879 protein-coding genes, 3 tRNA genes, 1 other RNA gene, 5 pseudogenes and 4 riboswitches (1 of these 892 only partly in view) are annotated in these 922,746 nt (G+C 43.3%); of the genes and pseudogenes, 228 read left to right on the top strand and 660 right to left on the bottom strand.

The window, feature by feature from the left end:
• The 9 genes from MHI25_RS15080 to MHI25_RS15040 all read right to left on the bottom strand — a co-directional run.
• On the bottom strand, window positions 1-142 hold the start of the coding sequence (locus MHI25_RS15080; RefSeq protein ID WP_076302051.1) for a GNAT family N-acetyltransferase. 1,079 nt of this gene lie to the left of the window's left edge; only the first 142 of its 1,221 coding nucleotides appear in the window; its start codon is at window positions 140-142; the stop codon falls past the left edge of the window.
• Window positions 143-236: 94 nt separating this feature from the next.
• Window positions 237-1,604, bottom strand: a complete 1,368-nt coding sequence (gene nhaC / locus MHI25_RS15075; protein ID WP_340395604.1) for a Na+/H+ antiporter NhaC — start codon at window positions 1,602-1,604, stop codon at window positions 237-239.
• Between the two features lie 223 nt (window positions 1,605-1,827).
• On the bottom strand, window positions 1,828-2,454 hold the full coding sequence (locus MHI25_RS15070) for an HAD family hydrolase (protein WP_076184554.1): 627 nt from the start codon (window positions 2,452-2,454) through the stop codon (window positions 1,828-1,830).
• 58 nt (window positions 2,455-2,512) lie between these two features.
• A complete protein-coding gene (locus MHI25_RS15065; protein ID WP_076184553.1) occupies window positions 2,513-3,994 on the bottom strand; it encodes a DUF4179 domain-containing protein in 1,482 nt (493 codons plus the stop codon).
• Window positions 3,995-4,011: 17 nt separating this feature from the next.
• Window positions 4,012-4,509: an RNA polymerase sigma factor gene (locus MHI25_RS15060; protein WP_076125874.1), complete on the bottom strand. Its 498-nt coding sequence runs from the start codon at window positions 4,507-4,509 to the stop codon at window positions 4,012-4,014.
• A gap of 166 nt (window positions 4,510-4,675) precedes the next feature.
• Window positions 4,676-7,060 carry a polyprenyl synthetase family protein gene (locus MHI25_RS15055; protein WP_340395603.1) on the bottom strand — a complete coding sequence of 795 codons (2,385 nt, stop codon included), beginning with the start codon at window positions 7,058-7,060 and terminating at the stop codon, window positions 4,676-4,678.
• 76 nt (window positions 7,061-7,136) lie between these two features.
• Complete coding sequence (locus MHI25_RS15050; RefSeq protein ID WP_340395602.1) at window positions 7,137-7,907, bottom strand: flavodoxin family protein; 771 nt, start codon at window positions 7,905-7,907, stop codon at window positions 7,137-7,139.
• A gap of 166 nt (window positions 7,908-8,073) precedes the next feature.
• Window positions 8,074-8,640 carry an adenylyl-sulfate kinase gene (gene cysC, locus MHI25_RS15045; protein WP_339810446.1) on the bottom strand — a complete coding sequence of 189 codons (567 nt, stop codon included), beginning with the start codon at window positions 8,638-8,640 and terminating at the stop codon, window positions 8,074-8,076.
• A 35-nt stretch (window positions 8,641-8,675) separates the two neighbouring features.
• Entirely contained in the window at window positions 8,676-9,755 is a 1,080-nt protein-coding gene (locus MHI25_RS15040; RefSeq protein ID WP_076316228.1) for a saccharopine dehydrogenase NADP-binding domain-containing protein, read from the bottom strand.
• A 128-nt stretch (window positions 9,756-9,883) separates the two neighbouring features.
• Here MHI25_RS15040 and MHI25_RS15035 point away from each other — a divergent pair, with 128 nt between their 5' ends.
• Entirely contained in the window at window positions 9,884-10,969 is a 1,086-nt protein-coding gene (locus MHI25_RS15035) for a helix-turn-helix transcriptional regulator (protein ID WP_076278428.1), read from the top strand.
• Window positions 10,970-11,048: 79 nt separating this feature from the next.
• Here MHI25_RS15035 and MHI25_RS15030 read toward each other — a convergent pair whose 3' ends face one another.
• On the bottom strand, window positions 11,049-12,572 hold the full coding sequence (locus MHI25_RS15030; RefSeq protein ID WP_340395601.1) for an MDR family MFS transporter: 1,524 nt from the start codon (window positions 12,570-12,572) through the stop codon (window positions 11,049-11,051).
• 276 nt (window positions 12,573-12,848) lie between these two features.
• Here MHI25_RS15030 and MHI25_RS15025 point away from each other — a divergent pair, with 276 nt between their 5' ends.
• Entirely contained in the window at window positions 12,849-13,271 is a 423-nt protein-coding gene (locus MHI25_RS15025; RefSeq protein ID WP_172628892.1) for a MarR family transcriptional regulator, read from the top strand.
• A gap of 80 nt (window positions 13,272-13,351) precedes the next feature.
• On the opposite strand, the gene MHI25_RS15020 is transcribed toward MHI25_RS15025, so the two are convergent.
• From MHI25_RS15020 to MHI25_RS14995, 6 genes are all read right to left on the bottom strand, one after another.
• Complete coding sequence (locus tag MHI25_RS15020; RefSeq protein ID WP_076278427.1) at window positions 13,352-13,693, bottom strand: DUF1801 domain-containing protein; 342 nt, start codon at window positions 13,691-13,693, stop codon at window positions 13,352-13,354.
• A 292-nt stretch (window positions 13,694-13,985) separates the two neighbouring features.
• The gene (locus tag MHI25_RS15015; RefSeq protein WP_340395600.1) at window positions 13,986-17,522 is read right to left on the bottom strand and encodes a discoidin domain-containing protein; all 3,537 of its coding nucleotides are present in this window, start codon (window positions 17,520-17,522) and stop codon (window positions 13,986-13,988) included.
• A gap of 290 nt (window positions 17,523-17,812) precedes the next feature.
• Window positions 17,813-18,172 carry a multidrug efflux SMR transporter gene (locus tag MHI25_RS15010; protein ID WP_076217536.1) on the bottom strand — a complete coding sequence of 120 codons (360 nt, stop codon included), beginning with the start codon at window positions 18,170-18,172 and terminating at the stop codon, window positions 17,813-17,815.
• Between the two features lie 17 nt (window positions 18,173-18,189).
• A complete protein-coding gene (locus MHI25_RS15005) occupies window positions 18,190-18,516 on the bottom strand; it encodes a multidrug efflux SMR transporter (RefSeq protein ID WP_036677974.1) in 327 nt (108 codons plus the stop codon).
• A 13-nt stretch (window positions 18,517-18,529) separates the two neighbouring features.
• Window positions 18,530-19,063, bottom strand: coding sequence for a TetR/AcrR family transcriptional regulator (locus tag MHI25_RS15000; protein WP_076125775.1), 534 nt, complete (start codon window positions 19,061-19,063; stop codon window positions 18,530-18,532).
• A 117-nt stretch (window positions 19,064-19,180) separates the two neighbouring features.
• A complete protein-coding gene (locus MHI25_RS14995) occupies window positions 19,181-19,657 on the bottom strand; it encodes a GNAT family N-acetyltransferase (protein ID WP_076184542.1) in 477 nt (158 codons plus the stop codon).
• A 129-nt stretch (window positions 19,658-19,786) separates the two neighbouring features.
• Here MHI25_RS14995 and MHI25_RS14990 point away from each other — a divergent pair, with 129 nt between their 5' ends.
• The gene (locus MHI25_RS14990) at window positions 19,787-21,448 is read left to right on the top strand and encodes a ribonuclease J (protein WP_076302129.1); all 1,662 of its coding nucleotides are present in this window, start codon (window positions 19,787-19,789) and stop codon (window positions 21,446-21,448) included.
• Window positions 21,449-21,520: 72 nt separating this feature from the next.
• Here MHI25_RS14990 and MHI25_RS14985 read toward each other — a convergent pair whose 3' ends face one another.
• Both MHI25_RS14985 and MHI25_RS14980 read right to left on the bottom strand, forming a co-directional pair.
• Window positions 21,521-22,636: a phosphotransferase gene (locus tag MHI25_RS14985; protein WP_076184541.1), complete on the bottom strand. Its 1,116-nt coding sequence runs from the start codon at window positions 22,634-22,636 to the stop codon at window positions 21,521-21,523.
• Between the two features lie 110 nt (window positions 22,637-22,746).
• A complete protein-coding gene (locus MHI25_RS14980; protein ID WP_036677991.1) occupies window positions 22,747-24,303 on the bottom strand; it encodes an ABC-F family ATP-binding cassette domain-containing protein in 1,557 nt (518 codons plus the stop codon).
• A 231-nt stretch (window positions 24,304-24,534) separates the two neighbouring features.
• Here MHI25_RS14980 and MHI25_RS14975 point away from each other — a divergent pair, with 231 nt between their 5' ends.
• Window positions 24,535-25,119 (top strand): AAA family ATPase, encoded by a 585-nt coding sequence (locus MHI25_RS14975; RefSeq protein ID WP_340395599.1) that lies wholly within the window; start codon window positions 24,535-24,537, stop codon window positions 25,117-25,119.
• A gap of 848 nt (window positions 25,120-25,967) precedes the next feature.
• Here the strand turns inward: MHI25_RS14975 and MHI25_RS14970 are convergent.
• From MHI25_RS14970 to MHI25_RS14935, 8 genes are all read right to left on the bottom strand, one after another.
• A complete protein-coding gene (locus tag MHI25_RS14970) occupies window positions 25,968-26,855 on the bottom strand; it encodes an RsiV family protein (RefSeq protein ID WP_076134938.1) in 888 nt (295 codons plus the stop codon).
• A 1-nt stretch (window position 26,856) separates the two neighbouring features.
• Window positions 26,857-27,363, bottom strand: a complete 507-nt coding sequence (locus MHI25_RS14965) for a sigma-70 family RNA polymerase sigma factor (protein WP_076125785.1) — start codon at window positions 27,361-27,363, stop codon at window positions 26,857-26,859.
• Between the two features lie 90 nt (window positions 27,364-27,453).
• Window positions 27,454-29,319: an acyltransferase family protein gene (locus MHI25_RS14960; RefSeq protein WP_340395598.1), complete on the bottom strand. Its 1,866-nt coding sequence runs from the start codon at window positions 29,317-29,319 to the stop codon at window positions 27,454-27,456.
• Between the two features lie 170 nt (window positions 29,320-29,489).
• Complete coding sequence (locus MHI25_RS14955; protein WP_340395597.1) at window positions 29,490-30,560, bottom strand: stalk domain-containing protein; 1,071 nt, start codon at window positions 30,558-30,560, stop codon at window positions 29,490-29,492.
• A 72-nt stretch (window positions 30,561-30,632) separates the two neighbouring features.
• A complete protein-coding gene (locus MHI25_RS14950; protein WP_076184650.1) occupies window positions 30,633-31,094 on the bottom strand; it encodes an NUDIX hydrolase in 462 nt (153 codons plus the stop codon).
• 36 nt (window positions 31,095-31,130) lie between these two features.
• Window positions 31,131-32,930, bottom strand: coding sequence for a peptidase (locus MHI25_RS14945; RefSeq protein ID WP_076302037.1), 1,800 nt, complete (start codon window positions 32,928-32,930; stop codon window positions 31,131-31,133).
• A 2-nt stretch (window positions 32,931-32,932) separates the two neighbouring features.
• Window positions 32,933-33,994, bottom strand: coding sequence for a MoxR family ATPase (locus MHI25_RS14940; protein ID WP_076125793.1), 1,062 nt, complete (start codon window positions 33,992-33,994; stop codon window positions 32,933-32,935).
• Window positions 33,995-34,122: 128 nt separating this feature from the next.
• Window positions 34,123-34,611 carry a hypothetical protein gene (locus MHI25_RS14935; protein WP_340395596.1) on the bottom strand — a complete coding sequence of 163 codons (489 nt, stop codon included), beginning with the start codon at window positions 34,609-34,611 and terminating at the stop codon, window positions 34,123-34,125.
• A gap of 205 nt (window positions 34,612-34,816) precedes the next feature.
• On the opposite strand from MHI25_RS14935, the gene MHI25_RS14930 reads away from it, so the two are divergent.
• Both MHI25_RS14930 and MHI25_RS14925 read left to right on the top strand, forming a co-directional pair.
• The gene (locus MHI25_RS14930) at window positions 34,817-35,245 is read left to right on the top strand and encodes a MarR family transcriptional regulator (RefSeq protein ID WP_036678010.1); all 429 of its coding nucleotides are present in this window, start codon (window positions 34,817-34,819) and stop codon (window positions 35,243-35,245) included.
• A 29-nt stretch (window positions 35,246-35,274) separates the two neighbouring features.
• A complete protein-coding gene (locus MHI25_RS14925; protein ID WP_076276465.1) occupies window positions 35,275-36,909 on the top strand; it encodes an MDR family MFS transporter in 1,635 nt (544 codons plus the stop codon).
• 92 nt (window positions 36,910-37,001) lie between these two features.
• Here the strand turns inward: MHI25_RS14925 and MHI25_RS14920 are convergent, their stop codons facing one another.
• Entirely contained in the window at window positions 37,002-37,553 is a 552-nt protein-coding gene (locus MHI25_RS14920) for a YdhK family protein (RefSeq protein ID WP_076184534.1), read from the bottom strand.
• A 223-nt stretch (window positions 37,554-37,776) separates the two neighbouring features.
• Here MHI25_RS14920 and sleB point away from each other — a divergent pair, with 223 nt between their 5' ends.
• Window positions 37,777-38,370 carry a spore cortex-lytic enzyme gene (gene sleB, locus MHI25_RS14915; protein WP_340395680.1) on the top strand — a complete coding sequence of 198 codons (594 nt, stop codon included), beginning with the start codon at window positions 37,777-37,779 and terminating at the stop codon, window positions 38,368-38,370.
• Window positions 38,371-38,560: 190 nt separating this feature from the next.
• Here the strand turns inward: sleB and MHI25_RS14910 are convergent, their stop codons facing one another.
• Window positions 38,561-39,112, bottom strand: coding sequence for a GNAT family N-acetyltransferase (locus MHI25_RS14910; protein ID WP_076184532.1), 552 nt, complete (start codon window positions 39,110-39,112; stop codon window positions 38,561-38,563).
• A gap of 325 nt (window positions 39,113-39,437) precedes the next feature.
• On the opposite strand from MHI25_RS14910, the pseudogene MHI25_RS14905 reads away from it, so the two are divergent.
• Window positions 39,438-40,077 (top strand): annotated as a pseudogene (locus MHI25_RS14905) (DUF2935 domain-containing protein).
• A 251-nt stretch (window positions 40,078-40,328) separates the two neighbouring features.
• Window positions 40,329-41,126, top strand: coding sequence for a hypothetical protein (locus MHI25_RS14900; protein ID WP_076184531.1), 798 nt, complete (start codon window positions 40,329-40,331; stop codon window positions 41,124-41,126).
• 64 nt (window positions 41,127-41,190) lie between these two features.
• On the opposite strand, the gene MHI25_RS14895 is transcribed toward MHI25_RS14900, so the two are convergent.
• The 8 genes from MHI25_RS14895 to MHI25_RS14860 all read right to left on the bottom strand — a co-directional run bounded on the left by MHI25_RS14895 (window position 41,191) and on the right by MHI25_RS14860 (window position 50,061).
• Window positions 41,191-41,457 (bottom strand): CD3324 family protein, encoded by a 267-nt coding sequence (locus MHI25_RS14895; RefSeq protein WP_076184530.1) that lies wholly within the window; start codon window positions 41,455-41,457, stop codon window positions 41,191-41,193.
• A gap of 187 nt (window positions 41,458-41,644) precedes the next feature.
• A complete protein-coding gene (locus MHI25_RS14890) occupies window positions 41,645-43,039 on the bottom strand; it encodes a protoporphyrinogen oxidase (protein WP_340394269.1) in 1,395 nt (464 codons plus the stop codon).
• 143 nt (window positions 43,040-43,182) lie between these two features.
• Window positions 43,183-45,786, bottom strand: a complete 2,604-nt coding sequence (locus tag MHI25_RS14885; protein ID WP_340395595.1) for an FtsX-like permease family protein — start codon at window positions 45,784-45,786, stop codon at window positions 43,183-43,185.
• The gene (locus MHI25_RS14880) at window positions 45,783-46,466 is read right to left on the bottom strand and encodes an ABC transporter ATP-binding protein (RefSeq protein WP_076125806.1); all 684 of its coding nucleotides are present in this window, start codon (window positions 46,464-46,466) and stop codon (window positions 45,783-45,785) included. The genes MHI25_RS14885 and MHI25_RS14880 overlap by 4 nt, the downstream gene beginning before the upstream one ends.
• A gap of 95 nt (window positions 46,467-46,561) precedes the next feature.
• Window positions 46,562-47,563, bottom strand: a complete 1,002-nt coding sequence (locus MHI25_RS14875; protein ID WP_340395594.1) for a HAMP domain-containing sensor histidine kinase — start codon at window positions 47,561-47,563, stop codon at window positions 46,562-46,564.
• Window positions 47,564-48,247 carry a response regulator transcription factor gene (locus MHI25_RS14870; RefSeq protein ID WP_076125811.1) on the bottom strand — a complete coding sequence of 228 codons (684 nt, stop codon included), beginning with the start codon at window positions 48,245-48,247 and terminating at the stop codon, window positions 47,564-47,566. It lies immediately after the preceding gene.
• 34 nt (window positions 48,248-48,281) lie between these two features.
• A complete protein-coding gene (locus tag MHI25_RS14865; RefSeq protein ID WP_340395593.1) occupies window positions 48,282-49,082 on the bottom strand; it encodes a GNAT family N-acetyltransferase in 801 nt (266 codons plus the stop codon).
• A 211-nt stretch (window positions 49,083-49,293) separates the two neighbouring features.
• Window positions 49,294-50,061, bottom strand: coding sequence for an SDR family NAD(P)-dependent oxidoreductase (locus tag MHI25_RS14860; protein ID WP_340395592.1), 768 nt, complete (start codon window positions 50,059-50,061; stop codon window positions 49,294-49,296).
• Between the two features lie 257 nt (window positions 50,062-50,318).
• Here MHI25_RS14860 and MHI25_RS14855 point away from each other — a divergent pair, with 257 nt between their 5' ends.
• Window positions 50,319-50,927 (top strand): TetR/AcrR family transcriptional regulator, encoded by a 609-nt coding sequence (locus MHI25_RS14855; RefSeq protein WP_076184524.1) that lies wholly within the window; start codon window positions 50,319-50,321, stop codon window positions 50,925-50,927.
• Between the two features lie 99 nt (window positions 50,928-51,026).
• Here the strand turns inward: MHI25_RS14855 and MHI25_RS14850 are convergent, their stop codons facing one another.
• The 5 genes from MHI25_RS14850 to MHI25_RS14830 form a co-directional block, all read right to left on the bottom strand.
• On the bottom strand, window positions 51,027-51,344 hold the full coding sequence (locus tag MHI25_RS14850; RefSeq protein ID WP_076125818.1) for an iron-sulfur cluster biosynthesis family protein: 318 nt from the start codon (window positions 51,342-51,344) through the stop codon (window positions 51,027-51,029).
• A gap of 121 nt (window positions 51,345-51,465) precedes the next feature.
• On the bottom strand, window positions 51,466-51,924 hold the full coding sequence (locus MHI25_RS14845) for a DMT family transporter (protein ID WP_076125820.1): 459 nt from the start codon (window positions 51,922-51,924) through the stop codon (window positions 51,466-51,468).
• Window positions 51,925-51,955: 31 nt separating this feature from the next.
• The gene (locus MHI25_RS14840) at window positions 51,956-52,381 is read right to left on the bottom strand and encodes a DMT family transporter (protein WP_076280686.1); all 426 of its coding nucleotides are present in this window, start codon (window positions 52,379-52,381) and stop codon (window positions 51,956-51,958) included.
• Between the two features lie 190 nt (window positions 52,382-52,571).
• Window positions 52,572-52,973, bottom strand: coding sequence for an NUDIX domain-containing protein (locus MHI25_RS14835; protein ID WP_248548222.1), 402 nt, complete (start codon window positions 52,971-52,973; stop codon window positions 52,572-52,574).
• A 56-nt stretch (window positions 52,974-53,029) separates the two neighbouring features.
• Window positions 53,030-54,259, bottom strand: a complete 1,230-nt coding sequence (locus tag MHI25_RS14830; protein ID WP_036678069.1) for an MFS transporter — start codon at window positions 54,257-54,259, stop codon at window positions 53,030-53,032.
• 133 nt (window positions 54,260-54,392) lie between these two features.
• On the opposite strand from MHI25_RS14830, the gene MHI25_RS14825 reads away from it, so the two are divergent.
• Window positions 54,393-55,289, top strand: coding sequence for a LysR substrate-binding domain-containing protein (locus tag MHI25_RS14825; protein WP_076302025.1), 897 nt, complete (start codon window positions 54,393-54,395; stop codon window positions 55,287-55,289).
• A gap of 26 nt (window positions 55,290-55,315) precedes the next feature.
• Here MHI25_RS14825 and MHI25_RS14820 read toward each other — a convergent pair whose 3' ends face one another.
• A complete protein-coding gene (locus tag MHI25_RS14820; protein ID WP_248548221.1) occupies window positions 55,316-57,079 on the bottom strand; it encodes an ABC transporter ATP-binding protein in 1,764 nt (587 codons plus the stop codon).
• Entirely contained in the window at window positions 57,072-58,613 is a 1,542-nt protein-coding gene (locus MHI25_RS14815) for an ABC transporter ATP-binding protein (RefSeq protein WP_076308537.1), read from the bottom strand. The genes MHI25_RS14820 and MHI25_RS14815 overlap by 8 nt, the downstream gene beginning before the upstream one ends.
• A gap of 330 nt (window positions 58,614-58,943) precedes the next feature.
• Here MHI25_RS14815 and MHI25_RS14810 point away from each other — a divergent pair, with 330 nt between their 5' ends.
• Window positions 58,944-59,744 (top strand): polysaccharide deacetylase family protein, encoded by an 801-nt coding sequence (locus MHI25_RS14810; RefSeq protein ID WP_076125834.1) that lies wholly within the window; start codon window positions 58,944-58,946, stop codon window positions 59,742-59,744.
• A gap of 74 nt (window positions 59,745-59,818) precedes the next feature.
• Here the strand turns inward: MHI25_RS14810 and MHI25_RS14805 are convergent, their stop codons facing one another.
• From MHI25_RS14805 to MHI25_RS14730, 16 genes are all read right to left on the bottom strand, one after another.
• On the bottom strand, window positions 59,819-60,961 hold the full coding sequence (locus tag MHI25_RS14805) for a copper amine oxidase N-terminal domain-containing protein (RefSeq protein ID WP_340395591.1): 1,143 nt from the start codon (window positions 60,959-60,961) through the stop codon (window positions 59,819-59,821).
• A gap of 68 nt (window positions 60,962-61,029) precedes the next feature.
• Window positions 61,030-62,190: a DHHA1 domain-containing protein gene (locus MHI25_RS14800; RefSeq protein WP_340395590.1), complete on the bottom strand. Its 1,161-nt coding sequence runs from the start codon at window positions 62,188-62,190 to the stop codon at window positions 61,030-61,032.
• 129 nt (window positions 62,191-62,319) lie between these two features.
• Window positions 62,320-62,547, bottom strand: a complete 228-nt coding sequence (locus tag MHI25_RS14795; protein WP_076190427.1) for a hypothetical protein — start codon at window positions 62,545-62,547, stop codon at window positions 62,320-62,322.
• A gap of 89 nt (window positions 62,548-62,636) precedes the next feature.
• The gene (locus MHI25_RS14790; protein WP_340395589.1) at window positions 62,637-64,262 is read right to left on the bottom strand and encodes a DUF4179 domain-containing protein; all 1,626 of its coding nucleotides are present in this window, start codon (window positions 64,260-64,262) and stop codon (window positions 62,637-62,639) included.
• Complete coding sequence (locus MHI25_RS14785) at window positions 64,240-64,830, bottom strand: sigma-70 family RNA polymerase sigma factor (RefSeq protein WP_076125840.1); 591 nt, start codon at window positions 64,828-64,830, stop codon at window positions 64,240-64,242. Before MHI25_RS14785 ends, MHI25_RS14790 begins: the two co-directional genes overlap by 23 nt.
• 169 nt (window positions 64,831-64,999) lie before the next feature.
• Window positions 65,000-66,289, bottom strand: a complete 1,290-nt coding sequence (locus tag MHI25_RS14780; RefSeq protein ID WP_340395588.1) for an amidase — start codon at window positions 66,287-66,289, stop codon at window positions 65,000-65,002.
• A gap of 95 nt (window positions 66,290-66,384) precedes the next feature.
• Window positions 66,385-67,950, bottom strand: a complete 1,566-nt coding sequence (locus MHI25_RS14775; RefSeq protein WP_339248646.1) for an ABC-F family ATP-binding cassette domain-containing protein — start codon at window positions 67,948-67,950, stop codon at window positions 66,385-66,387.
• A 445-nt stretch (window positions 67,951-68,395) separates the two neighbouring features.
• The gene (locus tag MHI25_RS14770) at window positions 68,396-69,706 is read right to left on the bottom strand and encodes a voltage-gated chloride channel family protein (RefSeq protein ID WP_339190946.1); all 1,311 of its coding nucleotides are present in this window, start codon (window positions 69,704-69,706) and stop codon (window positions 68,396-68,398) included.
• A gap of 67 nt (window positions 69,707-69,773) precedes the next feature.
• Window positions 69,774-69,836: riboswitch (Fluoride riboswitch) on the bottom strand.
• A 7-nt stretch (window positions 69,837-69,843) separates the two neighbouring features.
• The gene (locus tag MHI25_RS14765; RefSeq protein WP_036678376.1) at window positions 69,844-70,566 is read right to left on the bottom strand and encodes a YebC/PmpR family DNA-binding transcriptional regulator; all 723 of its coding nucleotides are present in this window, start codon (window positions 70,564-70,566) and stop codon (window positions 69,844-69,846) included.
• 164 nt (window positions 70,567-70,730) lie between these two features.
• Entirely contained in the window at window positions 70,731-71,858 is a 1,128-nt protein-coding gene (locus MHI25_RS14760) for a 5-methyltetrahydropteroyltriglutamate--homocysteine S-methyltransferase (protein ID WP_340395587.1), read from the bottom strand.
• A gap of 139 nt (window positions 71,859-71,997) precedes the next feature.
• Window positions 71,998-73,113: a 5-methyltetrahydropteroyltriglutamate--homocysteine S-methyltransferase gene (locus MHI25_RS14755; RefSeq protein ID WP_076184511.1), complete on the bottom strand. Its 1,116-nt coding sequence runs from the start codon at window positions 73,111-73,113 to the stop codon at window positions 71,998-72,000.
• Between the two features lie 16 nt (window positions 73,114-73,129).
• Window positions 73,130-74,062, bottom strand: a complete 933-nt coding sequence (locus MHI25_RS14750; RefSeq protein WP_076105621.1) for a LysR family transcriptional regulator — start codon at window positions 74,060-74,062, stop codon at window positions 73,130-73,132.
• A 120-nt stretch (window positions 74,063-74,182) separates the two neighbouring features.
• Window positions 74,183-75,310 (bottom strand): phosphodiester glycosidase family protein, encoded by a 1,128-nt coding sequence (locus tag MHI25_RS14745; protein ID WP_076125850.1) that lies wholly within the window; start codon window positions 75,308-75,310, stop codon window positions 74,183-74,185.
• A gap of 174 nt (window positions 75,311-75,484) precedes the next feature.
• A complete protein-coding gene (locus MHI25_RS14740; protein WP_076184509.1) occupies window positions 75,485-77,014 on the bottom strand; it encodes a TPM domain-containing protein in 1,530 nt (509 codons plus the stop codon).
• Between the two features lie 1,226 nt (window positions 77,015-78,240).
• Window positions 78,241-79,173 (bottom strand): cysteine synthase A, encoded by a 933-nt coding sequence (cysK, locus tag MHI25_RS14735; protein ID WP_076129370.1) that lies wholly within the window; start codon window positions 79,171-79,173, stop codon window positions 78,241-78,243.
• 112 nt (window positions 79,174-79,285) lie between these two features.
• On the bottom strand, window positions 79,286-80,308 hold the full coding sequence (locus MHI25_RS14730) for a LacI family DNA-binding transcriptional regulator (RefSeq protein WP_340395586.1): 1,023 nt from the start codon (window positions 80,306-80,308) through the stop codon (window positions 79,286-79,288).
• A 336-nt stretch (window positions 80,309-80,644) separates the two neighbouring features.
• Here MHI25_RS14730 and MHI25_RS14725 point away from each other — a divergent pair, with 336 nt between their 5' ends.
• A complete protein-coding gene (locus MHI25_RS14725; RefSeq protein ID WP_076129368.1) occupies window positions 80,645-81,697 on the top strand; it encodes a 2,3-butanediol dehydrogenase in 1,053 nt (350 codons plus the stop codon).
• Between the two features lie 685 nt (window positions 81,698-82,382).
• On the opposite strand, the gene MHI25_RS14720 is transcribed toward MHI25_RS14725, so the two are convergent.
• Window positions 82,383-82,979, bottom strand: a complete 597-nt coding sequence (locus MHI25_RS14720) for a GNAT family N-acetyltransferase (protein WP_076129367.1) — start codon at window positions 82,977-82,979, stop codon at window positions 82,383-82,385.
• Window positions 82,976-83,656, bottom strand: a complete 681-nt coding sequence (locus tag MHI25_RS14715; protein ID WP_076185867.1) for an HAD family hydrolase — start codon at window positions 83,654-83,656, stop codon at window positions 82,976-82,978. The genes MHI25_RS14720 and MHI25_RS14715 overlap by 4 nt, the downstream gene beginning before the upstream one ends.
• A gap of 129 nt (window positions 83,657-83,785) precedes the next feature.
• Here MHI25_RS14715 and MHI25_RS14710 point away from each other — a divergent pair, with 129 nt between their 5' ends.
• The gene (locus tag MHI25_RS14710; protein WP_340395585.1) at window positions 83,786-84,280 is read left to right on the top strand and encodes a DUF6803 family protein; all 495 of its coding nucleotides are present in this window, start codon (window positions 83,786-83,788) and stop codon (window positions 84,278-84,280) included.
• 78 nt (window positions 84,281-84,358) lie between these two features.
• Here the strand turns inward: MHI25_RS14710 and MHI25_RS14705 are convergent, their stop codons facing one another.
• Window positions 84,359-85,807, bottom strand: coding sequence for a DHA2 family efflux MFS transporter permease subunit (locus MHI25_RS14705; protein WP_340395584.1), 1,449 nt, complete (start codon window positions 85,805-85,807; stop codon window positions 84,359-84,361).
• 153 nt (window positions 85,808-85,960) lie between these two features.
• On the opposite strand from MHI25_RS14705, the gene MHI25_RS14700 reads away from it, so the two are divergent.
• Window positions 85,961-86,509 carry a PadR family transcriptional regulator gene (locus MHI25_RS14700; RefSeq protein ID WP_076129363.1) on the top strand — a complete coding sequence of 183 codons (549 nt, stop codon included), beginning with the start codon at window positions 85,961-85,963 and terminating at the stop codon, window positions 86,507-86,509.
• A 60-nt stretch (window positions 86,510-86,569) separates the two neighbouring features.
• Here the strand turns inward: MHI25_RS14700 and MHI25_RS14695 are convergent, their stop codons facing one another.
• The 4 genes from MHI25_RS14695 to msrA form a co-directional block, all read right to left on the bottom strand.
• Entirely contained in the window at window positions 86,570-87,967 is a 1,398-nt protein-coding gene (locus tag MHI25_RS14695) for a HAMP domain-containing sensor histidine kinase (protein WP_340395583.1), read from the bottom strand.
• Window positions 87,964-88,671, bottom strand: a complete 708-nt coding sequence (locus MHI25_RS14690; protein ID WP_340395582.1) for a response regulator transcription factor — start codon at window positions 88,669-88,671, stop codon at window positions 87,964-87,966. Before MHI25_RS14690 ends, MHI25_RS14695 begins: the two co-directional genes overlap by 4 nt.
• A gap of 98 nt (window positions 88,672-88,769) precedes the next feature.
• Window positions 88,770-89,960 carry a cell wall-binding repeat-containing protein gene (locus MHI25_RS14685; protein WP_340395581.1) on the bottom strand — a complete coding sequence of 397 codons (1,191 nt, stop codon included), beginning with the start codon at window positions 89,958-89,960 and terminating at the stop codon, window positions 88,770-88,772.
• 169 nt (window positions 89,961-90,129) lie between these two features.
• Window positions 90,130-90,642, bottom strand: coding sequence for a peptide-methionine (S)-S-oxide reductase MsrA (gene msrA, locus MHI25_RS14680; protein ID WP_076302006.1), 513 nt, complete (start codon window positions 90,640-90,642; stop codon window positions 90,130-90,132).
• Window positions 90,643-90,803: 161 nt separating this feature from the next.
• Here msrA and MHI25_RS14675 point away from each other — a divergent pair, with 161 nt between their 5' ends.
• Window positions 90,804-91,712 carry an aldo/keto reductase gene (locus MHI25_RS14675; protein WP_340395580.1) on the top strand — a complete coding sequence of 303 codons (909 nt, stop codon included), beginning with the start codon at window positions 90,804-90,806 and terminating at the stop codon, window positions 91,710-91,712.
• 336 nt (window positions 91,713-92,048) lie between these two features.
• On the opposite strand, the gene MHI25_RS14670 is transcribed toward MHI25_RS14675, so the two are convergent.
• From MHI25_RS14670 to MHI25_RS14570, 21 genes are all read right to left on the bottom strand, one after another.
• The gene (locus MHI25_RS14670; RefSeq protein ID WP_340395579.1) at window positions 92,049-92,741 is read right to left on the bottom strand and encodes a class I SAM-dependent methyltransferase; all 693 of its coding nucleotides are present in this window, start codon (window positions 92,739-92,741) and stop codon (window positions 92,049-92,051) included.
• Between the two features lie 108 nt (window positions 92,742-92,849).
• Window positions 92,850-93,248 (bottom strand): Rrf2 family transcriptional regulator, encoded by a 399-nt coding sequence (locus MHI25_RS14665; RefSeq protein ID WP_036678138.1) that lies wholly within the window; start codon window positions 93,246-93,248, stop codon window positions 92,850-92,852.
• A 289-nt stretch (window positions 93,249-93,537) separates the two neighbouring features.
• Entirely contained in the window at window positions 93,538-94,623 is a 1,086-nt protein-coding gene (locus tag MHI25_RS14660) for a CHAP domain-containing protein (protein ID WP_340395578.1), read from the bottom strand.
• Window positions 94,624-94,698: 75 nt separating this feature from the next.
• A complete protein-coding gene (locus MHI25_RS14655; RefSeq protein WP_340395577.1) occupies window positions 94,699-95,388 on the bottom strand; it encodes a hypothetical protein in 690 nt (229 codons plus the stop codon).
• 1 nt (window position 95,389) lies between these two features.
• Window positions 95,390-96,778, bottom strand: coding sequence for a serine hydrolase (locus MHI25_RS14650; RefSeq protein WP_340395576.1), 1,389 nt, complete (start codon window positions 96,776-96,778; stop codon window positions 95,390-95,392).
• Window positions 96,779-96,894: 116 nt separating this feature from the next.
• Window positions 96,895-97,113 carry a DUF3977 family protein gene (locus MHI25_RS14645; protein ID WP_076185892.1) on the bottom strand — a complete coding sequence of 73 codons (219 nt, stop codon included), beginning with the start codon at window positions 97,111-97,113 and terminating at the stop codon, window positions 96,895-96,897.
• Window positions 97,103-97,618 carry a GNAT family N-acetyltransferase gene (locus MHI25_RS14640; protein WP_076219091.1) on the bottom strand — a complete coding sequence of 172 codons (516 nt, stop codon included), beginning with the start codon at window positions 97,616-97,618 and terminating at the stop codon, window positions 97,103-97,105. Before MHI25_RS14640 ends, MHI25_RS14645 begins: the two co-directional genes overlap by 11 nt.
• Before the next feature lie 150 nt (window positions 97,619-97,768).
• Window positions 97,769-98,425: a CatB-related O-acetyltransferase gene (locus MHI25_RS14635; RefSeq protein WP_339174046.1), complete on the bottom strand. Its 657-nt coding sequence runs from the start codon at window positions 98,423-98,425 to the stop codon at window positions 97,769-97,771.
• Window positions 98,426-98,609: 184 nt separating this feature from the next.
• Entirely contained in the window at window positions 98,610-99,386 is a 777-nt protein-coding gene (locus MHI25_RS14630; RefSeq protein WP_076135041.1) for a DUF817 domain-containing protein, read from the bottom strand.
• Between the two features lie 2 nt (window positions 99,387-99,388).
• Entirely contained in the window at window positions 99,389-99,604 is a 216-nt protein-coding gene (locus MHI25_RS14625; protein ID WP_076129351.1) for a helix-turn-helix transcriptional regulator, read from the bottom strand.
• Between the two features lie 9 nt (window positions 99,605-99,613).
• On the bottom strand, window positions 99,614-100,096 hold the full coding sequence (locus tag MHI25_RS14620) for a DUF2975 domain-containing protein (protein WP_038570783.1): 483 nt from the start codon (window positions 100,094-100,096) through the stop codon (window positions 99,614-99,616).
• A gap of 208 nt (window positions 100,097-100,304) precedes the next feature.
• Window positions 100,305-101,519 carry a hypothetical protein gene (locus MHI25_RS14615; protein ID WP_076194266.1) on the bottom strand — a complete coding sequence of 405 codons (1,215 nt, stop codon included), beginning with the start codon at window positions 101,517-101,519 and terminating at the stop codon, window positions 100,305-100,307.
• 24 nt (window positions 101,520-101,543) lie between these two features.
• Window positions 101,544-102,389 (bottom strand): hypothetical protein, encoded by an 846-nt coding sequence (locus MHI25_RS14610; protein WP_248548200.1) that lies wholly within the window; start codon window positions 102,387-102,389, stop codon window positions 101,544-101,546.
• Window positions 102,386-103,072 carry an ABC transporter ATP-binding protein gene (locus MHI25_RS14605; RefSeq protein WP_076280707.1) on the bottom strand — a complete coding sequence of 229 codons (687 nt, stop codon included), beginning with the start codon at window positions 103,070-103,072 and terminating at the stop codon, window positions 102,386-102,388. Before MHI25_RS14605 ends, MHI25_RS14610 begins: the two co-directional genes overlap by 4 nt.
• On the bottom strand, window positions 103,069-103,485 hold the full coding sequence (locus MHI25_RS14600) for a GntR family transcriptional regulator (RefSeq protein ID WP_076129346.1): 417 nt from the start codon (window positions 103,483-103,485) through the stop codon (window positions 103,069-103,071). The genes MHI25_RS14605 and MHI25_RS14600 overlap by 4 nt, the downstream gene beginning before the upstream one ends.
• Window positions 103,486-103,623: 138 nt before the next feature.
• Window positions 103,624-105,132 (bottom strand): malate:quinone oxidoreductase, encoded by a 1,509-nt coding sequence (locus tag MHI25_RS14595; protein ID WP_076129345.1) that lies wholly within the window; start codon window positions 105,130-105,132, stop codon window positions 103,624-103,626.
• Between the two features lie 216 nt (window positions 105,133-105,348).
• The gene (locus MHI25_RS14590; RefSeq protein ID WP_340395575.1) at window positions 105,349-106,389 is read right to left on the bottom strand and encodes a hypothetical protein; all 1,041 of its coding nucleotides are present in this window, start codon (window positions 106,387-106,389) and stop codon (window positions 105,349-105,351) included.
• Between the two features lie 236 nt (window positions 106,390-106,625).
• On the bottom strand, window positions 106,626-107,627 hold the full coding sequence (locus MHI25_RS14585; RefSeq protein ID WP_076194274.1) for a Gfo/Idh/MocA family oxidoreductase: 1,002 nt from the start codon (window positions 107,625-107,627) through the stop codon (window positions 106,626-106,628).
• Window positions 107,628-107,657: 30 nt separating this feature from the next.
• Window positions 107,658-108,746 carry a Gfo/Idh/MocA family oxidoreductase gene (locus MHI25_RS14580; RefSeq protein WP_076278977.1) on the bottom strand — a complete coding sequence of 363 codons (1,089 nt, stop codon included), beginning with the start codon at window positions 108,744-108,746 and terminating at the stop codon, window positions 107,658-107,660.
• Between the two features lie 32 nt (window positions 108,747-108,778).
• The gene (locus tag MHI25_RS14575) at window positions 108,779-109,540 is read right to left on the bottom strand and encodes a sugar phosphate isomerase/epimerase (RefSeq protein WP_340395574.1); all 762 of its coding nucleotides are present in this window, start codon (window positions 109,538-109,540) and stop codon (window positions 108,779-108,781) included.
• A 25-nt stretch (window positions 109,541-109,565) separates the two neighbouring features.
• Complete coding sequence (locus tag MHI25_RS14570; protein ID WP_076185915.1) at window positions 109,566-110,729, bottom strand: Gfo/Idh/MocA family oxidoreductase; 1,164 nt, start codon at window positions 110,727-110,729, stop codon at window positions 109,566-109,568.
• Window positions 110,730-110,886: 157 nt separating this feature from the next.
• On the opposite strand from MHI25_RS14570, the gene MHI25_RS14565 reads away from it, so the two are divergent.
• The 4 genes from MHI25_RS14565 to MHI25_RS14550 are packed head-to-tail and all read left to right on the top strand — an operon-like array spanning window position 110,887 to window position 114,028.
• On the top strand, window positions 110,887-111,720 hold the full coding sequence (locus MHI25_RS14565) for an AraC family transcriptional regulator (RefSeq protein WP_076129339.1): 834 nt from the start codon (window positions 110,887-110,889) through the stop codon (window positions 111,718-111,720).
• 29 nt (window positions 111,721-111,749) lie between these two features.
• Complete coding sequence (locus MHI25_RS14560) at window positions 111,750-112,226, top strand: GNAT family N-acetyltransferase (RefSeq protein ID WP_280753001.1); 477 nt, start codon at window positions 111,750-111,752, stop codon at window positions 112,224-112,226.
• A 34-nt stretch (window positions 112,227-112,260) separates the two neighbouring features.
• Window positions 112,261-113,115 (top strand): SDR family oxidoreductase, encoded by an 855-nt coding sequence (locus MHI25_RS14555; protein WP_076280711.1) that lies wholly within the window; start codon window positions 112,261-112,263, stop codon window positions 113,113-113,115.
• 22 nt (window positions 113,116-113,137) lie between these two features.
• A complete protein-coding gene (locus MHI25_RS14550; protein WP_036678189.1) occupies window positions 113,138-114,028 on the top strand; it encodes a LysR family transcriptional regulator in 891 nt (296 codons plus the stop codon).
• A gap of 24 nt (window positions 114,029-114,052) precedes the next feature.
• Here the strand turns inward: MHI25_RS14550 and MHI25_RS14545 are convergent, their stop codons facing one another.
• The 9 genes from MHI25_RS14545 to MHI25_RS14505 form a co-directional block, all read right to left on the bottom strand.
• Window positions 114,053-114,736 (bottom strand): ABC transporter ATP-binding protein, encoded by a 684-nt coding sequence (locus MHI25_RS14545; RefSeq protein ID WP_076129337.1) that lies wholly within the window; start codon window positions 114,734-114,736, stop codon window positions 114,053-114,055.
• Window positions 114,733-115,851, bottom strand: a complete 1,119-nt coding sequence (locus tag MHI25_RS14540; protein ID WP_076185926.1) for an ABC transporter permease — start codon at window positions 115,849-115,851, stop codon at window positions 114,733-114,735. Before MHI25_RS14540 ends, MHI25_RS14545 begins: the two co-directional genes overlap by 4 nt.
• A gap of 69 nt (window positions 115,852-115,920) precedes the next feature.
• A complete protein-coding gene (locus MHI25_RS14535) occupies window positions 115,921-117,297 on the bottom strand; it encodes a HAMP domain-containing sensor histidine kinase (RefSeq protein ID WP_340395573.1) in 1,377 nt (458 codons plus the stop codon).
• A complete protein-coding gene (locus MHI25_RS14530; RefSeq protein ID WP_340395572.1) occupies window positions 117,294-117,971 on the bottom strand; it encodes a response regulator transcription factor in 678 nt (225 codons plus the stop codon). Before MHI25_RS14530 ends, MHI25_RS14535 begins: the two co-directional genes overlap by 4 nt.
• 71 nt (window positions 117,972-118,042) lie before the next feature.
• Window positions 118,043-118,849: an NmrA family NAD(P)-binding protein gene (locus tag MHI25_RS14525; RefSeq protein ID WP_340395571.1), complete on the bottom strand. Its 807-nt coding sequence runs from the start codon at window positions 118,847-118,849 to the stop codon at window positions 118,043-118,045.
• A 17-nt stretch (window positions 118,850-118,866) separates the two neighbouring features.
• Entirely contained in the window at window positions 118,867-119,316 is a 450-nt protein-coding gene (locus MHI25_RS14520) for a MarR family transcriptional regulator (RefSeq protein WP_076129332.1), read from the bottom strand.
• 142 nt (window positions 119,317-119,458) lie between these two features.
• A complete protein-coding gene (locus MHI25_RS14515) occupies window positions 119,459-120,652 on the bottom strand; it encodes a metallophosphoesterase (protein ID WP_076301988.1) in 1,194 nt (397 codons plus the stop codon).
• A gap of 152 nt (window positions 120,653-120,804) precedes the next feature.
• Window positions 120,805-121,215, bottom strand: a complete 411-nt coding sequence (locus tag MHI25_RS14510; RefSeq protein ID WP_051491008.1) for a bacteriohemerythrin — start codon at window positions 121,213-121,215, stop codon at window positions 120,805-120,807.
• Window positions 121,216-121,350: 135 nt separating this feature from the next.
• Window positions 121,351-122,220: a cation diffusion facilitator family transporter gene (locus tag MHI25_RS14505; protein WP_340395570.1), complete on the bottom strand. Its 870-nt coding sequence runs from the start codon at window positions 122,218-122,220 to the stop codon at window positions 121,351-121,353.
• A 222-nt stretch (window positions 122,221-122,442) separates the two neighbouring features.
• Here MHI25_RS14505 and MHI25_RS14500 point away from each other — a divergent pair, with 222 nt between their 5' ends.
• On the top strand, window positions 122,443-123,828 hold the full coding sequence (locus MHI25_RS14500) for a PQQ-binding-like beta-propeller repeat protein (RefSeq protein ID WP_340395569.1): 1,386 nt from the start codon (window positions 122,443-122,445) through the stop codon (window positions 123,826-123,828).
• 37 nt (window positions 123,829-123,865) lie between these two features.
• Here the strand turns inward: MHI25_RS14500 and MHI25_RS14495 are convergent, their stop codons facing one another.
• Window positions 123,866-124,369, bottom strand: coding sequence for a ferritin (locus MHI25_RS14495; protein WP_076129328.1), 504 nt, complete (start codon window positions 124,367-124,369; stop codon window positions 123,866-123,868).
• 127 nt (window positions 124,370-124,496) lie between these two features.
• On the opposite strand from MHI25_RS14495, the gene nagZ reads away from it, so the two are divergent.
• On the top strand, window positions 124,497-125,795 hold the full coding sequence (gene nagZ, locus MHI25_RS14490; protein ID WP_340395568.1) for a beta-N-acetylhexosaminidase: 1,299 nt from the start codon (window positions 124,497-124,499) through the stop codon (window positions 125,793-125,795).
• A gap of 19 nt (window positions 125,796-125,814) precedes the next feature.
• Here the strand turns inward: nagZ and MHI25_RS14485 are convergent, their stop codons facing one another.
• The 12 genes from MHI25_RS14485 to MHI25_RS14430 all read right to left on the bottom strand — a co-directional run bounded on the left by MHI25_RS14485 (window position 125,815) and on the right by MHI25_RS14430 (window position 142,224).
• A complete protein-coding gene (locus MHI25_RS14485; protein ID WP_340395567.1) occupies window positions 125,815-126,903 on the bottom strand; it encodes an efflux RND transporter periplasmic adaptor subunit in 1,089 nt (362 codons plus the stop codon).
• A gap of 30 nt (window positions 126,904-126,933) precedes the next feature.
• Window positions 126,934-128,322 carry an ABC transporter permease gene (locus tag MHI25_RS14480; RefSeq protein ID WP_175617373.1) on the bottom strand — a complete coding sequence of 463 codons (1,389 nt, stop codon included), beginning with the start codon at window positions 128,320-128,322 and terminating at the stop codon, window positions 126,934-126,936.
• Window positions 128,312-129,031, bottom strand: a complete 720-nt coding sequence (locus tag MHI25_RS14475) for an ABC transporter ATP-binding protein (RefSeq protein WP_076129325.1) — start codon at window positions 129,029-129,031, stop codon at window positions 128,312-128,314. Before MHI25_RS14475 ends, MHI25_RS14480 begins: the two co-directional genes overlap by 11 nt.
• Window positions 129,032-129,070: 39 nt before the next feature.
• On the bottom strand, window positions 129,071-131,668 hold the full coding sequence (locus tag MHI25_RS14470) for a hypothetical protein (RefSeq protein ID WP_248548192.1): 2,598 nt from the start codon (window positions 131,666-131,668) through the stop codon (window positions 129,071-129,073).
• Between the two features lie 132 nt (window positions 131,669-131,800).
• On the bottom strand, window positions 131,801-133,129 hold the full coding sequence (locus MHI25_RS14465; RefSeq protein WP_339282072.1) for a hypothetical protein: 1,329 nt from the start codon (window positions 133,127-133,129) through the stop codon (window positions 131,801-131,803).
• A complete protein-coding gene (locus MHI25_RS14460; RefSeq protein ID WP_076129323.1) occupies window positions 133,126-134,214 on the bottom strand; it encodes a DUF58 domain-containing protein in 1,089 nt (362 codons plus the stop codon). The genes MHI25_RS14465 and MHI25_RS14460 overlap by 4 nt, the downstream gene beginning before the upstream one ends.
• 3 nt (window positions 134,215-134,217) lie before the next feature.
• On the bottom strand, window positions 134,218-135,195 hold the full coding sequence (locus tag MHI25_RS14455; RefSeq protein ID WP_076217909.1) for a MoxR family ATPase: 978 nt from the start codon (window positions 135,193-135,195) through the stop codon (window positions 134,218-134,220).
• A 131-nt stretch (window positions 135,196-135,326) separates the two neighbouring features.
• On the bottom strand, window positions 135,327-136,415 hold the full coding sequence (locus tag MHI25_RS14450; RefSeq protein ID WP_076185951.1) for a GerAB/ArcD/ProY family transporter: 1,089 nt from the start codon (window positions 136,413-136,415) through the stop codon (window positions 135,327-135,329).
• Window positions 136,416-136,436: 21 nt separating this feature from the next.
• Window positions 136,437-137,588, bottom strand: a complete 1,152-nt coding sequence (locus tag MHI25_RS14445) for a Ger(x)C family spore germination protein (RefSeq protein WP_076301985.1) — start codon at window positions 137,586-137,588, stop codon at window positions 136,437-136,439.
• Entirely contained in the window at window positions 137,585-139,027 is a 1,443-nt protein-coding gene (locus MHI25_RS14440; protein WP_340012544.1) for a spore germination protein, read from the bottom strand. The genes MHI25_RS14445 and MHI25_RS14440 overlap by 4 nt, the downstream gene beginning before the upstream one ends.
• Window positions 139,028-139,226: 199 nt before the next feature.
• Window positions 139,227-140,504 (bottom strand): right-handed parallel beta-helix repeat-containing protein, encoded by a 1,278-nt coding sequence (locus MHI25_RS14435; protein ID WP_340012735.1) that lies wholly within the window; start codon window positions 140,502-140,504, stop codon window positions 139,227-139,229.
• Between the two features lie 859 nt (window positions 140,505-141,363).
• The gene (locus MHI25_RS14430; protein ID WP_076129318.1) at window positions 141,364-142,224 is read right to left on the bottom strand and encodes a DUF421 domain-containing protein; all 861 of its coding nucleotides are present in this window, start codon (window positions 142,222-142,224) and stop codon (window positions 141,364-141,366) included.
• Window positions 142,225-142,431: 207 nt separating this feature from the next.
• On the opposite strand from MHI25_RS14430, the gene MHI25_RS14425 reads away from it, so the two are divergent.
• Entirely contained in the window at window positions 142,432-142,638 is a 207-nt protein-coding gene (locus MHI25_RS14425) for a DUF1657 domain-containing protein (RefSeq protein ID WP_036678243.1), read from the top strand.
• 37 nt (window positions 142,639-142,675) lie between these two features.
• Here the strand turns inward: MHI25_RS14425 and MHI25_RS14420 are convergent, their stop codons facing one another.
• The 9 genes from MHI25_RS14420 to MHI25_RS14380 all read right to left on the bottom strand — a co-directional run bounded on the left by MHI25_RS14420 (window position 142,676) and on the right by MHI25_RS14380 (window position 153,006).
• Complete coding sequence (locus MHI25_RS14420) at window positions 142,676-144,469, bottom strand: sensor histidine kinase (protein WP_076185958.1); 1,794 nt, start codon at window positions 144,467-144,469, stop codon at window positions 142,676-142,678.
• 16 nt (window positions 144,470-144,485) lie between these two features.
• Window positions 144,486-146,066 (bottom strand): response regulator, encoded by a 1,581-nt coding sequence (locus MHI25_RS14415; RefSeq protein WP_076185961.1) that lies wholly within the window; start codon window positions 146,064-146,066, stop codon window positions 144,486-144,488.
• 171 nt (window positions 146,067-146,237) lie between these two features.
• On the bottom strand, window positions 146,238-147,923 hold the full coding sequence (locus tag MHI25_RS14410) for an extracellular solute-binding protein (RefSeq protein WP_340395566.1): 1,686 nt from the start codon (window positions 147,921-147,923) through the stop codon (window positions 146,238-146,240).
• A 72-nt stretch (window positions 147,924-147,995) separates the two neighbouring features.
• Window positions 147,996-148,892 (bottom strand): carbohydrate ABC transporter permease, encoded by an 897-nt coding sequence (locus MHI25_RS14405; RefSeq protein WP_036678249.1) that lies wholly within the window; start codon window positions 148,890-148,892, stop codon window positions 147,996-147,998.
• A gap of 29 nt (window positions 148,893-148,921) precedes the next feature.
• A complete protein-coding gene (locus tag MHI25_RS14400; RefSeq protein ID WP_076129315.1) occupies window positions 148,922-149,890 on the bottom strand; it encodes an ABC transporter permease subunit in 969 nt (322 codons plus the stop codon).
• Window positions 149,891-150,134: 244 nt separating this feature from the next.
• A complete protein-coding gene (locus MHI25_RS14395) occupies window positions 150,135-151,355 on the bottom strand; it encodes an FAD-dependent oxidoreductase (RefSeq protein WP_076185964.1) in 1,221 nt (406 codons plus the stop codon).
• 84 nt (window positions 151,356-151,439) lie between these two features.
• Window positions 151,440-152,000, bottom strand: coding sequence for a YeeE/YedE thiosulfate transporter family protein (locus MHI25_RS14390; RefSeq protein WP_232061338.1), 561 nt, complete (start codon window positions 151,998-152,000; stop codon window positions 151,440-151,442).
• Between the two features lie 22 nt (window positions 152,001-152,022).
• A complete protein-coding gene (locus tag MHI25_RS14385) occupies window positions 152,023-152,250 on the bottom strand; it encodes a sulfurtransferase TusA family protein (RefSeq protein WP_076129313.1) in 228 nt (75 codons plus the stop codon).
• Window positions 152,251-152,316: 66 nt separating this feature from the next.
• Complete coding sequence (locus MHI25_RS14380) at window positions 152,317-153,006, bottom strand: YeeE/YedE thiosulfate transporter family protein (RefSeq protein WP_076135115.1); 690 nt, start codon at window positions 153,004-153,006, stop codon at window positions 152,317-152,319.
• A gap of 173 nt (window positions 153,007-153,179) precedes the next feature.
• On the opposite strand from MHI25_RS14380, the gene MHI25_RS14375 reads away from it, so the two are divergent.
• Window positions 153,180-154,064 carry a LysR family transcriptional regulator gene (locus MHI25_RS14375; protein WP_076135116.1) on the top strand — a complete coding sequence of 295 codons (885 nt, stop codon included), beginning with the start codon at window positions 153,180-153,182 and terminating at the stop codon, window positions 154,062-154,064.
• 2 nt (window positions 154,065-154,066) lie between these two features.
• Here the strand turns inward: MHI25_RS14375 and MHI25_RS14370 are convergent, their stop codons facing one another.
• The 8 genes from MHI25_RS14370 to MHI25_RS14335 form a co-directional block, all read right to left on the bottom strand.
• Window positions 154,067-154,282, bottom strand: coding sequence for a sulfurtransferase TusA family protein (locus MHI25_RS14370; RefSeq protein ID WP_076129310.1), 216 nt, complete (start codon window positions 154,280-154,282; stop codon window positions 154,067-154,069).
• Window positions 154,279-154,623 carry a PhzF family phenazine biosynthesis isomerase gene (locus MHI25_RS14365; RefSeq protein WP_340395565.1) on the bottom strand — a complete coding sequence of 115 codons (345 nt, stop codon included), beginning with the start codon at window positions 154,621-154,623 and terminating at the stop codon, window positions 154,279-154,281. Before MHI25_RS14365 ends, MHI25_RS14370 begins: the two co-directional genes overlap by 4 nt.
• 43 nt (window positions 154,624-154,666) lie before the next feature.
• Complete coding sequence (locus MHI25_RS14360; protein WP_340395564.1) at window positions 154,667-155,476, bottom strand: DUF5071 domain-containing protein; 810 nt, start codon at window positions 155,474-155,476, stop codon at window positions 154,667-154,669.
• Window positions 155,443-155,883 carry a hypothetical protein gene (locus tag MHI25_RS14355; protein ID WP_175618980.1) on the bottom strand — a complete coding sequence of 147 codons (441 nt, stop codon included), beginning with the start codon at window positions 155,881-155,883 and terminating at the stop codon, window positions 155,443-155,445. The genes MHI25_RS14360 and MHI25_RS14355 overlap by 34 nt, the downstream gene beginning before the upstream one ends.
• Window positions 155,884-156,215: 332 nt before the next feature.
• Entirely contained in the window at window positions 156,216-156,719 is a 504-nt protein-coding gene (locus MHI25_RS14350; protein WP_339173991.1) for a GNAT family N-acetyltransferase, read from the bottom strand.
• Between the two features lie 10 nt (window positions 156,720-156,729).
• Complete coding sequence (locus MHI25_RS14345) at window positions 156,730-157,245, bottom strand: TlpA disulfide reductase family protein (protein WP_076185973.1); 516 nt, start codon at window positions 157,243-157,245, stop codon at window positions 156,730-156,732.
• A gap of 15 nt (window positions 157,246-157,260) precedes the next feature.
• A complete protein-coding gene (locus tag MHI25_RS14340) occupies window positions 157,261-157,788 on the bottom strand; it encodes a ClbS/DfsB family four-helix bundle protein (RefSeq protein ID WP_076278990.1) in 528 nt (175 codons plus the stop codon).
• Window positions 157,789-157,960: 172 nt separating this feature from the next.
• Window positions 157,961-158,827, bottom strand: coding sequence for a S66 peptidase family protein (locus tag MHI25_RS14335; RefSeq protein WP_340395563.1), 867 nt, complete (start codon window positions 158,825-158,827; stop codon window positions 157,961-157,963).
• 170 nt (window positions 158,828-158,997) lie between these two features.
• On the opposite strand from MHI25_RS14335, the gene MHI25_RS14330 reads away from it, so the two are divergent.
• Window positions 158,998-159,492: a hypothetical protein gene (locus tag MHI25_RS14330; RefSeq protein ID WP_076185978.1), complete on the top strand. Its 495-nt coding sequence runs from the start codon at window positions 158,998-159,000 to the stop codon at window positions 159,490-159,492.
• Window positions 159,493-159,554: 62 nt separating this feature from the next.
• Here the strand turns inward: MHI25_RS14330 and MHI25_RS14325 are convergent, their stop codons facing one another.
• Genes MHI25_RS14325 through MHI25_RS14315 form a run of 3 tightly spaced genes read right to left on the bottom strand, consistent with a single transcriptional unit; the run spans window position 159,555 to window position 162,007 of the window.
• Entirely contained in the window at window positions 159,555-160,028 is a 474-nt protein-coding gene (locus tag MHI25_RS14325; RefSeq protein ID WP_248548186.1) for a GNAT family N-acetyltransferase, read from the bottom strand.
• Window positions 160,029-160,069: 41 nt separating this feature from the next.
• A complete protein-coding gene (locus tag MHI25_RS14320; RefSeq protein ID WP_248548185.1) occupies window positions 160,070-161,101 on the bottom strand; it encodes a Gfo/Idh/MocA family oxidoreductase in 1,032 nt (343 codons plus the stop codon).
• 18 nt (window positions 161,102-161,119) lie between these two features.
• Window positions 161,120-162,007, bottom strand: coding sequence for a sugar phosphate isomerase/epimerase family protein (locus MHI25_RS14315; RefSeq protein ID WP_076129303.1), 888 nt, complete (start codon window positions 162,005-162,007; stop codon window positions 161,120-161,122).
• Between the two features lie 124 nt (window positions 162,008-162,131).
• Here MHI25_RS14315 and MHI25_RS14310 point away from each other — a divergent pair, with 124 nt between their 5' ends.
• Window positions 162,132-163,016 (top strand): AraC family transcriptional regulator, encoded by an 885-nt coding sequence (locus tag MHI25_RS14310; RefSeq protein ID WP_076185982.1) that lies wholly within the window; start codon window positions 162,132-162,134, stop codon window positions 163,014-163,016.
• A 28-nt stretch (window positions 163,017-163,044) separates the two neighbouring features.
• A complete protein-coding gene (locus tag MHI25_RS14305) occupies window positions 163,045-163,866 on the top strand; it encodes a DUF2785 domain-containing protein (RefSeq protein ID WP_076194322.1) in 822 nt (273 codons plus the stop codon).
• An 89-nt stretch (window positions 163,867-163,955) separates the two neighbouring features.
• Here the strand turns inward: MHI25_RS14305 and MHI25_RS14300 are convergent, their stop codons facing one another.
• The 7 genes from MHI25_RS14300 to MHI25_RS14270 all read right to left on the bottom strand — a co-directional run bounded on the left by MHI25_RS14300 (window position 163,956) and on the right by MHI25_RS14270 (window position 171,086).
• Entirely contained in the window at window positions 163,956-164,750 is a 795-nt protein-coding gene (locus MHI25_RS14300; RefSeq protein ID WP_076185986.1) for a hypothetical protein, read from the bottom strand.
• Between the two features lie 75 nt (window positions 164,751-164,825).
• Window positions 164,826-165,929 (bottom strand): Gfo/Idh/MocA family oxidoreductase, encoded by a 1,104-nt coding sequence (locus MHI25_RS14295; protein ID WP_076194324.1) that lies wholly within the window; start codon window positions 165,927-165,929, stop codon window positions 164,826-164,828.
• A gap of 20 nt (window positions 165,930-165,949) precedes the next feature.
• Window positions 165,950-166,672 (bottom strand): ThuA domain-containing protein, encoded by a 723-nt coding sequence (locus tag MHI25_RS14290; RefSeq protein ID WP_076194326.1) that lies wholly within the window; start codon window positions 166,670-166,672, stop codon window positions 165,950-165,952.
• 25 nt (window positions 166,673-166,697) lie between these two features.
• A complete protein-coding gene (locus MHI25_RS14285) occupies window positions 166,698-167,858 on the bottom strand; it encodes a Gfo/Idh/MocA family oxidoreductase (RefSeq protein WP_076185992.1) in 1,161 nt (386 codons plus the stop codon).
• A gap of 10 nt (window positions 167,859-167,868) precedes the next feature.
• Window positions 167,869-168,912, bottom strand: coding sequence for a LacI family DNA-binding transcriptional regulator (locus MHI25_RS14280; RefSeq protein WP_076194330.1), 1,044 nt, complete (start codon window positions 168,910-168,912; stop codon window positions 167,869-167,871).
• Window positions 168,913-169,101: 189 nt separating this feature from the next.
• Window positions 169,102-169,851 carry a sulfite exporter TauE/SafE family protein gene (locus MHI25_RS14275; protein ID WP_076185994.1) on the bottom strand — a complete coding sequence of 250 codons (750 nt, stop codon included), beginning with the start codon at window positions 169,849-169,851 and terminating at the stop codon, window positions 169,102-169,104.
• A 359-nt stretch (window positions 169,852-170,210) separates the two neighbouring features.
• Window positions 170,211-171,086, bottom strand: coding sequence for a LysR family transcriptional regulator (locus MHI25_RS14270; RefSeq protein ID WP_076185996.1), 876 nt, complete (start codon window positions 171,084-171,086; stop codon window positions 170,211-170,213).
• Between the two features lie 127 nt (window positions 171,087-171,213).
• Between MHI25_RS14270 and MHI25_RS14265 the strand changes: the two genes are divergently transcribed.
• Entirely contained in the window at window positions 171,214-172,107 is an 894-nt protein-coding gene (locus MHI25_RS14265) for a DMT family transporter (protein ID WP_076129293.1), read from the top strand.
• A 71-nt stretch (window positions 172,108-172,178) separates the two neighbouring features.
• Here MHI25_RS14265 and MHI25_RS14260 read toward each other — a convergent pair whose 3' ends face one another.
• The 6 genes from MHI25_RS14260 to MHI25_RS14235 form a co-directional block, all read right to left on the bottom strand.
• The gene (locus MHI25_RS14260) at window positions 172,179-173,678 is read right to left on the bottom strand and encodes an MDR family MFS transporter (RefSeq protein WP_076194336.1); all 1,500 of its coding nucleotides are present in this window, start codon (window positions 173,676-173,678) and stop codon (window positions 172,179-172,181) included.
• 247 nt (window positions 173,679-173,925) lie between these two features.
• The gene (locus MHI25_RS14255; RefSeq protein ID WP_340395562.1) at window positions 173,926-174,666 is read right to left on the bottom strand and encodes a copper amine oxidase N-terminal domain-containing protein; all 741 of its coding nucleotides are present in this window, start codon (window positions 174,664-174,666) and stop codon (window positions 173,926-173,928) included.
• A 130-nt stretch (window positions 174,667-174,796) separates the two neighbouring features.
• On the bottom strand, window positions 174,797-175,561 hold the full coding sequence (locus tag MHI25_RS14250; RefSeq protein WP_218640422.1) for a M15 family metallopeptidase: 765 nt from the start codon (window positions 175,559-175,561) through the stop codon (window positions 174,797-174,799).
• Between the two features lie 14 nt (window positions 175,562-175,575).
• Complete coding sequence (locus MHI25_RS14245) at window positions 175,576-176,487, bottom strand: hypothetical protein (RefSeq protein ID WP_076194340.1); 912 nt, start codon at window positions 176,485-176,487, stop codon at window positions 175,576-175,578.
• 59 nt (window positions 176,488-176,546) lie between these two features.
• Window positions 176,547-177,872 (bottom strand): FtsW/RodA/SpoVE family cell cycle protein, encoded by a 1,326-nt coding sequence (locus MHI25_RS14240; protein WP_076194343.1) that lies wholly within the window; start codon window positions 177,870-177,872, stop codon window positions 176,547-176,549.
• Window positions 177,869-178,201, bottom strand: a complete 333-nt coding sequence (locus MHI25_RS14235; RefSeq protein ID WP_076186012.1) for a PadR family transcriptional regulator — start codon at window positions 178,199-178,201, stop codon at window positions 177,869-177,871. Before MHI25_RS14235 ends, MHI25_RS14240 begins: the two co-directional genes overlap by 4 nt.
• A gap of 81 nt (window positions 178,202-178,282) precedes the next feature.
• Here MHI25_RS14235 and MHI25_RS14230 point away from each other — a divergent pair, with 81 nt between their 5' ends.
• The 4 genes from MHI25_RS14230 (at window position 178,283) to MHI25_RS14215 (ending at window position 181,086) form a co-directional block, all read left to right on the top strand.
• A complete protein-coding gene (locus MHI25_RS14230) occupies window positions 178,283-178,810 on the top strand; it encodes a hypothetical protein (protein ID WP_340395561.1) in 528 nt (175 codons plus the stop codon).
• 159 nt (window positions 178,811-178,969) lie between these two features.
• Entirely contained in the window at window positions 178,970-179,464 is a 495-nt protein-coding gene (locus MHI25_RS14225) for a hypothetical protein (protein WP_076309349.1), read from the top strand.
• Between the two features lie 210 nt (window positions 179,465-179,674).
• Window positions 179,675-180,208, top strand: a complete 534-nt coding sequence (locus MHI25_RS14220; RefSeq protein ID WP_081388325.1) for a PadR family transcriptional regulator — start codon at window positions 179,675-179,677, stop codon at window positions 180,206-180,208.
• A 59-nt stretch (window positions 180,209-180,267) separates the two neighbouring features.
• Window positions 180,268-181,086 (top strand): SDR family oxidoreductase, encoded by an 819-nt coding sequence (locus MHI25_RS14215; RefSeq protein WP_248548181.1) that lies wholly within the window; start codon window positions 180,268-180,270, stop codon window positions 181,084-181,086.
• 195 nt (window positions 181,087-181,281) lie between these two features.
• On the opposite strand, the gene MHI25_RS14210 is transcribed toward MHI25_RS14215, so the two are convergent.
• Both MHI25_RS14210 and MHI25_RS14205 read right to left on the bottom strand, forming a co-directional pair.
• A complete protein-coding gene (locus tag MHI25_RS14210; protein WP_076194367.1) occupies window positions 181,282-182,736 on the bottom strand; it encodes a DHA2 family efflux MFS transporter permease subunit in 1,455 nt (484 codons plus the stop codon).
• Window positions 182,737-182,786: 50 nt separating this feature from the next.
• Window positions 182,787-183,356: a TetR/AcrR family transcriptional regulator gene (locus MHI25_RS14205; protein WP_076186025.1), complete on the bottom strand. Its 570-nt coding sequence runs from the start codon at window positions 183,354-183,356 to the stop codon at window positions 182,787-182,789.
• A gap of 1,545 nt (window positions 183,357-184,901) precedes the next feature.
• Between MHI25_RS14205 and MHI25_RS14200 the strand changes: the two genes are divergently transcribed.
• Window positions 184,902-185,336: a DUF4395 domain-containing protein gene (locus MHI25_RS14200; protein ID WP_076126204.1), complete on the top strand. Its 435-nt coding sequence runs from the start codon at window positions 184,902-184,904 to the stop codon at window positions 185,334-185,336.
• An 11-nt stretch (window positions 185,337-185,347) separates the two neighbouring features.
• Here MHI25_RS14200 and MHI25_RS14195 read toward each other — a convergent pair whose 3' ends face one another.
• From MHI25_RS14195 to mraY, 16 genes are all read right to left on the bottom strand, one after another.
• A complete protein-coding gene (locus MHI25_RS14195; protein ID WP_340395560.1) occupies window positions 185,348-185,881 on the bottom strand; it encodes a hypothetical protein in 534 nt (177 codons plus the stop codon).
• Between the two features lie 64 nt (window positions 185,882-185,945).
• Window positions 185,946-186,365 carry an NUDIX domain-containing protein gene (locus MHI25_RS14190; protein WP_143766420.1) on the bottom strand — a complete coding sequence of 140 codons (420 nt, stop codon included), beginning with the start codon at window positions 186,363-186,365 and terminating at the stop codon, window positions 185,946-185,948.
• A gap of 48 nt (window positions 186,366-186,413) precedes the next feature.
• Entirely contained in the window at window positions 186,414-187,289 is an 876-nt protein-coding gene (locus tag MHI25_RS14185) for a serine/threonine protein kinase (RefSeq protein ID WP_340395559.1), read from the bottom strand.
• Between the two features lie 46 nt (window positions 187,290-187,335).
• Window positions 187,336-187,605 (bottom strand): PQ-loop domain-containing transporter, encoded by a 270-nt coding sequence (locus tag MHI25_RS14180; RefSeq protein WP_076126195.1) that lies wholly within the window; start codon window positions 187,603-187,605, stop codon window positions 187,336-187,338.
• Between the two features lie 80 nt (window positions 187,606-187,685).
• The gene (locus MHI25_RS14175) at window positions 187,686-188,675 is read right to left on the bottom strand and encodes an ROK family protein (protein WP_339282054.1); all 990 of its coding nucleotides are present in this window, start codon (window positions 188,673-188,675) and stop codon (window positions 187,686-187,688) included.
• A 36-nt stretch (window positions 188,676-188,711) separates the two neighbouring features.
• On the bottom strand, window positions 188,712-190,211 hold the full coding sequence (locus tag MHI25_RS14170) for a PLP-dependent aminotransferase family protein (protein ID WP_340395558.1): 1,500 nt from the start codon (window positions 190,209-190,211) through the stop codon (window positions 188,712-188,714).
• A 31-nt stretch (window positions 190,212-190,242) separates the two neighbouring features.
• Window positions 190,243-190,554: an AzlD domain-containing protein gene (locus MHI25_RS14165; RefSeq protein WP_036686713.1), complete on the bottom strand. Its 312-nt coding sequence runs from the start codon at window positions 190,552-190,554 to the stop codon at window positions 190,243-190,245.
• Entirely contained in the window at window positions 190,551-191,267 is a 717-nt protein-coding gene (locus MHI25_RS14160) for an AzlC family ABC transporter permease (protein WP_076183819.1), read from the bottom strand. Before MHI25_RS14160 ends, MHI25_RS14165 begins: the two co-directional genes overlap by 4 nt.
• Before the next feature lie 148 nt (window positions 191,268-191,415).
• Window positions 191,416-192,519: a PRK06851 family protein gene (locus MHI25_RS14155; RefSeq protein WP_076183817.1), complete on the bottom strand. Its 1,104-nt coding sequence runs from the start codon at window positions 192,517-192,519 to the stop codon at window positions 191,416-191,418.
• Between the two features lie 135 nt (window positions 192,520-192,654).
• Window positions 192,655-194,187: a M56 family metallopeptidase gene (locus tag MHI25_RS14150; RefSeq protein ID WP_340395557.1), complete on the bottom strand. Its 1,533-nt coding sequence runs from the start codon at window positions 194,185-194,187 to the stop codon at window positions 192,655-192,657.
• 11 nt (window positions 194,188-194,198) lie between these two features.
• Window positions 194,199-194,558, bottom strand: coding sequence for a BlaI/MecI/CopY family transcriptional regulator (locus MHI25_RS14145; RefSeq protein WP_076126183.1), 360 nt, complete (start codon window positions 194,556-194,558; stop codon window positions 194,199-194,201).
• A gap of 201 nt (window positions 194,559-194,759) precedes the next feature.
• Window positions 194,760-195,200, bottom strand: a complete 441-nt coding sequence (locus MHI25_RS14140) for an NUDIX hydrolase (RefSeq protein ID WP_248548331.1) — start codon at window positions 195,198-195,200, stop codon at window positions 194,760-194,762.
• A 67-nt stretch (window positions 195,201-195,267) separates the two neighbouring features.
• Window positions 195,268-195,888, bottom strand: a complete 621-nt coding sequence (locus MHI25_RS14135) for a thermonuclease family protein (RefSeq protein ID WP_076126181.1) — start codon at window positions 195,886-195,888, stop codon at window positions 195,268-195,270.
• Between the two features lie 152 nt (window positions 195,889-196,040).
• Window positions 196,041-197,210 (bottom strand): MFS transporter, encoded by a 1,170-nt coding sequence (locus MHI25_RS14130; protein ID WP_340395556.1) that lies wholly within the window; start codon window positions 197,208-197,210, stop codon window positions 196,041-196,043.
• Between the two features lie 81 nt (window positions 197,211-197,291).
• Window positions 197,292-197,603 carry a helix-turn-helix transcriptional regulator gene (locus MHI25_RS14125; protein WP_076183917.1) on the bottom strand — a complete coding sequence of 104 codons (312 nt, stop codon included), beginning with the start codon at window positions 197,601-197,603 and terminating at the stop codon, window positions 197,292-197,294.
• 106 nt (window positions 197,604-197,709) lie between these two features.
• The gene (mraY, locus tag MHI25_RS14120; protein WP_340395555.1) at window positions 197,710-198,663 is read right to left on the bottom strand and encodes a phospho-N-acetylmuramoyl-pentapeptide-transferase; all 954 of its coding nucleotides are present in this window, start codon (window positions 198,661-198,663) and stop codon (window positions 197,710-197,712) included.
• A gap of 296 nt (window positions 198,664-198,959) precedes the next feature.
• On the opposite strand from mraY, the gene MHI25_RS14115 reads away from it, so the two are divergent.
• Together MHI25_RS14115 and MHI25_RS14110 are read left to right on the top strand one after the other, a co-directional pair.
• The gene (locus MHI25_RS14115; RefSeq protein WP_076126175.1) at window positions 198,960-199,580 is read left to right on the top strand and encodes a TetR family transcriptional regulator; all 621 of its coding nucleotides are present in this window, start codon (window positions 198,960-198,962) and stop codon (window positions 199,578-199,580) included.
• A 47-nt stretch (window positions 199,581-199,627) separates the two neighbouring features.
• The gene (locus MHI25_RS14110) at window positions 199,628-201,931 is read left to right on the top strand and encodes an MMPL family transporter (protein ID WP_076183792.1); all 2,304 of its coding nucleotides are present in this window, start codon (window positions 199,628-199,630) and stop codon (window positions 201,929-201,931) included.
• Between the two features lie 112 nt (window positions 201,932-202,043).
• Here the strand turns inward: MHI25_RS14110 and MHI25_RS14105 are convergent, their stop codons facing one another.
• The 6 genes from MHI25_RS14105 to MHI25_RS14080 form a co-directional block, all read right to left on the bottom strand.
• The gene (locus MHI25_RS14105) at window positions 202,044-203,177 is read right to left on the bottom strand and encodes a GNAT family N-acetyltransferase (RefSeq protein ID WP_340395554.1); all 1,134 of its coding nucleotides are present in this window, start codon (window positions 203,175-203,177) and stop codon (window positions 202,044-202,046) included.
• Between the two features lie 36 nt (window positions 203,178-203,213).
• A complete protein-coding gene (locus MHI25_RS14100) occupies window positions 203,214-203,843 on the bottom strand; it encodes a hypothetical protein (protein ID WP_340394190.1) in 630 nt (209 codons plus the stop codon).
• 114 nt (window positions 203,844-203,957) lie between these two features.
• Complete coding sequence (locus tag MHI25_RS14095) at window positions 203,958-204,743, bottom strand: ABC-2 family transporter protein (RefSeq protein ID WP_036686696.1); 786 nt, start codon at window positions 204,741-204,743, stop codon at window positions 203,958-203,960.
• A 6-nt stretch (window positions 204,744-204,749) separates the two neighbouring features.
• Window positions 204,750-205,499, bottom strand: coding sequence for an ABC-2 family transporter protein (locus MHI25_RS14090; protein ID WP_051491475.1), 750 nt, complete (start codon window positions 205,497-205,499; stop codon window positions 204,750-204,752).
• A 127-nt stretch (window positions 205,500-205,626) separates the two neighbouring features.
• Window positions 205,627-206,682, bottom strand: a complete 1,056-nt coding sequence (locus tag MHI25_RS14085; protein WP_340395553.1) for an ABC transporter ATP-binding protein — start codon at window positions 206,680-206,682, stop codon at window positions 205,627-205,629.
• Window positions 206,683-206,760: 78 nt separating this feature from the next.
• The gene (locus MHI25_RS14080) at window positions 206,761-207,543 is read right to left on the bottom strand and encodes a GTP cyclohydrolase II (RefSeq protein ID WP_076183786.1); all 783 of its coding nucleotides are present in this window, start codon (window positions 207,541-207,543) and stop codon (window positions 206,761-206,763) included.
• A 194-nt stretch (window positions 207,544-207,737) separates the two neighbouring features.
• On the opposite strand from MHI25_RS14080, the gene MHI25_RS14075 reads away from it, so the two are divergent.
• A complete protein-coding gene (locus MHI25_RS14075; RefSeq protein WP_076301891.1) occupies window positions 207,738-208,064 on the top strand; it encodes a helix-turn-helix domain-containing protein in 327 nt (108 codons plus the stop codon).
• 77 nt (window positions 208,065-208,141) lie between these two features.
• On the opposite strand, the gene MHI25_RS14070 is transcribed toward MHI25_RS14075, so the two are convergent.
• The 12 genes from MHI25_RS14070 to MHI25_RS14015 form a co-directional block, all read right to left on the bottom strand.
• The gene (locus MHI25_RS14070) at window positions 208,142-209,026 is read right to left on the bottom strand and encodes an ABC transporter permease subunit (RefSeq protein WP_076126165.1); all 885 of its coding nucleotides are present in this window, start codon (window positions 209,024-209,026) and stop codon (window positions 208,142-208,144) included.
• Window positions 209,023-210,015 carry an ABC transporter ATP-binding protein gene (locus tag MHI25_RS14065; RefSeq protein ID WP_076126163.1) on the bottom strand — a complete coding sequence of 331 codons (993 nt, stop codon included), beginning with the start codon at window positions 210,013-210,015 and terminating at the stop codon, window positions 209,023-209,025. Before MHI25_RS14065 ends, MHI25_RS14070 begins: the two co-directional genes overlap by 4 nt.
• A complete protein-coding gene (locus tag MHI25_RS14060) occupies window positions 210,015-211,100 on the bottom strand; it encodes a DUF4179 domain-containing protein (protein ID WP_076218029.1) in 1,086 nt (361 codons plus the stop codon). Before MHI25_RS14060 ends, MHI25_RS14065 begins: the two co-directional genes overlap by 1 nt.
• Before the next feature lie 46 nt (window positions 211,101-211,146).
• Window positions 211,147-211,665 (bottom strand): sigma-70 family RNA polymerase sigma factor, encoded by a 519-nt coding sequence (locus MHI25_RS14055; protein WP_340395552.1) that lies wholly within the window; start codon window positions 211,663-211,665, stop codon window positions 211,147-211,149.
• Window positions 211,666-211,784: 119 nt separating this feature from the next.
• Window positions 211,785-212,102 carry a hypothetical protein gene (locus MHI25_RS14050; protein ID WP_036686678.1) on the bottom strand — a complete coding sequence of 106 codons (318 nt, stop codon included), beginning with the start codon at window positions 212,100-212,102 and terminating at the stop codon, window positions 211,785-211,787.
• 143 nt (window positions 212,103-212,245) lie between these two features.
• Window positions 212,246-213,700: an N-acetylglucosamine-specific PTS transporter subunit IIBC gene (nagE, locus tag MHI25_RS14045; RefSeq protein ID WP_036686675.1), complete on the bottom strand. Its 1,455-nt coding sequence runs from the start codon at window positions 213,698-213,700 to the stop codon at window positions 212,246-212,248.
• A 47-nt stretch (window positions 213,701-213,747) separates the two neighbouring features.
• A complete protein-coding gene (locus MHI25_RS14040; protein ID WP_076126158.1) occupies window positions 213,748-214,254 on the bottom strand; it encodes a PTS glucose transporter subunit IIA in 507 nt (168 codons plus the stop codon).
• 22 nt (window positions 214,255-214,276) lie between these two features.
• Window positions 214,277-215,149, bottom strand: coding sequence for a PRD domain-containing protein (locus MHI25_RS14035; protein ID WP_076126156.1), 873 nt, complete (start codon window positions 215,147-215,149; stop codon window positions 214,277-214,279).
• A 213-nt stretch (window positions 215,150-215,362) separates the two neighbouring features.
• Complete coding sequence (locus MHI25_RS14030; RefSeq protein WP_036686669.1) at window positions 215,363-215,746, bottom strand: DivIVA domain-containing protein; 384 nt, start codon at window positions 215,744-215,746, stop codon at window positions 215,363-215,365.
• 93 nt (window positions 215,747-215,839) lie between these two features.
• On the bottom strand, window positions 215,840-216,199 hold the full coding sequence (locus tag MHI25_RS14025) for a helix-turn-helix transcriptional regulator (RefSeq protein WP_036686667.1): 360 nt from the start codon (window positions 216,197-216,199) through the stop codon (window positions 215,840-215,842).
• Window positions 216,200-216,869: 670 nt separating this feature from the next.
• On the bottom strand, window positions 216,870-217,004 hold the full coding sequence (locus MHI25_RS14020) for a hypothetical protein (RefSeq protein ID WP_340395551.1): 135 nt from the start codon (window positions 217,002-217,004) through the stop codon (window positions 216,870-216,872).
• A 410-nt stretch (window positions 217,005-217,414) separates the two neighbouring features.
• Window positions 217,415-217,774, bottom strand: a complete 360-nt coding sequence (locus MHI25_RS14015) for a GNAT family protein (protein WP_340395550.1) — start codon at window positions 217,772-217,774, stop codon at window positions 217,415-217,417.
• A 251-nt stretch (window positions 217,775-218,025) separates the two neighbouring features.
• On the opposite strand from MHI25_RS14015, the gene MHI25_RS14010 reads away from it, so the two are divergent.
• Window positions 218,026-218,916 (top strand): GNAT family N-acetyltransferase, encoded by an 891-nt coding sequence (locus tag MHI25_RS14010; protein ID WP_076183777.1) that lies wholly within the window; start codon window positions 218,026-218,028, stop codon window positions 218,914-218,916.
• 35 nt (window positions 218,917-218,951) lie between these two features.
• On the opposite strand, the gene MHI25_RS14005 is transcribed toward MHI25_RS14010, so the two are convergent.
• From MHI25_RS14005 to aroC, 7 genes and pseudogenes are all read right to left on the bottom strand, one after another.
• The gene (locus MHI25_RS14005) at window positions 218,952-219,890 is read right to left on the bottom strand and encodes a GNAT family N-acetyltransferase (RefSeq protein WP_076218032.1); all 939 of its coding nucleotides are present in this window, start codon (window positions 219,888-219,890) and stop codon (window positions 218,952-218,954) included.
• Window positions 219,891-219,992: 102 nt separating this feature from the next.
• A pseudogene (locus MHI25_RS14000) lies at window positions 219,993-220,451 on the bottom strand (hypothetical protein); the annotation flags it as partial.
• A 220-nt stretch (window positions 220,452-220,671) separates the two neighbouring features.
• Entirely contained in the window at window positions 220,672-220,878 is a 207-nt protein-coding gene (locus MHI25_RS13995; protein ID WP_340395549.1) for a hypothetical protein, read from the bottom strand.
• 36 nt (window positions 220,879-220,914) lie between these two features.
• Window positions 220,915-221,301, bottom strand: coding sequence for a hypothetical protein (locus tag MHI25_RS13990; protein WP_340395548.1), 387 nt, complete (start codon window positions 221,299-221,301; stop codon window positions 220,915-220,917).
• Window positions 221,302-221,731: 430 nt separating this feature from the next.
• Window positions 221,732-221,926 (bottom strand): hypothetical protein, encoded by a 195-nt coding sequence (locus MHI25_RS13985; RefSeq protein WP_076126143.1) that lies wholly within the window; start codon window positions 221,924-221,926, stop codon window positions 221,732-221,734.
• Between the two features lie 33 nt (window positions 221,927-221,959).
• Window positions 221,960-222,817 (bottom strand): NAD(P)-dependent oxidoreductase, encoded by an 858-nt coding sequence (locus tag MHI25_RS13980; RefSeq protein ID WP_076280747.1) that lies wholly within the window; start codon window positions 222,815-222,817, stop codon window positions 221,960-221,962.
• 161 nt (window positions 222,818-222,978) lie between these two features.
• Window positions 222,979-224,034, bottom strand: a complete 1,056-nt coding sequence (gene aroC, locus MHI25_RS13975) for a chorismate synthase (protein ID WP_076126139.1) — start codon at window positions 224,032-224,034, stop codon at window positions 222,979-222,981.
• Between the two features lie 71 nt (window positions 224,035-224,105).
• On the opposite strand from aroC, the gene MHI25_RS13970 reads away from it, so the two are divergent.
• Complete coding sequence (locus MHI25_RS13970; RefSeq protein WP_340395547.1) at window positions 224,106-225,038, top strand: LysR family transcriptional regulator; 933 nt, start codon at window positions 224,106-224,108, stop codon at window positions 225,036-225,038.
• A gap of 787 nt (window positions 225,039-225,825) precedes the next feature.
• On the opposite strand, the gene MHI25_RS13965 is transcribed toward MHI25_RS13970, so the two are convergent.
• Both MHI25_RS13965 and hrpB read right to left on the bottom strand, forming a co-directional pair.
• On the bottom strand, window positions 225,826-226,410 hold the full coding sequence (locus MHI25_RS13965) for a general stress protein (RefSeq protein ID WP_076126136.1): 585 nt from the start codon (window positions 226,408-226,410) through the stop codon (window positions 225,826-225,828).
• 98 nt (window positions 226,411-226,508) lie between these two features.
• A complete protein-coding gene (gene hrpB, locus MHI25_RS13960; protein ID WP_340395546.1) occupies window positions 226,509-229,001 on the bottom strand; it encodes an ATP-dependent helicase HrpB in 2,493 nt (830 codons plus the stop codon).
• 139 nt (window positions 229,002-229,140) lie between these two features.
• Here hrpB and MHI25_RS13955 point away from each other — a divergent pair, with 139 nt between their 5' ends.
• Window positions 229,141-229,563, top strand: a complete 423-nt coding sequence (locus MHI25_RS13955; RefSeq protein WP_076279022.1) for a GNAT family N-acetyltransferase — start codon at window positions 229,141-229,143, stop codon at window positions 229,561-229,563.
• A gap of 138 nt (window positions 229,564-229,701) precedes the next feature.
• Here MHI25_RS13955 and MHI25_RS13950 read toward each other — a convergent pair whose 3' ends face one another.
• The 3 genes from MHI25_RS13950 to MHI25_RS13940 form a co-directional block, all read right to left on the bottom strand.
• Window positions 229,702-230,100, bottom strand: a complete 399-nt coding sequence (locus MHI25_RS13950) for a DnaJ family domain-containing protein (protein ID WP_076218040.1) — start codon at window positions 230,098-230,100, stop codon at window positions 229,702-229,704.
• Window positions 230,101-230,574: 474 nt separating this feature from the next.
• Window positions 230,575-230,724, bottom strand: coding sequence for a hypothetical protein (locus MHI25_RS13945; protein ID WP_175619945.1), 150 nt, complete (start codon window positions 230,722-230,724; stop codon window positions 230,575-230,577).
• Between the two features lie 627 nt (window positions 230,725-231,351).
• Entirely contained in the window at window positions 231,352-231,495 is a 144-nt protein-coding gene (locus MHI25_RS13940; RefSeq protein ID WP_175619946.1) for a hypothetical protein, read from the bottom strand.
• Window positions 231,496-231,742: 247 nt separating this feature from the next.
• Between MHI25_RS13940 and MHI25_RS13935 the strand changes: the two genes are divergently transcribed.
• Entirely contained in the window at window positions 231,743-232,219 is a 477-nt protein-coding gene (locus MHI25_RS13935; protein ID WP_076301879.1) for an SRPBCC family protein, read from the top strand.
• Here the strand turns inward: MHI25_RS13935 and MHI25_RS13930 are convergent.
• The 4 genes from MHI25_RS13930 to MHI25_RS13915 all read right to left on the bottom strand — a co-directional run bounded on the left by MHI25_RS13930 (window position 232,211) and on the right by MHI25_RS13915 (window position 236,604).
• Window positions 232,211-233,020, bottom strand: a complete 810-nt coding sequence (locus MHI25_RS13930; protein WP_036686506.1) for an SDR family NAD(P)-dependent oxidoreductase — start codon at window positions 233,018-233,020, stop codon at window positions 232,211-232,213. The two genes, MHI25_RS13935 and MHI25_RS13930, sit on opposite strands and share 9 nt — an antisense overlap.
• A gap of 228 nt (window positions 233,021-233,248) precedes the next feature.
• Complete coding sequence (locus tag MHI25_RS13925; RefSeq protein ID WP_340395545.1) at window positions 233,249-234,115, bottom strand: transglutaminase family protein; 867 nt, start codon at window positions 234,113-234,115, stop codon at window positions 233,249-233,251.
• Window positions 234,112-235,065, bottom strand: coding sequence for an alpha-E domain-containing protein (locus tag MHI25_RS13920; protein WP_340395544.1), 954 nt, complete (start codon window positions 235,063-235,065; stop codon window positions 234,112-234,114). The genes MHI25_RS13925 and MHI25_RS13920 overlap by 4 nt, the downstream gene beginning before the upstream one ends.
• 75 nt (window positions 235,066-235,140) lie before the next feature.
• Window positions 235,141-236,604, bottom strand: coding sequence for a circularly permuted type 2 ATP-grasp protein (locus MHI25_RS13915; RefSeq protein WP_036686502.1), 1,464 nt, complete (start codon window positions 236,602-236,604; stop codon window positions 235,141-235,143).
• Window positions 236,605-236,958: 354 nt separating this feature from the next.
• Between MHI25_RS13915 and MHI25_RS13910 the strand changes: the two genes are divergently transcribed.
• Complete coding sequence (locus tag MHI25_RS13910; RefSeq protein WP_340395543.1) at window positions 236,959-237,837, top strand: DUF1835 domain-containing protein; 879 nt, start codon at window positions 236,959-236,961, stop codon at window positions 237,835-237,837.
• 124 nt (window positions 237,838-237,961) lie between these two features.
• On the opposite strand, the gene ftsY is transcribed toward MHI25_RS13910, so the two are convergent.
• The 12 genes from ftsY to MHI25_RS13850 form a co-directional block, all read right to left on the bottom strand.
• A complete protein-coding gene (gene ftsY / locus MHI25_RS13905; RefSeq protein ID WP_036686498.1) occupies window positions 237,962-238,969 on the bottom strand; it encodes a signal recognition particle-docking protein FtsY in 1,008 nt (335 codons plus the stop codon).
• Window positions 238,970-239,005: 36 nt separating this feature from the next.
• Entirely contained in the window at window positions 239,006-242,575 is a 3,570-nt protein-coding gene (gene smc, locus MHI25_RS13900; RefSeq protein ID WP_076126122.1) for a chromosome segregation protein SMC, read from the bottom strand.
• A 197-nt stretch (window positions 242,576-242,772) separates the two neighbouring features.
• Entirely contained in the window at window positions 242,773-243,477 is a 705-nt protein-coding gene (rnc, locus tag MHI25_RS13895; RefSeq protein ID WP_038570606.1) for a ribonuclease III, read from the bottom strand.
• Between the two features lie 15 nt (window positions 243,478-243,492).
• Window positions 243,493-244,728 (bottom strand): beta-ketoacyl-ACP synthase II, encoded by a 1,236-nt coding sequence (fabF, locus tag MHI25_RS13890; protein ID WP_076101782.1) that lies wholly within the window; start codon window positions 244,726-244,728, stop codon window positions 243,493-243,495.
• Window positions 244,729-244,946: 218 nt separating this feature from the next.
• Window positions 244,947-245,180 (bottom strand): acyl carrier protein, encoded by a 234-nt coding sequence (locus MHI25_RS13885; RefSeq protein WP_036686493.1) that lies wholly within the window; start codon window positions 245,178-245,180, stop codon window positions 244,947-244,949.
• Window positions 245,181-245,305: 125 nt separating this feature from the next.
• A complete protein-coding gene (gene fabG / locus MHI25_RS13880; protein ID WP_036686492.1) occupies window positions 245,306-246,055 on the bottom strand; it encodes a 3-oxoacyl-[acyl-carrier-protein] reductase in 750 nt (249 codons plus the stop codon).
• A 54-nt stretch (window positions 246,056-246,109) separates the two neighbouring features.
• Entirely contained in the window at window positions 246,110-247,033 is a 924-nt protein-coding gene (gene fabD / locus MHI25_RS13875) for an ACP S-malonyltransferase (protein ID WP_076138632.1), read from the bottom strand.
• Between the two features lie 21 nt (window positions 247,034-247,054).
• A complete protein-coding gene (locus MHI25_RS13870; RefSeq protein ID WP_139329841.1) occupies window positions 247,055-248,044 on the bottom strand; it encodes a beta-ketoacyl-ACP synthase III in 990 nt (329 codons plus the stop codon).
• Between the two features lie 8 nt (window positions 248,045-248,052).
• Window positions 248,053-249,042: a phosphate acyltransferase PlsX gene (gene plsX, locus MHI25_RS13865; protein ID WP_038570599.1), complete on the bottom strand. Its 990-nt coding sequence runs from the start codon at window positions 249,040-249,042 to the stop codon at window positions 248,053-248,055.
• A complete protein-coding gene (gene fapR, locus MHI25_RS13860; protein WP_036686484.1) occupies window positions 249,026-249,622 on the bottom strand; it encodes a transcription factor FapR in 597 nt (198 codons plus the stop codon). The genes plsX and fapR overlap by 17 nt, the downstream gene beginning before the upstream one ends.
• Before the next feature lie 358 nt (window positions 249,623-249,980).
• Entirely contained in the window at window positions 249,981-250,154 is a 174-nt protein-coding gene (rpmF, locus tag MHI25_RS13855; protein ID WP_019911234.1) for a 50S ribosomal protein L32, read from the bottom strand.
• A gap of 69 nt (window positions 250,155-250,223) precedes the next feature.
• On the bottom strand, window positions 250,224-250,736 hold the full coding sequence (locus MHI25_RS13850; RefSeq protein WP_036686482.1) for a DUF177 domain-containing protein: 513 nt from the start codon (window positions 250,734-250,736) through the stop codon (window positions 250,224-250,226).
• A gap of 209 nt (window positions 250,737-250,945) precedes the next feature.
• Between MHI25_RS13850 and MHI25_RS13845 the strand changes: the two genes are divergently transcribed.
• Entirely contained in the window at window positions 250,946-252,184 is a 1,239-nt protein-coding gene (locus MHI25_RS13845) for a nucleotidyltransferase (RefSeq protein WP_340395542.1), read from the top strand.
• On the opposite strand, the gene MHI25_RS13840 is transcribed toward MHI25_RS13845, so the two are convergent.
• Entirely contained in the window at window positions 252,174-253,211 is a 1,038-nt protein-coding gene (locus MHI25_RS13840) for a SepM family pheromone-processing serine protease (protein WP_076138636.1), read from the bottom strand. The genes MHI25_RS13845 and MHI25_RS13840 overlap by 11 nt on opposite strands.
• A 152-nt stretch (window positions 253,212-253,363) precedes the next feature.
• Between MHI25_RS13840 and MHI25_RS13835 the strand changes: the two genes are divergently transcribed.
• Window positions 253,364-254,590, top strand: a complete 1,227-nt coding sequence (locus MHI25_RS13835) for a nucleoside recognition domain-containing protein (RefSeq protein WP_340395541.1) — start codon at window positions 253,364-253,366, stop codon at window positions 254,588-254,590.
• On the opposite strand, the gene coaD is transcribed toward MHI25_RS13835, so the two are convergent.
• The 8 genes from coaD to MHI25_RS13795 form a co-directional block, all read right to left on the bottom strand.
• A complete protein-coding gene (gene coaD, locus MHI25_RS13830; RefSeq protein WP_076126111.1) occupies window positions 254,568-255,080 on the bottom strand; it encodes a pantetheine-phosphate adenylyltransferase in 513 nt (170 codons plus the stop codon). The two genes, MHI25_RS13835 and coaD, sit on opposite strands and share 23 nt — an antisense overlap.
• Window positions 255,064-255,672 (bottom strand): 16S rRNA (guanine(966)-N(2))-methyltransferase RsmD, encoded by a 609-nt coding sequence (gene rsmD / locus MHI25_RS13825; protein ID WP_076190033.1) that lies wholly within the window; start codon window positions 255,670-255,672, stop codon window positions 255,064-255,066. Before rsmD ends, coaD begins: the two co-directional genes overlap by 17 nt.
• Before the next feature lie 362 nt (window positions 255,673-256,034).
• Entirely contained in the window at window positions 256,035-256,991 is a 957-nt protein-coding gene (locus MHI25_RS13820) for an alpha/beta hydrolase (RefSeq protein ID WP_076126107.1), read from the bottom strand.
• A gap of 229 nt (window positions 256,992-257,220) precedes the next feature.
• Entirely contained in the window at window positions 257,221-257,325 is a 105-nt protein-coding gene (locus tag MHI25_RS13815; protein ID WP_111503812.1) for a sporulation protein YjcZ, read from the bottom strand.
• Window positions 257,326-257,448: 123 nt separating this feature from the next.
• Entirely contained in the window at window positions 257,449-257,871 is a 423-nt protein-coding gene (locus tag MHI25_RS13810; protein WP_076275523.1) for a hypothetical protein, read from the bottom strand.
• Window positions 257,872-257,983: 112 nt separating this feature from the next.
• Complete coding sequence (locus MHI25_RS13805) at window positions 257,984-258,268, bottom strand: holin (protein ID WP_076101776.1); 285 nt, start codon at window positions 258,266-258,268, stop codon at window positions 257,984-257,986.
• Between the two features lie 20 nt (window positions 258,269-258,288).
• On the bottom strand, window positions 258,289-259,098 hold the full coding sequence (locus MHI25_RS13800; protein WP_076280758.1) for a glycoside hydrolase family 73 protein: 810 nt from the start codon (window positions 259,096-259,098) through the stop codon (window positions 258,289-258,291).
• Between the two features lie 990 nt (window positions 259,099-260,088).
• On the bottom strand, window positions 260,089-260,697 hold the full coding sequence (locus MHI25_RS13795) for a pentapeptide repeat-containing protein (RefSeq protein ID WP_076126101.1): 609 nt from the start codon (window positions 260,695-260,697) through the stop codon (window positions 260,089-260,091).
• Window positions 260,698-260,820: 123 nt separating this feature from the next.
• Between MHI25_RS13795 and MHI25_RS13790 the strand changes: the two genes are divergently transcribed.
• Window positions 260,821-261,201, top strand: a complete 381-nt coding sequence (locus MHI25_RS13790; protein ID WP_076126099.1) for a PilZ domain-containing protein — start codon at window positions 260,821-260,823, stop codon at window positions 261,199-261,201.
• A gap of 114 nt (window positions 261,202-261,315) precedes the next feature.
• Here MHI25_RS13790 and MHI25_RS13785 read toward each other — a convergent pair whose 3' ends face one another.
• From MHI25_RS13785 to MHI25_RS13765, 5 genes are read right to left on the bottom strand one after another with little or no spacing between them, the layout of a single operon-like run.
• Window positions 261,316-262,044, bottom strand: coding sequence for a hypothetical protein (locus MHI25_RS13785; RefSeq protein WP_076189942.1), 729 nt, complete (start codon window positions 262,042-262,044; stop codon window positions 261,316-261,318).
• Window positions 262,038-262,739, bottom strand: a complete 702-nt coding sequence (locus MHI25_RS13780) for an ABC transporter ATP-binding protein (RefSeq protein ID WP_076126093.1) — start codon at window positions 262,737-262,739, stop codon at window positions 262,038-262,040. The genes MHI25_RS13785 and MHI25_RS13780 overlap by 7 nt, the downstream gene beginning before the upstream one ends.
• Before the next feature lie 13 nt (window positions 262,740-262,752).
• Window positions 262,753-263,127, bottom strand: a complete 375-nt coding sequence (locus MHI25_RS13775; protein WP_076101764.1) for a GntR family transcriptional regulator — start codon at window positions 263,125-263,127, stop codon at window positions 262,753-262,755.
• A 2-nt stretch (window positions 263,128-263,129) separates the two neighbouring features.
• Complete coding sequence (locus MHI25_RS13770; protein WP_076304218.1) at window positions 263,130-263,876, bottom strand: ABC transporter permease; 747 nt, start codon at window positions 263,874-263,876, stop codon at window positions 263,130-263,132.
• A complete protein-coding gene (locus tag MHI25_RS13765; RefSeq protein ID WP_081386289.1) occupies window positions 263,869-264,825 on the bottom strand; it encodes an ABC transporter ATP-binding protein in 957 nt (318 codons plus the stop codon). Before MHI25_RS13765 ends, MHI25_RS13770 begins: the two co-directional genes overlap by 8 nt.
• A 195-nt stretch (window positions 264,826-265,020) precedes the next feature.
• Here MHI25_RS13765 and MHI25_RS13760 point away from each other — a divergent pair, with 195 nt between their 5' ends.
• From MHI25_RS13760 to MHI25_RS13750, 3 genes are all read left to right on the top strand, one after another.
• The gene (locus MHI25_RS13760; RefSeq protein ID WP_076126089.1) at window positions 265,021-265,392 is read left to right on the top strand and encodes a hypothetical protein; all 372 of its coding nucleotides are present in this window, start codon (window positions 265,021-265,023) and stop codon (window positions 265,390-265,392) included.
• Window positions 265,393-265,543: 151 nt separating this feature from the next.
• A complete protein-coding gene (locus MHI25_RS13755) occupies window positions 265,544-265,915 on the top strand; it encodes a hypothetical protein (protein ID WP_076126088.1) in 372 nt (123 codons plus the stop codon).
• Between the two features lie 101 nt (window positions 265,916-266,016).
• On the top strand, window positions 266,017-266,853 hold the full coding sequence (locus tag MHI25_RS13750) for a sulfurtransferase (RefSeq protein ID WP_248548150.1): 837 nt from the start codon (window positions 266,017-266,019) through the stop codon (window positions 266,851-266,853).
• A gap of 209 nt (window positions 266,854-267,062) precedes the next feature.
• On the opposite strand, the gene MHI25_RS13745 is transcribed toward MHI25_RS13750, so the two are convergent.
• Window positions 267,063-267,755, bottom strand: coding sequence for a Crp/Fnr family transcriptional regulator (locus tag MHI25_RS13745; protein ID WP_076126085.1), 693 nt, complete (start codon window positions 267,753-267,755; stop codon window positions 267,063-267,065).
• A 171-nt stretch (window positions 267,756-267,926) separates the two neighbouring features.
• Between MHI25_RS13745 and MHI25_RS13740 the strand changes: the two genes are divergently transcribed.
• The 6 genes from MHI25_RS13740 (at window position 267,927) to MHI25_RS13715 (ending at window position 271,995) form a co-directional block, all read left to right on the top strand.
• Complete coding sequence (locus MHI25_RS13740; protein ID WP_076126083.1) at window positions 267,927-268,265, top strand: cupin domain-containing protein; 339 nt, start codon at window positions 267,927-267,929, stop codon at window positions 268,263-268,265.
• Between the two features lie 16 nt (window positions 268,266-268,281).
• Window positions 268,282-268,629, top strand: a complete 348-nt coding sequence (locus MHI25_RS13735) for a cupin domain-containing protein (protein ID WP_076189939.1) — start codon at window positions 268,282-268,284, stop codon at window positions 268,627-268,629.
• Window positions 268,630-268,642: 13 nt separating this feature from the next.
• Window positions 268,643-269,398 (top strand): class I SAM-dependent methyltransferase, encoded by a 756-nt coding sequence (locus MHI25_RS13730; protein ID WP_076126079.1) that lies wholly within the window; start codon window positions 268,643-268,645, stop codon window positions 269,396-269,398.
• A gap of 125 nt (window positions 269,399-269,523) precedes the next feature.
• Window positions 269,524-270,543, top strand: coding sequence for an MqnA/MqnD/SBP family protein (locus MHI25_RS13725; protein ID WP_340395540.1), 1,020 nt, complete (start codon window positions 269,524-269,526; stop codon window positions 270,541-270,543).
• Window positions 270,515-271,276 carry an ABC transporter permease subunit gene (locus MHI25_RS13720; protein ID WP_076126075.1) on the top strand — a complete coding sequence of 254 codons (762 nt, stop codon included), beginning with the start codon at window positions 270,515-270,517 and terminating at the stop codon, window positions 271,274-271,276. Before MHI25_RS13725 ends, MHI25_RS13720 begins: the two co-directional genes overlap by 29 nt.
• An 11-nt stretch (window positions 271,277-271,287) precedes the next feature.
• The gene (locus tag MHI25_RS13715; protein ID WP_076126073.1) at window positions 271,288-271,995 is read left to right on the top strand and encodes an ABC transporter ATP-binding protein; all 708 of its coding nucleotides are present in this window, start codon (window positions 271,288-271,290) and stop codon (window positions 271,993-271,995) included.
• A 116-nt stretch (window positions 271,996-272,111) separates the two neighbouring features.
• Here the strand turns inward: MHI25_RS13715 and MHI25_RS13710 are convergent, their stop codons facing one another.
• Window positions 272,112-272,579: a hypothetical protein gene (locus MHI25_RS13710; protein WP_076126071.1), complete on the bottom strand. Its 468-nt coding sequence runs from the start codon at window positions 272,577-272,579 to the stop codon at window positions 272,112-272,114.
• A gap of 84 nt (window positions 272,580-272,663) precedes the next feature.
• On the opposite strand from MHI25_RS13710, the gene MHI25_RS13705 reads away from it, so the two are divergent.
• The gene (locus MHI25_RS13705; RefSeq protein WP_076126069.1) at window positions 272,664-273,044 is read left to right on the top strand and encodes a hypothetical protein; all 381 of its coding nucleotides are present in this window, start codon (window positions 272,664-272,666) and stop codon (window positions 273,042-273,044) included.
• Here the strand turns inward: MHI25_RS13705 and MHI25_RS13700 are convergent, their stop codons facing one another.
• From MHI25_RS13700 to MHI25_RS13690, 3 genes are all read right to left on the bottom strand, one after another.
• Window positions 273,045-273,503 carry a hypothetical protein gene (locus MHI25_RS13700; RefSeq protein WP_076126068.1) on the bottom strand — a complete coding sequence of 153 codons (459 nt, stop codon included), beginning with the start codon at window positions 273,501-273,503 and terminating at the stop codon, window positions 273,045-273,047.
• Between the two features lie 113 nt (window positions 273,504-273,616).
• Window positions 273,617-273,802 carry a hypothetical protein gene (locus tag MHI25_RS13695; protein WP_076126066.1) on the bottom strand — a complete coding sequence of 62 codons (186 nt, stop codon included), beginning with the start codon at window positions 273,800-273,802 and terminating at the stop codon, window positions 273,617-273,619.
• Between the two features lie 212 nt (window positions 273,803-274,014).
• A complete protein-coding gene (locus MHI25_RS13690) occupies window positions 274,015-275,970 on the bottom strand; it encodes an AraC family transcriptional regulator (RefSeq protein WP_340395679.1) in 1,956 nt (651 codons plus the stop codon).
• A 374-nt stretch (window positions 275,971-276,344) separates the two neighbouring features.
• Here MHI25_RS13690 and MHI25_RS13685 point away from each other — a divergent pair, with 374 nt between their 5' ends.
• The gene (locus MHI25_RS13685; protein ID WP_340395539.1) at window positions 276,345-278,408 is read left to right on the top strand and encodes a methyl-accepting chemotaxis protein; all 2,064 of its coding nucleotides are present in this window, start codon (window positions 276,345-276,347) and stop codon (window positions 278,406-278,408) included.
• Window positions 278,409-278,573: 165 nt separating this feature from the next.
• Here MHI25_RS13685 and MHI25_RS13680 read toward each other — a convergent pair whose 3' ends face one another.
• Together MHI25_RS13680 and MHI25_RS13675 are read right to left on the bottom strand one after the other, a co-directional pair.
• Complete coding sequence (locus MHI25_RS13680; protein ID WP_340395538.1) at window positions 278,574-280,793, bottom strand: M56 family metallopeptidase; 2,220 nt, start codon at window positions 280,791-280,793, stop codon at window positions 278,574-278,576.
• A gap of 5 nt (window positions 280,794-280,798) precedes the next feature.
• Window positions 280,799-281,176 (bottom strand): BlaI/MecI/CopY family transcriptional regulator, encoded by a 378-nt coding sequence (locus MHI25_RS13675; RefSeq protein ID WP_076126059.1) that lies wholly within the window; start codon window positions 281,174-281,176, stop codon window positions 280,799-280,801.
• Between the two features lie 134 nt (window positions 281,177-281,310).
• Here MHI25_RS13675 and MHI25_RS13670 point away from each other — a divergent pair, with 134 nt between their 5' ends.
• The 5 genes from MHI25_RS13670 to MHI25_RS13650 all read left to right on the top strand — a co-directional run bounded on the left by MHI25_RS13670 (window position 281,311) and on the right by MHI25_RS13650 (window position 286,449).
• The gene (locus MHI25_RS13670; protein WP_340395537.1) at window positions 281,311-282,870 is read left to right on the top strand and encodes a 4-hydroxyphenylacetate 3-hydroxylase N-terminal domain-containing protein; all 1,560 of its coding nucleotides are present in this window, start codon (window positions 281,311-281,313) and stop codon (window positions 282,868-282,870) included.
• A gap of 214 nt (window positions 282,871-283,084) precedes the next feature.
• A complete protein-coding gene (locus MHI25_RS13665) occupies window positions 283,085-283,744 on the top strand; it encodes a response regulator transcription factor (protein WP_076135640.1) in 660 nt (219 codons plus the stop codon).
• A 79-nt stretch (window positions 283,745-283,823) separates the two neighbouring features.
• Window positions 283,824-285,119 (top strand): HAMP domain-containing sensor histidine kinase, encoded by a 1,296-nt coding sequence (locus MHI25_RS13660; protein ID WP_340395536.1) that lies wholly within the window; start codon window positions 283,824-283,826, stop codon window positions 285,117-285,119.
• Between the two features lie 60 nt (window positions 285,120-285,179).
• Window positions 285,180-285,992 (top strand): hypothetical protein, encoded by an 813-nt coding sequence (locus tag MHI25_RS13655; protein WP_339282030.1) that lies wholly within the window; start codon window positions 285,180-285,182, stop codon window positions 285,990-285,992.
• Window positions 285,993-286,071: 79 nt separating this feature from the next.
• Window positions 286,072-286,449 (top strand): PilZ domain-containing protein, encoded by a 378-nt coding sequence (locus tag MHI25_RS13650; RefSeq protein WP_076126051.1) that lies wholly within the window; start codon window positions 286,072-286,074, stop codon window positions 286,447-286,449.
• Window positions 286,450-286,582: 133 nt separating this feature from the next.
• On the opposite strand, the gene mnhG is transcribed toward MHI25_RS13650, so the two are convergent.
• The 7 genes from mnhG to MHI25_RS13615 all read right to left on the bottom strand — a co-directional run bounded on the left by mnhG (window position 286,583) and on the right by MHI25_RS13615 (window position 293,167).
• The gene (gene mnhG / locus MHI25_RS13645) at window positions 286,583-286,981 is read right to left on the bottom strand and encodes a monovalent cation/H(+) antiporter subunit G (RefSeq protein WP_036686408.1); all 399 of its coding nucleotides are present in this window, start codon (window positions 286,979-286,981) and stop codon (window positions 286,583-286,585) included.
• Window positions 286,956-287,249: a Na(+)/H(+) antiporter subunit F1 gene (locus MHI25_RS13640; RefSeq protein WP_076135632.1), complete on the bottom strand. Its 294-nt coding sequence runs from the start codon at window positions 287,247-287,249 to the stop codon at window positions 286,956-286,958. The genes mnhG and MHI25_RS13640 overlap by 26 nt, the downstream gene beginning before the upstream one ends.
• A complete protein-coding gene (locus MHI25_RS13635) occupies window positions 287,249-287,722 on the bottom strand; it encodes a Na+/H+ antiporter subunit E (RefSeq protein ID WP_076126047.1) in 474 nt (157 codons plus the stop codon). Before MHI25_RS13635 ends, MHI25_RS13640 begins: the two co-directional genes overlap by 1 nt.
• Window positions 287,723-287,726: 4 nt before the next feature.
• Window positions 287,727-289,205: a Na+/H+ antiporter subunit D gene (locus MHI25_RS13630; protein WP_076189930.1), complete on the bottom strand. Its 1,479-nt coding sequence runs from the start codon at window positions 289,203-289,205 to the stop codon at window positions 287,727-287,729.
• A complete protein-coding gene (locus tag MHI25_RS13625) occupies window positions 289,202-289,537 on the bottom strand; it encodes a Na(+)/H(+) antiporter subunit C (protein ID WP_036686402.1) in 336 nt (111 codons plus the stop codon). The genes MHI25_RS13630 and MHI25_RS13625 overlap by 4 nt, the downstream gene beginning before the upstream one ends.
• Window positions 289,537-292,401, bottom strand: coding sequence for a Na+/H+ antiporter subunit A (locus tag MHI25_RS13620; protein ID WP_076126230.1), 2,865 nt, complete (start codon window positions 292,399-292,401; stop codon window positions 289,537-289,539). Before MHI25_RS13620 ends, MHI25_RS13625 begins: the two co-directional genes overlap by 1 nt.
• 127 nt (window positions 292,402-292,528) lie before the next feature.
• On the bottom strand, window positions 292,529-293,167 hold the full coding sequence (locus MHI25_RS13615; RefSeq protein WP_232061321.1) for a universal stress protein: 639 nt from the start codon (window positions 293,165-293,167) through the stop codon (window positions 292,529-292,531).
• A gap of 345 nt (window positions 293,168-293,512) precedes the next feature.
• Here MHI25_RS13615 and MHI25_RS13610 point away from each other — a divergent pair, with 345 nt between their 5' ends.
• Together MHI25_RS13610 and MHI25_RS13605 are read left to right on the top strand one after the other, a co-directional pair.
• Complete coding sequence (locus MHI25_RS13610; protein ID WP_340395535.1) at window positions 293,513-293,845, top strand: metalloregulator ArsR/SmtB family transcription factor; 333 nt, start codon at window positions 293,513-293,515, stop codon at window positions 293,843-293,845.
• A 52-nt stretch (window positions 293,846-293,897) separates the two neighbouring features.
• Window positions 293,898-294,434 carry an SRPBCC domain-containing protein gene (locus tag MHI25_RS13605; protein ID WP_076183573.1) on the top strand — a complete coding sequence of 179 codons (537 nt, stop codon included), beginning with the start codon at window positions 293,898-293,900 and terminating at the stop codon, window positions 294,432-294,434.
• Window positions 294,435-294,497: 63 nt separating this feature from the next.
• Here the strand turns inward: MHI25_RS13605 and MHI25_RS13600 are convergent, their stop codons facing one another.
• The 7 genes from MHI25_RS13600 to MHI25_RS13570 all read right to left on the bottom strand — a co-directional run bounded on the left by MHI25_RS13600 (window position 294,498) and on the right by MHI25_RS13570 (window position 300,196).
• Window positions 294,498-295,250 (bottom strand): alpha/beta hydrolase-fold protein, encoded by a 753-nt coding sequence (locus MHI25_RS13600; RefSeq protein ID WP_340395534.1) that lies wholly within the window; start codon window positions 295,248-295,250, stop codon window positions 294,498-294,500.
• A gap of 11 nt (window positions 295,251-295,261) precedes the next feature.
• Entirely contained in the window at window positions 295,262-296,062 is an 801-nt protein-coding gene (locus MHI25_RS13595; protein ID WP_076304205.1) for an alpha/beta hydrolase-fold protein, read from the bottom strand.
• 19 nt (window positions 296,063-296,081) lie between these two features.
• Window positions 296,082-297,086, bottom strand: coding sequence for an iron ABC transporter permease (locus tag MHI25_RS13590; RefSeq protein WP_076126226.1), 1,005 nt, complete (start codon window positions 297,084-297,086; stop codon window positions 296,082-296,084).
• A gap of 25 nt (window positions 297,087-297,111) precedes the next feature.
• On the bottom strand, window positions 297,112-298,128 hold the full coding sequence (locus MHI25_RS13585) for an iron ABC transporter permease (protein ID WP_076126037.1): 1,017 nt from the start codon (window positions 298,126-298,128) through the stop codon (window positions 297,112-297,114).
• Window positions 298,129-298,141: 13 nt separating this feature from the next.
• Window positions 298,142-299,158: an ABC transporter substrate-binding protein gene (locus MHI25_RS13580; RefSeq protein ID WP_076126035.1), complete on the bottom strand. Its 1,017-nt coding sequence runs from the start codon at window positions 299,156-299,158 to the stop codon at window positions 298,142-298,144.
• A 219-nt stretch (window positions 299,159-299,377) separates the two neighbouring features.
• Window positions 299,378-299,830 carry a hypothetical protein gene (locus tag MHI25_RS13575; protein WP_081383245.1) on the bottom strand — a complete coding sequence of 151 codons (453 nt, stop codon included), beginning with the start codon at window positions 299,828-299,830 and terminating at the stop codon, window positions 299,378-299,380.
• A 27-nt stretch (window positions 299,831-299,857) separates the two neighbouring features.
• Complete coding sequence (locus tag MHI25_RS13570) at window positions 299,858-300,196, bottom strand: winged helix-turn-helix transcriptional regulator (protein WP_076126032.1); 339 nt, start codon at window positions 300,194-300,196, stop codon at window positions 299,858-299,860.
• A 165-nt stretch (window positions 300,197-300,361) separates the two neighbouring features.
• On the opposite strand from MHI25_RS13570, the gene MHI25_RS13565 reads away from it, so the two are divergent.
• Window positions 300,362-301,090, top strand: a complete 729-nt coding sequence (locus tag MHI25_RS13565; RefSeq protein WP_340395533.1) for an SDR family oxidoreductase — start codon at window positions 300,362-300,364, stop codon at window positions 301,088-301,090.
• Between the two features lie 171 nt (window positions 301,091-301,261).
• Here the strand turns inward: MHI25_RS13565 and MHI25_RS13560 are convergent, their stop codons facing one another.
• The 7 genes from MHI25_RS13560 to MHI25_RS13530 all read right to left on the bottom strand — a co-directional run bounded on the left by MHI25_RS13560 (window position 301,262) and on the right by MHI25_RS13530 (window position 309,975).
• Entirely contained in the window at window positions 301,262-302,653 is a 1,392-nt protein-coding gene (locus tag MHI25_RS13560) for an alpha/beta hydrolase-fold protein (protein ID WP_340395532.1), read from the bottom strand.
• Window positions 302,654-303,165: 512 nt separating this feature from the next.
• Entirely contained in the window at window positions 303,166-303,888 is a 723-nt protein-coding gene (locus tag MHI25_RS13555) for a sensor domain-containing protein (RefSeq protein WP_076126026.1), read from the bottom strand.
• A 154-nt stretch (window positions 303,889-304,042) separates the two neighbouring features.
• Complete coding sequence (locus tag MHI25_RS13550; protein ID WP_076280780.1) at window positions 304,043-305,182, bottom strand: toxic anion resistance protein; 1,140 nt, start codon at window positions 305,180-305,182, stop codon at window positions 304,043-304,045.
• Between the two features lie 24 nt (window positions 305,183-305,206).
• Window positions 305,207-306,895 (bottom strand): VWA domain-containing protein, encoded by a 1,689-nt coding sequence (locus MHI25_RS13545; protein WP_076279088.1) that lies wholly within the window; start codon window positions 306,893-306,895, stop codon window positions 305,207-305,209.
• A 13-nt stretch (window positions 306,896-306,908) separates the two neighbouring features.
• On the bottom strand, window positions 306,909-307,652 hold the full coding sequence (locus tag MHI25_RS13540; RefSeq protein WP_340395531.1) for a hypothetical protein: 744 nt from the start codon (window positions 307,650-307,652) through the stop codon (window positions 306,909-306,911).
• Between the two features lie 151 nt (window positions 307,653-307,803).
• The gene (locus MHI25_RS13535) at window positions 307,804-309,045 is read right to left on the bottom strand and encodes a molybdopterin-dependent oxidoreductase (protein WP_076183537.1); all 1,242 of its coding nucleotides are present in this window, start codon (window positions 309,043-309,045) and stop codon (window positions 307,804-307,806) included.
• A 51-nt stretch (window positions 309,046-309,096) separates the two neighbouring features.
• A complete protein-coding gene (locus MHI25_RS13530; protein ID WP_076126224.1) occupies window positions 309,097-309,975 on the bottom strand; it encodes a LysR family transcriptional regulator in 879 nt (292 codons plus the stop codon).
• 115 nt (window positions 309,976-310,090) lie between these two features.
• Between MHI25_RS13530 and MHI25_RS13525 the strand changes: the two genes are divergently transcribed.
• A complete protein-coding gene (locus MHI25_RS13525; protein ID WP_076189928.1) occupies window positions 310,091-311,380 on the top strand; it encodes an adenylosuccinate synthase in 1,290 nt (429 codons plus the stop codon).
• 142 nt (window positions 311,381-311,522) lie between these two features.
• Here the strand turns inward: MHI25_RS13525 and MHI25_RS13520 are convergent, their stop codons facing one another.
• Together MHI25_RS13520 and MHI25_RS13515 are read right to left on the bottom strand one after the other, a co-directional pair.
• Entirely contained in the window at window positions 311,523-311,711 is a 189-nt protein-coding gene (locus tag MHI25_RS13520; RefSeq protein ID WP_036686376.1) for a hypothetical protein, read from the bottom strand.
• A gap of 119 nt (window positions 311,712-311,830) precedes the next feature.
• Window positions 311,831-313,072 (bottom strand): stalk domain-containing protein, encoded by a 1,242-nt coding sequence (locus tag MHI25_RS13515; protein ID WP_248548131.1) that lies wholly within the window; start codon window positions 313,070-313,072, stop codon window positions 311,831-311,833.
• A 187-nt stretch (window positions 313,073-313,259) separates the two neighbouring features.
• Here MHI25_RS13515 and MHI25_RS13510 point away from each other — a divergent pair, with 187 nt between their 5' ends.
• Both MHI25_RS13510 and thyX read left to right on the top strand, forming a co-directional pair.
• Window positions 313,260-313,556, top strand: a complete 297-nt coding sequence (locus MHI25_RS13510) for a GNAT family protein (RefSeq protein WP_340395678.1) — start codon at window positions 313,260-313,262, stop codon at window positions 313,554-313,556.
• Complete coding sequence (gene thyX / locus MHI25_RS13505; RefSeq protein ID WP_340395530.1) at window positions 313,553-314,269, top strand: FAD-dependent thymidylate synthase; 717 nt, start codon at window positions 313,553-313,555, stop codon at window positions 314,267-314,269. The genes MHI25_RS13510 and thyX overlap by 4 nt, the downstream gene beginning before the upstream one ends.
• A 56-nt stretch (window positions 314,270-314,325) precedes the next feature.
• Here thyX and MHI25_RS13500 read toward each other — a convergent pair whose 3' ends face one another.
• The 9 genes from MHI25_RS13500 to MHI25_RS13460 form a co-directional block, all read right to left on the bottom strand.
• Window positions 314,326-315,732, bottom strand: coding sequence for a GNAT family N-acetyltransferase (locus MHI25_RS13500; RefSeq protein WP_340395529.1), 1,407 nt, complete (start codon window positions 315,730-315,732; stop codon window positions 314,326-314,328).
• A gap of 172 nt (window positions 315,733-315,904) precedes the next feature.
• Entirely contained in the window at window positions 315,905-317,053 is a 1,149-nt protein-coding gene (locus MHI25_RS13495; protein WP_340395528.1) for a PQQ-binding-like beta-propeller repeat protein, read from the bottom strand.
• Window positions 317,054-317,116: 63 nt separating this feature from the next.
• A complete protein-coding gene (locus tag MHI25_RS13490) occupies window positions 317,117-317,347 on the bottom strand; it encodes a hypothetical protein (RefSeq protein WP_076306320.1) in 231 nt (76 codons plus the stop codon).
• A gap of 701 nt (window positions 317,348-318,048) precedes the next feature.
• On the bottom strand, window positions 318,049-319,032 hold the full coding sequence (locus MHI25_RS13485; protein ID WP_340395527.1) for an ROK family protein: 984 nt from the start codon (window positions 319,030-319,032) through the stop codon (window positions 318,049-318,051).
• Between the two features lie 16 nt (window positions 319,033-319,048).
• Window positions 319,049-319,735: an N-acetylmannosamine-6-phosphate 2-epimerase gene (locus tag MHI25_RS13480; RefSeq protein WP_076301845.1), complete on the bottom strand. Its 687-nt coding sequence runs from the start codon at window positions 319,733-319,735 to the stop codon at window positions 319,049-319,051.
• A gap of 8 nt (window positions 319,736-319,743) precedes the next feature.
• A complete protein-coding gene (locus MHI25_RS13475; RefSeq protein WP_076301844.1) occupies window positions 319,744-320,661 on the bottom strand; it encodes a dihydrodipicolinate synthase family protein in 918 nt (305 codons plus the stop codon).
• A gap of 58 nt (window positions 320,662-320,719) precedes the next feature.
• Window positions 320,720-321,607 carry a carbohydrate ABC transporter permease gene (locus tag MHI25_RS13470; protein ID WP_051491452.1) on the bottom strand — a complete coding sequence of 296 codons (888 nt, stop codon included), beginning with the start codon at window positions 321,605-321,607 and terminating at the stop codon, window positions 320,720-320,722.
• A gap of 12 nt (window positions 321,608-321,619) precedes the next feature.
• Window positions 321,620-322,468 carry a sugar ABC transporter permease gene (locus MHI25_RS13465; protein WP_052097471.1) on the bottom strand — a complete coding sequence of 283 codons (849 nt, stop codon included), beginning with the start codon at window positions 322,466-322,468 and terminating at the stop codon, window positions 321,620-321,622.
• A 129-nt stretch (window positions 322,469-322,597) separates the two neighbouring features.
• Entirely contained in the window at window positions 322,598-323,989 is a 1,392-nt protein-coding gene (locus MHI25_RS13460; protein WP_076183515.1) for an extracellular solute-binding protein, read from the bottom strand.
• A 262-nt stretch (window positions 323,990-324,251) separates the two neighbouring features.
• On the opposite strand from MHI25_RS13460, the gene MHI25_RS13455 reads away from it, so the two are divergent.
• On the top strand, window positions 324,252-325,880 hold the full coding sequence (locus tag MHI25_RS13455; RefSeq protein WP_076301842.1) for a response regulator: 1,629 nt from the start codon (window positions 324,252-324,254) through the stop codon (window positions 325,878-325,880).
• Between the two features lie 5 nt (window positions 325,881-325,885).
• Entirely contained in the window at window positions 325,886-327,691 is a 1,806-nt protein-coding gene (locus MHI25_RS13450; protein ID WP_076275825.1) for a sensor histidine kinase, read from the top strand.
• 2 nt (window positions 327,692-327,693) lie between these two features.
• On the opposite strand, the gene MHI25_RS13445 is transcribed toward MHI25_RS13450, so the two are convergent.
• On the bottom strand, window positions 327,694-329,265 hold the full coding sequence (locus tag MHI25_RS13445) for an ABC-F family ATP-binding cassette domain-containing protein (RefSeq protein WP_076280789.1): 1,572 nt from the start codon (window positions 329,263-329,265) through the stop codon (window positions 327,694-327,696).
• Window positions 329,266-329,432: 167 nt separating this feature from the next.
• On the opposite strand from MHI25_RS13445, the gene MHI25_RS13440 reads away from it, so the two are divergent.
• Together MHI25_RS13440 and MHI25_RS13435 are read left to right on the top strand one after the other, a co-directional pair.
• Window positions 329,433-331,760 carry a hypothetical protein gene (locus MHI25_RS13440; RefSeq protein ID WP_340395526.1) on the top strand — a complete coding sequence of 776 codons (2,328 nt, stop codon included), beginning with the start codon at window positions 329,433-329,435 and terminating at the stop codon, window positions 331,758-331,760.
• 1,337 nt (window positions 331,761-333,097) lie between these two features.
• Window positions 333,098-333,265, top strand: a complete 168-nt coding sequence (locus tag MHI25_RS13435) for a hypothetical protein (protein WP_340395525.1) — start codon at window positions 333,098-333,100, stop codon at window positions 333,263-333,265.
• A 105-nt stretch (window positions 333,266-333,370) separates the two neighbouring features.
• Here the strand turns inward: MHI25_RS13435 and MHI25_RS13430 are convergent, their stop codons facing one another.
• Together MHI25_RS13430 and MHI25_RS13425 are read right to left on the bottom strand one after the other, a co-directional pair.
• Complete coding sequence (locus MHI25_RS13430; protein ID WP_340395524.1) at window positions 333,371-334,492, bottom strand: DUF4179 domain-containing protein; 1,122 nt, start codon at window positions 334,490-334,492, stop codon at window positions 333,371-333,373.
• A complete protein-coding gene (locus tag MHI25_RS13425; RefSeq protein WP_036686352.1) occupies window positions 334,485-335,021 on the bottom strand; it encodes a sigma-70 family RNA polymerase sigma factor in 537 nt (178 codons plus the stop codon). The genes MHI25_RS13430 and MHI25_RS13425 overlap by 8 nt, the downstream gene beginning before the upstream one ends.
• A 224-nt stretch (window positions 335,022-335,245) precedes the next feature.
• Between MHI25_RS13425 and MHI25_RS13420 the strand changes: the two genes are divergently transcribed.
• Window positions 335,246-335,629: a winged helix-turn-helix transcriptional regulator gene (locus MHI25_RS13420; RefSeq protein ID WP_076125996.1), complete on the top strand. Its 384-nt coding sequence runs from the start codon at window positions 335,246-335,248 to the stop codon at window positions 335,627-335,629.
• Between the two features lie 150 nt (window positions 335,630-335,779).
• Here MHI25_RS13420 and MHI25_RS13415 read toward each other — a convergent pair whose 3' ends face one another.
• Entirely contained in the window at window positions 335,780-336,205 is a 426-nt protein-coding gene (locus MHI25_RS13415; RefSeq protein WP_036686349.1) for a hypothetical protein, read from the bottom strand.
• Between the two features lie 581 nt (window positions 336,206-336,786).
• Here MHI25_RS13415 and trpS point away from each other — a divergent pair.
• Window positions 336,787-337,782, top strand: a complete 996-nt coding sequence (gene trpS, locus MHI25_RS13410) for a tryptophan--tRNA ligase (RefSeq protein WP_340395523.1) — start codon at window positions 336,787-336,789, stop codon at window positions 337,780-337,782.
• A 69-nt stretch (window positions 337,783-337,851) separates the two neighbouring features.
• Here the strand turns inward: trpS and MHI25_RS13405 are convergent, their stop codons facing one another.
• The 3 genes from MHI25_RS13405 to MHI25_RS13395 all read right to left on the bottom strand — a co-directional run bounded on the left by MHI25_RS13405 (window position 337,852) and on the right by MHI25_RS13395 (window position 340,098).
• The gene (locus MHI25_RS13405; RefSeq protein WP_340395522.1) at window positions 337,852-339,084 is read right to left on the bottom strand and encodes an aminopeptidase; all 1,233 of its coding nucleotides are present in this window, start codon (window positions 339,082-339,084) and stop codon (window positions 337,852-337,854) included.
• A gap of 104 nt (window positions 339,085-339,188) precedes the next feature.
• Window positions 339,189-339,647, bottom strand: coding sequence for a hypothetical protein (locus MHI25_RS13400; RefSeq protein WP_340395521.1), 459 nt, complete (start codon window positions 339,645-339,647; stop codon window positions 339,189-339,191).
• A 103-nt stretch (window positions 339,648-339,750) separates the two neighbouring features.
• Window positions 339,751-340,098 (bottom strand): hypothetical protein, encoded by a 348-nt coding sequence (locus tag MHI25_RS13395; RefSeq protein WP_076125990.1) that lies wholly within the window; start codon window positions 340,096-340,098, stop codon window positions 339,751-339,753.
• Window positions 340,099-340,289: 191 nt separating this feature from the next.
• Here MHI25_RS13395 and MHI25_RS13390 point away from each other — a divergent pair, with 191 nt between their 5' ends.
• Window positions 340,290-341,387, top strand: coding sequence for a VanZ family protein (locus MHI25_RS13390; RefSeq protein ID WP_340395520.1), 1,098 nt, complete (start codon window positions 340,290-340,292; stop codon window positions 341,385-341,387).
• 87 nt (window positions 341,388-341,474) lie between these two features.
• The gene (locus MHI25_RS13385; protein WP_340395519.1) at window positions 341,475-342,914 is read left to right on the top strand and encodes a serine hydrolase; all 1,440 of its coding nucleotides are present in this window, start codon (window positions 341,475-341,477) and stop codon (window positions 342,912-342,914) included.
• A gap of 67 nt (window positions 342,915-342,981) precedes the next feature.
• Here MHI25_RS13385 and MHI25_RS13380 read toward each other — a convergent pair whose 3' ends face one another.
• Window positions 342,982-343,746, bottom strand: a complete 765-nt coding sequence (locus tag MHI25_RS13380) for an exodeoxyribonuclease III (protein ID WP_076279814.1) — start codon at window positions 343,744-343,746, stop codon at window positions 342,982-342,984.
• Window positions 343,747-343,937: 191 nt separating this feature from the next.
• On the opposite strand from MHI25_RS13380, the gene MHI25_RS13375 reads away from it, so the two are divergent.
• Window positions 343,938-345,083 (top strand): MFS transporter, encoded by a 1,146-nt coding sequence (locus tag MHI25_RS13375; RefSeq protein WP_076183499.1) that lies wholly within the window; start codon window positions 343,938-343,940, stop codon window positions 345,081-345,083.
• A 162-nt stretch (window positions 345,084-345,245) separates the two neighbouring features.
• Window positions 345,246-345,533 (top strand): hypothetical protein, encoded by a 288-nt coding sequence (locus MHI25_RS13370; RefSeq protein WP_076125983.1) that lies wholly within the window; start codon window positions 345,246-345,248, stop codon window positions 345,531-345,533.
• A 60-nt stretch (window positions 345,534-345,593) separates the two neighbouring features.
• Here MHI25_RS13370 and MHI25_RS13365 read toward each other — a convergent pair whose 3' ends face one another.
• A complete protein-coding gene (locus tag MHI25_RS13365; RefSeq protein WP_076125982.1) occupies window positions 345,594-346,454 on the bottom strand; it encodes a helix-turn-helix transcriptional regulator in 861 nt (286 codons plus the stop codon).
• A gap of 127 nt (window positions 346,455-346,581) precedes the next feature.
• Here MHI25_RS13365 and fabF (MHI25_RS13360) point away from each other — a divergent pair, with 127 nt between their 5' ends.
• Window positions 346,582-347,820, top strand: a complete 1,239-nt coding sequence (gene fabF, locus MHI25_RS13360; protein ID WP_076306326.1) for a beta-ketoacyl-ACP synthase II — start codon at window positions 346,582-346,584, stop codon at window positions 347,818-347,820.
• Window positions 347,821-347,904: 84 nt separating this feature from the next.
• Here fabF (MHI25_RS13360) and MHI25_RS13355 read toward each other — a convergent pair whose 3' ends face one another.
• The 4 genes from MHI25_RS13355 to MHI25_RS13340 form a co-directional block, all read right to left on the bottom strand.
• Window positions 347,905-349,371 carry a family 43 glycosylhydrolase gene (locus tag MHI25_RS13355; protein WP_076125979.1) on the bottom strand — a complete coding sequence of 489 codons (1,467 nt, stop codon included), beginning with the start codon at window positions 349,369-349,371 and terminating at the stop codon, window positions 347,905-347,907.
• Window positions 349,372-349,560: 189 nt separating this feature from the next.
• Window positions 349,561-350,628, bottom strand: coding sequence for an ABC transporter ATP-binding protein (locus tag MHI25_RS13350; protein ID WP_076125977.1), 1,068 nt, complete (start codon window positions 350,626-350,628; stop codon window positions 349,561-349,563).
• 139 nt (window positions 350,629-350,767) lie between these two features.
• Window positions 350,768-351,307, bottom strand: coding sequence for an HXXEE domain-containing protein (locus tag MHI25_RS13345; RefSeq protein ID WP_076125975.1), 540 nt, complete (start codon window positions 351,305-351,307; stop codon window positions 350,768-350,770).
• Between the two features lie 67 nt (window positions 351,308-351,374).
• Complete coding sequence (locus tag MHI25_RS13340) at window positions 351,375-352,337, bottom strand: aminoglycoside phosphotransferase family protein (protein WP_076301956.1); 963 nt, start codon at window positions 352,335-352,337, stop codon at window positions 351,375-351,377.
• Between the two features lie 180 nt (window positions 352,338-352,517).
• Here MHI25_RS13340 and fabV point away from each other — a divergent pair, with 180 nt between their 5' ends.
• Window positions 352,518-353,708, top strand: a complete 1,191-nt coding sequence (fabV, locus tag MHI25_RS13335; RefSeq protein ID WP_076301833.1) for an enoyl-ACP reductase FabV — start codon at window positions 352,518-352,520, stop codon at window positions 353,706-353,708.
• A 19-nt stretch (window positions 353,709-353,727) separates the two neighbouring features.
• On the opposite strand, the gene MHI25_RS13330 is transcribed toward fabV, so the two are convergent.
• From MHI25_RS13330 to MHI25_RS13305, 6 genes are all read right to left on the bottom strand, one after another.
• Window positions 353,728-353,985, bottom strand: a complete 258-nt coding sequence (locus tag MHI25_RS13330) for a DUF2164 domain-containing protein (RefSeq protein ID WP_076125970.1) — start codon at window positions 353,983-353,985, stop codon at window positions 353,728-353,730.
• A gap of 72 nt (window positions 353,986-354,057) precedes the next feature.
• Window positions 354,058-355,029, bottom strand: a complete 972-nt coding sequence (locus MHI25_RS13325; RefSeq protein ID WP_076301955.1) for an aminoglycoside phosphotransferase family protein — start codon at window positions 355,027-355,029, stop codon at window positions 354,058-354,060.
• A 5-nt stretch (window positions 355,030-355,034) separates the two neighbouring features.
• Window positions 355,035-356,003: a sugar phosphate isomerase/epimerase gene (locus tag MHI25_RS13320; RefSeq protein ID WP_076101695.1), complete on the bottom strand. Its 969-nt coding sequence runs from the start codon at window positions 356,001-356,003 to the stop codon at window positions 355,035-355,037.
• A gap of 34 nt (window positions 356,004-356,037) precedes the next feature.
• Window positions 356,038-357,108, bottom strand: coding sequence for a Gfo/Idh/MocA family oxidoreductase (locus MHI25_RS13315; protein ID WP_076125969.1), 1,071 nt, complete (start codon window positions 357,106-357,108; stop codon window positions 356,038-356,040).
• A 22-nt stretch (window positions 357,109-357,130) separates the two neighbouring features.
• On the bottom strand, window positions 357,131-358,228 hold the full coding sequence (locus MHI25_RS13310; RefSeq protein ID WP_036686323.1) for a Gfo/Idh/MocA family oxidoreductase: 1,098 nt from the start codon (window positions 358,226-358,228) through the stop codon (window positions 357,131-357,133).
• A complete protein-coding gene (locus MHI25_RS13305) occupies window positions 358,221-358,988 on the bottom strand; it encodes a sugar phosphate isomerase/epimerase (RefSeq protein ID WP_076125967.1) in 768 nt (255 codons plus the stop codon). Before MHI25_RS13305 ends, MHI25_RS13310 begins: the two co-directional genes overlap by 8 nt.
• 277 nt (window positions 358,989-359,265) lie before the next feature.
• On the opposite strand from MHI25_RS13305, the gene MHI25_RS13300 reads away from it, so the two are divergent.
• Window positions 359,266-360,084, top strand: coding sequence for an AraC family transcriptional regulator (locus tag MHI25_RS13300; RefSeq protein WP_076125965.1), 819 nt, complete (start codon window positions 359,266-359,268; stop codon window positions 360,082-360,084).
• A 105-nt stretch (window positions 360,085-360,189) separates the two neighbouring features.
• Here MHI25_RS13300 and MHI25_RS13295 read toward each other — a convergent pair whose 3' ends face one another.
• Complete coding sequence (locus tag MHI25_RS13295; RefSeq protein ID WP_340395518.1) at window positions 360,190-360,921, bottom strand: class I SAM-dependent methyltransferase; 732 nt, start codon at window positions 360,919-360,921, stop codon at window positions 360,190-360,192.
• 61 nt (window positions 360,922-360,982) lie between these two features.
• Window positions 360,983-361,189 carry a hypothetical protein gene (locus MHI25_RS13290; protein ID WP_076125962.1) on the bottom strand — a complete coding sequence of 69 codons (207 nt, stop codon included), beginning with the start codon at window positions 361,187-361,189 and terminating at the stop codon, window positions 360,983-360,985.
• A gap of 162 nt (window positions 361,190-361,351) precedes the next feature.
• Between MHI25_RS13290 and MHI25_RS13285 the strand changes: the two genes are divergently transcribed.
• On the top strand, window positions 361,352-362,032 hold the full coding sequence (locus tag MHI25_RS13285; protein ID WP_076125960.1) for a TIGR00266 family protein: 681 nt from the start codon (window positions 361,352-361,354) through the stop codon (window positions 362,030-362,032).
• Between the two features lie 73 nt (window positions 362,033-362,105).
• On the opposite strand, the gene MHI25_RS13280 is transcribed toward MHI25_RS13285, so the two are convergent.
• Window positions 362,106-362,585 carry a transcriptional repressor gene (locus MHI25_RS13280; RefSeq protein ID WP_036686314.1) on the bottom strand — a complete coding sequence of 160 codons (480 nt, stop codon included), beginning with the start codon at window positions 362,583-362,585 and terminating at the stop codon, window positions 362,106-362,108.
• Window positions 362,586-362,903: 318 nt separating this feature from the next.
• On the opposite strand from MHI25_RS13280, the gene MHI25_RS13275 reads away from it, so the two are divergent.
• A complete protein-coding gene (locus MHI25_RS13275) occupies window positions 362,904-363,560 on the top strand; it encodes an S-layer homology domain-containing protein (RefSeq protein WP_076125959.1) in 657 nt (218 codons plus the stop codon).
• A 95-nt stretch (window positions 363,561-363,655) separates the two neighbouring features.
• Here the strand turns inward: MHI25_RS13275 and MHI25_RS13270 are convergent, their stop codons facing one another.
• The 3 genes from MHI25_RS13270 to MHI25_RS13260 are packed head-to-tail and all read right to left on the bottom strand — an operon-like array spanning window position 363,656 to window position 365,980.
• Window positions 363,656-364,408: an amino acid ABC transporter ATP-binding protein gene (locus MHI25_RS13270; protein WP_076125957.1), complete on the bottom strand. Its 753-nt coding sequence runs from the start codon at window positions 364,406-364,408 to the stop codon at window positions 363,656-363,658.
• Window positions 364,409-364,421: 13 nt separating this feature from the next.
• Entirely contained in the window at window positions 364,422-365,090 is a 669-nt protein-coding gene (locus tag MHI25_RS13265) for an amino acid ABC transporter permease (protein WP_076125956.1), read from the bottom strand.
• Window positions 365,091-365,143: 53 nt separating this feature from the next.
• Window positions 365,144-365,980: an amino acid ABC transporter substrate-binding protein gene (locus MHI25_RS13260; protein WP_076183478.1), complete on the bottom strand. Its 837-nt coding sequence runs from the start codon at window positions 365,978-365,980 to the stop codon at window positions 365,144-365,146.
• A gap of 222 nt (window positions 365,981-366,202) precedes the next feature.
• Window positions 366,203-366,306: riboswitch (TPP riboswitch) on the top strand.
• Window positions 366,307-366,504: 198 nt separating this feature from the next.
• Here MHI25_RS13260 and MHI25_RS13255 point away from each other — a divergent pair.
• The 6 genes from MHI25_RS13255 to thiE are packed head-to-tail and all read left to right on the top strand — an operon-like array spanning window position 366,505 to window position 371,327.
• Window positions 366,505-367,200: an ABC transporter ATP-binding protein gene (locus MHI25_RS13255; RefSeq protein ID WP_179086241.1), complete on the top strand. Its 696-nt coding sequence runs from the start codon at window positions 366,505-366,507 to the stop codon at window positions 367,198-367,200.
• On the top strand, window positions 367,181-367,957 hold the full coding sequence (locus MHI25_RS13250; protein WP_081387718.1) for an ABC transporter permease: 777 nt from the start codon (window positions 367,181-367,183) through the stop codon (window positions 367,955-367,957). The genes MHI25_RS13255 and MHI25_RS13250 overlap by 20 nt, the downstream gene beginning before the upstream one ends.
• A complete protein-coding gene (locus MHI25_RS13245) occupies window positions 367,954-368,991 on the top strand; it encodes an ABC transporter substrate-binding protein (protein WP_076125951.1) in 1,038 nt (345 codons plus the stop codon). Before MHI25_RS13250 ends, MHI25_RS13245 begins: the two co-directional genes overlap by 4 nt.
• A 41-nt stretch (window positions 368,992-369,032) precedes the next feature.
• Window positions 369,033-369,827, top strand: coding sequence for a hydroxyethylthiazole kinase (gene thiM, locus MHI25_RS13240; RefSeq protein WP_076125949.1), 795 nt, complete (start codon window positions 369,033-369,035; stop codon window positions 369,825-369,827).
• A 23-nt stretch (window positions 369,828-369,850) separates the two neighbouring features.
• On the top strand, window positions 369,851-370,681 hold the full coding sequence (gene thiD / locus MHI25_RS13235) for a bifunctional hydroxymethylpyrimidine kinase/phosphomethylpyrimidine kinase (RefSeq protein ID WP_179086240.1): 831 nt from the start codon (window positions 369,851-369,853) through the stop codon (window positions 370,679-370,681).
• Window positions 370,671-371,327 carry a thiamine phosphate synthase gene (thiE, locus tag MHI25_RS13230; RefSeq protein ID WP_143762375.1) on the top strand — a complete coding sequence of 219 codons (657 nt, stop codon included), beginning with the start codon at window positions 370,671-370,673 and terminating at the stop codon, window positions 371,325-371,327. Before thiD (MHI25_RS13235) ends, thiE begins: the two co-directional genes overlap by 11 nt.
• Here thiE and MHI25_RS13225 read toward each other — a convergent pair.
• The 14 genes from MHI25_RS13225 to MHI25_RS13160 all read right to left on the bottom strand — a co-directional run bounded on the left by MHI25_RS13225 (window position 371,308) and on the right by MHI25_RS13160 (window position 387,011).
• Window positions 371,308-372,000, bottom strand: a complete 693-nt coding sequence (locus MHI25_RS13225; RefSeq protein WP_076125945.1) for a pseudouridine synthase — start codon at window positions 371,998-372,000, stop codon at window positions 371,308-371,310. The two genes, thiE and MHI25_RS13225, sit on opposite strands and share 20 nt — an antisense overlap.
• A 109-nt stretch (window positions 372,001-372,109) precedes the next feature.
• On the bottom strand, window positions 372,110-372,292 hold the full coding sequence (locus MHI25_RS13220; protein ID WP_076125944.1) for a DUF3934 family protein: 183 nt from the start codon (window positions 372,290-372,292) through the stop codon (window positions 372,110-372,112).
• 116 nt (window positions 372,293-372,408) lie between these two features.
• On the bottom strand, window positions 372,409-372,807 hold the full coding sequence (locus MHI25_RS13215; protein ID WP_076125942.1) for a hypothetical protein: 399 nt from the start codon (window positions 372,805-372,807) through the stop codon (window positions 372,409-372,411).
• Between the two features lie 121 nt (window positions 372,808-372,928).
• Entirely contained in the window at window positions 372,929-374,014 is a 1,086-nt protein-coding gene (gene asd, locus MHI25_RS13210) for an aspartate-semialdehyde dehydrogenase (RefSeq protein WP_340395517.1), read from the bottom strand.
• Window positions 374,015-374,613: 599 nt separating this feature from the next.
• Window positions 374,614-375,216 (bottom strand): response regulator transcription factor, encoded by a 603-nt coding sequence (locus tag MHI25_RS13205; protein WP_036686291.1) that lies wholly within the window; start codon window positions 375,214-375,216, stop codon window positions 374,614-374,616.
• Window positions 375,216-376,352, bottom strand: coding sequence for a sensor histidine kinase (locus MHI25_RS13200; RefSeq protein ID WP_076125940.1), 1,137 nt, complete (start codon window positions 376,350-376,352; stop codon window positions 375,216-375,218). Before MHI25_RS13200 ends, MHI25_RS13205 begins: the two co-directional genes overlap by 1 nt.
• A gap of 158 nt (window positions 376,353-376,510) precedes the next feature.
• On the bottom strand, window positions 376,511-377,575 hold the full coding sequence (locus tag MHI25_RS13195; protein ID WP_076125939.1) for a fatty acid desaturase: 1,065 nt from the start codon (window positions 377,573-377,575) through the stop codon (window positions 376,511-376,513).
• A gap of 143 nt (window positions 377,576-377,718) precedes the next feature.
• Entirely contained in the window at window positions 377,719-378,915 is a 1,197-nt protein-coding gene (locus tag MHI25_RS13190) for a hypothetical protein (RefSeq protein WP_076125937.1), read from the bottom strand.
• Between the two features lie 14 nt (window positions 378,916-378,929).
• Complete coding sequence (locus MHI25_RS13185) at window positions 378,930-380,528, bottom strand: response regulator (RefSeq protein ID WP_340395516.1); 1,599 nt, start codon at window positions 380,526-380,528, stop codon at window positions 378,930-378,932.
• A 17-nt stretch (window positions 380,529-380,545) separates the two neighbouring features.
• Window positions 380,546-381,865: an extracellular solute-binding protein gene (locus MHI25_RS13180; protein ID WP_076183887.1), complete on the bottom strand. Its 1,320-nt coding sequence runs from the start codon at window positions 381,863-381,865 to the stop codon at window positions 380,546-380,548.
• Window positions 381,866-381,927: 62 nt separating this feature from the next.
• Entirely contained in the window at window positions 381,928-383,652 is a 1,725-nt protein-coding gene (locus tag MHI25_RS13175) for a sensor histidine kinase (RefSeq protein WP_076183461.1), read from the bottom strand.
• Window positions 383,653-383,735: 83 nt separating this feature from the next.
• Window positions 383,736-384,599: a carbohydrate ABC transporter permease gene (locus MHI25_RS13170; RefSeq protein ID WP_038570403.1), complete on the bottom strand. Its 864-nt coding sequence runs from the start codon at window positions 384,597-384,599 to the stop codon at window positions 383,736-383,738.
• Window positions 384,596-385,549 (bottom strand): sugar ABC transporter permease, encoded by a 954-nt coding sequence (locus tag MHI25_RS13165; protein WP_036686279.1) that lies wholly within the window; start codon window positions 385,547-385,549, stop codon window positions 384,596-384,598. Before MHI25_RS13165 ends, MHI25_RS13170 begins: the two co-directional genes overlap by 4 nt.
• Window positions 385,550-385,652: 103 nt before the next feature.
• Window positions 385,653-387,011, bottom strand: coding sequence for an extracellular solute-binding protein (locus MHI25_RS13160; protein WP_248548105.1), 1,359 nt, complete (start codon window positions 387,009-387,011; stop codon window positions 385,653-385,655).
• Window positions 387,012-387,281: 270 nt separating this feature from the next.
• Here MHI25_RS13160 and MHI25_RS13155 point away from each other — a divergent pair, with 270 nt between their 5' ends.
• Window positions 387,282-387,494, top strand: a complete 213-nt coding sequence (locus MHI25_RS13155; protein WP_076125931.1) for a hypothetical protein — start codon at window positions 387,282-387,284, stop codon at window positions 387,492-387,494.
• Window positions 387,495-387,572: 78 nt separating this feature from the next.
• Here the strand turns inward: MHI25_RS13155 and MHI25_RS13150 are convergent, their stop codons facing one another.
• From MHI25_RS13150 to MHI25_RS13135, 4 genes are all read right to left on the bottom strand, one after another.
• A complete protein-coding gene (locus MHI25_RS13150; RefSeq protein WP_172628809.1) occupies window positions 387,573-387,734 on the bottom strand; it encodes a hypothetical protein in 162 nt (53 codons plus the stop codon).
• A 144-nt stretch (window positions 387,735-387,878) separates the two neighbouring features.
• Window positions 387,879-388,772 carry a polysaccharide deacetylase family protein gene (locus MHI25_RS13145; RefSeq protein WP_076183457.1) on the bottom strand — a complete coding sequence of 298 codons (894 nt, stop codon included), beginning with the start codon at window positions 388,770-388,772 and terminating at the stop codon, window positions 387,879-387,881.
• 141 nt (window positions 388,773-388,913) lie between these two features.
• The gene (locus MHI25_RS13140; RefSeq protein ID WP_076125930.1) at window positions 388,914-389,507 is read right to left on the bottom strand and encodes a TIGR00730 family Rossman fold protein; all 594 of its coding nucleotides are present in this window, start codon (window positions 389,505-389,507) and stop codon (window positions 388,914-388,916) included.
• Between the two features lie 89 nt (window positions 389,508-389,596).
• Entirely contained in the window at window positions 389,597-391,156 is a 1,560-nt protein-coding gene (locus MHI25_RS13135; RefSeq protein ID WP_340395515.1) for a hypothetical protein, read from the bottom strand.
• Window positions 391,157-391,350: 194 nt separating this feature from the next.
• On the opposite strand from MHI25_RS13135, the gene MHI25_RS13130 reads away from it, so the two are divergent.
• On the top strand, window positions 391,351-392,022 hold the full coding sequence (locus MHI25_RS13130) for a tetratricopeptide repeat protein (protein WP_076183453.1): 672 nt from the start codon (window positions 391,351-391,353) through the stop codon (window positions 392,020-392,022).
• 85 nt (window positions 392,023-392,107) lie between these two features.
• On the opposite strand, the gene MHI25_RS13125 is transcribed toward MHI25_RS13130, so the two are convergent.
• The 5 genes from MHI25_RS13125 to rpiA form a co-directional block, all read right to left on the bottom strand.
• On the bottom strand, window positions 392,108-395,269 hold the full coding sequence (locus MHI25_RS13125) for an MMPL family transporter (protein ID WP_340395514.1): 3,162 nt from the start codon (window positions 395,267-395,269) through the stop codon (window positions 392,108-392,110).
• Complete coding sequence (locus tag MHI25_RS13120) at window positions 395,266-395,721, bottom strand: MarR family transcriptional regulator (protein WP_038570382.1); 456 nt, start codon at window positions 395,719-395,721, stop codon at window positions 395,266-395,268. The genes MHI25_RS13125 and MHI25_RS13120 overlap by 4 nt, the downstream gene beginning before the upstream one ends.
• A 171-nt stretch (window positions 395,722-395,892) precedes the next feature.
• Window positions 395,893-396,333: a GNAT family N-acetyltransferase gene (locus MHI25_RS13115; RefSeq protein ID WP_076125920.1), complete on the bottom strand. Its 441-nt coding sequence runs from the start codon at window positions 396,331-396,333 to the stop codon at window positions 395,893-395,895.
• Window positions 396,334-396,336: 3 nt separating this feature from the next.
• Window positions 396,337-396,762, bottom strand: coding sequence for a VanZ family protein (locus tag MHI25_RS13110; protein ID WP_340395513.1), 426 nt, complete (start codon window positions 396,760-396,762; stop codon window positions 396,337-396,339).
• Window positions 396,763-396,809: 47 nt separating this feature from the next.
• Window positions 396,810-397,490: a ribose-5-phosphate isomerase RpiA gene (gene rpiA, locus MHI25_RS13105; RefSeq protein WP_139330165.1), complete on the bottom strand. Its 681-nt coding sequence runs from the start codon at window positions 397,488-397,490 to the stop codon at window positions 396,810-396,812.
• A gap of 81 nt (window positions 397,491-397,571) precedes the next feature.
• Here rpiA and MHI25_RS13100 point away from each other — a divergent pair, with 81 nt between their 5' ends.
• Entirely contained in the window at window positions 397,572-397,769 is a 198-nt protein-coding gene (locus MHI25_RS13100) for a hypothetical protein (RefSeq protein ID WP_076183447.1), read from the top strand.
• Between the two features lie 152 nt (window positions 397,770-397,921).
• Here the strand turns inward: MHI25_RS13100 and MHI25_RS13095 are convergent, their stop codons facing one another.
• Window positions 397,922-398,377 (bottom strand): hypothetical protein, encoded by a 456-nt coding sequence (locus MHI25_RS13095; RefSeq protein WP_339248384.1) that lies wholly within the window; start codon window positions 398,375-398,377, stop codon window positions 397,922-397,924.
• A gap of 231 nt (window positions 398,378-398,608) precedes the next feature.
• On the opposite strand from MHI25_RS13095, the gene fsa reads away from it, so the two are divergent.
• Window positions 398,609-399,256 (top strand): fructose-6-phosphate aldolase, encoded by a 648-nt coding sequence (gene fsa, locus MHI25_RS13090; protein WP_036686257.1) that lies wholly within the window; start codon window positions 398,609-398,611, stop codon window positions 399,254-399,256.
• Window positions 399,257-399,312: 56 nt separating this feature from the next.
• On the opposite strand, the gene MHI25_RS13085 is transcribed toward fsa, so the two are convergent.
• The 3 genes from MHI25_RS13085 to MHI25_RS13075 form a co-directional block, all read right to left on the bottom strand.
• Window positions 399,313-400,626, bottom strand: coding sequence for an MFS transporter (locus MHI25_RS13085; RefSeq protein ID WP_081387369.1), 1,314 nt, complete (start codon window positions 400,624-400,626; stop codon window positions 399,313-399,315).
• 132 nt (window positions 400,627-400,758) lie between these two features.
• Complete coding sequence (helD, locus tag MHI25_RS13080) at window positions 400,759-403,110, bottom strand: RNA polymerase recycling motor HelD (RefSeq protein WP_076279786.1); 2,352 nt, start codon at window positions 403,108-403,110, stop codon at window positions 400,759-400,761.
• A 219-nt stretch (window positions 403,111-403,329) separates the two neighbouring features.
• Window positions 403,330-404,373 (bottom strand): aromatic acid exporter family protein, encoded by a 1,044-nt coding sequence (locus MHI25_RS13075; protein WP_076125912.1) that lies wholly within the window; start codon window positions 404,371-404,373, stop codon window positions 403,330-403,332.
• A gap of 184 nt (window positions 404,374-404,557) precedes the next feature.
• On the opposite strand from MHI25_RS13075, the gene MHI25_RS13070 reads away from it, so the two are divergent.
• Complete coding sequence (locus tag MHI25_RS13070; protein ID WP_076189895.1) at window positions 404,558-405,061, top strand: hypothetical protein; 504 nt, start codon at window positions 404,558-404,560, stop codon at window positions 405,059-405,061.
• Between the two features lie 68 nt (window positions 405,062-405,129).
• Here the strand turns inward: MHI25_RS13070 and MHI25_RS13065 are convergent, their stop codons facing one another.
• A complete protein-coding gene (locus MHI25_RS13065; protein WP_248548099.1) occupies window positions 405,130-405,684 on the bottom strand; it encodes a phosphatase PAP2 family protein in 555 nt (184 codons plus the stop codon).
• A gap of 198 nt (window positions 405,685-405,882) precedes the next feature.
• Between MHI25_RS13065 and hfq the strand changes: the two genes are divergently transcribed.
• Window positions 405,883-406,104 (top strand): RNA chaperone Hfq, encoded by a 222-nt coding sequence (hfq, locus tag MHI25_RS13060; protein WP_036686247.1) that lies wholly within the window; start codon window positions 405,883-405,885, stop codon window positions 406,102-406,104.
• Between the two features lie 136 nt (window positions 406,105-406,240).
• Here the strand turns inward: hfq and MHI25_RS13055 are convergent, their stop codons facing one another.
• Entirely contained in the window at window positions 406,241-407,347 is a 1,107-nt protein-coding gene (locus tag MHI25_RS13055) for a lactonase family protein (RefSeq protein WP_076306341.1), read from the bottom strand.
• Window positions 407,348-407,554: 207 nt separating this feature from the next.
• On the opposite strand from MHI25_RS13055, the gene MHI25_RS13050 reads away from it, so the two are divergent.
• Together MHI25_RS13050 and MHI25_RS13045 are read left to right on the top strand one after the other, a co-directional pair.
• Entirely contained in the window at window positions 407,555-407,890 is a 336-nt protein-coding gene (locus MHI25_RS13050) for a hypothetical protein (RefSeq protein WP_036686243.1), read from the top strand.
• A 185-nt stretch (window positions 407,891-408,075) separates the two neighbouring features.
• A complete protein-coding gene (locus MHI25_RS13045) occupies window positions 408,076-409,233 on the top strand; it encodes a peptidylprolyl isomerase (RefSeq protein WP_076125905.1) in 1,158 nt (385 codons plus the stop codon).
• A gap of 84 nt (window positions 409,234-409,317) precedes the next feature.
• On the opposite strand, the gene MHI25_RS13040 is transcribed toward MHI25_RS13045, so the two are convergent.
• Both MHI25_RS13040 and MHI25_RS13035 read right to left on the bottom strand, forming a co-directional pair.
• Window positions 409,318-409,512, bottom strand: coding sequence for a hypothetical protein (locus MHI25_RS13040; protein ID WP_036686240.1), 195 nt, complete (start codon window positions 409,510-409,512; stop codon window positions 409,318-409,320).
• A 71-nt stretch (window positions 409,513-409,583) separates the two neighbouring features.
• Complete coding sequence (locus MHI25_RS13035) at window positions 409,584-410,183, bottom strand: nitroreductase family protein (RefSeq protein ID WP_076125903.1); 600 nt, start codon at window positions 410,181-410,183, stop codon at window positions 409,584-409,586.
• Between the two features lie 272 nt (window positions 410,184-410,455).
• Here MHI25_RS13035 and MHI25_RS13030 point away from each other — a divergent pair, with 272 nt between their 5' ends.
• Complete coding sequence (locus MHI25_RS13030; RefSeq protein WP_340395512.1) at window positions 410,456-411,853, top strand: metallophosphoesterase; 1,398 nt, start codon at window positions 410,456-410,458, stop codon at window positions 411,851-411,853.
• Window positions 411,854-411,950: 97 nt separating this feature from the next.
• On the opposite strand, the gene MHI25_RS13025 is transcribed toward MHI25_RS13030, so the two are convergent.
• Window positions 411,951-413,468: a copper amine oxidase N-terminal domain-containing protein gene (locus tag MHI25_RS13025; protein WP_340395511.1), complete on the bottom strand. Its 1,518-nt coding sequence runs from the start codon at window positions 413,466-413,468 to the stop codon at window positions 411,951-411,953.
• Between the two features lie 92 nt (window positions 413,469-413,560).
• Complete coding sequence (locus MHI25_RS13020; RefSeq protein WP_076125898.1) at window positions 413,561-414,229, bottom strand: TraX family protein; 669 nt, start codon at window positions 414,227-414,229, stop codon at window positions 413,561-413,563.
• A gap of 473 nt (window positions 414,230-414,702) precedes the next feature.
• Between MHI25_RS13020 and thrS the strand changes: the two genes are divergently transcribed.
• Complete coding sequence (gene thrS / locus MHI25_RS13015; protein WP_076125897.1) at window positions 414,703-416,616, top strand: threonine--tRNA ligase; 1,914 nt, start codon at window positions 414,703-414,705, stop codon at window positions 416,614-416,616.
• A gap of 80 nt (window positions 416,617-416,696) precedes the next feature.
• On the opposite strand, the gene MHI25_RS13010 is transcribed toward thrS, so the two are convergent.
• From MHI25_RS13010 to MHI25_RS12955, 12 genes are all read right to left on the bottom strand, one after another.
• The gene (locus tag MHI25_RS13010; protein ID WP_340395510.1) at window positions 416,697-417,686 is read right to left on the bottom strand and encodes an aldose 1-epimerase; all 990 of its coding nucleotides are present in this window, start codon (window positions 417,684-417,686) and stop codon (window positions 416,697-416,699) included.
• Window positions 417,687-417,770: 84 nt separating this feature from the next.
• On the bottom strand, window positions 417,771-418,487 hold the full coding sequence (locus MHI25_RS13005) for an MgtC/SapB family protein (RefSeq protein ID WP_036686231.1): 717 nt from the start codon (window positions 418,485-418,487) through the stop codon (window positions 417,771-417,773).
• Window positions 418,488-418,668: 181 nt separating this feature from the next.
• Window positions 418,669-419,460: an SDR family NAD(P)-dependent oxidoreductase gene (locus MHI25_RS13000; protein WP_248548095.1), complete on the bottom strand. Its 792-nt coding sequence runs from the start codon at window positions 419,458-419,460 to the stop codon at window positions 418,669-418,671.
• 112 nt (window positions 419,461-419,572) lie between these two features.
• Window positions 419,573-420,685 carry a rhamnogalacturonan acetylesterase gene (locus MHI25_RS12995; protein WP_076279782.1) on the bottom strand — a complete coding sequence of 371 codons (1,113 nt, stop codon included), beginning with the start codon at window positions 420,683-420,685 and terminating at the stop codon, window positions 419,573-419,575.
• A gap of 57 nt (window positions 420,686-420,742) precedes the next feature.
• Window positions 420,743-421,582: a carbohydrate ABC transporter permease gene (locus MHI25_RS12990; RefSeq protein ID WP_038570347.1), complete on the bottom strand. Its 840-nt coding sequence runs from the start codon at window positions 421,580-421,582 to the stop codon at window positions 420,743-420,745.
• Between the two features lie 3 nt (window positions 421,583-421,585).
• Window positions 421,586-422,506, bottom strand: a complete 921-nt coding sequence (locus tag MHI25_RS12985) for a sugar ABC transporter permease (protein WP_076105030.1) — start codon at window positions 422,504-422,506, stop codon at window positions 421,586-421,588.
• Between the two features lie 143 nt (window positions 422,507-422,649).
• Window positions 422,650-423,978, bottom strand: a complete 1,329-nt coding sequence (locus MHI25_RS12980) for an extracellular solute-binding protein (protein WP_248548093.1) — start codon at window positions 423,976-423,978, stop codon at window positions 422,650-422,652.
• A gap of 127 nt (window positions 423,979-424,105) precedes the next feature.
• A complete protein-coding gene (locus tag MHI25_RS12975; RefSeq protein WP_339282007.1) occupies window positions 424,106-425,674 on the bottom strand; it encodes a response regulator in 1,569 nt (522 codons plus the stop codon).
• Window positions 425,667-427,433, bottom strand: coding sequence for a sensor histidine kinase (locus MHI25_RS12970; protein WP_076183882.1), 1,767 nt, complete (start codon window positions 427,431-427,433; stop codon window positions 425,667-425,669). Before MHI25_RS12970 ends, MHI25_RS12975 begins: the two co-directional genes overlap by 8 nt.
• 223 nt (window positions 427,434-427,656) lie before the next feature.
• Entirely contained in the window at window positions 427,657-428,451 is a 795-nt protein-coding gene (locus MHI25_RS12965) for an ABC transporter ATP-binding protein (protein ID WP_076125889.1), read from the bottom strand.
• A complete protein-coding gene (locus MHI25_RS12960; RefSeq protein WP_340395509.1) occupies window positions 428,444-429,367 on the bottom strand; it encodes an ABC transporter permease in 924 nt (307 codons plus the stop codon). The genes MHI25_RS12965 and MHI25_RS12960 overlap by 8 nt, the downstream gene beginning before the upstream one ends.
• Before the next feature lie 61 nt (window positions 429,368-429,428).
• Window positions 429,429-430,499, bottom strand: a complete 1,071-nt coding sequence (locus MHI25_RS12955) for an ABC transporter substrate-binding protein (protein ID WP_076125887.1) — start codon at window positions 430,497-430,499, stop codon at window positions 429,429-429,431.
• 324 nt (window positions 430,500-430,823) lie between these two features.
• On the opposite strand from MHI25_RS12955, the gene MHI25_RS12950 reads away from it, so the two are divergent.
• Entirely contained in the window at window positions 430,824-431,759 is a 936-nt protein-coding gene (locus MHI25_RS12950) for an NlpC/P60 family protein (RefSeq protein WP_076125886.1), read from the top strand.
• A gap of 90 nt (window positions 431,760-431,849) precedes the next feature.
• On the opposite strand, the gene MHI25_RS12945 is transcribed toward MHI25_RS12950, so the two are convergent.
• Complete coding sequence (locus tag MHI25_RS12945) at window positions 431,850-434,546, bottom strand: calcium-translocating P-type ATPase, SERCA-type (protein ID WP_218642814.1); 2,697 nt, start codon at window positions 434,544-434,546, stop codon at window positions 431,850-431,852.
• 126 nt (window positions 434,547-434,672) lie between these two features.
• The gene (locus MHI25_RS12940; RefSeq protein WP_340395508.1) at window positions 434,673-435,086 is read right to left on the bottom strand and encodes a DUF2500 domain-containing protein; all 414 of its coding nucleotides are present in this window, start codon (window positions 435,084-435,086) and stop codon (window positions 434,673-434,675) included.
• 184 nt (window positions 435,087-435,270) lie between these two features.
• Between MHI25_RS12940 and MHI25_RS12935 the strand changes: the two genes are divergently transcribed.
• The 6 genes from MHI25_RS12935 to MHI25_RS12910 all read left to right on the top strand — a co-directional run bounded on the left by MHI25_RS12935 (window position 435,271) and on the right by MHI25_RS12910 (window position 439,101).
• Window positions 435,271-435,633, top strand: coding sequence for a hypothetical protein (locus tag MHI25_RS12935; RefSeq protein WP_248548088.1), 363 nt, complete (start codon window positions 435,271-435,273; stop codon window positions 435,631-435,633).
• Window positions 435,634-435,722: 89 nt separating this feature from the next.
• Window positions 435,723-436,010, top strand: a complete 288-nt coding sequence (locus MHI25_RS12930; RefSeq protein WP_340395507.1) for a hypothetical protein — start codon at window positions 435,723-435,725, stop codon at window positions 436,008-436,010.
• Window positions 436,011-436,284: 274 nt separating this feature from the next.
• Entirely contained in the window at window positions 436,285-436,455 is a 171-nt protein-coding gene (locus MHI25_RS12925) for a hypothetical protein (RefSeq protein WP_340395506.1), read from the top strand.
• A 128-nt stretch (window positions 436,456-436,583) separates the two neighbouring features.
• Window positions 436,584-437,444, top strand: a complete 861-nt coding sequence (locus MHI25_RS12920) for a YitT family protein (protein ID WP_076279779.1) — start codon at window positions 436,584-436,586, stop codon at window positions 437,442-437,444.
• Between the two features lie 464 nt (window positions 437,445-437,908).
• On the top strand, window positions 437,909-438,226 hold the full coding sequence (locus MHI25_RS12915) for a transposase (protein WP_036683594.1): 318 nt from the start codon (window positions 437,909-437,911) through the stop codon (window positions 438,224-438,226).
• Entirely contained in the window at window positions 438,175-439,101 is a 927-nt protein-coding gene (locus tag MHI25_RS12910; protein WP_143766422.1) for an IS3 family transposase, read from the top strand. Before MHI25_RS12915 ends, MHI25_RS12910 begins: the two co-directional genes overlap by 52 nt.
• A gap of 1,177 nt (window positions 439,102-440,278) precedes the next feature.
• Here MHI25_RS12910 and MHI25_RS12905 read toward each other — a convergent pair.
• From MHI25_RS12905 to MHI25_RS12890, 4 genes are all read right to left on the bottom strand, one after another.
• Window positions 440,279-440,566, bottom strand: coding sequence for a stage VI sporulation protein F (locus MHI25_RS12905; RefSeq protein WP_036686212.1), 288 nt, complete (start codon window positions 440,564-440,566; stop codon window positions 440,279-440,281).
• Window positions 440,567-440,632: 66 nt separating this feature from the next.
• Window positions 440,633-442,684, bottom strand: a complete 2,052-nt coding sequence (gene recG, locus MHI25_RS12900) for an ATP-dependent DNA helicase RecG (RefSeq protein ID WP_036686210.1) — start codon at window positions 442,682-442,684, stop codon at window positions 440,633-440,635.
• Between the two features lie 9 nt (window positions 442,685-442,693).
• Window positions 442,694-443,557 carry a DegV family protein gene (locus MHI25_RS12895; protein WP_076304166.1) on the bottom strand — a complete coding sequence of 288 codons (864 nt, stop codon included), beginning with the start codon at window positions 443,555-443,557 and terminating at the stop codon, window positions 442,694-442,696.
• Window positions 443,558-443,640: 83 nt separating this feature from the next.
• Window positions 443,641-445,425 (bottom strand): DAK2 domain-containing protein, encoded by a 1,785-nt coding sequence (locus tag MHI25_RS12890; RefSeq protein ID WP_076136154.1) that lies wholly within the window; start codon window positions 445,423-445,425, stop codon window positions 443,641-443,643.
• Window positions 445,426-445,615: 190 nt separating this feature from the next.
• Between MHI25_RS12890 and rpmB the strand changes: the two genes are divergently transcribed.
• A complete protein-coding gene (gene rpmB, locus MHI25_RS12885; protein WP_036686205.1) occupies window positions 445,616-445,804 on the top strand; it encodes a 50S ribosomal protein L28 in 189 nt (62 codons plus the stop codon).
• A gap of 102 nt (window positions 445,805-445,906) precedes the next feature.
• Here rpmB and spoVM read toward each other — a convergent pair whose 3' ends face one another.
• The 16 genes from spoVM to MHI25_RS12805 all read right to left on the bottom strand — a co-directional run bounded on the left by spoVM (window position 445,907) and on the right by MHI25_RS12805 (window position 462,962).
• Window positions 445,907-445,987, bottom strand: a complete 81-nt coding sequence (gene spoVM / locus MHI25_RS12880) for a stage V sporulation protein SpoVM (protein ID WP_020431362.1) — start codon at window positions 445,985-445,987, stop codon at window positions 445,907-445,909.
• A 177-nt stretch (window positions 445,988-446,164) separates the two neighbouring features.
• Window positions 446,165-446,830, bottom strand: coding sequence for a ribulose-phosphate 3-epimerase (gene rpe, locus MHI25_RS12875; RefSeq protein ID WP_076280357.1), 666 nt, complete (start codon window positions 446,828-446,830; stop codon window positions 446,165-446,167).
• Window positions 446,831-446,834: 4 nt separating this feature from the next.
• Window positions 446,835-447,740, bottom strand: a complete 906-nt coding sequence (gene rsgA / locus MHI25_RS12870) for a ribosome small subunit-dependent GTPase A (RefSeq protein ID WP_076129151.1) — start codon at window positions 447,738-447,740, stop codon at window positions 446,835-446,837.
• A 95-nt stretch (window positions 447,741-447,835) separates the two neighbouring features.
• The gene (pknB, locus tag MHI25_RS12865; protein ID WP_076179563.1) at window positions 447,836-450,082 is read right to left on the bottom strand and encodes a Stk1 family PASTA domain-containing Ser/Thr kinase; all 2,247 of its coding nucleotides are present in this window, start codon (window positions 450,080-450,082) and stop codon (window positions 447,836-447,838) included.
• A complete protein-coding gene (locus MHI25_RS12860; protein WP_076129149.1) occupies window positions 450,082-450,855 on the bottom strand; it encodes a Stp1/IreP family PP2C-type Ser/Thr phosphatase in 774 nt (257 codons plus the stop codon). Before MHI25_RS12860 ends, pknB begins: the two co-directional genes overlap by 1 nt.
• A 6-nt stretch (window positions 450,856-450,861) precedes the next feature.
• A complete protein-coding gene (gene rlmN / locus MHI25_RS12855) occupies window positions 450,862-451,902 on the bottom strand; it encodes a 23S rRNA (adenine(2503)-C(2))-methyltransferase RlmN (protein ID WP_036686196.1) in 1,041 nt (346 codons plus the stop codon).
• A gap of 151 nt (window positions 451,903-452,053) precedes the next feature.
• Window positions 452,054-453,385, bottom strand: coding sequence for a 16S rRNA (cytosine(967)-C(5))-methyltransferase RsmB (gene rsmB / locus MHI25_RS12850; protein ID WP_256720996.1), 1,332 nt, complete (start codon window positions 453,383-453,385; stop codon window positions 452,054-452,056).
• Window positions 453,386-453,522: 137 nt separating this feature from the next.
• Entirely contained in the window at window positions 453,523-454,458 is a 936-nt protein-coding gene (fmt, locus tag MHI25_RS12845; RefSeq protein ID WP_076301809.1) for a methionyl-tRNA formyltransferase, read from the bottom strand.
• A gap of 5 nt (window positions 454,459-454,463) precedes the next feature.
• Window positions 454,464-454,943, bottom strand: coding sequence for a peptide deformylase (gene def / locus MHI25_RS12840; protein WP_036686193.1), 480 nt, complete (start codon window positions 454,941-454,943; stop codon window positions 454,464-454,466).
• Between the two features lie 85 nt (window positions 454,944-455,028).
• Entirely contained in the window at window positions 455,029-457,560 is a 2,532-nt protein-coding gene (gene priA / locus MHI25_RS12835) for a primosomal protein N' (protein WP_076275857.1), read from the bottom strand.
• The gene (coaBC, locus tag MHI25_RS12830; protein ID WP_340395505.1) at window positions 457,560-458,795 is read right to left on the bottom strand and encodes a bifunctional phosphopantothenoylcysteine decarboxylase/phosphopantothenate--cysteine ligase CoaBC; all 1,236 of its coding nucleotides are present in this window, start codon (window positions 458,793-458,795) and stop codon (window positions 457,560-457,562) included. The genes priA and coaBC overlap by 1 nt, the downstream gene beginning before the upstream one ends.
• Window positions 458,796-459,011: 216 nt before the next feature.
• Window positions 459,012-459,212 (bottom strand): DNA-directed RNA polymerase subunit omega, encoded by a 201-nt coding sequence (gene rpoZ, locus MHI25_RS12825; protein ID WP_036686188.1) that lies wholly within the window; start codon window positions 459,210-459,212, stop codon window positions 459,012-459,014.
• 51 nt (window positions 459,213-459,263) lie between these two features.
• Window positions 459,264-459,833 (bottom strand): guanylate kinase, encoded by a 570-nt coding sequence (gene gmk / locus MHI25_RS12820; RefSeq protein ID WP_076129144.1) that lies wholly within the window; start codon window positions 459,831-459,833, stop codon window positions 459,264-459,266.
• A gap of 19 nt (window positions 459,834-459,852) precedes the next feature.
• Window positions 459,853-460,113, bottom strand: a complete 261-nt coding sequence (locus tag MHI25_RS12815; RefSeq protein WP_006209218.1) for a DUF370 domain-containing protein — start codon at window positions 460,111-460,113, stop codon at window positions 459,853-459,855.
• A 48-nt stretch (window positions 460,114-460,161) separates the two neighbouring features.
• Window positions 460,162-461,055 carry a YicC/YloC family endoribonuclease gene (locus MHI25_RS12810; protein WP_076129143.1) on the bottom strand — a complete coding sequence of 298 codons (894 nt, stop codon included), beginning with the start codon at window positions 461,053-461,055 and terminating at the stop codon, window positions 460,162-460,164.
• A gap of 38 nt (window positions 461,056-461,093) precedes the next feature.
• Complete coding sequence (locus MHI25_RS12805) at window positions 461,094-462,962, bottom strand: bifunctional homocysteine S-methyltransferase/methylenetetrahydrofolate reductase (protein ID WP_340395504.1); 1,869 nt, start codon at window positions 462,960-462,962, stop codon at window positions 461,094-461,096.
• A 185-nt stretch (window positions 462,963-463,147) separates the two neighbouring features.
• Between MHI25_RS12805 and MHI25_RS12800 the strand changes: the two genes are divergently transcribed.
• Window positions 463,148-463,405, top strand: coding sequence for a hypothetical protein (locus tag MHI25_RS12800; protein WP_036686181.1), 258 nt, complete (start codon window positions 463,148-463,150; stop codon window positions 463,403-463,405).
• Here the strand turns inward: MHI25_RS12800 and MHI25_RS12795 are convergent.
• The 5 genes from MHI25_RS12795 to MHI25_RS12775 all read right to left on the bottom strand — a co-directional run bounded on the left by MHI25_RS12795 (window position 463,378) and on the right by MHI25_RS12775 (window position 471,301).
• Window positions 463,378-464,478 (bottom strand): GerAB/ArcD/ProY family transporter, encoded by a 1,101-nt coding sequence (locus MHI25_RS12795; RefSeq protein ID WP_076129140.1) that lies wholly within the window; start codon window positions 464,476-464,478, stop codon window positions 463,378-463,380. The two genes, MHI25_RS12800 and MHI25_RS12795, sit on opposite strands and share 28 nt — an antisense overlap.
• A 22-nt stretch (window positions 464,479-464,500) precedes the next feature.
• Window positions 464,501-465,790 (bottom strand): Ger(x)C family spore germination protein, encoded by a 1,290-nt coding sequence (locus tag MHI25_RS12790; protein WP_340395503.1) that lies wholly within the window; start codon window positions 465,788-465,790, stop codon window positions 464,501-464,503.
• Window positions 465,708-467,369, bottom strand: coding sequence for a spore germination protein (locus MHI25_RS12785; protein WP_076183382.1), 1,662 nt, complete (start codon window positions 467,367-467,369; stop codon window positions 465,708-465,710). The genes MHI25_RS12790 and MHI25_RS12785 overlap by 83 nt, the downstream gene beginning before the upstream one ends.
• Window positions 467,370-467,515: 146 nt before the next feature.
• Window positions 467,516-468,352 carry a diaminopimelate epimerase gene (gene dapF, locus MHI25_RS12780; protein ID WP_076129138.1) on the bottom strand — a complete coding sequence of 279 codons (837 nt, stop codon included), beginning with the start codon at window positions 468,350-468,352 and terminating at the stop codon, window positions 467,516-467,518.
• 132 nt (window positions 468,353-468,484) lie between these two features.
• On the bottom strand, window positions 468,485-471,301 hold the full coding sequence (locus MHI25_RS12775) for a calcium-translocating P-type ATPase, SERCA-type (RefSeq protein ID WP_076189874.1): 2,817 nt from the start codon (window positions 471,299-471,301) through the stop codon (window positions 468,485-468,487).
• 291 nt (window positions 471,302-471,592) lie between these two features.
• On the opposite strand from MHI25_RS12775, the gene MHI25_RS12770 reads away from it, so the two are divergent.
• Window positions 471,593-473,482: an NFACT RNA binding domain-containing protein gene (locus MHI25_RS12770; RefSeq protein ID WP_280752780.1), complete on the top strand. Its 1,890-nt coding sequence runs from the start codon at window positions 471,593-471,595 to the stop codon at window positions 473,480-473,482.
• 87 nt (window positions 473,483-473,569) lie between these two features.
• Here the strand turns inward: MHI25_RS12770 and MHI25_RS12765 are convergent, their stop codons facing one another.
• The 10 genes and pseudogenes from MHI25_RS12765 to MHI25_RS12720 form a co-directional block, all read right to left on the bottom strand.
• Window positions 473,570-474,457, bottom strand: a complete 888-nt coding sequence (locus MHI25_RS12765) for a PHP domain-containing protein (protein ID WP_339282144.1) — start codon at window positions 474,455-474,457, stop codon at window positions 473,570-473,572.
• 72 nt (window positions 474,458-474,529) lie between these two features.
• Window positions 474,530-474,982 (bottom strand): annotated as a pseudogene (locus MHI25_RS12760) (GNAT family N-acetyltransferase); the annotation flags it as partial.
• Between the two features lie 23 nt (window positions 474,983-475,005).
• Window positions 475,006-475,905, bottom strand: a complete 900-nt coding sequence (locus tag MHI25_RS12755) for a selenium metabolism-associated LysR family transcriptional regulator (protein ID WP_076129135.1) — start codon at window positions 475,903-475,905, stop codon at window positions 475,006-475,008.
• Between the two features lie 160 nt (window positions 475,906-476,065).
• The gene (locus MHI25_RS12750) at window positions 476,066-476,503 is read right to left on the bottom strand and encodes a hypothetical protein (RefSeq protein WP_076129159.1); all 438 of its coding nucleotides are present in this window, start codon (window positions 476,501-476,503) and stop codon (window positions 476,066-476,068) included.
• A gap of 164 nt (window positions 476,504-476,667) precedes the next feature.
• Window positions 476,668-476,931 carry a YlbG family protein gene (locus tag MHI25_RS12745; RefSeq protein WP_036686170.1) on the bottom strand — a complete coding sequence of 88 codons (264 nt, stop codon included), beginning with the start codon at window positions 476,929-476,931 and terminating at the stop codon, window positions 476,668-476,670.
• Window positions 476,932-476,971: 40 nt separating this feature from the next.
• Window positions 476,972-477,409 carry a YlbF family regulator gene (locus MHI25_RS12740; protein ID WP_076308138.1) on the bottom strand — a complete coding sequence of 146 codons (438 nt, stop codon included), beginning with the start codon at window positions 477,407-477,409 and terminating at the stop codon, window positions 476,972-476,974.
• A 20-nt stretch (window positions 477,410-477,429) separates the two neighbouring features.
• Window positions 477,430-479,355 (bottom strand): helicase-associated domain-containing protein, encoded by a 1,926-nt coding sequence (locus tag MHI25_RS12735; RefSeq protein ID WP_280752779.1) that lies wholly within the window; start codon window positions 479,353-479,355, stop codon window positions 477,430-477,432.
• Window positions 479,352-481,064, bottom strand: coding sequence for a DNA repair helicase XPB (locus tag MHI25_RS12730; RefSeq protein WP_280752778.1), 1,713 nt, complete (start codon window positions 481,062-481,064; stop codon window positions 479,352-479,354). Before MHI25_RS12730 ends, MHI25_RS12735 begins: the two co-directional genes overlap by 4 nt.
• A gap of 119 nt (window positions 481,065-481,183) precedes the next feature.
• On the bottom strand, window positions 481,184-481,615 hold the full coding sequence (locus MHI25_RS12725; protein ID WP_340395502.1) for a CBS domain-containing protein: 432 nt from the start codon (window positions 481,613-481,615) through the stop codon (window positions 481,184-481,186).
• Between the two features lie 63 nt (window positions 481,616-481,678).
• Complete coding sequence (locus tag MHI25_RS12720; protein WP_076099565.1) at window positions 481,679-482,860, bottom strand: M20 family metallopeptidase; 1,182 nt, start codon at window positions 482,858-482,860, stop codon at window positions 481,679-481,681.
• 239 nt (window positions 482,861-483,099) lie between these two features.
• On the opposite strand from MHI25_RS12720, the gene MHI25_RS12715 reads away from it, so the two are divergent.
• On the top strand, window positions 483,100-483,447 hold the full coding sequence (locus MHI25_RS12715) for a YugN family protein (RefSeq protein ID WP_036686159.1): 348 nt from the start codon (window positions 483,100-483,102) through the stop codon (window positions 483,445-483,447).
• Window positions 483,444-484,685 carry a putative lipid II flippase FtsW gene (ftsW, locus tag MHI25_RS12710; protein WP_081388260.1) on the top strand — a complete coding sequence of 414 codons (1,242 nt, stop codon included), beginning with the start codon at window positions 483,444-483,446 and terminating at the stop codon, window positions 484,683-484,685. Before MHI25_RS12715 ends, ftsW begins: the two co-directional genes overlap by 4 nt.
• Before the next feature lie 88 nt (window positions 484,686-484,773).
• Here the strand turns inward: ftsW and MHI25_RS12705 are convergent, their stop codons facing one another.
• Entirely contained in the window at window positions 484,774-485,139 is a 366-nt protein-coding gene (locus tag MHI25_RS12705) for an Asp23/Gls24 family envelope stress response protein (protein ID WP_019911482.1), read from the bottom strand.
• A gap of 154 nt (window positions 485,140-485,293) precedes the next feature.
• On the opposite strand from MHI25_RS12705, the gene cax reads away from it, so the two are divergent.
• Window positions 485,294-486,364, top strand: coding sequence for a calcium/proton exchanger (gene cax / locus MHI25_RS12700; protein ID WP_036686157.1), 1,071 nt, complete (start codon window positions 485,294-485,296; stop codon window positions 486,362-486,364).
• A gap of 87 nt (window positions 486,365-486,451) precedes the next feature.
• Here the strand turns inward: cax and MHI25_RS12695 are convergent, their stop codons facing one another.
• From MHI25_RS12695 to MHI25_RS12670, 6 genes are all read right to left on the bottom strand, one after another.
• Window positions 486,452-486,748: a YlaN family protein gene (locus tag MHI25_RS12695; protein WP_036686156.1), complete on the bottom strand. Its 297-nt coding sequence runs from the start codon at window positions 486,746-486,748 to the stop codon at window positions 486,452-486,454.
• Window positions 486,749-486,950: 202 nt separating this feature from the next.
• Window positions 486,951-487,196, bottom strand: a complete 246-nt coding sequence (locus MHI25_RS12690) for an HPr family phosphocarrier protein (protein WP_036686154.1) — start codon at window positions 487,194-487,196, stop codon at window positions 486,951-486,953.
• Between the two features lie 106 nt (window positions 487,197-487,302).
• Complete coding sequence (locus MHI25_RS12685; RefSeq protein WP_036686152.1) at window positions 487,303-488,418, bottom strand: aminopeptidase; 1,116 nt, start codon at window positions 488,416-488,418, stop codon at window positions 487,303-487,305.
• Between the two features lie 95 nt (window positions 488,419-488,513).
• Window positions 488,514-489,341: a hypothetical protein gene (locus MHI25_RS12680; RefSeq protein WP_143762422.1), complete on the bottom strand. Its 828-nt coding sequence runs from the start codon at window positions 489,339-489,341 to the stop codon at window positions 488,514-488,516.
• 104 nt (window positions 489,342-489,445) lie between these two features.
• Window positions 489,446-489,598 (bottom strand): hypothetical protein, encoded by a 153-nt coding sequence (locus MHI25_RS12675; protein WP_280752774.1) that lies wholly within the window; start codon window positions 489,596-489,598, stop codon window positions 489,446-489,448.
• A gap of 601 nt (window positions 489,599-490,199) precedes the next feature.
• Window positions 490,200-492,203 carry a sensor domain-containing diguanylate cyclase gene (locus tag MHI25_RS12670; RefSeq protein ID WP_076280827.1) on the bottom strand — a complete coding sequence of 668 codons (2,004 nt, stop codon included), beginning with the start codon at window positions 492,201-492,203 and terminating at the stop codon, window positions 490,200-490,202.
• A gap of 400 nt (window positions 492,204-492,603) precedes the next feature.
• On the opposite strand from MHI25_RS12670, the gene rpsD reads away from it, so the two are divergent.
• A complete protein-coding gene (rpsD, locus tag MHI25_RS12665) occupies window positions 492,604-493,203 on the top strand; it encodes a 30S ribosomal protein S4 (RefSeq protein WP_036686147.1) in 600 nt (199 codons plus the stop codon).
• A gap of 244 nt (window positions 493,204-493,447) precedes the next feature.
• Complete coding sequence (locus MHI25_RS12660) at window positions 493,448-496,363, top strand: transglycosylase domain-containing protein (RefSeq protein ID WP_076303479.1); 2,916 nt, start codon at window positions 493,448-493,450, stop codon at window positions 496,361-496,363.
• Between the two features lie 83 nt (window positions 496,364-496,446).
• Here the strand turns inward: MHI25_RS12660 and acsA are convergent, their stop codons facing one another.
• Window positions 496,447-498,171 carry an acetate--CoA ligase gene (gene acsA / locus MHI25_RS12655; RefSeq protein ID WP_076129125.1) on the bottom strand — a complete coding sequence of 575 codons (1,725 nt, stop codon included), beginning with the start codon at window positions 498,169-498,171 and terminating at the stop codon, window positions 496,447-496,449.
• A gap of 159 nt (window positions 498,172-498,330) precedes the next feature.
• Between acsA and MHI25_RS12650 the strand changes: the two genes are divergently transcribed.
• A complete protein-coding gene (locus MHI25_RS12650) occupies window positions 498,331-498,963 on the top strand; it encodes a GNAT family N-acetyltransferase (protein WP_076303480.1) in 633 nt (210 codons plus the stop codon).
• A gap of 3 nt (window positions 498,964-498,966) precedes the next feature.
• On the opposite strand, the gene MHI25_RS12645 is transcribed toward MHI25_RS12650, so the two are convergent.
• The 3 genes from MHI25_RS12645 to MHI25_RS12635 form a co-directional block, all read right to left on the bottom strand.
• Window positions 498,967-499,662 (bottom strand): 5'-methylthioadenosine/adenosylhomocysteine nucleosidase, encoded by a 696-nt coding sequence (locus MHI25_RS12645; RefSeq protein ID WP_340395501.1) that lies wholly within the window; start codon window positions 499,660-499,662, stop codon window positions 498,967-498,969.
• A 92-nt stretch (window positions 499,663-499,754) separates the two neighbouring features.
• On the bottom strand, window positions 499,755-500,765 hold the full coding sequence (gene ccpA / locus MHI25_RS12640; RefSeq protein ID WP_036686140.1) for a catabolite control protein A: 1,011 nt from the start codon (window positions 500,763-500,765) through the stop codon (window positions 499,755-499,757).
• A gap of 252 nt (window positions 500,766-501,017) precedes the next feature.
• Window positions 501,018-501,482, bottom strand: coding sequence for a hypothetical protein (locus MHI25_RS12635; protein WP_076129122.1), 465 nt, complete (start codon window positions 501,480-501,482; stop codon window positions 501,018-501,020).
• Between the two features lie 209 nt (window positions 501,483-501,691).
• Here MHI25_RS12635 and MHI25_RS12630 point away from each other — a divergent pair, with 209 nt between their 5' ends.
• On the top strand, window positions 501,692-502,216 hold the full coding sequence (locus MHI25_RS12630; RefSeq protein ID WP_076189861.1) for a type 1 glutamine amidotransferase domain-containing protein: 525 nt from the start codon (window positions 501,692-501,694) through the stop codon (window positions 502,214-502,216).
• 91 nt (window positions 502,217-502,307) lie between these two features.
• Here MHI25_RS12630 and MHI25_RS12625 read toward each other — a convergent pair whose 3' ends face one another.
• From MHI25_RS12625 to aroA, 7 genes are all read right to left on the bottom strand, one after another.
• Complete coding sequence (locus MHI25_RS12625) at window positions 502,308-503,708, bottom strand: DUF4179 domain-containing protein (RefSeq protein WP_340395500.1); 1,401 nt, start codon at window positions 503,706-503,708, stop codon at window positions 502,308-502,310.
• Entirely contained in the window at window positions 503,701-504,231 is a 531-nt protein-coding gene (locus MHI25_RS12620; protein WP_094902125.1) for a sigma-70 family RNA polymerase sigma factor, read from the bottom strand. The genes MHI25_RS12625 and MHI25_RS12620 overlap by 8 nt, the downstream gene beginning before the upstream one ends.
• Before the next feature lie 176 nt (window positions 504,232-504,407).
• On the bottom strand, window positions 504,408-506,177 hold the full coding sequence (gene ptsP / locus MHI25_RS12615) for a phosphoenolpyruvate--protein phosphotransferase (RefSeq protein WP_036686134.1): 1,770 nt from the start codon (window positions 506,175-506,177) through the stop codon (window positions 504,408-504,410).
• Complete coding sequence (locus MHI25_RS12610; protein ID WP_340395499.1) at window positions 506,174-508,060, bottom strand: glucose PTS transporter subunit IIA; 1,887 nt, start codon at window positions 508,058-508,060, stop codon at window positions 506,174-506,176. The genes ptsP and MHI25_RS12610 overlap by 4 nt, the downstream gene beginning before the upstream one ends.
• An 834-nt stretch (window positions 508,061-508,894) precedes the next feature.
• A complete protein-coding gene (locus MHI25_RS12605) occupies window positions 508,895-509,563 on the bottom strand; it encodes a hypothetical protein (protein ID WP_339190650.1) in 669 nt (222 codons plus the stop codon).
• 399 nt (window positions 509,564-509,962) lie between these two features.
• A complete protein-coding gene (locus tag MHI25_RS12600) occupies window positions 509,963-510,397 on the bottom strand; it encodes a CoA-binding protein (RefSeq protein ID WP_076303382.1) in 435 nt (144 codons plus the stop codon).
• A 75-nt stretch (window positions 510,398-510,472) separates the two neighbouring features.
• Window positions 510,473-511,765 (bottom strand): 3-phosphoshikimate 1-carboxyvinyltransferase, encoded by a 1,293-nt coding sequence (gene aroA / locus MHI25_RS12595; protein ID WP_076129118.1) that lies wholly within the window; start codon window positions 511,763-511,765, stop codon window positions 510,473-510,475.
• 110 nt (window positions 511,766-511,875) lie between these two features.
• Between aroA and MHI25_RS12590 the strand changes: the two genes are divergently transcribed.
• Window positions 511,876-512,181: a rhodanese-like domain-containing protein gene (locus MHI25_RS12590; RefSeq protein ID WP_036686126.1), complete on the top strand. Its 306-nt coding sequence runs from the start codon at window positions 511,876-511,878 to the stop codon at window positions 512,179-512,181.
• A gap of 4 nt (window positions 512,182-512,185) precedes the next feature.
• Here the strand turns inward: MHI25_RS12590 and MHI25_RS12585 are convergent, their stop codons facing one another.
• The 4 genes from MHI25_RS12585 to MHI25_RS12570 form a co-directional block, all read right to left on the bottom strand.
• The gene (locus tag MHI25_RS12585; protein WP_340395498.1) at window positions 512,186-512,734 is read right to left on the bottom strand and encodes a shikimate kinase; all 549 of its coding nucleotides are present in this window, start codon (window positions 512,732-512,734) and stop codon (window positions 512,186-512,188) included.
• Between the two features lie 144 nt (window positions 512,735-512,878).
• Window positions 512,879-514,294, bottom strand: a complete 1,416-nt coding sequence (gndA, locus tag MHI25_RS12580) for an NADP-dependent phosphogluconate dehydrogenase (protein WP_038570246.1) — start codon at window positions 514,292-514,294, stop codon at window positions 512,879-512,881.
• A gap of 259 nt (window positions 514,295-514,553) precedes the next feature.
• Window positions 514,554-515,150 (bottom strand): hypothetical protein, encoded by a 597-nt coding sequence (locus MHI25_RS12575; RefSeq protein ID WP_036686566.1) that lies wholly within the window; start codon window positions 515,148-515,150, stop codon window positions 514,554-514,556.
• Window positions 515,151-515,527: 377 nt separating this feature from the next.
• On the bottom strand, window positions 515,528-516,817 hold the full coding sequence (locus MHI25_RS12570) for an MFS transporter (protein WP_076183344.1): 1,290 nt from the start codon (window positions 516,815-516,817) through the stop codon (window positions 515,528-515,530).
• Between the two features lie 97 nt (window positions 516,818-516,914).
• Here MHI25_RS12570 and MHI25_RS12565 point away from each other — a divergent pair, with 97 nt between their 5' ends.
• The gene (locus MHI25_RS12565; protein WP_036686120.1) at window positions 516,915-518,390 is read left to right on the top strand and encodes an aminotransferase class I/II-fold pyridoxal phosphate-dependent enzyme; all 1,476 of its coding nucleotides are present in this window, start codon (window positions 516,915-516,917) and stop codon (window positions 518,388-518,390) included.
• Window positions 518,391-518,520: 130 nt separating this feature from the next.
• On the opposite strand, the gene MHI25_RS12560 is transcribed toward MHI25_RS12565, so the two are convergent.
• Entirely contained in the window at window positions 518,521-518,832 is a 312-nt protein-coding gene (locus tag MHI25_RS12560; protein ID WP_036686118.1) for a DUF1292 domain-containing protein, read from the bottom strand.
• An 80-nt stretch (window positions 518,833-518,912) separates the two neighbouring features.
• Window positions 518,913-519,467, bottom strand: a complete 555-nt coding sequence (locus tag MHI25_RS12555; RefSeq protein WP_036686116.1) for a copper amine oxidase — start codon at window positions 519,465-519,467, stop codon at window positions 518,913-518,915.
• 164 nt (window positions 519,468-519,631) lie between these two features.
• Between MHI25_RS12555 and MHI25_RS12550 the strand changes: the two genes are divergently transcribed.
• Window positions 519,632-520,369 (top strand): MBL fold metallo-hydrolase, encoded by a 738-nt coding sequence (locus MHI25_RS12550; RefSeq protein ID WP_076129115.1) that lies wholly within the window; start codon window positions 519,632-519,634, stop codon window positions 520,367-520,369.
• Between the two features lie 62 nt (window positions 520,370-520,431).
• Here the strand turns inward: MHI25_RS12550 and MHI25_RS12545 are convergent, their stop codons facing one another.
• The 4 genes from MHI25_RS12545 to MHI25_RS12530 all read right to left on the bottom strand — a co-directional run bounded on the left by MHI25_RS12545 (window position 520,432) and on the right by MHI25_RS12530 (window position 522,694).
• Entirely contained in the window at window positions 520,432-520,671 is a 240-nt protein-coding gene (locus tag MHI25_RS12545; protein WP_036686113.1) for a DUF3892 domain-containing protein, read from the bottom strand.
• A gap of 86 nt (window positions 520,672-520,757) precedes the next feature.
• Window positions 520,758-521,201 carry a GNAT family N-acetyltransferase gene (locus MHI25_RS12540; RefSeq protein ID WP_076129114.1) on the bottom strand — a complete coding sequence of 148 codons (444 nt, stop codon included), beginning with the start codon at window positions 521,199-521,201 and terminating at the stop codon, window positions 520,758-520,760.
• A gap of 107 nt (window positions 521,202-521,308) precedes the next feature.
• A complete protein-coding gene (locus MHI25_RS12535; protein WP_076136092.1) occupies window positions 521,309-521,521 on the bottom strand; it encodes a hypothetical protein in 213 nt (70 codons plus the stop codon).
• Window positions 521,522-521,620: 99 nt separating this feature from the next.
• Window positions 521,621-522,694, bottom strand: coding sequence for a site-2 protease family protein (locus MHI25_RS12530; RefSeq protein WP_340012723.1), 1,074 nt, complete (start codon window positions 522,692-522,694; stop codon window positions 521,621-521,623).
• A gap of 271 nt (window positions 522,695-522,965) precedes the next feature.
• Here MHI25_RS12530 and MHI25_RS12525 point away from each other — a divergent pair, with 271 nt between their 5' ends.
• The 3 genes from MHI25_RS12525 to MHI25_RS12515 all read left to right on the top strand — a co-directional run bounded on the left by MHI25_RS12525 (window position 522,966) and on the right by MHI25_RS12515 (window position 524,800).
• Complete coding sequence (locus MHI25_RS12525) at window positions 522,966-524,111, top strand: copper amine oxidase N-terminal domain-containing protein (protein WP_340395497.1); 1,146 nt, start codon at window positions 522,966-522,968, stop codon at window positions 524,109-524,111.
• Window positions 524,112-524,273: 162 nt separating this feature from the next.
• Window positions 524,274-524,576, top strand: coding sequence for a hypothetical protein (locus MHI25_RS12520; protein WP_036686108.1), 303 nt, complete (start codon window positions 524,274-524,276; stop codon window positions 524,574-524,576).
• Between the two features lie 152 nt (window positions 524,577-524,728).
• Window positions 524,729-524,800, top strand: a tRNA-Val gene (locus MHI25_RS12515).
• Window positions 524,801-524,940: 140 nt separating this feature from the next.
• Here MHI25_RS12515 and MHI25_RS12510 read toward each other — a convergent pair.
• The 4 genes from MHI25_RS12510 to MHI25_RS12495 form a co-directional block, all read right to left on the bottom strand.
• Window positions 524,941-525,132: a helix-turn-helix domain-containing protein gene (locus MHI25_RS12510; protein ID WP_340395496.1), complete on the bottom strand. Its 192-nt coding sequence runs from the start codon at window positions 525,130-525,132 to the stop codon at window positions 524,941-524,943.
• Entirely contained in the window at window positions 525,125-525,250 is a 126-nt protein-coding gene (locus tag MHI25_RS12505; protein ID WP_256716059.1) for a hypothetical protein, read from the bottom strand. Before MHI25_RS12505 ends, MHI25_RS12510 begins: the two co-directional genes overlap by 8 nt.
• Window positions 525,251-525,305: 55 nt before the next feature.
• The gene (locus MHI25_RS12500; protein ID WP_175618939.1) at window positions 525,306-525,446 is read right to left on the bottom strand and encodes a hypothetical protein; all 141 of its coding nucleotides are present in this window, start codon (window positions 525,444-525,446) and stop codon (window positions 525,306-525,308) included.
• Between the two features lie 119 nt (window positions 525,447-525,565).
• A complete protein-coding gene (locus MHI25_RS12495; protein WP_256716060.1) occupies window positions 525,566-525,700 on the bottom strand; it encodes a hypothetical protein in 135 nt (44 codons plus the stop codon).
• A 469-nt stretch (window positions 525,701-526,169) separates the two neighbouring features.
• On the opposite strand from MHI25_RS12495, the gene MHI25_RS12490 reads away from it, so the two are divergent.
• The 7 genes and pseudogenes from MHI25_RS12490 (at window position 526,170) to MHI25_RS12460 (ending at window position 532,996) form a co-directional block, all read left to right on the top strand.
• Window positions 526,170-526,337, top strand: a complete 168-nt coding sequence (locus MHI25_RS12490) for a hypothetical protein (RefSeq protein WP_254847617.1) — start codon at window positions 526,170-526,172, stop codon at window positions 526,335-526,337.
• Window positions 526,338-526,779: 442 nt separating this feature from the next.
• Window positions 526,780-527,524 (top strand): annotated as a pseudogene (locus MHI25_RS12485) (dihydrodipicolinate synthase family protein); the annotation flags it as partial.
• 246 nt (window positions 527,525-527,770) lie between these two features.
• The gene (locus MHI25_RS12480) at window positions 527,771-527,956 is read left to right on the top strand and encodes a hypothetical protein (protein WP_139330169.1); all 186 of its coding nucleotides are present in this window, start codon (window positions 527,771-527,773) and stop codon (window positions 527,954-527,956) included.
• A 638-nt stretch (window positions 527,957-528,594) separates the two neighbouring features.
• Window positions 528,595-529,680 (top strand): hypothetical protein, encoded by a 1,086-nt coding sequence (locus tag MHI25_RS12475; protein ID WP_340395495.1) that lies wholly within the window; start codon window positions 528,595-528,597, stop codon window positions 529,678-529,680.
• A gap of 618 nt (window positions 529,681-530,298) precedes the next feature.
• Window positions 530,299-530,550 carry a DUF3951 domain-containing protein gene (locus MHI25_RS12470; RefSeq protein WP_036686019.1) on the top strand — a complete coding sequence of 84 codons (252 nt, stop codon included), beginning with the start codon at window positions 530,299-530,301 and terminating at the stop codon, window positions 530,548-530,550.
• A 572-nt stretch (window positions 530,551-531,122) separates the two neighbouring features.
• Window positions 531,123-531,653 (top strand): GNAT family protein, encoded by a 531-nt coding sequence (locus tag MHI25_RS12465; RefSeq protein ID WP_076183325.1) that lies wholly within the window; start codon window positions 531,123-531,125, stop codon window positions 531,651-531,653.
• 515 nt (window positions 531,654-532,168) lie between these two features.
• Window positions 532,169-532,996, top strand: a complete 828-nt coding sequence (locus tag MHI25_RS12460; RefSeq protein WP_076189826.1) for a hypothetical protein — start codon at window positions 532,169-532,171, stop codon at window positions 532,994-532,996.
• Between the two features lie 162 nt (window positions 532,997-533,158).
• Here MHI25_RS12460 and MHI25_RS12455 read toward each other — a convergent pair whose 3' ends face one another.
• Genes MHI25_RS12455 through MHI25_RS12445 form a run of 3 tightly spaced genes read right to left on the bottom strand, consistent with a single transcriptional unit; the run spans window position 533,159 to window position 533,996 of the window.
• The gene (locus MHI25_RS12455; protein WP_076189825.1) at window positions 533,159-533,485 is read right to left on the bottom strand and encodes a YolD-like family protein; all 327 of its coding nucleotides are present in this window, start codon (window positions 533,483-533,485) and stop codon (window positions 533,159-533,161) included.
• 12 nt (window positions 533,486-533,497) lie between these two features.
• Window positions 533,498-533,740 (bottom strand): hypothetical protein, encoded by a 243-nt coding sequence (locus MHI25_RS12450; RefSeq protein WP_340395494.1) that lies wholly within the window; start codon window positions 533,738-533,740, stop codon window positions 533,498-533,500.
• A 58-nt stretch (window positions 533,741-533,798) separates the two neighbouring features.
• Window positions 533,799-533,996, bottom strand: a complete 198-nt coding sequence (locus MHI25_RS12445) for a hypothetical protein (protein WP_282579736.1) — start codon at window positions 533,994-533,996, stop codon at window positions 533,799-533,801.
• A 220-nt stretch (window positions 533,997-534,216) separates the two neighbouring features.
• Here MHI25_RS12445 and MHI25_RS12440 point away from each other — a divergent pair, with 220 nt between their 5' ends.
• A complete protein-coding gene (locus MHI25_RS12440) occupies window positions 534,217-534,348 on the top strand; it encodes a hypothetical protein (RefSeq protein ID WP_256715146.1) in 132 nt (43 codons plus the stop codon).
• Between the two features lie 67 nt (window positions 534,349-534,415).
• Here the strand turns inward: MHI25_RS12440 and MHI25_RS12435 are convergent, their stop codons facing one another.
• Window positions 534,416-534,655: a hypothetical protein gene (locus tag MHI25_RS12435; RefSeq protein WP_076189823.1), complete on the bottom strand. Its 240-nt coding sequence runs from the start codon at window positions 534,653-534,655 to the stop codon at window positions 534,416-534,418.
• A gap of 134 nt (window positions 534,656-534,789) precedes the next feature.
• Between MHI25_RS12435 and MHI25_RS12430 the strand changes: the two genes are divergently transcribed.
• Window positions 534,790-535,749 (top strand): hypothetical protein, encoded by a 960-nt coding sequence (locus MHI25_RS12430; protein ID WP_081387711.1) that lies wholly within the window; start codon window positions 534,790-534,792, stop codon window positions 535,747-535,749.
• Between the two features lie 33 nt (window positions 535,750-535,782).
• Here the strand turns inward: MHI25_RS12430 and MHI25_RS12425 are convergent, their stop codons facing one another.
• The 4 genes from MHI25_RS12425 to MHI25_RS12410 all read right to left on the bottom strand — a co-directional run bounded on the left by MHI25_RS12425 (window position 535,783) and on the right by MHI25_RS12410 (window position 538,013).
• The gene (locus MHI25_RS12425) at window positions 535,783-536,217 is read right to left on the bottom strand and encodes a hypothetical protein (protein WP_081386269.1); all 435 of its coding nucleotides are present in this window, start codon (window positions 536,215-536,217) and stop codon (window positions 535,783-535,785) included.
• A 53-nt stretch (window positions 536,218-536,270) separates the two neighbouring features.
• Window positions 536,271-536,546, bottom strand: coding sequence for a hypothetical protein (locus tag MHI25_RS12420; RefSeq protein ID WP_076130559.1), 276 nt, complete (start codon window positions 536,544-536,546; stop codon window positions 536,271-536,273).
• 79 nt (window positions 536,547-536,625) lie between these two features.
• Window positions 536,626-537,216 carry a DJ-1/PfpI family protein gene (locus tag MHI25_RS12415; RefSeq protein ID WP_076130576.1) on the bottom strand — a complete coding sequence of 197 codons (591 nt, stop codon included), beginning with the start codon at window positions 537,214-537,216 and terminating at the stop codon, window positions 536,626-536,628.
• 5 nt (window positions 537,217-537,221) lie between these two features.
• Window positions 537,222-538,013: an AraC family transcriptional regulator gene (locus tag MHI25_RS12410; protein WP_340395493.1), complete on the bottom strand. Its 792-nt coding sequence runs from the start codon at window positions 538,011-538,013 to the stop codon at window positions 537,222-537,224.
• Window positions 538,014-538,260: 247 nt separating this feature from the next.
• On the opposite strand from MHI25_RS12410, the gene MHI25_RS12405 reads away from it, so the two are divergent.
• The gene (locus tag MHI25_RS12405) at window positions 538,261-540,822 is read left to right on the top strand and encodes an Ig-like domain-containing protein (RefSeq protein WP_340395492.1); all 2,562 of its coding nucleotides are present in this window, start codon (window positions 538,261-538,263) and stop codon (window positions 540,820-540,822) included.
• Between the two features lie 117 nt (window positions 540,823-540,939).
• Here MHI25_RS12405 and MHI25_RS12400 read toward each other — a convergent pair whose 3' ends face one another.
• Window positions 540,940-541,365, bottom strand: a complete 426-nt coding sequence (locus tag MHI25_RS12400; protein ID WP_076219632.1) for a GNAT family N-acetyltransferase — start codon at window positions 541,363-541,365, stop codon at window positions 540,940-540,942.
• A 12-nt stretch (window positions 541,366-541,377) separates the two neighbouring features.
• The gene (locus MHI25_RS12395; RefSeq protein WP_340395491.1) at window positions 541,378-542,019 is read right to left on the bottom strand and encodes a phosphoribulokinase; all 642 of its coding nucleotides are present in this window, start codon (window positions 542,017-542,019) and stop codon (window positions 541,378-541,380) included.
• A gap of 118 nt (window positions 542,020-542,137) precedes the next feature.
• Between MHI25_RS12395 and MHI25_RS12390 the strand changes: the two genes are divergently transcribed.
• Together MHI25_RS12390 and MHI25_RS12385 are read left to right on the top strand one after the other, a co-directional pair.
• Entirely contained in the window at window positions 542,138-542,386 is a 249-nt protein-coding gene (locus MHI25_RS12390; protein ID WP_076136059.1) for a hypothetical protein, read from the top strand.
• Between the two features lie 133 nt (window positions 542,387-542,519).
• The gene (locus MHI25_RS12385; RefSeq protein ID WP_340395490.1) at window positions 542,520-543,197 is read left to right on the top strand and encodes a DUF1796 family putative cysteine peptidase; all 678 of its coding nucleotides are present in this window, start codon (window positions 542,520-542,522) and stop codon (window positions 543,195-543,197) included.
• Here the strand turns inward: MHI25_RS12385 and MHI25_RS12380 are convergent.
• Together MHI25_RS12380 and MHI25_RS12375 are read right to left on the bottom strand one after the other, a co-directional pair.
• Window positions 543,187-543,504, bottom strand: a complete 318-nt coding sequence (locus MHI25_RS12380) for a hypothetical protein (RefSeq protein WP_339190628.1) — start codon at window positions 543,502-543,504, stop codon at window positions 543,187-543,189. The genes MHI25_RS12385 and MHI25_RS12380 overlap by 11 nt on opposite strands.
• Before the next feature lie 260 nt (window positions 543,505-543,764).
• Window positions 543,765-544,661, bottom strand: coding sequence for an SDR family oxidoreductase (locus tag MHI25_RS12375; RefSeq protein ID WP_076141729.1), 897 nt, complete (start codon window positions 544,659-544,661; stop codon window positions 543,765-543,767).
• A 256-nt stretch (window positions 544,662-544,917) separates the two neighbouring features.
• Here MHI25_RS12375 and MHI25_RS12370 point away from each other — a divergent pair, with 256 nt between their 5' ends.
• On the top strand, window positions 544,918-545,109 hold the full coding sequence (locus MHI25_RS12370; RefSeq protein WP_076130567.1) for a DUF6199 family natural product biosynthesis protein: 192 nt from the start codon (window positions 544,918-544,920) through the stop codon (window positions 545,107-545,109).
• A 1-nt stretch (window position 545,110) separates the two neighbouring features.
• Here MHI25_RS12370 and MHI25_RS12365 read toward each other — a convergent pair whose 3' ends face one another.
• A complete protein-coding gene (locus MHI25_RS12365) occupies window positions 545,111-546,706 on the bottom strand; it encodes a helix-turn-helix domain-containing protein (protein ID WP_340395489.1) in 1,596 nt (531 codons plus the stop codon).
• A gap of 121 nt (window positions 546,707-546,827) precedes the next feature.
• Window positions 546,828-547,850, bottom strand: a complete 1,023-nt coding sequence (locus MHI25_RS12360; protein WP_339190625.1) for an ABC transporter substrate-binding protein — start codon at window positions 547,848-547,850, stop codon at window positions 546,828-546,830.
• Window positions 547,851-548,138: 288 nt separating this feature from the next.
• Between MHI25_RS12360 and MHI25_RS12355 the strand changes: the two genes are divergently transcribed.
• Window positions 548,139-549,194, top strand: a complete 1,056-nt coding sequence (locus tag MHI25_RS12355) for a LacI family DNA-binding transcriptional regulator (protein WP_036685989.1) — start codon at window positions 548,139-548,141, stop codon at window positions 549,192-549,194.
• 176 nt (window positions 549,195-549,370) lie between these two features.
• Entirely contained in the window at window positions 549,371-551,806 is a 2,436-nt protein-coding gene (locus MHI25_RS12350) for a glycosyl transferase (protein ID WP_036685988.1), read from the top strand.
• A 100-nt stretch (window positions 551,807-551,906) separates the two neighbouring features.
• On the opposite strand, the gene MHI25_RS12345 is transcribed toward MHI25_RS12350, so the two are convergent.
• The 4 genes from MHI25_RS12345 to MHI25_RS12330 form a co-directional block, all read right to left on the bottom strand.
• Window positions 551,907-552,215: a hypothetical protein gene (locus tag MHI25_RS12345; RefSeq protein WP_076130570.1), complete on the bottom strand. Its 309-nt coding sequence runs from the start codon at window positions 552,213-552,215 to the stop codon at window positions 551,907-551,909.
• A 104-nt stretch (window positions 552,216-552,319) separates the two neighbouring features.
• The gene (locus MHI25_RS12340) at window positions 552,320-552,955 is read right to left on the bottom strand and encodes a pyridoxamine 5'-phosphate oxidase family protein (RefSeq protein ID WP_076212728.1); all 636 of its coding nucleotides are present in this window, start codon (window positions 552,953-552,955) and stop codon (window positions 552,320-552,322) included.
• 18 nt (window positions 552,956-552,973) lie between these two features.
• On the bottom strand, window positions 552,974-553,543 hold the full coding sequence (locus tag MHI25_RS12335; RefSeq protein ID WP_256721407.1) for an HIT family protein: 570 nt from the start codon (window positions 553,541-553,543) through the stop codon (window positions 552,974-552,976).
• A 91-nt stretch (window positions 553,544-553,634) separates the two neighbouring features.
• On the bottom strand, window positions 553,635-555,599 hold the full coding sequence (locus MHI25_RS12330; protein ID WP_076212730.1) for a beta-L-arabinofuranosidase domain-containing protein: 1,965 nt from the start codon (window positions 555,597-555,599) through the stop codon (window positions 553,635-553,637).
• Window positions 555,600-555,764: 165 nt separating this feature from the next.
• Here MHI25_RS12330 and MHI25_RS12325 point away from each other — a divergent pair, with 165 nt between their 5' ends.
• The 5 genes from MHI25_RS12325 (at window position 555,765) to MHI25_RS12305 (ending at window position 562,200) form a co-directional block, all read left to right on the top strand.
• The gene (locus tag MHI25_RS12325; RefSeq protein WP_076280856.1) at window positions 555,765-556,631 is read left to right on the top strand and encodes an AraC family transcriptional regulator; all 867 of its coding nucleotides are present in this window, start codon (window positions 555,765-555,767) and stop codon (window positions 556,629-556,631) included.
• Window positions 556,632-558,874: 2,243 nt separating this feature from the next.
• Window positions 558,875-559,477: a YitT family protein gene (locus MHI25_RS12320; protein WP_038570150.1), complete on the top strand. Its 603-nt coding sequence runs from the start codon at window positions 558,875-558,877 to the stop codon at window positions 559,475-559,477.
• 81 nt (window positions 559,478-559,558) lie between these two features.
• Window positions 559,559-560,821, top strand: a complete 1,263-nt coding sequence (locus MHI25_RS12315; protein ID WP_076189810.1) for a DNA polymerase IV — start codon at window positions 559,559-559,561, stop codon at window positions 560,819-560,821.
• A 157-nt stretch (window positions 560,822-560,978) separates the two neighbouring features.
• Entirely contained in the window at window positions 560,979-561,743 is a 765-nt protein-coding gene (locus tag MHI25_RS12310; RefSeq protein WP_340395488.1) for a threonine/serine exporter family protein, read from the top strand.
• Window positions 561,744-561,771: 28 nt separating this feature from the next.
• On the top strand, window positions 561,772-562,200 hold the full coding sequence (locus MHI25_RS12305; RefSeq protein ID WP_036685970.1) for a threonine/serine exporter family protein: 429 nt from the start codon (window positions 561,772-561,774) through the stop codon (window positions 562,198-562,200).
• A gap of 108 nt (window positions 562,201-562,308) precedes the next feature.
• Here MHI25_RS12305 and MHI25_RS12300 read toward each other — a convergent pair whose 3' ends face one another.
• The 4 genes from MHI25_RS12300 to MHI25_RS12285 all read right to left on the bottom strand — a co-directional run bounded on the left by MHI25_RS12300 (window position 562,309) and on the right by MHI25_RS12285 (window position 566,731).
• Window positions 562,309-563,193, bottom strand: a complete 885-nt coding sequence (locus tag MHI25_RS12300; RefSeq protein WP_076189809.1) for a DegV family protein — start codon at window positions 563,191-563,193, stop codon at window positions 562,309-562,311.
• A 528-nt stretch (window positions 563,194-563,721) separates the two neighbouring features.
• Window positions 563,722-564,183 (bottom strand): DIP1984 family protein, encoded by a 462-nt coding sequence (locus MHI25_RS12295; protein WP_076183284.1) that lies wholly within the window; start codon window positions 564,181-564,183, stop codon window positions 563,722-563,724.
• 2 nt (window positions 564,184-564,185) lie between these two features.
• Window positions 564,186-564,710: a GNAT family N-acetyltransferase gene (locus MHI25_RS12290; protein WP_254847619.1), complete on the bottom strand. Its 525-nt coding sequence runs from the start codon at window positions 564,708-564,710 to the stop codon at window positions 564,186-564,188.
• Between the two features lie 2 nt (window positions 564,711-564,712).
• Window positions 564,713-566,731: a Na+/H+ antiporter gene (locus MHI25_RS12285; protein ID WP_076218941.1), complete on the bottom strand. Its 2,019-nt coding sequence runs from the start codon at window positions 566,729-566,731 to the stop codon at window positions 564,713-564,715.
• Window positions 566,732-566,982: 251 nt separating this feature from the next.
• Between MHI25_RS12285 and MHI25_RS12280 the strand changes: the two genes are divergently transcribed.
• On the top strand, window positions 566,983-567,744 hold the full coding sequence (locus MHI25_RS12280; protein ID WP_340395487.1) for an MBL fold metallo-hydrolase: 762 nt from the start codon (window positions 566,983-566,985) through the stop codon (window positions 567,742-567,744).
• 77 nt (window positions 567,745-567,821) lie between these two features.
• Here MHI25_RS12280 and MHI25_RS12275 read toward each other — a convergent pair whose 3' ends face one another.
• The 19 genes from MHI25_RS12275 to MHI25_RS12185 all read right to left on the bottom strand — a co-directional run bounded on the left by MHI25_RS12275 (window position 567,822) and on the right by MHI25_RS12185 (window position 582,509).
• The gene (locus MHI25_RS12275; protein WP_076189805.1) at window positions 567,822-568,457 is read right to left on the bottom strand and encodes an NAD(P)-dependent oxidoreductase; all 636 of its coding nucleotides are present in this window, start codon (window positions 568,455-568,457) and stop codon (window positions 567,822-567,824) included.
• 18 nt (window positions 568,458-568,475) lie between these two features.
• Window positions 568,476-569,369: a beta-1,6-N-acetylglucosaminyltransferase gene (locus MHI25_RS12270; RefSeq protein WP_139329833.1), complete on the bottom strand. Its 894-nt coding sequence runs from the start codon at window positions 569,367-569,369 to the stop codon at window positions 568,476-568,478.
• Window positions 569,370-569,436: 67 nt separating this feature from the next.
• Window positions 569,437-570,303 (bottom strand): VOC family protein, encoded by an 867-nt coding sequence (locus tag MHI25_RS12265; protein WP_076129951.1) that lies wholly within the window; start codon window positions 570,301-570,303, stop codon window positions 569,437-569,439.
• Between the two features lie 154 nt (window positions 570,304-570,457).
• Window positions 570,458-570,739 (bottom strand): N-acetyltransferase, encoded by a 282-nt coding sequence (locus MHI25_RS12260; RefSeq protein ID WP_254847620.1) that lies wholly within the window; start codon window positions 570,737-570,739, stop codon window positions 570,458-570,460.
• Between the two features lie 68 nt (window positions 570,740-570,807).
• Window positions 570,808-571,152: a protein tyrosine phosphatase gene (locus MHI25_RS12255; RefSeq protein ID WP_339191179.1), complete on the bottom strand. Its 345-nt coding sequence runs from the start codon at window positions 571,150-571,152 to the stop codon at window positions 570,808-570,810.
• Window positions 571,153-571,188: 36 nt separating this feature from the next.
• On the bottom strand, window positions 571,189-571,740 hold the full coding sequence (locus MHI25_RS12250) for a GNAT family N-acetyltransferase (RefSeq protein WP_340395486.1): 552 nt from the start codon (window positions 571,738-571,740) through the stop codon (window positions 571,189-571,191).
• On the bottom strand, window positions 571,737-572,495 hold the full coding sequence (locus tag MHI25_RS12245; protein ID WP_081387708.1) for a peptidase E: 759 nt from the start codon (window positions 572,493-572,495) through the stop codon (window positions 571,737-571,739). The genes MHI25_RS12250 and MHI25_RS12245 overlap by 4 nt, the downstream gene beginning before the upstream one ends.
• Before the next feature lie 5 nt (window positions 572,496-572,500).
• Window positions 572,501-573,103 carry a GNAT family protein gene (locus MHI25_RS12240; protein ID WP_076183265.1) on the bottom strand — a complete coding sequence of 201 codons (603 nt, stop codon included), beginning with the start codon at window positions 573,101-573,103 and terminating at the stop codon, window positions 572,501-572,503.
• Window positions 573,104-573,199: 96 nt separating this feature from the next.
• The gene (locus tag MHI25_RS12235) at window positions 573,200-573,934 is read right to left on the bottom strand and encodes a metallophosphoesterase family protein (RefSeq protein ID WP_340395485.1); all 735 of its coding nucleotides are present in this window, start codon (window positions 573,932-573,934) and stop codon (window positions 573,200-573,202) included.
• A gap of 50 nt (window positions 573,935-573,984) precedes the next feature.
• Entirely contained in the window at window positions 573,985-574,251 is a 267-nt protein-coding gene (locus MHI25_RS12230) for a hypothetical protein (protein ID WP_076303459.1), read from the bottom strand.
• 428 nt (window positions 574,252-574,679) lie between these two features.
• Window positions 574,680-575,204 carry a hypothetical protein gene (locus MHI25_RS12225; RefSeq protein ID WP_076189801.1) on the bottom strand — a complete coding sequence of 175 codons (525 nt, stop codon included), beginning with the start codon at window positions 575,202-575,204 and terminating at the stop codon, window positions 574,680-574,682.
• 177 nt (window positions 575,205-575,381) lie between these two features.
• On the bottom strand, window positions 575,382-575,804 hold the full coding sequence (locus MHI25_RS12220) for an Rrf2 family transcriptional regulator (RefSeq protein WP_076100677.1): 423 nt from the start codon (window positions 575,802-575,804) through the stop codon (window positions 575,382-575,384).
• A gap of 345 nt (window positions 575,805-576,149) precedes the next feature.
• Window positions 576,150-576,977: a HEAT repeat domain-containing protein gene (locus MHI25_RS12215; protein WP_076303458.1), complete on the bottom strand. Its 828-nt coding sequence runs from the start codon at window positions 576,975-576,977 to the stop codon at window positions 576,150-576,152.
• A gap of 101 nt (window positions 576,978-577,078) precedes the next feature.
• Entirely contained in the window at window positions 577,079-577,825 is a 747-nt protein-coding gene (map, locus tag MHI25_RS12210; RefSeq protein ID WP_076218952.1) for a type I methionyl aminopeptidase, read from the bottom strand.
• 32 nt (window positions 577,826-577,857) lie between these two features.
• Window positions 577,858-578,904 (bottom strand): hypothetical protein, encoded by a 1,047-nt coding sequence (locus tag MHI25_RS12205; RefSeq protein WP_340395484.1) that lies wholly within the window; start codon window positions 578,902-578,904, stop codon window positions 577,858-577,860.
• A 108-nt stretch (window positions 578,905-579,012) separates the two neighbouring features.
• A complete protein-coding gene (locus MHI25_RS12200; RefSeq protein WP_076278065.1) occupies window positions 579,013-579,639 on the bottom strand; it encodes an SGNH/GDSL hydrolase family protein in 627 nt (208 codons plus the stop codon).
• A 164-nt stretch (window positions 579,640-579,803) separates the two neighbouring features.
• Window positions 579,804-580,982: an NAD(P)/FAD-dependent oxidoreductase gene (locus MHI25_RS12195; protein WP_076189793.1), complete on the bottom strand. Its 1,179-nt coding sequence runs from the start codon at window positions 580,980-580,982 to the stop codon at window positions 579,804-579,806.
• Between the two features lie 40 nt (window positions 580,983-581,022).
• Complete coding sequence (locus tag MHI25_RS12190) at window positions 581,023-581,466, bottom strand: DUF1641 domain-containing protein (protein WP_036685888.1); 444 nt, start codon at window positions 581,464-581,466, stop codon at window positions 581,023-581,025.
• Between the two features lie 200 nt (window positions 581,467-581,666).
• On the bottom strand, window positions 581,667-582,509 hold the full coding sequence (locus MHI25_RS12185; RefSeq protein WP_076190145.1) for a DUF2785 domain-containing protein: 843 nt from the start codon (window positions 582,507-582,509) through the stop codon (window positions 581,667-581,669).
• Between the two features lie 221 nt (window positions 582,510-582,730).
• Between MHI25_RS12185 and MHI25_RS12180 the strand changes: the two genes are divergently transcribed.
• Window positions 582,731-583,348: a nitroreductase family protein gene (locus tag MHI25_RS12180; RefSeq protein ID WP_076129923.1), complete on the top strand. Its 618-nt coding sequence runs from the start codon at window positions 582,731-582,733 to the stop codon at window positions 583,346-583,348.
• Window positions 583,349-583,458: 110 nt separating this feature from the next.
• Here MHI25_RS12180 and MHI25_RS12175 read toward each other — a convergent pair whose 3' ends face one another.
• The 7 genes from MHI25_RS12175 to MHI25_RS12145 form a co-directional block, all read right to left on the bottom strand.
• Entirely contained in the window at window positions 583,459-584,079 is a 621-nt protein-coding gene (locus MHI25_RS12175) for a hypothetical protein (RefSeq protein WP_340395483.1), read from the bottom strand.
• Window positions 584,080-584,082: 3 nt separating this feature from the next.
• Window positions 584,083-584,967 (bottom strand): EFR1 family ferrodoxin, encoded by an 885-nt coding sequence (locus tag MHI25_RS12170; RefSeq protein ID WP_340395482.1) that lies wholly within the window; start codon window positions 584,965-584,967, stop codon window positions 584,083-584,085.
• A gap of 849 nt (window positions 584,968-585,816) precedes the next feature.
• Complete coding sequence (dnaN, locus tag MHI25_RS12165; protein ID WP_340395481.1) at window positions 585,817-586,959, bottom strand: DNA polymerase III subunit beta; 1,143 nt, start codon at window positions 586,957-586,959, stop codon at window positions 585,817-585,819.
• Complete coding sequence (locus tag MHI25_RS12160; RefSeq protein WP_248548037.1) at window positions 586,960-587,295, bottom strand: hypothetical protein; 336 nt, start codon at window positions 587,293-587,295, stop codon at window positions 586,960-586,962. It lies immediately after the preceding gene.
• Between the two features lie 825 nt (window positions 587,296-588,120).
• Complete coding sequence (locus MHI25_RS12155) at window positions 588,121-588,606, bottom strand: DUF3888 domain-containing protein (RefSeq protein ID WP_340395480.1); 486 nt, start codon at window positions 588,604-588,606, stop codon at window positions 588,121-588,123.
• A gap of 60 nt (window positions 588,607-588,666) precedes the next feature.
• Window positions 588,667-589,629 (bottom strand): phosphotransferase, encoded by a 963-nt coding sequence (locus MHI25_RS12150; protein WP_340395479.1) that lies wholly within the window; start codon window positions 589,627-589,629, stop codon window positions 588,667-588,669.
• The gene (locus MHI25_RS12145) at window positions 589,626-589,787 is read right to left on the bottom strand and encodes a hypothetical protein (protein ID WP_175617408.1); all 162 of its coding nucleotides are present in this window, start codon (window positions 589,785-589,787) and stop codon (window positions 589,626-589,628) included. Before MHI25_RS12145 ends, MHI25_RS12150 begins: the two co-directional genes overlap by 4 nt.
• Before the next feature lie 174 nt (window positions 589,788-589,961).
• Between MHI25_RS12145 and MHI25_RS12140 the strand changes: the two genes are divergently transcribed.
• Window positions 589,962-591,176, top strand: coding sequence for an MFS transporter (locus tag MHI25_RS12140; protein ID WP_340395677.1), 1,215 nt, complete (start codon window positions 589,962-589,964; stop codon window positions 591,174-591,176).
• 76 nt (window positions 591,177-591,252) lie between these two features.
• On the opposite strand, the gene MHI25_RS12135 is transcribed toward MHI25_RS12140, so the two are convergent.
• The 3 genes from MHI25_RS12135 to MHI25_RS12125 are packed head-to-tail and all read right to left on the bottom strand — an operon-like array spanning window position 591,253 to window position 593,245.
• Window positions 591,253-591,963, bottom strand: coding sequence for an SAM-dependent methyltransferase (locus MHI25_RS12135; protein WP_340395478.1), 711 nt, complete (start codon window positions 591,961-591,963; stop codon window positions 591,253-591,255).
• A 38-nt stretch (window positions 591,964-592,001) separates the two neighbouring features.
• On the bottom strand, window positions 592,002-592,301 hold the full coding sequence (locus tag MHI25_RS12130; protein ID WP_076100716.1) for a hypothetical protein: 300 nt from the start codon (window positions 592,299-592,301) through the stop codon (window positions 592,002-592,004).
• Between the two features lie 50 nt (window positions 592,302-592,351).
• On the bottom strand, window positions 592,352-593,245 hold the full coding sequence (locus MHI25_RS12125) for a LysR family transcriptional regulator (protein WP_340395477.1): 894 nt from the start codon (window positions 593,243-593,245) through the stop codon (window positions 592,352-592,354).
• Window positions 593,246-593,376: 131 nt separating this feature from the next.
• On the opposite strand from MHI25_RS12125, the gene MHI25_RS12120 reads away from it, so the two are divergent.
• On the top strand, window positions 593,377-594,117 hold the full coding sequence (locus MHI25_RS12120; protein WP_339248002.1) for an SDR family NAD(P)-dependent oxidoreductase: 741 nt from the start codon (window positions 593,377-593,379) through the stop codon (window positions 594,115-594,117).
• A 467-nt stretch (window positions 594,118-594,584) separates the two neighbouring features.
• Here the strand turns inward: MHI25_RS12120 and MHI25_RS12115 are convergent, their stop codons facing one another.
• From MHI25_RS12115 to MHI25_RS12105, 3 genes are all read right to left on the bottom strand, one after another.
• Window positions 594,585-598,205: a X2-like carbohydrate binding domain-containing protein gene (locus MHI25_RS12115; protein ID WP_340395676.1), complete on the bottom strand. Its 3,621-nt coding sequence runs from the start codon at window positions 598,203-598,205 to the stop codon at window positions 594,585-594,587.
• A 350-nt stretch (window positions 598,206-598,555) separates the two neighbouring features.
• A complete protein-coding gene (locus MHI25_RS12110) occupies window positions 598,556-599,314 on the bottom strand; it encodes a DUF6612 family protein (RefSeq protein WP_339281967.1) in 759 nt (252 codons plus the stop codon).
• 219 nt (window positions 599,315-599,533) lie between these two features.
• Window positions 599,534-600,775: a metallophosphoesterase family protein gene (locus MHI25_RS12105; protein ID WP_340395476.1), complete on the bottom strand. Its 1,242-nt coding sequence runs from the start codon at window positions 600,773-600,775 to the stop codon at window positions 599,534-599,536.
• A gap of 226 nt (window positions 600,776-601,001) precedes the next feature.
• On the opposite strand from MHI25_RS12105, the gene MHI25_RS12100 reads away from it, so the two are divergent.
• The 3 genes from MHI25_RS12100 to MHI25_RS12090 are packed head-to-tail and all read left to right on the top strand — an operon-like array spanning window position 601,002 to window position 604,482.
• Window positions 601,002-601,715: a polyphosphate polymerase domain-containing protein gene (locus MHI25_RS12100; protein ID WP_076179754.1), complete on the top strand. Its 714-nt coding sequence runs from the start codon at window positions 601,002-601,004 to the stop codon at window positions 601,713-601,715.
• A 2-nt stretch (window positions 601,716-601,717) separates the two neighbouring features.
• Window positions 601,718-602,446, top strand: coding sequence for a DUF4956 domain-containing protein (locus tag MHI25_RS12095; RefSeq protein ID WP_036683492.1), 729 nt, complete (start codon window positions 601,718-601,720; stop codon window positions 602,444-602,446).
• A gap of 29 nt (window positions 602,447-602,475) precedes the next feature.
• Complete coding sequence (locus tag MHI25_RS12090) at window positions 602,476-604,482, top strand: CotH kinase family protein (RefSeq protein WP_340395475.1); 2,007 nt, start codon at window positions 602,476-602,478, stop codon at window positions 604,480-604,482.
• A gap of 112 nt (window positions 604,483-604,594) precedes the next feature.
• Here the strand turns inward: MHI25_RS12090 and MHI25_RS12085 are convergent, their stop codons facing one another.
• The 10 genes from MHI25_RS12085 to MHI25_RS12040 all read right to left on the bottom strand — a co-directional run bounded on the left by MHI25_RS12085 (window position 604,595) and on the right by MHI25_RS12040 (window position 617,870).
• Window positions 604,595-605,236, bottom strand: coding sequence for a DUF1775 domain-containing protein (locus tag MHI25_RS12085; protein ID WP_076187371.1), 642 nt, complete (start codon window positions 605,234-605,236; stop codon window positions 604,595-604,597).
• A 63-nt stretch (window positions 605,237-605,299) separates the two neighbouring features.
• Window positions 605,300-605,959 carry a response regulator transcription factor gene (locus MHI25_RS12080; RefSeq protein WP_076130654.1) on the bottom strand — a complete coding sequence of 220 codons (660 nt, stop codon included), beginning with the start codon at window positions 605,957-605,959 and terminating at the stop codon, window positions 605,300-605,302.
• Complete coding sequence (locus MHI25_RS12075; RefSeq protein ID WP_340395474.1) at window positions 605,956-606,750, bottom strand: histidine kinase; 795 nt, start codon at window positions 606,748-606,750, stop codon at window positions 605,956-605,958. The genes MHI25_RS12080 and MHI25_RS12075 overlap by 4 nt, the downstream gene beginning before the upstream one ends.
• Before the next feature lie 265 nt (window positions 606,751-607,015).
• The gene (locus tag MHI25_RS12070; RefSeq protein ID WP_340395473.1) at window positions 607,016-607,909 is read right to left on the bottom strand and encodes a hypothetical protein; all 894 of its coding nucleotides are present in this window, start codon (window positions 607,907-607,909) and stop codon (window positions 607,016-607,018) included.
• Window positions 607,910-607,929: 20 nt separating this feature from the next.
• The gene (cysK, locus tag MHI25_RS12065; protein WP_340395472.1) at window positions 607,930-608,850 is read right to left on the bottom strand and encodes a cysteine synthase A; all 921 of its coding nucleotides are present in this window, start codon (window positions 608,848-608,850) and stop codon (window positions 607,930-607,932) included.
• 147 nt (window positions 608,851-608,997) lie between these two features.
• Window positions 608,998-612,894 carry a discoidin domain-containing protein gene (locus MHI25_RS12060; protein WP_340395471.1) on the bottom strand — a complete coding sequence of 1,299 codons (3,897 nt, stop codon included), beginning with the start codon at window positions 612,892-612,894 and terminating at the stop codon, window positions 608,998-609,000.
• A 266-nt stretch (window positions 612,895-613,160) separates the two neighbouring features.
• Window positions 613,161-614,855 (bottom strand): methyl-accepting chemotaxis protein, encoded by a 1,695-nt coding sequence (locus MHI25_RS12055; RefSeq protein ID WP_340395470.1) that lies wholly within the window; start codon window positions 614,853-614,855, stop codon window positions 613,161-613,163.
• Between the two features lie 161 nt (window positions 614,856-615,016).
• A complete protein-coding gene (locus tag MHI25_RS12050) occupies window positions 615,017-615,715 on the bottom strand; it encodes a cyclic nucleotide-binding domain-containing protein (protein WP_036683474.1) in 699 nt (232 codons plus the stop codon).
• A gap of 94 nt (window positions 615,716-615,809) precedes the next feature.
• A complete protein-coding gene (locus MHI25_RS12045; RefSeq protein WP_076130648.1) occupies window positions 615,810-616,334 on the bottom strand; it encodes a hypothetical protein in 525 nt (174 codons plus the stop codon).
• A gap of 24 nt (window positions 616,335-616,358) precedes the next feature.
• A complete protein-coding gene (locus tag MHI25_RS12040; protein ID WP_340395469.1) occupies window positions 616,359-617,870 on the bottom strand; it encodes a DUF4173 domain-containing protein in 1,512 nt (503 codons plus the stop codon).
• 112 nt (window positions 617,871-617,982) lie between these two features.
• Here MHI25_RS12040 and MHI25_RS12035 point away from each other — a divergent pair, with 112 nt between their 5' ends.
• Window positions 617,983-619,674, top strand: coding sequence for an ABC transporter substrate-binding protein (locus tag MHI25_RS12035; protein WP_340395468.1), 1,692 nt, complete (start codon window positions 617,983-617,985; stop codon window positions 619,672-619,674).
• A 68-nt stretch (window positions 619,675-619,742) separates the two neighbouring features.
• Here the strand turns inward: MHI25_RS12035 and MHI25_RS12030 are convergent, their stop codons facing one another.
• From MHI25_RS12030 to MHI25_RS12000, 7 genes are all read right to left on the bottom strand, one after another.
• Window positions 619,743-621,734, bottom strand: coding sequence for a CotH kinase family protein (locus MHI25_RS12030; RefSeq protein WP_340395467.1), 1,992 nt, complete (start codon window positions 621,732-621,734; stop codon window positions 619,743-619,745).
• Between the two features lie 88 nt (window positions 621,735-621,822).
• A complete protein-coding gene (locus tag MHI25_RS12025) occupies window positions 621,823-622,314 on the bottom strand; it encodes a DinB family protein (protein ID WP_339191174.1) in 492 nt (163 codons plus the stop codon).
• A gap of 31 nt (window positions 622,315-622,345) precedes the next feature.
• Window positions 622,346-622,789: a GNAT family N-acetyltransferase gene (locus MHI25_RS12020; protein ID WP_340395466.1), complete on the bottom strand. Its 444-nt coding sequence runs from the start codon at window positions 622,787-622,789 to the stop codon at window positions 622,346-622,348.
• A gap of 124 nt (window positions 622,790-622,913) precedes the next feature.
• A complete protein-coding gene (locus MHI25_RS12015; protein ID WP_303047238.1) occupies window positions 622,914-623,048 on the bottom strand; it encodes a hypothetical protein in 135 nt (44 codons plus the stop codon).
• A 79-nt stretch (window positions 623,049-623,127) separates the two neighbouring features.
• Window positions 623,128-623,661 carry an AAA family ATPase gene (locus tag MHI25_RS12010; RefSeq protein ID WP_340395465.1) on the bottom strand — a complete coding sequence of 178 codons (534 nt, stop codon included), beginning with the start codon at window positions 623,659-623,661 and terminating at the stop codon, window positions 623,128-623,130.
• A 116-nt stretch (window positions 623,662-623,777) separates the two neighbouring features.
• On the bottom strand, window positions 623,778-625,196 hold the full coding sequence (locus tag MHI25_RS12005) for an NAD-dependent malic enzyme (protein ID WP_076130640.1): 1,419 nt from the start codon (window positions 625,194-625,196) through the stop codon (window positions 623,778-623,780).
• Window positions 625,197-625,519: 323 nt separating this feature from the next.
• Window positions 625,520-626,095: a hypothetical protein gene (locus MHI25_RS12000; RefSeq protein WP_076303027.1), complete on the bottom strand. Its 576-nt coding sequence runs from the start codon at window positions 626,093-626,095 to the stop codon at window positions 625,520-625,522.
• Between the two features lie 139 nt (window positions 626,096-626,234).
• On the opposite strand from MHI25_RS12000, the gene MHI25_RS11995 reads away from it, so the two are divergent.
• Window positions 626,235-627,230, top strand: a complete 996-nt coding sequence (locus MHI25_RS11995) for an acryloyl-CoA reductase (protein WP_076187339.1) — start codon at window positions 626,235-626,237, stop codon at window positions 627,228-627,230.
• Between the two features lie 51 nt (window positions 627,231-627,281).
• On the opposite strand, the gene MHI25_RS11990 is transcribed toward MHI25_RS11995, so the two are convergent.
• Window positions 627,282-628,118: a cupin domain-containing protein gene (locus MHI25_RS11990; RefSeq protein WP_081383448.1), complete on the bottom strand. Its 837-nt coding sequence runs from the start codon at window positions 628,116-628,118 to the stop codon at window positions 627,282-627,284.
• A 171-nt stretch (window positions 628,119-628,289) separates the two neighbouring features.
• On the opposite strand from MHI25_RS11990, the gene MHI25_RS11985 reads away from it, so the two are divergent.
• Window positions 628,290-629,147, top strand: coding sequence for an alpha/beta hydrolase (locus MHI25_RS11985; protein ID WP_340395464.1), 858 nt, complete (start codon window positions 628,290-628,292; stop codon window positions 629,145-629,147).
• 1,228 nt (window positions 629,148-630,375) lie between these two features.
• Here the strand turns inward: MHI25_RS11985 and MHI25_RS11980 are convergent.
• Together MHI25_RS11980 and MHI25_RS11975 are read right to left on the bottom strand one after the other, a co-directional pair.
• A complete protein-coding gene (locus tag MHI25_RS11980; RefSeq protein WP_340395463.1) occupies window positions 630,376-630,561 on the bottom strand; it encodes a hypothetical protein in 186 nt (61 codons plus the stop codon).
• Window positions 630,562-630,790: 229 nt separating this feature from the next.
• The gene (locus tag MHI25_RS11975; RefSeq protein WP_139331043.1) at window positions 630,791-631,291 is read right to left on the bottom strand and encodes a hypothetical protein; all 501 of its coding nucleotides are present in this window, start codon (window positions 631,289-631,291) and stop codon (window positions 630,791-630,793) included.
• Between the two features lie 208 nt (window positions 631,292-631,499).
• Between MHI25_RS11975 and MHI25_RS11970 the strand changes: the two genes are divergently transcribed.
• Window positions 631,500-631,769, top strand: a complete 270-nt coding sequence (locus MHI25_RS11970) for an excalibur calcium-binding domain-containing protein (RefSeq protein WP_076218737.1) — start codon at window positions 631,500-631,502, stop codon at window positions 631,767-631,769.
• A gap of 2 nt (window positions 631,770-631,771) precedes the next feature.
• Here the strand turns inward: MHI25_RS11970 and fetB are convergent, their stop codons facing one another.
• The 5 genes from fetB to MHI25_RS11945 form a co-directional block, all read right to left on the bottom strand.
• Complete coding sequence (fetB, locus tag MHI25_RS11965) at window positions 631,772-632,533, bottom strand: iron export ABC transporter permease subunit FetB (RefSeq protein WP_076187012.1); 762 nt, start codon at window positions 632,531-632,533, stop codon at window positions 631,772-631,774.
• Window positions 632,530-633,279: an ATP-binding cassette domain-containing protein gene (locus tag MHI25_RS11960; protein ID WP_179088807.1), complete on the bottom strand. Its 750-nt coding sequence runs from the start codon at window positions 633,277-633,279 to the stop codon at window positions 632,530-632,532. The genes fetB and MHI25_RS11960 overlap by 4 nt, the downstream gene beginning before the upstream one ends.
• A gap of 122 nt (window positions 633,280-633,401) precedes the next feature.
• The gene (locus MHI25_RS11955) at window positions 633,402-635,027 is read right to left on the bottom strand and encodes a glycoside hydrolase family 9 protein (RefSeq protein ID WP_340395462.1); all 1,626 of its coding nucleotides are present in this window, start codon (window positions 635,025-635,027) and stop codon (window positions 633,402-633,404) included.
• A 157-nt stretch (window positions 635,028-635,184) separates the two neighbouring features.
• Window positions 635,185-635,934, bottom strand: coding sequence for a GTP pyrophosphokinase family protein (locus MHI25_RS11950; protein WP_076130330.1), 750 nt, complete (start codon window positions 635,932-635,934; stop codon window positions 635,185-635,187).
• A 758-nt stretch (window positions 635,935-636,692) separates the two neighbouring features.
• Window positions 636,693-637,271: a TIGR00730 family Rossman fold protein gene (locus MHI25_RS11945; protein ID WP_339173335.1), complete on the bottom strand. Its 579-nt coding sequence runs from the start codon at window positions 637,269-637,271 to the stop codon at window positions 636,693-636,695.
• Between the two features lie 97 nt (window positions 637,272-637,368).
• Between MHI25_RS11945 and MHI25_RS11940 the strand changes: the two genes are divergently transcribed.
• Complete coding sequence (locus MHI25_RS11940; RefSeq protein ID WP_076130332.1) at window positions 637,369-637,686, top strand: MazG-like family protein; 318 nt, start codon at window positions 637,369-637,371, stop codon at window positions 637,684-637,686.
• A gap of 88 nt (window positions 637,687-637,774) precedes the next feature.
• Here the strand turns inward: MHI25_RS11940 and MHI25_RS11935 are convergent, their stop codons facing one another.
• The 3 genes from MHI25_RS11935 to lepB form a co-directional block, all read right to left on the bottom strand.
• Window positions 637,775-638,629 carry an alpha/beta hydrolase gene (locus MHI25_RS11935; RefSeq protein ID WP_340395461.1) on the bottom strand — a complete coding sequence of 285 codons (855 nt, stop codon included), beginning with the start codon at window positions 638,627-638,629 and terminating at the stop codon, window positions 637,775-637,777.
• Window positions 638,630-638,892: 263 nt separating this feature from the next.
• Window positions 638,893-639,930, bottom strand: a complete 1,038-nt coding sequence (locus MHI25_RS11930; protein ID WP_076130334.1) for an HD domain-containing phosphohydrolase — start codon at window positions 639,928-639,930, stop codon at window positions 638,893-638,895.
• Window positions 639,931-640,114: 184 nt separating this feature from the next.
• Complete coding sequence (gene lepB / locus MHI25_RS11925) at window positions 640,115-640,612, bottom strand: signal peptidase I (RefSeq protein WP_340395460.1); 498 nt, start codon at window positions 640,610-640,612, stop codon at window positions 640,115-640,117.
• 156 nt (window positions 640,613-640,768) lie between these two features.
• Between lepB and MHI25_RS11920 the strand changes: the two genes are divergently transcribed.
• Window positions 640,769-641,746, top strand: a complete 978-nt coding sequence (locus tag MHI25_RS11920) for an alpha/beta hydrolase (protein WP_340395459.1) — start codon at window positions 640,769-640,771, stop codon at window positions 641,744-641,746.
• Window positions 641,747-641,830: 84 nt separating this feature from the next.
• Here MHI25_RS11920 and MHI25_RS11915 read toward each other — a convergent pair whose 3' ends face one another.
• A complete protein-coding gene (locus MHI25_RS11915) occupies window positions 641,831-642,256 on the bottom strand; it encodes a DUF4265 domain-containing protein (protein WP_139330203.1) in 426 nt (141 codons plus the stop codon).
• 345 nt (window positions 642,257-642,601) lie between these two features.
• Entirely contained in the window at window positions 642,602-643,459 is an 858-nt protein-coding gene (locus MHI25_RS11910; protein WP_340395458.1) for an SDR family oxidoreductase, read from the bottom strand.
• A gap of 204 nt (window positions 643,460-643,663) precedes the next feature.
• Here MHI25_RS11910 and MHI25_RS11905 point away from each other — a divergent pair, with 204 nt between their 5' ends.
• The gene (locus MHI25_RS11905; RefSeq protein ID WP_340395457.1) at window positions 643,664-644,473 is read left to right on the top strand and encodes a hypothetical protein; all 810 of its coding nucleotides are present in this window, start codon (window positions 643,664-643,666) and stop codon (window positions 644,471-644,473) included.
• A gap of 24 nt (window positions 644,474-644,497) precedes the next feature.
• Here MHI25_RS11905 and MHI25_RS11900 read toward each other — a convergent pair whose 3' ends face one another.
• From MHI25_RS11900 to MHI25_RS11835, 14 genes are all read right to left on the bottom strand, one after another.
• The gene (locus tag MHI25_RS11900; protein WP_036689792.1) at window positions 644,498-645,289 is read right to left on the bottom strand and encodes a lipid II flippase Amj family protein; all 792 of its coding nucleotides are present in this window, start codon (window positions 645,287-645,289) and stop codon (window positions 644,498-644,500) included.
• 24 nt (window positions 645,290-645,313) lie between these two features.
• Window positions 645,314-645,724 (bottom strand): DUF2809 domain-containing protein, encoded by a 411-nt coding sequence (locus tag MHI25_RS11895; protein ID WP_340395456.1) that lies wholly within the window; start codon window positions 645,722-645,724, stop codon window positions 645,314-645,316.
• A 9-nt stretch (window positions 645,725-645,733) separates the two neighbouring features.
• Window positions 645,734-646,159, bottom strand: coding sequence for a hypothetical protein (locus MHI25_RS11890; protein ID WP_076130341.1), 426 nt, complete (start codon window positions 646,157-646,159; stop codon window positions 645,734-645,736).
• On the bottom strand, window positions 646,156-646,743 hold the full coding sequence (locus MHI25_RS11885; protein ID WP_340395455.1) for a histidine phosphatase family protein: 588 nt from the start codon (window positions 646,741-646,743) through the stop codon (window positions 646,156-646,158). Before MHI25_RS11885 ends, MHI25_RS11890 begins: the two co-directional genes overlap by 4 nt.
• Window positions 646,744-646,759: 16 nt before the next feature.
• Window positions 646,760-647,233, bottom strand: a complete 474-nt coding sequence (locus MHI25_RS11880) for an NUDIX domain-containing protein (protein WP_076130372.1) — start codon at window positions 647,231-647,233, stop codon at window positions 646,760-646,762.
• Between the two features lie 30 nt (window positions 647,234-647,263).
• A complete protein-coding gene (locus tag MHI25_RS11875) occupies window positions 647,264-647,713 on the bottom strand; it encodes a hypothetical protein (protein ID WP_339190574.1) in 450 nt (149 codons plus the stop codon).
• Between the two features lie 168 nt (window positions 647,714-647,881).
• The gene (locus tag MHI25_RS11870) at window positions 647,882-648,028 is read right to left on the bottom strand and encodes a hypothetical protein (protein ID WP_155288116.1); all 147 of its coding nucleotides are present in this window, start codon (window positions 648,026-648,028) and stop codon (window positions 647,882-647,884) included.
• 49 nt (window positions 648,029-648,077) lie between these two features.
• Window positions 648,078-648,554 carry a DUF523 domain-containing protein gene (locus MHI25_RS11865; RefSeq protein WP_076193844.1) on the bottom strand — a complete coding sequence of 159 codons (477 nt, stop codon included), beginning with the start codon at window positions 648,552-648,554 and terminating at the stop codon, window positions 648,078-648,080.
• 146 nt (window positions 648,555-648,700) lie between these two features.
• On the bottom strand, window positions 648,701-649,267 hold the full coding sequence (locus MHI25_RS11860) for a putative ABC transporter permease (protein ID WP_036689784.1): 567 nt from the start codon (window positions 649,265-649,267) through the stop codon (window positions 648,701-648,703).
• Window positions 649,268-649,431: 164 nt separating this feature from the next.
• Window positions 649,432-649,611, bottom strand: a complete 180-nt coding sequence (locus MHI25_RS11855) for a hypothetical protein (RefSeq protein ID WP_038570027.1) — start codon at window positions 649,609-649,611, stop codon at window positions 649,432-649,434.
• A 166-nt stretch (window positions 649,612-649,777) separates the two neighbouring features.
• Window positions 649,778-649,957 carry a hypothetical protein gene (locus MHI25_RS11850; RefSeq protein WP_036689781.1) on the bottom strand — a complete coding sequence of 60 codons (180 nt, stop codon included), beginning with the start codon at window positions 649,955-649,957 and terminating at the stop codon, window positions 649,778-649,780.
• 94 nt (window positions 649,958-650,051) lie between these two features.
• On the bottom strand, window positions 650,052-650,738 hold the full coding sequence (locus MHI25_RS11845) for an LrgB family protein (RefSeq protein WP_076130346.1): 687 nt from the start codon (window positions 650,736-650,738) through the stop codon (window positions 650,052-650,054).
• Entirely contained in the window at window positions 650,738-651,148 is a 411-nt protein-coding gene (locus MHI25_RS11840) for a CidA/LrgA family holin-like protein (protein WP_036689778.1), read from the bottom strand. Before MHI25_RS11840 ends, MHI25_RS11845 begins: the two co-directional genes overlap by 1 nt.
• Before the next feature lie 187 nt (window positions 651,149-651,335).
• Window positions 651,336-652,010: an NAD(P)H-dependent oxidoreductase gene (locus MHI25_RS11835; RefSeq protein WP_076130347.1), complete on the bottom strand. Its 675-nt coding sequence runs from the start codon at window positions 652,008-652,010 to the stop codon at window positions 651,336-651,338.
• Window positions 652,011-652,160: 150 nt separating this feature from the next.
• Here MHI25_RS11835 and MHI25_RS11830 point away from each other — a divergent pair, with 150 nt between their 5' ends.
• The gene (locus MHI25_RS11830; protein WP_076130348.1) at window positions 652,161-652,553 is read left to right on the top strand and encodes a helix-turn-helix domain-containing protein; all 393 of its coding nucleotides are present in this window, start codon (window positions 652,161-652,163) and stop codon (window positions 652,551-652,553) included.
• A 16-nt stretch (window positions 652,554-652,569) separates the two neighbouring features.
• Here the strand turns inward: MHI25_RS11830 and MHI25_RS11825 are convergent, their stop codons facing one another.
• The 10 genes from MHI25_RS11825 to MHI25_RS11780 all read right to left on the bottom strand — a co-directional run bounded on the left by MHI25_RS11825 (window position 652,570) and on the right by MHI25_RS11780 (window position 663,351).
• A complete protein-coding gene (locus MHI25_RS11825; RefSeq protein ID WP_081383451.1) occupies window positions 652,570-652,947 on the bottom strand; it encodes a YkvA family protein in 378 nt (125 codons plus the stop codon).
• Window positions 652,948-653,057: 110 nt separating this feature from the next.
• A complete protein-coding gene (locus tag MHI25_RS11820; protein WP_076130349.1) occupies window positions 653,058-653,696 on the bottom strand; it encodes a Vat family streptogramin A O-acetyltransferase in 639 nt (212 codons plus the stop codon).
• Window positions 653,697-653,861: 165 nt separating this feature from the next.
• Window positions 653,862-655,136 (bottom strand): L-rhamnose isomerase, encoded by a 1,275-nt coding sequence (rhaA, locus tag MHI25_RS11815; protein WP_312151373.1) that lies wholly within the window; start codon window positions 655,134-655,136, stop codon window positions 653,862-653,864.
• 86 nt (window positions 655,137-655,222) lie between these two features.
• Window positions 655,223-656,713: a rhamnulokinase gene (gene rhaB / locus MHI25_RS11810; RefSeq protein WP_340395454.1), complete on the bottom strand. Its 1,491-nt coding sequence runs from the start codon at window positions 656,711-656,713 to the stop codon at window positions 655,223-655,225.
• A gap of 26 nt (window positions 656,714-656,739) precedes the next feature.
• The gene (locus tag MHI25_RS11805) at window positions 656,740-657,468 is read right to left on the bottom strand and encodes a lactate utilization protein (RefSeq protein WP_248548013.1); all 729 of its coding nucleotides are present in this window, start codon (window positions 657,466-657,468) and stop codon (window positions 656,740-656,742) included.
• Complete coding sequence (locus MHI25_RS11800) at window positions 657,461-659,014, bottom strand: LutB/LldF family L-lactate oxidation iron-sulfur protein (RefSeq protein WP_340395453.1); 1,554 nt, start codon at window positions 659,012-659,014, stop codon at window positions 657,461-657,463. The genes MHI25_RS11805 and MHI25_RS11800 overlap by 8 nt, the downstream gene beginning before the upstream one ends.
• A complete protein-coding gene (locus tag MHI25_RS11795) occupies window positions 659,011-659,739 on the bottom strand; it encodes a (Fe-S)-binding protein (RefSeq protein ID WP_076130354.1) in 729 nt (242 codons plus the stop codon). The genes MHI25_RS11800 and MHI25_RS11795 overlap by 4 nt, the downstream gene beginning before the upstream one ends.
• Before the next feature lie 26 nt (window positions 659,740-659,765).
• A complete protein-coding gene (locus MHI25_RS11790; RefSeq protein ID WP_036689767.1) occupies window positions 659,766-660,524 on the bottom strand; it encodes a DeoR/GlpR family DNA-binding transcription regulator in 759 nt (252 codons plus the stop codon).
• 40 nt (window positions 660,525-660,564) lie between these two features.
• Complete coding sequence (locus MHI25_RS11785; RefSeq protein ID WP_340395452.1) at window positions 660,565-662,634, bottom strand: bifunctional aldolase/short-chain dehydrogenase; 2,070 nt, start codon at window positions 662,632-662,634, stop codon at window positions 660,565-660,567.
• A gap of 216 nt (window positions 662,635-662,850) precedes the next feature.
• On the bottom strand, window positions 662,851-663,351 hold the full coding sequence (locus tag MHI25_RS11780; protein WP_340395451.1) for a GNAT family N-acetyltransferase: 501 nt from the start codon (window positions 663,349-663,351) through the stop codon (window positions 662,851-662,853).
• 381 nt (window positions 663,352-663,732) lie between these two features.
• Here MHI25_RS11780 and MHI25_RS11775 point away from each other — a divergent pair, with 381 nt between their 5' ends.
• Together MHI25_RS11775 and MHI25_RS11770 are read left to right on the top strand one after the other, a co-directional pair.
• Entirely contained in the window at window positions 663,733-664,641 is a 909-nt protein-coding gene (locus MHI25_RS11775; RefSeq protein WP_340395450.1) for an alpha/beta hydrolase, read from the top strand.
• A 95-nt stretch (window positions 664,642-664,736) separates the two neighbouring features.
• Window positions 664,737-665,537 carry a sugar phosphate isomerase/epimerase family protein gene (locus MHI25_RS11770; RefSeq protein ID WP_254857118.1) on the top strand — a complete coding sequence of 267 codons (801 nt, stop codon included), beginning with the start codon at window positions 664,737-664,739 and terminating at the stop codon, window positions 665,535-665,537.
• Window positions 665,538-665,600: 63 nt separating this feature from the next.
• On the opposite strand, the gene MHI25_RS11765 is transcribed toward MHI25_RS11770, so the two are convergent.
• On the bottom strand, window positions 665,601-665,837 hold the full coding sequence (locus tag MHI25_RS11765) for a hypothetical protein (protein ID WP_340395449.1): 237 nt from the start codon (window positions 665,835-665,837) through the stop codon (window positions 665,601-665,603).
• Between the two features lie 142 nt (window positions 665,838-665,979).
• Here MHI25_RS11765 and MHI25_RS11760 point away from each other — a divergent pair, with 142 nt between their 5' ends.
• Together MHI25_RS11760 and MHI25_RS11755 are read left to right on the top strand one after the other, a co-directional pair.
• On the top strand, window positions 665,980-667,008 hold the full coding sequence (locus MHI25_RS11760; protein WP_076130360.1) for a glycosyltransferase family 4 protein: 1,029 nt from the start codon (window positions 665,980-665,982) through the stop codon (window positions 667,006-667,008).
• Window positions 667,009-667,164: 156 nt separating this feature from the next.
• The gene (locus MHI25_RS11755; protein ID WP_076130361.1) at window positions 667,165-668,133 is read left to right on the top strand and encodes a glycoside hydrolase family 43 protein; all 969 of its coding nucleotides are present in this window, start codon (window positions 667,165-667,167) and stop codon (window positions 668,131-668,133) included.
• A 73-nt stretch (window positions 668,134-668,206) separates the two neighbouring features.
• On the opposite strand, the gene MHI25_RS11750 is transcribed toward MHI25_RS11755, so the two are convergent.
• Complete coding sequence (locus tag MHI25_RS11750; protein WP_340395448.1) at window positions 668,207-669,001, bottom strand: helix-turn-helix domain-containing protein; 795 nt, start codon at window positions 668,999-669,001, stop codon at window positions 668,207-668,209.
• 133 nt (window positions 669,002-669,134) lie between these two features.
• Between MHI25_RS11750 and MHI25_RS11745 the strand changes: the two genes are divergently transcribed.
• Entirely contained in the window at window positions 669,135-670,478 is a 1,344-nt protein-coding gene (locus MHI25_RS11745) for a glycoside hydrolase family 30 protein (protein WP_076280901.1), read from the top strand.
• Window positions 670,479-670,567: 89 nt separating this feature from the next.
• On the opposite strand, the gene MHI25_RS11740 is transcribed toward MHI25_RS11745, so the two are convergent.
• From MHI25_RS11740 to MHI25_RS11720, 5 genes are all read right to left on the bottom strand, one after another.
• On the bottom strand, window positions 670,568-672,985 hold the full coding sequence (locus MHI25_RS11740) for a TIM-barrel domain-containing protein (RefSeq protein WP_340395447.1): 2,418 nt from the start codon (window positions 672,983-672,985) through the stop codon (window positions 670,568-670,570).
• Between the two features lie 22 nt (window positions 672,986-673,007).
• Window positions 673,008-674,612, bottom strand: coding sequence for an extracellular solute-binding protein (locus MHI25_RS11735; RefSeq protein WP_340395446.1), 1,605 nt, complete (start codon window positions 674,610-674,612; stop codon window positions 673,008-673,010).
• Window positions 674,613-674,660: 48 nt separating this feature from the next.
• The gene (locus tag MHI25_RS11730; protein ID WP_076130365.1) at window positions 674,661-675,584 is read right to left on the bottom strand and encodes a carbohydrate ABC transporter permease; all 924 of its coding nucleotides are present in this window, start codon (window positions 675,582-675,584) and stop codon (window positions 674,661-674,663) included.
• Between the two features lie 17 nt (window positions 675,585-675,601).
• Window positions 675,602-676,525: an ABC transporter permease subunit gene (locus tag MHI25_RS11725; RefSeq protein WP_076130366.1), complete on the bottom strand. Its 924-nt coding sequence runs from the start codon at window positions 676,523-676,525 to the stop codon at window positions 675,602-675,604.
• 82 nt (window positions 676,526-676,607) lie between these two features.
• Window positions 676,608-678,212 carry an extracellular solute-binding protein gene (locus MHI25_RS11720; RefSeq protein WP_340395445.1) on the bottom strand — a complete coding sequence of 535 codons (1,605 nt, stop codon included), beginning with the start codon at window positions 678,210-678,212 and terminating at the stop codon, window positions 676,608-676,610.
• Between the two features lie 256 nt (window positions 678,213-678,468).
• Between MHI25_RS11720 and MHI25_RS11715 the strand changes: the two genes are divergently transcribed.
• On the top strand, window positions 678,469-680,193 hold the full coding sequence (locus MHI25_RS11715; protein ID WP_340034332.1) for a histidine kinase: 1,725 nt from the start codon (window positions 678,469-678,471) through the stop codon (window positions 680,191-680,193).
• 14 nt (window positions 680,194-680,207) lie between these two features.
• On the top strand, window positions 680,208-681,818 hold the full coding sequence (locus MHI25_RS11710; RefSeq protein ID WP_248548001.1) for a helix-turn-helix domain-containing protein: 1,611 nt from the start codon (window positions 680,208-680,210) through the stop codon (window positions 681,816-681,818).
• Window positions 681,819-681,906: 88 nt separating this feature from the next.
• Here the strand turns inward: MHI25_RS11710 and MHI25_RS11705 are convergent, their stop codons facing one another.
• On the bottom strand, window positions 681,907-682,035 hold the full coding sequence (locus MHI25_RS11705; RefSeq protein WP_340395444.1) for a hypothetical protein: 129 nt from the start codon (window positions 682,033-682,035) through the stop codon (window positions 681,907-681,909).
• Between the two features lie 1,554 nt (window positions 682,036-683,589).
• On the bottom strand, window positions 683,590-684,684 hold the full coding sequence (locus MHI25_RS11700; RefSeq protein ID WP_076193817.1) for a glycosyltransferase family 2 protein: 1,095 nt from the start codon (window positions 684,682-684,684) through the stop codon (window positions 683,590-683,592).
• A 181-nt stretch (window positions 684,685-684,865) separates the two neighbouring features.
• Here MHI25_RS11700 and MHI25_RS11695 point away from each other — a divergent pair, with 181 nt between their 5' ends.
• Together MHI25_RS11695 and thiD (MHI25_RS11690) are read left to right on the top strand one after the other, a co-directional pair.
• A complete protein-coding gene (locus MHI25_RS11695; protein ID WP_076303047.1) occupies window positions 684,866-685,747 on the top strand; it encodes a DUF4850 domain-containing protein in 882 nt (293 codons plus the stop codon).
• 131 nt (window positions 685,748-685,878) lie between these two features.
• The gene (gene thiD, locus MHI25_RS11690) at window positions 685,879-686,691 is read left to right on the top strand and encodes a bifunctional hydroxymethylpyrimidine kinase/phosphomethylpyrimidine kinase (protein WP_038570000.1); all 813 of its coding nucleotides are present in this window, start codon (window positions 685,879-685,881) and stop codon (window positions 686,689-686,691) included.
• 199 nt (window positions 686,692-686,890) lie between these two features.
• Here the strand turns inward: thiD (MHI25_RS11690) and MHI25_RS11685 are convergent, their stop codons facing one another.
• The 6 genes from MHI25_RS11685 to MHI25_RS11660 form a co-directional block, all read right to left on the bottom strand.
• Entirely contained in the window at window positions 686,891-688,234 is a 1,344-nt protein-coding gene (locus MHI25_RS11685) for a glycoside hydrolase family 30 beta sandwich domain-containing protein (protein WP_076303048.1), read from the bottom strand.
• A gap of 63 nt (window positions 688,235-688,297) precedes the next feature.
• Window positions 688,298-689,935 (bottom strand): sugar ABC transporter substrate-binding protein, encoded by a 1,638-nt coding sequence (locus MHI25_RS11680; RefSeq protein ID WP_038569996.1) that lies wholly within the window; start codon window positions 689,933-689,935, stop codon window positions 688,298-688,300.
• A 55-nt stretch (window positions 689,936-689,990) separates the two neighbouring features.
• Window positions 689,991-690,878 carry a carbohydrate ABC transporter permease gene (locus tag MHI25_RS11675; protein WP_036689738.1) on the bottom strand — a complete coding sequence of 296 codons (888 nt, stop codon included), beginning with the start codon at window positions 690,876-690,878 and terminating at the stop codon, window positions 689,991-689,993.
• A 14-nt stretch (window positions 690,879-690,892) separates the two neighbouring features.
• Complete coding sequence (locus tag MHI25_RS11670; RefSeq protein WP_036689816.1) at window positions 690,893-691,834, bottom strand: ABC transporter permease subunit; 942 nt, start codon at window positions 691,832-691,834, stop codon at window positions 690,893-690,895.
• Window positions 691,835-692,013: 179 nt separating this feature from the next.
• Window positions 692,014-693,021, bottom strand: coding sequence for a LacI family DNA-binding transcriptional regulator (locus MHI25_RS11665; RefSeq protein WP_036689737.1), 1,008 nt, complete (start codon window positions 693,019-693,021; stop codon window positions 692,014-692,016).
• A 165-nt stretch (window positions 693,022-693,186) separates the two neighbouring features.
• A complete protein-coding gene (locus MHI25_RS11660) occupies window positions 693,187-694,089 on the bottom strand; it encodes an ArsR family transcriptional regulator (protein WP_076130581.1) in 903 nt (300 codons plus the stop codon).
• Window positions 694,090-694,239: 150 nt separating this feature from the next.
• On the opposite strand from MHI25_RS11660, the gene MHI25_RS11655 reads away from it, so the two are divergent.
• Window positions 694,240-695,745 carry an alpha-N-arabinofuranosidase gene (locus tag MHI25_RS11655; protein WP_076187265.1) on the top strand — a complete coding sequence of 502 codons (1,506 nt, stop codon included), beginning with the start codon at window positions 694,240-694,242 and terminating at the stop codon, window positions 695,743-695,745.
• A 72-nt stretch (window positions 695,746-695,817) separates the two neighbouring features.
• Here MHI25_RS11655 and MHI25_RS11650 read toward each other — a convergent pair whose 3' ends face one another.
• Window positions 695,818-698,199, bottom strand: coding sequence for an alpha-L-arabinofuranosidase C-terminal domain-containing protein (locus MHI25_RS11650; protein ID WP_340395443.1), 2,382 nt, complete (start codon window positions 698,197-698,199; stop codon window positions 695,818-695,820).
• A gap of 176 nt (window positions 698,200-698,375) precedes the next feature.
• Window positions 698,376-701,042, bottom strand: coding sequence for a family 78 glycoside hydrolase catalytic domain (locus tag MHI25_RS11645; protein WP_340395442.1), 2,667 nt, complete (start codon window positions 701,040-701,042; stop codon window positions 698,376-698,378).
• Window positions 701,043-701,179: 137 nt separating this feature from the next.
• On the opposite strand from MHI25_RS11645, the gene MHI25_RS11640 reads away from it, so the two are divergent.
• A complete protein-coding gene (locus MHI25_RS11640; RefSeq protein WP_076130584.1) occupies window positions 701,180-702,049 on the top strand; it encodes an AraC family transcriptional regulator in 870 nt (289 codons plus the stop codon).
• Between the two features lie 47 nt (window positions 702,050-702,096).
• Here the strand turns inward: MHI25_RS11640 and MHI25_RS11635 are convergent, their stop codons facing one another.
• Both MHI25_RS11635 and MHI25_RS11630 read right to left on the bottom strand, forming a co-directional pair.
• The gene (locus tag MHI25_RS11635) at window positions 702,097-703,002 is read right to left on the bottom strand and encodes a hypothetical protein (protein WP_076130585.1); all 906 of its coding nucleotides are present in this window, start codon (window positions 703,000-703,002) and stop codon (window positions 702,097-702,099) included.
• Between the two features lie 167 nt (window positions 703,003-703,169).
• Window positions 703,170-703,994, bottom strand: coding sequence for an AraC family transcriptional regulator (locus MHI25_RS11630; RefSeq protein ID WP_076143215.1), 825 nt, complete (start codon window positions 703,992-703,994; stop codon window positions 703,170-703,172).
• A gap of 120 nt (window positions 703,995-704,114) precedes the next feature.
• Here MHI25_RS11630 and MHI25_RS11625 point away from each other — a divergent pair, with 120 nt between their 5' ends.
• The gene (locus MHI25_RS11625) at window positions 704,115-707,225 is read left to right on the top strand and encodes a glycoside hydrolase family 2 TIM barrel-domain containing protein (RefSeq protein ID WP_340395441.1); all 3,111 of its coding nucleotides are present in this window, start codon (window positions 704,115-704,117) and stop codon (window positions 707,223-707,225) included.
• A 66-nt stretch (window positions 707,226-707,291) separates the two neighbouring features.
• Here the strand turns inward: MHI25_RS11625 and MHI25_RS11620 are convergent, their stop codons facing one another.
• A complete protein-coding gene (locus MHI25_RS11620; protein WP_076187275.1) occupies window positions 707,292-708,122 on the bottom strand; it encodes an AraC family transcriptional regulator in 831 nt (276 codons plus the stop codon).
• Window positions 708,123-708,242: 120 nt separating this feature from the next.
• Between MHI25_RS11620 and MHI25_RS11615 the strand changes: the two genes are divergently transcribed.
• On the top strand, window positions 708,243-709,703 hold the full coding sequence (locus tag MHI25_RS11615) for an alpha-L-fucosidase (RefSeq protein ID WP_340395440.1): 1,461 nt from the start codon (window positions 708,243-708,245) through the stop codon (window positions 709,701-709,703).
• A gap of 91 nt (window positions 709,704-709,794) precedes the next feature.
• Here the strand turns inward: MHI25_RS11615 and MHI25_RS11610 are convergent, their stop codons facing one another.
• Both MHI25_RS11610 and MHI25_RS11605 read right to left on the bottom strand, forming a co-directional pair.
• Window positions 709,795-711,000, bottom strand: coding sequence for a mannitol-1-phosphate 5-dehydrogenase (locus tag MHI25_RS11610; protein ID WP_248547992.1), 1,206 nt, complete (start codon window positions 710,998-711,000; stop codon window positions 709,795-709,797).
• 57 nt (window positions 711,001-711,057) lie between these two features.
• The gene (locus MHI25_RS11605) at window positions 711,058-711,720 is read right to left on the bottom strand and encodes an HAD family hydrolase (RefSeq protein WP_036689719.1); all 663 of its coding nucleotides are present in this window, start codon (window positions 711,718-711,720) and stop codon (window positions 711,058-711,060) included.
• Between the two features lie 526 nt (window positions 711,721-712,246).
• Here MHI25_RS11605 and MHI25_RS11600 point away from each other — a divergent pair.
• The 6 genes from MHI25_RS11600 (at window position 712,247) to MHI25_RS11575 (ending at window position 718,857) form a co-directional block, all read left to right on the top strand.
• Complete coding sequence (locus MHI25_RS11600) at window positions 712,247-713,272, top strand: ABC transporter substrate-binding protein (protein ID WP_340395439.1); 1,026 nt, start codon at window positions 712,247-712,249, stop codon at window positions 713,270-713,272.
• A 139-nt stretch (window positions 713,273-713,411) separates the two neighbouring features.
• Complete coding sequence (locus MHI25_RS11595; protein ID WP_340395438.1) at window positions 713,412-715,079, top strand: AraC family transcriptional regulator; 1,668 nt, start codon at window positions 713,412-713,414, stop codon at window positions 715,077-715,079.
• 48 nt (window positions 715,080-715,127) lie between these two features.
• A riboswitch (cyclic di-AMP (ydaO/yuaA leader) is annotated at window positions 715,128-715,269 on the top strand.
• A gap of 139 nt (window positions 715,270-715,408) precedes the next feature.
• Window positions 715,409-716,578, top strand: a complete 1,170-nt coding sequence (locus tag MHI25_RS11590; protein ID WP_340395437.1) for a KamA family radical SAM protein — start codon at window positions 715,409-715,411, stop codon at window positions 716,576-716,578.
• A 142-nt stretch (window positions 716,579-716,720) separates the two neighbouring features.
• On the top strand, window positions 716,721-717,632 hold the full coding sequence (locus MHI25_RS11585) for a YafY family protein (protein WP_076219801.1): 912 nt from the start codon (window positions 716,721-716,723) through the stop codon (window positions 717,630-717,632).
• Between the two features lie 83 nt (window positions 717,633-717,715).
• Window positions 717,716-718,231, top strand: coding sequence for a DinB family protein (locus MHI25_RS11580; protein WP_076130596.1), 516 nt, complete (start codon window positions 717,716-717,718; stop codon window positions 718,229-718,231).
• A 56-nt stretch (window positions 718,232-718,287) separates the two neighbouring features.
• Window positions 718,288-718,857: a YdeI/OmpD-associated family protein gene (locus MHI25_RS11575; RefSeq protein WP_340395436.1), complete on the top strand. Its 570-nt coding sequence runs from the start codon at window positions 718,288-718,290 to the stop codon at window positions 718,855-718,857.
• Window positions 718,858-719,048: 191 nt separating this feature from the next.
• Here MHI25_RS11575 and MHI25_RS11570 read toward each other — a convergent pair whose 3' ends face one another.
• Both MHI25_RS11570 and uvrA read right to left on the bottom strand, forming a co-directional pair.
• Entirely contained in the window at window positions 719,049-719,402 is a 354-nt protein-coding gene (locus MHI25_RS11570; RefSeq protein WP_340395435.1) for a hypothetical protein, read from the bottom strand.
• A 477-nt stretch (window positions 719,403-719,879) separates the two neighbouring features.
• The gene (uvrA, locus tag MHI25_RS11565) at window positions 719,880-722,384 is read right to left on the bottom strand and encodes an excinuclease ABC subunit UvrA (protein ID WP_340395434.1); all 2,505 of its coding nucleotides are present in this window, start codon (window positions 722,382-722,384) and stop codon (window positions 719,880-719,882) included.
• 257 nt (window positions 722,385-722,641) lie between these two features.
• Between uvrA and MHI25_RS11560 the strand changes: the two genes are divergently transcribed.
• Window positions 722,642-723,079, top strand: a complete 438-nt coding sequence (locus tag MHI25_RS11560; protein ID WP_076130010.1) for a MarR family transcriptional regulator — start codon at window positions 722,642-722,644, stop codon at window positions 723,077-723,079.
• Window positions 723,080-723,149: 70 nt separating this feature from the next.
• Here the strand turns inward: MHI25_RS11560 and MHI25_RS11555 are convergent, their stop codons facing one another.
• The 8 genes from MHI25_RS11555 to MHI25_RS11520 form a co-directional block, all read right to left on the bottom strand.
• Entirely contained in the window at window positions 723,150-725,909 is a 2,760-nt protein-coding gene (locus tag MHI25_RS11555) for an alpha-mannosidase (RefSeq protein ID WP_340395433.1), read from the bottom strand.
• Window positions 725,910-725,954: 45 nt separating this feature from the next.
• On the bottom strand, window positions 725,955-729,107 hold the full coding sequence (locus MHI25_RS11550) for a beta-galactosidase (RefSeq protein ID WP_340395432.1): 3,153 nt from the start codon (window positions 729,105-729,107) through the stop codon (window positions 725,955-725,957).
• Window positions 729,104-730,423, bottom strand: a complete 1,320-nt coding sequence (locus MHI25_RS11545; protein WP_340395431.1) for a glycoside hydrolase family 125 protein — start codon at window positions 730,421-730,423, stop codon at window positions 729,104-729,106. Before MHI25_RS11545 ends, MHI25_RS11550 begins: the two co-directional genes overlap by 4 nt.
• Window positions 730,424-730,545: 122 nt before the next feature.
• Window positions 730,546-732,063 carry an ABC transporter substrate-binding protein gene (locus tag MHI25_RS11540; protein WP_076129999.1) on the bottom strand — a complete coding sequence of 506 codons (1,518 nt, stop codon included), beginning with the start codon at window positions 732,061-732,063 and terminating at the stop codon, window positions 730,546-730,548.
• Between the two features lie 85 nt (window positions 732,064-732,148).
• Window positions 732,149-733,072 (bottom strand): carbohydrate ABC transporter permease, encoded by a 924-nt coding sequence (locus tag MHI25_RS11535; protein WP_036689623.1) that lies wholly within the window; start codon window positions 733,070-733,072, stop codon window positions 732,149-732,151.
• Window positions 733,073-733,090: 18 nt separating this feature from the next.
• Window positions 733,091-734,020 carry an ABC transporter permease subunit gene (locus tag MHI25_RS11530; protein WP_076129998.1) on the bottom strand — a complete coding sequence of 310 codons (930 nt, stop codon included), beginning with the start codon at window positions 734,018-734,020 and terminating at the stop codon, window positions 733,091-733,093.
• A 281-nt stretch (window positions 734,021-734,301) separates the two neighbouring features.
• Complete coding sequence (locus tag MHI25_RS11525) at window positions 734,302-735,876, bottom strand: response regulator transcription factor (protein WP_076129997.1); 1,575 nt, start codon at window positions 735,874-735,876, stop codon at window positions 734,302-734,304.
• Window positions 735,851-737,689 carry a sensor histidine kinase gene (locus MHI25_RS11520; RefSeq protein WP_340395430.1) on the bottom strand — a complete coding sequence of 613 codons (1,839 nt, stop codon included), beginning with the start codon at window positions 737,687-737,689 and terminating at the stop codon, window positions 735,851-735,853. The genes MHI25_RS11525 and MHI25_RS11520 overlap by 26 nt, the downstream gene beginning before the upstream one ends.
• Window positions 737,690-737,939: 250 nt before the next feature.
• Here MHI25_RS11520 and MHI25_RS11515 point away from each other — a divergent pair, with 250 nt between their 5' ends.
• The 3 genes from MHI25_RS11515 (at window position 737,940) to MHI25_RS11505 (ending at window position 743,128) form a co-directional block, all read left to right on the top strand.
• On the top strand, window positions 737,940-741,086 hold the full coding sequence (locus MHI25_RS11515; RefSeq protein WP_340395429.1) for an alpha-mannosidase: 3,147 nt from the start codon (window positions 737,940-737,942) through the stop codon (window positions 741,084-741,086).
• Window positions 741,087-741,255: 169 nt separating this feature from the next.
• Entirely contained in the window at window positions 741,256-742,446 is a 1,191-nt protein-coding gene (locus MHI25_RS11510; protein ID WP_340395428.1) for a pectin acetylesterase-family hydrolase, read from the top strand.
• A 46-nt stretch (window positions 742,447-742,492) separates the two neighbouring features.
• On the top strand, window positions 742,493-743,128 hold the full coding sequence (locus MHI25_RS11505; RefSeq protein ID WP_340395427.1) for a TetR/AcrR family transcriptional regulator: 636 nt from the start codon (window positions 742,493-742,495) through the stop codon (window positions 743,126-743,128).
• Between the two features lie 2 nt (window positions 743,129-743,130).
• Here MHI25_RS11505 and MHI25_RS11500 read toward each other — a convergent pair whose 3' ends face one another.
• From MHI25_RS11500 to sbnA, 5 genes are all read right to left on the bottom strand, one after another.
• Window positions 743,131-744,483 carry a HAMP domain-containing sensor histidine kinase gene (locus MHI25_RS11500; protein ID WP_076195006.1) on the bottom strand — a complete coding sequence of 451 codons (1,353 nt, stop codon included), beginning with the start codon at window positions 744,481-744,483 and terminating at the stop codon, window positions 743,131-743,133.
• Window positions 744,480-745,157 carry a response regulator transcription factor gene (locus MHI25_RS11495; protein WP_076100805.1) on the bottom strand — a complete coding sequence of 226 codons (678 nt, stop codon included), beginning with the start codon at window positions 745,155-745,157 and terminating at the stop codon, window positions 744,480-744,482. The genes MHI25_RS11500 and MHI25_RS11495 overlap by 4 nt, the downstream gene beginning before the upstream one ends.
• 59 nt (window positions 745,158-745,216) lie before the next feature.
• A complete protein-coding gene (locus tag MHI25_RS11490; protein ID WP_340395426.1) occupies window positions 745,217-747,190 on the bottom strand; it encodes a serine hydrolase domain-containing protein in 1,974 nt (657 codons plus the stop codon).
• Between the two features lie 201 nt (window positions 747,191-747,391).
• Window positions 747,392-748,357 (bottom strand): 2,3-diaminopropionate biosynthesis protein SbnB, encoded by a 966-nt coding sequence (locus MHI25_RS11485; RefSeq protein WP_340395425.1) that lies wholly within the window; start codon window positions 748,355-748,357, stop codon window positions 747,392-747,394.
• A 24-nt stretch (window positions 748,358-748,381) separates the two neighbouring features.
• Window positions 748,382-750,586, bottom strand: a complete 2,205-nt coding sequence (gene sbnA, locus MHI25_RS11480) for a 2,3-diaminopropionate biosynthesis protein SbnA (RefSeq protein WP_340395424.1) — start codon at window positions 750,584-750,586, stop codon at window positions 748,382-748,384.
• A 165-nt stretch (window positions 750,587-750,751) separates the two neighbouring features.
• Between sbnA and MHI25_RS11475 the strand changes: the two genes are divergently transcribed.
• Complete coding sequence (locus MHI25_RS11475) at window positions 750,752-751,561, top strand: YheC/YheD family protein (protein WP_076129991.1); 810 nt, start codon at window positions 750,752-750,754, stop codon at window positions 751,559-751,561.
• 71 nt (window positions 751,562-751,632) lie between these two features.
• Here MHI25_RS11475 and MHI25_RS11470 read toward each other — a convergent pair whose 3' ends face one another.
• On the bottom strand, window positions 751,633-752,655 hold the full coding sequence (locus MHI25_RS11470; protein ID WP_076186483.1) for an NADP-dependent oxidoreductase: 1,023 nt from the start codon (window positions 752,653-752,655) through the stop codon (window positions 751,633-751,635).
• Between the two features lie 128 nt (window positions 752,656-752,783).
• Entirely contained in the window at window positions 752,784-753,080 is a 297-nt protein-coding gene (locus MHI25_RS11465; RefSeq protein WP_038569940.1) for a metalloregulator ArsR/SmtB family transcription factor, read from the bottom strand.
• Between the two features lie 129 nt (window positions 753,081-753,209).
• On the opposite strand from MHI25_RS11465, the gene MHI25_RS11460 reads away from it, so the two are divergent.
• Complete coding sequence (locus MHI25_RS11460) at window positions 753,210-753,989, top strand: helix-turn-helix domain-containing protein (protein ID WP_076186480.1); 780 nt, start codon at window positions 753,210-753,212, stop codon at window positions 753,987-753,989.
• A 44-nt stretch (window positions 753,990-754,033) separates the two neighbouring features.
• On the opposite strand, the gene MHI25_RS11455 is transcribed toward MHI25_RS11460, so the two are convergent.
• The gene (locus MHI25_RS11455; RefSeq protein ID WP_339281936.1) at window positions 754,034-756,901 is read right to left on the bottom strand and encodes a glycosyl hydrolase 115 family protein; all 2,868 of its coding nucleotides are present in this window, start codon (window positions 756,899-756,901) and stop codon (window positions 754,034-754,036) included.
• 241 nt (window positions 756,902-757,142) lie between these two features.
• Between MHI25_RS11455 and MHI25_RS11450 the strand changes: the two genes are divergently transcribed.
• Window positions 757,143-758,885 carry an SGNH/GDSL hydrolase family protein gene (locus tag MHI25_RS11450; RefSeq protein WP_340395423.1) on the top strand — a complete coding sequence of 581 codons (1,743 nt, stop codon included), beginning with the start codon at window positions 757,143-757,145 and terminating at the stop codon, window positions 758,883-758,885.
• Between the two features lie 86 nt (window positions 758,886-758,971).
• Here the strand turns inward: MHI25_RS11450 and MHI25_RS11445 are convergent, their stop codons facing one another.
• A complete protein-coding gene (locus tag MHI25_RS11445) occupies window positions 758,972-759,922 on the bottom strand; it encodes a 5,10-methylenetetrahydrofolate reductase (protein WP_339173175.1) in 951 nt (316 codons plus the stop codon).
• 239 nt (window positions 759,923-760,161) lie between these two features.
• Here MHI25_RS11445 and MHI25_RS11440 point away from each other — a divergent pair, with 239 nt between their 5' ends.
• Window positions 760,162-760,560: a cytidine deaminase gene (locus MHI25_RS11440; RefSeq protein ID WP_036689594.1), complete on the top strand. Its 399-nt coding sequence runs from the start codon at window positions 760,162-760,164 to the stop codon at window positions 760,558-760,560.
• 423 nt (window positions 760,561-760,983) lie between these two features.
• On the opposite strand, the gene MHI25_RS11435 is transcribed toward MHI25_RS11440, so the two are convergent.
• Window positions 760,984-763,641 carry an adenosylcobalamin-dependent ribonucleoside-diphosphate reductase gene (locus MHI25_RS11435; RefSeq protein WP_280752732.1) on the bottom strand — a complete coding sequence of 886 codons (2,658 nt, stop codon included), beginning with the start codon at window positions 763,639-763,641 and terminating at the stop codon, window positions 760,984-760,986.
• 386 nt (window positions 763,642-764,027) lie between these two features.
• Between MHI25_RS11435 and MHI25_RS11430 the strand changes: the two genes are divergently transcribed.
• The 3 genes from MHI25_RS11430 to MHI25_RS11420 all read left to right on the top strand — a co-directional run bounded on the left by MHI25_RS11430 (window position 764,028) and on the right by MHI25_RS11420 (window position 768,013).
• Window positions 764,028-765,773 carry an SNF2-related protein gene (locus tag MHI25_RS11430; protein WP_076129985.1) on the top strand — a complete coding sequence of 582 codons (1,746 nt, stop codon included), beginning with the start codon at window positions 764,028-764,030 and terminating at the stop codon, window positions 765,771-765,773.
• The gene (locus MHI25_RS11425) at window positions 765,770-766,834 is read left to right on the top strand and encodes a YqhG family protein (protein ID WP_340395422.1); all 1,065 of its coding nucleotides are present in this window, start codon (window positions 765,770-765,772) and stop codon (window positions 766,832-766,834) included. Before MHI25_RS11430 ends, MHI25_RS11425 begins: the two co-directional genes overlap by 4 nt.
• 156 nt (window positions 766,835-766,990) lie before the next feature.
• Window positions 766,991-768,013 (top strand): hypothetical protein, encoded by a 1,023-nt coding sequence (locus tag MHI25_RS11420; protein ID WP_340395421.1) that lies wholly within the window; start codon window positions 766,991-766,993, stop codon window positions 768,011-768,013.
• A 68-nt stretch (window positions 768,014-768,081) separates the two neighbouring features.
• Here the strand turns inward: MHI25_RS11420 and MHI25_RS11415 are convergent, their stop codons facing one another.
• Complete coding sequence (locus MHI25_RS11415; protein WP_036689445.1) at window positions 768,082-768,270, bottom strand: YqzE family protein; 189 nt, start codon at window positions 768,268-768,270, stop codon at window positions 768,082-768,084.
• 183 nt (window positions 768,271-768,453) lie between these two features.
• Between MHI25_RS11415 and MHI25_RS11410 the strand changes: the two genes are divergently transcribed.
• Complete coding sequence (locus MHI25_RS11410; protein ID WP_254848847.1) at window positions 768,454-769,206, top strand: N-acetylmuramoyl-L-alanine amidase; 753 nt, start codon at window positions 768,454-768,456, stop codon at window positions 769,204-769,206.
• On the opposite strand, the gene MHI25_RS11405 is transcribed toward MHI25_RS11410, so the two are convergent.
• The 14 genes from MHI25_RS11405 to MHI25_RS11340 all read right to left on the bottom strand — a co-directional run bounded on the left by MHI25_RS11405 (window position 769,193) and on the right by MHI25_RS11340 (window position 780,839).
• Window positions 769,193-770,053: a divergent polysaccharide deacetylase family protein gene (locus MHI25_RS11405; protein WP_081387580.1), complete on the bottom strand. Its 861-nt coding sequence runs from the start codon at window positions 770,051-770,053 to the stop codon at window positions 769,193-769,195. The genes MHI25_RS11410 and MHI25_RS11405 overlap by 14 nt on opposite strands.
• A gap of 105 nt (window positions 770,054-770,158) precedes the next feature.
• Window positions 770,159-771,244 carry a glycerol dehydrogenase gene (locus MHI25_RS11400; protein ID WP_340395420.1) on the bottom strand — a complete coding sequence of 362 codons (1,086 nt, stop codon included), beginning with the start codon at window positions 771,242-771,244 and terminating at the stop codon, window positions 770,159-770,161.
• A gap of 83 nt (window positions 771,245-771,327) precedes the next feature.
• The gene (locus MHI25_RS11395; protein ID WP_340395419.1) at window positions 771,328-772,071 is read right to left on the bottom strand and encodes an SDR family oxidoreductase; all 744 of its coding nucleotides are present in this window, start codon (window positions 772,069-772,071) and stop codon (window positions 771,328-771,330) included.
• Window positions 772,072-772,297: 226 nt separating this feature from the next.
• The gene (locus MHI25_RS11390; RefSeq protein ID WP_076309307.1) at window positions 772,298-772,888 is read right to left on the bottom strand and encodes a TetR family transcriptional regulator; all 591 of its coding nucleotides are present in this window, start codon (window positions 772,886-772,888) and stop codon (window positions 772,298-772,300) included.
• 454 nt (window positions 772,889-773,342) lie between these two features.
• Entirely contained in the window at window positions 773,343-774,272 is a 930-nt protein-coding gene (locus MHI25_RS11385; protein WP_081383122.1) for an alpha/beta hydrolase, read from the bottom strand.
• A gap of 68 nt (window positions 774,273-774,340) precedes the next feature.
• Window positions 774,341-774,748 (bottom strand): MerR family transcriptional regulator, encoded by a 408-nt coding sequence (locus MHI25_RS11380; protein ID WP_076195026.1) that lies wholly within the window; start codon window positions 774,746-774,748, stop codon window positions 774,341-774,343.
• A gap of 186 nt (window positions 774,749-774,934) precedes the next feature.
• Window positions 774,935-775,360 (bottom strand): DinB family protein, encoded by a 426-nt coding sequence (locus MHI25_RS11375; protein WP_076195028.1) that lies wholly within the window; start codon window positions 775,358-775,360, stop codon window positions 774,935-774,937.
• A 3-nt stretch (window positions 775,361-775,363) separates the two neighbouring features.
• On the bottom strand, window positions 775,364-775,891 hold the full coding sequence (locus MHI25_RS11370) for a pyridoxamine 5'-phosphate oxidase family protein (protein WP_076280934.1): 528 nt from the start codon (window positions 775,889-775,891) through the stop codon (window positions 775,364-775,366).
• 44 nt (window positions 775,892-775,935) lie between these two features.
• Window positions 775,936-776,715: an ABC transporter ATP-binding protein gene (locus MHI25_RS11365; protein ID WP_076129974.1), complete on the bottom strand. Its 780-nt coding sequence runs from the start codon at window positions 776,713-776,715 to the stop codon at window positions 775,936-775,938.
• 1 nt (window position 776,716) lies between these two features.
• Window positions 776,717-777,706: an iron ABC transporter permease gene (locus tag MHI25_RS11360; RefSeq protein WP_051491618.1), complete on the bottom strand. Its 990-nt coding sequence runs from the start codon at window positions 777,704-777,706 to the stop codon at window positions 776,717-776,719.
• 16 nt (window positions 777,707-777,722) lie between these two features.
• A complete protein-coding gene (locus MHI25_RS11355) occupies window positions 777,723-778,760 on the bottom strand; it encodes an ABC transporter substrate-binding protein (RefSeq protein WP_081386282.1) in 1,038 nt (345 codons plus the stop codon).
• 232 nt (window positions 778,761-778,992) lie between these two features.
• Complete coding sequence (locus tag MHI25_RS11350) at window positions 778,993-779,544, bottom strand: GNAT family N-acetyltransferase (protein ID WP_076195032.1); 552 nt, start codon at window positions 779,542-779,544, stop codon at window positions 778,993-778,995.
• A gap of 25 nt (window positions 779,545-779,569) precedes the next feature.
• Window positions 779,570-780,271, bottom strand: coding sequence for a hypothetical protein (locus MHI25_RS11345; protein WP_076280562.1), 702 nt, complete (start codon window positions 780,269-780,271; stop codon window positions 779,570-779,572).
• Window positions 780,272-780,467: 196 nt separating this feature from the next.
• Complete coding sequence (locus tag MHI25_RS11340; protein WP_076129971.1) at window positions 780,468-780,839, bottom strand: hypothetical protein; 372 nt, start codon at window positions 780,837-780,839, stop codon at window positions 780,468-780,470.
• A gap of 166 nt (window positions 780,840-781,005) precedes the next feature.
• Between MHI25_RS11340 and MHI25_RS11335 the strand changes: the two genes are divergently transcribed.
• Window positions 781,006-782,253, top strand: coding sequence for a S8 family peptidase (locus tag MHI25_RS11335; RefSeq protein WP_076195036.1), 1,248 nt, complete (start codon window positions 781,006-781,008; stop codon window positions 782,251-782,253).
• Here MHI25_RS11335 and MHI25_RS11330 read toward each other — a convergent pair.
• Window positions 782,245-783,054 carry a class I SAM-dependent methyltransferase gene (locus tag MHI25_RS11330; RefSeq protein ID WP_076129969.1) on the bottom strand — a complete coding sequence of 270 codons (810 nt, stop codon included), beginning with the start codon at window positions 783,052-783,054 and terminating at the stop codon, window positions 782,245-782,247. The genes MHI25_RS11335 and MHI25_RS11330 overlap by 9 nt on opposite strands.
• 199 nt (window positions 783,055-783,253) lie before the next feature.
• On the opposite strand from MHI25_RS11330, the gene MHI25_RS11325 reads away from it, so the two are divergent.
• From MHI25_RS11325 to MHI25_RS11315, 3 genes are read left to right on the top strand one after another with little or no spacing between them, the layout of a single operon-like run.
• Window positions 783,254-783,625, top strand: coding sequence for a GntR family transcriptional regulator (locus MHI25_RS11325; RefSeq protein WP_076195038.1), 372 nt, complete (start codon window positions 783,254-783,256; stop codon window positions 783,623-783,625).
• Entirely contained in the window at window positions 783,622-784,512 is an 891-nt protein-coding gene (locus tag MHI25_RS11320; RefSeq protein ID WP_076186440.1) for an ABC transporter ATP-binding protein, read from the top strand. Before MHI25_RS11325 ends, MHI25_RS11320 begins: the two co-directional genes overlap by 4 nt.
• Window positions 784,512-785,195: a hypothetical protein gene (locus MHI25_RS11315; RefSeq protein WP_076129967.1), complete on the top strand. Its 684-nt coding sequence runs from the start codon at window positions 784,512-784,514 to the stop codon at window positions 785,193-785,195. The genes MHI25_RS11320 and MHI25_RS11315 overlap by 1 nt, the downstream gene beginning before the upstream one ends.
• 912 nt (window positions 785,196-786,107) lie before the next feature.
• Here the strand turns inward: MHI25_RS11315 and MHI25_RS11310 are convergent.
• Window positions 786,108-786,191, bottom strand: a tRNA-Leu gene (locus tag MHI25_RS11310).
• A 182-nt stretch (window positions 786,192-786,373) separates the two neighbouring features.
• Here MHI25_RS11310 and MHI25_RS11305 point away from each other — a divergent pair.
• A complete protein-coding gene (locus tag MHI25_RS11305; protein WP_340395418.1) occupies window positions 786,374-786,820 on the top strand; it encodes a hypothetical protein in 447 nt (148 codons plus the stop codon).
• Window positions 786,821-786,916: 96 nt separating this feature from the next.
• On the opposite strand, the gene MHI25_RS11300 is transcribed toward MHI25_RS11305, so the two are convergent.
• The 3 genes from MHI25_RS11300 to MHI25_RS11290 form a co-directional block, all read right to left on the bottom strand.
• A complete protein-coding gene (locus MHI25_RS11300) occupies window positions 786,917-787,135 on the bottom strand; it encodes a hypothetical protein (RefSeq protein ID WP_036689413.1) in 219 nt (72 codons plus the stop codon).
• 115 nt (window positions 787,136-787,250) lie between these two features.
• Window positions 787,251-787,568 (bottom strand): hypothetical protein, encoded by a 318-nt coding sequence (locus MHI25_RS11295; RefSeq protein ID WP_036689410.1) that lies wholly within the window; start codon window positions 787,566-787,568, stop codon window positions 787,251-787,253.
• Window positions 787,569-787,669: 101 nt separating this feature from the next.
• On the bottom strand, window positions 787,670-788,242 hold the full coding sequence (locus MHI25_RS11290) for a xanthine phosphoribosyltransferase (RefSeq protein ID WP_038569895.1): 573 nt from the start codon (window positions 788,240-788,242) through the stop codon (window positions 787,670-787,672).
• Window positions 788,243-788,438: 196 nt separating this feature from the next.
• Here MHI25_RS11290 and MHI25_RS11285 point away from each other — a divergent pair, with 196 nt between their 5' ends.
• Window positions 788,439-789,560: a hypothetical protein gene (locus MHI25_RS11285; RefSeq protein ID WP_076191400.1), complete on the top strand. Its 1,122-nt coding sequence runs from the start codon at window positions 788,439-788,441 to the stop codon at window positions 789,558-789,560.
• Here MHI25_RS11285 and MHI25_RS11280 read toward each other — a convergent pair.
• Genes MHI25_RS11280 through MHI25_RS11270 form a run of 3 tightly spaced genes read right to left on the bottom strand, consistent with a single transcriptional unit; the run spans window position 789,547 to window position 795,271 of the window.
• A complete protein-coding gene (locus MHI25_RS11280; RefSeq protein WP_340395417.1) occupies window positions 789,547-792,786 on the bottom strand; it encodes an AAA family ATPase in 3,240 nt (1,079 codons plus the stop codon). The genes MHI25_RS11285 and MHI25_RS11280 overlap by 14 nt on opposite strands.
• Window positions 792,776-794,128, bottom strand: a complete 1,353-nt coding sequence (locus MHI25_RS11275; RefSeq protein WP_340395416.1) for a DNA repair exonuclease — start codon at window positions 794,126-794,128, stop codon at window positions 792,776-792,778. Before MHI25_RS11275 ends, MHI25_RS11280 begins: the two co-directional genes overlap by 11 nt.
• Before the next feature lie 6 nt (window positions 794,129-794,134).
• Entirely contained in the window at window positions 794,135-795,271 is a 1,137-nt protein-coding gene (locus tag MHI25_RS11270) for a glycosyltransferase family 4 protein (RefSeq protein ID WP_076191391.1), read from the bottom strand.
• Between the two features lie 157 nt (window positions 795,272-795,428).
• Between MHI25_RS11270 and MHI25_RS11265 the strand changes: the two genes are divergently transcribed.
• Window positions 795,429-796,829 (top strand): RsmB/NOP family class I SAM-dependent RNA methyltransferase, encoded by a 1,401-nt coding sequence (locus MHI25_RS11265; protein WP_076280942.1) that lies wholly within the window; start codon window positions 795,429-795,431, stop codon window positions 796,827-796,829.
• A gap of 112 nt (window positions 796,830-796,941) precedes the next feature.
• Window positions 796,942-797,037, top strand: coding sequence for a sporulation protein YjcZ (locus MHI25_RS11260; RefSeq protein WP_081383126.1), 96 nt, complete (start codon window positions 796,942-796,944; stop codon window positions 797,035-797,037).
• Window positions 797,038-797,108: 71 nt separating this feature from the next.
• On the opposite strand, the pseudogene MHI25_RS11255 reads toward MHI25_RS11260, so the two are convergent.
• The 3 genes and pseudogenes from MHI25_RS11255 to MHI25_RS11245 all read right to left on the bottom strand — a co-directional run bounded on the left by MHI25_RS11255 (window position 797,109) and on the right by MHI25_RS11245 (window position 799,098).
• Window positions 797,109-797,475: pseudogene (locus MHI25_RS11255) on the bottom strand (methyltransferase domain-containing protein).
• A gap of 15 nt (window positions 797,476-797,490) precedes the next feature.
• Complete coding sequence (locus MHI25_RS11250; protein WP_076191382.1) at window positions 797,491-798,132, bottom strand: histidine phosphatase family protein; 642 nt, start codon at window positions 798,130-798,132, stop codon at window positions 797,491-797,493.
• Between the two features lie 27 nt (window positions 798,133-798,159).
• Entirely contained in the window at window positions 798,160-799,098 is a 939-nt protein-coding gene (locus MHI25_RS11245; protein WP_076130143.1) for a 2-dehydropantoate 2-reductase N-terminal domain-containing protein, read from the bottom strand.
• Between the two features lie 163 nt (window positions 799,099-799,261).
• Between MHI25_RS11245 and MHI25_RS11240 the strand changes: the two genes are divergently transcribed.
• The gene (locus MHI25_RS11240) at window positions 799,262-799,831 is read left to right on the top strand and encodes a TetR/AcrR family transcriptional regulator (RefSeq protein ID WP_076309873.1); all 570 of its coding nucleotides are present in this window, start codon (window positions 799,262-799,264) and stop codon (window positions 799,829-799,831) included.
• Here the strand turns inward: MHI25_RS11240 and MHI25_RS11235 are convergent.
• From MHI25_RS11235 to MHI25_RS11130, 22 genes are all read right to left on the bottom strand, one after another.
• Window positions 799,822-800,820, bottom strand: a complete 999-nt coding sequence (locus MHI25_RS11235) for an ATP-binding cassette domain-containing protein (RefSeq protein WP_248549246.1) — start codon at window positions 800,818-800,820, stop codon at window positions 799,822-799,824. The two genes, MHI25_RS11240 and MHI25_RS11235, sit on opposite strands and share 10 nt — an antisense overlap.
• Before the next feature lie 34 nt (window positions 800,821-800,854).
• Entirely contained in the window at window positions 800,855-801,637 is a 783-nt protein-coding gene (locus MHI25_RS11230) for an ABC-2 family transporter protein (RefSeq protein ID WP_036689373.1), read from the bottom strand.
• The gene (locus MHI25_RS11225) at window positions 801,634-802,455 is read right to left on the bottom strand and encodes an ABC-2 family transporter protein (protein ID WP_076191374.1); all 822 of its coding nucleotides are present in this window, start codon (window positions 802,453-802,455) and stop codon (window positions 801,634-801,636) included. Before MHI25_RS11225 ends, MHI25_RS11230 begins: the two co-directional genes overlap by 4 nt.
• Before the next feature lie 49 nt (window positions 802,456-802,504).
• Window positions 802,505-803,677, bottom strand: a complete 1,173-nt coding sequence (locus MHI25_RS11220) for a serine hydrolase domain-containing protein (RefSeq protein ID WP_340395415.1) — start codon at window positions 803,675-803,677, stop codon at window positions 802,505-802,507.
• 143 nt (window positions 803,678-803,820) lie between these two features.
• Entirely contained in the window at window positions 803,821-804,213 is a 393-nt protein-coding gene (locus MHI25_RS11215) for a hypothetical protein (RefSeq protein ID WP_339190482.1), read from the bottom strand.
• Between the two features lie 167 nt (window positions 804,214-804,380).
• Window positions 804,381-805,937 carry an extracellular solute-binding protein gene (locus MHI25_RS11210; protein WP_076191366.1) on the bottom strand — a complete coding sequence of 519 codons (1,557 nt, stop codon included), beginning with the start codon at window positions 805,935-805,937 and terminating at the stop codon, window positions 804,381-804,383.
• 57 nt (window positions 805,938-805,994) lie between these two features.
• Window positions 805,995-808,289, bottom strand: coding sequence for a DUF4962 domain-containing protein (locus tag MHI25_RS11205; protein WP_340395414.1), 2,295 nt, complete (start codon window positions 808,287-808,289; stop codon window positions 805,995-805,997).
• Between the two features lie 2 nt (window positions 808,290-808,291).
• Window positions 808,292-810,370 carry a heparinase II/III family protein gene (locus MHI25_RS11200; RefSeq protein WP_340395413.1) on the bottom strand — a complete coding sequence of 693 codons (2,079 nt, stop codon included), beginning with the start codon at window positions 810,368-810,370 and terminating at the stop codon, window positions 808,292-808,294.
• Entirely contained in the window at window positions 810,367-811,128 is a 762-nt protein-coding gene (locus tag MHI25_RS11195) for a glucose 1-dehydrogenase (protein ID WP_076280949.1), read from the bottom strand. Before MHI25_RS11195 ends, MHI25_RS11200 begins: the two co-directional genes overlap by 4 nt.
• 47 nt (window positions 811,129-811,175) lie before the next feature.
• Complete coding sequence (locus MHI25_RS11190; protein WP_076130133.1) at window positions 811,176-812,972, bottom strand: sensor histidine kinase; 1,797 nt, start codon at window positions 812,970-812,972, stop codon at window positions 811,176-811,178.
• The gene (locus MHI25_RS11185; RefSeq protein WP_076186675.1) at window positions 812,972-814,003 is read right to left on the bottom strand and encodes a response regulator; all 1,032 of its coding nucleotides are present in this window, start codon (window positions 814,001-814,003) and stop codon (window positions 812,972-812,974) included. Before MHI25_RS11185 ends, MHI25_RS11190 begins: the two co-directional genes overlap by 1 nt.
• Window positions 814,004-814,067: 64 nt before the next feature.
• Window positions 814,068-814,952, bottom strand: a complete 885-nt coding sequence (locus tag MHI25_RS11180) for a carbohydrate ABC transporter permease (protein ID WP_139329962.1) — start codon at window positions 814,950-814,952, stop codon at window positions 814,068-814,070.
• 21 nt (window positions 814,953-814,973) lie between these two features.
• Window positions 814,974-815,930, bottom strand: coding sequence for an ABC transporter permease subunit (locus tag MHI25_RS11175; protein ID WP_076305898.1), 957 nt, complete (start codon window positions 815,928-815,930; stop codon window positions 814,974-814,976).
• On the bottom strand, window positions 815,920-816,126 hold the full coding sequence (locus MHI25_RS11170) for a tautomerase family protein (protein ID WP_076305899.1): 207 nt from the start codon (window positions 816,124-816,126) through the stop codon (window positions 815,920-815,922). Before MHI25_RS11170 ends, MHI25_RS11175 begins: the two co-directional genes overlap by 11 nt.
• A 103-nt stretch (window positions 816,127-816,229) precedes the next feature.
• On the bottom strand, window positions 816,230-820,483 hold the full coding sequence (locus tag MHI25_RS11165) for an alpha/beta hydrolase fold domain-containing protein (RefSeq protein WP_340395412.1): 4,254 nt from the start codon (window positions 820,481-820,483) through the stop codon (window positions 816,230-816,232).
• Between the two features lie 74 nt (window positions 820,484-820,557).
• Window positions 820,558-822,117 carry an extracellular solute-binding protein gene (locus MHI25_RS11160; protein WP_340395411.1) on the bottom strand — a complete coding sequence of 520 codons (1,560 nt, stop codon included), beginning with the start codon at window positions 822,115-822,117 and terminating at the stop codon, window positions 820,558-820,560.
• A 16-nt stretch (window positions 822,118-822,133) separates the two neighbouring features.
• A complete protein-coding gene (locus MHI25_RS11155; protein WP_340395410.1) occupies window positions 822,134-823,198 on the bottom strand; it encodes a GDSL-type esterase/lipase family protein in 1,065 nt (354 codons plus the stop codon).
• A gap of 222 nt (window positions 823,199-823,420) precedes the next feature.
• Window positions 823,421-824,830 carry an extracellular solute-binding protein gene (locus MHI25_RS11150; protein ID WP_340395409.1) on the bottom strand — a complete coding sequence of 470 codons (1,410 nt, stop codon included), beginning with the start codon at window positions 824,828-824,830 and terminating at the stop codon, window positions 823,421-823,423.
• A 167-nt stretch (window positions 824,831-824,997) separates the two neighbouring features.
• Complete coding sequence (locus MHI25_RS11145) at window positions 824,998-825,708, bottom strand: Crp/Fnr family transcriptional regulator (protein WP_051491610.1); 711 nt, start codon at window positions 825,706-825,708, stop codon at window positions 824,998-825,000.
• Window positions 825,709-825,755: 47 nt separating this feature from the next.
• Window positions 825,756-825,938, bottom strand: a complete 183-nt coding sequence (rd, locus tag MHI25_RS11140; RefSeq protein ID WP_076130123.1) for a rubredoxin — start codon at window positions 825,936-825,938, stop codon at window positions 825,756-825,758.
• 28 nt (window positions 825,939-825,966) lie between these two features.
• Window positions 825,967-827,181, bottom strand: a complete 1,215-nt coding sequence (locus MHI25_RS11135; RefSeq protein ID WP_248549254.1) for an FAD-dependent oxidoreductase — start codon at window positions 827,179-827,181, stop codon at window positions 825,967-825,969.
• Between the two features lie 16 nt (window positions 827,182-827,197).
• Window positions 827,198-828,436: an FprA family A-type flavoprotein gene (locus tag MHI25_RS11130; protein WP_036689344.1), complete on the bottom strand. Its 1,239-nt coding sequence runs from the start codon at window positions 828,434-828,436 to the stop codon at window positions 827,198-827,200.
• Window positions 828,437-828,705: 269 nt separating this feature from the next.
• On the opposite strand from MHI25_RS11130, the gene MHI25_RS11125 reads away from it, so the two are divergent.
• Window positions 828,706-829,722: a CapA family protein gene (locus tag MHI25_RS11125; RefSeq protein WP_076305902.1), complete on the top strand. Its 1,017-nt coding sequence runs from the start codon at window positions 828,706-828,708 to the stop codon at window positions 829,720-829,722.
• Between the two features lie 78 nt (window positions 829,723-829,800).
• Here the strand turns inward: MHI25_RS11125 and MHI25_RS11120 are convergent, their stop codons facing one another.
• Together MHI25_RS11120 and MHI25_RS11115 are read right to left on the bottom strand one after the other, a co-directional pair.
• On the bottom strand, window positions 829,801-830,922 hold the full coding sequence (locus tag MHI25_RS11120) for an NADH-dependent flavin oxidoreductase (RefSeq protein ID WP_340395408.1): 1,122 nt from the start codon (window positions 830,920-830,922) through the stop codon (window positions 829,801-829,803).
• A 154-nt stretch (window positions 830,923-831,076) separates the two neighbouring features.
• Entirely contained in the window at window positions 831,077-831,925 is an 849-nt protein-coding gene (locus MHI25_RS11115; protein ID WP_076186691.1) for a DUF6612 family protein, read from the bottom strand.
• Between the two features lie 117 nt (window positions 831,926-832,042).
• Window positions 832,043-832,134, bottom strand: a riboswitch (cyclic di-GMP riboswitch).
• Between the two features lie 203 nt (window positions 832,135-832,337).
• Between MHI25_RS11115 and MHI25_RS11110 the strand changes: the two genes are divergently transcribed.
• Window positions 832,338-832,856 (top strand): RNA polymerase sigma factor, encoded by a 519-nt coding sequence (locus tag MHI25_RS11110; protein ID WP_340395407.1) that lies wholly within the window; start codon window positions 832,338-832,340, stop codon window positions 832,854-832,856.
• Window positions 832,840-834,453: a DUF4179 domain-containing protein gene (locus MHI25_RS11105; RefSeq protein ID WP_340395406.1), complete on the top strand. Its 1,614-nt coding sequence runs from the start codon at window positions 832,840-832,842 to the stop codon at window positions 834,451-834,453. Before MHI25_RS11110 ends, MHI25_RS11105 begins: the two co-directional genes overlap by 17 nt.
• A 152-nt stretch (window positions 834,454-834,605) precedes the next feature.
• Here MHI25_RS11105 and MHI25_RS11100 read toward each other — a convergent pair whose 3' ends face one another.
• The 6 genes from MHI25_RS11100 to MHI25_RS11075 form a co-directional block, all read right to left on the bottom strand.
• The gene (locus tag MHI25_RS11100) at window positions 834,606-835,406 is read right to left on the bottom strand and encodes a Cof-type HAD-IIB family hydrolase (protein ID WP_036689337.1); all 801 of its coding nucleotides are present in this window, start codon (window positions 835,404-835,406) and stop codon (window positions 834,606-834,608) included.
• A gap of 261 nt (window positions 835,407-835,667) precedes the next feature.
• Window positions 835,668-836,432 carry a pseudouridine synthase gene (locus tag MHI25_RS11095; RefSeq protein ID WP_340395405.1) on the bottom strand — a complete coding sequence of 255 codons (765 nt, stop codon included), beginning with the start codon at window positions 836,430-836,432 and terminating at the stop codon, window positions 835,668-835,670.
• Window positions 836,433-836,434: 2 nt separating this feature from the next.
• A complete protein-coding gene (locus MHI25_RS11090) occupies window positions 836,435-837,955 on the bottom strand; it encodes an RsmB/NOP family class I SAM-dependent RNA methyltransferase (RefSeq protein ID WP_076140926.1) in 1,521 nt (506 codons plus the stop codon).
• A 101-nt stretch (window positions 837,956-838,056) separates the two neighbouring features.
• A complete protein-coding gene (locus MHI25_RS11085) occupies window positions 838,057-838,509 on the bottom strand; it encodes a DUF309 domain-containing protein (RefSeq protein ID WP_076130116.1) in 453 nt (150 codons plus the stop codon).
• Window positions 838,499-839,311 carry a GTP pyrophosphokinase family protein gene (locus tag MHI25_RS11080; RefSeq protein ID WP_036689325.1) on the bottom strand — a complete coding sequence of 271 codons (813 nt, stop codon included), beginning with the start codon at window positions 839,309-839,311 and terminating at the stop codon, window positions 838,499-838,501. The genes MHI25_RS11085 and MHI25_RS11080 overlap by 11 nt, the downstream gene beginning before the upstream one ends.
• Before the next feature lie 34 nt (window positions 839,312-839,345).
• Entirely contained in the window at window positions 839,346-840,440 is a 1,095-nt protein-coding gene (locus tag MHI25_RS11075) for a quinone-dependent dihydroorotate dehydrogenase (RefSeq protein ID WP_036689322.1), read from the bottom strand.
• A gap of 209 nt (window positions 840,441-840,649) precedes the next feature.
• Between MHI25_RS11075 and MHI25_RS11070 the strand changes: the two genes are divergently transcribed.
• Window positions 840,650-840,787 (top strand): hypothetical protein, encoded by a 138-nt coding sequence (locus tag MHI25_RS11070; protein WP_167348489.1) that lies wholly within the window; start codon window positions 840,650-840,652, stop codon window positions 840,785-840,787.
• On the opposite strand, the gene MHI25_RS11065 is transcribed toward MHI25_RS11070, so the two are convergent.
• From MHI25_RS11065 to MHI25_RS11055, 3 genes are all read right to left on the bottom strand, one after another.
• The gene (locus tag MHI25_RS11065) at window positions 840,784-842,217 is read right to left on the bottom strand and encodes a L,D-transpeptidase (protein ID WP_340395404.1); all 1,434 of its coding nucleotides are present in this window, start codon (window positions 842,215-842,217) and stop codon (window positions 840,784-840,786) included. The two genes, MHI25_RS11070 and MHI25_RS11065, sit on opposite strands and share 4 nt — an antisense overlap.
• A 133-nt stretch (window positions 842,218-842,350) precedes the next feature.
• Window positions 842,351-842,593 (bottom strand): ferredoxin, encoded by a 243-nt coding sequence (locus MHI25_RS11060; protein WP_036689316.1) that lies wholly within the window; start codon window positions 842,591-842,593, stop codon window positions 842,351-842,353.
• 161 nt (window positions 842,594-842,754) lie between these two features.
• A complete protein-coding gene (locus MHI25_RS11055) occupies window positions 842,755-844,047 on the bottom strand; it encodes a DNA polymerase IV (RefSeq protein WP_340395675.1) in 1,293 nt (430 codons plus the stop codon).
• A gap of 156 nt (window positions 844,048-844,203) precedes the next feature.
• Here MHI25_RS11055 and cimA point away from each other — a divergent pair, with 156 nt between their 5' ends.
• Window positions 844,204-845,823 carry a citramalate synthase gene (gene cimA, locus MHI25_RS11050; RefSeq protein WP_036689313.1) on the top strand — a complete coding sequence of 540 codons (1,620 nt, stop codon included), beginning with the start codon at window positions 844,204-844,206 and terminating at the stop codon, window positions 845,821-845,823.
• 591 nt (window positions 845,824-846,414) lie between these two features.
• Here cimA and MHI25_RS11045 read toward each other — a convergent pair.
• Entirely contained in the window at window positions 846,415-846,978 is a 564-nt protein-coding gene (locus MHI25_RS11045) for a TlpA disulfide reductase family protein (RefSeq protein ID WP_076191350.1), read from the bottom strand.
• A 160-nt stretch (window positions 846,979-847,138) separates the two neighbouring features.
• Between MHI25_RS11045 and MHI25_RS11040 the strand changes: the two genes are divergently transcribed.
• Window positions 847,139-847,618, top strand: a complete 480-nt coding sequence (locus MHI25_RS11040; RefSeq protein ID WP_340012299.1) for a M67 family metallopeptidase — start codon at window positions 847,139-847,141, stop codon at window positions 847,616-847,618.
• On the opposite strand, the gene MHI25_RS11035 is transcribed toward MHI25_RS11040, so the two are convergent.
• From MHI25_RS11035 to MHI25_RS11025, 3 genes are read right to left on the bottom strand one after another with little or no spacing between them, the layout of a single operon-like run.
• Window positions 847,600-848,349 carry an exonuclease domain-containing protein gene (locus MHI25_RS11035; protein ID WP_038569828.1) on the bottom strand — a complete coding sequence of 250 codons (750 nt, stop codon included), beginning with the start codon at window positions 848,347-848,349 and terminating at the stop codon, window positions 847,600-847,602. The two genes, MHI25_RS11040 and MHI25_RS11035, sit on opposite strands and share 19 nt — an antisense overlap.
• Window positions 848,346-849,419, bottom strand: a complete 1,074-nt coding sequence (locus MHI25_RS11030) for a DUF294 nucleotidyltransferase-like domain-containing protein (protein ID WP_340012717.1) — start codon at window positions 849,417-849,419, stop codon at window positions 848,346-848,348. Before MHI25_RS11030 ends, MHI25_RS11035 begins: the two co-directional genes overlap by 4 nt.
• Before the next feature lie 39 nt (window positions 849,420-849,458).
• Entirely contained in the window at window positions 849,459-850,853 is a 1,395-nt protein-coding gene (locus tag MHI25_RS11025) for an ammonium transporter (protein ID WP_036689307.1), read from the bottom strand.
• 548 nt (window positions 850,854-851,401) lie between these two features.
• Between MHI25_RS11025 and MHI25_RS11020 the strand changes: the two genes are divergently transcribed.
• A complete protein-coding gene (locus MHI25_RS11020; RefSeq protein WP_036689305.1) occupies window positions 851,402-851,833 on the top strand; it encodes a MerR family transcriptional regulator in 432 nt (143 codons plus the stop codon).
• Window positions 851,834-851,868: 35 nt separating this feature from the next.
• Complete coding sequence (locus MHI25_RS11015) at window positions 851,869-852,540, top strand: zinc metallopeptidase (RefSeq protein WP_076125126.1); 672 nt, start codon at window positions 851,869-851,871, stop codon at window positions 852,538-852,540.
• Between the two features lie 36 nt (window positions 852,541-852,576).
• On the opposite strand, the gene MHI25_RS11010 is transcribed toward MHI25_RS11015, so the two are convergent.
• Both MHI25_RS11010 and MHI25_RS11005 read right to left on the bottom strand, forming a co-directional pair.
• Entirely contained in the window at window positions 852,577-853,491 is a 915-nt protein-coding gene (locus MHI25_RS11010) for a LysR family transcriptional regulator (RefSeq protein WP_076125124.1), read from the bottom strand.
• Window positions 853,492-853,495: 4 nt separating this feature from the next.
• Window positions 853,496-854,131, bottom strand: coding sequence for a rhomboid family intramembrane serine protease (locus tag MHI25_RS11005; RefSeq protein WP_076125160.1), 636 nt, complete (start codon window positions 854,129-854,131; stop codon window positions 853,496-853,498).
• 117 nt (window positions 854,132-854,248) lie between these two features.
• Between MHI25_RS11005 and tpx the strand changes: the two genes are divergently transcribed.
• Window positions 854,249-854,767, top strand: coding sequence for a thiol peroxidase (gene tpx, locus MHI25_RS11000; protein WP_076125122.1), 519 nt, complete (start codon window positions 854,249-854,251; stop codon window positions 854,765-854,767).
• Window positions 854,768-854,957: 190 nt separating this feature from the next.
• Here the strand turns inward: tpx and MHI25_RS10995 are convergent, their stop codons facing one another.
• From MHI25_RS10995 to MHI25_RS10985, 3 genes are all read right to left on the bottom strand, one after another.
• A complete protein-coding gene (locus MHI25_RS10995) occupies window positions 854,958-855,347 on the bottom strand; it encodes a DUF1499 domain-containing protein (protein ID WP_036689295.1) in 390 nt (129 codons plus the stop codon).
• Window positions 855,348-855,506: 159 nt separating this feature from the next.
• A non-coding RNA gene (gene ssrS / locus MHI25_RS10990) (6S RNA) lies at window positions 855,507-855,698 on the bottom strand.
• A 104-nt stretch (window positions 855,699-855,802) separates the two neighbouring features.
• Entirely contained in the window at window positions 855,803-856,648 is an 846-nt protein-coding gene (locus tag MHI25_RS10985; RefSeq protein ID WP_340395403.1) for a DUF624 domain-containing protein, read from the bottom strand.
• A 186-nt stretch (window positions 856,649-856,834) separates the two neighbouring features.
• On the opposite strand from MHI25_RS10985, the gene MHI25_RS10980 reads away from it, so the two are divergent.
• Window positions 856,835-856,933 carry a hypothetical protein gene (locus tag MHI25_RS10980; RefSeq protein ID WP_036689290.1) on the top strand — a complete coding sequence of 33 codons (99 nt, stop codon included), beginning with the start codon at window positions 856,835-856,837 and terminating at the stop codon, window positions 856,931-856,933.
• 127 nt (window positions 856,934-857,060) lie between these two features.
• Here MHI25_RS10980 and MHI25_RS10975 read toward each other — a convergent pair whose 3' ends face one another.
• A complete protein-coding gene (locus MHI25_RS10975; RefSeq protein ID WP_036689288.1) occupies window positions 857,061-858,713 on the bottom strand; it encodes a DEAD/DEAH box helicase in 1,653 nt (550 codons plus the stop codon).
• A gap of 335 nt (window positions 858,714-859,048) precedes the next feature.
• Here MHI25_RS10975 and MHI25_RS10970 point away from each other — a divergent pair, with 335 nt between their 5' ends.
• The 4 genes from MHI25_RS10970 (at window position 859,049) to MHI25_RS10955 (ending at window position 863,203) form a co-directional block, all read left to right on the top strand.
• Window positions 859,049-859,882 carry a YitT family protein gene (locus tag MHI25_RS10970; RefSeq protein WP_036689285.1) on the top strand — a complete coding sequence of 278 codons (834 nt, stop codon included), beginning with the start codon at window positions 859,049-859,051 and terminating at the stop codon, window positions 859,880-859,882.
• A gap of 180 nt (window positions 859,883-860,062) precedes the next feature.
• Window positions 860,063-860,251 carry a hypothetical protein gene (locus MHI25_RS10965; RefSeq protein ID WP_036689649.1) on the top strand — a complete coding sequence of 63 codons (189 nt, stop codon included), beginning with the start codon at window positions 860,063-860,065 and terminating at the stop codon, window positions 860,249-860,251.
• 231 nt (window positions 860,252-860,482) lie between these two features.
• A complete protein-coding gene (locus MHI25_RS10960; protein ID WP_076125118.1) occupies window positions 860,483-861,694 on the top strand; it encodes a putative glycoside hydrolase in 1,212 nt (403 codons plus the stop codon).
• Window positions 861,695-861,829: 135 nt separating this feature from the next.
• Window positions 861,830-863,203 (top strand): MATE family efflux transporter, encoded by a 1,374-nt coding sequence (locus MHI25_RS10955; protein WP_340395402.1) that lies wholly within the window; start codon window positions 861,830-861,832, stop codon window positions 863,201-863,203.
• A gap of 71 nt (window positions 863,204-863,274) precedes the next feature.
• On the opposite strand, the gene pfkA is transcribed toward MHI25_RS10955, so the two are convergent.
• Together pfkA and MHI25_RS10945 are read right to left on the bottom strand one after the other, a co-directional pair.
• A complete protein-coding gene (pfkA, locus tag MHI25_RS10950) occupies window positions 863,275-864,246 on the bottom strand; it encodes a 6-phosphofructokinase (RefSeq protein ID WP_036689277.1) in 972 nt (323 codons plus the stop codon).
• Between the two features lie 66 nt (window positions 864,247-864,312).
• Complete coding sequence (locus MHI25_RS10945) at window positions 864,313-865,395, bottom strand: tetraprenyl-beta-curcumene synthase family protein (protein ID WP_036689648.1); 1,083 nt, start codon at window positions 865,393-865,395, stop codon at window positions 864,313-864,315.
• A gap of 193 nt (window positions 865,396-865,588) precedes the next feature.
• Between MHI25_RS10945 and MHI25_RS10940 the strand changes: the two genes are divergently transcribed.
• The gene (locus MHI25_RS10940) at window positions 865,589-866,839 is read left to right on the top strand and encodes an MFS transporter (RefSeq protein ID WP_076125115.1); all 1,251 of its coding nucleotides are present in this window, start codon (window positions 865,589-865,591) and stop codon (window positions 866,837-866,839) included.
• Between the two features lie 214 nt (window positions 866,840-867,053).
• Here MHI25_RS10940 and MHI25_RS10935 read toward each other — a convergent pair whose 3' ends face one another.
• Entirely contained in the window at window positions 867,054-867,251 is a 198-nt protein-coding gene (locus MHI25_RS10935) for a cold shock domain-containing protein (protein WP_036689272.1), read from the bottom strand.
• Window positions 867,252-867,424: 173 nt separating this feature from the next.
• Here MHI25_RS10935 and MHI25_RS10930 point away from each other — a divergent pair, with 173 nt between their 5' ends.
• The 6 genes from MHI25_RS10930 to MHI25_RS10905 all read left to right on the top strand — a co-directional run bounded on the left by MHI25_RS10930 (window position 867,425) and on the right by MHI25_RS10905 (window position 872,095).
• The gene (locus tag MHI25_RS10930; protein ID WP_036689271.1) at window positions 867,425-867,658 is read left to right on the top strand and encodes a hypothetical protein; all 234 of its coding nucleotides are present in this window, start codon (window positions 867,425-867,427) and stop codon (window positions 867,656-867,658) included.
• A gap of 6 nt (window positions 867,659-867,664) precedes the next feature.
• Complete coding sequence (locus tag MHI25_RS10925) at window positions 867,665-867,835, top strand: hypothetical protein (RefSeq protein ID WP_036689267.1); 171 nt, start codon at window positions 867,665-867,667, stop codon at window positions 867,833-867,835.
• A 212-nt stretch (window positions 867,836-868,047) separates the two neighbouring features.
• On the top strand, window positions 868,048-869,838 hold the full coding sequence (gene pepF, locus MHI25_RS10920) for an oligoendopeptidase F (RefSeq protein WP_076125113.1): 1,791 nt from the start codon (window positions 868,048-868,050) through the stop codon (window positions 869,836-869,838).
• Window positions 869,839-869,926: 88 nt separating this feature from the next.
• Window positions 869,927-870,238, top strand: a complete 312-nt coding sequence (locus MHI25_RS10915; protein WP_042126298.1) for a lipopolysaccharide assembly protein LapA domain-containing protein — start codon at window positions 869,927-869,929, stop codon at window positions 870,236-870,238.
• Between the two features lie 2 nt (window positions 870,239-870,240).
• On the top strand, window positions 870,241-871,281 hold the full coding sequence (locus tag MHI25_RS10910) for a M42 family metallopeptidase (protein ID WP_076184364.1): 1,041 nt from the start codon (window positions 870,241-870,243) through the stop codon (window positions 871,279-871,281).
• Complete coding sequence (locus MHI25_RS10905) at window positions 871,265-872,095, top strand: hypothetical protein (RefSeq protein ID WP_076280965.1); 831 nt, start codon at window positions 871,265-871,267, stop codon at window positions 872,093-872,095. The genes MHI25_RS10910 and MHI25_RS10905 overlap by 17 nt, the downstream gene beginning before the upstream one ends.
• 354 nt (window positions 872,096-872,449) lie before the next feature.
• Here the strand turns inward: MHI25_RS10905 and MHI25_RS10900 are convergent, their stop codons facing one another.
• The 10 genes from MHI25_RS10900 to hemE all read right to left on the bottom strand — a co-directional run bounded on the left by MHI25_RS10900 (window position 872,450) and on the right by hemE (window position 882,906).
• Entirely contained in the window at window positions 872,450-872,935 is a 486-nt protein-coding gene (locus tag MHI25_RS10900) for a tetratricopeptide repeat protein (protein ID WP_339247766.1), read from the bottom strand.
• Between the two features lie 42 nt (window positions 872,936-872,977).
• Window positions 872,978-874,912 (bottom strand): ABC-F family ATP-binding cassette domain-containing protein, encoded by a 1,935-nt coding sequence (locus MHI25_RS10895; protein ID WP_340395401.1) that lies wholly within the window; start codon window positions 874,910-874,912, stop codon window positions 872,978-872,980.
• An 87-nt stretch (window positions 874,913-874,999) separates the two neighbouring features.
• Complete coding sequence (locus MHI25_RS10890; RefSeq protein WP_036689257.1) at window positions 875,000-875,569, bottom strand: TetR/AcrR family transcriptional regulator; 570 nt, start codon at window positions 875,567-875,569, stop codon at window positions 875,000-875,002.
• Window positions 875,570-875,613: 44 nt separating this feature from the next.
• Window positions 875,614-876,417 (bottom strand): DUF92 domain-containing protein, encoded by an 804-nt coding sequence (locus tag MHI25_RS10885; RefSeq protein WP_340395400.1) that lies wholly within the window; start codon window positions 876,415-876,417, stop codon window positions 875,614-875,616.
• Window positions 876,418-876,439: 22 nt separating this feature from the next.
• Window positions 876,440-877,063, bottom strand: a complete 624-nt coding sequence (locus MHI25_RS10880; protein ID WP_036689251.1) for a fumarylacetoacetate hydrolase family protein — start codon at window positions 877,061-877,063, stop codon at window positions 876,440-876,442.
• A gap of 36 nt (window positions 877,064-877,099) precedes the next feature.
• On the bottom strand, window positions 877,100-877,834 hold the full coding sequence (locus tag MHI25_RS10875) for a glycerophosphodiester phosphodiesterase family protein (protein ID WP_254847631.1): 735 nt from the start codon (window positions 877,832-877,834) through the stop codon (window positions 877,100-877,102).
• 18 nt (window positions 877,835-877,852) lie between these two features.
• Entirely contained in the window at window positions 877,853-879,250 is a 1,398-nt protein-coding gene (locus tag MHI25_RS10870) for a CapA family protein (RefSeq protein WP_076125103.1), read from the bottom strand.
• A gap of 162 nt (window positions 879,251-879,412) precedes the next feature.
• Window positions 879,413-880,837, bottom strand: a complete 1,425-nt coding sequence (gene hemG / locus MHI25_RS10865; RefSeq protein WP_340395399.1) for a protoporphyrinogen oxidase — start codon at window positions 880,835-880,837, stop codon at window positions 879,413-879,415.
• Window positions 880,834-881,790 (bottom strand): ferrochelatase, encoded by a 957-nt coding sequence (gene hemH, locus MHI25_RS10860; RefSeq protein WP_076125099.1) that lies wholly within the window; start codon window positions 881,788-881,790, stop codon window positions 880,834-880,836. Before hemH ends, hemG begins: the two co-directional genes overlap by 4 nt.
• A 54-nt stretch (window positions 881,791-881,844) precedes the next feature.
• The gene (gene hemE / locus MHI25_RS10855; protein WP_076125097.1) at window positions 881,845-882,906 is read right to left on the bottom strand and encodes a uroporphyrinogen decarboxylase; all 1,062 of its coding nucleotides are present in this window, start codon (window positions 882,904-882,906) and stop codon (window positions 881,845-881,847) included.
• 231 nt (window positions 882,907-883,137) lie between these two features.
• Between hemE and MHI25_RS10850 the strand changes: the two genes are divergently transcribed.
• Window positions 883,138-884,358 (top strand): MFS transporter, encoded by a 1,221-nt coding sequence (locus MHI25_RS10850; RefSeq protein ID WP_038569803.1) that lies wholly within the window; start codon window positions 883,138-883,140, stop codon window positions 884,356-884,358.
• Window positions 884,359-884,362: 4 nt separating this feature from the next.
• Here the strand turns inward: MHI25_RS10850 and MHI25_RS10845 are convergent, their stop codons facing one another.
• Window positions 884,363-884,992 (bottom strand): O-methyltransferase, encoded by a 630-nt coding sequence (locus MHI25_RS10845; RefSeq protein WP_076191324.1) that lies wholly within the window; start codon window positions 884,990-884,992, stop codon window positions 884,363-884,365.
• Window positions 884,993-885,194: 202 nt separating this feature from the next.
• Between MHI25_RS10845 and MHI25_RS10840 the strand changes: the two genes are divergently transcribed.
• The 3 genes from MHI25_RS10840 to MHI25_RS10830 all read left to right on the top strand — a co-directional run bounded on the left by MHI25_RS10840 (window position 885,195) and on the right by MHI25_RS10830 (window position 889,137).
• Entirely contained in the window at window positions 885,195-886,334 is a 1,140-nt protein-coding gene (locus MHI25_RS10840) for a class I SAM-dependent RNA methyltransferase (RefSeq protein WP_036689227.1), read from the top strand.
• A 205-nt stretch (window positions 886,335-886,539) separates the two neighbouring features.
• Window positions 886,540-888,579 carry an LTA synthase family protein gene (locus MHI25_RS10835; RefSeq protein WP_340395398.1) on the top strand — a complete coding sequence of 680 codons (2,040 nt, stop codon included), beginning with the start codon at window positions 886,540-886,542 and terminating at the stop codon, window positions 888,577-888,579.
• A 393-nt stretch (window positions 888,580-888,972) separates the two neighbouring features.
• Window positions 888,973-889,137, top strand: a complete 165-nt coding sequence (locus tag MHI25_RS10830; RefSeq protein WP_175617317.1) for a hypothetical protein — start codon at window positions 888,973-888,975, stop codon at window positions 889,135-889,137.
• A gap of 13 nt (window positions 889,138-889,150) precedes the next feature.
• Here the strand turns inward: MHI25_RS10830 and MHI25_RS10825 are convergent, their stop codons facing one another.
• The 9 genes from MHI25_RS10825 to MHI25_RS10785 all read right to left on the bottom strand — a co-directional run bounded on the left by MHI25_RS10825 (window position 889,151) and on the right by MHI25_RS10785 (window position 895,037).
• Entirely contained in the window at window positions 889,151-889,390 is a 240-nt protein-coding gene (locus tag MHI25_RS10825; RefSeq protein WP_036689224.1) for a DUF1450 domain-containing protein, read from the bottom strand.
• A gap of 41 nt (window positions 889,391-889,431) precedes the next feature.
• A complete protein-coding gene (locus tag MHI25_RS10820) occupies window positions 889,432-889,734 on the bottom strand; it encodes a heme biosynthesis protein HemY (protein ID WP_036689223.1) in 303 nt (100 codons plus the stop codon).
• A gap of 121 nt (window positions 889,735-889,855) precedes the next feature.
• Complete coding sequence (locus tag MHI25_RS10815) at window positions 889,856-890,110, bottom strand: hypothetical protein (protein ID WP_076125091.1); 255 nt, start codon at window positions 890,108-890,110, stop codon at window positions 889,856-889,858.
• A gap of 110 nt (window positions 890,111-890,220) precedes the next feature.
• On the bottom strand, window positions 890,221-891,429 hold the full coding sequence (locus MHI25_RS10810) for a M14 family metallopeptidase (RefSeq protein WP_340034274.1): 1,209 nt from the start codon (window positions 891,427-891,429) through the stop codon (window positions 890,221-890,223).
• A 306-nt stretch (window positions 891,430-891,735) separates the two neighbouring features.
• Window positions 891,736-892,542, bottom strand: a complete 807-nt coding sequence (gene racE, locus MHI25_RS10805; protein WP_036689641.1) for a glutamate racemase — start codon at window positions 892,540-892,542, stop codon at window positions 891,736-891,738.
• 255 nt (window positions 892,543-892,797) lie between these two features.
• Complete coding sequence (locus MHI25_RS10800) at window positions 892,798-893,277, bottom strand: YtxH domain-containing protein (protein ID WP_076301228.1); 480 nt, start codon at window positions 893,275-893,277, stop codon at window positions 892,798-892,800.
• 100 nt (window positions 893,278-893,377) lie between these two features.
• Complete coding sequence (locus MHI25_RS10795; RefSeq protein WP_076184345.1) at window positions 893,378-894,043, bottom strand: metalloregulator ArsR/SmtB family transcription factor; 666 nt, start codon at window positions 894,041-894,043, stop codon at window positions 893,378-893,380.
• 58 nt (window positions 894,044-894,101) lie between these two features.
• Entirely contained in the window at window positions 894,102-894,542 is a 441-nt protein-coding gene (locus MHI25_RS10790; protein WP_076184344.1) for a HepT-like ribonuclease domain-containing protein, read from the bottom strand.
• A 207-nt stretch (window positions 894,543-894,749) separates the two neighbouring features.
• Window positions 894,750-895,037, bottom strand: coding sequence for a Dabb family protein (locus MHI25_RS10785; protein ID WP_036689213.1), 288 nt, complete (start codon window positions 895,035-895,037; stop codon window positions 894,750-894,752).
• Between the two features lie 164 nt (window positions 895,038-895,201).
• Between MHI25_RS10785 and MHI25_RS10780 the strand changes: the two genes are divergently transcribed.
• Both MHI25_RS10780 and MHI25_RS10775 read left to right on the top strand, forming a co-directional pair.
• Window positions 895,202-895,786 carry a helix-turn-helix transcriptional regulator gene (locus tag MHI25_RS10780; protein WP_036679391.1) on the top strand — a complete coding sequence of 195 codons (585 nt, stop codon included), beginning with the start codon at window positions 895,202-895,204 and terminating at the stop codon, window positions 895,784-895,786.
• 151 nt (window positions 895,787-895,937) lie between these two features.
• Window positions 895,938-896,741 carry an MBL fold metallo-hydrolase gene (locus tag MHI25_RS10775; RefSeq protein WP_340395397.1) on the top strand — a complete coding sequence of 268 codons (804 nt, stop codon included), beginning with the start codon at window positions 895,938-895,940 and terminating at the stop codon, window positions 896,739-896,741.
• 112 nt (window positions 896,742-896,853) lie between these two features.
• Here MHI25_RS10775 and MHI25_RS10770 read toward each other — a convergent pair whose 3' ends face one another.
• The 10 genes from MHI25_RS10770 to rpmG form a co-directional block, all read right to left on the bottom strand.
• On the bottom strand, window positions 896,854-897,489 hold the full coding sequence (locus MHI25_RS10770; protein ID WP_076125081.1) for a class I SAM-dependent methyltransferase: 636 nt from the start codon (window positions 897,487-897,489) through the stop codon (window positions 896,854-896,856).
• A 3-nt stretch (window positions 897,490-897,492) separates the two neighbouring features.
• A complete protein-coding gene (locus MHI25_RS10765) occupies window positions 897,493-897,858 on the bottom strand; it encodes a hypothetical protein (RefSeq protein WP_076280977.1) in 366 nt (121 codons plus the stop codon).
• Between the two features lie 16 nt (window positions 897,859-897,874).
• The gene (locus MHI25_RS10760; RefSeq protein WP_081388288.1) at window positions 897,875-898,645 is read right to left on the bottom strand and encodes a GNAT family N-acetyltransferase; all 771 of its coding nucleotides are present in this window, start codon (window positions 898,643-898,645) and stop codon (window positions 897,875-897,877) included.
• Complete coding sequence (locus MHI25_RS10755) at window positions 898,623-899,057, bottom strand: DUF6157 family protein (protein ID WP_340395396.1); 435 nt, start codon at window positions 899,055-899,057, stop codon at window positions 898,623-898,625. The genes MHI25_RS10760 and MHI25_RS10755 overlap by 23 nt, the downstream gene beginning before the upstream one ends.
• 149 nt (window positions 899,058-899,206) lie before the next feature.
• Window positions 899,207-899,476 (bottom strand): 30S ribosomal protein S14, encoded by a 270-nt coding sequence (gene rpsN, locus MHI25_RS10750; protein ID WP_038569786.1) that lies wholly within the window; start codon window positions 899,474-899,476, stop codon window positions 899,207-899,209.
• 26 nt (window positions 899,477-899,502) lie between these two features.
• Window positions 899,503-900,561: a metal ABC transporter substrate-binding protein gene (locus MHI25_RS10745; RefSeq protein WP_340395395.1), complete on the bottom strand. Its 1,059-nt coding sequence runs from the start codon at window positions 900,559-900,561 to the stop codon at window positions 899,503-899,505.
• The gene (locus tag MHI25_RS10740; protein WP_076125073.1) at window positions 900,551-901,417 is read right to left on the bottom strand and encodes a metal ABC transporter permease; all 867 of its coding nucleotides are present in this window, start codon (window positions 901,415-901,417) and stop codon (window positions 900,551-900,553) included. Before MHI25_RS10740 ends, MHI25_RS10745 begins: the two co-directional genes overlap by 11 nt.
• Window positions 901,363-902,070, bottom strand: coding sequence for a metal ABC transporter ATP-binding protein (locus MHI25_RS10735; RefSeq protein WP_076184339.1), 708 nt, complete (start codon window positions 902,068-902,070; stop codon window positions 901,363-901,365). The genes MHI25_RS10740 and MHI25_RS10735 overlap by 55 nt, the downstream gene beginning before the upstream one ends.
• 218 nt (window positions 902,071-902,288) lie before the next feature.
• Entirely contained in the window at window positions 902,289-903,497 is a 1,209-nt protein-coding gene (locus MHI25_RS10730; RefSeq protein ID WP_076125069.1) for a GTP-binding protein, read from the bottom strand.
• A gap of 48 nt (window positions 903,498-903,545) precedes the next feature.
• Window positions 903,546-903,695, bottom strand: a complete 150-nt coding sequence (rpmG, locus tag MHI25_RS10725; protein WP_076098468.1) for a 50S ribosomal protein L33 — start codon at window positions 903,693-903,695, stop codon at window positions 903,546-903,548.
• A gap of 203 nt (window positions 903,696-903,898) precedes the next feature.
• Between rpmG and MHI25_RS10720 the strand changes: the two genes are divergently transcribed.
• The 3 genes from MHI25_RS10720 to MHI25_RS10710 are packed head-to-tail and all read left to right on the top strand — an operon-like array spanning window position 903,899 to window position 906,839.
• A complete protein-coding gene (locus tag MHI25_RS10720; RefSeq protein WP_036679372.1) occupies window positions 903,899-904,927 on the top strand; it encodes a GTP-binding protein in 1,029 nt (342 codons plus the stop codon).
• A complete protein-coding gene (locus tag MHI25_RS10715; protein ID WP_248549273.1) occupies window positions 904,924-905,913 on the top strand; it encodes a permease in 990 nt (329 codons plus the stop codon). The genes MHI25_RS10720 and MHI25_RS10715 overlap by 4 nt, the downstream gene beginning before the upstream one ends.
• A gap of 50 nt (window positions 905,914-905,963) precedes the next feature.
• Window positions 905,964-906,839, top strand: a complete 876-nt coding sequence (locus MHI25_RS10710) for a TIGR03943 family protein (RefSeq protein ID WP_340395394.1) — start codon at window positions 905,964-905,966, stop codon at window positions 906,837-906,839.
• On the opposite strand, the gene MHI25_RS10705 is transcribed toward MHI25_RS10710, so the two are convergent.
• The 8 genes from MHI25_RS10705 to MHI25_RS10670 all read right to left on the bottom strand — a co-directional run bounded on the left by MHI25_RS10705 (window position 906,832) and on the right by MHI25_RS10670 (window position 915,082).
• Window positions 906,832-907,317: a NusG domain II-containing protein gene (locus MHI25_RS10705; protein ID WP_256715755.1), complete on the bottom strand. Its 486-nt coding sequence runs from the start codon at window positions 907,315-907,317 to the stop codon at window positions 906,832-906,834. The two genes, MHI25_RS10710 and MHI25_RS10705, sit on opposite strands and share 8 nt — an antisense overlap.
• On the bottom strand, window positions 907,314-910,418 hold the full coding sequence (locus tag MHI25_RS10700) for a PAS domain S-box protein (protein ID WP_340395393.1): 3,105 nt from the start codon (window positions 910,416-910,418) through the stop codon (window positions 907,314-907,316). The genes MHI25_RS10705 and MHI25_RS10700 overlap by 4 nt, the downstream gene beginning before the upstream one ends.
• A 205-nt stretch (window positions 910,419-910,623) precedes the next feature.
• On the bottom strand, window positions 910,624-911,181 hold the full coding sequence (locus MHI25_RS10695) for a DUF2812 domain-containing protein (protein ID WP_076304426.1): 558 nt from the start codon (window positions 911,179-911,181) through the stop codon (window positions 910,624-910,626).
• Complete coding sequence (locus MHI25_RS10690) at window positions 911,178-911,507, bottom strand: helix-turn-helix transcriptional regulator (RefSeq protein WP_076133666.1); 330 nt, start codon at window positions 911,505-911,507, stop codon at window positions 911,178-911,180. The genes MHI25_RS10695 and MHI25_RS10690 overlap by 4 nt, the downstream gene beginning before the upstream one ends.
• Window positions 911,508-912,039: 532 nt before the next feature.
• Window positions 912,040-912,453: a MarR family transcriptional regulator gene (locus MHI25_RS10685; RefSeq protein WP_248549275.1), complete on the bottom strand. Its 414-nt coding sequence runs from the start codon at window positions 912,451-912,453 to the stop codon at window positions 912,040-912,042.
• Window positions 912,454-912,639: 186 nt separating this feature from the next.
• Entirely contained in the window at window positions 912,640-914,328 is a 1,689-nt protein-coding gene (lpdA, locus tag MHI25_RS10680; protein ID WP_340395392.1) for a dihydrolipoyl dehydrogenase, read from the bottom strand.
• A 57-nt stretch (window positions 914,329-914,385) separates the two neighbouring features.
• On the bottom strand, window positions 914,386-914,826 hold the full coding sequence (locus MHI25_RS10675) for an OsmC family protein (protein ID WP_076125055.1): 441 nt from the start codon (window positions 914,824-914,826) through the stop codon (window positions 914,386-914,388).
• Window positions 914,827-914,998: 172 nt separating this feature from the next.
• Window positions 914,999-915,082, bottom strand: a tRNA-Leu gene (locus MHI25_RS10670).
• Window positions 915,083-915,319: 237 nt separating this feature from the next.
• Here MHI25_RS10670 and MHI25_RS10665 point away from each other — a divergent pair.
• Complete coding sequence (locus MHI25_RS10665; RefSeq protein ID WP_076184332.1) at window positions 915,320-916,081, top strand: methyltransferase domain-containing protein; 762 nt, start codon at window positions 915,320-915,322, stop codon at window positions 916,079-916,081.
• 92 nt (window positions 916,082-916,173) lie between these two features.
• Here the strand turns inward: MHI25_RS10665 and MHI25_RS10660 are convergent, their stop codons facing one another.
• On the bottom strand, window positions 916,174-917,352 hold the full coding sequence (locus tag MHI25_RS10660; RefSeq protein ID WP_248549329.1) for an MFS transporter: 1,179 nt from the start codon (window positions 917,350-917,352) through the stop codon (window positions 916,174-916,176).
• A 286-nt stretch (window positions 917,353-917,638) separates the two neighbouring features.
• Here MHI25_RS10660 and MHI25_RS10655 point away from each other — a divergent pair, with 286 nt between their 5' ends.
• On the top strand, window positions 917,639-919,354 hold the full coding sequence (locus MHI25_RS10655; protein ID WP_076125049.1) for an ABC transporter ATP-binding protein: 1,716 nt from the start codon (window positions 917,639-917,641) through the stop codon (window positions 919,352-919,354).
• Window positions 919,355-919,692: 338 nt separating this feature from the next.
• On the opposite strand, the gene MHI25_RS10650 is transcribed toward MHI25_RS10655, so the two are convergent.
• On the bottom strand, window positions 919,693-922,008 hold the full coding sequence (locus MHI25_RS10650) for an endo-1,4-beta-xylanase (protein ID WP_340395391.1): 2,316 nt from the start codon (window positions 922,006-922,008) through the stop codon (window positions 919,693-919,695).
• 332 nt (window positions 922,009-922,340) lie between these two features.
• Between MHI25_RS10650 and MHI25_RS10645 the strand changes: the two genes are divergently transcribed.
• Window positions 922,341-922,688 carry a hypothetical protein gene (locus MHI25_RS10645; protein ID WP_340395390.1) on the top strand — a complete coding sequence of 116 codons (348 nt, stop codon included), beginning with the start codon at window positions 922,341-922,343 and terminating at the stop codon, window positions 922,686-922,688.
• The last annotated feature ends 58 nt before the right edge of the window (window positions 922,689-922,746 follow it).

Here is a 922,746-nt window from a genome sequence, read left to right as displayed (position 1 = left end):
TTTCACGATTTTCCCAACCAAAGATTTGTAAATCACGATTCGTCACTTGAAATACATAACGTAATAAATTATTAAATTGCTCTGCATGTTTAGTCTCGACATTTGCTAACCTGATTCTATCCTGCAACTTATTGCGACTCACTAGCAATACCCCCGCTGAATTCCCCAGATATAAATCAGAAATCACTCTTATTATTCTTAATATCCGTACAATAAATACATTCTTTCAGAGAAGGTTAGCCTAACGAGTTCTTTTGCAGCTTCGGGATCAAAGCATACGCAAACGTGATGAATGGGCTTAACCACAAAAGGGTGGCATAAGGTATATATTCAATTACCGGCACACCTAGTGTAGCAGCGAAAAAAGCACCGCTAACTCCCCAAGGAATTAAAGGATTAACAAGGGTTCCACAATCCTCTAACGTACGGGATAGTGTCTTTGCTGGAATGCCTCGGCGATTATATTCATCTTTGAACATTTGACCAGGCAACAAAATAGAAAGATACTGTTCACCAGTCATCCCATTAACCGCAATGGATGATGCGCCGCTCATAAGCACGATACTGCTTTTACGTTTGAGGGGTTGAATGATTTTGCGAAAAAAAGCCTCTATGACACCACATTGTTGTATTAGTCCGCCTAATGATAAAGCAATCAAGATAAGTGAAACGGAACTCATCATTGATTGCATTCCACCTCGGTTAACGATAGAAGCAACGGTTTCATTGGCAATAGTACTTTCGTATCCATTCTGCATCACACTGAACCAGACACCGATTTCTGCCTGCTGCTGAATAATAGCGGTCACTAGAAGACCAGTAACAATACCAACTATCAGTGTAGGAAGGATTGGGATTCGTTTGATTGAGCAAATAATAACGGCAAGTGGTGAGATCAAAGTCAACCAGTGGATATGAAATCCATCTTGTAGAGCAAACTTAATCCCCTGAATCGACGATAAATCAATCGCATCGGCTTTTGGTGCGAACAAGAAAAAGACAGTAGTTATTATAAGCGCCGGAATCGTTGTGTACATCATATTACGAATATGTGTGAACAAGGATATACCTACCACTGCAGGTGCAAAATTCGTCGTATCGGATAAGGGTGACATTTTATCACCAAAACAAGCTCCGCAAATGATCGCTCCAGCAGCAAGTGTGGGAGAAATCCCTGTCGTCAAAGCAATACCCATCAAAGCTACGCCGATCGTGCTAACGGTGGTGAATGAGCTTCCAGTAAACATAGAGACGACAATTGTGACATATAACGCGCTTACTGCAAAGTAGTTCGGATTAATATAATCCATACCATAAAATAAAAGTGTAGGCACCGTACCACTCATCATCCATACAGCGATCAATATTCCGATTAGCATGAGGATAAGAATGGGCATTATAGCTGTTTGGATGCCTTTAATGATAGCTGCCTCAATATCTTTCCATGACACGCCAAATAAACCCAATAAGACTGCTGTGCCAACTGTGGTTGCGAGAAGGGGGATATGAGGTTCTGCTTTTAATAGGAAAATAGATACAAAAAGAAGTGCAAAAATAAAAGCGATGATAATCATACTTTTTGAAAAACTAAGCTGACGGTCCATAACGATAGTGCTCCTTAACATTGTGATTGGGATAAAATTCGGAGATTGCGGCGCTTCCTTACTTTTAAGCTTTTAAGCTTTTAGGCTTTTGGGCAATGAAGCACAGAGGTAATATTAACGATAAGATAGAGAAGAGTCAATGTTAAGAACATACAATGAAGGTTTTTCCATTAAAAAAACAGAGGGCAAAATGCCGCTCTGCTTTATATTCATCCTATTCACTTTACAATTGCAGCTTTAAAATATCCTGCGGAGTTTCAAATTTATATTTCGCGGGAATATGCTCATGCTGCTTGCATCCCCATAAAGCTAATCCAAAATCGACACCAGCATCTCGTGCACATTCATAATCATAAATCGTGTCCCCTATGTAAATAGATGATTCAGGGTTTGCTTTTGATACTCTAATAAATTCTAGCAAGGGGTCTGGATGTGGCTTATGCTTTGCTGTATCTTCTGCGATAACGGTATATGATAAATATTTAGTTAAGCCAAATGGAACGAAATCATCATTTAGCTCAGCTCTTGTCTTGGAAGTCACAATTCCTTGAACGATCTCTTTTGACTGTAATGAACTCATTACATCTACAATTCCGTCAAAGATGTTAATAGTATCATAGAAATCTTTCATGAAAACATTCCATCTCTCATTGCCCTCATGAATATCTTCGATCCCAAGTTGTGGTAATGAAGCTGAACCGGGAATACCTAACACAAAATAGAGCTCTGACAATTCATACTCTCTGTTATGATCCACCTTTAACATCTTTTGCAGAGAACTCAGAACAGCGATTTCTGTATCAATTAAGGTTCCATCCACATCAAAGATTACAGTGTTATATTTACGCATAACTACCTCCTATAGGATTACAACAAATACAAGATTATTAATCGTTAAGCTTAATCTATTACTTAGAAAATAACTCTACGGCTTGTGTATCCATAATCGGATTGATATATTTCTCTAGCGTAATCGTTAGGGGTTGAGGATAATCTTTCGCTCCCTTTCCAAAAGTATAACGCATTTCATCCACGGCTGTACCCTCCTTTGAAGTCATGTAGCCACCGAAGTTTCCTGCCGAAGTTGTTTTGATTGCTCTTTTATGCACATTTCCTTCCGCATCAGTAAAAGTCTCAGCAAGTCTAGTATAGTATTTTAAATATTCGGCATCAGTAATTGTATGCCGTAACAAGATCTCTCCTTCATCTGCATAATTCTCTTGCGTTGGAGAAACAAGCTCAAGGCCGCTTCCCGGTGCTTCAATGATTTGCTGCTTATTGAGATCGACAACAATTTTCATTTTATTCTTTTCCACTGCCGAGATACCAAAGGTTTTTAATGAAACGGTGTCTGGCTGACGGTTTAGGCTGCTCTGGCTGTTCCTGAACACCAGCGTAAACTTGGTGTTGTCCGAATAGACTTCAGAATTGTCAGAGTTGACGATGTCGGGGTAAAATAATTTTTCGGTAGCTCCCCCATTTGTATTAATCAGAACTGGATTAATCAATTGAAAAATTTGTTTATCATTGTTCAGATCATACTCCAAATCTACATAGGTACTAAGCGGTGTATATTGCACTAGATTCACTTTAATCTTTTGCCCGTCAACTGTCAGCGTTTTATCCGTTTTTAGAATTCTTTCCTGTGCTTTGAGCATATCAGGATTAAGTTCGAAAGCAACATCCAGATTAGTCCGGTACTTATTACTACTGGATTGTAGCGCCTTATCTGAAGTTTCAGTGAGAATGACATTATAGTTTACTTCCTTTGGATATTTAACCGTTGGTGAAAGACTAGTAGTGTATATAAAATCCTTAGACTGGCCTGGTTGAATTCGGTTATCGCTGGCAAGCATACTTAGTGCAGCACCTTTATGTAGATTCGACTCCTGTATGCCTTCATATTGAAGCGCAAAATTCGCATGTATAACTTCTTTGTCTGTATTGTTCTGAACACTGTATAGAATATACACCTTCCTTCCATCTGTTACTGCACCAGTTACATCTACTCGGTACCCCTTGTTTTCCGCGCTCTGACCCACCGGCATCACGAGATTCTGTTCCAGAGCACTAGCAAGCGCTGGTTCTAACCTTGAAAATGAACGATACGCTGCAAAATCATCTGTATTTTTAGGGCTGGCGGTTTGAACTGAAGGTTGAGCCACTTCCTTGGCCGGTAACCCGATTGAAGAGTATGTAAATAATAGGGCTGCGGCTGCAGCTGCGATCACTCCCAAACCTGCGGTATAAACGCGGCGTTTCTCACGTTTTTTTCCTTCCATAATTCCCTTTCGCATCGCGTTATAAATTTTCATTTCCTGTAAAGTTTCAGTATTCTGATTCATTTCATCAACATTTTTCTGCAAAATACGATCTTCTTTATCTGTCACTCTATTCACCTCCTATATCACTTCAACACATTACGAAGCTGTTTAAGTCCCTCGCGTAACCAGGTTTTGATTGTGCCTTCAGGTTTTTTTAGCACTTTTGCGATTTCGATTGTAGTCATGTCATTGTAATATTTAAGAAGTACCACATGCCGATATTTGGGCTTTAATCGGTTCAGAGCACGTTCCAGATCAATCCGGTCGTTACTTTTCATTTCCTGAGTTGCAACCTCTGCCAGCTTCTCCGTAGGAATCACTCGTTTTTTTCGTCGTAGTTCATCCATACAGCAATTGATCGTAATTCGAATCAACCAAGGTGTAAATGACTGTTCATCTTTAAGCTTCTTACGTTTCATCCAGGCTCGACATGAAGCCTCTTGTACAACTTCTAACGCGTCCGCTTCTGTCCGTAGATAACTATAAGCGACGGTGTACATTTTCCGATGCTCCACATACAGGCGTTTAAAGAAAACTTCCTCATCCATTCGGGCAAAATCAACCATTCTGACCTCGTCCATCGTCCTATCCACCACTCACCACACCCCCTCTTTTTTTGTCAGTGTCGGTATTAGGATAAAGTCATCGTTCTGATGTTCTTATAAGTAAGACGGAGTTGAACGTAAAAACGATTGATTTTTTTCATAAAAAAGTGCTGGCAAAGATGCCAACACTCCATTTTCATATTTATCGATCACGATTAACCATATAATTCAATAGATGTTTTAAAAAATTGATATTGCGGGGGATCTCTTTTAGCGCCTCCATGGCAAGACAATAGTGCTCCCACATCTCTTTTCTAGCGCCTTCTGAACCCAGAATGGATACAAACGTTGCATTGTTATTCTCAACATCCTGCCCTGTGGGCTTACCCAGTAATTGTAAATCCCCTTCCAAGTCGAGTAAATCATCTTTAATCTGAAAAGCAATCCCCGCATGATAAGCGAATTTCTTCAAAGCTTCAATTTCTGTCTCCTTAACCTGTGCGAGAATCGCTGGCATAACTAGTGAAGCCTCGAACGCAATGCCCGTCTTATAGAAACAAATCATATTTAATTGCTCTAGCGTCAATGCTTTTCCTTTAGAATTTAAATCCATTGCTTGCCCCATGCAGGTATCTTCCGCCTTTTGAGCTGAATATTGCATTAAAGCAATTACGGATTTAGCATCGAATGTAGAAAGGGATGCCTGTTCCTCAATCGACTTCTGAATTAGAAAGAGTCCTGTCAATTCTGCCGTTGCGCTATTATACACCTCATGTAGAGTTGAACGGCCTCTTCGAGTGGGGGCATTATCCTGAGAGGGCAGATCATCGAAAATTAAGGATGCAGTATGCATATATTCCAAAGACCTCAAAAGCGGCACAATTGCCGCGCTGTCTAATCCGTATTCGTTCACCCCCATAACCCAAGTCAGAATAGGTCGTATTCGCTTGCCATCACCCTCTAAACTATAATTGGCTGCATCAATTAACATTTCTTTCATAGCTGGTGTCCCAACAGGTTTATTAATCGGCAATTGATTGTTGATTTCACCACGAACCTTTTGAATCGTATTGTGAAAATCCACCTTTTCCTGCTTGTTGTTTTTTAAATTCGTGAGCATTTGATCTCTTAGTAGTTTGTCAAAAAAATCCACATCATCAGCTTTCAACACCATTTGCTGCACGAGACGATTAAATTCGGGTTGACCCGAAGCAAAGATCTCCATAATCTCTTTATACTTTTCAGTACCCACACGTTCTTTACAACGCTTCAAACCGTTAATTGCTCGATCTAGAATCACTTCACGGGTTTTGGCATCGGAGTGATATACGGAATGGATTAGATGAGAGATGACGGTCCAGTATAATTCAAAAGGGTTTATCAAATCTGAACGTTGATCACGGTATTTCAGAAAATAGGTATACGGCGTTACCGCTCCCTCTTTCATATCGTCAAACATATCTGCAAAATCATCAGCCAGTTGATTGTAAAGACCATAATAAAAAGTGCGTTGATCAAATCCATCATCTGTAGGTGCACTAATAACGGATCGGACAATTAAACGGGAAGAAGAGGATTTTAAGATAATGGGGATATAAAGCTCTTCATTGGTGTATTTAGCATTGGAAAGTTCCTTAACACGGTCCAGCTCCTGAGATTGAAAAAACACAAAGGATTGCTCGAAGAATATGTTCTGCATTTCTGGACGTTGATAGCTTTTAATATATTCGAAAGCTTCACTAAGCTCCGAATGTACGTATCGAATGAATTCCATGTTCTCTCCGGACCATTCTCCAAGGTCAGGCACAGATCTAGTAAGGATAGCGTCGCGTATCATGAGGGAAAATTGCTCTTTTTCTTGAACCGTTAAGACACTGGAATCGAGAAGATCATCAATAAAAGGGTAAGTCAGCCCATAAGAATAACCAAGTCTAATGGCTTCACTAAGCTTCTTAGAACGTTCCAAAGGTGGGGTACTCTCCCCCATTTCCTCCATTACATGCAGAATGACCCCGATAATGATCTTAATTAACTTACGCTGCGCTTGTTCGGCATTCATTTCCTGCGGAATTTGGGTTGATACGTTCTTTAGCTTGTCGATCACCCAGATGGTGGCGGTCTCGACGCCTTCTTTCTGCGCCCAGCGATATACTCCTGCCAAGCTCATAAATTCCGATTGATCTCTTATCGTTGTTGAATCGTCTGGGATCAATTGAGATCTAATGTCAGCAACCATTCGCTTAATCCTGTTTTGTGTATCAGTAGAATCCAAGGCTTTGCCCAGATCCCTCATATATAAATAGGACACGCTGCGATCTAAATAATCATCCAATTTACCGTTAAGATTCAGCCAGCCTATATACCTATGATAATCCTGCGAATCAGGTTTCCTTTTCCCTCTAGAGAAAAATGACAACCATGAGCGGCGATGAATATGATGTTTTTTCCATAATTGAATATCTTCAGTGAGAGTAGATACATAAGTTTGTTCTTTGAACTGCAATTGCAGTGAAATAAAATACTGAGCCGCCCTCTGCTCGGCTAGCGAATAGGCTGAATTGGCATGATCGGTTACATTCACATTCATAGGTGGATTACCTCAACTTCTCTTTTGGTTAATTGTCGGTCATGTTCATATCTTATACGGAGAAGTGTCTTTATGGTTACGAATTCTTCGCCATACGTTTCCCAATAAAGTCAAAGATCAGACCCGCTGTCCTTTTTATAGGACCCAATGAAACAGGATAATAATAACCCGACTCAAACCAGCCTTGTTCTTTGTAATAACGATAATCCTTGGAATGATCATCAAGCATTGTTTTTATACTTGTACGTGACATTCGAAACAGCATTAATCTGAGAAAAGAAGGAACTGGAGTCTTGGGCGACATAAGGTCCTTATAGAATCTTTCGGAGGCCTTCTTTATTTGTCTCGTCATTTTTTTCTGCGCAACTTCTGTTCTTGGCTCCAAAGTAGTCAAGACACAGCCTTTTGTAACTTGAAATCCGAAATTCTCGCCCATATTACTAAGGTATTTCACAATTTTGCTGCCTCCAAAGATCCCCTGATTGACAATAGCCGTGAAGGTTTTCCCGAAGAATCGAGGTCTATGAAATACAAAAGCAAGCCGGTCCAAGAGGGTCTTCATCGGTGCCGATACATGAAATGCATAATTAGGCGTGGCGAAAATAATTCCGTCAGAATGGATCATTTTCTCCATCAATACATCGCGATCATCCTTTAGTGGACAATATTCCTCACCTTTATTGAAACATATCTTGCAGCCCCGGCAATATTCAAGCCGATAATCTTTTAAAAAGACATACTCAAATTCAATATCACCATATGCTTTTAAATTATTGCCAAATTCACAAACCGCTTCAAAGGTCGCATGCTTTTGTTGATTCCCAATAAATGCAGTAACTTTTTTCATTTGAACCCCTCCATATATGCATATTTTGAATAACACCCATCAATATGAATGAATAATATTTTATTCATTCATATTGTAGCACCTTGATCCCTTTTATGCGATATAATTCCATTTGAGAATGCAAAAAAAAGAAGCCCGACTTGACCAGGCTTCTGTTAACTTCCCTCTATATCTTTTTAGCGTAATTATGTGTAACAAAATCAACTAGCAGATTCACACTGCTCTCCATATCGTAAATCTCTGTGTTAACTGTCAATTCGGCATGTTCAGGGGCTTCATAAATAGCATCAATACCTGTAAACTCACGAATTTCACCTTTTCTAGCTTTCTTATACAGCCCTTTAGGATCACGTTGTTCGCAGGTTTCTAATGAACATTGCACATAAATCTCTGCAAACTCGCCAGACTGAAAACGATATCTAATCGCTTCTCTAGCAGCTGAAGAAGGTGAAATCATCGGGACAAGCACTATAAAGCCTAGATCCAAAAACATAGATGCTACTTCGGCTGCGCGACGCATATTTTCTTTACGATCCTCTTCTGAAAAGCCTAAATCAATATTCAAACCTTTTCTTAGCTGGTCGCCGTCGATCACAGCACATCGGATGCCTTGCTTAAACAATTCTTTTTCAGCTTGTTGTGCTAGTGTACTTTTTCCTGAACCTGATAATCCTGTGAACCAAAACACTCCTGCTTTATGACCGTTCAACAGCTCCCAATCTTTTCTATTCATTCTAAGACGCCCCTTTCTATATGATTAATATTATACTAGTTTACCGCAGTCTTGAGAGAAATGGCTGATCCTAATTCCTTCTGTATATACGCTATATCAGTCATCTGCTCAATATGGTAAACTCCACCTGGGGGTGGTGAATCATATAGATGTTTTGCTACTGCCGCTGTTACTTTTGCCGTAATGATAGATTGATTCTTTCCTTGTAATAAAAAATCCGCATGAAGTAATTGACCTTCTGAATTTCTTCCATGTGCTTCAACCTTAATAGCGAACCCATCATCCCCCAAATGCAGCCGCCCCATAACACGAACAATTGAATTCTTCAGCCAGCCTATTTGCAGTAAGCGAACGGCTCCAGTTCTTTTCGTTATTGCCAGTATTTTAGTAACTACAGCTGAATCAAGACAAAATCGTGTAGAGATAGACGATGATTTCAGTGTTCTGCTAAGTGTCTGTTGATCTGAAAATGGAAAACGGTAAGCATATCGGTTACCCATCTCATCACCAAAATGATACAACCTTCTGTCTGTAAAGCTCTCCACCTCAACCTGGCGATTATCCTGCTTCACTTCGAACTTAGCTGCTAAACTGTCAACTGTCCATTCTAGCGCCGCTTTGCCATGAGAATCACCTAATCCGAGCATAATCGCAATTTCTATCTCCTCAATCTGATCCATCTGCCGCTCTGCTTCAAGGGCCAGGAGATTAGTGATGCCGGGAGCAAGTCCTACACTTAAGACAGCACTTGACCCATTGTCTTCAGCTTCTCTCTTGTATTTCTCAATTTCATTCAAAAACAAACCGTTCGCAGATACATCCACATAATGAATACCGCTTCGAAACACCGCTCTTATAAAATCCGTATCCGTTTGATCTAAGCACATAATGATTAATTTCACTCGTTCTAACTTATCAGTAGGTAAAGGTTTATTAATATCCAACTGCATCGGCTTAATTTTCCCATTAGTTGCTTGACTGAATTGCTTTGCTTTTACAAGGCTTCGCCCTGCAGCATATACTTTTCCAGGATATTTTTTCTCTAAGATTTCACAAATGGTACGCCCTACATGGCCATATCCACCGACGACTACAATATCTTCTTTTCTCTGCATTTTATCACCGCATCCTATATAATAGAAATAATTAAGAACCATTCTCAATTATACGGATATGGTTTACATTCACTATCCCATAAATGTGGGATACTTGTTTTTATACTCCATGACTAGAGGGCTGACCTATGAAAACCATAAGACAACTTAATCATATTAAACAACAAATCATACGGTTAGGTGCTGTTTCTGATTCTTCACATAGCTACCGTACTTCATTACTGTCGATTTTACGCGAGGCTGTACCCTTTGATGCTGCCTGCTGTACCCATGTTGATCCACAGACACTACTCTCGACAGGTGCGGTTACAGAAGATAACGTGGAATCCATTCATCATCACTTGTTCCAGATCGAATACGGTGAAGACGATATTAATCCCTATGAGCAAATGGTTCATAGTAAAGTGCACGTAGCTACTTTATATGAAGCAACCGAAGGGCAGCCAGATTTGAGTGCCCGCTATCAAAAAGTACTGTCTCCGGCAGGATTTGAGGATGAATTACGCGCTGTACTTGTTCATGGAGATGCGTGTTGGGGATATCTGACACTTTACAGAAAGTCGGGTCAGCCTGTATTTTCACAGGAAGATTGTGTACGGATAGCCTTAATGCTTCCTGAGATTGCCGCAAGAATGCGGGCTTTCAGTCTTGAGTTGCCTGAGAGAAATCAGACTTGGCTGGAAGAAGATTACGGTTCCGGAATTGCCGTCCTTTCTGATCAACTAGTTCTCCTCTCCTCCAATCCTACAGCAGACCGCTGGTTAGAGAAACTTCGTTCATTAGAAAAAATTGATCACCATATCCTGCCACGACCAATTCGGGCGGTGAGCACACAAGCAATCAATAGTCCCTCTGAATCTTCGGGGATGGCTAAGTCCTGTATCCGGATGTCAGACGGACCTTATCTAGTGATCCGGGCTAGCCGGCTTCATGCATACGACGGTCAGACGCAAATTGCCATTTCATTCGAGCCTGCACGTCCAGCAGACATGCTTCCTATCATTGCAGAAGCGTATGATCTGACGAAACGGGAACAGCATTTACTTGAAGGAGTAATTCGCGGATTATCTACTAAAGAATTGGCTGCTGAGTTACATATTTCTGCTTACACGGTTCAGGATCATTTAAAATCCATTTTCGCTAAAGCAGGTGTCAGCAGTCGTAGAGAGCTTATCTGGCATTTACATTCTCGTTATAGCATTTCAGAGAAATAGGATCGCCGAGCTTCTTATCAAAAAAGCCCAAGCCTTTATTAACAAAGGACTTGGGCTTTAATTTTTATCTTTTATTTCCTTAATGCGATGCCGTAAATTCTTCCAGCTCAGAAGCAGGGTCAAACTTCTCCCTGCTCATCACAAATGCTGCCATTAGAGCTATAACAGATGGAATAATCGCCCAAGCAAAGGTATGAACAAGAGAAGAAGATAATCCTTCGGTGATTTTATCAAGAACCTCAGAGGGAATTTTGGCCCGTGTGTCGGGAGTCAAAATTGTACTTGGATCACTTAGATTAACACCTTCTGGCGCCGCGCCTCCCTTACTGAACATGGAAGCTAGTTTATTCGAAAAAATGTGACTTTGAATAATACCAAATACCGTAATGCCAAGTGTCATTCCCAGCTCCCGTGTGAAGCTAAGTGTCGAACTTGCAGAACCCCGTTGTCTTGCTGTAAATCCATGAATCGCTGCATTGCTTAGAACAGAAAATGATGAACCTATGCCAAGACCCACCAGAAACATAAAAATAGTGACCATAAACCGGGAGGAGTCTGGTGTTAGTGTGGTAAGTAGAGCCATACCTGCTACAAGGAGTACTAACGTAGAAATCATGATCGTGCGATAATTAAATTTAGAGAGCAAGAATCCTCCGCCAGCAGCAGTGATAACAGAACCAATCATCATCGGAAGTAGAACAAGCCCCGAATTTGTGGCAGACCCGCCAAGAACCCCTTGAATATAAATTGGAATGTACACCGAGGCTGTAATAAATGCCGCTCCGCTAAATATCGCCATAACATTACTCGTAGAATAGAGACGATTCTTGAACATGCCAAAGGTAATGATTGGCTCTTCTGCACGACGTTCGATAACAATAAAACCAATTAAAAACACAACAAAAGCCATAAACAATCCCAGAATCATTGTCGAGTCCCAAGCATATTTCTTACCCCCGAGCTCAATCGCAAACATGAGACAAAGGATTGAAGCTACAAGTGTAAAAGCCCCAAGATAATCAATTTTCTCTTTGGAATGCTCAACAGATTCTTTGTAGAAGAAAGCGATCATAAAGAATGCAATAACACCAATGGGTAAATTGATATAAAAGACCCAAGACCAATGAATATAATCCGCTATATAAGCGCCAATAAGGGGACCAAAAATACTGGAAATACCATAGGCAGCACCGAATAACCCACCGATTTTCCCACGTTTTTCTGGGGCCACTACATCGAACATAATCGTGAATGCAATAGGAACGAGTGCCCCTCCACCAATACCCTGAATTGCCCGATAAATACTAAGCTGGACAATAGAATTTGCCGTACCACATAAAGCTGAACCAATCATAAAAACAATAATACCGAAAATAAAAAATCGCTTACGTCCATACATATCCGATAATTTACCGAAAATCGGCATACCCGCCATCTCAGCTATCATATAAGCGGACGTAACCCACATCAATTTGTCAAAGCCGCCAAGGTCACCTACAATGGTTCCCATTGCGGTTGCAAGTATAGTATTATCCATTGATGCCATAAGTGTAGTCAACAATAGAGCTACTATAATAACCCCAACTTTATTTTTCTTTTCCATGCTCCTTTTTCTCCTCCACTTTTCCCAAATGTTTAGTTCTACTCTAATTGTTAAAGGATTGTGCACAGGCTTCATTCCAAACCATGTGATGTTATACCCTTTGCAAATTAGTGAATAATTCGATAAAATCAAGACAATTAATTAGATGTTCATCAAGCATCTCGTTCATTGATTATCTTGACTATCAAGATATAAACATTTTAAAAGGAGGGTCCTCTTTTGTCAAGAGATCGACACAATCAAGTTACAATTCAGCAGGAAGACTTAACTTTACGCATGCGAGGCCTAGGCAGCCGAACGGTTTTGTATCAGCAAAAAGTAGCAACTTCTCTAGGGTTATACAATAACGATTTTCTATCTATAGATATCCTTCATGAAAAAGGTCCTATCACCGCAGGCGAGCTATCCAAATTAACTGGACTTACTACAGGCAGCATTACCACATTAGTTGATCGACTTGAAAAAAACGGCTTTGTTCGCAGAGAACATGATCCCAATGACCGTCGTAAGGTGATTATTGTTCCTTTATATGAGAATAACGAGGTTGGAAATGCCTACCTTCCTTTGCACACTAAGATGGTTAAACTGGCGTCTTCCTTTACTGAGCAGGAGCTTGAGCTTATAACAACATTTTTAGGCAAAGCAAGTACCATCCTGGAAGAGCAGATTCACTATCTCAGCACTACAACGAGTAACTAAAACTGTATAATCGTCAAAAAGGACGATCTCCCATGAAGTCAAATGACTTTGAGATATCGTCCTTTTAATATAAGTATGGATCAAAGTGAAGCTGAAGCTTGAGCAACTAAAGAGACCAACTGTGTAGAATCAAATGTGTCTCCTTTTCGAAGCTTCAGGGTTTTCCTTTCAGGTGGTCCCTCAAATGCTCCCTCTGGAAGCGTTAGCTCGGTTGTATTAAAGATTACAAAGCTGACTGCGTCTTTTGATGTCGAGATGGCCGCAGCGTATTTTCCATTTTTCAAAAAATGAGGTTTCTTATACTGAATACGTTCCTGCACATCCGGTATAGCCTGATGAACAACCTCACGTAGTGAGGTGGACAACTCCACCTGCCATGATTCTTTTAGCGCTTCAATAAAATCGATTACTTCCTGATTCATTTTTCATCTCTCCCTTTAAGTAATTAAATGGTTTGCCTGAATAAGCGCAGTAAGTTGTTTAACAAAATCAGGAGGTCCTTTGAGATCCGACGCATCTGCTATGACGAACATAAGATGATGAAATCAACACATCTGCAAAAGAATTTCAAAAATTTAATAGTTTAAATTCCCCTTATATTAATTTCTTGTTCATGTAGTCATTATCCTTCTGGCAATTTAGAGATATCCAGCTCGTTACAAGCTAAAAGGGAAAAGCTCCTAAGAGCTTCTCCCTTTTAGCTTGTACATAAAATTAATGAATCGTTAGATTAAAACCGCTCTGAATATAATTCAGATTCGGATAAGCAATGTTGGAAGTTGTCAGGTTATTAAAGGTTGCAGCACCATTGCCTGTATAGGTGTAAATAGCTGCACCTTTATGTGGACCTGAGAACCGTGAAGTTGTTATTCCATCAAGTCCTGTACCGTTAATATTGATGTTGTTGAACACGATGTTCTCGAATCCACCACCATATCCAAATTGAATCGCATCACGCTGGGTATTAATGATGTCTATGTTATTAAATGTAACGTTCTTGATAGCATCATTTGATGCTTCAAGATCAATTGCGCCACGTTCACCCCCATAAAGATCTTTACTCGTACCACTGTTAATAATGGTTGTGTCTGAGAAAACTACACCCGTATTATTCTGGAAATGATAACCTGGAAAAACGGTATTCATACGTATGCCGGAACCACCAACTGTATCAATGATATAGTTATGATCAGCCTTATGACCACTTCCTCCAAAGAAAGCAATCGCTGCCGCACGCCAGTTATTCTCAATGGTGTTATACGAGAAGGTATTATTCACACCAGCAGGTGCACCATTTGTGTTACTGGTCCATACTGCAAGACCATCGTCACCATTATTTCGCACACTGCTATTGCGTACAATTGAATTGCTAGTTCCTTGCGAGAAGTTGATGCCGTCTGCAAGATTGTTCCGAATCCGACTGTTTTCAACTACCAGCCCGGTAGCATAAATCGCAGGTGTATGAGCGTAGTCGCCTACCCACATTCCGCATTCAAAATGCTCTACCCAGACATCATGGATAATAGAGTTGGTTCCAAAGTTATCCATAAAACCTTTGTAAATTGCATTTTGTCCATAACGTGAGCGCAAATTAGAATTCATATATACATTACTGAAATCTAGCTTACCTGAAATACGGAGTGAAATACCACCGCCCGCAGCATTAGGATTGGTGAACTGAATATTGGTGTGCCAGAGACCAGCACCAGTAATAGTGAGGTTATTGATCATATTACTAGCAGTACCAATCTCCCACATACTGCTAAGATTAAAGGTTCCTGCTGGAATATAAATAGACTTTCCGCTTGCCACGGCTGCATTTACAGTAGCTTTAAAAGCTGCCAGATCATCTTGTCCGTCGTTTGCCACAGCACCGTAATCTGTTACAGATACGGAGTTAACTGGGCGGGCAATTGCTGTTGGAACAGATTCAATTTCAATGAAATCCACACCATATTCCAAGCTATCTCCATTGTTCTTCTGGATTCGAATCTTATCCCCAGGTTGGAGGGGTGTATCCATCTTCCAGTGAACTTCATCAAAACGGAATAGTGGACGTCCAGCACTAGGTGTATCGCCAGGCATATCACCTGAGAAATACTGCCAGCTGTAGTATGAGGTTAAGGAAACTGTTTTTACTTTCGCTCCATTCACATACACATCCAGTGAACCATTCAATCCCATCCCATCTGCAGAGTCAGGCATTGTAAATCTCATAGTTACACCTGCGCCGCCTTGACCCTGTCTGACCGTCCACTCTAAGTTCGAACCATTCGAAGGAAGAGCTATATAACGCTGGCCAGAAGCCTCAGAGGCGATTAATCCTTGATCAAAGGTTGGCGCCGATTTCAATGTCGCGCCACCCCCGAGTGTAGCATCCTCGGTATCATATCGACTATACGGCATGCTTGCACCACGCGCAGCATAGACAACGAGATTAGAAACACTTACATTATTCGCTTGCTTGGCAGCTATCTCATTAGCATCCACTTCAACAGTAGTGGTGACTGTGTAGTTACCATTAATCGCTGTCCAAGTCCCTGGAATCGCTACATTAACTATTGCCCCCGCTGCTAAGGCACCGTTATAAGATCCATTATAGGTTTGAATAGTGGAACCCGCAGAGTTTTTAAGAACAACGCTTATACCATGTGAACCACTTGCAGAGGCAATGGTTCCTTGATTCTTAAGATTTACATTAAACGCTACATTGTTATTAGCAACAGGATTACTTGGTGTCCATGTAACAGTTCCCACTAAGTCAGAGCTGGACACTGGAGCGATAATAAGTGACGCTGGGTTCGTGTAGCTGTTATTCGCTTCATTTTGTTCGATAACTAGGTTGTCTTCATCAACTTTGGCACTAACTGAATACGTTGCGGCAGGCTTAACTCCTGCGGTAAGTGTCATCGATGCTGTTGTCGATGCTCCAGTTGCTAGTACACCTACCGGAGCTGAGCCTACAAGCTCATTATTTAAATAGAAATTAACAGTAGTAGCTGGAGAGCTGGCATTGCCGATATTCTTTACGATTGCGTTCAGCGTAATCGCATTAGACTCAACCGGATTCGTTGGTGACCAGGACATGCCAGTAATCACCAAATCCGGATTCGGAGCTGGAGTACCGTATACTTCAAATTCGGCGATCTGTCCAGCTGGAGCACCCGAGTTGGCAGTAATATTAAGCTGTAGACGTTTGACAGTTGCGGTAACAGGAATGGTTACTGTATTTCCTGAAGCTGGATTAAACGAATACGATTGTGCTGACACCAGATTCCCAAATGTCGTTGTGTTCTGATTGTGACCGAGCACTTGAATCGTTTGGGTACGTGCTCCCCATGCAGCGGCTGGATTTAACTTTAGAACGATGGAGGAAACGTTGTAGTTTGACCCCAGGTCAAGTATCAATGAACTAGGATTACTGCCACCTTCCCAGTATGTGTTGGTGTTGTTGTCATTAGCATTTGCTGCCACAAATGATTGCGTATTAGAAGATGCGGTAATCGATTTGCCAACCGCGATATTACTGCCCGCAACAGGTGTGGCCGTTGGCGTTGCTGTCGGTATGGCTGTTGGCGTTGGTGTGACTGTTGGTGTGGCTGTTGGCGTTGGTGTCGGTGTGACTGTTGGCGTTGGTGTGACTGTTGGCGTTGGTGTGGCTGTTGGCGTTGGTGTGACTGTAGGCGTCGGTGTGGCTGTTGGCGTTGGTGTGGCTGTTGGCGTCGGTGTTGGTGTACTAGCTCCATAAATTTCGAACTCAGATACTTGCGCTGCCGGCCAACCCGTATTACCTGTTACATTCAGGCGTACATAACGAGTGCTGGTTGCTGAAAAATCAATCTTAACGGTGTTCCCTCCTGCTGAAGGATTGAACACATAATCAGCTGAACCAACAATGTCAGTGAATGTAGATCCATTTGTGCTGCCTTGAACGGCGAGTGTTTGCGTACGCGTCTCCCAGCCCGTTGGAAGCTTCAATACGATTTGGTCAATACTTGTCTCTGTACCGAGATCTACTTGGATCCATTGCGGAAATGCATTATTGCTGCTTTCCCAATACGTCTCTTGATTGCTGTCTTTCACATTGTTTGGACTATACGTTTGTGATTGACCACTAGCCGTCACAGTTTTGCCCAGCGTCAAATTCGCGCCACCAGAGGCACTAACAAATGTGAACGGACCCGCTGCCAGGTATAAACTTGAAATCAACAGGGTTACTACAAGCGACCATACGACATACTTGTTGCGCATTATAATCCTCCTCTTAATGTAGATACTCACTAACGTGTCGCCTTATCGGAGTGCTCAAATGATAGCGTTTACAATCAAATTCATCTCAGAGCACATTAAATAACAACCGATCCTCCTTTCAATGTGAGACACTCTCATTATAGAGAAAGAGCGGATCAAGCTATAAGATGTAATTCTACGGAAAAGATATGTGATACCAATATCGCGAAACTACCCTAAATATGGAATCTATTAACATCACGTCCATCAAATAAAGGCCTGATTTCTCAGGCCCTAGTTTTTTATGAAGATTAACTTGTCGTTTTAAGTTCTTTTTCATTAGCTGAATCTGGAGAGTTTAATAAAACCACACCTCCAACTATTAATACTATGCCTGCAAGTGTAAGCATACTAAATGGATCCCCCCATATTACGATACCAACGATTGCGGTTAGAACTGTACCTACACCTGCCCAAATCGCATAAGCTAGGCTTAAAGGTAAAACTCTGAGACTTATGGACAAACTATAAAATGCGATAATAAAACCAATAATAACACCTATAGTAGGCAATATTTGTGTGAACCCTTCTGACATTTTCAGCATAGTTGTACCTATTACTTCGCTTATAATAGCTACCCCAAGTACCCAAAAACCCTTATTCTTGTTCATAACATTTCCTCCAAGCTCTAATGAGATCCACCAGAAAGTTTCATAATGACTACTCCACCAATGATAAGAATCAGGCCGAGTAGTTTTTTCAGATTGAAGTTTTCTTTATAAATGATGACTCCAATTAACGCAGTTAAAGCCGTACCTACCCCCGACCAAATAGCATAAGCCGTCCCTAGTGGAATCGTTGAAAGCGCTAAAGAAAGACAATAAAAGGCTGAACCCATGCCGAGTACGACTCCTATTGAAGGTAAAATCTTTTTAAACCCGTTAGAAACCTTAAGCATGGAGCTACCAAATACCTCGCAGATAATCGCTGTTGCCAGTAACACATATGAATTCAACAATAGCCCCTCCTTACTCCGTCATGTTTATTAATTCTTGAATTACTTTATCTCGTAAATCCTTATCTAAAGCTCCTAATCCGAACATTTCTGAATACCATAAACCGTCCGCTGCCAGCCTGACAATTGTGGAACGTACAGGATCTATTCCATCGTTCTCTATATTGTTTTGCCATACTGAGTATTGATCTTGAAATTTCTTAAGGATATCCGGATTCGTAAAAAGAGCAGCCGAAAGCGCGGTGCTAATCTCTTGCTCTTCCTTAAGATCGTCGTCAATCGCCTGAACAAACGCTCGTCCCCACTTCCCCGTTTCTCTAGATGCATTCGCTACTCTTTCTTGAACATTACTGAAAAAATCACTTGTTAACTCTTCCACCATACTTTTTATTAAAGCTTCCTTATTCGGAAAATGGTGCAGCAGTCCACCTTTACTGACCCCCGCTTCTTTGGCAACGGCTTCAAGCGTAAGCTTCTCCACCCCATTATTTTTAACTACTATAGAAGCTGCTAATAAAATACTACTTCGTTTTGAATTACTGTTCACGATAATCACCTCTGTTATTTACTATACCGTCTGGACGGTTTTATTGTCAAATAAAAAATCATTACCTTAGATCAAAAAAAGCCTGGTAATCCAGGCCTCCAACATTTTTAAAGCAATTCACATTAAATTTTTAATATACCAAGCATCACAAGCGAAATGCTCCGACCCCGCAAGCGGTTCATCCAAAAGCTCAAATCCATTTTTCATATAGAAACGGTTAGCTGCGTGCATGTTTTGAAGTGTCTCCAAATAACATTGGTTGTAATGAAGCTTAGCAAAGTCCAACGCTGTATTTAAAAGTTCTTTGGCTATCCCGTTACCTCTAATCGACTGAGATAAATACATTTTTTGCAACTCACATATCTTGTCATCATTCCCGAAAGGAGCAATGCCACAACCCCCTAATACTTCCCCTCCCTCTTCGACAACCCAATAAGCCCGATTCTCACTATGATTATAATCATCTGATAAATGATGCAGGCTGTCATCCTCCCAGGCTAGACCCGAGCGATTCCCGCCAAACTCAATTAGGCAGTCCCTAATGACCTTTTCAATGGAGCTATTATCTTTCATTTGTAATAGTCGGATATTCATGAGTAACGTTCTCCTATCTTTCGATTAGCTTTCTTCAGTTATTATATTGTATCAAGCTTCAGAATGGATAATTATAATGGGATTCAAACATAATATAGAGAAATTTATTTAGGAGGGGCTTCAATGAAAATGGCAGCTAAGCAACTCTCGATTGCAGCATTAGGCGGGGTTCATGAAATTGGTAAAAATATGTATATCCTGCAATACGCAGATGATATTGTTGTCATTGATTGCGGCTCTAAATTCCCAGATGAAAGTCTCTTAGGGATTGACCTAATTATTCCTGATGTTTCGTATTTATTAAATAATATTGATAAGGTACAAGCGTTGGTGGTGACTCACGGACATGAGGATCATATCGGCGGGATTCCTTACCTGCTTAAACAGTTGAATATCCCAATATATGCTTCCCGTTTAACCTTAGGATTAATCGAAAATAAACTTAGGGAACATGGAATTTTACGACAAACGAAACTCCATTGTATTAATTCAGAATCTACGTTAACCCTGGGAGCCATTACTACAACATTTTTTAATACAAATCATAGTATTCCAGATTGCCTTGGCGTAGTATTCGATACACCTGAAGGTATCGTAGTTCATACGGGAGACTTCAAATTTGACATGACGCCTGTCAACAAGCAGTATCCAGATATACATAAAATGGCCGATATTGGGAAAAACGGTGTAAAGATCTTGCTGTCAGAAAGCACTAATGCTGAGCGTCCTGGCTTCACCCCTTCTGAAAAGCTTGTTGGCGCTCACATAGAAGAAGCCTTTTTAAAAGCAGACCGTAGAATTTTTATTTCTACCTTCGCCTCAAATGTACATCGTCTACAGCAGATCATTGATGCTTCTCACTTAACTGAACGTAAATTGACCTTACTCGGCAGAAGTATGGTAAATGTAGTCAGAGTGGCCCAAGAACTCGGTTATTTGAACATTCCGGACGATATGCTGATCGAACCTGCAGAAGCTGCTAAGCTCACTCCGGCACAGGTAACTGTTTTATGTACAGGCAGTCAAGGAGAGCCCATGGCCGCACTATCCCGCTTAGCGAACTCAAGCCATCGATTGATGGAGATCCAGGCTGGGGACACTGTGCTGCTCGCAGCCAATCCCATCCCGGGGAATGAACGGAATGTTTCAAGGATTGTCGATAATTTATATATGCTGGGCGCTAAAGTTATCTATGGTTCACGCAGTGAGCTTCACGTCTCCGGGCATGGCAGCCAAGAGGAGCTTAAGCTAATGCTGACTCTAATGAAACCTGAATACTTTATTCCGATTCATGGTGAATACCGTATGCTGCATCATCACAGCTTGTTAGCGGAGGCGGTAGGCGTCAAACCGGAAAATATCTTTATTCTAAAAAATGGAGACATCGTTGAGTCATCGTCTGGTGTTGTCCGCCAATCCGGTCGAGTGACTGCTGGGCAAATTCTAGTGGATGGCCTTGGGATCGGAGATATTGGAAATGTTGTGCTTCGCGATCGTCGCCAGCTGTCAGCAGACGGCATTCTGATTACAGTGATTACACTGAGCCAAACCGATGGACGTCTATTAAACGAGCCAGACACTATTTCCAGGGGATTCGTTTATGTCCGTAACTCCGATAATTTAATGGACGAGATCAACCAGCATGTAACATCGACCCTTAAAAAAATGAACGAAACGGATCTCGGCCAATGGAATATCATCAAGCAGACCATCAAAGAATCATTAAGTAAGTTCCTATACGAAAAAACGAAACGGCGGCCAATGATTCTTCCAATCATCATTGAGGTTTAATAAAAAGGAGTTCCCGTGGGGAGCTCCTTTTCTCTTCGTATCCAGTTGTAGAGGATAGATTTTAACTATATTTTAACTAAATTGCGCCCATGTATTCATCTTGATACATTCTGTCGCCATATTCCGTTGAATATTAATAATTTGCTCCAACTGGGAAACTCGATCTTGAAGCTTTAGGTTAGTTGGATCCGTTTTTAACTGTGCGGCCAATGAAAAGTATTGAGGCACTTCCCAGACACAACGTAAAGCAGTGCCTAAACAATAACCATATCTTGCAAGGGACTCGTCCCCCTGCCATCCTGAATCTTTTAATCCCTCGATATAGTTTTGGAATAAAGACTCTTTATATTCCTCGTAGCGATAATTAGGAAAAACTCCTAAGCTCATATTTACGCCAAACATTTTGCCAAGGTCTTCACCTATCCCCGATATACTCATAAATTGCCAGTCAATTAATATTAGCCGTTCGCCGTCCGTATCACTTTGAGTTAGCAGCATATTCATTTGACTGAGGTCTTGGTGTGCAAGCACTCGCGGCAAGCTATTCAAAGAACGCAACCTTCTGTCAATCTGGTCTGTGAAGTCTTGGAACCATGTCCAGATACTACGTTCATTATCATTGTGTAATTGATTTATATATTTTGCTGGATTAGGGGCGTAGATTTTACTCGAGGTAGTCCATGATTTAAGCCAGTTTCTGCAAATCCACTTCTCATCAGGAATTTTTTTTCCTGTCAGATAAGTTCCATTGAAACGACCTAACTGTTCAGCGATGTAATCAAACTGTTCCTTTGTGTAAGCATATTCCCCATCTATTCGTTCCATCCATAACCATACGGTACCATCTGCTTGTTCCTCAACAAGATAACACTTAGGTGCCTTGATTGAGCTAGGAAGCTCGTCGAGAATCTTGGATTCAAAGACTAGAGCTTCTCGTCGCCAGTAATTGTGATGCTGAAGATTATCTTTCTCCGCACTATCTGGCTTGATTATCTTTAATATGATTGACCATGGAAGCTGCTTATGATTAATAGATGCAAAACCGCTTAGACGAAAGATACCCGCTGTTGTAAAGTTAGGTGTTTTATAATCTAAATCTTCACATGTAAAATTGACTATCTTTGCTTCGGATTCTTCAAAAATCCGCTGAACACAGCTGTTAAGCTGATCCATTTTATTCTCTAGCACATAGACCCTCCCTGTCTCTGTTAAGATCCCATTCTATTCCGCTAAAAAAAGCCTATGAAGCGTAACAGATTCGTTATCACTCATAGGCTTGTTCATCAAAGACTTACTTATTAGAATACTTTCGTTGTCCAATCTTCGCAATTCCAGATATCGGTTACGATGTCCTGATAAAAATCGGGTTCGTGAGAAATCATAAGAATGCTTCCTTTGTATGCTTTTAGAGCGCGTTTCAGTTCATCTTTGGCATCGATATCCAAGTGGTTCGTTGGCTCATCTAATACAAGAATATTAGTTTCGCTATTAATCAGCTTACATAGACGAACTTTAGCTTTTTCCCCACCACTTAGTACAGCAATCTTACTCTCAATATGCTTCGTGGTTAATCCGCATTTAGCTAGAGCAGCACGTACTTCGAATTGTGACAGAGACGGGAATGTATCCCAGATTTCCTCAATACAAGTCTTGTAATTGCCTTCCTTCATCTCTTGCTCAAAATAGCCAATCTCCTGATGATATCCACGTTCTACTGAACCAGACAATGCAGAGATTTCACCTAAAATACTGCGCAGCAATGTTGTTTTACCAATTCCGTTTGCCCCAACCAACGCGATCTTCTGTCCACGCTCCATCAACAAATTAAGCGGTCTGGACAATGGAGAGTCGTAGCCGATAACCAATTCTTTTGCTTCGAAAATCATCTTGCCGGCAGTTTTACCTTCTTTAAAGTTAAACTGTGGTTTCGGTTTCTCCTTGGCAATCTCGATGATCTCCATCTTGTCGAGCTTCTTCTGTCTGGACATCGCCATGTTACGGGTAGCCACGCTGGCTTTGTTACGAGCTACGAAATCCTTCAGCTCTGCTATTTCTTGCTTTTGGCGATTATAAGCAGACTCAAGCTGTTGTTTTCTCATTTCGTAGACTTGTTGGAACTGCTCATAATCCCCCACATAACGGGTCAGCTTTTGATTTTCCATATGGTAGATCAGGTTGATAACACTGTTCAAGAATGGCATATCATGTGAGATCAGAATAAAAGCATTATCATACTCTTGAAGGTAACGTCTCAGCCATTCAATATGCTGCTCATCCAGATAGTTCGTAGGCTCATCGAGGAGCAAAATATCTGGTTTTTCAAGCAATAGCTTAGCAAGCAAGATTTTGGTACGTTGACCACCACTAAGATCGGCTACATCGCGATCCAATCCAATGTCAGTGATCCCTAGTCCACGCGCGGTTTCTTGTACTTTCGCATCGATCATGTAAAAGTCTTGATTTGTAAGTGTATCTTGGATGGTACCTACTTCTTCAAGCAGCTTTTCCAGCTCTTCAGGTGAAACGTCACCCATTCTGCCATACATATCGTTCATCTCTTGCTCAAGATCGAACAGGTACTGGAAAGCACTTCTGAGTACATCTTGAATCGTCATTCCTTTGGTTAACACTGCATGCTGATCGAGGTAGCCAACACGCACCCGCTTGGACCATTCGACTTTACCTTCATCAGGTTGCAGTTTGCCTGTAACAATATTCATAAAAGTGGATTTTCCTTCGCCGTTAGCGCCGAATAATCCGATATGCTCGCCTTTTAGGAGACGGAATGAAACATCCTTAAAGATCGCACGATCTCCAAAGCCATGACTTAATCCTTCAACATTTAATATGCTCATTTATGGACACCTTTTTCTTATTTTTCTCGCTATATTATAAGCAGGATTAGCTAAAAACTCAATGGAGAAGCAAAAAAATATCATTTTATGGGCTAATCCGTGAGCAATTTTAGTTTTGTGGACCGTCACTTGCCGAGAATGGGATTACGCTGGCGATTGCTCGTCATCTTTTATATGATAGTATGCATAGATACACATTGGAGTTGACTTGAGAACTAAGGAGAATTAGAAATGAATAAACTTGTATTTTTTCTTGGTCCAGCTGGAGCAGGCAAAACAACGTTAGCTAAAGCGATTGCTTCGCGGCGCAAAATACCTTTTTTCGATATGGATATTCTACTACGGCCTGCTGCTGACGCGATAATGACTTTACACGGACTGGATCCGGCAGATAGAGACTCAGCTGAGTACAAAAGATTATGCCGCGATTTAGGTTATCGAATCACTATGGATGCTGCGCTGGATAATATAGGCTTGGACGTCGATGCTTTTGTAGTTGGTCCCTTTACCAAAGAGGCAGCCAATCCTGACTGGATCAGCCATGAGTTAGCTCGGATCGGGCGTTCTCTTCATGATGTTGAGGTCAAGGTTGTCTTGGTAGGGTTAGCCAACGAGGAATTGTACCGGGAACGAATTCAAGACAGACAATCACCACTTGATGAATGGAAGTTCCAGCATTGGAATGAATTCCGCACTTCTCTTGGCAACCGTACGGTAGAATGGCCGCTCCCGGCTGAAAATATTGCGTTGATCGACAATTCTAACCCGGATATCAATGCTACTGTTGCGGCAGTAGAACGATTTATTTACGGCTAAACTTTCGGACCCAGATGGCCTTATTTACACATTTAGCACCTTTTGTACAGAGGTTCGGACCCCAGTGCAGCTATTCGTTAGAAAAGTGTGCTTGGGGCGTGGTTTTCGTGCCAATAGCGACTATGCGGTCCGATAGAATTGCAAAAGTGCGATAATGCTGCGTTTAGGGTCAGCTGAGTCCGTTAGCTACTGCGTCACCCGTAAAATAATGAGAGCAAACGATGTTTGTGGCTTTGACGAAGAGTTTTGGTTAGACTATCGGTCTCAGATGACCTTATTTCCACATTTATCACCTTTTGTGCAGAGTTTCGGACCCAGTGCAGCTATTCGTTAGAAAAGTGTGCTTGGGGCGTGGTTTTCATGCCAATTGCGACTATGCGGTCCGATAGAATTGCAAAAGTGCGATAATGCTGCGTTTAGGGTCAGCTGAGTCCGTTAGCTGCTGCGTTCGCGTCAAATAATGAGAGCAAACGATGTTTGAGGCTTTGACGAAGAGTTTTGGCTAAACTTTCGGACCCAGATGGCCTTATTTACACATTTAGCACCTTTTGTACAGAGGTTCGGACCCCAGTGCAGCTATTCGTTAGAAAAGTGTGCTTGGGGCGTGTTTTTCGTGCCAATAGCGACTATGCGGTCCGATAGAATTGCAAAAGTGCGATAATGCTGCGTTTAGGGTCAGCTGAGTCCGTTAGCTGCTGCGTCCCCCGTAAAATAATGACATCAAACGATGTTTGAGGCTTTGACGAAGAGTTTTGGCTAAACTTTCGGACCCAGATGATCTTATTTCCGCTTATATCCCCTTTTCTGCAAAGTTTCGGACCGCAGATGACGTTATTCCCAGAATTCTTTTATTGAATATACTTCTGACTGACCAAATCATCAGCAAGCACCGCGGTTGGTATCACAAATTCAACGGAGCCCATATAACCAGGTGCGACATCGTATTTGTTAAACACAATCACAAGCTTACCTTCGGTGTTGATATAAAAGCTCTGATCCTTCGTAATGGAGGTAAACTGATCCGTTGGCACATCATCGCCATACTCAGGGATCCAGTAAACTTTCTCAGAGTCTGCTTTCATTTGAGCAATCATCTGTTCTTTAATATTTTCACTGATGCGTTCAATGTATTGATCATCTTTAAATAGCATTGGCAATGTAATAAGGATCTGGTTCACTTTGTCTATCGTATCAAAAGTAACTTCCATTGAAGATGAACCAGCGGTTTCCTCAACATATCTGCCAATGGAGAAAATGCGCTCATTATCCGTTTTCACTTCATAACCTACATCCAGCCCCAAATGGCCCCCACCTTGTTCCTTCAACGCTTCGATCTCCGCTTGGAACTTTTCGTATAGTGCTTTATTCTCACTTAAATATTTGCTGTTCAATCCAAGCTCCAGTTCTTTGTTTTCCATATCGGTAACGGCTGGAACCTTGATATTAGCATCGTAGTTCTCTTCTTCTACAACGTATTCTTTAATAGTTAGTACTTTTATTATCCGATCAACGCCTGGAATGGAAGATAATGCACTAGCTACGGTTGTACTAGTGTTTATGGCTACTAGAAAAATAACTGCGGCCGCACCAACACTAGCCACCCACTTAGTTGTCGTGTGTTTTTTTCTATTGGCTTTAAGTGACTGCTTTATAGAGCGGTTTACAATCAAATCAAGTTCTTCCGGAATGGGAATATCGGTATACTCTTTATGTAATTCTTGTATTCTTTCGTCCATCTTACTTTATCTCCTTTAAGGCTTCATCATTCAGCTTCACCCGCAATAACTGAAGGGCCTGATACAGCCTTGTCTTTATTGTATTGGTGTTCTCGTTAAGAACTTCAGCCACTTCATTAATCTTCATATCCTCAAAATATCTAAGCACAATCACACTTCGGTATTTCGCCGGCAGCTCTTCCAGTGTTCTTTTCAAATCCATATCTGTATAGCTATCCTCAACAGCCGGACTATAGGTTTCTATTATCTCTGGCTCCATCGTCTGAACCTTCTTGTTTCTGCGCAAAAAGTCTAAGGAAGTATTCACGACAATCCTGTAAAACCAGCTTTTCACGGCATCGTGATCCTTTAGCAAATCCATTCGTGTCATCGCTTTATAAATAGAATCCTGCACAATGTCGAGGGCATCCTCTTTGTTTTTCACATAACTGTAAGCAAGCCGGTATACATTTTCTTTGTTTTCTTTGATACATCGCGTCAATATTTTCTCGGTTTTCCTATTCAACATGGTCGATTATCCTTCTCTGTTTGTGATCTGGTGTTGTAACAGGAGTAAGACGTTTGGTGAGTATAAAAAAGTTTGGAGATTCCAAATAAATTATTTATTTTCTTTTTCCAAAGCTTTAATTAGAATTGATGCATAATACTTGGCACCCTCACGTTTCAAATGAACACCATCTTTGTAGAAGTAGTCGTCTTTTCCTTCACTAGCTGAGTACCAGTCTACTATGGTCGTATTCCTGAATTCACTGGAAACTTTTGAAAGGGTGGAATTCACAGTCTGCTCCCACTTTCTCGGCACACGTGTATTGACCAAAATAATCTGCTCCGCATCGCTTAACGAGTTTAGTAGTTTACGTAATTGCTTGGAGTTAAAGGCTCCATTCGTCCCCAGCTCTATGATCATCCGCTTCCCTAACCGTCCTTGTGCTCTAAGCTGATCAATTACCTCCTGTGCCTGCATCATCTGTCTGCCGACCTTTCCATCGATGACAATACCAGGGAGACTTTCTACTAAAAACGGTGCTGCATCCAAAATGACAGAATCGCCAATGGCCGTAATATTCTTTCCGGTTTGATTTTTCTCGGTTACCGCTATGTTTCCTTCTGGTTCAACTTGTTGCTCTTCAGTGTCAGGTTTTTGCTTCTCAACATCAGTCGTATATTTTTCTGCGGGTGGTGCCAATGAATTGTGATCTATTGGATCTTGCGCTGTTCTCTCTTGCTGTACATTCTGCTTATCTGCAACTTCGATTGTAGGTGTGTCAGATTCAGCATTGGATAAATATCCATTGCAGGCAATCGGAATAAGAACCAAAAAGATCATGGTCATAAGAAAGACAGGGCGGTAGCTGCGGCGTTGCTTTGCACTCCAATGGTTCCAAATATCTCTTAATGATCTCCGCCGGAGCGGCTCCTCCACATATTTGTATGATAAGGCTGCCAGTAGAAAACTTCCTGCTAACTGAAGGATAATTCGAAGCACGCCGCTCTCATCTGGATTCCCATTAGGGCTAGTAAGAATAATTACGGGATAATGCCAAAGGTATAAGCTATATGAACGTACACCTATCCATCGCAAGGGTTTACAGCCCATTTTCCGTCCAAGAGAACTGGCAGGATGAGCAAGCACAGCAATCACTACTGCAGTAATGATAGAGATGATCAAAAATCCACCCCGATATAGTGATTCATCAAACTCGTTAACCCGGTAAACTAGCACCATTAATACCAGCAGTCCCAGAGCACCAATGATATCAAACATATAACGAGATCTTTCTGTGACTGTATTTTTAAGTTTCTGACTAGGCCATGCAACGGCAAGCGCCGCTCCAATTAGAAGTGCAAATATGCGAGTATCTGTTCCATAATAGACCCTGCTTGGATCTGTGCCCGGTACATAGAACATAGCCATAGTTAAAGCTGAGACAGCAGCACAAACCAGAATCCAGGCAATAAGTTTACTTCGACGAGGTATGATCTTTAGTCCTAATACGAGCAGCAGCGGCCATAGAATATAAAACTGTTCTTCAATAGAAAGTGACCATAAATGTCCGATCGGTGATGGAGGTCCAAAGCTTTCAAAGTACGAAACATCATGAAATATTAACCACCAGTTATTAACGTAAAATAGTGATGACATGAAATCTCCTGTCAGCCCATTTAATCTCGTGGGATCTATGATTAAGAGCCATATGGTGACAACGATCAGCATGACTATCGTCGCCGGCAGCAACCTCCGTGCTCTACGTATCCAAAAGTCCAGAAGGTCCAATCTTCGATGACGCTCCCATTGGTTAATGATTTGGTCTGTGATGAGATAACCCGAGATCACAAAAAAGATTCCCACTCCCAGCAGTCCACCCCCAGCCCATTTCAAATTCAAATGATAGGCTATGACAGCGAGTACGGAAAAAGCTCTTAGTCCATCAATACCAGGCATATAACGCTTGTTGTCATTCATTCTGTTTCAGTCCTTACCCTTAATTTGTTGTTCATAGGCAGGACGCAGGAGCAGCTCAAAAAGTTCTTTAAACTGGCTAATCTGTTATCAAAAGTAAAAAACACCCGCGCAAGAATTACCCTGCTGGATGTTTTTAATAATTCTAACTACTTTTACAAACTTCTAAATGGTTATTTCTGAACTTCAACCTGTAGAATTTCTGATACGAATTGAACAGGTACATAGGTTTTGTTATCTTGCAGAACAGGTGCGGCACCTAAAGCTTTAGGAGTCATTTTTGCGAAGAAGTATGAATCTTTGTTAAGCGTAACACTTGTCCACTGCGCTCCTTTCATCAACTCAGCGGTTTTGGTAGACTGATTCCATTTCAATTCATAGTTTAGTTGACTGGCCACATCACGAAGCGATACCATGAGCACGCCTTTCTTATTCGTGAAAGTAGCTACTTTTTTCAAATCTAGCTTAGTTGTATCCGTTGAACTATGATTTAAGCTGAACCGAAACTCTGGTGAACCTACATAACCTGGTGCAATGCTGTATTTAGGGAATACGATTACTAAGTCACCTTTATCGATATAGAACGACTGCTCAGTTGAAGTTCCTGTGTACTCTTCTAAGAAATCCTTATCTGAATCCTTTTTAATCTCTGCCAGAATGTCTGCATCGAGCTTCTCTTTGTAGTTAGCGCCCAGTAGATCCGTTAGTGCAACAGGTTCTGCCTCAGCTATATTTTTCACATTATAAGTATCGATCCGCGGCATGCTTGTTCCACCTTCAGAACCTTCAGTAGTAACAGTCAAGGAGATAACGCCTGCTGGAGAACCTGTTCCATCTGATTTCAGATCATAAGTAATGTAAAGAGTATAAGGATGAAATTCCATTTGATCAGCTTGTGCTTTTTTGCCCATTTCTGCGGCGTCTTTCTCCCACTGTGCCAGATCCTTTTCAGCATGAGAGAGGATAATATCGTTCAGTTCATCTTGATAATGAGTATCCAGCATTCCTGTTAGCTGTGGTACTTTTAAATCTGCAATCAGGTATTTACTTGTTGTGTTAAGTACTTTTTCTTGTACTTTAATGTCAGCAAGGGCTGGTGTCTTGGACGGTAAAGCCGCAGAAACATTAGCTGTTACTTGTGTGGAAACCATAGCATGAACCGGTAAAGAAGCTGCACTCACTCCCATAATGGCTACACATCCAACTGCACTCATTTTAAATAGATTTTTTGTTCTTTTGTTCATATCTCGTCATCCTCCATCTCTATTTATAAGTGCCTTCCGATGACACTCATTAGCTAGGACGCAGGAGGACCTCTAAAAAGTTTGCTGGTTTTCTAATTTAAATATAATTTTTTCAACTTCTGTACCCCGTAACTCTACGTAAAAAGGCTGCACCTTATCATTTAGACAATACTCCAGCCGCAGTCTGAGGTTTTTCCATGTGACCATTTCCAATGCTTGTTCTATCGAAAAAAAACCAACTTCTAAGCTCTCGGAACTAGTAGCAGGTTCGCCGCCGATGGCTTTCCCTAGAAATAGGTTAGTACAAATAGATCGATCAACATTTTGAAAAACTCCGCAGAACTTATTTATCTCTATATCAATGCCCGATTCTTCTTTGGCTTCCCTGATTGCTGCTTCTATAAGGGACTCCTCCTCTTCAACCTGTCCACCTGGCAACTCCCAGCCTCTACGTGGACCTTTTATTAATAAGATTTCTTCTTGATCATTGAATACAACTGTAGCTGCTGAAAGAATATGTTTGGGGGGATTCATATCCATTGTTACCTCGCTCTAAATTTATTCTAAGCCCTAATTTATTCTGAATACAGGTCCTTTGGGTGAGAAAGGTAAGTCATTTCCCTTGGGCAAAATATAAGCATGGTCTCTTTTAATGGTCAGCTTGTCACAATAACCATCTGTAATAATTAGAAGTGGTCCTTTTTTCGGAAAATCCTCAGCTTGTTGAATCAAATCAATAGCTGGTTGTAAGATCGTTCCCCCTCTTCCCTTCACTTGTACCCGATCCGCGATAGCCTCCGGGGGCATGAAACCTGCATCATAAGGACAAGCATCACAAAAGATAATCCGTGCAAAAGGAACATCACGAGCCTGCGCATAACTTGAAATGGCTCCTAATGCTTTGGCCAGAAGCTTTTTATCCATTGAGCCTGAGGTATCTAAAATAACTCCAAAAGTACGGCCATCATCTGCAGCACCGCTATGAACCCACTGTGGTCGAGGGATATCAGGTGTAGAAGATTGACGTCTGCTAATTCGTGAATAAGATCTGGTCTTCTCAAGCGGTGAGAAATAATGATCAAACCACCGAGCAAGCTCTACATCCCATTTAATAGGTGGCTGGCCTAGCGCTCTAATCTCTTCAACTAGGCCTGATGGCAAAAGACCGCGGCTTTGCTCTTCATGATACATAAGTCCTTGTTGCATAGCATTTTTACAGAAATCATCTAGTGTCTGTCCTTCTCTCGCATCCCAAAAACTTGATGAACCGTTATCTAAAATGTCACCAAGTCCATTCCCTCTCAAGGTTGCCAGTTTCTTATAAGTGCGGATATCTCCGACCATACGATCATAAATCGTTTCAGCAGATAAACCTTTAAGCTCAGGATCTAATAAGAGTCCAATTCGCGGATACTCCCCTACACTCATTTCTACTAGCCATAGATTTATTACGTAGTCACAAGCCACATTCCAAAGATAATGATCCCGGCCAAGACATCGCTCGTGATGCTGAAGCCCCGCGTGCAGAAGCTCATGCGCCATCACGAAAATACACTCCTCATCGTTTAGTCCGGCTGCAGGGTTCATAAATATTTTGCGCTCAATAACGTCAATGGCAGCTATGGAAATATCAAATCGCCGACATATCGCTGGATCTTCTATAATCTCAAAGCCGGCGGCAAGCGCACCTAATAAAGGATATCTGTCCATAAACCATCGTTTTGCACGTTGTGGAGCGGTTAATGAAAGTGCAGGGTCACTAATAGTATTAGCATGGCCTCCAGCAACACTTACTGCATTCGTCACAGCATTAGATAACCCATAAGCAAAATAGGCTTCCCAATCCGGTGCTTTTCCCCAGTATCTTTTGGTGGTTTCTCTAACATTCATATCCAGTTTTGAAACACCCGCAGTCCCAAAATATCTGGAGGTGTCCGGAATTCCTTTTATCATAAACTGCTCGTAAAGCTGTTGTTCATCTTTAATTGTAAGATCAATTCGCGACTCCATATCTGCGGGTACTTTCCCAAGCTTCAAGTCATTTAAAAACTTTGCTATGTACACATCACATGCAACGTTCCACGCCACTTGATTCTCTTTAATCTTTAAATGTCCAAGACCTAAATGAAGAAAACAATGTGCCAAAACGTACATCCATTCAGCAACCTCGCCACGCCGTTTAGGATGAGTGTAAATATAACCGTTATTAGTGACAATTGCCCAGCCGTCTTCAGGATAGGGACTATTTTCATTATGAATAATCGAAGCTCGAACAGATAACGGCGCAAAAATAGGATGATCCGCGATTAACGAACATGCTTCATTAAAATTTTTCAAAGCGGGATTATCTGGAGTTGTTTTTTTAGCCATATTTACCCCCGCTCTTTTATTGCAAGACGTGGTAAATCACGTACAATTTCAACCATTAACCAATCTGGAATATTATCACTTTGCTCCTGCTTAGCAACTACTAGCTGTGCAATTTCAAAGCTAATGACGGACAGGTCTTTAATCAGCTTTTTAACAGTGTGTGCAAATTGGCGATGTCCATCTCGTACGTTATCTTTAATCGGAGGGAGTTCTTTGATAATCTGGGCACGCAAGGATTGCGCCAGGAAATACAGGAGATCCCGATCTTCTGGAGCCGTTGGAAATGAGGATTTACCATCTATAATTTGATTAAGTTCATATTTTCCAGTTAGATTTTTATAAAAAGCCCTGAATTGTGTGGCGTGAGCAGGTGTCAGTGAACCATTCGCTAAAATCCCCACGGTATCCGCATTTATATCATCGCCAAACTCATGTAGTGCATCACTAAGCATATGCCAAGAGCGTGGCGTGGAGAAAGGCTCTTCAGTCTTTGGAGGTGCACTCCACAAATGATCGGGACGCAATTCCAGATATTCAATAACCATAGGATGAATGCTATGCTCATATGCCCAAGAGATCCAATTTTGAAACGATACATTTAACTGTATATGGAACATCCGATTGATAAGCGCGGATGACATAGGTTTAACAATTGCACTATCTTGTGCACGGTTACCAGCTCCTATTACTATAGAGCCCTCAGGTAGGTGATAATCGCCTATGCGGCGTTCGTGGATGAGACTATAAAAAGCTTTTTGCACTTCTTGAGAACAGGCATTAAGCTCGTCCAGGAACAAACAATAAGGTTCATCCCGAGCAATCATTTTTGGAGGACAGAATTGGCTCTTACCGTTAACGATTTGCGGGACTCCAATGATGTCTTCAGGTGCTAATTGAGAACCTAATAGAGACACACAAGGAAGACCCACCTGATCAGCAAAAGCTTCTACTAGCGAAGATTTCCCAATACCAGGCGCCCCCCATATAAAAACAGGGCGAATCACAGAAACGTTTAGAAGTACTTGCATAAGTTGAATAGGTGTTACAGGAGTTGCTAGATTCAAATAAATGCTCCTTTTTTAATGTAATGATAATAACGATAACTATACACAGTATAACAAATAATTCATTAGCTCAGGAACGAACTTCAACAACAGATGAATAACCCCACATCCTAGTCGAGGGTTACTATTTATTTCAGGGGAGGTTGTTGCGCAGATTTTAATAATTTCCCACCGTCATAATGTTTCCCATATTTTTTCACTATTTCTTTAATTTCATTATCTTCAGGAATTGAGTTTGAGATTTTCCATGTTAAAAAGTAAGCCTGTACTTTCCCGCCATAAAAAACCCATGAAAAAAATCTCATAGCAAATTTATGTGCACCTTTTTTCCTGAAATTATTCATGGAGCTTCCTTTTTTCCACACCGTTATAGTCTGCCCGACACCTCCCTGAAGTTGTCCAGAGAGCTCAGCATATAGGAGATTTTCATTTTTCTGAAGTTGCTTCTTAACGAAATTATTAATAGTTCCATTAATCATAATTCTGAATATATTGAAATTTTCTCCTCGTGTTACTGAGATAATCGCCGTTTGGGGTAACTCTACATCTCTATCGCCTAAAGTGAACTTTGCACCGTACTTATTGTTTGGATCTTGATGCTTAACCCATTCTCTCAATATAAACTCCCCCGATCCTTTCCCTATATATATTATCAACCCACTCTATTTCATTCGAAAAAACAAACCTTTTCTTGACGAGATATAAAAAAGGATGATATATTGTTTCACGCTTTAATAATTAAGTAGTTAATCATTTAGTTGTTATCTAAAATTTAATGGAATTACTTATTCCGCCCTATTTCATAACTTTAGGAGGCGTGATTTGGCTAATAATGAAGATTTTCTTCAGATATCTACTATGTTCAAATCCTTTTTAAAAGGAATCTCTCAAGATTGGAACAAACAAGACTACCCCCTAAATATTACACAGTTCAAAACCCTCAGGACTTTATCTAAGAACGGTCCACAAAACGTATCACAGATTGCTGCAGCTCTTGGTATTACCTCAGCAGCAATTACAGGCGTAACAGACCAATTAATCGCTGAAGATTACGTAAATAAGGAACGCGCCAAGGATGATCGAAGAGTGGTACACATCACCATTACGCAGAAAGGAGAAGCAACGATTAAAGAGGTGCAGGAACGCCATCAAGAACTTATGGAATCTTACTTTAAGATACTGCCCGATGAAGATATTGAGCATTTAAGAAGAATTTTCGCAGTTATAATTTCTGATTTAGACAAGAGATAAAATTTAAAAAGTGGCGGGGAAACAATCGAATGGAACATTTATCCAGCAAACGAAAACTTAGTATTATGATAGCTATTATGGCTGCAATGCTGTTCGCAGCGATTAATCAGACAATTACAAGTACTGCTATGCCGCGTATAATCGCAATTCTTGATGGCATGGATTACTATACTTGGACTATTAACATTTATTTATTAACATCAACAATAGCGACCGTTCTTGTCGGTAAGTTATCTGATATGTTCGGACGTAAACCCTTTCTATTAGCAGGTATTCTATTATTTATGGTTGGGGCTTTTCTGACAGGAACATCTTCCGATGTTTATCAATTTATCATTTATCGTGGGATTCAAGGGGTAGGTGCAGGTATTATTCAATCCACCGCATTTACTGCCGTAGGTGACTTATTCCCTCCGCGTGAACGTGGTAAATGGATGGGGTTGATGATGGCCGTATTCGGTTTCTCCAGTGTGCTTGGACCAACGCTTGGAGGCTTTTTGATCGACAATATGGATTGGCATTGGCTGTTCTGGATCTTCCTACCGCTTGGTGTAGTGGCCTTCGTGATGATTCTTACCTTATTTCCTAAAGGCAAACGCGGAGAGTCAACCAGCATCGACTATTTAGGTTCCTTGTTAATGACAACTACCATCGTTCCTCTACTGCTTGCCTTCACCTGGGCAGGTACAGAATATGATTGGGGTTCTTCGCAAATTCTCGGCCTGTTGGCGGGAACAGTCGTTTCGGCACTTCTCTTTATTTTTGTCGAATCCAAAGCTAAAAATCCAATACTCCCGCTTCATCTATTTAAGAATAGTGTAGTTACCATATCTAATATTATTGGTTTTATTATGAACTTCGGTATGATGGGAGCTATGATCTATCTTTCCTTCTTCGTACAAGGTGTTCTGGGGATCTCCGCGACTTATGCAGGGTATGTTACTATGCCAATGTCGATCGTTATGGTTGTAGCCAGTGCCCTTACCGGACAAAAGATGGCAAAAAAAGGAAAGTATAAACGTTACGCATTAATTGGAATACCCATTATGATTGCTGGTATGACAATTATGGTATTTATGAATAATGTACCGATGGCTGTCCTAAGTATGATTGTGTTTGGTCTTGGGTTAGGATTGGGGATGCCAGTATTCTCACTAGCTACTCAAAATGCGGTTTCACACACCGAACTAGGTGTAGTAACGGCCTCCTCACAATTATTCCGTAATTTAGGCGGTACGATCGGTATCGCAGTCATGGGTACCGTTATGTCCAATAGTCTTACCAAAAACTTGAAGGAAGCTCTGCAATCGTCATCAGCGCCGGATTTCACACAGATAGATCCAAAACTTGCTGAGCAAATGCTCTCCTTCGCTAATCCACAGGCATTAATGAACAAACCATTGCTTGAACAGACTCAAGCTAGTCTGCCAGCCGATGTACAGCCTGTCTTCTTACAAATGATTGAGGGTATCCGTGATGCTTTAGGACAGACATTGTCATCCGTGTTCTTAACCGGGACCATTGTGCTTGTTGTAGCTTTCGTGCTTGTCTTCTTCCTGAAGGAGCTTCCACTTCGTACTTCTAACCAAATGCCAGTTCCTGAAGAAGCTGAACAGGACCTGTCAAACATGAAATCTTCAAAACTTGCAGTGGATAAAGCCTAACCGCAAATTATTTTTGAAGCTGACTATAAAACAACAAAAACTGCAACGTACTCATGCGTAACTGAGTAAGTTGCAGTTTTTGTGTTGATCTATTATTTTACAGGTGAAAGCTCATCTTCTGTTACCCACTTATGATTTTTCACTTCATCTCCACCCGTAGTAGGTTTGTAATTAATCATATAGACAGTGGTTTTTTCTGCTGAGTTAATCTGAGCCGTTGCACCCTTCATATCCTTCATATGATCAGATTCCATAATGACCTCTGAGCCTGGTTGATAGGATATATCCTCTGCTTCTTTTATTTCTTCATGAATAATCCACTTATGATTTGTGACCGGCTGACCTCCTGTAGTAGGTCTATAGGAAACATTATATGCTGTCGTCTCATAAGCTCCCACAATTGTCGCAATGGCTCCCTTCATCCCTTCCATATGGTCAGTTTGGATCACAGCTTCACTTCCTTCTTTGTAAGTAGGATTCTCCGCTACCCTCAGATCTTTTGGAACTTCACCTGAACTTGAATGTGAGTTATGTTCCATTTGTGTATCGTTAGAAGACATCTGATTGCCATAGCTATTGTCATTACTACAAGCACTTAAGCTGAAAGCAGCTGCGACGACTAGTAGAAATAATTGCTTTTTCATATAAAAGACCTCCGAAATTTTATCTGCCTATAAGTATTATTTTACCCATTTCAGAAAATCACAAACGGAACTAAGGATTCACAGTTTGTAAAACAGTAATTTATTTTCCATTAAATGAGTATTGTCTCAATGCTTAAACTATATTTATAATGTTTTCAGAAAGGAGGCTGCTATAATGAAGACTAAAATATTCACTTTGTTGCTTCTTTTGGGTCTGGTGAGCATGGCTACTATCATCGGTTCTGCTAATGCAGCTCCGGTATTAACCATAGGAAGTTCTTCAGGAGATGTATGGGATCTACAATATAGATTAAAAACCCTTGATTTCTATACTGAGCCCTTAGATGGGGTATACGGATCACAGACGAAAGCAGCGGTTGCTAAATTTCAAAAGGCCTATGGCATAAGCGCTGATGGGATTTCGGGGACAAAAACTTGGAATATTTTAAAAAAACACACGCTTAATATTAATGAAATGGATATTTTGGCTAAAGTTATCTACAGTGAGTCTCGCGGTGAGCCTTATGTTGGACAAGTTGCAGTGGGTGCAGTAGTCATGAATCGTATACAATCTAGTCAATTTCCTGACAATATCAAAGAAGTTGTATTCCAAAAAGGAGCTTTCACAGCCGTATCTGACGGCCAGTATTGGCTTACACCAAATCAGACAGCTTATTTAGCTGCTCTTGATGCTGTTCGAGGTTGGGACCCGACAAACCATTCAATCTATTATTTCAATCCCGATACAGCAACTAGTGCATGGATTTGGTCACGTCCTCAAAACTTAAAAATTGGTAAGCATATATTTGCGAGTTAAATACTTCAAATAGTTAAGATCAACAAAAGCCGATCTAACTACGATAGTTAGATCGGCTTTTATTATAAAACCTATTCGGTTGTGTTAGAATCCATTCCAAGCACTAAAGCCACTAAATATTGCAGTGAATTGTACTTATAAGCTTTTGCCTTTAGGAATGAATTCTTAAACATAACTTCGAAATCCCCTTTTATGGATTCGATAATTTTGTTTGGTTATTGAATGTAAAAATCATCTTTAATTCATCATCATATGACTTCCCGCATTCCTCTAAATAACTATCACCAGTGTATTCTTTTAAAGTTTTCCTCCAAAAATGCTGTGCTCTCCTATTTGTATCCGTGGGATTCGTTTGCAGCTCCCAGTTACCCAAATGAAGCTTAAAGACTTCCTTAGCCGCATATTCAGCGATCCCCTTACCACGGAAGGGCCGTAGAATAAAAAATTCATTCAAATAGAATTCACAAGCAGACGGTGTGTATGGTGGTGTAGCAACTAATGCAAACCCTACTGGAATATCATTTTCTTTTATTAAATAAGGATACAAAATGCCAGCTTTCTCCCACCAAATGTCGAAGACTTTATTCTGTTCCTGCAGTGACTGTGTCTCGTCCTCCTCGAATATCCCATATCGATTAGGAATCGTCCCCCATATTTCTGATAGATCGTGTAAGTATAGTGGGTAAAGGTTGTTAATAATAAACTTCGAGGCACTGTCAGTTAAGGTGATTGTGATATTCATGTCGTTCCCTCCTTACCTTCTGTCGAATTCCTGAATATATTTATGGAGATCACTCAAATATTATGGTTACTGGAACAAGCTTAATCTCCATCATACCTCCACAATTTCTTGTCTATTGTCACTTCTTTTTTAGTATAATTACGACCTCGCTCTAGTTATATGCCATATTCGATTAGAATTGATTTTTATATAATGTCACCATTTATATTTGATAATTAAGTTAAGCGTACCTACTGTACTTCTATATACTCGTCTTAACTTTTGCGGATATAGTACAAACCTCACGCAGATTATAATTGTATGAAAATGGGGGGTGTACTCAGATATGCCGGATCCTTTTGTTTCGAGACCTCTAGATGAAATAAGATTCTGGTCACGAATCATGAAAGAACACTCTTTTTTTCTTAAATTAGGGTTTCGTTGTGAAGATACGCAACTAATTAATGAAGCAAACCATTTCTATGCCACATTCGAAGCCATAGAGAATAAATCACTCGGATTCACTGTGGATTCTGATCCAGCAGTAATATGGAAGTTTAATGAGGAAGTTCATAGTGCAGCTTCACATATCTGGGCGTTTAAAAGGAAAATACTAGGTCTAATTCTACAATGTAAGCTTCCAGGCGGAACGAACTTTCCCTTATTAGTGGATCATGTCAGTAGGGAAGCCAACTATTTTCGAAATCGACTGGAAGAACTGAATCAGGGTAGGTTAGATCTTTTATCAGACGCAATTATTAATGAAAACCAAACCCCTGCTCAGTCAGCAACTTGACGAGAATAAAGTCTCAGTTAAATCTCTCCGTGACTTTAAGAAAGCGGCACGTGATCTTATTGAGGAATGCCGAATAAAGAGCATCATCCATCCATTGCTTGCGGATCATGTATTCCGAGAAGCAGAACGATTCCTGTATATAATTGATGCATTTGAAGCCTCTTTGAATATGAATAAACAAATCGTATAGCATTACATATTTAATGGATAGGGCTACTACTTGTATCAAAAAATACAGGTTGTCGCCCTATCTATCTTTATATTTGACTTCATTTAATTCAGTAATCCATTCCCAATCGATGTATAGAGATTTAAAGCACAAAAAGTAGTTGGTATTTGAGAAGAAACACTTTATAGTAAAACTCAGGGAGGAATAGTAAGTTTATGGAAGACGAGATTGCTACCAGTAAATACAAAATCAATAGATAAGGATGATTGAAAATGAAAAGGTTTGGTCGATATTTGATACTATGCACTATGGTTATTGCTCTATTAATGCCATCCACTGTGTTTGCTGCTGATAAGAAATTGCTCAACGAAGCGAGTATTACTTTATCTAGTGATGTTATTCCCGTGGGTGGGACCACAAAAATAAAAGTTCGCTTACTAGCTGAAATGACCAGTCTTACATATGCAAAATTGACACCTGAAGTTTCTGATGAATCTATACTTACCATTGAATTGGATGGTTACTCAGATTATATTATTACAGGAGTTCAAGAAGGTTCTGCAGAAGTAGTCTTCAACATTCCTGGTTGGTCTGAAGAAAGATTCCCTATTACCGTTCTATCTGAGGCAGATTATGAAGAAAAGATGAAAACGCCACAAGAAGTAATAGATTTCACAACCTATTCTAATCAAATAGCAGCGATTTTTAAATTTGACGAAATTGCCTCTGAGGCATATGTAAAGAACAGAATAGATACAGGTAACAATAGAAAACAACGCTATACAGCTTTTAATAATGTGATCATTCCTAATTACACTAAGTTGGTAATAGAGGCGAAAAAGATTAAAGCACCCAATACAGAATTGCAGGCGTTACATGAAATCTACTTAAAAGCGATTAAGTTGCAATTAGAAGCAATGACAATGATGAAAGAAGCACTATACAAAACAAAGGTTTCTAGTACAGCTATTAATGCCGCAAATAAAAAGATGGAAGAAGGCGTGAAGTATGAAGGACAGTTTGTAGATGGGATCAATAAATATCGGAAAAAGTATGGTATTTCAGATTAAATTATAATTAAATTCCAAAAACCACGTCAGAGTTTCCTCTAACGTGGTTTTTTTGGATGATAAGCTATTTTTTTGAATAAATGATTTTCTTAATACTATCCCTAGATAGGCAATATTCATCTGAAAGCTGGTCAACCGTTGCACCCACAGCAAACCTTAGACAGATTTCGATGTTTCTAGATCTTAAGTATTTTCTGCTCCCTGACTTTTCGCCCCATTTTACATGTGATTCTTCAGGTTTAGGGATATAAACCATACCCCCGTTGATATATTTCTGAATTTCCTCTAATAATTCTTTTGGGAAAATCGTATCTGCATTTACATATTTCATAATCGCTCTGCTCCTTAAACTTTTTATGAGTTTGAAGGTAGCAAAGTCTATTCTTTAAACAACCCATGCACACTGCACTAGCGGTAAAATCAATTTTTCGCTCTATACAAACAACCGCCGTTGTTTATAAGTCTAGACTTTGCATAGAGCTGATCGCTAATCTTCTCACGATTGTACACCCTCCTTTTTAATGTGTAATTACTTGTTCCAAAATACGCTCTGCTGTTTTTTCTCCATTCGCAATACAATCTGGAATGCCTACACCATAATAGGAGCATCCAGCAAGGATAACATTAGGATACCTGTCTGTCATCTTCTTCTCTAAGGATACTACAATTTGATGATGAAGTTTATGGTAATTTGGCATTACATCATGCCATTTGGTCACATCGTAGGTAGCTGGCTGTCCTGTTATCCCGAGACTGGTCTGTATATCTTTCAAAGCCACCTTCAATAGTTCCTCTTCAGATAGCTTGATCAACGAATCATAATGAGGGTTTGAGCTTTTATAAAAGAGTCTGACAAGCAGACGCTGTTGTCCTGACGTATGCTCCCACTTGCGACTTGTCCACGTACACGCATTACATAGAACATCATCGCTGTTGGCAGTGATGAACCCTGTGCCATTCGCAGGCAGCTGACTGTCGGGGATATCAAATCCTAAATATACACTAATCATAGAACTATTATATAACTGATTGAAATCTTCATTTAGTTCTTCGTCTTGAAGTAGCGCTTGTGCAGTAGAATGCATCGTTCCAAGTACGACAACATCGGAGTCTATGATTCGTCCATCTGCCAAAGTTACCTGGTACTGCTCTCCACGCTTCTCAATTCTTTCGGCACGAATCCCTTTGATGATCTCCGAATTAGAAAGATGTTCTTCCATAGAGTCGATCAAGGCAGATACACCTCCCTTGAATGACATGAACTTCTTATCACCATTCCCTTGAAATTTGGCTTTATTTGCGGATAAGCCTTGAATAATACTGCCGTATTCATTCTTATAATCAATCAAATAAGGCAGCGTTGAGGCTATTGTAAGTTCGCTTAGCTTCCCGGAATATACACCTGAAAGAACCGGTGAAATTTGCTTCTCGACAAGTTCTTTTCCAAAGAAAGCTTCTAGAAAATCACCCACGGAATCGTTTTTCGTAAACTTATTATTGGGAGTGTAGAAATCTTTGAGTGCTTCAACCTTTCCTTCAGCTGAGATCAGTTCTGTTGTAGCAAGCGACTCCATACTGAGCGGAATGCCAAAGACTGCATCTTTAGGAATTTGCTTCAGTTTACCTTCTGTATAAATAAAGGATATTCCTGTCGCGTTATATACAACCTCATTTTGTATACCCAACTCTTCAATCAGAGGTGCAACATTCGTTTTACGGGTGACAATAGAATCTGCCCCAGACTCCATAATGAAGTCTTCTTGTTTTAGTGTTCTGATTTTGCCGCCCAGTCTATCGCTGGCTTCAACCAAAATGATTTTTACATCTAGCTTGTTATGCTCTATAGATTTCTGTAAATAGTAAGCGGTAGACAATCCAGTAATTCCCCCGCCAATCACGACAACTGTTCTCAATTCGTTGACACCTACCTCGTGGTTATAATCTGTTCAATTCAATTGTGTACATTATATCATAGGAATTTATAAGAATTTACATACCAACGTGTCAGATATGACACAAAAAAGCCGCGTTAAACGCGGCAATGTTGGGGTAATAGTTATATATTTTCCTGTTTCAATGCATCGATAATGTTCTCTTTTTTCACTTTAGAGCTTGAATATAACATGGCTGCACCAACGATGATAAATACTGCCAATATGACACACAAGATACTCATCCACGGAAGTGTGAATCCATAAGAGAAGCTGCTCATCATTGATCTATAGATCAAGTACATAATAACTATACTAATCGGAAGCCCATATAGTAGTGACTTTATTCCATAAAAAACACTTTCGTAATTAATCATTTTATTAAAACCATTTGGTGTCATGCCCACAGACTTCAGCATCGCAAACTCTCTTTTACGAAGAGATATGCTAGTTGATATCGTATTAAAAATATTCGCAATTGATATTAAAGTAATCAAAGCAATAAAACCATAGGTGAAAATAGACATTAACATGATCATCTGCTCACTATTTTGTCTATTTTGATACACATTTTGAACATAGATATTCCGCTCTTTCATTTCCTCTATGGCTTGTTGTGTTGCTAATGGGTTTGTGCTGTTCAAGTTAAGCCGGCTTTGAATATCTTTGCTCATCGCATCATTTGTTAGTTTATCGAAGACTTGTTCAGAGACGATGATGTTTATTCCACCAACCATTGCTGAATGTACTCCCATTGGACGTTTATCAGTTAAAGCGACAATTTTTACTGGTGATAAATCCGTCTCTTTTTTGGTATCCCAATCCGTATAAATAAGCTCAAGCTTTTGGCCGACTTCAGAGTGAAAAGCTTTGGTCTCAACAATTTTTTTGGCTTTCTCATCCTCAAAGGTAACCGTATCATTCACAATAGCAGTCATCTGATCAAGCTTCGTTAGTTGTTCATAATTTATACCGACCGTTTCTGCATAGGTTTTCAAACTCTGTTCATTTAGTGCAAAGATCTGAATATAGTAAGGATATTTCCCGTTCTTTAGAACACTCTTATCCGCCTGCACAATCTCTTGCAATTCTTTCGCCATATTTTTCTCATCAATCCATGAACTCACACTAAGTTCCCTAGTCACATTATATTCCGTTATATTAGGTAATTTGGATATCGATTTCGTCAACCGGTCCACTTTTTGAGCGTCCTCAGTCCCCATATATACTTGAATATCATAGTTCAAACCATCCTGTGAGAGTTCTACCGACCTTCTCATATTAGAAGTGAACGCTGATACAGATAAAAACAAAACAATACTAATGACAAGTGAGAACACGGTTGCTTGGTACCTGCGTTTATTTCTCTTTAAATTCTTCAAACCAATTTCTGCTTCAATACCAAACAATCTGCGCACGAACTTGGATGTTTTCACCGCTTTACCTGAGAGCTTAACATCGGTTGTTTGTCTGATCGCATCAATTGCCGAGATCTTTGAAGCCTTTCTGGCTGGAAGATAGGTGGATATAAAAATTGTCAGTATTGAAACTAAACAAGCGGTTAGTAGAGACAGAGGTGTAACAATCAACGTTAATCTCTCAGTTATCCCTAATACATCTTGAATCATCGAATTGATAAACATAAAAGTGATCCCGATGCCTGCTATACCGCAAATGATCCCAATTGGAATACTAATTAAACCGATAATCATTCCTTCAAAAAACACTGAATTCTGCTTTTGCCATTTTGTAGCCCCTACACTGGAGAGCATCCCTAAATGACGTGCACGCTCCGAGACAGAGATCGCAAAAGCATTATAGATTAAAGAAACGGAACCAATGATAATCACAACCATAATAATTACTGACAATGAAAGAAGTGTGTTACGTAAGCCATCGTTATTCGTCACACCATAATAGCGGAGCAGACTATTATTATAAGAGATCGACTCGATCTTATTTTCTTTTGCCAATTCCTCTGCATGCTTGTATATGGAGCTGTCCACCTTTTTTAATACAACCGTCGCTGTGGTTTTTTCAGCTGCTCCAATCATGCTTTCATCCACATAACTTATGGCAGTATAACCCGGAGACCATGTTGGTTCCCAAGTAGGACGTTTTATCACTCCCACAATCGTATAGTTCATTGATTTTTTATGAATAATCTTTTCAAGCAGGGTATCCTCTTCAGTCCGTAATCGTTCATTCTGAGATAGGGGTTGGCCACTATTTTCATCATCGCTAGTGACACGTTCACCCACATCAAGCGTTAAAGTTTCACCAATCTTGTACGAGACTTTTGCATTTTTTGCAATCTCCTCAGAAATGACTACTTCGTGGTTTGTCTTCGGGAGTCTACCTTCCAGCAGTTCAATCGGAAATTGTTTAAAACCAGCTGCATTATATTCCTTGATATACCAATAGGGTTTATTCTCATTCTTCCCACCCTCTAAAGGGGCGTAGCCACGATCGTTGGAGATCACTAGGGCTTTTGTCGCATCATCTGTTTCTATCGCTTTGAGCTGAGCTTTAGTAACATTTCTATATTGGACATGCCATTCTCCATTTGTAGAGATACTTTGCTTCTTCATTAATTCCATAAAAGAAAAACCTAACGTCGCCACAGCCGTTACCATAGCTACTGAAATGATGACTCCAATGATAGTAACCAATGTTCTTCGCTTATTCTGTTTCAAATGTCTTATAGTTAATTTGTTTACGATATTCACGGACGAATCACCTCATCTTTAGCGATCCTTCCATCTTCAATAGTAATGACCCGATCTGCTTGCAAGGCAATACGTTCATCGTGAGTAATCACAATCAGTGTTTGATTATACGTTTTATTAAACATTTTTAATAATTCAATAATTTCACTGCTATTCTTGCTGTCTAGATTACCAGTTGGCTCATCTGCCAGCATAATTGCAGGGTTACTAATTAATGCTCTGCCTATGGATACCCGCTGCTGCTGTCCGCCTGATAGCTGATTCGGCAGATGGTTTAAACGATTTTCCAAATTTAACGCCTTCACGGTATCTGCAAATTGCTTCTTATCCACTTTATGCTGATCGAGCAGCAACGGAAGTGTGATATTCTCTTCAACCGTCAGCACCGGTATGAGATTATAGAACTGATAAATAAGACCAATTTGTCTGCGTCTAAAGATCGCCAGCTGTGTTTCATTCAAATCATAAATATCCGTGTTATCTACAAATACTTTACCACTTGTCGGTCTATCCACCCCACCTAATAAATGCAGAATAGTTGATTTTCCTGAGCCGGATGGTCCAATAATCGCTACGAATTCACCTTTTTTAATTGAAAAAGATACATCATCCAGAGCCTTTACTGCGGTCTCGCCTTTACCATATGTTTTAGACAGATGTTCAATCTTTAAAATATCCATTGTTAGACCCCCATTTGTTGATGAGATCAGTATATCTGTCTACAATGACTCTTCAGTGACTCTTAAGTGACATTCTAGTCACTAAGCCATAAGTGTTAAATCACTTGCTTGTAAAATTTGATCCGAAATTGTGTACCCTTTCCTACTTCACTCACCACATCAATCGTGCCGTTTTGTTCAGTGATAATACTTTGCGCCAAGGCAAGTCCAATTCCAACGCTGTCTTCGTTTGCATTTGTACCCTTGTAGAATCGTTTGAAAATATAGGGGATCTCTGCCTTAGGAATTCCTTTGCCATTATCAGTAATGACAATTTCCGTGAACAGCGTGTTTTCTGCAAAAGAAATCGTAATCTCTCCCCCAGCAGGTGTATGCTCTACACAGTTTTTCAGAATATTAATCATCGCCTCAGTTGTCCAATTGCAATCGCCTATAAATGAGGTAGCGTCTTCACCTTCGATTTGGATCCGTTGCTCTTTAATATCCATTGGAATCAGTATGGGCTCCATAGATTTCTGAACAAGCTTCTTTACTTTTATTGAATCTTTTTTAAATTGAATGGTTCCGGCATCGATCTTTGAGAACTTTAATAATGAAGAAACCAGCCAGCCAATTCGATCGAGCTGAAGGCTGATTTTCCGCGTAAATTCTATTCTTTTCTCAACGTCCAGATCAGGATCACTTAATAAATCTGCCATCACGGTCATGGAGGTAAGTGGTGTTTTGAGCTGATGGGAGATGTCGGAGATCGCATTGGTAAGCTTTATTTTATCCTCTTGCAAAAGCAAACGCTGCTCCGATAACATCAACGTCACCTTATAAATATCATTTTTCAGGATACTAAGCTCGCCTTCCTGATTATCACGAACATCGAGCGAATAATTACCGCTGCTAATTTGACGTAGATACCCTGAAAGCTTCTCAATTTCGCGGTATCTCCAGCGGGTAAATAATAAACAACAACCTATAAGCAGAACTGAAGTTACCGCCGTGATCCCCATCGCTGCTGATGAAATAAATGCCGTTCCTATAATCGCCAGAAGGCTGATCGTAGTCATCGTTAGTAATAACCATCTAAATTCTCTGTTTCGTAACATCTAATCACCAACCTTATACCCTAAACCGCGTACTGTTTTGATCAATGTGGGTTCTTGCGGGTTATCCTCTAACTTTTCCCTTAAGCGTTTAATATACACAGACAATGTATTATCATTTACAAATTCTCCGGCGACATCCCAAATCCGCTCTAACAACTGATTTCTGGAAAGGACTTGTCCCACATGATTAGCAAATATCAGAAGCAGACGATATTCTAATGCTGTTAGCAGAACTTCATCGCCGTTCTTATAAACTTTTCCTTCAAGCGTATTAATCCGTATATTCTCTAGTTCAAAATTAGATGGAGTTTGAGCCTGCTTGTTATATCTCCTTAACACCGATTTAATGCGTGATAACAGCTCGCGAATCCGAAATGGCTTAGTTATGTAATCGTCTGCTCCCATATCAAGTCCCATCACTACATTAACTTCGTCATCAATCGCAGTTAAAAAGATGACCGGAATATCGCTCCGCTCCTTCACGATCTTACACAGATCATATCCGCTGCCATCCGGTAGAGAGAGATCAAAAATGCAAAGTGTTACTTCAGATAACCGCTCCGCCAACACCCTCCTAGCAGAGGTTGCATCATAACATAAAATAGTTTCAAAATGATCCTGCTGCAAGGAATATTCAAGTCCTGAAGCAATCGTTCTATCGTCCTCTACGAGCAATATTCTCATAATGTTCATCCTAACCTAATAATTTGCGAAACCGTCATATTGAAAAAGCACTACACTTATATTGATGAATTTGCTGAAATCCTAAACGGAGCGCTAGCTTTCGGGAAGCTTCATTATCTAATGAACAGTCCCAGTAAGGCGTAAAACCATTTGTAAGTATATCCTCCGCTACTAAGGCCACTAAATGAGTCCCCACTCCTCTATTCCGATACTTGGAGAGAGTTTCAATTCCGATAGCATGTGTATCCTCCGTAACGAAACTAGAATAACATACACCCATAATCTCAGTTCCCTCAACAGCAGCATATCCATAGCCTTTTGCCCTAAAGTCTTCTTTCGATGACCAGAATAAATCAATATTATCATGTACAAATTCTATATTCTTTAGATCTAAGTCCTCCCAGTCCAGCATTTTAAGATTTATAATTCTAATCGCATTATTAAGGGACTCAACGGGCTTGTGGAATAACTTGAACACCATTTGTTCAAAAGGATATAGCTTCCTAGAAGGAAACATCAATGCCAGATTCCATTCATTGTGTTGACCTGAGACTTCAAAATACTCCAGCCCAAGCTTTTTCATCCTCGGTGCAATATGACTGGATATATAACTATCTAAGCTCTTAATAAATAACTCATTGGTGTGATCGCCTATAATATAAAATCCTTGCATCCCCTTACTCCATACCAACGCGCTTTTTGGTGTTACAAGTTGATCTACAAAAATCCAGCCCGGATTATTTCCCTCGATAATGGAGAGAATTTCAGGATGAATAGGAGCACCTGTAAGTAACGGTTTCACTTCATTAAAATCCTGTTGAGATAATTCATGCATATGAACACTCCTCGCCAACAATTTATCTAAATCACTGATCAATACTTAAAAAGATTAAATCCCCTTTGTATATTCTATAAGATAATTCAGCAAATTGCTTATTATAAAATCCGATCCGGGTATCCTAAATAAAAAAGAATTGGACCCAATGCTTGACGCACAGGCCCAATCCTTTATTTGAAGTATCCTTAATGATCGAAATCAGCTTGCATTATTGACCTATCATACCACCATCGACTGTATATAGAGAACCCGTTACGAATGAAGCCTCATCCGAAAGAAGGAAGTTCATCACAGCGGCAACCTCTTGCGGTTCTCCGTAGCGTCCCATAGGTGTTGCAGCTTCGTTAGCTGCCTTGTATTCTTCTGCGCTTCCAAAATTATTTTCAATTTTACGCATCATTTGTGTATTGATCGTTCCTGGGAGTACCGCATTTACACGAATACCAAGTGGTGCAAGCTCATTTGCAGCTACGCGAGTCAGACCAATTACAGCATGCTTAGACATAATATAAGGGGCCATACCTGGTGCACCCATGAGTCCTGCCAGAGAAGAAGTGTTCAGAATAGCACCTGAGTTTTGTTTTTTCATCACAGGAATTACATAATGTAGTCCAAGAAATACACCACGTACATTGACGTTATATACAAGATCGAGTGCTTTAACGTTAAGCTCTTCGATTTGACCTGCTGGACCTTCAATTCCGGCATTGTTTGCAAAATAATCAATGGTTCCAAATTTTTCTACCGCTTTATTAACATAATTCTGAACGTCTTCTTCATTAGAGACATCCGCAGCTACAGCTAAAGAGTTAGTTTCATTTAAGCCTAAATCTTGGATGACATTTTTTATCGCTTCTTCATTCAGATCGACAAGTACAAGATTCAGTTTACGATCAGACAATCGACGGGCAAGCTCTTTACCTATTCCACCTGCAGCTCCAGTAATTACAGCAGTTTTTACATTTGATTCACTCATTGTATGTTCGCATCCTTTGTTATGAATTGGCTATATATTATAGTCTTAGGAGATGGGATAACCTATCTCTATTACTAGAGTACACCCCATTAGTTAACCTATTCAATAATCAGAATTTTAAGTAATGTCGCCTAACCAACATACTTGCTCTCCGTGTTTACTTATGTCTAAATCTTGAACATTAGCTGATCTTTTGTTACTTTTAAAGTAAGAACTATAAATGAACGATAAAAAGATCATAGCTGGAGGTAGTTTTTTTGATACAGGAAGAACATGAAGACAGAAGAACCAGAAGAACACGCCAAGCTCTGAAATCTGCATTCGTTGAGCTAATATTGGAAAATAGTTATGATTCAGTTACGATTTTGGACGTGACTAATCGAGCGGATTACAATCGAGGGACTTTTTATAAGCATTTTGAGAGTAAAGAGGCTTTGCTTAAGGAAATACATGATGAATTTCTACAGGGTATAGGTGAGGCGCTATTAGACCCTTATGAGGGATTGGAACGTATTGAGGCAACGGAGGTCTTCCCTTCCATTCTGCAGCTGTTCGAATATATTGAGGGGCATAAAGCGGAGTTTTTAGCCTTATCCGCAGTGGAACGAGGGAAAATGACTGTTGAACTGTTCGACCGTTTACGGGAATCCATGCGTGAGGATATGCGAATTGAGATAGAAGCTGATGCTGCTCCTGTGGATTATGAAATTATGTTGAGTTACCAAATGTCTGCTACAGTAGGTGTCATTATGCACTGGGCTGAAGTCAATTTCAAATATTCGGCGAGCTATATGGCAGAACAGTTAATTACACTGGTTAACAGCAAAATAGACCATATAGCTTTTATGAAAAAACCCAATGGGTAAGAAACGAATTGCAAGTGCCATATATAGGAACGAAATTTAAAAAACCAGCGCATTGAGAGATGATCTCAAATGCTCTGGTTTTTAGTAGCAGTGCTCTACTCAGCGAATATCTTTTACTCGAATATTGCTTCCTAACAGGCCCGAATCACTACTTAATCTGAATGACGGGTAATTCTCATCTGCTTCAAGTCGCATCTGTTCATCAAATAAAGATTCCTGTTGACGGTCCACAAAAAAAGTAAAGGGCTCTTTCTGAACTTCAATATCTGTAGCATGGGGTTCACTAATAATCTGAATTACGATCACGCCATTACAACCACAGCCCTCTGTATCGAAGAACAATTTAAAATAACCTGGTCGTTCACCAAGGTTTTCATTTAACTTTTCTGTAGTTAGAGAGTTCAATTGTATGAACATTGGATGATCTGCTCCTTATTTATAATTGAGTTACTACTTTCCCAAAGTATAGATTGATTTGCTTTCACTCTCGTGTGACTGCCATCACTTCTATTTTGACAAACATGAGTCTGAGGATAAATTAAGCCGACTTTTGAGTCTCCCGGGCACCACCTAGCTTAAACACTAGAATACCGCCAACAATCACGAGTACTCCGACCAACTGCTTCCAGGTGAATGGAACCTTTTCAAGCCCTAACCAGCCGAGGGAATCCCACAATAAAGCAAACCCAAGCTGAGAGATTAATACGATCGAGATCGCATAGGTTGGCCCAAGACGTTTGGTGCCTTGCACGAGACAGATTACTACACCCACCCCGATCAATCCGCTGATCCAGTACCAAGGCTCCATATTTCGCAAAGTAAATATTCGGCCGCCTTCAAAGATAAGACTCATGATAAAGGAAGCCAGAAAACCCAACCCTAATACTAACGTCGTTGTGGCCCAAGATCCAACCTTTTGATTAACCTTCGTATTAAAAATATTTTGTAAACTAACGAATGAACCCGCGACAAGCGCTAATATTAACCCTAAAATCATAACGTAACTCCTCCAGTTGTTGATTGTATTCTCAGAATTTCAAAATCACTACTCCCGCAATCATCAACCCTATCCCAATAAACTGTGGGAGTCTCATTTGTCGTTTTTCCATCCCAAACCAGCCTTTAATATCAATTAAGAAGGTCAAGCATAGCTGTGCAATCAGCAATGTCGATATAGTAAAAGTAACGCCAATCTGTTGAATGGCAGTGACTTCACTGAAAATAACGACTGCGGCAAAAGATCCGCCAATTAGATATAATGGTTTTACTTCTTTTATTCCTTGCCATTTCCCATCTCTAACAAATAAGAGGATTAGTAACGACATGATAAATCCTGTTAACTGTGTAATTGTCGCAGCTTGCCAAGTCCCAATATCTTGACTAATTCGAGCATTAGATACTCCTTGCAGAGTGATACAAGCCCCCGCTAAAAACGCAAATATAATTCCTCTCATTTCTCTCTCTCCTCAACTTCGATCTCTTACATATTAAAAAGCAATTCAGGCCTTTAAAAAAGGACATCTGTCCCAAAGCAAAATAAACGATGTTGTTGCCCCTATAAGCCTTTCGTATATTTTCAAAAAAAAGACCGCCTCAAGCCATCTCTTAGGCTTAAAACGGGCTTTCAGAACTTTAAATTGTGGATTAGGAAAGTAATTTATGCTCATGCAATTGATCAAAAATGATCTGTGTAACAACTGAAACACGATTTCTATCCTTATAAGATAACCAGGATAACTCTTCAATTTCCGACGCAGGACTAAGTGTACCTTCAAAATCCGCGATATAACATGTCATTTTAACTATGACGCCTTCCTCTTTACCGTGAGCTTCCGCTTCAAAGGTTCCAAAATAGGAGATGGTTTCTGGTTTAATACGAACAGAGATCTCTTCCTCGATTTCGCGCACGAGCGTCTCCTCGTCTGTTTCTCCAGCTTCTCTTTTTCCTCCAGGCAAATAATAGGTATCTTTCCCTTTGGAACGCGCACACAAAACTTGTCCATTCTGAATATGAATCCATGCAATTTTATCAATGATTGTAGTCATACAGTTCTCCCCATATTTTTTTCTAATAATTATATCATACAGCCAAGACCATCTATTTATACAACGTCTATATTTGATTTTTGTATGTGCAGCTTAGCTTTGGCCTGAGGTACATGATGAAGCAAATAGTACGCAGCAAGCGAAAGAAGTGTTACTCCCCCTGCAACCTCATACATCATTCGGTAATCCGTATAAGAAGCAATTAAACCCATGAAATAGGAGCCCGCTCCATAACCCAAATCAAATAACAAGAAAAAGGTCCCATTCGCACTACCTCTACGATCTTTAGCCGCTAATTTAAGCGCAAGAGTCTGGAAACATGGCATAAGTGCACCATATCCAATTCCCATAATGACACCAGACATCATTAACATCAAACCAGACCGAGCTTGACTTAAACTAAGCAATCCAACGGCGAAGATTAGAATTCCGGGATAGATGAGAATATGCTCATTATATTTATCGAATACTTTACCTATAACCGGGCGAAACAATACAATCATAATTGCAAAAGCCACAAAAAAATAACCAGTTAGCTGTGATTGATGAATTTCTTTCGTAAAAGAAGCTATAAATCCAGACAAGGAGCTGTAGGAAAAAGCAAGCGTAAATCCGACAAGTGATATCGGCAAGGCTTTCGGCTCGATTACGTCTCTCCAGCGAAGCCCTTTTCGCGTCTTAGCAGGTTCCTTAACAGCTTCAATAACGTTAGCCTTATCTTCTTTTGGCATCCGAACACCTAACGTGAATAACAGCGAGAGAGCGGCAATCACACACACGCCTAACAGTAGTACATTAATATTCTCATCTTTCCAGAGAAAAAGACCCAATGCGGGTCCAATGACCATAGCAATGCTCATAAACATGCTAAAATAACCGATGCCTTCTCCTTGACGTGAATAAGGAATTAGCGTCGAGGCTATTGTACTAGTAGCTGTCGATGCAACAGCATAACTCATTCCGTGAAGGAAACGAATTACCAGGAATAATACAATTCCATTAGATCCGAAGTAACCAATACAGGCGATTAGAAATATGGTTAGCCCAATAACCGCCATTTTCTTTTTGCCGAATTTATCGACCCATTGTCCCGAAAAAGGACGGATCAATACTCCCCCTATTACATAGATAGTAATCGCTAACCCCATTTGCTGCTGATTCCCGTGTAAGCTTTCCTTTACGTATAACGGGAATGCAGTTGCCAGAATGTAAAAGGTCAGGAACATAAAAAAACTACTTAAGCAAACAACAATAAAATTCCGGGTCCATATTTTCTCTCTAATCACAACAGACTCTCTCCATCCTACCTATAACTTTTTATATGTTACAATAGTATAGGACTGAAAATTAATTAAGTAAAATACATATTATATGATCGATAGATCACATTAGAGTTATAAGTAAAGTGAGGTTTTTGTTATGGAATTCCTTCAGCTTCAATATTTTCAGGCAGTTGCACGCCATGAACACATGACTAAGGCCGCAAAAGAATTAAATGTATCTCAGCCCTCCCTTAGTAATTCCATACAGCGTTTAGAGAAAAACTTAGGTGTTCCCTTATTCGAGCGACAAGGCAGAAATATAAAATTGAACGAATTCGGAAAAACCTATCTGCAACGTGTCGAGCAAGCTTTTATGGAACTTGAAGAAGGACAGCGTGAGCTCACAGATATGGCTGGACTTGAACATGGTGTAATTTCCATTGCGGCCACACTCCCGTATGTATTGCCCACTTTACTAAAAGAATTTCTTACCCTTCATCCGCATGTACGGATCATCCAACGTCAGCTCGGCTCTGCGTTAGAAATGAGAAATGATTTAGAGAGTGCAGCGATTGATTTTTGCATATCATCTACACCTGTTACCGGACCAGATATCGAGTGGCTTACCTTAGCAGAAGAAGAATTATGTTTAACTGTGCCCAAGAATCATCGCTTTGCTAATCGAAAGAGTATTTCTTTGATAGAAGCTGCAGGTGAGAATTTCATTTCTTTATCTTCTAGATATAATTTCCGTGAAATTTCAGATGAATTTTGCCGACAAGCTGGATTTGAACCTCAAATTACGTTCGAGCTTGAAGAAGTAAGCGCCATTCAAACCCTAGTAGAAATGGGACTAGGAATCACCTTCACCCTCCCTCTCTCCTTAGGCAGAAGAAGTCAAAATACAGAAATTGTTCAATTAAAAATAACAGAACCACTATGTCAACGCTCTTTTGGCATCGCATGGAGCAGAAAGCACTTTTTATCGCAAGCAGCTATACATTTCCGGAAATTTGCTGTGGATTTTTTCAGTAAACCTCATGAATATAATTAAGGTAAAAACTACTATGCTAAGCATTTTTAGTTATACCAAGATGATTGTAAAACGTACATATCTGCATAAATCCCTTTATTATTTATTAAGTCTTGATGCTGCCCCACTTCAGCTATACTTCCATTATCAATAACATAGATCGTATCAACATTTTTCGCCCAGCCCAGTCTATGTGAAATGAAGATGGCAGCTTTATCTTGGCAGATATCTAATAATTGTGTATAGATCTGCATCTCAGCATTCGGATCAATCGCAGAAGTAGGTTCGTCAAACACTATAAGATCCGCATCATTATATAACGCACGCGCTATCGCCAGCTTTTGCCACTGTCCGCCTGATAGCTGCCTGCTTCCTTCAAGCATTTGACCTAACCTTACATCTAGTCCCCCTAATTCGTAAAACAAATCCATCAGCTCACATTTTTCCAGAATACTTAGTATTTTCACATCGTCCGCCGAAGATTTGGCATCACCCAACAGGATGTTTTCTCTTAGTGTCATTTCGAATTTAATAGAATGCTGGTACACGACGGATACTTTACCTTGAGGTTCTGGACTGTCTTTCCAGTAAATAGATCCAGAACTAGCAGTGTACTGCCCTAATAACAATTTGATCAAGGTAGACTTTCCTGCTCCATTTTCTCCAACGATGGCTATTTTCTCACCGGGCTTTATGACCATATTGATGTTAGATAAAACAGACTTACTGGATTTGGCGTATTTAAAATAGACATTTGAAACGGTAATAGGAAGCATAGCTTCAGAGCTGTTATTGATATTATTTTTTCGGAAATCTCTATTTTTATAGGTAAGCACTTCATTTAAGTCATATAATTTACTGCTGCTGATGTAAAGCTTGCTTAGCGGCCAAGTCAAACTCATGATTTTACCACCACAAGTTAACAAAGCCAGAAATAATACTGAGATTGTCCCCACAGTAACTGTATTTGACTCCCCCATTTTACTTAACAGATAGACCAATACGATAAAAATAGCACTCGTCTGAACCATAGCCACAATCATCCCTGTTTTGATTTCGAATTTCCTCGCACTATACCTTTTATCATGCTGCTTCTTCATAAGCTTTGCCCAGAGATCCGTAAAATAGGAGATAGAGTTATAGATTCGCATTTCCCTAATCGCATTAGGATCTTCCAAAGTTACAGCTAGATAATCCCCCATTCTTCCGTCAAAAGTAAGCTCTCGCCCTGTTCTTCTAACTTTAATCTCAGTAAACATTCGAAAAGATAAAGTAGATACGATCATTAAACCCACCACCAGTGTGACTAAAAAATATCCACTTGTAGCCGATAACCAGATGATACTTATAAGTCCTGAGATATTTCCTACACTGGACACCAAAAAACCAGTAATTCCCTCTAAATCTTCTCCAACTATTGTTTTAGCTCTTTGCAGCTTGTTCCCAAACTCTTCATCATCAAAATCCTCAAAGTCAACTTGGTTTGCAATATCTATCAGCTCGGATTGGAAAGCGAGAGTTAGTTCCGCATTCATTCGACTTTTCATTATGTTGGTTATACTCAATGAACAGGCTTGTACTCCATGAATTAAAACAAACCATAGAATCGGAATAAAGGTTATCGCACCAGCAGCTACTGCATTAATGATATGAACTTGAACAGAATACGAGTAAAAAGTTAATAATCCACTGATTATAGGAACTATGATCGTTATTGTTGAGATTACTGGACTTTTTCCAATCATCCGTGCCAGTATCGTTAAAATATTCTTAAGGTCTCTTCTCAGCAGAATCTCTCCTTTCTCAGCCATATAAAGAGGACTGGCGGTTAAACATTCCCCTGTACTTACCATCCAATATCATTAATTCTTCATGTGTTCCACTTTCTACGATTTCTCCATGCTCAAACAGAAAAATTCTATCAACAAATTTGGACATATATAGCCGATGTGTCACAATAATGGAGGTCTGCTGCTCTCCTAATTTCATAAAGGTTTCAAACGCCTGCTGTTCCGCGTAAGGATCAAGGGCTGCAGTAGGTTCATCAAAAATCGTAAGCGAGCCGTTGTTGAGGTAAGCACGTGCAATCGCAAGTCTTTGCCATTGTCCACCAGACAGATCGATCCCCCCAAACTGTGGACCTACTAAAGTGTCCAACGCAACACCATAAGAATCGGCTTCTGCTTTTCTCATCGCAGCTAATAATCTTGAATCGTCATACATGGCAGCAATATTCCCCATGGCTATGTTTTCTCGAATTGGTCTATGTAATTTAGTGAAATCCTGAAATACAACTCTCACACCCTTTGTGACGTTATGAGCCAGAACTTCCTGCTCTCCATTAAACCATTGGATGTTTCCCGCTGTTGGATGGTATAACCCTGCTATCAGCTTGATGAGCGTGGATTTTCCTGAACCATTCTCACCTACAAAAGCAACTCGTTCACCAGGTTTGAGGGTCATGTTTATATTTTTAAGCGTGTCCTGTGCATTGGTCGCATAACGATAATTCAACTGCTGAATTGTGATCTGCATCGCATCGGTATTCCTTATGGAATCTTCCGGATCTCTTTGAACTTGCTCTTCAAGTTCCAAATACGCACTATACTCATTGAAGCGCACGCGACTTTTGGTCAGATCAGAATACATCCTTGTTAGTGCAGGAATGACAATAAATAATTGACTAGATATCTGAAGTAATAATACGAAAAGTCCGGCGCTCTGCCCGCTACCTCCAAGCGTAATTGCTAAAATAGCAATCGTAAGCCCGTTTAATAAAGTCATTATTATACTTTGGGAGAAGCTTAAGGTCTCAGATAAAATAACTTTTCGGTGCATTTGTTTGAAATTTCCATTAAAGATCTCTTTCATTGTGGTAACCAAGTAGGAGGACATTCCGTACATTCTTACTTCCGGGAGGGTATTTCTACTAACCAGCAAATCAACGATATAATTAATCATTCGTACAGAGGAGGTTTGATTCGCTGAAATGGCCTCTACTTTCCGAGACATCCATCTCATGAGGTAAAGCTGCAGAATTTGTACAACTAAAATGAACACTGCCAGGATATAAAAGCCATAACAGGATAGGACTACGATAAGTGCGATTAATGTTATAAAGTGGATTGTCATTCCGGTCCATTGATCTAATAAATCGATCAGGGAAAGCCGTTTTGCTTTTTCTCTAATCGTTTTTGTTGCGGGGTCTTCTAATAAAGCCGTCGATAATTTAGAGGTCTTAGCCAAAATACTATGTTCCAGTTCATAAATACTGGTTGCCGTTAAATTGGTTACAGAAATGGCTCGAAGAGAACCATTGATGCCAGCCAGATATAAAATTAACATCAGTGAACTTACCAATAGTAAGATATGTAGGTAGGCGTTAGTCGTGAAGTTCTGAATGAGGTCAACCACATATTTCGTTATGAACAGCTCTGCAAATAGAATTGGTGGGCTCAGCAGGTTAGTGATAAAATATAAAAGTGAGTTTCTTTTGTCTTTTACATAGAGTAGTTTTACAACGTAGAGAAAGTCAGGCAGATAGCATCTCTCCTTAAGTGTATATTTTTCACTGAAAACTCTTTCATTTTTAAACGTGGAATCTGATTATAACGTTAATTGCTTATAATTGGAAGAAGTAATTTCGAGCTTACCAAATTATAGGAGTGTGAATTCATGAAACTTCAATTCAACTTATTCCCAGGCGGATTATCTAAGGCGCTCACTATGAGCTATGATGACGGCCAGAAACACGATATCCGCTTGGCTGGTATTTTTGATCAATATGGAATCAAAGGGACCTTCCATTTAAATAGTGCAATGATCAATGCACCTGGGTTCTTATCGCCCGCTGATGTTAAGCATTCGCTCAGGAATCATGAAGTGTCCGCCCATTCCGTTACTCACCCACATCTAGAGCGTCTTCCTTTACCGATGGTAATTGAAGAGCTGTTCGAAGACCGTAAACGATTGGAAAAGCTGGTGGATTATCCAGTGCGAGGCATGTCCTACCCCTACGGTACATACTCTCAGGAGATAATTGCACCACTTCAGTCCGTTGGAATTGAATACAGCCGCACTGTTCACTCTACTAAACAATTTGATATGCCTCTTAATTTCATGGAATGGCATCCAACCTGCCACCATATTGAAGATCTGCATCAGGTTTGGGAGCGATTCACAATGGAAGGACCCTCCCAGAAACTAAGACTCTGTTATGTTTGGGGCCATAGCTATGAGTTCGCACAGCAGAACAATTGGGAGCTAATCGAAACTTTTTGCCAACAAGCAGGTGGACATTCAGATATTTGGTACGCTACTAATATTGAGATTTATGATTATGTCACTGCCCTGTATTCACTGAAATTAAGTGCCGACAAAACGATTATCCGCAACAATTCTGCCATAGATGTTTGGGTATCTATAAATGATCAACCCGTTCAGATTAAGGGTGGAAGTATGATGACAACGAAATAATCATAAATACATAAAAAAGAGCGATGTTCAACATCGCTCCTTTTTTGTACTAATTATATTGATGTGATTCCGAATTATTTCGCTAGAAGTGTATATGTCACTGTTTTTGCTTTTTCCTCAAGGATTGGCGTATAGGTGAATGTCAGCACATTCCCCTTACGGCTTTTCATCCCTAACATTCTGCTCAGAATGTATTGATCTCTGTCATCATTTACTTTATCCCATTCTTTACGATCCTCACTAGTAATCAGTTGTTCACTGAGATTGACGATTTCTCCTGTACTGCTGTAGACAATATATAATTGTGTTGTATCTAATAAGCGAACAAGTGCCACATCCTCCGCGGCGTACTCCACTATGAAATCACCGGTTGCCCCGGTTAATTTCTCCATCTCAAACAACTTGCCCAAACCGCCATCCTTAGTAATATACTGAACATTCTTCCCATCGGTCATATACACCTGAGTGGAAGGTACTTGAGGCGCATGTGGATAAGCAGAAATCATATAATGATAATCCATTTGCTTAATTATTGTACCTGCTTGAACTAATACCTGATAGCTGTTGCTGAAATCATTAAACATTGCATAGTGATTGTCCGTTAACTGGAGTAAGTCCGTGCCATTTCCAAGTTTTTTAATCTCAAATCCATGATTGTAAGCTGACTCCTTAAGGGGTAGTTGGCCAATAATTACTGGTTTCCCAGCTGCCGTAGCCCGGTAATATAAATTAGCGTTTTTTTGAGATATCCAATAGGATCTACCTTCTACAGAAGCAGCAACAAATCTAGGTTCATCTACGATTTGGATAACCCCATCCGTTTTATTAAGCGCGGTTTTACCCCCGAGTACACTGACTGCAGAGACCAATGGCAAGTACAACGAACCTTTTATGATACGAGGAGATTTTGTTAATGCCATCGCTGCCCCGTTCACTTTTGACGTTGCATTACCCGCGGTGAAGATGACTTCACACTCTGGACGTACCAGCTTGGCCATTTTGGATTTTTGATCCCACGATAACGTATAACCCATAGCATCTGCAAGTGATTTCAAGGGTACAAAAGTTATATTCTCCGCGATCACTTGTTTACTGCTGATTCCAATTTCTTTATAGTTAAATTGAATTTGCTTGTCTGCTTGCGCAGATACCGATCCATATCCAGTACTTAAAATCAAAACAGCAAAGATTCCTAGCGTTACCTTCCATTTAATCATTTCTATCCGTCTCCCTCGACATTATAATCATATGTAATTAGACGGAAGATAATGGAAAAAGTTTCTTCTCACCCTCTAGCAAACTCATAAAATGCCAAAGCATCCTCCCAAGTTGGGAATCCTGCTTGCGCCAGTTTATCGCTGCCCCCGCCTTTACCATTATAGCTGCCTAGATGAGCTTTGAAAAAAGCTCCACAGGAAATCTCCGTGCTCCCGTTCTGCGCAAACACAACCTTATTCTCCGCAGAAGTAGCTAATAATACAGGAAGATCACATTTCGAAGTCAGCTTATTAGCTAAGCTCTGTAGATCTTTTAGCGATTTATCTTCAAATACTTGTGCGATCATCTTTCCCGCTTGCTCATTTAAAAGCTCTTGCACAACATAGTCGTCATTTTTTTCTTTAAGCAGGTAAATTTCAGCTTGCAGCAGCTTTTGTTCATTTTCCCATTTTTCAATTCGATCAATAATCTCATCTTTGCCTGTGTTGAATTTGGAAGATAGTGTACCAAGGATTTGCTGACTAGTATTAAATTCCTCTAAAGCACGATATCCACATTTAAAATAAATCCGTGTGTTCCCTTTTATTTTCTCAGCTTTCAAAAGCTTAATTATCCCAATTTCACCTGTTGAGGACACATGTGTCCCCCCACAAGCGTTGTATTCAACATCTTTGATCTCAACAATCCGGATGTTCTCTGTCACTTTTGGCTGTTTAACCAATTTAAGCTGTGCAGCCTCTTCCCCTGTTACAAAATAACTGAGAATATTGTGATTTAAGTAAATCTGCCGATTAACTTCTCTCTCTATGGAGTACAGTTGATCAGAAGACAGTTCTGAAACTTCTATATCAATAGTGCAATAGTCCTCACCTAAATGAAAGCTTAAGGTCATAAAGTTATGTTTTTCTAGACAAACCGCTGAGAGCAAATGCTGGCCACTATGCTGCTGCATATGGTCAAATCTTCTATTCCAATCGATCTGACAAGTTACCGATTCCTCATTAGGTAAACGTTCCAGCTTATGCAGTACAAGCTCTTCCTCACTGATTACATCAAGCACAGGGATTCCCTGAATAGCTCCAAGATCACAGGGTTGTCCACCACCATGCGGATAAAAAGCCGTCTCTTCTAAAAGAACATAAAGCCCATCTTCTCGTTCTATGGTTTCAGTCACACGGGTTTGCCAATCAGTCTGGTATGTAGAATTGTAGTATAGTTTGTTAGTCATAAATGGTTTCCTCTCTTTTTTACGTTATCGACATATTAAGTTTATAGTATCATAACGGATAGTTTGAATCTTATTATTTCAAAAAAACCAGCTCCACGCAAAAACTGCGTAGAACTGGTATTAGGGTAATTAACAAGAACAAGTAGCATCTTTTAAATTTCTAATGGCAATTGCATTTAGTCGAAGCGCTTCTACTATTGAGTCTCTTACTGCTAACAATTCAAATCTTTCACGACTGCCAATAGGCAACCTGCAAAGAATGGCTTCAATTCTTTTAAGACTTTCTTTCAGAACCACTCTTTGCTTACGCAATGCGTTCAAAGCTCTTTGAATTTTTCTCTTCTCTGCAGCAGTCATAAACTACCACCTCTTTTCGATTGTGATAGTATATGAGATGCTTATTCCCCCTTATTTGCTTGTACAATCCGGAAACCAAATAACTATATTTACTCTTTTTTGCTAGCTTCCATGATAGGAACGGACCAGTCTACATTAGAATACATTCGATTGTTTATCGTGCGCACTAATTGAAGCTGCTCGGGAATTTGTGTAAGGCCATCGGCACGGAATTGGAAATATTTCTTTTGATTATTTGACTGAGACTCGATAAATTCAATATAACCATCTTTCCATCCTACCCCTTTAGTAGTAAAAGCTCCTTGTTCAGTGAGTTTGTACTCCTTGCCATCTAGTGTCTTAAATATCCATTCACTATTTAAAAACTCATTTCTCAATCTTCCTCTAAAATGTAATACACCTTCCTTCGCTGATACATTGTTATCGGGAGATGACTCCACTGTAAAATCATTTAACATCAGTTCATCCCCGTCAAATGCAAAGGGAATCGGCTGTTCTTTCAACTTGGCAGGCTCAAATTGCACACTAGAACCATCCTTCTCTGGGATGAAATATCCATCCAATACGAAAGTATAAGGCGTATCCTGAGGTAAATATTTAAACGTATAGCTCCAGTGCATAAGTCCCTTTGTTGCCCCGGGAAGGTTAGAGTAGGACATCACGCTATTCTTATTAGGAAACTTTCTAGCATTAACACTGTGAATCTCTTCGCCTGCTGTATCCTCAAAATGGAATTTCAAGCCCTGTTGCTTCCATAGTTCGCCAGGAGAACGGGTCAATGCCTCTTCACTCAATTGCGTATCAAACTCAAAACGAACACCTTGCACCATATGAGTTAATTTTTTCAAGGTCACAGTTAAACCGTCCGGGGAGGTGTAGATACCCGTTAGTGGCATGGAGGTTGTTTGTTTATTCGCTTCTGTCATATCCATAGAAAAATTGAAATTCCAATCGCCTTTAAGAGTAGGGATGTTCTTGCGTTCACTTCCCAATTCAGTAATATGACCTTCGACCGTAATTCGATCAGTTTGCAGAGGTTCAGTGAAATTAGCGATCAAATAGTAAAAGTCACTGGTAAATCCTATATCGTATAACTCCCCAACAACCTTCCCTTGATCATCCTTAATCGCAATACTGTTCCCATCATTAAGGGCCAACCGCTTTTTATCATGCTTTCCATCTGGTCCAAACAACTGTAACGCAACAATTACCCGTGTAGGATCTGCCACTGCTTCATCTATTTTGATTGTGTAGCCCTTATCCTTCACCTTAATATTAGGATGCTCTACCAACCCAAATTCTTGTGCTCGTAGAAGGCCAATGTCCATGTTGTTTTTTACAAAAAGAGAACGTAAAGTCTCTGCCAGTGTAGGAACGGAATATAAGATCACGGCACTTAGCACAACCAGTAACAACGCCGCACCCATAAATAATCTCAGCAACTTATTGCGCTTCGGATGCTTGCGATTCCTTTGTGTTGGAGTAAATTCCTCAAGCTCTACTTGTTCCAAAGAAGCCATTACTTGGGCAGTAAATGAATCTGGTAAGCGCTCTTCATACATAGCCTGCGACCATTCTGCTTGTTCTTCAAGCTCTGCTTCGTAGATCATATTACATTGCGTACAAGTTGCCATATGTTCAGCTACGGCTTGATCTCGTAAGATAGATTTGCTTAAAATATATTCTTCGATCTCATAGGAATTTAAGCACCTCATCGGTCTTCACCTCCTGGAGTGTAATTAGCTGCTTCAAACGCTGTTTAGCCCGGTATAAATCATTTTGAATCTTGCTTAATGGAACATCTAGAACCATACACATTTCTTCATAGCTTAAATCATTGGTATAACGAAGCAGTAAAGCCGTACGATAATTAGACGGGAGCTTCTGCATCAGGTGAAGCAGCTCTGTGCGATGCTCCGATCGCATTAATTCTTCTTCTGGATTATCCGAAAGAGAATGTTCGGCATTGTCGTCTGGCAAACTCGCTGTCGGTCGGTCTTTTTTCCACAAATCCTTCAGTAAATTAGTCGCGATCGCATATAGCCACGCCGCAAAATTCTTATCCAAATCATGTGAGGCCAGCTTACGGTAAGCTTTAATAAACGTCTCCTGCGTTATGTCTTGTGCATCTTGATGATTGGCTCCCATTCCTCGCAAAAGCCCATAAATTTTATTCTTATATCGATTTACAAGATACGAATAGTCTTCTTTATGTCCATCGAGAACATTTTGGATCCATAGCCTCTCATCCTCTTTTTCAACTTTCGGTACATGTCCCTTCACCTTGAAGCCTCCTTGAAGCACGATACTATATAGACGATCCCTATTAAAAAAACTCTCACTTTATACAAAAAAAAGTAGATCTTCAAATAAAACGAAGACCTACTGTGTAATCTACCGATTACGTTTTAGAACAAAATACAACAATTGATCCATTTCTAAAGCCATAGAATCACTGAAGCGCTAAAGAAACCACTTTACTCCAATAAATTAACTCTTCATCCCTGCCATATGCCCCGATACATTGAAATCCTAATGGCATGTTATTAATAGAGGCAGCTGGAATACTCACCGCAGGCGCTCCAGCATATGACCAAATGGCCGTCATTCCGGTCCATCCGGTTCGTGTCCCCCACAGCGGAGCTGTTCCTGCCTGAGTCGGCGAAACCCACAGATCAATCCCCTGTGACTTCTGCACATCTAATAGATCGTTTCTGAGCTTGATTTGTCCGCTACGATATCCTTCCAGTTCTTCCTCAGTGATGGTTCGTCCAGATAAAATAGCCTGCCGTACGGTATCCTCATAAAGATCTTTATAAATATCAAATAGTGAATGATGGACTTGCGCCATTTCTCCGTGAACAAACCGCACCATGGCATCTCCGTAGATAAAGCTATCTTCCCACGGCATCGCAACTGTTTTTATGCTGAACCCTGCTTCCTCAAGCTTCTTAAGCTGCTTCTGAAAGGTTATCTTGGTGTCATCCTCCAATAATGTCATGTATACACCTTCGGGTATCCCTAGCACAGGTTTACGAGCTTCTTTAAAAGGTCTCCATTCCGTTACAAGCTCAGCGGCGAGAAAGTCCATACCCTCCATATCCTGAGTGAAAAATCCAAACGTATCAAAAGATGGCGACATCAATCGGACACCATCTATAGGGATACGCGCATAACTAGGTTTAAAGCCGACCACTCCGCAAAATGAAGCAGGTGCCATAACAGAACGCAAGGTTTGTGTACCTATCGCAAATGGACAGATACCCGCGGCAACCGCAGCAGCAGAGCCTGCACTAGAGCCGCCAGGCGTATGATCCAGCTGATGAGGATTACGGGTCGTGATAGGTCCGGCATAAGCAAATTCCTCCGTCACTGTTTTGCCGGTGAACCAAACCCCTTTTTGCCGAAGCTTTTGAATAAAACTGCCCTCAGACTTCGTCAAAGCTTGTGGGGGAAGGTTCGACCCTGCACAGGTAGGCAACCCGTCTAAGTGAATTAAATCTTTGATTCCAACAGGTATTCCATATAGCGATGGTTTAGGAAATTCCGAATACTTCTCTCTTACCCTAGCCACTTCATTTTTTATTCTATCTGCTCGGTTCTCCTCTGGCACAAAAGCACGCACGTGTGGTTCTACTTTATTGTAAAGATCTAAATACTGCGTAAGATATCTATCCATGGTCACATCTGAGGTCTTATTGCCCTGAGCAAACTGAGCTAACGAAGATTTATTAATGTACATGTCTGATTGGAGCCCTCCTTAATATTCACTTAAACCAGGAAGCCATTTAAAGACGATTGTATTAATTTGGAACAGCTTCATGTTACTAGGCAACCTTATCTATGGCTATACTTTAGTTCTCTATTTCTATTTTCATCCACAATATTGATTACACGATCCACCCACCCTTGATAAAATTGCTCCTCATGAGAAACCAGAATCACTGTACCTTTAAATTGGATTAAAGCATTCTGTAAAGCATCTTTTGTTTCGGCATCTAAGTGATTAGTGGGCTCATCTAAGATTAAGAAATTACATGCTGTAAGCAATAAAAGACACAGCTTAACTTTGGATTGTTCGCCACCGCTGAGTGTACGGATAGGCTGTGTAACGTGACTATCTTTTACAACACATAATGCTAGATGACGACGTATTTCCTTAATAGTCAATTTTGGATAAAACGATGAGACGATTTCAATAGGTGTCATGTTATCGTTTTCCCAAATTAAATCTTGCTCGTAGTAACCAATAGAGACTTGTTCCGCAAAGCGGAATGCCCCGTCAACACTGGGGATTTGACCAACTAATGTTTTCAGCAATGTTGATTTTCCGATGCCGTTAAAGCCTGCTATGACTATCTTTTGTCCTCCTCGAATGGAAAATGTTAATTTTGGCAGCAGCGGCCTATCGTAACCAACCACAAGATGGTCTACTCTAAGCGCAACTTGTGCAGTAACAGGAAGCTCTTGAAAACGGATAGATGCTTTAGTGACAAACGTCGGTGCAGCGATTCTCTCCATACGATCCAGCTGCTTCTGACGGCCACGGGCAATTCTAGAATTAACACCAGCACCATTTTTCCGGATATATTGCTCAGTGGCTTCAATTTTTTTCTGCTGTGCATGGTACTGCCGGATATGGCTTTCGCGAAAATGCTCCTTCTGTCTCAAAAAATCAGCATATTTGCCATGATATTTTTTAATCGTTTCCCCTTCAATATCGCAAATGCTTGTTGATATTTTATCGAGAAAAGTGTAGTTATGAGAGACCACAATGAAGGCTTGATCGAACGCTATCAGATATTCAGCAAGCCAGTTAATATGCGTGGTGTCGAGATAATTGGTGGGCTCGTCGAGCAATAACACATCAGGTTGTTCAAGCAACAGCTTTGCCAATATAACTTTGGTTCGCTGCCCCCCACTAAGCTGATCAATAGGACGGTCCATCCCCATTGCATTTAATCCTAGCCCCGTAACCACTTTACTGATATTGCTCTCGATAGAATAATAGTCGAGCGCCTCAAGTCGTTCCTGAAGGTCTGCTGCCTTCTGCAAAAGCACTTCATTGCCAGTAACAGCACATTCCGCATAAAGTGCATTCATCTTTTCTTCCATTTCGTATAATTCAGTGAACGCTCTCCTTAAATAACTTTGAACGGTACTTGACCCATCAATAACCGCGTATTGATCAAGATGACCTATTTTGATATTGGGCTGCCATTTAATCGTTCCACCATCAGGAATCACCTCGCCCGTCAGAATACCAATCAATGTGCTTTTCCCTGTTCCATTCTGACCCACTACACCTACATGCTCCCCTTTGTAGACTTCCAAAAAAACCTGTTTATACAGCACTTTATCTCCAAAAGCATGTGATACATTAGAAACCTCGAGTAAACTCAATTGCTTTCCTCTTTTCTATAATTGTTTTTAAGCACAAAAAAAGCAGAAGACACCGCGCCCTTGGGCGCAAGCCTTCTGCTTATTAGTGCACAAATAGACGGCACAAATAGATAATTGTCAGTTTGGAAACTGAACATTATAAACACAAAAGGCTGTAGACGAAAATTGTCTACAGCCTCTTAATCATTAACATCGGAAGATGGCGTAATCAAATAAGCATGAATAATCACACTAAAATGACCTAGCTATCTTTCGATGATATAAAAAGCGATTCGCTTTTTGATTAAGCTCCGGACAACGTTTCATCGTTTGTATCCGATTGTTCGGAGCAGCTTCTGGTATATAATTTTTCAGTTTCCACATGAATCATGTTGAACCATCCCTTCGTTTGGCTACATTTTAAATCGTGTATCCGCACTTGTCAACCACCATCCGAGAGGTGCTGTTATTTTTTGCGGGCGCGTTTGACCGTACCGATCCTAGTCCCTTGAGGAATAGTAATGAACTGGCTCTTCGATACACCAATAAGCTGTGAAGTATAAATACTACTATGTCCGGAGAATAAATAACTCACCACACAAGCGATAAACATGTATATGGCTCCTTCCGAACCAAACAGCTCGATCCCCATTAAGAAGCAAGCGATAGGCGTGCTAGTAGCTCCACAGAAGACAGCAATAAAACCGAGGGCAGCTAAAAAGGGTCCATACAAATGTAATATTCCAGCCAAAGCATTGCCTAGTGTGGCACCAATCGTAAATAACGGAGTAACCTCACCACCCTGAAATCCTGTTCCTAAGGTAAAGGCGGTAAAGATCAGCTTCCATAAAAAAGCGAACGGCGAGACATCTCCCTCAAAAGAATCCTTGATTAATGGAATTCCGAGGCCTAAGTAATCACGAGACCCTACAAGGAATACTAAGGCAATGATAATTAATCCACCTACGGCACCTTTTATCATTGGATTGCTTATCCTGGCGGTGAAGATTCTTTTTAGAAAATGAGTCAGTTCACTGAAAAGCATACTCACGAGACCAAAAATTACAGAGGCCAATACCACTTTTAGAATAATCATTAAACTTAAAGCTGGAAATTCATTCACTACATAGTGTGTATGATGAACACCCCACAATCGAGTGGTGACCAGATCACCAACAAAGCTAGCCACAAAACATGGAAGTAATGCCTGTTGGCTAATAAGTCCAATGGTTACTACCTCTAGACCAAATAAGGTTCCAGCCAGCGGTGTTCCGAAAATAGAACCAAAGCCTGCACTGATCCCGCACATTAACAGTATCTTACGATCCAGAGGACTGATTTTAATCAGCTTTCCGAACCATTCCGCAAGGCTTCCGCCCATTTGAACAGCTGTCCCTTCACGCCCAGCGGATCCACCAAATAAGTGGGTTACCAGTGTCCCAAACAATACTAAGGGTGCCATCCGTAATGGAATGGTCTCGTTACCATCCTGAATTTGTTCTATAATAAGGTTATTTCCTTTAGCGCTGTTTTTTCCGTAACGCATATATAGGAAACTAACAAATACTCCCCCAAGAGGCAACAAATAAAGTAGCCCTGGATGCTCTAAACGTACATCTGTTACGTAATCCAAGCTTTTTAGAAAAAAAGCAGAGGCGGTGCCAGATAAAATACCAACTACACTGCCGAGCACAATCCATTTGATAAATGTACTCCAAAGAGCAAAATAACTTCGCTTCTTAGTGATTTCAAACCATCGGGTAGACCATGGATTCATCTCGACAGCTCCTAAGGACAAAATAAATTAGTCTCAACAATAAAACAGACTCCTACCAGGGAAGCTCGCACTGGTAGGAGTCATTAGTCTCAGAGAGACAGTTACGGCGAACTCCATCGCCCTTTATAAAACTTAAATTATTCTTCTTCTGAATCTACGTTATGATACACTTGTTGAACATCTTCCAGGTCTTCCAAAGCATCAATCAATTTCTCGAATTGAGCTTGAGCATCTTCTGGGAGTGCCACATAGTTTTGTGGAAGCATGTTTAACTCAGCTACAGTGAATTCAGTGATGCCTGCATTCTTGAATACTTCTTGTACTGCATTGAACTGATCAGGTTCTGCATAAACAATAACTGCATCATCCTCTTCCAGCACATCGCGTACATCAAGTTCTGCATCAAACATCATTTCAATTACTTCATCAGCAGTTTTACCTTCCACACCTATAACGGCCGTAGAGTCAAACATGTAAGCTACTGATCCGCTGACACCCATATTTCCGCCATTCTTACTGAAGGTTGAACGAATCAATGGAGCTGTCCGATTAACGTTATTTGTGAGCGCATCAACGATGATCATTGAACCGCTAGGTCCAAATCCTTCATAACGAAGCTCTTCATAATTTTCTTCAGCGCTACCTTTAGCCTTATCAAGCGCACGGTCAATGATCGCTTTTGGTACATTGTAAGTTTTTGCACGTTCTAATACAACTTTCAGGGCCCGGTTCGCTTCTGGATCGGGTTCGCCCTTCTTTGCTGCTACATAAATCTCAACACCAAACTTTGCATAAACACGACTTGTGTTTGCGTCTTTGGAAGCTTTCTTTTCTTTAATATTATTCCACTTACGACCCATATTGTTCCCGCTCTCTTTCAACATGAATTAAAAACAATTGTTACTTATTATACCCTTCTTCGATAGCTCTAGTAAAGTGCAGTAGTAGGTTAATCCTCTAAGCTGTCACAATACAGATAGAAAAAGCCCCTGATTCAATCAGGAGCCTGCTAATTTTTTATAGATTACTGCCAAATTTCATCTGCAATCTCTTTAATAAACTGCAGTTTATCCCATTGCTGTTGATCTGTCAGATGGTTTCCTTCTTCCGTAGAGGCAAAACCACATTGTGGGCTCAGGCACAACTGATTGATATCCACATATTGCGAAGCTTCTTTAATCCGTCCAATGATTTCTTCTTTATTCTCAAGCTCACCTGACTTCGAACTGAACAAACCTAAAACTACTTGTTGATCTTTAATAAATCTAAGGGGTGCAAAGTCTCCGGCCCGATCCGTATCGAACTCCAGATAGAAACCATCTACATCCACCGTTCCAAATAACACTTCTGCGATAGGCTCGTATCCGCCGGATGCTGCCCAAGTGGACGCGTAGTTCCCACGGCATACATGCATCGTGATAACCATATCTACTGGATGATCTTTTATCGCTTCGTTATTTACAAATGCATATAACTTAGCGATTTCGTTAACATCTACACCCTCTTTTTGACGGGCTTCCCAATACCCTTTATCACAGAGCATACCCCATGTGCAGTCGTCCAATTGCAGATTACGGCAACCTGCCTCATAGAAATCACGAATAACTTCACGATAAGCTGCAGCAATATCAGCCACAAGTTCATCCTGCTTGTCGTAAACAGCTACAGTAGTCTTTTGATTGCGCTGAAGTTCAGCAAGGAACTGCGCTGGCGAAGGAATCGTTTGGCGCGCTACTACATCATTTCCCGCTATGCTAACCAATTGTCTGTAGTCAGCGATCATTGGATGGTTAGTCCCACGAATTTTACCGGATAATTCTGCAGTTTCCGCTCTGGTCTCTACACCATTAAACAGGTAGCCCACTGGGCTGACTTTCTTTGTTACCCCTTCAAGGCCCCACATAAAATCTAAATGCCACCAGGAGCGGCGGAACTCTCCATCCGTTACACCTTTTAATCCAACCGCTTTTTGTTTTTTCACAACTCTGGCAATCTCTGTATCTTCTACCTTGCGCAATTCATCAGCGGAGATTTCATTATTTTGATATTGGACACGAGCTCTCTTAATCGTTTCCGGACGTAAGAAGCTGCCAACGATATCTACTCTGAATGGCACTTCAGTTCTTTGTTTTCCTTTTTGGATGGTACTCATAGGGGTTCGGCCTCCTTTATTGTCTGTGCTTTTCTGTTGAATTCACTATAGCACTGTACAATCAGGACAGGGTAACTCCTAAAAACTATGGCCTACCATAAGCTTACGCTATAGCAGGCCACCAAATTAGCTTATTTAATTATAACCAGACCTCTCGGGCGGTTTCGATCACAAGGCGTATTTTATCCCACTGCTCTTCTTCAGTTAGAATATTTCCTTCCTCCGTAGAAGCAAATCCACACTGAGGGCTTAGGCACAGCTTTTCAATATCTACATATTGTGCGGCTTCTTCGATTCTTGCCTTAAGCTGCTCTTTACTCTCCAGACCCCCATGTTTGGTCGTTACTAATCCCAACACTACAAATTGGTCTTTAATAAATCGTAAGGGCTCGAAATCGCCAGCTCGTTCATTATCATATTCCAAGAAAAAGGCATCAACTTTGGTATTGGAAAAAAGCACCTCGGCAACAGGCTCATAACCGCCAGCAGCGAACCAAGTGGAGCGAAAATTACCTCGGCAAACGTGCAGCGCGATGGTCATATCATGCGGACGATTCGCAATACTCTCATTGATCAGCCTAACGTAATCCTTTGCTAACTGATCGGGATCTGTACCTCTACTTCGTAAATGGGCGCGATGTCGGCCACTGCTCAGCGTTCCCCAAGTTGTGTCGTCTAACTGAAGATAACGGCAGCCTGCATCGTAAAAGGCTTGAATCGCAGTTTGGTAAACCGCGATGATATCTTGAAATAGAGTTTCCTTATCAGGGTAAACTTCATTTCCATTAAACTCCTCCACAAAGTGAAATAGGGCAGGTGAAGGGATCGTCATTTTGGGTAACCGGTCTCCCGCCATTTCCTTGAGCTTTATAAATTGCTGTAGCATGGGATGATCTTCAAAGGAAATCCGGTCAACAATTCGGAATGATTCTGCACGCTGAACCGTTTCCGCTCTTCCATTCCCTTGATTTAAGTTAATCTTTTCAGTTCCTTTAATTCCGACAAAGAAATCAAGATGCCACCAGGAACGGCGAAACTCACCATCTGTTACTGCTAATAATCCTACTTCCTTTTCTAATTCCAGTAGTTTAGCAATCTCAATATTCTCTATTTCATAAAGCTCACTACCTGTAATTTCACCATTCTCATATTGGAGGCGGGCTGCTTTAATCTCTTCCGTACGCAAGAAGCTGCCGACGATATCATAGCGAAAGGGTGGAGCATTTCTCTGGGTGCCAGTTACGGGTCTAATCATACCGATCCTCCTACAGCTATAGTAAAAAATGATTTAGATCAAAATAACTTCCGGAAACCAAGTCATTTAAGATTTCTATATACTTGGATGCCATCACACTAGGTCTACGATCTTTATGCGCAATCCAACCAACCGTGAATACTTCATTACTCTCAAATGGAATCGTCTTCAGTCCATTACCGTTCAGATCGGATGCCATGATTCCTGTACCCACTGTATAACCGTCCGTGCCCATTAATAAATTGGTCAAGGTTGCCCGGTCATTCACTTTAATATTCTTCTCAATCTGAGAAAAACTTAACATTTCCTCCGAGAAGTGAAGTGAATTGTTCTCACCCTGTTCAAAAGTAATATACGGAAAAGGTAAAATATCGTCCTGCGAGATCCTTTCCTTCTGGGCAAGCGGATGTCCAGTTCTAACATAAAGATGTGGGTCAGTATTAAAGAGTGGCGTGAATTTCAGATTACCGTCACTGAACAGCTTATTCATATGCTTATAGTTGCTCTCGTTAATATAAAGAATCCCCAAATCGCTACGGAGAGTACGCACATCTTCGATGATGTCGTAGGTTTGCGTCTCTCTCAAGCTGAAGTTGTACTCTGAGACATCACTTTGCTTCATGAGACTCACAAAAGCATCTACCACAAAAGCATAATGCTGAGTCGAAATGGAAAAATAGATTGGGCTACGCTTTTTCCCAGTATAACGATTCTCCATAAGCTCTGTTTGTTCAATGATTTGACGGGCATATCCGAGAAATTCCATTCCTTCTACAGAAATGCTGATTCCACGGTTCGTCCTTTCAAAGATGGTAATCCCAAGTTCATTTTCAAGCTCTTTAATAGCGTTGGACAGGCTCGGTTGAGAAACAAAGAGTTTCTTTGCCGCCTCATTCATGGAGCCACTATTTGCAATTTCGATAGCGTAGCGGAGCTGCTGCAACGTCACTCCTATTCCCCCTGTTCCAGACCTATTCGTACTACATTCTGTTTCATACTAGCTGATATCGTAGCATAAATACACATCTCATTCCAAGATAATCCTTAATATGTGCCCAATAACGCGTACTTATTGTGTTCTCTTTTTCCCAGCATCAATCTTGGCAGGATCTAGTCCTTTCCAGATATTTGGCATATCAACCTGTTCTGGATGCTCAAAAACTAAAAAAGCTGTAGGCAAATACCGCTCACCATATTGGGATGAGGGTTTATTCATAATCTCATTGTCTTTTACTAGTACCGTAGAAGAACCACCATCCAGATTAGCCGCTATCACGGCTCCATGCTTAAGCAAAATCTGCTGCACATCATAGAGATTTGCTCCAATACTATAAGTAGGCTGTCGACCGTCAATTACTACAAAAATAATAGCGCCATCTGCCCGCTGACCCATTGCTGTTCTAGGTGCAATCCCCCAACCTTCCGCTGCATTCTTAATCAATCCTTTGCCATTGACGATTAGCCGCGGGCTAAAAGTAACTGCCTCCTGAACCCCCATTTTACTAATCTCATCTAGCGTATAATTCCCTGCAACCATTTTTCCTTGTTTATCCAGACCAACAATCTGTGTAGATTTTTTACCGCCAAGACCGTTGTAATATAACTTACCTTGTGAGACTACAATTCCTATGGGTTTAAACCCGTTACCTTTCCAGTTCGGATCAGCGAACCCACCACCGTTAACTCCAGCGATAGCGCCTGTACGCTTCACCATACTGGTTACTTTTTCACCTGAACCAATCTTATTAGGTATTCCTAGCCGGACTTTGGTTGGATCATTAACAATCATTACATATCCGGTATAGCCACTGCCTGAGACATTCTCAATCTCGACAAGCGGCTTCTCTACCACCTCAGGTTCGGGAGCGATCGTATGTGTATCTATTTCGTCCCCCATCTCTTCAAAACGGGCGGTATATTCGGTTACCCTGTCCTTCAGTTGATCTTCACCTATAATATATTTAGCCATATAGCGATGTTGTGTTGTAATTAGCGTATCTGCGATTGTATAACGTAAGTTCTGAGCCGAGGGTGCAAAATAAAGCCATCCACCAGCAGCGATCATTAAGAATAAGCAGAATAAAAAAACTTTGGATAAGGTACGAAAAAAACTTCGTTTCTTCCGCTTTTTTATTGGTTTCTTTACAGGTTTCTTATTGCGTGCATTGGAACGTTGAGGTAATGATGAAGTGCTCACTTCTGAGTATTCCTCCCTAAATATTACTAATTTGATAATATGTACAACTCGTCCTTATCATAGACGATGATTTTCGTTAAAAGTTTCTATTTGAGTAATAGTCATCATTTCAAAAACAAAAAAGAGCAGGTTTCCAATATCTTGGCTACCTGCTCATCTAAAGCTAAACAAAATCTAATGTCTTCCTACTCCACCGCCGCTGCTAGCGCTACCGCCGCCGCCTGATGAGCCACCACCGCCGGAATAACCGCCACCACCTGATGAGCCTCTATCATCATCATCTGAGTAGCTGCGGCTGGATGAGCTTGAAGAATGTCTTCCTGCTCCTCCACCACTGCTGGAACCTCCACCACCATGGTTCTCGTTGCTTGAGGAATACCGTCCTGCACCGCCACCGTTAGTAGAGCCTCCGCCACCACTGTTTCCCCAGAAACTTGATTGCGAATTGTTTGTATTCCTATGGTGGTGATGATAATAACGTCTGTGCCAGCGTCTGCCATAACCGTAATCCGCTTGACCATGCCAAGGACCATAACGGCGTATATTCCTTTGGCTATATGGATTAAATGGCAAACCATACATTTCTATATATCTATTGCGTCGTGAAGCAGTAAATCCAAATAAGATAAGCGAACCAAAAATCGCTGAGAAAATTAGAAAAGCCTTGCTTTTACTAACCGCCTCACCTCCACTTGTAGCTGTAGTAGAGGAAGAACCAGAGTTCGTTGTAGTTCCAGGATTAACATTGTTTCCGTTGTTTCCAGTAACTCCTTGCGGATGATCCGCTCTCGCTAACAAGAAACTGTAGAACGAATTAACTGTCGTTGTAGCTCCCGTACCGTAATCTTTTTTCACAAATTGGGGTTCAAGCACGGTATTTAAAATATTACTAATAGCCTCATTGGTTAAAACCTTGTCGATATCCTTGCCTTGTAGAACATGATAGTTGTCTCCGCCTATGTCCAATACCAGCATAACATCCTTAGGACCCGCACCTACCGAAGCAAACTTCATATAAGTATAGTCCTGCAATGTTTTATCCCCAGCATTTTTTACGGTGACCACATAAATTCCACTTCCGGTTGTTGTTTTATATCTGTTGCTGGAATCGTTCAGATAGTCTTTAGTTACTTTTTTGAGCACACCCGCATTATCGGATACGTAATTTTTGGTGCCAACATTTTCTGCCCAAGTGCCGCCCATAGCTTGAATAAAAGCTCCATACGTCTTCCTAGCACCATTACTGTATGTTTTAGCTGCGAAATCCGGCTCAAGATATTGTGAAAGAATCTCTTTAATCTTACTGTTAGGCAATGATTCCTCTATACCTTTACCTTGTACCGCCCAATAATCATCATCTTTTATAGAGAGCAGCAGCAGGAGACCATTATTTTTATCCGCAGCCCCCACACCCCAGCTATTGAAAAGCGATTTTGCATACTCTTCCATCGAAACCCCTTCAGTAGAATCCACAGTTACAAGCACAACTTGAGCTCCAGTAGCCTGATGTAATCGAATACCGTAGTTCACCATGTAATTCTCTGCTTTCTCGTCAATCACATTCGCAAAATCATTCACATAAAATGACCCTGTATGCTTAGGTACAGCAGTTTTGGCTAAACTTACAGCCGGCAAAAGCAATACACTTAACAATAAGGCAGCAAGTGTGGTATGTAGCAGTATTTTTAGAGTTCTCGTGTTCATATGTACCTCCTGATCTATCATTATCTCTCTTATTTATCGGTTACGCGCGGTTAGCGGAATAGTTCCATTTTATTCTAAACTGGAAATTACACAACAGGAAAAAACGGTTAGAGTTTGTGAGGCGGGTGATTTGAGGCGTGCGAGTCGCTTTAGGGGCAATCATCGTGTTGTGTTGATGGATCACACTCAAGATCATTGGAGATTTGGAATTCCCTACTGAGATAACATACTTTTCGCCGATGGATCGGACTCAGGAGACGTTATTTTGTTCATTTGCGGGTTTGCGGCAGGCTATCGGACTCAGTTGCAGCTATTTACTCAAAACCACACCACTTATCCGCAAATGTTGGCCAATAAGTGCAATACTGTCCGATACCTCGGCAAAATGAGCTGAAATGCTGAATTAGCTGCAATACGGTCCGTAACACACTGAACTCTCTTAGCTACTTGAGATAATGGGAGTTTTGGAATCCCCTGCTGGATAACACACTTTTCGCCGATGGATCGGACTCAGGAGTCGTTATTTTGTTCATTTGCGGGTTTGCGGCAGGCTATCGGACTCAGTTGCAGCTATTTACTTAAAACCACACCACTTATCCGCAAATGTTGGCCAATAAGTGCTATACAGTCCGATACCTCGGCAAAATGAGCTGAAATGCTGAAATAGCTGCAATACGGTCCGTAACACACTGAACTCTCTTAGTTACTTGAAATAATGGGAGTTTTGGATCCTTCTTAAACTTCTTAGTTACTTGAGGTACATTGGAGTTTTGGAATCCCCTGCTTGATAACACACTTTTCGCCGATTCATCGGACTCAGGAGACGTTATTCTGTTTATTTGAGCGTTTGCGGCAGACTATCGGACTCAGTTGCAGCTATTTGCTCAAAACCACACCACTTATCCGCAAATGTTGGCCAATAAGTGCTATTCAGTCCGATAACGCAGCAAAATGAGATTAAATGGCGAAATAGCTGCAATACGGTCCGTAACACACTGAACTTCCTTAGCTACTGAGAAAAATGGGGTTTTGGAATCCCCCTTAAACTTCTTAGCTACTTGAAATAATGGGAGTTTTTGAATCCCTCTTAAACTTCTTAGTTACTTGAGGTACCCGTTATCTGGAGATATACAGCCAATACTCCAACAACAAAAAGGCTCAGCCTATAGCTGAACCTTTTACTTGCTTTTTAAAGCCAATTACTTGGATCTAGCGCTCATGTTCCGTTAAAAATCAAACAGCGTAGTGGTTAAGTAACGTTCACCGGTATCCGGCAGAATCACCACGATGGTCTTGTCCTTATTCTCAGGACGCTTAGCGATTTGTGTAGCTGCGTAAACAGCTGCTCCGGAGGAGATACCCACCAGCAATCCTTCTGTTCGCGCAAGTGCACGTGATACGCTATAGGCATCATCATTTTTCACCTGAAAAATCTCATCCACTACTTCATTATCGTAATTCTCAGGAATAAAGTTTGCTCCAATGCCCTGAATCCCATGTCCCTTAGGACGGCCTCCTGATAAAACAGGAGAGTCAAACGGCTCGATGGCGACAATTTGGACTGCGGGGTTCTTTTCTTTCAACGCTTTCCCAACACCCGAGATAGTGCCTCCAGAACCAACACCCGCTATGAAAATATCAACATCTCCATCGGTATCCCGCCAAATCTCCTCTGCTGTAGTCGTTCTGTGTATTTCCGGGTTCGCAGGATTGCTGAATTGTTGGGGAATAAATGAATTTGGAATTTCCGCAGCTAATTGTTCTGCCTTTCTTACAGCTCCGCTCATTCCTTCAGTTCCCGGTGTTAACACAAGCTCAGCACCTAATGCCAGCATTAATTTACGGCGTTCAATACTAAATGTATCTGGTAGGACGATGATCAGTGAATACCCTAAGCTAGCAGCTGCAAAAGCAAGTCCTATCCCAGTGTTTCCACTAGTAGGCTCAATAATGACAGAATCTTTATTAATGAGACCTCTCTCTTCCGCATCTTTGATCATTGCATATCCAATACGATCTTTAACACTACCTGCAGGATTAAAAGATTCCAGCTTGGCAAGAACTCTTGCTTCTACGTTTTGGGTTTTACTATACTTTGAAATCTCTAATAACGGTGTATTTCCGATCAGATCGGTTAAGCTCTTATAAATATTAGCCATAATGATCCGCACCTCATTTCTTAATTTCCAATCAAATTACTCTGTATTAAGTCTAGCAGGATTTAAAGGATTTACAACCTATTCATTCTTAGTAGTCGCAAACTTAAGGTCTTTAATTCGTACTACGTCTAACCGAAACACTTGACTCTCGCACGATTAATCGCGGATCAAGCTGCACCCTTTGATACTCCCCGGTAATATTATCCTGAATACGTTGCAAAAGAAGCTGTGTGGCTAATCGTGCCACTTCATTCCCCATGATGGAAACTGAACTAATCTGAGGCGTTGTGATAGTAGTCCATGCGTTATTATCTACCCCAACCACCGCCACATCTTCTGGAACACGAACGCCTAATTCTTTAAACCGATTCACAAGACCTATGGCCACCATGTCATTCACTGCATAAATAGCGTCTGGCATATGCGTCAGGCTGTAGAAATAGTCAGCGGCTTGTAGTCCAGTTTGCAAGGAAAAGTCTTCTCCAAAATAAACAAGCGAAATATCCACTTGATTTAAAGCTTGCTGATAAGCAAGATAACGATCTTCAATAAGATCTTTTTGTGCCCCTGCATATGCAATTCTAGAACGACCGATATTGATTAAATGCTCCATCACTAATTGTCCTTCAAAACGTGACAAACTAACGACGTCAGCTTTCACATTTTCTGTGATTCTTTTCCCGTAGTTAATGATGGAGACCGGAACACTCGATTTATTAATTAACTCTACCATGGTCTTTGGATAAGCAAGAGGCATGATAATGAGTCCATCTACATGTAATTTTTTGACCTCACGAATCGTTTCGAGCTCAGTGCGCGGGTTGCCAGAAGTATTAATTTGAATTACCCGATAGCTATGTTGTTTGGCGGCTTGCTCTACGGACCAGGCGATATCCGGAATAATTGCGTTGCGAATGTCAGGAACGGCCAGAGCAATCTGCTTCGTTTGGCGGATTTTGAGGCTTTGCGCAGAGGTATTTGGAGTGAAACCCATCTCCTCAATCACTTGCAGTACTAGCGCCTTAGTCTTGGAACTAATTCCCTCTGAATTATTAATGGCTCTTGAGACAGTAGCAATACCTACCCCCGCCCGTTTCGCTACATCCTCTATGGTTACTTTGTTTTTATTAGCCACTCTGATAGTCCCCTTATTTCCGGAATCGTTTTCGTATTTATCTCTATTCCAATCATCTAAAATCAAAATTCCACTCATCTAAAATCAAAATTCCAATGTATAGATTATAACATAATAGTACATAGAAGAATACTTATCTCAGCTGCCACTGTGAGCCTAAAGGCTTGATATAACTCTATTTTAGTGAAAAATTTCACTAATTTTCAATATTAATATTTTCAATATTTAAATTTGACAATATGAAAATTATGTGACATATTTGTTCTCGGAAACGTTTCCTCTTTTCCAGAAATAAAATACTATTTATTATTATTATTAATCTAGGAGATGAATGATATGCAAGCATTAAGATGGCATAACGTCAAAGATCTACGGTTAGAAACGATTGAAGAACCAGCAGCCCTTGAAGGAAAAGTGAAAATCAAAATCGAATGGTGCGGAATTTGTGGCAGCGATCTTCACGAATATGTAGCCGGTCCTATTTTCATTCCCCAAGGAACAGATCATCCCCTTACTGGTGAAAAAGCTCCAGTCGTAATGGGACATGAATTCTCTGGACAAATCGTAGAAGTAGGTCAAGGCGTTAGCAAGTTTAATGTTGGTGATCGCGTCGTCGTCGAGCCTGTTTTTGCATGTGGTGAATGTGTGGCTTGTCGACAAGGTAAATATAATCTTTGTGAAAAAATGGGCTTCCTAGGTTTGGCTGGTGGTGGCGGTGGATTCTCAGAATACGTCGCAGCAGACCAACATATGGTGCACAAAATTCCAGACAGCTTATCCTATGAACAAGGTGCTCTCGTGGAACCTTCTGCCGTTGCTCTACACGCTGTTCGTTCCAGTCAACTGAAGGTTGGAGATAAAGCTGTAGTATTCGGTGCTGGCCCAATCGGTTTGCTGGTCATTGAAGCTTTGAAAGCATCCGGCGCAGCTGAAATCTATGTGGTAGAACTTTCCGAGGAACGTAAGAGTAAAGCTGAAGAACTTGGTGGTATTGTAATCGATCCTAAACAATATGATGTGGTCGAAGAAATTCAAAAACGTACCGATGGTGGCGTAGATGTTGCGTTTGAAGTGACAGGTGTACCTCCCGTTCTAACCCAAGCCATTAATTCCACTAAATTGAGTGGACAAATCATGATCGTTAGTATTTTCGAAAAAGATGCTACGATTACTCCAAACAATATCGTACTTAAAGAACGCAACTTAACTGGTATCATTGGTTACCGTGATGTTTTCCCCGCTGTAATTAGCTTGATGGAACAAGGGTACTTCCCTGCTGAAAAACTTGTTACTAAGAGAATTAAACTGAATGAAGTGATTGATCACGGGTTTGAGGCTCTTTTGAAAGAAAAAAATCAAGTAAAAATCCTTGTAAGTCCTAAACAATAACCATAAGCAGCCTATTGGCTGAATCATAAAAGAAGGCGCTGCTCCAAGCAGCTCTTTCTAGAATTTGTAGCGGTCTCTGTTATTAAAAACACCAGGTAGCGATTCTCCGGGATTGGAGTATCACTGCCTGGTGTTTTTGATTTGTGGGGGGTGTTTAAGCAAATTTATGGGCAAATCCTTATACGCTCTGGCTTAACTCGCTTAATCATCCGCTGATCCACCAAGTATATTCATCCTCACTAAGCAGGAGTTGCAAGTCTGATGCCTTGAAGAAATCCTTTCAGACAGAACGTAGCTTCCGGTGCATCCCCTCTTGTTATACTTCTAGCACCTAATTTAAAGGATTCGAATGAGATAATGGAGAGTGATATAGGGTAAATGTGAAATAACTGTATTCTGTACACTTATTCCGTGTGCAAAAGTAACTATTCTTGTTTTAATTGTATTCTGTACAATTAAAACCCTGAAAATCCACCTATAAGAAATTAAATGAGGAATATAGATGTACTAAATACAGTTATATCTATACCCCGACCAATTAAGGAATTATAGTTGTACAAAATACAATTAAACGCTCACTCTGCTTTAACAAATTGCTTCCGTCACCACTCTGATTCATCAATTATAGATGAAGTGTAGCTCCCTATGGAACGGCCCCTAGCCCGTTTGTTTGCTTCATCTATACTTATGCGTATTTATCATTTATCAAATAATGCAGATTCTCTTTTACAGCAGGCCATTCGGTATCCAATATGCTAAAGACCACATTATCATGAATCGATCCGTCAGACTTGATTCTATGCTTACGCAGAACCCCTTCTTTAACCGCCCCTATTCGTTCTACTGCTCTTTGTGACCTCAAGTTGTTCGCGACCACTGTAAATTCAACGCGGATCAGCTTTAGTTCTTCAAAACAATAGTGTAGCAGCAGCGACTTGCCTTCTGTGTTCACACTAGTTCTCCAATAGTCTGGTGAGATCCAGGTACATCCAATTTCAGCGTTACGATGAACCAAATCCGGATGCATAATACGAGTGGTTCCGATAATTCGCTCCGTTGCTTTATCAATGATAGTAAAGGTAATTTGTGAACCGTTCTTTTGATTCGCTAAAGCTGTTGAGATTAATCCTTGCACCTGCTCGTCCGACGTTATTTTTCGCCAGGTAAATTCCCAGATGTCTGGATTTCTTAACACTCTCGCCAATCCTTCTGCATGACTTTCATCTATTGGAACCAGCTTAATCGATTTCCCGTCAAGCAGTTCTGTATTCATAACATTCATTTGGTACACCGTTCTCTCAATGAAATATGCTGAATGATATCTGCAATTTCTTCCACACGAAAGGCGATATGGTCTGCTCCGGCTTGTTCAAGCTCTTCCTTAGGACCATAACCAAAAGTCACTCCAATGGATTCGACACCACAGCCAATAGCACCGATGATATCATGCTTACGGTCTCCTATCATTACCGCTTCCTCTGGATGTATATCATTCTCATCAAGCACGTACTGAATAACCTCTTGCTTCTTAGAACGGGTACCGTCCAGATTACTTCCTCCGATATGTTTGAAATAATGATCGAGCTTATAATGCTCAAGAATCTGTGCTGCAAAAACAGTCGGTTTGGAGGTTGCTACATACAATGAGTATCCATTCGTCTTAAGTCCCTCCAGCAATTGGGGTATACCTTCAATCACCATATTCTCAAATAATCCCGTGGCACTGTAACGCTCCCGGTAAAAAGCAACCGCTTGAAGCGCTTGTTCCTCAGTGAAATGGTGCAGCTCGATAAAAGAATCATATAACGGAGGACCTATGTAAGGAAGAAGCTCATCCAAATGTTCGATCTGTATATCAAATTTGTTCAAAGCATATTCTACGCTTTTGGTGATGCCTTCTTTGGGGTCTGTTAAAGTACCATCTAAATCAAATAAAATGTTTTGTAATCCTCTTCCCACGGTTGTCTTGCTCCCCTCGACTGTTATTATTGCATATATTTATCATACCTTCGTTTCCACATACTTTCCACATACTTCTCGAATACGATAAGTAACCGAAGCTATTACATATTATCGGAGGAGTATCTTATGAACATGACGCATTACATGTCTTTGCTAGCGGACAACCAGCCTTGGAACTTGATTATATTCATGGCAATCCCCGTGATTTTCGCTGAGACGATTACCATTACAGAGTTTATTATTTTGTTCACCAAGAATCTAACAGGCCCGCTACGATCCTTCAACAAAGTCTGCAGCATACTCGCAGGGATATATTTCACAGGTGTATTCCTCTACTTGTTCCTAACTGCGTTTATTCCTTTGTCTGTGAATGGGGATTGGCACACATGGGTTGATATCGTAGCCGTGGGCTTCTATTTAAGCGGAGTACTCTTCTTATTGCCACTAGCTTTGTTAGATCTTGGTCTGATTGCCCGTAAACGATCGGAAGAGCACAAGATGAAGCTGCATTTTCTGCTTATTAGTGGATTCTTGGTCGTGGCGCATATCGCGATGATATTCGGGATGATTAATCCGGAAATTGTAGGCAATATGAGTGGCATGGGCGATATGATGCATTAAAGTTTATTAACATAACGTAATCTAAGTCAAAAAGCAGATCAAGGATAAACCCTTGATCTGCTTTTTTTATCGCACCGGTCATCCCGCGTTTTGTACAGTTACCACAGTACGCTTCTTGCGTAATAAAAACATCAGTGGAAATCCAAACAACACAATAATGGAACCCACCACGAAAACATCATTCACCCCCATCGTGAACGATAGTAAACGTATCGAATCTGTATTACTTGCGCCGGATCTGATCAACTCTTTAGAGTGGAGTAAAGATCTACTCGACAGCAGGGAGGTGAATACTGCAATCCCAAGTGAACTTAACACATTGCGGACCCAGTTATTGATCGACGTAGCATGCCCAGACCATTCGACGGGAATTTCCTCCATTGAGGCTGTACTGCTTGGAACATTGGCTAGTCCAATGCCGAGATTACGAACGACCATCGCCCACATAATAAAGCTATAAGATATGTTCGTTTGCAGCCGACTAAGCATGAATAAACCGATGAATATAAATAAAATACCCGCAGAAATCAACTTCACAGGTCCGAACTTTGGATACAGCTTACCTACGATTGGACTCAGCAAGGCAAGGAGGATCGAGGACGGCAATAAAATCAGCCCTGTTTTAAGCGTTGTAGCCCCTTCTACCGTTTGTAAGAACAAAGGGGTTAAATAGGTTCCGGCATACATCGCAATCGTAACTAAACTATAGATACTAAGCATGGCGGTAAAACGGCGATTACGGAATACACGCAAATTCAGCAGAGGTACCTCCGCCTTCAGCTCGCGCAAAACAAACAAAGCTAACAATACAACTCCCAAAAGGATTAACGATAAGGTTTTCCACGAAGTCCATCCCCAGCTATTGCCTTGGCTAAATGCAGTTAATAATGATAAACTACCGAGGACAACGGTAAGGAAACCAGGAATATCAAATGACTTCGGAATATTCATTCGATAATATGGAATTAACGTTAGGGTTAGAATAACAGCTATGATTCCAATAGGGATGTTAATTAAGAATAACCAATGCCAGCTGGCATATTGGAGCAGCCACCCGCTAAACGTTGGTCCTATGGCTGGCGCGACCATCGCGGATAACGACCAGAGGCTTACTGCAAAAGGTCTGCGTTCTCCCGGTATTACTTGAAATATGATGGTCATTGTACAAGCCATGATGAGACCGCTGCACGAACCCTGTAGCATCCGAAATACAATTAATGATGTTGGATCCCATGCTAAAGCACAAAGCAAAGAGAACATGGTGAATCCCATCAAGGCGAAAAGATAAAGCTTTTTGTAGCTGAATCTTCCTCCGAGATATCCGGCGAGTGGTGCGGTTACTCCTGTCGCCAGCATAAAACCCGTGACCATCCATTGCATGGTGTTCAGACTCGTATTGAAATGATCCATTAAAAGAGGAACAGCAATGTTGATCGTCGTTGTACTTAAGACAGAGACGAAATTTCCGAAGAATATGGCAATCATGATCGGCCAAAAATGTATTTTGCTTGCTTGATTTTCTTCCATGCTTCCCCTCCTCATTATTTTTTATATGTCTACTTTTACATATATAAGGTGACTTGAATAATGTTATAATCGTATGATCAATATGTCAATGATGACATATCCCCGAAAAATTCAATGAAAACGGATTTATAATAACTGGAGGGCTTTATAGTAATGAATACACTGTCTTATGGACTTCTAGCTTTACTTAGCGCTAACTCATTGTCTGGATATGAATTAACTCAGAATATCAAGCCGCTCTGGCGTGCTGGACATAGTCAAATCTACCCTCTATTAATGAGCATGGAGCAGCAAGGTTATATCACCTTTAAGCTCATTGAACAGACCGATAAACCGGATAAAAAAGAATACTCCATTACGAAAGCAGGACTGGAGCAATTGCGGCAATGGGTGGAAACTACTGCAGAGCCTCCGGTGCTGCGGGATGAGCTGCATTTTAAGCTATATAGCTTATGGCTATCCAACCCGGAAGAAGCCAAGGACCTATTGCTAAAACGTGCAGAGTTTTGTAAAAGTGAGCTGGAGCGATACAAGGTTTTGCTCAAAGCAAACGAAGTCTTGCGTGATGAACGCGGTGAGACTCGTGAGTTAAAAGCCACCACTTTCGGACGTTATTTACTGATCCACAAACGTGTGCTTGATATGGAGAGCTCTATACAATTTTGCGAATGGGCACTTGAAGAGCTTGAGTCGAATAAATAACATTATAAACAAGCAAAAAAGAGACCTCATTTTGTATCTGAAGTCTCTTTTTACTTACATTTATTCGGATTTAGATAGATTCAATAGTTGCACCTCGCAACGAGTACCCGTTCCAGGCTGGCTCATCATTCGAATCTTGCCTCCATGCAATTCCACCAGCTTTTTAACAATGGAAAGTCCCAGACCTGAACCACCGTATTGTCTTGAACGTGATTTCTCTACCCGGTAGAAACGTTCGAAGATATAGGGAAGCTCTTCCTCAGGAATACCTATTCCTGTATCTTCAACTATTAGAGTTGCAGCATCCGCTGTAAATTCCACATGAACAATAATCTCGCCTTCATCCGTATAACGAATTGCATTTTCCAGAAGGTTCATTATAATCTGTTCCATACGTTTTTGATCTCCACGGATCATATATACATCTCCGCTAAGCTGAAGCTTCAGCTGCAACCCCTTCTCTTTTGCTTTCAGTTCAACTCTGCGCACGGCTTGTTCCGCTAGCTGACTGAGATCGATCCACTCTTGGGTAAGTGTAACCTTTCCTTCCTCCATCTTTGCCAGTTCAAATAAATCATCCACCAGATGCTGGAGCCGATGTGCTTCCTGATGAATGATATCCAAGTATAGATCCCTTTCCCCCTCGGTCTCGTAAAGCCCATCTTTTATAACCTTGGTGTACCCCTCCAAATATGTAATGGGCGTTCTCAGCTCATGTGAGATATTTGCCAGAAATTCCTGCCTTGTATCCCTGTATCGTTGTAGATCGACAGCCAGATCATTTATGGCTGCAGCCAAAAAACCAATCTCATCGTTACTACGTATAGAAAGTCTCGTTTCCAGCTCGCCAGCCGCGATTTTCCGGGTTGCCTTTTGCATCTTGATCAGAGGTCTAGACAAAATCATGGCGATCACACCAGTGATCCCTAAAGCCAATATAAAAGCCCCTATTCCTGCAATCAGCAGGAGGTTCCGGATGGAAGCCAAAGATTGCTTCATACTCTCTGTAGAGGACATTACATAAAGTGCAGACTGAGTTGTATCCCCCTCCATTATTGGTTTTCCAATGATAAAATAAGAATGTCCAGCAGGATCTTTATACTCAAAATCAACACTTTTCCCAGCAAAAATCCTACTGACATCCGAAGCATGGATGAATGAACGATCCATACGATCATGCACACCCGAGTGGAGTATCATTTTGCCATCCTTCGAGATATTAAAGATACTGACATCCGAAAATTCTGCAAAGGTACTCATCATCTGCTCGTTTGAACTATCCTGCGATTCCGCCATTCCAATAAAATGTGAGGTGAGTTCCTCCGTCTCTTTTTGCATCTCGTTGTAATAGAAGCTTGTAAACATCCGGTCTATAGTAATTCCAAGAACAAGCAAAACAACCACAAAAACAGACATAATAACAAAACCGAGCTTAAGTCCGATGATGTTATTTTTCATACCTGATTACCGGGAACATGAAATTTATAACCTAATCCCCACACCGTCTGAACCGGATTATAGGCTAGGCCTGCTTTATGTAGTTTCTCGCGGATATTCTTAATATGGGTGTCAATAACACGATTCTCCCCCTCATAATTATTCCCCCATAATCGCTCCACCAGTTCTTCTCTCGTAAAAACCCGGGTAGTGTTTTGCGCCAAAGTGGCCAGTAGATCAAACTCCTTGAGCGTGAATTCAATGGATGTATCCTGAATATGTACCTCCCTAGCTTCTGGGTATATTTTAAAATCAGGGTATGTGAGCACCTTTTCCTGAGGTTGTTGAACAAAAGTAAGTGCTGAACGCCGCAGCAGAGAATAAATCCTAGCCACTAATTCTTCCGGCTCAAACGGTTTAGTAAGATAATCATCTGCGCCTATACCGAGACCACGTACCTTATCCTTGGTTTCAGAACGTGCGGTTAGCATTAGAATTGGGATAGAGCTTGACTCCCTCACCAGCTTGCAGACCTGCCAGCCATCCATATCCGGCATCATCACATCCAGCAAGATTAGGTCAAAGCTGTGTTGTTTCAACAGTTGGAGTGCCTCATGACCCGTTGACGCCTCTTTTGTAGACATCCCTTCTTTACTTAAATAAATCCGCAATAAATTCCGCATGTTCCATTCATCATCTACGATCAGTATCTGTAGCTTATTCAAGCCGTTCACCCTCTTTATGACCTAGTTCTTCTCATTATACAAAAAAAACACAGAACAAGCCGACATCATCCCTAAATGATGCCAGCCTCTGATGATGGTTAGTGACCGGAATGCGGATTGCCTCCTGCAGCAGGTGAGATTTCTAGCATGTCATCGATTTCACTTTGTGCTCGCTCATTTATTGTAAGGTTATCCCCACTTATCCAAGCATGATTGTAAGGACCTTCTGCTGGTGAATCTTGAAATTTAGGCTGAAGCTCCATCATATACTCCATTACTGAATCTGGCAGCCCGTCTTTTTCCGTAAAAATAAGCGGCGCATGTTTCCCCAAATGAGAAAAAGGCGCAGCGGCGATAGCGAGCATCGTTGAATCCGTGGTTAACAAAGACAGGTTATGACCGGGTGTAGTGATTCCCCAGCCGAATCCGTTATTGGCATCCTTAAAACTTGCAAAAGCTATAGCGTTCTTAAAAACATCTTCTCCAGCTATACGGAGAACTGTTCCGTATTCTTTTAATTGCTTTTCTACATCTGCTGAGACAATGTCTTCTGGTCCGAGGATGTAAATGGTTGCGCTACCTCCACGTTCTTTTAAAGCCTCGACCGTTGAGTTAGGAATTTCGTCTTTGGTTACAAAGAGAAGAGGTTCAGGCATATGTGCGATCCAATTCACTGCTGGCAACGTGTACTCAGGGCTATCCATAGAACCAATAATGACCGACTTTGGAAGTTCACCCGCTGCTTTGGCGTAATAAGTATCTATAGCCTGAGCTACTGCCGCTGGCTCATCCCCTTCTATCCGGTCTACTTTTAAATCAATGGCCTTTAATTGTTGTTCGACATTGGATGCCATAGGCCCAACAAGCACTACCTGAACCCCTTTATTGCCTTCAGCACCTATTGGATTCAGTCGCTTAAGTTCAGCGAGAGTAACCTCAGGAACCCCTTCTTTTGTAGTATACAGTACAGGCCCATTACTGGGATGATGAATCAAATCTGCACTAACTGCGGCGATCTGCCAATTACTCACATCCGTCAAAACTACACTTGAAGGTCTATTATTCTTTGTTTGCGCAGTCCATAAAGTCTGAGAAACTAACACTGCGGCTTGAATCGGATCTGAAGTGTTAATACGAGTAGTATTCTTCGTAGCTATCCATGGTTGCTCCACCGTTGCAGAACTAGCTTGCGAATTAACCTTAGATGGAACATTATTGCCTGATTGGCAGCTTGTTAACACTGTACTCAAAAGCAAACTAACGGCAACAAATGGTATGATTTTTTTCATCCTAAACCCTCCTGTATGATGTTCTCGCTTGATTTAGAGTAGTTTAGTCTACAAATGTGTGGAAAGTATGTAGAATTTAAAATAAATAAAATTTGTATATAATGCAAAAAGAGCATCCCGTAAGCCATGAATGACTCAGGATGCTCTTGGTTTAAAGTTTTTTCAACACTTACCAGTGTTTAGCGATAAAAGTATCCCGACCGGATTGCTCCCGATCTTCTTTGTAGTGCTTGGGATTCTTATGATGATAATCCTGATGGTACTCTTCTGCACGATAAAAAGTTGGCGCCGGAAGAATTTCCGTAACGACTGGACCGGAGAATCTGCCACTGACCGCAACCTGTTCCTTCGAGGCAAGAGCTGCTAAACGCTGTTCTTCATTATAATAGAAGATCGCTGTCCGGTACTGAGTTCCTCGATCCTGGAATTGCCCACCATCATCGGTAGGGTCAATCTGAGGCCAATATAATTCAAGCAGCTTCTCGTATGAAAAAAGCGCTGGATCAAACGTAATCTGCACAACCTCGTAATGCCCCGTTGTTCCGGTTTTGACTTCTTCGTAGGTTGGATTCTCAGTTATCCCTCCCGCATATCCCGATACAATTCCATGAATGCCTGGTAATTCCTCAAACGGTGTCACCATGCACCAAAAACATCCGCCTGCAAACATCGCTTGTTCCATATGATCCAATCTCTCCCTATCTATCTTCATCTAATTAAGAATATATGCTATGACGATAAAGCCAAAAGATCATAAAGTCAATGGAAGTCCGAAGCACCATTAGAATTCAATTCTCCAAAACGTTATAATATAACAACAACAGAAGTAGAAAGGAATGCGCTATGAGAAAAAATCGTTTAGGACAATCCGATTTGTATGTAAGTGAGATAGGACTTGGCTGTATGTCTTTGGGTACGGATGAGGCGAAAGCCATTTCCATTGTTCATGAAGCACTCGATCAAGGAATCAATTTTGTTGATACAGCAGATCTTTATGATGAGGGCCGTAATGAAGAAATTATTGGCCAAGCCATTCGTCAACGTCGACAGGATGTAATCCTGACCACAAAAGTTGGCAACCGCAGAATTCCCGGCCAAGAAGGCTGGAGCTGGGACCCTTCAAAAGCCTATATTAAAAATGCAGTCAAAGATAGTCTTAAACGGCTGCAAACCGATTACATCGATCTATACCAGCTGCATGGCGGCACTATTGAAGATCCAATTGACGAAACGATTGAAGCTTTTGAAGAACTTAAGCAAGAGGGTCTTATCCGCTATTATGGGATCTCTTCTATTCGTCCTAATGTAATTAGAGAATATGTGAAAAAATCAAATATCGTAAGTGTTATGAGCCAATATAGCATTTTAGATCGACGTCCTGAGGAAGAAATCCTTCCTCTGCTAGCAAAGCATGGAATTAGCATGATCGCACGCGGGTCTCTAGCAGGGGGCATTCTATCAGAGCGTGGTCGCAGCAAGGCGGAGAAGAATTACTTAGATTACAGTAGTGAGGAACTTCTGAATTTGCATGATCAGCTTTCGCAGGAAACTAGTGACTCTCGCAATCTTGCACAAACAGCGCTTCATTATCCACTAGCTAATCCATCTGTAGCTGTTATTATTCCTGGGGCAAGCAGTCTGGAGCAATTAAAAAGCAATGTAATGGCTGCTGATGTAGCTCCACTCACTTCGGAGGAACTTGCAGACATTCAGCGGATAAGCAAAGCAAATCGTTACAAGCTTCATGTATAGATTAGTCACTTTCGTTAAAAACAATGAGGTGTCCATAGCCATACAATGGCTGTTGGGCACCCCCTACTTTTTGAAGCTACCTGATCGCTGATCTAATCCTTAAACTTGGTTTAATTAAGTACTAATCACACTTATGAATCGCACTATAGGACACAGTTGACCTTATACGCTACTTTTTCCTATATTAAGGGTGCTCGCGGACTCCATAGTCGCTATGAGCATGATAATCACCATATATCACCCTCTATTTAAGGAATAGCAGCACTGGAGTCCGAAATCATGCTCCAACGCCTAAATATATACAAATAACGTCATCTGGGTCCGAAAGTATTCTAGTCACTCCGCGTGACACATCCAGCCTGCCATAATTCCAGTAGAATAAAATCGAGTGATTCTTGTGAAGCCTGATTCTTTCAATAACTCTTCAATTTGTTTTTCGGGAAGGAAAGAAATTTTTGTAATATTGCTACTTACATTATCAAACGCATCGGGAGATTCATACCCTGCAACCCAAAAGCTTTTCCATACGTTTATTCTGTCGTGGAGTTCAGGATCATCCAAATCTCCATATGCACTTACGAGAACAAATGGAGCACCCGGTTTCAGATTATCCTTTATGGAGCGTAGCAATTTCAATTTTTCTTGAACATCATGGATGAAATGAAGGACCAAAATACAACTTGCCACATCGAACTTTGAGTCCTGCTGAGGAAGATCATCGATTTTCCCAGAAATCAGACTGACACGGCTCTCTAAGCCCAGTTCATCTATCTTTAATTTCGCGATCTTAAGCATATCTTCCGAAGGATCCACTCCAGTAAATGTCCAGTTTGGGTTAGATGGCCCCCATGCCGAAAATTCATTTCCTCCGCCCGCACCGACCACGAGCATAGATACAGGGATGTCACCTAACTCGAAGCGAAAATAAGATTGGATCATCGAAAATAATGAATCATAAGAGGGAATCGAAATATGAGTGGTTTTTTCATAGGTCGCCCTCTTGGCATTTAATTTTTGCTCTTCAGTCATTGTAATCATCCTCCATTGTTTTAAACTTCACATTTTAGTATCAAAACCCACATTAAAGACATTACGGATTTATATTATCTCTAATAAACCCGAAAAAAGAACGGATCTTTACTCCGTCTTCATCGTTTTTGCCAAATCTGCAATTTTCGTGTTCTCTAAGTACTGCTCCATCTGTCGCTCAGCGTCAATCACAACCTGTTGAATCAGACATTCACTTCCGTGATCTAGACTGCATTCAAAAAAGGAAGCCGTTCCTTCGATTGCATGGATAATATCCAAAAAAGAGATTTCTTCCGACTTGCGTCTGAGACGATAACCGCCATTAGCACCAGGTGCAGATTGAATCAATCCAGCCTTCACTAGCTTAGTCATCATTTTGGACAGATAGGTTTGGGAAACACCTAACTTCTCAGCAAGCAATTGAACACCCACCGGCTTATCAGACGCCACCGTCACCATATAGAGCATTGCATGAAGTGCATAATCTGTCGCTTGGGAATATTTCATTCAGCACCTCCATTAACGACTTTAGAAATCTATGATAACTCTAACATTGCTAAAAGGCAAGTTTGTTCGCTTTTTAAAAGAGAAGAAGCTCAAGAATCTTTGTCCCAAGCTGGCTCATTTCTCCCTTCAAAAGTAACGATAAAAACCGGAGTTTTATTTAGATATTTTTGCAGTTGCAGCGTATTATTTTTTCCAGAGCTTGTTCTGAAAATAATTCAAAATTAGGGTTAGACATTAATAGATACTCAGCCTTAATATTCTTAACTGTGATCATCCGAATGAACTCCCCTCAACTAATTGGAGTATACTCACCATTAAACTCAAATTCATAGTCATTAGCGATACGGATATAGCCATATACGCAATGCCAGCGATCTCTGTAGAAAACACTGGAATAATTCTGATTATCCCTATTTCCTTCAGCAACTAAGATCTCCTTGTCATCGCATGCTAAAACAATACCTGTATGATCGTGAGGGTCATTAGTTAGCAATTTTTCATAAATCACAATATCACCACGTTGAGGAGTAAACCCCTCTTGCCCGTCAAAATAAAAAAATGCGGTCTCAGGTAGTTGCGCCCACTCTAACCAAGCCCCTACGCCAGCTAATCGAAAATCAGCATTCGGATATCGAATCGGCAGCAGAAATCCAGCTTGCATACAGCAGTAATATACAAATGCTGCGCACCAATTGTTTTGTAATACTTTATAAATCTCTTGGTCAGGCCAATATTTACAGATTTCTCGATATCGTTCGTTTCCTGGTATTCCAACAATGTTTTCTTTTCCAAATGTTTCAGCAATATTAGCTAACTTACCTCGTTTATCCGTAGGCTGGAGAACTTCAGCCCCGCTACTGTAATCTACCTTTTCCAAAAAATCCTCTGGAATCGTCATTTCACGAAGTACATTCCGAAGTCTAGTATTGTCCTGAGGCATTAAGATACAATTCCTATTCTGAAAATATGATTGTAGAACTTGAGCATCCTTTAGAATCTCTTCATAGGGACCCTGAACTTTATTCCTGTCCCCTTGATGGAAGATTGCCTTTAGAATTTGAGTCAGCTCTTCTTTGGTAAACATATTCAAGTCTCTTAATAAAGGCCTTACGGTATCAGCACTGTTGGGACCTGGAAATTCCTTGACTCCGGTTTTGAAGAAATAATAATTATGAAGCAGTCCTATAATGGCTGCCAATTCCTGATTTTGTTCTCTTTTCATGGCAAGCAATGAAGCGAAACTAGACACTCCGTACAGGTGAACACACGCTTCCTGTTTCCGTTGTTCGCTACCTATAGACATGATCATTTCTTGAACAAGCACACGCACACTATCGAGGCGCTGGTTTACTTTTGTTATCAGGCGTTGAGTCACTGGAAACCTTCCCTTCCGTTACTACTCAGCTGTAATAATATTAAAACTAATACTGACATGAATCTTTTTATTAATTCAGTCCCTAATGACTTCCTTTTTATGTCCATCCTTGACGAACTCCACACCAAAATAATCGGTATTACCGTTCGCCCCGAATTCAGCAATCCGAGCGTCAGACTTACTCTCAAAGTGAATGTTATGTTTAATATTAGATCTTGGTAACAAGGTAATCTCTTGCGGCTGAACCTCTGCGAATGACCAGATCCCTTGAGGATTACCGTACTCTCGAAAGATTGGACGGATCATAACGGTTTCATTTTGCCCGCCATAGTTGATTAGCCTGATTGTACATTGAACCTGCACAATATCCTCTTGAGTACCGTACATACAGTGCGAATCTTTTTCCAGAAAATCCACAACTTCAATTCCATCATTGTTTATATTCACAAGATAATACAATCGTTCTGTTAGAAATGGATATAATATAATGAAAATGATGATAGCAAGCAAAACGGTTCTGCCTACATATTTTTTATAACGCTGTCTAAAGTGCTTTATAGTTAAACTCCCACTGAAAATTAACAAAATGATCCCGAATATTGCTGAATAATGTAAACCATGGTTTGTCGCAGGTTCGCTCCAAGGCGGAATTCCAATAGTTCTGAAGAGGTAATCCCCAAACATAGTACCCTGATGTGTGATTCCCACAAAAACTAAAGAAAACAGCAAAAATAAAACAGCTATCCAACCTTTACCCTTGGTCATTTCATCCCTCCCAACCAATAACAGTTATGTATTCTCTATCCTCTAAGGAAAGATTCCTATGCATATGCAGTTCAATTTTTTTACCGCTAAAACTCAAAGTGTAATCAACTACGTAAGGGGTTTCAATGTAATATACCGTGAGGATTAATTTGGAATCATCATATTGCCAGCTTGCAGATGTACAAACTTCCTGCTCACTAAGGGATAAGTCTTTAATAAATAAACTTTTTGCATGGGTAGGCCTTAAAAAATCGAACGGAAATTCATCTAAATGATCGTCGTAAAGTAAAGAAAAACTAAGGTGCTCTTCTTCAAACTTCAGTGTTAATTCTTTGATTTTATGCTTATTATCTTCAAAGATATAAATTCCACTGTACGATCTATAATCTACTTTAACTATCCTGTTTACTAAGGAGGTAAATGTAGGAGGTTTAATAATGTTAGATGCAACCGTTGGCCAATCAAAGTTCAGTAAATTTGCATATATGATATCTAAAAAATCCTGTAACTTCTTCATCTCGGTAAAACTTGAAGTTGCAGCAATCACAATCTCTTGACTCGGATCAATGAAACACAATTGACCAAAAGCTCCATTCCCCATCTTACATCCATTCCTGCACATAAAGAACTGATAACCATATCCGTTTGACCAGTCAGCCTTATTTTGTCCCCAACGATTATCGCTTTGTTCATTTAGCGCCAGCTTTAAATAATCTTTCGAAACAATTCTACGACTATTGTAAACCCCTTGATTGAGGAGCATCTGGCCAAATTTCGCGATTCCATCTGTTGGTATGCTTAGTCCCATTCCACCAGCAACAATTCCTAACGGGCAAGTCTCCCATTCCGGTCTTTCTATGTCCAACGGGGCAAATAATCTTGGCATTAGAAAATCAACAAGATTTTCTCCAGTCGTCTTTTCGATAATAGCCGAAACCATATAAGTGGCGTGTGTATTGTAATTGTAATAACTTCCCGGTTCATCTTCTACGTCCAAAGCTAAAAAGGCACGAACCCAATCATTTTGCTTGGCTATCGCACCATATATATTATTGTTATGTCCTGTATTCATGGAAAGAAGATGATGTATCGTCATCTTCTCTAAATTAGGTGAAATTGAGCTAGGAAGCTGATCCGGGAAAAAAGAAACCACTTTATCCGTTAATTCAAAATAACCGTTATCCCATGCTATGCCTGCTGCAATAGATGTAAAGCTCTTACTTAGAGAAAATAAAACCTGGGGAACGTTTTTGCGGTACGGTTGACGATAAAACTCGGTAATAACTTCTCCCTTACGCAATAGCATAAAAGTATTAACCGGTAAATCAGATCGTTCAAGTTCTTCATAAAACTTAGACAGCGCTTGGGTCAAATTCTCTGGATTATCCATTTAAACCTCGCTTGTCGTTATATTTTGAGTTTTTAATAATTCTCAGGTAGAGCACTAAGTCTCGTGTCAGGTCTCCTCCATTTGTTCATTTAGACGGCAACCTTGTCATACTTAACCTAAAGACTTGTTATACCAAAAATAATCTTCAACGTTTTACGACTCTTCTTACATATTTTCAAGCCTTGTTTTAAGTCTAGAATGATTACAGTTTTGCCAATCCAAATCCTAAAATATAACGAGCGGAACTTTACCGGTGTCACTATGCCTTTTTCTTCATATTCCGTTCCATCCTCTAACTCCGTTTCAGTTCTAATTAGCCTGCTTTTATTGCTCAATAGTTTTTATAAGATAAAGGCAGAGATCATCGTCGACACAAACATGTGCCCCAGGCTCAATAGGCTTATTATCGTACATGATTCCTCGCCCATCAGGGATAAAACCACGCTTTATATACATCCGTTGTGCGGTTCCATAGTCAGCGTATAATCCAAATCCAATACCAATAGTATTAGATATAGTAAAAGCATCTTTTTCAAGAGCTTCAATTAATACACTTCCTACCCCACGTTTCCTAAATGGCGGGATGACGTCAAAGTTTTGAATTTCAGGTATATTATTCTCTGCAAAATAAGGATATTCCGACCTGTATACCACATGTCCCCATCCAACAAACTCATTTTCACAAAAAGCTAAAAGTGTAACTCGCTTTTCATTTTGATTTTCTTGCCAACAACGTTGGACATAATCAAGAGGTTGGCTTACGTCATGCTCAGATAACCCCATATGTATAATATCAATATCGTTTTGTGTCATTCGACGGATTTGTAAAGGTAAGGCCATAATATAATTTCCTCCTAACTTATTAAATGAGTCCATTCCTATATTAACATACTAATTAGGATTAATCTGGTAAAAAACAATTATTGTTAAACGAACCTGTCAGATAAAAGAACAGGCTGCCGAATATACCGGCAGCCTGTGCTGATTTTGTTATTTTTTTATTTCTTTAAGGTAAAAGTCATATAATTGATCAATAGATGAACTGGAAAAGATAGACGTGGCTTGTTCAATTTTCTCACGTTTCCAATCGAACCAGCGCATTTCCTTTAACTTTTCGATTTCTTGATCTGTAAACCGTTGCTTGATCACTTTAGCAGGATTGCCGCCTACTATCGTATACGGTGGGACATCCTTTACAACAACTGATCCTGCCGCAACAATAGCACCTTCGCCTATTTTCACACCGGGCATAATCATTGCATTCATCCCAATCCAGGCATCACTAGCAATGATTGTATCCCCTTTGGATTCGTAAGAGTTTGCAATCTGGTCTACAAAAGGATACACGGTAATCCATTCAGGATGATGATTGTGATTCCCACCCATGAGAATAATTACACCACTAGCAATACAAACATAATTTCCTATAATCAATTTATCTAAATGCCAACCATAATCTTCACTGGGATTAAACAACTTTCTTGATTGTTCATCACCCCAAAGGTATCTGACACACCCATCTTCAAAATCAAGATTATCGTAATAACCAGAGTAGTAAGAGTACTCTCCTACCTCAATCATTGGGTTGGTGACAATATCCTTTAAATACTTAATTTCAGACCAGTGGCTGAACTGATGTTGTTTCATTTTCTTTCCCTCGCTTCTAAGTAATGTAATTCATTTATACTTAGAAGCTTGATGCAGTAGCGACATTCTTAAACCTTTTCAAACGACGAACCATCGTCCTCATCCTTTTCCTAATTGATGCCGTCATTGTAACAAACGAATGATTTATTCGTCAAATCAACCGTATTGTCCCAACTCAGCTCAATTATGAATTTATCGGATTACGGCTAGCCTTAACATGTTTAAGCTGGGCAACTATAATGACGCTAATGATCACTAGAAGGAACCACGAACTGATCTTACTGAAACTAACCAGTTGCCACGTTTGATATTGATCAGGATATTTCCATGCATTAAAAAATGTAGCGATATTTTCAGCTAACCAGATAAAAAATCCTACAATAAAAAAGGCCAGTGTCAAGGGCATTCGATAGGTAACCGTCCGTACCCTATAAATGATCCATGTTTTCCAGAAGACAACAACCACAAGCGCTGTCAGCCACCAACGAAAATCAGGAATGAAATGATGTGTGAAAAAATTTAAATAGATGGCTCCTCCCAACAATCCCGCTGAAGCAAGCCCCGGCCAACCGGTCATATCCATTTTCAATCTTCGCCATATCTGGCACATAAAGCTTGCGACACTTGCATACATAAATCCACTATAGAGGGGTACACCAAACACCTTCGTAAACCCTGGCTCAGGGTATGCCCATGAACCCATCTTTACCTTATAGATTTCCAGCAATAAACCAATAACGTGGAACACACAGATTACTTTTATTTCATCCAGCGTCTCTAATCCAGTACGGTACATGAGGTACTGCACTGTAAGCAGTATTAGAAGAATGGCATCATAACGGTAAAGAAAAGGCATTTCTATTATGTTAGAAAGAGCTAAAGTCCCAAAAATCGCAACTGGAAATATGCAACTCATCGCCTGATGATATCCGAAATGCAGCAATTGTGTTATTGACTTCATTCTTATGTTTCCTCATCATTTTTGTATTCTAATAGATCTCCAGGCTGACATTCCAAAGCCTTACAAATTGCCTCTAACGTTGATAATCGCACCGCTTTTGCTTTTCCATTTTTCAATATAGAAAGATTAGCCATTGTTATTCCAACTCTCTCCGAAAGCTCAGTAACACTCATTTTTCTTTTGGCCAGCATCACGTCGATATTAATTATAATCGCCATTGTTTCACCTCAGACAGTTAAGTCATTTTCTGATTTTATATCAATAGCTTCTTTTAAAAGCTTTTGTAGAACTGCAGCAAAAACGGCAATCACCATGGAGGCAAAAATGATAATCAAGCCGATGACTATAATCCCTGGGGCATCATCTTTCTCCGCCATGAGGTAAAAGAGTGGCATACCAACTACATACAAGCAACTGATGATGATTGCACAATATTTTATTTTCTTTAAAACCTGTACAGACATTTCCGAGAAAGCATTGTTCTTGTCAATATAGCCTAACAGTTTAAAAGCTTGATACAGTGCAAAGTAAAAAGGTATCGCCGAGGCATACAAATCAATGGCAATGAGATATTTCAATAAACTATAATCCGGATACAGTTCTGCTGCGAAACTCGCTATTTCCGGCACCACAAATATGCACAAGGCAAGCACCGGGATACCAATAAGAATAACCGCTGCCCTTAAAAAAAGTGTTGATCCTCTTTCCATAATAAACACACCTCACAGATTTATTGTGAATTGAATTTATCATATTATTTATCGTTTTACAATATATTTTAATCGATATACAGTTATTATTGGTTGTTTTATAACTTTCGACTAAAAAGCCGAGCTAATTGACTTTTGAAGTCACTAGCTCGGCTTATTTCACCTTTTCATATCTCTTTATCTCTATTTTTCTATTCTACAAGTAATTCTAATACTGACCAAGATCGATAAAATTCAAATCCATGTTAGCTTCATCTTCAGCCTGATTTGCAGCCTCTGTAGATACTGCTTTTCCTTCGTATTCAAGGTTACCGCTTGTCAAATTGAATACATATAGACGATTACCTTTGAAGTACTTATTATCCATATTCTTATAACCCACAATATAGAGATAGTCTTGTTTAAAATCATAGGTAATGTTTTCACTTAAATCTATATTTGTATTCTTCAGAGTAGTCTCATATTCTTTACTCACGAGATCGTAAGAAATAACAGTAAATCCTATATTCTCCTTACCCGATACAGCTTTTTGCAGGAAATAAATTTTCTGTCCATACGCATTCATAATATTATTCAATAACATTTCATGCCCTTGGAACGCGAGCGGCGAGATTTGTCCTGTTGCAACATCTACTTGATATGCCTTTTTATGATTATCTTTACTAACCGTTAAAATCCATTGATCCGAGTGATCCAGATTTTGATTGGCTAACCTAACGAATTGATTATCCCCATTTGCTGCTTCAGATTTAGCTCCTGGTAATACGAGCGGCTCATTCGTAATCTCCTTTGTTGTTAGATTAACACGGATAATCTGCGGTTCAGTTACATAACCTTTGGCGCCGTGATTCAAAAACACCATTGCAACAAGCTCTTGATCAACAAGCTGTACATTTTGTACATAGATATCTGAAATATCATGATCCACATTGATATCGGATCTGATTTCCTGCGTATTATCCTTTTGCTTATTAAGCACAGAAATACTGAGTCTAGCATTTTTCTTCGCTGATGGATCATTTGATTGCTGCTTATCTACGGTCCAATTCACGTAAGCAAGCATATCCTGATTTTCATAGAACCCAGCTAAGTTCTTCTTCCCACGCATGAACTGACGATGCTGATCCCTCCATTTATCCAATTGTGTGTTCACTGGTCTTCGGTTTAAGCTTTGGCTGATCGTTAACTTTTCATCTGGATAATCTGTACCATTTGTAGTGATATTAGCTCGTTTGATGCCAAAAACACTATCCTTAGTCAGATAATTTCCGTATAAGGCTATACCTTCAACGAGGGAAGCATCCCCTTGAACCATCGTCAGCTTATAATTAGGTAGTGTCTCTTGTGAGGCCTGTACATAATACGTCCCGATTGTAACAACCGAGAACACTACAAGAACGGCGGTAACCATATATTTTCTCATTCCTTAACCTCCATACCCCTTCAATTATACCGATATTTTCTTACGCAATAGATATAAGCTGTACCAAAGCGAACCTCCAGCAATAATCACTATTAATCCGAGACAAGCACCTATGATCTCTCCGGGATAGAAGTAGCTATCATATCTGCTATAACCCATAAGATAGGGTATTGAGGCTAATCCAGCCAGAACCGCTAAGTATAATATGATAAAGCCGATCCCTTTCAGTCTGTAGCTCCGCTCCATTAGAATCGCTGTGAACAAGACGATCAAGCCCGTAATGCCCAGTCCATAATATAGAACAAACTCAGAAAAGTAGGGCGGAACCAGAACTTTAAGCACAGTAGGATACTTCAAATAATCAAATACCGAGATGTTCCGATATAGTTCAGCAGGAAGAATCGACTGTGCTATCAAACGCTCCAGTGGCACAAGGACAATTTGCAGGGCAACAAGTCCAAATGCGAATAGCAAGATCGTAACCAGCTTGGCAAAATACAAATTCGCCCGATTGGATGGCAAGGTGAGCAGGCGATATACTATCGTATTTTTACCTCTCCAGTCACGGTACCAGATGAAGCAGCTATATATTAGCAACACTGTTATGCTCAAAAATATGGGTCCGAAATATAGAAGTCCATTATAGCGAGCATACATCATACTGTTTAGCTGAATATATCCAGTCACATTGTGATATTGCTCAAGCGTCCATTGATTCACTCTCATTGCCTCATTCGCAGAATCCAGCCAATGATTAGCACCGATGGTGACTGCTGCAAGCTGCAAGGCAACTGTCAGCACCATGAGTCCAATATATATTTTGGCAAATCGGTTCATTTCAAAATTCAATAGCTTCACAAAAGCTCTCATTTCATGTACACCTCTCTCATTACGTCCGTAATGGACTTACCTTCCTGCTCGCGAACTTCTTCACAGTAGAATTCACGTTCTACCTTCCCATGCTGTAGCAAGACCGCTTTATCAATTAAATGCTCAATATCGTTAATTTCATGAGTTGTAATAATCACACCACGATCCTCGATCAATTCACTCGTGAACACATCAGTAATTTGCTCGCGGCTGAACATATCAATTCCCGAGAACGGCTCGTCCATTAGGATGTAATCACAATCCAAGGCAAGTCCCAGCAACAAATTCACCTTCGCAGCCATCCCTTTCGACAATGAGGATACGCGATCTGAAGAGCTCAGTCGGAAGAACTTAAGCATTTCCTTTGCACGTTCAGCGTTCCAATTCCGATAAAAGTCAGCCATAAAGCTCAAGCAATCAGCAATTCGCATATTAGAGGGCATCGTTAACGAATCTGGAATGAAAGTGATTTTCTCATACATCGCAGGTGTTAGTGATACATTATCGATTAAAACTTCCCCTTTGAATGGTGTCAGTCCCATGATGGACTTCAGCACTGTTGACTTCCCGGCACCATTGATTCCGATCAGGCAGGTAATCTCTCCCTTGGCAGCAGTGAAGCTAACGCCATTTAGTACCTTCTTGAATCCATAATTCTTTACCATCTGATTCACTTGGATCATCTTGTGTCACCACCCTCTGGAGATAACTTGCGCTCGGATGTATATTTTGTCTTTATGATCTCTACCAGTTCTTCAACTGGAATTTGAATATTCTGAATGGAGCTGATGAATATATCCACTGCACTTTCGATTAATTCAGCTCGAATCGAGTTTAGTATTTGCTGATCCTGTGTAATTCGGCTCGGGGAATTCCCTTCTGTTACGATCAAACCCTGTTCCTCCATTTCCTTATATGCCTTCTGCGCCGTGTTCGCATTAATCTTCATTACTGATGCCAGTTCACGCCGTGAAGGAATTTTGTCTCCCGCTCCGATTTGCCCTGTGGCGATCTGTTCCTTGAAATGACGCACAACTTGAATATATACCGGCTCACGAATATTAAAGCTGACGCCTGATTTCTGTTCTTCTGTCATACAACCAACTCCATATACTAAGTGTGTGTACTAAGTGGTTCATACATCTCATTTATGTACTATACGTGTAATACACTTTTGTGTCAATAGTTCAGATTTGAGCAAAAAAAAAACTGCCTCTCGGCAGCTCCTTTATTACTAAAACACCTTTTGATTAAAAACATGTTCTTTTCCACCTAAACCCAGTGTATCTGCTGTTGTAGTGTGAATTTTCTGCAGAAGCACGGGATTATCCATTAGTGACAAGCCATAAGAAGGAATCATTTCTTTTATTTTGGGTTCCCATTCTTTTATATATTGAGGGAAACATTTGTTAAGCACTTCAAGCATCACGTGAACAGCCGTAGAAGCTCCAGGGGAAGCCCCTAACAATGCTGCGACCGAACCATCAGCGGCACTAATAACCTCCGTACCAAATTGAAGTGTGCCTTTGCCAGCTTCTGTATCTTTGATAACTTGCACACGCTGACCAGCTACAACAAGATCCCAATCTTCAATTTTGGCATTGGGGATAAACTCTTTCAGTTCTTCCAAACGTTTTTCTTTCGATAACAGCACTTGTTCGATCAGGTATTTTGTTAATGACATATTTTTAGCACCTGCCGACAGCATTGTTATGAGGTTATCCGGTTTCACAGAAGTTATTAAATCAAACATTGAGCCCGTTTTTAAGAATTTAGGTGAGAATCCGGCAAATGGTCCAAATAGCAGTGATTTTTTATTGTCGATAAATCTTGTGTCTAAGTGCGGTACGGACATTGGAGGGGCTCCAACTTTAGCTTTGCCGTATACTTTGGCATGATGCTGCGCAATAACTTCCGGATTATTACACACCATAAAAATACCGCTTACTGGGAATCCACCGATATGTTTTCCTTCAGGAATACCGGATTTCTGCAGTAAGTGCAGACTTCCTCCCCCGCCACCAATGAACACAAATTTCGCTGTATGTTGTTCAATGTTACCGCTGGCATTTCTGATTTTTAGATCCCATAAGCCAGCACTGTTGCGCTTCATACTATTGACACTATGTTTGTAGTGAAGATCGACGTTTTTACTCTTTAAATGCTCAAATAAGATACGCGTTAAAGCACCAAAGTTAACATCCGTTCCAGAGTCAATTTTTGTAGCCGCAATGGATTCATTCGCAGGACGATTTTGTATAATAAGCGGAATCCATTCCATCAGTTTTTTAGAGTCAGCGGAAAATTCCATCCCTTGGAATAATGGATTTTTTGAGAGCGCTTCAAATCTTTTCTTTAAAAAAGCTATATCCTTCTCCCCTTGCACCAAACTCATATGAGGTAACGGCATAATAAAGTCCTGGGGAGTATGTATCAGCTTGCGATTTACAAGATAAGACCAAAACTGCATCGAAAGCTGAAACTGTTCATTAATCTGAATAGCTTTGCTAATATCTATAGATCCGTCTGGCTTTTCAACAGTATAATTAAGCTCACAGAGCGCCGCATGCCCGGTTCCTGCATTATTCCATTCATTAGAGCTTTCTTCCCCTGCTTTTTCAAGCTTTTCAAATACTTTAATTTTCCATTCCGGTACTAATTCCTTCAAAAGTGTTCCTAAAGTCGCACTCATGATTCCGGCACCAATTAAAATGACGTCTGTATCAGTTGCACTTTTGCCCATTATTACCATCCTTATCCCCTGAATTTTGCAGAAAGGATGTGGGCGCTCCTTCTTAGGCGTCACACCTTTTCTGTATCAATTATAACCTTATCATGGTGTATTACAATTATTTATAAATTTAATATCTACTATTATATGAAAAAAATAAAATATTTAAAAGCTTGTAAAAAAGATAGAAATAAGTCCTCAAGATTTATGGAACAAAAAAAGGCTTTATCATGCCCTGTTCTCATTGTAGACAATTCCGTTTTGATAGCCCAACCCCACTATTGTTTTTTGAATTTCCTGATCTACTTTTCTTTTAAAAGTTGCAAACTCTATTGTGGTTAAGCCGATTGGAAGCTCTTGTTCTATAAATGAATCAAAATCGATCGCCGTTTTGAAAATACGAAGCTTGTGCAGAAAAGGTAATTGCTCCATTCCCGTCAAATGAGCCAATGTTTTGCAATTCATAATCGTTAGCTCTTCCAGTGCCTTCATCTGCTGATCAAAGTTAATCTCACGTAACTGGATTTGATCTTCAATCACAAGCTTTTTTAACGCACGAAAAACCGAAATATTACTCAGGTCATGAAAGCCACGGACTCTACAAATTTCCAGGCTCTCGATTTCATTTTCTTCGATGTCCTGAATATGTTCTCTGCCTCCAAGTAAAATACGTAGGTCTTTCAATTTCTTTAGCCGATTAATAAAATGTAAGGGTTTATTGCTGATGGAGTGCAGCGCGAGATAGGTAAGATCCTCCAGATCTCCAATAGCATCAAGGTTTTTAACCTTACCTATAACATGCAACTGTTCTAAACGAGAGAATTCTTTTAGGTATTCCAGATTAAGCATCTTTTTCTCCGAGCTAATATTTAAAATACTTAGAGACCGTAACGTATCTATACTCAGAATTTCCGGATTTTCAAGCTCATATATCCCCAAGCTCAGACTATACAGGTTATTCAGCTTAGCCAATACGTTCGTGTTATGTGCCTGGTGAAGACAATTCAGCAGCAGCATTTTAACATTTGGAATCTGCAGGAGTGTCTCACAATCAAAGGATACAGAATAGTGGCCATAAAAACGCACTCCAAAATTTTCATCAAAACGCGCGCAAAGCTCATTTACTTCATCCAGAATCGAACCATAGGTCGATGGATCAGAGAACTGGACAATAACTTGGTTGCCGCTGTACAAGTCTTGCTGAATCTGAACTGGATCTAGTGAAATAGGATCATTGATCAGAATCCTTCTTTTCCATGTAACACTCATTCCTAATCCCTCCTACTTGCCGTTAATCATCAGTGTATATTTATTGTAAATCTACGAATTACTTACCCAAGAACATAATTACATAAATCAACCCCATGGACAAGCTACCAAGGAAGGTTACAGGTTATTTAGAGTTTCGTTGATTTAGGAGGATTGAGTACAAGTGTTTTACATTAAAATACAATAAGCTGTATCATTCGTAGATTACTCTACTTTTGATACAGCTTATTTATTATTTATTCAGCCTTCTGCGATGAACTATAAATCCCCGCCACCAACTCCAGCGCTTTTATCCCTTCAGCACCATCCAACCAAAACTTTTGACCCCTGGCGACATGTTCATAGAAGTCCTCAATCAGTCTCTTATGCCCGGTGCCCCAATAGGATTTACCTTCCGTGGCACTGAAACTAGGCTCGCACAGCAAGGTTTCCTTTCCATCCTTCCAAAGATACAAATGATCTCTGCGGAGGTTGATAGTACCCTTTTCAAAAACTAGCTCCAGCTCCACTGGAGAATTCTCCAGATAGGTATTTGTACCATAAAAAAGCCCTCTGACATTACTAGTGAAATCGATGCAGGCATGGGCGGTATCTTCTACCTCTATGACCCCATTTAGCACATCCGTGGTAATACTCCCTTTCACCGATGCCACCTCTCCACCAAACCACTGAAGTAAATCCAGTGTGTGAATGGTTTGGTTAATTAGCAGACCTCCACCTTCCGTAGACCAGCGTCCTCTCCAGTTACTATCGCTATAATAACTTTCGCTACGGTGCCAGGTTACGATTCCTTTCATACAGAGCAGCTTCCCATATATTCCTGAGTCAATCACCTGCTTAATATACATGGAGGCATCATTATAACGGTTCTGAAACACCACACCAAGCTGACCTGTGCTTTGCTGTGCGGCTTCAAGTATTCGTCTGGCTGAAGGAAGATCTGCCGCCATAGGCTTTTCGGTAAGGACATGTTTTCCTGCTTGTAACAACTCCGTAGCCATCTCTGCATGTAAATAATGAGGCGTACAGAGATGTACAACATGAATACGGTCATCCTTTAAAATTTCTCTATAATCATTAGTGGCTTGGCAGTCATATTCATTAGACGTCTGCAATGCTTTATCAGCATCAATATCTGCAACCGCAAGTAGTCTCACACCATCGATGCCTGTTAATGTTTTTGCATGAAGAGGGAAAATGGCTCCGCATCCAATAATGGCTGCTCCAAGTTCTTTCATCTATATTACCCTCCGTTCATCATTCCATCGTTATCTGAGTATTGCTGGGGTTAGATTGATCGCTTGCTCTTGAGCCTTCAGACATAGCTCGGCAGCTTTGAACACATGGGTCTGTGTCATCGCCAGCTCTGTCCGATTCAGACAGTCAAGGATTAGCTCACCAAAGAAAGGAAAACCAACCTTCCCTGCTACATGCTCATAATGTTCCCCTTCCCCATTGACCCAGTACACATGATCCGGTGTATTTGAACGACTTATATCAGTATATTTACGCAGTTCAATGTATCCTTCAGTCCCCATAATCATCGTGCGCCCGTCTCCCCAAGTGCCCAGCCCATCAGGGGTAAACCAATCCACGCGAAAATATTGTGTTGCCCCATTGTCCCCTACAAGAGTAGCATCACCAAAATCCTCTAATTCGGGATAAGTCGGATGATTGTAATTGGCCACTTTACTATGAATAACCGAAGCATCCTGACAATCAGCATAATACAAAAATTGTTCTATTTGATGACTGCCTATGTCACATAGAATCCCACCATATTTCTCCCTTTGGAAAAACCATTCCGGCCGGTTAGGAGCATTTAGACGATGTGGCCCTAATCCAATGACTTGCAGAACACGGCCAATAGCACCTTGTTGAATCAGCTGCCCTGCATAGATAGCGCTTTCAACGTGAAGACGTTCACTATAGTAGACCATATATTTCTTATTGGTTGCAGCTGCCATTGCTCTAGCGGATTCAAGCTGTTCCAGGGTCGTAAAGGGGGCTTTATCCGTAAAATAGTCCTTACCGTGAGCCATTACTCTATTGCCTAAAGGTCCTCGTTCAGATGGAATTGCGGCCGCTGCAATTAATTGTACTTCGGGATCTTCCAGAACTTCTTCCATTGATCCGGCAGCTTTGACACCGGGATATTTACTAATAAAATTTCTGACCTTTTCCTCGTCCGGATCATATACCCATTTCAGCTCTGCCCCTGCCTCAACCAGTCCGTTACACATCCCGTAAATATGACCGTGATCTAGGGCAATAGCGGCAATGATGAATTCCCCCGCCTTCACTACGGGTTTGGATTCATACGTTGGTGCATAGGTCATCCCATTTTTTCGATTCATAGAAACCCTCCTTCTATTAGTATTACTCCATTCTATAAGGTATTAAGAAGATACCGCAGACTGATCTCCAAGCTTTCAAAAGGATCACGGCGGCAAACATCCTGCTCCACTACGAACCATTCAACACCCGTTTCGCGACAGACATTGATAATTTCTTTATAGTTCATATTCCCTTCACCGATTTCAGCAAAGATCTGTTTTCTATTAACAATCGCCATATCTTTTAAATGCACTACCTGCATTCGACCTGCAACTTTGCGTATCCATTCGGCTGGACTCCCTCCGCCCGCTTGAACCCAATATAAATCCAGCTCAAAACCAACGGCAGGATCAGACTCAGTGAGCAGAATTTCCATGCCAGTCAATCCATCAAACCGTTCAAATTCAAAATCGTGATTATGATAAACAAATTGCAGATCATGTTGTTCTTTTATTGTAACTGCAATGCCCGACATCAGCTTGGCGAATTCACGGTAACCTTCTTGCCCCGTACGGAATTTTTCCGGTAAACTTCCTAGTCCAATATTTTTGCAGTTCCACAGCTTATGTTCAGCGGCTAAAGCATCCAAATCGCTTACTAGCCGATCCCAAGACACATGGGTTGCACATATTGCCAGACCTGCTTCATCCGCATACTCTTTTACGAGCTTCGGATCGATTGGCCCGATGCCTGAAATCTGAATAGCTTCATAACCCATAGCAGAGACCTTTTGAAAAGTGGATCTTAAATCCTCCGCAGTTTTAGTAAAATCACGTAATGTGTACATTTGAGCAGCAATGGTTGAACGATTCATAGGATCTTTCCTCTCTGATTAAAATTTAATGAGTTCCCTTAACATCAAAGGTTTGGGCGGCTGTGGTTTCTTTGTTGAAGTTAGAATTCTCCACCTTTTCCATGAGCTTCTCATAAAATAAATCTTCATCAATCGGTAACTCCACCCAATCGTCGGTCCAAGCCGATAAATACATCCCATTAGATAACGTTAGACCGTGAATGCCTTCCTCACCCGGAGCTAACAATTTCTCATCGTGTAGAATGGCATTCGTAAAGTTCCGCAAAATTCCTTTATGCTGTTCCCCGCCACCCTCTTCTACAGGAATCTCACATTTCCAACATTCTGGACTGCCGAATCCTCCCGTAAACTCTGCATTGAATTGCGGCTCCGGCGTGCGTAGACGCCAAAAGGTTAATTTCCCGTCTTCCACTATGATTTTTCCATGATCACCAGTAATTTCGAAACGGTTAGTTCCCGGTGCTTCACCTGTTGTGGTGATAAAAAGCCCTGTCGCACCATTTTCATATTCCACATAAGCGGTTACATCGTCTTCAACCTCAATATTGCGGTATTTACCAAAATGACAAAATGCTCTGATCCGCTTAGGCATCATACCTGTCGTCCACTGCCATAAATCTAGTTGATGAGGATCTTGATTCAGCAACACCCCACCACCTTCGCCTGCCCATGTAGCCCGCCAACCACCGGAGTTATAGTAACTTTGTGATCTGTACCAGTTGGTGATAATCCAATTTGTGCGGCGGATTTCGCCTAGTTCACCAGACTGAATGAGATCCCTAAGCTTTTGATACAAAGGATTCGTCCGCTGGTTATACATGATTCCGAATTTGCGATCAGACTTTGCTGCAGCTTCGTTCATCTGCTTAACAGCTTTGGTATAGACCCCAGCCGGTTTCTCAACCAATACATGATAGCCATATTGAAAAGCCTCGATAGCTAAAGTTGGATGATCATAATGTGGAGTACAGATTAATACTGCATCTATGAGATGAGACTCATATAACTCTTGGGGTGTTGCAAATTTCTGTACACTTTCCGGTAAATGCTCTTCTGCCCATTTCAAACGTTCTTCCCTTACATCACATACAGCTGCAAGCTCAGCATCTTTAATATGATTCAACAGACTTTGTGCATGTGCACTCCCCATATTCCCAATTCCAATAATGCCATACCGTACTTTATTCAATCAGATCACTTCCCTATTTGAGGTTATGTTATGAGAATATACTTAATTAATAGACATGAACATGAGCGAAACTAAGCATTATTTGCACAATAATAAGATGATTTAGTTAAATTAATTCGTTATAATAAGGATAATCAAGTCATAGAGGAGCTAGATGATGAATAATCCAGGTAACCTTACCGGCAGATTCCTCCAGAATCTTACCGTAAAAGTGACCCATGCCCAACTTAGAAGCGGATATAGCGGGTGGAATCGTACGTTGGAAACTCCAACATTTAATCGGCTGTATTTTATTGACCGCGGTGAGGGAAAAGTTATCATTAACGGTGTTACTTATTATCCGAGAGCAGGTCAGCTAATGATCATGCCCGCAGGAAGCACTCAAACTACAGAGACGTCAATGAATGATCCCTATACACGCTATTTCTGCCATTTTGATGCTGATATTGGGGAGTGGCCCTTATTCCATTCGGCAAACAAACTGTTTATCTGTGATGCGCCCAACCCAGATTCCGTACGGGTTATTTTCACAGAAATGATCGAACAGTTTCAAAAAGATGATGTATTGTCCATTCTGCGTACTCAGGCGAACGTCCTCAATCTAATTGCTACTTGTCTTGAATCGAACGAGAATATCAAAACAGACTTTATGCAAGAATTTATACATACGGGGGATCAAGGAAAGCTCGCCTATGTGCTTCAATATATTGATGAGCGGCTGGATAAACCCATAGAAATAGAAGAGTTAGCAGAAATTGTCCACTTACATCCGAACTATTTCATCCCCTACTTCAAGAAATTTATAGGGGTTCCCCCCATGCATTATGTACAATTGAAAAGAATGGAGCATGCTAAAAGACAGCTTTCTTATAGCAATTTCAGCATTTCAGATATCGCGGAGCAAGTCAGTATGGAATTAGCCCATTTCTCTAAATATTTCAAAAAGACAATAGGAATCTCCCCTTCTGCCTATCGTAACAGCACTAAGTAAATTTATTAGGGAATGTCTTAATCTATGTGATGAACTATAATAAAAAGGCTCTAACCTTCAATTTTGAGGTGGTGAACGATATTCTTATCAGAACAGCATCTATAAGCGACATTCAAGAGATAGCAAGACTCTCAAGCCAGCTTGGATATCCTTTGAATATCGATCAATTAGGAGAAAGACTACAAGAAATCGGAACACACAAAGATCATACTGTATATGTAGCTGAATCAGATCACCAATTGGTAGGATGGATACATGCGACCGTTCGAATCTTACTTGAATCTCCTTCATTTATTGAAATAGGAGGTCTTGTTGTTGATCAGACTTGCCGCGGAGAAGGAATTGGCAGACAGCTTGTAGAAACCTGTGAACGATGGGCAATCCAAACAGGGTTTAGCAAAATTAGAGTACGTACCAATCAAACCAGAGAAGATGCTGTACGGTTCTATAATCATATAGGATTTTCGCCAAAAAAATCACAGCATGTACTTGATAAGGAACTTTAATCACACTCAGGACTTTTAGGGAGGTTCAATGGTTATGATAGAATTAACTTTGCATCCAGCATTAGAAGGGAAAATCGCTGTGATTACCGGAGGAGCCGGTGTATTATGCCGGGTTATGGCGCTAGAGTTAGGTCGGCAAGGAGCTAAAGTCGCGATTCTAAATCGCACCGCAGCTAAGGGAGATTTGGTTGCCGCTGAAATTACAGCCGCAGGCGGTCAAGCGATTTCACTTTCCTGTGATGTTACAGATCAACAGAGTGTTATGAAAGCCGCAGAAGCTGTTAAGAATCACTGGGGTCCTTGCGATCTATTAATTAACGGTGCTGGCGGAAATGATTCCTCAGCAAATACGACCCAAGAGATTTTCAAAAATGATGATCTGGAGAACCCGGACATATTTACTTTTTTTGACCTTAGTGTAGATGGATTTCGCAATGTGATGGACCTTAATCTGATTGGAACATTGATCCCAACCCAAGTTTTTGCCAAGCAGATGCTCGGCAGAACGGGCACATCTGTTATTAATATTTCATCCATGAGCGCACCTTCTCCAATGACCAAAGTACCTGCCTACAGCGCTGCCAAAGCAGGAATTAATAATCTCACCCAGTGGCTCTCCGTTCATTTCGCTGAGTCTGGTATACGTGTGAATGCCATTGCCCCTGGCTTTTTCCTTACTAAACAAAATGAGAAGCTGTTGGTTCGTGAAGATGGCGAGCTTACAGACCGTTCCCAAAAAATCATCTCTCATACTCCAATGCGCCGCTTTGGACAGCCGGAGGATCTGCTTGGCACACTACTCTGGTTAGCAGATGAAGCAATGTCCAGCTTTGTGACCGGAGTTACCGTCCCCGTTGACGGTGGATTCTTGGCTTATTCGGGAGTATAGACTAATCTAATGAGGGATTACAATGATTGTAGATCCATTACGCGTATTCGTTACTGTAGCTGAACTGAGTCATTTTTCCAAAGCAGGAGAAGCGCTGAATTTATCTCAACCCGGTGTCAGTCTGCATATCCGGAATCTTGAGAATGAGCTCGGTGCTAAACTCCTGCATCGTTCTTCTAAACAGGTTAGATTAACAGAAGCCGGCAGTATTCTTTATAAACACGCCAAACAAATATTGGCTCATTTCGATGAAGCAAGTCAGGAAATCCATATGCTTCAGGACGAAGTCACTGGGAGTATACATATCGGCGCTAGTTTTACTATAGGTGAATATATTTTGCCGGCAAGACTTGCTGATTTTGCCAATCAATATCCGCAGGTCAAGCTGCAAGTGACGATAGGCAATACTGAGGAGATTATTGGAGGCGTTAAATCCAACGAACTGGACATAGGGTTTATTGAAGGTGAGGTCCATGAGAATGATCTGAATGTCACTCCTTATATGAAAGACGAGATGATTATGGTCGCTCCTGCTACCCACCCTCTGTCAAAAGCGATTTCTGTGGAGCAGAGCATGTTGCAGGATCAGGTTTGGGTGCTTCGGGAGCACGGCTCGGGTACACGAGCTTTCAGTGATCATTTCCTACAGGAGGAAGATATATCTGTTAAAAGATCCTATGTCTTCAACAGCTCTCAAGGTGTTAAAGAAGCTGTAGCCTCTGGCCTCGGAATCGCCATGCTCTCCAGATGGATTGTACGGAAGGAACTAGAAAGCGGTGAGATCAAAGAGCTGCCAATCAGGCAACATCATCTGGAAAGGCAATTCTCAATCATCCGACATCAAGAATGTTCTTCTTCCTTAGCTACCGATGTCTTTATAAAAAAGCTACTTGTCTTTAGAAAAGACAAGTAGCTTTTTTTCTTCCACACTATGAAATTATACTTGATGTTCAACCAAATGCCCGTCTTCCAGATGCAGAACCCGGTCACACCATTCGAGCATCCGTTCATCATGAGTGACCATTACCGCTGCTTTACCTTCACTCTTCACCTCATCAGCGATCATGCGTACAACTTCTCTTCCGCGTTTGAAGTCCAGACTGGCTGTCGGCTCGTCTGCAAAGAGAATCGCTGGTTTATTCATCCACGCTCTAGCGATAGCTACACGCTGCTTCTCCCCACCGGAGAGCTGTTCCGGATAATGATTACGCCGTTTCCAGATATCCAGCCGCTTCATCAAATCAGCAGCCCGTTCCTTCGCTTCCTTAGCACTCATTTTCGCCTGCTTGGCTACAAAAAGGAGTTGCTCCTCCACCTTCAAATAAGGCAACAACTGAGCGCTTTGGAACATAAAACCTATCTTCTCTAAACGGAGCTCCGTCAGCTCACTTTTACTTTTATCTGTAAGTGATTCCCCATCTATAAAAATTTCACCACTAGTAGGTGTTAGAAGTGCACCAGCCGCTGAAAGGAATGTACTTTTCCCTGTTCCCGAAGGTCCAAGGACAGCAACGAATTCCCCTTCATTAACGATCAGATTCAAATTGTTCAGCACAGACACCGTTGTGTCGCCATCACCGTAGTTTTTGGTTACTTGCTTCATGATTAGTTTTGCACTCATGCTCCAGCCCTCCCAATAGCTTCTAATGCATCTACTTTTGCCACTTTAGCGACAGAAATTAGTGATCCTAAAAGAGACATCCCAACGAATAAACAGCTGGTTAAAAGAATGGTGGAAGGCTCCAGTTGGAATGGCATCGAATCAGGCAGAACCTTATTCATCCCAAAGGTAAGCAGTAAGCTAATGCAAAGACTTGAAATAGCTAAAATCATAACCTGCCCTACCACACTCCAAGCCAAGTAAGACATTTTGGTACCCATCGCCTTCAGAATACCAAACTGACTAGTTTTCTGAATCGTAATGACATAGAAGAATACTGCCAGAACAAACGCTGCGATCACAAACAGGAAAACAATCATCATTAGCAGTGAACCCTGCTCTGCCGAGTAGCCCGGAATATTGGAAATAGCTACTTTTTGCGTAATGACCTCTACATCTTTTACATTCGTTGAAATCTTATTTACTTGATCAGCATTCGCATTAAGGGCAATCACATTAAACGGTACCGACGAAGAGGTTTCTTCTCCTTGGTTAACCCCCTGCTTCATAGCTTGCCAATCCTGATTGTTGATATAAACTACTGGGGTATGGCTGTAAGAGCTATCCTCAACAAAACCTGCGACAGTAAATTCCATCCCGGTTGCCTGATCACGAATGATACTGCCAAGTTTGATTCCTGACTGTTCCAGGTCACGATCAACAAGGACTTTACCGTTTGTCTCGTTTGTAATCTTGTCACCTTCAACTACTTTAGGAGCTAATAACCCATTCATATCTACTGCAAAAAAAGTAATATCTGCTTTTACGTCTGCCTCGTTAGCAGTGACAGTGCTCATCTGCATTGCAAGTGAAGATGCATTATTGTCTCCAACTACTGCACGTACATTCTGGAGCTCCGTATCTGTTAACTGAGAACGTCTAAAGGTCTGATCCGCATCACCTTGCACTACAAAATAATTCGCCGGCATGTTCTCTACTGCAGAGATATTTGCATAAGCTAATCCTCTGGCTAGTCCCGTGACGAAAAGTACAAGAAAGGAAACCAATAACATGATAACCATAATTAATAGGTATCTGGCTTTAGAATGTCGCATTTCCCTTAAGGCTAAAAACATATTACCACTCCTTCTAATCTGTATAGTCACAGTTTAGAAGATGAAAATGAACGGAGTATGAATAATGAATTACAAAAGCGGAAGTGTAACTGTAAAGGTAGTCCCTTCACCCAAAGTACTGGTTACTTCAATGGTTCCGTTATGCGCTTCTACGATTTTTTGAGAAATCGCAAGTCCAAGTCCGCTGCTATGTGTTTCCTGCGTACGTGCTCGATCTACTTTATAGAAACGATCAAAGATTAACGGCAACTCCTCAGCTGAAATGCCTTCACCCGTATCAGACACAGAAACAATACAGTTCTGTTCCACAAGCTTCGCGGAAATCATAATGGAACCTTCAGCAGGTGTGTATTTTATGGCGTTGGAGAGCAGGTTCATCCATACCTGGAACAATAGATTTGGATCACCTAGAACGCTGATATCTGCAAGATTCAAACGCACGGCCAGTTGTTTCTCTGTTAATCTCCATTCCATGATTTGTACGACCTGTCTTAGTTGTGCACGCAAGTCTGTCGACTTTTTCTGTATGGAATTAGGATCATAATCAAGCGAAGACAAGGTAAGCAGCTGTTTGCTTAGCAATGAAAGACGATGGCTTTCTTGGTCAATGATATTGAGATACTGTAACCGTTCATCCTCAGGTAAGGTTGAATCTTGTAACGCTTGGGCAAATCCCTGAATAGATGTTAATGGCGACTCAATTTCATGTGATACATTAGCGACAAATTCCTGACGTGCCCGATTTGTTCGTTCCAGCTCCCGGCTCATAATCATAAAATGGGAAGCTAACTGACCAATCTCATCACGCCGCCACGTATTCAATTTGATATCGTATCTGCCTTTTGAGATCCGTTTAGTGGCCGTCGTCAAACGTGTAATAGGTCTAACTACATGCAGTACGCTAATCATTACAAAGCCTAAGCTAAACAACACGGTGAACCCAATGATCACAGCAAAAAAGACGCGCAGCTCACCGAATTGTACTTCAGCATCCGGACGCATAAACAAAGCATACGTCTCATTGTTTACTTTTACAGGAACACCAATTGAATTACGCAGTTGATTATCAAAAAATCCGGTAATAAATGCACTGTCCGGGAAATCCGCAACCCCATGATAAATTTGCCCATTCAGAACCTTCTCTAGTTGCTGCTCATCCAAATCTTCTTTTCTAAAGGGCTTACCGTAGAATCTTGATTCCCCTTCAGCATCTGTTAAATAGATTTTATAACCCAGCTTGGCTATACTCCGCAAATAATCCTCCATTGTCTCCGGATGTGATTCTGCGAATTGTTGAACCTCGATAGCCATTCCGGTAAGTTTGGCATCGTTCTGAGATTTAATCTGGGCTTGATAGTAAATATTAGACACCAAAAATCCAAGAAGGCTACTCACCACAATTACTGAACAGAAGACAATACACATCCGGACATACAAGGATCTCATACGTTAACCATCTCCAATTTATAGCCAATGCCTCGAACAGTTCGGATCACAAAATCTTCCTGATAATCTACGAAGCGCTGACGCAAACGTTTGATATGTACATCGACTGTTCGCTCATCCCCTTCATAATCCATGCCCCATACCAGTTCAATTAACTCACTACGTGTATATAACCTGCCTGGATATTGTGCGAGTTGAGCCAGAAGCTCAAACTCTTTTACCGGTAGCAGCAGAACCTCATCACCATCGGTTATTTCATAATTTTTGCGGTCAATAACTAGAGAATTTAATCGAATCCGATCATCTGAAGCAATGGAATAGCGGCGAAATAACGCTTTGATCCGAAATAGCAACTCTTCAGGCTCAAAAGGTTTCGTTAGATAATCATCCGTCCCCCGCAAATAACCTTGCTCTTTATCACTCAGCTGCTGACGTGCTGTCAATAAAATGATCGGAATATCATACGTTTCTCTAATATGCTGACATAGCTCTAACCCATCTACATGTGGCATCATTACATCTACGACCGCTAAATCCGCAATACTGTCCTGCAATTTATGTATCGCATCTCGGCCATGACTGGCCTCCATCACCTGATATCCTTCCCTTGTTAGTACATGTTTTAATAATGTTCGAATATTCACATCGTCATCTGCTACTAAAATCTTCTTCATCATTTACACTCCCTGAATAATGGATGAACTCATAGTAACAACTTTATAACGATAGAACAACTAAAGTCAGATCAAACAAAAGGCTTAATACTCTCTCTAAGTGTGGTAACCGGCCGCTCCATCAGTCTCTCCAGATCTTTTGATGTAGAAGCAGTATCTATCTTCGCTAGAAACGTATAAATCCAATGCTGAATACTTGAATCCTGGCGAAACGTAAATTTTTTCCCTGATAACTCTGATAATACATCAACTAATTCGTTGAAGTCCCAAACGTTTGGTGCAGCTAGTTCGTAGACTTGGTTCATATGTCCATTCGTTGTAAGAACCTTTGCCGTAGCTAAAGCGAGGTCCTCACGAGTGACTGAATTAAACTGCCAGTTCCCTGGATAAGTGGGTAGCTCGCCGCTTTCCATGGCTTCCTTCAACCCAAGCACACCCACAAAATCTATATACAAAGCGTTACGCAGAAACGTATAATCTATCCCTGATTCAAGAATCATCTGCTCAGTTAGTAAATGAACATGATAAGAAGGAATCGGACCTTTGGGTGGAAAGGCAAATCCAGTATAAAGCAGATGCTTCACATTGGCCTTTTTTGCTGCATGAATGACCTGAGCATGCTGATATAATCTGATCTTATCATCGGTATGAGAGCTGGAGATTAAAAGTAACGTTGTGACCCCAGTAAAAGCTTCAATCAGCGTATCTAACTGGTCATAATCGCCAAAACGGACTTCGAACCCTTTTTCTAAATAATTAACAGCTTTCTCTGGCTGACGAACACAAGCAATAACTTGACTAGCCGGAACGTACTTCTCAAGCTTCTCCATAATTAAGCTGCCTAATTGACCTGTGGCTCCTGTAACCATAATCGACATACATAATACCCTTTCTGTTATTCGAATGTACTCAGTTTTTGTAATAAAAAGATAAGTTGATGAAGCTCCTGATCATTCAGATTCTTCATTCTCTCTGCGACAGCCTGACGATTCTCTGGAAGATGCTCCAGAAGTAATTGCTGGCCTTCAGTCGTAATCGAAATGACGCTTTTTCTGCCATCCTTGGTATCATTCGAACGGGTTATTAATCCGTCTCGCTCCAATGGTGTTAACAGCATGCTTATATTAGCTTTGGTAACTCCAATAATGTGAGCCAATGTAGAAGGTAGAATCGCACCTCCCTGTTTAGAGATCTCCACCAAGATACGAATTCTTGCTCCATTCAATCCTTTCGACTGCCAATATTTCTCAGAAACAGAAACTAAATTTGCAGTAGCTTCAACTAATGTAAAAAATGCTTTGGTATGCAATGGCTGATTCAGCACAAACTGTTGTAAATGATCCATTTTCTATAATTCAGCTCCAATATAGTTAAGTCCTTAACTAATTTTAAACATACTACACTCCCCATGAGTTGTCAAAAAAAGAAGCTGCCTCACCTGGCAGAATAAATCTGCTGATGAAACAGCCTCTACATATAAACTCACCCTAGATTAACACTGTTTTTGTGGAAACAGGCTCTTCACTGTATTTTTTAGAACCCTCCAGCATAACCTCCAGCTTAATGATCTCCGACCGGCTTGCTAAACGAATTGGGGGTCCCCATGTTCCATAACCTGACGACACGACTACATGCAAATTGTCCTTACGAAGATATCCCCAGTCCAGTTCGAACAGACGTTTAGTGATCCAGTGATTAGGAGCAATCTGTCCTCGGTGTGTATGACCCGAGAGTAGAACGTCTACCCCAGCTTGAGCGGCTACGTCGAAGCCGGTAGGCTGATGATCCATCATAATCACAGGACGTGTAAGATCAAGTCCTTCGAGCAAGGAGCTTACACTTTGTCTGCCACCGGCTTCCATCGCCTCGGCTGTCTTATCTTTTCGGCCTACAATATACGTTCCTGCGACTTCTTCAACCTCATCTTGCAGGACCTTGATCCCAATACTACTCATCAAATCGGTATATTCCTTAATTGATCCACCATAATATTCGTGATTGCCCAGTACTGCGTAGACTCCATAACGAGCTTTTAACTGTTTAATCTGTTCACTCATACTATTGCGGATAAAAGGTTCAATGCTGTCATCCAAGACATCTCCAGCCAGCAAAATCACATCGGGTTGCATCGCGTTCATTTGTGCCACCATTTTTTTGAGATGACGATTGCCCACGATATTCCCTAAGTGCAGGTCTGAAGCAACCGCGATCGTTAATGGCGTGCTGGTGCCAATAGATTTATCAATAGGAATGGAATGTGTGCGGATCACGGTACTCCAGGCGTTGATTGAACCCCAGACCAGAAAGACTGCCAGTAATATCAGAATTGTCCCGCCCGCTTCTGCGATGTAATAGGTACGATCGATTCCCGACCATCCCAGTATCACATATAATAGGTCTGCCAAAGGTAACGTAATGATAGCAAATTCCATACACGCTAAATAATACGATCCAATCACTTTAAAGAATCTGGCGATCGGTTTAACCGATTTTGGCCATGGAATCATTCCAATGACATACGCAAAAGCGATGAGCATAAATAATGTCCAGAATACTGCTGACGAAACACCAGAAAACCATTCATGAATAAGTAACCAGCCGTGATAGCCAATGTAGAAATTAACAAGACCCAGAATGAGCAGCATAGCAAATCCTGAAGCTAACATTCGTAATGTTTTCATCGTTTCTCTCCCCTTTACCTAACTACTTCTCTACTTCTTATCTCAAATCATAACACAAACCGTTAACCCAGTATAAACTGCAATGCGGTGTTCGGAAAACATCGGAACTAAAAAAAGAAAATGCCCATAGGCATCTTCTTTGGAGGTTTATCTTATATCGCTTTATCACGTGTGGCCATACATTGACCAATCAGCTTATCGCATTTATTGATGTGATTTATCAGCCAGTCTGTTAACGTTCGATTAAGCTTGATGGTTGAGAGTACGGATACTCCCTTTGTTTTGACCGTTTCTTCCAATTCGAGAACTGCCTTCACGAAATCAGCATGCGTCTGACGATGTTCAGCTAGTTCAGGGAAGTTGATCTCCTCCATCAGCTGCTCTTCATTACTGAAATGTTCAATCGTGTATTCTTTTAAGAATTTCAGTGTTTCCTCAATCTTTTCTTTCCCTTGCTGATTACTGCATGCTTCAAAGAATTCGTTCAATTTCGCTAACAACTGTCTGTGCTGGCAGTCAATTTTTTCTACACCGATATCATATGAATCTTTCCAAGCGATCATGAAATCACCATTCCGTTTCTTGAAAATTACATTTTAATTTTATTTTCCACCTTTCTCCACAAAAGAACTATTAACAACATCACAGGTGCTTATATTCAACCATTAGCTGTACATATGGCACCTATTGATAAATCTCTACTTCATCACGGGTTCGATATGTACAAGTACATTGGAAACTTGGTGCCGGTCTTTTAACTGTTCTTCAATTTCTTCCGTAATATCATGACTCTGCACTACACTTAGCTGAGAATCCACTAGCACAGTTGTGTCTACTAATACGTTATTCCCATGGATACGGGCTTTGATATCTTTTATGGATTGTACACCATCAATTTCTGCTACAGTTTCTTTCATATGTTCAAGCTCTTCCGCATCAAATCCGTCCGTCAGATCATGCGTAGCTTTGCTAAAGATATCCCATGCCGTCTTACAGATGATTAGTCCGACAATGATGGCTGTAAGCGGGTCAAGCCAAGGAACGCCCAAGGAGGAAGCCACAATTCCGATAAAAGTGCCCACGCTAACTATAGCATCTGATCGATTATCCAGTGCTACTGCCCGCATTGCGTTACTGTTAATGGCACGGGCCAGCCTAATATTATACATATAGACAGCCATCATAACTACAGCACAGCCCACTGCCGTCCACGCTGCTATGAGATCAGGACTTTCCAGTGCTGGTTGAATAAATTTGTTCACAGCTTGGTACAAAACTTGAAGCCCTACGGCAATCATAATGAATGAAGCAATTAATGAAGCCACGGTCTCCGCTCTAAAATGCCCGTAGCTGTGGTTCGAATCCGGCGGTCTTCTGGAAATCTTCAGGCCAATTAGTACCGCGATAGAAGCAATAATATCTGTACTGTTATTCAATCCATCTGCAAGCAACGCTTGAGATCCTGAGACCGTACCTATGAACAGCTTGATAGCTGATAAAAAGATATAAGCAACGATGCTTAGCCAAGCTCCTTTTTCGCCTTGTTTAATGTCGTTATAAGTTTCCAAAAAAAGAACCCCCAAAGAATAGTATTGTTCTATACTACACTTTGAGAATCGGGTGGGTCTAGAGAAACAGTGTTGCTACGGGGCGCAATAGTTCCCTCTGTCAAATAGAGTTGCAAGGTCGTAACTGTTTTGCAGGACGCAACATAGTTTGCCCCCGTTCAACTTTGCTTCCATTCTTCTGGAATAGTAACTTTTTGCTATTTTTATTGTCTAATTATAGTAATGACTAATTCAAAGGAGCGTGGAGTGATGATTCAGTCTTTGCCGAAGAAAATTGTTACATGTTTAGCTATAGGGAGTATTTTAATTCCAATAACAAACAGTGGATCAATGTCAGTCATTTCTGCAGAAAAAGCAATTGTAAGCCTAAGTAACACTTATTACAGTGAAGTCACAGCCCCGATCCTAAAACCTGTTTGGTCAGCACAACTCGCCATTTTAAAAAAAGACAGAATCACCGGACAGGACATTACAGCACTCGCGGAAAACGGAAAGATCTTTGCGTTGCAGCGCAATGAAAAATTAACCGCAATGAATGCGGCAACAGGCAAAAAAATATGGGAGTTCGGAAGTGGATTAGCGCCGCTATTCACGTACAGCAATGGATTTATCTACGGTCTGACCCAAAGCGGCTCCCTATATGCCGTTAATGAGGCAGGTCAAAAAGCATGGTCGGCTTCCATAACACTCCCCAAAGCTACAAATATACAGCGTTTAGGATCTACTATTTATGTTACTCAAGAGGAACAATTAGCAGCAGTTGACGCCGTAACCGGAAAGATCAAATGGAAGGCTGTAGAGAAAAGCAATAACTTTACAGGCTTATCAGAGGTCATGGAATCAGATGGGGTCGTTATTCGCAGCTATCTGTCTCAAGGGGCCTTAACAACTGCTGGACTCGCCGCTTATGACAGTCTGACAGGAAAAAAACTATGGGACCAGACCCGGCAGTGGATGCCGTTAGCAGTGAAGGATGGGCTCCTCTACTCTATCACGAATACATTTATGATGGATGATGACCCGGTAAATCGAAAAGTCAAAGTATCCGTGTTCAACATAAAGACAGGTGAATTAAAAGGAGAACGTTTATATAAATGGACAGATACCGAGAATAAAGATGGTGTGTACAGTTATAATGAGATGAATGGAAACGCGTTTTTGGATGGAAAGGACTTTTACATCTTTCAGGGCAGTAAGTTTGTGAAATATGATTTCTGGAATTATTCTGCAGAGGGTAAACCGGTGCAAACCTGGGCCTCGATGGTTAAAGAAAAAGACTCTCCATTGAACCAAGTTTATCAACAAAGAATGTTATTTCAAAATCAAGATAAAGGTACTTTATCCGCACTTAAGCTAGGAACCGGCCAGCTTGTCGACCTCAATATTGGAGAGAATCCAGTGGTACAGACGGATCTGTTCGGAAACGTGGTTTATAGTGGACAATCTGATGGCCTATTTCACGCTTATGACATGTTAACTCTAAAGCCTATTTTCACTGTGAACACAGGCTCTCGTAACTTTGCCCCTTCCCTTAAAACTGGAGGGATGCTGATGATTCGGACGGATAATAAGCTGCTCGCGATTAAACTTCCTACATCTATAAAATAAAAAAGCCTGATTTCTCAGGCTTTTGGGCTTCAATAACTTATTCAGCCGGAGCTGTAAAAGTACGTGCAGCAAACTCGGCATCCAGCATGTAGAAGGCGTTGCTATCTTTTTCAATTCGTTTCAGTTTACTGATGATGTTGCTAAAGAGTGCTTCTTCTTCTACTTGCTCGTCTATAAACCATTTCAAGAAATAAATCGTCGCATGTTCACGCTCATCCAGAGCAAGGTCAGCCAAATGATAGAACCGTTTAGTGTTCTGCTGTTCATGCGCGAAGGCATGTTCAAAAGCATCTAACATCGAGTTATATTCGTTCTTCGGCTCTGGCAGTGCTTCTAGCGTAGCACGGTTATCCCGGTCGTTAAGGAATTTATAAATCTTCATGGCATGGAACCGTTCTTCTTCGGCTTGAATTAGAAAAAAGTTTGCAAATCCATCCAGACTTTCGCCGGAACAATAAGCAGCCATCGCTAGATAAACATGAGCGGAATAAAACTCGAAATTCATCTGTTCATTAAGTGCTTGTACTAATCCATCTTTCATTGGACCGTCACCTCATTATTCAAATTTAATATGTAAATATTTAAGTTTATCTTATCACCGTGCTTCTAAGTCAGCAAGGATTCCTCTCCCAATATCTAATTTAGCTAACGAAAGGACGACTATTCAGATGATTAGATTCACCCGTCACAGCCTAAAGCCTAAGATTTCCGGTACACTCTTCATTATTGCAGCTATGGTGTCACTGTTCCTCATTGCTGGCTGTTCTAATAGCAGCAGTAATTCACAGTCCGAAGCTACCGATTCACCGACCTCCCAATCCACACCTGCACCAACCACCAGCTTGGCTCCCACCCCCTCAGCAGTCAGCGATCCAATTGCTCTTCAGGTTGCTGAGATGACTTTGGAAGAAAAAATCGGACAAATGCTCCTAGTTGGAATTGATGGAACTGTCCTTGATGAGCAAGCTAAAAAGATGATTACCGAAGACAAAATAGGTGGAATCATCCTCTATAAGGACAATATTAAAAGCCTGAAAGGGATGATCAGTCTTATCAATTCTATGAAAAAGAGTAACACTGGCAACCCTGCCCCACTATTCATGAGTGTTGATCAGGAGGGTGGAAAAGTCAGCCGGATGCCTAAAGAATATGCTACATTCCCTTCTAACGGAACAGTGGGTGCAAGTAATGACGCTGCTGCTGCCGAGAAAATGGGAAAGCTGCTCGCAAGAGAAGTACGTTCAGCCGGATTTAATATGAACTTTGCTCCCGTTCTCGATATCAATAGCAATCCAGACAATCCAGTCATCGGAGACCGGTCGTTCGGCAATGCTGCTGACCAAGTCATTCAACTAGGAATTGCCGAAATGAAGGGAATTGAGAGCGAAGGCGTCGTTCCTGTTGTCAAGCATTTCCCAGGACACGGAGATACTTCTGTCGACTCCCATCTGGATCTGCCGATTGTGAACAAAACAGCCGGTCAGCTAGCTGACTTAGAATGGCTCCCCTTCCAAGCAGCCATTAAAGAGGGGACGGACGCCGTAATGGTCGCTCATATTTTGTTTCCAAAATTAGATCCAGACAAACCTGCATCCTTATCGCGTACCATTATTGGTGAACAGCTTCGAGATGAAATGGGCTACCAAGGAATCGTAATTACAGACGATCTAACCATGGGAGCCATTATGAAGAACTACGATCTGACTACAGCAGCAGTAGATACTGTGAATGCAGGTAGTGATATTCTCCTTGTTGCTCACGGCTATGATAATGAAAAACGGGTCATGGACTCCCTCCTGCAAAACGTAAAAAACGGTAAGATTCAAGAAACACGGATTGATGAAAGCGTCTATCGGATCTTAGCCTTAAAAGCCAAATATAACCTTTCCGATGAGCAAATCCCGGTTCCTGATCTTACCGATCTTAATAAAGATATTAACGTTTGGCGTCAAACGATTGAGAAGTAAATCTAAGCGTTAGTCATTTTTACTGAAGAACAACAACATCTCCAACCTTCAACCCAGAGAGAATCTCTGTTTTGTCCGTAGTTTCCAGACCCACTTCGATATCTTTTCGTTCATATTGCCCGTCCCCTTTATCCAGCATAACGTAGGAGAGGTCTCCTTCATGCATTACAGCTATGCTGGATACAACGGTGGCATTTTCTTTGCGAACTGTTTCAATTTCTCCGTTTAAGCTTAAGCCACCGATCAAATGCTCGTCAGGCTGCAGCGTGATAACCACTTCGAATTGAGGAACCGAACTGGCAGTAGCATTCTGCCCTGAAGCTGTCTTTGCAAATTTCGCTACCTTCGTAACTTCTCCAGATAACTTCAAATCTTTTATAGCTGTCATTTTTACGTCGACCTTCATGCCTGTCTTTATACGGAAGACGTCTTGTTCACCTACAAGAGCAATGAATTCTAGCTTGTTCATATCTACTATTTTTCCGATATATTGATTATCTGTCACTGTTTGCGGAATTTCGCTTGCACTGTCAAATAAGAAAATGCCGGTTGCCGGAGCATAATAAAGTGCTGTTTTGAGTTTGGCTTTTTTCTCTGTTAATTCGCGTGCTTGTATTTCGGCATTGACCTGATTAAGCTCGTCCCCTAGCCGTGTTGCTTCTTGGGCTGTGAGTGCTTTAATGCGTTCTGCTTCAGTCGCACCAAGGGCTGCATTCTCCTCGTCTTGCTGGCTCACAAATGCATTCAGCTCTGCTTCCAGCTTTGCTTTACGGATGGTCGCCTCTTGTGTAGCAATCTCATTCTTCAAGGCTTCCTGATCGAGAGTAAACAGTAAATCACCTTTTTTGACCTGTCCACCGTTCTCAACCTTCCACTTTGTCACCTTTGAAGCATATGGAGCATAAACAAGCGTTTCTTTCTCATAATTAGAATTACCTTTAACTTGTATGGAATTGGTAATGGTCTCCTGTGTGACCTCAAAAGTTATGGCTTGTGGGGGTTCAACAGGCTCTAACTGCGCTTCAGGCTTATACATCTTACTATATAGAAAATAACCTGCTGCAATTATAATCAGTACCAATACAATCCACTTGATTCTCCTCTTCATCACTTTGGCTTCCTTTCAACTTAAAAATAGCTAATCCCGTTTAATCGCCGTGAGTGCATTCGTTCTGGATGCACTGATCGCCGGATAAATACCCGATAATACCCCTGTCATTACCGCAAATGCGATCCCTACCGGAAGAGTCATCAGAGGAATATAAATCACCAAAGGCTCGCCTCCACCCATTCCTGAAGAGTTACCGATGAGCTTATTAATTCCTAATACAATCAAGTATGAAAAGGCTATGCCGAGCAATCCGCCCAACATCCCGAGCAATGCCGCTTCTGTAATGAACATATTGCGGATCTGACCCATATTGGCACCTAACACTTTCATAATACCGATCTGCCGTCGTCGTTGATGAGTGGACATAGTCATCGCAACGATAATGGAGATCGAAGCAATAATCAGAATAAATACACCTATACCGAGAGCTGCTTTCTTGACCATGCTGAAGGTATCAGCGAGTGCCTCTTTTTGATACAAATTCGTGCTTGTTGTTAAGGTGAGTTTCTGAATAAGCTTCTCTAGTTCCACGATATTCTCAGTGCTGTCTACCTTTACAATCGCTGAGTTATAGACACCCTTTTGCCCAGCGGTTCCACTCGATAGCTTCATTTGTTCTACAAGCCGCTCGCCAGTCTCTAGTGACACATAGATCTTCTTGTCGTACATAGCCATATTCTCGTTCGTTCCACTCGGGTTGTCGAGGATTCCCACCACTTGAATCGGTGAGCTAACCAACATCCCTCCAGTTTGAGAGGCGGGATCAAAAGACTGTAATTGAACCTGCTGCTTGTACATATCTGTTGGAAGCATGCTTAAGCTGTTGTACTGTTCCATCAACTTATTGTTATATGGATCTGTACTCAGTTGTTCAAAAAGACGCTGCCGAGTTTCGTTATCAATCAGTCCAACGGTTGCACCATAGTTCAGTACAGCCATTCCTACCAAATCAGAAGCTCCGCCTTGTTTGAATTTCTTATCATATTTCGTTAACAAGCGTAGGTCCGTTCCAATAAGCTGTACATCTGTTATTTTATTATCGATAGTCAACATCTGTATGTACCCTAGCTCTTGAAAGGGAGCTGCTGCAGTTACATGCCGCAAGCCTTTAATAATCTCCAGCTTTTGCGCCGTCAGCCTGCCGGGATCAAGCTTTTCATTGGCCGCAGACGATCCGCTGCCACCGCTGCCTCCTCCTTGGGAGGGTATTCCTCCGTTGGGAGACACCGTAATTTCATCCATTTTGAAATTGCGGTTGATTTCCCGCTCCGTGTAGCTCTGTGCGGAGTCTCCTATACTTAATGCAACTATGATTGCAGCACATCCAATGGATATGCCAGCCATACAAAGACCTGTGACAACTTTCCGCCGTTTGACCTGTTCCCAAGCCAAGCGGGAAATATCACTAATCCTCAATGAGTATACCCCCTTCGAGTTCAGTATTCGAAGAAGTTTGGTTTTCAGTAATCATATATCCGTCCCGAAGCGTGAATATCCGCTGCATTTGCTCCGCGACTTTTAGCTCGTGAGTTACAACTATGAAGGTAGTCTTCATCTTCTTGTTCAGGTTAAGCAGGATATTGATAATTTCTTCTTCTGTCTTCGAATCTAGGTTTCCGGTTGGTTCATCTGCAAAGATAACAGATGGTTCCGTAATCAAGGAGCGTGCAATACTAACACGCTGCTGCTGTCCGCCAGACAGCTGGGAAGGGAACAAGTCGGCTTTATCAGGAATGCCGACTCCTTCCAACAATTCTAAAGCTTTTTGTTTACGTATAGAGGGTGCAACGGATTGAAAAACCAGCGGCAGCTCTACATTTTCACGGACTGTCATGCTAGTAATCAGCTCATAAGCTTGAAAGATAAACCCGATATTTTTTCTGCGAAATTCCGATAGCTTATTCTCACTCATCTTCACGATATCTTGATCGGCAATATAAATATGGCCTTCCGTAGGTTTCATTAGTCCTGCCATCAGATTGAGCATCGTTGACTTACCGGAACCCGAGCTCCCCAGCAGTGCTACCATCTCCCCCTCTTTCACAGAAAAGTCAATTTGATGAAGCACTGCTGTAGTTTCATTACCGTTTTTATAAGAATGCGTTACATTTTCCACTCGCAACATTGGAGCTGCTCCTCTTCGTACAATAATAGATATGAAATGCTATTTCTCAGTTACAACTGCTCTATCAATCTTGATGTTATAAGCTTGACTAGCCAGCTCGATCCGTTCGCCTTGGAATTCATCGTACAGCGTGATCCGGTAGGTTCCTCCTGACAAATTCTTATACATATTATTGCTAAAGCTTGCTGTATACGAGTTGTTGGTCCCTTCAAGAATATCGGTGCCAATGTTCAAGCTTCGTTCCTGAGATAGACCATATGGATCCGTCATTTTGAGAACCAGCTTATGCGTGAAGGTTCCCATATCATAGCTGCTGTCACGAAGAAGATTGTAATTCATAACTATATTTATAGAGTCACTGCCTTGTAGTGAGCGCCCTTCCGAACTTAGAACGGACATGGTATACGGATAAATAGCCACCTTCGTCAAGTTCTTCTCTGGTGGTGTGATGACCGGATTTAATGACAGTGATGCCATATTAATAAATCCAGTGGATTCCTGACCGGGTTCCGTCAGCTTATTCCCAGTAATCCCTGGCCCAAGGAACAGGCTTACATCAGAAGCATTAACAGCCTTCGGAACCTTAGCCCAAAAGGTGATTAATTGCTTACCGCCTGGAGTAGCAGACGTATCCGGCTGATTGGCTGTAGCTTCGAATAGCTGACCATCTCCCGTTTTGTAATAAGCTTGGAGGCGAGCCATTTTGCTTTGTCTTTTCTCTTCACTGCTCAGAAGCAGCTCTGTGTATACGAGATTGGAGTTAAGTCCTTCATAAATAATGGTTTTGTTCTCTTGCACTTTTGCGTTCTTGCCTTTACCAGAGATAACATAACTTCCTCCAGTTTCAATAGAAGCTACAGCGTTCATCATGCTGTTCGTAGTAACTGACAGGAACGAGCTTTTCTCTTCTTTTACCATAGAATAAAGATTTAATTTTAATTTATCGAACTCTTGTGTATAAGGAATTTTGGCAAACACATAGATTTCAGCGTTTTTACCGGGCCCAATCGTTGAAGTTTCCTTATCCATAAACAATTCCGTTGAAGATGACATGTCCTCATTGTCTACCTGAACAGCTCCCTTTAATTCCGGCAGGGACAAGGCAACCGATTGGGTATTCGTAATATTTAATCTGGCAACAACGATATCATCGTCTTTCCATGGAAAACGCTGCAAGGAAACTAAACTATAAGTAAACGTCCCATATTCATTTGTTGCTCTATATTCCATACCTTTCTGTATCTCAGGACGCAAGGTATAGGAGATCGTAAAGTAAGCAACCGGAACCGTTAGTTTAGCTGTGTTGCTCGTAGCGACATTGGTTCCACCAGTGCTTCCAGTTGCTGCACCTTCTCCAGTAGTTCCCGTTTCACTATTATCTGGAGCAGAAACAGCCTCAATCATCTGCAATTGCAGTGAATTCTGTTCTACCTCAAGGGGTACCTGTGCGGTAAGCGGGATGATTTTTTCCTCCAGCGGTTTTATGGTTAATCCGCTCAAGCCCTTAGAATTGATCGGAAAGGTTGTCCCCGTTGAGGATTTGACAGCAAGCTCATAAGAAGGTAACGTAACGGCTGTCTTTCCTGTATTCTTCACTCGCAGCTGAAAAGTCCAGAATCCCTTATTGTTCTCTGCGTATACGGTTGCGTTATTTAATTGGGTTTCAACCGTATTGTTATTGATGGTAATTTTCTTGATTACACCTTTGCCAACTACCAGATTTGGTGTAGTAGCCGCAGGCAGCTTGTACGAGGATTTGGCAATCTCCAGCTTCAGCGCCTCATCCTTTTGGGTGAATTGCAGTTTCATATTCTCCGTCTTCATATACGAAGGAATTTCTGTAAGATAATAAATGGTTTTTTTCTCTTGGGGCTGAATTTTATAACTAAGCTGAGAACGGTCAAGGGCTAATTCATACGAACTTCCCCCTGCCGAGACCAAATATGCTGCGTAACCAGGATCACTTAATACTTTGCTGCCTTTATTGGTCAAGCTTATGCCCACCTTGGCATAAACCTTTCCGCTGTATTTGTAGAGCTCCAAGGATTCACTTTTAGCAATAACCGGAATGTCATTCATTGTAGTGCTTACATTTTTTCCGTTTACAGCGGTTGGCGAATAGTTGGCGGGTATATTAAAAGTTCCTACTTGCTTGAGATACCCCTTGGTTTTGGAATCCCAAACGTACATTGGAATCTTGATACCTTTTAACGAATTTACCTGGCCGACATTAACATAATATGTAACGCGTAAGCTTTCGTTAGAACCCACTTTTTTCTTAGTAGCGTCCGCACTTAGTGGATTCCCTGGAATAACAGAGCCGCCAGAGGTCATAACTCTCGAAAAATAATACAGTAGGCTAGCACTTTTGCTGCTGCCATTCGAATAGTTAATTGTATAAGTTAAAATATTGCCTCCAGGCTGTGACCAAATATTTACATCTTCCAGTGTAGCTTTGATATTAGCTCCTAAAGAAACGGAACCCAGATTACTAGGAGCTGTTACAGTTGCAGCAGCTACCGCCGATTTTGGCTGAACAGAACTAACTGCAGCAGCCGAAGCGGTATGCCCTGTCAACTGGCTTATGACAAAGGTGCTTAAGAGTAAAACAACATATGTACTGCTATGCTTTCTCATTGACTTCCCTCCACGAGTATTTTACTAGAATTATTATAGTGGTTAGCACAGATCCAATTGTATCCATGTTGTAACTCTTACAGGTCTTTTGTAACCTATTTGTTCCAATTTGCATATATTCTGAAAATGATTCTATAATTTCAGTTGATTTTTCAAAGCTGCAATATCAGAAGCGGCAGGCTCGTCTTCTCCGTATCTAACTTTTTCATATATTTCAATCAATTGATCTGCTGCTAAAGAATCATCATCACCCTTACGTTTATGCTTGCTACGATCTCCCCATAGCAAAACATCCCTTTTTGTTTCCTGCGGCGTAAGATAACTTTTCATTTCATAACCGTTATCGCGCTTTATATTAAGCCACCGCCGATAAAGCCAACGGACACGTTCCTGCTCGCCATTCATCTGATCCCAGCGATCCTTACGATGTTTTGAAGGAAGACGAGAGCTCCAGAAATCCTTTAACCCTCGAACGGTTTGTTCCCAAGTAAAGACGCTTTTCTCCTCGTCAAGATATGCTGTATTATTCTTAGGGGTATGTTCCCTACGTAACATCGATAACAATGCATCTATGACTTTCCGCCACTTTTCTCCAGCATTTCTGTACAACCAGCGAAGTGCATAATAGGCTGCAAATCCCAATAATACCGCCGCCAAAATATAAAACCCGTATTCTAGTATAATAGCTAGCCAGCCACGCTTTTGCTCGCCAATTGGTGGTAACATCGGAGTTGCTGGCGGCAATTCTGCTGGCGGAGGCTCTGGTTCTTTTGTGCCAGAAAATAACTGATTAATAAAATTGAAAAATGAGCGTAAGAGTCTCCATACCAATGATCCTATAGCTTTACCGACACCTGCCGCTAGTACAGCTGCAATAACTCCAATCACAATGACATATATACGATTATTCCGTTGTATCCCTTTGGGCAGCGTTTCATTCTCTTCAGTAAGTGCGCTGTATCGTATATAGCTGCTATTAGAAATAAGTAAAGTCAGTATTAAATACAGACTGCCACACCAGGTCAATAACGGCACACTTGGCTCCAATTCAGGAACTCTATGAAACGCTATAGTTGCCACAAAATAGATTATTATACCTATCCAAAACATTCTGAATCTATTATTTCTAGAGTCTACCGTCATCCCTAAGAATGTACATATAATTCCAGCCACACCTAAGGGAAGGCTTTCGATGGATAAACTCCCTGAAGCCACACCTAATAATGCCCCGAGGATTAAGGCGGCAAGTAATTGCTTCCATCTTACATTGCAAAAATTGCGCAAAAGAATGCCTGCTAAAGCTAGTATAGGCAGCGCAATCAACCATATTTGTTCATCTTGTTGGGGCAACAAATAAATCTGAAATAGAACCCAAACCGGTAGAAATAGCAACAATTCAATAATAGACCACAACCAGAGTTTCACTGTTTCCCTTACATAGCCAGACAACGTAAGCTTCATGCGCTCTCTCTCCCTTGTTCCGGAATATCCAGCCATTCCACACCATTGCCTTGCTGCATTAGGAGATCCGTCGCCTTTTGCAATTCTGCTCCCCTATGGCAGCTTATGATTAGAAAGTCTGTGTCACTAATTCCACTCTCAACCTGCAATTCCAATAGTCGACTCATAGGAAGTGTTCTATCCAGCTTCAGCCTTGCCAGGAGCTCTAACATATCTTCGAGCTGAGCCATCGGCTCTGCTTCAATTGGATCTCTTTCGCCAGCATCGTCCAATCTGCCATTACAGATTAATCCGGTCTCAATTCCATGCTGCATTGCGTATTCAGCTATAGTCGCTGCATATCTTATTCCTTGCTCGATTCGTTCCACATCAGTCACCGTTCTCCACATGGAATCACTGTCCTCTATATTCAGACAGATGACGAGCCGGGAATCAGCCGTGTAATCTTTTTTATGAACCTGCATAACACCAGTACGTGCTGTAGCCTTCCAGTTTACCAATCCCATAGAATCTCCTGAGCTATATTCACGAATGCCAGCAGTCAGAAAAGGGTCTTCAACGATCCATCTTTTCACAGGAAGCTCACCCAGCCAGCTATGAATGGGCAATGGAAGCTCGTCTAGATTCAGCAGAACGGGATAGATCAACAACTCTAACTCGAGTGGATATGTTTTGTTTTTTCGAGTCAAACCAAATGGATCTCCCGTTGTCATAGTCACGGATTCTAAACGATATAAACCACGACGCTCACATGTCACTTGATGCCGTCTTTTAATATGACGATAAGATTTTAAATAGAATAAACTAATATGATTCTGAGAGATTTCTCCTGTACTAATCCCAAGATTATCCTGACTTCCAAATTCCAGACCTCTCGCAATACTAGACTCCAATCGGAGCCACGGCAAAGGAAGAAGCTTCGCATTAATGATCTCCTCGATCATCTCAATACGTTCTCCTTCATAAGCAGTCTTACTTGAAAAATAACGAGAATAACTAAGCGCTTTCAGACCATTCCGTTTATAAATGTCAGCAAGAAGTAACACCAACGCCACTGTAATGAAAATGAACCAAGGCAAAGCCATAGGTCATTCCACCTTTCCGCCTCTTAAGGACGTCACGGGTTCAGCAGGCACCTCAACTTCACGAAGCACTTGCAATACAATATCCGCGGCTTGTCCCTCTCTTGAGCCTAATCCCCGATGAAGCAGCAGACGATGTGCAAGCACGGAAACAGCCACGGCTTTGATATCATCCGGTGTTACATAGGATCTGCCTTGAATAAGTGCATATCCCTGAGCTGATCTAAGCAACGCGCCACTGGCACGTGGACTCGCACCCAGTTTTACTGCCGTAGATTTGCGTGTAGCTTCCGTTATCCGTACGATATAACCTAATAAATCATCACTGATACTTACCGATGCGGCTAAACGCTGTGCGGCTTGAATATCTTGTGCCGTTGCTACAGGAAAAGACTCTTCGAGCGGATTATTCTCACGAAAACGCTGCAAAATATGTATCCCTTCATCAAAGGTAGGATAACCCGTAGTAATCCGCATCAAAAATCGATCTAATTGAGCCTCAGGCAGTGGGAAGGTCCCTTGGTTGTCTATCGGATTCTGAGTAGCAATGACAAGAAACGGTGCTTCTAATCCGTGCGTTACCCCATCGATAGTAATTTGCCGTTCCTCCATACACTCCAGTAGGCTGGATTGGGTTCTAGGTGTTGCACGATTAATTTCGTCAGCCAGCAGTATATTAGCAAATACCGGACCTGGTCTGAACTGAAACTCTCCCGTCTTCTGATTGTAATAGTTGATCCCGCTTAAATCGGAAGGCAATAAATCCGGCGTAAATTGTATGCGCTTAAATGAACAATCCAATGATTTGGCAAGAACCTTTGCCAGCAAGGTTTTACCCGTACCAGGTACATCTTCCAGCAAGACATGTCCATTCGCAAGTAATGCGGTCAGCAGCAGGTCTACTCCCTCCTCTTTTCCTACAATGACTTTGGCAAGATTGGCCCTAATAGATTTGATAAGTTCAGTTACTTCTTGAAGATTCATGTGAATACACCATCCAATCTGAGGATAATTATGTAATAAGTGCTTTAATCATAACAGAAAGCGTACCCGATTTATAATTCACAAAAAAAGCACTGTCCGTAATTAGACAGCACCCGTCTTCCATTCGATTTTCATTTCGCAGTCTTATGCCGATATCGAAAAAAGGCTACAATCCCATAATAGATGGGTATGCTTTCAACGATTAGCCAAATGATCACAATGGCAAAGCTTTTGTAGTGTTCGTAATATCTGCCGACGTCGCGTGAATATAAGTATGCTATTGTCACTGAAGCCAGTGTTAAAAGGGGAACGTAAAATTTTTTACTATTAGTATTAAACAAACTTGCTACACATTTTGAAGCTACATAGATAAGGAAAGCGCTGTGAATAAACATCGAAGACGACCATATTCCAATCAAAAGCGGGTCAGTATTACCTAATAAATTATCTTCTTTTGAACTACGCACCATCTCAAGAAAAGGATATTGGAGTTGCTGGCCTAAATGTGGACCAAAACTCATCATTGTCAATAACCATCCTATTAAGACCGTAATTGAAACATAGAACTGCGCAAATACTAATCTTTTCATCATTTTCGCTTCAATTTTTAAATCAGGTGCAATGAACAAAAGCACAATCCATTCTCCAAACCATGACATGACCACAATAGAATCTTTCAGGGCGATTCCAGGATCATGATAATGAAAGAAAGCAGGTACCATATTAAAGTCCGCGTTTGGAAGGAATAAATTAAATAATATGATCACGGTAATAAAGAAAATAATAAATAATCCATCGGCCATATATGTAATTGTTGCAAATCCTAGACTTGCCGTGTACATGATTACGAGACCAACGACACACTGGATAAATAGAGGTGGAGTTCCTCTTAAATAATTCGAGCCGAAAAATAGTACGAAATTCTCTATATCGAAAGAAACATAATAAACACACCAGCATAGTAGGAGCAGAATCATAAATTTATGTGGCCATTTGCCAATGATCTCTTTTCCAAAGTGAACCCAAGCTTGATTAGGTCGCAGCTTACCAACATAGATTGTAAACCACAATAATATCAATCCTAATAAGGAGCCAACGATTAATGCAATCCAGCCTTGATAAGAGGAAGTAGCAATAATAGCTGGTATCAAAAAAATGGTGGTTTGTGAGCTAAAAAAAATGGTGATAAACCGGAACAGCTGCCACTTTGTTGTACGCATAACTTCTCCTTCCTCAGTTCTTTATTTTGCTGTCCCAAAATCCACAATCCGAAAGTCCGTCTTCACCTTAATATCTGCCTCATGAGCGTAGTAATTATCCCAACGTTCTCTTAATTGCTTCCAAAGTTTCGGATCATTCCATTCCAGCAACATGCCGAGCTGTAGAACATCCGCACCTGCTTGCTGGGATAAACGTATAGCTTCGGTCAGATTAGCAGTTACTTTATCGCTTAGTTTCTCTGTAATGATATTACTGATCTCCTCTAGATTTCTTTTCTTAGGATCCCTTAAATAAATCACACTAGCTTTTCCCTTTAATTTCACTGTAAAAACTGGACCCTTATCCGTTATTTTTACTTTTTTCGAAGATTTGGTGCTAACAAATACAACACTTGCTGCACTTTCTCCACCATCCCAGGTAACAGAATAAACCGACAGCTTAAGCTTGCCTGCGGCCCATGCCAATGCCCTCCCCTCTTTAAGCTTTAGTATTCCCTTCATTTTCTCATTCTGAAACAACATAGCTCCTTGAATGCCTGCCCAATATTGTGGTTTGCCTTCTTTTGTAGTTTCTTCTTTTTTGCCAAATGAAAGATTATTTATAGCAAATCCAACGCCCGAAGCCTCAGCGAATATGCAGTCCTTAATTGTAGTCGAAAACATGTATTTTTCTGTTCCAAAGCTCCTCAGTACATCAGAAGGCAATTGTTCATAGATAGGTGTTAATGTATTCATCTCTTTTGCACTGCCGGGACTAGCCATGACATAGGTTCCAAGGGGGAGACTTGGCTCTCTTCTAATCCATAATAGGAGTTCACCAATCCCTTGTTCTGCATAAGCTTTCCCTAAGACAATTATTTTCAATTGGGAAAGACTAAGTTGACGTGTCAGATCTTTCTGAACTAGTAACATGGCGTCTGCGATCGTATCTGCGGTCTTAGAAACTGTAGAATAACTATTCCCATCACCGCCACCACTTGAGGGCTGGCTTCCCGAGTTGAGACGATTGGGCAAAGGAGAGTTAATCGTAATTTCAACGGTGCCTGCTTCTTTGCCTACATCTATAAATAAGCCGTACACAAAGGTTAATTCGTCCAGTTCCACCTTTGAAGACCAACAGCCTGTTAAATTTAGGAGTAGAAGTATAACAACTCCTATCTTTAGAGTTCTCATTTTTGATTCTGTCTCCTTAGATTCCTGTTGCTATAAAGTTTGCTGCGTTTCTTCATATAGTTAGAGGGAAAGCGAGATAATGTGTCCTTCCAATCTTCTAACACCAAAGGGGCAACGGGTTGTAAATACGGTGAGCCTAACGGTCTAAGATTAGCTAAATGTCCGTAAATCAAAAAAGCTGTAATATATACCCCGAGCAATCCCATTGTTCCCCCCATAATCAATAAAGGGAAACGAAGTAAGCGAAAAGTCAGACCGAGCTCATAATGGGGAATAATGTAGGTGGCAATTCCGGTAATGGAAACAACAATAACCATTGGAGCGGATACAATTCCCGCTTGTACCGCAGCCTGACCGATGACTATACCCCCAATAATAGAAACGGTCTGGCCCACAGGCTTTGGTATTCGGGTTCCAGCTTCTCTAAGGGCTTCGAAGGTAAGCTCCATAATCAAAGCCTCAGTCAATGCTGAGAAAGGAATGTTCTCTCTGGCAGATGCTATCGTAATTAACAGGTTTGAGGGAATGATCTGAGGATGAAAGGTTGTAATCGCAACATAAAGCGATGGAAGAATCATCGATAGGATGGAGAACACAAATCGAACCATTCGAATCCAGCTTGCGGCATAGAAGCTTTGATAATAATCCTCAGAGGATTGTAGCATTGTAAAAAAAGAGGTAGGTGCAATCATTGCAGTGGGTGTGCCATCCTGTAATATTCCGATCCGGCCTTCCATTAAAGAAGCTGCCACCGAGTCGGGACGTTCTGTATATTGAAATACCGGAAATGGTGTCAAGTTCCCCTTCCGTAATTGTTCCGATATATAACTAATGCCCAATATGCCATCAATATCTATTTCATTTAGTTGCTTTTCAATTTCAGTAAGAACTTCTTTTTTATAAAGTCCTTCAATATATACAACATACACATCAGTTTTTGTATATTTACCAATCGTATAATGAATAGTCTTTAGATCCGGATGTTTAATTTTGTGTCGGAGCAGGGACAGATTTGTTTCAATATCTTCAATAAATGCTTCTTGTGGTCCAATCACCACAAGTTCATTTTGTGATTCCGTAACCGATCTTTTCTGATATTGCGTGATCTCAAAATAATAAACATAAGGAAGCTCTTCAAAATAAAGCACTACTTTTCCAGCGACAATCAAATCCACAGCCTTGTTTATGTCAAACTCCTTAAGATACGGGATGGGAAAAACAGCTCCTCGATCCAGTCGTTCTAAAAAATCCGGCCATTTGTGCTCTGAATTTGCTTCATTTTTTAGCGGCAATGCAATATCTTTATGAAGACTCAGGGAATTTACGATGAATGGGATATAGATCAAGTCACAGGAATGCCCATGAAGGCGAATGTTTTGAAAAACTGCATCACTAGATCCTTCCAGTTGTTCTTTTATTGTTTCAATAATTCCAGACATCTGCAGACTACCTCCAAAATTGTGACTTGTTAATCTGGCTTAGTTTGCCAACGTGATGGAAGGTTTATACTTAAAACAAACCAAATAGGCACAAATCCGGTATAGTACCGGACTCATGCCCATCAAAATATCGAATAAAATGACCTATCTAATCCTACAGAGTCAATTAAATAAGGAGCTCATACCCCTAGCTTTCAAATCACGGAAAAGTTGCACCAATATTAGTTCCGCTAGGTGTTCCAGTTCCGATTAGATCGCTACCCCCAGTTAATTTGAGGAAACTGCCCAGACTAAAAGAACCATCTGCATTTCGCACCACTGAAGGTGTAAGACTTACAAAATCAGCCGCACTGGCCACCAAACCCTTGGCATTGGTACTTGCATTACTTTTCCACCACACATTAGTACTTAGAATATCGGTTCCACTTGTTTTGTCACTCGATCCTCCAGCAAAAGACAAGTTGTTCGTAAATTGGTGAGTACCGGCATCAAAAGCAAAGTTACTCTGTCCGTTACTCCAAGAAGTATTATTTGTTAACTGAATGGAACCTGGATTACTATTGTAAGTGAATCCGTGTTTTTTATTTTGAAACGCTATGCTATTCAGCACAATGTGGTTTACTGCAATTTTTTCACCACCTAGTTTGAATCCATTCCCATCACTGTTTGCCGTTGAATTTCCATCTGAGGTCTGTCCGTTCTTATAGGAGATACTATTCTTGATCGTCACCACTCCGATGGGGCCTGTTTCTGATTTACTGTAAAGATCCCAGCCGTCATCTGTATTCCATGCAGCTATACATTTATCGAATACGTTACCAGGACCTATGGTCAGCTTAGCAGCAAAACCATCAGCGTCTTCCCCGTTATCCGGATCATAATTATCATGAGAATACACTCCAATGATCTGATTATAGCTCGGCCATTGACTCATGCTGGTCAGTGATGAAGCATAACGGCTGATTTGCAGTCCCGAATCCCGATTATGGTGGGTTTCAACATTCTCAATAATGTTATAGTTCCCGCCAATAAAGATCCCATTGTCTCCTGAGCCTCTTATCTCTAATCCTTTTACCTTCCAGTAGTTACCGTATATCTGCAAACCACGTTGAGCTGGGTCAAATGGCTGAGCGTAAAAATCCAATATAGGCTTCTCAGTCCCATATGCAGTGATGTTCTTTCGTAAGTTAGAGCTTCCGCTATTATCTTGTCCAACAATTATTGTTGAAGAATACGTGTAAACCCCTCCACGCATATAGATGGTTTCCCCGGGGGCTACCTTCGTAATCGCTGAGGCCAGTGTGGTTGGACTACCAATTGTTCCTGCGTTGCTGTCCAGACCATTTGGAGCTACATAAATAGAGCCTGCAACTGGTGTTGCTGTTGGTGTGACGGTTGGAGCTACTGTCGCAGTGGGGGTTGCGCTTGCTGTTGGAGTAGCCGTAGGAGCTACCGTTGGTGCAATTGTTGGAGCTATAGTAGGCGTTGGTGTCGGAGTGCCCGTGGTGATATCGGAGACATTGATATTGTCGAACTTCGCTGCTGTCTTATAAGCTACAAGTCCTATACCTCCTGCTGTCAAAATGTTATCGTGTGCATTTAGCTGTAAAACATCATTAACATACATTTTAAGCGAATCTCCACTAAGCTCTAGCCTAACTGTATAGGCAGTCCCTGTAGTTATAGGAAAATCAGTTTTACTAGCCAGTGTTGAACTTGAACCATTCACTTTTTTTCGTATTTCAAGCGTCCCACCATTACTGTTAGACAGAGATGCAGCATAATAGTTATTTCCGTCAACATAGCGCCCGCACACATAAGTTCGATTAGTCCCATTGAAATCATCAATCTTCACATCAGCTTGAACGCTGTAATCTGTCCACGTGTTGCTACCGGAGAACGAACGTCCTTCGTTTTGACTGGATTGGTAATACACATGATTGCCACCTTCTTCAACTACAGACCAAGTTCCTGTTGTACTCATCCAATTGTCGGCACTTCCATTCTCAAAATCATTACTGAAGATATTTGCTGCCTGAGCGGTAGGGTTACTCCATGCCAAATTACCTAGAACCAGCGAAGTTGTAAGCGCAACCATAATTCCGAATGAAAATCTTCCTTTTAGTTTCACGTGAACATCTTCCTCCTTGTTTTCTGATGTAAATAAAAAGCGAAGGCATTCCTCCAATCTTGTGTCATCTATAACTCCAGCCTAATCTCAACTATAATTAATATTTCGAAGTTGTACAGCTACTTTATGCCCATATTATTACATTTATTTAAATTAATATAAAAAACACCCTCGATCTTACTCGAGAGTGCCTTTATCTTTACCCTTAGCTTTGAATTAACGGTTTCAAAACCTTCAGTGAAGCCTGCAATTGCTCCGAACATTGTTCATACATTTTTTTAGCTTTTTCGTTATCTGTTGATAAACTGAACATCTCTAAATCAGCTTCACACTTTTTCAGCAAAGCATATAATTGAGGCTTATCCTGCGGCTGTGGGACTTTAAAGTTATCTGCATACAAATCGACAGTCAGCTCACCATAAGAATCAACTTGTCCAAGAAAAACATTCTCAACCGTAAAACCCATTTTCTCAAGGGCTCCATCCAGCCAGCTTCGCGTCAGGTTTAGGGTGTCTAATGGTTTGTCGAGCACTTTACCATCCATAATGACAACTTGCGACTCTTTCTCCGGGGCAACCTTTATACCCAATTGCTTAGGGGTTACCGGCTGATATTCACTCTTGAGTAAAACATTTATGGCTCCATCAGATTCCATAATCGCAAATTCCACTTCCGATATATTGAAAACGTCTTTTTTGCGTAATTCCTCCAGCAGTTCATCTGTGGTTAAACGTTCTTTTTTCATATGATCTTCGAGTATTTTTCCGTCCTTAATTAGTACGGTGGACTTGAAATCAATAAAGTCTCTTGCTTTTTTACTCTTCATCTGAAGGTATTCGATCCCTAAAGAACAAGCCACCCATACAATCAGTGCAATGAGCCCTAAATGCCATAACTTATCCGTATCCAAAGAAATGTAAGCGGCTAAGCTGCCGACGGTTATCCCCGTTATATACTCGAAGAACGAGAGCTGCGATACTTGTCTCTTTCCCAGTAATTTTGTTAAAAAGAAAAGTACAACCACAGCAAAGAGCGTTCGAACTACAACCTCTAACCACTCCGGCATTACAATTACCCTCCTTTTGAATCAAAACTTGTTTACTAACACTCATTATTTGTCAATAAAGGCGCATTCAATCCGGAATTTCACTACTTATTTATGGAAAATCATCTATTACTAGAAGTATGAATTTTTTTCCTGCATAACGCTAGAAGCATTTGAGGACAATAGCATTCGTCATGCTAATAATCCAACACAGAGGAGAGAAACTCAATGACAGTAGCCTCACAAGTTAAAACATGTTTATCTTCTTTAAAAGGTGCTCAAGCCAGTCTTGAACAATTTGCACTAGAAACACAAAACGAGAGTGCAAAAACCTTGTTCACGAACGCAGCCGAGCAAACACAACAAATCGTAACTCAAGTAGAGAACCGGGTAACCGAATTGGAGTCCGAAGAGCCTCAATATAAAGGATTTTAATTAAAATTAAAGGGGTCTTAGGCTAGAAAAACTAGCTTTAAGACCCCTTTTCATCATGTACAACATTCGAACGAATGCCACGCTTGCCCTTATTAGCAGGAATTAGTATCTGAACAGAAGTGCCAATTCCAACACGGCTAAAAATGGTTACGCCGTACTCAGATCCATATTGCAGTTTAATCCGCTGATCTACATTACGGACCCCATAACCTGTATTCGTGTGGCCCTTTGGATCAAAAATTTGATCAATACGTTCCTGTCTCATGCCGATTCCATCATCAATGATGCGGAATAGAATATCATTGCCCTCTTTACGCCCAACAATGCGTAAATGAATGTGATCACCACACCAGGCGTGCTTCAGCACGTTCTCGATAAAGGGTTGTAGAATCAGTTTTATAGTCTCATAAGGCCAGATTTCTGTATCAAAATCAAACATAACTTCCAGACGATCACCGTATTTAATTTTCTGAATTTCTAAATAAGCGTTTGCCTGCTCAATTTCAGTCGGGACCGGAATCATGGTTCGTCCTTCATTAAGCGTCAGGCGATAAAACTTCGCTAATTCCAGCACCATCTGCTGCAGCTTCTCATTTTGACCAAACTTGGCTAATTGAATAATAGATGACAACGTATTATATAGAAAATGAGGATTGATTTGTGATTGCAGAATTTCAAGCTCTGCTTCCTTCTTCTGGAGCTGCGTCAAATATACCTCTTTAATCAACATATCGATATTTTCGCCCATATCATTTAATGCGGTTGCAATCTGAGAGAATTCATCCTTGCCTCGATAGGAAATACGCTTGTGAAGATCACCTTCCCGATAGGCATTCAGCACGTACACGAACTTATTAATCCGAATTGAAAAATATCGGGATATAAATATGCCGACAAAACTAAAAACTACACAACAGATGAGACACATCAAAATAATAAACAGTCGTACCTTCACTGCATCCTGTTCAAGAATCGTAATTGGAACTAGCGCGTTTAATTGCCAAGCTTGGTTAGAAACTGTAACTGTTTCACTAATCGTCAGGTAATCCTTATTAAGTTCGGCTTCGTTGGAATAGTGCTCTGGTAGTTCTCCCGATTGGTACATCGTTCTTCCGAACTCGTTTTTTAAAATTAGAATACTTCCTTTTCCTATCTTCGTATAATTCACACTATTGAACAGATCTGGAATGCCTACATTAATCCGCAGGAAGCCAATCTCCTTAGGTACAAGAGGATCATATGTATCTATTAATCTACGTAGCAACGAGATACGATTATTTTCTACATCGCGCTCAATCTGCCACCATTTCATAGTCTCCGCATATTTCTCGGTTGGAAAATCATAATACCAGGATTTCCCTTCAATCCGGTTCATATGGTAAAGATGATAGAAGCTACTATTATCCAGATAGCCCTCTAGTGAATTCGAATAGATCTCAGGAATGGATTCATTCTTTAAAAATAGCGACATCCCAATCCTCATACCCGTTGATTGAATAGCTACGTCCAGCTTTGGAAGTACCTTCATAGACATCCGGTCATAATTCTCCCAGCCTTCTTCATAGCTTCGCAGATTCCGATAGAAATCATAATCACTATATAATTGCGTGGATATCCGGGTAACTTCCCCCATTTTATAATCAATATTATCGCGAATTTGCAACAACGTACCTTTAATATTCGAACTTGTATGCTCGCGTAATGAATCATTGTACATAGAGTGAGAGACAAAACCTATCACAGATACTGGGATAATAATGAAAAAAATATACGTCAGCATTAATTTATACCCTATCGGCACATACTTATGTTTACTTCTTGGTTGTTTCATGCAACATCATCCCCCATCACTTCTCCCGCTTACGATATTCCATAGGTGTCATACCATAGGCTTCTTTGAATTGTCTGCTGAAGTAAGGAAGATAACGGTAACCTACCTGGCTCGCGATTTCATAGATTTTACACTTCGGATCTTTCAAAAGCTTGCCGGCTTGTTCCATTCGCAGCTGAATGAGTACTTCGCTGAACGTTTTCCCAGTTTCCTCTTTAAATAGATATCCCAAATAGTTGGGTGAGAAAGAGAACTGCTGTGCAATATCCTTTAACGTAAAATTCTCGCTCATCTTATCCTTCATCATTTGCATAATTTCTCTAATCAGTTTATTGTTCACTGACTCTGTTTTACTGCGTAGATACTCGGATATTTCAAACGTTTTGAGTACAAGCCAAGAGCGTATATCACTGATCGTATCGAATTGAAGCAAAATATCTAAACTATGTAACTCCATACCTAAGATTTCAAATAAATCCTCACTAACCTCTTTCAACTGCTGATCCAGCTTCCATATAATATACATGGCTAGATTATGAATCGTGAATTTAGATCTTAAACTACTCACGGATTTAAACAGCTTATCGATCTCGTCATAAATAAGGACTAACTCATATTCTTTCATCGCTTTAAAAAGTGTATCCATACGGGCATCCAACGTACGGGCATCAATCATTCCAGGTTCGCTGCTAACCGTTTCATACATAATTAGTTTGCCCTTGCCGAGAAACATCTTTCCGTCAACGGCTTCCATAGCTTGCCGATAGGAGGTGTGGACCTGGTCCATAGCAAATGTAGGCTTCCCTACCCCTACGGTCATAGTGACAGGAAATTTTGTGCGAATTGACTCATAAATTTCTTCAATAAACTTCTCCATCTCCTGTTCGTTAATCAACAACGCGATTCGATAAGAAGATACCTTATAGCAATGTGGCATACCGTGCTTCTGAGCAATAGTATTCACTTCATACAGAAAGTCCTTGGACATTAGATGTTTAGTTAGATTATCCTGTTCTTGCAACCAGTTGAAATAATCCAGCTCCAAAACCGCCACACGTATAGGCCATTCCAGCTTATCCAGACCGTAGGACTTCATAAGCTTTAACATTCCAGCTTGAGTGTCCCCCTCCCATTCCCCTTCAAATAAGCGGATCAACAAATCATTCTTGGCCATAGGAATCATATGCTGATAAGCTTCTTCAACGTCACGCCGTTTACTTTCATCATCTAAATCCTGCTTTACTTTCTGTAGTGCAGCAATAAGTTCCTTGTCATCCATTGGCTTAAGGACATAGCTATATGCTTTTAGTGAAAGCGCCTGTTTCACATAGCTGAAATCCTGGTAACCGCTTACAAAAATCACACGTATATCGTTTTTTTTCTCTATGGCAATCCGAGCCAGCTCTAGACCCGACATATTCGGCATATTCACATCACTAACAATAATATCAATAACATGCTGTTCTAAAATATCGCATGCCGTAAACGCGTTATTCGCTGCCTCCACGACCTGCATACCCAGTTCATTCCAAGGAATGAATTGTCTCATGCCTTCAAGATCAAGCATCTCATCGTCTACTAATAATACGTTGTACATCAACACAATCCCCCTTTGAAATGTTTTAATCCAACCAGCTGAATTCTACTAACCAATCTTTTTCAGTATACCATTCATTCTCTTCCCTAACAGCTGATAAAACAATGAGTACAAGAAATGGGACGTAAAAACGAAGGCTTGCTAAATAGCAAACCTTCGTATTACAAATTATTATTTACCTAAAGCTTTCTTATTTTCTGTCCATACTTTTGTTACATAATCAAGGAATTTCTCATAGCCAACCTTGATAGAATCTTCATGTGCTTTATCAAGAATTGCTAATGCTTCTGCATCAGTCTTCGCATACATCGATTTTGCTCTTGCTGTTAACCAGATATCTCTGACACTTTGTCTGATAATCCCTTCTTCACTGTCTGGAGCCGGATCCCAATTCAGGAACTCCGTAAAGTCACCTTGCGAAGCCCAAGTTACTTCCATCTGCCAACGGTTACTAAAGTCAATCTTGTCAGCTGGAAGGGTTTGCAACATCATTTTCTTTGTATTATCCAAGAAAACAGTATTACCTACCCATACCAAGTCACCGGCTTTTCCGTTAATTTCGGACAGAGCTTCTGGCTCATTCAGATATTTATCTTTATTAAATTTAGGAGTAAGTCCATCTGCTTCAAATCCATCCCAATACCCTTCTGGTCCTGGAGGACCCCAGTTAAGAACCATAGAACCTTCTGGTCCTGTCATCCAGTCAAGCATAGCGAATACAGCCTCTGGATTTTTAGCGTTTTTAGTGATTGTAGCAACGTTCCAACCTAACTGATTATACGTTCCTGGAGTAATCTTACTTTGATCCAAACCAGCTTTGTAAATCGGTTTAATAAACATATATCCAGCTTCCGGATCCGTCTTCTTCATCTCTTCATCAGCAGTGGCGAGCAATTTCATTGGATCAAAAGTCGCAATAACAGCAAACTTGCCATTCATCGCTTTCTCTCTAATTTGATCTTCTGTTTGAGTATTCGCATCCTGCGTCATTAGCTTCTCACGCATTAATTTAGCAGCAAATACAACTGACTCACGGAATCCTTCATCCTTGTATATCGAACCCATTTTATCGCCATCAGGTACGGCGTATATTCTAGTATACGACAGATTACTCTCTTTAAAAGAGGAGAATAACTGGTCAATTCCGTTACCATCTCTCGCTAAACCCGTCTCGAACGGAATAACGTCAGGGAACTTTGCCTTAACAGCATTTAAATAAGCATACAAATCATCTGTCGTTTCTAGCTTAGGAGAACCAAGCTCTTTGTAAATCTTTTTATTAATAGCATAACCGGCGTTTCCGTTTGGTTGAGTTGTATAATAATTCGGCAGCTGATAGATCTTCCCATCAGGGGAACGAAGCAATTCCAAATGTCCAGCTGTTAAGTATTTCTTAAAGTTTGGATATTTATCAATATATTCATCCAAAGGAACTAGCATATCCGCTTGGCGAAGACGTTCTACGTCAGCACCTTTCTCGGTCCACACAATATCCGGCAGCTCGTTACCAACGATCATCGTTTGCAGCTTTTGAGCGTTATTACCACCAGAGCTAATTCCTGTGACATTGATCTTCAGATTATCTAAAATCCATTTAGAAGCAGCATCTTTGCCCCATTTCGGCATTTGATACCAGCCGTAATTTCCGTAGAATGAGACTTCAAGCGGTTCTTTCCCTAATTCATACAAATCAGCCGCAGGTGCTTCAGTTGCTGTGTTGACCGCTGTTCCTCCTTCTTTCTCTGGTTCAGCAGTTGCCGCCGGAGCGCTTGAATTGTTGCCACCACAACCCGCCACCAAAGTCGTTAATAGCAAGGTAGACATCATACTGAGAAGCATCTTTCTCTTAGTCTTCAATGTATTTTCCCCTTTCAATTTGTAATCTATGTTCAAAGCAATACGCTCTAAACCCATTCTCATTCTATCATCCTACTCTTTCAATGATCCGACCAAGACCCCTTTAACGAAGAATCTTTGTAGGAATGGATACACACATACAATCGGAATGGTTGCAACCATGATCGTAGCCATCGTTAATGACTTCGAGGTTATTTTCTTTGCCGAGTTAATATGAGCAATGGAGCTTGCATCTACATTAGACAGCTGTTCTGAAGCAATATTAGAGAACAATATCTGTCTTAAGATGGTCTGAATCGGCATTAACTCCTCTTTCGTAATGTAAATACTCGCTACGAACCACTCATTCCAGTGATTTACTGCTGTGAACAAAGATAATGTTGCTATAACTGGTCCCGACAAAGGAAGCACGATGCGGACAAAAGTCCCCCAATATCCGCAACCGTCAATCTTTGCTGACTCCTCTAAACCTTGTGGAAGACCTTGAAAGAAGGTCCGGAATATGATCATATTCCATACGCTGACCAGTGCAGGAATTATAAACACCCAAAATGAGTTGAAGAGACCTAAACTTCTGATAAGCATGTATGACGGAATGAGTCCCCCACCGAAATACATAGTAATGATACACATAATCATGTAGTATTTGCGACCCATCAGTTCACGCTTCGACATTCCATAAGCGAATATCGAAGTGGCCAGTATCGCTGTTACTGTACCGATTACTGTCCGCAATGTAGCAATGACGAATCCACCCATTAGACGAGAATCTTCAAAAACGATCTTATAATTCTCAAGCGTGAACTCACGGACCCAGAAAGTAACTCCACCTTTCGAAGTATCCATCCCCTCATTAAAGGAAATAACAAGTGAGTTCCAAAATGGATAAAAAGCGGAAAATGCCAGTAAGGTCAAAAATACATATATGAATCCTATAAATATTCGATCTCCTATATTAATACGTTTCATAGTTTGGTCCCCCTATATTGAGTAATTCATTACCACAAGCTGTTCCCTGCTCTTCTGGCAATGAAGTTGGCAAAGGTAAGTAATGTCACGCTGATCACGGCCTTGAACAATCCGATAGCAGTCGCATAGGAGTACCTGAAATTGTCTATACCGACACGTACAACATATACATCAACTGAATCTGACACTTCTCGTAGAGCTGGATTGGAAGCTAGGATCAAAATATCTTCGAATCCTGCATTCACCAGATTACCGATTGCCAAAATCATAAAGATGATTACAACTGGCATAATTGAAGGCAACGTTATCAAATATATCTGTTTAAACCGACTTGCACCATCCATCGAAGCCGCTTCGTATAAATGCGGGTCAATACCAGCAATGGCAGCTAAGTACACGATTGAAGCAAATCCAATTTCTTTCCATACATTGGTTGTAACTAAAATGCCCCAGAAATATTCTGTCATGGAAAGGAAGTTGATCGGTTCATCAATGAATTTCAATTTCTCAAGCAGCATATTTATACTGCCGTTATCTACGGATAACATCGAGGTAACCATTGAGCCGATAACTACCCAAGATAAGAAGTGTGGCAAGTAAGTAACGGTCTGAATCACCCGTTTAAAGAACATCTTACGGACTTCGTTCAGCATTAACGCCAAAATAATCGGTGCAGGAAATCCAAAACAAAACTTCAGTAAGCTGATAATGATTGTATTTTTCATAACCACTTCAAATTCAGGAGCATTAAAGAAGTAAATAAAGTGCTTTAAGCCAACCCAGTCACTGCTAATAAAGCTATTTCCTAACTTGTAATCCTGGAATGCAATTAGAATCCCGTACATGGGGATATAGGCAAAAATAAAAACTAGAACAAGTGCTGGTAATACCATAAGCTGTAGATCTATTTGCTTAAAAAAGCGTCTGATCCCGCTAGTTCGTTGCTTGTTGAGATTCGGTCCGGATCTCTTGTCTGGTGCGACGCTTGCGTTCGCCATAGGTGAATCCTCCTTGTGATGATTTTGAAGATATGTACAGATAATTGATGTCCTTTCTCCCTCCGCTATAGTTGCAACATTTATAAAATAATCATAAGGTTTAAGCGCTTTCAAAAATATATGACAAAACAACTATTATTGATACTTTGACACTCTCTTGCATTAGCTCGTCTCATATTCCTTAAGCTTGAATAAAAAAAGACACATACAGAGATAACATCTGTATGTGTCTTTGACTTTCTCCTTAATTAGCAAGAGTCCTCAGTATTTCTTCATTTATCTTTTCAGTAATTACTTTTTGGACCTTCCCATTATCCAGATAAACAATAGAAGGAACTGAATCTATCCCTAGCTTGGCAGCAAGTCCGGGTGACTTATATACATCTACCTTTGTGACCCTGACATCCGAATGGGATTGCTCAAATCCCTCAATTAGAGGCAATAACTCCCGACAGGAAGGATCTGTGGCATTCCATAAATAAACAACAGATGCTTTGCCTTGATTCAGAATTTGATGCTCATACACCTCACATTCAGATATATACTTCTCTGCACCATACCCTGCAATGGCACCATCGCCAACAGCGGTAGCAACTTGTTTAAGAAACTTATCGCACACATCTCCTGCTGCAAAGACCCCAGGTATATTCGTTTCCATTTTCTCATTAATAAGTACATATCCATTACGATTTAGATCTACTACCCCTGATAAAATTTCTGTGTTAGGGGTGTATCCAATAAATAAGAAACATGAATCGACCTTTACGTTTTGCAGTTCATTAGATTTTAAATTTTTCAGGACGACGGAATTCAAACGTTCCTCACCTTCGAAAGAACTTACCACCGTATTCCACATGAATTCCATTTTAGGGTTTTCTAGTGCCTGCGTTTTGGCAATTTCATTACAATCCATTTTCCCATGATCATGCATGACAGATACGATCACTTTATCTGCAAACTTAGTCAGAAACATCCCTTCCTCAATAGCTGCATCACCACTGCCAACGACCATAACTGTTTTTCCCGTATTTGCCGCAGCGTCACAGGTTGCACAAAAGGAAATTCCTTTATCATATAAGAACATATCTTCATTAGCTGCACCTGTAATTCTTGGTTTTCCTCCACTGGCTATGATAATGACTTTACATTCATATCGAACCCGAAAGGTTTCCACTACTTTAATCTCTTCCGCTGCCGAGACAGATTTGACATCTGTCATTTTGAAATCAACACCAAATTTTTTGGCTTGTTTATGAAATAATCCCATAAGATCTGTTCCGGTCGTTCCTTCAGGAAAACCAGGATAATTTTCTATTTCATTAGTATAAGTCGCAAGACCGCCTACCAGCGATTTTTCCAAAAGAAGTGTCTTCAATTTTGCTCGTCCACAATAGATCCCTGCTGTTAATCCAGCAGCCCCGCCACCGATAATGACGACATCATACTGTTCTGTCTTCTTTTCCATTTCAATTGACCCTCCTGTGTAGACTATGATTTCAATAAAATAGGCTGACTCTCGTCAGCACTATAAGCTCAGCCTATTTCACTTTTACATAAAGAATTTGGCTAATAATTTACTGCCTATAAATGCACCAACCAGCAGGAACAATCCAAAAATCCAGCCTGAAAGCGATAAAGAAGCTATAGCCGTAAATAATGCACCTATATTACATCCATTAGCCAGTCTAGCTCCGTACCCCATGAGCAACCCACCAAGTACAGCCGCCACTACCTGCTTTTTGGACTTAATTTTCTTAAGCTTGAACTCGGAAGCAAACAATGTCGCTGCTAATGCACCTAAGATAATCCCTACATTTCGAATAGACCCACCATCATTCAAAAATCCGGAAGATAATGTTTTTTGAGCTTTCTCCGTACTAAAGTAAGCCCAGTTATCTACATTTCCTCCTACCAGTCGATACGCCCAAGCTCCCCAGTCCGCGAAGGCGCTGGTTACTCCCCATCCTTTTGAGAAAACAGCCAGATGTGCTGTAGCGAACACAGCGAGAAGTACAGCTCCAGTTACATAAGTAAACGGTTCTTTGAGCAATTGCTTGTAAAAGCGGTTAGACGATATCTTCAACCAGAATTCGTTCACCGTTTCATTCACCGTCCTTTCCTACTTAGCGATCCTATTTTACCTTCTCAATAACAACTTCCCACTCGCCATCATCGACCTCTTCGATTTCCACATTATGTCCCTGTTTTCTCGCCCATTCTGGTACGTTTTTCATTGCGCAGCTATGATCAATAGCAACAACTAGAACGTCTCCAACATTTAGTTCAGTCATTTTCTTTTCTGTTCTCATTAACGGTACCGGACAAGCTTCTCCCAGGCAATCAAGTGTAAATTCAGCCATCTTAAAAACCACCTTTTATATTTTTTAAAATTCCTAATAGTGAAAATATTCACGTAATAACTTAAACTAATCTGCGCTTCCCATCTTTTTCTCTTGCCATTTAACTGCAGCGATGTACAACAGAAGAATGATCAGGAACTGAACAACTAGCGCTCCAAGCCAACCAAAGACGTCTGGTAAAAATACAGTGGGTGCATCCTTTATAACGTTAGCTCTCCACCAACCCATATCATGTGATCCCCAAAGTGAACCAATGACAAAAAACACAAGTGACAACATCTGCATCGTGAATCCTTCACCTACACGCATCAATGTACCCGAAGCGCAACCCCCTGCAATAACCATGCCAATTCCGAATAATACTGCGCCAATTATCAAAGCAAAACTGATTTGACCCACATTATCCATCCCAGGAATCGGTTTACCTTCCAGGAACGCTGGATACTTTATGGCTGTAAATCCGATCGTAGCGAGAGAAAATGCTATCAGTACAGCTCTTGTTACCGATGTGCTGCCTGTAATACATGGATCTCTAAGTGATGCAGTAAAGCAGAAACGTGATCTTTGCAAAATAACGCCAAACGAAATACCGAAAAGCAGGTAGACAACCATTTTATCGTGGGAATGGTCTAGGAAAAAACCAAACCCAATAATGAGAACTGTGACCAGCAACGCGATGGGCAACTGACTCTTTTTAGGTTTTCTAGGAGCTCTGGTTCGGGTTGATTTCGTTTCGGGACTTACGGTTTGCCCCATAGTCTAACACCTCCATCGTTTTATGTAATTGACTATGTGAAAATAGTAACATACTTATTTGCGCTGTGGTTATCTGCTTTCTTTATGCTGTATAAGTGTTACTAATGGCACAGATGGAGCGTAATCAAGTATGCTATAGTTTGCACTAACAGCGGGCAACAGGAGGAATAAGTATGAATATGGAAACGCTTAAATTATTTTTAGATATTGCTTCGTTAAAAAGTATATCTAAAGCCGCTCAGAAATCTCATATCACCCAATCCGCACTGAGTCAGCAGTTGAAATCCTGGGAGAATACCTTGGGTTCTGAGCTTTTTGTGAGAAGTAATAAAGGGGCCAGCCTAACAGAAGCAGGGATTATAGCAGAGAAGTATGCGGAGCAAATCTGTAAATTGTATGATGATATGGTCACAGAGATCAATCATTTACAGCCAACACAACATGAGCTGTCTATTTATGCGATTCCAGAAGTCTGTAATTATGCCCTGCCATGTACCTTATATGAGGTAAAAAAGCATTTTCCCAATTGCCATATCACTCTAAACGAAGGGGCATCGTCACTGGTAGAAGAACGTTTGCTTCTTGAAGAAGGTGATGTTGGCTTTATTTCCGGGCCTTCCCCGAAATCTGAATTAAGCTCCAATATGGTGTTTTCTGATCAAGTTATGCTAGTGGCAAGCAGTACGACCGTTTGTCCTGATAAAATCACACTGAATGAGCTCCCTAAATATCCGTTAATCTGGTCCTCACAGCTTCATTGTGTGCAAAGGGCTTTAAATAACATATCTGCGGGTGAGCTTAAATTAAACATACTGTTTAATCTGGACTCCCTTGAGGCGGTAAAGCTTGCTGCAATTAGAGGACATGGTGTTGCCTTTCTGCCTTATATGTCCATAAAAAAAGAGTTGTATAGTAAACAACTCAAGATTATTCATATTGATCAGTTCCAAGTAAATAACGATGTCTACATGGTAAAAAAACATAATCAGCGTTGTGACAATGATACGAAACAATTAATTCGTTATATAGAAAAGACATTGATTGATACATTGTGTTGAACTTATATCTCAATCGTAATCTCCCATACCCCATTAATAACTTCTTGGATGGTACATTTCAAATTTGAACCACGACAGTAATCCGTGATGGAAACTTTTGCGCAGCTATGATCAGTAACCAGCATCACCTGTTCGCCATTTTGAATGGCTTTTTGATGTTTTTTTAACATCATTACTGGTACTGGACAGATTTCTCCCAGACAATCAATTTCAATCATGAAGTTACCATACTGAATTGAATGGGTAGCACCCCCACGTTTGTTTCGATCTTTATCGAGCCAGCCTCACCAAGGATCCACTTTGTTTTTAAAGCAAATAAAGATGCCATTGTAGCATGTCCACAAAGATTGATCTCATGGGCTGGCGTAAAATACTTAAGCCTTAAATCAGCTACATCTGATGAGACTACAAAAACTGTTTCGTTAAAACCGACCTTATGAGCTATCGCTTGCATGTCACTTTCCCTCAAATGAGCCGCATCTAATACTACACCAGCTGGATTTCCTTTGTTGGAATAAGGAGAAAAAGCATCATAATGAAGTACTTTTATGTTGTTCATTGGTTAGTCTCCTTTCAATTTATTTCAATAAAGCTTGATAACTTCACGAAGTGAGAAACTCAGCAGTAAAAATTTCTATTTCTCTTAAAACTTCTTGGCGGTTAGATATCGCATTACATATATAAAAACGGTCTTTATTGTGCTCATGAAACTGTTTAATTACATTAGGCTGCTGATTTAAGAATTCTTTATGAAGAGCTTCACAATCAATTTCAAGATGAGTATCATGAAGTTCCTTGAGTTCAAATACAAGGACATCTTTTTTGTGCTGGATTATTTCACAGACCACATCTTTTGCGTATATACCGTGAGTTAATAAGATTCTTAATGCCGATAGGTCATTGGCTTTTTCCTGTGAAATCTTAATTAATTCTGCTTGTATCTGTTGGACTTGGTTCGTGTTCCAATGATCAATTAATTTTTCGAAAATCCAATACACCCATTCTTGATCATCGCTGTGTTGATTTAGTACATCTTTAACATATGGAATCATCGGATCCCCTATTTCAAGTAAAAAACCAGCTATTTCCCCCGCACCTGGCCAATTTAAATCTTGTATCCATTCAAGCAAACCCGGCAATATGCTTTTCACACGTGGATATCCTAAACGTATGACTGTTTCAGCCGCTCCATCCCAATAGTCTTTTGATATAGGTTGTACTAATAAATGCAAAGCTTCATCCTTTATATATTGTAGCTTATTAATTGCATCTTCCTTTTCCTCTTCGCGTGTGTGCCATGATAATTTTTTGATTAGACTAGATGCTTCTTCCACTAGATTCACCCTTTGAACTTGAATTTTCCACCACGCCGTTCTAGCTACAACACTGCTTTCTTCCGCTTCATTATCCAAATTATTAATAAGACGATAACCGATGTCCCCAATAAGAAATACATCCAAATCGTTTTTTTAACCAATTCATCATTGGGATAATGGCCTTTATTATAAGCTTTTACAAAGATATCCTCTTGGGTCTTAATAGCAATGTAATCTTTTGGATCCGTATTGATAATTGAGTAGTAGGGCGTACCTTTAGGATAAATATTCGAGAAATTTCCCCTGTACGTGCCTTCCTCATCGGAATATTTAGTTACATGCCCTATCTTCTTATCGATTTCTTCGGAGGGGATGAGTTCATCGTCTGATATTTCGTAGATGTCACCTGAATAAACAACAAACGAACCGGCCCAATCCGCGGAGACCGCATGTAATGGCAATAAAGCAATTATGGCTAGAATTACAATAATGAATTTCTTCATCTCAACCTCCTAGCTTTGGGATTCGATTGATTTATAGATTGTTTTGAAATATTTTCCATTATTTAATCCATCAATAAGCTCCACTAAACCTGACAAAGATTCCAAACCATCTATTAATTTCTGAATGGGCGATCACATCCGCGTTAAATCCGTCTGGATCAATATCGTTCAAAAGTATCGTTGTTGTGACCTCTGTAAAATCTGGTTCTACATAACAGGTTGAGGATTTATTATATAGACTACAATCAGCATCAGAAGCAAAAATGAAAGAAATGCGGTGATGATTATGAGTTTCTTTCTTTTTTTGATCATAGGGATTAACTCCTTACGGTTTAGATACAAAGTGATTTCCGATAAATGTATTTATGATCCTCATCCATATCCGATGATTTCATATACCCCACACTGCGCCAAAACCTTTCATTTGCATCATTAGTCGGGGTTAACTCGATATACTTTGCACCGTCTGCATAAACATGTTTTTCGACCATTGAATAGGCAAATTCACCATACCCTAAATTCCGATACGTAGGTTCAATATAATACTCCATTAAAAAACACTTTCCACCCTCATCAAAATAAGTAACATACATTAAAAATCCAAGCACAGTACTGTCCTTATGTATAAGAAACAAATTTAAAGGATTTATATCTCTTGTTCTTAGCTCTTCAATGATCTCTCTATACTCGTCTGAATAAAAGTAATCCAGGTCAAAATCATCGCCCATAGATACGTGGAGAGATAATTCATTAATGTAACTATTAAAAAGTCCCCAAAATATATCTACATCCGATTGATCTTTTGCTGCAAAAACCTCTAAATGGATCGTATTCATTTCAACCTCCTTAATCATAGTTTTTAATGAAAATCTTAAACGAGCTCTCAATTGCGTCAAAATCAGTCGAGCCAATAATTTGATCCATAACCTTGCCATCAGAGTTTATAAAAAACAACGCAGGAAAAGCTTGTTCACCAAATTGTTTATGGAGATCACCTGTTTCATCTAGGAGAACAGGATACTTTATGTTGTAATCCGCCACGTATTGTTTTACTTCAGAAAGATCATCTTGATAAAGCAAATTGATTCCGTATATGTTCACTCTATTTTTATATTTCTCATACAATGAGACAATCTTAGGAGCGTCGTCATTACAATATGGACACCATGAGGTGAAAAATACGAATACAGTGGGTTTCTCCGTGAAGTCCACTTGTATTTTGTTTCCATTCGCCAACTCTTTTAGTTCAATGTTCTCAGGACTCTTAATGGGTTTAGAAGTGTTGTTTACTACGACAAGTATAATCGAGCTTAATGCAATCAAAAATATAAATGTACTTACAATAATAGATATCTTCTTCAAAAATAATCCGTCCTTTTATACTTCCTTAGTTACATTAAGCTTTTTCCATTTGCGAATCTTAGAACGAAAAGTCTTAAACGGTGCTACTGAATTAATATGAATCCATTTGACCATTGGCCATCTTGGATTGTTTCCTGTCCATTTCCGCACGCCTTGCGTAAAAAGTTCTTCATCACTTAAAGAATCAATCCAGTTCTGCCACTGATGTTCTGTCTCTTGAAATAAAGATCTTAACTCGTCTAATGAGTAGGCAGCATATGTATGATAAAACGATTGATATAATCCGCCAAGCTGATTCCATTTATAATCCGGTGAAGGTGTAATAACGGTTAACCCTGCTTTTTCATCCTTATCCCATTTCATAATAAGATTCAACCAGCCCAATTGATAAGCAATGATTTCTGCTGGGGTACGATCAACCCCTTCCATACGATTGTCTCTTTGGGAGTGCTCAATGCCATCAAATTCATGATCAAGAGACTGATAGGCAATATGAATCGCATCTTTCAATTCTTCTTTTGATAGATAATCTTGTGTAGACATCATACCCCTCCTTTAAAACACTTTTTTAAATTACTTTACAAACGTATTATGTACTCGCTCTGATTTCAATAAATATGCAGTCCAAATTGCACACGTAAACACTGACCTAATGATCCCTTTGAGTGAATCTCCATTTCCAAGTTCTCTGGCAAGCGGAATTTGATAAAGAATTTCACAAAGTGATTTTATTGCCCACAACAATACACTTACTGTTACTGCCATGCCCAAGCTCAGCTGTCTTTATGATAGGAATGGAGGCGGAATGGCTAATTTCCTTCACATACTCTTCTACTATCGGGAATTCATTAAAGTTCTCAAGTTCTGAAAACGACCCTAGAATCAATCCAGCACAAGCATCAAAATATTTCAATTGCTGGAGCTGAGCAAAAAAGGAGACTATTTTGTTAGCTCTGCCACTTAAACTCTCCAACAATAATATTTTGTCACAAGGATCCGGAAAATAGCTTGTCCCTGCCAGCTTCAAAAAACAGCGAATATTCCCCCCGATTACTATCCCGCTCATCTGGTTACCACGAACCCAATGATACCGGAAATCGTAAAGATCGTTTTGACCCTCGAAGAATGTTCGATAAAAAGCCCTTTGCTGCTCCGCCCCATCAGAAGACACTAGATTCATCAACTGATAATGATAGGATTTCGAATTATTTTGCGTATATAAAGCGTTCAAAATAACTGACAAATCACTTATTCCGAAAAAGGGTTTGGGGTTCATTCGGATACTTTCATAGTCTATGTACTCTAAGATCTGATTGGCAGAATCCCCACCTGAAATATCGAATATCGCGCTAATTTCAGTATTTTTAAATAGTTGATTCAGCTCCGCTGCTCTTTCCATGGGATTGCCGCTGAAATAACCCTCTTTTCTAAACAAAGTATTAGCCACCACTACATGGAGTCCAAATGAATGCAAAACTCTTTTTAATTCCTCTACTTTAGCTAGGTTTTCTACTCTCACACCATCTGAACAAGCAATCAGTCCTACTTTATTCCCGCGAGTAAATTTTAAGGTTGTGTTCATTTTAATAATCCTTTCGATGCTACTTTTTAGTTTAATCTCCTCAAATTTACGATCATATTTACACCATACCATATTTAGGGATTTGAATCATTTTCTTCTTGAAATTTTGAAACCACAACATGGTAATATAAGTATAATAATGCAAGATCAAATACATTGGGGGTGTACTAATGCGTAAATCACCGTTGATATTAAGCATGATATTATTTTCCCTGGCGTTAATTATGGGATGTAGTTCAGAAGTAGATGATGCTACTAAAGCCGCAGAGAAATATAAAAATGTAGAATATACCGTCAAGGCTTCTGAGGATTTAATGTCTGATGAATCCATTCTTGCGCGAAATGAAGAGATGAAACCGTATTTTACAGAATACTTTTCCGAAAAGGCTATAGCGAACCGAATTACAACTATCCCATTTAAAATCGCTGATACACAAAAGCTTTCTTTAAAACCGGAAAACCTAAAATTCAACCTTTCCGAACAAAAAAAGGATATTGTCGAGTTAAAATATACGGTGGATCTTGTTTTATTGGATAAGGATGACAAAGAAAGTAAACGTGTACCTTTGGAAGGTATATTGACTCTCTTTGATGTGGACGGTAAATGGTTAGTTCAAGGGGATCGATTTGATACTGTAGCATTAATGAACTTGATTGATGGGTGAATTTGAATATCCTTCTTATCATAAAAAGCAGACTGCTCTAATGAGCAACCTGCTTTTTTGAATTACATTATTTTTTTGCTCATCCTATAATTGACCAACAGAACACCTTTTCGTTCTATACTTTGTTTCGCAATAAGCTGGTATCCCAGTCGTTCAAAAAAAGGTTTAGCAGTGATGCTTGCTTCGGCATCCATTTCATAAAGACCCTGTTCTTTTGCTTTCAATTCAAGCTTATTCGCCAATGCAGAGGCTACACCTTGCCCTTGGTAATCTTTGTGAACATATAATCGATCCAAATGTCCTTCTGCTGTCATATCAGAAAAGCCCACAATAATATTATTAATTTCGGCTACATAAGTGATATTTTGACGTAAAGAAGCTCTCCAAGTATTAAGCTTAAGTGCCTCTTCCTCTTTAGGTGCCCAAGCATCCAGCTGTTCCTGTGAGTAGTCTTGTTTGTTTACGGAATGAACTGTTTCGTAGAACAATGAGATAATTTGAATAAGATCCGATTCTCGGTAAGCTCTAATATTCATTTTGATCTCCTTGCTGGCGATTGTAGTAACAGAAGTCAATCTCAAAACTCCACTAGATCGATTTTCCGGCCAGATTCAGCACTTTCCAGCGCTCCGAACACCATTGCCATACTATACCGATTATCTCTACAATTCGTCTCTGCAGGACGTTGCTCTGCCAATGACAAGAACATCTCATCCAAACACCCTTGATGGAATGTTTTACTCATCTCAACGTTTTCACCCTTTACACGCTTTACGTCACGAATGAACATATCGCTCTGATCTCCTGCAGTAACTACCTCAGCATATGGCAGCTCATGACCATCCCAGATTGCGGTTCCTTTCTCCCCGTTAACCCGCCAAGAAGCTTCCCATGACGTGGATGCACCTTCTGCACACCAAGATCCCTGATAGGTAAATATTGAACCGTCGGACATCTCGAAAATGCACACTGCCGACGCATTCCCCTCATACCATGAACCGGGAGGATTAAACTCCTGACAGTATACGGACACAGGGTTCGCGCCACTAATAAACCGGGCCTGGTCGAAGGTATGAATCGCCATATCCAGCAGCAACGGACTTTTCATAACATCACGGAACCCCCCGAAATGAGCCCCAAGGAAAAAGCTTGCACCGATAAATCCTGTTCTACCAATCGTTCCTGATTCTATGATTTTTCTTAAAGAACGAATACGAGGATCATAACGGCGGTTCTGCATCACCGCATGAGCGTTTCCAGTCCGTTCCGAGATCTCAACAATCTTATTACATTCCTCCATAGTCTCAGCTAAAGGTTTCTCACTAAACACATTACACCCAAGTTCCAATGCAGTGCTAGAAATATTGAAATGACTTCCGGGAACAGTAACGTCAAAGACGAGATTTGCTGCGGTCTCCTGTATCGCCTGCTTAATATCCGTAAACGTCAGACATGAAATCCCATGCTTCACGGCCATCGCCTCAGCCGACTCCAACCTTATATCTACTAGAGCAACGATCTTAGTATCTGTACGCAATAAAGCGTATTCAATCCATGCATTAGCCATTCCTCCGCAACCTGCAACTACTACCCGATACTGTGCTGTCATATTTCTCCCCCTGACTTATTAAAGCGGATTAGGCACAAAGCTGCCCCCGCGGCATTGTTTTAAATGATTCAAGGCATGTACTTGACCCATCATTTCCAGTTCATCCCGATAGACAGGATCATGCCAACCTTCAATATCAATGGTTCCTTTATAACCAGCCTGACGCAAAATGGAGATAACATCCGTCCAGTTCGTATCACCAAAACCCGGAGTACGGTGCCATACATAAGGTTTCGGGCCGTGGATTCCATATTCTTTTACAATATCCCAAGCGATGGTGGCATCCTTGCCGTGTACATGGAAAATCTTATCTGTCCATTTGCGCAGCTGTGGAATCGGGTCAATCAACTGCACCATCTGATGGCAGGGCTCCCATTCGAGTCCCATATTGTCAGCAGGGACAGCGTTAAACATCTTTTCCCAGGCTATTGGATGATGAGCGATATTCCAGTCCCCTGAAGTCCAATTGCCATCCATGGAACAGTTCTCAAAAGCAATTCTTACTCCGCGATCTGCTGCTCTTTTTGTCAGCTCACCAAATACCTCGGCAAACTTCGGAATCGATTCATCAATGGACACTCCTGGTAGTCGTCCCGTGAATCCTGATACCATATCAGTACCAAATACATGAGCATGATCAATAAGCCGTTCCCAGCTCGCTAATGCATCGGAATTGTCACCCGTATTCGTCAAAGGATTGCCAAAGATGCCAACCGATGAAATCACAAAATCATGTTTTGCCGCAAGTTCTTGCACACGCTTACCAGTTTCCACAAGATCTGTTTCACCTGTAGTCTGCCAGAAGGTTAAGCTAAAAGATTCGAAGCCATGACCTACGATTTGCGGAATCACTCTAACAGCATCTCCGCCTCCAACTAATGTGCCTATACGCATTGTATCCTTCATCTTGTGTACCACTCCAATATTGGTTTATAGTAAGTTCTATAACCCGAGTATATACTGCATTTGAGCTTAAAACTCTTATTATATTGTGTTTATATAGTCGTATATTGTGGGAGTTGAATAAATATTGAGCTATCCTAATGATCTTAAAGAATACCCTCAATTAGAAGGAAACACCTATCCGTTTCGATTGTTTTTTAATGAATGCAGACATGCGAAAATCGGCCAGAACATCCTTTTTCTACACTGGCATGAGCATTTCGAAATCATTATCATGCAAGCAGGCAGCGCCATTTTCCACATCGACAGCAAGCCCTACGAACTGCATCCCGGAGAGGTTTTGTTTGTTCCTTCTGGAGGTTTGCATGTTGGATATAGTCTGCGGGATGATCATGTCCGATTTATATCCGTCGTATTTCATAGTTCTTTATTTAAAGATTGGAAGCAAGATCCTCAACATGAACAATTCGTAGCTCCCTATTTGGAGAATCGATATCAGCTACCAGTTAAACCAGCGGCACTAGTTCCAACCTGTTCTACTTATTACTCTCTTCTGAACACTATCGTGGATGAAGTGCATCAGAAAGGTCCTGCATTTCAGTTGATCATCAAAAATCAACTTCATCTACTTTTTGTATTGCTCTCCCGTACCTTTTTGCCTGAGCAGGTTTCTGGCAGAACAAATGAACGTCAATCCTTCAATCGTGAGCGTTTTAAGCCATTGCTGGAGTACATGGAGAACCATTTTGATGAGAAAATGACTATTGAAAGCGCCGCGAGATCCGTTAATCTAAATCCATACCATTTCTGCAAAACCTTTAAGAAGCTCACCGGCCGAACCTTCATCGATTATGTTAATCTTTGCCGCGTAAATGAAGCAGAACGACTGTTGCTGGAGACAGATTTTACTGTAACGGAGATTGCTGGACGAGTGGGCTGCGACAATCCTAATTATTTTACCAAGCTGTTTAAGCAATATAAAGGAACTACACCATCCGGTATTAGAAAATAATTCACACTGGAAAATAGGAGATTATAAAATGAATTTAAAAGAAACGTTGATATGCATAAAAGAAAATGATTACCAAGCACCTTCCGATACCTTCCAGTTGGTACAAGAAATGATAAATAACATTGGTTCTTTAGATGCCCAACTACGGGATGAGCTAATTTATACAACTTTTTCTCATTGGATCCCAGGTAATTCTCTAACTACAAACGGACTGGAACAACTTATACCCGTTATCTTGGATAAAAACCATTTGCATTTTAAGCTTGGCGAAACCAATACAGACTCTGTCTTTACCAGATCTTTCTCTATGCTAGTTATCCCACTCCTCTTCATGAGGCATAAAGAATCACCATTTCTCTCAAGAGAGCAAATTCATCAGATAAAAGAGAAGGTATTTTGCAGTGTGCAAAATGAGCGGGATTACCGGGGGTATGACGAAGAAAAAGGCTGGGCTCATGCTATAGCCCATGCAGCAGATACTTTAGATGAATTGGCTCAATGCTCCGAACTGGATGAAAATGACCTCATAACTATCCTCGATTTGGTTTACGAAAAGATGACCATAACAGATCGAATATACTCCGATGGGGAAGATGAGCGAATGGTAAGATCCATAATGAGTGTTTTAGATAGAAAAATGCTTAGTCAGACTTATGTAGAGCAATGGATTCAAAGTTTTGGTGATGTGGAGAAAAATCCAGAATTTCTTCCTGCCTTTAAACAAAAAAATAATATAAAGAACTTTTTGAAAAGTTTATATTTTCGAGTTAAATATTACAAAGTACATGCCAATCTCTGTCCAACAATCGAGCATACATTATATAAAGTAGAAAAAGTATACTATTCCTAATTAAAAAAAGTGAGGGTTAGAGCACCCTCACTTTCCATCTACAGTTCAAATACGTGGAGCACTTGCTACCTGTTGACGGGTCTATTAGATTATTCAGTAATTGCTAGCTCCATCCTCCGCACACTCGCAAGCGCGGGAAAAGATTCCAGCACCATCCCTGTATTCCATAACTTAACCTGCTGTCCAACCTGTAAATCCTTAAAGCTGATGGTCTCTCCAGCTTCATTAAACATTTCAGATTTCGCATTGAATGTGAACCAGTAAGATGGATCTTCGTTACCAGGTTCAAGGATTAGAATCCGCTTCGCCTGTTTAGTATCGATATCAACGATTGTACCTACTACATGCGGATCACCTATTTCTGAAATATCATAGGTCAACATCTTTGGATCGATCCACTTTTCAATTTCAAGCTTAGCTGCTTCCGCATCATCTGACGGAATGGTAATAGTTACTTTATTACCAATCGTATCTACACCAGAGCCGTAGAGATTCAGCTTCTGGTATAGTTCTTGTTCATGCAACAATTCTTGAGCAGCTAATAACTCTTGCATCGTATATTTCACATCATGAAGTTCATAAGTACCTGCAGTGAAAGTCTGAGCAAGGCTTTGCTCAATCTCCGAGTTCAAACCTACAATATTAATATGAACCTTGTTATCTTGCAGATAAATATCTCCGTTAGGAATCTTCTGAGCTGATAAGAAAGTCTTAACCGCGCCTGGATCATCCATTGCGGGGTTCGTAGAAGCTAAAATTTGTGGTTCTGAACTAATTACAGGAGTTGGAACCGGCTCCTTATTCGCTTGTTGAGCCTCTGAACAGCCACTGATTAACAAAATAACAACGGGAATCCATATCCAACCAATAATTATCTTACGCATCCTATTAACACCTCCACTCTTCATCTTCTCAAACGAAGACCGGAAGTGATAGGTTGCAGATTCAGGAAGAATTCTCTAATCCAAAGTATAAGGAGCAAGACCGATTGGAAGTGCCGCAGGACGAGTGCAGGTGCTTTCCATTTCGTAGAATGAATGAGCATCAGAAGAATCATGGAAAGCCCACATTGCTTCTAATACGTGATAAGCCAGTTCTCCACTGGCACGATGCTCTCTACCCGTCCGAATGGCGTAAGCCATATCTGCTGGTCCAATCCCGCGGGTATTCTGATCATACCCTGACAACAACGGCTGTTCCGTCCACTCATTCTCACCCATAAGCCGGAGTTTCACGGGACCCCCAAAGTTATTCGGGTCTGGAACTTGAATCGTTCCTAGCGTTCCGTAGATTTCTATATGCGGCAGGTTGCTCCCGCCAAAGATATCAAAGCTTGTAATCAACGTTGCAATGGCACCATTTTCAAATCGTAAGGTTCCGGCTACGTGAGTTGGAATTTGAACAGGAATTTTATTCCCAAATTTCTTCTCGCTTGTAATCGTACGTTCTTCCAGCGCTTTCCCAGTCATTCCGCTAACCGTATGAATAGGACCCAACAGCTGCACCAAAGCCGTCAAATAGTAAGGACCCATATCGAACATTGGACCTCCACCAGCGGCATAATAAAATTCCGGATCTGGATGCCAATGCTCATGTCCACGGCCCAGCATAAACGAAGTAGCTGCAACAGGTTCGCCAATTACTCCTTCATCTATCAGCTTCAAAACCGTTTGAATTCCCGCTCCGAAGAATGTCTCCGGTGCACTGCCCACAAGTACTCCCTTTTCCCGCGCAGCTGACAGAACTTTGCGGCCTTCTTCTCTCGTCACAGCTAGAGGTTTCTCAACGTATACATGTTTACCTGCTTCAATAGCTTTTAGGCATACTTCCGCATGAACAGCTGGAATCGTTAAGTTGATTACGATTTCTATCTCTGGATCATTCAGTAATTGTTCTGTGGTATAGACGTTTGGAATATTGTATTTATCCGCTTGTTCTTGTGCTCTCACCAAATCTAAATCCGCACATGCAACTAGATCAAGGATCTCGAACTTTTGACAGTTCTCCATATAGATACTACTGATTTTACCGCATCCAATAATACCAACTTTGACTTTATCCATTCGCTGATCGCTCCCAGAATTTATTGACTGTCTGCCATTCCACTATAGCTATTCATAACCTCCGAAACATTGGATAATGCTTGCGCTTTACCTTCAGCTGCCCATATTAATCCTCTGCGCATCATTTCACGCACTTGCGGCTGATCTACAATGTCCGCATGATGCCCCAGTGAATTATAATAAACTCTGCCCAAGCCCCAACGTTTTGTCCAAGCTACTGGCATATCAACAGCCTTATTATACGAATGAGGCCCTTCAACTACTGGAAAACGAGTCGTAGCAAGAACTTCAACAGCTGGATCTACATGCAGATAATATTGCTCTGAGCAAACACTGAAATCTTCTAATCCTTCTACCAGAGGACTTGAGCTTTGACAAATCTCTACGGTATAGTTAACGCCGTCATTCCCAGGATGAGCTACCCATTGTCCACCCGTCATAAACTGCCAATCTACATTATTACGAAAAGAATCACACATCCCGCCATGGCAACCGGCAAGACCTGTTCCATGCTGTACAGCTGCGGAGACATGATTCACAAAATCCTGCTCGATTGTGCCCATTGTCCATACCGGCACGATCAAATCTAGTCCAAGAAGCTTATCTGCATCAGCAAAAGCCTCCAGTGTATTCGATACTTCAACTTCAAACTGTTCCTCTTGCAACATTTTAGCGAATATATCAGCGACCTGCTCAGGCTCATGACCCTCCCAACCGCCCCATACAATCAATGCTTTTCTCATCTTCAGCACTCCTTCTAAGGTTAGATTACATCTCGGATAAATCGACCCACCGGCGTTCATCAATAGAGCGTTCTACAGCCTCTAACACCGCTTGGCATTTCACTCCATCATTGAAATTCGGTTCTGGCTGACGACCTTCTTCAATTGCGTTAGAAAGCTCCAGCATTTCGTGAATAAACGTATGTTCAAAACCAATCGTATGACCTGGTGGCCACCAAGCCTCTGCATACTCATGAGCAGGATCGGTCGCCAGCACACGGCGAAAACCTTGTACATCCTCTGCATCCGAGGTCAAATAAACTTCTAATTCATTCATACGTTCGAAGTCGAATTTCACACTGCCAAGACTCCCATTGATCTCAAAAGAATTGGTAGAGCGATGACCCGCTGCGAATCTTGTAGCTTCAAAGCTGCCCAGAGCACCATTATCAAAACGGGCTAAAAATAAGGTGGCATCGTCAACGGTAACCTTACCCTTGGGTGCATCCTTATCTCCTTTAGCGCTTAAACCAGTCATTTCAGCGGCGAGCGGACGCTCTTTTATGAAGGTCTCGCTCATGCCGATTACTTCCTTCATATCACCTACTAAGAAATGAGCCAAATCTATGAGATGCGCCCCCAGATCTCCATGCGAACCTGAACCGGCGATATCCTTCTGCAGTCTCCACACTAAAGGGAAATCCGGATCTATTATCCAATCCTGTAGAAACCAAGCCCGAAAATGATAAATCTTTCCCAGCCGCCCACTCTCTATGAGCTTCTTAGCCAGTCGAACTGCCGGAGAAAAGCGATAATTAAAACCAACCATATGTGTAACTCCCGCGTCTTCAGCAGCTTGCAGCATTTCACGGGAATCCGCCAAGGTCAGCGCAAGTGGTTTTTCACAAAAAATATGTTTACCTGCTTTGGCTGCTGCCAAAGCTATCTCCTTATGCGCGTTGCTGGGAGCATTAATATCTATAAGATCAATATCCTCTCGAGCGATCAGATCCTTCCAGTCCGTAACACAATCCGCCCAGCCTAACTGCGATGCAGCTTCTCCAAGCGCTTCACTATTACGTCCACAGATTACAGACATTTCCGGTTTAAGCGCTTTCGGGAAAAACATAGGCAAACTGCGATAAGCATTACTGTGGGCTTTACCCATAAATTTATAACCGATCATTCCAATGCGAAGCTGTTTCATCTTATTCCTCCTAAGTGTTGATAGATTTAGATGAAGCTCGTATAACTAGTTCTGTCGGTAATTTGATCTGTACGGCTGGTGCGGGTACTTCTGCCAGATTGTTTCCCAGCAATTCAATGATTTGGGCTGCGGCAAGTTCACCTAGTTCGTAAAAGGGAACCCTCACACTGCTTAATGCAGGTGTGGTAAGCTCCGCAGCTTCCGAATCATCATAACCCACAATAGCTGGCAGGCGATCCCTTGGTATTCCTAACTCCTGTAGTCCTTGCTGCAAACCTATGGCCATCCGATCATTGGCGGCCATAATCGCATCAATCTCATTCAGCAAAGGCAACATTTCTTTGGCAGCTATAATTCCGCTTTTCCGGCTGAAGTTACCTTCGAACAAAAGTGAAGAGTCTACAGAAAGATTCACCTCTGCCAAAGCGCGGGTATACCCCGTTAAACGATCTCGGCTGTTGGAATAAGATTCTGGCCCATTTAGAAAAGCAATCCTCTTAAACCCTTGTTCCAGTAAGTGTTTAGCCGCTTGCCAGCTTCCTTCGACATGATCGGCATCCACCTCGTGAAAAGCTTCCCCAGCAAAATGCTGATTAATCAGACAAAAAGGATGGTCTTCTTCCTTCAAACGGCGGAGTGAGGCTAGCTCACCTGGCTCTTCTTTAGCGCCAAGCACAATGCAAGCATCGATCTTCCGCATCTTAAACAACTCGTTATAATCCATTGGCGCTTCGGCATTCCGAAACAGCATTAACAGATCATAACCCTCTTCTCGCGCCTTGCTCCCTATTCCACTTAATATTTCCGAAAAATAATAAGTGGAGAACAAGCGGGCTTTCGGCAAATAAGGCATCACTACACCCAAGTTCCCGCTCCGTCTACGAGCAAAGCTCTGAGCAAGTGAACTAGGGGTATAGCCTAGCTTCAGTGCAGCTGCCAACACACGTTCCTTCGTTTCTTCCTTAATCGGACCAACATTGTTTAACACGCGAGATACTGTGGCTTCTGAGACACCTGCAAGCTCGGCAACCTCTTTACGGCTGGCGATATAAATTCCTCCTTCTCATAGGTTATGAACAGTGACATTTAGCCTCGTTCAATTCGCTATTCGAAAACGCATTCATTTAATGTACGCGCGTACATTTTCTCATGAACAAGGCTCTTCGTCAACCCTAAGATTGGATAAATTTAAAAGACGTTCATATACAGTAAGGGGGAAGAACGTCTTTCTTTTTCTTTTCAACTATCCGCGAGGCACTAGCATTAGGACACCAAGTAAAATGATAATCAGAAATAAGTAACTCTCAAATTTTTTAGCAGGAATACGTTTATTCACATATACCCCAAGGACCGTAGCTAAGAGAATTGCTGGAATAGAATATCCATAAAGAACAAGAGCATCCACCGTCCACAATCCCCCGATAGCATGACCCGTTACAACGAGTACACCCGAAATAAGAAAATGAGCTTGCAACGTACCCCGAAAACGATCCGGATTCCATTGTCGTAAAGTACCATAGATCACGACAGGGACACCATTAAAGTTATAAGCACCGCCAAGTACACCCGAAGCGAATCCGAAAGGATACACCCAGCCTTTTGCCTTAAGCAATGGATGATCGATCGTCTTAAATATTCTCTTCTTTATCACCGAATAAACTCCATAAACAATCAAAAATATACCAAGGCCAGTCATAATTACACTTGCCGGTGCTAAATAAAGCATGACTAGTCCTACAGGAATTCCTATCACTGTTGAGAGTGCTAATCGAATCAAAATAGGTCGTTCTATATGCCGCCACCCACTCACAACTGTAAGTGAGGCAACCGTGAGGCCTGCCAATCCAATCAAAGAAACTGAGGTATGTATAGGAATCGGGAGCAGTGCAAGCAGTGGCATGCTCACAATCGCTTCACCAAAACCAAACACGGTTCTCATTAAGGCACCTATAAATACTGCTACTACGACTAGTGTAATTATTGTAACGCTCAATCGCTTAATCCTCCTCCTAATCTTATCCATCCGTAATTGTGCATAAAGTCCTCACATTTCCAGAACATCTGAATACATTCCTTATTTCCACTCTTCTAATTATAACATATTAATTATTCTAAAACAGATATTAATAGAGGATTAACATGCAATTTAACGTCTCTTAAACCCTATATAACGCCGCCAAAACTATAAGATAATGGAGATATACATATATTTAACTAAAATCCTTTAAAATCGATTATAGCAGCTTGTGTGTAGTTCCTGTTTCCTGAAAAACTAGCTGAAGTACTAAACAAAAAAACTGATCCCTCTTAACTTTGATGAGGTATCAGTTTCTTATTTTTTGACGTATTTATTTAGGTGTTATCTTTCAGCCACACTTGCACATGCTTTAGAAATTTTTTGGTGACGGGAGAAGCGTATTTCATAGAGTGGACAGCAATTCCTAACGATCTGAAACTACGTTCCTCCAATTCTAGCATGGCCACATTATAATTTTGCCGGGTCAAGACAAGCTCTGGCAAAATACTAATGCCAAGGCCTTTCTCCACCATCGACATAATGGCATAGTCATCACCTGCTGAGAATTTAACATTAGGTTTAATACCCGCCTTATCCAGCACACGTCTAACATCATAATCCGAGCCTGCTTTCGGGATAATGAAATCCTCTTTAGCAATTTGCGATAAGGAAAGAAAGGGTTCTGCACTAAGTGGATTCTCTTTAGATACAATCCCTAACATCCGGTCTTTTTTTAAAGGAATTACGTCAAACTTCTCACGTGTAGGCAGTGAAATAAAACCGCAGTCGATCACTCCAGCCTCTATCCATTGCTCAACCTCCAAATAACCGCCTTCCATCAGCTTGATTTCTATATATGGGTATTCACTGCGAAATTGCTTAATCATCCCTGGCAGCCAATGCACTGACACACTGGTGAACGTACCGATGGTGATCGTGCCAATCTCTAGCCCGTGGATGTCCGCTACCTCCTGCTTCAATTTCTCGTTCCACTTCAAGATTTCACGGATAGGCTGCAGAACTTGTTCCCCGTTTACCGTCAATTTCACACCGGATCTATTTCTAATTAATAACGCGAACCCAAACTCCATTTCCAAGCTGCTAATGGTGTGACTAATTCCGGATTGCGTAAAACCCAGCATTTCTGCTGCTTTTGTTAAGCTGCCTAGCTCTACAACTTTCAGAAAAATCTCATATTTATTAATGCTCAACCTCTGTTCCCACCCTTATAATTACATAAGTTTTACTCATGTATCCTATGATAAACATTCAGTTACCTTATGTATAGAGCCGTATTATACTATATTGAGTTGAAAATGAAGAAGGATGGATGAAGAGATGAAACCGCTCAAAGCTGAGCTGCTGCTGTTAGTTGTAACATTATTTTGGGGCTCCTCCTACATATTTATGAAAATGGGGTTAGGTACGTTAGGCGAATTCAATCTGATTGCACTCCGCTTCGGACTTGCTTTTATATTAGCCGCTATGATATTCCACAAACGATTAAGACGAGTAGACATGAGAACATTAAAATATGGTGCTCTCCTCGGATTCCTCCTGCTAGGTGTATTCACATGTATAACCTTCGGACTTCAAACAACCACCACCTCAAATGCAGGATTTTTAGTTGCATTGACGGTTATTTTTGTACCGATCTTGGATCGAGTTATTTTCAAAAAAAGAGTTGCACCTCCGCAAGTGTTCGGCTCCATCCTCGCCATAGCCGGGATTGGACTTCTTACCTTAAATGCAACCTTAACTATTCAACCGGGTGACTTTCTGTGTATTCTTTCGGCAGTGTTCTATGCGGTACAGATCTTATTTACAGGCAAGGCGGTAAAAGAATGTGATTCCCTGAATATTGGAATCTTGCAGTTAGGATTTGCCGGAGGGTTGGCCTTAGTGTTGTCCGCAATCTTCGAGACACCTTCGCTCCCCTCTACTTTGCCAGGTTGGGCAGCAATTCTAGCGCTTGGTATCCTATGCAGTGCCTGTGGCTTCATCCTGCAACCTATTGCTCAAAAATATACTTCACCAACCCGCACCGGACTAATCTTCTCCCTTGAGCCGGTCTTCGCTGCGATGTTTGGTTATTGGTTCGCTGCTGAGAAGTTATCGATGCAAGGCTATGCTGGCGCAGCGCTTGTTCTGCTGGGAATCGTGGCTTCTGAGCTGCTTGGTAAAGCAAGTCTCCCCGCATCGTGGGCTCAGAAGAAACCAGAGCATTTATAACAATAAAGGCGTCGTTCAACTATACAAGCTGAACGACGCCTTTTCTATATTATCTATGTTTTTGGGTTCAATTAATGCCCCATCATCATCGCCGCATCTGCCTTCTGTCCCTCTCCAGAGGTAGGATCGCCAGCAGAAAGCTTAGGCTTGCGCAAAATAATACTCATCAATACACCTACCACTCCTATGCAACCAGACAGGAAGAACACATCATCAAAACCACTAACTGCGGCTGTCAAAGGATTACTTCCCGCTTTCAGTGCTCCCATATGAACAGCGATCTGACTAGTCAGGTAACCTGTCATTCCAGCTATAGCAAATGAAACAACGACTTGTTGAGCAGCAGCAGTAAGTGAAGTTACACTTCCCACCCATTCACGTGGAGCAGCATTCAAGACATGAGTATTCAAAGGCATCATCGTTAGACCCATCCCAAAGCCTAAGAAACCCAGGTATGTCATAATTAACGATAAATTTGTTGTAACACTAATTCCGGATAACAGGAACAAGGTGACCGTAATGATACTAAGTCCAACAAACGCCAGCGGACGAGCCCCGATCTTATCAAACAACCTGCCGCCAATCGGCATTCCGATTGCTGAAGCTAAAGCCTGCGGAAGTAGAATCAAACCGGTCTCCAGCGGGGTATAGCTTCGAATCTGCTGCAGGTAAAGGGGCACAAATAACATGGACCCAAACAAAGCAGCTTGCATAACCCAAGTTAAAATAATACCCCGAGTGAAATCCGACGAACGGAAAACTCGCAGTTGTAAAAGCGGATTTTTGTGAAGCAGCTCCACAATGACAAGAAGGATCAATGCAACCCCTCCAACAGATAAGCCAACAATAGCGGGAGTAGACGACCAGCTTGTTCCACCGCCTTCATTCACCCCATAAGCCAACATAGAGAAGGCAATTGGGGCAAGGATAATGCCTAGGATATCGAGTTTGCCTTTGCTCTTTTGTTCAGACTTCGGCAAATATTTAACACCAAGAATAATGCCAACAATTCCAATAGGTACATTAATCAGAAAGATCCAGTGCCAGCTTACGTACTCCACCAGCCAACCGGATAAGACTGGACCGAGTGCCGGTGCTAAGAGCATTGGAATACCAAGCATCCCCATAATAGAACCTCGACGTTCTACTGGAGCTAATTTAAAAACCATCGCCATCCCAATGGGAGCAACCATCCCCCCGCCAAGACCTTGAATGACTCGAAAAATAATGAGCTGAGATGAGCTTTGTGCAACCGAACATAACATAGAGCCAAGAATAAACATCGTAAGAGTTGCCAGAAAAACTTGTTTCGATCCAAAACGATCGGTCATCCAGCCCGCGAGTGGGATTACTGCCGCTAAAGCTAAAGTATAACCCGTAATCGCCCACTGAATCGTTTTGAGATCGGAAGCAAAATAATCAACCAGCTTGGGAACGGCCACATTCACAACAGTACCATCCAGAATAACCATAATCATACCGACAATAATAGCAAGAAGCGGGGGGATGATTGCTTTTAACGAAAAGGGTTGCTCTTCTGCAGAACTCATTCCGGTCAATGTTTTTGTCATCCAGTACTCCACTCATTTCTCTAATTTAATTAAATGCTTTATTTATTATTTCAAATTTTAATTTACATTCGATGAATCTGGAAGTCAACAAATAAAACCATTTTTTACATTAAAAACACATCGGGTTTACGATACCCTTCAGAAATTATCTGGGAAAGTATATTAGAACAGCAAAAAGACTATGCATAATCCCCTAAAATCTTCTCGCTTGGGAAATGTGCATAGTCATCATGGAATCATTTTCCGATTAGAGTGTCTCTCTAAATTCTATAATTTTGCCCGATGTGTTCAAAATAATTTCAAGTGGAATCTCTGTCTCTGCAAAATCCAATACACAGCGGATAGAAAATTGATCCTCGTTATAGCTACTTTTTGTAGATTTAATCCCATGATAATTCCCGGCTTTTATCGTAATTTGCTTCCAGTCTTCCAGTAATCCATTTGAGCTTGGCTTATTTACGACCACATCATAATGATATCGCTCCGATAATTCATTATATTTACCGCCGACCAGTAACCCCGCTATAACACTCGCTGTCACTTCAGGGGTATACACTTCAACTTGATTGGACTCCCCATCATATGAGGTTAATAAACCAATTGTCTTAAAAAAGGAGATTGGAACATAGATATGATCCTGTCTGAATTCGAAATCATCTTTAAAAACCAACTCTTGTGCATTATTGATGCTAACTAAATGTTCGTTAAGCTTCCATTTAATTATTTCATTTATCTTTGTTAGTGTTATAGTTTCTGAACTTTTTTGATATGTTGTTGTATATTTCAGTGCATTGGAAGCCTCTCTGAGCGGAATCATGACCGTGGAACCCTTGTTGTAGGCTGAATGGGGATCAGTTTCCAGTAGTTTACCATTCAAAATCACGCTAACCTGGCCGGAGTCTGCCCATACTGTTGGAGCGGCAAATCCACCAAATCCATTAGTTAAAAACAGAACACCTAACACAACTACCGCTGCCATTTTGATCATCGCTCGAAACCTCCCTTTAGTTATTACAAGTATTATGTGCGTTTCCAGCATGTGCTAATCCTAAGGATAATAAAGCCAAGAAAAAAAAGAAGCCGTTCAACATTATGTTGAGCCACTTCTTTAGAAATGATTATTCCACCTTGAAGTCAAAATACTGCTTAGGAAAAGGTTCTTTTATCAGCGTAAAATGCCACCATTCCTTACTATAAGGTTTAAAGCCTTGCTTCACCATAACCTCTTTGAGAATTGCGCGATTTGCTTTCTGAGTCTTGGTGATCAACGATGTATCATAAAAAGAGATCTCTCCGAAAAAATCAAACGGGCTGCCCATATCTACATCTACACCGGTCTCTTTATTGACGATCGTTAAATCGATGGTACTGCCTCGAGAATGTCCTGATTTTTTCGCTATAAATCCGAGTTTGAATAAATTACGTTTATCCAGTAGCGGGTAATATTGCTGCTTCATCTTAGTATCCGCGGAATTCTGTGACCATCTTACAAAATGATTCACCGCGGTCTGCGGACGATAAGCATCATAGATTTTTAGGATATATCCTTTTTTGGCTAAATCCTCACTTACTGCCTTCAAGGCTGTAGCTGCAGTCTGTGAAAAGATCGCTAAAGGCGCTTTATAACCATCAATCCGCTTCCCTACAAAATTATTGTCTCCGTAATAGCGAATTTCAAATTGGGCAGTAGGAATCACTTCATCCAAATAGACAAATCCTTGCGGCAGGCGGTTTTTCTTCTCCAGCTGCATTTGCTGCAGTACATTGTCTGTAGATGATCCAACGTAAGCTGCATCTGCGCTGCCCATAAAAATCGTGTTTGTCCATAACAACAGCACAAATGCGAAAACTATAATTTTTGTTCCTCTAAATCCGCTTCTCAATAGATCCCGCCTCTTCATTTCGAATTAACCGTTTGATTCAGAAATTTCTCCACTTCAGGTGTGAGTTTATTATTCGTGGAATCAAGTAACTGCAGTAGTTTTTCTAAAATCATTAGGATTCTGGTGTCGCCTTTGTTTCCTTTTAATGCATTCTCATACGCCTTCTTTACTTCAGGTTTGATTACTTGCTCATCATAGTCATAAGCTGGTGTGTTGCTTGATCCATATAATAAGCGTGAAGTTGCATTGAGCAGCTCTTTTTGAAGAACGGTTGACCGATTGGAAGCTGGGTATTTCGTCACAAAATCCTCCAGTGCAAGCGCCCTGTTCGTTAACTCTGTCCAACTAATCACAATAGCTGCATCAAAAACACTTGGTTGATTCGATTCAGTGGCCATGATATCTATATAAGCAGCGATGTCCTTCGTGACATACGGCTTAAAGCTTTTGAACCCCTCATAATGCATCACTGGATAGTACATGCCCTCACTAGTCTCCAGCTTATACCCCTTATCCCGTCCTTCAATTAACATATTGCGTACATTGGGATCTTTGATCGCATTAAGGAGTGTGCTGTATGTTAGATTTTTGCTTTTGGAAAAAGCATTATTTATCTCTTTCTGAACATTCTCCGGAAAAACCTTCTCAGAGTACACAGGTAAATATGCCTTCTGTGCATTTTCGAGCTGGAGTGTCATCTGAGTTGCTGTCCAGGTATCCACTTCTTTGATATGGTTAATCAAATAATTCCGTGCGTTAGCAAGAGATGCCGGTTTCTGTACATATTGTTGGAATTGGTTATAGACTTTTGCAGATTCTTTCACAGTTGCGGCAGCTACAGTATCAGTTGTATGTATACTCCCAAACCCTCCCATAGAGCCTAGGGCAAAGGCAATACTTAACAAGCCTGTTTTTTTCCATCCCATTAAAAGACCTCCCTTAAGTATTCATACTTAATAATTAGACATACGAGAGGATCCTGAATCTAACTCAGTACAGTATTATCCTGGACGGCTCCAATGTCCTTCCTACGATAAATGCCCATCAAAAGTCCAATAGCCGCATATTCAAACCACACATGACTCCCATAGCTCAGGAAAGGGAACGGGATAGAAGTCAACATCATTCCGCCGCTCAAAACAGCAAGACCATAGGTTAGTCTTATGGCTAGTAAAAATGCCAAACCCAACACTAAAGCTTGTCCATAGGGCTCACGAATCGCTCGTATCGTAGATAGAAGCTTGATAAAGAACCAGGAGATAACTGCAAGCAAAAGCAGCGCCCCCGCCCAACCAAAACAATGAATAAGATAGACAGGCAACATATCTGAGTAAACATACGGCAGCTTTTGTTCTACTGCTCCGAATCCGTGCCCCCACCAACCCGCTGAGCTAATAACTTCACGCATTACTTGATATATATAGCCATAACCTTCTGGATCTAAAGATGGATTTATTGCACTAATAATTCTGACCATCAGGTAGTCGCTATTGAAGATGAACATTAGTCCAACTATTACAAAGAACCCTAATAATACTACACTCTTTATCCAATCGCGAGTAATCCATACATATAATAGTAGTGAAGAGATTAGATACACTACAAGCTCTGGAAGAGAGTTTAAAGAGATAAGAAGCCATGCAGGTGCTAACAGAAGGCTTATGTCGAACAACCCACTTCGCCAAGTTTTCTTTTTAGCCGATTCCTTACGATTCACTAAAATCCCTGCTAACGCGACTATCAAAACATAAGGACGATAGGATGTCATATCAGGTAAGATCAAAAAAATCCTAGGACCATAATTTACTCCATTTATTGTTATCCCCCAGAATATACTCGACAGAATTCCTGCTATTGATGTTCCGTATAATACCCACGAGAAACTTCTCAGCTTTCTGAAATCAATGAAATACAATCCAAACATCAATACAATTCCAATAAGTATATTTATCGCTTGGCGTCTAAACGCATTATCCAAAAAAGCACCTTTAACAATATCACTGTAGCCTACATCCACAGAACTCATTCCGATCAGACTGATCGCGGATAATATAGCTACAACGCCAAACAATCCCCAAGGTACATGTGGTTTATGTATTAGATGAAGTTCTTTTCCTAACGTTTGCGGATTCCCCATTTGTGCGATCGCCCAAGCTATGGCTTCTTCCCGTGATACACCGTCTGATTCTTTTTCACAAATTAAATCTTCTAGATGACTAGCTAATTCTTGACGTATCTCTGGGTGAGTTTTTTTCGCTTTAATCTCTGCACACACTTCATCCAAAAATTGCTGTTGCCTCTCTTTCATCATACACCACCCTCTCCCAGAACGGAGTCAACTGCACCTTTAAACATAACCCATTCTGCTTTTTTCTCCTTGAGTTTCTCTTTACCTTCATCCAGAATTCTATAGTACTTACGCTTCCTTCCCTCTACCTCCATCCAGTAAGCCTCTACCCAGCGCTCACTTTCCATCGCATGCAGAATTGGATACAAGGTTCCTTCTTTTAATGAAAAAACACCCTGTGATCTCAGCTCCAGCTCTTTGATTAACTCATAACCATATAATGGCTTCTCCTGTAAAAGAGTCAGAATTAATGTACCCGTACTGCCCTTCAGCATCTCTTTACTTACTTTCAACGGCTAACACCTCCTAAATTCTAACTTTACAATTGGCGTGGGACCGGATTCCGCTCATTCTACGGGATATATACCGTTGATTTGCTTCGTGGGACCGGATTCGGCTCATTCTACGGGATTTATACCGTTGATCTGCTTCGTCGAGCCGGATTCGGTTCATTCTACGGGATATATACCGTTGATTTGCTTCCTCGGTCCGGATTCAGCTCATTCTACGGGATTTATACCGTTGATCTGCTTCATCGGTCCGGATACGGCTTATTCTACGGGATTTATACCGTTGATTTACTTCGTCGAGCCGGATTCGGCTCATTCTACGGGATTTATACCGTTGATCTGCTTCCTCGGTCCGGATACGGCTTATTCTACGGGATTTATACCGTTGATTTGCTTTCTCGAGCCGGATTCGGCTCATTCTACGGGATTTATACCGTTGATTTGCTACCTCGGACCGGAAACGGCTCATTCTACGGGATATATACCGTTGATTTGCTTCGTCGGACCGGATTCGGCTCATTCTACGGGATTTATACCGTTGATTTGCTTCGTCGAGCCGGATTCGGCTCATTCTACGGGATTTATACCGTTGATTTGCTTTTTTTCCCATGACTAATATCTGTATATCATGAATATTAGTTATCCTTTTATACCTAGGACAACTATACATCGTAAATCTATGTATGTAAAGTTTCTATTAAGAAAGCCCTTATTCCCTCCTCATTCATGTATAATAATGGTAATACAAGCAGCATGTTGAGGAGATCAACGATGAGAAAAACAACAATAACAATCTTGAGTTTTACCGTTCTTTTCATATTTATTTTCGTTGGATATATGCTCCGTAACAATTCAATGAACTATTATGAGACGTGGAAGATAAATTGGGGCATATCGATCTCTAAACCTACAGAGTCAAAGGTGATATTTGAAAGTCCACCCAGTTTCCATGGGGATGGCGAAAGCTATTACGTATTAGATTATGACGAAAAGCAATTCAAAGAAATCAAAGATGCAGCATTTTGGCATCCCCTCAATGTTGAATCCATTGACCCCTTAAAAGAGAGAATATCAAGTTTCAAAGACTCTGTGATTGCCATTTATCCAAATGAAAAAGAAAAATACGAAAAATTATTTTGGGCTAACCCTATAGAACTCGAAGAAAGAGGATTCTATTACTATAAGAAAAAAGATGATGGTAGCTACTGTATCGTGATCCTTAACGTGGAGTTACAACGAGTATATATGATGGAATGGACACAATGAAAATTTAATAAGTGAGAATTAAATGACGATCGCTCCCCGGTATTCTGCCAGGGAGCGATCGTCGTTTTTTCGGGATGTCTCTTAATTATTATGAATACATAAAAAAACAACTCCAAGTATCCTTCCAATATATATTTACTCAATATATAAAGGTCTGATATATTGTGATAACGATATACAAATATTTAGAAACTTAAAGGAGGCCCTATTTTGAACAGTCAGGATGTTATTTTAGGCATGCTTATGAAAAAATCGTTGACTGGATACGAAATAAAGCAGTTATTGGAGGAAATATTCTCTAATTTCTATAGTTCTAGTTATGGAACGATTTACCCTACACTTGCTCGCATGGAAAAGGAGGGTCTGATTACTAAGGAAAACATACCTCAGGAAGGTAAGCCTAATAAAAATCTTTTAAACATCACGGATAAAGGAAGAGATAGTTTTAATGCCTATTTACTAGCCCCACTAGAGGCTGACAGTATTAAGAAATCTGATTTTATGATGAGGCTTTATTTTGGTGAATTTGTCGGGTATGAGAAGGTGATTATTTGGTTGAAGCAAGCTCAAGAGGAATCACAACATAAGTTAGATCAATTACTCGCTCAGTATTCGCTTTATAAAGATGAAATGCATCCAGCACAGATCATCTGCATTCAAATTGGCATAGAAGAATATAAGGCTAAACTAACAACCATTGCTGAGGGATTGTTAAACATGGAGAAGTTAGTACTTACGAAGTGAGTTTTAATACGAACCAGGTTAAGATGTACCGCTCATAAAACTTTTAGGAGGAATTGTAGATGAAAACAATTTTTATAACGGGTGCTTCGTCTGGTATCGGTAGAACTACAGCAAAACATTTTGCTGAAAGAGGATGGAATGTGGTAGCCACGATGCGTTCACCTGAACAAGAAAGTGAATTCACTACACTTGATAATGTGTTGGTGTTACGGCTCGATGTTGAGAAAGCAGACACGATTCAACCTGCGTTAGAGGAGGCGATCAAACGGTTCGGTAAAATTGACGTTCTTCTCAATAATGCTGGTTATGGAACAATGGGACTTATAGAAGTAGCTACAGATGAGCAGATCAGAAGACAGTTTGAAGTCAACGTTTTTGGTCTTATCAGTATGACTAAAGCCATGCTGCCACATTTTAGAGCTAACCAAGATGGTTTGCTGATCAATATCTCTTCTATGGGTGGGAAAGTAACCTTTCCTACAATGTCTCTGTATCATTCAACGAAATTTGCCGTAGAAGGTTTTTCTGAATCCGTATCTTATGAATTAGCATCACAAAACATCAAAGTAAAGTTAATTGAACCTGGTGCCATTCAGACGGACTTTGGTGGTAGATCGATGGAGTTCTTTTTTAATGATGCATTAACGGAATATAAACCTTTTACTAATGCATTTTTGGGTAAATTGGGTGAGATGGAAAAACAACCTGCCTATGCTTCGCCTCCAGAAATTGTTGCGGAAACAATATATCAAGCTGCTACAGATGGGACAAGTCAATTCCGATATGTTGTTGGTGAAGATGCAAAAATGCTCATTCAAATGAAAGAAAATACGGCCGAAGAAGAATATCTGACTAATATATCCCAGCATTTTTCTTAAAAAAGAAAGCTTTAAGTGGAGTCGCTTTTCGGTATTCTACCGAGGAGTGGTCCTCTTTCTTATTGCGAACAAAAAAATCCCCTTCGATCAACAGTGTTAGGTCCATGAGATCATGAACTTTTTTTCACTGTCTATCCTAAGGGGATTTTACAAACTAACCTATTCGAACACCTTTTCTTGCGTCAAATTTATTTATTAATGCATCGGGGTATTCATTTTATGATTAACAACTACTCTTTTTATGAAGAAAGCAAGAATTAGTCCTACAATCGCCATACTCATTCCGAAAATAAAAGCATTTTGTACACCGTTCGTGAACGCAGGTAACATATTAGCTGGATCTGCTGGGTTCTCCACAGTTTTCATGTAGCTTTTTGAACCCGCGGTCATAATGCTGACTGCTAATGCAGTACCAATGGCACCAGCAACCTGCTGCAGTGTATTCATAATAGCTGTACCATCTGGATAAAGTTCTAGTGGCAACTGGTTAATACCATTCGTCTGTGCCGGCATAAATACCATCGAAATACCAATCATAAGCGTACTGTGAAGTACGATTACGAACACAACCGTAGAAGCTACAGTAATACTGGAGAAGAACCACAAGGCTACTGCTGCAATAATCAGACCTGGAATCACGAGCCATTTCGGACCGTATTTATCAAACATACGACCCATAATTGGGGACATCAATCCGTTTATAATTCCGCCTGGAAGCAGCAACAGACCCGCTTTGAAAGCTGTATAACCTTGTCCTTGTTGAAGGTACATCGGAAGAATCAACATGGAGGACAGAATAACCATCATACAAATAAATACCATAGCTACACCAATAGCGAACATTGGATATTTAAAAGCACGCAGATTAATCATTGGCTCCTTCATCTTCATTTGACGAAGCCCAAACAATAACAGTGCTACTACACCTACGATGATTGCAGTGATCACTTTCGGACTTCCCCAGCCCGCTTCTTCACCGGCGCTGCTGAAACCAAACACAATACCGCCAAACCCGAGTGAAGATAACACAATGGAGAGGATATCAATCTTCGGTTTCGTCACCTTTGTTACATTCTGCATGAACAGAATCCCGAATATCAATGCAATCACTAAGAATGGCAATGACAACCAGAAGATCCAGTGCCAGCTGAGGCTTTCAATTAGCAGTCCAGCAATGGTAGGCCCAATCGCCGGAGCAACCATGATAACCAGACCGATCATCCCCATTGCTGCCCCCCGTTTTTCAGGAGCAATGATGATAAGGATTGTATTAAACATCAGTGGCAACAGAAGCGCTGTTCCCATAGCTTGAACCACTCTTGCTGTAAGTAAGAACTCAAAGTTAGGTGATACTGCCGCTAGGAATGTTCCTAGGATTGAAAAACATAAAGCCGCTATAAACAGCTGTCTCGTCGAAAACCATTGAAGCAGCATCCCCGAAATTGGTACTAGTATACCCAGTGTAAGCAGATAAGCTGTTGTCAACCATTGTGCTGTTGCTGGGGTAATTTGTAGGACATTCATAAGATCACTTAAGGCAACATTTAATGCCGTTTCACTGAACATTCCGATAAAACCTGCTAGTAATAAAGAGACAAGAATTGGAATAGTCTTAAACTTCTTGACCTCTTTTTGTTGGTTCCCTTGCATAGTTGCTTCCACCCTTAATCCTCCTGATAATCTTAACTATTTGTCTGTATCTAACCAAGTATTACTGGGATAAACTTTGCCGCCGCGAGAAGCGGTTGTTCCTCCCGAAAAGTCAGCGTCTGGAGAAGCGCCCCTTCAAATAAAGAGATTACCACTGAAGCCTTATCGGCCGCGGGCTTGTTCTCTACGCCCTCATCCAAAAGACGTTTCTTGATCACATCCTGCAAGTCCATAAACACAGATTTACATGCAGTCCGCAGCTCCTCACTAATACAGGATGTCTCCGCCGCCAACCAAAAACTAAACGGAACAATCCCTTCGTATGAGGATTCCACAGCATCTTTAGCCATTCCTAGAATGAAATCCTCCATTGCCTCAGACGCACTCTTGCTGTTCTCCATATGATGTCTAAGCTTCTGCGCGACAACTTCACTAGTCCGGTTAATACATGTTAAAGCCAGTTCTTCTTTACCGTGAGGAAAGTAGTAATAAAGAGACCCCTTCGGTGAATCGCTGTCTTTAATAATCTGATTCAGTCCTGTTGCATGATATCCCTGAGAAAAAAACAATTTCGAAGCTGTGTCCAAAATCGCCTCACGCGTATTCGGCTTGTTCGACAAGCTGACACTTCCTTTGCATTATAACAATTGGTCTACATAATAAAACCATATTTCAAAGAGATATGTCAACACATAAATTACTTAAATTCAAAGTAATTTTGGTGGAATATCGTGGGGGTTGGGTTGGGTTGGGTTGGGTTGGGTTGGGTTGGGTTGGGTTGGGTTAGCTCCATCCTCCCTATCGGACTCAGATGCAGCTATTTGCGCTAAAACATGCTTTTGGGCTCATTTTCGGACCTGAGCGCCGCTATTCCCCTGAAACCGGACTTTTTTTATCCCTTTTTGTGCTCATAGCTGCATTGGGGGCCGATAATTACTCAAAAGGTTACTTTTCCAGCATATAAGGACTCTGGGGTCCGATAGCTCCTAACTTCGAACATCCTTCTACTTCACATTTACTTCTCATCGAGCTATTAGCTTCATTAGGTCGCACACATGCCTCACCCTATTTCCGCGCATGCATTTGTCCGTGTACTCCCTTGCTTCACACTTACTCCCATACTTTTGTTTTCCATGTACTACACTTGCTCTCAAGCTAACATTTCTATCGGACTCAGATGCAGCTATTTGCGCTAAATCATGTCCTTTCACAATTTTTCGGACCTCACCGTCGCTATTCCCCTCAAACCGGACTGTTTTCATCCCATTTTGTGCACATAGCTGCAATGGAGTCCGATAATTACTCAAAAGGTTACTTTTCCAGCATATAAGGACTCTGGGGTCCGATAGCTCCTAACTTCGTACATCCTTCTACTTCACATTTACTTCTCATCGAGCTATTAAGCTTCATTAGATCGCACACTTGCCTCACACTATTTCCGCGCTTGCATTTGTCCGTCTACTCCCTTGCTTCACACTTACTCCCACACTTTTGTTTTCCATGTACTACACTTGCTCTCAAGCTAACATTCCTATCGGACTCAGATGCAGCTATTTGCGCTAAATCATGTCCTTTCACAATTTTCCGGACCTCACCGTCGCTATTCCCCTCAAACCGGACTGTTTTCATCCCTTTTTGTGCTCATAGCTGCAATGGGGTCCGTTAATCTTTCAAAAGGTTACTTTTCCAGCAAATAAGGACTCTGGGGTCCGATGGAGTGAAGGCGATGAGGTGAACGAGATGGTATGCAGGAGATGGTGTGAAGCAGATGAGGTGAACGAGATGGTGTGAACGAGAGAAGGCCCAATGTGCTGTGGAGAGGAGGTGAGGACGTAATGTGCTGGGTGGGTGGATGCTATTAATGTCCATCTGTATTTTCGCAATAAATTACTACCTGCCTCCATCCAGCCCATCTGCTCCTTCTGTCCCCACTCGCCCCATTTGCTCCATCTGCCCCCTTCTAGCCCGTCTGCTTCATCCGCCCATCTGCTTCATCTGCCTCCATCCGCCCCATCTTCCCCATCCGCTTCCAGCCATCTCCATACCTTCTCTCTCCCTCCCTAAATCAACTCCCGACACCCCACGTCCGCTTGAAATTATCTACTTCCCATTCCCACAATCACAGCATATACTATAATTATTCCAATGAGAAAGGTGTGAATAAAATGCAAAACGTGCCCAAAGGAATTCCCCGGCCATTAGTAAAAACTAATCAGGCGTTTATCGTCATTTCTGTAATATTAACATGGCTAACAGGACAACACTGGATACTAGCGCTGCCCTTGTTTGCCGGATTGCTCGGTCTTTTGTTCGGTTATAATCCCATCATTAAGCTAGCTGCCAGGTTTCTGACAAAAGAGCGTTCCCACTATGTACTCGAAGACTGGTCACAACAACAGTTTAATCAAAGCATAGCTGTCTTCTGCCTCGCAGGGGGTCTGATCAGCTTCATCGTTGGCTGGACGATCGCAGCTTACATTTTCACAGCGCTCGTTGCGGTGGCCGCCACTGTGGCAATCCTAGGTTTTTGTATCGGATGTTTTATCCATTATCAATGGAGAATGTACAATTATAGACGTAAACAAAGCAGCACAAATTAAATTTGTTAATCTTAATCTCTCTCTTCTCCAACAACATCCCAGCGATGGCGAAATTTTAGTAACCGTGGATGCAGTGATGAAGGTGCAGATGGCAACAATAACCGAATCTTTACAATCCACTCTTCAAAAGAAGAATAAGACGCAAACTGATTCGCCACCTCAGGCGTTAAATACAGAAAAATCGGCGAAGGATAGATCTCCAAAAGATGCCGCAACGCTGAATCAAGCGGAGTATACTTCTTTCGCTTCCCTTCCAAACTCTCTACCGTGATAAAGCTACGCCCTTGCTCCCTTTTCCATTCATGCAGCCGGTCCTCTCGCTTATAATAAGCGCTCACCGGCTCTTTGGTCATCCGTCGCACCGTTTCCTCATGAAGTGGATATAACACCAGTTTGGTGAAACGCCGGTCTGTTGCAGTTTTTGCCGCCACTTCAAGCTCTTGATCTGTTATATGTTCAAAAGAGTCGTAAAACACTAAAGTCCCTTTACGTTGCTCAACTGGTGGCTCATAGCCATACGGTACATGCTGAATGTCTCTTTTCAATGAAATCCCTCCTGCTTGTTCTATTTATTAATCATATCATGTGACAACAGCAGGGCTATCATTCTTATCCTACAGCTGAAGATGAATGGTTAATGAAATCCTGAACTTTTGATATCAAGGCTGGGTAAATCAAGGGATACGTCAGCTCTTTTGGTATCTCAGTAAATCCTCTGATTTCTGCCATCTCATAAGGAGGAAGTTCTGCGAACTGTTCCACATTTGCAAAATATAACTTACCATAATTTTCTGGAGCGTCGATACTAGTGACCCTATAAATAGCTATTGGAAAAAGTGAGAATTGTTCCGCACCCGTTTCTTCATATAATTCTCTGGCAGCAGCCTGCTCCGGGATTTCGCCAACCTCTATATGCCCTCCGGCAAACTCCCACGTCGAACGGTTCTGATGTCTCGCTAAGATCCATTCTTCACCATGTTTAACCATAATAACAACGTACTTCAGCTCAACTTCTTTTTCCTTATCCAACTCAAAAAAGTTTACCTGCAAATTATATCCCTCGCCTTCCCACCAGCCTCAAACATTTTTTGCCGCATCCCAAGCCAATTTAAATTCTGCTACATTCCGATACCGCTGCTCCCTCACCGCACTGACAGCCCGCAAAGCAACCTCGTAGAGGGCTTGGCTGGTTTCCCATTTTGCAAACGATCGATCGGATGCTCCTCCTAACAAAACAAATGCTGTGGCGCCCATATTAAATACATTCGTAACTTCATCAATCGGTGCATCCAAGATAAACTCTTCCGGTGACTTAAATCTGGATGAACCCCAGAAGTTCTCTCCTAGATCATTTACAGTAGGCTTACGTCTATAATAATCAATATCACAAATTTTAGTTTCATCGTTTACAAAATCATATAGAATACTTCCATCATAAAAATCGACAGCCACATAACCCTGTAACTCCACATATTCATGAAACGAAAAGATTACATCTAATGAAGACAGACGTTTTTCAACGGATAATTGCTTATAACGAAAAAAAGGCGACTCCGGATGACTCAGCTTCGCTTCTCCCGCAAACAGCCAATGCGAATGTAAACATTCACCTGCAAACCAATCAAAGACTGCTACATACCCCGACTCAACCTCATAATGCGACAGTAGCGTGATCAGCGCATCATATCTAAGTTCGTTATATAACGGAATAGCTTCAATTAAACGGTTAACAGCATCCCGAGGATTCCCGGCATAAGTCAAAGGTTTCGCCCCAGCAAATTTCACAAAATACTTCTTCCCATCCTGCTCCACGCCAAAAGAAAGATTTCCGGAGTCTTGCTGATCGAACACTTTAAACACTTTTCCCAGCTTAGTTAACCAAGCAAAATCACAGGCTTCCTGTAATTGAAAAGTTATCGCATCGATTTCATATGTATAATTTTTTTCGCGCAAATTAACCTCCTGCATTCACTTTCTAGATTAAATTTATAAGCTTCATTCATGGTCTTGTTCGATATTTAATCACTAGAATAATAACCAGCAATACAACACATAAAGACATCGTATTCGTAATCAAAAAAGCTAATCCAACCCCCGTAACCGCCAAACTGATCGCATAAGCTTCCATTAGACTAATCCCGAGCAGCATAAGTAAATACGATTTGAGATTTAAATCGGCTACGGATTTTGATTTGAGGATTTGAACAATCTGCGGGATCCATCCCAAAGAAAGAATCACTCCACCTATTAATTGCATGATTGCAAACATAAGAGCACCTCCACGGTTTTATACAGTTGTATTCCGGGCGGCTCGATCTGGTTCCATTTCATGTAAAAAAACAATTAACACTAAGCAAAGTTTAATTTCCCTGCATCTTGCAGCTTACTATACGCATAAGAGGCCGCACCTATAGTTCCTGCTCGACTCCCAAGCTCTGCTTGAACAATTTTACACTTACTGCTTGATAGCTTCAACGCATGCTGATGCACAGTCTCTCTTACAGGTTGGAGCAATTTATCTCCCGCCGCTGCCATTCCCCCACCTACAATAATAAGATCCGGGTTGAGGATATTCACAACATTCGCTAATCCAAATCCAAGTATAGTTCCAGTCTCCTGCATTACTTCCATAGAGAGAGCGTCTCCAAGTTCGTAAGCCTCAGATATCATTAACGCGGTAATTTGCTCAACTTGATCCTTAGTCCAAGTCTGAATAATACTTGTTCGACCTTCTTTCAGCTTCTCTTTAAAAGTATTCACCATGCCAATCGCGGACACATATCGCCCCAAACAACCGGAGCTTCCACATTTGCAGGGACGCCCGTGCCTGTACATATTCATATGCCCAATTTCACCAGCGCTATAAGACGTACCGTAGATCACTTTTCCGTCGTTCACAATACCCGACCCTAATCCCGTTCCCAAGGTAATCAGAACCAGATTGTTATACCCTCTTCCTGCACCTTGTTGCCATTCACCATAAAGATTAGCCCTAACATCATTATCAATAAAAGTAGGAAAGTCATAGAATTTTTTCATCTCATCTACAACATGTACATGCTCCCAATCCGGAAAATTCGGTGAGAAAAAAGAAATTCCCGTTACTGGATCAAGTAATCCTGGCACTCCGATTCCCATTCCTTCTACCAAATCTAATGGAATATTCGCTTCATCCGTGATTAAACATACTGCTTCTCTAATCCGTCCCAACACATGGGCTGGGCCCTTAGCAGCCTCTGTTGGTATAGATCTTTCTTTTACAGCTATAAAATCAGTATCGTAAATCCCTGCTTTAATATTGGTTCCGCCAAGATCAATCCCTATCATATACCGTTTCATAAAAACCTCCAGAATTAGATATTCTATCGCTTTCGATTAAGTTCTAGTACTAACTGCCGCTTCCGTTTCAGCTAACATCAAGCGGTTCACACCCATCTTAATCTGATTCTCGGTGAGATTAGAATAACCAAGTAGAAAGACAGGACCTTGAGGTTTACTGCCCACGAAATAAGAAGACGCAGGATAGACCCGAACTCCATATCGTAACGCCAATTCAGCTATACGATACTCTTCGGCATTGGATTCCAGTTCAATTAATAAATGAAGACCCGCCTCTTCCCCATAATAGCGTACACGACTGCCAAATTCAGCATCTAAACTTTTTACTAGACAAGCCCTGCGGGCAGCATAAAGTTTCCCCATCTGTGTAACATGCCTTGCATAATGTCCATTCTGAATAAATTCCGCCAACGCTTCCTGATCCAGAGCAGAAGACATACGATCTGTTATCCATTTGACCGCCAAAAAAGGTTGAATCAAAGTCGGAGGCAATACAACATAACCTATGCGCAGAGAAGGAAATAACACTTTACTAAAACTGCCTACATAAATTACTCTACCGTCAACATCTAGTCCAGCAAGTGATGATAGCTTCGGACCCTCGTACCTGTATTCACTATCATAATCATCTTCAATAATAAAAGCTTGATTGGCTTTGGCCCATTCCAGTAACTGCACTCTTCGTTTCATCGACAGGGTCACCCCGAAAGGAAACTGATGCGAGGGAGTGACATAAGCTAGTTTTGGTTTTTTATGAGGACCTTCTTTGATGGTATCACAGCTTACTTGAAGCTCATCTACAGAAATACCCTCTAGGTCAACCCTTATGGGTGTAACCACCGCTCCAGCGAACGAAAAAATCTCCCGCACAACGTTATGTGATGGATCTTCAACAATAACATGATCACCTTTTGAAACAAAAATTCTCGATAATATATCCAATGCCTGCGTAGCCCCAGATGTAATCACAATTTGCTCCGGAACCACGGGCATCGAACGTGTGGACCGTAATAAACGTGCAATCTCTTGGCGTAGTCCCAAAGAGCCCTCGACCGGGCCGTAACCCAAAGTATCAGGAGATGCACGACGACAGGCATTCATTAATGCTTTTTGCCACTGATCCATTGGAAAAGCGTCCCATGCAGGTACACCGTGCCGAAAATTACATAATACTGTGTTCAAGTCGTTTTCTATAATAGAAGAAGGATTGAGTGTAAGGAAATCAGGACCTTTCGTTATAAAATTGTAAGGGTTCTCAGAATCCTGGGGGTCTTTCTCCTCCACCGGCAGCCTCGCTATATAGGTTCCTGCCCCTTTTCTCATCTCCAGATAACCCTCTGCTTGTAGTAGCTCGTAGGATTGAAGAATTACACTTCTGGATACTTCCAGTTGATTAGCCAAAGTCCTTGATGGAGGCAGTGAATCCCCCCCACTTAAAGCTCCTGAATGGATAGCATTACGAACCTGCTCATAAATTTGACGGCTTAATGGAATGGGTCTTTGTTTATCGAGAGTAATCAGCAATTCATGCTTCATAAGATTTCCTACCCTTCTAATCCGGGTTTTCTTAATGGTTCATAGTAAGGATTTTTACAATTAGTGCTGCAGAAACAGCACCTAAGATCACAAGTAACAGTGGTATTTTCCTAATTAATACCAGTATAACAGCGACTATACCCGAAGCGATACCTACAAGATTGTCATCTGCGTCCACCTGAAATATCCCAGGAACCGTTAAAGCACTAAGAACCGCGATAGGCAAATATTCCAACAAAGCTTGGACTTTGGAAGAGCCATTCGTATGCTTTGTCAGCAGCAAAGGTACAAAACGAAATGAAAATGTAAGGATTGCCATCCCGATAATGATCAGAATAGTCATACGGAGACCTCCTTTTCTACTTCAGCTTGCTCTCGAAATAAGGACCCTACTGCCATACCCATTAACATAGCTGCAAGTATCGAGGAGTTTCCAAGTACGGGATGTAGAAGCCATGAAGAACCCGCCGCTGCTAAACATATGGCCAAATTCCGAATGCTTCCCTTTAGTTGTGGCACTACTAGTGCTATCAGTAAGGCATATAATGAGGTGTTCAAAGCAGGTAAGTATACAGCCGGAATGTAGGATGCCAGCGATATTCCCGCAGCTGTTGCCAGTAAATTTGCTATATACGGAGGAATTTGTAGACCCAGCAAATATGGAAGAGTTATATTTTCTTTTGAATGATTGCGGGGGATCATACTAACAGCGTACACTTCTTCTGTTAAACTGAACCCAATCCAGACTTTGGCCAGCGGATTGATTGTACGGTCAAGCTGACTCCCAAAAGATAGGCTGATAAACAAATATCTTAAATTAATGATCAACGTAAGCAGCAGGATCATTGGAGCGGCGGCCCCAGCAGCAAGCATTTTCACGCCAATAAATTGGCTGGCTCCCGCAAATACGAGCGCTGACAATAAGAACACTTCCAGACTCCCCAGGCCTAATCCCTTACCGACCAATCCAAACGTAAAACAAGCAGGAATAAATCCTGCAACAATAGCTACAGAATCCTTAAGACCCGTTCTAAACATCACTTTCTGATCACTCATAAGTTTCTCTCTCCCTTATCGTTGTCCCTAGAGAGAGCATACTTGGATACAATTCTGGTGGAAATAACCGCATGGGTGCGTATGTACCATACCAATTTCTTGACATAGAAAAAAGACCGCCCGCTAAGAGAGCGATCTTTAATGAAGGTTAAACCTCCTGAGGACTTTCCATAATCCCGCTGATTTCTTGTTGAATTTGTGATTTAATCTGATCTACATGGTCAAAATCTGTAGCTGCGGCATAGATTGTCTTTAACTCATCCAAAAATACTTTGGCATCTGTCAGATGTTGAATGGATTGTTTCATGGTGCTGGAATATCGCTCTTTAATACCTGCGATGGCTTCGGCAAAAGCTTCATCCGTACCTGGCTGAATGCACCGTGAATACATATCAACAATCTCGTCGGTAGCACGGTCAGGGAAATACTCATGCGGAGCTGTGCTGTCAAAAATAGCAAACCCAAGCTCGCGTACGATAATCATATCAAGGCTGTTCGGATCGAAACCACAGTGGTAAATCTCAACATCGACACCACGTTTTATTCCTTCAGCCGCCAATTTTTTTAAAAGTGTAGATTTACCGGAACCCGCGCGACCTTTTACAAGATATCTTTTTAGCCCTGCGGTTAAATTAGGTACAAAATCCACTGCACCCTTAGGCGTAGCTGCACCTAAAAAACGGTGATCCACTCGGCTTACTTTTTCGAAGTTCTGATCACCATACAGAAGTTGAATATACTCCTGAGTCAGCTCATCAGCGGCTTGGAAATTCATTGTCGCAATATAAATCGCTTCCCATTCGTCATGAATGCGGAGTGCTTCAGCAAAGCCTGAATAAGCTAGTTCATGCTCTTCCGTGTACTGATCAACTAAGCTGTCGATCTCAACACAACGCTGGCTTAACTGGAGCGTATCGACGGCCTGCTCCAAATTCACATGTATGATGGCCTCTTCAGGCAATTCTGGCTTAATGACCCGTGGAGCCGTACCATCTATAATTCCTACTTTTAATTCAGGAATAACCACTCCGTCGAGTGAATCATTATCTGACGCTGCGTGAATTAACCAGATCTCATAACCTTGTTGAGCCAGAAGATCTCCAATTTCTCGAATGATTCTAGTTTTCCCCGTACCGGGGCCTCCTTTTAAAACAAACAAACGTGTTAAACCTTGCAATGACGACTCATAGAGGTTAGAGAAGCCGTGAGCTGTGTTACCGCCAGCAAAGAAATTCAGGATTGTTCCGTCCATAATCGCACACCTTTCCGGGCTGATGTCATGTTTCATTGTTCATCTTATTAACGTTCTGCGGGAAGGGTGACGCTTTAGAAATCGAAGTTAAGCAGGAATCTAACATTTATGTGACAACACACTCTTGGATTCTTCTTAATTGTATTTGCTCAGTATCTCTTTCGCTTCCCTCTGCGTCATATTTCCTTGCTTGACTTGTTGCTCACAGTAAGGTTTAACCTTAGCAAGAAGCTCTTCCTTCGTGTCAAACGGGCCAAATGAGATAACCTCACCGTTGTCCGACGAAATGGTTTCACTGTAGACAGAAGTACTTATTTCAGTCGCATTAGAGGACAACATCATATCGTCCTGACCATTCACGGTCTTTGAAATTTTTGTCCCGTTCTTAATATCAGCAAGGTTTTTTTCATACCTAGCGATAACATCATCCACACGCTTCTGTGTCCATGTGAACCACCCATCTCCCGAGGTCCATGCTTTTCCTCCAATTATTTTTGGGAGTTCTATTTTTTCATCTTCGAGCCAAGCTTTGTATTCATCATAAGTCCACCATTCTACATCTGAAACGGGATATTTTGCTTCATACTCCACTTGGTTCATCCATGTCTTTCCTCCATTCGTTGAGTACTGAATATTATCATTGTCCCCACGAGTCAACACAGATGAATCTTGATTCGTGTTCAAGCCAGCAGACTTCGCTGAACTGGTTGCAAAAACAGCCGTAGCCCCAACAACTAAGACAATGGCTAGAACAGTCGCAGTGGTGGTCGTTTTTTTCATCTTCATAATCATCATAATCCTTTCTTCAATCGCATTTTTTGAAAAATGATTGCTTAAAGGGTTTAGCTTATTCTTTCGTTCTTCCATTGTTATAAGAGACATCGCATAAGCTCTTTTCGTTGTTTCGCCAAATGATCGCACAACCGTTTCATCACAGGAATGTTCAATATCACGATTAGCCAGCATATACATGACCCACACTAACGGGTTAAACCAATGAACACAGAGAACAGCTGTTAATATCAGCTTCGTTATCTGATCGAATCGTCGAATATGTACTAGTTCATGCATAAGAATGTATTGTATCTGCTCAACATTACTCCAGTCTGTATTTTTCGGCAGTAGGATTACTGGATGCTTAATTCCATAGGTTAGGGGTGAACGGATTAAATCCAATTGCCGGATCTGTATCGTGCGAGTCAACTTATGTTCATCTAGCCACTTCAAAGCAACTGGATGATCAACAGGCAAAGAAGCATGAAATTCTCTTCGACATTTCACATAAGTGATGATGAAGTACAACGCGGAAATAACCATACCCATTATCCAAATGACTAAGATAGACGAGATAGCAAAAGACAAATGGTTATTAATCGACTGAACCTCAGACGTCGAAGTCGAACCTACTAGATTCATGGGTAAGGTTAGAGGGGAGGACGGATTAACGAAAGTCACATTGTTCGAATTATTCAAAGGTAAACTATCAACCCATGTGTAAATACTAAATGGTGACGGCAAAGAAAAGGGAATCAGTAGTCTGTATACAACCCCCCCCCATAACACCATAAAGGTTTTCTTAGGCAGCTTATTGATGACCAGCGATCGAATGACAATAATAGCCACGATCATCACCGCAGCAGTAAAACTCATATTCATAAAGGTGCTCATAGGCCATCACCTCATTCAACGTTATCGACGATTTGTTTGAGCTTCTCAATCTGTTGAGCAGATAATTTCTTACGCCCAAGTAAGGATGCAAATAACTTGTCGACAGAACCATTGAACACCTTGTCAATCAGCTCATCTGTCTCCATTTCTTGTACCTGCACCTTAGCAATTAACGCATGACACATAAAATTAGGTTCATAGCGCTCAATTGCACCTTTACCAATACACTTTTTGATAACAGTATAAGTTGTATTCATATTCCAACCAATCTCAGCCTTCAAAATATCAGAAATTTGTTTGGCAGACCTATCTCCTTCTTTCCATAACACTTCCATTACTTTAAGTTCCGAATCAAAAAGTTTAATAGTCATTTAAATCATCTCCTTACACTATTGCAATAGTTTGGGTCTTGGATACAGACTACTCCAATAGTTTGACGAAGTCAACACTGCTGCTATAGTTATTTTCAACAGGAAAATTCGTGGTTGTACTGAAACTTCCGAGGAAATGGCAAACTAAAGAAAGGGCTACCACTAGGCAGCCCTCTTTAATCTTTTGAATACCATCCGACATCACTTCACAAAACGATCCAAAAACCTCTTAATGACGGGAACATCTGGAGGAGACAGCTCGCTTGGCAATTCTTCATAACAAAAAAAACGCAATTCTTGCACTTCAATTCCATCTACTTTTAGCGCCCCATCAAAGTCTGTGCATAGATACGCAGCCACAACATTATATACTTCATCCCCGTGCGGGTATTTATAATAAAGATCTTTTCCAGAGAACATGTCGAACAATTCAAGACCTTTGGCTGTTAAGCCCGTTTCCTCAAAAAGCTCCCTCTTAGCGACCTCTTCTAAAGTCTCCCCAAGCTCCATCGAGCCACCTGGCAAACCCCAGCATCCGTTGTCCGTTCTACGTTGTAATAATAATTGATGATTGCTGCACAATAAAACACAGGCACCTGCCATTATAAGGGGTCTGGTACCTACCAGCTTTCTTAACTCCATAATATAATCGCTCAAAAAACTACATCCTTTCTTCTAATAGGCTCAAATATCCTAAGCTAATTAAAGTTTATTTCTTTTTCTGCACATGAAAACCATTGTCTTGCGCGTAATTTTCAATGCTCCAAATACCTATTCCCCGCTCTCGCGCCTTATCCTGAATCGCTCGAAATTGATCTACGTATTTTGTATTAGGTGCAAATACATAGGCTACACGTGCATAACCCTGCTCTAGCAGAATCTCATTGAACATTTTCCCATCTATATAGAGGTAACAAAGTAGGCGGCCATATTTGTCCCGCTCCGATACATCAAGTTCAATTTGTACATCTTTATCCGTAAGCATCTTTTTGGCGAAATCAGAAGCTTCTAGCGAAAAGGGCTGTGGTTCGGGGATGTTCGGATTCACTGACTCTGGAGTATCAACCAGCAATAAACGAATGGTTTCCTTTTTGCCGCCTATAGTCAGCTTCATGGTGTCACCATCGACTACTCTTGTTACCTTTGCATCTATTAAACGTTTGTTGTCCTCTGTTGTATTGTCTGGCGTAGAACCCAATCCAGAACTGGAATCAGCCGTAATCGTTGGAACTGGCTCTAAAGTAATCTGCTCGGCTAAGTTGCAGGCAGTTGTTGTTCCAAGTAAGAGTGTGATAGCTAAAAAGCTTTTTACTAGATAAATCTTATTCATTGTTAACCTCTTTCTTATACACGTATGTAATTTCATGGGGTCTATTAAAAATAAATTAAAAAACTTAAAAACACAAGACTGTACTACTAATCATAGAAAACAGCGACAGCCATGTACCAGAAAAAAGATTCTTGGCTATCGCTGTTTCGCTTTTACTCTACTTCCACCACGTTTAATTTGGAAATCTTTATTTTGATTATGATCGATAAGAAAGCAAGCAGGGAAAACATAATTCCGATCCAGATGAGTTGATGTATTCCTGCGTGAAAAATAACCCAACCACCGATAGCAGTCCCTATAGTAATTCCAAGGTTGGAAAATGAGATAAACAAGCTGTTACCGAATTCGGGAGCTTCTTTCGCTTCGGTCGTTAACCATGCTTGACTGACAATCAGTCCGCCGGAATGCACTGCCCCCCAAATGATTATGATAACAACCATCGGAAGGAAATAAGAACCTAGATAATATACGAATAAGTAAGTTACCGCATATAACAATGGAAACATGATAACGGTCTTTGTAATGCCTTTATGCAAAAGGCTTCCAAATAAAAAATTCCCAAAAATCATGATTATCCCAAAGGCCATCAACATGATACTAATCCATGACCCGTTCATATGTGTTACCTGCCCAAGATATTCAGCAAAGTAACTGTACACAGAAAACATAGCTGCAAAGATAAAAATAACTGCCACAATATTTAACCACAATAGGGGTTTGCGTAAAATACCAAGTTGTTTACCATATGACATTTTTTCTTTAACTGGCATGGAAGGAAGCCAAGATAGTATTCCTAAAAAGGCAATTATACTTACGACAGCTCCAAATAGAAAAGCGACTTCTAACGAAATTTTGTCCGCGAGATAAGAAGTTAAAGGCACACCAAAAGCAAACCCGACCGTTATTCCGGCGAAAACCTTTGTAACTGCTTTGGTGCTCTTTTCCGGAGGGACAAGTTGGGCAGCGGTAACAAGTGCAACTGAAAAAAACACGGGATGAAAAATAGCAGGGATAATACGGAAAATCAGCATTACTTCAAACATGGTCGTATACGCATAAACAATATTTGAAATTGCAAAAATAAGTACAGCAGTTAATAGAATTACTTTACGATTAATTCCAGAAGCCAATAAGGTCAGAAATGGACCTGAAATAGCAACAACTAAAGCAAATATACTTACAAGCCATCCAGACTGAGAAGTTGATATATTAAATTTTTGAGTTACCTGTGGCAGAACACCTATAATCCCCATTTCCGTTGTAATAATGCCAAATACGCCTAAAGCCAAAATAATAATAAGTAAAGGGTTAACCTTTTTCATTTTAAAATAATCCTCCATTTATATTTACATATTCAGATTTGTAGATATGTATTATCAAAAAAAAGCCCTCCCTCCTCTCTCCTATAGTTTCTCTTTAATATACTCGGAAAACTCTTGAATTGTCTTTTCGTTTCGACGATAATACGTCCACTTCCCAATTCGCTCAGATTCCAGCAAACCAGCTTTTTGCATAGTCAATAGATAGCTCGAAATAACCGACTGTGCAAGCCCCGCTTTAGCTTGAATATCTCCCACGCAAATCCCAATTTGAAAATTTAGGCCTTGTTGTAAATAAGGCTTTTCATCAAAAAATTCCTCGGGAGTTTTTAGCCACATCATAATTTGACTACGAGTCTCGTTAGACAACGCTTTGAATATCAATAAAGGTTCCATGTGTTCCATTATATCTATTTTTATAGATTTGTAAATACAAAAGATGCCGATGTCTCGTTGTTGCAATAACATTATGTAGATTCATATTTCGTATCGAATTGTTCGTTTAGTGAATTAAATATTTCCATATCAACCAGCACAGCAGTACAGATACCCAAGAAATGAAACCGAAAATCATCACGATTTTGTTTTCACTCCATCCGTATTTTAAGCTGAAGTGGTAATGGATCGGAGCCATCCGGAATAGCCGCAGCTTCGTCCGTTTGTAGTACCAAACTTGTAAAATGACCGACAACTGCTCCGCAAAATAAACGAAAAACAAAATCGGAATCAAAAGCTCAACCTTTTCAATGACAGCCAGAACGGAAAGGGAGCCACCGATCGCGAGTGATCCAGTATCGCCCATAAACGCTCTTGCAGGATAAATATTGTAAAGCAAAAGCCCTAGCAGACAACCGATCATAACAAGTGAAAATGTCTGCACTTCAGGTTTGTCCGAAATCATAAAAAAGAAAAAATACGACGATATGGCAACATTGATCAGCAGCCCATCGAGACCATCTGTAAAATTGATGGCATTCGCGGATCCGACCACAAACAGCAAAATGATGGCCACATAAAGGTACAAAGGCAACTGCAGATTTTGCCCTTTAAATAACTCGATATTACTCGTCAGGCCGAACGAATGGAACAACACATATAATATAATTCCAGTAAAAAGAAATTGAAGCACTAGTTTTGAGCGGCCGCTGATGCCGGATGGATTTTGCCAAAAAGCCTTTTTGAAATCATCCAAAAATCCGACTGAACTAAACAACAAAAACGTAACGCATAAGAGTAACATTAGAGGCCCGGGTTGAAACTGCAGCGAAATCGCTATCCCGATAAGCAGGATCAACCCTGCCATTAGTGGTGTACCCCGTTTGGCCTGATGCTCTGCTGGAAGCTCGGCACGAATTGGCTGCGTTAACCTCAGTCGATGCAGCGTCCAGATTAATAGAGGCGTAAACACCGCCACCAGAAGAAAAGACAGGCCGGAAACAGCCAGAATTCCATACATATAACGAACTCCCCTCTTTGAAAAAGATCATTTATAATACTCACAAAATATTTCTAGAGTTAATGAGGTCGTCTGTAATTATGTACTCTTTTCATCTGTTGATAAAGAGAAATTATTCTATTTTTATTTCCTGTTTTCTGGTGTGTAACAGCTAAGAGTTTTCTATAAGCAGATCCCAAAGCTTAAACTTGCCCAATGAGAAAGTTTGCACTTTGGGCAAGTTTACATTAGTATATAGTCATTAATCCTAATCTTCACCACAATAACAGCCATATGGGAGGTGTATACATAAAATTATGATTAAACAAACGTTGAGAGATTTCAAAAAAGAAGCCACTGAAAAAGCGCTAGCTGAAGCGGCATTCGAACTTGCACTTGAACATGGGTTAGACGGTTTTGTTGTTGAAGATATCGTGCAAAAAGCTGGCTACTCCAGAAGAACTTTCGCAAACTATTTCACATGCAAGGAAGAGGCAGTTGCGATGGGAGCAGTTACCGTACGGAACACGAATGAGTATGAAGAATTGCTCACCAAAATTCCTGATAATGCCTCCCTGCTGGATACCTTATATCAACTAATTAAGATGCAACTTACATCTGAGCTTATAGGGAGGTTGCGTGAGCTTTCTTTACTTTCCCGAAAATTCCCAGCTCTCGAGCCCCATTATCTAAGAGCAATACATCTTACGCAAACTGGAGCACAAAAAACATTGTTGCACTTGTCAAATGGTAAGTATGACGAGGTCTATACTTATCTGCTTATAAATTCGGTTTACGGAACTGTACTTCCCTTAATTGACGGAAAACTTAATGTGCTGCTTCCGGGACAAACGACGAGCGACGATCCAAGTCCTGAAACGCTTACGTTCGATCAATTTTTGGAAACTATTTACGGATATTTACGCAACGGATTCTAATAGGCTAACAATCAGTTTTCATCAACGAGGGAGTGTAAAATAGATACATGTCAACATTATTATACAGAGTGGGAAAAACCGCTTATCGCAAACCTGGGTACTTCATTTTAGGTTGGATTTTAATTTTAGGAATTGTCATCTCTATGATCAGCATGAATGGTATTCATATCAGTTCAGAAATGAAGATTGAAGGCACGGAATCGCAAAAGATTTTGGATCAATTAGCAACAGAACTTCCGGCTGCATCTGGTGGACAAGGAAGTGTCGTGTTCAAAGCACCTGAAAATGAGCGATTGGATACGCCAGAACGTTTGGCAGCGATCACTAAAGGTGTTAATGAGGTTTACGGTATAAACGAAGTGATTAATCCTGCGGATTACGCAGCGGAAGCAAGTAGTTCAACTACTGAAGCAACTCAGGCTGCCAGTATGGATCAGTCTGCAGCAGCCACAGCACCCCTTTCCTATGGTCCTCTGATGGCAGATGGCGTTCCAGTACCTGGAGTTATTCTTTCCGCAGACGGTAGCATTGCATTGTTCCAATTCCAGTTTACTATTGAGCAATCTGCTATCTCTCAAGATATTTTTGATTCTGTAATTGATACCGTCAAGAATGTCGAGAAAGATACTAACATTACTGTACTGCCGGGCGAGACACTTAAATCAGTATCTATCGGTGTAGGATCAGCTGAGATTGTCGGACTTGTCATTGCTGCAATTGTTTTGCTGGTGACGCTTGGCTCTGTCGTTGCAGCAGGTCTGCCCCTTATAACTGCACTGCTTGGAGTCGGCATCGGTGTAGGTGGAGCATTTTCTATTTCCAAATTCATTGAAATGCCTAGTGTCACTTCCGTCTTGGCGCTTATGATTGGATTAGCCGTCGGAATCGATTATGCTCTTTTCATTGTAAATCGCCAACGCCGGATGATTATTGATCAAGGATTAAGCGCACAAGAAGCTGCGGCTAGAGCTATTGGCACATCCGGCAGCGCCGTATTTTTCGCCGGTTTGACGGTTATTATTGCTCTCTGCGGTATGCTTGTAATCGGGCTTACTTTCTTATCAACGATGGCGTTAGTAGCAGCAGCTACCGTCCTCATCAACGTATTTGTTGCCTTAACCCTATTGCCGGCATTGCTCGGATTGGTGGGTGAACGCATCTGTTCGCCTAAAGCTCGCAAGAAAAACAAGGATCATCATAAAACGGGTAACCGCGGTATAGCTGATAGATGGGTTAAATTCATCATCAAGTATCGTTGGGTCACTATTGTTGCCATCGTCGTGGTACTTGGCGTAGCAGCAACCCCCATAGCGAAAATGGAAATGGGCATTCCCGGAGCTGCCTCAGCGAATTTGGACACGGTAGCAAGACAAAGTTATGATGCTATATCCGAGGGTTTTGGAGAGGGGTTTAACGGACCACTTATTCTGGTTGCAGAACCAAAGAATTCTTCCACTCCAGTCACTCCGGAGCTTCTAGGAAATCTTGTAAAAGAGCTCCAAGCTCAAGAGAATGTCGCGTTGGTCACTCCTCTGGGCATGACTAAGGATTTGGCTATCTTCAGTCTGATTCCAGAAACGGGTCCTAGCGATATAACAACCAAAAATCTGGTGAATGATTTACGGGCTACGGAATCTAGTATCGCTCAAAGTAATGATGTTAAACTCGGGGTTACCGGCTTTACCGCTGTTAACATCGATATGTCGGCCAAACTGGCAGATGTATTTCCCATTTATGTAGGAATCATCATTCTCCTATCGCTCATTATTCTTCTGTTGGTATTTCGTTCGATTATCGTTCCTATCAAAGCTACGATCGGTTTTCTGCTTAGCATACTCGCTACCTTCGGGATCACCACAGCCGTGTTCCAATGGGGCTGGCTCCATTCTCTTTTTGGTTTCGACACCGGTGGCCCATTGCTAAGCTTTATGCCAATCATCGTCACAGGTATCCTTTATGGGCTCGCGATGGACTATCAGGTTTTCCTTGTCAGTTCCATGCGTGAATCGTACGTTCATGGTCATGAGGGATCAGAGTCCGTTGTTCATGGATACAACCAGGTGAGTCGTGTCGTTGTAGGTGCTGCTATAATTATGATCTCCGTTTTTGCAGGGTTTATTTTTACGGATGATGTCATGATTAAACAAATCGGCTTTACACTGGCCGTAGGGATCTTAATCGATGCTTTCATTATTCGAATGGGATTAGTTCCTGCTGTAATGTCTATTTTCGGCAACAAAGCTTGGGCACTTCCAAAATGGCTCGACCGTATTCTGCCAAACCTGGATGTCGAAGGCGAGAAACTGATTGCTACACTCAATGCTAAAGACAAATCTAATTCCATGAAATAGATACAATAATAAACAGCCTGAGTCCTGTATTCCTAGGGGTTCAGGCTGTTTTGTTTCTGTGGTAGGGTTCACTTCCCGCGAAGAGCAGATGGGCAAGGCTCTGGAAATTATCTCATTGAAGATTAAGGATTAAAGCGGGGCGCACACCGTAACAAGCCAAGTTGACATGTCCGTAACTGCGAATACTGCTACGAGTACCTACAAAATACGCACGTGAGGAAATCGCAGGTTGAGTTCTCAGCCACCACCATGAGCAGCCAAACTCTTCATCCTTCTCAAGGATATAATCAGCTTTGACTTTTTTATCATACACATACAATTTACATCCATCGTTCTTTTTCTCTTTAGAAAATCCCGTTCCTATCGACCTACGCTTCGCACGTAAAGTATCTTCTCCAAGTTTAAAGGTGAATTCATTCGCCTCCGAAACACTAAGCAGAAAAATCTTATCTTCCGTGTTTATACTTCCCTCTCCGTTATCTGTGCATTGTGTAGTCTTGATGAGCCTGTGCTCGGAGTCATTAAAAGCGGCATTATAAAACTCATCGTTCAACCACTTTCGCAAATCGGAGTCATGCCATGTAACATCAACATATTCACCATGATACCGCCTGCAATCCAAAATGTACTCGCTTAAAATGAACAGCTCTCTACCTGAATTTTGCAGCACCCGCCACTTTATCGGCATTTTTTCTGCTCCGTCCGCCATTTGCGGATAAGAGCCAAAAGTAATTAGTTCGCCGGGTTTTGCCCGCTCATACATGGGAGTAAGATTATCATTTTCATTAAAAATCATAATAATAAATTCTGTAGTTCCTTTAACGATTTCAGCTTCCCTGCTAAATCCTAGTTTTTCATACAAGCGTATTGCTCTATCGTTGAACTTCGCCACTGTCAGCCGCTTTGGTTTTTCCTCGCATCTCTCATTGATATAGTTAAGGACTGTTGTGAAAAATTGTGTCCCATTCCCCTGTCCGGTTAACTCAGGCTTCATTCCTAAACCCACATCTATAAAATCCTGAGAATATGTATATTTATCATTTGGAACCTGTGCTGGACTTCCTACACAGAAGAATCCGATCAATTGTTTATCTGCATCAAGTACAGAAAAAAATGCTTCCTCTAGCATTTCACTTATAGCTTCAGGAGTTAGTTCATTATTGTAAAAATCATAGGGTGGATCATATTGCCAGCTTAAAATATCCCTAGCAGCATCAGCATTCAGCTTTTCCACGTAAAGTTCCATTTCGCATCCCCCTTTGTTTTCAAAATCGATAAGTCCCTAAGTGTCTAGCTCCGCTAACTCCTGAAGAATTATCTCTACATCACCATCAGGATTTAACGCTTTGATCATCTCTTTTGTAATGGCTGCACCCTCATAAACTTGTGAAACAACCTCTAAGGGGAGTGTGAGTTCAAAATAACCTTCGGCAAATTCCACGAAATCCTCAGCTGTGCGGAAAATAGTCCCTAGCAAAAAGTCCGAACCATCTTCTGCCCCCGCTGGAATCTCTACCTCCCCCTTCTGCCACGTCAAGTCGTTATTTTCACGCCAAAAACAAAAAGTAACATCATCCTTAGCTATCGCCTCATCTTCCAGTAAAGACAATAGCGAGGTTGGAACCTCTTCATAGATTCCTGGCCAAACTTCATGTTCGTCACGCGCATATGGACTTACTTCGGACTCATGATCAAAACCTTTAATTACCGTTCCTTGAGGTGTAAAAATAATAAACAAATTATCGCCTGAGCCATTATTGATCGATGCTAGAGAAACATTCTTATCAAATTTAGAATCAAAACTATGATAGCGAAGCCAGTCCTCTGGACATAAGACAATATTTAGAGAAGCAAGTATTTTCATAAGTTTTTTTAAGTTTTCGGGTGCTGGTAAAATATCTAACACATTCATCTATGATTCCTCCCCATTGTAGATATAAATGATTTTAGCATATTCATGAATTCCGGGTGAAAAAAAAGACTACCCGAAGGTAGCCTTTCCAACTTAACAAAACACTAGCTTAACTTAAGACCCCGCACCTTTATATCTTCGTACGCCATAACTCCAGGCTAACAAACCAATCCCCAGGAATATAGCGCCTACTACAGGTGTCATCAGAGCAAGGCTGGTCATCTCCTCCCGCTGTAGAAAAAGCGCGGCTGGATACACTCCGACGAATGCAAATGGAATGATCCAAGTAAGCAATACCTGTATAGCACGATTGTAAATCGTTACCGGGTACCGGCCATAAGTCTGAATGTTGTACATTAACGGAAGAATGCCAGTAGGAGCATCCGAATAGAAAGACAATGAAGTCAACGTTGTGTAAATCCCCGTATAGATGGCGACCGCACTTAACGTTAGAATGATCAGAGCCGGTATCGTCCACCATTCAAAGGGAAGACCCAAATTGCTGCCACTGATGGCCATAATAATAATACCTATGAATGAGCCCATAAGTGCTGGTGGATCAACATTTTCCAAAAAGATCTGGAACAAATTATGAGCTGGGCGTGTCAAAATACGGTCCATCTCACCTTTAACGATGTAACGTTCACTAAATCCCCATAGATTCACAAAACAACTAAACACCCCAAAAGGCACCATAAAGAATCCATAAACGAACACTACTTCATTCTGATTCCAGCCTCCCAGGCTATCTGTGTGCATAAAAATTACGAGAATAAAGATAAAGTTGGTAGCTTGAAAAAGTAAGTCTGAAATGACCTCTACCCAAAAGTCAGCGCGATAGGTGAGCCGGCTCTTCATATAGTTTTTGATATATTCAATTAATAATCCCAGGTAATACATGTTTCCTCAACCTCCCTGCACGAAGAGACGCTGCCGCGCCGCATGATATAACCAGACAATTGGAATCAGCAATACCAGGAACCAAATAATTTGTATCCCTAATACATTCCATATTCCAACCCCTTGCACCCGTCCCGTAAACACTGAACCTGGCAAGTAGGTAATCGCCTGAAACGGCAGCACCTCAAGTACGGAAGATAACCAGTTAGGAAACAGACTGATCGGTACGATTAAGCCGGAGAATAAGTCTACAATCACCCGCTTCATTCGCATCATGCCTTCATTATTTTCCACGAAAAATGCCGAGAGCCCTGTAATGATATTGATCTGTGAATTAATTAAAAAGCTGAAAAAGAGCATCACCAGGAACCCTGCCCAAGCAGATGGCGCTGTTGGCAATTGAACCGGGAACAGCAGCATCGCTATGGCCATGCCGGGAATCATAAATAAGAGGAAGCGGAACATTCCCTCTCCAAGACCTTGCATCATTTTGACTAAAACATAGTTATAGGGCCTTATAAACTGGATAGCGATACTTCCATCACGGATATCCGTAGAGATCTCGCGGTCTAGGTTATTAAAATAAAAGGCTCTAGCCATCCACGATACAGCTACATATGACGTCATTTGCGTTGCAGTAAAGCCACCCAATGAATCCCCATTGCCATAGATGGCCATCCAAGTGAAATAGTTAACCCCAATATTCAGTGAATAGATAAGAATACCTGAGTAGTAGTTAATCCGATAAGCAAGCATGGTAAGGAAACGGATGCGTATAAAATCTAAGTAAGCCCCGAATAGTAATTTACGGCTATTCTCCTGAGGACCACCAGAAGACGCGCCTCCTGATGAGGAAGACATAGCCGTTGCAGGATTAAGCTTATCAGACATGTAAAGCCTCTCTTTCATCCTTCAGAGCGGCAGCCATTTCATCAGGCTTGTCTGCAGACCCGGATTGATAAATACTGCGAACAATATCGTCCGTATTGGTCTCTATGATTTTGATATCAGTAATATCTGCTTTTCCCACTACTCTGCCTAATACATCCGATACATTTAGCTCTAGCGGTATCCAGACAGACGCCTCTAAATCGTTCTCCGCAGACCAAGTAACTGGCAATCCCTCAGTCCATAACTCAAGTTGCTGACGTTTCGTAGCATTTCCAAATTGAAATTGAACCTCACGTCCGGTTCCCCAGCGCTGCTTCAGGTCTTCCAGTCCTCCGTCATAAATGATACGGCCATCATCAAGCATTATCACTCGGGAGCAAAGCGCCTCAATATCTTGCAGGTCATGTGTAGTCAGCAGTATGGTTGTCCCATGCTCGCGGTTCATATCTTTTAGGAATTCACGGATCTCTGACTTCACCACAATATCTAAGCCAATGGTTGGTTCATCCAGAAATACAATCGATGGATTATGAAGCAATGCTGCCACTAATTCACAACGCATCCGCTGACCTAGACTAAGCTTACGAACCGGACGATTCAGCAGTTCTTGCAGTTGCAGTCGTTCGACCAATTCATCCAGCCGTTTCTTGAAATCTTGTTCAGATACCCGGTAAACCTTGCGCAGGAGCTGGAACGACTCAATCACGCCAATGTCCCACCATAGCTGACTGCGTTGCCCGAATACCACACCGATATTTTTCACGAATTTCTCGCGCTCCAAATACGGAACATACCCACCTACTGTCAGGTTTCCGGAAGTCGGCACGAGAATACCTGTGAGCATTTTGATCGTGGTCGATTTCCCAGCACCGTTCTCGCCGATATATCCACAGATCTCACCTTCAGGAATGGAAAAGGAAATGTCCTTCACCGCAGTCACTTCCGTATATTCCCTTTTAAACAAATCAGCGAAGGCCCCTTTGAGACCCTCGCGGTTTTTTTGTACTTTGAATGTTTTGCGTAAGTCTTGTACTTGAATAGCAGTCATATTGTACCTCACTAAGCTTAGAGTTGGTTCCCAGTACCCCATTATAATAGAAGAAGCGCAAAAGCACTACTTCAATCTTTACTTAGCCAGTCTTTCATTTAGCGAATGGGTGTCCTTCACAGCTTCTAAATGCCCTGAGCGAGCGACTTTAGTCCGCAAATATTTCTCGTTAAAAGAAGATACATCTCCCCATAACGCTACTCTTTTCACGGCATTCATCCCTGCAGCCTTGAGCGCATCCAATTTCTTCGGATTATTCGTAATCAGCGTCACTGGTTTGTGACGTAAAGTTTGCAGAACACTGATTGCCTCTTCGTAGTTTCTTGAATCATCAGCAAATCCCAACTCTAAATTAGCCTCAACTGTATCGTATCCTTCTTCCTGTAAAAGATACGCTAAAGATTTACTGAACAGGCCAATGCCTCTTCCTTCATGATTCGCGAGATAAAATAATGCCCCAGAGCCATGCTCAACAATCATTTTCATGGATTGATGCAGCTGGAAGCCGCAATCGCAACGTTTACTGCCAAAAATATCGCCAGTATGGCAGATGCTATGCATCCGGATCAATGCATCCTCAGATTCTTCGAAATCGCCATATACCAACACACTGGATTGTTGTCCTTCTGCTAAGTTCATGGATGGCAAACGTGAAATTAAAGCTGCCGTTGCTTTACTGCTATCCTCTTGAAGAAGCTCTGCATCCGTTGTATTCAGCCAGTTGTACCATTTAAAAACAACGGTCTCGCCGTCTAAATTCACCGGTAACGTAATGGGTCCAACCAATATATTTGTGGAATTTGCTAAAGGAATTCGCGTGATTTTATTCTGTAAAATAGAAGTGATTTCTGGTTTAATCATAATTACACCTTCCTCATTGTTCATCAATGCTTAGATAGAGCTAAGCATAAGGATAAAATATTAGTTAAATTATAAGTAACTATTTGTAAGTGAGTTTATCATTGTAATATAACTTCGTCAAGTTATAATATATCTTTAAATATTTATAATTACTTTATGTAAGTTTATGATATAATGAATGTCGAGGTGATATTATGAATGATTTCAACATGTGTCCTCGCTTTGAAAAAGCGGTAGACTTGCTAAGTAAACGTTGGGTCGCGCTGATCGTTTTCGTGCTTATGCCAGGGCCACGCCGTTTTGGTGAAATTGAGAGCTGTCTGTCCAATCTCAGTGGCAAGGTGTTATCTGACCGATTGAAGGAAATGGAAATCGAAGGCATTATAGAGCGAACTGTATATCCCGAAATGCCAGTACGTATTGAGTACTCTCTGACTCCAAAAGGCACAGCGCTTGCTCCTATACTTGGTGAAATTGGAAACTGGTCTACCGAATGGATTGAGCTTGGTATTAAGAAATGATTCCCGCTACACAACACAAAGAGCCCTAATTGTCCCGATCATGAGACAAGAGGGCTCTTTTTGGATTAACATCCCCTTTATAAGTCTTTTCGCTCGAAGCGAAGTAGACCTATAACAAAAGCTAACAGGGTATATCCTATCGCATAAAAAATAAACATATTTGACGGAACCGTATTAAAATCCAGCAATCCATTCATGCTGCCGAACAATCCCATCATTCCACTCATTTCATTAGCGCTGAACAGGACGGCGGTCATTTTCCGCTGTAAACCATCCACTGGCATAAGCAGTGCCATCATTCCTGACAAATTATTTAATGTGTCAAGGACATCGGGTTCTAATCTCAGCGATCCTCCGATCTTATCAATCATCCCGCCTAACCAGCCTGCTCCATATAACATTGTCATAAAGACACCATTCCCCACTGCTGAGAAGAATCCAGAACCCAGCATAGAAATCGTAATTAGCAAAGGCACTACAGAGGAGAATAACAAAAATGATTTCAATAGGACTACGACGTCTCTAGGAACGGTGGCATGGATCTCAGTAATCCATAAAATAGAAATAAATAAAATCAAGGCATAACCGATCCCAAGCGTCACATATCCAAGCCAGCGACCTGTGTACCATTTCCACCGCGGCAGCGGTCTTGGCAGTAAAGCCTGCATAACCCCTTGTTCCGCTTCACCTGCAATAGCTGAGAAGGAACTGAAGATCGCCAAAAAGGCGAGTACAAAAGCGCCAAAAAAGAACCCAAGTGATAATATAAAAGCACCATTTGTAAAATTAGCTAAGAGATGCTCGCCACTGCTAATATCTGTTCTGTTCGGTATTCCGCTTTGTCCGATCGTATTTGCCACAAACCAAAATCCTATAAGAAAGACAATGGTCATAAGCAATGTTAATACCATTACTCGTTTACGCAGCAATTCCTTCCAGGTCATTCCTATGATTATTCTCATTCGTGTTCACCTCTGTGACTTAGGCCGGATACAGCACTCATAAACCAGTCTTCCAGACGTTCTCGCTTCCGTGAGACTTCATATAAGGTCATGCCCTGTTCAATAATTAACGTGTTCAGCCAGCCTACTTGCTCCTCATTCTCCAATTCCGCTTCCAGCCAAACTGTGCTACTCTCCAATGTAGCTGGGAATGAAGCTCCTTTTTCAGATTGAGCTCCGATATCCGCTGAAACTTTGATCTGAAGTTCAGTACTATCCTGTAACCAAGACAACAAAATAGGCGTAAAACCGCCCACTTTAAAATGCCAGCTTGTTCGCTTATTTAAGATCTCAGATACTTTCCCATGCCGCAGTATAACTCCGTTATTCAGCAGTGCCATACGGTCGCAGATGAGTTCAACATCCTCCAGTAGATGAGAGTTAAGAAATATTGTAACTCCCTTCTCTTTTAGCCTCTGCAAAATATTCCGAACTTCCTGACGTCCAATCGGGTCTAGCGCCGATGAGGGCTCATCCAGAAAAACGATGGCCGGATTGTTTACAAGAGCGCAAGCAAGCCCTAATCTCTGCTGCATCCCTTTGGAATAATGTTTCACACGATCCCGTCCACGGTTTCCAATTCCAACTTCCGCTAGAAGCTCTGGAATTCTTTTGTCGGCTACAGATCGATCTACACGGCACAGCTTGGCATGCAGTCTTACTACTTCTTCCCCCGTAAGCCATTCTTGATAGCGATATAATTCCGGTAAATATCCGATTTGGGACTTGGCTTCAAGTGAACCGATCTTATGACCAAATAGAGTAGCACTACCATTCGATGGACGAATGAGACCTACCAACATTTTGACAAAGGTACTTTTCCCCGCACCATTAGGGCCGAGGAAGCCAAAGGCTTCCCCTTTCCCAACAGTAATCGTTACATCACGGCAACCACGTCCGTTATCATATTCTTTGGTCAAAGACTTCGCTTCTATTGCAGCAGCCGTCATTATTCAATCAACTCCCCTAACTTCTCTAAGAATACAGCTTTATCTGTATACACGCTTCCTCCGTTGAAATCAAACAGTTGTCCGTTCTGTACCCAAACGGCCGAGTACACAATCCCTTGACTATATTCATTCTGATTCAGTAGAACCGTTGTATCTTTAATCTTTATTTGATCGGTATTCAGGCCTTTTACCAGTGGCAGAGGAATTTCACCCGATAAAATGCGGCTCTGCTTTAAGCTGGATTTCAGATAATCTGGCAGCAATGGAAAATCGATTATAGCTTCCAAAGCTTCATCAACCTTTATAGTTGGATCTACCGTAATTAAAGGAGTCTTCGTCTGTGTAAGATTAGCCCATTTATCATTATCAATCGAAAGATCATAATTCACGATCTCCGAAAGATCTAATTTAATTTCTTTCCCATCTATGGCTTCTGGAAGAAGCTGTTTTGCACCCAATCTTTTCATTGCTTTATTAACTGCTTCAATATTAAGCTTCAAGGTTATTTCTTGTGAATTGGTTATATATGCGCTCTTCACATTCTCGAGCAAAGTTCCGCTTGGAAGTGTAAAACCTAGAGTCTCTTCCACCTGATTTAGCGGAATAATCCCTTTATTTGAACCAAAGGAACTTGTAAACACACCAAATTTGTTCATAGCTTCATTCATGGATTGACTTTCATTTACCTGATAAAAAATATCCCGGATATCATTTTCATTCACAACTGTAACTTCTTCCATCCGAAATTGATTCAGCAGCGATGCCATAGCCGTATTTCCTACTGGAGTTCCAAGTATAACCGCAAAGATCGCGGCACCTGCCACTGCTACTCCCCATTTGCGCCGACGATTCATGCGAGGACGCTTGGATGGGCGATTAGCTGTTGGATTGTCATCCGTAGATTGAGGCTGGTCTATATGTGGATCTGTTTTGTCATCATCTTTCATAACATCCACAGACAACTGCTGACTCCACACAGACCATTTGGGACTTGCAGGCTCAGACGCTAACTTGTTTTGCAATTTGGCCCAGGCTTCATCTGTATGTTGTTTATTATGATCTTGATTTAGCGGTTGTTTAGTCATTAGTAATCCCTCCTAAATAATTTGGAGCTTCGCTTATCTCGTTTTATTATTCCGTCTGAGACAGTGATTTTGCTGCATTTTGTCTTAACCTCTGGGTCGCACGGTGCAGTAATGTCCCTACTACGGGAGGTCTTAGACCAAGCTCGCCTGCTATTTCCGCATAACTGTAACCAGAGTATCTAAGCAGAAGCGCTTGTCTATCCCTGTCAGGCAGCTCGTTCAACCATTCATGAACATCCTCCTGATCCAGCTTACTGATTAAGACTTCCTCTCCTGAAGGAGGTGATTCCCTCACTTCGTATAACTGTTCTTGTTTATTTTGCAGCCGCCGTTCCCTTGCTTTTTTGTCCAGATAATCATATCCAATACGAGTAAGGACTCTATGAAGCCAGGCACCCAGCGCTGCTGGATCATCTGGGGGGTTATGATACAATCTCAGAAAAACTTCTTGTGCCAAATCATCTGCTGCCGACTCATCACGAACCAAAGCGGTCAGCTTACGTCTGACAATAGGATAATGTTCATAGAATATTGCTTTAAAAATTTCAGATTCCGGAATTTCCATCTTGTAAATCCTCCTTATCAGCTGCAGCTATAAGTAAGACGACTATCAATGTATTTTTGTATCAAGATTACGTAAAAAAAGACAGCCCCTAAATTAATAAGGAAACTGTCTTCTAGTGTTTACCTAATTCGAATGTAACGATTAAGAATCTTTTTAGATAAAATACTCCGTTCCAGCCTAAGCTCCCAGAGCTGCTCTTTCCACTGAAACTGTTGCTCTGAATGTTCATTCTCCCGTAACTTCTCAAACAGCTTCATGATCATTATGTTAATGGCATCAAACCTTGACCAAAGTTCTATTACACTTTCTTCTTGTATCTGAGGACTTTCCGCTGCTGCACTAAGATTCTTTAAGCGCTCAATGATGTCAGCCTGCCACTGCCCATCTTTAATCGCCTTGGCGTAATTTAAAAGATCCAAATAATCATCGACTGACATGTGTACCGACTCCTTTGCTTACTTATACCAAGTATTATACTAGGCATTATCCATAAAGCAACCCTTTATCTCTGGACACAGCAAAAAAACAGGACTGGTATGAGAACCAGCCCTGTTTAAGGATTTCAACATGATCAATTTAGTTATAAAAGCTTTTGAATATCATCTTTAATCTGCTCTGATTTTGGACCAAATACGATCTGCACAGCCCCTTGACCCAGTCTCATGACACCGGAAGCTCCGAGCTGTTTCAATGCGGAATCTTTAACGGCTTTTTCGTCATTAACAATCAGACGAAGGCGTGTGATACATGCATCGATATTGCGGATGTTCGATGGACCGCCGATGTTCTCAAGAATTTGAGCAGCTTTAGAAGACGATGAAGGCGTTCCATTACCTCCAGGTGGTGCTAACAGGCTTTCTTCATCATCATCTTCACGTCCAGGTGTTTTTAGCTTGAACAATGAGATAATAAAGCGGAATAGTACATAATACAAGACGAAGAATCCAAGACCCACAGGAATAAGTATCCATGCATTAGTAGACAGTTTCAGGTTTACAAGATAATCGATCAAACCTGCGGAGAAACCAAAACCAAGCTTAACATCTAAAATGTACATCAAGGCCATGGAGAATCCTGTTAATAAAGCATGAACTCCGTACAAGAGTGGTGCTACGAACATAAAGGAGAACTCAAGTGGTTCAGTGATCCCTGTTAAGAAAGAAGCAATGGCAGAACCGATGAAGATGGAAGCAACCATTTTACGTTTTTCCGGTTTAGCTGTATGAATAAATGCAAGTGCTGCCCCTGGAAGCGCAAACATCATAATTGGGAAGAATCCAGTCATAAACATCCCAGCAGTTTTATCTCCAGCGAAGAAGCGGTACAAGTCACCATGCACCAGTTCACCAGCTGCATTCGTAAAATCACCAATTTGGAACCAAGCAATCGTATTAAGCACGTGGTGAAGACCGAACGGAATCAGCAAGCGGTTAGCTGTACCGAAGATGAATGCTCCAACAGCCCCCAGTGACACAACCCAGTTCCCGAAGTCACTAATAACATCTTGTATCGGACTCCAGATCATACCCACAAATACAGCAAGAACCATCATAGAAGCTGCCGTAATGATTGGGACAAAACGTTTACCTGCAAAAAATCCGAGCCAATCAGGCATTTTTATATTGTGATATCTCTTGTATAAGAACGCTGCCCAAGCACCGGCAAAAATACCACCAAGCACACCCATGTTCAATACAACATCATCATTGATGAAAGAGAATTGAAGCGGTACGATAAGCAGAATCTTAGTCAGTACCATGTAAGAAATTACTGCTGACAAAGCTGCTACGGCGTCACCGGCAAATCCAATGGCAACCCCTACCGCGAAGATTAAGGCTAGGTTACCGAAGATCGCATTCGCTCCGGCGTTTAGAAATGGAGCAAAGTATTGATTCAGAAATCCACCAATGGTCGCTCCTAGCGGAATATCTTTTTCGTAGTTAAGCAAACCAAACCCTTGAAGAATAGCTGCCGCCGGCATGGTTGCAACAGGAAGCATTAACGACTTACCTAGTTTTTGTAGAAAAGCCAACATTTAAAATCATCCTTTCGGTTCAATAGTAGTAGTGCTCTATAAACCATTTACTTTGAAGCCACGGTAAGAATCAGATCCTGTCCTGCTGTAACCTGACCATAATGTCCGCTTACTTGAGGTGGATTCTCCTCTGTACTGGTCACGATTACAGGCGAAATTGTGTCACAACCTGCCGCGCGAATTACGTCCAGATCAAATTCGATTAGGGTTTGACCTGCTTTTACTTGATCTCCAGAGGTTATATGACTGACAAAACCGTTGCCCTTGAGGCTGACAGTATCGATTCCGATATGTAATAGCAATTGCATACCGGAGGAATGTTCCAGAATGACTGCATGACTCGATTTCACGATATGAGCAACCCTACCGTCAAAAGGCGCTTTCAAAATTCCTTCAGATGGTTTTATTGCAATTCCGTTACCCATATGACCGCCAGCAAAGGTTTCATCCGGAACCTGTGCTAGTGGAACTGACTCCCCGCTGATTGGTGCCATGATTTCGATGGTATGTTCAGTATGTTTCTCTTCTTTTTTTGATTTCCATTTGGAAAACATATGCTCCACTCCTCTTAAGATGTTAATTTGATTTCACTAAGGTCTGAAATAACCGATGCAAATGCATGGCTAGAAAACATAGTTCTTCTTCCGGAATTTCGACCTCAAGCGATCTTTGCATTACTTTACCGAGCTTTTTAGCCAGCTTGTATTCCTCTTTGTATTCTTTCTTAATATGTTTCACAAAGGGATTATCTATTAGTGATCCTTTTAAAATACGTTCCAGCGAAAAACGCAAGTGGATCATTAATCGGATATGATTCATACTGCCGTGCTCAAAAGTTATCTTTCGTTCTTGCTGAATCATGTCTAGAAGCTCATTGACAATATTAGAGGCCTTGACTAACTGACCAACCGATACATTATTGACGGCTGAATACACATGATAAGTAAGAAATCCAATCTCATCTTCGGGGATTTGCACTTGAAATTCAGCATTGATTTTCTCCGATGCCTTGTAAGCGATCTCAAATTCCTTCGGAAATGACATTTTGGTTTCTTGCAAAAACGGATTAATAATATCCATCCCGTTGCGCAGACGGTAGATGGTGAACTGTATGTGGCTCGGGAGTGCCAGATAAATCTTGTCGTTTAACTTGTCAGGAAATTGACTTTGGATATCTGCAATTATCTCATCAGTTATTTTCATTACCTTAGGATCTATATCTTCCAGCAAAACTTGATATTGGCTCCAGGCTTCGCGATCTTCTAGACGAAACAATTTTTCAATCCGAGCATCATTTCCTTCGATCACACCAGAACCCTTCACTGCAAATCCAATACCTTTGCCAATGATGACATATTCCTTCCCGTTTTTGCTTCCCTGAACCATTACAACGTTATTCCCAATTACACGCTGTACTTGAAATTGCTCGATCTCTCGCGACAAGCTCATCACTCCTCTCCCTAATTATCGTCAAATTGGAACAAAAAAAGCCAAGAATTGTCTAATGGAAATAAAGACAATTCTTGGCTCATGCCCTTAACGGTAACACGCCACTAAAATATAAATGATCATTTATGAACATATCATAATTCATGAACTGCTAACTCGTCAATGGTAAATTTAGAAATGTCAAGCGGAGCTCCCATTATCCCAAACAGCGCCTTATAAAAATTCTTCCACGCGAGGAAGCTTATCTTTAAGCTGGCGGACGTTAGTTTCAAGCCTCAGAATAACCTCTTCCAATTCTTTTGGATCAATGCCTCGGGAAACAGGAACCTGGATAACCTCTGTTTTTGTTTCTGCCTTTAATTCCCGCATTTCTAGCTGCTGCTCTTGCCATTTATCCATCAGATCAGCTATCGTCGCATAGAAACGTTCGTAATCTTTGATTACGCTGTCCAGAAATGTATCTACTTCCTCCGCATCGTAGCCACGCAGCTTCATGCTGAATTCTTTTTCATGTATGGTTAGAGCGTCTAATGTGATGCCAAGTTGACTGAACAGCTTCCGCTGTTTGTCTAACCGGCGTTTCATATGTTCATCCATCTTTTGCTACCTCCAAGTATATACTGCAATCATCCGGCAGTAACCATTATAACAGGGTGAGAGCATCCTGAAAATATTACTATAGTTGCAGTTCTAATAGTTGTCCACAACAGCTTTATTCAAAATGCCTAAGCAGCGGTCAAGATCCGTCTTTACCTGCTTTTTATATAATTTTGCTTTCTCTTCTCCATCTGAGGTGAAATGGTAAAGTACGATTTCTTGAAAATCCACTTTAGGGTCATTGCCTTTAAGCTGCTTGGTACGATATAAAATCCCTTGCTGCACCAGCTCATGCAGGGCGCGATAGATTTCACTCTGTGGAGGGGAATAACCATGGGCTTTGAAATCCCGGCGTAAATCCTCCAGCATTTGATATCCGTAACCGCGGTGTTGTTCTACCATTGTTATAAGATACACTTTGATAAACGCTCGTTGAGCAATCATAAACGCCATATAAACCCTCCTCATGTTGTAAATGTTGTTGGCTAATCTTTCCTTCTATTACTCTAGTATAAGCACTATTTTCCAACTTTCACAACCTGAAATTTGGTAGAGGGTTCACTTATTACGTTGTTTATAGAGATTTGGTGGGATATAGGATGATTTATGTGGATGTGGGTAGGGAGAGCTTAGTTTTTTTGTGGTTTACTATTGTGAATTTTTCATATGATGAAATTATGGAATAAATGATTGTACATCGTTGATTTCGTAGAATGATCCTTGAAGAAGTAGGTCCACATGTTTCTGCACGAAACAAACTCCATCTGAACCCGCATGCTTCTGCACACCCCTCGCATTCTTTGTTTGGTTTGATCAGTTTAGTTTGATCAGTTGCTCGTTCGAGCTACTATCGGACCCCAATGACTCTATTCGCTACTTTTCCCCACTTTTGCTGTGCTATCGGACCCCATGGGCGCTATTGGCATAAAAAGTAACATTTATACAGCTATCCTTGGGGAATAGCTGCACTGGTGTCCGAAACTACTCTGAAAAAGCTTAATATTTGCAAATAGCGTCTTCTGGGTCCGAAAGTTTCTGCGTGAAATAAACTCCATCTGAACCCGCATGCTTCTGCACGATACAAACTCCATCTGAATCCACAGGTTTCTGCACGAAATAAACTCTATCTGAGCCCACATACTTCTGCGCAAAACCAAACTCCATCTGGATCAATATACTTCAGCACGATACAAACTACATCTGAACCCGCATGCTTCTGCACGATACAAACTACATCTGAATCCACATGCTTCTGCATGATCCTCCTCCCATTCTGTGTTTAGTTTGTTCAAGTTTGCTCGTTCGAGTTGCTATCGGACCCCATTGACTCTATTCGCTGCTTTTCCCCACTTTTGGTGTGCTATCGGACCCCATGGACGCTATTGGCATAAAAAGTAACATATATAGAGCTATTCTTGGGGAATAGCTGCACTGGAGTCCGAAACTACTCTGAAAAAGCTTAATATTTGCAAATAGCGTCTTCTGGGTCCGCAAGCTTCAATAGAACATCAATTCGAACAGCAAAACGCAAAAAAGCGATCCTCCAGTTATTGAAGAATCGCTTTTTAGGTAACTAATAAGTTCCACTTTGCCAAGTTCATTTTCTAAACGTCCTTCTCAGCTATAATCCCTGCGCCACTCCGCTTTCCAAGTAACCTCTCCTAAGCACTATTTCATAGCGTTTTTCTCCATAAATTCATCCTTCGTCAATCCAAACAACAGTAAGTCTAAATACTGTCCATTTGTATAAATAACTTTACGGCGCACGCCTTCTTGAACACAACCCACTTTTCTAAGCATAGCTGCTGAGGGTTCGTTACCTTCGAGCGTACATTCGTTAAACTTGTTGAGTCTAAGCTCCAAAAAAGCATACTTCAACAGGATGTTGATAGCTCTTGTCCCATACCCCTTACCTCGATGATCTCTATCCACTTGCACGCCTATACTGAACGCACCATTTTTCTCGTCTATGCTATTAAGATTTACTCCACCCACATATTCACCATTCAGATTTTCGATCGTAAACATCAGTCGCTGTGATGAGAATTCTGCAAATGTGAACAGATCTTAGTCTTATTTTCTCATCCTGCCAAAAATAATGACAGTAATCTATCTCTCTCATCTTATACCTCCGAGTCAATAATTTAAAGATTATGATAACACATCTACAGGATTATATTGGTATAGTATTTTTAAAATCAACTTTACGGTTAAAAAGCATAGTATTATATATTCATAAAATGCGAATCCCAAAATCATCTGAAATAGAGGTATATTCTATGAATGAATATCAATTGATTAGCGATTATAAACACATCGATAAATATAAGCTTAGCTTCAATTCTTTAGCCCAATCAATCTTTGGTATTGATTTTAAACCTTGGTATGAACAAGGGGGCTGGAATGACAAATATATTTGTTATTCCTTTATCGATGAAGATCACGTCATTGCGAATGCATCTATTAATAAAATGACTATTCTCATCAACAAAAAAGAATACAACGCCATCCAAATTGGGACGGTGATGACACATCCTGATTATCGTATGCAAGGCTTATCCCGAAAATTAATAGACCACATTATCGCTAAGTACGAACATGAATACGACTTTCTCTACTTATTTGCTAATGAGCGCGCTTTGGATTTTTATCCTAAATTCGGGTTTGAACGCATGCAAGAAAGCAGCTTTTCACTTAACGTTGCTCATCTTAGCAATCAGCCAACTACAACCTACTCTGTGCGGCCTTTATCTATAGGTAACCCCGTTGATTTTAGCATGATCAAAAATTTTGCAGTCAAAAGAACACCGGTATCCTCCGCGCTAAGTGTGATAAATAATGAACATCAGCTGCTGTTTTATTTTATTCTTCCTTTTCACGATTCCTTTTATTATATTGAAGAGGCTGACGTTATTGTGATCTTTAAACATGAGGATCATCAGCTTCATATTTTTGATATTATCAGTACAACAAGTTTTGATATCAATACAGTATTGAAAAGCATTATTTCTCCGGATACTGAAGTTATACATTTTTATTTCACACCAGATTATCCAATCGATCAAGTTAAGGCAGAATTAATTTCCCAGAGTGAAGATACCTTATTTATACGTCCGCTATTAAAAGAACTCCCTCAACATTTCATGTTTCCTATTACCTCTCATGCCTAGTTAACAAAAAAAAGGCTGCCATCTGGCAGCCTTTCTTAGTCGTGCATAGGAATATACATACTCTGTATCTCTTGTACTCCAGGGACAAATCCTAGATTTAAATAAACAGACTCCGCATCATTACCTTCCATGACATATAATCTTAGGATCGGATACTTATCTTTCAGGAGATTAAGTCCTCTTTTCAACATCAGTGTAGCAATCCCTTTTCCTCTGTAAGCAGGTATTACACCAATACTGTAAACTGCTGCGTAATCATCTTGTAAACCCAAAAGACAATTCGCAATTAGCTGTCCTGATTTCTTATCATACACAAGCGTTGACGCTGTCAGTAATTCTTCATTTGTATAATTAGGTTCTTCACTTGGGATAAAATCTTCATAAGCGAATTTTTTTCTCCTTGTTGCCTCAAGACTTCCATCGAAGCTCGCAAAGTTACATTCGGCGATCTGCTCTTCAAGAATAAATCGTTTAGCGCCCATTCCATTATCTTCGATCTGAGGACTTTCAATCCTTAACTCTTCGTTCCATTCGACCTCAAAATAATCTGTAGGACGGTGCATCCAACGGCATCTGAACTCATCAGGCCAAAACCCCGCCCGCGCAAATAATTGAACCTGGTCTGGCAGAACCTCGAAGGTTTTTATAGGTTTTGTTCTATCCGACCAATAAATCAAAAGCTTTTTTAATAGCTTCAGCACCACAAATGTATCGTTAAACGGTGGAATAACAAATAAATGATATATCCGGTTAGGCGACATCCTTACTCCACCTATTTTAGACTCGCCTTTATAAATCCAAAAAGCGTTTCTTTGGGCAGAATTGAACCTTTCTTCTTTAAAAAAACCGTTATATTGCATATTATAATAAATGGAACAATACAGTCCCCACTCTTCTGAGTCTGCCTTACGAATAGAATAATCATTATTTAAGTCATATGAAATCTCGTATTCAGACCATGCCATTAATTGCATTTACATTTCCTCCTCGCTAGTCCTATCACCTTCTGTATTCCATAGTATCACTTCTTAAAGTAAATGTTTGGTAATAAACTGTTATATTAATCTTTTGCCGATTTAAAGCAAATGCTTTTCTTTTATCTTAGAAACGGCTTGTACCCGGTTTTTAACCTCTAACTTTTGATAAGCTTGACGTGCCATCAGCATACGCGCGAGTGTGATTTGTTCGTATTCCCGGGCAACATTAGGTTTATCATTTGCACTAATATGCCTTTTCGTTAGCCATTCATCACCGCTACTTAACAGTCCTTGCGAGAACTGAATTCGAATATATGCGGCTTCCAGCAATCTTTCCCTGCCAGGAGAATGATATTGCTTAAGTTCCGCAATAGCTGTCTGCAAAACCTCCGCTGCATCTTCCACATGACCTATTGCTTTTAACATTTTAGCTTGCAAAATAACCCCTGGCACCCACACGCTCACATGCCTCGTGGAATTACACATAACAAGCGCTTTGTCCAGTTGGACATTTGCATCTTTAAGATGATTCCGTTCATAGAAAAGATCCGCCAAAAATACAAAACCATGTCCTTGTAACGTTTACTATAGATGCAAATTTCTCTATGCCTTCCCTGTTTTGGTCCAATAGCTCAACGAACGTATCCACGTCCCCCTGATAAAATGCAACCGAAGCACGATACAGATCCAACCGCATTTGAATTACGGCTTGCTCTTTTTTCGGAATAATAAATTCCTCTTCCATGAAAAGTTCAACCTTTGTAAGAAGCGTTTGGCATCATCTGATCGTCCAGCGACAGCCAGAACCCGCTTGAAAATAAAACAAATCAGGGTGCACAATCATATTTTTGATCGACAACTTATCTAGTAAATCTAGCAATGTAGATTCATCGCCATCTTTGATAATTGAATTGAAAGGCCTATCCATACATGATGCAGAAAACGTATAATCCTCTGCCTCAAAAGCATGCTGGATAGCTTCCAAGACCAGCCCTTCCTGAAAAAGAGCGGAAGGCAAGAATTAAACCCGCTGCCCATCCTTCTGTTTTTTCCAAAGCAAAAATAACTCATCTTGTGAAAGCTGCTCGCTCAAGGATTGAGATTGTAGCTCATCAATTTCGTCAAATGTAAATCTCAAATCATCGTTACTTAATTCTAGTAGTAGTTCCTGTTGTGCTCTTACGCGGGATAAGGCGAGTGGCGGGAGGGTTCTACTCAATATTACAAGCTTCACATTAGCCGGAAGATGTCCGATGAAAAAGCCCATACTTTCATGAATCGATTGATTCGTAATCGCATGATAATCATCCATTATAAGTGTAATAGAGCCTGGAAGAGAATGCAGATCGTTTAATAAAAGAGGAATCGCAGTTTCTACTGAACCGTCACGAACAGACTGGATAATCAAATCTAAGTGATTTAAAAAGGGGCGAAAGATTCTCTCAATTGCAGCATGCAAATTTAACCAGAACCGTACAAGATGGTTATCTGCAAGCTATGCAACCTCATCGGAATGAGTACGAGCCCATTCGGCCGCAAGTGTCGTTTTTCCAAACCCAGCTGAGGCGGCAATAAGCGTCACTTTGGCACGATTTTCATCCATGAGTTTAGACATTAATCTTATGCGCTGAACATAATAAGGAGCCTGTTTTGGAATGGTGACTCGAGAGGCTACTATGGATTGTTGAGAATAAGTGAACACATGTTTGTAGGAGAATTCATTGGAACCTTGCTCTTTTAAAAAATTCAATTTTTAACCATCTATTAAGCAATAAAATAACATTCTAGCTTTCTGACATCCAATATCAAAAAAAGACCGCCAATTGGCAGCCTTTTCTCTAATATATTCTTGAGCATAACCAAAAAGCTGAACCCACTGCGATAATGCCTGCCATAGATACAAACAGGACATACCCTTTCTTTGTTCTAGTAACGGTGTGTTTATCATAAAACTCTGGTTTTCGAACGATTCCAAACCATAGATCAGCAATTAAATTCACGACTACTAAAGAAAAATTCTTTAATTTACTCATGTTATCTCTCCTTGTACATGTTTGGATTCATCTCTAACCTTTCAAGCTCTGAGCAAAACCTGACCTCCATGAAGGGTATGATGGACTCCATCCGTAATCCATTCGAGCTTTTGTATTGGACGCCCCCCGTTCCCAGCCTTCTCTGCCCATTTGCAAAGGAGGTCTAGGAGCTCCCAAGATTTCAGAAAAAACAGGCACCCAATCTATTCCTCGCGCAGGTTCATTGTCCACAATATTAACTGGACCAGAAGGCCAGTTCAGAGCAAGCGCCGCCGCGTTAGCTGCATCCTCCACGTGAAGGAATGACGTAACCGCTTCTGTTGCAGTCAGTCTCCCTTGTCGAATTTCTTCTGTCATTAATCCCGCAGTATCATACCAAGTCCCTTGGCCGTACAACATTCCGTACCGCAAAATCACATGATTAGGAATTTCTGCAACTGCCTTTTCAAGTGAGCGGATACCCTCAATGGTTCTCATCCGGGATTCAGAAGCATTAGTATCTAATGGAGTATTCTCCGTGGCAGGTCCCTCACCAGCTTCATAAGCCCAAGAGATACTTTGAGCAATAATCTGTTTAACCCCGTTTGTCAGTGAAGCATCGACAATATTTCGTGTTCCTTCTATTCTTATCCTTGAATTATCTGCAAAATTCCGCTGACTTAATGAAGTCAGCTGATGAATTACCACTTCAGGTTGGGCTGCTTGAATAGCCGCAAATATAGACTCACGCTCATACACATCCGCGATTACCGCTTGTGCCCCTAAGCTCTCAAGGATTGTTTTGTTTTCTTCTTTATGGGTCAGACCGATAACCTCATGCCCCGCTTGTAGTAACTTAGGAAGCAATGACCGTCCAATCACACCTGCAGCACCTGCAACAAAGATTCTCATCTATTCCCTCCTTTTCGCTGTGCTGTATCTTATGGCATAGCTAGAGACAAAGCATAATTTGAATGATTATCCATATGATACCACATATGCAAAAAAGACTGCACCTCACAGTCTATTGCTAAGAGGTGCAGTCTTTGATTTTTTTCATTTTATAAAGTGTTTCATCCAAAAATAGCAGCTTGTCTTTTATAAAGATCTTCCAATACTAAGCAAGCCATTGCTTCAACAACCGGCACGATTCTCGGACAGATACATGGATCATGTCTGCCCTCCGTTTTAATCTCAACTTCTTCACCATTCGTGTTTATGGTCTGTTGAGTAACAGAAATCGAGGATGTAGGCTTTACACTTATTCGAAAAATAATCTCTTCTCCTGTGCTGATTCCGCCTATAATCCCACCGGAATGGTTACTAAGAAATCCATCCTTATTCATCGCGTCATTATGTTCACTTCCAAGCATAGAGGCCGCTTCGAATCCAGCTCCAAACTCTATTCCTTTTACAGCACCAATAGATAACATCGCTTTAGCTAACTCTGCATCCAATTTATCAAATACGGGTTCTCCAAGACCCGGAATAACCCCTCTAATCCGACACTCCACGATACCTCCGCAGCTGTCTCCAATCGAAGCTAAGTGTTCAATTTTTTTAATCATTTCAGCTCCAGCCTTAGCATCACAGGCGCGGACTGCATTTTGTTCAATAACATCTTCATCAAAGGTTTGACACTTAATCCCTCCGACCTCTTGCGTGTAGGCTAGTACCTCAACCCCTCTTCTTTCGAGCAGTTTCCGAGCGATCGCTCCGCCAGCTACTCTTGCCGCTGTTTCCCTGCCTGATGCCCGTCCACTGCCTCTATGATCGCGAATTCCGTATTTCTGCAAAAAAGTATAATCCGCATGGCCGGGTCTAAATGAATGCTGAATATCGTTATAGGCCTCCGGTTTCATATCTTTGTTGTACAGAACTACAAAGAGTGGAGTTCCGGTTGTTTTCCCTTCGAATATTCCTGATTGTATTTGCACCACATCATATTCCTTACGCGGTGAAGTTACAGAGGACTGGCCTGGTTTCCTTCTATCCATCTGTTTCTGAATATATGCTTCATCAATTTCAACATTAGGTGTAACTCCATCCACTATGACCCCAACCGCTGCACCATGTGACTCTCCAAAGGTAGTAATCTTAAATACTTCTCCAAATGTGTTACCTGCCATAATATTCAAACCTCCATTGCCGACTCTTTTATTATTTATATATCCAAATTATAATAAGATTGTTGCAATTAATGAAATCACATTTTCAACAGACTGTCATAGAGGTGATCTATATCAAATTCTTTAACCTTGAATGGTATCGTATTTTTTTATATACGGCTCGTTACAAAAATCTAACAAAGGCTGCAAATGAATTGCATATTACACAGCCATCCGTAAGTTATGCCATTAAACAAATGGAGGATTCTTTAGGCCTCAAATTATTTCATCGTTTATCTAAAGGTGTAGAGCTAACCGAGGAAGGACGGGCGTTATTGGAATATGTTGAGCCCTCTTTAGTCATGCTGGATTCTGCACAAAAGCATCTTCATAATCTAAAGCAATTAAACGAGGGAGAAGTTCGGATTGGAGCAAGTGATTCCCTTATAAAAAATCTTTTGCTGCCGCAATTGAACGCATTCCACAAACAATATCCCGGCATACGAATTCGGCTATCACACGGAAAAACGCATGAGATCACCAAACGTTTGAAAGAAGGCGAAATAGACTGTGCGCTCGTCCATATGCCTATTGACGATCCACAATTAAGTATTCAGACGCTTGCCACCCTTGAGGATTGTTTTGTAGTGGGACGAGCCTTTCAGGAACTGGCAAACCGTTCGCTTACGGCAAAAGAACTTGCAGAGTTACCTTTTATTTTATTATCCCCAGAAAGCAGCACCAGACTGTTTGTTGATCATTGGTTTGCTGGTAAGCGGTTGTCCGTTAAACCAGATATAGAGCTGGGCAGCATCGATTTACTCTCTGAATTTGCAAGACTTGGTTACAGGGTAGCCTTTATTAGCCGTTCTTTTGTAATTGAGGAGATTCAAAAAGGAGAACTTTTCGAGTTGCAATTAGATGATCCCCCTCCACCCCGGAATATAGGCTTCGCAATCCATCGCGATATGAGGTTATCCGTGGCAGCTGATTCTTTCGTCCGCATGCTTCGTATCCTTGATTAAGATCGTGCAAGGTAGCAGCATATAAGGACACTGCGGAACGTGGCACGTGCTTAGCAACCATAAGGGCGCTGCGGAACGGGGGGATTTCGTAGCTGCAAACCGGGAGCGTATGCTCAGTAGGATAAGGACACAGAGTCCGGGTGCGCTTACGTAGCAATACAAGGACACAGTGGAACGATGCACGTACGTAATAGTAAAAGGACTCTAGGGAACGGTGCATGTACGTCAGCGGAACGATGACCCTCCAACAAAGGTCACAGTGATCGGGTACGCATAGATAGCAGTACAAAGACAGCACGTGCGTAGTAGTATTAAGGACACTGCGTAACGGGGCACGTTCAGAGTTGCAATCCGATGCGAATACTCTGTAGCATAAGGACACGTGACCGGGTGCGCTTACGTAGCAATACAAAGACAGCACGTGCGTTGCAGCATAAGGACACTCCGAAACGATGCAGGAACGTAGTAGCAAAGGACACAGCGGACCTTAAACGCAATTTTATCCGATATTTGGAGCCCTATCGGACCCCATTGCAGCTATTGGCATAAAAAACAGCAAATAAGAGTCTCATTCTATAGAATAGCGTCCATGGAGTCCGAAATCCTGCTGCAAAGAGCAAAAATTAGCCAATAGCGTCATCTGGGTCCGTACCACTCAGAAGAGGATGAGCAAAGGGGGATTCCGGGAGGCGCGATGGACTAAAAATACAAAAGGAGCGATTCTCCATTAAATCGGAGAATCGCTCCTTGTAACCTTTTACCGCTTTTAAAGCAGGTTATTATAATGTTATATTTTATCGCGGTTGTAGACTTCAGCCGTCCGATCCGCTCTGTTAGCCATCGAATTTCCTAGTCTAGTGTCTTCGTTATAGACGCCTTCGTAACGCTGAGTATTCAGCGAACGGTTACCGCGGAACACATCATGTGCTTGATAGCCGCGTCCATTATCATCGACTAGTACAAGGATTTTGCCGCTTTCCACATAACCTTCGTACTCTTTAGCCTCATCCTCAGGAATACCGAGTCCGATCAAGCCGCCGACTAATCCACCTGCGCCTGCACCAACTGCTGCACCTGTAAGGGTTGCAACTATAGGCCCTGCCGCCAGAATCGGTCCAATCCCCGGAATCGCCAATGCTCCGATCCCTGCTAATAGTCCGGCAACGCCGCCAACTACACCACCTGTAGCAGCGCCTGTTGCTACTCCTTCTGGAGCTTTTGTGCCTGTATCCTCTGAGATGTTTCTAAGCTCATCACGATCACGTGTGATTACTGATATTTCATCATTATTAAATCCTTGATTGTGAAGTCCTTCAATTGCTCTGGTTGCTTCTTGTTCTGTGTCGAAAATACCTACGATTTTTTTAGTCACTTGAAGCCCTCCTTAGTAATTGTCTTCGCTAGTAATTACCCTTTAAACGGGAGACCAAACATCTAAGGAAAAATTTTAAGAGCATATGTAACCATAAATTATTTTACAGGACGTGTACGATTAGTCGGAATAGCCTGTAATGGGTCATCTGGCCAATAGTGCTTCGGGTACCGTCCCTTCAGATCTTTTTTGACCTCAAAATAGGTCCCCCGCCAAAAACTTGCTAGATCAGAGGTTACCTGCACAGGTCGTCTAGCTGGTGACAAAAGATGCAGCAATACTGGCAATTTTCCCCCTCCAATTCGAGGTGTGTCCAGCTGTCCAAACATCTCTTGCAATCTTACTGCCAATACCGGGGCAGCAGGATTAGTATAATCTACAGGCACACGCGTGCCACTAGGAACAGATATATGTGTAGGTGCCTCCTTTTCCAGCATCTGCCGCTGATTCCAGTCTAACATCCCCTCAAGCGCTCGCGCTAACGGTACACGCTGAAGGTCGCGGAGGTTCCTCATACCTTGCAGATATGGCAAAAGCCATTCATCCAACGTAGCAATTAAAGCAACATCTGATACATCCGGCCAATCTGAACGTAAGGTATGCATAAACATCAAACGTTCGCGAAGCTGTATAGTTCCCTTCTCCCACGGTAGGATTTCAATGCCATCTGTAGCGATGACACTTAATAGTACATTTGCCATTTCTTCCGCGGAGGGTCTTTCATGTGAAGTTTCTTTTAAGACCAACGCGCCGAGCATTGTGCGACGACGTTTCTTCACACTTCCACTTTCTTTATCCCAATACACATCCGCTTCCTCGGTGATGCGGTCTGCGTGATAGGAAAGCAGTTGTCCTTCTTCTATCTCAGCTGCCAGCATAATTGCGCCCTGTGTAGCGCGATCATCGATCGAAGCAGCTACGATATATGATGACCGGGCCAGCGGTTGCCCTTCCCGCATGGCCGCCCCCCGACCGGAGGAGAGCAGAAACGCGCCATCGCCGCGTTTCTGCCCGATCCGGTCGGGATAGGCGAACGACAGAAGCAGCCCGCAGCGGCTGATGTCGTTCACGTTCTCGCCCGGCGCGGCTTGCAGCTGCGCCAGGAAATGGCGGCTCTCGCGCAGCACAGCGCGCAGAGCCGCCGGGTCCGCTCCGCCGCTATCAGCGGAGCGCTCGAACCGGAGCAGCGCCTCAACGCGGAGCGTGAGGTCGCAATCTAGGGCCGCGGGACCCTTGAAAAGGTCCCGCTCTTGCAGCAGCGCCGCCAGCCGGCAGGCGAGCGGTGCTGTGCCAAGCTCTGCCGCGCGCAGCAGCATATGCGCGGCTCGCGGGTGCGCGCCAAGCGCGGCCATGCTGTGGCCATGCGGCGTAATGGCGCCGCCGGCGTCCAGCGCGCCGAGCTGGTGCAGCAGCGCGGTGCCCTGCGCAAAAGGCGCAGCGGGCGGCGCGTCAAGCCAAGATAGCGCGGCAGTATCGCGCACGCCCCACAGCGCCAGCTCCAAAGCGAGCTGCGCAAGGTCCGTCTGCATAATCTCCGGCACATTGTCATCCGGAAGTCGATTATGCTCCTCCTGACTCCACAGCCTGTAGCACACGCCAGGGGCTGTTCGTCCAGCACGTCCCCGCCGTTGATCCGCGGAGGCTTTCGATACCGGGACTGTCGTCAGACTTGGCATTCCTGTGCGTGGTGAGAATACCTGTGTACGGCGCTGCCCTGTGTCAATTACCGTTCGCACGCCTTCAATCGTTAGACTTGTCTCAGCGATAGAAGTCGCGAGCACTACTTTTCGTTCACCTTGAAACGATGCAGCCACGGCTGCATCTTGGATATTTTGTGGCAGCTGGCCATATAAAGGGCGAATTACCGTCTGCTCTGCCAAGCTTCCATTTTCCAACTCACTTTGAGTTCTGCGTATTTCTCTTTCCCCCGGTAAAAAGACGAGAATATCTCCGGGTTGTTCAACAAGCGCACGTCTCACAGCAGCTGCAGCAGTTTTTTCCAGTGGAAGATTCCCAGTAGTTGGCACATAGATTGTTTCTACAGGATAGGTTCTGCCCGGACAATTTACTACGGGCGCATCGCCTAGTAAAGCAGACACCTGCTCACTGTCCAAAGTAGCTGACATGATAAGAATCCTTAGATCCTCCCGCAGCACAGCCTGTGCTTCCAGTGTAAGGGCAAGTCCCAAATCCGCATGAAGACTGCGCTCATGGAACTCATCAAAAATAACTAAACCCACATCACCCAAAGAAGGATCGCTTTGCAGCATTCTCGTTAATACTCCTTCAGTGACTACAACAATCCGCGTATTTTTGCCTACTTTAGTGTCATTCCGCATCCGATAACCTACCGTCTGTCCAACACTTTCTCCAAGGCAGGATGCCATGTAAGTGGCGGCAGATCTAGCAGCAAGCCTTCTAGGCTCTAACATTAAAATGCTTTTACCCGCCATCCAAGGCTCGTCCAAAAACGCCGGAGGCGTTCCTGTTGTTTTGCCTGCACCCGGTTCAGCGATAAGTACTGCTGCCTGCGCAGTGTTAAGTATGTTTTTCAGGTCAGGAAGCACCTGTATAATCGGAAGCTGTTTCATTCTATCTCTCCATCGTCTATAATCATATGTTATAATTTTCCTTGAAGTTATCTTAGATCATCTTCATCATGTGTGAAAAAACCTTAAAGATCAAGACTTACCATCCATACCCTCTATAATATTAATAAGGAGACTTACTATGATATTCGTAACAAAAGCTACAATTTCAGATCTACCCATGCTCACCAAAATAGACAGCAAGATCATTGGCAATGAAAGCCGCAAATCGAAGATTGAAAAATATATCAAGCATGAGCAGTGTTACGTAGCATCGCATAATGGAACGTTTGTAGGATTTGCTTGCTGCGATACCACCTTTTTCGAATGTTGTTTTATTCAGCTGGTCATTGTGGATCCTGAGTACAGACGCCTAGGCATAGCCAAAACACTCCTTAGCTACATCGAGGAACAATGCCTCACCCCCAAGCTTTTCACCTCCACCAATGAATCCAATACGATCATGCAGCAACTATGTCTTTCTCAAGGGTTTGTTAAAAGCGGAGTCATTGAGAATTTAGATGATGGCGATCCGGAATGGGTATATTTTAAACAAATTAGATGAGTATACATGTTTAGTTACACATAACAAGCAAAAAGGCAGCTCTTCTGTCTAAAACGACCAAGAGATGCCTTTTTATTTTACACTATTTATTCTGATGTCCAAATGACTGTAGGCATTTAGGCAATAACGTAACCAGCGTTATTCCTCTTCCTTTATCATCTGTTCGTGTATTTGAGCACTGTATTGCATAAAAGCAGGGTTACTATCCAAGCCGCGTTCACGCAATAACTCCTGTAGACGCAGTCTTTTCATAGACAGTTTTGACCGCAAAGCCTTGCCCTCACTGGTTTCTGCACTTCCGCTATTATGACAAGCCGCTAGCAATCCTTCCAACGTAACACATTCAGCTCGCAGAGAGATTTCCTCAGGCACCAGTCCGGAGTTCTTCATGATTTTAAAAGACATCCGCAATTCTTCCGGCACACCCGATAAATCCTCGAGCTCCAGCGGCTTGCCATGCCCAGGTAAATCTCGAAATTCCCCGTTACGCATAGACTCCTGAATCCGCTGCTCAGCTAACCAAGACATCATCCCCATATACGCAGCCTCCTTCACCAATGCCACACTATTAACTACCCTGCCTAAGCAAAAGTAGATTTTACGGAATTGCGTTAATTTTAGCATAAAAGACTTAGGATTTGCATCAAGGTGCCGGAATGCTTTCTCAGATCTTTCCTATGCTGTTAACTATAGGGATGGCGAGCTATTTACTCAAATGCCCCTTGCCCTCGTCGCACAGTTGAATAGCTCAGACTCTGTAACTATCGTACACAATGTATATTCTAAGCCCATAACCGCAACGTCAGCATACACTGGCCACCGTGAAATGTTTGGACCCAGGAGCTCTTGCTTGTATACTACATCCTTTATTACACATTCATTACACATTCATTACACATTCATTACATCTTCGTGGCATAGATCGTTCGGACTCAGCAGCCCTTATTTCACAAATTTAGTCCTTTTCGCTGTACTATCGGACTCAGTTGTACCTATTCGCTCAAACACACCCTACTTTTGTTCAAAAACGCGGCAATAAGCGCTATGCGGTCCGATATGTTCAAAATACAAACCAAAAACACCAAATAGCTGCAATACAGTCCGATCCATTAGCGAATCCAGGTCTCCGCAAACCGATCGAACCCAGTAGCTCTTGCTCATATACTACATCCTTTGTACCTTCATTACCTCTTCGTCGCCATAGATCATTCGGACCCAGCAGCCCTTATTTCGCTAATTTAGTCCTTTTCGCTGTACTATCGGACACAGTTGCAGCTATTCGCTCAAACACGCCCTACTTTTGTTCAAAATCACAGCAATAAGCGCTATGCGGTCCGATATGTTCAAAATACAAACCAAAAACACCAAATAGCTGCAATACAGTCCGCAACGCCGATGCATCCTCGCTACCATGTAACGTTCGGACTCAGATGACCTTATTTCACAAATTCAGGCTTATTCCCTCTGCTATCGGACTCAGTTGCAGCTATTCGCTCAAATACGCCCTACTTTTGTTCAAAATCGCGGCAATAAGCGCTATGCGGTCCGATACTTCTAATAAACACACCAAAAACTCCAAATAGCTGCAATACAGTCCGCAACGTCAGCGAATCCATGCCTCCGCAAATCGATTGGACCCAGTAGCTCTTGCTCGTATACTACATCCTTTACACCCTCATTACATCTTCGTCGCCATAGATCGTTCGGACCCAGCAGCCCTTATTTCACTAATTTAGTCCATTTCGCTATACTATCGGACACAGTTGCAGCTATTCACTCAAACATGCCCTACTTTTCTTTAAAATCGCAGCAATAAGCGCTATGCGGTCCGATACTTCTAATAAACACATCAAAAACGCCAATTAGCTGCAATACAGTCCGCAACGCCGATGCATCCTCGCCACCGTAGATGCTACTGTTTACTTCCGCCATTCATCATTCACTTATCCCTATCTTCAATCCCTTTTCCCCGCCAACACTATCTCCGCGCCGTACGCAAATCGAGCTCGTGGACTTGCTTATGACCTTATTTCTCCCGCTATTTTATTGCCCTCTATTCCCTATAGGTTACGCTTCAAGCCGGATCGTGCAATTAACACAGGCGATTGCTATACTCTTTCTAATGATCCTCAACTCAATAAAAAAAGGACTACCGCAGTAGTCCAAAGGAGAAATATAAATGTTAGCTAACATCCAAAAAGAAGATCAACATTATGTCGCTCGTTTCGAACGCCAGTTAAAGCATTCCGCAACTGAGATTTGGTCCTATTTGACCGAAAATGAGAAGCTTGCCTTATGGTTCTCTGAATTAAAAATCGAGGACCTGCGTGAAGGCGGACTTATAAAGTTTGATATGCAAAACGGAACGTTTGTTGATATGGAAATTACCGTGCTGCAGCATCAATCTATTTTTGAGTTTACATGGGCTGAAGATCTTGTTCGTTTTGAGTTATACCCTAATTCAGAAGGCTGTTTACTCGTCTTGAACGAAACACTACAAACGCTTACCCCGCATACACCACGAGATCTCGCTGGCTGGCATGTTTGTCTAGAAGTGATCCAGCATCTTTTGGAAGGCACGACGCTGGAGTCACGGAAAGACGAATGGAATAAATGGTACGAGCAATACCGGGAAGCGATCTCGAAATTAGGATAACAAGGACTCCGCGCCGTCAATCACGATTTGCGCACCTGTAATATGGATAGATTCATCCGAAGCCAGAAAAGCAACGAGATCAGCGACATTATCCGGCTTGCCCGGTCCATCCGCCAAGGGTTGCGCTCCATCAGGAAATTCAATCGGAATGACGATTGCTTCTACATCCTCGCTCATTTCAGTGGTTTCATCTATATTCGTAGCAATAGCCCCAGGGCAGATCACATTCACACGAATCTTAAACTTAGCAAGCTCGAGAGCTGCCATTTTGGCAAAAGCCACCTGTCCAGCTTTGGTAGTGCTATAAGTAGACCACCCAAAGCTGGCAAATCTAGTGTTCCCATTAATGGAACTAGTAATAATAATACTGCCCTTCCCTTTATCTTTCAGATGAGGAATAGTATATTTCAGAGTCAAAAAAGTCCCCGTCAAGTTCACCGACATCGTACGCTCCCAGTCGCTCAAGCTTAGTTCTTCTATCGGGCCCACAGCGCCATTAATTCCCGCGTTAGCGAATACTACATCCACACCTCCGAATTGTTCCACCGTACAACGTACGGCTTCCTCCATCTTTTTCTCATCCGAAGTATCTACCTCTATGGCCAGCGCACAATCTTTTCGAAGCTTATTAAGCTTTTCTGCCAAGGAAGAGGTTCTTTCAAGATTTAAATCGAACAATGCTACATTTGCACCTTCCCGCGCCAGCTTAATAGCGGTAGCACGGCCAATTCCCGAGCCCGCTCCGGTTATAATCGCTGTTTTTCCAATAAATCTTTGTTTCTTAGATATGTTTGGGCTCATATGTAATCTCTCCTCTAATGTCTGTAAGATAAGTACTATGGATCAAGATTACCCAAATAAACCTGTAATGGAATCATCTCGTTCATAAATCTTCAGAATTTAGGCACGCCGCACAAAAAAATCTCCCCATTCAATAAGATGAGCGGAGAGTTTGTTTCGAATATTTAGAGTATTTAAAATATTTTGATTGTTTCGATGTTCGATGTTCGATGTTTCAATTATTTCAGTTCAGTTGTCCAGCTTGCGTACGTCCACTTTTACAGTCAGTGTGCCTGCTCCACCGCGATATACCCCTTTTACAGGTACTATATCTTTATAATCCCGTCCATGACCCAGCTTGATATAACGCCAGTTCACTTCAACATTATTCGTCGGATCAAAACCAAGCCAGCCCGTACCCGGAATATGGGTCTCCACCCAAGCATGTGAAGCCTGCTCGAAATTAGCATTGCTGCTCTGTAGATCACCGACAAAATGATATCCACTAACATATCTTGAAGGCAGACCCACACTGCGGCAGACAGCGATCATAAGATGAGCATAATCCTGACAGACCCCCCGCTTGAGCTTGAGGGCTTTTTTTACCGTTGTATTTACGCTTGTTGCCTCAGGATCATAGGTGAACTGTTCATAAATCGTCGAAGATAACTTCAGAATCCATTCATACATATCCTTAGCTTCACTAAAAGGGTACTGGGAAGCGAACTCCACTAATTCAGGAGTCACCTCGGTATAACGGGTCGGCAAAATAAACTCAATATAACGGTTCTGAAACTTTTCATCATTTAATAGTTTAACTTGCTCTTCAAGGCTGGTTCGCGGAAGATCGGTACCCTGGGCTTTATCCAGCGTTACTACAGTAGCTTTAGTATGGATTACCATTTCCGTATGTGGCTTATTAACCGAATAGGCATGCACCCGATTACCGAAGAAATCCTCATACGTTAATAGATTAGCTGCCGGAGATACTTCAACCTCATGGTGATAACAGGATTGCCGATAGTTGGTGCGTGGGGTAAGCCTGATTTCATTGACACTGTCCGTAACCGGCTCTGGATAACTGTATGTGGTGGTGTGATTGATTTGAATCTTCATACAGATACTCCTTCTCGCCGAAAAAAGGCGCCCTCCATCGTTTTGCCCAGTCTCTGGCAAGATATTACGAGTGATTGCAGCACATCTTCCACCAGTTCACCGGACATTTCCTCTTTCTCCATATAATCCAGCTCTGCCTTCAGCTTTCCTGCTTGACGGATGACCTTCTCATGACCTGAGCCTTTTTCTGAGGAATCTAATTCAAGTCTAGCTAAATGCTCTTCCAGCTGGTGAAAAGAAAAGCGGATCGAACGTGGAAATTTGGGATTTGCGATCAAAAAATCTAAAATGCTCTCCGGTGACATAGCATCTGCATAATAACGGCGAAACGCCTGATAACCACTTACCGATTTTAGCACAGCCTGTAACTGAATATAAATTGCATTAAGCTCTTTAAAACGGCAAGAGACAATAACTGCCTGCAAAATACGCGTCGTATTCTCTGCACGTTCCAGAAAACGGCCGCTCTCTATAAAATGCCATTCATTTCCCCTAAGCATTACGGATTGTTCTGCTCCTAGAAACATAGCCGCACGTTCCTTCACCTGCTGGTAGAAATGATGTGGGCCACTCATAATATCAGCGACTGACCGCTCCCCAAGCCATAGATTAAAGCTGTTGACGATATCCCATAGCTCACTTGGAAGATGCTGACGCAGTGTGCGAAGATTATTTCTAGCATGATGTACGCAAGAGAATAATGAATTCGAATTGCCTAAATCGAGTGTAATAAAGGATAACACGTCCTGTTCAGAAAAGGTTTCGAACTGCTGCAAATATTCACTTCGAACTCCTAATGCATCGATAAGCCTCGACCATTTATGTCCTTCTTCCTGAAAATCCTCTTCCTGCTGGATATGATAATGTACATTGATTAGCCGCGCATGATTCTCTGCCCTTTCAATATATCGGCCGATCCAGAATAAAGCCTCCGCATTTCGATTCAGCATCTTTAGCCACTCCTTTATCCTCCAAATTGATGCTGCATATTTTTGATTCACAATCAAGGCTTACAAGATAATAGATCAAGCCATAACCCAAGTATCCTTTACGCCACCGCCTTGCGAGGAATTCACAACCAGTGAACCTTCTTTCATAGCCACTCGTGTTAATCCACCAGGTATGACATGCGGCTTCCGGTCTGCGCCCATTAATACAAAAGCCCGAAGATCGATATGCCGGGGTGCCATAGTGCCTCCCGACAATACTGGCGCTCTGGACAAGGACATAATTGGCTGTGCCACATACCGGTCCGGATCGGCAATGATTTTCATTCGGAACTCCGCTAATTCTTCTTTGGTCGCCTCACTTCCGATCAACATCCCATATCCTCCGGATAATGAGGTTTCTTTAACAACCATTTCGGATAGGTTCTCAAGAACATACAGGCGTTCATCGGGTCGGGACAACAAATACGTCGGCACATTACCAAGGATCGGCTCTTCATTCAGATAATAACGAATCATATCCGGTACATAGACATACATCGCTTTATCATCTGCAACACCGGTTCCCGGCGCATTAGCAATCGCTATGTTGCCTGCCCTATACGCATTCATAAGTCCTGCCACACCCAATAAAGAATCAGGTTGAAAGGCTAGCGGATCAATGTAATCATCATCCAACCGACGATACAGCACATCCACGCGACGCAGTCCGTTCATTTCTTTCAAATATATTTTGTGATCCTTTGTTACCAAATCTCGTCCTTCGACCAAATGTATACCCATCTGCTGTGCCAAAAAAGCATGTTCATAATATGCAGAATTGTATTCTCCAGGCGTTAGGAGTGCTATAACCGGATCTGACCTTCTTGAAGGAGATAGACTACGAAGCACGGATAAGAAGCGATTTAAGCTATGATCTACATCTCGGATGGAGCTGGCAAAGGACAATTCAGGAAACAATTGATTCATAAGAGTTCTGCCTTTAAAAAGATAGGAAAAGCCGGAGGGTGTTCGCAGGTTGTCTTCAAGTACATAATAATGCCCATCGTGGTGGCGGATCAGATCGATTCCTGAGGTGGTGATATAAGCTCCACCGGGCACTCGCAGACCTGACATTTCTGGCCGGAAGTAACAGTTGGAAATAATCATACGCCTAGGGACGATGCCATCTTTAACAATGTATTGCTCATGGTAAATGTCATGAATGAATAAATTCAAAGCTGTGATACGCTGAATAATTCCAGCTTCTAGCCTCTCCCACTCATTCTTAGGGATAATACGTGGAATCATATCGAAGGGGATCGTTCGCTCCATAGGATGATCCTGAGCCGGGTTATAAAGCGTAAAGGTAATTCCTTCTTCCATCATCCTACGCTGCATTAAATTTTGCTTCCCTTGCAGCTCTTCGGAGCTCATTCCGGAAAACATGCGATTCACATGTCTGTAGTGCGGCCGGACATTCCTCTTATCAGCATACATTTCATCGAAAAAATGCTGTAATGGATACGGAGACAGACCTGGCAGAGGATCTAATTTGGACATGAGCCCGACTCCTTTCGATAGATGTAATCTTTATTAACAACTTATACTTCCATTTCAGAAAACACCCATGAAAATATTGGTTTATATTCTCATAATACGTAAATCCACTCGTTCATGTCAACATATATAACAGAGAAATGTGATTCCGGAGATATTTGTATTTTTTGGAATCGCTTCCTTTCTCTCTTATATAGGTTGCCGGAGATGAAATGTAGATTCATCATTGAATTGTATGCAGGAAGTGTGACAAGCATTACTGTTATGAATTTTTCATATAATGTATTTTTTATATAGTTGCCTGAGGATGTGGATTCATTGAGTATGGTATAATTTGTTGCGATGGGAGAGTGACCTATGGAGCACAAATGTACTATGTCAATTGAGCAGGAAGAGACTAGGCGGAATCACATTTATCTGTTATTTGGCCTGTCTGAAGCGGGATCAATGAAGGTAGCCCTTAGTCATCTGGGTTGTCGTCATTTAATACGAGTACTTTCATTTAATGAGATGTTCTCTGCTGGACCGTTGCGTGGATTACATAATAATGAAGGCTATCATACCCGTGAGTTATGGTTTCAGGAACGATTTCCGGATCAGGGTTATCATTTAAATCCCCAGCATAAACTGGCAGCCATGATTCAGACCTTAAAAGAAATTCCCGAGGACAAAAAAATCACTATTTGGTGCGGAGATAACTCCCATGATCAAACGGGTTTACGATTTGCACTTTCTATTCTTAGTGAGAGGACGCAACCTATTCATGTTATTGATCCAGTCAAGGCTTATAGGGAGATTGCTGCTCCATTTGAAATCGGCTTATATCCCAGAGCACTTAGTCAGCTCCCAAATGAAGTTCTGCAAAAAATTATAAAAATTACCGAAAACACACCCCCTATCACCTCCGCTCAAAGAAAACAGTATGAACTAGAATGGCAAAAAATCAGCAACACCGAGGATATGCTTAGAGTTTGGGCTGAGGGCCAGCTTATGAATGTTCCCGAGAGTTACTATGACGAAGAAATTCTTTCTTTAATTCTGCAACTTCAACAGTGTGAGGAAAGAGATGGCTACGTAAATGCAGGTCTAGTTGTAGGCACAATTATAGGGCAATGGAATTTGTATCTCAGTACCTCATTCATAGAATATCGCTTCTGGAGGCTAATTAGTGAGGGAAAGCTGTTATTTAAAGGGATCCCTTACGCGATGCATTTATACTTTCTAAAAGTCGCTTAGCAGTTGCTACAAAATGACGGACAAACCCTTTATAAAAAAGAAAAGGAATGCCCTCCTAACTAAATATAGCTTCGAGGGCATTCCTTGTAAATATGACTTCTTTATGATTATATTGTGCTGTTGATTACACTTGCTCTTCCGATTCTTCTGACTCTTCTTCCTCGGCAATTAATCCGGCAAAAAGAGCATGTACGAACTGCTGCGAATCAAATGGCTGCAAGTCTTCCATTTTTTCTCCAAGACCTACAAACTTCACCGGCAAATTCATTTCCTGACGAATCGCTACAACGATTCCGCCTTTAGCCGTACCGTCCAGCTTCGTCAAGACCAAGCCAGTGACGCCACTCTTTTCACCAAATAACTTGGCTTGTGTAAGTGCATTTTGACCCGTCGTAGCATCTAGCACCATCAGTACCTCATGTGGAGCACTTGGGATTTCTCTTTGAATGACGCGGAAGATTTTGTTGAGCTCTTCCATCAGATTGCTTTTATTCTGCAGTCTGCCAGCAGTATCGCAGATTAAGATATCCACGTTGCGTTGCTTTGCCGCTTGGACCGCATCGTACATTACAGCCGCCGGGTCAGAGCCTGCTTGTTGTTTAATGACATCTACGCCTGCGCGTTGGCCCCAAACCTCAAGCTGCTCAATCGCTCCGGCACGGAACGTATCCCCTGCAGCCAAAAGAACTTTTTTACCTTCTTGTTTGTAACGATGAGCCAGCTTGCCGATGGTAGTCGTCTTGCCCACGCCATTGACCCCAACGAACAAAATAACCGTAATTCCATTCGGATTTTCCTTCAGGCTGTTATCATCATCTCCACGCAGCAGCTCCATAAGCTTACGGGACAAAATCGGCTTCAGCTCGGCAGCATCTTCAATCCGATTTTGCTTCACTTCGGCACGCAAATCCTCGACAAGGGTCATAACAGTGTTTACACCCACGTCTGCACCAATCAAAATCTCTTCCAGCTCTTCGTAGAACTCTTCATCTATCTTTTTGCGGCGGATGATAAGGTCGGAGACCTTCTCTACAAAACCTTTACGGGTTTTCTCTAATCCGTCGCGGAATTGTTTCGTTACACTTTCCGTTTTGCCGGAAATGCTTTCTTTTAATTTTCTAAAAAAGCTCATTTGGTTCCTCCTAAAAGTTTCTCTTCTTTGATGAATTTAAGCAATCTCAGCTTCTTCATCCTCTAAACGTACTGAAACGAGCTTGGAGACACCGCCCTCTTCCATCGTTACTCCGTATAACACGTCCGCCTCTTCCATCGTTCCTTTGCGGTGCGTAACGACGATGAACTGAGTTTGTTCAGAGAACTCGCGTAAATACTGTGCAAAACGAACAACGTTCGCTTCATCGAGCGCAGCCTCGACCTCATCCAATACGCAGAACGGAACTGGCTTCACTTGTAAAATAGCAAACAATAACGCCATCGCAGTTAGAGCGCGTTCACCGCCAGATAAAAGCTGCAGATTTTGCAATTTTTTACCCGGTGGTTGGGCTACGATATCTATACCTGTTTCCAGCATATGTTCCGGATCCAGAAGCATGAGATCCGCTCGCCCGCCGCCGAACAGCTTTGAGAACACGGTCCCGAACTGTTTGCGGATCGCATCAAAGGTCTGTTTGAAACGTTTGGACATTTCATCTTCCATCTCGCGGATTACTTGATACAAGGTAGTCTTAGCTTCGACTAGATCATCTTTTTGTCCACTGAGGAACGTATACCGTTCATGGACCCGCTGATATTCTTCGATCGCCCCTAAGTTAACCTCTCCTAGCGCAGAAATACTGCGCTTCAAACGCTGTACATCGGCTTGTGCGGCAGGTACATCTTCAGGCACTGGATATCTCTGTTTTGCTAATTCATAACTTAGCTCGTAGTCATCACTCAGCTTGCGGAGAATATTATCCAGCTCCACATCGAGTCGACCGACAGAAACTTCAGTGGCACGCAGCTTGTCCTCGACTACTTTAAGGGCCTGACGTTGATCTTTAGTCTTGCCTTCCTCAAGTTCCAGCTTACGGGTTAACGCTGTACGCTCAGCACGCGCAAAATCCAAAGTTCCAGTCGTCTCTTCCTTCTTCAAGCGGTAACTGTTCAAATCTTCCTTCTGCTTCACAGCTTCCAAAGCATTGTTAGCCAGATCCTGTTCAATCGTATGTAACAGATTTCGATTCTGGCGCAGCTCCTTGTCCTGTGAACCCACATCTTGTCTTAGGCGACGTAACTGCTCCTCCAGGGAGAATATCTCCTGATCGAGCTTGCCTTCCGAGACTTTCATACTGGTCAACTTGCCTTGCAGCTCTTCCTTAGCTGATTCATTCGCTTTACGCGCTGATTCAGCGTTACGGATACCCTCATGGGCTTCCTTTTCTTCCTTTTCAAGGCGTTCAAGCTCAGCAGTGGCTTGCTTCCGCGTCTCTTCAAGCGCACGTACTTCATTCTCAAAGCCACTGCGTTCCGCACCTGTGCTCTCCACTTGCTCCTGCACATGCCGAAGCTCATGCTCGAGCTGCTTCAAATCACCGGAGACTCTTTGCTCTTCCAGTCTTTTCTCATCGCCATCACGGCGCAGGTCCTCCAGCTTCACGCTAGCGTTCTCCTGCTCCTCACGAAGTCTGGCAATGCCTTGCTTCAGCTTCACTATTTGACGTTCGCTTTCTTCAATCTCACTGCTTAATTGATCCAGCTGACGTTTGCGGCTAAGCAAGCTATTGTTCTTCTTATGCTGGCTACCCCCGGTCATTGAACCGCCGGCATTAACTACATCGCCTTCCAGGGTAACTACCCGATAACGATATTGGCATCTAGCGGCGATACGGTTCGCTTGCTCCAAGCTCTCCGCAATAACCACATTGCCGAGCAAACTGCCAATAATGCTAGTATATTTATCATCGTAACCAACAAGTTCGGAACCAATTCCAACAAATCCGTCAGCATCACCCACCATACCACGGTCACTGCCAGAAATCTGACGCGGCCGGATAACATCTAGCGGAAGAAAGGTAGCTCGTCCCAGCTGACGTTGCTTTAGAAATGATATCGCTTGGCGGGACACAGTCTCATTATCCATGACCACATGCTGAAGTGATGCGCCTAGAGCAGTCTCAATCGCCATTTCCAGCTTCTCCGGAACAGAGATCAGCTCCGCAACCGCACCATGCACACCGTTGAGCTGTCCTTTGCGCGCACCCTTGAGCACTTCTTTAACCCCAAGCATGAAGCCGTCGAAATCATCCTGCATCTCTTTCATGGTCTCATGACGAGAGACTTGCGCTTCCCGCTTCTGTTCCCATTTCCGAAGACCGGACTGTGTTTCTTCGATCAGCTTCTGACGTTTACTGAGCTGCTCACTTTCAGTGATATAAGCCCCGCGAAGATTGCTAAGCTCCTTCCCCAGCTGGGCAATCTTGTCCTTCAGCCCTTTCTGGTTGGCAGACAACTCTTCATGCCGGGCTGTCCATTTGCCGCTTTCTTCTTCACTGCGGCTCATACGACGTTCCAGATTCTCCTTTTGCTGATCCGCGTAACGAATTTCGTTACGTGCATTCGCCATAAGGTTCATTAGCTCCAAAAGAGCACTTTTGAGCTTTTCTTCCTGGCTCTGGCTAATCCCGTCTGCCACACCTTCAAGCCTTGTCTCTTCATCTTCGATCTGTTTCCGAAGATCCACAAGCTTAAGCCGCGATTGTTCAAGCTTAAGCTCCAGATCCACGACTTCACGCTGACGATCTGCAGAACGCTCGCCAACCGAACCTAACGTGAGCATTAACTGCTCACGATTACTTTCCAGATTGCGCTTGCGTTCCCTCAGCACTTCACCGTAACCTTCACTCTTCTCAAATGCTTCGCTATAACGCAGCAATTGCTCTTGCTGCTTCTCGATCTGTGCTTCGATTGTGCGCAATTCAGAGCGCCCGCTCTCCAGCTTGGCATCATGAGCCGAAACCACAGTAGACAGCTCCAGCTGCTCGTCCTTCAACGTTTCAAGCTTAGCGTTACCTTCCTGCCAAGCGGTATGAATGCCTTCAATCTGGTGTACGTATACTGAAATTTCCTGATGTTTTAATTGTTCGCGAAGTTCCTTAAAGCGGATAGCTTTCTCGGACTGATCCTTAAGTGGCCCAATCTGATCCTCAAGCTCACTGATCAAATCATGAATACGAAGCAGGTTCTGCTCGGTATCATCCAGCTTTCGACTTGCGTCTTTCTTGCGCGATTTATATTTTACAATACCTGATGCTTCTTCAAAGATGCCTCGCCGATCTTCGGAACGAGTACTTAGAATTTCTTCAATCCTACCCTGCCCGATAATCGAATACGCTTCGCGTCCGATACCGGTATCCATAAACAGCTCTGTGATATCCTTCAGACGGCAGGATTGCTTATTAATTAAATATTCACTATCTCCACTGCGGTGGACTCTCCGAGTCACTGTAACTTCGCTGAAATCCAGCGGAAGTGTGTGATCTTCATTATCAAGCGTAAGTGAAACTTCGCCATAATTCACGGCTTTACGCGCATCACTTCCAGCAAAAATGATATCCTCCATCTTGCCGCCACGCAGTGATTTAGCACTCTGTTCGCCGAGTACCCAGCGTATGCCGTCAGAAATATTGCTTTTGCCGCTTCCGTTCGGGCCAACTACAGCCGTTATACCGCGCACAAACTCCATTTCTGTTTTGTCGGCAAATGATTTAAAACCAGCTAATTCTATCCGTTTCAAAAACATACTTGCCAATCACCTCTGACCCATTATACCATAGCGTTTGTACCCTAAAAAACCATTAAGATGTACCTTATCCTTTGTAACGCGGAACATATAAGTTCTTATATTGTCGAAAAAGAGCAGCAACGGTCTGAGCTCCGCCTAAACGCCGGTATTCAGACCTTTGCTGCTCTCCTCCGCTTGTCCCCTTGATGCAAAACTCAGGCACCGTCCTCTTTCAGATGCAAAAGTGCTGCTGCTGCAGCCTGCTGCTCTGCTTCCTTCTTGGACCGGCCGCTTCCTTTACCAAGTGAACGGTTAGCCATATACACCTCTGAGACGAATTCACGCTCATGTGCAGGTCCCCGTTCTTCTATAATTCGATATTCCAATGTACCCATATTGTGCTGCTGAATTAGCTCTTGCAGTTCCGTCTTATAATCGGTCATCTGCATTTGCAATTTCCCATCCGTCTCCACGAGAGGAAATACGTGATTATCAAGAAAACTCCGCACTGTTTCCAGTCCTTGGTCGAGATAAAGCGCTCCCACGAAGGATTCGAATACATCAGCCAGCAGGGCCGGGCGAGTACGTCCGCCCGTAAGTTCTTCCCCTTTGCCCAATAGTACATAACGGCCAAAACCTAAACTCTCCGCAAACTTGACCAGTGAAGGCTCGCATACAATAGCGGCCCGCAGCTTGGTCAACTCTCCCTCAGGTCGGTCTGGCAATAGATTGTACAAATATTCAGAAACCGTTAACTCCAGAACTGCATCCCCAAGAAATTCGAGACGCTCATTGTCCTGATGCTGATTGAAACGGTGTTCATTCACATAGGATGCATGGGTAAAGGCCTGCTTCAGAAGCACAGAATCGTGAAATTGGATTTGAAGTTGCTGTTGTAACTGCTTCAGTTCTCCTTTCACCGCACTGTCCCCTTACTAATTATATTTTTTTAGAATAACTGTTGCGTTATGTCCCCCGAAGCCGAACGAATTCGACATTACAATATCAAGATCAGCTTTACGTGGCACATTTGGTACATAATCCAGATCACATTCCGGGTCTTGGTTGTCCAAATTAATCGTTGGCGCAATCATCCCTTTTTGCAAAGAAAGGCCACAGATAATAGCTTCTACTCCACCAGCAGCACCCAGAAGGTGACCTGTCATGGATTTCGTCGAACTAATTGCCACTTTATAGGCATGGTCACCCAATGCTTTTTTAACAGCAGCAGTCTCTGATCTATCTCCTACAGGCGTTGAAGTACCATGAGCATTGATGTAATCAATATCTTCAGGAGAGATACCAGCATCCCGGATTGCCATCTTCATGCAGCGAGCTGCACCATCTGGATCAGGCTCAGTCATATGATGAGCATCTGCGCTTAGACCATAACCGATAACCTCAGCATAGATCTTCGCTCCACGTTTCTCAGCATGTTCGAGTGATTCCAGAATAAGAATCCCGGCACCTTCACCCATAACAAAACCATCGCGATCCACATCAAACGGACGACTTGCCTTCTCAGGCTCATCATTGCGAGTGGACATTGCTCTCATAGCACAAAAACCAGCCATACCTGTTGGACGAATGGTCGCTTCGGAACCACCGCAGATCATTGCATCTGCGTCTCCACGTTGAATCAAGCGGAAGGATTCCCCAATGGAGTGACTTCCTGTAGCACAAGCAGTTACTGTCGTCGTATTAGGACCCTTTGCACCAAGGTTAATGGACAACTGCCCAGAACCCATGTTAGCGATCATCATCGGAATGAAGAACGGACTAACCCGCTTCGGTCCTTTTTCAAGCAACAAGTTATGATTGTCTTCCCAAGTTCCAAGACCACCAATACCTGATCCTACAGATACACCTATTCTTTCGGCATCAATATCTTCACCGATCTTAAGTCCGCTATCTCGCAATGCGTCCTCACCGGCAGCCACTGCAAATTGTACAAAACGGTCCATTTTGCGGGCTTCCTTACGACCAAAAAGTGCCTCTGGATCGAAATCTTTAACAGAGGATGCTATTTGCGTAGTATACTCACTGACATCAAAGGTCTCAACCTGTGATACACCGGATTTGCCGCTCATAAGATTATCCCAGAACGTCTCCAAATCTTTGCCCAATGATGTAACTACGCCCATCCCGGTAACAACCACTCTATGACTCAAACACAATCACCCCATCTATAGGTTGTATACATTATATTCAGAACTTATATACTTTCTGTTGCTACTATATGAACAGCGATAACCGCATCAATAACCAACCTGCGGTTCTGTTATATCCCTTATTTAGTTGCTCAAGGCAACCTTTGATTCATCTTTAATGCTCTATAAATGAGGAGAAGTCCCGCCCTAGCAGGAACGGGACTCTCAATCATATGACTCTAGGTATGAGATTGTATGTACTTCACAACTTCACCCACGGTCGTAATCGTCTCTGCATCTTCATCAGAGATTTCCATATCGAATTCATCTTCCAATTCCATAACCAATTCTACTACATCAAGAGAATCAGCACCTAAATCATCTTTGAAAGACGCTTCTAATGTTACCTCAGCTTCATCGGCACCTAAGCGGTCGATGACAATGCGTTTTACACGCTCTAATACATCGGACATCCGGTTCACCTCCTCTTTTGGTATTATACGAGATATGAGTTCAAAATACCATAGAGCGTCAAAAACGCTTTCTTTATCCCTCACATTTCAGCATTAAAACAGTGTAATTTCTCCTTGACGGAGAGTTACATATACATCCCGCCATCCACGTGTAGTGTCTGGCCGGTCATATACGCAGCGCCTTCAGAGGCCAGGAAGACTACAGCCATAGCAATCTCTTCAGGACGCCCCAGACGAGCAAGTGGAATGCCCTTCTCAAGCTCACTGCGCACTTCCTCAGAGAGCTCACGCGTCATATCTGTATCAATGAAGCCAGGAGCGATACAGTTCACCGTGATCCCCCGTGAGGAAAGCTCACGAGCCGATGCCTTCGTTAAACCGATGACACCTGCCTTAGCTGCGGAGTAATTAGCTTGTCCAGGATTTCCTGTTACACCTACTACGGAAGAAATATTGATAATTCGCCCGTAGCGTTGCTTCATCATAGGGCGTGTAGCTGCCTTTAGGCAGTTAAACACCCCTTTTAGATTCGTTTCGATCACTTGATCGAACTCTTCTTCTTTCATGCGCATAATCAGGTTGTCTCTGGTAATGCCGGCATTATTGACAACAATGTCAATACGTCCCCAGGTATTCAGAACCTCTTTGACAAGGTTCTCGGCCTGTTCACTATTGCCGACATCGCCACGAAGGGCAATACCCTCCGAGCCAAGCTCGACAATCCGAGCTACGGTCTCTTGTGCGGCTGCTTCACTGCCCGCATAGTTCACGGCCACCTTCACGCCATGTTCCGCGAGAGCAAGTGCAATACTGCGGCCGATGCCGCGAGAGCCACCAGTTACAAGGGCCGTTTGACCCCGCAATGCTGAGAACATCATTTATTCCCCTTTCGATCATATTGCTATTGATAAACAATGTTTGAACGTATCTTACAAGACAGCTTGCACACTTTCAAGTGTGTTAATGTTGATTACTTTGACCGTTTTGTCTATTTTGCGGATCAGACCTGCCAGAACACTGCCAGAACCAATTTCCACAAAAGTATCCACACCATCAGCAATCAGCCATTCAATACTGTCTTGCCAGAGCACAGGGGAGTACACCTGGCGAACAAGCAGTTCACGGATTTCTTCAGGATCCGTTACAGGTGCTGCGGTAACATTGACAATAACAGGTACAGCCGGAGCATTAAAAGTAACACTCTTCAGCTCGTCTGCCAAGCGGTCTGCCGCAGCCTTCATCATCGAAGAGTGAAAAGGTCCACTTACTTCCAGCGGAATAGCCCGCTTTCCGCCTGCTTCCTTAACACGCTGCACAACACCGTTAACCCCGGCTTGTGAACCAGAAACAACAATCTGTCCCGGGCAGTTCACATTCGCCAGTTCTACCACGCCGCTCTCCTCGGATACGCTCCGGCATAATTCTGCCAGAGCATCCCGCTCCGCACCAAGCACTGCAGCCATAGCTCCCTGTCCACCTGGAACAGCTTCCTCCATAAAACGACCGCGTAAACGCACGAGTCTTACAGCATCTTCATAGGACAATACGCCTGCCGCAACCAGTGCGCTGTATTCTCCTAGGCTATGACCAGCTACATAATCCGGCTTCATCCCTTGATCACGTAATGCTTCCAGATAAGCCACGCTTGCTGTTAGCAGAGCCGGTTGCGTATTTACGGTCTGTTTCAAATCACTGTCAGGTCCTTCAAAAATCAGCTGGCTCAGTGGAAATCCGAGCACCTCATCACCTTTTTCGAATACCGCGCGGCTGTGCGGAAGAGCTTCATATACATCTCTACCCATTCCAACTGCCTGTGCACCCTGACCGGGAAAGACAAATGCGATTTTACTCATAAGTAAGAACTCCTTCCTCTATTACCAGATCAATACGGACGCGCCCCAAGTCAAGCCACCGCCGAATCCAACCATCAGAACCGTGTCGCCTTCCTTCATGCGTCCTTCTTCCGCCGCTTCAACTAGAGCTAGAGGAATAGAAGCTGCTGATGTATTAGCATATTTATCAACATTGATTACACATTTCTCCGGTGGCAGGTCAAGCCGCTGCATAGCGGATTGAATGATACGAATATTCGCTTGATGCGGTACGAACAAATCAATATCTTCTTTACCTAATCCGGCTTTAGTAAGCACACGTTCTGTAGCTGAGCCCATAACACGAACGGCAAACTTAAACACTTCACGGCCATTCATATAGATGAAATGTTTCTTGTCTTCAACCGTCTGCTGAGATGCAGGCAAGCGCGAACCCCCAGCTTCCAGCTTAAGCAAGTTTCCTCCAGAACCTTCAGCACCCAGATCGAAGGATTGGAAACCGCGTCCCTCTGGAACTTCACCGATGATTACTGCTCCTGCCCCATCGCCAAACAGTACACAGGTGTTACGATCCGTATAATCAGTGATGCGGGATAAAGTGTCCGCACCAATTATGAGTGCATTATTGTACATTCCGTTCTGAATAAAGCCAACCGCAGTAGCTAGGCTGTATACAAAACCAGAGCAGGCTGCTGACAAGTCAAATGCCGCAGCACCTTTTGCTCCAAGTTTATCCTGCAAAATGCAGGCTGTGGAAGGAAAGGAGCTATCAGGGGTTACCGTTGCAATAATAATAAGATCCAGATCTTCGGCTTTCATGCCTGCAGAATCCAAAGCTTTAAGTGCAGCTTCATAGGCTAAATCAGAAGTTGCCTCATGTGGTGCAGCGATATGTCTTTCACGGATCCCTGTCCGACTGACGATCCATTCATCGTTAGTCTCCACTATTTTTTCTAGATCACTGTTTGTTAAAATTTTCTCAGGTACATATTTACCCGTACCGATAATCCCAACCGGCCGCAACTGTTTCATTTCGTCACTCACTTCCCGCTAATTTCCTTGGATATACTTGGCACAAGATCGGCTTGCAGAGCAATCCGCGCTTGTCTTACTGCATTTTTAACCGCATTTCCGTCTGAAGATCCGTGCCCCTTAACTACCAATCCGCTAAGACCAAGCAGCGGTGCACCGCCATGCTCTTTATAATCCATCTTGCCCTTCAGGGCTCTAAGCTCCGGCATCAGCATAGCCGCTCCAAGTTTAGTCTTCAGAGAACGGCTGAATTGCTCCTTCAGTAAAGAGAACAATGCACCCGCTGTACCCTCAAGCGACTTCAACAGGATATTACCAGCAAATCCATCGCAGACAAGCACATCGCAGTTTCCTGTCAGTACGTCGCGTGCCTCAACATTACCGATAAAATGAATGCCCGGCAAGTTCTCCAGCAGTGGATAGGCTTCTTTGGTCAGTTCGTTGCCTTTCCCAGGCTCCGTCCCTACATTTAGAAGTCCAACCCGCGGCTTAGCAATGCCATGCACTTTATTCCGATAAATGCTGCCCATCAGCGCATATTGCACCAGATGTTCAGGCTTCGCATCCATGTTAGCGCCAAGATCAAGCGCAAGCACGCCAACATCATCCAGCGTCGGAATCATAGGTGCCAGCGCCGGACGTTCAATCCCCTGCATACGGCCTACTACAAGTAACCCTGTAGTCATAAGCGCCCCCGTGTTACCTGACGAAATCATAGCATCTGCTTCGCCCTCACGCACCATACGTCCAGCTACAACCATGGATGAATCTTTTTTGCGGCGAACCGCCTTAACCGGCTCTTCATCAGAACCAATAACATCTCCTGCATGCCGCACACTCAGGTTGGACGGCTTGTCCTTCAGCAGTGGCTCTAGTCTGGCTTCGTCACCTACGAGCACAATCTGCGTATCTTTCCATTCCGCGGCCGCGGACAACGCCCCCTCGACATTACATTCAGGAGCGTTGTCCCCGCCCATGGCATCAATGGCGATCAGCACTACGGTTACCCCCTTCACTATACTCTTCATTAGCGGAACGATACACTATAAAGTGGCCTTGAAATACCAATTCTTCTCCGACATAGGTGAATACGTCCACCTCTGCTTTGCCGCCTCTGCCTGCAAGTGACCGCACTTGAGCTTTAGCAATGCACTTCTCACCAAGCAGAACCATACGAACAAATCGTATGTCGGCTGAAGCAGTCAAGGCAATTTCATCGTTAATCACAGCAACCGCAAGCGAATTGGCTTGAGCAAACACGTAGTGGCCACGGGCGATCCCATTTCTGGAAAAGACATGATCCTCACGAATTTCAAAGATCGAAATCCCGCTCTTATCGAGCTGTAAATCGACAATATCTCCGATCACTTCATCCGCAGGCAAAGAGCGCACCTGATCATAGGAATGCTCTGCCATTTGTTTCATTCTTTCACGCAGTTCTGGTATTCCCAGCTCCATCCGGTCTAACCGAATCGTCTGAATGCTCACCTTCAGCTGACGAGTCAACTCCCGATCAGTTACAAAAGGATTGCCTGCAATTATATGTAGCAGCTGTTGCTGACGTTCTTTCTTGGACATCCGCTCGATAGCGGCTCACCTCCTGGCACATGCCAAGCGTAAACGCCTTCGGCGCCCTAATAAGGACGGTAAGCGTTTAAGCGAGAAATATAAGACATAAAGTATAGGTGCATAACTTATACTTCCTTATATTTTAAAGAAAGCATCCGGCCGCTTGAATGGCCGCTGTTATATTAGGTCAAACAATCATAAATATTATTTAGAACCAGGTACTAATATGTAGTATAAAGCATGCCGCACCAAAAATAAAGCATTGACTTCTGAGCGGAACATAAAGTATAGCTGCAAACCTTATCTTTATTAAATTTGGACAAAAAAATAGTACCTCACCGAAGTGAAGTACTACTTATTTTTGAAACTATTGTTTGATGATTTCTCTTGCTTTGTAAGTTCCGCAAACTTTGCATACGTGGTGAGCTAGTTTCAACTCTCCGCATTGTTCACATTTCACCATGCCCGGCACAACCAACTTAAAGTGGGTGCGACGTTTGTCACGGCGTGTTTTAGACGTTCTACGTTGTGGTACTGCCATGTGTTCCACCTCCTCGTGATATTTCTGTCAGCCTGCTCCTCAGAGCAGGATGTGTTTTGTTGTAATGTTTCATTTGAAAAAGTCTTTCAACCCAGCGAGTCGAGGATCGATCACTGTGTTGTCGCAACTGCAGGTGCCTTCGTTCAAGTTCTGTCCGCATTTCTGACAAAGACCAAGACAGTCTGCCTTGCACAATACCGAATCCGGTAAGTGCAGTACGAAATTTTCTTCCACATACGGGATAAGATCCACAACCTCATCCTTGACGTAAATGAGATCCTCATCTTCGTCATCATCTGGAAGAACTGGCTGCTTAAGCCACTTGAAAGTCTCAGCAAAAGGAATGTTCAAATCACTTTTGACCTCCGTGAGACAACGTGAACATAACATGTCCACATCTCCACTCAGTTTCCCCACCACGTTCACACAATCGGTTCCCGCGGGCAGCGCTTTAAGGTCTACTGAGAGCGGAGCAACAGTTAGAATATCCTTGCGCCCTTTGACTACCTCGCTGACATCCACAACATCGTGAATATGTAACGGTTCGTCGGCATTCGCTAATTTGCGAAAGTGAATCTGCATACTTATCACTCCCAAACAAACAAAATTTATTATACCTAGTATTCTATACCTTTGTCAACCATTTTCCCTTTATATTGTTTCAGAAAATGCGGTGAATTATGATATAACTATTAGTGTAAATCAAAAGATCAGCTTGTGCTAACAGTATCTCTAGAAATCTACCCTACTAAACTCAATAAACATACCTTACTTATCGGAGGGAAGCCACAGTGACAACGGTTGGAATCATCGCAGAATACAATCCTTTACATAACGGACATGTGCATCACTTCACGGAAGCCAAAAGACTTTCCGGCGCAGAGCGCACCATCGTCGTCATGAGTGGTCCCTTTACCCAGCGCGGCGAGCCGGCGGCGGTAAGCAAGCAAGCCCGGACAGAGATGGCGCTGCATATGGGCGCCGACCTCGTCATTGAGCTGCCGGTGGCTTATGCCGTCCAGCCAGCCGAGTGGTTCGCGTTCGGAGCAGTTGCATTGCTGGAAGCGACCGGGGTCGTGGACAGCTTGTGCTTCGGCTCCGAAGCCGGCACTTTGGGCTCGCTGCTCCCGCTGGCCAGATATCTGGCTGAGGAAAGCAGCGAGCTTCAGAGCGAGATCCGCCGCCGCATGGCGCTCGGAGCGAGCTTCCCCGCCGCGTACAGCGCAGCGGCGGCGGTGGCCTTTGAAGGGACTCTCCCGGAAACGGAGAGTCCCGGAGATGCAGGCGAGCTGCTGCGCCAGCCGAATAACAGCCTTGGCCTGCATTATCTTATCGCCTTGCAGCGGCTGCACAGCAAGATAATGCCACTAACCATTCCGCGCACAGCAGCAGGCTTCCATGACCCATTACAAGCCGACTCTTCTATTGCAAGTGCGACGGCCATCCGCAAGCTGCTGCAAGAAGGCGGATCTCCCGCTGCTTATATGCCGGATTATAGCGTGTCCATTTTGGAAAGAGAGCATGCAGCCGGAAGGGGCCCTCTGAGCTTGGAGAGCTTCAGTATCCCGCTCCGCCATCTGCTGACCACCCATACTGCTGCCGAGTTACACGCGATCCATGATATGAATGAAGGCTTGGAGAACCGAATACTGCGGCTTTTGCCTGAGTTGGAGCAATTCTCTGTTTCAGGCCTGCTTCACGCCCTTAAGAGCAAGCGCTACACGCATACACGGTTACAGCGTCTGCTGCTACATGTTCTGTTAAATCATTCTAAAAAAGAAATGACCCCTTCCATACTAGCAGAGGGGCCCGGATATATTCGCATTCTTGGTTTTAGAGAAAGTGGACGAGCACTGCTTAAAGAGATGAAACAAAAAGCTACGTTACCCATCGTCATGCGCCCGTCCCTTTGTTCCCATCCGCAGCTTGAGCGAGATCTTCAAGCCGCTTCCGCTTTCGCGGGAGCTTTTAAGGAACCCCGCAGACTCGATATGTACCGCGATTATTTGGAACCTCCGGTCATGGTTTGACCGGCAGTTCCTCCATATACTTCAGCGCCTCATCCAGCGTAGATACAGGCACCAGCTTCATAGATGTGCCGATTTTATCAGCTTTTGCTTTGGCTTCGTCATAATTCTTAACAGGCACGAAAAAAATCTCCGCCCCTTCTCGGTCCGCAGCCACGATCTTGTGTTTCACTCCACCGATAGCACCAACTACACCCTCAGCGTTAATCGTACCCGTCCCTGCAACTCTATGGCCTTTAGTTAAATCACCAGAAGTAAGGCGATTGTAAATTTCCATAGTGAACATTAGCCCTGCCGAAGGTCCGCCTACATTTGTATCTACAAAGCTGACAGCTTTCCCTGCTTCTTTTGGTTTTACTTTTTGAACGGCGGCAATAGTGACTCCAAATCCAGGTCGAACGGCTGCGCCCTCTTTATCCTTTATTTCAACCAGCGTCACTTGTTCTTTTACTTCCTTGCCATTTCTTTGCAAAACAACAGCGACTTGATCTCCGATTTTTTTAGAGGAGAGCAGTTTAGACAGTGCTTCAGGATCGGGCACTTTTTGTCCCTCTACGCTAATGATTTTATCACCCGGCAGAAATTGTCCTTTATTACTTTCTACAGGAACCGAAAAGACGTAGAGATAATCCACTACATCCTCATATGGAATTCCCGCCGCATGATAAGCGGCCTGAACAGAATAAGACTGTGAGCTATTCATATAAAAAACCTGCTCCGCAGCATATTCGTCTTCTGATTTATCCCCTAGCCGGGTTTCTTTTCGCACAACCTCTGAATTGGAATTAAAAGCAGAGGCGACCAATAAGGCCACATTAGCATAACTAGCAGACACCGTAGTCATCATAAACGTTCCTTCTTCAGCCGGATCGGCATTCTCCACCTTAATCATAGGGGCAACTTCAGATGCACTGCCTGGCTGATATACGATGTACGGGGTGTTCATAAAGACAAATACATACGCGATAACTACAAACGTAAACAGATAAGCTGTGGCGCGGAAACCCGGCCGATGCTTCAGTTGCTTCACTGCTCTTCCCTTCTTTCCCGCGGCACATTTAGGATATGAATGATCGAACTTCATTACCGCTTCGACTAGTGGTTTGGCATGATGGTTGTCTACTCTGCATAAATTGATAACACATCGTCCATGCCTTAAGTTATGAAGAGGTGATCTGAGAAATGAAAAATATTCAAATACGCCGACTAGCTACACGCTCCACACCATTTATACCCGGGATTATGGCAATCCTGACAGCCATTGCGATTATTATCTCACCGGAAAGCTCCTTTGAGGCTTCACTCCAAGGATTGAAGCTTTGGTGGACACTCGTGTTCCCTGCCCTGCTTCCCTTCCTGATGCTGTCAGAAATGCTTACTGCTTCGGGCTTCGTGCATGGTTTTGGAGTACTTCTGGAGCCATTAATGAAAAAGGTCTTTCGTCTGCCTGGTGCCAGCGGCTGGACCTTGGCACTCGGAATCACAGCCGGATTCCCCGGTGGAGCTGGAGGGGTCATGCAGCTACACAAGCAGAACAGCATCTCTGACAAGGAAGCCGCCCGACTTGCCGCACTTACACACTTCGCCAGCCCGGTAACCATGCTTATAGTAATTGGCATAGCTTTTCTACACAGTACTTCAGCAGGTTATTTCCTGCTGGCCATCCACTGGATCTCTGGACTTCTAGCCAGCTACACCGATGCTCTATTAAAGGGGCGGTCAGCGAACACGAAACCAGTTGATAAGATCTCCGCGGACACCAAACGGTCTTCTTTATATAGTCGCGTTCAGCTTGCAGCAACAGATGCCAGAGCAAAAGACGGACGCAGCTTCGGCAAGCTTCTCGGCGAGTCCGTCGCTAATGCCGTGCAAAGTCTGATGGTCGTGGGCGGTTACATGATTATGTTCGCTGTAGTCATCAATATCATCACTACTGTACTTCCCGCATTGCCAGCTGCTCTGCCAGCAAGCTTGCTGGAAATTCATTTAGGCGCCGACGCAATCAGCAAAGGGCTAGCGAGCATAGGAACAGGTCCCTCTAGTATGTTTGGGATAGCTTTGCTGTCTGCTGCACTGGGCTGGAGCGGACTCTGTGCGCAACTACAGGTGCTGACCATGCTCAAACAAGCCAGAGTCAGATTTCTACCCTACGCTACGGTTCGTCTGATGCATGGACTTTATGCTTTTCTGTTAACTTTATTGCTCTGGAAACCATTGCTGGTTATCCCTAAAGCTGCTTTACCAGCACTTGCAGACTCACGCCCGACTCCAAGCGGCACCCTTAATGTAACGGACATATGGAGCTCTTTTCCACAGCTGCTAAGTCTGCAAGCCCTTCTGCTCATCATCCTGTTGGGATTATCTGCTGGAACGTATCTAGTAAGTACTATTCGCCATCGGCTCGGTTAAATTTACGCTTCATCGCTTGTTCAACCTCAGGCGTCACAAAATCAGTCACATTCCCGCCGAAGTGGGCGATTTCTTTAACAACGCTGGAACTTAAGTAGGAATATTTCGGATTAGTCATCATAAAAATCGTTTCTGCATCGGGATCCAGGCTATGGTTGATCGATGCGTTTTGCAGCTCATATTCAAAGTCAGTAACGGTACGGATACCCCGAACAATGACTTGAGCATCTTTTTGACGAACATAATTCACTAACAGATCACGGAAGCTGTCAATTTCCACATTGGGAATATCAGCGGTCGCCTGTCTTAATAGCTCTGTCCGTTCATCAACAGTAAACAGCGGGTTTTTACTCAAATTATTAAGCACCGTTACAATCAAACGGTCGAATTGCTTGGATGCGCGCCGAATAATATCCATATGTCCCATAGTCACGGGATCAAAGGTACCTGGATAAATGGCAACACGTTCTTTTCTAATTTGCTGACTCATTCTCTACCTCCTCACCAGCTTCACTTTCCTCTGCAGGATTAGTTTCATACTGGTAAATAGAAATTGTCGTTTCTCCGTATACGGCCTGACGCAGCCTATAAAATCCTGGAATGTCTTCAGGATAGGCATAACTTGATTCATGCTCCAGAACAATAATTGCGTCCTCTTGCAGCATTCCTTTTTCGACCATCATAAGCATAAGCTCATCCCCGTGCTTCAAGCGATAGGGAGGATCTAAAAAGACCAAATCAAAAATTTTCCCCCGCTTCTCCAACGCACTTAGCGCTCTCCCAGCTTCATTACGATACACCTGCGCTTGTTCTTCCAGCTTAGTAGCCTTCAGATTGGCGCGTATCGTGTCGATACTTTTAGGATCCATATCAACAAATACGCCACTTTCCATCCCTCTGCTTAAGGCTTCGATCCCCAAACCCCCAGTACCGGCGAACAAATCCAGCACCACTCCACCTTCGAAATATGGGCCTATCATGCTAAATACAGCTTCCTTCACCTTATCGGTCGTAGGCCTTGTCCCACTTCCCGGAACACTCTTCAGTGGCCTTCCTTTTGCACTTCCCGATACCACTCTCACTGTTATTCACCCGCTCTATATCTCTGTTTGTTATGCCCAAAAGGGCATAAGTCCACGCCTATCGTAACACATTTGCGCGATGAAATAAAAAATTTGTCTAGATATGAAATAAGAAGGCGAAACAGCTTATTCAGAGAAATAAGTCATCTTAATGTATAAGATTGGACTTCCAGGGACATCATGTAATTATCGACACCACAAATGTCGTAGACAACCGCGGAGCAGGCTTACGTTTCCCCATAAGCTCTTCGTCCGGTTTCTCCTCTCCCATGAAAGGGGCCCTCGAAAGAGGGCCCCGAATTTATGTTTAACGGTATTATAAGCACGAAAAGACTACCTTTCGGCAGCCTTTTCAGCAACAACTATTTCACAAATCTTCCGATAAACTCAGAAACTACGCTCTCATACTTAACCGGATCCATGCGGAAAGCTTCTCCGTGACCCGCATTAGGAACGATGTAAAGCTCCTTCTCGACCGGACTATTTTCATATACCGTATGAACCATTTCCGTAGGAACAAAAGTATCATTATCGCCATGAATAAACAGAGTTGGCGTTTTAGATTTCTTCACCTGTTCTAAGGCCGAGGCTTCACCAAAGGAATAACCTGCCCGGATCTTTGTTAGCATACTGGTCGTATCTACAATTGGAAAGGCGGGGAGATGGTACATTCTTTTTAATTGAAAGGTAAGCTCGTCCTTCACTGAGGTATAGCCGCAATCTTCCACAATTGCTTTAACATTAGCTGGTAAATCCTCACCGCTTGTCATCATTACGGTAGCTCCCCCCATGGAAACACCGTGCAGTATGATCTGTGTATCCTCACCGTTTGCTTTCAGAACGTTCTGTATCCACTTCAGGTAATCCTTACGTTCTGGCCATCCAAAGCCGATATAGTCACCCTCACTTTCTCCATGTCCTCTGGCATCCGGCAGCAAAATATTATATCCAAGTCTCTCATAATACATTCTGGCATAACCGCTCATTTGAGTTGCATTTCCAGCATAGCCATGAGCAATAATCACTGTCTTATCGGAATGTTCAGGAGCAGCTAAATAGTACGCTTTAAGCTGTATTCCGTCATCAGAATTCATTTCCCATCTATCAAAGCTCTGGGTATCCCACCACTCTTGGTCTGCCTTCGAGGTATCTTTAGATTGTTCTACCTCTGGACTGGACTGCAGGTCAGGGCTTTCATTTAAGAAGTCCTTTGAAGCACGTGCAATAGCAACATGATAGAAATAAAAGCTTCCCACAGTTACAACAATGATTAAAAGTACAATAACAGAAGAAATTCCGATCATCATTTTTTTCTTCAAACTAGCTCTCTCCTAAATAAAATTTAACAGTATTAATCTATGTTATCAGATTAAGATAACATGTATATTTGAATATTCAAAATCATAGTATTGTAAACTCATGTTATTCACTACGTGATTAGTATTCTTTTAACTTATTATTTTATATTACCTTAATGGACAAAATATCTACAAAAAAAAAGCCCCAAGTCGGCAAAATGCCAACATGGAGCTCTGCTATTTTAGTGATTTAGAATATGCATGCGCTTGTAATAATTACTAATAAGATGAACAAAACTAAGATTGCGCCTGTAGAAGTAAAAGCACCACCAACATGACCATATTCAGCACCCATGAGAAGACCTCCTCCGTATTTAGAATACATCATAAGATATGTAATGAACCCCTTAGAAGATTGGGCGTTCAGTTAAAAAAAAAGACCTCTACTGGGCTACCAGCGAGGTTAAAGGCTCTACAATTAATCAGAAACTAAAATACCATCAAAGCTTTCTGGGCCCACACGTACTGTACCGAGAAGATTAGAAGAAACAAATGCTGTATAAGTGAGCTGAGGTGTGATGGCTGGTAAGAAATCCGCTGCTGAAAAGGTTATTACTTGCGGAGCCAATATACTAAGAGCAAAAGTTGAAGTAGCAGAATACACTTTTGGATCGGTAGCCAAGGTTCCTCTTACAATCGTAATTGTGATACCCACTAACGCTAGCGGAAGTGTCACTGATATCGTTCCTTTAAGGAGAACACGTGGATTGGTAGTCACTCCAGCCGTTAACAACCCAATCTGTCCAAAAAGCTGCGGCGTGTTAAGTACCGTAATAGGAATCGCTATAGAGTTGGCTAGGCTGGCATTTTGAGATGTTCTAGCATCAAGGTAAGTTCCCATCGTTGCACCCCCTTTATAAATTGGCATACCATAATATATTAGTGTTCTCGACTGAATGCATAGCCACATTACCAGTGTAAAACGATTGTTTTATAAAACTCATAGGCAAGATCTATTTATCATCTTTTTTCGTCCCATCCCTTTTATTAAAAGCCAGTTCAAACAAACCGGTCGCTGATAGTCCCGCAAGCCCCCCCGCCCAGAGTCGCAGAATCAGATTCATATCAGTGAACGGGTAGGCAACTGCTCCAACCAGCAAGCCAATAGCCAACCCCACTACTGGCACAATGTTCCGCGGAAGTTCAATGCTATTCTTCACAAGTTGTACAAGTGCCATTACAAAAACAGCTAGGACTGAAGCAAAGGCAAGCACACTGTTGAGAGCATCGTTATACATGTTTTTTAATCCTCCTTATTTCATTTTTTACTTCCTGTTACAAGTAAACCTGCACGGTTCAGCACCGTTAATATGCGATAGAAATCGTAACTGCCACCCGATGGAGTATCGAGAAGTCCTGCCGCAGTCGCTGCTTTCACAGCCGCTTCAGCCCATGCAGGGACATTCATGACTGCCCGATTTTCAATGAATGTCACCCGATCCGTAAGCTTATTAATCGACTGCCCCTGTTCTTGCACACCTGTTTTCAGCGTATCCCTGCTATCTGTAAGAGCTGCTATAAGAGCACGCAGTTCCTTTACTTCCGATTCTAGACTAACAAGCTTTTGCTTATCCTCTGCTGACATCTCATCATCTCCTCCCATGGATTTGTCGTCATATTGATACAGATTATAGGTATTCATAATTTGAATCAGCTTAGCTGCATAGTTCGGATCAGTAGCGTAACCAGCTGCGGCAATCTCTTGTGCGGCCACCTTGCCACTCGCACCGAGAACCTTGCTGTAAAGGTTGCGATTCCATGAGACTCCATTCACAATCAAGTCGGAATGATCCGCGATAGATTCTCCCCAGTTGTTATAGGCTCGAAAAGGGGCATTCACTTTAACAGCTTTACCGTTAATATATTCGGTAGTTTGTACAGTAATGCTGCCAGCAGGTCCACTTCCTTTGATCCCAAACAAATTATTCGCTTTCACAGTCAATCCACTGCTGCCCCAGCCTGACTCCAGAGCCGCTTGAGCAATGGTTAACGAAGCAGGAACCTTAGTGAGCTGCATGTCCTTTACAGCAAAATTCGCAATCTTTGCTATAAACTCGCCTTCTGTCATCTCATCACATCCTCTCCGTTTATTAAATGCGGGGCATCATAAAATGACTGTGCTTATCCCCTTCTAACATTGTGTTTTTACTAGATTCGAATCCAACTCGGCAACAAAAAAAAGCCATCCCATTACCCATGAAATGACTGCTGGAGTAGCCTCAATGATCTGAACATCTAACTTCCTAATTACATCTCATTCGCTTACGAATCATCTATCGGACTCAGCTGACCTTATACGCAGCGTTAGCTCACTTTTTGGATATTAACGGACACCACAGCCGTAATTGGCACCAAAAACAATCAATAACAGGCTCTTCATATAGAATAATGTCTCTGAGGTCCGAAACCATGCTAAAAAGGATAAAAACATGCTAATAACGTCATCCGGGTCCTAAAGCTTCAATAGACTGAATATGACTCGGCGGTGTAAAAGCAGCCAAACAACGATCCAAAAAAAAGGAGTAGTAGTTCTCCTATTATTAGAGAACTACTACTCCTTTGTCTTTCATGACATCGACCACTGCTATCCACTATGACGTGGAGCGTCTATGTAAAATGGAGGGGTGCACTTCTCGGTAGCTCAAGCGGTGCCTTAGGTCCTGCATAATGCATCCTCAACTCCTTTCACCCGGACAATATGTAATTATTAGTAAATCTAGCTTGTGAATCCCGTAGAATTAGCGTAATATATAGTAATAATTTACTATATAGGAGGGTCTAACAGACTATGCCTTCATATTATTTTAAAGAAGTATGGACACCCTTACGCTGGGTAGGTATAAAGTTTTTTCGTGATGATGATGGATTCTTATGGATTAAATGGTGGGCAAAACCCAGAAAACGGTTACGTTAACGCATACTATTACATATGCCATAATACATAGGCTCAGCAGTTAGAATACTCATAATAATCTGCACTGCCCCCCCTCCGCTTCAAGCATTGATTTGCTAGCGGAGGTCTTTATGATCCACGCTAGCAACTGATGCCGTCCGTTTACTAATTCCCTACTTTTGCCCCAAATGAACGTGCCAAGAGTACCGCCTGTTCAATATCCATCCGCACTCCCTGCAGATCCAGACTCTTTAAATCAATTCCTTCAACAATCGCTTCCCGCATATCCGCTCCCTTAAGTTTGCATTGAGACAATTGTACACGGCTCAAATCCGCTCCGCGCAAGTCACTTTTTTGCAAATTACAGCCCATTAAATCCGCTTCTGTAAATCGAATCCCTCGCAGATCCTGTCTGCTTAGATTAGTATGTCTTAGGTTCGTGTACGACCAGTCCCCTCCGAGTAGGGAGATTCCGTCCAAATATGCATTTGAGAAATCCGATCCAACCATCTTGCAATCTTCGAATTTAGATACAAACAGGTTCGCTCCCGTAAATTTACAATTGGTAAACGCTGAACCTTTATGGTGAGACGCATTAAGCATGGCTCCAGTAAAATCACAATCAATAAATCGGCAGCCAATAGAGTTCATCTCTTCCATAGAAGTGCCTTTGAAGGAGCATTGCTCGAATGTGCAGTTATTTAACTCACCATCCTGCAAGCTTCCTTGATCAAAATTGTGATTACGGAACGTTTCATTAAGGTATTGGTACATATAAATCTCATCACCTTCGTTAGTATTAAAAAAATTAATTCTTAATTAAAAATAGCACTTTAGTAGATTGTTCTCAACATTCCCTTTCGATATAATAGCAAATAAACAATGGGGAGGAAAATTATGGATGTGTCCAGCAGGAAAGAACCATTCCGTTATGTTATGAACCATCCGCTTGAATGCTGGATTGAAGTTCCGCTTAACAATTCCGGTCCAGGTGCTGGAAAGTTAACAGAGGCTGTATTACTCGATCTTAGCCGTTCGGGTTGTAAGGTACGTACTCCTTTGAATCTTCGATTCACTGCAAGAGATACTAGGCTTATTATTCATCTTCAATTAAATGAAGAGAAGCTTCAGCTCTTATGCAGCGTCCGGTGGGGTTGGATGTTTGGGCTGGGCCAATATCAATATGGAGTTAAATTCCGCTTGGACGAAAATGAGGAAGAACGCCTAATAAGAGAGCTTGAAACATGGACCGCCACCCTTCGGGTTGAAGGTCTGTAGAACTTACCCTAACAGATGCCCTTCACTTAGAAGGACGTCTTTTTTTTGCACAAAAACGAAGACAAAGCTAAATCGCCCTGTCTCCGTTCTAAAAACTATTCCGCCAAGTTGTGGCTAGATGTCCACTCTTTTATTAACGAGCTTGATGATGACCGCTATAAGAAGAACTGCTATCACCGCTTCAAACAGAAGAGGAGCTAGATTCAAATGACCCTGTATAAGCTGTATCCCATTTGCGGTATCCATCTCATCTATGACCTCGAACTGGAATACACTTTCCCAAGCAGTGAAGTTACTTTTGAAAATAAAATACTCCAAATAGAATATTCCATTCTGTAACAAATACGCAGTGGCCAGCCCAATCCATACTCGCCCCTTAAATTTCACACTTCGTGCAACCGTAATGGAGACCATCAAGGTAAGCATGATATAACCGGCAAACCAATACGCCTGCAAGAGAACTAACAATCCCACTTTCCAGAAATTCTCCGGAAGAAATGAGGAGGGATACATTGAAAGATACACACCAAAATGGATCAAAGCTATTAAAATAATACCCAGCATTAGAGCTAAATAGAGCACTAACGGAGAAAGGACTGTGTTCAAAGTTCTTACGGGCACTAGGCGACGATTATAGGAATTTATATTGTTAAAAAAGGTTTTTGCTGCCATGACAAGAAAGATCAGTCCTGCAATAACATAAGCTATTCCGTTCAAAGTAAACCGTTCATAGTCATGCAGTTTGGTAAATCCTAACCCAATCTGTGCCAGAATTATGATTACAAAAACTGCAAGAAACTTATCCCTATCCCGTCTAAAATCATACTTCACTAGCTTTAGCATTCTGCGTACACCTCTCTGAACAGTTCGTCAATACTTTTGCCATGGCGTAGCCGAATATCCTCCACCGCAGTATGCATCAGAATTTCTCCTTCTTTTATAAAAATCACATCATCAAAGATCCGCTCAATATCCGATACTAAATGGGTTGATAAGAGAATGGTACTGTCCTCTTCATAAAACTCTACTAACGCGTTAAGAATTTTTGTTCTAGCTACCGGATCTACACCACCAATGGGTTCATCCAGCAAATAAAGGCTAGCTCGGCGTGATAGGGCAAGTGTAAGCTGTAAACGTTCGTTCATCCCTTTGGACAGGTCCTTTACCTTATCTTGCGCTCTTAGTTTCATAAACTCCAACATTCGCGAGGCTTTAGTCTGATCAAAATCCGGATAGAAGTCAGTTTGGAATTTCAGAGCATCGGAAACACTCATCCAGGATTCTGTAAGCGGCTTATCAGGCATAAACGACACCACCGCTTTACTTTCTGTTCCTACAGAACCCCCAATGACGGATACACGACCAGAGGTAGGTTGTGTCAGTCCAGCGATGATTTTCATAAGTGTACTTTTGCCGCTGCCGTTACTGCCCAGCAGTCCTGTGATCTTACCCGCACTCAGATTAAAAGATACCTTGTGGAGGGCATGCTTGGATCTATATTTTTTTGTAACTTCATGAACCTCAAGTATATTCCCCAACTTGTTTATCCCCCTATTCTTTATCCTTGTTACGGATATTCTCCGCAACCGCCGCTAAAATATCTTCGCCTTGAAAGCCAAGATCCTGCATACCACGAATGAAACGATCTAGCACATCTTTGGCCATTTCTTTTTTGATGGTCAGGATAGTACCTTCATTACTTGTGACGTATCTTCCCATTCCACGCCTGGTTTCCACGATTTCTTCACGCTCCAGTTCCTGAAAAGTTCTTTGCACCGTATTCGGATTAATCTGCAGTTCACTGGCAAGTTCTCGTACTGAGAGTATTTTGTCTCCCGGTTTCAGCTTGCCTGTGACGATTTCACCTTTGATGTAATTCATGATCTGTATATAAATCGGCAGGTTGTTATCGAATTCGATTGTCATGATTAAGCAACATCCCTTCGTCTAAAGACGGAGAAACCTACGAGAAGAAAGACAGCTGTGTATAAGACAAGCATCACGACAGAAAAGGTCAGTGTCATTCCAGGCATAGGTGCTCCTCCACCTTCATAAGCAGATAAATTTAAGTTTGGAAACAGAACATATTTGTAAAAATCACGAGAAATAATCAATTTGTCTATCATTAACGCAAACATAGTAGCCCCTATCGTTACTCCCGTTGAAGTGGTCAATATCCCCAGCATAAAAGCAAGTGTTCCATACACAACCGTACTAACGAGATTATACAATAGGTTTGTAAGCATCTCACTCATACCCGCTTCTCCACCACTTAGTCCAAACCACAAAGCTCCTGTTCCAAAAACGGCTATACCTCCGATGACAGTCAAAGTCAAAGCATACAACAGTACAACCACATATTTGGATGCGAGGATTGCTGTACGGCTTCTGGCGCGGATAAGCAGGAACTTGATGGTTCCTTGACTATACTCTTTTGAGACAATACCTGCTGTTCCGATAATCGCAAGAATTGTAATCACTTGCCCAATCCCTTGGGAAAGCAGCATCATTGCTGAAAAATCATAAGCTGATTCAAACAGACCAGGTGAGACAGAATGAACTATATAACCTAACAGCAGGGATAATAGAATTAATATCAGATATGGCATAAAAAATGTGCGTTTTTTTGAGAGCTTGAGCCATTCATTCACAATCAGATTATTAAAGTTACGCAATGCGGTTTCCTCCTGTCCATTTCAAGAAATCTTCCTCAAGACTTTGTTTATTCTCCGTAATCCGAAAAATCCCCACACCTTCATCACTAAAAGTAGATACAAGCTCCGGTACTCTGCTATCAAGCAGACTTACTGTCACTTCAGATCGCGCGCTATCCATAGAGATCAATTCCGCATAATCCAAGCGCTCCAAGATATTTATAGCGGATTCGATTGATCCTACACGGATGGTGAGCTTCACTTGTGCGGTTGCTTCCTGCTCCTCACCAATCGTAGTTACGGTCACCAGCTTACCATTCTGGATCACAATAGCCCGATGGCATATTTGTTCAATTTCAGTAAGTAAATGGCTGGAAATCAGAATAGAAATGCCTTCCACTTCCGCGATGGTACGCATATAATCACGCATTTCCCGTATTCCGGCCGGATCAAGTCCGTTCGTAGGTTCATCTAAAATCAATAACTTTGGCCGATTGAGAAGCGCCTGAGCAATCCCAAGACGTTGGCGCATCCCCAGCGAATAAGCCTTTACTTTTTTATTCATCGCTTCTTGAAGTCCTACCAGTTCTACAACCTCATCTATTCTGCCAGCCTCAATGTTATCCGTCATTCTTTGGTACTGCTTCAGATTATCAAGTCCAGTCATATAGGGATAAAACTCTGGATTTTCAATTATCGCACCGATATGGCCAATCGCCTGCTTAAAATCCTTTTTCACACTGTGGCCTTGGATAATCACATCGCCTTCGCTCATCCTTATTAAACCCGTCATCATTCGAATCGTTGTGGTCTTTCCTGCACCGTTTGGACCTAGCAATCCAACAATTTCACCCTTACGGATATCAAATGTCAGCTTATCCACAATCGGTCTTCCTTTGATGATCTTACTTACCTCATTCATTTGCAGAACGATTGAATCTTGCATTTCTATACCACTCCCCTGTTTCATGCGAATCCTCCCTGCCAACTAATGTATTGTTCATTTTTTATATTGTGTCAGTGTCATAGTTAAATAGTACACTAATATATTGTTGGAGTAAAGCCCAAAATAATAAATTCATGCAAATAAGGGCTTTCTATTAGACTTTCAGCCAAGCCAAAAAGTTATATGAACATAGATTAGATAACAAAGGAGGAATTACAAATGAAAAAAGAAGTTCACATTTCTCAGACTTTCCCTCGCTTGACCGTGTACGATGAAGAAAACTTCAATGGACGCCGTAGAGTATATACTGGCAACCTGGGTATTCGTAATACGGACAACATCCTCGATGGTATTGAGAGCCTTCGGTTCTTCTCTACTAGCAGCAATGCTACACTGGTACTCTTCACAAGAACCCGGTTTAGAGGAAATTTCCGTGTTCTTCGCGGGAACCGCAACATTAGGGATCTGGATGATTTCATTTCAGGTAATGACGTGGAATCCATTATTTCTACTAACCAACGCTTAACCCTCGAACAAATCCGTAATATCCGCAGCAGCGGTAACTTGCCTTCGGGATATCGTTTGATCTAGGAATTGCTTACAACAACAAAAAGGAGTAATCCGGAGCCTAGCGCCCAGGTCACTCCTTTTTCCAGTCGAAACTACCGCATTCATTTATGGTAAATCTGGCGGCGAGTTGTCGAAAACGACAGTTCGTCAATCGAACTTGGAGGGATTAACCATGATTACAAAAAAAGTAACATCTGTAATATATCCTAGGCTAAGAGTGTTTAGTGAGGAGAACTTTCGGGGGCTTCGCAGAACTCTTCGCGGCAACCTGGGCATTGCAGATATAGATTCAGTCCTTACAGGAATAGAAAGCTTGCGCTTCTTCTCCACAAATCCGAACGCTACGCTTGTGTTATTCGATCGTTCTGCCTTCCGCGATAATTTCGTCATTTTGCGTGGCAACCGCAGCATCCGCGAACTGGACGACTTTCTGCGAAGAGGTGATGTCGAATCGCTCATTTCAAGCAATCAACGGCTGACCCCGGCGCAGGTTCGCACCATTCAACGTACCGGCAGCTTGCCATCAGGATATCGTTTGATCTAATTCTTTGAGGACGCAGTTTAAGCCATAAGCTTAAGGTGCGCCCTCTTTTATTTTCCGCTATAATGACTCCATACATATTAAACAGGAAAGAAGGCTACTTTATGGAACCGATCGTTTCTACTCGATGGCTGCTTGCTCGGTTATACGAGCCTGAACTTGTTATAGTTGATTGCCGTTTTTTACTTACTGACCCGGAAGCTGGACGTAAAGCCTATACAGAAGATCATATTCCCGGAGCAGTTTATCTACATCTGGAAGAACAGCTCTCCGCTCCAGTAAGCGCACACGGTGGACGCCACCCACTGCCTGAGTTCTCGAAGCTAACCACCGTTCTTAGCAAGGTTGGCATTAACAGAGATAGCATTGTCGTTGCTTATGATGATCAAGGTGGAGCTTACGCTTCCCGTTTATGGTGGATGCTCAGTTATTTAGGGCATGAACGTGTGTATGTAATGGATGAAGGCTACTCTGCTTGGAAAAATGGTAAGTTTCCCGTCAGTGATCATCAAGCGGTTAGGATTCCTAGCCAGTATGAAGCAGATGTTCAGAAGAAGATGCTTGTTAGCATGGAAGATGTGCAAAATGTAGTTAACGACGGTGGTGCACTATTGATGGATTCCCGCGAGTCCCGCCGCTATGAAGGACTTGAAGAACCCATTGATCCGAAGGCAGGTCATATTCCCGGAGCGATCAATAAGTTCTGGAAGGATGTACTGGATGAGCAAGGGCGCTGGAAATCAACTGAGGTGCTGAAAGAGCATTATGAAGGAATTGATCCTGAGCAAGAAATTATCGTGTACTGTGGTTCAGGCGTAAGTGCCTGCCCAAATGTGCTCGCGCTAGGCAAAGCCGGGTACAAGAATGTGAAGCTGTATGCAGGAAGCTGGAGTGATTGGATTTCATATGAGGAGAATCCGGTGGCTACTGGAGGAGAGTAAAATACAAGAGCCCGCGTCCGACGCGGGCTCTTGTATTTATGAGTAACTCCGATAGATAGCTAAAATCAACAAATCAAAACTCAAGTCAACAGTTAGCTAACTTTAACTACGTCTTTTATGCTGTATAGATCGGTCAAATCCTTTCCCAATGCGCTTTCTAGCTGATTATTCCCTCTGTTTACTCCTTTTCAATGTTTGGAGAAATTATTCTAAAAATCGCTGATCCGCAGCTGATTCTCCGCGTCCAACAGCTCGAATTGATTTCGATTAAACCGGATCAGCCCGTCCTGTGCCATTCGCTGCAGCTCTCTGGACAAGGCGCTGCGGTCAACAGTCAAATAATCAGCCAGGTCGCTGCGGGTAAACGGAATTTCAAAACAGGCGGAATTGTTTTTTTTGGTCTGGAGGGCCAAATAATGCAGGATACGGTCCCGCAGCGATTTGTGGGAGACCAGATCCAGCTTTTGATAGATAGACCGGTTGTTCTCAAGCAGCAGGGCCAACATATTCTCAATGATCCGTCCCCTTAAATGGCAAGTGTCCTGGCCGGGCCGGACGATTTTATTTATTTTGATAAACAGAATCCGGCATTCCGATCCCGCCACCGCTTCATAGCCGCTGTGCTCTTGGACAAGGCGAAGCGCCGTTTCGCCAAAGATTTCTCCATCCCCGAGTTCCGAGAAAATAAATCTCATGCCTGAGATATTATCTTTGCACAGCAAAACATTGCCATGGATAATAATGCCCACCGAATCCAGAATATCGTCTTTTCTAAAAACAACCTCCTTCCGCGCAAAATCCTTGATTGTGCCCTGCAGGCAGCTCAGTGCTTGCTGCACCTCCCGGTCCGCGAATCCCTTAAACAAAGTGGTGCTCTGTATCCTGCTCAGATATTTCTGCAATTTTCTCAGCCTCCTGTTGCCATGGCAACAGAGTCATGATGAATACTCTGCTACAATAAAATAAATGAGAATAATTCTCATTAGTCATTCTCATTATATCAAATTGCAGGAATCATTCAATCAAGCAATTTGGAAATAATCAAAACACTGTACTTTGAATAGGGGGATCGTATGAGTGGAATTACAGCAGGCAAGGTATTTTTCTTAACAGATATGATCAGCGTCAAGCCGCACCGGATTGCGAGCCGAACGCTGTCATTACCCGTAGCTGCAGCCGAAACAGCAGCACAACCGGAATGGGTATTGTATGCCATGGATCAGGAGGAGACTATCAGTTCGGAGACCTCCCCCAAATCTAAAATCATCCATGTGCTGGAAGGCGAGCTTCATCTGCTGGTGGCGGCAGAGCCCTATCAATTGACAGCCGGCGCATCTGTTATCGTCCCAGCGGGCACATGGCATGATTATTCCGCCCACAGCAGCTGCAAATTTTTGCAAATCAGTATATAAAACGGAGGTATTCAAAATGGAAACAGGTTTATTTATTAAAAAACTGCCGCAATCCGCAGTCATAGATTTGAAAGAAATCATCACAATAGAGGAACAGCAGGTTTCCAGTCTGACCCTTGTACAGCGGCCAAATCTGGCAATGACCTTACTTTCGCTGGATAAAGGCTCGTCGATTGGGGGCCATTCTTCCCCGGGCGATGCCATGGTCAACATTTTGTCCGGGCAAGCGGAAATTACAATTGGAGAAGATAACTACACAGTTCATGCGGGGGAGACCCTAGTTATGCCGGCCAATATTCCGCATGCCCTATACGCAACAGAAGCGTTTCAGATGCTTCTGGTTGTAGTCAAGCCGGATAAGTAATGGGGTGAATGCGATGAAAAAGGAAGTAGGCCATAATTTTTTGGCGCGGCTGGGAAAAAAACGTTTGCGGCCCGGCGGCGTTGCAGCAACCAACTGGCTGATCCAGCAAGCCAATCTGAGTACGGACAGCCAGGTTTTGGAGGTAGCCTGCAATATGTGCACCACCTCCATTCAACTGGCCGGGAAATACCACTGTCAAATTACCGGCATTGATATGGACCCGCGGGCGCTGGAAAAAGCAAACCGAAATATTAAAAATGCCAATCTGGAAAACTATATCCATGTCCGGCAAGGCAATGCGATGAAGCTCCCTTTTGAGAATGAGAGCTTTGACGTTGTCATTAATGAAGCCATGCTCACGATGCTTAACCAGCCTGCGAAGGAAAAGGCAGTCGCCGAATACTATCGGGTACTAAAGCCTGGCGGCATTCTGCTAACACATGATATTACCTTTGCCAAGGAAAATATGGAAGAACATCTAGCCGAGCTTCGCCGCACCATTCACATCAATGTCGAGCCGCTGTCTGTTGGGCATTGGGCGGGATTGTTCCACTCCGCAGGCTTTAAGCAAGTAGACAATGCTACCGGTCCCATGTCCTTAATGAGTATCAATGGACTCATTCGCGATGAAGGGGTTATCGGGGCGCTGCGTATTGTGAAAAACGGGCTCAAGAAAGAGAACCGGGAACAGTTCAAAAAGATGTATACCTTTTTTAATACGACGGGTAAAGATCTGAATTATATTGCCGTTTGCAGCAGCAAAAAATAGTTGGGCGCAGGCCTATCATGTCTTATGATAGGTTTTTATTTTCACTGTAATTGAGAATAATTATCAATAAAATTCATCAACATTACCATCTAGCTGTCAAAATAACCGCTTGAAAGGAACTCACGATGAAAGCTAAATCTGTTTATGCCTTGTGCCTCAGTTTACTGTTAAGTTTATTTTTTATGTTAAGTGCCTGTTCGCAACAAAAAAATGAAAATTCGCCCAAATCCGCCGCTCCCTCCGCTGGCCCGGCAGAAACACTGAATATCACGGTCGGCGGCCCTCCTTCTCCGCCTTCTCTGCCTATTCTGAGGCTAATTGAATCCAAGGCATTGGGAGAATCGGTCAACATCGAGTTCAAAACCTGGGAGTCCATCGACACGCTGACCGCGCTGGCTAAGGACAATCAAGTAAGCTTCTTAGCTCTGCCACTGAACAATGCCGTCGTGATGTATAACAAGGGAATGGATCTTTCCTTGATGAATGTGAATACCTGGTCAGTGATGAGCATGATTACAACAGATCCGTCCATCCAGAGCTGGGCGGATCTTAAAGGAAAAACGCTGTATGTGCCTATGAAATCCTCGCCTGTCGATTATATTACGCAGACCTTTTTGAAGCATAACGGACTGGAGCCAGGGAAAGACATCACATTGCATTACACCCAGCTGGCTGAGGGAGCTCAGCTGTTGTTATCCGGCAAGGCCTCCACAATTGTGAGCATTCAGCCGCAAATTACCGCGATACAAATGAAAAATGATCAGGTGCGCTCGATCGTGGATTACAAAAAGGAATGGCAGCAGGTTACCAAATTAAACACCGATCTGCCCAACGCCGGACTCGCAACCAAGCAGTCAGTAATTGCCAGCCAGCCGGAACTGGTCGCCCGCTTCCAGGAAGAATATCAAAAAGCGCTGCAATGGACGCTGGACAACCCCAAAGAGGCGGCTCAGTTGGCCAACAAGTATTTCAAGCTGGATGCCGGTGTGGTTGAGAAAGCGATTCCGCATATGGCGCTGGATTTCGCCTCCGCTTCCGAGAGCAAAGAGGTTCTGTCAACGTATTACCAGACGCTAATGAATTACAGCAAGGACAGCATTCGAGGCAAGCTTCCCGATGAACAGTTCTATTATCAGCCTAAGTAAAAAAGCCATATCCCTGTTGGGCATTGCCTTGCTGTGGCAGCTTGTAGCTATGCAGATGGACCCTTTTGTCCTGCCTGGCCCGCTGGAGACGATGCGCACGGTCCTGAGCTATTTCGGTGATCCGGAGTTTTATTATGCAGTTTATCGCACGCTGCTCAAGCTGCTGATCGGCATGGTCTGCGTTCTGCTGCTGGGCGGCTGTCTGGGGCTGCTGCTTGGACTTTATCCGCGTTGGAAGCCTTATCTGGAACCAGTCATCGATATAATGCAATCCGTGCCGCCGATCGCCTGGCTGGGCATCGCGATCATTTGGTTTGGGCTTACGGATCTGCCTGCAATTTTTATTATCGTGTTGTCCACTACACCGGTTTTGGTGGTCAATCTGTACGAGGGATTTGCGGCGATCGATGGCAAATTGATGCGGATGGCCAAGGTCTATCATGTGCCCGGCAATAAGATTCTCCGGCATATCATATTGCCTTCGCTCAAAAGTTATCTGAAATCAGGCATGATCACCTCAGCGGGACTGGGCTGGAAGCTGGCCGTAATGGCGGAGCTGTTGACCTCCGTCGACGGGATCGGCAGCCTGCTGTCCGATGCCAGAACAAATCTGGAGACCGATCGTGTGTTTGCCCTGGCGTTGTTTATGGCTATTTTCTGGAATGTGATCAAATCTTGCATTACATTTCTGTTCCGCAGCAGGGTAAGCCTGCCGACGCATTTGAATAAATAAGGGTGGGGCTTATGCTTATTACACTACAAGAAGTTTCCAAACGCTATTCGGGAGTTCCAATCCTGGAAAAAATCAGTCTTGAAATCCAGATGCCGAAAATCATTTGTATTCTAGGCCCTTCAGGTGCGGGAAAGACAACGTTGCTGAATATCCTGTCACAGTCCGAAAGCGCCGATTCCGGCAGGGTCACTGTGCATCCAGAGCTAAAGCTGTCCTATGTCTTTCAAGAGGATTGTTTGCTGCCGTGGTCTACAGTTGGTGAGAATATCAGCTTTGTTAAGGAGGCTTCTCCGACCTCTGCGTCGGAAATCGAAGCATTTTTGGAAGAGGTCGGGCTTGCTGCCTACAAGAATCATTATCCTCATCAGCTGTCAGGAGGCATGCGGCAGCGCTGCTCCATTGCCCGCGCTTTTTATCACGGCGGAAATATGCTGCTGATGGACGAGCCTTTTCACTCCCTGGACTATCATCTGCGGTTTGATTTAGTTCAGAAATTAATCGCATTGTGGGAGCGCAAGAAATGCGCCATCGTTTTTGTTACGCATGATATTGATGAAGCCCTGCTGTTGGGGGATGAAATTATGATCTTGTCCCGACATCCGGGCAGGATTGTAAAAATTATTGAAATTGATACTCCACAGCGCAGCCGTTCGCTGAAAGAGCTGAGCCTGCTGAAGATTCGCGCCGAAATTCTGGAGCAGCTGCTGACGGCACAGTAATTGCCTGAATGATGCAGAGCATTTCAAAAACAGGTATATAGAAAACGCGAGTCTGGGCGGCATTGCCCTGAACTCGCGTTTTTGTGCTAAGTGATTCGGTTATGTATTTCTAGCGCCTATTTTGCCGGGTATCGTTTCAACTGCTGCTCAAACACGGTATTATAGTAAAATTTTCGCGGATAGGTATCCTCCTTCAACACCTTGTAAAGCACGGATTGACCTTCTTCATAACGGACCGCAAATTCACATTCATCATAAAAACGCCGGGACAGCTCACGGATATTGTCTTTCTCGGACGAACAGCGCCATCCGAAATAAATCATGTCTAGCTGGTCCAGCGGATCACGGTAAGTGTCGAGGACAATACAAGCGTTTGGTTGCTCTGGATTGCTGTAAACGAGCACATGTCCGGTGTGAACAGGGTTGGCAAAAAAATGTTCATAAATCTCAGCAACGGGTACTGTAATACCCAATTGATCCATGATGATCTGAAAATTCGGGTGCGGAATATAGGTATCACTCTGCTCATCCGGGTACTCCACCAATTCTGTAATGGATGCCATGACCCCAAATTCATACTTCATATAAACATCCTTCCTGTTGATTGCTTGAAAAATATCCCTATGCTTGCTATGATAACAAAATTATTAGGATGAGAGGCGATTTTCATGAAAAAAAAGCTGCGTTCTATCACGCTCAGGGAACTGGAATACAGCTATATATTGGGCATGAGAATCCATGACGAACGGAGTCTGCTTGAATTAAAGATTTATCATAAAAATGTAAAGCTCCACCCCCTCCGCATCCAACTCCTAACATGGGATGATCCTATTGCCGGTTGTCCGCTAAATACAGGCTATCTGCTGCAAAACCATAAAAAGGGTTTTGAAGATGTCTATAATCTAAATCATCCACAGCGTATCCGCGAATGGATCGAATATGGAACGGCTAAAGGCTGGGACGGCACCCGGACAATAGAGATCATAAATGGATTGGATGCTATGCAGGAAATGGGCTATGATATTACTTCATTGCGCACCTCTATATAATCAGTCGAAAACCTGTTCCAGTGCTTGCGGATAATAAGGGCTGATAATTTTATAGGCATTCAAGTGAGGATTGCTTAAATCATTATCATAAATGATCATATGCTGTCTGCTTTTTAAAATAATATCAAATCGTTGCTTGCAGTCAGCCTGAACTATCGTAATATAATAGCTGAAGTTTTTGTCAGAACTGACATTTCGGGCCGATTTCATTAATTGAACATGAGAGAAATCAGCAAAAATCCGCTCAATAACAGCAGGATCAGTAATAATGATGTCTTTCTTTTCACCGGGAACTGAAGACAATCGCGAGATTTCTAGAGAGGCGATTTCTTCCAAACGGATGGTATTGGCTACGATTCGTTTAAACGAAGTATAGCGGCTTGCTGTATAGGCCATCAAAGAGACACCTACCCCTGTCAGAAGCGCACCGACAAGCATATATTTTCTATTTTTATCCATTTCCCCATTCCTCCCAGTAATACGATTAAGTAAACTACAATTATAAAACTATATAGACACCGGTGCAAATTCAGAAACATAAAGTTCAAACGGTACAAAAGGGCGGTGAGCTCCTAATCCTCAAGCTCGTCCAGCTTCGCTTCCAATTCAGCCAGCTTACGATTCGCTTGATCCAATATTTCTTGAAGCTCTGCAGCTTCTGCTCGTTTTATTTCTTTTTTAACGGCCTTAATCTGCTGCTCCAAATAAAGAATATCGGCTTCATTTCCTGAGTTGTTCCAGATCTGTGAGTAAGTCATAGTCAGCCTCCGTTTATCTATGTCGACGATTCAATCATAACCCGCATTCCACTTCTTCAGATTAATCGATGCTACTCTTGGAGTCTAGCTAATCAACAAAAAACAATGACCGATTACTATTCTATATTCAGCACTCTTTACTTAATAAACAAAATAAAGAAGCAGCGAGTTCCTCCTCTGCTTCTTTGTTGCGGATTAACCTGAGATCTCATTTATTTAGCCAGCAGTTTAGGGAACTCATCCAGCAGCATGCTGCTGGTCAACATATCGTCATAATTCCATTTGGTCTCCACAAAAGTAACTTTTCCGCTCTTTACAGCAGGGAGCGAGCTCCACAACGCAGTTTTCATTAACTCATTAAAGGAATTTTCCGCATCAGCATTGGCCGGATAGATGACAAACAAATGGTCACCAATAAGCATCTTATGCATTAGCTCAGGGGAGACCTCAATATAGGGTGCACCTTCTGCCGGCTCGATTTCCTTCACTGCCTCGGACATTTTGTAGCCCTGCGGCTGATACAGCAGTGCAGGAATACCACCAGTTTTCATCAAATACATTGTCTTGTTCCAATAATAAATCAGCACTACCGCTGTTTCTCCTTCGGCAAGTTTGCCTTCCTGACGCAATCCGCTCCACATATTCTCGGCCTTGCGATTATATTCGGACAACAGTTGCTCTGCTTCAGCCTTTTTACCCACTATCTCACCAATGACAGGCAGACGCTCAGACAAGGGTTTACTCTGGTCAAATACAACAGTAGGTGATATTTTGGACACTTCTTCATATTGTTTGTCCATCACATAACCCAGCATTGTCAAATCCGGTTCCAGATCCAAAACAAGTTCCAGATTTGTAGGAAATCCAATATCCTGTGCCGGGGTTGTCTCCTTATCCAAATAGACTGATTCTTCAATAAACCGGCGGTCGACACCGACCGGCTGAATCCCGAGTGCTAGCAGGTCTCCGATCGAATTACCTTGCAGCACAATCCGCTGTGGACGCTCTGGAATATCAACCTCATGCCCCTGACTGTCTTTATATACTCTTGTAGATTTTGAATTGGTGGCTGAGTCTGGTGGACTTGTCTCTGTTTGCACAGAGGATACTGGACTAGGGCCAGCATTCACAGAATTAACAGGACTGTTCCCTGAAGAACAAGCACTAAGCATTAAAACCAGACATAACAGCATCGCTGCTCCCATTGACATTTTTGTATTTCTAACCATCGGTAAATCCCCTTTTCTTCTATATTGATAATGATTATCATGATCATTAACAATATAACTTGGCTCAGCCCATCCTGCATTAGACAATCTTAGCCTGATTTTAGGACGATCTGATCCTTTGGCAGAGCCTAGGGCCAATGACTTAAAATTACCCGGAGTCACACCGGTTGTTTTCTTGAAAATACGGATGAAATAGGACAGGTCCGTGTACCCCACTCCGGCGGCAACCTCCTGCAATGATGCATCGGTATTTAGCAGCAGTTCCTGCGCCTTATCTATTCGCGTCCGAATAAGAAAATCAATCAGACTGGTACCCGTCTTGCTTTTGAACTGCTTCGCCACATAGGCCACACTATAATTAAGCTGCTCTGCAATAGAGGATAAGGTAATAGGCTGACTGTAATATTCTCGTATGTATCGAACTGCTTGCTCCACCAGATCCGGCTTGACGGGATAGACTCCATATGCCTGTCTCTGCCGCTCAACTTCGTAGACAAATTGATAAAGCATTGCTTTGATCTGAATCCGTTCAAGTGAACTTGAGTCCAGCCATTTCCGGTGCATCTCCTTTACTTGAGACAACAAAGCCACTGGAGCATTCGGAACAAATTCATATTGTTTTTGAAAAGGACTGTTTCTTTCAAAAAGTCTACGTACACCTGATCCGGACGTTAGCGAAAGCGAGGCTTTATAGAAAATAAAATAAAACTCCATTTCCTCCCTGACCCAATCAATATCCAGTTGCCCTCCCTTTCCGCTGTGTAGGATATGAAAACGTTCTGCAGCATGTTTATTTCCATTGAGCCGAAAAACCGCGTTGCCGCGAACCATATATAAAAAACCTGCAGCCGGGAACCTATAGGAGGTCAGCTTGTCTCCTGCCTTAAACAACATATGGCGAATATCAATCAGCCGGATATGTGCATAATCCCAGAGCATCAAATTATCATCAGCATTTAAAATCTTTACTCGCCTCCTTCCTATCGGAAGTATAATTGATAATCATTATCAACCGCAAGAGCTGGAAGCAATCTACAAACAAGAAGTCTGATAAAGGCAGTTAAGCATCACCTAAAAAAACAACAATTCGCCTCTAATCAGTAGCTGCAATGTGCCAAGCTACAGGCTAATTGTTAAGATCTCCCTCTCCCCCCACCATCTTGAAATCCCGCACCAGTCAAGGATTTATCCTGTGCATCATCCATTTTAATTTAATTTTTTCATTCTCAAAATTACTATTTCGAAAATCTCACTATCTTCCGATATGTTCTTATGAGCTATTTGCTCAGAGACAACTTGGGGGAGATGGTAGCATGTTACAACAACTAAAAAAAAGGCGGTTTGGTTCATCAAGCATAGCAAATACTTTGTCCATTGTACTTTTAGTTATTATTGTTGTCGTCTTCTCAATCTTGGGAACCTTTATGTTTTCCAGCACTCGCAGCATACTTGTGAAACAACAAGAATCTATGCTTCAGACCAAAACACAGGCACTTGTCAGTCAATTTGATGCACTATTTAAGGAAAAGGGTTCACTGGTCAAGCAAATGTCAACGAATAACTTATTCAAACAATACATCGAAACCACCGAAGTTCCTGAAATGGCCAAGACTTCTCCGCATGCCGCTGAAGTAGCAAAGACACTAGCTGCCATTGTAAAGGTGGAACCCACTTTTGCAGATGCATGGATTGCTAGTACTGCCGGCAAAGGTTTTTATATCCTCAACAATGGTACGACATCAGATGCTGCTTTTAACATTAAAGAACGGCCGTATTATAAGCCAGCAGTCGAAGCAGACGGCCTGTACTACTCCGATCCTTATATTGACATCACTACAGGTGATATGCTGATGGGTATTTTCTATCCGATAAAAAATGACAACAATACATTAATCGGTTTTGTCGCGGTTGATATAGCGTCTAAAAATATCCCTGAGATAATGGAAAGCTATAAGCTAGGCAGCACAGGTTATTCGATTCTCGCCTCCAAAACAGGTGATATTCTGTATCACCCAGACCAGTCTAAGGTCACAAAGGAAAAGATTAATGAGCTGCCAGGTGATCTTGGGGGAATCGGCAAGAAAATGATCGTTGGTGAATCCGGCGTACATCTGATTAATGACAACGGAGAACGCCGTTACATCGGCTATGCTACAAGTAAAGATACCGGCTGGTCCGTAGGTTTAACTATTTCAGAGCGGGAAGTGCTCTCCGAATTAAAAAAGTTCACCTGGATTACGATTGGCGGGTTTGTTGCAGCGGCGATTCTGCTCGTTCTATTTTCGTATATCACGCTCCGTTATCTGCTCAGATCCATACCGAAGCTGCTTACCAAAATCAAACGGGTGGAAAATGGGGATTTGACGGTTCAATTTGATGCCTATTCCAGCAACGAAATTGGACAAATCTCCAACGGAATATTCAACATGGTCCAGAAAATTCAAGGGATGCTCCAAATAGTGGGTACCTCCGCTCAGGTATTAAACCAGTCCTCAAAAGATCTGCAATCTATTTCTTCCCGCACAGCTATAACGATGAACGATACAGCCACAGCCATTAATGAGATTGCGAATGCAACCAACTATCAGTCGATCGAAACGGATACGATTTTGCAAAAAACCGGATCATTATCTGGTCAAATTGACGAAATCGCTAATGATGCCATAGCCATAGAGACGATGGTGCAAGCTTCTGCCGACCAGAGCGAACTGGGTTTGGGTGTGTTGGATCAGTTATCAAAATGGGCAGAAGAAAATCACAACTCCACTCATTCGATATCGTCTGCCATCCATGATATTGATCAAAGCCGTCATGAAATTTCGAGCATCGTGGACACGGTACATCAAATCGCTACGCAAACCAATCTGCTGGCGCTAAATGCTTCCATAGAAGCAGCACGTGCGGGAGAACAGGGACGCGGATTTGCCGTTGTTGCCGGAGAGGTTCGCAAGTTGGCGGAGCAGACTGCACAGGCTACACAGGAGATTGGCAGAAAGGTTCATGAAATCGAAGAGAAAACTAGAGCATCTGTGGAATACACAGCCCAAGGACTTGAAATTGCCGAAGAAAATGCAAAATCCGTGCAGGCTACGAAACAGGTATTCTTTAGCATCAACAGCGATTTGGAGGCTTTAAGATTACGTATGATTCAAATCAGCAGCAACACCTCCAAAGTCCATAAACACAAAGATGAAATCCTACAGGCACTCGAAATCATTTCTTCAACTACAGAAGAGAATTCCGCTTCAACGGAAGAAGTTAGCGCAAGTACGCAAGAACAATTGGACAGCATTGAACAGGTTGCCGAACTGTCCCTGCAGCTCAATCAGTTGTCCAAAAAGCTTCAGGACGAATTAAACCAGTTCCAGGTCGAATAGTCCTTTAGTCATCCGTAATTTACACAGTCGTAAGACTGTCCTCCCTTCTAGAAAAATTAAGCAGCCAGTGCATGCCGATAATCTATCGGCGCGTACTGGCTGCTTTTAGTTTCAATTCGCTAGTAATGGTCTCTTCAATAATACGGTACAGACCTTGAAACTTAACTATTGATACGGGTCAGGAATTTCCTCCCACTGACCAGTAAAGACATCTACTTTAATCGTGAATTCCCTGCTTCCTTGCCTAACATCACTGAACAAATAACCATCCCCGATAAAGCCTGAAATCCAGTCCGTATCTGTTGGCTTGAAACCCTCTGTATCAAAGATAGGTTGGAGTAACTTATACAGTTCCTTCTGGTATTCTGTACCGTTAGAGATGTTCCACAGATCTATCGCTTCTCGGTTTACAAGACTTCTCAGTGGACTGCCAGAAGTTACGTCATGAACCGTTCCGGTAAGCGGATTTATTTTATAGCTATTGCCTTCCCCTACGCCATTCAGTGGATCTATATCCACCCTATACTGATCTCCGTCTTTGCTAAAGGTCCAACCACTTGCCGGAAGCTGTTTTTCCATCATGGACTTGATATCCTGTTCACTGAGTGGTGGAGATATAAACGATCCATAGTACATCTGTGCGCTCTCAATGGTCAGATTCTTCCCGTAAACGGCAATAACTTCGAGCGGAAACTCAGACATAGACGCCGCACCGGACATATGGGCTACAATTTGGTCATCTATCAGTTCGTATGAAACTATAGAGCCAAATCCGACCTTCTCTCCCCAAGCTCCCTCCGTGTAATCATACACTTTGGTCAAATGCTTTCCGTCCAGTTCAGCAGATACATAAGTGTGGTTATTTCGATGTGTAATGGATGATTTCAGCTTCTGATTCAACGTTTCGATCGGATCTTCAACCACAAGCTCTTCCAAGCTAGCAGGCTGGAGCACATGAATCTCACTCATAGAAAGTCCAGTACCCGTGCCGGTCGTAATGCGTATGAAAATTTCTTTAGTTCCATCTCCGTTCACATCTGCTTCTTCAATCAATGGAGGCCGAGTTTTATCTTCACCTGCATTCCACAAGAACGTACGGCTTACTTCACCACGCACATCTACCGTGACTTTATGCAAAAGTGTATTCTCACCAGTGGGATTAGCAGATACCGTGATTCCGTTTTTTTCCGCCAATAAAGTGCCTTTAACACTGGAATCCGTTGTATTTTTATCCTGCACTTCTGCCTGAAAAGTAGCAGGAGCGCTCATTGCCGGAGCTGATGCAGAATTTAGCTTTGCTCCTGTAAGGGTACAGCCACTTAAGATCATAATTACAGCGAGGCCCAGCATTGAGCTTTTTGCCGTAAATTTTTTGTGCCTGGTGATCATAATAATCCTTCTTTCCATTTCCTTTTTACTGCTTGAAATGCCAGCTGTACCTGCCAACCGGATCGGATCGGGTAAGGTTTCTAACAATTTGAGAAGTGTCAAGGCATAACTTCTGTGGCAAGCTGGTTCAAGATGCTTCAAGGCCAGAGCATCACAGGCAACCTCTTGATCGTCTTTCATTTGGCGTACGGCATACCACAACAGAGGATTAAACCAATGCATGGCCAGCAGCAGACCTGTCAGCAGATTTAGCAAAATGCCATGGCGCTTCACATGTGCCAGCTCATGAAGGAATATATGACGGAGTCCGTTCGTCTCCAGAGTGTGTAAAGTAGAGGTGGGCAGCAGCAACTTGGGCCGCATAACGCCAAGTAGTGTCGGTACGGCAATCTGCTTCGTCCCGATCAGCTTGACTGGGCGACGCACCTGCATTTCCTGCTTACAGGATTTGAACAACCGTTGGACTTCTGAGGAATGAATCTCCGTTTCCTGTCGAACCCGTGCGGTAAATCGCAGTTGCGCTCGAACCGACATGCCCAGCACCACCGCCGCTCCGCCAAACCACACCAAAACCAGTACATGTATCGGCTCCCATCCTGAATCGGTATGCGGATTGACTTGTGCCACATCATCCGATGTCGATTCTCCCGGCAAAGGTCCAGTTTTTGCAATTCCAGTAACTGACGGCGGTTCCTTTTCCCCTCCGGTCAACTCTGGGACATAAGTAAAGCCAACTTCCGATTGCGCTGACGGAATAAAGGAACTCTGCGCCGTTTCTTTCTCCAGCGGCAACAGATTAAAAATACTAAATGTGCTTTCAGGTGCCCAAGGTATAGCCAGCCTCACGATCAATGGTATCCACAGAAGATACGTCCAAGTAGGTTTCAGACGATCCTTGAACAGGAAGCGGGTCAATAAGATCAGCAGAGCCAGCACGCTCGCCATGGCAGACAGCGACAATACCTTGACGAACAGATTGTATGCAGCTTCCAGCAAGCGGCTCAGTCCTTTCGTTCATCCAAAATTCTCTTCAGTTCTTCAATATCTTCCCGGGACAACTTTTCATCCTGCAAAAAATTGACCAACATCGGGCGCAGAGTTCCACCGTAGATCCGCTTCAGAAAGGATCTTGTCTCCGATTGGACACATTCCTCTTCCCGCACCAGCGGATAATAGGAATACACCCTACCTGTCTGGTTATAACCAATAGCCCGTTTCTCTGTCAGACGCTTAATCAACGTCCGTACCGTCTTTGGGTTCCAGTCCCTGCTGCCTTCTAGTGCTTCAACAATCTCACCTGCAGTGCGTGGGGCACTTGCCCACAGCACCTTCATCACTTCCCACTCGGCATCCGAGATCTTTGGAGTTTCCGTAGACATCATTCTATCCGCCTTTCTTTCCTCTGTATGACTACACTTGTAATCCAATATCCAAAATATACAAGTCAGCATCGTTTATGTCAACCCTAAACTCCCAGCTCACCACGGTTTATGGACAATGTACACGGAGATTCATGATTACGTACATTAATAGCAATAATACGGCTTTATTAGTCAAAGATGACTTCAAAGAGGTGGAACCTATGCCTATAAAAACAGGTAATCAATACATCGAACGAATCGACCGGCAAAAGATCAATATCTGGTACAAAGGAACACGTGTTGAAGGTCCTTTATCCAAACACCCTGCCTTTCAAGGTCTCATACAAACACAAGCCGAAATGTATAACATGCAGTGTGATGAACGTTATTTGGCGCAGATGACCTATCCTTCACCTGATACTGGAGATCCGGTTGGTTTATCTTTTCTTCCACCCAAAAATGCTGAAGATTTAGAACGCCGGAGAAAAATGATTGAACTCTGGTCCAACAGACACCACGGATTTTTAGGACGTTCCCCCGATTATATGAATACGGCCATCATGTCTCTGTTCACAGCTGCTGATATCCTTGAGGATCATAATCCGAAATATGCTGAGAACCTCAGAAAATACTATGCCTTCTGTCGAGATCATGACATTTCCTTATCCCATGCTTTCATCCAGCCTCAAGCCAGCAAAATATCCGGCCAGATTGATGCTACAGAGGATTCTATCGCTGCAAAAGTCGTAGAAATCAATGATCAAGGGATGTTTGTTACCGGTGCTTTTATGATGGCAACACAGGGAGCTACATGCGATGAAATGCTTGTATTCCCAACTCCCTCACCCTCACTTGTGGATGATGATAATCCCTTTGCGTTTGCCTTTGCGGTGCCTAATGATCTGCCTGGGATGACTTTTTTTTGCCGTGAAAGCTACGCTGCCTCATCCTCCTACGACCATCCGTTAAGTTCAAGATATGAAGAAATGGATACCCTTGTTATCTTTGACCGCGTACTGGTCCCTCATGATCGTATATTTTATTATGGCGATGAGAGGTACTGTTCCCGATTATTCGGCGAGAGTAACTTTCATACGCATATGGCCCACCAAATTATCACCCGCTATATTGCAAAGACCGAGTTTTTTCTTGGTATGCTAGAGTCTTTGGCGGAAGAACAAAATGCTGTCCTTGAGGCCTACACGATTTTGCCTATTTCCAGAATATTAACCTATTTAGAAACTTTCAAAGCCTTAAGACTTGCAGCGGAAATAGGGGCTTCGCTCGACAAATTTGGATATCTCGTTCCAGATAAAGGTCCACTGTTGGCTTCAACCATTCACTTTTCAGAGTTTTATCCAGAGATGGTTGAAATGGTTCAAAACCTCAGTTCAAGCGGGCTCATCATGATCCCCTCTGAAGCCGACTTTACATCAAGCGCTGGTTCGTATCTTTATGAGTATTTGAAGGGAAATGTCTCGGATGCGTGGTATCGAAATGCCTTATTCCGGCTGGCTTGGGAACTAGGAGCGGGTGCATTCGGAGGTCGTCAAACCCAGTTCGAGCGGTTATTTTTCGGCAACTCCCAAACAGTGGCCTGGCGTATGTACAACAGCTATGATAATCACGAATATTTTCGTCAAATCGTTCACGAATTTATTGCCCCTGATGCCCACTTGTCTAAGTCAACAACAGATGGAATTTCCAATTAATCAAGAGTTGCGAAGGTTTATAATGATGTTTTTCAGGATTGATTAAGAGACTGCTTCCGCTCTCTTTTTCAGTCCTTTTTAAGCTTTATCAACAAACCAAATTAGGAAGAACTAGATGCTTTTTCATACCTGCACTGGACAATTCTGTAATAAGTTGTTTATAGTTTATTAGCATTAGGAAGTGATTTGCTAGCTTAGGAGGGAACAATGAACTATGGGCCATATCATAGTCGTAGAAGATGAACGTGCAATCAGTGACTTAATTACTATGAATCTAAAATTAGTCGGACATACCTATAGCAAGGCTTATCGCGGGCTGGAGGTTATTGAACTGCTGGAACGTGAAAAGGCCGATTTAATTCTGCTCGATATAATGCTGCCCGAACTGGATGGTTTTGAGATCATGCAGCGGATTGCTCACTTACAAATTCCGGTGATTCTGATCACCGCAAAAGATTCACTGGCTGATCGCATCAAAGGCTTTGAGCTGGGCGCCGATGATTATATTATTAAACCTTTTGAAATCCTTGAATTGTTGGCAAGAATCAATGTGGTGTTACGCAGGAGCGAAAAAGGCATTTCCAATTTTCTCTGTGAAAACGTTGAGGTACGTTATCTTGAGAGGCTTGTGATGGTGGATCAGATACCCGTAGATTTAACCGCTAGGGAATTTGAGCTGCTTGAGGTCCTTATCCGTAACAGAAATATTGCTTTATCAAGGGAAAAGTTGCTGGAATTAGCCTGGGGCTATGATTTTGAAGGAGATACCCGTACTGTAGATGTTCACATCAGACAGCTGCGCAAAAAACTAGGCTGGGAAGAACGAATTAAAACCGTATTTAAGCTTGGTTACCGCTTGGAAGTTCAGGTCTAGTATGAGATTCTGGCATAAAATTCTGCTGTCAGTCCTCGCCTTCTTCATCGTCGCCCTAGATGTAAGTGTAATCATGATTATGAAAAAAAGCTGGCAGCTGAACATGGACAGCGAAATGCAGCGTGCTTCAAGCGAACAGCTATTAATTGCAAACAACATTTATGAAAATCTTGAATCGATTCAGACCCGTGGGGCCACACTTACCTCTACTTTAATCTCAAGTGTGGCTCAATCCTATGGTGAATTTTATCATAAGCAGGGAATCGGACTACAGCTCTGGGAGAATGACCAGCTGGTTTATCCGAATGCCGGAGTCCCATCAGTCTCAACACCGGAGTCACATTCTATTCAACTCTCTACTGAGCTCCCTGCTCCCTATCAAGCTTTGTCGATCGTTTATCAACGTGATATCAGTGACCTGTATGCTAAGCAGCATGAGCTGAACCGTTTTTTTGTAATGATTAACTGGATTATCGGTCCAATTCTGCTCCTATTACTCTACTTGCTGATCCGGCAGTTGACCAAACCACTTAAACAGCTTTCAAAGACTACAAAAACGATCGCTGAAGGCAAATATACCGAGCGCGTGCAGTTGCGCAGTAAAGATGAATTTGGTGAGTTAGCCCTGAACTTTAACCGAATGGCAAACGCAGTGGAACAGCACGTGATCGAACTGTCTAATATGGCCGATGAAAAGCAGAGAATGGTCGATAACCTCGCCCACGAACTGCGCACACCTTTAACCAGTATGCAGGGATTTGCTGAATTTCTGACTTCCGCGAATATAGGCCAGGAAGAACAGCAGAAGGCTGGTCAATATATCCTTAGTGAAACTTTACGCCTGAAGAATTTAGCCTTCAAACTGCTGGATTTGTCCGTCCTACGGCATCATCCTCTGACTCTGAAACAAGTAGACATATCAGATTTGTTCAAATCGGTTAAACAGATTGAGCAGCTTAAATTGGACGAAGCAGGCATCAAACTAGAAATGGATTATTCCATCCCTGCGGTTTGGGGTGATCATGATCTGCTAACTTCCTTCTTGGTTAACCTTGTCGAAAATTCCATTCATGCATCTCCGCAAGGGAGCACCATCCGCTTGCTTGCCTATGTATTGCAAAATGAAGCCATATTGGAAGTATGTGATTCAGGATTTGGGATGACACCGGAACAGAGCGCGCGTGTATTTGAACCCTTTTATCGAGGTGAAAAATCGCGCACACGCGAATACGGGGGTGCGGGTCTTGGTTTATCTTTATGCAAGCAAATCGCAGATGCGCATCAAACTAGAATTTCACTCAATTCTACTTTAGGTCAAGGAACAAGTATCCGCATCTTTTTACAACTCCATAACATCTGTTCACCTACTCTATAACATCTATAGTTTAAGGTTAGGAAGATTCAGCATCATCCGAAGCAAATGGAGGTTATTCAAGTGAATAACAAAAAATTCCCCACTACTTTAGCTGTACTCCTGTTCTCGGGGAGTCTGCTAATCGTCAGTGCAGTCATTCAAAACACCACCCATTTAGCTTTAACCAGCACCAAAACCCAAGGGATGAAGTTGGAAGCACCAACGCCGGTGTCCTCCACAGTGAATGACGATCTACAACCGCAGATGAGTCCTAAAGAAATACAACCCATTAACAATTTCATAGACATGGCTGGTCATGAGACTTCTGAATCCAAACGGACCACTGTCACACCGCCTGCTGCAGGGAATTTGAGTCAGACTGATGCCGTTATTCTTGCTGCTACAAGCGTACGCAAATTATTCGATGTGGATATTGCCAAGCTGCAGATGCGGGTTATTCTGAGTGATACCCGAACCTCGCTGCCGTGGACATGGGCTGTACATTTCAGTCCATATAACGCCAAGACCCTAGAAGGGCAAGGTAAGGAATTCTGGGAATATGATGTACTAATTGATCCCATAAACGGTATGGTAGTGAACACGACCGCGATTAATATTGCTCTGAAAAGAACACCAATTAGCGCTTCTGCTGCCAGCACTATCTATAAAGATGCCCGTTGGATCAATGCGGCCATAACTATCCTTACAGATAAACAAAAAGAAAACCGGAAAATTGCTACAGCAACACTGATCAACACTGACACCAATGATAAACGCGGCATGGTCGCTGTTCAGATGATGCTGGAAGATGGCAGCAGCTACACGGCAGAAATGCGTTATCCTGATCAAAGTCTGCGCTGCCTTACCTACGAGACTGCTCAAGTACTGAAATAATCAAAAATAGAATCAGCTCTTCACTAATCCTACTTTTATGTCGATAATTTATATTACATGGAAAAGTATGGAGGAGCATATGAACACTAATCGCAGAACCGAACCTTTTCGATATACCCTTAAAGAACCTGTAACATTTGATCTTCATATTCTTACTATTAACGGAATTCAGGTTCCTTCCAAGCCTGTAAGGGCTGTATTGTTCGACATCAGTCGATCGGGTTGCCACTTATCGTTACCCCTCAATATCAACCCAGAAAATAACCTAGTACGCATTGGCATGGAAATGAATCTTACGGATGAATCTATGTACATAGAAGGAATATTGAAATGGAACAAAGAACAACAAGGCAGTTTCCACTACGGCATTCAATTGGACATCCCTGAGAATGATGGTGATCGACTCCCAAGGGTACTTCGCATCCTTGCTGGAGAAGGCAAAATATTAGTTCGTTAAGATAACAAAAAAGAGTAGTTTTAATCTAAAAAAGCAACAACCCCGCGTTTTCATGCAGGGTTGTTGCTTTTTAGCTATTGCGATCCAAACTTATTGTTGTAATCCGAAATCGCAGATCACCATTTCATGGATTTTATTCTTGAGGCACATCCCGTTCAGGGGATGCTGCTACAGCTTTTTCTTTCTCCAGTACCTCTCTTAAATCATCTTGAATTCTGCGATTCCATAAGGGAACCCCTGAGCGATAAGCAGCTCTGCCCGTCAAATGTGCAGATAAAGGTGAGGTCATAAATACAAAGACAATCCCCAGTAGCAGCTTAGCACTTATATGATCTAGAAAAAATGCAAAATATAGAAAGGCCCCGCTCAGAACACATAAAACACCAAGGGTGGCACTTTTGGCAGCGGCATGTGATCTCAGATAAACATCAGGCAGCCGAATCAGACCATAAGCACTTACAGCACTAAGCAATGCCCCCATCAGTATTAATAAGGCAAACAGCAATTCACCGACTGTCTTGATCGTTTCCATGTTCTAGCACCACTCCCCTTTCGATGTATCTGGCAAATGCCGTCGTGCCGATAAAGGAAAGAATGCCTATTAACAAAATAATTTCGATAAAAGCCTGCGTTCGGAGTAAAACAGAAAGAACGGCTACCATGGCTAACAGATTAATTCCAATCGTATCCAGTGCCGCTACCCGGTCGGGCAAAGAAGGTCCCTTCAACAACCGCCAGGCACATACACCAATCGCCAGCGCCATAATCGTAAGCGAGAGCATAAGAATAAATTGGATCATTAACGGGTCACCTCCAATATCGCACGCTCAAAGGTGTCACGGATATTCGCTCTGAACTGTGCGGGATCCTCAACATCCATGGCATGAATATACAAAGTCCGGTTATCATCCGAAACTTCAAGTACCACAGATCCGGGAGTAAGGCAGAGCAATGTGATCAACGTAGCCACTTCCCAATCCGATTTCAGCTCTGTAGTATATTTTAAGATTGCTGGACGTATATTAAGCTCCGGTCTCAGAACAGCTTTTACTACTACATAGCTTGAAACGACCAGCTCCCGCAGCAGCAACAGGATTAGCTTAATAATTGCCCACACTTTTCCTAGATATAATCTGGGCCAAAAACGTCGCATTCCGAGCAGAATGAGGATACCGATCAAGAAACCAATGACGAAACGTGGCCCAGTCCAGTCATTGTGCAGGAACATCCACAGGAATGCTATCATGAAATTCAATAATAGTTGAAAAGCCATAGTATCACTCCTTCATGACAGCGTTGATGTATAGTGCTGGATCAGCCAGTACAGCTCCGGCTTGGCTGACAAGTCCGTTTACCGTCTCCGCACCCACACCCATCAGAATTACAATCGCGAACAGAACAGCTGCCGGTGCCATCATAGCTTTATAATGAAGCGGTTTGACTTGTTCTTCCCTTTTCTCGCCACCCCAGAACACTTGCTGGAATACCTTGATCAAGGAATATAACACTACGAAGCTGGATGCAAGTGCAATCAGCGCCAGAGCCACGTGATTCTCGCCAAATCCACTCCGCACCATCATCACTTTTCCAGCGAAACCACTAAGGGGTGGAACACCAACCAATGCCAAAGTCAGTACAAAAAACATCCAGCCGGTCCACGGATAACGTCGGATTAAACCACCCATTTCTTTTAAGCGGTCAGTGCCTGAAGCTGAGATAATCATCCCACCCAGAAAGAATAATAATGCTTTGGCAACCATGTCATGCATTAAATAAAACACTACACCATTTAACGAATCCTGAGTCGCGACAGAGATCCCAAAAGCAATAAATCCTACACTGATGATGATATTATAATTAAATATTCGGCCCAAATCGTTGTATGCCAATGCCCCGATTGCCCCAAGTATCATCGTCGCCCCCGCCATCCAGGCAATCAATGTATGGGTGAGTCCCGGTTCTTGAATAAAAATCAAAGTAAAGGTACGAGTAATTGCATACAATCCGACCTTGGTTAGCAAAGCCCCAAACAGGGCTCTAACAGCCAATGGTGGTGCACTATAAGAATCGGGAAGCCAGAAAAAGAGCAGTAAACCTGCCTTAATCGAAAATACAATTAGCAGCAGGACCGCAATGACGTTCATTACACCGCCTTGTCCCGCCTCTGCTACACGCATAGATAGATGCGCCATATTCAGTGTTCCTGTCGCGGCATATAAATAAGCAATCGTCGCCACAAACAAGGAAGAGGAAATCACATTAATTAATACATACTTTAATGTCTCTCGCAGTTGACCCTTGGACCCACCAAGTACGATCAAAGCGTAAGAGGCAACTAACAGCACCTCAAAGCAGACAAACAAGTTAAACAGGTCCCCGGTGAGGAAAGAGCCAAATACCCCGGTTAATAAAAAATGGAAAAACGGATAGTAATAAAACCGTTCCCTGTCTTCCCCAATGCTAGCGAAGGAAAAAAACAGACAAGCCGCGCCAACAATGGCCGCAGTCAAAACGAGCAATGCCGAAAACATATCGGCAACAAACACAATGCCATAAGGTGGACGCCATCCCCCCATATATAAGGTCTGGATACCGTTTGTATTTACCTGATACACAATGAATCCTGCAACAAAGATATTTACAAACACACTGACGGCACTTATGATTCGTTGCAGACGTACTCGTTCTTTCAAAAAAATGAGTATAACTGCCGTAATGGCCGGAATCAGCAGAGGCAGCACTAACAAGTTGTTCATCGTCTCTCCTCCTTGGTTCCTTCCACATCATCGGTACCCGTCGAGCGGTAAGTCCGGTATGCCAAAACAATAAAAAATGCTGTTACTCCAAAGCTAATTACAATAGAGGTCAAAATGAGCGCCTGCGGCAAAGGATCGACATAAGCTTCCGCTTCCTCACCCAGCAATGGTGCAGCACCTGTCTTGAGGCCAGACATTGTCAGTAACAACAAATGAACGCCGTGCGTTATTAAAGTGGTTCCCAGAAGGATGCGCAGCAAGCTTTTGGAAAGAACTAGATAAACACCTACGGAAAACAGTACACCGATCGCCAGGGCAATAATAAGCTCCATTAGCTATCCCTCCCGATCGTAAATATGATATTCATAGTGACACCAATAACAGCTAAGAAAACACCGAGATCAAAGAACATTGCTGTGGTCAGTTCTGTTTTGCCCATAAGTGGCAGTTGGAAATAGCCAAACGCTTGGCTCAGAAAAGGTACATCGAATAAAAACGAACCTATTCCTGTAAGAAAAGCTACAGATACCCCAACCGCGATTAACTTACGATAGTCGATAGGCAATACCTTCTCAACCATATCAATCCCAAAAGTAATGGCGAGCAGTACCAATGCGGCTGATGCCATCAATGCTCCAATAAATCCGCCTCCCGGATTATTATGTCCGGCGAAAAACAGATAAAGCGAAAATATTAGTATCATAACGAAGGCTACTTTAGCTACCGCTTGTAGTAACACATCATCACTTACAGAAGAACGTGGTTTATTATCCTTCACAGCCCGCTTCAGTGGGGCAATAGTTCCATCCGTATCCAGCTGCAGTTTGATCATGGAATAAATAGCAAGTGAGGCAAGGCCAAGCACTGTAATTTCAAACATGGTATCAAAGCCGCGGAAATCAACGAGCAGAACATTAACAATATTTTTACCGCCACCCAAGGTATAGCTATTCTCCACATAATATTTCGAGATGGATTCGAACGGACTACTGCCTAAAGCAGCAAGTGCAACCAATGTCATAGTTATTCCCATCCCGATGGAAATAATTAGCTTAGGCAAGCGGGACCGAAGTTTGAGCGGCTCTTTCTCCAGCTTAGGCAAATGCCGAAAACATAGCAGGAACAATGTAACGGATACTACTTCGACAATCATCTGGGTAAGCGCCAGATCAGGTGCCCGGAACAGAACAAAGAGTAAAGTAACCATATAACCAACCATTCCTGTTAACAAAATGGCTGTGATTCTGGAACGAACAAAGGGGATAGCCAAAGCGCCCACAAGCATAACCATAACAACAATAACTTCAAACAAAGAAAACGGAGCATATTCAGTTGTCCCAAGCGTTATTCCATCGGTATACCACACGGCTCCACCAATGGCTACGATCAGGAAAGCGAAGATATACATCAAGTAATGGCGCATGGAACCTGTCATATAGGTGCCAGTCAACGCCCTAGACGATTTCTCGACCAGCCGGATTACTCCGTCATAGACTTGATTTAAAGTGTAGCCACTGCCCCATTCTTTATCGACCAGACTCCAGCGGCCATAGATTCGGTATACAATAATACCAAGAATCACAACACCAAGTGTCATCCATATTTCTGGTGTAAAGCCGTGCCAGAAATGAATATTCACAACAAAGGGTTCTCCGGTCTGCAAGATAGGGTGAATAGCATTCATTGCAGGGATAATAAGTGTTTTGGATAATATATTCGGGAAAAAACCGATAAATATAGACAGCACTGCTAGCAGGCACGGGGCAAGCAGAAGTCCAAATGGGGCTTCATGCGGTTTTTTGTCCAGCTTCTCAGGCTGATATTTTCCGAAAAAGGTGTGGAAAACCAAAATCATACTGTATGCAAAAGTAAACACGCTGGCAATCCAGGCCAAAACCGGGAAGAGCGTAAACAACGAGGGAATAGACAATATATCCAGGTTTCGGATATTCAGAACAGCCGTAAAAAACATCTCTTTACTTAAAAACCCGGAAAATGGCGGCAAACCAGCCATCGAGAAACTGCCGATCATCGCTACCGTAAAGGTAACCGGCATAATGGAAATCAATCCGCCCAGCTTTCGCAGGTCGCGGGTACCCGTCTCATGGTCAACTATACCGACCATCATAAACAAAGAGCCTTTAAAGATGGCATGGTTAATAAGGTGAAAGATAGCCGCTGTTGTTGCAGCAGTGTAAAAGACTGAATCTTCCCCTACATAAAATGCCGCTGCCGATCCCATTCCCAGCAATCCCATAATCAGTCCAAGTTGACTAATCGTTGAATAGGCTAATAGAGCCTTCAGGTCCGTCTGCTTCATCGCCTGGATGGAGCCATAAATCAAGGTGATCAAACCGACGCCTGACACAACCCAGAACCACTCATATTGCCCCGCAAAAACAGGGCTGAAACGGGCGACAAGATACAATCCAGCTTTAACCATCGTTGCCGAGTGCAGATAGGCGCTGACGGGTGTCGGTGCCTCCATGGCATCCGGCAGCCAGATATGAAACGGGAACTGAGCTGATTTGGTGAAGGCACCTAAGAGAATTAGTAGCATCGCCGGAATAAATAAAGCATGCCCGCTAATATCGCCAACCTCACTCCAAATTTCCCGGATACTAAAGGTGCCTGTCATTACATAAAGCATTAAAAAGCCGGCAAACATTGCTAAACCACCAAATACGGTAATCAACATAGATTTGAGAGCACCATACCGCGATTTTTGCCGCCGATGCCAAAAGGCAATTAACAGAAATGACGAAACACTTGTTAATTCCCAAAAGCCATATAACACCATCAAGTTATCCGAGAGCACAACGCCAAGCATCGCCCCCATAAACAACATTAGATAAATATAAAAAGGGGTTAACGCTTCTTTTCGCCGGTCCAGATAATAAATTGAATAGATAATTACAAGACTACCCATCCCAGTGATTAGCAAAGCAAACAACAAACTTAATCCATCCAGATGGAAAACCAAATCAATTCCTAGTGAAGGAATCCATGAAATGGTTTCATATCCCAAATCCCCACCTTTAATAACGGGAATCCGGGTTAAGAAATAAACAAACAAAACGAGTGAACCAGGGAAAACAAGCCATCCTCTATGAAGGTTGGGTGCTCTCTTGGACAAAAGTGCGATTACTAAGGCCATTAGAAACGGAACAAGTATGATTACATGCAGCAAAGGCAGTCCTCCTTTTCCACTTGAGCTTATCAAGTTGTGAACTTTAGTACTTACTTTTTTACCAAAAGCCAAAGATCATATGATTGGTAGGGCCTTTTATACAAGGCCCCAATGTTGATAAGGGCAAGCCCGATTATAAAGAATCGGTCAATGTGCCATCACAAATATGCAGATATCTAGCCTTTCCATCTTCTTGCTCAATTCTGAATAAACCGTTCTCAAATTCTGTGTGTAGTTCGTGAAAGAACTTTCCCTTAAGCGAATACTCTCCCTGAGGTTCATCACTGAGCTGGTACTCAGCCCCGTTTTTGACCAGGTAAGCGATAACGCCTTCCTCATGGGTTTCTTCCAGCCCTGCACGCATCCGCTGCACAGCCACGACATGCAGATCCATCATTTTCATTTTACCAATGAGTTCATTGATGAAATTACGTTTGGTAAGCTCCTGCCACCGAGTTTGAGCAGATTGTCCAATGACGATCTGTGTAACCTCATTCTCTTCAGCAACTTCTACAATAATATCTGTTGTTTTTCGGCCTTCACGTTTCCGAATGATAAACTCTGCGCCAGCTTCATCGGCAAGACGTTTCCAGACCGTCATATACATTTCTTTGCTCTGATTATATTCATCAATATCCGAACTATCGACATTTAATACAAACAATGGCGCCCCTATAATTTCAGATAGTTGGACACCACGCCGGATTAAACGCTCCCCATGCGGACCATAATGAACACAAACCATAATCTTTTCATTGTGTATGACCTTCACCCTCCTGTAACATGGCCAAGAAATACAAAAGGAGCCCACTGGCGTTAGGCCCCTTGCGTAATTCTAAAACCCGATAAGTTATACTTAATTATATCTATTCCTATGTTTTTTGTAAAGTTTGTTGGTTATCATGGAACATATTTCTTTTTAATGCTTGTATCATGCCCTTCTCTAGCAGTTGTCATACAATGGTTATTATATATTCCTTTACAGGAATATTCCCTCTGTGGTATATTATCATCACAAACAGGAAATACCAAAAAGGAGGCGCTATAGAGCCGCTCAACCAGAGTATATCATAATAGAGATGGGAATGAATTTAATGAATCGAAGTGATCTGTGTTTATGAATACTAACGTTATGAGTGCCTTAGCTGAGCCCCACCGCATGCAGATCGTTGAACTATTACGCAAGAATCCTCTAACCGTTGGGGAGATTGCAGAAAGTCTTCAGCTACGGCAGCCTCAAGCGTCCAAGCATTTGCGCGTCCTTAGTGAAGCGGGCTTAATTGAAGTTCAAGCTGTAGCTAACAAGCGCATTTGCAAGCTCCGTCCTGATCCATTTAAGGAAATAGACGATTGGTTAAACTCCTACCGCCATATATGGGAAGAACGATACGATCGACTGGATGATTATTTACAAAAGCTACAGAGCAATGAAAACAATAATAAATCATAGCCTCAGGCCGAAATTGGCAGGAAGCAAACAAATTTTGAGGAGGATCTATCCCATGACAAATTCTAACCCGTCCAACCAAGTGGTATCCAAAGTTGTTGATGGCAACACATTAGTATTAGAGCGCGTATTCCAAGCTCCACGTGAGCTAGTATTCAAGGCTTTTTCTGAGGCTGAGCATTTGAAGCACTGGTGGGGTCCAAAAGGTTGGACGCTTCCCGTATGTAATGTCGATTTCCGTCCAGGGGGTACTTGGCATTATTGCATGAAGTGCGTGGATAAGAATCAAGGGGATTTCTACGGTATGGAGTCTTGGGGCAAGGCGTTGTATAAGGAAATTACAGTCCCAGAACAAGTCATTTATACAGATGGATTCTCAGATGCAGAGGGTAATATTTCAAAAGATTTGCCTGAAACGCTTGTCCAGCTAGATTTTATCGACCTGGAGGGTCAAACGAAGCTGGTGAATACCGGTAAATACACTTCTCCGGAAGCCTTGCAACAAGTGATTGATATGGGGATGTTAGAGGGGATTTCCCAAACCTTCGACAATTTGGATGCCCATCTTGAGAATTTACAGAAGAATAACTAGAGCAGCTATCACACGATAAATAGGACGACGCAAGGATACTCTCTCCTGCTCGTCCTATTATGTTTATTTTGCAGGAAATAAGAACCTGATACTATTCGGAAAATATTGCAGGAAAAACGTGTCATTATGCGTGCCCAGCGGATCCGTCTCAAACTTCACTCGCTGATCCGCTCCAACAATCTTCTCTTTTAAAATATCATAAGCACGTTTGCTGTTAGGCACCATGTCCTTCTGGGCATTTGTCTTGTGGATCCCTTCCTGCTCACCAACATACATATAAATTCTGCATTCCCTATCTAGTCTTGAAGTCTCCATGAAATGAATGAAATCTTTAAACCATACAGACGCAGATATCAATATAAAATTCCCAACGGTAGCTTCAGTCTTGTACATCGCGTACAGACTTATTAATCCACCTAGTGAAACACCACCCAAAGCCAATTTCTCCGGCTCGTTAGAGATGCGATAGGAGCTTTTGATATAGGATACAAGATCCTGATAGACATAATTCAAATAATCATCGCCCTTGCCCCCAAAGGACCAATCCTTAAAAAGAGCAGGCATTTCCCAAGGTGTATATTCATCATTCCGCAACTGAGAATCAATCCCGATAAAAATAACCGGTTCTGTTACTCCCTCTTTCACATCTTTCTCTATAGCTGTAATCGCCTCTTTGAACAAAAAATCTCCATCCTGTAAGAAAACCGCTGGGAACATCCGCTCCGGAAATAGATGATATTCTTTCGGTAAATACACGGTAATCTGACGATCCATATGTTCAAAAAGCACAAGCTCGCCTGCCCTCATTTGCGTCATATCCCCACTCCTTAACAGTTCAGCACTCGAAACGCTCTACTCATAATCGTTGGTACTACAGAAGCGTGATTTTCATTGGGTGCGACATAGTGCTCAACCTCTAAATTAGGCAAAGCATACTCGTTCAATTTTGAAAATAAATCTGCTGCGTCATCGACCATAAAGGATTCTTCACTTCCTACGGTAATCAATAATTTTTGTTTATCGGCCGTCAGCTCTTGACCCTTGCTATAGAACTGCTCCGCATACGTCAGGATTTCATGATCATTCCACCAAATGGATGGACTAGAGGCCAAATAATACTGGAATAGCTTCGCACGAGTGAATAACGTCCAGAGGACAAATAAACCGCTGAGAGAGTGACCAAACAAGGCTTGTTTATGCTGATCCACATTATATTTCTTGTTGATTGCTGGCATTAACTCTAATTCTAAAAAAGCCAAAAACTTCTCAGCTCCACCATGTGGTCCTATGTCAGCATTTTTCAATCGATCCGGATATACATACTGCTTCGCTGGAGGTGTGAAATCATAAAATCTTCTTTTGGAGACCTCTTCATCTGTACCATAATGTCCAATGCCAATCACAATTGCTGGTGCAATAAAAGTTTTCGGGGCATTTCTTGACTGCAATTTCACAACATCCCGACCCAATTGAAAATATGAATTACCATCGAGCATGTAATACACGGGAAAGCCCTTTTCTGGTGCTGCTTCTCTCGGAAGAGAAACCTTTATATCGTACGTGTAACCCATATACTGAGATTCAAGTTTCCATGATTCTGTGTGTTCGAGCTCTACTTGTGTTGTCATTTTTTCTGTACACTCTCCCCTACACTCTTGACTTTGCTAATAAATATAAGAAATAAGGAATTCCAATAATCGAAACGACTATACCCACGGGTAACTCTGCCGGCTGAAATATTGTTTTGGCAAAATAATCCGAGATCACCAGCAAAAACATCCCTACCACTGCACTGGATAACATAATATAGCGGTGATTAATCCCTACTAATCTTCTGGCGATATGAGGAGCCATCAAGCCTATAAAACTTATAGAACCGGATACAGATACACAAACACTTACGATCCCCACACTGCATAACAGAAAGATCAGCTTTTCTTTTTCTACAGAGATCCCTAAGCTCTTTGTACTGGAATCCTCCAATTGAAAATAATTGAGTAAATAGCTTTTTCGATACATTATAAATCCTAAAATAAGCACCCAAGGTGCGATCATAATGATATAAGTCCAGTTCGCGCTGTAAATACTTCCGACACTCCAAACCGCAGCCATCTCATAATCACTTGCATTCATTTTCAGAGAGATATACAACGACAATGCACCAAAACCACTGCTAATCGCGATCCCTGTCAAAATCAAGCGTTGCATATCGAGTGCACCATTCCGCCATGAAAAAATAAAGATAATGACAACTGCGGCAAGCCCACCTACAAAACCAAACAGCGGCATGGCTAGTATCGAGAACCAGCTTTCTTTGAAAAAAGTAACTCCCGACATCTGAAAGAAAAACATAAACGCAACGATGGCAGCTCCTGCGCCTGCATTAATCCCAAGGATACCTGGATCAGCCAGCCCGTTACGGGTAATCCCTTGAATGACAGTTCCCGCTATCCCCAGACCTATTCCTACTAATGAGGCAATAATGATCCGTGGTAACCGAAACTGAAAAATAACCAGGTCAAATTTAGCATTAGGATCTATTCGCAGCAGTGTTTTTATCACATCCATTACAGACATATCAAACACGCCATTCGTAAGATGAAAATACCCGGCCACAAGGGTTAACAGGATAAAAACTAATAGTGTAAGCATATAGCGGCTAAACTGTACTTTACTTCTATCCACGCTGCTCTCCCCCTTTAACCCGAATTAAATAAAGGAAGAAAGGGATGCCAATAAAGGCTGTTACAACACCAATTGGCGTCTCAAACGGAAAGTTAATATAACGGCTTAAGACATCGCAAAACGCTAAAAAAACAGCTCCAATCACCGCTGAGCAAGGAATGATAAAGCGATAGTCTATACCTACGATAAAACGTGTAATATGAGGAATGATTAGACCCACAAAGGCTATCTTGCCGACTAAAGCTACTGCTGTCCCGGTCAGACATATAACAGATATAATACTGACAATTTTCACCCATTTTGTTCGTTGACCCAAGCTAATCGCGGTTTCATCCCCCAGGGAAGCAACCATTACTGACTTAGAAATACTAACCGCCAAGAGCAGTCCAACGATTATAAAAGGAACTGATAATATTAGCATATCTGGATTAACGGTATGTATTTTCGAGCTATACCAAACGCTAACATTTTGTGAGACTTGAAAAAACATCGCTACTGCTGAGGCGATACTACTTAAAAAAGTACCAATTACAGTTCCAATAATGGCTAACCTGACTGGAGATAAACCGTTTTTAACCAATGAACCAAATCCGAAAACCAAACCTGCTCCGATGGCTGAACCCACCATAGATAAAATAATCATCTGAACATTCGATAATCCCGGATAAAACACCATAGCCAACGTAATAACAAATGCCGATCCGTCATTTACTCCCATAATCGATGGTGATGCAAGATAGTTACGTGTAACCCCCTGCATTAACGCCCCTGAAACAGCCAGAGCCGCTCCAACTAATAAAGCGGCGATTACACGCGGAAATCTAGATGTCATAATAATGTTGTGATCCACATTATTAGCATCGAAGTGTGTAATCGCCTGCCATATTGTCAATATTCCAATATCTTTAACACCATATAAGACGGATACAACCATTGCTAATACGATGAATAATGGAGAAGTTGAAAGGATCAATATAACTTTCCAATTTTTTGTATTCATCTTATTCATCGCACCTTCGGTTTTACTTCAACAGGTTTTCAATTGCCGCATCCAGGAATCTTACTTTAGACCAAGCCGTTCCACCTTGTGCCAACGGATCAATTGCATTTACAAACACATGATTATTTTTGACAGCAGTTACGCTTTTGAAGATCGGATTCTTGAGCAAATCATCAAGTGCTGTTGCATTATCAGTATTCTCACTAGTCTCAAACTGCAAGAAAATATAGTCCGGATTAATATCCGCCAAAGCTTCTAATGAAAGCTCTGCTTGTGCCTCTGTAGAGGAAATCACCTCAGGAATGGCAGCACCCAGATCTTCATAAATAACCGGATTCAAATAAACGCCAGCAGGATACACACACATACTGCCCTGACGAATACGAATGACTAGAATGGATTGATCTTTCAGCTTTTCTCCAATTTCAGCCTTTGCACCCGCAGCTTTAGATTCATAATCACTAATAATTTTTTCTGCATCTGTGGTCTTACCGGATAATTGGCCTAATAAGAGCAAGTTATCTTTCCAGTTTGTTGAAATATGTGAATAAGGAATCATCGTTTGAATTTTATTAAGTGCACCGGCCACATCTTCCCCAAACTTGGAAGACCCTAAGATAACATCTGGATCCAGTTGCAGAATCGCTTCATTACTTGGAGCAAATTTATCCCCCACTAAGGATGCACCCGCTAGGTCAGTTGACAGATAACCTGGAATAGCATCAGCTATTGCAAGTACACCTACAGGTTTCACTCCCAGTATGGCAGCATCTTCCATAGATTCGAGACTTGCTGCTACAATATTATTAATCTTTGCAGGCACGACATAATCCTTGCCCAAATATGTAACGGTTTGTTCAGTGGCAACAGCCTCCTGAGCCGCATTTCCTTTGTTATTTGCAGTTCCTTCTGCTGCTACTGCAGCATTATTTGTGCTTTTTTCTGAAGCTGTCTTATCCTTTTCATTGTTACCGCAAGCTGCCAAACTCAAAGCTAATACTGCTGATACCCCAGCTAATAAATATTTTTTCTGATTCATAATCAATCTCCCCATCTATATTTTATTTATCATTCTTCAAACTAAAGTAATGATAATGAGAATCGTTATCATATTAAATCATATGAGAATAATTATCAATACTTTTCTTTGATTATATGAAATCTTGTAATTTAACAGATGCGTTGAATTATTAGTGAACATGCAGAAGAACCCGCACCAACTGCGGGTTCTTCTGCACTATAAATATGAGTCCACTTTTTAATCTGCGTTATAAAACTCAGATAAGTCACGGAACAACAATCCGCACGCCTCTAGTCTATTAAGTTCCTCATCCACATCAGTGAGCAAATTGCTTTCTCTCTCATGGGCTGTATTGATTAGCCACGGTTGTCCCTGTTTTAGAAAACAAAGATCATCAGGCAGCCTGGTCTGTACCCACGAGTACAAGCTGGTGGAATAGGATAAAAGAATATTGACCGCTTCAGGTGAACAATCAAAAAAATAAACATCTGCATAATGCCCCATAAGCCGAGTCCCCGGCCAATAGTCATCTTTTATGACCTTTTTGAGAAAAGGTTGCAGCTGTTCAAGCAGTTCATATCCTTCTGGCTCCAACTCCATCTGATCACGTTTTACTAGAATAAATTCATCACATACTTCCATAGCTACCTGTACCAGCGTCTTGTAGGTCTGACCCGTTGGTTCCTGCAAAATAGTATGAATAATAATGTACCCCCTCTACTTACTTGTATTATTCAAATATTCTTTATGCATCCTACCCCAGCCACACATGCTATCCAAAACTGTAATTAGCGATTTGCCATGTTCTGAAATACTATATTCCACCCTGAGTGGAAGCTCATGATAACTCACCCGATCGATAAGCTGATCCTCTTCAAGCTCCCGTAATTGTTTAGCTAACGTACCTTGGGAGACATCTGGGATAATCCGTCTAAGTTCACCAAATCGTTTTGTGCCATCTATCAATAAAATAAATAAAATGAGTGGCTTCCACTTTCCACCGATCTTTTCAAGTGTTGTAAGAACCCCGGTTAATCTCGGCTCCAACAAATCCATGCGATCCCCTCTTTCGATAGTTATTTAACTGTATGTTCGAACCAGCTAGTACGAAAAATCGTACCTAGTACGAAAAAAGTGCGTACTGTGCAGGTTATATTTTATAGCTAATAATAAAAAACAGAACTTAATAAGTCCAATTAACTATGAACGGAGAAGATAAATATGTCCACTATTTCATTAAAAAACCAGCGCATCGTCATTATTGGAGGAAGCTCCGGAATAGGGCTTGCAACTGCCAAACAAGCGGTAGAACAAGGTGCAGCTGTCATAATCGCTGGACGATCACAAGATAAATTAGAGAAAGCTCAACAGCTTCTGGGATTCGATTCAGTTGAAATTCATTCACTAGATAATCAAAATGAACAGGACTTGAAGGATTTCTTTGAAAAAATCGGCGTTTTTGACCATTTGTTCACTCCGGGAGCCTCCTATGTTAGAGGACCGATTACTTCTAGCTTGGAGATTGCACACAGTTGCTTTAATGCAAAGTTCTGGCCGCAATATAATGCTGTAAAGCATGCCATCCCTTTTATCAACCCTACAGGCTCCATTGTTCTTATGTCCGGCGCATTCAGCCAACGTCCACTTGCAGACGGTGCCTCCTATGCAGCTTGTAACGGCGCGATTGAAAGTCTGGGAAAAGCATTAGCAGTAGAATTGGCTCCGATTCGGGTAAATGTCATCTCCCCTGGAACCATTCATACCAACTTTAATTGGGAAGGCGCAGAACAGGAAACTAGAGACAAGGCTTACGACGAATATACGAATATCAATATCCTTAGGAGGGTTGGTCATGCCGACGAAGCAGCACATACAACGATTTATTTGATGACCAATAGCTATACAACAGGAAGTACTTTATTTCCGGATGGGGGATATATTTTGCGATAAAAAACAGCTGAGTCAATAAGTTGGAAACACTACTTATTGACTCAGCTTCTTTAGTTTAAAGAATCAGGGAGAAATTCCCTGATTATCAGCCAAGGGATCATTTCCCCTTAGTTACGATCATAGTAAATTCAAAAAAGGAGCATAATCTCAGTTGAATTTTAATTTCTATGACTACTTCGTATTAAAGATTATACTTATGGAATCCTCCTGAATCTCCTTAATTGTATATATACCGATTTTTTCAGCAGCGCTCACTAACGCTGAGATATACTCAGGAGTTGAATTTAATTTCCGAGCAGAGGCCTTCAGATTAATGGAGAACTCATCCCCATGCTCGTCAACATCAAGAGATTTCACATAAACTTTAAATACCTTTACATAATGCTCATAGTTAACCAAATGCTCTTCAGTAACACCTTGAAATGAAACATTTACTTTCAAGGATTCCGGCTTCAGGAAGCTCACCTTACCTGCCTTGTCTACCTGCCCTACTTCAGGATTCAACACTTGATATTCAACTCCGTCAAGGATTGTAAAATCCATCCCATTATCCATAGTGACTAGTAAATTAAGACGTATATCGATAGCTTCTGGTCCGATTAATGTCAGATAGTCACTTACTTCATGCTTGATCGATTGTCCAGCCTCTTTCCCGGCGAACATAATCAATGGACTATGTACACGTCTATTCCATGACTTCTCTTCATGTGTACCCAAAGGGTCCATCTGAAAGAATAGATCCTTCCCTAATACAAATCCCTTCGACTTTAGTACAGTCACAAGCGGATCAATTGGCATTCCTTCGGTTACGCCCATGTCGAGCCAAATCTTCAATGCAGGCTTCCCGGACTCTTTCGCCAACTCATCCAATAGACGTCCATTGCTTACCCAAGTGACAGGGGATAAAGCCCCTATCGCTGAGAAGGTCTCCGGGTGCTGATACCCCATCCATAAAGCCTGAATAGCACCGAATGACGATCCCATTATCATCCGGTGATCCCGATCGGGAATGGTCCGGTAAGCACCATCAACATAGGGAATAACTGTATTGATAAAATATTGGGTAAATTCGGCTGCACTCGCTCCATCCGAAGGAATAGACTCGTCCGGAAATGGAACATACTCCATTCCCCGTTCTGATCCATCACTTGAAGCGACTCCTATCACGATAACCTTCTCCATGGTTCCATCAGCAACGAGCTGATCAATAATCTCCTCAACTCTCCATTCTTTGCCTAAAGAGCTGGTATTTGTATTGAAAATATTCTGCCCATCGTGCATATACACAACGGGATAACGCTCACTGTCAGCTTCATAACCTGCAGGTAAATAAACAAATATTCTCCGCTCACCTATATTTTCTATGTGCACAGTACCTTTTGCCGCCCCCACATTGGTTGGGTTCTCCGATGCATTAGAAGTATTGCTTATCGTTGGATTGGGGGTTGGTGATGTAGCAACTTTTTCATTTACATTTTCGTTACTGGAACATCCCGAAAGCGCTAACAAAACTAATACTGCAAACCCCAAAAAGCTCCATCTAAATAATCCATTTGAATGCATAGAACCCCTCCTGATTTTTGTTCAAACGTTTTCACAACTCTTATTATACAGGTTTTATATGGGATTATGAACATTTTTTCACAAGTTGGGGAGCGTTATAAAACGCTCAAGTTTAATTGTATTTCATACAACTATAATCAAACAGAAGGCTCGATCACTGAATATAAGTGTATTTCATGCAGCTATTTTCTGAAATTACTCCCTTATAAGTGGATTCTCTAGTTTTTAGTTGTATAAAGTGCAGTTAAAGTCAGGATTATTCTTTTGGCTCTCGAAATAACTGCACAAAGTACAGCTATTTCGCAGATTCCTTCAACATCCCACAACAACATCCGACACCAAAAAAATCAAAGAAGCAATCAGTCAGCTTCCACTAGCTCATCATTTGCAAAAGCAAACCTCCCCGCAGACCAAAAACACCAGACAATGATTCTTCACGAACTGAAGGATCATTGTCTGGTGTTTTATTCAGATTCAGTAAGGGTTGTTTGGAGACAATCTCTTCTTTCCAATTAGTACTGTTGTCTTTCCTCGTAGGATACGAACAGCATTCTACGTTGCACATCCATAAGCATACGAATTACCCAACTTGCTAACAAGGAAACAACAAATCCAGCTACTACATAGGAGATATATTGTTGGGATAATGTCCAGTCGATCTGGAACAAAGCAAACACACTATTCTCTAAAATGTTCAAATCCATGGTTTGCAAGAAAATCTGGTGCAGCACAGGTAGTGTAATCAGGCCCAGTGCAGCCGCTACTACAGTTACTGTTATTGAAAAGAATATAATGCTGGATACGAATCGCCCCATAATCAGCATGACGTTACGGGCAAACTTCGCTCCATGAAAACCTAACTTCATTCGTTGCAGGAAGCCCGCTCCCTCTAGCTGCATATCCGATCTGGCCTCTTCACTAGGTCTAGGAATATCTAACAATGATCTGACCAGCTCTTGCTCAAATTGTACGATGTAATCCAATCCCTTAGCTACTGCAAAAAACAAAGGAATTCCGATGAATATTGGGGTTAACGCAATGGATAACGTCAGCCCTGTCACCATAAACACGAAATATACAATCGTAAGCGGCAAAGAGATTAAGAAGTATAAAATACTCCGATATGTCTTTGGACTTGCTCCACGTTTGCGCGTTTTAGATTGGGGTTGTGATTCTGCTGGAATATGCATGGAATCAAGAGCTCCCATCGGCATAGTGTATAACTTATCATTCATTTCTATTGTCCTTTCTCTCACGTTTTTCAATTAATCTCATTATACGTGGGAAAAAGAAGGCTCAAAACAGTCTTGGGGCTGGAGTCATACCAGACTAAAGGCTAGGATTTGTTGCTCAAGGCGCATAATTAACCGGATTTATGATTTTGCTAGGCTACAACCCCAACTTATTTCCCTTTTCCAGCCGCACAATCTGCTGTTCGCCATTATCTGCCAGCTCTCTGAACTGATTAATGGTTTCACGCATTTTGGGGAGAGCTTCCTGCTTATAAGTACTGATGGAATCGAGAGCGGATAGCACATCTGTAAAAGCTTGCTTTAATGTATCCACTGAAATACTTGATTCTAACGACTGTTTATGGATTTCCGCCCCTTGGTTTTTCAACATTTTTGAGGTACCGCTGATCAGGCTATCGGTGGTTTGATTTAAAAGTTCGATCTTTTTCAAAACAATTCGTTGATTATACAGCGCACTAGCTACCGTAACCGATATTTTCAAGGCAGACACGGTAACATTTCTAGCTCTGTCCACCCCTCTGATCAGCTCTTTATTATTTCGAATAACCACCTCTATGGCCATAATTCCTTGTTGATTCACTACAAGCATCTGTTGCAAATCCATGACACGCTGCCGCAACGGAAAAAGCACTTCTTCTGTAATGAACCGAACTTTCTCCTCATCCTCATCACGCAGCTTAGCCGCTTCCAGTTGCGTCTCTATCTCCTGATCCATCAGCATGCCGAGCTGAATTTCTTTTTGTAGTTTTTTTGTAAGTTCCCGAAGTGCCTGTTGCTCAAATTCCAGCGTAGTATTATCGTTCTTCAAAACGGTCTTACCCTTGTCTAAAGAAATTATAATATCTGAAATGACAGCATCCGCCTTTTGATATTTAGCAAAATAACTACGTAATGGATTAAAGAACTTCCCAAGAAAACCCGTCTTGGCAAAATCTACTGCACTGGGATCCAAATCCTTCAGCTGGAGATTAAGCTCCGTCAAACCTTTTGCTACTTGGCCGCCTTCATCCCCTGTCTTTGATAAATTCCCCACTGAAACCTGCAACAGGGAGTTTTTGTCCGAAGAGGATCTCATCGTTTCCAAACCGAAGCTATCAATGGATTGCAGCACCGCTTTCCGCTTATCCAGTGACTCTAAATTCAGATCCAGAATGGCGGAGACATTGTTTACTGCCAGTGTTTTCAGTTGTGATACTTCCTCAGGCTCAGGTTTGACCTGCTCTTCAATTACTGATTTCAGCTTTTCCTGACTTACGACTTCCATAGTAAACGACATAGAACCCCTCCTATAAAAAATAGCTTACATTTGAACATTGAGCAGGTTGCCAATTTTATAGACTACATCATCTGTATCTGCATTGATGTTGGCCGCTTCATTTATACTCGAAATACTCTCAAGCGCCTTGATATTCGCATTGTAGCCAATCGTGTAAATCGGGATTTTGTAGGTCTCAATAAGACCTCTGATATCATTCAAGGAATGCCCTTCATTGGTCTCTCCATCACTTAATACAAAGATCAACGGCTTCAAATCCGGATTTAGCTGTAATTCCGTTTGAAGCATATGGATGGCTACCGCGATCCCGTCAAAAGTAGCCGTCCCCCCATTTGCTTGTAGACTGTCAATCGCACCAACAAACATGGACTGCTGGTTCGTGTCATATTTTCCAATCGGAAGATTGATTGTAACGTTATCAGAGTAAGAGACAAAACCAATGCTGTTATCCTTGCCCAAGTACTTCTGGCCTGTTAATAAAGATTGCTTTAAGCGGTTCAAGGGTTCCCCGTTCATACTTCCTGAGACATCTGCCACAAATACTGCGGCGATAGGTTTATTGCCATTTTTCTTCTCTTTCCACAGCTTCTGAGCTGAGGATATGAGACTGCCATCCACTGTACTAAGCTCTGATTGGTAATCATTAAGACCATTGAAGCCTTTTTTCTCACCCAGCTCCTGGTATTTATCCTGTTCAACAAACTCAGCAAACTTCTTAATAATATCGAGTTTTTCCTGAGGAAGATCACCTAAAGCATAAAGCGGGCTGTCATGTCTTACACCAAAAGGAGTGAATACATACCCCCCTTTCAAATCTGTTGCATTCAAAAAGATCTGGTATTCTAAGACAAAAGCATCAAGCTTACCGGTTTTTGCAGCCTCTCGCATCTGTAAAGTGGTTGAGGCAATAAAGGGAACATTTGCTTGGAATTTCTCAAAGCCCTGCACCGCTTGCTCACCAAGTAAGTCTGAACCGCCAAACGTCCCAAGCGCTGTTACCAGAAAGTTTAAACCCGTAGAACTGGCAAAAGGGTCGGTATAGCCCATTGATAATTCATTATTTGCTATGGCATCTGTAACCGTCTTGACGTTTAAAGAACCGTATTTCTCTATTAGTTCATCATATTTCGCCTTACTGGTAACAATACCAGCTACATTACCTACAAGGCGTTTAGTGATTAGCTGAGTGTTCATCCCGTTTGCTTTTACCATTTCGCCCCACAACTCATTTGATGGGGTAAAGGCATCTGGCACATACTTCCCAGATCTTATGTAATCTGTCGCTGTACCTGAAGCAATATTACGGATTTTCACAGAAACGTGACTCCCGTTCACCTCAATATTAGAGTTGTTAAAATCTGTGGCAACTTCATTTAGCCAACCATCATTACCCGTTCCTGATTTCTCTGTAGAAGAGAATATCTCTACAAAGCTATCTGTTGTATTGTCTACGGATACAGGAAACTTTGAGATATCTGGTAATGAATCCCCAATCGCAACAGGATCCAGGTCAATCTGGCCTTTAATTTGCTCAGCAGTGGTCACGTTTATGTTCTTATATAGCTTCTCAAGCTGCTTCCCCGCATCTTCGGAAGAAATCTGGGTTTTGGTTTTTCCTATATTAGAAGTCAAGGTGATTCCAAAATACACGAGAGCAAAAACTACCACCGTAATGGTCCCTAAAACTGCTACTGTTTTTCCTTTATTAGCCATACACATCTCCCCTTCATTGCTTATAGAATTTCGTCTGCTTGATCAGCTCATCGATTTCCTTTATACAAGGCATCTCTTCAACATCTGTATAATCTGTACTGTCAAGTAGCGATATTTCCAGCAGCAGCTTATCCAGCTTCAGCAGAATCTCTTCATTTGCCCCAAGATACCCTGTTACGTAGGCTAAATATTCATTGTACAAAGCTGTCTTTTTTTGCACCAGTTTATCTGAGAACTGCGAGGGTCTATGCTGGCTGGAGAAAAGGGTGAACTCTGAGGCATCAAATACACTGAGTTTATTCAGAATCCCTCGAATGTTCAGGTAAAAAAGCTTTGCTACTTCATAACTGACTGCATTAAATTTTTTGAAGCTAAGTTCAGTGGATTCGAATCTCTGACCTAAAACATCTAACAAGGTACTTCTCTTCTTTTCCATCCGGGATATCTGATCTAGAGCAAGCGCAATGTCTTTTTTCAGCACTTTGACATTTTTGTATTGAGTAAGCGCGGCTATATAATCCTCATAAGATTTCAGTGTTTTCACAGCAGGGATAGATGAAGGTTTAAACAATAAAATATAACTTCCGTAAAGAACAACAAGTAGACTAACAAACAACAATGTCACACCTAAAGCTATTTCAAATACACTGGTTCCTCCGATTTCCACCCCTAATAAACCTGGTGACAACACGATAATGTTCAGTAGTACCACACCGAGAATAAGTCCCAACAGCTTTATGGCTCTAAACCCGTTCATCACAACCACCTCCTGCATCCAGTCACTTCTATTGTATGGAGCAATTTCTGTTATTACGTCTCTTCATTTGCTATATGCTAAAAAAATAAGGAATTAATCAACAAAAAAACCTTAACAGGCAATAAGCCTATTAAGGTTAACGATCCCTATTTTATACCCACGCATCATTTGAATACCCGCGTTGCTCCCAATATCCCGTATGATCGCCTTCGATCAGCTCAATCCGGTTCAGCCACTTCACAGACTTGTATGCGAACATCTTCGGAACGATTAACCGTACAGGACCGCCGAGATCGCTAGGAATCGGCTTTCCATCATGCATTACCGCGACCAGCACATCATCCATGTCGGCTTGTTCCAATGTGAGCGTATCCGTGTATACACCATCACCAGAATAGAATTTCACAGTCTTAGCTGTGGGCTTCACACCGGCCTGACTCAAAAGATCTTTTAGCTTGATTCCTTCCCAGGTATTCTTATAGACTGACCAGCCCGTCACGCAGTGAAAATCACTCACCTGAACGGTCCGCTTCAGTTTTACGAACTGTTCCCAGTTCCACTTGAAATTCTGCTCCACAAGCCCATCTATCGTAAAAGACCAATTGTTGTTCGTAAACTCTGGAATCGGAGTGACTGTGTAAACACGGAATTGTCCTTGCGCCCCTCCTCCGAGAGGGGGTGAGGATGCCGCCAGTGGCTGGGGTGCAGGCAACAACTGATTACGATCACTTTCGATCAGCTTATCAATTGTTTCGCTGCCCCCGATATTTCCAATTGAACTGCCGAGCCATTTTATAAACGATGGACCTATAGTGACCGCAAGCCCAACACCAATCGATCCGCGTATGAAAGCTCTACGTGTATAAACCGGCTGCGGGGTTTCCCGATGATTCGAAGGGCTACCTGTCTCAATGCCACTTTTCACTATCCGCCGGCTCGGTTCTTTAAGCCATTTTACCCGAGTCAAAGAATGATAAATAATATAAGGAAGGCCTATCCAGGTCAATAAGTCATGGACGACCAGAGCAACGTTCGATACATGTGGACCCACCACGCGGAATTGCCAGAGTAGCACTCCTGAAACGAACCAGCCGAGCAGCAATGAAAGTACAACGATTACATTAAAACGTTGCCAAGGCCGCTCCTTCAGTTGTTTCCAATGTTTCCCTGCCAGCAGCAAATAATAAATAACCGGAATAATCGAAGCAACACCGACCACGATATGAAGCCCTTTGATCCATACTCTGCCTTCCCCTAAGAAGCCACGCCAGAAGCCACCTACAAGTACAAGTCCTGTGAGCGTGAGCAACACAACCAGCCAGCCATTCCAGGTATGAAGCGCCCGAAGCTTTTTCCCGTATCCCTTGCGCAGCCGAGCCAGTAAAGAATTCATTACCTTTCCTCCTCTTCACTAGGTATGCTCAAATAGCTCTTTATCCTGATTCTACTCTAATAATGTTAGAAAAGACTTTGAAGCAGCTGTAAGAGGAACTCCACGCAGGGTAGCAATTCCTATGTTACGTTCTGGCAAAGGTGGGTCCAGAGGAATCTCGACAAGCTCACCTTTCTTCAATTCTTCGGTTACGTAATCACGAATAACAAAAGCAAGGCCAAAACCACGTTTCGCAAACTGAACAAGCAAATCCACACTTCCCAGTTCAAATTCAGGTGTAATTGTCAGATGATTAGAAGCTAAAAACTGATCCATATACTTTCTGGTGCTGCCACCCGCTTCTAAGCATAACAACGGATACTGCTGAATGTCTGCAAGCGGCATGGTCTTGTCCGCCAAATGACGAAAACCTTTGCCCCCTACCAGGCAATCTTGAAGCTGAGTACTTTTGCGAAAATCAATCTGTTTATCAGATGTCGGCAAGCTGACGATACCAAAATCAATTTTCCCTTCTTTTAAAAGCGTAAGTGTTTCTGGTGTCGTACGATTCGTAATATGAATGCGGATATTGGGAAATTGTTCATGAAATTGCTCCAAATAAGGCAACAGATAATATTTGCATAAGGTATCACTTGCTCCGATATGAATCTCGCCGCTGTTCAGATTGTTCATATCTGCGATCGCTCTTTCGCCCATGTCTACATGATGAAAGGCTTGCTCAATAAAGCTTAGCAGTACTTTTCCTTCTGTTGTTAGATCGACCCCGCGAGAAGTGCGAAAAAATAACGGGCCGCCCATTTTTTCTTCCAATTGTTTAATCGTGTGACTTACTGCCGGTTGTGTAATATTGAGTCGTTCTGCCGCAGCAGTTAAACTCCCAGTATTCGCTACCCAATAAAAAGAGCGATACCACTCCAAATTAATGTCCATCCCCACGTCATTACTCCACCTTATAATAGATATAACTTATATCAATTTTTCTAATGATTTAACTAGCATTATACTTAGTCCTGTAGCCAAAAACAAGCTTGGGAGGCGAAAACGCGTGACCGTAATTGCAATTGTAGGAGCAAACTGGGGCGACGAAGGAAAAGGAAAAATGACGGATGTGCTAGCTGCACAATCTTCCTTTGTCGTTCGTTTTCAAGGTGGTAGTAATGCTGGGCATACCATCATAAACCAATATGGAAAATTTTCATTGCATATGCTGCCATCTGGGGTATTTTATCCTTCCGTTACAAACATTATTGGACCCGGAACAGCACTTGATACAGAAGTATTAATAAAAGAATTGAAAGCTTTAACGGATAGAGGTGTGCCAAAGCCTAGATTATTCGTATCCGAACGGGCGCAAATCGTGCTTCCAATCCACCGTTTGTTTGATGAACTAGAAGAGGAACGTCTGGGATCTCAAGGATTCGGTTCAACAAAACGGGGAATCGCACCATTTTACGCAGATAAATATGCAAAGCTAGGCATACAGGTAGCGGATTTATTTGATACCGCCCGACTTGAGAAACGTCTTGAACAATTACTCGCTTCCAAAAATATCTTACTTGAGCATTTATATAAGAAAGCGCCGATCCAAATCTCGGAATTAATGATTCAGCTGCAAGAAGAAGCTGCACAGCTAGTGCCTTATGTAGCCAATACAACAGACTTGCTGCAAGAGGCTTATGCCAAGGGAGAGACTATCTTACTTGAAGGTCAGCTTGGGGCTCTGCGTGATCCTGATCACGGTATTTATCCTTACTCCACCTCCTCTTCAACACTTGCCGGGTTTGCACCTGTCGGTGCCGGTCTTCCTGCAGCAGCTATCACGAATGTCATCGCTGTAACCAAGGCCTATTCCAGTTGTGTCGGCGCTGGACCTTTTGTTACGGAATTAGAAGGGCCCGTTGCGGATGAACTTCGTACAAGAGGTGGCGATGCCGGGGAATTCGGGGCTACGACTGGCCGTCCTAGACGTATGGGCTGGTTTGATGCTGTAGCTACTCGTTACGGTTGCCAAATGCAGGGTGCCACTGAAGTCGTGTTGACTAATCTTGACGTGCTTGGTTATTTGGATGAGATTCCAGTTTGTGTGGCTTATGAGCTTGAAAATGGAGAGATCACCGACAAGTTCCCGGCTACGAATAAACTGAACTCTGCAAAACCGATATTCACGCATTTATCTGGCTGGAACTGCGATATCTCTCAGATCACCGACTTCGAAGATCTGCCAGAACAAGCTAAGCTTTACATTGATTTTATTGAAACCTCTATTGGCACGCGTATTACTACGATTTCCGTGGGTCCTAGACGCGAACAGGTCATTAATCGGATAACGAAATAATCATATACGTACTAAATCTCTGTAGAATTTAAAAGAAGCGCCTCTCTTATTAGAGAAGCGCTTCTTTATTTTATTCATGAGAAGGGCTGCCTCATACGTAGAAAAATCCACTTTTGAGACAGCCTCTTTTTGTGTACTCTTTTTAAATCAACACGGCATCCACTTTCGTCTGCGGAGCCTTGTCACAGCGTTTACAGACCTTAACGACTGCTCCATCCGTTTTTTTCTTGGGATAAAGCAGCTTAATACGGGTGTTCTGACAGATTGGGCAAGTGCCCCTCCCCCTTGATGGTAAATTCCAAAGTGCATGTCCACGTTTTGACTTTGCCATGAATAAACCCCTCATTTCGGCCAACAATAGTCAACACTTTAATTCTGAAAGTGCTTCTCCAAAATGATATGTCGCAAAGACAGGCTCTATGACTAAAGTAACGCAGAAGTTAGGAAGAATTAATTCGTATAAATCATGGAGACAACACCGTTCGTAAAGGTAACATAGTTATAATTACCATACTGCCAGGTCTCCACTTGAATGCCACTACCTGATAGTGTGGATTTACTTATTGGCTTACCCCAACTAAACTCCACTTGCTGCTTGGTCATCCCAGTAGCAACTATGCTCTTTTTAATCTTACTCCAAATCGCATCCGACCACTTATAGGTCTTAAATGGATCCGTTGTTAAGAAATATTCTTTATTTCCTAATGTACGGATCAACTCATCCCCCGACATTGTATAAGAGTTAAGAATTTGCCCCGTTGATAAAACCTTAAATGAAATGGCGAATTCACCTTCATAATCAGGTAGAATATCTACAATAGTGACTTTTTGGAACTTATAATCGGAGTCGAATTGATTGAGCCAATATGTTTTTCCAATGAACTTAACGAGGTTTCCTTGTTCTTCCTTCTTAAAAATCTGCGCAGTTTGTTTCGTATAGGCGAACAACTCTGCTTTGCCGAAGTAGATCTCCATCGTCTGATAATTTCCATCCCAAATTAACTCTGCTGACAGTGCAGTCTTTAAAAGCGTGGCAGGAAAAACTGTAGATCCGTCGATCTTTTGCACCTTACCACTCATTTTGACCTTCGCACCATTCACCATTGCAATATCGCTTCCGAGTTGAAGCTGTATTGGCAAATCACCTAGACGAATGCTAAAGGTTTTAGTTGCTGTATTAACTTGGACTGTTGCTCCCAACGTTTGAAAAACCGATTGAACCGGCAAATACATTGTTCCATTAACAAATGCACCTTGATCAATATCATGGTCCGCACTGATCGAAACTTTTATTGTTTTGGAATCTGATCCTGAAATGACCGTTACGTTCGTTTCTCCTACCGCTAAGGCTTTCATTGTGCCATCGGCTTGCTTTTGCAGCAAATAAGGCTTTTCAATTACGACATTTGCTTGAGCTAACGGAACGCGTTCGGAAATGCCATCGGCATCTTTAGCATAGATTTGTACCGGAACATTGTCCCCAACAGTGATTTCGGTAGCATCCATCTGAAAAATCAAATCTTCAACCTGCGGATTGCCTTCATTGTATGATGACGAAACTGAACTGGCACTCCGTAAAATACTACCTTGATCGTAATCGACGTTACGCGTATCTGCCGCCTTCACTGTATGTATTGGACCCAACATAGATACTGCTAACGCTGCAGTGATGCTCCATTTAATAGCTTTCATTTTCCTTACATCCCCCTCTAAATATATAAACCTTAATTACTGTATCACAATTCCACAATTTTACTAGAGAAAAATTTACAGAAATATTTTTTTGTATTTCTAGTGAATTTACTCCGTGATAATTACAGAGTCTTCCATTATAATCATGGATTAGGAGGTATTAACTCATGGAAATAATAGCCGACAGATTGATATTAAGAGATTATACAAGCAATGGGAGATTGGCTGGGTTCTACTGCCGGAATACTGGAAAATGGGCTATGCGACAGAAGCCGTCAAAACACTGATAGGCTACGCCTTTAGCTCTCTTAATGCCCATAGAGTCGTTGCCTATGCCAATGCAGAGAATCTTCAATCTGAAAAAGTTATGATTAGAGCAGGAATGATTAGGGATGGAATCCTCAGAGAGACTAGATTTTGCAATCAACAATGGTGTGACGAACTCATTTACTCTGCTTTGGAACAGGAGGCTACATTAAATTGACAACAATCAAAGTTTTAAATGAAGGTTATGTAAGATTAGTAGATCATATGGGCTCAGATTTAACGGTTGCTAACGCTGCGCGTGTTTCTTATGCTAAACAATCTTTTGAGCTTAGTGATCGGGATGTCAAACTAATAAAATTCCTTGCCCGTGAAGGACATACCTCTCCTTTCCGCCATGCCATCACTCAATTTGAGGTTTATGCCCCATTAATGGTTGCGAGACAGTGGTGGAAATACGTAGTCGGTTCTGCTCATTACGAAGGTACTGGAGATAGCTTGGAAGCCTGGAACGAATCCAGCCGCAGATACATAACAGAAGAACCCGTTTTTTATCAACCTGCTGCGGGAGAATGGAGATCCAAACCAGAGAATTCCAAACAAGGCAGTGGTGACATCATTGCATGGGAGCTTGGTGAAAAATACACCCGTGAGCTTCAAGAATACACCGAGTTAGGATTATCTAAGTATGAAGCAGCTTTAGCAGATGGCATATGTGCTGAACAAGCAAGACTGTTTCTACCCGCTTATGGATTATTCGTTCGTTGGTACTGGACAGCTTCAGTTCAATCTGTAGCTCATTTTTTAAATCAAAGACTGGAGCATGACGCTCAGAAAGAAATTCAGGAGTATGCAAAAGCAATTTTATCGCTAATTGAGCCACTATTCCCTGTCTCTTTTGATCAGCTGCTGACAACCGGCTCTGTAAGTTAATTTAATTTCCTTATATAAAAAAAAGAGCCGCCAAACCCTTGGCGGCTTTTCCCTTTTTAAACTACCAACCCTCGTATAACTTCAAACTCGTCCCTACTGACTTCAACGAACCCGAGTGATGTATATAAATTCGTAGCACGTTCGTTTTCGATCCGATGGCCAATAACGATTTTGTCGCAATGATGTTCTGCTTTAATATAACGAATTAAGGTATCCATACCCGTTCTGCCTAAACCCCTGTTCTGATATTTCTGGTCAATCATAAAAGCCATAATCCAATAACTTCCATCCTCAGGATCTACGCTATACACAGAGAAACCTACCAATTCTTCATCTGCGTATAAAGCGAGCGGGGTCATACCACAATAAGCTGCTTCTGCTAACCAATAGACCACCGGTACAGGAAAAATAGCCTTTTGCTCATCCGATACTTCTAATTGAGTACAAGCGTACCAGTTTTTTTCAGTAATATCCTTCAGCACTATATGTGGTTGAAAGCCGGTTCGTAATCGGTCACAAACTCTTTCTAATTTCAGTTTAAGTTGTTTCGCCCAATCCGGGAAAATAGAATCATCCGTATTCTCCATACACCGAAGTAATCTAGCAAAACTGTATAAGTCTGCAAATCTTTGAAATTCAGGTATCAACTTCATATACTCATCATCTAGCTGCTTAACCGATCTATATCCATTAATAAAATGGTCAATGTTTCTTCTACTCTCATTATCATCCGATTCCGTCAGGTCTCTTAACGCCGATGTAATATCCATCGCAAACCAGTGATACATAGAGTCATCAAAATCGATGGCACTGTAGCGGGATTCTTCTTGCATATAAAAGATATTATCCATCTCAAAATCATAATGCACGAGCCCAGTATGCCCTACTCCAAAAGGAAGCTCTGATAGCCAAGCTTCAATCCGCTCATATTCCTTAAGCGCCTTATGCTCCTCAGGATGCCTGCTCAATACGGAATAAATAAAATTCAATGAATCGACCCAGCTTTTGCGATAAGGTGTGCTCGGTGCATAGGTTTCCGAAAAATTATGCAGACGTGCAAGCGATTGGCCCCATTGATAAAAATGAGGTTCCTTCATCTCATCAAGTGAAACATATTCACCCTGGGCCTGTTCAAAAACTACCCCGTGGTATCGCCCGTGATCCGTTAACAACGTTTCAATCCAATTGCCAGACTTAGAACGCACTGGAGAGACAGTCTCATAACCTTGTTCTAATAAATACATCATAAAATCCAGCTCTGCCTGGATATTGTCTGGAGAATTATCCTCTTCATGAGTAAACCTTAAATAAAAGCGGTTACCATTCCACTGAAAGGTATAAATAAAATTGCTGCTGGCCCTTACCATCTTTAAGGTTCCAGGCTCATGATTCCAATACTTAATCATCTCTTTAGCAGGAAGATCGTTCTCCGTTCCCCGCACCATGTTCATTAAAGTCATCATTGTCCGATAGTGCCTCCTGCTTCATGACGGATTTGATTTTGGGTCCCCCCATTAACATTATCGGTAAATTATTCTATTAAATCAAGGGAATTTAATAGGCAGAGCTTTTGCTCTTCCACCATATCTATAGCATTTTATAAAAAAAACACTTTTCTAATTAGGACTATATAATTCACTGTGCCGGAGCAAATCTCCGACCAAGCGACTCATCGTCCTCTACCCAGTCATATTTCAGAATAAGCGGAGCAGGTACAATAGTCTCCAGTTGCTCTACACTCTCCTGCACATCATCATCAAAGTATCCTATAGCAAGTACAAGGGAAGAGATCAAGTTAGACAAAGATCTGGCGCTTTCACCAATCGTTTCCCAGTTGAATTTCTCCCCCAGTACTGTTGTCCAACCTTGGGACTGCCCGATGGAGATTTGCAAATGAAGTTCCCATTTAGGCTCCATCTTAGCCGTCCAATAGGAGGACAGGACGTAAATCACTTCATCATTTGCCAAAATCACCGAATGAATGGAACCTTTGATTGCGGTCTCCGCTAAATGCACTCCTTTTTGGGAAAAAATATCAACAACGGAGTAGCTTTCAATCGAGTTATCCATTAAGCGACTTTGAATAACGTTGCCGCATCGGCCGAGAATTGGCTGAGTTATTGCAAAACCTTTAGTTTCCGCTCTCCATAGCTGTTCACCGTCTCGCGTTAAACAAATGAATTCCCCGCCGGTCAAATTTACGTATAAATTACCGTCTGCGCCCAGGGAAGGGCTGGTGTCAACGTAGCTTTCCTCCGGTTGGTATATCCATTTCACTTCGCCATCCGGAGCAATGGCATATAACTGGCTAGAAAGACACCCATACATAACCCCATCCTGATCTATGACAGGGGGACGGTGCCCTTCTCCTTGACCCATCGGTTTCTCCCACAACAACTCTCCATCAGGACTAAAAGCATAAAGTTTGGAATTCACATTTTGACCAATATATATGATTCCTTCACGGGAAATAACCGGATCGCACCAAAATATGGACGAGCACTTGTAAACCCATCTTATGGTTCCATCCGCATCAAAAGCATAGAGTCTCCCAATAATTTGTGACTCATCTTCATATGTACACAGGTAAATATACCCTTCGCTGTTTACCACCGGCCTGCCATACGGTACACCATCCACTGCAGTCTTCCAATTTATCTGGCCGTTTTCGTCAACCGAAATGAGCTGATTATCTCGAATGCTATTGGTCGCAACTAAAATGGAGGCTGGGCTGATCAGCAGGGGAGACATAAGGGATGCCTTAGTCTCCAATAGCAGCTCCACAGTGTCAGATTCAAAGCAAACCCGAAACAGTTTGCCATATTGATGATTAAGCTCGAAATCACCCTACCCCACAGCCAAAATGGCTCTCCTTTGTTCATTCACTGTAAACGAGCTTAATCCATATGAAAAATCCGGCCGCCCCGAGTCAACAACTCGCTTCAAAACTGAAAGCGATGTTGGAGCTCTGAATCGGGATTGTCTGGTCCAATTCGCCTCAATGGGATGAATGGCTAATGGACGATAGCTGCCTTGTTGAAAACCGCCTATTCCTTCGTTGTTATTATAATCGACCATAACTTTCCCATCCTTTGTTATATAAGTTAAGGGATACAAACTGGAAAATTTGTATCCCTTAAGCCTAATTAAAATCTTAGCTAGGCTGGTTTGGTCAAACAAGTTATCCGAGCCGGACCAGTTAAGGTCGAATTTCCCCGAGTCTTTGGACACATTGAATTCGTCGTAGCGATATCGTGTGATATGCTCACATTAATGAATCATCATCATAAATTCAACGTAAAAAGCGAAAAACTGCTTCCCATAACATGGATTAGATGTGTTGATGGTTGAACGAAGGGTTCATTCGGCAGTGGGTACTGGGGCGGGCTATAACTAATAAAAGAAACCACATGGAGTATTATTCACATGTGGTTCTAACTAAATTATTTTAAAATTTAACCAATCCCAAAACACTAATCAATCTTCAATGGTTCAATTGTTTTTACCGCACTCAGGGGAATCTGAGAAATAGAATAAATGTATTCTATACAGTTATTTCGTAGGCGAATGCAATCATTTTGACTTTAGTTGCATTTTCTACAACTAAAAACACGAGAAGCCACCACTAAGGCTGTAAATCAAGAAAATAGCTGTACAAAATACACTTATACCCATCGGCTGGAGGGATTCGAGAAATATAGTTGTACGATGTACAATTAAACTCGCTTCTACGTATTGCTCCCCGTGATTTTCTATACAGATAGATGGTGAATAGCCCCTTATAGCGCTGCTCTCTTTACTTTATCGGGACTATACTCCCACATCTGCAGCCCCGCACCGATCATTCCACATAAATTACCATAATAGGCTGCTTCAATACGAACATTTCCCAGCATCGATGGCATTACTCTGCCCTTTACTTCCCTTCTAATGCCTTCAAACAAAAGTTCGCCTGCTTCAGCAACTCCACCGCCAATGACGATGACTTTAGGGTTAAAAATATGGATTAATGAAGCAATCGCGGATCCGAGCGCAGCAATCGTGTCTTCCATTAACGCTGTAGCCAGAGAGTCACCTGCCCGCCATCTCGCTATCACTTCCCGTGAGTCTACATTCTCTGGGGACTGGTTATGTAATAAAAGCTTGTCGCGCATGCGACGTGCGATACTTGTGCCTGAAGCATACTGCTCCAAACAGCCTGTTCCACCACAAACGCATGCAGGTCCTTTGAAATCTACGGACATATGCCCTAACTCTCCAGCCCCACCCCAAGAACCGTGGACAAGATGGCCGTCTACGACTACCGCTCCACCCACGCCCGTACCAAGGGCAAGACAGATAAAGTCTTTTACCTCTTTGCCTGAGCCTAAATATTTCTCTGTTAATGCTAATACATTCACGTCATTATCAACGATTACCGGAAGATTAAACTGTGTCTGAAGCAACTCCTTCAAAGCTGTGCCAGCATAGCCAGGGATAAGCTCCGAAGCGGAGCGGATACGCCCCGCCTCCCAATCCATTTGCCCTGCTGATCCTACGCCAATTCCTTGGAGCTGAATTCCCGCTTGTTGTGCTGTTATTTCATCCATTAATGTCCGAATTGCTAGTATAATGCGATCCATTGTTTTCGTCTGTCCGACCAATGTGCTTAGGCTTACAGTATGTAAAACGTCCCCTTGTGAAGAGACGAGTCCGGCATTAATTTTCGTGCCGCCAATATCTACTCCGATCGCATATTCTATATGAGGATCATACCCTTCCATCGCGGACTCACCTCCGTCAGTCATTGAAATTGCTCACGGCCTTAACATATCTCGAAGTGATCAATTGTGGCCTAGTAATTGCACTTCCTACAACAACATAGGATGCCCCCGCATTCTTAGCTTTTGCTGCGTCTTCCGGTGTCCATATCCGTCCTTCCGCAACAACAGGAATGTTCACTAATTTGCTTAATTGTTGAATTAAGACAAGGTCCGGTCCTTCCTGCTGTGTACTGTATGGGGTGTAGCCTGAAAGCGTGGTACCGATGAAATCCACACCTAATTTCTCAGCGGCAAGCCCTTCCTCAAATGTCGAAATATCCGCCATAACCAGCACACCTCTCAGATGTGCATATTCTATTAATGGCTTTACTGACTCTAAGCGTTCTTCCCGATTCGTTACATCAAGCGCAATAATCTCTGCTTTTGCAGAAACAATCGCCTTCACTTCATCTAAGGTTGGTGTTATAAATATGGCTGATCCGGGAATATCCCGTTTAATAAGTCCAATGACCGGTACATTTACTTCTTTTTTGATAGCTACAATATCTGGAACACCATTTGTCCGGATTCCTATAGCTCCTGATTGAACCGCTGCTCTTGCCATTTTAGCCATTGTATCCCCACCATGAAGCGGCTCATGCTCAAGTGCCTGACAGGAAACAATCAGACCTTTCACCGGAAAGATATCACTTATTCGAGTCATTATTAACCCTATCCCTTCGCTTCAAGAATATAATCTAATATTCTATTGTTCAGAGCTTCCACCCGCTCCTGATCGGAATCCTTAATCGGTAAAAGCGGCATTCTTGGCTGACCTGTTTCAAATCCGCGCACACTAAGGATAGCTTTACACGCACCATATAATGAAGGAAAGGATAGCAATTCAACAATGAGATCATTGATGATAAACTGCCATTTCTGCGCCTCAGCCATCTCTCCTTGCACATAACATTGTTCCACTTTTAGGAATAACTCGGGCATCACCCCATAAGTTCCACCAATCCCGCCATCTGCCCCAATACTGCGGCCCGCCAAATACTGCTCATCTGGTCCATTTAAGACTAGAAAATCCTTCCCGCCTGCGGCTTTAAATTGCTGAAGCTCAAACGTGCTCTCCGCCGAAATTTTCACCCCGATTACTTTATCCTGAGCTGCCATCTTAATCAGCAAGCTTTTCGATAATTGAAAGCCTGTAGTTTGCGGGATGTGATAGATAATAAATGGAAGCGCCGTACTATCAATAATCGCCTGCCAATGACTTTCAACACTTTCCGGTGACAGACGATAATAGATCGCTGGAACAGCCGATACGGCATGTGCGCCAACTTTCTCAGCATGGATAGCTAGTTCAACACTGTCTCTTGTAGATGGGGCACCCACGTGAGCAATGATTGTAAGCTCTTTTCCAACCTCTGCTATAACTGCCTCGAGCATTTGTTTGCGTTCTTCTACAGATTGCAGCATACCTTCGCCAGAGCTTCCGCCAACATAAAGACCTTTTACTCCCGTAGAAGCATACTGACGAACTAATTTTCGGGCTGCTTCTTTATCGATTTCCCCCTCAGCATCATAACTGGAGTACATAGCAATAATAATGCCTTTAAAGGATTCAAGATCATATGATTTCATAAATTACAGCCTCCATCGTTTAATTCATTACTATTAATTTTCGTTGTTATAGGAATAATTAGCCTTTTACAGCCCCCATAGTAATCCCTTGAGTAAAGGCTTTTTGGAACATTAGAAAAATTGCAATCATAGGAATAGAGGCTAACGCAGCACCCGCCATAAGCAGTCCATAGTTTGTTGTGAATTCACCCCGAAGAGTCGCTACCCCAAGTGGTAATGTCATCATTGAAGTCGATCTGGTCATGATCAGCTGACTGAAATAATCATTCCAAGAAGTGATGAAGGTAAAGATTGCCAGTGCCCCTATTGCAGGCTTTAACAAAGGTAAAATGATGGTTCCGAACAAACGAATCTCAGAGCTGCCATCTATTTTGGCTGCTTCAATTAATTCTCCTGGAATCGTCTGCGCGAACTGCTTCATTAGGAAGACTCCAAATGGCCAGCCAATCGCCGGTAAAATAAGCCCTTTATACGTGTTGACCCACCCAAAATCTGCAAGCATCGTAAACAGCGGGACAAGAATAACTTGCTTAGGCAATGCCATAGCGGCAACAAACATCGTAAAGATAATGCCTCGACCAGGAAAAGACTTTTTGGCAAGCACATATCCAGCACAGGAAGAAACGATACAAATCGCTGCCATTTCACAAAAAGCAATGATGAAACTGTTAAACATCCAGCGCTCAACGGGATTCTTAAATAACTCGGTCCAGTTTTGCAGAGTCGGCTTAGCCGGAAACCATTCCGGGGGAATCGTTGTTGCTACAGTCTGAAGCTTAAATGCCCCTGAAACCACCCAATAAAAAGGGAAGATAAAAAACAACGTTGCTAGAATCAACAGGATGGTCGCTAATATTTTTGGAATCGTCAATTCTTTTTTCCATTTGCTTACTTTCTTAGATTGGCCAATAGGTGCTCTCAGTTCTAACGGATTCGTAGAATTCATGATGTCCCCTCCTTAATACTCAACATCACTGCCAAAGTATTTGAATTGAATGATAGAAATGATCCCGATCACAATCGCAAGGATGACACCCATCGCCGAGGCATATCCAAAATGACCGAGCATAAAGGCTTGTTCGTAAACGCCATACATAACAGTCGATGTGCTATACACAGGTCCACCCGAGGTGAGCAACTGAATTAGTGCAAAACATTGAAAGGTGTTGATCGTGGTAATCACGATAATATATAAGTTCGTTGGCATTAGCATTGGCCATAATATTTTCCGGAAAATCTGCCAAGGCGTCGCTCGATCAATCTCAGCTGCTTCTATGTAAGAAGTAGGAATGTTCCCAATAGATGCCACATATAAAATGATCGGCTGCCCTACAGAGGTCGTTATCAGAACCACGATAATAGCAAGCAGTGCAGTCCTCGTATCTCCTAACCAGGATATAGGCTCCATTCCCAAAAAGCTGGTCAAATAATTTAGAATCCCATAGTTCGGATGATAGATCCAGCCCCAAACGACTGTGATGCTTACGACCGAGGATACAGCCGGCAAATAGAACACTCCGCGGAAAAACGATCTGGCAAACTCTTTTTTCTTATAAATATTCATAGAGATAAATAACGAGAAAATAATAACGATGGGTACGGTGATGAGTACAAGCAATAATGTATTTCCCATCGACTTCCTGAAGTTATCATCTTTTATTAAGGAGATATAATTATCGAGGCCAATAAAGCTGAAATCTCTCAAGGAGTAATCAAAGAAACTAATATAGACCCCTTTCACCATCGGATAAGCTACAAAAAGCAGGAAAAACCCAAATGCCGGCACTAAAAAGAGATAACTCATCATCCAGTCACGAATCACATAACCTTTTATTTTGCGAACCGTTGTCCCCACAGTCCTTCCCCATTTCTTCGATGATTTAAAAAGAAAAGAGTGCTTCCCGCACTCTATTCTTTTGGACACCATTCACTTTTTTTATTTCATTGCAGCCTTTGCTTTCGTAATCGCTTCGTTTGCTTTTGCAGCAAAGCTGTCCAAAGCTTCTTTACCGGTTGCTCCTCCAGTTAAAGCACGTTGTAATTCAGGGAACCAGAAGGTACGAATATCAGCATATCCATCGGCAATGGTAGGTGCATCTGTTGTGAATTTACGAGCATACTCAGCGTATTTGTACTCTGCATCATCATAGAGGCCTGTAATCGAATTACGAACAGACAAACCACCTGTTTGAATCAAGTTTTTCTTCCCCCATACAGGATCATTAGCAATAAAATCAATCAGCTTCTTAGAAGCTGCAATCTTAGCTTCATCACCATTATTGAATACAGCCATACCGCCGAGGTAAGGTTCAAGCTTAGGTTCCGATCCATCTAAAGTAGGGAATGGAAGCAGAACATCTTCGAATTCAACCATTTTTTTAGATACGTTCTGAGCTTTAAGTACTGCAGAATAGTTGAGTGTAAAGGCTAATTTCCCTTGTAAAAATAAGTCGTTCACGTCAGCAGCCGCAAGGGAAGCCGCACCAGAAACGCTAAGTTTATCTTTTGTAGCTTGAACGATCCAATCCAACGCTTTCGCAGCATTATCAGTATTGATCGCGACTGCGGAATTATCTTCATTTAGAAATCTGGATACACCTAAGTTAGCAAGATATGCACGAGTTCCTTGATCTCCAGCCTGACTCTTCGCGAAGAATCCGGTAGGAATAACATCAGGTGCTTTTTCTTTAACAGCTTCCAGCGCTTTCTTATATTCTTCAAACGTCCAAGTTCGGTCTTCCTTATCCAGAGGAAGCAAATCTAGCGCGCCAATCTTCTCAAAAACGGTCTTGTTTACCGCCATCATAAAAGGAGCTGTATTGATCGGATACATAAAGATCTCTTCGCCAACACTAGACTGTTTCCAAAAGGCTTCCGAAATATCATTTTTCACTTCATCGGTCACCATATCATTAAGAGGTGCTAATAAGTCCTTTTTACCCCAGTCTATAATCCGTCCAGGAGCATCATAAATTACATCAGGTGCGGTATTCGAAGCAATTGCCACATTCAGTTTTTCAGGGCCGCCTTCAAAGGTGATCATCTCAAGGTTGACTTTAATTTCCGGATTCTTCTCATTAAAAGCTGCAATGATTTCCTTCTCATATTTGCCAACTTCACCATCTAAAGCTTGAAAGCTCGGAAAATTCCACCATGTTATTTCTACTGGTTTAGCAGCAGTCTCGGTGGCCGCGGGCTCACTCTTATCAGTATTATTACTTGGTTCATTGGCGGAATTCGCTGTATTCGTATTTCCGCATGCAACTAACTGTGTACCTAAAAGTGCGACACCAACAATGCTCATTAGCCCTTTTTTCATTGCTCTCATGTGCTACCCCCTATTATTTTTGTGGAATAGAATGCTTTCTCATTCCTTGCGCTAATCATAAATCAATTATAAATTCAGGAGAATCCCACTCCTTTTACATTTAGGGTCGTATTCTGACCTATACCTTCTTTCAGCCCCTCTTCAATGTTATAATACATTACATATTTCACCTATAATCATTTTAATTTTTAGCTTATAACTTACATTTGATGATATCGTTGTTGAAAAATCCACTATAAATCTAGTCTTCCGGAGGGATTTCATGTACAAGCTTATGATTGTAGAGGATGAACCGTTAATACGGACGGGATTAAAACATTACTTTTCGTGGCAGGAGCTTGGTGTTCAGAGTATTGTTGAAGCGGAGAATGGAAAAGAAGGCGTCGCTACCGCACTACGTGAGCAGCCAGATTTAGTGATCACTGATATTCGCATGCCCGAAATGGATGGTCTTCAGATGATAGAAGAGCTTCGCCAATTCCTTCCTGATACTTTGTTTATTATTTTGACAGGATTTAATGATTTCGAATACGCTCAACGAGCCATCAAACTTGGGAGTGTGCATGCTTTTTTACTCAAACCTCTGGAATATGAAGAAAGCCTAACCGTGATTCAAGAATGCATGAACAAGCTGCAACTTAAACAACAAGAACAAAGGAAACGTTCTACTCTGGAAGGCTCACAACTTATAAAGCTACTACTCGAAGAAGAACAACCTGCAATTGACACTAATTTAATCGCTGAATTATGTAGTTTCAAAAGTAAACATTATCTGTATCTCCCTTTTGTTTTGGCAGGTTTCCCTATCAGAGAAACACCTTCACCATCCACAAGGTGGATGCGAGAACAGGCGACTAAGTTCATACATCTTGCAACGGAGGCCTATCTCCCGGCAAGTCTGCCACGATCTATTTTTACATATGCTGCTAAATCCAAACTATACGGGCTAATAGTCATGGGATCACAGACTGCAACGAGCATTGTCCCTTTTGAGACCCAAGTACTTACTGAACTCGATCAGCATTTGAACAAGCTTACGTTAGAACATCATCTTGCCCTTTATCTTGCCATAGGTACAGTGACGAACGAACTGTCTCAAATCACTTCATTACTTCACGAGTCTGAAAAGCTGTTATATCAACGCTTCTATCAGAATGAACAGAATATATTCCATATCTCTTCCATAAAGGCAGGCGCCACAGCTACTAAACCAATGCTTATCCAACTAGATGACAACGATAAGAAACGAATAATCTCCTGCATCGAAAACGCCAATAAACAAGAAATTCTACAATTAATGCAACGATTGGCACAAGATATTTTGCATAAAGCAGATGGCCCTTCACCTGATCTATGGCTTGCGTATGTACAAGAAATCATAAGTGTCATTATCCGCTTCGCTAATAAAAACCACATTCATAGGGAGGGTGTGTACAGCGATAAACTATTAAACCTTACTTTTGTTGAGGATTTTCACTCCCTTGAGGTCATGTTCGAGTGGCTGGGGAATTGGATGGTTCATCTGGGGAACATATATACCGAAGGTCTGACGGATAACCATCAGCAGGATGTGATTATCTTTGAACATATTAAATCCTTCATTAGAGCTAATATTGATCAAGATATTACTCTACAAATGGTAGCGGATCGCTTTTTCTATAACCCTTCTTATTTAAGCCGTCTGTTCAAAAGAAAACTCGATAAGAACTATATGCGATTTGTAACCGAAATCCGTATGGAATACGCGCAGGAATGCTTAAAAAAACCGGAGATTCTAGTGACCGATGTCTGCACAATGTGTGGTTACAAGAGCTATAAGCATTTCGTTAAAACGTTCCGGCTCTTCACCAACATGACCCCATCAGACTATAGAAAACAATCGGGGTGGTAAGCAAAATGATGCAAATAAACCAGCCAAAAAAACGCTATCGGATGCGGCATGTCAATCGGCAGATTTTTGTGCTGATGATCCTGACCATTACCATTCCTTTGCTGATTATATCCGCGATTATCTATATTTTTTCAAATCAAGCCGTCAAAAATGAATATCAAAGCAGCTCTAATCTCATCCTTAATAATCTTTCTTTCAACATCGACCAGTATCTGCAAAGTATTGAAAAAGGGACCCTTAACGCCCAGGTAGATAGTCAATTACAAACCGCTCTCGAGCATTGGACTATCAACAAAGATAATATCGGGAATGATCTAAGTATTCAGTATGGAAACACGATTGAACAGTTCATCAGCGGGATTGAAATGACGATTAAAAATGTCGACAGTGTGCAGATTTTCGCGGGGTCACGTGTATTCTACTCCGCCAATTTCAATCGTGCGGATTATGATGTGAAGGACTACACCCAAGAGGATTGGTATTTACAGACGCAGCAAAAAAAGGGGGGCGTAATCCTGTTTGGAAGTCATCTCCCCTTCTATCGCACCAATTCCAAACAATCCGTCATCTCCATTGCCAGAGTCATTAATAAAAAAGGAAGCAAGCAGCCCTTAGGTGTCATGTTAATCGATATCCGGCTGGATTCATTACGGGAAATCTTAAAGCTGTCCGAGAATAGCAAGCGGAAATTTATTATTTTAGACGATAAGGGGGGCAACGTTTACAGCTCAGATTCATTGGAGACGAGTCCTTTAGAGCCAGTCCCTATCGACAAACAGGCGCTTAACACTTTTATGAACAATGACGCCGGGAGCTTATATGGTACTTTTGATGACAAGGATTCGTACATTAATTTTGTTACCTCTCCTTACTCCAACTGGAAGGTCATTCAATATATTGATGAAAAAGAGATGACTAAGCAGGCTTCTTTTCTTGGCAAAATCATTTTAACCTTGGCGCTCTTATCGCTTGTCACTGCACTCTTATTTATGTATATCCTCTCTGAACGCGTAACCAAACCTATTATTCTGTTAAGCCGGAAGGTGAAGCTGGTGGGGATGGGGAATTTCGATGTGGATTTGTACAGTAATCGTCAAGATGAATTTGGGGTTCTATATAATGGAATTCGTAAGATGGTTAAGGATTTGCAAAACTATATTGAGCGATCTTCGATGGCCAAGGCTCAACAAAAAGTAGCCCAATATGGTGCACTCAAAAGCCAAATCAATCCGCATTTTCTGGCAAATGTCCTTGAATCTATTCAAATGAAAGCCATCATCAATGGGCAAAGAGAGATTGGCGAGATGGTGGGGATCGTGGGCAGATTGTTTCGGATTCATATCCAGACTGGGAAAATCACCGTTACCCTGCGCGAAGAACTTGAGCATGTCCGGCTATATGTGAAGATTCAGCAGTTGCGTTTTGGGGATAAATTACAGTACATGGAGCAGCTAGATCCGCAATGCGAGATCGTTAAGGTCATGCACTTCTCCTTGCAGCCCATCGTAGAGAATGCTATTGTACATGGCCTAGAAAGCCGCAGTGAACCAGGTCTGCTTGAGGTATCCTCGGTGATATCGGGGGAGGATATGCTGATTATCGTTAAAGATAACGGCATTGGCATCGAGGAAGAGAAACTTAAACAGCTGCGTTTCCGTCTCTCTCAACCCTCAGATACCTTAGATGAAGAACATATTGGCATTAAAAATGTTCATGATCGTATTCAATTTCATTTTGGCGAAAAATATGGAATTGAAATTTCCAGTCACGTAGGTGAAGGAACGACAGTGATCATCCGACTTCCCGCGTAATCCTAAACATTTTGCTCAGTAATGCCTAATTCAGGATCAAAGGTGAGCATTTTCGTCGCTATTTTATCAATAAAAAACCGATCATGACTAACTGTTACTACAGCGCCAGGAAAATGAATCAACGCCTGCTCCATCACCTGAATACTGGTTAAATCCAAATGGTTAGTGGGCTCATCTAAAATAATGACAGCAGCTCCGGAGAGAAGGCATTTCGCTAAAGCCACTCTGGCCTGCTGTCCGCCTGAAAGGCTGCCAATCGTTTTACTCAGATCCATTTCCGAGAATTGCAGCATCGCTAGAAATTTATTCACCTTTTTCCGCGGTGCGTCCAGTCCCAGTCCATAAACATTTACGGCATGGCTGACGGTATCTTTATGATCCAGCTCATCCCACATCTGATTAAAGTACGCATAACCGACCCCGCGTTCCCAAGTCACTTCCCCCGATTCCGGTGCTTCTTGTCCAGTCAGTACTTTGATTAGTGTCGATTTTCCGCTGCCGTTCGGACCTACGATAGCTATCCGGTCTTCCTTTTGAATATCGAAGCTAATGTTCTGGAAAATGGAGCGGCCATCATAACTTTGTCCAATCCGCTTCACTTCCCCCAGCTTGTCAGGAAAACGTAAATTACTATAAATATCAGTGATTAATACGTTAACTGGATGAGGTTCCACTCGTTTTTTCATATCCGTTAGCTTACGGGATAGACGATCCTTAGAAGACTTCTTACTACCACGGTTTTCAATGGCCTCGGACTCCATAAGGAGAAGTTCTTCTTCCCACTCAAATTGCCGATCGAGCACTTTTTTACGCATCTTCTTTTTACGAACGTAATCGGTATAATTGCCTTCATATTCCTGAAAATGATAGTTCTCGATTTCTATCGTCCGCGTGACCACTCTGTCAATAAATTGCCGATCATGAGAAACCAGAAGCATCGCCCCATTGAAACGGTGCAGCCACTGCTCCAACCATACGATCCCTTCCATATCCAAAAAATTAGTAGGCTCATCGAGCAATACAACATCGGGCGCTTCAATTAAGACTTTAGCCAGTGCCGCGCGGTTCCTCCAGCCTCCGGATAACTCCTCTACAGGTTGATGCCGCGATCTCTCATCGAATCCTAATTTAGTCAGCACCGTATTGATTTCCACAGATACATTCCAGCCATCCAAATGCTCCATTTGTTCAAAAAGCTCAGCTTGGCGCTCTAAAAGTGCATTCATCTGGACATCATCCGACACCTGCCCAAGCTGTTCTCCTATTTGGTTAAGCTCCTGTTCAATGCGTGCTACCTCTTCGAAGCAAAGTTCTAACTCTTGTTGTACAGACAAAGACCCGGAAAGCTCCGAAAATTGAGAGAAGTAGCTGATCTTCACATTGGGATCTAACTCTACTTTTCCTGCCGTTGGCTCCTCTTTTCCCATGATTAGCTTAAAAACAGTAGATTTACCTGCTCCATTTCGTCCGATTAAGCCAATACGTTCACCCTTGCCCACGCGAAAATAAATATCTCGAAAGATCAATGTATTCTCATATTTCTTAGTTACGTTCTCCATTCGGATTACGCTCAAGTCTATCACTCCTAGTTCGTATAGATCAGAATTCATCGTTGAATACCCAAAAAGCTATTATAGCACTAATTAAAAAAAGGACTTTATAATCATATTATTACTTATATTTATTTCCGATATATGTATTTATATTAATATAAATTTATAAATACATAAGGAGGATTACAATGAGTTTGCTAAAATCATTCAAGAAAAATGCTAGTGTTATTATGTGCATTACCCTGCTCTTTTCTCTTTTTATTGTGTATCCGGCAAGTGCTTCTACCTTCTTCCAAGACCGCTTTGAAGAGGGCGATAATCTATGGACATCCACTAGTGGGAATTGGACTATTGTTGAGGACGAAGGCAACAGCGTATATTACCAATCTGCCACAAAAGAAGGACGTACTTCTGCAGGTGATCCAGCCTGGAGCGATTACACTGTGGAAGCGGATGTAAAAGTTGTTGATTTTAATGGCTCAAACAGAACTTATGTTGCAGGCAGATACATAGATGGAAATAATTTTTATGCAGCTTCTTTGTATAATAATAATGATGGCATGCTGGAAATCAGAAAGAAAGTTTCTGGATCTACTACAACTTTGTCCAGCAAACCTTACGCTCTGCAAACAGGAGTTTGGTATAACGTAAAACTCGAAATGAGCGGAAATACCATCAACATGTATGTAAATGATACGCTGGAGCTCTCAGCTTCCGATTCCAAATTAAAAAAAGGTGCAGCAGGGCTCGTTACCTTTAAGACAATTACGATGTTCGACAACGTGACCGTTTCTGACACCATTGGCACTACACCGACACCAACACCTACTGCTACGCCATTACCGACTGCTTCACCGACACCGACTGTTACACCAACACCAACTGCTATACCGACTCCGACTGCTTCACCAACGCCTACTGCTACGCCATTACCGACTGCTACACCAACACCAACTGCTATACCGACTCCGACTGCTATACCAACACCTACTGCTACACCGATACCTACTGCTACGCCGATACCTACTGTTTCACCAACACCGACTGTTACACCGATACCGACTTCTTCACCAACACCAACTGCTTCACCGACACCTACTGCTACGCCGATACCGACTGTTTCACCAACACCAACTGCTACGCCGATACCGACTGCTTCACCAACGCCTACACCGGTTCAGGTTAGTGAATATGATTTGGCTGGGTTTGCCATAGGAACAACAGGTGGTGGAAATATCCAAGAAACCAGTCCACTCTATAAAAAGGTATATAGCGCAGAAGATCTTGCCACTGCACTGAGAAAAGGATCCAAAATAAAGGTTATTGAAATTATGAACGACTTGGATCTGGGATGGAATGAAATTTCTGATGCGGCAAAGATCTCCCCATTTAGCGCTCATAACAGTGCTTTAACACATCCCGTATTAATAGAGACTGGTGTCAGCAAAGTGTCTATAGACAACTTCGACGGTTTGACCATTTTCTCAGCTAAGGGTGCAACCATTAAACATGCCGCTTTTACTTTTAAAAGAAGCTCTAACGTCATCATCCGCAACCTTGAATTTGATGAGCTGTGGGAATGGGATGAAGCAACCAAAGGAAATTACGATAAAAACGACTGGGACTACATCACCATTGAGAACAGCAACAACATATGGATCGACCACTGCACCTTCAATAAATCTTATGACGGAGTTGTCGATGTTAAAAAAGGCAGCAACGGCGTCACCATTTCATGGTCATCCTTCTTAGGGGATGATAGAAACGCAAACAGCTGGGTTACTCAGCAAATTAATGCTATGGAAGCCAACAAGGCTGCCTATCCCATGTACGCTTATTTAAGAAGCAGCTCAGTTGGCCTAAGTAAAGACGACATCATTGCGATTGCCGCTAGTCAAAAAAAGGGCCACTTAATAGGCGCAACAGAGTTTGCAGCTGATAATGCGCTTCTTTCTGTAACGCTCCATCACAACTACTATAAAGATATACAAGACCGCATGCCCCGCCTTCGTAGTGGTAATGCGCATGCCTATAACATTGTAATGGACAACGAAGATACTAGATTGGCTAAAAAACGTCTAACTTCCGCTATGGAAAAAGCGATCTCAAGCAAGGGGTATCATTTCGGGGTTACAAGTAACGGAGCCATCTCTACAGAAGGAGGAGCTGTATTACTTGAAAGGTCTGTAATCATTGATGTAGTGTATCCTCTTCGCAACAATCAAGCGGATGCAAGTAATAGCAAATATACGGGTGCAATCGCAGCTTTAGATACGATCTATTCACTAGATGGAGCAACGTTCAGAGGAGACAGTACATCTAAGAACAGCCCTCTCTCCCCTGTACCCGCTGCCGTTAAAGCATTTGCATGGAACGGATTCACAACACTACCTTACAGCTACATTTCAGATGACCCAGCTAGTCTAAAATCCAGACTTACCGCTGTTGACGGCTCAGGGGCAGGCAAATTGTCCTGGTCAAACGAGGAATGGTTGAAAACAAATTACAGCAACTAACTCGACTAACTAATTACTGAACACATATCCCATTACTACAACGAGAAAAGTTACTAACTTAGTTGCCACACTAGCGCCACCTTTGCACCAAATTAGCGACATATTAGTGCTACTACCGCCATATTAACGCCACATTAGCACCACATTAGCACCACTTTTGTACCGCCGAAATTGCTCAGACGCTCAGACGGTGATTTTACAGTTTAGAGTGTAATATTTACGAGGTCAGACGACGATTTTAGTTTACAGTGCAGTATTTACGAGGTCAGACGACGATTTTACAGTTTATAGTGCAGTATTTACGAGGTCAGATGGTTCGGACTCAGGAGCCCTTATTTCGAAGAATCCGGGCATTTCGCAGTGCTATCGGACTCAGATGCAGCTATTCAACCCGATATGCTCAATTTTGGTGTGGATTTAGACCAATAAGAGCTATGCAGTCCGAAAACTAAGCAAATTGGTCCAAAAAGCGAAAATAGCTGCAATACGGTCCGTTAGGAGTGTTACGCGCGTGAGGAACATGAGGAGCATGAGAAACGTGAGGAGCATGAGAAACCTGAGGAGCGTTATTAACTTAGTTGCCACATTAGCAACTCATTTGTACCGCACTAATGCCACACTAACGCCACTTTTGTACACCCGAAATAGCTAAGACGCTCAGACGACGATTTTACAGTGCAGTATTTACGAGGTCAGATGGTTCGGACTCAGGAGCCCTTATTTCGAAGAATCCGGGCATTTCGCAGTGCTATCGGACTCAGATGCAGCTATTCAACCCGATATGCTCAATTTTGGTGTGGATTTAGACCAATAAGAGCTATGCAGTCCGAAAACTAAGCAAATTGGTCCAAAAAGCGAAAATAGCTGCAATACGGTCCGTTAGGAGTGTTACGCGCGTGAGGAACATGAGGAGCATGAGAAACGTGAGGAGCATGAGAAACCTGAGGAGCATGAGAAACCTGAGGAGCGTTATTAACTTAGTTGCCACATTAGCAACTCATTTGTACCGCACTAATGCCACACTAACGCCACTTTTGTACACCCGAAATAGCTAAGACGCTCAGACGACGATTTTACAGTGCAGTATTTACGAGGTCAGATGGTTCGGACTCAGGAGCCCTTATTTCGAAGAATCCGGGCATTTCGCAGTGCTATCGGACTCAGATGCAGCTATTCAACCCAATATGCTCAATTTTGGTGTGGATTTAGACCAATAAGAGCTATGCAGTCCGAAAACTCAGCAAAATGCTCAAAAAAGCTAAAATAGCTGCAATACAGTCCGTTAGGAGTGTTACGCGCGTGAGGAACATGAGAAACCTGAGAAACGTGAGGAGCCTGTGAAACGTGAGAAACATGAGGTGCCTGAGGAGCCTGTGAAACGTGAGAAACCTGTGAAACGTGAGGAACATGAGAAACCTGAGGAGCATTATGCACATACAGTCCCGATAGGAGCATCAGGAGTTTGTTCTCATTTAACAAGTGGCGTGTTTGGTGTTAAAAGGTAACTCGCAAAGTTAGTATAATGTCCCAACAATAACAAAAAGGCCGCAACCTGCGGCCTTTTTCTATATTACAACTCCCAACGCATATTCACTAATATCGCTTACCGCTCATTTTTTCAGAATACCAATATACTCTTCTTTCTCTCGATCTGCCCCCGCATTAAGTTTCAGTCGCAGTGACTTCGGGTGATCCAACACATTACTGCTGAAGTAACTTATAAATCCATCATCAGATCCACTACCAGAATTCGGATTAATTTTAATGTCGCGCTTCCCAACCTGCGCTGTTAACTCATAGGGGAGCTTTTGAAACAGTTCATTTCGGACGATCCAATCCGTTTGCAATTCCTCATTTATCATAAATTTGAGCGCTATGCTTAACGGAGAAAGCTCGACTTCGGCTAGTTTTACTTCCTGTCCGTCAATTATGAAGGGGTGGTCTACAACTAATGTCTCCGTCTTCAGCTCCCAAAACTTAGGATCAATAGAGAAGTTCACTTTTAAACGATCAGAATACCGCATGTCGGATAAAACCGTTCCTGTTTTCGGTTTACTTAACATTCCCGGGTCTACAGAGGCAATCTGAAAATCCGCCACTACGTCTGTTGGCCTTGGTCTATTTCGGTCCAGTGAAAATACAGTTTTGCCGAGCCAAGTATATATGGTTCCCTCTGCGTGTGCTCCCATTCCGCCCCTATTCCCATTCTCCTCCATTACATCTCGTCCAGTTTCAGCATCTGTCAGCTTCACACTATTTACACTGTACACTTCCTGACCGTCACTTGTTGTCCCTGTATACAGCAGCATGATTTTATTTTCATCAGCAAGCACAGCATTTAGCGTAATTTTATATCCATTTGATTCAGCACTCTTATTAACGATTTGTACATAATCATTCCGGATTGCAGACTCTAGTGTAAGAGCATCAATATCAGCTGCAGCCAATGTTTTAAAAGGCTCCAATACGCCCCAATCGAACGTATCAACACTCGAAGTCCCTTGCTGTGGCAACAGCTGGGTTGGATTGAAGAACAGCAAGCCCGCTATCATCACTGCAGCCGCCAGCACAGACATCGCGCTTTTTGTGAATATTAACCTTCTGCCACGTTTCTTGCCTAATTCCAAACCTGCTTGGATCGCATAGATCTGAGCGGCTGCATTCTCTATTTTTTGTTCTTGTGGGATACGTTCGGCATCGCTTAACATGGCAAGCTCCTCTTGACTACTCATTGTTCCATTCACCCCGATTCTTTATGATGGTTCGCAACTGCTTCAGCCCCTTATGCTGCCAAGTCTTAACCGTCCCCTCGGGTTTATTCATAATGTTAGCGATCTCAGTCAAGGTCATATCGTTGTAGTATTTTAGCAGCAGCACATGGCGATACTTGGGCTTAACCTGCTCGAGTGCCCACAGCATTTCCATCCGATGATGGCCAATGTGTGTGACCTGTTCTCCTATTCTTTCATCTACCAGCGGCATGGAACGTTTTCTCCGTCTTTGTTCATCTATACAGACATAAATTAGAATTCGAATAATCCATGATTTGAATGCTTTGGGGTCCTTTAAAGTTTTTCTTTTAATCCAAGCCCGGCAAGTCATTTCCTGCATCGCTTCTAGCGCATCGTTTCGGTTACGCAAGTAACTATAAGCAATACTGTACAATTGTTCTCTATGTACCAATATCGAATCGTAAAAATCTGTCTCGCTCCGAGTATCAAGAATCGTTACTTTTTTCATTTCTGCATTAGTCATCGTCATGTCCTTCCTTAGCCTCCTCTCTTCAACCTTTCATAGATTAAGACGGGGGAGGTATAGAAACGGTTTTTATTTCGTTTTGCTTTTTTTGCTCAAAGCTCTTTAAATTATAGCATTCTATAAAAATTGAACGAAAAATGTTATGATGAGTTAAATTGGACATAATTAATAGTACGCACTCAAAAGTGCCATAGGTGCTAAAAAGTACCCATACCTTGGAGGTTATCATGACAACAACATCTACAACAACTGTCAAGAAAAAATACAATATTTCTGTTGAAGCCACACTAGAGGTCATCGGAGGGAAATGGAAATGCGTAATTCTATGTCATTTAACTCATGGCAAAAAACGCACCTCCGAGTTAAAACAGTTGATGCCCGGCATTACTCAAAAAATGTTAACCCAGCAGCTACGCGAGCTTGAGGCAGATGGAATCATCAACCGAATTGTTTATAATCAGGTTCCACCAAAAGTAGAATACGAGCTTAGTGAATATGGGGATAGTTTAAGCGATATTTTGACTGCATTATGTAATTGGGGAGAACAACATATCATTAAGCAATACGGTGATAAATACGCTGTTTTAGAGGATAACATCTTAAATAAATAAACCGCTATATCAAGAAAATGGTTGGAGATTTATGCTGCGAGAGTTGGACTTCAATTATACGCCCACGAAAAAAGGACAGCTGAATCAGATCGATTCAACTGTCCAAAGCTTTGATTCACCCGTCCCTTAAATGGCGCACAGGAACATAACTTAAATTACGCCCTCTCCTCCAATAGCAGTTGCTGTGAATGATATGGGTCCAAATAGATTAATAGGCAAGTTGCTATCATTCTGAATTACCAATTCATAGTTGTGGACTCCAATATAAGCACCATCGACCCACTGAGCACTTAATTGAATATCAGTAATTGTAGTAAAACGATAAAAGGATCTATAAATATCGACTCCAGCTCGTCGGATGATAACAAGAAATTGGCTATTAGCAAGTGCAGTAAGACTAAAACTTCCATTTAACTCGACTCTACTGGAGAAAGAAGCCGGATTAGCCGGACTAATATTTACTTGCGCTGTAGCTAAACCCGCTCCAGCTCCAGGAATCCCTGCAACCGTTATAGCAGTAGTAAACGGATCTAACGGGATTTTTGCCTGTGACCCATAACTTATTATTGTCGCCATTTATCATCACTCCATTTCAAGGTTATAGAGTAGTATATTGTGAATCCACAATGATAGATTGGACTTAATTCCTGATGATTATATACATTTAAGGTATACTTTGCTAGATCATATAAACCTAGATACCTCGTCAATCACCATACGATTTCTACTCATTGACAACACCCCTGTTCAGCATTACAATAATTCACATATCATGAACAACGATGACAAAGGGTAAGTAGACAGACGAACATGGTCTTCAGAGAGCCGGTGGTAGGTGCGAAACGGTGACCAGCGTATGCTCGAATGGCCTTTATAGTTGTTTTTCCGAACTATCTAATGGATGCAGTAGGGAAAACCGGGGTTCCCGCCGTTATCAAGGGACCTGTATCGAGAATAAATTCAACCTCTCCGTACAGGTAAGAGAAGATCGAAAGCCAAGAATCGTAAGGTGACACGATCATTTAAGGTGGTACCACGACAACTTCGTCCTTATTGGATGAGGTTTTTTTGTCATTTAAAGGAGGTGATGGCCATGGATGATGGCTGGTGGTGGCGACTCGAGTGTAACCAAATGCTAAATAACAGGAGGAATTTATATGATGAACGAACGTGTCTTAACTGGAGATCGAGTGACTGGAAAGCTTCACCTTGGCCATTACGCCGGCAGCTTGCAGACCCGAGTAGCCCTTCAGGAGCAATATGAAACTTTTGTGTTTTTAGCCGATATTCAAGCCCTAACGACCCATTTTGATCGTCCACAGCTGCTGGGTCAACATCTGCATGAGATCACACTGGACTATTTATCTGCGGGTATAAATCCGGAGAAAACAACTATATTTATTCAATCGATGATCCCTGAAATCGCAGAGCTGACCCTCTTGTTCTCTATGTTTGTTACTGTGAATTCTTTACGGCATAATCCCACGATTAAAGCCGAATCGAAAAATTCGAGCTTAGATGAATTGTATTACGGTTTTCTTGGTTATCCAGTTAGTCAGACTGCTGACATAACATTTTGTAAAGCAACGATAATTCCTGTAGGGGAAGACCAACTCCCTCATCTGGAATTAACCCGTAAAATCGTCCGCAGATTCAACGAGCTGTACAGCCCGATACTGGTGGAACCCAAAGCGCTGATCAGTGAGACTCCGAGGCTTGTGGGTACGGATGGCAACGCTAAAATGAGTAAAAGCCTTGGCAATGCCATCGAGCTGGACTCCACTAAGGAAGAGATTATCTTTAAGATACGAAAAGCCACAACCGATCCAGCGCGTGTGCATAAAAATGATCCTGGACATCCAGATATCTGTCCTATTTTTGCTTATCATGGTGCTTTTCGCTCAGCGGGGGTAACCGAAATTCGTGAAGGCTGTGAGCAGGGTACCATGGGTTGTTCTGCTTGCAAACAGTTGATTTCGACAGCACTAGATCAGCTTATAGAACCGATGCGAGAGCGTCGTTCCTATTATGCTACTAAGCCGAAGCTTGTGCAGGAAATCTTAATCTCTGGAACACAGCATGCCCGCAGCATTGCTCAAGAAACGATGACCGAAGTACGTGAGGCTATGTGTCTTAACTATTTTTCAATCTAAAAATGACCAGTATAGGCACTCAAAAAAAGCCGGAATCTCATTGGAAGAGATCCGGCTTTTTTCTTCTCCTTACAACACCCAATTTCCCTTACGGAATACGGGTTCAATCGTACCGTCCGCCAGCTCTCCGTCAATATCCAGCTCTGCTGAACCGATCATAAAATCGACATGAGTTAAGCTGACATTAGCTCCTCTAGCGACAAGCTCTTCGTTCGTAAGCTTTGTGCCGCCTTCAATATTTACAGGATAAGCACTTCCTAGCGCGAAATGGCAGGAGGCATTCTCATCAATCCCTGTATTGTAAAAAATGCGGTTCAAGCGAGAGATTGGAGAATCATGCTGCACTAAGGCTACTTCTCCTAGATAAGATGCACCTTCATCCGTTGCCAGCAGTGAGGTTAAATGTTCGCGTCCGGATTCAGCTTCATAAGCTACGACTTTCCCTTTTTCAAAAGTGAATGAAAGTCCTTCAACTAACCGTCCATTCAAATTAAGAGGGAGCGTGCTTCTAACTGTGCCATTAACGCCAGTCCGATGGGGCATGGAATAAATCTCTTCCGTTGGCATATTAGCTACAAAATATACGCCTTTATCATTCTCACCGCCACCCCCGCGCCATAAATGGCCTTCCGGAAGCTCTACATGCAGATCCGTTCCCGGAGCACGGTAATGCAAGCTTTTATAACGTTTAGCGTTCATTCTGTCCTGACTTTCTTTCAACTGACCAATATGCTCTCTCCAAGCAGCTACCGGATCATTGCTGCCCACACGATTCATCTGGAATACAGCTTCCCACATCGCCTCTACCCGCTCTTCTTCAGGAAGATCGGCAAAAACCTTGTTCGCCCAAGCACGTGTTGGCGCTTTGACCAGAGACCAGCTGATTTTGCTGTTCCGAGTATATTTGGAGTAGTTCTTGCGAGCAACAGCCGCTGCTTTGACTGCTCTAGATACCTTAGAAGAATCAATGCCATTAAACAGTTCAGGATCAGGTACTTTAATATGTAAGATGGCACCATTCTCTTCCGCGAATTTCTCCATCATCTCAGCCTGCCACTGTGGATAGTAATCGAAAGAATCCTCTGGGGCTTTTTCATAACGGATCCGTGTAGTTGCTTCATCGTCCCAGTCAACAATTACATATTTAGCTCCCGCTTCATAGGCTTTCGCTACAATCAAGCGAGTAAGTTCTGCGGTTTCTATCGGTGCATGTACCATAAGGACTTGTCCAGGCTGTACATCTACTCCTACTTTTACAACTAGGTTCGCATATTTCTCCAGCATTACTTCAAAATCTTTCATGAATTCTCTTCCTCCATCTCTAGGGTTGCTATAAGCACTCGGTCAGCTTCACTTCTTATTTTAACGCAAAACGAGGATAGTTGCGATTCGATTTAGATTCTCAGCTACTTCACTTCAGGTATTTCGCCTGTATAGACACCTAGATCATTCTTATGAATCTCTACAATGGACGTTCCGATCTGCTTGTTATTGTGGTAAGCCATCACTGTGATCTTGGTATCCTGAGGTTCATCTATTTGCTTATTCTCCCCATCCATTGGACTCCAATAAATTTGATCTCCAGATTTGATTTTCAGCTCAAGACCTTTGTTATGCACTTTGTAGTCAGGGGGAGTCCATAACAATAAATTGCCGGATGTAGCCTGTATCTTAATAACATCCGCCCCTTCAGCAGTTATAAGCATAGGTAATCCTGGAGCACTACTATCAGTCACCCTGTATTCCGCTGTTGGGAACATAACATCCGGTTTCACCTCAAGTGATTGATTATTATGCCGCAAAATAAAGAAGAAAAAAAGTAAAATCGTTAAGCCCATGACGCCTCCGATGATTATTTTTTTCACTATTCAACCTCCCTTCCACCCTAATACTGTAACATATTTCCTTAATTTGGACAGTTATGAGCCAAATTAAGCGGCTCCCACGAGGAACCGCTCACTTCAATCCCTATTTTTTATCCACCTGTAACAGTGTCACTGTCTTCAAAGCATAAGTATGCATGATTTTATCCTCTGAAATTACATTCAACTTGGTCAAGCTTGCCACCTTTGCCGGATCTGATTTGGAGAGCAAACGCCACACTTCGGGGTCTGATAAGGTCTCATATAACTTTGCATCATCATATTCTTTGCGGTTTTGCACGACCAGCTTCACTTTATAGCTGCCAATTTCAGTCTCGTTAGTTTCCTGCTGACTACAATAATTTAAAATATCCTGACGAAGCTCGGCCAATTCTTTTTCAATATCCTTTTGCTTTTGCTTGAGCCGATAATACTGCTGAACCTTTTTCTCCATCCACTTCACGCTCCTTCATAGACATATGTATGCCGGAAACGTTCGATAAATTAGTTGAGTTCCCTATCATAAAAACTTATAATGAGCCGGGGATAGCTTATTTCCAAGTAGAGTCAAATTTCTTATAAAAACAATTCCACGGCAGGTGACTTATGTTTCATTCGTACTTTTTTCCAATTTCGTATGCGTTCATGATGTTTCCAATAGCAGCGCTGGTCTTCACACTACCTTTTCTTATCGTACAATACCGCAGACATGGCTATATACATAAGCTTAGAGCTTTAATCCTATATCTGCTGCTGCTCTATCTGATGAACGCTTATTTTCTTGTCTTGCTTCCTTTTCCATCCTCCCGGCACAATGCTGCACCTTCTGGGAGTGTCGTCCAATTCATTCCCCTTCAGTTTATTCAGGATATTATGGATGGATCGTCAATCATCCCTGAACAAATCTCGACCTACTGGTCATTACTGCGTGAGCCTGCATTTTTACAGGTCATTTTTAACGTTGCATTGACCGTACCGTTTGGAATGTTTTTGGGCTATTATTTTCGTACACGCTGGGTCGTGTGCATTCTACTATCCTTTGCCTTTTCCTTGTCCTTTGAGATCACGCAGATTACAGGAATTTATGGTTTCTTCGATCATCCTTACCGTCTTTTTGATGTCGATGATCTCATTACCAACACAATCGGAGGGATTTTTGGATTTCGAATTTCCATTTGGATCTCCGGGCTATTGCCACGTATAGAACAACTGGATACAAACATTGACCGCTCTGCCAAAAGAGTCTCCTATACCCGCAGAGGAATAGCTTTTCTAATCGATAGTATGGTGTGGAGCATCGGGTTTGGGGTACTCTTCGGATTCGATATAAAAGCTGCCTTCTGGATTGTAACTGGTATTTACTTCATGCTTGTTCCGGCTCTCACGGGCGGACGGACCTTAGGGAAATGGATGGTGCGGATTCGGGTGAAGAGCAGCGGGAATCATGCTTTTTTCTGGGCTCTGATGATCAGATATGGCCTGCTATATTGGGTGCTGCTTGGGATTCACGCTCTTTTGCTTGATTCCGCCCTTCTAGGGCATCTTTCCTCCGTATGGAATATGCTTATTCATCTGTTTGTTCTATTGATAGACTTGGCTTTCTTTATTCATTTAGTCATTAGTATATTCAAAAAAGAAACTCAGCTAATATATGAGAAACTAAGTCGAACTTCTCATGTTATTTCTTGGCCAGAGAAACGGCTCCAATCTGATGTATCCAGCAACAGCCCTGTAGAAAGCTAAACTAGTTATTATTTAAATGGTATTTTTACATTGGAAATTATTATAGAATTAGGAGGTGAGCATTCTCAAAATTTAGGAGATGAGCGTATGGAAACTACAAGCAGCTTGCAGTTATCTAGAAGTCTTCCAGAAAAACAGGGGATTTCATTAACCGCAATATCCCGCTTTATTAGTGCAGTAGAGGAACAAAATTTAGGCCTGCACAGCTTTATGCTACTACGACATGGTTATGTGGTCTCTGAAGGCTGGTGGGCTCCTTACAGGTCCGTTCTTCCGCATATGTTATTTTCCCTTAGCAAAAGCTTCACCTCAACCGCAATCGGGTTAGCTGTTACTGAGAAACTTGTCACCCTCGATGATTCTGTCCTCTCCTTTTTCCCTGAAGAGGCTCCTTCGATTATCACGGAGAATCTATCTAATATGACAATCAGACATCTATTGATGATGGGTACCGGGCATGTCGTGGATACTATGGACACCCTTCGCAAAAGTGCCGACGGGAATTGGGTGAAAGCTTTCTTCTCCGTCCCCGTCGAGAAACAACCGGGTACACATTTCCTATATAATACCGGTGCTACTTACATGCTGGCCGCGATCCTTCAACGGGTTACTGGCCAAACACTGCTAGAATATTTAGAACCGCGCCTCTTCGTGCCTCTGGGCATTCAGGGTGCAACGTGGGAGTCTTGTCCACGTGGAATTAACACAGGGGGATTTGGCTTAAACATTACAACCGAGGATATCGCTAAATTCGGCCAGCTATACTTACAAAAAGGAATCTGGAATAATCAACGGGTTCTGCCTGAAAAGTGGATTAATGAGGCTACTACCAAACATATTTCCAATGGCGAAGGTGATCATGACTGGGCAATGGGATATGGGTATCAGTTCTGGCAATGCCAGCACGGTGCCTACCGGGCAGATGGCGCCTTCGGTCAACTCTGTATCGTGCTTCCGGAGCAAGATGCCGTAATTATTACTACCGCTGCATCAGACAGTATACAAGGAATGTTGAATGCTGTGTGGGAACATCTGCTTCCCGCGATGAAGCCAGCTCCCTTGCCATTAGAGCCGGCTGCTTCTGCCCACTTGGTTGAACAATTAAAGAATTTATCTATCCAACCGCCACAACTGCAGCCCTCTTCATCACAAGAAGAACGAATAAACGGCTTAACCTATAAGCTCGATGACAACCAATTTGCCTTGGACACCTTCTCTATCTCTTTCAATAACAACGAAGCTGCAGTTACTTTACAATTTAAGACTGGAGAGGATTCTGTGATCTGTCTTGGTCGAGGGGAATGGCTCGAAAGCTTCGCACAGGTCATTGATGCTTCCTTGAACCGAATCATGTCCAGCTTTACTTGGGTTGCTGATGATCAGCTACAGCTTACTTTATTGTTTATTGAAATGCCTTTCTGCATAACTCTTGAAATAATCTTACTAGAGAATCAGCTAATTCTTAAACAAAAGTTTAATGTGAATATGGGACCGACTGAATTCCCTGAGATCATTGGCAGACTATAATTCTTAATGAATACAAAAGACCGCTTCGTCCTTTAAAGAGACTTAGCGGCCTTTTAAATATTCGATTCTAATCTGTGAAATCAGCAAGCTTGAGGATGACCGGACAATGATCGCTCCCCATAATGTGGCAATCGATTTGGGCATCCAGCAGATTAGGTGCAAGTCTAGAAGAAGCTAGGAAATAATCAATCCGCCAGCCTACATTCCGTTCTCTCACCTTCGGCATATAAGACCACCATGAATAAACGCCTTCAAGCTCTGGATGAAAATATCTAAAGGTATCTATGAAGCCGGACTCCAGCAGCGTACTCATTTTTCCTCTTTCTTCATCGGTAAAGCCAGAGTTTCCGCGGTTAGCTTTAGCATTTTTGATATCAATATCCTGATGGGCTACGTTCATATCGCCGCATACAACGACTGGTTTTAGCTTGTCCAGTTCCAGAAGGTAATTGCGGAAGCGGTCCTCCCATTCCATTCTGTAATCCAATCTAGCCAGATCTCGTTTGGCATTTGGTGTATACACATTCACTAGATAAAAATGTTCGAACTCCAGCGTAATAATCCGGCCTTCCGCTTCTTCATCCTCTTCCATTCCGTATCTCACAGAGATCGGCTTGATTTTGGTGAATATAGCTGTGCCTGAATACCCTTTTTTCACTGCATAATTCCAATATTGATAGTATTCTTCACCCTGTTCCAGAACAATCTGCCCTTCTTGCAGCTTCGTCTCCTGTACACAGAAAATATCTGCTTCTACTTCCTTAAAATAATCATCAAACCCTTTTTTCACACAGGCCCGAAGACCATTCACATTCCATGATACCAACTTTATCATTAACGTTTCTCCTTGCATTTTGCTTTGATAGTAACCAGTTTATCATATTACAGCCAGAAATTTATAGAGGGTTAGGGTCATCTTGAGCAGTTCTGCGAATAGATTTATATCCTAATCATTTATTATCCATGATACAATAGCAAAATTGACTCTATACAAATTTTCTAACACGTGAGGTAAAAAAACTTATGAATGCACCAAATCTTTTACGAGGGTTTAACTTTTTGTATTTTGCTCTGCTAGCCATGTTTATTCCCTTTCTGCCAGTCTATCTAAGTGAACAAGGTCTAAGCCCATCGCAAATCGGCTTCATTATTGGAACTGGTGGTTTTGTTACCATCGTTGCCCAGCCTTTATGGGGGATGATCAGTGATAAAACAAAGACCATCCGCAAAGTGCTGTTAGCTCTGCTGTTATGCTCAGCGGTAACCGGATACTTTTTGTTCGATTCCAGCAGTTACGTTGTTCTCATTCTTTTTGCTATGCTGCTGTATTTCTTCTTGATGCCCATTGATCCGCTGACAGAAAGCTTGAATTTCCGAGTCTCTGAGGCGGCTGGAATTAGCTATGGTTCTATCCGTACATATGGTGCGCTAGGTTATGGTGTAATGGCTCTGATTACTGGCTATGTGCTTGGTTTTTTCGGCTCTCATGGAATAGCTCTTCTGTTTGTTGCCATTTGCCTTATAAGCTTTATAGTAAGCTGGAACATGCCAGATGCCCCCGTCACAGGTAAGCCGGTCACGCTGGATAGCCTCAAGCACTTTTTTGGCAACAAAAAGACATTAATGTTTCTGGTGCTCATATTTATTAGCTCTGTACCCGCACGAATGAACGATACATTTATTGGAGTTTATATTCGTGAGCTTGGTGGCAGTCCTCAACTGGTAGGCCAATCATTTTTCCTCGCGGCAATAAGTGAAATCATTGTCTTTGCATTAAGCTTCTGGTGGTTGCGAAAAGGAAAAGAACTGATTATCATATCGATTTCCGGAGCCTTCTATTTCCTTCGTTTCTTGATTTCAGCTTGGATCATTGATCCACACTTGTTAGCGTATTTGCAGATTCTTCAAATTCTTACCTTCCCTGTGTTCTACTCGGCTGCTATTCAATACCTGTACAGCATTGTACCCGAGGAATGGCGTGCTACAGGGCAAACCGTCCTTGCACTATTGTTCTTCGGTGTATCAGGTATCCTGGCTTCTTATGCTGGTGGGGCATTATATGATGCCTTTGGGGGTAAAGCTCTTTACTTAACGATCTCCGCAATGTCGTTTGTCGGCATGCTATTCGGATTGATACTGTATCTGATTTATCGTAAAAAAACGGAATAAGCGTACGAAAATAAACCGGGGATGTCCCAGCCGCTTTCTAAGTGGCTATTGGACATCCCCGGTTTTTTCTATTAAAAAGTGCTAATTCACCATGGCATTCGCTCTAGCATTAATAGATTTTCAACATAGAATATCCTATCAAACGAAAAGGAGGTCGTTACTATGGCCATCGTATTACCGCTTCAATATTTCAATTTAGCCCCTGTCATTGGTAAATCTTATTATGAAAACCTTGCAGGTGGAATTAACGCTGCTGTTACTGTGAACAATAACTCCAACTTCCCAGTAGATTTAGTAATCACTCGTGTGAATGCTCCAGTTATCACATACACGATTCCAGCATTCAATAGCCTTACGCTTGCAGTTCATGCCCTTTTGGTAGCTGCACTCTTAAGTACTCCTGCTGGCACCACATTCGGAACTATTGAAATTTCAACATCAGATTTCTAATAGTGTAGCATTAGGCATCTCTAGCTGGAAGTTCAGCTAGGGATGCTTCTCTATGTGAATCTAGCTTAATCCTTCTATTGTATGCTGCTCCATAAGCTGCTTCAGCTTGGTTTCAGTATTCGAATCTCCCGCAGGAGTATAGATGCTGCAGCGTAAATCTGCACTGCCATGAACCTGCAAAGAGGTTAGATGAAATAACATTTTTCCCGCCTTGGCATGTCTGAATTCTAGTAACACATCCGGGGCCGAACTAACCCGACTTTGCTCCCACATCTCATTAAAAGCCGGATGCAATTCTTTCAATTCCTCTATAAATTCATCATACCAATGATCCTCTACATACTGTCCGTAATACGCTCTGAAGATAGAAAGATAACCGCTGACGAATTGTTCCCAATTCACTGCTAAGCGCCTAAACTCCTTACGAACAAATAACAATCGGATCATATTCCGCTCTTCGATGGGCAGCTTTGAGAAATCAAGAAAAACATGGGCGGCAGCTTCATTCCAACCGACGATTCCGCAACGTCTATCAGAAATTATCGTAGGACAATATTTAAGTTCCTGTAAAATTTTCTGCAGCGAAGGACTAATTACGGAAGATTCATCTTGCGGATAGGGTGTGGTTCCGGTTCCAGTTTCTAAAGCCAATGCAAAAAGATACTTCCGCTCATCTTTAGTCAGCCTAAGTGCAGTGGCAATACAGTCCAAAACAGAGGACGAGACTTTTATATCTCTGCCTTGTTCAAGCCACGTATACCAGGTACTGCTTACCCCTGCAAGCTGTGCAACCTCTTCCCTGCGGAGTCCTGGCGTTCTTCTGCGTGTGCCTTCTGGCAAGCCTACAGAGCTTGGTGAAATTGCCGCACGACGTGCTTTCAAAAAATCGGATAATGCTTGTAATCTTGTTTGATTAGCCATAAGCTACCTCCACTTTGGGATTTCTGTTCCTTTAGTATAGTACAAATTATACTAGGATAAACGATAACTTGTAATAGGATAAATAAAGTGGAAAAATACTAGTATACACTAGCTGAGGAGGTTCATTATGGAACGCGTAGTGATTACAGGCATGGGCTTAATCTCACCACTTGGAAATACAATCGAACAATTTTGGGATCGGCTAATTTCTGGTGAATCGGGTATATCCCCGATCACTTCATTTGATACAACAGGTTTTAAGACGAGAATTGCCGGCGAAGTACGTGATTTCGATGCAGAGGGCAGATTTGGGCGTAAAGAGGCACGGCGAATGGACAGATTCAGTCAGTTTGCCCTCGCAGCTACTGAAGAGGCTTGGAAACATTCTGGCCTCCAGCTTGATAAGATTGACAAGGAGAGACTTGGCGTTTATGTAGGATCTGGTGTTGGAGGAATTCAGACCTTGATGGATCAAGGTACGGTCCTGAAAGAGCGTGGACCTGATCGAGTCAGCCCTACCTTAATTCCCATGATGATCTCCAATATGGCTGCGGCGATGATCAGCATTAAATTTGGAGCTCTCGGCCCGACCATGTCTCCAGTAACAGCTTGTTCTATTGGAAATACTGCGATTGGTGAGGCCTTCCGTTTAATTCGTTATGGCGGTGCGGACATTGTTATAGCCGGGGGTTCTGAAGCTGCTATTACTGAAATCTCGTTGGCCAGCTTCGGGAATGCCACCTCTTTATCTACACGAAATGAAGAGCCTACTAAAGCGAGCCGCCCTTTCGATGGAGGACGGGATGGCTTTGTAATCGGTGAAGGTGGCGGCATAGTCATTCTTGAGTCACTCTCCCATGCTCAGCGTAGAAACGCCAAGATTCACGGTGAAGTGATCGGGTATGGTGCTAGCTCTGATGCTTATCATATGGTTGCCACTCATCCAGAGGGGATTGGTGCCTATCAAGCTATGAAGTTAGCGCTAAATGAAGCTAATCTCCAGCCCCACAACGTAGATGTAATCAGTGCGCATGCGACAAGTACAGTAGTAGGAGACCATTCTGAAACCCTAGCGATTAAAAAATTATTTGGCGAGCATGCCTACCACATCCCCGTAACCGCTAATAAGTCCATGACTGGACATGCTTTAGGGGCCGCTGGCGGCTTAGAAGCCATCGCTTTAGTTAAAAGTATCCAAGAAGGGATCATTCCTCCTACCATCAATCAGGACACCCCTGATTCCATCTGTGATTTAGATTACGTACCTAACAATGCACGAAAAGCTAATCTCGAAATAGGCATCTCCAATTCATTTGGCTTCGGCGGCCATAATGCTGTTATTGTGATCCGAAAGTTCGTAGACTAATCCTACATTATAAAAGGGGTTTCAACTTAGCCATTACACATGACTAGTTGAAACCCCTTCTGCTGTTAATCCTTTTAAACTATCTTATTCCGAAGGTGATACATGACTTCCCCAGATAGAGATCCCTTCATTAGAAACCGCGGTGAACGTCATAACATTACTGGCTGTAGCTTCATTCCACTCTTTCAGGAACACACCCTTGTAAGTAGAACCACCTATCGTTAACTCTGCAGTATGATCGTCGATAAGCTTCCACTTGCCCTTTACTGCGCCTTTGATTTTACCACTCTTCGTCAATTGAATTAGCTCCGATTGCACGATATCTGCCGTAATTTCTTTATTATGATTCACATATTTGTATTCGCCTGCGATTTGCTCTTTCGTATATTTATCAATGGTCTCGCCACCATAACGGTGTGGTGCGACCACCGGCCAGCCATCAGCGTTCATGAACATCTGGTGTACTCTAACCTCATGCTTTTCACCACGATTCGGGAACCGTGTATGGAAGATCAAATAATACTTGCCAGTCTCTTCATCGTAAAATGCGGAGTTATGTCCTGGTGATACATATCCTTCCCCACTTACTGGGAGCTCATCGTCATTATTCAGGAATTCGAAATTCCCCATGAGTTTAACTCCGTAAGGAGCATAAGCAGGATCATCAAACAATACGCCAGCTGTGCCCTGTGAATCGATCATATCCTGGCCCTCAGAATCTTCAAATGGTCCATCAGGTGTCTTCGAGCGAGCTACACGGATGTTATATCCGCCATCAGCAGCCAGCCCCCCGTAGGATAGGAACAGGTAGTAGTAATCCGTCTCAGGACTGTACAGCATATAGGGAGCTTCTATCCGCGCATGATTTGCGCCTAGAAGCTTTTTGCCATAACCTTGATCCGGCAGTGGGAATCCTGTGCTTGTATCCAGTTCCATAATAAAAATACCACCGGAATAAGAACCATACACCATCCACAATCTGCCTTCTTTATCAAAGAACACATCCGGATCTACAACATTCGGCTTTTGTGTGGCATCATAAGTTTCTCCGTCATCGCCTACACCCACCATACCTGACTTTAAGAAGATCCCTTTGTTCTTATAAGGTCCTTCAATATGGTCTGACACGGCTATACCAAGTGCTGATAATGGGGAATCACCTTTACACGCGTTGTAATACATATAATATTTACCATCCGCCAATTGAATGACATCCGGTGCCCATAAAGTGTCCGTCTTTCCCCAGGTTAAGGCCTCTTTTAATTCCTCTTTGACATTCGGGATGAGTACGTTTCCATCAACAACTCCAGAGGACAATTGAGTCCAGGACATCAGGTCGTCGGATTTAGCAGAAGCCAAATGTGAGCCAAACACATAGTACTTATTATCAGCCAAAATAATGGAAGGATCATGTACAGAAACATTCTTGAAGACAGGCTGAACAGGCTCAGGTCCGCTGTTTGTGTTGCCAGAATTAGCCGTGTCGTTGTTGCACGCGGTTACAGCTAATAATGAAACGCTAAGTAAAGTAGTAATAATTATCTTCTTCATCGTTATACCCCCTATGTATGCCTTTTCATTTTGAGATGAAAACGATAAATAGTCAACCCTTTTATTTAATTAAGTTCGTATTAATTCATATTTATTTAAATAATAGTGAACGTTGTAGAAAATAAAAAAAACGCTAAGCCAACTAAATGGCCTAGCGTTTCCTCTTATTATTTAGTTAAAACAAGTTGCTTACTTAGCGCCTTCTTGCACTAAAACTGGCTCTGGATAAGCGTTCTTAAGTATACGTTGTCTATTCTTAACGACTGTTGGTGGTTCCACCTTAGGTGCCATCGGATGCATTAACCAAGACTTCACCATATGGGTATCCGAAACCTTATACATTGGAGGCTCTTTCTCCATATCGATTTGCATAGCATAGGTGCTGCGAAGTGCGAAGGCATCACCCTTAGGCGGTTTGATCAAATCTGGAGGGGTACCAGGAATAGCGGTAAGCAAAGAACCTTTGCTCTCTAAACTTGGCATGGACGCAAGCAATCCCCAAGTGTAAGGATGTCTTGGATCGTAGAAGATCTCTTCTGCAGTTCCCATTTCAACAATTTGTCCGGCATACATTACTGCTACACGATCCGCCATTCTTGCTACAACACCAAGATCATGGGTGATAAAAATAATCGCCGTATCAATCTTCTTCTGCAATTCCTTCATCAGGTCAAGAATCTGTGCCTGAATGGTAACGTCGAGCGCTGTAGTTGGCTCATCCGCAATCAGAAGCTTAGGGTTTGCTGCAAGTGCCATTGCGATAACGACACGTTGACGCATACCGCCACTGAACTCATGCGGATATTGATTGAAGCGGCGCTCTGGTGAAGGAATACCTACTAGCGTAAGCAGTTCAACCCCACGTTTATTGGCAGCTTCTTTGGAGATTTTCTCATGTTTGTGCAGTACTTCAGTAATTTGTCTGCCGACCTTCATCATCGGGTTCAAGGAAGTCATCGGATCCTGAAAAATCATACCGATCTCTTTACCACGAATCTTCTGCATTTGCTTCTCAGACTTACCGATCAAATCTTGTCCATCAAATAAAATTTGTCCACGTTTATATTCTCCTGGCGGCGTTGGAACTAACTTCATTACCGCTTGTGAAGTTACACTTTTACCGGAACCGGATTCCCCAACAATCGCTAGAGTTTCACCTTTATCTACATGGAAGCTAACACCACGGATCGCTTGTACTTCTCCACCGTGTGTTTTGAATGATATCGCTAGATCTTTTACCTCTAAAAGGCGCTCCATCTTGTCACCCTCTCATTTCCTCGTCAATTATGATAATGATTCTCACCAAGTTGTAAGCAATAAGTATTATTTTATCTAGTTCTAAGGGTTCTAGTCAAGATTTTTCTGAAAAAGATATGGCCAGCAGCAGCCTTATGTACTAGTTCTGTTTAATGCGAGTTCTATTCTTCACTAACAACCACAATATTGGCGGAAGCAGCAAAAGAACTAACAGCAGAGACCATCCGATATCTCCAAGAGATACCAAGTTGTCATTCAATAGTCGATAATACGCATAAAGAGAATAGGGAAGAACTACTAGTACTGCTGTAACTACCCCTGGTGTATATATCTTTAAATATATCGTCTGTCCTAGATGAGTAAATACATGTAAGAAAAATACCGCAAGCACTGCCAAGTACAATAAGTAATTAGAAAAGAATACTGCAATACAAGTTACCGTCACTATAAAAATATACACGAATAATACGTCCATTGCAAAATTACGTGTAGTCATTTGTAACATCGAATGATACGTCTTGCGCATAAACGAAGGAATTGCGTCCTCTAACCTGGTTCTATACTTTGCCCCCCATGCTTCAATCGTTAATATTTCTTCAAAATCATGAAACATAAATAGGATCGGCAACAGCCACAGCAAACTTACGATATCTATATGTACACTTAGCCACTCAAACATGAGAATCCTCTCCCTTCTCCTGCTCAGCCTCCTTACCTTCTTATGTTGTAATCTTGCTGAAAATGTCCTAACCCATGAAACGTTCCCAACCTTCCAGCAGATTATCCTGTGCCCACTGGAAATGGCCTTGGCTATCGTATTTACGCGAATAACACTCAATGAAATAAATTAAATCGATATATAAGTCGTAGAGCTTTTTGCGTACACATTCATTAGGGCTATCAAAGCTGTCCCCATAACCTCTACAGAAATGCTCAGAATCCTCAATATAGCGAAAATAATATTCCATAAGGTGATCGCCCCATAACGCCCGTTCCCAATCGATTAAGGCAACAATGCTTCCCTCTCGTACAAACACATTCCCATCCCATAGATCCCAGTGAACTAAACGTGGCTCAGTGACCACATCCATCACATGTATACGGCTGTTGATCTCCGCCTCAATCTTTTCTAAAGGAATGGGCATCTTTGCCTCTAAGCGCCGAGCATCATCAAGGAGGTTGCCAATCAAATTTTGAAAGGTTTCCCGCCAAGAAGTCCCCTTTATCTTCGAGGATACATTAAATAATCCGAAATGATCCCCTTGAATCTCATTGATAATCCGGCTATAACGACCTAATTCTTCCTCAATACAACTTCTTTGCTGCGGACTAAGCTCTTCCTTAATTTCATTATAGGGCTGGCCGATTATTTTCTCCATGAAAAAAAAGTCACTAGATATTAAATTTCTGCTGTTATCATAAGCGTATACCTCAGGCACAGGTACCGTTCCTTTAGACTTCATTAGCTGCATTGCCGCAACCTCTGTAGCCATGATATCGTGCTCGTAACTTAGCGTGTCTGTCTCATCGGATGGCGATATTTTAAGGATCGTAGCTCTGCCATCTGACAATAGGAGGTCATAAGCTGCGTTGAAATAACCTCCCGTCAATTCCGTACTTTGAATGATTTTCACATGGCTTCCAAAAGCAGCACCCACCAGGATGTCCTGCTGCTCAACCGTCAATTTTGTTTTAGTCTGACTTTCCAAGACTTCACCACCATACAGAGTTAAGTAAAAATGCAAAAATCCAACCTCATAAAAGCCCGGGATTCATTGTATTTGATATAAGAAAGATAAACAATCCTTCTCCATTGGAATGAAAATTGTTAAAATTAGAAATAACACGTATCATTAGCTGCTTTTCATGAAAGAGAGGAAACTATTATTATGATCATAAAACCTAGAACACGTGGCTTTATATGTACAACCGCACATCCGCAAGGCTGCGCTCGTCAAGTCGAGCGGCAAATTGAGTATATTAAGGCACAACCCGCGATCAAAGGACCCCGGAAGGTACTTGTCATTGGCGCATCCACAGGCTACGGCCTCGCCTCACGGGTTACAGCCGCCTTTGGGGCTGGAGCCAGCACAGTAGGCGTATATCGGCCGAGCAGCAGCAATGGAGCCCGTACAGCCTCTGCTGGGTGGTACAATTCCGCCGCCTTCGAACAACTTGCGGAGTCTGCAGGCCTGCAATCCTACAGCGTTACGGGAGATGCTTACTCCAAAGAGACCAAAGAAAGAACGATTCAGCTGATCCGCAGCGAATTAGGACAAGTCGATTTGGTCATCTACAGTGTTGCTTCTGGGCGCCGTACAGACCCGGAGACAGGTGAAGTATATAACTCTGTTCTCAAACCTATTGGCGACACCTTTACCAACAAAACTGTAAATTTTCATACGGGTGAAGTCACTCAAATCTCCATCGAACCCGCGACCGATAAGGAAGCTCATGATACCGTACGGGTGATGGGCGGTGATGATTGGCAGTTATGGATAGAAGCACTCCAGCAAGCCGGAGTATTAGCTGATCACGCAACCACTATTGCTTATTCGTATATCGGATCAGAGCTTACTCAAGCCGTATATCGCCAGGGAACGATTGGACTTGCTAAAGACCATCTCGAAGCTACGGCAAGAACACTTAACGAAGCGTTATCTGTTACTCACGGTAGAGCTTATGTAGCGGTCACAAAAGGTCTTGTCACACAGTCCAGCTCGGCGATTCCTGTCGTGCCCCTCTATATTTCCGCCCTTTACAAAGTCATGAAAGAGCACGGTCTTCATGAAGGTTGTATTGAGCAAACCTATCGGTTGTTTGCTGAACATCTCTACGCAGCGAAAGGAACTCCTGTGGATGAAGAAGGGCGTATCCGTATAGATGATTGGGAATTGTCTCCGGCAGTCCAGCAAGAAGTTATAGAAATCTGGGACCAGCTTACTTCAGACAATATCTACGACCTAACGGATCTGCATAGCTATAAACAGGAATTCTTCCAGCTATTTGGATTCGAGACTGAAGGTGTAGATTACGAAGCTGATACTGATCCAGACGTAACTGTTATAAATCTGCGCTAAAATTAATCGTGTTTTTGGATTATCTTCTGCCTGAGGATAAGGGTTGTTCGAGAGCATAAATCTCCTCTTCCAGAGAAATCATCTTTTGCTCAATCATTTTTCGTGCATCTGCCAACGCTTGATTGTAAATATAAGGCGAAAGTTCTTTGAGCATAAAATCGAGAAGGTTCTCGCTGGCTAATTGCCCAATTTCACTGGACAGCTCTGTGTCAAAATATTCTTGAATACTAGCTGTAATCTGAAGCTTATGTTCTCTCGGTATTTTTAACGGCTGCATGGTAATCCTCCAATCTAATTAGATACAGGAAAATGACGTGCTTTCGCACGTCATTTTTCACACCTATAACCTTCATTCACTGCTGCCTTTAAAACGGTTCCAACCCTCAGTCAAGTTATCATGCGTCCAACGGACATAACCTTCGTCTGCATATTTGCGTGAATAACATTCGATAGCAAGAATAAGATCAAGATAAAGATCATAAAGCTTCTTCCGCTGAATCTCGTTCGGACTGTCGTAGGTTGTTCCGTACCCCTTATAGAAACTGGCAGAATTCTCAAAATGCCTAAAATAATACTCCATCAGCACATCGCCCCATAGGGCTCTCTCCCAGTCAATCAGCGATACGATGACTCCATCCTTCACAAATACATTCCCATTCCATAAATCCCAATGCACCAGTCGTGGCTCGGTTACGGCATCTAATGCAGGGAGATACTTGGAAACCTCCTGCATAATCTCTTCACTGGACGCAGGGAGCTGTGCATTCAGCCTCTTGGCATCAGCAAGTACACTTTCCATCAGGCATGAAAAGGTCTCTCTCCACGAGGCTCTTGGCTCCTCTGAATCCGTTCCAAAAATGCCAAAACGTTCTCCGCGTATCTCATTGATTATGCGATTGTAACGCCCCAGCTCAGTTTCGATAGCGTCTCTCTCCGGAAGCGAAAGACTCTCCTTTACATCACTGTAGGGCTGGCCCTCCACCTTCTCCATAAAGAAATACGGAATAGGAATAAGCAGCAGACTTTCATCATAATGGTAGACGGCAGGCACGGGCACAACACCCTTATCTGCAACCATACGGAGAGCTTCCACTTCAGTTCGCATAATGTTCTTCTCATAACTTAACGTATCTGTCTCTACAGCAGGGGCAACCTTTAGAATGACAGATTTCCCAGTGCTGAGTTCCAAATCATAGGCTGTATTAAAAAAGCCTCCCGTAAGTTCTGAACTAAGGTTAACCGCAGTTTCTGAACCGAAAACCGCTTTCACCAAAATATCCAGCTGTTCATCATTTAATTTAACTTTCGTGAAGCTCTCCATTTCGTTTAAACCCACCACATTTCTGTCAGTGGCTCCTCAATCAATACTTGTTGAAGGTTACTTACAGCTTTGGAGAAACCTTCTTCAATAGACATCAGCCCATCTTCATGCTCAATACTAACCACATAGTCATACCCAACCAAACGAAGTGCACTAATAATGTCAGCCCAAGTCTTAAGATCATGTCCAAAGCCGACAGAACGGAACTGCCAAGCACGGTCAAGCATCTTGGTATACGACTGCATATCAGTTAATCCGTGCATATTGACATTCACAGGATCAATAACGGTATCCTTCGCATGGAAGTGATGGATTGCACCTTGGCGTCCCAAAATATGAATCGCTTGCACAGGATCAATTCCTTGCCACCACATGTGACTCGGATCAAGGTTCGCACCGATCACTTCACCTGCTGCTTCTCTCAGCCGCAGCAGAGTACCTGGTGTGTGTACAGAGAATCCGCCATGCAGCTCAAGACCTACCTTTACATCATGCTGAGCGGCAAAGGCACCCCATTCTTTCCAATAAGGAATAACCTTGTTCTCCCATTGCCAGTCCAGAATTTCTTGATAATCATTGGGCCATGGAGCTACAGGCCAGTTCGGATATTTAGCACCCTCATGATCTCCAGGACATCCAGAGAAGGTATTCACAACCGGAACCCCTAGCTTCTGCGCCAATTTGACCGAGTTTACGAAATCCTCATGATCCTTTTGAGCAAGTTCTTTTTGCGGGTGCAATGGGTTACCGTGGCAGCTCAAAGCACTGATTGTAAGTCCGCGAGATTCCACGGCATGTTTGAATTCTTGTAAGGCTGTTTCATTCTCCAGCAGCATTTTAGGGTCGCAGTGGCTGTTGCCAGGATTGCCTCCCGTACCGATTTCTACCGCCTTTAGCCCTTTGGATACTACGTAATCAAGAGCATCCTCCAGCTTACGACCTCCAAACAAGACCATAAATACTCCAAGTTTCATTGTAGGCCACCTCCTCTAGGAAATAGTTTACTTATTATTTATCGTAGATATCAAAATTCTTCACCACTTGATTACTCTCAGCAGCTTCAAAAATAACTTCAATCAAATTCTGTACCCGCATAACCTCAGCGTTCTTAACGATAGGTTCTGCAGTTCCCTCAATGACAGCAGCGAAATTATCATAAAAGCTAGAGCTTAACTCCGACGGCTGAGGTAATTCCTCAGTGATCGTTGCCCCCTCCGATGGAGGTGCCATAGTTTTAGTTAGTCCTACACCTGCACGAATCGGCTTCGGTTCGATTTTTTCACCTGCGTTATTTCTGGTCACCAATCTTCCAGTTAAAGACCAGTCTTCAATAATTCCAGTGCCTTCGATACCCTTCACATACCATCTTGGCAATGTAATAAAGTTAGTCGTCCCAACCTCTACGATCGCTTTAATTCCATTCTCAAATTGCAGAATAGCTTCAAAACCATCATCGACATCGTTTCCTAAAATAAAGCTTAGACTACTGCTCACACTGGTAATTTTGCTATCAATCATGAATAATAGCTGGTCCAATAAGTGAACGCCCCAATCCAGCAGCATCCCTCCGCCTTGTGCCTTAACATGACGCCAGTCACCAGGAATTCCGTTCGCTCCGTGCACGCGGGATTCGATCTGGAATAGGGATCCAATCGTCTCCTCGTCGTACATTTTTTTGATGGTTAAAAAATCTTCATCCCAACGTCTGTTCTGATGCACCATAAACACACGTCCAGCTTGATCAGCCGCCGCCAGTATTTCTTGAAATTCAACCTTAGATAGAGCAACTGGCTTCTCACAAATGACATGTTTGCCAGCTTGTAATGCACGAATCGCAATTTCTTTGTGCACATCGTTCGGTGTGGCAATTAGAATAATTTCGACCGAAGAATCTGCCAATACTTCTTCATAACTTTGGTACGCCTTGTAGCCAGCGTCGTTGGAATTGGTACGACGTGCTTCAAGCACATCGTACGTTCCAACTACGATTAAGGTAGAGGTCTCTTTTATCAATCCTGCGTGATAACTTCCCATTCCTCCAAAACCAACAATGACTACAGAATGTCTGTTTGAACTCATGAACTTCACACCTGCTTCTCGTTTAGTTATCTGATGTTCCGTCAAAATACACAGCACGACCTGTACGGGAAGATTCGTAAATAGCCTCCAAAATTTGGGTAACGACAAGGGCTTGTTCAGGTTTAACTACTGGTTCTTTATCTTCCCGAACTGCTTCAAGCCACAAGCGAGCTTCACGATCGGATTCACTCTCTTGTCCTCCGTTAAAGAAAGCTACTCCCCCTGCGGACAAGTCAATTTTAGTCTCGTATAGACGGCCACCACGGTCACCATTTAAGCGTAACCCGTCCTTCATATCTGCACCACCCTCTGTACCTGCTAGGAGCGTCTTCGCTTCTCCAAATTCAGATACATTAAGAGCCCAGCTTGATTCCAGTACAATTGTAGCACCATTTTCCATGGTAATAAATCCAAATGCTGAATCTTCTACTTTAAATTGTTCAGGGTCCCATGGACCAAAGGCGTTTCCGCCGTTTTTACGGTTACCAAGCTTATGGAAAGTCGAGCCCATAACACTACGCGGTTTATAATTGTCCATCATCCATAATGTTAGATCAAGCGCATGCGTACCGATATCGATCAGTGGACCGCCGCCTTGCTTTTCTTCATCCAGGAATACGCCCCATGTAGGAACCGCACGACGACGAACGGCAATCGCTTTTGCATAATAGATCTCACCAAGCTCACCGTTTTCACAAACGTCTTTAAGATATTCACTATCCGCACGATAACGGTTCTGATAAGCTACAGACAATTTCATGCCAGTGCGTTTGGCAGCCTCTAACATTTCCTGTGCTTGAGCTGTAGTCTTCGCCATTGGCTTCTCACACATTACATGATTGCCAGCTTCCAATGCTGCGATTGTGATCACGGAGTGACTGTCATTCGGTGTACATACATGCACGATATCGAATCCTCCGGCTTTCAAAAGCTCTTGATAATCTGTATATACAGCCGCGCCTTCAGCACCATAGGTTTTTGCTGCTTCCTGTGCACGTTCTTCGACGATATCACAGAAGGCTACCATTTCAGCATCTGCTTGACGTGACAAACTTGGCATATGTTTTCCATTAGCAATTCCACCGCAACCGACAATAGCAATTCTCAACTTTTTAGACATGAACATTTCCCCCTTGATTAGCGTATGCTTTTACCCATTTCAAACTATCTTCTACACTTCCTAATGGTGAACGGCTGCAATAATCCTGCTCCACTACCGCCCACTCTACCTTTGCCTGTACAGCCGCATCAAGAATTGCTGTAAGGTTTACTTCTCCTTCGCCTAGAACAACCGTTTCCGGTGAACCATCCTCATGTTTCTTCAAATCTTTAAGATGGATGATTGGCAACCGGCCAGCGTATTTGTTGATATATTCTACGGCATCATAACCTGCATGATGTACCCAGCATGTATCCATTTCAACTTGCAGCAAATCAGCTGGCACCTCTTCAAACAAACCGTCAAACGCTGTACGGTCACCATATCGATCAGTTAACTCAAAGTCATGATTATGGTACAAAAGAACCGCTCCACGCGCCTTACACTTTTCTCCAATAATCTTCAGATTCGCAGCAACTTCTTCATAGTTACGTTGTTCTTCTGACAGATACGGCACAATTAGATGATGATTTCCAATCTCCAGGTTGTACGCGATCTCTGCCTCTGTATCATTCAACAACGCGTCATAGGGACGGTGTGCGCCCAGCGCTACTAGTCCAAGTTCATCAAGCAATTGTTTGACTTCTGCTGCGCTACGGCCGAAGTAATGGAAAAACTCCACACCTTTATAACCAAGGGCTGCTACTTTACGCAGTGTCCCTTCAAAATCCTGTTCCAGTTCTTCTCTGAGCGTATACAATTGCAGGCCTATCTTCAGCATTTTCGAATCACTCCAATTGGATTTAAAGTTAGCTTTCTGTAGTGACAATCACTTGAACAATAATGCTGTAACAGAATTGACTAATCTGATTCACATCAGTTTCCTTAAACTGTCATTCTTGTAAGCACAGCTAATACCGACTGTTTCTAGCGTTGATGGTCGATTTCTTTCTTTATTGCTTAGCTACATAGTAATATGAAAGCGTATATATTAAAATGAATAATATGATTAAAACATGAACAATCTGCTTATCATTTCAATACACCCAGGAGGACCTATGACTCATTCTGCTACCTGTCACGTATTATCAGCCGGATTTTCTTTTCATCGCAAGCCTTTTCATATGTCTCAAAGTCAAGGGAACCAGAACTTTCTTATACGTCTGCAAACGGAAGGAAGAAGCCGTGCATTGATCGATGGTGTGATGTCACCTGTGGAAAGCGGAGATATTATGTTATTCGCTCCAAATGATCCTTACTATTTGATCATAGATAAAGAAGAGTACCCTGTGGGCAAGCCACGAATTGAAAGCGGAGATTATCATATCTTTTGCGGAGGAACATGGATTGATGAATGGTGGCAACGTTCACAAAGACCCACTCGCCTAAGTGTGCCGCTTAGTGAGAGTTTTCTTGGCTTGTTTCGCCAATTGATTCTGGAGCACCGTCGACTTTCCGACTTCTCTCCAGAAATATCTGCCTGCTATCTGCAAATTCTATGTATGGAAATCGATCGGCTAATTACAGATCAGCCAGCAATTACTCCAAAAGGTTATCTGGCATACCGAATGAAGCAATATGTTGAGGAGCACGCAACCCTACCCTTTCTATTGGAGGATGTAGCAGGTTTTGTGGGTATATCCGTCTCGCGGGCCGTTCATTTATTTAAGGAAGCCTTTGGGACCAGTATTATTAAATATGTAAACGATGTCCGACTGGAAATGGCCAGAGAACGGATAACCTTCAGTCCCATGCCGCTGGAGCAAGTAGCAGAAACTTGTGGTTTTGCGAACTATACCTATTTTCACCGGGTCTTCCGAAGTCGTTTCGGGATGTCACCAAGAGAATATCGTGTGCATAGCAGAGAACAGGTGTAAATGAAGAAACCCCGTTTCATTGCAAAAGGGTTGTCCCTTAGTAGAAAAAGCTACTTCTAGGACAACCCCTGCTTCTATATTCGAACATAACTCGTGAGCATGAGATTATTCTTTCACAGCCGAAATGATCAGGAACATCGGTCTACGCTCCTCATCCTTCATCCATGGATCATTACTCATTTCTTCTGAAGGCTTTGGTTCTTTAACCACTTTAATAGTAAAGCCAGCTTCAATCAGGTCATTAAAGTAGGTGGAAATCGTGCGATGGTATTTAATCACATTTTCTGTTAAGAATTTCGTTTCACGAAGTCCTTCTGATTGATAATGATCTACGGGCCAATGCAGGCGGTTTCCTTGCTCATCGGCATACCAGTCTTGCTCTTCACGTGAAGTAAAGATTGGATGATCCACTGAAAAAATAAAACTCCCGCCAGGCTTAAGAAACGAATGCACCTTTCGGCAGATGGCTGCAAAAGATTCAATATAGTGGAAAGCCAATGAACTGAGAACCACATCAAATTGCTCGCTCGCAAAATCAATGTCCTCAATCGGCAGCTGGATATAAGTTATAGCAGGATCGTTCGTTTTTTCACGCGCCTGTTGCAGCATTTTTTCAGAGATATCCACACCTATAACTGAACTCGCCTGCTGCTCACGGGCGTATAGGCAATGCCAGCCAAAGCCGCAGCCCAGATCAAGCACACTTTTATTATGTAAGTCTGGAAGAAGCGCCTTTAATACATGCCATTCTCCTGCTGCTGCAAGCCCTCCAATAGAACGGGGCATTTGCTGGTAGGCGGAGAAGAAATTCGAATCGTCATATTTATTTTGTTTCATCAGGGATACATCTCCTATATATTATTTCTTCAATTACTATACGCTGAGCGATGTTCTCTTATCAAATAGCCAATAAAAAAGGAGCATCATCTTGGAAGATCTGCCCCTTATATCTATTCTTATTCAATTGTTCCTGCTTGCTTGGTGTTAATCGTACATGCTGTGAAATGGCTCCATAATCACTATTCAATCTACGACTCTGTGCTGCGCACCAGGCTCCGGAGCGCTCTGCCTTACGCAAGGCTTTTTGTGTCTTGGTTCGTGCCATGTGACACCACTCTCCTATTCATGGGTGAATGATTATAGATCTTACATCTATAAGACAACTTCATTTTAACATATTCCAGACTATGAGCGAAGCAAGAATTCCGTTACACTTAGAGCAAAGCTAGTATTCTATCTTATCTAAATAGATGCGGAGGTTTAAAGGATGAATTACCAGGTTTTGTATGAAGGTGCTTTTGCTATGTTAAAGGTCCAATTAAATCCCGGTGAAAGCGTAAAGGCTGAAATGGGCGCAATGGTCGCGATGTCACCTAACGTAGAATTAAAAGGAACCGTGGATGGTGGTTTAATGCGCGGTCTCGGGAGAATGCTGAGCGGTGAGAAATTCTTCTTTCAAGAACTTAAAGCGACCCGTGGTCAAAGTGAGGTATTGCTGTCGCCTGGATCACTCGGCGATATTCAGGCGATAGAATTAGACGGATCGTATAAACTGTTAGTTCAAAAAGACGGATTTCTCGCCGGAACTGAAGGCATTCAAGTAAATACTAAAATGCAGAATTTAACCAGAGGGCTCTTCTCCGGTGAAGGCTTCTTCATTGTAGAAATCAGTGGCAGAGGAACGGTGTTCCTGTCTTCCTTCGGTGCTATCCATGCAATAAATTTAGGACCTGGTGAAGAAATGATTATCGATAACGGACACCTCGTAGCATGGCCAGACTATATGGACTACAAGGTGGAAAAGGCAGCCTCTGGCTGGCTTAACAGCATAACTAGTGGTGAAGCACTTGTCTGCCGCTTCCGTGGAGAAGGTGTAATTCTCGTTCAGAGCCGTAACCCTGGCAGTTTCGGAACGTGGATCAAATCCTTTGTACCTACTCGAAGCTAGACTTCCTAGAACGCAGTAATCAAAAAAGACACAGGCTTAGAGAAAGCCTGTGTCTTTAGGTTAGAAAGCAATCTTACGAGACTGCTTTATCTGCTTCTGCTTTTGCTTTTTTGCAGCCAGTACGTTTACATGTTCCATAAGTACCCTTGAAGTCAAGGCGGTGATCCGTGACGTTAAAGCCATATTCACGTTCCACTCTTCTCTCCAGCTCCACAAGCCAGTCGTCCTTAATTTCCTCCAACCGACCGCATACGCTGCATATCAAATGATGATGCATATGCGAATGATCGTTCCCGCGCAAATCGTAACGGGCAACTCCGTCTCCGAAGTTCATCTTCTCTACAATGTGTAGCTCACATAAAAGCTCAAGTGTACGGTATACCGTTGCCAGGCCCAGATGTGGATAGCTGTTCTTAACAAGCATATATACTTCTTCTACGCTTAAATGATCCTTCTCATTGTCGAGCAGAACGTTCACTATAGCTTCACGCTGAGGCGTTAATTTATATTTTTGCGCCGCAAACAATTGACTGATATTTGATATTTGATCCATTTGGTCTCCTACCTTCCCGGAACGATTTAACATCCGTACCCTCTGAGACGCTCCTATTTATGCAGTTAAGACAAACCATAAATAGTAATCGTTACGATATAATCATAACAAAATTAACCACGAATGAAAAGAGCCTGACATCATTATATCATTTCATGCCACTTATCCAAAGTACTACACCCCAATCTGGCCCATATTTCTATTAAAATCTACTTTTTCGTGAAATAATACAGATTAGACCGCAACCTTTCCATAATTTACAACGTTAAAGGAGTGACAAAGGCTAAGGAGCCTATCCATACAACGAGGTGAAAAGACATGAACATGAAAAAGAGCACACTAGCAGCGATCACAACCGTAGCCATTTTCTCCTTTTCTTTGGGTGGTCAGATGTTTGCAGCTGGGAACACCTTTAAGGATATTGATAACATAAACGGCAAAGAAAAAATCATTTCTTTAAAAAATCAAGGGTTAATTAAAGGTGTCAGCGAATCTCAATTTCTCCCTGGCTCTAAGGTAACTACAGCCCAAGGGATTCAGTTTATCTCCGGCGGTCTCCAGCTCAGCCTCGCAGCCATTGACTTTAACAAAGCTCCTGTTGCCAGCGGCTTGTTCACAAAAGTAAAAGACAAAGCCTGGTACGCTGAAGCCTTTATCAATGCTTATTACAATCAAGTTAAGCTTCCAAAAGACATTGATCCTAGCCTAATTATGACCAAAGAGCAATTCACTAACTATCTAGTGCAAGCGATCGAAGGCGTTGGTAATCTGCCGATGATCAATATCGTTCCAGTAGATATCGCCGATGAAGCGTCACTGACCCCTGCATATCAAGGCAGTATTCAGCGCTCCCTGAAATACAAGATCAATACTCTAGACGCTAACGGAAAGTTTAATCCAAAAAGCGAACTCACCCGTGCCGAAGCAGCGATTATGCTCTACAACGCTTTGGAGTTCCTGAAAACTGGAGGATAAGCCAAATTTCAGTTACTCTTCTCATTTGAATAATCTACACAAGAAAAAGCAGCTCCGGATGATTCCCGAGCTGCTTTTTCTTGTATATTGTCTTTCTACTCTTCTTCACCATTCAGTCTATTCAGAAATTGCAGAGCCCGGGGATTCTTCGGATGCTCCAGCACTTCTTGCGGAGTTCCATGCTCTAAGATATGACCGCCATCCATCAAAATGATCCGGTCCGCTACATCGGCGGCAAATTTCATCTCGTGGGTCACAATCACCATAGTCATACCTTCTGCTGCTAATTGTTTGATAACCTTGAGCACTTCCCCTACCAGCTCGGGATCGAGCGCCGAAGTGGGCTCATCAAACAGTAACACTTCTGGATCTACTGCCATAGCCCGGGCGATGGCCACTCTCTGCTGTTGTCCACCTGACAGCTGATGTGGATAGTTATCAGCTTTATCAGCCAAACCCACCTTAGTCAGCAGCTGAAGCCCCCGCTTACGCGCTTCTTCCTTGGATCGCTTCAGGACAGTTACCTGTCCCTCCATCACATTGCCAAGCGCAGTCATATGCGGGAATAAATTATACGATTGAAAGACCATCCCTGTTTTCTGCCGAAGGGCCAATACGGAATTCTGAGGAATTTTCTTATGATCTGTAAAATTGATGGTGATATCCCCGAGTGACAGGCTGCCTTGATCCGGGATTTCCAACAGATTAAAACAGCGCAGCAGTGTGGTCTTTCCGGAGCCGGATGGCCCAATAATGACAAGTACCTTTCCATGCTCCATTTTCAGATCAATACCCTTTAACACTTGGAGTGCGCCGAAGGATTTATGCAAATTAATGATTTCAATCACAAGTATCTCTCCTTTAGGTCGCAGAGTAACGATCGAGTCGTTTCTCCAAGTAATTTTGCAGCACCGACAGCACAGAACAGAACACTAAATAAAACAATCCTGCTTCGGAGTATACCAACAGAGGCTCATAAGTGGTAGAGGCTACCTGCTGAGCAGTTCTAAACATCTCCGTATAGGTGATGATCGCTGCAAGCGATGTATCTTTGACCAAGCTAATAAAAGAATTGGATAACGGCGGTACAGAAACGCGTGCAGCTTGTGGCAGAATTACGCGGCGCAGAGCCTGCCCACGAGTCATCCCGACTGAGAAGGCAGCTTCCCACTGGCCTTTATGTATCGACAGGATAGCAGCGCGTACGATTTCCGATGAATAAGCCCCTACGCTAAGGGTAAATCCAATGGTGGCGGCAATGAAAGGGTCGAGTACAATACCAACAGCCGGCAAACCATAAAATATAATAAATAGCTGCACTAACAACGGGGTTCCCCGAATGACCCATACATAAAAACGGGCGATTAGCTTCGGAATTACCCACGGTGAAAGACGTGCCAACGCGGTTAGGATCGCCAAAATCAATCCAAGCACAAAGGAAAGTAGCGCCAACGGAATGGTAAAAGCCACCCCGGCTTTAAGCAGGGGTAGCAGTGTATCTAAGAAAATTTGTATTTTGCGGTCATCCATTATTCAGACATCCTTTTTAGCTTCTAGGCTTAATTAGCCTTGCTAGCCTTGTATTATTTTGAAACGTCAGCTCCAAAGTATTTCTCGGAAATTTTCAAGTACGTTCCATCACTTTTCATCTCTTTAATCGCATCACTGACCGCATTCACCAGCTCATCATTGCCTTTCAGGAATACCGCAGCACTTTGTGAGCCTTCAGGAATCTCATCAACCACTTTAATTTTTGCATCTGGTTTTTGTTTTTTCAGATCCAGATAAGACAAGCCATCATTCACAGTTGCATCAATACGTCCCGAAGTCAGCAGATCCATCGCTTGATTGAAACCGTCCGTAGCTACGATTTCAGCACCGTTCTCACGAGCGATGTCGGATAAGTTACTGGTCAGGGATTGTCCGGCTTTTTTACCCTTTAGATCAGCAAAGGTCTTAATATCCTCATTGTTTTCGCTCACGATCAATACTGCCTTGGATACAATATAGGGTTCAGAGAAATCATATTTCACTTTGCGATCTTCGTTAATGGAAACTTCATTAAAAATGACATCAAACCGTTTCGCATCCATCCCAGCAAAAATACCATCCCACTGAGTTTCAAAAAATTCTGCTTCAACACCTAAACGTTTGGCTACTTCTTCGGCAATTTCCACGTCAAAACCCGTCAATTTCCCCGCAGTGTCATGATAAGTAAAAGGTGCATAAGTCCCTTCTGTACCTATCCGCAATTTGCCGCTGGCCTTCACAGCCTCCAAACTGTTTTGCGCTGAAGATGCTGCTCCACCATTCGTTCCAGCTGTTGGTTCAGCAGCCGTATTGGTATTCGAATTATTGCCGCAAGCCGCTACAAGGACCACGGTTAACGCCAATATAATAGTTAAACTCCATTTTTTCATTATTAAATCCCCTCTCTCTATCCGGTTTTTTTCCGGTAAATTGAATAGTACACTGCCATCACATGATCGTCAATACTTTTTTCCGATTATGTACATCGGAATTGTAATATTAACTAGATTTCTACTTATATCTTACCCAATCTTGGATTAATCCTTCACTTCTTTCTCTCTTTACTTCTCAGAAAGATATGGTATATTTATAAACAAATTAATATGGACCTGTTATTTCACTAGGGGAGTCGGCCGACTGAGACGGAGCTTTAAGCTCCGGACCCTTGGAACCTGATCTGGATCATACCAGCGGAGGGAAGTGGAGCAGAATTTTCATCAAGCATGTTAAGTGTTATTATGCAGAATGAACTTTTTGACCCATTCATTTCCTCTGGAAATGGATGGGTCTTTATTTGTTTAGGCGCTCCACAAAAATATTAGGAGGTTAGATCATCACGACCATTTTATCTATTCAAGGCCTAACCTACTCTTTTCCGGAAACTGAACAACCCCCTGTATTCGCAAAACTATCCATGGATATCAGGCAAGGGGAATTCGTCTCCGTAGTAGGTGCTAGCGGATGCGGGAAAAGCACATTTTTCAAAACGGTTGCCGGTTTACTCGAACCTACTCATGGAAAAATAAAACTCCCTACGCTCCCCTCAACCGCTAGTCGTTTAGGTCAGATCGCTTATATGCCTCAGCAGGATTTATTGCTGCCTTGGAGAACAGTGCTCGACAACTGCCTTTTGCCCTGGGAGATCATGCCCAGATTTAGTAAACAGGAAACAATCACTCAGATTCGGGAAATGTTGGCCCGCTTCGGCTTAACAGATGTAGAGAAGGCTTATCCCCATGAACTTTCGGGAGGAATGAAACAGCGAGTCGCATTTCTGCGCACCTTAGTGGCTGGAGGCGGAAGTGGCCTTATGCTGCTGGATGAGCCCTTTGGCGCTCTCGATGCCATGACCAAACGTGAGATACACCGTTGGCTGTTGGAGTTATGGGGTGAACTGAATCAGACGATTATGCTCATCACTCATGATCTGGAAGAAGCACTATTGCTCAGTGACCGGATTTATTTATTATCTGGCGGTGCGCACAGCGAATTACAGGAGATCATTGTCGATCTACCAAAACCAAGACATTATAAGATGAACTATGAACCCCGGTTTATAGCACTACGGGCAGAGTTGGAGCGAAGATTGCATGCAACCTATACCTTTTAAAAAACATCTAGACAACTATGGTCCCTTCCTTCTTCTGGTACTGCTCATTCTTGTAATCTGGGAGTCAGCTGTTCGCCTTCACTTGATTCCAGCCTTTATTCTCCCTGCACCTTCATCTATTGGCATCGCATTGATCGAGCACAGGCAATTATTATTTGGACAGCATTTATTAGCGACCTTGCAGGAGATACTGATAGGTTTTGTCCTTTCTGTGATTTTTGGTGTATTGCTGGGTATTGGAATGTTCCTGTTTCGCCCCGTAGAAAAGGCCATCTATCCCTTCCTTATCATTAGCCAGACGGTCCCATTAATTGCGCTATCGCCCATTTTTATTATGTGGTTCGGATATTCGCTGTGGAGCAAAGTGGCTGTGGTGTTTTTGACGGCTTTTTTTCCAGTTGTAGTGAGTACATATGATGGACTTCGTACAAGTGGCCAGACTTACAAGGACTTATTATTAACATTTGGTGCAAACCGCTGGCAGCTGCTTGTCAAAACCCAAATTCCACTGGCGCTGCCTGCTTTTTTCTCTGGCTTAAAGCTGTCCATTGTATACTGCGTCATCGGAGCTACTATCGGGGAATGGCTCGGCGGCAGTAAAGGACTCGGTTACTTCAGCCGCAGAATGGCCGGAAATATGCAGAGCGATGAAATGTTCGCGGCTGTATTTCTGCTGTCTGCGCTTGGTGTTGTGCTTTTTCTGGCGATAGCTTTACTCGAACAATTATTTTTAAAGAAAAGAGGATCTAACCAATGAATCATTTAAAATCACCACAACGAGGACTTATTTCTGTATTTCTAGTATGCACACTTTTGCTCTTAAGCAGCTGCGGGAAGGCAGACAAGCTAAATAACAACTCCCAAACCGGTTCCTCCAATTCCGAAAATAAACAGTCACACAAGCTGACGATTATGCTTGATTGGTATCCCAATGCCGTTCATTCCTTTCTATACGCTGCGCAACAGCAAGGTTTTTTCCAAGAGGAAGGTTTGGATGTCGAGATCAAAATGCCTGCGGACAGCAATGACGCCCTAAAGCTTGTAGCAGCGAATCAAATTGATCTAGCGCTCAGCTATCAGCCTCAGGTGCTTATGGCACGCGGCGAGAAAATCCCTGTACGTTCGATTGCAGCAATCGTGCGGCATCCACTGAATCATCTGATGGTTCCTCAAGCAGGCAGTATTCATAGTCCCAAAGAGCTCGTGGGAAAACAAATCGGCTATTCCTCCATTCCGCTCTATGAAGCGATGATTCGGACAATGATCCAGAGTGATGGAGGCGATCCTTCATCCGCCAAGCTGATTGATGTAGGTTTTGACCTTATCCCTGCGATCTCTACAGGACAAGTGGACGCAATAATGGGCGGGTTCATCAACCATGAACAACTGATCCTTGAAAAAGAGGGACATCCGGTCACCTCGCTTAATCCAACGGATTACGGAGTACCTGACTATTATGAGCTTGTGCTGGTGGCCAGCGAACAAGGATTGCAAAATTCTGAAGCCTACTTTAAAAAATTTCTAAATGCCATAACAAAAGGACAGGAATTTGTGGAGCAGAATCCTGAACAAGCCCTGGATTTACTGATTGCACATGAAGATGCAACTTCACCGCTCGACAAGGAGATTGAGAAAAAAAGTCTTGAAATTCTACTGCCGCTGATGAATGCAGGCGATCAAACTTTTGGTTATCAAGACCCGACATCTTGGGAAAAGGTTCAGCAGTGGTTATCCACCAACGATCTTCTACCAGAAGATATTAAAGCACAAGAAGCTTTTATCAATCTGTAACGTTTAGTTGGTTATTCATACAAGCTTGAGGAGGAATTATGATGAGTTACTTAGCCAAAGTACGGGAATCCAACCCCTTGATCCACAACATCACTAATATTGTAGTAGCCAATTTCTCAGCCAACGGTCTGTTGGCGCTGGGTGCCTCTCCCTTTATGGCGGATGCCCACGAAGAAGTGATCGACATCGCCGCTATGTCGTCTGCTGTAGTTCTAAATATAGGCACGCTCAATGACTACGCCATTCAATCTATGTTGCTCGCTGGTAAATCCGCTAATAAACACGGGGTTCCCCTAGTGCTTGACCCGGTAGGTGCAGGCGCAACTTCTTATCGGACCGCTGTCACTCAAAAACTAGTGAATGAGATGCAAATCACCGCACTGCGGGGGAATGTGGCTGAAGTCGCTAATGTGATTGGGGAGAGTTGGTCCATTAAAGGAGTGGATGCTGGCGAAGGTGAAGGCGATGTAGTCCTTTTGGCTGAAGCTGCTGCGAGGAAGTTAAGCTGTGTGGTCATCATAACTGGAAAAGACGATGTGATCACGAATGGAAAAAACACTTATATTGCCAGCAACGGTCACCCTATTCTCACGAAGGTTACAGGAACTGGCTGCTTGCTCAGTGCTGTTGTGGGTGCATTTCTCGCGGTAAGTGGTGGTGCCTCGTTGGAGGCCGCAGTGGAAGCCCTCTCCTTCTATGGAGTAGCCGCTGAAATCGCCGCTGAACTAACAACTGGTCGAGGACCGGGAAGCTTTCAGGTTGAGTTTCTAAATCAACTGACATGGGTCACGCCAGAAGTCTTCTTAGAAAGATCTAGCATCAAACAGCTCAGTTAATGACCCTCAAAGGAGTGAATTCGATGATTATATCCAAAGCTCTAACCATTGCCGGCTCCGATAGCGGCGGTGGTGCTGGCATTCAGGCCGATCTAAAAACCTTTCAAGAGCTTTCTGTCTATGGCATGTCCGTCCTCACAGCTGTGACAGCGCAGAATACGCTGGGTGTCCAAGGGGTTTATCCAGTGACTCTGGAAGCTATAAATCAGCAGCTTGATTCTATAGGACTTGACCTGCAACCAGATGCCGTAAAGACCGGGATGTTATTTAACAGCGACATCATCCGCATTGTGGCAGATAAAATTAAGTATTACGGCTGGTCTAATCTTGTAATTGATCCTGTGATGGTCGCTAAAGGAGGGTCCACACTGCTGCTGCAGGAGGCGGTTCAATCCTTAATCAGCCATCTGCTGCCCTTAGCATTGGTGACGACACCCAATATTCCCGAAGCCGAAATGATCACAAAGATGACGATCTCCACCATAGAAGAACGCAAAAAAGCAGCCAAAATCATTCATGGCATGGGCTCCAAATATGTAGTACTAAAAGGGGGACATGATACCTCGACCACAGCCGTAACCGATCTTCTATATGATGGTCACGAATATACCTTATTGGAGAGTAGCCGGATTCAGACCAGACATACGCATGGTACAGGCTGCACCTATTCAGCAGCGGTCACCGCCGAGCTAGCCAAAGGCAAATCCGTAGCTGAGGCCATTCAAACTGCCAAAGCATTTATACAAGCGGCGATTGAGGACGAGCTGGGCATAGGGGCTGGGCATGGACCAACCAATCATTTTGCTTATCAGAACAGACTGCGAGGGATAAACAGTGCAACGAATGAACAGTGATCATCTGCGAGATCTATTAAAAGTCTATTTCATTATGGGCAGCGTAAATTGCCGTAAAGCTCCTGTTAAGGTGCTGCAGGAAGCGGTTGCTGGAGGCATAACCATGTTTCAATTCCGTGAAAAGGGTACCGGATCCTTAAGCGATAAGGCACGACTTAATCTTGGCAGACGACTTCAAAAGATCTGTCATGCCTATGGCGTGCCCTTTATCGTGAATGACGACATTGATTTAGCGATCGCGCTTGATGCGGACGGAATTCATGTAGGACAGGAGGATACACCTGCATTGGCGATCCGCCAGCTACTTGGAGAGAATAAAATCATTGGTGTATCCGCTCACTCCTTCGCTGAAGCTCAGCAGGCGATTGCCGATGGAGCCGACTATCTGGGCGTGGGTCCCATTTATCCTACGTCATCCAAGGAGGATGCCAAAGCTGTTCAAGGCACTGCGATGATTGAAGAACTAAGAAATAAAGGCATTACCATCCCATTGGTTGGCATTGGGGGAATCACGCTGCAAAATTTTGCACCAGTATTAACAGCTGGTGCGGATGGGATTTCTGTTATCTCAGCGATTGCCGGAGCTGAAGATATTACCACAACTGCCAGAGGCTTTGTTGACAAAGTCAGTTTAAGCGGGACATAAGCTCATACAGCTCTTCACTGCTTAAATGCCGCCATTGTCCCAGCTCCAAGCCGTCTAATGTAATATTCATAATTCTTATGCGCTCCAGCTTTAGTACTCTATATCCTAACTCCTTGCACATTCTGCGTATTTGCAGATTGAGACCTTGAGTTAGGATAATTCTAAACTGACATTCTGTAATCCGATAGACCTCACAAGGTTTCGTTGTGACTCCAAGAATGTTCACGCCGCTAGACATCGCTTGTAAGAATTCTGACGTAACCGGTTTGTCTACATGAACTACATATTCTTTTTCATGCCCATTCTCGGAACGCATCATTTTATTTACGATCTCTCCATCGTTGGTTAACAAAATGAGGCCTTCCGAGTTTTTATCTAATCTGCCGATCGCAAAGATCCGTGAAGGATACCCTACAAAATCAATAATGTTCCCAGCCACATGTGGGGCTGCTGTACAGGTAATGCCTATCGGCTTATTCAAAGCGAGATACACTGGCTCCCCTTTACTGCTTGTTATCGGCTCCCCATCGATCCATACGATATCCTCTGGCTCTATAAGAATGTTCGCCTCACAGACAATGCCGTTCACAGCGATTCGACCTGCTGCAATTAATCGCTTGGTTTCCCTTCTGGAACAAAAGCCTGTTTCGCTTATATATTTATCGATTCTCACTGCTGATCCTACTTTCTCTCTATATACTTACATCTGGTCATAAAAAAACACCTGATTTTAACGATCAAAATCAGATGTTAACCTTCAGGAATAACCCAGTTTAAGGGAGCTATTTGGTGCTTCCGCTTTTTTTCACGTTACTGCCCTTGCTTCCACTTGCACCTTTAGCACCTGGACCCATCGTTGGATCACTTTTAGCAGGTTTAACTGGTTTTGCTGTTTTGTTCCAGCGTGTCCAGCCTTTACTCCCCGTACCTCTGCCTGTGCCGCCACCTTTACTTTTTGCACCCATTATATCACTCCGTCAGTCATTCAGAATTCGTATAGTTTATACACTTTACCTATCTTACCACACTCTCAACCTTTCTGTTTAAGTAATAACAAATGCTTCATCTTATTAGCCACTGTTTAGAATTTAGCATCTTTATTCATTTCATGAATATCAAAGGTATCCTGATGTATTTCGATGGCGATGACGGTGTCCTTTTTTTCAAAAAATTGCACATGTCCTAACCGCTTGTCCTCCAGCTCTATCCATCCAGCATCGTTTAATTTATTAAAATAGCCGTCAGGCCGATAAAGACCTTGTACTCCCCCTATATTATCCAACTCGTACTTTGCTCCAATTTTTATATTAGGGTTATTTGAATTTGTTATCACTACGATTTCTTTGGCATTCTTCGGAATAGGAATTTCGGCATTTATAGAGGACACTCCATACTCTTGTTCCTCTTGAGCTGACGATGTACAACCGCTTGTAAACAGGATTAATGGTAACCATATAAAAGCTAATAAATATTTATTCAATGGTATCCTCTCCTTCCATAACTTATTTTACCAAATTCAAAATTAAAATAAAAACACCCCACCAAAGACTAAGCTTTGATGAGGTGTCTATTCACATCAGCTTTGCAGCTCATGCATGGACTTATTTCGGTTGAATATAACCTTCTGCTTTCAGAAGCTCAGCGATCAACACAGCACCGCCAGCCGCTCCGCGCAGGGTGTTATGGGAGAGACCTACGAATTTGTAATCATAGAGGGCATCTTCCCGAAGTCTGCCCGTCGATACGCCCATTCCGTTCTCGATATCACGATCCAGCTTGGTCTGTGGACGATTGTCCTCTTCAAAATAGGTAATGAACTGTTTAGGTGCGCTAGGCAGTTCAAGCTCCTGAGGACGTCCTTTAAAACTCTTCCAGAGATTCAGAATCTCTTCTTTGGACGGTTTTTTCTCAAAAGAAACAAATACAGCAGCCATATGTCCATCCGCTACAGGCACACGGATACACTGCGAAGTAATCGTTGGCGCTTCACTCTTTACGATACCCTCTTCTTGAACACTTCCCCAGATCCGCAAAGGCTCTTGCTCGCTTTTCTCTTCTTCGCCACCGATGTAAGGAATCACGTTGTCCAGCATTTCTGGCCAGTCTGCAAAAGTCTTTCCTGCACCAGAAATGGCTTGGTAGGTGGTGACCACCACTTTAGATGGATTGAAGTCTTTGAGCGCATGAAGTGCAGGCACATAACTTTGAATGGAGCAGTTAGGTTTAACCGCAATGAAACCTGTCTCTGTTCCCAGACGTTTTCTTTGCTGTGCAATAACCTCAAGATGCTCCGGATTAATCTCAGGAATGACCATAGGCACGTCAGGCGTCCAGCGATGCGCTGAGTTATTGGAGATTACTGGCGTTCCGGTGCGCGCATAAGCCTCTTCGAGCGCTTTAATCTCATCTTTTTTCATGTCTACAGCACAAAAAATCAAATCCACGTCCGCAGCAACTTCTTCTACCTTAGAAGCATCTTGGACCATAATATTCTTTACGTTCTCAGGCATTGGAGTAGATAACTTCCATCTGCCCTTGGCCGATTCTTCATACGTTTTTCCAGCAGATCTAGCACTGGCAGCAATCCCAGTTACTTCAAACCAAGGATGATTCTCTAAAAGGGCAATAAAACGTTGTCCTACCATACCTGTGCCGCCAACTATGCCGGCTCTTAGCTTTCTTGACATCAGAAAATACACTTCCTTTTGATTAACTGTCCTATTGTGAATAATAGGCCGATAATTAATGATATACGGCGCGGGAACATTTGGCGAGTGTTAACATCAAAATAACATTAAAAATTTTATTTTTAGCGGATTATATTGAATTTCACTAATACTAATGAAGGAAATAGCTGCACTCAGTACAATTATAAGTATATTTTCTGCTTAGACAACTCTTTAACTGCATTCTCTACAACTATTTCCCCGAAAAATAATGGAAATGCCCTCTAAGTGAACTTTTAGATGTAAGAAATGCAACTAAATCGCATCTGCAGAGCATTTTATAGCATATAGTTGTAGGAAATACATCTATTTGCGATTGGTGAGTATAAATCAGGAATCTGCGATCAGCGATCAGCGATCAGCGTTCAGCGCTCAGCGTTCAGCGATCAGCGTTCAGCGATCAGCAATCAGCGATCAGCAATCAGCGATCAGCAATTAGCGATCAGCAATCAGCGATCAGCAATTAGCGATCAGCAATCAGCGATCAGCAATCAGCAATCAGCGCTCTGCTATTCACGTTTACAAGCTGCTTCAACCAACTAATCGTTTCTTACCCCCGCTTACTTAAACCAACCTTTTTCCTTAAATCGAGTGATTGCCTCGATGCGGTTACCTACATCCAGCTTATCTAGTATAACTGAGATGTAATTCCGGACTGTTCCCGTGGTAATGTACAACTGGCTGGCGATCTCTTTTGTATTTTTACCGTCGGCAATGAGTCCAAGTACTTCCTTCTCCCGTTGAGTCAGAGGATTTACTTCACCGCTGTAGGCTTCATCCATTAGCTCCGGTGCATACATGCGTCGGCCTGCCATCACATTACGTATCGAAAGTGCCAGTTCTTCGCTAGGACTGTCTTTCAGCAGATAAGCATGAACTCCCGCCTTGAGCGCACGTTCGAAATATCCCGCACGGGCAAAGGTGGTTAATATCATCGTTTTGCAGCCGCTATTCTTCAGCGCTTCCGCAGCGTCGAGACCACTCATCGCTGGCATCTCAATATCCATAATACAGATATCCGGCTTATGCTGCTGAACCATCGCTACAGCTTCTTCCCCGTTGCTTGCCCGGCCCACGACCTTCATATCCTCTTCTAAATCCAACAAAGATGCCAACGCTCCAAGGAGCATTCGCTGATCCTCAGCGATTACAATCTTAATCATTATACGGTTACCTCCTGTTCCGGATGCTTAAATGCATTTGGGACCTTAATCACTATCGTAGTACCCTCATCTCGCACGATATCCATACAGCCATTTACAAATTCAAGACGTTCCCGCATACCTTGCAGCCCATGTCCTTTAAAATAAAGATCATTGCCCGGGATGCCGGTTCCATCATCTTTCACTTTAATGATGAGATCTGTGCGTGTGGGTTCAATGATAATTGCGCAAGATTGTGCATTACTATGCTTCACAACATTTGTGACAGCTTCCTTAATACACATGCTGAGCACATTCTCCGTAATCAATGAAGTGTTAGACAGTTTAGGATTGCCTTGCAAAACATAATCGATCTCCGCAGCCGCAAGAAGCTGCTGAATATGAACGAGTTCGTCCTCAAGCCGAATGCCGCGCATTCGCGTAATCATCTCCCGGACCTCTTTCAGCGCACTTCTTGCCGTCTGGCGTACATCATTGATCTCGGCTTTTGCTTGCGTCGGATTACTGTCGATAAGCTTTCCTGCCAAATCACTTTTCAGACCAATTAACGAAAGCTTCTGACCTAATGTATCGTGAAGATCACGTGAAATCCGCTGGCGTTCCTCGAGCTTAACCAATTCTGAAATACGCTTATTAGCATCCTCCAATTGGTCTTGCAGCTTCCCTTGATTATTCCGGTTATAGGTACTGATTGGCAGCAGGATCACTGCAATCATACTGACAAGCACAAAGGGAAGCTGGCTGATAAATACGGGATTACGCGACAGCAGCTCATAATTGATCGTAATAATCGTAGTCAGCAAATGAATGGAGTACAGGGTGAAGAACCCAACTCGGTTCTGGATATTTCCAATAAAAAAGGCTAAAAAAAGCGCAAAATACATATATCCGAACAACAACGTCATCGTTATAGAGACCAGTATCTGCACGCTCGTCCAAAAATAAACTAACCAACCCTTTGAGACAAAAGAAAGCACATAACAAACAAAAAACACAGCGATCATCAAGATTCCCGAAACTACCTGGTAGGGAGAAGAGGACCGAAAGATGAAATAAAACGGTAGAATATAAAATACGACCCATACATAAGGGCTAAGACCTGTACTTTTATGAAAAATATGATGCCACTTCTGCATGTTCGCTCTCCTTTTTGCCATATGCCACTCACCTTATTCTAGCATAAATCCGGTAAAATCCGGTGAACCACAACGATAAAGAGAAAAAAGATTAGAGCGCGAATGAGTTCTCCGGCTCTAACCTTCCATTTTGCTGCTATTTGATTACAATGTAGCTATTATTCTCCCTGGAGTCTGGGCTTATGAACTTGCAGGACCTCGCCTGCAGTTTTCGGTTTATTTAATATGGACTTCATCTCTTTGAAGCTAATGAATCGTTTATTTTCCTCATCCCAAAGACGGAAATTAAGGGCCTTCAAGCTGGTACCAATCGTAATCGTTGTTGCTTTTTGTAGCGGTGGCGTCGCGTTATGCGCTTTTTCCAAATTATAGTTTGGCACCTTTGGACTTAAATGATGCACATGGTGGAAGCCGATATTGCCCGTAATCCATTGCAGCACCTTCGGCAGCTTATAATATGAGCTACCTTCAACCGCGGCCATCACATAACTCCATTCAGATTCATTCTCGAAATAAGAGTCTTCAAACTGATGTTGGACGTAGAACAACCATATGCCGAGAAACCCTGATACAAATGCTACAGGCAGCTGCACCATAAGAAATGCCTGCCAGCCAATAGCCCATATTAGCAAGCCATAAAGCGCTGCGATTGAAATATTCGTCAAATAGGTATTCATCCGCTCTTTGCGTCTAGCACCTTTAACATTGAAACGATACTGAATCATAAAAACAGCAATCGGTCCAAGACCAAACATCACGATGGGATTGCGGTAAATCCGGTAATATAGACGTTTCCAGAAGGATGCCGCTGCGTATTCCTCGACCGTCATAATCCAAATATCGCCGATCCCTCTTTTATCGAGATTACTGGAGCTGGCGTGGTGAATGGAATGACTATGTTTCCACTGCCGATAAGGAACCAGTGTCAGCACACCTGTGATCGTTCCGATAATATCATTCGCTTTACGATTCTTAAAAAACGATCCATGTGTGCAATCATGAAAAATAATAAAGGTTCGAATTACAAATCCTGCTGCAGGAATAGCTAACAGAAGGGTGAGCCAATAGGAAACGGATAAAGAGAAATAAGCTCCGCCCCATAACAGCACAAGTGGTCCTAAAGTATTGATGAGCTGTCTTATACTTGCGTTGCGGTCATTTTTCTCGTAAGGGGCTACACTCTTTTTAAGGCTGGAGAGCTGTGATGTCTGTTTTGTAGTCATCTATATCGTTTCCTCCTTGATGTGTCCGGCTAAGGATCTTTTCATCTACTCTAAGTATAGAAGATAAAGTGTCATCCTATAAGTCATAAACATCAAGTAGAGAGTATGACAAATGTCATACTCTCCTTCTCATTTAAATTACGTTAGCATTGCAGCCAACATCCATCTTCCTTCACTTCGTATTGACCTTTGATCTCACCAATTCCATTAAGGATTAACGAATCTTTATTAAAAGTTGGAGGTTCATCTAGTACGAGGTGCAGTTTATTAATATTTCGAAGGTCAGCTGTATAGTAGCTAATCACTGGCTTTTCCAGAAAATACTCCGCATCATTGATTTGGATTCGTAAATTATTCTTATGAATGCATTTCTCATCTCCACCAATAATACCCATAGGATTAAAACCCGTAGATTTTATATCTCCTTCAATATACAGGTGGTACCCTTCCAGGCTGATAAAATCAATGAATTCCTTCTCCCTGATTGTTTTGACCGATTGCATAATATCTTCCGTTTCTTTGCTGATGGATATCTCCTCGAAGGGAATGATGACTTGATCCACAAATTGCTTAAAAAACGCATATAAACTTAACTCCGACTTCATAAACTCTTCTTTCCAATCGGTCCGAAGCTCATCCAGCAGCAAACATATAAACAGACCAGAACCGTAGCAGCTTCTTCTGATATTAGCCGAAGATTCAAGTTCATCTATTAAATACGAACTGAATTTGTGCAATACTTCCTCATTAGGTAGGGTGGATTTTTCGGCATAGGCATTTAATTCAACATACCAAGCGGGTCCTTCCAGCGTTTCAATAAGATATTCATTTAGCACGTACTCCCCGAGCAGTTGTTCTCTTTGTTGACGGATGGCAATAAATCTGTACATTGCGTGATTACGCTCTTCAATAGTAGCTGCCATTACACTAAGATATAAATGATGTCTTTCTTGAATCCGCAATTCCATATTTTCGAGGGATAAAGGGTAGGTAATCATCAATAATTCATCTGCATAACGTTCATCTCCCATCAGGAATTGATAACCGTGAAATAATTCGTGTACACAAATGGCGTACAAGTCTTCGAATTCTTCATGTAATTCCAGATTGACGATGGCTGTAGGGTGATCCTCATATAAAATGATGGTATCTCCTGAGAATTCATTACTCCAAGGAAGCAAATGTGGATGATATCCTACCGTTTTGAATTTGGGATGATTGTACAGATACACGTTATCCTTATTATAAAATGCAAAAGAAACAGCCTCGAACCCCTTCCAATATTTCTGCAGCTTGTGGTTCGTTAAACACTTAACAATCATCTCCAAATGAAATTCCATCCCTTACCTCCTCTTTAATGGATCTGCTTAGTATGCTCTTCTCGGTATTCTGTTGGTGTTTGACCACTAGCCTTTTTAAAAACCTGTGTAAAATAACGCGGGTCCTGATAACCGACAAGAGGAGCTATCTGATACACTTTTACGTTGCTGCTCTGCAAAATATACTTCGCCCGCTCCATCCGGCAGTGTGTAACATACTCCAAAAAGGTATAGCCTGTTATTTGCTTATATAAAGTGCAGAAATGACTGATGCTGAGATCAGCCAGCTCCGCTACTTCCTCAATACTTAAATCTTTATGGTAATTACTCTCAATATAACGTTTCGCTTTCTCGATGGCGCTACGCGTATCCTCGCGGTTCACAGGCTTGTTCCCTTGCTCCAATCGCACACCAAACTCTTCTTTCAGAGCAGAGATCACTTCATTTAAAGTGCCGAGATTGTGCATCTTGCTAAGTAATCCATGCAAGGACCAATCTGAATTTATATTCAAATACTCATAATTTCTGTACAACACAACGATCAATTCAACAAGAAGACGTTCAGCCATATCCTTAGGAACAGCTTGTGACTCAATAAATAAAGCAAGCTCATCAAATAAAGACCACATCCGGTCTCTATTTAAGGTACGTATACTTTCAATCAGCGCGGTTTCCAGCTCTTTTGGGTATTTCACCTCTTTACTGCTTGGGAACGATATCTCTTCATCAATAAAGACCCCGGCAAGCCCCGAATAGAACCGTTGATATAAGGCCTTCGCGGCCAGAGGGTAAACCGTACTTAATTGATCAATGCCTTGTGTGGTGCGGCTGATGCCTACGGAACAAGACTGCTTGGAGTATCTCTTGATTCCCGCTATCAAATGTTCACCAAGTTCTCTCCTGCTGGCGCTTAAAGATCCAGGGAACAGTAGTATCCACTCTCCATTATGAAACGGGAAAACCGTCAGCACGCCATGCTCCAGTGACCATTCTTCCACAATATTGCGGATTGCAAACAGCCATAGCCGTTTTTCTTCTACACTCCATTGACTGCTCAGTGTGGTGTAGTCATCTAACTGGACAACAGCCATGAAATATCCGCTCTCCAGTTCACTGTTCTCCAGCCATTTCAGATGCTCAAGCGGCCTTGCATTTCCCAAAGTGATTTCTGCAAACAGACGTTCACGTGCAAGCAATGACAGCATCTGCACAGAATGAATCAGCTGATCATTTTGCTTCTGTTCATCCAGCTTGGTTCTGGCGCGGTTTAGCATTTCAACCAGTTCATCATGATCGATCGGCTTCAATAAATAATCAAAAGCACCTTGACGTAATGCTTCTCTTGCATATTCGAACTCTCCGTACCCGCTTATAAAAATAAACACCAGCTTCTGGTTTTTAGACAATACTTCCTTCATCAACGTAATCCCGTCAATTACGGGCATGCGAATATCACTAATCACGATATGTGGTGAAGTGTCTTCTATCAAGCGGAGAGCTAATTCTCCATTTCGGGCCTCTCCCACAATCTCCATCTGAAGATCATTCCATGGAATGGCTGCTTTTAAGCTACGAAGAATAATCGGCTCATCATCCACGATTATTACTTTATATTTCTCTTGTAACTCATCCATTCCCTGCACCTCCAGGATCATTGTACACTTGAGCTTTGGATCAAATTCCAGTATTGAATGGAGGATGCCTGCACTTGCTTTAACGCTTGCTCAGCAGACATTTCTCCGTTAATCATCTGTTCTATAACACTCAGGAACGTTTTTTTCACTTCTGGTGACAATACATTATCATAAGGGACAAAGCTCTTGCGGTTAACTTCCATCATATTCATGACTTGCGCGAATACGGGTCCTGTCTTCTCAGGATCAAAGGCGATGCGCATAGACGGAATTCTCAACCCTTCATATACAATCCGAGTCTGAACCTCCTGGGTGTAAAAAGCTTTCATGAGATCGAGCGCAGCCTCCCGCTTCGCTCCGCTTAGTTCGGAGGAAAGGCCGATGCCAAATGTATAACCGCCGGCAATCGAAGGTTGTTCCCCCTTCTTCAATGTGGGAAACGGAATAACACCTACCTCATTTTGAAAATCCGTAGGAGCTGCTGTTCCTGCAAATAAATTGATATCCCAGTTTCCGTTCAGATACATCGCAGCCTTGCCGCTCGTAAATAATCCCACCGCATTTTCTGTGGATAATGCATTCGATTTCGTGCTGAAGGCACCTTCTTTGATCCATTGCTCCAAGTGCTGAAAAGCCTTTAAATACGCCTCATTCTGAAAGCTGGCTTGATCTTCACCAGTGATCAGCTTCTCGATCAAGTCGGCGCCGGCATAACGATCCATTAAATAATGTGCAAAAATTCCTGCGGGCCAACGATCTTCGTTGCCAAGTGCAAATGGAATATACCCTGCCGACTTCAGCTTTAGTATGGCAGCATCAAGCTCTTGCAGCGTTTCTGGCGGCTTCAAACCCAGCTTTTCGAAGATGGTTTTATTAAAATATAAAGGTTCAGCATTCCCTTCAATGGGCAAGCCATAAATATGGTTGTCAAAGGTCCAGAGATCCAGATCCTTGAATTGATTGGTTAGTGCATTCTCCCGGACGAAATCCGTCAGATCAATCAGACGCTTAGAGCGTACATATGGCTCAATCTCCGCTCCACCGAACAAAACAAACATATCTGGCGGGGTGCCAGTAACCATCTCGTTCTTCAGCTTTTGGTCACGGTGCAACGTCTGGTCTAAACCTTCAAAGTTAACTTTCACATTTGGATGCTCTAACTGGTATTTGTCCACGATATCTTCATAAATAGTCAACAGTGGCCGATCATGCTCTTTTATCCAGAAATGACGGAAAGTTAATGTGATTTTCTCTGGTGAATCATCTTCAATGGGTTCTTGCTTTCCTAAAGTTATAAATAAAACCGCACCCGAAATCAGCACTAGATATAACCACATCCAGCCCCATTTCAATAACCATTTTTTGATAACATTCTCCCCCTTTCTTTTCGTATGGTCGATTACGGCAGTATTTTTGGTATTCGGATTCGGATGGTTGAACCAAAGCCGGGGGATGAACACACTAGTATGCCGTATGGACTGCCGAATCGAATATTCAAGCGTTCATGCACATTTTTAAGCCCCACGCCGCTATCACTGTATTTCTTCTGAGCACTTCCCTCGTTATCCCAAAGACTCATCATCTTGGCAAGGTCAAAGCCGGGGCCGTTATCTTTTACGATAATCATCATATCCATGCCCATTTCATAGGCCGTAATCTCAATGATCCCTGGGTCCTCCATCTGCTCAATCGCATGATACAGCGCATTCTCAACAATCGGCTGAACGATCAGCTTTTGTGTCATGAACGTCCTAAGACCATCCGAAAGATCTATAATATAAGAGAATTTATCTTCAAAACGAAACTTCTGGATATCCAAATAATGACGGACATGCTCGAACTCCATATGCAGCGGAATCAGCTCCTGATTCTGACTGATGCTGATTCGCAGCAGCTTGCCGAGTGAGATGACCATTTTGCTAATATCTTTATTGCCTTGCAGTACTGCCATCGAATTAATCGATTCGAGTGAATTATAAATAAAATGAGGGTTAATCTGCGCCATTAGCGCTTGCATTTCTGCTTCCTTCTTACGTCCCTGCTCAGTCTCCACCTGCACAAGCAGCTCATTGATCTGCGTGCTCATCCGATTAAAGCCATCAATCAGCAAATCACTTTCATCATCAGCACGATAGGGTGTAGTGATCGGCGTAAATATCCCTTGCTTCACCCGCTTCATCCCGTTAACCGCACTATTAATACTATGAACGAGCCTCCGTACGAAATAGCGGTCGAACAAAATGGCGGACAACAGCGAAACTGTACTTAAAATAATCGCAATATTCCGGATGGATACAGATTCTGACGAGATGAGATTCATAGGTGTAATGGCTACTAAATACCAGGCTGCATTATGAGAAGGTAGGAAGGTTATGAGTGATTTTTCCCCCTGATAGTTGTCGATGTAATAGTCATGTTCCTTAGCATAATCATTCTGTAAAAAGGGGAACTCTGTGCGTTGTCCAATATGTTCACCGGATTTATTAAAAACGATATTGCCTAGCTTGTTGACCAGCAAAATATCCCCCTTCTTGAGGGTTGCTGCTTCCCAGAAAATCTGATCCAATAAATCAGGTTTTACATTAACAACCAGATATCCGATATCTTCGAGAGAATATGAATCTTTGATTACTCTTGCTTGTACAAGTACCGGATTGCCGGAGATCTCCGAGCCATTTTCTCCCGGTCCTGACCACACGGGCCGCCCTTCGGCGCCTTCCATCGCGTCAAACCAGCTTTGTCTCTTCAAGTCCTCAAAAGACATCGATGCATTGTATTGATAAATTAAACGATCTTTACTATAAAAACTAAATGAAGTAATCATAGGATGATCAATGAGATAACTGCTAAGCTCCTGCTTTCGATCATAAGTGATTACAAAGTTCTTCTGCTTCAGTGATTGCTGAACAACCGGCTGCGTAATTTTTGAATTCGTGATCGAGGTGATTTCACTAAGCGCGAATTTAAGCTTTCGATCCGTTTCAAGCAGTGAAATCCAGTAGAAGTTGCTTGATTTTTTCTCCATTGCATTAGAAAAATTAACGTAAGTGACGATCCCCATCAGAATAACCGGAATAAAGACGAGAAGAATAATAGCGAACAAGATTTTACGGCGGAGTTTCATGATATTCCCCTTCCCCCTGCTGTCTCTGTTCTCTAGTATTCTTCACAAAACCGCCTATTCCCTGTAAAGATCAAAAAGTAAGATCAGCTCTTAATAGCTCCTGAAGTAAGTCCAGCAATCACCCAGCGGCTAAATAACAGGAATACAATCAGCAGTGGCAAGGTTGCCGTAAATGTTGCTGACATGATCATTCCGTAGTCTAGACCATCGCGATTGGAGAACAGCTGCTGGAGCGCAATCTGAATTGTGAAATGCTCTTGATTCTTCAGTACCACTAAAGGCCAGAAGAAGTCATTCCAAACGGTCATAAAATTCAGTATACCTAGTGTAGCCATAGCTGGAGTAATGACCGGGATAGCGATGTTCCAGAAGATCCGGAAATGTCCGCCGCCATCGATCCGACCTGCTTCAATCAATTCCGTATGTACAGCTGTAGTGATATACTGCCGCATCCAGAAGATCCCGAAGGCATTAACCATCGCCGGAACAATAAGTGCCTTGAAAGAGTCTATCCAGTGGAGCTTGGCCATAATTACGTAAGTAGGTAATACACCAAGCTGCTGTGGCACAAATAATGTAGCAATTACAAAGTAGAACAGAAAATTTTTAAACGGAAATTCATATTTGGCAAAGGCATAACCTGCCAGTGTACAGAAAAACACGACTGATATTGTAACCATAGATGAGACAAATAAAGAGTTGCCCAAGGCTTGAAAGAAGTCTGTTTTGTCCAGTACCCGCTGGAAATTCTCAAAAAACTGGTCTCCAACCGTAAGCAAAGGTGGCACATGGAATACTGCGCCTCTGTCATTAGTGCCAACTACAAACATCCAATAAAAAGGAAAGATGGACACGAGCGCACCAACAATCAGCAGCAGATAAAATCCTAACTTGCCGATGATCCCTAGATCATCCGGATCTTTTTTAAATACACGCAGCGTACTCACGCTTTACCCCCTCCCGTATCTCCACCCATGCGATTTGAGACCAGCATATTGAGGACAGAGAAAATAATCGTGACCAGGAACAGCAAGACTGCCGTAGCTGCTGCCGTACCAAAAAATCCGTTGCGGAATGCTTCGCTATACAAATAAGTAACCATAGTGATTCCTTCCTGACGTGTAGATCCAGTTCCCGCTTGGCCCAAAAATACATAAGGCTCAGTGAACAGCTGCAAGGCACCTATAGTTGAAAGCAAGGTAACAAATACAATGAATGGCTTCAATAGCGGTAACGTTATAAAGGTTAGCTGTTGTCTTCTGTTCGCACCGTCAATACGTGCCGCTTCATATAGATCCGTAGGGATACTTTGCAAGCCTGATAGAAAAATAATGGCATTATACCCCGTCCAGCGCCACATAACCATCGTAGAAATGGCGATTTTAACGCCCCACCAGCCAGAGTTGAAGGCCATACTATCCAGTCCCAAGCCGTTTAGAATCCAGTTGATCATTCCGTTGTTGCCAAACAGTGTACTGAACACGAGCGTAACCGCAACGATAGACGTAATATTAGGCATAAAAAATAAAACCCGGAACGTCTTCTTAAAGCGAGTCATCGCCGAATTCAACAAAACAGCAATCAATAGAGCTAGTAATATCTGTGGAACAGTACCCATAAGCCCCATAATTAACGTGTTGCTAAAAGAAATCCAAAAGGTCGGATCACTTGTGACCAGATCGTAGTTTTTCCACCCTACAAATTTCATAGGATTCAGGGCATCCCATTTAAAGAACGAGAGATAGATCGTGAAGAAGATCGGATATAGTCCAAATATCGAGAACAGAATAAAAAAGGGCGAAATAAAAGTGTAAGCAGTGATGCGGCTCCTTCTTTGTTCAGTTAAAAAGCGGCGCTTGCTCTCGGCATGCGGACTTGAAATAACAGGTTGTGCCATGTCACACCTCCAGGTAATCTAACGTGTAAATCCGAATTCACAGAGAATGTTTCACTCTATGAATCCGGACCTTCTAGAAATTGAATTTCATAAGCTTGAAATCTTAGCTGCGTTCAGCCAATGTTTTCGCTTGTTTTACTGCTTCGTTCCATTCTTTGGTCGGATCTGCTTTTTTCTCCAACACATTTTTCAAGGCGTTTTTGAAGAAAGTATCGGTTTGGTCATGAAGCGGACCGTAGTATACAGGTTTTACCCGGTTTGCTGCTTTACCGAATTCTACAGCGGTTTGTTGTCCACCGAAGAAATCATCTTTGAAATCTACGAATGCAGGATCTTCATACAGGGCAGGAATGGAAGGCATAAGGCCTTTGGTTTTGAAAGATTCCAGTTGGTTTTCCTTGTTATCCATCCATGCGATAAAGTCATAAGCTTCTTTCGAGTGTTTGCCTTCTTTTGGCAGCGTCAGGAACGAGCCACCCCAGTTACCAGCACCTTCAGGGAGCTGAGCAATTTTCCATTTGCCAGAGGAGTCTGGAGCATTACTCTTAACATTTCCCGCCATCCAAGCTGGTCCCATAACTACTGCAAATGAACCGTCGTTCATGCCTTGACCCCATTCAGGAGACCAGAGCATAACATTGCTGATCCAGCCTTCTTGAATACCTTTAACCGTGAAATCATAAGCTTTTTTGACTTGCGGATTGGTATCTCCGATAAAGCTGCCATCAGCTTTGCTGAAATAGATTTCATCGGCAGATTGGTCACGCAAAGCATTAAAGGTAAGATCCGTAAGGTCTACAAATGGTTTGCCTGTTTTATCTTTAAAAGCTTTGGCAACAGCTGCGAACTTATCCCAAGTATCAATAGCAGCGCCGAATCCTTCTGAATCACTTGGCAGCCCAGCTTCTTCAGCCAAATCTGTGCGGTAATATACAACCGTTGGGCCGATATCTGTTGGAAGACCTAGCTGGAAGCTGCCATCTACGGAAGAAGCTTGTTTCCATTTCCAATCCAGATAGTTGGCTTGAATATCTTTGGCACCCAGATCATTCAGGTTATAGAACTTGTCCTGAGCGTTGATGAAACGTTCCATGAAACCGATTTCAAGTTGGAAAATATCAGGCGCACCCGATCCAGCCGACAAAGCAGTGGTCAAATTATTATGGTGAGCGGTTTGGTCACCGGTATTTTGCACTTTGATCGTAATGTTTGGATGTTCCTTAGTGTACTCCTTCGCTAAATCCTCGTAGTTCACGTTACCCAGTGTCCAGAAAGAAAGTTCGATTTTCTCAGCCGGTTCTGTTCCCTCATCCTTAGTAGGTTCACTTGTGCTTGCTGCGTTGTTACCTGTATTTTTGTTTGATGTGTTGTTGTTCTCGGCGTTGTTGCCTCCGCATGCTGCCAGTGAACCTACGAGCATGATAGCGACTAACGATAGCGCCAAGTGTTTTACTTTATTCATTCCCCTGTACCCCTTTCAAAGGTTTCTCTTACAAGAATTAGTGTACAGGGTTTAAATTCTTTTTTTGAGGAGGTAAACTTCCGATTTATGGTGGAAATAATTACGAAACCATTCATATCTATGTTATGTCTAAGGAGGGAATATAAAATTTCGTCCAAATATGTTCCTCACAGAATACTTGTACTTCATCTTAAATTGGATTTCTTGTGCTTCCGCAGGTATACTATTTTTATTTCTTACTTCATTACATGATCAAAGGAGTTTTTTCCCATGCCCATTAACCGCCCGCTGCTAAGCGACAGCGATTTCCAAGAAGCCGTTGACCGCAAATTACCTGTTCGTGTATTTCAGGACGATCATTTAGTAAATTCAGGAGCAACCGTTGTCCGCTTCACTGATTTCGATGTTGTTATTCAATCTAGAGTTAGTGATCTGACTTACTACTCACGCAAGAGCTGCGAATTTTTTGAGGTTAGACCCTAAAGAAAGCCGGAATGCAATGATCTCTAGGATCATCGCGTTCCGGCTTTCTTTAACAGACATAGGGTATAGCTTTCATCTTTAATTTTTGTTGTAGGTGCTGTACGCTTTCATTTTCTCATTCAGAACTTCCTGGAAACTCATTCTCTTCTTGTCTGCTTTTCCTTGCTTGGGATTGACCACGGGCTGAGGTCTAAAAAACTGATGATTGTAAGCCATAAGATTATGTACGATCACATTCATTGGATTTCAACCTCCTTCCGTGATGTTCCTGAAATTTGCATTTCTGCTTGGTTACTTACGGCTTATTTACCCAGCTTCTCCAAAGTTTAAACAGTTTTATCAGATTCATATTAAAAAATGAAAAAGTGCATCCTTTACAATATGCTAAATACATCTTTGTAAATCACGTATGTCTTTCCACGAAATAAGTTTAATCTCCTCATTAATAATCAATTCCTTAATTTCAATATCATTTAGAAGACGATATTCCAATTCTCTTTCTGTATAACATTTCGTTATTGCTATTAATTGATCTGTTATTTTAGATGGATGTATAGTTAACTGTGTTATACCAGGTTTTAAATTCTTTAACAATTCAGTTAATCTCATTTTCATTTTGCTATAATCTGCAGCAGGGTAAAAACAGTAAGGAAGAGAAATTATATCATCGATTAATAAAATCCCCCTTTCTTTTGCTGAAGAAATTCTTTTTTGAAACAATTTCAACTGATCATTATTAAAAAAGGGTTGTTCTAATATCCTAATAGGTAAATTAAAGGGCAGGCGGTACTTTTCACACAAATCAAATATTATTTCTAAAAAATCTCGCCCAGTGTATAACCCCATAATACTCCCCCCATGACTATCCAGATGAGTTGGATCAATGTCTTGTACGATTGCACTTTGGATTTGCGATTCTAACTCTATTCTAATCTCGTCATCAGCAGCGTTTCTTTCCAGAAGAGTGGCATCTTGATGAAAATACCCTTCCCCCGTAATTAAGCTACTCAAGATTTTTTCTTTGAATACTGGTTGATACGGATATTTCTCGCCACTCGTTAGCGTTAGATGAATTCCAATATTCTTTATTCCTTTCCAATTAATTATCTTCATAGCGTCATTTGAGTCTGGGCAAGGCATCATAATAGATGTGGATGTTATAGCTTTTCCTTCAAATAAGTTAACAATAGCTTCATTAGTTCCTTTAGTTATTCCGAAATCGTCGGCATTAATTATTAACAGACGGTCGTCAGCCGCAAAGCCTAATTTTCGAATCATAAACCTTCCCCCTATTACTGAATGATTTAACAAAAAGAAAATAAAAAATAAGGACGTAGACACCGTGAAGTGTTTGCGTCCTTATTGTGAATAGCGTGCTAAACCAATTATTCGCACCTTAGAGCAGTGGAAACCTTGAATCTAGCGCTGAGACGGGAACCTTGCTTTCCCCTTCTCATCATTATTATGATCCACTCGCCCTCTCATCAGTTCAAGCAGATATTCGGGTTCTGAGTTCATATGCAGCATTTGAAGTGCAGTTTTTGGTGCAAAACCTTCAGCCACACTATGGGAGATCAAGGCTTGCAGTGGATTAAAATAACCTCGAACATTCAGCAGCCCTATAGGCTTCTGATGAATACCAATCTGCATCCAGCACAGAATTTCAAATAGCTCATCGAAGGTTCCAAGACCTCCCGGCAAAGCAATAAAAGCATCCGCCATACCGCTCATTACCGCCTTACGTTCATGCATACTGGAGACCTCAATCAGATTCGTCAATCCGGAGTGTCTGATTTCATCTTGAAAAAGATCCACTGGCATAATTCCTACAGCTTCGCCACCATTAGCGAGTACCCCGTCCGCAACCTGTCCCATAAGGCCATTCCGCGAACCTCCATAGACCAACCTACAGCCTTGTGCCGCTATATGATAACCTAATTCCCTAGCCATTTCCGTATATTCAGAGTTAAGACCTGGATTCGATCCGGCAAACACACATATTGTAAAAGCCATTCCTATCACTCCAGACTGGTTATTATGGTGAAATTGAGATTAATTCACTTATTGTACCTCAGAATATTAATATATGTGTTAAATGAAAGTCATCTTTTTGTTTGTAATGTTAATTGGTACAGCGTACTATTCCACTCCGCAAATAGACCTGTAGCTTTGGCCAAAGCCGCTGCTGGCACTAGAGAAGTGTAGCTTACTTTAATGGATTCTGCTGACGGTAATGAAATTTTCTTCCCAGCTTTCGTCAACGTCAGTTCCCCCTCCAAAGACAGGGTATATCCCAGACTTTCTGCTACATCCCTAATCGGTACTTTTACACTTCCATCCATAAAAATAGCAGACTGTGCGGAATCCATTTTTTGACCATCTACAATTACAGTAACAGGCTTTAAAATAGGAGATATAGTAAAAGGACGTGAATCAACCGCGCTAATTCCGAGTTGACCAAACCTATTTGTTCCCCAAGCCACAGCTGTTCCATCCTTCAGGACTGCATACTTACTATTCTCACCCATGGCAAAAGAAACAGGATCACTCAATCCTTTTATTAACTTAGGCTGCGTAAAAACTAAACGGTTGTCGGTTGATGGTTGGGTACTCCAAGTCCACACGGTGCCATCTTTTTTAACAGCTGCAAAGTTGTCTAAATCCAGCGTAAGTTTTGAGATCGTTTTTACGGCTGTAATCTTTTGCAGACCTTGTAGTGAGGTACCAGCTTTCCATACCCAGTATTCTCCTTTTTTATTGCCAACAAGATTGAACCCGTTTTTCGTCTGGACAGATACAATATCCGTAAGACCTGGCATCTTGCTCATCGTGACTTCGTTATAATTATTGCTGTCAATTGTTCCCCAGACGCTCCCGCTCTCGGTTAAAGCCAGTATACTGCGATCGCTTATAGAGACGGACTTTACATGGTATAAATCCTTAACTGGGGTCGGTTTCTTCATCACATTCGTGTTCTCTGTTTGCGGGATAGCACTCCAAATCCACAGGGTACCGTTAGTTCGAATGGCGGCATGATAAATACTGCTTCCGATCCACTTCACTTCGCTTAAACCCTGTACCTTAGTGGCAGCAGGCAGCTCTGTATAGCCCACATCTGAAGCTTCTGGAGGATTCCACTGGAGTAGACTTCCATCGTTTCTCAAAGCTAATGCACTATGCAATCCTGACGATATACTAACCACATCACTCATTCCTGAGATCCCTTGAGGAAGCAGAACCTTGTATTGTTTAGCACTTGCCCCATTGCCAGCTTCTGCTACACTCTTATCCCGATAATCTCCCCAAGCCTTAACCGTACCGTCTTCGTTCAGCGCTACATAGTACGCTTCGCCGATCGCCAGCTGTTTCGTATGTTCAAGCCCAGCTATTCTATGGGGAGTAATCGTCCAACCCTCAGGCCCGGCAGTACCATTAGCAAATTGACCAAAAACATTACTCCCCCAGGACCAAACATTTCCGTCAGTTCCCACCGCAAAAGAGCTTCCACCCCAAAAACCAGGCGAAGCAACAATCTCCTTAATCCCACCCAACTTCCCAGGTGATGGAGCTGCACTTATAACTTGAGGGACAGACAATGCAGTCAGCAGACTTGAACAAACCAACAAACTAAACAGCCTTAGCTTCCTTGAAAATAAGTGCATCTTGATTTTCCCTTCTTATGATATTATTGTAATTATTATTTCTATTACACTAAGACGCTATAAAGCTGACAAAAGTTGTAGTTTATCTTAAATCCCGGGATTCAGATTGGTTTGAATTATGATATAATTACGCTGCCTTAGATCTGCTCTTATTCAACCGCAATACCGGAACCAAATGATCATGGAGGGAAATCATGCTTAAATTTATAGGTATTATGATGCTTTTCAGATTAGTGGGCAACCCTTTTCTGGCTTTATTCATCCTGCTTGTTATCTTGTATTTCTTAGATCGGCGATACGTGGGAATCTTCCCTAGTATAACAAAGCCCTTCAAACGGGTGCGGCAAATCTCCAAGCTGCGCACAACAGTATCTTTGAATCCAAATGATGTTTCTGCAAAATTTGATTTAGCCCGGAATCTGTCAGAACGTAAAAAATACAAGGAAGCCAAGGATATCCTGCTACAGATCGAAGACCGTTACGAACAATCTGCCGAATATTGGGTAGAGCTGGGTCATGTGAATCTTAAGCTGGGCGCTTTGGAAGAAGGCGAAGATCAGATGCTTCGAGGTCTAGAAATCAACCGAAAAGCCCAATATGGTCAGCCATATCTTCGGTTAGCGGAAACCTTCCGCCATACAGATCACGATAAAGCGTTGCATTACGTTACTCAATTTCAAGAGATTCAATCTTCCTCTAGTGAAGCCTATTATTTAGCCGGCTCCATGTACAAAGCATTGGGCAGAACTGAGGATGCTAAACGTGCTTTCGACGAATCCACCGCCATCTACCGTTCGCTACCCAAATATAAAAAACGGCAAGAACGCGGCTGGGCGTTACGTAGCTTTTTTGCCAAAATGAAATAAACTTTGTACTTATATTTTCACAAAAAAACCTCTAGCCGCCTATTTATTTAGGCAAACACTAGAGGTTTTTTGCTGTGTAGAGTGATTACATGTTTACATCTTGTTTAGTGGGTTCTCCACTTTGTTTGACCGCAAATGGCCACCAGTTCCCACGGCCGAAGATCCGTACCATAACAGGAACAAAAAACGGCAAGAAGATTAGTGCATACAAGGCCAATCCTACAAGCACCACTGTTGCAATCTGCATCATCGACAATACGCCTGAAGGGTACATCGATGCGAAGGTGCCGCCCAAAATAACTACCGCCGAAAGAATGACTGTTCCCATATTGCGCATGGCATGCAGGATCGCTTCCCGTACATCCCAAGTTTTATATTCGTTAAAGCGGGCCATTAAGAAAATACTATAATCTACACCAAGCGCAATCAGCATAACAAAGCTGAAGAATGGCGTTGTCCAGGTAATCCCTTCAAAGTGCAGAAGGTGAACAAATATAGCCTCTGTAACACCCAATGCTGAAAAATAAGTAATCAAAAGAGAAATAATAAGGTAAATCGGCATTACGATTGAACGAAGCAGCAACACCAAGATAATGAAGATCCCACCCAGCATCAAGATTACTGTACGTGTGTAGTCTTCGTTGGAAATATTACGCAAATCGTTCTGGCTGCTTGTAACCCCGCTGATTGCAGACTCTGCATTTTCCAGCTTCGTACCTTTCACTGCACGATCTACTGCTGCTTGAATATCATCAACACTGTCAATAGCTTCTGAACTATATGGATTCTCAGTGAATACTACATCCAGCGTCATTACCTTACGGTCGTCAGACAAGTAGGTATTAAATACCTGCTCTATGCCTTCAGCTTCAAGAGCCTCAGCCGGCACAAAGAATCCACTCAGCTCATCATCCTTAGCCGCTTGAATCTGATTCAAATAATCTTGTGCAGAGCCCAGCCCACTGGTAATTTGTTCCAATCCGTTTGCACTGTCGCTTAATCCAGTAGTTAAGGCTCCTATCTGCCCTGTTAATTGACCAAAACCATCCGCAAGCTGCTGCTGTCCGCCTTGCAATTGATCTAGGCCGCTAGTAATGGATGGAATTTTATCTACGATCTGTCCTTGGCCTGCTGCGGCCTGCTCCAGCCCAGATTGCAGCTGACCGATGCCCGCAACAAGCTTAGCTAAACCTTGTGCGAGTGCAGTTTGCCCAGCCGAAGCTTTGGCATAGCCAGCATTCGCCTCATTTAAGCCTGCTGCTGCTCCTTTAAGCTGCTCTGAGATCTGCCCAAGACCCGCTGCCAGCTGAGCTGCCCCAGTACCACTCTGCGTTACGGTGCCTTTAATGGTCAGATAATTAACATCCTGCAGAATTTCCGGATAACTGCTCTCAAGACCCGTAAAAGAACCATCCAGTCCCTTCAACGCTTCTGCCACACCTTGCAGCTGCTGCGGAAGCTGCCCAAGCCCTTGATCCAGCGCAGTTAAACCGCTGCCGATTTTTTTATATCCCTCCAGCAGCTTCGTATTGGCATCCGCAAGCTGCTTGGCACTAGCAGCTGCCTGTTGAAGTCCTGCTTTGATCTCTCCCGCACCAGCTGAGCCGCTTTTTATTCCGCTCTCAATACGTGCCAGCCCATCGCCTAACGCGACGATTCCATCTTTCAGTTCTGCTGTGCCTTCCGTCAGCTTAGCGCTGCGTTGAGCAGCTTCTGTAAGCTTAGGTGCATTTTCACTCAGCTGTTTACTAGCTTCAGACAATCCCGTTTGAATCTTGGTCAGTCCCTCACTGGTCTGATCCAGACCGTCAGATAAAGTCCCCACCTGATTCGGGATTAAGAAATCACTGATCAGCTCTCCGGTTGGACGAGACATGCTGCGCACTGATTTTACGCTGTCCACTTTTTCCAGCTCGCGGCTGATTTTTTCTGCAAGTCCAAGATATTCTGAAGTATCCATCCGGTCATCATTTTTGATTACGATCTTGCCAGGCATGGATTCACCCGGCCCGAAGCTATCCGAAATGATGTTAAATCCTTTTACCGAGGCATATTCCGAGCCAATTTCCTCCAAGCTGTTGAAGGACAGCTTTCCGCTATAGGTAACAAGGAACGGAGCTACGATTACTGCAACAATTAGCAGCGCGGCCCATGGTCTTTTTAAGGAAAAAGAACCTGCTGCTCCCCAAATACGGCTCTCACTGTACTCCAGCTTCCCGCGTGAAGGCCAGAAGAGCTTTTTGCCAAGTACCGCCATGAAGAATGGAACAATGGTTACAAGCGCCAGCAGCATAACCGCAATCCCCACGGCAACGGCTACCGCCGAGCGATACAGAATGAATTTGGATAATCCAATCGCTACAAAACCTACGAATACCGCAAGTCCGGAATAGAACACCGTTCCCCCAGCCTTACGGTAGGTTGCAATAATAGCACTTTTGGTATCTTCTGCTGTCATCATTTCTTCTTTAAAACGACTAATTAACAGGATACAATAATCCGTACCAATCCCGAACATGACCGCAACCATAAAGATTTGAGTAAATGTAGATAATGGAAAATCATAACGGTCCACTAAAAAAGCCACAACGGACTGAGAAACAATATAGCTGAGTCCTACCGTCAGTAGCGGAACAAACGGTGCCACGAACGAACGGAATACCACGAACAGGATAAGTAAAATAAAGACTACCGTAATATATTCCGATTTCTTAAGCCCGGCTTCCGAGCTAGCAATCATATCCTCAGTAATCAAACCCTCACTGGTTAAATAATGATCCGCCTTAACATCTGTGAGTAATTCATCCACTTTATCAGGAAGTGCGGTGACAGACTCTCCTCCGCCCTTGATAGACAACGCCACCATTATCGTCTTGCCATCCTTGGCAATCAACGTTTCCTTAAGCTCACTTTGTGAAAAAGGATCGGTGATGGAATCGATCTGCAGCGTCTCCTTATTCGCAGCCAACTTCTCAACGCCCTGCTGGATACTAGCTGTTTCATCGGCTCCGATTCCCTCTGGATTATTGAATACAAGAGCTACCTGATGCAGTGTCTCTCCGCCCTTATCATTCGCCGCTTCCTTTAAGATTTCTGCCGCTCTAGATGAGGAATAGCCATCAGGTACAGTAACCTGCCCCTTCTCGCGTACAAGATCAGAGAACGAAGGGGCCGTCATGACCAAAACTACGGCCACAGCGAGCCAGATTGCGATAACCGCCCATCTTGCTTTTAGAATCGTCTTCATGGATTCTTCCCTCCATCATCATTCTGAATTAAATTCGCCAGCTTCTCGAACATCATGACGAACATTTCAATATCCTTCTCTTCAAAATGAAACAAATACGGGGAAATCACTTCATGTACCTGCGTCTCCGCTGCTTCAAAAACTTTTTTTCCGTGCTCAGACATCGACAAATACACCTGGCGGCGATCATTCTCGTCACGAGTTCGCTCGATTATACCCGCTTGCACCAATCTGTTAATGATTGCAGTAATGGAGCTTTTACCCACGCAAAAAGATTCAGCAAGATATGTAGACGTACATTGTTCCTGAGCATTAATCAACCGAAGAATTTGATACTGATCATTCGTTGTCTCCGCAGCAATACTATCTTTAATTCTTGCTGCTACTTGTCTTGTCACAATCAAATAAGCATCCATGTAGCGATTGATCCAATGTTGCACTTCGTTATCCAAAGCTTCCTACCTCCAAAATATAGTTCAACTATCGAACAGTTTCATTGTCAAACTATAATACCTGCTTTTATAAAAGTCAATTGGCTTTTTTTCGGGCATTTAAAGGCAAAACGCAAAAAAAACAGGCCGAGATTCCTCTCGACCTGCCATTTTATGACCTTCAAAGACTTTTTAGTCCTCATCCTCGGTCTCTTCAACTTCGTATACACATCTTAACATTTCAATTCCGGCTTCATTCTCTCCTAAGCTGTACACCATGAACCCTAGACTGCGATAAAAATCTGCGGCGATTTCATCCTCAGTCTCAGCTACCAGATAACGCGGCTGACGAGTAGCGAGCAGCTCCAGAATCATCCCCCGCGCATAACCTTTCCCTCTATTCTCTGGCAAGACGGCAATATGCCGAATGTCCAAAGAACCGTCTTCGGTTTCTTCGAATCCTACAAGACCAAGCAGGAGTTCTTCTTCTTCCCAGCCATATAACTGCAGCCCGGCTTGTTCGCTGTACTCAGACGATGTCTGCTCCAACGCGTTGGGGTCATCAATGACCGCATACGTCAACAGCTCGTTCACCTCAGGCGAACCAATAAGGGATTTAAGATCTACCAACATTGTTCACATTCCTCCTTCTCTGTTGCTTCTGTACCCGATTCGAAACATACAGTAACCTGTCCATATCCCTAACATGTTTAACAATAGATCATCAATATCAAAGCTTCCGACATGCAGCAGCATTTGCAGAAACTCCAAAAGCAGGATGCAAGGAACAGCATATAAAGAGATTCTTTTCCAAGAAATTGGCCGTGTCTTTGCAAGTGGAATTAGTATTCCAAATGGAATAAACACAACAACATTTCCAAGCAGATTCACAAACCGGCTGATCAGCGATATCCCGTTATTCATGTCGAAATAAAGTGACACCGTACGTAATGGAATCAAATTGTACTGAAGCGGGCCACCTGTATGGATCTCACGCCCAAAACCGATGAACATCCAATAGATAACAGTAGCACTATACAGAGTCAGCCCTATCCGTGTCAATGCTCTCAGCTTCCGTAAACTGCTAGATTCTCCAGATCTACGAATGATCAATTGCCCGGCTTAGCTTCTATAATTTCAATACTTCCATCTTTTTTACCCACAATAGCCATTGCTGCAATTCCAATAAATAAGCCGTGTTCCACAACTCCCGGAATACTTTGGATGGTCAGTGCCAGCTTCGGTGCGGACTCAATGACTTCGAACCGGCAGTCTGCGATGTAATTGCCGTTATCTGTCTTGTACAGCTCTTCTCCGCTACGACGCAATTCAGGATTGCAACCCAGCTTGGCAAGTTCAGCCACAGTCCATTCCCATGCAAAAGGAACAATTTCCACAGGCAGCGGGAATTTGCCAAGTGTGTTTACCACTTTACTCTCATCAGCAATAACGATCATACGAGTACTGTTACTCGCAACAATCTTCTCCCGAAGCAGCGCGCCACCGCCGCCTTTAATAAGCTGTAGACTACTATCCAGCTCGTCCGCTCCGTCAATGGTCAGGTCCAGACTATCAATATCTCCAAAAGCTACGATTGGAATCCCAAGTTCACGCGCCTGTTCTTCGGAAGCACGGGAGGTTGCTACAGCGGTAATCTTTAGACCTTCACTGACGCGCTCACCAAGCTTGTTGATCGCCCAATAGGCTGTAGATCCAGTGCCAAGGCCGATCTTCATGCCATCTTTTACAAATTCCACTGCTTTTTCCGCGGCTAATTGTTTAACATTGATACTCATTTTATTACCCCCATGTTATCCGTTATAATGATCTATGATGATGTTGAAATCACCTATTGTTCAGGAGGATTCCGGATGAGAACCGAAAACCAAATTCAATCTAAAATCAACGAATTGACACTGCAGCGCAGATCTCTGGAATCAAGATTAGCTTCATTAACAGAGAACAGCCCACAGCAAGATAACCTGCAAGCTCAGCTCACTAGAGTTGAAGATATGGTCATGATGCTGGAATGGGTGCTTAATGCACCCGTAGGGAGATATCATGCCTAAGGCTGACTGCCATCCATTATTTTACCAATCAATGTGCCGGTAGCTGTGTTTAACATAAAACGCGATTGCTTCCGGCTGTTTGATTCTTTTTTTATATCCAAATTTGTATTATGCTTTGCGCAGAGCAAAAAATCAATATCTTTCACCCTACTCTATGTATATTGTAAATTCACTGCATCCTCTAGATTGAGAATCATCTCTTTTTCTGTGTGATTAGCCGTCCTGTGTAAGTAGGCTTTATGCTCAGAATACGCATCCAAAGGCATTGGCCTACTAATCTTGTCAAGCATATTACGCTCGACATCAGCCAGTAAGTAATCCCCTTTTCCCGCTGCAACTCTGCACAAAATAATCAAAGCTACAGGCTTGTTCACAACAACCGCTCCATTCGACCGCGCAAATACAGTGTATTGAAATAACGGAATGGCCTCAGGTTCTTCAACACCAGCTGCACTAGATTGGTCAAAGATAGAATACATAAGGGAAGGATCACTTGATGAAGTACCGAGTTTCTTCTGATTAGACACCAACTTGCTGTTTTGGTAGGTAAGGAATCCCGCTGCTGCCAGCACAAGCACAAGTAAAATAACCAATATCGCATACATCATCCCATCCCCACCTCCCACTCCAAAATAACAATTCCGGTTATATATTATCATGGAGGGAGGCCTAAGCCAATCTTATATTATCTGAAATTCAGCGCATACAGGTAATACTGATTCTATAAAGTTATTTTGAAATATTCAAAATAACAGTTGAAACTTTGATTTGCATGTCTCATAATGTAAATATGAATGTTGCTTGTCAATCCATATGGAAATCAAGGGAGGAAATTTAAAATGAAGTTTTTCTTGGATACCGGAAACATTGAAGAAATCAAACGTATTACTCGCCTAGGACTAGTGGATGGCGTAACGACTAACCCTTCGCTGATCGCTAAAGAAGGAAGATTGTTCAAGGATGTTATCAAAGAAATCGTTGCAATCGTTCCAGGACCTGTAAGCGCAGAAGTAATCGGACTTACAGCAGAAGAAATGCTTAAAGAAGCATACGAAATTGCTGAATGGGCTCCAAACGTTGTAATTAAACTCCCTATGACTGAAGATGGCTTGGAAGCTTGTTATGAGCTTACTAAAAAAGGCATCAAAACTAACGTTACACTAGTATTTTCCGCGGCTCAAGGTTTGATGGCTGCTAAAGCAGGCGCAACTTATATCTCTCCTTTCGTAGGTCGTCTGGATGATATCGGTGTTGACGGAATGAAGCTGATCAAGGATCTGAAGACTATCCTGACTAACTACAACTTGAAATCCGAGATCATTGCAGCAAGTATCCGCAACATTGCTCATGTTGAACAAGCAGCTATTGCTGGTGCACACATCGCTACAATCCCAGGTTCACTTCTGCCAACCCTCTGGAAGCACCCGCTGACAGATAACGGTATTGAACGTTTCTTGAAGGATTGGGAATCTGTTCCACAAGCCTAAGAATATCTTTTATTCTTTTATCTAGAGGGCTATCCCACAAGCTGCGGCTACGCAGCTTAGGGATAGCCCTTTTTTCCATCCAGAGACATTGAGGAGGTTTGGCGAACACGTTTCGGCCAGATCGGAGGAATTATCTTCTCTTTGTCTTTAACGCCTGGCTCCCCCTTTTCCCCCTTACTCGGAGTTACTGCAAACAAGGTCAGTAATCCACCAATTGCCCCTACTGTAGCCATCAACGCGAACAAGACCCAATGCCCGCTGCTTAGCAGCAACGATACCACCGGCGGCCCCAACGCTACCCCTATAAATCTCATACTACTATAAAGAGCGGTTATTGTGCCGCTGTTCTCCTTCTCAATCCCCTCCGTGATTAAAGCATCCATACAGGGAAGTACAATTCCGATTCCAACACAACCTAACCCCATAAACCCTACTAAAAAATAAATACCTTTGTTGAACCCCGCACAAATCATCGCCGCAGTCAGTAACACCATGCCCCCAAAACCCAGCCATTTCATTAGCGTTTTATTCTGACCAATGATCTTTCCTGTTCCATAGGAGGACAGACATAAGAGGGCAAGCGGTATCGCCAGCACAAACCCCTTCGTCGCCCCGTGCATTTTATATTTAGTTTCCAGCATTTCTGATAAATAGAATTGGACACCAAAGGTCACAAACATACAGATGCCGCCTATGGCAAAAATAGCGTACAACCAACGTCCCTTTTTACGTAAAACGCTCACAATTCCAGATAAAAACGCCCGAAGTTCCTGTTTCTCAGGTTCATCCTTTGCTTCGGGTTTTCGGACCAGAAATAAGACTAACAAAAATGAAATTAGACATAGAATGGGAATTGCAATAAAAGGAGCAAACCAGAGCCATATCCCAAGATAGGCACCAAGAATTGGACTGAGTACTTTACCAAACGTATTGGAGGTCTCAATGATTCCCAGACTTTTGCTCACATCTTCTTCTTCCTTGAACAAATCGCCTACAAAGGGGATTACAATTGGAAAAGCACCCGCTGCACCAATTCCTTGCAACAGACGCCCCGCTAAGATCACCCAATAAGCGCTAACCCCCTTCATAAACCAAGCAGCCACCACGCAGACAGCACCGCCAATTGCGGCAATGATTAAACTCGGAAGAATAACCTTCTTTCGCCCAAAACGGTCTGACAGATAACCTGCAATAGGGATCATTACAATTGCCATCAATCCATACACGGTAATCAGCATACTGACTTGAAAAGCGCTAATGCCGAGTTCTTTGGAGATCTGCGGCAGAATAGGCAGCAGCATGGAGTTACCGAGGGTCATTATTAGTGGGATTGATGCTAAGGCAAGCAGATCCCATTTTCTTTCCTTCATGAACTGACCACCTTTGTCATTGTGTACAACATTCTTTATTGTGGTTTGTTCGCCCTTCTTTATTCATGAAAACAAAAAGACCGTCCCTCCGCTGCTGCGGAAAGGACGATCTTAAAATGAAGAAATCTATGCTTACAGCGACCCGGCGCTTAAAGATGCCACATTAGCGGACGGTATAAAATGGCTAGGTTCACCCAGACTAAAAATGTGCAGCAAGTGCATAGCCCGAGTGCACGCCGTATAAAACAATTTGCGTTCACTTTCTCTGCCATATTGTTCAGCCGAGCCATCATAGATGACGACCGCATCAAACTCCACGCCTTTGGCTAAATAAGCAGGCAGAACCAGTGTCCCCTTCTGAAAATTCGGTGTTTCCTTTGTAACAAGTCTCACCGGCAGGCTACGATTCAGTTCAGCATGAACCCTTGCGCTTTCCTCCGCTGTTTTGCAGATGACCGCCACATAATGATATCCCTCAGAATGCAGCTTGCGGATATCCTGTTCCACAGCATTCAGAAGCTCCTTCTCGCTGGATACCACACTTATCTGGGGTTCTTCTCCCCGCCGATTAAAAGGTACGATTCGTTCTCCTCCAGGGATCATTGACCGCGTAAACTCCACGATCTCATACGTTGAACGGTAGCTTTGGGTTAACGAGATCACTTCTGTGTTCTCTTCACCATATATACTTACGAGACTAGACAAATCCCCCAGTACCTCACCTTGCGCATAAATGGCCTGGTTCAGGTCCCCTAATACGGTCATTTTTGCTCTTGGAAATAAACGCCGCATGAACTCTAATTGGAATGGAGAATAGTCTTGTACCTCATCTACAATCACATGACGGATCAGTGTGTTGGTTCGGAAGCCTTGGCTTAACTCCTTCAGATAAAGGAATGGCGTAGCATCCTCATAAGCAAGCTCGTTCACTCCAATGGATTCCAATGTCTGCTCACAGATATCATCCCACACCTCTGGTAAAGGATAATCTCCATTGAGGCGCACCATAAGCTCGCGATCTGTAAATAACGTGCTGTACAAGCCCTTAACGTCCACAAAACGACCCCGTTTAGTCCAACCCCGCAGGGGTTTGAGCCGCTGGCTGACTACATAACGAGATAACACTTCTTTTTCCGTATCAAAATCGTCAAAGCTATCCTGCGAAGCTTTCTTCTTCCGACGCAACATCTGATATGCACGGTGATAATCGCTGGAATCCAGCAGCTCGATCTGATCTTCGACCCACTTCGCATTTCTTTCCTCATGAGTAAAATCTGCAATTTTCTTAAGCAGCCAGCGGATCATCAAATCCACACGATTTGCAAGCTTTATGGCAGGATCGTACGCATAGAACTGGCGTTCCATTTCTTCTTTACTGACCACTGCTTTCCCTTGAAACATTAAAGGCTTAAAAAGCATGCCCTCCTGTTCCAACAACGTAGCATACCGCCGAATCACATCAAGGAAAGGGACAGACGATTTATAGGCAATGCCTTCTCTGCGTATAGCAACCTCAGGACCCTCAGGAGCATTAAGTAAACTTTCGGTCTGACTAAAGACATCTTCCAGCAGGAATTCATGTCCAAGACGATGTTCTAAATACATTTGAAACGTTGTTTGCTGCATATTTTCTTCGCCTAGCTCCGGGAGCACTGTAGATACATAGCTGTTAAACAGCGGATTCGGTGAGAACAGCAGCATTTGATCTGCTGATAATACTTCACGGTATTTATATAGAAGATAAGCTACCCGCTGCAATGCAGCAGAGGTTTTTCCGCTTCCCGCTGCTCCTTGCACAACTAGCATCCGGCTTTTGTCGTTGCGGATTATCGCATTTTGCTCTTTTTGAATTGTAGCAACAATACTTTTCATTCGATCGTCAGCGCTATGACTTAGCACCTGCTGCAGCAGCTCATCCCCGATCGTAACCCCAGTGTCAAACATAACTTCAATTACACCGTCAGCAATAACAAACTGGCGTTTAAGATTCATTGTTCCGGAGACTAATCCTCCAGGTGTTTCATAAGCTGCAGGACCTGGTGCCCCGTCATAATACAGACTGGAGATCGGCGCACGCCAGTCATAGATCAAAAAGGTGCCATCATCCTCCATCAAAGATCCAATCCCTAGATAAATCTTTTCCAGCCCGCCCGTTGGTTCCTCTGTGAAATCAATGCGGCCAAAGTAAGGAGAGACAACCAGCTTTTTATATTTTTTCAGCGCCTTGCTTGATTGCAAATGATGACGTTCCCGTTCATTTAGGATTTGGGACTGTTGGCGAAGACTTGTTGAGGTTTCTCCCAAATCATCCGGGCTACTGAAGTTTACGGTTACCTCTTCCCAGAAGTCTTTCCGCATATCCACTACATCACTGCGATGAAGTCCAAGCTCCTCTGATAAATTGCGAATATGGGCGGACAAAAGCTTGGTTACTCCGTCAACCCGTTCCTGTTCCTCTTTCCACTGACTTTCATTGTTATCCACTACATTTCATCCCCTTTTGGAAGGTTGACATTCCATTTGAATCATGATATGATAAATTTGCATATTTATGTTTTTAAATGCATACTTATTCGATATCTTACCATTTTAGCAATTTCAGTTTGAGATTTCAAGTATTCTCTTAAATAGATGATCCGGTCCCTGTGGAACCGGATTTTTTGCTGTTACAAAGCTTATATGTTGCTCTTCACAAGGTTATGTTTAGGCTTCATGCACAGATTCTTTATCCTCCGCTATACGATTCATCTGATCGGCCACTTTATCTAAGCGCTCCAATTGATATCCGTAATCATAAATCGCAGCAGCCACAACATATAAACGCAGCTGACCTATTTTCTCTGCATTATACCCCAAAATCGCGGTATTCAGGAATTCATCATTGTCTTCTCCCAAGGGTTCGGATTCATTGGCATTGGGCTTTAATTTGTCTTCAAACTTAAGTAAGATATGCTGATGATATTTGATTAAATGTTCCAAATGATTATCAAATAGAGCATCTGTATGTTCGGTCCGATCCGCCTGGAAATAATGCCGATCTACGGCCTCGAGAACATCGTAACCTTTTTGCAAAGAAGCTAACAGGTTCTTATACACAACCATTTGTCTTGTCTGGCTATACTTGGCCCGTTTTAACTGCTTCTGCTCCTCCTCAAACAATGCATACTTATCAGCCAACGATTTTATGGATGAATGCAAAGCATTTTTTTCATCACGAAATACACTTTCCTTCATCTCATGAGAAACCGCTGTTCTCAGCAATAAAGAGAGGCTTGAAAAAACATTCTCAATTTGCTTAATGTATTGCTTACGAGGTTTTGGAGGAACGACAATAATATTGATTAGAAATGCAGAAACAATACCTGTCAAAGTTAATAAAAAACGATTAAGTGCGAATTGCCATTCACCCGAAGCCTCCATCACTGTTATTACAGTAACTAACGTAAGACTTATCGTATCCGCCCGGTTGATTTTCATACTGATCATAATGACTAGAATACAGACCAAACCGACTGCTATTGGGCTGTTGGATAACAGCATCCCTCCAAGTAAAGCCAGGACGGCCCCCATTGTACTAGTCGTGAGCTGGTCAAGAAAATAACGCCAAGAGCGATAAATAGAGGGCTGCATAGCGAAAATCGCCGCAATCCCTGCACCCACGGCAGAAGGAAATTGAAGCATTACAGCTAAATACAGGGCTAGCGTAACGGCCAAACCTGTTTTAAATATGCGAGCTCCTAAAGCCAAACCTATCCCTCCTAAAAATTAGCCCACGCTACAATATGAACATCAGCGAACCCTCGTACTTCTAATTACCCCAGCCTGGAGTTGATGAATTTTAAGAACATTTAAGCTCTCACTCATGTTTCTTTCAGCTTTCAGGGAATACTAATTCGAGTAGTGCCTATCACATAACATACGAGGTGAGTGAATGAATAACAATATCAAAAGATTAATGACTTTCACGACCGTTATTTTTCTCAGCCTGTCTCCAGCTCTTGCGCCAATCGGAAGTGCTTCTGCTGAGAAAGTAACCCTTACAGCCACCGCACCTGGTGCCCATCCTTCAGAGAAAGGTCACGGTCACCATCCAGGAAAAGACGGAAAGGTTAGGGCTGGTGGACATTTCATTATTTTTGAAACGGCTAAACTGCTGGAAATGGATCGTACAGAGCTAATCAATAGCCTGAAAGCAGGCAAAACGCTCCCGCAGCTTGCTCTTGAGAAAAAAGGCTGGACGGAAGATCAATATATTCAGAAGCTCTGCGAATCGGCAAACCAACGGCTGGATCAAGCCATCACCGAAGGACGTCTGACAAAAGACGAAGCCCAAAAGCTTAAAGCAGGACTTCCTGCGATGCTGAAGCAAAGAATAAGCAAAATGGGACAATTCCAGGATCGCAAAACATCTGAACAACATGTGACGACTCCTTAAACAATCCTCTTACACATAAAGACGGATATCTTCATGCGTTATGAAAGATATCCGTTTTTGTATCTGTCCTAATTCTTACGCGAGCTCTTGTAGATTTGAAATAAACAAATGGACAACATCAGCCAAGCACCACTAGCCATATATCCCCCAATTACGTCACTCGGGTAATGAACACCCAGATAGATTCGACTCCAGCCAATCCCCACGGTCATGAATACGGCGAACATTATTAATAAGACCCGTTCATGCCTCCGCCGCAGATGACGCCACATTAAAAAGGCAATAACGCCGTACAAAGAGAATGCTGCCATTGAGTGCCCGCTCGGAAAACTATAACCAATCTCTTCAACAATGCGATGTAAATTCGGACGTTCTCTGTGAAAACATAACTTCATTATTGTATTCAAGAGCTGTGAGCCTAATCCAACCCACAGGAACAAGATTAATTCAAATCGGTGTTTCAGCAAAAAATAGAGCAGTGCCATGGTAACGATAGATATGCCTATAGCGATCTTAGAGGAACCAATCAGAGATAAACCTTTGGCGAATGAGGTCAACGCCGGTGATTCCGCTGATTGCACCCCATCAATAATATAGTTATCAAAGGTTGATACCTTATTCATACTTACAAGGACAGCTATAACGGCGAAACAAGCAGCAAACCCTAAAAAAAAGCGAAAAGCTCTAGACCAGTTCTGATAATAAAGCATAAATACCTCCATGTCTATTCAGGTGACTGTTGATCTCATTTCCAGTGAGGGACTAACCCATGTTATAATTATTGAGAGAAAAAAATTCACAGAAGATGGAGTGCTGCCAAAGTGGAGAGTTTAAAATTGCAAGAACGATTGTTGAACCAGTTCATTTCCACAAAGGTGCCTGTGACGATTTTTACGACGAATGGTGTGAAAATGCAAGGGCTCGTAACCTCGTACGATGCTTTCACAATCACTTTACAAGGTCAAGGTGATGGCAGGCAAAATGTACTATTCAAATCTGCAGTATCCACTATTGTACCTCTTAAGCCCGTTTCGCTCAAATAGTCTACTCCCTCATTCACCTCATCAACCAGATAATCACAGGCTTTTATTTTCAAAAAAAGGGAACACCGGACTTTATATCCGGTGTTCCCTTTAGCATTTCCCAAGATCACTGATTCACTCTTCAAATGGAGTAACTTTATACAGGAACATTTACGGGCTTCACACATACCGGCTTGGATACTTCAGCTGTATTTCCAGTAAATTCGAGTCGGCCACTTGCCGCTTCTATTGAAAATACAACCAGGTTATTCGCATCACGATTTGCCACGATAAGATAAGCTCCATCTGGTGTCAATGCGAAGTGACGTGGATGTCCCCCACGAGTAGATACATATTCCAGATGTGTAAGCTTAGCAGATGCATTATCCACAGCATACACAGCGATATTATCAGCCCCACGGTTTGAAGCGTACAGATATTTTCCATCCTTGGAAATGGCGATTTCAGCGCAAGTATTCTCTTCGTTAAAATCATCAGGCAGCGTCGGCACTGTATCTACAGTGTGCAGAGTGCCTGCGGTACTGTCATATGTAAACGATGTAATGGTGGAATCCACCTCGTTAATTACATAAGCAGACTTTCCGTCTGGATGAAAAGTGAAGTGGCGTGGTCCCGCTCCTGGATGCAGCGCCGTATCACCATGCACTTCTAGCTTGTTGGTTTCTCTATTGATTTTATAGGCACGAATTAAATCAAGCCCAAGATCAGATACAAACACATACTGCCCGTCCGGACTGAAAATAGCGGAATGGGGATGAGGGCGGTCCTGCCGTTCAGGATGCTGGCCATGACCTGAATGTACGGCCACATCAACTAATTGATCCGCAGCTTTCTCTTCATTTAATTTGATCAAACCAACGCTTCCACCATGATAACTACATACAACAACGTATTCATCATTCAAATCTCTATTGATATGGCAGGTGGTTGTTTGACGGTTGCCAGAAGCAGGCATGGAGGGAATGCGTTTCAGTTCACTCAATTTCCCGTCTTTTGGATCAATGGCAAAGGTAACAACCTCGCCTTCTTTTCCACCCTCACCATTCGGTTTTTCTCCTATAGCATATAGACGTTTTTCAGCGGTATCTACATTAACAAAGGTAGGATTAGTTAAGCCCTGCACCGAATCCAGCAGCTTTAGCGTACCACCTGCAGCTCCATCGAATTCAAACACCTGCACTCCGCTTTCCGCGGCACTTGCATAAGAACCTGTAAACAGCAATAACTTATTCTGCTCATTCATCTCTATATTCCTCCTCAAAAGTATTGCTACTTCACACTCATTAGATGTGATCATCTATATAATCTACAATTTTTAAACGTTAATTACAAACGATAAAGTTAGAAATGTACGAAACAATTCAAAAATGGGTCTTTCCAACGATTAACTGTTGTGATATAATGAAAGCGCTAACATTAGTCTTTTATTCCGTATAAAGGGGGAACATGAATGAGTAGCATCCTGCTGGAAGCCAGAAATGTGTACGAGGACTTCGAGGTGGAAACAGACATTCTGTTCTTTAAGGTCGGGGACCATGATTTGGTCATTTTTCACGGCAGAAACTATAACATAAAAAAGAGAATGACTGCCGAGCAATTAAATCGATTGTTGTCCAATTCAAGTTATTATCATGTGTACGGTGGCTGTTATGTCAACCTGAACAAGATCAGCTCTATCGCAGATGACTGCATTTATTTCGGTGAAATGGGCCTGTATGCTAAAAACGTACGTGTCCCAAGACGAAAACAAGAAAGCATTCGTCATCTTCTGAAAGGACTGAAGTAGACATCTTATTCCCATTAGCCGGAAGGGCATGTTACTGATGCCATTTCCGGCTTTTTGCTTTTTATTAATAGAAACTTAAAAAGATCCTGCCTTTTTTTATACTTTCTTAAGGTTTAGGATTAGGATTTCTGTTAAAGTTGTAAATAGACAAGCAACACCTATATTGAAGGGAGTCATTACTAATAATGGACAAAAAAGATCTGAATGGAAATGAGAACTTAGAAAACAACGGTACCACGGAAGAAGAATTGAACACTTCCGAGATTATCAATGAAGAGGTTGAAGTAGCGCAAGTTGCTGCTGAGGAACCTGTGAATACAACAAAAGCAGACAGTATTCCAGTAATGAACAAAGTCGGTGCGAACAACGCTACGCCACCTACACCTCCGACTGCTCCTAGAAGCAATAAAGCTTGGATGATTGCCTCTATCGTATTAGCTGCAGCACTAATCATTGTTCTGGTCGTCCAAAAAGACGACAGCAAAAAAGCTGTTGCAACAGTAAACGGAACAAAAATCACAAAAGAACAACTTTATGATAAATTGATCGAAGCAGGCGGAGAAAGCACGCTGCAATCTATGATTACAACTGAGCTTGTTGATCAAGAGGCTAAAAAAGCTAACGTAACTGTTACAGATGAAGACATCAACACTGAACTTGAAGATCTTAAAGCACAATTCGGCGGAGAAGCTGCCTTTAATGCTGCTTTGTCCCAAAGCTCAATGACTGTAGACGACTTGAAAAAGCAAATGCCGCTGCAAGTAAAGCTGCGTAAAATCCTTGAGCCACAAGTCACTGTAACGGATGATGAAATCAAAGAATACTATGACACAAATAAAGCTACTTTCAGTGAAGAAGAACAAGTTCGCGCTTCCCACATTCTCGTTGAGACTAAAGAAGAAGCAGATGCAATTCTGAAACAACTGAAAGAAGGCGCAGATTTCGCTACTCTTGCCAAGGAAAAATCCTCTGATACGGGTTCCAAGGATAATGGCGGAGATCTAGACTTCTTCAAACGTGGCGATATGGTAGCTGAATTCTCTGATGTAGCCTTTAAGCTAAAAGTTGGTGAAACCAGTGATGCTGTCAAATCCGATTATGGTTATCACATCATTAAAGTAACCGACCATAAAGATGCTAAAGACTATACACTGGAAGAAAAGAAAGATGAAATTCGTAAAACACTAGTTTCGCAAAAGGTTTCCACTCTGTCCTCCACTTGGATGTCAGAAACAACTGAAAAAGCAAAAATCACGAACACACTTACTGACGCTAAAGAAGATGCAGCTGCAACAGCTGAGCCAACTGCAAGCGCAGCAGCAGGAAATGAATCCACTAAATAATTGTGCCCGTCAAAAAGCAGGACAAGCGTTAATAAACGCTGTCCTGCTTTTTTTTATTTCTATGTTCAGGCCTTTGATTAAGCCTTAATGACCTTTTTTACGGATTTGTTTATCGTGGTTCTCCCCCCACTCTTTCGCCTGCGCTGTGGCAATTGAAATCGCCCGCCCCTCCTCATAACCATCTTCGAGGAGCGCATTCGCAATATCGATTGCCTTATTGCGAACAGGTGCTGTGAAGTTCTTCAATGATTCTGGATAATCCTCTTTGTTCCATGGCATACCAAAAACCTCCTTAACCAGTCTATATACATACTTAGCCTGGTTAAGGAGGTTTCAAACGCTTATTTCACTTATTTAAAGACTTTAACACGATCTTCAATCGGTTGGAATTGTTTCTCACCAGCAGGAGTAACTGTTTTACCAAATGGCAATTGAGCAATCAATTTCCATTCTTGCGGGATGCCCCATGCTTCTTTTACTTCATCATCAATCAGTGGATTATAGTGCTGCAAGGATGCACCTACACCTGCTTCAGAAAGTGCTGTCCATACTACAAATTGCAGAATACCAGAGGATTGGTTAGCCCAAATTGGGAAGTTCTCAGCATATAGAGCGAAGTTCTCTTGCAGGCTCTTCACTACCGTTTGATCTTCAAAGAATAGTACGGAACCGTAACCTGCTTTGAAAGACGCTAATTTTTGCGCTGTTCCTTCAAATTGTTCGGCAGGAACGATTTTACGCAATGTTTCTGTAGTGATATCCCATAGCTTATCGTGTTGTTCTCCAAGAAGAACAACGGCTCTTGAGCTTTGGGAGTTGAAAGAAGTTGGGCTATGTAGCACCGCTTGTTCAACGATTTCTACAATTTGTGCATCCGAAATCGTAGATTCTTTACTAAGGGCATATATGGAACGTCTTCCTTTTACTGCTTCAAAGAAATTGTTAGACATAAAATAACTACCTCCATTAATTTTAGTAACTTACTTTTGTATATCTTAGCACCTTTTTTCTGAAAACACAACAGTTATTCACAACTTATTTTGTCGGATATATTCGTTGCCAACTCTTATTGTCGCATTTATGGGCTTAATTATGCACTTGATCTATTAATCATTAATCACTTCAGGCGTGCTAGAAACTGCCCTCTTCCTTTTCCGATATACACCACGAGCTAAAATGCGCTACAATAGTGCAGCAAATGTATAGAAGGAAGGTTATAATCATGAAATTCCCAAGCGACAAAGCCCTTGTTCGGCATAGAAAATCAGCCTTAATCTCATTATTGCTGCTCCTTTCAATGAGCTTGGCTCTAACTAGCTGTAAAGACACAAATTCGTCTAATTTAACCTCAACAGCACAAGATCCGAATGATCTTCACCCCCTCACTTTCTGGGTGGCAACGGACACTCACTTCTTAGATAAGAAGCTACAGGATGGCGGTACAGCTTTTCAAAAATATGTAACTGGCGGTGATGGAAAAATGCTGCCTTACAGTGATGAAATCCTTGAAACCTTGGTTTATGACGCTGAGCAGCAGAAGCCTGATTTTCTCATCCTGAGTGGAGATTTAACAAATAACGGAGAACGCAGCAGCCATCAGGAGCTAACCCAAAAATTAAAGCGAATCGAAGCACAAGGAACCTCTGTTTATGTCATTCCAGGCAACCACGATTTATTTAATCCTTGGGCCAGATCCTTCAGCGGGGATAAGCAGCTTGTTACGGATTCCATTACAGACAAAGATTTTACCAAGATGTATGAGGATTTCGGTTACAAAGAAGCTGTATCACGTGATAAAGAATCACTAAGTTACATCGTTAAGGCAGCGCCAAATTTATGGCTCCTTATGATTGACAGCAGCCAATATCATAACAATCAGAAATACGGTTTCCCCCAAACGGACGGACGCCTGACCGCCTCTACCCTATCATGGATAGATAATTCTGTTAAACTGGCTGCCAAGGAGCATGCTTCTGTTCTCACGGTTATGCACCACAATCTACTAAGCCACACCTCTATGTCTGTTTCAGGCTTTAAGCTTAACAACAGTCAGGAAACAATAAAGGTACTTCGTGAAAATGAACTTAATTTAGTCTTGTCAGGCCATATCCATATGCAGGACATCCGGGTAGACCCGGTAACTTCTTCGGAAGAAACGCCAATTTATGATATCGCAACAAGTGCAATGGCTGTCTATCCACATCAATACGGAGCGATGACCTTCGATCCCCTGAGCAGAACCGTCAATTATGAAGCAACGCCCTTAAATGTAGAGGGATGGGCTAAAGCTAATGGCAATACAGATCAGAATCTTTTAAACTTCAAGACCTATGCTGAGGATACTTTTGCTACAAACTCTTATAACAAAGCTATGGATGGTTTAAAGGAGAGTTCCTTTACGCAGTCTGAAAAGGCATCGATGGCAGAGGTAATGGCCAAGCTAAATGTAAGATATTTCGCGGGGACAGCCGGCAGCTCCTCAGAAGATATTAAAGCGATGCCAGGCTACAAGCTTTGGGAAGGCCTACAAGAAGGTTTCTTAGGTGGATACATCCAAAGTATGACAGAGGATAAAGAGCTTAGTAATATAGCTTTAGAGGTGGTATTAACGAAGCAATAACTGGATTATGTATTCATATGAAAAACCCAGCCTCCACCCGCATTTATGCGTCAGATGGAAGCTGGGTTTATTGTGTTAATTAATCGTTAAGATACAACTATTTCCGTACAATAGTAATCCAACCATCTTCATCTACCGACACAGTAGCATGAAGCGCTTCAGCAAGCATACGCAAGGATACATATGCATCGCCATACTCGTCAACAAATACAGGTTGGGCAAGCTTTACAGCCGTGCCGTTAATCAAGGCTTCGGAAGAACCGATTTTGAATACCAGTTTATCTCCGTACACACCATCAGTAACGTTAATTGCACGATTGGCCGTATCCCATTCTACAATAGCATCTAAATCTTCTGCCAAATAACGCAGGGGGATATAAGTAGTGTTCTTGTCTACAATCGGGTAATAATATTCGTCATCAGGTTCGATAACAATGGTTCTCTTCGTAATGCCCAGATCATCCTTCAATATACGATATACATCAGAATCGGGGGCAAAATTTCTCAAAGTCTCTCCAGGTGTAAGTCCGGAAGAAATATCAAGTGCATCTTCAGTACTGATTGGATCAGCAGTTACAGCACCGCCAATGTTCCAAATCTGACTGGAAGCTTTAAGCGAGAGGCTCTTCAATGGGAAATCCTCGGTACCCGGAAGCGCCACTTTCAGATCAACATTCTGTTTACGCACATGCAGAGCACTATCAACGAAAATATCAACAGATAACTTCGTATCCTTACTCAACACGGTCTTCATCTCAGGAGTTGATTTGTAAAGACTGTCCACTTGATTGTCATATACTAGCAGCAATGCATCAACAGCCAATTTGGCAGCATCATGCAATACAGTTACGACAGCTTCTTTATCATCCAGTGGAATATCTCCGAATCCCAGATTGAAAATATCGCCAGAACCGTCTTCATCCATAGCTTTGATCACAGGGTACAGATAGTCGTAAAGACCACCCACCAATTCAGTAAAACCTTCTGTGTCTTTGGAAACAGACTTCAGGAAGCCTTTTAACAATGCAGGAAGCTCATCACCAGTCACTTCTGCATGCAGCTTCGTCATGTTCAACTGCTCACCATACACAGCATCACTAACCGGTGTAATGTTGATTACGCCAGGATTCGGAAGATTCTTAACAACGAATTTCGTCAACAGCTTACTGACATCTTCAGCTTTTGCCGTATCCAAGCCTACTTCACCTAAGATTTCATCGTATCCTTGTACAGGGAAGTAGAACGGTTGTTTTGCTCCTTCAACTGTAAAAGCAAGTGTTTGTTTGTCCATAAACAAGGTGAATGGAATATTCAATTGTTTATAACCAACAGTTCCTTGGGCCGATAAACTCCCATTATCTTGTAACTTAGCTTTACTAATATTCAAGGAAAAAGAATTAATAAGATCAACCATTTCCTTATCTTCCGCGCTAATTCCCTCTATGGGCTCAGCATTCATGGAAAAAGTCATACTGGATTCTGATGATTTAACATCAACATCCCCAATCAACGCCTTATTAACATCGAACCCCCCTACCGACTGACAGCCGGCAAGAACTAGCATCAGTGCGACAAAAGGCAAAAACCACTTCAATTTCGCTTTAACTCTACTCATAGCATGTCTCCTTCATCTTATTTTGTGAAATCAATCCATTATCTCAGCTAAGGTAAGTTTTGTAAATCAAAGTTCCTTTTATTGTAAAATGTTTAGATATTCAACAAACTTCGCCATTCGATCTGAGCCCAATCCTTGTAAATTACAGCCTTAACTATCGCCAACATCAGTAAATGTGCAGGATAAAATGACCACCACATCCAGCGCGGAACCCGGTGCCGCTCCAAGCGATCCCAAATTAAAGGCGTAAAAGCAATCAGCAAGGTAGGTAAAATACTGAGCATCTGTACAACCCAATAATTATAAAACATATAGAAAAGATTCAGTGCCAGATGGGCTCCAACAAGCCAGTACGATTTCGTATAACGAAAAATCAATACTAAGAGCAAACCGTACGCATTATAATCTATAGGGTAATAATCCATTAACACTATAGCCGCAATTACCACAGGTATACCAAGCCATAGTGAAGGCAGCTTGTCCAAAATTACCAGTACGATTGCTGACAGCAATAACGTAAACACCACGTTCCAGCCACCAGAATTTAGCGCTAGATTATAGGGAATCTGGGCAATAATCGCAATCAAGAGCAACCGAAATAAATATTTAGGTCTGGATGAAGTATGGATATGTCCCTGCACAAGCCCATAACAATAAATCGGAAAAGCTATTCTCCCTACATATCTCCAAGCAAGATTCTCCGGGAAAAAGATATAGCCAATATGGTCGATTAGCATCGTCAGCATGGCAATAATCTGCATTACAATCCCCCTTAAGCATGTTGAAATATAAATTCGCCAAGTCCATCCTCATTTCCTTTACCAATAAGCAAATGAAGACCGCGGAGAAACGATCATCCGATTTCTGTGCACCTCCCCCCTTGACTTTATCGAATACTATTGAGTAATATTAACTAGCAACAGAATATGGCAATGATCAAAGACATGATTTCCTACACGAACTGTCCAGAGAGAGAAGTCCAGGCTGCAAGCTTCTCCAGTTACCGGTTGTGAAGTTACCCCTTTGTAGCCGTGGCGCTGAATCCGTAGAACTTTGTTTTTTCGGTAGTATGCGGCACCGATTTATCCCCGATATCGGATACCAATGAGGTCCTGTCTATATGACAGGTCGAATTAGGGTGGAACCACGAGCTGAACGCACTCGTCCCTTTCTGGGAGAGATGCGTTTTTTTGCGTTCACAATTAACAATATTTGAGAAACGGAGGCTAAAATCATGAAGATCAAGGTAACACTGCAAGATGGAACAATTAGAGAGGTACTGCAAGGAACAACGATTAAAGAAGCAGCAGGTGCCATAAGTACCAGTCTGAAAAAAAATGCTGTGGCTGGAAAAATTGATGGAAAATCTGTTGATCTAAACCAAGCGATCGAACATGATTGCCGGCTCGATATTGTTACGTTGGATAGCAAAGACGGTCTTGAGGTTTATAGACACAGTACTGCACATATCATGGCGCAGGCCATAAAACGTATATATGGAGATAAAGCTGTCCAGCTAGGCATAGGTCCTGTTATCGAAGACGGCTTCTACTATGACATTGATATTGAGAAACCTCTATCCACTGATGATCTTGCTGCAATCGAACAAGAAATGGCGAAAATCATCCAAGAGAATCACCAGATTGTCCGCCGTGTGGTGAGCCGCGCAGAGGCCATTAAACTTTTTGAAGAGCTGAATGAGCCTTTAAAGCTGGAGCTTATTCATGATCTGCCGGAAGACACAGTATTAACTATTTATGATCAAGGTGAATTCTCCGATCTTTGCCGTGGGCCACATCTTCCCTCTACTGGCTTGGTCAAAGCCTTTAAGCTGTTGAATGTAGCGGGTGCCTACTGGCGTGGAGATTCCAATAACAAAATGCTGCAACGTATTTATGGAACTGCCTTTCCTAAAAAAGCGCAGTTAGAGGAACATTTACTGTTTCTTGAAGAAGCTAAAAAACGTGACCACCGTAAGCTCGGCAAAGAACTTGAGTTGTTCATGTTCTCAGAAGAAGCGCCAGGCATGCCCTTCTATCTTCCCAAGGGAATGACAATCCGTACAGAGCTTGAGAACTTTGCCCGGGAATTACAAAGACAGAGAGATTACGATGAAGTTCGTACACCGCTGATGATGAACAATCGGCTTTGGGAGCAGTCAGGACACTGGGATCACTACAAGGACAATATGTATTTCACAGATGTAGATGAAACAAAATTTGCCCTTAAGCCGATGAACTGCCCTGGGCATATGCTAATTTTCAAAAATAATCTGCATTCCTACCGGGAACTGCCTATCCGTATCTCGGAATTCGGTCAAGTGCATCGCCATGAATATTCCGGAGCACTGAACGGGATGATGAGAGTCCGCACTTTCTGCCAGGATGATGCTCACCTCTTCGTTTTGCCAGAGCAAATTGAGGATGAAATAAGACGGGTAATCTCACTGATTGACCATATTTATCAAGTGTTCGGCTTTGAGTATAAGATTGAATTATCAACTCGGCCGGCAGATTATATGGGATCTGAAGAATTATGGGATCAGGCTGAACAATCTTTACAAAATGTATTAGACAATCTCGGGATCGAATATCGTGTGAATGAAGGGGATGGCGCGTTCTATGGACCTAAGATTGATTTCCATATCTTAGATGCGTTAAAACGTAGCTGGCAATGTGGAACAATCCAACTAGATTGGCAAATGCCAGAGAAATTCGATCTTACTTACATCGGGGAAGATAATCTTAAACATCGCCCGGTCGTAATCCATCGCGCTGTTTATGGGTCGATCGATCGTTTTATGGGGATTATTACTGAACATTTCGCTGGGGCTTTCCCACTGTGGCTCGCACCTGTTCATGCGAAGTTATTGCCAGTCTCTGAGAACTATGTTGACTATGCACTGCAAGTGAAGCATCACATGGAGAAGGCTGGCATTCGTGTCGAAGTAGATATCCGAAATGAGAAGTTAGGCTACAAAATTCGTGAAGCTCAGCTTGAAAAAGCACCTTACATGCTTGTACTTGGAGAGAACGAAAAAAATTCCGACACTGTCTCTGTAAGAAAACGTGGTGAAGGTGATCTTGGTTCGAAGAGTATCCAAGACATCATTGAACAGATTAATGAAGAGATTATTAGTAAGAGATAAATTTAAGGGGCTGTCTAATCGTAGAAAAACTACGTTTGAGACAGCCCCTTCTTTATAACCTATTCATATTCACATGAACTCTATTTTACGTACAGGCGGCTGCTCTCTTCCCAATATTCGCCTGGTTTCAGGCTGAACAAGCCGATTTCATCAGCAGGAAGATCTACCATTGGCGCATTCACCAAGTTAGTTTGTGGCTCAGGGCAGAAGAACTGTTCTGTAGCACCATTATTCCAGATCATCCATTGTTTGTACGAAGTCCCTACATCGTACACCAAGGTTACTCCAGCTTTGCTATCGGTAAGCTCCATCCGGTTGCGTCCGTTCTGAGGTACAGCCGTGTAGTGATTGTCCATCGATGCAAAATATGGATTCACACCTTCTTCACGAAGCTGAACTTCTCCTGGCTCCAACGCCTGGAATTTGCCTGTTGGCAGCATGCGGTCGTTGAGCTCCCAGCGCTCGCCAATAGTAGCTTTTACGCGGTAATCTTGTGCACTGCTTCCTGGTGCGAAAGGTGCGTTAATGGCAGTGTGGAATGCCAGCAAGCAAGGCATCACATCTTCTCCATCATTGTGCACCAACACCTGTTGAGATAATCCTCCTTCGCCGAGGGTATAACGCAATTTGATCGTATACTTATGTGGCAAATACTGATAAGAAGGATGATTCTCATCCACCTTGATGAATACGGTTACGAAGCTTTCAGTCTTACCGCTGCCAAATTCTTCGACTTCCCAAGCTGCAGTATGTAAAAATCCGTGTAAATGGTTGCCCGTTGCAACTTCATTTACTGGGAATTGATAAGTTTGACCATTCCATGGAAATTTACCATCCTCATAACGATTTGGAGGAAATAATACAGGAATTCCGTGAATCCCCGGACTTGCCTTAAAGGCTTCCATCTCTTCAGCTCCAGGCTCATGCAGGAAGCGATATCCGTTTTCGGTATCACGGAAACAGATCAGGTTGCCGCCAATGCCTGGCAGAATAGCTGCCTCATAACGACCGGCTTTCAACCAGATAGCTGCTTCTCCTTCATATTGTCCTTCATACGCTGTGATTGACATAATATATTGTTCTCCCTTCCAGTGTCTGATAATTGTCTCCACTTGATAGATTACCACATCTAGTCATGAGGTGACATGCTCTTTTTACAATTGCTCCACTTCTACGCTCATTACATGTTCAATTTTCTTCACATCGTAATAGATTTCTGTTGCGTAATCCCGATCCGGTGCTGAGATCACCATATCGATCATTTGTCTGCCATCTTCCAAATCTTTAATTTTCATTCTTCGAATCGCTCGGGATGGACCTCTAGTACTACGCTGCGAGCTGACCTGAGGCCGCTCGATTTTTTGGATCACTTCTGTAAGCACAAAATTAGCTTCCATAATGATCCTCACTGAAACTTCATGTTTATTCAGTACTTCTGGTCCTAGCGAACGGATTAAATGAGGAACTAAATTCACAGCAAACATCAGCAGAATAACCGCATATGCTGCCTCAATATAGAATCCCGCACCCACAGCTATACCAATTCCAGAAGCTGTCCAGATGAGTGCTGCCGAAGTAAGGCCCGAAATGGCATCTCCGCCTCTACGCAGAATAACACCCGCACCCAAAAAACCAATCCCGCTGACAATCTGAGCCGCAAGCCGCATTGGGTCCATGTTGGGATGCTCTGGTCCTGCGAACTTATCAAAGGCATGGATAGACACCACTGTGACAAGACAGCTCGCAATGCTTATGACCATACTGGTCCGTATCCCCAGCGGTTTCTGCTTGATCTGTCGGTCAATCCCGATGAACAGCCCGAACAGCATGGCCACTAGTAACTTCATTAATGATTCCAATTGAAAATCCATATCGCAATCTCCTTTCTCCAGAGATACTCCATTATAACGGAAATTGGAGATAATGATTAGCTTTATTTTACAACAAAAAACGGCATAGCCATCCTCACCGCAGATGCTCTTTCGACCCGTGTGGTCCGGCATAGCGACGAGGATGGAATCCGTTATGAGAGGCCAAGATTATGTTGAAAAATTAACCATGCAGAAGCGACTCTGCACCGTCACAATAAATTTCCGTCCCCGTAATATGATCTGAATCTTCAGACGCCAGAAACAGCGCCAGCTTCGCTACTTGATCAGGTCGCCCCGGACCTTCTTCGAGCGGTTGATCTCCCTCAGGAAATTCTACTGGGATTTTCACTTCTTTCAGATCCTCTGATGGAAAAGTGTTGTCATCTATATTGGTCTTTATAGCCCCAGGACAGATCGCATTTACGCGGATTTGAAATTGAGCCAGTTCCAGTGCCGCCATTTTCATAAAAGCAACCTGTCCTGCCTTTGTCGTACTGTAAGCAGAAAAACCAACATTAGAAAATACACGATTTCCGTTAATGGAGCTGTTGATCAGGATGCTGCCTCCGCTTTCTTTTAGATGCGGTATCGCATATTTAACAGTCGCGAAGGTTCCACGCAGGTTAATATGAATGGTCTGATCCCAAGCTTCAATATCCATCGTTTCAATAGGCGTCATCGCCCCATTAATCCCTGCGTTGGCAAAAACAACATCAAGACGACCCCATTTCGCGGCCGCCTTATTTATCGCCGCTTCCACTTGTGGTGGTTCAGCAACATCACATTCGATAACTAGGGCTTCTCCGCCCTCTTTCTCCACTTCCTGTCTAACCTTTTCAGCGTTCTCTACAGTTCTGTCCAATAATACAACTTTGGCTCCGTTACGTGCGAACTCAAGCACGGTTGCCCGGCCAATTCCTGAGCCGCCTCCGGTTACAACTGCAACCTTACCTACAAGCTTTTTATCTGCCATATCGTGATATCCTCCTTCTTATCATGCAAGTCTTCCAGTTAAGTTCTTTCCTTAACCTTAACCTTGCATACAGAAGTTGAACCGACAGATATTTACTTTTCCTTTAGGATTATTATTCTCCCTGACGAAGATGAATGATGAGATCGTTTAATCCAACTTCCCGGATCCCTTCCACTATAAGCTCAGCTAGAAGACGAGCCCCTAAAATCTGAAAATGTGTATTATCATACACCCCACCTGGATGCGCAATAAATTCTCCTGGATAGCTCCACATGAATAAATCTTTTGAGCCCTCTGAGCCATAAGCTTCAAAGAGCTTGCGGCTCTTCTCGGCTAAATCAATCAGTGGAACCTGCTCGGTATCTGCGAGTTCCCGCATGGCGATTAAATAATCTCCATGCGTGTCTACAATTGCTTCTTCACTATCAAATCTTCGCCGATGTACAGAGCTCACAAGAACCGGATAGGCCCCCGCTTCTCGGGCGACTGTAATCAACCGGAGCAAATGTTCTTTATATGTAGTAAAGGGCTCGGTATGTCTTAAATCATCAGTTTTGGAATCATTATGTCCAAACTGGATGAACAGATAATCTCTGGGTCTGATATCTGCGGCAATGCCCTCCAAATGCCCTTCCTCAATAAAACTCTTGGAACTGCGTCCAGAAAGTGCTCGATTATCTACAGCTATTCCGGCTTTGAAGCAGCGTGGCAGCAGTTGGCCCCACCCCGCATAGGGGTAACCTTCTTCCCCTTGATCGGTCACCGTGGAATCTCCCGCCAGAAATAAGACTAGCGCTTCATTGTCCATCTGAATGTCCAAGGCGTTAATACGCGGTGCCGCACCCGAGAACGATAGCTTTAGCTGCCCATCCTTAACCCTAATTGCAAAGGATTCGCGCAAATATTGGCCCGCAGGCACATTTAGCGTGTCCAATACGAACTTGCCTTCTCCAGCTTTGATAAATGTGCTGGTATCTGCCAGAGCATCACCCAACAGCAGCGTAACACGGTAGATCCCATTCGGGAGATCCAGAAGAAAAACTGCTTTCTGTGGGATGCAGCAATCGCTTCGCAGTATATCTGTTCCCCCTCTGAAACGACCAAAGACTGAGGAATCAGAAGTGAAACCATACCCTATTTCCTTAGAATAAGATGTGTCCGGCCGAATTTTGGTGTAGCCAGGCTCAGCTTCCTTAATCCCAAAATCAAAACGATAGCTATCCAAATTCAGCCGCACCTTTCTTAATTAGAGATTTAAAACATTTATATTCGTTTGCTGAAATCAACCTTTCAAACCACTGGTGCTGATTCCTTCTACAATCTGCTTTTGGAAGATAAAGAAGATAATCATGACTGGTGCCAAACTTAGAACAGACATGGCGAACATTGGACCCCAGTTGGATACGGACTCACTGTCCAGGAACATTTTAAGCCCCATCGAAACTGTATATTTAGAAGGTGAGTTCAAGTACAATACCGGTCCAAGCAGGTCTTCCCAGCGCCAATAGAAGGAGAAGATCGCCGCAGTAGCCATAGAAGGACGAATGAGTGGAAGTATAATTCTGAAATAAAGTCCAAATTTCCCACAACCATCGATGGTAGCCGCTTCATCAAGTTCAACAGGAATGGTCCGAATAAACTGCAGCATTAGGAAAATGAAAAACGGGACACCGAAGAACTGTGGAACAACGATCGGTTTGATACTGTCGAGCCATTCCAATTTGGCATAGATAATGTATTGAGGGACGAGCACCACATCGGAAGGAAGCATCAGGGTCATCATCATGATTCCGAACCATAAGCCATGGCCTACAAATTTATTGCGGGCAAAACCGAAGGCAACCAGTGAAGATGAAATGACTGCGCCCAGTGTTGCGACAATAACAATTACAAAAGAGTTCTTGATGAAGACACCAAAGGAGTAACCTGCAATACCTTCCCAGCCTTTAGCATAGTTCCCCCATTCCCATGGATCAGGTATAAGGTGCTGCGCTGTAACAAACACAAGCCGGCTCTCTTTAAAAGAACTCATGATCATCCACAGAATCGGATACAGCATAACGATAGCGAGGCCACCTATAAGGATGTGATAAAGCGGCCATTTCAGTTTAATTTTCGCCATGGATTATTTTCCTCCTTCCGACTCGTAGAAGACCCACGATTTGGATGTCTTGAACAAGATTCCGGTCATGATGCCGACAAGCAACAACATTACCCAAGCCATAGCCGAAGCATAACCCATATTATTAAACATAAAGGCCTGACGGAATAAATAGAGAGAATACAACATAGTGCCGTCCATAGGTCCGCCTTCACCTTTAGAGATAATATAAGCTGGAACAAAGGTCATGAATGCGCTGATCGTCTGCATAACTAGATTAAACAGAATCACTGAACTTAAGAGTGGCATAGTAATCTTGAAGAACTTTCTGAAGAATCCGGCTCCATCCACACTAGCTGCCTCATACATTTCACCAGGAATATTTTTAAGACCTGCAAGAAAGATCAACATGGATGAGCCAAACTGCCACACAGATAGAGTTATCAACATGATAAGCGCAGCATTCGGATTGCCAAACCAACTTACCGGTCCAATTCCGAAAAAGCCAAGCATGCCGTTAATAATTCCTGTATCACTAAAAATATTACGCCACATGATGGAGACCGCCACACTACCCCCTATAATAGAAGGTAAATAATAAGTTGTCCGATAGGCTCCTACCATACGTGATTTCGTATTTAGAATCATGGCCACAAATAATGCGAAGGTTAGACGTAAAGGCACACCGATAAATACGTAAAGCAGCGTTACCTTTAGTGAATGCAAATATTTCGGGTCATTTGAGAACATTTTGATGTAATTATCAAATCCAATCCACTTAGGTGGAGCGAATAAATTGTATTTGGTAAAAGAAAGATACAGCGAAATGATCATCGGGATCAGTGTGAAGCAAAGGAAGCCAATGACGAACGGACTGATGAAGGCATATCCTGTAAGGTTGCTTCGTAACCGCCGGCCGGTGAGGTTCTTTTTCTTAACAGCCAATGGATTCGAAGGTAGGGGATTCGTTAATGCCAAGGGTCTCCAACTCCTTTTTATGTGAATAATATGGGAAACGGGATGCCGCCTAGCGAAATGGCACGCCGTTTCCCATGTGAGACGCAGTATAGTTATCTGTTACCCTACGATTAACGGCTGGAGAGAATAGAGTTCGCTTCTTTTCGGAACTGTGCTGCTGCTGCTGCTGGATCGATTTTTCCGAAGTTCATTTGTTCAGCAAGGTCTGTAAGCAGGGCTACAACCTCTGGTGATCCTACCGGTGGACTCATAGGTGAAGTAGTAGGCTCCATGTCAGCAACAAACTTAAATACTTGCTTACCGGAATCAGTTAATTGTGTAGCTACAGATTCTTTGATTTTGCTTGAAATCGGTACTCCGCGTTCGCCTTTGATCAGGTTGTTAGCTTCCACATCATTAATCCAGAAATCAACGAACTTCGCTGCTTCTTCCTTCACTTTAGAGTTAGAAGTAATTGACCAGTACATACTTGGCTGCATGTAAAGCCCTTTATCCATATCTGGACCAGGCATTTGTGCCAGCTCCATAGGACGATTTACAGCGATTTGCAAAGCAACGTATTGGTTCGACCATTGCCATACACCGATACCTGTCCCTTTAACAATATCCGACTCTTCAATAACCCCTTTATTTTGGCTCAGTTTGTCTTGTGATGGGACCGCTCCATCTTTAATCAAACCAGACAACATTCCGAAAAAGTCAGTGAACAACGCATCGTCCTCATAACCAAGTGCGGAACCATCATTGTTATAGAGTGCCAGCCCTTTTGTACGCAGATAATAGTTGAAGAACACGTCTGCTGCCATGGAACCGTCCATATACAGTCCAGCCGACTTAGCTTTCGCGGCGATTTCCTTGTATTGATCCCAAGTCCAGTTCTCTGGGATAGAATCAACACCTGCCTTTTTCAGCAATTCTGGATCATATTGAAAACCAAGTACGTTAACCCCTAACGGAATTCCGTATTGCTTCTCACCGATCACTCCAGTACTCAGCACGTTCTCATTCACATCGCCGACTTGAATCTGAGAGTTCAAATAAGGTTTCAAATCTTCGAGCTGTCCGTTAGATCCATATTGATTAATATAGGAAATATCCATTTGAACGATATCAGGAAGTCTATTTGCAGCAGCTTGCGGAGCAAGCTTTTTCCAGTAATCATCAAAGGATGCATATTCAGGCTCAATGGTTACATTCGGATATTTGGCTTCATACATATCAATAACTTGTTGTGTATAAGAATGTCTTGTATCTCCACCCCACCATGCGATACGCAGGGTTACTGGTTCTGCTGAGGTCGTGGCCGCAGGTTTCGTCTCCGAAGGAGTATTTGTAGCGGAATCCGTAGCAGCAGCATTGTTATTGTTGTTACCTCCACAACCAGCTAACATCGACGACAGCAATAATGGTACGGCTAGTAAAGCGAATCTCTTTTTCAATTTCATGTCCCCTTTTCCTATGATAGTGTAAAGGCTCTGATCCCTTTAGGTAGCGCTTTCATTGGTTAAATTTTCTCAAATATTCCATGATTATTGAATACAAAAAACCGTCTTGTTTGTTCAATAATCAGTTCGCTTGAGTGGGTTTCATGAAATCTGTAGGGGTCTGGCCGGTTACTTTTTTAAATACCTGGCTGAAATATTGTGCATTTCCGCCGAAGCCGAACATTTCAGCCAGCTCAAATACTCTTACATCCCCACTTCTCAAAATATGCTCCGATGCTTTAGCAATCCGGTAATTGGTTACATAATTCGAGAATTTCTCTCCGGTAATTTTCTTGAATATTTTGCCTAGATAGTCGGGATTCATATATAACATTTCAGCAGCGACCGAGCTAAGCGACAGCTCTGCATTCTTGTAATCCTCTGCGATAATTTTGAACATTTTGTCTACAATAAGCGATTGCCGGGAACTAAAATGTCGGTCATACATCGCTGTTAAGCGAACCGCTGCCTCTTTGACGTATGCTTTTAAACCTCCCAAGGTTCTAATTTCGGCAAGCTCCGCCAAGCCCGATGTGAAGCTATTTCTTTCATCAGGGACTGCTAAACGAATCATAGCGGAATATAACTGTAAAACATAAGAACGCGTCACGTTAATATCTAACCGTTCATCAGCGAGCAAGTTGAATAATCGTTCCAATTCCAGCTCCACCGTATTTTGATCGCCTGCTTTTATAAGTAGACAAATATGCTCTTCATCTAGCTCGATATCATTTCTTCCACTTAGCTCATCACTTGGGATATCACTCCCGGTAATCAAACCGCCCGCCTCCAAATAAAAACGATGGTTTAGGCACTGCAAGGTCTGACGATACAATCTCCGGGAATGAATCATAAGGTCAGCATCACTAATCGCGATTGTCACATCCATTTTATAAAACTTGCAGAATACCTCTCTTACTTCAGCGATACGTTTAAGCAAGGGGCTATTCTGCACCGTATTTCCTTCGTCTTCCAGTAATATTAATAAATGACCGCCTATCGTCGCACTCAGGAGTGTTTCCTGAAGTACGTCCTGGGCAATATTTTGCAGAGCGAACAATTGCTCATATTCGTAAGAACCTTCTAGTCGGAACAGGAGCAAGCGTACCGTTTTGTCATTGAGTTCAATGCCGAATAATTCCTGATAGTACTCTAGATCCTGACTTCCATAAGTTTTGTTAGAGATCCATTCCTTCAAAAATTGTTCTTTCACATGGGGCAATACCTTCTGAAGACGTTGTTTCATGCTATTTACGAATTCGCCCCGGCTCTTCTGTTCATCGAGCTCCGCTACCAGCTCAACCAATGCATCATGGATCTGATTCTCATTGCACGGCTTTAAAAGATAATGTTTAACCCCGTTCTGCATAGCAATACAAGCATAATCAAAATCCTTATAACCAGTCAGCATAACGAATTTCACGTCTGGAAATCGTTCACTGCATTTTTGCACCAGTCCCAAACCATCTAAACCAGGCATAGAAATATCCGTAATCACTATTTCAGGGCTAAGCTCCTCTATTTTCACCAAAGCCTCAATCCCGTTCCACGCCGTGCCTACAAGCTCTGTTCCCGCTCGTCCCCAGTCCACAACCTGCGATATCCCTTCCAGAATCAAGCGTTCATCATCCACCAACAGCAGTTTATACATTCTCTAGCACTCCTTTTAAGTAAGGTATACGCACATGTATAGTTGTTCCTTGACCCGGTTCACTTTCTATGGAAGTGCCCCATTCAGGGCCAAAGACGATTTGAATCCGTTCCGCGATGTTAGCTAAGCCGATGCCTTCTCCACGGGTCTTAACTCTTCCCATCTGCAAATCTTTGATAAATTCAGCGCTCATTCCCGGTCCATTATCACTGACTCTGATATCGAGGCCCTGCTCTTCTTCACTAACTGTTATAGAAATGGTACACGGCTCAATATTAGGCTCTAGTGCATAGCGGATAGCATTTTCGATTAAAGGCTGCAAGGTCAGCTTCGGAATCAAAGCGTCATGCAGATGTTCAGGTACATCCATCCGGAAATCAAGCCTCTCATCAAACCGTGTTTTCTGGATAATGACATAATTGCGCACGATAGTGATCTCTTTTTCAAGTGTAATCAGCGGATCCTTTAGACCAATAGAGCTGCGGAACAAGTAACCGAGCGCTTCTACCATTTCTGAGATTTTGGCTTGTTTGTTCATTTTGGCTAACCAGTTGATTGATTCCAGTGTATTGTACAAAAAATGCGGATTAATCTGTGCCTGCAAAGCTTTTAGCTCAGTCTCCCTAATAATCAGCTGCTTCGCATAGTTCTCATCAATAAGCTCTCTGATCCTGCGGATCATCATTTTAAAAGTCCGGTTTAGCTGACTAACCTCGTCCTGCGCAGTCTGTGAAACCACACCTAATGACTGTTCCTCCAGATTGTCCAGATCGCCTTTCTCGATTTGCTTCATTTTTTTGGTCAACTTAGAGATCGGACGTACAATACTGCGAGCAAGCCTGTAGCCTAAAAGGAGACCAATTAATAAGATTAGTGCGAATATGATGACGACCAGCTTTTTGACAAAAGTAATATGTTTGAACATCTCATTAAATGGAGTGGCATTGATGTAGATCCAATCTATATAAGATGATTTCGTCTTGGTTATAAAGTAGGTACCTTCTTGATATTTGGCCGTGCGATATAGCTCCGGACGTTCTGTCTCTTCTTTAAGCTCTTCTGGCAAAAGAATTGGCGCTTCAGGATAGATTGCCTGTCCCGTCGTGGCATCAACTGCGATTAATTGGTCAGTATCGCTCGTACTATCCGCAATGATTAGATCGATCCGAATACGGATCACGAGTGTTCCCAGATCATCCAGCGTAAACGTTGACCCTGTATAAGATTTAATCTGCCGAACCGCCAAAAGTGAATTTCTGTTTCCTTGCGGATACCACACTATACTCCCGCTAGCTTCCGCAGCTAACGGCTTTAACTGATCCTGCAGATCCTGTGATACTCCTTCACGATTGCCCGCAGTCATTACTCCGCCACTCGTATCCATCAGCATCATGGAATAAACGTATTTCTCTGCCCCTGCAAAAGCAACCAGCCTGTTTATGATCTTGTTATGTAGAACTTGTCTTTCATAAGGCTGTGGATCATTCTGCAATTGGCGCAGGCATTCTTGAATTTGCTCATCAGACACCACTGTAAAAGAAAGCTGATCCAATTCTCTTAAGGCATTTTCGATGCTAATGGAGGACATCCCCAGTACCTCAGAAGCCTTTTCATAAATTTGCTTGTCATAGATACGATACACATATTGTAAAACGGTCAAAGAGAATAAAAAGGAAAGTAGAAGCAAAAAGGAAATTATCAGTATCATTTTGTTGAAAATGCCCGAACTTCTGTAAGCGCTAACATTTTTCCAAATCATCTGCATTCTCCGCTCCCTAAATATGATAATTTTCATTTATTATCACTATAATTCCATTATAAACCATAATGTTCCATTTGGGTAAATTTACGTGAACTGAAAGATAAGGATAGTATAATGGCTCGGCGAAAAAATTCCTATGTAAAAAAGGGCTCGAAATGAAATCCAGAATCAGACTTCACTTCAAGCCCTTATATTGAGCTACCTTCACAGCTACAACTGACTAGCCAAGCATCATTCGGTCATCTGCCAATTTATGTCCGCTGATTGTCTCGAATTCTCCGAGCAGCCGTTCTACAGTAAGATCTTTTTTACGTTCCTCATCGATATCCAAAATAATACGGCCCTTATCCATCATGATCAGACGATTGCCAAGACGAATGGCCTGTTCCATGTTATGAGTAACCATTAGGGTGGTTAACTTCATCTCACGGACAATGGACTCTGTAAGTTTAGTAATCAGCTCCGCACGAGAAGGGTCAAGGGCTGCTGTATGTTCATCTAAAAGTAAAATTTGCGGTTGAGTAAAGGTCGCCATTAGCAGACTTAGCGCTTGTCTCTCTCCACCTGACAACAACCCTACTTTTGCCCGCAGGCGATCCTCCAGCCCAATCCCCAGACGGCTTAGCTCATTGCGAAACAAAGCTCTTTTAGCTTTATTTACGCCAAAGGTTAACCCTCTGCTTTTGCCTCTTTTATAAGCCATAGCTAAATTTTCTTCAATCGTCATATGTGGAGCCGTACCCGCCATTGGGTCCTGAAAGACACGGCCAATCCAACGACTCCGTTGAAATTCCGCCAAATGGCTGATTGAATTTCCCTCAATGCTGGCTGTACCCAGATCCGGCTTCATGACACCGGAAATAATGTTCATCAACGTAGATTTACCAGCTCCATTACTTCCAATGATGGTGACAAAATCACCGGGAAGAAGCTCCAAGTCAATGCCGAGCAGCGCTATTTTCTCATCCGGTGTTCCGGGATTGAACAGCTTAGATACGTTCTCCAGTTTAAGCATCGATGGTGCCTCCTCTCTTGCTGCTTAGAGCCTGCTCAGCTAATTCAACGGAACGCCTCCGCGCCATATTCTTCTGCTTCAGGAAACGCTGAATCGACGGGAATACAAGAGCGAAAATAACGATAATTGCTGTGATCAGCTTAAGATCCGAAGCTTTCAGCCACGGTACCCGCAAGGCAAGTGCAACTACGATCCGGTAAACTATGGATCCGAGCACAACAGCCAATGTGGCCCGAAATACATTTTTAGCACCGAATATGGCTTCACCGATGATCACCGAAGCTAACCCGATTACAATCATCCCAATACCCATAGAGGAATCCGCAAAAGTAGAATACTGAGTGATTAGCGCCCCCGAGAGCGCCACCATTCCATTGGATAAACTGACACCAAGAATAGTGGTATTATCCGTGTTTACACCCAGACTGCGGATCATTCTTGCATTATCTCCAGTAGCCCGCAGCGCAAGTCCAAGATCTGTACGCAGGAATAAATCCATTACTATTTTCACAAAAATAACTACAAACGGCAGAACGAGCAGAGGATCAATGGAAGTGAACAAGGTAGTGTCGCCCATTAAAGACCAGTTCGGTTTGCCACCAAATATCCGCAGATTAATGGAATAGAGTGCAATCATCATCAAAATCCCGGATAACAGTCCATTAATCTTGCCTTTCGTATGTAATAGGCCCGTACACATTCCTGCCAGCGTTCCACCAGCAATAGCGGCCAGGGTAGCAAGCCATGGTGCATAACCGTTAGTAATCATAACAGCGGCAATGGCACCACCAGTGGTAAAGCTCCCATCTACAGTCAAATCAGGGAAATCAAGAATACGAAAGGTAATGTATACACCTAAAGCCATAAATGCGTAAAGCAGTCCCATTTCAACGGCCCCGAGCATCGAATTTAACATAGATGACTTCCTCCTTCGAGCGGAAAGGGGCGTTCTCACGAAATCGCCCCTATATAATGGCTTATTGAATAATATTGTTAGCTTGATCGGCAACTTCTGCCTTCATTGCATCAGTCACTTCTATCCCTTGCGCTGCTGCAGATTTCAGGTTAAGAATGAGATCGAGTTTTTCTTGCATGGTTACTTTCATATCAGCTGGCTTTTTACCATTTTTCAAAATATCCACGGCCATTTGACCCACTTGATAGCCATGATCGAAATATTTAAAACCAACGGTGGCGAAAGCTCCCTTTTCAACCGTATCACGGTCACTGGAGAAGAAGGGAATTTTCTTGTCATTAGCTGTTTGAATAATGGTATCCACTGCACTTACGACTGTGTTATCCAAAGTAATGTAGAATGCATCTACACGACCCACAAGTGATTCTGCAGCTTGTTTGACTTCAGAGGTATTCGTGATGGCAGCCTTCACTAGCTCGATTCCATGTTTATCCAACTCTTTTTTAGCAATCTCAGCCATAATTACTGCATTTGGTTCACCTTCATTAATAACGATGCCCAGCTTTTTCACGTTAGGAAATTGGGTAGCTATAAATTGCATTAATCTGTTAATCGCTTCGGGATTGGTGTCCGATACCCCTGATACATTGCCACCTGGATGCTCCAGATCCGTGACAATCTTCGCGTCGAGTGGGTCAGTTACGGCTGCGAATAAAATCGGTGTATCCTTACTTGCTTTGCTGAGTGCTTGAACAATTGATTGAGCGGAAGGCGTTGCAATTGCCAATACCAAATCATTAGAGTCAGCGGCAATCTTTTGAGCAATGGACAAGTTATTCGCTTGATCAGCCTGAGCATTCTCAAGGTCAACCTTCAGGTTCTCACCTTCAACGATTCCTGCATCCTTCAAAGCAGCGAGAATTCCTTCACGTGTAGCATCAAGTGAGGGGTGCTCCACATATTGCGAGATCGCAATTTTGTACGTTTTTGAATCTGCTGCTCCTGCATTCGTAGGGGAATTACCGGAATTCGCTGCATTTCCTGCGTTTCCCGCAGTGTTATTGTTACCACAACCAGCTGCTACGAGCATGAAGCATAAGCTTAATCCCGCCAAAATGTTTCTCTTTTTCATCAAAGTACCCCATTTCATTAGTTTATTAACGCATACATCAAGGTGAGCGACTCAGCATTATCACTTTTATCGATAAAAGCATTAAAGCATAAGCTTACACGTACCTCACATTAATGATAGAAATCTATTAAACCTATATTATATGGAGGTTGTTTATCCGTCAATCACTTATCATATTTCCATAGATTTCAAATTCTGAAGAATATATGACATCAAAACAGGTAATGCTTGGTTGTCTCTTACAACGATTGCCTTCGTTTCTTTTACATAAAAAAAATCGCCCTGCACAAACTTAATTTACAGTTTGAAGATGGAGCGTGTTAAATGGCTAATAATCACAAAAGACTACTAACCACCGCTACTGTATTGCTTGCTGTCGCTTTAACGAGTTCATCCTGCGGTTATTCATCTCAATCGCAAAAACCTAAGGTTAACGCGCTAACTCCTGATGGAACAAATGCCTCCAGTTATTATGAACAATCTGCAATTACTGACGCTCAGGGAAAGTACTGGATTCCACTTAAGCCTGCGGTTACTTCGCTCGGATATCGGATGAAAGATGATGGTTCAAGTGATGGATACACTAAAATCGGTTATAGCGATGTTATGTATATGCTGCGCCCTGGCTCACCACAGGTATTCTCACTTGGGGAAAAAATCACACTGCCACAAGCCCCTAGACGACAAGAAGGGCAAATCTATATCACCCCTTTAGCCTTGTCCAAATTTCTGCAAACAGAAGTAGGCTGGAATCCCCAGTCGGGTGAGATAAACATTGCTACACCGTCCGAACGTAAGACTATCGAAAAATTATCGACGGTCGAATCCACGAGTGAATCTAAATCTTTACGCATTCAAAGTATTTCTGAAGCGGATAAAAAGGAGTTAGTCGCTTTTGCCAAAAATTTCTTAGGTGTACCCTACGACTTTGGCGCTGGATCTTATGAAGAAACCAAAAAATTTGATTGCTCTTCTTTTACAAGGCATGTATTCAAAAAATTCGGTGTCAGCTTACCTCGTTTAGCTAAAGATCAAGATAATTTAGGTACTCGTGTAAGTCGAAGCGAACTGGATGTAGGAGATCTTATCTTTTTTACCGTTCCCGGCCGATTTGAAAGTGATGCTATACCTGGTCATGTCGGTATTTACATTGGAGACGGAAAGTTTATCCACACTTGGGGTGAACCCGGAGTTCAGATCAGTGACCTCGACTCAGGTTATTGGAGTAATGTAATCCTCCACATGCAACGTGTTTTATAAGCTTCCCTTACTTTAAAAGAAATCATTCAAAAAGCCTGAATCCCTATTGAAGGGATTCAGGCTTTTTGACTACAACTCTTAACCAAATTCTTAATCCCAGCTCTTGCCCCTTCCGCTTATCCGGACAAACAGCTTTACAAGTTCTACTATGACAATAATCGCTACAGCTGCCGCACATACTATTCCCCACTGTAATCCACTTAAATGTGAGACACCAAACCAGTCGTTTAAGCCCGGGATGATGATCACAAGCACAAGCATTAGTATAGAGATCAGCGACGCCCATAACATATACCGATTGCTGAACCAACCGATCTGGAATAGCGATTTTTTATTGGATCTGACGTTAAAAGCATGGGCAATTTGCAGTAATCCTAATGTGGCAAAGGCCATTGTAACCGCAATACCTTCATTGTAATGCGTATGCGCCCATTGGTACACGAATAACGTAAGTGCCGCTTCTATAATCCCTTGATATATTATCCCGATCCCAACGCCGCCAGCAAAAATGCTACTGCTTGCTTTACGCGGCTTCTTCGCCATTACATCCTCACCGGCTTTCTCAAGCCCTAGGGCAAGTGCAGGTAAAGTATCCGTAACGAGATTAATCCACAGGATATGGATCGGCTCTAGAATACGCCAACCAATCATAGTGGCAATAAATAATGTCAGCACTTCCCCAAGGTTAGCGGAGAGAAGGAACTGGATTGCTTTGCGGATATTGCTGTAAACTTTCCGTCCTTCTTCAACGGCAACAACTATAGTCGTAAAGTTATCGTCGGCAAGCACCATATCTGATACACCCTTGGCAACATCCGTTCCGGTTATCCCCATGCCCACACCGATGTCGGATGATTTAAGTGCAGGAGCATCATTTACACCATCTCCGGTCATCGCCACAATTTTTCCTTTTTGCCGCCAAGCCTTAACGATACGCACCTTGTGTTCAGGAGAGACGCGTGCATAAACCGAATAATCGGTAACCTTCTCCGCAAATTCCTCTTCGCTGAATTTATCCAGCTCACTGCCCGTTAATACACCTGATTCATCTTCAATAATCCCTAATCTTTTGGCAATAGCCGCTGCTGTATCACGATGATCCCCTGTAATCATTACAGGTCTTATTCCCGCTTTACGGCAGATGGCTACCGCATCCCGTACTTCCTCACGCGGCGGGTCTATCATACCAACCAAACCAATAAATACTAACTCTATCTCCGTGGTATCTGGTGAGAGATCGGTCGGCAGCTGCTCCTCATCTCGGAAAGCAAACGCCAACACTCGAAGTGCGTCATTTGCGAGCATTTTATTACTCTCCATGATATTCCGCTTATGTTCGTCTTGTAGAGGTACAATTTCTCCATCCACATAAATATGGCTGCATTTGGACAAAAGTACATCTGGTGCACCCTTTGTCAGCACACGATATCGACCATCTTCTACCTCATGAATCGTTGTCATCAGCTTGCGATCAGAGTCAAAAGGCAGCTCATTTTTACGTGGATATTTCTTTTCAAGCTCCCTTTTGTCAGTACCTATACTAAGCGCATAATCGACTAACGCGGTCTCCGTCGGATCGCCGATGATTGCTTTTCCGCTCTTGGTTTGGGGATCCTTGTTTCCAGCTTTTGCTTCAGTTTCACTAGGAGTCTTTCCTTCGTCAATGCTGGAGTCATTACAAAGCGTCATAGCTTGAAGCAATAACTCACCACCAGGAATCCCTTCAAGTCCTGCACTGGAATCAGTGGTCTTTCCGTTGACATGTACTTTTTCGACAGTCATTTTATTTAATGTTAAAGTACCTGTCTTATCGGAGCATATAATCTCTGTACTTCCGAGTGTCTCCACGGCAGGAAGCTTGCGAATGATCGCTTTTCGTCCCGCCATTCGCTGCACACCAAGCGCGAGAATGATCGTAACAATTGCTGGCAGCCCTTCCGGGATAGCCGCTACCGCAAGTGAGATCGAGGTGAGTAGCATATCCATTAGCTCTCTTCCCTCGAAGATCCCAACGGCAAAGATAATCACGCAAACGCCAAGAATAATAAAGGTGAAATATTTCCCTAGTTCATCCAGCTTTTTTTGCAGCGGTGTTACATCATTATCTTCCTCCGAGATATAACCGGCAATTCTACCGACCTCCGTCTGCATTCCTGTTGTTGTAACGACACCAACCGCCCGGCCATAAGTAACACTGCTGCTCATATAAGCCATATTGGTGCGGTCACCGATTACAATGTCGCTACCTTCAAGCACACCGGCCCGCTTTTCTGATGGCAATGATTCTCCTGTAAGCGCGGCTTCCTCCGTCTTTAACGATGCGGCTTCCAAAAGTCTTATATCCGCCGGAACTACATTTCCAGCTTCCAGTAATACGATATCCCCGGGTACGAGGTCTTCACTTTTTATCTCAGTAACCTGACCGGAACGTCTTACTCTGGCATGAGGAGAGGACATGCTTTTAAGCGCATCGAGTGCCTGCTCCGCCTTATTTTCCTGAATAACTCCAAGCACCGCGTTCAGAATGACTACAAGCAAAATAATAATCGTATCCGTCCATTCCCCCAAAACTCCTGACAATACAGCTGCTACTAGCAAAATAAAGATCATTACATTTTTAAATTGTTCGATAAACTTTTCTAATAGCGATTTAGTCTTCGCTTCTTGCAGTACATTCTTCCCATATCGCTCCAGAAGTTTAGCCGCTTCATCGGAAGATAAACCCTCTTTCCGAGTTTCCAGCCTATTCAGCACTTCTTCCTCGCCCAGTGTATGGAAGGGTACCAGCCCTTGCGATTGTGAATTATTTGAATTCAAGACCATAGCCTCCTTCCAGAATTGAGATCTGGTAAAACCTCTCATATGAGTTTTACCCAAAACAGGCATGGTGATTCTTGAATGGTATGTACTTTTTTAGAAATTTAGATGTTCTTTCTTCAAATCGCGATTGAAGCTTTTAAACCTAGTCCCTTGATACAGGAGTTCGCCTCGGTCACCTTCTACAATCAGGCTAAAATCCTGATCTCTTACCTGCAACTCTAAACGAGAGCCATCGGCAAACTCAAACGTAACGTAATAACTAGTATTTGCTCTCGATTCACCGGATCCACCCCATACCTCGGTTCGTTTGGTGACCGCTGTGCAGTTTGCTTTTATCAAAGGACTTGCGTTATTGGACATCCAGATTCTCACTGATTTAACAATTATAAAAACGAAAAGGCCAAGAAAAAGCAAAGCAAATAATTTAAAAAACAGTGGCATCTCATGAATGAAACTTCCGAAAAAGCTGCGCTCATCAAAACCGTTAAAATCCTGCCATTCGCTCAAATTTATCCCTCCTGACTGAAACTAGATAATAAAAGTTATCTATGCTGCGAAATACGTCATTTTTCCCGTTCGGTTTCATGTTTTCATCATCTATATATGAATTTTTTTCACAAAACAATTTGGATTCAAAGGAAAAGGTATGGTATGCTTTTTATACCACATACAGTTGGGAGGTGTTATTTCGGTGCAATATATAGCGCGTTTATCACTACATTGGTTTCTTCGTATCGTCCTAATTCTGGGAATGATGTTTTCTTTTCCACCTGCCTGGTCTGGAGGAATATTCACTACGGAGCAAGAATCAACGACATCCGAAATTGAACGCTACGAGCGAAAGTTTACACCTCCCGTAAGGATTGCACCTCAAATAACCCCTCAGGTAGGAGCCATCAAAATAACTGAACAGTGGGGAACGAAGTCACTTGCGGTCGTTGCAATACTCCCTGTACTTTCTTTACTGTTCCGTCCAGTGATTTATAAATTCCTGCTTCGACTACGGCTGTACCTGTTAAAATTTACGTCTCATTTTCTAATTTTACTCCACTAACGAAGTTCACCTCTGCCCTAAATGAATGTCGGCTGAAGGGAATTTAGAACTTCAATTGATAAAAATCTTATGTATCATGAATTATAGAGATGCGGATTTCACGGTGGGTATACATGCTCGCATTGCTCATCATCCACTGGAAGAAAGCAAGTATCTTGGCTGAACCATGTTCTGGATATCCGTTCCGGTGTACATTAGTAATATTCGCAGTACTATTCTTGATTGCTGGATTCACCGACACCATTCATCTAGCAGACAGAAGTTATTGGCGCACTACTAGTGGACTTGTCCTCGCTGAAACCGAACATGTTAGACGAATTGAAAAGCTCGTGATCCTATTTCGTTATTTCTTAGGTGCCATCTTCTTCTTCAGCTAGAGACTGAGGTACATCCACCCACCTTAGGCGGTGAGGCGCTCTGGTACTCCCTTGCAGCAGTTATCGTTATACTGATTGGCGCAACTTCGTTGCAGGCTTACTGGCCGGACATAGCGTTGGTCACAGCCTTCATGCTTCATCTATCATTGGATGCCTATAGTCTCACGGGATAAACTTTAAATTGTTTTAGCCAATTTGGGTAAAGAAAGCGGAGTGCTGGCTAGTCTTCACTATTTGCAGCCATTTGCAGCCGTTCGCAGCTATTTGCAACCATTTGCAGACATTCGCAACCATTCGCGGCCCTTTACAGCTATTTGCAGCTATTTGCGGCCATTTTCAGCCATTTACAGCCTTTCGCAGAGATTTGCAACCATTTGCAGCCATTCGCAGACATTTACGTGCTGATCCATGTTGTCCTTGGACATTGTCTGACGAAGGAATCTAAATAGATTTATAAAATAATGGATAAAGTATTCAACTTTGAGAAACGACATGATGCACGAATATCCAAAAAATCTGCCATAGCCACTGAAAATAAGTAAGGTCGTTTCCCCTGTTGAAGGAGGAAAAACTATGCAGAACAAAATAAATCAACGTCAACAGCTACAAAGAAGCTCTACCTTCCGAGTTCTCACAGTCATTGCCGGCGCATTGCTTGCTGCTGTAGGATTGGAATTATTTTTAATGCCACATGGCCTTGTTGTCGGCGGGATTACAGGTTTATCCGCATTATTCGCTCATACTACTGAAATGCAGCTTGGATTGTTTCTATTTCTATTCAATCTGCCCTTTATATTTATGTCGCGAAAGCAAGTAAATCTCCGCTTTGCTCTTTACACTGTTTTGGGATTAACCTGCCTAACCATCGCGTCTCTTGCGCTGCATCGTTTTCCTGCTGTGATTAGCGATCCTTTACCTGCCGCAATGGCAGGAGGCATCTGTCTTGGAGTAGGTATCGGAATATCTGTGAGATTCGGCGGTGTAAATAAACAAGCCAGTGACCAGGGGTATTCTCTGCTGAGCGGCGGACCTCCAAAATCAACGGAAGTCGTTATTATGATCCTGAACTGTGCAATTCTGCTTTTTGCAGGTACATTGTTCGGTTGGGAGCAAGCAATGTATTCTATTATTGCCTACCTGCTGGCTTTCGAAGGTGTTCGTATCTCACTACGGGGATTATCCCACTCCCGCACTGCTTGGATTACCAGCAGCCGATGTTTGGACATTCAGCAAGCAATCGCAACCTCCCTAAACCGAGAAGCTGCGATTGCTGAAGGTTCAGGGCAAGATGGAGAGGTTAGCACGTTGTTTTGTCTGACGAACAGAATGGAAGAAGAGCATCTTCGGGCACTCGTTCTACAGTGTGATTCAGAGAGCCAAATTGTGTTTAGATCAGCCACTAAAGATCATAGACAAACACGCTTACACGAATAAAAAGAAGGGAGCGCCCTTAAGCCATCAAAATGGCTGGAGCGCTCCCTTCTTTTTGAATTTAGCCTTTGATCGCAACCAATTTTTCTGAGCGAGACCTAATTTCTTGAGCGAAGACTCCTTTTTTTTGTTTGAGACCCAAAACTTCTTGATCGAGGCCTCAAACTCCTTGTGTGAGGCCTCAAACTTCGCTTAATCTAACATGTTTGCGCGATTGAGGCAGCTATCGGACATAGGAGACCTTATACGCGAAATAATCCTGAATTTTGGATGCTATCGGACCCCATAGCTCCTATTGGCACAAAAAACGCCAACTATGAGCTTATTTCTTATGAATAACTGCACTGGGGTCCGAAACCTCGCTCCAAAGGCGATATATTTGTGAATAACGTTATTGGTGAAGCTAGAATAAAAAGTGGACAGTAGTTAACAGACTGGCGATAATGAGTCCACGGAGGTGTGTTCACATGGGAGAACATCGACAACGGTATAACGAAGAATTTAAAAAACAGACAGTGCAGTTCATTCAAGAGCAAACAAAGACAGTGGGCGACTTGGCGGAAGAGCTCAACATCCCAAAAAGTACCCTGCATCAATGGATGAGCCAGTATCGAGAACTAAAGAATGAACCGGCAGCTAGCGTGGATCGAGTACGGGAACTCGAGGCACAGTTGAAAGAAATGAGCCGTCAACTTCAAGAAAAAGATAACAAGATTGCCGATGTGGAAGAGGAATTAGCGATCGTAAAAAAAGCAGTGCACATCTTCAGCAAACCAAGGAACTGAGATTCCAGTTTATTGAAAAACATCGCTCCGAGTTTCTCTTGGAGAAGATGTGCATGACCCTACATGTGTCACGGAGCGGGTACTACAAGTGGCGGACAGAAAAAACCAGTACGCATATGCTTCGTAAGGCTGCGATAATGAAGCGAATTCAGTATCATTTTACAGACCATCAAAAGCGGTATGGGAGTCCGAAGATCACCCGCCTGTTACATCAAGAAGGTTATACCGTTACCGAACGCACGGTGAGTGTGTACATGCGACATATGAAGCTTCGCTCCATTGTCTCCAAAACGTATCGGGTACAGACCACCGACTCCAATCATGACCATCCGATTGCCCCGAATACGCTGAACCAGCAATTTAAAATACGCAAACCCAATTCAGTATGGGTTACCGACATTACGTACATTCCTTGCCGGGGAGGGCGGTTGTACCTGGCTAGTGTGATGGACCTTTGCACGCGCGAAATCGTGGGGTGGCGTTTGGAGAACCATATGGAAACTAGCTTGATTTCGGGCGCTTTACAAGATGCTTACGAAGCTAAACAACCGGAAAAGGGTCTATTACATCACTCCGATAGAGGTTCTCAATATACTTCTCATGAATACACGAAGCAGTTGAAGGCTTATGGCATGGAGTCCAGCATGAGCCGCAGAGGTAACTGTTATGATAACGCCTGTATCGAGTCGTGGCACAGCATTTTGAAAAAGGAGCTCATTTATTGTAATCCACGATTCAAAACTAAGGAGCAAGCCTACCAGACACTTTTTCAATATATTGAGTTTTACTATAACCGCAAGCGAATGCATGGCGCGCTGGGGTATCTTTCTCCAGTTCGTTTTGCTGAGCAATTGACTAGAATGTCTGTTGCGTGACTGTCCACTTTCTTGACAGAGGTCCATGGAGTCCGAAAGCCACAGCGGATGATCATGATTCGGCGGTAGCGACTTGCGGATGAACAAGATTCGGTGGTACCCGACAGCAGATGAACTTGATTCGGTAGCATCAGACGATGGATAAACATAATTCAGCGGTACCCCACGGCAGATGAATGAAATTCGGTGGCATCGGACACAGCGGACCTTATACGCGGAATTATCCTGAATTTTGGATGCTATCGGACCGCATAGCCCCTATTGGCACCAAAAACGCCAACTACAAGCCTATTTCTTATGAACAACTGCACTGGGGTCCGAATCCTTGCTCCAAAGGCGATATATTTGCGAATAACGTCATTGGAGTCTGAATGCCACAGCGGATGATCATGATTCGGCGGGATCGACTTGCGGATGAACAAGATTCGGTGGTACCCGACAGCAGATGAAGTTGATACGGTAGCATCAGACTATATATGAACATGAATCGGTAGCATCAGACGATGGATAAACATAATTCAGCGGTACCCCACGGCAGATGAATGGAATTCGGTGGCATCGGACACAGCGGACCTTATACGCGGAATTATCCTGAATTTTGAATGCTATCGGACCGCATAGCTCCAATTGGCACAAAAAACACCAACTACGAGTCTATTTCTTATGAATAACTGCACTGGAGTCCGAAACCTTGCTCCAAAGGCGATATATTTGTAAATAACGTCATTGGAGTCCGAATGCCACAGCGGATGATCATGATTCGGCGGGAACAGACGGTGGATGAACATGATTCGGCGGGATCGACTTGCGGATGAACTTGATTTGGCGGGATCGGACAGTGGATGAACATGATTCGGCGGGATTGGATAGCGAATGATCATATTTCTACGGTATTGGACAACTGTTGACTATGATTCAGTGGCATCTGACGAAGGTTGACCATGATTCGGTGGCATCAAACGATGGATGAACATCATTCAACGGTACCGGACGACGAATGACCACGATTCGGTGGCATCGGTTGTCCAGAATAGAAACGTATTGCAGCTTGCCGTAACTGCGACCAAAAACGCAAAGCAGCGATCCTCCAGTAATAGGAGGATCGCTGCTTGCAGACTGTCACATACGATGAAAAAAACATCTATGGACAACCCCTACTTTTCATTTAATACGCTACTTAACGGAACATTCCCCACAAGCGGATCAAATGAAAGGTGTTGTTCGGATCGATTTTCTGCGCGATGATAAACTTCACAATTTGTTCTTCCTGTGTCGAGGTCAATTTCTCGTTCAATACACCTGACGCTTTTCGTACCAATCTGCGAACAACCGCAGGATCCTGCAGCTCCTGTTTCGAGATGCCCTCAATCATACTTTTGATACGATCCTTCACAGTCGAGTTTTTCATCTTCAGCTTGATGCGATCCACCAACTGAGGGCTAATTCCGAATTGTTGATAACCCAAGTGTAGCACCTCCCGTCATATCCAATCTTTCACAGTATATGAGCCTTCGGTGCTACATGTGCCTAGTTAGTCAATTAATTCTCCTTGGAAGATTTGTTCACTCTGTAAATAATGCCGAAGAGATGCATATTCAGGTGATGTCCAAAAGGCTTCATCCTTAAGCAGCTCAGCAACATCATCCCGCGCCTGCTCGAGAATTTCAAAGTCAGCCGTCATATCTGCCAGCCGAAACTCCGGCAATCCACTCTGCTTTGTCCCAAAAAAGTCCCCCGGACCACGCAGCTCCAAATCCCTTCGGGAAATCTCAAATCCGTCATCCGTATCGGTCATGGCAGTCATTCGCTCACGTCCAATTTCAGATTTTGGATCAGCTACCAACACACAAAAAGAGGCATGCTGCCCTCTTCCTACCCGTCCACGCAGCTGGTGCAGCTGTGACAGGCCAAAACGATCCGCATCCATAATGATCATCAATGTAGCATTAGGAACGTCTACACCCACCTCCACCACCGTAGTGGACACAAGCAGCTGTAGCTCATTGTTATAAAACGCCCGCATCACTTCATCTTTTTCAGCGGGAGTCATTTTACCATGTAAAAGCCCAACTTTATAGCTAGGGAAAGCTTGGCTCATCTGAATATGCAAATCAATAGCATTCTGCACATCCAGCTTCTCGGACTCTTCAATAAGCGGACAGATCAGATAAGCTTGACGACCGAGATCAATTTCACGCTTAATCAGATTCAGCACACGATCCATGAGATCATGCTTTACCCAATAGCTAGTTATTGGCACCCGGCCTTTCGGCCTCTCAGATAAAGTGGATACATCCATATCTCCAAAAACAGAGATAGCAAGCGTACGAGGAATAGGCGTCGCCGTCATCGTCAGTACATCCGGATTATATCCTTTACGCCGCAATACACCACGCTGATTCACACCAAAACGATGCTGCTCGTCAGTTACTACAAGACCCAGATCACGGAAAAATACATCCTCCTGAATCAAAGCATGTGTTCCTACCACGATATCAAGCATCCCCATTTGCAACGAGGCCAATAATTCTTTACGTTTTCGGCCAGTCACACTGCCCGTAAGGAGTCCTACAGTAATCCCAAACGGCTCAAACATTCTGGTAAGTGAACGCATATGCTGCTCTGCCAAAATCTCTGTAGGCACCATAAGTGCACCCTGAAAACCAGATCTTACCGTAGCAAAAAGCGCCACTGCCGCAAGCACTGTTTTACCTGAGCCAACATCTCCTTGTAGCAGACGATTCATGCAATATGGTGAACGCAGATCATGTAAAATCTCCAGCTCTACACGTTTCTGCGCATCTGTAAGCTCAAAGGGCAGACTGCGTACGAACTGGCGTACCGTCGCGTTATCCACTGTGTGGACTACCCCATCCATCCGCCCGCGGTTCAGAACCCTGAACGCTTGCATCTTCAACTGGAACAGGAATAGTTCCTCATACACCATCCTACGGCGCCCCTGCTGCCCTTCACGAGTGTCCTCAGGCCTATGAATAGTGGCAATGGCCCGTTTACGCGGCATGAAGTCATATTCCCTCATAATAGAATGCGGTAAAATTTCTGGAATCAGATCCCCATACTGCTGAAGTCCCTGATTAATAACCTTCCTGATCCATGACTGCGTGATCTTACCACCTACTGAATAGACTGGCTGCAGTGTTCCCGTCTTCCCTTCACCACGATCCGGAAATTCATAATCAGTCACTGTAATCTGATTGCGCTTCTGATCCCATTTTCCGGTCAGCACAATTTCCCGTCCCACAGTGAGTTGCTCTCTTACGTAATGGCGGTTAAACCAGGTTGCTGTGAACATCCAGGGCTCTGCAACCATCTTACAGCTGAGACGTGACTTGCCGCCAAAGCGCTGCAGCACAGGGATACCGATCACTTTTGCCTCAACGGTCACTTTATCCCCGTGTTTAGTCTCGCTAAGCGAGCGGGGCCGATAATCCTCGTAGCGGAACGGATAATACTCTAATAAATCCTTTACTGTAAAGACGCCAAAGGCGTGAAGCTCGCTTTGCTTTTGAGCACTCACGCCAGTTATGTTTTTTACTTCAATTTGATTTAATGCCAGTGTCATATTTATCCCTCATTTTGCAGGCCAAATGAACACAGCTAATGTACCGTTACCGACATGGCTGCCCACGACAGGGCCGACGTTCGTCAGCACTTTTTCTTCCAAGGTGAAGTGTCCTGCAAGCTCATTCAGGAACTCCTCGCCGGAAGCCGGTTCAGCCGTATGACCCACGGCCACATTGATTTTGTTTACACCCTGCAGATCCCGCTTGAACAGTTCAATCATACGGGCGACAGCCTTCTTACGGCCTCTAACTTTCTCCACCGCATAAATAATTCCTTCTGCATCAATGGACAGGATCGGCTTAATATTCAGAAGTGTCCCCAGAATAGCGGAGGCTTTCCCAATTCTCCCGCCTTTTTGTAAATATTCAAGTGTATCTACTAAGAAGTAAAGCTTACGCGATTGACGTAGGCTTTCTACAGCCTCAAGTATCTCTTCAGGTCCTTTGCCCTCAGCAGACATTCTGGCAGCTTCCACTACCATAAATCCAAAACCATAAGAAGCGGAGAGAGAATCCACAACAGTGATTCCTTCTCCCTCTTCCTCCAGCATCGATTTAGCCAGCAATGCAGATTGATAAGTCCCGCTCAGTCCAGAAGAAATATGAAAGGAAAGGATAGAACAGCCCGGGTTACGCTCCAGAATACTGCGGTACACATTCATATATTCAACCGGTGAGGGTTGAGAAGTAGTCGGCAGCTGTGAGGTACGGGGAAGACGCTCATAGAACTGCTCCGGAGTCATATCCAGATTGTCCCTAAAAGCCTCTTCGCCGAACATTAAGGTCAACGGTACTACCTCAATTCCGTACGTTTCCGCCATTGTTGGCGGGATATCTGAAGTGCTGTCGGTGACGATAATGGTACGATTCATGGATTTTCTCCCCCAAGCTATAATTTTGCCAACTACGCAATAGCAAATTTCTACTCCATTGTTAAAGAACCATTAATTCCTACCTATGGCTCTACAGAGAACAGATAATAATACAGGGGTTGGCCACCCTCATGAATCTCAACTTCCACATTCGGATAAGTCTCTTCCAGCCACTCACTCAAAGAATCAGTAGCCTCGGATTCTGTTTCTGCACCAATAAGGATCGTGACGATTTCGTCGCCATTCTCCAGCATGTTGGATAACAGCGCCTGACTTGCAGCTAAAAGATCATCTGCCGCAGCAACAATTTTGGAATTAGAAATCCCAATAAATTGGCCCGACTTAATCTCCAGCTCATCAAAGCTTGTATCACGAACAGCGTTCGTTACTTGTCCGGACTTCACATGAGAAATTGCTTCCAGCATATTCTCAGAATTAGTCTCCACAGCATCTTCCTCTTGGAACGCAAAAGCTGCTGCTATTCCCTGTGGAATACTTTTACTTGGAATCACCGTAATCTCACGTTCGCCTTCTAGAAGATCTTTAGCTTGTTGAGCGGCAAGAACAATGTTCGAGTTATTCGGCAAAATATAAACATGCTTCGCAGATATAGAAGAAATCGCGTTCACGAAATCCTCCGTGCTAGGATTCATTGTTTGACCACCAGCAAGGACTACGTCCACTCCAAGGCTTTTGAAAATATCAGCAATACCTGCGCCAGAAGATACCGCAATGAAGCCGTAAGGTGCCAAATCATCAGCTGGTGGCTCAGCAGGAGACATTTGCACTGCACTCTTCTCATTCGGCATATCAGCGAACACATCAGGCATCGGTGCAATATCCATACCCGCAGTCAGCAGGTCACGATGCTGCTCTCGCATATTAAGAATATGAATCTGCGTGATCTCCCCATAAAGAAGAGCCAAGTTCATCACTTCACCCGGAGCCTTAGAGTGCACATGCACTTTAATCGTCTCATCATCCGAAATTACAATAATGGAATCGCCATTAACTGACAACGCTTTCCTAAAAGCTTCCTCATCAAAATTAGTTCTCACGTTAACGCCTAACTGGCGATTAATGAAAAACTCCATATCATATAGAAATTCTATATCTTCAGTAGATAGCTGTGACTGTGCAGAAGACTGTACAGAAAACAGTTCATTTTCAGGTTTCGTTAACACGGGTTTAGGCGCTGGTGCAACGGGTGTGTGGGTTTGTCCTTGCACAGATTCAGACAGACCGGTACTTCCGTTCGTCAGATGCTGGTGAAACCCTTCATAAATGTAGACCAAACCTTGACCGCCAGAATCTACAACACCGACTTGCTTCAATACAGGTAATTGCTCAGGCGTATAAGCTAAGGCTTCTTTTGCTTTGGCTAATACCTCTGTCATCAGCTCCACAACGTCAGTAGTACGGCGGGCATAATAAACAGCATGTCTTGCAGCCTCTTTAGCTACAGTAAGAATAGTTCCCTCTACAGGTTTTACAACTGCTTTATACGCAGCGTCCACTCCGGTTTGCAGCGCAGCAGCGAACTGCTGTGTATTAAGCTCATCATGTTGAGCCGCATACCTGCTAAACCCTCTGAATAACTGGGACAAAATAACGCCGGAATTCCCGCGAGCTCCCATTAATAAGCCCTTGGAGAGTACACCTGCACATTGGCCCACAGAAGTGGTGTTATTTTTCTTTAATTCATTCGCACCTGCGGTCATCGTCAAATTCATGTTTGTACCGGTATCTCCGTCTGGGACCGGAAAAACATTTAGGGAATTGACGTGTTCTGCATGCTGTTGCAGCTTATCCGCTCCAGCCAATACCATAGCGGTAAAATCTGTTCCGTTTATAGAACGCTTACTCAATTGAGAATTCCCCTTCCTAACTTCATGCCTAATCATTCTATGATTAACAGGACATAATGCACTAATTTACATTGTACTATAAGTATTAAAAGAAATAAATGTTTTTGAATCGGTTGACGTAGCAAAATTTGCTGTGATATTATAGATAAGTATTGTTTATGCAGGTGTTAGGAATAAGGAGGTGTAATCTATGTCCCGCAAATGTGCAGTAACAGGCAAGAAACCGAGCAGCGGCAACCACGTGTCTCACGCTAATAACCGCAACCGTCGTTCTTGGGGAGTTAACGTTCAGAAGGTCCGTATCCTCGTGAACGGTAAACCAAAACGCGTGTACGTCAGCACCCGTGCTTTGAAAGCCGGTAAAGTTGAACGCGTTTAGTCTTTAGCAATTTTTAAGACCGAACGATAACTTATATGAAGCAAAAAGCACCCTTTACATTTGTAAGGTGCTTTTTTTCATGTTTTCTTTTCTGTTAGAGGCTTAACTCTTCTGAAATGTGTTCAATATTGCTTTAACAAAACCTCCCAAAAACCTTGGCAGCTTAAACGTGTAAAATTTCATGATTTACCCTCCCATCAATTCATGCCGTACGCAGGAGACTTTCCTCTTGTCAATAACGGAAACGAACTGCAGTCCTCCCTGCCAAAACAAAAAAAGGCTACATGAGATTTCTGCTCATGTAACCATATTTATGCACCGAGGACTTGGCCTATACCTCTAGTCTCAATCGCCTATTTTTTAACGCAGTGCTGATTCGGCTGCTTCTCGAATTCCTCGGATCGCCGCAGCACGATCACTCCGGCCAAAAACTGCATTCCCCGCTACCAAAACATCGGCTCCAGCTGCCACAACCAATGGTGCTGTATCTTCCGATACTCCACCATCTACTTCGATCAATAAATCTGGATTCACTTCATTCGCCCATTCTCGAATTTGAGTGATTTTGCGCAAAGTGTTAGGAATGAATGCTTGACCACCAAAGCCTGGATTAACGGTCATCACCAGAATCATATCCACATCCTCCAGCACCTCACGCACCGCTGAAGCCGGAGTACCCGGATTAATTGCTACACTTGCCTTCAGCCCCAGTTCCTTGATCTGATGAACCACACGATGCAAATGAACGCATGCCTCAGCGTGAACGGTGATCACACTTGCACCAGCTGCAGCAAAATCAGGGATATAACGTTCTGGTGACTCAATCATCAAGTGAACATCAAGTGGCAGCTTGGTATGTAACGATACAGCTTTTACAATAGGTGGACCCAACGTGATATTCGGCACAAAATGACCGTCCATTACATCCACATGTATCCAATCTCCACCACTGGCTTCCGCCTCTGCAACTTCTGGACCTAAACGCGCGAAATCTGCCGACAATAAAGATGGTGCTATTCGTATCATGATGTTAGTACCTCCGCTTTTTATCTTTCATTTCATTAAAAAACAGTTTGTAATGATCATAGCGACTATCCGCAATTTTCCCTGCTTTCCAAGCCTCTATTACACGGCAGCCTGGTTCATGCTGATGACTGCAGCCCCGGAACTTACAATCGGATGCGTATTGAGCAAATTCACGAAAACAAGTGGACAGCTCTTCTACACCAAGCTCCAAGAAATCAAGCTGACTAAAACCTGGGGTATCTGCAACAAAACCTCCACCACCAATATCCATCAGCTCCACATGACGGGTCGTATGACGACCACGTCCCAATCGTAAACTGATCTCTCCAGTCTCCAGTTTAAGCCCTGGAACAATACGATTCAATAAGGTGGACTTACCAACCCCCGATTGACCCGCAAATACGCTGATGCCGCCAGTAAGCCTTTGTCTTAGCTCATCGCTTCCGGCACCAGTAAATGAACTTGTAACCATCACTTCATATCCGATATCCTCATAAAGTTCTTTAACATAACGGGTAGCTTCACCATCATCATCCGCCAAATCCTGTTTAGTCAGAACAATTAGGGGTTCCAGACCCGAATGCTCAATATGAACTAGAAACTTGTCCAACAGATTCAGGTTCATATCGGGCTCCCGAACGGAGAATAAAAGCACTGCGAGCTTAACATTCGCTACAGGTGGACGAATCAGTTCAGATTCTCTAGGTAGAAGTTCATCCACCATTCCTTCTCCATGCTCAGTAAGGATATAAATAACCCGATCTCCAACTAGCGGAGCGATCCCTTTTTTCTTGAGAATTCCTCGGCCTCTGCATTGAACAGAATGCTCTTCAGTCGCAATTAATCCTTCGCGGAGCGGTTTCACATAATAATAACCGCTTAACGCCTTAACAATTATTCCTTCAGGCATACATAGTGAGCCTTCCTCTCCTGATTTTGCGAAAATGACCCAAGTCTGATATCCCCGGGTCATTTCGCTACGCAACCGTTCAGGTTAAACCCTGTTTAGTTGTTGTTTTTATCTTTAGATTTATCCTTGCCTTTATTGTTGTGCTTATTATTGCCATTATTAGTCGATTCACTATTTATAGAACTATTGTTTACGAACCCTGTCTGATTCACCGCCCCGTTATTCCCTCCGTCATTCTCTGAACCTGAACCCGGCAAGATCTCCGGTTCAATCGTAGGTTCAATTGTAGGCGTAGGTTCAGCAGAAGGTGTTGGAGTTGGCTGTGGTGTTGCTATAACTGGTGGTTCAGGCTCCTGAACGGTTCCGTTCTTCGCATCGATATAAGGAATGACATAAGTGTCCAAAAGCACACCGTCACGGGTAACAATAACCGAACCATCTTTATTAGGAGCCAATACTAGATTAACGGATAACACTTGGCTCTTTCCAATGGTACGTGTTCCCCAATCCTGTTTCTCTCCATTATTGCGCGCATCCACGAATTCGATACGAATCTTGCTCTTTTTCCCATCCTGAGCAGGAGCGACTGGCACATTAAAGGTATAATTCAGGGCTTCAGGTGGATAACCTGTACTTAAGTAAATCGTTATCGCTGTTCCAGGTGGAACAGAAGTACCTGTCCCTTTATCAAATGCCCAAGTCTTTGTTACTTTACCTTCTTCAATGCTGAAGCTGGATTCTTTCTTCACTTCTCCAAGAACAAGCTTGGCACCTTCAAGCAGCGCCTTTGCCTCACTCTCCGTCTTACCGATGAGATCTGGCAACAGTACACTTTCTTCTCCTTTACTAACGTAAAGGGTGATTTGAACCGTCTCAGGATCGAATTCAGTATTTAATGCAGGGTCAGATTTTACAATGAGACCTTCATCTGTATTTTCGTCATAGAGAGGTTTATTATCAATCCTGTCCTGGGCTACACCCAGCGCCATCAATGCCTTAACCGCATCATCAAAGCTCTTGTTAACTACATCTGGCATCTTGGGTAATGGCTTAGCCGTATTCACAGTGAGTATAAGGGACGCTCCTTTTTTCACTTTGGCATCCTTTTCCCTACTCTGCTTAATGACCACATTCTCTTCAAAATTCGGACTGTAGTCATACAGAATAGGATCAGCAACCTCAAGCCCCAAATCCTCAAGCTCAGTTTGTGCTTGTTCTATCTGTTTACCTACTACATAAGGAACGGAAACCTCAGGAACAACTAGCTGTGATTTAACGTACCATACGAGACTGGCCATAGCCAACAGCAACAGTAAGGTAAGCCCAATCCATAATGTGGGTTTTGCCCATTGTTTTTTACCTTTGCTTGAAGGCACCGGTTCATCATCTTCATCACGAACCATCCGTTCCTCACGATGATTACGATTACCATTGCTTCTTTGAATCGGTTTTATCGCCGGGATAACCCGCGTACGATCCTCATCTTCTTCATCGTTGAACAGAATCTTCGCCTCACTGCGACGCTCCGGCAATAAGCATGTTTCCAAATCCTGTAACATTTCTTTGGCAGAGTCGTACCGCTCCTCCGGGTTTTTACGCATTGATCTCAGAATTACATTCTCAACGCTTTGCGGAATGAGTGGATTCAGAAGTTTTGGCTCTTCAAACTCTTCTTGCAGATGTTTTAAAGCTACACTAATCGGACTCTCTCCCAAAAAGGGCAGGCTTCCAGTAAGCATTTGATAAAGTACAATACCTAATGAATACAAGTCAGACTTTTCTCCTGTAGAGACACCTTTGGCATGCTCTGGCGAGAAATAATGTACTGAACCAACCACAGAACCGGTCTGTGTTATGGTTGTTGACGTAACTGCGCGGGCAATCCCAAAATCGGTTACTTTCACCCGTCCATTGCGTCCGATCAGGATATTATGTGGTTTTATATCACGATGAATAATTTGATTCTGATGCGCATGATCTAGGGCATCACAGATTTGTGAAGCGATCCGTACGGATTCATCAACCTGCAATGGCGCTCGTTCTTTTATAATTTCATTAAGATTCTGACCCTCAATATACTCCATGACAATGTAATGAATTTCGTCTTCTTGTCCTACATCGTATATGCTGACGACATTCGGATGAGACAAAGATGCGGCAGACTGCGCCTCACGCCTAAAACGGCGAATAAATTCCTCGTCATGCACAAACTGATTGCGCAATACTTTGATGGCGACATTTCGGTTTAAAAGAATGTCATGTGCTCTATAGACGAGCGCCATTCCACCTCCGCCGATCCGTTCGATGACTTGGTAACGGCCGCCCAATTCGTGACCGATCATCAATCCCACTCCTTTGTTTCGGGCACAGCGGCCTCTCCATGATGTTCTAACAAAGCGACGCTAATATTATCGCCACCGCCGGCGAGCAGTGCCAGCTGAAGTAAACGGTCCGCTCTTTCCTCTAACGATATCTCATGTATACCTGCTACTTTGCCTAAATGCTCATTTGTGACAAAGTTGCTTAAACCATCGCTGCATAGAAGCAAAATTTCCCCTGGTAGCAGAGCTATAGGCGCCATATCAACCTCAACCTCAGCATCTGTTCCAAGCGCCCTCGTCAGCACATTACGACGCGGATGATTATCCAATTCCTCCACACTGATCTGACCGTTCTTGAACAGCTCATTGACTAGCGTATGATCCTCGGTTAATTGAACTGCCGCACTGTCTTTTATTAAATAGGCTCTGCTGTCTCCGATATGGCCAATATATCCGTTTGATCCATTCAAAAGAACAGCAACGACAGTAGTACCCATATTATGATACTTATCGTCACCGGAAGCCTCCCTGAACACAGTGCTGTTAGCTTCCAAAATAGCAGCTGACAACGCATCACGCAGAGCTTCGTCTTGAAGTTCAGGCTCTAACCCGTCCAGGTTATTCCTCATTGTCTCCAAAGCGAGCCTGCTTGCGGTTTCACCAGCCTGATGTCCACCCATCCCATCGGCAATTATGCCGAGTGTATAACCGTGGCGCGTCGCGCCGATCCAGACCGAATCCTCATTGACAGAGCGCACTCGGCCAATATCGCTGGCATGAACTGTTCTGATCAAATATCCTCACCCCAACTCCATATGTTTGGCACGCAGCTGTCCGCATGCGGCCGCGATATCATGGCCTTGCTCACGGCGAATAGTAACATTCACCCCGTTATCAGCCAAAATACGTTGAAACTCAAAGATATCATTGCGTGAAGTACGTACATATTTTCGCTCAGGCACATGGTTTACCGGAATCAAATTGACGTGGCACAGCATGCTCTTAAGCACCCCGGCCAATTCCTCAGCATGCTCCGGTTGGTCATTTACCCCGCCGATCAAGGCATATTCAAAGCTGACACGTCGTCCAGTCTTAGCTTGATAATAACGCAATGATTCAATTACATCATCAAACGGAAAACGGCGGTTAACAGGCATTAGCTTTGAACGCAAGGCGTCGTTAGGCGCATGAATCGAAATCGCCAAATTAATCTGGGTATCTTCTTCTGCAAATTTATAAATGCTCGGTACAATACCGCTGGTGGAAACAGTAATATGCCGTTGTCCGATATTTAGGCCCTTCTCATGAATCATAAGACGCAGGAATCTCATTGTTGCATCATAGTTCTCAAACGGCTCACCAGTACCCATGATAACAATGCTGCTGACACGTTCGCCGCGCGCATCAAGGATTTGTTGGGAACGAACAACCTGAGCTACAATTTCTCCCGCTGTCAAATCCCGTTTTAATCCACCGAGTGTGGAGGCACAGAAAGTACAGCCGATTCGGCACCCTACTTGGGTTGTTACACAAACGCTATTGCCATAATTATGTTTCATGATAACTGTTTCGATAGCATGATCGTCATGCAATCCAAACAGGAATTTTACAGTTCCATCTTTAGATTCCATTTTAGTAATTTCAGTTAGTGCTGCAATAGAGAATTGTTCATTCAGCTTCTGGCGAAGCCCTTTGGACAAATTGCTCATTGCTTCGAAGTCATTCACACGTTTTACATACAGCCAATCAAAAATTTGTCCACCACGAAAAGCAGGCTCACCATTGTCTTTCGCCCACTGTTGTAACTCTTCTAAAGAAAAATCATATATTAAAGGTTTCATTATTATCTACACCTGTTCTTTCATAAGGATATGCGTATTATTTCTCATTCTTCCTATTTTAACACAAATTTCAGAGACGGTAAAAGAAAACGCCCGCCGTACGGTAGCCCGGCGGGCGGAGGATACTACAATTGTCAGAAAATTTGCTATATTACAAGACTCTCTGCAGCTTGGAAATATAGAACCCGTCGCTCCCATAATGATGAGGCAGCAGCTGAATTCCCTCACCCTCAGCCAGCGCAGTACCCTCCAGCCTGTCCCATAATGGGGAGGCAAAAGTTACAGCGGTGAAGTCAGGATTCTGCTTCAAAAAGTCAGCTACTACTTCACTATTTTCCGCTTGTTCAGTAGTACAGGTACTATATACCAGAATGCCACCCGGTTTCAACAGTTTAGAGACCGACTGCAGCAATTCCCGTTGCAATGACGCTACGCTAGCCACATCTTCCGGCTGCTTACGCCATTTGAGGTCTGGCTTACGGCGAATTACGCCGAGTCCAGAACAAGGTGCGTCGAGAAGAATTCTATCAAAGGATTGATGCTCTAAAGTGTGCTCCAGCTCCAGCGCATCTGCACTGCCTGTAGATACGCAATCAAGACCTAAACGTTCTGCTTGATCTGAGATCAATTTCGCTTTATGCAAATGCAGATCATTAGCGTAAATTGATCCTTCATCTTTCATGAGCTCGCCCATATGTGCTGTTTTGCCCCCAGGAGCAGCGCAACAGTCAAGCACCCTCATACCAGGCTCCGGAGCTACCGCTTCAGCTACTAGCATAGAACTCTCATCCTGAACGGAGAGATATCCATCACGATACCAGGAGGTGAGCGCCAGGTTTCCGCCGCTTTTCACAACAATACCATAGGGACTAACCTCAGATGCTGAAGCTTGCAGACCTTGTTCAATCATCTGGTTCAGCAGAGCTTCACGACTGATCATCGTTGTATTCACACGTACGCTGACCGCAGGCGGCTCATTATTAGATGCACAAATCGCTTCCGCCGTGTCGACACCGTACTCGGTAATCCAACGTTCCACTAACCACAACGGATGTGAGTATAATATCGATATCCGCTGCGCTTGACTCAGCCCCTCAGGCAGAACCGGTAGATCACCAGCACGCAACACACTGCGCAGCACACCGTTAACCATCCCTGAGATTCCCTGGTGGCCTTTTTTCTTCGCTATATTAACAGCCTCATTAACAGCTGCATGGGACGGTATACGATCCAGATACATAATTTGATATAAACTTAACCGCAGTAAATTACGGACCCATGGCTGTAGTTTAGCTATCCCTTTACTAACAAATCCTTCAAGCACATAATCCAAGGTGTTCATCCGCGAAATAGAGCCATAAACAAGTTCTGTGACCAGTCCGGCATCTTCTTTGCTAAGTGTCGCCTTCTGTAGACTGCTGTTGAGCAGCAAATTGCTATATGCACCTTGCTGCTCAACTTTAACCATTATATCAAGCGCGATTTCCCGGGCAGAAGCAGGGGCAACCTTACCCTTATTGCCAGCTCTGCCGTTGTTGCCAACTGCTTTGGAATTGTTCCCCTGTCTCTTACCAGCGTTAGGATTTACTGCTGATCGGCCAACACCATTTCCACCGCCGCTCAACCTAACACCGTCCCTGGCTTCATAACAGCACCACGGCTAAAATCGGCCGCACTCATTGCTTTTTTGCCAGCAGGTTGAACCGTTGTCAGCAGCAGACTTCCGTCACCTGTTTTCACTTCGACACCTTGCTCGGTTACAGAAAGCACCGTTCCTGGAGCACTATCGCTTGCTTTCTGCTCTTCAGGCAGTTTAGAAGCCCAAGCTTTAAAGGTCTCACCATTCCAGAGCGTGAATGCGCCGGAAAAAGGAACTAATCCACGAATTCGATTATAGTTGTCATGTGAGGTAGCGTTCCAATCCAAACGTTCATCCTCGCGATTAAGGTTAGGAGCATAAGTTGCCTCACTATCGTCTTGCTGAACAGCTTGAACTTTTCCACTCACTAAACGTGGCATTTCAGACTTTAACAGATCTCGTCCCGCTAGGCTTAGCTTCTCAAAAAGAATTCCTGAGGTATCTTCAGCCTCAATAGCCACTTCGACACGAGAGATCATGTCACCGGTATCCAGCCCTTCCGCCATATACATCAAAGTAACGCCGGTCACTTTCTCACCATTGATGATACTACGCTGAATCGGAGCACCTCCCCGATATTTAGGAAGCAACGAACCGTGTACATTCACACAACCATTCCGCGGTAAGTCCAACACAGCTTTAGGCAAAATTTGACCATAAGCAGCCGTGACGATCAAATCCGGCTCATATGCAGCCAGCTCAGCGACTGCCTCAGGACGACGCATGCGTTCAGGCTGAAGCACAGGTAATCCAAGAGCTAATGCGGCTTCCTTAACTGGTGAAGGAGCCAAGATCTTTTTTCTCCCCTGCGGACGATCCGGTTGGGTGATGACAGCTACAACTTCATAGCCTTCATCTACCAGCATTTGCAAGCTTGGCACCGCAAAGGCTGGAGTTCCCATGAAAACAATCTTCATATTCCTCACTCCTCAGTCTCGTTAGCAGTCATCTCGTACACTTTTTCAGCGATATCTGTAAACAGAACTCCATTCAAATGGTCAATCTCATGCTGAAAAGCCCGGGCAAGTAAACCACTGCCGGTTATCGTAATCTCTTTTCCCTCACGGTTAAGGCCACGTACAGTTACAGTCTCCGCACGGCGTACATCACCATTCAAGCCAGGAATACTAAGACATCCTTCTGGCCCTAGCTGTTCACCTTCCATGCTGATGATTTCAGGGTTAATCATTTTGATCAATCCATGCTCTTCATCCGCATCCACCACAATTAGACGTTTCAAAATTCCGACTTGGGGTGCCGCCAGCCCTACTCCTTCAGCGTCATACATCGTATGTGCCATATCATCCAGCAATTTTTTAACATTAGGAGTAACTACTGCTACTTCTTTAGCTTTTTTGTGCAATACTTCATCCGGTTCCTTAACGATCAAACGTATAGCCATTACAAAACACCTTCCCGTTCTGAACATTTCTATATTTAAAGTCAATTGATAAAGCTCTTTTTTTACATTGTAACATGATACGGATTTACATCAACATCTGCGGATCCACATCAATGCTGATCTGAAGACCAGTATCCCGTACAGAATCCTCTAACTCTTCAGCCACTTGGCGGACAAGTCCAATTACATCGATGGCGCCGCGCCATTTTATCATACACTGGAATCTATATCTACCCTTTAATCGAGGGATAGGTGAAGCCACAGGACCCAACAGATCTAACACATCACTGGTTAGCTTATCGAGACTTCCATACCATCTTAGCTGTCTGGCTTTTCCTTGAAGATTCAGAGCATAATTCTCTGCCATCCGCAGTAGAAGCGGCAGCTGTTCATGAGACAATGTGACCAGGATGAGTCTGCAATACGGCGGATAATGGAGGCCTCTACGATGCTTCAGCTCTTCACGTACAAAAGAGAGATAGTCATGTCCGCTGGCATGAATAATGGAATAATGCTCTGGCGTATAGGACTGAACGACCACTTCGCCTGGAAGCTGATGCCGGCCTGCTCTGCCTGCAACTTGTGTAAGCAATTGGAATGTCTTCTCTGCTGCGCGAAAATCGGGCAGGTTCAACGCTGAATCTGCTGTGATTACACCAACAAGAGTGACATCTGGAAAATCCAGTCCCTTTGCTACCATCTGAGTCCCCAGGAGAACATCCGCTTTTTTGTCCCGGAATTGGTTCAGCAGCTTCTCATGTGAGCCTTTTTCTGTTGTTGTGTCCACATCCATACGAATCACTCGTATGCCTGGGAACAGCTTACCAAGCTCTTCTTCCACCCGCTGTGTACCCGTTCCGAAAAACCGGATATGCTCACTCCCACACTCCGGACAAAGCTTAGGTGCTGGTTCAGCATGGCCACAATAATGACAACGTAAATTGTCACTACGGCTATGATATGTTAGTGAGATATCACATTCTGGACAACCGGCTACGTAACCACAGCTACGACACATGACAAAGGTGGAGAAACCTCTACGGTTAAGCAGCAGCACGGTCTGTTCTCCGCGTTCCAGCCTCTCTTCCAGTGCTGAATGAAGCTTTCGGCTGAACATCGAACGGTTGCCTTCTTTAAGCTCTTCCCGCATGTCTACTACGTTCACCTTTGGAAGTTCATTTCCTAGCGCACGGGTAGGCATCTCCAGCAGTACCGGTGAAAAATGAATATCACTCTGCGATCTTGCAGCATGATAGCTTTCCAGCGAAGGCGTGGCAGATCCAAGAATCACAGCTGCCCCACACTGCTCCGCTCTACGAATAGCAGCATCACGGGCATGATATTTCGGATTCTCCTCCTGTTTATAAGAGGTCTCATGTTCTTCATCCATAATAATCAGCCCTAAGTTGGAGAAAGGAGCAAACACGGCCGATCTTGCGCCTACAGCGACTGTGGCCTTTCCTTCACGGATTTTACGCCACTCATCGTAGCGCTCACCAACAGACAGCCGGCTATGCATAACCGCGACCCCGCTGCCGAACCGTCCCTTAAACCGCTCCACCATTTGTGGCGTTAAAGCAATCTCTGGAACAAGAACAACAGCCTGTCTACCCTGATCTAAACAACGTTTAATACACTGCAAATAGATCTCTGTCTTACCACTACCCGTAACGCCATGAAGCAGAAATACTTCGTGAAGCTGCTCTTCTACGGTTCGAGAAATCCTTGTATATACGACCTCTTGTTCCGCTGTGAGCGGTAGAGGTGCGGTAGGTTTAAAATCTCGCCCTTGATAAGGATCGCGATAGACTTCAATTTCACTGATCTCGATAAATCCTTTTTCCTCCAAGGCCTTTACAGTACTTGCCGTTACTTGGAGTGCAGACAAAACTTCTTTAAGGGCCATGGGGAGTGTAGCTTCCATATCAACTAAAAAGCTCAGAACTTCCTTCTGGCGTGCTGATTTTTTCGGAAATTTGTTCAAAGCCTCCCGGGCAGCAGTGACACCTATCGCCAGATCGACTGCCTTGAGCTTTTTCTTGCCCATTTTATCCTTAATGGATTGACTCTCTATAAGTACTCCACGCCGCAGCATGAACTTCACCGTCTCAGCAGCCTCAGGAAATGCACGAGTAAGCTGCTTCATGGAAACTTCGCCACTACGTCCAATAAATTCTGTGATTAGCCGTTCCTCATCCCCTGTGTCCGCAAACATTGGGAACAATTCATCCTCTGGAAATGCTGTCTCTTCCTGCACATCTCCAAGTGAAATCAGCCGTTCTGCCTTCCCTTTTAGAGCGGTGGGCAACATCGCCTGCAGTGCTGAAATTCGTCTACATGCATATCTTTTACTCATCCAGTCCGCAAGCTCAACTAATTCAGGAGATAAAGGCGGGAGCAGATCCAACACTTCTTGGATTGGCTTCAGGCTAGGATTCACTAGAGTCTCGCCTGATTCTAAAGAAACTACAAAACCTTGGACTGTCCGGTGCCCAAACGGAACGGCTACCCGACTGCCCACTTCAATCCATAATTTCAGGGATTCTGGAATACTATAATCAAATGGCCGGTCAGTGCTGCGTACAGGCACATCCACAATGACCTTGGCGATATCCATTATAATGAAGCTCCAGTAATTCGCTCTGCCACGAGCGTCAGCAAACGACGAGCAACCTCATCCTTCGACAATTGTGGCAATTCAAGCACCAATCCATTCACATCATATATCGAAACGATATTCGTATCCGCTCCAAATCCGGCTCCTGCAGCCGCTACATTGTTAGCAACGATGAGATCGCAGTTTTTGCGGACCAGCTTGTCCTTAGCATAAAATTCCGTATTGCCCGTTTCCGCAGCAAAGCCAACCAAAAACTGCTTGTTTTTGTTCTTACCGAGTGTTTCCAGAATATCCGTTGTCTTCACAAGCTCAAGCGTCATCGTCTCTCCGCTTTTTTTAATCTTAGAAGGCTCACTATGCTTCGGACGGTAATCCGATACAGCCGCCGCCTTGATCATAATATCGCAGCTGTCCCACTGTGCGGTAACTGCTTCATACATTTCCTGTGCAGATTGAACACGAATGACTGAAATCTCTGGATCCTGTGGAGGGGCCTCATCTGTACGCGCAGCAATCAACGTTACCTCAGCTCCCATTGCGCGCGCAGTACGTGCTAATGCGAAGCCCATTTTACCTGATGAATCATTGGAGATATAACGTACTGGATCAATGCGTTCTACCGTTCCACCCGCTGTGATGACGATTTTTTTACCCACAAGAGGTTTGGATGCGACGCTTGCTTGATGTGCAAAAAAATTCTCAACCACACTCACAATAGCCTCTGGCTCTTCTAGCCGACCTTTGCCAACGTATCCACATGCCAGCAGTCCTTCACCAGGCTCAATAAATTGAATGCCCCGACTAGCGAGAATATTCAAATTATTAAGTACAGCTGGATGCTGATACATATGAACATTCATAGCTGGTGCAACCATAATAGGAGCCGTAGTAGCTAGCAGTGTTGTAGATAACATATCATCGGCGATCCCGTGCGCCATTTTGGCAATCATATTTGCGGTCGCGGGTGCTACCAGCACAAGATCCGCAGCATCTGCCAGATCAATATGTGAAATGGAGGATGGATCTCTCTCCTGGAATGTATCGCTGTATACTCGTTGCTTCGATAGTGACTGTAGAGTTAATTCTGTAATGAACTGCTTCGCCGAAGCTGTCATAATGACATGGACCTCGGCACCTTTTTGGACAAGCTTACTGGTCAAGGACGCCGCTTTATAAGCAGCAATTCCTCCTGTGATCCCAAGTAAAATAGTCTTCCCCTTCAAGCTCTTCAACATGATCTCCCCCCTGTTCCCTACTCTTACAACGAATGGCTATCTTTACGACGAGAAAAAAATAACAACCTTCCGGTTGTCATAAAGAGCCCGGTTCTGGGCTTTCATCATAAATTTAAGACCCGTAAATGCTCCATAACCCAAGAAGAAACGGCAGCGCCTCAAAACAAATAGGCGGCATCCGTTTCTACAATAGGTCATTATTACTTATGCTTGAGACTACTCTTCACCGCGGGTTAGAGTAATGCGATCTTCGTAAATTTCCTCAAGAGCAACACCAACAAATTTATGCGATCTAGGATTCTTCACATCTGTCTTGCCACCCTCACGCAATTGTCTAGCACGACGTGCAGCAGCGACAACGAGCGAATACTTACTGTCAACCTTAGTCATCATTTCATCAATGGATGGATATAGCACTGGGACACCTCTTCATAGTTTACTGTTAATACATTTGACCTTCAGCATAAATTATCTGACTTTACAATGTTCGGCGATAATAATGCTTTCTATTCTCTTACAAGCCAGATCAATCTCATCATTCACAACAGCATAATCATAATGCTGCATTAAGTTGATCTCATCCTCCGCTACAGTCATGCGGTGATCGATCACATCTGGATGCTCAGTACCCCGTCCGCGAATGCGGTCCTTCAACTCGTCCATGGATGGAGGAAGAAGGAACACAAAAATCCCTTCAGGAAATTTCTCTTTAACTTTGAGAGCGCCTTGAACCTCAATTTCGAGAATAATGTCTTTGCCGCTATTGAGAGTTCTCTCCACAAAATCACGTGGAGTACCGTAATAATTACCTACGTACTCCGCGTATTCAAGCAATTGATCGGCTTCGATCATTGCCATAAATTCATCTTTGCTTTTAAAAAAATAGTTGACGCCATCTTCCTCACCCGCACGCGGACTGCGAGTAGTAGCAGAAACTGAGTAGACAAGTTCGGGCATCTTCGGACGTAGTGCTGTACAAACAGTACCTTTACCTACGCCGGAAGGTCCGGATAATATGATGAGCAATCCTTTTGACATAATACACTCCATTTAGTTGTTATTCGTCGTTGTCGTCATCTTTACTGGATAAGCGATGCGCCACAGTCTCCGGCTGTACAGCCGATAGGATGACATGATCACTATCTGTAATGATTACGGCACGAGTCCGTCGGCCATAGGTGGCGTCGATCAACATATGCCGATCACGTGCCTCCTGGATAATACGTTTGATTGGTGCAGATTCCGGACTGACGATAGAAATAATGCGGTTGGCAGACACAATATTTCCAAAGCCAATGTTAATAAGTTTGATTGCCATGTTCCGGTAGTTCCCCCCATAAAGTTCTATGCTATTACCTATTCCCGATTACTCTATGTTCGCAGCTTGTTCTCGAATCTTCTCCAGTTCTGCTTTCATATCTAGCACAAGACCCACGAGAGTTAGATGATTGCATTTCGATCCGATTGTATTCGTCTCACGGTTCATCTCCTGAATGAGAAAATCCAGTTTGCGTCCTACCGGTCCTTTCCCCTTCAGGAGGGCTCTGCATTGCTCGAAATGACTATACAACCGGGTCAACTCTTCATCAATATTACAGCGATCTGCAAAAATAGCGATCTCCATCCCAAATTTATGCTCATCAAAAGCGAACGTCCCATCATTTAGTTCATTTAATCGATGTCGAAGTTTCTCTCGATATTCAATGATTACGACAGGTGCAAGTTCAACCATTTCAGCATGCATGTTCTCAAGATGGTTCAGGCGCTGTTCAATATCAGCGGCTAGAAAACTTCCTTCACGGGCGCGCATCTCCAGCAGAGACTGCAAACACTGCTCAAGTCCCGCCTCCAATACTTCGGAGTAGTCTTCTAATGTCGCAGACACGGCACCCGCAGCCTCGTCTTTGCTGTCCATAATACCGGGTATAGAAAGTATATCACGTAAAGTCAACTCACCACTCAAACCATATTCATTCTTAAGCTGCTCTGCTGCCTTTAGATAGGTCATTACAGCAGAGTGATTCAGAACCGGTCTAACAGTCGACTCATCGTGCTCTCTATTGATGGTAACATCTATTCTTCCCCGTTTGATGTGCTGCTGAACCTTTCTTCTCAACACATCCTCATAACCCGTCCAATCCCGGGGCATCCGCAGTACAACTTCGCAGTACCGGTGATTCACCGATTTCACTTCGAACATAATCTTGTAGCCGCCGAATTGCAGGGACGATTGACCGTATCCGGTCATGCTAAATGACAACGGAATCACATCCATTACACTATTGTAATTGATTATTACTAGCGAAACAAGGGGGACAATTTGCGTCCTGATTTCTCCCACACATACTCCATTAGCTGTGCACTCATATCGTAGAACATGAACGGAGTCATCAGATAGATCCCATTAAAATGGGCAGTAGCAACATCTAACAGTTCCTTAGCGATAGCGACACCTTCTGCTCTTCCAGCTTCCCCTTCAAGTCCCTTCATGCGGTTGCGGACATCGTCCGTAAGCTGAATACCGGGAACCTCATTATGCAGAAACTCTGCATTTCGTCCGCTTGCCAGTGGCATAACCCCAATGAATACAGGGATTTCCAGATGTGCTGTTGCCTCAGCTATCTTCACGATAAGTTCCTGATCATAGACAGGCTGGGTCATAATATAGTCGGCACCAGAGGCGATTTTCTTCTCCAGACGTTGCACTGCCTTATCCAAATGTTTAACATTCGGGTTAAACGCAGCTCCGATTACAAAATTCGCTTTCTGTTTCAAAGGTTTACCTGAGAAGGAAATCCCGTCATTCAGCTGCTTGATCATTCTAATTATCTCAAAAGAAGTTAAATCATAAACCGAGCTTGAGCCGGGAAGATCTCCAAATTTCGCAGGATCACCTGTTACGGCCAGCACATGATCAATTCCAAGCGCATCAAAACCCATCAAATGGGATTGAGTACCAATCAAATTACGATCCCGGCAAGCAATATGCACTAGCGGACGAAGTCCGGTTTTAGCGTGCACCAAATGCCCCAACGCCATATTGCTCATCCGTGTAACAGCCAGAGAGTTGTCGGCGAGTGTCAACGCATCCGCGCCTGCTCTTCTTAGCGCTTCTGCACCCTGCATAAACTTTGCGATATCCAATTCACGAGGTGGATCAAGCTCAACAATAACCGTATGTCGTTCCTTTACCAGATCAACCAGGTTCGGCTCTCTACCCTCTCTACCATCATCGCCAAAATTATCTTGCAGCGATACACGCTCCACAGCAGGTGGCAACGGTTTAGGAAGCGGTTGCGGTACATAATTCTTCAGTGCAGACGAGATTTCTGCGATATGCTGCGGAGTTGTACCACAGCAACCACCGATTATCCGGCAGCCCATCTCCGCAAAAGTCTGCGCCATTTGCCCAAAATATTCTGGAGAAGCCCCGTACCGGTATTCTCCGTCTACATAATCCGCTACACCCGCATTTGGATACACAGAAGCTGGCAAAACCAGACTCCCTTGTACAGCTTTGAGCGCCCGCTTCATTCCGTTCGGGCCTGTGTTACAGTTAAATCCGATAACATCAGCGCCATCGCTTTCCAGGATACGAAAAGCTTCCGGTAAAGTTAATCCATCTAATGTGCGTGCTGTTTCATCGACAGCTAATTGGCAAACTACAGGAAGCGAGCTGATCTTGCGGAGTGTTCTTAGAGCTAAATGCAGTTCCTCAACATCGTAGAAGGTTTCCAGCATAATGCCATCTACGTCCTCTTCTAACAATGCAGCAATCTGCTGTGTAAAATATTTTTTCAGCTCTGTGGAAGAGAGATTCGCACGTTTACCCGCACGAATAGATCCTACAGCTCCTAATACATACCCATGATCTCCAGCAGCCCGGCGAGCGATTCTAACCCCGGCTCGATTGATTTCCTCAACCTTAGATTCTAGACCATATTTAGAGAGCCTGTCATAGTTCGCCGAGAAGGTGTTGCTCTCCAGCAGCACTGCCCCTGCCTCAATATAGCTGCGGTGAACATCTTCGATTACCCCCGGAGAGGTCAAATTCAATTCTTCATAGGAAATGCCGACCGGGAAACCCTTCTGATATAAGTAGGTGCCCATCGCTCCGTCTCCGACTAATACTTTATTTCCCCATGCGGAACGTAAATCCGGCTTCACAACAAGATCCTCCCCTGCCACATTAGTTTCTAACTTTAGTTTCATACTAATGTAACATAAATCGGTATGGATGATAAGCTTTCCAAAAGAAATGCATTTAGCCCAAAATATCCACCATGCATGTTCATCTATAAAAAGCTTCATACTAACGTTAATGCTGATATTTCCATAAAGGAGAGAATACTTTGAAGAAAAAAACAAGAAAGTTTCTGATCCGAAAATACGCTGTAACTTTACTGCTAGCCACTCTCTGCTTATTGTATATTTATTTGCTAGATTGGCTGTATGGCTATGGGCTGGGTAACGTCGGCTATATCCTTAATTATCTATTCTATACCGCCTCTGAGAAAGCAACGGCTTGTATTTTGCTGCTCTGCTTGTTCATCCCCGATATCTACTACTGGAAAACAGGACATCAACCAGAACGTGGCGGGGAAAGATGACTTCTTATCGCCGCAACAATGACAAGAATTACAGGGATCAACACCATAAAGAACGGGAAAATCGTATATAACAATCTCCCTCCCTCATTAATATGTTCAGTAAAGCTCCGCGCGTTCAACATCGAGCTGAACAGAATGATCAGAGCACAGGGATAGACCATTCTCCGGTAAGGAATTTTGAACAATTCGGAAATCCCTATAAGTGCCGCCGCAAAAAACACTGACATTTTGAAAAAAACGCCGATAATCAGCACCATAACTACTAGAATATCCACACGTTGAATAAAATCAGAGATTGAAATCTTGCTAATCGTGGGCATCAGAGGGAGGGGTGAACGTTTCACAATATCTGTGCCCAGCACGGAGATATTCAGCATCATAGTCAGACTTAAGAGCAAACCTGAAACAAATATCCCTGCTCCGATGACCCAAGGACCTTTTTTAACATTATTCAGATAGGGCATTAGCATGGTAAAACAAATCATTTCACCAAAAGGGAACATATAGTTCTGACGAATGACAGATTCGATCACAGGCTGGAACCCATTCTCAAAAACAGGAAGCAATCGATTCAAATTAATGGAGCCCGATAACATCAGCATGATCGAGCAAAATATACCTATCAGCATTACGAGAGTTGCGAATACCAATGAAGTTCGGGATAACACCTCTACTCCTTTATGCAAAACATACGCAGAAGATAAGATCATCAATGTAGATATGATAAACAACGGTGTGCGGTGCATAGTAGCCATAACCAGCATGGAACTGCCATCCCGTAAATCACGACCCGCTAAATTGAGAAAAAGGATAATGTAGAGAACGGAAATCACCGTACCTAAGGATCTTCCCAGCAGCTTGCGGGTATATGCCGTTAAGGGGAGATCCGGAAACTTTCTGTATAAATAAGTGTACCCCGAAAAAATAATCAAACCGATCAAATTTCCGAGCAGTATGGATATCCACGCATCTTTACCAGACTCCATCCCAAGATTCACTACCAGTGCTGTTCCAAGTTCAAACAACAAAGTCAACGTGAAAAATTGGAGTAGTCCTATTTTTATTTTTCCCATAGCTGCTCCTCCTTTATCGTCATTACTTATACTTGGACTGAAAGGAATCACTCCGCATATCCGTATGCCTGATCACAGCATCCGTATTGATATTAATCTGGCAGGTTTCAAATATACGATCCCAATGATCTTTTACTTGTTTCCAGCCACGTGGATTAGCTCTTTCTGCTGCTTCACCAAAACCTAGATAATCACTTTTTAACGAACGGGCAGTTGTTATGGCAGCGCGAATCTGTTCTTTAATATTCTTTTCCAAAAGCTTCGAAAGATTATTTAACACCGTTGGATCTGTTAGATCCAAGCCATTGGGCGATTCCTTTAATCCAGCCTGCTGAGTGACGTTAATCGTGAAGATAGGATGCTCTATGTCTTTCGCATCAGCGTGGATATGTACCTGTGATAAATACACATTAAACGATATATAATCATTCTCACCTATCGAGACCAGTACCGGCATCTGAGAGATTTTATTCTTAAGCAAAACGGTACCGATCGCCTCCTCCCCTTGCAGCCACCCTTTAAGCTTGTCTTCTTTAAAAGCTGCAAGACCCGTAACTTTTATTATGGCCTCCGGTCTTATTTTTTTTAAATTATCATTACTTTCCCTCTGCTCCAAATCTCCAGTCACTAGCACGCCATTGATCACTGGCCCCCCACCAGGAACCTGTATCCCCCGGATAATATCATCCACTTCCATCCGATAGTTATATCCGAATTGTTTAGAGGTCGTCTGCAGCTTTTCCACCAAATCGTTGGATGGAATTCTTCCGAACACGGTCATAGTCGTCATACATTCACTAGCAGGCTGTCCCTTGGAAATAAAAATCAGGCTTGTCAGCCGGGTTTCACTTTCCCTTTCCAGCACATCCATGATATCCTTGATGCCTTCTTGCGCGAACTTCTCGGAAATGATGACCACCCGAATATGTCCTAAAGACAAAAAACGTGCAGTCTGACGCGAGGCATTGGCTAATGCTTCAAACATAGAGCGGCCGCTACCTTTATATACCGAAACAGGTGAAGTCCCTCTAGCGTTCTTCCCAGAGATTTCGTCAGCAACGATAACCTGAAAGGATACTACGTATTTCTCTTCTTCTGTAGGTCCTCTATCTATGGACACACCCGAAACGATGGCTCTTCTGTTTAATTCCACACTATCCCAGCAGCCTGTGAGACTAAGACAGATCAATACGCAAGGTAATAAAAGTCCTGCTAAGAAAAAATTGCATTTACTCAGAATCTTGCTTTCCTTTCTTATGCGGCTGTGTCCCTTTAGTCTTATCAAGAATTTTTGGAGATAGGTTCTGTTCATGTCCGGCTGTGATCTCCTTCCCTTCTGAAATGTTCCCTTGCTGCGCAGTAGCAGGAGCTGGTTCTGCTGTGCCAAGCGCCCACAAAGGCAGCCTTAAGACGGCATCCTTCTGACCTCTGGATGACAAAGGCACGATTGGAGACAAATAAGGAACGCCAAAAGTCCGCAGACTGTTCATATGTGCAACCAGTACGATTAAACCCAGTGTAATCCCGTAAAAACCAAACATACCAGCCAATATCAAAAAACCAAAGCGGATAATTCTGCCCGCAATCGCCATGTTATACGCTGGAATGGCAAAGCTCGCAATCCCGGTCAACGCGACCACAATCACCATAACGGGCGTAATAATTCCAGCCTCTACCACAGCCTGACCAAGAATCAGAGCACCTACTACAGATACGGTCTGCCCAACTGCACGCGGCATTCTTACTCCCGCTTCCCGGATGATTTCAAACGCACCTTCCATTAGAATAGCTTCGACAAAAGCGGGGAAAGGCACATTTTCCCGTTGCGATAACAGGTTGATCAGCAAAGTCGTAGGGATCATCTCATAATGAAACGTCGTCAAAGCTATATACACGGAAGGCCCTAGAATAAGCACAATAAAACTGATATACCGAATAATTCGCATCAGAATAGCAATATCGAACCTTTGCGCATAATCCGAAGCTGACTGAAAAAAAAGAGTGAAAACCGCAGGCAAAATCAATACAAAGGGGGTGCCATCAACGACAATCACTACCCTCCCTTCTAACAGATTCGTTGCAGCCACGTCTGGCCGCTCGCTGTTATTGATCGTTGGAAAAGGGGTAAAGGTCTTATCCTGAATCAGCTCTTCGATATAACCGGATTCCATGATGGCATCTACATTAATCTGCTGCAGCCGTTTTCTAACTTCTTCAACCAGCTTCTCGTCCGCAGTATCCTTGATGTACATAAAAACCACATCGGTCTGAGTTACCGCCCCGATCTTCACATGCTCGAGTCTTAGTTTGGGTGATCTTATTCTTCTGCGTATTAATGAGACATTCGTAGCCAAAGATTCAACAAAGCTATCCTTTGGACCACGCACAACTAGCTGAGTGGAGGGTTCAGTGACAGAACGAGCTTCCCCTCCTTCAGTCTCACACATGATGCCACTGTCATAACCTTCAATGAGAATCAGTGTCTTCCCAGAAAGAATTCCGAGCAGCACCTCGTTCCAATCCTCCTGCAGCTGCGCTTCACCTATTTCCAGGGCACGGTTTAAAATGAGGTCATTCAGATTATTTGCTGCAGTATTACTTTCCTTAAGCATCTCATCTGTTATGGAGAGCAATGAACCCATTACAAATTGATTCACGGTTTCTGTCTTAGCTAGACCATTAAGATGTACCGCAGCAGCCTCAACAAAGGATTGCTCACCAAGCTTTACCTGGCGGATTCTAAGATCCGGACTATCTCCCAGCTCGGTAATGATATTGTTTAGTGTCTGCTCCAGATGAATGGTTAATCTGGCTCCCGAACCTGAACCCGCCGGGTCTGCTTGCTGTCCCTTACCGGATTTATTTCTTTTAGTTAACCCGTTGATGTTCAACAAGCTCCCCTCCTTTCTCTCATAAACATTGTAGTATTATTCTCGGTTACTCCTTCCATTATTCGGCTGCTTAAAGTCACATCAGGTTAAAAACACAAAAAAGGCAGTCCAAGAATGCGCTCTTGGACTGCCTTTTTTATTATTTTTTATATTGCTACACTGCCCGTGAATACGACCTCAGCAGGTCCAGTCATATAAACATGATTATCCTCTTCATTCCATTCAATATAGAGATCGCCGCCCTTTAGACTAATCCAAGCTGCCCGGTCTGTAAGATCATTCAGCACAGAGGAGACAAGGGTTGCACAGGCTCCAGTGCCACAGGCAAGCGTAGGTCCTGCCCCACGTTCCCAGACACGCATATCCACTCTCCCCCGATCCAGTACCGTTGCGAATTCAACGTTTACTTTTCTCGGGAACAAAGGATGTACCTCAAGCTTAGGTCCCCATGTGGCAAGATCAAAATTCACTGCATCTTCTACGTAAATCACGCAATGAGGATTTCCCATGGATACCGCTGTGAACGTAAATTCGGTTCCGTCCGCTTCAATCGGCTGAGAGAGCACTGGCTCTGCATCAATAGATACTGGAATTTGCAGACCGGACAATACAGGTTCGCCCATATCTACAGTTACAGTCTCCACAACACCGTCTTTCACGTTTAATGTAACCTTTTGTTCTCCGGCACCAATCGTTTCTATTACAATCTGCTCTGAGCTTACCAGTCCGTGGTCATATACATATTTAGAGACACAGCGAATAGCATTTCCGCACTGCTCCGCCTCCGAACCATCAGAATTCATAATACGCATCATGAAATCGCCACGCTCAGAAGGAAGGATATATACCAGTCCGTCAGCACCGATTCCAAAGAACCGGTTGCATAGGGTTACAGCAAGCTCCGCTGCATTACTTGGCAGCTCTTGCTCACCGAAAACAACGATGAAGTCATTACCGAGGCCGTGCATTTTTGTAAATTCCATTAAAAGTCCACTCCTAAAGGTTATGTTAGCATTCGCTTAAGCTTAAGGTTCTGTGTAATTTAGCATTTCGCAAGCATATGAGCGGTTAACTGCAACAAGTATACCTTTAGGAATGGAGCATTAGTATTGACTTTATGCTGAAATTTTTGTACTTTTTATCATCGTACTGCCGCTGCGCCCCCGATTACGTTTGCCGCCCCAAACACTGCCGGCACCCATCAAGAAGGTTGGGATTCCCGCTGTTACAAACACCAGACACCATTCGCGGAAATTGAGCGGCACTGTTTTGAAGACAGGCTGGAGCACAGGCACGTACATTACGGCCAGCATCAGTAAGACTGATGACAATACGGCAAGCACTAGATACTTATTCTGGAACGGATTGCGGTGGAACACTGAGCGCGAGCTGCGGCAATCGAAGACGTGGATCAACTGTGCCATAACGAGTGTCGCAAAAGCCACCGACTGTGCGCGAATCAATTGTGCAGGATTCTCTGGTGCTATACGTAAAGTTAGCCAAAATGCTCCTAGCGTACATAAGCCAATTAAGAGTCCACGGCTTATAATTTTCCAGCCTAAGCGGCGGGCAAAAATATTCTCTTTCGCACCACGCGGTTTATGCTCCATCAAATCCTTCTCGGGCTGATCCACGCCAAGGGCCATCGCTGGCAGTCCGTCTGTCACCAGATTGACCCAAAGGATTTGAATGGGAACGAGCGGCAATGGCAGAGCGAGCATCATTGCAAAGAACATTGTCAGAATTTCTCCTACATTGGATGCCAACAAATAACGAATGAATTTACGAATATTCTCATAGATGTTTCTGCCTTCTTCGATGGCAGCAACGATCGTAGAGAAGTTATCATCTCCGAGAACAAGTGATGATGCTTCCTTGGTCACATCTGTGCCTGTGATACCCATGGCTATTCCGATGTCCGCAGCCTTAATGGCTGGAGCGTCATTCACTCCATCTCCGGTCATAGCCACTACGTGACCATGACGTTGTAGCGATTTAACGATCCGAAGCTTATGCTCTGGAGATACGCGGGCGAATACATACACATTGTCCGATACCTTATCCAGCTCATCATCATCCATCCGGGTTAACTGAGCACCTGTCAGCACCGTTCCCCCACGCTGCAGAATTCCCAGCTGGTGAGCAATAGCCTCGGCAGTTGTTCCATGGTCACCGGTAATCATAACCGTCTTAATCCCGGCCCGGCGTGTGACGCTGATGGCATCGCGGACTTCACGACGTGGCGGATCAATCATTCCAGCCAAACCAATAAAGACTAATTGATTCTCCGCATCCTTTTCACTATTCACATGTTCATTTGGTCGCATATCCCGGTAAGCCATACCTAGCACACGAAGGGCTCCAGAAGCCATCTGCTCATTGGCATCAAGCACCTTTTGCCGCAAAGTCGGCGTACAAGGCACAACACCGCCCTCCCAAAGCATGTATGAGCAGCGATTGAGCAGTACATCGGGCGCACCTTTTGTACATACCATCCGTCCTCCAGGATGGCCTACGATCACAGACATCAGCTTCCGTTCAGAATCAAACGGAAATTCCTGTTCACGAGTGTAGGTTACAGCAAGCGTCTGAGCGGTCAGACCCATCTTTCCTGACAGTGCCACGAGTGCTCCTTCAGTCGGGTCGCCCTTCAGTTCCCAAACGGAAGTGTTGTCTGCAGACTTTTCAAGAATAGCATCCTTATCCTTCCCTTTGCGTTTGCCTCGCACTTCAGACTGGAAGGTCTCGATGATTTCCGCGTTGCTGCATAATGCGCCGACCTGCAACATCCGCCGTAAGCTTTGATCATGTTTTAGATCCACTGCTTTACCTTTCTCCAGAACCTGTCCATTTGGAGCATACCCTTCGCCTGTTACCTCAAGACCACGTCCACCCGTCCATAATCGGGTCACCGTCATTTTATTCTGCGTTAAAGTTCCTGTCTTGTCTGAACAGATTACCGAGGCACAGCCCAGCGTTTCCACTGACGGCAATTTACGAACGATAGCTTTGCGTTTGATCATCCGCTGCACACCTAGCGCAAGCGCAATAGTTACAATAGCGGGGAGCCCTTCCGGAATCGCGGCAACTGCCAAGCTCACACCAGCCAAGAACATGGAGGTGGCAGGCTGTCCATGCAGAATACCTGCTGCCACAACTACAATTGTCAATCCCAGAGATACGTAGATCAGAATCTTTCCAAGTTGCTCAAGCCGATGCTGCAAAGGTGTTTCCTGAGAATCCGTATTCTGGATTAGATCTGCTATCTTACCCATTTCCGTATTCATACCGGTACGGATTACAACAGCTCTCCCTGTTCCTCTGGTTACCATAGTGCCCATGAAGCCTAAATTCTTCTGATCACCAAGCGGAATCTCTTCTGCACGGATCGCTTCCGAATGCTTCGAGACAGGTAATGATTCCCCAGTAAGTGCGGATTCTTCCACATATAGAGCACTGCATTCCAACCAACGTACATCAGCAGGAATCCGATCACCACTCTCCAGCAAGACAATATCGCCTGGCACCAACAGCTTGGCTGGGATAATCTCGCTATTCCCTCCACGTAGCACTTTCGCAGAAGGTGCGGAGAGCTGCTTTAAAGCTCTGAGCGAACGTTCGGCGCGAAACTCCTGAACAAATCCAAGCGCTCCATTCAGTAGGATAATCGCGATGATCGTGATGGCATCCAAGTATTCGCCTAGCAACCCGGATACAAGCGTTGCACCCATGAGCACAAGCACCATGAAATCCTTGAACTGGTTCAACAGCAGGGTAAACGGAGATACTGTCTTTCCTTCCGACAGCTCGTTGTACCCGTTCTCCTTTCGTCTCTCCGCGGCTTCCTCATCACTGAGGCCCGTCCTTGGCTGGACATTGAACATTTTCTGCAGCTCTTCTGCACCGAGACGGTGCCAACTGTTTTGTTCCATGACTTTTCTTTCCCTCCCGGTCGTTTCTTTACTTCCGGCGGCGCACAGCTTTTCCACCTGTTCATGACAAATGTATTCAAGGTCGTCCAATAATATCACCCCTATCCAATTCCCCTTTTGCGCGAATGTCCTAAAGTATGGCATCATAGAGAGGTAAGCATAAACGTCTTTGGCGTCCTTATAAGGACAGGTAGGCGTTTGAACGAGAAATATAAGACATAAAGTATTGTGTGAAACTTTTACTTTCTTATATTTAAGAAATTCATTTCACGGCGACAGGAGAGCTTTATCATGGCATTAGACGGCATTGTTACCAAAGCTATCGTGCACGAATTGCAATCATTCATAGGTGCACGTATAGGAAAAATATATCAACCGAACAATCACGATTTAATTTTTAACCTGCGCGGCGCAGGTGGCGGCGGCAAGCTGCTGCTCTCTGCTAATCCTACGTATCCTCGGGTGCATTTTACCGAAAGAAACAGCATTAATCCTTCGGAAGCCCCCATGTTCTGCATGCTTATGCGGAAGCATTGTGAGGGAGGGACCATTGAAAGCATTACGCAGGTAGGCATGGAACGAATTATTCACATAAACGTCAAGACTAGAGATGAGCTTGGTGACGTATTTGCCAAAAAGATCATCATAGAGCTGATGGGTCGGCACAGTAACATCATTCTTACTGATCTCAGCTCTGGAACGATCATAGACGGCATTCATCATGTAACTCCATCGATTAGCAGCTATCGGATTGTGATGCCCGGCATCGCCTACACAGAGCCGCCTCAGCAGCATAAGCTGAACCCTTTGGAAATCGGCCAGGAGCAATTTCTGAATTTAATCTCGGCTGCTGAAGAAGCTGCGCTGATAGAGGATGTTGAGGAGGAAGCTGAGCCAGAAGAAATCATTGAGGGAGAGCTTGCTAATCTGATCACAAAAGAAGCAGTAGAGCAAAAACCTGACGGTTCTGGCGGTCCATCTCCCTCAGCTGACCCGGTGGGCTGGATGGTACATGCTTTCAGCGGAATGAGCCCGCTGATTGCTGGTGAAATTGCTCTTCGTCTGAGAAACACCTTGGATAAAGGCGAAGTTACAGAAACCGAAGCAGCGTTTCCAACAAAATTATGGGTTGCCTTCCATTCCGTAATGGGACCCGTATGCGATAACGAGTTTTCTCCTGTTGCAGGTGCAAACGCAAAAGGTAAAATGATTTTTTCTGCGATCCCCTTAACACTTCTGGGTGAGAGTGCGAAACATTACAACTCCATCAGTGAATGTATGGAGGATTATTACGGGGATAAAGCCGAGCGCGATACTGTAAAGCAACGGGTGAGTGATTTGATCCGTTTCCTCAGCAATGAACGGAGCAAAAACGTTAAAAAACTCGCTAATTTGCAGAAGGATCTCGACGAAGCTCAGGATGCTGATCGTTACCGCATTTGGGGTGAGTTGCTTTTCGCTTCATTACACGCGGTATCCAAAGGGGATAAAGAAGCCTCCTTGGTCAATTATTATGATGAAAATCAGGCGGAAATGGTGGTTCCGCTCGATCCGTTATTAAATCCTTCGGACAATGCACAACGTTATTTCAAAAAATACAACAAATATAAAAACAGCCTGCTTGTTATTAATGAACAGCTTTTGAAGACGCATGAGGAAATTTTGTATATGGAGAGTCTGCTGCAGCAACTTGCCCACGCTTCCCTCAACGACATTGAGGAGATCCGCGACGAACTTGTAAGCCAAGGTTATCTGCGTGACCGGAGCAAAAAGGGTAAAAAGAAGAAAAAGGCCACCAGACCCACATTACAGGTCTTCACCTCTTCGGAAGGAATCGATATTTATATCGGCAAAAACAATTTGCAGAACGAATACGTCACCAATCGGCTGGCTTCTCCGAATGATACTTGGCTGCATACCAAGGACATCCCCGGATCACACGTGGTCATCCGAAGTGAGCAATTTGGAGATGCAACGCTAGAAGAAGCCGCTCAGCTTGCCGCTTATTTCAGCCAAGCCAAACAGTCCAGCAGTGTGCCTGTGGACTGTACATTGATCCGCTATGTACGTAAGCCAAGCGGCTCCAAGCCGGGATTTGTAATCTATGATCATCAAAAGACACTGTTCGTCACACCTAATGAGGAAAGAATTAAGAGTCTTCCAAATACTTTGAGAAGCTAACTACTAGATATAAAGAAACCTCCAGCTGCAGATGTTGAACATCTAAGGCTGGAGGTTTTTATAATTTGCTCCGCAAATCGACTAATTTCATGCCTTCTTGTTTAAAAACTTCAGTACTTCTGTAGAAACCGTAACACTGCCGATATCCCCGTGAAAAATTACGCCTTGACGGGCACCATGAAAGTCAGAACCTCCGGTTATTAACAGATTATAATCCTCAGCCATAACTTGATAACGTTCTTCTTCCGCAGGTCCGTGATCAGAGTGATAGACCTCAATCCCTTTAAAAGCGCCTTGCTCCAGAATATCTCGCACCAGAAGGTCATCCCCGTACAAGCCCGGGTGGGCTAATACTGGAGACCCTCCTGCCTCAATGATCCACTCGCAAGCTTCCTCCGGTGTGATTCTGGGAGGAGACACATAGGCTGCTGCACCCTCGGCCAAATACTTGTTGAAGGCATCTCTCATATCGGTAGCTGCCCCAAGCCGAACCAGCTCGTCGGCAATATGTGGCCGGCCAATGCTTTCATCAGGCTTCAATTCCCGCCCGATCCCCGCTATAACCTGTTCCAAGGTAATCGCAATCCCAAGGTCTTGCAGCTTGGTGATTATCGCTTCATTCCTAAGTGCCCGGGTATCTCTTAGCCCTTCCAAACGTGAGAGAAATTGTTCATTCTCAGGATCAACAAAATAGCCCAGCACATGAATGTCTTTGCCACCAGCACGCGTACTGATCTCTACACCAGGCACAACGGTTATTCCGTACTTCTCTCCTGCTTCACAGGCTTCCTTCACGCCAGCTACTGTATCATGATCCGTAATGGCAACAGCGCTTAGCCCCTTCTCCTTAGCAAGCCGTACATTCTCCGCTGGCGGCTGCATGCCGTCAGAGGCTTGAGTATGGGTATGGAGGTCACATACATCCTTAGCAGATAGGTTACCTGCATTCTCCCACTCTTCCCGCAGAATCCCCATTTTTATGGCATCATAGTATTCTCCTCGCACGATTCGTGCTTTACGGACGCGAGCTTCCTCCACCATGCCACATTTCGCTGCCAACCCGATCATTCTTTTATTCCCTGACCAGGTGCCTATTCCAAGACGGACTGTATCAAGAGAATTAAATAAATAATCTATCCACATCTTAAACGCTTCCGTACCGTAACCACCTGACCAATAACTAGAATCAAAGATTACTATACCAATCTCCATCCAGTTGGTTTCTTGCGATATCCAGTAGCGCCCTACTTTCCCCTTTACCTTGCCGTCTATTTCTATGATCAACAGGTTACGCGGGGTTTCCGTCTCAACTAACGCCAAATGTCCTATGTAGTCCTCGGTAAACTTTTCGAATCTTTGATGTGCCAAAGATTTATAGGGACCATCCCATTTCAAGTGTTCACGGTCTTCAGCTTCATGATAGTGATAATAAAGCTTCTGAAAATCAGCCTCTGTAATATCGCGCAATACTAGCTTTTCTCCACGTAGAACAATTGACATTGTAATATCCCCCGCTTTAACTATCAGATTTGATTCGAATGCTCACGCAAATAAGTCAGGAAGGTTACTGCAGAAATTGGCAGCAGTGTTGATTTTAGATGAATGGCGTAGAATTGTCTTTTAAAAGAGGCATCGGAGATATTCACAATTTTCAACAGTCCCAGCGCAACTTCATGCTTGACCGAAGAGGTCGATATGATCGTTATGCCAAGACCTGCTTCCACCGCTGATTTCACAGCTCCCGTACTTCCAAGCTCCATCACGATCTTCATAGTTCCCGGATCAAGTCCCTTGGAGAACAGCTGCTCCTCCATCACACGCCGCGTTCCTGAGCCCTGCTCACGCAATACAAAAGGATGCTGAAGCACTTGCTCCAAGGTAACCTCTTGCTGCTCCGCAAGTGGATGATCATGTGGCACGATCAACTTCAGTTCATCCCCCATCACGGGCTCGATCTCCATGTCCGGATGTGTGACCGGGGCTTCAATTAAGCCAAAATTCAGTTGATGCTTGAGGATTTCCTCCATAATTTGCGAGGTGTTCATCACTTTCATCATAATTGAAATGTTAGGATATTGCTTTCCGAAAGGGCCTAACAGCCGTGGCAGCACGTATTCTCCTATCGTAAGACTCGCCCCAAGCTGCAGCCGCCCCTCCAGCATATGTGTGAATGCTGACATCGCTTGATCCGTCTCACGCATCAGCTGAATACTGCGCAGCGCGTATGGCATCAGGGTGTGCCCTGCTTCGGAGAGTACGATTTTTTTGGTGGAACGGTTAAACAATTTGGTGCCAAAATAATCCTCCAGTGCCTGTACCTGCATGGTCACAGCTGGTTGAGTCATATGTAAAGTCTGCGCCGCCGCCGAGAAGCTTCCCCGCTCGGAGACCGTATAAAAAATATGCAGCTGATGAAAGTTCATGCTTCGCAACTCCTTATATTACAAAAAGAACGTCCTTTAAAGACGACAATCGTTTCTCGTAGAAACTTAAGAATATTATAATCGTGCAGTATATAAATTCTTATATTTTTAAAAAGGACATGCAGACTCGCCGCATGCCTCTTGCCCGTTTCTTTATAGACTATTTGCGTCTTCGTTTCTTCTTCGACAGCTTTGTGCGGTGAGAATTACGCAGCAGTGAAAAATAGGTCTTTAAATCTCTCAACTGTGGCATCTCCGAGATTCTCCCAAGAAACGAAACGATGATCATAGAATATAATGGCTGGCCTGAGAGATCTCTCTCACCTGTCAATTCCGTAAACTCAGCGATTACTACAGAGTCATCGTCAATTAAATATGCGTTATAATCACTGCTTGAAAAGGGCTTGATCCGATTCTGCATTAGGCACTGCCACATCCATGCAGCGACCTCTTCGGCATTGCTTGCACCATTGCTGATGCGGTCCATATAACGGCTCTTCGCATGATTTGTTATAACGATATCAGCGACCCTGTAATCGTTCAGCATGATGTGGAAGGGCTCATAAGTGCTGGGCCAATCCGTCCCCTTGTTGCGCATCATCATCACACTCCACCATAAGGGTCTTAGTATGCACTTAATGTTGTCATCTTACCTCATTGCCGAAAGTTGTACAAGTTTCTACCGTCGAGAGTAATGGCGTTTTTTTGTAAATAAGCATAAAAAAAACAGGCGCTGTTTAAGCGCCTGTTTATCTCCTGGAATCACATACTGTAATTACGGGACTTGTCCGGTCCATTACTAGTATACTCTGTCTTAATTTCGTTACGATAAGATCTTTCAATCTTTCGTACATAGGAGAGTCTGCGGACATTCTTCATAACTTCCTCGGCCCGTTCTGCATTTACATACATAACTGCATAATGCATTTTCCGAGAAACATAATGTAATGTTCCGTATTTCTCAAGGTTACGTGCCGCTTTAACGTCACTTACCCAAATGATGTATCCTGTCCGTTCCGCAAACATAAGCTAAACCGCCTTTCTCTCTCTAAATCCTAAGGGAAGCTTATCCGCAGGAGCATTTTCCCCCGCTGCCGCATCCACCTTTAGGGGAAGGATCATTACTTGGTACTTTAATGCTATCGGATACTGAAAAAGCAATCGCTTCCGACATGGAATGCAGAATGTCGTCAAGGGTCTTCTCTGCCAGCTTGAAACGAACAACTTCTTCGAACCGCTCCAGTTCCGCTTCTACTGCCGAAACCTCATCCTTTGCTGAATGATAATTCGGGTGGAAATGTCCGAATCGCTGTGTTTCTTCAAACAACTCCTTCTTAGTCTGAAGTTGTTTGACCATGGCCTGAATTTCGGGGTTCGTATCAACCCGTCCTTTCCAGTATAAGTAATCCGACACCTCGGCGGATTGATTAATCATATCGCCTAATTCATAGGCGTATGTCAGCACTTCAGCCATATCGACCGTATTTATTTCAGCTACGCTCATGAACTCAGCTCTTTTCTTCGTTAATGATCTACCGATTCAGTAGACTTTTCTATCATACCATAATCACTCGCTTGAGCAGAAGAGGAATTTCTTCGTCCTTTGGGAATAACTAACTTCATTTCCTTCCAGTCTTCCGGAGTGAGCTCTATATCTTCAACCGTTTCACCATCATGATAGAGCAGCTGTCCGGAAACTCTCCATGGATTTCCGCTTATGCGGGAAGGGATAAAATCTAACGTCTGATCTTTTAGTGCAAAACGCACTTTGACTCCCCATCTTAACCCTTGCTCCATCACCTTTTGTGCAGTCGAGCTATGATAATGCCGCCATTCTTTGCTCCAGATCTGCGGTACATTTTCTCCACCGAAGAGAATCTCCTCCTCTTGTTCAGGAGCAATAACCGGCAGGTTAAGAAAAGGATTCCCTTTGGACAGCAATCCTAGTTCTACATTCAGCTCTGGAAGAACATACGTTGCCTCGGGGTTTCCTGTTTCATGAGGAAACCAACTCCACCCTACGTTTGGATCCTCCCCTTGTCCTCCAATGATTCTGGAAGGCGCTAGCCCCGCGGAGTACAGTTCTTTTCGTATCTGTTCCATATATTCCGGGTCCACTATGAAATGTAAAGGACCGATACGTTCAAGATTCTCCTGTAAACGCGGGTGAGCTGCGATAGCAGCTCCATCTGCTTCCGTCTGACAGGTCAAGAGAATTACTTGCGATAATGAGGTACGGCCAATACTTTTTACCCATTGCTCAAGGGACATTTGAACCATCGAAGGAAGCCCGCCCATTGCATGCTCACTTATCCAGGAGATGATGTCATTCGGTGACATTCCACGCTCAGCTGCAAGTTCCAACCTCTCTTTCGTCAGCCGGAAGCTCCATATCATATCACTTTGCTGGAGCTCAGCGCAGCCAGCCAGTGTCCATCGTACAGAATAGGGGACCTCCGGTGGAACCAGCACCTCGAAATCCGGCTGCACAATAAACTGTTCCTGTGTATCTCCAGACCCAACAGCAGCGAATGATCCCCTCTCAGCAGATAGCATTGGCTTAGCAGCGGTCCAGCGAAAACACAACATGCCCTCAGCGGTTTCTCCCAGTTCACACCAGCCAAAGCCTGTTAAACAACGTAACCAGTTCAAGCTTGACTTCTCAAGCTCATTACGGGCAACGTTACCTGTGAGATTAGAAGCCATCATCCAGTCTAATAGTGCGGGCAGCATTATCCATTTCCCGGGGATAAAATCTGCATTAGAAATTATATAACGAAAATGTTGATCGGCTGGCCCCACGCTTCCAGAGCGATTAATTACAATCCCATAAAGAATGTCACTCATCGTCGCTTCAGGAAGCTGCAGCCAACGATCCAACAGCTCCAGATCAAGCGTGTATCCGGTGTTCTGCCTGTGGATAAGTCCAAGACACAGCAGGATGTCTACCGTCACAATGACAGAAAGAGTTTTCTGTTCCTCTAATAGAGAACCTACGGAGAGCCCTTGCAAATGCTCCTCCCCAAAAGAGAGCTGCGCCGCTAAGCGGTTAAGATGCTTTTTATGAATAATCCCCTTGGCTGTCAGCGGCAACCCTTCCCAAGCGGTGAACAGCAAAGCCCGAAACAAATCTATCGCCAGTCCGGCTCCTGCTTCCATGGTAAGACTCACTAAATGCCCGGAAATGAATTGCGGCTGATATGGGAAAAATTCTTGTTCAATTGCCGGCAGCTGATCAACAGGAATCTGGTACAGCTTTTCGCCTAATATTTTATGCCTTGCAGTTAACAGCCCCTCGCGGCGCAATTCGTTCATTGCAAGCTTTTGCTCAGCACGACAAAGCGCCACAGGGCGCAATCGTTCTTCCTTCCCTTCCTCAAACGGCTGGGCAGCATAAGCTGCACATAATCGCTTTAAGACCTCTAATGCTTCTGTAGACAGCTGGTTCAATGGATGGTTCGCTCCTCTCCACTCGGCATCTTTTTAACGACATATTCATAGCCCTGCTCAGTCAAAAACATCCTGCGTCGCAAAGCGAAATCCTGTTCCCGGCTATCTTCAGATACCAGTGTATAGAAATAGGCTTTATTCTCCCCCGCTTTGGGGCGGAGAATTCGACCTAGTCGCTGAGCTTCCTCCTGCCGTGATCCATAAGCTCCTGAGACTTCAATAGCAATCGACGCGTCAGGTAAATTCACCGCGAAATTCGCTACTTTCGACACCACCAGTACCTGTATATCTCCCTCGTTAAAAGCCGCATATAGCTCGTCTCTTTCACGCTGCTTCGTTTTGCCGGTAATTAAAGGCGCCCCGATCCTGTCAGCCAGTTCACTTAACTGGTCGAGATATTGTCCAATAACCAGCACCGAAGAACCTGTATGGACCTTTAGAAGCTTGGCTACAATTTCAGCTTTGGCAGGATTGCAGGAAGCCATACGAAATTTTTCTTTTGCCGCCGCGTACATATATTCTTGTTTAAGCTCCGGATTCATCGGCACAATGATCTCTACACATTCCACTTCAGCGATCCAGCCCTGCTGCTCCAGCTCCTTCCAAGGCAAATCGTAGCGTTTCGGTCCGATTAAAGAGAACACATCCCCTTCCTTCCCGTCTTCTCTAACCAAAGTGGCTGTAAGCCCCAGTCGACGTGTAGCCTGAATGTCTGCTGTAGCCCGAAATACAGGCGCTGGAAGCAGGTGAACCTCATCATATATAATCAAGCCCCAATTGCGTTCGTTAAACAGCTTCATATGGAGAAACGGACCGTCTTTGGACGAACGATGCGTTAATATTTGATAGGTGGCAATGGTGACTGGCCGCACTTCTCTTTTTTCACCAGAATATTCCCCCACTGCCTCCCCAGCCAAATCTGTTCGCTCCAGCAGTTCATCCATCCATTGCCTTACGGACGTTGTATTTGAAGTTAAAATTAGGGTTTCACATTGGAGACTTTCAAGTACTGCTACTCCTACAATTGTCTTCCCTGCGCCACAAGGCAGCACCACCACACCGCTTCCCCCTTGTCCTTCTGTCCCTTGAAACAGCTGAACGGCCTCCTGCTGATATTCACGTAAGCCAAATGAATCGTTTGCCGAATCAGCCTTGCAGGTATCGAGATTCTCCTTCCAGGTCAAGCTAAGCGCTTGCCCTTCATGATATCCGGCGTAGTCGAGAACTGGATAACCCAATCTCATCAGCTCTTGTTTCAAAAGCCCTCTATTCTCCGCAGGGCACGAGCATTCCAGAGGATTTATTCTCAGTAGACCCAGCGATTTTAGACCTTGTTCGTCACTCAATTCATCCAAAAGCTCAGGAGCATCCGCTCTTAACATAACGACCTCATTCTGGGTCTCTTGGCCATGAAGAGTCAGCTTTCCATATCTGGACAAAAGAGTTTCGATTTCCTCCTCCAGTCCTGTGGGAACACCCCAGCGTGCAAGGTGATGCAGGCTAGTGATAATCTCCTCAGCAGTATAATTAAGCGCAGCTGCATTCCAAAGAGATAAAGGGGTAATTCGGTAGGTATGGTAAGCAGGAGGACTTTTTATCAGCTCCGCGAAGGTCCCTAGCTTTTTCCTTGCCACCTCAAAATCCGGATGAGCACATTCCAGTAAAATTGTCCGGTCCCTGCGTACGATGCAAGCTCCTGATCCATTCATAGCTTTTCCTCCCTAGAGTTCAAGTGATTTAAGCTTGCGCTATGTAATTTTGTTTATTTTCATATAACAGGAAAAAGCCCATCCCCGCATAACGGTCATGAGCTTCCCTATCTGACTATTTAATGTAAGTGCTGCTGCGAAATATCATGGAGGGCATCACCAGCTTCATCCGCAAAAATGTCGCGCACAGCCAGATCTCCAATCGACACTACGCCCACCAGCTTCTGGTCACGTGTCACCGCCAGCCTGCGAATTTGCCAGCCAGCCATTATCTCTGCAGCCTCATCTACTGAAGTATTCTCCGAGACGGTCTGAATCTCTTTACTCATTACAGTTTCCACTGAGGTTGAACCAGGATGTTTAGCCGCATAACCTCTAATCACGAGATCGCGGTCAGTAATTACGCCGAGCAGTGTCTTATGTTCTTCATTATCAACAACAGGTATAAATCCCGTGTCATAATCTCGCATTTTCACGGCAACTTCATACACATTATCTTGCAGCGTAACCGTTGCAGGCTCCTTCGTCATAACCTCTTTCACTGTCTTCAAGAATGAACCCTCCTAATCATGGTCTCCATGTTATGGGAATAGGTTCTCCTCTATGAAACGAAATTATACGATTGTGTTCTCACGCATACAGGAATTCGCCATAGCAATGAGCAGCTTCATTCCGTGCAGCATGGCATCTTCGTCAAAATCAAATTTGCTATGATGATGTGGATAGTCAGCCTCTTTATCCGGATTTCCGGCACCCACAAACATAAAGCAGCCTGGAATCTCCTTAACATAATAGGCAAAATCCTCAGCTGGCATCAGCTTTTCCATCCGAATCACTTCAACAGATTCTCCTAAAGCCGCTGGGGCCACCTCGAAAAACCGCTGCACTTCACCATCATGATTTACGAGGGGAGGATATCCCATAACGTAATCTATCTTAGCTTCTGCCCCGTAAGCGCTGGCAATAGAAACGGTCATTTCTTCGATTCGCTGGCGTATCAAATGCCGTGTCTCCTCGTCGAATGCCCGCACTGTCCCTGTGATCCGGCATTGCTCGGCAATGACATTCTGGGCGAATCCCCCTTGAATGGTTCCTACACTGAGTACAGCGGGCTCCAGCGGGTTCACAGAGCGGCTTACAATGCTTTGCAGCTGGGTCACCAGCGCCGCTCCCGCCACGATGCTATCAATGGTACGGTTCGGCATGCCGCCATGTCCGCCTTTGCCAATGATATCTATAAAAAACTCGTCCGCAGATGCCATCAACGGTCCCGGAGCACTCCCTACAGTTCCCATAGGCAATGGAGTCCACAGATGCAGACCATACACTGCATCCGCTCCTTCTAACATGCCTTCGGCAATCATTCCCTGCGCCCCTCCTGGGCATACTTCCTCTGCGGGCTGAAAAAGAAAACGCAGCTCCCCTTCCAGCTCTTCAAGCCGACTGCTGTAGTAAGAGGCTACACCGAGCAGTATAGAAGTGTGGCCATCATGTCCACAAGCATGCATTACCCCTTCATTTTGCGAAACGTAATCCTTCTTGTTCTCCTCTTTAATAGGTAGGGCATCCATGTCCGCACGAAGAACCACAGTTTTCCCCGGCCGCTTTCCCCGTAGTATGCCAAGCACACCATACCCTGTCCCGCTTTTTCTGACTTCAATTCCGAATTTGGCTAACTTATCTGCTATAAACGCTGACGTTTCCTTTTCATGAAAAGACAACTCCGGATGACGATGCAAATGGCGTCTCCATTCCACGATCTCCGGCATGAGCGAATCAACCGCTAAGCTCTTCATAAGTTCTCCATCCCCTTCTCGATAAACCCGCATCCATAGCAAGCGATAGCAGTCCTGTTCACTTTGTTCCAGCCGCGAACGACTATAATTCTTTTATTGTAGCAGAAACGCAAAAAACTGGGTATTGTTAGGCACTGCCTACTCTTGCACAACCTTTAGAAACATACTATCATGAGGTAGAACATCAGCAATCGGATCAGAAATTCATCATTATACTTCATAAGGGGGATATGCGTGCTATGATTTTTGAGAACACGGGCCTCGTAGGATTGAAGAGTGATCTTCTCTATCTGGACGAGAGTGCCACAAAAGCTGGCTTCATCCGCTGGCAATGGGAATACTATCGTGCCACTTACGACTGCAAAATTGAAGACCCACAGGATGGTGGCGAATACTTCCTACGCATTAACACTCGCGCTGTCGAGGGAAAGCTAGAGAAGTCTGATGCCGTACTTGCAATTGAAGCCGTATACTTAGGAAAAGCAACCTTCCCTCATGGCCTGGAATATGAATCTCCGGTGCCAAAACCAGTATTGGACACTGCTGCTAAGCGGATTCTTGAATTAAAGCAGCTGTTAGAGGCTTGAGTAACAGAAAGGGAACGACGAAACAAAATGTCAGCCTGCCCAAAAGAGGAACACCCGATTTCCAACTACTTATCTTAACACTACTACTTGTGGGTTTCGGTCTAGTCATGGTCTTCAGTGCTAGCTCAAGCTTAACCTTAGCAAGCTCGAAGTTCGGTAATGACCCTCTATATTTCATTAAACGCCAAGTGATCTGGATCGTACTCGGAACCGTTGTTATGTTTATAGCTATGAACATTCACTACAGTAAGTTTAAGAAGTGGTATGTACCTATTTTTATCATCACCGTTATACTTCTGCTCGTGGTAGCCTTCTCTGAAAAAATTAATGGTGCCAAGAGCTGGCTTAGTATCGGAAAACTTGGAATTCAACCCACCGAATTAGCCAAAATATCGATTATCCTGTATATCTCAGCACTCATCACCAAAAAAGGTGAACGGTTTAGAGATTTCCGTACAGGATATATCCCTGTAATGGTCATCGTGGGTATTGTTGCCGGACTTATAATGATGCAGCCGGATTTAGGTTCTTGCCTCATTCTCGTAGCTACCAGCGGACTTGTTATTTATGCCGGTGGTGCCAGCATGAAGCATATTCTGGGCTCTATAGCACTGCTAGTGCTGGGTGTAGGACTAGTTGTAGGCGCCAAAGCAGCGATTGATTCCTTATCTCCATCCGATAAAGCCACTGACACTCAGGATTATAGAAAAGGTCGTATCGTTGCCTTTTTAGATCCTTATCAGGTTGCTGAGGGTGATGGTTATAACATTATTCAATCCTTAACCGCTCTTGGCCAAGGTGGAGTAAGTGGTTCCGGCTTCGGCAAAAGCATTCAAAAGCTGGACTATCTAAAATACCCTTATACGGACTTTATCTTCCCCGTAATTGGTGAAGAGTTCGGCTTTCTTGGGACCTCCATATTTTTGATGTTATATCTGTATTTTATCTGGCGAGGTATTCTAATCGCTTTAAGGTGTAAGGATCCCTTTGGTACGCTCGTCGGAATTGGGATTATGGGCCTCATAGCCATTCAGGCCTTTGTCAATATCGGCGGTGTAACCAATACAATCCCTCTTACCGGCGTTACCTTGCCGTTTATCAGCTACGGGGGCTCTTCACTCCTTGTCAGCATGCTGTGCATGGGAATTATGCTAAGCATCTCAAGAGAAACCAACCTTCCTGCCAAAGAGGAAGTAACGAAATCTGTAACAACGGTTAGACAGGTTCGTTCCCGGTAAGCTTTATAAAGCCGGAGGTTAGGGAATTTACACATAAAAAAGCAGCCCAGGGAATTAACCTTGGACTGCTTTTTTGTGTACAAGTTTTTTAAGAGATTTCATCATTCTTGAAAGCTACGCCTTCAACTTTGACATTTACCTCAACAATATGAAGTCCAGTCATGCTCTCCACAGCTTCACGTACGTTCTGCTGAAGCATCCGGCACACTTCGTGGATCGGTGTTTCATAGAGAACGATAATTCGTAGATCTACTGCTGCTTCCAGCTGTCCTACTTCAACGGTAACGCCCTTCTGAACGTTCTTACCGCTTAGACGTTTCGCCCAGCCTTCTGACAGGCCACCAGACATGGCTGCAATTCCCGGAGTCTCCAAGGCAGCCAAACCGGCAATTTTTGAGACGACGTCATTTGAAATTCGTATATTTCCCATTTCCAGTTGAAGTTGTTCTGCCATGCCATATCCCCCCTACACTCATTATCAATTATTGTAATTCCAAAACAGGCTAAAAAGCAAATCACTTTATCGCTTTCTCGTTTACACCTAGGAACAATTTGGGTATATTGATTATGAATTCAATCTAAATACATAGATAGGAGTGTCCTTTACATTGAAAAAATGGATTTCACCATCACTGATGGGTATCGCCTTTATCCTTAGTGCAATCGGCCATTATGCCGATTGGGATCATACCCTGCAGTTCATTCTCTCAGCAATCGCTGTGGTGTTTGTGGCTGGTTTTCTCGGCCGGGCCACTGAAAGTGTAGCTCATTATGCCGGACAACGACTGGGCGGCTTCCTAAACGCCACCTTCGGCAATGCTGCTGAGCTAATCATTGCCTTCTTCCTGGTTAAGGAAGGATTGTTCGACATGGTCAAAGCCAGTCTTACCGGTTCTATTATCGGCAACCTGTTGCTTGTTCTAGGATTGAGTATTTTCGCCGGCGGGATGAAGTTCAAAGTTCAGAACTTCAACGTAACCCTTGCCGGAATGAATGGCTCCCTGATGATCGTTGCCGTCATTGCCTTATTTGTTCCCGCTATGTTCTTTACCACCCACTCTATTACGGAGAAGGATACCGATGTGCTCAGTTTAATCGTTGCCGGGCTGCTCATCGCTTCGTACATAGCTTGGCTAATCTTCTCCATGATCACGCATAAGAAACATCTAGAGGACGTTACAGAAGAGGGTAAAGAAGAATTAGCTCATGAACATGCCCCTGCTTGGTCCAAAAACAAATCCATCCTTTATCTCGTGCTTGCCACTGTAATGGTAGCCTTCGTGAGTGAGTGGCTGGTAGGAACGTTAGAGACTTTGACAGAACGTTTCGGATTCAGCGAGCTGTTTGTAGGTGCGTTCCTCGTAGCTATCATCGGTAATGCCGCAGAGCATAGTGCAGCCATTATGCTGGCCATGAAGAACAAAATCGGCGCGGCAGTAGAAATTGCGGTTGGAAGCAGTCTGCAAATCGCCCTGTTCGTAGCACCTGTCCTAATCTTCGCCAGTTATTTCATGGGTGATACAATGGACATAGTTTTCACGACCATCGAAATTGTCGCCATCGGTGTAGCTGTCTTTATTGCCAAATCAATTACTCAGGACGGCTCGACTAACTGGTATGAGGGTCTCTTGTTATTAACGGTCTACCTGATTTTAGGAGTCTCCTTCTATCTCGTATAATCATTATTAACCATTGTACACAACAAAAAGCGCACATGAGCGATTCGTCCTCATGTGCGCTTCTATAAATACTTAAGAAACCGATATTTATTCTTCCTTCGCTTTGTTGTTCAAAGCCTCGTAGAGTACTGCTAAGTTACGCTCCAGCTTACTTAGTACCATCTTACCAGTAATCTCTGGGACCAAACCTGCTCTAACCGCAAAATCCACTTCTCTGGAGAAACCGTACATCTGGGTATCCAGCACTTCCTCATAGAGAGGGCAGTAGCGTGTTGCCAGATTCTCCATCTGCACTTCTATAAGTTGCTGAATTTTATCGGCATCTTCTTGTAGAAGATTGATTGCTTTAAGATTATACTGTTCCTGTAATTCCGATGAAGTCATGCCTCTATCCCCCCCATGTCCAAAAGTTAAGCTGCTTTTACTATTTTACTTAATATTAGACGAAATCCGGTATCAATACAACAATTCAGTTTATACTAACCATATATTTAAAAGAACCTGCTGCGTTATCCTATCAAGTTTCGTATCTACTTCTAGAAAAAACGCCCCACCGAAAACCGGTAGGACGTTTTTAGCACGACTATTACTCAGCAACAACTGTGAATTTCAAACCGTGTTTTGCAAACACTTCAGTCATTGCCTTCTTAGCTTCTTCAGCATCTGCCCCATGAACATGAAGCTCATAGCTTTGGCTGGATACCAAAGTAGTGAACAAACCAAGGATACTTTTAACATCAATGTACTTGTTGTCCGCTTGAAGAACGATTGAAGAGTTGAACTGGCCTGCCGTTTGGGCAATATCGACAATTGCCGCATTGTTACTGGACATAGAAATCCCTCCGCAACTTGATTATAAAACTTTAGTCTTTTGTTATCATTTCTTATGATACATTGAATCCGCTTACTTGTGCAAGGAGTTTTCTTGTTATTACATTTTATTTCAAGTTTTCAGGATTCAGACCTTCGAGTTCCGGCAACACAAAAATTCCATCCTTACGGATCAATACATCGTCAAAATAAATTTCACCGCCGCCATAATCGGGACGTTGGATCAACACAAGATCCCAGTGAATGGAGGAGCGGTTACCGTTATCTGTAACATCATATGCTTGTCCTGGCGTAAAGTGCAGGCTGCCTGCGATTTTTTCGTCAAAAAGAATATCATTCATCGGATGAAGAATGTAAGGGTTAAAACCAATAGCGAATTCGCCAATATGACGCGCGCCGTCATCTGAATTCAAAATTTCGTTCAAACGGGCGGAGTCATTGCTGGTGGCTTCAACAATTTTTCCGTTCTCGAATTTGAATTTGATATTTTCAAAGGTCACTCCATTATATACTGACGGTGCATTATAGCTGATCGTTCCATTTACAGAATCGCGAACTGGGGCGCTGTAAACCTCGCCATCCGGAATATTTTTTTGCCCGGAGCATTTCTCTGCACCGATTCCTTTAATCGAGAACTTAAGATCTGTTCCAGCACTCAAAATATGTACCTTATCCGTTCTGCGCATGAGATCAGCTAAAGCATCCTGAGCCTTGTCCATCTTGGCGTAATCCAAATTACACACTTCGAAATAAAAGTCCTCAAACGCTTCAGTGCTAATATTCGCAAGCTGAGCCATGCTCGCATTCGGATAACGCAGTACTACCCACTTCGTATGCTTCACACGTTGTTCGCTATGCACTGGATGAGAGTACAACGAGTTATACAATTTCATATTTTCTTCAGGAACATCGGACAGATCGTTCACATTCTCACCTGCACGAATCCCGATATAACAATCCATTTGCTTCATCCGGTTCAAGTCAATTTCAGCCCATGTCTGAAGACTCTCACGAGTTGCGTATTTAAGCATGCTGCGCAGGACTGTACGATCTGTTAATTGTACAAAAGCATGACCGCCGGCCTTGCCGATTTCCTCTACAACAGCTTTGATTAAATCTCTTTCGTTGCCAATCATTTCGACGAGCACGTTCTCGCCTGGCTGGACATTTACGGAATAACCGACTAGGTTAGCTGCCAGCTTTTGAATTCTGGGATCTTTCATTGTGTATTCTTCCTTCCTCTGTCTAAAAAATAAGCAAGCTTTTCTATTGTAGCACGCCCTGTATGGAGCGCAAGACCTGTGGGATAATGTGAAAATCAACGAAAGCCTGAAAAATTCACCTGTGATACATAAGTTTCATTATCAGATTCATTCCCCGCTTCCGAATAGGTAACCTTACGATTTAAGGTGAGCTTTCTCGGCAGATTATGTTTTGTATCAACGGTTAAATGGTAGACAGTCTCAACATTAGCTTGTTTCAGCTTTTGCTGTAATTCATTATTTTTCTTCTCCCATAGCTCCACTAAAGCTTGCGTAACCGCCTGATCGTTCTTTGTTATTTTTCCAGCAGAATCTGGTGTTTCAGGTCGAAGGTCTTGCATCTCTTTTTCCAATTCAGCAGTCAGCTGCTTTCTGGCCTCAGCAGGCGTCAGCTCGATCCGTAGCACATTTGTCCCTCTGCCTGCACCCGCATCTTCAGTCACATTAGCCTCCATGGATTGCAGCTCCTCCAGCTGTTTCAACGGATTAAGCAAAGCAAGCGGATTTCCGTCCTCAGAGGAACCTTCAGTAGTCAACGCTACCCATTCCCCCTCTTTTTTCTCTAGCTGACTATGGAAAGCTTTCATAGAAGTGATGCTGCTTTTTAAATCTTTAGCGCTATTTGCTGATTTTTTTGTGGATGAGGATTTATCAGGAAGCAGTGTATACAGATTGACCTTCTTATGGTCCTGTACTGTGCCTTCGTAAAATATCATGGATTCCGGAACGGTCTTTCCACCCTTTGTAAGCATGGTTGACCCTTTAAAAGTAACCCCATCGCTGCCCGTTATACCCGCTAACACCAAACTTAGATCTTCCTTGGCTGGTTTGTCTCTAATAACACTGCAACCGCTGTTGAACACGCAGGACAAGGTAAAAATCATAAGAACTAACCCCTTCAGTAATAATGACTTTCTCACGGTCATCAGGCCTTTCTTGGAGTATTTTACTTTACAGCCCACTATAGGGTTCTCCCTTCCTGCGCGCCTTATACAGATGCAAATACGTTGCTGTAATCGGTTTCCATACATTGCTCTAACTTATGCGCGTTCGTCGCTTGCTTCTGAATGTCAATACATACCACCTTCAGACTCACGAAGTTACCGCTGCCAGTCGCCGCACCGTTGTCTCTATCGGACAAAGCTGACCTTAATTACAGTATTTTGCGATATTTCCCATACCAACGGACACCAGCGCAGCTATTGACCCGAAATGCGCCCGATATGCCCCTCTTACTAAACAATAGCGTCTCTGGTGTCCGAAAACATGCCCCAAAGGCAAAATACACGCCAATAGCGTCATCTGAGTCCGAAGGCCTCGCAGCATGATGAATACACCAGTCGAAGCAGCGAGCCAACTAACAAAACAATGACCAGCAACTCCTTATTACGGGAGAACCGCTGTTCAAATGCTAATGCGCGAATATGACCGTTGCAGTCGCCACGCCGTTATCTCTATCGGACACAGCTGACCCTTAACGCAGCATTTCCCGATATTTCCCATACCAACGGACTCCAGCGCAGCTATTGACCTTAAAAACGCACAAAATGAGTCTTTTTCCAAGCAATAGCGTCTCTGGAGTCCGAAAACATGCCCCAAAGGCAAAATACATGCCAATAACGTCAGCTGAGTCCGCAAGCCTCGCAGCATGATGGATACACAGTCGAAGCAACCAGCCATCTGCCAAAACTAAAAGCAGCGACTCTCCAATAACGGGAGAACCGCTGCTCTGCTATCTTTTTTTACTTATGAGGCAATCCCTTCACACCGCCGCCATTCTCTTTAGTGTCAACGATCACCTGGTTACGCCCATTGTTCTTAGCTTTATACAGTGCCATATCTGCTCGATAGAACAGGGATTCGACGCTTACACGTTCGTCCATCCAGCTCCATTCTGCTATACCGCAGGACACTGTTACATTAGGTTCGGTCTCATTCATCACTCGCTTACGAATACGTTCAGCCACATTTACTGCCTGTTCTACTCCCATTAATGGTAAATAGACCGACAGTTCTTCTCCACCCCACCTCGCAGCAATATCCCCTTGACGGATGGAGGACTTCACAATTTCACTGACCTCTTTTAAGATCTTGTCGCCCTTTTGATGACCATAGGTATCATTCACCATCTTGAACTGATCGATATCCACAACAATTAAGCAACCGCAAAAATCTGTAGACTGCCGTTCCTTTATTTCTTCGTCCAGATAATGACGAGCATAAAGTCCAGTTAGGCTATCTCTGTTCGCTAGACGTCTAACTTCGGCATGCAGCCTTGCATTCCCTACAGCTAGTCCAATATGCCCCGCCATCGCCTGAAGCAATCTGTAATTGTCATAAGAGAAATAATGGGCATCGCGATGCGCCAACATGATGGCACCACGCACTTCACCACCTACACTTAAAGGTGTGGCAATCAGCGACTGCGACCCGGTAGCATTCATTAAACGAGAAGTAGTATTAGGATTATCTATGTAGTTAGACATGATTAATGATTCCCCAGTAGTATAGACCTTCCCGCCTAAACCTTGTCCTACTTCTAAAATTTCATTTTGCAAGGAGGAATGATTGCAAGCAATAACCTCTAGCCCGCCCTTTTCTTCGTTCATATGTAAAATACAGCAGTAGTCAGCGCCAAACATCTCAAGCAGCTCTTCAAACGCAAATTGAAAAATATCCCCTAAACGCAAGCTCTGATTCAGCCGTTGTGTAAGTTCGTTACTCATACGCAGCTCACGAATGAGCTGATTGGAGCGTTCATACAGCTTGGCATTCTCAAAAGCAGTACCTGCGGTATCCGCCACCATCGAGAGAAACCGTAAATCTACATCCATAAAGATCGAGTTATCCATCACCATGTGGAATACGCCATAAACCCCTTGCTTCCCGCCTAGCGGAAGACCAATCTCTACAATGTGTTGATCTTCAGTGTTGGTGTTCAGAGCAACACGGCCGTCTTTAAATGCTCTAGCGCAGACATCATCACTGGACATCTGAAACGGTAAAGGTTTGACCTGCGGATGAGTGCTGCGGTGATCTTGCGACATAAACAGCTCAAGCCTAGCACCAGGGTACATTGCAGAAATGCTATCTATAACCTCCGTAAGCACAGCGTTCACATCAATATTGTCATGCATCCGCTGAACGATCTGAAATAACAAGGAGCGGCGATTGCTCTCACGTTCAGCATGTTGATGAACACTCGCAAGATCAGTTACAAAAATATGTTCAAACTTATGATAGAATATGGTCCGGTACTGCAAAGATATAGCCTCAGCAGTATCTCGTCCACCCATTAAATATTGTTGTGTCGGCATAGCACAGCCCAGGAAGGCAAAAATTTCTTTGTCAACGCGAGTGATGAGCGGTATAGTAAAAAAGCTCATATCCTGACCCTGCACCGTAAGTTGAACAGATGAGGTTGCGCCAGAAAGTAAACTAGCTGCAGCCGCTTGCTCCCATTGGTGCCTCCATCGTTCTTGCTGATCGGCAATATTAGCAAAATATCTGCCTTCAAAATTCAGCACACACCAATCCCATGATTTAGCGAATGGTAGAGCCTCTAGCCCATCGATCCATTCCTCGAAGCTGTCTGCAATCAGATTGGCCAAATATGGGAAGTCATGGGACACTATTTCCGTTTCCCTAAGCCAGGCGGTGGGATCTTCGGAATCTCTACTAGTGTGCAATTTGTCCTGTATCAGCATACGACTGTCTTGAGAAGCGTATGCTTTCTGTTCTGACATAACGAAGATCCCCTTTGCTTCTCATTTAAGAAAAAAAACCTTCCCAATTAACATCTAATTAACTATATTTTACTCCCTTTCTTTGTGTATTGCATTATATTTTCCTTATTTCCGGGATTTTTTTTAGGACCAAAGAACTAACGACAAAGAATGACAAAAACTCTTTTAATATGCGCTTGACTTTATATGCTACTTTCATATAATATTTATTGTTGAACAAGACTGTAACAAGTCTTACTTGGGCGTAACGTTGTGTCACCCTCACGCATTTCGTTACTGCCAGGGCAGCGGCTGAACTTCCCTGGTAGTGTGGAAGCCATTAATGCTAATCACGGATACGAAATGCGGCGCAAATAGAGCCCTAACCTGAAATTTCAAATATAAAGGAGTCTACTATAACATGGCACGTTACACCGGACCTAAATTCAAACTCAGCCGCCGTCTGGGCATTTCCCTTAGCGGTACAGGCAAAGACCTGAAACGCCCTTTCCCACCAGGACAACACGGCGCTAACCAACGCAGAAAAGTAAGTAACTACGGAATGCAGCTTTTGGAAAAACAAAAACTGCGTCACATGTACGGCTTGGGAGAGAAACAATTCCGTACTCTCTTCGCTAAAGCACAAAAACTTCCAGGTCTTGCGGGCGAAAACTTCATGTTCTTGCTTGAAAGCCGCTTGGACAACCTAGTTTACCGTCTTGGATTTGCTAACTCCCGTGCTGGAGCACGTCAGTTGGTATCCCACGGACACGTAACTGTAAACGGCAAAAAAGTCGACATCGCTTCTTACCGTGTAAGCTTGGGCGACGTTATCGGTCTTCGCGAGAAGAGCCAAGGCATGGCTTCCATTAAAGAAGCTCTTGCTAACCGTAACCACCTTCCAGCTTACCTGGAATATGCTGAAGGATCTTTCGAAGGTAAATATATTCGTTTGCCAGAACGTTCCGAGCTTTCCCAGGATATCGATGAGAAACAAATCGTCGAGTTCTACAACCGTTAATATCTCGCTTTTAGCGGGTATGACCGAAGCCTCCGGATTAATCCGGGGGCTTTTTGTTATGTCAATATCCTAAATTCCATGCCGTTGGTAAAAGGTTTCGCTTCCGCAAATCATACCCTAAATTACTTTATTTATAATTTTTGCACAAAAGTCGAATCTTAAGACCATGAGAATCAGGTAGAAGCGCATTCAAAAACGCCAATTTATGCTATAATAATTCCGTTAAAAGGAGGAATTATCGTCGATGGCTCAAGAGAACAAGAAAAAAAACGCTAAGAAGCCTTCACCCCGCAGATCCGCCCTAAGCAGGTTCGGTTCTGTAGTTAAGTGGATGTTTATTCTTGGAATAATAGGCGTTCTATTTGCCGGTGGTGCTGTAGCAGGCTATGTCGCTTCCATTGTGAAGGATGAACCTGTTCGCTCCGAAGAAATGATTCAGCAGCAGGTCAGTCAAAATGCGATCACCGGATTCGCTTATTTCCGAGACGGCGCACCGATCGGCCAGCTTCGGACAGAAGAAGACCGAAGGCTCATTGAATTCAACGATATCCCCCAGCTTATTATCGATGCAGTTCTCGCTATAGAGGACAATAATTTTAATGAGCATAATGGCGTGGATTTCAAAGGCACCTTGCGTGCCGTCAAACAAAAGCTTCTCAATGAATCCGTTCAGACCGGAGGCAGTACACTCACCCAGCAGCTCGCAAGACGTGTATTCCTGAATCTGGATCGGACAGAAGATCGCAAAGTAAAAGAAATTCTACTTTCTCTTAGATTGGAACGCTTCTTGACCAAACAAGAAATATTAACGGCTTATCTGAATAAGGTTCCTTTCGGCAATGGCTCGAATGGCTACAATGTATTCGGAATTAAAGCAGCAGCCAAAGGGATATTCGGTCTAGACGATCTGGACAAATTGAACGTGGCTCAAGCAGCTTATTTGGCTGGTCTTCCGCAGCTCCCTTCCACTTATTCTGCATTTAATGGCATAGGTGAATTCAACGAAAAAGCTTTCAATAGAGCTATGGACCGTCAACATCTTGTACTTCGTCGTATGCTTGAGGAGAATAAGATCACTACCTCTCAATATGATGAAGCCCTTCAATTTGATATCAAGAGTTCTCTGGCGCCGCACACCAAAAAAGCCTATGCTACCTATCCATATCTGATGATGGAGACTGAGCGTAAAGCATCCGAGATCCTTCTATCATTGAATGAAGAGAAAAATGGCTCAACGGATGCCAATAGCACTACTGACAATGCCGTGTTACTTGAGGAAGCAAGACAGCAGCTCATGACCGGCGGTTATCGAGTCTACACAACCATTGATAAAAAAGTTTACAATGCAATGCATAGTGTTTCTGAAGACAGCAATAATTTTACTAAAGACAGCAAAACCAAAGGTATGGAACAAACGGCTGGCATGTTAATCGACAACAAAAGCGGAGCCATTCTCGGCATGATTGAGGGTCGCGACTTCAATATTGAGCAGATGAATTATGCTACCCAAATGATCCGTCAGCCCGGATCGACCATGAAGCCAATTTCAGCTTATTTACCAGCCTTAGATGCAGGGCTAATTCAGCCTGCCGGGATTGTGGATGACGCGCCAATTATTCTAAAAGACGGCGGAAAAGGATTCCACATTCCTAAGAATGCCAATAATCGCTATCAAGGTCTGGTCACTGCCCGTTACGCACTTAACAAATCGCTCAACTTGCCTGCGCTTAAGCTGTTTAATGAAAAGGTCGGAATAGAGAAATCTTGGGCCTTTACTAAAAAGCTGGGGATCACCACCCTCACAGATGATGATTACAGCGCGCAGACTGGGGTTATAGGTGGTCTCAAATACGGAGTATCCGTAGAAGAGTTAACCAATGCCTATTCCGCTATCGGTAACCAAGGAGCTTTTAATGATGCCTACATGATTGAGAAAATCGTCAATTCAGAGGGCAAAATTATCTATCAGCACAAGGTTAATCCTGAGCAAGTATTCTCTAAGCAAACAGCTTACCTAATGACAGATATGCTGCGAACTGTAATTACAGAGGGTACAGCCAGCACAGTAAAAAGAGAATATAAACACTCTAAAGAAATTCCGATTGTCGGTAAGACTGGATCTACCCAGAATTATGGAGACGTATGGTTTATGGGCTACACTCCTGATGTCACACTGGGAATGTGGGTCGGCTACAAAGAGCAAATCAACACTCTTACGGGAGATACACAAAAACGTCAAGCCCAAACATTATGGGCAAAAGTGTTGAATGCTGTCATTGATAAGCAGCCGGAACTATTCGTCACAGACAAATTTGCACAACCTGAGGGAATTATCAAAAAGACAGTTTCCGCATATAGCGGCAAATTGCCAACATCCCTGACTGATAAATTCACAACGGATATATTTAATACAAAATATGTGCCAAAAGAGAGCGACGACGGGATTTCCAAAGCCAAGTATATTACTTACAAAGGCGTCAATTATATCCCGTTGGAAGGCACTCCAGAGGAGTTCCTAAAGGAAAAAATCGTCGTTAAACGTGAGAAGCCGATACAGGAATTAGTCAAAGAACTCCTGGCTGCCTTCCCTAAGATGAAGGATCATAAATCACTGGAGTATTATATGCCAGCCGATGCCAAGACGGATTTCCCAACAGAAGTTGATCCACGTGTGGACGATGGGGCTTCCCCTGCTGCTCCCGGAAATGTTAACGTCTCTTATAGCACTGGTAAAGCGGTCATCAGCTTCTCCGCTAGCAGCTCGGCAGATGTTGTGGGATACCGCTTATATCGTTCATTAAACGGAGGTTCTTTCCAGAAGCAATCTATACTCATGGCAGATGAGAACAAGGTATTCACACCGGGTACACCTGCAAGTGCTAATGCAACCTTTTATGTAACCGCCGTGGATGTTGCAGGTAATGAGACGGCTTCTGGCAGCGTTGCTGGAGGGATTACACCAACACCAGAAGCAACTCCTACACCTGATCAACAACCTGGTACAGAGGCGCCTACAGAGCCTGAGACGACACCAGGAGACATTATTGAGGATCCAGGTAACATTCTCCCGCTACTACCGACGGAAACACCAGTCGGCGGAGGTAACAGTACTGGGGGCAGTAATAATACCACAGCAGGTAATAATGCAGGGACACGTTAACCCAAAGATCATTAAATAAATTTACACAGCAAAACACCGTTCCCATGAATTCATCCGGGAACGGTGTTTTTTTACAATTCATTCTAATCCTCAATCGTGGATAGATCTCCTGTCGGTAGATGCAGCTCCCATGCCTTCAGTACACGCCGCATAATTTTACCTGATCGTGTCTTCGGAAGTTTATCCTTAAACTCGATTTCTCGCGGGGCAGCATGTGCAGACAGACCCGCTTTGACAAAAGCGGCGATCTCCTCTTTCAAGGCAGCAGTTGGAGTATAACCTTCTCTAAGCGAGATAAAAGCCTTAATAATCTCCCCCCGCACAAGATCCGGTTTGCCGATTACACCCGCTTCTGCCACTGCCGGATGCTCCACTAATTTGCTTTCCACTTCAAATGGACCAATACGCTCACCAGAAGAGTTGATGACATCATCAATTCGTCCCTGAAACCAGAAGTATCCTTCGTCATCCATATAAGCTGAATCGCCAGAAATGTACCAGCCAGGAATCCGGAAATATTCCTCATACTTCGTCTGATTGTTCCAGATCGTTTTCATCATGGATGGCCACGGAGTTTTTATCGCAAGATTCCCCATAGAAAAAGGCGGGAGAACATTTCCCCGGTCATCCAGAATCGCTGCTTCAATCCCCGGTAACGGACGGCCCATCGAGCCTGGTTTGATATCCATTGACGGATAATTACAAATCAATTGTGCCCCTGTTTCAGTCATCCACCAAGTATCATGAATACGCTGATTGTAAAATTTATCTCCCCAACGTACCACTTCCGGATTTAACGGTTCACCAACCGATAGAACATGGCGCAAACTGCTTAAATCAATCCCCTGTAAAGAGTGCTCCCCTGCACCCATCAACATACGAAAAGCTGTAGGTGCGCTGTACCATACAGATACCTTATTCCGTTCGATTGTCTTATACCAATCCTGAGGACTAAAGCGGCCGCCTCTGACTACATTGGTCACCCCGTTTAACCAAGGGGCAAATATGCCGTATGAAGTTCCGGTCACCCAGCCAGGATCTGCCGTACACCAGTATATATCGTCTTGACGTAGATCTAGCACTACTCTACCTGTATAATAATGTTGAATCATTGCTCTATGCACATGATAAACGCCTTTGGGCTTACCTGTAGAACCAGAAGTATAATGCATAATAAGGCCATCGTCCAAATCAAGCCATTCTAAATTAAGATCAGCAGAAACGTTAGCCATCTCTTCTGCGAATCCTAAGTTTCCTTGCTCAATATCAGTTGCTCCACCTACTAGAAAAATATGACGCAGCTCAGGAAGCTCTTCTCGCTTGACCCGATGCAGCAATTCTGGCGTAGTTACCAGCGCAACAGCCCCACTATCCTCCAAACGATCCTTAACTGCTGTTTCCATAAAGGCTTCAAATAAGGGTCCTGCTATGGCTCCGATTTTGAGAATACCTAGCAGACTGAAGTACAGTTCCGGTTGGCGAGGCATAAAAATAAATACCCTATCTCCTTTACCGATGCCATATTTACGCAATACATTTCCGAACCGGTTCGACCGCTCCTGCAGATCGGCAAATGTATAGGATTCTTCCCGTACAGTGTCACTGTAGAGTAGGGCCGTTGCCGCTCCCCGCCCTTCATCCACATGGCGATCAACGGCTTCATAGGCCATATTAACCTTGCCGGTTTCATACCATGAGAAATTACGTTCAACATCCTCCCACTCAAAATTGGCTACTGCCTCCGCATAATCAGACATATTGGAGCTCTGCACACGACCCGGCAAAATTTCGCTATGGACTTGACCCATCACTCTTGCCTCCCTCACTCGTTTGATTTAAGCTTTAAGGGTAAGACTCATGTTTTAAATAATGATGTCAATGCAATGAATGTGAATTTTTTATGTCTGAATTAGTATACCATAGCAAGCGTTTACATACCATTTTTTTGATCTGAAAGGAGCACTGTCATGGAGCATCGCAAAATCCCTATTTCCCATACTCTCTCCTATATGGGTAGAACGATAACCGTGAGCGGACCCCGATCTCCCGAGGAACTTGAAGTCCTGCATATGCATCAGGACCTTGATGCTTTCCGCAGGCCATTAGAGCAGCAAGAGGCGCTCGTAGAGATCGCCAGCTTGCCAGAGGGCCGTGTAATTACCGCAGTAGAGAATGACGTTATAGTAGGCTATGTGACCTTCCATTATCCAGATGAAATGGAGTTATGGTCACAGGGTGGGATGGAGGATCTTATTGAGCTTGGAGCGATAGAGGTGAGTAATGATTATAGAGGGGCCGGACTAGGCCGGCTGCTGATTTCTACTGCTTTTGAGCGGGAGCAATTGGAGAATTGTATTGTTTTTACAACAGAGTATTACTGGCACTGGGATTTAAAAGGCAGTGGGCTGGACGTATGGGCCTATCGCCAAATGATGGAACGGCTGATGAAGACGGTTAATATGGTTTGGTATGCTACGGATGATCCAGAAATTTGTTCACATCCCGCTAACTGCCTAATGGTTCGCATTGGACAAGAGGTGCCCATGTCCTCTCAGGAGACCTTTGACAGAGTACGTTTTAGACAACGCTTCATGTATTGAGCATTAAATATGCTGCAGCATAAATTCTAATATGGAATGCGAGCGTTGTGAAGATTGTACTGTAAATTCCCTGAAATTCACCTCAGCTGATCCATCAGACTTATCTGACATGGAGCGAATGATGACAAAGGGCGTGGCGTTCATATGACAGACTTGGGCAACCGCCGCCCCTTCCATTTCCACACAAACCCCCTCCATTTGCTCTCTTAATTCAGCTACAATCTCCGCATTAGAAATGAATTGATCACCAGATAACACCTTGCCTATCAAGTACTTTTGACCTAGCTCATTGCATGCCTTCTCAGCAAGCTGTACTAGCGCAGGGTCTGCCTGGAAGACGGAAGTCTCCTGATAAGGAATTTCGCCTCTTGCGAACCCAAGCCTCGTAGCATCCATGTCATGTTGTACACATGTAGATGATATAACAATATCTCCAATATTCAATTCAGGATGTACTGCTCCAGCAACCCCCGTAAACAGCACACGGGATACGCCAAAATTATCAATTAGAATCTGAGTCGTAACTGCTGCATTTACTTTACCCACGCCAGATTTACAGAGCACTACGGATTTTCCTAATATGTTTCCTATGTAATATTGTATACCTGCTTTAACTTTTGTCCGCTTGTCCTCCATACCCTCTAGAAGCAGCTTGATTTCTTCATCCATCGCTCCGATTAATCCGATGATTTCACTCACAGTAAATACCTCCTTTGATGATTTATTTAGCAAATAAAAACATAAAAAGCTCCATAAGGAGCTTTTTACGGAATAACTGTTCAGTTCTTAAATTACTTATTCAGATGATTAACCGACAAGCGGAGAATCGTTTCATGAGGCAGGATAACCCGCGGATTCTCAACGGTTTCTTTCTTCATAAGCTTGGTCAAAAGTCTCATCGCAACTGCACCCAAATCGTACATAGGCTGAGCTACAGTTGTTAGCAAAGGACGAACCATCGAAGCCATACGAATATTATCCACACTAATGATGGAGAAATCATCCGGTACCTTCAGACCTTCATCTTGAATACTGTGAATGGCACCAATAGCCATTTCATCCGTTGCCGCAAAAATAGCGGTTGGTTTCTTCTTGAGTCCAAGGAAATACTTCATTGCTTCTACACCAGATTCATAGCGGTAGTTACCGATGCGTACCAAATCCTCTTGGTACTCGATTCCTGCCTGTTCCAATGCTTTCTTGTAACCATGGAAACGTGCATATCCATTTGCAGGATCCTGCAGTGTGCCACTGATCATAGCGATCTCACGATGACCGTGACGAATCAATGTGTTCACAGCATCAAAAGCAGCGGTTTCATGATCGATGTCAACGGAAGGATAAGTTCCCTTCTCATCCCGTGTAGCACATAGAACAATCGGAACTGCAGAAGTCTGGAAAGCTTGAATATGTTCGTCAGTTACTGTACCACCCATGAAGAGCAGACCATCGACCTGTTTCTCCAAAAGGGTATTAATGACACGAATTTCTTTCTCTTTACGCTTATCCGCGTTACACAATATGATATTGTAATGATACATGTTCGCGATATCTTCAATCCCGCGTGCAATTTCTGCAAAAATCGAGTTTGAAATATCAGGGATGACAACCCCAACGGTTGTCGTTTTCTTACTGGCAAGACCTCTTGCCACGGCATTGGGACGATATCCCAAACGTTCAATCGCTTCAAAAACTTTCTTCCGGGTCTGCGGTTTCACGTTAGGGTTATTATTCACAACCCGTGATACCGTAGCCATAGATACGCCTGCTTCTCGAGCTACATCGTAAATGGTTACCGTCAAATTACTCTCTCCATTGCGATAAATTTTATCGTTCGACTAATTAAAAATATGATACGACACTTTGTACATTTGTGCAATGATAACGCTTCATTTTCCTTTCAAAATTTCTTTCAAGGCTGAAAACGTCACCCTGGATTAAAATTGTGACCAGTGCTGGTTAACCTGTCCAAGAGCATCAATAATGTAACTTCTATCTATCGTAACAAAAAGTGAGTGAAAAATCCAACATTCCGTGAAAAATTTTCATTATTTTCACACAATTTTTTTATAATCTTCATTTTCAGTCATTTGGAAGGTTAATTGAGACAATCTTCGACTAGTTTCTTCCATCCAATGCTGGTCTGACAGCTTCTCAGCTAAACGATAGATATCGAGAAGCATATCGACTCGGGTCTGAATCCTCTCTCGGATTATCGTCTCTAGTTCTGATATTCCCCCTATTATAGTTTCTGACAAGGATTCTTTTAATACACTGGCCAATTCATTTCTCTCCGTAAACAAAAAATCTTTTCCCGGATCATCTCCACTGAGTTCTTTTACTAATTTGCCTAGATCTGCTTTAATAAACTGCAAAGGTTCATAACTAGCGCATTCTGGGCAGGTATAGACAGGAACATGAGTAATCTTCATCTTCGTATTAAAAATCAAAGAATGCATATGTAAGTTCATGAGGCCACCACAACTGCACAACTTCTCCATCAAATTATCTTTATACATCTTCTACACCTCTTGCACAAAATTAATAACGCACAAAGTTTGACTTTTTCAACTTCTATATTCGACTCCACTCGATTAAAACCCTCCTTTATTGCATATAATGATTAAATTGGCAATTTGTCTATAATTTACATCCCTAAAGATGACTTCATATTTTAAATTTGATAGAATAATGAAAGAATCATGGGAATCGAAAGGAGCTTAACTAAATGAGACTAGCCGGTAAAAAGGTCATAGCACTCGTAGACGATGAATTTGAAGATTTGGAGCTCTGGTATCCCGTGTATCGGGTGAGAGAAGAAGGTGCCGAGGTTCACTTGGCAGGTCTGGAAAAAGATAAGACGTACATCGGTAAATATGGCGTACCTGCTAAAGCAGAATACTCCTGGGACGAGCTTAATGCCGCAGATTATGATGGGATTTTGGTTCCAGGCGGCTGGGCTCCTGATAAAATCCGTAGATACAGTGCCGTTCTAAAGCTTGTACAGGATTTTAATGCGGCTAAAAAACCGATTGGGCAGATCTGCCATGCAGGCTGGGTATTAATTTCTGCTAAAATTCTGGAAGGTGTAACCGTCACCTCCACGCCAGGCATCCGTGATGACATGGAGAATGCCGGAGCCATCTGGAAGGATGAAGCTGTGGTTACGGATGGACATATCATTTCTGCTCGCCGCCCGCCAGATCTTCCGCCATACGGCAAAGCCTTTTGCGATGCACTAGCTGGGGAATAAACAGTAGGAATATAGTTAAAATCAAACAAGCCCTGTTTCTCACAATTTGAGGAACAGGGCTTTTGATTTGAGGCGTTTAAAATCCAGATGGTTATCTAATCCGCATGGAATCCGTCTCCATGATCATATTTGGATAATTTGTAAACCTAAAAGTCAAAGGTTGAGGCAGCTTTTCTTTGCCTACGTTAAGATAATAAGTTATTGTAGTTCCCTTAGCGTCTTCACGGTATTCTCTATATCTAGAATAACTCTCAGAATCATGTACAAGCCAATGTCCGCTTCCAGCACTATCCACAAAATTATCATCTATCCCAAAACCGGTTGCTTCATGCAACTCCTCAACTTTTTTGGGAATCAATAAATCCAATAATATAATCCCCTTCTCATCGTCCGCGGTCCGTTTAGAAATCGTGAGATAGCTATCAGGTTCCTTCAGAATCTGTTTGGTTTCCGTGTTAATCACTAACTCCACCTTAGATTTATCCAGTGCTGAAATCCCCTCAATTTCAAGCTTGATTGGATCATCGGGTCTCATATTGTCATTTTGGTAAATATTCGAACCACTTGCCCACATTAGTTCTTCTTGATGATCCCCTTTTCCGAGGACGAGCTTAGGTGAAAGCAAACTGAAAATCCTCATTGTATTCTCTCTGCCAAAGGTTTGTCGCATATAAATACCTGTAGGCCCAATATAAACCTGGTCCATTATAATTTTCTGTCCACCGATAGACAGACTATCCTTCAGATCAACGAGCTCTCCTTGAAAATAATTGTTATCAGCTTCCAGTGGAATTTTGACATCCATTTCTTTTATATCCTTGTTATTAAAAACTTGACCAAGAGCATCTGGAAAAAGCGATAGTGTGATATTCAACTCCTCTGGTATCTCATCCTGATATTTATCCCAGATGATTTGCTCATACATACGAGTCGTCCCAGGGGACCCAACCTCTTGTGCATTAGAAGTGCTAAACCCGCTGTATCCACTAAGGTGGTATTTATCCTCTGGAGTCTTTTTCAAAGACAAGCCAAAAAGCCGCATCTTCTGATCCGTATTGTTCTGGATTGTATAAAGCACAGCAATGCCTCTTCGGTCTGCAATGATTCCATTAACAGTCCATGTTATCCCGTCCACCTCAGGAGAAGAGATATTTACCTCCTTCATCATTCCCGCATCAAGTGCTGATTTAATCGTCAGATTATTAGCAATAACGGGTCTAAACACTTCAAGCTGACCCCAGCTTTTTGGAGGTAATTGCGAACGTACGGGATTTATCATCTGATTTGCCCAAGGCACAATTATAAGTAAGGCGAATGCCAAGACTACCAATACAACAACAGCGTACTTTTTTCTAAAAGACAAACGTGAACGGTTCCCTTGCTGCATCCCCTTGCGGATCGCGGTGTCCAGTTTTACATCCAGAATTTCTTCTGCCTCCGCATCGATTTTCTGAAAATAATCTTTAAGCAGCTTCTCTTCAGACTCAGCCATAAAATAGCTCCCCCTTCCGCTTCATTTTGTCACGCAGTTGTTTTAATCCTTTATTCAGCCATGTCTTCACTGTGCCCTCTGGTTTATCCAGCACCTCTGCAATCTCGGCAAGGGTCATATCCTTGTAATATTTGAGCACCAGCACTTGGCGATATTTGGGTTTCACTCCATCCAGCGCTTGTTCCATGTCCAGTCTGCGGTCACTTTTCATCTCCATGATCCCCTCATCACTTCGAGCAGCTTCTGCGACTGTATTCCTCTTTCGGCGCTTCAGCTCATCATTACAGCAATTAATCAAAATACGTGTTAACCAAGGAGCGAAACGCTCCGCATCTTTTAAGCTTTTTCGTTTAATCCATGCACGGCAGGTGGCCTCCTGCAAAACCTCCAGCGAATCCGCTTCATTTCGCAAATAGCTGTAAGCAATGCTATAAAGTTTTCTTTTCTGTCCAGCCACTTGCTCATAAAACAGCTCTTCGTCCGTAGCGGCCATTTCCATTTCGTCATTTATAATGTGATCCATTTTCGGCCTGCCTCCCCCCTTGCCTTTATATCTAAATCGGTTCTGTGTAACTCTCTATGTATTGACTGCGCCGCAGGGCAAACGGTTTTGTTTTTTTAAAGTATGGCATAAATAAAGAAAAAGGCTCGGCAAAAATGCCGAACCTTGTTATGAATTGAATAAAAGTTACAGTAACTTTAGGATGAGGCTTTCTCCTGTAGTTCCCCGCTTGATCCAAGTGTAAGACCACTTTTTTGTGCAAACGCAGTTAACATTTCTTCCGTCTCTGAGCTTGTACGATGGTGGAAACACGCTTTGGCGATTCTTTTGGCATCCTTGGCCAATGTGTTCAGTGTGCGGTGTTTAACCTTCAGCAGCGCCTGCGGCGACATGCTGAGATCTCTAATTCCCAGCTCCAGCCAAAGAGGCAAAGAACGCTCATCCGCCGCCATTTCACCACATACACTGATATCAATCTTGGCATTACGTGCCGCTTCTACCGTCATACGGATCATTCGCAGAACCGCTGGATGGTACGGATGATACATATGAGCAATTTGTTCATTCATACGGTCTACCGCTAACACATATTGAACCAAATCATTAGTGCCGATACTGAAAAAGTCAACTTCCTCAGCCAGTAAATCAGCAATCATAACCGCCGCCGGAACTTCAATCATAATACCCACAGGAAGATTCCGGTTAAAAGGGATATCTCGTTGCTCCAGCTCAGCTTTCACTTCTTCTAAAACAGCTTTTGCCGCCTGCACTTCCTCTACGGAAGAAATCATTGGAAACATTAACTTTACATTCCCGTATGCACTTGCCCGCAAAATGGCACTTAGCTGGGTTTTGAACATATCTAATCGGTCCAAGCTGATGCGAATCGCCCGGTAACCAAGGAAAGGATTCTGCTCTTCAGGCAGCTGGATATAATCCAACTGCTTGTCCCCGCCAATATCCAGCGTACGAATCACTACAGTGTTATTGCCCACCTTCTCGACAACCTGTTTATACACTTCAAATTGTTCATCCTCAGTTGGAAAAGATCTGCGGTCCATATAAAGAAACTCCGTACGGAACAGGCCTACGCCTTCAGCTCCATACTTAAGCGCTATGTTGAGTTCTTTAACTGAACTGATATTGCCGGCAAGTCGCAGGTTCACACCATCCTTGGTAACAGCCTCCACGGTGGCGAGCAGTTCCAGTTGCTCTTTCTTTTTATGCTGTTTATCCCGAATCGCTACGTATTCATTTATCGTAAGTTCATCTGGATGGATTTGTACAGATCCGGTATCACCGTCGATCACAAGCATGTCCCCGGTCTGAATAGGATTAGACAGATTATTCTCCAAGCCTGCTACAAGAGGAATGCCTAGCGCACGAGCCATAATGGAGGAATGTGAGGTTTTACCGCCCATCATAGTGACAATACCTAGAACATAAGTTGGATTCAAGTGAGCTAGCTGGGAAGGAGACAACTCCTTCGCAACAAGAATATATGGCTGTGTATCCGATGGTAACGTAACCTCTGGAGCACCTAAAAGATGTTTTAAAAGACGGTTTCCGACATCCTTGATATCCACCGCCCGCTCCTTCATGTACTCATCGTCTAGCAGATCAAACATCGCTACAAAATGATCAATTGCTTCTTTCACAGCTACTTCTGCCGCCTTGTACTGGCGCTCAATGATCCCGCGGATTTCACTCATGAACACAGGATCATCTAAGATCGCCAGATGAGCATCAAAAATACTCGATTCCTCCGGACCCACCACTTCTCTGAACTCTTTTTTGATGAATTCAATCTCGTCCTTAGAGGTACGGATACCTTCGTATAAACGCTCAAACTCCTTAGCTAGATCCACTGGGTTCACTTGTGTATCCGGTAAGCTCCATTCCCAGTTCGGCAAGACAAAGGCCTTCCCGATAGCTACACCTGCTGCTGCGCCTATGCCTTGTATCATCCTTCAATCCCTCCAACGTTACTTTCGTGTAAGACTACGGACATTACTGATGATTGCCCCTTTTTAACATTTTTAAATGGAGCATAGCTCCATGATTTGACTCGATCAGGATTCGTGATCACCATCGGTGTAGCCAATGAGGCCGCATGTTCACGCAAATAAGCGAGGTCGAATTTAACTAGCAATTGACCTGGCTCCACGCTGTCGCCTTCTTTTACAACCGCCTCAAAGGGTCCCTTGAGCTGTGAAGTGTCGATCCCTATATGCATGAGTACCTCCAACCCTTCCGGCGTCGAAATACCCACGGCATGCATTGTAGGATAGATGTGCATGACTTTCCCGAATACGGGTGAAGTAAGTTCCCCTTTTTCCGGCAAAAATGCAACACCATCGCCCACTAGCTTAGCCGCAAAAATGTGATCAGGCACTTCCTCAATGGGCATCATTCTACCCTGCATTGGCGAACTGAACAGCACCTGCGGTAAATCACGAAGCATAAGCTTATTAATCTCCTCGCGGATCAGTTCTGAATACGTGCCAAATACTACCTGGACATTTCCGCCGCCCAGCTTGATAATCCCAGCAGAACCTAAACCTTTAAGCGCTCCAGTATCTATATATCGGTCATTATGAACGGTAAGCCGCAGACGGGTGATACAGGACTGCACTTGTACAATATTCTCCTTGCCTCCAAGCGCCTCTAAGATTAGCGGTGCCTGATAAGGGATATTGCCGGCCCAATCTCCAAGCTCTGAACCTTCTTCACGCCCCGGTGTCGGGATCTGAAAACGGCGAATCGCCCAGCGAAATAAATTATAGTATACAATCCCGTAGCCGATACCAATCGGAATCAGCAGCCAAGCCCTCTGTGACAAATGCATGTTCAAGAAGAAATCGATGGCTCCAGCCGAATAGGAGAACCCGTGATGGATTCCCAGCATGTAGGTCAACACCATAGCGAGACCGGACATTACAGTATGTACCGCGAACAAATACGGAGAAGCAAATAAAAATGCAAATTCGATCTGCTCCGAAACCCCGGTCAGAAAACAAACCAACGCCGCCCGCACAAAAGTCTTTTTAATCTTGGGCTTCAAATCCTCGCGCGCTTCCTGAATAATTGCAAAAGCAATGGCAGGCAGCGCAAACATCATAATCGGAAACAACCCCGCCATAAAAATCCCAGCCGTTGGATCGCCTGCAAAAAAACGCGGCAAATCCCCCTGAACCACAGCACTGCCATCAGGAGTCGTAAAATTCCCAAATTGAAACCAAAACACATTATTAAGAATATGATGTAGTCCAAAAGCGGTCAGAACCCTATATAGGACCCCATAGATAAAAACGCCAAACCCGCCCGTCTGCAATATTCCCTGAAAAAGATTATCCAGCCCTATCTGCAGCAGCGGAGATATTCCTAACATTACCCATGCGAACCCGGCAGAAAACAAGCCCATGAACAGCAAAACAAAACGCGACCCTCCAAAAAACTGGATCGCCTCTGGAAGCTTAATATTTTTAAACCGGTTTTGCGCGACACCGGCAACGATCCCCAGCAAAATTCCGATTAGTGTTGCAGGTTGTACAAGCCCGTCTCCCATTTGGGTGACAATTCGGTCGTAAGTGAACATCCCAGCCAGCGCTGCAAGACCCGCTGTTCCGGCTTGATTGGATAACCCCCATGCTACACCTACAGCGAACAAATAAGGCATATAATAAAATATTGCCTGCCCCGCGTAAGTAGCCACTTCAGACACCGAAGAAAGTCCCCATGCAGACCAAGGTAAGCTGCCCAAACTCAGCAAAATGGCTGCCGCCGGCAGTACCATGGTAGGAAGCATTATGGCTCTGCCCAATTGCTGCAATGATCCGAGCCAATTCAAGGCTACCCTCTCCTTTCTTTCTATATTGAATGGTAAGCGCTGCGGGGATTTTTGTCAAAAGAAACTCATGAGATCTTCACGTTACATTTTTAAAACAAATATTCTCACATTCCACTAAACATTTATTCATTAGTATCCATAGAACGGCTGGTATTTACGTGAAGCTGATGAATACTACAGAGTTAGAATCGAGTTTAAGTGTACTTTGTGCAACTATTCATATCGACGTTACTCTGAGCACCTTTTTAACTGCACTTCATACAACTATTTTTAGTGATTTTCCACTTCATCTAATCTTTGATGCGTTCTAAGTGTACAAAGTGCAACTATTTCGCATTTAGATGGCTATTTCGGCGATTTAGTTGTATAAAGTGCAATTATTCCCTTGTGCAGCTATCGTATAGATGTCCCTAGCATACCTGGTCTGATCAGATCAGGTATGCTTTGGTCTGATTTGATCTGATCTGATTTGGTCTGGTCTGGTCTGGTCTGGTCTGGTCTGGTCTGGTCTGGTCTGAACTGATCTGATCTCAGAGCATTCGCTTCATAACATCGAACTTTTCTCCCCCATTAACTATCTCCAACACCCTAAACTCACAGTTAGGAATTCCACCTTAGTTTAAGTGTACTTTGTGCAACTATTCATATCGACGTTACTCTGAGCACTTTTTTAACTGCACTTTATACAACTATTTTTAGTGATTTTCCACTTCATCTAATCTTTGATGCGTTCTAAATGTACAAAGTACAACTATTTCGCATTTAGATGGCTATTTTAGCGTTTTAGTTGTATAAAGTGCACTTATTCCCTTTCCCAACCTCCTAAAGATCTTCTTACCACATTTGATCTGGTCTGAGAGCCTTCACCTCATAATACCGAATTCTTTCTCCCTGATTAACCGGCTTCAGCAACCCCTTCTCACTTAATGATTGCAGCAATCGACGCGCCGTACGGAAATTAATGCAGAAATGCATGGCCACATCCTTTGGACGAACCTGTCTACCGAGACGCCAAGCGAAACGCAGAACCTCTTTTTCCTCAGATAAAATAGCTACGCTAGCAGATTTACGCGCCAAGTAAGGCGCCAGCACCAGTTGTAACAGCATCCGGCAGACCTCGGGACGTTGCTGGATATCATCAAAAGAAAAATGAATCATCCTCCAGCCCATCCCAGTCAAAAAAGTGTCCCGATTTACTGAATAGTTGAATTTCTCGCGGTCCATATCTTTCACATGGCTTTGATATCCATCACACTCGATCCCAAAGCTGCTGCCCGTCTGTGGAAGATAAGCAAAGTCCAGAAATTGTGATTTGCGATTCCAGTCATATACTTCGTATTCTGGATGCAAATCGTCTAGGGACTCAAACATAGGCCACCATACATTCTGCAAAAATAGCTTTTCCGCAAAATTATGTCCTCTAACCAGTCTCCCTCTTCTTTCACCTGTTCTTGATTTCATATGCTGGTCGATAAACAAACCATGCGCTTCTTCAAACTCCATAACCTATAGCCTCCCCTACAAAATAAAAAAACGCCCTTCACCGCAAAAAGCGGTTAAAGGACGTTCTTCGTCTAATCTCATTATAACTAGCTCAACAGGCGATTTGCATTAGAAATCGCACCATGCGTTACACAATACCACTTATTTTGGCTAAACTTAATCATCTAAGTTTGCATTAGCCACAGCATCATAAATTTAAACCTAGTTAGTTTATTTCACCTTTGCTCGTTCTCGCCAGTTTGCTCATTCTTCACCAGCTAGTTCGTTCTTCACCAGTTAGTTCGTTCTTCGCCAGCTAGTTCGTTCTTCGTCATTTCCTTGTTACGTCCGTTGGTCAACGCTAACTATAATCACTACACATTTAACTCGGTGTTTAGTTTAACAGTTATATAACCGAACCTACTGCCGGCTACGACCATGCATTGTGATCGCTTCTTCGACCTTGATGCAGCGGTCCATAATGGCGATCATACCGTGCTCAGCGGCAATTTCAGCGGCTTCCGCGCTAACTATACCCTGCTGGAGCCACAGCACACGTGCGCCAATGTCAGCTGCCTCCTGCGCGACCTTTGCGCAGTGTTCGCTTCGACGGAATACATTGACGATGTCCACTGGATCTGGAATTTCAGCTAAAGTGTGATAACACTTTTCACCCAGGATCTCCCCGTCCACCGTTGGGTTAACGGGGATGATCCGATATCCCCGGCTTTGCATGGCGCCCGCGACCATATAAGAGGTACGATCTGTTTTGTCTGATAAGCCGACAACAGCAATGTTACCTGCGGAAGCAAGAATATCTCCGATCTGCTCCCGACTTGGATTCTCAAAGCTCATAAGTAGTGCCCCTTTCCATAATTACACTTAATGATCCTTGTTTAACTGAAGCTAGATACGCTAGCTCCCTTATTCCTATTGTACCCACTCCACATTCGCACCAAGCGCACGCAAGTGATCAAAATATTGCGGATAAGATTTTGCCACATGATGTGCATCCTTAATCAAAAGAGGTTGACGCGCACGCAAGCCTACTACGGATAGTGCCATAATTACGCGGTGATCATAATGCGCATTAATGGTGACTCCGCCTTCGACACCTTCGGGCATGCCGTGAACAATAATCTCATCGCGGCGTTCTTCTACCTTGGCTCCGGCACGGGTTAACTCTGCCAAGTAATCGGTAATGCGATCACATTCCTTATAGCGCAAATTCTCAACATTGTAGAATCGGGAGGTACCTTCTGCAAATACTGCAGCAGCCACCATGGCCAGTACCGCATCGGTTGCAGCATCTCCATCGAATTCAACAGCTTTTAGGATACCGTTCCCTTGGACATGTACTGTACCCTCTTCATGTGTAAGAGGAACTTCCATCATCCGCAGCACATCAACAATGGCTCTTTCACCTTGTTTACTTTGTTCTGCAAGACGGTGAATTTTCACATCCGACTTTGTAACGGCAGCCGCCGCAAGGATTGCCGCAGAGCCTGGGTAGTCACCTTGAACAGTATATGATTTAGCTGCATAAGCTTGACGACCGGGAACTTTAAAGGACATGTAATCATCCGCAGCGTGCACCACAATACCTGCCTGCTCCAACACTTCCAAGGTCTGGCCCACGACAACCTTCGATTTCAAATCATCGAGGACAATAATTTCACTATCTTCTTCAAGCAATGGCGTCAGAAATAGCAGAGCACTTAGGAACTGGGAGCTTACTGCACCAGAGACAGTAATTCTGCCTCCAACCGGTTTACCCCCACGGATCGTGATCGGCAGTTTCCCTTCATTATGCTCAACCTGAACACCTAACTGTTCCAATGACACAATCAAGTCGTCATGCGGACGTTTGCCCAATGAGTCTGGATACGTATTTACAAAAGTAACCTCAGGACTTAACGCGGCCACAGCCATAAGAAAACGCAGCACCGCTCCGGCATTTCCTACATTAAGTTCTTTAACATCTTTTGGGTGACGTCCGAAGCCTTGAATCACAATTTTTTCCTCATCTTCTGTAAGCACAGCACCCAAATCTGCTATGCAGCGGCGGATCGCATCGCTATCCTCACTATGTGCAGGATGATAAATCGTACTTACTCCTTCAGACAATGCCGCAACCAGCAGATAACGTGTCGTATAGTTTTTGGAAGAGAGGGCTCCAAATTCTCCTTGCAGAGATGGCGTTGGCCTAACAATAACGTCCATAATATAAACTCTCCTTAGTAGATGTAGTGGGTATGTAATGCTTGTTTGACAGGGTATTCTGTTCTTGTGTTATCATTAAACCATTCTTCTGATGAAAAGAGGTCAAACCCATGCATAATGTACCACAAATCACACCGCAAGAATTACGGCAGTGTATAGAGACAGGTGAAGACCTTGTACTCATCGATGTTCGCGAAGACGAAGAGGTGGCCTTTGGGATGATTCCCGGTGCACAACATATCCCTATGGGAGAAATTCCGCACCGTACTGAAGATATTCCAAGCGATGCCAAAGTGATCTTCATTTGCCGTTCCGGTGCCCGCAGCCAACGTGTCTGCGAATATCTACAGCAATTTGGTTATAACGCTGCGAACCTTAGCGGCGGTATGATTGAATGGAATGAGACACTCTCTTAAAAGCTCAACCGCGGTAATGCATTAAAATATGTTGCGACACTTCTGCCGCAGTCAGTCCCGTTGTATCGACCGTGTAATGCGCGAATAGGTATGCATCCTGGCGATCTTCCATGATTCGTCTGACCCGTTCTTCTGCATTGCCGGCGAGCAGCGGACGATTCTCATCCCCGCTAACACGTGCAATAATCTCTTTCTCAGTTGCCGTTAGCGCAACTACATGCCCTTTACTCAGCATTAAGGCTGTATTTCCCGGCGCCAATACCGCGCCTCCACCAGTGGATATTAATTTATTCTCAGACTCTAGCATTTGCTTTAGAACCGCAGTTTCTACGCTTCGAAAGTATTCCTCACCATCTTCTGCGAAGATTTCTGCAATGCTTCTGCCTTCAGTCTCAATAATGACATGATCCAAATCAACCAGCTCATAGCCCAGCTCCTCGGCCAAAATAGCACCAACAGTTGACTTACCAGTCGCCATCATCCCTACTAAAATAATGTTTTTGTTCTTATCTTCCTGACTCATCGTTTTTAGTTCTTCTGTATCCCCAGCCATGACTATCCTCCAACCGCGATATTTGTCATATCATAACACAGGGTCAAAACATTAGACAATCCGCTTCTTCCAGTAAAAAAAGACCCGAAAGGCTCCCCATTTCTGGTGAAGCCGTCCGGGCCGCTTGTCATACAGTCAATTAGATTATTCCGCTGCCATCCAGTTGTGGTGGAAGACGCCTTCTTTGTCCACACGTTTGAAGGTGTGAGCGCCAAAGTAATCACGTTGAGCCTGAAGCAAGTTAGCAGGCAAACGTTCTGTACGGTAGCTGTCATAGTAAGCCAATGCGCTGGAGAATCCAGGGACTGGAACACCCAAAGTTACCGCAGAAGCAATGACTTTACGCCATGCGGATTGGTAATTGTCCATAACATTCTTGAAGAAAGGATCAAGAAGCAGGTTCTTAAGCTCCGCATTGTTCTCATAAGCATCTGTGATGTTTTGTAGGAAACGGGAACGGATAATGCAGCCGCCGCGCCAGATTTTAGCCAGCTCGCCATATTTCAGATCCCAACCATATTCGTCGGAAGCTACGCGAAGTTGAGCGAAACCTTGCGCGTAGGATACGATTTTGCTCGCGAACAATGCTTTACGCACGTTCTCGATGAATTCGGCTTTGTCGCCTTCAAATGTTGTTGCTTCTGGTCCGTTAAGCACTTTGCTTGCTTCTACGCGCTCATCCTTCATAGCAGACAGGAAGCGGGAGAATACGGATTCGGTAATCATGGACAGAGGTACACCAAGATCTAGTGAGCTTTGGCTTGTCCATTTACCAGTACCCTTTTGGCCAGCAGAATCAAGGATAACGTCAACCATAGGTTTGCCGGTTTCTTCGTCATATTGAGCAAAGATATCAGTAGTGATCTCGATCAGGTAGCTGTCGAGCTCGCCGCTGTTCCACTCTTTGAAAATATTGTGAAGTTCTTTTGCATCCAGACCTAGAACATCTTTCAACAACTGATAAGCTTCACAGATCAATTGCATATCACCATATTCGATACCGTTGTGCACCATTTTAACATAGTGTCCTGCACCGTCAGGTCCGATATATGTACAGCAAGGCTCTCCGTCCACTTTGGCTGAGATTGCCGTTAGGATAGGCTCTACAAGTTTATACGCACTTTCTTGACCACCTGGCATAATCGAAGGACCTTTAAGAGCACCTTCTTCACCACCGGAAACTCCAGTACCGATAAAGCGGAAACCTTTTTCTTCCAGCTCTTTACTACGACGAACTGTATCAGGGAAGTAAGCATTCCCTCCGTCGATAATGATGTCGCCTTGATCAAGATGCGGCAGCAGTTGCTCGATGGTAGCATCAGTAGCTTTACCAGCTTGAACCATGATCAGAATTTTGCGCGGTGTTTCCAGCGAAGCTACAAATTCCTCAACGGAAAATGTGCCTACGAGGTTTTTACCTTCCGCTTCAGCAAGAAGATCATGTGTCTTCTCCGGGGAGCGGTTGAATACGGATACGGAAAAACCTTTGCTTTCGATATTTAGAGCCAAATTCTTGCCCATTACCGCCAAGCCAATAACGCCGATTTGTTGTTTTGCCATCTGGTCCTCCACCCTTTGCACCCTATATTTTTGTGAAATCCATTTCTCGCAGTATAAGAATACCACCCTTTATCAGAGACAGCAAAGCCTGCCCTGCGAATAGAGATCAATTTCATTGACAAATTCAGTCTAAGAAATGATCACAATGACTATTTTAACGTTTTTAACGTCAGAAGTGAACCCCTGTCTGCAAGTTCCAATACAAATATAAGACACCCCGATGAACGGGGTGCCTTGAAAGAACATTTGCGGCACTTGCTTACCATTCTAACATAAACAATTCCTTGGTCAAAAAGGCAAGCTCAGCTCGACATTTGTCCGCGCGAACCGTATCTCCAGCTTTTAGTGCATCATTTAACCGATCCAACTGTTCATCCACTTCAATTCTCCGCTGGCGAACCCGTTCTTCCCCTTCAATAGAATAAAAGAGTCTTGTCAGCTCCTCATCTGTGAGCATAGGTCCCTTCTGATATAACACACGCTGCTGATAACCAGAAATTTCAACTAGGCGAATCACTTCGCCAAACAAAATATTTTCAATAATAATCTGCCGATCCCGGAAACGTTTAACGATTGCATGCCCGCGCATATCCCCAATTAATTTCTCCATCCACTCTGACAAGCGAGCATCACGGATCATATAATCGCCCACAAGCTTATAGCCGTCTTTAATCCTTTGAAACCGCAATTTCACTAACTTACGACCCGTACGGACCGAAATCACAAAGACCTGTTCATTCTCGCTCCAATATAGGGAATAACCTTCTTGAATCAAATCCTTGATCAGGTCCTGGATATGCTGTCTGTCGAACCGCAGTTCCAGGTTACAATACTCCACCTCGTCGTTTTTGTTCACGGCACTCCCCCCTAACAGCTTCACATCTGTAAAGCCAACCTTCATTAGTTCAATTCCAGAGTAATCATGGCTGCCGGACCTCTTCTTGAGTTAACTTCCTTTTTGCGTTCGTCTTAATCTTATTTTATACTTCAGTTTATGTAGCGGTAACTTGGTTTATTGACTATTTTTACCCGCAACAGCCTTTCTCCAAACGCTGATCGAGAATTTTAATGCCTTTTAGTCCTTTTGGAGCATAAACGTTCTAGTCCTTCAGCTGCACAGTGTCATACAGAAGACCTTCGAAACTTACTTCCGTTATATCGTATATCCTTCTAATTTTCTAAAAAGCCGCTGATTTACCGGATCATTCTCCGGTTATCAGCGGCTTTTTTTCCTCAGCTAGTCTTAAATTTCTGTTTCGTTCTATGCACGATAAGCAGATGCAGCCCGAAGAGCAGCAACATTACAATAGCACTTGCCAGGAATGGGACACCATGTCCTACATGATCCCATAATCTACCTGACAATACTGGCCCCGCTACCATTCCTGAGCCTTGGAGTGTCAAGAACAGCCCCCAGACCGTCCCTCGTTCCCCCTTAGGAACTTGCTTAGCCAGAAAGGCATTCCATGCCGGGAGGATAAGCGCGTAGCTTATACCGACCAGCGCAACCGCGATAAAGGCAAGTGGCAGCCAGCGAACCTGAGAGAAAAAGGCCAGCGAAAAGGCAGCTAACAAAAAACCTATATTCAGAAACACCGTTGTCCCTATACGGTCCACCAGCTTACCTGCGGGAATAAGTGCAAGAACTGTAATCCCTCCCCCTGCAATGAGGAGCAAACTGAATTGATTGGGACTAACATGCAGCTCTGTACGTGCAAACAAGGTAACTACAGGTGTCATCAAGCCAATGGCGAAGGCCTGTAGGAACAACGCCGGGTACAGCCATCTGCTGACTTTCAGGGTAGTTCTCACCTGATGCAGCGTTCTTTTTATACTTTCTAACGGACTAAGCTTTTTACGCTCCATTGCTCCGCCAAGTCCATGCATGTCCCTCACGACAGCATGAGACCCGCTAGAAGAGATTCGTTTAGGTAAGAAAAGGGCTACTACAACTACAGCGGCAGCACAACCTAACAAGACTAGAAAAGCTACGTGATAGCTTTGTCCACCCTGATCCATTAAAAAATTCACAACAATTGGACCGATTCCTGTTCCTGCGAGAGAAGCCATCTCAACAGCGCCCATGGCCGCACCACTGCTGCCGCTTTTGGTTGATCCGGCCAGCTCGGTAATCCCGGTCATCACACATGGCCAAAGCGGTGAGGTCCCGATCCCAAGAATGAGACAGGCGATGGATAACGCAACGGCCGTTTTGGCATAGATGATCAAACCAATGGCTACTAGAATCAGCAGCAATGCACTTGTCATCGTCCAGCGGAACCCTATGCGCTCCATAACCCAGCCTGAAGGACTGCGGAAGACGTTGTCCCCCAAATACTGTAGGGCAAAAGCGAATCCCACTACTGTCACCGACAGCCCCAGTATATTCTCCATATACACTGGCAATAAGGCAACAAGCAGCGAACCTTTAACAAATTCAACTAAAAAAATAATTACCCACATCTCAACAATAAATGGTGATGCTAAACTAATATTCATCCGTTGTTCAGCTTTCGTGGACATTCTATCACATCCAAATCCTAGTATTCTGAAGATTGTTTTGTTATACTGATGCTTGCCTTAAAAATTAACTATTCGCGAAAGGTTGTGACAGCATTAAATGAATCAACACCGTACTCCCCTCTTCACAGCTCTAAAAAAGCATGCCGCCGGCAATCCAGTTCAATTTCATATTCCCGGGCATAAGAAGGGGCTAGGAACCGATGCCGAATTCCGTGAGTTTATCGGCGATAACGCTCTATCCATAGATCTAATCAACATCGCACCGCTTGATGATCTACATCAGCCAACTGGCGTAATCCAGGAGGCTCAAAAGCTGGCTGCGAAGGCTTTCGGCGCCGACTATACGTATTTTAGCGTACAGGGCACGAGCAATGCCATCATGACGATGATCCTCTCTGTCTGCTCACCGGGTGAAAAAATAATTGTGCCGCGTAACATTCATAAATCCGTAATGTCGGCCATTATCTTCTCCGGAGCCAAGCCTGTGTTCGTCTCGCCTGTACAGGATGAGAATCTCGGGATAGATCACGGCATAACCACCAGTGCGCTGGAACGAGCGTTAAAGCGTCATCCAGACGCTAAAGGAGTTCTAGTTATCAATCCAACGTACTTCGGCGTATGTGCCGACCTGCGTTCGATTGTCGACCTGGCTCACCGTTACGGGGTACCCGTTCTGGTGGACGAGGCACATGGAGTACTGATTCATTTTCATGAGGATCTGCCGGTATCGGCCATGCAGGCCGGTGCGGACATAGCTGCCACTAGTGTGCATAAGCTTGGTGGTTCCATGACGCAAAGCTCGGTACTGAATCTAAATGCGAAGACTGGGCTGATTAACCCACAACGGGTGCAGACCATTATGAGCATGCTGACTACAACATCAACCTCATATATTTTATTAGCGTCTCTCGATACATCTAGACGCAATCTCGCGCTGAACGGACATGAAATGGCGGAAAGAACCATCCAATTGTCCAACTACGCACGCGAGACCATTAACACTATCGAAGGCTTGTACAGCTTTGGTAAAGAAATACTTGGAACAGAAGCAACTTTCGATCTAGATCCAACCAAACTTAACATTCACGTTCGCCATTTAGGGATCACTGGTTACGAAACCGAAAACTGGCTGCGTGAGAAATACAACATCGAAGTTGAACTGAGTGACATGTATAATATTCTTTGCCTTATTACCCCAGGTGATACTCAAGAATCAGTAGATAAATTATTAGCTGCTTTACGGGTGCTATCCGCTATCCATTATAGCAAGGGTGAAATCTATGAACTGAAGGTTCAGGTTCCAGAAATCCCGCAGCTTGCTTTAATTCCAAGAGATGCTTTTTATGCTGACACTCAGTTAGTTCCGTTCCGCGAATCTGCTGGGTACATCATTGCAGAGTTTATCTATGTATATCCACCGGGGATACCGATTCTCCTCCCTGGCGAAGTCATTACTCAGGATAATATCGACTACATTATCGACCACGTCGAAATCGGCCTGCCGGTTAAAGGGCCTGAGGACCGCAGCATCACTAATGTTAAGGTGATTGTTGAAGCCGATCCTATATCCTAAGATCTATTTTTTTCCTTAAAAACTTAAATCATTTATACAAAAACCCGATACCATAATGAGTATCGGGTTTCTGTATATAAGCATCAACTGTTCCATTCACATAGAACAGCTTAAGTTTAGTCGCTAGAATCTATTCTTGCTGAGCAAGCAGATTGTTGTAAGCTTCTTCAACAGCTTTCCATTCTTCTTCATCTTCGATATTATACAATACCATTTCTTCGTCTTCTTCTTCCATACGCAGAATAATGCCGTCTGCTTCTGGATTCTCGCGCTCTAACAACAGAGCATATAATTTCTCGCCTATGTCGAACGTTTCTACAAGCACCATTTCCACATCTTCGCCCTGCTCGTTCGTCAAGGTCAGCACAAACTCCTCGTGCTCATGGTCGTGATCATGCCCGCAACCGCATGCTTCACCATGCTCATGTTTGTGATCGCTCATTGTAATACCTCACTTTGAATTGTATTATCCTACATCTGGTATCGTACCACGTTAGATTAGTTCAGGTCAATTTAGAACACCTAATTTAACGCTGTTATTACCTTCTCCGACACAAGTACGTAATCGGCATTTTTGGAGGGCTTAATATAGAAGCCTACCCGGTATTTGCCCGCTTCTTTAAAATCATAAGTAAACTCCGAGGTTGGAAACCAGAAATTATCCTTCTGCGAGCCTTCAAGCACCTGTGACTGAATATCCTTAACGTTTCCAGACGGATCTGTCATGGCCACTTTCACAGCTGAAATCTCTTCGGTCAGACTATCTACCTGAGTTAATATCTTTATTTTCAGCTTGCCTACATTGACATTGCCAAAAACCGTATCCCCTTTAAAAAGTACAATATGGACATTAGGTTTAAGGATCGTAACTTTCCCAGAACCGTCCCAAGTAACAACCCCGCCTGTTTCTCTAGCAGGAATGTACGTTTTTCCATCAATTAGATAACCGCCGTCTACAATTTCTTTTCCGTTGCTCCATACTCTAATTTTCTGATTAACGGAATCGGCGAATAATAATGAGCCACCCATCAAGGAAAAAGCAAACACGCACAAAGTGATTTTTTTCCATCTATTCATTTGAGACCCTCCAGATAATTCATGCTGTTAATATATACTTACTTTGTTTCAGCAAGTTGCGCTGATTTCAGGTAAATATTTCATTGATCTTGCGAAAAATGATATTATGGTCTTATTCGAAGTAGAAACATTAGCTATAACCGATTTCAGGAGGGTTCTTTCTTATGAGTCTAAGCCTACAAATGCTAGGAACAGGCAATGCTTTTGCGAAAAAATATTTTAACAACAATGGCTTGCTGCTAGATGAAAATTACACCCTGCTGATTGATTGCGGGATAACAGCCCCGCTTGCCATGCATAGACTTGAAAAATCCTTCAGTGACGTAAATGCTACGCTCATTACACATATTCATGCAGATCATGTTGGAGGGCTGGAAGAGCTTGCGCTAACCTTAAAGCATGTGCACGGTAAAAAAATGACCTTACTTCTTCCGGAGACACTTATAGAGCCCTTGTGGAACAATACGTTAAAGGGAGGTTTATACCAAGAAGATGCTGTATCTTCCTTATCTGATATCTTCGATGTTAAGCCCATGCAGCCTGAAAATACCTACAAGCTCTCTCCTACTCTTTCATTAGAGATCATACAAACACCGCATATTCCCGGGAAAAACAGTTATTCCCTTCTAATAAACAACGAGATTTTTTATAGTGCGGACATGACCTTTCAGCCGGATCTACTGATTAGCCTTGTGCGGGAGCGCGGGATCCGGATCATCCTGCATGACTGCCAACTAGGTGGAACAGGCGTTGTTCACACCACGCTGGAAGAGCTGATGTCTCTGCCTAAAGATGTTCGCGAGCGGATCAAGCTCATGCATTATAGCGATGAACAACCAGATTTCGTCGGACTTACAGGAGAGATGGAATTTTTAGAGCAGCATGTGAACTATAAACTCTGATCTTTACAAAAAAAAGCCGTACATAAACGTCTGTAGACGTATGTACGGCTTTTCGTGTTGAACTATGAAAATGTCGGCAAATTATCCAGATTGTTAGTTGGATCTCCATCCGCATCTCCGCGAATATAAGTTTCTCCATCCTTACCTTTAAAAGCGTTCACTCCGGCAATATTTCCGGCCTGTACTTCTTGCAGGGCTTGGTCATACGCCAGCACACGTCCTGTAGAGGTCTGGAAGCTTGTTAAATCGCCATCCCCATTTTTTTGAACAGCTACGAAAGATTCACGTTCGTTATTTGGCACTTTAGCTCGCCCCTTGCACTTGGATTTGCCATCATTCGGCACATCCTAGCTTGCGTAGAGCGTCCAATAATTATGTGCACCAATCTTTAAAGCATTTTTTGCATCCGTACATGTAATATACCTGCATCATAGAATGGCTCTGTAGAAATAACTTCATAGCCGAGTTTCTTATAGAAATTCTCTGCCTGACACTGAGCATCTAGAATTGAAGCTTCCAGTCCAAGCTCCCGAGCAAGCTCTTCCATCGCCAGTAACAAGACACGTCCGTATCCTTTGACCCGATATTCTTTCAATACGGCGATGCGCTGCATTTTAGCCGTACCTGCTTTGTAATAGATCAATCTACCCGTTGCTACAGGTATCCCTTCATCTATAATCAGAATATGGTGCGCATTCGGACTGATGGCATCATATTCGTCAATTTCTTCCTCGGCCGGTACCTTTTGTTCCTCAACAAATACTTTAGTGCGGATATCCAGCCCCATCTGAAGCTGTTCCTCTGTAGTTACCCGTAAGATTTCTGCCGCCATGTTAGTTGCAAACTCCTCTCTCTATATAGCCAACGATAGTTGTCTATTATATAAAATAATGACAAGAAAGAAAAGCCTACACATGGAATCCTTAACCTCTCAGTAGACTAATCCACAGAATATACTTCTTCAGGGATTGAACGGTTATATACGTCTTGCATCACAGGTGACAACGGAGGATACTGACTTTTAGATTTGCCATCCAGATTGGTCATCTCATTGATTTCGATAACTTTTGCGGGTTTCGCCGTAGAACACCCCACTACACCCAGCAGTAACACTAGGCAAACGCCGACTTCCCATTTCACAATTTTAGACATAAAAAAGCTCCTTTCATCGCAGCTGCATTTATACTCACTACAGCTTTGACGATTCAGGAGCTTTATAAACAATAGGAGCTATTCATTCCAGTTTCCCTCTTAGAGATTGACGTTTCCAACCAAATGGACTAAATACATCATCCCAACCAAAAAGCCTGCTAAAACAAAATAAGCTGTCCCATATTTCCAGCGTGTATTGGCTGGCACATCGTAATACTTATCATTATCGTGTACGGTACAGCTAATGTCACATTGCATCTTTAAATGAAGACCATTCTCTAACGTTACTTGCTCCAGCTGCGAAATTCTTACCTTTTCAATAATACATTGCTGTGGCAGTGTAGCTTTTCCATAATAATTCAGCTGGTCCCATCTGACCACAACATACTGCTGTCTCTCTAGATCACTGTAGGTAGTAAAAGGTAAATCCCGGCGATGCTCAGCTCCTGGAATCATGTAACCCGCCTCTCGCAAGGGCTCCACGGGAATTAAGAACCCCTTAGTCACAGACTGCGGGCGGTTGTTGTTACGTCTTTTCACATATTTATTATACAGATCGTAAGCAAACATTGCCCAGATGATAAAGAACAAAATCGAACGCAAGTAAACGATTATAGCTAAGCCACCCACCAGACCCACAAGCCACAGCCAGCGCGTAACTGCGGTAGCAATACGTCCACCGTCTAGCGGATGGATTGGCAGCAGATTAATCAAATTAAGTAATAAGCCTATATAAGCCAGGGAATAAAGAAGCGGACTATCCATATAGTATCCCGCTCCAAAAACAGCAGTAGCCCCAATAGTACCCAGAATCGGTCCGCCAAAAGCAACATACGCTTCTGTCTTCGCATCCAGCGGATGTTTTTTCATAGTAATTAAGGCGCCTAAAAAAGGAATAAATAACGGAGCGCTGACGGGTAGCCCGATCCGCTTAGCGGCTATAACATGTCCCAATTCATGAACAAGCAAAAGCAGGACGATACCTATAGCAAACCCCCACGGATAAATCAAAGCATATGCTCCTATAGAAACCATCATGGAAATTAACGGCCCGGCAATTTTACCTATTTTCAGCAGAGACAAAATCGCCTTTCCTTTTAACAGGAGCATGGCGGCTCCGCCCCCCAACCATTTCAGCGGAGTAGAAGTATTCTTTTTCTGCTCATTTTGCATTTGCGGCAAGATCACAAGCTCCTTTATCTTTCAATTTTAAGAAACTACTGTACAGTTCCATCTATCTTATCATAGAAGCATTAAGGATATTTCTACAGTGAGCCCTTTGGAAAGTATACGACGCAACTTTTAGAAACGTTTCAGCGTCAAACCAACTATCTTGGATAAATTTTACTGCCAGATAAAGAAAGGGTTGGTTCATATGCTCTCTTTTCACTCCAAAGCTTGGTTATCCGTCTTAATGCTCTCAACACTTTTACTCCCTGCCACCATGTCAACAAGCTCTTCATTAACTGTATCGGAGTCCTCTGCGCTCGCCCAAGCTTCCTCTGCTAATACTTCGCAAGTATACTACCAATTTGGCGTTCCTGGTGGAAACATAGGCGGACCTGCGCTGCTCAAAAATGGTGTAATCTACGTAGATGTTCGGGGGATCGCTGGGCAAGCTGGCTTAAAAATGGAATGGGATAAATCCGGCAAACGTGCTCTATTCAAAGGCTGGACTAAAAGTTTTGCTATTCGAATCGGGAGTCAAACAGGCGTGCTTGACGGGAAAGCGGTAGATCTAGGAGGAATACCTTTTAAATCCAAAGAAGATGGGATATATGTGCCGGCCCGTTTTATCGTTAAGGCTTTCGAAGGCAGCCATCTCCGTCTGGACTCCACAACGAACACACTTTTAGCAGATGATCTGAAGACCTACAATGTTTTCACAGAATCCTTTGGAGGGCGTACCTATACGCTGGTCAAAGCTAATGGTGATTTATATGTCTCACAAGGCAAGGATACGGTGATAAAACTCACTTCACTCCAAACAAACTTTGACTGGGCAGGAATGAAGATCGAGAAAACGGCGGGGGGTCTGCTAGTCATTAAGATTATTGATTCCTATGGAGAGCCTCATATTAATACACGCGAAATCACACTCATATTCAAAAATGGTGCATTACTACGCAAGGCCACATTCGCTTACCAGTTCAGAGGAGATGCGGATTTCAAACCTTATGATGGCAACCTCATCTTGCATGATGGTAATACCTTACGTTTCATCCAAGACGGCACAGGCAATGTAATAGATACTCTTGATCTTGTAAAGCTGGGTGGCGAGGAAGATGCTTACTATGTAGAAAGCATTGATAAAGAAATCATACTGCTTCGTGGAAATCAGAATGGATTGCTAACCTTAATCGACCGCCAAACAGGCGAGCGAACCCTTTTGTATAAGGAGCTACTCACAGCAAAGGATCAGGAATATGCGGAAAATAACGATGTTCCTTTTAAAGGAGATACTTTGAAATTCGTAAAACGGAGCGGTGACAAATTGTATTTTATAAATGACTCCCCTCTTACTGGCAAAAAAGAAGTTATCTACTCCATTGAAGCTCATTCCAATAACTCCAAGAATAATACTGATTAGAAAGTACAGCACAAGCATGTGTATAGATTAAAGAACTAATCGAATCCTCCCCAGTGATTATCCCTGAAAATTAACCTTCCTACATATAGGCAAACGCCGTGAACGTTGTAGGCAAAGGACCATAGACTGTTATCAGGATTGAAACATTCGAGGAGGATATCCATGGAATCAAATACAAATTTTCATCAACAGGTCGCTTGGAATTGCATGAATAAATATGTAGGTATAGTAACGACTGATGGTCAATCCTTTGACGGCTTCATCGCTCACGTGGATCAGAACTATATCACCCTAGCGGTTCCCAGCAATGAAATGGTCGATCGTATGAACGGAATGCCTGCCGAGCAGTCGAACTATAGACAATTCGGGTTCCAGCCCGGCTTTTACCCAAGACGCCGCTTCTATCCACGCCGTATCCCTTTTTTCGGAATAAGCAGTCTATTTCTACTCCCGTTTTTTATCTGACTCGGTGCAGGGGGATGAAGGGTCATCCCCTTTCTAGCTATTTAACTACTTAATCGGAGAAAATTAAGAAGTAAATACAACTCTACATCTATATTGATTATAAAAAAGAATTGCCATCCTACTCTATCGTATGGTATTATAAATTTCGTCGCAGGACGGTAGCTCAGCGGGAGAGCACTATCTTGACAGGGTAGGGGTCATGGGTTCGAACCCCATCCGTCCTATACTGAAAAAGCCTTATATAATAAGGCTTTTTCTTTTGTTTAGGGATGTTTAGGTTTTGACTGAAATACAAATTGGTGCCATTATGGTGCCCTGTAGTAGACTAAAGCAAAAAAGTGGTGCCATAATCGGCACCACTTTTTTATCCTTGTAACCATTTAAGAAATACATCTTTTGAGACTTTTATCATCTTTCCGACCCTCACGATATGAAATTGACCCGAGTTTAATAGTTCATATGTTTGACGCTCACCTATACCAAGTATTTGTTGTATTTCCTTCGCTGTAAGTACAGAGGGATAATCAGAAGTAGTCTTATACCTTTGTTCAATCACCCTTCTCTTCCTCCTTCTCGAAAGACAAAAACTCAAATATCCTATATTTTTCAAGAGCCGCTTCAACGGCAGCTTGCGTCCGTTCTCTATCTATCTCAGGCAATAAAATCTGTTGCACTGGGCAATCCCCCTTTGTTAAGAATCCCCCGACCGAAGTCGGGGAGTATACCATCTTAGAACGGCAGATCGTCTTTATTCACAGGAATTATTTGACCATCTGTATCTTTTAGTTCCTGTTGTTCTTCCTGTTCTTCCTGATCGTCTTCTCTTTCTTCGTTCTCGTCTTCCTCTTCAGTCACCTCTTCTATCGTCATCTGACCGGAGTCAACATTAACCGATCCATCATTATCAATCGTTCCGCGAATACCTTGATGCGTATGTGTTGGAGTATAATCATCCAGATCAGCTTGCGAGCTGCTGAAGCTTACGAATGCTAGCCAGTATTTTTAATGTTTCGCAGGATGGATACCTGCTGGTCTGTGATATTGCCCTCGATCGTTAACGTGATTACGTCCTCTTTATTACCAAATTTGATATCCTTGATCTTTGTAGTTACGTTGGCTTTCATTTATAATTGCTCCTCTCAAATTTGGGTTTTATGAAAAAATAACCACCGCAGCTAATGCGATTATTGAAGCAACACATATTGCTGCCATGTCATGCTACCGAATTTATTTCTGTCCATTTCGGCGATTTACCCTATGAATGAAACTAAGAGAATAAAAGCAAAGATGATCTTAACCATATTGACGTCAGTTCCTCCCTAAATCCGTGCTATATTAATTAAGAGGTGAATTTTATGAACGGCAAGAAAGTTATCACTATTCTTTTATCCATCTCTTTACTAGGTGTGATTGCTTACTTCGGAATAGCTTATGGATTACTATGGTATATCTTTAATGGGTAAGAAATGAAGATTATCCAACCCCTTTATAAGTTCAGTACAGCCAAACTATCTCTTATATCCTCCTTGTGGGAGAGAGTCTTTTTTTTGAAATTTGTTATACTTAAATAAAAACTTTTAATGAGGTGCTATCTTGCAATATTTTTTTTTAATACCGTTGGTATTTGTTTTGGCGATTCCCTTGGTTTTACTGTTAAAAGGTGATTATGGAACCAAAAACAAAGTTTCAGATAAAACTACTAACATAGAAAAAAAATTAGACAGAATAATAGAATTACTTGAAAAGGATAAGGATGCATAAGCATTTTTATCTTTTTTTCATGTCGCAATATGTATCTACTACGTTATAACCTTTGTGAGAGGAGGGCTATTAACCCTCTCTGTCCCTGTATCTTCGTACTGAGAGTATCCGATTTTGAATCTGTTATGAGCCGATTTCAAGCGAGAGGAACTGATAAAATAACTCAACTCACTGGGACACTCCCAGCGTATTACGCCATCTTTGATATCTTGATATACAAAGGTAAGGATACGGAGTTTGTACATCTGGAGTCCCGGACCAAATCTGGCATGCTTCGAAGCCCAGTATTTACAGAGTTTATCGTATAAGCACCTAATAGACTCTTCAGGCATTAGCTTGACAGGTTATTTTATGTTTGTTCTGAATCTAAATCGCTACGGGACAAACGTGGCAACTCATAATTTCTAACAACACCTAGCCTCTAAAATTGGTCCCTTTTTTTATTAAAGAATTGGTAAAGGCGGGAGTAGACTCAATTGGTGTACTGGGATCAACTGGAAACTATGCGTATCTTAGTAGAGGGGAGCGTTTGCGTGTCCTTGAGCTTGCTGTTAGTTCTGCTGAAGGGATTCCCGTGATGACAAGCATAAGTGCGATTCGAACTTCAGAAGGACTTCAATTAGCGGAAGATGCACAACAAGCTGGGGCAAGTGCAGTACTCTTGGCTCCTATCTCCTATCAGGCACTAACAGATGAAGAGGTGTTTTTTCTATACGAGCAGGTGACAAGTTCACTCTCCATTCCACTTTGTGTTTATGATAATCCCGGCACTTCACATTTCCATTTCAGTGATGAGCTGTACAGCAGAATTGCTGTAGAAAAACTCAGAGCTGTTATTCCACTCCATGTTACGTTTGGAATAAGCGGGAATCCATCCGCATATCCAGGCTTAAGTGCAGGTTGTGACTTATGGTCTCAGTGCTAGGTGGTTTATTTCCGAGGTTATGTCTAGATATCACAAGAATGACTCAAAGTGGCCATTAGAAGAAGCACAACACCTTTCAACATTACTAGAACCGATCTGGAAGTTATTCAATAGCTATGGTAGCCTTCGAGTGATTTCAGCAGCTGCTGAAATAATTGGCTTAATTAAAAGTCCTAGTCTTCCCTTGCCTTTACAACCATTAAACAAATCCGTTAGGAATCACCTGAATATCATTCTAAAGGAATTAAAGTTTACTGTATAAACTTAATATAATTCATTGGGAAGTATATATGCTGCTCTATAACACTGGTAAGGATCGTTAGTTTTCATCAATACAACAAATCCCCCTCCTACCACTTAAGGTTGATGGGGGATTTGTTATAGACATGCTTATGCCAAAATCACGTTTAAAATATTACAACATTGTCAATTGTCAACTATTTTGCGTTCATTAACAATGAAGTGGGTATTTTATGAATATAATCATCTTATGCAAGGGGGCTTTAATATGAATCTCACACTGATTTTTCACGCAATTGAAACAGAATTACAACTACAAATACATTTAGTCAGTGGAGAGACATATGTTGGTTTTTGTCAGGAGAGCGACTCTACAGGTTACTTCACAATAAGAACTAAGAGTGGTTTATTTTCTTTTCCTTCTTGGGCGATCAAACGGATTAAAGAAGTGTGATATCGTAGGTTATTGAATGCATGCTCTAAATTCAAATCACTTCCAAACAAAATGAGATCCAGCAAGTTTAATAGATCCGGTGCATCCCCTCTACAATCCCACCATAATCTATAAGATGACCTATTGGATCTGGTTCCAAACGAAACCAATCCAAGTATGAGTATCCATAGAGTTGCTGGTTTCCCCACAATAAAGTATGTCTCTCTGTATTGAAAATCTTTATTGTTCATCAGTACAAAAACTCCTTGTTCTCCGAACTATCTATTTCTTCGCAACCAATCGTTTTTCTGCTTTAAAGTCCATCTTAATAACTTTATTGTTGTTCATGTAATTATCCCACGAATCATACTTCCAATTAAGTGAAAAGTTATGACTAATCACATCGATGTAAATACGACACTAAGTAAACACTTCCCGCTTCTGGCACATCTTTATTGTAAAGACACTTCTTGCATTGTAGCTGTTGCTCTTGAAGAAAAACGTGGACAAAATTGAGATTAACTCCTGACTGTCCTTGGTGAAGGGGAAGTATCCGATCTTTTTACAACTCCATAACAACTATCCTCCTAATTCTATAATAACTTGGTGTTAAGATATATAAAGATTCATCATCTTAGATCCCAATGGAGGTAATCCGATTGAACAAGAAAAAGCGGTCCGCTACATTAGTTGTTATCCTGTTTTCAGCTGGTGTGCTTGCAGCCAGTGCGCTGCTCGTCCCCAGCCTGATGAATTCCGTAGTTTTCGCCAAGAACAGTTCGTCAATTCAGGGCAGTAACCGGCTGGCTTTGAGTGAAAGCACGATACCCGTGCTGAAGGTGGAGGCGCCGGCGCCAGTATCCACCATACAACAAGACCTGTATCAACAGATGACAGCAGCGCAAATCCAGCAAATCTATGACTTTATAGACAAAGCAGAAGATCCCCATACTTCAGGTCGGGAAGAAACCGAATCCGAAATCAACCGCAGACAAGTGTTGGACGATAAGTATGTGTATGACGGCCTCCGCCCCAAGCAGCAGCTGCCGTTAAAGGCTGGACAAGCAGATTTGTATCTAGATTTAGAAACCAATACGTACACCTACCCGGAGAGGAGTATGACTGATGAGGAACTGTTACAGCTGATTGACTGGTACTACCGGCTGAATTACTTCGTGTCCAAACGAAATCCGACTGTGCCTCAGCTTCAGCCTCAGAAAATCAGCCAGGTTGAAGCTGAGGCACTGGCCTCTGACAGTGTGCGCAAGCTGTTCGATGCCGACGTGTCCAAGCTAAAAACATCGGGAATGCTGATTGAGCTGGGACTAACCAAACGTCCAACCTGGACAGTTCATTTTGCTCCTCACAAGACGCTTACCCTGCTCGGATCAGGCGAGGTATTCTGGGAATATGATGTGTTGATTAATGCAACAACCGGTGCCGTAGAGGATACGACAGCCATTAATTTGGCACTGAAGAGAACTCCCATCGACGACGACGCAGCCGGCACCATCCAGAAGGATGCCAGTTGGATTCATAAAGCCGTGCAGGTCATCACGGACAAGCAGGGAGAAACAAGAACCATTGTCAAAGCTTATCTAACCGATACCGAGTTTAACAACAAACGCGGGATGGTGGATGTTAAACTGTTGCTGGAAGATGGAAGTAGCTATACCGCGGAGTTCCGCTATCCCGATCAGACCCTTCGCTGCCTAATCTATGAAGCTTCTGACAAAGCCAATTAAGCGGAAACGTTACAGAAATAAAGCAGTCGGGGCACCGCCGCCACACTGACTTTTTCAAGACCAGTTATTAATGTAATTGTGAGTATTGCGCGATCACCAGATGGTTCTGATTCAGGTTGATCTGCCTTCTGAGGGGTAGCTGATGCTTTTGTTTGAAACTTAACTTTCCATTATTATTCAATGTAGTAACTACATAAAAATTGGTCTTACCGTTAGAAACAGATATATCTAAAAACCTATCTTATTACCAAGAAGCACAGTAGATGAAATACACAACATTAAAGGTTCTGTCTCTAAGAGCAGTATCTGTCGATATGGTGCAGAGGTTACATTTAAAGATGAGATCGGATATCCATATGAGTATGGTGTCTGTAAAACAACCTTTCTGTGATGCTTTAAAGTAATTAATATTTATAACTGTCAAACCACTTCATGTGTAGGTATGACTATTGTGCTACACTTCATTCGTATGTTCGAAGGTTCCACCATTTGTAAAATCTAGTGGCCCAAGCATTTCCTACTGTGCATCAAATCTCAGTCGAATGAATAGTACTCAGCAGCCTGAATCTTGTAAATATTAACATTTGATTATAAAATCAAACAAAGGCGGTGTTAACAATGAGATTAGTACTGTTCATGTTGGCTGGAGTAGGCGCGATTTTCTATCTCTCATTAGGAATCATCATTGTAAAGGTAATCCTTACAAGAAAATTACCAAATAATAATTACACTCCATTTGACTACATCACGGCCCAATCTCCTGTTGAGTTTCACGATGAGAAAAAAGAGATAGAAGAAAATGCAGACCATGGTGATGATAAGGACAAAAACATCATTTCATTATCAAAACGACGACCTTCTCTTCCCTGATGCGCAATAGGCTGCTACTTCTTCATAGCCTTTGGGAGCGGATTTCTGTAACCTCCTCTATCCCTTAATGTCATGTATCTTCGTACTACGTTTCACTCAATCATTTTTTGTTAAAATAAATTTAGATTTTGGTAATTTGTTTAGAGAGGAATTAATGATTTGAAAATATCTATCCAAACATTCTTAATCACCATGTCTTTGGTATTTGGAATTATCATCGTACAAAAAAGCCTTCAATTAATTTTTTCATCTTCGGTACTTATTAGATCACTAAATGTTGTAATGATTATTATTCTTTCTGGCTGTATTGGCGCTTTTATAAGAACATTACTTCTGCCAAAAGAGAAATAGGCTGCATTACCGCTAGATAGCCTCTATACTTCGCAATATGCGTCTACTTCGTCATGACCTTTGGAGGGACACTCCTACTCCTTTAATGTTCTGTATCTTCGTACTGTGACATAAAAAAACTCTTACGTTATAATAATGTTGAATTAAATATTGAAGGGACTGAACTATGCGCAGATATCGATATCTTAACCCCAAAACAAATAGATAATGGAGGTAATATATTGATTACAGAAATACAAACCAAAAGACTAATATTAAGAAAAATGAAATTATCTGACTCTGCTAGTTTGTTTAACATTTGGTCTGATCCTGAGGTTACAAAGTTTATGAATATCAATAGTTTCACTGAGGAAAGCCAAGCAGTAGAAATGATTAAAATTCTTAATAACCTGTCTTTGGAAAGCAAAGCTATTCGTTATTCCATAATTGAGTTAGAATCAAATCGCATAATTGGTTCCTGCGGTTATAATTCTATAGATTCTTCAAACGCTAAAGCAGAGATCGGATACGATATTAGTAAAGATTATTGGGGCAAGGGATATGCTCCTGAGGCCATTCAATCTCTGATGGATTATGCGTTCAACACTTTAAATTTCAACAGGATAGAAGCAAAAGTCGAACCCGAAAACAATAATTCCATCAGAGTTTTGCAAAAGTTAAACTATACATTCGAAGGAACAATGAGAAAGTGCGAAAAGTCCAAAGGAAAGTTTATTGATTTAAGCATTTTCTCAAAATTAGTAACAGAGTAACTTTTAATGGGTGGGCCTACATTTTTATGGTGTAGGCTTTTTATTTACTTCACGTTGCTCAACTCAACTAAATGAATAGTTTGCGGCTACTTCGTCATAGCCTTTGGGAGAAGAGGGATACTCCTACTCGTCTAATGAACTGTATCTTCGTACTGTGTATTAAGTAGAGCAACTGTTGTCACATCCTCCAAACGATGTACACATTCTTCCAGTTTGTACTCACAAAACATAATACGGTAAATGATTTAATCAATAGCAACCTTTTAGTTTATGTCGTAGCTGCTGCTATTCTTGAGGCATTACATAATCTATATGACTTTTTATGTGGCCATCTAGAGCGGTAATCTACTACTACCAAAGCTTTCCCAGGCACACATCATGGCGCAATAATGGATAGATTTACTCTATTGGTCCCTATTAATCATCTATTTTTTATATGGAGCACTTAATTGACCATCTATTGATTACATTGTATAATACAGGTATATTATGTAAAATAAAGGCAGGTGAGGCCGTTGGATGGAAATATCGATTTAGATTTAGATATAAATCTTCTAGATCTTGATCCAGCCGTAAAAGTTCTTAAAATGATATATTCTTTTGAAAGCTGGCCCAATCTTCTAAAACTAGCAGATACCTTTTTCAACCGAATAACTCAAATTTATAATAATTACACACACAATAATGAACTGGAACTAAAACACCAACGACCTTTAATTTATTATTATGGATACAGCTTGCTTATGTTGGGACTAGCCCACAAAGAAATCGAAAATTATGATAAAGCTCGAACTTACATTAAAGCTTACAGTGATTTGAGTTGGTTCAAGGGATTAGATGCTGAAGGATTAAATGAGGTAGCCTATTATAAGTACATATCAGAGCCAAATCTCTTAGAAGTAGAAGTGCTTTCCGGAAATATTCAATTCATAGATCGTTATGTTTCTTTCCTTTTATCCAACACTAAAGAAGTTCTACCGGGACTGATAACTTTGTTAAAAACAGCTACTAATTTCAATTTAAACATTGAATCTCATTTAGAACTTTTCTCTAATAGTATTTCAAAATTTGAGGATACCGCTGCTGATGAAATTATAATAAATTCCTACCAAGAAACTTTTTTTATTAATATGATCAGATATAAAACAAAAATTCAAGATTATAATACAGCTATCAAATATAGCATGAAATTATTAGATTCTGCAGAGGTCACAAACTCTGATAAAATCTTTAAACAAGCAGTAGTATACTTCGAATCATTACGTTCATGTGCTGATGCTACTCAGATTAAAGATTTTGAAGAGAAAATAATAAATTTCAAAGAAAGGGTTGAGTCTCTGTGAAAAAATTTGCCGTCTCTTTATTGTTGGTCCTCACTATCGTCAGCATTGCGCCAGCACTGCCAAGTACCTCACCAGTTGTCTTATTCCACGGAGCAGAACATTAATATCAGAAGTACAGCGCGGGTTAGGAGATTGCTCCTAACCTGTTTTTTATGAAGTGAATTATGTAGTTATTGCAATAACATCCTCCATCTTGAACCAATCCCACTCCTCCTCCGACCAGCGGAGTTTAATTCCCTGTTGTTTATCCAGTTTCATCACGATACCTCGTTCTAATATATTCTCCATGGGATCAAACAGAGTGAGTGTAATCGGGCTGTGCTCTTCCATAGAACGATATAACAATATTTCAAAGCGCTCTATCTCCTGTAGATCTAGAGTGGGTTTTTCACGACGTTCCTGTTCATTATTGTCATCTATAATCCTGCTTTTATGTTCAGGCAATATCATTCTGCTACACTCCCATACGTTCTCTAATTTTTTCATCATGAAGCTGCCCTCCTAATAATCCGTCCAGTAATTCGTTTTACTACCATCTGTCCCCCACTGGAGCTCTTGTGGCTCTGACTTTCTCTTTTTAAACCTAGGGTCAATCCTTTCCCAGCCTTCAATAATTCGGGCGATCTCGGGTGGAGTGTGTGGGGTCCATTCTATATATTTTTCGTTAACTAATTCCCTAAGCCCACTAATGATCTTATCTGGTGTCCGTCCACTCTTGATCTCTAACTCCTGTAAAGTTGGCATATGAGCATGATGCACGGCAGAGTGGCGCATGATCATTAGTAGCTTTCGGGCGGTGTCACTAAGCATAGCGCTTCTTTTGCACAGGCTGCCAAGCAAGAATATTAGCCTCCAGAAATACGCGCGGTGCTCCGGTTGATAAGCAAGTTGCGCGAATATATCCCCCACGAATCCCTTTCACATCAATTTTCCGTTGAGATATCTTACCTGATTTATCTTGATACACTATTTCAATGGTTTGACCGATGCTTATTTGCATAATTACTCACCTTCCAAGGATAAGAACATTTGTTTGTATTATAACCAAACGTACGTTCGTTAATCAATGTAAAAATATCCCGTCAGGCATGAATTATTACATACAAAGTCATCGCTCAGGTTTATAATTTGTTCTATAAGCATTTATTGCATTTCCGCAAACAAACTAAGGAGTATGAGTGTTTTTTATATGTTATAGGGGGAAACGAATATTAGGACCGATGACTGAGGCTGAAGCTATGCGTGAATGGTTTACTCTCTCCGGTACAGTGAAGGAGATTTATATTATTGAGGTAGATGAGAACGATAAGGTAAGACGTCAGATCGGACCCACTAAGAAAAAAAAGAAATAAATATAAAGGGAAAAAACGTAAAAACACCCCGCCGACCCATTAAGGTTGACGAGGCTGTTTTTAATTTTTAAAAAGGAAACTGAGTAAGCGAGACTATTAACAATACAATCCCAACAATCGAGGATAGCACAGCCATTTTATCTTTCGTTTTCAAATACAATGCCGCTCCATTAAATATTAAAGCTCCGCACATCCCCAGCATAGTCCAAGACACTATCACTTGATCCTGGCCGCGGAAAAATGTGATTCCCAGAATGATTGTTGCTGCACTGAATAAAATACCGCACACTCTTAGTACTTTCAGCAAAATGCTCACCTCCGACAAATAAAACACGCTAATCTAATATATTGGTTCCGCCATAAATTATAATTCATAGATTACTATTCCTATATCTGGTAGAATTAATTAGCAATTATTAGCAGATTTAGGGGGATATAAAATTGAACAAAAAAGCTTTTTTATGTATCGTGGCAACTATTGTAATCCTTTCAGGATGTGGTAGTTCCACAACAAATTCAGAGAAAAAAAATACAACGTCTACAGGAGTTATACCGTCCGAAGCAACAGCCAGCCCTTCAGAGCCCACTCCTGAGCCAAAAAAGAAACTTACAGCTTCCGAGAAACTGGCTCTCAACTATGTAGAGATTTTCCTCAATGGTTCAGATATCGAAGCGAAAAAGAAATTCGTATCCGAAAATATACTTCCAGATGTACAACCCATTTTCCAAATGGCTGAATCTACTGAGACACCCGAGAATAATAAACTTAAGAATCCTACAGTAATTGAAACAGCTGATTATACGGACAAAGATGGCGGAAAAGATAAACTCGTGCTTATCCAAGGTGAGAAGTCTTCCTCCAATAGCGAACTTATCATTTTTATTAAAAATGACAAAGTTGGTTGGGGGTATTCGTCTAATGACAAAGATAAGGATGCATTTAACGAAGTGAGGAAACTCTTCAAGGAACCTGTAATTAATACTTCAGATTCAGGTAATGCAGGTACAACTGAACAGTTTCCTGAAGCGATGCTTAAAGAAATCAGTAATTTTGTCGTTTCAGATATTTGGAATGATGGATTTGTTGATATCAGCTGGTATGCAGGTTCAGGAACTGGCTCTACGGGTGAAACAATAGATATAGATTTTACAATCGAGCAATTAGGAAAAGCTATGATTCAAAAAATGGAATACGATAGTTATATCAGCAACCTTGATGCAAAATATGATTCAATTAAAAGCATCTGGGCTAAGCTCACGGGTGAGATGGATCGTATGTACAAACAAATCCAAGATACGCCTCCTATTGCAAATGATGCAACCACCAAAATAGATACAGGATTATTCACCCAGTACTTGGAAGCCTTTACTGACGAGGTTAACAAATTACCTAATACTTAGATTAAAAAATAACGTCCCTGCCGGCCGCCACGGTTAGCAGGGATTTTGTTCGGCTTTAATGGCTTGCGACTCAAAATAGTAATCCACCAGAGCATAGATGAAACCAGCAATACCGAAAAAAATAATAGCTGTACTACTATTCAAATGGTATTCCCGTATAAAGCGTTCATCGTACACCTCGTAAAAGAAACCATATCCCGCAATACCACTCAATAAGAATATCATTATGCGGTTTACTAAAGGATTAACTATCTTTCGAATAACCCATGATAAAGGAAGCAGTATAACCGGGTAAAGAAGAACTGAAAAGAGGAACACCAGAAAAATAAAAGCAAACCCAATGTTTTGAAAACCGTAATATTCTGTTGTACTTATTTTAGTTCCTTCCCAAAGCTCCAATCCAAAGGCTGCCAGGGTGAATAAAATCGTCGAAATAAACCATAACATTATAGGCTTAACTGCACGCAAAACAATCCCACCATCTTTATGCTTTTTATACTTACAGCCGATTTTTCAAATCATCATTTCGCACTTGGTTTTATTGAGGTTAAGAATGGCTTTTGCCCTATTCTACTATTATATGAAATAAAGTACTCCTCATTTACATCTATTAACTTATATATTCCTTTTGGGATTGTGACTGTATTTTGATCACCGCTCATATTTTGTATTACTATTTCTCTTTTATTTACTGACACTACATTAACAACAGCTGAAGTCCCTGCCATCAAAAAGTACCATATAATAAACAAAAAAATGATCATGGGAAGTAGTGAGAATACTTTACGATAGTTCATATCTATTACCTTACACCTCTATTCATCGCCTTAATTATTTCACTTTGGATATTATATCATTAATTCCCATATATTATAGTTATGATTTCCCTTTGGAAGGGTTAATTGTCTTGTAATATGGGTAATCCATCTTCTTTTGCACTTCTCGAACTACATTTTCATTAGTAAGCGATTCTATGAAATATAAACCCAGATCAATCGAAGCTGCTACTCCTCCCCCAGTAAAAACATTTCCATCCCTTACGAACCGTTCCTTAACTACTTCGGAACAATAAGGTGCTAATAGTTCATATGCAGAAGGATTGGTAGTCGCCTTCTTCTGATTTAAGAAACCGGCAGCTCCCAAAATCAAAGCTCCTGTACACACTGACACCTTGTATTCAACCTCTCGGGCAGTCTGAATCCATGTTATAAAATTAGTATCGAATCTAAGTTGTCGAGTCGAAAACCCTCCAGGGATAAATATCAAATCATAGGCTGACAGATCAGGGGAAACCTGGTTTATTTTCAACGTCAATCCTCGATCATCCGTGACTTCTTCCTTGTTGGAACAAAAATCCCACGATACATTTTCTATCGCCTTTAGAACTCCCATCCGGGTAACCGCATCGTAAAAACCAACAAAATCTAACGTTGTCATCCCATCAAATAGAATATAAGCCATCCTCATCATTTTCATTCTACACACTCCTTCGATACTTTTCGGCGAAATTCATTGGGGGTGATCCCGTATTCATTTTTAAAAACACGATAGAAAGAACGCAAACTATTGAATCCGGAATCAAACGCGATATCCGTGACCGGATGGGTAGTGGATAACAGCAGCATATGAGCAAAGGCTACCCGTTGGCCATTGATGTAATCACGAAATGAAATATGAAACTGCTCAGAAAAGATTCGGGAAATGATAAATTTACTAATGCCAAGCTCTCTTGAAAGCGTATTCAGATTTATGTGATCTAAAAAATGCATGTCGATGTAAGCTAGGATTTTGGGGACGAGATCCATTTCTTTTTTATAGTCTACTTTTTTCATTAACAGTAACGGCAGCGCGTGCCCTAATACTACAGAGGTATAAGCCTTGAGCAGACGAACATCACATTGTTCTTTATATAGTTTATACAAGGTTTCCAGCAGATCTTGAAGCACCTTTTGTTTCGAAACTATAGGGTTATCCGGAACATGATTAAGCAAATCCCCCGCAAAATCCCCCGGAAAAGTGGCGTCAAAAAAGAACAGCAGGATCTGGCTTTTCTCTAGGGTTTTGTAGCTGTGAGGTTGATTGGAGAAAATAATCGCTATGTCTCCTTCAGACAAATCATACTCTTTTCCATTGATGTTGATATTGATTTTGCCGGACAAAACCATTGTCATCTCTACATTTTTGTGTAGATGAAGAGGATAAGTGTTATTGGTAGAAATAAAGGAGTGAAACGCCTGGTCACGATGCTGATATTTAATATTCATGTTTTTCTCCCTATCGTCATGAAATGCCAAGCACTATAGCTATGTAATACTAAGAACATAATATGAATTTGTTCGTTTACGCAAGAACCAAAGAGCAATAGTTGGCACAAAAAAAGATTTTTTTGGCAGGTAAATACGCCCTAAAAGTTTTAAAGTATTACCAGTAAGCTGCTTGTCGCAGACCAGTAACATTTCACTGAGAGGAGGAAGTATAACAGGAACAGCATTCAGCGATAAGACTGTATCCATGTTATACGTCAAAAAGATGAAATGGAAGAGTAAAAAATCAGGTAAGGTTATAGGTGTCTTATTGAGTTTTTCGGTAGCGTTTTCATTTTTAGGAGGTCACACACTTGCAGCTTCAGGGCAGGCAGACGGAGACAAAAGTTTTGCGGGTGCCTCTATTCTTGCTTTTCCTGGCGCGGAAGGTGGCGGCGCCTATACAAGCGGTGGTCGAGGGGGCGATGTATACATCGTAACTACCCTTGAAGATTACGCTGTAAAAGACAAACCGATTGCAGGGTCCCTTCGCTACGGGATTTTATCTACGCCTAAAGAGGGTCGTACCATTGTTTTTCATGTTTCCGGAACGATTGAACTGAAGAGCACGTTAAGTCTCAATAATATTAAAAACCTGACCATCGCTGGGCAAACCGCTCCAGGCAACGGAATTACCATTGCAGGTTGGGATACCAATATCAGCAATTCAGAGAATATCATTATTCGGTACACCGCTTTCCGTCCGGGTGCCACTAATGTGTATAATGGCAGTGATTCAATGGATGCGCTTTGGGGGAGAGACAACAACTACTTCCTCATTGACCATTGTTCCTTCAGTTGGAACACAGATGAAACTCTATCTTTATATAGAGGCGAAAATGGCACGATCCAGTGGTCCATTATTTCCGAAAGTCTGACTCTATCCGGGCATTCCAAAGGAAGACATGGCTACGGCGGTATTTCAGGCGGAGACAAAACAACATTCCATCACAATCTGTATGCGAACCATACCTCGCGAAATCCAAGACTAGGCGGCGGTTACGCAGGTGCTGCAGATGCTGATCATGTGGCGGTTGTTCAGTTCTCGAACAATGTAATTTACAATTGGGGCTTTAACGGCACTTATGGCGGAGGTTTTACTTTTACTAACTTTATGAACAATATCGAAATTGCCGGCCCAGGTACAAGAGATAATGTAACTAACCGAGTGATTGACGCCGGTGAAGCTACCAAGCTGGGCGGTTTCTATATTACTGGAAACAGAATTAACGGTAAGCTCACAGGCTTACTGAATGATTCTTCAGATTATGTGAAATTTTCTGGCGTACAGAGTGGTGAACAAAAGACGACCCTTGCAGCCACACCATATCTTTCCGCGGACAGTACTGGAGTTAACCATGGTATTACCAATAAAGCATTTGATAATTATGTTAAGTCCGGCGTAAAGCAAGCGAATGAATCACTATTAAAAAGCATTCTGCAACAAGCGGGCGCTACCTATCCACGTCGCGATGCTATCGATGCAAGAATTGTGGCAGAAGTCGAGCAGAACTCGGGAAGATATATCAACACTGAACATGAAGTCGGGGGTTACATTTCAGACTTTGGCGTCATTGAGGCACAATATGATAAGCAATTTGACACTAATAAAAATGGAATAGACGACAAGTGGGAAAAGAAAAATAAAATCTGGGGCAGCAAGGATGCATACAAAACGGTTACTAAAAATGGTTACACCTGGCTTGAGCTTTATATTAACGGCCTAGTTGATATGAAACACGTCGCCGAAAACCCTGATGCTAAGCTTTTAGCGCCAGAAAACAATGCACAATTTGTTACCGGGAAAGAGGTCGTAGTTAAAATCAATGCTTCCCCTAGATCCGGAAACAAAATAAAAAAAGTTGCTGTATATAATGGTTCTAAATATCTTGGGGAAGCAGTCAAAAAAGGCAACACATACACATACACCCTCAAGAATTTAACGGATGCTTCCTACTATATTTCTGCAAGAGTGACCGATACCCAAGGAAATGAGACCCAGACCACAGCCACTAATATCCATATCAATGCTGCTACCTCTTCCCTGGCTGGAAAGGGTTGGACTACAGCAGATATCGGTGATCCGAACATTAAGGGTTCCGGAAGTATGACAAATGATGTGCTTACCGTTAAAGGCAACGGAAAGCTTGGAAAAAGTGAAGGTGGCACAGAACGATCCGAAGCAAACAATGCAACCAAAGATGACTTCCACTTCGTGTATAAAGAAATGAACGGAGATATGGAATTTACCGCGAAGCTCGAAGAAATCGGGGCCGTTGACAACCATGCCTTCACCGGGCTAATGATCCGCGATGACTTGAATAAAGACAGTGCCGCGGCGGCCCTTGGTATCTCCTATGTGAAGTTGTCCAAAGAAACCAGCTGGTCATCTTATCTGACAGGCAGAAATATTAAGGGCGGAGGATTTGATGAATTAACTGAAACTTTAGACAGCGTATCTGCTGCTGAAAAAGCTGGCATTCAACTTGTTTCAGATATTCCATTTAAAATTAATGGTGTGGAGCAAGGGTATTGGCTCAAGCTTGGCCGTAAGGGAGATGTTTTCTATGCTTACGGATCAACGGACGGAAAAGACTGGAAGCTAATTGGCGAGCGAACTATTGTTATGGATGGTTCGGTATATGTCGGATTCGCCGTTGACAGCAATGATGTCGCCAATAAGATTGAGCAACTGAACTATGCTAAGTTCTCTAACCTTACTGTGGAGAATACATTCACTCCAATAGGTGACTCAGCGATAAATAAATAGCGTCTGTTCATTTCCACAGTTCCAAAAAGACGGAAGCCAGTAAAGCGGCTTCCGTCCTTTTATTGCTATCCAATTGGACCAGCACAATAAATTGCCTGATTCACTGTTCATTATGCTTTAAAGTTTTTTCTTTAACATTACTTCATCATCCTTAACATACCCGCTCAATTCATACGCTTTAATGGCTACACGATTATCTTCTCCTGTTAAAATCTTAACTGTTTTGACTCCACGAGAATAAAGCTGACTTTCCAGAAAAGAAATTAGTGCAGTAGCGACACCATTTCTACGAGCTGACTCTTTTACATACATTTCAGTAATTTCACCATATGCTTCATTATAACAAAATGATTTCAGACTTTGAGCACAGCCAAAACCAACCACTTCATCCCTTAAAGTAGCCACGGCCACCACTTCATTATTGCTGTTCAAACACTTGATGATCTCCGGCACAGGACGTTTTACTCCACCATTGAACTCATGATTTAATCTAGACAAAACATCCGCGTCACATATCGTTGCTAGCCTAACATTTGGAAGCATTCTCTTCCCCCTCTACAATGTTCCCTTTTCAAGAACATACTGTTCATTGGAATTTTTTAAAACGATATCAAATTTATGATGATAAGAATGCATAAACAACTCATATTGCATCCTGCGCTGTTCATGGGATTTTCTTAAATAATTAATATCTGTTCCTCTTTCAGAAACATCACGTATACTCCTTCTTATCAACTCAGTTTCTCCATCCGTGTATAAGTAGATTTTCAGATCATACAAATCCGGATCAGTAAAGGCAACACTCATGCCTTCTACAATATTCACCTTGTTTTGTGAAGATATGAACATACTTTTTGTATAGTCTGTGCCAATTGTGTAAAAATCCAACCCATCCCTCAACATATGAATGTCTCTCTCTAAAGCAAATATATGATGAGCAGCAGGATGACAAGCTGTCACTTTATCGTGATAATGTACATTCTTATATTCATAGTCGATAGAAGTGTATTTTCTAAGACTAGATTCAACAATATAGGGGTCTGTATTAATATAATTCACATCATCCTGCTGCAAAAGCTTTAAAAGATTATGAGCAAACGTTGTTTTTCCAGATGCACCATGACCCGAAATCCCAATGATGAATCTATTAGCCTCACCGCTAATCAAATTAGCTATCTTATGTAACACCTTGTCCATATTATTAGCCCCTCTCCCTACTCGATCCTATGTATTCCTTACTCCGCTATGGTTTAGCACATTAAAATCAATGGTGCATTTTATATAAAGAAACTTAATAGAAAGGGGTAGATCTTCCATGGCTACTCGTCAGCCAGATTTAGTATTGATCAGTTGGAGCAGAAATCCTTTGGTTGCTGGATCAGCACGTAGGATTATTGCCGCCCGTGTTATTGGAAATGCCGTGCCGTGCAGACCTAGCTTGAGACCCAACGGATTGCTTAACACCGCTTTGGCTTGCTTATTAGACAACGATGTTGGTTTTAAAGTGGTCTTTCGTAAAAAAACTTCAAGCATTAGCGGATATATTTTGTTACAACGTAACTAATAGGTTTAGGGGGCAGTGAAAATTGCTGCTCTCTTTTTCCTGTGTATCTCATTGCACTTAAAGTCCAATCAATCCTAGAAAATGGTGTATATAATTTATTAGAAACTGAATCTGATTGAAAATGGGTGAGTCCATGAAATTACAAGCTGTGAAAAAAAGCTATGATTTAATAGTAAGCTTAGGGATGTCTTGTGCTCCTGCTATAAATCTGCAAAGAAATAGCTTAAGGAAATTCTCCATGCCGCTCGACTGGATGGTTTCTTATTCATTGGCTGATGTAAATAGACTTTATAAGAATAGATTTCAAAATTTCATGGAATTAATAAATCTGCAAATTCTTGATGAAACACATTTTTTTCTGGAGGATGGATTACCAGTCTATCCTAATGGGAATAAAAATGCACTAGTGAAATCCTATTTTATTCAGGATACTTTATATAACATTATCTCAGTTCATGATTTTCCAATCCACCAAGGTAAACACTGGTCTATAACCTATCCTTCGTATAAAGCGAAGCTGGAATTACGAATTAATAGATTTTGGGACAAGTTAATCCACAGTAAAAAAACTTTATTCATTAGATGGTCCGCCTCATATGAACAGGCTGTAGAGCTACAGTCAATTTTGTCTGATTTATTAAAACCGAACGAATTTATTATTCTTATTCTTATTCCCGTTCGTGAATCAACCTCGGTACAAGAATTAAATTGGAACATAAATAATATTTGTGTGTTAGAAGTTCCTGAGGATATGAACGATTATGATAGCTGGGATTATATTTTGAAAGACATACACGTAACTAATAACTAATTTCGCTTTGATCGATCATATGATTAATTATTTCCTCTGCTGCAAAAATATATGGATACAAATACAGCCTACTGATGCTGACCAATAAAGAAATAGGGTTACTAATTCCAAAATCGTATTGACTCCCATGCGCTGCTGGATTTGCGGGTTCAGGCTCTACAAGATCATACTTCTCCATCAGCCTTTCCTTGGTTCCACTATCTACTACTGTTCCGTTTCCTTTATCCGCAAGGACAGATCCCGATTGAAAACACGCCATGAATAAGACACAGCAAATGGTGAGGATCGCTAGTTTCTTTTTTCGCATCATACATCTCCTAATTCTTTCTGGGTCTCCCCTATAACTTAGAGCCGTTCAAATTATTTCTTGGGTAATCGCAGGAAAACTATATATTCGACAATCTTGATCAGTATAGATCATATTCCATGAAAATAATGGGAGAAAAAGTCTCGAATTCTATAATACTCCTTTCTATATATAAAAACAAAAGCACCCCACAGCTAAAATTAGCAGGGTACTTTTGGATGCTTCGCCGTATTTACAATATCAACATTCCGCTGAGCGGTTTATGGAGTTGGAGTTCCGCCGTTCGCATTCAGTGTTTCGCCACTGATATAGCTAGATTCCTGGCTAGCCAGGAATACATATGCCGGAGCCATCTCCGCAGGCTGTCCCGGACGACCTAGTGGTGTGCTCGACCCGAACTCCTTCAGCACTTCCTCCGGTTGCCCACCCACAACTTGAAGAGGTGTCCATACGGGACCAGGTGCTACTACATTGACGCGAATCCCCTTATCAGCTACTTGCTGAGCGAGAGACTTACTGAATGTATTAATAGCAGCCTTGGTGGTCGCGTAGTCCAAAAGGATCGGTGAGGGATTATAAGCTTGAATAGAAGAAGTGTTAATAATGGTGCTGCCCGGTTGCATATGCTTCACCGCAGCTTTGCACAGCCAGAACATAGCATACACGTTCGTCTTAAATGTGTCGTCAAAATGCTTCGTAGTGAGATCAGCGATGTCTGGAACGAATTGCTGTTTGCCCGCGATATTGGCTAAAATATCAATTCCACCTAGCTCTTTAACCGCAGTATCGACGAGTTGTTCGCAGTATGTCTCATCCTTCAGATCGCCTGGAATGGCGATTGCAGTACGACCCGCTTCCTGCACTAGCTTGACCACCTGCTTTGCATCTTCCTCTTCCTCGGGCATATAAGATAGAACAATATCTGCCCCCTCACGAGCAAAAGCAATAGCAACAGCACGGCCTATACCGCTGTCGGCTCCCGTAACTAACGCTTTACGTCCGGTCAGACGCCCAGTTCCTTTATAGGTATCTTCTCCTGTATCAGGTACTGGATTCATTTTCTTCTGCAGACCCGGCTCCTCTTGTTGCTGCTGAAATTCCGGTCCAGCCTTAGTGTACTGAGTGGTAGGATCTTGCATCGTATATTGGTTAGACATCGATCAATTCCTCCTTTATTTTTAGAAATACATTTTTATATTTTCCGAACTCTTTGTTATGTAAACACAACAAGCACGCCTCTAAACATTCACCTTCAATAACATAGCCTTGAATAGTGCCGCAAAAATACCCCAACCACCTGTCAAGGTGGCTAGGGTATCCCCCGCCTAAAAATAAATATATGGAAGCTCACTTGTTAGTTAGGGAACGCTCCGTATAGTCTGGCGTATACATTAGATAAAGGAGTGATAAATCATGGGCTTTTTTATATTCCTCTTTGTACTATTAGCATTGCTTAATATCTTCTTTCCTCATTTGGGATGGTACATGCGCTATGGCTGGATGATGAAAGGTGATGTAGAACCCAGTGATGCCTATTTATTAATGACTCGCATCAGCAGTATAGTGGCACTTATTATCCTCTTTTTTATCTGGACTAGTTTCTGACTTACCCTAACGCTCTTAACACATCTTCAATCTTGCGCTGATGCGACAATACCCCATAATTCATCCAGGCCATAAAATCCACCTCATATACACAACGATTACGAACAGCGGGCAGATTGCGCCAAAGCGGTGTATCCAACAGCTCCCGTCCTTCTCCTTCCTGTCGATCAAAGGTAATGAACAAATGATCTGCAGTGAGGCTCGCAAGCTCTTCTCTTGTTAGGCTCACCCGCTTCTGTCCACGAGTCAACTTCGGAACCAAGGCATGGGGCTGCAAACCTAAATCATCATGGAGTACGCTACCTGTATACCCCAATTGCCCGCATCCATAGAGATTGATTCCGTAGGAAGATATTCTTAGGCATGCTACAGTCTGCCCTTGGACAGAACGGTTTAGCTCTCGTCTAGCTTGCTGCGCCCGATGCTCATAATTGCCGATCACTTCCTGGACACGATCCGTTCTGCCAAAGACGGCTGCTGCGGAAAATAACGTGGCCCGCCAATCCTCTTGATGAAAAGGCAGCTTGAACAACGGAGCAATTTGGCTGCACTCATCCAGGTGCCAACGCTGAAAGCCATCATCCAGCAGGATCAGTTCGGGCATGTACTGGGAGAGCTCCTGCCAATCGCCAGTCGAAATATCAACCGCAGGCACATCGAGGAGGGACAGATACTCTTGCTTCCCCCACTGAGCGTGAGAATATTGCGCCACCGGTGTAATATCCAGAGCCAGCAGGTAGTCTTCCAGAAAAGGAGCGAACACCCGCAGCCCTTCCTGATGGAAGCTTCTGTATTGGCCGGGCGTAACGCCCACCGATCTTTTGAAACGCCGGTTAAAATAATACTCATTGCTATACCCTACAGATAACGCGATATCATGCATACGGTCATTCGTAAGCAGCAACTGCTGCTGCGCCCTTTCAATACGAAGTCCGTTCAAATGCTCTAAGGGAATCCGCCCTGTCACTTCTTTAAAAATCTGTGTGTAGCGTGCACGTGTAATGCCTGCCACTTCAGCTAATTGATCGACGGTTATGGCGTGATTGTAGTGTTCCTGCATATAGCGGATGGAACGCTGTACCGCCTCATGGGCTCCTTTCATCTGGATGACAGAGGAATTTGCCCGCATGATCAGCAGCAGTAACTCTTGAAAGCGGGTATGGCCTGCGAACCATTCAATCTCTTCCGTACTTCTGCGACTATGATAGATAGCCTCCAGCAGTAATGCACATTGTGAAAAAGGTCTGCAGCTTAGCGGGCCGGACTGGAGAATTCCTTCTTTAGTCCCCTTTTCCATTCCACTCTGCCTGCTTCCCCCCGTTTCGATGACTTCAAACGTAAGCCTATAGAAGCTAAGTCCTCGCTCCTCGGCATTGATTTTGCTTATTAGCCCAGGTTCGAACAAGAACCCGACACCTTTTTCCAGAGGAAAACGCTTCTCCTCGGCTTCTAACCATCCCTGTCCTTCCGATACAATGATCAGGGTATGATTTTGAAACACTAAGGTCTGTCCGTTCACCGATAAGGATTGGGCTTCTATGTTAATCAAGCTATAGAATAGCCTCTTTTTATTGCTGTCTTGTAAATCTTCTGCCATTCTAGCGCCCTCCAATTGAGAACCATTTTCATTCACTTTACTATAGTTTAGAATAAAAAAGAAGGTCTATCAACTATGCTGATAGACCTTCTTTATGCTATTCCTTACGACGGCTGCCGTTTTATTTCACCATAGCTTTCAGCAAGTCATCAAGCTTCATCGAATTGGCTGTGATGGCACCAGTCTGCCAGTGGGAACGTTCCATTCTATAAACATTCCCGTTCTTCACCGCCGGCAAGCTCTTCCACAACGGGCCATCAAGGATTTGAGTCGCTTCCTGATTCCCTTCAGTATCCCAGCCCCCGTTGTCAGGGAACACAATGATATGATCCGCTTCGAGCTGAGGGATAAGCTCTTCGGAGATAATAGATTGATATTCGGTCATTTCTGCCGCCATAGGCACAGGTGTCAGGCCAAATTGAGAATAAATTACACCGGTGAAACGGTTTTTAACACCGAATAGAGCAAAGGTTTTATCCGCTACGTTGAGCCGGATCACTGCTACTTTTTCCTGACCTAGGGCCTGTTGCAGCTTAGCTTTCCCCTCTGCCACTTTCTGATCGTACGCTGCAAGGACAGATTCCGCCTTCTCCGGAATACCGAGCGCATCTGCAATAGCCGTAAGCACTTGTCTTGAGTCTTGCAACACCGCCTCAGGTAGACGATAGGTTGGTGCTATCTTGGAATATTGTTCATATTTCGCCGCATCCGCACCTCCATCCACAATAATCAAGTCAGGGTCTTTTTCCAGCAACACTTCCATACTACCGGTAATATCAAATTCTGGTACATCAAGATTTAAATAATCCTGTTTGCCCCAGCTTGGATGATACCACTGCACCACCGGGGTAATGCCCAATGCCTTCAAATAATCTTCAACATAGATCCCGGCTACCCGTTGCGGTTTAACTGGAATTTCAACATCCCCGAATTCCCCGGCAATCGTCCGAGTTGCACCCTCTTCTGCGGCATTTCCATTTCCTTCAGTTGGTGCGCTAGTGCTCGCTGAGGTAGATTCCTCTGCATTCTGTGTCTTAGCAACGTTTTCTTTCGCAGTATTGTTATTCGTTCCGCATGCTGCCAGCGCAGTTATTGCCATTATAAGTACCGCTGCCCATAAAAACTTCTGACCCCATCTTGCCATTGATCCCTTCACTCCTATGCTTTATTGTCATTGATTATCATTCTCAATAACCTTTATCACAATAGTAGCATGACTTTCATAGCTTTCAATGCACTTTCTCCGCAAAAAACTTATACAAACTATTTCTAGTTGTTCTGCTCTATCATTATTCGGTAGGATTCTTCTTCTATTAAAAATATGTCATCCTTTATTAATTTAATCGCAAAATTTCTTATTTTACGATTGATTTATACGATGCTTTCGCTTACAATAAACTCATAAACGCGCGTTTATGAAAAGAGGGGAAACATGCGCAGCGAAGATATTGCTAAGTTGGCCGGGGTTTCCCGAAGTACGGTATCCCGCGTGATCAACAACTATTCCAATGTTCCTGAAGAAACCCGGGCCAAAGTGCTGCGGGTGATTGAGCAACATCAGTACGAACCGAACAGCTTTGCACGGGCTCTGGCCGGTAAGAAAACCGATACCATCGGATTGTTCGCCATCAGTATGAACGAGAAAGAGAACACTACCCGAATTTATCAGAACAATTACTTTGCACCATTCGTCGATGCCGTAGTCGACACGTCGAATGCCCGCGGATGTTACGTTCTGATTCATACGGTATACTCTCCGGACGATTTTCTGAAGGTAAAACAAGCTTTTCTGCAAAAACGGATTGACGGTGGTATAATTGTCGGCACTCAGAAGGATATTAATATCGTCCGCGAAATGGTGGGACTCGATTCTCCGCTAGTACTGATTGATTATGATATCTCAGAGATTATGTCGGAGCATCTTGACCGCAATCATTTGGCCATTGTGAATTCCAAAGATTACGAGGGCACCACAGAAGTGATTGAACATTTAATCTCCTTAGGCCATCAAGAGATCGGCATCATCTGTGGGCAAATGAATACGTACTCTGGTCGAGAACGCTACACGGCCTATGAGGACACGCTGAAAAAACATGGTCTGCCTATGAATGAAAAGTTTATTCTTAAGGGTGATTTTCTGAAAGAGACGGCTTATGAAGAGGTCAAGAAGCTGCTTGCTTCTGGTGAACCTTTGCCGACTGCCTTTTTCTCTTCCAACGATGACATGGCTATTTCAGCGATGGAAGCGTTCTCCGAACATGGAATCATTGTCCCTGAGGATATCTCCATTGCGGGTTTCGATGACATTCAGCTGGCATCCCGTATTCAGCCTAAGCTGACCTCTGTACGCTTGCCGATTTATGAAATGTCCAAGGCTGCAGTGGAAAAAGTAATCGAGCTGTGTGATTCACAGCAGCCGACTTTCAGCACGATCAGCTTTCCAGCTCGTTTAGTGGAGAGAGATTCCTGTCAACCGCCGAAGAAGTAGCACAGATTCATCATTCACTGAAGAATACATATTTTTCTGTGGAGCTGCTATCATTGGGTCTCGAAATCACTGCCTAATACTATCTTTTAGAAACAACGGAAAGAATCCCTTCCCTCGAGGGAATTTTTCCTGAAACTTATAAACGCGCGTTCACAATCGAAAGGAGACTTTCTCACATGAAATTCGGTACCTTTGACGACACTCGTAAAGAGTATGTAATTAACACACCAAAAACACCTTACCCTTGGATTAACTACCTTGGTAATGAACAATTTTTCGGACTTATTTCTAATACTGCTGGTGGCTATACCTTCTATAGAGACGCTCGTCTCAGAAGATTGACCCGTTACCGTTACAACAATATCCCAATGGATGCTGGCGGCCGTTACTACTATCTTTATGATGATGGTGATTTCTGGACTCCAGGCTGGATGCCAGTAAAACGTGATCTGGACTTCTACGAATGCCGTCACGGTCTTGGCTACACCTCCATTACTGGTGAACGCAACGGTATCTCTGTAAACCAGCTTGCTTTTGTACCTATGGGTCATAACGCTGAAGTACATCGTCTTGTAGTGAAAAACACGGGTTCCGCGAAGAAATCCGTTAAACTGTTCTCTTTTGCAGAGTTCTGTCTTTGGAATGCACAAGATGATATGACTAACTTCCAACGCAATCTCAGCACTGGTGAGGTTGAAGTGAAGGGTTCTGTTATCTATCACAAAACAGAATACCGTGAGCGCAGAAACCACTACGCTTTCTACTCTGTTAACAAAGAAATCGCCGGCTTTGATACTGACCGCGAAGCTTTCGTAGGGATGTACAATGGTCTGGAAAGCCCGCAAGCTGTTGCTGCAGGTGAACCAACTAACTCGGTAGCGAGCGGCTGGTCCCCTATCGGATCGCACGCCCTGAACATTACTCTGGAGCCGGGCGAAGAGCAAAGCTTCATCTTTGTCCTTGGTTACATTGAAAACCCAGAAGAAGACAAATGGGAATCTCTGAACGTAATCAACAAAAAACCAGCAGAGGCTATGATCGAGCAATTTGCTACAGACGCTCAAGTGGATGCTGCTTTGGCTGCACTGGCTGCACACTGGGATAACCTGTTGTCCAAATATCAAATCCAAAGTGGCGACGACAAGTTGAACCGTATGGTTAACATCTGGAATCCATATCAATGTATGGTTACCTTCAACATGTCCCGTTCCGCTTCTTACTTTGAATCCGGTATTGGCCGTGGTATGGGCTTCCGCGATTCTAACCAAGACTTGCTCGGATTTGTGCACCAAATTCCTGAACGTGCTAAAGAACGTATTCTCGATATCGCCGCTACACAATTTGAAGACGGCAGTGCCTATCACCAATACCAGCCGCTCACCAAAAAAGGTAACAATGAAGTCGGTACCGGCTTTAATGATGACCCGCTTTGGTTGATCCTCGGCACAGCTGCTTACATCAAAGAAACTGGCGACACATCGATTCTTGATGAGCAGGTTCCTTTTGACAGCAATCCGGATAACACAGCTACTCTGTTTGAGCACTTGAAACGCTCCTTCGAGCATGTAACTAACAATCTCGGACCTCACGGCTTGCCGCTGATCGGTCGTGCAGACTGGAATGACTGCTTGAACCTGAACTGCTTCTCTACAGAACCAGGCGAATCTTTCCAAACTACTGCCAACATCGAAGGCCGCGTAGCGGAATCCGTATTTATCGCGGGTCTGTTCGTCTTCGTTGGACCGGACTATGCAGAAATCTGCCGGATGCGCGGACTTAATGACGTAGCTACGGATGCAGAAGCTAAGATTGACAACATGCGTGAAATCACACTCACTCACGGTTTCGATGGTGACTGGTTCCTGCGCGCTTATGACCACTATGGCGACAAGATCGGTTCCAAAGAAAACGAAGAAGGTAAAATCTTCATCGAACCACAAGGTATCTGTGTTATGGCCGGTATCGGTGTGGAAGATGGTCAAGCTGAAAAAGCTCTGACTTCCGTGCAAGAGCATTTGGATACTAAATACGGTATCGTATTGCAACAGCCACCATATTCCAAGTACTATCTGAACCTGGGTGAAATTTCTACGTACCCTCCGGGCTACAAAGAAAATGCTGGTATTTTCTGCCACAATAACCCTTGGATCATGATCGCTGAAACTGTACTTGGACATGGCGACAGAGCGTTTGAAATTTACGCTAAAATTGCTCCTGCTTACTTGGAGGACATCAGTGAAATTCACCGTACTGAACCTTATGTATACTCGCAAATGATCGCAGGTAAAGATGCCGTTCGCCATGGGGAAGCTAAAAACTCCTGGTTAACTGGTACTGCTGCTTGGAACTATGTAGCGATTACACAATCTATCCTTGGTATTCAAGCGGACTTCAATGGTCTGAAGATCGATCCTTGTATTCCTACAGAGTGGGACAGCTTTGAAATCACCCGTGTCTTCCGTGGAGATACTTATGTGATTCAAATCAAGAACCCGAACCATGTATCCAAAGGTGTAGCTAGTCTTACCTTGGATGGCGCAGCTGTAGAAGGTAACATCATCACTCCTGTTGGAGACGGTGCTGTACACCAAGTAGTTGTAGAACTGGGTTAATACAAAAAAATCCGCTCACCGTTCGTTTGAACGATTGAGCGGATCGGATCTAAAATTAACAGTGGGATGCCCCCTGAAGGATTCAGGGGGCATCTTTTTTTTACCCTTCCACAATATCTGCTCTTAAATCACTCGCGACCTCAAGCATTCTAGGAATCACGGCTTCATTGGCGCCAGAAACATAAATATCGCCCTGATAATGTCTAAATGGGATTGTTGTATCACCATAGCTCCACATAAAGAAATCTCCCTCAATGGACATGGTAGTGGCACCTGTTACTGTAAAAACTGATGTATAGGTGAAATCAGGTTTGGATGCGAAATATTGCTTACACTCTTCTAAAGATAGGGTTGTTGCTGAATCTCCAGCATTCTGCATTGCTCTTGTCATCCGATAACGTTTACTCATTGTGATGCCTCCATTATTATCTGTAAAATGATCAGTTACCTTATCCAGATCAAATATAGCATACAATGAAGGGCAAATCCCATTCCATTTCTAAGTCGAAAATGTTAATATAGCCGTTTTTCATAGCTTTCTTTTAGTGATTTTGAGATATCCTCTGGAGTAACTCCAAGTTTACGGGCATGCTGCGCCAGTATTTTTGATGGATTAGGCAAGACTTCTTTCGCAAGCCAATGATCGTCATCCCACAAATGTGACCGCTTAAAGGCTTTTGCACAATGCATATAACATTCTTCTACTTCCACGCCAATTCCAATGATCGGGACTTTACCATGCGCTTCCATAGGTTTCAATATATCTTCATCCTTAACTATACTCGCGTGCCCATTTATTCTTAATGTTTCTTCAAGTCCGGGGATGATGAATATCAAACCGACTTTTGGGTTCTCAAGTATATTCCGCAAAGAATCAAACCGTCTATTCCCAGGGCGTTCAGGGATCACTAAATGTTTATCATCCAACACGTGAACAAAACCTTCTGCGTCCCCGCGCGGAGAGACATCACAAGCACCGGACGAACCGCTTGTAGCCATAAAAAGCATTGGGGATTTTGAGATATAATCACGGCAATGATGATCTATAACAGTTATGGTTTTGTTGTTAACCAATTCGCTTGGGTACCCAAATAAAGACCTTAGCTCTTCTTCTGACTCTATAACTTTTTCGAAAAAGTTTGACTTCATACTTCTCCCTCTCTCAACTTAATAAGCCCCAATGTTCTTATTTTTGCTCAAATATCCGCTTAATAATTGGGCGAAATTTTTTCTTGTTGATTCATCCGATAACTTCCCAAAAGTACCATACAGATTATCCCCATGATATCTTGGAAACACATGTAAATGATAATGCCATACATCTTGGCTGCCATCCGGCTCATTATGTTGTCTAGAAGAAACGCCATCACATTTATAAACTTCTTTAAGACCTTTAGCAATTTCAATTTCCAGCTCATGTATCCGGTTTGAGATCTCAACCTCCAATGTGTAAATATTCTCGATATGCTGATTAGGGATGATTAGAACATGCCCTTCATTATTCGGATACCAATGAGAAGCAATAAAAGCCGTTATGTAATGATCTTTATAAATAATATCCGCTTGCTTAGAATGCACATCTTCATTTTCAATGCCCGAAACCAACAAACAAAAGGGACAAGTATAACCCTCTGGAGCATGATTATAAATATAGCCCGCCTCCACTGTTATAGGATTTAAGAATATTTCTATGTTTCTTCTAATTTCGCCATTTCGCGTGTGTTCTCCTTTTTGCAAAAAGAAAAGGACAGACTGTAAATTACAGCTGTCCTCATCGGTAAATGTTGATAAACTACAGCCATTCCCGAGATCTATGTCTACCTATAACTTAAACGCTGGCTTCCGGAATCCATACCTTCATTTCACCACTGCCACGATTTCCCCATAAGTAATACGGAACCGCCTTAACTTTTACGGTTTGAACTGGTGCCTTGACTCTGCTGTAAAGCTCACCACTCCAGCCCTCTTTATCTACACGTAGCCCCTCTGCCTCGACAACAACAGCGCCGCCGAGCAACGTCTCATCAAAAGCCGCAGTAAGTTCACTGCCTTCTTTTAAAGAAATCGAGCTTAACGGCTCACCATTATCGATACTTTCAAGACAATACACAAGAGGTCCACGCTGAATCGTTACTTTTTGAGCATCAGCACGCAAACTTGGATGTGCGTAGATACGATGTGCCTCCATAGGGTCATGCACTTCGATTACATCTCCTGCTCTCCACAGTCTCCGGATAACGAGGTATCCCTGCTCGATGTTCTCAGCAGTATTCATTGCTTCACCGTTGACTCTGATCTCCATTCCTTGGCTCCAAGATGGAATCCGCAAGGCAATCCCAAACTCTGCTTCCGCTGCAGGATTAATCTTCAACGAGACTGTACCTTCCCATGGATAGTTACTCTCTTGCTGAATCGCAACATCTGTTCCACCCAGCTTTGTTGTCAGCTCACTCCCAATATACAAATTCGTATAGAGCGTATCACCATGGATCGTATAGATATATTGATTAAGCGAAGTCAGCAGACGCGCCACATTCGGAGGACAGCAAGCGCAGCCAAACCAACCTTGGCGCTCGGACTTCACATGATGTTTATCTGGATTGCAGCTGCATGCCTTAGGCCATACTTCCAGTGGATTCACATAAAAATAGTGCTTACCATCCTGTGCCATTGAACCCAACACATTGTTATAAAGCGCCCGCTCCATCACGTCGGCATAACGTGCATCCGGCGATATTCTCAGCATCCGCTGTGCAAAAAAGATCAACCCAATAGATGCACAAGTCTCTGCGTACACCGAATCGTTAGGCAGATCATAATCGAAGGTGAAAGCCTCACCCCGATGCGTAGATCCGATCCCGCCAGTAATGTACATTTGCTTAGTAGTGATGTTATTCCACAGTCTCTCGCATGCTTCGCGAAGGGTGTCATCTCCCGTAAGTGCGGCTAGATCAGCCATAGCAGTATACATATAAACCGCACGCACAGCGTGTCCTACAGCCACTTCCTGTTCTCTTACCGGAAGATGACTTTGGTAATATTTTAAATCTAAATTCTCCTTCTGACCTGTAAAAAAATTGATACTCCCCAGATTATCCCATTGTTGCTTTAGGAAATTCGGCTGTTGACCTCGCTCATTAATAAAAAAGCTGCTGAGCTTCAAATACCGCTCCTCACCTGTGAGCCGATACAGCTTCACGAGCGCAAGCTCAATCTCCTGATGGCCATCATATCCCCGCATTTTGCCTTCTTCCGGACCAAACACAGAATCGATATGATCAACCATTCGGCACATGATGTTGAGCAGTTTTCTTTTGCCTGTAGCCTCGTAATAAGAAACGGCTGCCTCAATGAAATGCCCAGCACAGTACAGCTCGTGGCAATCGTTCAGATTAGTCCAGCGTTTGCCGGGTTCTTTTATCGTAAAATAAGTATTTAAGTACCCGTCTTCCTGCTGCGCTTCTCCAACGAGGTCAATCACTTCATCCGCTTGACGCTCCAGCTCAGGGTCACGTTTGATGCTTAAGGAATAACCTACGGCCTCCAGCCACTTGGCTACATCACTGTCTTGAAATACCCAGCCGTAAAATTCACCGGTCTTCCGGCCCGCAGCAATCTCAAAGTTAGCAATGGCATGACTGGGCTCAGCTCCCGCTGCTTTGTCGTGCAATGCCTCATATTGATATGGGATTACAACATCCTGAACCAGCTTTATATAACTTCCCCAGAAATCATCTTTAATGCTAACGGATTGATCTTTTACAACTTGCTGATCCTGGATCGTTTTATTCATCATCATCTTCCCCTTAGCCTTATTTTATACTCGCTAATTACAATTATAGAGCGTACAATAGATAAAAAATATAATCAGAAGCAACCCCTTTTTTGTACTATTTCACACTCCTATTTTCAAGGACTATTTGAGCTCGGACTACGATAAAAAGAGAGGTAGAACACAGTGAGTCCTTCCTATGTACATTTCGCAGCGCCGCCTTTTCCATATTTTCTGGAATGCAATCACACTGTTTATCAACCCGGAGAGCAGCATCCAAATAGAAGCCATATCGGCTTATTTGATCTGATTATTGTAGAGCAAGGTTGCCTATTTATCGGTGAAGAGCATAATCAATGGGAGGTTGCGGCTGGGCATACGCTGCTTCTGCTGCCTGACCGCTATCATTATTCCGTTAAGTGTTGCGAGGAGCTGACTTCGTTTATCTGGATTCATTTTCATACCCTCGCAGATTGGTCAAGTTCTGATGGCGAGCCCGTGTATATCAACCGAGAGACACATTTCCGGCAGTTTCTTACTCATCCATATACCATTCGCATCCCGCAGTTTGGTCCCCTTCCTGATCCCTTTAAACGGAGTGGACAAGCTGAGAAGCTTTTACAGCTGTCCACTGGAAGACGTTCCAGTGCAGTTTGGGAGCAGCAAAGGATTTTTGAAGAAATGCTGCGGATGATGGATCTAGCGCAGCATGATACTTCAGAAAGTCATGCGGTAGAGATCGCCGAGAGGACAGAGACTTATATCCGCAATCATTATGCGGAGCCTCTCTCCAATGCCTCTCTGGCGGATGCGCTGCATTTTCATTATAACTACCTTGCCCGCTGCATGAAACGCGTATATGGACTGACTCCGATGGAGTATTTAACGGATTACCGTTTGGAACAGGCCAAGCTGCTTCTGCTTAAGACAGAGATGCCTATAGCTGCGATCGCAGAACGTATCGGTTTCGAGAGCACCGCCTACTTCTCGCGTCGCTTTACTCAGCAGATTGGAATCTCTCCGCTTCGCTTCCGCAAGCGGTATTCCCGATAACGGCAAAAACAGCATGCCTCATAATTGGAGGCGTGCTGTTTTCGTTGTTAATGCGGTGCGCTGTTGTAGCTTTCTTGTGTGCTGCTGGCTTTCTTCTGCGCTGCTGGCTTACGTGATCAGCTATGGATTAATGGGACGCGAGATGCGAGATGCGAGATGCTCCTCTAGATCGGAGAAACTTAGGTAACTATTATGATGGAGCAGTACTCCGCTTGGCACATTTCTTGTGTACCCGTGATCCGCCTAAATCCTTCTGCTGCTTCTTGCTCCTTGCTTCTTGCTTCTTGCTTCTTGCTTCTTGCTTCTTGCTTCTTGCTTCTTGCTTCTTGCTTCTTGCTTCTTGCTTCTTGCAATAATTTTACCAGTTTACCTTCCTAGGCGTGGCGCACTCATACTTACCATAGATCAACGCTGATTATGCGGCTCGACCCTCTAAAGCTTATCAACAAGTAACTCTCTGTATAGCCATCACACTACTCTCTGTATCCCCCGGAGATGCGTCTGCTTAATCATCCATTCATAGCATTCCCCGTTGCGGACCGGATTGCAGCTATTTGTGATTTTCGATCCATTTTGCAGCAGTTTCGGACTGCATAGCTCTTATTGCTCATAATTTGCTCCAAATCGGACTACATTTGTGGGAATAGCTGCAACTGCGTCCGATAGTGTGACAAAACGAGCGAAATCATGGAAATAAGGGCAACTGAGTCCGAACAGTTGCTAAAAAGAACACCGCCTGCCGAATTTGATCCTAATCGTGCTGCCCATTGTTTAAACTAGCTGTCTGGGGCTCAACCTAGCTACTCTGCGAGAAATTAGTACCTGTTGTTCAAACTAGCCGCCTACGTCTCGAAATCAGCTACCTTTTGCTCGATCTTGATCGTATCGGACCGTATTGCAGCTATTTCAGCATATGGGTTCATTTTGCGAAGGTTTCGGACTGTATAGTTCTTATTACCCTTGATTTGCGCAGAAAAAGAGCACATTTGAGCGAATAGCTGCAACTGCGTCCGATAGTGTGACAAAACGAGCGGAATCATGGAAATAAGAGCAACTGAGTCCGAACAGTTGCTGAAAAGAACGCCGCCTGCCAAATTTGCTCCTAAACGTGCTAGCCATTGTTTAAACTAGCTGTCTGGGGCTCAACCTAGCTGTCTAATTCTCGAAATCAGCTACCTTTTGCTCGATCTTGATCGTATCGGACCCTATTGCACCTATTTGTGATTTTCGGCCCATTTTTCGGAAATTTCGGACTGTATAGCTCTTATTGCTCATAATTTGCTCGCAATCGGACCACATTTGTGGGAATAGCTGCAACTGAGTCCGATAGTGTGACAAAACGAGCGGAATCATGGAAATAAGAGCAACTGAGTCCGAACAGTTGCTGAAAAGAACGCCGCCTGCCAAATTTGCTCCTAAACGTGCTAGCCATTGTTAAACTAACTGTCTGGGGCTCAACCTAGCTACACTGTGCGGAATAGCTACCTATAGCTCGACCTATCTATACCGTGTGCGGAATTAGCTACCTATGGCTTAACCTATCTACTCCGTGCGAAATTAGTTACCTGTACTCAACCTATCTACACTGTGCGGAATTAGCTACCTATGGCTTAATCTAGCTACTCCGTGCGGAATTATTTACCTATGGCTTAACCTAGCTACTCCGTGCGCAGAATTTGTTACCTGTTGCACAACCTAGCTGTCTACGTCTCGAAATCAGCTACCTTTTGCTCGATCTTGATCGTATCGGACCCTATTGCACCTATTTGTGATTTCCGACCCATTTTTCGGAAATTTCGGACTGTATAGCTCTTATTGCTCATAATTTGCTCGCAATCGGACCACATTTGTGGGAATAGCTGCAACTGAGTCCGTTAGCTCGAAAAAATGCCTTGTTACTGCCTAATAAGGTCTTCTGGGTCCGCATGGAGGCTGGGCGTGAATTACTCAAATGTCTGTTGATCGTATCGGACCCTATTGCACCTATTTATGATTTTCGGCCCATTTTTCGGAAATTTCGGACTGTATAGCTCTTATTGCTCATAATTTGCTCGCAATCGGACCACATTTGTGGGAATAGCTGCAACTGGGTCCGTTAGCTCGAAAAAATACCTTGTATCTGCCTAATAGCGGCTCCTGGGTCCGCATGATTAGGCCCGAAATCAGTTTTTTTGCTTCACTGCAATTTTTTGGAAGTGACAAGCATATTTATAAGACATGCCTTTAATGTGGAGATGTTAAATATGCAGTCATTATTGAGATACGCGATCATCCTGATCGGAAGCTTGCTCATTGCAGCAGCAACTAATTTTTTTCTAGTCCCATATAAAATCCTAGATGGGGGAATAATAGGAATAGCCCTCATCATCAATTATTTATCCGATGCCAAAATCGGTATAGCTGTCCTTCTCTGCAGCTTTCCGATTTTCCTGTTAGCCTGGCTGAAGGAACGCGATATCTTTTTCAATAGTGTATTAGGTTTATTGACCTCATCGTTTCTGATTGAGCTTCTCGGTCCTTTGCAGTACCACTTTCTGTATTATTTTGAGTTCGGCTCCATTTCCAGCGCCATTATTGGCGGTTTTTTAATGGGAACGGGTCTTGGGCTTATGCTGCGGTTCAAAGCCAGTACAGGCGGAACGGATCTGCTTGCTCAATATATCAAAAGGTATCTCCCGCTTAACCTTGGACTCATCATTTTTTTGACAGATTTTATAATTATCGGCGCGGGAGGACTCCTGATTTCCAAAGAAACCTTCTTCCACTCCATCCTCACGATTATCGCTGGGGGTGTGGCCACAGGTCTCTGCACCTTGGAGACTGAAGAGAAATGGAAAAAAATATGAATATACACGATCATATGTTCGTATTATAATAATAAGAAAATCATCTACCGTATCTCTACCTCACCTGGAGAGTGTGAATCTATGAATAAAGAGCGTGTTATTTTGTTATCCGATTGTCAGAGCTTTTACGCCTCCGTGGAGAAGGCCTCTAATCCGCAATATAGCAACAAACCGCTTATTGTCGCCGGAGATCCGGCTAGACGAAGCGGGATTGTACTTGCCGCTTGTCCGTTAGCCAAATCTTTTGGCATTACTACCGCTGAGACTTTGAAGGAAGCACTCGCGAAATGCCCCGAAGTAATCGTCGTCAGACCACATATGCAGCAATATATCGATGTTTCCTCCCAAATCACGGACATTCTACGCAAATTCAGTGACCTCGTAGAACCTTATTCCATCGATGAGCAGTTTATTGATATCACCGGCAGCCTCAGCTTATTCGGAAGCCCAAGACAGATCGCTACGACCATTCAGGACTTAATCCGCAGAAATACAGGTGTGCGCGCACGTATCGGTATAGGTTATTCCAAGGTTACCGCCAAAATGGCTTGCGACCTGTGGGCCAAGAAGAACCCGGAGGGTCTATTTACCCTCACTCAGGAAGAGCTTCCAGATGTACTTTGGCCGCTGCCCATTAGTGAGTTGTTTATGGTAGGCCGCCGCATGTCCGCGCACTTCCAAAGCATGGGTCTCACAACGATAGGCCATTTGGCACAGATGCCGCTAAGCGAGCTGAAATGGCGCATGCGGGAGAAATTCCATAAAAAATGCGATATCGATGCCGAGCTATATTGGCGAATTGCCAATGGCATCGACGATAGCCCTGTAAGTCCCGCTACCTATGAAGTTGCACCCAAGAGCGTCGGGCACCAAATGACACTGCCACGGGATTACTATACACTGCAAGAGATCAAGACCATCATTTTGGAGCTCTCAGAGCTGGTGTGCAGGCGCAGCCGCAAACTGAAGGTGCATGGTGCAGTCGTGTCTGTTGGCTGCCAAGGCGCCAGCTTTGATGACCCCAGCGGCTTCTCGAGACAGACTACGATGAGCGATCCTACGAATGCAACCCAGCTGGTATACGAGGCCGCCCTCGCTCTTTTCAAACAGCATTGGGAAGGTCAGCCTGTGCGCCGAATTCATCTAAGCCTGTCCAATCTGTCTGACGAAAGCCAATATCAGCTAACCTTATTTGAGTCGCGCCCCCGCTACCGCGAGCTCGAACGGGCCACTGATGCGCTGAAGAATAAATACGGGGAATCGATCATCGGACGCGCCGCATCGTTCACAGATGCCGGACAACTTAAGGACAGATCCGGAAAGATTGGCGGGCACTATAAATAAACAGTGCATCTTTATACATTTTATTTCTGAAACTATATTAAAATATATCCCATATCGTTTATAATGCTATATTGAGGTTGTTATTTTCACACAATGAAGCGACAATCATAAGTATATACACATAGATATGTAACATTCCAGGGGAGGACCGGAGAAGTTGGAAAGCACGAGCAACACTAACACTACCTATTATGAAATCGTTGATCTCTGTCTTCTTGCTGGCAAGATCATGCTGCAAAACGGTGCAGAAACCTACAGAGTAGAAGATACAATGACACGTATGGCTGCTTCTCTCGGTTTTCCAGGGGCACACAGTTATGTGACGCCAACCGTTATTATGTTCACCACCAATAGAACGGAGCCCGTTAAGTTATATCGGATTGCCGAGCGGACAACAGATCTGCAGAAAGTCTCGGAGGTTAATGATATCTCGCGGCGTCTGAACGAGCGTCAGATTACAGCCGAGGAAGCTCGGACACGATTAGGAGAGGTCGATGATGCCGCACATGTGTATCCGGTATGGCTGCAAATCATAGCAGCGGCGCTTACCGGCGCTTGCTTCACCGTTATGTTTAAGGGCAGCTTGTGGGATGCTCTCCCCGCATTGCCGATTTCCGGGTTAGGTTTTGCTGCGGTTATCTACCTGCATCGTCTTGTGCAGACTAGATTTTTTGCAGAGTTCTCTGCTTCCTTCCTGATCGGACTTCTAGCCTTCTATTCTGTAAAGCTGGGCATAGGTCAAGAAATGGACAAAATCATCATCGGCTCCGTGATGCCTCTAGTACCCGGTCTACTCATTACTAATGCCGTTCGTGATCTGATGGCTGGTCATCTGGTCTCAGGCATATCCAAAGGAGCAGATGCCTTTCTAACTGCTTTTGCGATCGGTACAGGCATTGGGCTTGTACTATCACTATTTTAATTTTCCATGTGAAAGAGGTTAGCCCTTCATGATTTTGCAACTTATAACCAGTTTTATCGCCGCGGCAACCTTCTGTATTTTATTTAATGCGCCTAAGCGCGCTCTACTGCAGTGTGGTTTTGCTGGAATGGTAGGCTGGATGGTGTATGTAATCCTTGATGTAGAGTGTGGGCCTGTTGTTGCTACGTTTGCGGCTACTGTAGTGGTGGGCATCGTCAGCCAGTTGTTTGCCCGATCCTTCAAAATGCCGGTTATTATTTTTAGTGTAGGCGGTATTATCCCACTTGTTCCGGGTGGCCTTGCTTACGATGCTATGCGTAGATTTGTGGAAGAGAACTATAATCTGGCTGTAGAAATCGCTGTTCGGGCATTAATGCTCTCTGGCGCAATTGCGGCTGGACTGGTACTGAGTGAAGTTATCGGACAAATGTTCCGCCGTCGTGCAAGCAAAGCATAACCTTCTTACAACGTCATCTCATAGATTCAAAAAAAGAAATCGTCTCTTGGTATAATGAGGATCATCCATCCCTCTTCCAAGAAGCGATTTCTTTGTTTACTGTCCTATCTACACAAGTACTGCTACAGGTTCAACCTCCGAATAAATACTATTGATCCGGTTATTTTTAATCCAAGAAAGTCCTACGGTACCTTCACCCGCATGAACAGCCACGGCAGGAATGTATGTCATAATCTCCGTACGTAAATCAGGCGCCATTTCTTTGATGTCTTCTTCTAGCTTCAGCGCCATTTCTAAATTATTGGAATGCATGATGCACACATCGCTAACAAGTCCACAATCCTGTTTAAAGATATCTAACAGCGCCTGCTTTGTCTTCTTCATCGTGCGGATTTTTTCCACAACAATGACCTTCCCCTCGTCAAAACGCAGCAGCAAATTTATCCGCAATAATTGACTAAGCACTACCTGTGTGCCAGAAACACGCCCACTGCGGTGAAGCTGGGACAAGCTTGCAGGAATTAAGTAGAAGGACATATTTTGAATGATATTCTCTATCTTTTCTTTAATCTCTAGGCCAGTAAAGCCCATCTTGTGCCAATGAATACCTCGCGTAATCATTTCCCGAATCGGATAAGCGCCAACCTTGGAATCAATTCCAATAACATTAGCTTCCGCTATTTCAGCACCTTGCATGGAAGCATTGTATGTTCCGCTAAGCCCTGTCGAAAGATGCACCGCGATAATCTCATCATATTCTTCCTTCAACCGTTCGTATAACTCGATAAACTCACCGATTGGCGGCTGTGAGCTGCCTACTTGATCATGCTGACGCATTTTCTCATAGAACTCATCGATCGTAATATCTATATTTTCTTTATAACACTCGTTGTTAATAATCAGACGTAAAGGAACAATATACACATGGTTGTTCTTGGCGAATTCAGGATCGATTGTACATGTACTGTCGGTTACCCAGGCAATTGATTTCATGGTCACTTGTCACTTCTCTCTTTCATGAAAGGAATAGTAGAATGTTTGAAGAGACAAGGGCCACTAAACCTTCTCGGCCAATGAATCACTCTCTCATCCTGTACAATCAACATACGAATAGATCAGCGGTTTAGGAAGTCCTCGTGCGTATTCGTAAATTATACAAGATAACGAGCGATAAGATAGGCAAAACAGGCCGATAATGCAAATTTTATTCAACTTTTTTCAACTTTATTCGACATTATTTCACATTATGTATGACGAATATACCTATCCTAATAGAGACAGTTCATGTTATGTAAAAGCCTAACCACAGCAAAAATATCCCCGTCCCCACCCTCACCGTTCTTACATAAATCAGCGCTTGGTAGTTACATTAATAGGTACTCTTTACAGTTGTTACAGTACGGGGCTAAGTTATGATTGGTCAGATATGGCCCGGCATCTGTCAATTTGTCCAACTTTCCCTGTTGGCGGGTTGCGCTCGCTTTTATGAAGATCAGTTACCTTCTGCTGTGATAAAGCTTTTTACGGTGTGATTAAGGCTACCGTCCAGTTTTTCTCCTGAATTTTAAAATCCAACTCGCGATAAGACTTAGACAGTTCATCAATCCGCTTCTGAATCTCAGCGACATCTATCGTTCTCTGGAAACGAACCTCAGAGCGGCTATACCGATCCTGAGTGATCGAAGCTTGCTCAAGCAAATCGCTAAACAGCTTCCGCAGCTGAAGCATTTTATCCCGTTCGGCTAGGGCATCGGCAATACTCCAATTCTCATTGAAGGCAACAGATGAATTCGTTCGATTAATCGCTCGAATCAAAATCGTCTGCTCGTTAACAGCTATTTCTAGCTCATGCAAAAGAGCCTCCGGCTGCTCTGCCGGATCTTCCCCCTCCTGCACCTTAACGACCCGATCGAGCCGCTGCTTTAGCTGCGCGATTTTACGGGTAAGATCACTTCGGTTCACTAATGCTTCCGCAAGTTTCATCTTTAAGTTCCCCCTAAGATTTTCTGATAGCTGGCGATATCCAGTCTTCGACCAAATTTACAACCAATCTCCTTGAAGTAGGCACATTGTTCATATCCATTCTTTGAGAAAAGCTGGCGACTGCGTTCATTCTCTGCGCAAACGGTAGCTACTAACACATGGAAATCCAGTTCGGCAGCTCTCTTTTCAATAAAGCGTAAGGCATGCTGTCCTATTCTTTTACCCACACAAGCAGGTTTCAAATACACACTGATCTCCCCAGAGCTATCATAAGCCGGCTTACTCTTATGTCTAGCAATCAGAACATAGCCCTGAATAACATTATCCCAGGATAATATAACGTATGATTTGAACCGCGGATCATCATTCATCACTGATTGCCGCATTTCGTCCAAACTTAAAGGCTCGGTATGAAAAGAAACCGTAGTGTTCAGCACGTAATAGTTATAAATATCGAGTACATCCGACAGATGCTCTTCGCGAATTTCAGTGAATAACAAACTTTCTCCCACTACTTTGTTCAACACAGCTAATCCTCCCAAATGGATGTTTCCAAATGATCGACGAACTTGCGTAATTTACCGGCTAGCTTGCGGTTAATAGTTCCATCCTGGTACATTTGCTGCACCTTATCCCGTTGCTCCTGAATAGCTTTCAGTTTCAATTCAAGCTTTTGATCATCAACGAGACCATCCTTTGTCCAACCTTGACCCTGCTCGAAGCGTGCGATTAGTTGCTCATAACTGCATGCAACCTTCTCTACTGCTTTTCGGTTGTTCTCATTCATACTTGCATTAACAGCAGCTATTGCTGCGCGGGACATAGAAACCTTAGCTTTTCTTGCACATTCAGCCTGTTGCAGCATTTGTTGGCTAGCTTCCCGTTCGTTTTGTCCTGAGAACATCCCCGCAAATAGCCTTCTAATCTCTGTAAGGGATAATCTAATTTGAGAGTTGAGACTTCTGGCTAAGAAAACTTCACTATGATCCAAGAATTCTTCCATTTTCTGAGCCACTGAGGCAGGAATCTCATTGTTAGTAAGCAATCGGGTCAGCTCTTTGCGTTCAGCATGCAAGCCCACTATCCTTGCTTCAACCCCAAGCCGACGGAGTTCCTCAAATGCCGGATCGTTCGCTTGATCCTCGCGGTTCAGACTATAAACCTTTTCTCTGAATTCACTCAAAGCTGGCTGTGCGGAATCCTTGCTCTCCTCCGTCATCATACTTTGAAGCAGCGTTATCCCGGCAGCAACGACCTTAGATTTGGCCGCCTGTTCAACCTCAGTGTCCCCTGGTTCGGCAACCGGCTCTTCTTTACCTGCGAGAATTGGTAAAAAGATACTAGCGATCAGCAGCGACATCAGAATCACACCCGCAGCGATAAAGATAATTAGATCACGTTCAGGAAAAGGTGAGCCATCTCCTAACACAAAAGGAATCGAAAAGGCACCGGCTAAAGTAACCGCGCCTCGCACTCCTGAAATAGTCAGGATTAGCATGGACTTAATAGACGATTTTTCCATTTTTTGCAGGCCGGCGCCAGCCAGGGAAAATACATATACCCATATAAAACGCAGCACAAAAAGCAGTAACGTTATCGCTAATACATAACCAATCACCATAAGATTGTCCACCGCTGTATCCCGGTAGATCACTTCAATAACATCTGGAATCGACAATCCGAGAATAAGGAAAACCAAGCCATTCAAGATGTAGAGCAGCACAGACCATGTGCTGGCAGATACCAGCTGTAGCTTATACTGTGGCGAGACCGCACGGTCCTTCTCGACCGCATGAATTATCCCCGCTGCAACCACAGCTAAAATGCCGGATACCCCTATTTCTTCACTGATCAGATACACAATGAAAGGAGTCAGGATTTGCAGCAGCACATGTACTGTGATGTCCTCCATCCCCAGTCTGCGGATAAATACACTGAACCGAATCAGTAGAAACGCGAGTATTGCTCCGACAATTAGCCCACCTAAAGCGATAATCACAAAGCTAATGGAGGCTTTCGGCAAAGAAAATATGCCTGTAACAGCTGCTGCAATAGCGAAGTTAAACGCAACAAGGCCAGAGGCATCATTCATCAATGATTCGCCCTCTAGAATACGATGAATACTCTTGGGAAGATGTACTCTCCCAGCGATTGCACTTACCGCCACAGCATCTGTCGGCGATAAGATCGCTGCCAGCGCAAAAGCAGCTGCGAGTGGAATGGTGGGGATCATCCAGTTAATGGAATATCCAGCGATAAGCACTGTAGCAAATACCAAGCCTAGTGCCAGCATTAAGATTGGAGCCCGCAGGTTCCATAACTCATTTCTCGGTGTTCGCTTTCCGTCATTGAACAAAAGCGGAGCAATAAATAACACGAAAAACAACTCTGGCTCCAGTGACATATGTATTCCCAAAGGCAATAGTACGACCACTACACCCAAGCCAATTTGTATTAAGGGTATCGGCACGAAGGGAATGAATCGGTTTATGATGTTGGATATTGCGATAAGCCCAAGTAGGACGAGTACAACTAGAAATGTCTCCAAACCACATCAACTCCCTTTTTTATATTTGATTATTATATCGCAAAGCTTTAGGCAAGGGCAAAATCTAGCAAAAGATTCTTAACATTAAAATCCCCTACAAATTCCACAAAAATTCCATCAGATACATATTGACATAAATATTTATTTGTGTTATAATAAAGAATTTACCTATTGTGTTTATTTACAGTTTTGAGTAATATATGCATTAGCCTCACGGCGTCGCTCTTATTATCAATCACGGAGGGATAATAATGTACATTGCTCAAGGAATAGAAATGCTCGAGATTACAGCGCAGGTTATGGGTGGAAAAGACACGATTTACCCCACGCTACTCTGGGATGAACATACCGCCGTACTCGTCGATACCGGATTCCCGGGTCTACTCTCTACTTTCAAAGAGGCTCTAAAAGAAGCGCATGTGCCTTGGGAGAAGCTCCGTATCCTTATTATCACGCATCAGGATTTAGACCATATTGGTTGCCTCCCTGCCCTATTGGCTGATGAAGATCTAGAGCTTACTGTTCTGGCTCATGAAATTGAGCAGCCTTATATTCAAGGAGAGCGAATGCTCCTTAAGCACACTCCTGAAGCTTTAGCGGCGGCAGCGGCTATGATCCCAGCTCATGTACCTGAGGAGTGGCGGCGTGCCTTCCTCTCTGTATTAGCCCATCCTCCTAAAGGAAAAGTGGATCAAACGCTTGTGGATGGAGAAAAGTTACCTTTTGCCGGTGGAATTACGGTGATCCATACCCCTGGCCATAGCCCAGGGCATCTCAGTCTTTACCATCATGATAGCCGTACACTTATTGCCGCCGATGCCTTGACCGTTCAGGATGGCGAGCTACAGGGTCCCACTCCTTCCGCCACACCTGACATGGAGCTGGCTTTGTCCTCTCTGAACAAATTCTCTGAGTATGAGATCGATACGGTCATTTGTTATCACGGTGGACGCTACCGCGGAGATGCAAACAGACGTATTGCTGAACTAGCAGAAGGAAAAGGAAAGCTGTAATGATACAAAAGAAGACAGAGCCTGAAATCCGGCTCTGCCTTCTCTTGTTATATAGGATCGTTATTCTTCATTATCACTTAAGACTCTGAACCCACCGTAAACCGTTCACGAATATGCTGCGGCTGTTCGATTTCATCGACAATAGCAACGGCATAATCTTCGTAGCTGACATAACTCTCGCCTTTGGAGTTCACCAGAAGATTATCCTTACCTTTTACATAAGAACCTGTTCTTGTGCCGATGGCAAAATTAGCAGATGGACTAACAAAGGTCCAAGAGAGTGCATCTGTTCCTTGCAGAATCTCCAGATTCTTGGCTTGATTCGTCGCTGTTGGCTTAATAAAGTCAGGAAAGTCATTCGTATCCACTACTTTAAGCGTTTTGGCTTCATCTACATAAAGACTTCCTGCACCCCCAACTACAATCAATCTTGTATCGGGCGAAGCCTTCAACGCTTCAATAAGCACATTCCCGGCATCCACATGCAGATGTTCTTGTCCAAACGGCGCACCAAAAGCATTCACAACCACATCGAACCCCTGCAAATCTTCAGCGGTAAGTGCAAATACATCCTTTTCAATGACATTCGCTTTACTATTTGTTACTTTAGATGCATCCCGCACAATCGCTGTAACTTCATGACCTCTATCCAACGCTTCCTGCGTAATTCGGCTTCCAGCTTTTCCACTTGCTCCAACAACTGCGATTTTCATATGATTGTCCTCCTGAGTTTACGATGTTTTCGCTTTAATATTTATATCAAGGAGCTCCTGAACGATGGTTCTATCGATATCGAGATCAAATTTTCTCCCCCAAAAGCATTCCGTGCCCCGTTGAGTGATCCGATCATAGTCTTCTATCGTTAGCGTTCTAGGATAATCCGGTCCTGTTTCCCAATCTGTATACCGCTTAATTTCATTCAGCACATGCATCTTATAAACACTATTCAAAATTATCGTATGGAAAAAAATTTCGTCTCCACATAAAGTGTTCCTAAAAAATCTGACGTATTCCGGAGAGCTTTTTGTAAAATCCAAGATGTACTCCATACATCCACCTGTAATAGACATCCAGTTTGAGCCTTTATATAAACCGTTCGGCAGAGCGCTTAATCTTCTTTGCAGAAACGGAACGCTCATAATTAGTTTAATGTACCTCATTCGGATCGCTGTCATACGCCGGGTCCTTGAGATGAGGAATCTAGGATAATAAACTGAGACCCGCTCGTAACATCCCCAAGTTTCCGCAGCATTAGGCAGCTGCAAATACTTCACAAATTCCTTACCCTCATTCCCCTTAAAGAAATCTAGAATCACTTCATTCGAAGCCAGAGGCAGATCCTGACCGCTTAGAATGTGAATATAATTGAAATCCCCATGTTCTTTGATCAGCGAAAAGCACTTCAAAATGCATTCAATCTGGCTGTAATGCCCCCACTGCACATCAATAGGCTTTTCCACAAAATGAATATCGTTACGATGAATAATGTCAGCTTCAATATTACTTTTCTGATCGACATGCAGGAAAAACTCTACGGACTCGTTAGTTAAACTATCGATTAGCAAATTGATCTGCTCCGGATTCTTATGACAAAGAATGATATACGCCATTTTGAATGCTTCCAACAAACTTCACCCTTCCGCCCATCTATTTCCAATATTATAAAATAAATGGACGAAAATGGATATATAATTATCTCTCTAAAACAAGTCTGATTCCAATGTTCCATGGATCTTGGAATGTAGGAGTTCCATTCACTTCTGTAACTGCGTAACCAGCCTGCCGAACTCGCTCCACCACAGCGTTGCGTTCCTCTTCATTCGTAAGAATTAAGGTAAAATAATCAATCCCCACAGTATCAGCTGGAGCCGCAGGTGCGCCCTGTCCGGCCCAAACATTCAGCCCGATATGGTGATGATAGCCACCAGCAGAGATAAACATAGCAGCACTTCCATAATTAGCTGTTAGTTCAAAACCAAGCAAATCGACGTAGAAGGCTTTCGCCTTATTTAAATTCCCCACATGAAAGTGTACATGCCCAATCACTGTTCCCGCTGGCAGCCCGTTCCATGATAAACCTTCAGAAGCTGCCAATAGTCCATCTACATCCACTGGATCAGTGGACATCATTACATGCCCTTCTGCATCATATTTCCATTCACTCTTAGGACGATCTCGATAGATTTCAATCCCATTATTATCTGGATCCTGAATATACAACGCTTCACTGACCAGATGATCCCCCTGCCCCACTTCAATCCCCGAAGAGATCAAATTGCGCACAACCAATCCAAGGCTAGGACGATCTGGAACAAGGATAGCGAAATGATACAACCCAGCCACAGAATTAGGGCGGATCACCCGCGCATTTTCAATCTCCCGCAAGATTAATAACACATTCTGACCGTCAGCGGTCATTTCCACTTCGCGGCCAGTCTGCCGCAAAACGCTTAATCCCACAACATTCTGATAAAAGGTGAGCGAACGCTCCAAATTGCTTACTCTAATCTGTACCAGACCGATCTGAGTATCTGGTTGAAGTATTGTTTTAGTCGTCATTATAAATTCCTCCCAATCATGCTGTAACTGTTTTAGTTACAAATTAACTATCTTTAGTATAGTTACCTTCTATATGTTTGTCAATTACCTATAAAAAAATCATGTCGACTGGTTCACAGCCAAACATGATTCACAGGAACATATAATAAGTAATTCAAAAAAAGGTTTCCGGGTATTTCAACTCTCCCTTAATCCTCTGCAGTACGCCTTCCTTCAGCTCACAGACCATAAAGACATTCTCCGGTACCGCGAATTGTTTCAACTCCAGCCCATGTAGCCCTGCGGGTTGAAATCCGAATCTTGGATAATATTCGGGATGCCCGATCAAAAAGACAATCTCATATCCGAGCGTTCTACATCTTTCTAACCCTTCTTGGATCAGCGCCTTGCCGATTCCTTGCTTCTGAACGAATGTTTTCGACCAACTGCGCTTCATCTTCCCGATCACCAAAAGCCTCAACATTCACTTGAAATACTCCATTATAGTCTGCCACAGTTTCTGTTCTAATCCTCATTTTTGTTGCTCCATTCCAGAAAATATTCGGATACACTGGATTCCAGAAGGCCGATCAAATCTTCATCCATATACTTATAGTCATCAGCTATGTTCAGGCAAATTATTTTTTTGCCCATTACACAGTCTCTAAATTTATCTTGAATTCTTCGAACATGTTTCTTCTCCATCACAAAAATCACATCCGCCCAACCCAAATGCCCTTCAGAAATTTTAATTCTGGCATGATCTTCAGTCCCTGCAGATCTCACTTCATGGCCATCAATTCCTTGAAAAATCTTCTCCGCAGTTAGACTCCGCCAGCGATTCTGGCTGCAGACAAACAGGAGTTTAATAAGTGCACCTTCCTTATCCGATTGTTAAAAAGATATTTATTGTCTCGACTGCTTCGTGTATTCAATCAACCAACAATCTCTTAGTTCTCCTTCATGTTGTTCGTGCTGTTCAAGGTATTTCTTCTTCACAAAGCCAATCTTCTCGTATACTCTAAGGGCTCTTTCATTCCAGGCTTGCGGGTCCATGACAATTTTATCCGCCTGTTTTGCTTCGACTAGATAATTGACTGTTTCTTTAATGAGTCGCGAACCAATTCCTTGATTCCATAAATCAGGCTCGCCAATAAACTGGTCCATCCCAAAGATTTGACCTTCGAATCCCACGTAGCCGTACACCTCTAATTCTTCATCATCTATAAGATAGAACTGGAGATAACCTATATCCCGCTCCTTGTATTGCACAATACACCGCGTAACTTCGGCTTGCTCGTCGTAAAAATGCTCCTTCACCAGCTCCAAATCATGCGGGCGATCACGACCTTCATAGAACTCCAGTACAACGGGGTCTGAGAGCCATTTTACAAGTAATGCGGCATCGTTTAGCTCAAGTTTTCTCAGTCTGATCTCTTGCTTTTCAAAAATAATCATAACGCACCATACAATTCATGAAGTGGTCTGTAGCTCGGATGTTCTTCTATTTCCGTTACGACAACACCTTGCTCGGAGTCAATCACACGGTAGGCCTTAGCTTCTTCTCTGGTCGACATCACTTTATATTCCTTATCTTTATAGATGATTGCACAATTGTTATCCACCGCGATTCCAGGCAAACCTCCACCTTTAACCATGCGTGTAAAATCTTCAACCCGAATATCCTCATTATAATGCGGACAATGAATGCCCGGCAGAATCCCCATGGCTTCAAGCTTGATATACTGCCATTCCCCCTGGTCGTCGAACGCTTCAGAGTCACTATGCCCATATTCAAACCAACAGATGGAACCTGCGCTAAGCCCGGCCAATACGGTTCCAGAGGAATAAGCTTCTTTCAAAAGCGTATCTACCCCTGTATTTTTCCAAATCTCCAGCATCTTTCGGGTATTGCCTCCACCCACATAAATCAAATCAGCAGCTGTAATTAAATCTGTAATCTCATCATGAGTGTAGGTTTGGCTCACAAGCAATAAGTGACTTGTTTCACATCCAAGAATATCACCATATACTTTGCTAAAAGTATCACAATATCCCGGCGCATCACTACTGGCTGTTGGAATAAATAACGCCTTCGGCTTAGCCTTTTGAGTCAGCTGCACAACTTTACGATCAATTTCCAGCGTTTCAAGCTCGATTAACTCTCCCCCGCCAATAACTACGATAGTGCCCATGATTTCCCCTTCTTTCACTAGGATTACATCCTATTGCTTACTCTTAGCTTACCGATGCTTGCAAAATATTCCTCTGCCAAAATGCTGTAGATCTCCAGATCCACCAGCCCTTTACCCGACCATACATGCGCCTGCCTTAACGTGCCTTCTTTCGTAAAGCCATTTTTCAAAAGCACCCGCTTCGATCGTTCATTAAAGGGCATAACCTCAGCTTGAATTCGATTGACTTCTGCAGTCTCAAATAAATATTTCACCACTAATTGAATGGCCTGAGCTGCAATCCCTTTTCCCCAATAAGGCTCCGCCAAAAAATAACCGATCGTCACCATATCCACCTTTTGATTAAAATCCATAACTTCAATGATACCTAGCAATATGTAAGGGTTATTTTTGAGGAAAATCCCCCATTTCACTCTTACCCCTTTAGTAAAATCACGTTCGAAATGACCGATCATATTCTTGACTGTATCTTTATTATGTTTCGGAATAATTCCACAGTACTCAAACACTTGATCATTGCTATATATCCCAAATACCTCATTAAGGTTGCTGACTTCAATCTTTTTCAGTAATAATTGCTCGGATTCCAAAGTAGGGAATTGCTCAAATACGTGACTAAGCTTCAATTTGTTCCCTCCATTACTTTTTGATGGCTTGGATTAAGGTTGCAGTTTGACTTTTTGTTTCCTTTATTATCCTTTCCTTTATTATCCTTTCCTTTATTATCCCCGGACACTTCCCCTGTACTGCGCGGTTCTAAGCTCACGAATATAAGGCTCTGCAGCTGGCATATCTGCCTCAACGGCCTGTTGAACAGCTAACTCGATGTCATAAGGCACTCTTACAAATTGCATATTCAAAGGAGCTGCTGACACTCCCATGTATTCTCCCTCCATAATCACATAAGATGCCTGGGTTAGATCAAGCGGATTCCCCACACTGCCTACGTTAAATAAGGTCTTACCTTCTAGATGTTGAATAAAAGCATTATGAATATCCCCGTAACCTACGATATCCGCTTGTCGTTTTTCCTGGCAGAGATCAGAATAATCAAACAAAGATAATCGCTTTTCATAATCATCCCAAGGTTGAACGCGTTCATACAGGCTTCGTGGCGAAGCATGAAATAATCGCACAAATTTACCACTCAACATAAACTCAACCGAAAACGGCAACGTGCTTAAATAAGCTAGGCGCTCTTGACCTATCAACCCGCGGCACCACCGGGCCATCTCAAAATCAACATCCTGATTCATTAAATCATCCCAGTTCCCCATAACACTGATTTCACAATTCTTTTTTATGATATCAATGGCTAGATCTGAGTTCGGTCCTTTTCCAACAATATCGCCTAAACAAAAGACTCTGCTGATTCCCCGCTGCCGGATGTCATCTAAAACGGCCGTAAGGGCCGGTATATTTCCATGAATGTCTGAGATTATTGCAATTTGCTCCACTGTAGAACCTCCGTATATATTGATCTTTAAAAAAGTTACTTATCCTAAAACTAATTGTACTGCATTCTCAATGTTGGCTGTTGCTGCTCATTTAGCGGCCGCTGCTCATTTAGCGGCCGCTGCTCATTTATAGGGCATTTTTGCCTTTCTTTTCGCTCATTCAGCGACTGTTGCTCGTTTATAGGGCATTTTTGCCTTTCTTTTAGTTCATCCATCGACTGTTGCTCGTTTATAGGGCATTTTTGCCTTTCTTTTCGCTCATCCATCGACTGTTGCTCGTTTATAGGGCATTTTTGCCTTTCTTTTCGCTCATCCATCGACTGTTGCTCATTTATAGGGCATTTTTGCCTTTCTTTTCGCTCATTTAGCAGCTGTTGCTCGTTTGTAGGGCATTTTTACCTTTCTTTTCGCTCATTCAGCGACTATTGCTCGTTTATAGGGCATTTTTGCCTTTCTTTTTGCTACTTTGGATGATTTCAGCCAAATCTGAGGCATTTATACCGTATATTCCACCATTCCAGCTACTTCAGCCCATTTCAACGGTATTTATACCGTACATTCCACCATTCCAGCCACTTCAGCACATTTCAACGGCATTTATACCGTACATTCCACCATTCCAGCCACTTCAGCACATTCCAACGGCGTTTATACCGTACATTTCACCATTCCAGCTACTTCAGCCCATTTCAACGGTATTTATACCGTACATTCCACCATTCCAGCTACCTCGTTCTAGTCACACTTAATCTTTTGTAAACTTTATGGATTGTAAAATATCCTCTATCCTCTTCATATCTTCTTTATGTACTTCATCCACACTATAAGGGAACTGCACCATAAATGACATTTCCGGTGCCTCAATAACGTAATAGATAGCTTTTCCTTTACTCCCTTCCTCTTCGAATACTTCAGTTTCGTACTTTACGGACTCTAACCCGCCTAAACTAGCTTTACTTTTTGTCAGCTCCGCCCCGTTGTTGTAATTCGTTTGGGCATCCTCGAGCCATTTGTTGACAAGCTCCATGTCCTTAGGCTTAAATCCAAAGAGCATTACTCCCGGACCTTTAAGTCCCTCAGCAGGTTTATAATCAGTCGTAGAGACTATCAACCATAATGGCGCTCCATACTTCTCAGTTACAACCCAATCATCCGGATAGTTAAAGGTGATTCCAAAATTAGTATCCTCGTATTTAGTGGTATCCTTTGATTCATTACATCCGGTAATCATTACTATAATTAGTAGTATAGGCAGTAATTTCTTTAACATTCTTTAGCTCTCTCCCTCAATGTATGTATGTATATTATCTTTAATCCGGCTTCTAAATACAGATTCTATATTCCCTCTTACTTCCCTTCTTTGACCCTAAACCTAATTAAGCAAAAAAAGACCAGAATCACGTTTTCACATGTTCTGGCCTTACTTCTAAGCTGTGATATGGAGGAATCATAGTTCTGGCATTTCATTCACAATCTGTTCCAATGTAACCTCCTGGAGAACATTCTCCATTGCTTTTTGGGCGAGTGAGAACACAGGTACAATTGCACTGGCTATATTCTTGCCAACAGGACAATCTGGATTAGGATGCTCATGTACAGAAAACAACGAGTCCTCTTCCACCGCATTAACTGCCTTATAAATCTGCAGCAGCGTAATCTCGGATGCGCTACGTGTAAGCGAAGCGCCTGCGACTCCGGGGCGTGCATTTACTAGTCCTGCTTTTTGCAGCATACTCGTAAGCCGACGGATAACTACAGGGTTTGTGTTTACGCTACCAGCTATCCACTCCGACGTGCTTTTGCCTTCTTTATTGCTGTCAATTAACGTTAATATATGAATGGCTACCGCAAATCGGGTGCTAATATTCATGGAAATCTCTCCTTCTGCCTTGCTGCAAAACATCCTTCAGATGCAACTATAATAGTTACATTTCATGCATTTGTCAAACTTTTGAGGATATGAACAACTTATAATCTATCAATATTCTCCATATAGATAGGTTGGTGCATTTTAATGAAAAAAGATCGTTGGGCAATACTTTTAATAATAGTTGTCTTTGAATTTATTAATATAACCTACAGTTTAATATTCGAACAATCCATAGAGTGGTTTTCTTTGATTATATTAATTCTCTTTGTTTCTTTAATTGTTAATTCTAATATAAGTAAAAACAAAAAAAATGATTAAATACAACTGCCAAATGGCACTCGTATCCTAAGTGTCTTTTCCTATGTTATCGAATTCCTTTAGGATCTCAGCCACCTGGGCAGCATATTTTTTACTCAGACGCGATTTACCAAGATTACTCTTCACAATCTTAAGGATTCGGGCATCTCGGCTCTTTGCAAATCTCTCCAGCATAACAAAGCCTTCTTCAGGCTCATTCGCCACTAATACACTCAAGCTGTATTCAAGTCCCTTAGATAATACGCGAAAATGCTCAGCGTCCTCATGTTGCGCTCCCCCACCATCTATACTCTCCATGATTCGGGCAGCCAACTGAAGACAATATAGCGTATTTTCTTTCTTTTTTAAAAGAGGAGGATGCGCTAATGCTGCTACAAAAGCCCGCTGTTCAAGCCTGTTCGCACCTTTCTCCCACATGTCAATCAGCTGCCTGAGCAGGGTGAAATCATCCTCCCCTATAATTTGCAGCGCCATAGCAGACGCTTCACGCACCCTCCATCGCGAATCATTCATAGCTGTCTTGATGATGTTTTGAATCACTACTTGCTGCTCTTCTCCAGCGTAACTGTAATAAGCACCCAACGCCCTAACTGCACAAAACGGCAGAAACTCACGGGGATCATTCACCCCAGCTTCAGCTTCACTAATGTCAGTCCAAGAGACGAGCAGCTCCCAGCCTGTATCTGTTAGATTAGGATGAGCGAATTGTTTGGCAAAATGGTCTGAGAGCTCCAAATTCACTCGTGGTCCTGGGAGTTTACTCTCCTGCATCATCAAATCATTAAGCTGTACCCACAGCTCCTTATCGTTTACCCATTGCTGAAACGGCACTTCAATCATCTTTTGCTCAGCCATCTCTGGTCCCTCCGATAGTTATCTTCAGATTTGAACAATTCCTTGCATCGCGTATGCGGGGCACAACCTATAAATAATAAGGTCTGTTCGCACACTACTCTTTATGCCTTAGTCAGAATAACAGGCTCACCTTTAGTCACGATAATCGTATGTTCAAACTGTGCTACCCGACCGTTATCTACAACACTTAGCGTCCAGCCATCCGATTGCTGCTCCACATAGTCCGCTCCAGTCGAGAGGAAGGGCTCTATCGTAATTACTTGTCCTTCCTTTAGCACCGTGGTCACTCTTGGATTATAGAAGGGTAGAATTTCAAAAGGCTTCTCATGCAGTGATTTGCCAATTCCATGGCTGCACAGATTACGCACCACTCTATAACCGCGTTTGCGAGCTTCAAGTTCCATCATTCTGCCGATCTCGTTAACCTTCATTCCTGCCCGCAGATGATTGATCACACTCATCATGGTTTCCTCTGTACTCCGGCATAAACGCAGAATATCATCGTTATAGGGCGGCAGTTGAAAAGAAACGCCAGCATCCCCATAATACCCATTCAGCTCAGCAGAGACATCAATGTTGATCAAATCGCCAGCATTAATCACTCTCGGACCCGGAATACCATGAGCAACCTCTTCGTTCACACTGATGCAGGTGCTGCCCGGGAAATTATAAGTTATCTTCGGGGCTGAGGATGCTCCGAAGCTTTCCAGAATCTCAGCTCCAATAAGATCTAACTCCGCAGTCGTCATCCCAGGGGTTACTTTCTTTTTCATCTCGGCGATGGTGTGGCCCACCACTTTTCCAATAGCTTTTAACCCTTCTAAATCTTGTACCGTATCACTTGTCATCCAACACACATTCCTCTCACTTCATGAATTAATCATTTGTCCAGCCTCTGAAATGCACTCCCTACCCACTGAAAAGTATCTTCCACTTGTTTGCCTGCTGCGTTATCGTAGTAACTTCTCTTGAAGCTATGCTCATCAACTTTATCCAGTTTTATGGAATACCGCTCAGGACTGCTGATAAACAGCTGATTTTCAGGTTTAATAGGTAGTTCTTCTATCACGTTATTTCTTCTGAGTGTAAAAAGCTTGTAGAAATAACCGTTACTCGTTCCATATTGTCCGATCGTAAAATCGGGATCACCATCTCCATTATAATCCTCAAACTGAAGCTGAAAAAAATCATTAAAGGTCTGGGCAAATTGATCATTTAACGGATAGCTACTCAGTGTTTTTCCATGCTCATCAGTCACTACTAGCCTAAATCGGCCACTCCAGTTTCTTCCCGCTAACGGACTCGGTGTAGTCCAATCTTCGCTATATGTCCCCTCTAGCAGTTGCAGATTTAAAAATCCCGCTCTCCCTGTGACCGGAGACAGTTCATTATGTGATAGGGTTACTGGACCTGTTACCTCGACAGAAGTCTCCACAGGGTCTGCCTGTTCAATGTTCTCCGTATCGATTGTTCCATAAATGAACTTTCTTAACTGGTCAGAGTTTTTTACAGGAATTGTGTAGCCCTGACTGCTGTTCTCTGCTGTAGTAAACATCCCTTCATGTCCAAGTTGATCTCCAAGCGCTATGTAATAATCTTCCGAATAGCCGTCCCCATAAACAAGCTTCATTTCAAATTCCGGACCCCAATCCAGATCATCAGAAAATTTCTTACTCTTGTTCATAGCCTCCGCAAGCGTCTTGATCAAAACAGAATCCTTTAGCGTTAAGCTCTCTGAGTGCAAAGGACGATCCGCTTGTTTCTGATCACTCGTTGCCACGGGTGTCAACGACACGCCTTCGATCCATCTGGCATTGATGAAGCCCAAATCACTTTTACATCCGCTTAACACTACGACCAATAACAAAGGTGCTATCCATATTAACCGCCTAATGCGAATCGCCTCCAATACATAAGCATATTCCAATTATAACAGTGTCTATAAATATATAAAAACGACTTTATGAACACGCGATTAAAAAAAGACTACAACCTGCTTATTAAAGCGTGGTTCTAGTCTTAAAATGGCAATTGATTAGATTGCTCCCATCGTTTTGAGCCAAGCATCCGCAATAAGTGCATGACCTGCAGGAGTAGGATGTACTCCATCATATGCCCAGTAAGCCGGTTCTGCTTTTACGGAAGCCGCTGCAAAAAGTCCATCTAGCGGAACCAGCGGCGCCCCATATTCACGTGCCAGCTCGCGGACAATATGAATTTTAGGATCAAGATCCTGACGCCAAGTTCTACGATCTTCCGGTACAGGCAAAACAAAAGGCTCTATAAGCACTAATTTAGCATCCAAAGATTTCCGAGTGCGTTCGATCAGGTCCCGATATGAAGCTTCAAACTGCTCGGGAGTGGTTTCTTCACCAGAATCAAAACGCCGCCAAGTGTCGTTAATTCCAATATAAATGGACACCCACGTCGGCTTCAAATCCAGGCAATCCTTATCCCACCGTCCCTGTAAATCAACAATACGGTTGCCACCAATACCACGGTTAAAAAAAGTAAGATTCTTCTCTGGATATAAATGCCCCAGTCGAGCGGCGACCATCATTGCATAACCTACTCCAAGTGATGAAGCGTCTTCATGATTACGCCCCCAGTCTGTTATGCTGTCCCCTTGAAACAGAATGACATCGTTTTGTTGGAATATCATAAATGAAATCCTCCTCTAACTACCTCTGTTAATATAACCCAATCTATTATATCAAATACAATGAATACAGCCTACTGTGAAACATCAATAATGCAAACATTTCACTAAAAAAACAATAACAAAAACCCCGCTCAGATTTGAGCAGGGTTTAGGGTTAAACTATATTAGTAAGCTAGGCTGAACAATCCTTTAATGTGGGACAAGTAACGGATATTACTTGCTTCCTTCATTAGAGTTGCAGGCAAGCCTTTTAACGGAGTAGAACTTGCACCAACGATGGCAACACCGTCTTTACGGCCTAAGCTAGCAAGTGTACCAGAGTTGATTGGGCTAAAGCTTTCAAACGATTTATTTTTCAAAAAGGCATACAGATTGTATCCGATCAATTCACCCATTTGCCAAGCGATTTGCGCAGTTGGAGGGTAAGGACGTCCATCTTCTGCAAAGACCACCGCGCTGTCACCAGCAACGAATACATCTTTGTGGGAAGTGGATTGCAAGAATTCATTCACCGTTGCACGACCTCGGTTAACTTCAAGACCCGATTCGCCGATGAGTGGATTTCCTTGTACGCCACCAGTCCATACAAATGTGTTAGCAATAATTTTTTGACCGTCTTTCAAGTCAATCGCATTGCCTTCTACATTCGTAACAGGAAGACCTGTCAGGAATTGAACACCACGTTTCTCCAAGCTTGCTACAGCACGTTCGATTAATGCATCTGGCAATACTGGAAGGATTTTAGGACCTGCTTCAACGAGCATTAGCTTAATTTCTTTAGGATCAACGCCATATTTTTTAGTAAGTGTAGGCAATACATCCGCGATTTCACCAACAAGCTCAACACCTGTTAAGCCGCCGCCACCGATCAGGATGTTTGCATCTGCTTCATTTTTCGATTTCGCATATTCACGAATACGATCTTCAATATGTTGATGAATTTTGTTAGCATCTGCAGCTGATTTCAATACCATACTGTATTGTTCAAGCCCTGGAATGCCAAAATAAGCTGTAGTGCTGCCAAGACCTACAACAAGCGCATCATAAGTAAGTGTCACACCATCAGAAAGAACAATTTGTTTGTTCTCCACAGAAAATGAATTAACCTTCGCGATTTTCAGGTCAATATCTTTCCCTGCGAAAAGCTTAGTTAGAGGCATAGCTACAGCACCCTCTGCAACATTACCTGCTGCAAGACGATGCAATTCTGTAATGATTTGGTGTGTAGGATACTGATTAACTACAGTAATTTTAGCTTCATCTTTTTTGAGATATTTGCGTACGGTTAAGGCGCTTAGTAGACCACCATAACCTGCTCCTAGAATGACAATATGTTTAGACATGATGTTTCCTCCGTCCCTTACGTATAAGATATGAAAATGATTATTTCTGCTTACTGCGTTCTCCAGCAACTTGAAGGTATGCATTTACGAAACGGAAAAGCTTTTGCGCTTGTGGATCTTTCAACAACTTCATAAGACCAAAAAGACCAATAACTTCGTTACTTTCATTCGCACGATCTTTTGCTTCGATCACTGTAGCTGCCATATTCTTCGCGGAATGCACTACAGGTTCAGCAAGTTCTTTAATTGCACTTACCGTATCACTTTTCAAGACATCATCCGCTGCGACAGTTTGCACAAAGTCATAGGACTTTGTAAGCACGCCAACAAGCTCAGTTAATTTTGGCAGCTGTTCCACCAAGACTGTTAATGATTCCTGAACTTCTGGTTTCAAGAGCTGTTCTAGAACATCCATTTGTTCCTTGCTAACAGCTACTTTTGGTGATTCTTGTTCAGGTTGTGTTTGAGTGATTGATTCTGACATATCCAAATCTCCTCTGCAATAAGCTTTGCTGCTTAATAGTAATGAAAAACATAAGAACTTTTAACGCCATATTTCTATTATAGCACTTATCAAGTTATAAATGTCACAAAGTTTTTGAATTTCCATAAAAATTTGTGATTTTTATTACATTATAATAAATTATTTAAATTACTAGTGTTAATTAAAACCGTTTGAGTGAATTAATGTACAAATTCATTCAAATTCTTCTCAGTTTTCAATAAAACATCCACAATGTCCATATTCTTCTCTGTTAGAAGTAACCTGAAATAAAGAGAACGCAGGAAGTTCTTTGTATTTATTCGATTAACGTACTGGCTGTGGCTTCTAGGCCAACTGCCACATTGCGCCAAGTTGAGAATCCAATCGGTTATAGACTGCTGTGGAAGTAAATGATGATCGATGATTGTAACTATAATAGTAGCAATCCTTTCATCTTCTTCGTCCCTGAATATGTATTGATCGTTATAAAGCATCTTTTGAATAACTGCCAGAACCTCTTCCCGCACCGCGGCATCACTCTCCGAGCATAAAACCAGCTCATCCAAGGCGTCGGCGCCATGGGCTGCTGCGTGTGCCCAGCCTTCTTTTTCCATATAACCTCTTAAGTCCCGTTCTTCCTCATAATAACGAATCAAACCCTGCTTCACCTTTATAAATTCAGAGCTATCCAATATAGCCATTTCCCTATGCCTCTGGAGAATAAGAGCAACAACCAATACAGAAAATGTTCTTGTATACACCGTCAGATCTTCTTTATTCCCAATGTGATAAAAAAGATGCTGCTCGTCAAGAAGTATCCACAGCAGTTCACGAAGCTCCGCATCATTAAACCAATGTTTCTCATTAATCCATTTGTAGAATGTGGAATAAATCAATTCATCACGCAGTACAGGCTCGGGATCTCCTATATGCTCAAGCATCAACTTCACATAATCCTTTATGTCCTCTCCACTTCTAAGCTCGTAGTCATTCTCTTCGATTCTTTGCAAATCTATCATCAATTGTTCTCTACTATTAATCAATTTATCCACCCTTTCATCCACTGTGTTTCTACATATCCTAATATCCTAATTTATGTCCTATTTTTTGACAACAGGGTGTTCAAGATTAACTTCAATAAATTTTATCATTGACGAATTTTTTAAGCTGTGTTATTTTGAGTTAGTAACATTTAGTTAGTTCATTTACAAATATCAGGTGTTGATATTTTACAACCGAATACATACACAACGGAGGAATACTTATGAGCGCTTTTACAGACTTGATTCAGTCACGCAGATCCGCTATGAATTTTGTGGAAGGGGTTATCATCCCTCAGAATGAATTAGAGGAAATGTTCTCTTATGCCAGATTGGCACCCTCGGCCTATAATCTACAGCATACAAATTACAAAGTGATATCTAACGAGAGCTTAAAAGAAGAAATTCGCGAAGCAGCTTACGGCCAATATAAAATCCATACTGCTTCAGCAGTTATTGTAGTGCTAGGAGATAAGCATGCTTATCAGCAGGCTCCAGAAATCTATGGCGGGCTTAAAGCTTTAGGAGCGATGTCACAAGAGGAATATGATGAGCAAATAGAGATGATTAACAATGCTTACATTGATAAGGATGCTTTTCAAAGAGATGAAGCAATACGTAATGCCTCTCTCTCTGCCATGCACTTTATGCTGATCGCCAAAGATAAAGGCTGGGATACCTGCCCGATGATCGGCTTCGATGCTGATGCTATCCAATCCACCTTGAATCTGCCGGATCATATGGTACCTGTTATGCTGATCACGATCGGCAAAGACAAAAAACATAAAATCAGACCCCGCGGCTACCGTAAGCCAGTCAACGAATTCGTTGAATTCATCTGATTATAGATACAGCAAAACGTTCCATCCGAGGCAAGTAGCGGGTGGAACGTTTTTTAATTGGAACTCATCATGAAGATAATGAACCGTACACCCGATATACAAGAGGGGCTCTACTTCGCATATTGTAAAATGGCTATCGCTGCTCGTTCCCGTCGTTCGGAGTCATCACAAATCAAAGCATCTTTCAAAATATTAAGCGCCTTAGAGAGTGTCTCCTCATCCAATTCCAGCGGACTATTCACTTCTTGTTCATTAGCAGAAACACCTGTAATCCACAGATCCAAGCGAGCACTTGGTTTGGGACCCTTATATTGTACAACCGGTGCACTTTGGTTAAATAACTCCCGCACGCCTGTGTTTAGTTCAGAAATCGGCACACTTTTCAACCACGTCACACCACGCCGATGGCATGTACCCTCGTCAACATTATCAGTAAACTCGTTGTAAAAATAATCTCCGAGGTCCCCGAGATGTACCCAATCTCCATCGGCCACCAGCACATAATCTCCATCTTGCATCGTATGTACAAATAGCTGAAGGGCTCGCAGATGTTGCGTAAGCTCCAACTCACTATATTGGTATGTGCCAATCAATCGATCACGAAGTTCCTCTGTGCTTAGATTCTCCAGATCCCCTATTCCGGGGTAGCCGATACTCACATAATTATCCTCCAAAAATGTGGTGATCCGCTCAATCCCCAGTGGCTTCGATCCCATCCGAAACAGATTCATATGTCATTCCTCCAAATACTTAATAAAATGCTTGTAGTAGCCCTTGGATTTGGGAGTAACAAACCGTCCATCATTCGCAGAATCCTTCATTAGTTTATGAAGCTTCGGACCTCCAGTATAGGGATCTACTACGCTAGCCTTAAGTCGTGTCGCTTGGATTGCCTTCTTAGGACAAGAATAAACACAACGCATACATAATAAACAATTTTGACTGAAAACAATTCCTTCTACGCCGCTACTAATATTGGATGTTGGACAGTTTCTGACACATTTTAAGCATAATGTGCAAGCGTCCGTTGTACGCAATCCTTTGGCGAAGTATTTTCCCCCTTGGTGTTCCTCACAATAATATACTGTTCTCAGAACCCTCTCCAACACAGGGTGAATCGGCAGATTTCGTAGTGTCCGGTTTACGATTTCCTCTGCAAACAATTCCACCTTACGCTGTGCGGCTTGATACAACTGCTTATTCAACCTGTCATCATATTTAATATAAAAATTACATGGCATCGCCAAAATCGAATTGTGAAAGGGATTATATCCCTTCCCACGCAAAGAACGAAGCACCGTATTCGAAGCACCGTTATTGATATAGTGTGGAGAGGATGCCGTTTTGAATACAAATGCCGGGGTTCCATTACAATCAGGTAGCCCTTCTGCAAAACGTTCAACAAAACCGGAAGCGCCAAAGCCTAGAACCGGATGACCAATACCTATAAGATCATAGGCTTCATATTCTACAGAACGAGTGCCTTTAAAAACATCTTCCACTCTAAACAAATCTACATCTTGCCCTTTACTTCTTAGCCTTTCAGCAAATTGCTTAGCAATAATCTCCGTATTGCCCGTACCTGAGAAATAAAATATGGCCGTCTTTGCATTATGCATTCCATCCCCTCCCAGATCAAATATACCTCATTCCCGTCTGGGAAAGCTGTGAAGTTGAGATGGGTTTTGGCTATTTGGGACTCAGTTGCCCTTATTTCCATGATTTCGCTCGTTTTACCACACTATCGGACTCAGTTGCAGCTATTCGCTCAAATGTGCTCTTTTTCTGCGCAAATCAGGGGCAATAAGAGCTATACAGTCCGAAACCTTTGCAAAATGAACCCATATGCTGAAATAGCTGCAATACGGTCCGCTACGATCTCAATCGAGCAAAAGGTAGTTGGTTTCGAGATGTAGGCGGCTAGGTTGAGCTATAGGGAACTAATTCCACGCACGGTGTAGATAGGTTGGGCTATAGGTAGCTAATTCCGCACGGTGTAGATAGGTTGGGCTATAGGTAGCTAATTCCGCACGGTGTAGATAGGTTGGGCTATAGGTAGCTAATTCCGCACGGAGTAGATAGGTTGAGCCATAGGGAACTAATTCCGCACGGAGTAGATAGGTTGAGCTATAGGTAGCTAATTCCGAACGGTGTAGATAGGTTGATTTATAGGTAGCTAATTCCGCACGAAGTAGTTAAGTTGAGCTATAGGTAGCTAATTCCGCACGAAGTAGTTAAGTTGAGCTATAGATAGCTAATTCCGCACGGAGTAGATAAGTTGAGCCCAAGACAGCTAGTTTAAGCAATGGGCAGCACGTCTAGGATCAAATTTGGCAGGCGGTGTTCTTTTTAACAACTGTCCGGACTCAGTTGCTCTTATTTCCATAATTTCGCTCGTTTTATCACACTATCGGACTCAGTTGCAGCTATTCACCCAAACCTGCTCAAATACTGTACTTAACAAATCCTCAATCATGCGTCCTCACAGGAGTAATTAAAAAAAGTGTGGACGAAGATGCGTCTACAGGCAGGATCACCAGCGGCCTTTCTTTTCCCGCGAACCTGATTCTAAGCGTCTCGCTATCGATCGCCCGAAGGATGTCCCTGAAATATTTTCCGTTAAAGGCTACTCGAAAATGATCACCTTCCAGATGCTCCAAAGGAATCTCTTCTTTTACATCCCCAATTTCTGCAGTCTTGGACACTAAACTTAGCATGTTAGAAGGAAGTACGCTGAGCATAACACACTCACTAGCCAATATAGAAATACGTTCAACCACATGTAACAAACGATCCTTCTTAACAATCACTTCGGAGAGGTACGCTTTTGGGATTAAATTATTGACAGAGGGATAAGCTCCCTCTAAAAGAGCAGACTGAACCCTCAATCCATTAGAAATAAATCTGATTTGCTTGGAGCCTATCTCTAAATCGGTGCTGCTGTCTGCATCATCGTTTAATATTTTTAAAAGATCCTCCAGGGTGCTGCCCGGGATTACAACATCTAAAGGAATTGCCCCGTAATCTTCTACACTTTCAACAACATGCTGGGCGAAGCGGATGCCATCAGTGGCGACTACACGAATATTATGCTTCTCTATTTGCAGCAAAACTCCTGTAAGCACAGGTCTGGTTTCCGATGAAGAGACCGCAAAAACCACTCTTTTAAATATTTGCTTCAGGAGAGTGTTCTTCATGCTTATCCTTTGAATGTTTGGATGATCTATGTATTGGATTCTTGGAAACTCTGCCACATCCATTCCACATAAACGAAATTGAGTGCTCCCTGATTGAATATTTAATATCAATGACTCTACGATTTCCAGCCTAATTAGTCCAGGATCAAGCTTACGAATGATCTCATAAAAATAACGCGCCGGAACTACGATCTCACCTGTGTTGTGCACAACCATCGAATCCATCTTCACAGGGAGCTTATATTCAATGGTCATTCTTATATTGCTGGCTGTTAATATCAAACCCTGAGTTTGCGCTTGAATAAGTATTCCTGATAGAACACGTGAGGAACTATTCGCGGATATGGCTTTTAATGCTGCCTGTAAAGCGGTACTAAGAGAATCTTTTGATACATGGATTAGCAAAGACTTCACCTAACTCTCCTTAGATTCCTTTACAAAATGCGCCTCAATGATGTTCCGAAATACTTGGGAGCGAGATGCGTTCTGATCCGCGCAAGCCTGCTCTATCTCCTGCCAAACGTCCTCAGATAACGTCAGTGATACCTTTTTAGTTACACCAGTGCTTTTTCTACCTGCACCTTCCCGAAGCCCCCCTCTTGTAAAAAGAAACCCTAACTGCCCGTCTTTAGTAGCTACACCTACTTTGACTTTATCCTCGTTGTTACTTGCGCTATCGCTAGTGACCTTATCTTTAATTTCGCTAATACTGCTCCCCTTTTGTTCGCCCTCGAATTTATGATCACCCAATCCCTCACACCTCCATATTTGAATTTAGTAACTTAAATCAATATATCCACTAATTTCATAATACCATAATCGCCATTAATCCACCACAATTCTAACCACAAAAAAACACCCCAAAGATCGGAGTGTGTGCGGTGAGCTGGGCATGAGTTGGGTATGAGTTGGGTATGAGTTGGGTATGAGTTGGGTATGAGTTGGGTATGAGTTGGGTATGAGTTGGGTATGAGTTGGGTATGAGTTGGGTATTGCAATGTTAACCCATGGACTTTTTTATTTTGCTTAAAATCGTTTGGGAATGTATGAGTTAATTGCACTTTATACAACTATAAACAATACATTGTGCTGGCCGAGCGAAATAAGTGTATTCTCTGCAACTAAATTCAACGATATTAACAAATTAGTGTGAAAAGACTTCTTTTAACTGCACCAAATGCAACTAAAAGTGACTAAGCTTCTTATCTCCTGCAAATAAGTGTATAAACTGCAACTATCCCGTTTGCCCGCTCGCGGACACACGCACGCACACCCTCATCATCCCACTAACCCAATCTTTATCCCCTCACGCACACCCTCATCATGCCACTAACCCAACCTTCATCCCCTCACACACCCTCATCATGCCACTAACCCAACCTTCCTCCCCTCTCCCTCACCTCATCATGCCACTAACCCAACCTTCCTCCCCTCTCCCAAAGACTCCTTTCCCTACAACTCCCATCACCATTACCTCAGAACTCCCTACTTATGTAAAAATAGCTCGCCTCATCACTCAACGTGTGGCACATATTAATATCTACTCTTCCACCCACGCGCCTTACCGAAACTACACTATCTAAGGATGTTCTGATAATTTGGTGGAAAGTCTGATTTTTTGGGGTCTTTTAGATGCTTGAACGATTCAAGCTTCACCTTAGGACCAGGTGAGATCCTAAAAGTCATGGTATCTTCTCCAACTGAAATATGTGGACCAACTGTAGGATATACGTTAAGTGTAATCAAGAAATCAAACCCACGGAAACCATTGAGCCGCTTCACCTCAGTCACATCCACAAAGTAAGGATAAACCATTGGCGATTCTCGCAAAAGCGGCGAATAAATATCTGCAATCTTTTTCTCAATATGGGGTAAAAGAAATAACATCAGCATGTCTTGAAACTTAAGTTCGCGAGAATCTTGATCTGGCAGTTGAAGTCCCGAATCAGACCTGGAAGGTGTTACAGATTGAGGTTGAATTAACCTATTTGCGGAGCAAGGTTGTGGCGTCAGAACGAGCATCACTGCGAGAAGAAGGGGAGCAATCCAGCTTTTTTTCATCACAATAGCCTCCTTAGGGAACTTTATATAAATTCCCCAAAGAGACCCTATTTCTATACGTTAAATCTCAATCCTGTTAAAAAGAAAGGGTTCTCCCTTAAGATAATTTTTCAGGATCGCTAACGCATACGGCTGTTCTGCTTTTAGTCCCTCGGTTTCCCTAGGATCGGATGCGTGATGGCAATAATTTTCGATCATAACCATGACCGTAAAATTCTCTAAAGTCTGAATCCACTCCCCATCAAGCTTGGCGATACTTTCGTACCCCTTAATGACCCCTTCTCTTTGCAATGGATACAGTCCAAGAAGGGTATGTGCCACGTCATAAAGATAATACCCCCAACCACATCTTCCAAAATCAATCGGCCGAGGCTCACCCTCTTTAAATATGATGTTGCCTTGATGTAAATCTCCATGGATAACGCCATAAGACCTTCTGTTCTTATTTTTATGCTGCTTGCTTAACCAATTGTATAACTTCTCAGCTGCCGACTGATACAGCATAAACTCTTCATCCGTAAGAAAACAATGATAATGAAGCTTTAAACGAAGCATTGCTTTTCGAAAGCTATGTTCATCCCAAACAGGACGATTAAAGCCAGGGGGTAACTCCAGCTCCTGTGCCGCCTTATGTAGCTTGGCTAATAGAACGCCTTCTTTGTAAATTTGTTCTTCGGTAAGATTTTCATTCGCATGTTCCCCTTCAACCCAGCGCATTAATGAGGCATAAACACCTTCTCCATTTCCCTGTTCCACTCTGAACGTTACAGCACCCGTGCGATCATGAACACCTTTTGGCAGGGGGACATCGATTTTGCTCTTCAAAAGCTCCAGCCACGCGATTTCGGAGTTAATTTCCTCTTTAGATCTCCCCGAATGAAGGCGCAGTAAAAAAGTTCCCTCTTTATTAGTTTCGATAACAAAGGTACAGGTATCCGATAGCTGGTTAAAACGAATCTGCGTCCAATCCAGGTCAAAGTTCTGAAGCGCTATTAAAGCTGCCTGCTTATAATTTTTTCTCATCGCAAAGGAAGGAACAATTCAGTCTCATCGGGCCAGGAAGGGTTCGCAAATTGATAGATTTCTATAACCAATCCACGATCATTACTCTGCAAACTGCTATTAAATTCTCGCTTCATTTCCGGCAATTCAAGCACTTGGACTTGGCTTTCATCATTCATAAATAACCATCCCTTCAATGATCTATAAAAATGAAAACTATCTGAAAAAATATTTATCTTGAAAATATTTTCAGAAAACTAAATAATAGAAAAGCAATACTTACATGTCGGATCTATCATCTTAACCAAGGTGGAGCTTCATTACAGGCAGAAGAAAGGTTGAACATCGGCATCATGAACGCAATTCCAAACCTCAACAAGGCACAATCACGCAAAGAACGAGCAGGGAAAGAGCCCTTTCCCATCTCTATACTTTCTCTTACGGTAGGCGCTTTTGCGATTGGTATGACTGAGTTTGTTATTATGGGTATTTTACCAAATGTCGCCAACGATTTACAGGTTAGTATTTCGACTGCTGGCCAACTCATTACAATGTACGCACTTGGAGTGGCCGTTGGCGCACCCATCCTGACCATTCTCACGCAACGCATTCCGCAAAAGAAACTGTTATGTCTTCTCATGATTCTTTTTATACTGGGCAACGGAATCTCTGTGTTTGCACCATACTATACCGTTCTCATGGTAGCTCGTATAATTACAGCTTTAACTCATGGTACTTTTTTTGGGGTTGGCGCAGTCATTGCATCCAATCTTGTACAACCCAATAAGCGGGCCGGAGCCGTATCTATTATGATGGCAGGTTTAACGATAGCCAATATTGTCGGAGTTCCTCTAGGAACATTTATTGGACAAAGTATGGGCTGGCGGGCCTCATTTGCAGCGATTGCTGTCATGGGAGTCGCCGCGCTGATCGGCATCCTCATTTTTATTCCAAAGCTTAAACAAGAGAAACCAGCGAGTGTTATCCAGCAGATTGCTGCTCTGGCTAATCCAAAGCTGCTGCTATTCTTATTGATCGGGGCGTTAGGGAACGCCAGCTTGTTCACCGTGTTCACATATATTACTCCACTGCTTGAAGAAGTGACCGGTTTTGCTGAACATAGTGTGACTTGGATTCTAGTCTTATTCGGCTGTGGGGTGACCATCGGGAACATCGTTGGCGGAAAGCTTGCGGATTGGAAGCTGATGCCTTCTATCGTGGGACTTTATTTTGCAGTCAGTATGATTCTAACGATCTTTTCCTTCACGATGCATAGCCCAATAGCTGCGGTAATCACAATATTTTTCTGGGGTATGGTGTCCTTTGCGGTCATGCCAGGTCTGCAAATACGGATTATGAGTCTGGCTCAGGCAGCCCCTGCACTTGCTTCAACGACCAGCCACTCCGCCGGGAATCTCGGTAACGCAGCGGGTGCCTTTATTGGCGGTTGGGTTATTTCTCATCTAGCGATCACTTCGCTTCCTTGGGTCGGTGCGGTTCTAGTGGGCCTTGGTCTGGTATTAGGCATAGCTTGTTTTGTAGCAGAACGGAAAGAAACTGTAGCGTAAGCTTTATAGATATGTATACAAAAACGAGGGTGCTCCCAAAGTCATCATGGCTTGAGGCACCCTCGTTTTTTATATTTCAGAGGAACAATTCTGCTCTTCTAATCTTCAACATCTGCTTTGCACCTTTTTGAAATTCATAAGGAACCTCTAGTTCCTCTGCAGTAAACCCTTGCCTCACCAAATCATCAATAAGGCGGTCTAAATGCTCATACCTTTTACAAGAGAGGTCGACTAGTGGAAAGATTCGGAGCTCGCCTCTCGTCACCCGCATGAGTTCCTTAACAGTCTCTAGATGAAATTCATAGTCCAGCCGATCGCTGTACATAAATAGAAAGTGAGCAGATAATGTCAGATCAAATGCTTCATCCGCAAAAGGCAGATCCGGAAGTATCACAGGAACATAACGCTCCGGGGTTTGTCTTCGATCCTTAGTGCTGGCGGTTAAAGCTGCGTTCCTCGCTTCGGTCAGTGCCTCGATTGATTTAAAGTAGTTCCAAACGAAATTATCCTGTACTTTTTCCATTCCGGACATCGCATGCGCAATATCTTGAGCCCCTTTGTCTGCCAGCTCATCTTCAGAGTAATAGTAAGCAATATCAGCAGCCGTTACTTCACCACGCAACTGATTCGCTATTGCTGTAAAAGAGCAAGCACCCGCAGGACAATCCAGAATGCTCTGGCCGATAAGATCTGATTCCAGCAAATCAAACATACGTATATATTCCTCATAGGTTCTGCCAATAAAAACAATTCTCTCCAAATCAAGTTTTCCCTTTGCTCCGCTCATCTCAGCTCACCTTTCCTCTTCTAGGCTCATCTACACTTCTACTTCTGTTTTAATATACGAATAAGGTAATCAATTAGAATACCCAAAATCAAAAACGTTCCAAAATGAATAATATAAGTTGGGAATCTGACGCTGATTAACGCACTATTGGTTCCCCATCTCGGATTATTTACATCAACCATGAAGCTTTCAAAAGGTTCTGTAAAGATCAGTGTATCTATAATAGGGTTCAAACGTACAAGAATAATATTCGCGATCCCCACCCCCAGATAGTCACTCAGACAGATGATGATACTTATAATCGAAAGCCAGAAACTGAATTTCCTCCTAAAAAACATCAAACACCGCCTTTTCTATTTTTTCTATTTCTTAACAATTCGTTTAAAATTCAAAATATCCTTGTCACGGTTAGTTCCTGTTTTAAAAAATGATACAATCTGGAGCTCGCTTGCTTAAGCGGATAATCTGAAAGTTTACATAGGATCCCACAGGTCATATCAATAACCTTCCCCTCCAGCTTCCGTACTATAGTTCCTGCTGGGGCTGGATTCAGCACAATCTCAGGAACAAGTGCCACACCTAAACCACTTCCCACAAAATATTTCAGCGCTGTCATGCTCCCAATCTCCATTGTATCTAGTGGCGGCCCGCCTGATTCCTGCAGCACACTTTCTAATTTTTTACGATAAGGACAATTCGCTGCCGTAATCAGTAAGCGATGACTCTGTAGATCCTCTGGGGTGATACGTTCCTTGGATGCTAGCGGATGCTCTTCTGGTAAAAGTAACAAGAATTCCTCCGCAAATAACGGTTCAAAATAAAGCTCCTTACCGAGCTCTGGTGCCGAGCACACTGCCAAATCAATTTCACCACGCAGGAGTAGTTCACTAAGTGCGACGGTTCCCGCAATATCCACGGAGACTTTCACTTTAGGAAATTGCACCATAAACCTACTTAAAAGCTGCGGCAAACGATAGCTCGCCGTAGGGTCCGTTACCCCTAATCGCACGTTGCCAGCTTCCCCTATTTTTAAATCAGTCAAACGGCTCTGTAATCGTTCCATATCTTTAACGATATGTAGGCTCTCTTCATAAAACAATCTGCCTGCTTCTGTTAAGCTGATTTGCTTCCCCCGCTCAAGCAATTGACATCCCAGATCAGATTCAAGCCTTTGCATCTGCATCGTAACTGTAGATTGGGCATAGTTCAATTCTTCTGCTGCGCGATTAAAGCTTCCGGAAGTTACGATCGTTTGAAAGGTTTTTATTGTTTTCAGATCCATCCTAGTGCCCTCTCCTATTCAATTCAAATAAATTGAATCAAACCTTCATTATATTCAATTATACGAAATTCACTTTTCTCTATAGAATACTTTATAACAACAACATACGCCAACTTAAGGAGTGCATGAGGATGGATCTCAACAATAAAGTCGCATTAGTAACGGGTGGAGGGACTGGAATTGGCAAAGCTGTAAGCTTGGAGCTATCCAAACGCGGGGCTCACGTCGTAGTGAACTATTCTAGATCTGAGGATGAAGCCAATGAAACCGTAAAGACGATTCTGAATCAAGGAGGGCAGGCTATAGCAATACAAGCGAATGTGTCTAAAGATCAGGATGTGCGAAGTATGGTCGATTCGATTATTCAGCATTTCGGGACAATTGATCTGCTAGTGAATAACGCCAGTATAACTAAACATATTGCTCTCGGAGATCTGGAAAAGGCAACAGAGGAAGTATGGGATGAGTTATATGATGTAAATGTGAAAGGAATGTTTTTCTGCGCCAAAGCGGTTGCACCGTATATGAACCAAAAAAATTCAGGAGCCATCCTCAATCTCGGCAGCATCGCTGGACAGACAGGCTTAGGCTCATCCCTTCCTTATGCCGTCTCCAAAGCGGCTGTCCACGGTCTTACCAAATCTCTGGCACACGCGCTGGCTCCCCATATTAGAGTTAACTGTGTAGCACCGGGAGCCGTTGCTACTAGATGGTGGTCTGGACGAGAAGAACAAATGCATAAACTAGCCCCTAATCTGCTGCTTCAGCATATTTCAACCGCCGAGAATATCGCCCAGTTCGTCTGCGCTGCGCTAGAACAGGAAGCAATGACTGGACAGATCATTACTATAGATAGCGGACAAACATTGTAACAGCCAAAACAGCAAATGGTATGTCAGAACTACTTTTAAATATCATTAGCTGGTTTTTGCGTACCGTACAGGAGGAAGTGAAGCGTTGATAGCATAATTGGGGAATTTCTCCCTAAAATTCTAAGTTTTTTGGTCATCCAGCCAATAATTAGGGAAAACCTCCCTAATTATTGGCTAATTTGCTGGAAACTAACGAATTCGCCTGATTTTCAGGGAATAATTCCCTGATTTCGTTGATTTAAAGCAAATATCGGCTATTTTCAGGGAGGTTTTCCCTAATTACTATATAGCCAACACTATAGGAACCATAAATGCATCCGACATACCACATATCACATGACTCATAGAACGTAGCACATAGCGTACATACCACCTATAGCCTGAGGGTTAAAGTAAGAAGCTGCCCCAAAAGTAGAATTTTCTACTTTTTAGGACAGCCTCTTCAGCATAACTATTGGTGAAGATTCTTAGTTAGGTTCATTACCCCAGATCAGGTTACCTGAGATGTAGGCGGGCGCTTTTGTCCAGTCTACAAAATTGGTATCAACCGCATTAAAGGAGTAATCTCCGGTTTGAGTGTAATTTGACCAATCCTCTTTAGCTACTCGCACTTGGATATCGATGCTCGCACCCGCAGCAAGTGAACCTGCTGCACTCGAGAATCCAAGCTCCAAATAATAATCCGCATCCGCTTTAGCCGTTGGCAGCTTCACAAATGTGCCTGTTACATTCGCGCTTCCAGCCTGTGACCAATCGCAGAAGAAGCTTTGTGCCTTCTCTCCGTCAATTGTGTAATAATATCTTAATTTCACATCAGAAAGTGCAACGGCACTTGTACTTGTGTTCACCAGCTTAAACTTTGGATTTAGCGTATTTCCGGAAGCAGTCACTGTACCGTTATACATCTGCACTTTCAGTGCTGCTGTAGGAGCTACTGACGTATCTGAGAGAGTGACAACCAAGGATTGTGCCGCTCCGGCACTAAACTCAAAGGTCAGCGTTGTCGTTCCTACCGCTTGAGTTGCCAAATACTCCTTCTTGAGAGTGACTGTTGATCCACTTACCGTATAATCCGTTCCTGCTACGAGGGTTGCCGTTCCGTTCTTGATCGTGCTCAGCGTATTTCCGTTCAACGTCATAGTTACGGCGATGTCCGCTTGATTTGCTGTTTTCTTATCAAATCCCGCGCTTGTTGGCGTTATCGTGGAGTTGGATACCGGTGTTGTAGTATCCGTGACCGCTACCGCCAAAGATTGTGTAGCTCCAGCGCTAAAGCTGAACGTCAGCGTTGTCGTTCCTACCGCTTGCGTCGCTAAATACGCTTTTTTAATCGTCACTGTTGATCCACTTATCGTGTAATCCGTTCCGGCTACAAGGGTTGCCGTTCCGTTCTTGATCGTGCTCAGCGTATTTCCGTTCAACGTCATAGTTACGGCGATGTCCGCTTGATTTGCTGTTTTCTTATCAAATCCCGCGCTTGTTGGCATTATCGTGGAGTTGGATACCGGTGTTGTAGTATCCGTGACCGCTACCGCCAAAGATTGTGTAGCTCCAGCGCTAAAGCTGAACGTCAGCGTAGTCGTTCCTACCGCTTGCGTCGCTAAATACGCTTTTTTAATCGTTACTGTTGATCCACTTACCGTATAATCCGTTCCGGCTACGAGGGTTGCCGTTCCGTTCTTGATCGTGCTCAGCGTATTTCCGTTCAACGTCATAGTTACTGCAACGTCTGCCTGATTCGCTGTTTTCTTATCAAAGCTTGCAGTTATTGGCGTAATGGTCGAGCCTGTAGCTGGTGGATTTACAGGATCAGCATACAAAGTGCCTCGGCCATTCGTACCGAGATATACACGTCCATAGATTCTTGGATCCCCAGTAATCGCCATATTGATCTTAGCGTATTGGTGAGCATCGTCATTAATACGAACCCAAGTTGCGCCAACATCATCAGAACGGAATACGCCCCGTACACCATCAATCTTAGCTACGGTGTACAATGCCATATAAGTTTGGCCCGGAGCAGCCTTACCATAACCAATAAGATCAGCTTCTTCTACATTCGTTAACTTCGTGAAGCTCGCACCTGAATTAGTGGAGTGCCATAGACCATATTTATTCTCAACCGTATTCCCTCCGGCGAACCAGATGTCACCTTCAATACCTGGAACTGCCTTCATACTGATTTGGGCTTCATTCGGCTGTAATCCAGCCACATTATTGGTCGGGAAGCCCGAAGCTGCGGTGGCAGTAAATGTAGCTCCACCATCCACACTTACATAGAAGGTTCCTGCATAAAATCCATAGTATTTGTTAGGATTCACGCGATCAGACGCTATCTTCGCTCCAGCCGGTAATCCTGCACTTGCTGTCCAAGAATTGCCTGAGGTTTTGGAATAATACACCCCGATATCTGAGGTGCTCCACAGAATGGAATTACCACTTGCAGAGACAGCTACTTGTCCATGGCCAACCGTTGTTTTGGTTCCATTGGAAGGCTCGGAGTTTGGCATGTACCAATTCACTCCACCATCGTTAGAGATACCAATGGACTTCATACTTGGCGTTTTTTCTTTATCTGCACTGCCTACCCGCACCATATAGGACGGACTCAGTTCAGCATAGTCAATACTCATCGTCGTTGCCCATGAAGGACTGGTCTGGAATTTAGTCGGCGCTACCGACAAATCCTCATGACGGAAACCGGAAACGTCACCAAGTGCAGTGATCAAATGGGAGGTTCCCGTTGGCGGGCTAATTAGCCCCAGCACTGCAGTTTCCTCCACACCTTTTGCCATGACAGAGATATTTACCTTGCCTCCGGTATCCCATGAGGTCAAATTGTTCGAGCCATAAATTGTTGCTCCAGTGCCGTACATCATTCGATTCGAGTTAAATGGATCAATTTCCAAATCACCCATCATCCAGCCTAGCTTCGGTGAAGGATCCAGGGATGTTGAAGTGGTTCCATGATCGAGCCATGGAGCAGCGGTGATGTCCATGCTGAACTTATAAGTCCGTTCTGGATAATTGCCCCAATCCCAAATGCGACTCCAAGTAGCCCCACCATTGGTACTGCGGAAAATAACTTCATCAGGCCACCAAGCGTTTAAGCTGGATACCATCAATGTGTTAGGGTGCTGAGCATCCAGCGCCAATCCACCAAAGCCATACCAGTTATCTTCACCGGTCGTAGGACTGATATTGGTCCAAGCCCCACTAGTTTTGTTGTATTTCCAAACTTCACCCTTACTGCCATCATAGGGACCTACACCATTACTATAAGTAATATAGAGATCACCTGTGGATGACAGCTCGCCGTGATGTGGCAAGAACCCCGTAGGTTGTCCAGCCAGAGCTGTCCAGGTTACTCCACCATCTGTACTCCGATATACGCTGCTAGCCGTATCGGCCACACCGACATATATCGTTTGAGTAGCGTTGCCAAGTGTACCTGTGCTCTTATCGAACGTGATCCAAGACAATCCGACAAGATCATCCCCATAATCAAGTGTCGGATTCTGAATATACGTTCCTACGTTTGGAAAAGAGGTTACCTTTGACCAAGTTACACCCGAATCAATACTCTTCCAGAGACCATTACCACTTCTAGCTCCAAAATAGAGAATGTTGTTCTTATTGGGGTCGATGACTAGACGTTCACCAGCGGAACGGCCAGGCATATTGCCACCTACTTTAAAAGGCAGTGGAGTAGTTTGCCAGGTGTTCCCCCGGTCATTAGAGCGCATAATCTGGCCATTATTATCCCAATGATTAGTATACGTACCCGTTGCCATGTAGACTTTATTAGGATCAATTGGGTCTGTAGCCAGAGCATCAACACCATTCTTGTTCCAATCCACCCAGCCTACCGAGTCACTAATTGATGTCCAGCTAGATGTAGCTTGATTCCAGCGATAGGCCCCGCCAATATCTGTTCTGGCATAAATCAGATTCGGTTCAGTTTGATTAAAAATAATTCCGGGTACAAAGCCCCCGCCAGCTCCCGTTACAACGCTTTTCCAGGTGTAAGGTTCACTTGAGGCTGCATGGGTAGTAGCTGGGAATGCAGAGAATAAAGAGCCTACCATCGCGCCAAGCAGGACCAAAAGTCCTGTTTTCCGGATACGGTTACGAATCACGTTTTACGCCTCCTACGATATAATTGGTTTGTTTATGCCTTCTTCTTACTCTATATCCCTGCTCCTCCCTCCCCCTTAATCCATACCTTCAGAACTTAGACTCCATTTTCTGATAACGCTTTCATTATAATGGTAAGGTTTTTCATTATCGAGAGAAAATGGTTATATTTTGCAGAAGATTGTCTCTAAAAATCGTACCATTTTCACACTTCAGGATACAATTTCACTAAATTTTGATTGAAAATAATTCTGCTGATAAAGAAAACCTCCGGAATAAATCCCAGAGGCTTCTGATATAACTATTCTTCACTAGTATCTACAGGCATAACAATCTCTTTTATACCATTAAAATTGCTGATAGTTGTTTGCAACGTGAGCACTGATTCTGAATTTAAGTTTTCTGATTTCAATGAAGTGAATATTTCTGCCTCCACTTTATGCGGCAAAAGTGTAGTTTTATCCAGCGTATATCTTAGTTTAATCTTGTCTGTCAAATTCTGCTTCATCAATTTCATCGTTTCCTTACTCGCATCATGAGACGATATCTCTATCGAAAGTATGTATTCTTGTTCCTCCTCAGAAACAACGATCCCCTGAGAATCTACCCGGTACGTGTCTATATAATCATACGGGTCAATAAATCTTTGTGCGATTTGTTTTTCTTTCGCTGGAATATAATCGTCCTGCTTAATAAATAAATCATCCATTACCTTTGTATGATATTCAGTATCCGATATGTATTCTTCTCGTTCCTTTCCTTCCGCAGTCTCCGATTTTAGATATACGGTATAAGGATTTCTAACATAGTCGACATGAAATGAGGCTGCGCTCGACCAATGTTTATCTTCACTTTTTTCCGATTTGCTGGATGTTTCTTCTTGTTTCTCCATTTCTATAGTATAGCTCTCCTGCTTAGCCAGTTCACTCCGAGACATGCTGAGCAGCTCCTCTGCACGCTTATCTCCCTCTCCTTCAGCACCTGATTTAGTGTTCGTTGCACAACCTGTCAAACCTAACATACAAATGATACCGATAAAAACCATTTTTCTGATAAACATATTACTTCCCCTTCACTTCAAATGAAATCCAAATATAACTAAATCTATTTTATCATTATAAAGTTAACAGCTTATATGACGGAAAAGGTAGACATGTGAAAAAACGGCTTAAGATACACTTTTACGCTAGGTTTGGTGCTTGGATGCAAATCAAAAAAATACCTCCCCCGCCTTTACAGCAGAAAAGGTATTTAAATAATATTATCCAATTCCCTTAGCTCAATGTGTCAACACAAACTTATCCAGCAGCTTTCCATCCACATCATAGGCCTGATAGGTTAATGTATCCCCGGTAACGTTAATGCCGGCAAACATTTGCTTATTGTTCTGAAAATGCACCGCATGATAGAACTGATCTTCTTTTTTCTCGTTAAATTTTCCTCCAGAAGCGTTGGTCACCACATAGACTGTCCCTCGTTTAGCATCTTTGGAAATCTCACCTTCTGGAACTATTTTTCCGCCACGTAACGGGTAGGATCTGGAGTATTCATGATTATGACCCTGCAGCACTAAATCAACCTCATACGTATCAAAAATATCCGTCCAATTTTCAACTTTCTTATAGGAGTTCCCCCCGTAAGCCGGTCGGTGCATCGCAACGATTTTCCACTTCTTGTCTGTGTTCTTCAGATCTTCCTTTAGCCACTCCGTTTGCTTTTTTAGATTGCTCTCTGTATTCAGTACCGTTACATGCACTGGTCCATAATCGAAGGAATACGAGGTGCCTGCAATTGAACCCTTTGCCCCATTATCCGGCAGGTTGAAGTGTGAAGTATAATGCGTTGCATCCTCATCCACCTCATCATGATTGCCTGTTACCGGCATTAACGGAATCCCCGAAATCCAGCCCTGCACATTGCCAAAAAAATCATCCCAGCCTGCCGAATCCTCCGGATTCTCCGTCAAATCTCCGTTATGCACAATAAATTCAGCTTCAGGAAATGTCTGAAAAGCCTTGTTCAGCGTATTTCCCCACAGCTTAAAATCCTCTGCCGTTTCCCCTTGAGAATCCGTTACGTTGATAAAAGACACACTTGCCAGTCCATCTTCTTCCGTTGTAAATTCCGCTGCCGGACTCCATTCTCCTTCAACGCCACTACCCACTCTATAAGTATATAACCTCCCGGGTTCAAGACCCGTAGCTTCCACTTTATGAACACCTTTGGTGCCATTGTCTGTTTTGATGGAACTACTTTTTGCTTCTACCCTTTGTACATTTGTATTTGCAAAAGAGGACACTTGTCCCTTTACAATCTCCAGAATGCCTGCTGCACTCGAATCACTTGTATACCAAGTAAACGCGCGGCTTGTGCTCGCATCTCCCTTAAAGGTAGTCACGAGATCATACGGTGCTGGTGAATTTGCATTACTTCCGCTTTTCGATCGTTCCAACCCATAAGCCACTAAAATAACCATAATCACAAGCACCCCTAGGATTATGGCAAATTTATAGTCTCTCATCACGGTACCTCCTTATGAAAATTTCTCTCTAGCCTTCTAAATAAGATAGCCCCCTGCAAAGTCAGAAGTCAAATTTGCATACGATTCTTTATACAGACTTTTGTTAACGCAGTGTAAAACATTCAGCAAACATTCAGTCTATTTTAAGTTAAGCATAAGGTCTGTCTCCTAGAATTAGTCAAGCAGGAAGGTTAGCCAGAGATAGAGAGAGAAACGAGGTGTGAAAATGAATAAAAAGCTTCAATTCCGGCATGAACTTAAATTTTTCATTAACTATCATCAATACCTTATATTGCGCCAGCGATTGCAAAGCTTGATTGAGAAAGATCAACACGCTAATGAGAGTGGAGAATACCACATTCGGAGTTTGTATTTTGACGATATCAACAACACGGCACTTGCAGACAAGCTCGGCGGTCTCCGAGAACGGGCCAAATACCGGATTCGCATTTACAACATCCAAGACAACATCATTCACTTTGAGAAAAAAATTAAAATGGACGATTATATCGCCAAAATCAAAGAACCGCTAACCCGGCAAATGTACGACGAGATTATGGCGGGCAACTACGAAGTGCTGAACGTCCCCGACAGTCCGCTGTTCATGGAGTTATACGATCAGATGCGCCATAACCTGCTGCGACCCAAGGTCATCGTGGATTATGTTCGCGAGCCTTATGTTTGCCACAACGGAAATGTGCGAATAACGTTCGATAAAGAACTACGTACGGGCCTGCACTCTACGGATATTTTCGATAAGGATTTGCATCCGATTCGGGCGATTGATGAGAACTTCATAATTTTCGAAGTGAAATTCGATGAGTATATTCCAGAGTACATTAAAATCGCGTTGCAGCTGGAGGGACTGAATAGGCAGTCCGCTTCGAAATACGTGATCTGCCGCAAATTCTTAAAAACTAACACTTGGGAGGATTATTGATTATGAATGCATCACTAGCACCGCTAGCAGCTACAACAACGACTACAGATACTACAAATAATTTTTCAGACATTATTAAAAACTCGGTGATCGACAATTTTGTATCTGATATTAGTATCTCCAAGATGCTGATTACCTTGGGCGTAGCTTTTCTGATCGGATACTTCATTTACCTGCTCTACAAACGTGTCTTTAGCGGCGTTTTATATTCCAAAAGCTTTAACGTCTCACTTATGGGCATGACCATGATTACAGCTACTGTCATTATTGCGATTAACTCTAACCTTGTGCTGTCCCTCGGTATGGTCGGCGCATTGTCCATCGTACGTTTCAGAACACCAATCAAAGATCCAACTGATCTGATCTTCTTGTTCTGGGCAGCTGTAGCAGGGATTGTAACTGGAGCAGGATTTTTCACCTTGGCTATTATCGGTTCGATCATTATCGGCCTTATTTTGTTCCTGTTCATTAAACACTCTTCTATCGAAACGCCATACTTACTGGTCATTAACTGCGACAGTGATGAAAGTGAACGTGAAGTACACAGCCATATCACCAAATCCGTAAAACGCTACAATGTGAAGCAAAAAACAGTCTCCGCAAACAATATTGAATTGACGCTGGAGCTTCGTCTGGATGATAAAGTAGGCGGCTTTGTCAACACAGTCTCTGACCTAAAAGGTGTCAAAAATGCACTCTTGATCAGCTATAGCGGTGACTATGTATCTTAATTACAACGAGATGAAAGGCGGTGCCCCAGATGAAAACCAGAGGTAAGTCAATCCTGCTGAGTTTTTGCTGCCTGCTGCTGGTCATCGCCGTAGCCGGGTGTCAGAATGCAAGTCCGTCTGCAATAAATAATCCAACGTCTGATGCTCAGGACAAGGTCATTTCGAGCGATGAGAAAAAGCTAGACGAGCAGGTCTTTCCAAAAGATAAGGTCGTGGATGTCAAAATCACCTTGGACCCGGACGATTTTCAGGATATGCTGGATAATGCCAGTGCTGAAGAATATAAAATGGCTTCCGTCGAGTACAACGGTATGAAATACGATAATGTAGCTGTACGGACCAAAGGAAATCTCAGTCTCAGAAGCGTAGTACAGATGACAGACTCTGACCGCTACAGCTTCAAAATTTCTTTTGATGAGTATGTTAACCAGAATTTATTCGGCATTACTAAGATCAACCTGAATAATAATTACAGCGATGCTTCTTATATGCGTGAATTTCTGACCTATGAGCTCGCTGAAAGTGTCGGTCTCCCGACGCCGAAATATTCCTTCGTCAATGTGTATGTAAATGATGAACTGAAGGGTTTCTATCTTGCAGTAGAACAGATCAGTGATGCTTATCTGGAACGCAATTTCGGCAACACTTATGGTGCACTTTATAAAGGTGTAATGACCGGTCAGGGCAGTGATTTGACTTGGCTGGGCGATGATCCATCCCTCTATACTGGACTAGAAATGAAATCCGATAAGTCTAACGATGATATTCTTGTCGACATGCTGAATGAGCTAAACAACGGCACCGATTATGAAAAATACATCGACGTAGAGGAATCGCTGAAGTATATCGCTCTAAATGCGGTCACGGGTAATATGGACAGTTATTTAGGTGGAAATAAGCAGAATTATTACTTATATGAAGACGATGGGGTCTTCTCGATTCTGCCGTGGGATTACAATATGGCTTTTGGCGGCATGGGAAGCGCAGATGTGTTAATTGACGAGCCTACCCAAGGTGCGTTGGCAGAACGTCCACTGATTGCGAAACTGCTCGCTAATGATGAATACAAAACGAAATATCATGAGATTGTTAGTGAGATGATTACTGGCTATCTAGCGGACGATACGTTCCAGGCTCGGATGGATGAGCTGAACACGATGATTTCCAGCTATGTCAAAGCGGATCCATCCGCCTTCTACACTTTCGAACAGTATGAAAATGGGATAAAGGCTGTTGAGACCTTCATGTCGAACATGGCCACAAGTATCCAGCAGCAACTCGACGGTACCATTCCTTCCTCCGGTGACGGATCAGGAAGTGGTGGTGGCATGGGCGGCGGTGGCTTTGGTGGCGGCGCTAAAAATGGCGCAGCTCAAGGCGCTGCGGGTGCTGGGCAGACCACAGGTGCGGATGGCGCTACTGGTAATACTGGCGCAAATGCAGCTGCACCAAATACCGAAGGGCAAGCGGCTACGGGTGGACAGACTGCCCAAGGCGGTGCAGGGGGTGAACCTGGTGCCATGGGCGGACCGGCTATCCCTAATGGCGGCGAGGGGCCTGGCAGTAACTCACAAGCAGCTGCGGGTGGGCAGACTACACAAACAGGGCAAACTGCTCAGGGTGGACAGGCCAACACCAACGGCCAAGCTGCTCAAGAGGGACAGGCCAACACTAACGGCCAAGCTGCTCAAGGTGGACAGGCCAACACTAATGGCCAAGCTGCTCAAGACGGACAGACCAACACTAACGGCCAAGCTGCTCAAGGTGGATTTGACGGCGGCGCGGGTGGTGAGCCTGGAGCTATGGGCGGACCTGCTTTCCCTGAAGGCGGCGGAAATGGTCCTGGTGGTGGCGGCATGGGCGGCGGTGGCTTTGGTGGCGGTATGCCTGGTGGTATGGGCGGTGGCGACTTTGGTGGTGCTGGTACTATGCAGCAAAAAGGCAGCACGAGTGAAGCCATCACAACTGGCGTCGCCATCCTTCTCCTAATACTAACCGCTGCTTTCGTAACCTTTTACAAACGCAAACGGCTGTAGATAAGTAAAAAGTATCCTCATAAACAAATAATTCATGCAAGAAGCCTCCGTCGTTTATTGGCGGAGGCTTCTTGCATGAACACTATATTCTTGTATCACAACTATTTCCCGCTTACTCTTTTCGCCCGCGCAATATACTTATGGTTGCTATTAAAAAGGCTAGTAAAGAGATCCCTAATGCGATATAGACCATTGGGTTGACACTGGTAGAGTTGTTCTCGCTTTCCATGATGGCATTATGTTCTTCCATGCTCATGCCATTGTCACTGGAACCATGAGAATGTTCATCCCCACCGGAGGCTTGCACAATCGAAGTAATAGAATGCGGACTTTCTGTTCCTGCCTCACCAGACCACTGCACCAAGCTGCCATCGGCATAATGCTGATAAGCATCCCAAGCAATGTCGCCTGCAGTATCAGGATTCTTTGCTGTGAAATAGAAACGTTGGAATTGCCCTGCTTTAATTCCTTCTCCATTAGCTATCCAGCTAACTTTGTTCCCCTCAATGGTAACATCCCAGCCCGGTGTAGCCTCATATTGCTTGAACTCGGCACCTGCCGGGATTCGTAGATCCACTTGTGTAGTCGCCACATCTTTTTCTGAAGGAACTTTAAGTGTGTAAGTCTCCCATGCTCCGGTACTGGATTGTGCTGGTGCTACGGTTACATGCGCGCTAGCCACGGCTGCGAACAACAGAAGTGTTGCAGCGGCTGGTGCGAAGAGTGTCATTATTTTGCGAGATAATCTGTTCATAGTTAGAGTGCCTCTTTCTTTAAGTAATTTTATCATTATTCACTTTCATCTCTATCCTCATATTTACCGCGGAAAATCACGTTTACGTGAAGCAAGCCCCTGCTCCAGAGCATAACGCGTCAGCTGCGTACGATTTTGGAGTTGAAGCTTCTGAAGGATGTTTTTCAGATGGTTTTTTACGGTATGCTCCGAAATCGACAGGCTTATGGCAATCTCTTTATTCGTCGATCCGGAAGACACACAGCTTAAAATCTCCTTCTCCCTCGCCGTCAAAGACTCCCCTTCGTCCGTTAATGAAGGAACGGTAAATTCTTTCAAGATTTGAAAAGCCAGCTCCCGGCTTAGCGGTGCTTCTTCATTCACAATGGCTTGCAAATATTCAATCCAGGTGGAAGGTGCCAGATTCTTGAGTAAGTACCCTTGTGCGCCTTGCTTCAATGCTTCGAGGAGGTGGGAAATTTCGTCCGATACCGTAACGATAACGATTTTGACATAGGGATATTCCTGCTTGATCCGGCGAGTAGTCTCCAGCCCGTCCATCTCCGGCATCTGAATGTCGATAAGAATGAGATCAGGCATCCACTGGGCCGTGAACGCGATCGCCTCAGGACCACTCTCCACTACACCAATGACCTCAAAACTATCATCCATGGACAAAATCTCACACATCGCCTCACGCGCATGCGCATGATCATCCACAACCAAAACCCGGTACCGGCTCATAAACTTCCCCCTCCTTTCGTAATTTCCACATTTGTCCCCGTATTGCCGGAGCTCACCTGAAGCTTCCATCCCATTCCTTCGACACGTTCCTTCATGATCTGAAGGCCGTAACTTCCGTTCACCTCAAAGGGATCATGCTGAAATCCTTCGCCATTGTCGACAATCGCCACGCTCCAGTTTTTCTCAGTGCCTGCACCTGTGATAGAAACCTTCGCCGCTCTTGTATGCTTACGCACATTAATAATAGCCTCTCGGATACAAGATAGCAGTTCTGCTTTTTCCGAAGGAGAGAGGGCTTCATCCTGTAGACTCCAATCCAAGGAAACCTCAATCATAATCTCGTTAGCCATTTGAGCAAGCTGATCTTTAACCGACTGTTCCAATGAAAAAGAGTGCTGCTCAGACACTGGTACCTTCAGATTGGCGATCGCCTGCCGAACATAACGGTTCACCTCGTGGACGGTCTTTTTGATCTGATCCACATTTTCTTCGCTGACTTCCCCATTCCTGCGGCTTGCTTCCAGACGATCTATTTTGACAGATAAAAGAAATAAAGATTGCGCCATCCCATCATGCAGTTCCTTAGCTAGCCCTTCCCGGGCTTTCATTGCCTCTTTGAGCGCACGTTCCTGCTCCAGCTCCCGCTGATTCCGCTCCATCAGCGAAAACAAAGGGACGAGCAATACAAGAGTGAACAAAAATACGAGGACAGGTGTCAAATAATTCCCCAGATCCATCGAGATATAAGGCATTAGAAACTGATGGCGCACGACCTCCCAGATCCCTACCATTAGTGTTGGCAGTAACAGGATCATATACTTGATTCGGTTATACGTTGCTGTCCCCTCCCGTACATCTTATGATTAACAATATCACCGTCACAATTCTGCTACATGACTCGATCGGGCTATTTAAAGTTCTTATTGTTACAAATTTAAGTATTTTAAAAAAATAATGCTATCCCTCATAATATTATAAGCAATATATAGTGAAAATTTATACTTTCTTATATTGTAGCAAAAAAAAGATACATCCTTCGATGTATCTGCATCCCAGTTATAGTGGTGATGTGTAGCGTCCGTATTGAATGTCCATTTCTTTAAAAACATTTCCCTCTTTTTTCAGGAAAAATGTGTTTACGCCTTCCGCTCCCCACCACTCCATACCGAGTAATGGACCTTCAGCAGTTTCCGCCGCAAAAAGAATAGAGAACATCTCAGGTATCACTTCCCCTCCATCATCCACTCTCCAGACGGAAAATTCATCGCCTTGAATGACAGCCGGATAATCCATAAAGGTAAGCCCGGCCTTATCTTCCAGCACGAGACTAAATAACATCTCCTGATCCTGCCTAATGAATTGAACGAGATACAGCTGCCGATCACCAGACAGGTCAGCAAGTTTCCAAATGTGCTCTATTTCACGATTTTTCGCAGAAACAATATTCTGCCGCACACTTTCTGCAACATTTAGCGAGGCTTGCTTAACCTCCGTAGGCTTAACAGAGATTAGCGCATTCGCATTAAACTCTGCCTGATCCGTCAGGTAATAGGTCTCATCAGGGGTCGCATTCCCCGCTTCAACCGTATAAAGATACCCTGGCAGATTCACAAAATTGTGAGCCATCTCCCGGCCATTACTGTTCTCCGTACCCTCCTGCCATTTATTCAATTTCACTTTTAGCACTTGCCCATGATCGCCGATCGCCTCATTCAATTGTTGCATTTGCGCATCCAGCCCTTTTTCCTGCCCGGTGACTAAGATGCTCTTGCCAGACTCATCTGCAAAACCAAAATTCGCCTTCAGCTTTCCAGCTTCCAGATAAGCTGCTGGCTGCTGCATACTTGCCGTTGGTGTTGGCTCTGCACTTGGAGAAGGGTTTGGATTGTTAGAGCCTGAGCAGCCCGCCAGCAGTAGAACAATAAGGAAACTCACACTGAGCTTATTCATTCCCATTCCTCCAGACGAAACTAAAATATTCCCATACTAAGATACCGTTCCCCTGTGTCAGGTGCAATGCAAAGCACGCGTTTGCCAGCCCCAAGACGACGTGCTTCCTGCAACGCCGCCCATACAGTGGCACCACCGGATGGACCCAGCAGAATTCCTTCTTTTGCAGCCAGCGTTCTTACCGTCTCCAAGGCAGCTTCATCCGCAACTTGAACGATGTCATCGTAGACCTGTGTATTCAAAATGGCAGGTACGAAGCCCGGACTCGTTCCTACCAGCTTATGTGGTCCTGGCTTTCCTCCAGATAATACGGGCGAGCCTTGCGGCTCAACCACAAGAACCCGAATATCAGGTAGATGCTCACGCAAAACCTCACCGGTTCCAGTTATCGTGCCCCCAGTTCCTGATGAAGCAACAAACACATCCAGCTTACCTTCCATTTGCTCCAGGATTTCCAGAGCGGTCGTTGTCCGGTGAATATCCGGGTTGGCTTTGTTCTCGAATTGCTGCGGAATAAAACTGTTCTCCACTTCTTTTCCCAGTTCAATCGCTTTTGCTATAGCTCCCGGCATCCGTTCTGCTGCGGGCGTCAGCACAACATCCGCACCATAAGCCTTTAGAATATTGATTCGTTCCTTGGTCATATTATCAGGCATGACAAGAATCGCTTTATACCCTTTTGCCGCGGCATTCATCGCTAAGCCTATCCCTGTATTTCCACTAGTCGGCTCAATGATCGTCCCGCCCGGCTTCAGCAAACCTTCTAGCTCGGCTTGCAGGATTAGATTATAAGCTGCCCGGTCTTTTACACTGCCACTTGGATTAAAAAGCTCCAGCTTCACGTAAATTTCTGCATCTTGGGGGCTAGTCAGCCGATTTAATCTTACAACCGGTGTATTCCCAATCAGCTCTGTTATATTGTTAACCACTAAGGATGTCATTTTAGAGCCTCCTTCATTTCTGTACCTTCCATTATTGTAACGTGAGCAGCACCTCCTGTCGATTCAGAACCTTAGTTTCTGCAACCTGAAAACAACCGCCCCCCACGAAAGCGGGAGACGGCTGTTCAGTACTGGCAGCATTTATTTTTAAGGATTAACGTTAATCGTAAAAGTAGACGTATTATTTTTAATATTCGTTACCGTGTTGGTAATCTTCAGATTGTTAAAGGTGGCTGACCCTCTGGCAGGACCTTGCCCAGCCTCAGCCGCTTCATTTACCCAGATGCCCACTCCGGATTTGCTGTCAAAAGCATCTCCACTCTTTTGCGCACCGGAAATTGTGACATTCGTGAAGAGGGTATCTGTCACTGGGAATTGCGGCGTGGAGCCGACATAGTTGGTCTGGAACATGATGCCATGATAGGTTGGATCAATGATATCCACATCACTGACACGAATGCCTTGGAATACCTTAGAGGCTGAGAATACCCAGATTGCCGGGAAGGTCTGTGCACCCCAGAAATGTCCACCTGCACGAACAATGGAAATATTCTCAAAATTCGTTGTCGGTGAAGCGCCAAAGCCGTTCATTGGATACCCGAAGTCAAGTGAGCTGATCGTAATTCCAGAATAGCAAAGCGTGTCAGCAATATAAATGTTGCGGAAGGTATTGGCATATCCGCCATAGACGGCTACACCTGCTGCCCGCCAGGTCAAGATTGAAGTGAGATTCTCATAAATATTATCCTTCATATCTGCACCACCGGAATCAATAGCCGAAAACAATGCAAAGCTATCATCCCCTGTTGCCCGTGCCTCAATATTGGACACGAGATTATTCGTGCTGCCATTCGTCATATTGATGCCGTCAGCGAAGGTGTTGCGGATACGGGAGTTTTTGATCACCATGTAATCCGTATTAGCTCCCCAATACATACACACCTGATGTTCGGTCCAGATGTTATCGATCGTAATATTTGCCACATTGGAGAAATCAAATACTTTACCCGGGCCATCAATACGTGATGTGTAGTTCCCAAAGTAAGCAAAATTCGCAAAAGTAGAGCCGTTAGCGGTATCGCTTGCCCGGAAACCGATATCCGTATTCTCCTGATTCGTTGGAGCGTAAAATCTGGTATACCATGGGCCCGCACCAATGATTTTCATTGCTTTTCCATAGACCTGAAATTTACTGGAGGTCTGATAGTAACCGGCCGGCAAATACACACCTACGAGATTTCCGGTCGTATCCATGCGTACTTTATCTAGCGCATTTTGCACATCCTGATGTGTAAAGCCGGCTGGGACCGTATATTTGGCCGGATCTGGATTGGCAATCGGTGATACCTGCTCCAAACTGATGAAATCAATGGCATACTGCGAGGTATTTGCCACATCCTTTTGCAGTCGAATCGTACTACCTTTCGGAATCGTGCTGTCGAACATAATGTTAGCTTCATCATAAATATGCCGCGGAGAACCCGCGCTTGGTGAATTGCCGGGACTTATCTCTGAACCGTACAGCCATGCATATTTAGAGGTCAGATTAATCGCCTTGGTATAAACTCCGTTCACATAGATGTTCAGTGTAGCATTCGTACCGTCTCCACTCGCCGAATCTGGAATGGAGAAGCGGGTGACCAGTGTATTAGTGTCAGCCTTAGTAGTGAATTCTACATAACTGCCTGTAGTATTCAGTGTGACTGCTCTTCTGCCTGAAGCCTCACCCGCAAGATCTCCAATGGTCCGATTAGCAGTAAGCTTCACAGCCCCGCCACCAATCACACCCTCCTCAGCCTCATACATGTCGTAAGGCATATTGGCTCCACGACCTACAAAAAGAGACTGTGTTTGAATATTATTGGCCTGTTTAACTGGCAGCTCATTAGTGTCTACGGCAATTTCCGTCTTCACAGTATATTTGCCATTAGCTGCTGTCCAAGTGCCAAGACTAACAGGAGGCGCTGTTACTCCACTGCCAATCACGCCGTTATAGGTTCCAGTTAAGGTTTGGAGTACAGCATTCGTAGTAGCATCCAGAACCTTCAAGGTTATGTTATGCGCACCCCCTGCGGATGCTGCTGTCCCTTGATTCTTGATTGCCACCGAGAAGCTGACCACATTGCCGCCTGCTGGATTGCTTGGTGTCCAGCTAACAGGGGAAGCTACTAGATCAGAACTGGATACGGGAGCAATAATAAGAGAATTTGGGCTAGTGAAGCTGTTATTGCCTTCGTTCAATTCAATAACCGTATTATTCTCGTCAACCTTTGCAGTTAAAGTATAGGTAGCAGCATCCTTTGCGCCCATATTTAAAGTGACGTTCGTAGATGCGCCAGCCGCTAATGCCCCCACTGGGCTAGTGCCTACAAGTGTGCTGCCCAAGTAGAAATTCACATTAGTCGCTATGGAAGCTAACGTTCCAAGGTTTTTTACCGTTGCATTTAAAGTAATGGCATTGGTCTCTACTGGAGCTAAAGGTGACCATGTAAGACCGGTTATCGCCAAATCCGGATTAGCAGCTGGTGCACCCATCACTTGGAATTCAGCGATTTGTCCAGCGGTTGAACCAGTATTGGTGGTAATCTTCAACTGTACTTCACTAGCCGTGGCCGTTACCGGAATAGTGACCGTATTGCCAGTTGCCGGATTAAAAGTATACACGGTTGCTGACACAAGACTAGTAAAGGCTGTTGTATTCTGATTATGCCCAAGCACTTGAATAGTCTGAGTACGTGTGGACCAGGCCGATGATGGATTCAGTTTGAGGACAATGGATGTAATATCGGCATTACTACCCAGGTTTACAGATAATGTATTGGGATAACCTCCTCCTGCTCCTTCCCAGTAAGTAGTTACATCACCGTCATTCGCATTTGTAGGAACAAAGGTAAAGACGGAAGAGGAAGCGTTGATGCTTTTGTTCAAAGCCAGATTGGAACCCGCCCCAGACGTTGGTGTAACTGTTGGTGTCGGGGTCGTTGTTACAGTTGGAGTTGGAGTTGGTGTCGGTGTTGGCGTAGGTGTTACTGTCGGTGTCGGAGTTACCGTCGGAGTTGGGGTAGGTGTTGCCGCTGGTGTCGGAGTTGCCGTCGGCGTTGGCGTAGGTGTTGTCGCAGAAGCTGGAGTGACGTTCAAATTATCTAGATTCACATTTCCAGTGTCTCCTGCATCGTACTTATAAGTAATCGTGTTAGCACCAGCATTCAGAGCCAGCGTCTCAATCTTTGTTGACCAAGTATTCCAATTGGCCAGATTCGCAAGTGAGGTTTGCTTAATTTTAGTTCCATTCACATAAACACTAATGGTTTTTGTACTGCCTGATGCATTTGAAAATCTTAATGTAGCATCATAGTTACCAGCAGAAGCCACATTAACGCTAAATGCAGTCGCAGCACCTTGATTTAGGTAACCATCAACAAATCCTGTACCTGTATAACCTGTATGATCCATGTTAACCTTGGCACCACCGGATAATGCGGCATTCTCCGCTTCATATCCTGAGGATGGAGTTGTAGTTGTATTACCATGAACCTCAAATTCCGCTAACTGTGCTGCTGGCCAGACTGTATTGGATGTGAAATTCAGTTTAACATATCTGACATTCGCAGCTGTAAAGCTGATGGTCACTGTATTGGAATCACTCGTTGGATTAAATGTATAATTGGCGGAATCTACTAAGTTATTGTAAGTTGCATCATCTGTACTTCCTTGCACCGCTAACGTTTGAGTTCTTGTTTCCCAATTCGTAGGCAGCTTTAGCACAACCTGATTCACGCTGCTTGCTGCCCCTAAATCCACTTTAATCCATTGCGGAAAAACACCGCTTGCGCTCTCCCAATACGTTCCTTGGCTGCCATCATTAGCATTGGCTGCTACGTATACATCACCGAAGGAGCTTGAAGTAATAGTCTTCCCTTGGGCTAAATTCCCCGCAGCTAAACTCACCGAAGGATATAACCCTAACTGACCTACAAATAATATAACAATCAAAGAATATAGTACTGCCGTCTTCCCTGTAAATCTTTTAGAAGCTGCTATCATTGAATAACCACCTTCCAAAATTTTGTGGAGCTATGCAGCAGAAAGGATGCGCTTTCAAAACAGTAGTTTTATAGACATTCGCCTCCTACATTTGAAATGATGGATTACGGATACAAGCTAACTAATAACGCTAATAATATAAGTTATAGGTAGATGGCCGTCGATGGCGATTTCTATGCTTTGTATGTGGGATATTACGTTCAACAAAAAAAGCCCCAGAGAGGCCAAGGGGACTATATTGCCCCTTAACTCTCCGACGCTTCATGTTATACATTAAATCTAGCTACCAACCCTTGCAGTCCATGCGCCATTGTACTTAATTCACTTGCAGAGGATGCAATTTGTTCGACCGAAGCCATTTGCTCTTGTGAGGCTGCCGACACATGCTGAGTACTCGCAGCGGTTGTTTCCGAGATTTGCGTAACGTTACGAATTGACTCTACAATCTCATCCGCAGCCGCCGTAATCTCCTCCACGGCTCCAGATACTTCCTGAACCTGTTCGGCGAGTGAATCTATAGATAGTCGAATCTCACCGAAGGAACGTCCCGCTTCCTCGATAATCTCCGTACCTCCCTTTACTTCACGCATGCTGCTCATCATCACCTTCATGGCATCATCTGCTTCACTTTGGATCCCAGTCGCCATTTCTGCAATTTGATTGGCGGATTCCGCGGACTGCTCTGCCAGCTTACGGACCTGATCGGCAACCACAGCGAAACCTCTACCTTGTTCACCAGCACGAGCTGCCTCAATCGTCGCATTTAGGGCCAGCATATTCGTCTGCGAAGCGATTCCTTTTATGACTCCTACAATACTGCCAATCTCCTGAGATCGATTCACAAAACCTTGGACTTGCTGTGATAAAGATTGTATGGAGTGATTAATCGATTCCATTTGCTGCCCAGCGGCCTGAAGGGATTCATCTCCTGTAATGGCAAATGCCGCAGAGCGATGGGAGGCTTCCGAAATGTCCTGGACACTGGCAGCAATTTGGCCGATTCCTAGTGATATTTCTGAGATTGTAATTGTATTGGTCTGCAAATCATTCATCTGTCTGGCTGTTCCGGAAGCGACTTCACCCATAATATCCGATATTCGTTCTGTGGCGCCTGCCGTCACTCCACTATCTGACCTAAGCTTTGTAGAGGAACTCGCGAGACTATTTGCTGATAACTTCACCTGTTCAATCATCGTGCCCAGATTATCTGTCATTTTATTAAAGTTAAACGCCAGTTCACCAATCTCATCTTTAGAACGAACACTTAACTTGCGCGTAAGATCGGCATCCCCATCTGCAATTTCCTTCAACTGAGTGTTCACATCACGAAGCGGTTTAATAATTCGTCCAGAAATTAGCAGCGCAAGGATCACCGCGAGCACTACCGACAATCCGGTCACACCAAAGCTAGTAATCAAAGCGTTATTACGATGCGAATTTGCCAGGCTTTGTCCATTCTCTATTTCCTCCATGAGCATGTTCTGAAACACAATCTGAGATTCAATCATAGCGTCTAATGACAGGTTCGTGAATTTCTTCTGCGCTTCCGGGAAGTTGCCTTCCTTAGCTAAGGCAAAAGCTTCCTTCAGAACGATTAAATAATCATTCCATTTGCTCTTCAGCTCAGCTACACCCTTTAACTCAGCTTCACTTAATCGGGCATTCTCCAGCTCTGTAATAGCATTTTCAATCAATGGGAGCATTTCTTCATACTGCGCCAGATAGGAATTCCGCTCATCATCTGTGTTACTCATCACATAACGAGCACCCAGCTCATCTGCGGTACGAATCTTATCCGTTAAGCCTTGAACAAGTGACAGCTTGTCCCAGTTACGATTAACCTGATCTGTCAATTGGGTAACCTTCCCCTGAAACAATGTGTTTCCGGCTATCGCCACTAGAAAGACTATGATCACAGCAGTAAATCCTAAGACTATTTTCCCACGGATACTTTTCACCATCGGTTTTCCTCATCTCTATATGTATGTAGGTCTATTTGGTACTTTTATCCTACTAGCTCTCCCTTAAGCCTCTCTGAATTTGAACTGAATGTTTGCTTAAAAAAACAAAAAGACCCCTATTTCCGGCCGAGGGCAGGAACTAATGGTCTTTTGAGATCTTTTTATTCGTATAAATTTCCGTTAGCCAGCTCTGCCAGCTTCGATTCATCCAGTACGCTTAAGCGTCCACGATTTCGTGTAATGATTCCTTCATCAATAAAACGACGTACGATTCGATTAAGATGCCGATAGCTTGTGCCAAGCAATTCTGCTGTCTCAATAAGACTTGAGGTCCGAATCTCCTCCACTCGCCGGTCACCGTTTTTATCTGCGAACAAAGACATTAAATAACTGGCAAATCGATTCTCCACAGGATACAACAGGTTAAGTGCGGAGGCTTGACCGAGCGTATGCAATTTGTGACTAAGTTCTCCGACGAGAAAACGTAACAACGCTGTATTTTCCTCAAGCTCTCTCAGGAGTAGTCTTCTCCCTGCAAAAAGAATCAAGCTCTCACCCACAGACTCCACTTGATTCTTAACAGGGAACCGGTGAAGGAGCTCTACATCCCCAATCACAGATATCGGATTTGTAAACCGCACCAGCATAGATTTGCCATTTGGCAGCAAGGTCTGAATTTTGAGCTTGCCCTCAACCAATATGAACATCCCATCCAATTGATCGCCAACCAAACACAGCTTTTCTTCATCCGCGTAACGTCTCAACTCCATTTTATGCGTTACCAGCGGGCTAAATATTCCGTCCAGACCGTTCTTCACTGCCAAGGCACGGACAGCCTCACGGTCATTTATCGTCTGCATGTAGTGCCCCCTCTATTGTTTGCTCCAGTGTAATTTAGAATACCCCACAAAAAAAGGACATATGTCCTTTTTAATAAGGTTTTCCTATGACACTTTACATTACAACAGAATCCACACAATAACGAATCATATCTACCTTCTGATCCTGCAGCCAAAATTCAATACTCCGATGGTTGATTTTATCCACGTATCCGATAATCTCAGCCCCTTGCTCCCCTCTTTTATAATAAGAAGTGCCATAAGCCTTGATCACTTCGTCTGCTGAAGCTCCAATATGAATATCTCTTGCCGTACTCATCGTATGATCGGAATAGACGCTGATTAGAATGATCTTATCATCACCACGTGCTGTGGCTATTGTTGTCTCGTGACCCAGATCGTAATACTGATACCGCTCTATATCATTATTTGGCTTAGGTTCCCTAGCGATTGAATCAAGGCTTTGAAGCAGCTGAATGCCGCCCAGACTTTCCTGTTCAAGATGGGTGCTGGAAACACGCGAGTAATGATTTTGTTTGGGCGCATTGTATAAATAGATATGATAGATCCCGTAACTTAAACCTACCGTAATAAAAATGATGATAAATGACCAGCCTCTTTTAAATGGCTTCTTCCTCACTGACCTCACACCTTCTTCTTACCTTTACTGTGCAAAATATTCAGCCAGCTCACGCTGCGCCAGATATTGCGGGAAATTAAACGACTGCCATGCCTGCTCACGCTTATTGAGTTCTCTCCATTCATTCTTTAAAAAATCATCCAGCATCCCATCTTCCTGTTCACTAAACTTTATCAGAGAAGGGATGACCTCCGGAGATAAACGGACCAAATAATTGGCGTCCAATTTACCACTCGCTGCGTAGCGATCCATATTTTTATTAGCGATAATAACATCCATCCCGATATAGTTCATGACGACGTAGGAGATCAAGCCCAGCACAATATAACATTTCGCCAATGGCACACGCTGAACAGCTATCCGTAAGGCTGCAACCACCAACAATAAGCCCATAAATATCATAAATGCATGCACTAAAAACCGAGTCGTGGTATAGCCATACACCTCTTCATAAAGAGTCAGACGGGTATAGGCGGAATATAGCATAACTGTCGAGCAACCAACCAGAATGTAGAGCAGAACATTAATAAATTTTTGCAGCCCTCCACTTCTTTTTCCTTCCGACACCAAAGCCAGCAGCAAAATCACGAAATTAATCGCAGCCACCATAATCAGCTCAAAAAATCCACTACGTGCGTAATCAGCATATGAGCTGCCCTCTGGTAAAATCCCTTCCCATGCTCCAAACAAGTAAGAAAACTGTACGAAAACAAACAATACATATACCGTGTTAATGGCTATAAGAATCGTCGTCATAATTATCGGATCCATTTTAAAGCTTACAGGCGCCAGCACTGGACCATATTCCTTAGGCTGCATATTCCAGTCATAGATTTTCGAATCCACATACCCCCACACTAAGCCGAACAAGCCCATGCCCAGTAGGATAATCCACAGCACCCGCACAAAACCTTCCCCAAATGAAATCTGATCCAGCACATTCGGCAGCGCCAGCAGTACATGATGAAACACTCCGTCCGCTGAGGACAGCAGAGTAACCACAACCAGCAATATTGGAAAAGAGATCGCAAGTCCTATCAGCACTTTCCCCATAACCTGCTTACGCTCGTCCTTCATTTTACTGCCGCCAGTCCTTTTAATGATCGTAAACACAGTGCTCCAATGGCGGAAATTCTGTGGAAGCACATGCTCCAGCGTGTTCCCCACTAATCCAAGCCGGCTCCAAGCCGGCCGTTTATCACTAAGCAAATAAGTCATATGTAATAAAATCAACACCGGGATCACCAGCAGGTTCAGCCCAAAGAAGAAAAAATTATGAAAGAATAAATAGGTTAATGAAAGTAGAAAAATCGCTCCAAACCAGAAGTAACTGAATTTGCTAAGCTTGCGGATTTTAGCCTTGGCATAATAAAGCATGAACGCATAGAACAGACATACAAAGATTGGATACGATAGGCCCGCCAGCTTTCCATAAAATAAATACTGATGAACTATTGCCAGTAAGAACGCGGCAAGCAAAGCAGCAAGTGATCGATTAAGCCTAAGTCCCGTTCCCGTTTCCATTTCCTCGGTCATGGTAATTACCCCCATTTTCTTACTTTCTCATCCTTATTTTACGTGATAAAATAAGAAAAAAAAGAGAAAGAATTTATTTATAATTTCCTATTTTCCGAAAGGAACCAAAACAATGAAGCTGCATAGCCAATTTTTAAAGCTGCAATCTCATTTTGGGGGAGCCACAGAAATCTCAGTGACGATGGATGAGTTGGCATTGATTTTCGGCTGTACACACCGCAATGCCCTGCATATTGTGAATAAAATGATGTTGCAGGAATGGATCAAATGGACGCCTAAGCGTGGGCGGGGAAGCCGCTCTTTGCTGCAATTTCTTGTTCCCTCCGAAGAAATTGCCCTTCAATCCATGATGCAGGCGATTAGCCGCAAAGATGTCCACAACGCTATAGAAGGTATCAAAACCCATGCCAGCTCCACCTCACTGCAGGATACACTGCAGGGTTGGCTGCTGACCTATTTTGGGCATCATTCTGAAATTCGTAGTGACAAGCAAATTGATACTCTCCGGCTGCCTATTACCCAGCAACTCCATACCTTCGATCCGTTGTATATGAATCTGCTGGCAGAGTCATTTGTTTCCAGCCATGTTTTCGACGGGTTAGTGAAACGAAGTGGTGAACAGGACAAAATCGTTCCCTGTCTGGCTCACGCCTGGGAAGTCGATGAGAGCCGGACGCTCTGGACTTTTTTTCTACGCAAAGAGGTGTTATTCCATCATGGAAAAGTGCTGACAGCCAAGGATGTAGTCTATTCCCTGGGACGGTTGATGCAAACCTCTAAACGGACACTCTATAGCTATATTTTCAAAGAAATCCAGCGGGTCACCGCATTAAATCCATCTACCGTTCAAATTACGCTTAAGCAGCCTAATGAACTATTTCTACCATTTTTGTGTACGAGCAGAGCCGCAATTGTACCGCGTGATTTAGAAGGAATGGATGAGCAGAGCTTTGGCCGTAGACCCGTGGGGACTGGCCCCTTTAAGGTTGTGGATATGACCGAGGACACTTGTGTGCTGGAGGTTTTTCCTTATTATTTTCAAGGACGGGCTCATTTAGATCGGGTTGAAATCCTTTATGTCCCGTGGGATACCGAAACGTCATCCTCTGATACGGGTTCTGCTTTTCACGTGATTCAGAATCCCTCATCCGCCAGTTCTTCGACCTGGAGCCGAATTCATTCGGAGTCTTCCATTCGGAAATTCGTCACCTGCAATACGCAAAAAAAGGGACCGCTAAGCGATCCCCTGCTTCGGGCAAAAATAGTCTCCTGTTTAAAAGACGATTCAGCGTCCATCGAGCAAGAAGCGATAATAGATCAAGAAATCACGTTGCAAATCTCTACGATTCCACAATATGCTGGCGATGCTGATTTTATTGCCACTAGACTAGAGCAACAAGGTTATAAATGCAATGTCATTTCCGTGTCTCCAGAGGAATTTAAAGGTCCGATTCGGCTGGAATCTGACCTGATTGTTTTCTCATTATTCCGTGACGAGGATGAACAACTTCGTTTATTTGATCTATACCTCACGCTCTCCCAGCATATTGAACCGCATACCCGGGCGGATATAGAAGGCTGGCTATATACCATCGCGCGCGAACCTAATCCGGTGGCCCGAGCGGAAAGTTTCAGTATCATCGAGAACCGTCTGATTGAAGAGCACCACCTACATATTTTGTATGAAAAACCTACTCAGACTGCTTATCTCCCTTCTGTCCGTGGAGTTAGCTTCAATAGCCAGGGTTGGGTTGATCTTCGTCATGTCTGGTTTCCGCCACTGCTCTCTAGCAGCACGAATTGATCTGCTTGAAATAAAAAATGCGGAAATCCAGAGCTTGCCCAGGATTTCCGCATTTGCGATAAAGCTAATTATAAAGCTGCTGTTTTAGTCGTAGCTGTAACTGTAGAAGTCCCTGCATCCCACTTCACATCCATATTCAATCCCTCGGAAATAAATCTTACCGGAACCAGTGTCCGATTTCCGATAATTTGCGGAGGAACGTCGAGTGTGAGTGCTTTGCCATTGATGTAAGCAGTCTTGCTGCCAATGGCCATTACGATCGTTGTATTGTCTTTTACTGCGGTGATTTTCTTAGTCGTTTGATCCATGGTTACTGTAGCACCCAGAGCATTAAAGATTGCATTCACTGGCACCAGCACCCGGCCATCCTTATTCACAGGAAGCTGATCTGCAAAGCTGACCGCTGTTCCGTTTAAAAGTACGGATATTCCCTTAGTGCCCGTCGTGTTCGGATTCGTTGTTGATGGTGTTGTAGTTACAGAGGGAAGAGGTGTGACGTTAAGCCCTAGCTGGCCTTGCAGATTAGCAAGTCTGTTCAGCGCAAAGGTCATAATCGAACCTGCTGCCATTGTCCCCATACCTTGTCCCCCGCCTCCAGCGTTACCTGTTGGAGATGTAGGATTGCCATCAGTCGCAGTCCCTGTATTATCAGGACGTGCTGGCGGTGTCGTTCCATCCGGAGGTGTCATGCCCTCCATCCCTTCAGGAGGAGTCATGCCTTCCATCCCAGCTGGCGGAGTCATTCCTCCACTACCACCCATTTCACCTGTTGCTGAATAAGTAACATTACTTTCAAATTGTTCCATGGTATAAAATTTGGTTGGGTCTGCTTGAACGTAAGGTTTGATCAAGGTAGCCAATTCAGTAATTCTGCTCTGAATTCCTTCCAAATAATCAACCAGCTCAGATACATATTTCAGGTATTTAGTCTTATATTCAGGCACTTCCAACAGATTAGCAATCATTGGGACCTGATCTAAACTTATCCCAAGCGTTGGATTATCAATTGATGCAGTTACTGCGTTGGTATTGGCTGCAAGGGTTGTTGCCGAAGTAGAAGTTGTGCCCGCAGCAGCTGTTGTATCTGTTGTCCCTGTTCTGCCGCCTCCGCCACCAGAATACCCGTTAAAGGACATGTTCATATCCCATGGAAGTACACTAAATTTACCGGATGCATCCCCGTACAACATATAATTATGACCTTTATCCCCGTTATAGCTGTCATAGTTACCCAATACAGCATTAGCGGCAATATACTTCAGTGCCGAATCCACATCTAGCACACTTTCAATAGAACCCTTCTCACCGGCAGGCATCTCATTCAGCACCTTGATGAAGTTCTTTAACGAAGCTTTATCATCTTCTTTACCTGTATCATAAGTTATCGTTTCGTAGTCACTGCCTTCTTTGTACTGCAGATAACTTTTTTCTTCTGTATCATACAGAACACCATCGTCATAATTTTCTCCATAGGTACGTTCTAAGTAGCTGTCATCTATTGCTTCCACACCTACATAAAAACCATATAATTCTCCGTTGATATACAGATTGGTGAACACAGTCAAAGGTGCATCCACACCAACAGAACGAAGCGCTTCGTAATGTAAATATTCACGAATATACGAAGGGTCCGAGAAATTATTGTTCAGTACCATTTTATCAAGACCAAGTAACGTTTGCTTCTTATCATATTTATCAAATTTCAGCCGGAAGCTGTATCTGTCCGAGTCTGTCATACTGGCTACCGATTTTAACGTCAGATTCCCTTTAGTAGAAAATCCAACATTTTCAACAACATTCCCGTCAACTTCAACCTTAACTTTTTTGTATTCTTTTTCGAGGGGACTTGCTAATATACTTTTCCAATCCGCATCATCAATCGTTACTTTAACATCAATGATTCTGTCACCCGCGAACAGGGATTCATACGCTTTCGTTACACCTGCATCCGCCGCACTAACTACGGGCGTGTTTCCAGCAACACCAAACGCCGTTGAGACGATAGCAAGACTTAGTGTAGCTGCCATGAACTTTCTCAGCAAATTTTTCTTCTTCACCATGTGTAATCCTCCTTGAAGTACAGATTTATGTTTTCGCAGTTCAAGGAGATTGTAAAATATGAATCTGAATATACGCTGAATAGCTTGTCTATGCTTTGCCAGGTAGGCTGTTTATCAGCCCTTTGCCAATCAGATTAGCTGAAACCGGCGGTTTTCCGATCTCTCTAGCCCAGACCGATAATTGCCCGACATGATGAATCTCATGAGCAATCACATGGCGCATTACCTCACCCCAGGCATCGGTCACGATCCTGCCATCCGGAAGGTGATCCTCTAAAACCCTCTGTTCCAGACCCTCATGCCAAGCCGTTACAAAGGGTTCCACCTCTGTGTGGAATTTTGCATCCAATTCTCTTACTTGCTGCAAAGTCTTGTACTGCTCAAAATCCTCTTGGAAATCCGGCTTTCCTTGCAATACTTGAATCCAGCTCCACTCCACATCAACAATGTGAAAAAGCGTCTTAAGAATACTGCCTACACCACCTATACGTGTTGCGAGCAGCTCCTCCTCAGAAATATCTCCACACCACTCATACCATTGTTCACGGACCATCCAGTTATAATTAAAAAATGTATGCAGGTTAAAAACCTCCTAGAAAGTTGTGTGCTTTTTAATGGGAGCTTAAATGTTTTCGGTATCCCTCCACCTTTTCATCTCTATAACCTAACGATTCATAGAACACATGCGCTTCCTTCCGCTGCTCACCGGAGACTAAAATGATATAATAGCAGTCTCTTTCCCGGGCCGCTTGTTCAATGGCGTTCATAAGTTTTTTGCCAACGCCTTGACGGCGTGCCCGCACTGAAACCACCACATTCTCAATCACCATAAACGGTTTGCAGTCCCCCACTAAGTCCTGACACACGATGCCCATCAAAGACCCTAGTAACTCACCCTCTACAAAAGCACCCAATAGAATGTAGCGGTTATCCGCCTTGACCACTTTAAATACTTCTTCAAGCTTATTAAGGTCAGACGGTTTATTCATCAGCTCTTGATATAAATTCCCCAGTTCAGAAAGGGATTCCATTTCTATTTCTTTAATAACAACCATGATTGTTCATCCTGCTTTCTTTTAAATTAACAGCCCTACTCATACACATACAGTCCACCATTCCGTGGATGAGATATTCGCTTTCCATTATAACCTCTTTGGACCAACTGCTGCGCCAACACCTTCATAAAGAGTAATGCCCATAATTCCAAACTTCCTTCAACTCGAATTCGTCTTTCTGTCCATTCCACTCTACTACCACTTTGATGATAGAATCCTCTCGCTCAAACGCACCAATCCCAGAATGTACGGACTTCAACTCACCTTTGACTCCCTCAATATTATTGCTGACTTCTTCTGTAGCCTGTTGAATATATTCCGCCGACCAAAAGTTCCTCCTATACCATTTGTAAATATCTCAGCACGATCTCAACGCGCTCTCCAACCGATAAATCTTCCTCTATTCGTAAAATAGGACATTCCAGTGCGGACATCCATTCCTCATGCAGCACTTTGCTCCTGACTTCAACTCCAGCAACATCATATAATGCCGCCCACTCCATAAAGGTCAGATATGCTTCGTATTTACTTCCTCCAGGCAAAATATGATCACCATATCTCTCGTACTCTCTGGCTCTTAATCTATCTAAACGAATTTCCGGTGGAAGTCCTAGAAAAATAACCAAATCGAATAATGGTCGAAGGCCATCTCCCCAGCCACATACCGCACCGCTTAAAATCCAAGGCTTCTTATGGGTCAAATCGCTTGTAAGTTTCGCTAATCGCGCATTGACCTCACGCTGCTTAGTGAATTTATGCTCCCAAAAATAGTCGTCACTGTCTAACTGTACATGTGGCAACACTTTAGCTAATTCGTAACCTAGTGTACTCGTTCCTACGCCTGAGGCTCCCATAATATGAATTCTTCTCATACATTCCCCCACCTTTAAGTGGATTTAAAGTTGCAATTCGGGCAATTTTCCTCCAAATATAAAAACAAATAGACTGCTCTCTAATGAAGCAAAGCAGTCCATTTATCGTAAAGATCTTATTCCGTTATAGCTGCTACGTCTTTAGGAATCCGGCGTGCTGCATCCGTGGATATAGCCGCTTGGATTACTGCCAGGCGGACCTGCTCAACTACTTTTTCGTTAAAAATACTTGGGATGATATATTGCTCATTGAGTTCATCCGGATGAACGACCGATGCAATGGCTTTTGCCGCAGCCAGCTTCATTTCGAGATTCACAGTTCTAGCCCGGCAATCAAGTGCGCCACGGAAAATACCCGGAAAACATAACACATTGTTGATCTGGTTCGGATAATCACTTCTGCCTGTCGCTAGGACACGAACAAAAGGTTCTGCCAAATCCGGTTCAATCTCCGGTGTAGGATTAGCCATCGCAAAAACGATGTTATCACTGGCCATACTTTTGAGATGATCCACGGTTAGAATTCCCCCACGGGACACCCCAATAAAGACATCTGCCCCTCGTATAACCTCCGTTATTCCCCCCTCAATTCCCTCAGGATTGGTTGCGGCAGCAAGCTTCTGCCATTCCGGATTATCATATTGGAGATCTTTTCTGAGAACGCCTTCACGATCAACCGCATAAATATAACGCGCGCCCGCTGCCAGCAGCAGATTACATATGGACACCCCAGCCGCCCCAATACCCACAACAACAATCCGTGCATTTTCAATAGATTTATTTACAACTTTAAGCGCATTCAAAAGTCCTGCAAAAGCCACCACGGATGTTCCATGCTGATCATCATGAAATACCGGAATGTCCAGCTCTTCCGCAAGCCGGCGTTCGATTTCAAAGCAGCGTGGCGAACTTATATCCTCTAAGTTTATCCCTCCAAAGCCAGGAGAAACTGCTTTTACGATATTGATAATTTCATCCGGATCTTTGGTATTTAAGCACAGCGGAAAAGCATCAATGTTCGCCAATTGCTTAAACAGCATCGCCTTACCTTCCATGACAGGCATAGCGGCTTCCGGCCCGATATCCCCTAGTCCAAGCACAGCAGTGCCGTCCGAAACGACTGCAACTGTATTTCTTTTCATCGTCAGAGAATAAGCTTTTCTGGGATCTTCAGCAATCGCCGTACATACCCGGGCTACCCCCGGCGTATACACTAAGGATAAATCCTCCCGATTTTTAATCGGCATTTTAGGTGTGATTTCGATTTTTCCGCCAAGATGAGCCAGAAAGGTCCGATCCGACACGTTGATTATTTTAATTCCCGGCATCTTCGATAATATTGAGATAATATCTCCATTAGCTGCGTCTTGCACATTCACTGTTATATCTCGGGTAGTGACATCCTTCCCTGCACGTATCACGTCAATAGCAACAATATCTCCGCCAGCTGCGGCAATTCCTGAAGCAACATCGCCAAAAGATGCAACCGATTTCCGAATTTCGAGCCTGATAATCATTGTAGTCGCAATCGACATGAATTAGCCTCTCTTTCTTCAATCCTATTATTTAAAAAATACTATACTTTCCCATTTAAACATATCTTCCGCCTATTAACTAGATCAACGAAAAATTTTTCTTCTTACAGTATTCCCATCCGCACCCGACCCAAATACATCAGGTATGACAGCTACGGGCACAGAGCCATTTTTCCCATAAAAATAAAATTCATCATAATCTTAAGTGTATGTAAGCATAAACAAACCGTAAGCTCTTCTACTCTTCATTACCTTTTCTGCATGTTGTAGAGCATCCTGCCGATTTCTTTTCTCCACTGGCCCTTTCTAGTTGTTCTCCTTCACTAAGGTCTGTACTGCTCTTCTAGCAAAACAACCTTACCTTCTACAAATGTCAGATGGAATAATCTATCCATTAGCTCTTCGCTAATAAAACTCGTATAGTCCACTTGCTGATGTCTCGCCCCGTTTAGTTCAGCTATAGTTACATCAGGCTCCAGCTTAACCCGCTTAATTTCTTCGCTTGCGTTTCGGATATAGAATCCATTAGGCAATGATTCGGGTTCTAGTACACCATCTTCTTTAGCTGCAATTTCTGCCGCCTCTCCACCGAACCATTCCACCTCATCCAGATCCAGATAAACCGTATTCCCTTCTGTGATAACGCCCTTTATAAAAGCTAATTTTTTCTCCACTTGCGGTAACTTATAAATAATTTTTTTCAGTTCCTCCACACTCTCACCCTGCACTCCGCTCTCAGAGTTAGATTGGATTGAAATCTCACCTATAGTTTGAACTAGCTCCTTGGTAGTTGGGTTAGTCTCTTTTGGTGGCTTGTTATAAAAAGAATATCCATTAAAACCAAGTGAGACTAATGTGATACCCACTAAGACTGTAACCCTTAAATTTTTCCATTTCATAAGCTTCACCCTCTATCACGTGATTTAACGGAACCTTAATAAACAATTGCGCTATATCATAGACAATCACTAGTTGACCGGGCAGAATAAATATTATATACATGTCTTACCTATAACGTAGTTGAAGGAGCTCACACTTATGACAGAATCATTTCAAGCGTTAGTTGTCGACAAAACAGAATCATCCTTCTCCGTAGCTGTTAAACCGGTTACCCTAGAGGATCTGCCAGCTGGAGAGGTTGTAATTAAGGTTGCTTACTCCAGTGTAAACTATAAAGACGGTTTAGCCAGTATTCCAAACGGTAAAATTCTAAGAACATATCCCTTTATTCCAGGGATAGATTTATCCGGTATTGTGGTATCTTCCACAGACGAACGGTTTCATAAAGGGCAGCAAGTCATTGCGACAGGATATGGTGTTGGCGTATCACACTTTGGTGGCTTTAGCGAATACGCTCGTATTCCCGCAGGTTGGATCACTCCTCTTCCCGAAGGCCTGACGCTTAAAGAAGCTATGATCTACGGTACTGCAGGACTGACAGCCGCCTTATCCATACTGGCCCTGGAAGATCATGACGTTTCCCCGGACAAAGGCAAAGTACTTGTAACAGGCGCTACCGGCGGTGTAGGTGGATCTGCTATTGCCATGCTTGGCGCAAAAGGGTATAGCGTAGTGGCAAGCACAGGTAACGCCGAAGCTACCGATTACCTTAGAGGTATAGGAGCCGAAGACGTGATTTCACGTGAAGAGGTCATTGGCGGCGCCAGCAAACCCTTGGACAAACAATTATGGCAAGGCGCAGTAGATTCGGTGGGTGGTGACACCCTTGCCGCAGTTTTGAGTAAAATCACCTACAGAGGTTCTGTAGCTGCAAGTGGCTTAACCGGAGGCACTTCAGTTCCAACTACAGTACTTCCGTTCATTCTTCGGGGTGTTAACCTTCTCGGCATAGATTCCGTTGAATGTCCTGCAGACCTTCGCCAGAAGGCTTGGAAACGGATGGCGAGCGATCTGAAGCCAAGTCAGCTGGAGAACCTCGTGGATCGTGAAGTCACGTTAACCGAGCTACCGCAAGCATTGGAAGATATTCTACAAGGAAACCTTAGAGGAAGAGTACTTGTCCGTTTATCCTAGGTTTAACAACGAAACCTCCCGGAATCTAGAGTTCCGGGAGGTTTTTTTAGTTTACTCTTGGTTATTCGGATATTGGTAATGCGGCTGCTGCTGTACATAGGGTTGTTGGCGATAATGCTGATCATAACCCTGCGTATAGTACCCTTGCATCGGGTATGGCTGATAATTAAAGGCTTGTGTAGCTGGAGGCATTTGTGAAGATATCGGGATGGGTTGTGCCTGCATATGAGCGTATGGATTCATATTTGGCTGCATATTAGGATGCATATTTGGTTTAACATTGGCTTGCATATTTGGAGCCATATTAGGGGCCATATTAGGAGCCATATTGCTGCTGCCCATTACTTTATCTTCTTCGCAGCAGTCAGCAGGAGGGCCGATGAAGGTTCCAGGCTTGATTGGAGCTAAAGCTTCTTTTACCTTAGCTTCATTTAAGCAGTAAGTATGGGCTAATACATTTGCCGGGGTTTTGCTAAGAATATCCGAACCTAAGATAACCTCAGGAATAGGTGCGTCAAAAATCGCGAGCAGATGTGTATTATCGACAGTAGCTATCTCATAATGCCACCAGCCTTGCGGCACATTTGCCACTTGACCCGGACAAATCGGAAAATGCAGAAGTTCATTTGTGAACGGATTGATTAAAGACACTACCGCTGAACCGCAGATACAATATACAAGCTCTGCAGCATTTTGATGATAATGAGGTTCAACCACATTTGATTTGCTAAGAAAAATATCCAGCAGTGATATGTTCTCGAGCGTATTCAATTGTTTAACCGACAGCAAGTTAATGAAGTTGTTGGCATCTTTTTTAAAAAGTGTATTAGTGTTCACATCAAAAGTAAACTCTGTATTGGGGGACGTATAGTCCATGTATGAAGTCACTTTTTTTCCTACCTTTCTGTTGCTATAAATTTTTGCTTTCCCTAAACACAAGATATGCGTTTGCCTATGCCTAGGTGCGGAGATTCACTACTCCTGATAAAAATTCATCTTTCTTTTCTAAACGGGGCATCCTCTAAGTATTACACTCTCACCCCACATAGGAGGCACAGTATGAAATCGATTCGCACAAAAATAGTGTTAGCGTTATGTATCACTGTCTTTACAATTATGGGTTTCCAGCCTATGAATCTTAGCTCCACAGTTGAGGCCGCCAATAACAAAACATCAGCGAAACCGGCGCCTCTTACATTCGTTCTAGTTCATGGGTCTTGGGCTACTGCTGGTTTTTGGGATCAAACGGCCGCCGCACTTCGCAGCTTAGGGCACACCGTCTATACTCCGGAATATGCCGGACATGGCGGGGACAATAACAATAATGTAACGCATGCGCAAATCACACAGTCTGTTGTCGACTATATCAAGCAAAAAGACTTAAAGGATATCATTCTGCTTGGACATAGCTTTGGTGGTTCGGTGATCCAAACCGTCTCTCAGCAAGTACCGGATCGGATCAAACGTCTGGTATTCTTCGACGCCTTCGTACCGCTGGATGGGCAAAGTGTGGCGGACCAATTTCCAGCTGATTCGCTGAAGTACTTTGAACAGCTGAGAGATACTTCCGGCAATAACACCATAACGCTCCCTTTCCCTCTTTTCCGGAATACATTCGTCAACACCGCCAGTCTTGCGGAAACGCAAGCTTTTTACAAACAAGCTCCTCCTGAGCCAGCAAGTCCACTTTTCGAAAAGCTTGATCTCAAGAAATTTTACAGTCTCCAGATTCCCAAAAGTTATCTTTATCTAACGGAGGACACCGCGATACCGCAAGGTCCATACGGATTCCATCCTACACAATCCAGTCATTTAGGCATCTTCCGCTTCATCGAGGGCAAAGGAGATCACATGACCACCGTTCGAACCGAACCCAAAATGCTGGCGGAATTAATGGTGAAGGCGGGAAGAGATTAGTCGCTTAACAGCTGGATAATCTAGGTAGCTGTTGTGGCTTGAGCTGGGGTTTTTGGCGCTGAGCTGGTGATTGAGCTGAGCTATGTGATGTGAGTTGGGCTATGCGATGTGAGTTGGGCTATGCGATGTGAGCTGAGCTATGTCACTCTGAGATAGCCTTGCCACTTTGAGCTGGCATTGTCACTCTGAGCTGAACATTGCGACTTTAAATACACTAGAGTTTGGCGGTGATCGGACCGAGGAGCTCTTATTTTCATAATTTCGGCGATTTAGCCTTGCTATCGGACTCAGATGCAGCTAATCGCCCAAATGTACTCCTATAATGCGTGATTTCAGGGGAATAAGAGCCATACAGTCCGAAACTCTCGCCAGGACGACCATAATGCCAAAATAACTGCAATACGGTCCGTAACGATGTCTGAAGCGCTGTCTCTTAAGTAATCACCAACGTAGGCTGATGATTTGTGACGCTGAGTTAGCCTTGCCACTCTGAGCCAACATTGTCACTCTGAGCTGAACATTACCACGTTGAGTTAGCCTTGCCACTTTGAGCTGGCATTGTCACTCTGAGCTGAACATTGCGACTTTAAATACACTAGAGTTTGGCGGTGATCGGACCGAGGAGCTCTTATTTTCATAATTTCGGCGATTTAGCCTTGCTATCGGACTCAGATGCAGCTATTCACCCAAATGTACTCCTATAATGCGTGATTTCAGGGGAATAAGAGCCATACAGTCCGAAACTCTCGCCAGGACGACCATAATGCCAAAATAACTGCAATACGGTCCGTAACGATGTCTGAAGCGCTGTCTCTTAAGTAATCAGCAACGTAGGCTGATGATTTGTGACGCTGAGTTAGCCTTGCCACTTTAAGCTGCACTGTCACTCTGAGATAGCCTTGCTACTTTGAGCTGGCATTGTCACTCTGAGTTAGCCTTGCCACTTTGAGCTGCACTGTCACTCTGAGTTGGGATTGTCACTCTGAGCTGGCATTGTCACTCTGAGCCAACATTGTCACTCTGAGCTGGCATTGTCACTCTGAGCCAACATTGCCACTCTGAGCTGAACATTACCACTCTGAGTTAGCCTTGCTACTTTGAGCTGGCATTGTCACTCTGAGCTGAACATTGCCACTCTAAATACACTAGAGCTTGGCGGTGATCGGACCGAGGAGCCCTTATTTTCATAATTTCGGCGAATTAGCCATGCTATCGGACTCAGATGCAGCTATTCACCCAAATGTACTCCTATAATGCGTGATTTTAGGGAAATAAGAACCATACAGTCCGAAACTCTCGCCAGTACGACCATAATACCAAAATAGCTGCAATTCAGTCCGTAACGATCGTGCAGTGCAGCAAAAATAGCTGCAATACGGTCCGTAACGATCTGTGAAGCGAGGTTTCTTAACAACGTAGGTTGATCATTTGTGATGCTAAGTTGGTATTGTCACTCTGGGCCGAACATTGTCACTGATCATTTGTGACGCTAAGTTGGTATTGTCACTCTGGGCCGAACATTGTCACTGATCATTTGGAGAAACAGACCACGTGGACTAAACGATTGTGCTTTCAAATCAAAAAAAGAGCAAGCGTATGGGAACCCCCTACTACGCTTGCTCTTTTTCCTATCCATAACCAACCTACTTCCTAGGCAATCCGCCACGCGGCAGCTCGGGGTCCGATGTCACTCCGGTAATCACCCAGCTATTTTTCTCTTGCACAAGTGAAATTGTCAAAAGTATAGAAGGTGCTGGTCCACTTGAAGTCGCAGTATCCAAACGCATTTCTATGACCTCTGAGTTCTTGTTAATTATCGTTTCTTTAGTGACCTCGTAGTTCGTGATCCAAGGGCTGGAGACACCCGTCACCCAGTTTAGTTCAACAAACCGCGGATACATAATCTTTTTGAAATCTTTGGAGAAGATCGAATATTGAATCGAGGCATTCCGATGCTGTAATCCGAACCCGTATAGCTCTGATGCTTGAATTGCAGAAGGTAATATAATGCGCCTAGACTCCGGAGCTGGCTTAGGCATAGCCGATAGCAGTTCTCCATTAACGTGAGTCATAGTAACGGGAGCTGATGCACCCATAGCCATTCCCGGCAGAAGCAACAATCCCGCAATTAGGGCAGTCGCCATTTTCATTTTGCTAATTAGAATCACCTCATTCGTAGCCTGTTCACTACATGTGAATTGAATCTAATTATTCCCCCACCTCACCCATAAATATGTACACCGTTTCCAATTTTCCCAATAATGTATACCTCAATGAATTAAACTGGTAATATAAAATACAATGATACTACACAACCAGCAATTCCATTAGATTTTTATAGGAGAGGTTCCCATGAAAAAAATCTTAAACATTTGTCTAGTAGCAGGCCTGCTACTCACTCTATCCGTCGCTACTTTGAATACAGCAAGCGCTGAATCCAAGGTCAAAACCTACAAAAACTGCACGGAGCTAAACAAAGATTACAAAGGTGGAGTAGCCATTTCCAGCTCAACCAAGAACAAAGGCGGCAAAACGAAATACAAACCCTACGTATCGAAAGAACTCTATAATGCCAATAAAAAAAGCGACCGTGACAAAGACGGAATTGCTTGTGAGAAATAGGCTTAGCCTTGCTCCACTATTTGCTTGAGCCTTAGATCCGGCGTGAAAAAGAGTCTGTAGCTCAGTACACTGAGCAGCATACTCGTTATGGCAGCAGAGGCAGTGAACGAGAACACAATTAATATCTGATAACGAACAGCTACTACAGGATCAGCACCCGCGATGATCATTCCGGTCATCATTCCAGGGAGTTGAACAAGCCCAACCGTCTTCATACCGTCGATGGTAGGAATCATACTGAATTTTACAGATCTTTTTCTAACTTCCTGGACCGCCTGTGGGACCGTTGCTCCAAGAGACAACAACGTTTCAATCTCCCCTTTGCTCTGCTGAATTTCATGCTTGATATGGTTAATGAACAACCCTGAAACCACCATAGCACTGCCAATGGTCATGCCGCTAATCGGAATGATATATTGTGGCGTAGCCTCAATGATATGTAAGCTGAGCAGAATGCCCATCATGAGCAGTTCCATAGTAGCAATCGCCAGTCCAATTCTCCAGACTAATCCGCGCAAGCCTTTGCCTCTTTTGGCTGCATTCCATGCGGCTACACTGATCATAAAGAGTATTATCACAATTACATAAATGACCTGATCCGATTTAAAAATAAATTGCAGCACATACCCCACCGCAAGCAATTGAATGGCCGACCGCACTGTGCCTACAATGATATCTTTTTCCAGTCCGAGCTTTTGCCACACGGAGACCAACATTGTCCCTAATACAAACAGAAGCGTGAAACTTAGTGCTGTATAACTCATAACAACGACGCTCCTTCCGAAGGCCGAACGAACCTTTTAGCCAATTCTTCCGCAGATTCAGCAAAAAAAGACTCGCTCACATGCTGTTCCAACCTGCCTTTTCCCATAAACCATGTAGTTGTGCTTATTCTGCTCGCCTGCTTAAGATCATGAGTGACCCAAATCATCGAAGTGCCTTCTTCCTTATGCCAATCCTCTAGTAGCTTCTCAACCATTTGAGTGCTGTTAACATCGAGCGAAGCGGTGATTTCATCGAGCAATAATACCGTAGGTCGGAGCAGCAAGGATCGAATTAAAGAAATCCGCTGCTTTTCACCACCCGAACAATCTGCCGCTTTTTTGCTTAAATCCAAATGCTCCAGCCCCAATTGCCCAATTAGTCGCTGCACTAGTTTAAGATCATAAGGTTTGTCATGCAGTCTGCTGACAGTTCTTAAATTATCCTCCACACTGCCAGACAGCATGACCGCTTGTTGTGCTACAAACCCTATTTTCATCCTCCATAATCTCGCATCCATACTTTTATATGAAGTCCCATTTACCAACATATCTCCCTCATTCGGAGCATCCAAGAGAGCTAGGATTCTAAGGAGTGTACTTTTCCCTTGGCCAGAGGCACCAATCAATGCGATGCGGTCCGATTCAGCTATGTCTGCGGAGATCTCCGAGAAAAGATATTTCGAAGTTTGGTCGTTACTTTTCCAATTAAGTTTTGCAAGTCTCTGAATCTCAAAAATACTACTCAATCCCCTACCTCCTAATACCATCCGCTAAAATAGCATACCGTCTAGTATTATAGCATTTCAGCTATAAAAAAGAGAAAGACATCCAGTTTCAGGACGTCTTTCCCTATTCGAACTATTGCTTTTTATTGATTAAAACGGGCCACAACAAACACCGCAGGTGAATTCCAATAGATCGTCACTTCATTCGTAGAATAGCTAAGCTCATGATCGACAAAGCACTGCGCAGCTGGTTTTCCTTGTAAATGCTCAACTACATATTCATCATGCAGCCCACGATCTGGCCCCCCTGACACCAATCCCGGCACCGGATCAGCCACATGGTCACCTACAGAAGGGCGATGATGCGGATTCATCACGGCATGATCCCCAAACCCGGTAACATAGCTGATATCCAGAACGTTACGCCCCATCAGATAATGTAGATGATCTAAGGCACAGTCCGCAAAACCGGAGTCTCCACTAAAATATTCAGCCGCCAGCAGCAGCATTGCATTGTTCATTACTAGCATATTGCTGCCCCAGATATAGTCCTCCTCTTTTAAGGAGATCCTATAGCCCTCCTCACGACTCTGTTCCGCTAATCGTTGTGCCTCAGCAACAAGCCCTTCTTTTAACGAGGCATATAAAGCACGGTCTGCCTGCTCCTCACCATTTAACAGATAAGCAATAGTGCCATAGCCCCCCATATCACCCCAGCCTAAACTGTATTTTGGAAAAGCCAGCTGCACTAGCTGCAGAACAGCTTGATGATATTCCTCTTTCCCTGTCGTACGATACAGCTCCGCCGCTGCCCAATACCGCTCGTCCTTATCGACTCCATCCCCGTATTCTCCAGTGCTAATCTCAGGCGGATTCGTAAAACCGGGTACATCTGGATGCTGTACAAGCCATTCCCATGCTGCCCCCGCAGCATCCAGACATTTCCCCGCATAAGCAGCATCAAAAGGCTTGTACACTCTTGCAGCCATAGCCATAACACCAGCAAAATCCCCAGTTGCAGTAGCAGATAATGGTGAGAAGTACAGGTCTGCTGTATCGTCCTCAGGCATAACATCCAGACCAGGAAAGCTTAACGTAGTCAATTTATGGTATACACCACCTGTTGCGGAGTCTTGCATTTTAAACAACCAATCGAGCTCCACCCTGCATTCCAGCAGCACATCTGGCGTAGATCCATCACTTTCAGGCAATGGGATAGCGCTTACAAAAGCCGAGGGATATAATTCATATGCAAGCAGCATATCCGCGATAGCTTTCGCTCCGGGACCGCTATATTTTCCATAATCACCTGCATCATGCCAGCCACCCGAACAGTCTAGTTGAAGATCCGGTTGCCCATATACAATCCCTTTTGCGGTATGACACGCCTTGTGCTTCCAATCTCCAGCATATTCTTCAGTCAACTCAACGCCACAGCGATAATAATAAAAAGCTTTCAGCAAGCCCTGTTGAAGCTCATGATAAGGCTGATCTGAGATTGTAAAGGATGCCGAAGCTAGACCCTCGCCCTGCTCAATCCGATATCTTCCCTCAGTATTGACTTCCGAGAAATCACCTGTGTGCAAAGTTACTCCACTGGCTTTATCAAATCTTCCAGCATCTGAACTACCTTTGAACACAATAGTCCCACTATCAACATCAACTACCTGAAAATCATGCTCAGTACCTGTAAATACTGCGATCTTTTGTCCATCCAGCGGATATCCGATTTGATTCACAGTAATGGTGCGAAGTGTACGCTCGCTCATCTTCATTCTCCTTTTATGTAAAAATGATGAAGCTGAAGTAACCATTCTCTTCTAGTTGAGAATACTCTATTCTAGTTATCTATAGCAATGATGTATACAAGAAAAAAACCTAGAGTCACCCGAAAGGAAACGGATAACTCTAGGCGGACAAAACAGCTTATTTGTCGTCAAGCAGTTTAATAAAGTTAGCTGGAAGTGTGAACTGCTTATTATGAACCACTATACGGCGAAGCTCTTCCTCGAAGGAGCTAAGATCATCTTCATCATCGTCTTTAATTTCCTTTATATCCCGGTGCAGACGCTCCATTTGCAGATCAAGGGCATGAGCGGCATCCGCCGCATTTTTCAGTTCACGAGTCATACTCTCAGGTACTGATTTATTATATTTATAAAAGATTTTATGTTCGAGGCTTGCCCAGAAATCCATAGCAATGGTACGAATTTGAACTTCTACACAGACAAGCTCCTGGCGATCGGACATAAAAACAGGGACTTGAATCAGCAAGTGAAGACTCTGATATCCGTTAGGTTTAGGGTTCTTAATATAATCCTTTACCTCAAGGACCGTTAGATCATCCTGCTTCTGAAGCATCTCACTAACATGATAGATATCAGAGATAAAAGAACAGGTGATCCGCAGACCAGCGATGTCTTTAATACAATTTTTCACTGAATCCAGCGATAATTCACCATTTTTGCGCAGCATCTTGTTCATGATACTTTCTGGAGACTTAATACGCGATTTGGTATGTTCAATTGGGCTGTAATCATGCAGAGACTGAAACTCCTGTTTTAGGATCTCAATCTTCGTTTCCATCTCATCCAATGCAAATTTATAAATTAACATGAAACGAGTGATATCGTGCTTAAGCTTCTTAAATTGTTCGATTTGATTCTCGGGGGTCATTATCTCATTTCTCCTCTTGTAGCGTTTCTCTATATTTATCATAGCCAATCCACTAGTGAATTTCAAATTCAGCGGTAATGTAGCCATAATCCAAACCTCACACTTCGTTTGATTACGTACCTTTTGCGCCGCGAATCCACTTTCGAAGTCGCTATAGGACCCAGTTGACCTTATACACAGTATAATCCCATAATCGGGATGCTATCGGACTCCATAATCGCTATTGGCAAAATAACACAAAATATGAACCTCTTCATAAGAAATAACGTCACTGGAGTCCGAAACCCTGCTCAAACGGAGATAAACCTAAGAACCAAATCCATGATGCCCAAGCAACTAAAGTAACCCAAATAACCAAACTAGCCAAAGACCCTCAATATGTTACGGACCGTATTGCAGCTATTTGAGCTTTTTGGTCATTTTTACAGAAGTATCGGACCTTATAGCTCTTATTACCATGTAACAGTGCAGAATCGGTGTGGTTATGAGTAAATAGCTGCAATATAGTCCGATAGCTCGCCTAAAACATTCGAAATGGAGAAATAAGGTCAGCTGAGTCCGATCCATCGGAAAAGTGTGTTCACAAGCATGGGGGATAGTTCAAATCGCGCAAGAACCTAAAGTAACCTAAGTGCAAATAACGCCTTCTGAGTCCGAACACTCAGCGGTAAAGGTCATGGAGAAACTAATGCCTGATGTCGGTTGGTTTACGTCCAGGAACATAGTGTACCCGATCATTAAACTGAAAGTTTCATTATTCAGTTGAGCTGTTTCCACTTTTGCTCAAGTGTTTGCGGAACATACTCCTTCAATAGAGTTAAGAGTTCCAACGGCTCGTTGGATACGTTTAGCAGACTGAGATGCGAAGAATTAGAGAAGCCTTCTTGAATACTGTTATGTATCAGATTCATCAGAGGATCAAAATAATTCCTGATATTTAGAACCCCTACCGGCTTCTTGTGTATGCCAATTTGTGACCAGCACAAAACCTCAAAGAGCTCCTCATACGTTCCAAACCCTCCAGGTAAAGCAATAAAGCCATCTGCCAGCTCTCCCATTTTTGCTTTACGGCCATGCATATCCTCTACTTCTATCAACTGCGTTAACTCTCTATGTACCATTTCCCCATTAAATAATCCTCTAGGCATTACCCCGATTACCTCGCCTCCACCATTCAAAACAGCATTAGCGACTTCACCCATTAATCCGATTTTTGAGCCACCGTAAATTAAACGATAATTATTCATAGCCATGTAATTACCAAGTTCAACAGCTTTAGCTTTATAATCCTCATGCAACCCTAAATTCGATCCTGCGAAAACACATATTGATTTCAAAATCTCATCTCCAAACTATATATTGATAATGTCCGCTATCTAATATACTATATGTTGGAGTATAAATCATGTGAAAGATTAAGGAGTGCTACATAATATGGAAATTAATGATGTGCAGAAATGGATTAATCATTTTTATGGAGAACGAGGCTGGACTACTTATGGTCCTTTTATAAGAGTCGGATTCTTAATGGAAGAGACAGGTGAAGTCGCACGAGCTGTACGCTCCTATGAAATCGGCAGAGATCGACCGGATGAATCGACTCGTACTCCAGAGCAACTGAAAAACGACTTGATTGAGGAAATCGGGGATGTTCTCGGAAATATCGCATTGTTAGCTGACTTATATGGCATCACTTTAGAAGAGGCTTTTACTGCACATAAAGAAAAATTAGTGAAGCGATTTAATTCCTAGGGACGAAGTAATCCTAAAAAAATAGGACTACAATCGGCAAGACCGAATTGTAGCCCTTGTTTATTTTACTCTTTAAGCCCTGTTAAGCTTAACCGCCTAAAGTATGATTCGAAATGGCTTTGATTATTGTTTCCCAATCATCCGGGTGGACTTCGTGGCCCGTTCCTTCCAGGGTTAGAAGCGACGCATCAGGAATTTCCGCCGCAAGCGCCAAGCCATGCTCTATAGGAAGCACCGTGTCTTCTGTGCCGTGGATAACCAAGGTAGGAACCATGATATTTTTTGCCTTGCCCTCGTAGCCGTCATCCCCTGTAAGAAGAGAATGATTAAACATGCTAAGCAAGTTGTTGGCACGTTTTATTTCCAGCCTTACTTGTTTATACGCTCTTTTCTCATCGAATTTATGTTTTGAACCACAGAGTATGCCGGAACCTGAAACCAAATAATTGGCTACCTCTTCCTCATTAGACCAATCCAGTGTTGCTCCATCTGCATGGAATGCGAGGATCCGCTCATCCATAGGAGGCAAGTTCCGATCATTATCGTCAGATTCGAAAAAACTTGATGCGATCAAGGTTAAGGTTAGAACCTTTTGCGGATGACGTGTAGCAAGGACTTGCGCAATCATTCCGCCTAAGGACATTCCAACGATATTTGCCTGTTCTATATTATAGGCGTCTAGTAACCCAGCAGCATCATTTGCCATGTCCATCACGGTATAATTGGAACTCCCAGGCTCATAAACAACGGAACGTCCGACATCCCGGTTATCATAACGAATAACGTAACGTCCGGTATCTGCTAATCGCTGACAGAACTCTTCATCCCAATAAACCATAGAACAGGTGGCACCCATAATCAGCAATATCGCAGGATTGCTAGGATTTCCAAAACTATCCGAACATATATCAATTCCGTTTACTTTTACTATTTTTTCGCTCATTGTTCATTCCTCATTTCATTCGAATTTTATCAATGAATGCACAGTTAAATAAGACTCAATACATTTTCAAAAAAATGGATGATGTCATCATTGAATTGCACCTCAAATTAACGTAAACGAATGAATTTGATAATCACGATAAGCACTCTCCTATTCCATATTGAAGGGTTTTTAACCCAATTCCGATTATAACACAAAAAAGCTATCCCCTGATTTTACGGATCAGGGAGATAGCCTCCTATTTATCGCCACAAAAATATTCGTTAAATAAATACTTCTTCAACAGTCAAATTACGCTCTTTAGATAAGTCTCTGAACGTAGTCTCATTTATTTTTACCAGAGGTTTGAAAATATCCAACGGATTATTCATAATAATCGTACCTTGCTCACCATTGCTAAGCTGAACGCTCTTACCCACAAAATTCGGCAATAAATGTCCGATCAGAGCTTGTACCGCATTTCCATTCAGCTTGCCAAATCCAAGCTCATGTACCTTGCGCAGAACGTTAATCAGGCCTTGTTTCGGTTGATTCGCTCTTCCTAAGGTCATGCCTACATAAGTATTTGCGACAGCAACAATCTGCGTATACGGGTGCAAGTCCTGTTTACGGAGATTATTAGGATAACCTGTACCATCCTCGAATTCATGATGCTGAAGCGCCACTAGTGCGGTCTTTTCGTCATTCATCGATTTAAGGATAATATCGTATCCATACGTAGTATGACGTTTTAGTTCTTCTGATTCTTCGGGAGTTAAGTTATCCGTCTTATTTAAGATATGTGGAGCAATCTGGCTTTTTCCGATATCGTGCAAATAACCGGCTCTACTAATCTCAAATCTTTCGGCTTTTGTATGACCTAACCAAGTCGCTATGTAAAAAGATAACAGTCCGACCTGCAATGAATGATTGTATGTACTGATATCATCACGTTCCAGCAGCAATAATAAAGAAACGACATCCTTTTGTTCATCCAATTTCTCCAGCAAGGGCTGCAGCGTATTATCAACATCCGACTGCGTAAAGCTACCCTTGCTGAGTGCTTCCAGAAATATAGATTCATAGTTTTGGATGGCTTGATCAAAATTACCATCTATCCCTTGTGCCACATTCATTTCTTCATTATCCAGCACCATCATGCGTGGTTCAATATCGACATAATCAATCTGATGCCTCATCAGGATGGTGATTTCTTCTCCGTAGACCACTGTCCCCTTCGGAAGCACGTGTAGGCCAACACTATTGAATGTATCTGTGATTAGACAATCGCCATGTTTGAGATCTGTGACATGAGCTTTCAAAATTCAGCACCCCTTACTATATGTAGGTATATTTTACCTTAAGGATAGCTAAATTCTTCCAAAGTAACAATATGGTTAAAGACTCATTAAAGCACTCGGTTAGTTCAAAAGACCCCCGCGACTTCAGCACCCCTAAATCTATTTTTAGAGATTAAGCCTTACATTTATCCGTCTTACACACTACCTAAAAGGGATTGCTAAATTCAGCGATTACTTTCCCAATCAACTTATCCTTCGACACAAATGGAGTATCCCACAGATGAGCATCATAGCTTATATTCCGGTTATCTCCGAGAAAAAAATAATGATCGGTGGGTACCGTAACCGGTCCAAAAGTGTAATCCATCTGTTCATTGAGGTAAGGTTCGTTAACCTTCGCTCCGTTTCGGTAAAGTGCGCCATCTTTAATTTCCAAGGTATCTCCAGGCAGCCCCATTAGCCTTTTTACATATCTTTTATTCTCATCACCAGCTACAGGTGGCGTAAATACAACAATATCTCCATGCTCCAGTGTGGTCATCCATAACATTTTCTCAACAATTAAGCGATCATTGATTTGAATCGTTGGGATCATAGAGCCCGTTGGAACTCTCATGGCTTCAGCAACATAGGTTCTAACAAACAAAGAAATAACCACTGCGATCACAATACTCGGCAACCATTGCTTCATAAATTTCAACATTATTGCTCACCTCACATTCATTTTATAGAGTCAAACTTTTTTTAGCTGGTTCATATTCAGTTCATATTGTCGTCATGTATAGTTCATCTTCATCGGGTAAGCTTTCTTTAGCAACTCATTAAGATAGCTAGAATAAAGCGATTAGAACAGGAGAAGATGCGATTGAAACCAGAAGAAGAGGTTATTAAAAAAAGGATGAATAAACCGCTGAAAATTATACTTATTTCCTTAGGGGCTTTAGCTACTGCAATAGTACTTTTTCTAGTGACTGTTTTTGTCACTAATATTTTCCTCAATAAATCGGACCAAGCTAAAATAAAACCCTATGGTCAGTCTGTAAGCGTCGATGGTAAAAATATGAACGTTTTGATTCAAGGAAAGGGTGAAGAGACAGTCGTGCTCTTACCTGGTTATGGAACGGTGGCACCGGGACTTGATTTTAAGCTGTTAATAGATGAACTATCTCCATTTTACAAAGTTGTCGTGATTGAGCCTTTCGGTTATGGATTAAGTGATAGAACTGAAAAAGAGCGAACCACAGAAAACATTGTGAGTGAAATTCATGAAGCTGTAAAGCAGCTTAATATTGACCGTTATATTCTAATGGCACACTCTATTTCCGGTATGTACAGTTTGAATTATGTGAACAAATATCCAAACGAAGTGAGTGCATTTGTCGGGATTGATAATAGTATTGCAACGGAAGACAGAATAGGTGTTAAAATACCAACAGGAAAATTAAAACTACTTAGAGAATCAGGCTTGGGCAGATTGTTATTTAAATCAAGTGGAAATCCCTATGCTGAATTGCCGTTTGATGATGAAACTAAAGAACAATTGAGATTGCTTACGCTTAGAAACACTTATAATTACACTAACTTAAATGAAGTGGAACATATGTCTTCTAATTATAAAGGGGCTCTAAATTCAACTTTTCCAAAGGATCTCCCCCTTTTGCTCTTTGTTCAAGGGGATGATACTCTCTTAAAAGATTGGATATCATTGCATGAAGAGCAAGTCAAAAATTCCGTACAAGGAAAATTGGTAAAACTTGATGCAGGACATTATCTGCACCATACCAAATCAAAAGAAATCGCCGAAAATTTTAAGACATTTATGGAAGAAATAAAATAAAAAGCGTTTCTTCTATTCTCCATGCTGCGGTCATCATGTGCAAGTTTCCTTGCATTTCATGACGCAGCATTTTTTCCTTAGTATTTAAATCTCGAACCGCTCAATAATTCGATTCATTTCCCCATCAACATCAATTGAAGTATTCTTAGGAATATGAATGACGAACAAACCGCCAAAGATCAACTCACATTTGCCTTCATTCTCTATAATTCTATGTTTAAAAGCTGCAATGGCCGTTGAATCAACAGCTTCTTTACTAAGCAGCCAAGCGTATCTTTTGAAAGGAGATTTTTGAACAGTCTCTTGGTAATAATAGACTCCATTTTCTTCCTTCACCTGTATAATATCTCCCATTGTAACAGCCGGATTAAAAATCGGTGTCTCTTCAATTCGAAATTTATCTTTGCCAAATGGAGTAACATCGAGGATTTCTATTTCACGGCCATCTGCGTTGAAGCAGATATGGATTCCGGACGATTCTAGCATCGGCACACCTCTATCCTTGTTCAATATCTAATCTTGTTCATTCTAAATAACACAAAACAAAGTAAATACATTAGGCTCGTAATCCCGAACAACCTAAAGATTCCGGGTGTCAATAACATATATAAACTGTAGGGAAAACTCCAGATAAATGCAAGCAGCATTAGCCGACTTCTGTTTAAAAAGACACCTATTGCTAATAACCCCGCCGGTAATAACAACATAATTATACTAATCACAAGAGTGGAGCGATTCGTAATCTCAGCATAAGGATTGATGAATATAAAAATTAGCCATAAAAAAACGGTCATCAAACTGGACACATAACCTATTAGTTTAATGATTGTTAAATTTATGGATGACTCCATCCTATCACCTCAATTCTTTCGCAATAATTCTCTCCAGCCACTTCCATGGAAGCAGCGTTTTGCCTAAGATTAAGATTCGCGTACCTTTGCCGATAGGATAACGTAGCCGTGGTGCCTTCATTTCGGTAATACGACCGATAAGATTAGCTACTTGACTAGGGTCAGGCGCTGTCTCAGCATTATGTTTGGAATATCGTAGCACAGCGTCAAGACGCGGTTTATACGGAGAATCCTCCTTACGTCGAATTTGCTCCATGCCTTTTCCCCATATCGGTGTTCGGAAGGAGCCCGGTTCAATTAATACCACCCTTATTCCATAAGGGGACATTTCATGACGCAGGCTTTCGCTGAAGCCTTCAACAGCAAATTTAGAAGCTGCATAAGGCGCATAACCTGGAAATCCGGATAATCCACTTACACTTCCCACATTAATAATCGTGCCACTCTGCTGTTCTCGCATAATGGGCAGCACAGCTGTTGTCACAGCCACTAATCCAAAAAAGTTCGTCTCCATTTGCCGCCGCCATTCCTCCATAGATATTTCTTCTATGAAACCGCCAATGGCAAAACCTGCATTATTGACTAGAACATCAATTCTTCCAAATGTTTCGTGTACTGAAGATATTGCTGTCTCTATAGAATCGCTGTCAGTTACATCCATGGTCATTAAATGAAGCTGCTTTAAAATTCCTGCCTGCTCTGCCTGCTGCACCAGCTCGCCTTTACGGCTTAAATCACGCATGGTTGCTATCACCTTAAACCCCTGTCCAGCTAATTTGAGCGCTGTCAGCAGTCCAAATCCACTGGAGGTTCCGGTAATCAGAGCCACTCGATCGTGCCCATACTCTAGATGTGAACTCATATTTACTCCCCTTTGTATTTCACAATTATAAAAACAAGCAAACAAACGTTCTATTGTTCATTGACTATCCATTAATTTCAAGTTATAGTAAGAGCATCTTTTATATTTCTGTGCGGGAGAAGCACCTCGCAAGACAGGCGTCAATGCCTATCTTGGAGGTGCTTTTTTGCGTATATTAACTAATTCATTAAGGAGCTGAGAGGAATGTTTAAGCCAAAAAACACCGTCAGATGTAGAACGAACATTTTCAGAATTAGGGATTTAAAATGGGTGGCTCAATTAGTGCTGGTAGCAGCTTTCTTAACCTGTAACCTCACACTTGTGTCTGCTGCTACTGGCTGGGATTCCGCGCTGGATGACATTAACAGTCTTCATGGTAATTATACCGCGCTTCAAGCCACCCTCAAGACAGATAACTCAAAAATTCAGAAGTTACGCAAACAGAATAATGACGCTCTGAAATCTATTCGTACCGTCATACAGTCAACAGATCAAGCACTGTTAAGCCGCTTATCTTCAGAAGCTAGCTCAGTTCAGAAGAAACATGCTCCCCTTCTGGAACAATACAGCACACTCAGTAAACAGTCTACCGCAGCCAAGAAAGCTAAAGACTTGAAAACAGTCACATTGCTGGACCTGAAGCGTAATAAACTAAAGGCTGCTGTAACCCTCGCCCGAGCCGAAATTAAGACAAAGACAACCGCTTTGGCAGCCGCTCGCAAGCAAACCGCTGCTAAGCTTAAACCCGTCAAAGATGCGTTGGCACCCATCACTGCTTTAAAGAAACAAATAACTGCCGAGAGTAAGAATCTCGCTGCCACGCAGAAAGTACGCGCGGAAGCTGACAAACAATATAAAGCAGCTGTTAAGCAAGGAGATGCAGTTAGAGCCGCCACAGAATTGAAATCATCCTATGAGCAAATGAAACGAATTCATTCCATGCAGCAGAATATTTACAGCTGGGAACAGAAGATTTCGCTAGCACTACGAGCAGCAGAATCTAAACTTCCCTAATGATTATGATTCGCCCCCACCGGCTCAAATCAGCTTCACTAACATACTAATTAATTGGGCTGCAGGCACAATTAGGAGCTGAGCAAATATAGTGCCTACAAATCGTGAACCCATCAATACCACATATATTTTTCCTAGCTGATCACGGTATTCTACATTTTCAGTAGCCTTATGGGTAATAAGACCAAGCTGTGGGTCGATAAATATGGTCAGCAGAATAGTCGCCATACCGTTAATCAGGCCGGAAGCTTGAGAAGCAGTCGTGCTATATTGAGGCATTAGATGAGCAGCGTACAAAGATGATATGACACCTACGGTGTAAAAGGCTGTCACAAAAACATTCATCACAATAAAACGTTTAGGAATCCCCAGGTATCTGAAGTTATATAGATTCACTTTTGGTTTTCTTATGTATTTTCTGGTGTTCTTAAGTTGCCCGATCGTCACACTGGTAAGCAGTTTTGGGATAGAACCTTCGATTTCAAGCTTAGAGATGATTCTCCCAAACAAGCCTACAAAGGTAGGGAACACAGCAATGGCAATTAAAGTCCCTAATGAAGAAGCCAATAATATAATTCTCAAGTAATTAAGAAGTGGAAAATCTGAATGTATTTTGGCATAATCTACGAATTTAGCCGTCAGTGGAGCTTGGATCATATTTGCAGTTCTTGAGACGAGAACAATAATGCCTGTGAGAGATAACGCAATGGCTATCTTGTTCAGCTTCACTCCGGCGTATCGTACCGAATACGATAAGGTTTCTGCCGTGTGAATAATCATCGTAAGCAAGCATACCACAATCAAACTATTTACCATTTAAAGGTTCCTCTCCAATAAACACTAGTTATTATTTCGGTGCACCTTTTGGTGAAAGTATTGATCCAATCCATAACAAAGGGCAATGCCCACTAAATATCTAACAAGGTCGATCCACAGGAATCCTTTTCCGAGAATTAGACCACCCAATACTGTAGAACGGATGCTGTTGATCCATTCCGATTGATACAGCTGGCTAAATTCTATACCGAAGCTAAACACCAAACTCCATACAAAGGCGAGCCTTAGCTTTTGATTTACCAGTAGGACCCGAAATATAAAATAAACCATGCTGCCCCAAAGCGCATCTCCGAAATGTCTAGATACAAACAAAGGCAGCTGATCCGTGAATACTCTAGTGCTTAACCCCAATACAATAACAACGAGGCAGATACAACTATAAAAAAGTCTTTCTTTCAGATCATTGATCCTCATTTCCAACCTCTATCCAGCTTCTGACTTAAAATTAATGCTTGCGATAATACTAATCATTGCGATATAAAACGGATAAATAATCATGGCTCCTATTATGATCAGTCCTGTTACCGGTGCAGGTTTATCTGCAGGTTCTGTGATTGGGAACCAGGTTGCGAATAAACTAATGAATAGAATCAAATAGGGAAACCATAGGATCGTAGTGAAATACATGGATTTTTTTCCGCTCAAATATTTTTTTGTAAGCCAAATAAATACTATAGAAGATAATAAAAATAAAACAAGCTTGAAGATAAACAGCAAGGTATCTACTTTTCCCAGCTCCAAGCCGGAAATTCTGCTGATTCGATAAATATTCAATGGCAGCTCTATTACAACAAACAACATAAAGGCATAAAGTACGCTTAGTGCATTCAGCTTTATAAAATATTTCATCTGTTCAGCACTTCGGAGTCCCACAGCCGCTCCACATGGGTAAGCTCCAATTCTTCAAATTCCAGCTTGTAAATATCCGGCTTGGAAGTTTGTTCAAAGAACTCATATCCATACTTCTTATCGAAGTAATTCAAGATAATGGTCATGATATTCCCATGCGTACCTAATGCGATTTTTCCGCCTTTATGCTGTTGAATTAATTGCTTGATAACAGGAATTGCACGCTCTTGTGCTTCCTGGGTACTCTCTCCATCCGGCATTTTATATTGCTTGTCGTTGAACGATGTCCGAATGCCCTGCAGAAAATCATCTTCACTGATTTCAATCTCGACACTTCCGATTGCTCGTTCTCTGAGTTCTTCATACAGTTCAATCTCTTGGTTCGAAGCTTCTGCCAAATATTTAATTGTCTCTACGGCTCGTCTATATGGGCTGGATACAAAATATGTAATTTCCTCCTCCGCCAAAAGCTCTTTGATTCTATAAGCGTCTGCGTGTCCTTTTTCGGATAATCCCCGTTCCCGCTCGTTCCCTAATACAAAAGGTGACACTGCATGTCTAACCATATAAATGTATGTCTTCATGAGGCACTCCTCTCAGTCACTCAAATATCGTTGCAGTCTTCTCTCGGTCTTTTATAAAAATCTCTCTAGGATAAAGAATTGCAATCTCTGGCAGCTCGTTCTCTTTGAAAAATTTAAATTCTTCGATCTCCCCATCTATAGCTCTAAGCGTTCCTCTGATAATAGAGCACTCAAATACAATAACCGTATATTCTACCTGATCGCCATTACTATATTCGTATCTATATTTCGCTCCACCAAAAACACCTAAAATCGACGTAGGATGAACCATCAACCCTGTCTCTTCATATACCTCTCTGCGTAAGGTTCTTCCGGGACGCTCCCCTGGCTCAATCGCTCCCGCAGGCAATCCCCACAAAGATTCTCCTGGCTTGCGGATGAACAGAATCTCATCCTCTTTATTTCTTACTACTGCAGCTACGGAAGGCATCATTAATAATTCTGAGCCCACTTTCCCACGAATCCCTTGATAGTACTCAGACATCGGCATATTGATCATCCATCCTCTCCGTAAATGGGTTTATAATCTTTCTTTTAAAAAGCTGACCACGTTTATTTTCTCAACGTCTGGCTGAACATTACATTGAGATAACTCGACATTAAACTGCTCACCTGTCTCTATTAGTTCAATCGCTTGGCATACATATTCGATCTTCCCAGGACTACTACTCCATGCATCTCTTGTATCATCCTTTACCCAATGAAGCTCTTTACCATTAGAATAGAAATCATGAATTAACCGTCCACTATCCGTGGTTGGCTCAATCAACATCAGGTTATCTCCTTTACCTTCACTAAACCTTTGAACGGTTTCTTTCATCCTGTTTAAATCTTTTTGATCAAAATGTATTAAAATATCATCATGTTTAGACTCATCTGAGCCTGTCTCACCTAGATCGGCCGCCAATACGCCTACAAGCACAGCAATCATAAATAACTGCACAATGATTATCCATGTTCTAAATTTCATAGTTCCCCCTAAATTCTTTCCTTGGACTTCCCAAAAACCCACTATATGTATATTAGACATCACTATGAAGGAATCCTTTAGATTTCACAATATGCATAGCCGTGGACAAAAAAAGCTTCCGAACTCAAAAAATGCTGAGCTCCGGAAGCAGTTACAATGAGGTGAGTCTTAGTGTTTACCTTTTGTGCCAGCAAGCTGTACGATCATAATGACAAGAACGAGCAAAGCAATGAGCTGATCAATACTCATCTGCGTCCGCCTCCTATCCCAAATGAAGGATGGCTCATCGGACGGCATTTCCTCTCCCAAGGACACTGCTTCGTTCCCCTTATACACACTATGTATCCTACAGCCTATTTATTACTTAAAGAATGCCATGCTCGTCCATACGTGCGAGTTCCTGCTCGACTTCATCCAGCTGATCTTCGCCAAATACTTTAAACCCATTTTTCCTCAACAGCTCCGTAGTGGTGCCCTCTCCCGGTGCTTTCGTATCTTTAAAGGTTCCATCATAAATATACAGGCTTCCGCATGAAGGACTGTCTTGTTTTAAAATAGCTAATGCAACCTGATGTTCCCTAGCCAGCTTTAGTGTGGCTTGAGCCCCCTTCATAAATGGCTCCGTAACATTAACGCCTGCCCCCGTCACTACCCGATCTCCTTGCCGCTGTGCGTCAGGACGAGGGGTTGGCAAACCTCCCACTACCTCTGGACAAATATGGACAAAACGCCCTTCCTCATACCACTTTAGGAATCGGGCATCGAGACACGGAACATCGCCATTATCATAACGTACTTTATGCCCTAACAGACATGCGCTCACTAGAATCTTCCCTGTCATCGTTATCGCCACCAGTCCGTCTAGTATTTAATATATTGCTATATTATTTATGACTAGAAACGGATATGCAATATCGAAATGCCTGTCCACGAAATGTTTGTGCTTGATACACAAAAGAAGACTCGTAGTACACATATAGAAAACCATTACTTCTGATATTGAGGGGTTTTCTCCATCCGATACCGGCTCCAGCAGGTCCATAATAAATCCGCCATAAAGTAGAACCCCACGATCGGAAGCACGAATTTCCAAATAGGCTGAACACCCGAATATAAAAGCTCCATAAGCGGCTGAATTACATACACACTAGCTACTGAAAGCCCCCACCAATATAGAGAAAAACGCAGGCAAATATGCCCTTGCAGTTGATAAGACATTCCTGAGTAATCCCACCATTGCTTATGGAATACCGTTTTTAACAGCCAACCGCTTATAAATTCCACAGCAGAAGGAATGATTAGCGCAAGAAATAGGAAAAGCGGAAGTGGCAGCGTCAAATCTCTAGCAATCAATAGCAATAGTGGAGCAAAGCCGTACATCGGCTTAAATGGACCTTTTAGAAATCCTTCTTTGCGAAAGCTTCCATTACTGTATAGATTATAGGTCCCTTCCAATACCCAACCTAAAAAGGAATAGACCATAAAATAAAAAAAGTATTGGCCCACCACAGTAACTGCTATATCTCCACTTAACGAAAATATAGGAATAATCATGACCTAATCTCGCCTCCCGTTGTCATTATTTTCTTAGTTGTCCATCCGGCCCTATTATGTCTTGATCGTTCTGGAAATATGCGCACAAAAAAAGACATAACCCAAAAGGTTATGCCTCCATTCCAGAATTCCAGGAGTAAAAGTCTCCCACTTGTTACCTCTAATTATTTATGCTCTTCTTCATGAGGTGTCGTCAGCAACTGATCGTCGTTTTGTTTCTTCAGTGCATCCATCTTAAGCTCACTGCGTACGCCAAAGTTTGAACCGTACTTTTTCTCAAAGTTTCCTGCGAGAGCCTCACCACGTTTTTGCCGGTAACGGCTGTTCTCATTCCGACTACGCATTCCATTTCCTCCCTGTTGGCAAAGATCTGTGAAATTTGCGAAAAGCTAAGACGAACTTGGAGAAAACACTCTGATGAGGTTGTACTTTTATTTATTATACAATACTTACTATAATCATCAACAAAAACAGACTGTCCCCTAAAGGACAGCCTGTCTTCCGAATCATTTACTCCAAATTATCGGGAAGCGGATCTGGGTGTGAGGATTCAGCAGGTTTGGCTACCCACTCATCTGCCTCTGGCTCGATGTCTACACCGTTCTCCATCTTCTTAATTTCAGCTAATGAATCGCCTTCTTTATTTTCCTTGTTGCGGATTTCCGCTTCATCTTGTGTGTGATCGGACATGTGAAATCCTCCTCAGGTGCTTTGCTTTTTTTGTTCCTTAGTTATAGTTACCCGATGGAGTGTTTTGCAAACATAGTCCAATTAAAAGAATAATTTAAGGGTACATCATCCACGCTACAAGTGGGCCGATACAAGAGCCAACTACGGCGCAAACAGTCATCGCAACCGAGCTCATCGAAACGGATTGTTCACCATATTCCAAGGCCTTTGCTGTTCCTAGAGCATGTGAAGCGGTTCCTAGACCAATTCCGATTCCAACCTCACTACGAATTCTAAACAGTTTGATGATAAAAGGTCCGCCAATCGCACCTGTAAATCCAGCAATCATAACAAATACAGAGGTTAAAGAAGAGTCCCCACCTAAGCTGTTCGAGATCTGTATCGCTACAGGTGTAGTGATCGATTTAGGTAATAAAGATAAAACATATAATTTAGAGAAGCCTAGACCTGCCGCCAAAAGCAGTCCACTAAACATCCCTATAAGCAGACCTACAATGGCTCCGCCCAGAATTGCCGGGAGATTCTCAATCAACACATTACGTTGTTTATATAATGGGTAGGCTAACGATACTACAGCAGGACCGAGCAGCTGATTAATCCATTTGCCGCCTATCATATATGTATCATACGGAATATGAAAATATAGTAGTAAAGTTACAACAATCACTGTTGCTGTAAGCGCGGGAATAAGTACAGGAATACGAAATCGTCTATATACTACTGACATCATCAAATAAATAGCTACGTTAAGCAGTACAATACCTGTTGCGATAAAAAACATTATATTTCCTTCCCCTTTTCGCTTAGTCTCTTGCCGCTCCATCCCGCTTTCAGCTTGTTGTTTACGCTAGTAAGCCATTGGCTAGAATGTGCAGCTGCGGCAATCGTGAGAACACTGCTAACGATAAGGATTAGGATTAATAGTAAACCTCTACCACTAAAGATATCCATATGATTCACGATCCCAGCTGTCGCTGGAATAAAAAATAACGGAAGATAAGCTAATATCGTTGTAGCACCCTCTTCAATCCACTTCACAGGCACGACCCTGAATAACAATAGAACAAAAAGTAACAGTAATCCTACGATACTCCCGGAAACGGGGAGATGCAGTTGCTTTTGCAGATAGTCCCCAGCCAAGTAGAACAAATATAGCAGGAACACTTGGATAATAATGCGAATGATTTTCATGATGCAGGATCCCTTCATTATTAAGTTAAAGCGATAGCGCTAATATGGAGTCACCTTCATAAGGGTATCAGAGTTTTCATGAAACTTTCAATTAATTTTTGAATCTTATAAGAAATATCGCAAAAAAACCTGCAAAATCCCCAGAATACAGAGACTTTACAGGCTCAAAGATTAAGATTCAATTTCGTTAAACCCACTGAATTACTTGCTCTGCACCTTGACGCGTCTTACCACGTGGTTCATTCAGGCGATATCCGAAAGCTGCCATACAGGAGATTCCAAAATGCTCAGCGTCCAAAATCCCTTCTTCTTCCAGAATCTGCTCAACCTTAGCTTTATCAAAACCTTCCATTGGGCAGGAGTCGATCCCGATTAACGCAGCTGAAGTCAGCATATTCCCAAGCGCCAGATAAGTCTGCCGGCAGCTCCATTCGAACATTGCCCGCTCATTCTCCATCAGTCCGAAATCAACCTTCAAAAACTTATCAAAAACTTTACGTTTTCCTTCCATTCCTTGCGGAGGCAACTCCTGCACATTCTCCATGATCCCTTTAATATAATCGGAGTCAGCAGCCATATCTTTAGGAAGACGTGAGAGAATAAGCACAAAATGGCTTGCGGTTGCCAATTGCTTTTGTGCGCCCCAGGCATAAGGACGTAATTTTTCACGTACTTCCGGACTTTGTACTACCACAAAACGCCAAGGCTCGAATCCGAATGAACTTGGTGACAATCGTCCAGTTTCCAGAATAAATTGAAAGTCCGATTCACTAATTTTTTTATGGCTATCGAATTCTTTAGTTGCATGTCTGAACTGATATGCAGACAGGATTTCATTCTTGTTTAACGATAAAGTATCCATGAGTAACACTCCCTTTACTTGATTAGCATCGACGAGCATTTGACTGTTTGCCGATCACATGCTTAATATTAGTGTATATATCACTTCTTTAAAAGTACGCACAATAATGTTATGTAGTATACAAAATGATACCATGGGAGTTGAACAGCTATGCGTGACCGAAAAGGTGGCTTCGGAAATTTCCCGGAAAGCAACAAAGAAGCTTGCCCTGTAGAATTCACACTGGACGTTATAGGAGGCAAATGGAAAGGAATTCTCATCTATCACTTGATTGATGGCACGAAACGTTTTAACGAATTCCGCCGGATCTGCCCGGGCATTACCCAACGTATGCTGACCCTGCAACTAAGAGAGTTGGAAGAGGATGGGGTTGTACACCGTGAGGTCTACCATCAGGTTCCCCCAAAAGTCGAATACTCTTTAACTGAATTCGGCAAGACACTGATTCCTATTATTAAACTCATGAAAGATTGGGGCGAGGTGTACAAAACAAAACAGCTTTCCGCAGAAAGCTGTCCTGAAGGTACAGATATTACGGTGTAGCTCAATGCTGCACCTTTTATTTTTCCCCATTAAAAAACGCTGCAGCTTTTTCCTTATGTTCGTTGGTTACCTGACCGGATATCGCTTTAATGCCTGCTGCGATAATCGCTGCATCATCTGTAAATCCAAGGCCTAGAATCGCATCGGGTATAGCATCTATAGGAGAAATAAAATAAGCCAATGCACCGAAAGCAATTCCTTTCGCCCATAAAGGTGTTTTAGCGTCGACGGCACAATAATACATTGCGATAGCATCTTTAGTAAATGGAATTTTGCCTGCGAACTTTTTAGTTTTCGTCCAAAAATTTTGCGTTACCATTTCCTCATTTTCTTTGCTATATGGAAATTCCTCTGCAGTGAGCTCCATGCTATTCTTGACCTTATCCTTCTTCATTGCCGGTTCCCTCCGAAAGGTTCATATGACGTACATACCTAAAGTATTCCCTCAATTGAGGTTTATATCTTTAAGATAAACTAAAGTCCGTATCCTGAACCTACTTACGGTTAATTGATCGCTTTGATTTTCGTTAAATCGCTGCTGCATAACACTTCAAGATTCTTAAAGATTCGCTCAGCATCCCAATCCCACCACTTCAGCGCTTCAAGATATTCGATCATTTCATCATCAAAACGTTGTCTGATCACTTTGCAGGGATTTCCTCCAGCTACACTATACGCCGGAATATCCTTTACAACTGTAGAATTGGCTGCGATAACTGCTCCGTTTCCAATATGCACACCTGGCATAACCGTAACATTTTGTCCAATCCAAACATCGTTTCCGATGACTGTATCACCTTTTAGCGGCAGATCTTTTAAATCCGGGACCGCCTGTTCCCAGCCATGGGCCATGATATTAAACGGATAGGTCGAAACCGAATTCATCCGGTGGTTGGCACCATTCATGACAAATTCAATGCCTTTGGCAATCGCGCAGAATTTTCCAATAATAAGCTTATCGCCAATAAAATCATAATGATGAGTCACACGTTCCTCAAACTTCTCTGCACCGTTTATATCATCATAATAGGTATAATCGCCAACAATGATATTGTCTCTTGTAATCGCATTTTTTATATAGCAGATACTTTTAATTTGTTCATTGGGATAGAGCGTATTCGGGTTCGGTCCATATTGTTTCATAGTTTGCGCCTCGCTCTCTTTTGGATAAAACATAGCAGAGATCAGAGCTGAATTCAAATCATGTACGATTCATAAACATAAAAAAGCGGCTACCTGCCGGTAACCGCCTATCTTTTATCTACTTATATTGTTAAAGTTCGTTCTACTTCACTTCTACTTCTACCTCTATCTTTTCGATAAAACCTCAGCCTCATACTGTTTCACTTCATTTAGCCAGCTTTCCCGGACCGGTACGCCATTCTTCGCACAATAATAATCCCAAATGGCTCCAAACGGATACGATTTAAATTCCTCGACCAAGGCAAGCCTTGAAGTGTAATCTCCATCCAGCTCAATTTGCTTCAATTGCTCGATTGGCTCCAGCATGGCACGAAGCAAAGCTTTTAATGTATTTCGTGTTCCGATCACCCAAGCAGCAACATGATTGATACTTCCATCAAAAAAATCTAATCCAATATGCGTTCTGTCCAGAAACTGACCACGAACCAGTTCACGGGCAATCTCGAGCAGCTCATCGTCCATAGTTACCACATGATCACTATCCCAGCGTACTGGACGGCTAACATGCAGCAGTAATTGATCCCCAAACAGCAGCCAGGAAGACAGCTTATTCGAAATCGTCTCGGTTGGATGGAAATGCCCAGCATCGAAGCACACCGCCTTGCCCCGGCTTAGCGCATAACCCATATAGAATTCATGTGAGCCAACCACGTAACTTTCCGAACCAATACCAAACAGCTTACTTTCTACAGCATCAATGTTATATTGCTGATCGATTTCCTCGCTGAAGATTTCATCGAGTGACTGCTGAAGCCGTACCCTTGGTGACAAGCGGTCGATCGGCGTATCTTTATAACCATCTGGAACCCAAAAATTAGTGACACAAGGCTGACCTAATACTTGGCCAAAGGACTCGGCGATTCGACGTGAGGCCTTGCAATGAGCGATCCAGAAGTTGCGGATTTCAGGATCTGGGTGACTCAGTGTGAAGCCATCGTTTGCTTTTTCATGAGAAAAACAGGTAGGATTGAAATCCAATCCGAGTCCCTGCTCTTTGGCCCAGCTCACCCATCGCTCAAAATGCTTAGGCTCTAACGCGTCGAGATCTACAGTCTCTTCTGTATCCGCATAAATAGCATGTAAATTTATTTTATGTTGCCCTGGGATGAGTGCAAGGGCCTGTTCCAAATCCCGGCGCAGCTCCTCCGGATTCCCGGCCCGCCCCGGGTAACTTCCGGTGACTGCGATCCCGCCGCTCAGTTCTTTTTCCTTATTCAAAAAACCCTTCACATCATCACCTTGCCAACAATGCAAAGAAATCTTAATTTCCGCTAGCTGCTCCAACACTTTATCTACGTCGATCCCATGCTGTGCGTAAAGCTTTTTCGCTTCATTGTAGCTGTTCTGAATGCTCTGTAAGCTCTCTTTACTCTGCTCCATGTTTGAGCCTCCTGATTTTTAACTTAGTGTGTTTTAGATGAGGCACTTTTGCCTCTCTTTGGCTCACTTTCCACTAAACTTAGCTACTAATTAACGACCTGCAGCCGGGCGAACTGTGCCAAAGCCGCTTTTTTGGTCGTGGGGTCCATCCCCTTCGGTATATAAGATGTTACTTGGAATGAACGACTTATAATTTTTCTCGCCTCTTGAAGATCAGTTACAGCACCCGTGCTGATCATCTGCACCACCAGATTGCCTAAAGCCGTAGATTCCGTTGGTCCGGCGTGAATTTCCATCTCCAACAGATCTGCCGTAATCTGGCACAACAGACCGTTATTCGCACCTCCGCCAACGATATGCAACCTCTCTAAGTTGTCACCCGTCAATTGCTGGAGATCCTGAATGTAGAAATAATAAGATAAAGCAAGACTATCAAAAACACATCGAGCTATTTCCCCAGGCGTTTGAGGGACCAGCTGTCCTGCTTCCACACAATAGCTGCGGATCTCGTCAATCATACTCTGTGGATTCATGAATCGTTCATCATTGCAATAAATGATCGATCTAAAGGGGATTTCTTGTGCTGCCAGCTCTACCAGCTCGCCGAAGCTGTATTGTCCGCCGTACTCCTCACGAACCTTTTGAATCAACCACATGCCCATAATGTTTTTAAGAAACCGGAATGAGCCGTAGGCTCCCCATTCATTCGTATAGTTGCGTAACATTGCCTCTTTACTTGTGATGGCTGAACCCCGTTCCACCCCGATGAGTGACCAAGTACCACTACTGAGAAATCCCCATTTCTCGCTGTTTGCCGGAACCCCTAATACAGCTGATGCTGTATCATGAGAGGCTACTGCTATGAACTCGCAATCTGGAAGATCACCGCGAGCCGCCAAGTCCTCCGTCAACCTCCCAACGGGTTCCCCAGGTTCTGTTAAGGGAGGGAATTGCTCTTTTGAAAGACCAAGCACCGACAGAAGATCCTCATCGTAATCACGAGTGTGAAGATTCAGCATCCCAGAGGTGGAACCTATCGTCACTTCACTAATCTTGCGACCCGTAAGCCGATAATAAAGATAATCAGGGACCAGCAGGATGGAATGTGCTGCTTCCAGCTCCGCCTGATCATGCACAAACAGTTGATACAACGTATTTATCGGGAGATATTGTATCCCCACTTTTCCGTAAACGCTTTCAGTTGAGATGTTACGATGCAGCCTCTCTATCGCTCCATCCGTTCGGGAGTCACGATAAGAAAAAACCTCATGGATCCGCGCTCCCTCCTGATCGAGAAGTACATAATCGACACCCCAAGTATCGATGCCCACGGTGCAGCGCTCGATCCCTCTAGCCTTGGCCTGCTGTAAGCCCTTGACGATTTCAGCAACTAAATAATCTATATCCCAATATAGATTACCATTTTGTTCAGCGAATCCATTACTGAAGCGATGAATTTCTTCTATAGACAGGGTTCCTCCCGGCTGCTGCAAGGTTCCACAGACCACTCTCCCACTAGAGGCTCCGATATCAACAGCAATATGATTCTGAATTTGATTATGAGCTTGTGTATTCATCCCTATACAACACTCCTTATCTCCTATCAGCCTACTAGCAAAGCGAATACGATTCCTGGACCATGCACGCCTATCGTCAGATCATTCTCAATATCCGCTGAACGGCTAGGTCCGGAGATAAAATGGATGCCCGCCGGCAGCCCCGATGGCCCAGCTTCATCAAAATCAATAAGCACCTCACCGAGACGAGTCTTCAGCCGCTCCAATGGAACGATGGCAACTAATGCGGTAGGTAATAAGCTGACTGAACGGCCTTTATTCTCAGAGGACAGCACAGTAATGGAGCCTGTATAGGCAACTGCATAATCCGCAATCACAATTCCAATATCAGCCTCGGCCGCCCTAGCTTTCCATGCCTCCTGATCATCTGTATTCCAGACAGACACCCGTGTATCAGTGAGTTCCTCCTCTAGTCGAAGTGCTGCTAGCTCGGTGACATTTTGCCGGAGAATATACCGTGCGAGCATCTCATTGACTTTGCTGACGATGAAAGCTTTGGCTTCATCCATATCCTTCACACGAAATACATGACCACCGGCGCTTTGAAAATTCGCCGTAAATTGTTCAATCCTTTCCTCCGGACTCCACTGGAATTGCTGCCAATACTGCGGTGCGCCGCGAAAAGGATGTGCAGGAGCTTCAGTAATTCTCGGCCGCTTCAGGCGGCGAGCGATATCATTCATGAATGTCTGCTGCTTTTCACGTGAATCCTGCTCCATACGTTCCAACCAGTTACTGTGCGTCTCTTCAGTCATGTCCGGCCCCTCCTTCCAGCTCTTCCCGCTTCCGCTTCGCTAGTAAATCTTCCATTCGCTTCTGTATCGCCGGGTCCATTTCGCGACTGTTCTTGTCTAGCTCCTGTTGCAGCCCCTTCCAGCTCTCACGGAAGGATTGATCTGCCAGCTTCGGGGCGATCCGATAATTGTTCCAGCCTTTCAGCGGCCCCAGTTTCGACGAAATTCCTCCGTCTCGCACGAGCAGCTTTTGCCCGATTCTACCTACCTTCATCACATTACTAAATCGCTGTGACTTCGCCATAATCGCCCCAAAACCCTTCATGCCGAGACCTTCTCCCTTATCCCCATAACCACGTTCAACCTTCCGCCGCCGTAAATAGATGAGCATATCATGCAGAGGAATTTTGACCGGACAGGCTTCATAACATGCTCCGCACAGGCTAGAGGCTGAGGCGATGTCATCCCATTGATCTACATTTTTATTCAACGCCGGGGTCAACACCGCTCCTATAGGTCCGCTATACGTTCCCCCATATGCATGACCGCCAATATGACGGTAGACAGGACAAGCATTCAGACAAGCTCCACAGCGGATGCAGTTCAGCAGCTCCTGAAACTCAGGATCACCTAGCTGCTCAGATCGGCCATTATCAAGAATAATAATATGCTGCTCTTCCGGCCCATCACCGTCATTATCCCTGCGGGGACCAGAAATACCCGACATATATACCGTTAACTTCTGCCCTGTTGCCGAACGAGGCAATAATGTAGCCATCACTTCAAGATCACTCCACGAAGGAATAATCCGCTCCATCCCCATCAGGGTAATTTGTGTTTTCGGTAAAGTGGTGACCATACGAGCGTTGCCTTCATTCTCGAACAGCACCATCGAACCCGTCTCTGCAATAGCAAAGTTACAGCCAGTCATTCCGATATCCGCATCAAGGAACTTCTCTCTCAGCTTTCGCCGTACAAATCCAGCAAGAATAGTAGTTTCAGGCAAAAGCTCCTCCCCTGCCTCTTTGGACAACAGCTCGGCAATCTGGTAGCGGTTCTTATGAATCGCCGGAATAATGATATGTGACGGGGTTTCCCCGGCAAGCTGGATAATATACTCCCCCAGATCCGTCTCTATGGTCTCCACACCAATGGATTCCAGCGCCTTATTTAAATGCAGCTCCTCAGTAACCATTGATTTGGATTTGACCACAGAAGCTGCCTGTTTTCGCTGCGCGATTTCAAGGGCAATCTTCACAGCCTCTTCACCCGTTGCTGCAAAATGAATATGTGTGCCGTTTGCTCTTGCCTTGTCTGCAAAAAGATTCAAATAGTAATCAAGATGGGCGATCGTGTGTAGACGGATTTGCCGCCCACGTTCACGCCACTCTTCCCAGTGGCCATGATCGTTAGCTGCTTTTTGTTTTCCATCACGCAGTCTCTCCGTGGTAAAACGAACAGCCTTGCGTAAAAAGTCATTATTCAGTGCCAAGTCTGCACGCTCTTTTACTGTTGCTGGCTTCCCGTTCTCTGATTTCGCCGTTAGATTGGTGGTGGTTTGACTCATTTATCAGTCACCCCCTCATACAGCAGTTCTGCTAAATGCATAACTCGAACGGGTTCGCGGCGGTAACGCAGATTCCCGGCAATATTCATCAGACAACCCATATCCAGACCCGTTAGGATTTCTGCTTCCGTCTCCAGCACATGATCTGATTTCTCAGTGACCATCGCCCCGGAGATATCAGACATTTTCACGGCAAAGGTTCCACCAAACCCACAGCAGTCCTCAGCAAAAGGCAGTGGTACCAGCTCCATCGCCTTCACATTTTGCATAAGCTGCATAGGTTCGTCGCGAATCCCTAGAATCCTTGTGCCATGACAGGAAGGATGATAGGTAACCTTATGCGGAAACACTGCTCCTAGATCAGTTACGCCAAGCACCTGCACCATAAACTGGCTGAATTCATAGGATTTGCGTTGCAAATTCTGCGCCTTGACCAGATTAACCGGATCTTCCTGAAACAGCTTAGGGTAATGATGAAGCATCCCCGTACAGGATCCGGAAGGTGCAATGACAAAATCACTGTCATCGAAGGCCTGCAGAATCGTAAGTGCAGCTTGCCGCGCTTCATTCCAATATCCACTGTTGTACGCAGGCTGTCCGCAGCAAGTCTGCACCTCAGGGAACTCCAGCTGTACGCCATATCTGGCCAGCAGACGAGCCATGGCTTCCCCGACCTTCGGGAACACGGCATCGCTGACGCAGGTTATAAACATCGATACCTTCATGCCTTCACCTCCTGCACAACTATTTACTACACCGTCGTTATTGCGATGTTCAGCTTCTGCAACTGCTTCATTTGTTCTTCAACAGGGCTGTAATCCGTTATTAGGACATCCACATCACTAGGAGCCGCAAAATGTGTGAACGCTTGAATTCCGAATTTACTGGAATCGCATAATAAGATCACTTGCTCCGCTATAGAAATCATCTTTCGTTTCACCATAGCTTGCAGCTCATTTGATTCACTAGCGCCACGTTCGAGATGAAATCCTTTGCAGGAAAAAAACATTTTATCCACGTGATACAATTCAAGCGAACGTTCTGCTAAATGACCCACATAGGACATTGATCTGCGGCTCAGTTGCCCGCCTGTAGAAAAGACCTCGATCCGCTCCTTCCCGCTTAACTCTGCTGCCACTCTAGTAGAATTGGTCAACACAGTGAGCGGCATATCCGGCAAATGCGAAGCCATATACCAAGCCGTTGTACTGGCATCCAGTAGAATCCGATCGCCCGGCTTAATCATCATTACCGCCTCACGGGCAATCCGCTGTTTCTCCGCTGCATTCATGATTTCTCGTTCAGCATAAGGGGTCTCCGGTTGCCGGTCACGCAGGCTAACTGCTCCGCCATGCGAACGCAGCAGCCGCCCCGCTTTTTCCAATCGATCCAGATCGCGGCGAATGGTTTCTTCCGTCACTTGGCATAATGTACTCAATTCTGAGACACGGATACTGCCGCGTTCATTCACTAGTTCTACGATTCGTTCATATCTGTCTGCAATCAGCATGATTTCCCTCCGTTATCCCTATCTATATTCAAGCTACCTCTTATCTAGTAAAAGCTGCTGGCACTCCACCATCGATTGTCAGCATACAACCCGTAGTTTTCTCTGACTTGGAAGAAGCAAAAAAAGCAACGCCTTCGGCAATATCACGTGGATAAATATTAACTAGCAGCGTCGTGCGTTTACGGTAATGCTCCTCTAATTGATCCGGCTCAATCCCGTAAGCAGCCGCCCGTTCATTACGCCAGTTCGAATTCCAGATAGCTGATCCTTGTAGAATTGCATCGGGCAGAATCGTATTGGCACGGATGCCAAACTCTCCACCTTCAGCTGCTATGCAGCGGGCCAGATGGGCTTCGAGCGCCTTGGCAGAACTGTAAGCCGAGACGCTTTTACCTGCAAAAATAGAATTTTTGGAGCCGATGAATACCATGCTGCCTCCGATTTTTTGCTCCTTCATCACTTTAAAAGCTTCGCGTGCAACGAGAAAATATCCTGTGCCCAGCACAGAAATATTCAAATTCCACTCTTTCAATGAAGTCTCATCAAACGGACTGGAGGTTGCAAGCCCAGCATTATTAACAATAATATCGACCCCGCCATAAAAAAGGGCTGTCTCCGCATAAGCTGCGGTTACCTGCTCTTCCTGAGTTACGTCCATTTTAACGGCGAATGCACGATTTTCACCAAACTTAGCGTTAATCTCTTCCGCTACTTTTTGTGCACCCTCCAGATTGAGATCTGCCAATACAACATGCGCTCCTTCTGATACTAAACGACGAGCCGTCTCACTCCCAATTCCCCCGGCACCACCTGTAATAAAGGCAACTTTACGGGAGAACTCCGCTTCTGCCGGAGCCAATGATAATTTATATAATTCCAGGGGCCAATATTCCACATTGTACGATTCATTCTCACTTAGAGAGACGAAATCTCCCAGCGCAGTAGCTCCGCGCATAACAGCAATCGCCCGGTGATACAAGGCTCCGCTGATCTTAGAATTGCTCCAGCTTTTACCTGTGTTGATCATGCCCACGCCAGGGATCAGGATCACACGTGGCGCAGCCTCGAACATTACATCGCCTTCATGTTTATTACGGTCGAAGTACGCTTTGTACTGCTCCTTATAATCGCTAATCGCTTCGCTCAGCTTCGCCTTCAAGCCATCGATATCATTGGTATTTGGCTCCCACGCAACAAAAAGCGGCTTCATTTTGGTATGTACCAAATGATCTGGACAAGCTGCGCCTACACCGGATAACTTCTCCGAGTCAGCCCCTCCTACAAAACGCAGCACATCCTCCGCATCGTCGAAGGTCAAAATCATTTTACGCTCATCGCTGACCGCGCCTCTGATCAGTGGCATCACTGCCGCCGCTACAGCCCGCCGCTCTGCTTCTGGAAGTGCTTCTGATTTGCGGCCGCCAAATAGGTTCTGATCTTCAATTCTTTCTTCAATATAACTTTCCGCTTCGTTAATTATGGAGATTGTTTTGGCATAACAAGATTCAGGTGTATCCCCCCAAGTCACGAGACCGTGTTTCTCCATCAGCACTAGTTCAGCTTTCGGGTTTGCGAGCACACCTTCGGCAATCATTTTGGATAAAGTGAAGCCTGGACGGATGTATGGCACCCATACGAAACGATCCCCATAAATCTCACGGGCAATTTCCTTACCGTTATGAGCGCAGCATAAGCTGATAATGGCATCTGGATGCGTATGATCCACATGCTTGAAAGGTAAAAATGCATGCAGCAACGTCTCGATAGAAGCACGCGGATGTTTAGGGTCAATCATACAATTTGCGAGATAAGCTACCATCTCTTCATCTGGCATTTCATCACGTTCAAATAACGGGGCAATATCCTGAAGCCTTAGTCCGGTAAAGTTGCCTGCTTTCATCGTAGCAAGGTCAGAGCCGCTGCCCTTCACCCACATTACTTCTACCTCACGCCCGCGAAAATCCAATTCTATCGTTTTGCTGGAGGTATTCCCTCCGCCAAAGTTACAGACTCTGCGATCTTCGCCCAACAGATTAGAGCGGAACACTAATGCATCCAATCCCCTGTTTAATTTCGTTTCCCGAGATGAATCCCATAAGTTTTGTACCATTTGTGAATACCTCCGTTTTTGAATGTTTGTTTTTTTGTTTATTTTTGTTTGTTTTGATTTTAAACTATTTGTTTGTGTTTGAATAGAGCGCTTTCAACAAAATTTTAAATTTTTTTCACATTTTAGACGAATCTCTATTGGATGAACTACAATAACATCGCGAATAACAAAAAAGAGCTGCCTCTTGGCAACTCCTCCCCTGTTTTTCACACCAGCTTAAAGGGTGATCCAGTAGTTACATTTTTCATTCTCAATGCCATGTAGTATTCCTTTGTTCGCTTCAATAACCTTTCTCGAAAATATATTGTCCGGCTCACAAGTCAGCATGACCTTATCAATCCCCATGTCCGCAGCTTTTTTTAACAGCTCTGCCAAAAAAATCGTGCCATAACCCTTTCCTCTTTCACTGGGTCTGATACTATAACCGATGTGTCCACCGGACTTCCTCAATTGATCAGTTAAGGAATGTCTTAGTTTTCCGACACCAACAGGATAAGCGTCAATCAGTAGCCAGTAGTTGGTTTGTGCTACATACTGTGGCGGAAGATTATCACCTTGTGAAAGTGCTATCCGATCCCGGATGAAATCAGGAAATTGACTGTAAGCCAGATCAAATCCGTTATTGACGAATCCATTCTCCCCCGGACCTATCTCCACAATCAGCTCAAAAATATCGCGTCCATCTGAAACACTAGCTTCCTTTAGCTCAACGAGCATAATCATCCCCACCTAGAACGTTATTAATAACTTCCCTATCAAAATTTACCGCAAAAGAGACCGGCATGCATTATTTAATTGCACATTCTACAACTAAAATGATCTTCAATGCTCACGCCTAATGTGTTAAGTGTACTTTGTGCAATTAAATTCGCCCAATTTAGCTGAATCAGCTAAATACGAGAGAAATAGTTGTACGAAGTACATCTATATCACCGTAGTGAGAGTAAAGTAGCAATTTAGTTGTATGAAATACACTTATCTGGTCTGCACCCCTCTTTTCACAGGAATGTTCCTATTGCGCGCTCCTCCTTCCGCACTCTCGTAGTATACTTATTGGAATAAGATACAGATGTTGTATTTTCACTAAGGAGGTTTGTGATGGTAAATAGCTTTAAGAATGCCAAGGTGCAAGAACGAGTGTGGCAATCCTACCAACAGCTAATTGATCAGTGGCCTATTCCTCTTGAAGAGCTCGATCTCCCAACCATATATGGGCTGACGCATTGTATCCTTACCGGGCAAAAGAGTAATCCCCCTTTATTTCTGTTTCATGGCGTTGGTGATAACTCGGCGGTCATGTGGCTCCTTAACATCGAGGAATTATCGCGGCATTTTTACTGCGTTGCTATTGATACTCTGGGCGGACCCGGAAAAAGCATTCCTAATGCGCACTTTAATAAACAAAAGTTTGAGCAGGTGGAATGGATTAATGAAATAGCCAAACATCTGAGCATAGACATCTTTAATATTGCAGGGGTGTCAAATGGAGCCTATATTGCTTTTAATTATGCAACCAAGCAACCGGACAAAGTGAACCGTGTGATTTGTTTGGAAGGCGGAATGGTCACCACACCCATCAAAGCCATGCTGCAAACGCTAATGATGATGTTCCCAGAGATTCTGATTCCCACGGATCGCAATTTACTGAAAGTGCTGAAGAAGTTAAGTGCGCCTGACTCCCCTTTATTTAACAATCACCCAGAAGTAGCTGCTCATCTAATTCTTTTAATGCGAGCTCATAATCAGCAAGCTATGTTTGTTCATAAGCTTCAAAAATATGATAAAAACGCCGCAGTTGCCGTCAGAGATAAGCTTTATTTTTTAGTAGGAGAACACGCGTTAAAACAATCAAAGGATTTCATAGATATTTTAGAGGATGGAAAGTTTCATTACCAAGTGATTCCCCGTGCGGGACACGGCATTAATCATGAGCAACCGGATAGAGTCAACACTGAAATCATCAATTTCCTGACCCGCGATAATGATAAATCACTTGCATCCTTATGAAAGCGTTACTATTATGAAGGTTATTACTCATACTTACTCTATTAAAGGAGAGGTTACTCATCAGATACGGAACTCTAGCCCACACATTTGGCTGCTTGCCGCTCAAGTCGTTAACTGCAACCCTTCAGAATTATGATATCGATTTTGTTCAGCTTGCATTATCCAAAGCCATTCAGGACATCGACACTTCTACCGGTAAACTAAGTCCAGGTCTTGCCAGCTATATTGGCGAACAATTTGACAAAGCAGGAATACGTATCGGTGTTTTGGGCTGTTACATCAACCCTGTTCATCCGGATCCTGTCATCCGGAGAGCTGAGATCAATCGTTTTAAAGAGCATCTTCGTTATGCCCGCCAATTCGGCGCACCTATGGTGGCAACAGAAACAGGTGCGCTTACTACTTTTCAAGCACAAGATCCGATCCATTACGAAGCTATCGGCTGGGATACGTTAAGGGCAACTGTAGAAGAACTTGCAGAGGAAGCTGAAAAATGGGGCGTTTTTCTAGGACTAGAAGGGGTCTGCACACATACACTTTCTACACCAGACAAGATGCGCCGCATCTTAGATGAAGTCCCATCAAGCTGTATTGGTGTTGTATTGGACCCTTGTAATTTTATTGGCACGGCTGCGCATTTGCAGGATCAAATTGTCGATGATTCCTTTAGATTATTCGGCGACCGTATCATTCTGGCGCATTTAAAAGATATCTATCAAGATGGTGAAAAAGCATACCACGGAAAAGCAGGCAGCGGAGTATTCCATACCGAGGCTTTCCTGCGCAAACTCCAAGAATATAAGCCAATGATCGATGTGTCATTAGAAGATATCAAGGATCTGGAGGTTAATGATACCGTTGCTTTACTGAAGAAGCTTGCACCTATAACACAATAAAAATCCATTTCTGAGGATAGGTGTTAGCAGCAGCTGCGCATCTATCCCCAGCTTTATCTATGCTCAAAAATAATGTTTCCAGTTATTGAGCAGATGATCATCCTCTTTCTGCAGCAATTTAGAGGCATATACGATTTGACCTGTATGATAGGAATAATGCTCTGCCGCTCCGATCATAATCTTTTGAATACTCCAAGTATAATTCTCCATTCCAGCCCCCTCAGGGAAACTAATGGTGACCTCCTGTTCTAGATCAGCCTTCGTCAAATTGCCCACCACCGAACGGCTTTCTTCCCTCATACTCCCCCCTCTTCCTTCTCCTTTTGTTTATAAGCTTGATAAATGGTACTTTTCTATAAGAGCTGAATAAAATAAAAAACAGAACGATTGAATCATATTGTTTCACCATTATAGCTCTAACTTGGAAGGGACGGGATTATCAATGCGATTCACATTCCCTATTCTGACCTTATCTCATGGCGGAGCACAACGTATGCTAGTAGAGCTCACCAATGGACTGACAGACTTGGGTCATCAGGTCAATCTCCTTTTGCCTGTGGATGGCGCTATTTCTTATGATGTGCGCGCAAACGTAATCCGCTCCTCACATATGAATATTCACGAGCATGACTTTCCTCCCGGAGACGTCATTGTTTCTAATTATTATACAACTGTCCCCATCGCCCAAGCAGCAAGCCAACAAGGAAAAGGGGTTCATGTACGTTTATCTTTATGTTATGAGCCACCTTTTTTACCGGATAACGGACGCTCCTTCCCCTCCTATCACATCACTGAGCATCTAATCGTTTTATCACGTTGGCAGCAGGAGCTGATCCGTTTAAATCATGGTATCACCGGCAGTATCGTGCCCATTGGCATTAGCTCCTCTTTTAAAAATATGAATATCCGTCACAGTCTTCAAGAGCCTTTAAACATAACAGCTATATTAAGAAAAACAGAACGAGGTTTCTCCTGGCACCGTGAGCAAGATTATCTTATAGAACAGCTGGATTACGTAAAAAGCCAATATCCCGATGTAAATATTAACTTCATCAGTCCGCCTGACGAGTTCAACACCTCAGAAATTCTCCAAAGAATGAAAGCTACTGGCAAATATCGGTTCTTTACGCCAGCAAATGATGAGGAGCTCTGCTATCACTATAACGGTGCGGATATTTTTGTTAGCTCAAGTATTTTTGATACAGGCTCTTTACCGGGACTTGAGGCCATGCGTTGTGGAGCAGCGTTAGTCTGTGTATATTCAGGCGGGAATATGGAATACGCCCATCACAAGAAAAACTGTTTGCTCTCTTATCGATATGAGAACCGGCTCGGTGAAGATGTCATCCGCTTAATACGTGATCCCAACTTAAGAACTAAATTAGCGGAGCAGGGGGAAAGATATTCGCGCAAATGGACTTGGGAAAATAGTGTCAGATTATTTGAACAAGCGATCACAGATTTATTTTAAAATATAAAAAAGCAAGTCTCCGATGACCGAGATTTGCTTTTTTATTGATCCAAAAGAATCATTGACTAGAGAAATAATACAAGATATTATGTAAGCGTTATCAATCGAAAAATAATGAAACACTTTAGGGAAATCTAAACTAAAAGGAGAAGAAATATGGCGAAAAAAGGTAGGCAAGGTTATCGGTTGTTATTGTTGTCTTTTTTAATGCTTTTTACAACTGTTTTCTCAGCAGGATCGCAAGCTTATGCAGCAACCTGGAATCTGACTGGAGATACCAACGTACACGACCCTTCATATATCAAAGAGGGAAACACACATTGGGTATTCAGCACGGGATCAGGTCTCCAAGTGATGTTTTCAAACGATGGAACGAACTATATTCGCTCCCTCCCGATTTATAACTCGAAACCCTCCTGGTGGAGCTCTTACGTTCCCAATCAAGAAGGGCTAGATGTATGGGCTCCAGAAATTTTCTACTATAACGGTACCTATTACCTCTATTATTCTATCTCCACATTCGGCTCAAGAGTGTCTGCTATTGGTTTAGTAACTACTAAATCGATCTCCGGGGGAAAATGGACGGACCAAGGTGTCGTTATCTCATCAAATGACGCCTCCAATTATAACGCCATTGATCCTAACATTACGGCAGATGCTAACGGAAACCTATGGATGACCTTCGGTTCCTGGAGCAACGGGATTTACATTACCTCCATCAACAAAACAACCATGAAGCCAACGGGCAACTCGTATCGCATTGCCACTAAATCCGGGGGGATTGAAGGCTCCAGCATGGTTTACAATCCAAATACCGGATATTATTATCTATTCGTATCCATTGGCCAATGCTGCTCAGGCGTAAACAGCACCTATAAAATTGCAGTGGGACGCTCAACCAGCGTACTGGGGCCTTTCTATGCAAAGGACGGTACCGATATGAAAAATGGCGGGGCTACGGTCATCGATAGCGGCAACAGTTTTTGGGCGGGTCCTGGTGGACAGGATATATACGGAACCAACGTTATCGTCCGCCATGCTTACAGTGTCGCTGAGAATGGCGCACCCAAATTGTTAATCAGTGATCTCGAATGGGATTCTGCTGGCTGGCCTTACTATAATTAACATCTAATCGAGGAGTTGCCCCTGAGTCCTACTCTGTGATTTATGGGGCAGCTTGTTTTTACTGCTAAACCTTCTACTCTCTCTTTCGATAGATACCTGGCGAGACACCATAACGCTCCCGAAACACCCTGTGAAAATAGGTATAACTTCCAAACCCCGTCTCCTCTGCTATACGCTCTAAGGTGTAATTAGTATTGTCCATTAATCTCAGTGCCATCGCAAGCCGGATTTGCCCCGCATATTGCATAATAGAATAACCGAATTGGATTTTGAATAAATGTACGGCCCTTGTCACACTAATTCCAGCATGAGCGGCTACGTCCTTTAGTCTGATCTCTGAAGTAGCATGCTCCTCCACATAACTCTTCATCTTAAGTCCGTGTAGAAGCGAAGCCGAAGATGATGCAGGTGCCTCTTCCATAGCCCGATCTAACAGCAAACATAAAGCTTTAAATAGTGCTTCAAGTATTTCAGGGCTACCCCCGTCTAGTCTTCTATTCTCCAGATCAAGCTGTTGCCATATACTTTGCAGCTTACCATCATCCGCAATTCTAACCTTTTTGGGTCGCTCACGCAGGTTCCACCAGTGGTCCACCCATTCCCCTGTACACATTACAAAATAGTCCACACTATGTCCCAGAGGACTTTTCTTTTCACCGATTCTCAGATCATATATATCATAGGGCTTAAATAATAGTAGATCCCCAGGTACTACGGTAGTCATTTCTCCATCAATGAGGACTTCACATTCCCCTTCGGCTTGCAGCCTGATGATATAGGTATCCAACCCACTGCGATATAGTTGCCGAAAAGGCTGAGTATGGCGGATAAATCCACACAAACTAATTTGAATGCTGTTTGTTTCCATCGCATTTGCTCCTCTTTCTATAGTAATCAATGACCAGATTGTTGAGGTTCTTAGCCATATTGTTTCTTCAAAGTGCAGTGAATCTCCTTCTATAATAAAGACAGAATTCATATGTAGGAGGTTATCAACCATTATGAGTAAAACTATTCGCGTCATTCAAACCGCTAAAGAAACCACGGATCGTTTAACAGAAAAGGACCCTCTGATTTTCCTTCCCGATACGTCAGGAGTCGAATCAGAGCTAATCAATATCTATGATGATCTGGAGTATCAAGAAATTGAAGGCTTTGGTGGAGCCCTTACGGAGTCCTCTGCCGTTACTATCGCTAAACTTAGTGAAGCTAAACAAAAAGAAATCATTGACGCTTATTTTCATCCTGAGCACGGCATCGGATACACCCTTTGCCGCTCACACATCCAAAGCTGCGACTTCTCACTGGGCAACTATGCTTATGTAGAGGAAGGCGATGCGGAGCTACGTTCATTCGATATTTCCAGAGATCACGAATCAATTATCCCCCTCATAAAAAATGCTGCCGCAGCAGTAGGTGAAGATTTCCGTCTGTTCTCTTCCCCATGGAGTCCTCCAGCGTTCATGAAGACAAACGGGCAAATGAACGGAGGCGGAGCTCTTAAGCCTGAATATCGTGAGGCTTGGGCTAACATGTTCGTTAAATATATTGAGGCGTACGCTGCAGAAGGGATTGATATCTGGGCTGTCAGTGTTCAGAATGAAGCCAAAGCTGTACAAAGATGGGATTCCTGCTTGTATACCGCTGAAGAAGAAAAGGATTTTGTGCGTGACTACTTGGGACCTGCTCTGGAACAAGCGGGCTTGGGCCATGTAAAAGTTATGATCTGGGATCATAACAAAGAACGGGTATATGACCGTGCTAAGGTTGCTTTTGAAGATCAAGCAGCGTCCAAATACATATGGGGAATTTGCTTCCACTGGTATTCCGGTGATCACTTCGAAGCCCTCTCTGCTGTACATGATCGTTTCCCAGATAAAAAGCTGTTCTTCAGCGAAGGCTGCCAAGAAGGTGGCGTTCATCTCGGCTCATGGAACACCGGTGAACGTTACGGACATGATATTATTGGCAATCTGAACAACTGGATGTCGAGCTGGACAGACTGGAACATTGTCTTGGATGAGCAAGGTGGACCTAATCATGTAGGAAATTACTGTGACGCTCCAATTATCGGAGATACCAAAAACGATGAAATTACTTTTGAGAGCTCTTTCTATTACATCGGGCACTTCAGTAAATATATTCGTCCGGGTGCTAAACGCATTGGTTTCTCCAAATATACAGATAAGCTTGAAACAACAGCTTTCCGCAACCCTGATGGCACTATTGCTGTTATCGTTATGAACTGCACAGAGCAAGAGCTTCCATTCACCCTGCGCTTCCATGACGAACTGGCTGAGAACATGATTCCGGCTCATGCCATTCAAACCCTGCTAATTAAGTAGCAGCGGTTCATTCCTAATAAAAAAGAGGTTCTCTTTATGCCAGCGCACAGAGAGAACCTCCTTTTTTATTAAATTAAATGAAATAGTGCTTAAAGTCTTGCCGACAGTATTTCGCATAACGCTCCATACAGTGTATGTTCAAGATCCAACGAGGCAAGAGAAGCCAGGGCTGCCATCGGCGTTACTGCTGCTTTGACTACATGGTAAATTTGTTCTTTCAATTGGAAAAGAATTTGCGCACGGTTCAGAAGGCTGAACACCTCATCATCTACCGAATTCACCGCAATCCGGGCATCTGTGAACGTTACCTCCAATGAATGCTCTACCGCTTGATCCGAAATCATGATCGTAAGCGTATGTGTAGCCTCATCATAGTCCATGTTTGCTTCGATTTCTGTGCCGCCAGCGAATACCTGTACCTTCGTATCAGCAAAACCAACAAAGGACAGCTTCCACGATCTCCGCTCAGGCACAACCTTTGTATTTCCCTTAGCAGAGAGGATCTTGAAGCTCGCTCTATCCCCCATTTCCAGGATCATTTCTGTATCACACCATTGATCGTCCTGATCCTCCGCAGTATCGCCCTCATCCTCCCAAAGATGAAAATGACCCCTTCCTCCCGCAAATACACGGACCTCCATATGCTTCGGATTATCCACTGAAGAGGTAAATTGCGTCAGATCTGCCATAGGCACAATAGCACCCGCTTTAGCTAATACAGGGATATTCTCAAGATTGCGATAAAGAGAAAGCTTTCTGCCACCGTCGTACACTCTTCCGTTAAAAAAATCTATCCAAATCCCTTCAGGTAACCAAGCCTTAAATTCGGCAACGCCTACCTTTGGGTTGACCGGCTGTGTAATCGGACAGGCAATAAGTTCCGTTCCGAAATAATATTCATTGGGCACTTCATAGGCTTCATTCGACAACGCATGATGATAATACATCGGTCGGATTAACGGAAGACTATCGCGGCTGGCGTAGCGATTCATGGTGTACAGATAGGGAAGTAAACTATGCCGCAAGCGCAGGCAATCCTTCATCACATCTTCCGCAATCTTATTGAATCGCCATGGCTCCTTGCTGTTAAAGGCACTAGCAGAACTATGTAACCGCAGAATAGGTGAAAACACACCGAATTGCACCCAGCGCATTGCCAACTCATCGTCTAAATAACCATTCATATGGCCCCCGATATCATGGCTCCACCAACCATATCCCACGTTAGCGGCGTTGGCTGTGAAGTATGGCTGGAAATCCAGCGACTCCCAAGTAACAATGGTATCTCCAGAGAAGCCCACAGGATAACGATGGCTGCCAAGACCTGCATAACGGGAAAAAGTAATCTGCCGGTTGCCTCGCCGGCCGCTATCCAGATAGTGATAATGGTTCAGCATCCAAAGCGGATCTAGTCCCGGTACTTTAGTCACTCCACCCTGCTGCCAATCAATCCACCAGAAGTCCACACCTTCATCCTCTAGCGGATGATGCAGAAACTTAAAGTACGCCTGTAAAAAATTCGGATCCGTGATATCAAATTCCACAGCATCCCCTTTTTCCGGGTCCATCCCCATCTCCGCAGCAATGGCCAGATAAGGATCTTCAAACGCCCGTACACCGTCTGCTGGATGTACGTTGAGCGTTACTCGAAGGCCTTTTTCATGCAGCCATGCCAAAAATCTTTGAGGCTCCGGAAACAGTTCCCGGTTCCAGGTATAACCCGTCCAGCCACTGCCGTACTGCGGATCAATATCGACGAGATGCCAATCCATATCTATAACAGCGACGGAGAACGGAATTCGCTCGAGCTCAAACCGCTCCATTAACGCTTTGTATTCTTCTTCTGAATATCGGTAATAACGGCTCCACCAGTTGCCAAGGGCATAACGTGGCAATAGGGGCGTACGACCGCAAAGGTGATAGAAATCCTTCAAGCAGTGCAAATAATCATGACCGTATCCAAAAAAATAAACATCGAGGCCAGCCAACGCCCGTAGCTCGACCCGTCCATCCTCTTCCAGTACTAGGGAGGTGCTATCATCAATTAACGTATACCCCGCACGTGAAAGTAGTCCGTGCTCCAGCGGAATGGCACCATCTGCATTATCCAGGGTACGTGCAGTCCCTCCCAAATCTTGGACTGTATCTCCATAATTCCAGACACTCATTAGGTGACCCGCTTCGTTTCTCACCCGAACATTGAGACCATGCCGGGAGAAAGGCTGCTTGTCATAAGTTAAATGCAGGCGCTCCGTAATCAACTCAAGTTTATTCCCCAGATCCATTACGCGGAACTCTGGAACCGGGAAATTGCGATTCACAACGGTCTGCGACGCCCGATCTTCGAAAAAACCTTCCTCACTATATTCCATCCGGATAAGCTCCGGAGTTAAGACAGTGAACCGATAGCACTCCCCCTGAATAATCGCGTCAGCATTACTGCCTGGTTCAGAATGCAGCTTTAATTGGGCTGCCAAAGGGGTTGGCTCTTTCATTATATTTCCCATCAAGTAAAAACCTCATTTCTTGTTATTCAACGCCCATATAACGGCTGAAAGCATCTGTCCGAATTTTCACCATCTTTTCGAGGCCCATCCCCCGTAGCTGCTTCACATAGTCATCCCACTGCTCGTCAATATCACCTGAGATTATAAATTGAGCACGCATTGTATTGACGTAACTATCAATATCGGTGGTCAAGGTCGGTAGCTCCTGAAACTCTTCTGCAGTGTACATTACGTTGGGGAAAGGTGGTGTTGTGTAGTCACTTCCCAGCTTATCGAGTTGTAGCTTCAGTCCATCTCCGGTTTTAGGATTTAGAAAAATGGTCTTTTCAAAAGCTGGGCTTACATATTTCGGCCCAAAATCCCGGAGTGACTGTTCCCAATACCAAGCATCCGCACTGGTGCCGGTTGGAGGGTCCATCAATGTATACGTACCGTTGTCATTTTTCTTAATCACCGTTCCAATGGCACCCCAGAAATTCTGAATGCTGGCTTCATTGGTATAGAACTGATCCGCCCAGCGTGCAGCAATTTCTGGATACTTGCAGGATGTAGTGATCAACAGCTCATTGCGTTCCAGATTCATCCCATACGGGTTCCCAACGGTGTAGCGCTTCCCGTCTGGTCCAGCAATTGGCGGAATGGTCACATATTGATCGCTCCATTTGCCAAATACGGCGTCTGGGGTCCACTGATAAGAGAAGCCTACGATTGGGGCATCCGGATTTAGAAACTTTGCCGATCTCATCGTTTCGTCTTGAGTGAATGCTTCTTTATCAAGTAATCCGTCTTTAAATAATTTGCTCTCCCATTTGAGAGCCTCTTTATAATCCTCTGAAACAGGGTAATATACTGCTTTTCCGTCTTTGACCACCATAAAGTTATTATTTAAATCCGCGATCCCAAAGGGACTGATCAAATCATTCCCTATCTCGATAAACGGAATTTCATCCTGTTTTCCGTTTCCATTCGGATCTTGTTCTTTGAAGGCTTTTAGCACGCTATAAAGATCATCAATCGTATCCGGTACCTTCAAACCCAATTTGTCCAGCCAGGTTTTATTAATCACAGGCTGACGTGAGCTTTTAGGACGTGAGGGTAATCTTGCAGGCAGCGAGTAGATTTTCCCGTCAGGAAAGGTGCTGATTTTTTTCATTTCCGGTGTTTCTTCCAAAGCTGCTTTAAGATTAGGCATGTTGTGCTCAATATAATCATCTAACGGCCGAAATAAGCTTAAATTATTGACGATATCCGCATCTCCAAAGGTCTGACTCCCTAAAATGATGTCTGGAAGTGTGCCGCTTGCCAGCATAATAGACTTCCGTTCACTCCAATCATTGGAAGACATCACCTGCCACTCAATTTTGACATTCGTGTTCTTTTCCAAATCCTTGAGCCATTCATTCTGGGTAAAAGAATCTCCCATGCTTCCCCACCGAACAGTTAGTACTTTCAGCGTCACAGGCCTATCCACTATCGGCAATCCTTCTTTATTAAATTCACCCGGCTCAGGTTCAACAGAATTAACCCCATTGCTCCCTTTACAGGCAGTAAGGCTAGCAAGCAACGTTGTCACTAAAAGAATGACGGTGATTGTTCTATATATCCTGTTTTTTTGTTGCTTTTTCATAACGTTCTTGCTCCTTACGAATGAATGTTAGTAAAATAGCTGAATGTACTATTCCTTCACTGCGCCGATCATTACCCCTTGGTTAAAGTATTTTTGTACAAAGGGGTACACACACATGATCGGAACCGTTGCCACGATAATAACAGAATAACGCATCATATTGGCGAGTCGTAGTGCGATTTGCGCAGCTTCCCCGGTTCCCATCCCCGACTGCATCTGATTGGTGATCAGAATATTTCGCAGAATCAGCTGCAAGGGATACATATTAGGATTTTTCAAATAGATCAAGGCATTAAAATATGAATTCCAGTAACCAACGGCGATCCATAGACCCAGTACGGCAATAATAGCCTTCGATAGTGGCAAAACGATCTGTACAAAATAACGAAGATTTCCACAACCATCGATCTGTGCAGCTTCCCATAAATCTCCCGGAATACTCGACTGAAAAAAGGTGCGGGCAACGATAATGTTAAACACCCCAACGGAGAAAGGCAGTACCATCACCAGAAATGTGTCGTACAGATGGAAATCACGGATCGTTAGAAAAGTCGGAATTAACCCTCCATTAAAAAACATCGTAAAGATGAAAAACAGGGAAAGATATTTCCGTCCCACAAGATCCTTTCTGGACAACGCATAGGCCGCAGAAATATTTACAATTAAACCGATTGCCGTCCCTACCACCGTATACATGATGGTATTCCAGTAACCGATCCAAATATTTTCATGACGCAGCAGCTCTTTGTAACCATCGAAGGTGAACCCTTTAGGAAATAACCAAACCTGCCCCCCCGCCACCGCGGAAGGATCACTGAACGAAGCAATGACGATAAAATATAGCGGATAGATTAAGATAACTAGAAAAATTGCTGATATAACATACATCACTATTTCCATTATAGTATCCGAAGAACGATTCTTCTTTATTTTCCCCACATTCCCTTTAGTAACTGTCTCTAAACCTCCCATTTCAATTCTCCTCCCTTCTACCACAAGCTATTTTCGCTTAGTTTTTTAGAAATCTGATTGACCATGATCAATAAAATAAAATTAATAACGGTGTTGAACAGGTTGATCGCCGAGGAAAAGCTATATTGACTGCTGAGCAAGCCAATTTTGTAGACATAAGTAGAAAGAATTTCGCTTGAAGTGATGTTCAAGTCATTTTGCATTAAGTACACTTTTTCAAAACCAACCCCAAGCAATCCACCGACCCGCAAAATAAGCAAGGTTATCGCTGTTGGCATCAGCATCGGAATATCGATATAACGAATTTTATGCATCCGGCTTGCTCCGTCTACGGTTGCCGCCTCGTACAAGCTAGGATCAACTGCGGAGAGCGCAGCGATAAAGATAATGCTGTCCCAGCCGACATGCTGCCACACATCCGACCAAACATATACACTGCTGAATAATCCAGCGGAGCCAATCAGATCAGGAGCTTCTTTTCCAAAAAGACTATATATATTGCCCAGCAGTCCGGTGCTAGGTGAGAACAAAATCATCATTAAACCCACCATTACTACCGTGGAGATAAAGTGCGGCATATAGGACACCGTCTGGAAAAAACGTCTGAACCGGTTTGGTCTCATCTGGTTAACCATCAGCGCCAGTATAATTGGAATCGGAAAGGTAATCAGACTGTACACACTGATGATCAGTGTATTTTTAATCGTTGATGAAAATTGATAGGAATGAAAGAATTTCTCGAAGTATTTGAATCCTGCCCAAGGGCTGCCTCCAATTCCCAACGCCGGGCTATAATCCTTGAAAGCAATCAGCACCCCGTACATTGGCTTGTACGCGAATAATAACGTCAGAACTACAGCAGGAAAAAGCAATAGATAGAGACCCCAATTTTGTTTGATTTGTCCGAATTTCCGCCCGAAATGAAGTGGACTAGATTTCATGACATCCCCTCCTTATTTAAAATAGAGAATGCTACCCCACAGCTATCCTGCAGGGCAGCACCTTTTTCGAAAGACGAATAGGTTATTTCACGTTCATATAACGGCTGTAAGCATCCGTGCGAATCTTAACTAACTTTTCAAGTCCCATTTTATTAAGCTTGCTCACATAAGCATCCCAGCCCTCGTCAATTCCGCCTTTGCTAATAAATTGCGCCCGCATAGTATTCACATAGCTGTCGATATCCGTAGTCAAGGTTGGCAGCTCCTCGAACTCCTCAGAAGTGTACATTACGTTAGGGAAAGGTGTGGTTACATATTCACTGCCCAGCTTATCCAGCTGCAGCTTCAGTCCATCTCCACTTTCAGGGTTCAGGACAATTTTCGATTCAAATGATGGGCTCACATATTTCGGTCCAAAATCACGTAGCGATTGATCCCAATACCAAGCATCTGCGCTGGTTCCAGCTGGTGGATCCATCAATGTATAAGTGCTATCATCGTTTTTCTTAATAACCGTTCCAATCGCACCCCAGAAATTCTGAATGCTCGCTTCGTCAGTATAGAACTGATCTGCCCAACGTGCGGCAACCTCAGGATATTTGCAGGACGTGGTGATCAGCAGCTCATTACGGTTAAGATTCATCCCAATCGGATTCCCGATCGTATAACGTTTACCATCTGGTCCGGCAATCGGTGGAATCGTCACATATTGATCGCTCCATTTCCCAAACACGGCGTCTGGAGTCCATTGGTACGTAAAGCCTACGATTGGAGCATCCGGATTCTGGAACTTAGCCGATCTCATCGTATCGTCCTGAGTGAATACCTCTTTATCTAGCAAGCCTTCCGCATACAATTTATTTTCCCATTTGAGACCTTCTTTGAACTCCTCCGAAATAGGGAAATATATCGCTTTTCCGTCCTTGATGATCATATTATTGTTATTTAAATCGGCAATTCCGAAAGGACTAATCAAGTCATTACCAATTTCAATAAAAGGAATCTCATCTTGTTTTCCATTCCCATTCGGATCTTGTTCTTTAAAAGCTTTGAGCACGTTATAAAGCTCATCAATCGTTTCAGGCACCTTCAAGCCCAATTTGTCCAGCCAGGTCTTGTTAATCACAGGCTGACGTGAGCTTTTTGGACGTGCAGGAAGTCTTGTTGGCAGGGAGTAGATTTTCCCGTCAGGAAATGTGCTGATTTTTTTCATTTCTGGGGTTTCTTCCATAGCTGCTTTGAGATTAGGCATATTTTGCTCGATATAATCATCAAGCGGCCGGAAAAAGCTCAGATTATTTACGATATCGGCATCCCCAAAGGTTTGATCTCCCAAAACGATATCCGGAAGCGTGCCACTTGCCAGCATAATCGACTTCTGCTCACCCCAGTCATTGGAGGACATTACTTGCCAATCGATTTTGACATTCGTATTTTTCTCCAGATCCTTCAGCCATTGGTTTTGCGTAAAGGTGTCCCCCATACTCCCCCAACGGACAGTCAGCACTTTAAGTGTCACAGGCTCATTCACAATCGGCAGACCTTTTTTGTTATAGCTGCTCGTTTCATTTGTCGCTGCATTATTCCCGTTGTTACCGCCGCAGCCAGCAATTCCAAATACCATCGCAGCCGCCAGCAGACCCACAGTCCATTTCTTTGCAGTTTTTTTCTTACTGTGTTGACTCATCTCTTAATCCCCCATTTCAATTTATCAAAATGCATCTGAATAGCTTTATAATAACTTCTTATTTTTTCGTATTCCGGACACATTAAGACGGTTATCCAGACCTTTGAATTCGCTTACAAAAAATACAAAAGCTAAATGCTCTACTTGGGGAAATTAAATAACAGTATCCCGACTTCTGTATGTGCTATCCGGACTTTGAGGGAAATCGATAGCGAGTTCTTATGTTTTTTTCACGCAGAGGTTTTATAATGACTTTATGATCAAAAAAACAGCGAAACACAAAACCTACCCCATTCGCCATTATATAAAAGTCATGATGTTGGTTTCATTCACAGTCCTTATTCTGGATTTAGGAATCAGCATCGCTTCCATTTCCATCGTTAAGCAGCAGTCCACTCGAAATTTGCAGGATACTGCGGCGCTTTACATCAATCGTATTAATCATGATTTTGCCTACATTAATCACTATATGGGCTGGACGCTTGGGAACGATGAGAGCTTACTAACGATGAATACTTACGGGGTCAACAGTATCGAGTTCTTAAAAGCAAATGATAATCTGTTCAAACGCTTTACCGAGCTGCAAAAAAACTACGGGCATGAGTATAACTTCTTCTACTATTTGAAAAATGAGACCTATTTTTTGAATTGTGCACCGATCAGCGTAACCTATACGGATTACAGGGAGCTGAAAAAGAAGATTATTTCTTATATTGATGATAAGGAGATGTATGAGAAGTTTTATTCCAAATGGACGCCTATTCTTGTGAACAACCATTATTATGTAATTAATATCGTGCCCTATTACAATCGTTATTTAATTGGACTGATCTCCGCAGATAATCTGATCCGGCCGCTACGCCAAATTAATCTTGGCGCCAATGGTTATGTTTCTCTAGTAGATGAGAATGAACAGCCTTTAACCAGTCCGATCTCCAATAGCGGAACGTTAATAACGGAAAATGGGGGATTCGCTAATCTTTTGCAATCGCGTACAACAATCAACAGCGCATTCTCAGACACCACCTTCAGCACCAAAATGGTCATTAAATATGGCATATTCGAAAAAATCATGATTGCCCAGCTGCTTATTATGTTATTGTTCTTCATTGTGACCTCCACGTTATGCATTGTTCTGCTCTTTTTCAAAAAAAGAGTGTTAGGTCCGATTCAAAGCTTCTCCGATAACCTTGCTTTCATTAATGAGTCTGGGCAACCCGCAGATTTCAAAAGCAGTGAGATTATAGAGCTGGAACAGGCAAACACTCAGTTTAAAGGCTTGGTTGAACAAATCAAAACCTTTAAAATCGCTATGTACGAGCAGGAACTGGAGAAACAAAGAATACAGCTGGACTATATGAAGCTACAGATTAAACCACACTTTTTCTTAAACTGTCTGACTAGCATCTATAGCATGGCGCAAATTCATATGTATAAAGAAATTGAAAATATGACGTTGTCTACCTCTAAGTATTTCCGTTACATTTTTCAGAATGGCGAGAATTTTGTCCGGTTGGAGGATGAAATCGAGCATGTCCGAACCTACTTGGAGATTCAAAAGCAACGTTATCAGGACGCATTTATTTATTACATCGAACAAGAGGATCAGGCAGGCAGTGTGGAAATTCCACCGTTAGTGCTGCAAACCTTTATCGAAAATTCAATTAAATATGCGATTTCACGCGAACATGAAGCCGAGATCAGACTTACAGTACAACGATTACAGATGGAACAGGAAGAAGAAATGCTCGTTATCCAGCTCACCGACACCGGTCCCGGTTTTCCACCTCAGGTGTTAGAGAAACTTAATCTTGGAGAGCCCTTGGATCAAAGTAAAGGTACGCAAATCGGCATTATGAATACGCTTAAAAGACTAGAGTACCTATATTTAAAAAGAGCAACCGTCACCTTCTCCAATTTGGAGGGCGGCGGTGCTAGTGTAATCTTATATCTTCCGAAGCTTCCTGATAAATCTAAATGAATGGAGAGCAAACTATGAATGTACTGCTTGTTGATGATGACTTTTATGTTATTGCCGCATTGCAAAAGAAAATAGATTGGGAATCACTCCACATTGATACTGTTTATACGGCTAATAATGTCGCTCAAGCACGTGAAATAATAGAAAAGCATTCTGTTCAAATTCTGATTTCAGATATTGAAATGCCGCAGGGCAGCGGACTGGAATTACTGGCATGGATTCGCGAGGGAAATTATAGTATTCAGACTATTCTTCTTACCAATTATGCAGATTTCAACTATGCGCAGAAAGCAATCGAATTGCAGAGCTTTGAATATTTCCTCAAGCCCATTGAATTTGACAAGCTGATGTTGATCATCCAAAAGGCGGTCACCCAAGCAAAAGAGCAGCAAAAAAACGAAAAAGCCATTCAGGGCGGTTACTTTTGGCAAAAAAATCAGGCGAAGATTCTTGAACATTTTTGGCGGAAGCTAGTTAGTGGCAGTACATCATTTCCGATTAAGTTGGCAGACATCACACATGCCATTGAAGAACAAAACCTCTCCTATCAAATGAGCGATACTCTACAGCCTTTGATATTTAACTTATTCCCTTACAATGGCAGCATGGGAAAAGAAGAAAAGGATCTGTTTGATTTTGCCCTGCTAAATGTATTGTACGAATTGTTTCAGCACCCTTGTTTTACCATCGAAAGCATTCTGGAATATAGAGATTATAACTGGATCGCCATTTTAAAATGGAACCAGGCACCAGACACGCAACTGCTTGAAGCATTATGTTCTTCTTTTATTCAAAAGGCGAATCCTTATTTAAAATGTGATGTCTGCTGCAATATTGGCTTATACGATAAACTGAGTAATGTAGGGAATGTTCTAAAACAATCCCTGACTATGGATGAGGAAATTACGAGATGCAGAAATCAGACCTTTTTGGTGGAGGCTTATCTGCAGCAAAATAAACCGGGCTATACACCACCGGATCTTGCCTATTTGGAAGAGCTGCTGAACCAGAATAAATTCACTGCTTTTCTTGAAGAAGTTACACAATATTTAAAGGTCATGCTTAACAATAGAACACTTGAGACCTCTGTCCTTAGCTTGTTCCGTTTAGATGTAGTTCAGCTAGTCTATTCATTTCTCAATCTGAAAGGGATACGATCGCACAAATTATACTCTGGCAAAACTAATGATAAATTATCTATGCACTCTTTGGATTCAATCGAGGATATGGAAGAATATCTTAAATACCTTGTCACTACAGCCATGAAATATCGTGACTTTGCTGCCCAACCTAAGTCCGTCGCAGAAGAAATCAAACAATACATTCATTCACATTACGGCGATGACCTGACCCGAAATGATTTGGCTGAAATTGTTTATCTCAATCCTGATTACCTGGCAAGGATATTCAAACGAGAAACTGGGGTTTCATTAGGAAGCTACGTCATCCACGTCCGAATCGCGGCTGCGAAACATCTATTAGAAACCACAAATATGTCTGTATATACCGTCGCGAACAAAGTCGGCTATAGCAACTACTCCTATTTCTCCAAGCTTTTCAAACAAGAAGTAGGTCTCCCTCCAAACGATTATAAGAAGGAACAACAATACAATCCAGCTTACTAAAAGAGGGTAACCCAGCATCTAGTTCATGGATGCTGGGTTACCCTCTTTGGGATATCTTCTGAATATTAATTACTGTCTACCTTTACTCCTACGCTGCTGATAATGATCCACCTACGAGCTTACTCTTGCGCCCAGTAATCATACGCCACGCCTGTACTCCTACACTGCCGGAGTCATTTACGCCGAGATTACTCTTACACACAGTAATCATCCGCAATGCCTTTACTCCTTCGCTACCGGGAATCTTACACCCCTGACCTTACTCTTACATCCAGTAACCATTCGCCCCAGGTGCTTCCGGACTCAGATGACGCTATTTGCCCATTTATCGCCTTTTGAGCACAGTTTCGGACTCCAGTGCAGCTATTCATGAGATATTGCTCCAAATCGAGTGTGTTTCAGGTCAATAGCGACTATGCGGTCCGTTAGAATTCCAAATGTGCCATATAGCAGCGTTTAAGGTCCGCTGAGTCCGATAGCTACTTCCTACGCGGAAATCTGGAGCTAATTAGCGAAGCTTGCCGGGGATCAAGGGAAAAGACCAAGACCCCACCAGTAACTATCCGCTTCACTCTTGCACACAGTAATCATCCACCGCACCTTTACTCCTACGCTACCGGGAATCTTACACCTCTTACCTTACTCTTACACCCGGTAATCGTCCGCCACGCCTTTTCTCCTACACTACCGGAGTCATTTACGCCGAGCTTACTCTTACAACCAGTAACCACCCGCCCCACTCTCGCCTCAGGTGCTTCCGGACTCAGATGACGCTATTTGCCCATTTATCGCCTTTTGAGCACAGTTTCGGACTCCAGTGCAGCTATTCCTGAGATATTGCTCCAAATCGAGTGTGTTTATGGTCAATAGCGACTATGCGGTCCGTTAGAATTCCAAATGTGGCATAAAGCAACGTTTAAGGTCAGCTGGGTCCGATAGCTGCTTCCTACGCGGAAATCTGGAGCAAATCCGCGAAGCTTGCCGGGGATCACGGGAAAAGACCAAGACCCCACCAGTAACTATGCGCTTCACTCTTACACCCGGTAATCATCCGCCACGCCTTTTCTCCTACACTACCGGAGTCATTTACGCCGAGCTTACTCTTACAACCAGTAACCACCCGCCCCACTCTCGCCTCAGGTGCTTCCGGACCCAGATGACGCTATTTGCTCATTTATCGCCTTTTGAGCACAGTTTCGGACTCCAGTGCAACTATTCCTGAGATATTGCTCCAAATCGAGTGTGTTTCATGCCAATAGCGACTATGCGGTCCGTTAGAATTCCAAATGTGCCATATAGCAGCGTTTAAGGTCGGCTGAGTCCGATAGCTACTTCGTACGCGGAAATCTGGAGCCAATCAGCGAAGATTGCCGGAGATCAAGGGGACAGCGCAACTCCGCCAGTAACCACCCGCCCCACTCTCTCTCCTCTGATGCTTCCGGACCCAGATGACGCTATACGCCCATTTATCGCCTTTTGAGCACAGTTTCGGACTCCAGTGCAACTATTCCTTAGATATTGCTCCAAATCGAGTGTGTTTCAGGTCAATAGCGACTATGCGGTCCGTTAGAATTCCAAATGTGCCATAAAGCAACGTTTAAGGTCAACTGAGTCCGATAGCTACTTCGTACGCGGAAATCTGGAGCTAATTAGCGAAGCTTGACGGGGATCACGGGAAGGTTCCCCACTACCAGTAATCTTGCAAGCTCCAAAAACGCATTAATGCCCCAGCAGTCATAATCAGAACGGCTGGGGCATCTCTTTTACTAAATTAAGCCTGAAGCGCTACATATTTATCGCCAAGCAGATTTTTAAAATAGGTGCGATTGTATAACATACTAGGATGGGATGGATAAAAACTCAACGCCGTTTCATTGTGATGATTTGCCTTCTCGTGTTGGCCGAGGCGATCATAACAAAGTGCCAATTGAAGATGCGGCAGCCAGGTATAAAAGATCCCATTCTTCATCCCCATCGAATCGTTATCCCGCGGTAGCTGAATCGCTAGCTCATACCAGTATGCGGCTGGATGCAACTGGCCTTTTTCCAGCAGAAGTGCCCCCAGTCGGCAACAGAACTCTGACCGTGGTTTATCATACTGCAAGGTTTTACATAACGCTTCAAATGCACCGTCTTTATCCCCCAACCGTTCCCGGCATTCGGCAAGCTTTAGGCAAGCCTGGAAATTATCTTCAATCCAGCCCTGCCCACCCGCTAAGAAAATCTCATAGTATTTGCAAGCCTCTTCATTTATAGCATGATCCCTTAATTCATTCGCATAATAATACTGGTCTCTCGGCGAAAATACTTCACCCTGTGCAACTCGTTTTTGATAAATCCGCAAATTACGATCTGTGTATTCCTTATCTTTCTCATGTGTGATGCAGACATCACTACTAAAAGAAGGACCACTTACCTCTAAATACTCATGAACAGGCCCAATCCATTGAAAGTTGCAGCTGCGCCGAACCAGCCTGTTGCGGCGTAAACTAGCTGTGACATTTCCCGCTTCGTCAAAAGCCAGATTATATTGCATGTTCACACTGTGAATATGTCCGGGCAGGATTTCTTTTAGTTTTTTAAAAAGAATCTGATCCTCTTCCTTTATATAATCATCCGCATCAAGCCACAAAATGTACTCCTGAGTAGCTTTGCTAAAGGCAAAATTACGTGCGGCACTAAAATTATCAATCCATTCAAAATCATAAATTACAGCTCCGAAGGACAACGCAATCTCTTTTGTTTTATCCGTCGAGCCTGTATCCACGATAACAATTTCATCTACGAGACTTGCAATGGTAGACAAACATCGGTGCAAGCTTTTTTCTTCATTTCGCACTATCATACATAAACTAATCGTAACCATACTCGCCCTCCTACACGCTTTGTTTGAAATTCTTTCTATATTGATATGCAGGGTTTAAGAAACGGACTCCCACTCTATCCCGCCCGATCATGAAGAACTTCAGAAATATAAAGGTTATTTAAGAAACTTTCCACTCCATTCTTAGGTCTATATAAGTAAGATCAAAGGAGGTACAACATATATGAAATCCAAACGAAGAGGAGTTAGAAACGGCTGGATCTTAACTTCAATATTGTGCGTCGTAATTGTACTAGTGCTGCTGATTGGATATAAAGGGCTCGACTGGGGTACACCTACCACACCACCCACATCCACCAACGCACAAACTAATAATGAAGCAGATAACAAACCCAGCTCCACTCAAGAAATGCTCGAATTTCCTAGCAGTGATCCCGATAATGGGCAGGTCATCATTCCACTGCACACTACGCTCGCGCAGCTAAATATTGATAGTGGTGACGAATATGTAAATACAGAAATCCCCCCCATACCTGAAATGACCTTTGCTTTATCTCAAGACATGAAAAACCAAGTAGAAGCAACGCTGGTCTACCGTCCTGATATCGGTGGAGGTTATCTTCTACTCGCTCCTGCCGGATGGCAGGCTACCGCGGTTGTCGGCGCTAACGGTTCTTATGGAGTTACCTTTCAGGATCCGAACCATCCGGAACAAAACATGAACTATTCAGATACGGCTTGGACTTGTATAGGCTGTGCCATTACTGCAATCGGAGCTTATTTCCCGGAAAAAGCCGAATGGGCTGACGCGCTGGGATTTACCATTAATAATCCGCTTAAGTTTAGCGAGCAGCATATTTTAGGTACTGCAGGAGCTGAAGCAAGAACGGTCAGATATACGCTTCAAGCAGACGCGAATGGCTATCAGGATGAGGGTGCTGCCTATTACGATAAGGGAGAATGGGGTTATTTATTCCGCAGTATCGGAATACATCAAGCTCAGACATCCCCACAGCAGGAAGTAGTGGAGACCCTCATGAAATTCTTTACAGATAATCATGGACCGCTCTTCATTGCTGACCCAAACGCAGAGAAGCTGGACTAAGGGTGGGAATTTTTAGAGGAAGGTATTTTCAACCTTGCTCTTGCTTTTAGAAAGACGTAGGTGCTATTTTTTGTTATAATCAATGCAATGCGTTGTTTATGAATTCAGACATATATAAAGGGGACGTAACCATGACTCAAATTATTAAAACTCTAACTATTGCAGGCAGCGACTCCAGTGGTGGCGCAGGCATCCAAGCGGATCTAAAAACATTTGAAGAGTATGGTACCTACGGCTTTAGTGCCTTGACCACTATCGTTACTATGGACCCGGACAACGGCTGGCACCATAATGTTTATCCAATTGATGCCTCCATTGTTGCTGAGCAGTTAAAAACTATTTTCGCTGGTGGCCCGGTTAATGCCATGAAGACAGGTATGCTTGGAAGTGTTGAAATTGTGCGCGTTGCAGAGCAAGCGATCAAAGAAAATCTTCAGACTAATGTAGTTATTGATCCAGTTATGGTGTGCAAGGGTGAAGATGAAGTCTTGAACCCTGACAGCGCTGAGGCTATTCGTGACTTATTGCTACCACTAGCAACTGTGGTCACCCCAAACTTGTTTGAAGCAGGTGTTCTTTCAGGTCTTGGCAAACTTACTACCCTTGAGGAAATGAAAGAAGCTGCCCGTCTGATTCATAAGCTCGGTGCACGTAATGTCGTGGTTAAAGGCGGCAAAGCACTCGGCGGCGATCAAGCGATTGATATCTTCTTCGACGGTTCTGAGTACACTGTATTCCAAACAGCCAAAATCGAACCCGCTCACAATCATGGAGCTGGATGTACTTTTGCCGCAGCAATTACAGGCGGTCTAGCTAATGGCTTAACGGTTCATGAAGCTGTTGCAAAAGCTAAAGATTTTGTCTCCGCAGCCATTCGTAATGGATTTGCGTTTAATGAATATGTGGGTCCTGTATTTCACGGTGGTTACCGTTTAGAACGTTAGAACTCGCAATCCAATTACACAAAAAATAAATGGCAGTCCAGACGCTGAACTTCAGCTCTGGACTGCCATTTTTATTTACTATTATTGAAAATCCGTAAATTCAAAACTTTGCTTACCGAACATTGATTTTTTATACGATTATTTTCATAAAAAAAGCACCCGAATCAAGATTCGAGTGCTTCTGAGCTACGTCCTCTAATTATTTTATCAAAATGGATAAAGCACTTTTTGACGCCAAACGGAAAGATAATTCATCCGCTCCCGGCAAGTTCAAAGCCACATTCTCAGCCTTTTCACTATCGTTGAACAGAACAACTGCAATAGAGTTATCTGTATTCTTAAAAGCTACGGAACGAATCACTTCTTGATTGGTGGAGGCGTCAATACGCACAGCCTTCGGACGAATAAATTTACTGAAATGGGCCAGCGCATAATAGTCGAGCGTATACGTAAGCTCCTTGGTCTCTTGGTTGACTGTCACAACACCACGACAAGTACTTTTGCCAAAACCCGGTACGGTTGGGCCGTTCTTTTCATCTAAGGCCATATTCCATAACACAAAGGATTTACTATGATTTCTAAGAATATCAATCCCTGTTCTCATTACATTGGAGAAGGCTTGTTCAAACGGAGGAATCCATTCTCCACCAGAACCTTCTGTAAAATGCACTTCTTTATCGGCAAAAGCTTTCAGAACCTCTGATTGCGCTGACGCATTGCCACCATACCAGTGCCAAGCTACACCATCCACTTCATCTTTTGCATAATCGAGCACGGTTAACGGATAATCTGGACGATCCCAGTTGTGGTCGTAGCAGAGAATTTTTGTAGCGATGTTATGCTTAACAAAGCTCGGCTTCAGGTAGTTTTTAATGAAATCTTTTTGCGCCTCAGGCAACATTAACATACTAGGGTAGTGTTTGGGTTCAAATAAAGGCTCGTTCTGTGGTGTTACAGCATAAGTTGGCAATCCGTGCCCTTCAAAAGCTTGAATATATCGAACAAAATAATCGGCATAAGCCTGATAATATTCTTGTTTAAGTTCTCCAGCAATCATCGATCCGCTAGTCTTCATCCAACCTGGTGCACTCCATGGAGAAGCCATCAGTTTGATCTCAGGGTTAATTGCCAGAGCTTGTTGCAACAAAGGGATAATGTCTGCTTCATCATGTGCGATAGAGAAGTGGGTTAATTCCGTATCCGTTTCCTGTGCAGGTCTATCGTCATAGCTATAAATATCTCTAGCATAATCCGATGCCCCCATTGGATTTCTTAATACGGACAAACCAATTCCATCTTGTGCGTCAAAAAGCTTGCTCATGACTTCCTTTTTCTGTTCGTTGTCCAGGACTTGATTAATCAAATAAGCGGATGAATCCGTAAAGGATGCTCCAAAGCCATCCATTTCCTGAAAGGTTTGATTCTCGTCAATAGTTACAGTAGTGGTCGCCTCTGCGTCAGCAATTGGAGTTAATTGTTGCAGACTTTGCTCTACAAACAATGTATTCTCCCCGGTGGATTGATAAATTTTAAGCTCTGGCATGTTGTTTCCCTCCATCTTTCTATGAAGAGGCCCCAGTGAAGGGGCCACATTCTATTATCTAACTTATTTAAGGCCTAATTTTTCTTTGTTGTTTTTCATTTTTTCAGAACGAACTTCTACAATCTTATCCCAGTTGTTATCATTCAAAAATGTTTTGTAAGCAGCCAAGGTGCTGTCGAATGTAGCATCGTCTTTAGCACGGATCATACTTACAAGCGTAGTGTTCCAAGTAGTATCAATTGCAGTAAGACTGCGAGCTTCAGGCGTTCCTTGAGCCGGGTTAATGTTTTCAAGAATAAAGTGTGGTTTTAGCTTTCCTTTGCCCCACTCTTGCATTTGTTTAATGGAATCTGCGAACGCGTCATTACTCAGCGCTTTATCACGGTCATGTCCAAAGAACATAAATTCGCCCATCCGGTAATCTTTTTTGAATTTATCGGCATTATTTAATTGCAGGTCTTTGATTTCAGGCAAGAATTCAATTTTACCGCTGTCGTTAACTTTATAGGTCTCTCCTTCAATACCGTAGTTCATGAGCTTTTGTCCTTCGTCGCTGAGTAAATAAGTGTAAATTTGAATCGCTTTTGCAGGATCCTTAGCCTTTTTAGTAACATAGCTAATCATCCAACCTGTAATTCCGGATTGATTCAACGTTGGTTCATGTCCAACAGTACTTTGTGGGCCATCAATAGCGATATATTCCTTGCCTGGATTTTCTGTCATGAAGATTTGCAGGTTACCACTTTGTTGAGGGGTTCCATCCAAAAGTATTGTTGCATATTTACCGGATTTCACTTTTTCTTCAAAGGCAGTACCGTCATCAGCAAAACTGTCATCACTGATATCACCATTTCTGTAGACTTCATTTAACGTTTTCAACCAAGTCAAGTAATCCTCATCCAGGTTACGGTTGTAGAATTCGCCATTTTCAGTTTCCATCGGCACTCCGATGAAGTCCTCCAATACATCTCCCAAAGAACCAGTGCCTGAACCAATGGAGTTAAAACCAAAAGGAATCATGTCCGGGAATTGTTTTTTGATTTGTTGCATAACGCTCTTGAATTCCTCAGGAGTTCCAAAGCTTGGTTTTCCAATGGCTTCGTAAACATCCTTGCGGATGACAAAGGCTGTTTTAGCAGGGATGTTACCGCTATCATAATCGTTTTGCGTATTGGAATAGTTAGGGTATCCATAGGTCTTGCCATCTGCTAACTGGAACCAGTTCATCGTATCTTTTTCTGCAACTTTATTGAAATACGGATCATATTTATCTGCCAGATCATTTAAAGGCAATGCCCATGTAGCAGCTTTTTGTACGACTGGAGAGTTGGAATCAAAAATAGTCAACAGATCTGGCATTTCACCGCCGGCAAAAATCGTATTCAGCTTAGTGTCATCGCCTGTAATGAATTTAATGTTGATGTTTAAATCCTCTTTAATTTTCTTGGTGACAAGGTCTTTTCCGAAATCAGTATTCCACCAGTCTGCATTCACGTACCAAGTCAGATCTGTTGTCTCTTTTTTTGTATCCAGCTTCCATGCCGGTGTTTCCGGATCTATAGTATAACGGCCTTCAATGGAGCTTAACTCTTTACTGGAGCTGTCAGAATTACCTTTCGATCCACAACCTGTAAATACTAATACAACAGCCATAAGTGCCGTACAAAGTTTGAGTCCTTTTTTCCCAAATGCTTTGTTCATCTTTTATTTCCCCCTAAAATGTTTTGTAAGCATTCACTACTTGGAGATTTACTTACTATTCCTTCACCGCCCCCATCATCATGCCTGAGATAAAGTACCTCTGTAATATTGGATACATCACAACAATCGGCAAAGTTGTAATGACAATTGTTGCTAGTTGAACCCCTTTAGTCGTAGTTTCGATAATCGCAGATCCACCAACATTTTGCATGGATTGTGTTTGCGACTGAACAATGATTTCATAGAGCTTCATCTGCAGCGGGTAGAGCGATTGATCGGTAATATATAACTTGGTAGTCATAAAGTCGTTCCACTGCCCAACCCCGTTAAATAACGCAATGGTGGCCATAGCCGGCATGGAAAGAGGGATAAAGATTTTTAGGAAAATGCGCCAGTCACCTGCACCATCAATTTTGGCTGACTCTTCAAGTGAATCCGGTACATTTCTGAAGAAGTTCATTAGAATAACTACATCATAATAACTGAACAAGGCCGGGATAATATAAACCCAGAAGCTGTTTAAGAGGCCTAATGATTTAATCAATAAATACGTAGGGATCATTCCACCAGAGAAAAACATAGTGATTACACCCATGGCAACATACAGCTTACGTCCACGTATGTATTTCTTACTCAAGCCATAACCGATCATGGCACAAAAGAATACGTGGGTAATGACACCAATGAATGTTTTGGCAAGCGATACTACGAATGCTAAACCAATGGTCTCATCTTGAAATACAGCACGATAATTTTCCAAAGAGAACTCTGGAGACCAAAATATGAATCCGCCTTCCGCAAGCGCCTTGCCCGAACTTAAAGAGGATATGACTACATTCCATAAAGGAACGACAATAATGATTGTACAAATACAGAGCAGGATAATATTTAAGGTATTAAAGATTCGACTATCGAGATCTTCTTTAGCCACCGTACGATTCACAGAAATGCCTCCTTCTACAGAACTGATTGATTATCATTTAATTTACTGGATACTTTGTTGGCGCTAATCAGTAGGATGACTGAAACGATGGAGACACCTAAACCAACAGCAGTAGCATAAGAGAAGTCACCTTGCGTCATACCCATACGATACACATAAGAATTAATGACCTCCGCCTTAACGCGGTTCTGAGAATTCATCAATACCAGGGTTTGGTCCAGATTTGATCCTAATAAACCGCTTACAGTGAGAATCAGATTTAAACTGATAATCGGTTTCATGTTAGGAAGCGTGATATTCCAAATTTGTCTCATACGGCTTGCGCCATCTATTTTGGCAGCCTCATAATAAGTAGGATCAATTTTCGACATAATGGCTAAGTAGAGAATCGTTCCCCAACCAGCCTCTTTCCAAATATCGGATAACGTTGCAATCCACCAGTATTTATTCGCATCAAGCAAAATATTTACCGGTTTCGAAATCAGTCCCAAACTGAGCATAATCTCATTAAACATACCGGATGAGGAAAACCAGGCAATCAGCATCCCGCCGAGAACGATCCAGGACAAAAAGTGTGGTAAATAAGAGATGGTTTGCACTATCTTTTTAAAACGTCCACCACTTAATTCGTAAATCATAACGGATAAAATAATAGGAATAACAAACCCTATGGCTAATTTCAGAAAGCTGATCCCTAATGTATTGACTACAGCGTCCCAAAAATATTTATCAGATAAAATAATTCTGAAATTATCGAGCCCTACCCAAGGTGCAGAATCGAGCGTATCAATTACGGTGTAGCTTTTAAAAGCAATCGTCAATCCGTAAATCGGAATAAAACAAAAGATAATCATAAAAATAATTCCCGGGATGACCATGGATTGAATTTCCCATTGTCTCTTATAATCAATTACAAATTCTTTGACCCTCTGCCCCATAGGCTTTTTCCCGCTCATTGGATTCTTTCCGTTTGTTGGCACTACGGCTAATTTATCCACTTTTTCTTCTCCCCTCCAAATCATGATCCCCAAACAATAAAAACGTTTTTATTTTTTCGAAAAAAAAACCCTCCCAAAACAACAAAATTTTAAAAAATGATCGGGTGAAACCTTGAACCCATTACATATATGTGTTCTTACCGACCAATCTTTACTTGACTAGAACCTCTTACAACTAATTCACCCGCCAATTTCATCATCTCGCCCTGTTCCTTCTTCTGAATCATACGAACGAGGTGATTAATGGCCAAAATACCTTGTCTAGCAATTTGATTTCTTACAGTAGTTAAAGGCGGTGAGAAATATTGCGCAATATCAATATCATCAAACCCCATAACACTAACATCTAGCGGAACTTCGTATCCATGCGATTTCAAAGCTTGAATACATCCAATTGCACTCAAGTCGTTCCCTGCTAAGAAGGCATCAGGTATTTTATCAGGACTATAGTGAAGAAAAGATTTTATAGCGTTGTAAGTGCTTTCTTCTTCAAAATATCCTTGTATAATATACTCTTCATGCGTGGGTAGCTGATACTGACGCAAAGCAGCTAAGTATCCTTCTCTCCGCTGAACACTGTCGTACATCTCATCCACACCAGATATGTAAGCAATCTTTTTATGCCCTAGACTGATTAAATATTTGGTCGCTTCAAACCCCGCTTCAAAGGAATCAAATATCACGCTTCCCATCGTGTCGTTCTTAAGCGGCCGATCCAGAAATACAGCCTTGATCTTGTCTTTCACCATTGCAGCAATTTCTTCTTCGTCTATTCTCAGCTCTTCGTAGATAATGACACCATCCACTCGCCGGCCTAGAATATTGCTCATAATCACTTGTTTATCCTTGGTAACAAATACATTCAGCCCGTAACCTAGCCGATCACATTCACGCGACATGGACTCAACCAGCTTATAGAAGTATGGACCCGACACACTTGTTGTGAAAAAACCCAGCATTTTGGTTTTCCCATTCCTAAGGAGCTTACCGTTCAGGTTAGGAACATAATTTAATCGCTTCGCAACCTTAAGAACATGTGATTTCGTCTCCGGGTTCAATACATCTACGTCATTTAGCGCGTTGGAAACCGTAGAAATGGAGACTCCAGCCTCTCTGGCAACATCTTTGATCGTTACCTTTTCCATAATGATTCAATCTTCCTTTACGAATAAAAACGTTTTTATAGATTTAAATTAACATAAAAACGTTTTCATTACAATATATTTTTTATTTTATCAGAGGTAATAATTGGTACACAAGCTTAAATTTTCTACAGAATCTTATAAAACACCTCTTCTGCAAACTCGAAATCATTCATAATACACTCTAAACATAATGTCTTGCTCGTAATTCCCAAACCCACGGCCATATATGGTTAGTCCCCCTCTTCTCCGTCCGCTATTCTCTGCCGTTAAACGAAAGGTCCACTGATCCTGCTCTACTCGTACATCCTCCAAGGTAATATCTGAGATTTGCTGGCCATCTACAAAGGTTCCACCTGTATTAATCCGCAGAACCTTCAGCAAACCATATTGGTTAACATCCGAACGCCACCAAATGGGATTTAATCGTCCTCTAGTGAGGCCAAAGTCGCCCGGACTGGTCCATTTTCCTAAATCCTGACCATTCATCATAAAGCCAATATCCGACGGCCACTTCTCATTTACATGTGGAGCTTCGGAACCTATTTCTAGCGAAATCTCAATTTCCTGCACCACTTGATCTTGAAATAGATAATTTGGAATCTTGTACTCGATAGAACCTTTCGCAAACCATACAATGCCGGCATTCACCCGTTCCGGGTCCAGAAAATAACGTGGATCATCATAATAGCCGATCAGCTTCTCAGTAGTAGCAATCCCGCAGGTAGGTAAAGCCTGAATATCGGTATATTGCCCTACAGGGATAGACACCTCAACCACCTTTCTGGCAACTCCACGGGAGCCCGATAATTTAATCTGCAGGTAATTCGCAGACAAAGAACAATATTTATAGGTCCCTCCATTTACTCGTCTCATTTTAGAACTGATCAGGCCTGCTTTTTGCAGCTTTGCTACATGAGTACTGACAATTGCACTACTAAGGTAGAGCTCCGCTGCCAGCTCTTTGATGTGCATCTCTCTGCGGTCCAGAAGTTCAATAATTCGCAGCCTAACTTCACTTGCCAGCGCTTCATACACCTGCAAGGATTCAGAATCTGTGGTTAAGTACATTTCAACGTCTCCAATGCTTATTGAATTAGTATTTTAACGAATCCTAAATTAATTCATTGCTTATTATAAGCTAAAATCAGTATCATGTAATCATAAAACAATTACTTAATTAGTGAAATCATTAATTCAACTAGAGGGAGCTGTACACTCATGCCGATTAAATCGACAATGATTATTGACAAAGATTTCAGACTAGCTGAAGTAGACCCGCGGATTTACGGCTCATTTATCGAACATTTAGGAAGAGCAGTTTACGGTGGCATTTATGACCCGGGTCACCCTACTGCGGATCAGAATGGTTTTCGGAACGATGCCATCGAAGCTATTCGTGCCTTAAACGTTCCTATCATCCGTTATCCTGGAGGCAACTTTGTATCCGGTTACAATTGGGAAGATGGGGTTGGACCCAAGCACGAACGCAAGCAATCTCTTGAATTAGCTTGGTGGACCACGGAAACCAATCAAGTGGGTACCAACGAATTTGCAGATTGGGCTAAGCTCGTAGGCAGCGAAGTCATGATGGCAGTTAACCTTGGAACACGCGGCATCGATGCAGCTAGAAATCTAGTAGAGTACTGCAATCATCCTTCCGGCTCCTACTACAGTGACCTGCGGATCTCTCATGGGTATAAAGAGCCTCACGCTTTTAAGACCTGGTGCCTCGGAAATGAAATGGATGGTCCGTGGCAGATTGGAGCTAAAACCGCGGTCGAATATGGACGGTTAGCGAACGAAACTGCAAAAGCTATGCGCTGGGTCGATCCAACGCTTGAGCTTGTGGCTTGTGGCAGCTCCGGCAGCGGCATGGACACTTTTGCCGAGTGGGAAGCTACCGTGCTTGATCTTTCTTATGATAATGTGGACTATTTATCACTGCATACGTACTACAATAACAACAATGACGACACGCCTAACTTCCTAGCCCGCTCTATGGATTTGGATCATTTCATCAGCAGTGTGGCTGCCACCTGTGATTATGTTCAAGCGAAGAAAAAGAGCAAAAAGAAAATTAATCTGTCGCTCGATGAATGGAATGTATGGAAATCACAAGGCAGCAGCCGTGCCGAACAACATTGGCAGATCGCACCGCCAGAATTCGAAGATGTGTACACACTTGAAGATGCACTTGTTGTGGGCTGCTGTCTTATTTCATTGTTGAAGCATGCTGATCGTGTGAAAATGGCCTGCTTAGCGCAGCTGATCAATGTAATCGCCCCAATTATGACTGAAAATGGCGGACCGCTTTGGCTGCAGACTACTTATTATCCGTACCTGCATGCTTCCCTTTATGGTCGTGGAACCGTACTTCACCCGCTGATTTCCAGCCCTAAATACGATTCCAAAGATTTCACTGATGTGCCTTACTTGGAAGCCATTAGTGTATACAACGAAGAGCTGAATGAAGTAACCGTCTTCGCTGTAAACCGCCATTTATCCGAAGGACTAGAGCTCGACGTGGATCTGCGCAGCTTCAGTTCCGTAAACATTATTGAACATATTGTACTGGAACATGAAGATATAAAAGCTGTAAATACCAAATCCAATCCTCATAACGTGATGCCTAGCCAAGGCAAAGCCGTTGTTGAGAGTGGACATGTAAAAGCCCTTCTCGCAAAAGCTTCCTGGAATGTGATTCGTCTGCGGGTGAACGGCTAAGCTAACTTGTAATAGTCATAGAAATGCCCCCATGAATCTTTAATAAGCCATCGATTCATGGGGGCGTCTTCGTTATTTTATTCTGAAAATTGTCACGGATTGCTTCGGAAACTCATAACTAAAGCTGCTTCCTTCTGTCTTAAAGCTGGTTTGTTTCGGAGAGACCTGCTGCTTATTCTCGAAGTTATTTTCGTCCTCAAGCGGGTATCCCGACATTTCATAGACTTCGATGGTCAGTGCTTCTTTTGCCAAAGATTCCAGTACAACCTCAGCAGAAACGCTGTTCTCTTGTACGTTTACAGTCTTGAGGATAATATCCCCCGTTAAATCTTCCACACTTGCCGTGTAATACAGCGGTTCGATGACCGGAAGTTTATCTTCTGTCTCATTCACCAGTTCTCCGTTAATAAAAGTACGGATCTGTCTGCCCACTACTTCTAGCTTAAGATCGTATTCTACATCTGTTTCAACCGTAAACATAGCATGCGTCAGAACAGAATTTCTTTCGTTGATAATTGAGGCCACAATCGAATCCTGATTCTGCCAGCCACCCAGCTCCCAGTACAAATGATTCTGATCATCCGCTTTACCAAAATAAAAGATAAACCCTTTATTTCCTGCAGTTCGTGTAGCCTTAAAATGCAAAGTATAGTTTTCCCACTCTGTCTCACCAAGCTCTAGTGTCCGTTTAGCCGTTCTGTTCTGAGCAGGGTCAGGCAGATTTGAAACTTCCTCTGATAAGTCAGAATACGTTTTCACTTCTCCCGTAAGATTGTTGACTAAGGTGATCTCGGAGAAACGAGCAGCAGAGGCATCCACACCGAAACTGACGGCTCCAGTGATCGCTTCCTTTCTGCTTTCCTTCGGTGCCGTGAAGCCATCTGCTTCCATCTTCAGCAAATGATCTCCCTGATGGTTCATGAATAGCTTTTGCACATAATAGTTTGCCGTTCCGTACACTTCATGATTATTGAACCAGATCATATCCGGCTTCCAGTTAATATAATCCACATTACAGAGCATTGGAGCATAACAAGCTAAGCCAACGGCATGGGCATTATTTTGCAGACCTGTCATAAATGCTGCTTCCACCAATGCATTGTAATAGGTATTGCCCCATGAGGCATATTCACCGAGGAATACCTTTGGCTCATCGGCTTTGAAATCATCATAACGATGATGATTAGCCAGGAACCATTCAGGTGTACAGTAATAATGCTCGTCTACGAGGTCAGACTTGTTCTCTTTTGCCGACGTCCAGCCCCGTTCATATTCCTGGCCGGCAGAGAACGGGCCACTAGAATTAATGACCTTGATTTCCGGATATTTTGCTTTGATGGCTTGATGAAAGTAAGGATATCTCTCGAAAAAGGGTGCACCTACCTCTTCATTCCCAATGCCGACATACTCCAGCCCAAAAGGCTCAGGGTGACCCAGTTCTGCACGAATGCCTCCCCACTTCGTGGAAGAATCCCCCTTGGCGAATTCAATTAAATCCAAAGCATCCTCAATCCAAGGCGTTAATTCATCCAGCGGTACCATCCGTTTATGATGCGGGTCGTAGCCGCCCGGAAGAACGGGGATCGGCTTAGCTCCAATATCCTCACAGAACTGAAAATATTCATAATAACCTAACCCAAGCGTTTGATTATATGACCAGTTATTGCGTCTTGCCGGTCTTTGTGCAACATCCCCAATCGTATTCTTCCATCTGTACATGGAGTCTCTGTCATCTGGATCCAAGGAACCGTCATGCACCAGACATCCTCCTGGGAACCGCATAAATTTAGGTTTTAAATCAGCGAGCAGCAGCGAAATATCTTCACGCATGCCTCCGGGTCTATTCTTAAAGGTCTTCTCAGGAAACAGGGAAACCATATCCAGATATACCTTCCCGTTACCTTTGGTAACGATTACAAGACGACTGCTTGTGTCCGTGCTATTAGCTGTAATAACGGCTTCATATCGGGTCCATTCAGAGCTGCTTACGGCGATCTCCACTTCACCAAGAATGGTGCCGTCTGTGCTTTCGATGTTTACGGTAAGCGGCACATCAAAGCTTGTCTCCCGGCGGGCATACACCGAGAAGTTATAATTCTCGCCTTCTTTTACCGGAATACCACTGTTAAAGCCTAGATTCATCAGGCCAACGCCGTCACCTTCAGCCACAATATCGATGGCAACATAATGTTGGTTACGATCATTTAAGGGCTTGCTGTCTTCTACAGAGATATTTACCTTTCCATCTCCACGTTCTACAGGCTCCCAAGCCATCAGCGCATGATAATCTGCCCGGTCAATCGGGTCGAATTCAAAAGATCGGTTCTGAACTAGTTCAGCGTAAAGCCCACCATCGGCCGCATGATTCAAATCCTCGAAGAAAATACCGAATAGATCGCCTAACTCCGCCCCCCGCTGCTGCGTATGTATCGTCAATTTTCCTTCTGTCTTCATTCTTTTGTCTTCCTCCTTGTGAATTCCAATTTGATTTATATTTATATTACTTAGTTCATATCAATATAAATCATTATAATAACTCCTCTCTATATTCGTCAATTCAAAAACGAAAAACTGACACCGAATACCCCTCGCTCGATGTCAGTTCACACTAGGAATCCCCCTAGTATAGGTTATAAAGAATACGTAAATTGATAGCTGCCCGAACCTAATTGAAGTCTCACTCCGTTATCGACCAAGCTGATGCTGTGCACGCCTCTGGACTGCTCCACAGGAACTTCATTTTCTAATAACCCTAGTTGATTGGCTCCAGGCAGAACGACAATACCGTTGGTATTGGCAGGAATCGTAACGTGAATCATCATTCCATCATCCTCTGATCGCCGCCACGCTGACTCTACTTTTCCGTACATGGTTTCAAGACTAGCTTCTGCGTAATCCAGACCGGGGCCAGGCTGTGGCTTGATATGAACGATTTTGAAACCAGGCTCCAACTCATCTGTTCCGATTCCTGCAACGTATCGATACAACCATTCACCTATTGCGCCATAGGCGTAATGATTGAAGGAATTCATATCTGCACTCCAGAAGCTGCCGTCCTCCTTGATCCCATCCCAATGCTCCCAAATCGTAGTCGCACCTTTCGTCACCTGATACAGCCAGGATGGATAATCCTTTTGAAAAAGAAGCTTATACGCGAGTTCATTATTTCCAATCTCGCTGAGCACAGGATTCAGATATGGTGTGCCCACGAATCCAGTAGTCAGATGATCCTTAGCTTCAGCAATCAGCTCAGTTAGCTTCTGAATTGCACGTTCTTTGGCGACCCCTTCTATAAGATCGAAACGTAGGGCTAATATCTGTGCAGTCTGGGTAGAGACGGACAACCTTCCCGCAGGTGTTATGAACTCATTACTGAATGCTTTTATAATTTTGGCGTGCAGCTCACTATAATAGTCCACGTCCTCCGATTTTTCTAAGGCTATTGCCGCTTTTAAAGTAAGAGAAACGGAATAGGCATAAAAAGCGGTGGCGACATAATCCCGATCTGTAGCTCCCACATAGCTGTCTGGCTTGGAATCAAACGCTAGCCAATCGCCGAAATGAAAGCCAGTATTCCACAGATAAGGGTTACTTCCCTGTGCATAGATATATGAAATCCATTGCTTCATGCTCTCGTATTGCTCTGCAAGCAGCCTTTTGTCGCCGTACATTTCATAGATTGTCCATGGACAGATCGTAGCTGCATCCCCCCAGGCTGCAGAAGAATGGTTAGTATCTCCGTCGCCAGGAGGCGCTGCTCTCAGCTCTGGAATAAAAAACGGAATGCCGCCCTCAGGGGTTTGGTCTGCCTTCAAATCCCGTAACCATTTCGTAAAGAAAGGTGCCGTATTCATCAAATAGGAGGCTGTTCGGACAAACATCTGAGCATCCCCCGTCCAGCCGAGCCGCTCATCACGCTGTGGACAATCAGTGGGCACATCGAGGAAATTCCCTTTTTGCCCCCACAGGATATTGTGATGCAGTTGATTCACAAGTGGATCTGAGCACTGAAAATCACCCGTACGTTCCATATTAGAGTGCATCACAATTCCTGTGAAATCCTCTAGTTGAAGATCTGCTGAGAACCCACTAAGCTTCACATACCGAAAGCCTTGGAAGGTGAAATGCGGTTCATACGCCTCTTGCTCTCCACCTTTCAGAGTATAGCGGATGCACTGTTTCGCTTTACGCATATTCTCCGTGTAGAAATTTCCGTCCCGGTCTAATATTTCAGCATGCTGAAGTTCTACCGCCTGACCAGATTGACCTTTTACATTAAATTTTAACCACCCTACCATGTTCTGACCCATGTCCAGCACTCTATCTCCCTGCGGGGTAGTCAGCAGTGCAATCGGCTTCAAGGTTTCAACTTGTGTCACTGGCACATTTTCCTGGGCAACGATGATCGCTTTGGAATAATTAATAATCTCCACTGGATGCCAACCTTCTGATGAAGGATCGGTGATATCCAGCTCCAGCCGAGCATCATAGGTTTCACCATTATAAATTTCAGACATCATAATTGCGCTTTTTGCAGCCTGCCAATTCTGATCTGAGCTAATAAGCTCATTTGAACCGTCTGCGTACCGGATATGAAGCTCCAGCAGAAGTGAAGTCTTTGATCCATAAATCTCCTTTTGATTATCCCAGCCCAAATACCCTCTGTACCAGCCATTGCCCAACAGTGCGCCTAACGCATTCGCACCTTCATGCAGAAGCTTTGTGACATCATAAGTTTGATATTGCAGCCGCTTACTGTAACTGGTCCAGCCTGGAGTAAAATAATGATCTCCCACCCGACTTCCGTTCAGCTGCAGTTCATACAAGCCCAAAGCAGTAGCATAAATCCTTGCACTTTCCACTGGACCTTTTACATCCACGAATGTACGAAGCTGTGGGCAAATCTCAGAATCTTGTGAAAAAGAGGCTGTAGGAGCGCTGATCCACTCCGCCTGCCAATTCCCTGCATCTAATAGTCCGGTTTCAAAAAATGCAACCTCAGACCAACCCGAGTCTATTGCATTCTGATTCCATGCCCGAACCCGATAATAATAACGCGTGCGAGCTTCCAGCAGCAGACCTTCAAGCTCAACATGGATCGATTGAGAAGACTTTACTTCCTCTGTATCCCATAGCTTGCCTTGAAAAAGCATATTCTCCGCCACTTGAATTTGATAAGCAGACTGCATGCAGTCCCTGTCATCTGAAACTAACTGCCAACTGATTCTGGGTCTGATCACATCAATTCCTAGCGGATTTTCTTTGTACTCACAACGAAGCTTAGTCATTGCGAACATATAGATAAAAACCTCCTTCTATAGCGACAAATTAGTCTTTGCCCTATAATTATAGCTGGGTTACCGCTTTCATCACCCGGTAAAAAGGACATCATATCCCTGCAATCATGCCATGAATCTGGAAGGGGGAATTCAATATGCAACGAACCACCGAGTTGTTCAAAAATGAAATTTTTTTTCAAAACGATCTGCATCTGCTCGTTAACCGCTATTCAGAGAACTTCCATGCCCCTTTTCATGCTCATGAATTTATTGAGTATTGCTATGTAGCTGAAGGAAGAGGTTTTCATCACCTTGAAAATGAGATCTTTCCCGTTAGAAAAGGAATGCTGTTCGTGATTCCTGTAGGTGCCCCCCATGTGTTCCGTCCAGCATCTTCTGATACTTTAGGGAATCGCCTGATCGTCTATAACTGCCTTTTTGATATGCAAATGGTGGAGCAATTAAATATCGTCCTTCAAGAGCCATCTATCCGGGAGCACCTAGCCACTCTTGGGAGTAGCAGCTCATCTTACTTTTCCGTCTCAGATCGAGATGGCTCTATTGAGCGCTTAATGCTGAATTTATATCATGAAATGTCGGTATCCGGTATGGGCTCCAAAACAATGCTTTACACCCTCTTAAGTCAATTAATCATAGCAGTGTACAGGCAAAAATACGGAGAAGATGACAAATCTACGATGGATATGGCAGACTTCACGCAAGTCATTCAATACCTAGAGCATAATCTGTCGGAAAAGATTACACTTGCCGAATTAGCCCGTATTTCACAGTGGAGCAGCAGGCATCTTCAGCGCATGTTCCACAAGCATACTGGCCAGTCCTTTGGGACCTACTTGAAGAATCTGCGAATGCATAAAAGCTGTGAATTGCTGCGTACTTCTGGACATAAAATTAATATGATTGCCGAGCTAGTTGGTTACCGTGACATCGACTCCTTTAACGCTGTATTCAAAAAAATAGTCGGCCAGACACCCATCGCGTACCGCAAGCTCTACAGATCATAAAAAAGCCGATGTCGTATGAACATCCATACAACATCGGCCCTATTAATTTATTGATTAGTGATCTGTTTAAGTAAAAACTCAACAAAATCAGTTGATTTAGTCTTACTGTCATCTTGTCCTAACGTTCCGACGATCATCTGATTTGAATGGATAGGGAGTTCTGTAGCAAAATCCGTATCTGTGATATCTATGCCAGTAATCAGCTCTTGACCACTCTCCGGGTTAGTCATACGTTTCAAACGGTTATCATCAAGAGGAAGTCCTGCGGATTTAATAAACGACTCCAGATTTTGCAGTCCCGACTGCTGGCCAATCCATTCAAAAGTAGCATCATCCATAATCAGGATATCCGGATGATCGGCTGCCAGCATCGCCATAGCCCGCTGCATATAGCTCATATCCAAGGCTCCACCGTCCGTCCCACCTGTTGAGGGTAGATAAACGATTTCTGCCTCCACTCTCTTCCAAGCCGGGTAACGTTTGATAATTTCTTGTTTTAGCTCTTCATTCTTACCTGACGAGTCCTGAGATTCATAGTTGCCTAGGAACATGATTCGAACATCTACCGGTGGGAGCGTAGCTTCATATTTTCTTTCCTGCCATTGATCATAGAGCGCTTTCCCTCCAAAGATAACTACCAGCAGCACGATAATAGAAATAATAGTGTGCGTTTTGTAGAGTCGAAAGAAATTCTCCGATTTACGTGCTACGCCGGACATGGCTCCCCACTTCTCCAGCCGCTTGTCCTCTGCTTCCTGAATCTCCTTCTGATCCAAGCCATCTAGGATGGTTTTGTAAGCGCGGAATTCCTCTTCATAAGCTGCAACCTCATCTTCAGTCGAATTCGATCGACGGCGTTTCAAATGCATATCTAACCTTTTGTTCAATTCCTCCCGGGTAACGTCTTCAGGCAAGTTCAAACGCTCATAGGCTTGCTTTAGCTTCTCATTCAAAATGATGTCTCCTTCCTGATGCTTTTCGTCATTTCAGATCGTTAATTTGGTTCTATGTATTGAATTCTTGTGGCAGTAAAAGTATGGGCTAAGCCGCAAAAAAAACATCGCAGGAACTCAAGTAAACTATATCATGTTGTGCTAGACGGTAACAAGTAAGCGTTTATCTAATCCAAACCATGCAGCTGCTTAAATTGCTCAGGACTCATCCCTGTCAATCTTTTAAACACCAAACAAAAGTAACTAGCATTATCAAAACCCACTAGCTGGGCAATTTCATACATTTTTTTATCGCGTCCATTAAACATAAGCTGTTTACTCAAATTGATACGTTGCTTATTGATATAGGTTACAGGTCGATCATGAATTGTTTTTTGAAAAAGCCTGCATAAATACTGTGGCGATACAGAAATAATCTCCGCCAGCTCCTTTAAAGGAAGCGTCCTATGCAGATTGCTCTCAATATAACGCAGCACCGGCTTAATTCGCTCCAATTCATGTGCCTCATTCAGAGGCGATACTAGCTTTCTTTTTAAATCCAGAAGCAATGCATAAAGATGTTTAGATCGTGCCAAATTAGTCTCCAGCTCATTGCTATCTGGCAGCATAAGGATTTGCTTTAGAGGATTGAGCCATTGATCTTCTTTTAATCTAGCAGGACCAGACTCGCGGATGCCCGCATAGAGCAGCATTTGACCAACCTCTCTGCCATTGAACGAGACCCATGATACCTTCCATTCCTTCCCACTGATAGGGGCATACGAATGAGGAATATCCGGGAACAAAAAGAACACATCACCTGGACCCACGAGATATCGGTTCTCATGAATGATAAGCTCTCCCTTACCTTCGTGAATCTGATGTATTTGATAGTCTGGAAAGCCTGCAGGACGTATAGTTTCTGGCTGATGCTCCCAAAATCCAAGGGTTGTAGCATAAAGCGGCAGCATGATTACATCTTCTGTTTGGCAAAAAATAATTTTGCTCTCCATAAAAAGTCCTCGTTTCATATTTTGTTATCTGGGACTAAAATTCTTTTATTTATCCTAACATTACTTCAACTTATAATATGAATATAATAACATTACAATGATTATAAAGGAGATCAACTCATGCGAGCAAAGTTTGTCTACCAGCCACCTGCTAACGGTTATCCGGAATGGAATAACAACCCAGAGACTTTTGAATTGAATCGATTGGATGCACATGCCTCCATGATCCCTTACCGTAGCTTATCCCAAGCGCTAACTAACGATAAAGAAACCTCACCTTTCTACCAAACCCTCAATGGGCTTTGGAAATTCGCTTTTTCCGAAACACCGGATCAACGAATTGTGGATTTCTATAAAACCGATTTTGATTGCAGTACTTGGGATACAATTCCTGTACCGTCCCACTGGCAGTTCCAAGGTTACGACTACCCACAATATACAAATCTCCGGTATCCTTGGGCGGAATCCGAGCCAGAGCTTAAAGCCCCCTTTGCCCCAACAAAATATAATCCAGTAGGCTCTTATCTACGAACCTTTACTGTACCTGAGTCTTGGAACGGTCAACCGGTATACCTAAGCTTTCAGGGTGTTGAATCCGCTTTCTACGTCTGGGTAAACGGTGAACTTGTCGGGTACTGTGAAGATACATTTACTCCATCAGAATTCGATATCACCCCATATTTAGTGGCAGGGGACAACAAACTAGCTGTCGAGGTTTATCGTTGGTGTGATGCCAGCTGGCTAGAGGATCAGGATTTCTGGCGCCTGAGCGGTATTTTTCGGGAAGTCTATCTTTATTCTGCTCCTTCCGTTCATATTGCTGATTATTTCGTCCACACAGATCTGGATGAAAACTTCGTACATGCGGATTTAAATGTAGATATCAAGGTGGAAAATTATTTTAACGAGCAAAGCCCATATACACTGCAAATGCAGCTTTACAATAAAGAGGGCCAGCCTGTTTGGGAGACTCCTATCTCCGCTACGGGTTCCTTTGAGCAAGAAGGCGTTCAACAACTCAAGCTTTCTGCCCCGGTTGAGCAGCCTTTTAAATGGAGTGCTGAAACCCCTTATCTTTATACCTTAGTCCTGTCTATAAATGACAGCAACGGGCATACACAAGAAACGGTCAGCTGTAAGGTTGGATTCCGCAAGTTCGAGATTAAAGACGGACTTATGAAGATCAATGGCAAAAGAATCGTACTCAAAGGTGTCAATCGCCACGAATTCTCTTGCGACACAGGTCGTGCTTTAGCCAAAGAAGATATGCTGCGCGACATCCAATTAATGAAAACACATAATATTAATGCTGTTCGAACCTCCCATTACCCGAATCAGTCTGTCTGGTACGAGTTATGTGATGAATACGGATTATATGTGATTGACGAAACTAATCTGGAAACTCACGGCACCTGGGCATACAGCCAAGAAGGGTTGAATGACGGGAATGTCCCTGGAAGCAAACCGGAATGGCGGGCCAATGTCATTGACCGCTGCAACTCCATGATGCAAAGGGATAAAAACCACCCTTCAGTCATCATTTGGTCTCTCGGCAATGAATCTTTCGGAGGCGACAATTTTATCGCTATGCACGACTACCTGAGAGAAATCGATCCTTCGCGGCCGGTTCATTATGAGGGAATCTTCCACTGTAGAGAATCGGAAGCAGCAAGTGACATAGAATCTACTATGTACATTAAACCGCAGGATGTTGAAAAATATGCGCTTAATAATCCGAAAAAGCCTTATATCCTCTGCGAATACAGTCATGCCATGGGCAATTCATGCGGTGGGCTGCACTTATACTGTGAGTTGTTCGACAAATATGATATTGTTCAAGGTGCATTCATTTGGGATTGGGTAGATCAAGCCATTCGGACCCACACCTCCGAGGGAATTGAATATCTCGCTTATGGCGGGGACTTTGGTGAATCGCCTCATGATGGCAACTTTAGTGGCAACGGATTGCTTTTTGCTGATCGTACGGTTACTCCTAAGCTCTTTGAGGTCAAAAAATGTTATCAAAATATTAAAGTAACGGCTGAAAATATCCTAGAAGGACTCTTCCAGATTCGCAATTCCTTCTTATTTACCAACTTAAAGGAATACGATCTCAAATGGGAAGTTCGTTTAGACGGAGTAACTGCACAAGAAGGCTTGCTGAAGATCTCATGTGCACCAGGTGAGAACATTTCATGCAAAGTTCCTTACGAGCTGGATTCACTGCGTGGCAATCATGAAGCAGTTCTGAATCTTTCCTTTATTCAGCCTTCAGCAACTATATGGGCAGAAGCCAATCACGAAATCGCTTGGGAACAGTTCATTCTGTCACCCCGTTTTGTAACCAATACCTCAAAGACAATCGCAGAACCACTGCGTGTCAGCGAGCTTGAGAATGTTTTGAATGTACAAGGTGATAATTTCGAACTGAGCTTTAGTACCACTACGGGTGCTCTGAACTCTTATCGTTCCTCAGGCAAAGAACGTCTGCTTGAACCTGTAAGAGCTAACTTCTGGAGAGCAGTCACTGATAATGATTGTGGTAATAAATTGCCACAGCGGTGTGCAGTATGGAAGCAGGCATCGCATAAACAACACTTAATCAGCTTTACATTTAGAACCGAAGGCTCTCTCTGTTTCGTCTCTGCCAGCTACCTTCTGGCTACAAGTCCGGATTCCACGCTTCGGGTCCGGTATGTAATTCGTGCTGACGGGACTTTAGAGATCACGCAAGAATTGAGTCCGGGCAGCAGCGTTCTGCCAGAAATCCCTGAGTTCGGAATGATGTTCGTTCTAGATGGAAGTCTTGATACCCTGTCATGGTACGGCCGCGGACCTCATGAGAATTATTGGGATAGACAAACCGGAGCCCCACTTGGACGTTACACTGGTAAGGTCAGTGATCAATTCACACCTTATCTCAAACCTCAAGAGTGCGGCAATAAGACTGATGTCAGATTCGCTTCAATTACAGAGAGCAACGATGGATCAGGGTTCTATTTTGAAAGTGCAACGCCTATCGAAATTAATGCCCTGCCTTGGAAGCCTGAGGAACTGGAAGCCCATGACCACGTCTATAAATTGCCAGTCTCGAACAAAAGCGTACTAAGAGTTAACTACAAGCAAATGGGTGTTGGCGGGGACGACAGCTGGGGCGCACCAACCCACGAAGAGTTCACTCTGCCGGCTAATCGCCCGTACATCTTCCGTTTCACTGTCTCACTGCTCTAATCTCTTCCACTTATAAAAAAGGCCGTCTCTGGTTGGTTTCTACCACACAGGACGGTCTTCTTTTATTTATTTCACTGCTACTGTTCCTTGTCTGAATTCCGAAGGGCTTAAACCCACATTTTTCTTGAACTGTTTGGAGAAATAATAAAGATCACTAAAACCAAGATCATGGGCAATCTCACCGACAGAACTTTGCGTCCCCCTCAATAGCTCCTTGGCCTTAGTTATCTTTTTTCGGGTGATATACTGTATGGGTGGAACTCCGATTTGCTGTTTAAATAGCCGGATAAAATAGTTGGGATGCATGTACGCAATCTCGGCAAGCTCGTGTATGGTGATATTACGCTCGATATGGGCGTCTATGTACGTTAATATTTTCGTTAATTTTTCGATCGAGCTTAGATTCTTAAAAGTGATTTCGTCTACATCTATGTTCATAATAAAATAAGAAAATAACTCCATTAACTTACTTTTGGCTAATAAATGAGCATACACCGCATCAGATTTCATATGACTCGTTAGGCTGCTGAAAATCTTTTGGATTACATGAGGATCTACTTCTCTGCATACATGACTTAACTCTAACATTTTGAATAGATTAATGTCTCCGACTTTTGCGCTGAAATGGCACCAATACTTCTCAAAGGGTTGATCACTTATGCAAGAATAAGATTGCTTAACTCCCTCAGGCATCAAAAAAAGCTGACCAGGCTTCGGATAATATTCTCGATCGCCAATCTTTAACCAACCCTCCCCATCGCAAATAAAATAAAATTTACTATAGTCAGGTGTGTAGTCAAGATCTCTCCAGTCACGGCCACAAAGATTGTAATCAGCCATAAATAAATCAACCTTTAAATTGGATAAATAATTTGTAAGCAAAACATGGTTATCCATCCCTTACTCCGCCTTATCAGGTTAGTTTTGTACATCTAAAAGTTAATGTCCTACATTTTGATTTCCACCTCCAATCACTACAATGAAGTAGAAATAAACGTTTGAAAGGATGATTGCAAAATGGTGGATAAAAGCAAATATTTAAAAGTAATCGAAGATACGATCGCAACTGGAAGATTCAAAGCCGATTGGGATTCACTAAGTGAATTTCAAGTGCCTACGTGGTATGAGAACGCTAAGTTTGGTATTTTCATTCATTGGGGCCTTTATTCTATTCCGGCTTTCGCCAATGAGTGGTATCCCCGAAATATGTATATCCAGGGTTCGCGGGAATATGAACATCATCTTGCTACCTATGGCGAGCATAAAACCTTTGGTTATAAAGACTTCATCCCCTTGTTCAAGGCTGAGCATTTCAATGCTGAGGAATGGGCCAATCTCTTCAAATTATCTGGTGCCAAATACGTGATGCCTGTTGCAGAGCACCATGACGGCTTTCAAATGTATAAGAGCGCTTACTCTCACTATAACACATATGAGATGGGTCCTAAGCGGGATTTAGTCGGGGAAATGAAAGACGCTTTTGAGCAGCAGGGATTAGAGTTTTGTGTATCTTCCCATAGAGCTGAGCACTGGTTCTTCCTGTCTCATGGCAAGGAATTTGATTCCGATATCCATGAACCGCTTGTATGTGGAGATTTCTATTGGCCATCTATGCCCGAACCCGATCATCACGATTTATTCGGCTCCCCACCTAATCAAGAATTTCTGGAGGATTGGTTGATTCGCTGCTGCGAGCTGGTAGACAATTATCAGCCGAAAATCTTTTACTTTGACTGGTGGATTCATACAGCTGCCTTCAAACCCTATCTCAAAAAGTTCGCCGCTTACTATTACAATAAGGGAGAGGAATGGGGAACTCCGGTTGCAATCAATTATAAGCATGATGCCTTCATGTTTGGCTCAGCGATCCCAGATATTGAGAGAGGTCATTTCTCCGAGCTTAAACCTTATTTCTGGCAAACGGATACAGCAGTAGCTAAAAATTCATGGTGTTATACACCGGAAAATGATTATAAATCTGCCGTAGAAATTATCAGAGATTTAGTAGATATCGTAAGCAAAAACGGCAACTTGCTGCTGAATATAGGCCCTAAAGCGGACGGCAGCATTCCAGCTCAGGATCAGGAGATTCTGCTTGGCATCGGAGAATGGCTAAAGGTGAATGGTGAAGCAATCTATGATACGACCTACTGGCGCACCTTCGGGGAAGGCCCTACAGAGATCGTTGAAGGTCAGTTTACAGATGGGATCACGAAAATTTTCACTAATGAAGATATCCGCTTTACGGTAAAAGGCAGTTATCTTTACGCTACTGTTCTTGTCTATCCAAACAACGGTATAGTGCAAATCAAATCCCTTAAAGAAAACTCTGCTCACTTCCATGGGATGATTAAACAGATCAAAATCTTAGGTTTTGAGGAACAACCTGCATGGGAAAGAACCGATGAAGCCTTGGTTATAAAAACGACCTCGGTTCGCAGTGAGACTCCGGTTGTTCTGCGGATTGAATTGGATTAGAGACTTACAGACCTTCGTAACCTATAAAAAGAGTGTTCTTGCCCATCCAGCAGAGAACACTCTTTTATAGTTTTATAACCATCGATTTATATTAAAAGTAGGGTACCCTGACGTTTATTGTCTTCATTCTAGTCCTATGAGGATATCTCGCGCGTAATTTGTTGGACTCCAAAATAATACGACCATGAAGCGGATGCTCCCTGGGGATTTTTAGTTGTGCAGCAATGACTTCACTTAGCCCGTGGTTTCGGATGTCCGCTTGAAGCTGTAAGGCTTCTGGATCTTTTTCATGATCAAAATAAAGTGCAGAGGCAATAGCTGAGACTAAATGTGAGGTCTCAAAACCAAGTTCATGAGCAAGCATTGCCGGTTTTACGAGTCGATCATTAGGTGAAAGCTTGCGAAGCGGGGAGCGGGCGACACGTGTAATTTTATCGTTAAAGTTGGGGTTAGTGAATCGTTCCATCATCTTTTCTATATACCGGTCATGTTCTATGGGCTTGAAGCCATATAAATGCACCAATAAGGCCCCTGTTTCCTTAAGCACCCCGTGAACACGAACTCTGATTTCGGGATCAGACATCGCTTCTTGAATGCTAGTATAACCTTCCAGGTATCCAAAATAGGCTGCACTGCAATGACCTGTATTCACAGTATATAGCTTCCGTTCGAGGTATGGCGCCAGCGAATCCACATAATGGACGCCTTTAATTTCATTGTAATTACCAATCATTCCACTGCGGGGAATAACCCACTCACTGAAGGGTTCAACGAGGATTTCAAGTGAATCTGTATTTTTCTGCATAGGTACAATCCGGTCCACCATCGCATTGGGAAAAGCGACATTGCGGTCAGCAAGTTCCTTGAAGGATTGCTTCATATGCCGATAAACTGATTTTTTCAACTTCTGACTGCTTCCAATCCCATTCTCACAGGCAATGATATGAAGAGGGTTGAGATTTCTGCTATTTTCAAGCCTTCGTTCGATGCCCTGCGCAATGGTCTCAGCAATATCTTTTAAAGCGGATATTCCGACGGCAGTTGTCACAATTTCAGCTTCTGCTATAGCTCTAGTAACGTCCTCAGTATCATTCAGATTGATTGCAGTAACATTATCAACGATAAAGCTGTCCCTGTTCTTGTTAGCTAGGGTGACAGGATATTGCCCACGTTTTTGCAATTGGGCAATTTTACTCTTATTTCTTCCGACGAAACAAACATTGTAACCGGAGTCCGACAACATAGGCCCAATAAAACCTCTACCAATATTGCCTGCTCCAAAATGTACGGCTCTCAATTTGGTATCCCCCTTTAATTTGAACTTAGTTTCTCGGTTTCTCTATACTCGGTTTCTCTATACGAAGCAACGTTGAGTAACTACATGATCAAATTCAAGAAGACTTAGATTATCAATTTTATGGTGCTGCTTATCGAATTCAAGAAAATTAGTAATTTCGTTAGGCGTCACAATGCAACGGATGCCAGCTGCTGCCGCTGCCTTAGATCCATTCGGTGAATCCTCGATAGCAACCGCCTCATCAGCTGTGATTCCAAGACAAGCTAACGTTTGGTTATATAGCTCCGGATCTGGTTTCACTTTTGCCACATGGTCGGCAGTCCGAACACATTCGAAATACTCGCGAATACCCAATTGATTCAGATATTTTTCCACCCATTCCAGTGAAGAACTTGAGGCCAGCCCTATGCGCAGTCCAGCTGCTTTGGCGGAATCAAGATAATGCTGAATGCCTGGTCGTATTGTTTCAAGCTCCATAAGTTTGCTGTGTCTCTGTTTAACAGCCTTACTGAACTCTTCTTTGTCAATCGCTAGCTTAAGATCAGTCATTAAATATTCATAAGGATTAAAACTGTTCAAGCTCGTGCCGATGCAGGTGGAATATTGTTCAAGCGTCAGATCCACTCCATATTCTGCATAAGCCTCGTTAAATGCGGTGTACCAAGCAGTCTCCGTGTCGATAATCGTTCCGTCAAAATCAAAAATAATTCCTTTGATCACAATCAACCATCTCCCTCGTATTATGTTTGGTTAGAATATCTTACGCAAAACCTTCTGCATATTCTACAAAAAGCTATTTCGGCTTGCGTTTGACTATAAAAACCATAACAAAGCCCTTCTACTGACGTCAAGCACGGTAGATAACATGCCACGTAATGATAACGATTACAATCAATGTGGACAAACCTGGATTTTTTCATCACCTGAACTTCTTAATACATAACAGTAATCAGATTCAAAAAAACACCACAATCCTATGTGCTTCAAGGGATTCCTTTGCCAAGTTTATTATGAAGACAAGCTCCCTCTCTTTCTCTCGATTGCTGTTATTTAGAGTATTTTTCCAAGCAGCTAAAAATAATTCAAAATAATTTTAAACACATCCTTTTTACTTGATTGTACAAATCAAATTACGGGGTTATTTTTTGTCCATTGAGTAAAAAGAGGCTTTAATTTATGATATATTTTAATCGAGAATGATTATCATTATTGGTGGTCGTTACATATAATAGGGAGGCAATAAGATATGAACAAGGTACGACAGTCCTTCGCTGTGGTATGTGTACTATTTTTGCTGAGTACATTGCTACTAGCGTGCGGAAACTCAAAGGAACAATCCTCTGCCAATAGTACGGCAAACGCAACCGGGAACTCTTCCGCTGCAACCGCAGTACCTTCAGCAGAACCCTCAGATAGCAGTACAGATGAAGCAGCAGCGACTACTCGTTCCTATACAGATTACATAGGGCATACTGTAGAGATTCCGGTGAATCCGCAGCGAATTATCTATTCTGGAGAAACTTATGGCGATTTGCTCGAACTTGGTGTGCAGGCGGTAGGTTATCCTCTTTCTATGGGCGAAGGCCAGGTTTTTGAAGATCAATTACAAGGTGTGGAGGATGTAGGCTTCCCTATCAATCTGGAAAAAACATTGGAACTTCAGCCTGACCTGATCATCTATGCGGGCACAGATGAAGCTGATTTCGAACAGCTCTCCAAAATTGCACCCACTATAATATTTGATACCTTTGCCCCACTCCAGGAACGTATGCTGGACATTGGTGGAATTGTTGGGAAAACGACTGAAGCAGAAGCATGGCTTGCGCAGTATAAAACCGCTGAAGAGAACATGTGGAAGCAATTGAAATCCGCAGGCATGAAAGAGGGCGAAACGGCTGCGGTCTTCACTTATTATCCAGGAGACAGACTGTTTATTATGGCAGCAACCGGACTTTCACAGGTACTCTATGGGGAGAATGGCTTCAAGGCAACTCCAGCTATTCAGAAGATCCTTGATGAAGGTAAAGGGTTCCAGGAAGTATCCATGGAAGTCCTGAAAGAATATGCCGGAGACCGGATATTCCTCTTGACTCCAGTGGCAGAAGAAGCAAAACAATCCACAGAGGATCTATTAAAGAGCCCTATCTGGAAGAGCCTTCCTGCCGTCAAGAACGGATATGTCTATACACAAGACATCATGAAGACTTCAAGTGATGCGACAACAAGAGAATGGCTGCTTGGGGAAATTCCACAGCTATTAAATATGAAATAACCTTCTGTGATGAAGAGTTTAACACAAGGCTGATAAAAAACTGCAAGAAGCATGTCAACAGCTGTTGATATGCTTCTTTTTTTTATATACAATGAATTCATTGATAATCATTCTCACCAAATGAACGGAGGCTGAACCCATGCTGCATACATCATCGTCCTGCCCCCCACTCCACTCTCTGCTATTTCAGCTAAACGAGGCCGAACTGATGATTCAAGCTGCCGATTCAAGCTCTATAACGCGTACAACCCAGGACTATACCCTTCTCATATTTACTGGAGGGAACGGACAATTGAACCTCGATGATCAAAGCGTGATACTAAGTACGGATAAATGTTATCTACTATCTCCTGGAATCTCCTATAGTACGAACAACCAGGAGCTGACGTTGTATTATTACCTCATCACCTTTACAGCAATTTATACAACCAAGCATCCTAAACGATATTCTGGAGAGCTGCTTTCCGGCAGACGGGAGTTAATTGTGCACCCGTTCACCAAGGTAATCCGACTAGTCGAAGACCTGCTCATGAACAGGAATAACACCGATGATGTACAACAATTCAAGCGACAATTAAAATTCCAAGAATTGCTGCTGCTACTTTTTGAGCATAATTACCCTTCCAAACACCTGCCAAGTCCTACGGAATCCGTAGAAAAGACCATAACATTCATTCAGGAGCATTATACAGAGAGTATCACCGTGAAGCAGTTAGCTGAACTGGCGGGAATATCAATCTGGCAATATACACCGATCTTTCAGCAGCTTACGGGTAAAAAGCCGCTTGAATACCTGACGGATCTGCGCATTAATCATTCCAAACGATTCCTGCAGGAATCGACTGAACCACTGCGGGAAATCGCCAGACTGGTCGGCTTCTCGGACGAATACTATTTCAGCCGCCGCTTTCGGCAAAAAACCGGAGTTACACCCGGACAATATGCACATCAGAAAGGTCGTAAGCTTACCGTCAAGGATTGGACGGGTCATGAGGTGGAGATTCCAGAGCGAGCGAAACGTATTGTCTATCATGGCGAAACACTTGGCGACCTTCTCGCGTTAGGCGTAAAGCCTATCGGTGGAGATGAAGCGTTCGCCCGGAACAGCGTCTATAAACATCGGCTTAAGAAGCTCGCCAACGTCGGGTTTCCACTGGACCCGCAGTTGACCGCTTCCCTAAACCCAGATTTGATCATTTTGGCAAATAGTGATGAAAGAGCCTACAGAGCAGTTTCTGGTATCGCTCCGACACTCACCTTTGATTCATTTGCATCTCTCGACAACCGAATGCGGACATTAGGCAGTTGGCTAGGTAAACAGCGCGAAGCCGAAGCATGGCTGGAGTCATTCACAATCAAAAACGCTGCCATGTGGCAGCAGCTTTACACGACAACCCTCCAAGTTGGAGAAACCGCCTCTGCTTTGGTCTATGATCATGGAGATCATCTGTATGCTATGGGAATGTCCGGATTCTCCACTGCGCTTTATGCCCCATGTGGTTTACAACCGACCGAAGAGATCCAGGCCATATTGGACGAAGAGTTAGGGTTCGCCGAAGTTGATCCAACGCGACTGCCTGCCTACGCCGGAGATCATATCTTCATGCTCATTCCGGAACGCAAAGACTCGCGAGCTGCGATGGAACGATTACTAGACAGTTCACTTTGGAACAATCTCCCGGCAGTACGTCAGGGACATGTTTATCTGCTCGACGGAAGCAAATGGAACTCTAGTGATGCGTTAACCCGGGAGAAGCTGCTAACGCTGTTGCCTAAACTACTCGGTGGAAGTACCGCTAGTAATTGAAGGTGAATCTAGGAATCTCTTTTGACTTTTCAAAACTTGATAGGGTATACTTTATCTACGCTTAATTTCCAACTTTTACAGTTGAAAAGCGGGGGAACCAGTTAATTGGGGCGAATCATTGAGCATTAGAATGTAGGGTACCATCTTACCCGAGTCCGTCAGCTAACCTCGTCAGCAGTGGATGGGTCTGCTTTTCATGTTATTTACATAACCAGAGACCCTTGCTAAGGGTCTCTTTTTGTGCTTTTTTGGACCCTGCTGGCAGTAGATTGGCCTTTGACACTAAGGCTCCCTCATTTCTCACACTACGAGACAAAGGAGAGATGTACGTGCAAAAGGTAAAGTACTTCACGGATATTAACAAAATAGCTATGTTGTCTGAGCTGGAAAAAGAGAATCTGAAAGAAATTACGGACAAATTTGTTTTTCGTGTAAATGACTACTATCTGTCTTTAATTAACTGGGATGATCCAGATGATCCCATCCGTAAGCTGGTTATTCCTAACGAAGGTGAACTGCTGGAGTATGGGCGCTGGGACGCCTCCGATGAGGACACGAATTATGTGGTACCTGGTTGTCAGCACAAGTATAGAACCACTGCACTACTGATTGTATCCGAGGTCTGCGGGGCTTATTGCCGCTACTGTTTCCGTAAGCGTCTGTTCCGAAATGACGTGAAAGAGGCGATGGCTGATGTCTCTCCGGGTTTGGAGTATATCGCAAATAATCCGGAGATTAACAACGTACTTCTTACGGGCGGGGACAGTTTAATTCTCTCCACACCGAAGCTAAGATCCATTATTGAAAATCTAAGAAGCATTGAGCATGTTAAGATCATTAGACTGGGTTCCAAAATTCCCGTATTTAATCCGATGCGGATCTCTGAAGACGAAGAGCTGCTGGAGCTGATTCGTACTTACTCTACCGAAGACAAACGAATCTATGTTATGGCGCACATCAATCATCCTCGTGAAATCACACCTGAAGCCAAAAAAGCATTTAAAGCTCTCCACAACGCAGGGGCAATTGTCGTAAATCAGACCCCCATCCTCAAAGGCATCAACGATGATCCCGTTATTTTAGGGGAACTACTGGACCGGCTTTCATGGGCTGGCGTTACACCCTACTACTTCTTTGTGAACCGGCCCGTAGCCGGAAACCGAGATTTCGTATTACCGCTCGAGCAAGTCTATCAAATTGTAGAAGAAGCCAAAGCCAGAACCTCAGGACTTGGCAAAAGAGTACGCTTATCCATGAGCCACACCTCAGGAAAAATAGAAATTCTCGCCATTGATAACGGAAAAGCCTATCTCAAATACCATCAATCCAGAGATCAGGAATACGGAAAATTTATGATTCTAGATTGTCCAAAGGACGCCGAATGGTTCGATGACCTGCCTGGGAATGTGCAATATTGGACCCCACCTGTGAAAAAAAACGATGCTATTATTTCTGTTAATGATTTATCAGGCGAGCCTGCGGATTTAATCTGTAAATAGATTAATCAGCTCTGTCAGACTCTGTCATAGGATATTTCTTCATCACCAACAACAAAACTCCTCCCGCCCAAAATTAGCCCGAAAAAATCTATGATATAATCACGCTGTAACACGAAATGGACTAATGGGTGGGAATGCACACATGAAATTGGAACGATTGATTTCTATGATCTACAAGCTATTGAACCACGAAGTTTTATCTGCCTCCAAGCTGGCTGAAGAGTTTCAGGTTTCCCAGCGAACAATCTATAGAGATATCGATGTGATTTGTGCCGCTGGCATCCCGGTCGTATCGTATCAGGGAACTAAAGGTGGATATGGCATTATGGACGGATATAAAATGGATAAAAGCCTGCTCCGTTCGTATGATGTCACTTCTCTGATTACTGTACTGAACAGTCTTTCTTCCGTGTTTGAAGATGAGCATACGCAAGGAACCATTGAACGGCTGCAAACGATTGGAACGGAGCCACAGACCTCTAGTCTCGCGGTGGATCTTGAAACCCGGCGTACGGATCCTGACGCACTTCCTCTTTTACGTGCGGCTATATCGGAACGAAATGTTGTCCGTTTTGATTACATCAGTGTAAAAAATGAACGTACAACCCGTGAAATGGAACCAGTAAAGCTTCATTTTAAATATAGCAACTGGTACATCTATGGTTATTGCCGGGCTCGGCAGGACTATCGGGAGTTCCGACTTTCCCGGATGCTGAATTTGTTCCTGACGCAGGATACCTTTCATTCGCAACATGAGGTACCCAAAGAGGCCGGCTGTTCAAACAGGGCAGATCAGGTGGAGGAAATAGTGATCCGGGTAGGCCCTGAGGCTTTGGCAGAAGCTTTGGATCAGTTTCATCAAGTCGACAAGGAATTTCATTCCGATAAAAGCATGACGATGCGAATTCCTGTGTATAAGCCATTGGAAGCACGTTGGCTTTGGTCCATTCTGCTGAGTTTTGGCAGCGGTGCCGAAGTCCTCGAACCCCCTGCATTGCGAGGTATTTTAAAAGAGCAGCTTCAAAACACACTCAAACTTTATGAAGAAGTATGACAGTCTGATGTCATACTTCTTCTTTTATATTAACTACAGTAACAAAAAACAAATCCATGACCATTCAAAAGGAGAATGTACGAATGACAAATTATCCAGTAGAAATGTTTAAATACCACACATGGGCAAACCAAACTATCCTGGGGAGAATCAAGGAACTCCCGCCTTCTGTGCTAAGTCAAGAAGTGAACAGCTCATTTCCCACCATCGCTCATGCCCTTAGCCATATCTATGCGGTTGATACGATGTGGTATCTTGTATTAACAGGCACTGCCATGCCAGAGGCTTTTCAACAAAGTATCCCGCTAAATTTGAGCATTCTAGATTCTGTGGATGAATACGTAAATATCTTTGCCCAGCTATCAGAACAATACAAAGCATGGTTACACAACCAATCCGATTTGGAGCAAACCATTCTGCTTGACAATCCATTCGCCGGAATCCGCCAAACACGCCTATCAGAAATTGTGTTGCAAGTCGCCAATCACGGGACTTATCATAGAGGCAATGTATCTACTATGTTACGGCAGTTAGGCCATGCTTCCACCATGAATGACTATGCTCTTTTTTGGTATCAGGTTCCTGCAAAAGCAATTTAATCTCGGATGGGCAAGACGCTCCACTCCATACCTAGAAAGGAAATTGTATTTTAATTATGGAGATTAAAAATCTAATTACAGTAAAAACGAGAGAAGATTTAAGAGTTTGGCTGCAGGAGAATTCTAAGACTGAAAAATCTTGTTGGGTACTCGTTAGTATGACGCCAAACCCAGAAACGTTGCTATATTTGGACGTAGTTGAGGAATGTTTGTGTTTTGGATGGATCGATGGAGTGAAAAAGAAAATTTCGGAAACGGAGCTGGCGCAAAGACTCTCTCCCCGAAGCAAAAGAAGCTCTTGGACTGAATTGAATAAAGAGCGTGTCCGCCGCCTCGAAAAGCTGGGGTTAATGAGTGCTGAAGGAAAATGGGTACTTCCTGATATGAACCCTGATTCTTTTATAGTAGATAAGATTATAGAGCAACGGCTCCAAGAGGACAAGCAAGTATATGAGAATTTCACGGTCTTTCCAGCCCTTTATAAAAGAGTTCGGATCGACACGATCCAAAGCAATAAAAATCAACCAGATTTATTTAAGAGTAAATTAGACAAATTCATAACAAACACTAAAGAAAATAAAATGTACGGGCAATGGCATGATAATGGACGTCTGCTAGATTATTAAGCTGCGCTAGATGCATGATCTCCTGCTGAGGCTTTCGGACTCCAATGACGCTATTTACTAATTTTTCGCTTTTTCAGCAATCCATCGGACTCCAGCGCAGCTATTCCTTAGAAACAGGCTCTTATACGGTGATTTTTCCGCCATTAGGAGCTATGCGGTCCGATAATACTCCAAATGGCGGATTTTCCTGCTTATAAGGTCTGCTGAGTCCGATACCGCTGAAGCATAGTCATTCGCTGGACTCCTGAGTCCGATACCGCCGAAGCATAGTCTTTCGCTGGGTCTACCGCTACTACTACTACTACTACTACTACTACTACTACTACTACTACTACTACTACTACTACTACTACTACTACTACTACTACTACTACTACTACTCCTACTCCTACTGCTGCTACTGCTACTGCTACTGCTACTGCTACTGCTACTGCTACTGCTACTGCTACTGCTACTGCTACTGCTACTGCTACCATGATCTCCTGCTGAGGCTTTCGGACTCCAATGACGCTATTTACTAATTTATCGCCTTTTCTGCAACTCATCGGACTCCAGTGCAGCTATTCCTTAGAAACTGGCTCTTATAAGGCGTTTTTTTTCGCCAATAGGAGCTATGCGGTCCGATAATACTCCAAATGGCGGATTTTCCTGCTTATAAGGTTTGCTGAGTCCGATACGCCGAAGAATGATCATTCGCTGGACTCCTGAGTCCGACACGCCGAAGAATGATCATTCGCTGGTCTGCTGAGTCCGATACGCCGAAGCATAGTCTTTCGCTGTCTGTTGCTACCGTATCCTAATCATTTGCGGATCAAATACCATCGACTCATGATCATCTGTTAATCCTACAGTTCTACGTAAGTATAATTCATCTGTTATACCCAAAGTGCTAAGTACGCGCGAATGAGATTGGTTCAGACGTTCAGGCAAAGTTTAGAGTTGAGAGCAGAGGTTTGGTTTAAGTTCAAAAAAAGAGAGGTGCCCCAGCCATTTTCATGGCTTTGGGCACCTCTTTTATTAAGTTACAGCCCTTCAGCCAGAATCCGTTTCAGGAACATCCCTGTGTAGGATTCCTGTACTTCAGCAACCTGCTCCGGTGTACCTTCAGCTACAAGCTTACCGCCCACAACGCCACCTTCAGGGCCAATATCAATCACCCAGTCGGACTCCCGAATCAGCTCTAAGCTGTGCTCCACAACTACGACAGTATTTCCCGTATCAACCAATTTGCTCAATAAGGTATGGAGCTGCTTGATGTCTGACGGATGAAGGCCTGTTGTTGGTTCGTCAAGCAGATAGAGCGTATGGTTTTTGGAAGGTTTGCTCAGCTCTTTAGCCAGTCTAATCCGTTGCCCTTCACCACCGGATAAGGTTTTGACAGATTGTCCCCATTTAAGGTAACCGAGACCCACCTCACACAATGTCTCGATAATCCCCGCCATTTTGGCTTCCGACTTAAGAATCGGCAAGCTTTCCTGTACGGACATGTCCAGCAGATCCGAGATGGAATATCCATCATATTTCACCTGGAGAACCTCATCCGTAAATCTTCTCCCCTTGCATGCGTGGCATTTAACCTCCAGATCGGGTAAGAAATTCATGTCTACAGTCAGCACCCCAAGACCCTGACAGGTTTCGCAGCGTCCACCCGGTGTGTTAAAGGAAAAATGCTTGGAGGTCAGTTTTCTTTTTTTCGCCTCCGGCAATGCAGCAAACAGCTGGCGCAGATGTGTGAATACATCTGTATATGTCGCTACATTAGAACGCAACATTCTACCCATGGGCGATTGGTCAAAGATCACTATATTTCCAACCTGATCTAAGCCCGCAATCTCCGCACAGCCTATTTGCTCATGTTCTTTCGCACTGCCTTGCGCAAGAATATCAAAGACTAGTGTCGACTTGCCTGAACCCGAAACCCCAGTTACAGAAACTAGACAATCTAGAGGAAATGAAACCTCCGGGATATCAATATTCCGGTACTGTGCCTGTCGGATGGTGATTTGTTTTCCGTCACCTTTCCGGCGAACGTATGCAGCAGTCTTATTACGCTCTTCTCTAAGATAGGCTCCCGTAACAGAAGTCTCGCTTGCCATCAAATCCTCAATGCTGCCCTCGCCAACAACTTGCCCTCCGTCCAGACCAGCACCCGGACCCATATCAATAATATGATCGGCAGCGCGCATCATCTCGATATCATGCTCGATAACGAGCACCGTATTACCCAAATCGCGCAGCTCCTGAAGCACTCGAATGAGGCCAACAGTATCCCGCGGATGAAGCCCGGTCGTCGGTTCATCTAGAATGTATAACACTCCAGTCAGACCTGACCCCAGCAATGAGGCAAGGCGCAGCCGTTGTGCCTCTCCACCAGAGAGGGAGACCGTCTGACGGTTCATGGAAAGATAACCAAGACCAACATCGATAATCCGTTTTAGTCGGGTAGGCATTTCGTGAAGGATGGGTTCAAGCAGATAAAGTCCCTCGGCGGGCAAAGCCGCCTCCAAGCCTTTCGTCCACTCGTAAACATCGCTTAATGGCCAATCCGATACCTCCGTAATCGATGCGCCAGCTACCCGAACGAGACGAACTTCTTTTTTTAGGCGAGTGCCAAGACATTCTGGGCATTGCTGCTCATGAAAAAATCCGCCGTCTTTTTCCTGTGTACCAGCTTCTCCTTCCTTCTCCTTGTATCGCCGCCACAAACCAGGAATGACGCCTTCAAATTTGGTGCCTTGAATCGGCTTAACATTGGGAAAATGGCGCTTAAACGCCTCACTTTCCACTCCGTAATATAACAAGTCGCGCTGAATTTCGCCGTAATTTTTTAAGGGCTGATCTGGGTCAAACTCAAAACCAAAATGCTTGCCAGCGGCCACTAATATACGCATCTGTATATCACGATGAACACCATTCAGCGAGGCCACCCCACCCTCACGCATACTAAGCTCTGGATTAAACACTGCCGCTTCATTTATAGTTGCCACAGATCCAACACCACCGCAGGCTTCACAAGCTCCCTCCGGCTTATTAAAAGAAAAGTGTGACATGCCCAGCTTCTCAAGCTCAGCTCCGCAATGCGGACAACCCATCGTTTGACCATGCATTTCCTCGTCTTCCTCGATCAGCAATCCCCTCGCTTCAAAAGAAGGTGGGATGCTGCCACTACAAGAAGGGCAAACCCGCTCGCCTAATCTGGAAAAGATAAACCGGACAAACGTATAGATGTCGGTGACTGTCCCAACTGTCGAACGGGGATTACGATTGGTGACATGTTGTCCAACACTAATGGACGGAGACAGTCCAATAATAGACTCCACCTTTGGTTTGCTGATCGTATCTGACGTCATGCCCATGGAATCCAAATACTGTCTTTGGCATTCCCGCTGAAGTGTATCCATAGCTAACGTCGATTTCCCTGATCCCGAAGGTCCTGTCAGGACAACTAGCTTATACTTAGGAATCGTGAGCGAGACATTTTTCAGATTATTCTCTCTTGCCCCTTTAATAACAATAGTCTCTTTCACATCTATTCCCCTCTCAATTCAACCCACTGGTTCGTAGTTATATCTTCTATCCATATGGTTGCCCAAAGTTGTTGGATTGCAATTATTTTGCAAAACATTTCTAATTTCGATAGAATGTATTTGATAAATCACAAAATTTTCAAATAACTTTATAATCTAATATCTTGACTATCAAGATATAATTATTTTAAAAGGAGCGTTATCTTTTGTCAAGTCACGAACAACCTACACCAGAGCAGGAACAATTCACCTTGCTTATGCGCAGTTTGGGAAACCGAACGGTATTGTACCAACAAAATGTAGCCGCCTCACTTGGGTTATACAATAATGATTTCTTATCTATAGATATTCTACGGGAGAAAGGTCCGATCACTGCTGGAGAACTGTCTAAATTAACCGGTCTGACCACAGGCAGTGTTACGGCATTAATAGACCGGCTCGAAAAAAATGGCTATGTCCGCAGACAAAATGACCCGAATGACCGCCGTAAAGTGATTATTGTGCCATTATATGAGAATAAAGATGATGTCATTAATACGTACCAACCGCTCCATACCGCCATGGTTAAGCTCGCAGCTTCTTATACGGATGAAGAGCTCGCCCTTATTTCGCAGTTTTTAGGCCAAGCAAGTGCGGTTCTGGAAGAGCAGATTGATCAGCTTGGATCCACTGCGCGCGGCAAATCTTCTTCCTAAGATACGTATTTATACAAAAAAGGACGATATCCAAAAGTCATACGACTCTCTGGATACCGTCCTTTTCCATTTATTTTCTAATACCAATCGTTACAATTTCGCATGGACCGATCTGTAAGTCAAAGCTACCTTTCTCTTTCTCATCACTAGTGACTGGGTGGCTCTCCTCTTCTAGAATCGTCGTTTTATAGAAATACTGCTGTGGAATAGACGAATGGAAGGCCAGGTTGGTGTTCTGCTGACTCATGTTGTACCAACGCAGCAGTATATCTCCAGTCTGCTCGTTCATTTTCAGTGAAGAAAATGCGAGTTCCCTACTCTCCCAATCAAATGGAGTATACACCGGCGCAACCACGCCTGCATGTACATCTGTCTGACATACAATCCACGGAACCTGGAATTGGTAAGCTTCAGCATAAGCACCAGAAGTTATACCCTCACCTGTGTGCGGGATTAGCTCCATACGAACAACGTGCTCTCCCAGACACTGCGCTTCTGGAGTTGGGAATAGCCCCCAGTCACCAAGTTCGCCAACAGAACGTAGCAGCGTAATCGCAATAGTGTTACGCCCATCTCGCAGCACTTCATATTCATTTAATCCAAAATTAGCGACGGTTAGACCCGCTTTCCCATCACTAACATCAACAAAGGCTTGCTGATGTTGCGTGTTACTCGGATTCTTCCATTCTGTGGCTGGTTCAATATTCCGCTCAGCAACCTCGAACATCGAATCTACACGATGCGTGGCAGCGTTCAAATCTGTTGGAAACAGTATACGAATCCGGTGATCTTTGGCCTGGTTATCTATTGTCGTTTCGATATGCAATCCCTTTCCCCCCCGCTCCAAGGAGATTACAGTACGAAGTTTCAGAATGACTGTGTCACTACTGCGCTGAGCTTTGCGCTCCGGATAATAAACCAGTGCACGCTGCTCCTCATCCAGCTTATCATCTGCCGAGGCTGGAATCTCCCAGTTATGGTTAATTTCTATAGCGGCGCGAAACGATGTATTTTCCAGTACACAAATGTTAGCCTTCAGTCCTTTAGTCGTCAAAGCTTGTTCAGCCTCTGGCTGTTTGTACATATATTCATTGCCGATATCCCCGGTGTTTTCATATACACCAAGATCTTGATAGGTCACTCCACTAGTTTTGTCACTTAGCATAAACGAACCATCATCATTAATGACTACCTTGATAACGTCATTTTCCAGCACCCGATCTCCATATAGCAAAGATTCAGCGGCTATTGCCAGTTTTGCATCTGCTCGGCGAACCCAAGCATATGATCGAAGACCTAGCGCAGGAACTTCTACGGCTTCAAAGGTAAGTCTTACCCGGCGGTACATATACGGCTGACGGAACTTATCATCTGGCAAATCATAACCAAACTGAAGACCCAAGTCCTCCAACTGGCAGGCAATGTTATTCCCTTGATCGTCTACTAACACACGACCGTGCAAGTCAATTCCAGTCATACGGCTAGCCGTTTCTTCCAGAGAGAACCCTTCTCGCAAATATAGACGCGCCACATCAAGTTCTACGCTCACAGTACCCGTGCGACTCCAACCCGTCATATTCATCGCTACTAGTGGAAGCACGTCTTCACCATATGCTGTAAACCCGGACGTATCCACAGCTTCTGCAATCACTCGTTTACTATCCTCAACAATGGTCTCTGCCACATGACGGCTTTTGTCAAAACGGGTGACCATCTCACGGTGTACCTCATCCACGCTGCATCCACAAATACTATCATGCGGATGATTCTGCATTAATGTCTTCCATGCATAGGTGAACAGATGATGGGGGTACTCTTTCCCCAGTAAATGTGCGAACGAAGCAAGTGGCTCGGCCAACTTTTCAAGCAAGATTTGCCCTTCCTGATTCCTCTGTTTCAAATAGACACGAGCAGACGCGGTATTCACTAACGTACCCCATCCATCGGTATGCTGGCTCCGCAGTTCGCCCTTTACAGTCGACAGATTGCTGCGATCCATTACACCCTCTACGGCCTTAAGGTAATCAGGAAAGTTCGAATGAATGAACTCCATATCTGGATACAACCGCTTCGCAGTTTCGATAGCCTCTGGCAAATCCAGTTGAGCCGGCTGATGATCGCAACCATTCATGAACAGCAGCTCACCTGTAGAGGCAAACTTCCGCGCATCTGCCAGCTTTTTCTCCCAGAACACTTTGGCTTCTGCTTCATTTACAGGCACTTCGTTTCCGTTAGAATACCAATTGGCAAATAGGATGCCGAGCACTTTTGATCCATCAGGACCTTCCCAAATCAGCTCCGAGAATGAAGATTCGTAACCTCCATCCGACACCGTATTATTGAATCCAGTGGGCTTCACACCTCTTCCAAAAAAGGCATTATCGATGCCGGATTGCAGCATTAATTGTGGAGTCTGGCCGACTAGACCAAAGGTGTCCGGAAAATAACCGATTTTGGAGGGTTCCCCGTAACGCTTCGAATCCTGATGACCAATCTGCATATTACGAACATTGGCCTCCCCACTAGTAAGGAACGCATCCTGCAAAATATACCAAGGTCCTATTAGAAGGCGACCTTCCGTAATATGTTTTTGTAGACGATCTTGATTCTCAGGGCGAACTTGAAGATAATCTTCCAGAATAATCGTCTGTCCATCCAGATAGAAACTCTTAAATTCGTTATCCTCATCCAACCGGTTCAGTAATTCATCAACCAGTTTCACTAAGCGTACATGATGCTTCTCATAGGGAAGATACCATTCCCGGTCCCAGTGTGTATGTGAAATGATATGGGCTGTCTGAGGGCTAATAGATTGTTTTGAGCTTTCCAAAGTGAAGACCTCCTTATATGCAATGCGTTCTATCTACTAAGATGCTTAATGTAGAAAATGTGGATAATTCACATGGATCTCGACTTCCTGCGGGCGATAAACACCAAGCAAATCTCCTTTACTATCCGTGGCAAAAAGAACAGAACGTTCCTGTTCCAACACGAACGAATAAGTTCGGCCAGTGGCTGAATCCTTCACCTCGATCTTTGCATCTTGGGCATATTCCGACACGAAGGTAAAAAGTGCACCCGTAGCAAAGCTCAGTTTTCGTCCGTAGATACCCGCTAAGTCCCCACCACTAATCCATTCAAAATCACGTTCCACAAAAGCAGCATTAACCGCGTAGCGGTAAAGTGCAGCCGTAGTATCCCTACGCTCACTCAATTCAACTGGCAGTGGACTCCATAGGAGTCGACCCTTGCCCAGCGGAAGGTTCACGACAGTGTCTATAGTAGAACTTCCACCATTTTTTTGAATGATCGTTTCCTTCGTCACCTCAGCTATCCGGCGGTGGCCGAAAGAGACAGGCAGTTCTTGGCCTTGAAGGCTAAGCACTTCTTCGCGGCGCACATTACGCAATTCACGTTTGCCAAGAATATCACTCAACCGATCTGAAGAACGCCAGTAGGCATCAATGCCTAACGGTCCAGTGGCAAGCAACACCGCTCCTGTCTCTTCAACGATATGTAACAACCGTTCCATCGCTGCATCAGCGAAGTTATGCGCGCTTGGCAGTATAATCAGCTTCGCAGGGTTCTTCTCCAAATCATCTAGATGGTATTCGGATGCCCCCCGAAAAGACATCTTGAGCTCATAAGACAGAATGCGGGTAAGCTCTGTTGTAGACGCAAAAGCCAACTTTCGATTAGAGAAATCATTCGAGTAAGGGAACACCACCGCAATCTCTTCCAATTTCCGATCACCAAATATATCACGGATACCTTCTATAAACTTCCCGAAATCATAAGATACGTCTGCCTCAGGCTTCTCGGTTCCATCTGCTCTCAGTGCTCCGATATGGGACTCATTCGCATTATCCATATAGAAATTCGTATTCCAGATCCAGTGAATAGCCCCCGCACCAGCCGTTCCAAAAGCGTAAGCATACTTGCGTTCCAGCAAATTCCGCAGCTCTTGTTCTGAACGTTTGGCTCGGCCATCTGGAGCTTCTACATACATGACGCCAGTCTCCTGAATTAGGTTTGGCTTATTGGGGGTTTTGGCAAAAATGCCATCCCATATCAAATAGTCGTTAAACCACCAGGAGTGCACAGTAGTGTAATCTACCGCTTCCTCATAGAAAAACGGCGAAGGACGCTGCGCTCCTAGTCCCTCATCCTGGCCAACCGTAACCATCTGAGCTGGACATTGCTCCTTAATGGTATCGTATAATTGCTTCACCCAACGGTTATGCATTTCCATAGAGAACAAACAATAATCCAACCAGCGTGTCCCCCTCTTAGCACTGTGCATATCTTGTACGTCGAAGTTCATCTCTTTTGCTTCAGGCAGCTCTGCCGAAGCAAAGTCCGGAAGCTGTGCGGGCGTCATATTCCAGCGTTCCTGCAGCACTTCGATTACACCATGTCTTTCTTGTAGCCATTCCCTAAAAGCTTGTCGCTCAAAGCGATCATGGCATGAACTCGGGCCGTCCGAGAAAATACGGTCCGGATCAAACATCGACGGTTCATTAATAAGATCCCAGTCTACATTCGAAGAATCTTTATGACGAGATACAATAGACCGAATGAACCGCTTCTGAGCTTCCACACTTTGTGGGTCCAGATAAGGGTTCACCCCTCCCCACGTTTCCGGTGTGAAGGAGAAAAATGTGAAAGTCACCTGAAGATCATGCTTTTTCGCCGTCATGATGAAGGCGTCGATCGCCCGCAATACTTCTTCCGAGACATGTCCATCGTCTTGCATCACATTCCGATAAGCTGTCCAGATCCCTGTACGGATCCAGTTAATCCCGGCCTTCCGCATCTGGCCCATATCACGATCCCAAACTCCGGCGTTCGGCAGAAAAAGAAATTTTCGCGCCACATCACTCGCCATATAAGTCATGCCGACCACTGGTAGCGGACGCCCATCTTTTATAAAATAATCTCTGCCGCTCGTTACCGGATTGCCTGCTGCCAGCAGCTCAGGAGCATGCCCCCAGAACCCTTGGCTCAGAATGCGAACCTCACCATCACTGGCTTCTGCTTCACAGACAATCTGGTAGAGGCCCCTACTTATCTCCAGAGGAATGGGCAGACGCACCATGTTTAGTTCAGCATTCGCCTTCATTTCCAAACTCTGAGACCACTTCAAAGAGGTATCTGATTCATGCTCTACATGAATTGTGAAATTCCATGTATCTTCATTTCGCATAGAAGGTCTCACTCGTTCAAGCTGCTGAATCTGAAGGGTTAGGGAAGCACGTTCTCCTGATTCATAAGACGCGTAATTGGGCTTAACCCACATTTCCGTAACACCCTTGCTGCAGAAACGCGCCCAATTGGATATCGCGGAAGGACCTTTTTGCTCCCAAAAAGAAGCTGTTGCAGGTGTATTTACGAACAGCCAGCGTGAACCTGCATATAAACCAATCGTATTCTCCCAAAGAACCACTGGGGCAGCGGTTTCTCGACCCTCGGACGTAATTCCCTTTAAGAGCGGGTAAATCCGTGTGCTCATCGGACCTGCCGAGCCCATTTGATGTGGTAAATCACTCGACTTTGTCGTATGTGGCACGAGGTTCCATGTGTCTGCACTCGTTAGAAAAAGAGATTCTTGACCCTTAAGCAGAGGAATGACATCCAAGGCAAGCAATGAATGGTTGCGTGAGCATTCAACACGAAGTGCCTCATGAATATACAGCTCCTGATGATAGGAAGTCTGCTCCGCTTCGACATGCCATCGGCCATTTTCCCAACGAACAGGTTGTTTGAAGGGTGCGCCTCCAATGCTAATCAACCCGCCACCTCTTTGCAGGTATTCAAGAATGGCTATCCAAGCCGCTTTCGGGAAATAGGGTGCATGCAGATTGATGAAACAGCCGCCTTTCGTTTCGTGCAGCGTTTGTGCAAGCTGATTCTCATTTACAATAGATCCGAACTCACTCATGGATGTAATCGCATCGCTAGGAATGGGACTGGAAATTGGAAAATCAGAATCATAGAATATGATTACAGGTCTGCTCGGGCTGGTCATAGTAGTCCTTCCTTCATCGTTTTATAGACAAGTTGAGAGAACAGACTATTGGACCAGGCGAACCATTTTCTAGTGAACGTATTCGGATCATCAACATGGAATCCCTCATGCATAAAGCCAGTATCCGCATCTGTAGCTTCTAACATCGCAAGCATCTCCAGCTTTTCTTCCTTAGTTGAAGCCGTCAAACCTTGCATCGATAATGCCATATGCCAGATGTAGTCTTTGGGAGTATGCGGACTGCCGATTCCCTTCGCTGCGGTTCCTTCAAAATAAAAAGGATTCTCCTTGCTCAGAGCAAATCGTCTCGTATTCTGATAAATTTCATCCTCTGCGGTAACATAGCCGAGATAAGGAATCGACAGGAGTCCTGGTGTTCCCGCATCATCCATCAAGCAGTAGTTGCCATAACCATCGGTCTCGTAGGCGTAGATTGGACCGAATTTCGGATGACGATAAATACCATACAATTGAATTCCGTGATCAATCTCAGCTTCTAATACTTTAAGCTGTTCCAGAAATTCAAGATCACGGAATACCCATTCAGCGAATTCCTGCATATGACGTAATGCAACAACAGCGAACATATTCCCCGGGATGTTGTAATGAAAGTCGCATGCATCATCACTCGAGCGGAATCCGGACCAGACCATACCCGTGTAATTAACAGGCATACCTAGACCGTTATTACGCAGTGTATCTTCAGGAATCCCATTGTTACGCGTAAAGCGGTATGGAGATAATTCACTATGGCGCTGTTCAGTTTTGAACAGGTTGAATATGTTGAACATTGCTGCCTTAAATCCGGCGTCGAATATATCAGCCTTTCCGGTTTCTTTCCAATAGGCATAAGCCAGACGCATGGAAAAACAAAGAGAATCGATCTCGAATTTACGTTCCCACACCCAAGGAGACATTTCCGTAATATCGCTAGTGCTCCAATGCCAATCATTCGCTGTCTCATTAAACGCATTGGCGTACGGATCGATATGAATATACTCGATATGACGTTTAATTAACCCGCCAATAATCCGCTGAAGATCGGGATCGTTTTTAGCAAAGGGCACGTAGTGCATAACCTGCTCCACAGAATCTCGCAACCAAGAAGCCGGGATATCTCCTGTAATTACAAACGTTGTTCCATCATCCATAAGCTTAGTCGTTGTCTCAAGCGTATTAGGGAAACAGTTCTTAAAGAGCTGCAACAGCTTCGGCCGATGAGCTAACTTCTCCTCTGCTTCGTTCAATACTTCTTGAACCGCTTGAGGAAGCGGCAGCTTCGGCATAGAGATGGCGGGAAGTCGGAATTGTTCCATATTCTCACTCCTTCATAATAAATGGGGATAGATAGAGAGACGGGCAGCATAGCTGCCCGTCTCCACTAATCCTATTTGTGTTACCTTTAGTGATTAATCTTAGGCGTGTTACGTTCATTAGCTTATTTCTTTGTCTGGTTCCACTCATCAAGTTGCTTTTGAACTTCTGCAATGACTTTATCAAGTCCAGCTTCTTTAAATTTCTTCGCTGCTTTTGGCAGATATGTTTTAGGATCAACAGAACCTGTGTATAGCGCTGGCATAAATTCTTTAGTTACGTTGTTGATAGCCGCTACTTCTGTTTTTACAGGTGTAGGATCAAATGCAAAACCGAAGGTAGGGGCTTCTTTTGAAGAATCATTAAACTTCTTGAAAGCATCCCATTTATCAGCAGGGTCATCAGCATGCAGATAAGTCAGTAACATGTTCCCAAGTGTGAAGCCTGGCATTGCATAGCTATCTTGCATAGCTGGCAGATCTTCAATGACATTGTCAGAGATTTTCTTATAATGTGTTCCTTCAATACCATAGTTGAGCAAATTGCGTAAGTACTTATCTGTATTCAAAAGATTCAAGAACATCATCGCGCGCTCAGGATCACCTGAGGTTACGGAAATCGCGTGCATCGAACCTGCGGCGGACTGTGTATATACATAAGGCTCATGCATAGGCGAAGTTACAATTTCATAACCTGCTGAACGAGACCAACCTTTTTCTGCATAAGGCTGTGTAATTTCGCGATCGGCAAACCATTTACCGGTCTTAATGTTATCAATACCTTCAAGTGTTGCAACGTCTGGGCGTAAGTAACCTGCTGTGTAAAGTCTACGCATCGTATCTAACGATGTTGCAAGTTCAGGTGTCTCCAGAATATTAACAACCTTGCCATCTGTGGAATCCATATAGACCCCTATAGGTAACTCATCACCTAGTACATAGTCAAATGGCATGAATGGTTTAAAGCCTTTAGGAACAGCTAGCGGTGTAATATCAGCCGGCTCGTTCTCTTTAATCGTTTTAAGAAGTGGCTCTAGATCATCCAATGTACGGATATTGGAAATATCCATGTTATATTTATCAACATATTTCTTATTGAAGCGCCATACCCATTGCTGTCCAAGCTCCTTATTTACAGGAACACCATAGATCTCACCTTTAATCTTAGTTCCTTCTAAGAAACGAGGGTCCAAAACTTCTTTCGTTTCCTTACCATACTTATCCAGCAGATCATTAAGACCCAAGAACGTACCGTTAGCAGCGTTACGACGGAAGTCATTTGTCCAAGAAGAGGTAAAGGCAATATCATAAGGCTCACCAGAAGCGGTGATGACTTGCATCTTCTTATCGTAATCGCCCCAATCGAACATCGTAATGTTCAACGTCGCGTTAATTTTTTCTTGGGTATATTTATTAACTTCTTTTAAGACAAGATCCAAATCCTTTTGAGGCCCACCAATTAAATACATCTTCAACTCATATGGCTTTAATTCTGATGTGTTCCCTGCTGAATTCCCTGCTGCCGCTGAATTGTTTGTTTCTTTAGCAGCATTTGTATTATTATTCGAACCACATCCAGCTAGAAGGCCAGAAAAAAGCATTGTCCCTGCAAGAGCGAGTGTTAAACCTTTTTTCATTTTCATTTCTATTTTCCCCCTTTAGATTAATAAACGCTTTATTTATATCGATTCCTGTCCTAGCGATTCGAATAAATACATCTTAGTAGTGTTACTCCTTTAAAGAGCCCACGGTTAAGCCTTGTACAAAATACTTTTGGAAGAACGGATACGCTAGTGCTATAGGCAAGGTCGCCAGTACAACCATCGCCATACGGACGGTTTCTGTTGGCAAGGTTGCAGCAATCTCAAAGCTTGATCCCATCTGCATACTGTTCTGAATGACAAACTCCATATTATTCTGAATTCGCATCAGCATCGCTTGGAGTGGAACAAGACTCGCATCATCTATATACAGCAGGGCATTAAACCAATCATTCCAATAGCCCAGCGTACAGAACAATCCAATCGTTGCAATCCCCGGTAAAGAGATTGGAAGTACAATTTGCAGGAAGGTCCGAAACTCACCAGACCCATCAATTTTGGCAGCCTCAACGAGTGCATCAGGTACACTAGTCTGGAAGAAGGTCCGCATTACTAGAATAAAGAATGCATTCATCGCGATGGGCAATATCAAAGCCCATATCGTATTGTACAAATGTAAAAACTGCGTAGCCACGATATAGTTGGGAACCATTCCGCCTGAGAATAACATCGTGAAGAAGGCGAAGAAGCTGAAATAATTACGATAGCGAAATGATCTTCGAGAGAGAACATACGCATAAGTTGTTATTAAAAATAAACTAATGAGCGTACCTAGTACAGTAACCATCAAAGTAACTCCAAAGGAACGAAGCAATTGATCACCTGTGTTAAAAACAAACTGATAAGCTGCTAAACTATATTTTTCGGGTAACAAGCTAAATCCATTTAGAGCAAGTACTTTCTCATCTGTAAAAGAAATGGCTATGACAAACAAGAACGGAAACACACAAGTAAAAGCGAAGATGCCAATTATAATATTGAGTACCACATTCCATAAAGGAGTAATGGCGTTGTTGTCGATTTCTTTTGGCTTACGTTTGAATACTGCCATAACGTCACTAACTCCTTTCTAGAATATCGCATTCTCTTTGCTGATCTTTTTCACAATAGAATTCGTTACAAGCACCATGATAAATCCAACAATCGATTGATATAGACCCGCTGCTGTACTCATCCCTAGATTACCTGTCGTACTCATGCTGCGATAAATATAAGTATCGATAACATTCGTTACGGAGTATAGAACACCTGAATCCCGAGGGATTTGATAGAATAAACCGAAGTCCGATCTAAAAATACCACCAATCGCTAAAATCGTTAGCGTTACCATTAAAGGTTTAAGCAAAGGAAGTGTAATAAACTTAATCTGCTGCCATTTGCTGGCCCCATCAATCATAGCTGCTTCATAGTAGGACTTGTCGATACCCGCTATAGCCGCTAAGTAAACAACACTTGAATAACCAATTGATTTCCAAATCCCCATGAAAATTAGGATATATGGCCAAAAGCGAGTATCCCCATACCAGGAAATAGGATCGCCTCCGAAGTAAACAACCACTTGATTCAATATTCCTTTATCTACACTCAGAAAGCTGAAGGTAAAGAAACTAATAATGACCCAAGAAAGGAAGTAAGGCATAAACATCGCCGTTTGATAAACTTTAGCCATCCGTTTGTTCACAAGTTCATTTAAGGTGATCGCAATGCCCACCGCAAGAACTAAACCGAGAGAGATCAACGCCAAGTTATAAAGAATCGTATTTCTTGTAATGATATAGGCGTCCTCCGTCGAGAACAAAAAGTTAAAATTTTCAAGGCCAACCCACTTACTATTTAAAACGCTTGCAAAGAATCCATCCCGATGAATCTTGAAATCCTTGAATGCAATTACTGTTCCAAACATCGGTAAGTAGCAAAAGATCAGGAACCATAATGTCCCTGGTAATACCATAAACCAGAGTACTTTATCCTTAATTAAACTTTTGAAAAATGCAGGCATTATTCCACATCCCCCTTCTCTCTATCCCCAAACAACCCCTATATATCCCTTCGATCTTTTTCCCTCGCCCCTTTAACTACCCTTAATTCTGCGCTATAAAAGCGGTTTCATAAAGTTGAAAAACTCCAGAATCAGATGTAAAAATTAAAGATCCACAGCAGAAAGGACATTTAAAAAGTCTATTTCCCCTTAAATTTGAGCAAAAAAAAAGGAAACATTCTCGTTATCAACGTCCATGAAGCCCGTACTTGAACGTGATACTCAGGAACATTTCCTTTATTTTAGGATCTTGCTTTTTTGTACATATTCCGAAGCTCTGTCGGCGATACACCTACTGATTTTTTGAACTGGCGATAGAAATATGCTGGATCCGGATATCCTACTTCAGCTGCAATTTCGTTGGTTAGTAACGTAGTTTGAAGCAGCAATTGTCTTGCCTTTTCAATTCGAAATTGATTAACATAATCAGAGAAACTACGGCCCATTTCCTTCTGAAATAGCTGGCCCAAATAATTAGGATGCATTTCCATACGCTGACTGAGCGTTTTCAGGGATAGCTCTTCTCTATAGTGTTTGCTTACTTGATCAACCATATATCTCATATTCGGACTGAGCTCATCATTTACTAATGATAATTGGTCCAGTGTTTCTTTCACACTTTCCTGCACATGGTGCACCAATTGCTCAATAGTATGTATGCGCAGCAATGGATTAAACACGGCACTAAAATTAGAGTTTTTCTCCATTTTCTTAGCAATCAACATTAACTCAATCGCTACGTTGTAATTATCAATGCGGGTAATCATGCCACAGCCAAACAGCTTTTCGAACGTTTCTGCGATAAATTGGTTCGTAGCCTCCCGGTCTCCAGATAATAATAATTTGGTGAATTCCTCATAATCAATTTCGAGCTTCTCCTCATGCAGAACCATCTTTGATAGTTGTTCCACATCTATAATCGGGTAACCCGGTAGCATAAGATGATCAACATATAAACTCTTCGCCTTTTTATAACTATTTGGGACTTCTTGAAAAGCATGCTCCTTACTTCCTATCGTTATCCAGACAGACTTTTCTAACTCATGCATAATCTCACATTGCACTTGCTCCAGTACACAATAAAGCTCTTCTTTGTTCTCAGCTTCAGCCCGCTCAGCAATAATAAGAACAAGATCACCTTCCATATCTATAAATACAATAACGGTTCCAAGTTGCTCTAATGATTTCACAGCGATACGATAACATTCATCCATAAGCTGATTCCTATGGAGTTTATCCTGGCCCTCATCGTCATCCTGTTCGGTGATAAGCCGAATCGCAGCCACCGTAAAAAATGAACAGTCCAGTGAGATATTTAAGACTTTTGAACGGTGCTGTAGCTCCTGCCGGCCTATATTGCCAGTTACCCAGCGGTTTAGAATATTATTGCGTAGAACTTGCCAATCCTCTTTAGCATGAAATTGTTCAACATCCTCTTGATTCAGCACTTCAACAATTTGTTCAATGGTTGATTCCAACTCATGTATATTAATGGGTTTGAGAATATAATTTTCAATGCCTAGACTCATTCCAGCTTTTAAATACTCAAATTGCTCATACCCGCTCAAGATTATAAACCTCATTTTTGAATCAAAAACCTTAATTTGCTGAATCAGTTCAAGTCCCGTAAGTTTTGGCATCGTAATGTCAGTAATTAATATGTCGATCCCTTCATTATGATTGCGTAGAAATTCTAAAGCTTCTTCCCCATTAGACGCTTGTCCCGCGATTCTCAATCCATATTTTTCCCATTCAATCACTGAACGTAATCCTTCAAGAATAAGAGGTTCATCATCCACGATAAGTATATTGTGCATTATTAGTACTCTCCCTTACTACTGGTATATTCATGATGACTATTGTTCCTTTATTTACTTCACTAGCGATCGTTAATCCATATTCAGTCCCATAATAAAGTTTAATTCGTTCATTCACATTACATAGGCCTACCGAAGAAGGAGGTTCATCCATTCTCATACTGACTTGAAGCATTTGCTGTAGCTCTGTCAGCTTGCTGGCAGTAATTCCATTCCCGTTATCACTTATAGCAATTTGAATTTCCCCGCCAGATTCAGTAACTTCAATACGGATGAGATTGCCAAAACGGTCAGGTCTAAATCCGTGAACAATATAATTTTCAATGACCGGTTGGATGAGCAATTTAACGATAGAACAATTCATGGCAACTGGACTTATTTGTGATTTGATTTGGAGCCTATCTTTATGTCTAATCTGAAACAACTCCAGGTACAAATTGCAGTATTCAATCTCATCAGATATTGTAACGACCATGCTTTTCTTAATCATCGTTCGAAATAATGTCGATAAAATGTAAATCATCTGACCTACATCCTTCGCTCCTTGCGTAATTGCCCGCATCCTAATTGCCTCAAGTGTGTTATATAAAAAATGTGGATTAATCTGCGATTGAAGTGCAACTAGCTCTGCATTTTTCTGCGTAAGCTCCGAAATGTACACTTTATTAATATAGAGTTCTAACCTTTCACACATATAGTTAAAGTTGTTGGCAATTAGCTGCAATTCATCTTCTCGATTTAGGTGAATACGTGTGCTTAAATCACCTTCCTGTAAGCGCTTCATAGATTTGATAATGATCTTCACTTTTTTAGAAAAACGTAAAATAATTCCGTATGTAAAAGACATTGCAGTAATAATAAGCGCTGTGGTAATCCCGATAATCCAAGTTCGAACCGTTTTCATTTCGTTGTTGACCTGTGACTTCTGAATGATCCCTGCCATAATAAGACCTGAGCTATTCGTTGTATTTAAGTTAACCTTGGAGATCCCATCCAGTGTTGTCCAGCCATCCGCATGAAGCCCATCGAGATGTGGATATCGCTGTCCCATATACCTTCCCAATGAATCATATATAACGTCACCGCTTGGGGTTAAGACCAACAATTGACCATTATTTTCTGCAACTTTTGTGCCAAGCCATTTTGAAATAAGTTCTGCGTCAAAATCTACTATGAGCATCCCGATCGTTTTCAGTGTAATCGGATCTTTAATTTCCCTAGTCATTGTATACAAATTGTTATTGTCTTCTCTTATTTCCTTAAGCACTAATTTGGTTTCATGCGAGACCCAGCCATTCTTCGGTAAGGATAACTTTTGCTTAGAACCGTCCATGTCGCTCAAGTAGAATTGTCGGGTATTATTTTTATATAAATAATAAAATTCTTTCTCTGTACTGTATAAAATAACGTCATAAATCCCGTTTTTCTGATTCAAATAGGTTTTGAAATAAGTATCGAACGTATGAGGAACGGAGCTCCCTATGTCTGCATATTGATCTAAACGGTATTTAAGATAATCCCCATAATCATTTTGCAAAAAGTAGGACAAATCCTCACTAACAGAGGCATCGCTATAAATTTGCTGGATGGCTACTTGGATGCTTTCGTACTGCTGATTCATATACAAACTTACATAATCCAGCACCTCCCGATTGGCATCTACATGTTGGCGAGTGATCGTCTGTTCATAGTATTTATATACGGTAATGGATGAGGCAATTAACGTAATTATGATGATCGAAGAGTATATAGCTAAAATTTTATTGAACAGTTTTTTCTGCAAATGGTTTTGATAAAATTTCTTTACATTCAACAAAGCCACCTTCTTTCTGAATATCACCTTTAGGATTAGAAGCTTAACATCACACTTCTTTTTCTGCAATGGAAGCGCATGCATTTTTTTATTTATATATTCTAGCGCTCCAACTTTTCTCTCCACCGAGAGTTTACAACTCACACAAAATCGTCTATAGTTGATTTCTACCCCCCAAACAAACCTATAATAACCCAAATAGATCTTAATTTCCTCGTCCCCCATCAACATATTGGAGGGGCTATTACTCATGTTTCTAACCAAACGCAAACTCAACTCCCAACTAAACGAAATTTCCGAATATCGTTACAGGGATCGTATACACATTCCTTTTTTCAACTCAATGATTGACGAACAAGGTGAAATTGCAGCCGAACCGCCCGTGGATGGAGAATGGTCTAAGCTACGAGTTGGAGATACTTGGAAAGGCCGCGATTTGTATTTATGGCTAACGACAAATATAGACGTGCCTGCCTCTTGGGCAGGCCGTAGAGTACTGGGTCGATTTGATTTTGGCGAGACGGGTGCTGGAAATAACTCCGGATTTGAATCCTTATTCTTTTTCAACGGCAAACCTTATCAAGGTGTGGATTCCAATCATACCGAAGTGTTCTTGCCAAATGAAACGGCAGGCACTCAGCTTCCACTTACCTTCCGGTTATGGTCGGGACTCGAAGGTGGCGGCCCTAAAAAAGATCAGACACATGGCATTCGCATGGCTGAAATTTGTTGGCTGGATGAAGCAACGGATGATTTCTATTTTACCGCGCTTGCTGTAGTTGAGACGCTGAACGTACTCGATGCCAAAACTCCAGAATATACACAACTTATGAGTACAGTAGACCGCTCCTTTCTTCTGATCGACTGGTCTCGTCCAGGTTCAGACAACTTCTACGCTTCGATCGGGGAAGCCCGCAATTATTTGCGTGATGAAATTAACAAAATGGAGAAATCCTCACCCGTCACAGTTACCTGTATTGGCCATACCCATATTGATGTGGCTTGGTTGTGGCAATTGAAACACACCCGTGAGAAATGTGCGCGTTCCTTCTCAACCGTACTACGTCTGATGGAAATGTTCCCGGACTATACCTTTTTACAGACTCAGCCGCAACTCTATGAATATATCAAAAATGACTATCCAGAAATCTATGAAAATATTCGTGAACGTGTAGCTGAAGGACGCTGGGAAGCTGGCGGCGGCATGTGGCTTGAGGCAGATTGCAACTTGACCTCAGGGGAGTCTCTAGTCCGTCAATTACTCTATGGAACTCGCTTCTTACGTAATGAATTTGGGGTTGAATGTGACTATTTATGGCTGCCGGACGTATTTGGCTACAGCTGGTCCTTGCCACAAATTCTAAAAAAATCAGGAATTAATACCTTCATGACCACAAAAATTAGCTGGAATCAATATAACCGGATGCCACATGATACCTTTCAATGGCGTGGGATTGATGGCACAGAGGTGTTAACACACTTTATTACAACGCCTGAGCCTTGGTCCGAAGAAGATTCTTGGTTCTACACTTATAATGGCCGGATTATTCCTAAGACTGTGAAAGGAATTTGGGATACTTACCGGGATAAAGAAGTGAATCGCAATCTGTTACTTTCTTACGGATATGGCGATGGTGGCGGGGGTGTGAACCGTGAAATGCTAGAGATGCGCCGTCGGCTAAACGATCTTCCCGGTCTGCCGAAGATTGAAACAGGAACAGCGGGAGACTACTTCCGTACCCTGCAAGAAACTGTTGCAAATACAGATCGTTATGTCCATGTATGGGATGGCGAGCTTTACTTAGAATATCACCGCGGCACCTACACAAGCCAAGCCTACAATAAGCGGATGAACCGTAAGCTTGAGCTGCTATACCGTGAGGCGGAATGGCTAAATACACTGCAAAGTGTGATGACAGGTGACTGTTCGAACTATCGTCAGACCGATTTAGACGAGGGCTGGAGAATTATTTTGCGCAACCAATTCCATGATATTATTCCGGGCTCTTCGATTCGTGAAGTATATGAAGACAGTACTATTGAATATGCACAAGCAGAAGCAATAGGTCAGTCTGTCTGGGAGCAATCCAGTAAGGCACTTGTGAGCGGAAATGAAGCCGGTAAATATACGATCTGGAACAATGCTGCTTGGGAGCTGACAGAACTCGTAGAAATTACTGTTGAAGCCGGGATGGAAACAGGACATTGGATAAGCTCAGAAGGAAAACAACTACAAGCTCAGCGTGAAGGTGACCGCTGGATCGTTGAAGTATCTAACATTCCTTCTCTTGGATACACAACGATCTCCTTCGTAGAAGATGTGAATTCTAAGTCACTAAGCGCTCCATTCAAGCTAAATGAATCAGGAATCTCAACGCCTCACTTCGAAATTGAATGGAACGAACAAGGTCAATTAGTATCCATCTATGATATAAATGAACAAAGACAAGTATTAGCAAACGGAAGTCACGGTAACGTGTTCCAAGTCTTTGAAGATAAACCCCTGGCCCATGAAGCGTGGGACATTGACATCTACTATCAGCAAAAGAAACGTGAAGTCACCGACTGCCGCAGCATTGAAGTCATAGAAAAGGGTTCACTGCGATGTGTTGTACAATTCACATGGAGTTATATGGATTCCACGATTAAGCAGCAAATGATCTTACATGCACACCATCGTCGTATCGATTTCGTGACAAAGGTAGACTGGCATGAGCGACAACAGCTAATGAAAGTAGCTTTCCCTGTTGCAATACGAGCTACCGAAGCCACTTATGATATCCAGTTCGGTAATGTTACGCGTCCAACACATTGGAACACTAGCTGGGATTACGCTAGATTCGAGACTGTGGGGCATCAGTGGGCAGATTTATCAGATCGTGGTTATGGCGTTAGCTTGCTGAACGACTGCAAATACGGTTATGACATCAAGGATAATGTGATGCGTCTATCCTTAATCAAATCGGCAACGCACCCTGACCCTGAAGCGGATCAAGGTGAACATACTTTCACCTACTCTATCCTGCCTCATACTGGGGATTGGTTACAGGGTGACACCGTCCGTCAAGCTTGGTCCGTCAACAACCCTCTACGGAGCACCATGGGGCAAGCAGAAGGAGCATCCAAGTCGCTTATTCGCCTTTCTACTCAGACGGTTATGGTTTCTGCGATCAAGAAGTCTGAGGATGGTCAAAAATTAATCGTACGTGTGCACGACTATTCCGGAAGCCGTCAGCAAATTGATATGACTAGCGACTTGAATATTATTTCGTGGCAAGAGTGTAATCTAATGGAGCGTCCTGAAGGGGAAGTCCACACTGAACCTGTCATTACTTTTATACTTGAACCTTACGAACTAAAAACATTTGAAATTGAAGCAGCAAAATTAATAAAGTAACATACAAATAAAGTAACATACAAAAATCGGGGTGTCCCTGTAGCCATGGATCAAAGGCTGCGAGGACACCTCTTTATATATTTTCTCACGATTGTTTCTTATGCTTTTAAGTATACACCTTGTGTAATGAGTGATCTTGACGTATACTCCGAGTAAGGGAGAGATGGATATGAGAAAAATGAGGAAAATCACAATATTCACAGGTATTGGATTATTCAGCCTTGTTTTGATTGCCATGTTTGCAATCAGCGCTTTTGTAATCAAAAGACCGGCGACTACCACCCCTGTAATTGCGGAAGTGAAGCCTTACAAGTGGAATAAAGTCACGCTAGACGGAAATGTCATATCAAGTGATGGATCAGAGTATTTTTTGTGGAATAAAAAGGGTGAAAATAATAACTGGATCATCTTTTTTTCCGGTGGCGGAGCCAGCTGGGATGCCCAAAGTGCCGCACACCCCATCAAGCTTATGAACTTTATTAAAGGTGGAGATACAGGCAACTATTTCCAGAACATCCCCTTCTATATGTTGACATTGCTGAGAGGCATGATGGATACGGATAACCCTGCCAATCCTTTTCATGGCTGGAATGTGGTCTACCTTCCCTATTCAACCGGTGACTTCCATATCGGCAACCGCACAGTTGAATATAAAAAAGATGACGGCAGCCCCTTTACTATGCGTTATAACGGCAGCAATAATGTGCGAAGCAGCCTCGATTGGATATATGCCAACGTGGATAAACCCGGCAAACTACTGATTGCTGGCGAAAGTGCTGGTGGCTTCGGGTCCGCTTTTTGGGCTCCCGAGATCGCCTCTCATTACAAGAACTCCGAGATTTTCCAATATTCAGACAGTTCCTTCTTGAAATCAGACAAGTGGCCAAATGTTGTGAAGCAGGAATGGCAGGCAGACTTCGTGAAGAACTTCGGATATGCCCCTGAAGCGGATATCATCGGGGCAGCTTTTAAAGCGAACGGCCATCTACTTCCTGCGAATGCGATAATATTGCAATCCTACTCGGTATTTGACGAGATTCTAATCCACTTTCAGAACAACATCAACGATTACAAGGGGCCAAGAGATCAAAGCATCATTAATGAGTGGTCACAGGAAATGCGGCAATCTGTTTCTTCTTTGGCAGCCACTTTACCTAATTATTATTACTATCTCACCGACTATGGACTGAACGCTAAGACGGGTACAACTCCGCACACTTTTGCCACCAGAGAGACCTTCTTTCAGGCTGAACAGGATGGTGTGAAGCTTCTGAATTGGTTAGGTGATGCGATCAACCGGCAGAACCCCTATTCAGTGGGCAGCAAATTCCTCATGAATTCGAAGTCAGCTCAGAAATAGTGCTAGAAGCAGCGGAAGAGTTGCAACAAGACAGGAGAGAAAATCAATGAATTTGCGGGAAAAGCAAATGCAAATGACAAGGGAGATCATTAAGGATACAGCGCTTAGCTTATTCTGTGCTCAAGGTATTGAGCGCACGGATATGGCACAGATTGCGGAACAAGCCGGCATCTCCCGGCGTACTTTGTATCATCATTATAAAGACAAGGAAGAGTTAGCCGCTCAAATCTATGTCCTTAATCTGGAGCGGATGTTTGGACAGCTGCTGTTTGATTTTGATTTTGAACACCCTGTACAGTCATTGGAGAACATTCTCGATAAATATCTGGCGTTAAGAGATCAGCAGGAAGCCCTGATCTACTATGATGCCATTTTTGGAGTTTACTACAGCACGCTTTCCAAAAATCCCGCGGAACTTCCTGACTTTAAGCAGGCTATGGAAGGCTGGTATTCACGGTTAATTCTCCTTGAGTCCATATCAGTCGCTCCGGAGGAAAAAAATAAGTGGCTGGACATTCTGCACAAGTCCACCCACCTGTATTTCATGTATTTACAAAAAGCCGTCATTATTACTCATCAGCGGGGGGGTGTGGTTACGGAGGAAGATCGGGTTATGGACCGGGAATTCAAGGATTTCATTATGTTTGGCGTACGGCAATCCAAGAATCAGACAAACCCTTAATTTCACTTATGAGGCAACCTGACGATAATCGTCGTTCCCGCTCCAACCACACCGTCCACTTCTATGTTTCCCTGATGCAGGGAGACAATTTTTTTAACGATTGCAAGTCCCAAGCCATTGCCATTGTTGTTTCCATTCCGTGACTTGTCTATTTTATAAAATCTTTGGAATACGGCGTTGAACTCTTCCGGGGAAATCCCGATCCCGTTATCACTGATGGTGACCGATACATCTGCTGCACTGTCATCTATACTAATGCGGATGTTCCCGCCTTCAGGTGTGAACTTGATGCTGTTGCTCAGCAAATTCATCCATACTTGCTTCAGCTGATCTTCATCACCCTTAATTTTGACAGCTTCCGGCAGCTCAAGATCGATAACGATGCCTTTGGCTGACCATTGTGGCTCACAGGTCACAACGATGGTTCTAATCTGCTCGTCAAGATTGAAGGAACCTGCATTAAAGGGATGATGTTCAGAATCCAGGGAAGCGAGCTTCAGCAAATTATCACTTAACCTCGACAGACGTTCACTCTCTGCAATGATGATATCAAGATATTCAGAACGTTCCTCTTCCACGATTAGATCATTGTTCTGCAATGCCTTGGCAAAGCCGGAAATAGACGTAAGCGGTGTCTGAATTTCATGAGAAACGTTGGATACGAAATCCTGCCTCATCTGTTCCAGCTGCTTCAGCTCCCCGGCCATCTCCACATAGCTTTGTGTCAGTTCCCCTATTTCGTCTACTCGGTTTACTTTAAGCTCTACCTCGAAATCACCCTTGGCCAGCCTTCTTGTCGCATTCGTCAAAGCTTTGATCGGCTCCACCAAATATCTGGCGGCAATAAGAATGCATAGACTACCCAGTAAAAGCACGAGTAAAAGCACAAAGAGCAGCATCCGATTGACGATATTTTCGTTCTCGGCAGAATACTGCAAGAACATTGCTTGCCACTCCCCGTTAAACATAAAGGGCATCCCGATAAAGGTATCCTTATCTTTTGCGGAGGAACGATAGAGTTTTCCTTGCAGCACTTGTTTCACAGCCTCGGGGGTGATAGTGACGGCCGGACTATCCTTGAGCCCATAAAAGGTATATTCCCCGGAATGATTATACAAGTGGATAGGGTATGCAGATACCTTAACCATACTATTCAAGAACTCGTCTGTATCCTCAGGCTTGGCGTCATCATAACGGTGAATGATCTCCTTCCCCACTGTGATCATTTCATTCTGTCCCTCGTAACTTATTTGTCTCTGAAAGACATACAAACCAATGAAAAAGGAACAGATCAGACTAAAGATAATGATGCCTAGAAACGTGAGAACGACGCGTACGTACAATGTCTTGATCATAGCGCAGGGATCAGCCGGTATCCTAGGCCGCGGGCCGTTTCGATTTGAAATTGCTCGTCGTTACCGCAGAATTTCTCCCTCAACCGGCTTATATGCACATCTACAGTCCGGCCGTCTCCTTCATAGTTCAATCCCCAGATTTGAGAAATCAACTGTTCTCTTGTGAAGATTTGCCTAGGGTGACTAGCCAGCAGAAACAGTAGCTCAAATTCCTTCAAAGGAATCGTTACCGGTTCTTCATCACGCGTAACCTGGAAAGTGCGGCGGTTAAGCACCACATTGCCCAACTGCACAGACTGGGAAGAAACGACCAGCGAGCGTTTAAGCAAAGCTTTTACTCGCATCACCAGTTCAAGCGGATCAAACGGTTTGGTCAGATAGTCATCCGTGCCGAGTTGAAAACCTTTCACTTTATGTGCAGATTCTCCTTTAGCCGTCACCATGAGGAGGGGAATGTTGGCATCAGAGCGCCTGATTTCTCTGCACAGATCCCAACCATCCAATCCTGGCATCATAATATCTAGGATGACGAGATCGACTCGCGAGTTCTCTATAATGGACAGCGCTTTGGTGCCATCCCTGGCTTCTTTGAGGTCAAAACCTTCTTTTCGCAAAAACAAAGACATTAGCTTTCGGATGTTATCATCATCATCAGCAATAAGTATAGTAGCCACGATTGTCCTCCTCTCTTAAGCTTACATTATATATGATATATTCTTGACAAGAAACGAAGTTATCCGAGCTGCCAACCCAACAGGTTCCAATAGTAGAAAAACAGAGTCATCACTACAGCCGAAAGTGCCACTAGTGTATAATGCACACGCTTGAAAGCTGTCCAGTATTTATTCTTCCAAACCAGTATAGCCGAGATTAGCAAAGCTAAAGTCAGTCCAACCAAAAGGATTGGCATAACTAAACTGAGAGAAAGCGAAAGACTGATACCGCTGAACTTCTGCATCGTATCCATGGACATAACCACCATAAATATCGTAACGAAAGATAGCAGCGCCCACCCAGCAGTTCCAGCAGATAAGCGGATGGCCCACTTTTCCGGAGGCGTCATCGCCTTGATCTTGCGTCTGGAGAAGATTAGTCCAAGCAATGCAGTGATGAAAATCAACCCCGAGCCGCTAAGTACGATAAGCCAAAACTTATTCTGATTCAAGAGTGGCGTACGCTCCAGTGGCATTTCCGGTGCCATACCTAAGAGCATATGTGTAACCTTACCGGTATCATTTGTGCGGAAGCCGATTTGTTCGGTGCCTCCCTCGAGCTGGAACAGATTCGGAGCGATTTCTCTATACAACTGTTGTTCACTACCACTTCCCAAAGATAGCTTATTGTCCTTTACCTTAACATTTAGCTGGGCAAAAAAATTGAAAAATTTATCAATATCACTGTGGTTACGGCGTGTGAATTGATAGGTTCCCGCATATTTCTGAACAGATTCTGCAGAAGTTGAGAATTCAGGCTGCTTCGCTTCAGGATCGGGATAATAGCGCTCAACAAAGGCATGGACTAGGCCTGCCGCGGAATCACCGCCCTGACCGCCGTTATAGGAAACAAAGATACCTACATGCTTGGCAGGCACAAGATAAAACTCTGTATTAAACATGGGGTCGGAACCACCATGAGTGATTAGTCTAAGACCATTGATGCGTTTCTCAGAGAACCCCAGATCTACTCCCGGCATACGTTTATCGAATTGGTACGCCGTTGAATGCATTAGTTCTGCAGTCTCCGTTCTAAGAATCTGCTGGTCACCATATTTCCCGTTCTGCAGATGGGCAATCATAAAGTGCGCCATGTCTACTGCTGATACTGTACCCGAGCCGGCAGGACGAAAGCCGCCCTCGAAGGTAAGTGTGCCAGGAATAAAGCTACCGTTCTCACTCGTGTACCCTACAACTTGATTGGGTATGAATGACTCCGGCAAAGGCTCTACCACCGTCGAATATTTCATGTCGAGCGGATCGAAAATATACTTTTGTATATAGTCATTGTAAGGAACACCGCTGACTTCCTCCACAATCAGACCCGCGAGAGTAGCCCCGAAGTTCGAATAAGAACTCATCTCTCCGGGGGGTCTTACCCGTGCCAGCATATGCTTATTGAGTGTTTCCGAGATTGATCCCGGCAATTTGGCAGGGTCGGTAGTGATTTGATAACCCACTCCACCCTCTTCAAACCCCGCTGTATGTGTCATCAAATGGCGCATCGTGATCGGCTCAGGATAAGTAACAGGGATCTTCACTGATTTCAGGTAGGTGTTAATATCAGTGTCCAGATCTATCTTACCTTGTTCGACCATTTGCATCACCGCTGTCCAGGTGAACAGCTTTGTTGTTGAAGCGATTCGAAACATGCTGGTTGTCGGATTAACCGGTGCCGCTTCTTCCAGATTGGAACTGCCATAACCTTTGGCCAAAATAATCTTGCCGTCTTTTACAATGGAGATAACCGCTCCCGGAATTTGCAGCCGGTTCATATCTTTTTCCATAATTCCATCAACGAAGCTAGTCAGTCCCGCGGTATCATCGAGATTGGCAAATGCTTCAATTTGCGCTGCCGGCAGTCCGGTTTGACCCGTTTGGTTCTCAGCCGAGGCCTGTTTCCCGGGAAATACCAAGCTTGCGCCAAAGCCGGCACTAATCACAGCCAATAGGGTCAGACCAGCGATCAGCCTTTTTTTCATAGGTGTCAACATTATTATCCTCCGAGTCATCATTTATTGGGGTGGATGATCATCCGCCTAACACTTATAGAGATTATCAGAGTATTATGAATGGAACGTTAACAAGACAATAAAAAAACTAGACAGCAATCCACCCTTAAAAGTGACGGATCATAGTCTAGTTACATCAGAAAAATCTATAAAAAATCCCATAGCGAACGTATGCCTACAACCTTACTGTAGCTCAGTCCCGATCCCTTTTTCTCTAGCCTTCTTCACGAAGTATACCGCTGTTGCGATATCAAAAACCGCCATCCCCATCGGACAAAAGAAAATCGGCTCATCTGCTCTGAGTTCATTCAGGCAATGGCGCGAGACGACATCGGTAATCATTCGGGTATCGGCACGAGTTAACCCATGTTTCAGATGGAGCTGCTGTATGTCAGTATTCTCGCGGCACACCTCATCCCAGTCGTCGACGATTATGGCCTTCACCGAAGCTAATGCCTCAGGCTTATAATCACGCAGTGAAATATTCAGTAGAAGACTACCTTCCGCCGGAAGCATATCGATATATCTATGATTGGATACGGTACAGGTGATAAAGATATTGGACTTTCGATAAACGTCCGCCCACGTCTCCTCCACTTCTATCCTATCCTTATATATAGATGAGATGTCTGACAAATCTACTTCCCTTATATCAAAGATGCGGACACGTTCAACTCGATCTCCGTACAATGCCATAACCATTTGAAAATGATATTGCCCGATTGGTCCCCAGCCGATAATGCCAAGATAAATCCGTTCAAGTGAACGTGCCTGCAAAAAGTAGCCAATCATCAGTCCACTGATGGAAGCTGTCCTTACGATGCTGGGGAGCGGAGAGCTTAGGACGGATATAGGCTCGCCCGTAATGGGATCATTCAAGACAATGATGCTATGCGCGCGGGGAAGACCAATCTGGATATTATCCGGGAAGCTGGAAATCCATTTGATCCCTGCTGCGTTCACGTTCCCCCCTACGTATGCGGGCATTGCAATAATACGATTTTGGGGATTTTTATACCTTAGATAAGGTTTTACGGGCTGCGCGTAATCTCCAGAATCAAGTATGCGCACCGTAGTTTCTATCGATTCCACGAGAGAAGGCCAATCAAGCCCCACCTCCCGGATGTCCCGATCGTTTAAATACAGCATTCCACAACCTCCTTTTGCCGCTCGTTAAGCAAGGACATCTCCACCGTCAGCCGAGAACTCCTGCCCAAATTCATTCTGAATCCATGGGTCAGAGTATACCGTATCGAGGTAACGCTCCCCTTTGTCATGCAGGATCACCGCACAGACAGATCCTGGAGCCAATTCTTGCTCCATACGCCTAACAGCGGCAAGGTTAGCCCCTGAGGATGCACCGGCCAGAATCGATTCATTCTGAGCGAGTGCTCGGCATCCTTTTACGATATCCAAGTCTGAGACATGCACGATACGGTCGATTAAATCCGTTCTGCAGAAAGGGGGTACGATGCCAGCACCGAGTCCCGGGAACCGCCGTTTCTCTTTGTTGCCACCAAAAATAGTACTTCCCTCCGCATCGACGGCAACAATCTTAGTCTTCAGACCATGATCCCTTACATATTCCGCGAGACCTCGAATCGTGCCGCATGTACTTACGCTGCAAAACAAATAATCTACTTCGCCAAGCTCAGTCACGATTTCTTTCATGGTCGTATGGTAGTGGGACAAATAGTTATTTGCGTTTGCATATTGATTCGGCCAGTAGCTGCCCGGTATTTCCTCCAAGAGTCGCTGCACTCGATTCAGTCTGGCAGGCAGATATTCACCGGTCTCGGGGTCGGGATCGCTAACAAAGTCAATTTTTGCAGTTAATGTTTTCAGAATCTGCAGATTTGTTGTGGTAGTTCTTGGATCAACCACGCTAATAAACCGCAGCCCTAAATATTGGCAAATCATCGCCAAGCTAATCGCCATATTTCCCGAACTTGACTCAATAATAGTAGTTCCCGGCCCGATTTTCCCTTCCTTCCATGCCTCATGGATCATCCGCAGAGCTGGACGGTCTTTCGCACTTCCTCCCGGATTTAGCAGTTCCATTTTTGCGTAGACTTCGAACTCACTGTTCTGGAACAAATTATTCAGCTTGATTAATGGCGTTTTTCCGATAGTCGACAAGATACCGCCTTGGATATTTATGTCCACCTTAGCTTTGTCCTTCTGATAATATAACTTCTTGTTCTTGACCTGCCCGCTGGCCAGCGACTCCCCTTTAGCTACTATAATGATCTCAATATCATCAAGCAGATGGTTGCGAATCATCATCCCGATTTCCGGAATACACTCCCTGATTTCCTCTTTGATTACCGGAATAATAGAGGGCTTCACAGATTTACTCTTGATATAAATAGAGAGCGCATTGTTTTTTACCTTGACCCGAATGATCGCATCTTCAATATGACGGTATACGACCTGCTCGATATCGTACAGGCTGATCTTCTCACCGTGCTTCAGTTCTTGACCCACTCTTTTTACAATGGACTCAAAGCTTTGTTGTTCAACCCCGTCTATCATCACAGGCCTAAAATCCCTTACAACGTCATAAGTAACAAAACGAAGAGCTGGCAGCATCTTGCGGACAGTTGAGGTAAGCACCAGAATACTTTCATTGTTCCGAAGCGGCCTTACTTCTTCGTCTAACTCCTGAACCCCGATTCCTTCCGCAAAAATTCCGTCGGCAAAAATGTACCTGCCATGATCATGGGAGTAATAAGCGATCGTACCGATTTCAATGGAGCCGTAAGTATCGATGATATCTCTAGGATCAATACCAAACAAGCCAGCCATATTCCGCTGCCACTCAGGCGGAGCAATTTCCCCTACCAAAATAATCTTGCGAATTCCGAATTCACGCGGGTTTCCGGCAGCATATACGATATGGTCAAGGATGGACGGCATCGTATAGAGCAAGTCAGGTTTAAAAGCTTTAAGCTGTTCAATATGCTGTTCTATTGGCAGTTCAAAGGGTATTGAACTTTTCTCCAATCCTAACCTTTCAAAAATGGTCAGCGCAGTATTTGCTGCATGTCCAGTGCCCATATCCGCCAACGCTCTGTTACATCCGCTTCCCGCAATAAGCTCGCCGAATAGCTTCGTTTTAATATCCACATAGTGTTTGTCATCTTCCTCAGAGTAGAGGATTGCTTTTCTACGGCCTGAGCTTGTACCAGACGTCCTATAAACAGTCCAAGAAGGATCGATGGGTTGGTTATAATAGAAGGTTTCAAGTATTTTCGAAGACATAAGAGGTAAGTTCTGCAGGTTATAATTCGTTTTCTCCCCATCGATCAGCCCCTTGTACCAAGGGTATTCGTCCATTACTTCTTGCACCTTATTCTGCAATTTCCCGAGCAGCATCATAGCCGCCTCCCGTTGACCGCATGCTGCAGCCCAAGTTTAATAAATGCCTCCAATATTCATATGTAGAATTCTTTGCATGTGTTCTATTATTCTGTGGTTGCCCAAGCAAAAACTGCGTATTCCCGTAATATAGCCTATAGATATATAGAACGGAGGAACAAAATGAAGGAGCCAATACGGCGGATATCCAATAAGCTGACGAAAACAAGGGTACTGCTTAGAAAACAAGAGCTAAGGAAGTATATACCGGTAACGAAAAAAATGAATAAAAACGTACTCTATGAGATGTTGCAAAAACATAAAATGGTGTACATTAAGCCCTGCTGTGGATCTTTGGGACAGGGTGTAATCCGGATTGAAAGATCGCAAGATCATTCCTCCAAAAAACGACCAGCCTACAGCTATCAGTCCGGTACGCATAAACATACATTTTCTGATTACGAGATGGCTTATCGGGCAATCTCTAGCGAGACCCAAGGAAAGTCCTATTTGGTGCAAAAAGGGATTTGGCTTTTGGTTTATGAGGGAAGGCCATTTGATATCCGGGTTATGGTGCAAAGAAATCTTAAGGGTGGGTGGGAAGCTACAGGCATTGCGGGGCGCGTAGCTCATCCTCGCAAAGTGGTTACGAATGGGAGCCAAGGGGGAACGATTTATCCGGTAGAGGCATTATTAGAATCCTACACAAACGTAGAGAATAGTAGCGCGTTGATCCGGTCCATGCAACAAATCGGAGTGAACTCCGCCAGACAGCTGAGCACAGCCTATCCCGGCCTGCAGGAAATCGGTGTGGATATTGCTTTGGATCGACGCCTTAAACCATGGATCTTGGAAGTAAATACTGCCCCCGATCCGTGCCCGTTTACCAAACTGAATGACACCAGCATGATTGAGCGAATCGTCAAATATGCAAAAGCCTATGGCCGCACATACAATCTTAAATGCATGAAGTCCAAACAGGGTATGGTCTGAACGGATTTGATTGGTAATAATACAAACAGCCCTGATATATAAAAATCTCTACCAGAGCTGTTTGTGTTGTTTTAGAATTCGGAGTCGCTCACCTTAACAAGCATCTTCCCGAGGTTCGCACCTTGGAACAATTGCAGGAATGCTTCAACCACATTGTCGAATCCTTCAACAACTGTTTCTTCATATTTTAATTTACCTTCTGTTAGCCATTTTCCAAGCTCTTGAAGGCCTTCTGACTGGCGGGCTGCGTAATCACTAAGAACGAATCCTTTGATAAGGGAGCGGGTTTTGATCAATCTGCTCTGAATACGTGGACCCATATCTCCATCTGTACTATTATAGGAAGAAATAGCGCCACATAGGGGAATACGTGCATAATCATTAAGCAAGCTCATCACAGCATCTGAAATCGATCCACCCACGTTGTCAAAATAAACATCCACACCCTTTGGACATGCTTCTTCCAAAGCCTGGCCTAAATTTTCCGTTGTTTTATAATTAATGGTTGCATCAAAGCCAAGTTCTTTTTTCAAATAGTCGCATTTATCATCGCTACCTGCGATCCCAACGACACGAGCGCCTTTGATTTTGGCAATCTGTCCAACAAACATCCCCACTGAACCCGCTGCTCCAGACACTACGACAGTCTCTCCTTCTTTCGGCTGCCCGATATCAAGTAAACCGAAATATGCAGTGAGCCCTGTTAAACCTAGAACACTTAAGTAAGCCGATACAGGTGCAATCGAATCATCGATTTTGGTTACTGCTTTAGCATCTACAGTATTATATAACTGCCAGCCCAGCATACCGATGACTTTATCTCCAGCTTTGAATCGCTCCGATTTGGATTCTACGATCTCTCCCACAAGTCCTCCAGCGATGACTTCATTAAGCTGATACGGAGGAATATACGATTTAGAATCATTCATTCTTCCGCGCATATAAGGATCCACTGACAAATACAACGTACGTACAACAACTTGTCCTTCTTTTGCTTCAACTACAGGAATATCTTTGAACTCGAAATTTTGCTGGGTTGGCATGCCTACAGGACGTGAAATTAACAGGACCTGTTTATTTTTCAACTGATTCATAGATCACTACTCCATTAATATTTATTTTTGCTGCTACCTATAACTATTAACCAAACCCTGTACATGATTATCAAATAGTTATAAAACTATCAAACTATCAAGAAAAAAATTATAGGTTTCCGGACATATTATAAACTGTCCAAGAAACCCGGTAATAATTCGCTAAACGTATCCTCTCGAAGCTGGCTAATCTTATTCTGCCCCATACGTGTGACACTTACTAAATCAGCTTCATACAAAATCTTCAGATGGTACGACACATTGGATTTATCCATTCCCATAGATTCACCAATGGACCCACATGTATTGTTCTCCTTATGGAGATGAAGATAACGAATCATTTCAATTCGTTTCACTTCTGCTAATGCTTTAAAAATCTTCACTCGCTTTTCATCATCTTTTAAGGAATATTGTTCGATAGTCATAAAACTATTGTATTCTTCTGATTGCGCAAAGTCAATTTACAATCCCATTTCTTAATCGGATTCATTTTTGTATAATATACCAATCGGCATTAGCGCGGATCTATTTATAAGGAAAGAGGGATGGTAGAAATGGACATTACCAAATACGAAAATCTTGTTCCCCGTGTTTTTTTGTTCGTTGATCGCCGATCCTTCCCGGATTGGGAGATTACGAGGAGTAAAATTGATTTCCATGATCTTACCTTCATCGTAGAAGGGAAGTCTGACTATTTTATTAATGGAGAGAAATTCACGGTTGAAGCCGGGGATATGCTCTATGCCCCTTCTGGCAGCATTCGGGAAGCTCAGACTTTCAAGGAGGCACCCATGCGTTCCTTTGCCTTCAATTTCTTCTGGGAGGGTGAGGACAATCATGTGCAGCTCCCTTTTGAGACTGTAACTAGGAATTGGAGAACTAAAGAGATTCTAGAGGATATTAAAGAATTCTCACATATCTGGATGGGCAAACAACCTTTCTACAAAATGAAGGCCCGGGCCATCTTTCAACTGATTGTGTACCGCTTATTAAGTATCGCCCACCATCAAGAAACACCTCTGATAGATCTAAGAATCCAAAAAGTGATGACCTATATCATGGATCATTATTCGGAGGAAGTTACGATCAAGGAGCTGGCAGATTTGGTTGCCCTAAATCCCGTATATCTTGGTAAGCTGTTTAAGCAGAACACTGGCTCCACCTGTAAAGAATTTATAAACAAGGTGCGCGTGAACAATGCTGAGATGATTCTATCGGCAGGTGGTTTTAATGTGTCCGAAGTGGCAGCGCACTGTGGTTATCAAGATGTCGCCTACTTCAGCAACGTTTTCAAAAATATAAAGGGTTATCCTCCGTCATCTGCCCTGAAATAACGGAGGATCCGAAGCAACCCAGTTGTTCGCCCTATTAATTCAACCTAACTAAGAATGGACGCCGTCCCGCTAGTATAAAAGCTCTCCTCCGGCCCTAAATAGGAATAAGGAAGCTGGGCAGCGGACAATACAAGCTTTTGCAGAACCAGACCCGCATCCAATCCGTAAAAGCGGAGGGTATGAAGACCCTTCGTTAAAGCATGGCTGGTGGTCACAGCATGAATATTGTCCATAACCGCGCGGCACCATGGTTCATTATCATGATTGCCGCCTTCAAAGTTCGTTGGTAAAGCATCCTTAATCACGGGTGCCTCATCATCGAAGCTTATCGCATATTTTAACCCGCTAGTTTGTGACAGATTGTTTGTCGGCGCAATATACGCGGTTAAGCTATAATCGGTGTCCTGCTGCACTAGAATCCGATATTCCAGACAAGGAGCATCCTCCGGTTGTTCAAAAGATACAGCATCCGGAAACATTTTAACCGAGGATAAAGAACGTCCATAGCTGTCAATGGTCTTCCATACCACCCCTGATTTCGAAACACGAGTTATGGTATGCTCCGCTTCAATGGACACGATATTATGGGTCTCGATGAATGTCATCGGTGGCATATCCGGAATGTCTATCCAATCCACGGCTGCCTTCACCTTAACTATATTTCCGGCACCGGAGATCGTAATTTCGCCCGTCGATGCTTCTTTGACCTTCTCCCAATCTACGGAAACCTGAAGCGTCTCCCCTGCCTCAATCCAGCCGCGTATTTTCTCAAGCTTGATCCAATCCACGCTGCTCCGCACCTGATATTCAAAACCCGCTTCTCCACCGTTACTGATTGTGATGCGATAGTTTTCTTTTTGGAGATTTGTAAATACCCGAAGATTAGCTGTGCCGGAAACATACGCTTGTTCCGTTCCTTCCACATCGACAATCATTAAAGAACCTCTGGCGGGCGTCAAGGTGTTTACATCCGGATATTTCCACCCTTCTGCATTCCAATGTATATACCCTACATGAGGGGAACTCATCATTCCCTGCCATTTTCCATCCGAAATTCCGCTATTATAAACCAGCTCCAGATACTTATCCCGTTCGATGGTTTCGCGGGTCAGAGCAGCGTAAGTATTTGCCAACATACTATTTCGCTTAGCGTATAGATGGTTCAGTCCAGCATAAATTTGCATTTTGACCACATTGGCCGAGGCAACAGCAGGGAAATATACGAGCTGGAAGTAAGCATCCTTTAGTTGTTCCGGGATTAGCTCATCGTATTTGCCGGCAGCCTTCTCGATCATCACCGCTTGCTCCAGAACTCTGTGCGCCTCATTGTAATGGATAGGACTGAAGGTGGACGGATAAATAATTTCAGGCTTGCGCCGACCGTTCATCCGGATATAATCCCCTAACAATTGTGCGATTCCCAGACATGTCTCTTGTTCCAGCACATATCCGAATTGCTGCTCTACCCAACGGTTGGTGTATTCCACAGTCCGATTGATTGCACCTGTCCCCCAAGCCTCAAAATCGTAGGCCAAATCCAGAAAGTAGGAAATGGGCAATTCCATAGGCTTCAAATCCCCGACGTTCACAATCCATACATCACGGATGCCATAGTCAAATGCCATACACATTTGCTCCCAGACTTTTTCAAGCGGGGTCGTATTTAACCATTCATAGGAATGCGGACCACCATGGTAGTCAAAATGATAATACATCCCCCATCCTGCGCTGCGGTTACGTTCGTTTTTCGTCGGGATTTTGCGGAGATTGCCAAAGTTATCGTCAGCGAGCAGGATCGTAACGTCATTCAGAACATCCCAGTCCTTCAACCCTTCCACCCCGGCAGTGCCATACCAGTACTTCTCAACTTCCTTATAAACGGCCAAAATTTGCGGCGCATGTTCAAGATTGTATTTCTTCAATAGTTCTTTTTGCGTAAGTATAATGTCCTTCAGCAGATCAATATTCTCCTGGTCGGAGCCCTCCAGCGCAGAGTCACTTTCCCCCCGCATGCCTAGGGTAATCAAGTTATCAAAGTCCTGATTACGCTTGATTCCGTCTTCCCAGAAATCTGTAATCGCCTGTTTATTACGGGCGAAATCCCATAGGTTACTTGTCCCGTATTGGCTGTATACCTTCTGCCATTCACTGCCTGCCCGGAATAAGGGTTCATGATGGGAGGTTCCCATAATAATTCCGTATTCTTGCGCATGCTTAGCGTTGGCAATCGGGCTGCTTTTACCATTCAGGCTAAATTCGGCGCTCCACATCGCCGGCCATAAATAATTCCCCTTCAAGCGAAGAATGAGTTCAAATACCTTGTCATAGAAATCTTCATTAAAGTCACCAAATCTTTGAGTTACCCAAGAACCTAAAGACGGCCAGTCGTCATTCAAAAAAATACCTCTATATTTAACCGAAGGCTCCTTGGAGATCACATGAAGCTGGTTATCAGGAATGGACAATGCCGGCTTCTTCTCCGGCACAATATCCGCCCAGTACACCCAAGGACTAACTCCAATCTTTTCGGAGATCGAATACAACCCGTAAATCGTCCCCCGTTTATCACTTCCTACAATGACGAGCGCCTTGTCCACTCCCGCTGTGGGTTGTTCAACCACCTGAATTTTATAACATTCTCTTTTATTTTGGATGGCCGATACATCAACGGTTCCCTCCGCGATTAAATCACCGATAAAATCATTGCTGCCTATCGATCCAGCGATTATGACTGTTCCATCCAATTCGTTCAATTGTGTATATATCTCAGGCTCAACCTCTGTTACCTGTTTAACATCTGCTGCAAAAGACTGTGCCACCCGGCGTAATCCCTCATAATCTTTCCCCTTGGGGTCTATGTAAATCTTGGCAGCATTGCCCTGCTTCACAAGGTGCAATTCCTTCGTAGGCATGATAATTCTCCCCTTAAGCATCCTATTTTCGTATGACTAGGCACATTATATAAGTAAGCGATTTCAACTTCCATGTGTAAACTAGCAACTTTTTGTAATTATTAAACGAAACTTTGTTTATCGGTTGAACAATCTGGATATTTGGTGTTACTGTTAACAGGTATTCCTTCTAACAAAAGCATGTTTTTTGCAAACGCATCCATAACAAGAAAAGCTTATACAAAAAGCGAGGATGATCAATATGAAAAACAATAACGGGGTCATTACAGGTGGCAAGATTGAAGGTCCAAAGGCGCCCAAGGACCCGGCTGAACGCAGGAACGGTTTTTTTGTGCTCTACGAAACAGCGATTGAGGCGACAGTCCGGGCCGAAGGTCCACCTTCACAGGAAGTTTATCTGGAAGGTAACTATCTAATCGACAAGGCCAGATATATTGGCGGCGTCACTGATGAGACAATACTGGAGCTGCTAGGAAACTGTGTTGGATTTCGCAAATTAGTCCATAGTATCGGAGTGTCTGTGAGAAGGGATCCTGAGCAGAACGAGCCCATCTCTTTTCTATTGCAGAACTGGGGCAAAACCAGCAAATACGAAACAGGCAGCAGCATACGTGTGCCCTGTCCCTCCGACGGTTCAGAAGTCCTCTTAAAGTTAGAGGATTTGGAATGGTCTGAAGAGGATGCAGTGCTCGGCAAATTCGCTTTTGAATTTAAACATGAAGGCGAACTGGCCATCGCGAGTATAATTTTTTATTTGCATGACGGTTATTCTGTACCAGAGCTAATCATTGAACCGCCTGTAGCGTTTGATTCTAACGAATACCGGGAGATCATTACCCAATCCTTGCTTCATCCGGGCAATAATAAAAGATTAAAAACGGCCATCCATAAGGCTATAAAAGGTGAGGATGTCACGATTGCTTATATTGGGGGTTCCATTACTCAGGGAGCAGGTGCTAAGCCGATCCATACAGAATGTTATGCCTACCAATCGTATCTGAGATTTAAGGAATTATTCGGTACGAATGGTGGTGAGAACATCCATTTTGTGAAGGCTGGGGTAGGTGGAACACCGTCCGAGCTTGGGGTCATCCGTTATGAAAGGGATATTCTCCGGGAAGGTTCTGTAACACCTGATATCGTGGTGGTAGAATTTGCGGTAAACGACGAAGCGGATGAAACGAAAGGCAACTGTTTTGAAAGCTTATGCCTAAAAATACTTTCCGCCGATAATAGACCGGCAGTAGTTCTCCTGTTCAGCGTGTTTATGAATGACTGGAACCTGCAGGAACGGCTCTCCCCCATTGGCCGGGCTTATAATCTTCCTATGGTTAGTGTAAAGGATGCGGTATCCGGGCAGTTCCGCCTAAGCAAAAATGAGGGGAACATCCTCTCGAAACGGCAATTTTTCTATGATATCTATCATCCTACTAATGATGGTCACCGGGTAATGGCTGATTGTCTGGCTTATTTATTCTCCGAAACCCACAAAACGCTAATGGACGAAGATGATCTCCTATTGGATCAACATCCGGTCATCGGGAATGATTTTGTGGGAACCCTCCTGCTGGACCGCAAAAGCCATATTGACGCAGGCAGGATCGAGGTGGGCGGATTTTCGGGGATCGATACCGATTTGCAGCGGGTAGAAATGGATACCAATCCTTTCGGAACTCCGGAATTCCCTCATAATTGGATGCATTCAGCGTCGTCTGGGGAACACAGCTTCAAGCTGACGATAACAAGCAAAAATCTAATCCTTGTATACAAGGATTCTGGCAGCAGCGAATTCGGCAAGGCAAACATTTACGTCGATGGTTGTCTTGTAGTCACCGCTGATCCCCATGAGAATAATTGGACACATTGCAATCCGGTAATTCTTTATCAAAATGAGGTTAGTGGGGAGCATCAGGTAGAAATCAGAATGGTGCCGGAAGATCAGGACAAGTCTTTTACTATACTGGGCTTCGGCTATAATGTTTAATAATTTGACCTAGTGGCATATAACCTAAAAAGAAACCCATGGTCTTTAAATGACCTGGGTTTCTCAATAATTTGAGGAATCTTTTTCTATTTGGTAGGCAGCTTCTTATCCAAAATAGCCTTCACATCTTTAACAAGCTGTACGGATGCTTCAATCTCCAACTTACTTGTTGAAACACTTTCAATACTGCAACCAATAGGAATTCCCTTCTCCAGCCCGAAATCTAGCAATTCTTCAAAGATTTTTTGTGATAGCTGGATTGATTTATCCAAAATATCATTCGAGTATTTTAACTCGTTTTCTAACCATCCCGGGATACTGATCCCTAACCACTTCATAAATTGTAATGTTTTCGCGGTGCCGCATGGTGCAAGATTAAATAAAATAGGAACCATCTCAAAACCGTTATTTGTATAGTAATAATATAAATCAGACAATAAATTCTTAGATGCCTCTACATTATAAGTTGCCTGTGTAATAAAAAAGTTGCACCCACTGTTGGTCTTTTCGACAACCCGTATATGCTCATCATTCTTTTTTATATGTCTTTCCGGAATGACAACTCCGCCAAAAGTTAAATTGTTATTTAGCTGTTTACTTAGCTTATAAGCATCTGGTAAATTCAATTTCACCTCTTGTTTACTTGACGAAGCGCCCACATACACGGAAAATCTATCTTCATTTTCATCAGTTTTAACCCAATCCTCGAACTGGGCTCTAGTATCATTACCGACGCACCGGTAAATTATTTTCGGGACCTCCACCTGTCTTAGATATTTATCACCATAGACAGCCGGATCAATCGTTGGTAAATAGGGATAAGGTCTTTCATGATCCACTCTGTCTACTTCTTCCTGAACGTCGTACAGAATTAACGCATCTAAATCAAGGTTTTTAAGTCTCTCAACCTGTTTCTGGGCGATTTCCGAGACCTTTTCTGGTGCGTGGCTTGCCTTCGGTGGTGTCATTCCATATGTTATAATACCCGGTTTTTTGCTCAATATTTTTTGTTTAAATGTATTTTCTGCCGCTCCCAAATTATAAAACCCCTCTACTCGTCGCTTTTAAGATAAGGTTACCATGGCAGGCTTAATATGTGTAACTTCTATTTACTATATCTAGTTATATTTTAAAGCTATGATTCCCTAATGATGCTTTTCGAGTAGTACATGTTGACAACCATTTGGTGTGACTATAATATTAGAAGTCCTGCCAACCTTAAAGTTGGCGATAAGGGGACCGAAAGGTTCATTCTTATTTAAAAAGGGTGAGTATTATGAATAAAGAAGAATTAATGGAAAGCGCACGTAACACAAAGAAAGCTGCTTATGCCCCTTATTCTAAATTTCCAGTTGGAGCAGCCTTATTGCTTAAAGATGGAAATGTTATTAATGGAGTAAACGTAGAAAATGTATCTTTTGGCGCTACTAATTGTGCAGAGAGAACAGCAATCTTCACGGCTATTACAAAGGGCTATACTAAAGGTGATTTTCAGGCTATAGCTGTAGCAGGTGACACAATGGATTTTCTGCCGCCATGCAGTATCTGCAGACAAGTATTATCGGAATTCTGTTTACCCGACATGCCTGTCTATTTAACCAATGAGAAAAAAGAAATCTTAGAGCTGAGTTTAAGGGATTTATTGCCTTATGCATTCAAAAATTTAGATATGTAAAAATAATTCCTCTCGTAGTGGAATAACAAAAACACGCGTACCTGTGTTAGACAAGTACGCGAGTTTTTGTGTTAAAAAGCTTAGCAGAACCAGAGTTCACAGACCAGACACACCGCGTAAATACGTTGTTACTTACCAAATCGCAATTCCAACCTTATCTTTTTCTTTAAATACTACCTTTATCATTTCCAAAGCATTTCTTACCCTAAATTCAATAAATTCTTTATCATAGTCTGTATGTAGTTCTATAGTATCTAAAACTCATATAGTTAAAACCTCTCAATGAACATCATCAATAATAAAAAAACAAGCGATCCATTGAGATAAAAGGATAAACACTTCCTCTCGATGATCGCTTGCTTTTAGTAGCTATGCATAGTCACATTTCTAGTTTTCCCATAAAACACTTATTGGCTCTAACGTTTACCCGCAACGACTATACCCGCAATTGCCACAAGTCTTACAACCCTCAATATTAATCAGCGAGGCGCTGCCGCAGGATGGGCAAAGGTCACGGGAAGCCGTAGCATGGTTATGTCCATGATGACCACCATGTCCATCTTCCGTAGCTGACGGAACGCTCGATTTCAACTCCGCATTTAATGCTTCATTGAAATCCTCCAGCTCCAAAGTTGCCGCAATCGGAGCAGGTACATGATCATCATGAGCATTATTCAGCACATGTGATTCCAGTGCCTTAGCTACAGCGTCAGCAATGGATTCAACACGGTTCGCGCCGAAGCCGATAGCTCCTGATCCGCCAATGCCTTTCAGATGTTTAATCAACAGCTCCACTTTCTCACCATGATCTCCGTAACGGAGGAACAAGGAGCAGACGCGGCCTAATGCTTCTGCCATAGCAAATACGTCAGAACCTGCTTTACCTACATTCAGGAAGATTTCAGCCGGTATTCCATCAAGATCATTGATCGTAATATATGCCATCCCAAATGGTGTGTTGATTTTATAGGTAGCGCCGCGCAGAACCTGCGGACGTTTTTTGTATTGTTTATCCGCCTCTTTTGTAGTCACTTGAGGCGCCGGGCTTGCTGCTACAACATTTGTACTCGCTTCTACAGTAGTTGTAGCTTCCTCTGCCGCAACCGTAGCAGCTTCTTTTTTGTCTTCCTTCTTCGTGGTTTCCAGAACTTGAACGTCACGACTTCCATCGCGGTAGATCGTAACACCCTTACATCCTAGATCAAAGGCCATTTCATATAGCTCAGCCGTCTCCTCAACCGTAAAGTCAGACGGGCAGTTCGCTGTTTTGGAAATAGAGCTATCTACCCAGCGTTGGATCGCTGCTTGCGCACGGATATGATCTTTAGCTGACAGATCCATCGAAGTTACAAAGTAGTCCGGTAGCTCTTCACCCGGATGAGCTTCCAGCCACTCTTGAGCGATTGGAACAAACTGTTCATCATAGCCAAGACGACTTTGACGGAAATATTTAAAGGCAAAATAAGGCTCAATTCCCGTAGAAGTACCTACCATTGTACCTGTACTACCTGTAGGTGCTTGTGTAATCACTGTAACGTTACGCATACCATGTTCACGAATCGCTTCGCCAACCTCTGGATACGCTTCGACTATATTTTTCATAAAGCCGCTCATTAGATATTTCTCAGTATCAAAAGCTAGGAAGGAACCCTTCTCTCCAGCAATTTCTGCCGAAGCAAGGTAGGCTTCACGAGCCATAAAGCCGTATAGCTTGTCCAGAAACTCCAACGATTCCGGGCTGCCGTAACGGATGTTCAATTTAATCATCAGCTCCGCCAATCCCATGGTTCCGAGACCCACGCGGCGTTCCTTTTTCTGATTCGCTTCATTTTCCGGGAAATGATAAGGTGTTTTATCAATTACATTGTCCAGAAAACGGACCGAATAACGGGTTGTAGTCGCAAGATCTTCCCAATCTACATCATGATTTTTCTCATCGTAGAACTTGGACAGGTTCACCGCAGACAGATTGCAGACTCCCCAGCCTGGCAGGCCTTGCTCTCCACAAGGATTCGTACAAATAATCGGGTTGAAATACCAGCTGTTAGACATCTGGTTATAGTATTCCATGAACACGACGCCTGGCTCAGCAGATTTCCATGCCGATTCAATGATCGTACGCCACACGTCACGCGCTTTTACGGTGCGATAATGGATAACGTTTTTGCCGGCAGCTTTCCACTTGTCGAGATCGCCATCCCACATTTCGTTATATTCAGGATCGGTTGTATCCGGGAATACGAGATCCCAGTCCAGATCTTCTTTTACAGCCTTCATAAAACCATTGCTCACACATACCGAAAGGTTAGCATTAGTGACTTGGCCCATCGTTTGCTTCACGGTAATGAAGTCCTCAACATCGGGATGCCAGTCATTAATCATCAACATGAGCGCGCCACGACGGCTGCCGCCTTGCTCAATAAGCCCCGTAGTATAACTAAACAAACCGCCCCAAGATACGGAACCACTGGATGAACCATTAACCCCTCTAACAATCGCACGACGAGGACGCAATGAAGACAGGTTAATGCCCACACCGCCACCACGGGCCATAATCTCCGTCATTTCAGACAATGTCTGCATGATGCCGCCACGGCTGTCTTTTGGAGAAGGGATTACATAACAGTTGAACAATGTTAATTCTTCACTAGCACCTGCACCAGCCGCAATACGTCCACCCGGCACAAGCTTCCAATCATCTAGGATTGAACGGAATTTGCCCGCCCATTCTGCTTGAAGCTCAGGTGTCTTCTCTACAGAAGCCATCGCTGTGGATAGACGGTCCCACATTTCCTCAGGAGTTTTTTCTATATTAAGGGTCAACTTTTCAACATCCGATTTCACAAACTCACCGCTGCGTGTCTTTACAGTTACGATTCGACCACTGCGCTCCACAATTTCTCCGACTTCCTTAGTTGGAAACTTCGGATCATCTTTGGTCAGCACCAATACAACATCGCCTACTTTAGCATTGTTGCTGTCTGCATCCTTCCAAGCATAACGATCCAAAAATATTTTTTCACTTAGCCCTTCAAGGCGTTGCTTACGTTCCACTTTACTCAATAAAAAAACCTCCCGCATGTGTAGTAGATATTAGTTTCCGGTCCAAGGTATGGGCCCACAACAAAAACCCCCTTACCATCCTCCACTGCTTAACAGGTGTATGTAGGAAGCTCATCTTGTCAATAACAAATACCAGCTAAGCACTCTATAAAAAATACATTTTCAAGCTTTTGTCACAATATATTGTGTGCGTCAGCTTTTAAACTATACCACATATTGTATCGAAGGTCTTATTCGAAAATAGAGTCAAGTTGCCGGATTATCGCAAACGTTGTTGCTTTTTCTCGCTCTTGCTCTCTTTTTTAAAGGCTATCGTGAAAAATAAGAGGTTATGAATTCTCTCGTTTACGAGCATACTACTCTTACGAATGGTGATATAAATCCGAGCTTGAGGAGGCTGCATTATGACGCAATTATTCCGTAATTCTCTACCCCAGCAAGGGGGAACACCCGCGCCAATACTGCCTGTTCCTCTTTCTTTTGACCGGAATTGGTTGCAAGATCTGGAGCTCAAATTGGAAAAGGGCGGCCCATGGGGAGACTACCGTTTATCTAAGCTTGCCGTACAAGGAGAGGAAACAGGTCTAGTAACGAGCTTCGATGAGCTGCAATGTATGAAGCATTTATCCGGCTTGTCCCCACTTCCCCATCAGCTGGATACAGCGCATAAGGTTCTGTTCGAAATGTCAGGCCGCGCGATTCTTGCAGATGAGGTTGGACTGGGCAAGACCATTGAAGCAGGACTGGTGCTCAAAGAATATCTGGTACGCGGTCTTGTCTCCAAAGTGCTTATTCTCGTACCTGCTTCTCTAGTATTGCAATGGGTTCGTGAGCTGAATGCGAAATTTGGCATCACTGCTGTCGCTCAGAAAAAAGCCTATTCTTGGGGCAACGCCATAGTCGTCGCATCGATGGATACCGCCAAACGAGATCCTCATAAGGAAATCTTGCTGGAAAATGAATACGATATGTTGATCATTGATGAAGCTCACAAGCTGAAGAATAAAAAATCGACCAATTATCTATTTGTACAGCAATTACGCAAAAAATATTGCCTGCTGCTCACCGCGACTCCCGTTCAGAATGATCTGGGCGAACTCTTTAATCTGATCACTATACTGAAGCCGGGGCAACTTGGAAATCAGGGCGATTTTGCCTCGAATTTCGTGGTTGATAAACGCCAGCCCAAGAATGAAGGTCAACTGCGGGACGAGCTTTCGAAGGTCATGATCCGCAATCGCCGTGGTGAAGGTCCAGTTAATTTCACGAAACGAAAAGTCCGTAATATTCCCTTAGTTCTCTCCCAAGAAGAGAAAGATTTGTATAACAGTGTTACTTCCTTTGTCAAAGACCAGTATCAGGAATCCGGCGGCAATCTTAGCAGCATGCTTTCTCTGGTAACCCTTCAACGTGAGGTGTGCAGCAGCCGGGATGCCGTCTTTATCACTTTAGTTAATTTGATCAAAAAGCTGCCTGCGGATTCCCCAAAAAGAGACCGGATGATGGAGCTGCTACAGACCCTCCGTACCGTTAAAACAAACACTAAAGCTGAAACAACCTTAGCCCTCATTCAAGAAATGAATGAAAAGGTCATCGTTTTCACGGAATATCGTGCAACTCAAGAGTATTTACTACAGTATTTCCGTGAACATGGGCTGATGTGTGTCTCTTATTCCGGCGGAATGAACCGTGGAAAAAAAGATTGGATGATGGATCTTTTCCGCGGCCGCGCTCAAGTTATGATTGCAACGGAAGCCGGTGGTGAAGGAATTAACCTGCAATTTTGCCACCATATGATCAACTTTGATCTGCCCTGGAATCCCATGCGCGTGGAGCAACGTATCGGACGTGTCCATCGGTTAGGGCAAGAAAATGACGTAGTGATCTACAACTTGTCTACGCAAGGCACGATTGAAGAACATATCCTGCATCTGCTGCATGAAAAAATCAATATGTTTGAAATGGTGATTGGCGGGCTGGATGTAATCCTGGAACGTTTTGAAAAGAAGGAATCGCTGGAGAAAAGTTTATACAAAATCATGCTCGAATCCCGCTCCGACGAAGAATTGCGGCATGAGCTGGACCATATTGGTGAATCCCTCAGTGAATTGACACAGGGTATTAAAAAAGAAAGTGGGACTGCGACATGACCCTCACCGCACAGGAAGTACGCAAGCATGTGATGGACTATCTTGAAGCCACTGAATGCTCCATCATTGAGGCTTCGCCCCTTCACGTAACTGTGAAATTATCACCTAGAGCTGACAAAATGCTTACCGACCGGCCGTATTATTGGGGATTCGTGGAGCGCACAGGTGTAGATCCTGAGACCCTTTCTTTCACCTTTGTTTTTGATCCGGAAAAATACGACAGTCAAGCTGCAGTAGAGGTTCCCCCCATTGCAAATCGCAGTACTGGCATTTTGAATCAAGTTGTCACCGGAAGCCTAACTACAGGCGGAACAAACGATGCAGAGGCCAGCACTGACTTACTCGAATCCGCCTCCCCGGGCTCAGAAGCAGTGAATGCTCCATCTACTGACCCGGAGGAAAGTATCCTAGCCCGCTACTTCGGCATTGTGCCGGCACTCCCACGAATTGGGCCAGGAATGATCCGCAGAGAGGATATTATTTACGGAAGCAAGCGATTGCAACAGATTTGGAACGCCGCTAGGGACGAAGGGAAATGCCTTTATTTATTTGAGGACCCGGGCAGCAGGCAGCGAAACACGCTGTTCTCTGCCGCTTACGAGCCATGGCTTAGTGTCTGCTATAAAGTGGAGATGAGCTGCGATTTGAAACGTGAAGAACTCCATTATCTTGGCATCTCCCTAACAAAGGGAACCATCATTGATGACTTTAATGCAAAAGTTTCCACAAAAGAGATGATGCCACGCTTGCCGGAAAATGTGCATATCCAGCCTTATGAAATGACAGTAGCAGCCGCTACCGACTTATTGGAAACTCATCTTACCACTCAGTTAGCCGAACTGGACTACACTTGGGCAGAACAGGCACGTGAGCGGCTAAGGGTTGAACTGGACATCATTGATGTCTATTATGGAGAGCTGCTGAAGGAGCCTGACGAAGAAAAACGCCTAGCGACTCAAGAGCAGTATAATCGGCGTCGACAAGAGACCATTTGGCAATATGAGCCGCAAATCGCAGTTTCTGCGGTGACCTATGGACTGTTTCATCTGCGGAGCCTATAGAATGCGACCCTACTCGCTAAAAGCAGGCAAAAAAACAAGAGAACTTCCGCCTTCCGGCGCGACAGCAAGCAACAGCCTTTTTATAGCTTGTCCTCTACAATAAAAAGGAAGCTTTTACTTTCTGATATTTCATAACAAAGAAAGGTGAACGACGCCATGAAAATAAGTGTACGGCGGAGGCTGCTTCTTGCAGGTCAAAGCTGCTTCCTCCTGCTTCTATGCATCGGACTCATCGCAACGAGCTCCGGTTCCTCTTCTGCGCTTGCCGCTTCCAGAGTAAGTGTAGTTGATTCAGTCACACAGGATTTGATACCTGTACTGCAGATGGATATCTTACCTTCACCCGGTACGGTCCAAGAATTTGCCAAGAGTACACTGAACAAGCTCGCAGCAGAAGCTCCATTTACAGCCTGGAAGGACGCAGGAATAGAATATTATCCTCTGGGTCCAGGTACTCATAGCTGGCTTGTCAACGTTATGAAAGGTGAACAGCGGATCGGCTACATGATCATTTCCGCTACGGATCAAGGTGGTTATATGCTTAGCGAATATGGAGCTGGCACTTACGGACTCCCCTATAGTTTATTAGAACTGCGCCAATTTTTGGTGCAGGAAGGACTTATACCTTCATCTTATACAGGAAAAATAAAACTCACAGCCTTATATGCACCACTTCTACCCGTATGGAAAATCGTCATTGACGATAAGACAATATTTATCAATGCTTCCGTGCCGCAAGTTTTACCGTGGACGCTAAGTAAAGCGGAAGAAGTGCTTAAAGGACAGCAGACAGAAACGGATGTAATCACTAACCTAACTACTGATTTGTCTCCGCTTTCTGCCTATCAAAGCGGGGGAACAGATGATCCTTATAAAGATATCATGTGGTTGACCTCCCCAAAACTGCTTGCTGTAGACGGTGACAATATCGCCGCACTGATTCGTCCCAAGGAAAGTATTGCTTATCAAGCCGCTGGCCGAAATGATATCGTAGGGGCACCTTTCATGATTACAGGTTATCAAAACTGGTTGCCTGCTTCGAATAAAACAAAAGCAATAAACAACATGCCTACCGTTTACGCAGCATCAGGGCCAGAAGGAAGACGGTATTTGCCACTCACTGCCTTGCAGGCTATAGGAACACTGCACAAGCTGCCCGACAGAAATATCTATAACTAAACATAACAAATAACCTTCCGCTGCCACGCTCGATTAGGCACTGGAAGGTTATTTGTTATTTGTGAAATTCAATCCTTGTCACTGTGGCTCCATTTGCTTCGCCAGATCGACCAACCAAGCGGAAGCATACCGAACCATTTTTGTGACCACGGCTGCTTTGTAGCCGCTCTACGAGCATGAATGGCACGCGGATCCTCGATATAAACAACTACCTTCTCAGTGATATACTTCACAAGCTCATCGCCGCCGGAAGCCATTTGTAACACCTCCTACATTGTAAGTGAATTAAGATAGCCAGCGTCGTTCCATGCTCTTAGTGTGCACCACCGAGCATATATCTAAACTCTTGTCTCGAATTGTTCGAATAGGTTTACCTATTAAAGCACAATATAACAAAGAATCTAGGGCACGAGGTTATTCACATGCAAGGAGGAGTTCATTTGAACAATGGGAGAAATAAAGCTTATTCCAAGACAGCAGCTGCAATATGCGGCTTACGTATTACTTTAACCACAGTTGGACTTCTAATGCTGTTTATGGGGAGTGCATATGCTACTGCAACTCCATCCAAACCCGTAGTGAATGATGAACGTCAGCATCTCTTAAGTCACGGCCACCGGATGATCTTAATTGATGCAGGACATGGGGGGATCGACGGAGGAACTTCCTACGGCAACATTCTTGAGAAGGATATTACATTAGATATCTCACGCCGATTATTTCTGCTGCTGCGCAGCGATGGATTTGACGTTGCCTTAAATCGTAATGGAGATTACGCCCCAAGCGATGAGAACCGCTGGCTGCGCAGTAAATCCCGGCATCTGCGCGACCTTGCTCAGCGTAAAGAGCTGGCTGAGACATTACCAGCTACTGTAGTGGTCAGCATCCATGTTAACTGGGCACCTTCACCATCCAAGCATGGACCACTTGTATTATATCGCCAAGAAGGCCGCAGCTTTATTCTTGCCCAGACCATTCAGCAACAATTAAACAGTCTCTATAATATCCAGGCTGAGACAAGACCAGGTAAACCTTTTTATTTACTCAACAAAATAACCGCCACAACCGTAATTGTTGAGGCGGGTTTTGTAAGCAGTCCGACAGATCGCGAAAAGCTATGCACCCCTAAAGGGCAACAAGAAATTGCTGAAGCAATTGCTGGCGGCATAGTAGCTTATCTTATGGAAGTGTAGGATTCGAGTTCCATTTCATTTCGTTTTTAACGAGATCAGATATGCCTATAAATTCAACATCATCTTTTATTTGCTCAACACCGCTGCGGATGCCTGCGGCGGTTTCTTTTCCATATACACCAACATGACCAATGGTTACGCAGAATCGTTGATCCTTCGCCAGATTATTTACTAGACCCATTTGTTTCAGCACATGATTAGCTGTGTGTGTATCATCCAAAAAGATATGGTTCTCTACGCGGGGCAGTCCCATTCGATATGCCATATTGCCAGCAACAGAACGGTAGTTGGTTTTACTGTCCACAAAAAACAATCCCCGCTCTTTGCACACGGATAAGATCACACCCATAATCCGTTCGTCCCCAGTAATTTTAGAGCCCATGTGGTTGTTTATACCGATAGCATAGGGCACATTATCGAGCGCTGCCTCCACCTTTTGACGCACTTCCTCATCAGACATCTTAGCCAGTATAGCTCCGGGTCCAAGCCATTTAGGATTACCCTGGCGGGGCTCCATTGGCAAATGGACCAGAACATCATCTCCGCGTTCATGCGCACGTGTGGCGTCCTTCACAGATGTAGGCAAAAAGGGCATAACCGCCACAGTAAGCTTTATTGGCAGCGAAAACATTTCATCCGTCCCCTTCATGCCATTGCCGAAATCGTCAATAATAATTACGACCTTATTACGTTGAGATGTCTTCTCTTCACTTGGTGTGTTTGTAGGGTTGTCTCTGGACTCGGCAGCTGAAACAGACGGTGCCATGGGAGCGATTAAAGTAACCATTAGAGCAGCAACAGCAATCCAAATTAGTAAATAACGATTAAACTTTCGACTGTCCTTCATCAAGAGGAACGCCTCCTTCGTCTTAAACAATTATTCTCATTGTTTGGTTCACGAAGGTTAAATATGTACGAGGAGGGTTCGCAATAATTTACAATCGGGCTTTTTCTATTGTCCCCGCGCGTCTGCGGCAAGAATTGCTTCCAGCACATCCACAGCTTGAACTTCAAAGGGCATATTCCAGATGGGGCTATCCTCAGAACAGCTAGCTTCCGCCACCATCATCAATGGATCAATATCCTTACTGGTAATTCCAAGATCGTTGAGAGTAACGGGAAGACCGATTTTTTTGCAGAAACCAATCACCTGATCAATCTCTTCATATGGTGCTTTCTCCAGTACAAGCTGAACGATCGTAGCAAAAGCAACCTTTTCACCATGAAGAGTATTCCTGCATTCCTCATGCAGCGTCAATCCATTATGAATCGCATGCGCCGCAGCAAGTCCTCCACTTTCAAACCCAATGCCACTCAAGTAAATATTGGCTTCAATGATATGTTCCACCGCAGGAGAGGTGATGCCTTGCTTAACATCTTTTAATGCCGTTTCACCCTCTGCAAGAAGGGTATCCAGACAGGCACGAGCTAATGAAAGGGCTGCAATTGTGCTAGTCCCACCTGCGTGTGTAATAGCCCCAGATTCTCGACAAGCTCTTGCTTCGTAAAAAGTGGACAAAGCGTCTCCCATTCCGGCAACAAGTAATCTTGCAGGAGCTTTAGCAATGATATCGACATCTACGATAACCAGATCTGGATTTCTTTTTAATGGAAGATAACAGTCAAAGTCTCCCTCATCCGTATACAACACTGATAAAGCACTGCAAGGTGCATCCGTTGAAGCCACTGTGGGTACAATAACTACCGGGAGGTTACTCATGTGGCTTACTGCTTTTGCCGTATCTAAGGTCTTGCCGCCGCCAATCCCTATAATGACTTCGGTATCCTTCAAGCCAATTGCGGTTACTATCTCATTAACCTGATTACGGCTACAATCGCCCTTGAATTCACACATCACTAGTGGCATTTCGTTCATTTCAAAACTGTATGTGATCTCTTTTTTGTACACAGAGAAAATATAAGGATCAATAATGGCATAAGCTCTTGTCGCTCCTAGCTGCAAACAATAATCTCCCAGCTTACGAATTTCACCATGTCCTTGTATATATTTAGTCGGTGAGCAGATGATCTGCGTCATGTTTTCACTCCTCCTTTTATTTACATTCATATTAGAAGGATTGACCACATTCAGCTATAAAAAAGATCCCTTTAACCACCAGCTTAAATAAATCCACCATTCACACGGATCGTCTGACCTGTAACCCACTGTGATTCTTTGCTGGCTAAGAACAACACAATGTTTGAGATATCCTCAGGCTCGCCTAAACGTCCAAAGGAATTCATATTCCCCACGGTCGCAATCTCTTCCACTGATTTCCCTACGGTAAATAACTCCGTATTCACAGGTCCAGGTGAAACAGCATTGATAGTGATTCCTTTTCGTCCAAATTCTTTGGCCAGCTGACGAGTGATTTGTTCCACTGCTCCCTTAGTTCCTGCATAGACGCTGTAGGTCGGGAACATTTGACCCGTAACGGAAGTTGAAAAATTGATAATCCGTCCGTTATCATTCATATATTTAGCTGCTTGCTGGCAAGCAAAAAAGGTGCCTTTTACATTTATCGCAAACTGCTTGTCGAAATCCTCTTCCGTCATATTTAGTATCGGCTTCGTAATCATAATCCCGGCGTTATTGACGAGAATGTCGAGTTGTCCATAGGCTTCTAATGTGGTTTGGAATAATTGTTCAAGTTCTGCCACCTGGCTGATGTCCGCCCGAATAGCGACAGCCTCTCCACCCTTTTGTTTAATACCGGTTACGACTTCCTCGGCTTTGCCGGGGTTACTCGAATAGTTAACGACCACCTTCGCACCCTGTTGTGCCAAGTTCTCCGCAATCTCCCGGCCCATGCCTCTCGATGCACCTGTTACTAATGCTACTTTTCCAGCTAAATTCTGATTCATAATTACTCCTCCTATCACTTTGTCCTTCTTGTTGGTCTGATTATAAATCGATCGATTACAAATTACAAGTGACATTTTTTAATATTTGTCATTTGGATTTGTTTTTGCACACGGGATTTATACCTCTCATTCGCCGTTAGTCGCTCAATTCAATCAAATCCACGGGATTTATACCTCTTTAAGACACAAAAAAACCTCCTGAGTCTCAGAAGGTTTTAAGTAGATGTTACAAAGAAATCCCGGAAATAATCAAATCCCAAACGGAGGCGAAATCCTGATCAATCGTAGCCGACTGCCACTCTATAGCATGTGCTGGATGATGATACCGCGAAGTAGCATTAAAAATTGCTCTAGCCGTTACCACTGGTTCCACCACTCTATACTCTTTGGATTGTATGCCTTTTTCAATAATGCCTGCGATTTGCCCAATTAATTGATCTACGTGTAGGGTAATCATATCCACCGCTTCTAAAGTTACAGCTGCGTACATAGCAAACATTTCGGCATCATCCACAGCATAGGTTCTTTTACTACGAATCAGCGTATCTATCCATAATCGGAGCTGCTCTTTGGCATTCCCATCAAAATGCTCTGAAATATTCTTTAAAGGCTCTGAAATATTATACTGCAACCATCTTTCGGTTACGGCTTCTCGCAAAGCAGATTTACTGGAAAAATGTCTATACAACGTACCATGACTTACTTTAAGCACCTTCGCTACATCTACAACAGAAGTCTTGTCCGGGCCAAAACGCCGGAGCACTTGTTCAGCCGCGTCCAAAATGTTTTCTTTTGATAATGGAAGATCATTCGACATATGTATTCCCCTCGCTCTATCTCTGGTGGTAATTATCATAGCATATTATGTTCAAAAACGAACTGACAATATTACCACTTTGTCATTCGTTAAATCATTATCAGTATATACTCGCACCCAATTATTAAACTTAAGTCCCAGTTTAGTATCTTATTCTCCGTAGCCCCCGTACTACATGAATTCGGACTGAGGAGCCCTTATTTTCAGAAATCACCGTAATTCGCCATGCTATCGGACTCCAATGCAGCTATTCACCCAAATCCCCACCTTTTCAGCGTTCTTATGTGCCAATAAGAGCTGTGCAGTCCGAAAAGTTAGTCAAACGCGCCAAATTGAGCAAATAGCTGCAATACGGTCCGTTACGATGAAGAAGCCTAGTATCTAGCAATCCACCTTCTGCTAACCTACGATTTCACCAAAAAACCTCCTTGATCTCTCAAGAAGGCGGGGAATATCAGCTGCTTTTTTGCTCAATCCGATCTAACCTCGTCCTAACAAACTTACCGACATTCGCAATCGCTTGCTGCGCCTCTGGCAGCATATAAGCTAAAAAGTGAAAGACACTCCACATGTTCTCCCATATTTCCAGTTCTACATGAACATCCGCAGCTTGTGCTCGTTCAGCCAACCTCGTTGCATCACTTAACAAAACCTCGTGGTCGCCTACTTGAACAAGTAAATCAGGTAATCCCTGCAAATCCAACCTTAAGGGAGATAATATAGGAGCTAGTTCTGTCCGAGCACCTAAATAAACATCAATTATTCGTTTATTTCCGTCTATGCTGCCTGTTGGATCAAACTCCGCTCGGCTCAGATACGATTCACCATCCAAATGGACGAGATCTGTATGCGGCGAGATTAAAAAAGCACCCGCCGGCAATTCCCCACCCGCATCCCGTATAGTAATCAACGTCATCAGCGCAAGGCTGGCTCCAACAGAATCCCCTCCAAGCACGACATTCCCGGCAGAATATCCATTCGCGAGCAGCCACAGATAAGCGTCTATACAATCTTCATTAGCAGCCGGATAAGTAAACTCTGGTGCCAAGCGATATTCAATGATTAGGATCTTCGTGCCACTAGATTTTGCAATTCGTGTAACCAGATCCCGATAAAATTCACAAGTCCCCGAAATAAAACCCCCACCGTGGAAATAAAGGATCACTTCATCAGCGGGTGGAGCAGAATTCACAGGAATAATCCACTCTCCGCTTAAGGGTCCAATCATGACCCGCTCGACGATAACATCCGTAGGACTGGGCATGTTCGCAGCCGTCGCATCCATCTCCTGCCGTATTTGCCCGATAGACTTGCTATCCCATCGGTTGCTTTGTCGCAAATAATCTTTGATCGCTGCAAGCTGCTCTGTACTTGTCTTTTCCATCTCGTAAATCCCTCCTACAATTTTTTTCAACTCAGATTGTAAAGGCTGTAGGAGACTACAAGGTCAAGTTAAGAATCCATTTTTAGGATTTCGAGCGTGGACTGTACGCCTGGATGTTTATCTGTGGTTAACAAATTTTTTCTCAAATCTGCGAGGGCTGTTAGTTTTATTTCCTGTTTTGCAATTTCGCCACGAACTCGATCCATTTTCTTATCCACAACAGTTACAAAATCAGCTATGCTAATGCCGCTGCTTTCAGATTTAGTGAGTGCCTTCTTGATTTCCTTTAAAGTGAAACCACACAGTTTAGCATTATGTATAAAAACAAGTCGGCTAAGCACCTCATCCGAATAAAGACGATAACCAGCTTCCGAACGTAAGGGAGTGCTAATTAATCCGAGCTCTTCATAATATCTTAACGTCTCCATATTCACATTCGCCATTTTGGCAATTTGGCCTCGCAAGTACTCTGTCATAATCAGCGCCCCCTTAGAATCCCCTACATTATACCAAATCCAGAGACTGCAGAGGACATCAAAAGGACATCAAAGGGACATCAAAAGAACGTCAACAACTACCCAAACTCCTTTTTAAAAACTCCTTATTTACGCACAAAAAAAACGACATTTCTGCCGTTTTCTCATCAATCATTTCCCAATTCACTATACTTCACTTCGAACTGCATTTTTCTGTATAAGCGAAATCTGTCCGGCATGAATGCCTGTATGATACATAAGTCTGCCTATCGCTTCAAGCGGTGTAGATGTGCCAAAAGCCGACTCCACACTCACATGCCACGCTTCTTCCGGAAGCTCCTGCATCGCAGCAGTTAGATTCTCATTGGAAACAGTCAGCAGATCAACGAGTTCATTCAATGTAGAATATGCCGCCTTGTCGCCTTGAGGATTAGGTCTTCCAAAAAACCACTCTGCGAACATAAACTCAACTTCTGCATTATGCTGAATTAATCCCCCAATTGTAGAGTTCCCTAGCTTAAGGTTAAGATCTTCTTCCGGCAAAGCCTTCACGATTTTATGAAATCGCGTTTGCACCGCTTGCCAGATTGGCAACACTGAAGTGAAAGTCATAGATTATTTGCTCCCTTGTACAGTGGCTTCTTCGTCTTTTTTCTTGTCGATCACCACATGGTTGAACAGGTTCGCATCTACGTCGATGTCAAAGGCCAAGCCAAAACCAACAACATAACGCCCTTGGAGAGGGGTCAATTCAAACAATGAAAAATCCAATCCACGCAGCAAATTCACCATTGCAACCCCATGATCAGCATTAAACAATTCAAAGATCTCCTCATGCCCGTCATTCCCGATATTGCTTGATGTGCAATTCCACCGCACACGTTCCGTTGCAAATTTATTATTCGTCGCAGACTCATCTGCAATTAGAAGCGCATCTACAAAATCGTTATTTTCCATATATCTGTAATGCTCGGCGATCTTACTAATGTAGATATACAGCTTGCCTTCATGCTTAACAAAAGGAGCATAGCTGATAAAAGGTTTTCCTTCGTCATCAATCAAGCTCAAAATCAGATTTTTACGATTCGCAATAAATTGCAAATAGTTTTCTTTATTTTTTTCAACATCTACAGGCTTCTTCATTATAAAATCCCTCCATTAATAGGTTATGTAATCTAGCCACGAATCTAGCGAACGGTACTTAGCAAATGAATACGAGGTTTCGTCTCTGTAGGAACATATTGAACTTCGGCATCCATTCGGTATATATCCCGGATCATATCGGTGGTCATAACTTCATTTGGTGTCCCATACATCGCTTTTTCACCCGCCTGCACCACAACAATACTATCACTATAGGTAGAGGCTTGATTGAGGTCATGCAACACCATCACGACGGTCATCCCCATGTCTTGATTTAGCTCACGTACTAACTCAAGAACTTCATGCTGATGCGAAATATCCAAGTAAGTGGTCGGTTCGTCAAGCAACATAACCAAAGGACGCTGCGCCAAGGCCATAGCAATCCAAGCACGCTGTGATTCACCACCGGATAACGAGGAAACGGCTCGATCCTTATAATCCTTTAAATGTGTCTTCTCCAGTGCCCAGTCGACAATGTCCATATCCTCATGATTTAATTTTTCGAACCATTTTTTATGTGGATACCTTCCATAGGAGACGAGATCGATCACAGTCATATCATTAGGTGCTTGGTTCTTCTGGCTCAGCATACACATTTTTCGAGCGACTTGTTTGGCAGTCATAGACTTTAGATCCGTACCCTCGAGTGTGACCGCACCCGTATGATATGGAATTAGCCGTGATACCGCCTTAAGCAATGTAGATTTACCTGAGCCGTTTGGTCCTATAATCGAGACGATTTCACCCTTTTTTACGGAAAAAGAGAAGTTGTTAATAATGTTTTTCTGCTCATACCGAATCGAAATAGAATCGACAGTAAACATGTTAGAACGCCTTCTTTCTCATCAGGTATAGAAAATAAGGTCCACCGATCACCGCCATAAGGATACCCGCAGGAATATCTAAAGGTGCAAATAGGGTACGTCCACCTGTATCTGCTATCAACAATACCAATGCACCAAGTCCCATACTCATCGGCAAAAGAAATTTATAGTCTGAACCCACCAACAATCGAGCCATATGTGGCACAACAAGCCCTACAAAGCCAATCATCCCAATAGCCGCTACAGAGATAGCCGCTAGAAATACTGCCAGCAAGGAAAGTAGAATACGAATTCGGTCCACATTTTCACCTAAATTCGAAGCTACCTGATCCCCTAAACGTATTATATTCGCCTTGCGGATCGCGAAAAAGGATAAGATCCAGCCTGCTATGGCATACGGGAAAACCATCATCAAGGCATTGTTCCCTTTAGCAGCCAGACTGCCGTTTAACCATTGGACCGCTGCCGGAAGTCTGTCGCTGTACATGATGGTCAGGAGTCCTATTAATCCCCCGCAAAGAGCATTCACAGCAACTCCTGATAAAATAATAGTGATGGGCGAAATACCGGTTCTTCTCCACGCTAATGCATATACAATCCCTGCAGCAATTAGTCCACCCACAAAAGCCGCAATTGGAATGAACTCCGTATATTGTGGAGCTGCAAGCATAATGACAAGCACACATGCAGCCGCTCCACTCGTTACACCGGTCAATCCTGGATCAGCAAGTGGGTTGCCCATCACGGCTTGCAGAAGAGCACCCGAAACCGCGATATTTGCCCCAATGATCATCGCCAGTAATACACGCGGCAAACGAATATCCCATATGATGGTCGCATTCACCGCTTTTGCCGCTGAACCAAAGATCGTGCTTAGGATGTCTGGTATAGGAATGTATACTGAGCCTAGTCCAATCGCAATTATAGCGGCAACGAGCGCAAGTGCTAACGTTACAATAACAATAATTCTGCTACGAGATGTATTTATCACTTGCTGTCTCCTTTAATTATTCATAGAAGTATTTTGCAATTTCGGTTAAGGCTGTCTCCGCGTTAATAATCGAAGTGACACCGAATACGCTGTAATCTAGAATGTTGATTTTGTTATTTGCATAAGCCGAAAGCTTTGTCCAAGTTTCATTTTTCTCTATTTCTTTTTTGAACTTATCCTCAGTCGCTCCGTGATCGCCTGAAGCGAGTACGAGAATGATGTCTGGATCAGCGGCTACAATGTTCTCCATATTGATAGGTGAGTAAGTGTCAGTAACTTGCAATACAGAAGTTGCGATGTTATCAGCACCAAGCTTTTTAACCAAGCTACCTAAATAAGATTTCTCACTCATAACCATAAAGGAATCTGCGGTTCCGATTACTAGCAGCACGCTTGGCAGTTCTTTGCCTTCGGCTAATTGACTCAGCTCATTTTCTTTGTTCAAAATCTTAGTTAAAGCAGCATTCATTTCATCTTTTTTATTAAAATAAGTGCCTAATACTTTGAGACTAAGCTTTAGATCCTCAAATGATTCTGTTCTCAAATATGCTTTTTGTAGGTCGATTCCTTCTAGCGATTTGTCCAACGTGCTGCGAAGAGATTCCGCTCCCAGCAGCAAGTCTGGTTCGAGTTTGGTTACTACCTCCAGATCCGGCGCCATAGGTGATCCAATACGATCAATTGTTTCGAAATCAGCAGGGATTGGATTCGTTGAAGTTGGTACACCTACCGGTGTTATGCCGAGCAAATAAAGCATTTCTGTTAACGGCACAGAAGTTGTTACAATACGCTCCGGTACTTTGGCTGGGAATTGGCTTAACGCTTCGTTGAACAACGCTTCATCCACACCATCATTCTCCAGACTGTACACCTTGCCGGCAGCTTCCGCTGTATTTGCTACTTCTGTTGTTTTTGCTGCATTTGCTTCTTTCGATTCATTAGCAGTTGTATTCGTTACCGCTTCATTTTTTGGATTGTCCGCTGTATTTGTAGACGAACATGCAGTCATTGCCGTAAGCGCTGCAATAACCAGTAGTACTAATATTTTTTTCAAAATCTATCCCTCCAAATATGTATATTTATACGTCCCATATAGTGATAATGATTTTCATTTTCACTCATCGATTCCTATGATAATCGTTATCAATGAGAAGTGTCAAGAATTTTATTTTAATTTTAAATAAGAAGGAATTTCATTATTGTCCGTTGAAGCAGACTAGCATTTCTAATAAAAAAGCCACGCCCTATGGGCGTGACTTCAAATAGTGGTGCATGAAATCCAAGCGTTAGTTAGTAACTCCCGAATTTAATATCCCATAATGAATAAGGTCTACAAACTCATTCTCTTTATAAATATGCTGTAACAAAACGCCTTCTTTCAGCATGCCAGATTTTTGCATAACCCGTCCCGAACCAGGATTTGAAGCAAAGAATCTGGCGTACACTTTGTGATAATGTTTTTCTGTAAAAGCAAAATTAATGACCGCTTTTGTTGCTTCTGTAGCATATCCATTACCCCAGTGTTCCTCGCCTATCCAATATCCAAGCTCGCCGTTTCTGTGTGTCCGGTTATTTCTCAAACCTATAGCACCATACAGTTCGTTTGTATTTTTATCAGTAATAGCGAATTCATATGAATTATCATTATTGAACTCAACTTCATGTGTTTCAATCCATGATAATGCACAATCAATAGGGTATGGATAAGGTAGAGTTAATGTACTTTTGTAAACATTATAATTATTGCAGAGCTCACTGACACGCTGTGCATCAGACAATGCAAAAGGTCTTAAAATCAATCTTTCAGTAGTAATTGTTCTCTTCTCTGAATTGTACAATGGTGTCCCCCCGTTAAACTAAATATTATAAAACAAATACAAGCCAGATAAACAGAAAACTTGGCCACCACTGCTTGCCCGCTTTCACAAACAGCCAGCCAAATACCAAAGAAAAAGCAGTAATATACAAGCCGCTTTGCAGACCATGCGTCAAATGACCTAATCCCCAAGTCAGCATTAAACCTATTCCCCCATAAGGAAGAGAAGGATTCTTAAACCATACTTCTCCTGCACGCTGCATTAGTGCAACCAATAGTACAACTAGTACAGCTTCCACAATGTAATATATGTTTTGAACCAAGGCAACCCATATGCCCATAAAACCATGTTCTAACTTGAAGTTTTCATATTCCCTATAAATCTGTGGAATGCTCTCCCCATTAATCCAAAATTCCAACACAGCGAACAAAAAGCTTGATATAAAAGCTACAATTAACAAAGGAATGACCTTAGAGCTCCAACACAAAGATATAACCTGTCCAATCAACTTCCTCTTCCTGAACCAAAGTAGAAACATCATAGCTCCTACTGCCCACAATAGGGTAACTATGCTCCAATGAACAACTAGTACGTACCAAGGGCTGACAAAAAAGTCGTCTATATTAAACAAATCCCCCCATAACCATTGATCTAATCCCATGATGAACATATCCATTCCTAACATTAAAAATATAAGCAGTCCTAATAAAAAATATTGAATACCTGATATATTCCCTTTTTCTTTCACGAAACCTCTCACCCGCCTTATATATTGTCCATTTTTGTACTATATTCCCAAAATTATGATGCTGAAAGTATGGCATCCCCCCATTCTGTTTGTCTGTAACAAATCACTCACTTGAATCAAAGTTAGAAAAATAAAAAAACAGCATGCATCGATATAAAATCGACGCATGCTGTTTACTTGACCTGGCTTGTCCAAACTAGAATCTAGCCACAAAAAATTCGCGGTCTGCGGGAACGTTAAAACTTCTTATAGTAGCTCCACTCTCATCTCTCAAAGTGAGAAGATAAGGTACCGATGTTAAGGTACTAATTGTTGGGAATCTAACTACACCAAATTCGTCAAAATCAGCAGTAACCGTTGTAGTTCCAGCTCTCAATGAAGCTGTCCACCCCGTAGTATCTTTAGGTGTACCCGTTGCATTTGTACCAATAGCAACAACAATAAATCTATCCAGAGTCTGTCTAATTCTACGTTTCTTTCTTGTAGGAGCTGCTTTCGCTTTTTTAGCCGCGAGAACTTTGCTAGCCATAACTGCTTTCTTGTTAACTGGTTTTTTAATAATTGCCATTTACTTCACCACTTTCTTTTTAGGATACGTTAGTAAATGCAAGAATCGTAAGGTTTGACCTCTCTTTCACCTACAAATCTGAAAATATGTTAAACCCTAGTTTCATAGTTTCGTGTCCACTAGCTCTGCAGTGCATATAATACCTTCAAGAGGTGATTCATTACTAATGAACGGTCAAAAATGGCTAGAGCAATATCATTCGAAAATGCACCATTCCTTGAGAAAAAGAGTTCAACGTTCCTATCTTCCAGGGCATAAAGCGAATACCATTCCAGTTATTATTAAATTCAAACAAAAAATAACTTCAGCCCAGCTACAGTCTTTACAAAAGCATTTAAAATCCCACGACCTTCCGATCAGACATCATCTTCACCTGCTCAATTCGATATCATCCAAAGTTTCAAAGAACTGCCTGAACCGGATGTGCCGCTGGGATGGAATCGAAAAAATTTATTTGGATCAAGTCAAAAAAACATCCCTTAATATAGCGACACCATCCATTGGTTCTACAACCGCCCAAAAGAAAAAGGGGCTTACCGGAAAAGGCATCAACATTGCTATTCTTGATACAGGGGTGTATCGGCACCCTGACCTGTTTCGCCCTGTTAACCGTATAGTTGCTTTTAAAGATTTTATCAATCATAGAAAACAGCCCTATGACGATAACGGCCATGGAACTCATATCGCAGGGGATGCAGCAGGCAACGGATGGATGAGTAAAGGAAAATACAAAAGCCCTGCTCCAGAGGCAGGGATAGTAGGTGTCAAAGTACTAGATAAAAATGGCGATGGATATGACTCCACAATCATTAAAGGAATTGAATGGTGTATTGCGAATCGGAGAAGACTTAATCTTCGTATTCTTTCGATGTCATTCGGGGGTAAGGTGAATCTTCCTTGTTCAGATGATCCACTCTGCCAAGCTGTAGAAAAAGCAATTAAAGCCGGACTTAACGTTGTAATAGCTGCTGGAAACAGCGGCCCGGGACGCAGTACGATCGAATCTCCAGGGATTAGTCCTTCAGCAATTACTGTCGGTGCAGTGGATGACCGTCGCACGCTCACACAAGCGGACGACCGAATCACTTGGTTCTCCAGTCGCGGACCCGCACCGGGAGGAAGGAAGAAACCAGATCTCGTTGCTCCAGGCGAGACGATCATCTCCCTTCGTGCTCCACGATCCAAGCTGGATCGCGAGCTTCCTTATTTGCGGATAGCTAAAGATTACTTTGTGCTGTCCGGTACCAGTGTCTCAACACCTATCGTCTCGGGTGTGATCGCGCAATTACTCCAGAAGAACCCTTCTCTTACGCCTAAGCAAGTAAAATCCATACTAAAAAAGAACACGTATCGCCTTAAACTAAGTCCTAACACAGCAGGATGCGGTGAGATCAATGCGCGGTTTTTATCGTAAATCCGCTTCTTTTTTAAAGGCAGTAATGACGGAAACCGACAGGTCCTCTGTAAATACACCTGTAGGTTCTATTTCTAATAAAGCTGATTTCATATCATCTTCAAAACGTTCTAAGTTATCTCTAAATAATCGCTTAGAAGCATAAGACGTAGAATACAAATTTCCTAGTATCGAATCAACAGTCCAAGTGATGGAATAACTCGGTAATACCTGTCTTTTAACGTCTTTAAAACTGGATCGCTTTACAACATCCTCATGTCTTTCTTGGGGATGTTTATATGTACTTTTTCCGGCTATTCTTTCGTCACCCAACCAGCGTTTCACTACTTCCTCTACCTTTTGTTGCCAAGGTAACGGTTCTTGTTGTTCATTAAAAGTATCAATTACAGCAATACCACCGTTATCATCTAAACTATGATAGAGAACTTCAAGTATGGATTCTCGGTCCATCCAGTGAAACGCCTTAGCCATCATGATGAGACGAAAGGAACCCCAGTCATTGAATAGTTCTTCCGCTCTCCCCTGTTGCCAGCTAACATTCTCAACCCTGTTGTACTGTGATAACAGCTTTGCTTCATCTAGCATCTCTAGTTCAGTATCTACGCCAATGATTTCTTCGAACCAATCCGTAAACCTTAGCGCTAACTGCCCAGTACCACAACCTAAGTCCAGCAACCGGCCCTCTCCGTGAAGTGAGAATTTGTCCACTAGATATCGAATCAGTGAGGACGGATATAGCGGGCGATATCTGGTGTAATAGCTTGCAGTATCTTTGAACAGATCCGGACCATAATCATTCATAGCTGAACTCCCCCTTCTTTTTTACCAAGGACAAAATCATAGCAGATATGTTGTGCAAATAAAAGGCTATCCAGAGCATTCTGGGCAGCCTTTATTTATGTGGATACAGCCCAAAATAATTAAAAATATTGACAATTAACTTCGTTGCATATATGGTTAATTACATAACTAACTAACCAATGAAGTTGGCGGTGAATACATGGGAAACTTAATGGATGATACACGACCGATATTTATGCAGATCGCCGAACGAATAGAAAATGACATCATCGAAGAAACACTGCTGGAGGAGTCACAAGTTCCTTCGACAAATCAGTTTGCTGTTTTCTACCAGATCAATCCGGCTACGGCTGCGAAAGGTGTGAATTTGCTTGTGGATCAAGGGATATTGTACAAAAAACGAGGAATCGGTATGTTTGTAGCTTCTGGAGCGCGTGCAGTATTGATGGAGAAGAGAAAAGAACAATTTTATGAACAGTATGTAGTAACCATGATCAGTGAAGCTGAAAAATTAGGAATTACGTTGGATCAATTAACAATTATGATTCAGAGGGGAGACAACAAGTCATGAATGAAGTTGTTGAAATCAAAGGATTGACTAAGTCATACGGAAATGTCACTGCCATCCATGAACTCAGTTTTTCATTGGAGAAAAACAAGATATACGGGCTTCTCGGCAGAAACGGTGCAGGAAAAACCACAATAATGCATATGATCACAGCTCAGCTTTTCCCCACAAGTGGTGTCCTGAACGTATTTGGTGAACATCCATACGAGAATAACCGGGTTCTCAGGCAGATTTGCTTCATTAAGGAAAGCCAAAGGTATCCGGACACGTACCGAATCATCGATGTACTGGAGGTATCCGAATTATTTTTTCCAAACTTTGATCGGGAATATGCTCACTCTTTAATCAAGGATTTCAATCTGCCATTAAAAAGAAGAATAAAAAAGCTATCCCGAGGTATGCTCTCGGCTGTAGGAATTGTAGTAGGTCTAGCCAGCCGTGCTCCGCTTACCATTTTTGACGAACCCTATTTAGGACTTGATGCTGTAGCTAGAAGCCTGTTTTACGATCGCCTAATTGAAGATTATGCTGAAAATCCACGCACAGTTGTTTTGTCCACCCATTTGATCGATGAGGTAAGTCAGCTTTTAGAGCATGTTATCGTCATCGACAACGGCAAGCTAATTATTAACGAAGATGCTGAAGCCCTTCGCGGGCAAGCTGTTACGGTAATCGGCGCGACAGCGAAGATCGAAGATTTTATCGCCGGCAAACAAGTCATTTCCCGCGAGTCTTTTGGCGGATTGCTTACAGCCACCATTATCGGTTTCAACGCGAAAGATCACGCACATGCTGAAAAGTTAGGCTTAGAAATCTCACCTGTATCTTTACAGCAATTAATCGTTCATCTCACAAATAAAAAATCTCTAGGAAAGGAAGTGACCGTGTAATGAATCCTACGGCAGGCATGATAAAAATGCATTTCAGAGATAAGTGGTTATGGTTGTATATGCCTTGGGTAATCTTGTTATCCAGCTTCTTGGTGAATGTCATCGTCGCTTCTTTCATCCAAGAACCAATCTATACCGGCGGTCTCGTCTCCATCTTCATTTATATGTTAATCACCGGTATACTCATTTTGGTGCAGACCTTCCCTTTTGCTCTGGGCTTAAGTCAACGCAGAACGGATTATTTCATAGGCACTTCCTTAATGGCTATTATAACTAGCGCCACCTACTCAATTCTCCTCTACCTGCTCGCAATCATTGAAAGCAGGCTCACGGGTGGCTGGGGTTTGGAACTACATTATTTTCATTTGCCCTTTTTAAATGATGGTAATGCCATAGAACAGCTGTGGATGTATTTTGTGCTCTTTCTTAATATGTTTTTTCTGGGGCTAATGATATCCAGTATCTTCCGGAGATTTGGCCGAAGCGGTTTGTTCATTTTCTCAGGGGCTATGTTTATCCTGTGCAGTCTCGGTGTATTATTAATGACCTATAATCAGTGGTGGGTAGACCTCTTCAACTGGTTTGCTGGATATACCGCATTTGAACTTGCTTTGTGGTCCATGCCTTTGACAGTTGTGTACGCTCTTTTATCGTTTTTGATGCTGCGTAGAGCAACAGTGTAATTCATTATCCTATAAAAAACAGGTGTGTCCCAAAAGCCATGCCGGGTGCACCTGTTTTCTTTCGTGTCTTAGACTTTGATCTAGACAACAAACTTTATTGGATTCGAGCATAGTTGCGCGTGCGATGGTGCTATCGGACCCAGCGGGGTGAGTAGCTTAAAAGCAAACGCAGTTCGCTATTGCAGGTAACGACGGGTCGAAACACAGATTAGTATTTCGCTAATCAGCGCGTGCGAAGGCTCTATCGGACCCAGCTAATCTTATTCGTGGCTTTAGAGCACATTTGGATTCCTAACGGACCCAGCTGACCTTATTCGTGGCTTTAGAGCACATTTGGATTCCTATCGGACCCCACAGTCGCTATTGGCATAAAAAACGCCAATTGTGATCCTTTTTCCATGCTATAGCTGCACTGGGGTCCGATGCTACGCTCAAAAGGTGATAAATGCGCAAATAGCTTCATCTGAGTCCTTTAGCCTCAGGTGATGATGATGACTCCGCGGGGCGAGTAACGTAGAAGCAAAACACTAATTAGTCTTTCCCCAATCTGCGCGTGGAAAGACGCTATAGGACTCCGCTGACCTTATTCGTAGCTTAGAGCACATTTGGTTTTCTATCGGACCCCGCTGACCTTATTCGTACCATTAGGGCAGATTTGGATTCCTATCGGACCCCACAGTCGCTATTGGCATAAAAAACGCCAATTGTGATCCTTTTTCCATGCAATAGCTGCACTGGGGTCCGATACTACGCTCAAAAGGCGATAAATGAGCAAATAGCTTCATCTGGGTCCGTTAGCCTCAGGTGATGGTTCTTAAGGATACCTTCCTCTTTCGCACTACCGTCTGCTGAAAAACATAAAAAAAGGATTATAAACCTGCTACTAGAGCAGTTCTATAATCCTTTTAGCTATGCGGTCAAGAGGACTCGAACCTCCACGATATTGCTACCACTGGCACCTGAAGCCAGCGCGTCTGCCAATTCCGCCATGACCGCGTATTATAATGACTCGCTTATTGCGGTCACAAGATAGATCATACCACGCTGAGAATTCAACGTCAATATATTTTCGCCGTTTTCTTATCATTCATTAATTTATGGATAATTATTGCTTTTGTTGCCGAATATAAGGTATAATGAGAACAAAAGTTCGCATAATATAAATGAGGTGATTTATAATGGCGACTACAAAGCTAAACACATCCATTATTGATGAAGAAGTAACTAAAGAAGAACTGTCCCTGATCAGAAGCTATTTGCTGCTAACGTTTATTCATAAAGTTTTCGAACGTGACTGCCGTGTAATCAGTAGAAGCGGCCTGTTTAAGACCCCTCAGCTATATATGGAGCTCGTATCTGGTGCCACTAAGAAGACGTCACTAATGCTTCAAGAGGTTACGCGCGAGCTGAGCTCCCATGATTTGAAGATTACTACCGTTCGCCAAGATCAGCGAGGAGTCGAAGCCTTATATTCCTGCAGAGGATTTCAAGGAGAGATGAATATATTATGGCCAGGCTTCCGTAGAGAAATGATGCTGCGCATGCGCGCGTATCTTGGACTGTCCACAGAACTCTCCATACTCTCCAGAGAAGAGAATGCGTCTGAACTAGCTCTAACTATATAATCCCAAATGATATTACAGAAACAGCTCCCGCCCAGTAGGGCGAGGAGCTGTTTTGTATTATGAAGATGATTACTGCGAAAATTATTACTGTGAAGATTATATATTATCCGGATCTTGTCTTGGTTCACTAAATGGCTGGAATAAATAATTGCGATCCAGCTTCACTACTCGTCTATTCTGACGACGTATCATCACCTGAGAATCATCCCAAGCAAGAACTATCCCTTTTACATCGTTACTTTCCAAGCCATCACGCACTACACGAATTTTCTCACCGGAAATCCGATAGGCATCCAATTGCTCATCGCTAATCATCATTAATCCCTCCTGTCATAGCTTGTCCTATTTAGTCTCAGAAAAAAGACCCAAATGATAAATCATCTGGGTCTCATGTAGGCAATTAACGACTTGCATGTCTACTAAAGCATTCTTATATCAGCGCTTCATTCTTCTCAAACCAGAAGTCAAGAACTTTAGCGGACATCACACGTTGCTCCAGATACTCCACTTGGTTAGTTGTGAATTTCTCTCTCCACGGGAAGGATAACTCTTCGCACAAACCTTTGATTGTCAGAAGCTCTGACCAGGCTACATAGCGTTTGTACCAAAAAAACTGAGGATGTTCAATCATATAGGGATACAGATCGTCGAATTCCGTGTGTTTGCAATCCAGCGCACGCTCGAAATGATCCTTGGCCTCGGTTAATTTATCAATAAAAAATTGTTCAGTCACCGGTTCTTTCCCCATTGTGACGCCTCCTCCCTATGTCTAATTTTTATTATAAAGGAAAATCCATAGGGTGAAAAGCAGTTGTTTAAAAAATAGGCCTGTTCTTATTGCCAATTAGGTTATTCCCCAAATTCGATGGTGCCTCCATTTAGAGAGGTAATTCTTACGAGTGACTCCAGACGAATGCCTTGCTCTCTGATCGTCCGAGCCCCTGCCTGAAAGCTTTTTTCTACTACAACACCAAGACCAACTAGCTCAGCGCCAGAACGTTGAATGATCTTAATCAATCCACGCGCTGCATCACCATTGGCAATAATATCATCAATAAAGAGGATTTTATCCTCTGGAGAGATGAACTGGCGAGACAGCATAATATCTGTAACAATACCTTTTGTAAAAGACGGAACTCTTTCGCAAAGCGCATCCGGATCAGCTAACAGTGTTTTTTTGCGGCGTGCAAAAACTAGCGGCACCTTTAATTCATACGCGGTGGCAAATGCCACGGCAATGCCCGAGGATTCTACGGTCACAATACGTGTAATTCCTGAGTCCGCAAACCTCCCGGCAAACTCCCGTCCCATTTCCATCGTAAGCTGTGGATCAACCTGATGATTTAGCAGTGCATCCAGCTTCAGCACCTCATCCGAAACGACGACACCTTCTTCCAAAATCCGCTGTTTCAACACTTCCATGACTTTGAACCTCCAATACCCTTTATAATCGCAGACATTCCGTACAAATTAATCACTGATCATAAAGCAATTACGACGGAAGTCATGTCCTACTGATCCTCATCATAACCTGTACTATACAGAGTACACAAGGTTATCCTGCATAGCACTCATTATGATTTTTCTTTAGCTTCGTAAAACTATTAGGAGGGGAGCCATGAAATCACATGTCCGAACATTACAGATCGCTTTCACTTATATTGGCACCATTGTAGGAGCCGGATTCGCCACCGGGCAGGAAATATTAAAATTCTTCACACGTTACGGGCACTGGGCAGTCCTGACCATCCTGCTCTCAACTATATTGTTCATATGGCTGGGTACAAAAATGATGGTCATTGCTCGGCGAATAGAAGCGGAATCCTATGAGGACTTTAACCGTCACCTCTTCGGGGAACAGGTCGGAAGCACCATCAGTTTGTTCACGATGGTCGTCCTGATCGGAGTAAACAGTATTATGCTTGCAGGGGCCGGCGCTATTTTTCAGGAGCATCTCGGACTTCATTATCAGACTGGACTAATTATCACATTGCTTGGTTCATACTTTCTGCTAAAACGAGGAATTTCCGGTATTCTGCAAATGAACAGTATTGTAGTTCCTTTAATGCTTACTCTGTCACTTATCATTATTTTTAATACTTTTCAAATTCCGGGAGCTGGACGATTCCTGTTCCTTGATAACGATCGCTCTCTCTTTGGGGCATGGATGTCACCGCTGCTCTACACCGCCTTTAATTTAGGGATGGCACAAGCTGTTTTAGTCCCTATGGCTCGTCACACAGAGGAAGAAAAATCCCTTGTATGGGGCGGTATTATTGGGGGTACCGGGATTGGTTTTATGTTGATTGCCGCACATTTCGCAATGAGCTCACAGATGCCAGGGATTCTCAAGTTTGAAATTCCGATGGGCAGCATCGCCGTCCGGTTGGGTACTGTAGTGCAAACTATATATCTGCTGCTGATCTTTTTGGAGATCTTCAGCACTTTTGTCGCCGATATTTATGGAGTAGCTGTACAGCTTAAGCAACGGCTTCCCCTATCAACCGCATTGATTACACCACTTCTGATGTTGGTCTGCTATTTACTGAGCCAGTTCGGCTTTAGTTCACTGCTCTCCGTGTTCTACCCAATCTTCGGAGGTTTATCACTGGTCTGGGCTGTCAAACTGCTACGAACACCATGGTCCTCTCCACCAGGTAGTAATACTTCATCGAACTCAAAGGAGAAGGGGAACAGTATCGTATCCGTAAAACCAATCACCCGAACTACACGGAAATAACCGCTGCTGTAGGAATCATACGTGCTGCCACTTCCGCCACATGCTTGTGACAGGTCATCATCACAATCTGGCGGGAGATCGACAGTTCTCCAAGAAGTCCAAGTGCAGCATGAAGACGAGACTCATCAAAGTTAACGAAGAGATCATCGAATAACAGCGGCAGCGATACTTGCCGTGACATGGTCTCTGCCAATGCCAGCCGGATGGCAAGATACAGCTGTTCTGCCGTCCCTCGGCTGAGCAGTCCGCTGTCTAGTAATCCCCCATTCTTGTGTTCAGCTTTCAGCTCTTTATGCCCTAGTGTCATAACAACCCTTTTGTATTCCCCTTCCGTCAGCTTGGAGAAATAATCTGAGGCAAGCAGTAATACCTGTGGCTGCTTCTCCTGCTCATACACACGGCGAGTTCGCCCGATTAGTTCGGCAGTTATCGCTGCCACTGCATATTTATCAGCCACGATCCGCAAGGCTGCTCTCTGCTCTTCCAGTTGCTGAATAACGGAATCCTCCACGCAGCGCTCCTTCAAATACTCCCTTTCCTGAAGCAGCTTGCCTCGTTGCTCCAGCAGGGTGTTCCAACCCTCTTCCTGCCGTTCCATCAATTCTTCAGCCAATGACCGCTCCAGCTGCAATGCTTCCACATCATGATGATTTAATAATTCCAGCAGAGCAGCAACCCGCTCCTCCTCCCAACCACCGAACATAGCAAGCTCCCACTGGCGAATCAATTTATTCAGATCACTGCGCCGCTGCACAGCTGCTGACCTGCGTAAGAAATCCTCTCCACCAGTCGCCCCGCCTTCCTGTATCAGAAGTTCACGCTGTTCTCTCAGCTCACCTAATATCCTGTGGCTCTCCTTGAGTTCTTCATCCACATCCTGCAATCTTGACTGCATAGTTTCCCGGCGAATCAAGTCCTTTTTCAGATCATCCCATGCTCTTTTTCGCAGTTCCAGCCAGCTTAGTAAGGTTAATGCAGATACTCGTTTCCCCTCTTGCGGATCTATTTCAAAACCAGCTGCCGCTACACCAGACTCGTCGCCAAGATCAGCACCCGACTCATAAATAAGAGCGAGCAGCTCCTCCTCAAACACGTTACATTCTGCTTCCAGCTCCTTCAATCGTAAGGAGAGTTTATTCTCTTGGCGCAGCAGCTCATTCCCTTGTTCAACCATAGCAAAAATATCCGGCAGCCCTTCAGGAGATAATCCTTCAGGCAACCTGCGTTGGCAAAGCCATCCTTCATATTGCTCAGCCGTTTCCGTGAATGCCGCCTCCACCCGGTGCATTTCTTCAGCGAGCAGCTTCTCTTGACCTGCCAGCGTCTCCAGCTCCGTGCGGCAGGTATCACGCTCGGCGGCATAGCGTTCGATGCGCTGCCGCCAAGCTGACCAAGCCTCCATGAGCCTGCGAAGCTCCCTCATGGAGGCCTCCAGCCCGCCTGCGTCAGGGCTGGACCCCGGGGCGGCCGGCCGCCGCCCCGGCACAACGCTCTCCGGCTCCGCCCCGGAGAGCAGCTGCCCCCGCAGCCGCAGCATCTCGGCTGCGGCTGCGCTGACGTCCCCGCCATGCTCTGGCGGGGACGCTTCCACCCGGCGCGCTCCGCGCAAGCCGGCCCAAAGGGCCAGATCGGCCGCGCCCAGCAGGCCGATCGCAAGCACAGCGCTGGCCGGCGGAGCACCGGTCAGCCACAGCGCTGCGGGCAGCAGCACGGTTAGTGCTGCCCCAGCGCACAGCAGGCGCAGGTAGAGCGCGGCCATGCGCTTCGCGCCAAGGCCGTCACTTCCGGCGCCGCGCGCTGGCCCTTCGCTGAGCTGCGCTTCGCGCCAGCGTTCGGCCGCCTGCTGCAGCTCGTCCCACAGCTGCAGCACTTCACGGGCGCTGCGCGGAGCCAGCTGCGCAAAAGCTTCCGCGCCGGTAGCGTGCTCACGCGCCAGCGCCCGTTCTGCTGCTTGGAGCGACGCTGAGGCAGCGGCCAAACGGGAGCGCAACGACTGCCGCGTTGCACCCTCCGCCTCCATGCGGCGGTCATAACTAGCGAACGCCGCCGCAAACTTCCGTGCAGCTTCACGATCCGCCGCTGTCCCAGAGAACGAAGTCAGCTCTGCAGGGCCCCAGCTCACATCAATGCCGCGCAGAATTCGCCGCAAATGCTCATTCAGCGCCGTTAACTCTCCCTCAAGCCGTTGTCTTTCCGTTCTACGGTTCTCATAACTGCTCCGATGCCGGTCCAGCCGCTCCAAAGCAGGCCCCTGCGCTGCTAATACTTCATCTGTAGGGTTCTTTGCCAGTTCAATAGTAAGCTCGCTTAGAAGACGTTCATAACGTACTACTGATCCCTGTGCATTCCGAATTTCTCCTTCAAACGCCTGAAAGCGAGTTGCCCCTTCTTCAGGAAAGGCTGAAATCAATGGCAATCCTTGCAGCTCTAGCTGAGCCTCGCTCCATTTTAACCACAGCTCACGGACTTCCTGTGCTTTTCGAAACATCACTAGCTGCTCTCCAGTGAGCTTGCGCTGTTGCTCCAATTCATCTAGCTCCGACTCCCTTACCCTCAATGCCACTATATTATCGTTATATCTCGGAAGATAAGAACGGCTCTCAACCATTTGTCGCTCAAGCTTTTCTATGGCTTGCACAACTTTTGCTGCTTCTTGCAGCTTGCCACGAGGTTTGTACAGCTTCTCAGCTTCCTGCACCAAACGGCGTTCCGCACGCATGATTGCACCGCCACCGCCCATACCTGCATGAAAAAGAAAGCTGCTCATCTCATCAGATTGAAGGGCAGCAAGCTCCTGCAGCTCGTCCAGTGAAACTGCGAACAATTGCTGGAACATACTCCTAGAGATCCCCCCAAGTAAATGTCGTTCCATTTCAGCTTGTCCCAGCTCTTGAGTCATTTCATTTGGATGATTTACTGTAATGTTCAGCTTTTCATTTCTTCCTGATCCCTCAGCACCTGAAGCAAAACGGCGAATGGTCCACAAACCATCATTACTGTCACGTATCTTCAAGGTTCCCCCATGCAATCCGCCTTGCAAAGGTTCATACCTTTCCAAGGGATTTCCACGGCTTGGAATTCCAAACAGCATAGAGCGTATGAATTGCAGTGTCGTACTTTTTCCTGCTTCATTACGCCCATAAAGTACGGTCACTCCCTGCGTTAAATGAATCTCTCGATTGTGAAGACGCCCAAAGCCATTGATATGCAAATGTTCAATTCTCATCGTTTTGCCCTCCGGCTTGTTGATATGAAAGACTTTCCGCCGCTTCAACAGTATCGTCCATCCCGCCAAGCATCGTGATTCCCTGCTCTGCTGAACCACGTAGCCAGCTCAACTTCTCTTCTTGACTAGTCATAGACAACAGCTTTCGCAGCTCCTGATTCTCCAATAGCGGTTTAAGCGCACTATTTAATAGTTCTTCGAGCGCTTCCGGGGAATGTTCTGTATGCTCTGCAATGCGCAGCATTTCTCCAAGAAAACTATCCTCTTCCAATAAGCGTTGGCGATCAATAGCTAAACCGGACTCTATAGAGAACCCTTCCGTCCAGACAAGCCCTTTGTAATCTTTACGCTCAGCCCTAATCGCCTCACGGCGCTGGAGTTCAGACAGCAAATCCTCTGCTGCCCCTTTTTCAGCCAATACTTTATGTACGTCCCCTCGCCCAATCAGACGAAATCTGACCACCGACATGAGCTCCGGGAGCTCCGCGCGGATGTCTTCAATAACCTGCTCCACTTTCTGTATCCATTCTGCTTCATTGCTTAATCCTTCTATAGATAAGTCTCTAACCTGCCAGCGGACGAAATCCAGTTCATGAAATTGCAGAGTGGATCTTCCAGCCTCATCTACATCCACAATATAACAACCTTTAGCTCCGGTTTCCTTAATGCTGCGCCCTTGTATATTGCCTGGATATACAATCACAGGTTTCTCATGCAGTACACTACGTTTATGAATATGTCCAAGCGCCCAATAATCAAACCCCCGTTCGATAAGGTCCCTGCGACTGCAAGGAGAATAGGTCTCATGCAGCAAATCACCGTCTACATTGCCATGCAGCATCGCAATATGAAACAGGCGGCTGCCAGGTTTACGAGAAAAGGTTACAGCTGTGTTGTTCGTCACTTTCGCCGTTGGGTAAGAGATTCCACTAACGATGGCAACTTCTTGGCCATCTATACGGCGGCAAGCTGTAGCGTGATCTGGCTTCTCTCCGCCAAATACGGTAACATGCTTTGGCATTTCCGTTGTCAGACGCAGTCCGTCAAGCGGATCGTGGTTGCCATGAATCAGGAACACGTGAATCCCGTGCTCACCGAGTTCTTTGAGCGCTTCCTGAAATCGCAGCTGTCCCTGTAACGATGCATCTGAAACATCATACACATCTCCACTAATGACAATAAAATCAACATTCTCTTGGATCGCAACGCGGACAAGCCGCCCGAGGGCGGCAAAGGTAGACTCACGTAAATAAGCACGAATGGCTGGCGAAATATGCGCCAGCCCGGCAAAACGGCTATCCAGATGTAAATCAGCAGTATGCAGAAAGCGAAATGGAATCATAGGTGCTCACCCTTTCGTTCCTGAAGGATACTGTAAATAGGTTTTTTTAAGTTCATTAGCAACTCGTGTCAACGAATATAGGCTTTTGGCTTTATCCCATGCGGAGCGCGAAAGCTCATAACGATAAGCCGGATCAGATATCACCTTCTCTAATGCATCAGCAAGAGCAATCTCATCGTCAGGACTGACCAATAAACCATTCACACCATCTTCAATCTGCTCCGGTATTCCGCCCACATTTGTCCCCACTAAAGCCAGGCAGCTAAGTGCCGCTTCCGCAAACACTGAACCGAACGCCTCCGCCCGAGAGGGCAATACGAAAATATCAAAGAATGGCATGAATTCTTCAGGGTGCAGCGTATATCCGTAAAAGATCGTTTCATTATAGATCCCTAAATGCTGGGCCATCTTTTCCAGATCCGCACGTGAAGGACCGTCGCCAATAATATGCAGTACATACTCATGGCCGCGATTTTTAAGCTCCGCGCAAGCGTTGAGTAATATATCTATTCCTTTAGCCGGAACCAGACGTGTCACGGTCACTAGCTGCGGAATAGCGTTATCATGCGGAACAGGCTTAAATCTTTTTTCATCAAAACCATTCGGTATAACACCTATATTAGAAGGATCAATAATATAAGGGGCCACATACTCTGCAAAAGATCGCGACACCGTCATTAATCGATCACTAACATGCTCAAGTTCACGATAAAGTGAGACTAGAAAACGATGCTCCAAGCCATCCTCGGAAATCGCTCCATTTAGAATCAATTCCCGCTCGTAACTGGAATGCAGGGTATGAATTAACGGAGTATCAGGGAACACTTTTTTCATCGCTAAGCCAGCAATCGGATGATGAGAATGAATAAGATCATAAGGCTTACTCATCCGCAGTTTTGTCCACCATAAATAATCACGATAGGTCTGAATATATTTCTGAACGATCGGACTTTCTCCATACTGCGTCCAATCAAACGTCTCGAATATTACTTCCTCATGCCCCTTATTGCGAATCCGCTTAGGCAGCCAAAACAAATCCATCTCCCAACGGCTTGAACGGAATCTTTCCTGAAGATAAGGGATCATAGATGATACACCACCGGGTTGCTCCGGCGGGAAGAAGAGCGCTTGCAGCAAATTCATATGGTACATCCCCTTTACAATTGCCCTGTGTACTGTAAGACTTGGCAATTATGATATAGTTGAATATATGTAGAATTTCAGGTACGATTACGTTCCCCATACCTTGATTTTATCGGTATAAACATGAAACAGCAACTAAGAAAAAGGAGAATGATCTATGAAGGAAGAACAGCTGCCTGCCTCTTACACCGCATCTATTAAAGAAATGCTGGGGCAAGAGGCAGATGCTTTTCTAGAAAGTTATTCAGCGCCACGAACTCAAGGACTGCGCTTTAATCCGCTAAAAAGCACCTCAGCCATAGGCCAAGTTGCGGTGGACCGTACAGTCTCACAATTTAATTTGAAGCCTATCCCATGGTGCCAGGGCGGGTTTTATTATGATGAGCCCGCTCGACCAGGCAGACATCCGTACCATGCCGCTGGACTATATTATATTCAGGAGCCTTCCGCAATGTCCGCAGCTGAACTGCTGGCACCTGAACCCGGTGAAACCGTCCTCGATCTTGCAGCAGCCCCTGGAGGTAAAACTACGCATATCGCTGGTTTAATGCAGGGACAAGGCCTCTTAATCTCTAATGAAATCCATCCGGAACGCGCAAAAATTCTAGCAGAGAACGTTGAACGTCTGGGCATTAAGAATACCCTCGTAACCTGTGCAACACCAGAACAGCTATCTGCGCGTTTCCCGCAAGCTTTTGACCGAATTATGCTGGATGCTCCTTGTTCTGGAGAAGGCATGTTCCGAAAAGATCCAAAAGCCATTCAAGAATGGTCTCCTGCTCATGTAGTTATGTGCGCAGCGAGACAATGGGATATCCTGCAAGACGCCTACATTATGCTTAAACCAGGGGGTACTTTAGCTTACTCTACCTGCACCTTTAACCGTCAAGAGAATGAAGTAACCATTGCTCGATTGACGGCTAGTTACCCCGATATGGAACTTCTCACCTGCAAACGCCTTTGGCCGCATTTAGAAAAGGGCGAAGGTCACTTTGTTGCACTCCTGCGTAAGCAAATTGACACTGTATCCGTGAATGACGATGCCAACCGCAACGCCAAAAAACGCCGAAGCAAAAACAACCCAAAAACTAATTCTTCTGTACGTGATGCCTACCAGCTTTTTCAAGACTGGGCTGCGGTAGAACTGCCTGGTCTTTCATGCCAAGGTGTACCCCTGCTCTTCGGCGAATCTCTTTATTTGCTGCCAGAATCCTTTAATGGCAACCTCCATACCGGGCTGCTGGACGGACTGCGTATTCCACGAGCTGGACTACATATTGCCCATTTGAAGAAAAATCGGATTGAACCTGCTCATGCATTAGCTATGGCACTTCAGCCCATCCAAGCATCACGAAGCTTTGATCTCAGCAGTGAGGGCCCGGAAATACATGCTTGGCTCCGCGGTGAAAGCCTGCCTGTCCCCAGCGAATTACATGGATGGACGCTTGTAACTTTAGATGGTTTGCCAATTAGTTGGGGCAAGGCGAGTTTAGGCCAGCTTAAAAATCATCTCCCTAAAGGATTACGTATCCTAAAAGCCCATATTGACGAGCAATAGGCCATAGACCAGTGCAACAGGCCCTCTTCGGCATATGATGTCATTATCTCAGAAAGCTGCGACACCAGTCACAGCAATTGAGAAGAAGACATAAGTTGAGGAGGAATAAATCATGGGTGAATTTCAAGGAGGAGCTTTCACTTCGACCGGAGCGATTTTGGTACTTTTCATCTTGCTGGTCATCATTTCCCGTTCGTTGTTTGTTTAAAACCTTCCCGGCTTAATTAGCTGGTGAAACGAAGCGGCTGTGTCGTCCTTTTTTGGGGCGGTGCGGCCGCTTTATTTCTTTCCGACATAACATCTCCATTTGTTATTCTCGTGAATATTTACCGTCTGAAAGCCCGATTTCCGTAATAACTGCTCCATCTCTTCGTTCTTAGTGAATTGCTTCATATGATAATTGATTTTATAGATCTCAGAAATAATAACAAATGTACCGCCTGCTATCAGCACCCTAAATGCTTCACTTATATCTTGTTCGAGGTCCAGCCAGAAATAATGCGTCTGAATCGCTGTGATCGTCCCAAAAAATCCATCGTTGAACGGTGATGCTGGTATGTGTCTGATTCATGATTTTGATCATGATATTTCCTACGAACCCTCTAGGATTCTTGGCTTGCTCAATCAGCGCATTCAATAAACCCATATTTGTACCTTCCAATCAATTGGCCATACCAGCAGCCTGATCCCTTGATATATGTTCCGTAAGATTTTCTGCTGTAACTGCCCACTTATCTGCTTGATACTCTATTTTATGAATACTAGTATATGAAGTCGGGAAATGAGCATTCTTATTCGTCCACGTTAGCCCTTTTAAAATATGGTATATAACATTAATTACGCCACCATGAGTGACCATAATTACATTTTCATTTGGATCAGTACTCTCCAGTTCATTACATAGTTTTGAGAAACTTGAACTTATTCGCGTAAAAAATTCCTGGGGACTTTCTCCTCCTGGAAATCTCTCATCCATTCTTAAAGCCGAGAAATAAAGACCCGGGTATCGTTCATTTGCGATTTCATGGGGCATTCCAGCGATTACACCATTGTTCGTTTCTCTCCAATACTGGCTGCTTTCAACAGGCAAATTAAGCTCTCTGGCGATCTCATTTGCTGTATCTAACGCACGTTGCAAATCACTACAAAGAATACGGGTTATGTTAAAGCTAGATTGATTTTCCTTAAGATAATATCCAAGACGTTCGGCTTGTCTATATCCCTCTACTACAAGTCCACGTTGACTCCAACCCCCACGAAAGCCTTCTTCATCTATTCCATGCCTTATAAAATATATAGCCATCGATTGTATACCTCCTGAACAAGATTGTTATACATTTGCATTAAACTTCGAAAACGCTTGTTTTTTAAGTTGATCCCAATTGGGCGTTGCAATGTTTGCTTGTTGCTTCAAAATATCAAATGAATCAAACAAAGCTGCTATTTCGCTGAAAGAACCGTCCACTAATTTCATAAACGGTAATTTATGAATTATTGTCAGACCATAATATACAGCCTGCTTGTGCTTCCGAACAAAGTTAACTTGCCCTGCTGGAGTGACAGTATAACCTAATTGCTCCATGATTTGAAACCCCTCGTCCATTACTGAAATGGCTTGTTTTAATAGCTTCTTATCTTTGGATACCTTTTTCAAATCCCCGTCATGCAGATAACTAAGGGAGTTCAAAGCCACTATAGGCACGATATGACTTTTGAGCCAAGCATCCATATCCTCATGATAAGTTAGCTTATACTTAACATTTTTAAACGCATCATCCAGTACAGGCTTTATTGGAATCTCACCGTCTAAACTGCCAAGTACCATTTGCCCTCCTGCGTGTATTTTGATAACGCGACCGCTCGTTTCCCGAATTCCTGCACTAAGCTGAAATCCGAAGAGTATATTTTTCCTCACATTGCTCATTTCCTGTAGATCCTTTTGCATGCCAGGAGCATCGCCATTGTTCCCCACAAGAATTATATTCTGACTCTGATTCTCAGCTAGAATAGGTAGCACAGATGGAAAATCATTATATTTCATAACAACAAAAATAAGATCATAGAGATCATCGGATCGAAGCGTAGAGATGACCTTTACTGTATCCACAGTGTTTTTAATTTGAAAATAATGGCGAAGCACAAGTCCGTCTTTCGTCAATTGCTCTGCTCGCTTTCCTCTGGCAAGCATGGTGACATCATTTCCCCCACGCACTAGAACATGTGCAAGATAGCTGCCTAATACTCCCGCTCCAAAAACTAAAACTCTCATATTTAACTCCTCTATCCCTTTTTAGACATTTGTTGAATTTTGATCAACTGTTCGATAAAATTAGATTATCACATCTCCGGTAGGGTTCAATCGTTAGTTTGATCGGGTTTGTTGATTTTTCAACAGAATACAATACATTGTTTAATAAAAAGGGAGTCTTACCATGGACAGAAGAATTAAAAAAAACCAAACAGCCATCATGAATGCATTAATTCAACTGATGGCTGAAAAAGATTTTGAAAAAATAACGATCAACGAAATCGCAGAGCGCGCTGATGTAAACCGCGGAACGATTTATTCCCATTATGCGGATAAATACGATCTGATGGATAAATGTCTGGAGGCTCAGCTCCGGCAACTAATCGAAAGCTGCTCCGCAGTGGAGGATGAAACCGAACCTAATCCCTCGAAGGCGTCATTGCTCCGCACGCTGGAACAATTGGAGGAGAATGCTCTCTTTTATAAGACTTTATTAAGAAACAAAGCTTTACTCTCCTTTAGAAACCAATTACAAGAAATGATAAATGAGCAGATTAAGGTACAATTTTTAGAAAACAATTTTAACCTGGATGAGCTGAGTAAAGATATATCTGTGCAATTTTTGAGTTCGGCGACTGTCGGAGTGATTGAATGGTGGTTTACTCATAGTAATCCTTGCTCTGCAAAAGAGATCACTGAAAAGTTATGGTCCATGGTCGATCTAAATCTGCAGATGATCCGTTCTCAAGCTTGAATATGCTCTCCCGTATCCATCTCATAAATGGAGCTGATGATTTTTTCAATGGGAATCTCCTTAATAGATATATCAAGGATCTCTACCTTTTCGCTAAGAATATGCAGAAACTCGCCCATTTTACATTGCTCGGTATCGATCAGCAGCTCCACTTCGTAATCCGATATTCTTTCCGATATCAGAGTCCCAGGCAGATCAATATCTCCAATAGTTGTGGCGGCTGAAAGCCTAACTACTTTTTTGGCGCCCAGATGCAGTCGAAGTTCAGAAAACTTGTCGTCATATACTTTTTTCCCTTGATGAATTATAAGTACTCTTTGAACCAAACGCTCTACATCTTCCAAGTCATGTGTTGTCAGAATAAATGTGGTGCCTTCCTGATTCATTTGCTTAATGAATTCTCTGATTCTTTGTTTAGCTATCACATCCAGCCCGATCGTCGGCTCATCCAAAAAAACCACAGGTGGTGAATGAAGCATCGCCATAATAAACTCGCATTTCATTCGTTCTCCCAGGGAAAGGGTTCGTGTGGGTTTAGTGATAATATCGCCAATCTCAAACATGTTTACAAATCGGTCTAGTCTTGTACGAAAGTCGTTCGTAGGAATATCATAGATTTCCTTGTTCATATAAAAGCTATCCAAAGGGGGTATGTCCCATATTAACTGCGATTTCTGTCCGAACAATACCCCGATTTGTTTTACATATTGATTTTTCTGCTTATGAGGGTTGTACCCTAGAACATTTATTTCGCCCGAGGTAGGATAGAGAACGCCTGTCAGCATTTTAATAGTCGTAGATTTCCCCGCACCGTTTGGACCCAGAATGCCAATGATTTCTCCTTTTCCAACACTGAACGAAAGATCTTCTACAGAGGTAATGATCGATTTTTCACGGTGAAACAGACTTTTAAATACGCTTTTTGCATCTTGTCCACGGTGATAGGTTTCATATTGCTTGGTTAAGTTCTTGACGGTAATAATGTCCAAGTGAAATTCTCCTTCTTAGAGCTAAACTAATCTTTTATCCTCCGGCGCTTTTGTAACTGCGAAGCATGTATGTATAGAGCCAAATTCCGAAGGCAGCAAATAACACACAAGGGATAATCGCTATAAAAAAATAGGGTTCCCATCGGCCAATCAGTGTAGATGCTGGAAAGTAAGCAATCATGGAAACCGGAAACAGAAAAGAACTCACGGCTACGACTGCTTTAGGAAAAATCGTCCCTGGATAACGTCCAAAAGACTTAATGCTCTCAAACATCTCCGGCAAGCGGGAATTCGCTACCCATTTGAAGGAAATCGCTGCCACAATAAGCGCCACGCCGAACATAACAAGCAGCCCTGCGCCAAACAACAACAGGAACAATAACCAAGAGCCGATGGTCATCCCATCGATTCCGCTAAGTGCGTATACGAACATGATTACTCCTCCGCCTAAAAGCCCGATACTTTCGAACTCAAAAGATCTGGCCAACAGCAGAAAAAGGCTCGAGGTCGGTTTAATTAATACCACTTCCAAAGTCCCTTCTACAACATGAGACATCGTATTCCACATAATTCCGTTAAAAAAAATCCCGGCACAAGCCGTAGACAGAATAAAAACGGATTGAATCAACAGCGCCTCTTTAAAGGTCCAACCTGCAAATGAAGCATTCGAATTATAAATGAATACCGTTACTAGAGGAAACAGCACATTCCCTATGAGCATGATAAGACTATTAAGAATAAAATTAACACGATAAGTGATAGCAGAAGCAATATTCGCCTTCATGCAGGTTTTATATATTTGATACATACGTTTCATGCGCCCACCCCCGTAAAATGCTTAAGCGACACCGCATACAGCACCCGGCAGACAACTCCGGCAATAATTACCGCTATGAGCTGCAGCAATAACACTTGAGGAATAGGTAAGGTTATATCCGCTAAAGTATAGCTACCTGTATAGACCATTGCGGGAAGAAAGGCCGTGTATTGAAAGGGTAAGAAAAAGGACGCCATTTGTAAGGATTTTGGGAAAAATACTAATGGAATCAGCGATCCTGAAAATATCCCTTCGCAAAGATTAAAAAAATTACGAATACTAGAGGATTGCACCATCCAAAAAGCGACCATTCCAATACTATAATGAATGAAAAAATTCATCATAAACGCCATAGCTATCGAAAGAATCGCGTATAGTAAATTTGCAGGTAAGACATCAATATGAAAAATAAAGAAAAAGATCATAAAGCAGGGTAAAAATTCAAATAAAAGCCCAAGTACCCTATGCCCTGCCTTCTGAGACAAAGCAAAGAACATATGATTTAGCGGTCTTAACGAAAACGTAATGAATTTCCCGGTGCGAATAAGCATTTGTAAATTCCAATCGGCAAAATCCATCGTCAAATAGTTGATCAACATCGTAGCACAAAAATAGGAAAGCATTTGGGAGAGAGACATCCCGTTGATGTAAGATTCCCCGCTATAAACAGCACTCCATATATAATACTGCACTAAAAAGTACACTGGGCCAACAAAAATAGAAACCATCGAATGCGTCCTGTACGCACTCCATTCCTTATAAGTAACAAAAGCAACCGCCCTCATAATACGAAAGCGGTGCTTTATCATCTCAAACATAAGTCACATCCTGCCTATCTATAGATATCACATAAAAAAAGTCTTTTTCTTATTCAAGTCCGGACCAGATCACATTGTGAGTGCCAAATACCGCTCTACCGTCCCATACCCCTTTGTGAAAAGGAAGATACCAAACGGCAATCAGCTTTTCAACCGGGTCAACGAATAAGGCACAGGCCCCAGCCCCTTCGTGAAAAAAAGTGCCTTCAGAGTAAGAAGTACTCACATTATAGCGAAGGTCTGGTCCAAGTCCGTATGGTCGATCCGCTCCTGCATCTCCCCATGCATAGTTTGGGATTTTCTCAGAATTAAACCGCTTGGTCATTCTTTGTACCGCCATACGGCTTAAGATATGCCCCCCTTCGTATTCCCCTTGATTAAGCAGCATAATCCCGAACTTTTGCAGATCAGCAACTGTGGAATATAACCCACCACCAGTTTCGGGAACGTTGATTTCTTCCTCAGACCTTTGTCCCGCATCCGTAATTTCCCCGTTTTGCAGCTTCTGAAGATATTCCTTAGCCCTTTCCGAACGAATGGCGATCCTACCAGCTTTTTCTGCTGGTATATCAAAGAAGGTATCTTTCATGCCTAACGGTTTTACAATGTGGTCCATTATGTATTTTTCTGCAAAAACACCTGTTATTTTCTCGATAATTGCGCCCAAAATCGCGTATCCAAACGATGAATACATCCATTGAGTCCCTACCGGAAAATGAATCCCTTTAGATAGACCGGCTTTAATCCAGTTTTCTTTTCCAAGCTCTGATTCAAAAATATACCACCATGCACTTTTATAGTAAGTATCACTTATAGTGCCAGGATCGGGAGCGATGCCAGAGGTATGAGTCAGTAAATGTGCAATGGTAATCGGCTTAAAAGGGTCGGCATCAAACTCTGGAAGAATAGAACTCACAGGCTGCCCCATAAAAATCTTACCATCATCCGCAAGCTGCCAAATCGCTGTCGCCGTAAATAGCTTCGTAATTGAAGCAACACGAAAAATTGTATCCGTTTTCATTTCCTGGGTGCTTTCTTCTTCGTAACTGAAACGACCTCCGGCAGCACTAGCAAAGATTTTCCCGTAACGACTAAGAGAATAAATATAACCATCGACTACTTTTTTATCACAGAGATCCTCATAAAAATGATTAACTACCTCTAAACGGTCCTCCCTGTAATTCACTTCGTTCAGCTTGCTAAGCTCTGTGGATGATAACATTATTCGCACTCCCCCTTATTATTCAATAAAATACATGATGCATAAATATCTTGCAATAAAACCCAAATAATTGAAAGGGTGATTTTACATATAACTATTTTATACTGCTCCAATAATTCTGTAACAGTAATGCTGTAATCTCGTTAACGGTTTGTCGTTAGAGATTTAACTAGTGCCATTCCACTAACCAGACCAAAAACTATTCCATCATGTATGGTTGCGAATTTGAATATCTCCATATTCGAAATGTTAAAATACATTACTAAAGTTGGATACATAAGCAGAAGAAAACTTGGAAGAAACACAATAAACAACAGAAGCCAATTAACAACAAAAGCTTTAGGTAATCCTTCTAATAACGCCAGATAGATCCCATAGACAAACGGAACAATAGCCGTGATCCATACAGTATTTTCTAATTGATAGTTCTTTTGTGCCTCTTCAGTGTAATGACTAATTAGCGAGTTTCCATAATGTAATAAGAGCGCCCCCACTATGATCCAGACAAGATAATATAAAAGTTTTGAATTCCGCATCTTCATGAAATCACTCCATTTCTTTTTATATAGTTCATTAGAATGTCTCCATTTAACTTACCATATAATCCATACTTTGGATATTACATTAAAGTAAACTGGCCCTAACTAAAAAGGCTACCTCTCGGCAGCCCTTAATTGAATTCCAACTCCCCTGGAGGATAAGTTTATCTGCGAGGCATGGTGACGCCAGCTTTGTTATTATATTTTTCCGTAGCTTCCTTGATGACCTCGTTGCCGCCCTTAGAAAGCCACTCTTCCACAACCTTCGGCCAGTCGCTGATAGGTTCCTTGCCATATACCATCTTTACCATGTGCGTCAGCAGTACCGGAGGAGCCGTGTCCGAGTTAGGTGCAATGTCTGGATTCTTCACCAAGGCATCTAGCCGCGGGTCGAACTGAATTCCGTCACGGCCTTCGTTAGCCAGAATAGTATCGTATACATTGATCAAGCTTCTACCTTCTTCTGTCATGTTAAGGACACCCTTATTATAAGTAGTATCCTGCACCATCCAGAGGAATGACTGGCGGTAGCGCTCCTCATCTATAGCGGCGGAATCCGCAGGAGAAGTGTATACGATTTTGCCGTTCTCTTCCTTATAGGTTTCGTCCTTAATCCCAAAGGTAAAGAAGGTTTCTGCCTCTTCGCTCAGCATCCAGTCAAAAAATTTCACGATATCCGCAGCATTCTTCGTACCTTCCTTTATAAAGTAGGTGCGCGTGGCGGAGCCGTACAAGTAGGAGCCTCCTTTTCCATCAGGTCCCACTGGCGAAGGAATAATCTCCAGCTTGGCGGATGGCGTCGTAGCCTTCAGTTGCTGCTCCCACTGCAGAAGCTCGTTGGCATTCATCGTCCACATGCCCGCTTTGCCTGAGAGAATCGCATTTTTGTAGTTGGTCGGGTTAATGGTGGCAAATTCCTTGTTGATCAAACCCTCTGTATACATGGTGTTGTAGGTTTGTAACGCCTTCATCATATTTTCGCTATCCATAAACTTCGGCTGAACCTGGCCGTTTACTTCCTCGAACATAGTCAGATACGGAAAAACATCATAAGCGCCAAAGAAAGCATCCGCATATTTGAAGTCTTGACGGCCCATGTACGGGTTCTCTATCCCCAGCTTTTTGAAGGCACGCAACACAGTCAAGTACTCATCGACCGTTTTTGGAACCTGCAAGCCGGTTTGATCCAGCAGGTCCTTGCGAATCCAAGTCGCCCGGCGGGAGGGATTGGATAGAAACTCCGGTATTGCATAAATTTTTCCTTGATAGGTGACGTTCTCCCAAGCTTCCTTTGGGATTACTTTCAAAAGGTTCTGGCCGTTTTGCTGCAGCAGATCATCCAAGGGCATGAACACACCAGCTTCAACAGAACCAGCCATCTCCTTGCCATTTACGCCACCCGAACCTTGAACGACATCCGGTATATCATTAGTAGCGAACATCTGCACCATTTTCTGCTCGAACTCTTTATGAGGAACCAACACAATATCCAAGTCTGTGTTTGTCATCTCCTCCAGCTTTTTCACCCATTTGTCCTTATTCAAGTCGGGTGATTTCTCAACATAGTTAAAAGCCAGCGTCCGCATCGAGATCGAGAATTCAGTTTTCTGCGGCGTATTTGATGCGCCTCCGGCAGTCTCTTCTTTGTCCTTGTTCGAGCAACCTGCAATAACGGTAGCACCCATTACGATAGCCAGACAGATGCCAATCCATTTTTTCATAATATAACCCTCTCCTTGTACAATGGGGTGTATACGTAAAATGAAGATATCTTAAGACTAATAAGCTTTTGGGATCTCAACCCGGTGGGTAATCCCCTGATTCGTAAAGTAGACATGAACCCCATGGTCCTGATCGTCCATAAAGTACGATACGTAATCCCGGCTTCCTGCTTTTTGGGGAATCAGAAGAGTGACGATCCGATGGCTTACGGCCTCTTGAGTAGAGGCAGTCAAATGCCAATGCTCGGGCAGCCCTTCCCATTCTTTCGGATCTACATCTGTAAATTGATTGCTTTGGCTAAGTGTCATTTCTCCCGAGGAACTATAGACAAATCTGCCCTCCAACTGAGCTTTTTTACCATGTACTTTAAAAGATTGATCCTTCAGCTTCATGGGATACAGCGTATGAAACAGCCAATCCAATTTTCCCGGACGTTCCAGCTCGACACTGTCTGTGATAACGAAGTAAGCGCTATTAAAGAAAAATATTTCCCGCACATACCGCTTGATATAGGGCACATTCTCGCGGTAGGCTTCGGTGGCATCCATTTGCGTGTAGTTGATTCCGGGCGTACTATACGCCTTCAACACCTTGCCGTAGGCTGCCATGTTCTTCGACTTGTCCGTGCCAGCATATTGGCCTTTGCCGTCAATAAGAATTGCGTTCTTGGAGCGGGTCTGCCTGCGCCACTGCATATGCATCGTACTGTTGAATGCAACGTAATAGCCGCTTTCAATAGCCAAGGGCTCGCCGAAGGCATGCAGCAGGAAGGCGTTTTGATCCCCATGGCTATGGCTCACTGAGCCGTAACGGCTGCTCTTGGTCAACAGCATGATATGTTCCTGCGGATCCTCCATCCGATGATGCATGGCCACCCATCCCACATCCTGAAACCACTTCAAAGGTTCTGCAGCCACCGGTGGCTCTGAAGAAATCTGCGGATAATCTGTGCGATAAACCATCTCATCGAACCGGAAATCCCACCAGCCGTAGTTATAGAAGATCATCTGGGTGTCAGGGTTCAGTTCCTTAGTTTGCTCAAAATACCATTGGTACTGGCCATTCCCGGTTAAACCCGCGAATTGACGGATATTGAAGCCCGTTTTGAGATTGACCGGATCTCCCAGTGACGATTGATCGCCGAAGCTGGCCCTCATGGTATCCGGACTGAAGCAATAGAGCGGAAAGTCACCTGTTTTGCGAAAGAAAGGACGGTCATAGAAATTGATTGCCATGTATTTGCGAATTAGATTGAGCGCCTCCGTAACGAATGCCATCTGAGTGGTCCAATACATCGGACCTTCTGCCCACCCGCCATCTTTGCCACCCCATGGGGTATACATGGCGGAGAAGTACTCCAGCGTATAATCAAGCCATTCCTGCGCCTTCTCCTCCTCACCCAACATGGAAATACAACAGGGTACGAGTACAGAGGATAAAGAGCGGATCGCATGGCTGTCATAAGGAACTTGATGGATGCGGGAACGTTCGATGACATGGAATGCGATCTGCCCGGTTCTTCGCAGTAGCGCCTGCCTTACCTTAAGGCGTTCTTCTTCCGTCAGAGAGCCGTGAAGCCAATCATAGCCCCATGCCAACGCTCCGGCTATGCGAAAGGAGCATTCATCGTTGTAATCCCGGCTGGTGGTACCATCTGTGTTCCAGCTTGCAGCATGAAGCAGCCACTCTTTAGCTTTGGCGATAAGCGCCTCGTCCTCCAACACAACTCCAGCTATAGCAAGATGCCGGATAGCATAGAAGACTTCCTGGCAGTCCATATACATCTGCCGCCAAAGTGTGGCGACACGCTTATTATCTGGATACGGTGCAGGCTCGGGAATAAGCTCGCGCTTTGTCCAGGGTAGAACGGAATGCTTCAGGAAGTCTTCCCAGCCAGTTGAAATGGGGTCTTGGCGGACAACTTCCCGGTAAGACGGAAGTTGCTCCGATTGAAGCCAAAGCCGCGGATGGTTGGCGGAAGCAGCTGAATATCGTTCTGTACGGAAAGGCAGTGGCGTTAGCGGCAATTCATCCTCCACCACAAAAGCTCTTACTTTACTCCACTCGGAACGGATATCATTCTCCCCGATAAGACTATATCGCCAATAATACGAGCCGGGCGCCAACGGCTTATCCGGGGTAAACAAATTATAGGGAATTCTACTGTAGGTCAACGTATCTTCAGACTCAAATTCAGTTTTTGAGGAGATCTGCAGCTCATACATGCTCTCTTCCAGACAAGCAGGCATCCAAGTAAACCGCGGAGGATTCTCTCCAACATCTGTATGTTCATCTGGCCCATATGACAGGTCGAGTACGCCGCTGGTAGGTTGAAATAAAGGTTCTAACATCTCTACTCCTCCGTATTCCGGGACTCTTCCTGAATCAGTCCCGCTTTAGGGTCTAGGCAATAGACCACTACTTGCCCAGTTGTTACTATTTGGATTCGGGGCGGTTCGCCCACCTGACTCACTAGCTTCAGTACAGCAGGTTCGTGACCGTCCCGATAAACCGTGATAAAATCAACCGACGGGCCTTTGTGCCGAAGCATAATGCCTCGTAGCAATCTACTCGGGTCTTCGGCATTACCCGGTGTGCGGATTTCATACATAGTGGAGCCGGGCGCCAGTAGAGTACTCGTGGATACTTCATACTCCCGGCAGGTGCTCACTCCATCATAACGGATATTCCACTCCGTATTTAACGGACAATCCGTCTCATTTTTCATTGCGGACAGTACTTCTACTGAGCCATAACCAGCTTCCAGACCAAGGACTGTCGGAGAGTCCGTCTGGACACGGTGAGGGTCGAACGGTAACAGCAAATGTCCCGTCGGATGAAACCATAAGTCTACTTCCTGACTCCGCTCCGTTACTTGCTCAACATGAAACCAATCCAGCAGCCAACCGTCGGCCAATACAAGATGCCGCTCTAGAACAGCTCCTTCATAGGCGCTGTCTGAACGAATCCATAAGTACGTAGCGTTGCCTTCCTGGCGAAATTGACAGCAGCTTCCGGTATGTGGAGCTTGGGAACGACCTCCGATGGTGACCGTGTTATGGCTCGCAGTTTCGGAATACCATTCCTTGCGCAAAACAGATCCATAAGGAACCATACCCAGCTCGGGAGCAACCTCGCCCCATCGGTGCATAATCGTGATATGAAGCTTGTCGAAATGTCCATGTGATCCGCCATGCTCTCCGAAATCCGCCAGCACGGACAGCGGATTGCCCGGGTGGCGGAGCACGGCGAATCCGGAATCCGGCAGTAGGACAGAGTCTCTCACCCTGTAACTGGTCTGAAGCTCCTTACTCTCACCTGCTCCATACAGCACTGCCTCCAGACCAGTCCTTAATTCCTGCCCGTATAGATATCTATAAGCATTCGCCAGTATTGGCTGGAGACTCGGGTCTTTGTAAACCGCAATACCTATTTCAAATACTTCAGCAATTTCTCGGGCGAAAGGAACGCGCGCATAAGGACCATCATGCACGGCTGGAAGCTCCCCGTTATCGCCGCTAAGCTCTGCCAGCAACTGAAACATGCCACGGATGGATTGTCCCTGTTCTCCTTTGGCAGCATAGAGGTCAACCCCGAAGCGCCCGTACATCTCGGCTGCTATGAGATAAGCCCGCAATACAAAAATATGGTAGTACGTGCTGCCTTCAAATTCAAAACCATCTGGCTTCACGCCAATGGACAGATGATGATAGAATCCGCCTTCTCCCTCCAGCAAAGAAGCAAGCTTTTCTCTGGTACCTTTGGCGGCATATACACAAGCCAGGCTAGCATTCAGCCATGCGGTATAATTGTTCTCTGCATTCTTCTTCTCGTAAATGAGGATGTGGCGGTATTGCTCCATACTCTCCTCCAGCATCGTGAAGAACACTTGCAGCTTTACCTCTTCCTCCCCAGTGAACGTTACTCCATGATCCACAAGCAGCAGATAGGCCCGAATAAGCGTAGTGGACCAGATAGCCTCTGTCAGCGCCTGATGAAAGGCACGGCCACTAAGCATCCAGGGTTGAGCATCGGGATGAACCGGATACAAAGGAAACTGCTCCGCATAACCGACAAGAATCTTCCGGGCTAAGCTGCTGTAGAATTCTTCTCCGTCTGCGGCGAATACCACGGCAGATTGCAGGGCGTATCGCGCCATTGCCTGATGCCGGTATACCAGCCATGCTCCCCGGTAGGGTTCACCTTCCAGCTTGCAGCCCTTCGGGCAAGAAAAGACAACCGCATCTTGCTCCATAACATCGAAGATTAGCTCAGTATGATGCTGGGGACATACATATTGGTGCCACCAGCCACCAGGTTCTGTCGGGAGCAGAATCTCTTCTCTCCGGAAGGGATCCAGCTCCATTTTCAATTTATCCACCTCAAGACCAACCCAGGAAAAAGTATCTGCTTTCTCCTTAAGGTTCATCATCGCATGAACAAGCCTCCGTTAATTTCAATAATTTCGCCTGTCAGATAATCCGACAGCTCTGAAGCGAGGAAGAGTGCCACATTGCTCACATCCTGTGGAGCACCTTCCCGGCCCAGCGGAATCTTCGCAATCGTTGCCTGTCTTGCCGCATCCGCAGTAAAGGTAGCATGGAAAGCGGTCTGACCGATAAATCCAGGAGAGATAGCGTTTACATTAATCCCGTGAGGACTCAGCTCCTTGGCAAGTCCCTTGGTATAAGACCATACCGCAGCTTTGCCCGCTGCATAAATGGAAGCGCCCGGTCCGCCGCCGTCATGGGCCGCAAGGGAAGATACATTGATGATTTTACCGCTTTTCTTGGCAATCATTCCTGCGGATACGGCTTTGCAGGCAAACACGCATGATTTAAAATTAACGTCCATCACCTTGTTGTAATGCTCTTCGTTCATTTCAGTATTGGGAACCCGATTGATCATGCCGCCTGCATTGTTGACGAGAATATCGATGGTTCCGCCGAAATGCTCCTCTATTTCCTTCACCATATTGTCCAGTTGACCAGGACTTGTTGCGTCTGCCTGAAAAGCATAAGCTTCTCCTCCGGCCTGACGGATCGCGTCCACCGTCTCCTCCGCAGAACCGAACAAATAGTTTACCGCCACTTTGGCGCCGGAAGCAGCCAAAGTCTCCAAGATTTGTCGGCCTATCCCTGCATTGGACCCTGTAACAAGCGCAATTTTACCAGTCAAATCAATTTTCATTGCCTATTTCCTCCTAATAGTAATTTTTTCTGAAAACATCTTTTTCCTCACTCCGCAGGCATGGATAAGATCAACCGGGTTCCCTCATTCTCCACGCTTTCGACACTTAATCCGTATTGTTCACCGAACACCATTTGAATTCTCCGGTGCACGTTCATGAGCCCGATTCCACCTCTATGATAGAGGGAGTCTCCTTCCGTATCCGCCAGCTGATTCAGATTCAGCTTCTCACGAAGCTTATCAAGCCGTTCGCGGGACATCCCTGCGCCGTTATCCTCTACAAGAACTAGAAAACGATCTCCCTCTTTTCTGGCGTCGATTCTAATATAGTGCTTGTCTTCAATTCCCTCGGGAAACGCATGCTGAAAAATATTTTCGATCAAGGGCTGAAGTGTCAGCCTGACCATCTTAGCCAGTAGCAGCGTCGGCGGAATCACTACGTCAATTTCGAACTCTCTGCCGATCCGGTGCTTGAGAATCGTCATGTAGCTCAGTACATGATTAAGCTCATTGGCAATCGTAATTTCCTCCAGATTAGTTTGGATGGAGTAGCGAAGCATGAATGCCATGGCCTCCACTATTTCTGTGATTTCATCCGAATCCTGAACGACCGCATAACATTTGATAGTCTCTAATGTGTTATATAGATAGTGCGGATTAATCTGCAGCTGGAGTGCCTGGAATTCAGCTTGATGACGTTCCAGAGCCTCCTTCTGGGTGGTAAGCTCCGCTTCGTATACCCGCTCAATCATTTCGGACAGCCGGGTCACCATGAGATTGTAGCTGCGCATCAATCCCCCCAGTTCATCCTGACGGCCGTTCATCTCAAGCCTGCGCCACTTGCCTTTTTCCGTCTCCCTCATGCCCTCCTTAAGAATCAGGATGGGCTTCGTGATGGATCGTCCGAACCAGGCTGCAAGGAGCAGTGTGCCGACAAGCGTGAGAACTCCCACCACCAGCGTGGTCGTACGAATGGTAGAAATAGGCTTGCGCAGCTCACCAACGGGTATGGATACTACAAGCTGCCATTTGGAATATTCGGATTTTCTCGACACGAACAAATACTCTTTCCCGTCTACTTTTTCCACCACAGAGTCATTTGGGTGTTGAAATACGTTCTGAATGTGCTCAGCAGATAACCCAGGGTGGTTATTATTCCCTTCCGCCCGGTAAAGGAGCTTGCCGAATTCGTCCATGATAAAATAGGACCCGCCCTGTCCCAGATCAAGAGGTTCCCATATACGGGCCAGATCCTCAGCCTTAAATTCAATGGCGACTATACCTTTGGGACGATAGGAAGAGACCCCTCTGATTCGGCGGACCATCGTAATAATGTTCTTATCCCCTTCATTCATCACATTCGTGTTGAGAATGGTGATGCGGCCGCTCTCCGGCGTATGTTCGCTTAAGAAACGGTAGCGTTCCTGAGGATGAAACTGCAGGCTATGTGCCTGATAGGAGTTATCATCGCTAATGGCCTTGCCGTGTTCACCGATGACGTACATCAGATTAATCTGGGGATACAGAATAAACAAAGAACGAAACAAATACTTCTGAATGTCATTCGTATATTGATAGTAGGAGAAGCTATCCTCCGGGTCCATATCCAAGAACTCCTTGACTTGATTGTAGGACAGGATGGAATCGCTAGCCTTTTCATAATTTTGCAAATACAGATCCGTTTGATAAGACGCACTTCTGATGACTTGAGCAATGGACTTCTCAGAAGACTTATCCAGCTCAGCCGAAGCCTGAAAATAAGAGATAAATCCAACCATGGACAAGGATAGAAGAATGACGGTCAGAAAGGAGGCAAACAGCTTGTTCGACAGACTCTTTCTCATCAATCGATCCCCAGCTGGTTGCGGTACTCAGAAGGAGCCAGCCCGGTGAACTTTTTGAACGTCTTCGTAAAATGAGGATGGTCTGCATACCCGACTTCATAGGAAATATCGGTGATCCGATAGCTTGCATCGGCAAGTAATCTTTTGGCCTTCTCCATCCTGCGTTTTATGCGGTAATGTACAAAGGTCTCTCCTGTTGAGTGCTTAAACATCTGGCTGAAATAAGAGGCATTTAGCCCAAGCACTTCCGCCACTTCTTCCAGCGATACTTCCTGGGCGAGATGCTTTTCAATAAATGCTTTAGCTTCCTCTATCGGATCCTTCGCTTTACCCTTGCGCTTTCTACGAAGCTCTTCCAATATAGCTGCTGACGCTTCTGCGAAGCAGTGAAATAACTGCTCAGGTCCAGCTGCTGCGGACAAGTCTAACACGCTTTTACCGGGTGTAACTGAATTGACAAGCAGCTTCTTCACGAGTAAAGCATAGCCCTCTTCCAGAAGCTCTTTTTGCTGAATTCGGCTCATCTTACGCTGGAGGAAGTCAGTTTCCCATTCCTTCAGTACAAGGTACAGCCTTTCTTTATCCAAGGTCCAGATGGCATCATCCATACGCACGACCCATTCATCGAGCTTAGCGACAGAGACAAAACTCTCTAACTTCTCTCTATGCGCTTCCAGTTTGGCGATCACATTTTGAAGGTTCCCTTTGCTCACGGGTTTCAGGAGATATTCTTTCACTCCATAGGACACGCATTGGCGGGCGTATTCAAAATCCCCATAACCCGAGATGACAACAGTCTGAATATCCGTCTCCATCTCCGACAGCCGCCGGCACAGCTCCAGTCCGTCTACCTTGGGCATACGGATATCTGTAAAAAGAAAATCCGGCTGCTCCTCCATAATGAGCTGGATGGCCTCCTCGCCATTCTGGGCCAGCTTAATGTTATACGGATGCTCGCCGCATTGCTGGATCATGATAGAAAGTCCCTTTCGAATCATGGGCTCGTCGTCTACGATTAATACACATCTCATCCATGGATACCACCTTCCGATTCGTCTCGCTTAACGCGTTCCTATTCTACCACACTATGATAGATCAGGATTTGACGGATCCGACCATCATTCCTTTAACGAAATGGCGTTGAAGAAACGGATAAATCATGATAATCGGAATAGTAGCGACAATGATAACAGCCATTTTGATGCCCTCAGGTGAGGTGTGGGCCAAAGAGCTATAAACTGAGGAAGCCGGATCAATGCTGATATCGTCCGTCTCGAAGAGCTTCTTCAACATCACTTGCAGAGGCCATAATGACGGCTTGTTGATATAATACAGAGCGCTCATGTACGTATTCCAGTGCCCGACGGCGTAAAAAATCCCCAATGAGGCCATTACCGGTTTGGACAACGGCAGTACCATATTGACTATGATCCGCAGCTCGCCACACCCATCGATTCTGGAGGAATCTATCAGCTCCTGAGGCAGCTGCATAAAGAAGCTTCTCATCACGAAAAAGTTAAATGCGCTGATGGCCCCCGGAATCATAAGTGCCCATAAGGAGTTCATAAGCCCCAAATTTTTGATCAGGATAAAGTTTGGAATAAGAGGGGCACTGAATACCATAGTGAACAATACCATCATGACGATGTATTTACGTCCTACGAATTCCGGCCGCGACACCGGATAAGCGAGAGAAGCTGTCGCAATCAGATTAATGGCGGTGCCCAGTACCGTAATATAGACGGAAACACCGAACGCCCGCCAAATGGAATGATCGCTGAAAACGTACTGATAATTGATCGCGGTAAATTCCTTTGGCAGCAAGCCTACCCTGCCATTAATAATTGCTTCAGAGCTGCTAAAGGACTGGGCAATCACATTCAGAAACGGCAGAAACATAGCCAAAGCGAGAGCGGTCAGAAACAAAAGATTGAACACATTAAATAGATTCTGGCCGCGAGTATAGCGTACTCTCATCATCCCTACCTCCATAAAGAGCGATTAATACAGCGATTCACCGGTTGTTTTTTTGCTCAAAATGTTGCCGATGAGCACCAGAATGAGTCCAACTACCGACTTGAATAGCCCCACTGCTGTTGTATAGCTGTATTGCTGAGACAGCAGCCCCGCCTTATAGATATAAGTGTCCAGAATCTCCCCGTTCCCGGTATTAAGCGCATTCAGGAATACCCATACCCGCTCGAAGCCAAGATCAAGAAATCTCCCGATATGGAGAAGGAACAAAATCATAATCGTCGGTATCAGAGACGGCAGTGTAATGGCTAAGGTTTGTTTCCAGCGCCCGGCTCCGTCTACTTCAGCAGCCTCATAAAGATCTGGGTTTATTCCTGCCAACGCGGCCAGATAAATGATCGTACCGTACCCGGAATCCCTCCAAATGCCGGAACTGATCAAAATCGTGCGAATGTATGAATTTTCACCAAGAAAATAAATTGGTTCAAAGCCGAAGGCTTGTAAAGCCTGATTCACAATCCCTGTTCCTGGGGAGAGGATACCCAAGGCGATACCGCTGACAATTACCCAAGACAGGAAATGGGGCATATAAACCACCGTTTGCAAAAACCGTTTGTAAAACACAAGCCGAATTTCATTCAGCAGAAGCGCAAGCAATATTGGAGCCGGAAAGGCGAATATAAGATCATACAAGCCTAGCAGAATTGTATTGCTCAAGATTCTTCCGAAATCCTGGTATTGAAACATCGTCCTAAAGTGCTCAAGTCCCACCCATTCACTGCCTGTAAAGCCTTTAAAAATGTTGTAGTTCTGAAACGCAATAACTGAACCAGCCAACGGCAAGTACTTGAAAATGATAAAATACAAGATCCCAGGAATCGCAATCACATAGAGTGCTCTGAATTTCCACATGTTTAAAAGCAAGGATCTTTTCGTGTCGGCTTTGTAGTTAATAAGGTTAACCCCAGTTAACTTAGCTTTCATAACCGTTTCCTATAGATCCTGTTTTCAGCAGGTTCGCCGGAGCATTCTCATCCAGGGGAATTTCTTGAAATTCGACGGTAATAAACTGTTCCTCCCGATCAATAATTCGGGATAACTCCCGCGTGAATACGGTGACTATCTCCTCCTTCTGCTCACTCGTTCGGCCTTCGTACATCCTAATCTCAATATGTGGCATCGGCCTTCCTCCATTTCCTTGAATAGTGAATGAATCTAACCTCATTCTACCTACAATAAAGCGCTTGCAATATGGAGTTTCTATGAGTGAGCTTGTGTTTTCTTTAGGGTATAATCGGTAACGGCCAACCCTCTACTACTACATGATCATTTTTGAAATAATTGCAACTTATACTGTTAATAAGATTCCCCTGCAGGATGATCCCTTTTCCAGCAAGAAGTCGAATACCGTTCGTATTGCCAATCAGCGAATTTGCGATCAATTGAACGTCCTGCGGGTCGCCCGCTCCGATATCATTTGCTTTGCTATCGCCGGGATCATGCTCAAGGGATACAGCCCAATAATTCGACGCGGTGTTGTTGCGAATGATATTCTCCTTAATGATAGTACCTGGCCCGTTCAAAATCTGAATGCCCTTGGCGTTCTCTATATGCGTTGTATTCTCAATCACATTTCGCTCAATGACTGTATCCGGGGTGCCCATAGTTACATTGATTCCTTCTCTTGTATTACGAATCGTATTGTCATGGATATAGTTACGCGGTCCTGACTTACTGTGATTGCTGGGTGCTGTACCCCCGGTGTTTCCCAGTCCGATCGCCGCGCCGTAGGGAATATCGCTAATCACATTGCCGTATATCTCGTTCAAATATTCGAGTTCTCCGTGCAGATCGATGGCATCCAGCTTTGTATTCATAAACTGATTGTTTCGCAGGACATTGTTATGGGCAACAAATTGGATCAGCGCCCCATGCCGCAAATAAGGGCCTTCGAAATGGGAGTCCTCCACAACATTCCAAACCGTGTCGTTCTCATACCCGTTGCGATCCTGCTTGGCCATGCCCTGAATCGACACACCATAGCCAGCACCGCCCGGACCTACATCTGTCGCATTTCGGAACGTGCTGCGGCGTACGACGATATCACGGCTGTTGTCGATACGCACACCCATACGTGAATACTTCTCTACAGTAACTCCATCAACCGTGACGTTGTATGACGGAACTTCACCAAAATTTGCGATGGTAATCATGCTGTCGGGACCACCGGCGTCCGGGTTGTTCACTTTGTGATCCGTCGTGTAGACACCGTTCCATGTAGAAGTCAATGTGAGATTAGTTATGGACAGATCATGCTGTCCGGATACTTTCATCAGGGCGCTGTTTTTTACCTTATTGAGAGATGTCTTGAGGATGGTTGTTGATTGATCCTCACCGCGAAGGTTTACTCCTGACTTGAGCTTCAAATTGACAAGAGTATCCAATGTTGAGTTCAAATTATAAACCCCAGACGGCAAATAGACCTCATCGCCGGACTCAGCACTGTTTATGGCAGCTTGAATAGCAATACCGTCATCTGTGTCGTTATCGGCGAGATCAGCATTATAGTCCAGCACGTTCAAGATGCGCCCAGTGGTTGTAGGTGAGGAATGAACCGGATGCACCGTACCCTCAGGTTCGGTTAATCCGGGAGCTTTGAATGGGATCGGTTCCCGGGGTGGATTAGGCGTGTAGTTCGGGATGCTGGCTACAGGTGTATCGCCATTTGCGAACGGCGCATAGATGTTTATCTCCGATAAACTTGTAAACGCGCTGCCATCAGAATTCCCAAGACCTACGATACGCACATATCTGGCTTCTGTGTCAGGAAAATCAAAAGGTTGCATCTCTATGGTTCTGTACATGCTTGCACCAGTCCATATGGTAGTCCAAGCCAAACCGTCATTTGAAGTTTCGATACTCAATTGAGCCGTACGCGTGTCACCTTTATAAACGGCAATACCTAAATAACTGATCTGCTTCCGTTCGCCTAAATCGTATTGGATCCACGGGCTGTTACCTGCGGCGGACCAACGGGTGAACAAGTTATTATCGATGGTATTCGTTGCGATATTGCCATCGCTGTCGCTGGCTGTCACGTTTGCAATCGCGTAAGGAATGATGGGTTCTGTAAGCGTTGACCGGGTAAAAGAAAGCGGTACGGATGTATTGCCCGACTGATCCACCGCTTCAACCTTAAAACTGTACGCCGTGCTAGGGCTAAGCCCGACGGCTGTATACGTTGCATCGGTAACATTGGATAACAGGGTGCTATCCCGGTATACGCGATAGGAGCCGATACCTTGATTATCGCTGGCGGCCGGCCAAGAAAGTTGAATGAACTCTGTACCTATATTGACAGCTTTCAGAGAACTTCCATCCGGCCAGGAAGGTTTCTCATGGTCGCTTGAAGGTGCAACCGCTTCTTGAACAACCAGCTGTGGACGGGGGTTGCTGTTGCCATTAGCTTCTTTCGAATAGACATTGAGGGAAATTCCAGTGCTTGCCGCATCACCAAGCAGAAAAGCGATATTACCGCCCGATGCGGACAATCTTTCTCTGACAAACTCGGACACATCGATGCTGTAAACCTGTGGAGCTCCTGATTTGTCTGCCGTTACGGTAAATTTCCCACTTAACGAAGCAATGGTCAGATCCGTGACAGGCGCATTGCTCCAAGTCAGCTCCGATTCAGTCCAATTTGTATCCTTTAGGCCGAATAACGAAAGTTCGAGGTCCGCATTGGATGAACCCTTTTTGGCAGCAACATTAAAAATATACCTGTTTGCAGGATTGCTATATGAAGAGACATCAAATTTAAAATACACATATTTCTTGTTCTCGGCGCCAGAAGAAATACTGAACAATCCATTGCTGCTGCCCGTCGCGCTATTGAAGTTTACAGTGGGCTTGCTGCTGTCGATGACTGCATCGTCGCTCGGTGCCAGACTGGCTAGATCGCGATATACAACCTCATCATCAGGTGTTGTTGCCGTTCGATTCTTTACATATTGATCCATAAAAGCCCAAGCCTCGGCGCTTGCTTGCTCAGCCGCTTCGCCTATAAAACCGTGACCTTGTTTAGGTACAATTTTGACATCGACCACTTTCACGCCTGCATCCTTCAATTGATTGGAGAACGTAATACTGTCCGTATATGGGATCGTCGAATCCACATCCCCATGGCGGATGAAAAAAGGCGGATCGTCCGGTGACGCATAAGTGCCAGGCATAGCCAACCTTGCCTGGTCTGGCACAGAGAACGCGTCGTTCCCGCCTAAAAGCGCTTTTACAGATTTATAGCTATTAGCGAAGTTTGTTGTAAAATCCGCTGGACCGTAGAGATCGACAACGGCTTGCACTTGATCAGAATATTGCTGCCAACCGCCATTCCCTGCCAAATCCGGAACATTTACGGTATGTCCTGTATCCAATGTGATTGTCTCGCCTGACTTAATGTTCCCAGTCGTACCGAGTAGTGAGGCCAGATGCCCCCCTGATGACGAACCCCATACACCGATCCGACTCGGGTCCAGATGGTATTCTGCCGCATGCGCGCGCAAGTAACGAATAGCAAGCTTCACATCCTGAATTTGCGCCGGGAATGGCGCTTCCGGGGTTAAGCGGTAATCCAGCGATACTCCGATATATCCTCGCTTGGTTACATAGTTGCAGATACTGGCAAGGGCTTGCTTCCGGTCTCCGTGATTCCAACCTCCGCCATGAATGTATACCATCACTGGCACGGGTGCTTGAGGCAGGATCTTGGGTACGGCAATCGAAGTATAAATCGGCCGCGTTCCAGCATTCCCAATCCGCACATCTTCATACAGCTTAACGCCTTCAGGAACCACAAACGGCTTAGGTTCAGCCGGTGTAGGGATTGGCACCGGTGTCTCTGCGGGTGGTATTCCGGGAATCGCTTGAGCTTTGAGGGCGACACTATCAATGTACATATTCGCGCTCATAAGCTCCCCCACACGAACCCGGATTTTGACGTTCGGGTTGTTGTCAGCTCCGCTGCCCAAGTTTTGGACTTTGAGTTGGTTCGGCTCACTGTTCTTTTGTTCCAGCGTTCCTGGGGGCAGCTTAAATTCCTCCAACGTTGTCCAATTTATCCCTCCGTCACTTGACCATTCTACGATGACGCTTCCTCCGATGTAGGAGGATGCCCGTGTATAATAACTCAATTGAAGATTGCGGTACCCCGTCGAATTCACTGGCAGCGCCAATGCATCCTTGCCATCGATTTTCACCAGATTCGGTAAGGACGGGGCCGTGGACGAAACCGAAGTTTTCGCCATACTGTTTCCTTCGCCTTCCTGCAGCCAAGGCCCCAGAATGGCAATACCACCGGTAGATCCAAAATTGTCAGGGTCATCGAAGTTTTCCTCGTAGAGCGTAACATAGTCATCGGTTATTCCGTCTGCATAAACTTCAGTAAGCGCTTGCATTTCCAAAGGCGAATATAACAAAGCCAAAGACAACAGTACTCTAATGCCCACTCGAAAAGCTTTCCTATATAGTCCGTTTCTCAAATAAAATCCTCCTTGACATGGTATAGGTAATCACAAGCATTATGGAGTTCAAACCTCTTGTGAGATGCAGCTTATTAATGTCGGGACAAAATCACACCGTCGTTATTGTTATAACGTTCTGTTGCTTCCTTGACGACGTCACTTCCCCCTTTCTGCAGCCATTCCTCCACCACCTTCGGATAGTCGGAAATCGGCTTTTTTCCGTATACCATATTGATCACATGCGTCAATATAACTGGTGGCAATTTATCTCCACCTGGGGTGATGTCCGGGTTTTTCTGATAGCCTTTTACTTGCGGTTCAAATTGAATCCCGTCGCGTCCCTCATTCGCAAGTACTGTGTCGTAGAGCTTCATCAAATCTTTTCCTTCGGGTGTGAGACTAAGCGCACCTTTATTGTAGGTAGTATCCTGTACGAACCACAGCAGGATTTGACGGAACGTTTCTTCATCAACTTCATCAGCTGTTTTCGGTCTGTTATAGTTAATATTTCCGTTCTCTACAGTGTAGTTTTCCCCTTCAATTCCGAAGGTAAAAAACATCTCCGCTTCGTCACTAACCATCCAGTTGAAAAACTTGACGATCCCGGCAGGGTCTTTCGCATTCTTGTTAATTAAATACGCTCGCGGCACCGTACCGACAAGACGAAGTCCCCCCTTACCGTCTGGCCCTGTGGGCGAGGCGATCAGCTTCATTTTACCAGTAGGCACCTGTTCTCTTAGCTGCTGATCCCATTGGATCAACAGGTTCGCATTCATGTTCCAGATGCCCGCCTTGCCTGCAAGAATATCGTTCTTAAATTTCGTGGGATTAATTGTGACGAATTCCTTGTTGATCAGTCCTTCGTCGAACATTGTCTTGTACGTTTGGATCGTCTTTTGCATATTTTCGATATTCATAAATTTCGGGACAATTTGATCCCCTTGTTTCATAAAGAAATTAGCAAAGGTATCGTAAGATCCGAAGAACATATCCGAATATACAAAGTCCTCCCGGCCCATATAAGGATTCTCCACACCCAGCTTCTTAAAAGCACGCATGACATTCAGGAAGTCATCTACTGTTTTAGGCTCTGGCAGCCCTGTTTGTTCCAAAAGATCCGCACGAATCCAAGTTGCCCGGCGTGACGGATTGGACAGCCATTCCGGAATCGCATAGATATTACCTTTGGCATCGGTCTCCTTCTCCCATGCCTCCTTCGGAACTTTCTTGAGAAGATCCTGCCCATACTGCTCAAGCAATTCATTTAGGGGCATGAATACTCCGGCCTCCACGGAACCTGCCAACTGAGGGTTCGTCAGCCCAGAGCTTGCTTGCACGACATCCGGAATGTCGTTGATCGCGAACATTTGAATCATTTGCGAATCAAAATTTTTCTGCTGCATCAAACGGATGTTAAGATCTGTATTTGTAAGTTCCTCCAGCTTTTTGACCCATTTGTCATCATTGATATTCGGATGATTGTCTGCATACGAAATGTTTCCGCTCCGGAACGATATGGAGAAAGCAGTGGTTTTTTCCGGACTCTCCCCTGCTTGTTCTTCTCCCCCCTTATTAGAAGAGGAACATCCATTCATAGAGACGGCTAATAATGAAACTCCCACCATGACCATGGTAAGCATCCAACGCTTCATTTCCATCAACTCCCTATTATAAAATTGGGGACACTTCAGTAGAATGACTAGAAGTTCGGAGGGGTTCGATCATGGGCCGCAACAGCTTGGCTAAATGCTCGCTCATTAGCGTGTGTCCATAATCGGAAGGATGAATCAGATCGGAGGTCAGCGAGGTAAGATCGCGCATGACTGATGCGCCATCCAGCAGATGTAGTTGTGGATGTTTATTGCTTTCACAGTAACGAAGCAGCACTTCGTTAAAAACCGCCTCTTGGACATGAAGAAGATGGCCTGTATCAAGAAAATACGTTGCACGATTCGGATAAATCGTAGTAACGAACACAGGTTTGTCAGGATGATTTTTGATAACCCGGTCCAGCATGTAAGACACTCTACGCTTGAATTCCTCGGGAGACACTACAGCACGCATATTGACACCAAGTTCCAGAAACAGAAAATTCCAATCCTCACGTTCAGCCAGATGATCGGCAACTACGTCCTCGCAATAACAAGATCCGCTAAGCGCAAGATTTAGCACATCCACACCAAGTCTGCGCGCTGTCTGCTGTAAGTAACCATTGAAATGATGCGTGGATCCCGCGCTCTGGCTGATGGAAGATCCATAGGCGAGCATCGTAAGCTTCGGTACCTCTTCCGGTCTAGGCGCACGTACTTCACAACCAAAAGCATCCACATCGTAGTAAACAGCTCCGAAACGATCAAAATGCAAACGCCATACGTTAGAGGAAAATCCAGACTGATTCAGCCGCTTACTTGATACCTCTGTAAAACGTTCCGGCTCCTCCAAGTGCAGAGTGGTTACCGTACCCGCCTGCAGAAAATGCTGAGAATGAAAAAAATCCCCTCTGCATACCACAACGCGGCCGTTATTATCATTCGATCCGACAGTGACCCTAACATGCTTGGATTCGGTGACAAACCGCAATTCACAGCCGTTCGATTGTATAGCTTTGGTTCTTCCTTTCTCTGACAAGCCATTGCGCACATGCTGCGGAAAACGCTGGAGATGCAATCCAGATTGATAGGGTTTATGAACCAGCTCCGAAACATTGTGAAAATAAACGCCTTCCTTTTCCATCTTTGCAGCTACACCACCTTAATAAAATCGAGTTCGCGTTAACTCATATCTGACTTCTATTGCATCATATAATAACAACAAAAGCATAGTCAACAAGTTTTTATGTTTATTATGAGTCATATATGAGTCAACTCTTGTGCAACAAACAAATACTTCAACATAACAAAAAGCACAGATTCAGAATTGAACCTGTGCCGGGATTTTCACATAAACTTTCAGTCCTCAAGAGTGCTGAGTCTCCTGATTTACCGCATTCAATATTTCCTCAAGCCTGCGGCATAACTCGTCGTTGTCCAGTAGACCTGAAACAAACATCATGATATCACGTTGAATCTCTTTCAACTGGAGGTTGCTCAAACCCAGCTCTGTAACCAGACGATAGGTAGGGAAGATCTCACGATAAAGCTGAAAACGGGCCGGACGATAACCCACTTCCTCACCTTCCCAATCCATCACCAAACGGTTGGCTGCAATATTCAGCGTCTTGCGCCTAATGATCAGTTGTGCCTCATGTGAGGTGAGAAAATCAACGAGCAGCATGGATGCATCCTTATTCTGTGATTTGCTGTTAACCGCCAGTCCATTTATAATCAGCAGCGTATCAGCATTTTGCAGCCGCGGCAATGGAGCAATATCGAATGCCAAATCGGATTGACGCAATTGATTCAAGAAGTAATAGGTCGTCATTATCATGGACACTTTGCCTTGCAAGAACAAGGCTTCCGCATCCGCATCGCTCTCAGACAATACAGCTGGAAATACATCTTTCATGCCTATCAGCTTTCGGATGGTTCCTAAACTGTCGAGTAGCTTTGAGCCGCTGAACCGGTATTTCCCTTCGTCATCCTGTTCTGCCGCAAACGTTGTGCCGCTTTGAAGCAGGAACAACGGCCACCGGTTACGAGAAGGCAAATAAAAATAAAAACCGTACCAGTCATGACCTTCAGCTACCTTTCGACCATTAGCAAACAAATCGTCCCAGGTCCAGCTACTGTCTGGTGGTGATACGCCGGCTTCCTTAAAGTGCTGTTTATTATAACAAAGCACGACTGGAGAATAAATGAAGGGGCGAACGCGATTACGGTCACCATACCGGAACGGGTCGGAAAGAAAACGATACGTGTCCGGCTGTTCCTCCATCGGCTCCAGCAGCTCCGTACAGCCTTGCTCCAAAAAATCCTGATAATTGTTATTATTCATCAGTACGACATCCATGATTTCCGACTGCAAATATTCCTTCAAAGATGTCGAGTAGTTTCCTGAAGACAACTCGAGCGGCTGAACGTCGATATGCGGATAGCGTTTACCGAACTCATTCAGTAGCTCTTGCATCTCTACAAGCTTGGAGATGGTGTTCACATATCCGAACTTGATCGTCGTTCTGCCTTCCTCTACGGGAGGAATTATCCGATTGCCAACACGCGGAATTTTCTCAATTAAGCCTTCATCCACCAGCACCTTGAGCCCGTTGCGCACAGAAGCGTTGCTAAGTCCGAAGCGCACCTCTAAGTCGCTTTCTGAAGGAAGATAACTGCCGATCGCTATACTTCCCGAATGAATTTCATGTCGCAAGGTTTGAATCATTTCCTCTAGCCTGATACGGAAAAATTTTCTGCTATTCCTTTTCTGCATTGGGTTTCCTCGCCATCTTCCGATTAATCGAGCCCATAGGGACAAGTTTATATAGTATTCATCATACTGAAATCCTTTGGGAACGACAAGTATCGGAGTCTGGCCCCATATAGCGTATGTTCTGCACCCACGGTGTCATAAAGAGCGGTCAATACACCGTAATCCTCTTAATACCCCATATAACTCTCCAAACCGGCTGGATCTATAATGAGCATTTGCTTGTTTCCGATTAGCTCAATAAGACCTGAATCTTCAAACCTTGAGAATTTTCTGCTAATAGTTTCGCGGGTGACCCCAACATAACTGGCCAGCTCTTCACGAGACAACGGAAGGTCAATATGAATATGAGTGCCACGCTGCTTACCATATTTGTCGCTGAGTTCCATGATCATATAAGCAATTCGTATTTCGGGATCTTTGGTCGCCAGGCTTTGCGCCAGATTTTCCGTATGGGCTAGTCTTTTGGTCACACTCTTCAGTAGTCTGAGCGAAATATCCGGATTATCCCTCATCAGCTGCTCCATATCCGTTCGGGTCAGCATGCAAATGTTAGTGTCTTTCAGAGCATAAGCACTGAAGTTACTCAGCTCATCGCTGTTAAAAATGCTCAGTTCTCCGAAAAAGTCTCCATTCGTCAAGATGTGCAAAATTTGTTCCTTGCCCTCAGGAGTTGTTTTGGATAATTTAACATGCCCTCGCTGAATAATGTACAGCGTATCTGACGGCGCCCCTTCCAGAATTAAAGGTTGACCTTTAGTAAACTTACGATGCTTGATCATAGCGCTGATCCGGGAGAGATCGTCATCGCTTAACGCAGCAAAAATAGGCACCTTGCGGGTACAAGGTTCAGCAGCGTATTGGCAAGAATACTCCTTCATAACTGTCCCCCCTGTTGTTCATTTTTTTGTACAACTCCTACTTTCCTTTAGGATACAGAAGTTTTTTTATCTTCAACCGGCGCAAAATGACTGGTATCTTCACCGCATACCGGACAGACCCAATCTTCAGGCAAATCTTCAAATGCAGTGCCTGCAACAACATCCTCATCGGGATCGCCTAATGCCGGATCATAGATATAACCACAGGGTAGACAAATGTATTTTTTCATCTTTATCATCTCCTAAAAAGTTAATAGTTTAGTTCAACCTGGTTTGTACTTCAGCCATAATCTCCTCGATGCTACTCCCGTTAACATCGATCCCCTCAAGGGAGATGCCATACTCTACAGCGGTTTTATACCCAAGAGAAGCAGCTGCACCTTGCCAGGATATCGCACCGATCATTGTGTTATCTTTCACATAGATACGCGTATACGCCCCATTGTCATCTCCGCTTACCGCCGTATCGCAACACTGTTCATCCACGTTGCCTATCGAAAATAAAGAGATACCAAAGGCGGTAAACAAGGTAACCGGAACAGCTCTACGATACGCCGTCAGATTGGCGACCATATTACTGCCGGCAATCCTGCCCTGCTCAATCGCTCCGCCCCACAGTCCTTCCACATACCCGTTAATTTCAGCCACATCTCCGGCTGCATACACATGCGGATCATTTGTTTGCATTTGTTCATTTACGATAATGCCCTGCCGGACTTGAATATTCGAGCCACTTACCAGTTTCGTATTCGGTACAATACCAATAGAGTAGACTACATGGTCACAGGAAAAATGAGATTGGTCGTGCAGCGTAATTCCGGTAACATACTCAGTTCCTGTTATAGACGCTACATCAGCTCGAAGAATAACCTTCACACCTGCTTGTTCAAGGTTCTCTTTAAGGAGCTGTGAGGATTTCTCATCAAGCTGTCTGCCCATCAACCGGTGAAAAGCTTCGATCACCGTTACCTGATATCCAGCTTCATGCAGCGCCCAAGCGGTTTCGATTCCCTGCACTCCCCCACCGATTACGGCTACATGGCTGCCATCCTGCAGGTTTTCTTTCAATCTGTCCGCGTCGTTCATATCCCGGAGGGTATGAACATTGTTCAGGGCGAAGCCCTCAAGGGAGAGTGCACGATTCTTCGCTCCCATACACAATAAAAGCTTATGATAAGAAACACTCTGCCCATCTTCTGTCACAACTATTTGCCGGTCCGGGTGGACAGAACGGATTCGGGTCGAGGTTTTTACGGAGATACGGTTATCGCGGTACCATTTTTCCTTTTTAATCAGCACCTTCTCACTGTGCAGGTCGGTAAACAGCCCCTTGGTCAGCTTAATCCGGTTATAGGGCAGTTGACTTTCCTCCCCGAGGATCGAAATTTCCGATTCTGCGTCTTGATCACGGATGGCTTTGGCGGCATGGACGGCGGCTACTCCTCCGCCAACAATAACGTAATGTTTTGTCATCCTATGTTCCTCCTCCCTAAAATGAACTCAGCAGCAAATCCGAAACAAATTCAGCCGCATTTTTAATTTTTTGAACTTTCTCAGGCTCTTTCGGGGAAAATCTGATTCGTACAGGGAACTCTACATGTGTCATCCCCGTGGTTTTAATAACCTCAGATGTGCTTTGCACCGTCATGTTTGTTCCATTCAGATAATCCTGAATGACTTCAATGGCTTCACCACTCCAGCCGTAGGAGCCAAAGGCTGCAGCAAGTTTACCTTCCAGATTCATATTGTGCAATTCTTTCAGAATGTTCTCCAGGTTCCCAATCATGTCCGCGTATTTAGTGGAGCTGCCAATAAAGACCGCGTCCGCTGACGTTATGCTGTTCAGAATATCAGTGGCACTACTTTTATCTGCATCCCAGACCTCTGTCTCTATATTATTTTCCTGCAAGCAATCCTGTATGATTTTGGCCATCTTCTTGGTACTGTTTTTGATGGTGGTATATACGATGGTTGCCTTTTTTCCTTGCGTTGTTTCACGGCTCAATGTGGCGTACATCCCGATATATTTACGTATGTCCTTCCGGATCACAAATCCATGGGAAGGAGCGATCATCCGGATCTCAAGATCCTTAACAGCCTCTAACAGGGTTCTTACATATCTTCTGTGAGGATGAATAATTGCTGCGTAATAGCCCTCGAAATCTTCCGTAATATCAAACCCGGCTTCATCGCTGAATAGATTCTCCACCGCAACATGCGTGCTGAAAATATCACAAGGAAATAAGATTTGATCTTCGATACAATAGGTGATCATCGTTTCTGCGGTATGGAGATACGGTGTTTCTTTAAACAGCAGCGTTTTCCCGCCAATATCCAGCTTATCTCCGTCTTTAACCACCAGGAAGTTCCGGCTATGAAGCTTGTACATTTCCTGCAATTCGGGAACAGCAATCTCGGTGCATACGATCGTGGCATTTGCAGCCTTGGCAGCGAGAGCTGCCAGTCCACCAGAGTGATCAGGCTCTGTATGATTAATTACAATGTAATGGATATCTAGAAGATCAATCATTTCACCCAGACACTCGGCATATTCACGTCCGAATTCCATATCTACGGTATCAATGACAGTTGGCTTACCTGTTTTTAATAAATAAGAATTATAGGTAGTTCCTTTTGCCAGAATCAGGCGGTGAAATGGAACCTGGCGGTTATCGATTTTGCCTATCCAGTAAGTATCCTCGGCGATTTTTTTGAATTGTGTACTCATTTCTTTAACCTCCAATGTTTGATTGATAATGTTTATCAACAACCTTATTTTATTATGGCTGCCAAACAAAAAAGAGGATTTGAATCAAATTATAAAAGTTTGAAAAAAATGAATACCTTAAATTTAGACGATCTAAATAAAGTGATTATGCGTTGGGTCACATTTTAAATAAAAAGCCACACAAATGTTTGCACTTCGCCTTAAAGAAAGAATAACCCCTAACAACTTTATGCCATATCCTAATGAAAATAATAAAAAGGTGGATATCCATGACTGAAATACAAATAGCTGCTGTGGGAGATCTAATGGTCAAACGTTATATTATTTCGGATGCTAAACAGCCTGACGGAACCTATTCGTTCAGCCCCCTGTTTGCAAAAGTAGCTCCTTATCTGAATCAGGCTGATTTGACGATTGGCAATCTCGAAACCACCTTTGCTGGAAGCGGCCCCGAATGCCGGAAAAGCCCCCGATCAGGCGGTCCGATATTCAAATGTCCAGACGAACTGGCCCCTGCACTTAAGGAAGCCGGATTCGACGTATTAGTAACGGCCAACAATCATTGCATGGATTATGGTGCCCCGGGTCTGGTTCGGACGTTACGAGTTCTGGACCGTAATGGAATCGACCACACGGGAACAGCTAAATCATTAGAAGAATCCAAGAGAACGCTTATTAAAAACGTCAAAGGAATTACGATTGGCATCCTCTCCTACACAGCAGGAACCAACCGAATTCCTGTACCAGTGAGTAAGCCATGGCTGGTTAACCGGATATCTACGCCCAAGATCATTCGGGAGATTCGAGATTTAAAAAAGAAAGTCGATCTAGTCTTGCTTTATCTGCATTTCGGAAGCGAATATCGTTACACTCCAAACAAGAGGCAAAAAGAGCTGGTCAATCTCTTTTTTAAAAATGGCGCCGACATCATACTGGGGTCTCACCCACATGTTCTTCAACCGTTAGCGCTTCGTGGAAAAAAACAATTCGTTATTTACTCATTGGGGAATTTTGTTTCTACTAAACTAATGAATATTCCTTATACACAAAGCGGTATCATTCTTACGCTTAAAATAAAGAAGGATGAAAAAGGACACACGAGTATAACTAACGTAGGTTACATCCCGACTTGTGTAGATCGAAGAATAAAAAGCGGCAGGAAAATTACAGAGATCATCCCCATCCGCGACGCATTAAAGAGAAGCGACACCGACATAAAAACAGAACGGCGAAATCTCATGAATCGAATGTTGAAACATACGACAACAATCTTAAAGAGGGAATAGAGTCGTTACAGAAAAATAACGTTCCGCGGAATTTACCGCGGAACGTTATAGATTTAGACCTCAAAACTGTGTTTGGGTTTAGCGTAAACGATCAGGCATCATTAATTTAAGGAATTCTAGAATACCATTCTCTACTACAAGTTCTTCTCTATCTTGATCAGCAAGTACTCTTCTGATGAGATCTTCTTTACCCTCCAGTACTTTACTTGTCCAATGAGGATCAATGATAAGAGACCGTCCTACTGCTACTAATTCAGCATTTGTCAACGTGTCCTCTGCGTCCTGTTTGGTACGGATATCTCCTACCCCAATTAAAGGTATACGGCCTTTGATTTTCTCATGCACATATTGCAGGATTGATTTTTCTTTAAAATCTTCTGATGCAGATACTTTCTTGAAGTCCCCTAATGAAATATGCAGATAATCCAGCTTTTTATCAGCTAATTTATCAATGAGATAAAAGGTATCGGTGATTTTAATTCCAGGCTCTTCATATTCTTCTGGAGAAAAACGATAACCGACAATAAAATCCTTAACCTTTGAATTGTCAACAACAGCAATAACTGCATCCACTAATTGGTTAATGAAATTAAATCTTTTTTCTAAGCTTCCTCCCCATTGATCTTCACGACGGTTGGAGTGTGGAGAGAAGAATTGTTGGATTAAATATGTGTTTGCTCCATGAATTTCTACCCCGTCAAATCCAGCTTGAATAGCACGTTGAGTCGCTTTTTTAAAATCCTCAGTTACACCGAAAATTTCATCTTCTGTTAATGCTCTTGGAATTTCTGCATTCGGGCGTTCAGCAGCAATGGCGCTGGAGGAAACGGGTTGTACGCCACGCAATATTTTTGAATCTGTCATTCTTCCTGCATGGAATAGCTGTAAAATAGCCTTTGTTCCATTTCGTTTAATAGTAGATGCTAATCGGCTGAGGCTAGGAATAAATTCATCGGAGGAAACACTAAGTTCACCTTCCCATCCTTTTCCACCCTCTTGTACATTTGCTGCCGCAGTGATGACCGCACCTACTTCGCCCGTTCTTAGCGAATAGTATTTCAATTCATCTTGTGTTACTACACCGTCATAAAAGCTCATTCGCGTGGTCATTGGAGCCATAACCACTCGGTTTTTTAATGTCAGCCCTCTGCGAAAAGTTAATGCTGTGTCTAGTGCTATCATCTTTTTCCCAACTTTCATTAAATTATATTTAGATAAAATATTATATACATGCGCATACATATAAATTACAGCAATGATTTATTCTTGTCAACTAATAAAGAACTGCTATTGAATACAACAAAAAGCGCTGTTCATTGGAACAGCGCTTTTTGCTCGATATGAATGGTCCTTATTATTCTAGTTCGGCCGGTTTTACAATGGCTGCACCTTTATTATTTTTGGAATATTTAGCTTCGATTTTCGTGGTGTATGTATCTTTGGCTCCATCACTTACCAGCACATAACTCAGATCGACTGTCAGCTTTTCCGTTTGCCAGGTCTTAGTATTGACGAATAATTTCCACGTTACGCTTTTGGGTTGAACTGTCTCTCCATCCCAGAGGTTCTCCTGGTCATAGAGTTTGATTATCCCCTTAGCTGCTGTCGGATCGGTTACCGTGAATTGTAAGACTGTTTGTGCGCCAGCAGTGCTGACTTTCATGGATTTTTTATAACTTTTGACCGAATCAAGCATGGAAACAGGATCGTATTGGCCTTTAGAGTAAAAGGCATCCCATTCCGTTTTCTCCAGTCCAAGCCAATATTGTGCATCAGGATCGATTGGCTCCCCGTCATCGTCGTAACCTTCATCTTCAGATTCATCGATCAGTTCACTTCCGTCTACAAGATAGTAAAACTCCTTGTCATTGGCATATAGACTGTACGATGTTTCTAAAAGACTACTAGCGACAGTGCCTGCTGCGGCAAAATTCGGCAGACGGTTGATATCCAGCTTCAGAGTGTTGGTGTTGCTGATACGCACCCCGCCGCTTTGAATATCCTGTTTTTTGGTCACATCCAGATGGAAATTCTTTATTGCTTTGGAGGCTGCCGTTACTTTGCTGATCATCTGATCCGCGGTTACTACTGTTGAGGTAGCTGCTGACACTACTCCTGGATTAGACATCCATCCGATCGTTCCGGACAGCAATAAAGCACCTACTGCCAAACTAGTACCTATTGTTTTGAAAAAACTGTTCATGTACTTCCCCTTTCGGCCCCTTGCGATAATGTAACGCCGTATAGGTCGAAATAATAAAAGAGCTCAAAATAGACTACATATTCTTAGAGCTATCCTTTATGCTTCATAAGACATCCCTATGGCGGCCTGGCGATCATTTCCTTCTGTCGAAAGGTTTTAGACCCATGGCTTTGTGTCATCATCTTTCGATGATTTTACCTTTAACGCGGACATTCAATTAGTTTTAATAGATTACGGACGCATGTCCCACCGCTAATTTTATCATGGTTATAATTACCTGTAAACGACTTATCTTCCATTCGAATTCGCTATGATACTCAGAAGAAATACTACAATCAAAATGAAAAATGAACGATTACATACGCTTATAAGTCTTATTAATGAGAACAGTAAAGACAGGGGGTGCAGCAAAATGAGTGACCGGGAAATTTTCGAGCTCTATAAAGAACAAGTATATTATTTTTGTTACTACTTAATGAAAAATCAGGCAGATGCGGAGGATATTTCCCAAGAGGTATTTGTAAAAATTATCTTAGCGGATAAGTCGAAGGTAAGAAACTTGAAAGCTTGGATTTTACGAATTGCTTCGAATGAGTGCAACAGTGTGATCAAAAGGCGTAAGACGGGGTGGATGAAAGAAGTACGTAATTATTTACTATCCAGGTCTGAGGAATCAAACCCTGTAGAAAAACGTTTGGATCGACAGGAAACTAAAAAAGAATTACAAGGGTTATACAGTCAGCTTCCTGACAAAATCAGAATGGTAGTAGTCCTTCGTTTTATAAACGAATTGACTGTACCCGAGATCTCTAAAGTTATGAGCATACCCGAAGGAACTGTAAAATCCAGACTGAACAAGGGACTTAAAATACTAAATAGAATGGGTGGAACCCAACTAAAGGAGCTGAATAGTAATGAGTCTGTATATTGAAAAAGATAAACATATTCCCCGACCGGATTATGATTTGATGTGGACTGCCATAGAACAAGAAGCATATACACGTCAAAGAAATCAGCATGCCTCCCAGAATACTCCTAGGTCTAATAAAAAGGTTATTCCTATCAGTATTGTCTTCTCTTGCCTCTTACTTGTAGCCATTCCTGTATTCGCTAGTATGACGATTAATTGGGATAAAATTGGTGGTCGAAGTGTGAGCAATGCATTAAATAACGGCATCGGTCAACAGTATAATCTTCAAACTTCCAGTTCAGGAGTAACAATGAATTTGAACGGTGTTGTAACTGATGGAGAAAAAATGAAAATGCTGTTATCACTTGATACTAAATCTGATCTATCCAAATATACTGGATTTGCTACAGAGGAAAACATCATGACTAGTGAATCCGGTGCCAAGGCAAAGGTATACGGTTATTTAGAATACGATCCTGAAAGCCAGAAACTCATTGGAGTATATGAGACACCTGATACATTAAAGGATGATAAAAAGGACTATAGGTTTGAAGCACGGAATCTCATTTTTTACAGTGATCGGAATATTCCCTTACAATCTAATCATCAAGCAGGGGATACTATCAATACTGGAGTTAAGCAATATCCAAGCCTTCAAATCGAATCCGTTCGATATGTTTCCAATCAAACCATTATCCGTTACAAAGTCGCTGCATCACCATCTGACTTAGGACGGGGTAATCCACATTTGGTAGTTAGTACTGGTGGTCAAAAGAATGAAGCAATTCCAACCATCATGCCTAACGAAGGATCGGATTTATTTATTGAACAGGTTTTCAATATAACTGAATCAGATTGGAAGGAAGCTAGTCTTCATTTTAGTTACATTGAAGAAGCGAAACGATTTTCAGGTACGTGGAAGTTCGATTTTAAAGCAGATGGACAAAAAGCAAGTGAGGCGATTTACACTAAGAAACTGTATAACAGTCCTGAATTTCAAGAAAAGACCGGCATAACCTTAGATCAGCTAGTGGTTACCCCTTTGGATATCCAAATTCTAATAGATGAAAATGATTCGCTTAAAAAAGGAATTGCCCACTATAATACCGCTCAGTTGGTTATAGGTGATCAAACAATCACTGGGGGTTGGAATTTGAAAGGAGATCATTCCGAAAGCTACCAGCATTTATTTCAATTCGAATCTCCGGAATGGTATAACGACTGGTCCGATGTTCCAATGAAACTTATATTAAAGGATGCTGTCATTGAGAAACGTGATACTACTAAGAATTGGATCACTATAAACAAACCTAAAGAAGAAAAGCAGTTCACTTCACTTGATGTCGATGGGTTAAAAATTGAATTCACTTACTATACTGAGGGCGAAAATTTGATTGTCGAATCAACATCCAAATCTTCTGGCTTCAAAAGCGTTAACCAAACTACGTTACGGATTAATGGCAAAGAAGTGGTGCCTGAAATTACACCTAAGGGCATGATATCTACAGGAACTAATATTGATAGCTACAAAGATATCCCTTTCGACGAAAAAATCGAACTGAACCCTGGTATCTATAAATATAGCGATCCTAGCCGGAACGAGGAAATTAAACTTTAATACAGGAAGTTAATCTATGTCCCGCCCTTTCTAGTTAATCCTAAGGGCGGGTTATTTTTGGATAGAATCATTTCTGTTTATGTTTCTCTTTTATTTCCTTCACAACAAAAAAAGCATAAAACGGACTCAAGTCCGCTTTATGCTTTCCATTATTAAGATAAACAATATTTAACCAGCGCATCTCGCACACCATGCTCGTTGTTAGACCCCGTGACAGCATTCGCTGCCGCTTTGACCTCAACCGGAGAATTATCCATCGCAACGCCCATACCCGCGTATGTAAGCATAGAAATATCATTAAAATAATTACCGATCGAAAGAACTTCCTCTTGCGGAATTCCCAGCTTCACAGCCAGATTCTTTAAGGCGTTGCCCTTGGAGGCTTCCGGATGCATCAAGTCAACGAAAAATTCACCACTGCGCAAAATATTGTACTCATGGGTCCAAGTACGCCATTCACGTTCAGCTTCGTCAAGGATTTCTGGTTGTGTAAATACAGTAAACTTAACAACCGGTTCACGGAAATCTTCCCATGCTGGCAGTGTAGCCGGCACGATACGGAAGTGTTCATACATATAATTGGCTTCTTTGGTCAGGTTTTCTACATTATCTACATACATATCAAAAGCCGTATTCACATCATAATGAATATCATGCTTTCTACAATAATCAATATAAGGGTCAAGACCACGAGCATCCATACCGTATTGATGCAGCACTTCCCGATCTTTCACACGAACCGTAGCAGCTCCATTATGACCCAGCACATAACCAGACAGCCCCATTTCCTCCATAAAAGGAATCGAGTTCTGCGGACTGCGGCCGGTACATAACACGATCTGCCCGCCAAGACGCGTAACCTCAGCAATGGCTTCTTTATTCTCAGTGCTCAAGTGGTGATCATCATTCAACAGCGTACCATCTACATCTAGTGCAATCAGTTTGTATCTCATACTCCCACCATCCTTGTCTTTCTTTTTCTATATATATTGAACCTGGCTATTTGAGTTAAGTTTCAGTCGCAACTGCGGTTAATATTTGGACTTCCAGCCGCTGTTGTTTCCAGATTTCTTGATTTATACCGTTTACTAGTGGTTGAAATCCGGAAACAAAGGCGGTCGCTATCGCTTTTACAGTTCCAAATTTCCCCTCCGCCACTCCATTCCCTTATCCCAAGTTTCCAAATTCAATTTACATACCATTTTTTCTCTATATTATTGTTCTAATGCTTCTGTACTTATGAGTGCCAGTTCCTCTAGCGTAAGTTCACGACTAGCTCCCAGTGGCAGGCTTTCGTCCAGCTTCAATTCTCCCATAGATACTCGTTTCAGAAAAGTGACTTTTTTGCCGACAGCTTGGAACATTCGCTTCACCTGGTGAAACTTTCCTTCTGTGATGATCAGCGAAATATGTGAGATTACTTTACTGCCGCGTTCTCTTCCCAATATAGTTAGCTGTGCAGGTAAAGTAACATATCCATCTTCCAGCTCAACACCTGCCGCAAAAGCCGCTACATCGTCTGCATCTACGTCTCCCTCAACTGTAGCTTCATACGTCTTAGGGACATGCTTGCGTGGCGATAGTAGCTCGTGAGCAAGCTTTCCATCATTCGTGAGCAGAAGCAGCCCTACTGTGTCCTTATCTAACCTACCTACAGGAAAAGGTTCAAACTGTACATATTCCTGCTTTAAAAGATCCAGAACGGTCCGATCCCGCTTGTCCTCTGTTGCCGACAGGACTCCCGGTGGCTTATTCATCATAAGATAAATAAATTCACGATAGGTAACAAGCTCGCCGCCAACCACAATTTTATCGTGATACGGGTCTACATGAAATCCACTATCCTTGACGACTGCACCATTCACGGTAATTAAACCTTGCTTGGCTTGTTTACGAATATCGCTGCGTGATCCTACCCCCATATGGGACAATACTTTATCTAAACGCTGCTTTTTTGCAGTTTTCCCTGATAGGCTCATTCTTACATCCACCTCCAGCCTGCGGGATATTCATTCTTGAGCACACCGTCCTGCCACTTCCCCCAGCCTGCACTATAACCATCTATGCAGACCAGTACGTATCCTTTTTGGGTAGTTCCTATTTTAATAGAGAGACGTTCTTGACTAATCAACAATGTCTCTCCTTTAAGATAGGAAATAGCTTCATTACTCGTACTGGAAAGTGAGACACTTCGGCAGCTCTCTTCAGGGTGTAACGCGGTAGCCATTGGATGTCCTGGGATAAATCTGCCGTTACGGACATGTCCTACATACCATCCTGGACGAATCGCCTTTAATCCATTTAATCTTTCCTTAGGTAGTGGGGAGATGTACAGATGATCACCGAAGAAAATCGGATACCCTTTTGGCTCCCAGCCAAGCTGGTCTTTTATAAAATCTCCATATGCAGCCAAGGCTTGCTCTTCTCCTGAACCTTGACGTCCACGTTCAGCGCCAGCAGCAGATTTATTAGAGAACTTACCTTCTTTCCCTCGTCTGGCTTCTGGTTTGTTTGCGGATTTAATATGAGCAGTGCCTTTTTTATTCGTATTCCGTGTAACTGCACTCAACTTAACTTCGGCTTGATCACGTTCCTCTGCAGATACCTTTGGCCCCACATGTTGCAGCACAGCCATGAAATGTCCTTCACCTTTTACTTTATGCGGCCATAGTCTTGCTGTCCCTGATAGTTCTCCAAAACCAGGAGCAAATGAGCCAGTGCCTCCAACTGTAATCACCGAAAACTGTGGATGTTCAGAAATAAACTCCGCTATAATTTCTTCATTTTCTTCTGTAGCAAATGTACAGGTTGAATAGACAAGTGTACCTCCCGGTGCCAACGCTGTTGCAGCAGAACGTAAAATATCCCGCTGCATGGCAGCATATTTGGCAGGTGTACCTGAATCCCACTGCTTCACCATGTCTTCATCTTTACGGAACATCCCTTCACCTGAGCAAGGAGCATCAATCAAGATTTTGTCAAAATAAAGCGGGAATGCCGCTGCAATATGATCTGGACTTTCGTTTAGTACGATACCGTTGCGCACCCCATATAGCTCTAGATTTTTGGCTAAGGCTTTCGTGCGTTCTGGATGAAGATCATTGGTAACCAACAAGCCTTCTCCTGAGAGCTTGGCAGAAATCTGTGTGGATTTGCCCCCAGGTGCAGCGCATAAATCAAGGACACGATCTCCTGGCTGTACATCAAGCAGTTCCACAGGTGCCATAGCGCTTGGCTCTTGAATGTAATACAATCCCGCGTGATAATGTGGATGTTTACCTGGTCTGGCCCCATCCTCTGTATAGAATCCGGTTGGACACCACGGAATGGGTTCCAGCTCTAAAGTGGAAAGAGCTTGCAATTTCTCCACTGAAATTTTCAAGGTATTAACACGAACGCCTCCGTTAGGGGTCTCCTTGTACGAATCCGCAAATTGATTATAATCCGTTCCCAGCAAGTCCATCATACGCTCGCTGAAAGAACTGGGCAGTTGTGCCGCCATGATGCCGTCCTCCTGATAGTACTGCTAAAATTTAGGTGTTTAAAGATTCAAGGAACACCCTTACGGGTGTTCCTTTGGCAATACTCATTTATAGAGGATCATTATTTACGATGAGAAGAGGTCGGTCTTTGAGGACCTCGTCGTTGAGGATTATTCGGTGTGATCACCTCAGCCGCAGAGTTCACTTCATCCGCTAGACCTTGATCAATGATTTCTATAGTCAGATCATAATAAGAAAATGGCTGCTGCTCACACGACTCCATGCGGCGAACATAATCCTTCACTTCCACCACTAGCTTAGCCAAATTAATGCCGAGTGTCACTGCTGAATATTCTTCCAGCTTGGCAGCAGCCCCGCTTAGCATAATCGTTGCACCACGCATATTATTATTACGGCAATGGTACAACCCAACAGCTACTTGGAGAAGTGCTTTGTACAATGGGTCGCGTTGCTTGGCAAGCCATAGCTCTTCGAGCACCTCGTGACATTCGAAATAATCCCGGTCACGATTAAAGTACACTAGATACGCCAAATACAACGGATCATAAGCCATCCGGCAAACTATCCTTTTTAGCTGCGGAGAGAAGTCCCCGTACATGATCCAGAAGCTCCTTCATCGCTTCCATGTCCTGAGCCTGCCATATTTCGTTAAATCGAGCCTGAGTATCTATAGCCTCATTCACCAAATGATAGAAATACAATTGATGAATAGATTTGAGAATTTGAGTCGTCATATTCGAGTTTTCCTCGAAGGTCTTTTGCGCTTCCAGGATTTCATCACGAATACTGGACATTTCGCTGTCCAAGATGGAGGCTGCTTCAGCTGCGGTTTTCAGGCGCACTCGCATTTCATCCGGCAAGCTTTCCCGATATTTATAATTCAGAGAGTGCTCTATGGTTGCCCAGAAATTCATAGCTAGTGTACGAATTTGAATCTCTGCGAGCACTATTTTTTGTCCCAGAGCTGTCTGCACAGGATATTTAATAATCATATGAAAGCTGCGATAACCGCTCTCTTTATAATTGGTGATGTAATCCTTCTCATACAGGACTTCAAGATCCTTACGAGCCCGGATATATTCGGCCACTCTGCGGATATCCTCCACAAACTGGCACATAATCCGGATCCCGGCTATATCTTCAATGCCTGTCTCCAGATCCTCCATCTTCACATTCAGGCGCTTAGCCTTCTCCAAAATGCTTGACAGCCGCTTTACACGACCAGTTACGAATTCAATCGGCGTGTATTCCTCTCTTTTCTTCAACTCCGAACGCATTGTTTTGAATTTAACTTTCAATTCTTCCACAGTCTGTTCATATGGAAGCAAAAAAGTTCCCCAGTCCCTGCCGTCCATCGCCTTCGTCCTCCTGTCCTTTCGACTCCTTCAATCAGTGATGATCAGCACCCACTGCTTCAGAGATATGACTGAATCCGTCCCGCCGTAAGAGCTGCCGTAATCCGGCATGCAGCCTGCGGTTAACCTCCGGTCCTTCGTAGATGAGTGCTGTATAAATTTCGACCAGACTTGCGCCTGCTCTTATCTTGTCATACGCATCCTGACTGGTGAATATGCCCCCTGAACCTATGATCGGCATCTTCCCTTCAGTCTGGCGATAAATCCTACGAATGATTTCCGTTGACCGGTCACGAAGTGGCTTACCGCTTAATCCACCTGTCTCATTAGCCTTTTCATGACTAAGTCCATCCCGGTTCAATGTAGTATTCGTAGCAATAATACCATCCATACCAGCTTCTGTCAGTGATTGAACCATATACTCCAACTCAGAGTCACTTACATCTGGAGCAATCTTAACCAACAAGCTCTTATTCATGCCTGTGGCCTTACGCTGAATCTCCATTTCTTCCTTTACTTGTGCCAGCAGGAACGCTAATTCACTGCCATGCTGGAGACTGCGCAGCCCCGGTGTATTTGGTGAGCTGATATTGACCACAAAAAAATCACCGTACGGATAAAGCGTACGGATACACTGACGATAATCTTCATGAGCCGCTTCATTACTAGTTATTTTATTCCGTCCAATATTTACTGCTATTGGAACTCTGCGATTTTTTAATTTTTTTAGACGCTCTGCCATAGCGTCAGCCCCTTCGTTATTGAAGCCCATACGATTGATCAGAGCTTCATCAGAGGGAAGACGGAACAAACGCGGGCTATCATTACCCGGTTGACCCTTAGGGGTAACCGTCCCCACTTCCATAAATCCGAATCCGATCGAAGAGAATCCAGAAACGGCCTCGGCATTCTTATCCAAGCCTGCTGCCAGTCCAACTGGAGTCGGAAAATGTATGCCAAACAGATCAACTGCTAAATCTGCCGTTTCAGGAACGCCATACATTAAACGCAATGCCGCGCTTCCCCCTGGAACTGATGATGATTTATCCAATCCACCTATGACGAGATGGTGAGCCTTCTCAGGGTCCAGCTTAAAGAAAATTGGTTTACCAAAATTACGATACAACACCGTTCTCGCTCCTTAAGGGGTACTTCACTAATCCACGTGTCTACCCGATTCTGTAGGTTTCTTCTTAATTTTAGCCTTTTCTTGAACAAAAGAAAAGCATTTTACCCTGTAAGTGTGCAGAGAGCTTAACCCAAAGTATAGTAATTTTCTTGTAAACGCATTACAATATAGGGGTAATCAGCGATTAAGAGAGAAAGAAGGTATGCTGGATGTCAACTAAACGTAAACCACCAACTTTGCAGCAAAAGAAAGAAGAAGTTAATCGTAAAGCGCTAATGTGGATCGGCGTAAGTTTAACTTTACTAATTCTTCTCATCATCGTTCTGTTTATAGTTGCCGGGAACTAATTCAGCCAGTGGTATACTTTGTGGGGGTTGGTCTGATCATACGGAGCAGCAGGGTTGAAGCGTTTCGCCGGCAGCAGCTGCTTGTCAGGCAGAACCCCTTTACTAATCACCACTTTTGTTCCTTTTGGAATCATAGCGAATAGTTCTTCCACATCTTCTCGACTCATCCGAATACAGCCAAGGGATTCATCCTTGCCGACACTTTCTGGCTCATTGGTGCCATGAATAGCATAATTACTATCTGAAAGTTGTAGTCCGCGGCTTCCGAACTCCCCATTATCATGACCGTTTGGATTGACCACTTTATCTGTAATGATGAAATTGCCTTCCGGAGTCTTGTCTCCCCCAAGCCCTACCTCATAATTTCGTAGAATAACAGAGCCGCTGACTACTGCCAAGCGGTGTTTTTGTTTATCCACAATCACTCTAAGCGGCTGGTCAAAAAAAGGAACGCCCTTTCCACTACTTCCACTCTCGCTTAACGCCGTCGGTATGCCCATTCCCGCCTCAGCAGTTGAGCTTGGAGGCTCACCCGCAACTTCCGGTGTACCCAGTGCCTTAGCAGTTGCTATTTCCTTAAGAGATTTGAACTCACGTTTCATAACTGGTGTCGTCCCGCCAATCCAATTTTCCGGAAAAGGTCTGGTCAATTCCGCCAGAGAAGCCGGAAGCTTGCCTTTATGATTCTGATAAGACCTCATTGCACTCCATAATGTAGCTAGCTCCTCTTGATCCCCCTGCCACTTAGCTGCATCCACCGCAAGTTCCCCTTGCTCTGGCGGTTCGCATGCACATGCCGCTGGATCATAGGATTGGTATACCAACCGTCCGTTCCCATTCTTCTGCAGTGTGGAATTAAGCGGAAGCTTCTCTTTCCACAGCAGCCACTTCCCTTCCCGCTCCATGCCCAAAATAGCAGCTTGAAACGGTTCCTCGCGCATTAGCATAGTTGCCATCAGCTTCCCTGACGAAGCAGAAGCTCCACTCTCTTGCGCTGTATACATCATTTTTCGTGCCTCTAGAACGGGTTCCTTCTTAACATCTTTTTGATCAAGCGGATCTTTAACTTCAGAAGTAACCGTGTCTTGGACCGTATCCTGATCTCCCGCAATATCTAGACCCGGAGCCACAGCCGATGGCACCATAACCAGTAATAGAAGCATCAGCCCAAGCATAATGTAGCGGAATCTTTGCTGCCTTCGGTCCCGCTGGCGGCTTGCCTGAAGCAGCCCTTCCTCATATTCCCGTAGCGTTTCCGCAGGCACCTTACTATGCTCGAAAGCTTCATATACTTCTCCAGCCTGATTGAAGCAATAGTTAGCTTTCCCCTGTTGACCGTTCTTATAGTATTCCTTACCCAGCAAGTACCATGCCATCTTATTGTCTGGATGCATCTGTACATATGCTTTGAGGTGCTGAGAATTTTTCATCGGAACCTCCGAATTTTATAATTCCTTCCTACATTAATATCGGTCAGACATCGCAAAAAAGACATCCCTAGCTGAACAAAAGTTCGCAGGAGATGTCTTTATGTTGTGCTAGAAGTTACAAAATCCCGGCTAATTAGCCCTCTTTGTTAAAAGGCTCATCCGCAATTTTAATAGAGTCGGTTGGGCATCCATCACAAGAATCCTGGAGATCATCAAACAAATCATCCGGAATCGCTGTGATGCCGTGGTTTCCGTCATTTTCATAAATAACTTCTGCCAAACCTTCGTCATCGTAATCAAAAATATCAGGAGCCGTTGCGCCACATGCACCGCAAGCGATACAAGTGTCTTTTTCGACCCAAGTGTACTTAGCCATTTTATCTCTGCCTCCCGTTGAACAATACAGCGCTGTTGTACCAGCGTCTTATATTTTCTCATATTAATATAAAAAGAATACAATTTCAATCGATTTTCAATACGTTTGCATTTCTGACGCATTCTACGGCATCTATTTTGACATGTCATAGAATGTTCTTGTTACTCTTTATCAGTCTCGACAGATAGAAGATTATCCTTTTGCAACGAAGTGCCACGTTCTTTATGATTGCGGAGCCTTGCAGAGTGAGAATCGCTTAACATCCCGGCGGTCAACACTGCATTTTCACCGAATTTATTACGTAGCATGTCCATAGTCTTGTTAAGAGACTCTTTCTTAGGCTGACGTTCGTAATCGAACAAATCAAGCTGAATGGCAGAATCCTCTTTAGCAATCAAGCCCTGCAGGGTCACACCCAGCAGCCGCACAGGCTTCTCCCCATTCCAATGACGAACATATAGATCGCAGACGGACTTGTAGATATCCTCCCCACTCTCCGAAGGAGCCTCTAGCTGACGCGAACGGGTTATGGTCTTCATATCGGGTGTCCGAATGGTCAGCTGCACCCCTGAGGCAACAAGACCTTGCTTACGCAAGCGCCGGGCTACCTGATCACTTAAATTCAACAAAATCGGTCGTACCTCAGCAAGACCTATGACATCCCGCGGCAATGTTGTGGTGTGTCCAATCGACTTACTCTGCTCCCGCTCAGGATTAACGATCCCATGATCAATACCGTTGCCAGCACGCTTTAGCCATGAGCCCATAACTCCGAAATTCTCAACCAGCATATTTTCATCAGCCGCTGCTAATTGACCAATACTGTAAATGCCCAGTTTGCGGAGCTTTTCTGCTGTTTTTCCACCAATGCCGAACATTTCGTTACAAGGCTTGTCCCATAAAATCTTAGGCACATCCCGCAGCCGCAGCACCGAAATGCCGTTTGGCTTTTTTAAATCGGAAGCCATCTTCGCAAGCAGCTTATTGGGAGCGATCCCCACTGAGCATGGCAAGCCCAATTCTTCCATTATACGGCGCTGAATCGTCTCCGCTATTTCCATGGGTGTACCGAATTGTCTGGAGCCAGTTATATCAAGGTAACATTCATCGATGGACACTGCTTCCAGTAACGGAGTATAGCTATATGCAATCTGCATAAAAGCATTAGAATATTTGCGGTATAAATGGAAGTCCGGTTTAATAACGATAAGCGATGGACAAATACGAAGCGCCTTCTGAACCTGCATTCCCGTCGAAATCCCCATTCTGCGGGCGACGTAGGAACAAGTCACTATGATCCCTTTCCGCAATTCAACACTACCCGCAACCGCAGTAGCTTTGCCTCTATATTGGTCAGGGTCCTCTGCCTCATGCACAGAGCAGTAAAAAGCATTCATATCGACATGCAGGATAACCCTGCCACTCGTTGGATAATACTGATCAACATTCTGCACAATATCTACCTTCTTATCCTCAGGTTTTCTATTGTCCAATTTAGAATAACTCTCCGCTGCGGTTAGGTCAACTTAAGAGGCTGTAAAGTTCTTTGTTACATTCCCGCGTAAAAATGCTATAATATATAAATTCATTTCCCTATAAGGAGGACTCTCATGTCTAAGTCCATCTCCATCTTCGATACTACATTACGCGACGGCACCCAAGGTGAAGGCATCAGTCTGTCGGCTGACGACAAGCTGAAGATTGCCAAGAAACTCGATGATCTGGGTGTGCACTATATTGAAGGTGGCATCCCGGGAAGCAACAATAAAGACATTGAATTTTTCAAAAGAGTCAAGGAGCTTCATCTGAACGCCAAAATCACAGCGTTCGGCAGCACTCGGCGGAAGAATTCCTTGGCCGAAAACGATGACAATTTAAAACGTATGATTGACGCAGGGGTTCCTGCTGCTACACTCGTCGGAAAATCTTGGGATTTCCATGTACACACTGCATTACAGACTACGCTTGAGGAGAATCTCGCCATGATCGGCGACTCCATATCCTACTTGAAACGCCAAGGCCTTGAAGTGATTTTTGATGCCGAGCATTTCTTCGACGGATACAAGAATAATCCTGAATATGCAGCAGCTGTTCTGTCCAAAGCCCGGGAAGCCGGAGCAGATTGGCTTGTAATGTGCGATACCAACGGTGGGACCTTACCTTACGAAATTCATGAGATTGTTACCGCTCTAAATCAACAATTGCCCGGAGCCAATCTCGGAATTCACACTCACAATGACTGTGAGCTAGCGGTTGCCAATGCACTTAGCGCCATCGGAGCTGGAGCACGGCAAGTACAAGGTACCATTAATGGTTACGGTGAACGGTGTGGTAACGCCAACCTATGTTCTATTATTCCTACACTACAGATCAAAATGGGTTATCACTGTATTCCAGGCGATTCATTGTCACAGCTTACCAACACTGCCCGCTACATTAGTGAAGTTGCCAATGTTAATCTGCCGGTAAATCAGCCTTATGTCGGAAATGCAGCTTTCGCACACAAAGGTGGAATCCATGTCTCCGCCATCATGCGTGATTCACGGACCTATGAGCATATCGCTCCTGAGCTTGTCGGGAACAAGCAGCGGGTGCTGGTCTCCGAACTTGCTGGACAGAGCAATGTACTTTCCAAAGCGCAGGACATGGGTTTAAATCTGGATCCAAGCAGCGAGCAGGCTCGCCGGGTGATCGAGAAAATCAAAACGATGGAACATCAAGGCTATCAGTTTGAAGGTGCCGATGCCTCACTGGAGCTACTCCTTCGGGAAGCTACTGGCGAGATGAATGAAACCTTTACCTTTGAATCCTTCAAGATGTTAGTTGAGAAAACCGCAGAACATCCAGTAGTATCTGAAGCGTTCGTGAAGCTGAAAGTTGGCAGTGAGAATCTTTATACCGCTGCTGAAGGTAACGGTCCAGTCAACGCACTCGATAACGCGCTTCGTAAAGCATTACAGACCTATTTCCCACAATTAAAGGAAATGCATCTATCCGACTATAAAGTCCGTGTAATAGATGAACAGGATCAGACTGCAGCGAAGGTAAGGGTATTGATTGAATCCAAGAACTTCACAGACACCTGGAGTACGGTTGGTGTCTCCAGTAACGTAATTGAAGCCAGCTGGGAGGCTCTTGTTGACAGTATGCGCTACGCGCTTCTCAATGAGCTCTCATTGGAGAATGAGAAGACGACCAGCAATGAACCTAGAGGCCTGGTCAATCATTAATTGATCACTTATAGAATTTTGTAAGACAAAAAAGAAGCTTCCCAAAAGTAGAATTCTACTTATAGGGCAGCTTCTTTTTATTAAATTGGCTATATAACGGACTATTGCTTTAGCCCATAGACTTTGGGTGGTGGGCGGTGAGCAATGGGCAGTGTGCGGTGCGGGATGCGCGGGGTGCGAGTTCGGGTGCGGGTGCGGTAGAGTAATTAGGGAAAAACTCCCTGAAAATAGCCGATATTCGCTATAAATGAACAGAAATAGGGAATTTCTCCCTAAAAATCAGGGTGATTTCATTATTTTCCACCAAAACAGCTAGATCAGAGGGATATTTTCCCTAATTATTCGTTGAATGACCCGAGATCTCGAAATAATAGGGAAAAACTCCCCAATTGTTCTAACGAGGCTTCCTTCGGGGTTCCAGCCATTTCTGCTCCACTGTATAGTGAAATTAATGCTTGGGGTCAACTAAAGCAAATCGCGGCTAACCAAAAACGCAGATCAGCGATCCTCCAAAAAGAAGAATCGCTGATCTAAAGACTTTTGCTGTTTGGAGAAAAAAAACAGATCTGTCTCCACATGAGACAGCCTGCTTCATGATTCGGTAAGCTTGATTATCTTCTCCTCCAACTCTTCAGGGCTAAGAATACCTAAAATAATCTCAGAGATCACTCCATTCTTATCAATAAGCACATTGGTGGGAAAAACAGCTCCATTATATTTGCTGTACACCTCATCTTTTACATCAAACATAACCGGAAACACAAGACCGTATTTCTTGATAAAACGTTCAGCATTGGGTTTATAATCCTGACTGCTCACATTAATACCGTAAATATCTAGAACATCCTTATACTTAGTGGCCATGGTATTAAGTTCAGGAGCTTCCTGCTGGCAGGGATCACACCATGAAGCCCAGAAATTAAGGATTACCGCTTTATCTCTGGGGCCATCAACTACATAGGTAGTCCCATCTGTTCCCTGAAGTGAAAACGAAGGTGCACGCAGTCCAGCCTTAGGTCCACTCTTCATCGGCAGCTCATTTTGCTGCGCAAGCACAGCTTCTGCTTTTGGCTCACGATTATACCACACCGCAAACACAGCAACACATACAACTATGAGTAATACTGTTATATTTAATTTATTACTTGCTTTCATAGTCATCTGTTCCTTTACGATTGGAATAGTTTTCTACTATTGTACCCTCAATAGGTTAAATTTCAAACCATCCATTTTTTACACAATAATATATACTTTTATAATAAAAAAGAGGGTTTCGTCTGCGACGAAACCCTAATGAAGAGAGAGGGGTGAACAAATGGCAGCATTCCAGGGAAATGTCCAGCCTATTAGACTGAAATATTCCGTACAGCAAGCACTGGGGAAGCACCTGCTGTCCTGTTATCCGCATGAAGCATGCGGAGTCCTGCTGGGTGCTGCCGCAGCGGGTGGCATGCTCATAGATACTTACGTACCCTTGCGCAACGTAGCGCCAGACCCGCTGCACACTTTTACTCCCCACCCTGAAGAGTGGATTAATGTACTGTACAATGAACCAACTATCATCGGTCTATTTCATTCCCACCCACATTCAGCACCTATCCCTTCAGTTGCCGATTATAAAGGACTAACAGCACTAGGACCTGAGTTTGCGCTTTATCTTATAGGTTCTCCCAACACCAAAGATAGCGGCAATCCCATTCTGAACGGATTTTATATTGAGCGTTTGCCTGATGACCGCGGCGGTAATTTGTTCCGCGGTTTATCTCAAGCCCCGCTTCACGTTCTACTTAAATAAGCATAAAGATCACCCAAGGTATCCACTTGGCCGCGCTCCGAAATTTCCCGCAGGTAGATCACCCACAGCTGTGCTGTCATCTTTGCGTCTTCCAAGGCATGATGACGGCCATGAATCGGAATTTCATGCACATATAGCAGCTCATCCAGCGAATAATTACTTCGCTGTGGCTCAAGCCATCGCGCTAACATCATCGTGTCCAGCACACGGTGTGTTAGCTGAACTTTAGAGGTTTTCCATAAAGCAGCATTAAGAAAAGCCTTATCATGTGAGCTTGCATGTGCCACCAGCACATTTTGACCTACAAAGGACATAAAATTATGAAGGCCATCCATTAAGGAGGGAGCGGATTGTGTCATTTCTTCCGTAATCCCAGTTAGCCTTGTAATATCCTCCGGAATAGCCGTCTGACAGTTCACCAGTGTATAAAAGCATTCCTCTTCTTTGATCTGCTCTCCAACAACCTTGACGGCTCCGAAAGACATAATCTCATCCCCATGCTGATGGGAAAAGCCTGTAGTCTCTAGATCAAAGATCACTGTCTCTAATTCAGACAATGGGGTATGCAGCACCTCAGGCCGCCGCTTCTCTCGCATCAAAGATCTAATAAAGGCCATTTGCTGCGCAGTCTGTTGCGCAGTTTCCCCACCTCTCATCGAAGCAATTGCCGAGGGCATTCCACCTTGTCTTAGATTACTCCAGAATCCTCCGCTTTTGTTCGGCTCCCTCATGACCGCCACCTTTCCGCTGAGCGGAGCTGACGCTGCAGCGCCCGATGAAGGCGTCTGACAAGCAGCAGGCTTTCACGCAGCTCAGACAGCAGCTGCTTATTCTTCAATTCACTCTCAGCTACATAATCACTGCTGATTAACAATCCATCCTGAACACTATATGGCGTGTTCACTCGCAACCGCATTGCTAATAAGAAAGCTCTGTGAATATCCTCTAAATGTTGATATTTCCCAAGCCTATCAAGCGCTTCAATCCGCTCTAATGTCGAGCCAGCTCTAATGCCATGTAGTAATGACAACCGTCTAACAATGTTCACTAACGGAATATAGACCCCATACTTAACATCAAATCCGCCTGCATAATCACCAAACCGTTCTGTTAACACCTGTCCCAGTAAATTCAAAGTCGCTTTGTGGCGTACTGTATTGCGAAGAACAGCATTAGACAGCTGCTCATTTTCCGCAAAGCCTTCATAGAAAGCTTCTTGCCACTTCGCTGATAACTTCACGCTTCCTGCCACATGACGCATATCCGAAGAGATAATAAGATACCGGATCGGCTCCCATTCCAACTGAGTTCTCCAGCTATCAAGCTGCTCTATCCATTCAGATAATGTCTTACGCCACATGACTTGGGAGCACATTACCTTCCCCGCACATTTCTCATATCCTACTTCTTCAAGCATATCGGATAACAAAGTTCCGAAAAATTCGAAATAGCGATTTTTTTCCCCATCAGGCTCTCCTTCGACTATCAGGCCATTATCCTGATCGCTCCAAAGCGTTGCCTCCTGCCTCCCACTGCTGCCAAACACAATAAAGGAATAAGCACAGGGAGGCGGGCCATAGCCCGCCTCTTTCATCTGCGCCTCACATATGAGTACTGCGGTTTGGGCAATAAGATCATGCATAGTATTCACACGGAACATCCATTCCTCTATAGGAATAACATTCAACTGTTCGAGAAGTACTTTTTGACAGGCAACACGCCTCTCCCTAAGCTCCTCTGACGAACCGGCCAATACGATGGTCCTAAAGCTTTCTTCATTATACTCATCTGTTAACTCCATCGATGCCACACGGTCCGCCTCCCTGTCCGAGTTGAAATGTTATTGTTTAAGGGTTTTGGATTCCGAATCTGCGATCAATTTCATTTGCTCAGGGTATCCGTAAGTACCATGCTCACTGATATCCAGACCCATTAATTCTTCTTCTTCTGTAACGCGAAGTCCGATAGTTACCTTCATTACATACAAGATGATGAAAGAAAGAACGGCTACGAAAACAAATGTTCCAACCACACCAAGCACTTGAACCCCTAGTTGATGGAAACCGCCACCGTAGAACAACCCAGCTTCACCTACCAAGCCGCCTTTAGTAATAAGCTCAGGTACAGCGAACAGACCCGTTGAAACTGCACCCCACATCCCCGCAATACCATGCACCGAGAAAGCATAGATTGGATCATCAAGCCCTGCACGTTCCAGCCATTGGGAAGTCATGAATGTAAAAGCACCGGCTACAAAACCAATAATGATTGCTGCCCATGGATCAACGAAAGCACACGCTCCTGTGATTGCAACCAATGCAGCCAGAACACCATTCAGCATTGCTGGAATATCAGACTTACCAAAGTACAACCAAGAAGCAATCAATGCTGCCAAACCACCTGCTGCTGCTGCGATGTTCGTTGTTAGGGCTACGTGACCGAAGAAACCGCCCATTGGGGACAAAGCACTACCTGGATTGAATCCGAACCAACCAAACCAGAGGATAATAACACCGAGTACAGTAAATACTTGGTTATGACCTGGAATGATCACGGGTTTACCTTCTTTATTAAACTTACCAAGCCGAGGCTTAAGCAATATGGTTGCTACGACTGCTGCCGTTGCACCTGTAAGATGGACAACCGTGGAACCTGCATAATCTTGCATACCCAGCTCAGCCAACCAGCCACCGCCCCATACCCAGTGAGCTACAACTGGATAAATTACGACGGAGAACAAAATTCCGAAAATGATATACACACTTAGCTTCGCACGTTCTGCCATACCACCAGATACGATAGCCAAGGAAACTGCTGCAAAGGCCATTTGGAATAAGAATTTAACATTTAAAGTAACATCAGAAAATGCAAGTGATTCAAAAGAAGCTGCGGTTGAATCTCCTCCGTACAAGAAGCCTGTAGTACCGAAGAAGCCATTGCCGTTACCGAAACCAAGTCCAAAGCCGATAGCCCAGAAGCAAAGACTTGCGATAGCCAGGGTAAGTACTGTCTTACCTGCTACGTGCCCTGCATTCTTCATCCGAACCGAACCCGCTTCGAGCATTGCAAACCCTGCTTGCATAAAGAATACTAAAATGAATGCCAGGAAGGTAAACGCTGTGTCCAATCCGACTTGTAAGTCTACGTTCGTCGGACCGTCCGCTGCAAAAGCACTTACCGGATAAATCATCAGTGTAATCATGGCCAGTAACATCATCAACCATTTCTTTTTCATTTTTACCCCACTCCCCAATGTTATATTTTCTAACAAAGCGTGAAACTCTTAATGTCATTATAATCAGAAGTCAGGTAAATTGACAAGACTATTTTGGGAATGTTTTTATTTTATTTTATTTGAGCACACGAAATTTTCACAGTACTAATGGACTAGAGGTCCTAAAGACCTGATTCTAGCTGCATTTTCATTAAAATAACTACGCGCACAACCTCATTTATATTACCTAATACTTGAACGCATCTTTTACCGAAATTACAAAATACATAACATTTAATGTTATGTATTGGGGTAACTTATAGTTTCCAACCTCAATCATTCTTCAAATTTGATATCCCTTTGAGTTTGAGTGTATTGTATAGAAACTACAGATCACCGTTCATGAATTAACCCTTCTTTACTGCATATACTTTATGAAAGTATGACGTTTGACTGTATGGTTTCCAGTTTGTTATCATTACAGATAGCATAAGAAACCATCAATTTAGGAGATGACCGCCACTTATCGGCAGTCGTATTCAATTAGTGAGGCGAGATTAAATGGGGATATGATTTTGTATCGAATTGGAGAATTAGCTAAGGCTGCTCACATTAGTGAACGAACTATTGATTATTACACGAAACTGGGATTAATCTCCCCGGAATCTAGAAGCACCAAAAATTATCGGCTATACAGCCATGAAACCTTGGCTGCTTTAGAACGTATTACTCAATTAAAGCATGACAAGTATTCATTGGAAGAAATCAAATCTATGCTAGGCAAATGGAACGAGGCAACACCAGAAACTGACGTCTCTGATAAATTAGTTGAGTTAGAGCAGCAAATGCAGCGGCTAGAACGGGAAGTAAAAGCCCTTGAACCTCTTATTAGTGGTTTGAAGCCAGGACAGGCCAGTCGCGTACTTTCAAATCTGCTCCCTCAGGGATTAGCCTGCATGGAAGCGATCCGGCTATTGCTTACGCAAGGACCGCCAATGTAAATACCATATTTACAATACAGTGGAGGAATGCATCTATGTTTATGTACCTATTAGTAATTATTGCTTTTCTTTTCTCATTGTGGGCACAGTTTAGAGTTAAAGGAACCTTCAGCAAGTGGTCAAAGGTAGCTAATTCGAACGGCCTGACTGGATATGAAGCCGCGAGACGTATGCTCGATGCTAATGGCTTACACGATGTTCCGATTGAACCTGTAAGAGGCACACTCTCAGACCATTATGACCCCATCCACAGAGTTGTACGCTTATCAGAGCCTGTGTATTATGAAAGTTCCATCTCTGCAATTTCTGTCGCTTGTCACGAAGTAGGCCACGCGATTCAGCATAAAGTAAGTTATCCTATGTTGACACTTCGTCACCGGATGTTCCCGGTAGTTAATTTCGCATCAGGCATCGCGCCTTTCATGCTGATGGCAGGTTTCATCTTCGGTTACTTTAATCTTATAGGCTTGGGTATCATTTTCTTCTCAGCAGCTGTTGCATTCCAGCTCGTAACGCTGCCTGTAGAATTCAACGCCAGTAACCGGGCTCGTCAGGTCATGGTAGAACAAGGTTTCATCCGCAACGAAGAAGAACGCGGAGTAGCAAAGGTTCTCAACGCCGCTGCATTAACTTATGTTGCTGCCGCTCTAGTATCCTTGCTTGAATTGCTTCGCTTGATCACCGTCTTTTTAGGCAACCGCGACTAATATCGCATACCTCTAAACAACAAAAACCCCGGAAGGCTAAGAGCCGACCGGGGTATTATTTTGCCTAGCTTTAAAGTAGGAGATTAAAAAAGTCCGAAAGGAACGTGCCACCAGCGGTAATTTACTATCTGTACGGTAGATCAAGCCAACCGTTCTCGTCACCGCAGGCTCCACAACCTTCACCTGGGCTGGTTGGAGAGGATTCGTCTGATAGAACGCCATCTCCGGAAGCAGGCTTACACCCATCCCTGCGGCCACCAAACCACGAATGGTATCGGTCTCTCCGCCTTCAAAAGCAATCTGCGGTTGGAATCCCGCCTGCAAGCAAGCTTGCCAAACGATAGGTCTCAACGAATAGCCTTGGCTGAATAGAACAAACTTCTCTTTTTGCAGCTGTTCCAACCGAATTTCAGATTCTCCTGCCAACCGGTGATTCTGAGGAAGAATCGCAAACAACTCTTCAGTCATTACAATATCCCCCGAGACATGCTCATCATTCTCCGGAAAAGGCGAAATGAAAGTTAAATCCACTTCGCCAGACAATACGTCTTTTATCAAAGAAGGGTAAGATCCTTGTTTAAAACGAAATTTGACATGAGGATAATACTTACGAAAATCTGCAACGATAGTCGGGATGAGATGTGTGCCAAGGCTATGCGGGAATCCAATCCGAATCTCACCACGCTCGGGATCCAGAAATTCATGCACCTCATTTACCGAATGCTCCAGCTCCTTAAGGATACTCTCAACCTTCTTGCAAAAGAGCTGCCCAACAGGGGTAAGCTGCAGATTGCGCCCTTTTTGCATAAATAGATCAACCCCAAGCTCTTGCTCCAGCTGATGAATCTGACGGCTTACCGCAGACTGCGCTACATGAAGCTCTTCTGCCGCTCTTGTTACGTGTTCTTTTTGAGCTACCTTTAAAAAATATTGCAGCTGTCTTAGCTCCACTCCATCATCGCCCCTGTCTTAGGCTTTTTTTGAATATACGAATAATTAGCCCATATACGAAAAAGCCAGAAACCAAACCTCCGAGATGTGCAACCCAATTCACATTCGGTGTAGCAAACGACATAATGATCCCGATCATTAGCAATCCGTATAAAGTCTTACGCGAGCCCTCATCCATCATCGCCCGTTGAATAACGGCAATGTATAAAAATGCACCATAAATGGCGTAGATTGCTCCAGAAGCACCAACCGAAACCGTACCAACCTCTACTACTGAGCGGGCACTAATCGCAATTGTAAGCAGATTTGCCAGAAAACCACCCGCCACATAGAGCAGCGCATAACGCCACCAGCCCAGCAATCGCTCCAGAGGCGGTGCAAACACCAGGAGAGCGAAGCAATTAAAGAACAGATGGGAAAACCCATTATGTAAAAAAATAGCGGCCAGATAGCGCCACAGTTCCTCTTTGTACGGACTCACATCTACTATAGCACCAAAATCAATAAGCGTTTGAATATTTGTTGATCCTCCGTTAATTACCGTCAGGATAAACATGATCACATTGGCCAATATGAGCAGACAGGTTACCGGATAATACCGGACATAACTTTTCCAATTTTCGTATCGAATAAATATCATAACACCCATCCCTTTACATATATATCTTGTCCGGTTGGACATCTTCCTGCTATTAAGATTATAATTTATTGTGGCAGTAAGAATCCAATATTATAATTCGAGGAGGAAAACAAGGATATGACGCAAGAAAAAACAGGCGTAGCTACTTTTAAAGGCAACCCCATCACTCTCGTAGGACCTAAGCTAACAGCTGGTGATCCTGCACCCGATTTTGTTCTGAGCAAGAATCTTCTAGAAGACGTGTCTCTAAGTGATTATGCCGGTAAAATCAAGCTAATCAGTGTTGTCCCTTCTCTTGATACCGGGGTATGTGACGCACAGACCCGCCGGTTCAACAGTGAAGCCGCAGAGCTTGGTGACGATGTGGTAATTCTCACGGTAAGCACGGACCTGCCGTTTGCCCAAGCTCGCTGGTGCGGTGCTGCCGGTATCGATCGAGTTATTACTCTATCCGACCACAAAGCAACCTCATTTGGACAAGCCTATGGTGTGCTGATTAAAGAATTCCGCTTAGATATGCGCTCCATCTTTGTTCTGGATAAGAACGACAAGATCGTATATGTTGAATATTTGAGTGAAATGACCGAGCACCCTAACTATGAAGATGCTATTGCTGCTGTGAAGAAGCTGCTCTAATTCTTTAATCAGTAGCGGTTATTCCAACAATACTTAATTATCTCTGTTAAAAAAGCGGCAGAAGGTCCATCCTTCTCCCGCTTTTTTTTGTAATAGAAAGATTTATCGATAACACACTGAGCAGCTCACCGTTTACGTAAACGCATTCATACTATCCCTAAGCAAGAAGGGTTTGACGGGCCTCTAAAAATCAGTCTGCTTTGTATTTTCCTAATTTTTTGTCCAAAGATGCATACAAGCGTTGAATCACACGGTAATTCGCCCCGAGATCACCAAGTGAACCTCTAGATGCAGAATACATGTCTACACCACAACGAACAGGCGTCGTATTTAGCACCGATACCGTAATGTCCAGCGTACGGCCAAATGCCGTTCTTTTCTCAAGAGTAATCTCACCTACAGACTCCACTTCGTGAAGCACCTTAAATCCAGGAACTTTCTTTAAAGTTGATGAAACTTCTTCCCATGCTTTGTCTTTAGTTAGATTGTAATAACGCGTTTTTAATGTCGGATCTTTGGCGCGGTCGCTTGTTCCATCATGACTGCGGAATAAGCCAACCAAGGTTCTTTTTAACGACAAAATTCTTCCCCCTCTACAAATCCCAAGTTCATTATTCTAAGTGTAACACTCTTGTCTCAGGAACAAAAGGGTATAACTCACTTTCCCTTTATTCCAGACATACAAAAAAGCGCCCGCTCCCATTATTCACGGGAAACAGGGCGCCTTGGCTTAAACAAGAGAAAACCCGCTTATGCCGTCCGGCTACAGTGTCTTCTGAACCTGCTAGAGCAGGTGGGTGATCGCAGAAAACGTTTTTGAATTCCCCAAGTCATATAGACAGGGCGGTTCAGCTGCGCTTCGTGTAGATCTCCCAAGACATTATCATTGGTTCAAAACAACGAGTAACCGTAACGTACATCGCAGGATTTGTTATTATTATATTGCGTTTTAACGAAAAAGTAAACCTGTATGCGCTTTATTTTTACACAGGAATTAATTACCTGGAAATATCCAACGCTTAATCCAGCATTTTGTTAAATGCGTTTGGTGTCCTTTTCATCAATTTCATCCTCGTAGTCATCATCATCATCATCATCGTCATCGTCGTCATATTCATCCGCCCGATTGTTCAATGCTGCTGCTTCTGCTTCTTCCTGCTCTTTTAGTTTCTTCTTTTCTACTTGCAGCTGTAGCTTATTATAAGTAGCGTAGAAGTTAAAGAAGGCCGCCATTGCAATCAACGTTGGAATACAAATGAAATACAGAGCCGGATATCTAAGACCGATATAAACAAGAACCGCGGCTGCAATCAATGTAGAGAACACACGAATTGGGCGTGCTATAGTCAGCAATATAGAATTGGTCATCACTTGCTTGAAGCCCATTTGGTAATGAACCACAATGGAAAAGAAGTTAAACATGGATACCGACAAAAGTATCATCAGCACCAACATCAAAATACCAACAATTCTGAAGTTAGGCATTTGTGTCATGTAAACTGTTACATCAACGTACATAACAACGAACATCAATGTATAGATAACTCCTCCGAGCATACTTTTTACATAGTTCTCTTTATACCCCTGAAAAAATGTACGAAAAGTTCCTACATCCGTATTCCCCATTACCCACTTACGTACTACAGTAAATAAAGCGGCTGAAGCTGGAAACACCGTAAAGGGCGCTAGAATCCCCATTGCCCAGTTCAATGTAATTTGCTCGTTCGCTCCACCTGCGCCTGTCCCTAACATAATCATCTTTAAAACACCAAAAAACAAAAACGGGGCGGAACATAGTGCCCATAAGATATTACTTCCTGCGATACGTGAAATCCATTCTGTGACGCGGTATAAGCCGCCCATTGCTCCTTTAAACTCCAATTCCCTTCCTCCTCTGTCTCTTACATACTACATATCTTAACTATACCTCATTTGACCTCCTCATTTCCATAGCCCAACTTTCTGAATTATAGACTATCGTCTATACGTAAAGCCTTTATAGTCCATATATTAGGATTGTAACCATAAGAAATACCAAAATCCCCACATTCTAAAGGAGGTTATCTCATGTCTACACCTGTTGGCTTCGGCGGTTGGACTTCTACAGGCACGATCCTCGTATTGTTTATCTTGCTCGTTATCATCACTCGTACATTCGGATACTAATATCTCACAAAACAAATTCGCGCCCTACTAAGGACACAACAATTCACCAAACATCCTTATATTTCAGCAAAAAGAAGACGAGAACCGCAATGCGGCATCTCGTCTTCTTTGGTATCTGGACGAAGTATTAATTATCGAAATCTTCACGTTTTGCAGGACGAGTGCTCGTGCTGCTTGGACGAGTGTATGGTTTACGCTCTGCGCTGCGGTTTGCACCACCGTCACGAGCTGGTGCGCCATCACGGTTGCCTTTATAGCCACCGCCATAGCCGCCACTGCCGCTACCGTAGTTGCTGCCACCGCTGCTATAGCCACCACGACTACCGCCACCGTTATTATCACGGTTACCACGGTATCCGCCACCGCTACCGCTGCCACCGGAAGTACCACGGTTTCCGCCATAACCACCATTAGGTTTACGGCCACTGCGGATATCGTTTTTGCCACCACGACGTTTAGCACGAATTGGATCTTCAGGAGTCAATTCAATTGCGGAATCCTTCTTGTCGCCAGTGAGAAGCTTCATAGCTGCGGACAACAATTGTACGGAATCATATTGCTCAAGCAATTGAATAGAAATTCCTTTGTACTCGTTCAATTCTCCGCTTTCTACCACTTCAAGCAAACGCTCAGCAGTAACGCGTTGTTTACCTTCAATAGCTTCAGCCATTGTTGGCAAAGGTTTACGAGTAATCCGGTGACGAGTAACACGTTCGATCAAATGCAGGTGATCGATTTCGCGTGGAGTAACGAATGACCAAGCCGTACCTTCTTTACCTGCGCGTCCTGTACGACCAATACGGTGTACATAGCTTTCAGGATCTTGTGGCAAGTCAAAGTTAATTACGTGAGTTACGCCGGATACGTCCAGACCACGTGCCGCTACGTCAGTAGCTACCAGCACGTCAATGCTGCCATCACGGAATTTACGCATTACAGCATCACGTTGGTTCTGTGACAAGTCACCATGCAATCCATCAGCAGAATATCCGCGTTTTTGCAAAGCTTCAGCAAGCTCATCAACCCGGCGCTTAGTACGTCCGAATACGATAGCTAATTCAGGTGATTCCATATCAATCAAACGACTAAGAGCTTCAAACTTTTGACGCTCAGGCACTTCCACATAAGCTTGATCAATCAGTGGGGCACTGATTTGTTTCGGAATAACGGAGACATGTTGCGGGTTGTTAAGAAATTGTTGAGCTAGGCGTTGAATGTTTGGTGGCATTGTAGCAGAGAACAACATGGTTTGACGTTCTACAGGAACGAGCTTCAAGATAGTCTGAATATCTTCCATAAAGCCCATATCCAGCATTTCATCTGCTTCATCCAATACAACGGTTTGAACATCATCCAAACGGATCGTTTTACGGTTGATGTGATCGAGCAAACGACCAGGTGTACCAATAATGATTTGTGGTTTCTTTTTCAATCCACGGATTTGACGTCCAATATCCTGTCCGCCATAAATCGCCAACGAGCGAAGACCTTTGAAACGGCTTAGTTTGCCAATTTCTTCTGACACTTGGATGGCCAACTCACGAGTTGGTGCCATAATAAGGGCCAAGATTTTTTCGTCTTCACGGTTAATCTTCGAAATGAGGGGGATACCAAAAGCAGCAGTCTTACCTGTACCAGTCTGAGCTTGACCGATCAGATCCGACCCAGTCAATGCTAATGGGATCGACTGTTCCTGTATCGGTGTTGCCTCCTCAAATCCTAACTCTGTGATTGCTTGTAGCACTTTTGGCTCCAAGCCAAATTCTGCGAATGTTTTCAAATTATTCATGCTCCTTCTATACAGTGGACATTCCACATGCTTGTCTGTATTCTTAAGTAGCGGTAAACACATTTATAGGCTGTCCAATCATGCTCTATTTTCTGCATGATATAGCGCTTTTGGGACGAAAAGCCTCCCTAATCATCAGGTACCTTGTTGTACCTGAGCAACTGTAGCTTTACATCCGATGCAATGCAAAAATACCATTGTAACGTTCTACTCAAGAATATCCTATACATTATATCACAAACACATGTGAGAATACCAGTGGGTTCCTTTCTTTTCATTGCTTTCATGTTTTATTTTTTTAAATATATATATAAGGGTGGATTTACTTGTTAAGACAGATTTTGAATTGTTTGGTTGTTTTTTTAGGGGCAGCACTGATCGCCAGTGGATTTAATCTATTTTTAATTCCACACCGTTTACTAAGTGGTGGCGTATCTGGGCTTTCCATGTTAGTGGGTTATTTCACTCCATTAAACATAAGCCTCCTATACTTGCTCTTTAATATTCCTCTGCTGGCTGCAGGCTGGTTCCAGTTAGGCCGGAGATTTATTATTATGAGCATGTTATCCGTTGTGTTTACAACCTGGTTCTTAACGGTGATTCCTGAGCATCTGGTGGCTACAGATATGCTGCTGTCCTCTGTATTTGGCGGAGTTCTCGTTGGGATTGGCTGCGGTATCTCCTTCCGTGCAGGAGGTTCTTCCGGAGGTTTTGACATCTTGGGTTCAATTATCACTAAATACCGTGATTTCCCGGTCGGCAATGTAGTGGTAAGTTTAAATGGACTAGTTATCCTGGCGGCCGCTTATCTTGACCAGAACTGGAATTTAGCACTTTCATCAATGGTATCTATATATGTAACAGGTAAAGTGTTGGATATGATTCATATCAGCCACTTAAAGGTAACCGTATATATTGTAACAAACCGTACAGATGAATTACTGCAACATCTAATAGGCCTTCAACGAGGTGTCACAAAGATTAAAACAGAAGGCGCTTATTCTCACGTTGAAAAGGACATGCTAATGACGGTAACAACCCGCTACGAACTTGCAGAGCTGCAACGTATCATCCGCACGACAGATCCGCAAGCTTTTGTAAATATTGTTGAAACAGTGGGTGTTATGGGTTCCTTTCGGAAAGACAAAATGAGGAAATAAAAATTCCTAGTATTGGAAAATGCACCAAACTCAGAATTATGATATATTATACACACGCAGAACCCTAACAATTTCATAAAGATTGAGATTTACCCCTCTTTTTTCCAAAGCACTTCGTTTTCCGATGAACACTGAATCTATTCAGAACTATCGAAAAAGGAAAGGGTGATTTTTGTGGAAATGGAAACGGTAAAACTGTCAGCAATCGTCATGAGGTGGTATCCTGATATGATGCCGTTTCTCAAACAGGACGAATTAAATTCAGTAATCGTTCTGCGAGACGGGCTAAGTATTCTGGAACCTGCAGATGCCATGGATATTATCCATTACAGCATCTGTGAACATCAGAATTCTGCGTATCTTCAATGAGCAAGCCGCAAGAGAAGTCTTGATAGTTGCCGCCTTGGGTTCGGCCCTGTTGCCGATTTAAGGCGGCATTTACTTTTTTCATACCGTTTCGAATCCATACATCTCGTTTATAAACAACAAAGGCGGTTTTTTATTCCCAATCTGAGCTAATATTGTTACAACACTGTTCTTTTTGGGAGCAACCGTTCCTATATAATTTAGGGGAAAGTACATAAAGGGAGAGAAAAACGAATGAACATCACCTGGGCTCTACTGATGATGGCCTTGGGAAGCGTAGGCGTACAACAGAACCAACATGACGCTGAAGTGGCGATCGCTTTGAAGTCCGCCATGAATCCCCCCATCATTGCACAACAAAACAACAATTCGAATGTAGCAACTCCAGCTCCAAGCGCTTCACCTGAAGCAACAAACTCAGAAAGTATGTTACACACCGATCCACAGCCAGACGCACCCAAAGTAAAAGGCATTTATGTTACCGCCTACAGTGCTGGTGGGGAACGAATGGAAAAGCTGCTTACATTGCTTGACCAAACCGAACTTAACTCAATGGTTATAGACATTAAGGACGATGCGGGTTATATCACATATAAGACCGATAATGCCGACCTTCAGAAGCTCGGTAACCCTCAGCCTTTTATTGGAGATATCAGCAAGTTAATGGAACGTTTGAAGAAACATGATGTTTATCCTATCGCCCGGATTGTTGTTTTTAAAGATTCCATTCTTGCCAAGAAGAACCCGCAGATGTCTTTTGTTAATTCTGATGGCACTGTATGGAAGAATAAAGGCGGCGACAGCTTTGTTAATCCTTATAATGAAGATGTTTGGAAATACAATGTGGATATCGCCAAGGAGGCTGTCAAGCTCGGCTTCAAAGAAATTCAGTTCGACTATGTTCGTTTTCCGGAAGGATTCGAAAAACGCGCTGAAACCCTTAAATACACTAAAACCAGTGATTCACGCGTAGAAATTGTATCTAATTTTGTTAAATATGCCAAAGCAGAGCTAGCTCCACTTGGTGTCCGTGTGTCCGTAGATATTTTTGGATATGCCGCATCTGCCCCTGCTGAGGGTATCGGCCAAGACTTTGTTAAAATATCCAAGAATGTGGATGTTATCAGTCCAATGGTTTATCCAAGTCACTATTCAACGGGATGGTTTGGCGTGAAAGAGCCCGACTTAGATCCTTACGCTACAATCAAAGGCTCCATGGTTGATACACATAAGAAGCTTGATCCACTGGGCAGCTACAAACCCGTTATTCGGCCTTGGATTCAAGACTTTACAGCAAGCTGGCTCGGAAGTGGTCATTATGTGAAATATGGTAAAAAACAGGTGGAAGATCAAATCCGCGCTTTGAAAGATGAGAATGTGGATGAGTTCCTTCTCTGGAACGCCAACAATCGCTATACAGCCGATGTTGATTACGAAAAACAATGAATACAGCCCTTATTATTTATAGCTGATCTGATATACGTATGCTAAAGACCCGGCGTTTGCCGGGTCTTTTAACGGAAACTTATTGAACTATTTAACCTATTCCATGAAAAATCATAAAGAATGAGGCACAGAATTATGATACAGACCACCTCTTTAAAACAAAAGGCAGGACAATTTTTTCATATTTTATTCCCAATCCTTGTTACACAAATTGCTTTATCCGCGATCACCTTCTTTGATACTAATATGTCCGGTAAATTCGGGACCGTCGATCTGGCAGGAGTTGCGATAGGAACTAGTCTTTGGATTCCAATCCAAACCGGTCTCAGCGGTATTCTTATGGGGATCACACCTATTGTTTCACAGCTCATCGGGAGCAAAAAAGATAAGGATGTCGCCTTTCAAGTCACACAAGGTATTTGGCTGTCACTAATTGTTTCGATCATCGTCTTGCTGATTGGCAGCTTTGCCTTGTCACCTATTCTTAATTTTATGAACTTGGAGCCTGGTGTAAGAGATGTTGCTTTCCGCTTCCTCAGTTCTATTTCGTTCGGAATTATCCCCCTGTTTGGATATACGGTACTTCGTAGCTGTATAGACGCTTTAGGGCAAACACGCGTATCCATGTGTATTACACTAATAGCTTTGCCTGTAAATGTAGGTTTGAACTATTTGCTCATCTTCGGGAACTTCGGATTCCCTCGTCTCGGGGGTGTTGGTGCAGGGGTAGCTTCAGCCATTACCTATTGGGTTATATTTGCCGTTGCTCTATTGTTCATATATCGTTCTCAGGCCTTTGTAAATCTCAGATTATTCCGTAATTTCTACTTCATATCGTTAAACAGCATTAAAGATTTGCTTAAAATCGGAGTACCCATCGGTTTCTCGATTTTTTTCGAAACGGCTGTCTTTTCCGCTGTAACCTTGTTAATGAGCCGATTTGATACCGTAACAATTGCCGCGCATCAGGCAGCAATCAATTTTGCAACAACACTCTATATGATTCCGCTCAGTATTTGCATCAGCCTTACCATCCTCGTCGGCTTCGAGACCGGGTCTGGCAGACAAAAGGATGCACGCCAATATGCCATAATGGGTATCGGGCTGGCGGCAATCCTTTCGCTGGCCACAGCTTTATTACTCTTGTTTGCCGGAAATCATGTAGCTGGTCTATATTCAGATGAACCCGATGTCATCTCGTTGATTCAGCATTTCCTGATCTATGCAATCTTTTTTCAAATCTCAGATGCAATTGCTACACCTACTCAAGGGGCGCTTCGCGGATATAAGGATGTTAACCCAGCCTTTATCATTTGTTTTATTGCCTATTGGGTAATTGGCTTACCTACAGGTTATATACTTGCAACTTATACAGATCTAGGAGCATTCGGCTACTGGATTGGTCTTATCACCGGTCTTGCCATCGGTGCGACCCTGCTATTGTCTCGGCTTATCAAAGTTCAACGGCGTTATGCCGCACAATACACACAGGAACAACCACAGAGTTAACGATCCATATTACACAAAAAAGGAACAGTGCGCATCTCGCAGCTGTTCCTTTTTATATATAGCGTCGCTAATTATTGGGAAAGACGGGAAGCCAGCTCGTACAGCTCCAGGTCAAAGCCCTTTTTCGTATTTACAACGAGATCAATATCTGTAAGAGTTAATTCACCTTTGATGATACCACAAGCCTTGTCGGATTCACCTTCGATTAGCTTACGTACGGCAAAATCGCCAAGACGGCTAGCCAGATTCCGGTCTCCAGGAGTTGGTGTTCCACCACGTTGGATATGTCCGAGTACAGTAACACGTGCATCCAGAGAAGCATGACGGTCTTTCAGAGCTTGAGCCACATCTTCACCTTTGCCAACGCCTTCGGCAACAATTACGATACTGTGACGTTTACCTCTGATAAAGTTATCGCGCATCCGGTCAGCAACTTCATTCAAATCATACGGCATTTCCGGCACAAGAATTGTTTCTGCTCCGGAGGCCAGTCCAGCATGCAGCGCGATATCGCCACAGTGGCGTCCCATAACCTCTACAATCGAAGAACGTTCATGGGAGGACATAGTGTCACGCAACTTGTTAATAGCGTCTACAACAACGCCAACCGCTGTATCAAACCCGATAGTGTAGTCTGTGAAGGAGATATCGTTATCAATCGTACCTGGCAAAGCCATAGTCTTGATACCAAGTTTACTTAATTTGTTAGCTCCTTTATAAGAACCATCTCCACCGATAACTACTAGACCATCGATACCCAGTTCATTAAGGATATCCGCGCCTTTTTGTTGTCCTTCCGGTTTCGTGAACTCCAGACATCTTGCAGACTGCAGAACAGTACCGCCACGTTGAATAATATCCCCTACACTGCGAAGATCCATTGGGAAAATATCGCGATTCAGCAGACCTTGATAACCACGTTGCACCCCAAATACCTCAATACCGAAATAAAGTGCGCTTCTTACAACCGCACGAACAGCGGCGTTCATTCCCTGTGAATCTCCACCACTAGTCAATACTGCGATTTTTTGAATTTTAGACATTCTGTTGTTCCTCCTTAAAATTGTGCGAAGCCTGATACATCTTATAAAAACAACTTCGCGACATGGTTACAAAAAGCGTTTGCGTATCCAACGGCTGTTAGCGAAGAAGAACAGTCTTGTAAGCGGACTGCCTTTCATCAGGCTTTTAGATACAGAGCGAACTTCCCGCTGTTCGCTAACTTTGGGATCAGATAAATAAAGTGCCAGCAATCCCTCAATCACCATACGATGCATCGAAGACTCTGGAAGATTTCGAACATCCTTACGGGCCCACTCAACCATTGCAGCGATCCGACTCAGCATGGTATCTGTGTCATCATAATAATTGCAGAAATTAAGATCACCGCCTGCTCGGTCCTCTTCCTGATCAATCAGATAATCCAGCATAATGTGCAGACCACATACATGCGGAAAATACGCAGCTCGAATCGAAGCCGCAGAAGCTTGGTTCAGCTTCGGATCACATGCGGAAAGAAATAACATAAATACACCTAGTGTTGATCCCGTTGCAGCCGAAAACTCATTCCATTGCAGATGCGGCGCTCGACTGCCCTGTTCCTCCCACCACTCCTTCAGGGCTGTTTCCCTGAGTTCCGGGCGGATGTGCTTATACACTTGTAAATCTGTATAGAGCACAGCCAGTTCTCGAATCTCCGCTGCAGCAGCGGAATAACCTGGCAACAAAGAAATCATTTCTTGGCATTTACGAACCAGCCTGTACAAATATCCGCCGTCATTCTGTTCACTTCGAAGCGCATAATAATTACCTGGCTCAGCATTTGGATCAATAGCATCCAGCATAGATTGATGCAGCAGCCTGAAATCTGCAGGATCAAGCGAAGTACTGCGATCACATAAGTTGTCCAGATAATCACTGATAGTTTGATAAGCAACAATTAGCGGAATCAGTATATGTTTCATCGATAAATTGCCGGCGGCATAAATACCACCGCCTATGCAATGAAACTCTTTAGTTTCAATGCTGGCAAGTGCTTGCTTCCGGAGCTCGGGATCGGGAATCCCGTTCGCATCTTGGCGCCAGAAATGGAGACATTCTCTCACTTCCGGCAGCACGTACTTATAGACCCTGTTCATAAGTCCCAGTGGACCACGCGGGCTAAGGTAACGGCCTTGCTCTAATTCACTCAATGACAGTGCCTCCACATTGTTGTCTCCTTATCCAAATCACCACTTATTATAATATGATCAGGCGTATTTGTACAAACAACAAAATCACTTTCGTAAAATCATGAAAGATTCAGAAATACAGCAGTTTTTAAAAACATCTCCCCATTGCTTTATGCTATACTAGGCATATTTCAATTTCGGAGGAGTGCAATCCATGTTTTCAAAACGGACCGGCAGCCTTTACAGTGATCAAAACTGGCTGCGTTCCTTTCTTTTTACCATATATGGTACCAGCGTCCTTGTAGTATCCTACTTTCCTTTATTCTACACACATTTAGGGTTTAGCAGTTCTCAGATAGGCTACTTGTATTCCCTCGGTCCCCTTATCTCCATCCTATCCAATCTATTCTGGAGTATGATAAGCGATAAGTTAGGCACCGTTCGAAAGATCATGTTCATACTACTTGCGGGTCAATTAGTAACTGGTCTTCTATTAGCCAGAGCGGCCGAATTTTCATCTGTCATGCTTATTTTGTCCTTCTTCTACTTCTTCTATTACCCAGTTTTTCCGCTTGCCGATACAATGGCTATCAAAGTTGCCGAAAGACACGGACGGAACTTCATTACCATTCGCGTTTTTGGCTCCTTAGGCTATTCTTTCTTTGCTCTAACCGTTGGCTATGCATTAAGAGCATTGGGCTCTACTTGGAGCTTGACCCTATGTATCATCATCATTATTGCTGCACTTTTAATTACCCTAGGTCTTAAGGATGTTAAAAGACCTGCTGTTATAGAAACAACGAATCAAGATAAGGACACAGCTGAAGCTGATAATAGCAAAAATGGACTTAAAGATATATTGTTGCAAAAAGAGGTGTTGTGGTTCTTCGGCTGTGTGTTTGTACTCGCGTTGGGCCATAGAATGAACGAAGCCTTTCTGACGATCAGTCTAAAACAACTAGGCGCAGGTGAGGAAATCATTGGCTGGGCATTGCTCGCGTCAGCTCTTAGTGAGATCCCTGTATTATTTATCCTCAGCAGATACGGCGACAAATTCAAAGAATTGCCCTTGCTGGCCTTGGGGAGTCTGATGTATGCTCTGCGTTTTCTTTTGATGTCCCTGGCGGATCATCCAGGCTCAATGATTGCCATTCAAGCCATGCACAGTATATCATTTGGTGTTTTTTATGTAACATCTGTCCGTTATATCACCCGGATTATCCCGGATCGCCTTCGGGCAACAGGTCTTGCCATTTTCACCGTCGTTTGGTCAAGTGCCTCTGGGCTGCTTAGCGGTACCTTTGGCGGCATTATTTATCAAGAGGCGGGGCGTTATATTTTTTATATAGTGGCTACAGGTTTCAGCTTGCTTGCTTTTGCAGGGTTTCTGGGACAGCATTTATTGAAATCCAACCTGGAGCCGATCAATTATTTCAGAAAAAAGAACAAAAAAGCCTCCCTATAATTAGGGTTGGTATTATTCCATAATACAAAGAGGTCGTTGCACTCCCCTTCAATGGAGTGCAACGACCTTTTTCATTTAGGAGAACATCTATAGTGGGCGTAAAAAAACACAGTTCCCGAAAGAACTGTGTTCTGTAAGTTGGTAACCACTCTTGCAAGGGCTTGCCAAGTAAATTATATATTTGTAGCAGACAGCTTAACTGTCCTGCTGTTTCTTATAATTTTACTACGTTTTCAGCTTGCGGTCCGCGACTACCATCAGTGATGTCGAATTCTACTTCTTGACCTTCGTCCAAAGTCTTGAATCCTTCACCTTGAATTGCTGAGAAGTGTACGAATACATCTTCGCCGCCTTCTACTTGAAGAAAACCATAACCTTTTTCTGCGTTAAACCATTTTACTGTACCTTTCAATTGAACAACCTCCTAAAAATAACCGCCATATATGGCGTATAACTATAGTATACTGCAATCTTCTGTTCAAATCAATCAAACCCAACCCTTAATATATGATTTAATTTGCTTTTCCCTTCTCCAGTGCGTTATCATTGAGCCAAAAGCCAAAAATCGCCAGGGTGGTAATGATAATGATCAAAAAACATGAAATATACAAAACAGACAAATGGAATATGATGACGGTAGAAGTTCAAGGCCGCTACATTGTACTCCGCGAAATTTCCGATCAATGGGGAGAAGAAACACATACCTTCCTGAGTCGTCCAGCGATGATGCAATGGGTGAATAACCGCTTCAACAAAGAATCTTATAAAGACAATGAAGAAGAGTACAAAAACATCATTGCAGCTTTCAAACAGGTATAACAGGAAATGAATAACGAAAATCTCACGATTTATGTTGTCCTAGTCCTCTGTCTAGGCGCAGTATTAATTATGACCAAGGATCGTGTCCCGCCGAAACTAAAGCGGGGCATGGCCATGGCTGCGGTCGTAATGATTCTGTTTGCTTTCATCTTTGTTATTTATAGCTTGTTGGCATAACTACCATATAAAGAAGACTAAATATTAATAATCAGGACTTAGCAGGACATAATAAGCTGACTCTACTTTTCAAAGAGGAGGACGTCATGCCTATTACACTCAAGTCCATCCCTCTTCTACTTGTGCTCAGCTTGCTACCGGGTGAAATATCATCCACAGTATTGCCGAGGGAGATTATGCCTACTACATCTCATCATTCTAGGAGGGTTTCTATGGAACAATTATTGAAGAGAAGTGAAGTACCTGCTGAGAATCGTTGGAAGCTTGAAGATATATTTGCCTCTCAGAAGGATTGGGATGCAGAATATGCTGAAGCTAAATCACTGATCAAAAAAGCTGCTGATTTCCAAGGTAAACTTGATTCCGCAGAAGCTGTGAAACAATGTTTTGAGCTGGATGACAAGCTGTCCGTCTCCACTGAGCGACTCTTTGTCTATGCTCATATGCGTCAGGATGAAGACACTGCTAATCCTGAATATCAAGCTTTGTCCTCCAAAGCGAAGAAGCTTGGGATCGAAGCAGGCGAAGCCTTTTCTTTTGTAACCCCAGAAATCTTGGCACTGCCTATTGAGAAGTTGGATCAATTTATTGCTGATCCTGAACTGTCCGCTTACACCTTCACTTTAAAAGAGATGAAACGTGAGAAAGCGCATGTATTGTCCAAGGCTGAGGAAGCTCTGCTTGCCCAAGTTGGAAACCTAGCACAAGCGCCTCAGAATATTTTTAGTATGCTGAACAACGCAGATCTGAAATTCCCTAAGATTAAAGATGAAGATGGCAAAGAGGTCGAGCTGACTCACGGCAACTATATCAAGTTCTTGGAAAGCTCCGATCGCGAGGTTCGCCGAAATGCTTTTAAAGCAGTCTATGACACCTATCGTAAGCAAAAAAACACCATCGCAGCAACGCTTAGCGCCAATGTGAACAAAAACGTCTTTTTCTCACACGTCCGCAAGTATCCATCTGTAATGGAAATGTCTCTTTACGGTGATAACATTCCAAAAGAGGTATACACCAACCTGATCGATACGATTCATGAGAGTCTTCCTTTAATGCACCGTTACATGAAGTTGCGTCAAAAGCTGCTTGGTGTGGATGAGTTACATATGTATGACCTATTTGCACCACTAGTAGATGAATATAAGCTGGATATCACGTACGAAGAAGCGAAGAAAATTACCAAAGAAGGCCTCAAACCGCTGGGTGAAGATTATCTGAATGTGCTGCAAAAAGGCTACGACAATGGCTGGATTGATGTCTATGAGAACGAGAATAAACGCTCTGGAGCTTACAGCTGGGGCCCTTATGGCACACACCCATACGTCCTGCTGAACCATAACGATAATCTGAACAGTATGTTTACTCTGGCACATGAGATGGGTCATGCTCTACACTCTTATTTTTCAGACAACGCTCTGAACTATCGGGATGCACAGTATACCATTTTCCTTGCAGAGGTTGCTTCAACTACCAATGAAGCTTTGCTTATGGATTATCTACTCAAAAAGTCTACAGATCCTAAGGAAAAAATGTATCTGCTCACTTACTATGCCGATCAGTTCCGGACAACGATTTTCCGGCAAACAATGTTCGCAGAATTCGAAAAGATCATTCATCAGCGTGTTGAAGAGGGCGATTCGCTTACCCCTCAAGATCTTTCAAGTATCTACTACGACCTGAATGTCAAATACTACGGCAAAGAAATGGTTGTAGATCAGGATATCGAGATGGAATGGGCACGAATTCCGCATTTCTATAACAGCTTCTATGTTTACAAATATGCAACAGGCTTCTCGGCAGCGACTAGCTTTGCCAAACAAATCCTTGAAGAAGGTAAACCGGCGGTAGATCGTTACCTCGGCTTCCTGAAGAGCGGTGGCAGTGATTACTCCATCAATATTTTGTCAAAAGCAGGCGTTGACATGTCGTCTCCTGAGCCGATTCGCGAAGCGATGAGTGTGTTCGAAAGTGTTATCGAGCAAATGGAACAGTTGACCAAATAAGGCAGAGAGCTTAGTATTACATTAATCCCTTGCCCTATCTGGGCAGGGGATTTTATATTGTTATATCCCCCTGAGGAGGAAGAATTCAATGAGAATTCAATGGTCACTAATTGCGGGTCTAATCTTCGCGCTGCTAACCGCCATATTCGCAGTCATCAACGTTGATCCCGTTCAAGTCAATTTCGGTTTTGATGTGGTTAATATACCACTTATACTCGTTATTCTTGGCTGCGCGTTAATTGGCGGAATCATCGTGGGCTCTTACGGCATTTTTCGTCAATACAAACTACAAAAGCAAATTAAAAGCTTAACTGCTGAGCTTACCAAGCTTCGTGATGCCGACACTTCACTGGATTCTTTTAACACAGACAATGATGGCTTAACAGGAGGGCTTAACTAATGATTACCATTCAACCTAATGAAGACTACATACTTTCCATCCTAAAAAAATTACTCGACACCCCCAGCCCAAGCGGTTTCACCGCACAGGTAATGACACTAGTTGCTGAAGAAGCAGCTGCGCTGAACGTACCTTTAAGCTGGAATGAAAAAGGCGGCGTAATTCTTAACGTCCCTGGCTTAGATCCCTCTCGTACTATTGGCATCAGCGCTCACGTGGATACACTTGGTGCCATGGTCCGCTCGATTAAAGCTAATGGCACACTGCGTCTGACCTCTGTGGGTGGCTTCGCCATGCACAGCATTGAGAATGAATACTGCACGATCCATACCCGTAGCGGCAAAACTTATACAGGAACCATCTTAACCAGCCATCCATCTGTACACGTATATCCAGACGCCCGTGACTTCAAACGATCAGAGGAGAACATGGAAGTACGTATTGATGAGCTGGTATCTTCTAAAGAAGACGTACTCAAGCTTGGCATTTCCGTCGGAGATTTCATTTCTTTCGATGCACGTGCAGTGATTACGCCTAGCGGCTACATTAAATCCCGTCATTTAGATGACAAAGCAAGCGTGGCTGCCCTTCTCGGATTGCTGGAAAGTATTAAACGTGAAGGCTGGAAACCTCTCCACAACCTTTCTTTCCTCATCTCTAACTACGAGGAAGTGGGACATGGTACAGCTTGGATTCCTGGTGAAATCAATGAAATGATTGCCGTCGATATGGGCGCCATGGGTGATGATCTCAGCTGTAAAGAAACCGATGTATCCATCTGTGCTAAAGACTCTTCCGGCCCTTACGATTATGTTATGACAGGTCGTTTGATTGAACTGGCAGAAGCACTAGCAATTCCTTATGCCGTTGATATTTATCCTATGTACGGCTCCGATGCTTCCGCAGCGCTCAGAGGCGGAAACAATATCCGTGCAGCATTGATTGGCCCAGGTGTACATGCCTCTCACTCCATGGAACGTACGCATAAGCAAGCTGTAGTGAACACTGCTAAGCTTCTCGCTGCTTATGTGGGGACAAACTGAGGGTAGCTCTGGCAAGCTGAACCAGCTCTGGAGGCGCAGACAGGGACTTATCGTCTCACTTCTGGTGTTATTGATAGTGGGGTTAGCGGTATCGTTGTTTCTGGTATTTAGAAATCATAAGGAAGATCCCTTTAAAGGTCTTCCTCACGCCTATAGCTTTTTGGAAACAGTGAGTACAGATAACGTGCAGCTCTATATGATGTCACTTTCACCTGAGGATATTAAGCTCAGGGCCGCGGGTGTCCCTTTACGGCAAGTTAATGCATATGGGATTAACGGTGGTTTTTTCTATCAAGATGCGCTTTTATCCATGGCTATCATGAATGATACTCCAGTCAACGGAGCCCAGAAGGGTTATGGGTCTGGCTGGTTCAATGCTAAATACGCACGTGGAACCCTTGTCTGGGATGGTGCCAGCCGTAGCTTCTCCGTACAGGTTGTCTCTTCTGGAGAAGAATTGAAGATTACTGATCGCCAGCATTATTTTGCGCAAGGTGGCATTAGTATGAATCTGGGACACGAAGACTTATGGGAAGCGGCAGTAGCTGAAGAGCATCTTCCTTACGCTGATGAGAAACGCCTGCGCTCAGGCATGGTGTATGACAACACAGGAAAGCTCTGGCTGATTGTTACCCCAACGCTCTCAACAGCGGCAGAGTTCCGCTCAGCGATCCTCCAGACAGTTCCTGCTAAGGGTCTGGAGGGCATCTTCTTGGACGGAGATGGCTCTTCCCAGATGAATGCGAAGGAAATCATTGTACCCGGCGATTCTCGGTCTGTAGTACAAATGATTGCTGTGGACGGAACGAAATAAATAAGTAGAAAAATAAAAGAGTAGAATTCTCCAATTAGTGGAGGACCCTACTCTTTTTTTGTTTATTGGTGGTTCACTTGTTCTTCAACAGACACTCCCGGAATTTCCGGTGGTCTTCACTTTCGGCTGGTGCTTACGGACCCAGATGGCGTTATTCGCAAATTATTAGCCTTTGGAGCATTGTTTCGGACCCAAGCGACGTTATTCACGCAAAAAAGGAACGTATTGGGTGCTTTTAGTGTCAATAGCGATTGTGGTGTCCGTTAACATTCCAAATGGGTTATAATGCTGCGTTTAAGGTCAGCTGTGTCCGGGTAGTGATTTGTAAGAATCACTGTGATTTAAAAGCCAGCCTCAATCCCAGACTTGCTCCAGTTTATCTGAATAATAAGAAATGGCCTTACTATAACTTCTTATCCCTTCATCCGCAGAGGTTTCTGCCAACAGCTTAAGCAGCAGCTCCATCGCTTGACTATGCTCTCCAAGATTGTGCAAGGTCATGGCTAGGAACGCCGGAAATTCCTTATTCTCCGGGTACTCCTGAACAGCCAGCATCAGAAGACCTTTTGACTTCTCGTATTCTCCGAGTGTCCGGTAGGTGCTGCCCAGTCCCAATAGAGCGCCAACTCTCTGCTCAGAAGGTAATCCTAACGCCAAGCTTTTCTCATAAAAGGGTACTGCCGCCCGCTCCAAACCCAGCACATCATGCGTCCAGGCCAATTGATATTGAAGTTCAGCGTCCCCAGCATTCTGCTCATATAGCTCAAACAGCATCATTTTGGCTTCTTCCGCTTTACCAGCGTTGCGTAGGGCTACGGCAGCTTTAAGTTTATCTTCCACACAGAGCCCTCCCCTATTTTCATTCAAAGCCATCCAACGGGTTTAAGCCTTACCAGCGATTTTCTCCGCAAGCTCGTTCAGATAGGTCCAGCGTTCCATAAGACGCTCCAGCTCTGCTTCGGCTAGGCGTTGCTCCTCTACTAGCTCCTGCAGCCTTCCAGAGTCAGCAAAAGCCGCCTCCATCTGTACACTAATATCCGTCAAACGTTGCTCTGCAAATTCAATTTGCTCATCAATGCCCTCATATTCACGCTGTTCCTTGAAGCTGAATTTGAGTTTTGTTTTGGGAGCCGTTGAAGCTGCAGGGTTGCTGGCAGTGTCCGCGGCCTCTTTTTGCTTTGAGCTTCCTTCTTTGTTCGGTTCTCCAATGCGTGACGGTACATTTTTGGCCAGCCATTCTTCATATTCCGTATAATCGCCAACATGAATCCGGATATCGCCATTTTCAAAAGCAATCAGCTTATCTATCGTACGGTCCAAGAAATAACGGTCATGGGATACGGTAAAGACGACACCCGGAAATTCATCCAGATAATCTTCCAAAACAGCCAATGTGCCGATATCCAAATCGTTCGTAGGTTCATCCAAAAGCAATACGTTAGGCGCTCCCATCAATACACGAAGCAGATACAAGCGTCTTTTTTCGCCCCCGGACAGCTTGGAGATCGGTGTCCACTGCATCGCAGGAGGGAATAAGAAGCGTTCCAGCATTTGACCAGCCGTAATCACACTGCCGTCTGCTGTCCGTATCACTTCTGCTTCTTCCTTCACGTATTCAATGGCACGCATACTGTCATCCATATCCTGATGCTCTTGTGTAAAGTAACCAAGCTTAACCGTAGCGCCAAGCTGAACTTCACCTTTATCGGGTTGCAGCTGACCTGCAATCATATTTAAGAGTGTTGATTTGCCGCTGCCGTTCGGGCCGACGATGCCCACTCTATCCTGGGGTACAGCGATATAGCTGAGATCTTTGATTAGCTGACGACCATCCAACGCTTTCGACAGATCATTAATTTCAATGATCTTGCGACCTAAACGTGTAGAAGCCACAGAGATATCCAATGAACCGTTCGAGCTGCTTCCCGTACTCTCTTTCAGCTTCTCGAAGCGGTCGATTCTTGCCTTCTGTTTTGTTGAACGGGCTTTGGCACCGCGACGAATCCAAGCCAGCTCTGTACGCAACAGATTCTTACGCTTCTGTTCGGCAGAGGCTTCTCGTTCTTCTCGATCGGCTTTAAGCTCTAGAAACCGTGAATAGTTAGCTTCATAACGATAAAGCTGGCCACCATCCAGCTCTAGCATGACACTAGCCACACGCTCCAGGAAGTAACGATCATGCGTCACCATCAAAAGAGCGCCGCGCCGTTTCTGCAAATATTGCTCCAACCAAGCCACGGAATCCGTATCAATATGGTTGGTAGGCTCATCAAGAATCAGCAGTTCAGAGGGGGTAATCAGTGCAGCTGCCAGAGCCACACGTTTACGTTGTCCACCAGAAAGTGTGTCCATTAACGCATCAAACTTTAAGATGCCTAGCTTGGTAAGCACGCTTTTGGCTTCACTCTCCAAATGCCATGTTCCCGCAGCGTCGATCGCCTGCCCAATCTTTACTAGTTTTCCTTCCAGTTCAGCATTACCAGGCTGCTGTTCAAGCTGGGACATAGTCTCCATATACTCACGCATGGTAGCAAGGTCTGGATCATCCCCGGCGAACACTTGCTGCAAAACTGTATTCATAGGATCATAAGGAGGATTCTGCGCCAAATATTGTACTCTTACATTATTCCCGATGGCAATTTGTCCACCATCCGGAGTATCCAGACCGGCAATAATCCGTAAAAAGGTTGATTTACCCGTTCCATTCACACCGATCAAGCCAATTTTATCCCGATCGTCCATACCAAATGAAGCGTCGCTAAAGAGTACTTTCTCGCCATAACTCTTGGAAAGATGTTCCACGGTCATAATATTCATGCTATTTCCTCGCTTGCCTTATATTTTCATAAAACCGGCCCGCATCTAACCAATGCTATTTATCCGGTCTATCATCCTATCCAAAATTCAGGTGATCATGGCCCCTCTAATAAAAAGACCAGCAGCGAAATCAGCGCGTTTATACGCGTCCTCCTCCGTAAAAGACGGATCAAATAAAATATCCATCTTCAAACGATCCAGCATCCCTATGTAGGACTGTGCCATAAGCTCAGGCTCGGATGCTCCACCTTCTAATAATACCTTGACCACATCTTGCATGTACTGCTCCATAAATTGAGTCATATACGCCACTAATTCAGGATTATTGTTAGGGGCACGGAAAAAGAGCTTCGTATGCCGCTTGCGTTCATAATAATAATTCAGGTGATGTTTAGCAATGATCGACAGTTTACCGGCCAAAGTATCACTAGCCTTCAGCCTTTCCTGTAATTGCAGGAGAAATCCCTCACAATCGCGGCGAGTCACTGCCATGAATAATTCTTCCTTGCTCTTGAAGTATAAATAAACGGTGCCCTTTGCTATCCCGGCTTGCTCCGCCACTTCCGACATCTTCGTTTCGTAAAATCCACCTGAACCGAAGAGCTCGTATGCGGCATCCAGAATAGCAGTATGTTTTTGATTGGATGTGCTACTCATCGGTCCCTCCCTAAACTGTGCCGTTCAAAGCTTAAATTCAAATGCTAAATGATCATGCTCAGCAGTAAGGCTGCCGTACCTCCTAGGATAGAGCTGATGGCATTGACTGCGTCATTGCTCATCCACTTCCAGCCTCTTGCGTGTACAGCTGGAGCCCCACAATGCTGTGAGCCTTCCACTTCGCGGCCGCATACGGTACAGCGGTTCATCTGCTGCACGGTTGCACCAAGGATAGAGTCGGCAAAGGCGCCGACTAATCCTCCGGCAAGTCCTGCTAGGGTAAGCAGCACGAAAGAGTGATCCGGCATGCCGGATATCATACGCAGCAGCCAAGCTGACGCACCGATGAGTGCGCCTCCTGCTGCTGCCGCCAGCGTACCCAAGCTGGATACACCACCCGAAGCTCCGGCAGGAAGAACTTTACCCGTAAGGACAGAACGAGGCGGTTTCTTGCTCAGTGTTCCGATCTCCGTAGCCCATGTATCCGAGGTTACTGTAGCCATTACACCAATAAATAGGAACCCCCACAGCTCATGCGGGAAGATCGCATTCAGAAGAACCAGAACCATGCCAAGTCCACCGTTAGCAAAGACCTGCCCGGCATCGCGGCGGCCCGTCTTAGCATACGTCAGCTCTAATTCTGCTTTATTATCATGATGAAGTTTGGACAGCAGGCTTGAAGTGATGAAGAAGATCAGCAATATCCCAAACCAAAAAGCATTTCCGGCACCAAAATAAATAGTGCCCATCACTACCGCGGCAATCATGCCAGAGAGACTTAAAGACTGCTTCCAATATGCCGCTCCCGCAACAATCAAAGCGCCTAAAGCGCCAATAACCCACTGCATAGATTCATCTCCAACAGATCTATTAACCGATCAGGCAAGTCCCCATCAGCTTGTCGCCCCAGTACAGCTCGAAAGCGTCGCCAGCTACAGTAGGACCCACGCCTGCCGGAGTACCTGTAAATATCACATCGTCTTTCCCTAACCCGTAGCGCTCCGCGATAAAATCAACAATTTTTTGAAGTGAAAAAATCATGTTTTTAACATTGCCGCGTTGTACTTCCACCCCATTTTTCACCACTGTAAAATCAGTTCCCTCCAGCTCTTCCTTATCTGGAAACGCTATGTAAGGGGTGAGTGGTGCGGCATTTTTAAAGCCTTTAGCTGGCGTCCACGGCAAACCTTTCTTCTGCAGATCATTATGCACATCACGCAGCGTGAAATCCAGTCCCAGTGCCATAACATCTACCAGATCCTCCACGCTCATGCCTGGTGTATAATCACGTGCAATACGCAGTACAAGTTCACCTTCATAATGAATCTGACCCGCATCCTTTGGCAGCTTAATTACTGCTTTATCGAGGGAAACAGCCGCATGTGAGGGCTTCATGAAGATGAGCGGCTCCACGGGCACATTGTTACCCAATTCCTCCGCGTGTAGCTTGTAGTTGCGTCCAACACAATATAGATTATTAACAGCAGCGCACATAAACAGTCAGCTCTCTTTCCCATCGATTTGGATTATTTATACCTTCAGAAAGGTGTCGCCCCATATATCCGGGCGGTTTGTACAGATCATTATATCAGAATGCATGTCGGCTAAGCGACGCATCTCTTTCGCTTTGTTCACAGTCCAAGCCATAATTTCCACCCCACGCTCGGACAAAAGCTTAGCCAGTCTAGGATTCAGACGCGAGAAGCTAATCGAAAGTAAAGAGCAATCCAGTTCATGCAGCCTGCGTGCAGGATTGCCAAATCTGGAATCAAAGATCAATCCGGTACGAAAACGGGGATCAATTTCCTTGACTTTTTTTAATGCTCCAGTATCAAAAGAGGTCAAGATCACGTCGTCCCGCATACCTTTTGCAGAAATAAGATCCGTCACCGTCTTCTCAATGCCAGGATACATATCTCCCACTGTTTTCAGTTCAATATTCAGACGCAATCTTCCAGAGGCTAGTGACAGCACCTCTTCCAAAGAAGGCACCCGCTCGCCCTGAAAAACACGCCCTTTCCAGCTCCCCGCATCCAGACGCCGGATATATTCCCAGTCCATGTTCTTTACCTTGCCATGACCATTGGTCGTCCGGTCCAACGTATAATCATGAATGACAACAGGAACGCCGTCTTTGGAGAGCTGGACATCAATTTCCATCCAGTGCACAAAGGGCATGGCAATCGCCATCCGAATGGCTGCCAATGTATTCTCTGGAGCTTTACCGGAAAACCCTCGATGGGCTACACACAAATTGTTCATCATAAGGACCTCCCAGGAACCCTATTTGGTAACTTGAGTGACTTTACCGTCGCTGCCGATCTTTACCCGTCCTGCGGATAGAGCTTCTACTCTTTTTAACAAAAGCTTTCCATCCACTTCGTTCATTGGCACAGGCTGTGCTAGCTCGGCTTTCATAGGCTTCAGCTTTAAGGAGCATTGACCTTTTACACTACATTCCGCCTGAAAAACCGCAGTTTCCCAAGTGGCAGGCACTGTAGATCTCGTAAAAATAAAATTCCCGGTGCTGTAGGCAATCCATTTGCCCTTGTATGGCTCCACGCCTTGCAACACATGTGGATGGCCGCCAATGACAAGATCGGCTCCTGCATCGATAAAGCTATGGCCCAGCGACTGTTGCGTTTTATCATATTGTTCTACCCGTTCTTTACCCCAATGGACCACTACGACCACCAAATCGGCTTTCTTTTTGGCTGCAGCAATAGCCTTCAGTCCTTCTGCACTATCGTATACGGAGGCAAGTCCCGGCTTATTTTTCCCTGCCATCCAATCCGACGCAGGAATCACCCGGGTGAATCCCAGCAAAGCGATCTTAATGCCCTTACGTTCAAAATATTGCGCCGAATATGCTTCTTTACTGTTAAGCCCCGCACCCACATAAGGAATTCCTCTTTCAGCAAGGTGGTTAAGGGTATCCCGCAAGCCTTGCTCTCCTTGATCAAGCGTGTGATTATTCGCCATATTTACTGCGTCCACACCCGCTGACTTAAGCGCATCCAGAGCGAGTGGTGATCCTTTGAATACAAATTGCTTATTAGTGGCACTTACGCCACCTGTGGTCACTGGAGTTTCCAGATTCAAGATCGTAAGATCATCTTTCTTGAACAGACCCTCCAATGCGGCATACGAATAATCATAACCTTTCTTCTCCAGCAGTTCTCCAGCTTTCCCGGAAAATATAACATCTCCACCAAAATTCAAAGTTACCGTCTTACCAGACGCGTTATCATCTGACGGCAGACCAGACACTGCATCATTATTTGCTGCTTCCGAGCTGTCCTCATCCTTCGCAGGGGTCGCTGTCGCTTCAGGAGCTTGTGTTTCAATGATCTCTTCGGGCTCCTCCTGCGGTGTAGGCGTTGGCTCTGGAGTTGCCGTAGGAGAAGGGCTTGGCGTCTCTGTAGCTTCAGGCGTTGCAACTGCAACCACCGGAGGTGCTGTCTGAGGCTGATCACTACTCTCTGGTATAGGCGTAGCTGTCGCTTCTGCTACCGGAGGCGGTGAGGCGCTTTTCTTGTCAGGGTCATTCGTAAAGCTATAAGTCAATAACACGGTAATCATCAAAAGAAGACCTGCATTGATCCAAGCCCAGGCCGTTCTGCGCTTGCGTTTGCTCTTATGTTTGTTCTTTTGTCTAGAACGCGATCGCGGCGGATACATGGTTTCTGTGATCTCCTCTACTCTCAAATTGTTTTTATTATAGCATATCTATCACAGCACCCTACAAATAAGAGAGTCGATAGAAATAGAAAATTTTACTAACTAAAGAAAAACAGTGAAGCGCCTCATGCTTCGCTTCACTGTTTTATTTAGTCATCGTACTCACATTTCATTCATTAGCTGTTTAGCAACGCTTTCCGCAATAAGCTTGGACTGCTTGATGCAATCCGGCATTGCTATGCCATTAAATCCGGCGCCAATGACATACACACCAGGAAGCGAAGCCGCTAATTCTTTGCGGAATTCGGTAATATTATCAAGATGTCCTATAGGATACTGCGGCATGGAATGCTCTAAGCGGGTGATTTCCGTAAATATTGGTTTCGCAGTAATGCCCATGATCTCTCGTAAATCTTTAAGCACAAGCTCCGTCAAAGCCTCATCAGGCAGCTGAACATTCTGTTCATCACCAGAACGACCCACATAACAGCGCAAAAGCACCTTATCATCAGGAGGCGTATGCGGCCATTTCGTAGATGTCCATGTGCAGGCAGTAATATTTCGCCCTTCTTTACGAGGCACAAAAAAACCTGATCCATCATATTCGTTAACAATATCCTTTTTGTTAAAAGCCATGACTAGATTCGCTACTGAAACATAATCCACCGCTTCCAGCGCCGTAACCTCCATATGGGGACGAAGTAAGTCAGCAGCCGAAAAATTAGGCGTAGTGATATATACATCATCCGCAAGCAACCGTTCGCCATTCTCCAGCTCTACCTCATAAATAGAAGGACTCCCAACAGCCTGAATAGAAACTACGTTAGATTCCGTCCGTTGTTCAACATCATGCAGCTCATAAATCAGACTATGCACGAGACTTTGCAGCCCTTTGCGGAACGTCAAGAAGGTACTCTGTGTAGTACCTTCCTGTGCCTTTTTATTCTTTCGCCCTGTGCGCATTCCACGAATAAGGCTGCCATACTGTTGTTCTAATTGTCCAAATTGCGGAAAAGTAGCATGCAGGCTAATTTTTTGTATATCTCCGGCGTACATGCCAGAGAGGAGTGGCTCGGTTAAGTTCTCCAGCACTTCAGACCCTAGACGGCGCTCAATAAGCTCACCAAGCGATTCGTCTTCATCATTACGCCGCGGAGGAAGAATAAAATCCATCATCGCACGTATTTTGCCCCCAAACGAAACTAACCCACTTGATAAAAAAGGTTTCAGTTCGGTAGGGATACCGAGTACAAGACCGTTTGGCAAAGGATTAAGCTTGTCCCGCTGCAAGATATATCGCTTCTTAGCAAGAGGGTTGGAGGATACCAGCTCGTGATCCAATTCCAATTCCTTAGCCAGCTCGCACATCTCCGCCCTTTCCGCCAGAAATGAATCCGGTCCCTTTTCAATCACAAAACCATCGCGATGTAAGGTTTCAATCTTTCCACCGAGGTTTTTCTCTTTCTCAAGTAAGACAATATCAGGCTTAATACCCGCTTCTTTATAAAATTTACGAATATAAAAGGCGGCGCTGAGTCCGCTCAGCCCTCCGCCTATGATAACAATTTTTCTTGTGGGGCCAATCATGATTGAGCGGCCTTCATCTGCTCCAGTCGTTTACGAATTACATCGCTCAATACAGACATATATGCGGGATCACTATTCAGTGAGTCAATCCGCATAAGACGCATATCAAGCTCTGCAGCTACGGCTGTTGCCTCAATATCGAGATCGTACAGTACCTCTAAATGATCGGATACGAATCCGATAGGGGCCACCAATACGTATTCCACCTGTTCTTTACTAAGCTGTTGCAGCGTGTCCAGAATATCTGGACCAAGCCACGGTTCAGCTGTGCGGCCAGCACTTTGCCAAGTAAACTGCCAGTTGGTTACGCCTGCTTGAGCTGCAATTGCCTGCGAAGTTTCCAGCAGCTGATCCCGATATGGATCACCCATAGCCAGAATACGTTCTGGAAGACTATGAGCGCTGAATAATACGCGAATCTCATCACGGGTCGCACCTGCTTCAATATATTGATCCAGCTTCGCCGACACTCTTTGGCTTAACACATCGATCAATTCAGGATGCATATGGTAACTCTCCACAAAACCCATGTCAATCTTGCATGCATCAGCCTTTTCCTGCGCACGCTTGATGTAGCTCCCTACACTCATACTGGAATAGTGTGGCGCCAAAACAATACCCACTGCTTGAGTAATGCCATCCTTCGCCATAGCCTCCACGCCGTCCTCAATAAAGGGACTGGCATGCTTCAAGCCTTGATAGCAGACAAATTCAACATCTGCTCCCGCTTTATCCGCATTTAATGCTGCTTGTAAAGCTTCTACTTGCCGGTCTGTATTCTCCCGCAGTGGGAATACCCCCCCGACGATTGCTTCATAACGGTCGGTTAACTCTTTAAGCTGCTCCGCTGTTGGCGGATTCCCCCGTCTAATATGCGTGTAATAAGCTTTAACATCTTCTAGGCTCTTAGGAGTGCCATACGACATGACGAGAACACCTATTTTTACTGTCACGGATTCCGTCCCCTTTACAATTTAATAGCGTGGAACAAATAAATTCTTATATTTTTACGAACGTTGCTTAGCCGTTTCTTGTAATACTTCCTGAGAATAAGCGTGAATATACTCCGTCAATTCTCTAAGTTTGTCTAATGAGGCCTCCGGGAATAATCCATGGCCCAGATTGAAGATATAACCTGGCTCAAGCACACCTTCATCGATCAGTGCTTTCGCGCGTTCTTTCAAGAGGTCCATCGGAGCTGTAAGCAAATATGGATCAAGATTTCCTTGAATCGCAAATTTATTGCCTATTCTGCGTCGGCCTTCAGTCAAGCTAACTCGCCAATCCAGCCCGATTACGTCTGCTTGAAGCTTCGTAAGGCTTGGCAGCAATTCTCCAGAGCTTACGCCAGGAAAGTATATTTTAGGTACATCAAGATCAGATAATTCGGAAAAAATACGAGAAACCGTCGGCAGCACGTACGTTTCAAAATCGCGTGGAGCAAGCGCACCAACCCAACTGTCGAACAATTGGAAGGCTTTGCCTCCACTCCGCACATGACTTCGGAGGTAAGTGATAATCATATCGCCTAGCTTGTCCATCAGCATTTCCCAGACACGGGGTTCACTGTACATTAGCTCTTTCGTACGGATATATCCTTTGGAAGGTCTACCTTCGATCAAATAGCTGGCAATTGTAAACGGCGCGCCTGCAAAAGTGATCAAAGGAACGTCCAGTTCCTTATCCAGAATAGCAATCGTTTCCAAAATGTGGCTCAGATCACCCTCCACATCAATGGGTTTTAGTCTCTCCACATCAGCTGCACTACGGATCGGATTCTCAATCACTGGACCGATATCCTTAACGATATCGAATTTCACTCCGATTGAAGCAACTGGATTCATAATGTCGGAATACAAAATGGCCGCATCCACACCCAGCTTGCGAACGGGCATCATGGTTACTTCTGCCGCCAGCTCAGGCTGCTTGCAGATTTCAAGTAACGAATACTTTTCCTTAATTTTACGGTACTCGGGATCATAACGGCCGGCCTGCCGCATGTACCATACGGGAACGTGCTCCGTGTCCTGCTTTCTGCAGGCGCGGATAAAAGTGTCATTGTAGGTCATGATAAGATCTCCATTATATTTTATTAGATTTTTTTAATCGGCATATCTACTATTATGCCCTTTTTAAAAGCTTGTAACAACTAATACGAAGAGTTTGGAATGACAATCCTATGACATTACTATGACATGTGTTGCACACATGAAGCTGAAAAAAATGATATACTGATAAAATGGCATTTTTTCCGTGAATCATATATTCTCTGAAATTCTTTGAAAGGATGTGAAAGCACTATGAAGAAATGGGAGACCTGGAAGGTCAACCTCTTAGTGCTTTGGTTCGGGCAATTTTTGGTGAATGCTGGAATGACAATGATTACACCCTTCCTGACCTTGTACCTTGCGAAGGATCTTGGTGTCCAGGGTGAACATGAAATTGGAATCTGGGCGGGACTTATTTTTGCCGCAAACTTCTTAACCTCTTTCATATTCCAGCCATTATGGGGCAAGCTTGCAGACAAATATGGACGCAAAATCATGTTGCTGCGTTCCAGCTTTGGGATGGCTATTGTCATGGTATTAATGGGCTTCGCACAATCCCCTTTACAGCTGCTCCTGCTCCGTCTCTTAAACGGTACAATCTCTGGCTTCAATCCCGCCTCCATCGCACTGGTGTCAGGTACTACCCCCAAAGAACGTATGGGCTTCTCCATGGGATTGATGCAATCAGGATCTGTAGCAGGAACAATTCTAGGGCCACTGATTGGTGGCTTACTTGCCGATTTAATCGGATTTCGGCCGATTTTTTATGTCGTTGGAGCCTTGCTCTTTATCGCCTCTCTGCTGGCATTATTTCTTGTTAAAGAAAAATTCGACCGCGCCGAAGCCGCACAAGAGCCACAGGTTTCTGTACTCGCAGGCTTGAAGGAATTAATCAAAATCCCTCAGCTTCCAGCTCTATTCGGTGTAACCTTTCTGCTGCAATTTGCAATGATTAGTCCTATGGCCTTGTTGCCACTTTATGTAGAAAAATTAAATGGACCCGCTGAGAATATAGCCTTCTTGGCCGGGATGGTCAGTGCCGTTACAGGGATCTCCAATATGCTGGCTTCTCCCTTGCTTGGGAAGCTAAGTGACAAAGTCGGCGCACATCGTATTCTGACCTATGCGTTAATTGGCGCTTCACTCTTCCTAATTCCGCAGGCATTCGTAACTAGTGTCTGGCAGCTGATTATAGTCCGTTTCCTAATGGGAGTCTTCATGGGCGGACTGTTGCCCAGCGTTAATGCGCTTATCCGCTCCTATACCCCTGACGGAAAAGAAAGCCGCGCATTCGGCTTCAACAGCAGTACATTGGCGCTAGGCAATATGCTGGGAGCTATCTTGGGCGGCTTTCTATCAGGTTACATCGGAATTGAGGGGCTCTTCATTATATCCGGCTGCTTGTTGCTGGTTAATACGATTTGGGTTCGATTGAAGCTGTACAAAGTAACAACACCGCGGTTATTTCGCTAATCAGCTATTTGACCATCGCTAGTGCCAGTCCATCATAGGCAGGCAGACATGTACTGATAAGACGTTCATCCGTAGCGATCATCTCATTGAAGTGGCGCACAGCCAGGATGGCAGGACCATTTCTATCTGTATTTAAGGTCCGTCCACGGAGAAAAATATTATCACCCGCAATGATCGCTCCTGGATTGGCCAGCTTGATGGCATATTCCAAGTAGTTAGTGTAGTTCAACTTATCTGCGTCAATGAAAAAGAAATCGAACCTAGCGCCCTCTGCTTCCAGTGCCTTCAGGCTGTCCATTGCGGGTCCTATTCTATACTCCGTAGTATCGCCGAAGCCTGCCAGCTCTAAATTACGTCGGGCAAGCTCAGCATAGTCGGCTCTCAGCTCTAGCGAAGTCAGTGTGCCACTTTCAGAGAAACCGCGGGACAAGCAAATTCCGCTGTAACCGCCAAGTGCGCCAATTTCCAAAATACGCTTAGAGCGAGACAGTCTAACTAGCATGGTGAGCAGTCTTCCGTACCCTGGCTCGACAGACACCGGCGGCATGCCTGCTTGAACGATTGCTTCTTTTACTCGAAGCAGAATTTCGTCCTCTGTATAAAGTTGTTCACTGTATTCTTCTTGCGTAAGCATAAAGATTCTCCTTTGAGGATCCCCCGTTTGCTCATAGTAAGGGATGACGGGGAACATTTTATGATTTATGGAATGCCGGGCATTGTGAAGTGTCCCACATTCCCCTATACTTGTATGGATGCTTTAAAGGACGACAATGTCGTCTCTTCTTATTGTACTGGCTTTTAGTATTTATCTACAAGTTAAACGGAGTTGAGAGTATTTGAGCAAATTACAATTAATCGCTACTGCCCCTATGGGTTTAGAAGCTGTGGTAGCGCGCGAATTAAACGAACTGGGTTATGAGACCAAGGTCGAGAACGGACGAGTATTATTCAGCGGTGATTACATCGATATCTGTCGCTGTAACTTGTGGCTGCGTACATCTGACCGCGTATTGGTTAAAATGGGCCAATTCCCTGCTAAAACCTTTGACGAGTTATTCGAAGGGGTTAAAGCCTTGCCTTGGGAAGATTGGATTCCAGAGAATGGAGAATTCCCGGTTGAAGGACGGTCCCATAAATCACAACTAACGAGTGTACCCGCTTGCCAAGGGATTGTCAAAAAAGCCATCGTCGAGAAGCTGAAGCTTTCGTATCATACAGACTGGTTCCCGGAGAACGGTCCTCGATATGTGATCGAGGTGATTTTATTAAATGATATCGCTTTGATCACATTAGATACCACAGGACCCGCGCTTCACAAACGGGGTTACCGCAGACATGCAACAGAGGCTCCACTGAAGGAAACAATGGCTGCTGCACTAATCCAGCTTAGCCGCTGGAATGGCCATCGGCCCCTGTTCGATCCATGTTGTGGTTCGGGAACACTGTTAATTGAAGCTGCCATGATCGCTTGGAATATTGCTCCAGGACTACGCCGCTCATTTCCATCTGAACATTGGCCAGTCATCCCCAAACATCTTTGGGAAGAGGCGCGCGAAGAAGCTTTCGATGCGGTGCGCGATGATTATCCTTTGCAATTAACAGGTACGGACATTGATCCAGAAGCGATTGAAATTGCTGAAGCTGCCGCCAAGAGTGCTGGACTTTCCGGAGAAATCACCTTCAAAGTGATGGCTGCCGCCAAAGCAAGACCTGAAGGAGAATATGGTTGTATCATTACTAACCCTCCATATGGGGAACGGATCAGTAATGACAAAGAAGTGGAGAAGCTGACCCGCCAGTTTGGTGAAATGATGATATATCTGCCAACATGGTCATTTTTTGCGATCAGCCCTTACAAGGAATTCGAACAATTTTACGGTCGTAAGGCAGACAAACGCCGCAAACTGTATAACGGACGTATCGAGTGTCAATATTATCAATACTTGGGTCCACTTCCACCTAGAAATCCGAAATAATTAGGATCACCATTGCTTTGAATGCAGAACGGACATCTACCTCGTATGAGGAGGGTGTCCGTTTTTCTCCGAGTATAAGACTGTTTTAGTTTAGCGCCTATAACTTTTCGCTCATATATTTCTATGAGAAACGTTTATCATCTGAAAAAGACAACAACATTGTTTATTCTGGTTTTATTTATTTTCTGTGTTAGGAGGTTTTATAATGTCTGACTTTCCATCAATTCGGAGCAACAGAACCGTAACAAGTACAATAGCTGCTGTGATTCGCTCCCGATATATCGGTTATCTCCTTTTTCTTGGCATCATGCTGGCCAAGTTATTATTTCTGCATAGTGGGCTGCATGCTCCCAATATAGATATGAACCGGCAGGACAAATGGATTGCTGTAGGTTCAGTCATGTTATTGTCTTTTTGGACCCTGTGGCTTCCCCGCCGGGGACAGACGATAGCGTTGTTAAGTATAAACTTGCTTCTGACACTGCTTATTTATTCGGATATCGTCTACTATCGTTATTTTCAGGATTTTATCACGGTACCCGTATTGTTTCAGGCTGGACAGATGGATGCGCTTGGTGGAAGTATCTTCGCCCTACTGCGTCCTTCCGATCTTTATTTGTTCGCTGACTGGCTTCTGCTTATTGCCTATGGAATCGGAATAGGGTTCTACCACCGGAAAACCCATACATACTTGTCTAATGCCGCCCCTCGCCGTTATGGGCAATCTCACTCTTATTCTCAAACCGGTTATTCCCGCCGCTCTTCACGCCTGAGCAGGATGCTAAAAAGAAGCGTGAATGGCATCGTTGCTCTGGCGCTAGGTTGCGTGCTAACCTTTGGACCTATACACACCTACGCTACTACCTGGGCTAAAGATCTATTCACTGGCAACTGGTGGAGTCTGGCGATGTATAACGTAACCGGACTAATCGGTTTTCACGGTTATGATATTTACTTATATGCTAAAGATCATCTAGGTCCGCAGCCCGAGCTTTCGCAAGAAGAAGCCACCTCAATGCAGCTCTGGTTCAATAAACAAAACACTGAGCAAAATGCCAATAATGACAGCTTTGGAAAATACAGCGGAAGCAACATCGTTGTTATTCAAGCTGAAGCTTTTATGAACTTTGTAGTTGGACGCTCAATATCCGGCCAGGAGATCACGCCTAATCTGAACGCTCTAATCAAAGAAAACACCTATTTCAGCAATTACTACCATCAGACCTCACAAGGACGAACTTCCGATGCGGATTTCACGTCCAACGCTTCCCTGTACCCGCTGGTCTCCGGCTCGGTATTTGTCCGTTACCCGGATCATCAGTTTGACACGCTGCCTGCTATTTTGAAATCAAAGGGCTACAGTACCAATGCTTTTCATGCGTACGAAGGCAGCTTCTGGAATCGGCAGATTATGTATAACGCGATGGGTTATGACCATTTTTATAACAAAAAAGACTATACAATAGACGAACCTCTAGGCTGGTCTCTGGGTGACAAATCCTTTTTGCGGCAATCCCTCGATATTATGGACACTTCAGAAACGATAAAGCAGCCTTTTTATTCATTTTTGACTACACTATCCAGCCATCATCCTTATTCTCTCCCTGCAGATAAACAAGGGCTTGATACTGGAGAGTTCAAGGGCACGATCTTCGGAGATTATTTGCAGGCTGTTCACTATACGGATGAAGCTTTAGGGGAAATGGTCAAAGAGATGAAGCAGCGTGAGCTGTGGGATAATACCATTGTTGCTTTCTATGGAGATCATGATAATTCGATCCAGGAGACCTCTTATTACGAACAATTTCTCGGCAAAAGCCTTAGCGCACTCGATATGCAGCAAATAATGCATCAGGTACCCTTGCTCATTCATCTGCCAGGCTCTAACGCCTCTGTCCTAGATTCAGCTCCAGCTGGTCAGTTGGATCTTACACCTTCCTTGCTCCATTTGCTGGGGATCTCACGTGATCCTTATTATCTCATGGGCAATAATCTGTTTAGCGGGCATGAGCGTCTTGTAACGCTGCGATCCGGCGCCTATGCCGATGCAAAGCTTTCTTATCTCCCCAGCGAAAATGGGCAATTTGCCAGCGGAACCTGTTATAGTCTCGAAAGCCGGGAAGCCGTTGACGTAGGGGAGTGCAGCATCGGGTATGAGACCAGCAAGCTCCGCCTACAGATCTCCGACGATATCATGAAATATGATGGAATCAAGAAGCTCAAGAACACACAATCTGCACCTTAAGCTTACATCCGGGTAAACGAAGAGACTGCCCAAAAAACTATCGAAAAGGGCTGCTGCGATATCCTCTCTATGTTGGACATTTACCACTTGATCGTTGTTGGAAGCACGTTTGGTTTTCCGACTTAGATACGTAAAGTATCTCACTAACGGACACAGCTGACCCTAAACGCAGCATTATCCGAGATTTGGAATGCTAACGGACTCCAGAGCAGCTATTAGCCTAGAAAACGCCGATATGAGCCTCTTTTTAAGGAATAGCGTCACTGGGGTCCGAAATCTTGCTTTAAAGGCTAAAAACAGGCAAATAACGTCATCTGAGTCCGTAACCCCTGTGGGATGGTTGAATGATAGGATGGTGGGCTCGATGAGACGGTGAGATGGTGGGACGATGAGATGATGAGACGGAGAAATGATGGGATGATGGGCACGATTGAAGTAAGCCGTCAATGGCCAGAAAACGCAGAGCAGCGATCCTCCAAATTAACAGGAGAATCGCTGCTCTGTTTACTTTTACTTATTCTGAGAATGAAGAGGGATCGACCCTATTATCTTAGTTGATAAGAACTCAGTATTATTTCTGAACGGAGGGCTGTTTGATAAAAGCTTCCGCTTTCTTCAACACTTCATCCTCCGTTGGAGCACTCACATAACGACCATTCACATAAACAAAAGCCCGTTTGCCACATGGACCGCAGTACGACTTGCAGCCGACCTTGATCTCGGCATCAGGTGCCATTTTTTGCAGCTTTGGGATAATACTTTTCAACTTCATGAAATTACATTCATCGCACACTTGTATTTCGTTAGCCATGGAGCAACCCTTCTTTGTGTTCGAAATTTACAGGCGAATGTTTAGTGATCGCCGTGATTACCTTTAGAGGGATTCGTAATGACAAAACCTTCTTGTGGAAGATACAAATAATCAACGACCACGCCATCAAGGAGTGGTTGGCTCGGATCAAGAATAACATCGATTTCCTTATCTGTCGATACTACAACATCGTTCTCTTTAGGCGTGTCCAAGTCCAGTCCGTAGTGAGCATGATCACCGTGTGCATGTGTAATTGCTACGCGCAGCTTCAACTCACTGTTTCCTTCCAGCTCCATTTGTTTCTTTATCACTTTAGCCGCATTACGGGTAATTTTGACCTTCATCTATATTCCATCTCCTAGTCCGAAAATTAAATACTCAATTACTTATTTTAAAGGTAAATGACATCTAAAAGCAACTATATTGGCTAATTAGCTCTGAAGTTCTTGTCGAAAATGTGCGGTGCTATCCTTCACCCTGCTGAAGGGTAGGATATTTCCGGCCCATTCGTGACACGAACCAGCCCATTAGCAGCATGGTCACTCCAATATCATCGATCGGAATAAATGGCATGAAGTCCGGCAAGACCCAATAGAGCAATACTGGAATTGTAAATAACAGCTTGTCCCCCATTGCTACTTTAGGGGAGCGGATGTATTGCCAGGAGCTACTGAAGATATGGGACCATTGTTTTAGTGACAGTATTTTTTTCAGTTTCATGGTGACCCTCCTCCCAAGTAAAAAGGATACAGCCGCGGATAACGTGTAGTGACGACAGCGGCCATACCCTATGGTTTATTTTACGCAAGTTTACTGCAAATGTTTCATAATTATTTCACATTGGAAAGGAGCGTTGCTAATATAAGTCCTGTTTCCAGGGCCATATCTTCAAAATCTGCTAGTGGCAGCGGATTTTTGCCAATCCCAAGCTCCACAGTAAATCCAGGTTTGCGGAAGGTCTGAATAAACCAATCCTTATATCCGGCATCACTTCCCGTCAGCTCCACTGCCCGGTAACTGCTCGCAACTGCCAGCTGCGCGGCTAATTCACGGCTCTCGGGAGGCTCATACCCGCGGTAGTTCCAATAAATCTCTCCTCCTTGGCTATGCAGAGACACTGCAGCTTCGCCAGGCGCTTCCTCAGCCAGGGCTGCCAGAGCAGCTGCTTCAGGCTCACTCAGCGGTTCAGGGCCGCTGTAATCCCGCGGTGAGGGCTGCCTTACTCCCCGACGTTCCCGCTCCTCTTCCCAATGAGCGGGAAATTGATCCCCAAGATCCACACCGCGGATGTTAGCTTTCCAATGCCGGAAGCTGCTTCGTCCACCATTCCATCTCATGAGGTCATCATAAAACGGATGGTCAGGCAAAACCCCTTCCTGAACCAGCTCCACACCATCTGGATTAGCCATAGGCACGACCCATAATGTCCAGTTTTGGAACCAAACCTCAGGGTTATGTCCATTCCATTCCAAGCCTTCAGCATAAGCTGCCGCATACTCCTCTATGAAGGACATCAAGCATGGCGAAGTCAGCCATTCATTGGCATGCAAAGCGGCGTTAACATGCAGATGACGAGTGCCGTTCCCTATCTTGAGTACATGGAGTGGCTTGCCGAGTACGCTCGTGCCTATTGTGGCTGCTTGTATAAACGGGTATTGGACAAGCAAGCTGTCAATGTCACTCTCAACATCAGCCGGACCGTACTCCCCGCGCAGAAACACTACGCGGTCTGGAATCGGGGGTGGAATGACAAGTATTTTTCCAGGTGTACAGCAGCGCCCTGAGGTCACACCAGGATTAAGCTTCTCCAAATCCTCTAAATTCACTTTAAATAATGAGGTTATGCGTTCTGGAGTGTCCCCTTCCTGCACAGCATACCTTTTACGCGGCGAAGATGGCAGAAATAAAACCTGGCCTGGGTATAAATAAGACTGCCTCCCAACCCATGGATTACCTTGAATAACATGCTCAGGAGTTAATCCATGTAGAGCGGCAATTCGGCTTACGGTATCTCCCCTGTTTGCAATATATTGTCGCATTAGGTCTCATCCTCTCGGCCTTAAATTGCTGATACAGCAATACAAAAACAGCGGCATACAGCACTTAACTCTATTGTATGCAAGCGCCACTACCCGGCATGAAGGAGAAATGAATCACAAGAAAAAACAACGTCATCGCCCTTTATAGATGGCAACCATTTCTCATGAAAATAAGGATATTACAGATCCGCAGCGTATAAATGCTTATATTTCAAAAAAACAGACTGGGAAATGTGCTTTCCCAGTCTGTTTTTCTTTTTACACTCCCATGGAGTTTGTCCCTATTCAATTCAACATTGCTCCTGCTTATAACGTGGATACTTGCCACACTACTGGAGTACGTCTAATTTGTTCTCCAAGCCAGTCTCGCGCGATGCTTTGAAACATCTCAGCATCACCGCTGCAGAAGAACTGATGAATTGGACTTTCATCGCCGATGGACAGCTTGCCTTTGTCATATAAAATTGTGCTGATCTCACGAGCGGTCTCATCTGCAGAACTGATCAGCTTGACTCCTGATCCCATAGTCTCACCAATGGGTTCTACAAGAAATGGATAATGAGTGCATCCTAAAATTAAAGTATCGATGTTAGTGTCTTTAATGCCTTCGAGTGCCTCTTCTACGATATCGTAACTTTTCTCTGAGCGGAACTTGCCTTGCTCGACAAGTGGGACAAGCGCTGGACAGGCTTGACTTACAACCTCAACAAAAGGGGACAACTGCTTTAATGCGTTAGTATAAGCTCCGCTGTTGATGGTTCCTACCGTACCGATCACGCCGACATGTCCGCTTTTGGTTGCGCTAATTGCTGCGCGGGCTCCGGGATGAATCACCCCAATTACAGGGATGGAGACCTTGGCTGAGATATAATCGAGTGCCGCAGCTGTTGCGGTATTACAAGCGATAACGATCATTTTAGGATTAAACTGGATCAAATAATCTACAATTTGTTCAGTAAACAGTTGTACTTCCTCGGTCGAACGGGGTCCGTACGGAGCTCGGGCAGTATCTCCGAAATAAATGATCTTCTCCCGCGGGAGTTGCCTCATCACTTCTTTGACAACTGTTAACCCTCCCACACCTGAGTCTAATATTGCTATAGCTTGCTGCACGAACACACCGCTTCCTTCTACTTGTTTTGTGTAGCTTATGTAAGGTGAAAACAAAATGTACCTGGCTTTCAGCCCCAATTGCAGATATTACTCCTTTTGCCCTCTTAGTTCAAGACTAGTCTTCTTCCATCATTTAACAAGCGGGTGCAAACTAATTAAAAAAGCCACCCTCCGCCCAATGCGAAAAAGCGGCTCTATTATAAGAGAAGGAGTACTCTTTTACCACTGAAACAGAGGATTTAAACCACGGTCCCATTATAGAATTTCTTTATCAACCTTGTCATCTTGAACGACTTCTTCCAGGCTAACTTCTTCGCTTACATCTTCACTTATAGTGGCCTCAACCAACTCAGTTTCCATTTCCAAAGTGGCAGCAGCCTCTTCAACAGCTTCTACAGCGTCAACTGCTTCTACAGCATCTTCTGTAGCAATACCGCTTACAGTTACTGTGATTTTTTCTTCTTCATCAACAGCATTCGCACATGATTTGCTCCATTCCCGAACTTCATGCACTACATGCCCAATCGAATCTTTTGCTTTGTCATAAATTTCAATGCTCTTGTCTCCGGCTTGAACAGCAATTTCTTGAACCTTCTCAATACCAGCGGCAGTTCCTTCCGCAATATCCTTGCGCAGCTCTTTACCTGGTTTAGGTGCGAACAGCAATGCTGTCACCGATCCAACCACACTGCCGACTAAAGCGCCCCATAATAAGCCTTTGGTGTCCTTTTTCATCGTTTCATCTCTCCTTTAAATTCATTGCTCCCCGCTCTACCGGGCTAATGCCTATATCTGCTATATCATAAGCAGCAGGGGATTGTCTTGTGACTAATTATTATAACTTTTCAGAAGTTTTGTCTGTAACATTTTTGGGTACGATAGCGTAGCGGCAGCAATGGCCGCCCTCTGCCATACATTCATTACGTGTTACCTTAGCATCCAGCAGTTCTTCGAAAAGACTATGCTCACATTGGCAAGCCTTACGATACTGGGTAGCCACTTGGCGAATCGGGCAATTGTACTCCTTTATGACATATGAGCCATCCTCTTCGCGGTTCCATTCTGCCATATATCCACCGGCATTTTGGATGGAAGATAATTCGGCGACGCGTTCTTCCAAATTCCGCCGTTCCATCATCGGAGCATACTGAGCGAGCATTCGGCGGCGGCGTCCTTCAAATAATGTATTAACAGCATCCAGTCCACTGCCGTAATCCAATTCACGCAGAAGCTCCAAAGCCAAGTTGTGATAACTTTTTGGGAAATATTCTTCGGCTCTCTCCGTTAATGAGTACATATGTAAAGGCCGCCCCATCGCTTGCCGGACCACTTTTGTCTTTGCAAGCCCTTCTTGCTCCAGCTGAAGCACATGACGACGGACACCCATCTCTGTAATTCCCAATTCTTCTGCCAGCGCGCCGATGGTCAGTGTTCCTTTCGTCTTCAGGAGCGTCATAATCATTTGTCTTGTCGATCCGTTTTCCTGCCCCATCTTCATCATAAAGGAACCCCTCTCTTTCACGGCTATCGCCTATTCTATGTGATTCTATCCTATGCTATTATAGCGGTACGCTGGCTCCAAGCTCCTGGTCCAAATATTTCCGTACCTCAACGGCAAACTGCTCAAGTACTTCCGAAAGAATGGGGGTAAGTGGATGCAGATCACCTCTCTCCCAGGCATAATAATCCTGAACGAGTGGCTTACGCAGAGCAACTAATTCTATCAATCTCTCATAAATTTCACTTTGACCTAGCACTTTCTCTTCATGAATAATAGAAATTATATCCTCATAACTTCCAGCATCACGCATAATAAACCCGTCAATGAGACAGCTACCAACGTCTGTTACAACCTCTATTGCCAGATGGAGGCAGCGTTCCTGTATTAGTCCAGTTAATGTTGTACCATCCCAGGAAGCTGCTACAGTCCGAAGACCAGCGGTAATATCAGGGATTTGAGCAAGAATGGTTTCGATTTGATTGCGGTTGACATAATACACAGCAATACCCCCATGTCGATAATTGTTAGAGAATCGTCCTAATCTCTACTTACCGCGTTTGCCACGGCGTTTCAGCCAGAAGAACATTACGAAACATGCTCCGAGAAAAACGACTAAATAAGTTAACGCTTCCATTGGATACTCAAGCTCACGCATTCCTGTCACCGCTTCCGGTATAAAATGATGATACTATATTCAAGCAGCTGCTTAAATTTCGTAATCTACAGCAATCGAGAGTTCTTTGACTTCATTAATGTGAGCAATAACTTCTTTATGCGCCGGATGAACCTGATACGCCTGTAAATCCTCTAGAGAAGCCACTTCTGTGACTAGAGCAATATCAAAGGAACGATCGGAATGAATGATGTCAGCACCCACCTCGATGGAGAGAAGCTGCGGGATCTTACCTTCCATATTACGCAGTACCGCTACCGTTGCCGCTACGCTTTCTTCGGACCGATCTTTTAATTTGAAAAACACAATATGTTTGATCATTCTATATCGCTCCCTAATGTAATATTGTAATTAGATATTAAAAATATATCATAAGCGTAGCTGTTCTGAAAGAAACTTAAACGGTGTTGTCAGAAATAGCAGCATTAACCATTGCCGATATACCAGAAAGTGTTGTAGTATATTTTTAAAAAATCGGAGGAATTATGCCTAATAACCAACAAGAAACTCATAATATCCAGGCGTGGTCTCTGATCAATCGCAAATACCTTGGACAAGGCGTTCGAGTCAAAAGATTTCGCCGTCCAAAGCGCAGCCAGATTAGAAACCGTGTGCTGCTTGCTGTATTGATGGCTAAGGATATCAAGCTGTCACGACTCGCAGAAGAGCTTGGTATATCCTCACGCAGTGTAAGCGCTTGGGTATACGAAGGTCGTATCCCTTCCAACAATAACATTGACAAGACCTGCCGCCTATTGGGGTACCCACCCCACATTCTGTTCAATGAAGCGTTGATTCGTCAAAGCCCCATTGTATGTCAGCCTACACCTTCACGTTTTATGAAAAGAAGTATTACCAGTTCACCGCGCAGCAATGTTATCCTGACCGGACTTTGTATGGTTTACGATTTCTCAGTAACGGATGTAAGTATCTGGATAGGCGTCCATCCTGGAACATTTCGAAAATGGCTCCACAACAGCCATCTGCCGACCCCTGCTCTGCAGGAAAAAGCCGAAGCTTTCTTTCGGATTCCACGCCATATTCTATTTGCAGACTGCGGAACGCTCTAATACAATCCTCTCACAAAACACGTCTAACACAGCCCTTCTTCAAGAAATCATGAGAAGGGTTATTTGCCATACCTTTTTTTCTTAAAAAGAGGTCATACTACTGTGTGTAAATATATTGTCTAGTACTAAAGAACGGGTCAGGAGGCGCAAGATGAAACTTAACGGAATTCTGTCAAAGGGCTATACCGATACTTGGAAAGTGGCCCCTGGTGTCATTGGACTTCGCACTATGTTTGTAAATGTCGCATTAATTGGCCAGCCCTCTTCGGATTGGGTTCTTGTAGATACTGGTCTTAGCTCATATACAGGCAATATTATTGATTTTGCTACGGAGCATTATGATAAACCTCCGGTGGCAATTATCCTGACGCATGGGCATTTTGACCATATTGGGGGTGTAAAAAGGCTTGTTGAGGAATGGAATGTGCCTGTATATGCTCATCCGCTAGAACTACCTTTTCTGACAGGTAAAGAAGACTACCCTCCAGCCGATCCGGCCGTAGGCGGCGGGCTTATGAGCATGATTTCCCCTTTATTTTCACATCAAAGCATTGACCTTGGTTCAGCCGTTCATCCCTTGCCGGAAGACAGGACTGTCCCTGGTGCGAAGGGCTGGGAATGGATCCATACCCCTGGACATAGTCCCGGACATATCTCCCTGTTCAGGCCTGAGGATAGAGTTCTGATCGCAGGTGATACGTTCCTTACGGTCAAACAGGAATCTGTATTTGCAGTGGCTACGCAGCATCAGGTGGTGCATGGCCCACCCTCTTATTTCACGACAGACTGGGAAGCTGCTGAGAAATCGGTCCGTACCCTTGCCTTGCTGAATCCACATCTTGTTCTTTCGGGACATGGAGTACCCATGGAAGGTGAGGAGCTGTCTACTCAGCTTGCTCATTTGTGCAAAAATTTCAAAGAAATGGCGCTACCGGGTCAAGGTAAATTTGTGTAAAAAAGGTACTCCTGATCAGCGCACAGAGGTCTAGGGAAAAAGTCCCTATAATTCATTTGATATAGCCGATTCTACGGATATTCAACGAAATTATAGGGAGTTCCTCCCTAAATTACTTGCTTAGTGCAGATTTACGTGCGACGATATATCTCAGTATGTATTGATGTTTTTTTCCAAGCGGCCCACATAAAGTCTCCACACATGAGCCGGTCGTAATTATTTTCGTACCTGCAAAATGTTGTCTTAAATCTTCTTCACTAAAAAAATGGGCGTATTTTCCCTCTTTGTATTCGTAGGTTCCCGGTTCCAAAAGTGTTCCACAGCCGTTGTTCGCATCCTCATCGGAAAAACTGGTAAAATAGAGCAAGCCATCCGGCCGCAGCTGTTCCAGACAATTAGCTACGAGCCTGCGGCGATCCTCTTCGAGAAATAAATGCAATACGTCATAGCAGTAGACAGCATCAACCTGTACTTCAGAAATAGGATCTAATACGGAACCTGAGATAAAATGGCTCTTGGGATCCCATTCTGCCGCCATCTTTAACGCGTCCTCGCTCAACTCAATGCCTAAGGTCTTAAACTCATCTGAGAACACCTTCGTATTTCTTCCGTATCCCGCACCCGGGACTAAAACTGATTTCACGTTATGTTGCCGGAATATATCCCTTGCTGCCTGAGCTGTAGGACTAGGTTCACTCCCCCAGATCATTCCTTCCTGAGCAAATCTTCGACTCCAGTATTCGGACATAGATTAGACCTTCTTTTTAAATTTATTCGCTAATTTCATCGCAAGGAACTGAGGGATCAGGTTTAGCATACTAAAAAATATAAACGATCCTGTAGGTCCAAGTGGTTTGAAAAACGTCCCGTCCCAACCGCCTTCCCCTGACAAGTTGCTAATAAAATAATAAGAGACAAATGCAGAAGCAATATTCCCAATGACTATAGCAATTATATTATTAGACCATTTTCCCAAAAAAGCTATTAGTGATGTTATGATGATCATCATTAAATAACCAACCATTGAACCATTATTGAAATCTTTATCCATCGCGAAATAGACAAATGGAAAACAGTACACAATAATGATCAGGAGATTCAATCCTAATTTTCTCACCGCATCCCCTCCTCAGCTAGTTTTTCACTCTATACCAATACTGATAGATCTCCTTAAAACCCAGCTTGTCATACAAGGCTGAAGCCCCCGTATTCGCTTGCACAACTTGCAGAAAGGAAGTCGTTGCTCCCTTTGCTCTACCCCAATTAAGCAACGCTAGCAGCAGCTGTTCCGCCATTCTCTTTCTACGATGAGCAGGGGAAGTGACAATATCATACAGACCCAAGTACCCGTTCTGAATCACACCAAGACCGCAGGCGACAGGAACACCATGATTAAACAACAGGACATAACCCTGCTGCAAATGTGATGCAGACAACATTCTAGTTAAGGTTTCCCGGTTCTTATCAGACAAGCCGGTAAGCTCACTGAAGGTGTGCAGCCACTCTTCAGTCAAGCTCTCCTGTATCTGAACCGTATAACGCAGATCGGGGCTCGCTAAGTCCCCCAGATCAAGAAGCCTTACAGATGAAGGCTCGGCAATTGTATAGCCACGCTCTGCAAGAATCTCATCAAGCTTTGGCGGCAGGATGTAGGGGGTTATTTTGAACACGGACTGTAGTCCAGCATGCTCATAATACCGCTCCGCAAGCTTGATTTGTTCTGTGAGTTCAACCTGAGAGCTGTCAGCCCCGTATAATGGATTGACCGAATTGGCCCTTTTTGTATAACCAGCTGCCGAACGTAGAATCCAGCCCTGCAGGAGAACGCTTTGCTCCGCCGGCCAAGTATTAAGTGTGATTTCTTCTATGAATTTATACAGCTTAATCCGCTCCTTTTGAAGCACGTTTGTTACGCATCGCAGGCAGTAATTTCACAGCTCCCTCCCCTTGGGAGGTGAAATAGTCATATTCGGGAGACTCTTTGCCATAGAGAGCTATTTTCCCCTCACCGTTATAATGAACACCCCAACCAAAACGCTTCGGCAACAGTGAAGCCCTTAGACAAGGATGATTTTTGGAAAATAGTTCGTTCCATATTTCTTCCTTACGGGCCAAACGTTCTTCCTGTGGAATTTGTTTATGGCGCACATGAACCTCGTACAGAAGTTCTTCATGATTGTATTTGTAGGGCTCATTGATTAACAGTTCATATTGAATCACATGTGCAGGCGGGAGCGTTCGGCAAGACATCGGAGGAACTCCTATTTCCTCAGGACAGTCCTCTGCTACACGAATAAAAGTATGGGTATAGCTCATTTGCATCACCTCCATCTTAAATAGAAATATATTCCTTCTATGATAAATCATTTTCCTATTCTAAGCATAGCCGAATTTTCTAAAGCCCATGATGGATGAACAGCAAAAACGGCCAATCCTCTAAACTACGGAGGATTAGCCGTTCTCATTTACCAACTCGACTTGGTAATGCCCGGAATCTGACCTTTATGCGCCAATTCGCGGAATACAATTCGGGAAACATTAAATTTCCGCAAATAGCCTCGAGGTCTGCCAGACACTTGGCATCTATTTTTTTGACGAGTTGCGGAGGAATCACGTGGCAGCTTTTGCAAAGCCATATAGTCCCCCTGTTCCTTTAGTTCTTTTCTTTTAACAGCGTATTTGGCGACTAGTGCTTGTCTCTTCAATTCTTTCACAACTTTAGATTTCTTGGCCATGTTCGTTCTCCTTCCATCCTTTAAATCTACTCGTTCAATGCACTCTTCAAGGCTTCCAGGTTCTGACGCATGATTCCTAAATAATCCAGGTTTTGACTGCGATCTTCCTCTGTTAATCCTTCAATTGGGTTTAGAACGGCTGCTTTGGCACCAATCTCTTTTGCTATTGTGTCTGCCACACTGGAGGATACAAGTGTCTCGAAGAAAATCGTCTTCACTTTATGCTCTTTCGCAAACTCCACAATCTTACTCATATTTGCGGCAGAAGGCTCCTGCTCCGGAGATAGTCCGGCAATCGGGACCTGAGTTAATCCATACTGCTTGGCAAGGTATCCAAAAGCCGCATGCTGAGTAATAAAATCCTTGCGTTTAGTATCCTTAAGACCGTCCTTAAATTCTTGATCCAGTTGCTCCAGCTTAGCTACATAAGCATCTGCATTTGTCTTAAAATCCTCGGCATGTTCAGGTGCGGCAGCAGCTAAAGCTGCTTCAATGTTACGCACTTCTTGAATGGCTAATGTAGGATTGAGCCACACATGCGGATCTAATCCACCGTGATCATGCGAATGCTCTTCATGAGCATGCTCTCCTTCTTCATGAACATGTTCCCCTTCTTCATGAACATGCTCCCCTTCTTCATGGTGGTGGTCAGCCTCTTCCTCTTCCGTGCCTTCCATGATGTCCAGACCTATGCTCGCTTCTACAGTAATTAACGGAGTGCCAGATACACTTTCCAGCACCTGATCTACCCAGCCTTCCATTCCTGCGCCATTATAGATCAGCATATCCGCATCTGAGATTTCTGCCATATCTTTTGCTGTCGGTTCCCAATCATGGGGTTCGATTCCTGCCGGTATGAGTGCTTCCACGTCCGCCAGATCTCCTGCCACATTTTTGGTAAACTCGTAAATAGGATAGAAACTGACTTTAATATTTAATTTAGATGACTCCGGAAGGGCTGTAGCTTCTGCGGCTCCAGAAGCATTCGTAGTAGTAGAAGAATTAACAGCATTATTACCGCAACCGGCGGAAATAAGTAACGCGGACAGGGACAAAATGGCTAAATGATGGATTCTAAATTTCATTGAGAGGTGTAACTCCTTTACTGGAAATAGTTTTATGAATTCGCCGACGATTTCTTAGTCGGATCAGCTTCTGTACCAAAATTGCGATTAATAAGAACGATAGCAGTATAAGAGCAATCGTCCCACCAGGCGGTGTATTGATGTAATACGAGGCACTTAGGCCACTAAAAACGCCGAGTAATCCTACGCCGATTGAGATCAATATAGCTGTCGTAAAACCAGACGCTATACGCAAAGCAATCGAAGCTGGCAAAACAATAAGCGCTGAGACTAACAGCACTCCAACAACTGGCATCGCAGCAGCGACTGTCATTCCAGTTAGTACAGCAAACGAAAATGATAACCAGCCCACATGAACTCCACTGATACTAGCGGTCTCTTCATCAAAGGTCAGATTATATAAGGATCTGCGTAACACAATAAAATAGATCAGACCGATTACAGCAACCACAGCGATAATCTTTAGTTGAGTGTCGCTGACCGCAACGATGGAACCAAACAGATAGGAACTGAAGCTTTTACTTAAATTCTGCTTTAAGCTCATAAGTACAACTGCCAATGCTAATCCAGAGGTCATAATAATCGCTACCGGAAGCTCGCTATATGTACGATAAGAACGTCGAAGCTGTTCGATGACAATACCACCGAGAATCGCTACCATGAAGCCACTTAGTGCCGGATTAAGCTGTAGTATTGAGCCTAGTGCTACTCCTGCAAGCGAAACATGAGATAGGGTATCCGCCATTAGGACCTGACGGCGAAGCATGAGATATACCCCGAGTAGCGGACCGATAATACCAATTAATCCACCGGCCCAAAATGCACGTTGCATGAATTCGTAACTAAACATTGCCAACCCTCATTCTCCTTTCGTTCCAGGCTGATCAACGTATCCAGATAGGAGCTGGTCTCTTCCAGGCCATGCGTCACCATGATTACGGTCCGGCCGTGTTCACTGACATCATGGCGCATCAGCTTATAGAACCCAATACGACTGTCCAGATCCATCCCCGTAGTAGGTTCATCGAGAACCAATATCTGCGGCTGTTGTGCCAATGCTCGAGCGATGCAAATCCGCTGCTTCTGGCCGCCTGACAGTTCTCCTATCTTCCGGTCTCGCAAATGCCACATCTCCACCTGCTTTAAACTTCGCTCAACGATCTCGTCCTGCTCAGGTGTAAAGCGTCTAAATAATCCAAGCCTTGGATAACAACCCGAGCGAACCAGTTCGATCACCTTACTTGGGAACCCTGCGTTAAAAGAAGCTACCTGCTGTGGAACGTAGCCGATAACCATCTTTCCGTTATCTGATAACTCTTTATTCAACTGAACCGTTCCACTCCATGGACGAAGCAGGCCGAGCATTAGCTTCAGCAGGGTGGTTTTAGCAGCACCATTGGGTCCCGTTATACCAATAAACTGTCCGATATGAATATCTAATGAGATATCATCAAGAACAGGTTCATCCCCATACCCGAACACTACATTCCGCATGGATGATAGGATCATCATGCCTCGCCTCCCTTCTGACTGATATTATGTCCAACCCAGATTAAATCGTAAGTTTTACGATTTAACAAATTTGATAATATCGTAATCATTACGATTTGTAAACCCAAAACTGAAAATTAATCGTAATAATAACTATTAGTCCTTTTTCGAATACAACAAAAATCCGGAATCCCACCTTCTGGATTCCGGATTTCCACCGTTAATTTACTAAGTATCTATTCCTCAGCAGCCGCAAGGAGTTCTTCAACAGGCCACGGAAGTGGATTGTTGAACTTTGTCCAATCCTGCTTCAGCTCCTCCGCTGTCAGCAGACATCTGTCCAATCTGGCTTCGAGTTGTGCCTGATCTATATTTACACCGATAAATACGATTTCATTTATTCTATCGCCCCACTGCTCGTCCCATTTTGCCCGCAGCTCAGGTTCGCTTTCCAGCACCTCCAACTGCTGATCCTTAGGCATTGTAGCCAACCAGTAACCAGCAGGTCCGAACTGAATGGAAGGTCCTGCCTGACTTACAGTAGCTGCAAGATCACCTTTTGCCGCTACCCATGCCACCCCTTTTGCCCGAACGACCTCTTCCGGCCAGTTGCTAAAGAAAAAACTTAATCTTTGCGGGTGGAACGGTGTTCTCCGGCGATAGACGAAAGAAGAAATCCCGTATTCCTCCGTCTCAGGGGTATGGGTCTCTTTATTCAGCTCCGCGATCCAACCAGAGGATAAGCTTGTTTTCTCAAAATCAAACAATCCGGTATTTAGAATTTCCTTTGGATCTACTACGCCGTTAATTGTACGGATCAGCTTAGCAGACGGCTGAAGCTTACGCAGCACAGCTTCAAGCTTATTGAGTTCATCTTCTTTCAACAGATCGCACTTATTAAGCAGCAAGACATCACAAGTTTCGATCTGATCAATAAGCAGATCCACAATATCGCGGAAATCCCCTTCTCCAGCCGTTTGGTTGCGGTCCATCAGACTATCACCTGAGGAGAAGTCATGCCAGAAACGCCCAGCATCCACAACAGTCACCATCGTGTCTAATTGAGCAAGCGAAGTCAGATCAATATCCAACTCGGGATTGGCATAGGTAAAGGTCTGTGCTACTGGTACAGGTTCGCTAATGCCTGAGGATTCAATCAGGATGTAATCAAATCGCCCTTCCGCAGCCAGTTTTTGTACTTCGACAATCAAATCATCACGAAGTGTACAACAGATGCAACCATTGGACATCTCAACCAATTTCTCTTCAGTCCTGGAAAGCGTATTTCCGGACTTCACCAGATTCGCATCCACATTCACTTCACTCATGTCATTTACAATAACAGCTACTTTAAGACCGTCACGGTTGTGCAGAATATGATTCAACAATGTTGTTTTCCCAGAGCCCAAATATCCACTGAGCACGGTAACAGGGAGCTTTTTCAACTATACCACTCCTATCGTTTATAAAATCAAGATTAAAAACATCCGCCCTTAACGGGTTTCGCGATGTAAGGTTACTCTCTTTAGGCGTGGACAATATTTTTTCATTTCCATACGCCCTGGATGATTTCGTTTATTCTTGGTAGTGGTATAGTTGCGATCTCCTGTCTCCGTACATGCCAGAGTTATGATTACTCTCATCGTTTCCATCTCCTTTTGATTAAATCGTAATAATTACGATTAACACATCGTACACGGTTTATTCACAATCTGTCAACTATGATCTTGTAAAAATTTCAACTCTCTTAATTTTGTGGTCTTTCTGGTGGACAAATTACGTATAGATGGAATTATAAAAAATATGATTCTTGTAATTCCTAGAGAATCAGGCAGGAGTGGAGATCATGAAGATACCAGTAATTATTTTGAGCGGGTTTCTGGGGAGCGGGAAGACAACTCTGCTGTTGTCCCTGCTGAAAGAGAGCAAGGTAAGAGGGCTGAATCCAGGAGTAGTAATGAATGAACTGGGCAAACGAGATGTGGACGGCTATATTTTGCAGGAGCATACCGGTACAGCTGTAACTAAACTGCTGGACGGATGCGTATGTTGTAGCCGTAAAGAGGATTTGGCAGATAGCCTGATGGTGCTGCTGAGAGGACGTCCAGATGCCATTTATATGGAGTTGACCGGCGTCGCCGATCCTGAAGAAATCGCCAAAACGTTGCAGGAAACTCCTCTACAGGATCTGGTGGAGCTGCACTATACCATCACTCTGTTAGATGCGGAAAATGCTCTGGAATATAACAGCAGACTCTCCTCTGACAAACAGCTCGTTCGGACCCTGCGTAAGCAGCTTTCCACAGCTGATCTTATTGTCGTTAATAAAAGTGATCTCGTAGAACCGGAAACCTTATGGCGAATTGAAAAGGGAGTTCGTAAACAAAATACGGAGGCTGAAATTGTATACACCCATTACAGCGAAATCAACCTGTCTCCGATATTGTCAGGAATTATCCCACGTAAAATCATAGCTCCGGCTCCACAGCGAGCGCCTCAAACCTTCAAAGGAGCATCATTGAAACAAATGCATTCAGAGCATGGGGGAACCGCTGTAAAAGAGCTGCATGAGGAGCAGCATGCTTCTTTCTCGCAGGTAACAGCCATCACGTTAACCATTCCGCAGGTAAGGACAACAATGCCTTCTAAAGAACGCCTAGAGGCTTTCTTTCAAGAATGGGGTGACAACCTATTACGTGCCAAGGGGCATATTCTTTTGTCCGAACAGGAGCCGGTTCAGCTTGTTCAATATGCGGGGATGCGTACTACCTGGGAAGCCTCTCGTTATCCTGGTATGCCATATGTGGTGTTCATCGGGATGAATATAGATGAAGAACAGCTGGCAGATCGGTGGTCCGCCTTATTCGAGTTTTGACTACCTTTTCACCATTAAAGATACTGCCGTTGCTCCTCCCGATCTCGTTCCTGATTATCATTGGTTTTGTATGGCTGCCGTATCATCTGGAACTGTTGGATAATGCGTACATCGACACCTTCAAAACCGCTTTTATCGGCATATTGCTGGAAGCCTTGCCGTTTGTATTAGCAGGAGCATTGTTATCTTCACTGCTTCGCGTCTTTATCCCGGATGAAATGATTTCTCGGTGGATTCCGCGGCGACCTCTTCCGGCCATTCTGTTCGCATGTCTGCTCGGAATTATTTTCCCGGTCTGCGAATGTGGAATGATCCCACTCGTCCGCCGGCTTATCCATAAAGGTATGCCTGTTTACGTGGCTATCGTCTTTATTTTGTCCGGACCGATCCTAAATCCTGTCGTCTATGGGGCGACCATGACAGCATTTCGCAGCCACTCGGAGCTGGCCTATGCCCGTATGGGTCTGGCGTTTGTTGTAGCCTGTCTCATAGGCTTGATAATCTACGCAACGGTCAAAAAATCTCCCATCCGCCTAAATGTTCAGCGTGAAACGGGGGAAGCTCATCAGAATAATTCTCGCGGGGGAAAAATAGCCGCTGTCTTCGTCCATACCTCAGATGAGTTTTTTGAGATGGGGAAATATTTAATTATCGGCTGCTTGTTAACCGCTGGTATTCAGACATTTATGGTTCAAGACAGTCTGGCCGCGATCGGAGCTAAGCCGCTGGGGTCATATTTCTTCATGATGGGACTGGCATTTGTGCTCTCGCTCTGCTCCACCTCAGATGCCTTTGTAGCTTCCACCTTCGTACATTCTTTTCCATCTGGGGCTCTGCTCGCTTTTATGGTATTCGGACCCATGCTGGATTTCAAAAATTCATTGATGTTGCTCTCGCTGTTTAAGACCAAATTCGCTCTTTATTTGTTCTTTCTGATCTTCGCAAGCGTGTTTGTTGGGGCGGTATTCATGTCCTTGTGGCTGTAATTCATAGAGGTGGTAAGCTGTTGCTTACAACATGGGTAGGAGGATAGAGCATGAATGACTCTCGTAGCATCCGGTTTCACTATTTCTTAAGGGCGGTCATTCTGCTCGCTTTCGCCCTCTATATCGGGCATCTGGTACAGCAGGACGCTTTGCATTATTATGTAGCTCCTAAACTGGCACGCTGGGTTCAATTATGCCCAATCCCGCTGACACTTATGGCGCTCAGTCTGACCATACAGGCTTTATTTGGCAAAGGTAGTGTTCTCTGTGACTGCGAGCATCGGCTCCCACATTCTTTTTTCAAAAGTACAGCGCTATATGGATTATTCCTTTTTCCACTGCTGCTCGGATTTCTTCTTCCTGATCGCGCATTGGGAAGTATGGCTGCTGCTAAAAAAGGAATCTCCCTATCCTCCTTGCCCACTGAAGCTAAAAATTCCGCGAGATTCGAGTCCATTGATCCTTACCATGAAGAGCTTACCGAGCTGGCCAAGATCCTTTATGCACAACCTGTGGTCCCAGTTTATTCGGCGATTTTCTCCGAAACTTTAGGTGCGCTTGAGCTGTACAAACAACAATTTGCAGGCAAAGAAATTACTATTACCGGCTTTTTATATCGTGATCAAGGTGAACATTCAGAGAATTCTTTTGCCATAGGTAGATTTCTGGTCCAATGCTGTACTGCCGATGCTACACCTTTTGGGATATTAGTGGATTCCGGCAAGCTAAAAAGCCTGCCTACCGATACCTGGATAGAGGTCCGGGGCAAGCTTCAAGTTGTTCCCTATAAAGGTCAAGAAATTATGCAAATTAGTGCAGAGTCTATTACACCTATCAAACAACCCGTAACACCTTACATCTACACCAGTCCTGACTCTATCACCGCATGGAAGGAGCTAGAAGGCTCAACTAAGATTACTAAATAATCGCATCTAGCTCATCCTCATCATTCTCAGACTTATTAGGATTAAATACTTCTACCATAATACGAGCTGGAATACAGATAATTTGCTGTTTGGGTCTTGAGATGAACCCCATTTCCAAAGCAATTCTTAAGGGAGCATCAGAATAGGTCATTTGGATTCCATAATCAAACACCTTTAGCGTATTGTGGCCGAATTTCGTTTGAATATCTATAATTTGTTCTTCTTTAGTCAAAGAAACGGTTTTGTACTCTTTACCGTCCACCGTAATTATAGCTTTCAAATCCCCTTGCTGATACTGCTCATTGCTGCTGTCCCACCACTTCATGCCATAAATCAAGCCCGCAGCTAACAAGGCTATCACAATAATTAAAATATCCCCGCGCTTCATTGTTAACAAGGTTAGAATCCTTTCATGACAAATAATATACGTAATGATTACGATTAATATCAATATATTAATCATAATCCTATTTGTCAATGATGCTCACCTAAACGAATTTGGGCAGACCATTCTCTTAATACCCGGTCGAGCTCTTTTATTGAGATGGGTTTAGAAATGAAATCCTGCATTCCAGCACTAAGACACATCATCTTATCTTCATCTCTTGCAAAAGCTGTAGCCGCAATGATAATTGGAGTCAGCCCAAGCTTCTCACGTATGATTCCCGTTGCTTCTATTCCATCCATAATAGGCATCTGAATATCCATAAATACCAGATCATAATGATTGGAAAGCACAGCCCGAACCGCTTCCTCACCATTTAAAGCGATGTCAGGAACATATCCCCTCTTTTTCAGATACGCCTGCATAAGCTGCTGATTCACAGGATGATCTTCAGCAATAAGAATGGACATCGGTCCATATTCACCGGTAGTTAACTCTTTAACAGTGGATTTATCATTTCTGACCACATCCGTTGAGGCGTTGACGGTCAATTTCTGATCCCATTCCTCTTTGGGTAGAGAGACCTCCACTGTAAAATAAAACTCCGAGCCTTCATCCTCACAGCTATTGACACCGATAGATCCGCCAAGAAGCTCGGCCAGCTTTTTACTAATGGCAAGTCCAAGCCCTGTTCCGCCATATTTACGATTGATCGACGGATGCAATTGCGAGAAGGATTGAAATAATAGACCTTGGCTGGAAACTGGAATCCCCAACCCAGTATCTTTTACGACAAATTTCACGATAAGATTTCCGGATGCCTCTGAGGCTTCTAGCATAACAGAGATACTGATTTCACCTGTCTCCGTAAATTTCACTGCGTTCCCAACCAGATTTACGAGAATTTGACGCAATCTCGCCCCATCAGTCATGATGACGGCTGGAAGCTCAGGAGATAACTCGCTAGTAAGTAAAAGCCCTTTTTCCTTAACCTTCGGATAAAACAGTTCACAAACGTTCTGTATCACTTCATGCAAATCCACCATTTGCAGTTCAAGCGTCATCATGCCTGCTTCAATTTTGCTGAAATCCAGCACTTCATTCAGAATATGAAGCAATGCCTCTCCGCTTTTGTTAATGATCTGTGTGTAGTAGCTTTGCTCTTCATCCAGCTCCGTCCCCGATAAAAGATCAGCCATCCCAATAATACCGTTCATAGGCGTACGCAGCTCATGGCTCATGATCGCTAGGAACTCCGATTTTGCCCGGTCCGCTTCCTCGGCAGACTCCTTCGCCCGCACAATCTCCTTCTCCTCCGTGATATCACGAAAGACGACAACCGCCCCAATCCGTTCATCACCATCAAACAGTGGGGTCATTCGATATCTGACTAAAAAGCTTGAACCATCCTGCCTCCAAAACACACCCTCCCTATCTTCAATAGTGAGATTATTGGAGCGCGAAGGAAGCAGCGTCTTCTGAATTCCTGTAAAAGACTCGTTATCCAACCAGGTTTGGTGAATCGCATGAAATTTGCTGTTTCCCCACTCAGTAGGATCGAAACCCAACATAGTAATGGCTGCTGGATTAATGAACATCGTGTTGCCTTCAAGGTTCATCCCAAATATGCCCTCAGAGACCGAATTCAAGATCAGCGCATACTCGTTACTTAATTTCTGTATTTCTTCAAAATGACGCGTACGTTCCCCAATGTCGCGGGTTACACAGACAAGCTCCTGATTCCCGCAGGTCTCAGAGTAAATATACCGCAGTGTCGTTTCTGTCCAAATACAGGTTCCGTCTTTGCAAATAAACCGGAGAATAACAGGCTCAAGCTTCTTCCCCTCCATACAATTGCTGAGATATGAAGTTAATTTGATTCTGTCCTCCGGATGTATGTAATCAATCCCTCTAGTTCCGCACATTTCTTCTGGTGCATAGCCAAACATAGTCTGGCAGATGGGTGAGGCATACAGATAGGTAAAGCTCCCGTCCGCTGCATTACGTGAAATGAAGTCCATAGAATTTTCTGAGATCAGACGATAGTTCTGCTCACTTTCCCGCAGTTGTTCTTCCATTCGTTGACGTTCGGTGACATCCTGGGCTATCCCGCTGATTTGCAGCAGTCTTCCTTCTTCATCCGTAATCACTTCCCAGTGCGCATCCAGATATTTCAGCTCTCCATCCGCACTATGAATACGGACCGTTACTTCGCCATTAGTCCCATTCTCCATGGATTGATGTACTAACCGTTCAAGTCTGATGAAATCGTCAGGAGCAATGCAAGCAAAAACACGTCTGTAATCAAAATAAGAATGATTGCTCTCATCTTCCAAAAAGCCAAAAATATTACGCATCTCTCTGGAAACCGTCAGCCGTGATTTTGTCATGTCCCATTCCCAGGATCCCATCTTCGCAAGGTGTTGCGCTTTAGCCAGCATATCCTCGTATTTCTTGCGCTGAGTAATATCGCGACCAATGGTTAATATCTGTTTAACGTTCCCCTGCTCATCACGTACCACTTGGGAAGAACTCTCGATCCACAAATAATGTCCATCTTTATGACGGGCTCTACGAGTAAATACGTCCGTATCGGAATATATCTTACCTTGTTCAATCATCTCTAGAGCATCATCTACGTGATAATACTCGGGTCTTTTGGTACCTATCATTTCTTGTGCAGAATAACCTAACAGCAGCTCCACTGAGGGAGATACGTAGTGCAGTGTCCCGTCAGGATCGCCAAAAGAAATCATATCCGGTGTATTTTGCGTAATCAAATTATATAACTGCTCATCTTCATGAATCTTTTGTTCAGCAAGTTTTCGGTCAGTGATATCCGTTAACTCAGAAATCAGGACATAGGGTTCACTGGAGTTCTCCTGATAGATTAAAAATATATGTTGGGCTACCCAGATGATATCGCCATCCTTACGCAAGAACCGCCGTTCTTTCTCCAATGCAGTCCCAGGCTCAGCTAGCAAATCGTTCAGGATAACGGAATGATCGTTATTAGTTTTATCTTCCGGATACACAAGATCCAGATAATTTATATTCAAAAGATCTTCTTCTGCATAACCAAACATTTGGCATAGCGCAGGATTCGATTGTAATAACGTCCCGTCCTTCGGAGAGACTACCGCAATCCCGATAGAAGACCGTAAGTATAGCTGTTTAAAAAGAAAATCAGACACCTGTAAGCCTCCTCTTTTGAAAATGGGGGACTATATTAACAAACTTGTAATAATTTCAGTATACCTTTTTTTCGGTAAATAAGCTTGATAGTTGAGTCCTAAATGATAGACTGGTAACTTTCGCAGTAAAACTCCGCAAAAATAAACAGCAAGTCTCCCTCTGAAAAGGAAACTTGCCGTGTGTGCATGTTACAACTCTAAAGTCCTATTCTATTATCAAATTTTCCAGTTGAAGCTTCTTAATTTTCTTCCGGATAGGTGCACCAAGAATTAAAAAAGCAAAACCTAACAAAATCAACATACCGCCCATTATTACGTTTACCATACTGAGATTCTGTGATGAAAAAGAATAATTTATTACACCAATCATCACATTAAATAGGCCTAAAATCAACTCTAACCACATTACAGATTTCCATAACCTGTTGATTCGCTTATAGTGTTTTATTCTGGATTCCAGATCTGTGTAAATATCAAACGGACCTTCCACTGACTTCTTTCTAAGGTAAACCCAGCGCATGTAAGTACTTACACAATCTATACCGTTTTCCTCTAAAAACTTGAGATATTTGATGCTATCCGGATGATCCGGCAAGTTATCTAAAAGCTCAATTCTATACGTGTACTCATTATTGGGGGTCTCTGTAAACACATATTTGCACCAAGATAATTCTGATAGAGCCATCCCCTTCGCAGACATTTCATTAAGCCACTTTTCTTCCTTCTCATAATCCCAAATTAGCTTGCGAACCACATGTTTCATTTGGACTCACCTCCAGCTATTCTCTTCCCATTCGCTATCAATTCTTCCAGACGGATGATCTCTCCCTGAATCACTGACTTTCCTAAGCCGGTAATTTCGTATTCTTTTCTACGGGAACCTTGCTCCCCTTCCACTGCTTTTATCCAGCCTTTTTCCAGTAAAGTGTTAAGTGCTCCGTATAAAGTGCCCGCGCCCAGATCAACCCGACCGTTACTTAAGTCCTTCACATTCTGCATAATTGCGTATCCGTGCATTGCTGTATATAGAGACAATAAGATATAAAATACAGCTTCAGTTAATGCGCCTCTTTCTGTGCTTTCAGGCATCATTTCATCCCCATTCTATTACTGTTGTCGATATATCGGCTTACGTAATATCATTATTACGGAAGCCGATATAATTGTCAATACAAAAACACCCATTTTTTTCAATCGCAGCGATCATGAGCGCAACAAAAAAACGCCTAGCACTTAGCTAGGACGGATTTGTTGGGGGGCTACTCAGCAGCTAGATACTCCCACCGTGGCACCTATTCCTTCCTCATTATGAAGTATCGGACTGAGATGCCGCTATTTCCGAAAAATAGCGTGTTTCAGCTTACGTTCGGACTCAGATGCAGCTATTCGTCTCCAAACACTCGCTTTTCACACGATTCCTTAGCAATAAGCGCTATGCAGTCCGAAACCTCTGTAAAATGTGCCAAAAATCAATAATAGCGGCCATACGGTCCGTTAGCTGACACTGTTTCGTACATATACTAAAACTACAAAAGTCTATACAAAAAATAGGCCAGATAGGATATGTAAAAAAGGAACATACCCAACCTGACCTATTCTTTATTTTGTTCTGCATAGTTTTTTATGGTCTCTCTTTTGAGGCATTTTCAACCATGACACCTAATACATTTTTAAAAGTTTGAAGATCCTGTTCGGAAATATTGGTGATCGTATCATCTTTAAACTTTTCGGCAACCGGCAGTAAATCGAGATAGATCTGTACTCCCTTATCTGACAATTCCAACTGCTTGACTCGCTTATCCGCATGGGTGCCAGAGCGATGCAAGAACCCCTCAGATTCTAATTTTTGAAGCAGCCTGACTACGCTGGGCTCTTTTATAGACATTTTATCTGCTAGTTCTCTCTGGGTAATGGATTCACTAGTATAGATGTAATACATCGCAATCCATTGGCTCCGGGTCATATTATATGGCCGAAATTCCTTTTCTAAGGCTTCCGCGAATATTTTTGCACTACGGTTTGCAATAAAGGCCATACAGTCATCTAAATTAAACACTGTTTACACCAACCAATCCCAACTGTTTTATCTTAAAATAATCAACTCTTTTCTAATTTATTATAGCAAAATATATTAAGGAAGCTGAACATACTTTTCAAGTGATCACATAGTTCATTTATTTAGGCTGCAGCAGGATCCGTCTCCCGAGATACTTAGAACAACTTATCCTTGATGCAACGCCCCAATTCCTAAACCGAATGCTGCTTCATGAATTACTTCCCCAGTAGTTGGATGGGCAAAGATTGTCTGTGTAATCTGTTGTTCCGTAAGCCCATTGGCAATCGCAAGTGTAAGACTACTAATCAGAGAAGACGCATCGGGACCAATGATAGACCCTCCCACAATCTGTCCGGAGCCATTATCTTTGATTAATTTGATAAAACCTTCCGGTTCATTCATTGTCAATGCTTTTCCGTTACTTGCAAAAGATACCTTACTCACACGATAGTCCAGCCCATTCTCCTTACATTCATCTTCCAACAGCCCGACGCTGGCAATCTCTGGAGAGGTGAAAATTACATTCGGTACCGCGGAATAATGCATATCTTGGGATTCACCGAGTAAGGTGTTTACAGCCGTAATGCCCTGATGTGAAGCAACATGAGCAAGCTGAATAATGTTAGTTACATCGCCAATCGCATACACATTTTCTACATTCGTACGCATTTGTTTATCAACGGCAATACCTTTACCACGTTCATTTAGTTGAATACCTGCTTTTTCGATATCCAGACCCTCTAGGTTAGGCTCGCGTCCAATAGCGACCAATACTTTTTCACTAACTAGCAAATGCTCACCCTCACTATTCTCATAGGTTACAATCGCCTGACCATCATCCGCACGTTGGATTTTGGAAACTTTGGAGTTGGTATGAATATGAATCCCAGCCCGCTGAGCTAAACACATAATTTCTACCGAAATATCACTGTCCAGCATCGTTAGCAGACGGTCCATAAATTCTACAACATGAACTTCAACTCCTAGGTTACGGTAAATGAAGGCGAATTCCATGCCGATAACCCCACCACCGATGATAGTTATTACCTTTGGTAACTCTTCGCAGGCGAGCGCTTCAGTACTGTTCATTACAAATGGCAGATCAATTCCTGGGATATTCACCTTGGAAATCCTCGAGCCTGTTGCCACAATGATATTTTTTGCTGAAATACGGTAACTATTTTCGCCGGTTACCTTCACTTCATGCGCCGATAGGAACGAAGCGTGGCCGCGAACAACCTGAACACCGTTTTTTTCCATTAAATAACCAACGCCGGAGACCAATTTCTCTTTGACTTCATTTTTACGACGAATAACCTGCTTCATATCCACTTGAAGATCAGATCCTGTTGTTATACCAAACAAAGAGGAGTTTTTTATTTCATGACAGATTTCAGATGATTTGACTAAAGATTTTGTAGGGATACAGCCAACATTTAAGCAGGTACCTCCTAATTCTTCTTTCTCAATCATCGCTACCTGAAGTCCTTTTTTTGCTGCATAAATAGCGGCAACGTAACCTCCTGGTCCTGCTCCAATGATAAGCAAGTCAGGGTTTATAGCATGAGTTTGTTGCACGGCGACTGCAGGTTGTGGGACAGATGATTGGACCGGAGCCTCCACCTGGATCGGATTTACTTCAAATAAGACTTGATTTGAGGCAATCTCGCTCCCCTCTTCAAATAATATATTGATAATAATACCCTCTGCTGCCGCTTCAATCGATCTGTTGCCTTTTCCAGTTTCAATCTGTACCAAGGTATCTCCTGCAGATATCTTGTCACCGATATTTACATTTATCTTGCCTGCTTTCCCCTTTTTGCCACCTGGAATCATAGACATTTTTATTTCCATCGTTATGCTCCTCATATCCTTGAGGGGACTCATAAAGAGCCCCCTCAAGCGAATGTATTAGTGAATGACTACGCCTGCTTTTACCAGCTTCACACCGTTAGCAAGACAATCTCCAACAGGACATGTCTTCTCGATAAAGTCAGCAAAAGCATCTGCCTTTTCTTGGCTTTCGTTGGTTTTAAAATGCATAACAAAACGAATTTCTTGGAAACCATTTCTCACATCTGCGAGACCCATGAAACCATCCGGATCTAAGTCTCCTTCAAGTTCAACATAAAATTCTTCGAAGCTAAAATCGTTAGCGTCTGCAAAGGCACTAGCGACAATGGACTGACATGCACCAAAGGCACACAATAACGCCTCGACGGGATTCAAACCAACATCGGTCCCCCCCAAATCCTCTGGTTCGTCCATAATAATCTTAAAACCTCTAGAATTGGTTTCAACTTGCATTCCATTAGGCAGTTTTTTAGCTGTCGCTTTAAAAGTAGTTAACATATGTATTACCTCCTCCTTAAGATTGTGAAAATAATAACATAGTAATCGGTGAATATCAATACTTAGCTAAGTAAGTATTTTTTCGAAGAAGAACTCGAACCTGATTCAATAAAAAAACAGGTTTCCAATCTACCTGAATAGGTAAATCAGAAACCTGTTTTTGTTGATAGGATGCGGTCAAGAGGACTCGAACCTCCACGATATTGCTACCACTGGCACCTGAAGCCAGCGCGTCTGCCAATTCCGCCATGACCGCATATTATGTAACTGGCGACCAAAACCGCCTGTACATAATACTATACTCCCTCTGCATTTAAAACGCAAGGTTTTTGTGTTATTGAAATAGGCTTCATATAGACTCATAGGTATAACCAATCAATATTATTCAGTTTATATATTTCTATTATAAATCCTCATATGGTACAACATAGATAAAGTAAGGCGCTATGACGGAGATGTCGGAATAATCGATCAATAGAAAGGATGAATACTTATGAACCAACAGTGGAATACCCAAACCTATGATACTGATATGGCCTTTGTGTCTCAGTTTGGAGAATCATTGATTGAGCTGCTTCACCCACAGCCAGGCGAACAGATTATCGATTGGGGCTGTGGAACCGGGGATTTGGCGGCAGCCATTGCTGCTAAGGGCGCCACTGTGACAGGTATTGATGCCTCTGCCGAAATGATTCAGACAGCCCGTGACAAGCATCCCCATCTAAGCTTTGTCTTAGCTGATGGGCAAACTTATGTCGCGGAACAGCCAGTCGATGCTGTGTTCAGCAACGCTGCCCTTCACTGGCTAACAGACGCAAACGGAGCGGCGGCGTCCATTGTTGCCAGCCTGCGGGTAGGCGGCCGTTTCGTGGCCGAGTTCGGTGGACTGGGCAATATTGCTTCCATCGTCGCTGGCCTTCCACAAGCTTTTGCAGCCATTGGCTGTAGTCATAAGCTGCATTTGCCCTGGTACTTCCCAAGCGTTGGCGAGTATGCAACTCTACTAGAGAAGCACGGACTGACCGTGGACCTCGCCCTTTGTTTTGACCGGCCAACACCACTGGAAGGCTTGGAGCAAGGATTTCAGCGGTGGCTGAATACTTTTGCCGATGGAATCTTAAGTGTGCTCACACCGACCGAACGCGCAGAAGTTCTCTCTTCTATGGAACAGAAATTGAAATCCAAGCTATATCAGGACGGCCGCTGGGTAATGGATTATCGCAGAATCCGGATTGTTGCTTACAAACGAAGCTAGAATAGATAAGAAATACTTCTCATGTTCAATAGTCAAAAAAAGAGTGCACTGGCGCTTAATACGCGCTAGTACACTCTTTTTTACACGGGATCCTATTTTCTGTCTCCAACATACCGATCACTGCCAGCGCCAAGCCCGACAACCATCAACAGTACACTTGCACCCAGCAGTAAAATCAATGGCACCGTCCAGCTGTTCGTTACATCATGCAGCCAGCCGAATAATGCCGGTCCCATTGCTGCCAGTACATAACCCACAGATTGGGCCATTCCTGACAGCTCCGCCGCTTCTTGCGTGCTTCTTGTTCTTAGACTGAAGAACATCATCGCAAGACCGAAGGCAAATCCTCCGGCAATACCAAAGCATACCGCCCAGACAGCCATTAAAGCGCCGCTGCCTTGCCAGATGCCACCTAATGCGATGAAATAAAGAACAGCAGTGATTATAACTAGAATACGTTGGTTCTTCATCCGGCCTGCCCACAGCGGTACGAAGAAAGTAAAGGGTAGCTGTGCCAATTGCATGAGCGAGAGAAACCAACCCGCATTACTCGACGACATTCCCCGTTCACCGAGGAGAACCGAAAACCAGGCAATAAAGACGTAATAAAGCAGTGACTGTAAGCCCATAAAGATCGTGACTTTCCAAGCAAGAGATGAACGCCACATATTTTTGCTTGAGGCTGCACTCTTAGAGCCGGTTCCTTGATTAAGCTTACGCATTTGCGGAATCCAGAACACTGTTGCTAGAGCTGCGATCATAAACCAGATGGCCAAGGTCCCTCTCCAACCGAATCCAGCATTCGTTGCCAGCGGTACACTAATTCCTGAGGCAATAGCTGCGCATAAATTCATAGAAACCGTGTAGATACCTGTCATTAGCCCGATTTTGTGAGGAAACTTCCCTTTAATAAGACCTGGAAGTAGTACATTACACACGGCAATGGATAATCCAAGTATAGCAGTACCTGTGAACAACAGACCTGCTCCAGATCCCGAGCGAATTAGAATTCCCATAGCCAGCATGACCATGGCAACTAATAACACATTAGCTAAACCAAAACGGCGGGCCAGCTTTGGAGCAAACGGGGACAAGATGGCAAAAGCCAATAATGGTAAAGTAGTAATAGCTCCTGCTAGAGTATTGGATAAGCCGAGGTCATCCTGAATCAATTGTATTAATGGACCCACAGAAGTAAATGGAGCCCGCAGCGCTGCAGCGATAAAAATAATTCCCAGCACAAGCAGCCAGCGATCATATTTGCTGTCCATTAAGCTATTATTCTGAATGTGTCCTTCGCTTTGTGAAGCTTTCATCGTGTATCCTCCTAAATTACAAACAAATAACCCCGCCAAGCACAGAGCTTGTCAAGGATTTGAAATATTTTAAACACTATGAACCATCATCTACTATTCTATTAGAAGTTACAACCCTTAAGTAATTTTATACCCGAATTATTGACAAAACCGCTGACCATCTTTAGTATCCATATCATCGGGTAGTTGAGAATCAATTTCATTTGAACTCATATTTAAACCACAGAAAAGAGTGAACAGAATGCTTCGAAGGTTTTTTTCCTACTATCGTCCGTATAGAAAATTATTTATATTGGATTTCTCCTGCGCTGTTTTTGCGGGACTGCTAGAACTGGCTTTTCCGGTAGCCGTCAATAAATTTATTGATGATTTGCTTCCTGGTCAAGATTGGCCGCTTATTCTTATCGCTTGTGTTGCGCTGCTGGCGATCTACGCCTTAAATACGGTGATGCAGTATATTGTCACTTACTGGGGTCATATGCTGGGCATAAATATCGAAACTGATATGCGCAAAAAAATGTTTGACCATATTCAGAAACTCTCGTTCCGATTCTTTGATAATAATAAAACAGGCCATCTAATCGGAAGAATCACCAATGACTTAAATGATATCGGCGAAGTGGCGCATCACGGTCCTGAGGATGTATTTATTGCAATCATGACCCTTGTCGGAGCCTTTCTCCTAATGGCTGATATTAATCTGAAGCTGGCGATTATTACTTTTATTATCGTTCCAATTATGGCTTGGGTAATCATCTACTTCGGCCGCAATATGACTTCAACTTATCGCCAGCTATTTGGAAATGTAGGCAGTTTCAATGCCCGTATCGAAGACAATGTCGGTGGGATTCGGGTCGTGCAATCTTTTGCCAATGAGCAGCATGAACAAGAACTATTCGCAGTAGATAATCAAATGTTCCGCAAAACAAAACTTATGGCTTATAAAATCATGGCTAGAAGCTTGTCCGTCAGCTATATGATGACCCGCCTCATTACCATCCTGGTGATGATCTGCGGCGCATGGTTCTTTATCAATGGCGAGCTGCAAATCGGTGAATTTGTGGCGTTTATCTTGTTGTCTAATATCTTCTTCCGCCCTATCGAGAAAATCAATGCCGTGATCGAAAGTTATCCTAAAGGAATTGCCGGCTTCAGACGTTATCTGGAAATCATTGACACGGAACCTGACATCAGTGACAAACCGGATGCCGTGGAGATCAACGCTTTGCGCGGTGATATTACATTCCAGGATGTATCTTTTGGATACGAAGAGAATCGTCCGGTTCTGCAAAATATAAGCCTTAACGTAAAGGCTGGCGAAACCATTGCCTTTGTTGGGCCGTCCGGCGCAGGCAAAACAACAATCTGCAGCCTGCTTCCGCGCTTCTATGATGTCACAGCCGGGGCCATCACGATTGATGGCATCGATATCCGTGACATGAAGCTGGAATCGCTGCGCAAACAAATCGGGATCGTGCAGCAGGATGTTTTCCTGTTCTCCGGGACAATTCGCGAGAATATCGCCTATGGGAAACTGGATGCAAAGCTGCCTGAAATCTGGGAAGCTGCGCGACGTGCTCATCTGGAGGAGCTCATTCAGAATCTGCCAGATGGAATGGAGACAGTCATCGGGGAGCGCGGTGTGAAGCTGTCCGGTGGACAAAAGCAGCGCCTGGCTATCGCTCGCATGTTCCTCAAGAATCCGCCGATTCTGATTCTGGATGAAGCTACTTCCGCGCTGGATACAGAGACCGAAGCCGCGATTCAGCAATCCCTGGCTGATCTGTCCGTAGGCAGAACCACACTCGTCATCGCTCACCGTTTGACGACAATCAAAAATGCCGACCGGATTATGGTCGTGAATGAAGAAGGAATCGCTGAGCAAGGCAGACATGAGGAATTAGTCCATGCTGGTGGAATTTACAGCCGTCTGCATCAGGCGCAATATAATTTTTAAAAAGTAATTTGCCACAGCTGGGCAAAAATGAAGCAAGCCTAGTCACCATGTTTTTGGCGACTAGGCTTGCTTTTTCACGTAACTCCTCTATTTGCAGCAAACGTGATGCTTGATTAAGGAATTCCTCCCTGATTTTCTTTGGTTTATTGCTCTAACCCTTGCAATCAGGGAAAACCTCCCGCAATTCACCCCAATTTACTCATAATAGTGGAATTCAGGCGATATTTAGGGAGGATTTCTCTGAAAAGCTAAGTAACCAGCATAAATCAGCTATTTTCAGGGAGGTTTTCCCTAAAAATTAAAAACGGCACAATTAAAGCTCAGTTCCCCTAGTTTCGCTATTGCGGCTCTGTTCCCCATACCAGCACTCCGTTCCGATAAAGGGTCACCTTGTTCCAATCCGCATAAGCGGTCTGAAGTGAATTAAACGAATAATCATTAGCCTCATTAAAATTGCTCCAATCTGTCTTGTGTATCCGGGTCTGAATATCCCCGGAAGTTCCTCCAGCGGCAAGCATGCCCGCACCTGCGTTGAATTTCACTTCCAAATAGTAATCTGCTCCCGTTCGAGGCGTGTCCAGCTTTACAAAGCTGCCTGCTACCTTGCTGTTGCCGATCTGGGCATAATCGCAGAAAAAGGATTGCGGCTTGTCTCCATCGATCGTATACCAGTAACGGATGCTCAGCTCGCTAAGATCGACTGCAGTTGTGCCGTTATTTTTAATATTAAAATAGGGCTTCATCTGGTTGTCATTTGGGTTAGTATCCGCTGTCCGATACGCCACTGCAAGCCCGGTGACCGGTTCGACAGGCCCCGAGCCTTGCGGTGTAGCCATCGCTTGTACAGAATTGCTGCTCGTACCCGCACTATTGACAGCATTCACAACATAATAATAAGTCGTTCCGTTGCTAACCGCCGCATCGCTATAGCTCGTCCCGGTAGCCGTAGTCAGAGTGGTATAAGGGCCACCACTCGTAAGTGACCGTTTCACCGTATAGGAAGTTGCGCCCGCCGAGGTGCTCCAGCTAAGATTCACGAGCCCATTGCCTGCAGCTGCATTCAAGTTAGCAGGAGCTGCTGGAACTACGGGAGCTGCCACTGTCTCCAATACGGACCAGTAGGCCGGCTTAGATTGAAGGCGCTCATCAAATAATAAAGGCCAATTGTTACGGGCTACCGGATAAGTGCGCAACCAAGTATTACTGTCATCCTTCCCCCAGAGAGTGACATTCGTGACCGTATCCGTGTGCCGCAGGAAGATCTCAAATAATGATTTGTATAAAGCCGCTTGGCGCTGCTTCAAATTATCAGGGAAGATCTCATAGGCTTGAGAATTATCAGAATACACACTAATATCCAGCTCAGTAATATGAGTTTCCAGCCCTAAAGCCTTGAATTTGATAATCGAATTCTCGATTTCAGAGAGCGAAGGATAATACAAGCTGATGTGCGTTTGATGCCCTACTCCGTCAATAGGAACCCCTTTGGCCTGAAGTCGTACAATCAGATTGTATAGCGCCTGGCTTTTGGCTGGCTCATGCGTATTGTAGTCATTGATGAACAGTTTTGCATTAGGATCAGCTTCATGAGCGAACTGGAACGCCTTCTCAATATACTCTTCACCCGCGATCTGGTACCATAGGCTGCGGCGCATGCCATCAGATTGTGAAGTGTCAATCACTTCGTTGACGACATCCCAAGCATAGATTTCACCTTTATAACGTTCCATAACAGTCTTAATATGACTCTTCATTCGCTCATATAACACCGTTTTGGAGACCAAATTACCGCTGGCGTCACGGAACACCCAATCCGGTGTCTGCGAATGCCAGACTAGGGTATGTCCACGTACCTGCTGTCCATTTGCGGTGGCAAAAGCTACTGCCGTGTCAGCTTCAGCGAAATTAAACACACCTTCCTGCGGCTCCGTGCTGTCCCATTTCAGAACATTTCCTGGTGTCACACTATCAAAATGCTTGGCCAACAATTGCCGATCCGGAGCTGTCAGCAGCTCACTATTCGTAAACGCCGAGCCGATCAGAAATTTGTTTGCAAACACATCCTTCAGCGAAGGAATCGCATCCTCGATGACAATTGGACCGAGATCCGGTAGCTTTTCCAATCGAAAATCATCCAAATAAAAAGAAGTTGTCGCGCTACCCGGCACTTCAAAATAAATAGAAAGTTGATCTGCCGGCTCCAATAGCTTGTACTGCGCCTGAAGCTTCACCCAACCGTTCGCTGTCACTGCTCCAAAGGTCAAATTGTCATAATGAATGGTAGAAGGTAATGTCCGCTGCAGTGACATATAGATATTCGCGTTGGATGATCCGGCAGGCAGCTTCACCCATCCAATAAACACATAAGTTTGTCCCACTTCCAGCTGGCTAGTCACATCCAGTGAAGGTCCATGCCACGTTTTTGTTCGGCCGCTTACCTCCAGGCCATATGTGCCGCTGCGTGCCGCATCTGTTTTGGCTGTAAGCACCTCAACTTCCCCACGTCCACTCCAACCCTGAACAGTGCCATCTTCAAAATCGCTTTGCTGAATAAGCGTGTTCTCCGCATGTGCGGGTGCAGCCCAATACGCAGGTACAAGCAAACATAAAACCAAAACAAAATTAAGCGCTTTCAAAAAAGTTCCTTTTTTCATCGCTTCGATTCTCCCTTCTGAGTTAGGTTCGAACCTTATGGCTTCGTTTCTTCCTGTCCCCGATACCGCTCGGGCCACACCACCTTCCTCATAAAAAAATCAGAGCCTATCCTCAGGAGGAACCAAGCTAGGCAGGTCATCCGTGAAGTATGGGCTCTATATCGCCATAATATCACATTTGTTTCCATTTATGGAACTAAAATTAATTATTTTCGATCTTATCTTACTTAAGCTGAACGGATCTGCGTTATCAGATCCGTTTAGCGTCGAAAAAACCCAAGAGACGACACTATTAAGGTGTTGTCTCTTGGGTTACATAACATGCTGGCTGAATGTACGGGAGTTCTACCGTTCATTTCGCCACTTCCAGCTGGATCAGCACAATGTACGGGAGTTCTACCGTTCATTTCGGCGTTTCCAGCGGGATCCGCACAATGTACGGGAGTTCTACCGTTCATTTCGGCGTTTCCAGCGGGATCCGCACAATGTACGGGAGTTCTACCGTTCATTTCGCCACTTCCAGCTGGATCAGCACATTGTACGGGATTTCTACCGTACAATTCGGCACTTTCAGCTGGATCAACGCATTGTACGGGATTTTCACCGTACAATTTGGCACTTTAAGCTGGATCAGCACAATGTACGGGATTTCTACCGTTCATTTCGCCACTTCCAGCTGAATCGACCAATTGTACGGGAGTTTTACCGTTCATTTCGGCATTCCTTGGAGATACTGAG

The sequence above is a fragment of the Paenibacillus sp. FSL E2-0177 genome, assembly GCF_037992975.1.
In the GTDB taxonomy this organism is placed as follows: domain Bacteria; phylum Bacillota; class Bacilli; order Paenibacillales; family Paenibacillaceae; genus Paenibacillus_AQ; species Paenibacillus_AQ odorifer.
The sequence above is the reverse complement of the archived record's forward strand: the minus strand, read 5'-3'. Positions and strand labels throughout refer to the sequence as shown.

Bases quoted from the DNA above. Each gene is read 5' to 3' on its own strand.
- nhaC (WP_340395604.1), bottom strand. From the start codon at position 1,604: ATGGACCGTCAGCTTAGTTTTTCAAAAAGTATGATTATCATCGCTTTT.
- MHI25_RS15070 (WP_076184554.1), bottom strand. From the start codon at position 2,454: ATGCGTAAATATAACACTGTAATCTTTGATGTGGATGGAACCTTAATT.
- MHI25_RS15060 (WP_076125874.1), bottom strand. From the start codon at position 4,509: ATGGACGAGGTCAGAATGGTTGATTTTGCCCGAATGGATGAGGAAGTT.
- MHI25_RS15055 (WP_340395603.1), bottom strand. From the start codon at position 7,060: ATGAATGTGAATGTAACCGATCATGCCAATTCAGCCTATTCGCTAGCC.
- MHI25_RS15050 (WP_340395602.1), bottom strand. From the start codon at position 7,907: ATGAAAAAAGTTACTGCATTTATTGGGAATCAACAAAAGCATGCGACC.
- cysC (WP_339810446.1), bottom strand. From the start codon at position 8,640: ATGAATAGAAAAGATTGGGAGCTGTTGAACGGTCATAAAGCAGGAGTG.
- MHI25_RS15040 (WP_076316228.1), bottom strand. From the start codon at position 9,755: ATGCAGAGAAAAGAAGATATTGTAGTCGTCGGTGGATATGGCCATGTA.
- MHI25_RS15035 (WP_076278428.1), top strand. From the start codon at position 9,884: ATGAAAACCATAAGACAACTTAATCATATTAAACAACAAATCATACGG.
- MHI25_RS15030 (WP_340395601.1), bottom strand. From the start codon at position 12,572: ATGGAAAAGAAAAATAAAGTTGGGGTTATTATAGTAGCTCTATTGTTG.
- MHI25_RS15025 (WP_172628892.1), top strand. From the start codon at position 12,849: ATGCGAGGCCTAGGCAGCCGAACGGTTTTGTATCAGCAAAAAGTAGCA.
- MHI25_RS15020 (WP_076278427.1), bottom strand. From the start codon at position 13,693: ATGAATCAGGAAGTAATCGATTTTATTGAAGCGCTAAAAGAATCATGG.
- MHI25_RS15015 (WP_340395600.1), bottom strand. From the start codon at position 17,522: ATGCGCAACAAGTATGTCGTATGGTCGCTTGTAGTAACCCTGTTGATT.
- MHI25_RS15010 (WP_076217536.1), bottom strand. From the start codon at position 18,172: ATGAACAAGAATAAGGGTTTTTGGGTACTTGGGGTAGCTATTATAAGC.
- MHI25_RS14995 (WP_076184542.1), bottom strand. From the start codon at position 19,657: ATGAATATCCGACTATTACAAATGAAAGATAATAGCTCCATTGAAAAG.
- MHI25_RS14990 (WP_076302129.1), top strand. From the start codon at position 19,787: ATGGCAGCTAAGCAACTCTCGATTGCAGCATTAGGCGGGGTTCATGAA.
- MHI25_RS14980 (WP_036677991.1), bottom strand. From the start codon at position 24,303: ATGAGCATATTAAATGTTGAAGGATTAAGTCATGGCTTTGGAGATCGT.
- MHI25_RS14975 (WP_340395599.1), top strand. From the start codon at position 24,535: ATGAATAAACTTGTATTTTTTCTTGGTCCAGCTGGAGCAGGCAAAACA.
- MHI25_RS14970 (WP_076134938.1), bottom strand. From the start codon at position 26,855: ATGGACGAAAGAATACAAGAATTACATAAAGAGTATACCGATATTCCC.
- MHI25_RS14965 (WP_076125785.1), bottom strand. From the start codon at position 27,363: ATGTTGAATAGGAAAACCGAGAAAATATTGACGCGATGTATCAAAGAA.
- MHI25_RS14960 (WP_340395598.1), bottom strand. From the start codon at position 29,319: ATGAATGACAACAAGCGTTATATGCCTGGTATTGATGGACTAAGAGCT.
- MHI25_RS14955 (WP_340395597.1), bottom strand. From the start codon at position 30,560: ATGAACAAAAGAACAAAAAATCTATTTAAAATGAGTGCAGTTGGATGT.
- MHI25_RS14950 (WP_076184650.1), bottom strand. From the start codon at position 31,094: ATGAATCCCCCCAAACATATTCTTTCAGCAGCTACAGTTGTATTCAAT.
- MHI25_RS14945 (WP_076302037.1), bottom strand. From the start codon at position 32,930: ATGGCTAAAAAAACAACTCCAGATAATCCCGCTTTGAAAAATTTTAAT.
- MHI25_RS14925 (WP_076276465.1), top strand. From the start codon at position 35,275: ATGGAACATTTATCCAGCAAACGAAAACTTAGTATTATGATAGCTATT.
- MHI25_RS14920 (WP_076184534.1), bottom strand. From the start codon at position 37,553: ATGAAAAAGCAATTATTTCTACTAGTCGTCGCAGCTGCTTTCAGCTTA.
- sleB (WP_340395680.1), top strand. From the start codon at position 37,777: ATGGCTACTATCATCGGTTCTGCTAATGCAGCTCCGGTATTAACCATA.
- MHI25_RS14910 (WP_076184532.1), bottom strand. From the start codon at position 39,112: ATGAATATCACAATCACCTTAACTGACAGTGCCTCGAAGTTTATTATT.
- MHI25_RS14900 (WP_076184531.1), top strand. From the start codon at position 40,329: ATGAAAAGGTTTGGTCGATATTTGATACTATGCACTATGGTTATTGCT.
- MHI25_RS14895 (WP_076184530.1), bottom strand. From the start codon at position 41,457: ATGAAATATGTAAATGCAGATACGATTTTCCCAAAAGAATTATTAGAG.
- MHI25_RS14880 (WP_076125806.1), bottom strand. From the start codon at position 46,466: ATGGATATTTTAAAGATTGAACATCTGTCTAAAACATATGGTAAAGGC.
- MHI25_RS14875 (WP_340395594.1), bottom strand. From the start codon at position 47,563: ATGTTACGAAACAGAGAATTTAGATGGTTATTACTAACGATGACTACG.
- MHI25_RS14870 (WP_076125811.1), bottom strand. From the start codon at position 48,247: ATGAGAATATTGCTCGTAGAGGACGATAGAACGATTGCTTCAGGACTT.
- MHI25_RS14865 (WP_340395593.1), bottom strand. From the start codon at position 49,082: ATGCATGAATTATCTCAACAGGATTTTAATGAAGTGAAACCGTTACTT.
- MHI25_RS14860 (WP_340395592.1), bottom strand. From the start codon at position 50,061: ATGAGTGAATCAAATGTAAAAACTGCTGTAATTACTGGAGCTGCAGGT.
- MHI25_RS14850 (WP_076125818.1), bottom strand. From the start codon at position 51,344: ATGTTCATACAATTGAACTCTCTAACTACAGAAAAGTTAAATGAAAAC.
- MHI25_RS14845 (WP_076125820.1), bottom strand. From the start codon at position 51,924: ATGATTTTAGGGTTAATATTAGCGCTTGTCGCGGGTTCATTCGTTAGT.
- MHI25_RS14840 (WP_076280686.1), bottom strand. From the start codon at position 52,381: ATGAGAGGAATTATATTTGCGTTTTTAGCGGGGGCTTGTATCACTCTG.
- MHI25_RS14835 (WP_248548222.1), bottom strand. From the start codon at position 52,973: ATGACTACAATCATTGATAAAATTGCATGGATTCATATTCAGAATGGA.
- MHI25_RS14825 (WP_076302025.1), top strand. From the start codon at position 54,393: ATGGAATTCCTTCAGCTTCAATATTTTCAGGCAGTTGCACGCCATGAA.
- MHI25_RS14820 (WP_248548221.1), bottom strand. From the start codon at position 57,079: ATGGCTGAGAAAGGAGAGATTCTGCTGAGAAGAGACCTTAAGAATATT.
- MHI25_RS14815 (WP_076308537.1), bottom strand. From the start codon at position 58,613: ATGTTAATTTTATATCTGGCTGGCATCAATGGTTCTCTTCGAGCCATT.
- MHI25_RS14810 (WP_076125834.1), top strand. From the start codon at position 58,944: ATGAAACTTCAATTCAACTTATTCCCAGGCGGATTATCTAAGGCGCTC.
- MHI25_RS14805 (WP_340395591.1), bottom strand. From the start codon at position 60,961: ATGATTAAATGGAAGGTAACGCTAGGAATCTTTGCTGTTTTGATTTTA.
- MHI25_RS14800 (WP_340395590.1), bottom strand. From the start codon at position 62,190: ATGACTAACAAACTATACTACAATTCTACATACCAGACTGATTGGCAA.
- MHI25_RS14795 (WP_076190427.1), bottom strand. From the start codon at position 62,547: ATGACTGCTGCAGAGAAGAGAAAAATTCAAAGAGCTTTGAACGCATTG.
- MHI25_RS14790 (WP_340395589.1), bottom strand. From the start codon at position 64,262: ATGAGGTGCTTAAATTCCTATGAGATCGAAGAATATATTTTAAGCAAA.
- MHI25_RS14780 (WP_340395588.1), bottom strand. From the start codon at position 66,289: ATGTACATTAATAAATCTTCGTTAGCTCAGTTTGCTCAGGGCAATAAG.
- MHI25_RS14770 (WP_339190946.1), bottom strand. From the start codon at position 69,706: ATGAATCCATGGTCTACCCGATGGTTTGAAATCACTAAGAAGCGAAGT.
- MHI25_RS14765 (WP_036678376.1), bottom strand. From the start codon at position 70,566: ATGGGTCGTAAGTGGAATAATATTAAAGAAAAGAAAGCTTCCAAAGAC.
- MHI25_RS14760 (WP_340395587.1), bottom strand. From the start codon at position 71,858: ATGAGTACCATCCAAAAAGGAAAACAAAGAACTGAAGTGCCATTCAGA.
- MHI25_RS14755 (WP_076184511.1), bottom strand. From the start codon at position 73,113: ATGATTAGACCCGTAACTGGCACCCAGAGAAATGCTCCACCCTTTCGC.
- MHI25_RS14740 (WP_076184509.1), bottom strand. From the start codon at position 77,014: ATGAACACGAGAACTCTAAAAATACTGCTACATACCACACTTGCTGCC.
- cysK (WP_076129370.1), bottom strand. From the start codon at position 79,173: ATGGCTAATATTTATAAGAGCTTAACCGATCTGATCGGAAATACACCG.
- MHI25_RS14725 (WP_076129368.1), top strand. From the start codon at position 80,645: ATGCAAGCATTAAGATGGCATAACGTCAAAGATCTACGGTTAGAAACG.
- MHI25_RS14720 (WP_076129367.1), bottom strand. From the start codon at position 82,979: ATGAATGTTATGAATACAGAACTGCTTGACGGGAAATCGATTAAGCTG.
- MHI25_RS14710 (WP_340395585.1), top strand. From the start codon at position 83,786: ATGAACATGACGCATTACATGTCTTTGCTAGCGGACAACCAGCCTTGG.
- MHI25_RS14705 (WP_340395584.1), bottom strand. From the start codon at position 85,807: ATGGAAGAAAATCAAGCAAGCAAAATACATTTTTGGCCGATCATGATT.
- MHI25_RS14700 (WP_076129363.1), top strand. From the start codon at position 85,961: ATGAATACACTGTCTTATGGACTTCTAGCTTTACTTAGCGCTAACTCA.
- MHI25_RS14695 (WP_340395583.1), bottom strand. From the start codon at position 87,967: ATGAAAAATAACATCATCGGACTTAAGCTCGGTTTTGTTATTATGTCT.
- MHI25_RS14685 (WP_340395581.1), bottom strand. From the start codon at position 89,960: ATGAAAAAAATCATACCATTTGTTGCCGTTAGTTTGCTTTTGAGTACA.
- msrA (WP_076302006.1), bottom strand. From the start codon at position 90,642: ATGGAACAAGCGATGTTTGCAGGCGGATGTTTTTGGTGCATGGTGACA.
- MHI25_RS14675 (WP_340395580.1), top strand. From the start codon at position 90,804: ATGAGAAAAAATCGTTTAGGACAATCCGATTTGTATGTAAGTGAGATA.
- MHI25_RS14670 (WP_340395579.1), bottom strand. From the start codon at position 92,741: ATGACTGAAGAGCAAAAATTAAATGCCAAGAGGGCGACCTATGAAAAA.
- MHI25_RS14665 (WP_036678138.1), bottom strand. From the start codon at position 93,248: ATGAAATATTCCCAAGCGACAGATTATGCACTTCATGCAATGCTCTAT.
- MHI25_RS14655 (WP_340395577.1), bottom strand. From the start codon at position 95,388: ATGACCAAGGGTAAAGGTTGGATAGCTGTTTTATTTTTGCTGTTTTCT.
- MHI25_RS14650 (WP_340395576.1), bottom strand. From the start codon at position 96,778: ATGGATAATCCAGAGAATTTGACCCAAGCGCTGTCTAAGTTTTATGAA.
- MHI25_RS14640 (WP_076219091.1), bottom strand. From the start codon at position 97,618: ATGGCCTTACCTTTACAAATCCGTCGAATGACACAAAACGATATTGAT.
- MHI25_RS14635 (WP_339174046.1), bottom strand. From the start codon at position 98,425: ATGAAACAACATCAGTTCAGCCACTGGTCTGAAATTAAGTATTTAAAG.
- MHI25_RS14630 (WP_076135041.1), bottom strand. From the start codon at position 99,386: ATGAAGTCAATAACACAATTGCTGCATTTCGGATATCATCAGGCGATG.
- MHI25_RS14625 (WP_076129351.1), bottom strand. From the start codon at position 99,604: ATGGCGATTATAATTAATATCGACGTGATGCTGGCCAAAAGAAAAATG.
- MHI25_RS14620 (WP_038570783.1), bottom strand. From the start codon at position 100,096: ATGGAAAGAGGATCAACACTTTTTTTAAGGGCAGCGGTTATTCTTATT.
- MHI25_RS14615 (WP_076194266.1), bottom strand. From the start codon at position 101,519: ATGAGAAAATATATGGTTACCGCCGTTCTTGTAGTGTTCTCGGTTGTT.
- MHI25_RS14610 (WP_248548200.1), bottom strand. From the start codon at position 102,389: ATGAGAGCTTTTGTGAAGCTATTGAATTTTGAAATGAACCGATTTGCC.
- MHI25_RS14605 (WP_076280707.1), bottom strand. From the start codon at position 103,072: ATGATCCAAGTGAATCAGATGGTAAAGAATTATGGATTCAAGAAGGTA.
- MHI25_RS14600 (WP_076129346.1), bottom strand. From the start codon at position 103,485: ATGACAGAAGAACAGAAATCAGGCGTCAGCTTTAATATTCGTGAGCCG.
- MHI25_RS14595 (WP_076129345.1), bottom strand. From the start codon at position 105,132: ATGGGCAAAAGTGCAACTGATACAGACGTCATTTTAATTGGTGCCGGA.
- MHI25_RS14590 (WP_340395575.1), bottom strand. From the start codon at position 106,389: ATGAGTGTTACATGGAAAAGAAGGATTCTGATCAATGATCCTATTTCA.
- MHI25_RS14585 (WP_076194274.1), bottom strand. From the start codon at position 107,627: ATGAAAGAACTTGGAGCAGCCATTATTGGATGCGGAGCCATTTTCCCT.
- MHI25_RS14580 (WP_076278977.1), bottom strand. From the start codon at position 108,746: ATGAATCGAAAAAATGGGATGACCTATGCACCAACGTATGAATCCAAA.
- MHI25_RS14575 (WP_340395574.1), bottom strand. From the start codon at position 109,540: ATGAATCGTTCAACCATTGCTGCTCAAATGTACACATTACGTGATTTT.
- MHI25_RS14565 (WP_076129339.1), top strand. From the start codon at position 110,887: ATGAATAATCCAGGTAACCTTACCGGCAGATTCCTCCAGAATCTTACC.
- MHI25_RS14560 (WP_280753001.1), top strand. From the start codon at position 111,750: ATGAACTATAATAAAAAGGCTCTAACCTTCAATTTTGAGGTGGTGAAC.
- MHI25_RS14555 (WP_076280711.1), top strand. From the start codon at position 112,261: ATGATAGAATTAACTTTGCATCCAGCATTAGAAGGGAAAATCGCTGTG.
- MHI25_RS14550 (WP_036678189.1), top strand. From the start codon at position 113,138: ATGATTGTAGATCCATTACGCGTATTCGTTACTGTAGCTGAACTGAGT.
- MHI25_RS14545 (WP_076129337.1), bottom strand. From the start codon at position 114,736: ATGAGTGCAAAACTAATCATGAAGCAAGTAACCAAAAACTACGGTGAT.
- MHI25_RS14540 (WP_076185926.1), bottom strand. From the start codon at position 115,851: ATGTTTTTAGCCTTAAGGGAAATGCGACATTCTAAAGCCAGATACCTA.
- MHI25_RS14535 (WP_340395573.1), bottom strand. From the start codon at position 117,297: ATGAGATCCTTGTATGTCCGGATGTGTATTGTCTTCTGTTCAGTAATT.
- MHI25_RS14530 (WP_340395572.1), bottom strand. From the start codon at position 117,971: ATGAAGAAGATTTTAGTAGCAGATGACGATGTGAATATTCGAACATTA.
- MHI25_RS14525 (WP_340395571.1), bottom strand. From the start codon at position 118,849: ATGTCGATTATGGTTACAGGAGCCACAGGTCAATTAGGCAGCTTAATT.
- MHI25_RS14520 (WP_076129332.1), bottom strand. From the start codon at position 119,316: ATGGATCATTTACAACAGTTTGTGCTGAATCAGCCATTGCATACCAAA.
- MHI25_RS14515 (WP_076301988.1), bottom strand. From the start codon at position 120,652: ATGAAAACATTACGAATGTTAGCTTCAGGATTTGCTATGCTGCTCATT.
- MHI25_RS14510 (WP_051491008.1), bottom strand. From the start codon at position 121,215: ATGATCGCTTGGAAAGATTCATATGATATCGGTGTAGAAAAAATTGAC.
- MHI25_RS14500 (WP_340395569.1), top strand. From the start codon at position 122,443: ATGACTAATTCAAAGGAGCGTGGAGTGATGATTCAGTCTTTGCCGAAG.
- MHI25_RS14495 (WP_076129328.1), bottom strand. From the start codon at position 124,369: ATGAAAGATGGATTAGTACAAGCACTTAATGAACAGATGAATTTCGAG.
- nagZ (WP_340395568.1), top strand. From the start codon at position 124,497: ATGATTAGATTCACCCGTCACAGCCTAAAGCCTAAGATTTCCGGTACA.
- MHI25_RS14485 (WP_340395567.1), bottom strand. From the start codon at position 126,903: ATGAAGAGGAGAATCAAGTGGATTGTATTGGTACTGATTATAATTGCA.
- MHI25_RS14475 (WP_076129325.1), bottom strand. From the start codon at position 129,031: ATGTTGCGAGTGGAAAATGTAACGCATTCTTATAAAAACGGTAATGAA.
- MHI25_RS14470 (WP_248548192.1), bottom strand. From the start codon at position 131,668: ATGAGAAAGCATAGCAGTACATATGTTGTTTTACTCTTAAGCACCTTT.
- MHI25_RS14465 (WP_339282072.1), bottom strand. From the start codon at position 133,129: ATGAAGCTTACGTTGTCTGGCTATGTAAGGGAAACAGTGAAACTCTGG.
- MHI25_RS14460 (WP_076129323.1), bottom strand. From the start codon at position 134,214: ATGGCTTTGCCTTGGTTCATTTTCATTACAGTGGCGTTGGTGTTACTT.
- MHI25_RS14455 (WP_076217909.1), bottom strand. From the start codon at position 135,195: ATGAATCTTCAAGAAGTAACTGAACTTATCAAATCTATTAGGGCCAAT.
- MHI25_RS14450 (WP_076185951.1), bottom strand. From the start codon at position 136,415: ATGCGTACAACAAAGTGGCAGCTGTTCCGGTTTATCACCATTTTTTTT.
- MHI25_RS14445 (WP_076301985.1), bottom strand. From the start codon at position 137,588: ATGAGAACTCTAAAGATAGGAGTTGTTATACTTCTACTCCTAAATTTA.
- MHI25_RS14440 (WP_340012544.1), bottom strand. From the start codon at position 139,027: ATGTCTGGAATTATTGAAACAATAAAAGAACAACTGGAAGGATCTAGT.
- MHI25_RS14430 (WP_076129318.1), bottom strand. From the start codon at position 142,224: ATGCCGGAGTGGTTAGAGGTTGTAGTTCGAACGCTCTTTGCTGTGGTT.
- MHI25_RS14425 (WP_036678243.1), top strand. From the start codon at position 142,432: ATGACAGTAGCCTCACAAGTTAAAACATGTTTATCTTCTTTAAAAGGT.
- MHI25_RS14420 (WP_076185958.1), bottom strand. From the start codon at position 144,469: ATGAAACAACCAAGAAGTAAACATAAGTATGTGCCGATAGGGTATAAA.
- MHI25_RS14415 (WP_076185961.1), bottom strand. From the start codon at position 146,066: ATGTACAACGTATTATTAGTAGACGATGAGATGCTTGATCTTGAAGGC.
- MHI25_RS14405 (WP_036678249.1), bottom strand. From the start codon at position 148,892: ATGAAACGTATTAATATAGGAGATCGAATATTTATAGGATTCATATAT.
- MHI25_RS14400 (WP_076129315.1), bottom strand. From the start codon at position 149,890: ATGGCGAACGCAAGCGTCGCACCAGACAAGAGATCCGGACCGAATCTC.
- MHI25_RS14395 (WP_076185964.1), bottom strand. From the start codon at position 151,355: ATGGAAAAGAAGACAGAACAGTATGATGTCGTCATTATCGGTGGCGGG.
- MHI25_RS14385 (WP_076129313.1), bottom strand. From the start codon at position 152,250: ATGGCTGAATTTACACTTGATTGCCTGGGAGAAGCTTGTCCGGTACCG.
- MHI25_RS14380 (WP_076135115.1), bottom strand. From the start codon at position 153,006: ATGGGGCAAACCGTAAGTCCCGAAACGAAATCAACCCGAACCAGAGCT.
- MHI25_RS14375 (WP_076135116.1), top strand. From the start codon at position 153,180: ATGAATATGGAAACGCTTAAATTATTTTTAGATATTGCTTCGTTAAAA.
- MHI25_RS14370 (WP_076129310.1), bottom strand. From the start codon at position 154,282: ATGATTGAAATTGATTGTCTGGGAGAAATCTGTCCAGTACCAGTAATG.
- MHI25_RS14365 (WP_340395565.1), bottom strand. From the start codon at position 154,623: ATGAACAACATAAAAGTACTTCATTATGATGCTTTTTCTCCTTATTCC.
- MHI25_RS14355 (WP_175618980.1), bottom strand. From the start codon at position 155,883: ATGAAGAAATTCATTATTGTAATTCTAGCCATAATTGCTTTATTGCCA.
- MHI25_RS14350 (WP_339173991.1), bottom strand. From the start codon at position 156,719: ATGAATACGATCCATTTAGAGGTTTTTGCAGCAAAAGATCAATCGGAT.
- MHI25_RS14340 (WP_076278990.1), bottom strand. From the start codon at position 157,788: ATGTCTACACAAGATTATCTATCAAAAGAAGAATTGAAAGATGCGATT.
- MHI25_RS14335 (WP_340395563.1), bottom strand. From the start codon at position 158,827: ATGAACACAACCTTAAAATTTACTCGCGGGAATAAAGTAGGACTGATT.
- MHI25_RS14330 (WP_076185978.1), top strand. From the start codon at position 158,998: ATGCGTAAATCACCGTTGATATTAAGCATGATATTATTTTCCCTGGCG.
- MHI25_RS14325 (WP_248548186.1), bottom strand. From the start codon at position 160,028: ATGAATATTAGAGCTTACCGAGAATCGGATCTTATTCAAATTATCTCA.
- MHI25_RS14320 (WP_248548185.1), bottom strand. From the start codon at position 161,101: ATGACAGCACAGTATCGGGTAGTAGTTGCAGGTTGCGGAGGAATGGCT.
- MHI25_RS14315 (WP_076129303.1), bottom strand. From the start codon at position 162,007: ATGAAGGATACAATGCGTATAGGCACATTAGTTGGAGGCGGAGATGCT.
- MHI25_RS14305 (WP_076194322.1), top strand. From the start codon at position 163,045: ATGAATTTAAAAGAAACGTTGATATGCATAAAAGAAAATGATTACCAA.
- MHI25_RS14300 (WP_076185986.1), bottom strand. From the start codon at position 164,750: ATGCGTAAGATAATTATTGGTTGGATATGGATTCCCGTTGTTATTTTG.
- MHI25_RS14295 (WP_076194324.1), bottom strand. From the start codon at position 165,929: ATGGATAAAGTCAAAGTTGGTATTATTGGATGCGGTAAAATCAGTAGT.
- MHI25_RS14290 (WP_076194326.1), bottom strand. From the start codon at position 166,672: ATGAGAAAAGCATTGATTGTATGGGGCGGTTGGGAGGGTCATGAGCCT.
- MHI25_RS14285 (WP_076185992.1), bottom strand. From the start codon at position 167,858: ATGAAACAGCTTCGCATTGGAATGATCGGTTATAAATTTATGGGTAAA.
- MHI25_RS14265 (WP_076129293.1), top strand. From the start codon at position 171,214: ATGAAACCGCTCAAAGCTGAGCTGCTGCTGTTAGTTGTAACATTATTT.
- MHI25_RS14260 (WP_076194336.1), bottom strand. From the start codon at position 173,678: ATGACAAAAACATTGACCGGAATGAGTTCTGCAGAAGAGCAACCCTTT.
- MHI25_RS14255 (WP_340395562.1), bottom strand. From the start codon at position 174,666: ATGATCAAAATGGCAGCGGTAGTTGTGTTAGGTGTTCTGTTTTTAACT.
- MHI25_RS14245 (WP_076194340.1), bottom strand. From the start codon at position 176,487: ATGGGATGGAAAAAAACAGGCTTGTTAAGTATTGCCTTTGCCCTAGGC.
- MHI25_RS14240 (WP_076194343.1), bottom strand. From the start codon at position 177,872: ATGATGAAAGAGAGGCAACAGCAATTTTTGGATGAAGTGTGTGCAGAG.
- MHI25_RS14225 (WP_076309349.1), top strand. From the start codon at position 178,970: ATGAGAAAAACAACAATAACAATCTTGAGTTTTACCGTTCTTTTCATA.
- MHI25_RS14215 (WP_248548181.1), top strand. From the start codon at position 180,268: ATGAAAACAATTTTTATAACGGGTGCTTCGTCTGGTATCGGTAGAACT.
- MHI25_RS14210 (WP_076194367.1), bottom strand. From the start codon at position 182,736: ATGCAAGGGAACCAACAAAAAGAGGTCAAGAAGTTTAAGACTATTCCA.
- MHI25_RS14200 (WP_076126204.1), top strand. From the start codon at position 184,902: ATGCAAAACGTGCCCAAAGGAATTCCCCGGCCATTAGTAAAAACTAAT.
- MHI25_RS14180 (WP_076126195.1), bottom strand. From the start codon at position 187,605: ATGTTTGCAATCATGCAATTAATAGGTGGAGTGATTCTTTCTTTGGGA.
- MHI25_RS14175 (WP_339282054.1), bottom strand. From the start codon at position 188,675: ATGAAACGGTATATGATAGGGATTGATCTTGGCGGAACCAATATTAAA.
- MHI25_RS14170 (WP_340395558.1), bottom strand. From the start codon at position 190,211: ATGAAGCATGAATTGCTGATTACTCTCGATAAACAAAGACCCATTCCA.
- MHI25_RS14165 (WP_036686713.1), bottom strand. From the start codon at position 190,554: ATGACTATTCTGATCATTATCGGGATGGCAATCCTTACATTTTCATTT.
- MHI25_RS14160 (WP_076183819.1), bottom strand. From the start codon at position 191,267: ATGAGTGATCAGAAAGTGATGTTTAGAACGGGTCTTAAGGATTCTGTA.
- MHI25_RS14155 (WP_076183817.1), bottom strand. From the start codon at position 192,519: ATGGACGGAACAATCCTGAATTTCTTTGCTGGCGGTAACACAGCTCAC.
- MHI25_RS14150 (WP_340395557.1), bottom strand. From the start codon at position 194,187: ATGAGCACCTTTATGAATATGAGTTTTACTGCTGCGGTGATGATCGTG.
- MHI25_RS14145 (WP_076126183.1), bottom strand. From the start codon at position 194,558: ATGACTATTAAACTTTTTGATTCGGAACTTAAAGTAATGGAAGTGTTA.
- MHI25_RS14140 (WP_248548331.1), bottom strand. From the start codon at position 195,200: ATGGAGTTAAGAAAGCTGGTAGGTACCAGACCCCTTATAATGGCAGGT.
- MHI25_RS14135 (WP_076126181.1), bottom strand. From the start codon at position 195,888: ATGAATAAGATTTATCTAGTAAAAAGCTTTTTAGCTATCACACTCTTA.
- MHI25_RS14130 (WP_340395556.1), bottom strand. From the start codon at position 197,210: ATGAAAAAGGTTAACCCTTTACTTATTATTATTTTGGCTTTAGGCGTA.
- MHI25_RS14125 (WP_076183917.1), bottom strand. From the start codon at position 197,603: ATGGAACCTTTATTGATATTCAAAGCGTTGTCTAACGAGACTCGTAGT.
- mraY (WP_340395555.1), bottom strand. From the start codon at position 198,663: ATGTATGGAATTCTGGCTGTTTCCGGCCTGTCTTTTCTTCTGGTGGCG.
- MHI25_RS14115 (WP_076126175.1), top strand. From the start codon at position 198,960: ATGATTAAACAAACGTTGAGAGATTTCAAAAAAGAAGCCACTGAAAAA.
- MHI25_RS14110 (WP_076183792.1), top strand. From the start codon at position 199,628: ATGTCAACATTATTATACAGAGTGGGAAAAACCGCTTATCGCAAACCT.
- MHI25_RS14105 (WP_340395554.1), bottom strand. From the start codon at position 203,177: ATGGAACTTTACGTGGAAAAGCTGAATGCTGATGCTGCTAGGGATATT.
- MHI25_RS14100 (WP_340394190.1), bottom strand. From the start codon at position 203,843: ATGAATGTGTTAGATATTTTACCAGCACCCGAAAACTTAAAAAAACTT.
- MHI25_RS14095 (WP_036686696.1), bottom strand. From the start codon at position 204,743: ATGTATTACCTGGGATTATTAATTGAATATATCAAAAACTATATGAAG.
- MHI25_RS14090 (WP_051491475.1), bottom strand. From the start codon at position 205,499: ATGCTTGCTTATCGGATTAACTACTACTCAGGTATTCTTATCTATTCA.
- MHI25_RS14085 (WP_340395553.1), bottom strand. From the start codon at position 206,682: ATGACTGCTATTCAAGTACAAGACTTACGCAAAACATTCAAAGTACAA.
- MHI25_RS14080 (WP_076183786.1), bottom strand. From the start codon at position 207,543: ATGATTAAACCAGAAATCACTTCTATTTTACAGAATAAAATCACGCGA.
- MHI25_RS14075 (WP_076301891.1), top strand. From the start codon at position 207,738: ATGAATGATTTCAACATGTGTCCTCGCTTTGAAAAAGCGGTAGACTTG.
- MHI25_RS14070 (WP_076126165.1), bottom strand. From the start codon at position 209,026: ATGAGAATAATCATAGGAATGACCTGGAAGGAATTGCTGCGTAAACGA.
- MHI25_RS14065 (WP_076126163.1), bottom strand. From the start codon at position 210,015: ATGACGGCTGCTGCAATAGAAGCGAAGTCTTTGACCAAAGAATATGAT.
- MHI25_RS14060 (WP_076218029.1), bottom strand. From the start codon at position 211,100: ATGACTAAACAACCGCTAAATCAAGATCATAATAAACAACATACAGAT.
- MHI25_RS14055 (WP_340395552.1), bottom strand. From the start codon at position 211,665: ATGGAAATTCCGGAATCTGAAATTTTTAAAGCAATATTCTATGAACAT.
- MHI25_RS14050 (WP_036686678.1), bottom strand. From the start codon at position 212,102: ATGTCAGTCGATGATTATTTGGATCTTTTAAATTACGCCAAGGCGATT.
- nagE (WP_036686675.1), bottom strand. From the start codon at position 213,700: ATGTTGGCTTTTCTACAAAAACTAGGTAAGTCGTTAATGCTTCCTGTT.
- MHI25_RS14040 (WP_076126158.1), bottom strand. From the start codon at position 214,254: ATGTTTTCCAAATGGAAATCAAAAAAAGAAGAGAAACATACTGAACAT.
- MHI25_RS14035 (WP_076126156.1), bottom strand. From the start codon at position 215,149: ATGAGCTTGTCGCGAGAGATCGAGCAATTTCAAGTACAGCGTGTAATT.
- MHI25_RS14030 (WP_036686669.1), bottom strand. From the start codon at position 215,746: ATGGATGAACATATGAAACGCCGGTTAGACAAACAGCGGAAGCTGTTC.
- MHI25_RS14025 (WP_036686667.1), bottom strand. From the start codon at position 216,199: ATGGCGTTTATGATTGCTCAACGAGCGTTTATCAAAGTGTATCTTATA.
- MHI25_RS14020 (WP_340395551.1), bottom strand. From the start codon at position 217,004: ATGCAGAAGCATGTGGATTCAGATGTAGTTTGTATCGTGCAGAAGCAT.
- MHI25_RS14015 (WP_340395550.1), bottom strand. From the start codon at position 217,774: ATGTTTACGATCGAAAATCTGAATGGTGAATATGTGGGTGGAGTAAAT.
- MHI25_RS14010 (WP_076183777.1), top strand. From the start codon at position 218,026: ATGAATGAATATCAATTGATTAGCGATTATAAACACATCGATAAATAT.
- MHI25_RS14005 (WP_076218032.1), bottom strand. From the start codon at position 219,890: ATGCAATTAATGGCATGGTCTGAATACGAGATTTCATATGACTTAAAT.
- MHI25_RS13985 (WP_076126143.1), bottom strand. From the start codon at position 221,926: ATGAGTAAATTAAAGAATTTTTCTTTAGTAGTCGTGAATTTAATTGCT.
- MHI25_RS13980 (WP_076280747.1), bottom strand. From the start codon at position 222,817: ATGAGAATCTTTGTTGCAGGTGCTGCAGGTGTGATTGGACGGTCATTG.
- aroC (WP_076126139.1), bottom strand. From the start codon at position 224,034: ATGGCAGGTAACACATTTGGAGAAGTATTTAAGATTACTACCTTTGGA.
- MHI25_RS13970 (WP_340395547.1), top strand. From the start codon at position 224,106: ATGAAATCACATTTTCAACAGACTGTCATAGAGGTGATCTATATCAAA.
- hrpB (WP_340395546.1), bottom strand. From the start codon at position 229,001: ATGAAACAGCTTCCGATTATACAGGTGCTTCCTGACCTGAAAAACATA.
- MHI25_RS13955 (WP_076279022.1), top strand. From the start codon at position 229,141: ATGATATTCGTAACAAAAGCTACAATTTCAGATCTACCCATGCTCACC.
- MHI25_RS13950 (WP_076218040.1), bottom strand. From the start codon at position 230,100: ATGGGGATGATGTCTTGGTTAGCTGAGCAGCGGATTCAGGAGTCTATG.
- MHI25_RS13945 (WP_175619945.1), bottom strand. From the start codon at position 230,724: ATGAGCAAGAGCTACTGGGTTCGATCGGTTTGCGGAGACCTGGATTCG.
- MHI25_RS13940 (WP_175619946.1), bottom strand. From the start codon at position 231,495: ATGGCGGAAGTAAACAGTAGCATCTACGGTGGCGAGGATGCATCGGCG.
- MHI25_RS13935 (WP_076301879.1), top strand. From the start codon at position 231,743: ATGTTAGCTAACATCCAAAAAGAAGATCAACATTATGTCGCTCGTTTC.
- MHI25_RS13930 (WP_036686506.1), bottom strand. From the start codon at position 233,020: ATGAGCCCAAACATATCTAAGAAACAAAGATTTATTGGAAAAACAGCG.
- MHI25_RS13925 (WP_340395545.1), bottom strand. From the start codon at position 234,115: ATGAAGATTCAAATCAATCACACCACCACATACAGTTATCCAGAGCCG.
- MHI25_RS13920 (WP_340395544.1), bottom strand. From the start codon at position 235,065: ATGCTGAATCGAAATGCGGAGGCTTTATTCTGGATCGGCCGATATATT.
- MHI25_RS13915 (WP_036686502.1), bottom strand. From the start codon at position 236,604: ATGTCCAAATTAGATCCTCTGCCAGGTCTGTCTCCGTATCCATTACAG.
- MHI25_RS13910 (WP_340395543.1), top strand. From the start codon at position 236,959: ATGGAGCACAAATGTACTATGTCAATTGAGCAGGAAGAGACTAGGCGG.
- ftsY (WP_036686498.1), bottom strand. From the start codon at position 238,969: ATGAGCTTTTTTAGAAAATTAAAAGAAAGCATTTCCGGCAAAACGGAA.
- smc (WP_076126122.1), bottom strand. From the start codon at position 242,575: ATGTTTTTGAAACGGATAGAATTAGCTGGTTTTAAATCATTTGCCGAC.
- MHI25_RS13885 (WP_036686493.1), bottom strand. From the start codon at position 245,180: ATGTCCGATGTATTAGAGCGTGTAAAACGCATTGTCATCGACCGCTTA.
- fabG (WP_036686492.1), bottom strand. From the start codon at position 246,055: ATGTTCTCAGCATTGCGGGGTCAAACGGCCCTTGTAACTGGTGGCTCT.
- fabD (WP_076138632.1), bottom strand. From the start codon at position 247,033: ATGAGTAAAATCGCATTTGTCTTTCCCGGTCAGGGTGCACAGGCAGTT.
- MHI25_RS13870 (WP_139329841.1), bottom strand. From the start codon at position 248,044: ATGAAACAGTTGCGGCCGGTTGGGATTATCGGTACGGGTAAATATGTA.
- fapR (WP_036686484.1), bottom strand. From the start codon at position 249,622: ATGTCCAAGAAAGAACGTCAGCAACAGCTGCTACATATAATTGCAGGC.
- rpmF (WP_019911234.1), bottom strand. From the start codon at position 250,154: ATGGCAGTACCACAACGTAGAACGTCTAAAACACGCCGTGACAAACGT.
- MHI25_RS13850 (WP_036686482.1), bottom strand. From the start codon at position 250,736: ATGCAGATTCACTTTCGCAAATTAGCGAATGCCGACGAACCGTTACAT.
- MHI25_RS13835 (WP_340395541.1), top strand. From the start codon at position 253,364: ATGAAAAATATTCAAATACGCCGACTAGCTACACGCTCCACACCATTT.
- coaD (WP_076126111.1), bottom strand. From the start codon at position 255,080: ATGAGTCAGCAAATTAGAAAAGAACGTGTTGCCATTTATCCAGGTACC.
- MHI25_RS13815 (WP_111503812.1), bottom strand. From the start codon at position 257,325: ATGGGTGCTGAATATGGTCATGTTGGTGGTGCTTTTACTTCTACAGGC.
- MHI25_RS13810 (WP_076275523.1), bottom strand. From the start codon at position 257,871: ATGGGAACTTACCTTGATGCTAGAACATCTCAAAATGCCAGCCTAGCC.
- MHI25_RS13805 (WP_076101776.1), bottom strand. From the start codon at position 258,268: ATGTATAACGATGCTCTCAACAGTGTGCTTGCCTTTGCTTCAGTCCTA.
- MHI25_RS13800 (WP_076280758.1), bottom strand. From the start codon at position 259,098: ATGACAGAAGGCGAGTTTATAGCAAAGATTGCGAATTTTGCTGTAAAG.
- MHI25_RS13795 (WP_076126101.1), bottom strand. From the start codon at position 260,697: ATGTACCAATACCTTAATGAAACGTTCCGTAATCACAATTTTGATCAA.
- MHI25_RS13790 (WP_076126099.1), top strand. From the start codon at position 260,821: ATGGATGTGTCCAGCAGGAAAGAACCATTCCGTTATGTTATGAACCAT.
- MHI25_RS13785 (WP_076189942.1), bottom strand. From the start codon at position 262,044: ATGCTAAAGCTAGTGAAGTATGATTTTAGACGGGATAGGGATAAGTTT.
- MHI25_RS13775 (WP_076101764.1), bottom strand. From the start codon at position 263,127: ATGACAATCGAATTCGATAACAACCTGCCGATTTATATACAGATCATG.
- MHI25_RS13765 (WP_081386289.1), bottom strand. From the start codon at position 264,825: ATGAAACAGGGGAGTGGTATAGAAATGCAAGATTCAATCGTTCTGCAA.
- MHI25_RS13760 (WP_076126089.1), top strand. From the start codon at position 265,021: ATGAAAAAAGAAGTTCACATTTCTCAGACTTTCCCTCGCTTGACCGTG.
- MHI25_RS13755 (WP_076126088.1), top strand. From the start codon at position 265,544: ATGATTACAAAAAAAGTAACATCTGTAATATATCCTAGGCTAAGAGTG.
- MHI25_RS13750 (WP_248548150.1), top strand. From the start codon at position 266,017: ATGGAACCGATCGTTTCTACTCGATGGCTGCTTGCTCGGTTATACGAG.
- MHI25_RS13740 (WP_076126083.1), top strand. From the start codon at position 267,927: ATGAGTGGAATTACAGCAGGCAAGGTATTTTTCTTAACAGATATGATC.
- MHI25_RS13735 (WP_076189939.1), top strand. From the start codon at position 268,282: ATGGAAACAGGTTTATTTATTAAAAAACTGCCGCAATCCGCAGTCATA.
- MHI25_RS13730 (WP_076126079.1), top strand. From the start codon at position 268,643: ATGAAAAAGGAAGTAGGCCATAATTTTTTGGCGCGGCTGGGAAAAAAA.
- MHI25_RS13725 (WP_340395540.1), top strand. From the start codon at position 269,524: ATGAAAGCTAAATCTGTTTATGCCTTGTGCCTCAGTTTACTGTTAAGT.
- MHI25_RS13720 (WP_076126075.1), top strand. From the start codon at position 270,515: ATGAACAGTTCTATTATCAGCCTAAGTAAAAAAGCCATATCCCTGTTG.
- MHI25_RS13715 (WP_076126073.1), top strand. From the start codon at position 271,288: ATGCTTATTACACTACAAGAAGTTTCCAAACGCTATTCGGGAGTTCCA.
- MHI25_RS13710 (WP_076126071.1), bottom strand. From the start codon at position 272,579: ATGAAGTATGAATTTGGGGTCATGGCATCCATTACAGAATTGGTGGAG.
- MHI25_RS13705 (WP_076126069.1), top strand. From the start codon at position 272,664: ATGAAAAAAAAGCTGCGTTCTATCACGCTCAGGGAACTGGAATACAGC.
- MHI25_RS13700 (WP_076126068.1), bottom strand. From the start codon at position 273,503: ATGGATAAAAATAGAAAATATATGCTTGTCGGTGCGCTTCTGACAGGG.
- MHI25_RS13695 (WP_076126066.1), bottom strand. From the start codon at position 273,802: ATGACTTACTCACAGATCTGGAACAACTCAGGAAATGAAGCCGATATT.
- MHI25_RS13690 (WP_340395679.1), bottom strand. From the start codon at position 275,970: ATGCTCTGGGATTATGCACATATCCGGCTGATTGATATTCGCCATATG.
- MHI25_RS13685 (WP_340395539.1), top strand. From the start codon at position 276,345: ATGTTACAACAACTAAAAAAAAGGCGGTTTGGTTCATCAAGCATAGCA.
- MHI25_RS13675 (WP_076126059.1), bottom strand. From the start codon at position 281,176: ATGTCTACGGAAACTCCAAAGATCTCGGATGCCGAGTGGGAAGTGATG.
- MHI25_RS13670 (WP_340395537.1), top strand. From the start codon at position 281,311: ATGATTACGTACATTAATAGCAATAATACGGCTTTATTAGTCAAAGAT.
- MHI25_RS13665 (WP_076135640.1), top strand. From the start codon at position 283,085: ATGGGCCATATCATAGTCGTAGAAGATGAACGTGCAATCAGTGACTTA.
- MHI25_RS13660 (WP_340395536.1), top strand. From the start codon at position 283,824: ATGAAAAAAAGCTGGCAGCTGAACATGGACAGCGAAATGCAGCGTGCT.
- MHI25_RS13650 (WP_076126051.1), top strand. From the start codon at position 286,072: ATGAACACTAATCGCAGAACCGAACCTTTTCGATATACCCTTAAAGAA.
- mnhG (WP_036686408.1), bottom strand. From the start codon at position 286,981: ATGGAAACGATCAAGACAGTCGGTGAATTGCTGTTTGCCTTATTAATA.
- MHI25_RS13640 (WP_076135632.1), bottom strand. From the start codon at position 287,249: ATGATCCAATTTATTCTTATGCTCTCGCTTACGATTATGGCGCTGGCG.
- MHI25_RS13635 (WP_076126047.1), bottom strand. From the start codon at position 287,722: ATGGCTTTTCAACTATTATTGAATTTCATGATAGCATTCCTGTGGATG.
- MHI25_RS13630 (WP_076189930.1), bottom strand. From the start codon at position 289,205: ATGAACAACTTGTTAGTGCTGCCTCTGCTGATTCCGGCCATTACGGCA.
- MHI25_RS13625 (WP_036686402.1), bottom strand. From the start codon at position 289,537: ATGGAGCTTATTATTGCCCTGGCGATCGGTGTACTGTTTTCCGTAGGT.
- MHI25_RS13610 (WP_340395535.1), top strand. From the start codon at position 293,513: ATGAATACTAACGTTATGAGTGCCTTAGCTGAGCCCCACCGCATGCAG.
- MHI25_RS13605 (WP_076183573.1), top strand. From the start codon at position 293,898: ATGACAAATTCTAACCCGTCCAACCAAGTGGTATCCAAAGTTGTTGAT.
- MHI25_RS13600 (WP_340395534.1), bottom strand. From the start codon at position 295,250: ATGACGCAAATGAGGGCAGGCGAGCTTGTGCTTTTTGAACATATGGAT.
- MHI25_RS13595 (WP_076304205.1), bottom strand. From the start codon at position 296,062: ATGACAACACAAGTAGAGCTCGAACACACAGAATCATGGAAACTTGAA.
- MHI25_RS13590 (WP_076126226.1), bottom strand. From the start codon at position 297,086: ATGCTTACACTATTAGTTTTTATCCTGTTAACCCTTGTGGCCGGGTAT.
- MHI25_RS13585 (WP_076126037.1), bottom strand. From the start codon at position 298,128: ATGAATAAGATGAATACAAAAAATTGGAAAGTTATATTGATCCTTTCA.
- MHI25_RS13580 (WP_076126035.1), bottom strand. From the start codon at position 299,158: ATGAATCAGAAAAAATATTTATTAGCTGGGGTATCAGCAGTATTAGCT.
- MHI25_RS13570 (WP_076126032.1), bottom strand. From the start codon at position 300,196: ATGGATTTGTTGGAGCCGAGATTAACCGGGGTTCTTACAACACTTGAA.
- MHI25_RS13565 (WP_340395533.1), top strand. From the start codon at position 300,362: ATGTCCACTATTTCATTAAAAAACCAGCGCATCGTCATTATTGGAGGA.
- MHI25_RS13560 (WP_340395532.1), bottom strand. From the start codon at position 302,653: ATGCATTCAAATGGATTATTTAGATGGAGCTTTTTGGGGTTTGCAGTA.
- MHI25_RS13555 (WP_076126026.1), bottom strand. From the start codon at position 303,888: ATGAATGATAAGTTATACACTATGCCGATGGGAGCTCTTGATTCCATG.
- MHI25_RS13550 (WP_076280780.1), bottom strand. From the start codon at position 305,182: ATGTCGTTTACTATGGAAGTCGTAAGTCAGGAAAAGCTGAAATCAGTA.
- MHI25_RS13545 (WP_076279088.1), bottom strand. From the start codon at position 306,895: ATGGCTAATAAAGGAAAAACAGTAGCAGTTTTAGGGACCATTACGGTG.
- MHI25_RS13540 (WP_340395531.1), bottom strand. From the start codon at position 307,652: ATGAACGGGTTTAGAGCCATAAAGCTGTTGGGACTTATTCTCGGTGTG.
- MHI25_RS13535 (WP_076183537.1), bottom strand. From the start codon at position 309,045: ATGAATTCTTTACTGGCTCGGCTGCGCAAGGGATACGGGAAAAAGCTT.
- MHI25_RS13530 (WP_076126224.1), bottom strand. From the start codon at position 309,975: ATGGACATTAATTTGGAGTGGTATCGCTCTTTTTATTGGGTAGCGAAT.
- MHI25_RS13520 (WP_036686376.1), bottom strand. From the start codon at position 311,711: ATGGCAAAGTCAAAACGTGGACATGCACTTTGGAATTTACCATCAAGG.
- MHI25_RS13515 (WP_248548131.1), bottom strand. From the start codon at position 313,072: ATGAAAGCTATTAAATGGAGCATCACTGCAGCGTTAGCAGTATCTATG.
- MHI25_RS13500 (WP_340395529.1), bottom strand. From the start codon at position 315,732: ATGATGACTTTAATGAACATGGTGCGGGGAACGGAGAACGATCTTCCT.
- MHI25_RS13490 (WP_076306320.1), bottom strand. From the start codon at position 317,347: ATGGTCGATTATAATAACAACGAAGGAATAGGCGGTTTTCAACAAGGC.
- MHI25_RS13485 (WP_340395527.1), bottom strand. From the start codon at position 319,032: ATGGAAGGGTATGATCCTCATATAGAATATGCGATCGGAGTAGATATT.
- MHI25_RS13480 (WP_076301845.1), bottom strand. From the start codon at position 319,735: ATGACTCGAATAAGTGATATCTTTCCGGTGAAAGGTCTGATTGTTTCC.
- MHI25_RS13475 (WP_076301844.1), bottom strand. From the start codon at position 320,661: ATGAAATCATATGATCTTGAATCCTTTAAAGGCATTATTATTGCTATG.
- MHI25_RS13470 (WP_051491452.1), bottom strand. From the start codon at position 321,607: ATGAATTCTACGAATCCGTTAGAACTGAGAGCACCTATTGGCCAATCT.
- MHI25_RS13465 (WP_052097471.1), bottom strand. From the start codon at position 322,468: ATGATGAGTTATCTCTTTTTAGTGCCGGCATTTGGGTTTTTCCTGCTT.
- MHI25_RS13460 (WP_076183515.1), bottom strand. From the start codon at position 323,989: ATGAGAGCAATGAAAAAAGGGCTAATGAGCATTGTTGGTGTCGCACTT.
- MHI25_RS13455 (WP_076301842.1), top strand. From the start codon at position 324,252: ATGTACAAGCTTATGATTGTAGAGGATGAACCGTTAATACGGACGGGA.
- MHI25_RS13450 (WP_076275825.1), top strand. From the start codon at position 325,886: ATGATGCAAATAAACCAGCCAAAAAAACGCTATCGGATGCGGCATGTC.
- MHI25_RS13440 (WP_340395526.1), top strand. From the start codon at position 329,433: ATGAGTTTGCTAAAATCATTCAAGAAAAATGCTAGTGTTATTATGTGC.
- MHI25_RS13430 (WP_340395524.1), bottom strand. From the start codon at position 334,492: ATGAGTAGTCAAGAGGAGCTTGCCATGTTAAGCGATGCCGAACGTATC.
- MHI25_RS13425 (WP_036686352.1), bottom strand. From the start codon at position 335,021: ATGACGATGACTAATGCAGAAATGAAAAAAGTAACGATTCTTGATACT.
- MHI25_RS13420 (WP_076125996.1), top strand. From the start codon at position 335,246: ATGACAACAACATCTACAACAACTGTCAAGAAAAAATACAATATTTCT.
- MHI25_RS13415 (WP_036686349.1), bottom strand. From the start codon at position 336,205: ATGGCGACAATAATAAGTTATGGGTCACAGGCAAAAATCCCGTTAGAT.
- trpS (WP_340395523.1), top strand. From the start codon at position 336,787: ATGATGAACGAACGTGTCTTAACTGGAGATCGAGTGACTGGAAAGCTT.
- MHI25_RS13405 (WP_340395522.1), bottom strand. From the start codon at position 339,084: ATGAAAGATTTTGAAGTAATGCTGGAGAAATATGCGAACCTAGTTGTA.
- MHI25_RS13395 (WP_076125990.1), bottom strand. From the start codon at position 340,098: ATGGAGAAAAAGGTTCAGCAGTATTATCGGCTCAAGCAAAAGCAAAAG.
- MHI25_RS13390 (WP_340395520.1), top strand. From the start codon at position 340,290: ATGATGTTTCCAATAGCAGCGCTGGTCTTCACACTACCTTTTCTTATC.
- MHI25_RS13385 (WP_340395519.1), top strand. From the start codon at position 341,475: ATGGAAACTACAAGCAGCTTGCAGTTATCTAGAAGTCTTCCAGAAAAA.
- MHI25_RS13375 (WP_076183499.1), top strand. From the start codon at position 343,938: ATGAATGCACCAAATCTTTTACGAGGGTTTAACTTTTTGTATTTTGCT.
- MHI25_RS13370 (WP_076125983.1), top strand. From the start codon at position 345,246: ATGGCCATCGTATTACCGCTTCAATATTTCAATTTAGCCCCTGTCATT.
- MHI25_RS13365 (WP_076125982.1), bottom strand. From the start codon at position 346,454: ATGGCTAATCAAACAAGATTACAAGCATTATCCGATTTTTTGAAAGCA.
- fabF (WP_076306326.1), top strand. From the start codon at position 346,582: ATGGAACGCGTAGTGATTACAGGCATGGGCTTAATCTCACCACTTGGA.
- MHI25_RS13355 (WP_076125979.1), bottom strand. From the start codon at position 349,371: ATGAAGAAGATAATTATTACTACTTTACTTAGCGTTTCATTATTAGCT.
- MHI25_RS13350 (WP_076125977.1), bottom strand. From the start codon at position 350,628: ATGGAGCGCCTTTTAGAGGTAAAAGATCTAGCGATATCATTCAAAACA.
- MHI25_RS13345 (WP_076125975.1), bottom strand. From the start codon at position 351,307: ATGTTTGAGTGGCTAAGTGTACATATAGATATCGTAAGTTTGCTGTGG.
- fabV (WP_076301833.1), top strand. From the start codon at position 352,518: ATGATCATAAAACCTAGAACACGTGGCTTTATATGTACAACCGCACAT.
- MHI25_RS13330 (WP_076125970.1), bottom strand. From the start codon at position 353,985: ATGCAGCCGTTAAAAATACCGAGAGAACATAAGCTTCAGATTACAGCT.
- MHI25_RS13325 (WP_076301955.1), bottom strand. From the start codon at position 355,029: ATGGAGAGCTTCACGAAAGTTAAATTAAATGATGAACAGCTGGATATT.
- MHI25_RS13320 (WP_076101695.1), bottom strand. From the start codon at position 356,003: ATGAAACTTGGAGTATTTATGGTCTTGTTTGGAGGTCGTAAGCTGGAG.
- MHI25_RS13315 (WP_076125969.1), bottom strand. From the start codon at position 357,108: ATGAGTTCAAACAGACATTCTGTAGTCATTGTTGGTTTTGGAGGAATG.
- MHI25_RS13310 (WP_036686323.1), bottom strand. From the start codon at position 358,228: ATGTCTAAAAAGTTGAGAATTGCTATTGTCGGTTGCGGTGGAATTGCT.
- MHI25_RS13305 (WP_076125967.1), bottom strand. From the start codon at position 358,988: ATGCTGAAGATAGGCCTGCAATTGTATACGCTCAGAGAAGAACTGGAA.
- MHI25_RS13300 (WP_076125965.1), top strand. From the start codon at position 359,266: ATGACTCATTCTGCTACCTGTCACGTATTATCAGCCGGATTTTCTTTT.
- MHI25_RS13295 (WP_340395518.1), bottom strand. From the start codon at position 360,921: ATGAAACAAAATAAATATGACGATTCGAATTTCTTCTCCGCCTACCAG.
- MHI25_RS13290 (WP_076125962.1), bottom strand. From the start codon at position 361,189: ATGGCACGAACCAAGACACAAAAAGCCTTGCGTAAGGCAGAGCGCTCC.
- MHI25_RS13285 (WP_076125960.1), top strand. From the start codon at position 361,352: ATGAATTACCAGGTTTTGTATGAAGGTGCTTTTGCTATGTTAAAGGTC.
- MHI25_RS13280 (WP_036686314.1), bottom strand. From the start codon at position 362,585: ATGGATCAAATATCAAATATCAGTCAATTGTTTGCGGCGCAAAAATAT.
- MHI25_RS13275 (WP_076125959.1), top strand. From the start codon at position 362,904: ATGAACATGAAAAAGAGCACACTAGCAGCGATCACAACCGTAGCCATT.
- MHI25_RS13265 (WP_076125956.1), bottom strand. From the start codon at position 365,090: ATGGATGACCGCAAAATACAAATTTTCTTAGATACACTGCTACCCCTG.
- MHI25_RS13260 (WP_076183478.1), bottom strand. From the start codon at position 365,980: ATGAAAAAATGGAGTTTAACTATTATATTGGCGTTAACCGTGGTCCTT.
- MHI25_RS13255 (WP_179086241.1), top strand. From the start codon at position 366,505: ATGGATATCAGGCAAGGGGAATTCGTCTCCGTAGTAGGTGCTAGCGGA.
- MHI25_RS13250 (WP_081387718.1), top strand. From the start codon at position 367,181: ATGCAACCTATACCTTTTAAAAAACATCTAGACAACTATGGTCCCTTC.
- MHI25_RS13245 (WP_076125951.1), top strand. From the start codon at position 367,954: ATGAATCATTTAAAATCACCACAACGAGGACTTATTTCTGTATTTCTA.
- thiM (WP_076125949.1), top strand. From the start codon at position 369,033: ATGAGTTACTTAGCCAAAGTACGGGAATCCAACCCCTTGATCCACAAC.
- thiD (WP_179086240.1), top strand. From the start codon at position 369,851: ATGATTATATCCAAAGCTCTAACCATTGCCGGCTCCGATAGCGGCGGT.
- thiE (WP_143762375.1), top strand. From the start codon at position 370,671: ATGAACAGTGATCATCTGCGAGATCTATTAAAAGTCTATTTCATTATG.
- MHI25_RS13220 (WP_076125944.1), bottom strand. From the start codon at position 372,292: ATGGGTGCAAAAAGTAAAGGTGGCGGCACAGGCAGAGGTACGGGGAGT.
- asd (WP_340395517.1), bottom strand. From the start codon at position 374,014: ATGTCAAGAAAGCTAAGAGCCGGCATAGTTGGCGGCACAGGTATGGTA.
- MHI25_RS13205 (WP_036686291.1), bottom strand. From the start codon at position 375,216: ATGATTAAGATTGTAATCGCTGAGGATCAGCGAATGCTCCTTGGAGCG.
- MHI25_RS13200 (WP_076125940.1), bottom strand. From the start codon at position 376,352: ATGCAGAAGTGGCATCATATTTTTCATAAAAGTACAGGTCTTAGCCCT.
- MHI25_RS13195 (WP_076125939.1), bottom strand. From the start codon at position 377,575: ATGACTACAAAACAGACATCACAGCTCTCCAGCCTTAAAAAGAGTGTA.
- MHI25_RS13190 (WP_076125937.1), bottom strand. From the start codon at position 378,915: ATGGAATTTCATTTGGAGATGATTGTTAAGTGTTTAACGAACCACAAG.
- MHI25_RS13185 (WP_340395516.1), bottom strand. From the start codon at position 380,528: ATGGATGAGTTACAAGAGAAATATAAAGTAATAATCGTGGATGATGAG.
- MHI25_RS13180 (WP_076183887.1), bottom strand. From the start codon at position 381,865: ATGTGGTTATATCTAGTGCTGATTTCGGGTGCGGTTTTATTTATAACT.
- MHI25_RS13175 (WP_076183461.1), bottom strand. From the start codon at position 383,652: ATGAAACTCCGCCGTAAAATCTTGTTCGCTATTATTCTTCTCGTCTTT.
- MHI25_RS13165 (WP_036686279.1), bottom strand. From the start codon at position 385,549: ATGGCACAACCTGTTATTTCAAGTCCGCATGCCGAGAGCAAGCGCCGC.
- MHI25_RS13160 (WP_248548105.1), bottom strand. From the start codon at position 387,011: ATGAATAAAGTAAAACACTTGGCGCTATCGTTAGTCGCTATCATGCTC.
- MHI25_RS13155 (WP_076125931.1), top strand. From the start codon at position 387,282: ATGCCCATTAACCGCCCGCTGCTAAGCGACAGCGATTTCCAAGAAGCC.
- MHI25_RS13150 (WP_172628809.1), bottom strand. From the start codon at position 387,734: ATGAATGTGATCGTACATAATCTTATGGCTTACAATCATCAGTTTTTT.
- MHI25_RS13145 (WP_076183457.1), bottom strand. From the start codon at position 388,772: ATGATTCGAAAATTAGGCTTTGCGGCTGACGACCGTCTGTTAATAATT.
- MHI25_RS13140 (WP_076125930.1), bottom strand. From the start codon at position 389,507: ATGGCTTTTACAATATGTGTGTTTGCCGGATCGAATCCAGGTCTTAAC.
- MHI25_RS13135 (WP_340395515.1), bottom strand. From the start codon at position 391,156: ATGCACTTATTTTCAAGGAAGCTAAGGCTGTTTAGTTTGTTGGTTTGT.
- MHI25_RS13130 (WP_076183453.1), top strand. From the start codon at position 391,351: ATGCTTAAATTTATAGGTATTATGATGCTTTTCAGATTAGTGGGCAAC.
- MHI25_RS13125 (WP_340395514.1), bottom strand. From the start codon at position 395,269: ATGAAGACGATTCTAAAAGCAAGATGGGCGGTTATCGCAATCTGGCTC.
- MHI25_RS13115 (WP_076125920.1), bottom strand. From the start codon at position 396,333: ATGTTGGTAGATCTTAAATCCCTTATTGGTTCGCCTGAGGTGAACGAG.
- MHI25_RS13100 (WP_076183447.1), top strand. From the start codon at position 397,572: ATGAGAACCGAAAACCAAATTCAATCTAAAATCAACGAATTGACACTG.
- MHI25_RS13095 (WP_339248384.1), bottom strand. From the start codon at position 398,377: ATGATGTATGCGATATTGGTTATTTTACTTGTGCTTGTGCTGGCAGCA.
- fsa (WP_036686257.1), top strand. From the start codon at position 398,609: ATGAAGTTTTTCTTGGATACCGGAAACATTGAAGAAATCAAACGTATT.
- MHI25_RS13085 (WP_081387369.1), bottom strand. From the start codon at position 400,626: ATGAAGGAAAGAAAATGGGATCTGCTTGCCTTAGCATCAATCCCACTA.
- MHI25_RS13070 (WP_076189895.1), top strand. From the start codon at position 404,558: ATGAATAACAATATCAAAAGATTAATGACTTTCACGACCGTTATTTTT.
- MHI25_RS13065 (WP_248548099.1), bottom strand. From the start codon at position 405,684: ATGAATAAGGTATCAACCTTTGATAACTATATTATTGATGGGGTGCAA.
- MHI25_RS13055 (WP_076306341.1), bottom strand. From the start codon at position 407,347: ATGAATGAGCAGAATAAGTTATTGCTGTTTACAGGTTCTTATGCAAGT.
- MHI25_RS13050 (WP_036686243.1), top strand. From the start codon at position 407,555: ATGAGTAGCATCCTGCTGGAAGCCAGAAATGTGTACGAGGACTTCGAG.
- MHI25_RS13045 (WP_076125905.1), top strand. From the start codon at position 408,076: ATGGACAAAAAAGATCTGAATGGAAATGAGAACTTAGAAAACAACGGT.
- MHI25_RS13040 (WP_036686240.1), bottom strand. From the start codon at position 409,512: ATGCCATGGAACAAAGAGGATTATCCAGAATCATTGAAGAACTTCACA.
- MHI25_RS13035 (WP_076125903.1), bottom strand. From the start codon at position 410,183: ATGTCTAACAATTTCTTTGAAGCAGTAAAAGGAAGACGTTCCATATAT.
- MHI25_RS13030 (WP_340395512.1), top strand. From the start codon at position 410,456: ATGAAATTCCCAAGCGACAAAGCCCTTGTTCGGCATAGAAAATCAGCC.
- MHI25_RS13025 (WP_340395511.1), bottom strand. From the start codon at position 413,468: ATGAGTAGAGTTAAAGCGAAATTGAAGTGGTTTTTGCCTTTTGTCGCA.
- MHI25_RS13020 (WP_076125898.1), bottom strand. From the start codon at position 414,229: ATGCAGATTATTGCCATGCTGACGATGCTAATCGACCATATTGGCTAT.
- thrS (WP_076125897.1), top strand. From the start codon at position 414,703: ATGAAGATCAAGGTAACACTGCAAGATGGAACAATTAGAGAGGTACTG.
- MHI25_RS13010 (WP_340395510.1), bottom strand. From the start codon at position 417,686: ATGTCAATCACAGCGTATGAAGGACAATATGAAGGAGAAGCAGCTATC.
- MHI25_RS13005 (WP_036686231.1), bottom strand. From the start codon at position 418,487: ATGGATTTTCAATTGGAATCATTAATGAAGTTACTAGTGGCCATGCTG.
- MHI25_RS13000 (WP_248548095.1), bottom strand. From the start codon at position 419,460: ATGGCAGATAAAAAGCTTGTAGGTAAGGTTGCAGTTGTAACCGGAGGC.
- MHI25_RS12990 (WP_038570347.1), bottom strand. From the start codon at position 421,582: ATGGCGAAAATTAAACTGAAATGGCCGCTTTATCACATCCTTATAGGT.
- MHI25_RS12975 (WP_339282007.1), bottom strand. From the start codon at position 425,674: ATGTATAAACTGCTGTTGGTGGATGATGAACGCTTGATTCTGGAAGGG.
- MHI25_RS12970 (WP_076183882.1), bottom strand. From the start codon at position 427,433: ATGATTTGGAAAAATGTTAGCGCTTACAGAAGTTCGGGCATTTTCAAC.
- MHI25_RS12965 (WP_076125889.1), bottom strand. From the start codon at position 428,451: ATGCTTAAACTGGAGAACGTATCTAAGCTGTTCAATCCCGGAACACCG.
- MHI25_RS12960 (WP_340395509.1), bottom strand. From the start codon at position 429,367: ATGTTAAATTCGATGCTCGGGGCCGTTGAAATGGGACTGCTTTACGCA.
- MHI25_RS12955 (WP_076125887.1), bottom strand. From the start codon at position 430,499: ATGAAAAAGAGAAACATTTTGGCGGGATTAAGCTTATGCTTCATGCTC.
- MHI25_RS12950 (WP_076125886.1), top strand. From the start codon at position 430,824: ATGGCTAATAATCACAAAAGACTACTAACCACCGCTACTGTATTGCTT.
- MHI25_RS12930 (WP_340395507.1), top strand. From the start codon at position 435,723: ATGCGGATTTCACGGTGGGTATACATGCTCGCATTGCTCATCATCCAC.
- MHI25_RS12920 (WP_076279779.1), top strand. From the start codon at position 436,584: ATGCAGAACAAAATAAATCAACGTCAACAGCTACAAAGAAGCTCTACC.
- MHI25_RS12915 (WP_036683594.1), top strand. From the start codon at position 437,909: ATGGGAGAACATCGACAACGGTATAACGAAGAATTTAAAAAACAGACA.
- recG (WP_036686210.1), bottom strand. From the start codon at position 442,684: ATGACACTGGCATTAAATCAAATTGAAGTAAAAAACATAACTGGCGTG.
- MHI25_RS12895 (WP_076304166.1), bottom strand. From the start codon at position 443,557: ATGAATCGTACCATTATCGTCACCGACAGCACTTCAGATATCCCGCCA.
- rpmB (WP_036686205.1), top strand. From the start codon at position 445,616: ATGTCCCGCAAATGTGCAGTAACAGGCAAGAAACCGAGCAGCGGCAAC.
- spoVM (WP_020431362.1), bottom strand. From the start codon at position 445,987: ATGAAATTTTACACGTTTAAGCTGCCAAGGTTTTTGGGAGGTTTTGTT.
- rpe (WP_076280357.1), bottom strand. From the start codon at position 446,830: ATGATACGAATAGCACCATCTTTATTGTCGGCAGATTTCGCGCGTTTA.
- rsgA (WP_076129151.1), bottom strand. From the start codon at position 447,740: ATGCCTGAAGGAATAATTGTTAAGGCGTTAAGCGGTTATTATTATGTG.
- pknB (WP_076179563.1), bottom strand. From the start codon at position 450,082: ATGATCGGTCACGAATTGGGCGGCCGTTACCAAGTCATCGAACGGATC.
- rlmN (WP_036686196.1), bottom strand. From the start codon at position 451,902: ATGAAACCTTTAATATATGATTTTTCTTTAGAAGAGTTACAACAGTGG.
- fmt (WP_076301809.1), bottom strand. From the start codon at position 454,458: ATGAAGATTGTTTTCATGGGAACTCCAGCCTTTGCGGTGCCAAGCTTG.
- def (WP_036686193.1), bottom strand. From the start codon at position 454,943: ATGGCTATACGTTTGATCGTTAAGGAACCGGATGAAGTATTGCACAAA.
- priA (WP_076275857.1), bottom strand. From the start codon at position 457,560: ATGGATATCGCCAAGGTCATTGTGGATGTGCCTGTACGCAGCACTGAC.
- coaBC (WP_340395505.1), bottom strand. From the start codon at position 458,795: ATGTTGAAGAGCTTGAAGGGGAAGACTATTTTACTTGGGATCACAGGA.
- gmk (WP_076129144.1), bottom strand. From the start codon at position 459,833: ATGTCAAAAGGATTGCTCATCATATTATCCGGACCTTCCGGCGTAGGT.
- MHI25_RS12815 (WP_006209218.1), bottom strand. From the start codon at position 460,113: ATGGCAATCAAACTTATTAACATTGGCTTTGGAAATATTGTGTCTGCC.
- MHI25_RS12795 (WP_076129140.1), bottom strand. From the start codon at position 464,478: ATGGGAAAAATAAAAATAGGACTACTCCAATTTTTCACGTTGACTTTG.
- MHI25_RS12790 (WP_340395503.1), bottom strand. From the start codon at position 465,790: ATGAACAGAACCTATCTCCAAAAATTCTTGATAAGACTAAAGGGACAC.
- dapF (WP_076129138.1), bottom strand. From the start codon at position 468,352: ATGGAATTTACAAAAATGCACGGCCTCGGTAATGACTTCATCGTTGTT.
- MHI25_RS12775 (WP_076189874.1), bottom strand. From the start codon at position 471,301: ATGGAACAAAACAGTTGGCACCGTCTCGGTGCAGAAGAGCTGCAGAAA.
- MHI25_RS12770 (WP_280752780.1), top strand. From the start codon at position 471,593: ATGGCATTAGACGGCATTGTTACCAAAGCTATCGTGCACGAATTGCAA.
- MHI25_RS12765 (WP_339282144.1), bottom strand. From the start codon at position 474,457: ATGGGGATTCTGCGGGAAGAGTGGGAGAATGCAGGTAACCTATCTGCT.
- MHI25_RS12755 (WP_076129135.1), bottom strand. From the start codon at position 475,905: ATGAACTTTCATCAGCTGCATATTTTTTATACGGTCTCCGAGCGGGGA.
- MHI25_RS12750 (WP_076129159.1), bottom strand. From the start codon at position 476,503: ATGCGCAACAAGGGGACGGATTGGCCCAGCACTTATGAGCCCTTCCAC.
- MHI25_RS12745 (WP_036686170.1), bottom strand. From the start codon at position 476,931: ATGTTTGCGGAACGGACAGGATACATCATTTGGGTAAGTGACGTTAAA.
- MHI25_RS12740 (WP_076308138.1), bottom strand. From the start codon at position 477,409: ATGAGCGTAGCTGAAATAAATACGGTCGATATGGCTGAAGTGCTGACA.
- MHI25_RS12730 (WP_280752778.1), bottom strand. From the start codon at position 481,064: ATGAATGGATCAGGAGCTTGCATCGTACGCAGGGACCGGACAATTTTA.
- MHI25_RS12720 (WP_076099565.1), bottom strand. From the start codon at position 482,860: ATGAAGAGCTTAGCGGTTGATTCGCTCATGCCGGAGATCGTGGAATGG.
- MHI25_RS12715 (WP_036686159.1), top strand. From the start codon at position 483,100: ATGATTTTTGAGAACACGGGCCTCGTAGGATTGAAGAGTGATCTTCTC.
- MHI25_RS12705 (WP_019911482.1), bottom strand. From the start codon at position 485,139: ATGGCAGAACAACTTCAACTGGAAATGGGAAATATACGAATTTCAAAT.
- MHI25_RS12695 (WP_036686156.1), bottom strand. From the start codon at position 486,748: ATGACTTCATCGGAATTACAGGAACAGTATAATCTTAAAGCAATCAAT.
- MHI25_RS12690 (WP_036686154.1), bottom strand. From the start codon at position 487,196: ATGTCCAGTAACAATGCGGCAATTGTCGATATTGCCCAAACGGCAGGC.
- MHI25_RS12685 (WP_036686152.1), bottom strand. From the start codon at position 488,418: ATGAAAGATCCCAGAATTCAAAAGCTGGCAGCTAACCTAGTCGGTTAT.
- MHI25_RS12680 (WP_143762422.1), bottom strand. From the start codon at position 489,341: ATGATTTTTACCTTGTCCTGCGTGTTCAACAGCGGTTGCAGTGTTATT.
- MHI25_RS12670 (WP_076280827.1), bottom strand. From the start codon at position 492,203: ATGTCAGAACAGAAAGCATACGCTTCTCAAGACAGTCGTATGCTGATA.
- rpsD (WP_036686147.1), top strand. From the start codon at position 492,604: ATGGCACGTTACACCGGACCTAAATTCAAACTCAGCCGCCGTCTGGGC.
- MHI25_RS12660 (WP_076303479.1), top strand. From the start codon at position 493,448: ATGGCTCAAGAGAACAAGAAAAAAAACGCTAAGAAGCCTTCACCCCGC.
- acsA (WP_076129125.1), bottom strand. From the start codon at position 498,171: ATGGGTCAAGTCCATAGCGAAATTTTGCCGGGTCGTGTGCAGAGCTCC.
- MHI25_RS12650 (WP_076303480.1), top strand. From the start codon at position 498,331: ATGGAGCATCGCAAAATCCCTATTTCCCATACTCTCTCCTATATGGGT.
- MHI25_RS12635 (WP_076129122.1), bottom strand. From the start codon at position 501,482: ATGTATAAAGATAATTTGATGGAGAAGTTGTGCAGTTGTGGTGGCCTC.
- MHI25_RS12630 (WP_076189861.1), top strand. From the start codon at position 501,692: ATGAGACTAGCCGGTAAAAAGGTCATAGCACTCGTAGACGATGAATTT.
- MHI25_RS12625 (WP_340395500.1), bottom strand. From the start codon at position 503,708: ATGGCTGAGTCTGAAGAGAAGCTGCTTAAAGATTATTTTCAGAAAATC.
- MHI25_RS12620 (WP_094902125.1), bottom strand. From the start codon at position 504,231: ATGGATCACATTATAAATGACGAAATGGAAATGGCCGCTACGGACGAA.
- ptsP (WP_036686134.1), bottom strand. From the start codon at position 506,177: ATGATACAAGGCATAGGCGCAGCAGCAGGTGTAGCTATCGGGAAGGCC.
- MHI25_RS12605 (WP_339190650.1), bottom strand. From the start codon at position 509,563: ATGGAGTTTGAAGAAGCGCATGGTTTGTTTATCGACCAGCATATGAAA.
- MHI25_RS12600 (WP_076303382.1), bottom strand. From the start codon at position 510,397: ATGAGCTTTGAGAATCCAAGTCGGGAGCAGATCGGAGATATTCTTGCT.
- aroA (WP_076129118.1), bottom strand. From the start codon at position 511,765: ATGGACGTTATTGTTAGGCCAACGCCATCTCTGCAAGGAGAATTTGGA.
- MHI25_RS12590 (WP_036686126.1), top strand. From the start codon at position 511,876: ATGCATAATGTACCACAAATCACACCGCAAGAATTACGGCAGTGTATA.
- MHI25_RS12585 (WP_340395498.1), bottom strand. From the start codon at position 512,734: ATGGCTGGGGATACAGAAGAACTAAAAACGATGAGTCAGGAAGATAAG.
- gndA (WP_038570246.1), bottom strand. From the start codon at position 514,294: ATGGCAAAACAACAAATCGGCGTTATTGGCTTGGCGGTAATGGGCAAG.
- MHI25_RS12570 (WP_076183344.1), bottom strand. From the start codon at position 516,817: ATGTCCACGAAAGCTGAACAACGGATGAATATTAGTTTAGCATCACCA.
- MHI25_RS12565 (WP_036686120.1), top strand. From the start codon at position 516,915: ATGAATCAACACCGTACTCCCCTCTTCACAGCTCTAAAAAAGCATGCC.
- MHI25_RS12560 (WP_036686118.1), bottom strand. From the start codon at position 518,832: ATGAGCGATCACAAACATGAGCATGGTGAAGCATGCGGTTGCGGGCAT.
- MHI25_RS12555 (WP_036686116.1), bottom strand. From the start codon at position 519,467: ATGAATAGATGGAAAAAAATCACTTTGTGCGTGTTTGCTTTTTCCTTG.
- MHI25_RS12550 (WP_076129115.1), top strand. From the start codon at position 519,632: ATGAGTCTAAGCCTACAAATGCTAGGAACAGGCAATGCTTTTGCGAAA.
- MHI25_RS12540 (WP_076129114.1), bottom strand. From the start codon at position 521,201: ATGGCGGCAGAAATCTTACGGGTAACTACAGAGGAACAGCTTCAGATG.
- MHI25_RS12535 (WP_076136092.1), bottom strand. From the start codon at position 521,521: ATGTCTAAAATTGTGAAATGGGAAGTCGGCGTTTGCCTAGTGTTACTG.
- MHI25_RS12530 (WP_340012723.1), bottom strand. From the start codon at position 522,694: ATGCAAAATGAGCAGAAAAAGAATACTTCTACTCCGCTGAAATGGTTG.
- MHI25_RS12525 (WP_340395497.1), top strand. From the start codon at position 522,966: ATGTCAACAAGCTCTTCATTAACTGTATCGGAGTCCTCTGCGCTCGCC.
- MHI25_RS12520 (WP_036686108.1), top strand. From the start codon at position 524,274: ATGGAATCAAATACAAATTTTCATCAACAGGTCGCTTGGAATTGCATG.
- MHI25_RS12500 (WP_175618939.1), bottom strand. From the start codon at position 525,446: ATGACGATAGAAGAGGTGACTGAAGAGGAAGACGAGAACGAAGAAAGA.
- MHI25_RS12495 (WP_256716060.1), bottom strand. From the start codon at position 525,700: ATGAAAGCCAACGTAACTACAAAGATCAAGGATATCAAATTTGGTAAT.
- MHI25_RS12480 (WP_139330169.1), top strand. From the start codon at position 527,771: ATGAATCTCACACTGATTTTTCACGCAATTGAAACAGAATTACAACTA.
- MHI25_RS12470 (WP_036686019.1), top strand. From the start codon at position 530,299: ATGAGATTAGTACTGTTCATGTTGGCTGGAGTAGGCGCGATTTTCTAT.
- MHI25_RS12455 (WP_076189825.1), bottom strand. From the start codon at position 533,485: ATGATGAAAAAATTAGAGAACGTATGGGAGTGTAGCAGAATGATATTG.
- MHI25_RS12450 (WP_340395494.1), bottom strand. From the start codon at position 533,740: ATGCCAACTTTACAGGAGTTAGAGATCAAGAGTGGACGGACACCAGAT.
- MHI25_RS12445 (WP_282579736.1), bottom strand. From the start codon at position 533,996: ATGCAAATAAGCATCGGTCAAACCATTGAAATAGTGTATCAAGATAAA.
- MHI25_RS12440 (WP_256715146.1), top strand. From the start codon at position 534,217: ATGACTGAGGCTGAAGCTATGCGTGAATGGTTTACTCTCTCCGGTACA.
- MHI25_RS12420 (WP_076130559.1), bottom strand. From the start codon at position 536,546: ATGAACTATCGTAAAGTATTCTCACTACTTCCCATGATCATTTTTTTG.
- MHI25_RS12415 (WP_076130576.1), bottom strand. From the start codon at position 537,216: ATGAGGATGGCTTATATTCTATTTGATGGGATGACAACGTTAGATTTT.
- MHI25_RS12410 (WP_340395493.1), bottom strand. From the start codon at position 538,013: ATGAATATTAAATATCAGCATCGTGACCAGGCGTTTCACTCCTTTATT.
- MHI25_RS12405 (WP_340395492.1), top strand. From the start codon at position 538,261: ATGTTATACGTCAAAAAGATGAAATGGAAGAGTAAAAAATCAGGTAAG.
- MHI25_RS12400 (WP_076219632.1), bottom strand. From the start codon at position 541,365: ATGCTTCCAAATGTTAGGCTAGCAACGATATGTGACGCGGATGTTTTG.
- MHI25_RS12395 (WP_340395491.1), bottom strand. From the start codon at position 542,019: ATGGACAAGGTGTTACATAAGATAGCTAATTTGATTAGCGGTGAGGCT.
- MHI25_RS12390 (WP_076136059.1), top strand. From the start codon at position 542,138: ATGGCTACTCGTCAGCCAGATTTAGTATTGATCAGTTGGAGCAGAAAT.
- MHI25_RS12385 (WP_340395490.1), top strand. From the start codon at position 542,520: ATGAAATTACAAGCTGTGAAAAAAAGCTATGATTTAATAGTAAGCTTA.
- MHI25_RS12380 (WP_339190628.1), bottom strand. From the start codon at position 543,504: ATGCGAAAAAAGAAACTAGCGATCCTCACCATTTGCTGTGTCTTATTC.
- MHI25_RS12375 (WP_076141729.1), bottom strand. From the start codon at position 544,661: ATGTCTAACCAATATACGATGCAAGATCCTACCACTCAGTACACTAAG.
- MHI25_RS12370 (WP_076130567.1), top strand. From the start codon at position 544,918: ATGGGCTTTTTTATATTCCTCTTTGTACTATTAGCATTGCTTAATATC.
- MHI25_RS12365 (WP_340395489.1), bottom strand. From the start codon at position 546,706: ATGGCAGAAGATTTACAAGACAGCAATAAAAAGAGGCTATTCTATAGC.
- MHI25_RS12360 (WP_339190625.1), bottom strand. From the start codon at position 547,850: ATGGCAAGATGGGGTCAGAAGTTTTTATGGGCAGCGGTACTTATAATG.
- MHI25_RS12355 (WP_036685989.1), top strand. From the start codon at position 548,139: ATGCGCAGCGAAGATATTGCTAAGTTGGCCGGGGTTTCCCGAAGTACG.
- MHI25_RS12350 (WP_036685988.1), top strand. From the start codon at position 549,371: ATGAAATTCGGTACCTTTGACGACACTCGTAAAGAGTATGTAATTAAC.
- MHI25_RS12345 (WP_076130570.1), bottom strand. From the start codon at position 552,215: ATGAGTAAACGTTATCGGATGACAAGAGCAATGCAGAATGCTGGAGAT.
- MHI25_RS12340 (WP_076212728.1), bottom strand. From the start codon at position 552,955: ATGAAGTCAAACTTTTTCGAAAAAGTTATAGAGTCAGAAGAAGAGCTA.
- MHI25_RS12330 (WP_076212730.1), bottom strand. From the start codon at position 555,599: ATGAATAAAACGATCCAGGATCAGCAAGTTGTAAAAGATCAATCCGTT.
- MHI25_RS12320 (WP_038570150.1), top strand. From the start codon at position 558,875: ATGCAGTCATTATTGAGATACGCGATCATCCTGATCGGAAGCTTGCTC.
- MHI25_RS12315 (WP_076189810.1), top strand. From the start codon at position 559,559: ATGAATAAAGAGCGTGTTATTTTGTTATCCGATTGTCAGAGCTTTTAC.
- MHI25_RS12305 (WP_036685970.1), top strand. From the start codon at position 561,772: ATGATTTTGCAACTTATAACCAGTTTTATCGCCGCGGCAACCTTCTGT.
- MHI25_RS12300 (WP_076189809.1), bottom strand. From the start codon at position 563,193: ATGAAATCAATTGCCTGGGTAACCGACAGTACATGTACAATCGATCCT.
- MHI25_RS12295 (WP_076183284.1), bottom strand. From the start codon at position 564,183: ATGAAACTTGCGGAAGCATTAGTGAACCGAAGTGATCTTACCCGTAAA.
- MHI25_RS12280 (WP_340395487.1), top strand. From the start codon at position 566,983: ATGTACATTGCTCAAGGAATAGAAATGCTCGAGATTACAGCGCAGGTT.
- MHI25_RS12275 (WP_076189805.1), bottom strand. From the start codon at position 568,457: ATGAAAATCGCAGTTGTTGGAGCAAGTGGAAAAGCTGGAAGCCGAATT.
- MHI25_RS12265 (WP_076129951.1), bottom strand. From the start codon at position 570,303: ATGACGACTAAAACAATACTTCAACCAGATACTCAGATCGGTCTGGTA.
- MHI25_RS12260 (WP_254847620.1), bottom strand. From the start codon at position 570,739: ATGAAGCGCAGTTGGTCGAAAACATTCGTTCAGAAGCAAGGAATCGGC.
- MHI25_RS12250 (WP_340395486.1), bottom strand. From the start codon at position 571,740: ATGATTATTTTTGAAAAGCAAGAGATCAGACTGAGAAAACTTGAGCTA.
- MHI25_RS12230 (WP_076303459.1), bottom strand. From the start codon at position 574,251: ATGGATGAGCGAAAAGAAAGGCAAAAATGCCCTATAAACGAGCAACAG.
- MHI25_RS12225 (WP_076189801.1), bottom strand. From the start codon at position 575,204: ATGTTAAAGAAATTACTGCCTATACTACTAATTATAGTAATGATTACC.
- MHI25_RS12220 (WP_076100677.1), bottom strand. From the start codon at position 575,804: ATGAATATTAGCACCCGATTTGCGGTAGCCATTCATATATTAACGTTA.
- MHI25_RS12215 (WP_076303458.1), bottom strand. From the start codon at position 576,977: ATGGCTGAGCAAAAGATGATTGAAGTGCCGTTTCAGCAATGGGTAAAC.
- map (WP_076218952.1), bottom strand. From the start codon at position 577,825: ATGACAAGTGATACGGTACAAGATTTAGAAGGGTTAAAAGCTATTGGA.
- MHI25_RS12200 (WP_076278065.1), bottom strand. From the start codon at position 579,639: ATGATATTCCAACAAAACGATGTCATTCTGTTTCAAGGGGACAGCATA.
- MHI25_RS12195 (WP_076189793.1), bottom strand. From the start codon at position 580,982: ATGTCTAAACATATTGTCATTCTAGGAGCAGGTTATGGTGGTCTACTA.
- MHI25_RS12190 (WP_036685888.1), bottom strand. From the start codon at position 581,466: ATGTCAGAATCAATCACTCAAACACAACCTGAACAAGAATCACCAAAA.
- MHI25_RS12180 (WP_076129923.1), top strand. From the start codon at position 582,731: ATGAGCGCTTTTACAGACTTGATTCAGTCACGCAGATCCGCTATGAAT.
- MHI25_RS12175 (WP_340395483.1), bottom strand. From the start codon at position 584,079: ATGAATCTGTTTCGGATGGGATCGAAGCCACTGGGGATTGAGCGGATC.
- MHI25_RS12170 (WP_340395482.1), bottom strand. From the start codon at position 584,967: ATGCATAATGCAAAGACGGCCATATTTTATTTCTCAGGTACGGGCAAT.
- MHI25_RS12155 (WP_340395480.1), bottom strand. From the start codon at position 588,606: ATGAAAAAAAGCTGGATTGCTCCCCTTCTTCTCGCAGTGATGCTCGTT.
- MHI25_RS12150 (WP_340395479.1), bottom strand. From the start codon at position 589,629: ATGAGAAAAAATTATAAGCAGGCAGCTTTAATAGCGCTTCAGAACTTT.
- MHI25_RS12145 (WP_175617408.1), bottom strand. From the start codon at position 589,787: ATGAATGATGAAAGCCAAGTCCAAGTGCTTGAATTGCCGGAAATGAAG.
- MHI25_RS12140 (WP_340395677.1), top strand. From the start codon at position 589,962: ATGAACGCAATTCCAAACCTCAACAAGGCACAATCACGCAAAGAACGA.
- MHI25_RS12135 (WP_340395478.1), bottom strand. From the start codon at position 591,963: ATGAGCGGAGCAAAGGGAAAACTTGATTTGGAGAGAATTGTTTTTATT.
- MHI25_RS12130 (WP_076100716.1), bottom strand. From the start codon at position 592,301: ATGTTTTTTAGGAGGAAATTCAGTTTCTGGCTTTCGATTATAAGTATC.
- MHI25_RS12125 (WP_340395477.1), bottom strand. From the start codon at position 593,245: ATGGATCTGAAAACAATAAAAACCTTTCAAACGATCGTAACTTCCGGA.
- MHI25_RS12120 (WP_339248002.1), top strand. From the start codon at position 593,377: ATGGATCTCAACAATAAAGTCGCATTAGTAACGGGTGGAGGGACTGGA.
- MHI25_RS12115 (WP_340395676.1), bottom strand. From the start codon at position 598,205: ATGGTAGGCTCTTTATTCTCTGCATTCCCAGCTACTACCCATGCAGCC.
- MHI25_RS12110 (WP_339281967.1), bottom strand. From the start codon at position 599,314: ATGTTTATCAGAAAAATGGTTTTTATCGGTATCATTTGTATGTTAGGT.
- MHI25_RS12105 (WP_340395476.1), bottom strand. From the start codon at position 600,775: ATGAGAGACTATAAATTTGCCATAATCCTAGGGGTGCTTGTGATTATG.
- MHI25_RS12100 (WP_076179754.1), top strand. From the start codon at position 601,002: ATGAATAAAAAGCTTCAATTCCGGCATGAACTTAAATTTTTCATTAAC.
- MHI25_RS12095 (WP_036683492.1), top strand. From the start codon at position 601,718: ATGAATGCATCACTAGCACCGCTAGCAGCTACAACAACGACTACAGAT.
- MHI25_RS12090 (WP_340395475.1), top strand. From the start codon at position 602,476: ATGAAAACCAGAGGTAAGTCAATCCTGCTGAGTTTTTGCTGCCTGCTG.
- MHI25_RS12085 (WP_076187371.1), bottom strand. From the start codon at position 605,236: ATGAACAGATTATCTCGCAAAATAATGACACTCTTCGCACCAGCCGCT.
- MHI25_RS12080 (WP_076130654.1), bottom strand. From the start codon at position 605,959: ATGAGCCGGTACCGGGTTTTGGTTGTGGATGATCATGCGCATGCGCGT.
- MHI25_RS12075 (WP_340395474.1), bottom strand. From the start codon at position 606,750: ATGGTAGGGATCTGGGAGGTCGTGCGCCATCAGTTTCTAATGCCTTAT.
- MHI25_RS12070 (WP_340395473.1), bottom strand. From the start codon at position 607,909: ATGAATAAGCTCAGTGTGAGTTTCCTTATTGTTCTACTGCTGGCGGGC.
- cysK (WP_340395472.1), bottom strand. From the start codon at position 608,850: ATGACATCCTTAGTGGTTAACAATATAACAGAGCTGATTGGGAATACA.
- MHI25_RS12060 (WP_340395471.1), bottom strand. From the start codon at position 612,894: ATGATAGCAGCTTCTAAAAGATTTACAGGGAAGACGGCAGTACTATAT.
- MHI25_RS12055 (WP_340395470.1), bottom strand. From the start codon at position 614,855: ATGGTGAAAAGTATCCGTGGGAAAATAGTCTTAGGATTTACTGCTGTG.
- MHI25_RS12050 (WP_036683474.1), bottom strand. From the start codon at position 615,715: ATGCAGACGATAAATGACCGTGAGGCTGTCCGTGCCTTGGCAGTGAAG.
- MHI25_RS12040 (WP_340395469.1), bottom strand. From the start codon at position 617,870: ATGACCGAGGAAATGGAAACGGGAACGGGACTTAGGCTTAATCGATCA.
- MHI25_RS12035 (WP_340395468.1), top strand. From the start codon at position 617,983: ATGAAGCTGCATAGCCAATTTTTAAAGCTGCAATCTCATTTTGGGGGA.
- MHI25_RS12030 (WP_340395467.1), bottom strand. From the start codon at position 621,734: ATGGTGAAGAAGAAAAATTTGCTGAGAAAGTTCATGGCAGCTACACTA.
- MHI25_RS12020 (WP_340395466.1), bottom strand. From the start codon at position 622,789: ATGGTTGTTATTAAAGAAATAGAAATGGAATCCCTTTCTGAACTGGGG.
- MHI25_RS12010 (WP_340395465.1), bottom strand. From the start codon at position 623,661: ATGAGAAGAATTCATATTATGGGAGCCTCAGGCGTAGGAACGAGTACA.
- MHI25_RS12005 (WP_076130640.1), bottom strand. From the start codon at position 625,196: ATGTCGATTGCGACTACAATGATTATCAGGCTCGAAATTCGGAAATCG.
- MHI25_RS12000 (WP_076303027.1), bottom strand. From the start codon at position 626,095: ATGAAATGGAAAAATTTAAGGGTTACAGTCTTAGTGGGTATCACATTA.
- MHI25_RS11995 (WP_076187339.1), top strand. From the start codon at position 626,235: ATGACAGAATCATTTCAAGCGTTAGTTGTCGACAAAACAGAATCATCC.
- MHI25_RS11985 (WP_340395464.1), top strand. From the start codon at position 628,290: ATGAAATCGATTCGCACAAAAATAGTGTTAGCGTTATGTATCACTGTC.
- MHI25_RS11975 (WP_139331043.1), bottom strand. From the start codon at position 631,291: ATGGCGACTGCCCTAATTGCGGGATTGTTGCTTCTGCCGGGAATGGCT.
- MHI25_RS11970 (WP_076218737.1), top strand. From the start codon at position 631,500: ATGAAAAAAATCTTAAACATTTGTCTAGTAGCAGGCCTGCTACTCACT.
- fetB (WP_076187012.1), bottom strand. From the start codon at position 632,533: ATGAGTTATACAGCACTAAGTTTCACGCTTCTGTTTGTATTAGGGACA.
- MHI25_RS11955 (WP_340395462.1), bottom strand. From the start codon at position 635,027: ATGAGCGAGCGTACACTTCGCACCATTACTGTGAATCAAATCGGATAT.
- MHI25_RS11950 (WP_076130330.1), bottom strand. From the start codon at position 635,934: ATGACCCCCGAGAATCAAATCGAACAATTTAAGAAGCTTAAGCACGAT.
- MHI25_RS11940 (WP_076130332.1), top strand. From the start codon at position 637,369: ATGGAAATTAATGATGTGCAGAAATGGATTAATCATTTTTATGGAGAA.
- MHI25_RS11935 (WP_340395461.1), bottom strand. From the start codon at position 638,629: ATGAGCGAAAAAATAGTAAAAGTAAACGGAATTGATATATGTTCGGAT.
- lepB (WP_340395460.1), bottom strand. From the start codon at position 640,612: ATGTTGAAATTTATGAAGCAATGGTTGCCGAGTATTGTGATCGCAGTG.
- MHI25_RS11920 (WP_340395459.1), top strand. From the start codon at position 640,769: ATGCGATTGAAACCAGAAGAAGAGGTTATTAAAAAAAGGATGAATAAA.
- MHI25_RS11910 (WP_340395458.1), bottom strand. From the start codon at position 643,459: ATGAGTTCACATCTAGAGTATGGGCACGATCGAGTGGCTCTGATTACC.
- MHI25_RS11905 (WP_340395457.1), top strand. From the start codon at position 643,664: ATGTTTAAGCCAAAAAACACCGTCAGATGTAGAACGAACATTTTCAGA.
- MHI25_RS11900 (WP_036689792.1), bottom strand. From the start codon at position 645,289: ATGGTAAATAGTTTGATTGTGGTATGCTTGCTTACGATGATTATTCAC.
- MHI25_RS11895 (WP_340395456.1), bottom strand. From the start codon at position 645,724: ATGAGGATCAATGATCTGAAAGAAAGACTTTTTTATAGTTGTATCTGC.
- MHI25_RS11890 (WP_076130341.1), bottom strand. From the start codon at position 646,159: ATGAAATATTTTATAAAGCTGAATGCACTAAGCGTACTTTATGCCTTT.
- MHI25_RS11885 (WP_340395455.1), bottom strand. From the start codon at position 646,743: ATGAAGACATACATTTATATGGTTAGACATGCAGTGTCACCTTTTGTA.
- MHI25_RS11880 (WP_076130372.1), bottom strand. From the start codon at position 647,233: ATGCCGATGTCTGAGTACTATCAAGGGATTCGTGGGAAAGTGGGCTCA.
- MHI25_RS11875 (WP_339190574.1), bottom strand. From the start codon at position 647,713: ATGAAATTTAGAACATGGATAATCATTGTGCAGTTATTTATGATTGCT.
- MHI25_RS11865 (WP_076193844.1), bottom strand. From the start codon at position 648,554: ATGACAGGGAAGATTCTAGTGAGCGCATGTCTGTTAGGGCATAAAGTA.
- MHI25_RS11860 (WP_036689784.1), bottom strand. From the start codon at position 649,267: ATGATTATTCCTATATTTTCGTTAAGTGGAGATATAGCAGTTACTGTG.
- MHI25_RS11855 (WP_038570027.1), bottom strand. From the start codon at position 649,611: ATGCGTAGTCGGAATGAGAACAGCCGTTACCGGCAAAAACGTGGTGAG.
- MHI25_RS11850 (WP_036689781.1), bottom strand. From the start codon at position 649,957: ATGTCCGATCACACACAAGATGAAGCGGAAATCCGCAACAAGGAAAAT.
- MHI25_RS11845 (WP_076130346.1), bottom strand. From the start codon at position 650,738: ATGTTTTTTATCGCAACAGGTATTGTACTGCTTAACGTAGCTATTTAT.
- MHI25_RS11840 (WP_036689778.1), bottom strand. From the start codon at position 651,148: ATGAAAATCATTCGCATTATTATCCAAGTGTTCCTGCTATATTTGTTC.
- MHI25_RS11835 (WP_076130347.1), bottom strand. From the start codon at position 652,010: ATGGATACTTTATCGTTAAACAAGAATGAAATCCTGTCTGCATATCAG.
- MHI25_RS11830 (WP_076130348.1), top strand. From the start codon at position 652,161: ATGCGTGACCGAAAAGGTGGCTTCGGAAATTTCCCGGAAAGCAACAAA.
- MHI25_RS11825 (WP_081383451.1), bottom strand. From the start codon at position 652,947: ATGAAGAAGGATAAGGTCAAGAATAGCATGGAGCTCACTGCAGAGGAA.
- MHI25_RS11820 (WP_076130349.1), bottom strand. From the start codon at position 653,696: ATGAAACAATATGGACCGAACCCGAATACGCTCTATCCCAATGAACAA.
- rhaA (WP_312151373.1), bottom strand. From the start codon at position 655,136: ATGGAGCAGAGTAAAGAGAGCTTACAGAGCATTCAGAACAGCTACAAT.
- rhaB (WP_340395454.1), bottom strand. From the start codon at position 656,713: ATGAATACACAAGCTCATAATCAAATTCAGAATCATATTGCTGTTGAT.
- MHI25_RS11805 (WP_248548013.1), bottom strand. From the start codon at position 657,468: ATGACTGAAGAGACGCACAGTAACTGGTTGGAACGTATGGAGCAGGAT.
- MHI25_RS11800 (WP_340395453.1), bottom strand. From the start codon at position 659,014: ATGAGTCAAACCACCACCAATCTAACGGCGAAATCAGAGAACGGGAAG.
- MHI25_RS11795 (WP_076130354.1), bottom strand. From the start codon at position 659,739: ATGAAGGTATCGATGTTTATAACCTGCGTCAGCGATGCCGTGTTCCCG.
- MHI25_RS11790 (WP_036689767.1), bottom strand. From the start codon at position 660,524: ATGCTGATTGCAGACAGATATGAACGAATCGTAGAACTAGTGAATGAA.
- MHI25_RS11785 (WP_340395452.1), bottom strand. From the start codon at position 662,634: ATGGTACAAAACTTATGGGATTCATCTCGGGAAACGAAATTAAACAGG.
- MHI25_RS11780 (WP_340395451.1), bottom strand. From the start codon at position 663,351: ATGCTCGTTGAGCTAAAGGAAGCTAGTGTTTCAGATGGACGCGATATT.
- MHI25_RS11775 (WP_340395450.1), top strand. From the start codon at position 663,733: ATGGTAAATAGCTTTAAGAATGCCAAGGTGCAAGAACGAGTGTGGCAA.
- MHI25_RS11765 (WP_340395449.1), bottom strand. From the start codon at position 665,837: ATGAGGGAAGAAAGCCGTTCGGTGGTGGGCAATTTGACGAAGGCTGAT.
- MHI25_RS11760 (WP_076130360.1), top strand. From the start codon at position 665,980: ATGCGATTCACATTCCCTATTCTGACCTTATCTCATGGCGGAGCACAA.
- MHI25_RS11755 (WP_076130361.1), top strand. From the start codon at position 667,165: ATGGCGAAAAAAGGTAGGCAAGGTTATCGGTTGTTATTGTTGTCTTTT.
- MHI25_RS11750 (WP_340395448.1), bottom strand. From the start codon at position 669,001: ATGGAAACAAACAGCATTCAAATTAGTTTGTGTGGATTTATCCGCCAT.
- MHI25_RS11745 (WP_076280901.1), top strand. From the start codon at position 669,135: ATGAGTAAAACTATTCGCGTCATTCAAACCGCTAAAGAAACCACGGAT.
- MHI25_RS11740 (WP_340395447.1), bottom strand. From the start codon at position 672,985: ATGGGAAATATAATGAAAGAGCCAACCCCTTTGGCAGCCCAATTAAAG.
- MHI25_RS11735 (WP_340395446.1), bottom strand. From the start codon at position 674,612: ATGAAAAAGCAACAAAAAAACAGGATATATAGAACAATCACCGTCATT.
- MHI25_RS11730 (WP_076130365.1), bottom strand. From the start codon at position 675,584: ATGGGAGGTTTAGAGACAGTTACTAAAGGGAATGTGGGGAAAATAAAG.
- MHI25_RS11725 (WP_076130366.1), bottom strand. From the start codon at position 676,525: ATGAAATCTAGTCCACTTCATTTCGGGCGGAAATTCGGACAAATCAAA.
- MHI25_RS11720 (WP_340395445.1), bottom strand. From the start codon at position 678,212: ATGAGTCAACACAGTAAGAAAAAAACTGCAAAGAAATGGACTGTGGGT.
- MHI25_RS11715 (WP_340034332.1), top strand. From the start codon at position 678,469: ATGATCAAAAAAACAGCGAAACACAAAACCTACCCCATTCGCCATTAT.
- MHI25_RS11710 (WP_248548001.1), top strand. From the start codon at position 680,208: ATGAATGTACTGCTTGTTGATGATGACTTTTATGTTATTGCCGCATTG.
- MHI25_RS11700 (WP_076193817.1), bottom strand. From the start codon at position 684,684: ATGGTTACGATTAGTTTATGTATGATAGTGCGAAATGAAGAAAAAAGC.
- MHI25_RS11695 (WP_076303047.1), top strand. From the start codon at position 684,866: ATGAAATCCAAACGAAGAGGAGTTAGAAACGGCTGGATCTTAACTTCA.
- thiD (WP_038570000.1), top strand. From the start codon at position 685,879: ATGACTCAAATTATTAAAACTCTAACTATTGCAGGCAGCGACTCCAGT.
- MHI25_RS11685 (WP_076303048.1), bottom strand. From the start codon at position 688,234: ATGCCAGAGCTTAAAATTTATCAATCCACCGGGGAGAATACATTGTTT.
- MHI25_RS11680 (WP_038569996.1), bottom strand. From the start codon at position 689,935: ATGAACAAAGCATTTGGGAAAAAAGGACTCAAACTTTGTACGGCACTT.
- MHI25_RS11670 (WP_036689816.1), bottom strand. From the start codon at position 691,834: ATGAGCGGGAAAAAGCCTATGGGGCAGAGGGTCAAAGAATTTGTAATT.
- MHI25_RS11665 (WP_036689737.1), bottom strand. From the start codon at position 693,021: ATGGAAAAGGTAACGATCAAAGATGTTGCCAGAGAGGCTGGAGTCTCC.
- MHI25_RS11660 (WP_076130581.1), bottom strand. From the start codon at position 694,089: ATGTACTTAACCACAGATTCTGAATCCTTGCAGGTGTATGAAGCGCTG.
- MHI25_RS11655 (WP_076187265.1), top strand. From the start codon at position 694,240: ATGCCGATTAAATCGACAATGATTATTGACAAAGATTTCAGACTAGCT.
- MHI25_RS11650 (WP_340395443.1), bottom strand. From the start codon at position 698,199: ATGAAGACAGAAGGAAAATTGACGATACATACGCAGCAGCGGGGGGCG.
- MHI25_RS11645 (WP_340395442.1), bottom strand. From the start codon at position 701,042: ATGTTCGCAATGACTAAGCTTCGTTGTGAGTACAAAGAAAATCCGCTA.
- MHI25_RS11640 (WP_076130584.1), top strand. From the start codon at position 701,180: ATGCAACGAACCACCGAGTTGTTCAAAAATGAAATTTTTTTTCAAAAC.
- MHI25_RS11630 (WP_076143215.1), bottom strand. From the start codon at position 703,994: ATGGAGAGCAAAATTATTTTTTGCCAAACAGAAGATGTAATCATGCTG.
- MHI25_RS11625 (WP_340395441.1), top strand. From the start codon at position 704,115: ATGCGAGCAAAGTTTGTCTACCAGCCACCTGCTAACGGTTATCCGGAA.
- MHI25_RS11620 (WP_076187275.1), bottom strand. From the start codon at position 708,122: ATGGATAACCATGTTTTGCTTACAAATTATTTATCCAATTTAAAGGTT.
- MHI25_RS11615 (WP_340395440.1), top strand. From the start codon at position 708,243: ATGGTGGATAAAAGCAAATATTTAAAAGTAATCGAAGATACGATCGCA.
- MHI25_RS11600 (WP_340395439.1), top strand. From the start codon at position 712,247: ATGAACAAGGTACGACAGTCCTTCGCTGTGGTATGTGTACTATTTTTG.
- MHI25_RS11595 (WP_340395438.1), top strand. From the start codon at position 713,412: ATGCTGCATACATCATCGTCCTGCCCCCCACTCCACTCTCTGCTATTT.
- MHI25_RS11585 (WP_076219801.1), top strand. From the start codon at position 716,721: ATGAAATTGGAACGATTGATTTCTATGATCTACAAGCTATTGAACCAC.
- MHI25_RS11580 (WP_076130596.1), top strand. From the start codon at position 717,716: ATGACAAATTATCCAGTAGAAATGTTTAAATACCACACATGGGCAAAC.
- MHI25_RS11575 (WP_340395436.1), top strand. From the start codon at position 718,288: ATGGAGATTAAAAATCTAATTACAGTAAAAACGAGAGAAGATTTAAGA.
- MHI25_RS11570 (WP_340395435.1), bottom strand. From the start codon at position 719,402: ATGAGTTGCAGAAAAGGCGATAAATTAGTAAATAGCGTCATTGGAGTC.
- MHI25_RS11560 (WP_076130010.1), top strand. From the start codon at position 722,642: ATGCGCAGTTTGGGAAACCGAACGGTATTGTACCAACAAAATGTAGCC.
- MHI25_RS11550 (WP_340395432.1), bottom strand. From the start codon at position 729,107: ATGACCAGCCCGAGCAGACCTGTAATCATATTCTATGATTCTGATTTT.
- MHI25_RS11545 (WP_340395431.1), bottom strand. From the start codon at position 730,423: ATGGAACAATTCCGACTTCCCGCCATCTCTATGCCGAAGCTGCCGCTT.
- MHI25_RS11540 (WP_076129999.1), bottom strand. From the start codon at position 732,063: ATGAAAATGAAAAAAGGTTTAACACTCGCTCTTGCAGGGACAATGCTT.
- MHI25_RS11535 (WP_036689623.1), bottom strand. From the start codon at position 733,072: ATGGCAGTATTCAAACGTAAGCCAAAAGAAATCGACAACAACGCCATT.
- MHI25_RS11530 (WP_076129998.1), bottom strand. From the start codon at position 734,020: ATGCCTGCATTTTTCAAAAGTTTAATTAAGGATAAAGTACTCTGGTTT.
- MHI25_RS11525 (WP_076129997.1), bottom strand. From the start codon at position 735,876: ATGCACAATATACTTATCGTGGATGATGAACCTCTTATTCTTGAAGGA.
- MHI25_RS11515 (WP_340395429.1), top strand. From the start codon at position 737,940: ATGTTTCTAACCAAACGCAAACTCAACTCCCAACTAAACGAAATTTCC.
- MHI25_RS11510 (WP_340395428.1), top strand. From the start codon at position 741,256: ATGAGAAAAATGAGGAAAATCACAATATTCACAGGTATTGGATTATTC.
- MHI25_RS11505 (WP_340395427.1), top strand. From the start codon at position 742,493: ATGAATTTGCGGGAAAAGCAAATGCAAATGACAAGGGAGATCATTAAG.
- MHI25_RS11500 (WP_076195006.1), bottom strand. From the start codon at position 744,483: ATGATCAAGACATTGTACGTACGCGTCGTTCTCACGTTTCTAGGCATC.
- MHI25_RS11490 (WP_340395426.1), bottom strand. From the start codon at position 747,190: ATGTTGACACCTATGAAAAAAAGGCTGATCGCTGGTCTGACCCTATTG.
- MHI25_RS11485 (WP_340395425.1), bottom strand. From the start codon at position 748,357: ATGCTGTATTTAAACGATCGGGACATCCGGGAGGTGGGGCTTGATTGG.
- sbnA (WP_340395424.1), bottom strand. From the start codon at position 750,586: ATGCTGCTCGGGAAATTGCAGAATAAGGTGCAAGAAGTAATGGACGAA.
- MHI25_RS11475 (WP_076129991.1), top strand. From the start codon at position 750,752: ATGAAGGAGCCAATACGGCGGATATCCAATAAGCTGACGAAAACAAGG.
- MHI25_RS11470 (WP_076186483.1), bottom strand. From the start codon at position 752,655: ATGAATCAGTTGAAAAATAAACAGGTCCTGTTAATTTCACGTCCTGTA.
- MHI25_RS11465 (WP_038569940.1), bottom strand. From the start codon at position 753,080: ATGACTATCGAACAATATTCCTTAAAAGATGATGAAAAGCGAGTGAAG.
- MHI25_RS11460 (WP_076186480.1), top strand. From the start codon at position 753,210: ATGGACATTACCAAATACGAAAATCTTGTTCCCCGTGTTTTTTTGTTC.
- MHI25_RS11455 (WP_339281936.1), bottom strand. From the start codon at position 756,901: ATGCCTACGAAGGAATTGCACCTTGTGAAGCAGGGCAATGCTGCCAAG.
- MHI25_RS11450 (WP_340395423.1), top strand. From the start codon at position 757,143: ATGAAAAACAATAACGGGGTCATTACAGGTGGCAAGATTGAAGGTCCA.
- MHI25_RS11440 (WP_036689594.1), top strand. From the start codon at position 760,162: ATGAATAAAGAAGAATTAATGGAAAGCGCACGTAACACAAAGAAAGCT.
- MHI25_RS11435 (WP_280752732.1), bottom strand. From the start codon at position 763,641: ATGCGGGAGGTTTTTTTATTGAGTAAAGTGGAACGTAAGCAACGCCTT.
- MHI25_RS11430 (WP_076129985.1), top strand. From the start codon at position 764,028: ATGACGCAATTATTCCGTAATTCTCTACCCCAGCAAGGGGGAACACCC.
- MHI25_RS11425 (WP_340395422.1), top strand. From the start codon at position 765,770: ATGACCCTCACCGCACAGGAAGTACGCAAGCATGTGATGGACTATCTT.
- MHI25_RS11420 (WP_340395421.1), top strand. From the start codon at position 766,991: ATGAAAATAAGTGTACGGCGGAGGCTGCTTCTTGCAGGTCAAAGCTGC.
- MHI25_RS11415 (WP_036689445.1), bottom strand. From the start codon at position 768,270: ATGGCTTCCGGCGGCGATGAGCTTGTGAAGTATATCACTGAGAAGGTA.
- MHI25_RS11405 (WP_081387580.1), bottom strand. From the start codon at position 770,053: ATGAAGGACAGTCGAAAGTTTAATCGTTATTTACTAATTTGGATTGCT.
- MHI25_RS11400 (WP_340395420.1), bottom strand. From the start codon at position 771,244: ATGACGCAGATCATCTGCTCACCGACTAAATATATACAAGGACATGGT.
- MHI25_RS11395 (WP_340395419.1), bottom strand. From the start codon at position 772,071: ATGAATCAGAATTTAGCTGGAAAAGTAGCATTAGTAACAGGTGCATCG.
- MHI25_RS11390 (WP_076309307.1), bottom strand. From the start codon at position 772,888: ATGTCGAATGATCTTCCATTATCAAAAGAAAACATTTTGGACGCGGCT.
- MHI25_RS11385 (WP_081383122.1), bottom strand. From the start codon at position 774,272: ATGGAAAAGACAAGTACAGAGCAGCTTGCAGCGATCAAAGATTATTTG.
- MHI25_RS11380 (WP_076195026.1), bottom strand. From the start codon at position 774,748: ATGACAGAGTACTTGCGAGGCCAAATTGCCAAAATGGCGAATGTGAAT.
- MHI25_RS11375 (WP_076195028.1), bottom strand. From the start codon at position 775,360: ATGACTTTCACTTCAGTGTTGCCAATCTGGCAAGCGGTGCAAACGCGA.
- MHI25_RS11370 (WP_076280934.1), bottom strand. From the start codon at position 775,891: ATGAAGAAGCCTGTAGATGTTGAAAAAAATAAAGAAAACTATTTGCAA.
- MHI25_RS11365 (WP_076129974.1), bottom strand. From the start codon at position 776,715: ATGTTTACTGTCGATTCTATTTCGATTCGGTATGAGCAGAAAAACATT.
- MHI25_RS11340 (WP_076129971.1), bottom strand. From the start codon at position 780,839: ATGGCAATTATTAAAAAACCAGTTAACAAGAAAGCAGTTATGGCTAGC.
- MHI25_RS11335 (WP_076195036.1), top strand. From the start codon at position 781,006: ATGAACGGTCAAAAATGGCTAGAGCAATATCATTCGAAAATGCACCAT.
- MHI25_RS11330 (WP_076129969.1), bottom strand. From the start codon at position 783,054: ATGAATGATTATGGTCCGGATCTGTTCAAAGATACTGCAAGCTATTAC.
- MHI25_RS11325 (WP_076195038.1), top strand. From the start codon at position 783,254: ATGGGAAACTTAATGGATGATACACGACCGATATTTATGCAGATCGCC.
- MHI25_RS11320 (WP_076186440.1), top strand. From the start codon at position 783,622: ATGAATGAAGTTGTTGAAATCAAAGGATTGACTAAGTCATACGGAAAT.
- MHI25_RS11315 (WP_076129967.1), top strand. From the start codon at position 784,512: ATGAATCCTACGGCAGGCATGATAAAAATGCATTTCAGAGATAAGTGG.
- MHI25_RS11305 (WP_340395418.1), top strand. From the start codon at position 786,374: ATGGCGACTACAAAGCTAAACACATCCATTATTGATGAAGAAGTAACT.
- MHI25_RS11300 (WP_036689413.1), bottom strand. From the start codon at position 787,135: ATGATTAGCGATGAGCAATTGGATGCCTATCGGATTTCCGGTGAGAAA.
- MHI25_RS11295 (WP_036689410.1), bottom strand. From the start codon at position 787,568: ATGGGGAAAGAACCGGTGACTGAACAATTTTTTATTGATAAATTAACC.
- MHI25_RS11290 (WP_038569895.1), bottom strand. From the start codon at position 788,242: ATGGAAGTGTTGAAACAGCGGATTTTGGAAGAAGGTGTCGTCGTTTCG.
- MHI25_RS11285 (WP_076191400.1), top strand. From the start codon at position 788,439: ATGAAATCACATGTCCGAACATTACAGATCGCTTTCACTTATATTGGC.
- MHI25_RS11280 (WP_340395417.1), bottom strand. From the start codon at position 792,786: ATGAGAATTGAACATTTGCATATCAATGGCTTTGGGCGTCTTCACAAT.
- MHI25_RS11275 (WP_340395416.1), bottom strand. From the start codon at position 794,128: ATGATTCCATTTCGCTTTCTGCATACTGCTGATTTACATCTGGATAGC.
- MHI25_RS11270 (WP_076191391.1), bottom strand. From the start codon at position 795,271: ATGAATTTGCTGCAAGCGCTCTTCTTCCCGCCGGAGCAACCCGGTGGT.
- MHI25_RS11265 (WP_076280942.1), top strand. From the start codon at position 795,429: ATGAAGGAAGAACAGCTGCCTGCCTCTTACACCGCATCTATTAAAGAA.
- MHI25_RS11260 (WP_081383126.1), top strand. From the start codon at position 796,942: ATGGGTGAATTTCAAGGAGGAGCTTTCACTTCGACCGGAGCGATTTTG.
- MHI25_RS11250 (WP_076191382.1), bottom strand. From the start codon at position 798,132: ATGGCTATATATTTTATAAGGCATGGAATAGATGAAGAAGGCTTTCGT.
- MHI25_RS11245 (WP_076130143.1), bottom strand. From the start codon at position 799,098: ATGAGAGTTTTAGTTTTTGGAGCGGGAGTATTAGGCAGCTATCTTGCA.
- MHI25_RS11240 (WP_076309873.1), top strand. From the start codon at position 799,262: ATGGACAGAAGAATTAAAAAAAACCAAACAGCCATCATGAATGCATTA.
- MHI25_RS11230 (WP_036689373.1), bottom strand. From the start codon at position 801,637: ATGAAACGTATGTATCAAATATATAAAACCTGCATGAAGGCGAATATT.
- MHI25_RS11225 (WP_076191374.1), bottom strand. From the start codon at position 802,455: ATGTTTGAGATGATAAAGCACCGCTTTCGTATTATGAGGGCGGTTGCT.
- MHI25_RS11220 (WP_340395415.1), bottom strand. From the start codon at position 803,677: ATGTTATCATCCACAGAGCTTAGCAAGCTGAACGAAGTGAATTACAGG.
- MHI25_RS11215 (WP_339190482.1), bottom strand. From the start codon at position 804,213: ATGCGGAATTCAAAACTTTTATATTATCTTGTCTGGATCATAGTGGGG.
- MHI25_RS11210 (WP_076191366.1), bottom strand. From the start codon at position 805,937: ATGAAAAAATGGATTGGCATCTGTCTGGCTATCGTAATGGGTGCTACC.
- MHI25_RS11205 (WP_340395414.1), bottom strand. From the start codon at position 808,289: ATGTTAGAACCTTTATTTCAACCTACCAGCGGCGTACTCGACCTGTCA.
- MHI25_RS11200 (WP_340395413.1), bottom strand. From the start codon at position 810,370: ATGATGAACCTTAAGGAGAAAGCAGATACTTTTTCCTGGGTTGGTCTT.
- MHI25_RS11195 (WP_076280949.1), bottom strand. From the start codon at position 811,128: ATGAAAATTGATTTGACTGGTAAAATTGCGCTTGTTACAGGGTCCAAT.
- MHI25_RS11190 (WP_076130133.1), bottom strand. From the start codon at position 812,972: ATGAGAAAGAGTCTGTCGAACAAGCTGTTTGCCTCCTTTCTGACCGTC.
- MHI25_RS11185 (WP_076186675.1), bottom strand. From the start codon at position 814,003: ATGAGATGTGTATTAATCGTAGACGACGAGCCCATGATTCGAAAGGGA.
- MHI25_RS11180 (WP_139329962.1), bottom strand. From the start codon at position 814,952: ATGATGAGAGTACGCTATACTCGCGGCCAGAATCTATTTAATGTGTTC.
- MHI25_RS11175 (WP_076305898.1), bottom strand. From the start codon at position 815,930: ATGAAAGCTAAGTTAACTGGGGTTAACCTTATTAACTACAAAGCCGAC.
- MHI25_RS11170 (WP_076305899.1), bottom strand. From the start codon at position 816,126: ATGCCACATATTGAGATTAGGATGTACGAAGGCCGAACGAGTGAGCAG.
- MHI25_RS11160 (WP_340395411.1), bottom strand. From the start codon at position 822,117: ATGAAGCGTTGGATGCTTACCATGGTCATGGTGGGAGTTTCATTATTA.
- MHI25_RS11155 (WP_340395410.1), bottom strand. From the start codon at position 823,198: ATGGAAAAGGAAGGCGTTTATTTTCACAATGTTTCGGAGCTGGTTCAT.
- MHI25_RS11150 (WP_340395409.1), bottom strand. From the start codon at position 824,830: ATGCAGAAAAGGAATAGCAGAAAATTTTTCCGTATCAGGCTAGAGGAA.
- MHI25_RS11145 (WP_051491610.1), bottom strand. From the start codon at position 825,708: ATGAAGGAGTATTCTTGCCAATACGCTGCTGAACCTTGTACCCGCAAG.
- rd (WP_076130123.1), bottom strand. From the start codon at position 825,938: ATGAAAAAATACATTTGTCTACCCTGTGGTTATATCTATGATCCGGCA.
- MHI25_RS11135 (WP_248549254.1), bottom strand. From the start codon at position 827,181: ATGACAAAACATTACGTTATTGTTGGCGGAGGAGTAGCCGCCGTCCAT.
- MHI25_RS11130 (WP_036689344.1), bottom strand. From the start codon at position 828,436: ATGAGTACACAATTCAAAAAAATCGCCGAGGATACTTACTGGATAGGC.
- MHI25_RS11125 (WP_076305902.1), top strand. From the start codon at position 828,706: ATGACTGAAATACAAATAGCTGCTGTGGGAGATCTAATGGTCAAACGT.
- MHI25_RS11120 (WP_340395408.1), bottom strand. From the start codon at position 830,922: ATGAAAGTTGGGAAAAAGATGATAGCACTAGACACAGCATTAACTTTT.
- MHI25_RS11115 (WP_076186691.1), bottom strand. From the start codon at position 831,925: ATGAACAGTTTTTTCAAAACAATAGGTACTAGTTTGGCAGTAGGTGCT.
- MHI25_RS11110 (WP_340395407.1), top strand. From the start codon at position 832,338: ATGAGTGACCGGGAAATTTTCGAGCTCTATAAAGAACAAGTATATTAT.
- MHI25_RS11105 (WP_340395406.1), top strand. From the start codon at position 832,840: ATGAGTCTGTATATTGAAAAAGATAAACATATTCCCCGACCGGATTAT.
- MHI25_RS11100 (WP_036689337.1), bottom strand. From the start codon at position 835,406: ATGAGATACAAACTGATTGCACTAGATGTAGATGGTACGCTGTTGAAT.
- MHI25_RS11095 (WP_340395405.1), bottom strand. From the start codon at position 836,432: ATGAGCCTATCAGGGAAAACTGCAAAAAAGCAGCGTTTAGATAAAGTA.
- MHI25_RS11090 (WP_076140926.1), bottom strand. From the start codon at position 837,955: ATGGCGGCACAACTGCCCAGTTCTTTCAGCGAGCGTATGATGGACTTG.
- MHI25_RS11085 (WP_076130116.1), bottom strand. From the start codon at position 838,509: ATGGCTTATGATCCGTTGTATTTGGCGTATCTAGTGTACTTTAATCGT.
- MHI25_RS11080 (WP_036689325.1), bottom strand. From the start codon at position 839,311: ATGGACGGCAGGGACTGGGGAACTTTTTTGCTTCCATATGAACAGACT.
- MHI25_RS11070 (WP_167348489.1), top strand. From the start codon at position 840,650: ATGTCAACTAAACGTAAACCACCAACTTTGCAGCAAAAGAAAGAAGAA.
- MHI25_RS11065 (WP_340395404.1), bottom strand. From the start codon at position 842,217: ATGAAAAATTCTCAGCACCTCAAAGCATATGTACAGATGCATCCAGAC.
- MHI25_RS11060 (WP_036689316.1), bottom strand. From the start codon at position 842,593: ATGGCTAAGTACACTTGGGTCGAAAAAGACACTTGTATCGCTTGCGGT.
- cimA (WP_036689313.1), top strand. From the start codon at position 844,204: ATGTCTAAGTCCATCTCCATCTTCGATACTACATTACGCGACGGCACC.
- MHI25_RS11045 (WP_076191350.1), bottom strand. From the start codon at position 846,978: ATGAAAGCAAGTAATAAATTAAATATAACAGTATTACTCATAGTTGTA.
- MHI25_RS11040 (WP_340012299.1), top strand. From the start codon at position 847,139: ATGGCAGCATTCCAGGGAAATGTCCAGCCTATTAGACTGAAATATTCC.
- MHI25_RS11035 (WP_038569828.1), bottom strand. From the start codon at position 848,349: ATGAGGGAGCCGAACAAAAGCGGAGGATTCTGGAGTAATCTAAGACAA.
- MHI25_RS11030 (WP_340012717.1), bottom strand. From the start codon at position 849,419: ATGGAGTTAACAGATGAGTATAATGAAGAAAGCTTTAGGACCATCGTA.
- MHI25_RS11025 (WP_036689307.1), bottom strand. From the start codon at position 850,853: ATGAAAAAGAAATGGTTGATGATGTTACTGGCCATGATTACACTGATG.
- MHI25_RS11020 (WP_036689305.1), top strand. From the start codon at position 851,402: ATGATTTTGTATCGAATTGGAGAATTAGCTAAGGCTGCTCACATTAGT.
- MHI25_RS11015 (WP_076125126.1), top strand. From the start codon at position 851,869: ATGTTTATGTACCTATTAGTAATTATTGCTTTTCTTTTCTCATTGTGG.
- MHI25_RS11005 (WP_076125160.1), bottom strand. From the start codon at position 854,131: ATGATATTTATTCGATACGAAAATTGGAAAAGTTATGTCCGGTATTAT.
- tpx (WP_076125122.1), top strand. From the start codon at position 854,249: ATGACGCAAGAAAAAACAGGCGTAGCTACTTTTAAAGGCAACCCCATC.
- MHI25_RS10980 (WP_036689290.1), top strand. From the start codon at position 856,835: ATGTCTACACCTGTTGGCTTCGGCGGTTGGACTTCTACAGGCACGATC.
- MHI25_RS10965 (WP_036689649.1), top strand. From the start codon at position 860,063: ATGGAAACGGTAAAACTGTCAGCAATCGTCATGAGGTGGTATCCTGAT.
- MHI25_RS10960 (WP_076125118.1), top strand. From the start codon at position 860,483: ATGAACATCACCTGGGCTCTACTGATGATGGCCTTGGGAAGCGTAGGC.
- MHI25_RS10955 (WP_340395402.1), top strand. From the start codon at position 861,830: ATGATACAGACCACCTCTTTAAAACAAAAGGCAGGACAATTTTTTCAT.
- pfkA (WP_036689277.1), bottom strand. From the start codon at position 864,246: ATGTCTAAAATTCAAAAAATCGCAGTATTGACTAGTGGTGGAGATTCA.
- MHI25_RS10940 (WP_076125115.1), top strand. From the start codon at position 865,589: ATGTTTTCAAAACGGACCGGCAGCCTTTACAGTGATCAAAACTGGCTG.
- MHI25_RS10930 (WP_036689271.1), top strand. From the start codon at position 867,425: ATGATCAAAAAACATGAAATATACAAAACAGACAAATGGAATATGATG.
- MHI25_RS10925 (WP_036689267.1), top strand. From the start codon at position 867,665: ATGAATAACGAAAATCTCACGATTTATGTTGTCCTAGTCCTCTGTCTA.
- pepF (WP_076125113.1), top strand. From the start codon at position 868,048: ATGGAACAATTATTGAAGAGAAGTGAAGTACCTGCTGAGAATCGTTGG.
- MHI25_RS10915 (WP_042126298.1), top strand. From the start codon at position 869,927: ATGAGAATTCAATGGTCACTAATTGCGGGTCTAATCTTCGCGCTGCTA.
- MHI25_RS10905 (WP_076280965.1), top strand. From the start codon at position 871,265: ATGTGGGGACAAACTGAGGGTAGCTCTGGCAAGCTGAACCAGCTCTGG.
- MHI25_RS10895 (WP_340395401.1), bottom strand. From the start codon at position 874,912: ATGAATATTATGACCGTGGAACATCTTTCCAAGAGTTATGGCGAGAAA.
- MHI25_RS10890 (WP_036689257.1), bottom strand. From the start codon at position 875,569: ATGAGTAGCACATCCAATCAAAAACATACTGCTATTCTGGATGCCGCA.
- MHI25_RS10885 (WP_340395400.1), bottom strand. From the start codon at position 876,417: ATGCAGTGGGTTATTGGCGCTTTAGGCGCTTTGATTGTTGCGGGAGCG.
- MHI25_RS10880 (WP_036689251.1), bottom strand. From the start codon at position 877,063: ATGTGCGCTGCTGTTAATAATCTATATTGTGTTGGACGCAACTACAAG.
- MHI25_RS10875 (WP_254847631.1), bottom strand. From the start codon at position 877,834: ATGATGAACAATTTGTGTGTAGCCCATCGAGGGTTTTCCGGTAAAGCT.
- MHI25_RS10870 (WP_076125103.1), bottom strand. From the start codon at position 879,250: ATGTATCCGCCGCGATCGCGTTCTAGACAAAAGAACAAACATAAGAGC.
- hemG (WP_340395399.1), bottom strand. From the start codon at position 880,837: ATGATTGGCCCCACAAGAAAAATTGTTATCATAGGCGGAGGGCTGAGC.
- hemE (WP_076125097.1), bottom strand. From the start codon at position 882,906: ATGACCTACAATGACACTTTTATCCGCGCCTGCAGAAAGCAGGACACG.
- MHI25_RS10850 (WP_038569803.1), top strand. From the start codon at position 883,138: ATGAAGAAATGGGAGACCTGGAAGGTCAACCTCTTAGTGCTTTGGTTC.
- MHI25_RS10845 (WP_076191324.1), bottom strand. From the start codon at position 884,992: ATGCTTACGCAAGAAGAATACAGTGAACAACTTTATACAGAGGACGAA.
- MHI25_RS10835 (WP_340395398.1), top strand. From the start codon at position 886,540: ATGTCTGACTTTCCATCAATTCGGAGCAACAGAACCGTAACAAGTACA.
- MHI25_RS10830 (WP_175617317.1), top strand. From the start codon at position 888,973: ATGATGAGACGGAGAAATGATGGGATGATGGGCACGATTGAAGTAAGC.
- MHI25_RS10825 (WP_036689224.1), bottom strand. From the start codon at position 889,390: ATGGCTAACGAAATACAAGTGTGCGATGAATGTAATTTCATGAAGTTG.
- MHI25_RS10820 (WP_036689223.1), bottom strand. From the start codon at position 889,734: ATGAAGGTCAAAATTACCCGTAATGCGGCTAAAGTGATAAAGAAACAA.
- MHI25_RS10815 (WP_076125091.1), bottom strand. From the start codon at position 890,110: ATGAAACTGAAAAAAATACTGTCACTAAAACAATGGTCCCATATCTTC.
- MHI25_RS10810 (WP_340034274.1), bottom strand. From the start codon at position 891,429: ATGCGACAATATATTGCAAACAGGGGAGATACCGTAAGCCGAATTGCC.
- MHI25_RS10800 (WP_076301228.1), bottom strand. From the start codon at position 893,277: ATGAAAAAGGACACCAAAGGCTTATTATGGGGCGCTTTAGTCGGCAGT.
- MHI25_RS10795 (WP_076184345.1), bottom strand. From the start codon at position 894,043: ATGATGAAGATGGGGCAGGAAAACGGATCGACAAGACAAATGATTATG.
- MHI25_RS10785 (WP_036689213.1), bottom strand. From the start codon at position 895,037: ATGATCAAACATATTGTGTTTTTCAAATTAAAAGATCGGTCCGAAGAA.
- MHI25_RS10780 (WP_036679391.1), top strand. From the start codon at position 895,202: ATGCCTAATAACCAACAAGAAACTCATAATATCCAGGCGTGGTCTCTG.
- MHI25_RS10775 (WP_340395397.1), top strand. From the start codon at position 895,938: ATGAAACTTAACGGAATTCTGTCAAAGGGCTATACCGATACTTGGAAA.
- MHI25_RS10770 (WP_076125081.1), bottom strand. From the start codon at position 897,489: ATGTCCGAATACTGGAGTCGAAGATTTGCTCAGGAAGGAATGATCTGG.
- MHI25_RS10755 (WP_340395396.1), bottom strand. From the start codon at position 899,057: ATGAGCTATACCCATACTTTTATTCGTGTAGCAGAGGACTGTCCTGAG.
- rpsN (WP_038569786.1), bottom strand. From the start codon at position 899,476: ATGGCCAAGAAATCTAAAGTTGTGAAAGAATTGAAGAGACAAGCACTA.
- MHI25_RS10745 (WP_340395395.1), bottom strand. From the start codon at position 900,561: ATGAAATTTAGAATCCATCATTTAGCCATTTTGTCCCTGTCCGCGTTA.
- MHI25_RS10735 (WP_076184339.1), bottom strand. From the start codon at position 902,070: ATGATCCTATCATCCATGCGGAATGTAGTGTTCGGGTATGGGGATGAA.
- rpmG (WP_076098468.1), bottom strand. From the start codon at position 903,695: ATGAGAGTAATCATAACTCTGGCATGTACGGAGACAGGAGATCGCAAC.
- MHI25_RS10720 (WP_036679372.1), top strand. From the start codon at position 903,899: ATGAAGATACCAGTAATTATTTTGAGCGGGTTTCTGGGGAGCGGGAAG.
- MHI25_RS10710 (WP_340395394.1), top strand. From the start codon at position 905,964: ATGAATGACTCTCGTAGCATCCGGTTTCACTATTTCTTAAGGGCGGTC.
- MHI25_RS10695 (WP_076304426.1), bottom strand. From the start codon at position 911,181: ATGAAACATGTGGTTCGCAAGCTAATTTGGGATTATGAGAAGGAAGAA.
- MHI25_RS10690 (WP_076133666.1), bottom strand. From the start codon at position 911,507: ATGCCTGAAAGCACAGAAAGAGGCGCATTAACTGAAGCTGTATTTTAT.
- MHI25_RS10685 (WP_248549275.1), bottom strand. From the start codon at position 912,453: ATGGCCTTTATTGCAAACCGTAGTGCAAAAATATTCGCGGAAGCCTTA.
- lpdA (WP_340395392.1), bottom strand. From the start codon at position 914,328: ATGGAAATAAAAATGTCTATGATTCCAGGTGGCAAAAAGGGGAAAGCA.
- MHI25_RS10675 (WP_076125055.1), bottom strand. From the start codon at position 914,826: ATGTTAACTACTTTTAAAGCGACAGCTAAAAAACTGCCTAATGGAATG.
- MHI25_RS10665 (WP_076184332.1), top strand. From the start codon at position 915,320: ATGAACCAACAGTGGAATACCCAAACCTATGATACTGATATGGCCTTT.
- MHI25_RS10660 (WP_248549329.1), bottom strand. From the start codon at position 917,352: ATGGACAGCAAATATGATCGCTGGCTGCTTGTGCTGGGAATTATTTTT.
- MHI25_RS10655 (WP_076125049.1), top strand. From the start codon at position 917,639: ATGCTTCGAAGGTTTTTTTCCTACTATCGTCCGTATAGAAAATTATTT.
- MHI25_RS10650 (WP_340395391.1), bottom strand. From the start codon at position 922,008: ATGAAAAAAGGAACTTTTTTGAAAGCGCTTAATTTTGTTTTGGTTTTA.
- MHI25_RS10645 (WP_340395390.1), top strand. From the start codon at position 922,341: ATGTACGGGAGTTCTACCGTTCATTTCGCCACTTCCAGCTGGATCAGC.